At 61.4% G+C, this 915,567-nt stretch carries 844 protein-coding genes, 8 tRNA genes, 6 pseudogenes and 2 riboswitches (1 of these 860 only partly in view); of the genes and pseudogenes, 382 read left to right on the top strand and 476 right to left on the bottom strand.

All coding sequences use genetic code 11. The annotated features are described in order from the left end of the window. The 7 genes from fabF to U5822_RS13180 all read right to left on the bottom strand — a co-directional run. A protein-coding gene (gene fabF / locus U5822_RS13210; RefSeq protein ID WP_322856084.1) for a beta-ketoacyl-ACP synthase II crosses the window boundary here: on the bottom strand, positions 1-76 show its beginning. Its footprint begins 1,172 nt before the window's first position; only the first 76 of its 1,248 coding nucleotides appear in the window; its start codon is at positions 74-76; its stop codon lies beyond the left edge, outside the window. Between the two features lie 130 nt (positions 77-206). Continuing rightward, positions 207-440 carry an acyl carrier protein gene (gene acpP, locus U5822_RS13205; protein ID WP_007154069.1) on the bottom strand — a complete coding sequence of 78 codons (234 nt, stop codon included), beginning with the start codon at positions 438-440 and terminating at the stop codon, positions 207-209. A gap of 133 nt (positions 441-573) precedes the next feature. Next, entirely contained in the window at positions 574-1,317 is a 744-nt protein-coding gene (gene fabG / locus U5822_RS13200; protein WP_322856083.1) for a 3-oxoacyl-ACP reductase FabG, read from the bottom strand. A gap of 16 nt (positions 1,318-1,333) precedes the next feature. Further along, on the bottom strand, positions 1,334-2,272 hold the full coding sequence (gene fabD / locus U5822_RS13195) for an ACP S-malonyltransferase (protein ID WP_322856082.1): 939 nt from the start codon (positions 2,270-2,272) through the stop codon (positions 1,334-1,336). 112 nt (positions 2,273-2,384) lie between these two features. Further along, positions 2,385-3,386, bottom strand: coding sequence for a phosphate acyltransferase PlsX (plsX, locus tag U5822_RS13190; RefSeq protein ID WP_375170380.1), 1,002 nt, complete (start codon positions 3,384-3,386; stop codon positions 2,385-2,387). Between the two features lie 42 nt (positions 3,387-3,428). After that, positions 3,429-3,608 carry a 50S ribosomal protein L32 gene (rpmF, locus tag U5822_RS13185; RefSeq protein ID WP_322856080.1) on the bottom strand — a complete coding sequence of 60 codons (180 nt, stop codon included), beginning with the start codon at positions 3,606-3,608 and terminating at the stop codon, positions 3,429-3,431. 79 nt (positions 3,609-3,687) lie between these two features. Continuing rightward, positions 3,688-4,242, bottom strand: a complete 555-nt coding sequence (locus U5822_RS13180; protein ID WP_322856079.1) for a YceD family protein — start codon at positions 4,240-4,242, stop codon at positions 3,688-3,690. Between the two features lie 153 nt (positions 4,243-4,395). Between U5822_RS13180 and U5822_RS13175 the strand changes: the two genes are divergently transcribed. Beyond that, on the top strand, positions 4,396-4,992 hold the full coding sequence (locus U5822_RS13175; protein WP_322856078.1) for a Maf family protein: 597 nt from the start codon (positions 4,396-4,398) through the stop codon (positions 4,990-4,992). A gap of 22 nt (positions 4,993-5,014) precedes the next feature. Here the strand turns inward: U5822_RS13175 and U5822_RS13170 are convergent, their stop codons facing one another. From U5822_RS13170 to rluC, 3 genes are read right to left on the bottom strand one after another with little or no spacing between them, the layout of a single operon-like run. Continuing rightward, on the bottom strand, positions 5,015-6,058 hold the full coding sequence (locus U5822_RS13170; RefSeq protein WP_322856077.1) for a S49 family peptidase: 1,044 nt from the start codon (positions 6,056-6,058) through the stop codon (positions 5,015-5,017). Positions 6,059-6,098: 40 nt separating this feature from the next. After that, positions 6,099-6,746, bottom strand: a complete 648-nt coding sequence (locus U5822_RS13165; protein ID WP_322856076.1) for an HAD family hydrolase — start codon at positions 6,744-6,746, stop codon at positions 6,099-6,101. Beyond that, a complete protein-coding gene (gene rluC, locus U5822_RS13160) occupies positions 6,747-7,808 on the bottom strand; it encodes a 23S rRNA pseudouridine(955/2504/2580) synthase RluC (RefSeq protein WP_322856075.1) in 1,062 nt (353 codons plus the stop codon). Positions 7,809-8,403: 595 nt separating this feature from the next. Here rluC and rne point away from each other — a divergent pair. Beyond that, the gene (gene rne, locus U5822_RS13155; protein WP_322856074.1) at positions 8,404-11,619 is read left to right on the top strand and encodes a ribonuclease E; all 3,216 of its coding nucleotides are present in this window, start codon (positions 8,404-8,406) and stop codon (positions 11,617-11,619) included. 3 nt (positions 11,620-11,622) lie between these two features. Continuing rightward, entirely contained in the window at positions 11,623-12,165 is a 543-nt protein-coding gene (locus tag U5822_RS13150) for a YecA/YgfB family protein (RefSeq protein ID WP_322856073.1), read from the top strand. Here the strand turns inward: U5822_RS13150 and U5822_RS13145 are convergent. Next, the gene (locus U5822_RS13145) at positions 12,162-13,040 is read right to left on the bottom strand and encodes a PHP domain-containing protein (RefSeq protein ID WP_322856072.1); all 879 of its coding nucleotides are present in this window, start codon (positions 13,038-13,040) and stop codon (positions 12,162-12,164) included. The genes U5822_RS13150 and U5822_RS13145 overlap by 4 nt on opposite strands. A gap of 133 nt (positions 13,041-13,173) precedes the next feature. On the opposite strand from U5822_RS13145, the gene U5822_RS13140 reads away from it, so the two are divergent. From U5822_RS13140 to U5822_RS13130, 3 genes are all read left to right on the top strand, one after another. Continuing rightward, positions 13,174-13,473 (top strand): YciI family protein, encoded by a 300-nt coding sequence (locus U5822_RS13140; RefSeq protein ID WP_322856071.1) that lies wholly within the window; start codon positions 13,174-13,176, stop codon positions 13,471-13,473. Positions 13,474-13,598: 125 nt separating this feature from the next. Continuing rightward, entirely contained in the window at positions 13,599-14,270 is a 672-nt protein-coding gene (locus U5822_RS13135) for a TIGR04211 family SH3 domain-containing protein (RefSeq protein ID WP_322856070.1), read from the top strand. Between the two features lie 4 nt (positions 14,271-14,274). Beyond that, positions 14,275-14,565, top strand: a complete 291-nt coding sequence (locus U5822_RS13130) for a PilZ domain-containing protein (protein WP_322856069.1) — start codon at positions 14,275-14,277, stop codon at positions 14,563-14,565. Between the two features lie 108 nt (positions 14,566-14,673). Here U5822_RS13130 and rraA read toward each other — a convergent pair whose 3' ends face one another. Further along, on the bottom strand, positions 14,674-15,153 hold the full coding sequence (gene rraA / locus U5822_RS13125; RefSeq protein WP_322856068.1) for a ribonuclease E activity regulator RraA: 480 nt from the start codon (positions 15,151-15,153) through the stop codon (positions 14,674-14,676). A 28-nt stretch (positions 15,154-15,181) separates the two neighbouring features. Next, positions 15,182-17,554, bottom strand: a complete 2,373-nt coding sequence (gene ppsA / locus U5822_RS13120) for a phosphoenolpyruvate synthase (RefSeq protein WP_322856067.1) — start codon at positions 17,552-17,554, stop codon at positions 15,182-15,184. A gap of 167 nt (positions 17,555-17,721) precedes the next feature. Between ppsA and ppsR the strand changes: the two genes are divergently transcribed. Beyond that, the gene (ppsR, locus tag U5822_RS13115) at positions 17,722-18,537 is read left to right on the top strand and encodes a posphoenolpyruvate synthetase regulatory kinase/phosphorylase PpsR (protein WP_322856065.1); all 816 of its coding nucleotides are present in this window, start codon (positions 17,722-17,724) and stop codon (positions 18,535-18,537) included. 97 nt (positions 18,538-18,634) lie between these two features. Here the strand turns inward: ppsR and U5822_RS13110 are convergent, their stop codons facing one another. Continuing rightward, on the bottom strand, positions 18,635-21,559 hold the full coding sequence (locus tag U5822_RS13110; RefSeq protein WP_322856064.1) for an insulinase family protein: 2,925 nt from the start codon (positions 21,557-21,559) through the stop codon (positions 18,635-18,637). A 98-nt stretch (positions 21,560-21,657) separates the two neighbouring features. Here U5822_RS13110 and U5822_RS13105 point away from each other — a divergent pair, with 98 nt between their 5' ends. The 3 genes from U5822_RS13105 to U5822_RS13095 all read left to right on the top strand — a co-directional run bounded on the left by U5822_RS13105 (position 21,658) and on the right by U5822_RS13095 (position 24,710). Next, on the top strand, positions 21,658-22,119 hold the full coding sequence (locus U5822_RS13105) for a hypothetical protein (RefSeq protein WP_322856063.1): 462 nt from the start codon (positions 21,658-21,660) through the stop codon (positions 22,117-22,119). A 114-nt stretch (positions 22,120-22,233) separates the two neighbouring features. Further along, positions 22,234-23,553, top strand: a complete 1,320-nt coding sequence (locus U5822_RS13100) for an MORN repeat-containing protein (RefSeq protein WP_322856062.1) — start codon at positions 22,234-22,236, stop codon at positions 23,551-23,553. A gap of 53 nt (positions 23,554-23,606) precedes the next feature. Beyond that, on the top strand, positions 23,607-24,710 hold the full coding sequence (locus U5822_RS13095; protein WP_322856061.1) for a response regulator: 1,104 nt from the start codon (positions 23,607-23,609) through the stop codon (positions 24,708-24,710). Here U5822_RS13095 and U5822_RS13090 read toward each other — a convergent pair. Further along, complete coding sequence (locus U5822_RS13090; protein WP_322856930.1) at positions 24,670-25,263, bottom strand: nucleotidyltransferase family protein; 594 nt, start codon at positions 25,261-25,263, stop codon at positions 24,670-24,672. The genes U5822_RS13095 and U5822_RS13090 overlap by 41 nt on opposite strands. A 162-nt stretch (positions 25,264-25,425) precedes the next feature. Between U5822_RS13090 and U5822_RS13085 the strand changes: the two genes are divergently transcribed. After that, positions 25,426-26,277, top strand: coding sequence for a 6-carboxytetrahydropterin synthase (locus U5822_RS13085; RefSeq protein WP_322856060.1), 852 nt, complete (start codon positions 25,426-25,428; stop codon positions 26,275-26,277). Between the two features lie 126 nt (positions 26,278-26,403). Here U5822_RS13085 and U5822_RS13080 read toward each other — a convergent pair. From U5822_RS13080 to gltX, 3 genes are all read right to left on the bottom strand, one after another. Further along, positions 26,404-26,479: transfer RNA gene (locus tag U5822_RS13080), tRNA-Glu, on the bottom strand. A gap of 7 nt (positions 26,480-26,486) precedes the next feature. Beyond that, positions 26,487-26,562 (bottom strand) — tRNA-Ala (locus tag U5822_RS13075). A 113-nt stretch (positions 26,563-26,675) separates the two neighbouring features. Next, positions 26,676-28,160, bottom strand: a complete 1,485-nt coding sequence (gltX, locus tag U5822_RS13070; protein ID WP_322856059.1) for a glutamate--tRNA ligase — start codon at positions 28,158-28,160, stop codon at positions 26,676-26,678. A gap of 159 nt (positions 28,161-28,319) precedes the next feature. Between gltX and U5822_RS13065 the strand changes: the two genes are divergently transcribed. Continuing rightward, positions 28,320-29,330, top strand: coding sequence for a zinc ABC transporter substrate-binding protein (locus tag U5822_RS13065; protein WP_322856058.1), 1,011 nt, complete (start codon positions 28,320-28,322; stop codon positions 29,328-29,330). Here U5822_RS13065 and U5822_RS13060 read toward each other — a convergent pair. The 7 genes from U5822_RS13060 to U5822_RS13030 form a co-directional block, all read right to left on the bottom strand. Continuing rightward, positions 29,307-30,221: an AEC family transporter gene (locus U5822_RS13060; protein ID WP_322856057.1), complete on the bottom strand. Its 915-nt coding sequence runs from the start codon at positions 30,219-30,221 to the stop codon at positions 29,307-29,309. The two genes, U5822_RS13065 and U5822_RS13060, sit on opposite strands and share 24 nt — an antisense overlap. A 128-nt stretch (positions 30,222-30,349) precedes the next feature. After that, the gene (locus tag U5822_RS13055) at positions 30,350-30,616 is read right to left on the bottom strand and encodes a hypothetical protein (RefSeq protein ID WP_322856056.1); all 267 of its coding nucleotides are present in this window, start codon (positions 30,614-30,616) and stop codon (positions 30,350-30,352) included. 138 nt (positions 30,617-30,754) lie between these two features. Beyond that, the gene (locus tag U5822_RS13050; protein ID WP_322856055.1) at positions 30,755-31,132 is read right to left on the bottom strand and encodes a nuclear transport factor 2-like protein; all 378 of its coding nucleotides are present in this window, start codon (positions 31,130-31,132) and stop codon (positions 30,755-30,757) included. Between the two features lie 198 nt (positions 31,133-31,330). Continuing rightward, positions 31,331-31,819 carry a c-type cytochrome gene (locus U5822_RS13045; protein WP_322856054.1) on the bottom strand — a complete coding sequence of 163 codons (489 nt, stop codon included), beginning with the start codon at positions 31,817-31,819 and terminating at the stop codon, positions 31,331-31,333. 229 nt (positions 31,820-32,048) lie between these two features. Next, positions 32,049-33,428, bottom strand: coding sequence for an L-serine ammonia-lyase (locus tag U5822_RS13040; protein WP_322856053.1), 1,380 nt, complete (start codon positions 33,426-33,428; stop codon positions 32,049-32,051). A gap of 64 nt (positions 33,429-33,492) precedes the next feature. Beyond that, positions 33,493-34,416: a M14 family metallopeptidase gene (locus U5822_RS13035; RefSeq protein WP_322856052.1), complete on the bottom strand. Its 924-nt coding sequence runs from the start codon at positions 34,414-34,416 to the stop codon at positions 33,493-33,495. Between the two features lie 88 nt (positions 34,417-34,504). After that, positions 34,505-34,852 (bottom strand): RidA family protein, encoded by a 348-nt coding sequence (locus tag U5822_RS13030; protein ID WP_322856051.1) that lies wholly within the window; start codon positions 34,850-34,852, stop codon positions 34,505-34,507. Between the two features lie 95 nt (positions 34,853-34,947). Between U5822_RS13030 and U5822_RS13025 the strand changes: the two genes are divergently transcribed. Then, a complete protein-coding gene (locus tag U5822_RS13025; protein ID WP_322856050.1) occupies positions 34,948-35,832 on the top strand; it encodes a Gfo/Idh/MocA family protein in 885 nt (294 codons plus the stop codon). 180 nt (positions 35,833-36,012) lie between these two features. Here the strand turns inward: U5822_RS13025 and U5822_RS13020 are convergent, their stop codons facing one another. Beyond that, complete coding sequence (locus U5822_RS13020) at positions 36,013-37,455, bottom strand: P-loop ATPase, Sll1717 family (protein WP_322856049.1); 1,443 nt, start codon at positions 37,453-37,455, stop codon at positions 36,013-36,015. A gap of 447 nt (positions 37,456-37,902) precedes the next feature. On the opposite strand from U5822_RS13020, the gene dusA reads away from it, so the two are divergent. From dusA to U5822_RS12995, 5 genes are all read left to right on the top strand, one after another. After that, positions 37,903-38,961 carry a tRNA dihydrouridine(20/20a) synthase DusA gene (dusA, locus tag U5822_RS13015; protein ID WP_322856048.1) on the top strand — a complete coding sequence of 353 codons (1,059 nt, stop codon included), beginning with the start codon at positions 37,903-37,905 and terminating at the stop codon, positions 38,959-38,961. A gap of 117 nt (positions 38,962-39,078) precedes the next feature. After that, the gene (tal, locus tag U5822_RS13010) at positions 39,079-40,044 is read left to right on the top strand and encodes a transaldolase (protein ID WP_322856047.1); all 966 of its coding nucleotides are present in this window, start codon (positions 39,079-39,081) and stop codon (positions 40,042-40,044) included. 32 nt (positions 40,045-40,076) lie between these two features. Continuing rightward, complete coding sequence (locus U5822_RS13005) at positions 40,077-40,523, top strand: tellurite resistance TerB family protein (RefSeq protein ID WP_322856046.1); 447 nt, start codon at positions 40,077-40,079, stop codon at positions 40,521-40,523. Positions 40,524-40,537: 14 nt separating this feature from the next. After that, positions 40,538-41,665: a 3-deoxy-7-phosphoheptulonate synthase gene (locus tag U5822_RS13000; RefSeq protein WP_322856045.1), complete on the top strand. Its 1,128-nt coding sequence runs from the start codon at positions 40,538-40,540 to the stop codon at positions 41,663-41,665. Beyond that, the gene (locus U5822_RS12995) at positions 41,662-42,456 is read left to right on the top strand and encodes a glycerophosphodiester phosphodiesterase (protein WP_322856044.1); all 795 of its coding nucleotides are present in this window, start codon (positions 41,662-41,664) and stop codon (positions 42,454-42,456) included. Before U5822_RS13000 ends, U5822_RS12995 begins: the two co-directional genes overlap by 4 nt. Positions 42,457-42,461: 5 nt before the next feature. Here U5822_RS12995 and sthA read toward each other — a convergent pair whose 3' ends face one another. From sthA to U5822_RS12945, 10 genes are all read right to left on the bottom strand, one after another. Then, on the bottom strand, positions 42,462-43,853 hold the full coding sequence (gene sthA / locus U5822_RS12990; protein WP_322856043.1) for a Si-specific NAD(P)(+) transhydrogenase: 1,392 nt from the start codon (positions 43,851-43,853) through the stop codon (positions 42,462-42,464). Between the two features lie 59 nt (positions 43,854-43,912). Next, positions 43,913-44,158, bottom strand: coding sequence for a (Na+)-NQR maturation NqrM (gene nqrM / locus U5822_RS12985; RefSeq protein WP_322856042.1), 246 nt, complete (start codon positions 44,156-44,158; stop codon positions 43,913-43,915). Between the two features lie 12 nt (positions 44,159-44,170). After that, positions 44,171-45,220 (bottom strand): FAD:protein FMN transferase, encoded by a 1,050-nt coding sequence (locus U5822_RS12980; RefSeq protein WP_322856041.1) that lies wholly within the window; start codon positions 45,218-45,220, stop codon positions 44,171-44,173. A gap of 9 nt (positions 45,221-45,229) precedes the next feature. After that, positions 45,230-46,456, bottom strand: coding sequence for an NADH:ubiquinone reductase (Na(+)-transporting) subunit F (nqrF, locus tag U5822_RS12975; RefSeq protein WP_322856040.1), 1,227 nt, complete (start codon positions 46,454-46,456; stop codon positions 45,230-45,232). A 37-nt stretch (positions 46,457-46,493) separates the two neighbouring features. Beyond that, the gene (gene nqrE, locus U5822_RS12970; RefSeq protein ID WP_218634828.1) at positions 46,494-47,102 is read right to left on the bottom strand and encodes an NADH:ubiquinone reductase (Na(+)-transporting) subunit E; all 609 of its coding nucleotides are present in this window, start codon (positions 47,100-47,102) and stop codon (positions 46,494-46,496) included. Then, entirely contained in the window at positions 47,102-47,767 is a 666-nt protein-coding gene (locus U5822_RS12965) for an NADH:ubiquinone reductase (Na(+)-transporting) subunit D (protein WP_322856039.1), read from the bottom strand. Before U5822_RS12965 ends, nqrE begins: the two co-directional genes overlap by 1 nt. A gap of 2 nt (positions 47,768-47,769) precedes the next feature. Beyond that, positions 47,770-48,573 carry a Na(+)-translocating NADH-quinone reductase subunit C gene (locus U5822_RS12960; protein WP_322856038.1) on the bottom strand — a complete coding sequence of 268 codons (804 nt, stop codon included), beginning with the start codon at positions 48,571-48,573 and terminating at the stop codon, positions 47,770-47,772. Beyond that, the gene (locus U5822_RS12955) at positions 48,566-49,774 is read right to left on the bottom strand and encodes an NADH:ubiquinone reductase (Na(+)-transporting) subunit B (RefSeq protein ID WP_322856037.1); all 1,209 of its coding nucleotides are present in this window, start codon (positions 49,772-49,774) and stop codon (positions 48,566-48,568) included. Before U5822_RS12955 ends, U5822_RS12960 begins: the two co-directional genes overlap by 8 nt. A gap of 4 nt (positions 49,775-49,778) precedes the next feature. Further along, entirely contained in the window at positions 49,779-51,125 is a 1,347-nt protein-coding gene (locus tag U5822_RS12950) for a Na(+)-translocating NADH-quinone reductase subunit A (RefSeq protein ID WP_322856036.1), read from the bottom strand. Positions 51,126-51,484: 359 nt separating this feature from the next. Continuing rightward, positions 51,485-52,888: a glyceraldehyde-3-phosphate dehydrogenase gene (locus U5822_RS12945; protein ID WP_425259416.1), complete on the bottom strand. Its 1,404-nt coding sequence runs from the start codon at positions 52,886-52,888 to the stop codon at positions 51,485-51,487. A 302-nt stretch (positions 52,889-53,190) separates the two neighbouring features. Between U5822_RS12945 and mfd the strand changes: the two genes are divergently transcribed. Both mfd and U5822_RS12935 read left to right on the top strand, forming a co-directional pair. Further along, positions 53,191-56,724 (top strand): transcription-repair coupling factor, encoded by a 3,534-nt coding sequence (gene mfd / locus U5822_RS12940; RefSeq protein WP_322856034.1) that lies wholly within the window; start codon positions 53,191-53,193, stop codon positions 56,722-56,724. A gap of 23 nt (positions 56,725-56,747) precedes the next feature. Further along, positions 56,748-57,560 (top strand): CsiV family protein, encoded by an 813-nt coding sequence (locus U5822_RS12935; RefSeq protein ID WP_425259172.1) that lies wholly within the window; start codon positions 56,748-56,750, stop codon positions 57,558-57,560. Here U5822_RS12935 and U5822_RS12930 read toward each other — a convergent pair. Genes U5822_RS12930 through U5822_RS12910 form a run of 5 tightly spaced genes read right to left on the bottom strand, consistent with a single transcriptional unit; the run spans position 57,535 to position 61,905 of the window. Then, positions 57,535-58,323 carry an S-methyl-5'-thioinosine phosphorylase gene (locus U5822_RS12930; RefSeq protein ID WP_322856032.1) on the bottom strand — a complete coding sequence of 263 codons (789 nt, stop codon included), beginning with the start codon at positions 58,321-58,323 and terminating at the stop codon, positions 57,535-57,537. The two genes, U5822_RS12935 and U5822_RS12930, sit on opposite strands and share 26 nt — an antisense overlap. After that, positions 58,320-59,600 carry a mechanosensitive ion channel family protein gene (locus U5822_RS12925; RefSeq protein ID WP_322856031.1) on the bottom strand — a complete coding sequence of 427 codons (1,281 nt, stop codon included), beginning with the start codon at positions 59,598-59,600 and terminating at the stop codon, positions 58,320-58,322. Before U5822_RS12925 ends, U5822_RS12930 begins: the two co-directional genes overlap by 4 nt. A 23-nt stretch (positions 59,601-59,623) precedes the next feature. Continuing rightward, positions 59,624-60,124 (bottom strand): L,D-transpeptidase, encoded by a 501-nt coding sequence (locus U5822_RS12920; protein ID WP_322856030.1) that lies wholly within the window; start codon positions 60,122-60,124, stop codon positions 59,624-59,626. A gap of 58 nt (positions 60,125-60,182) precedes the next feature. Continuing rightward, positions 60,183-60,860: a TetR/AcrR family transcriptional regulator gene (locus tag U5822_RS12915; protein WP_322856029.1), complete on the bottom strand. Its 678-nt coding sequence runs from the start codon at positions 60,858-60,860 to the stop codon at positions 60,183-60,185. 58 nt (positions 60,861-60,918) lie between these two features. Then, a complete protein-coding gene (locus U5822_RS12910) occupies positions 60,919-61,905 on the bottom strand; it encodes a hypothetical protein (RefSeq protein ID WP_322856028.1) in 987 nt (328 codons plus the stop codon). A 191-nt stretch (positions 61,906-62,096) separates the two neighbouring features. Between U5822_RS12910 and U5822_RS12905 the strand changes: the two genes are divergently transcribed. After that, the gene (locus U5822_RS12905) at positions 62,097-62,717 is read left to right on the top strand and encodes a riboflavin synthase subunit alpha (protein WP_322856027.1); all 621 of its coding nucleotides are present in this window, start codon (positions 62,097-62,099) and stop codon (positions 62,715-62,717) included. A gap of 6 nt (positions 62,718-62,723) precedes the next feature. Here U5822_RS12905 and U5822_RS12900 read toward each other — a convergent pair whose 3' ends face one another. The 4 genes from U5822_RS12900 to U5822_RS12885 all read right to left on the bottom strand — a co-directional run bounded on the left by U5822_RS12900 (position 62,724) and on the right by U5822_RS12885 (position 70,838). Continuing rightward, positions 62,724-63,869: a class I SAM-dependent methyltransferase gene (locus U5822_RS12900; protein ID WP_322856026.1), complete on the bottom strand. Its 1,146-nt coding sequence runs from the start codon at positions 63,867-63,869 to the stop codon at positions 62,724-62,726. Between the two features lie 186 nt (positions 63,870-64,055). Beyond that, positions 64,056-65,114: a class I SAM-dependent methyltransferase gene (locus tag U5822_RS12895; RefSeq protein ID WP_322856025.1), complete on the bottom strand. Its 1,059-nt coding sequence runs from the start codon at positions 65,112-65,114 to the stop codon at positions 64,056-64,058. Positions 65,115-65,216: 102 nt separating this feature from the next. After that, entirely contained in the window at positions 65,217-65,885 is a 669-nt protein-coding gene (gene can, locus U5822_RS12890) for a carbonate dehydratase (protein ID WP_322856024.1), read from the bottom strand. 66 nt (positions 65,886-65,951) lie between these two features. Further along, positions 65,952-70,838: an NAD-glutamate dehydrogenase gene (locus U5822_RS12885; protein WP_322856023.1), complete on the bottom strand. Its 4,887-nt coding sequence runs from the start codon at positions 70,836-70,838 to the stop codon at positions 65,952-65,954. Positions 70,839-71,002: 164 nt separating this feature from the next. Between U5822_RS12885 and U5822_RS12880 the strand changes: the two genes are divergently transcribed. From U5822_RS12880 to U5822_RS12855, 6 genes are read left to right on the top strand one after another with little or no spacing between them, the layout of a single operon-like run. Next, positions 71,003-71,965, top strand: coding sequence for an AAA family ATPase (locus U5822_RS12880; protein WP_322856022.1), 963 nt, complete (start codon positions 71,003-71,005; stop codon positions 71,963-71,965). Positions 71,966-71,999: 34 nt separating this feature from the next. After that, complete coding sequence (locus U5822_RS12875; RefSeq protein WP_322856021.1) at positions 72,000-72,944, top strand: DUF58 domain-containing protein; 945 nt, start codon at positions 72,000-72,002, stop codon at positions 72,942-72,944. Continuing rightward, positions 72,941-73,411, top strand: coding sequence for a DUF4381 domain-containing protein (locus U5822_RS12870; RefSeq protein ID WP_322856020.1), 471 nt, complete (start codon positions 72,941-72,943; stop codon positions 73,409-73,411). The genes U5822_RS12875 and U5822_RS12870 overlap by 4 nt, the downstream gene beginning before the upstream one ends. Further along, complete coding sequence (locus U5822_RS12865) at positions 73,405-74,424, top strand: vWA domain-containing protein (RefSeq protein WP_322856019.1); 1,020 nt, start codon at positions 73,405-73,407, stop codon at positions 74,422-74,424. Before U5822_RS12870 ends, U5822_RS12865 begins: the two co-directional genes overlap by 7 nt. Next, positions 74,417-76,207, top strand: coding sequence for a VWA domain-containing protein (locus tag U5822_RS12860; RefSeq protein WP_322856018.1), 1,791 nt, complete (start codon positions 74,417-74,419; stop codon positions 76,205-76,207). The genes U5822_RS12865 and U5822_RS12860 overlap by 8 nt, the downstream gene beginning before the upstream one ends. Further along, complete coding sequence (locus tag U5822_RS12855; RefSeq protein WP_322856017.1) at positions 76,201-77,922, top strand: BatD family protein; 1,722 nt, start codon at positions 76,201-76,203, stop codon at positions 77,920-77,922. Before U5822_RS12860 ends, U5822_RS12855 begins: the two co-directional genes overlap by 7 nt. A gap of 36 nt (positions 77,923-77,958) precedes the next feature. Here the strand turns inward: U5822_RS12855 and ccmI are convergent, their stop codons facing one another. Genes ccmI through ccmA form a run of 9 tightly spaced genes read right to left on the bottom strand, consistent with a single transcriptional unit; the run spans position 77,959 to position 85,181 of the window. After that, positions 77,959-79,221: a c-type cytochrome biogenesis protein CcmI gene (gene ccmI / locus U5822_RS12850; RefSeq protein ID WP_322856016.1), complete on the bottom strand. Its 1,263-nt coding sequence runs from the start codon at positions 79,219-79,221 to the stop codon at positions 77,959-77,961. A gap of 48 nt (positions 79,222-79,269) precedes the next feature. Continuing rightward, the gene (locus U5822_RS12845) at positions 79,270-79,752 is read right to left on the bottom strand and encodes a cytochrome c-type biogenesis protein (RefSeq protein WP_322856015.1); all 483 of its coding nucleotides are present in this window, start codon (positions 79,750-79,752) and stop codon (positions 79,270-79,272) included. Next, positions 79,752-80,288 (bottom strand): DsbE family thiol:disulfide interchange protein, encoded by a 537-nt coding sequence (locus tag U5822_RS12840; protein ID WP_322856014.1) that lies wholly within the window; start codon positions 80,286-80,288, stop codon positions 79,752-79,754. The genes U5822_RS12845 and U5822_RS12840 overlap by 1 nt, the downstream gene beginning before the upstream one ends. Then, positions 80,285-82,285 carry a heme lyase CcmF/NrfE family subunit gene (locus tag U5822_RS12835; RefSeq protein ID WP_322856013.1) on the bottom strand — a complete coding sequence of 667 codons (2,001 nt, stop codon included), beginning with the start codon at positions 82,283-82,285 and terminating at the stop codon, positions 80,285-80,287. The genes U5822_RS12840 and U5822_RS12835 overlap by 4 nt, the downstream gene beginning before the upstream one ends. A gap of 40 nt (positions 82,286-82,325) precedes the next feature. Then, entirely contained in the window at positions 82,326-82,796 is a 471-nt protein-coding gene (gene ccmE / locus U5822_RS12830; protein ID WP_322856012.1) for a cytochrome c maturation protein CcmE, read from the bottom strand. A gap of 14 nt (positions 82,797-82,810) precedes the next feature. Continuing rightward, entirely contained in the window at positions 82,811-83,047 is a 237-nt protein-coding gene (gene ccmD, locus U5822_RS12825) for a heme exporter protein CcmD (RefSeq protein WP_322856011.1), read from the bottom strand. Then, entirely contained in the window at positions 83,047-83,793 is a 747-nt protein-coding gene (gene ccmC, locus U5822_RS12820; protein WP_322856010.1) for a heme ABC transporter permease CcmC, read from the bottom strand. The genes ccmD and ccmC overlap by 1 nt, the downstream gene beginning before the upstream one ends. Positions 83,794-83,826: 33 nt before the next feature. Further along, a complete protein-coding gene (gene ccmB, locus U5822_RS12815; RefSeq protein ID WP_322856929.1) occupies positions 83,827-84,489 on the bottom strand; it encodes a heme exporter protein CcmB in 663 nt (220 codons plus the stop codon). A gap of 59 nt (positions 84,490-84,548) precedes the next feature. Beyond that, positions 84,549-85,181 carry a cytochrome c biogenesis heme-transporting ATPase CcmA gene (gene ccmA, locus U5822_RS12810; protein WP_322856009.1) on the bottom strand — a complete coding sequence of 211 codons (633 nt, stop codon included), beginning with the start codon at positions 85,179-85,181 and terminating at the stop codon, positions 84,549-84,551. A gap of 264 nt (positions 85,182-85,445) precedes the next feature. Here ccmA and fliK point away from each other — a divergent pair, with 264 nt between their 5' ends. Together fliK and U5822_RS12800 are read left to right on the top strand one after the other, a co-directional pair. Further along, the gene (gene fliK / locus U5822_RS12805; RefSeq protein WP_322856008.1) at positions 85,446-86,807 is read left to right on the top strand and encodes a flagellar hook-length control protein FliK; all 1,362 of its coding nucleotides are present in this window, start codon (positions 85,446-85,448) and stop codon (positions 86,805-86,807) included. Then, the gene (locus U5822_RS12800) at positions 86,804-87,127 is read left to right on the top strand and encodes an EscU/YscU/HrcU family type III secretion system export apparatus switch protein (RefSeq protein ID WP_322856007.1); all 324 of its coding nucleotides are present in this window, start codon (positions 86,804-86,806) and stop codon (positions 87,125-87,127) included. Before fliK ends, U5822_RS12800 begins: the two co-directional genes overlap by 4 nt. A 13-nt stretch (positions 87,128-87,140) precedes the next feature. Here the strand turns inward: U5822_RS12800 and U5822_RS12795 are convergent, their stop codons facing one another. The 14 genes from U5822_RS12795 to flhA all read right to left on the bottom strand — a co-directional run bounded on the left by U5822_RS12795 (position 87,141) and on the right by flhA (position 101,465). Further along, complete coding sequence (locus U5822_RS12795; RefSeq protein WP_322856006.1) at positions 87,141-87,533, bottom strand: DUF2802 domain-containing protein; 393 nt, start codon at positions 87,531-87,533, stop codon at positions 87,141-87,143. Positions 87,534-87,600: 67 nt separating this feature from the next. Next, on the bottom strand, positions 87,601-88,089 hold the full coding sequence (locus tag U5822_RS12790; RefSeq protein ID WP_322856005.1) for a chemotaxis protein CheW: 489 nt from the start codon (positions 88,087-88,089) through the stop codon (positions 87,601-87,603). Between the two features lie 134 nt (positions 88,090-88,223). Then, positions 88,224-89,012: a chemotaxis protein CheW gene (locus U5822_RS12785; protein ID WP_322856004.1), complete on the bottom strand. Its 789-nt coding sequence runs from the start codon at positions 89,010-89,012 to the stop codon at positions 88,224-88,226. A gap of 1 nt (position 89,013) precedes the next feature. After that, the gene (locus U5822_RS12780) at positions 89,014-89,802 is read right to left on the bottom strand and encodes a ParA family protein (protein WP_322856003.1); all 789 of its coding nucleotides are present in this window, start codon (positions 89,800-89,802) and stop codon (positions 89,014-89,016) included. Between the two features lie 205 nt (positions 89,803-90,007). After that, positions 90,008-90,790, bottom strand: coding sequence for a flagellar motor protein MotD (gene motD, locus U5822_RS12775; RefSeq protein ID WP_322856002.1), 783 nt, complete (start codon positions 90,788-90,790; stop codon positions 90,008-90,010). Positions 90,791-90,808: 18 nt separating this feature from the next. Next, positions 90,809-91,549 (bottom strand): flagellar motor protein, encoded by a 741-nt coding sequence (locus U5822_RS12770; protein ID WP_322856001.1) that lies wholly within the window; start codon positions 91,547-91,549, stop codon positions 90,809-90,811. Then, positions 91,549-92,697 carry a protein-glutamate methylesterase/protein-glutamine glutaminase gene (locus U5822_RS12765; RefSeq protein WP_322856000.1) on the bottom strand — a complete coding sequence of 383 codons (1,149 nt, stop codon included), beginning with the start codon at positions 92,695-92,697 and terminating at the stop codon, positions 91,549-91,551. The genes U5822_RS12770 and U5822_RS12765 overlap by 1 nt, the downstream gene beginning before the upstream one ends. 35 nt (positions 92,698-92,732) lie before the next feature. Continuing rightward, entirely contained in the window at positions 92,733-94,883 is a 2,151-nt protein-coding gene (locus tag U5822_RS12760; protein WP_322855999.1) for a chemotaxis protein CheA, read from the bottom strand. A gap of 17 nt (positions 94,884-94,900) precedes the next feature. Then, the gene (locus tag U5822_RS12755; protein ID WP_322855998.1) at positions 94,901-95,686 is read right to left on the bottom strand and encodes a protein phosphatase CheZ; all 786 of its coding nucleotides are present in this window, start codon (positions 95,684-95,686) and stop codon (positions 94,901-94,903) included. 20 nt (positions 95,687-95,706) lie between these two features. Continuing rightward, the gene (gene cheY, locus U5822_RS12750; protein WP_138439470.1) at positions 95,707-96,090 is read right to left on the bottom strand and encodes a chemotaxis response regulator CheY; all 384 of its coding nucleotides are present in this window, start codon (positions 96,088-96,090) and stop codon (positions 95,707-95,709) included. A 162-nt stretch (positions 96,091-96,252) separates the two neighbouring features. Further along, a complete protein-coding gene (locus tag U5822_RS12745) occupies positions 96,253-96,996 on the bottom strand; it encodes an RNA polymerase sigma factor FliA (RefSeq protein ID WP_322855997.1) in 744 nt (247 codons plus the stop codon). Positions 96,997-97,026: 30 nt separating this feature from the next. Then, complete coding sequence (locus tag U5822_RS12740; protein WP_322855996.1) at positions 97,027-97,839, bottom strand: MinD/ParA family protein; 813 nt, start codon at positions 97,837-97,839, stop codon at positions 97,027-97,029. Between the two features lie 104 nt (positions 97,840-97,943). Then, positions 97,944-99,230 (bottom strand): flagellar biosynthesis GTPase FlhF, encoded by a 1,287-nt coding sequence (gene flhF / locus U5822_RS12735; RefSeq protein WP_322855995.1) that lies wholly within the window; start codon positions 99,228-99,230, stop codon positions 97,944-97,946. Positions 99,231-99,290: 60 nt separating this feature from the next. Then, positions 99,291-101,465: a flagellar biosynthesis protein FlhA gene (flhA, locus tag U5822_RS12730; RefSeq protein ID WP_322855994.1), complete on the bottom strand. Its 2,175-nt coding sequence runs from the start codon at positions 101,463-101,465 to the stop codon at positions 99,291-99,293. Positions 101,466-101,684: 219 nt separating this feature from the next. Between flhA and upp the strand changes: the two genes are divergently transcribed. Genes upp through U5822_RS12715 form a run of 3 tightly spaced genes read left to right on the top strand, consistent with a single transcriptional unit; the run spans position 101,685 to position 104,435 of the window. Then, positions 101,685-102,323, top strand: coding sequence for a uracil phosphoribosyltransferase (upp, locus tag U5822_RS12725; protein WP_322855993.1), 639 nt, complete (start codon positions 101,685-101,687; stop codon positions 102,321-102,323). A 2-nt stretch (positions 102,324-102,325) separates the two neighbouring features. Continuing rightward, positions 102,326-103,582: a uracil-xanthine permease family protein gene (locus U5822_RS12720; protein WP_322855992.1), complete on the top strand. Its 1,257-nt coding sequence runs from the start codon at positions 102,326-102,328 to the stop codon at positions 103,580-103,582. Continuing rightward, entirely contained in the window at positions 103,563-104,435 is an 873-nt protein-coding gene (locus U5822_RS12715; RefSeq protein ID WP_322855991.1) for a class I SAM-dependent methyltransferase, read from the top strand. The genes U5822_RS12720 and U5822_RS12715 overlap by 20 nt, the downstream gene beginning before the upstream one ends. A 368-nt stretch (positions 104,436-104,803) precedes the next feature. Here U5822_RS12715 and flhB read toward each other — a convergent pair whose 3' ends face one another. From flhB to U5822_RS12600, 23 genes are all read right to left on the bottom strand, one after another. Next, the gene (flhB, locus tag U5822_RS12710; RefSeq protein ID WP_322855990.1) at positions 104,804-105,940 is read right to left on the bottom strand and encodes a flagellar biosynthesis protein FlhB; all 1,137 of its coding nucleotides are present in this window, start codon (positions 105,938-105,940) and stop codon (positions 104,804-104,806) included. A 28-nt stretch (positions 105,941-105,968) separates the two neighbouring features. Next, positions 105,969-106,754 carry a flagellar biosynthetic protein FliR gene (fliR, locus tag U5822_RS12705; RefSeq protein WP_322855989.1) on the bottom strand — a complete coding sequence of 262 codons (786 nt, stop codon included), beginning with the start codon at positions 106,752-106,754 and terminating at the stop codon, positions 105,969-105,971. 3 nt (positions 106,755-106,757) lie between these two features. Further along, a complete protein-coding gene (gene fliQ / locus U5822_RS12700; protein WP_322855988.1) occupies positions 106,758-107,027 on the bottom strand; it encodes a flagellar biosynthesis protein FliQ in 270 nt (89 codons plus the stop codon). An 8-nt stretch (positions 107,028-107,035) separates the two neighbouring features. After that, positions 107,036-107,812, bottom strand: a complete 777-nt coding sequence (fliP, locus tag U5822_RS12695) for a flagellar type III secretion system pore protein FliP (protein WP_322855987.1) — start codon at positions 107,810-107,812, stop codon at positions 107,036-107,038. 4 nt (positions 107,813-107,816) lie between these two features. Continuing rightward, positions 107,817-108,299: a flagellar biosynthetic protein FliO gene (gene fliO, locus U5822_RS12690; RefSeq protein ID WP_322855986.1), complete on the bottom strand. Its 483-nt coding sequence runs from the start codon at positions 108,297-108,299 to the stop codon at positions 107,817-107,819. A 1-nt stretch (position 108,300) separates the two neighbouring features. Then, positions 108,301-108,783 (bottom strand): flagellar motor switch protein FliN, encoded by a 483-nt coding sequence (fliN, locus tag U5822_RS12685; RefSeq protein WP_322855985.1) that lies wholly within the window; start codon positions 108,781-108,783, stop codon positions 108,301-108,303. Beyond that, positions 108,776-109,774 carry a flagellar motor switch protein FliM gene (gene fliM / locus U5822_RS12680; protein WP_322855984.1) on the bottom strand — a complete coding sequence of 333 codons (999 nt, stop codon included), beginning with the start codon at positions 109,772-109,774 and terminating at the stop codon, positions 108,776-108,778. Before fliM ends, fliN begins: the two co-directional genes overlap by 8 nt. A gap of 40 nt (positions 109,775-109,814) precedes the next feature. Next, positions 109,815-110,327: a flagellar basal body-associated FliL family protein gene (locus U5822_RS12675; protein WP_322855983.1), complete on the bottom strand. Its 513-nt coding sequence runs from the start codon at positions 110,325-110,327 to the stop codon at positions 109,815-109,817. A gap of 193 nt (positions 110,328-110,520) precedes the next feature. After that, complete coding sequence (locus U5822_RS12670; protein ID WP_322855982.1) at positions 110,521-111,702, bottom strand: flagellar hook-length control protein FliK; 1,182 nt, start codon at positions 111,700-111,702, stop codon at positions 110,521-110,523. Positions 111,703-111,817: 115 nt separating this feature from the next. Further along, complete coding sequence (locus U5822_RS12665) at positions 111,818-112,165, bottom strand: Hpt domain-containing protein (RefSeq protein ID WP_322855981.1); 348 nt, start codon at positions 112,163-112,165, stop codon at positions 111,818-111,820. Positions 112,166-112,195: 30 nt separating this feature from the next. Then, positions 112,196-113,956, bottom strand: coding sequence for an ATP-binding SpoIIE family protein phosphatase (locus tag U5822_RS12660; protein ID WP_322855980.1), 1,761 nt, complete (start codon positions 113,954-113,956; stop codon positions 112,196-112,198). Between the two features lie 25 nt (positions 113,957-113,981). Continuing rightward, complete coding sequence (locus U5822_RS12655) at positions 113,982-114,287, bottom strand: STAS domain-containing protein (RefSeq protein WP_322855979.1); 306 nt, start codon at positions 114,285-114,287, stop codon at positions 113,982-113,984. 126 nt (positions 114,288-114,413) lie between these two features. After that, positions 114,414-114,857, bottom strand: a complete 444-nt coding sequence (fliJ, locus tag U5822_RS12650) for a flagellar export protein FliJ (protein ID WP_322855978.1) — start codon at positions 114,855-114,857, stop codon at positions 114,414-114,416. Further along, complete coding sequence (gene fliI, locus U5822_RS12645; protein WP_322855977.1) at positions 114,857-116,254, bottom strand: flagellar protein export ATPase FliI; 1,398 nt, start codon at positions 116,252-116,254, stop codon at positions 114,857-114,859. Before fliI ends, fliJ begins: the two co-directional genes overlap by 1 nt. Next, a complete protein-coding gene (locus U5822_RS12640; protein ID WP_322855976.1) occupies positions 116,235-117,125 on the bottom strand; it encodes a flagellar assembly protein FliH in 891 nt (296 codons plus the stop codon). The genes fliI and U5822_RS12640 overlap by 20 nt, the downstream gene beginning before the upstream one ends. After that, complete coding sequence (gene fliG / locus U5822_RS12635) at positions 117,125-118,168, bottom strand: flagellar motor switch protein FliG (protein WP_322855975.1); 1,044 nt, start codon at positions 118,166-118,168, stop codon at positions 117,125-117,127. Before fliG ends, U5822_RS12640 begins: the two co-directional genes overlap by 1 nt. Next, the gene (gene fliF / locus U5822_RS12630) at positions 118,161-119,873 is read right to left on the bottom strand and encodes a flagellar basal-body MS-ring/collar protein FliF (protein WP_322855974.1); all 1,713 of its coding nucleotides are present in this window, start codon (positions 119,871-119,873) and stop codon (positions 118,161-118,163) included. The genes fliG and fliF overlap by 8 nt, the downstream gene beginning before the upstream one ends. Positions 119,874-119,888: 15 nt before the next feature. Then, positions 119,889-120,266: a flagellar hook-basal body complex protein FliE gene (gene fliE, locus U5822_RS12625; protein WP_322855973.1), complete on the bottom strand. Its 378-nt coding sequence runs from the start codon at positions 120,264-120,266 to the stop codon at positions 119,889-119,891. Between the two features lie 236 nt (positions 120,267-120,502). After that, positions 120,503-121,960: a sigma-54-dependent transcriptional regulator gene (locus U5822_RS12620; protein WP_322855972.1), complete on the bottom strand. Its 1,458-nt coding sequence runs from the start codon at positions 121,958-121,960 to the stop codon at positions 120,503-120,505. Positions 121,961-121,972: 12 nt separating this feature from the next. Further along, the gene (locus U5822_RS12615) at positions 121,973-123,211 is read right to left on the bottom strand and encodes a sensor histidine kinase (protein WP_322855971.1); all 1,239 of its coding nucleotides are present in this window, start codon (positions 123,209-123,211) and stop codon (positions 121,973-121,975) included. A gap of 230 nt (positions 123,212-123,441) precedes the next feature. Next, on the bottom strand, positions 123,442-124,893 hold the full coding sequence (locus U5822_RS12610; RefSeq protein WP_322855970.1) for a sigma-54 dependent transcriptional regulator: 1,452 nt from the start codon (positions 124,891-124,893) through the stop codon (positions 123,442-123,444). Positions 124,894-124,963: 70 nt separating this feature from the next. Beyond that, entirely contained in the window at positions 124,964-125,293 is a 330-nt protein-coding gene (fliT, locus tag U5822_RS12605) for a flagellar protein FliT (protein ID WP_322855969.1), read from the bottom strand. A gap of 53 nt (positions 125,294-125,346) precedes the next feature. Next, on the bottom strand, positions 125,347-126,705 hold the full coding sequence (locus U5822_RS12600) for a DUF1329 domain-containing protein (RefSeq protein WP_322855968.1): 1,359 nt from the start codon (positions 126,703-126,705) through the stop codon (positions 125,347-125,349). 218 nt (positions 126,706-126,923) lie between these two features. Here U5822_RS12600 and U5822_RS12595 point away from each other — a divergent pair, with 218 nt between their 5' ends. Both U5822_RS12595 and U5822_RS12590 read left to right on the top strand, forming a co-directional pair. After that, the gene (locus U5822_RS12595; RefSeq protein ID WP_322855967.1) at positions 126,924-127,412 is read left to right on the top strand and encodes a DUF6586 family protein; all 489 of its coding nucleotides are present in this window, start codon (positions 126,924-126,926) and stop codon (positions 127,410-127,412) included. A gap of 50 nt (positions 127,413-127,462) precedes the next feature. Then, entirely contained in the window at positions 127,463-127,723 is a 261-nt protein-coding gene (locus tag U5822_RS12590; protein WP_322855966.1) for a hypothetical protein, read from the top strand. A gap of 46 nt (positions 127,724-127,769) precedes the next feature. On the opposite strand, the gene U5822_RS12585 is transcribed toward U5822_RS12590, so the two are convergent. After that, positions 127,770-128,261 (bottom strand): cell division inhibitor SulA, encoded by a 492-nt coding sequence (locus U5822_RS12585; protein WP_322855965.1) that lies wholly within the window; start codon positions 128,259-128,261, stop codon positions 127,770-127,772. 41 nt (positions 128,262-128,302) lie between these two features. Then, positions 128,303-128,914 (bottom strand): transcriptional repressor LexA, encoded by a 612-nt coding sequence (gene lexA, locus U5822_RS12580; RefSeq protein WP_322855964.1) that lies wholly within the window; start codon positions 128,912-128,914, stop codon positions 128,303-128,305. A 214-nt stretch (positions 128,915-129,128) separates the two neighbouring features. Here lexA and U5822_RS12575 point away from each other — a divergent pair, with 214 nt between their 5' ends. From U5822_RS12575 to U5822_RS12565, 3 genes are read left to right on the top strand one after another with little or no spacing between them, the layout of a single operon-like run. Then, positions 129,129-130,130, top strand: a complete 1,002-nt coding sequence (locus U5822_RS12575) for an amidoligase family protein (protein ID WP_322855963.1) — start codon at positions 129,129-129,131, stop codon at positions 130,128-130,130. After that, a complete protein-coding gene (locus U5822_RS12570; RefSeq protein ID WP_322855962.1) occupies positions 130,123-130,887 on the top strand; it encodes a gamma-glutamyl-gamma-aminobutyrate hydrolase family protein in 765 nt (254 codons plus the stop codon). The genes U5822_RS12575 and U5822_RS12570 overlap by 8 nt, the downstream gene beginning before the upstream one ends. Continuing rightward, positions 130,884-131,567, top strand: a complete 684-nt coding sequence (locus U5822_RS12565; protein WP_322855961.1) for an SIMPL domain-containing protein — start codon at positions 130,884-130,886, stop codon at positions 131,565-131,567. The genes U5822_RS12570 and U5822_RS12565 overlap by 4 nt, the downstream gene beginning before the upstream one ends. A 2-nt stretch (positions 131,568-131,569) precedes the next feature. Here the strand turns inward: U5822_RS12565 and U5822_RS12560 are convergent, their stop codons facing one another. Together U5822_RS12560 and U5822_RS12555 are read right to left on the bottom strand one after the other, a co-directional pair. Next, the gene (locus U5822_RS12560) at positions 131,570-135,331 is read right to left on the bottom strand and encodes a translocation/assembly module TamB domain-containing protein (RefSeq protein ID WP_322855960.1); all 3,762 of its coding nucleotides are present in this window, start codon (positions 135,329-135,331) and stop codon (positions 131,570-131,572) included. Further along, the gene (locus U5822_RS12555; protein WP_425259153.1) at positions 135,328-137,079 is read right to left on the bottom strand and encodes an autotransporter assembly complex protein TamA; all 1,752 of its coding nucleotides are present in this window, start codon (positions 137,077-137,079) and stop codon (positions 135,328-135,330) included. Before U5822_RS12555 ends, U5822_RS12560 begins: the two co-directional genes overlap by 4 nt. 159 nt (positions 137,080-137,238) lie before the next feature. Between U5822_RS12555 and U5822_RS12550 the strand changes: the two genes are divergently transcribed. The 4 genes from U5822_RS12550 (at position 137,239) to U5822_RS12535 (ending at position 141,581) form a co-directional block, all read left to right on the top strand. Beyond that, on the top strand, positions 137,239-138,246 hold the full coding sequence (locus U5822_RS12550; protein WP_322855958.1) for a hypothetical protein: 1,008 nt from the start codon (positions 137,239-137,241) through the stop codon (positions 138,244-138,246). 46 nt (positions 138,247-138,292) lie between these two features. Then, positions 138,293-139,768, top strand: coding sequence for an amidase (locus tag U5822_RS12545; protein ID WP_322855957.1), 1,476 nt, complete (start codon positions 138,293-138,295; stop codon positions 139,766-139,768). Positions 139,769-139,932: 164 nt separating this feature from the next. Continuing rightward, positions 139,933-140,334: a type 2 periplasmic-binding domain-containing protein gene (locus U5822_RS12540; protein ID WP_322855956.1), complete on the top strand. Its 402-nt coding sequence runs from the start codon at positions 139,933-139,935 to the stop codon at positions 140,332-140,334. Next, on the top strand, positions 140,331-141,581 hold the full coding sequence (locus U5822_RS12535) for a hypothetical protein (RefSeq protein ID WP_322855955.1): 1,251 nt from the start codon (positions 140,331-140,333) through the stop codon (positions 141,579-141,581). The genes U5822_RS12540 and U5822_RS12535 overlap by 4 nt, the downstream gene beginning before the upstream one ends. Here U5822_RS12535 and U5822_RS12530 read toward each other — a convergent pair. After that, positions 141,564-141,998, bottom strand: a complete 435-nt coding sequence (locus tag U5822_RS12530) for a hypothetical protein (protein WP_322855954.1) — start codon at positions 141,996-141,998, stop codon at positions 141,564-141,566. The two genes, U5822_RS12535 and U5822_RS12530, sit on opposite strands and share 18 nt — an antisense overlap. A 444-nt stretch (positions 141,999-142,442) precedes the next feature. Here U5822_RS12530 and U5822_RS18380 point away from each other — a divergent pair, with 444 nt between their 5' ends. After that, positions 142,443-144,458, top strand: coding sequence for a putative bifunctional diguanylate cyclase/phosphodiesterase (locus U5822_RS18380; protein WP_425259414.1), 2,016 nt, complete (start codon positions 142,443-142,445; stop codon positions 144,456-144,458). Here U5822_RS18380 and U5822_RS12515 read toward each other — a convergent pair. Together U5822_RS12515 and U5822_RS12510 are read right to left on the bottom strand one after the other, a co-directional pair. Then, positions 144,415-144,491: transfer RNA gene (locus U5822_RS12515), tRNA-Met, on the bottom strand. The two genes, U5822_RS18380 and U5822_RS12515, sit on opposite strands and share 44 nt — an antisense overlap. A gap of 97 nt (positions 144,492-144,588) precedes the next feature. Next, a complete protein-coding gene (locus U5822_RS12510; protein ID WP_322855951.1) occupies positions 144,589-145,929 on the bottom strand; it encodes an acetyl-CoA C-acetyltransferase in 1,341 nt (446 codons plus the stop codon). Positions 145,930-146,108: 179 nt separating this feature from the next. On the opposite strand from U5822_RS12510, the gene U5822_RS12505 reads away from it, so the two are divergent. After that, positions 146,109-147,515 carry a 3-oxoacyl-ACP reductase gene (locus U5822_RS12505; RefSeq protein WP_322855950.1) on the top strand — a complete coding sequence of 469 codons (1,407 nt, stop codon included), beginning with the start codon at positions 146,109-146,111 and terminating at the stop codon, positions 147,513-147,515. Between the two features lie 41 nt (positions 147,516-147,556). On the opposite strand, the gene U5822_RS12500 is transcribed toward U5822_RS12505, so the two are convergent. From U5822_RS12500 to U5822_RS12475, 6 genes are all read right to left on the bottom strand, one after another. Then, a tRNA-Val gene (locus U5822_RS12500) sits at positions 147,557-147,632 on the bottom strand. Between the two features lie 9 nt (positions 147,633-147,641). Beyond that, a tRNA-Asp gene (locus U5822_RS12495) sits at positions 147,642-147,718 on the bottom strand. Positions 147,719-147,785: 67 nt separating this feature from the next. Next, positions 147,786-147,861 (bottom strand) — tRNA-Val (locus U5822_RS12490). A gap of 184 nt (positions 147,862-148,045) precedes the next feature. Continuing rightward, positions 148,046-148,303, bottom strand: coding sequence for a hypothetical protein (locus U5822_RS12485; protein WP_322855949.1), 258 nt, complete (start codon positions 148,301-148,303; stop codon positions 148,046-148,048). Positions 148,304-148,405: 102 nt separating this feature from the next. Then, positions 148,406-149,266 (bottom strand): DUF2846 domain-containing protein, encoded by an 861-nt coding sequence (locus U5822_RS12480; protein ID WP_322856928.1) that lies wholly within the window; start codon positions 149,264-149,266, stop codon positions 148,406-148,408. Between the two features lie 162 nt (positions 149,267-149,428). Beyond that, entirely contained in the window at positions 149,429-150,382 is a 954-nt protein-coding gene (locus tag U5822_RS12475; protein WP_322855948.1) for a coiled-coil domain-containing protein, read from the bottom strand. Positions 150,383-150,566: 184 nt separating this feature from the next. Here U5822_RS12475 and purE point away from each other — a divergent pair, with 184 nt between their 5' ends. The 6 genes from purE to U5822_RS12445 all read left to right on the top strand — a co-directional run bounded on the left by purE (position 150,567) and on the right by U5822_RS12445 (position 157,814). Then, positions 150,567-151,058, top strand: coding sequence for a 5-(carboxyamino)imidazole ribonucleotide mutase (gene purE, locus U5822_RS12470; protein ID WP_322855947.1), 492 nt, complete (start codon positions 150,567-150,569; stop codon positions 151,056-151,058). 51 nt (positions 151,059-151,109) lie between these two features. Next, positions 151,110-152,228 (top strand): 5-(carboxyamino)imidazole ribonucleotide synthase, encoded by a 1,119-nt coding sequence (locus U5822_RS12465; protein ID WP_322855946.1) that lies wholly within the window; start codon positions 151,110-151,112, stop codon positions 152,226-152,228. 72 nt (positions 152,229-152,300) lie between these two features. Beyond that, positions 152,301-152,879, top strand: coding sequence for a superoxide dismutase [Fe] (gene sodB, locus U5822_RS12460; RefSeq protein ID WP_322855945.1), 579 nt, complete (start codon positions 152,301-152,303; stop codon positions 152,877-152,879). 269 nt (positions 152,880-153,148) lie between these two features. After that, entirely contained in the window at positions 153,149-155,209 is a 2,061-nt protein-coding gene (locus U5822_RS12455) for a putative bifunctional diguanylate cyclase/phosphodiesterase (RefSeq protein ID WP_322855944.1), read from the top strand. A 23-nt stretch (positions 155,210-155,232) separates the two neighbouring features. Then, on the top strand, positions 155,233-155,820 hold the full coding sequence (locus tag U5822_RS12450) for a LemA family protein (RefSeq protein WP_322855943.1): 588 nt from the start codon (positions 155,233-155,235) through the stop codon (positions 155,818-155,820). An 11-nt stretch (positions 155,821-155,831) separates the two neighbouring features. Next, complete coding sequence (locus U5822_RS12445) at positions 155,832-157,814, top strand: M48 family metallopeptidase (protein ID WP_322855942.1); 1,983 nt, start codon at positions 155,832-155,834, stop codon at positions 157,812-157,814. Between the two features lie 3 nt (positions 157,815-157,817). Here the strand turns inward: U5822_RS12445 and gspD are convergent, their stop codons facing one another. The 6 genes from gspD to U5822_RS12415 all read right to left on the bottom strand — a co-directional run bounded on the left by gspD (position 157,818) and on the right by U5822_RS12415 (position 164,386). Further along, positions 157,818-159,785, bottom strand: coding sequence for a type II secretion system secretin GspD (gene gspD / locus U5822_RS12440; protein WP_322855941.1), 1,968 nt, complete (start codon positions 159,783-159,785; stop codon positions 157,818-157,820). Positions 159,786-159,817: 32 nt separating this feature from the next. Continuing rightward, the gene (locus U5822_RS12435; protein ID WP_322855940.1) at positions 159,818-160,672 is read right to left on the bottom strand and encodes a type II secretion system protein N; all 855 of its coding nucleotides are present in this window, start codon (positions 160,670-160,672) and stop codon (positions 159,818-159,820) included. A gap of 1 nt (position 160,673) precedes the next feature. Further along, the gene (gspN, locus tag U5822_RS12430) at positions 160,674-161,465 is read right to left on the bottom strand and encodes a type II secretion system protein N (RefSeq protein ID WP_322855939.1); all 792 of its coding nucleotides are present in this window, start codon (positions 161,463-161,465) and stop codon (positions 160,674-160,676) included. A gap of 163 nt (positions 161,466-161,628) precedes the next feature. After that, positions 161,629-163,281 (bottom strand): chaperonin GroEL, encoded by a 1,653-nt coding sequence (gene groL / locus U5822_RS12425; RefSeq protein WP_322855938.1) that lies wholly within the window; start codon positions 163,279-163,281, stop codon positions 161,629-161,631. A 78-nt stretch (positions 163,282-163,359) separates the two neighbouring features. Then, positions 163,360-163,647 (bottom strand): co-chaperone GroES, encoded by a 288-nt coding sequence (gene groES / locus U5822_RS12420; protein ID WP_041341247.1) that lies wholly within the window; start codon positions 163,645-163,647, stop codon positions 163,360-163,362. Positions 163,648-163,846: 199 nt separating this feature from the next. After that, on the bottom strand, positions 163,847-164,386 hold the full coding sequence (locus U5822_RS12415) for an FxsA family protein (RefSeq protein ID WP_322855937.1): 540 nt from the start codon (positions 164,384-164,386) through the stop codon (positions 163,847-163,849). A gap of 99 nt (positions 164,387-164,485) precedes the next feature. Here U5822_RS12415 and U5822_RS12410 point away from each other — a divergent pair, with 99 nt between their 5' ends. Next, positions 164,486-165,247 (top strand): SDR family oxidoreductase, encoded by a 762-nt coding sequence (locus tag U5822_RS12410; RefSeq protein WP_322855936.1) that lies wholly within the window; start codon positions 164,486-164,488, stop codon positions 165,245-165,247. Positions 165,248-165,444: 197 nt separating this feature from the next. On the opposite strand, the gene U5822_RS12405 is transcribed toward U5822_RS12410, so the two are convergent. The 3 genes from U5822_RS12405 to U5822_RS12395 all read right to left on the bottom strand — a co-directional run bounded on the left by U5822_RS12405 (position 165,445) and on the right by U5822_RS12395 (position 167,667). Continuing rightward, positions 165,445-165,753: an MGMT family protein gene (locus U5822_RS12405; protein WP_322855935.1), complete on the bottom strand. Its 309-nt coding sequence runs from the start codon at positions 165,751-165,753 to the stop codon at positions 165,445-165,447. Positions 165,754-165,756: 3 nt separating this feature from the next. Further along, a complete protein-coding gene (locus U5822_RS12400) occupies positions 165,757-167,106 on the bottom strand; it encodes an AmpG family muropeptide MFS transporter (protein ID WP_322855934.1) in 1,350 nt (449 codons plus the stop codon). Between the two features lie 78 nt (positions 167,107-167,184). Next, positions 167,185-167,667, bottom strand: a complete 483-nt coding sequence (locus U5822_RS12395) for a YajQ family cyclic di-GMP-binding protein (protein WP_322855933.1) — start codon at positions 167,665-167,667, stop codon at positions 167,185-167,187. Positions 167,668-167,819: 152 nt separating this feature from the next. Between U5822_RS12395 and U5822_RS12390 the strand changes: the two genes are divergently transcribed. Together U5822_RS12390 and U5822_RS12385 are read left to right on the top strand one after the other, a co-directional pair. Then, entirely contained in the window at positions 167,820-168,791 is a 972-nt protein-coding gene (locus tag U5822_RS12390; protein ID WP_322855932.1) for a response regulator, read from the top strand. 373 nt (positions 168,792-169,164) lie between these two features. Beyond that, positions 169,165-170,190 (top strand): AraC family transcriptional regulator, encoded by a 1,026-nt coding sequence (locus U5822_RS12385; RefSeq protein ID WP_322855931.1) that lies wholly within the window; start codon positions 169,165-169,167, stop codon positions 170,188-170,190. 136 nt (positions 170,191-170,326) lie between these two features. Here U5822_RS12385 and U5822_RS12380 read toward each other — a convergent pair whose 3' ends face one another. The 5 genes from U5822_RS12380 to U5822_RS12360 all read right to left on the bottom strand — a co-directional run bounded on the left by U5822_RS12380 (position 170,327) and on the right by U5822_RS12360 (position 176,285). After that, positions 170,327-171,538 (bottom strand): argininosuccinate synthase, encoded by a 1,212-nt coding sequence (locus U5822_RS12380; protein WP_322855930.1) that lies wholly within the window; start codon positions 171,536-171,538, stop codon positions 170,327-170,329. A 165-nt stretch (positions 171,539-171,703) separates the two neighbouring features. Then, entirely contained in the window at positions 171,704-172,102 is a 399-nt protein-coding gene (gene fliS, locus U5822_RS12375; protein ID WP_322855929.1) for a flagellar export chaperone FliS, read from the bottom strand. A 37-nt stretch (positions 172,103-172,139) separates the two neighbouring features. Further along, a complete protein-coding gene (fliD, locus tag U5822_RS12370; protein WP_322855928.1) occupies positions 172,140-174,122 on the bottom strand; it encodes a flagellar filament capping protein FliD in 1,983 nt (660 codons plus the stop codon). A gap of 201 nt (positions 174,123-174,323) precedes the next feature. After that, positions 174,324-174,761 (bottom strand): flagellar protein FlaG, encoded by a 438-nt coding sequence (locus tag U5822_RS12365; protein ID WP_322855927.1) that lies wholly within the window; start codon positions 174,759-174,761, stop codon positions 174,324-174,326. Positions 174,762-174,830: 69 nt separating this feature from the next. Further along, positions 174,831-176,285 (bottom strand): flagellin N-terminal helical domain-containing protein, encoded by a 1,455-nt coding sequence (locus U5822_RS12360; RefSeq protein WP_322855926.1) that lies wholly within the window; start codon positions 176,283-176,285, stop codon positions 174,831-174,833. A gap of 382 nt (positions 176,286-176,667) precedes the next feature. Between U5822_RS12360 and U5822_RS12355 the strand changes: the two genes are divergently transcribed. Together U5822_RS12355 and U5822_RS12350 are read left to right on the top strand one after the other, a co-directional pair. Continuing rightward, positions 176,668-178,173: a flagellin N-terminal helical domain-containing protein gene (locus U5822_RS12355; protein ID WP_322855925.1), complete on the top strand. Its 1,506-nt coding sequence runs from the start codon at positions 176,668-176,670 to the stop codon at positions 178,171-178,173. 33 nt (positions 178,174-178,206) lie between these two features. Then, positions 178,207-180,207, top strand: coding sequence for a tetratricopeptide repeat protein (locus tag U5822_RS12350; RefSeq protein ID WP_322855924.1), 2,001 nt, complete (start codon positions 178,207-178,209; stop codon positions 180,205-180,207). Between the two features lie 17 nt (positions 180,208-180,224). Here the strand turns inward: U5822_RS12350 and sbcB are convergent, their stop codons facing one another. Together sbcB and U5822_RS12340 are read right to left on the bottom strand one after the other, a co-directional pair. Further along, positions 180,225-181,670, bottom strand: coding sequence for an exodeoxyribonuclease I (gene sbcB, locus U5822_RS12345; RefSeq protein ID WP_322855923.1), 1,446 nt, complete (start codon positions 181,668-181,670; stop codon positions 180,225-180,227). A 46-nt stretch (positions 181,671-181,716) separates the two neighbouring features. After that, entirely contained in the window at positions 181,717-182,511 is a 795-nt protein-coding gene (locus U5822_RS12340) for a hypothetical protein (protein WP_322855922.1), read from the bottom strand. Between the two features lie 400 nt (positions 182,512-182,911). Between U5822_RS12340 and U5822_RS12335 the strand changes: the two genes are divergently transcribed. Both U5822_RS12335 and U5822_RS12330 read left to right on the top strand, forming a co-directional pair. Next, positions 182,912-183,946: a response regulator gene (locus U5822_RS12335; RefSeq protein ID WP_322855921.1), complete on the top strand. Its 1,035-nt coding sequence runs from the start codon at positions 182,912-182,914 to the stop codon at positions 183,944-183,946. A gap of 3 nt (positions 183,947-183,949) precedes the next feature. Continuing rightward, the gene (locus U5822_RS12330) at positions 183,950-184,918 is read left to right on the top strand and encodes a GGDEF domain-containing protein (protein ID WP_322855920.1); all 969 of its coding nucleotides are present in this window, start codon (positions 183,950-183,952) and stop codon (positions 184,916-184,918) included. On the opposite strand, the pseudogene U5822_RS12325 reads toward U5822_RS12330, so the two are convergent. The 4 genes and pseudogenes from U5822_RS12325 to U5822_RS18375 all read right to left on the bottom strand — a co-directional run bounded on the left by U5822_RS12325 (position 184,915) and on the right by U5822_RS18375 (position 188,333). Further along, positions 184,915-186,164: pseudogene (locus U5822_RS12325) on the bottom strand (IS3 family transposase). The gene U5822_RS12330 and the pseudogene U5822_RS12325 overlap by 4 nt on opposite strands. A gap of 100 nt (positions 186,165-186,264) precedes the next feature. Further along, positions 186,265-186,633 (bottom strand): histone-like nucleoid-structuring protein, MvaT/MvaU family, encoded by a 369-nt coding sequence (locus U5822_RS12320; RefSeq protein ID WP_322855919.1) that lies wholly within the window; start codon positions 186,631-186,633, stop codon positions 186,265-186,267. 175 nt (positions 186,634-186,808) lie between these two features. Further along, a complete protein-coding gene (tviB, locus tag U5822_RS12315) occupies positions 186,809-188,071 on the bottom strand; it encodes a Vi polysaccharide biosynthesis UDP-N-acetylglucosamine C-6 dehydrogenase TviB (protein WP_322855918.1) in 1,263 nt (420 codons plus the stop codon). A gap of 43 nt (positions 188,072-188,114) precedes the next feature. After that, a complete protein-coding gene (locus U5822_RS18375) occupies positions 188,115-188,333 on the bottom strand; it encodes an MBL fold metallo-hydrolase RNA specificity domain-containing protein (protein WP_425259141.1) in 219 nt (72 codons plus the stop codon). 414 nt (positions 188,334-188,747) lie between these two features. Between U5822_RS18375 and U5822_RS12310 the strand changes: the two genes are divergently transcribed. Further along, positions 188,748-190,727, top strand: a complete 1,980-nt coding sequence (locus tag U5822_RS12310) for an acyltransferase family protein (RefSeq protein WP_322855917.1) — start codon at positions 188,748-188,750, stop codon at positions 190,725-190,727. 10 nt (positions 190,728-190,737) lie between these two features. Here the strand turns inward: U5822_RS12310 and U5822_RS12305 are convergent, their stop codons facing one another. The 37 genes and pseudogenes from U5822_RS12305 to cysQ all read right to left on the bottom strand — a co-directional run bounded on the left by U5822_RS12305 (position 190,738) and on the right by cysQ (position 235,332). Continuing rightward, a complete protein-coding gene (locus tag U5822_RS12305; protein ID WP_322855916.1) occupies positions 190,738-191,676 on the bottom strand; it encodes an NAD-dependent epimerase/dehydratase family protein in 939 nt (312 codons plus the stop codon). Next, positions 191,669-192,886: a glycosyltransferase family 4 protein gene (locus U5822_RS12300; protein ID WP_322855915.1), complete on the bottom strand. Its 1,218-nt coding sequence runs from the start codon at positions 192,884-192,886 to the stop codon at positions 191,669-191,671. Before U5822_RS12300 ends, U5822_RS12305 begins: the two co-directional genes overlap by 8 nt. Continuing rightward, a complete protein-coding gene (locus tag U5822_RS12295) occupies positions 192,883-194,073 on the bottom strand; it encodes a glycosyltransferase family 4 protein (RefSeq protein ID WP_322855914.1) in 1,191 nt (396 codons plus the stop codon). The genes U5822_RS12300 and U5822_RS12295 overlap by 4 nt, the downstream gene beginning before the upstream one ends. Positions 194,074-194,096: 23 nt before the next feature. Beyond that, the gene (locus U5822_RS12290) at positions 194,097-195,824 is read right to left on the bottom strand and encodes a hypothetical protein (RefSeq protein ID WP_322855913.1); all 1,728 of its coding nucleotides are present in this window, start codon (positions 195,822-195,824) and stop codon (positions 194,097-194,099) included. A gap of 13 nt (positions 195,825-195,837) precedes the next feature. After that, the gene (locus tag U5822_RS12285) at positions 195,838-196,935 is read right to left on the bottom strand and encodes a glycosyltransferase (protein WP_322855912.1); all 1,098 of its coding nucleotides are present in this window, start codon (positions 196,933-196,935) and stop codon (positions 195,838-195,840) included. A gap of 44 nt (positions 196,936-196,979) precedes the next feature. Further along, entirely contained in the window at positions 196,980-198,260 is a 1,281-nt protein-coding gene (locus U5822_RS12280) for a hypothetical protein (protein WP_322855911.1), read from the bottom strand. After that, positions 198,257-199,843 (bottom strand): GT-D fold domain-containing protein, encoded by a 1,587-nt coding sequence (locus U5822_RS12275; RefSeq protein WP_322855910.1) that lies wholly within the window; start codon positions 199,841-199,843, stop codon positions 198,257-198,259. The genes U5822_RS12280 and U5822_RS12275 overlap by 4 nt, the downstream gene beginning before the upstream one ends. Before the next feature lie 485 nt (positions 199,844-200,328). Continuing rightward, the gene (locus U5822_RS12270; protein ID WP_322855909.1) at positions 200,329-201,477 is read right to left on the bottom strand and encodes a polysaccharide pyruvyl transferase family protein; all 1,149 of its coding nucleotides are present in this window, start codon (positions 201,475-201,477) and stop codon (positions 200,329-200,331) included. A gap of 100 nt (positions 201,478-201,577) precedes the next feature. Further along, on the bottom strand, positions 201,578-202,858 hold the full coding sequence (wecC, locus tag U5822_RS12265) for a UDP-N-acetyl-D-mannosamine dehydrogenase (protein ID WP_322855908.1): 1,281 nt from the start codon (positions 202,856-202,858) through the stop codon (positions 201,578-201,580). Continuing rightward, positions 202,855-203,988, bottom strand: coding sequence for a non-hydrolyzing UDP-N-acetylglucosamine 2-epimerase (gene wecB / locus U5822_RS12260; RefSeq protein WP_322855907.1), 1,134 nt, complete (start codon positions 203,986-203,988; stop codon positions 202,855-202,857). The genes wecC and wecB overlap by 4 nt, the downstream gene beginning before the upstream one ends. Before the next feature lie 108 nt (positions 203,989-204,096). Further along, a complete protein-coding gene (locus tag U5822_RS12255; protein WP_322856927.1) occupies positions 204,097-206,037 on the bottom strand; it encodes a polysaccharide biosynthesis protein in 1,941 nt (646 codons plus the stop codon). Between the two features lie 56 nt (positions 206,038-206,093). Then, the gene (locus tag U5822_RS12250) at positions 206,094-206,657 is read right to left on the bottom strand and encodes a sugar transferase (RefSeq protein WP_322855906.1); all 564 of its coding nucleotides are present in this window, start codon (positions 206,655-206,657) and stop codon (positions 206,094-206,096) included. Positions 206,658-206,680: 23 nt separating this feature from the next. Further along, a complete protein-coding gene (pseI, locus tag U5822_RS12245) occupies positions 206,681-207,733 on the bottom strand; it encodes a pseudaminic acid synthase (protein WP_322855905.1) in 1,053 nt (350 codons plus the stop codon). Between the two features lie 11 nt (positions 207,734-207,744). Then, on the bottom strand, positions 207,745-208,227 hold the full coding sequence (pseH, locus tag U5822_RS12240; protein ID WP_322855904.1) for a UDP-4-amino-4,6-dideoxy-N-acetyl-beta-L-altrosamine N-acetyltransferase: 483 nt from the start codon (positions 208,225-208,227) through the stop codon (positions 207,745-207,747). Between the two features lie 20 nt (positions 208,228-208,247). After that, the gene (gene pseG, locus U5822_RS12235) at positions 208,248-209,309 is read right to left on the bottom strand and encodes a UDP-2,4-diacetamido-2,4,6-trideoxy-beta-L-altropyranose hydrolase (protein WP_425259411.1); all 1,062 of its coding nucleotides are present in this window, start codon (positions 209,307-209,309) and stop codon (positions 208,248-208,250) included. A 44-nt stretch (positions 209,310-209,353) separates the two neighbouring features. Beyond that, complete coding sequence (gene pseF / locus U5822_RS12230; protein WP_322855902.1) at positions 209,354-210,088, bottom strand: pseudaminic acid cytidylyltransferase; 735 nt, start codon at positions 210,086-210,088, stop codon at positions 209,354-209,356. Continuing rightward, a complete protein-coding gene (pseC, locus tag U5822_RS12225; RefSeq protein WP_322855901.1) occupies positions 210,088-211,257 on the bottom strand; it encodes a UDP-4-amino-4,6-dideoxy-N-acetyl-beta-L-altrosamine transaminase in 1,170 nt (389 codons plus the stop codon). The genes pseF and pseC overlap by 1 nt, the downstream gene beginning before the upstream one ends. A gap of 2 nt (positions 211,258-211,259) precedes the next feature. Next, positions 211,260-212,258 carry a UDP-N-acetylglucosamine 4,6-dehydratase (inverting) gene (pseB, locus tag U5822_RS12220; RefSeq protein WP_322855900.1) on the bottom strand — a complete coding sequence of 333 codons (999 nt, stop codon included), beginning with the start codon at positions 212,256-212,258 and terminating at the stop codon, positions 211,260-211,262. Positions 212,259-212,542: 284 nt separating this feature from the next. Beyond that, positions 212,543-213,610, bottom strand: coding sequence for a UDP-N-acetylglucosamine--undecaprenyl-phosphate N-acetylglucosaminephosphotransferase (wecA, locus tag U5822_RS12215; RefSeq protein WP_322855899.1), 1,068 nt, complete (start codon positions 213,608-213,610; stop codon positions 212,543-212,545). A gap of 247 nt (positions 213,611-213,857) precedes the next feature. Continuing rightward, complete coding sequence (locus U5822_RS12210; RefSeq protein WP_322855898.1) at positions 213,858-214,955, bottom strand: glycosyltransferase family 4 protein; 1,098 nt, start codon at positions 214,953-214,955, stop codon at positions 213,858-213,860. A gap of 19 nt (positions 214,956-214,974) precedes the next feature. Next, a complete protein-coding gene (locus U5822_RS12205; protein ID WP_322855897.1) occupies positions 214,975-215,991 on the bottom strand; it encodes an NAD-dependent epimerase/dehydratase family protein in 1,017 nt (338 codons plus the stop codon). Between the two features lie 733 nt (positions 215,992-216,724). Beyond that, positions 216,725-217,252 carry an acyltransferase gene (locus tag U5822_RS12200; RefSeq protein WP_322855896.1) on the bottom strand — a complete coding sequence of 176 codons (528 nt, stop codon included), beginning with the start codon at positions 217,250-217,252 and terminating at the stop codon, positions 216,725-216,727. Positions 217,253-217,287: 35 nt separating this feature from the next. Continuing rightward, positions 217,288-218,163, bottom strand: coding sequence for a glycosyltransferase family 2 protein (locus U5822_RS12195; protein WP_322855895.1), 876 nt, complete (start codon positions 218,161-218,163; stop codon positions 217,288-217,290). 163 nt (positions 218,164-218,326) lie between these two features. Then, positions 218,327-219,433: an EpsG family protein gene (locus U5822_RS12190; protein WP_322855894.1), complete on the bottom strand. Its 1,107-nt coding sequence runs from the start codon at positions 219,431-219,433 to the stop codon at positions 218,327-218,329. After that, complete coding sequence (locus U5822_RS12185; RefSeq protein WP_322855893.1) at positions 219,418-220,377, bottom strand: glycosyltransferase family 2 protein; 960 nt, start codon at positions 220,375-220,377, stop codon at positions 219,418-219,420. Before U5822_RS12185 ends, U5822_RS12190 begins: the two co-directional genes overlap by 16 nt. Further along, positions 220,370-221,545 (bottom strand): glycosyltransferase family 4 protein, encoded by a 1,176-nt coding sequence (locus U5822_RS12180; RefSeq protein ID WP_322855892.1) that lies wholly within the window; start codon positions 221,543-221,545, stop codon positions 220,370-220,372. Before U5822_RS12180 ends, U5822_RS12185 begins: the two co-directional genes overlap by 8 nt. Positions 221,546-221,547: 2 nt before the next feature. Next, positions 221,548-222,891: a glycosyltransferase gene (locus U5822_RS12175; RefSeq protein WP_322855891.1), complete on the bottom strand. Its 1,344-nt coding sequence runs from the start codon at positions 222,889-222,891 to the stop codon at positions 221,548-221,550. Between the two features lie 18 nt (positions 222,892-222,909). Next, positions 222,910-224,052 carry a glycosyltransferase family 4 protein gene (locus tag U5822_RS12170; protein ID WP_322855890.1) on the bottom strand — a complete coding sequence of 381 codons (1,143 nt, stop codon included), beginning with the start codon at positions 224,050-224,052 and terminating at the stop codon, positions 222,910-222,912. Further along, positions 224,049-225,128: pseudogene (locus U5822_RS18350) on the bottom strand (acyltransferase family protein). Before U5822_RS18350 ends, U5822_RS12170 begins: the two are co-directional and overlap by 4 nt. A gap of 38 nt (positions 225,129-225,166) precedes the next feature. Continuing rightward, positions 225,167-226,702, bottom strand: coding sequence for a lipopolysaccharide biosynthesis protein (locus U5822_RS12160; RefSeq protein WP_322855888.1), 1,536 nt, complete (start codon positions 226,700-226,702; stop codon positions 225,167-225,169). A 94-nt stretch (positions 226,703-226,796) separates the two neighbouring features. Further along, the gene (locus U5822_RS12155; protein WP_322855887.1) at positions 226,797-229,025 is read right to left on the bottom strand and encodes a polysaccharide biosynthesis tyrosine autokinase; all 2,229 of its coding nucleotides are present in this window, start codon (positions 229,023-229,025) and stop codon (positions 226,797-226,799) included. A gap of 5 nt (positions 229,026-229,030) precedes the next feature. Next, positions 229,031-229,474: a low molecular weight protein-tyrosine-phosphatase gene (locus U5822_RS12150; protein WP_322855886.1), complete on the bottom strand. Its 444-nt coding sequence runs from the start codon at positions 229,472-229,474 to the stop codon at positions 229,031-229,033. A 4-nt stretch (positions 229,475-229,478) separates the two neighbouring features. Continuing rightward, entirely contained in the window at positions 229,479-230,585 is a 1,107-nt protein-coding gene (locus tag U5822_RS12145; RefSeq protein WP_322855885.1) for a polysaccharide export protein, read from the bottom strand. Between the two features lie 91 nt (positions 230,586-230,676). Continuing rightward, positions 230,677-231,681, bottom strand: a complete 1,005-nt coding sequence (locus U5822_RS12140) for a hypothetical protein (protein ID WP_322855884.1) — start codon at positions 231,679-231,681, stop codon at positions 230,677-230,679. A gap of 152 nt (positions 231,682-231,833) precedes the next feature. Then, positions 231,834-233,879, bottom strand: coding sequence for a YjbH domain-containing protein (locus tag U5822_RS12135; RefSeq protein ID WP_322855883.1), 2,046 nt, complete (start codon positions 233,877-233,879; stop codon positions 231,834-231,836). A gap of 209 nt (positions 233,880-234,088) precedes the next feature. Further along, a complete protein-coding gene (gene rfaH / locus U5822_RS12130; RefSeq protein WP_322855882.1) occupies positions 234,089-234,568 on the bottom strand; it encodes a transcription/translation regulatory transformer protein RfaH in 480 nt (159 codons plus the stop codon). Further along, positions 234,568-235,332 carry a 3'(2'),5'-bisphosphate nucleotidase CysQ gene (gene cysQ / locus U5822_RS12125; protein WP_322856926.1) on the bottom strand — a complete coding sequence of 255 codons (765 nt, stop codon included), beginning with the start codon at positions 235,330-235,332 and terminating at the stop codon, positions 234,568-234,570. Before cysQ ends, rfaH begins: the two co-directional genes overlap by 1 nt. 89 nt (positions 235,333-235,421) lie before the next feature. Between cysQ and U5822_RS12120 the strand changes: the two genes are divergently transcribed. Then, positions 235,422-236,783, top strand: coding sequence for an MBL fold metallo-hydrolase (locus U5822_RS12120; protein WP_322855881.1), 1,362 nt, complete (start codon positions 235,422-235,424; stop codon positions 236,781-236,783). A 78-nt stretch (positions 236,784-236,861) separates the two neighbouring features. On the opposite strand, the gene U5822_RS12115 is transcribed toward U5822_RS12120, so the two are convergent. The 3 genes from U5822_RS12115 to U5822_RS12105 form a co-directional block, all read right to left on the bottom strand. Then, positions 236,862-238,115 (bottom strand): hypothetical protein, encoded by a 1,254-nt coding sequence (locus U5822_RS12115; protein WP_322855880.1) that lies wholly within the window; start codon positions 238,113-238,115, stop codon positions 236,862-236,864. Positions 238,116-238,251: 136 nt separating this feature from the next. Continuing rightward, a complete protein-coding gene (locus U5822_RS12110) occupies positions 238,252-239,352 on the bottom strand; it encodes a polysaccharide pyruvyl transferase family protein (RefSeq protein ID WP_322855879.1) in 1,101 nt (366 codons plus the stop codon). Positions 239,353-239,418: 66 nt separating this feature from the next. Then, positions 239,419-240,699 carry a lipopolysaccharide biosynthesis protein gene (locus tag U5822_RS12105; RefSeq protein WP_322855878.1) on the bottom strand — a complete coding sequence of 427 codons (1,281 nt, stop codon included), beginning with the start codon at positions 240,697-240,699 and terminating at the stop codon, positions 239,419-239,421. Positions 240,700-241,528: 829 nt separating this feature from the next. Here U5822_RS12105 and U5822_RS12100 point away from each other — a divergent pair. From U5822_RS12100 to U5822_RS12090, 3 genes are read left to right on the top strand one after another with little or no spacing between them, the layout of a single operon-like run. After that, positions 241,529-242,746, top strand: coding sequence for a glycosyltransferase (locus U5822_RS12100; RefSeq protein ID WP_322855877.1), 1,218 nt, complete (start codon positions 241,529-241,531; stop codon positions 242,744-242,746). Between the two features lie 53 nt (positions 242,747-242,799). Beyond that, complete coding sequence (locus U5822_RS12095; RefSeq protein ID WP_322855876.1) at positions 242,800-243,837, top strand: glycosyltransferase family 4 protein; 1,038 nt, start codon at positions 242,800-242,802, stop codon at positions 243,835-243,837. Between the two features lie 7 nt (positions 243,838-243,844). After that, the gene (locus U5822_RS12090) at positions 243,845-244,732 is read left to right on the top strand and encodes a glycosyltransferase family 2 protein (RefSeq protein ID WP_322855875.1); all 888 of its coding nucleotides are present in this window, start codon (positions 243,845-243,847) and stop codon (positions 244,730-244,732) included. A 44-nt stretch (positions 244,733-244,776) separates the two neighbouring features. Here the strand turns inward: U5822_RS12090 and U5822_RS12085 are convergent, their stop codons facing one another. From U5822_RS12085 to U5822_RS12070, 4 genes are read right to left on the bottom strand one after another with little or no spacing between them, the layout of a single operon-like run. After that, a complete protein-coding gene (locus tag U5822_RS12085; RefSeq protein WP_322855874.1) occupies positions 244,777-245,670 on the bottom strand; it encodes a glycosyltransferase family 2 protein in 894 nt (297 codons plus the stop codon). A 31-nt stretch (positions 245,671-245,701) separates the two neighbouring features. Further along, a complete protein-coding gene (locus tag U5822_RS12080; protein WP_322855873.1) occupies positions 245,702-246,406 on the bottom strand; it encodes a hypothetical protein in 705 nt (234 codons plus the stop codon). An 8-nt stretch (positions 246,407-246,414) separates the two neighbouring features. Continuing rightward, positions 246,415-248,121 (bottom strand): hypothetical protein, encoded by a 1,707-nt coding sequence (locus U5822_RS12075; RefSeq protein ID WP_322855872.1) that lies wholly within the window; start codon positions 248,119-248,121, stop codon positions 246,415-246,417. A gap of 58 nt (positions 248,122-248,179) precedes the next feature. Continuing rightward, a complete protein-coding gene (locus U5822_RS12070) occupies positions 248,180-248,620 on the bottom strand; it encodes a pilin (RefSeq protein ID WP_322855871.1) in 441 nt (146 codons plus the stop codon). Positions 248,621-248,960: 340 nt separating this feature from the next. Here U5822_RS12070 and pilB point away from each other — a divergent pair, with 340 nt between their 5' ends. From pilB to U5822_RS12010, 12 genes are all read left to right on the top strand, one after another. Continuing rightward, complete coding sequence (pilB, locus tag U5822_RS12065) at positions 248,961-250,676, top strand: type IV-A pilus assembly ATPase PilB (protein WP_322855870.1); 1,716 nt, start codon at positions 248,961-248,963, stop codon at positions 250,674-250,676. Between the two features lie 2 nt (positions 250,677-250,678). Next, positions 250,679-251,896 carry a type II secretion system F family protein gene (locus tag U5822_RS12060; protein WP_322855869.1) on the top strand — a complete coding sequence of 406 codons (1,218 nt, stop codon included), beginning with the start codon at positions 250,679-250,681 and terminating at the stop codon, positions 251,894-251,896. A gap of 89 nt (positions 251,897-251,985) precedes the next feature. Next, positions 251,986-252,861 carry a prepilin peptidase gene (locus U5822_RS12055; protein ID WP_322855868.1) on the top strand — a complete coding sequence of 292 codons (876 nt, stop codon included), beginning with the start codon at positions 251,986-251,988 and terminating at the stop codon, positions 252,859-252,861. Positions 252,862-252,864: 3 nt separating this feature from the next. Next, the gene (gene coaE / locus U5822_RS12050) at positions 252,865-253,464 is read left to right on the top strand and encodes a dephospho-CoA kinase (RefSeq protein WP_322855867.1); all 600 of its coding nucleotides are present in this window, start codon (positions 252,865-252,867) and stop codon (positions 253,462-253,464) included. Continuing rightward, a complete protein-coding gene (locus U5822_RS12045) occupies positions 253,427-254,554 on the top strand; it encodes a hypothetical protein (protein WP_425259128.1) in 1,128 nt (375 codons plus the stop codon). The genes coaE and U5822_RS12045 overlap by 38 nt, the downstream gene beginning before the upstream one ends. Positions 254,555-254,556: 2 nt before the next feature. Further along, complete coding sequence (tsaA, locus tag U5822_RS12040) at positions 254,557-255,300, top strand: tRNA (N6-threonylcarbamoyladenosine(37)-N6)-methyltransferase TrmO (protein ID WP_322855865.1); 744 nt, start codon at positions 254,557-254,559, stop codon at positions 255,298-255,300. 127 nt (positions 255,301-255,427) lie between these two features. Further along, a complete protein-coding gene (locus U5822_RS12035) occupies positions 255,428-257,695 on the top strand; it encodes a response regulator (protein ID WP_322855864.1) in 2,268 nt (755 codons plus the stop codon). A 48-nt stretch (positions 257,696-257,743) separates the two neighbouring features. Further along, the gene (yacG, locus tag U5822_RS12030; protein ID WP_322855863.1) at positions 257,744-257,932 is read left to right on the top strand and encodes a DNA gyrase inhibitor YacG; all 189 of its coding nucleotides are present in this window, start codon (positions 257,744-257,746) and stop codon (positions 257,930-257,932) included. 120 nt (positions 257,933-258,052) lie between these two features. After that, positions 258,053-258,616 carry a YfaZ family outer membrane protein gene (locus tag U5822_RS12025; RefSeq protein WP_322855862.1) on the top strand — a complete coding sequence of 188 codons (564 nt, stop codon included), beginning with the start codon at positions 258,053-258,055 and terminating at the stop codon, positions 258,614-258,616. Positions 258,617-258,750: 134 nt separating this feature from the next. Continuing rightward, positions 258,751-260,919, top strand: a complete 2,169-nt coding sequence (locus U5822_RS12020; protein WP_322855861.1) for a hypothetical protein — start codon at positions 258,751-258,753, stop codon at positions 260,917-260,919. A 112-nt stretch (positions 260,920-261,031) separates the two neighbouring features. Next, positions 261,032-261,958, top strand: a complete 927-nt coding sequence (locus tag U5822_RS12015) for a glucosaminidase domain-containing protein (protein WP_322855860.1) — start codon at positions 261,032-261,034, stop codon at positions 261,956-261,958. Between the two features lie 38 nt (positions 261,959-261,996). Further along, positions 261,997-262,890 carry an acyltransferase gene (locus U5822_RS12010; protein WP_322855859.1) on the top strand — a complete coding sequence of 298 codons (894 nt, stop codon included), beginning with the start codon at positions 261,997-261,999 and terminating at the stop codon, positions 262,888-262,890. Here the strand turns inward: U5822_RS12010 and U5822_RS12005 are convergent. From U5822_RS12005 to zapE, 5 genes are all read right to left on the bottom strand, one after another. Then, positions 262,887-265,577, bottom strand: a complete 2,691-nt coding sequence (locus tag U5822_RS12005; protein WP_322855858.1) for a LuxR C-terminal-related transcriptional regulator — start codon at positions 265,575-265,577, stop codon at positions 262,887-262,889. The genes U5822_RS12010 and U5822_RS12005 overlap by 4 nt on opposite strands. 271 nt (positions 265,578-265,848) lie before the next feature. Further along, entirely contained in the window at positions 265,849-267,210 is a 1,362-nt protein-coding gene (locus U5822_RS12000; RefSeq protein ID WP_322855857.1) for a DUF1329 domain-containing protein, read from the bottom strand. Positions 267,211-267,244: 34 nt separating this feature from the next. Beyond that, positions 267,245-269,152: a DUF1302 domain-containing protein gene (locus U5822_RS11995; protein WP_322855856.1), complete on the bottom strand. Its 1,908-nt coding sequence runs from the start codon at positions 269,150-269,152 to the stop codon at positions 267,245-267,247. A gap of 332 nt (positions 269,153-269,484) precedes the next feature. Beyond that, positions 269,485-270,669, bottom strand: coding sequence for a thiolase family protein (locus U5822_RS11990; RefSeq protein WP_322855855.1), 1,185 nt, complete (start codon positions 270,667-270,669; stop codon positions 269,485-269,487). Positions 270,670-270,757: 88 nt separating this feature from the next. Further along, on the bottom strand, positions 270,758-271,855 hold the full coding sequence (gene zapE, locus U5822_RS11985) for a cell division protein ZapE (RefSeq protein WP_322856925.1): 1,098 nt from the start codon (positions 271,853-271,855) through the stop codon (positions 270,758-270,760). Positions 271,856-272,089: 234 nt separating this feature from the next. Between zapE and U5822_RS11980 the strand changes: the two genes are divergently transcribed. Beyond that, a complete protein-coding gene (locus U5822_RS11980) occupies positions 272,090-272,521 on the top strand; it encodes a Z-ring associated ZapG family protein (RefSeq protein ID WP_322855854.1) in 432 nt (143 codons plus the stop codon). Positions 272,522-272,526: 5 nt separating this feature from the next. Here the strand turns inward: U5822_RS11980 and U5822_RS11975 are convergent, their stop codons facing one another. The 11 genes from U5822_RS11975 to U5822_RS11925 form a co-directional block, all read right to left on the bottom strand. Next, a complete protein-coding gene (locus U5822_RS11975; RefSeq protein ID WP_322855853.1) occupies positions 272,527-273,270 on the bottom strand; it encodes a Nif3-like dinuclear metal center hexameric protein in 744 nt (247 codons plus the stop codon). Between the two features lie 161 nt (positions 273,271-273,431). Further along, the gene (hisC, locus tag U5822_RS11970) at positions 273,432-274,484 is read right to left on the bottom strand and encodes a histidinol-phosphate transaminase (RefSeq protein ID WP_322855852.1); all 1,053 of its coding nucleotides are present in this window, start codon (positions 274,482-274,484) and stop codon (positions 273,432-273,434) included. 34 nt (positions 274,485-274,518) lie between these two features. Then, positions 274,519-275,823, bottom strand: coding sequence for a histidinol dehydrogenase (gene hisD, locus U5822_RS11965; RefSeq protein ID WP_322855851.1), 1,305 nt, complete (start codon positions 275,821-275,823; stop codon positions 274,519-274,521). Between the two features lie 175 nt (positions 275,824-275,998). Beyond that, the gene (gene hisG, locus U5822_RS11960) at positions 275,999-276,643 is read right to left on the bottom strand and encodes an ATP phosphoribosyltransferase (RefSeq protein ID WP_322855850.1); all 645 of its coding nucleotides are present in this window, start codon (positions 276,641-276,643) and stop codon (positions 275,999-276,001) included. A gap of 29 nt (positions 276,644-276,672) precedes the next feature. After that, positions 276,673-277,935 (bottom strand): UDP-N-acetylglucosamine 1-carboxyvinyltransferase, encoded by a 1,263-nt coding sequence (gene murA, locus U5822_RS11955; protein WP_322855849.1) that lies wholly within the window; start codon positions 277,933-277,935, stop codon positions 276,673-276,675. A 28-nt stretch (positions 277,936-277,963) separates the two neighbouring features. After that, entirely contained in the window at positions 277,964-278,206 is a 243-nt protein-coding gene (locus tag U5822_RS11950; protein WP_322855848.1) for a BolA family protein, read from the bottom strand. 105 nt (positions 278,207-278,311) lie between these two features. Then, positions 278,312-278,644: an STAS domain-containing protein gene (locus U5822_RS11945; RefSeq protein ID WP_322855847.1), complete on the bottom strand. Its 333-nt coding sequence runs from the start codon at positions 278,642-278,644 to the stop codon at positions 278,312-278,314. Beyond that, positions 278,641-279,294, bottom strand: coding sequence for an MlaC/ttg2D family ABC transporter substrate-binding protein (locus tag U5822_RS11940; protein WP_322855846.1), 654 nt, complete (start codon positions 279,292-279,294; stop codon positions 278,641-278,643). The genes U5822_RS11945 and U5822_RS11940 overlap by 4 nt, the downstream gene beginning before the upstream one ends. Before the next feature lie 36 nt (positions 279,295-279,330). Further along, positions 279,331-279,780 (bottom strand): outer membrane lipid asymmetry maintenance protein MlaD, encoded by a 450-nt coding sequence (gene mlaD / locus U5822_RS11935; RefSeq protein ID WP_322855845.1) that lies wholly within the window; start codon positions 279,778-279,780, stop codon positions 279,331-279,333. A 67-nt stretch (positions 279,781-279,847) separates the two neighbouring features. Beyond that, the gene (gene mlaE, locus U5822_RS11930) at positions 279,848-280,630 is read right to left on the bottom strand and encodes a lipid asymmetry maintenance ABC transporter permease subunit MlaE (RefSeq protein ID WP_322855844.1); all 783 of its coding nucleotides are present in this window, start codon (positions 280,628-280,630) and stop codon (positions 279,848-279,850) included. Next, positions 280,627-281,439, bottom strand: a complete 813-nt coding sequence (locus U5822_RS11925) for an ABC transporter ATP-binding protein (RefSeq protein WP_322855843.1) — start codon at positions 281,437-281,439, stop codon at positions 280,627-280,629. The genes mlaE and U5822_RS11925 overlap by 4 nt, the downstream gene beginning before the upstream one ends. Positions 281,440-281,629: 190 nt before the next feature. Here U5822_RS11925 and U5822_RS11920 point away from each other — a divergent pair, with 190 nt between their 5' ends. The 12 genes from U5822_RS11920 to yjgA all read left to right on the top strand — a co-directional run bounded on the left by U5822_RS11920 (position 281,630) and on the right by yjgA (position 290,969). Continuing rightward, positions 281,630-282,610: a KpsF/GutQ family sugar-phosphate isomerase gene (locus U5822_RS11920; RefSeq protein WP_322855842.1), complete on the top strand. Its 981-nt coding sequence runs from the start codon at positions 281,630-281,632 to the stop codon at positions 282,608-282,610. Then, on the top strand, positions 282,610-283,179 hold the full coding sequence (locus U5822_RS11915; protein WP_322855841.1) for a KdsC family phosphatase: 570 nt from the start codon (positions 282,610-282,612) through the stop codon (positions 283,177-283,179). The genes U5822_RS11920 and U5822_RS11915 overlap by 1 nt, the downstream gene beginning before the upstream one ends. Continuing rightward, positions 283,176-283,826, top strand: coding sequence for an LPS export ABC transporter periplasmic protein LptC (gene lptC / locus U5822_RS11910; RefSeq protein ID WP_322855840.1), 651 nt, complete (start codon positions 283,176-283,178; stop codon positions 283,824-283,826). Before U5822_RS11915 ends, lptC begins: the two co-directional genes overlap by 4 nt. Beyond that, positions 283,810-284,367, top strand: coding sequence for a lipopolysaccharide transport periplasmic protein LptA (gene lptA, locus U5822_RS11905; protein WP_322855839.1), 558 nt, complete (start codon positions 283,810-283,812; stop codon positions 284,365-284,367). The genes lptC and lptA overlap by 17 nt, the downstream gene beginning before the upstream one ends. Continuing rightward, entirely contained in the window at positions 284,345-285,070 is a 726-nt protein-coding gene (gene lptB, locus U5822_RS11900; protein ID WP_322855838.1) for an LPS export ABC transporter ATP-binding protein, read from the top strand. Before lptA ends, lptB begins: the two co-directional genes overlap by 23 nt. Positions 285,071-285,228: 158 nt before the next feature. Continuing rightward, positions 285,229-286,761: an RNA polymerase factor sigma-54 gene (locus tag U5822_RS11895; RefSeq protein WP_322855837.1), complete on the top strand. Its 1,533-nt coding sequence runs from the start codon at positions 285,229-285,231 to the stop codon at positions 286,759-286,761. 106 nt (positions 286,762-286,867) lie between these two features. Then, complete coding sequence (hpf, locus tag U5822_RS11890) at positions 286,868-287,176, top strand: ribosome hibernation promoting factor (protein WP_322855836.1); 309 nt, start codon at positions 286,868-286,870, stop codon at positions 287,174-287,176. An 87-nt stretch (positions 287,177-287,263) separates the two neighbouring features. Beyond that, positions 287,264-287,734: a PTS IIA-like nitrogen regulatory protein PtsN gene (gene ptsN / locus U5822_RS11885; protein WP_322855835.1), complete on the top strand. Its 471-nt coding sequence runs from the start codon at positions 287,264-287,266 to the stop codon at positions 287,732-287,734. A 28-nt stretch (positions 287,735-287,762) separates the two neighbouring features. Further along, on the top strand, positions 287,763-288,647 hold the full coding sequence (gene rapZ / locus U5822_RS11880) for an RNase adapter RapZ (RefSeq protein WP_322855834.1): 885 nt from the start codon (positions 287,763-287,765) through the stop codon (positions 288,645-288,647). A 7-nt stretch (positions 288,648-288,654) separates the two neighbouring features. Then, positions 288,655-288,924, top strand: coding sequence for an HPr family phosphocarrier protein (locus U5822_RS11875; RefSeq protein WP_322855833.1), 270 nt, complete (start codon positions 288,655-288,657; stop codon positions 288,922-288,924). A 115-nt stretch (positions 288,925-289,039) separates the two neighbouring features. Continuing rightward, positions 289,040-290,401: a magnesium transporter gene (mgtE, locus tag U5822_RS11870; protein WP_322855832.1), complete on the top strand. Its 1,362-nt coding sequence runs from the start codon at positions 289,040-289,042 to the stop codon at positions 290,399-290,401. Positions 290,402-290,438: 37 nt separating this feature from the next. Beyond that, positions 290,439-290,969, top strand: coding sequence for a ribosome biogenesis factor YjgA (gene yjgA, locus U5822_RS11865; protein WP_322855831.1), 531 nt, complete (start codon positions 290,439-290,441; stop codon positions 290,967-290,969). An 18-nt stretch (positions 290,970-290,987) separates the two neighbouring features. Here the strand turns inward: yjgA and U5822_RS11860 are convergent, their stop codons facing one another. The 7 genes from U5822_RS11860 to U5822_RS11830 all read right to left on the bottom strand — a co-directional run bounded on the left by U5822_RS11860 (position 290,988) and on the right by U5822_RS11830 (position 300,129). Further along, complete coding sequence (locus tag U5822_RS11860; RefSeq protein ID WP_322855830.1) at positions 290,988-291,827, bottom strand: carbon-nitrogen hydrolase family protein; 840 nt, start codon at positions 291,825-291,827, stop codon at positions 290,988-290,990. Positions 291,828-291,843: 16 nt separating this feature from the next. After that, complete coding sequence (locus U5822_RS11855) at positions 291,844-295,584, bottom strand: YhdP family phospholipid transporter (protein ID WP_322855829.1); 3,741 nt, start codon at positions 295,582-295,584, stop codon at positions 291,844-291,846. Positions 295,585-295,624: 40 nt separating this feature from the next. Continuing rightward, on the bottom strand, positions 295,625-297,103 hold the full coding sequence (gene rng / locus U5822_RS11850; protein WP_322855828.1) for a ribonuclease G: 1,479 nt from the start codon (positions 297,101-297,103) through the stop codon (positions 295,625-295,627). After that, positions 297,100-297,702, bottom strand: coding sequence for a Maf family protein (locus U5822_RS11845; RefSeq protein ID WP_322855827.1), 603 nt, complete (start codon positions 297,700-297,702; stop codon positions 297,100-297,102). Before U5822_RS11845 ends, rng begins: the two co-directional genes overlap by 4 nt. Before the next feature lie 2 nt (positions 297,703-297,704). Next, positions 297,705-298,181 carry a rod shape-determining protein MreD gene (gene mreD / locus U5822_RS11840; RefSeq protein WP_322855826.1) on the bottom strand — a complete coding sequence of 159 codons (477 nt, stop codon included), beginning with the start codon at positions 298,179-298,181 and terminating at the stop codon, positions 297,705-297,707. Further along, positions 298,181-298,996, bottom strand: coding sequence for a rod shape-determining protein MreC (mreC, locus tag U5822_RS11835; protein ID WP_425259409.1), 816 nt, complete (start codon positions 298,994-298,996; stop codon positions 298,181-298,183). The genes mreD and mreC overlap by 1 nt, the downstream gene beginning before the upstream one ends. Before the next feature lie 92 nt (positions 298,997-299,088). Further along, positions 299,089-300,129: a rod shape-determining protein gene (locus tag U5822_RS11830; protein WP_322856923.1), complete on the bottom strand. Its 1,041-nt coding sequence runs from the start codon at positions 300,127-300,129 to the stop codon at positions 299,089-299,091. A gap of 258 nt (positions 300,130-300,387) precedes the next feature. Between U5822_RS11830 and gatC the strand changes: the two genes are divergently transcribed. The 7 genes from gatC (at position 300,388) to U5822_RS11795 (ending at position 308,163) form a co-directional block, all read left to right on the top strand. Continuing rightward, positions 300,388-300,675, top strand: coding sequence for an Asp-tRNA(Asn)/Glu-tRNA(Gln) amidotransferase subunit GatC (gene gatC / locus U5822_RS11825; protein ID WP_322855825.1), 288 nt, complete (start codon positions 300,388-300,390; stop codon positions 300,673-300,675). A gap of 29 nt (positions 300,676-300,704) precedes the next feature. Next, positions 300,705-302,162 (top strand): Asp-tRNA(Asn)/Glu-tRNA(Gln) amidotransferase subunit GatA, encoded by a 1,458-nt coding sequence (gene gatA / locus U5822_RS11820; RefSeq protein ID WP_322855824.1) that lies wholly within the window; start codon positions 300,705-300,707, stop codon positions 302,160-302,162. A gap of 23 nt (positions 302,163-302,185) precedes the next feature. Further along, a complete protein-coding gene (gene gatB / locus U5822_RS11815; protein ID WP_322855823.1) occupies positions 302,186-303,637 on the top strand; it encodes an Asp-tRNA(Asn)/Glu-tRNA(Gln) amidotransferase subunit GatB in 1,452 nt (483 codons plus the stop codon). 279 nt (positions 303,638-303,916) lie between these two features. Next, positions 303,917-304,327, top strand: a complete 411-nt coding sequence (locus U5822_RS11810; RefSeq protein ID WP_322855822.1) for a PilZ domain-containing protein — start codon at positions 303,917-303,919, stop codon at positions 304,325-304,327. A 170-nt stretch (positions 304,328-304,497) separates the two neighbouring features. Then, positions 304,498-305,406, top strand: coding sequence for a sulfate adenylyltransferase subunit CysD (gene cysD / locus U5822_RS11805; RefSeq protein WP_322855821.1), 909 nt, complete (start codon positions 304,498-304,500; stop codon positions 305,404-305,406). Between the two features lies 1 nt (position 305,407). Further along, positions 305,408-307,066 (top strand): sulfate adenylyltransferase subunit CysN, encoded by a 1,659-nt coding sequence (gene cysN, locus U5822_RS11800; RefSeq protein ID WP_322855820.1) that lies wholly within the window; start codon positions 305,408-305,410, stop codon positions 307,064-307,066. An 80-nt stretch (positions 307,067-307,146) separates the two neighbouring features. Continuing rightward, positions 307,147-308,163, top strand: a complete 1,017-nt coding sequence (locus U5822_RS11795) for a nucleoid-associated protein (protein ID WP_322855819.1) — start codon at positions 307,147-307,149, stop codon at positions 308,161-308,163. A gap of 19 nt (positions 308,164-308,182) precedes the next feature. Here U5822_RS11795 and U5822_RS11790 read toward each other — a convergent pair whose 3' ends face one another. The 3 genes from U5822_RS11790 to trmH form a co-directional block, all read right to left on the bottom strand. Beyond that, positions 308,183-308,779, bottom strand: a complete 597-nt coding sequence (locus tag U5822_RS11790) for a DUF2931 family protein (RefSeq protein WP_322855818.1) — start codon at positions 308,777-308,779, stop codon at positions 308,183-308,185. Between the two features lie 3 nt (positions 308,780-308,782). Next, positions 308,783-310,798 (bottom strand): DUF2235 domain-containing protein, encoded by a 2,016-nt coding sequence (locus U5822_RS11785; protein WP_322855817.1) that lies wholly within the window; start codon positions 310,796-310,798, stop codon positions 308,783-308,785. A gap of 133 nt (positions 310,799-310,931) precedes the next feature. Then, positions 310,932-311,642, bottom strand: coding sequence for a tRNA (guanosine(18)-2'-O)-methyltransferase TrmH (trmH, locus tag U5822_RS11780; RefSeq protein ID WP_322855816.1), 711 nt, complete (start codon positions 311,640-311,642; stop codon positions 310,932-310,934). Positions 311,643-311,823: 181 nt separating this feature from the next. Here trmH and miaB point away from each other — a divergent pair, with 181 nt between their 5' ends. From miaB to lnt, 5 genes are read left to right on the top strand one after another with little or no spacing between them, the layout of a single operon-like run. Beyond that, on the top strand, positions 311,824-313,170 hold the full coding sequence (gene miaB / locus U5822_RS11775; RefSeq protein WP_322855815.1) for a tRNA (N6-isopentenyl adenosine(37)-C2)-methylthiotransferase MiaB: 1,347 nt from the start codon (positions 311,824-311,826) through the stop codon (positions 313,168-313,170). A 43-nt stretch (positions 313,171-313,213) separates the two neighbouring features. After that, on the top strand, positions 313,214-314,197 hold the full coding sequence (locus tag U5822_RS11770; protein WP_322855814.1) for a PhoH family protein: 984 nt from the start codon (positions 313,214-313,216) through the stop codon (positions 314,195-314,197). Then, entirely contained in the window at positions 314,194-314,667 is a 474-nt protein-coding gene (gene ybeY / locus U5822_RS11765) for an rRNA maturation RNase YbeY (RefSeq protein WP_322855813.1), read from the top strand. The genes U5822_RS11770 and ybeY overlap by 4 nt, the downstream gene beginning before the upstream one ends. Next, entirely contained in the window at positions 314,664-315,509 is an 846-nt protein-coding gene (locus U5822_RS11760; protein ID WP_322855812.1) for an HlyC/CorC family transporter, read from the top strand. The genes ybeY and U5822_RS11760 overlap by 4 nt, the downstream gene beginning before the upstream one ends. A 10-nt stretch (positions 315,510-315,519) precedes the next feature. Continuing rightward, on the top strand, positions 315,520-317,061 hold the full coding sequence (gene lnt, locus U5822_RS11755) for an apolipoprotein N-acyltransferase (RefSeq protein WP_322856922.1): 1,542 nt from the start codon (positions 315,520-315,522) through the stop codon (positions 317,059-317,061). Here lnt and U5822_RS11750 read toward each other — a convergent pair. Then, positions 317,030-317,578, bottom strand: a complete 549-nt coding sequence (locus tag U5822_RS11750) for a zinc ribbon-containing protein (RefSeq protein ID WP_322855811.1) — start codon at positions 317,576-317,578, stop codon at positions 317,030-317,032. The two genes, lnt and U5822_RS11750, sit on opposite strands and share 32 nt — an antisense overlap. 138 nt (positions 317,579-317,716) lie before the next feature. Here U5822_RS11750 and leuS point away from each other — a divergent pair, with 138 nt between their 5' ends. From leuS to U5822_RS11725, 5 genes are all read left to right on the top strand, one after another. Then, on the top strand, positions 317,717-320,302 hold the full coding sequence (gene leuS, locus U5822_RS11745; RefSeq protein WP_322855810.1) for a leucine--tRNA ligase: 2,586 nt from the start codon (positions 317,717-317,719) through the stop codon (positions 320,300-320,302). Between the two features lies 1 nt (position 320,303). After that, positions 320,304-320,888 (top strand): LPS-assembly lipoprotein LptE, encoded by a 585-nt coding sequence (locus U5822_RS11740; protein ID WP_322855809.1) that lies wholly within the window; start codon positions 320,304-320,306, stop codon positions 320,886-320,888. Further along, the gene (gene holA, locus U5822_RS11735; protein WP_322855808.1) at positions 320,885-321,892 is read left to right on the top strand and encodes a DNA polymerase III subunit delta; all 1,008 of its coding nucleotides are present in this window, start codon (positions 320,885-320,887) and stop codon (positions 321,890-321,892) included. The genes U5822_RS11740 and holA overlap by 4 nt, the downstream gene beginning before the upstream one ends. 111 nt (positions 321,893-322,003) lie before the next feature. Next, on the top strand, positions 322,004-322,267 hold the full coding sequence (locus U5822_RS11730) for a hypothetical protein (protein WP_322855807.1): 264 nt from the start codon (positions 322,004-322,006) through the stop codon (positions 322,265-322,267). A 188-nt stretch (positions 322,268-322,455) separates the two neighbouring features. Next, a complete protein-coding gene (locus U5822_RS11725) occupies positions 322,456-323,091 on the top strand; it encodes an endonuclease (protein ID WP_322855806.1) in 636 nt (211 codons plus the stop codon). A 73-nt stretch (positions 323,092-323,164) separates the two neighbouring features. Here U5822_RS11725 and U5822_RS11720 read toward each other — a convergent pair whose 3' ends face one another. The 8 genes from U5822_RS11720 to bioB all read right to left on the bottom strand — a co-directional run bounded on the left by U5822_RS11720 (position 323,165) and on the right by bioB (position 332,083). Beyond that, complete coding sequence (locus U5822_RS11720) at positions 323,165-324,961, bottom strand: acyl-CoA dehydrogenase C-terminal domain-containing protein (RefSeq protein WP_322855805.1); 1,797 nt, start codon at positions 324,959-324,961, stop codon at positions 323,165-323,167. 206 nt (positions 324,962-325,167) lie between these two features. Continuing rightward, on the bottom strand, positions 325,168-326,967 hold the full coding sequence (locus U5822_RS11715; RefSeq protein WP_322855804.1) for an acyl-CoA dehydrogenase C-terminal domain-containing protein: 1,800 nt from the start codon (positions 326,965-326,967) through the stop codon (positions 325,168-325,170). Between the two features lie 261 nt (positions 326,968-327,228). Continuing rightward, the gene (locus tag U5822_RS11710; protein ID WP_425259111.1) at positions 327,229-327,795 is read right to left on the bottom strand and encodes a putative metalloprotease CJM1_0395 family protein; all 567 of its coding nucleotides are present in this window, start codon (positions 327,793-327,795) and stop codon (positions 327,229-327,231) included. A gap of 9 nt (positions 327,796-327,804) precedes the next feature. Further along, on the bottom strand, positions 327,805-328,050 hold the full coding sequence (locus U5822_RS11705) for a flagellar biosynthesis protein FlgE (protein WP_322855803.1): 246 nt from the start codon (positions 328,048-328,050) through the stop codon (positions 327,805-327,807). Between the two features lie 50 nt (positions 328,051-328,100). Then, positions 328,101-328,793: a dethiobiotin synthase gene (bioD, locus tag U5822_RS11700; protein ID WP_322855802.1), complete on the bottom strand. Its 693-nt coding sequence runs from the start codon at positions 328,791-328,793 to the stop codon at positions 328,101-328,103. 38 nt (positions 328,794-328,831) lie between these two features. After that, positions 328,832-329,674 carry a malonyl-ACP O-methyltransferase BioC gene (gene bioC / locus U5822_RS11695; RefSeq protein ID WP_322855801.1) on the bottom strand — a complete coding sequence of 281 codons (843 nt, stop codon included), beginning with the start codon at positions 329,672-329,674 and terminating at the stop codon, positions 328,832-328,834. Beyond that, positions 329,671-330,846 carry an 8-amino-7-oxononanoate synthase gene (bioF, locus tag U5822_RS11690; protein WP_322855800.1) on the bottom strand — a complete coding sequence of 392 codons (1,176 nt, stop codon included), beginning with the start codon at positions 330,844-330,846 and terminating at the stop codon, positions 329,671-329,673. Before bioF ends, bioC begins: the two co-directional genes overlap by 4 nt. A gap of 160 nt (positions 330,847-331,006) precedes the next feature. Then, on the bottom strand, positions 331,007-332,083 hold the full coding sequence (bioB, locus tag U5822_RS11685) for a biotin synthase BioB (RefSeq protein ID WP_322855799.1): 1,077 nt from the start codon (positions 332,081-332,083) through the stop codon (positions 331,007-331,009). Between the two features lie 182 nt (positions 332,084-332,265). On the opposite strand from bioB, the gene U5822_RS11680 reads away from it, so the two are divergent. Next, the gene (locus U5822_RS11680; protein ID WP_322855798.1) at positions 332,266-332,868 is read left to right on the top strand and encodes a ComF family protein; all 603 of its coding nucleotides are present in this window, start codon (positions 332,266-332,268) and stop codon (positions 332,866-332,868) included. Here the strand turns inward: U5822_RS11680 and U5822_RS11675 are convergent. Continuing rightward, complete coding sequence (locus tag U5822_RS11675) at positions 332,865-333,974, bottom strand: NAD(P)/FAD-dependent oxidoreductase (protein WP_322855797.1); 1,110 nt, start codon at positions 333,972-333,974, stop codon at positions 332,865-332,867. The two genes, U5822_RS11680 and U5822_RS11675, sit on opposite strands and share 4 nt — an antisense overlap. Positions 333,975-334,116: 142 nt before the next feature. Between U5822_RS11675 and U5822_RS11670 the strand changes: the two genes are divergently transcribed. Genes U5822_RS11670 through cmoB form a run of 5 tightly spaced genes read left to right on the top strand, consistent with a single transcriptional unit; the run spans position 334,117 to position 337,730 of the window. After that, positions 334,117-334,542, top strand: a complete 426-nt coding sequence (locus U5822_RS11670; RefSeq protein WP_322855796.1) for a hypothetical protein — start codon at positions 334,117-334,119, stop codon at positions 334,540-334,542. Positions 334,543-334,554: 12 nt separating this feature from the next. Next, entirely contained in the window at positions 334,555-335,571 is a 1,017-nt protein-coding gene (locus U5822_RS11665; protein ID WP_322855795.1) for a serine/threonine protein kinase, read from the top strand. A gap of 36 nt (positions 335,572-335,607) precedes the next feature. Then, a complete protein-coding gene (locus tag U5822_RS11660; RefSeq protein ID WP_322855794.1) occupies positions 335,608-335,973 on the top strand; it encodes a PA3694 family proteiin in 366 nt (121 codons plus the stop codon). Then, positions 335,966-336,721 carry a carboxy-S-adenosyl-L-methionine synthase CmoA gene (gene cmoA / locus U5822_RS11655; RefSeq protein WP_322855793.1) on the top strand — a complete coding sequence of 252 codons (756 nt, stop codon included), beginning with the start codon at positions 335,966-335,968 and terminating at the stop codon, positions 336,719-336,721. The genes U5822_RS11660 and cmoA overlap by 8 nt, the downstream gene beginning before the upstream one ends. A 16-nt stretch (positions 336,722-336,737) precedes the next feature. After that, entirely contained in the window at positions 336,738-337,730 is a 993-nt protein-coding gene (gene cmoB / locus U5822_RS11650) for a tRNA 5-methoxyuridine(34)/uridine 5-oxyacetic acid(34) synthase CmoB (protein WP_322855792.1), read from the top strand. Positions 337,731-337,786: 56 nt separating this feature from the next. On the opposite strand, the gene U5822_RS11645 is transcribed toward cmoB, so the two are convergent. The 11 genes from U5822_RS11645 to U5822_RS11595 form a co-directional block, all read right to left on the bottom strand. Then, positions 337,787-339,082, bottom strand: a complete 1,296-nt coding sequence (locus U5822_RS11645; RefSeq protein WP_322855791.1) for an adenylosuccinate synthase — start codon at positions 339,080-339,082, stop codon at positions 337,787-337,789. Positions 339,083-339,165: 83 nt separating this feature from the next. After that, on the bottom strand, positions 339,166-340,347 hold the full coding sequence (locus tag U5822_RS11640; RefSeq protein WP_322855790.1) for an ATP phosphoribosyltransferase regulatory subunit: 1,182 nt from the start codon (positions 340,345-340,347) through the stop codon (positions 339,166-339,168). A 184-nt stretch (positions 340,348-340,531) separates the two neighbouring features. Next, positions 340,532-341,407 (bottom strand): protease modulator HflC, encoded by an 876-nt coding sequence (gene hflC / locus U5822_RS11635; RefSeq protein ID WP_322855789.1) that lies wholly within the window; start codon positions 341,405-341,407, stop codon positions 340,532-340,534. A 2-nt stretch (positions 341,408-341,409) separates the two neighbouring features. After that, positions 341,410-342,591 (bottom strand): FtsH protease activity modulator HflK, encoded by a 1,182-nt coding sequence (gene hflK / locus U5822_RS11630; RefSeq protein ID WP_322855788.1) that lies wholly within the window; start codon positions 342,589-342,591, stop codon positions 341,410-341,412. Positions 342,592-342,669: 78 nt separating this feature from the next. After that, positions 342,670-343,968 carry a ribosome rescue GTPase HflX gene (gene hflX, locus U5822_RS11625; RefSeq protein WP_322855787.1) on the bottom strand — a complete coding sequence of 433 codons (1,299 nt, stop codon included), beginning with the start codon at positions 343,966-343,968 and terminating at the stop codon, positions 342,670-342,672. 115 nt (positions 343,969-344,083) lie between these two features. Beyond that, on the bottom strand, positions 344,084-344,335 hold the full coding sequence (gene hfq / locus U5822_RS11620) for an RNA chaperone Hfq (RefSeq protein ID WP_008170056.1): 252 nt from the start codon (positions 344,333-344,335) through the stop codon (positions 344,084-344,086). A 38-nt stretch (positions 344,336-344,373) separates the two neighbouring features. Further along, a complete protein-coding gene (miaA, locus tag U5822_RS11615) occupies positions 344,374-345,405 on the bottom strand; it encodes a tRNA (adenosine(37)-N6)-dimethylallyltransferase MiaA (protein ID WP_322855786.1) in 1,032 nt (343 codons plus the stop codon). Positions 345,406-345,410: 5 nt separating this feature from the next. Further along, positions 345,411-347,321, bottom strand: a complete 1,911-nt coding sequence (mutL, locus tag U5822_RS11610) for a DNA mismatch repair endonuclease MutL (RefSeq protein ID WP_322855785.1) — start codon at positions 347,319-347,321, stop codon at positions 345,411-345,413. A 20-nt stretch (positions 347,322-347,341) separates the two neighbouring features. Continuing rightward, a complete protein-coding gene (locus tag U5822_RS11605) occupies positions 347,342-348,691 on the bottom strand; it encodes an N-acetylmuramoyl-L-alanine amidase (protein ID WP_322855784.1) in 1,350 nt (449 codons plus the stop codon). Positions 348,692-348,728: 37 nt separating this feature from the next. Further along, the gene (gene tsaE / locus U5822_RS11600) at positions 348,729-349,226 is read right to left on the bottom strand and encodes a tRNA (adenosine(37)-N6)-threonylcarbamoyltransferase complex ATPase subunit type 1 TsaE (RefSeq protein WP_322855783.1); all 498 of its coding nucleotides are present in this window, start codon (positions 349,224-349,226) and stop codon (positions 348,729-348,731) included. Further along, on the bottom strand, positions 349,223-350,779 hold the full coding sequence (locus U5822_RS11595; protein ID WP_322855782.1) for an NAD(P)H-hydrate dehydratase: 1,557 nt from the start codon (positions 350,777-350,779) through the stop codon (positions 349,223-349,225). Before U5822_RS11595 ends, tsaE begins: the two co-directional genes overlap by 4 nt. 150 nt (positions 350,780-350,929) lie before the next feature. Between U5822_RS11595 and queG the strand changes: the two genes are divergently transcribed. Then, entirely contained in the window at positions 350,930-352,009 is a 1,080-nt protein-coding gene (gene queG / locus U5822_RS11590) for a tRNA epoxyqueuosine(34) reductase QueG (protein WP_322855781.1), read from the top strand. On the opposite strand, the gene orn is transcribed toward queG, so the two are convergent. Further along, entirely contained in the window at positions 352,004-352,546 is a 543-nt protein-coding gene (gene orn / locus U5822_RS11585) for an oligoribonuclease (RefSeq protein WP_322855780.1), read from the bottom strand. The two genes, queG and orn, sit on opposite strands and share 6 nt — an antisense overlap. Positions 352,547-352,663: 117 nt before the next feature. Here orn and rsgA point away from each other — a divergent pair, with 117 nt between their 5' ends. Beyond that, positions 352,664-353,719 (top strand): small ribosomal subunit biogenesis GTPase RsgA, encoded by a 1,056-nt coding sequence (gene rsgA / locus U5822_RS11580; RefSeq protein WP_322855779.1) that lies wholly within the window; start codon positions 352,664-352,666, stop codon positions 353,717-353,719. 12 nt (positions 353,720-353,731) lie between these two features. Here the strand turns inward: rsgA and motB are convergent, their stop codons facing one another. Continuing rightward, positions 353,732-354,691, bottom strand: a complete 960-nt coding sequence (gene motB / locus U5822_RS11575) for a flagellar motor protein MotB (RefSeq protein ID WP_322855778.1) — start codon at positions 354,689-354,691, stop codon at positions 353,732-353,734. Positions 354,692-354,722: 31 nt separating this feature from the next. After that, on the bottom strand, positions 354,723-355,574 hold the full coding sequence (motA, locus tag U5822_RS11570) for a flagellar motor stator protein MotA (RefSeq protein ID WP_322855777.1): 852 nt from the start codon (positions 355,572-355,574) through the stop codon (positions 354,723-354,725). A 176-nt stretch (positions 355,575-355,750) separates the two neighbouring features. On the opposite strand from motA, the gene asd reads away from it, so the two are divergent. Then, complete coding sequence (asd, locus tag U5822_RS11565; RefSeq protein ID WP_322855776.1) at positions 355,751-356,605, top strand: archaetidylserine decarboxylase; 855 nt, start codon at positions 355,751-355,753, stop codon at positions 356,603-356,605. Between the two features lie 46 nt (positions 356,606-356,651). Here asd and epmA read toward each other — a convergent pair whose 3' ends face one another. After that, positions 356,652-357,620 (bottom strand): EF-P lysine aminoacylase EpmA, encoded by a 969-nt coding sequence (gene epmA / locus U5822_RS11560; protein WP_322855775.1) that lies wholly within the window; start codon positions 357,618-357,620, stop codon positions 356,652-356,654. A gap of 6 nt (positions 357,621-357,626) precedes the next feature. Then, on the bottom strand, positions 357,627-358,202 hold the full coding sequence (gene efp / locus U5822_RS11555; RefSeq protein ID WP_322855774.1) for an elongation factor P: 576 nt from the start codon (positions 358,200-358,202) through the stop codon (positions 357,627-357,629). 45 nt (positions 358,203-358,247) lie between these two features. On the opposite strand from efp, the gene epmB reads away from it, so the two are divergent. The 3 genes from epmB (at position 358,248) to U5822_RS11540 (ending at position 363,516) form a co-directional block, all read left to right on the top strand. Then, entirely contained in the window at positions 358,248-359,285 is a 1,038-nt protein-coding gene (gene epmB, locus U5822_RS11550) for an EF-P beta-lysylation protein EpmB (protein ID WP_322855773.1), read from the top strand. A 226-nt stretch (positions 359,286-359,511) separates the two neighbouring features. Next, complete coding sequence (locus U5822_RS11545; protein ID WP_322855772.1) at positions 359,512-361,317, top strand: GTPase; 1,806 nt, start codon at positions 359,512-359,514, stop codon at positions 361,315-361,317. Positions 361,318-361,431: 114 nt separating this feature from the next. Next, positions 361,432-363,516: an EAL domain-containing response regulator gene (locus tag U5822_RS11540; protein ID WP_322855771.1), complete on the top strand. Its 2,085-nt coding sequence runs from the start codon at positions 361,432-361,434 to the stop codon at positions 363,514-363,516. A gap of 76 nt (positions 363,517-363,592) precedes the next feature. Here U5822_RS11540 and serB read toward each other — a convergent pair whose 3' ends face one another. After that, positions 363,593-364,825, bottom strand: a complete 1,233-nt coding sequence (gene serB, locus U5822_RS11535) for a phosphoserine phosphatase SerB (RefSeq protein ID WP_322855770.1) — start codon at positions 364,823-364,825, stop codon at positions 363,593-363,595. Beyond that, the gene (gene parC / locus U5822_RS11530) at positions 364,818-367,112 is read right to left on the bottom strand and encodes a DNA topoisomerase IV subunit A (RefSeq protein WP_322855769.1); all 2,295 of its coding nucleotides are present in this window, start codon (positions 367,110-367,112) and stop codon (positions 364,818-364,820) included. Before parC ends, serB begins: the two co-directional genes overlap by 8 nt. Before the next feature lie 226 nt (positions 367,113-367,338). Here parC and U5822_RS11525 point away from each other — a divergent pair, with 226 nt between their 5' ends. Continuing rightward, positions 367,339-367,593, top strand: a complete 255-nt coding sequence (locus U5822_RS11525) for a hypothetical protein (RefSeq protein ID WP_322855768.1) — start codon at positions 367,339-367,341, stop codon at positions 367,591-367,593. 138 nt (positions 367,594-367,731) lie between these two features. Here the strand turns inward: U5822_RS11525 and U5822_RS11520 are convergent, their stop codons facing one another. Further along, positions 367,732-368,313, bottom strand: a complete 582-nt coding sequence (locus U5822_RS11520; RefSeq protein WP_322855767.1) for a YceI family protein — start codon at positions 368,311-368,313, stop codon at positions 367,732-367,734. Positions 368,314-368,378: 65 nt separating this feature from the next. Next, complete coding sequence (locus U5822_RS11515; RefSeq protein WP_322855766.1) at positions 368,379-368,924, bottom strand: cytochrome b; 546 nt, start codon at positions 368,922-368,924, stop codon at positions 368,379-368,381. A gap of 519 nt (positions 368,925-369,443) precedes the next feature. Here U5822_RS11515 and U5822_RS11510 point away from each other — a divergent pair. Further along, positions 369,444-370,718, top strand: a complete 1,275-nt coding sequence (locus U5822_RS11510) for an EAL domain-containing protein (RefSeq protein ID WP_322855765.1) — start codon at positions 369,444-369,446, stop codon at positions 370,716-370,718. 6 nt (positions 370,719-370,724) lie between these two features. On the opposite strand, the gene U5822_RS11505 is transcribed toward U5822_RS11510, so the two are convergent. The 7 genes from U5822_RS11505 to U5822_RS11475 all read right to left on the bottom strand — a co-directional run bounded on the left by U5822_RS11505 (position 370,725) and on the right by U5822_RS11475 (position 382,042). After that, positions 370,725-372,503 (bottom strand): SLC13 family permease, encoded by a 1,779-nt coding sequence (locus tag U5822_RS11505; RefSeq protein ID WP_322855764.1) that lies wholly within the window; start codon positions 372,501-372,503, stop codon positions 370,725-370,727. Between the two features lie 95 nt (positions 372,504-372,598). Further along, positions 372,599-374,494, bottom strand: coding sequence for a DNA topoisomerase IV subunit B (parE, locus tag U5822_RS11500; RefSeq protein ID WP_322855763.1), 1,896 nt, complete (start codon positions 374,492-374,494; stop codon positions 372,599-372,601). 67 nt (positions 374,495-374,561) lie between these two features. Continuing rightward, positions 374,562-375,038, bottom strand: coding sequence for a protease complex subunit PrcB family protein (locus U5822_RS11495; protein WP_322855762.1), 477 nt, complete (start codon positions 375,036-375,038; stop codon positions 374,562-374,564). After that, on the bottom strand, positions 375,035-377,674 hold the full coding sequence (locus U5822_RS11490) for a S8 family serine peptidase (protein ID WP_322855761.1): 2,640 nt from the start codon (positions 377,672-377,674) through the stop codon (positions 375,035-375,037). The genes U5822_RS11495 and U5822_RS11490 overlap by 4 nt, the downstream gene beginning before the upstream one ends. 165 nt (positions 377,675-377,839) lie before the next feature. Continuing rightward, positions 377,840-379,891, bottom strand: coding sequence for a TRAP transporter large permease subunit (locus U5822_RS11485; RefSeq protein ID WP_322855760.1), 2,052 nt, complete (start codon positions 379,889-379,891; stop codon positions 377,840-377,842). 15 nt (positions 379,892-379,906) lie between these two features. Next, on the bottom strand, positions 379,907-380,917 hold the full coding sequence (locus U5822_RS11480; protein ID WP_322855759.1) for a putative solute-binding protein: 1,011 nt from the start codon (positions 380,915-380,917) through the stop codon (positions 379,907-379,909). 60 nt (positions 380,918-380,977) lie between these two features. Continuing rightward, a complete protein-coding gene (locus U5822_RS11475; RefSeq protein WP_322855758.1) occupies positions 380,978-382,042 on the bottom strand; it encodes a hypothetical protein in 1,065 nt (354 codons plus the stop codon). 224 nt (positions 382,043-382,266) lie between these two features. Here U5822_RS11475 and U5822_RS11470 point away from each other — a divergent pair, with 224 nt between their 5' ends. Continuing rightward, positions 382,267-384,774, top strand: a complete 2,508-nt coding sequence (locus U5822_RS11470) for a penicillin acylase family protein (RefSeq protein WP_322855757.1) — start codon at positions 382,267-382,269, stop codon at positions 384,772-384,774. A gap of 72 nt (positions 384,775-384,846) precedes the next feature. Here the strand turns inward: U5822_RS11470 and U5822_RS11465 are convergent, their stop codons facing one another. Then, positions 384,847-385,470: a TetR/AcrR family transcriptional regulator gene (locus U5822_RS11465; RefSeq protein WP_322855756.1), complete on the bottom strand. Its 624-nt coding sequence runs from the start codon at positions 385,468-385,470 to the stop codon at positions 384,847-384,849. A 151-nt stretch (positions 385,471-385,621) separates the two neighbouring features. On the opposite strand from U5822_RS11465, the gene U5822_RS11460 reads away from it, so the two are divergent. The 8 genes from U5822_RS11460 (at position 385,622) to U5822_RS11425 (ending at position 396,942) form a co-directional block, all read left to right on the top strand. Beyond that, positions 385,622-387,442, top strand: a complete 1,821-nt coding sequence (locus U5822_RS11460; RefSeq protein ID WP_322855755.1) for an acyclic terpene utilization AtuA family protein — start codon at positions 385,622-385,624, stop codon at positions 387,440-387,442. Further along, the gene (locus U5822_RS11455) at positions 387,439-388,305 is read left to right on the top strand and encodes an SDR family oxidoreductase (protein ID WP_322855754.1); all 867 of its coding nucleotides are present in this window, start codon (positions 387,439-387,441) and stop codon (positions 388,303-388,305) included. The genes U5822_RS11460 and U5822_RS11455 overlap by 4 nt, the downstream gene beginning before the upstream one ends. A gap of 10 nt (positions 388,306-388,315) precedes the next feature. Further along, complete coding sequence (locus tag U5822_RS11450; RefSeq protein WP_322855753.1) at positions 388,316-389,932, top strand: acyl-CoA carboxylase subunit beta; 1,617 nt, start codon at positions 388,316-388,318, stop codon at positions 389,930-389,932. 55 nt (positions 389,933-389,987) lie between these two features. Then, the gene (locus U5822_RS11445) at positions 389,988-391,148 is read left to right on the top strand and encodes an acyl-CoA dehydrogenase family protein (protein WP_322855752.1); all 1,161 of its coding nucleotides are present in this window, start codon (positions 389,988-389,990) and stop codon (positions 391,146-391,148) included. A gap of 161 nt (positions 391,149-391,309) precedes the next feature. After that, on the top strand, positions 391,310-392,128 hold the full coding sequence (locus U5822_RS11440) for an enoyl-CoA hydratase/isomerase family protein (protein ID WP_322855751.1): 819 nt from the start codon (positions 391,310-391,312) through the stop codon (positions 392,126-392,128). 153 nt (positions 392,129-392,281) lie between these two features. Further along, positions 392,282-394,252, top strand: a complete 1,971-nt coding sequence (locus tag U5822_RS11435) for an acetyl/propionyl/methylcrotonyl-CoA carboxylase subunit alpha (RefSeq protein ID WP_322855750.1) — start codon at positions 392,282-392,284, stop codon at positions 394,250-394,252. Beyond that, positions 394,249-395,076, top strand: coding sequence for an SDR family oxidoreductase (locus U5822_RS11430; protein WP_322855749.1), 828 nt, complete (start codon positions 394,249-394,251; stop codon positions 395,074-395,076). The genes U5822_RS11435 and U5822_RS11430 overlap by 4 nt, the downstream gene beginning before the upstream one ends. 36 nt (positions 395,077-395,112) lie before the next feature. After that, positions 395,113-396,942 carry a long-chain-acyl-CoA synthetase gene (locus U5822_RS11425; protein WP_322855748.1) on the top strand — a complete coding sequence of 610 codons (1,830 nt, stop codon included), beginning with the start codon at positions 395,113-395,115 and terminating at the stop codon, positions 396,940-396,942. A gap of 88 nt (positions 396,943-397,030) precedes the next feature. On the opposite strand, the gene U5822_RS11420 is transcribed toward U5822_RS11425, so the two are convergent. From U5822_RS11420 to U5822_RS11380, 9 genes are all read right to left on the bottom strand, one after another. Continuing rightward, on the bottom strand, positions 397,031-398,515 hold the full coding sequence (locus U5822_RS11420; protein ID WP_322855747.1) for a tripartite tricarboxylate transporter permease: 1,485 nt from the start codon (positions 398,513-398,515) through the stop codon (positions 397,031-397,033). Between the two features lie 98 nt (positions 398,516-398,613). Then, positions 398,614-399,135, bottom strand: coding sequence for a tripartite tricarboxylate transporter TctB family protein (locus U5822_RS11415; RefSeq protein ID WP_322855746.1), 522 nt, complete (start codon positions 399,133-399,135; stop codon positions 398,614-398,616). 82 nt (positions 399,136-399,217) lie between these two features. Then, a complete protein-coding gene (locus tag U5822_RS11410) occupies positions 399,218-400,207 on the bottom strand; it encodes a Bug family tripartite tricarboxylate transporter substrate binding protein (protein ID WP_322855745.1) in 990 nt (329 codons plus the stop codon). Between the two features lie 289 nt (positions 400,208-400,496). Beyond that, positions 400,497-401,276, bottom strand: a complete 780-nt coding sequence (locus tag U5822_RS11405) for an IclR family transcriptional regulator domain-containing protein (RefSeq protein WP_322855744.1) — start codon at positions 401,274-401,276, stop codon at positions 400,497-400,499. Positions 401,277-401,415: 139 nt separating this feature from the next. Beyond that, positions 401,416-403,515 (bottom strand): 3-hydroxyacyl-CoA dehydrogenase NAD-binding domain-containing protein, encoded by a 2,100-nt coding sequence (locus tag U5822_RS11400; protein WP_322855743.1) that lies wholly within the window; start codon positions 403,513-403,515, stop codon positions 401,416-401,418. A gap of 48 nt (positions 403,516-403,563) precedes the next feature. Next, positions 403,564-404,787, bottom strand: coding sequence for a CaiB/BaiF CoA transferase family protein (locus U5822_RS11395; protein ID WP_322855742.1), 1,224 nt, complete (start codon positions 404,785-404,787; stop codon positions 403,564-403,566). A gap of 14 nt (positions 404,788-404,801) precedes the next feature. Beyond that, on the bottom strand, positions 404,802-405,962 hold the full coding sequence (locus U5822_RS11390) for an acyl-CoA dehydrogenase family protein (RefSeq protein WP_322855741.1): 1,161 nt from the start codon (positions 405,960-405,962) through the stop codon (positions 404,802-404,804). Positions 405,963-406,085: 123 nt separating this feature from the next. Further along, positions 406,086-407,411, bottom strand: a complete 1,326-nt coding sequence (locus tag U5822_RS11385) for a hypothetical protein (protein WP_322855740.1) — start codon at positions 407,409-407,411, stop codon at positions 406,086-406,088. Positions 407,412-407,474: 63 nt separating this feature from the next. Then, positions 407,475-407,912, bottom strand: a complete 438-nt coding sequence (locus tag U5822_RS11380; RefSeq protein WP_322855739.1) for a PaaI family thioesterase — start codon at positions 407,910-407,912, stop codon at positions 407,475-407,477. A gap of 197 nt (positions 407,913-408,109) precedes the next feature. On the opposite strand from U5822_RS11380, the gene U5822_RS11375 reads away from it, so the two are divergent. Then, positions 408,110-409,111 (top strand): LysR family transcriptional regulator, encoded by a 1,002-nt coding sequence (locus tag U5822_RS11375; RefSeq protein ID WP_322855738.1) that lies wholly within the window; start codon positions 408,110-408,112, stop codon positions 409,109-409,111. A 66-nt stretch (positions 409,112-409,177) separates the two neighbouring features. Here U5822_RS11375 and U5822_RS11370 read toward each other — a convergent pair whose 3' ends face one another. After that, positions 409,178-410,158 (bottom strand): NADPH:quinone oxidoreductase family protein, encoded by a 981-nt coding sequence (locus U5822_RS11370; protein WP_322855737.1) that lies wholly within the window; start codon positions 410,156-410,158, stop codon positions 409,178-409,180. A gap of 144 nt (positions 410,159-410,302) precedes the next feature. Further along, complete coding sequence (locus tag U5822_RS11365) at positions 410,303-410,875, bottom strand: BLUF domain-containing protein (protein ID WP_322855736.1); 573 nt, start codon at positions 410,873-410,875, stop codon at positions 410,303-410,305. Between the two features lie 179 nt (positions 410,876-411,054). Here U5822_RS11365 and U5822_RS11360 point away from each other — a divergent pair, with 179 nt between their 5' ends. The 5 genes from U5822_RS11360 (at position 411,055) to U5822_RS11340 (ending at position 415,739) form a co-directional block, all read left to right on the top strand. Then, a complete protein-coding gene (locus U5822_RS11360) occupies positions 411,055-411,672 on the top strand; it encodes a trimeric intracellular cation channel family protein (RefSeq protein ID WP_322855735.1) in 618 nt (205 codons plus the stop codon). A 154-nt stretch (positions 411,673-411,826) separates the two neighbouring features. Then, positions 411,827-413,125 carry an NCS2 family permease gene (locus U5822_RS11355; protein WP_322855734.1) on the top strand — a complete coding sequence of 433 codons (1,299 nt, stop codon included), beginning with the start codon at positions 411,827-411,829 and terminating at the stop codon, positions 413,123-413,125. A gap of 30 nt (positions 413,126-413,155) precedes the next feature. Beyond that, the gene (locus tag U5822_RS11350) at positions 413,156-413,698 is read left to right on the top strand and encodes an adenine phosphoribosyltransferase (RefSeq protein WP_322855733.1); all 543 of its coding nucleotides are present in this window, start codon (positions 413,156-413,158) and stop codon (positions 413,696-413,698) included. 20 nt (positions 413,699-413,718) lie between these two features. Further along, entirely contained in the window at positions 413,719-414,381 is a 663-nt protein-coding gene (locus U5822_RS11345; protein ID WP_322855732.1) for a fumarylacetoacetate hydrolase family protein, read from the top strand. Positions 414,382-414,428: 47 nt separating this feature from the next. Then, a complete protein-coding gene (locus U5822_RS11340) occupies positions 414,429-415,739 on the top strand; it encodes an ABC1 kinase family protein (RefSeq protein WP_322855731.1) in 1,311 nt (436 codons plus the stop codon). A 10-nt stretch (positions 415,740-415,749) separates the two neighbouring features. On the opposite strand, the gene U5822_RS11335 is transcribed toward U5822_RS11340, so the two are convergent. The 4 genes from U5822_RS11335 to U5822_RS11320 all read right to left on the bottom strand — a co-directional run bounded on the left by U5822_RS11335 (position 415,750) and on the right by U5822_RS11320 (position 418,760). Continuing rightward, positions 415,750-416,217, bottom strand: coding sequence for a hypothetical protein (locus U5822_RS11335; RefSeq protein WP_322855730.1), 468 nt, complete (start codon positions 416,215-416,217; stop codon positions 415,750-415,752). A 5-nt stretch (positions 416,218-416,222) separates the two neighbouring features. Beyond that, positions 416,223-416,603 (bottom strand): DUF6152 family protein, encoded by a 381-nt coding sequence (locus U5822_RS11330; protein WP_322855729.1) that lies wholly within the window; start codon positions 416,601-416,603, stop codon positions 416,223-416,225. Positions 416,604-416,679: 76 nt separating this feature from the next. Beyond that, complete coding sequence (locus U5822_RS11325; protein ID WP_322855728.1) at positions 416,680-417,357, bottom strand: SIR2 family NAD-dependent protein deacylase; 678 nt, start codon at positions 417,355-417,357, stop codon at positions 416,680-416,682. After that, the gene (locus U5822_RS11320) at positions 417,357-418,760 is read right to left on the bottom strand and encodes an FAD-binding oxidoreductase (RefSeq protein ID WP_322855727.1); all 1,404 of its coding nucleotides are present in this window, start codon (positions 418,758-418,760) and stop codon (positions 417,357-417,359) included. The genes U5822_RS11325 and U5822_RS11320 overlap by 1 nt, the downstream gene beginning before the upstream one ends. 192 nt (positions 418,761-418,952) lie before the next feature. Here U5822_RS11320 and serA point away from each other — a divergent pair, with 192 nt between their 5' ends. Then, positions 418,953-420,182 (top strand): phosphoglycerate dehydrogenase, encoded by a 1,230-nt coding sequence (gene serA / locus U5822_RS11315; RefSeq protein ID WP_322855726.1) that lies wholly within the window; start codon positions 418,953-418,955, stop codon positions 420,180-420,182. 64 nt (positions 420,183-420,246) lie between these two features. On the opposite strand, the gene U5822_RS11310 is transcribed toward serA, so the two are convergent. Next, entirely contained in the window at positions 420,247-421,518 is a 1,272-nt protein-coding gene (locus U5822_RS11310; protein WP_322855725.1) for a S8 family peptidase, read from the bottom strand. Between the two features lie 231 nt (positions 421,519-421,749). Here U5822_RS11310 and U5822_RS11305 point away from each other — a divergent pair, with 231 nt between their 5' ends. Continuing rightward, complete coding sequence (locus tag U5822_RS11305) at positions 421,750-422,031, top strand: hypothetical protein (protein ID WP_322855724.1); 282 nt, start codon at positions 421,750-421,752, stop codon at positions 422,029-422,031. A 91-nt stretch (positions 422,032-422,122) separates the two neighbouring features. Here the strand turns inward: U5822_RS11305 and U5822_RS11300 are convergent, their stop codons facing one another. Both U5822_RS11300 and U5822_RS11295 read right to left on the bottom strand, forming a co-directional pair. After that, on the bottom strand, positions 422,123-422,779 hold the full coding sequence (locus tag U5822_RS11300) for a YiaD family glycine zipper/OmpA-like lipoprotein (protein WP_322855723.1): 657 nt from the start codon (positions 422,777-422,779) through the stop codon (positions 422,123-422,125). Between the two features lie 18 nt (positions 422,780-422,797). Beyond that, a complete protein-coding gene (locus U5822_RS11295; RefSeq protein ID WP_322855722.1) occupies positions 422,798-423,829 on the bottom strand; it encodes an alpha/beta hydrolase in 1,032 nt (343 codons plus the stop codon). Between the two features lie 79 nt (positions 423,830-423,908). Here U5822_RS11295 and U5822_RS11290 point away from each other — a divergent pair, with 79 nt between their 5' ends. Continuing rightward, the gene (locus U5822_RS11290; RefSeq protein WP_322855721.1) at positions 423,909-424,802 is read left to right on the top strand and encodes an alpha/beta hydrolase; all 894 of its coding nucleotides are present in this window, start codon (positions 423,909-423,911) and stop codon (positions 424,800-424,802) included. Here U5822_RS11290 and U5822_RS11285 read toward each other — a convergent pair. Both U5822_RS11285 and U5822_RS11280 read right to left on the bottom strand, forming a co-directional pair. Continuing rightward, positions 424,780-425,058 (bottom strand): GIY-YIG nuclease family protein, encoded by a 279-nt coding sequence (locus tag U5822_RS11285; RefSeq protein WP_322855720.1) that lies wholly within the window; start codon positions 425,056-425,058, stop codon positions 424,780-424,782. The two genes, U5822_RS11290 and U5822_RS11285, sit on opposite strands and share 23 nt — an antisense overlap. After that, entirely contained in the window at positions 425,048-425,956 is a 909-nt protein-coding gene (locus U5822_RS11280) for a DMT family transporter (protein WP_322855719.1), read from the bottom strand. Before U5822_RS11280 ends, U5822_RS11285 begins: the two co-directional genes overlap by 11 nt. 94 nt (positions 425,957-426,050) lie before the next feature. Here U5822_RS11280 and dctP (U5822_RS11275) point away from each other — a divergent pair, with 94 nt between their 5' ends. Continuing rightward, positions 426,051-427,136, top strand: coding sequence for a TRAP transporter substrate-binding protein DctP (gene dctP, locus U5822_RS11275; RefSeq protein WP_322855718.1), 1,086 nt, complete (start codon positions 426,051-426,053; stop codon positions 427,134-427,136). A gap of 8 nt (positions 427,137-427,144) precedes the next feature. Here the strand turns inward: dctP (U5822_RS11275) and U5822_RS11270 are convergent, their stop codons facing one another. After that, positions 427,145-427,987 carry a 23S rRNA (adenine(2030)-N(6))-methyltransferase RlmJ gene (locus U5822_RS11270; protein ID WP_322855717.1) on the bottom strand — a complete coding sequence of 281 codons (843 nt, stop codon included), beginning with the start codon at positions 427,985-427,987 and terminating at the stop codon, positions 427,145-427,147. Positions 427,988-428,166: 179 nt separating this feature from the next. Between U5822_RS11270 and U5822_RS11265 the strand changes: the two genes are divergently transcribed. The 3 genes from U5822_RS11265 (at position 428,167) to U5822_RS11255 (ending at position 430,062) form a co-directional block, all read left to right on the top strand. Further along, positions 428,167-429,480 (top strand): MFS transporter, encoded by a 1,314-nt coding sequence (locus U5822_RS11265; RefSeq protein ID WP_322855716.1) that lies wholly within the window; start codon positions 428,167-428,169, stop codon positions 429,478-429,480. Positions 429,481-429,643: 163 nt separating this feature from the next. Continuing rightward, positions 429,644-429,937 (top strand): DUF6316 family protein, encoded by a 294-nt coding sequence (locus tag U5822_RS11260; RefSeq protein ID WP_322855715.1) that lies wholly within the window; start codon positions 429,644-429,646, stop codon positions 429,935-429,937. Continuing rightward, positions 429,934-430,062 carry a hypothetical protein gene (locus U5822_RS11255; protein WP_322855714.1) on the top strand — a complete coding sequence of 43 codons (129 nt, stop codon included), beginning with the start codon at positions 429,934-429,936 and terminating at the stop codon, positions 430,060-430,062. The genes U5822_RS11260 and U5822_RS11255 overlap by 4 nt, the downstream gene beginning before the upstream one ends. Positions 430,063-430,128: 66 nt before the next feature. Here U5822_RS11255 and U5822_RS18370 read toward each other — a convergent pair whose 3' ends face one another. After that, positions 430,129-431,592 carry a thrombospondin type 3 repeat-containing protein gene (locus U5822_RS18370; protein WP_425259087.1) on the bottom strand — a complete coding sequence of 488 codons (1,464 nt, stop codon included), beginning with the start codon at positions 431,590-431,592 and terminating at the stop codon, positions 430,129-430,131. Positions 431,593-431,608: 16 nt separating this feature from the next. Continuing rightward, positions 431,609-432,673 (bottom strand): OmpA family protein, encoded by a 1,065-nt coding sequence (locus U5822_RS11230; RefSeq protein WP_322855713.1) that lies wholly within the window; start codon positions 432,671-432,673, stop codon positions 431,609-431,611. A 350-nt stretch (positions 432,674-433,023) separates the two neighbouring features. On the opposite strand from U5822_RS11230, the gene U5822_RS11225 reads away from it, so the two are divergent. Next, a complete protein-coding gene (locus tag U5822_RS11225; RefSeq protein ID WP_322855712.1) occupies positions 433,024-433,827 on the top strand; it encodes a GGDEF domain-containing protein in 804 nt (267 codons plus the stop codon). Positions 433,828-433,830: 3 nt separating this feature from the next. Continuing rightward, on the top strand, positions 433,831-434,715 hold the full coding sequence (locus U5822_RS11220; RefSeq protein ID WP_322855711.1) for an EAL domain-containing protein: 885 nt from the start codon (positions 433,831-433,833) through the stop codon (positions 434,713-434,715). Between the two features lie 53 nt (positions 434,716-434,768). Here U5822_RS11220 and U5822_RS11215 read toward each other — a convergent pair whose 3' ends face one another. The 6 genes from U5822_RS11215 to U5822_RS11190 all read right to left on the bottom strand — a co-directional run bounded on the left by U5822_RS11215 (position 434,769) and on the right by U5822_RS11190 (position 441,865). Further along, a complete protein-coding gene (locus U5822_RS11215; protein ID WP_322855710.1) occupies positions 434,769-435,131 on the bottom strand; it encodes a DUF4870 family protein in 363 nt (120 codons plus the stop codon). A 65-nt stretch (positions 435,132-435,196) separates the two neighbouring features. Then, positions 435,197-436,840, bottom strand: coding sequence for a methyl-accepting chemotaxis protein (locus U5822_RS11210; protein ID WP_322855709.1), 1,644 nt, complete (start codon positions 436,838-436,840; stop codon positions 435,197-435,199). 214 nt (positions 436,841-437,054) lie between these two features. Further along, positions 437,055-439,091 (bottom strand): PhoX family protein, encoded by a 2,037-nt coding sequence (locus U5822_RS11205; protein WP_322855708.1) that lies wholly within the window; start codon positions 439,089-439,091, stop codon positions 437,055-437,057. A 176-nt stretch (positions 439,092-439,267) separates the two neighbouring features. Next, positions 439,268-439,555, bottom strand: coding sequence for a hypothetical protein (locus U5822_RS11200; protein ID WP_322855707.1), 288 nt, complete (start codon positions 439,553-439,555; stop codon positions 439,268-439,270). Positions 439,556-439,645: 90 nt separating this feature from the next. Further along, positions 439,646-439,903 (bottom strand): hypothetical protein, encoded by a 258-nt coding sequence (locus tag U5822_RS11195; RefSeq protein WP_322855706.1) that lies wholly within the window; start codon positions 439,901-439,903, stop codon positions 439,646-439,648. 159 nt (positions 439,904-440,062) lie between these two features. Then, positions 440,063-441,865, bottom strand: coding sequence for an acyl-CoA dehydrogenase (locus tag U5822_RS11190; RefSeq protein WP_322855705.1), 1,803 nt, complete (start codon positions 441,863-441,865; stop codon positions 440,063-440,065). Between the two features lie 370 nt (positions 441,866-442,235). Between U5822_RS11190 and U5822_RS11185 the strand changes: the two genes are divergently transcribed. Both U5822_RS11185 and U5822_RS11180 read left to right on the top strand, forming a co-directional pair. After that, on the top strand, positions 442,236-443,216 hold the full coding sequence (locus tag U5822_RS11185; protein ID WP_322855704.1) for a GlxA family transcriptional regulator: 981 nt from the start codon (positions 442,236-442,238) through the stop codon (positions 443,214-443,216). A gap of 106 nt (positions 443,217-443,322) precedes the next feature. After that, a complete protein-coding gene (locus U5822_RS11180) occupies positions 443,323-443,487 on the top strand; it encodes a hypothetical protein (RefSeq protein ID WP_322855703.1) in 165 nt (54 codons plus the stop codon). Positions 443,488-443,551: 64 nt separating this feature from the next. Here the strand turns inward: U5822_RS11180 and U5822_RS11175 are convergent, their stop codons facing one another. Next, positions 443,552-445,606 (bottom strand): NADPH-dependent 2,4-dienoyl-CoA reductase, encoded by a 2,055-nt coding sequence (locus U5822_RS11175; RefSeq protein WP_322855702.1) that lies wholly within the window; start codon positions 445,604-445,606, stop codon positions 443,552-443,554. 355 nt (positions 445,607-445,961) lie between these two features. Here U5822_RS11175 and U5822_RS11170 point away from each other — a divergent pair, with 355 nt between their 5' ends. From U5822_RS11170 to U5822_RS11135, 8 genes are all read left to right on the top strand, one after another. Then, on the top strand, positions 445,962-448,763 hold the full coding sequence (locus tag U5822_RS11170; RefSeq protein WP_322855701.1) for a monovalent cation/H+ antiporter subunit A: 2,802 nt from the start codon (positions 445,962-445,964) through the stop codon (positions 448,761-448,763). Further along, positions 448,763-449,131, top strand: coding sequence for a Na+/H+ antiporter subunit C (locus tag U5822_RS11165; RefSeq protein ID WP_322855700.1), 369 nt, complete (start codon positions 448,763-448,765; stop codon positions 449,129-449,131). Before U5822_RS11170 ends, U5822_RS11165 begins: the two co-directional genes overlap by 1 nt. Further along, positions 449,128-450,645 (top strand): monovalent cation/H+ antiporter subunit D, encoded by a 1,518-nt coding sequence (locus tag U5822_RS11160; protein ID WP_322855699.1) that lies wholly within the window; start codon positions 449,128-449,130, stop codon positions 450,643-450,645. The genes U5822_RS11165 and U5822_RS11160 overlap by 4 nt, the downstream gene beginning before the upstream one ends. Next, positions 450,645-451,133, top strand: coding sequence for a Na+/H+ antiporter subunit E (locus tag U5822_RS11155; RefSeq protein WP_322855698.1), 489 nt, complete (start codon positions 450,645-450,647; stop codon positions 451,131-451,133). Before U5822_RS11160 ends, U5822_RS11155 begins: the two co-directional genes overlap by 1 nt. Next, complete coding sequence (locus U5822_RS11150) at positions 451,130-451,399, top strand: K+/H+ antiporter subunit F (protein WP_322855697.1); 270 nt, start codon at positions 451,130-451,132, stop codon at positions 451,397-451,399. The genes U5822_RS11155 and U5822_RS11150 overlap by 4 nt, the downstream gene beginning before the upstream one ends. Before the next feature lie 42 nt (positions 451,400-451,441). Further along, on the top strand, positions 451,442-451,774 hold the full coding sequence (locus U5822_RS11145; protein ID WP_322855696.1) for a Na+/H+ antiporter subunit G: 333 nt from the start codon (positions 451,442-451,444) through the stop codon (positions 451,772-451,774). 105 nt (positions 451,775-451,879) lie between these two features. Next, a complete protein-coding gene (ppnP, locus tag U5822_RS11140; protein WP_203300099.1) occupies positions 451,880-452,161 on the top strand; it encodes a pyrimidine/purine nucleoside phosphorylase in 282 nt (93 codons plus the stop codon). Between the two features lie 160 nt (positions 452,162-452,321). Beyond that, the gene (locus U5822_RS11135; protein WP_322855695.1) at positions 452,322-453,965 is read left to right on the top strand and encodes a fatty acid--CoA ligase; all 1,644 of its coding nucleotides are present in this window, start codon (positions 452,322-452,324) and stop codon (positions 453,963-453,965) included. Positions 453,966-454,065: 100 nt separating this feature from the next. Here the strand turns inward: U5822_RS11135 and U5822_RS11130 are convergent, their stop codons facing one another. From U5822_RS11130 to U5822_RS11095, 8 genes are all read right to left on the bottom strand, one after another. After that, positions 454,066-455,487, bottom strand: a complete 1,422-nt coding sequence (locus U5822_RS11130) for an alkaline phosphatase PhoX (RefSeq protein WP_322855694.1) — start codon at positions 455,485-455,487, stop codon at positions 454,066-454,068. 7 nt (positions 455,488-455,494) lie between these two features. Next, a complete protein-coding gene (locus U5822_RS11125; protein ID WP_322855693.1) occupies positions 455,495-457,162 on the bottom strand; it encodes an alkaline phosphatase D family protein in 1,668 nt (555 codons plus the stop codon). A 203-nt stretch (positions 457,163-457,365) separates the two neighbouring features. Beyond that, the gene (locus U5822_RS11120; RefSeq protein WP_322855692.1) at positions 457,366-458,619 is read right to left on the bottom strand and encodes a D-amino acid dehydrogenase; all 1,254 of its coding nucleotides are present in this window, start codon (positions 458,617-458,619) and stop codon (positions 457,366-457,368) included. A 104-nt stretch (positions 458,620-458,723) separates the two neighbouring features. After that, positions 458,724-459,080, bottom strand: a complete 357-nt coding sequence (locus U5822_RS11115; protein ID WP_322855691.1) for a translation initiation factor Sui1 — start codon at positions 459,078-459,080, stop codon at positions 458,724-458,726. Positions 459,081-459,116: 36 nt separating this feature from the next. After that, on the bottom strand, positions 459,117-459,644 hold the full coding sequence (locus U5822_RS11110; RefSeq protein ID WP_322855690.1) for a DUF4136 domain-containing protein: 528 nt from the start codon (positions 459,642-459,644) through the stop codon (positions 459,117-459,119). Between the two features lie 78 nt (positions 459,645-459,722). Then, complete coding sequence (locus tag U5822_RS11105) at positions 459,723-460,328, bottom strand: YigZ family protein (protein ID WP_322855689.1); 606 nt, start codon at positions 460,326-460,328, stop codon at positions 459,723-459,725. Positions 460,329-460,505: 177 nt separating this feature from the next. Further along, positions 460,506-461,831, bottom strand: coding sequence for a sensor histidine kinase (locus tag U5822_RS11100; protein ID WP_322855688.1), 1,326 nt, complete (start codon positions 461,829-461,831; stop codon positions 460,506-460,508). Then, on the bottom strand, positions 461,828-462,514 hold the full coding sequence (locus tag U5822_RS11095; RefSeq protein ID WP_322855687.1) for a response regulator transcription factor: 687 nt from the start codon (positions 462,512-462,514) through the stop codon (positions 461,828-461,830). The genes U5822_RS11100 and U5822_RS11095 overlap by 4 nt, the downstream gene beginning before the upstream one ends. Before the next feature lie 180 nt (positions 462,515-462,694). Here U5822_RS11095 and U5822_RS11090 point away from each other — a divergent pair, with 180 nt between their 5' ends. The 3 genes from U5822_RS11090 to U5822_RS11080 all read left to right on the top strand — a co-directional run bounded on the left by U5822_RS11090 (position 462,695) and on the right by U5822_RS11080 (position 465,051). Further along, entirely contained in the window at positions 462,695-463,108 is a 414-nt protein-coding gene (locus U5822_RS11090; RefSeq protein ID WP_322855686.1) for a hypothetical protein, read from the top strand. A 57-nt stretch (positions 463,109-463,165) separates the two neighbouring features. Beyond that, positions 463,166-464,332, top strand: a complete 1,167-nt coding sequence (locus U5822_RS11085; RefSeq protein ID WP_322855685.1) for a GNAT family N-acetyltransferase — start codon at positions 463,166-463,168, stop codon at positions 464,330-464,332. A gap of 62 nt (positions 464,333-464,394) precedes the next feature. Continuing rightward, on the top strand, positions 464,395-465,051 hold the full coding sequence (locus U5822_RS11080; RefSeq protein WP_322855684.1) for a hypothetical protein: 657 nt from the start codon (positions 464,395-464,397) through the stop codon (positions 465,049-465,051). On the opposite strand, the gene U5822_RS11075 is transcribed toward U5822_RS11080, so the two are convergent. Further along, a complete protein-coding gene (locus tag U5822_RS11075; RefSeq protein WP_322855683.1) occupies positions 465,038-465,253 on the bottom strand; it encodes a dodecin in 216 nt (71 codons plus the stop codon). The two genes, U5822_RS11080 and U5822_RS11075, sit on opposite strands and share 14 nt — an antisense overlap. 156 nt (positions 465,254-465,409) lie before the next feature. Between U5822_RS11075 and U5822_RS11070 the strand changes: the two genes are divergently transcribed. Beyond that, a complete protein-coding gene (locus tag U5822_RS11070; RefSeq protein ID WP_322855682.1) occupies positions 465,410-466,180 on the top strand; it encodes a DUF3750 domain-containing protein in 771 nt (256 codons plus the stop codon). A gap of 17 nt (positions 466,181-466,197) precedes the next feature. On the opposite strand, the gene U5822_RS11065 is transcribed toward U5822_RS11070, so the two are convergent. The 3 genes from U5822_RS11065 to U5822_RS11055 all read right to left on the bottom strand — a co-directional run bounded on the left by U5822_RS11065 (position 466,198) and on the right by U5822_RS11055 (position 467,858). Beyond that, positions 466,198-466,509 carry an AzlD family protein gene (locus tag U5822_RS11065; protein ID WP_322855681.1) on the bottom strand — a complete coding sequence of 104 codons (312 nt, stop codon included), beginning with the start codon at positions 466,507-466,509 and terminating at the stop codon, positions 466,198-466,200. Next, positions 466,506-467,240 carry an AzlC family ABC transporter permease gene (locus U5822_RS11060; protein WP_322855680.1) on the bottom strand — a complete coding sequence of 245 codons (735 nt, stop codon included), beginning with the start codon at positions 467,238-467,240 and terminating at the stop codon, positions 466,506-466,508. Before U5822_RS11060 ends, U5822_RS11065 begins: the two co-directional genes overlap by 4 nt. Positions 467,241-467,315: 75 nt before the next feature. Next, entirely contained in the window at positions 467,316-467,858 is a 543-nt protein-coding gene (locus tag U5822_RS11055; protein ID WP_322855679.1) for a hypothetical protein, read from the bottom strand. Between the two features lie 638 nt (positions 467,859-468,496). Between U5822_RS11055 and U5822_RS11050 the strand changes: the two genes are divergently transcribed. Both U5822_RS11050 and U5822_RS11045 read left to right on the top strand, forming a co-directional pair. After that, complete coding sequence (locus tag U5822_RS11050) at positions 468,497-469,597, top strand: Glu/Leu/Phe/Val family dehydrogenase (protein WP_322855678.1); 1,101 nt, start codon at positions 468,497-468,499, stop codon at positions 469,595-469,597. A gap of 84 nt (positions 469,598-469,681) precedes the next feature. Then, positions 469,682-471,094, top strand: a complete 1,413-nt coding sequence (locus U5822_RS11045) for a sodium-dependent transporter (protein WP_322855677.1) — start codon at positions 469,682-469,684, stop codon at positions 471,092-471,094. Positions 471,095-471,192: 98 nt separating this feature from the next. Here the strand turns inward: U5822_RS11045 and U5822_RS11040 are convergent, their stop codons facing one another. The 4 genes from U5822_RS11040 to U5822_RS11025 all read right to left on the bottom strand — a co-directional run bounded on the left by U5822_RS11040 (position 471,193) and on the right by U5822_RS11025 (position 475,324). Further along, positions 471,193-472,095: an NAD-dependent protein deacetylase gene (locus U5822_RS11040; protein ID WP_322855676.1), complete on the bottom strand. Its 903-nt coding sequence runs from the start codon at positions 472,093-472,095 to the stop codon at positions 471,193-471,195. A gap of 16 nt (positions 472,096-472,111) precedes the next feature. Then, on the bottom strand, positions 472,112-472,843 hold the full coding sequence (locus tag U5822_RS11035) for a spermidine synthase (protein ID WP_322855675.1): 732 nt from the start codon (positions 472,841-472,843) through the stop codon (positions 472,112-472,114). A 158-nt stretch (positions 472,844-473,001) separates the two neighbouring features. Further along, positions 473,002-473,565, bottom strand: a complete 564-nt coding sequence (locus U5822_RS11030) for a DUF1415 domain-containing protein (RefSeq protein WP_322856919.1) — start codon at positions 473,563-473,565, stop codon at positions 473,002-473,004. 172 nt (positions 473,566-473,737) lie between these two features. Beyond that, entirely contained in the window at positions 473,738-475,324 is a 1,587-nt protein-coding gene (locus U5822_RS11025; RefSeq protein WP_322855674.1) for an ABC-F family ATPase, read from the bottom strand. 192 nt (positions 475,325-475,516) lie between these two features. On the opposite strand from U5822_RS11025, the gene U5822_RS11020 reads away from it, so the two are divergent. Next, positions 475,517-475,795, top strand: coding sequence for a peptidylprolyl isomerase (locus U5822_RS11020; protein ID WP_008939100.1), 279 nt, complete (start codon positions 475,517-475,519; stop codon positions 475,793-475,795). Then, on the top strand, positions 475,795-476,766 hold the full coding sequence (locus U5822_RS11015; protein WP_322855673.1) for a VanZ family protein: 972 nt from the start codon (positions 475,795-475,797) through the stop codon (positions 476,764-476,766). The genes U5822_RS11020 and U5822_RS11015 overlap by 1 nt, the downstream gene beginning before the upstream one ends. Here the strand turns inward: U5822_RS11015 and U5822_RS11010 are convergent. Next, the gene (locus U5822_RS11010) at positions 476,738-477,922 is read right to left on the bottom strand and encodes a Xaa-Pro peptidase family protein (protein ID WP_322855672.1); all 1,185 of its coding nucleotides are present in this window, start codon (positions 477,920-477,922) and stop codon (positions 476,738-476,740) included. The genes U5822_RS11015 and U5822_RS11010 overlap by 29 nt on opposite strands. 106 nt (positions 477,923-478,028) lie before the next feature. On the opposite strand from U5822_RS11010, the gene U5822_RS11005 reads away from it, so the two are divergent. Beyond that, the gene (locus U5822_RS11005; protein WP_322855671.1) at positions 478,029-479,153 is read left to right on the top strand and encodes an MBL fold metallo-hydrolase; all 1,125 of its coding nucleotides are present in this window, start codon (positions 478,029-478,031) and stop codon (positions 479,151-479,153) included. Here U5822_RS11005 and U5822_RS11000 read toward each other — a convergent pair. Continuing rightward, positions 479,080-479,910 (bottom strand): DUF2059 domain-containing protein, encoded by an 831-nt coding sequence (locus U5822_RS11000; RefSeq protein ID WP_322855670.1) that lies wholly within the window; start codon positions 479,908-479,910, stop codon positions 479,080-479,082. The two genes, U5822_RS11005 and U5822_RS11000, sit on opposite strands and share 74 nt — an antisense overlap. A 167-nt stretch (positions 479,911-480,077) precedes the next feature. Here U5822_RS11000 and U5822_RS10995 point away from each other — a divergent pair, with 167 nt between their 5' ends. Then, positions 480,078-480,719, top strand: a complete 642-nt coding sequence (locus tag U5822_RS10995; RefSeq protein ID WP_322855669.1) for a transglycosylase SLT domain-containing protein — start codon at positions 480,078-480,080, stop codon at positions 480,717-480,719. A 7-nt stretch (positions 480,720-480,726) separates the two neighbouring features. On the opposite strand, the gene U5822_RS10990 is transcribed toward U5822_RS10995, so the two are convergent. Further along, on the bottom strand, positions 480,727-481,626 hold the full coding sequence (locus tag U5822_RS10990) for a LysR family transcriptional regulator (protein ID WP_322855668.1): 900 nt from the start codon (positions 481,624-481,626) through the stop codon (positions 480,727-480,729). 129 nt (positions 481,627-481,755) lie between these two features. Here U5822_RS10990 and U5822_RS10985 point away from each other — a divergent pair, with 129 nt between their 5' ends. After that, positions 481,756-481,950, top strand: coding sequence for a hypothetical protein (locus U5822_RS10985; RefSeq protein WP_322855667.1), 195 nt, complete (start codon positions 481,756-481,758; stop codon positions 481,948-481,950). Positions 481,951-482,057: 107 nt separating this feature from the next. Here U5822_RS10985 and U5822_RS10980 read toward each other — a convergent pair whose 3' ends face one another. Then, complete coding sequence (locus U5822_RS10980; RefSeq protein WP_322855666.1) at positions 482,058-483,740, bottom strand: AMP-binding protein; 1,683 nt, start codon at positions 483,738-483,740, stop codon at positions 482,058-482,060. Positions 483,741-483,932: 192 nt separating this feature from the next. Between U5822_RS10980 and U5822_RS10975 the strand changes: the two genes are divergently transcribed. After that, positions 483,933-484,853, top strand: coding sequence for a glutathione S-transferase family protein (locus tag U5822_RS10975; protein ID WP_322855665.1), 921 nt, complete (start codon positions 483,933-483,935; stop codon positions 484,851-484,853). Here the strand turns inward: U5822_RS10975 and U5822_RS10970 are convergent. Next, the gene (locus U5822_RS10970; RefSeq protein WP_322855664.1) at positions 484,850-485,278 is read right to left on the bottom strand and encodes an Lrp/AsnC family transcriptional regulator; all 429 of its coding nucleotides are present in this window, start codon (positions 485,276-485,278) and stop codon (positions 484,850-484,852) included. The two genes, U5822_RS10975 and U5822_RS10970, sit on opposite strands and share 4 nt — an antisense overlap. A 116-nt stretch (positions 485,279-485,394) precedes the next feature. Here U5822_RS10970 and U5822_RS10965 point away from each other — a divergent pair, with 116 nt between their 5' ends. Both U5822_RS10965 and U5822_RS10960 read left to right on the top strand, forming a co-directional pair. Then, on the top strand, positions 485,395-486,510 hold the full coding sequence (locus tag U5822_RS10965) for an arginine N-succinyltransferase (RefSeq protein ID WP_322855663.1): 1,116 nt from the start codon (positions 485,395-485,397) through the stop codon (positions 486,508-486,510). Beyond that, positions 486,500-487,306 (top strand): DUF1338 domain-containing protein, encoded by an 807-nt coding sequence (locus U5822_RS10960; RefSeq protein WP_322855662.1) that lies wholly within the window; start codon positions 486,500-486,502, stop codon positions 487,304-487,306. The genes U5822_RS10965 and U5822_RS10960 overlap by 11 nt, the downstream gene beginning before the upstream one ends. Here the strand turns inward: U5822_RS10960 and U5822_RS10955 are convergent. Then, the gene (locus U5822_RS10955) at positions 487,303-487,959 is read right to left on the bottom strand and encodes a protein-L-isoaspartate(D-aspartate) O-methyltransferase (protein ID WP_322855661.1); all 657 of its coding nucleotides are present in this window, start codon (positions 487,957-487,959) and stop codon (positions 487,303-487,305) included. The two genes, U5822_RS10960 and U5822_RS10955, sit on opposite strands and share 4 nt — an antisense overlap. 251 nt (positions 487,960-488,210) lie before the next feature. Between U5822_RS10955 and U5822_RS10950 the strand changes: the two genes are divergently transcribed. Then, on the top strand, positions 488,211-488,876 hold the full coding sequence (locus U5822_RS10950; protein WP_322855660.1) for an AbiTii domain-containing protein: 666 nt from the start codon (positions 488,211-488,213) through the stop codon (positions 488,874-488,876). 6 nt (positions 488,877-488,882) lie between these two features. Here the strand turns inward: U5822_RS10950 and U5822_RS10945 are convergent, their stop codons facing one another. After that, positions 488,883-489,665 carry a TSUP family transporter gene (locus U5822_RS10945; RefSeq protein WP_322855659.1) on the bottom strand — a complete coding sequence of 261 codons (783 nt, stop codon included), beginning with the start codon at positions 489,663-489,665 and terminating at the stop codon, positions 488,883-488,885. A gap of 98 nt (positions 489,666-489,763) precedes the next feature. On the opposite strand from U5822_RS10945, the gene U5822_RS10940 reads away from it, so the two are divergent. The 7 genes from U5822_RS10940 to U5822_RS10910 all read left to right on the top strand — a co-directional run bounded on the left by U5822_RS10940 (position 489,764) and on the right by U5822_RS10910 (position 497,429). Then, positions 489,764-491,644, top strand: a complete 1,881-nt coding sequence (locus U5822_RS10940) for a methyl-accepting chemotaxis protein (RefSeq protein ID WP_322855658.1) — start codon at positions 489,764-489,766, stop codon at positions 491,642-491,644. A gap of 89 nt (positions 491,645-491,733) precedes the next feature. Continuing rightward, the gene (locus U5822_RS10935) at positions 491,734-492,807 is read left to right on the top strand and encodes a PA0069 family radical SAM protein (protein ID WP_322855657.1); all 1,074 of its coding nucleotides are present in this window, start codon (positions 491,734-491,736) and stop codon (positions 492,805-492,807) included. A gap of 64 nt (positions 492,808-492,871) precedes the next feature. Beyond that, the gene (locus tag U5822_RS10930) at positions 492,872-494,545 is read left to right on the top strand and encodes a L,D-transpeptidase family protein (RefSeq protein WP_322855656.1); all 1,674 of its coding nucleotides are present in this window, start codon (positions 492,872-492,874) and stop codon (positions 494,543-494,545) included. 42 nt (positions 494,546-494,587) lie between these two features. After that, on the top strand, positions 494,588-495,052 hold the full coding sequence (locus U5822_RS10925; protein WP_322855655.1) for a hypothetical protein: 465 nt from the start codon (positions 494,588-494,590) through the stop codon (positions 495,050-495,052). An 18-nt stretch (positions 495,053-495,070) separates the two neighbouring features. Continuing rightward, a complete protein-coding gene (locus U5822_RS10920) occupies positions 495,071-495,361 on the top strand; it encodes an Rdx family protein (protein WP_322855654.1) in 291 nt (96 codons plus the stop codon). A 109-nt stretch (positions 495,362-495,470) separates the two neighbouring features. Then, the gene (locus tag U5822_RS10915) at positions 495,471-496,571 is read left to right on the top strand and encodes an NADH:flavin oxidoreductase (RefSeq protein WP_322855653.1); all 1,101 of its coding nucleotides are present in this window, start codon (positions 495,471-495,473) and stop codon (positions 496,569-496,571) included. A 72-nt stretch (positions 496,572-496,643) separates the two neighbouring features. Next, positions 496,644-497,429, top strand: coding sequence for a ZIP family metal transporter (locus tag U5822_RS10910; protein ID WP_322855652.1), 786 nt, complete (start codon positions 496,644-496,646; stop codon positions 497,427-497,429). 43 nt (positions 497,430-497,472) lie between these two features. On the opposite strand, the gene U5822_RS10905 is transcribed toward U5822_RS10910, so the two are convergent. Next, entirely contained in the window at positions 497,473-498,360 is an 888-nt protein-coding gene (locus tag U5822_RS10905; RefSeq protein WP_322855651.1) for a LysR family transcriptional regulator, read from the bottom strand. 185 nt (positions 498,361-498,545) lie between these two features. Between U5822_RS10905 and U5822_RS10900 the strand changes: the two genes are divergently transcribed. Together U5822_RS10900 and U5822_RS10895 are read left to right on the top strand one after the other, a co-directional pair. Next, entirely contained in the window at positions 498,546-500,057 is a 1,512-nt protein-coding gene (locus U5822_RS10900) for a CoA-acylating methylmalonate-semialdehyde dehydrogenase (RefSeq protein WP_322855650.1), read from the top strand. A gap of 26 nt (positions 500,058-500,083) precedes the next feature. After that, positions 500,084-501,751, top strand: coding sequence for a GMC family oxidoreductase (locus tag U5822_RS10895; protein ID WP_322855649.1), 1,668 nt, complete (start codon positions 500,084-500,086; stop codon positions 501,749-501,751). A gap of 54 nt (positions 501,752-501,805) precedes the next feature. Here the strand turns inward: U5822_RS10895 and U5822_RS10890 are convergent, their stop codons facing one another. From U5822_RS10890 to U5822_RS10860, 7 genes are all read right to left on the bottom strand, one after another. Next, positions 501,806-502,582 carry an IclR family transcriptional regulator gene (locus U5822_RS10890; protein ID WP_322855648.1) on the bottom strand — a complete coding sequence of 259 codons (777 nt, stop codon included), beginning with the start codon at positions 502,580-502,582 and terminating at the stop codon, positions 501,806-501,808. Between the two features lie 220 nt (positions 502,583-502,802). Next, positions 502,803-503,681 carry an enoyl-CoA hydratase gene (locus U5822_RS10885; RefSeq protein WP_322855647.1) on the bottom strand — a complete coding sequence of 293 codons (879 nt, stop codon included), beginning with the start codon at positions 503,679-503,681 and terminating at the stop codon, positions 502,803-502,805. A gap of 31 nt (positions 503,682-503,712) precedes the next feature. After that, complete coding sequence (locus tag U5822_RS10880; protein WP_322855646.1) at positions 503,713-504,981, bottom strand: CaiB/BaiF CoA transferase family protein; 1,269 nt, start codon at positions 504,979-504,981, stop codon at positions 503,713-503,715. A gap of 250 nt (positions 504,982-505,231) precedes the next feature. Beyond that, entirely contained in the window at positions 505,232-505,894 is a 663-nt protein-coding gene (locus U5822_RS10875) for an NAD-dependent epimerase/dehydratase family protein (RefSeq protein ID WP_322855645.1), read from the bottom strand. 144 nt (positions 505,895-506,038) lie between these two features. After that, positions 506,039-507,565 carry a tripartite tricarboxylate transporter permease gene (locus U5822_RS10870; RefSeq protein WP_322855644.1) on the bottom strand — a complete coding sequence of 509 codons (1,527 nt, stop codon included), beginning with the start codon at positions 507,563-507,565 and terminating at the stop codon, positions 506,039-506,041. Beyond that, on the bottom strand, positions 507,565-508,011 hold the full coding sequence (locus tag U5822_RS10865; protein ID WP_322855643.1) for a tripartite tricarboxylate transporter TctB family protein: 447 nt from the start codon (positions 508,009-508,011) through the stop codon (positions 507,565-507,567). The genes U5822_RS10870 and U5822_RS10865 overlap by 1 nt, the downstream gene beginning before the upstream one ends. Continuing rightward, positions 508,008-508,985, bottom strand: coding sequence for a Bug family tripartite tricarboxylate transporter substrate binding protein (locus tag U5822_RS10860; RefSeq protein WP_322855642.1), 978 nt, complete (start codon positions 508,983-508,985; stop codon positions 508,008-508,010). The genes U5822_RS10865 and U5822_RS10860 overlap by 4 nt, the downstream gene beginning before the upstream one ends. A 261-nt stretch (positions 508,986-509,246) precedes the next feature. On the opposite strand from U5822_RS10860, the gene U5822_RS10855 reads away from it, so the two are divergent. Together U5822_RS10855 and U5822_RS10850 are read left to right on the top strand one after the other, a co-directional pair. Further along, entirely contained in the window at positions 509,247-510,836 is a 1,590-nt protein-coding gene (locus U5822_RS10855; protein WP_322855641.1) for a sensor histidine kinase, read from the top strand. Continuing rightward, positions 510,833-511,534 (top strand): response regulator, encoded by a 702-nt coding sequence (locus U5822_RS10850; RefSeq protein ID WP_322855640.1) that lies wholly within the window; start codon positions 510,833-510,835, stop codon positions 511,532-511,534. The genes U5822_RS10855 and U5822_RS10850 overlap by 4 nt, the downstream gene beginning before the upstream one ends. Here the strand turns inward: U5822_RS10850 and mtgA are convergent. Then, complete coding sequence (gene mtgA / locus U5822_RS10845; protein WP_425259066.1) at positions 511,510-512,211, bottom strand: monofunctional biosynthetic peptidoglycan transglycosylase; 702 nt, start codon at positions 512,209-512,211, stop codon at positions 511,510-511,512. The two genes, U5822_RS10850 and mtgA, sit on opposite strands and share 25 nt — an antisense overlap. 175 nt (positions 512,212-512,386) lie before the next feature. On the opposite strand from mtgA, the gene U5822_RS10840 reads away from it, so the two are divergent. After that, a complete protein-coding gene (locus U5822_RS10840) occupies positions 512,387-512,899 on the top strand; it encodes a DUF2244 domain-containing protein (RefSeq protein ID WP_322855638.1) in 513 nt (170 codons plus the stop codon). Here the strand turns inward: U5822_RS10840 and U5822_RS10835 are convergent. Continuing rightward, positions 512,896-513,798, bottom strand: coding sequence for an alpha/beta fold hydrolase (locus U5822_RS10835; protein WP_322855637.1), 903 nt, complete (start codon positions 513,796-513,798; stop codon positions 512,896-512,898). The two genes, U5822_RS10840 and U5822_RS10835, sit on opposite strands and share 4 nt — an antisense overlap. A gap of 124 nt (positions 513,799-513,922) precedes the next feature. Here U5822_RS10835 and U5822_RS10830 point away from each other — a divergent pair, with 124 nt between their 5' ends. Together U5822_RS10830 and U5822_RS10825 are read left to right on the top strand one after the other, a co-directional pair. Continuing rightward, on the top strand, positions 513,923-514,951 hold the full coding sequence (locus U5822_RS10830; protein WP_322855636.1) for a GlxA family transcriptional regulator: 1,029 nt from the start codon (positions 513,923-513,925) through the stop codon (positions 514,949-514,951). 80 nt (positions 514,952-515,031) lie between these two features. Continuing rightward, complete coding sequence (locus tag U5822_RS10825) at positions 515,032-516,063, top strand: sterol desaturase family protein (RefSeq protein WP_425259406.1); 1,032 nt, start codon at positions 515,032-515,034, stop codon at positions 516,061-516,063. Here U5822_RS10825 and U5822_RS10820 read toward each other — a convergent pair. Continuing rightward, positions 516,057-516,839 (bottom strand): substrate-binding periplasmic protein, encoded by a 783-nt coding sequence (locus tag U5822_RS10820; protein ID WP_425259064.1) that lies wholly within the window; start codon positions 516,837-516,839, stop codon positions 516,057-516,059. The genes U5822_RS10825 and U5822_RS10820 overlap by 7 nt on opposite strands. Before the next feature lie 112 nt (positions 516,840-516,951). Next, a complete protein-coding gene (locus U5822_RS10815; protein ID WP_322855635.1) occupies positions 516,952-517,863 on the bottom strand; it encodes a diacylglycerol/lipid kinase family protein in 912 nt (303 codons plus the stop codon). Between the two features lie 129 nt (positions 517,864-517,992). Here U5822_RS10815 and U5822_RS10810 point away from each other — a divergent pair, with 129 nt between their 5' ends. Beyond that, positions 517,993-518,883: a haloalkane dehalogenase gene (locus U5822_RS10810; protein ID WP_322855634.1), complete on the top strand. Its 891-nt coding sequence runs from the start codon at positions 517,993-517,995 to the stop codon at positions 518,881-518,883. Positions 518,884-518,901: 18 nt separating this feature from the next. Here U5822_RS10810 and rarD read toward each other — a convergent pair whose 3' ends face one another. The 5 genes from rarD to U5822_RS10785 all read right to left on the bottom strand — a co-directional run bounded on the left by rarD (position 518,902) and on the right by U5822_RS10785 (position 524,002). Continuing rightward, positions 518,902-519,792 (bottom strand): EamA family transporter RarD, encoded by an 891-nt coding sequence (gene rarD, locus U5822_RS10805; RefSeq protein WP_322855633.1) that lies wholly within the window; start codon positions 519,790-519,792, stop codon positions 518,902-518,904. Further along, entirely contained in the window at positions 519,789-520,676 is an 888-nt protein-coding gene (locus U5822_RS10800; RefSeq protein WP_322855632.1) for a DMT family transporter, read from the bottom strand. The genes rarD and U5822_RS10800 overlap by 4 nt, the downstream gene beginning before the upstream one ends. A gap of 115 nt (positions 520,677-520,791) precedes the next feature. After that, on the bottom strand, positions 520,792-522,990 hold the full coding sequence (locus U5822_RS10795) for a hypothetical protein (RefSeq protein WP_322855631.1): 2,199 nt from the start codon (positions 522,988-522,990) through the stop codon (positions 520,792-520,794). Further along, positions 522,987-523,721, bottom strand: a complete 735-nt coding sequence (locus tag U5822_RS10790) for a TVP38/TMEM64 family protein (protein ID WP_322855630.1) — start codon at positions 523,719-523,721, stop codon at positions 522,987-522,989. Before U5822_RS10790 ends, U5822_RS10795 begins: the two co-directional genes overlap by 4 nt. 44 nt (positions 523,722-523,765) lie before the next feature. Next, complete coding sequence (locus U5822_RS10785) at positions 523,766-524,002, bottom strand: TIGR02647 family protein (RefSeq protein WP_322855629.1); 237 nt, start codon at positions 524,000-524,002, stop codon at positions 523,766-523,768. A gap of 55 nt (positions 524,003-524,057) precedes the next feature. Here U5822_RS10785 and U5822_RS10780 point away from each other — a divergent pair, with 55 nt between their 5' ends. The 4 genes from U5822_RS10780 (at position 524,058) to U5822_RS10765 (ending at position 527,138) form a co-directional block, all read left to right on the top strand. Then, the gene (locus U5822_RS10780) at positions 524,058-524,765 is read left to right on the top strand and encodes a pseudouridine synthase (protein ID WP_322855628.1); all 708 of its coding nucleotides are present in this window, start codon (positions 524,058-524,060) and stop codon (positions 524,763-524,765) included. A gap of 159 nt (positions 524,766-524,924) precedes the next feature. Beyond that, a complete protein-coding gene (locus U5822_RS10775; RefSeq protein WP_322855627.1) occupies positions 524,925-526,202 on the top strand; it encodes a dicarboxylate/amino acid:cation symporter in 1,278 nt (425 codons plus the stop codon). Positions 526,203-526,263: 61 nt separating this feature from the next. Then, on the top strand, positions 526,264-526,908 hold the full coding sequence (locus tag U5822_RS10770; RefSeq protein ID WP_322855626.1) for a DsbA family oxidoreductase: 645 nt from the start codon (positions 526,264-526,266) through the stop codon (positions 526,906-526,908). Between the two features lie 53 nt (positions 526,909-526,961). Continuing rightward, on the top strand, positions 526,962-527,138 hold the full coding sequence (locus U5822_RS10765; protein WP_322855625.1) for a DUF1328 domain-containing protein: 177 nt from the start codon (positions 526,962-526,964) through the stop codon (positions 527,136-527,138). A 45-nt stretch (positions 527,139-527,183) separates the two neighbouring features. On the opposite strand, the gene U5822_RS10760 is transcribed toward U5822_RS10765, so the two are convergent. Then, positions 527,184-528,746 (bottom strand): BCCT family transporter, encoded by a 1,563-nt coding sequence (locus U5822_RS10760; RefSeq protein ID WP_322855624.1) that lies wholly within the window; start codon positions 528,744-528,746, stop codon positions 527,184-527,186. Positions 528,747-528,826: 80 nt separating this feature from the next. Beyond that, positions 528,827-529,342: a shikimate kinase gene (locus U5822_RS10755; RefSeq protein WP_322855623.1), complete on the bottom strand. Its 516-nt coding sequence runs from the start codon at positions 529,340-529,342 to the stop codon at positions 528,827-528,829. Between the two features lie 90 nt (positions 529,343-529,432). Here U5822_RS10755 and U5822_RS10750 point away from each other — a divergent pair, with 90 nt between their 5' ends. Continuing rightward, complete coding sequence (locus U5822_RS10750; protein ID WP_322855622.1) at positions 529,433-529,891, top strand: YHS domain-containing (seleno)protein; 459 nt, start codon at positions 529,433-529,435, stop codon at positions 529,889-529,891. Between the two features lie 111 nt (positions 529,892-530,002). Continuing rightward, on the top strand, positions 530,003-530,713 hold the full coding sequence (locus U5822_RS10745; protein ID WP_322855621.1) for a lytic transglycosylase domain-containing protein: 711 nt from the start codon (positions 530,003-530,005) through the stop codon (positions 530,711-530,713). 7 nt (positions 530,714-530,720) lie between these two features. On the opposite strand, the gene U5822_RS10740 is transcribed toward U5822_RS10745, so the two are convergent. Next, positions 530,721-531,302, bottom strand: coding sequence for a LysE family translocator (locus U5822_RS10740; protein WP_322856916.1), 582 nt, complete (start codon positions 531,300-531,302; stop codon positions 530,721-530,723). Positions 531,303-531,527: 225 nt separating this feature from the next. Between U5822_RS10740 and U5822_RS10735 the strand changes: the two genes are divergently transcribed. Next, positions 531,528-532,064, top strand: coding sequence for a hypothetical protein (locus tag U5822_RS10735; RefSeq protein ID WP_322855620.1), 537 nt, complete (start codon positions 531,528-531,530; stop codon positions 532,062-532,064). Positions 532,065-532,114: 50 nt separating this feature from the next. On the opposite strand, the gene U5822_RS10730 is transcribed toward U5822_RS10735, so the two are convergent. Continuing rightward, positions 532,115-532,810, bottom strand: a complete 696-nt coding sequence (locus U5822_RS10730) for a Crp/Fnr family transcriptional regulator (RefSeq protein WP_322855619.1) — start codon at positions 532,808-532,810, stop codon at positions 532,115-532,117. A 134-nt stretch (positions 532,811-532,944) separates the two neighbouring features. Between U5822_RS10730 and U5822_RS10725 the strand changes: the two genes are divergently transcribed. The 10 genes from U5822_RS10725 (at position 532,945) to U5822_RS10680 (ending at position 541,521) form a co-directional block, all read left to right on the top strand. After that, positions 532,945-533,715, top strand: a complete 771-nt coding sequence (locus U5822_RS10725) for a class II aldolase/adducin family protein (protein ID WP_322855618.1) — start codon at positions 532,945-532,947, stop codon at positions 533,713-533,715. A gap of 13 nt (positions 533,716-533,728) precedes the next feature. Next, entirely contained in the window at positions 533,729-534,313 is a 585-nt protein-coding gene (locus U5822_RS10720) for an HD domain-containing protein (RefSeq protein ID WP_322855617.1), read from the top strand. 97 nt (positions 534,314-534,410) lie between these two features. Continuing rightward, complete coding sequence (locus U5822_RS10715; protein WP_322855616.1) at positions 534,411-535,343, top strand: LysR family transcriptional regulator; 933 nt, start codon at positions 534,411-534,413, stop codon at positions 535,341-535,343. A gap of 66 nt (positions 535,344-535,409) precedes the next feature. Then, on the top strand, positions 535,410-536,225 hold the full coding sequence (locus U5822_RS10710; protein WP_322855615.1) for a putative hydro-lyase: 816 nt from the start codon (positions 535,410-535,412) through the stop codon (positions 536,223-536,225). A gap of 52 nt (positions 536,226-536,277) precedes the next feature. Then, on the top strand, positions 536,278-537,243 hold the full coding sequence (locus U5822_RS10705) for a TRAP transporter substrate-binding protein (protein WP_322855614.1): 966 nt from the start codon (positions 536,278-536,280) through the stop codon (positions 537,241-537,243). 66 nt (positions 537,244-537,309) lie between these two features. Further along, entirely contained in the window at positions 537,310-537,828 is a 519-nt protein-coding gene (locus U5822_RS10700) for a TRAP transporter small permease (RefSeq protein WP_322855613.1), read from the top strand. Further along, the gene (locus U5822_RS10695; RefSeq protein ID WP_322855612.1) at positions 537,828-539,135 is read left to right on the top strand and encodes a TRAP transporter large permease; all 1,308 of its coding nucleotides are present in this window, start codon (positions 537,828-537,830) and stop codon (positions 539,133-539,135) included. Before U5822_RS10700 ends, U5822_RS10695 begins: the two co-directional genes overlap by 1 nt. A 31-nt stretch (positions 539,136-539,166) precedes the next feature. Beyond that, the gene (locus U5822_RS10690; RefSeq protein WP_322855611.1) at positions 539,167-539,901 is read left to right on the top strand and encodes a 5-oxoprolinase subunit PxpA; all 735 of its coding nucleotides are present in this window, start codon (positions 539,167-539,169) and stop codon (positions 539,899-539,901) included. Continuing rightward, positions 539,898-540,590: a 5-oxoprolinase subunit PxpB gene (gene pxpB, locus U5822_RS10685; protein ID WP_322855610.1), complete on the top strand. Its 693-nt coding sequence runs from the start codon at positions 539,898-539,900 to the stop codon at positions 540,588-540,590. The genes U5822_RS10690 and pxpB overlap by 4 nt, the downstream gene beginning before the upstream one ends. Next, positions 540,580-541,521, top strand: coding sequence for a 5-oxoprolinase subunit C family protein (locus U5822_RS10680; protein ID WP_322855609.1), 942 nt, complete (start codon positions 540,580-540,582; stop codon positions 541,519-541,521). Before pxpB ends, U5822_RS10680 begins: the two co-directional genes overlap by 11 nt. Positions 541,522-541,555: 34 nt before the next feature. On the opposite strand, the gene putA is transcribed toward U5822_RS10680, so the two are convergent. Beyond that, positions 541,556-545,185 carry a bifunctional proline dehydrogenase/L-glutamate gamma-semialdehyde dehydrogenase PutA gene (gene putA / locus U5822_RS10675; protein WP_322855608.1) on the bottom strand — a complete coding sequence of 1,210 codons (3,630 nt, stop codon included), beginning with the start codon at positions 545,183-545,185 and terminating at the stop codon, positions 541,556-541,558. 382 nt (positions 545,186-545,567) lie between these two features. Here putA and U5822_RS10670 point away from each other — a divergent pair, with 382 nt between their 5' ends. Then, entirely contained in the window at positions 545,568-546,020 is a 453-nt protein-coding gene (locus U5822_RS10670) for an Lrp/AsnC ligand binding domain-containing protein (protein WP_322855607.1), read from the top strand. Here the strand turns inward: U5822_RS10670 and U5822_RS10665 are convergent. From U5822_RS10665 to U5822_RS10655, 3 genes are all read right to left on the bottom strand, one after another. After that, a complete protein-coding gene (locus U5822_RS10665) occupies positions 546,001-546,777 on the bottom strand; it encodes a hypothetical protein (protein WP_322855606.1) in 777 nt (258 codons plus the stop codon). The genes U5822_RS10670 and U5822_RS10665 overlap by 20 nt on opposite strands. Before the next feature lie 96 nt (positions 546,778-546,873). Beyond that, entirely contained in the window at positions 546,874-547,371 is a 498-nt protein-coding gene (locus U5822_RS10660; RefSeq protein ID WP_322855605.1) for an acyl-CoA thioesterase, read from the bottom strand. 106 nt (positions 547,372-547,477) lie between these two features. Further along, complete coding sequence (locus U5822_RS10655; RefSeq protein ID WP_322855604.1) at positions 547,478-548,791, bottom strand: short-chain fatty acid transporter; 1,314 nt, start codon at positions 548,789-548,791, stop codon at positions 547,478-547,480. A gap of 216 nt (positions 548,792-549,007) precedes the next feature. Between U5822_RS10655 and U5822_RS10650 the strand changes: the two genes are divergently transcribed. Beyond that, positions 549,008-549,604, top strand: a complete 597-nt coding sequence (locus U5822_RS10650; RefSeq protein WP_322855603.1) for a hypothetical protein — start codon at positions 549,008-549,010, stop codon at positions 549,602-549,604. Here the strand turns inward: U5822_RS10650 and U5822_RS10645 are convergent. The 6 genes from U5822_RS10645 to U5822_RS10620 all read right to left on the bottom strand — a co-directional run bounded on the left by U5822_RS10645 (position 549,488) and on the right by U5822_RS10620 (position 553,749). Continuing rightward, the gene (locus U5822_RS10645; protein WP_322855602.1) at positions 549,488-549,853 is read right to left on the bottom strand and encodes a thiol-disulfide oxidoreductase DCC family protein; all 366 of its coding nucleotides are present in this window, start codon (positions 549,851-549,853) and stop codon (positions 549,488-549,490) included. The genes U5822_RS10650 and U5822_RS10645 overlap by 117 nt on opposite strands. 31 nt (positions 549,854-549,884) lie before the next feature. Next, positions 549,885-550,451: an elongation factor P-like protein EfpL gene (efpL, locus tag U5822_RS10640; protein WP_322855601.1), complete on the bottom strand. Its 567-nt coding sequence runs from the start codon at positions 550,449-550,451 to the stop codon at positions 549,885-549,887. Positions 550,452-550,534: 83 nt separating this feature from the next. Further along, positions 550,535-551,215 (bottom strand): hypothetical protein, encoded by a 681-nt coding sequence (locus U5822_RS10635; protein WP_322855600.1) that lies wholly within the window; start codon positions 551,213-551,215, stop codon positions 550,535-550,537. Then, positions 551,212-551,610, bottom strand: a complete 399-nt coding sequence (locus U5822_RS10630) for a hypothetical protein (protein WP_322855599.1) — start codon at positions 551,608-551,610, stop codon at positions 551,212-551,214. The genes U5822_RS10635 and U5822_RS10630 overlap by 4 nt, the downstream gene beginning before the upstream one ends. Positions 551,611-551,766: 156 nt before the next feature. Beyond that, positions 551,767-552,801, bottom strand: a complete 1,035-nt coding sequence (locus tag U5822_RS10625; protein ID WP_322856915.1) for a threonine aldolase family protein — start codon at positions 552,799-552,801, stop codon at positions 551,767-551,769. Positions 552,802-552,846: 45 nt separating this feature from the next. After that, on the bottom strand, positions 552,847-553,749 hold the full coding sequence (locus U5822_RS10620) for a LysR family transcriptional regulator (protein ID WP_322855598.1): 903 nt from the start codon (positions 553,747-553,749) through the stop codon (positions 552,847-552,849). Between the two features lie 97 nt (positions 553,750-553,846). Here U5822_RS10620 and U5822_RS10615 point away from each other — a divergent pair, with 97 nt between their 5' ends. Further along, positions 553,847-554,347 carry a lactoylglutathione lyase family protein gene (locus tag U5822_RS10615; RefSeq protein ID WP_322855597.1) on the top strand — a complete coding sequence of 167 codons (501 nt, stop codon included), beginning with the start codon at positions 553,847-553,849 and terminating at the stop codon, positions 554,345-554,347. Positions 554,348-554,516: 169 nt separating this feature from the next. Then, entirely contained in the window at positions 554,517-555,863 is a 1,347-nt protein-coding gene (gdhA, locus tag U5822_RS10610; RefSeq protein ID WP_322855596.1) for an NADP-specific glutamate dehydrogenase, read from the top strand. A 125-nt stretch (positions 555,864-555,988) separates the two neighbouring features. Here the strand turns inward: gdhA and U5822_RS10605 are convergent, their stop codons facing one another. Together U5822_RS10605 and U5822_RS10600 are read right to left on the bottom strand one after the other, a co-directional pair. Then, positions 555,989-556,693, bottom strand: coding sequence for a crotonase/enoyl-CoA hydratase family protein (locus U5822_RS10605; RefSeq protein ID WP_322855595.1), 705 nt, complete (start codon positions 556,691-556,693; stop codon positions 555,989-555,991). A 241-nt stretch (positions 556,694-556,934) separates the two neighbouring features. Further along, positions 556,935-557,579, bottom strand: coding sequence for a glutathione S-transferase family protein (locus tag U5822_RS10600; protein ID WP_322855594.1), 645 nt, complete (start codon positions 557,577-557,579; stop codon positions 556,935-556,937). Positions 557,580-557,728: 149 nt separating this feature from the next. On the opposite strand from U5822_RS10600, the gene U5822_RS10595 reads away from it, so the two are divergent. The 4 genes from U5822_RS10595 (at position 557,729) to U5822_RS10580 (ending at position 563,233) form a co-directional block, all read left to right on the top strand. Further along, positions 557,729-559,216: a M17 family metallopeptidase gene (locus tag U5822_RS10595; protein WP_322855593.1), complete on the top strand. Its 1,488-nt coding sequence runs from the start codon at positions 557,729-557,731 to the stop codon at positions 559,214-559,216. A gap of 24 nt (positions 559,217-559,240) precedes the next feature. Continuing rightward, a complete protein-coding gene (locus U5822_RS10590) occupies positions 559,241-560,485 on the top strand; it encodes a cation:proton antiporter (RefSeq protein WP_322855592.1) in 1,245 nt (414 codons plus the stop codon). 417 nt (positions 560,486-560,902) lie between these two features. Beyond that, a complete protein-coding gene (locus U5822_RS10585) occupies positions 560,903-562,045 on the top strand; it encodes an esterase/lipase family protein (protein ID WP_322855591.1) in 1,143 nt (380 codons plus the stop codon). Between the two features lie 93 nt (positions 562,046-562,138). Next, a complete protein-coding gene (locus tag U5822_RS10580; RefSeq protein ID WP_322855590.1) occupies positions 562,139-563,233 on the top strand; it encodes a hypothetical protein in 1,095 nt (364 codons plus the stop codon). A 663-nt stretch (positions 563,234-563,896) separates the two neighbouring features. Here U5822_RS10580 and U5822_RS10575 read toward each other — a convergent pair. Then, on the bottom strand, positions 563,897-564,931 hold the full coding sequence (locus U5822_RS10575) for a fatty acid desaturase family protein (protein ID WP_322855589.1): 1,035 nt from the start codon (positions 564,929-564,931) through the stop codon (positions 563,897-563,899). 648 nt (positions 564,932-565,579) lie between these two features. Here U5822_RS10575 and ptsP point away from each other — a divergent pair. Then, positions 565,580-567,271, top strand: coding sequence for a phosphoenolpyruvate--protein phosphotransferase (gene ptsP, locus U5822_RS10570; RefSeq protein WP_322855588.1), 1,692 nt, complete (start codon positions 565,580-565,582; stop codon positions 567,269-567,271). Between the two features lie 90 nt (positions 567,272-567,361). On the opposite strand, the gene U5822_RS10565 is transcribed toward ptsP, so the two are convergent. After that, the gene (locus U5822_RS10565) at positions 567,362-567,919 is read right to left on the bottom strand and encodes an OmpA family protein (RefSeq protein WP_322855587.1); all 558 of its coding nucleotides are present in this window, start codon (positions 567,917-567,919) and stop codon (positions 567,362-567,364) included. Between the two features lie 19 nt (positions 567,920-567,938). Between U5822_RS10565 and U5822_RS10560 the strand changes: the two genes are divergently transcribed. The 5 genes and pseudogenes from U5822_RS10560 to U5822_RS10540 all read left to right on the top strand — a co-directional run. Next, positions 567,939-568,280: a Crp/Fnr family transcriptional regulator gene (locus U5822_RS10560; protein WP_322855586.1), complete on the top strand. Its 342-nt coding sequence runs from the start codon at positions 567,939-567,941 to the stop codon at positions 568,278-568,280. 148 nt (positions 568,281-568,428) lie between these two features. Beyond that, positions 568,429-569,145 carry a Crp/Fnr family transcriptional regulator gene (locus tag U5822_RS10555; protein ID WP_131484070.1) on the top strand — a complete coding sequence of 239 codons (717 nt, stop codon included), beginning with the start codon at positions 568,429-568,431 and terminating at the stop codon, positions 569,143-569,145. A 133-nt stretch (positions 569,146-569,278) separates the two neighbouring features. Next, entirely contained in the window at positions 569,279-570,322 is a 1,044-nt protein-coding gene (locus U5822_RS10550) for a diguanylate cyclase domain-containing protein (protein ID WP_322855585.1), read from the top strand. 99 nt (positions 570,323-570,421) lie between these two features. After that, on the top strand, positions 570,422-571,387 hold the full coding sequence (locus U5822_RS10545) for a zinc-binding metallopeptidase family protein (RefSeq protein WP_322855584.1): 966 nt from the start codon (positions 570,422-570,424) through the stop codon (positions 571,385-571,387). 336 nt (positions 571,388-571,723) lie between these two features. Next, positions 571,724-572,149, top strand: a pseudogene (locus U5822_RS10540) (IS3 family transposase); the annotation flags it as partial. Positions 572,150-572,400: 251 nt separating this feature from the next. Here U5822_RS10540 and U5822_RS10535 read toward each other — a convergent pair. Both U5822_RS10535 and U5822_RS18365 read right to left on the bottom strand, forming a co-directional pair. Continuing rightward, positions 572,401-572,730 carry a BON domain-containing protein gene (locus U5822_RS10535; RefSeq protein ID WP_322855583.1) on the bottom strand — a complete coding sequence of 110 codons (330 nt, stop codon included), beginning with the start codon at positions 572,728-572,730 and terminating at the stop codon, positions 572,401-572,403. Between the two features lie 442 nt (positions 572,731-573,172). Then, on the bottom strand, positions 573,173-573,697 hold the full coding sequence (locus U5822_RS18365) for a CsbD family protein (protein WP_425259051.1): 525 nt from the start codon (positions 573,695-573,697) through the stop codon (positions 573,173-573,175). A 101-nt stretch (positions 573,698-573,798) separates the two neighbouring features. Between U5822_RS18365 and U5822_RS10525 the strand changes: the two genes are divergently transcribed. After that, complete coding sequence (locus U5822_RS10525; RefSeq protein WP_322855582.1) at positions 573,799-574,224, top strand: hypothetical protein; 426 nt, start codon at positions 573,799-573,801, stop codon at positions 574,222-574,224. A 61-nt stretch (positions 574,225-574,285) separates the two neighbouring features. On the opposite strand, the gene U5822_RS10520 is transcribed toward U5822_RS10525, so the two are convergent. Next, positions 574,286-575,563 (bottom strand): DUF2254 domain-containing protein, encoded by a 1,278-nt coding sequence (locus tag U5822_RS10520; RefSeq protein ID WP_322855581.1) that lies wholly within the window; start codon positions 575,561-575,563, stop codon positions 574,286-574,288. Positions 575,564-575,608: 45 nt separating this feature from the next. After that, entirely contained in the window at positions 575,609-576,166 is a 558-nt protein-coding gene (locus U5822_RS10515; protein WP_322855580.1) for a fasciclin domain-containing protein, read from the bottom strand. Between the two features lie 243 nt (positions 576,167-576,409). Here U5822_RS10515 and U5822_RS10510 point away from each other — a divergent pair, with 243 nt between their 5' ends. Both U5822_RS10510 and U5822_RS10505 read left to right on the top strand, forming a co-directional pair. Continuing rightward, complete coding sequence (locus tag U5822_RS10510) at positions 576,410-577,585, top strand: AI-2E family transporter (protein WP_322855579.1); 1,176 nt, start codon at positions 576,410-576,412, stop codon at positions 577,583-577,585. A gap of 18 nt (positions 577,586-577,603) precedes the next feature. Next, positions 577,604-578,404: a DUF1206 domain-containing protein gene (locus U5822_RS10505; RefSeq protein WP_322855578.1), complete on the top strand. Its 801-nt coding sequence runs from the start codon at positions 577,604-577,606 to the stop codon at positions 578,402-578,404. Here the strand turns inward: U5822_RS10505 and U5822_RS10500 are convergent. The 6 genes from U5822_RS10500 to U5822_RS10475 form a co-directional block, all read right to left on the bottom strand. Continuing rightward, on the bottom strand, positions 578,377-578,904 hold the full coding sequence (locus tag U5822_RS10500; RefSeq protein ID WP_322855577.1) for a hypothetical protein: 528 nt from the start codon (positions 578,902-578,904) through the stop codon (positions 578,377-578,379). The two genes, U5822_RS10505 and U5822_RS10500, sit on opposite strands and share 28 nt — an antisense overlap. A 2-nt stretch (positions 578,905-578,906) precedes the next feature. Beyond that, on the bottom strand, positions 578,907-579,230 hold the full coding sequence (locus U5822_RS10495) for a hypothetical protein (RefSeq protein ID WP_322855576.1): 324 nt from the start codon (positions 579,228-579,230) through the stop codon (positions 578,907-578,909). Between the two features lie 150 nt (positions 579,231-579,380). After that, positions 579,381-580,091, bottom strand: a complete 711-nt coding sequence (locus tag U5822_RS10490) for a hypothetical protein (protein ID WP_322855575.1) — start codon at positions 580,089-580,091, stop codon at positions 579,381-579,383. A 27-nt stretch (positions 580,092-580,118) separates the two neighbouring features. Beyond that, the gene (locus U5822_RS10485) at positions 580,119-581,231 is read right to left on the bottom strand and encodes an endonuclease/exonuclease/phosphatase family protein (RefSeq protein WP_322855574.1); all 1,113 of its coding nucleotides are present in this window, start codon (positions 581,229-581,231) and stop codon (positions 580,119-580,121) included. A 39-nt stretch (positions 581,232-581,270) separates the two neighbouring features. Then, the gene (locus U5822_RS10480) at positions 581,271-581,594 is read right to left on the bottom strand and encodes a hypothetical protein (RefSeq protein ID WP_322855573.1); all 324 of its coding nucleotides are present in this window, start codon (positions 581,592-581,594) and stop codon (positions 581,271-581,273) included. 44 nt (positions 581,595-581,638) lie between these two features. After that, positions 581,639-582,010 (bottom strand): hypothetical protein, encoded by a 372-nt coding sequence (locus tag U5822_RS10475; RefSeq protein WP_322855572.1) that lies wholly within the window; start codon positions 582,008-582,010, stop codon positions 581,639-581,641. Positions 582,011-582,198: 188 nt separating this feature from the next. Here U5822_RS10475 and U5822_RS10470 point away from each other — a divergent pair, with 188 nt between their 5' ends. From U5822_RS10470 to U5822_RS10445, 6 genes are all read left to right on the top strand, one after another. Then, a complete protein-coding gene (locus tag U5822_RS10470; RefSeq protein ID WP_322855571.1) occupies positions 582,199-583,497 on the top strand; it encodes a methyl-accepting chemotaxis protein in 1,299 nt (432 codons plus the stop codon). Between the two features lie 251 nt (positions 583,498-583,748). After that, positions 583,749-583,863, top strand: a riboswitch (guanidine-I (ykkC/yxkD leader). A gap of 69 nt (positions 583,864-583,932) precedes the next feature. After that, a complete protein-coding gene (locus U5822_RS10465) occupies positions 583,933-584,661 on the top strand; it encodes an urea amidolyase associated protein UAAP1 (protein WP_322855570.1) in 729 nt (242 codons plus the stop codon). A gap of 17 nt (positions 584,662-584,678) precedes the next feature. After that, positions 584,679-585,317, top strand: a complete 639-nt coding sequence (locus U5822_RS10460; protein WP_322855569.1) for an urea amidolyase associated protein UAAP2 — start codon at positions 584,679-584,681, stop codon at positions 585,315-585,317. Beyond that, complete coding sequence (uca, locus tag U5822_RS10455) at positions 585,308-588,934, top strand: urea carboxylase (protein ID WP_322855568.1); 3,627 nt, start codon at positions 585,308-585,310, stop codon at positions 588,932-588,934. Before U5822_RS10460 ends, uca begins: the two co-directional genes overlap by 10 nt. A gap of 85 nt (positions 588,935-589,019) precedes the next feature. After that, entirely contained in the window at positions 589,020-590,087 is a 1,068-nt protein-coding gene (locus U5822_RS10450; protein ID WP_322855567.1) for a putative urea ABC transporter substrate-binding protein, read from the top strand. A gap of 215 nt (positions 590,088-590,302) precedes the next feature. After that, positions 590,303-590,926, top strand: coding sequence for a TetR family transcriptional regulator (locus U5822_RS10445; protein ID WP_322855566.1), 624 nt, complete (start codon positions 590,303-590,305; stop codon positions 590,924-590,926). 51 nt (positions 590,927-590,977) lie between these two features. Here U5822_RS10445 and glnT read toward each other — a convergent pair whose 3' ends face one another. Next, positions 590,978-592,336: a type III glutamate--ammonia ligase gene (gene glnT, locus U5822_RS10440; protein ID WP_322855565.1), complete on the bottom strand. Its 1,359-nt coding sequence runs from the start codon at positions 592,334-592,336 to the stop codon at positions 590,978-590,980. 158 nt (positions 592,337-592,494) lie between these two features. Here glnT and U5822_RS10435 point away from each other — a divergent pair, with 158 nt between their 5' ends. From U5822_RS10435 to U5822_RS10405, 7 genes are all read left to right on the top strand, one after another. Next, the gene (locus tag U5822_RS10435; RefSeq protein ID WP_322855564.1) at positions 592,495-593,583 is read left to right on the top strand and encodes an alpha/beta fold hydrolase; all 1,089 of its coding nucleotides are present in this window, start codon (positions 592,495-592,497) and stop codon (positions 593,581-593,583) included. Between the two features lie 174 nt (positions 593,584-593,757). Next, a riboswitch (guanidine-I (ykkC/yxkD leader) is annotated at positions 593,758-593,871 on the top strand. 66 nt (positions 593,872-593,937) lie between these two features. Then, positions 593,938-594,753, top strand: a complete 816-nt coding sequence (locus tag U5822_RS10430; RefSeq protein WP_322855563.1) for an ABC transporter permease — start codon at positions 593,938-593,940, stop codon at positions 594,751-594,753. Then, on the top strand, positions 594,753-595,538 hold the full coding sequence (locus tag U5822_RS10425; RefSeq protein WP_322855562.1) for an ABC transporter ATP-binding protein: 786 nt from the start codon (positions 594,753-594,755) through the stop codon (positions 595,536-595,538). Before U5822_RS10430 ends, U5822_RS10425 begins: the two co-directional genes overlap by 1 nt. A gap of 7 nt (positions 595,539-595,545) precedes the next feature. Next, positions 595,546-597,339 carry an allophanate hydrolase gene (atzF, locus tag U5822_RS10420; RefSeq protein WP_322855561.1) on the top strand — a complete coding sequence of 598 codons (1,794 nt, stop codon included), beginning with the start codon at positions 595,546-595,548 and terminating at the stop codon, positions 597,337-597,339. Between the two features lie 53 nt (positions 597,340-597,392). Next, positions 597,393-597,656 (top strand): DUF3185 family protein, encoded by a 264-nt coding sequence (locus tag U5822_RS10415; RefSeq protein WP_322855560.1) that lies wholly within the window; start codon positions 597,393-597,395, stop codon positions 597,654-597,656. 161 nt (positions 597,657-597,817) lie between these two features. After that, positions 597,818-597,979 carry a PEP-CTERM sorting domain-containing protein gene (locus U5822_RS10410; RefSeq protein WP_322855559.1) on the top strand — a complete coding sequence of 54 codons (162 nt, stop codon included), beginning with the start codon at positions 597,818-597,820 and terminating at the stop codon, positions 597,977-597,979. A gap of 75 nt (positions 597,980-598,054) precedes the next feature. Continuing rightward, the gene (locus tag U5822_RS10405) at positions 598,055-598,810 is read left to right on the top strand and encodes a sterol desaturase family protein (protein WP_322855558.1); all 756 of its coding nucleotides are present in this window, start codon (positions 598,055-598,057) and stop codon (positions 598,808-598,810) included. A 19-nt stretch (positions 598,811-598,829) separates the two neighbouring features. Here the strand turns inward: U5822_RS10405 and U5822_RS10400 are convergent, their stop codons facing one another. After that, complete coding sequence (locus U5822_RS10400; protein ID WP_322855557.1) at positions 598,830-599,690, bottom strand: LysR substrate-binding domain-containing protein; 861 nt, start codon at positions 599,688-599,690, stop codon at positions 598,830-598,832. A gap of 185 nt (positions 599,691-599,875) precedes the next feature. Between U5822_RS10400 and U5822_RS10395 the strand changes: the two genes are divergently transcribed. Continuing rightward, on the top strand, positions 599,876-600,130 hold the full coding sequence (locus U5822_RS10395; RefSeq protein ID WP_322855556.1) for a hypothetical protein: 255 nt from the start codon (positions 599,876-599,878) through the stop codon (positions 600,128-600,130). 3 nt (positions 600,131-600,133) lie between these two features. Here the strand turns inward: U5822_RS10395 and U5822_RS10390 are convergent, their stop codons facing one another. Then, a complete protein-coding gene (locus tag U5822_RS10390; protein WP_322855555.1) occupies positions 600,134-601,042 on the bottom strand; it encodes a homocysteine S-methyltransferase family protein in 909 nt (302 codons plus the stop codon). 44 nt (positions 601,043-601,086) lie between these two features. On the opposite strand from U5822_RS10390, the gene U5822_RS10385 reads away from it, so the two are divergent. Beyond that, entirely contained in the window at positions 601,087-601,395 is a 309-nt protein-coding gene (locus U5822_RS10385) for a 2OG-Fe(II) oxygenase (RefSeq protein WP_322856913.1), read from the top strand. A 48-nt stretch (positions 601,396-601,443) separates the two neighbouring features. On the opposite strand, the gene U5822_RS10380 is transcribed toward U5822_RS10385, so the two are convergent. After that, complete coding sequence (locus tag U5822_RS10380; RefSeq protein ID WP_322855554.1) at positions 601,444-602,082, bottom strand: hypothetical protein; 639 nt, start codon at positions 602,080-602,082, stop codon at positions 601,444-601,446. A 197-nt stretch (positions 602,083-602,279) separates the two neighbouring features. Between U5822_RS10380 and U5822_RS10375 the strand changes: the two genes are divergently transcribed. Beyond that, complete coding sequence (locus U5822_RS10375) at positions 602,280-602,759, top strand: nucleoside deaminase (RefSeq protein WP_322855553.1); 480 nt, start codon at positions 602,280-602,282, stop codon at positions 602,757-602,759. A 32-nt stretch (positions 602,760-602,791) separates the two neighbouring features. On the opposite strand, the gene U5822_RS10370 is transcribed toward U5822_RS10375, so the two are convergent. Both U5822_RS10370 and U5822_RS10365 read right to left on the bottom strand, forming a co-directional pair. Continuing rightward, a complete protein-coding gene (locus U5822_RS10370) occupies positions 602,792-603,670 on the bottom strand; it encodes an AEC family transporter (RefSeq protein ID WP_322855552.1) in 879 nt (292 codons plus the stop codon). A gap of 148 nt (positions 603,671-603,818) precedes the next feature. Beyond that, positions 603,819-604,403, bottom strand: a complete 585-nt coding sequence (locus tag U5822_RS10365; RefSeq protein WP_322855551.1) for a TetR/AcrR family transcriptional regulator — start codon at positions 604,401-604,403, stop codon at positions 603,819-603,821. 114 nt (positions 604,404-604,517) lie between these two features. Here U5822_RS10365 and U5822_RS10360 point away from each other — a divergent pair, with 114 nt between their 5' ends. Continuing rightward, positions 604,518-605,654, top strand: a complete 1,137-nt coding sequence (locus U5822_RS10360) for an aromatic ring-hydroxylating oxygenase subunit alpha (RefSeq protein WP_322855550.1) — start codon at positions 604,518-604,520, stop codon at positions 605,652-605,654. A gap of 9 nt (positions 605,655-605,663) precedes the next feature. Here the strand turns inward: U5822_RS10360 and nei are convergent, their stop codons facing one another. Further along, positions 605,664-606,593, bottom strand: coding sequence for an endonuclease VIII (gene nei / locus U5822_RS10355; protein ID WP_322855549.1), 930 nt, complete (start codon positions 606,591-606,593; stop codon positions 605,664-605,666). A 209-nt stretch (positions 606,594-606,802) separates the two neighbouring features. On the opposite strand from nei, the gene U5822_RS10350 reads away from it, so the two are divergent. From U5822_RS10350 to U5822_RS10330, 5 genes are read left to right on the top strand one after another with little or no spacing between them, the layout of a single operon-like run. Next, positions 606,803-607,675 (top strand): sugar phosphate isomerase/epimerase family protein, encoded by an 873-nt coding sequence (locus tag U5822_RS10350; RefSeq protein WP_322855548.1) that lies wholly within the window; start codon positions 606,803-606,805, stop codon positions 607,673-607,675. A 22-nt stretch (positions 607,676-607,697) separates the two neighbouring features. After that, the gene (locus U5822_RS10345; protein WP_322855547.1) at positions 607,698-608,714 is read left to right on the top strand and encodes a fatty acid desaturase family protein; all 1,017 of its coding nucleotides are present in this window, start codon (positions 607,698-607,700) and stop codon (positions 608,712-608,714) included. Between the two features lie 10 nt (positions 608,715-608,724). After that, on the top strand, positions 608,725-609,603 hold the full coding sequence (locus U5822_RS10340) for an ABC transporter permease (RefSeq protein WP_322855546.1): 879 nt from the start codon (positions 608,725-608,727) through the stop codon (positions 609,601-609,603). Positions 609,604-609,650: 47 nt separating this feature from the next. After that, the gene (locus U5822_RS10335; RefSeq protein ID WP_322855545.1) at positions 609,651-610,673 is read left to right on the top strand and encodes an ABC transporter substrate-binding protein; all 1,023 of its coding nucleotides are present in this window, start codon (positions 609,651-609,653) and stop codon (positions 610,671-610,673) included. 26 nt (positions 610,674-610,699) lie between these two features. Next, positions 610,700-611,521 (top strand): ABC transporter ATP-binding protein, encoded by an 822-nt coding sequence (locus U5822_RS10330; protein WP_322855544.1) that lies wholly within the window; start codon positions 610,700-610,702, stop codon positions 611,519-611,521. Here the strand turns inward: U5822_RS10330 and U5822_RS10325 are convergent. The 3 genes from U5822_RS10325 to U5822_RS10315 all read right to left on the bottom strand — a co-directional run bounded on the left by U5822_RS10325 (position 611,518) and on the right by U5822_RS10315 (position 615,255). Beyond that, a complete protein-coding gene (locus U5822_RS10325) occupies positions 611,518-611,958 on the bottom strand; it encodes a universal stress protein (RefSeq protein WP_322855543.1) in 441 nt (146 codons plus the stop codon). The genes U5822_RS10330 and U5822_RS10325 overlap by 4 nt on opposite strands. 89 nt (positions 611,959-612,047) lie before the next feature. Then, the gene (locus U5822_RS10320; protein WP_322855542.1) at positions 612,048-613,208 is read right to left on the bottom strand and encodes a sterol desaturase family protein; all 1,161 of its coding nucleotides are present in this window, start codon (positions 613,206-613,208) and stop codon (positions 612,048-612,050) included. 127 nt (positions 613,209-613,335) lie between these two features. Further along, positions 613,336-615,255 (bottom strand): CocE/NonD family hydrolase, encoded by a 1,920-nt coding sequence (locus U5822_RS10315; RefSeq protein ID WP_322855541.1) that lies wholly within the window; start codon positions 615,253-615,255, stop codon positions 613,336-613,338. A gap of 233 nt (positions 615,256-615,488) precedes the next feature. Between U5822_RS10315 and U5822_RS10310 the strand changes: the two genes are divergently transcribed. Then, on the top strand, positions 615,489-617,204 hold the full coding sequence (locus U5822_RS10310) for a hypothetical protein (RefSeq protein ID WP_322855540.1): 1,716 nt from the start codon (positions 615,489-615,491) through the stop codon (positions 617,202-617,204). Between the two features lie 72 nt (positions 617,205-617,276). On the opposite strand, the gene U5822_RS10305 is transcribed toward U5822_RS10310, so the two are convergent. Continuing rightward, on the bottom strand, positions 617,277-618,413 hold the full coding sequence (locus tag U5822_RS10305) for a helix-turn-helix transcriptional regulator (protein ID WP_322855539.1): 1,137 nt from the start codon (positions 618,411-618,413) through the stop codon (positions 617,277-617,279). 384 nt (positions 618,414-618,797) lie between these two features. Between U5822_RS10305 and U5822_RS10300 the strand changes: the two genes are divergently transcribed. The 4 genes from U5822_RS10300 to codA all read left to right on the top strand — a co-directional run bounded on the left by U5822_RS10300 (position 618,798) and on the right by codA (position 622,976). Beyond that, positions 618,798-619,532: a maleate cis-trans isomerase family protein gene (locus U5822_RS10300; RefSeq protein ID WP_322855538.1), complete on the top strand. Its 735-nt coding sequence runs from the start codon at positions 618,798-618,800 to the stop codon at positions 619,530-619,532. A gap of 236 nt (positions 619,533-619,768) precedes the next feature. Further along, entirely contained in the window at positions 619,769-621,076 is a 1,308-nt protein-coding gene (gene codB, locus U5822_RS10295) for a cytosine permease (protein ID WP_322855537.1), read from the top strand. Beyond that, positions 621,077-621,724: a PucR family transcriptional regulator gene (locus U5822_RS10290; RefSeq protein ID WP_322855536.1), complete on the top strand. Its 648-nt coding sequence runs from the start codon at positions 621,077-621,079 to the stop codon at positions 621,722-621,724. Further along, positions 621,717-622,976, top strand: coding sequence for a cytosine deaminase (gene codA, locus U5822_RS10285; RefSeq protein WP_322855535.1), 1,260 nt, complete (start codon positions 621,717-621,719; stop codon positions 622,974-622,976). Before U5822_RS10290 ends, codA begins: the two co-directional genes overlap by 8 nt. Before the next feature lie 29 nt (positions 622,977-623,005). Here codA and U5822_RS10280 read toward each other — a convergent pair whose 3' ends face one another. Continuing rightward, a complete protein-coding gene (locus U5822_RS10280) occupies positions 623,006-623,500 on the bottom strand; it encodes a DUF4112 domain-containing protein (protein WP_322855534.1) in 495 nt (164 codons plus the stop codon). Continuing rightward, complete coding sequence (locus tag U5822_RS10275; RefSeq protein WP_322855533.1) at positions 623,481-624,743, bottom strand: MFS transporter; 1,263 nt, start codon at positions 624,741-624,743, stop codon at positions 623,481-623,483. The genes U5822_RS10280 and U5822_RS10275 overlap by 20 nt, the downstream gene beginning before the upstream one ends. Positions 624,744-624,996: 253 nt before the next feature. On the opposite strand from U5822_RS10275, the gene U5822_RS10270 reads away from it, so the two are divergent. Continuing rightward, the gene (locus tag U5822_RS10270) at positions 624,997-626,700 is read left to right on the top strand and encodes an extracellular catalytic domain type 1 short-chain-length polyhydroxyalkanoate depolymerase (protein ID WP_322855532.1); all 1,704 of its coding nucleotides are present in this window, start codon (positions 624,997-624,999) and stop codon (positions 626,698-626,700) included. A 44-nt stretch (positions 626,701-626,744) separates the two neighbouring features. Here U5822_RS10270 and U5822_RS10265 read toward each other — a convergent pair whose 3' ends face one another. Next, positions 626,745-627,290, bottom strand: a complete 546-nt coding sequence (locus tag U5822_RS10265; protein WP_322855531.1) for a Crp/Fnr family transcriptional regulator — start codon at positions 627,288-627,290, stop codon at positions 626,745-626,747. A gap of 187 nt (positions 627,291-627,477) precedes the next feature. Here U5822_RS10265 and U5822_RS10260 point away from each other — a divergent pair, with 187 nt between their 5' ends. From U5822_RS10260 to U5822_RS10225, 8 genes are all read left to right on the top strand, one after another. After that, positions 627,478-628,695 carry a polyhydroxyalkanoate depolymerase gene (locus U5822_RS10260; RefSeq protein WP_322855530.1) on the top strand — a complete coding sequence of 406 codons (1,218 nt, stop codon included), beginning with the start codon at positions 627,478-627,480 and terminating at the stop codon, positions 628,693-628,695. 118 nt (positions 628,696-628,813) lie between these two features. Further along, on the top strand, positions 628,814-629,557 hold the full coding sequence (gene fabG, locus U5822_RS10255; protein ID WP_322855529.1) for a 3-oxoacyl-[acyl-carrier-protein] reductase: 744 nt from the start codon (positions 628,814-628,816) through the stop codon (positions 629,555-629,557). Positions 629,558-629,578: 21 nt separating this feature from the next. Continuing rightward, positions 629,579-631,468 carry a PHA/PHB synthase family protein gene (locus U5822_RS10250; protein WP_322855528.1) on the top strand — a complete coding sequence of 630 codons (1,890 nt, stop codon included), beginning with the start codon at positions 629,579-629,581 and terminating at the stop codon, positions 631,466-631,468. A 106-nt stretch (positions 631,469-631,574) separates the two neighbouring features. Then, entirely contained in the window at positions 631,575-632,243 is a 669-nt protein-coding gene (tenA, locus tag U5822_RS10245) for a thiaminase II (RefSeq protein WP_322855527.1), read from the top strand. A 3-nt stretch (positions 632,244-632,246) separates the two neighbouring features. Continuing rightward, positions 632,247-632,801 carry a nucleoside 2-deoxyribosyltransferase gene (locus U5822_RS10240; protein WP_322855526.1) on the top strand — a complete coding sequence of 185 codons (555 nt, stop codon included), beginning with the start codon at positions 632,247-632,249 and terminating at the stop codon, positions 632,799-632,801. A gap of 116 nt (positions 632,802-632,917) precedes the next feature. Then, positions 632,918-633,904 (top strand): tetratricopeptide repeat protein, encoded by a 987-nt coding sequence (locus U5822_RS10235; protein WP_322855525.1) that lies wholly within the window; start codon positions 632,918-632,920, stop codon positions 633,902-633,904. Between the two features lie 101 nt (positions 633,905-634,005). Next, positions 634,006-634,434: a VOC family protein gene (locus U5822_RS10230; protein ID WP_322855524.1), complete on the top strand. Its 429-nt coding sequence runs from the start codon at positions 634,006-634,008 to the stop codon at positions 634,432-634,434. A 5-nt stretch (positions 634,435-634,439) separates the two neighbouring features. After that, positions 634,440-634,931 (top strand): MOSC domain-containing protein, encoded by a 492-nt coding sequence (locus U5822_RS10225; RefSeq protein ID WP_322855523.1) that lies wholly within the window; start codon positions 634,440-634,442, stop codon positions 634,929-634,931. 22 nt (positions 634,932-634,953) lie between these two features. On the opposite strand, the gene U5822_RS10220 is transcribed toward U5822_RS10225, so the two are convergent. From U5822_RS10220 to U5822_RS10205, 4 genes are all read right to left on the bottom strand, one after another. After that, positions 634,954-635,826: a Na(+)-translocating NADH-quinone reductase subunit C gene (locus U5822_RS10220; RefSeq protein WP_322855522.1), complete on the bottom strand. Its 873-nt coding sequence runs from the start codon at positions 635,824-635,826 to the stop codon at positions 634,954-634,956. Beyond that, positions 635,807-636,916, bottom strand: a complete 1,110-nt coding sequence (locus tag U5822_RS10215) for a multiheme c-type cytochrome (protein WP_322855521.1) — start codon at positions 636,914-636,916, stop codon at positions 635,807-635,809. Before U5822_RS10215 ends, U5822_RS10220 begins: the two co-directional genes overlap by 20 nt. Before the next feature lie 118 nt (positions 636,917-637,034). Further along, complete coding sequence (locus tag U5822_RS10210; RefSeq protein ID WP_322855520.1) at positions 637,035-637,763, bottom strand: DnaJ domain-containing protein; 729 nt, start codon at positions 637,761-637,763, stop codon at positions 637,035-637,037. 45 nt (positions 637,764-637,808) lie between these two features. Then, on the bottom strand, positions 637,809-638,504 hold the full coding sequence (locus U5822_RS10205) for a VWA domain-containing protein (RefSeq protein ID WP_322855519.1): 696 nt from the start codon (positions 638,502-638,504) through the stop codon (positions 637,809-637,811). 59 nt (positions 638,505-638,563) lie between these two features. Between U5822_RS10205 and U5822_RS10200 the strand changes: the two genes are divergently transcribed. Continuing rightward, positions 638,564-639,415, top strand: a complete 852-nt coding sequence (locus U5822_RS10200; RefSeq protein ID WP_322855518.1) for a hypothetical protein — start codon at positions 638,564-638,566, stop codon at positions 639,413-639,415. A gap of 14 nt (positions 639,416-639,429) precedes the next feature. On the opposite strand, the gene U5822_RS10195 is transcribed toward U5822_RS10200, so the two are convergent. Next, positions 639,430-639,882 (bottom strand): GatB/YqeY domain-containing protein, encoded by a 453-nt coding sequence (locus U5822_RS10195; RefSeq protein ID WP_322855517.1) that lies wholly within the window; start codon positions 639,880-639,882, stop codon positions 639,430-639,432. 103 nt (positions 639,883-639,985) lie between these two features. Between U5822_RS10195 and U5822_RS10190 the strand changes: the two genes are divergently transcribed. From U5822_RS10190 to U5822_RS10155, 8 genes are all read left to right on the top strand, one after another. Next, complete coding sequence (locus tag U5822_RS10190) at positions 639,986-640,924, top strand: sensor domain-containing diguanylate cyclase (RefSeq protein ID WP_322855516.1); 939 nt, start codon at positions 639,986-639,988, stop codon at positions 640,922-640,924. A 38-nt stretch (positions 640,925-640,962) separates the two neighbouring features. Beyond that, complete coding sequence (locus U5822_RS10185; protein ID WP_322855515.1) at positions 640,963-641,940, top strand: ribonuclease Z; 978 nt, start codon at positions 640,963-640,965, stop codon at positions 641,938-641,940. 39 nt (positions 641,941-641,979) lie between these two features. Beyond that, a complete protein-coding gene (locus U5822_RS10180) occupies positions 641,980-642,969 on the top strand; it encodes a DUF6635 family protein (protein ID WP_322855514.1) in 990 nt (329 codons plus the stop codon). A 15-nt stretch (positions 642,970-642,984) separates the two neighbouring features. Next, positions 642,985-643,653 carry a glutathione S-transferase family protein gene (locus U5822_RS10175; protein WP_322855513.1) on the top strand — a complete coding sequence of 223 codons (669 nt, stop codon included), beginning with the start codon at positions 642,985-642,987 and terminating at the stop codon, positions 643,651-643,653. A gap of 85 nt (positions 643,654-643,738) precedes the next feature. Beyond that, a complete protein-coding gene (locus tag U5822_RS10170) occupies positions 643,739-644,236 on the top strand; it encodes a DUF2780 domain-containing protein (RefSeq protein WP_322855512.1) in 498 nt (165 codons plus the stop codon). 46 nt (positions 644,237-644,282) lie between these two features. Continuing rightward, a complete protein-coding gene (locus U5822_RS10165) occupies positions 644,283-644,873 on the top strand; it encodes an NUDIX hydrolase (RefSeq protein ID WP_322855511.1) in 591 nt (196 codons plus the stop codon). Between the two features lie 215 nt (positions 644,874-645,088). Continuing rightward, positions 645,089-645,808, top strand: a complete 720-nt coding sequence (locus U5822_RS10160; RefSeq protein ID WP_322855510.1) for a substrate-binding periplasmic protein — start codon at positions 645,089-645,091, stop codon at positions 645,806-645,808. 158 nt (positions 645,809-645,966) lie between these two features. Next, positions 645,967-647,889, top strand: coding sequence for an alpha/beta hydrolase family protein (locus tag U5822_RS10155; RefSeq protein ID WP_322855509.1), 1,923 nt, complete (start codon positions 645,967-645,969; stop codon positions 647,887-647,889). A 37-nt stretch (positions 647,890-647,926) separates the two neighbouring features. On the opposite strand, the gene U5822_RS10150 is transcribed toward U5822_RS10155, so the two are convergent. Then, positions 647,927-648,343 carry a polyribonucleotide nucleotidyltransferase gene (locus U5822_RS10150; RefSeq protein WP_322855508.1) on the bottom strand — a complete coding sequence of 139 codons (417 nt, stop codon included), beginning with the start codon at positions 648,341-648,343 and terminating at the stop codon, positions 647,927-647,929. Between the two features lie 81 nt (positions 648,344-648,424). Next, positions 648,425-650,116, bottom strand: coding sequence for a methyl-accepting chemotaxis protein (locus U5822_RS10145; protein ID WP_322855507.1), 1,692 nt, complete (start codon positions 650,114-650,116; stop codon positions 648,425-648,427). 277 nt (positions 650,117-650,393) lie between these two features. Here U5822_RS10145 and U5822_RS10140 point away from each other — a divergent pair, with 277 nt between their 5' ends. Continuing rightward, entirely contained in the window at positions 650,394-651,557 is a 1,164-nt protein-coding gene (locus tag U5822_RS10140) for a methyl-accepting chemotaxis protein (protein WP_322855506.1), read from the top strand. Next, positions 651,557-652,381 (top strand): nitrate- and nitrite sensing domain-containing protein, encoded by an 825-nt coding sequence (locus U5822_RS10135; RefSeq protein ID WP_322855505.1) that lies wholly within the window; start codon positions 651,557-651,559, stop codon positions 652,379-652,381. Before U5822_RS10140 ends, U5822_RS10135 begins: the two co-directional genes overlap by 1 nt. Here the strand turns inward: U5822_RS10135 and U5822_RS10130 are convergent. After that, a complete protein-coding gene (locus U5822_RS10130) occupies positions 652,372-652,596 on the bottom strand; it encodes a hypothetical protein (protein WP_322855504.1) in 225 nt (74 codons plus the stop codon). The genes U5822_RS10135 and U5822_RS10130 overlap by 10 nt on opposite strands. 97 nt (positions 652,597-652,693) lie before the next feature. Continuing rightward, complete coding sequence (locus tag U5822_RS10125; RefSeq protein ID WP_322855503.1) at positions 652,694-653,476, bottom strand: helix-turn-helix domain-containing protein; 783 nt, start codon at positions 653,474-653,476, stop codon at positions 652,694-652,696. A gap of 150 nt (positions 653,477-653,626) precedes the next feature. On the opposite strand from U5822_RS10125, the gene U5822_RS10120 reads away from it, so the two are divergent. After that, complete coding sequence (locus U5822_RS10120; protein WP_322855502.1) at positions 653,627-654,040, top strand: hypothetical protein; 414 nt, start codon at positions 653,627-653,629, stop codon at positions 654,038-654,040. An 8-nt stretch (positions 654,041-654,048) separates the two neighbouring features. On the opposite strand, the gene U5822_RS10115 is transcribed toward U5822_RS10120, so the two are convergent. The 3 genes from U5822_RS10115 to U5822_RS10105 form a co-directional block, all read right to left on the bottom strand. Continuing rightward, complete coding sequence (locus tag U5822_RS10115) at positions 654,049-654,537, bottom strand: acyl-CoA thioesterase (protein WP_322855501.1); 489 nt, start codon at positions 654,535-654,537, stop codon at positions 654,049-654,051. 127 nt (positions 654,538-654,664) lie between these two features. Next, entirely contained in the window at positions 654,665-656,458 is a 1,794-nt protein-coding gene (radD, locus tag U5822_RS10110) for a DNA repair helicase RadD (RefSeq protein ID WP_322855500.1), read from the bottom strand. A 75-nt stretch (positions 656,459-656,533) separates the two neighbouring features. Then, positions 656,534-657,304 (bottom strand): GntR family transcriptional regulator, encoded by a 771-nt coding sequence (locus U5822_RS10105; protein WP_322855499.1) that lies wholly within the window; start codon positions 657,302-657,304, stop codon positions 656,534-656,536. Between the two features lie 271 nt (positions 657,305-657,575). On the opposite strand from U5822_RS10105, the gene lldD reads away from it, so the two are divergent. Next, the gene (gene lldD / locus U5822_RS10100; protein WP_322855498.1) at positions 657,576-658,715 is read left to right on the top strand and encodes an FMN-dependent L-lactate dehydrogenase LldD; all 1,140 of its coding nucleotides are present in this window, start codon (positions 657,576-657,578) and stop codon (positions 658,713-658,715) included. A gap of 27 nt (positions 658,716-658,742) precedes the next feature. Here lldD and U5822_RS10095 read toward each other — a convergent pair whose 3' ends face one another. From U5822_RS10095 to U5822_RS10075, 5 genes are all read right to left on the bottom strand, one after another. Further along, a complete protein-coding gene (locus tag U5822_RS10095) occupies positions 658,743-659,192 on the bottom strand; it encodes a hypothetical protein (RefSeq protein WP_322855497.1) in 450 nt (149 codons plus the stop codon). A gap of 147 nt (positions 659,193-659,339) precedes the next feature. Then, a complete protein-coding gene (locus U5822_RS10090) occupies positions 659,340-659,642 on the bottom strand; it encodes a hypothetical protein (protein ID WP_322855496.1) in 303 nt (100 codons plus the stop codon). A 119-nt stretch (positions 659,643-659,761) separates the two neighbouring features. Continuing rightward, the gene (locus tag U5822_RS10085) at positions 659,762-660,160 is read right to left on the bottom strand and encodes a hypothetical protein (RefSeq protein ID WP_322855495.1); all 399 of its coding nucleotides are present in this window, start codon (positions 660,158-660,160) and stop codon (positions 659,762-659,764) included. After that, positions 660,150-661,640 carry a type VI secretion system PAAR protein gene (locus U5822_RS10080; RefSeq protein ID WP_322855494.1) on the bottom strand — a complete coding sequence of 497 codons (1,491 nt, stop codon included), beginning with the start codon at positions 661,638-661,640 and terminating at the stop codon, positions 660,150-660,152. The genes U5822_RS10085 and U5822_RS10080 overlap by 11 nt, the downstream gene beginning before the upstream one ends. Before the next feature lie 176 nt (positions 661,641-661,816). Further along, positions 661,817-662,272: a metallophosphoesterase family protein gene (locus tag U5822_RS10075; RefSeq protein WP_322855493.1), complete on the bottom strand. Its 456-nt coding sequence runs from the start codon at positions 662,270-662,272 to the stop codon at positions 661,817-661,819. 243 nt (positions 662,273-662,515) lie between these two features. Between U5822_RS10075 and U5822_RS10070 the strand changes: the two genes are divergently transcribed. Next, positions 662,516-662,821 carry a hypothetical protein gene (locus tag U5822_RS10070; RefSeq protein WP_322855492.1) on the top strand — a complete coding sequence of 102 codons (306 nt, stop codon included), beginning with the start codon at positions 662,516-662,518 and terminating at the stop codon, positions 662,819-662,821. A gap of 55 nt (positions 662,822-662,876) precedes the next feature. On the opposite strand, the gene U5822_RS10065 is transcribed toward U5822_RS10070, so the two are convergent. Beyond that, positions 662,877-663,359 carry an FKBP-type peptidyl-prolyl cis-trans isomerase gene (locus tag U5822_RS10065; protein ID WP_322855491.1) on the bottom strand — a complete coding sequence of 161 codons (483 nt, stop codon included), beginning with the start codon at positions 663,357-663,359 and terminating at the stop codon, positions 662,877-662,879. 405 nt (positions 663,360-663,764) lie between these two features. Between U5822_RS10065 and U5822_RS10060 the strand changes: the two genes are divergently transcribed. After that, positions 663,765-664,361: a hypothetical protein gene (locus U5822_RS10060; protein ID WP_322855490.1), complete on the top strand. Its 597-nt coding sequence runs from the start codon at positions 663,765-663,767 to the stop codon at positions 664,359-664,361. Positions 664,362-664,565: 204 nt separating this feature from the next. On the opposite strand, the gene U5822_RS10055 is transcribed toward U5822_RS10060, so the two are convergent. After that, positions 664,566-664,787, bottom strand: coding sequence for a thioredoxin family protein (locus tag U5822_RS10055; protein WP_482194201.1), 222 nt, complete (start codon positions 664,785-664,787; stop codon positions 664,566-664,568). A gap of 44 nt (positions 664,788-664,831) precedes the next feature. Continuing rightward, a complete protein-coding gene (gcvA, locus tag U5822_RS10050) occupies positions 664,832-665,710 on the bottom strand; it encodes a transcriptional regulator GcvA (RefSeq protein ID WP_322855489.1) in 879 nt (292 codons plus the stop codon). A 126-nt stretch (positions 665,711-665,836) separates the two neighbouring features. On the opposite strand from gcvA, the gene U5822_RS10045 reads away from it, so the two are divergent. Next, positions 665,837-666,010 (top strand): RSP_7527 family protein, encoded by a 174-nt coding sequence (locus tag U5822_RS10045; protein ID WP_322855488.1) that lies wholly within the window; start codon positions 665,837-665,839, stop codon positions 666,008-666,010. Between the two features lie 129 nt (positions 666,011-666,139). Here U5822_RS10045 and U5822_RS10040 read toward each other — a convergent pair whose 3' ends face one another. Beyond that, positions 666,140-666,406: a DksA/TraR family C4-type zinc finger protein gene (locus tag U5822_RS10040; protein WP_322855487.1), complete on the bottom strand. Its 267-nt coding sequence runs from the start codon at positions 666,404-666,406 to the stop codon at positions 666,140-666,142. 100 nt (positions 666,407-666,506) lie between these two features. Here U5822_RS10040 and U5822_RS10035 point away from each other — a divergent pair, with 100 nt between their 5' ends. Beyond that, complete coding sequence (locus U5822_RS10035) at positions 666,507-667,286, top strand: cobalamin-binding protein (protein ID WP_322855486.1); 780 nt, start codon at positions 666,507-666,509, stop codon at positions 667,284-667,286. Between the two features lie 27 nt (positions 667,287-667,313). Here U5822_RS10035 and U5822_RS10030 read toward each other — a convergent pair whose 3' ends face one another. After that, on the bottom strand, positions 667,314-667,958 hold the full coding sequence (locus U5822_RS10030) for a cold shock and DUF1294 domain-containing protein (protein WP_322855485.1): 645 nt from the start codon (positions 667,956-667,958) through the stop codon (positions 667,314-667,316). 400 nt (positions 667,959-668,358) lie between these two features. Here U5822_RS10030 and U5822_RS10025 point away from each other — a divergent pair, with 400 nt between their 5' ends. Together U5822_RS10025 and U5822_RS10020 are read left to right on the top strand one after the other, a co-directional pair. Next, positions 668,359-668,910 (top strand): hypothetical protein, encoded by a 552-nt coding sequence (locus U5822_RS10025; RefSeq protein WP_322855484.1) that lies wholly within the window; start codon positions 668,359-668,361, stop codon positions 668,908-668,910. A gap of 36 nt (positions 668,911-668,946) precedes the next feature. Then, complete coding sequence (locus U5822_RS10020) at positions 668,947-669,561, top strand: PEGA domain-containing protein (protein ID WP_322855483.1); 615 nt, start codon at positions 668,947-668,949, stop codon at positions 669,559-669,561. A 126-nt stretch (positions 669,562-669,687) separates the two neighbouring features. Here U5822_RS10020 and U5822_RS10015 read toward each other — a convergent pair whose 3' ends face one another. The 3 genes from U5822_RS10015 to U5822_RS10005 form a co-directional block, all read right to left on the bottom strand. After that, positions 669,688-670,068, bottom strand: coding sequence for a ribbon-helix-helix domain-containing protein (locus tag U5822_RS10015; RefSeq protein ID WP_322855482.1), 381 nt, complete (start codon positions 670,066-670,068; stop codon positions 669,688-669,690). 60 nt (positions 670,069-670,128) lie between these two features. After that, on the bottom strand, positions 670,129-670,698 hold the full coding sequence (locus U5822_RS10010; protein ID WP_322855481.1) for a DJ-1/PfpI family protein: 570 nt from the start codon (positions 670,696-670,698) through the stop codon (positions 670,129-670,131). A 170-nt stretch (positions 670,699-670,868) separates the two neighbouring features. Continuing rightward, positions 670,869-672,254, bottom strand: a complete 1,386-nt coding sequence (locus U5822_RS10005) for a S41 family peptidase (protein ID WP_322855480.1) — start codon at positions 672,252-672,254, stop codon at positions 670,869-670,871. A 360-nt stretch (positions 672,255-672,614) separates the two neighbouring features. Between U5822_RS10005 and U5822_RS10000 the strand changes: the two are divergent. Next, positions 672,615-672,938: pseudogene (locus U5822_RS10000) on the top strand (ABC transporter substrate-binding protein); the annotation flags it as partial. A gap of 332 nt (positions 672,939-673,270) precedes the next feature. Beyond that, on the top strand, positions 673,271-673,477 hold the full coding sequence (locus U5822_RS09995) for a cold-shock protein (protein WP_322855479.1): 207 nt from the start codon (positions 673,271-673,273) through the stop codon (positions 673,475-673,477). A 403-nt stretch (positions 673,478-673,880) separates the two neighbouring features. Here the strand turns inward: U5822_RS09995 and ureG are convergent, their stop codons facing one another. From ureG to urtA, 12 genes are all read right to left on the bottom strand, one after another. After that, on the bottom strand, positions 673,881-674,519 hold the full coding sequence (gene ureG / locus U5822_RS09990; RefSeq protein ID WP_322855478.1) for an urease accessory protein UreG: 639 nt from the start codon (positions 674,517-674,519) through the stop codon (positions 673,881-673,883). A gap of 180 nt (positions 674,520-674,699) precedes the next feature. After that, on the bottom strand, positions 674,700-675,413 hold the full coding sequence (locus tag U5822_RS09985) for an urease accessory protein UreF (protein ID WP_322855477.1): 714 nt from the start codon (positions 675,411-675,413) through the stop codon (positions 674,700-674,702). Beyond that, complete coding sequence (gene ureE, locus U5822_RS09980) at positions 675,385-675,945, bottom strand: urease accessory protein UreE (RefSeq protein ID WP_322855476.1); 561 nt, start codon at positions 675,943-675,945, stop codon at positions 675,385-675,387. The genes U5822_RS09985 and ureE overlap by 29 nt, the downstream gene beginning before the upstream one ends. Positions 675,946-675,967: 22 nt before the next feature. Beyond that, the gene (gene ureC / locus U5822_RS09975; RefSeq protein ID WP_322855475.1) at positions 675,968-677,671 is read right to left on the bottom strand and encodes an urease subunit alpha; all 1,704 of its coding nucleotides are present in this window, start codon (positions 677,669-677,671) and stop codon (positions 675,968-675,970) included. A gap of 149 nt (positions 677,672-677,820) precedes the next feature. After that, positions 677,821-678,138 (bottom strand): urease subunit beta, encoded by a 318-nt coding sequence (locus U5822_RS09970; protein ID WP_322855474.1) that lies wholly within the window; start codon positions 678,136-678,138, stop codon positions 677,821-677,823. Between the two features lie 10 nt (positions 678,139-678,148). After that, a complete protein-coding gene (gene ureA, locus U5822_RS09965; protein ID WP_215983089.1) occupies positions 678,149-678,451 on the bottom strand; it encodes an urease subunit gamma in 303 nt (100 codons plus the stop codon). Positions 678,452-678,496: 45 nt separating this feature from the next. After that, the gene (locus U5822_RS09960) at positions 678,497-679,393 is read right to left on the bottom strand and encodes an urease accessory protein UreD (protein WP_322855473.1); all 897 of its coding nucleotides are present in this window, start codon (positions 679,391-679,393) and stop codon (positions 678,497-678,499) included. Then, positions 679,390-680,088 carry an urea ABC transporter ATP-binding subunit UrtE gene (gene urtE / locus U5822_RS09955; RefSeq protein WP_322856912.1) on the bottom strand — a complete coding sequence of 233 codons (699 nt, stop codon included), beginning with the start codon at positions 680,086-680,088 and terminating at the stop codon, positions 679,390-679,392. The genes U5822_RS09960 and urtE overlap by 4 nt, the downstream gene beginning before the upstream one ends. 14 nt (positions 680,089-680,102) lie before the next feature. After that, a complete protein-coding gene (gene urtD / locus U5822_RS09950; protein ID WP_322855472.1) occupies positions 680,103-680,927 on the bottom strand; it encodes an urea ABC transporter ATP-binding protein UrtD in 825 nt (274 codons plus the stop codon). Further along, a complete protein-coding gene (urtC, locus tag U5822_RS09945; protein WP_322855471.1) occupies positions 680,924-682,063 on the bottom strand; it encodes an urea ABC transporter permease subunit UrtC in 1,140 nt (379 codons plus the stop codon). The genes urtD and urtC overlap by 4 nt, the downstream gene beginning before the upstream one ends. Before the next feature lie 3 nt (positions 682,064-682,066). Further along, complete coding sequence (gene urtB, locus U5822_RS09940; RefSeq protein ID WP_322855470.1) at positions 682,067-683,671, bottom strand: urea ABC transporter permease subunit UrtB; 1,605 nt, start codon at positions 683,669-683,671, stop codon at positions 682,067-682,069. 97 nt (positions 683,672-683,768) lie between these two features. Next, positions 683,769-685,067, bottom strand: a complete 1,299-nt coding sequence (urtA, locus tag U5822_RS09935; protein WP_322855469.1) for an urea ABC transporter substrate-binding protein — start codon at positions 685,065-685,067, stop codon at positions 683,769-683,771. A 753-nt stretch (positions 685,068-685,820) separates the two neighbouring features. Between urtA and U5822_RS09930 the strand changes: the two genes are divergently transcribed. The 3 genes and pseudogenes from U5822_RS09930 to U5822_RS09920 all read left to right on the top strand — a co-directional run bounded on the left by U5822_RS09930 (position 685,821) and on the right by U5822_RS09920 (position 687,325). After that, on the top strand, positions 685,821-686,090 hold the full coding sequence (locus U5822_RS09930; RefSeq protein ID WP_322855468.1) for a ComEA family DNA-binding protein: 270 nt from the start codon (positions 685,821-685,823) through the stop codon (positions 686,088-686,090). Between the two features lie 165 nt (positions 686,091-686,255). Then, a pseudogene (locus tag U5822_RS09925) lies at positions 686,256-686,372 on the top strand (LUD domain-containing protein); the annotation flags it as partial. After that, positions 686,369-687,325 carry a DMT family transporter gene (locus U5822_RS09920; RefSeq protein WP_322855467.1) on the top strand — a complete coding sequence of 319 codons (957 nt, stop codon included), beginning with the start codon at positions 686,369-686,371 and terminating at the stop codon, positions 687,323-687,325. The pseudogene U5822_RS09925 and the gene U5822_RS09920, both read left to right, overlap by 4 nt. Before the next feature lie 10 nt (positions 687,326-687,335). Here the strand turns inward: U5822_RS09920 and gloA are convergent, their stop codons facing one another. Together gloA and U5822_RS09910 are read right to left on the bottom strand one after the other, a co-directional pair. Continuing rightward, positions 687,336-687,878: a lactoylglutathione lyase gene (gloA, locus tag U5822_RS09915; protein WP_322855466.1), complete on the bottom strand. Its 543-nt coding sequence runs from the start codon at positions 687,876-687,878 to the stop codon at positions 687,336-687,338. A gap of 473 nt (positions 687,879-688,351) precedes the next feature. Beyond that, the gene (locus U5822_RS09910) at positions 688,352-689,491 is read right to left on the bottom strand and encodes an alkane 1-monooxygenase (protein WP_322855465.1); all 1,140 of its coding nucleotides are present in this window, start codon (positions 689,489-689,491) and stop codon (positions 688,352-688,354) included. A gap of 213 nt (positions 689,492-689,704) precedes the next feature. On the opposite strand from U5822_RS09910, the gene U5822_RS09905 reads away from it, so the two are divergent. The 4 genes from U5822_RS09905 (at position 689,705) to U5822_RS09890 (ending at position 694,756) form a co-directional block, all read left to right on the top strand. Further along, positions 689,705-690,364, top strand: coding sequence for a GntR family transcriptional regulator (locus U5822_RS09905; protein ID WP_322855464.1), 660 nt, complete (start codon positions 689,705-689,707; stop codon positions 690,362-690,364). 71 nt (positions 690,365-690,435) lie between these two features. Then, a complete protein-coding gene (locus U5822_RS09900) occupies positions 690,436-691,494 on the top strand; it encodes a lysylphosphatidylglycerol synthase transmembrane domain-containing protein (RefSeq protein ID WP_322855463.1) in 1,059 nt (352 codons plus the stop codon). Continuing rightward, positions 691,491-693,728 carry a glycosyltransferase gene (locus U5822_RS09895; RefSeq protein ID WP_322855462.1) on the top strand — a complete coding sequence of 746 codons (2,238 nt, stop codon included), beginning with the start codon at positions 691,491-691,493 and terminating at the stop codon, positions 693,726-693,728. Before U5822_RS09900 ends, U5822_RS09895 begins: the two co-directional genes overlap by 4 nt. A gap of 80 nt (positions 693,729-693,808) precedes the next feature. Next, positions 693,809-694,756, top strand: a complete 948-nt coding sequence (locus tag U5822_RS09890) for a YbgA family protein (protein ID WP_322855461.1) — start codon at positions 693,809-693,811, stop codon at positions 694,754-694,756. Here U5822_RS09890 and U5822_RS09885 read toward each other — a convergent pair whose 3' ends face one another. From U5822_RS09885 to U5822_RS09875, 3 genes are all read right to left on the bottom strand, one after another. Further along, positions 694,757-695,491, bottom strand: coding sequence for a DUF481 domain-containing protein (locus U5822_RS09885; protein ID WP_322855460.1), 735 nt, complete (start codon positions 695,489-695,491; stop codon positions 694,757-694,759). A 21-nt stretch (positions 695,492-695,512) separates the two neighbouring features. Further along, on the bottom strand, positions 695,513-696,532 hold the full coding sequence (gene trhO / locus U5822_RS09880) for an oxygen-dependent tRNA uridine(34) hydroxylase TrhO (protein WP_322855459.1): 1,020 nt from the start codon (positions 696,530-696,532) through the stop codon (positions 695,513-695,515). 140 nt (positions 696,533-696,672) lie between these two features. After that, positions 696,673-697,395: a DsbA family protein gene (locus U5822_RS09875; protein WP_322855458.1), complete on the bottom strand. Its 723-nt coding sequence runs from the start codon at positions 697,393-697,395 to the stop codon at positions 696,673-696,675. A 120-nt stretch (positions 697,396-697,515) separates the two neighbouring features. Here U5822_RS09875 and U5822_RS09870 point away from each other — a divergent pair, with 120 nt between their 5' ends. Further along, positions 697,516-698,481, top strand: a complete 966-nt coding sequence (locus tag U5822_RS09870) for an NAD(P)H-dependent flavin oxidoreductase (RefSeq protein ID WP_322855457.1) — start codon at positions 697,516-697,518, stop codon at positions 698,479-698,481. Between the two features lie 27 nt (positions 698,482-698,508). Here U5822_RS09870 and U5822_RS09865 read toward each other — a convergent pair whose 3' ends face one another. Next, positions 698,509-700,449, bottom strand: a complete 1,941-nt coding sequence (locus tag U5822_RS09865) for a methyl-accepting chemotaxis protein (RefSeq protein WP_322855456.1) — start codon at positions 700,447-700,449, stop codon at positions 698,509-698,511. A gap of 225 nt (positions 700,450-700,674) precedes the next feature. On the opposite strand from U5822_RS09865, the gene U5822_RS09860 reads away from it, so the two are divergent. Next, positions 700,675-700,848 (top strand): DUF6435 family protein, encoded by a 174-nt coding sequence (locus tag U5822_RS09860; RefSeq protein ID WP_322855455.1) that lies wholly within the window; start codon positions 700,675-700,677, stop codon positions 700,846-700,848. A gap of 32 nt (positions 700,849-700,880) precedes the next feature. Here the strand turns inward: U5822_RS09860 and U5822_RS09855 are convergent, their stop codons facing one another. Together U5822_RS09855 and U5822_RS09850 are read right to left on the bottom strand one after the other, a co-directional pair. Then, the gene (locus tag U5822_RS09855) at positions 700,881-701,240 is read right to left on the bottom strand and encodes a chaperone modulator CbpM (protein ID WP_322855454.1); all 360 of its coding nucleotides are present in this window, start codon (positions 701,238-701,240) and stop codon (positions 700,881-700,883) included. Between the two features lie 15 nt (positions 701,241-701,255). Beyond that, positions 701,256-702,227 (bottom strand): DnaJ C-terminal domain-containing protein, encoded by a 972-nt coding sequence (locus tag U5822_RS09850; protein WP_322855453.1) that lies wholly within the window; start codon positions 702,225-702,227, stop codon positions 701,256-701,258. A 193-nt stretch (positions 702,228-702,420) separates the two neighbouring features. Between U5822_RS09850 and U5822_RS09845 the strand changes: the two genes are divergently transcribed. Then, a complete protein-coding gene (locus tag U5822_RS09845) occupies positions 702,421-703,647 on the top strand; it encodes an MFS transporter (protein ID WP_375171004.1) in 1,227 nt (408 codons plus the stop codon). A gap of 12 nt (positions 703,648-703,659) precedes the next feature. Here U5822_RS09845 and fba read toward each other — a convergent pair whose 3' ends face one another. The 4 genes from fba to tkt form a co-directional block, all read right to left on the bottom strand. Next, positions 703,660-704,724, bottom strand: a complete 1,065-nt coding sequence (gene fba / locus U5822_RS09840) for a class II fructose-bisphosphate aldolase (RefSeq protein WP_322855452.1) — start codon at positions 704,722-704,724, stop codon at positions 703,660-703,662. 199 nt (positions 704,725-704,923) lie between these two features. After that, complete coding sequence (locus U5822_RS09835) at positions 704,924-706,087, bottom strand: phosphoglycerate kinase (protein ID WP_322855451.1); 1,164 nt, start codon at positions 706,085-706,087, stop codon at positions 704,924-704,926. 29 nt (positions 706,088-706,116) lie between these two features. Next, positions 706,117-707,148, bottom strand: a complete 1,032-nt coding sequence (gene gap / locus U5822_RS09830; RefSeq protein ID WP_322855450.1) for a type I glyceraldehyde-3-phosphate dehydrogenase — start codon at positions 707,146-707,148, stop codon at positions 706,117-706,119. Then, a complete protein-coding gene (tkt, locus tag U5822_RS09825; RefSeq protein WP_322855449.1) occupies positions 707,148-709,148 on the bottom strand; it encodes a transketolase in 2,001 nt (666 codons plus the stop codon). Before tkt ends, gap begins: the two co-directional genes overlap by 1 nt. A 224-nt stretch (positions 709,149-709,372) precedes the next feature. On the opposite strand from tkt, the gene U5822_RS09820 reads away from it, so the two are divergent. The 7 genes from U5822_RS09820 (at position 709,373) to U5822_RS09790 (ending at position 716,575) form a co-directional block, all read left to right on the top strand. After that, a complete protein-coding gene (locus U5822_RS09820; RefSeq protein ID WP_322856910.1) occupies positions 709,373-710,374 on the top strand; it encodes an ArsR/SmtB family transcription factor in 1,002 nt (333 codons plus the stop codon). Positions 710,375-710,527: 153 nt separating this feature from the next. After that, positions 710,528-711,718: a methionine adenosyltransferase gene (gene metK, locus U5822_RS09815; RefSeq protein WP_322855448.1), complete on the top strand. Its 1,191-nt coding sequence runs from the start codon at positions 710,528-710,530 to the stop codon at positions 711,716-711,718. Between the two features lie 63 nt (positions 711,719-711,781). Continuing rightward, on the top strand, positions 711,782-713,176 hold the full coding sequence (gene ahcY / locus U5822_RS09810) for an adenosylhomocysteinase (RefSeq protein WP_322855447.1): 1,395 nt from the start codon (positions 711,782-711,784) through the stop codon (positions 713,174-713,176). Positions 713,177-713,188: 12 nt separating this feature from the next. After that, a complete protein-coding gene (gene metF, locus U5822_RS09805; RefSeq protein WP_322855446.1) occupies positions 713,189-714,058 on the top strand; it encodes a methylenetetrahydrofolate reductase [NAD(P)H] in 870 nt (289 codons plus the stop codon). Positions 714,059-714,293: 235 nt separating this feature from the next. Next, entirely contained in the window at positions 714,294-715,052 is a 759-nt protein-coding gene (locus tag U5822_RS09800; RefSeq protein WP_322855445.1) for a transporter substrate-binding domain-containing protein, read from the top strand. Between the two features lie 91 nt (positions 715,053-715,143). Further along, on the top strand, positions 715,144-715,815 hold the full coding sequence (locus U5822_RS09795; RefSeq protein WP_322855444.1) for an amino acid ABC transporter permease: 672 nt from the start codon (positions 715,144-715,146) through the stop codon (positions 715,813-715,815). 13 nt (positions 715,816-715,828) lie between these two features. Next, positions 715,829-716,575, top strand: a complete 747-nt coding sequence (locus tag U5822_RS09790; RefSeq protein WP_322855443.1) for an amino acid ABC transporter ATP-binding protein — start codon at positions 715,829-715,831, stop codon at positions 716,573-716,575. Between the two features lie 57 nt (positions 716,576-716,632). On the opposite strand, the gene U5822_RS09785 is transcribed toward U5822_RS09790, so the two are convergent. Next, entirely contained in the window at positions 716,633-717,121 is a 489-nt protein-coding gene (locus U5822_RS09785; RefSeq protein ID WP_322855442.1) for a DUF2505 domain-containing protein, read from the bottom strand. 170 nt (positions 717,122-717,291) lie between these two features. Between U5822_RS09785 and U5822_RS09780 the strand changes: the two genes are divergently transcribed. The 4 genes from U5822_RS09780 to U5822_RS09765 all read left to right on the top strand — a co-directional run bounded on the left by U5822_RS09780 (position 717,292) and on the right by U5822_RS09765 (position 722,083). Next, positions 717,292-718,641, top strand: coding sequence for an adenosylmethionine--8-amino-7-oxononanoate transaminase (locus U5822_RS09780; RefSeq protein ID WP_322856909.1), 1,350 nt, complete (start codon positions 717,292-717,294; stop codon positions 718,639-718,641). Between the two features lie 14 nt (positions 718,642-718,655). Further along, complete coding sequence (locus U5822_RS09775; protein WP_322855441.1) at positions 718,656-719,396, top strand: 16S rRNA (uracil(1498)-N(3))-methyltransferase; 741 nt, start codon at positions 718,656-718,658, stop codon at positions 719,394-719,396. Positions 719,397-719,645: 249 nt separating this feature from the next. Continuing rightward, positions 719,646-720,875, top strand: coding sequence for a DUF445 domain-containing protein (locus tag U5822_RS09770; protein ID WP_322855440.1), 1,230 nt, complete (start codon positions 719,646-719,648; stop codon positions 720,873-720,875). Between the two features lie 152 nt (positions 720,876-721,027). Further along, entirely contained in the window at positions 721,028-722,083 is a 1,056-nt protein-coding gene (locus tag U5822_RS09765) for an HDOD domain-containing protein (protein WP_322855439.1), read from the top strand. Here U5822_RS09765 and U5822_RS09760 read toward each other — a convergent pair. Further along, the gene (locus U5822_RS09760) at positions 722,066-723,427 is read right to left on the bottom strand and encodes a YihY/virulence factor BrkB family protein (RefSeq protein WP_322855438.1); all 1,362 of its coding nucleotides are present in this window, start codon (positions 723,425-723,427) and stop codon (positions 722,066-722,068) included. The genes U5822_RS09765 and U5822_RS09760 overlap by 18 nt on opposite strands. A 123-nt stretch (positions 723,428-723,550) precedes the next feature. Beyond that, complete coding sequence (locus tag U5822_RS09755) at positions 723,551-724,495, bottom strand: D-2-hydroxyacid dehydrogenase (RefSeq protein WP_322855437.1); 945 nt, start codon at positions 724,493-724,495, stop codon at positions 723,551-723,553. A 76-nt stretch (positions 724,496-724,571) separates the two neighbouring features. Between U5822_RS09755 and tmpT the strand changes: the two genes are divergently transcribed. The 13 genes from tmpT (at position 724,572) to U5822_RS09690 (ending at position 743,748) form a co-directional block, all read left to right on the top strand. Then, the gene (tmpT, locus tag U5822_RS09750; protein ID WP_322855436.1) at positions 724,572-725,225 is read left to right on the top strand and encodes a thiopurine S-methyltransferase; all 654 of its coding nucleotides are present in this window, start codon (positions 724,572-724,574) and stop codon (positions 725,223-725,225) included. A 395-nt stretch (positions 725,226-725,620) separates the two neighbouring features. Next, the gene (locus U5822_RS09745) at positions 725,621-727,543 is read left to right on the top strand and encodes a PrkA family serine protein kinase (protein ID WP_322855435.1); all 1,923 of its coding nucleotides are present in this window, start codon (positions 725,621-725,623) and stop codon (positions 727,541-727,543) included. A 33-nt stretch (positions 727,544-727,576) separates the two neighbouring features. Then, positions 727,577-728,872, top strand: a complete 1,296-nt coding sequence (locus tag U5822_RS09740) for a YeaH/YhbH family protein (RefSeq protein ID WP_322855434.1) — start codon at positions 727,577-727,579, stop codon at positions 728,870-728,872. After that, positions 728,869-730,434 carry a SpoVR family protein gene (locus tag U5822_RS09735; RefSeq protein ID WP_322855433.1) on the top strand — a complete coding sequence of 522 codons (1,566 nt, stop codon included), beginning with the start codon at positions 728,869-728,871 and terminating at the stop codon, positions 730,432-730,434. The genes U5822_RS09740 and U5822_RS09735 overlap by 4 nt, the downstream gene beginning before the upstream one ends. 273 nt (positions 730,435-730,707) lie before the next feature. Then, the gene (locus U5822_RS09730) at positions 730,708-731,568 is read left to right on the top strand and encodes an ATP-binding protein (protein ID WP_322855432.1); all 861 of its coding nucleotides are present in this window, start codon (positions 730,708-730,710) and stop codon (positions 731,566-731,568) included. After that, positions 731,565-732,935, top strand: a complete 1,371-nt coding sequence (gene nosR / locus U5822_RS09725) for a response regulator c-di-GMP phosphodiesterase, NosR family (RefSeq protein WP_322855431.1) — start codon at positions 731,565-731,567, stop codon at positions 732,933-732,935. Before U5822_RS09730 ends, nosR begins: the two co-directional genes overlap by 4 nt. Further along, the gene (locus U5822_RS09720; RefSeq protein WP_322855430.1) at positions 732,932-733,459 is read left to right on the top strand and encodes a response regulator; all 528 of its coding nucleotides are present in this window, start codon (positions 732,932-732,934) and stop codon (positions 733,457-733,459) included. Before nosR ends, U5822_RS09720 begins: the two co-directional genes overlap by 4 nt. Positions 733,460-733,473: 14 nt before the next feature. Next, complete coding sequence (locus tag U5822_RS09715; protein ID WP_322855429.1) at positions 733,474-734,142, top strand: GTP-binding protein; 669 nt, start codon at positions 733,474-733,476, stop codon at positions 734,140-734,142. After that, positions 734,136-735,290 carry a sensor histidine kinase gene (locus U5822_RS09710; protein ID WP_322855428.1) on the top strand — a complete coding sequence of 385 codons (1,155 nt, stop codon included), beginning with the start codon at positions 734,136-734,138 and terminating at the stop codon, positions 735,288-735,290. The genes U5822_RS09715 and U5822_RS09710 overlap by 7 nt, the downstream gene beginning before the upstream one ends. Continuing rightward, positions 735,291-737,537, top strand: coding sequence for an ATPase, T2SS/T4P/T4SS family (locus tag U5822_RS09705; RefSeq protein ID WP_322855427.1), 2,247 nt, complete (start codon positions 735,291-735,293; stop codon positions 737,535-737,537). It abuts the gene before it with no gap. Further along, positions 737,530-740,430 (top strand): sensor histidine kinase, encoded by a 2,901-nt coding sequence (locus U5822_RS09700; protein ID WP_322855426.1) that lies wholly within the window; start codon positions 737,530-737,532, stop codon positions 740,428-740,430. Before U5822_RS09705 ends, U5822_RS09700 begins: the two co-directional genes overlap by 8 nt. Then, positions 740,423-740,878: a response regulator gene (locus U5822_RS09695; RefSeq protein WP_322855425.1), complete on the top strand. Its 456-nt coding sequence runs from the start codon at positions 740,423-740,425 to the stop codon at positions 740,876-740,878. The genes U5822_RS09700 and U5822_RS09695 overlap by 8 nt, the downstream gene beginning before the upstream one ends. A 5-nt stretch (positions 740,879-740,883) precedes the next feature. Beyond that, positions 740,884-743,748 (top strand): EAL domain-containing protein, encoded by a 2,865-nt coding sequence (locus U5822_RS09690; RefSeq protein ID WP_322855424.1) that lies wholly within the window; start codon positions 740,884-740,886, stop codon positions 743,746-743,748. Between the two features lie 16 nt (positions 743,749-743,764). Here the strand turns inward: U5822_RS09690 and U5822_RS09685 are convergent, their stop codons facing one another. Next, positions 743,765-744,496 carry an LrgB family protein gene (locus U5822_RS09685; protein ID WP_322855423.1) on the bottom strand — a complete coding sequence of 244 codons (732 nt, stop codon included), beginning with the start codon at positions 744,494-744,496 and terminating at the stop codon, positions 743,765-743,767. Next, positions 744,493-744,879, bottom strand: coding sequence for a CidA/LrgA family protein (locus U5822_RS09680; protein ID WP_322855422.1), 387 nt, complete (start codon positions 744,877-744,879; stop codon positions 744,493-744,495). Before U5822_RS09680 ends, U5822_RS09685 begins: the two co-directional genes overlap by 4 nt. 199 nt (positions 744,880-745,078) lie before the next feature. Between U5822_RS09680 and U5822_RS09675 the strand changes: the two genes are divergently transcribed. After that, complete coding sequence (locus U5822_RS09675; protein WP_322855421.1) at positions 745,079-746,527, top strand: WS/DGAT/MGAT family O-acyltransferase; 1,449 nt, start codon at positions 745,079-745,081, stop codon at positions 746,525-746,527. Between the two features lie 39 nt (positions 746,528-746,566). Here the strand turns inward: U5822_RS09675 and U5822_RS09670 are convergent, their stop codons facing one another. Further along, a complete protein-coding gene (locus U5822_RS09670) occupies positions 746,567-747,199 on the bottom strand; it encodes a TetR family transcriptional regulator (protein WP_322855420.1) in 633 nt (210 codons plus the stop codon). 191 nt (positions 747,200-747,390) lie between these two features. Between U5822_RS09670 and U5822_RS09665 the strand changes: the two genes are divergently transcribed. Continuing rightward, on the top strand, positions 747,391-748,512 hold the full coding sequence (locus tag U5822_RS09665) for a ferredoxin reductase (RefSeq protein ID WP_322855419.1): 1,122 nt from the start codon (positions 747,391-747,393) through the stop codon (positions 748,510-748,512). A 51-nt stretch (positions 748,513-748,563) separates the two neighbouring features. Then, entirely contained in the window at positions 748,564-749,655 is a 1,092-nt protein-coding gene (locus U5822_RS09660) for a fatty acid desaturase family protein (protein WP_322855418.1), read from the top strand. On the opposite strand, the gene U5822_RS09655 is transcribed toward U5822_RS09660, so the two are convergent. Further along, positions 749,643-750,080, bottom strand: a complete 438-nt coding sequence (locus U5822_RS09655; RefSeq protein ID WP_322855417.1) for an RrF2 family transcriptional regulator — start codon at positions 750,078-750,080, stop codon at positions 749,643-749,645. The genes U5822_RS09660 and U5822_RS09655 overlap by 13 nt on opposite strands. Positions 750,081-750,259: 179 nt before the next feature. On the opposite strand from U5822_RS09655, the gene moaA reads away from it, so the two are divergent. Further along, complete coding sequence (moaA, locus tag U5822_RS09650) at positions 750,260-751,252, top strand: GTP 3',8-cyclase MoaA (protein ID WP_322855416.1); 993 nt, start codon at positions 750,260-750,262, stop codon at positions 751,250-751,252. Between the two features lie 32 nt (positions 751,253-751,284). Here the strand turns inward: moaA and U5822_RS09645 are convergent, their stop codons facing one another. Together U5822_RS09645 and U5822_RS09640 are read right to left on the bottom strand one after the other, a co-directional pair. Further along, positions 751,285-751,419 carry a putative transporter small subunit gene (locus tag U5822_RS09645; RefSeq protein WP_322855415.1) on the bottom strand — a complete coding sequence of 45 codons (135 nt, stop codon included), beginning with the start codon at positions 751,417-751,419 and terminating at the stop codon, positions 751,285-751,287. Next, positions 751,416-753,092, bottom strand: a complete 1,677-nt coding sequence (locus U5822_RS09640; RefSeq protein ID WP_322855414.1) for a sodium:solute symporter family protein — start codon at positions 753,090-753,092, stop codon at positions 751,416-751,418. The genes U5822_RS09645 and U5822_RS09640 overlap by 4 nt, the downstream gene beginning before the upstream one ends. 529 nt (positions 753,093-753,621) lie before the next feature. On the opposite strand from U5822_RS09640, the gene U5822_RS09635 reads away from it, so the two are divergent. Continuing rightward, on the top strand, positions 753,622-755,154 hold the full coding sequence (locus U5822_RS09635; protein WP_322855413.1) for a cryptochrome/photolyase family protein: 1,533 nt from the start codon (positions 753,622-753,624) through the stop codon (positions 755,152-755,154). Between the two features lie 88 nt (positions 755,155-755,242). Beyond that, entirely contained in the window at positions 755,243-756,487 is a 1,245-nt protein-coding gene (locus tag U5822_RS09630) for a substrate-binding periplasmic protein (protein WP_322855412.1), read from the top strand. A gap of 6 nt (positions 756,488-756,493) precedes the next feature. On the opposite strand, the gene U5822_RS09625 is transcribed toward U5822_RS09630, so the two are convergent. Beyond that, positions 756,494-758,182: an HAD family hydrolase gene (locus U5822_RS09625; protein WP_322855411.1), complete on the bottom strand. Its 1,689-nt coding sequence runs from the start codon at positions 758,180-758,182 to the stop codon at positions 756,494-756,496. A gap of 162 nt (positions 758,183-758,344) precedes the next feature. Here U5822_RS09625 and U5822_RS09620 point away from each other — a divergent pair, with 162 nt between their 5' ends. The 6 genes from U5822_RS09620 to U5822_RS09595 all read left to right on the top strand — a co-directional run bounded on the left by U5822_RS09620 (position 758,345) and on the right by U5822_RS09595 (position 762,827). Next, positions 758,345-758,488, top strand: a complete 144-nt coding sequence (locus U5822_RS09620; RefSeq protein WP_322855410.1) for a DUF2256 domain-containing protein — start codon at positions 758,345-758,347, stop codon at positions 758,486-758,488. Continuing rightward, on the top strand, positions 758,485-760,008 hold the full coding sequence (locus U5822_RS09615) for a deoxyribodipyrimidine photo-lyase (RefSeq protein WP_322855409.1): 1,524 nt from the start codon (positions 758,485-758,487) through the stop codon (positions 760,006-760,008). The genes U5822_RS09620 and U5822_RS09615 overlap by 4 nt, the downstream gene beginning before the upstream one ends. 149 nt (positions 760,009-760,157) lie before the next feature. After that, positions 760,158-760,703 carry an outer membrane beta-barrel protein gene (locus U5822_RS09610; protein ID WP_322855408.1) on the top strand — a complete coding sequence of 182 codons (546 nt, stop codon included), beginning with the start codon at positions 760,158-760,160 and terminating at the stop codon, positions 760,701-760,703. 129 nt (positions 760,704-760,832) lie between these two features. Continuing rightward, positions 760,833-761,612: a Crp/Fnr family transcriptional regulator gene (locus U5822_RS09605; protein WP_322855407.1), complete on the top strand. Its 780-nt coding sequence runs from the start codon at positions 760,833-760,835 to the stop codon at positions 761,610-761,612. Then, the gene (cadR, locus tag U5822_RS09600) at positions 761,612-762,079 is read left to right on the top strand and encodes a Cd(II)/Pb(II)-responsive transcriptional regulator (RefSeq protein ID WP_322855406.1); all 468 of its coding nucleotides are present in this window, start codon (positions 761,612-761,614) and stop codon (positions 762,077-762,079) included. Before U5822_RS09605 ends, cadR begins: the two co-directional genes overlap by 1 nt. An 88-nt stretch (positions 762,080-762,167) precedes the next feature. Beyond that, complete coding sequence (locus U5822_RS09595; RefSeq protein WP_322855405.1) at positions 762,168-762,827, top strand: cation efflux transmembrane domain-containing protein; 660 nt, start codon at positions 762,168-762,170, stop codon at positions 762,825-762,827. Here the strand turns inward: U5822_RS09595 and U5822_RS09590 are convergent. Next, positions 762,824-763,741: an AEC family transporter gene (locus U5822_RS09590; RefSeq protein ID WP_322855404.1), complete on the bottom strand. Its 918-nt coding sequence runs from the start codon at positions 763,739-763,741 to the stop codon at positions 762,824-762,826. The two genes, U5822_RS09595 and U5822_RS09590, sit on opposite strands and share 4 nt — an antisense overlap. Positions 763,742-764,052: 311 nt before the next feature. On the opposite strand from U5822_RS09590, the gene trhA reads away from it, so the two are divergent. Further along, positions 764,053-764,718 (top strand): PAQR family membrane homeostasis protein TrhA, encoded by a 666-nt coding sequence (gene trhA / locus U5822_RS09585; RefSeq protein WP_322855403.1) that lies wholly within the window; start codon positions 764,053-764,055, stop codon positions 764,716-764,718. 18 nt (positions 764,719-764,736) lie between these two features. Beyond that, complete coding sequence (locus U5822_RS09580; protein WP_322855402.1) at positions 764,737-765,195, top strand: EVE domain-containing protein; 459 nt, start codon at positions 764,737-764,739, stop codon at positions 765,193-765,195. Here U5822_RS09580 and U5822_RS09575 read toward each other — a convergent pair. Next, on the bottom strand, positions 765,192-766,571 hold the full coding sequence (locus U5822_RS09575) for a hypothetical protein (protein ID WP_322855401.1): 1,380 nt from the start codon (positions 766,569-766,571) through the stop codon (positions 765,192-765,194). The genes U5822_RS09580 and U5822_RS09575 overlap by 4 nt on opposite strands. 227 nt (positions 766,572-766,798) lie before the next feature. On the opposite strand from U5822_RS09575, the gene U5822_RS09570 reads away from it, so the two are divergent. The 14 genes from U5822_RS09570 to fabB all read left to right on the top strand — a co-directional run bounded on the left by U5822_RS09570 (position 766,799) and on the right by fabB (position 783,627). Next, entirely contained in the window at positions 766,799-767,617 is an 819-nt protein-coding gene (locus U5822_RS09570; RefSeq protein WP_322855400.1) for an ion transporter, read from the top strand. A 131-nt stretch (positions 767,618-767,748) separates the two neighbouring features. After that, a complete protein-coding gene (locus U5822_RS09565; RefSeq protein ID WP_322855399.1) occupies positions 767,749-768,534 on the top strand; it encodes an HpcH/HpaI aldolase family protein in 786 nt (261 codons plus the stop codon). 41 nt (positions 768,535-768,575) lie between these two features. Further along, the gene (locus tag U5822_RS09560) at positions 768,576-769,787 is read left to right on the top strand and encodes a hypothetical protein (RefSeq protein ID WP_322855398.1); all 1,212 of its coding nucleotides are present in this window, start codon (positions 768,576-768,578) and stop codon (positions 769,785-769,787) included. Then, positions 769,787-771,574, top strand: coding sequence for an IucA/IucC family protein (locus U5822_RS09555; protein WP_322855397.1), 1,788 nt, complete (start codon positions 769,787-769,789; stop codon positions 771,572-771,574). The genes U5822_RS09560 and U5822_RS09555 overlap by 1 nt, the downstream gene beginning before the upstream one ends. Beyond that, positions 771,571-772,752 carry an MFS transporter gene (locus tag U5822_RS09550; RefSeq protein ID WP_322855396.1) on the top strand — a complete coding sequence of 394 codons (1,182 nt, stop codon included), beginning with the start codon at positions 771,571-771,573 and terminating at the stop codon, positions 772,750-772,752. Before U5822_RS09555 ends, U5822_RS09550 begins: the two co-directional genes overlap by 4 nt. 11 nt (positions 772,753-772,763) lie before the next feature. After that, positions 772,764-774,608 (top strand): IucA/IucC family protein, encoded by a 1,845-nt coding sequence (locus U5822_RS09545; protein ID WP_322855395.1) that lies wholly within the window; start codon positions 772,764-772,766, stop codon positions 774,606-774,608. Next, on the top strand, positions 774,595-775,797 hold the full coding sequence (locus U5822_RS09540; protein ID WP_322855394.1) for a type III PLP-dependent enzyme: 1,203 nt from the start codon (positions 774,595-774,597) through the stop codon (positions 775,795-775,797). The genes U5822_RS09545 and U5822_RS09540 overlap by 14 nt, the downstream gene beginning before the upstream one ends. Before the next feature lie 100 nt (positions 775,798-775,897). Continuing rightward, positions 775,898-777,997: a TonB-dependent receptor family protein gene (locus U5822_RS09535; RefSeq protein ID WP_322855393.1), complete on the top strand. Its 2,100-nt coding sequence runs from the start codon at positions 775,898-775,900 to the stop codon at positions 777,995-777,997. Positions 777,998-777,999: 2 nt separating this feature from the next. Beyond that, complete coding sequence (locus tag U5822_RS09530; RefSeq protein ID WP_322855392.1) at positions 778,000-778,929, top strand: ABC transporter substrate-binding protein; 930 nt, start codon at positions 778,000-778,002, stop codon at positions 778,927-778,929. After that, complete coding sequence (locus U5822_RS09525) at positions 778,926-779,930, top strand: FecCD family ABC transporter permease (protein WP_322855391.1); 1,005 nt, start codon at positions 778,926-778,928, stop codon at positions 779,928-779,930. The genes U5822_RS09530 and U5822_RS09525 overlap by 4 nt, the downstream gene beginning before the upstream one ends. 1 nt (position 779,931) lies before the next feature. Continuing rightward, entirely contained in the window at positions 779,932-781,008 is a 1,077-nt protein-coding gene (locus U5822_RS09520; protein ID WP_322855390.1) for a FecCD family ABC transporter permease, read from the top strand. A 14-nt stretch (positions 781,009-781,022) separates the two neighbouring features. Beyond that, positions 781,023-781,823 (top strand): ABC transporter ATP-binding protein, encoded by an 801-nt coding sequence (locus U5822_RS09515; RefSeq protein WP_322855389.1) that lies wholly within the window; start codon positions 781,023-781,025, stop codon positions 781,821-781,823. 71 nt (positions 781,824-781,894) lie between these two features. After that, entirely contained in the window at positions 781,895-782,404 is a 510-nt protein-coding gene (gene fabA, locus U5822_RS09510; protein ID WP_322855388.1) for a bifunctional 3-hydroxydecanoyl-ACP dehydratase/trans-2-decenoyl-ACP isomerase, read from the top strand. Between the two features lie 11 nt (positions 782,405-782,415). Further along, positions 782,416-783,627 (top strand): beta-ketoacyl-ACP synthase I, encoded by a 1,212-nt coding sequence (gene fabB / locus U5822_RS09505; RefSeq protein WP_322855387.1) that lies wholly within the window; start codon positions 782,416-782,418, stop codon positions 783,625-783,627. Here fabB and U5822_RS09500 read toward each other — a convergent pair. Then, positions 783,614-783,970, bottom strand: coding sequence for a helix-turn-helix transcriptional regulator (locus tag U5822_RS09500; protein ID WP_322855386.1), 357 nt, complete (start codon positions 783,968-783,970; stop codon positions 783,614-783,616). The genes fabB and U5822_RS09500 overlap by 14 nt on opposite strands. 230 nt (positions 783,971-784,200) lie before the next feature. Here U5822_RS09500 and U5822_RS09495 point away from each other — a divergent pair, with 230 nt between their 5' ends. The 8 genes from U5822_RS09495 (at position 784,201) to U5822_RS09460 (ending at position 791,397) form a co-directional block, all read left to right on the top strand. Beyond that, entirely contained in the window at positions 784,201-784,647 is a 447-nt protein-coding gene (locus U5822_RS09495) for a forkhead box protein (protein ID WP_322855385.1), read from the top strand. A 338-nt stretch (positions 784,648-784,985) separates the two neighbouring features. Continuing rightward, complete coding sequence (sufB, locus tag U5822_RS09490) at positions 784,986-786,434, top strand: Fe-S cluster assembly protein SufB (protein WP_322855384.1); 1,449 nt, start codon at positions 784,986-784,988, stop codon at positions 786,432-786,434. A 210-nt stretch (positions 786,435-786,644) separates the two neighbouring features. Beyond that, a complete protein-coding gene (gene sufC, locus U5822_RS09485; RefSeq protein WP_322855383.1) occupies positions 786,645-787,418 on the top strand; it encodes a Fe-S cluster assembly ATPase SufC in 774 nt (257 codons plus the stop codon). A 12-nt stretch (positions 787,419-787,430) separates the two neighbouring features. Continuing rightward, positions 787,431-788,717 (top strand): Fe-S cluster assembly protein SufD, encoded by a 1,287-nt coding sequence (sufD, locus tag U5822_RS09480; RefSeq protein ID WP_322855382.1) that lies wholly within the window; start codon positions 787,431-787,433, stop codon positions 788,715-788,717. 6 nt (positions 788,718-788,723) lie between these two features. Beyond that, positions 788,724-789,977: an aminotransferase class V-fold PLP-dependent enzyme gene (locus U5822_RS09475; RefSeq protein ID WP_322855381.1), complete on the top strand. Its 1,254-nt coding sequence runs from the start codon at positions 788,724-788,726 to the stop codon at positions 789,975-789,977. A gap of 13 nt (positions 789,978-789,990) precedes the next feature. Further along, positions 789,991-790,344 (top strand): HesB/IscA family protein, encoded by a 354-nt coding sequence (locus U5822_RS09470; RefSeq protein WP_322855380.1) that lies wholly within the window; start codon positions 789,991-789,993, stop codon positions 790,342-790,344. 52 nt (positions 790,345-790,396) lie between these two features. Beyond that, positions 790,397-790,939 carry a putative Fe-S cluster assembly protein SufT gene (gene sufT / locus U5822_RS09465; RefSeq protein ID WP_322855379.1) on the top strand — a complete coding sequence of 181 codons (543 nt, stop codon included), beginning with the start codon at positions 790,397-790,399 and terminating at the stop codon, positions 790,937-790,939. Then, on the top strand, positions 790,939-791,397 hold the full coding sequence (locus tag U5822_RS09460) for a SufE family protein (RefSeq protein WP_322855378.1): 459 nt from the start codon (positions 790,939-790,941) through the stop codon (positions 791,395-791,397). Before sufT ends, U5822_RS09460 begins: the two co-directional genes overlap by 1 nt. A 42-nt stretch (positions 791,398-791,439) precedes the next feature. On the opposite strand, the gene U5822_RS09455 is transcribed toward U5822_RS09460, so the two are convergent. Both U5822_RS09455 and U5822_RS09450 read right to left on the bottom strand, forming a co-directional pair. Then, entirely contained in the window at positions 791,440-792,645 is a 1,206-nt protein-coding gene (locus U5822_RS09455) for a flagellar assembly protein T N-terminal domain-containing protein (RefSeq protein WP_322855377.1), read from the bottom strand. A gap of 55 nt (positions 792,646-792,700) precedes the next feature. Then, positions 792,701-793,228, bottom strand: coding sequence for an LPP20 family lipoprotein (locus U5822_RS09450; RefSeq protein ID WP_322855376.1), 528 nt, complete (start codon positions 793,226-793,228; stop codon positions 792,701-792,703). A 257-nt stretch (positions 793,229-793,485) separates the two neighbouring features. Here U5822_RS09450 and traF point away from each other — a divergent pair, with 257 nt between their 5' ends. The 5 genes from traF (at position 793,486) to trmL (ending at position 798,542) form a co-directional block, all read left to right on the top strand. Further along, on the top strand, positions 793,486-794,736 hold the full coding sequence (traF, locus tag U5822_RS09445) for a conjugal transfer protein TraF (RefSeq protein ID WP_322855375.1): 1,251 nt from the start codon (positions 793,486-793,488) through the stop codon (positions 794,734-794,736). A gap of 139 nt (positions 794,737-794,875) precedes the next feature. Next, positions 794,876-795,994: a tRNA nucleotidyltransferase/poly(A) polymerase-related protein gene (locus tag U5822_RS09440; RefSeq protein WP_322855374.1), complete on the top strand. Its 1,119-nt coding sequence runs from the start codon at positions 794,876-794,878 to the stop codon at positions 795,992-795,994. Between the two features lie 9 nt (positions 795,995-796,003). Continuing rightward, positions 796,004-796,759 (top strand): pteridine reductase, encoded by a 756-nt coding sequence (locus tag U5822_RS09435; RefSeq protein ID WP_322855373.1) that lies wholly within the window; start codon positions 796,004-796,006, stop codon positions 796,757-796,759. 134 nt (positions 796,760-796,893) lie between these two features. After that, the gene (locus U5822_RS09430) at positions 796,894-798,072 is read left to right on the top strand and encodes an acetyl-CoA C-acetyltransferase (RefSeq protein WP_322855372.1); all 1,179 of its coding nucleotides are present in this window, start codon (positions 796,894-796,896) and stop codon (positions 798,070-798,072) included. Between the two features lie 5 nt (positions 798,073-798,077). After that, on the top strand, positions 798,078-798,542 hold the full coding sequence (gene trmL, locus U5822_RS09425; protein WP_322855371.1) for a tRNA (uridine(34)/cytosine(34)/5-carboxymethylaminomethyluridine(34)-2'-O)-methyltransferase TrmL: 465 nt from the start codon (positions 798,078-798,080) through the stop codon (positions 798,540-798,542). 70 nt (positions 798,543-798,612) lie between these two features. Here the strand turns inward: trmL and secB are convergent, their stop codons facing one another. Continuing rightward, positions 798,613-799,116 (bottom strand): protein-export chaperone SecB, encoded by a 504-nt coding sequence (gene secB / locus U5822_RS09420; RefSeq protein WP_322855370.1) that lies wholly within the window; start codon positions 799,114-799,116, stop codon positions 798,613-798,615. A 141-nt stretch (positions 799,117-799,257) separates the two neighbouring features. Continuing rightward, positions 799,258-799,674, bottom strand: a complete 417-nt coding sequence (locus tag U5822_RS09415) for a rhodanese-like domain-containing protein (protein ID WP_322855369.1) — start codon at positions 799,672-799,674, stop codon at positions 799,258-799,260. Between the two features lie 141 nt (positions 799,675-799,815). Between U5822_RS09415 and gpmM the strand changes: the two genes are divergently transcribed. From gpmM to U5822_RS09395, 4 genes are all read left to right on the top strand, one after another. Then, positions 799,816-801,363 (top strand): 2,3-bisphosphoglycerate-independent phosphoglycerate mutase, encoded by a 1,548-nt coding sequence (gene gpmM / locus U5822_RS09410; RefSeq protein WP_322855368.1) that lies wholly within the window; start codon positions 799,816-799,818, stop codon positions 801,361-801,363. A gap of 17 nt (positions 801,364-801,380) precedes the next feature. Next, positions 801,381-802,517 carry a murein hydrolase activator EnvC family protein gene (locus U5822_RS09405; protein WP_425258998.1) on the top strand — a complete coding sequence of 379 codons (1,137 nt, stop codon included), beginning with the start codon at positions 801,381-801,383 and terminating at the stop codon, positions 802,515-802,517. A 96-nt stretch (positions 802,518-802,613) separates the two neighbouring features. After that, entirely contained in the window at positions 802,614-804,029 is a 1,416-nt protein-coding gene (locus tag U5822_RS09400; protein WP_322855367.1) for a S41 family peptidase, read from the top strand. Further along, entirely contained in the window at positions 804,026-804,853 is an 828-nt protein-coding gene (locus U5822_RS09395) for a divergent polysaccharide deacetylase family protein (protein WP_375170915.1), read from the top strand. The genes U5822_RS09400 and U5822_RS09395 overlap by 4 nt, the downstream gene beginning before the upstream one ends. A gap of 9 nt (positions 804,854-804,862) precedes the next feature. Here U5822_RS09395 and hisF read toward each other — a convergent pair whose 3' ends face one another. The 5 genes from hisF to U5822_RS09370 form a co-directional block, all read right to left on the bottom strand. Further along, a complete protein-coding gene (hisF, locus tag U5822_RS09390; RefSeq protein WP_322855366.1) occupies positions 804,863-805,636 on the bottom strand; it encodes an imidazole glycerol phosphate synthase subunit HisF in 774 nt (257 codons plus the stop codon). Positions 805,637-805,645: 9 nt separating this feature from the next. Continuing rightward, the gene (gene hisA, locus U5822_RS09385) at positions 805,646-806,383 is read right to left on the bottom strand and encodes a 1-(5-phosphoribosyl)-5-[(5-phosphoribosylamino)methylideneamino]imidazole-4-carboxamide isomerase (RefSeq protein WP_322855365.1); all 738 of its coding nucleotides are present in this window, start codon (positions 806,381-806,383) and stop codon (positions 805,646-805,648) included. 64 nt (positions 806,384-806,447) lie between these two features. Beyond that, positions 806,448-807,086 carry an imidazole glycerol phosphate synthase subunit HisH gene (gene hisH / locus U5822_RS09380; RefSeq protein WP_322855364.1) on the bottom strand — a complete coding sequence of 213 codons (639 nt, stop codon included), beginning with the start codon at positions 807,084-807,086 and terminating at the stop codon, positions 806,448-806,450. Positions 807,087-807,129: 43 nt separating this feature from the next. Beyond that, positions 807,130-807,723: an imidazoleglycerol-phosphate dehydratase HisB gene (gene hisB, locus U5822_RS09375; protein WP_322855363.1), complete on the bottom strand. Its 594-nt coding sequence runs from the start codon at positions 807,721-807,723 to the stop codon at positions 807,130-807,132. Between the two features lie 117 nt (positions 807,724-807,840). After that, positions 807,841-808,302 (bottom strand): SRPBCC family protein, encoded by a 462-nt coding sequence (locus U5822_RS09370; protein ID WP_322855362.1) that lies wholly within the window; start codon positions 808,300-808,302, stop codon positions 807,841-807,843. 194 nt (positions 808,303-808,496) lie between these two features. On the opposite strand from U5822_RS09370, the gene U5822_RS09365 reads away from it, so the two are divergent. From U5822_RS09365 to U5822_RS09345, 5 genes are all read left to right on the top strand, one after another. Beyond that, complete coding sequence (locus U5822_RS09365) at positions 808,497-810,695, top strand: AsmA family protein (protein WP_322855361.1); 2,199 nt, start codon at positions 808,497-808,499, stop codon at positions 810,693-810,695. Beyond that, positions 810,695-811,759, top strand: a complete 1,065-nt coding sequence (gene mutY, locus U5822_RS09360; RefSeq protein WP_322855360.1) for an A/G-specific adenine glycosylase — start codon at positions 810,695-810,697, stop codon at positions 811,757-811,759. Before U5822_RS09365 ends, mutY begins: the two co-directional genes overlap by 1 nt. A gap of 69 nt (positions 811,760-811,828) precedes the next feature. Then, on the top strand, positions 811,829-812,101 hold the full coding sequence (locus U5822_RS09355; RefSeq protein WP_322855359.1) for an oxidative damage protection protein: 273 nt from the start codon (positions 811,829-811,831) through the stop codon (positions 812,099-812,101). 121 nt (positions 812,102-812,222) lie between these two features. After that, positions 812,223-812,298, top strand: a tRNA-Phe gene (locus tag U5822_RS09350). A gap of 165 nt (positions 812,299-812,463) precedes the next feature. Beyond that, the gene (locus U5822_RS09345; protein WP_322855358.1) at positions 812,464-813,687 is read left to right on the top strand and encodes a tyrosine-type recombinase/integrase; all 1,224 of its coding nucleotides are present in this window, start codon (positions 812,464-812,466) and stop codon (positions 813,685-813,687) included. A gap of 360 nt (positions 813,688-814,047) precedes the next feature. Here the strand turns inward: U5822_RS09345 and U5822_RS09340 are convergent, their stop codons facing one another. The 11 genes and pseudogenes from U5822_RS09340 to U5822_RS09290 form a co-directional block, all read right to left on the bottom strand. After that, complete coding sequence (locus U5822_RS09340; protein ID WP_322855357.1) at positions 814,048-814,728, bottom strand: hypothetical protein; 681 nt, start codon at positions 814,726-814,728, stop codon at positions 814,048-814,050. A 109-nt stretch (positions 814,729-814,837) separates the two neighbouring features. Continuing rightward, positions 814,838-815,052: pseudogene (locus U5822_RS09335) on the bottom strand (ADP-ribosylglycohydrolase family protein); the annotation flags it as partial. Positions 815,053-815,110: 58 nt separating this feature from the next. Next, positions 815,111-816,268: a DUF4268 domain-containing protein gene (locus tag U5822_RS09330; protein WP_322855355.1), complete on the bottom strand. Its 1,158-nt coding sequence runs from the start codon at positions 816,266-816,268 to the stop codon at positions 815,111-815,113. Between the two features lie 3 nt (positions 816,269-816,271). Then, positions 816,272-816,460, bottom strand: coding sequence for a M48 metallopeptidase family protein (locus tag U5822_RS09325; RefSeq protein WP_322856906.1), 189 nt, complete (start codon positions 816,458-816,460; stop codon positions 816,272-816,274). A gap of 55 nt (positions 816,461-816,515) precedes the next feature. After that, positions 816,516-817,448, bottom strand: a complete 933-nt coding sequence (locus U5822_RS09320) for an SIR2 family protein (protein WP_322855354.1) — start codon at positions 817,446-817,448, stop codon at positions 816,516-816,518. 46 nt (positions 817,449-817,494) lie between these two features. After that, on the bottom strand, positions 817,495-818,214 hold the full coding sequence (locus U5822_RS09315; RefSeq protein WP_322855353.1) for a M48 family metallopeptidase: 720 nt from the start codon (positions 818,212-818,214) through the stop codon (positions 817,495-817,497). Further along, positions 818,211-821,345 (bottom strand): type I restriction endonuclease subunit R, encoded by a 3,135-nt coding sequence (locus tag U5822_RS09310; protein ID WP_322855352.1) that lies wholly within the window; start codon positions 821,343-821,345, stop codon positions 818,211-818,213. The genes U5822_RS09315 and U5822_RS09310 overlap by 4 nt, the downstream gene beginning before the upstream one ends. A gap of 89 nt (positions 821,346-821,434) precedes the next feature. Continuing rightward, entirely contained in the window at positions 821,435-821,953 is a 519-nt protein-coding gene (locus U5822_RS09305) for a PIN domain-containing protein (RefSeq protein WP_322855351.1), read from the bottom strand. Continuing rightward, complete coding sequence (locus U5822_RS09300) at positions 821,904-822,995, bottom strand: helix-turn-helix domain-containing protein (RefSeq protein ID WP_322855350.1); 1,092 nt, start codon at positions 822,993-822,995, stop codon at positions 821,904-821,906. The genes U5822_RS09305 and U5822_RS09300 overlap by 50 nt, the downstream gene beginning before the upstream one ends. A 507-nt stretch (positions 822,996-823,502) precedes the next feature. Beyond that, complete coding sequence (locus tag U5822_RS09295) at positions 823,503-824,765, bottom strand: restriction endonuclease subunit S (protein ID WP_322855349.1); 1,263 nt, start codon at positions 824,763-824,765, stop codon at positions 823,503-823,505. Continuing rightward, positions 824,758-826,482, bottom strand: coding sequence for a type I restriction-modification system subunit M (locus U5822_RS09290; protein WP_322855348.1), 1,725 nt, complete (start codon positions 826,480-826,482; stop codon positions 824,758-824,760). Before U5822_RS09290 ends, U5822_RS09295 begins: the two co-directional genes overlap by 8 nt. 263 nt (positions 826,483-826,745) lie before the next feature. Here U5822_RS09290 and U5822_RS09285 point away from each other — a divergent pair, with 263 nt between their 5' ends. Next, positions 826,746-828,179 carry a hypothetical protein gene (locus U5822_RS09285; protein ID WP_322855347.1) on the top strand — a complete coding sequence of 478 codons (1,434 nt, stop codon included), beginning with the start codon at positions 826,746-826,748 and terminating at the stop codon, positions 828,177-828,179. A 43-nt stretch (positions 828,180-828,222) separates the two neighbouring features. On the opposite strand, the gene U5822_RS09280 is transcribed toward U5822_RS09285, so the two are convergent. Beyond that, positions 828,223-828,924, bottom strand: coding sequence for a hypothetical protein (locus U5822_RS09280; RefSeq protein ID WP_322855346.1), 702 nt, complete (start codon positions 828,922-828,924; stop codon positions 828,223-828,225). 188 nt (positions 828,925-829,112) lie between these two features. Here U5822_RS09280 and U5822_RS09275 point away from each other — a divergent pair, with 188 nt between their 5' ends. Further along, complete coding sequence (locus U5822_RS09275; protein ID WP_322855345.1) at positions 829,113-830,327, top strand: hypothetical protein; 1,215 nt, start codon at positions 829,113-829,115, stop codon at positions 830,325-830,327. 269 nt (positions 830,328-830,596) lie between these two features. On the opposite strand, the gene U5822_RS09270 is transcribed toward U5822_RS09275, so the two are convergent. The 3 genes from U5822_RS09270 to U5822_RS09265 all read right to left on the bottom strand — a co-directional run bounded on the left by U5822_RS09270 (position 830,597) and on the right by U5822_RS09265 (position 831,671). Continuing rightward, positions 830,597-831,106 (bottom strand): hypothetical protein, encoded by a 510-nt coding sequence (locus U5822_RS09270; RefSeq protein WP_322855344.1) that lies wholly within the window; start codon positions 831,104-831,106, stop codon positions 830,597-830,599. Between the two features lie 26 nt (positions 831,107-831,132). Further along, a complete protein-coding gene (locus U5822_RS18360; protein ID WP_425259401.1) occupies positions 831,133-831,327 on the bottom strand; it encodes a helix-turn-helix domain-containing protein in 195 nt (64 codons plus the stop codon). Positions 831,328-831,476: 149 nt separating this feature from the next. After that, a complete protein-coding gene (locus tag U5822_RS09265; RefSeq protein WP_322855343.1) occupies positions 831,477-831,671 on the bottom strand; it encodes a hypothetical protein in 195 nt (64 codons plus the stop codon). Between the two features lie 164 nt (positions 831,672-831,835). Here U5822_RS09265 and U5822_RS09260 point away from each other — a divergent pair, with 164 nt between their 5' ends. Next, positions 831,836-832,300 (top strand): transposase, encoded by a 465-nt coding sequence (locus tag U5822_RS09260; RefSeq protein ID WP_322855342.1) that lies wholly within the window; start codon positions 831,836-831,838, stop codon positions 832,298-832,300. Between the two features lie 297 nt (positions 832,301-832,597). On the opposite strand, the gene U5822_RS09255 is transcribed toward U5822_RS09260, so the two are convergent. Both U5822_RS09255 and U5822_RS09250 read right to left on the bottom strand, forming a co-directional pair. Then, positions 832,598-833,401 (bottom strand): enoyl-CoA hydratase-related protein, encoded by an 804-nt coding sequence (locus U5822_RS09255; RefSeq protein WP_322855341.1) that lies wholly within the window; start codon positions 833,399-833,401, stop codon positions 832,598-832,600. A 62-nt stretch (positions 833,402-833,463) separates the two neighbouring features. Next, positions 833,464-833,898 (bottom strand): DUF4124 domain-containing protein, encoded by a 435-nt coding sequence (locus tag U5822_RS09250; RefSeq protein WP_322855340.1) that lies wholly within the window; start codon positions 833,896-833,898, stop codon positions 833,464-833,466. 352 nt (positions 833,899-834,250) lie between these two features. On the opposite strand from U5822_RS09250, the gene U5822_RS09245 reads away from it, so the two are divergent. Together U5822_RS09245 and U5822_RS09240 are read left to right on the top strand one after the other, a co-directional pair. Further along, positions 834,251-834,925, top strand: a complete 675-nt coding sequence (locus tag U5822_RS09245; protein ID WP_322855339.1) for a cupin-like domain-containing protein — start codon at positions 834,251-834,253, stop codon at positions 834,923-834,925. Positions 834,926-835,740: 815 nt separating this feature from the next. Then, complete coding sequence (locus U5822_RS09240) at positions 835,741-837,717, top strand: sigma-54-dependent Fis family transcriptional regulator (RefSeq protein ID WP_322855338.1); 1,977 nt, start codon at positions 835,741-835,743, stop codon at positions 837,715-837,717. Between the two features lie 99 nt (positions 837,718-837,816). Here U5822_RS09240 and U5822_RS09235 read toward each other — a convergent pair whose 3' ends face one another. The 15 genes from U5822_RS09235 to dctP (U5822_RS09165) form a co-directional block, all read right to left on the bottom strand. Next, a complete protein-coding gene (locus tag U5822_RS09235; protein WP_322855337.1) occupies positions 837,817-839,013 on the bottom strand; it encodes a porin in 1,197 nt (398 codons plus the stop codon). Positions 839,014-839,400: 387 nt separating this feature from the next. Further along, complete coding sequence (locus tag U5822_RS09230; RefSeq protein WP_322855336.1) at positions 839,401-840,978, bottom strand: GMC family oxidoreductase; 1,578 nt, start codon at positions 840,976-840,978, stop codon at positions 839,401-839,403. A 13-nt stretch (positions 840,979-840,991) separates the two neighbouring features. Then, entirely contained in the window at positions 840,992-841,552 is a 561-nt protein-coding gene (locus U5822_RS09225; protein WP_322855335.1) for a gluconate 2-dehydrogenase subunit 3 family protein, read from the bottom strand. 76 nt (positions 841,553-841,628) lie between these two features. After that, the gene (locus tag U5822_RS09220; protein ID WP_322855334.1) at positions 841,629-842,387 is read right to left on the bottom strand and encodes a lipoate--protein ligase family protein; all 759 of its coding nucleotides are present in this window, start codon (positions 842,385-842,387) and stop codon (positions 841,629-841,631) included. Continuing rightward, positions 842,374-843,060: a 2-oxo acid dehydrogenase subunit E2 gene (locus U5822_RS09215; protein WP_322855333.1), complete on the bottom strand. Its 687-nt coding sequence runs from the start codon at positions 843,058-843,060 to the stop codon at positions 842,374-842,376. Before U5822_RS09215 ends, U5822_RS09220 begins: the two co-directional genes overlap by 14 nt. 18 nt (positions 843,061-843,078) lie before the next feature. Further along, positions 843,079-843,312 (bottom strand): lipoyl domain-containing protein, encoded by a 234-nt coding sequence (locus tag U5822_RS09210; RefSeq protein ID WP_322855332.1) that lies wholly within the window; start codon positions 843,310-843,312, stop codon positions 843,079-843,081. Beyond that, positions 843,309-844,337, bottom strand: a complete 1,029-nt coding sequence (locus tag U5822_RS09205; RefSeq protein WP_322855331.1) for an alpha-ketoacid dehydrogenase subunit beta — start codon at positions 844,335-844,337, stop codon at positions 843,309-843,311. The genes U5822_RS09210 and U5822_RS09205 overlap by 4 nt, the downstream gene beginning before the upstream one ends. Positions 844,338-844,366: 29 nt before the next feature. Continuing rightward, a complete protein-coding gene (locus U5822_RS09200; RefSeq protein WP_322855330.1) occupies positions 844,367-845,353 on the bottom strand; it encodes a thiamine pyrophosphate-dependent dehydrogenase E1 component subunit alpha in 987 nt (328 codons plus the stop codon). Between the two features lie 317 nt (positions 845,354-845,670). Next, entirely contained in the window at positions 845,671-846,879 is a 1,209-nt protein-coding gene (glcF, locus tag U5822_RS09195; protein ID WP_322855329.1) for a glycolate oxidase subunit GlcF, read from the bottom strand. Between the two features lie 13 nt (positions 846,880-846,892). Continuing rightward, positions 846,893-847,960, bottom strand: a complete 1,068-nt coding sequence (gene glcE / locus U5822_RS09190; RefSeq protein ID WP_322855328.1) for a glycolate oxidase subunit GlcE — start codon at positions 847,958-847,960, stop codon at positions 846,893-846,895. Beyond that, positions 847,953-849,425 (bottom strand): FAD-linked oxidase C-terminal domain-containing protein, encoded by a 1,473-nt coding sequence (locus U5822_RS09185; protein ID WP_322855327.1) that lies wholly within the window; start codon positions 849,423-849,425, stop codon positions 847,953-847,955. The genes glcE and U5822_RS09185 overlap by 8 nt, the downstream gene beginning before the upstream one ends. Positions 849,426-849,515: 90 nt before the next feature. Beyond that, entirely contained in the window at positions 849,516-849,941 is a 426-nt protein-coding gene (locus tag U5822_RS09180; RefSeq protein ID WP_322855326.1) for a GlcG/HbpS family heme-binding protein, read from the bottom strand. A gap of 22 nt (positions 849,942-849,963) precedes the next feature. Further along, on the bottom strand, positions 849,964-851,499 hold the full coding sequence (locus U5822_RS09175) for a TRAP transporter large permease (protein ID WP_322855325.1): 1,536 nt from the start codon (positions 851,497-851,499) through the stop codon (positions 849,964-849,966). Further along, positions 851,496-852,200, bottom strand: a complete 705-nt coding sequence (locus U5822_RS09170; RefSeq protein WP_322855324.1) for a TRAP transporter small permease subunit — start codon at positions 852,198-852,200, stop codon at positions 851,496-851,498. Before U5822_RS09170 ends, U5822_RS09175 begins: the two co-directional genes overlap by 4 nt. 99 nt (positions 852,201-852,299) lie before the next feature. After that, positions 852,300-853,436, bottom strand: a complete 1,137-nt coding sequence (gene dctP / locus U5822_RS09165; RefSeq protein WP_322855323.1) for a TRAP transporter substrate-binding protein DctP — start codon at positions 853,434-853,436, stop codon at positions 852,300-852,302. 282 nt (positions 853,437-853,718) lie between these two features. Between dctP (U5822_RS09165) and U5822_RS09160 the strand changes: the two genes are divergently transcribed. The 6 genes from U5822_RS09160 to astE all read left to right on the top strand — a co-directional run bounded on the left by U5822_RS09160 (position 853,719) and on the right by astE (position 858,947). Beyond that, positions 853,719-854,477 (top strand): FCD domain-containing protein, encoded by a 759-nt coding sequence (locus U5822_RS09160; RefSeq protein ID WP_322855322.1) that lies wholly within the window; start codon positions 853,719-853,721, stop codon positions 854,475-854,477. Between the two features lie 152 nt (positions 854,478-854,629). Continuing rightward, positions 854,630-855,400 carry an ABC transporter ATP-binding protein gene (locus U5822_RS09155; protein ID WP_322855321.1) on the top strand — a complete coding sequence of 257 codons (771 nt, stop codon included), beginning with the start codon at positions 854,630-854,632 and terminating at the stop codon, positions 855,398-855,400. 85 nt (positions 855,401-855,485) lie between these two features. Further along, positions 855,486-856,241 carry a transporter substrate-binding domain-containing protein gene (locus U5822_RS09150; RefSeq protein WP_322855320.1) on the top strand — a complete coding sequence of 252 codons (756 nt, stop codon included), beginning with the start codon at positions 855,486-855,488 and terminating at the stop codon, positions 856,239-856,241. Between the two features lie 47 nt (positions 856,242-856,288). Further along, a complete protein-coding gene (locus tag U5822_RS09145) occupies positions 856,289-856,993 on the top strand; it encodes an ABC transporter permease (protein ID WP_322855319.1) in 705 nt (234 codons plus the stop codon). 3 nt (positions 856,994-856,996) lie between these two features. After that, on the top strand, positions 856,997-857,719 hold the full coding sequence (locus U5822_RS09140; RefSeq protein ID WP_322855318.1) for an ABC transporter permease: 723 nt from the start codon (positions 856,997-856,999) through the stop codon (positions 857,717-857,719). A gap of 178 nt (positions 857,720-857,897) precedes the next feature. Further along, complete coding sequence (astE, locus tag U5822_RS09135; protein ID WP_322855317.1) at positions 857,898-858,947, top strand: succinylglutamate desuccinylase; 1,050 nt, start codon at positions 857,898-857,900, stop codon at positions 858,945-858,947. 12 nt (positions 858,948-858,959) lie between these two features. Here the strand turns inward: astE and U5822_RS09130 are convergent, their stop codons facing one another. Next, positions 858,960-861,986, bottom strand: a complete 3,027-nt coding sequence (locus U5822_RS09130; protein ID WP_322855316.1) for an efflux RND transporter permease subunit — start codon at positions 861,984-861,986, stop codon at positions 858,960-858,962. Continuing rightward, positions 861,986-863,065, bottom strand: coding sequence for an efflux RND transporter periplasmic adaptor subunit (locus U5822_RS09125; protein ID WP_322855315.1), 1,080 nt, complete (start codon positions 863,063-863,065; stop codon positions 861,986-861,988). Before U5822_RS09125 ends, U5822_RS09130 begins: the two co-directional genes overlap by 1 nt. Before the next feature lie 167 nt (positions 863,066-863,232). On the opposite strand from U5822_RS09125, the gene U5822_RS09120 reads away from it, so the two are divergent. Then, positions 863,233-863,868, top strand: a complete 636-nt coding sequence (locus U5822_RS09120; RefSeq protein WP_322855314.1) for a TetR/AcrR family transcriptional regulator — start codon at positions 863,233-863,235, stop codon at positions 863,866-863,868. Here U5822_RS09120 and astB read toward each other — a convergent pair. The 6 genes from astB to U5822_RS09090 all read right to left on the bottom strand — a co-directional run bounded on the left by astB (position 863,865) and on the right by U5822_RS09090 (position 871,609). Beyond that, on the bottom strand, positions 863,865-865,205 hold the full coding sequence (astB, locus tag U5822_RS09115) for an N-succinylarginine dihydrolase (protein WP_322855313.1): 1,341 nt from the start codon (positions 865,203-865,205) through the stop codon (positions 863,865-863,867). The genes U5822_RS09120 and astB overlap by 4 nt on opposite strands. A 17-nt stretch (positions 865,206-865,222) precedes the next feature. Then, positions 865,223-866,701 (bottom strand): succinylglutamate-semialdehyde dehydrogenase, encoded by a 1,479-nt coding sequence (astD, locus tag U5822_RS09110; RefSeq protein WP_322855312.1) that lies wholly within the window; start codon positions 866,699-866,701, stop codon positions 865,223-865,225. A 1-nt stretch (position 866,702) separates the two neighbouring features. Continuing rightward, complete coding sequence (astA, locus tag U5822_RS09105; RefSeq protein WP_322855311.1) at positions 866,703-867,773, bottom strand: arginine N-succinyltransferase; 1,071 nt, start codon at positions 867,771-867,773, stop codon at positions 866,703-866,705. Positions 867,774-867,816: 43 nt separating this feature from the next. After that, positions 867,817-868,833: an arginine N-succinyltransferase gene (locus U5822_RS09100; protein ID WP_322855310.1), complete on the bottom strand. Its 1,017-nt coding sequence runs from the start codon at positions 868,831-868,833 to the stop codon at positions 867,817-867,819. Positions 868,834-868,842: 9 nt separating this feature from the next. After that, on the bottom strand, positions 868,843-870,057 hold the full coding sequence (locus tag U5822_RS09095) for an aspartate aminotransferase family protein (protein ID WP_322855309.1): 1,215 nt from the start codon (positions 870,055-870,057) through the stop codon (positions 868,843-868,845). A gap of 100 nt (positions 870,058-870,157) precedes the next feature. Continuing rightward, a complete protein-coding gene (locus U5822_RS09090) occupies positions 870,158-871,609 on the bottom strand; it encodes an exonuclease domain-containing protein (protein WP_322855308.1) in 1,452 nt (483 codons plus the stop codon). Positions 871,610-871,772: 163 nt separating this feature from the next. Here U5822_RS09090 and U5822_RS09085 point away from each other — a divergent pair, with 163 nt between their 5' ends. Next, positions 871,773-872,912 carry a DcaP family trimeric outer membrane transporter gene (locus U5822_RS09085; protein ID WP_322855307.1) on the top strand — a complete coding sequence of 380 codons (1,140 nt, stop codon included), beginning with the start codon at positions 871,773-871,775 and terminating at the stop codon, positions 872,910-872,912. Positions 872,913-873,394: 482 nt separating this feature from the next. Here the strand turns inward: U5822_RS09085 and aceF are convergent, their stop codons facing one another. After that, complete coding sequence (aceF, locus tag U5822_RS09080) at positions 873,395-875,041, bottom strand: dihydrolipoyllysine-residue acetyltransferase (protein WP_322855306.1); 1,647 nt, start codon at positions 875,039-875,041, stop codon at positions 873,395-873,397. Between the two features lie 10 nt (positions 875,042-875,051). Beyond that, entirely contained in the window at positions 875,052-877,721 is a 2,670-nt protein-coding gene (gene aceE, locus U5822_RS09075; protein WP_322855305.1) for a pyruvate dehydrogenase (acetyl-transferring), homodimeric type, read from the bottom strand. Between the two features lie 667 nt (positions 877,722-878,388). Between aceE and U5822_RS09070 the strand changes: the two genes are divergently transcribed. Then, positions 878,389-879,753, top strand: a complete 1,365-nt coding sequence (locus U5822_RS09070) for a KamA family radical SAM protein (protein WP_322855304.1) — start codon at positions 878,389-878,391, stop codon at positions 879,751-879,753. A gap of 23 nt (positions 879,754-879,776) precedes the next feature. Here U5822_RS09070 and U5822_RS09065 read toward each other — a convergent pair whose 3' ends face one another. Further along, positions 879,777-880,832, bottom strand: a complete 1,056-nt coding sequence (locus tag U5822_RS09065) for an AraC family transcriptional regulator (protein ID WP_322855303.1) — start codon at positions 880,830-880,832, stop codon at positions 879,777-879,779. A gap of 103 nt (positions 880,833-880,935) precedes the next feature. Here U5822_RS09065 and U5822_RS09060 point away from each other — a divergent pair, with 103 nt between their 5' ends. Then, the gene (locus tag U5822_RS09060) at positions 880,936-882,030 is read left to right on the top strand and encodes a fatty acid desaturase (RefSeq protein ID WP_322855302.1); all 1,095 of its coding nucleotides are present in this window, start codon (positions 880,936-880,938) and stop codon (positions 882,028-882,030) included. Between the two features lie 103 nt (positions 882,031-882,133). Here U5822_RS09060 and U5822_RS09055 read toward each other — a convergent pair whose 3' ends face one another. From U5822_RS09055 to U5822_RS09045, 3 genes are all read right to left on the bottom strand, one after another. After that, positions 882,134-882,373, bottom strand: a complete 240-nt coding sequence (locus tag U5822_RS09055) for a hypothetical protein (protein ID WP_322855301.1) — start codon at positions 882,371-882,373, stop codon at positions 882,134-882,136. Positions 882,374-882,442: 69 nt separating this feature from the next. Next, positions 882,443-882,763 (bottom strand): hypothetical protein, encoded by a 321-nt coding sequence (locus U5822_RS09050; RefSeq protein WP_322855300.1) that lies wholly within the window; start codon positions 882,761-882,763, stop codon positions 882,443-882,445. Positions 882,764-882,803: 40 nt separating this feature from the next. After that, entirely contained in the window at positions 882,804-884,228 is a 1,425-nt protein-coding gene (locus U5822_RS09045; RefSeq protein WP_322855299.1) for a hypothetical protein, read from the bottom strand. Positions 884,229-884,410: 182 nt separating this feature from the next. On the opposite strand from U5822_RS09045, the gene U5822_RS09040 reads away from it, so the two are divergent. Beyond that, a complete protein-coding gene (locus U5822_RS09040; RefSeq protein WP_322855298.1) occupies positions 884,411-886,411 on the top strand; it encodes a hypothetical protein in 2,001 nt (666 codons plus the stop codon). A gap of 141 nt (positions 886,412-886,552) precedes the next feature. Here the strand turns inward: U5822_RS09040 and trxA are convergent, their stop codons facing one another. Then, positions 886,553-887,416 carry a thioredoxin gene (gene trxA / locus U5822_RS09035; RefSeq protein WP_322855297.1) on the bottom strand — a complete coding sequence of 288 codons (864 nt, stop codon included), beginning with the start codon at positions 887,414-887,416 and terminating at the stop codon, positions 886,553-886,555. Positions 887,417-887,622: 206 nt separating this feature from the next. On the opposite strand from trxA, the gene lon reads away from it, so the two are divergent. After that, positions 887,623-890,073: an endopeptidase La gene (gene lon / locus U5822_RS09030; protein ID WP_322855296.1), complete on the top strand. Its 2,451-nt coding sequence runs from the start codon at positions 887,623-887,625 to the stop codon at positions 890,071-890,073. A 51-nt stretch (positions 890,074-890,124) separates the two neighbouring features. Here the strand turns inward: lon and U5822_RS09025 are convergent, their stop codons facing one another. Then, a complete protein-coding gene (locus tag U5822_RS09025) occupies positions 890,125-890,625 on the bottom strand; it encodes a MarR family winged helix-turn-helix transcriptional regulator (RefSeq protein ID WP_322855295.1) in 501 nt (166 codons plus the stop codon). A gap of 342 nt (positions 890,626-890,967) precedes the next feature. Between U5822_RS09025 and U5822_RS09020 the strand changes: the two genes are divergently transcribed. From U5822_RS09020 to U5822_RS08980, 9 genes are all read left to right on the top strand, one after another. Next, on the top strand, positions 890,968-891,954 hold the full coding sequence (locus tag U5822_RS09020; RefSeq protein WP_322855294.1) for a tetratricopeptide repeat protein: 987 nt from the start codon (positions 890,968-890,970) through the stop codon (positions 891,952-891,954). Positions 891,955-892,166: 212 nt separating this feature from the next. Beyond that, entirely contained in the window at positions 892,167-893,279 is a 1,113-nt protein-coding gene (locus U5822_RS09015) for a branched-chain amino acid ABC transporter substrate-binding protein (RefSeq protein ID WP_322855293.1), read from the top strand. A gap of 163 nt (positions 893,280-893,442) precedes the next feature. Then, a complete protein-coding gene (gene livH, locus U5822_RS09010; RefSeq protein ID WP_322855292.1) occupies positions 893,443-894,366 on the top strand; it encodes a high-affinity branched-chain amino acid ABC transporter permease LivH in 924 nt (307 codons plus the stop codon). Next, positions 894,366-895,637, top strand: coding sequence for a high-affinity branched-chain amino acid ABC transporter permease LivM (locus tag U5822_RS09005; RefSeq protein ID WP_322855291.1), 1,272 nt, complete (start codon positions 894,366-894,368; stop codon positions 895,635-895,637). The genes livH and U5822_RS09005 overlap by 1 nt, the downstream gene beginning before the upstream one ends. A 6-nt stretch (positions 895,638-895,643) precedes the next feature. Continuing rightward, on the top strand, positions 895,644-896,399 hold the full coding sequence (livG, locus tag U5822_RS09000) for a high-affinity branched-chain amino acid ABC transporter ATP-binding protein LivG (protein ID WP_322855290.1): 756 nt from the start codon (positions 895,644-895,646) through the stop codon (positions 896,397-896,399). 9 nt (positions 896,400-896,408) lie between these two features. Beyond that, positions 896,409-897,110 carry an ABC transporter ATP-binding protein gene (locus U5822_RS08995; protein WP_322855289.1) on the top strand — a complete coding sequence of 234 codons (702 nt, stop codon included), beginning with the start codon at positions 896,409-896,411 and terminating at the stop codon, positions 897,108-897,110. A 276-nt stretch (positions 897,111-897,386) separates the two neighbouring features. Further along, positions 897,387-897,851 (top strand): DUF3015 domain-containing protein, encoded by a 465-nt coding sequence (locus U5822_RS08990; RefSeq protein WP_322855288.1) that lies wholly within the window; start codon positions 897,387-897,389, stop codon positions 897,849-897,851. An 88-nt stretch (positions 897,852-897,939) separates the two neighbouring features. Further along, positions 897,940-899,805, top strand: a complete 1,866-nt coding sequence (locus U5822_RS08985) for an Lnb N-terminal periplasmic domain-containing protein (protein ID WP_322855287.1) — start codon at positions 897,940-897,942, stop codon at positions 899,803-899,805. Then, a complete protein-coding gene (locus tag U5822_RS08980; RefSeq protein ID WP_322855286.1) occupies positions 899,775-900,668 on the top strand; it encodes an alpha/beta hydrolase in 894 nt (297 codons plus the stop codon). The genes U5822_RS08985 and U5822_RS08980 overlap by 31 nt, the downstream gene beginning before the upstream one ends. 197 nt (positions 900,669-900,865) lie before the next feature. On the opposite strand, the gene pnp is transcribed toward U5822_RS08980, so the two are convergent. The 13 genes from pnp to ftsH form a co-directional block, all read right to left on the bottom strand. Continuing rightward, entirely contained in the window at positions 900,866-902,980 is a 2,115-nt protein-coding gene (gene pnp / locus U5822_RS08975) for a polyribonucleotide nucleotidyltransferase (protein ID WP_322856905.1), read from the bottom strand. Positions 902,981-903,336: 356 nt separating this feature from the next. Then, positions 903,337-903,606 (bottom strand): 30S ribosomal protein S15, encoded by a 270-nt coding sequence (gene rpsO / locus U5822_RS08970; protein ID WP_041339122.1) that lies wholly within the window; start codon positions 903,604-903,606, stop codon positions 903,337-903,339. A gap of 72 nt (positions 903,607-903,678) precedes the next feature. Continuing rightward, positions 903,679-904,614 (bottom strand): tRNA pseudouridine(55) synthase TruB, encoded by a 936-nt coding sequence (truB, locus tag U5822_RS08965; RefSeq protein ID WP_322855285.1) that lies wholly within the window; start codon positions 904,612-904,614, stop codon positions 903,679-903,681. Further along, entirely contained in the window at positions 904,611-905,036 is a 426-nt protein-coding gene (rbfA, locus tag U5822_RS08960; RefSeq protein WP_322855284.1) for a 30S ribosome-binding factor RbfA, read from the bottom strand. Before rbfA ends, truB begins: the two co-directional genes overlap by 4 nt. Beyond that, entirely contained in the window at positions 905,036-907,582 is a 2,547-nt protein-coding gene (infB, locus tag U5822_RS08955) for a translation initiation factor IF-2 (RefSeq protein WP_322855283.1), read from the bottom strand. Before infB ends, rbfA begins: the two co-directional genes overlap by 1 nt. 18 nt (positions 907,583-907,600) lie before the next feature. Further along, positions 907,601-909,094, bottom strand: coding sequence for a transcription termination factor NusA (gene nusA / locus U5822_RS08950; protein ID WP_322855282.1), 1,494 nt, complete (start codon positions 909,092-909,094; stop codon positions 907,601-907,603). Positions 909,095-909,151: 57 nt separating this feature from the next. Then, a complete protein-coding gene (gene rimP / locus U5822_RS08945; protein ID WP_322855281.1) occupies positions 909,152-909,613 on the bottom strand; it encodes a ribosome maturation factor RimP in 462 nt (153 codons plus the stop codon). Between the two features lie 319 nt (positions 909,614-909,932). Continuing rightward, positions 909,933-910,017 (bottom strand) — tRNA-Leu (locus tag U5822_RS08940). A gap of 7 nt (positions 910,018-910,024) precedes the next feature. Then, positions 910,025-910,405 carry a preprotein translocase subunit SecG gene (secG, locus tag U5822_RS08935; protein WP_322855279.1) on the bottom strand — a complete coding sequence of 127 codons (381 nt, stop codon included), beginning with the start codon at positions 910,403-910,405 and terminating at the stop codon, positions 910,025-910,027. Between the two features lie 18 nt (positions 910,406-910,423). Further along, positions 910,424-911,188: a triose-phosphate isomerase gene (gene tpiA / locus U5822_RS08930; RefSeq protein ID WP_322855277.1), complete on the bottom strand. Its 765-nt coding sequence runs from the start codon at positions 911,186-911,188 to the stop codon at positions 910,424-910,426. A gap of 75 nt (positions 911,189-911,263) precedes the next feature. Next, positions 911,264-912,607, bottom strand: a complete 1,344-nt coding sequence (glmM, locus tag U5822_RS08925; RefSeq protein WP_322855276.1) for a phosphoglucosamine mutase — start codon at positions 912,605-912,607, stop codon at positions 911,264-911,266. Further along, a complete protein-coding gene (gene folP, locus U5822_RS08920; RefSeq protein ID WP_322855275.1) occupies positions 912,607-913,437 on the bottom strand; it encodes a dihydropteroate synthase in 831 nt (276 codons plus the stop codon). The genes glmM and folP overlap by 1 nt, the downstream gene beginning before the upstream one ends. Before the next feature lie 86 nt (positions 913,438-913,523). Then, on the bottom strand, positions 913,524-915,467 hold the full coding sequence (gene ftsH, locus U5822_RS08915; protein ID WP_322855274.1) for an ATP-dependent zinc metalloprotease FtsH: 1,944 nt from the start codon (positions 915,465-915,467) through the stop codon (positions 913,524-913,526). Positions 915,468-915,567 lie beyond the last annotated feature (100 nt).

Below are 915,567 nucleotides of genomic sequence, written 5' to 3'. Positions count from 1 at the left end.
CCCAGGAACTCTGCACGTCGTTGCCCAGCGGCGACAACATGCCCATGCCCGTGATGACAACCCGTCGTTTGCTCATATCCTCATTCACCTGAAACGTTTCTGGTGCGCCACAGCGCCGTTAAAACCGGAATGTCAGCCAATAAAAAAGCCGTCCTTCGTATGATATCAAGGACGGCTTCTTGCCTGGCTTTTACGACTGCAGAGTATCAGGTGTGCGCGACAATGTAGTCGATCGCGTCCTGAACACTGGCCAGCTTCTCGGCTTCTTCATCGGGAATCTCGGTTTCGAATTCCTCTTCCAGTGCCATGACCAGCTCAACGGTGTCCAGTGAGTCAGCGCCAAGATCCTCTACAAAAGAAGAAGTGTTCTGAACTTCGGACTCCTTAACGCCCAGCTGTTCACAAACAATCTTCTTCACGCGCTCTTCAACTGTACTCATAATGTCCTCACTTTGTGTATCGTCCAAGCAACTCAAGTGCTGCCAGTTTAGATTAAACCCTACCCGCAAACAAGCAGGGATTCGGTTAAACATGTTGTGCGACAAGGGGTTGCAATCGAGCAACCGCTGTCGCCTAGCCCATGTACATTCCGCCGTTCACGTGAATGGTCTCGCCGCTCACGTAACCGGCTGCATCTGAAGCCAGGAAGGCAACCACGGCTGCGACTTCCTCCGGCTCACCCAGACGACCAGCGGGTATGATTTCCAGCATAGCCCCACGCTGCTTGTCGTCCAGTTTTTTTGTCATATCAGTGTCAATAAACCCGGGCGCCACACAGTTGGCGGTAATGCCACGGTTCGACATCTCTTTCGCCAGGCTGCGGGTGAAGCCTTCTACCCCGGCCTTGGCGGCGCAGTAGTTGCCCTGGCCCGGGTTACCCATGCCAGCCACCACGGAACTGATGTTGATGATCCGACCCCAGCGCGCCTTGGCCATGCCACGCAGCACCGCCTTGCTGGTGCGGTAGACGCTGGACAGGTTGGTTTCCAGAACCGACGCCCAGTCGTCGTCCTTCATGCGCATCAGCAGGTTGTCGCGGGTGATCCCGGCGTTGTTGACCAGGATGTGGGGCGCACCGGATTTCTCGGTGATGGCCTTCAGGCCGGCATCGATGCTGCCTGGGTCGGCAACGTTCATCACGATGCCGTAGCCCTTCAGGCCGGCGGCCTTCAGATCGTTGGAGATGGTTTCGGCACCCTCGGGACTGGTGGCTGTGCCCACCACTTCGGCGCCCTGCTCGCCCAGTACCCGGGCGATGGCCTTGCCGATACCGCGCGTCGCACCGGTCACCAGTGCGGTTTTGCCTTCCAGAGACATGAAAAACTCCCTTTCGTTAGGACTGATCGAATGCGTCCAGCGCTTTCGCCAATGAATCCGGATCCTCGATGCTGTGCACCGGCAGGCCACGTTCAATGCGTTTGATCAAGCCAGCGAGCACCTTGCCGGTGCCGCATTCAACGGCAACCTCGACGCCGCTGCTGACCAGTGTACGTACCGAATCCGTCCACAGTACCGGCGAATAGAGCTGCTTCAGCAAATTGGCCTTGAGTGTATCGGAATCCGTTTCGGCACCGGCGTTAACATTTTGTATAACCGGTATGACAGCGTCATTAAAGCGCACGTCTTCCAGCGCTTCCGCCAGCTTTTCTGCGGCGCCTCTCATCAACGCACAGTGCGACGGCACACTGACCGGCAGCGGCATGGCCTTGCGCGCGCCCTTCTCTTTGCAGGCTTCGATGGCACGCTCCACCGCCGCGGCGGAACCGGCAATCACCACCTGACCCGGCGCGTTGAAGTTGACCGCAGCCACGACATCGCCCTGGGCCGCAGCCTCGCAGGCGGCGACCACATCGCCGTCGTCGAGGCCGAGAATGGCCGCCATCTTGCCTTCACCGGCAGGCACGGCATCCTGCATCAGTTCGCCGCGCAGGCGCACCAGTTGGACCGCGTCGACGAAGTCGAGGCTTTCCGCCGCCACCAGGGCACTGTACTCACCCAGGCTGTGACCGGCGACGAATGCAGGCTTGTGGCCACCGGCCACGAACCACTGACGCCAGAGGGCCACACTGGCTGTCAGCAGAGCCGGCTGGGTAACCATGGTTTGATTCAGTTCCTCCGCCGGGCCCTTCTGGCACAGGTGCCAGAGGTCGTAACCGAGCGCCTCGGAGGCCTCGGCGAAGGTTTCGCTAATGATGGGCCAGGCTTCGGCTGCTGCGGAGAGCATGCCAACAGACTGGGATCCTTGACCGGGAAAAATAAAGGCTGATTTCATAAGCGGGATCTTAACGTCATTGGAGGGTTACGGGAGATTAGCCAATAGTACAAGGTAGGCGATTTTCCCCGGAATACACGGCCAGTACCCGACAGACTTTAGTCGCGGTCGGTCAGAGCATCAGATCGTCTAGGCGCTCATTGATGCGTCGCGGCACTTCCAGCTCGACCTCGCGCACGGCCTGACGGATGGCCGCCAGCATCGCCCGCTCGTTGGCGTTGCCGTGACTTTTGATCACCACCCCCTGCAGGCCCAGCAGGCTGGCGCCATTGTGGCGAGACGGATCCATCAAACGCAGCAGGCGGCCGATGATAGGCCGAGCCAGCAGGCCAACGAATTTGCCATAGAGGGTACGGGTAAAGGACTGCTCCATCAGCTCGATCAGCAGGCCGGCGACGCCCTCACCGGTTTTCAGGGCGATGTTGCCGACGAAACCGTCACACACCACCACATCGGCGACGTCCCGGAACAGGTCACTGCCTTCGACATAACCGATGTAATTCAGGGTGTCGCACTGGGCCAGCATGTGGGACGCCAGCCGCACCTGCTCATTGCCCTTGATCTCCTCCTCGCCCACGTTCAGCAACGCCACCCGCGGGTCCGACTGGCGGGACACGGCCGAGGCCATGAGCGACCCCATCAGGGCATACTGGTACAGGTTTTCTGCGGTGGAATCGACGTTGGCACCGAGATCCAGCACGTGGCAGCGGCCACGCAGGGAAGGAATCAGTTTGGAAATGGCCGGCCGCTCGATGCCCGGGTACATCCGGATGATGGACCGGCCAAAGGCCATCAACGCTCCGGTGTTGCCGGCACTGACGCAACCCTGCGCCTCACCGTCACGGACCAGGCTGAGGGCAATGGCCATGGAGGAATTCTTCTTGTGCCTCAGGGCATGGGACGGGCGCTCGTTCATGCGCACCACATCCGCCGCTTCGACGATGCGAATCCGGGCATGCCCATCACGCAACAAAGCCTCGAGCTCACTCCGAATTCCCACCAGAACAAGACTCAAGGCTTCGTTTTCGCGTACCGCGTCCAGCGCCGCAGCAACCACTACGGACGCGCCGCGGTCGCCGCTCATGGCGTCAATCGCGATGGTGACCGGCTTCACCGTTTCTCCATCTGACACAGGGCGGCGCCTTCTAGCTACGAATTACTCGTCGCGTGCTTCTACGACCTGCTTGCCGCGGTAGAAGCCATCCGGAGACACGTGGTGACGACGATGAACTTCACCGGTGGTCGGATCGGTGGACAGAGCGGCGGCACTCAGCGCGTCGTGTGAACGGCGCATGCCACGCTTGGAACGGGTCTTACGGTTTTGCTGTACAGCCATGATTATGCTCCTGACCTGTTAACGTGAATAAACGTGTGTTCGATGTACTGCGCCGACTCCCAGCGGAGCCCGCACCTGCTTAATGTTTCGTCTTCTTGAGATCCGCCAGCACGCTGAACGGGTTCTCTTTTTGCGGCTCGTCCGGCTGCTCAGGTTCGCCGTCGGGCTCGTAGGCCTCGAGGTCTTCCCGTGCCGGACATTCGGCCCGCTCGTGCAACGGGAAGGCCGGCAGCACCAGCAACAACTCGTCTTCGACCAAGGACCAGAGGTCCGCGCTGAAATCGTCCGTCAGGAACGGCTCCAGCTCTTTCGGAAGATTCTGTGCCTGCTCGTCGCTGGTCACCAGACCCAGGGTAAATTCGGAATTCAAGACCGTCTGCATGGCACCCATGCAGCGCTGGCATTCCAGATCCACCGTGGCTTCCAGTTCACCCGAAACGATGCGGCGACGCTGGGCATCCTGGTAAAACGACAGCCTGACCCGACACACCGCCTGCTCGTCGACACCCAGAACCGCCTCCCGGAAACGACTCAGCGCGCCAAGGGGAATCTCACCCTCCAGCGTACTGTTCTGTTCCGCCAACCGGTATGGATCGACAGACTTGGGCAACTCGGCGTGTGACGCTTTTGACATAGGCGCGCAATTTTAGGGGCGCGGCCCTCTGGTGTCAAAGACTTCGTGGCGTTTTCACCAGGGGTTCCGCCGCAGATAGAGGTATTTTACGATAACGCCTGACCGGGAACATCCACCGTGGCCATCCCGAACGCACACGCACAGGACGCCGCAATGACTCAAACGCCGCTACTACTGGCCTCCTCCTCGCCCTATCGGCGGGAGCTCCTGGAGCGCCTGGGACTGCCATTCACCACCGCCAGCCCGGACATCGACGAGACCCCGCAGCCGGACGAAAGCGCCGAAGCGCTGGCCCTGCGCCTGGCCGGCAGCAAGGCCCAGGCCCTGGCGACGCAATACCCGGGACACTGGATCATCGGTTCCGATCAGGTCGCCTGCCTGCCCGACGGCACATTGCTGCACAAACCCGGCAACCACGAGCAGGCGGTGCACCAGCTGCAGCAGAGCAGCGGCCATGCAGTGCTGTTCCTGACCGGACTGACCCTGCTGGACGCCGACAGCGGTCGGACCCAACATCACTGCGAGCCGTTCTCGGTGCGATTCCGGGATCTGGAGACCCGGGAGATCGAAGCTTACCTGCGCCGCGAGCAACCCTACGACTGCGCCGGCAGCTTCAAGATGGAAGGACTGGGCATCACCCTGTTCAGCGGCCTGAAAGGTCGTGACCCCAACAGCCTGGTCGGCCTGCCGCTGATCGCACTCACCGACATGCTGCGCCACTGGGGCCGCAACCCGCTGCTGGCCCCCTGACGGCAACCAGCCGGCGTCCCGGCTAGCGCAGTTCCAGCCGGCTATCCAGCAACTGGGCGGCAAAGCCTTCGCCGAAGGCTACGCCCAACTGATCGACCAGGTCCTGCAGCGGCGACTTGCGACGACTGTAATCCACGAGCTTTTCCTGACCGACGATCTGGCGCGCCACATACGAGGAACTGCCGAGGCCGTCCACCAGGCCCAGCTCAACGGCCTGCTCGCCACTCCAGACCAAACCACTGAACAGGCGCTCGTCATCGGCCAGCCGCTCGCCCCGACCGGCTTTCACCGCCTCGATGAACTGCTGGTGGGTGTTTTTGAGCACGCCCTGCCAGAAGACCACTTCCTCATCCTGCTCGGGCGAGAACGGATCCAGGAACGCCTTGTTGTCGCCCGCGGTGTACAGCCGGCGCTCGACACCGATCTTCTCCATGACCTCGGTAAAGCCGAATCCGCCGGCCACAACACCGATCGAACCCACCAGACTGGCCCGATTGGCATAGATTTCATCGGCGGCCGAGGCAATGTAGTAGGCACCGGATGCACCGACGTCAGAAATCACCGCGTACAGTTTCTTCTCCGGGTACTCCTGCCGCAGGCGCTTGATCTCGTCATAGATGTAGCCGGACTGCACCGGGCTGCCGCCCGGGCTGTTGATCCGCACCAACACCGCCACCGCACTTTCCTCTTCAAACGCCGTGCGCAGGGCTCCGACAATGTTGTCGGCGCTGGCCAGTTCGTCCGCGGCAATGGGACCGTTCACCTCAACCAGGGCCGTGTGCTTGCCGGTCGCGGTATCGAGGGTGTCACCCAGGGGAAACTTGAACATGAACAATATGGCGAACAGATAGGCGAAGGTCAGGAACTTGAAGAAGATGCCCCAGCGCCGGCTGCGACGCTGCTCCGCCTGCAGGGACATGACCAGCTTCTCGATCAGCTTCCAGTCCCGACCGGTCTCCGGCGGTAGACTTGGCCCCTTGCGACCGGCCCGGGTGGACTCACCCTCAGCCTTTGGTACCGGTTTGTCGCCCCACTCGGCGGTCTTGTCAGAATCCCAGTCGGTCATGCATCCATCCTGTCAGCAATAGTGGTCGTGTGGCCAAGGGTCAGAGGCCCAACACCCGGCGCAGATCGGAAACCGTATCAACAATGGCATGCGGAGCGTATTCGCCCAGCACGTCGCGCTTGTGCACTCCCCACTCGACTCCGATGGAGGGCATGCCGAGCCGCTGGGCCATGTCGAGATCATAGCGGGTATCGCCAATCATCACCGCCTCGGACGGGTCGATGCCGTAGAAGCGGACAATCTCCTCCAGCATGGTCGGATCGGGCTTGGAGCGGGTTTCGTCGGCGCAGCGGGTAATGTCGAAATGCTCACCCAGGCCGCTGGAGACCAGAGCCAGATCCAGCCCCCGACGACTCTTGCCGGTGGCCACCGAGCAGCCCCGACCCGACCCGCGAATATCCGCAACCACGTCGGCCATGCCTGCAAACACGTTCTGGGGCGTGGTCACCTTCTTGAAGAAATAGCGGCCATAACCCTCGCGGATACGGTTCATCTCGTCCCGACTGATGCCCGGGTAGAGCTTTTCCAGGGCCTCGACCATGCCCAGGCCAATGATGTCGCGATAGGCCTCGCGCTCCCGCGCCGGAAAACCCAGCTCGGTGGCGGCCTGATGCAGGCTTTCGGCAATGTGCTCGACGGAATCCACCAGGGTCCCGTCCCAATCGAAAATGACTACCTTGACCTTCATTTACTGATTCCTGCTCCGCGCCTCGAGAATTGCCAGCGCGTTGGTGAATGCATCGTCGTAGGGCGCCTCCAGGCGCATGGCCTCGCCGGACCCCGGCAAGGTGAACTCGAGCGCGCGGGCATGGAGCATCAGCCGCTGACCGCCGATGGCGCGGAACGCCTTCAGGCTCACATCATCCATATACTTGTCGTCACCGGCAATCGGATGACCCTCCCAGGCGCTGTGGACGCGGATCTGGTGGGTGCGACCGGTGACCGGGGAGGCCTCGACCAGACTGTAGCCCTGATAGCGGGCGATACAGCGAAACAGCGTCAGCGACGCCTTGCCGGCCTCGTCCACCCGCACCCGGCGCTCGCCGTTCGGCATCTCGTAGCGCAGCAGCGGCTGCTCGACCCGATCCACGACCGCCGGCCAATGTCCCGCTACCAGGGCGTGGTAATGCTTGCGAATGCGTTTGTGGCGCAGCTCGTCCTGCAGGAACCGCAGCGCCGAGCGCTTCTTGGCCACCATCACCAGACCGGAGGTGTCGCGATCCAGGCGGTGCACCAGCTCGAGGAACTTGGTCTGCGGCCTTGCCGAGCGCAGCACCTCAATCAAGCCAAAGCTCAGGCCACTGCCACCGTGGACGGCAATGCCCGAGGGCTTGTTCACCACCAGCATCTGATCGTTCTCGAACAGCACGGCGGCTTCCATTACCCCCTGGACCCGGGTGCCGGGCTCGACCTGGGCCGGCTTTTCCTTCTGGGTCATGGGCGGAATGCGGACCTGGTCGCCTGCATTCAGCCGGGTGTCGGGTTTGACCCGCCCCTTATTGACCCGGACCTCGCCCTTGCGCACCACCCGGTAGATGATGCTCTTGGGCACGCCCCGCAATTGGGCGAGTAGAAAGTTGTCGACCCGCTGGCCGGCGTTGTCCTCATCCACGGTGACCCACTGGACCCCGGTGCGCACCTCGCTGGGCCCGCTGGGCCTGGGCTTGGACGGAGTTTTGGGGGGATGCGCCGGCGCCGCTTTGCCCGGGCGTTTCGCGGGGGATTTTCTGGTCGCAGACTTGCGGGACATGAACTTCCTTAATGACGGATAAGTGCAGCATTGAACGGCCAACGGAATACTGTTATATTCCGGCGTGCTCTGCCGTTTGTCTACGGCCTGACCAACTCCAGTCAGAAGCCGGAGCGGCAGAAGTATACCGACACTATTCGAGAGTTTGAACGCCGTGCGCCCAATCACTATCGGGGAACGGCGGAGGAAGTGCTCCCGGAGAGACAGGACAGACCGATGACGGCTGATGACCTGCCCCGGGAGGAGAGGAAAAACCGTGCGGAAAACCGACGGGCGACATCGCGAAGAATCATTGCCACACAGGGCCGGGCCGTCCAGCTTACGAATACGACGTGAGACCCAGGCACCTGAGTGAACCTGAAAACGGATTATATGCGTCAACAGACACGAACCTTACACGACCTCTCGCTGCTTACAGGCAGTCGGGCCGTCGGTGGTCTCACAGAGACAGAATCGCACCCCATAAGGGTCTGATTTGTCTGGCCGCCGGCCTGCTCTTGACGTGAAAGAGCCCCGCGGCACGCACATCCAGCTTCGCTGATGCGAACCCTTCCGGTTTTCTGTCAAAATCAATCGACAGGAACCCTTTCTTTCCATGAAAAGAATGCTCATCAATGCAACTCACCCTGAGGAGTTGCGCGTTGCACTGGTCGACGGCCAGCGTCTGTTCGACCTTGATATCGAATCCAGTTCCCGCGAGCAAAAGAAAGCCAACATCTACAAAGGCCGCATTACCCGGGTCGAGCCCAGCCTCGAAGCCGCGTTCGTGGATTTTGGCGCCGAGCGCCACGGCTTTCTGCCGCTGAAGGAAATCTCCAAGGAGTACTTCAAGAAGTCTCCGGGCCAGATCGAAGGCAAGATCAACATCAAGGATGTGGTCTCCGAAGGCCAGGAAGTCATTGTCCAGGTCGACAAGGAAGAGCGTGGCAACAAGGGCGCAGCCCTGACCACCTTCATTTCCCTGGCCGGCCGCTACCTGGTGCTCATGCCCAATAACTCTCGCGCCGGCGGCATTTCCCGTCGCATCGAGGGCGAAGAGCGGGCCCAGCTGAAGGAAGCCATGAGCGACGTGCAGGTGCCCAAGTCCATGGGCATCATCGTGCGCACCGCCGGCATCGGCCGTACCACCGAAGAACTGCAGTGGGACCTCGACTACCTGGTCCAGTTCTGGGAAGCCATCACCCAGGCCGCCGGTGAGCGCAAGGCGCCCTTCCTGATCCACCAGGAAAGCAACGTCATCATCCGCGCCGTGCGCGACTACCTGCGCCAGGACATTGGCGAGGTGCTGATCGATGCCAACGGCGTGTACGAAGACGTGCTGAACTTCGTGCGCGCGGTCATGCCCACCTTCGAGAACAAGATCAAGCTGTACAAGGACGAGATTCCGCTGTTCAGCCGCTACCAGATCGAAGGCCAGATCGAGACCGCGTTCCAGCGCGAAGTGAAACTGCCCTCTGGCGGCTCCATCGTTATCGATCCGACCGAAGCCCTGGTGTCCATCGACATCAACTCCTCCCGCGCCACCAAAGGCCAGGACATCGAGGAGACCGCGCTCCAGACCAACCTGGAAGCGGCCGAGGAAATCGCCCGGCAGCTGCGCCTGCGCGACATGGGTGGCCTGATCGTCATCGACTTCATCGACATGACGCCGGCCAAGCACCAGCGCGAAGTCGAGCAGAAGATCCGCGAGGCCCTGGAAATCGACCGGGCCCGGGTCCAGGTCGGCAAGATTTCCCGCTTCGGCCTGCTGGAAATGTCCCGTCAGCGCCTGCGTCCATCCCTGGGCGAGACCCGCAGCGAAGTCTGCCCGCGCTGTGAAGGCCAGGGCACCATCCGCGGCATCGAGTCCCTGGCGCTGAGCATCATGCGCCTGATCTACGAGGAATCCTCCAAGGAGAAGACCGGCGAAGTCCGGGCCGTGGTGCCTGTGTCCGTCGCCACCTTCCTGCTGAACGAGAAGCGCAAGCAGCTGGCCGACATCGAAGCGCGCCAGGAAGTGAACGTGGTTGTGGTGCCGGTCCCGCACATGGAGACCCCGCACTTTGAAATCCTGCGCCTGCGCCAGGACGAAACCACGCCGGAGCACATCTCCAGCCACCAGGTGGCCCAGGAGTACAGCGTGCGTGAAGAGGAAGTGTTCGAGGCCCCGGCCGCCGAACGTCCGGTTCGTGAGCAGGCGGCGGTGAAAGCCATTCGCCCGAGCGCCCCGGCCCCCACCCCGGCCGCGAAAGCCGAACCCGCTGAAGAGCAGGAAGAGGGCCTGTTCCGCCGCCTGGGCCGCAAGATCGCCAACTTCTTCGGCGATGAGGAAGCCCAGACCGAGGAAAGCCGCGACACGGGCAAATCCGCCCGCGAAGATCGCCGCAACCAGGGCCGCCAGGACCGTCGCAAGTCCCGCGTCGCCCGTGACGACCAGCGCAGTGGCGGCAACCGCAGCGGCAACGATCGCCGTCAGGGCGGCCAGCAGGGCCGTGGCGACGACAACCGTGGTCGCGGTCGCAACCGCGGCAACCAGAACCGTCAGGGTGCCGACAAGGCCGCTGACAGCAAAGGCACCGACAACCGCGGCGCGGACACCAAAACCGCCGACAACAAGGGCGGTGACGGTCGCCAGGGCGGTCAGGGTCGTGGCCGCGGCCAGGGCCGCAACAAGCCGCAGCGCGATCAGGGCCAGCGCGACCAGAAGGACCAAAAGGACCAGAAGGACACCCGCGAGCAGAAGGACCAGCAGTCCGCCAAGAAGCCGGGCGGCGACAAGGGCAGCTCCGGCGAGAAAGGCGGCGGCAGCGACAAGCCGCGCAAGCCACGTCGCCAGCGCAACCGCGACGGCTCACCGGCCGAAACGCCGGCCTCTACCCCGGCCGATCGCAAGGCGGTGCGCAGCGAAAAGCACCAGAAGGACACCCAGCCGGAGCAATCCGGTGAGGCCGCCAAGTCCGAGGTGAAGGCGGCGGAAGCCAGCCAGCCGCAGAAGGACCAGGCTCCGGCCGCCAAGGCCCAGGACGACAAGTCCGCGCAGGCCAGCGAAGCGCCGAAGCAAGACGCCAAGGCCGAGGCGAAAGCCGACAGCCAGAAGCCCCAGGTCAAGCCTGAGGAGGCTGCCAAGGCCAAGGCGGATGACAGCGCCCCGGCCAAGTCCGAAGGTGCGGCCAAGGCCGGCGCAGACGAGGCGCCGAAAGCCAAGGCCGAACAGGCTCCGGAGGCCAAGGCCAAGCCGGCTGAGTCCAAGACCGAGACCAAAGCCGAGACCGGCAAGCCCGCGTCTGAAGCTGCCGACAAGAAGCCGGCGGACCAGAAGCCCGCCGAGGCGAAAGCGGCCGAGCAAAAGCCAGCCGAGTCCAAGCCAGCCGAGCCCAAGCAGGCCGAACAAAAGCCAGCTGCGTCCAAGCAGGCTGAACCGAAGCCTGCCGAGTCCAAGGCCGCCGAAGCCAAGGACGCCAAGCAGCCGGCTGAAAGCAAGGCGCAATCGCCCAAGGCCCAGGACAAGCCCGCGGCTGCCGCTGACGCCAAGGCTGAGCAAAAGTCCGCCGAAGCCAAGGCCGAGGCAAAGCCCGCCCAGGCTGAGGCCGAGCCCAAAACCGAGGCCAAGGCTGAGCCGAAGCCGGCCGCCGCGCCTGAGCCCAAGTCCGACGCCAAGGCCGAGAGCGCCAAGCCGGCCGAGCAGCCGGCGGCCAAGTCCGAGCAGGCCAAACCGGCCGAGCCCGCAGGCGTCGACGTACCGGTAACCCCGGGACGGGCCTACAATGATCCTCGGGAAGTGCGCAAACGTCAGCGCGCCGCGGAAGAAGCCAAAAAGGCCGGGAGTAACTGATCGATGCTATCCAACTCCGACATCGAAGCGCTGGAAGACATCCTGTTCGCCGATCCCTGGGGTGACGACGCCCTGGACTTCTTCGGCCTGCACGGGGTGGTCTGTGCCAGCGTCGTCGGCCCGGTTGATCTGAGCGCGGAAGACATCTTCCGCCTCGCCACCGGCACCGACAAGGTGCCCGGTGGCGAGGTTCCGGACGTGTTCAGCCGCTGCGTCCAGCAGCTGGCCACGGCCATGGCCCATTCCCTGGATATGGGCCAGGCTCTGGAACTGCCGGAACCGGAAGACGGCGACCCGATGAACGCACTGGAAAACTGGTGCGCGGGCTTCGTGGACACCTTCCTCGAACACGAGGCGGCGTGGCTGGAGGCAGCCAGTGAGGAGGAGACCGCAGATCTGCTGGTCCCGATGCTGACCCTGTCCGGGCTGTTTGACGATGAGGACTTCCAGAAGGTTCGCAACAGCGACAAGCTGTCACGTCAGATGGCCGATGCCATTCCCGACTCGCTGACCGACCTGTACCTGCTGTTCCACGCGCCGGACTAAACCGGCGCTGCCGCAGACACAGGCTGCTTGAAACAATGCCAGACCGGCTCAAGCCCGTCTGGCATTTTCATGATACGCCCCAGCTCACACCAGGGTGCTCCGGGAAAGTGGAAATCGCTGCCCTGGGACGCCAGCAACTGTTCCCGCCGACACAGCTCCGCCAGGAAGCCCAGATCGCCGCTGGACTGACCCGACGTCGACACCTCGATCGCCTGCCCCCCGGCCCGACGGAAATCCCCGGTCAACTCCCGCAGCTTGGTCGCGGTCAACTGGTATTTACGAGGATGGGCCAGCACCGCAATGCCGCCGGCGTCCGTGATCCAGCGCACCACCTCCGGCAACTCCGGCCAGAACGCCTTCACATCACCGGGCTTACCGCTGCCCAGATGGCGCTTGAACGCCTGGGCGGTGTTGGACACCACCCCGGCCTTAACCAGCGCCTGAGCGAAATGCGGGCGCCCCGGGACATCACCACCGGACAGCTCGGTCGCCCGCGTCAGCAGGTCCGGCACCTTCAGCTTGCTCAGGCGCTCGGCAATCATCCGCGCCCTCGCCCACCGGTTGTCGTGCTGCCGCTCGAGGGCGGCCCGGAACCGGGTGTCGCCGGAATCGAAATCCAGCCCGACAATGTGAATGGTCCGGCTCTTCCACAGGCAGGACAGTTCGATCCCGGGAATCAGGGAAACGCCATGCTCGCCGGCGGCGGCACCCGCCTCGGCCAGCCCGGCAATGGTGTCGTGGTCGGTCAACGCCAGGTGGGTGACCCCGCGCTCTGCCGCCCGGGCCACCAGGGCTGACGGCGTCAGGGCGCCGTCGGAGGCGGTGCTGTGGCAGTGCAGATCAATGCACAACTCGGGGTCTTGCGTTATAGTCACAACAATTCCTGAATCAGAGGGTTGGCAGTGCTTGCTCACTCGCTAGTGTATCAGTGAACGCTTGCCCCTGTACCCACCCGAAGCCATTGCAGCGCCAGCCCGGCTGGCCGCGACACCGACAACGGAGACCTTCATGTACTACGCGATCATCAGCGAAGACGTCGAAAACAGCCTGCCCATGCGCCAGCAGGCCCGCCCGGCCCACCTGGACCGACTGCAGGCCCTGAAGGCCGAGGGCCGCCTGCTGGTGGCCGGCCCCCATCCCGCCATCGACACCCCCGATCCGGGCGAAGCCGGATTCACCGGCAGCCTGGTGGTGGCCGAATTCGACTCCCTGGAAGCGGCGCAGGCCTGGGCCGACGCCGATCCCTACATCGAGGCCGGGGTTTACAAACAGGTCACGGTGAAACCGTTCAAGGCCGTGCTGCCCTAGGAGCCAAGCGGGTGTCCATGAGCGTATCGTAATGCAGCCCCGCTTGATCAGCCGCTTGAGTGTGACAAAATTGCGCCTTTGTTAATTGACTGATTTTTAATCGTGCAACTCAGGGAACGTATCCAGTGACGCTTTTCCGACTACTCATCAGTGTCCTTGTTGTCGTCTCGTCCGTGGCAGTGGCTCAGGCCAAGACTGTCTGGGTCGACGACCAGCTTTATCTGCCGGTCCGTGCCGGCGCCGGCACCCAGTTCCGGATCATTGAAAACGCGGTTCCCAGCGGCACCCCGCTGGAACTGCTGGAAACCAACGACTCCGGCTATTCCCGGGTGCGGACGCCGAAAGGCACCGAGGGCTGGGTGTCCAGCCAGTATCTGAGCGACACCCCCATTGCCGCCGACCGCCTGCGCCAGGCCAACCGGGAGCTCGAGCAGGCCCGCACCGAGCTGACCCAGGTAAAGGAGCAACTGAGCGAAGTGACCCAGGAGCGCAACGCCCTGGAAAGCTCGGAGTCCTCGCTGTCCAATCGCTCCGAGGAACTGCAGTCGGAACTGCAGCGAATCAAGAGCATCGCCGCCGATTCCATCAACCTGGAGCGGCGCAATCGCGAGCTGCGTGAGGAAAACCAGAAAATCCGCAACGACCTTGAGGTGCTGACCGCGGAGAACGAGCGTCTGGAAGCCAGCAAGGAATCAGACTTCATGCTGCTGGGCGCCGGGCTGGTGCTGGGCGGCGTGCTGCTGGCGCTGATCATCCCAATGCTCAAACCCACCAGAAAGACCGACAACTGGGCCTGACGCCATGAGAGATTATTCGGAGAAAAGGGATTTTCACCGTATGCAGGTGAACTCGGAGATTGAAATCACCAACGCCCGTGGTGAGGTCTTTACCGGTGTCTGCCGGGACCTCAGCGCCACCGGCATGCAGCTGTTCGTGCAACAGCCGGTCGCCATCGGAGAAGAACTGAAGACCATGCTGCGCCCGACCGGGGAGCAGATTCCACCGCTGGAAACCGTGTGTGAAGTGGTGCGCTGTGAAGCGGAAGGTGATGGTTACCTGCTCGGCACCACCATCAACGAGGTGACCCAGTAGCGCTTTAAGCGTCTGCTGGTAGCTGGCTGAGGGCCAGCCAGTATCGAAGGGTACTGCAGGAAATGACACCGAAGCGCGGCCCAGGCCGCGCTTCGGCGTTCAGGAGCCTCAGACCAGAGACTTCTTGGAGACGATGATGCCGTTGTTGTCGGCGTACACGTAATCGCCCGGGGTGAAGGTCACGCCACCGAAGGTCACCGGCACGTTCAGGTCCCCCAGACCGCGCTTCTCGCTCTTGCGCGGGTGCGTCCCCAGCGCCTGCACGCCCAGGGCCGTCTGGCCGATCTCGTCAACATCACGCACGCAGCCGTAGATGATCAGACCGGCCCAGCCGTTGCTCGCGGCCTTTTCCGCCAGCATGTCACCCAGCAGGGCGTGGCGCTTGGACGCGCCACCGTCGACCACCATCACCTTGCCGTTGCCGGGCAGACCCACCTGCTCCTTGACCACGGAGTTGTCCTCAAAGCACTTCACGGTGACGATTTCGCCACCGAACGCCTTGTGGCCACCGTAGTTGTTGAAGCCAGGCTCAACCACTTCCACTTCCGGGAACTCGTCACACAGATCCGGTGTAATGATATCTGCCACGTTTCGCTCTCCTATTCCTTGAATGGGCTCAGTCGATTTTCTCGTCGGCCAGGAAGAACCAGGTATCCAGCACCGAATCCGGGTTCAGGGACACGGTGTCGATGCCCTGATCCATCAGCCACTTGGCCAGGTCCGGATGGTCGGACGGGCCCTGCCCGCAAATGCCGATGTACTTGTCGGCCTTCTTGCAGGCCTGGATCGCGTTCGACAACAGCGCCTTCACAGCCTCGTTCCGCTCATCGAACAGGTGCGCGATGATGCCGGAATCCCGGTCCAGGCCGAGGGTCAGCTGGGTCAGGTCGTTGGAGCCGATGGAGAAGCCGTCGAAGTGCTCGAGGAACTGCTCCGCCAGCAGTGCGTTGGCCGGCAGCTCGCACATCATGATCACGCGCAGGCCATTCTCGCCGCGCTTCAGGCCATTCTCGGCCAGCAGATTCACCACCTGCTCGGCTTCGCCCACGGTCCGCACGAACGGCACCATGACTTCCACGTTGGTCAGGCCCATCTCGTTGCGCACTTTCTTCAGGGCGCGACACTCCAGCTCGAAGCAGTCGCGGAAGGTGTCGGAGATGTAGCGGGAGGCGCCCCGGAAGCCGAGCATCGGGTTCTCTTCGTCCGGCTCGTACAGGGTACCGCCGATCAGGTTGGCGTACTCGTTGGACTTGAAGTCGGACAGGCGCACGATGACCTTCTTGGGGGCGAACGCCGCGGCCAGGGTGGAGATGCCCTCCACCAGCTTGTCGACGTAGAAGTCCACCGGCGAGCTGTAGCCGGAGATGCGCTTCTCCACGGTCTGCTTGATGTCCCGTGGCAGGCCGTCAAAGTTCAGCAGCGCCTTCGGGTGCACACCGATCATGCGGTTGATGATGAATTCCAGACGCGCCAGGCCAACGCCTTCGTTGGGCAGGGACTGGAAGTCAAAGGCGCGGTCCGGGTTACCCACGTTCATCATGATCTTGAACGGAATGTTGGGCATGGAGTCGACGGTGTTCTCGCGCAGCTCGAAGTCCAGCGCGCCCTCGTAGATCATGCCGGTGTCGCCCTCGGCACAAGACACGGTGACTTCCTGGCCGTCTTTCAGCAGCTCGGTGGCGTCACCACAGCCGACCACCGCCGGGATACCCAGCTCGCGGGCAATGATCGCGGCGTGGCAGGTACGGCCGCCACGGTCGGTGACGATGGCCGCGGCCCGCTTCATCACCGGCTCCCAGTCCGGGTCGGTCATGTCGGTGACCAGCACGTCGCCGGCCTGGACCCGATCCATCTCGTTGATGCTGGTGATGATCTTGACCGGACCACTGCCGATCTTGTGGCCGATGCTGCGGCCTTCGACCAGAACCTTGCCGGTCTCTTTCAGCAGGTAGCGCTCCATGACGTTGGCAGCGGCGCGGCTCTTCACGGTTTCCGGACGGGCCTGCACGATGTAGATGCGGCCGTCGTCACCGTCCTTCGCCCATTCGATGTCCATCGGACGCTGGTAGTGCTGCTCGATGATCATGGCCTGCTTGGCCAGCTCTTCCACTTCGGCGTCGGTGATGCAGAAGCGGTTGCGGTCGTCCTGCTCGACCTTCACGGTCTCGACAAACTCACCGGCGTCGGCGTCGGTCTGGTACACCATCTTGATGGCCTTGCTGCCCAGGTTGCGGCGCAGCACCGACGGGCGACCGGCTTCGAGGGTCGGCTTGTGGACGTAGAACTCGTCCGGGTTCACGGCACCCTGCACCACAGTTTCACCCAGGCCGTAGGAGGCGGTGACAAACACCACGTCACGGAAGCCGGACTCGGTGTCCAGGGTAAACATGACGCCGCTGGCCGCGGTCTCACTGCGCACCATCTTCTGGATACCGGCTGACAGGGCCACCAACTTGTGATCGAAACCGTGGTGCACGCGGTAGGAAATGGCGCGGTCGTTGAACAGGGAGGCAAAGACTTCTTTCACCGAGGTGCGAACCTGCTGCAGCCCCACCACGTTCAGGAAGGTTTCCTGCTGACCGGCGAAGGACGCGTCCGGCAGGTCCTCGGCGGTGGCGGAAGAGCGCACGGCCACGGCCATGTTCTCGTTGCCGGCCTGCAGGTTGGCAAAGGCCTCTTTCAGGGCGTTTTCCAGAGACTCCGGAAAATCGGTGTCGATGATCCACTGACGGATCTGGGCGCCCACGCGGGCCAGTTCGTTCACATCGTTAACGTCCAGGGCGTCCAGGGCGTTGTCGATCTTGTCCTTCAGGCCGTCGGTGGCCAGGAATTCACGGTAGGCGTGCGCGGTGGTGGCGAAACCGCCAGGAACGGTAACACCTGCGTTGGCGAGATTACTGATCATTTCACCAAGCGAGGCGTTCTTGCCGCCCACCCGGTCAACGTCGGACATTCCCAGGTGATCAAACCAGATAATGTAATCTTCCAAAGCGTGTCTCCCTTGAGTCTGTAAAGCTTAGAGCAAAACCGGGCCAGCGGTATCTAGCGGCAATAGCGGGCAATATCCACTGCGGAGTCTCGAATTTGGCGTGTATGATACTGTAACCTGCGGCAATTACCTAGGGAACCTCGCAACACGGAGCCGGATAACAGCCCATGAAACGCACCGCTTTCTTTATTTCCGACGGTACCGGCCTGACCGCCGAGGCCCTCGGCCACAGCCTTCTGGCCCAATTCGAGAAGATCGAGTTTGAGCGCGTGACTGTGCCTTACATCGACGACGAGGAAAAGGCCCGGGACATGGTCACCCGCATCAACAAGGCGGCGGAGACCGACGGCGCCCGACCGCTGGTGTTCGACACCATCGTCAACAGCGACATTCGCGACGTCATCGCCACCGCCGAGGGCTTCATGATCGACATCTTCGGCACCTTCCTGAACCCATTGGAGCAGGAGCTGCAGTCCTCGTCTTCCTACACCGTGGGCAAGTCCCACTCGATCAACAACGAGGGCAGCTACGAGCGCCGCATCAACGCGGTGAACTTCGCCCTGGATAACGACGATGGCGCACGTGTGCGCCACTACGACGAGGCCGACCTGATCCTGGTGGGCGCATCGCGCAGCGGCAAGACCCCGACCTGCCTGTACCTGGCCCTGCAGTACGGCATCAAGGCGGCCAACTACCCGATCACCGAAGAGGACCTGTCCGACCAGCAAATGCCGGCGGTACTCAAGCCGCACAAGGAAAAGATCTTTGGCCTGACCATTGAGCCGGAGCGGCTCGCTACCATCCGCAACGAACGCCGGCCCAACTCCCGCTATTCCTCGATCAAGCAGTGCATGCACGAAATCGAGGAAATCGAGCTCATGTACCGGCGCGAGCGCATCCCCTACCTGAACACCACCGCCTACTCGGTGGAGGAAATCTCGACCCGGATCATGGTGACCACCGGGCTGAAACGGAACCGCTGATCGGCGCCAGCGGCGACAGGAAAGCCTTCGCAGCCATAAAAAAAGAGGGCCATCAGGCCCTCTTTTTTCGTGCATCGGCTGCGACAACGCAGGCCGTTTACATCTCCTCGATCTTCAACCCCAGCTCCTCGGCCACGGCCCGGTTGTCCGGGCTGGTGACCACGGCGGTGCTGGCATTCTCCGGCACCAGCCAGGTGGCGGCGACGCGCTTGAGGTCGTCCAGGGTCACCGCCAGCACCCGCTCCCGGAACCGGGCGCGCTGCTCGGGACTGCGACCGAACAGTTTGTTGTGGAAGGCGTGGCGGGCAGCGCCGGCCGGCGACCGGGGCCGGTCCAGCTGGCCGATGACGCCCAGGATAGACTCTTCCAGTTCCTGGTATTCGTGATCGGTTTCCTGCAGCCAGTCCAGGGCCATGTCGAAGTCCTCCAGGGTGTCCGCCAGACGCGGATCCCGGTAGGAGAAGAACCGGAAGGTGCCGTTCACGCTGTCCTGACCGGCGCCGCCCCCGTAAGCACCGCCCTTCTCGCGGATGGCCCGGTGCAGGAAGCCGTTGCGCAGGAAGCCACCCAGTACGGTCAACGCGGCCGCGTCCGGGTGGTCCACCGGCACGGTGCTGTAAGCCTTGGCGCAGAAGTTGACCTGGGTTGAGGTCAACCAGGCTTCGCGGGTGGTGTAGCTCACCGGCTTCATGGTCCAGCTGGAGGTGGCCGTGCCGGCCTCGCCCTGCCAGCAGGATTTCAGGTCGTCCAGCATGGCGCCCAACTGCTCCTGCTCACCAATGACCAGGAATTCCCGGCCCTGGTTGCGGATCTTGTCGTGCAGGGCCGCCAGCTTGTCGCAGAATGCCTGCAGCTCCTTGGGGTCCTTCAGCGCCTGGTCCAGTTCCTTGGTGCCGCGAATACCAGCCAGGCCACCGAGCCGGAACGCCAGCCAGGCGCCCGGGCTCATGCCCTGGGACGCCGCGCCCATGGCCAGGGCGTGACCGCTGCCGGTCACAGCCTGCTCACGGCGGGCGCGGATCTGGGCGATGATTTCCCGAATCCGCTCCTGCTCATCGAACCGGGCATTGGTATAGACATCCCGCAGCAACCGGGTCAGCTCGCCGCGGTTGCGGGCCAGGGCCTTGCCGTTGAACACCAGGTAGCCGGACAGGGCCTGAACGTCGTCAATCCGGCCCTTGGCGCTGAAGCTGGCGCCAATGCCACCGGATTCCGCGGAAATACGGTCCTGCATCTGCAGGTAATCCAGATCGCCACAGCCGACTTCGGAGATCAGCGCGGTGTAATAAGGCACCAGCAGCAGCTCTTCCTCGGTCAGTTCCGGCAGCGGCACCACCACCTGCTCGTACACCAGGCCGTTGGTGCCCCGGGCGAAGACTGTGGCGGCGATGTCGCCGTCGTAGCGGGACTCCGGCTCCGGCATCTGCAGGGGCACATCGGTCAGGTCCACCTTGGGCAGGATGGAGTCGTCGTCCTTGCGCATCTGGCGTTCTTCCAGCGCCTGGGCGCGGTCGACGATCTGCTTGACCTCGGCCTCGGTCAGCTCTTCCTTGCGCTGGGCCAGGGCGTCGCGAATGGCCTGCTGGCGACGGCTTTCCAGCTGCTCGTCCGGGCGCAGGGTCAGGGTGACCCGGTGCGGGTTGTCCAGCAGCTTGCGACGAATCAGGTTCGGCACGTACTGCGGGTCGCGGATCTTCTCGCGCAGGGTGGCCAGCACCGGCTCCAGGTCCAGCAGTTCGACCGGGTCGCCGCCGTGCACCATCGGGGCGATGGCGCTCATGATCAGTTGCAGGCCGTACGGGAACTGGTCCCCGGCAATCTCGCGCTGGTGCAGTTCAAGCTGGTGCAGAATCGCCTCCAGGCGCTCTTCGCTCACGCCTTCGTCCGCGACCTTCTGCAGGGTGCTCTCAATCAGCGCCTCCAGGTCTTTCTGGCGCTCGGGCTCGCTGCCCTCAATGCCACAGACAAAGGTCATCTCGCGGTTGGAATCCTCCAGCCCGCACATGGGCGACGGCGCGTGGCCCAGCTCGGTGGTTTCCAGCGCGCGCATCAGCGGCGAGGCGCTGTTCTCCAGCAGCACCGCCGACAGCAGCTGGCCTTCCAGGTTCTCCTGCAGGTCGAAGCTGTGGCCCAGCAGCCAGCCCATCACGATGTGGGTCTTGTGGTCGGTGCCCTCGCCTTCGTTGACGGCATAGCCCTGCTCCACCCGTACCGGGGCGAACATGCGCTTCTCGTCCCGCACCGGCAGCTCAATGTCCAGACGGTCGAAGCGCTTGAGCGCCAGTTCCTCGAAACGCTCGTGGTGCTCGTGGGCCGGAATGTTGCCGTAGGTGGCAAAGATGGCGTTGCTCGGGTGGTAATGGTGGCGGTAGAACTTCACCAGCTCGTCGTAGCTCAGATCGACAATGTGATCGGGCTCACCGCCACTGTTGTAGTGGTAGGTGGTGGTCTGGAACAGGTGGCTGCTCAGGTTCTGCCAGAGCTGGGAGGTGGGCGAGCTCATGGCGCCCTTCATCTCGTTGTAGACCACACCGCGGTAGACCAGATCGGTCTTCGGGTCGTTCGGGGTGTCGAACTCCAGGCGGTGGCCTTCCTGGGCGAAATCCAGCGGGTCCAGCTTGGAGAAAAACACCGAGTCCAGGTACACCGACAGCAGGTTGTCGAAGTCCTTGCGGTTCATGCTGGCAAACGGGTACGCCGTCCAGTCGCTGCTGGTGAACGCGTTCATGAAGGTATTCAGGGAACGGCGGATCATCATGAAGAACGGGTCGCGCACCGGATAGCGTTCGCTGCCGCAGAGTGCGGTGTGCTCCAGGATGTGCGCCACGCCGGTGGAATCCATCGGGAAGGTGCGCAGCGCGACGAAGAAAACGTTCTCGTCGTTGTCGGCCGCCAGATGCAGGTGGCGGGCGCCTGTTTTCTTGTGACGATATTCCTCAACGTCTAGATTGAGGGTACCAATCCGGTGACTGCGAAGTTTTTCAAAAGCCGGATGGGTTGCGTTCTCGATCACTGCAGCCATTCAAACTATCCTGTCTTTAACAAATAGAGACTTGTAGGGTAACACGTAGTATCGATTATCATGCACAGTCCAGAAGCGATAGGGTAGCCCCGCAGTAAATGACGACTTACACCCCTCACAGCAAGGCCGTGGACGCGCCTGAAGTTGCCGCTTACTGGGCGGAGCGCCGCCGGTACCTGGAGCGAATCCGCAAGGTGCCGGAAATACGACAGAAGTTCTGGCGCGAAGTTGCCATCTACCTGCTGCGCCGTCTGCTCTGGTCGTTTGGCTTCTTTCCCATCTTCATCGCCTTCTGGATTCCGTTCGTGCTGGCCAGCTTCAACCCGGTGGTCATGGCCACCGATCTGGTGCCGCTGCTCCAGGACTTCATCAGCGCCAATCCGGAGGTCCAGGCCACCAAGATCAGCACCCTGGCCATTGCCTGGGGCTCCATCGGCTTCATCTTCCTGGTGTTCGATTTTGTCCTGACCCCGTTCCGCTCCCCGTACGAATACGAAGCCGATGTGTACATGCGGTCGTGGGAGCAACTCAACCATGATCAGCTTCCGGACAAAGTGTGATTTGTCCTGCATTCTCAGTAACTCCAGTCACTTTCTGTTACATAAGCCGGACCTCACTGGTTAAGATGAATCGGTAATCCGACATTCGGGAATGCAGGTTCAAGAGGTCCGATCATGGTCGATTTCAGACCACTTCTGTTCGTTAACGCACTGGCATTGATGCTCCTGGTAACCGCCGGCTTCGCCTCCGTGCGCGAGGACATGGCCATCGCCGCCACCGAGCCCAACATCGAACCCACCGTCGCGGCCGTGACCCAGGAAAGCCGGCCCAGGCAGACCCAGACCAAAGCCGCCCCAAAACCCGAACCACAGCCGACCACCACCGCCGAACCGTCAAGCAAGCCAGCTCCAGCTCTGGCCCAGGTCGACACCTTTACCGTGCTGCCCATGCCGGACAACACCACCCAGCTGGCGATGGCCGAGCCGGCCGGCGCCCTGACCAAGACCAGCCTGGTGGACACCGTGCCCCGGTTCGAGCCGGCGCCAGTGGAACCGAAACCCACCACCGGCACCCTGGTGCTGCGCTCCAACGTGATTGGCGATCAGGTCACCATCAATGGCCAGGGCTACGGCGCCACCCGCCTGGACCTGGAACTGGCGCCTGGTGACTACAGGGTGGTGATCAGCAAACCCGGATACAAGGCCTGGAGCCAGACCGTGGCCCTGGAAGCCGGCAGCGACCTGACCCTGGTGGGCGAACTGGAAGCACTTACCACCGTGAACTACCGTGACGGCACCTGGGTTGGTGGCGTGAAAACCGGCGACGGCACCTATGAGGACGCGAACGGCCTGCGCTACGAGGGCCACTTTGTGAATGGCCGGTTCGATGGCAAGGGCACCGCCTGGTACCCGGACGGCAGCCGCTACGAGGGCGAGTGGGCCCAGGGCGAGAAAGCCGGCGAAGGCACCTGGCGCAGCGCCGACGGTGCCCGCTACACCGGCGAGTTCCAAGCCAACCAGTTCAACGGCAAGGGCACCCTGACCATGGCCAACGGCGACATCCTGACCGGCTACTGGAAAGACGGCCACCTGAATGGCCACGGCTCCCTGACCACCGCCGACGGCATGCTCTACGTCGGCGCCTTCCGCGACAATGACTTCCACGGCCGCGGCTCTCTCACCTACCCGGACGGCCGACACTACGAGGGCGAATTCTCCAAGGGCGCCTTCCACGGCAGCGGCGCCGAGGTGTTCGCCGACGGCAAGAAATACGAAGGCCAGTACATCGAAGGCAAGTTTCACGGCAAGGGCCTGCTGCTGAACCCGAACGGCAGCTCCATCGAAGCCACGTTCCGGCACGGCGAGCCCTATGGCCAGGTGCGCCTGACAACCGCGGCCGGCGAGATATTCACCGCCCGCACAACCGAACCCGGCGTCTGTTATCGGGACAAGAGCTACCGGGCCACGCAGTGCCCGACACTGGACGGCTGGTGACCCGCCGCCGCCCGATAACACACGCGTTTGCAGTAACCGATTGAGGTAGTGACATGGCGATCAAGAACGCTCTGCTGGTGGACGACTCGAAAGTTGCCCGGTTTGCCCTGAGCAAGCTGCTGGAGAGTCGCGACATGGAAGTCAACATGGCAGGCTCGGCGGAGGAAGCGCTGGATTTCCTCAACAACGACGGTCGCCCGGACGTGATCTTCATGGACCACCTGATGCCCGGCATGAACGGCGTCGAGGCCACCAAGGCGATCAAGGGCAACCCGGACACCGCTGCCATCCCGATCATCATGTGCACCTCGAAAAAATCCTCCTCCTTCATGGACGAGGCCAGGAACTTTGGCGTTTACAACATCCTGACCAAACCACCCCACACCGAGGGCCTGTCCCTGGTGCTGGACCAGCTGGACCGGGACGTGACCGAAGGCACCCTGCCCGAGCCACCCCAGTTTGATGCCCTCGATGCCCTCGCCGACGAAGACGACGACCTGGTCAACCTCCCCGGCGACGCCTCGGTGGAGCTGTCCCTGAAAACCGACGAGGGCGCCAGCGGCCTGGCCACTGGCGGCTCGCACGCGGTGCCGCTGACCAGCGAGCTGATTGAACAGATTGCCCGCTCGGCGGTGAAAACCCACATCAACAACCGCCTGCACGAGCTGCTCAGTTCCCTGTTCGACGAGCAGTTTGACCACTTGAAACGGGCCCTGGACGAGTCCCGCAACAAGCAGGAAGCGGTGATTGAAGAGCGCCTGGGCGGCCTGACCAAGCTGGTGGACGAGCGCACCAAACATCTGCGGGACGAGGTGGCCGCGGAAGTGAACCTGAACCTGGGCCGGGAACTGGCGGAACTGAAGAAGGAACTGAAGCGCAACTCCGGTTTTACCGCCGACCACATGGCCGAACTGAAAGACCACATCACCAGCGTGCAGACCATCGACACCGAGTTCTGGCAGACCCTGCAATCGGAGGCGATCCAGCAGGCCCACGAGATTTCCCGGGAAACCGCGGAAGACATCGCCCAGCGCACCATCGACCTGTTCGTGGCCCAGCAGCGCTCGGCCTCCTCCCGGGTCTACACCATTGGCCTGGCGGCCAGCCTGGGCATCTTCAGCGTCGGGATTGCCTGGCTGTCGGGCCTGTTCGGCTGAGCCGTCGCTGCACCCGCAGCCAATCCTCCGGGGTGTCGACGTCGTCGTGCACCCCGGGAATCTCCACCCGGGTCGCCCGCACGCTGGCCAGCAGCTGCCCTGCCCCGCGATCCCCCTGCAGTTCCATGACCTCGGGCCACAGCCATCGGGGCAGGTACGCCGGCACGCCCGGTCGCCCACCGTAGTCTGCCGCCAGCGGCTGATTGGGCACAAAGCGGGCAGCTTCGCCGAAAGCCCGGAGTGCGTCTTCGTCCAGCAGTGGCTGATCCGCCACCAGCACAAACGCGCCCTTGGCCTTGGGCCCCAGGCCCGCCAGACCGGCCGCCAGCGTTGCCGACAGCCCCAGGTGCCAGTCCGGCACCCGCTGCCAGCGGGACGGCTGACGCCGGGTACGGAAGCGAATCAATGGATACCAGGCGCCGCACAGCACCCGGACATCGTCACTGAGCAACTGGCCAAAGCCGATGGCCCGGTCCAGCAGGATCCGGTCCGCACCGGCCATCGGCAACAGGGCCTTGGGCCGGCCCAGGCGGGACGACGCCCCGGCCGCCAGTATCAGTGCTGGAAAGTGCTGATCGTTTGAGGTGGGAATGAAGTCCAGAATAAGCGTCTCGACAGCAAAGGTGAATCAAGCCTGGCGCATCGCCAGACTGCCGATTTCACTGATTTTTGCTAGAATTCCGCCATCAATCAACCATACCCGCCCGGACTTTTAATGAATCACCTGTTTGTGGACAACCTGACCGTCATCGATTTTGCGTACCTCGACCCGGCCCGCGGCCTGGTGGGCGAGAGCTGGATTGCGGACGTGGTGCTCGGCGGCGAACTCGACGACCAGGGCATGGTGTTCGATTTCAGCAACGTCAAACGCACCATCAAGCGGGTCATCGACGAGCGGGTCGACCACCGGCTGGTGATCCCCCGCGGCTACGACGGCCTGTCCTGGGACGAAGAGCAGCCGGACACCTTCCGCTGGGCCCTGCGGGATGGCAGCGAAATCATCCACCGTTCGCCGGACGAAGCCGTGGTCTGGCTGTCCTCGGAGCGGGTGGTGCCCTCCGCCGTGGCCGCCCTGCTCGAGCGCGAACTGCAGGCGGTCCTGCCGGCGAACGTGACCTCGGTGCAGATCCACCTGCGTGAGGACGTGATCGAAGGCGCTTACTACCACTATGTACACGGCCTGAAGAAACACCTGGGCAACTGCCAGCGCATCGCCCACGGCCATCGTTCGCCGATCCGCATCGATCGCAACGGCCACCGGGATTACGACCTGGAGCGCCACTGGGCCAAACTCTGGCGGGATATCTACGTGGGTTCGGAGGAAGACGTGGTGCGCCGACACGTGGGCGAGGATGGCGTGCGCTACGTGACCTTCGAGTACGAGGCCAACCAGGGCGAGTTTGCCCTGACCCTGCCGGAGGAGCGGGTGTACATGCTGGACACCGACACCACGGTGGAGCTGATTGCCGCCCACATCGCCGACAAGCTGAAAGTGCAGTTCCCCACCGACACGCTGCGGGTGAAAGCCTACGAGGGCGTGGGCAAAGGCGCCATCGCCGAACGCTAGGCGTGACCGGCCCCGGCCACCCGGGGCCGCTGATGCCCTGGCCGGCACTTTTCTGCAGACACAAAAAAACCGCCCGAAGGCGGTTTTTTTGATGGCTTTCCGGTGGACTAAACCGTCAAGCCGTATTGGCGTCCCCTAGGGGGTTCGAACCCCTGTTGCCGCCGTGAAAGGGCGGAGTCCTAGGCCACTAGACGAAGGGGACTAGAAATTGGTGGAGCCAGGCGGGATCGAACCGCCGACCTCAACACTGCCAGTGTTGCGCTCTCCCAGCTGAGCTATGGCCCCTCAACGGATGCGTATATTAAGGATCCGCCCTGGGGCCGTCAACCGCAAAAAACCACTTTTTTTCAATTTTTTGAACATCCCTGTTCACGCCGTTTATTTCTTCACCAAAGCGGTTATTCCGCAACCAGAGCGGCGTACTCTTTCTCCACTTTCTTGGTTTCTTTCTTGGAGAAGCCACCCATCACCTGCAGCGCATGGCGCAAACGCGACCGGGTCATGTCCGGTCCGAGCAGCGCCATGGAGTCCATCACCGACCAGGAATTGGGAGTACCGGCGATGGCCACGAAGATGGAGAACATGAAATCGCCCATCTTCAGCTCCATGGCTTTGGCCAGGGTCTTGATGTCGGCAAAGATGTTTTCCTTGCTCCAGTGCCGCTGGGCCTCCAGACGCCACAGGGTGAACTGCAGCACCCGCTTGATCTGGCCCTCGTCCAACTTGTTGTGGGCGAAGTCCTCGGGGCTCAGGTTGAGCAGGCCGGAGAACATGAACTGGGCCATCGGTGCGACGTCGGAGAACACCTCGGCGCGGCCCTTGATGTGCGGCACCAGTTGGGTCAGGTCGTCCTTGTTGAACCACCACTGGTGCATCCGCTCCATGAACTGCTCGTCGGTCAGCTCCTCACGCAGCCACTGGCCGTTGAGCCAGCGCAGCTTCTCGACGTCGAACACCGGGCCACCGAGGGACACCCGCTGGATGTCGAAGTTCTCGATCATCTCGTCGATGGTGAACTTCTCACGCTCATCGGGCATGGACCAGCCCATGCGGCCCAGGTAGTTGGTCACCGCTTCCGGCAGGAACCCCATACGCTCATAGAAGTTGATGCTGGTGGGGTTTTTGCGCTTGGACAGCTTGCTCTTGTCCGGGTTGCGCAGCAGCGGCAGGTGGCACAGCTCGGGCATGTCCCAACCGAAGTACTGGTACAGCAACTTGTGCTTGGGCGCCGAGTTGATCCACTCCTCACCCCGCAGTACGTGGGTGATGGCCATGTTGTGGTCGTCCACCACATTGGCCAGGTGGTAGGTCGGCATGCCATCGGATTTCAGCAGGATCTGGCAGTCCACCTGGGCCCAGTCGATTTCAATGGTGCCACGCAGCATGTCCTGGATCTCGCACACGCCCTCGTCCGGCACCTTCATCCGGATCACGTAGGGCTCGCCCGCTTCCAGCCGGCGCTTCACTTCGTCCTCCGGCAGCTCCAGGTTGCCCTTGATTCCCGGGTTCATGCCCTTGGCCTTGCGCTCCTCACGAATCGCCTCCAGCTCTTCCGGCGTGCGGAAGCAGTAGAAGGCGTGGCCGGCGGTGACCAGGTCCTCGGCGTACTGGCGGTAGGAGTCCTTGCGCTCGGACTGACGGTACGGGCCGTGCGGGCCACCCACGTCGGGGCCCTCGTCCCAGTTCAGCCCCAGCCAGCGCAGGGCGCCCAGGATGTCCTGCTCGGACTCCGCGGTGCTGCGGGCCTGGTCGGTGTCTTCAATGCGCAGGATGAACTGGCCGCCGTGTTGGCGGGCAAAACACAGATTGAACAGGGCCACGTAGGCGGTACCAACGTGAGGGTCTCCGGTTGGGGAGGGAGCAATTCGGGTACGTACAGTCATGAAACCTTCCTAAAAATCGGTGGCCGTTTGAGAAACCCGGCATTATACCGGCCTGCCGGGGATTTCGCATGGGCACCCGGGGCTGATTCAGGTTTTGCCCCGTCGCCGCACTTTGTTATATTATAACGTTTCAATCGAATCACTCAGGAACCCACCTCCATGCCTATGCCCAAACCGGCACTCGCCCTGGCCGCCGCCGTCAGCCTGGGCGCCAGCCCTGCCCTGGCGGACACCCGCATCGTCACCACGCTCAAGCCGCTGACGTTGATCGCCCAGGGCATCGCCACCCCGGACATGACCGTCTCCACCCTGGTGCCGCCGGGCTCAAGCCCCCACAACTACTCCATGAAACCGTCCCAGCGCCGCGCCCTGCACGACGCCGATGTAATTTTCTGGGTCGGCCCGGACATGGAAACCTTCCTGGCCCGCCTGCTGGCCAGCGGCGAGTTCCGCGACCGCACCGTGGCGCTGCTGCCCGGCGACGGCACCGAGGCCCAAGACGCCCACGATGACCACGGCGAAGACCATGACGATCACGGCGGCCATGACGACCACGATGATCATGGCGAGCACCATGAGGACCACGGCGAGCACGGCAACGACAACCACGCCGGGCACCACGAGCACCACCACGACCATGGCGGCGACGACCCGCACATCTGGCTGGACCCGGCCCTGGCCGGCGAGATCGCCGAGACCATGGAGCACGCCCTGGCCGAACAGGACGGCGTCGACCGCGAAGCCCTGACCCGCAACCTGGCGCAATTCAAAACCGCCTTGAAGCAAACCGAGGCCGAGATTCAGGCCAAACTGGCGCCGGTGAAGGACATCAGCCTGTACTCCTACCACAACGCCTTTGTCCGGTTTGCCGAGCACTACGGCCTGAACCTGGAAGGCACCCTGACCCTGAACCCGGAACTGAGCCCAGGCGCGCGGCACATCGCCCAGATTCAGGAACGGCTGGGTAAGGCCCACCACCCCTGCCTGCTGACCGAGCCGCAGTTCAATCCGGGCGCCTGGGAAGTGATTACCGAAGCGCTGGACGTGAGATTCAGTACCTGGGACCCACTGGCCACCGAGGTTGCGGAAGGCCCGGACGGCTATCTGGCGTTCCAGCACCAGATCGCCGACGCGGTGCTCAAGTGCCTACCAGAGGATGCTGAGCATTAACGGAATGGAGGCAATGGCCAGCAGGGTCTGGCCACTGATGATGCCCGCCATCAAAGGCGCGTCGCCGCCGAGCTGACGCGCCAGGATGTAGGCGGAGGTGGCGGTGGGCAGCGCCGCCAGCAACACCACCACTTGCACCAGCACGCCCTCCACCCCAAACAGCAAGGCCAGCCCCGCGGTCATCACCGGGAACGCCAGCAGCTTGAGCACGGTGGACACCAGGAACGGCATGGAGGCGCCACGCAGCGCCTTCAGCTGCAGCCCCGCCCCCACGCACATCAGGCCCATGGGCAACGCCAGCTCGCTCAATGGCTGCAGAATGGCGGCAAACAGCGGGTGGAAGCCAATCTCGAAGAAACTCCAGATCACGCCGATCACCGAGCCGACAATCAGCGGGTTGGTGGCAATGGCCTTCAGCACCGGTTTGAGTTGCACCGGCCCCTGGGTGGCAACCAGGGAGAACATCACGATGCACAGCAGGTTCAGCAGCGGCACCATGATCGCCACGGCGATGGCGGTCAGGGACAGGCCCTCGTCGCCCAGCAGCATGCCGCCGGCCGCCAGGCCCACATAGGAGTTGAATCGGATGGCGCCCTGGAACACCGAGGAGAACACCGGCCCGGACCAGCGCCAGATCCGCTGCGCCACGACCAGCACCAGGGTCATGGCCGCGATCATGGCGACAATCAGCAGCGCAATGTCGCCGTAGGCGGACGCCGGCAGGCGGGCCTGCCCGAGCTTGAACACCAGCATGGCCGGGAACAGCACGTAGTAGGTGAAGCGCTCGGCCTGGGGCCAGAAGTCACCGCCGGGAAAGTTCCAGCGCCGGAACACGTGCCCGAGCAGGATCAACACAAACACCGGAACCAGCGCCTGAACCATCACCGGCATAACCACACACTCCCGTCGCCACCGAAAAAGCCCGGCCAGGCCGGGCTTGATTGAATAGGAAGCTAGTGAGGATAGCAGACCCGGCCAGCGCCGTCGCTGCCCGGCGCTTACACCAAAGTCGCGTCAGGTTACTCGCCCTGGGACTGCTCGTATTCCCGTTCGTACTCCCGGTACTCGCGCTCGTACTGCTCGATGCTGGTGGCATCCTGGCAGTGGTCGATACCCTGGGTGCTGCGCCGGCTGTCGGCGGTGCAGCGGTTTTCGATGTAGCTCTCCCGGGTGGTCATCTCCCGCGTCAGCGGGTCGTTATCGAAGGTCACACGGGGCGACGAACAGGCCGCCAGCAACATCACGGTGGCCACGGACAGCACTCTCAATGGCAACGGATAGCGCATAGATTCAGTCCTCAGGTACAGAATTGCTCAAACGGATTCTGGCCGCCCATCTTACGGGGGTTGCTCCGGTTTTTGCCACCTCGGGCACCCCGGCAGGTTCGAGCAACGATTGAGAGGAAGAGGCGCAGCGAGGGTCGCTCACTCCACCGAAGGCAGGTTGCCACCCAGCATGTTCTCCACCACGGCGGCGTTGTAGAAGGTTTCCACTTTCTGGATCTTGTCGTCCTTGACCAAGAACCACACCGCCAGGCGGACATCACCGATGGGCTCGAAGTAGGTCTTGAAATCCAGGATCGCGAAGGCATGCTCGCCCTCGGCGCTGAGATGGCGCAGCACCAGGTCTTTCTGGATGGCAGCCATGCCAAACTGGTAGGAGAGCATGTCGTCCGGGTCCAGAAACCGCATGTTCGGCCCCACGTACTCGAACCCCTCGTCCACCAGCAAGGCCTTGGCCTCGTCAAACCGCTGGGCACGGGTGTGCTCGATGAATTGGGCCACGATGTCCTTCGTCTGCATTCACTGACTCCATTGGTAAAAGCACAAGGAACGCGCGGCGGCGCCGGAGACCGGCGCACACGAAATACTCGCGCTCCCACTACACCTGTATACCAAAAAACGGGCGCTGACAAATGCGCCCTGGCGCAGGTTTTACCCAATTCTCAGCCAATTACAGAAACTTAGGGCTTCCGGGCCGCCTTCACCGGCCACCCCGCCCTACTCCGCCGGCACCACCAGCTGGAAGTAGGCGGTTTTCGGGGTCACCCCGGGCTCCAGGGCCGCGGGGGCCTCGGTACCGGCCACCGGCAGCGAGCGGATGTAGGCGTAAATGGCGCGCACATCCTGCTCGTCCATCTCATGCAACACCCACCAGGGCATGGGCGGCCGGGCCCGGGCGGTGGTCACCGTGGACACCCACTCATCCTCGCTCATCTGGCTGGCGAACAGCCGCAGATTGATGGCGTAGGTGGTGCCCCAGGGGCCCTGCCAACCGAGGGTATCGCCCATCAGCCACTCGCTTTCGGGCAAGGTGCCCTCGCTGGGCATGTAGCCGGCCGAGTGGCAATCGTTGCAACCGGAGGTCATGACGAGGTAGCGGCCACGGTCAACGGGAGTCTGGTCGGTGCCGGCACGCTCGGCCAGCGCGGACGGGGAAAGCGTCGCGGACAAGAACAACGTCGCCGCCAATAACAGAGAACCTTTCACAGGAACCTCCACTATCAGAACGGAACATCGTTAACGGACAACGGGCATCACGGCGAGAGGTGCGCGTCGGCACGCCTTCAAGTGTGGGTGAGCAGGTCACAGCGCCTGGGTCGCCCCTTTAGAGGCAACGCCCACGCAGATTCGAGCCTTTCTGTCCCTGGCTGGAAGGTAATGATCAAATTATCACCAAGTCAGATTAGAGACAACAGGTTGCACGAGCACCGCCCCTTCAGCATTCGGTGATGCTCACCGCCAGCCCGCCCAGGGAGGTTTCCTTGAATTTGTGGGACATCTCCTGCCCGGTCTGGCGCATGGCCTCAATGCAGTTATCCAGCGGCATGAAGTGCTGGCCGTCGCCCCGTTGGGCCAGTGAGGCGGCGGAGTAGGCCTTGATGGCGCCAAAGCCGTTGCGTTCGATGCAGGGCACCTGCACCAGGCCCTTGACCGGATCGCAGGTCATGCCCAGGTGATGCTCCAGGGCGATCTCGGCAGCGTTCTCCACCTGCCGGGCGGTGCCACCCCGCACTTCGCACAGACCGGCGGCGGCCATGGCCGCGGCGGAGCCGACTTCGCCCTGGCAGCCCACCTCGGCCCCGGAGATGGAACTGCGCATCTTGATCAGGCCGCCGATGGCACTGGCGGTGAGCAGGAAATCCCGCACCTGGTCCTGGGTGCCATCCTCGTGGGTGACAAAGTAATACAGCACCGCCGGGATCACCCCGGCCGCGCCGTTGGTGGGTGCGGTCACCACCATATGGCCGGCGGCGTTTTCCTCGTTGACCGCCATGGCGTAGGCGCACAGCCAGTCGTTGATGGTGGCGGTTTCCGGCTTGTGGCGAATGCCGTCATACAGCCCTTTGGCCCGCCGATGAATCTCCAGGCCGCCCGGCAAGGTGCCCTCGGCCGCCAGCCCGCGTTCGATGCAGGTTTTCATCGCCAGCCAGATGCGGTCTAGCCCCTCGATCAGCGCGGGCTCGTCCAGATGCTCAAGCTCGTTGACCCACTTCATGCGCGCGATCGACAGCCCATGGGTGTCCGCCAATTGCAGCAGGGCGCTGGCCGAATCGAAGGGGTAGGTGGAGGCATCCGTCGGCGCGAACTTCAGCGGGGCCTGCAGCTGATCAATCTCCGCCAGGGTGTTGATGAAGCCGCCGCCGATGGAGAAATAGGTTTCCGAGAACAGGCACTCGCCCTCCGGGCCCAGCAGCTCGAACACCATGCCGTTGGGGTGCTCCGGCAGGGGCGCGCCGGTATCAAACACAATGTCTTCGGCGGGACGGAACTGCACGAATTGATCGCGGCCCAGTTCGACACGGTCGCTGCGCCACAGCCGGGCCACCAGCTCCGAGACATCGGTATCGACCAGGCTGGCCGGCAGATGGCCGTGCAGGCCAAGGGCCACGGCCCGGTCGGTGGCGTGGCCCTTGCCGGTGAACGATAGCGAGCCTTTCAGGGTGCAGCGGATGCTTGCGCCGGCCAGCGCCGGGCCCTCGAACGCCTGCGCTTTCAGCCGTTCGACAAAGTCATGGGCCGCGACCATGGGCCCGGTGGTGTGGGAGCTCGACGGCCCGATGCCTATTTTGAACAGATCCAACACACTGATGAACATGGCAGCCTTGCGGTTGCGGGGTGTAAGAAAAGTCTAGCATGGGCGCGAGCGCCGGAACCCTTCCCTACCCCTGCGCCAGGGCGTAATCGATGGCCGCGCACACCGCCGCCACCTGGGCGGCGTTGCACTGCTCGGGGGTCACCTCGGGGCTGTCCGGATAGACCTCGGTGGTGGTCTTGAAGGGGGCGTTGGTGACACTGGCGCACAGGCCCCACTGGGTGAGCGGGTACTGGATCACGCCGCGGGCAACCACCGGCGAGCCGAAGATCTCACCCTTCTCGTCCGCCGGCGCGATGTGGGTAACCGGCTCCACGGCCTCGATGATGGCCTGCTGAAAGCCCGGTTGCGGGTTCTCGGTGTCCGCCACCACGTAGAAGCCATCGGGAATGTAACCGGGTTCAAACGACTTGCCGTCCCGGGCCGCCAGCGCCGGGCGGAACTCGGACTCGTCGGTGTCGGTGGTTTCGTGCAGGTCGATGTGCAGCAGGGCGCGATCACGGATCGGCGCCACCAGGCGCATCAACGCCGACGACTCCTCGGCCTGGCCGTCCGCCCGGAACGAGCGGTTCGGGTCCACCGCGTCCGCGTTCCAGCGGTGGATGCGCTCGTAGGCCCAGGGGCTGACGCAAGGTGCGACCAGCAGATTCACCCGGCCGGCGTACTCCGCCGCCCGCCCATCCAGGAACTGCAGCGCACCGTGCACACCGCTGGTCTCATAACCGTGCACGCCGCCGGTGATCAACACCACCGGCAGATCCTCGCGCCAGTCCCGGCTGCGCAGCGCCATCAGCGGATAGTGATCGGCGCCGTAGGTCAGCTGACCATACTCCTCCACATCGAAGCGCGCGCTCAGGCGCTCGACCACAGTCAACACCTCGGCCTCGTAGCTGCGCTGGCGAGCCTGTCGTGACAGCCACTCGACGCGCTCCGCGTCGCCCCAGGGGGTGCCGGGCGTGCCGATAGGATAAGGTGTTGGTGCCGTGGTCATAGTGCGGGTCTCTCGTTATAGCTAGTGTTTCAGGGCATTCTAGCAGCCCTGCCCGCCGCAACCGAGGCGGACACGAACTGAGGCGGAATCAGGCCGCCGCCACCACCGAGATTTCCACCTTCAGCTCCGGCGACGCCATCTGCGCCTGCACACAGGCCCGCGCCGGTGCTTCGCCTTCCGGAATCCAGTTGTCCCACACCTCGTTCATCTCCTTGAAGTCGGCCATATCCGCCAGGTAGATGGTGGCCGACAGGATCTTGTCGCGGCCAGAGCCGATGCTTTCCAGCAGCTCCTCCACCTTCTCCAGCATGCCGATGGTCTGGGTGCGAATGTCGCCGTTGCGGTCCTTGGCCACCTGGCCGCACAGGTAGGCAGTGCCATTGTGCTTCACGATCTTGCTCATGCGGGCATTGGTGGTAATACGCTCGATAGTCATTGCTCGTACCTCATTGGGGATTGGTTGGAATGGCCCAGGTTGCAAACATCCCAAAGGCCATCACCTACACTTGCATTCAGGCAATTAGAACTCAGATGTGGTCGGCAACGAAAGGCCGACCAAAGACCAACAGCATCGACGAGGTGTACCTGCCCGTGCCCACCGCCCTGCGCAACGACTGGATCAAGAAAGCCGCCCGCGCTGGCAAGCACGTATACGCCGAGAAACCCCTGGCCGACGGCGTCGAAGAGGCCATCGAGGTGTGCCAGGAAAACGGCGTGCAGTTCATGGACGGCACCATGTGGCTGCACAGCAACCGCACCAAAGAAATCGAGGAGCGCATTGCCAACGGCGACATTGGCGAAGTGTGCCGCGTCACCAGCGCCTTCACCTTCAAGGCACCGGATAAAGAATGGTACGAAGGCGGCAACGGCCGCACCGACAAAACTCGCGAACCCATGGGCTGCTTCGGCGATCAGGGCTGGTACCCCATCAGCGCCACTATGTGGAGCTTCAACTACGAGCTGCCCGAAAAAGTGCAGATGACCCACGTCTCCAAGAACTCCGTGGACACCATCGTCGCCTGTGGCGGCACCATCTGGTTCTCCGGCGGCCGCATGGCCACCTTTGATGCAGGCTGTGAGCTGGCCCACCGCTCACAGGTGGAAACGGTTGGCGACGCTGGCCTAATCAAGATCGACGACCTGGTCGGCGGCCAGGGTCGGACTGGGTACTTTGCTGCTTATGGCGAGCGGTTTACCGGAAGCTCCCGTTACACCTTCGGGGATGCTGAAGGTAAGGACACGGTGCAAGAGGTGGAGCCCTGTGACCATGTGGTGAAGCTGGTGGAGACCTTCTCGGACATTGTGCTCAGTGGAGATCTCGATTCTCAGTGGCCGGAGCGGAGTTTGGCTTGCCACAAGGTGATGTCGGCGTTGTTTGAGTCGGCGGAGTCTGGTGGAGTGGTTGTCACGCTCTAGAGTCTAGAGAGGACACGAAAACCTTCACGCTGAACAAATGGGCCCAGATCAGCACTGATTGACGGCTGGGCCCGGAATGGTGAAAGCCTTTCTATTTAGAGATTAACACCAGTCTCACGCGACGATTCCGAGTTGCGGAGCAGCAGATGACGGTAGCAGTGCAGCCGTTTTTTTACACATTCACGCGGCACTCAACTTGAGCTCATCGAATATTTTTCTTGGATCATCTGGCTGGAGTGCCCACCTGTATGCAGGATGAACCTCCCAGTCATAGCCAAATTCAGCAAATTTATTCGAAAGGTACCTATTTTCTTCAAAGTATTTTCTGTCAATTCCTCTATCCGTTTCCTTTCTGGCTGTTAGAAAATTAATTTTATAAAGGAATGCGGCAAGCTCTTTAGTTGTGGCTATGGAACCTTTTGCCCATTTAAAGCTTCCTTGCTCCTCAATAGCGCTGATCTTCTTAAGGAGTTTGTCAGTCGAATAGACATACCCCTCTGCCGCTCTCCTCTCAACTTTCGTCGGCTTCATGCCGAGAACTAACCGCTCAATGTCTGGAAGCTCCGACCTGTACTCATTGAAGGTATCTTGGAGTCGCCCTTGAGAGTAGCTTTCAAATATGCTTTCAAGATGAGCCGTCCGTATGATGTCATCTTCGGAATTATTTGCTTCACGGCCAGCCAGGGTTAAGAGCTTTACAAGGTCACGCGGACGTTTTCTAATCAGAGACATCAGCACCCGATACATGGGTGCATTGTTCCAATGCCCCTTCCCTAAAAATCGTTCTTCTATCACAGGAGATAGGTACTTCATCAGCTCCCATTGATCCTTTTTTAACAACTCCTTCTCATCGACGTCTCGACCAAAGAAGCTTTCGATGCGCTTAACCAAAAGCGCTAAAATCTCGTGATTAGTCCAATGATACCAAATCACTGAGCTTTCTGTTTTATCCGTTGACTCATCAGATGTCCTGGAGAGAAAGTAAACATCAGATCGCAAGCTTATTCTGAAATAAACCCCACGATTCTCAGTCGATATATCCCTGACGGCATTCAAGAGTGCGGAAATGCGTTTTATATCCCACTCCTTTCCTTCCCAACCCCTGTCAAGGTCATCAATATAAACGTATATCTTGTTGCTTTTCAGAAAGTTCTCAATAATTGCTTTCTTAGAGTCATTCAAGTCAACCTTTTCACTTATTTTTAATGTTGACTCCAAATAATTTAAAGCGGCACCTCCAAATTGATTTAGTTTCTGCCTCCACCCATCATGAAGAAGGCCAAATGACTCCAATGTTTTCTTTGCAATTATTTCATTTATGCCGGCTTTCCACTCACTAATAAGACCAAGAAAATTCGATGTATCTTTTCCAATACCCTGAACATCATTGGGTTTAATCAATAGGGTGAGCTTGTTCGATCTCGCTTCTTCATCAATGGCAACTTGAAAAAGTGCCGATTTCCCAATACCTTTATGACCAACAACTATACGAAGGGGCAAGTCATTCACAACTTGCTTGTATAGCTTGCTTTTAAAATAATACTCCTTAAGCCGTTCAGGGTCTTCACTTTCAGCTGCTTCGTGGCCAAAAAGCCTTTGCAAATGGTACTCGTCAAACTCCATGTAGACCTCTCAGGTTGTAAACTTTACTTTCTAACAGCCAATTCATCGAAAAAGGACGCCTATCACGTCGCGCCTGTTCACAATTACAGTTTTCGCATGCCCCGAACCAATATGCTGAGACTTCGCAGAATCCTGACACACGTTGCTCCTCAGGTTTCCGCAAGTAAGCGCATTTGATCTCAAAACTCCAAAATCGCCTGTTCGCTCTTTCCCAGCGAGAACATGAACTATTCCATATTTTTTATAAGGTTGTAAGAACACTAGTCGATACCAGTTCAATTTTTCGACCCTCAACGTTCAACCCAGCTCCTTTTGACCTCCAAGAAGCGTAGCAGACTAATCACCGAACGCACGGTCCCTTCGCCAAAGCCCTACAGCAGCGTGTTTGCCTTTCCTGTTACAATAGCGCCCAAATTCTGAACACCCATCTGTACCCCAGAGTGATTCATGACTGAGAACACCCAGCTCCAAAGCGCCTCCAACGCCACCACCGTGCAAGGCTTCCACGGCGAGAACTTCTCCCGCCGCTTCAGCGTGGCCCCGATGATGGACTGGACTACCAGCCATTTCCGCTACCTGGCGCGCCAGTTGAGCCGGCATGCGCTGCTGTACACGGAGATGGTGACTACCGGGGCGCTGATTCATGGCGACACCGCGCGTTTTCTGCGCCACGATCCGGCGGAGTATCCGCTGGCGCTGCAGCTGGGTGGCAGTGATGCGGGGGAGCTGGCCCAGTGTGCGAAGCTGGCCGAGCAGTATGGCTTTGATGAGGTGAACCTGAACGTGGGCTGCCCCAGTGATCGGGTGCAGAACAACATGATCGGTGCCTGCCTGATGGGCCACCCGGACAGGGTCGCCGAGGGTGTGCGGGCGATGATCGAGGCCACCAATCTGCCGGTCACGGTGAAGCACCGCATCGGTATTGATGGCCGGGAATCCTGGGACGATCTGTGCGAGTTCATTGAGAAGGTGGCGGCCGCCGGCTGCAAGACCTTCATCGTGCACGCACGCATTGCCATCCTGGAGGGCCTGAGTCCGAAGGAGAACCGGGAGGTTCCGCCGCTGAAATACGACTGGGTCTATGACCTGAAGCAGAAGTACCCGCACTTGGAGATCATCATCAACGGCGGCATCAAGACCTTTGATGAGTGCCACGAGCACATGCAGCACACTGATGGCGTGATGCTGGGCCGGGAGGCCTACAACAACCCCTGGCTGCTGGCGAGCGTGGACAGCGAGTTCTTTGGTGCGCCGCAATCCTCCATCACCCGCCACGACGCGCTGCGGGCCATGTACGCGTTCATTGAGAGCGAGCTGGCCCGCGGGGTGTACCTCACCCACATGTCCCGGCACCTGTTGGGGCTGTTCCACGGCGTGCCCGGTGGCCGGCAGTTCCGTCGCCACATCAGCGAAAACGCCCACAAACCTGGCGCCGGTCTCGAGGTGATTCAGGCCGCCCTTGCGAAAGTGCGGGAGCCCGAACGCGCCGCCATTGCCGAAGCTTAATCCGCCCGGCCGCCGCCCTTGTCTTGTTCCTGTCAGACCAGCCCGCTATTGTAGGGTTTGAGTCGGCATCCGGGAGTCGGATGCGGGAACAACAGATCAACCGGGACGACGGGACGAATGACCAACAAGCTTGAGCAACTGAAAACCATGACCACCGTGGTGGCCGACACCGGCGACATCGACGCCATTGCTAAATGGCGGCCGGAAGATGCCACCACCAATCCTTCGCTGTTGCTGAAAGCAGCCGCCTCCGATGCCTACCGTCCCATGCTTGACCAGGCCGTGGCCGACGCTCGCCGCCACGGCGGTTCCAGCGCCGAGCAGCTGACCCTGGCCACTGATACCCTGGCGGTACTGGCCGGCCGGGAGATCCTGAACCTGATTCCCGGCGTAGTGTCCACGGAAGTGGATGCGCGGCTGTCGTTCGACACCAACGCCACCCTGGATCGGGCCCGCCGCCTGGTGGAGCTGTACGACCGCCATGGCGTGGACACCAACCGGGTGCTGATCAAGATTGCCTCCACCTGGGAGGGCATTCGCGCGGCCGAGCAGCTGGAGAAGGAAGGCATTCGCTGCAACCTGACCCTGCTGTTCTCGTTCATCCAGGCCGCCGCCTGTGCCCAGGCCGGCGCGTTCCTGATCTCGCCGTTTGTCGGCCGGATCCTGGACTGGCATCTGGCGAACAGCGACCGCAGCAGCTTTGCCCCGGCGGAAGATCCGGGCGTGCTCTCGGTCTCGCGCATCTATAATTTCTACAAGGCCAACGGCTACGACACCGTGGTGATGGGCGCCAGCTTCCGCAACATTGGTGAGATCGAGATGCTGGCAGGCTGCGACCGGCTGACCATCAGCCCGGCGCTGCTGCAGGAGCTGCAGGACGACACCGGCACCCTGCCCCGGCAACTGTCGGCCGAGGGCGCCAGCACCGGTGACCGGCTCGGCACCGTGGACGAGCAGCTGTTCCGCTGGGAGTCCAACGAGGACGCCATGGCCACCGAGAAACTGGCGGACGGCATCCGGCGCTTCACCGCCGACCAGATCGAACTGGAGCAGCGGGTCCGGCAGCTGGCGCAGGCCGCCTGAATTCATTGCAGATGGAGACCCTCTGACCGCTTATGCTTGAGCAACTGAAAAAGCTGTTTTCTGCCCCGGAGACCGAGAACGCCCAACCGGACAACCACCAGTTGGCGGTGGCCGCCACCGCCCTGATGGTGCAGCTCTCCCGGGTCGACCACAACGAGGACGAGCGTGAGCTGCAGACCATCGTGGATTGCGCCGTGAAGGCGCACCAGGTGAGCCGGGAGGAAGCCGAGGCGATTCTGGCCGACGCCCTGAACCACGCCGAGGACGCCACCTCGATGTACGAGTTCACCGGCCAGATCAACGAGCATCTGGACCAGAACGCCAAACAGGCCCTGCTCGAGAGCATCTGGCGGGTCGCCTTTGCCGACGGACGCATCGACAAGTACGAGGAACACCTTATACGCCGCATGGCCGACCTGCTGCATCTTAATCATCGGGAATACATGCAGGCGCGGCACCGAGCCGAGGAGGCCGGATAACACAAGGAGGCAGCATGCTCGCGATTCTCCACCCCAACACGGCGCTCGACAGCGAAGCCTACCGCCAGACCATGCACTACCTGGAAAACCTGCCGGGAGTGTCGGTCCGGGTCCACGAGGTCCAGGGCGCCAGCCAGCGCCTGACCGAACTCTACCTGCTGGGCGACACCAAATCCCTGGACAAAGACGAGATTGAGGCGTTGCCGGCGGTTGAGCGGGCCATTCGCATTTCCGACGACTACCGCATTCTGGGCCGGCACCGGGACGACCGCCGTCAGAGCGGGTTCAGCTACAACGGCGTCGATTTCAACCAGTCCAACCTGAACGTGTTTGCCGGCCTGTGCGCGGTGGACGTGCCCGAGCACGTGGAAATCATGATGCAGGCGCTGGAGCAACACGGCCAGCAATGCACCCGCATGGGCGCCTACAAGCCGCGCACCAACCCCTACTCGTTCCAGGGCCACGGCAAGGGCTGCCTGCCCTGGGTGTTCGAGAAGGCAGGCAAGCATGGCATCAAGGTGATTGCCATGGAGATCACCCACGAGAGCCACATCGAGGAAATCGACACCTGCCTGGAGCAACTGGGCCGGCCGACCGGGGTGATGCTGCAGGTGGGCACCCGCAACACCCAGAACTTTGAGCTGCTGAAAGCCATTGGCCGGCAGAGCACCTACCCGGTGCTGCTCAAGCGCGGTTTCGGCATTACCCTGAACGAGTCCCTGAACGCGGCCGAGTACCTGGCCAGCGAGGGCAACGCCAACGTGATTTTCTGTTTGCGCGGGATGAAGACCGAGGCCGGCCAGCCGCACCGCAACATGGTGGATTTCGCCCATGTGCCGGCGGTGAAGCGGCTGACCCGCATGCCGGTGTGCGTGGACCCGTCCCACTCCGTGGGCAGCCGGGAACACTCACCGGACGGCATCCTGGATGTGATCCACGCCACCGCCCAGGGCGTGATTGCCGGGGCCAACATGGTGCTGGTGGATTTCCACCCGAAACCCGAGAAAGCCCTGGTGGACGGTCCCCAGGCCCTGTTGATGGACGAATTGCCGGCCTACCTGGAAGACATCCAGCTGTGCCATGAGACCTGGCAAAAACGCCAGGCCATCTACCAACGCTTGAAAGGTAAGACTGCAGAATGATTGTGTACGGACACCGAGGCGCCAAAGGCGAAGCCCCCGAGAACACCCTACCCGGCTTTGCGCACGCCTACCGGCATGGAATCCGCCATTTCGAGCTTGATCTGGTGCTGTCCAAGGACGGCAAGCCGGTGCTGGTGCACGACTTGACCGTAGACCGCACCACCGGCCAGAAAGGCGACGTGGGCAGCTTCACGGCCGCCGAGCTGGCCGACATGGACGCCCGGCGCAACACCAGCTCCTGGCCCCGGAAAATCGGCATTCCCACCCTGGAGTCCCTGCTCGATCAGTTCACCGATCTCGAGCACGTCCAGCTGGAAGTGAAAAAAGACAGCCGCCAACGGCTGAACATCCTATCCAATCGCCTGACGGAGATCATCCAGCGCCGGGACCTGTATGGCCGGGTCGCCATCACCTCGTCCGACACCTGGTTTTTGAAGGAAGTGCGTCGGCGGGACAAGAAGATTCATTTGGGACTGGTTTCCGAGCGGCGGTTTCCGAAGCCGGTGAATCTGGCCCAGAAACTGGGCTGCGATTACCTGTGCCTGAACTGGAAGCTGTGTTCCGCGGAACTGGTGCAGGAGGCGCACCGTAGAGAGCTGCACGTGTCCACCTGGACGGTGAACCGCATTCACGACATGCTGCAGCTGGAGGAGATGGGGGTGGACAGCATCATCACCGATTATCCGACCAGCACCCGGATGTTCTTCGACAACCGGGCCCGTTCGCTGCTTTCGCTGCCCACGGTGCAGACCGGGCCTGAGCCAGACGCTGAGGCCCTGCCCGCAAACTGACCGGATCAGAAGATCCGGTTCAGGCCATTCAGGGCCGCCACCCGGTAGGCTTCCGCCATGGTCGGGTAGTTGAAGGTGGTGTTGATGAAGTAGTTCAGGGAATTGGCTTCCCCGCTCTGGTTCATGATCGCCTGGCCGATGTGGACGATCTCCGCCGCCTGGTCCCCGAAGCAGTGAATGCCCAGGATCTCGCGGGTCTCCCGGTGGAACAGGATCTTCAGCATGCCCACCGCGTCGCCGGTGATCTGCGCCCGCGCCAGGTCCTTGAAGAAAGCCTGGCCCACTTCGTACGGCACCTTGGCTTCGGTCAGTTCGCGCTCGGTCTTGCCAACGGAGCTGATCTCCGGAATGGTGTAGATGCCGGTCGGCACATCGGAGACGAATCGGAAATACTCATCCTTCACGATGTCCGAGGACGCGGAGCGGCCCTGGTCGTAGGCGGCACTGGCCAGGCTCGGCCAGCCGATGACGTCACCGGCGGCGTAGATGTTCTCCACCTCGGTGCGGTAGTGCTCGTCCACCGACAGCTGGCCCCGGCCGTTCGGCACCAGGCCGACGCTGTCCAGGTTCAGGGAATCGGTGTTGCCGGTGCGGCCGTTACACCACAGGAAGGCATCGGCGCGGATCTTCTTGCCGGAGGCCAGCGACAGCACCACACCGTGGTCGTCGCCCTCGACCTTCTCGTACTGCTCGTTATGACGGACCAGCACGCCGTTGTTGCGCAGGTGGTAGCTGAGCGCGTCCGAGATCTCGTCGTCCAGGAACGACAGCAGTCGGCTGCCCGGGTTGATCAGGTCCACCTTCACGCCCAGACCGGCGAAGATCGAGGCGTATTCCGAACCGATGACCCCGGCGCCGTAGATGATCAGCGTGCGGGGCGTGTGGGACAGGTTCAGGATGGTGTCGGAGTTGTAGATCCGGTGGTGACGGAAATCCACATCGGGCGGCAGGTACGGCCGAGAGCCGGTGGCGATGATCGCCTGCTTGAAGTGGATGTGCTCTACCACCTTGCTGCCGCGGATTTCCAGGCGGTTCTTGTCGACGAAGGAGGCACGGCCGTTGATCAGGTCGACCCGGTTGCGGGCGTAGAACTGGGTCCTCAGCTTGACCTGCTTGCCGATGACCTTCTGGGCGTTCTGCAGCACCCGGGGAAAGGAGAACCAGCGCGGCTCGCCGATGTCACGGAACATCTGGTTGGTATTGAACGTGATGATCTGCTTGACCGAGTGACGCAGCGCCTTGGACGGAATGGTGCCCCAGTGGGTGCAGTTACCGCCGACGGTCTGTTTGTCCTCGATGATCGCGACACGTTTACCGTGCTTCGTCGCATTCATCGCCGCGCCTTCGCCCGAAGGCCCGGCGCCGATGACGACGACGTCGTAATGATGTTCTGCCATGCGCGCAGTGACTCCTTATCTACGTCGTGAAAAGGTAATGGTGATGATCGGATTCTGCTTCAGCGCTTGCCCTTGCTGGCGTCGTAGGCCAGTGAATCGGCGGTTTTGCCCTCGTTGGCAATGCGCTCGTTTTCCTCTTCGCACTTCTGGGTGTTGCCGCCACAGATGTCACAGGACTGGCTGATGCCCAGGGCGCCAATGCCGCCGCAGGTGCCGCTGATTGGCTTGCGACCGAAGATCACACCCACGGACATGGCCGCAACGAGCAGAACCACGATGAACAACACAAGAAGAAAGGTACCCATACTGCCCTCCCCTTACTGAGTCACATAGGACGAAAACGCCGGTGTCTGGTGAGTCTCGAAACCGTCGTCCGTCCGGATGATGAAATAGGCCGGGATGTTTTCCCTGGTGGCGAGCGCGTTCGCCCGCTCGAAGCCCATCACGTTAAAGCCAGTGGCCAGTGCATCTGCCGACATGCAATCCTCGGCAATGACCGTCACCGACGCCAAATTGTGTGCAATCGGCTGGCCGGTTGCAGGATCAATTGTATGAGAGTAGCGGCGGCCTTCCGATTCGTAATAGTTACGATAATCGCCGGAGGTGGCCATGGCGCGGCTTTCCAGCGCCACCACCCGGTTCACCTGCTGCTCACCGGCGGTGGGCTGCTCGATGGCCAGGCGCCAGGCGTCGCCGCCCGGTTTTCGGCCATTTACCCGCACTTCGCCGCCAATCTCGACCAGATAGGCCTCTATGCCTTCACTGTCGAGGTATCGGGCCACCACGTCAACCCCGTAGCCCTTGGCAATGGCCGACAGATCAATGTATTGCGGCTGGGCCTGGCGGATGCCCGGGGGCGTTGCCCGCAGTTCCAGCTTGTCGTGGCCGGTGGCCGCCAGGGCCTGCGCCAGGGTCTCGTCCGCGGGCACCTGCTCGGGCCGGGCCTCGGGACCAAAACCCCAGAGATTGACCACCGGGCCGATGGTGACGTCGAAAGCGCCGTCGGTCAGCTCGGACACTTCGCTGGCACGCTTTAGAACCTCGTACAGCGGGGCTGACAGGTCCTGCCACTGCTCCGGGCGCTCGGCCCGATTGAGCCGGGACAACTCGGAGTCCTCGCGCCAGGTGGACATGGCCGCGTCCACTGTCTCCAGCTCCGCTTCAATACCCTGGGCCAGAGTCTCCAACCGGGACTGATCCTCCGTCAATACCACATTGATGTGATACCGGGTGCCGAACACCGGGCCGGAGATTTCCCAGACTTTTTCACTGGGCTCAAACGAACAACCCGCCAGGGCGATCCCGGCCAGTGCCAACACGGCACTGGCCAAAACCACCCTGACGGGTTCCAACATGCGGGATGTCATGGGAAAGGTTTAGCCCCCGAAGTCATCCAGCATGATGTTTTCGTCCTCGACGCCCAGGTCCTTGAGCATCTTGATCACGGACGCGTTCATGATGGGCGGCCCACACATGTAGAACTCACAGTCTTCCGGAGCCGGATGGTCCTTCAGATAGTTCTCGTAGAGGACGTTATGGATAAAGCCGGTCGGGCCTTCCCAGTTGTCCTCCGGCAGTGCGTCGGACAATGCCACGTGCCACTCGAAGTTGTCATTCTCTTCCTGCAGCCCGTCGAAGTCCTCGACGTAGAACATCTCGCGCACGCTTCGAGCGCCGTACCAGAAGCTGATCTTGCGCTTGGAGTTCAGACGCTTGAGCTGATCGAAGATGTGCGAACGCATCGGCGCCATACCAGCACCACCGCCGATGAATACCATCTCGGCGTCGGTCTTCTTGGCGAAGAACTCACCGAACGGTCCCATCACGGTGACCTTGTCACCCGGCTTCAGGTTGAACACGTAGCTCGACATGATGCCCGGCGGATGGTCGGTGCCCGGAGGCGGCGTCGCGATCCGGATGTTGAACTTCAGCACGCCCTTCTCTTCCGGGTAGTTCGCCATGGAGTAGGCGCGGATGGTCTCTTCCTTGTTGATCGCCTTGTAGCGCCAGATGTCGTGCTTGTCCCAGTCTTCGTGGAACTCTTCCTCGATGTTGAAATCCTTGAAGTCGATCTCAAACGGAGGACACTCGAGCTGCACGTAACCGCCGGCACGGAAGTCCACTTCCTCGCCTTCCGGCAGCTTCAGGACCAGCTCCTTGATGAAGGTGGCCACGTTGTGGTTGGACACCACTTCGCACTCCCACTTCTTCACGCCGAAGAATTCTTCCGGCACTTCGATCTTCATGTCCTGCTTCACCGGAACCTGACAGGACAGGCGCCAGCCTTCCTTCTCTTCGCGGTTGGTGAAGTGGGTCTTTTCGGTCGGCAGCATGGCGCCGCCGCCTTCCAGAACCTTGCACTTACACTGGGCGCAGGTACCGCCGCCGCCACAGGCGGAGGACAGGAAGATGCCCTGGTTGGCCAGGGTACCCAGGAGTTTCCCGCCCGCACCGGTCTTCATGGTGTGTTCGGGATCGTCGTTGATCTCAATGGTCACGTCACCGGTGCTTACCAGCCTGGACCGGGCCGCCAGAATCACTGCGACCAGGGCCAGAACGATCACGGTGAACATGACCACGCCGAGAATAATTTCTGTATTCATGGTCTCGCCTTTTCGTTAAACCGAATCACCGGGTGAGTTACAGAGAAATACCGGAGAAGGACATGAAGCCCAGAGACATCAGACCCACGGTAATGAAGGTGATGCCCAGGCCACGCAGGCCTTCCGGAACGTCGCTGTACTTCAGCTTCTCGCGGATACCCGCCAGCGCGATGATGGCCAGGGCCCAGCCCAGACCGGCGCCGAAGCCGTACACCACACTTTCGCCGAAGGTGTAGTCACGCTCTACCATGAACAGGGACGCACCCAGGATGGCGCAGTTCACCGTGATCAATGGCAGGAACACACCCAGGGCGGCATAGAGCGCCGGGATGTACTTGTCCAGGACCATTTCCATGATCTGGACGATGGCCGCGATTACACCAATGTACGTCAGCAGACCGAGAAAGCTCAGGTCAACGTTGGGCAGACCGGCCCACTCCAGCGCACCTTCGCGCAGGATGCTGTTGTACAGCAGGTTGTTGACCGGCACGGTGACGGTCAGGACCACCACAACGGCGATGCCGAGACCGGTTGCGGCTTCAATCTTCTTGGAGATGGCCAGGAAGGTACACATCCCCAGGAAGAACGCCAGCGCCATGTTCTCAACGAAAATGGCCTTAACAATCAGACTGATATAGTGTTCCATCAGAAGGCCTCCTTGGCGGTGTGGCGAGACATCTTGTAATCCGCCTCTTCAACCTGCTCCGGCTTCCAGACCCGCAGGCCCCAGATTGCCAGACCGATGATGAAGAACGCGCTCGGCGGCAGCAGCAGCAGACCGTTCGGGATGTACCAGCCACCCTCGTTCACGGTCGGCAGCAGGGTGATGCCGAACAGGGAACCGGCGCCCAGCAGTTCGCGGAAGAACGCCACGAACAGCAGCAGCACGGAATAACCCAGGCCGTTGCCGATACCGTCGAGGAAGCTCAGGTACGGGCCGTTCTTCATGGCGAAGCCTTCGGCGCGGCCCATGACGATGCAGTTGGTGATGATCAGACCAACGAATACGGACAGCTGCTTGCTGATCTCGTAGGCGTAGGCCTTAAGGATCTGGTCAACCACGATTACCAGGGAGGCGATGATGGTCATCTGTACGATGATCCGGATGCTGCCCGGAATCTGGGTCCGTACCAGCGACACCGCCAGGTTGGAAAATGCCGTGACCGCGATTACCGCCATGCACATAACCAGGGACACGTTCATGCTGGTGGTTACCGCCAGCGCAGAACAGATACCCAGGATCTGCAGGGCAATCGGGTTGTTACTGAAGATCGGTTCGAAGAGAACCTGTTTGGCCGATGCATCTGCCATGATCAGACCTCCTCTTTACGCAGTTTTTGTAGGAATGTTGCGTAGCCGCGCTCACTCATCCAGTAGTTGACCAGGTTCTGGACACCGTTACTGGTGAGCGTGGCGCCGGACAGAGCATCGATCTTGTGCTCCTTCTCAGGGGCATTCGGACCGACACCGCCCTTGACCAGGCGGATCTTCGGCTCGGCGCGCTCGCCGTCGTACACTTCCTTACCCACCCACTGCTGCTTCCAGCGCGGGTTATCAACTTCGCCACCCAGACCCGGGGTTTCGGCGTGGGCGTAGAAACCCAGACCTTCCACGGTGTTCAGGTCCCCTTCCAGGGAGATGAAGCCGTACAGGGTGGACCAGAGGCCATAGCCGTGAATCGGCAGCACCACGCGGGTGACCTGGCCGTTCTCGCTCATGGTGTAGACCTTGGCGACGTTCGGACGACGCTTGATACCGGCCTTGTCTTCGGACGACGGGATGTTGGTGGACATCGCCGGATCAGAAGCGGCTTTGTACATGTCGTACTTCATCGGGTCCTGCACGCCCACCTCGGACGCTTCGACGTACTCGCCGGTGTCCAGGTCCACGAGGCGCACGTCGAACTGCTCGAACTGCGACTCGATCTGGTCGGCGCTGGCACCCGGCTCAAGCAGGCCGGCAGCGGACAGGATGTTGGTCTTGATGTCCAGATTCTGGTTCTGGATCTGCGCCGGACGGAGCATGACCGCGGCGGTGGAGACCACCACGGAGAACACAATACTCAGTACCAGAGCAACGATCAGCGTTCTGGAGACGGTTTCTTTTGCTTTAGCCACGAGCAAGCCTCCGTTTGATGTTGGCCTGAACCACGTAGTGGTCCATCAGCGGCGCAAACAGGTTCGCGAACAGGATGGCCAGCATGATGCCTTCCGGGAATGCAGGGTTAACCACACGGATCAGCACGGTCATCACGCCCACCAGGATACCGAAGCACCAGCGACCGGTGTCAGTCATGGCGGCGGATACCGGGTCGGTGGCCATGAACATCATGCCGAAGGCGAAACCGCCCATCACCAGGTGCCAATGGGCCGGAATGGCGAACATCGGGTTGGTGTCGGAGCCGATCACGTTGAACAGCAGCGAGGTGGCGATCATACCGATCAGCACGCCGCCGACGATGCGGAAGTTGGCGATTTTCATCAGCAGCAGGATGATGCCGCCGATCAGTACCGCCAAGGTGGAGGTCTCACCCATGGAACCCTGGATGGTGCCCATGAACGCGCTCATCCAGCCGATCTGCGCTTCCAGTGCTTCCAGGCCGCCGCTAGCTGCCCAGCTAAGGGCGGTGGCGCCACTGAAGCCGTCAACCGCGGTCCACACGGTGTCACCGGAAATCTGTGCCGGGTAGGCGAAGTACAGGAAGGCACGGCCGGTCAGGGCCGGGTTCAGAAAGTTCTTGCCGGTACCGCCGAACACTTCCTTACCGATGACCACACCGAAGGTGATACCCAGGGCTACCTGCCACAGCGGGATGGTGGGCGGGCAGATCAGGGCAAAGAGGACGGAGGTAACGAAGAAGCCTTCGTTCACTTCGTGACGACGCACGGTGGCGAACAGCACTTCCCAGAAACCGCCGACGATGAACGTCACTGCGTAGATGGGAATGAAGTAGGCCATGCCGTAGACGAAGTTGTCCCACACACCGGCACCGGCGCCGGTCACCGCCAGGGCGTTGATGAACGCCGTGCGCATGCCGCCGTCGCCCACCAGGGCGTCCGGGTTGGTGGCCAGGTAGCTGTTGGCCTGGAAGCCGATGTTCCACATACCGAAGAACATGGCCGGGAAGGTACACATCCACACCGTGATCATGATGCGCTTGAGGTCAACGCCGTCACGAACGTGGGCCGTGGTCGACGTCACCTTGCCCGGGGTGTAGAAGATGGTGTCGATGGCCTCGTACAGCGCGTACCAGCGCTCGTACTTGCCACCTTTTTCAAAGTGATGCTCGATTCCATCGAGAAACTGTCGGATAGCCATCGTATTAGCCCTCGATCTCGATTCGGGTCAGGTTCTCGCGGAGAATCGGACCGTATTCGTATTTACCCGGGCACACAAAGGTGCACAGCGCCAGATCTTCTTCATCCAGCTCCAGGGCACCGAGCTTCTGTGCCATCTCGGTGTCGCCCACGATAATGGAACGCAGCAGCTGGGTCGGCAGAATATCCAGGGGCATGATCTGCTCATACGCACCGACCGGCACCATGGCACGCTCACTGCCGTTGGTGGTGGTGGTGAAGTTGAACAGCTTGCCGCTTGTCAGTTTCGACAGGTAGATATTCAGGATGGAGAACTTGTTGGGACCCGGCGACAGCCAGCCCATGAACTCGCGCTTGGTGCCTTCTTCCAGCAGCGACACCTGGTTGGCAAAGCGTCCCAGGTAGGCGCAGGGGCCATCACCACGGCGGCCACCGAACACGGAGCCGGAGATGGCGCGCACTTCGGTGTCGTCAGCAACTTCGCCTTCGAGCAGTTCGGGCAGGCTGGCACCCAGGCGGGTACGAACCAGGCGCGGCTTCAGCGCCTTGGGGCCACCCAGGGCAACGATGCGCTCTACCGGTACTTCACCGGTTTCGAACAGCTTGGCGATGTCGATGACGTCCTGGTAGTTGATCGACCAGACCGTCTTGCTGTTGGACACCGGATCCAGGTAGTGGATGTGGGTGCCGACGTTACCGGCCGGGTGCACACCGTCAAACTGGTGCACTTCGACCGCGTCGTTCTTGGGCACGGCGACGTTGGAGCCGGGCTTGCCCGTGACGAATACCTTACCCTGGGTCAGCTTGGTGAGCAGGGTCAGGCCTTTCTCGAACGCTGCGCTGTTCTCGCCGATGATCACCGTCGGGTCCGCCGCCAGCGGATTGGTGTCCATCACGGAAACGAAAATGGAATGGGGTGCAGAGTCGATGGCCGGTACTTTGCTGTACGGGCGGGTTTTGAAGGCCGTCCACAGACCGGATTCCACCAGGTTGTCCACCACCTGCTGGCGTTCCAGGCCGGCAAGATCCGCGTCGCTGTAACGGGCGTAGGTTTCAGCCTCGTCGCCATCGATTTCGATAACGATCGACTGGAACACCCGACGCTCACCGCGATTGATTTCTTTCACCACGCCGGCAGCGGGTGAGGTATAACGAACGCCTTCGGTCTTCTTGTCCGTGAACAGCAGCGTACCGCGCTTGACACGGTCCCCTTCTTTCACAGCCATCGTCGGCTTCATGCCGTTGTAGTCAAAGCCGATCAGTGCCACGTGGCGTACCGGCTTGCCCTCGGTAATGGTCTGTTCAGGAGCGCCGCTGATGGGAAGATCCAGGCCTTTTTTGATCTTGATCATTAGCCTCATCCAATCATCAGAAACTTTTCTATGGATTTGTAACGTCCGGCCCCGCGGCCCAGGTTTCCTCTCCGGTTTGCACCGGGTGGTTGCCCCAAAGTGGCGAAAGCGGGTGGCGCCATGCGCGGCCCGTCCTTCGACGCAGGAAAAGATGAGAATCTGGGTGCCAGACGTACCCAAAATCGCGCCAATTATAAGGATTAAGGATTTCTATTTCCACCAGAAACCCGAATGGGTTTGTGCCGGAACGTAATCTCTGCGGGCCTTTTTTCGGGCGGGATTCGGGCAAACAAAAACCCCGGAAGCTCTCGCAACCAGGGTTTTTGACGACGTTACTGACCAACTTGGGTCAGAAGCGATCAGTCCCGAGCACGTTTCGGGAAGATCGGGTAGGTAACGCCGGCCATCTGGTTCACCACGCGCACAACCTGGGCGCTGTAACCAAACTCGTTGTCGTACCACACGTACAGGATCAGGCGCTTGCCACCGGCGATGGTGGCCTGGGCGTCAACCACACCGGCGTGGCGGGAGCCGACAAAGTCGGTGGAAACCACTTCCGGGGAGTTCACGAAGTCGATCTGCTTCTGCAGCTCGGAGTGCAGCGCCATGTCGCGCAGGTAGTCGTTGACACCCTCGACGTCCACATCCTTCTTCAGGTTGAGGTTCAGGATGGCCATGGACACGTTCGGGGTCGGTACCCGGATGGCGTTACCGGTCAGCTTGCCCTTCAGTTCCGGCAGGGCCTTGGCCACGGCTTTGGCGGCGCCGGTCTCGGTGATAACCATGTTCAGCGGGGCACTGCGGCCACGACGGCTGCCCTTGTGGTAGTTGTCGATCAGGTTCTGGTCGTTGGTGTACGAGTGAACCGTCTCGACGTGGCCGTCCTCGATGCCGTACTCGTCGTCGATGGCTTTCAGCACCGGCGTGATGGCGTTGGTGGTACAGGAGGCCGCAGACAGGATCTTGTCGTCGTCGGTGATCCAGTCGTTGTTGATGCCATAGACGATGTTCTTGATGTCGCCCTTGCCCGGTGCGGTCAGGATGACGCGGCTGACGCCCTTGGACTTCAGGTGCAGACCCAGGCCTTCCTCGTCACGCCACTTACCGGTGTTGTCCACCACGATGGCGTTGTTGATGCCGTACTCGGTGTAGTCGACCTTGTCCGGACCGTCGGAGTAGATCACCTTGATGAAGTTGCCGTTGGCAATCAGCGCAGACTCTTTCTGGTCAACGGTGATGGTGCCGTCGAACGGACCGTGCACGGAATCGCGACGCAGCAGGCTGGCACGCTTTTCCAGGTCGTTCTCGGCGCCGCCGTTGCGAACCACGATGGCACGCAGGCGCAGGTTGTTACCGCCACCGGCTTTCTCGATCAGGATGCGGGCGAGCAGTCGACCGATCCGGCCGAAACCGTAGAGCACAACGTCCTTGGTGTCGTTGTGGGCTTCTTCCTCGGACTGAGCGGCGTACTGGCCGACGATGGAACCGATTTCGCGCTTCAGGAATTCGACGAGATCACCGCCCTCTTCCTTGAATTTAACCGCCAGCTTACCAATATCGACGTGAGCGCGGCCCAGTTCGAGCGCGTCCATGGCCTGCAGGATCGGCAGGGTGTCATGAACAGACAGCTCGCTGTCTTCCACCTGGCGAACAAACCGGTGGGCACGGATGATGTCGATCACCGACTGGTTGATGATGGCACGACCGTATACGGAGGTGACCACGTTGTTCTTGCGGTAAAGACGGCCGATCAGCGGAATCATCGCTTCCGCGGTGGACTCTCTTTCCGTCCAGTTAGACAGGTGCTGGTTGATCTGTTCGTGACTCACGGATGTGACCTCTATGTAGCACTGGTAAGAAAATTAGGGCGCACATTATCCAACTTAAAACGGCCAACGGCAAATACGGACTGTCACCACGTTCGTAAAGATGCCGCGGCAACGGTGCGCACGCGGGCTCAGACGCGGGCCCACCACCACCGTTACCATGACTTAACCCGGCGTGGGCGTTAGAATACGCGCCTTGCCGTCTCCCGGTCACCCACAGCAGGAGAGCCTAACTGCCCATGAGCCAAGGTGCATCTTCACCCCAACCGCCCCATTCGCTGATTGCCCCGGAATTTCCGAAAAAGCCGGCGGACCACCGCACCTGGGGCCAACTTCATGGCAGCAGTGACGCCCTGGCCATCTGCGAAAGCGCCCGGGCCCATCGGGGCCTGACCCTGGTGATTACCCGCAGCACCAACGACGCCATCCGCCTGGAACAGGCCATGCGCTTTTTCCTGGGCCTGCCGCCGGAGGAAGACGGCGCCGCGATTACCGACGACGGCCTGGAACTGCTGTCGTTGCCGGACTGGGAGACCCTGCCCTACGACCTGTTTTCGCCGCACCAGGACATCACCTCCCAGCGGGTGCGCACCCTGCACCGGCTGCCGTCCACCAGCCACGGCGTGCTGGTGGTTCCGGCCCGGACCCTGATGCATCGGCTGCCGCCGGTGAACTACCTGCAGGGCAACACCCTGTTGCTGGAAGTGGGCCAGTCCCTGGACATCGACACCTGGCGCAACCACCTGGAATCCGCCGGTTACCGACACGCCGAGAACGTGTACGAGCACGGCGAATACGCGGTACGCGGGGCAATCCTGGACATCTATCCCATGGGCTCCAACCTGCCCTACCGGATCGACCTGTTCGACGACGAGATCGAAACCCTGCGCACCTTCGACCCGGAGACCCAGCGCTCCATCGACCGCATAGACCGGATCGAGCTGCTGCCGGCGTTCGAGTTCCCCTGGCACAAGGAGGCCCGCTCCGGCTTCCGCAACCGCTGGTTCGAACAGTTCCCGGACGTCGACAAGGACGCGCCCATCTACAAGGACGTCTCCAACGCCATCACCCCGCCGGGCATCGAATATTACCTGCCGCTGTTCTTCGATGAGACCGCGACCCTGTTCGACTACCTGCCCGGCGACACCCACGTGTTCACCGCCGACGGCCTGAACGAGGCGGTCAACCTGTTCGATTCGGAAACCCGGGACCGCTACGAGGACCGCCGGCACGACCGACTGCGGCCGATTCTTCCGCCCTCGCGCCTGTTCTTGCAGCAGGACGAGCTGTTTGGCCACCTGAAGGCGTTCCCGCGGGTGACCACCCAGGCCGGCGAAGCCACCGGTACCGGCGCTGAGAACTGCCCGTCCGAGAGCCTGCCGGACATCGCCATGGACGGCCGCGCCGCCGACCCGGCCGGACGCCTGAAACGCTTTTTGAACGAATTCAGCGGCCGGGTGCTGATCTGCGCCGAATCCTCCGGCCGCCGGGAAGCCCTGATCGAAAACCTGGGCGAGCACAGCCTGAAGCCGAAAACCCAGGCCGGTTGGCAGGCGTTCCTGGGCGATGATCAGTGCACCCTGGGCATCACCATCGCACCCATGGAACAGGGCCTGGCCCTGCCCGGCCAGCACATCGCGCTGATTACCGAGACCGCGCTGTTTGGCGAGCGGGTGCTGCAGCGCCGGCGCCGGCAGAAGCCAACCGAAACCGACGATGCCGGCTACCGCGACCTGTCCGAGCTGCGCATCGGCGCGCCGGTGGTGCACATCGACCACGGCGTGGGCCGCTACCAGGGCCTGGAGACCATCACCGCCGGCGGCGAGTCGAACGAATTCCTGATGCTGGAATACGCCGGCGGCTCCAAGCTCTACGTACCGGTCTCCAGCCTGCACCTGATTTCCCGCTACGCCGGCAACGACACCGAGCACGCGCCCCTGCACAAACTGGGCACCGAGAAATGGAGCCAGGCCAAGCAGAAGGCCCTGGAGAAGATCCGCGACACCGCGGCCGAGCTGCTGGACGTGTACGCCCGCCGGGAAGCCCGCAAAGGGTTCGTGTTCGACAACCCGAAAGAGGCCTATCGCGCGTTCGCTGCCGGCTTCCCGTTTGAGGAAACCCCGGACCAGGAAGTCGCGATTCAGGCGGTGATCGAGGACATGACCGGCGAGCGCCCGATGGACCGGCTGGTCTGTGGCGACGTGGGTTTCGGCAAGACCGAGGTGGCAATGCGCGCGGCCTTCATGGCGACCTACTCCGGCAAGCAGGTGGCGGTGCTGGTGCCTACCACCCTGCTGGCCCAGCAGCACTACGAATCCTTCCGGGACCGGTTCTCGGACACCGCGGTAAACGTGGAGCTGCTCAGCCGGTTCCGCTCCGGCAGCCAGACCAGCAAGGCCCTGGAAGCCATCGAAACCGGCAAGGCCGACATCGTCATCGGCACCCACAAGCTGCTGCAGGGCGACATCCAGTTCAAGAACCTGGGCCTGGTGATCATCGACGAGGAGCACCGTTTCGGGGTCAACCAGAAAGAAAAGTTCAAATCCCTGCGGGCCGAGGTCGACATGCTGACCCTGACCGCCACGCCCATCCCGCGCACCCTGAACATGGCCATGGGCCATCTGCGGGACCTGTCGATCATCGCCACGCCACCGGCCCGGCGCCTGTCGGTGAAAACCTTCGTGCGCCAGCGCGATGATGTGATGGTGAAGGAAGCCATTCTGCGGGAAATCCTGCGGGGCGGTCAGGTGTATTTCCTGCACAACGACGTCTCGACCATCGAGAAGAGCGCCGAGGACCTGCGGCGGCTGATTCCCGAAGCCCGGGTGGGCGTGGCCCACGGTCAGATGCGCGAGCGCGAGCTGGAACAGATCATGTCGGACTTCTACCACAAGCGCTTCAACGTGCTGGTGTGCTCCACCATCATCGAGACCGGCATCGACATCCCCAGTGCCAACACCATCATCATCGAGCGGGCCGACAAGTTCGGCCTGGCCCAGCTGCACCAGCTGCGCGGCCGGGTTGGCCGGTCCCACCACCAGGCCTATGCCTACCTGCTGACGCCACCGCCGCGCTCGATCAGCGCCGACGCCAAGAAGCGCCTGGACGCCATTGCCGAGTCCCAGGACCTGGGCGCAGGCTTCATGCTGGCCACCCACGACCTGGAGATCCGGGGCGCCGGCGAACTGCTGGGCGAGGAGCAGAGCGGCCAGATCGAAAGCATCGGCTTCACCCTGTACATGCAGCTGCTGGATGAAGCGGTCAAGGCCATCCGCGAGGGCCGTACGCCCAACGCCGAACTGCCCCTGAGCCACGGCACCGAGATGAACCTGCGCATTCCGGCGCTGATCCCGGAGGACTACCTGCCGGACGTGCACAACCGGTTGATGCTGTACAAGCGCATTGCCAGCGTTGAAGACAAGGCGGCATTAAAAGAACTTCAGGTTGAGATGATTGACCGCTTCGGATTGTTACCGGACCCGGCCAAGAACCTGATGCGGCAGGCCGAGCTGCGCTTGCAGGCAGAAGCCCTGGGCATCGTGCAGATCGACGCGGGCAAGGAATGGACCCGGCTGGAATTTGGCGGCTCCACCCCGGTGGACCCGCTGGTGCTGGTTAAAAAAGTGCAATCCGCGCCGGACCAGTACCGGCTCGAGGGGGCCAACAGCTTCCGTTTTCGGCTGAAGGACACCTCGACCGATGGTAAACTCGACGGCATTTCCAAGATGCTTGGCGAGCTGGCCCCCGAAAAAGCGGCGGCCACCGCCTCCTAAACGCCTGATTCAGATGTGGAGTAATGCCCTTGCAGACTGACGGTATTCGCGGCAGCCGACTGACGGCACGCACAGTTCTCACGGCCCTGCTGCTGGCCCTGCCACTGACAGCCGCCGCCCAGGACGTGGCGACGGAATCGGGCGCGATTCCGGACAATTACTACCGGGCCGAGCTGGTGGTCCTGGAACGCATCGTCGAGCCCGAGGCCGTCAACGAGCGGATGGGCGACCGGGCGGTGGAACCCACCCCGGAATCCAACGCCATCCTGCGCGCGGTGGATGCCAGCGGCACCGCCAACACCACCCTCGATCTGGTGCCCACCAGCGAACTGCACCTGAGCAGCGCGGTACAGCGCCTCGAGCGCAGCGGGCGCTATCGGGTTCTGGTGGCCGCCGGCTGGTACGAGGCGTTTCCACCGGACTATCAGGGCGAGCCCTTGAAAGTGGCCGTCGGTGATTGGCTGAACGGCGCGGAGACCCGGGAGATTGAAGGCACCATCAGCATCGACCGCCAGCGCTACCTGCACGTGGGCGTGAACCTGAATCACTGGCAATTGGCGCCGATGGAATCGATGGCGCCGGAACCGATGAGGGCGGAGCCGGTTGCCGGCGAGGAAGCCCCGGCGGACGTCAACGCCGAGGCGGGCGACGACAGCGCCGCCGAGACCGGTGCGACACCGGTGGCGGAGATGACGCAGACAGCGGACAAAGCACCGCTGGAGCTGCTGACCTGGATTCGTGAAACCCGGCGCATGCGCAGTGAGGAAATCCACTTCCTGGACTCCCCCACCATTGGCGTGCTGGTGTTCTTTAAGCGGATTGAGGCGTCGGAGTAAGCTGGCCCAGACCGGCCATCGACGCCTCGAGCATGCCTTTCACCGAGGACATGCCCTGGTCGATGGCCGCCTCGATTTCTTCCATCGTGATGATGTGGTCTGACTTGCCAGCGGCCCAGTTCACCACCAGCCCCAGACAGGCGTAACGCATCCCCAGCTCGGCCGCGAGCACCGCTTCCGGCATGCCCGTCATCCCCACCAGATCACAGCCATCCCGCTCCATGCGGCGGATTTCCGCGGCGGTCTCCAGCCTCGGTCCCTGGGTGGCGCCATACACGCCAAAATCGGATATGGTCGTCTTCCGGCTCGCCGCCGCCTCGATCAGGATCCGGCGGGCGTCGGCGTCGTACGGCCAGGTGAAGTCGATGTGGGTGACGTGCTCCAGCTCGCCTTCGAAGAAGGTGCTGGGCCGGCCCCAGGTGTAATCGATGATCTGGTCCGGAACCACCACGTGGGCCGGCCCCATGTCCTGATGAATTCCGCCCACGGCATTGACCCCAACCACGGTGCGAACCCCGGCGTCGTAAAGCGCACGCAGGTTGGCGCGGTAATTCACCTGGTGCGGCGGAATGCGATGGGGGTTGCCGTGACGGGCCAGGAAAATCACCGGCTGGTCACCCAGCCGACCTTCCACCAGCGGCGCCGAGGGCTGCCCCCAGTCGGTGTCCACCGAGCGCTCGCCGGTGATTTCCAGGCCAGACAGAGTGGTCAGGCCGGTACCGCCGATGATGCCGACGGGGTGTTGTGCGGGTCTGGAACTCATTCGGCGTCTCCGGTTTCTTCGACATCGCCCTTGTGGGTGGCCTGGGCGCTGGACCTGGTCTTGGAACCGGAGCTCCGGTTCTGGTCGTCGTCCGCCCGGTCCTCGTCGCCCTCGACGGCGTCGGCATCGGCATCGGATTGCCCCTTGCGCTTGCCCTCTTTCGAGGCATCGCTGGCCAGCCGCACGCCCTCGGGCAGATGCAGGGTCCGGGTCGGGAAGGCCACCTCGGCGCCGTAGCCCTCAATGATCTCGCTGATCTTCAGCAGCACGTCCTGCTTCACCTCGTGGAACTTCACCCACTGGGTGGTCTTGGTGAAGGTGTACACCATGATGTCCAGGCTGGAGGCGTTGAAGGCCACGAAGTTCACGATCAGGGTCTGATCGGTGTCGATCTCCTCGTGGTTTTCGAGCATGGAGCGGATGTCGGCCACCACCTCGGCCATCTGGCTGACGTCGCAGTAACGGATGCCAATGGTTTCGCTGATACGGCGGTTGCGCATGCGGGACGGGTTTTCCACCGCGATGGAGGTGAAGGCGGCGTTGGGCACGTACAGCGGGCGCTGGTCAAAGGTGCGGATGGTGGTCAGGCGCCAGCCGATGTGCTCCACCGTGCCTTCGATGTTGCGGTCCGGCGAGCGCACCCAGTCGCCCACCTTGAACGGGCGATCGAGGTGGATGATGAACCCGCCGAAGAAGTTGGCCAGCAGGTCCTTGGCGGCAAAACCGACGGCGATACCGCCGACACCACCGAAGGCGAGCACACCGGAGATGCTGTAGCCCAGGGACTGCATCGCAATCAGCACGGCGGTGATGATGACCACGGCCCGGGACAGCTTGCTCACGGCGTTGACCGTGGTGTAGTCCATGGGCGTCTTCATCTTCATGGGCGAGATCAGGATCTTTTCGCCCTCTTTAATCAGCCGCAGCAGGGTCCAGACGAAGATCCAGATAAAGCCCATCTCCAGGACCGTTTCGTTGGCCTTGAAGATCTCCGCTTCCGAGTATTTGTGCGCGACCTCGGCCGCCCAGTACACCCCCTGCAGCCAGACAAAGCCCACCACCGGCTTGCGGGCGGCGTGGAGGAAGGCGTCGTCCCAGAGGTTGCGGGTGTTGCTGAATTTGCGCTCCAGGGCGCCGATGATGTGGCTGGCGATGTAGGCGACGGTGGCGGTACCGAACACCAGGGCGAAGACAACAATGCCCACGCGCCAGCCCTGGGACAGCAGATCAAAGCTCTGGATCCAGCCATTGATCATGGCAGTTGCTTTCTCGATCATCGGTGGCCTCTGATCAAACGGGATTAGTCAATGAACACGGCGATGCCGGCCTGAACGCGACCGAACAGGTCGACGATATCGTCGTTGCGCATGCGCACGCAGCCGTGGGACAGCGGAACGCCCATGGGCTCCGTGTCCGGAGTGCCGTGAATGTATATGAAGCGACGAAAAGTATCGACCCCGGGACCGCGGTTTTTCCCGGACTCCCGGCCGCACAACCAGAGGATGCGACTCAGTATCCAGTCCCGTCCGGGGTGCTGCTGGGCCAATTCGGGAGAGTAGATTTCGCCGGTGGGTCGACGACCGCGGAACACGGTGCGCAGGGGCTGGTCGGCGCCGATCAGCGCGCGAATGAAATGCTCGCCCCGGGGGGTACAACCGCTGCCATCACGCTCGCCCGGGCCGTTGAGTCCGGTGGACACCGGGTACTCGATTTCCACCCCGCCGTCCCGACCGATCAGGGTCAGGCGCTGGTGCTCCAGACTGATGTGAATGCGAGGCGCGACGGCAATGTCCTGACTCAAACCGGAAAAGCTCCCTTATGGCACGTGCCAAAGGGAAGCCTACCCGAGAGCGGGAAGATCAGGCAACCGAGACCTTGCTCCCGGCCGGTGGAATCAACATGGTGTCTTCGGCCTGCATGCCGGCCGCCAGGAACGGCACCAGGCGCGCGGCGATTTCCTGCACCGTGGTTTCAACGCCCAGCTTGTTCTCCAGAATGTCCCGCAAGGCGTCGCTGCTGGACATGGTGAAGGCGGTGGCGCCAAGCATGAACTGGATGCGCCAGTAGCGGTCGACGGCGGACAACTGCGGTGTGGCTTCTTTCAGCAGGCGCATGAACCGGCTGAACGGGTCGCCGTATTCCTGTTCAAGGAACTTGCGCAGGTGGCCCTGAGACTGGGTGTAGGCCAACCCGAGCAGACGCATGAAGATGGAGATGCCCTTCTCATTGCGCTGGGGCATGCGCACGGCGCTCTCGGTCAGGGCCCAGAGAGTCTGGTTCAGGGTCGGCGGCTTGCCGTCGCAGCGGTCTTCGAGTTCATCGAAGGCTTTTTCCAGGGTCGCGGAGAACGGCGTCAGAAAACGGGCGAAAACGGCGTGAATAAGCGCGTTCTTTGAGCCAAAGTGGTAATTGACTGCGGCCAGGTTTACTTTAGCCTTACTGGTGATCATCCGGAGCGAGGTTTCGGAAAACCCCCGGTCAGCAAACAGCTCCTCGGCTGCATCAAGAATCCGGTCAACGGTATCGGACTGCGCCATCTTGTTTTAAGCCTCTCACAAACGTCTGTTTAAAACATACGTTTGAAGGTTAGCCTTGTCAAGTTCTCGGCTCAGGCTCGGCAGCGACGTCTTTCCATCCCCGATCAAGGGCTTGCTGGTTGCCGTCAAAAAACGCGGCCTGCACCCGGCCGTAGGCTTTTTCAGCCTCCAATAGATAGATCAGATACAGGCGCACATGTTCCCGACGGGTCAGATACCGAGGCAACACCCGCTGCTCCGACAGCCGCAGCAGCCGATTGAACCGGTTGTTGCGCAAAGCCACGTTGAACTCCGCCATGCGCGCGCACTGCCAGATCAATCCCTCTTGCCCTTCAAGGTGGGCGGCATGAGCCCTGGCGTCACTGAGCATGCGCCGGCGTTTCATGATGACATCGAAGTAGGAAGGGTGGGCGTTGTAGATGCGCCGGACCGCCGGCACGCCCAGCAGCATCACCACCACGAAGGCGCCAAACCCTGTGCCGGCAACCCAGGCCGGTACCAACCCGGTCAGGCCACTGAGGAACAGCAGCGCCGCTGCCACGGCACTGAACAGCCAGAGATCCCGATTGCGCTTGGCGGTGGCCAGGGTGAAGTCGTCCGGCCAGTCGGCCATGGCCAGGCGCTCGAAATCCATCAGCAGCACCCGGTCGCACTGGCTCAGCATCAGCCGCAGCTGACGCTGCCGGGCTTCGGCCTGGACCTGGTCGGGAGCCGGCGGCTTCTGCTCGGCGTTGTCGGACTCGGCCGCTGCGCCCTGTTCCGAGCCGTCCGCCGGGTTCTCGCCAGACTTCTCGCCCGCACCTTCGTCGGCAGCAACGGCAGGTGCCTGATCGGCGGCCGTGTCCGCCAACGGCACAGTTGCCGTGGCCAGGGCCGCCGCTTGCGCTTCCGGGCCCTGCTGGGGCGCGGTCGCCGGCGACCCCGAACCGGAGGGCGTGGCTACCGGGGCCTGAACCGGCGCAGGGTCGGCCGCCCGGCCCGGGCGCAATACGGCACCTGGGCTGGGGTCCTGGACGGTTTGGGCGGGCCTTTGATGTTCAGCCATCGATACGGGTCCTGCTTCTCAATAAGGTGACTGCCATGTCATGGGTTCTCACTGGCTATCGGCCGGCGCCGACCATTCTTGAGGTCTGCGGGCTTGGCCGCCGGGGCCAACAACTTGGCAAGGGCAACACCGCTCGCTATCCTTGGCGACCCGTTCAAGTGGCGGCAACGACGAATCCCGGAGGTGTGGTTATGTTCACAGGCATAGTTCAAGGTATGGCAACGGTCGAGGAAGTCCAGGCGGCCCCGGGGCTGACCACCTTCGTGATCCGCCTGCCCGAGGATAAGACCGACGGCGTTGCCATCGGCGCGTCCGTGGCCATCAACGGCACCTGCCTGACCGTCACCCGCCAGGAAGGCAGCGCCCTGTACTTCGATGCCATCCAGGAAACCCTGCGCCTGACCACCCTCGGCGACCTGAAACCCGGGGATTCGATCAATTTCGAGCGGGCGGCCCGCATCGGCGACGAAATCGGCGGCCACCTGCTGTCCGGCCACGTTCACACCACCGCCACCATCACCGAGACTATTCGGCCGGAGAACAACGTCACGCTCTGGTTCGAAGTCCCCGAGCAGTGGATGAAGTACATCTTCGCCAAGGGCTACATCGCCATCAACGGCGCCAGCCTGACCATCGGCGAGGTTCAGGACAACCGCTTCAATGTTCACCTGATTCCGGAAACCCTTCGGGCCACCACCTTTGGCACCGCCACCGAAGGCACCCGGGTCAATCTGGAGATCGACAGCCAGACCCAGACCATCGTGGATACGCTGGCACGCCTGGGCTACGACCAGCCGCCCCAGCCCCGCTAACCGCGTCTAGCGCTTGGTAGCGGCCTCCAACACCACGAACTTGGGGTTGGCGTCCAGTTGCCGCACCTGCGGGAAAAAGCGCCGCAGGCTGCGGTGATAGCCCAGATGCCGGTTACCCACCATCAGCAGCCGGCCACCCGGCGCCAAATGGCGAGCCGCCCGGGCGAACAGGCGCAGGGCGATGTGGTCCCCCACTACCCCACCCTCGTGGAACGGCGGATTCAGCAGAATCAGATCAAACCGGCCAGCGCCGGCGGCAACGCCGTCGGCATGGTCAAAGGTGCAGTCGCTGTCGGCAAAGGCTGCCTCGACATTGCGCTCGGCACTGACAATGGCCTGGCTGGAGACGTCACTGAAGGTCAACGCCAGATCCGGGCGGGCCGATAGCGCAACCATCCCCACCACGCCGTTGCCACAGGCCAGATCCAGTACCCGGGCGCCGGGCGCCACCGCGGCCACCGCAGACCGGACCCGGGGCAGGAACAGCCGGGTGCCGATATCCAGCTTGTCCCGGGCGAATACCGCCGGCAGCGCCGAGACCTCAAACGATTCCTGCTCCGGGCTATAGCCTTTCCAGGTCCCGGACCAATCGGCCAGCTCGGCGGTTCCCGGCCGGCAGACAATGACCCGCGCCTTTTTCCGCGCCGGGCACACGGTGTCGGTGGTCACCGCCTGAGCGAAAACATCGACACCGCGATCGGGCAGGTGCTTGATCATGCCACCGGCCAGCAGCAGGCCGTCCTCCGCCAGCACATCATTGACCCAGCGCAGCAGCCAGGCCAGATAGTCCGCATGGCGGGGAATGCGCAGCACCACGGCGTCGTAGCGGGCATCGGGCGGAGTGCGCCAGGACCGCACCTCGGGCAGGCTGGCCAGGCCCGGATTCAGCCCGGCGTTGTCGGCCAGGGCCGCCGGCAGGGTCGCGCTGTCGGCCACCAGATCCGGCTGGAACGGCTGCAGGCCCAAGGTGAGGGCCCCGAACTGGTCGTCGATCACCAAAACCCGCGGCTGCCGGCTGGGCTCCAGGCGAGCAAAGGCCTCCTGCAGCAAAAGCTCGTCGGCCGCATCCCAGGCCCGCAGGGACGCGTCGCCCTCTCCGGGACGTGCCAGGGTCAGTGGGCCAGCCGGGGCATCAAGGGTTGCAGTTGTCATTTCAGGCATCCGTGGGGGCTTTTGTCACAAAGGCGCCATTCTAGGCTGAATACTCTAGAAATTAACCCTAGTTTGAGAGGTGTTCATGCGCTAACCCGTTTCCGGTTGGCTCCGTTGTTTTGGACGCGAACCTTTTGCCCCTCACCCCAGGGGCTTTTTTCGTTCTGGCGCGGGGAAACGTCCGGATCAGCGCCGAATGGCGCGGTACACCGTAAAGCGGCGGTCCTCGACCAACCGTTCGACCGGCCCGATGAAGCGTTGGATCAGGGATTCGTAGGGCAGGAAACTGTTGGCCACCAGGCGCAGTTCGCCCCGGGACTGGAGGTGCCGGGACACGTCCCGCAGGAAATTCTCGGTCATCGAGGTGTCGGTTTTGACCCCGGTGTGGAACGGCGGGTTGGTGACAATGGCCGGCCAGCGGCCATCGACCTCGGCCAGGCCATCGGAGGCGATGATAGTGCCCTCGGCGCCGTTGCGGTCGTAGGTCGCACGGGCGCAGATCACGGCCTGGGACTGGACATCAACCCCATCCACCGGACTCACGGCGCGGCCCTGAGCCTTCTGCCAGGCCTGGTGCCAGGCGCCGATGACGCCGGCGCCACAGGCAAAATCCAGGATCCGATCGGCTTTCATCGGCAGGTCCGCCAGGGTTTGCAACAGGACGGCGGTGCCGCCGTCGAGCTCGCCCTGGCTGAAGATGCCGGGCAGCCCGGAGACCTCAATCGACGTGTCGGCCAGGGTCACAGCGTGCCACTGCATCCAGTCGGCCAGCTGGAACTCGGCCAGCGGCGCAATTCCGTCCGCCAGCCAGACCTGGCAGTGCCGGGCACTGTCGATCTTGCCAGCCTGGGGCGCCACGGCTTTCAGCTGTTTGACGGCGCCGGCGATGCCTTCTTTCTTTTCGCCCAGCAGAATCAGGCTGGCGCCCGGCGCCGCCAGCCAGCGGGCGAGACTCAACCGCAGGTCCAGCTCGGCCCGGGCCTTGGGCAGGAACACCACCAAGGTGTCGAAACCACCGGCGGTCAGGGCCGGATGGTCGTATCCGAAAGCCACCTGCCAGGCCGCCTCCCCGTTTACCTGCCCTTCGAGCTGGCTGGCGCAGCCTGCATGTTCGGTCATCACCAGGCCACCGGACGGCAGTTCCGCCAACAAGGCCGGACTGCTGACGCCCAGCAGGGCGACCCGGCCGGACAGCCGGGCACGATTGCGAAGCAGCGCTTCGTGGGAATTGGGCATAACAGACATTGGCAATACGACCCCGTGGAAACCCGTAAAACGGGCTACTCTAACCGGAATCGGCGCCCGAGTCTTGCCAGACCCGGGCGACCTGGGACTTATATTGCCGGATTACCGGCTTGCGCGCACCGGACGCTGCGCCAGTTCCTGGATGCTCTGCTCCAGAACCTGCTCGGGCTCCTCGTCGTTGCCGACCTTCAGACCCATGTCGCGCAGCTTGCCGTCGGCCAGGTCGTAGACGAAGCCGTGGACCGTCAGTTTCTGGCCGCGTTTCCAGGCCTCGCGCACGATGCTGGTCTGGCACACGTGACGCACCTGCTCGACCACGTTCAGCTCGCACAGGCGGTCGACCCGGTCCTTTTCGCTGTCGATGGCGTCGAGGATTGGCTGGTGCCGGTCACGGACATCCTGAACGTGACGCAACCAGTTGGTGATCAGTCCATCCCCCTGGTTCAGCAGCGCCGCCTTAACCCCGCCACAGCTGTAATGGCCCACCACCATCACGTGTTTAACCTTGAGCACCTCAACCGCAAACTGCAGCACCGACAGGCAGTTGAAGTCGGTGTGCACCACCACGTTGGCGACGTTCCGGTGCACGAACAGTTCGCCCGGCATTAGATCGACGATCTGGTTCGCCGGCACCCGGCTGTCGGCGCAGCCGATCCACAGGTATTCCGGCGCCTGCTGCGCGGACAAACGCTCGAAGAAGGTCGGGTCCTCGGACTTGATGCCCTCGGCCCAGGCCTTGTTGTTTTCAAGAAGATGGTCTAGCTGCCCCATCAACAGTCTCCCCTATGATCTTGGTAAGGTTCTGATTGAACGGTATTGATCGCGCCAACGCAACCGTCAGTTAGTCGCAGCCTCGGCCTCCACGTGCCCGGAATGCATGGTGCTCTGGGCCAGATCCAGCAGCTCCCTCAGGGCCACCGAAAACATGGCGTATTCCGGCTCCCGCACGCCTTTCAGCTCAGTCAACATGGTTTTCCAGCGGTGGATCATGCCCGCATGGCGCTCCAGCCACGCCTCCACGCAGGCATCCACATCTTCCGGTTTGCTGATCTGTCTAAGCACGCCTGTGGTCAAGGCCCGCTGCTGCCACTCCAGGTCTTCCCGGAAGCTCTCGCGGGCCAGGGCCTGCCAGTGGGACGCCGGGGTCAGCCCGGCAATGGCGCGGGCAAACCAGTTCAGGTCAAGCTTGTCGCCAATGTCGTAATAGAGGTTGGCGACGGTCTTGAGCGGCATGCCGGTGGCTTCCTGGGCCTCGATGATGCCCAGGGACGAGTACAGGTAATCGGTGCCGGACAGCACCGACGCCAGCTCCTGCGGCAATCCCGCTTCGGTCAGCGCCTGATGCCGCTTCTCCCAGGCCTGCAGGGCGTGCTCACCCAGGTATTCCGGCAGGTTGGCGGTGATCGCCCAGACGCTGTCGGCAAAGCGCTCGATGTGGTTCTGGATGCTCAACTCGGCCCGACGGTTGCGCAGCAACCAGCGCACCGACCGACGCATCAGTCGCATCAGGTCCTGCATCAGCTCCATCTGCAGCTGCGCCGGCACATTGAAGTCCTGGTGCTCGATCTTGTCCCACCAGTTGTCGATGCGGAACACGTCCCGGGCAATGATCCAGGCCAGGGCAATGGACGCCGGGTCGGCACCGGTGGACTGGTTCAGCCGCTCGACGAAGGTGATGCCCATGTGATTGACCATGTCATTGGCAATCTGGGTGGCGATGATCTCGCGCCGCAGTTGGTGCTCGCTCAGCTCCCGGGTGAATTTCTGGGTCATGGTGCGCGGGAACACCTTGTACATCTCACCAGCCAGCATCGGCTCGTCCGGAAGCGTGCTGTCGATCAGGGTCTGCTTCAGATCGCCCTTCACATAGGAAATCAGGACCGACAGCTCCGGCCGGGTCAGGCCTTTCTTGTCCAGTTTGCGCTCGGTCAGGGTCTCGTCGTCCGGCAGGAATTCCAGCGCCCGATTGAGCTTGCCTTCGTTTTCGAAGGTGTTGATCAACCGGCGGTATTCCTCCAGCCGGATCGCCGCGTCCTCGCTGGCGATGCTGATGGCCTGGGTCTGCCGGTAGTTGTTCTTCAGCACCAGGCCGGCAACGTCGTCGGTCATCTGCTCCAGCATCAAGTTGCGCTGCTTGCCGGTGAGGTCGCCCATGGCCACCGCCTGGTTGAGCAGGATCTTCATGTTGACTTCGTGGTCCGAGCAGTCGACGCCGCCGGAGTTGTCGATGAAGTCGGTGTTCAGGCGACCGCCCCTGAGCGCGTACTCGATACGGCCCAACTGGGTCAGCCCCAGGTTGCCGCCCTCACCGACTACCTTGCAGCGCAACTCGTTGCCATTGATGCGCAGACCGTCGTTGGCCTTGTCGCCAACGTCGCTGTGGGACTCATTGGCGGCCTTGACGTAGGTGCCAATGCCACCCACCCAGAGCAGGTCGACCTGGGCCCGCAGGATGTGGGAGATCAGCATGTTCGGCGGCACCCGATCGGACTTGATGCCCAGCAGTTTCTTCATCTCCGCGCTCACCGGGATGGACTTGGCATTCCGGCTGAAGACGCCACCGCCCTTGGAGATCAGCTTGGTGTCGTAGTCGGTCCAGGCCGAACGGGGCATCTGGAACAGGCGCTGCCGCTCCTTGAAGCTCTTCTCCGGATCCGGCGTCGGGTCCACGAAGATGTGGATGTGGTTGAAGGCGGCCACCAGCTTGGTCTTCTCGGAGCAGAGCATGCCGTTGCCGAACACGTCACCGCCCATGTCGCCGATGCCGATGGCGGTGAACTCATCCAGCGCCGGGTTGATGCCCATTTCCCGGAAGTGCCGCTCCACCGACACCCAGGCGCCCCGGGCAGTGATGCCCATCTTTTTGTGGTCGTAGCCGTTGCTGCCCCCGGAGGCGAAGGCGTCGCCCATCCAGAAGCCGTAATCGGCGGACAGGCCGTTGGCGATGTCGGAGAAGGTAGCGGTGCCCTTGTCCGCCGCCACCACCAGGTAATGATCGTCCTCGTCGTGTCGCACCACCCGCTCCGGCGGCTGGATGCCAGCATCGACCAGGTTGTCGGTGATGTCGAGCAGGCCGCGGATAAAGGTCTTGTAGGCTTCAATGCCCTCGGCCTGGAAGGCCTCCCGATCGGACGGATCCGGCAGGCGCTTGGCCACGAACCCGCCCTTGGCGCCAACCGGCACGATGACCGCATTCTTGACCTGCTGCGCCTTCACCAGACCCAGGATCTCGGTGCGGTAGTCCTCGAAGCGGTCGGACCAGCGCAACCCGCCCCGGGCAACCTTGCCACCGCGCAGGTGCACCCCTTCCACCCGCGGCGAGTAGACAAAGATCTCGAACATCGGCAGCGGCAGCGGCACGTCCGGAATGCGCGAGGGGTCGAACTTGACGCTGATGTAGGACTTGTTGCTGCCCTGGGCATCGTGCTGGTAGAAGTTGGTGCGCAGGGTGGCCTGCATCAGCTCCTGGTACAGCCGCAGCACCCGGTCCTCACTGAGGTTCTCCACCGCGTCGAGACCGGCGTTGAATTCGATCTCCAGCTTTTGCTGCGCCGCCTTGCTCTTGCCGGCGCTCTGGTAGCGGTCCGGGTTGAAGCGCACCTCGAAGTACTCGAGCAAGGTGCGAGCCAGGTCCACGTGGTTGACCAGGGTGTTGGAGATGAAGGTCTGACTGTTGGAGAACCGGATCTGGCGCATGTAGCGGGCGTAGGTGCGCAGCAGCGCGATCTCGCGCCAGCTCATGTAGGACGACAGCAGCAGCCGGTTGAAGGCGTCGTTCTCGGCCTCGCCGTACCAGACCTTGCGGAACAGGTCCTCGAAGATCGGCCGGATGCGGTGCAGATCGACCACCCGGCCGGAATGGGCCTTGAGCGTGAAGTCGTGGATCCAGACCGTGTTTCCGTTCCGGTCGGTCACCTCGAACGGATGCTCACCCAGGACCCGGAAGCCCAGGTTGTCAAAGATCGGCATCACGTCCGAGAGCGGCACCGGCTGGTCGGGGAAGAACAGCTTGAAGTGCAGCTTGCTCTCATCCTCCTCCAGCGCCCGGTAGAAACTCATGGCCAGGTCCTTGAACTTGGCCGAGGCGGAGATGTGCTCCAGGTCGATGGCGGCGCGCCGGGGCGAGAACATGTCGGTGTAGCTGGCCGGGAAGCCGCCGGACCAGAGCCGGGACAGCTCGTTGCCCTGCTCCTCGCCGTAGGCCTCGCTCAGGGCCTCGTACAGACCGTCGCGCCAGGACTGGGCGAGCTCAATGACCTGCTCGCGAATCTCGGCGATGGGCAGTTGCCGGTTCTCGACCTGGGGCACCCGGATGGTGAACTGGACCCGGGCCAGCACCGATTCGGAGAAGTGGGTGACGAATTCGATGTCCTGGGCCTCGAGCCGTTCCAGCAACACCTGCTCCACTTTCTGGCGCAGTTCGGTGTTGTAGATGTCCCGTGGGAAAAAGGCCAGGCAGGTGACGAACTGGCCGTACACGTCCTCGCGCATGAACAGCTCAATGCGCCGGCGCTCCTGGACATAGAGAATGGCCTTGGCGATTTTCAGCAACTCGGTGCTTTCGATCTGGAACAGCTCGTCCCGGGGATAGACCGTGAGAATCTGATCCAGCTCCTTGCCAGCGTAATCGTCGCGCATGAAGCCGGAGCGCTTGATCACGTTCTGGAATTTCCGGCGCAGCAGCGGAATTTCATCCGGCCGTTCGTTATAGACCCGAGAGGTGTACAGGCCGAGGAAACGGCGCTCACCCACCACTTCGCCCTTGCTGTTGAACTTCTTGACCGCGATATAGTCCGGGTAGGCCGGCCGGTGCACCCGGGAGCGCTGGGCCGATTTGGCAAAGATGAAAATGTCGTCGGTGCGGGTCATTTCATGCCGGGTGCGCTGGGGCAACTCGTTCAGGCGCACCCGGTCCGGGCGCTCGTTGTTGACCCGGAGTATGCCCAGCTCGGAATTCTCGACCCGGCGCACTGCCATGCCGCTCTTGTCCTTGGCGAAGTCGTACTCGTCGTACCCGAGGAAGGTGAAGTGATCCTCCACCAGCCAGTTCAGGAATGCCCTGGCCTCTTCTTTTTCCTCGTCGCTGATGCCGGCGACGGTGGAATCCAGCTCGTCCAGGATCTCACAGACCTTGTCGGTGACCACCGGGAAGTCGGACACCGCGATTCGCACCTCGTGCAGCACCGTCTGCAGGGCTTCCTCCAGCTCGCGCAGGTCCTCGGGGTCGCTGTGCCGGTCGATCTCCAGCACGATGAAGGCTTCGAACTGAGCGCCTTTGCTGGCCTTCTTGTTCGACAGCAGCTTGTTCAGCCGGCCGTCCTGGTTGCGCTCCACCTGCAGGATGGAGTGCTGGATGGAATGGGTGCCGATCTCGCGCTGATTGATGGCGATGCGCAGGGAGTCGATCAGAAACGGGATGTTCGGGTGCAGGATGAAGATGACGGTGTGGGTCGATTGCCAGCCGTCACTCTCGAGATCCGGGTTGAACACCGATACCGGGGTTTCCTCGGCGTCACGCTTCTGCAGGAAGTTCCAGGCCGCCAGGACCGCACCATAGGTATCGGAAAAACGTCGACTCACCAGCTCTTCGAGCGGAATGTGGGCATAATGCTGCTTGGCAAATTCGCTGATCTTTTTCGCTTCTGTCTTGGCAATTTTCTGGGCGAACGCATCAGCCAGTTGTTCAAAAAACTGATCCTTGCTGGCCACTGTCAGCGCATTCATGATCGACCTCGGTTAGTGTGAAATAAAAGTAATCGGCGTATCGTCACATAAGCATAGTCAAGCCCTTGATTTTTGCAGGCCAGATGCCAAAACTGCGGCATCTACTTACGGACAAAAAGCGCCGTTTGATGAACCAAAAAAATACGTGGGAGCAGTCACTTCCAATGTCGCTACAGCATACGTTCGGCGAACTTCGGTCGCAGTTGGCAAAAAGGATAATCGGGCAGGAAAAACTGGTAGACCGCCTTCTCATTGCTCTGCTCGCCGATGGCCATTTGCTGGTCGAAGGGGCTCCCGGCCTGGCCAAGACTACGGCGATCAAGGCCCTCGCCGATCACCTCGACGGCGATTTTCATCGCATCCAGTTCACCCCGGATCTGCTGCCCTCGGACGTCACCGGCAGTGAGATCTACCGGGCCGAAACCGGGCAGTTCGAATTTCAGCGCGGGCCGATCTTTCACAACCTGGTGCTGGCCGACGAGATCAACCGGGCGCCGGCTAAGGTCCAGTCCGCGCTGCTGGAAGCCATGGGCGAACGCCAGGTCAGTGTCGGCCTGCGCACCTTCCCGCTCGACCGCCTGTTCATGGTGATGGCGACCCAGAACCCGATTGAGCAGGAAGGCACCTACCCATTGCCGGAAGCCCAGCTCGACCGTTTCCTGATGCACGTGGTGATTCATTACCCCTCCGCCAGCGCGGAGAAAGCCATCCTGCACCTGGCCCGCAACGACTACCGCCAGGGCCTGCCGGCCGCCGACGTCAAACTGACCGCCGACCAGGTGTTCCAGGCCAGGAACGAAGTCGCCGACATCTACATGGCCGAGCCGGTGGAGCAATACCTGCTGGCCCTGGTGCTGGCCAGCCGCGATGCCGCCAGCCTGGACCCGGAACTGGCGCGCTGGACCGCCTTCGGCGCCAGCCCACGGGGCACCATTGCCCTGGACCGCTGCGCCCGCGCCCTGGCCTGGCTCGATGGCCGTGACTACGTCACCCCGGACGACGTCCGGGCAATGGCCTTCGACGTGCTCCGACACCGGATCCTGCTGACCTTCGAAGCCGAGGCCGAGGGCATGACCGCGGACACCGTCATCCAGCGCCTGATTGACCGGGTTCCGGTCAGCGCCTGATGACCGCCAGCGAACGGACAGACTGACCGCGACCATGGCCACGATCGACGCGCTCACCCACATCGGTCTGCCCGACCTGATCCGCCTGCAGGCGGATGCCAGGGCCCTGAAACTGCCCTCGGCTCGCCAGGTTCGTACCCGCCAGGCCGGACTCCAACGCTCACCCCAGCGGGGCCGCGGCATGGCCTTTGCCGAGGTGCGCCAATACCAGCCCGGCGACGACATCCGCAGCATCGACTGGCGCGTCACCGCCCGGCGCCAGGCACCGCACACCAAACTGTACGAGGAAGAACGGGAGCGCCCGGTGCTACTGCTGTGCGACCTCGGCCAGACCCTGTTCTTCGCCAGCGCCGGCGCCTACAAGCAGGTCCGCGCCGCCCAGGTGGCGGGGCTGCTGGCCTGGCTTGCGCTCTGGGCCGGCGACCAGGTCGGCGGCATCGTGTTCAACGATCGGGAGCTGAGCGTGCTGCGTCCGGCCCGCCGCAAGAAATCCGTGCTGCGTCTGCTAGACACCCTGGCCGACCAGCAGCGCCAGCCCGGCCAGAACACCGATCAGGCCACGGCCGCAAGTCCGGTCCACGGGCTGGACCAGGCCCTGGCGGAAGCGCGCCGGGTGGCGCACACCGGCAGCCGGATTTTCGTGATCAGCGATTTTTTCGGCATCTCCGAGGACACCGGCACCCTGCTCGGGGCCCTGGCCCGGCACAACTCCGTGAGTGCCCTGCGCATTGTCGATCCGCTGGAACTGACCTTGCCCGACCATGGCCGGTTCGCGGTGGCCGGGCCTGAAGGGCCGGTCTGGTTCGATGCCGGCAACACCCGTTTCCAGGCCGCCTGGCGCGAAAAAGTCGACGCCCACGAGGCACGCCTAGAGCATTGCTTCCGCACCTCAGGCGTAGCCTCGGCCCGACTGTTCACCGGCGACGACCCGGCGGTCGCGCTGAAACCACTGCTGGGCCCGGGAGGGCGGATCGGATGAATCCCCAGGATCCGCTCAGCCAGCTGAAAGACATCCATCTGCCCACCGCCGGGGGATTCTGGCCGCCGGCACCCGGCTGGTGGCTGCTGACCCTGTTGGCCCTGCTGCTGATTGTGGCGCTGGTCTGGCTGGTCCACCGGCGCGTCAAGAGCAACCGCTGGCTGAAGCAGGCCCGGGCCGAGTTGTCGGAACTGGACCGTCAGGCCCGTCCGGATCCGGCCTGGTTCGCCCAGTTGAACACCTTGCTGAAACGGGCGGCCCGGCAGCGCTATCCGGAGCGGCACCCGGAAAGCCTGTCCGGTGATGCCTGGATCGATTTCCTGCTGGAGACTGCACCTGGCCAGCGCATCGCCTCACGGCCGGTGGTCGAGGCCATGGTGCACAGCGCCTGGCAGCCCAACCTCGAGGCCGATCCAAAACAGGCAACCCGCTTCGCCCAGTACTGGCTGGGAGGACCGACATGCTGACCCTGGCCTACCCCTGGCTCTTGCTGCTTGTTCTGGCCCCGCTGCTGCTGCAGTGGCGCCGGCCGGTGGGTCACACCGTGGACGCCCCGGTGCTGCCCGTGGGCCACTGGCTGTCGGATCTGCCCGGCGTCAGCCGTCGGGGTAATGCCACGCCACTCTGGCGCAAACTGCTGTTGCTGCTGGCCTGGTTACTGCTGGTGTTGGCCCTGGCCCGGCCCCAGCACGTAGGCGAGCAGATCCAGTTGCCGGTCTCGGGCCGGGACCTGATGCTGGTGGTGGACATTTCCCCGAGCATGGACGAGCAGGACATGGTCATTCAGGGCCGCAGCATCAACCGGCTGCAGGCGGTGAAAGTGGTGCTCGATGATTTCATCACCCGGCGCCAGGGCGATCGGCTTGGCCTGATCCTGTTCGGTACCGAACCCTACGTGCAGGTGCCACTGACCTTCGATCTGGCCACGGTGCGCACCCTGATGCGCGAGTCCGGGCTGGGCATGGCCGGTCGCGCCACCGCCATCGGCGACGCCGTCGGCCTGGCCATCAAGCGCCTGCGGGACCGGCCCCAGGAACAGCGGGTGGTGGTGCTGCTGACCGACGGCGCCAACACCGCCGGCGAGATTACCCCGGACAAGGCCACGGAAATCGCTGAGGCCGCCGGGGTGCGCCTGTACACCATCGGCATCGGTGCCGAATCCATGGTGCAGCGCGGTTTCCTGGGCTCGCGCCGGGTGAACCCGTCCCGGGACCTGGACGAGGCCCTGCTGACCCGCATGGCCGAGCAGACCGGCGGTCAGTACTTCCGGGCCCGCAGCCTGCCGGAACTGGAACTGATCTACGAGACCATCAACCAGCTGGAGGCCATCGAGCTGGAGGGCAAGTTCTATCGCCCGGTGACCGAACTCTTTGCCTGGCCCGCGGGTCTGGCGGCCCTGCTCTGGCTGGCGCAATTGTTGGTGCGAGAACTGGTGCCGCGGCTCCGCCCGGCCCCGAGCGAAGGGGACGCCCATGGCTGAATTTCATTTCCTGCGTCCATTCTGGCTGTTGCTGCTGCTCAGCCTGCCGCTGATCTATGTCGGGCTCCGGCACCTGCGCCTGGGCGACAGCGGTTGGGCCCGGATCATCCCGGCCCGGTTGCTTTCGCCCCTGGTGCGCCATGACGGCGCCACCACCCAGCGCCAGCGCTCACCCGTACTACCGGTGACCCTGGCCATTACCGCCCTGACCATCGCCCTGGCCGGCCCGGCGTGGCGGGAAGCGCCCACGCCCCTGAAACAGCCCGGGGACAGCCTGGTGATCGTGCTCGACCTGTCCCTGTCGATGCTGGCCGCGGATGTCCAGCCGGACCGGCTGACCCTGGCCAAGCGGAAAATCCGCGACATCCTCGACGCCCGCCAGGGCAGCCTGAACGGCCTGATCGTGTACGCCGCCGATGCCCATGTGGTGGCGCCCCTGACCGACGACAACAAGACCATCGAGGGCATGCTCGACGTGCTCGAGCCGGTGATCATGCCGGCGCCCGGCAACCGCGCCGACCTGGCGGTTGCCCGGGCCCGCAATCTGCTGACCCAGGGTGCACCCGGCCAGGGCCGGATCCTGCTGATTTCCGACGAGGTACCCGAGCGCTACCACGCCAGCATCCGTGACAGTCTCGCCAGCACCGGTCTGGCGCTCAGCACCCTGGTGGTCGGCACCGAACAGGGCGGCCCCATTCCCTTGGCCAAACGGGGCTTTATCCGCGAGAACGATGAGATCGTGATCACCCGGGCCGAACCCCAGGCCCTGGCCCGCCTGGCCCGGGACAACGGCGGCGAGAGCCGACGCCTGACCCTGGACGACACCGACATTCGCGCCCTCGGCCTGGAGCCGGTCGACTCGGATCAGTGGCAGGACAACGAGGATGGCGCCACCGTCAACCGCTGGCAGGACGACGGCTACTGGCTGCTCTGGCTGGCACTGCCGCTGCTGCTCCTGGGCTGGCGCCGGGGTGGTTTTGCCGTGCTGGCGCTCAGCACCCTGCCGCTGGTACCCCAGCCGGCCCAGGCTCTGGACTGGGGCGCGCTCTGGCAACGGGAAGACCAGCGGGCTCCGGAGCTGATTGCCGAGGACCCGGCTGCCGCGGCCCGCCGCCTGGAAGATCCGGAATGGCGAGGTGCGGCCCAGTACCGCGCCGGTCAGTTCGAGCAGGCCGCCAAGGCCTTTGCCGAGGTACCCGGCGCCCGGGCCGACTACAACCGGGCCAATGCCCTGGCGCGCGCCGGCGAGCTGGAACAGGCCCTGAGCGCCTACGATGAGGCGCTGGACCAGGACCCCACCCTGGAAGATGCCCGGCACAACCAGAAGCTGGTCGAGCAGCTGCTGCAGCAACAGCAGCAGCAAAACCAGCAACAGGATGCTCAGTCCGAAGACTCCGGCGACAACCAGAACGAGAACTCCGGCCAGTCCAGCGACCGTCAAAACGGGGATCAGCAATCCCAGAACTCGCAGCAGCCCGGCGAGCCCTCGGATCCGTCCTCAGACGCTGCCGATTCCCGTAACAATCCAGACCAGAACCCGGACTCGGAGCCGGCCGACAGTAAAGAGCAGCAGGCCCAACCCCAGTCCGGCTCAGCCGAGGACCAGCAAACCCGCGGTCAGGCCGAGGCACCGGCCCAGATCTCCGAACAGCCATTGTCCCAGGGCCAGGAACAGTGGCTGCGCCGGGTTCCCGATAACCCCGGCGGCCTGTTGAAGCGCAAGTTCCTGCAACAGTACCAGGAGCGTCAGACACCATCCGATGAGGGCGATACACCATGGTAAAGCGGCTGATTTCCTTCGCCACCCTGCTTGTTCTGTTGGGCCTGGGCGCCATGGTCCAGGCCGGGGAGCTCAAGGTGGAGCCGGACCGCAAGCGCCTGTACGAGGGCGAAGTCGTAACGGTCACGGTCACCGGCTCCATGAAGCTGGATATCAATCTGAGCAACCTGTTCAACTTCGATCTGTCGAACCTGCCCTCCCCGGACATCGAGAAGGTGGAGCCGGACTTCGAGGTGCTGGCCCAGAATCAGCGTTACAGCATTCGCACCGTCAATTCCGAGATGGTGGGTGTCATCACCTGGACCTACCAACTGGCACCGAAACGCAATGGTCAATTGACCATCCCGGCGCTGAGCTTCCAGGACTCCACCTCGGAGCCGGTCACCATTGAGGTGGTCAGCGGCTCGCCGCCGGATGAGGAGGTGGCGGCTACCCGGGACAGCTTCATCGAACTTTCCGCCGACAAGGCCGAGCTGTACGTGCAGGAACAGCTGACCCTGACCATCCGGCTGTTTTTCAGTGGCAACCTGGTGCGCGGGGAACTGTCGGAGCCGAGCCACCCGGACGCCATCATTGAGCCCCTGGGCAAGCAGCGGGAGTTCAGCCGCTATCGGGACGGGGTGCGGTTCCGGGTGGTGGAACGCCGCTACGCCCTGTTCCCCCAGAAGCCGGGTGAACTGACCCTGGCCCCGATCCAATTCGAGGGTCAGGCCCGGGACGCCAGTGGCCAGCTGATCTTCCTGCGGGACAGCGAGCAACTGTACCCAGTGCCGGTGAACGACGTGCCCGCCAGCTTTACCGGGGATACCTGGCTACCCGCCACGTCCCTGAGCCTGGAAGAAGCAGGCCTGCCCCCCAGCATGCAGGTCGAGACCGGCGAAAACCTGACCCGGAAACTGCATCTCAAGGCCATCGGCCTGCCGGCGGAAGCCCTGCCCCCGCTGCCGGACGCCACGCCGCAGGGGCTGCGCAGCTACCCCGAGCCCCCGGAACGCAACACCGAGGTAACCCCGGAGGGTCTGACGTCAACCCTGAGCCAGACCAGCGCCCTGGTGCCGGTGCAAGCCGGCGCGCTGACCCTGCCGGAAATCCGCATTCCCTGGTGGGACACTGATGCGGACCAGGAGCGGGTCGCGGTCATTCCCGCCCGCACCCTGCAGGTCGGCACCAGCGCCGGCCAGGCCGCGCAACCGCCGACCACCGACGCGGATGATACCGGTGCGCCCGAAGCACCGACACCGGCGCTGGCCGACACCGACCCGGCCGGGTTCTGGCCGTGGCTCAGCCTGGCGCTGGCCGTACTCTGGCTGGGCACCCTGGGCCTGTGGTGGCGGTCGAGACGAGCAAAACGGGAAGTGGGCAGTCAGGCGTCGGCGCCGGACCACAATGAGGCACAGGCGTTCGACGCCCTGATTGGCGCCGCCCGGCAAGGGTCTCCGGCCACCACGACGTTGCTGGTGCGGTGGCTGAACCGGCGCTTCGGTTGCCACTGTGACACCGCCACCGACGCCCTGGCCTGGCTGGGTGATGACACGCTGAGTGCGGAAATCCGGCGCTTGCAGGCGTACCTGTTTGCGCCCGAGGGGGCCTCGGGCCAGGCGTGGGATGGGCGGCCGCTGGCCAAGGCACTGGATCGGCTGCGGCGCGGGCACAAGGCCGCGGCTCCGGCCCGAGATGAGGCCTTGCCGCCGCTCTACCCCGACCGCCTGTCGGTGTAACCGTCATGGCAGGTGACCGGGGCTGGGGTTCGATGCTCAGTCGGTGAGCTGTTGATCGATCACCAGTTCGACCGGCTCGCCGGTGGCCGGGCCGACATCGGCCGGCGCGTCCAGACTGCCCTGCCAATCCCCGGGCTGGGCGATGGCATTGCCGGAGCGGCTCAACCGGGCGGTAACCATGACCCGGTCGACGGCGGAGATCTTGGCGTCAGGTGACATGGCCTGGCTGTCGTCCAGGCGTACTTCCGCGGGCAAGTCAGCGGCGGTCAAACGGGTAATGGCCAGCGGCGGGCCACCGGCCCCGTCCTGGCGCCGGGCGAACACGAACAGCACGGTGTCATCCGCGACCTGATCCTGAAAAGCGTCGGCAATGGACACCCGGACGGTCACGCCCGGACCACTGGGCGCGGCACTCGCCATCGCCGGCGGCTCCTCACCCAGGCGAACGTAGGCTTCACGAATACCATCCTGGATCGACGCCAGCTGCGGGTGATCCGGCGCCACCGTCACAATGCGCTCCCAATACCCAATGGCGTTCCGGTACTCCTGCTGGCTGAAAGCGTGAATACCCAGCAGCCCCAGGGCGTTGACCTCGTCCGGATTGAGCGCTCGGGCGTCTTCGATGGCCTGGGTCACGGTGTCGGTCATGGCCCCCTGACTCTGGAAAAACAGCGCCTGGGCAGCCAGGCCCAGAGCCACGGCCCGGGCCCTTTCGTCCGGGGCGTAATTGGCCAGGCGCCGGAACGCTTGGGCGGCGTCGCCATACTGCTCCAGGCGCATGTAGCTCTGGCCAAGCATAGCCCAGCCATCGGGATTGTCCGGGCTGGCTTCCAGCCGCTCCCGCAGCTGGCGGGTCAGGTCCTGCATCTGGCTCTGGCGGGCCTGGTCGGTCTCGCCGATCTGCTGCATGGCCAGGAACTGCTCCACCTGGTCCATGGCGCCCCACTCCTGGTACAGCACATAGGTGGCCGCCGGGAACAGCAGAATGGCAATCAGTCCGACGGCAATCGCGGTTTTCCGGCCGCTGGGCACCGGCTTAACCAGCGCCTCATCCTGGACATCGTCCAGCATGGCCCCAGCCAGCTCTTCCTTCAGCTGCCGGTAATTCTCGTCGTCCAGCAAGCCGGCCTGGTACTCCGAATCCAGCTCTTTCATCCGGCTGCGGTAGGCCATCAGGTTCTGGTTACGGAGATCGGCGCGTTCCCGGGCGCCGGCACTGTGAAACAGCACCGGATAGAGCACGAACGCCAGGGCAAGAACGATGAGGACCGTGGCGGCAATCCAGAAGGTTTCAGTCATGGGATAGGGTCACAGAGTCAGTCATGGGTGCAGCAGAGAAACACTGGTTCAGGCGTTGGAATCCCGATCATCCTCTGCAAGGATTTTCGCGGCCCGGGCCTGCTCCTTGGCGTTGAGCGCTGGTTCAGGCTCGGTCTGGCGACGCCGGGCCCTCAGGACCACGCCGGCGACCACCAGCAAGCCGCCGAGGACAGCGATGGCCGGGGTGGCCCAGAGCAGGATGGTGCGTTTCTCGACCTGGGGTTTGTACAGGATGAACTCACCGAAGCGGGCAACCAGGGCATCGACGATCTCGTCGTTACTGGCACCGGCCCGCATGCGCCGGTACACCTCGGCGCGCATGTCCTTGGAGATGGGCGCGTTGGAATCGGCAATGTTCTGGTTCTGGCACTTGGGGCAGCGCAACTCCACGATCAGATCCTGGAACCGCTGCTCCTGCTCGGCGGTGTCGAACTCATAGACATTGGCAACCTCGGCCTGGGCCAACGGGCTCAGGAGCACCAGCAACAGGACAGACAGCATGCGAACCATCAGCCTTGCTCCCGAACCTGGTTGATCACCGGCAGCAGGGTGTCCTGCCAGACCTTCTTGTTGACCACACCCACGTGCCGGTAACGGACCACGCCCTGGGCGTCGATCACGAAGGTCTCGGGCGCCCCGTACACTCCCAGGTCAAAGCCGAGTCGGCCCTGGGGATCGTAGATGTTGGTGCTGTAGGGGTCGCCCAGGCGGTCGAGCCAGACCAGCGCGTCGTCCCGGTTGTCCTTGTAGTTCAGGCCAACGATGGACACACCCTGCTCCCGGGCCAGCCACATCAGGTCGTCGTGTTCGTCCCGGCAAGCCGGGCACCAGGTCCCCCAGACGTTCAGCAGCTGCACCTGCCCCTGGAACAGGGAGGCGTCCAGTTGCTGGCCCGGGTTGTCCAGGTCTTCCAGGCTGAAGGCCGGCACCGGCTGCCCGACCAGCGCGGAATCCAGTTTGGTGGGGTCCTTGCCGATGCCGGCAAACAGCACCATGCCCAGGACCACGGCGACAACCAGAGGGAGGAACAGAAAAAACCGTTTCACGAGACCACTCCTGCAGACTCTCCCGAGCCAGTGACGGGACTGGCAGTCTTGGCCGTGGCCCGACTGCGTTCACGAATTCGATAGCGGCGGTCGGCAATGGCCAGGAAACCACCGGCGGCCATGAACACCGAACCCAGCCACAACCAGCGCACCAGGGGCTTGTACTGCAGCCGGATGGCCCAGGCGTTGTCGGTGATGCGCTCACCGATCGCCACGAAGATATCCCGGAACAGCCCGGCATCGATGTCCGCCTCGGTCATCACGCTCATGCCCACCGGGTACTGGCGTTTTTCCGGGTAGAGTTCGGCGATGATCTCGCCGTCCCGGATGACGTCGAAACGGCCGTACTGGGCGGTAAAGTTGGCGCCCTGGCGCTCGCCGATTTCCCGGAACGCGAACTGGTAGTTACCCACGCTGGCGACGTCGCCCGGTTCCATGCGCACGTCCCGCTCGATGCCGTAGTTGGACACGATGGTGGCGCCCGCCATGGTGATGGCCAGGCCCAGGTGCCCCAGCACCATGCCGTAGTAGCTGCGGGACTGGCGCTTGAGTCCGTGCAGCCGGCCCTTGCGGGAGGAGGACTTGTCCCACAGGTCCCACAGGGTGGCCACGGTCACCCAGAGGGCGGCAAAGACCCCGACGAAGGCCCAGAGGCTGAAACCGCCGTACCCGACCAGGATGGCCGCCGTGCCCACCAGGCTCACGGCCAGGGGCCAGAGCAGCTTGCGGCCGAGCCAGCCACCGTCGGTTTTCTTCCAGCGGGAGAAGATGCCCGCGCCCAGCAACAGGCCGGTGGCGACGGCCAGGGGACTGAAGGTCAGGTTGAAGAACGGCTCGCCGATGGACAGCTTGCCCATCTCCAGGTAATCGAGCACCAGCGGGTACAGGGTACCGACCGCGACCAGCACGGTGGCCGACACCAGCAGCACGTTGTTGAGCAACAGGAATATTTCCCGGGACAGGGTGCCGTAGCGGGCCCGTACGTGCACCACCGGTGCCCGCACCGCGTACAGGGTCAGGCTCGCAATCACGGTGATGGCCAGCAGGCCGAGCAGGAACACACCCCGCTCAGGATCCGAGGCGAAGGCGTGGACCGAGGTCAGCACCCCGGAGCGCACCAGGAAGGTACCCAGCAGGCTCAGGGAGAAAGTGACGATGGCCAGCAGTACGGTCCAGCTCTTGAACACGCCGCGCTTCTCGGTGACCGCCAGCGAGTGCATCAGCGCGGTGCCGGACAGCCAGGGCAGGAGCGAGGCGTTCTCGACCGGGTCCCAGAACCACCAGCCGCCCCAGCCCAGTTCGTAATAGGCCCACCAGCTACCCAGGGCGATACCCAGGGACAGGAAGGCCCAGGCGACGGTGGTCCAGGGCCGGGACCAGCGGGCCCAGGCCGCATCCAGGCGCCCGTTCATCAGGGCCGCGATGGCAAAGGCAAACGCCACCGAGAAGCCGACATAGCCCATGTACAGCATCGGTGGGTGCACGATCAGACCGAAATCCTGCAGCAGCGGGTTCAGGTCGGCACCGTCGGCCGGCACGTTCGGCAGCAGGCGGTCGAACGGATTGGAGGTAATGATGATGAACAGCAGGAAGCCCACGGTCACCATGCCCAGCACCGACAGGACCTGGGAAATCATCACCGCCGGCAGGCGCCGGCTGAAAATCGCAACGGCCAGGGTCCAGCCCGCCAGCATCAGGATCCAGAGCAGCAGCGAGCCCTCGTGCCCGCCCCAGACGGCGCTGAACTTGTAGTACCAGGGCAGCATGCTGTTGCTGTTGTTGGCGACGTAGGCCACGGAGAAGTCGTCGGTCAGGAAGGCCTGGGTCAGCAGCGCAAAGGCCAGCGCTACGAAGACAAACAGACCGGAAGCCAGGGGTCTGGCAAACGCCTGCAGGTTGTCACGCCCGGCGATGGAACCCACCAGGGGCACAACGGAAAGGAGCACTGCCAGCAGGAGCGAGAGAATCAGTGCGAGCTGTCCGAGTTCCGGATACATCTAAGCCCTCCAGCCATTATCGGCTGTTCATCAAGTTAAATCAGTAAGCGGTGGTTTCATCGGCCTGGTCGGCGGCGCGCTGGCGCTGCTCGGCTTTGGCCAGCGCGTCGGCCACCTCCGGAGGCATGTAGTTCTCGTCGTGCTTGGCCAGCACCTGGTCGGCGACAAAGCGGCCCTCACCGTTCAGCCGGCCCATGGCCACCACGCCCTGCCCTTCGGCAAACAGGTCCGGCAGGATGCCCTCGTACACCACCGGCACCGAGGCGCTGAAATCGGTGACCCGGAATTCGACCTTCAGGCTGTCCGGGTCGCGCAGGACCGAGCCTTCCTCCACCATGCCACCGGCACGGATGCGCACGTCCACCGGCGCCTCACCGGCGGAGATCTGGCTGGGGTCGTAGAACAGGTTGATGTTCTGGCGCAGCGCGTAAGTGGTCAGGCCCACGGCAATGGCCAGGCCAACAAGCAGAAAGAGGACGATGGTCAGCCGTTTTTTTCGGATCGGGTGCATGGGTTACCTGCTGGTCAATCTTGGGAAACGTTTACGCGCGCGAACGTCGCCGGGGCCTGCTTGGCCGGTGCCCGGGCGCTGTCGTCGAGGGAATCATACAGCCGCTGGCAGGATTGGATCACCGCCCGGCGCTTGCGCAGCGAGCCGACCATCAACCCGCCAAGCAGCAGGAAAAAGGCGCCATAACAGGTCCAGACATAGGGACCGTGCCCTTCCATCTGGATAAACGCGGCCAAGGAATCGAACGCCATCAGTGTCTCCCCTTCGCGGTGACATGGTCACGGACCCAGCGGGTGCGCTGTTCACGGACCAGGATTTCGGTCTGCATGCGTAGGCAGGCGAGCCAGCCGAACAACAGGTACAGCCCCAATACCGACAGCAGCAGGGGCACCCACATTTCCGCCGGCATGGACGGCTTTTCCGTGAGTTTGAAGGTCGCCGGCTGATGCAAGGTATTCCACCATTCCACCGAGTATTTGATGATAGGGATATTTACGACCCCAACCAGCACCAAGACCGCCACAGCGCGGGCGGCGGACTTTTCATCATTGATGGCCCGATCCAGCGCGATCACACCGCCATACAGGAACAGCAGGATCAGCATGGAGGTCAGCCGGGCGTCCCAGATCCACCAGGTGCCCCAGGTGGGTTTGCCCCAGACCGCACCGGTGAACAGGGCCAGGAAGGTCAGCACCAGACCGACCGGTGCCACCGACCGAACGAACACATCCGCCAGTTTCATGCGCCAGACCAGGGTCACCACGGCGGCCACCGCCATCATGATGTAGACCGACTGGGCCAGGAACGCGGAGGGCACGTGGATGAAGATGATGCGGTAACTGTTGCCCTGCAGGTAATCCTTGGGCGCGAACGCCAGGCCCCAGACCAGCCCCGACAGCAGCAGGATTGCGCCGGCGGCCAGCAGCCAGGGCATCAATCGGGTCGCAATCCCGAAGAACCATTTGGGTGACCCCAGTTTATGAAAAATCTGCCACATCAGAAGGATACCCTACACATCATCGACTAAGTCCTAACTGTTCGACAGGCTGATTCGGAGCGCTGCCGCGGCCGCAAAGGGCGCCAGGGTTGTGGCCAGGACCAGGAAGGCTCCCAGCAGCGCCAGGTAACCGGCGACCGGTGCGCCTTCGGCGGCGGCCGCCACGGTGCCGGTGCCAAAGATCAGGACCGGAATGTACAGCGGGATGATCAGCAGAGACAAGAGCACCCCTGCCGACCGCAATCCCAGGGTCAACGCCGCCCCGATGGAGCCGATCAGACTCAACACCGGCGTGCCAATCAGCAGCGTTAGACACAAAACCGCAATAGAGTTCCCGTCCAGGTGCACCATGACCCCCAGCACCGGCGCCAGCAGCACCAGCGGCAATCCAGTCAGGACCCAGTGCGCCAGGGTCTTGGCGAGCACCAGCAGGAACAGCGGATGAGGCTGCATCACCAACTGCTCAAGGGTGCCGTCGTCAAAGTCGTGCCGGAACAGATGATCCAGGGACAGCAAGACCGACAGCAACGCCGCTACCCAGAGAATACCGGCCCCGGCTTCACGCAGAAATGCTACTTCCGGGCTGACTCCGAGGGGGAACAGCGTCACCACCATGATGAAAAACAGCAGCGGATTGAGCAGATCCTGGCGCTGGCGGAACGCCACCTTCATGTCCCGGGCGAACACCGCCCGCATGGCAACACCGGTACCGACGGCGGCGTCCTGGGACTTGATCAATGGACGGGTGTCAGCGTTCACGGGCCGGCTCCCTCACCCAGGCAGATGCGGTGCATACCCGGCAGTTGCAAGTCGTGGTGGGTGGTGACGACCACTGCCCCGCCCTCGTCGGCACGTTGTTGCAGCAAGGCTTCCATGGCCTGGACTCCGTCGGCGTCGATGGCGGTGAAGACTTCATCCAGCAGCCACAGGGGCTCGTCGGCGATCAGCAGGCGCGCCAGGGCCACCCGGCGCTGCTGCCCGGCCGACAGCTTGCGACAGGGCACGTCCTGGAAGCCGTCGAGGCCGGTCCCGGCCAGGGCCTGGCGCAGCACCCGGTCCGACACCGGGCGCCGGGCCGCCTCGAGGGCGCGCAGATTCTCCACCGGGGTCAACAAGCCTTTGATACCCGGGCGGTGCCCCAGGTACAGGGTGTTGCGCAGGAATTCCTCACGCTGATGCCGGCGCAGCTGGCCCCGCCACCGCACGTCCCCGGCCCAGGCGTCGTTGAGGCCGGCAAGTATCCGCAGCAGCGTGGTTTTTCCGGTACCGTTGGCGCCCTCGACACGGGTGACCGTACCCGGCAGTATGGAAAACGAGAGATCGCGGAACAGCATCCGCTCATCGCGTTCACACTGGAGATTGACGGCCTGTAGTAACGGCTCAGACATCGGGGCCCCGTAGCCAGGACGATGCGCGCGGTTGCAGCATCGGGTGTATTCAAGACAGAGTCGGCGGACTTGGGCGTTATTCACGGCACCACCCGCCGGCGCGGCGTATTATAACGAAAGCGTTTACGGATTACTCTGGTCGGCCCCCAATTCGATGGCCGGCCGCGGATCGTGCCACTGACCCGCCGCCAACCGGCGGGTGATAGGTGGGTGTAATGGGTGATATGCAGGTGACGTGGGTGATATGCAGGTGACGTGGGTGATATGAAAGTACCTAGCGGCCAACAGCCGCCACCAGCCTCTGGGCCAGTGCCCCAGTCGGGCCCGCGTGCGACCGGGGCCGGGCCGGCACCGACCGGGCCGACGGACAAGATGCCGCCGTCCGCACGCCTGCAGCTGGACGCCCTGCAGCTGGCCAACCGCCAGACCACCCTGGCCCGGGTGGCCGAAGTGATCACCCGGCAAGGTCAGGCAACCACTGAACTCCTGTTGGACGTTCGGGGCAATAGCCTGAAGGTGGAGGCCGCCATCGGCAACACCCGGCTCGAGCCCGGCGACTGGGTCAAGATCATGCGGGCCAATAACGAACTGCAGCTGCTGGGCAAACTGGCGCCGGCGGCGGAGGCCGGGATTGCCAAGGCCCTGGCGCAGCACCTGCCGTGGCAACAGAACCTGGGCGCGGGCCTGACCAAACTGCTCGCCAGCCTGAGCCAGGGCCTGGCACCGGACCTGACCCCGGGCCAGCTGCCCTCGTCCCGAACCAGCCAACCACTGCCGGACGCCGCCCGCCAGGCGCTCCAGCAGGTGCTCACCAGGATGCCCGCCAGCACCGCGCTGACCCCGGGCAGCGGCGGCCAGGACCAGCCTGTGCAGCAGGTCAAACAATGGATCGCAGAAAGCGGGCTGTTTGCCGAAGCCCGCCTGGCCCAGACACCGTCCAATACCCTGCCGGACCTGAAACTGGCCCTGGGCCGGGTGGTCACGGCGCTGCTGGCGCAACAAGGCCAGGGGCCGGAGCAATTCAACCGGATCACGCCCCTGGCCAGCCCGGACCTGGTGCAGGCCCCCCTGCAGTTTCCGCAACCGCCCAGTCCAACGCCCGCGGCGTCTACCGGCGAGCCGCCCACCGTGGGCCAGATGCTGCGACTGCTGGCGGGCATGCTCAATCGCATTACGGTGAACCAGTTGCACAGCCAGGTGCTGGCCGCCCGGCCCGGCGGCGAAGGCCCGGCACCCACCTCGTCGCTGCTGCTGGAGCTGCCCTGGGTGACTCCGCAAAACGAACCCCGGGTGGCCCAACTGAGACTGGAACAATACCCCGAACGGGGTCAGAGCGGGTCCGACCAACCCAAGGCCGCGGCCAGTGAATGGCGGCTAAGCCTGGCCATGGATCTGGATGACGCCGGTCCCCTGCACTTCGACGTGGCCCTGCGTCAGCAAACCGTCAGCGCCCTGGTGTGGGCGGAAAAACAAAGCACCCTGCGCCAGGTGCATCAGGAACTGCCGTTGCTGCGACAAAGCCTGGCTGACCTGGGACTGGAAGTGACGGACCTGGATTGCCGGCGTGGCAGTCCCCAGGGTACGGTCACCCGACTGGAGCACCGACTGGTGGATACGCGCGCATGACCGAACAGACGTCCCAGCCAACGACCAACGCGGCGGTGGCCCTGAAATACGATGGTGACAAGGCACCGACCATCACTGCGACCGGCACCCATGAACTGGCGGAAGAGATCGTCCGGATTGCCCGGGAGCATGAGGTACCGCTGTACGAGAACGCCGAGCTGGCCAGCCTATTGGCGCGGCTGTCACTGAACGAGGAGATTCCCGAGAGTCTGTATCGGGTGATTGCAGAGATTCTGGCGTTTGCGTTCCACATCCGCGGACGCACGCCCGAAGACGCGCGCCCGGGTGGCGGCGAGTCCAGGCCCTCCGCCGCGGATTGAACGACCTGGCGCCTCAGGCCGCCTGACGACGCTTGAGCGCGGAAACCAGTTCGGCCTCGGGACGGGAAATGCCGCAGGTGTTCATCAAATCGTCGATGTCGGCGCCCAGATCGACCAGACGGGAGGCCTCGTCGTAGGAGATTCGCAGCGGGTCGTTCTGGCGCATCTCATCCAGGGTGGTCCGCAGTTCGTGCAGCTGACGCTCGCAGGCGACCAGACGCTGGCCGACACCGACACTGCCACTGGTGGTGGCGTGCAGCTCGCGCCCCAGGGTGTCGCACCGGTCCTTGAGCGAGGCTTTCAACTGGCGAATTTGGCGGCCTTGGGCAACGCCCTGAATCACCAGCAGCGCCAGGGCACCGGCGGTCAGGGCCCAGGGAAGGTAGGAAGGAATTTCTGCAAACATGACGGACGTCTCCCGTTGGTTAACCCGAAAGGCGTCCATCTCTGGCGCTGCGGCCCGGAGTTTCGGGTTACAGCGCGGCGATTTCCGCCCATTCGCTTTCTGACAGCATCTTGTCGAACTCAACCAGGATGATCAGCTCGCCATCCTTGTTGCACACGCCCTGGATAAACTTGGCACTTTCCTCGTTACCCACGTTCGGCGCGGTTTCGATTTCACTGGACTTCAGGTACACCACCTCGGCCACCGAATCCACCAGAATGCCCATGACCTGGTTTTCGGATTCCATCACCACGATGCGGGTGGCGTCGGTGACTTCCGCATCCGCCAGACCAAAGCGGCGACGGGTGTCGATGACCGTGACCACGTTGCCCCGCAGGTTGATGATGCCGAGCACGTAATCCGGCGCTCCGGGCACCGGCGCAATCTCGGTGTATCTCAACACTTCCTGGATCTGCATGACGTCCAGACCGTAGGTCTCGTCATCCAGCCGGAAAGTCACATACTGCAGTACCTGATCGTCCTGGACCTGATTGTGCTGTCCGCTCGGGGATGCCATAGCGCTGTTTCTCCTCTGCGGCTGCCCGGCGGGCAACCTGATCGTCAAAAAATCATCATCAGTGCCCAATACTAGTAGTAAGGGCATAAACCGTGCCAGTGTGGCTCGGTTTCAATCCGTAACTGGTTTTGGCCTCAGCTGAGGTCCAGATGGTGCTCCCGTTCCGCCCGCACCAGCAGGTCAGCCATGGTGCGTACGTCAATGAGGGCGCACATGTGATCGATTACGGTACCCGCCAGCCAGGGCCGCTTGCTGCGCGCGGTGCGCCAGCGCACTTCGTCGGGCCGCAGGGTAAAGGACTGGGCGACGTCGTCGCAGGCCAGGCCCCACTCGCTGTTGTCCAGCCGGATCACAAACCGGTAGTTGTCGCGGGCGTTGTCCGGCACCCGGCCGGCCATGATCCACTCGGCGGTGTCCACCACCCGCAGATTCTGGTCCCGATCCGGGCGAATGCCCATGTACCAGCGTGGGCTGCCGGGAATCGGCCGGATTTCGCTGTCGTCTTCGACCCGGTGGATGGCGCCCAACAGGATCAGCGGCACCGCCAGTTGCAGTCCGGCCACGGTGAAGATCAGGCATTCGAACGGGGCGCCGGACCAGTCCGGCCGGCCATCGGGCTGGACCGGTTCGGATTCCGGCTCCGGCTGTGCCACAACCTGGGGCTCCGGCACCTCGGTCCTGGCAACCGGGGCTTCAGCTACGGGCGCCTCTGCGACCGGGGCCTCGGCCACCACCGGTTTGGTTTCCACTGGCGCCTCCACCGGCGCGGGCTCGACCTTGACCTCCGTCCGGGTCGGGGCCGGCTCGGGTTCCGACCGCTCCTCCTGGAGCGCGGTGTCGGTCGCCGTGTGCAGCAGGTCGTCCAGGTAGCTGGCAATGGCGCTGGCCGGGTCCGCCAGCCTTGTCAATTTTTCGTCGGCCATGCTAGCGCTCCTTCACCGACCCGGTGCGGGCCAGCAGATCGTCCAGCAGGTGCGTGTAGGCGCGCACGCCGTGGGTGTCGGTATCCACGGCCGAAGGCACCACACCGGCCTGACTGGCGTCGCGGAATTTGGTGTCGACCGGAACCGCGTAGCGCCACAGGGTGTCGGGATAGGTTTTGCGCAGCAGGTTGAGACTCTTGACCGAGGCCTGGGTACGGCGGTCGTAGAGGGTGGGCACAATGGTGTACGGCAGCTCGTTGCGCTGGGAGCGCATGATCATTTGCAGGGTGTGTAGCATGCGCTCGAGCCCCTTGATCGCGAGAAACTCGGTCTGCACCGGAATCACCAGGTGCTGGGCCGCCGCCAGGGCGTTGACCATCAACACCCCCAGCGACGGGGTGTTGTCCAGAATCACGTAGTCGAAGTCGTCCCACAACTGGGCCAGGGCCCGGGAAATGATCAGCCCCATGCCCTCGACACCCACCATCCGACGCTCCAGCGTGGCCAGGGCGGCACTGGCCGGCAGCAGGGACACGCCCCGGCAACTGGTTTCGGTGATCAGTTGTGCGGGCAAGCCCTCCGGCACCTTGCCCTGGTGCTGGAACAGATCGAACACGCTGTGGGCGATGGTGTCCGGGTCGTACCCGAACCAGCTGGTGAGCGAGCCGTGGGGATCCAGATCCACCACCAGCACACGTTTACCGCGCCCAGCCAGCAGACCGGCCAGGGTCACCACGGACGTGGTTTTGCCCACACCACCTTTTTGATTGGCTACCGCCCAGATTCGCACGCTTGTTTCTCCAGAGAACAGATCTTGGCCGCGGGGCCCGGGCCCGCTGCTTTCCGGTTTATCGGCCACCCGTACCGTAACTTGAACCCGCCCGGGGCCCAATCGGCAGGAAAACGGCAACCGCTTGCCGGGGTTGTTTGATTACCAGGGAGTAATACAGGAACCGTGCCAGCCCAGCCATACGCACCTGCCACCTGCCCTCGCCTCAGCGCATGGCGCCACGCACGCTGGCGTCACGGGAAATCAGCAGCACCACCCTACGGTTACGACGGCGGCCCTCGTCGGTGTCGTTGCGGGCCACCGGCTGGAACCGGCCGTAACCGACCGCGGCCAAGCGTTCCGGTTCCACGCCTTCCATGGTCAGCATGCGCACCACGGCCGCCGCCCGGGCCGACGACAGTTCCCAGTTGGACGGGAACCGGCTGGTGCTGATGGGCTGGTTGTCGGTAAAGCCCTCGACCTTGACCGCGTTGTCCCGGTCACGCAGCACGCTGGCGATTTTCCGGATGACGTCGAACGCGTCGTAGTGAGGCTCGGCGTCGCCGCTGCTGAACAGCAGGCTGTTGGGCAGATTGAGGGCGAGCCAGCGATCGTTGGTTTCCAGGGTGACCACGCCCCGGTTGATCAGGTCGTCAAACTCCAGGGCCAGCTGGTCGGCCATGGCCCGCAGCGCCTCTGAGCGCGACTCGGCATCCTGCTGGGGGCCGCTGGGGGCTTCCGCCACCGGCGGCGGGATGACGTCGTCCGAGGGGGCCGCCACCGCCGGCTCCGGCTGCTCCCCGACCTCGATGGGATTGATCGAACGCTGGGGCGCATTGAACACCCCGGTCAGGGTTTCGGACAGGACCTTGTATTTGCCCTGGTTGACCGAGGACACCGAGTACATGACCACAAAAAACGCGAACAGCAGGGTAATGAAGTCCGCGTAGGAGATCAGCCAGCGCTCCTTGTTGTGGAGGTCCTCTTGGGATTGTCTACGGCGCCGCATACGATGCCCCGACCATGGCTAGTGCAGGAAACCCCGCAGTCGCATTTCGATGGATTTCGGATTTTCACCCTCGGCGATGGCAATGATGCCGTCAATCATCATGTCCTGGTACCGGGTGCGAACCCGGACGATGCCCCGCAGTTTGTTGGCAATGGGGAAGAACAGCAGGTTGGCCAGGGCGACCCCGTAAATGGTGGCGACGAACGCGGTGGCAATGCCACCGCCCAGGGACTGGGGGTCTTCCAGATTGGTCATGACCTGGATCAGCCCCATGACCGCGCCAATGATGCCGATGGTGGGCGAGTAACCGCCCATGGCTTCGAACACCTTGGCCGATTCCAGGTCGCGCTGCTCCCGGGACTCCAGGTCGACCTCCAGAATGCTGCGAATGCTTTCGGTCTCGGCGCCATCGACCAGCAACTGCAGGCCCTTGCGGGCGAAGACTTCCGGCTCACGATCGGCCAGGCCTTCGAGACCCAGCAAACCCTGTTTGCGGGCCTTGACGCTCCAGTCGATGACCTTGCCAATGCCGTCTTCCATGCTGATGAACGGCGGCACGAACACCCAGCGCACCTGCAGGAAGGCGCGCTTCAGGATCGGCCAAGAGGTCTGCAGGATGGTGGCCGCCAGGGTCCCGCCGATGACGATCAGCGCCGCCGGCCCATTGAACAATGAGCTCAGGGCACCGCCTTCGAGCAGGTTGCCACCGAGAATGGCGGCGAACGCGAGGATGATTCCCAGCAGGCTCAGGATATCCATCAGCCGACCCCTTCCACCAGGCGCGGGCCAATGTCACCCAAGGGCAGCACCTCGTCGCTCAGCCCTGCCTTGGCCACCGCCATCGGCATGCCGTAGATGACCGAGGTCTTCTCGTCCTGGGACCAGACGTCCGAGCCACTCTGCTTCATCATCCGGCAGCCGTCGCGCCCGTCCGCGCCCATGCCGGTCAGGATCACCCCCAGGGTCTTGCCCGGAAAGCTGCGGGCCAGGGAACCGAAGGTGACGTCGACACAGGGCTTGTAGTTCAGGCGCTCGTCGCCGGGCAGGATGCGCACCCGGCCCTGACCGCCGCGGTTCTCGATCATCATCTGCTTGCCACCCGGGGCCAGCAGGGCCAGGCCGGGTTTCAGGATGTCGCCGTCTTCGGCCTGGCGAACCTGGATCTGGCACAGCTTGTTCAGGCGCTCAGCAAAGGCCGGCGTGAAACTGGCCGGCATGTGCTGGACCAGGACAATGGGTGCCGGGAACGATGCCGGCAGAGCGGTCAGGACCCGCTGCAGCGCGACCGGGCCGCCGGTGGAGGTACCAATGCCAACCACGCTGTAGTGTTTGGCGGCCCCTCGCCGGGCCGACCGGCGGGGCGCTTCCGGCTCGGGCGCCGGGGCCGAGGCGGCCGGGCGCGCGGGCGGGGTTGTACGAGGACTCGGGGAATGCGGCCGGGGCCGGGTCGGTTCTGCCGGACGGGCCACCGGCGCGCTGGTCGGCGCGGGGCTGGGTCGGGCACCCGGCCGGCTGCCGGCGACGTCCAGGATGCGATCGATCAGGATCTTCTGCAGCTGACTGGTGTCCCGGGCGATCTCCTCGAAATTCTTGGGCAGAAAATCCACCGCACCGGCTTCCAGGGCGTCCAGGGTCACCCGGGCGCCTTCGTAGGTCAGCGAGGAGAACATCAGCACTGGCACCGGGTGTTTCTGCATGATCTCCCGGACCGCGGAAATGCCGTCCATCACCGGCATCTCGTAATCCATGGTGATCACGTCCGGGCGCAGCCGTTGGGCCAGCTCGACCCCTTCGCGGCCGTTGGTGGCGGCACCGACCACCTTGATCTGGCCAGACCCGGTCAGGATTTCCGTCAGCCGCTTGCGAAAGAAGCCCGAGTCATCGACGACCAGGACAGAAACTGTCATCCCTTTCTCCTACCCAATTCCGGTCCCGAACGACGTCAGCTGTAGTGCTGCAGCAGGCTGGGAACATCAATGATGAGGGCGATCCGACCGTCGCCGGTGATGGTCGCTCCGGCCATGCCCGGCGTGCCCTGCAGGGCCCGGCCCAGGGGCTTGATGACCACTTCTTCCTGGCCGACCAGTTGGTCCACCACGAAGCCCACCTGCTTGGTACCCATGGCAACGATCACCACGTGGGCGTTCTCCGGCTCGGCGTTGCCGGCGGCGCCTTTCACCAGCCAGCGCTTGATGTGGAACAGGGGGAAAACCTTGTCCCGGACCACGATGCATTCGCGGCCATCGACGATGTTGGTCTTGGTCAGGTCCAGGTGGAAGATCTCCACCACGTTCACCAGCGGCAGCGCAAACGACTGCTCGCCCAGCATGATCATCAGGGTCGGCATGATGGCCAGGGTGAGCGGCACCTTGATGATGATCCGCGAGCCCTTGCCCAGCTCCGAGACGATGCTGATCTGGCCGTTGAGCTGGCCAATCTTGGTCTTGACCACGTCCATGCCGACGCCCCGGCCGGACACGTCGGAGATCTGCTCCTTGGTGGAGAAACCGGCCGCGAAGATCAGGTTGAAGCATTCGTTGTCAGTCAGCCGATCGGCGGCGTCCTGCTCGTAGATGCCCTTCTCGACCGCCTTGCGCCGCAGCACCTCCGGATCCATACCGGCGCCGTCGTCCTCGATGGCCAGCAGGATGTGATCGCCTTCCTGTTCCGCCGACAGGGTCACGGTGCCCTGACGCGGTTTGCCGGCTTTCTCCCGGACCTCGGGCGCTTCAATGCCGTGGTCCACCGAGTTGCGCACCAGGTGCACCAGCGGATCGGACAGCGCCTCAACCAGGTTCTTGTCGAGGTCGGTCTCCTCCCCGTGCATCACCAGGTTCACTTCTTTTTTCAGGCTGCGGGCCAGATCCCGGACCACCCGGGGGAAGCGACCAAAGACCTTCTTGATCGGCTGCATCCGGGTCTGCATGACCGCGGCCTGCAGGTCGGTGGTAACCACGTCCAGGTTGGACACCGCCTTGTGCATGTGTTCGTCTTCGCTGTCCGCACCCAGACGCTGCAGCCGGTTCCGCACCAGCACCAGCTCGCCGACCATGTTCATGATGTCGTCCAGGCGCTTGGTGTCGACCCGCACGGTGGTTTCGGCGGCCGGCGCCGCGTCCCGGGCCGGTGCCGCCGACTTGGCAGCGGGCTTGGGCTCGGGCGCCGGTGTCGCCGGCTCGGCTTTTTTCGGCTCGGGCTGCTTGGGTTCCGGTGCCGGTGCGCTGGCGGCGGGCTCGGGCTCGGCCTTGGCCGTGTCGGCGCCCGTGGGGCCACCGCCCTTGCCGTGCAGCTCGTCCAGCAGCTTCTCAAATTCGTCGTCGGTGATCAGGTCATCGCCGCCGGCCTGGGCCGGCTGGCCGGCGCTGGCCGGGACCGACTCGGGCGCACTGGCGCTGGATCCGGCCGCGTCCTCGGACGCAGGCGCGCCAGCAAACTGGCCTTTGCCGTGCAGCTGGTCAAGCAGCGCTTCGAATTCGTCGTCGGTGATGTCGTCGCCCGCCCCGGCGTCCGCGCCCTGGTCGGCACCGGTCGGGGCCGGCTCGGAGGATGATTCGGTCTGGGCAGGGCCGGCGCCGGGTGCGCCGTCGTGCAGGGCGTCCAGCAACTGTTCAAATTCGTCGTCGGTGATGTAACCCCCGTCGTCGCCGTCGGCCACCGGCTCGGCACTGACGGGTGCCGCGGGCTGGGCCACCGGGGACTCGCTGGCCGGTTCCGCCAGGGCATCCAGAGAGACAATCAGGGAGTCCGGGGCGGGAGTCAGTTCCTCCCGGTTGCGGACCTGATCAAACATGGCGTTGACGTGGTCCAGGGCCTCAAGCACCACGTCCATCAGTTCCGAGTCCACCTTGCGCTTGTGGTTGCGCAGGGTGTCGAACACGTTTTCCGCGGAATGGCAGCAGTTCACCAGGGCTTCCAGCTGCAGGAAGCCGGCGCCCCCCTTGACCGTATGGAAACCCCGGAAGATGGCGTTGAGCAGATCGCTGTCGTCCGGATTTTGCTCAAGATCTACCAGCTGTTCGGACAGCTTTTCGAGAATCTCGCCTGCTTCGACCACGAAGTCCTGCAGAATCTCTTCATCAGCATCAAACGCCATGCGTCATCCTCATTTATTCAGAAACCGAGACTGGACAACAGGTCGTCGACATCGTCCTGTCCCGAGACTACATCTTCACGTTCGTTGGCCTTGATCTGTGGCCCGACGCCCTGCTCGGCCGATACCTCGGACTCTTCGATCTGGTGCACCGTGCCGGTGAGCTGGTCGACATGACTGGCCATCACCACGAGGCTGAGCATCTGCTCCTCCACCTCTTTCACCAGGGCCGTGACCTTCTGGATCACCTGGCCGGTGAGGTCCTGGAAATCCTGGGCCAACAAGATCTCGGACAGGTTGTTGTACATGGTGCCCGCATCGGTCGACAGGGACTCGAAGAAGCGATCGATGCGACCGTACAGTTCGCGGAACTCGGCCGGCTGCATTTCGCGTCGGCGCAGCCGGTGCCACTCGTCCCGCAGGGCGGTTGCCTCGTCCCGGACCTCGTGCGCCACCGGCATGGTCTCTTCCACCAGATCCATGGTGCGGTTGGCGGCCTGGCTGGTCATCTGCACCACGTACTCCAGACGATCCGAGGCGTCGCTCATTTTCGACAGGGCTTCCTGCTGTTCGGCGCTGCGCGGGTCAATCTGGAAGTTGCGAATGGCTTCGTGGAGGCTCCGGGTCAGACGCCCCACTTCGCGGTAGAGACTCTGGTCCCTGACCTCACTCAGTTCGTTGATCACGGTCATGGCCTGGGCAAAGTCCCCGGCCTGGACACTATCGGCCAGCTCCGCACTCTGACGCTGGAGCTTTTCCGTCACCTCCGGATCGAGGCTTCGATGGTTCTTGCTGGTATCGCTCATGAGAGCCATCCGACCTCTGGTTACTGGATGCGTTCGAAGATTTTCTCGATCTTTTCCTTGAGCACGGCGGCGGTGAACGGCTTGACCACGTAGCCGTTGACGCCGGCCTGGGCGGCCGCCACGATCTGGTCACGCTTGGCTTCCGCGGTCACCATCAGAACCGGCAGGGTCTTCAGGCTCTCGTCGGCACGCACGGCCTTGAGCAGGTCGAACCCGGACATCCCCGGCATGTTCCAGTCGGTGACCAGAAAATCGTACTTGCCGCTCTTCAGCATCGGCAGTGCGGTGTTGCCGTCATCCGCCTCATCGGTGTTGCTGAAACCCAGATCACGCAGCAGGTTCTTGATGATCCGTCGCATCGTGGAAAAGTCGTCCACGATGAGGATTTTCATGTTCTTGTCCAATGGGACCTCCAGTTAGTAACACCCGGAATTCGTTTGACCTTTAAGCACAACATCTAGCAGGCCGCGGTTTTGACCACTTATTGTCTGTTCTTTGCTGTCCATGTAAAGCATCGGTTACCAAAAACTACAGAGCTCCATGAACGGGACACACGGGCGGCAAACCTAGTCGTCGGTGTCCTGGCGCCAGCCGGCCAGTCGCCCCCGCAACCGTAATGCCGCCTGACTGTGAATCTGGCTGACCCTGCTTTCACTCACCCCAAGCACCGCCCCGATTTCTTTCAGGTTCAGTTCTTCCTGGTAGTACAGGCTCAGCACCAGTTTTTCCCGCTCCGGCAGGTCTTCGATCGCCTCGGCCAGATTGCGCCGGAAGGCGTCAGACGCCAGGCCATCGAGCGGATTATCACTGGCCTCTGCCTCTTCTATCGGCAGCTCTCCGGATTCATTAAGCTCATCGAGGCTAAAAAGTCGTCCGCTGTTGGCATCGGACAGGGAGGCGTGGTACTCGGACAGCTCTATGCCCAGCTCCTCGGCCACCTCGTGGTCCTGGGCTTCACGGCCGAGACGATCCTCGACCGCCTTGATGGCCTGGGAGATGCGGCGGGCGTTGCGGTGAACCGACCTGGGCACCCAGTCGCCCTTGCGGATTTCATCGACCATGGCGCCGCGGATGCGGATACCGGCGTAGGTTTCGAAGGTGGCACCCTTGGTGGAGCTGTAGCGTTGGGCCGCCTCGAGCAGACCGATCATGCCGGCCTGCATCAGGTCTTCCAGCTGCACGGAGGCCGGCAGCCGGGCCATCAGATGGAGGGCTATTTTCTTGACCAGCGGGGCGTGCTCCTCAATCAGCTGAGCAGCGCCGGTCGTGCCAGATTGCTGGTAGATTCCCAGATTTTTCGCCAATGTCATGTATCCGGTGTTGTTTTGACTGGATCAGATTCAGACTTCGACGAGCCGCTCCACGAAGAATTCGAGATGCCCGCGAGGCGAGGAAGGCAGCGGCCAGTTGTCCACTTTGTCCGCCAGCGCCTTGATTGCCAGCGATGCCTTGGCCCGGGGGTAGGCATCGAGCACGGCGCGCTGGCGCTGCACGGATTTCTTGACGGCTTCGTCGTAGGGCACCATGCCCACGTACTGCAGGGCCACGTCCAAAAAGCGCTCGGTGACCCGGGCCAGCTTCTCGAACAGGTGCCGCCCCTCCTGCTCGTTGCGCACCTGGTTGGCCAGGATGCGAAAACGGTTGGTGCCGTACTCGCGGTTCATCAGCTTGATCAGGGCGTAGGCGTCGGTGATCGAAGTCGGCTCGTCACAGACCACGAACAGCAACTCCTGGGAGGCGCGCAGGAAGCTGACCACCGATTCCGAGATGCCGGCGGCGGTATCGACGATGAGCACGTCAATCTGGTCGCCCAGCTCACTGAAGGCGTTGATCAGGCCGGCGTGTTCCATGGCGCTCAGATGGGTCATGCGCTGGGTACCGGACGACGCCGGCACAATCTTGATGCCACCCGGGCCGTCGACCAGAACGTCTTTCAGGTCGCACTCGCCCGAGAGCACATCGGAAATGTTGCGGTTGGCGGTTATGCCGAGCAGAACATCGATGTTGGCCAGCCCAAGGTCGGCGTCCAGGATCACCACGCGCCGACCTTTCTGCGCCAGGGCGATGCCCAGGTTGACCGACACGTTACTTTTGCCGACCCCACCTTTACCGCCGGAAACCGCAATCACCTGTACCGGATTTGCTCTGCTCATGTTAATTCGTGTCTCTCGCCAATTGTTCCGAGGGCTCGTCTTATTATTAACGGCGCCGGTTGTGCACGCCGGATACTCCATCATCCGGTACGGGTGTGTCCAGCTCAGGCCCCCTCGGCAACCGATTGCTGTTGCTGCAGGCTCTTCAGGCGCTCAACCGCCAACCGTACCAGGGGAACTGCGTCTGCGTGATGCAGGTCCTCGGGGATTTTCTGACCGTCCGTGTAGTAGGCCACCGGCAACGCGGTTTCCATCACAAACCCCAAGGATTCGCCAAGTGTCAGGGCTTCGTCAATCTTTGTCATCACGCAGCCCGAAAGATTAGCCATCTTATAGCAATGCCACACGGATTTCATGATGCGCGGCTGGCTGGTGGCGGACACCACCAGGTGGGTCCGGATCTGGTGGTGACTGCGCGCCAGCTCGGACAATTGCTCCTGGTAGCCACGGTCGGAGCTGGTCAGGCCGGCGGTGTCGATCAGTACCAGGTGCCGGTCGGACAGCTCGTCCAGGATGTCGTCCAGGGTGTGGCTCTCGTCCACCACCCGCACCGGCACATTCAGGATGCGACCGAACACGAACAACTGCTCGTGGGCGGCGACCCGGTAGCGGTCGGTGGTCACCAGGGCCAGGGAGTCGGCGCCGTGCTTGAGCACGTACCGGGCCGCCAGCTTGCCGATGGTGGTGGTCTTGCCGGAGCCGGTCGGGCCCACCAGGGCGTAGACGCCGCCCTCATCCAGCCATTCCTGGCGCGAGGTGCGAACCCCGGTGGCGAGCATCTTCAAAGCCTGTTTCCAGCCGTCCTCCAGCCGCCCGCCCTGATGCCGACGGGACAGTGAGCCGGCCAGGTCGCTGCTCAGACCAAACTCCTGCAGCCGTTCGGCCAGGCGTTGCTGTACGGCGGAGCCGGCGGGCTTGGCGGCCTCGGCACCCTGGGCGCTCATCAAGTCACGCAGCGAACTGATCTCCGCCCGCATCTGGGCCAGTTCATCGGAATAGCCCTTGGTTACGGGCGCGGGCGCCGGCTCAACGGCCTCGGTCACGGCGGCCTCATGGAGCTCGGCAAACGAGGCCTCGGCGTAGCTCGCGCCCTGGCTTGCCCGCTTCTCCCGCACTTCGCGGATACGATCCCGGGACCGGCTAAGCTCGTCCTCGAGCCGGCGATGCTGGTCGGCCTGCATCTCAGCCAGGCGGGAGCCATTGGTGGCGGTTTCGGCCTGCTCACCCAGACGCTGGCGCGCCATGTTCTCGTCGTAGTCCAGGGCCGTCACGATTTCGACGCCGCCGTCCACCCGACGATTGGAAAGAATCACGGCATCGGGTCCCATCTGCTCACTGACCTGCTTCAGGGCCTCCGCCATGCTCTGAGCAAAAAACCGTTTTACTTTCATCTTGCCTCTTCCTCCACCGGCGGTGCCGCTCGGGCGCCGGTCGCGTTATGTTCGGTTCCGTTACTGGCCAACGGACGCCACGATCGTGATCTGTTTGTTATCCGGGATTTCCTGGTAGGAGAGCACGTGCAGGCGCTCGACCCCGTAGCTGGCAAACCTTGCCAGCACCGGCCGCAGCGGGCCGGATACCAGCAGAATCGCCGGTTTGCCGAGCATCTCCTGGCGCTGAACACTTTCCTGCAGGGAACGCTGCAGCTTCTCCACCATGTTCGGCTCCAGAACCAGTCCGATGTCGTCCTGACCGCCGGATTGTTGACTCTGCTGAACAGACTTCAGCAATAACTGTTCCAAGTCTGGATCCAGGGTGATGACCGGGATCTCGGCCTCATTGCCACAGATGCTTTGCACGATCATCCGCCGCAGGGCCTGACGGGCCACGGTGGTCAGCAGTTTCGGGTCCTGGCTCTTGGGGTGGACGTTGACGATGGCCTCGGCGATGGAACGCATGTCCCGGATCGGCACTTCTTCCTTCAACAGATTCTGCAGCACCTTGAGCAGCAAACTGATGGACACGGTAGTGGGCACCAGCTCCTCGGCCAGCTTGGGCGACACCTTCTCGAGCTGGTCCAGCCACTTCTGCACCTCCTCATGGCCGAGCAGTTCGTGGGCGTGCTTCTGCAGCACCTGATTCAGGTGGGTGGCGACCACGGTGCTGGCATCGACCACGGTGTAGCCCAGGGTCTGGGCCTGGTCTTTCTTGTCCGGCTCGATCCAGATGGCCTCCAGACCGAAGGCCGGGTCCTTGCCTTCGATCCCCTCCACCTTGCCGAACACCTGCCCGGGATCGATGGCGAGCTCGCGCTCCGGGTGGATCTCGGCCTCGGCGATGGTGACCCCCATCAGGGTAATGCGGTAGACGTTGGGCATCAGGTCGAGGTTGTCGCGGATGTGCACCGACGGCATCAGGAAGCCCAGATCCTGGGACAGCTTCTTGCGCACGCCCTTGATCCGGCTCAGCAGCTGTCCACCCTGGGACTTGTCCACCAGCGGGATCAGCCGGTAGCCCACTTCCAGCCCGACAATATCGACGGTGGCCACGTCGTCCCAGCCCAGTTCCTTGGTTTCCGACGGCGCCGGCAATTGCCGACCGGTCTCGCTGTCGGCACCGGCCGGCAGATCCTGACCGGTGGTCCAGGGCATGCCAGCCGAGCCTCCGCGCCCGGCAAAGACGCCCTCCTCTTCCACGGTCTGGCGGTCGTGCTTCCAGATGTACCAGGCGGCGGCGCCGGCCAGGGTGCCCAGACCCAGGAACGCCACGTGCGGCATACCCGGGATCAGGCCGAGGATGATCAGGATGGCGGCGGCGATGGCCAGCGCCTTGGGCGCGCTGAACATCTGGCTGAGAATCTGGCCGCCCATGTCCTGGCTGGAGGTCACCCGGGTCACCATGATGGCGGCGGAGGTGGACAGCAGCAGCGACGGGATCTGTGCCACCAGGCCGTCACCGATGGTGAGCAGGGCGTAGCGCTGCATGGCCAGACCAAAGGTCAGGTCGTGCTGGAGCATGCCGATGGCCACGCCGCCGATGATGTTGATGGCCAGAATCAGCAGACCCGCGACCGCATCGCCCTTGACGAATTTCGAGGCACCGTCCATGGAGCCGTAGAAGTCGGCCTCCTGAGCAATCTCCGAGCGGCGATGCTTGGCCTCGTCCTGATTGATCAGGCCGGCGTTGAGATCGGCATCGATCGCCATCTGCTTACCCGGCATGGCGTCAAGGGTGAAGCGGGCGCTGACTTCCGAGACCCGGCCGGCACCCTTGGTAACCACCAGGAAGTTGATGATCATGAGAATCGCAAACACCACCAGGCCAACGGCGTAGTTACCGCCGATCAGCACCTCACCAAAGGACTCGATGACCTTACCGGCGGCGTCACCGCCTTCATGACCTTCGAGCAGTACAATCCGGGTCGACGCCACGTTCAGGGCCAGCCGCAGCAGGGTGGCCACCAGCAGGACCGTGGGGAAGGAAGCGAACTCCATCGGCCGCATGGCGTACACGCACACCAGCAGGATGACGATGGACAGGGTGATGTTGAAGGTGAAGAACACATCCAGCAGGAACGCCGGCATCGGCAGGATCATCATGCCGAGCAGGCCCATCAGCATGATGGGAATGCCAAGATTTCCCCGCGTCAGGGATTTGACGTTGTTGAGGACCAAAGCTCTGTCCATGCCGGGCATTTCTCCGATTGGCGGTTCGTTACTGGGCTCTCGGGGTCGAAAACCTGACGCAACGGCGTCATCTGATGGCAGTGTGGCAAGATCCGTACCACTCCTTACTCAATTTCCCCCACCTTTCTCCCAGCGCCGCCTGACGTACCCGACCAGATACGGTATCCTTGCGCCATTTAACGCGCTGCAAAACCCTACAGATAACGACACAGGTGACCTATGCCAATCCACGAGGTTAAACACCCCCTGATCCGACACAAACTTGGCCTGATGCGCCGGGCGGACATCAGCACCAAGAATTTTCGTGAACTGGCACAGGAAGTCGGCGCCCTGCTGACCTACGAAGCCACCAAGGACTTTTCCCTGCAGGAGCAGACCATCGACGGCTGGGCCGGCCCGGTCAACGTGGAGCAGATTCACGGCAAGAAGATCACCATCGTACCGATCCTGCGCGCCGGCCTGGGCATGCTGGACGGCGTGCTGAGCCTGATTCCGGTCGCCCGGGTGAGCGTCGTCGGCCAGATCCGCAACGAGGAAACCCTGGAAGCCAGCACCTACCTGGAAAAGCTGGTGGGCGAACTGGACCAGCGCATGGCGCTGATCGTCGACCCGATGCTGGCCACCGGTGGCTCCATGATTTCCACCATCGACCTGCTCAAGAAAGCCGGCAGCACCGAGATCCGTGCCCTGGTCCTGGTGGCCGCGCCGGAAGGGGTGGAGAAGGTTCTGGAGGCACACCCGGACGTGTCCATCTACACCGCGTCGGTGGACGAGCGCCTGAACGAGAAAGGCTACATCCTGCCCGGCCTGGGTGACGCCGGTGACAAGATCTTCGGTACCAAGCAGAAGGACGTCTGATCATGCAGGACCACACCAAAGATCCGGTCTGGAAACAGGCCATCGCGGGGTCGCAGATGCTGCTGGTGGCCTTCGGCGCGCTGGTGCTGATGCCCCTGATTACCGGCCTTGACCCGAACGTAGCCCTGTTCACCGCCGGTATCGGCACCCTGATCTTTCACGTGGTGACCGGCGGCCAGATCCCGATTTTCCTGGCGTCATCCTTTGCCTTCATCGCACCGGTGATCGCCTCCAAGGGCCGATTCGGCATGGAGGAGACCCTGGGTGGCCTGATGGCCGCCGGCATCCTCTATATCTTCCTGTCCGGCCTGGTGCGCCTGCGCGGCACCGGCTTCGTGCGCGCCCTGCTGCCACCGGTGGTGATTGGCCCGGTGATCATGACCATTGGCCTGGGGCTGGCACCGGTGGCGGTGCACATGGCGTCCGGTCGCACCGGTGATGGCGCCACCCAACTGATTCCTTATGACACCGCCATCTGGATCGCCATGATCTCCCTGGCCGTGACTATCGTCATGTCGGTGTTTGCCAAAGGCATCTTCCGACTGATTCCGATCATGTTTGGCGTAGTGACCGGCTACGTCCTCTCGGCCTTTGCCGGCATCGTCGACACCACCCCGATCCAGGAAGCCCCCTGGCTGGCGGTGCCGAACTTCGTGGCCCCGGAATTCAGCTGGGGCGCCATCCTGTTCATGATCCCGGTCGCCATCGCCCCGGCCATCGAGCACATCGGTGACGTGCTGGCCATCGGCAACGTGACCCGCAAGAACTACCTGGAAAAGCCCGGCCTGCACCGCACCCTGCTCGGCGACGGCCTGGCCACCAGCGCCGCCGCGGCCCTGGGCGGACCGCCCAACACCACCTACTCGGAGGTAACCGGCGCGGTCATGCTGACCAAGAACTTCAACCCGAAAGTGATGTGGTGGGCCGCCGTGACCGCCATCGTGCTGGCCTTCGTCGGCAAGTTCGGTGCGGCGCTGCAGACCATCCCGGTTCCGGTCATGGGCGGCATCCTGTGCCTGCTGTTCGGCTCCATCGCCGTGGTTGGCCTGAACACCCTGATTCGCCACCAGGTGGATCTGGCTGAGTCCCGCAACCTGGTGATTGTGGGCGTCACTCTGGTGTTCGGTATCGGTGGCATGGTGCTGGGGCACCTGGAAGGCATTGCCCTGTGTGCCGTGGCCGCCATCATCCTGAACCTGATCCTGCCTGGCCGCCGTGAGGCCTGGGGTAAAGCGGTCTATGAGCAGCAAACCAACTGACAGCTCGGGCATCAGCTTTACCGCCCTCTATACCGGTGCCGTCTGGCACCGGTATGGACTCTCCGACGATTGCCTCGCCACCCGCCAGGGGCGCTGGCTCTACCACCTGATGACCCCGTTCGAGTCCGCCAGCCAGCTGGCCATCGGCGGCAACATCAGAACCTTCCTGCTGCAACGCCACCTGATCATCGATGAACTGATCGACCAGGCCATCACCAGCCAGGGCATCACCCAGGTGCTGGAAATCGCCTGCGGCATGTCGCCCCGGGGCATCCGACTGCGCCAACGCCACCCCGACATCCACATGGTCGAGGCCGACCTGCCAGACATGGCCGGCCGCAAGGCGTTGCGACTGCTGGCCGCCGACCGCCTGGGAAGCAACCACCAGGTGACCCCCATCGACATCCTGGCCGACCACGGCGAACACCAGCTGGAACAGGTCCTCGACCGGGTATTCGATAACCGCAAACCGGTGATCGTGGTTACCGAAGGCCTGACCAGCTATTTCTCGCTGGACGTGATCACCACCTTCTGGCAACGACTCGCCGCCGCCCTGGCCCAGCGCCCCGGCTCGGTCTACCTGACCGAAAGCTATTACCGCCCCCGACCGCCACTGCTGAACGGCTCCCTCAACGCCCTGGGCAAACTCCTGGGCGCCGCCACCCGCAGCCAGGTCTCGTTCCACTTCCAGACCGACGACGAGGCCCGTCGCCATTTCCTCGACTGCGGCTTCCACTCCGCTGTGGTCCACGACCCACGTAACTGGTACGACCGCCTGGCCATTCCCGAGAGTCGCGGTGAGCCGATGGTTCGGGTGATTGAATCGGGCCTTAGTGATAAGGGGGCGACCTAGTTTCCCAGCCTGATGGGATTGGCGCAGGTGGCTGCGAGGAATGGCTTTCCAAAACCCGCTCAAGCACGTCCATGTGGCGCTTGAGCTCCGCCATCCATGGCTCCGCACAGTTTTGGAAAGCCATTCCCCACAGCCACCGCAACTTGCGGCAATAGATCTGCGATTGCATCAACCCGTCGAATACTCGTGGCAGTCCTTTCAGGCTCAGCCTTTCTCACGATTCGGGGGTGTTTGTGGGTGGCCCTCCCAAAAATGTGGGAGGCCATGGATGGCCGGACACAAGCGCACATGGACGTGCTCGTAGCGGTTTTTGGGAGGGCCACCCACAAACGCCCTTCCCGAAATCGAGCAGGCTGGGATCCATGAAATCATACGTCCCGACGCAAATCCGACGGTATCGGGAACTCAGGCATACCGGGCTTGGGACCGCGCCCTTTGCGGAACTGGCGTAGCTGGAAGACATAGGCCAACACCTGGGCGATGGCCATGTAGAGGCCGTCGGGGATCTCCTCCCCGAGGTCGGTGTTGTGGTAAACCGCCCGGGTCAGCGGCGGCGTGCGCAGCACTTCCACCTTGTGCTCGCGGGCAATCTCCATGATCTTGAAGGCCACCTCGTCGGCGCCCTTGGCCACCACCACCGGCGCGCCCATGGCGTTCTGGTCGTACTTCAGCGCCACCGCGTAATGGGTCGGGTTGGTGATGACCACGTCGGCCGAGGGCACGTCCTGCATCATGCGGCGCTGGGCCATTTCCCGCTGGAGCTGGCGGATCTTGCCTTTGACCTCGGGCTTGCCCTCGGTGTCCTTGAACTCGTCCTTGACCTCCTGCTTGGTCATGCGCAGCTTTTTCTGGTGGTCGTAGATCTGGAAAGGCACATCGATCAGGGCGATGACGATGGTGGCGCAGGACAACAGGAAGAAGCTCCAGCCCAGGGTCCAGAGCACGTGTTCCATGGCCGGTACCACCGGTTCCTCGGCGATGCTGAGCAGGTCTTCGGTGCGCAGGTTCAGGATCAGGATCGCCACCGCCATCACCAATCCGACCTTGGCGATGGCCTTGACCAGTTCGACCAGGGACCGGGCCGAGAACATGCGCCCCAGGCCTTTGATCGGGTTCATGCGACTGAATTTTGGCGCGATGGCCTTGCCGCTGAACAGCAAGCCGCCGATGCCGATGGAGCCGGCGATGGCCGCCACCAGCAAGACCACCAGGATGGGGGCCAGGGCCCAGGCCGCCTCCTTGGCGGAGGCAATGAGCTGGACGCTCATGTGCCGGGTGTCGAAGATCGCGGTTCGCTCGAGCACGAAGCTGTCGCGCATGATGGCTTCCAGGGTACCGCCCAGGCTGGCCCCGAAGATCATCAGGCTGCCGGCGCCGGCCATGAGCACGGCCATGGTCGCCAACTCTTTGGACCGCGCCGTCTGGCCCTCCTCCCGCGCCTTTTCAAGTCGTCGGGGCGTGGCCTCTTCCGTTTTTTCCTGACTGTTGTCGTTCTCTTCGGCCATGGCTCAACGTCTGGAGGTCAGTGGGCGCTCAGGGTTGCCCCTGCAACTGGCGCATGAATTCAAAGCTTGCCCGGGTGTACTGGTCAAAGTGCGGCAGAAAGTTGGCGTGCAGCACCCAGATAGCAAACAATCCAAAAATCAGGCCAATCGGGAAGCCCAGGGCGAAGATGTTCATCTGCGGCGCCGCCCGGGTCATCACGCCGAAGGACAGGGTCACGATCAGCACCGCGGTCACCGCCGGCAGCGCCAGCAGCATGGCCGAGGCGAACATCCAGCTGATCCGGTGCGCCAACTCCCAGACACCGCCCTGCCCCAGGCCGTCCAGACCGATAGGCATGGTCCGGAAGCTCTCGATGAAGACCTCGAACGCCGCCAGATGCCCGTTCATGGCCAGGAACAGCAGGGTGATGGTGATGGTGTAGATCTGCGACAGCACCGGCACGTTGACGCCGTTGGCCGGATCCACCATGGAAGCGAAGCCCAGGCCCATCTGCATGGCGATCATCTGGCCTGCCACCACGAACAACTGCCACAGGGCAGTGAGCGCAAAGCCCATGCCGACGCCGATCAGGATCTGCTGCAGGGTGATCACCACCGCGTCGGCGCTCAGGGCTTCGACCTGGGGCACCGGCGGCAGCATCGGGACAATCAGAATGGTCATGAGCAGGGCCAGGCCCAGACGGATTCTTGCCGGCACCAGCTGGGTGCCGAAGATGGGGATGACCATCAGGAAGCTGGCCAACCGGAACAGGGGCCAGAGATGCTGGCCCACCCACTGGCCAATCAGATCCGCACTGAATTCCGCCGGTAGCATCCGTCAGCCGATCAGGTAGGGAATGCTAGAGATCAGGCGGTTGGCGTGATCCAGCAGCTGGGTCAGCATCCAGGGACCGGCGACGATGATCACGATCAGGGTGACCAGCAGTCGCGGCAGGAAGCTGAGGGTCTGCTCGTTGATCTGGGTGGCGGCCTGGAAGGTACTGACCACCAGGCCGATCACCAGGCCCGGGCCGATGATGACCGCCGACAGCAGCACGATCATCCAGAGCGCTTCCCGCAGAATGTCGATGACGGTTTCCGGAGTCATAACGCCCCCTATATCCCGTAACTGGCGGCCAGGGTGCCCATGATCAGGGCCCAGCCATCCACCAGCACGAACAACATGATCTTGAACGGCAGCGAGATGATGATCGGCGACAGCATCATCATACCCATGGCCATGAGCACGCTGGCCACCACCATGTCGATGATCAGGAAGGGTATGAACAGGATGAAGCCGATCTGGAACGCCGTTTTCAGCTCACTGGTGACAAACGCCGGCATCAGCACCCAGAAGGATACGTCGTCCGGCGTCTCGTATTGCTCGTCGGCCATGCGCATGAACAGCGCCAGGTCGCTTTCTCGGGTCTGTTCGAGCATGAATTTCTTGAACGGCACGCTGGCGCGCTCGACCGCCTCCAGGGAGGTGACCTCTTCCTGCAGGTAGGGCTGGAGCCCGACCCGGTTGGCTTCCTCGATCACCGGTTTCATGATGAAGATGCTCAGGAACAGCGCCAGCCCAAGCAGGATCTGGTTCGAAGGCGTGGCCTGCAGCCCCAGGGCCTGGCGCAGGATGGCGAACACCACGATGATGCGGGTGAACGAGGTCATCATCATCAGCATCGCCGGCAGGAAGGTCAGCGCGGTCATCAGCGCCAGGATCTGCAGGGTTACCGAGTACTCCTGGACCCCCTCGCCTTCGCCGGGCTCCACCGTGAATGCGGGGATGCCGGGAATGCCACCGGACTCCTGGGCCAGCGACACGGGCGCAAAGACAAGCCCGAGCAGCAAAACCAGGAGCGGCAGCAGTCGCTGTGTCATCAGGGCAGGCATGAGATCAATCGTTCCTCGTTGGCGCGTTCCAGGATCGACCGATCATGCCCTGCAGGCGCCGGGCAAAATCCCCGGACGGCGGATTGCTGGCGTCCACCACGGGTTCGTCGAAGACGTGCAGGGTGCGAATGGCGGAGGGGGTGATGCCCACCAGGATCTGCTGGCCACCCACCTCGATCAGGGCAATGCGTTCGCGGGCACCCAGGGCCATCACCGACACCACCTTGATGGCCTGGTTGTTCATGCCGGTCATCCCGTTCATGCGGCGGATGATCCAGGCGCAGCCGTAGATGATGGCGATCACCGCCAGCAGCCCGATACCCAGGCTGACCAGGGTGCCCATGGTATCCGGCGCCCGCACCTGGCTTTCGGTTGCCGCCTTGGCCGCCTGCGCGGCCTGGGCCGGCGCTTCACCGTCCTGGGCCAGGGCCGGATGGGACAGAACCAGGATGGCCAGGGCGACCAGGGTCAGTAGCTTGGCCCGCATGTTATTTCTGCAGGCGCTTGATGCGCTCGCCCGGGCTGATCACGTCGGTCAGGCGAATGCCGAACTTCTCGTTCACCATGACCACCTCGCCGTGGGCAATCAGGGTGCCATTGACCAGCACATCCAGCGGCTCACCGGCCAGACGATCGAGTTCGATCACCGACCCCTGGTTCAGCTGCAGCAGGTTGCGAATCGGGATCTGGGTGTTGCCCACCTCCATGGAGATGGTCACCGGAATGTCCAGGATCACGTCCATGTCCGGCGCCGTGCCCGAGCCCTGGCTCGGCTGGGCGTGGTCGAATTCTTCCATGGGCGCGGTCTGGACGTCGTCGCCCTTGCCGGTCTCACCCGCCTCCTCCATGGCCGCAGCCCACTCGTCCTCGGTGGAACCGGCGTCGTCCCCGGATTCTTCCATGGCCGCTTCCCACTCGGCCGCCAGCTTCTCGTCTTCGCTGAGCTGCTGCTCGTTCTTGTCGTCAGCCATTGCGTCCCACCTTCAATTGTTTCTTGACCTTGGGCAGGGATGCCCGTTCTTGAATTCTCAGTGCCAGCTTTCCGTCCCGAGTGCCCATGGTGGCCTTGTAGATCGGAATGCCATTGGCGGTGACCGTCAGGTGCTCGGGGATTTCCACCGGGATAATGTCCCCGGCCTTCATCTTGGCGATGTCCCGGAGCGAGATGCGGCGGCGACACACGGTGGTGTTCACCGGCACGTCCACGTCCTTGATGTCTTCCTGCAGGGCGTTGACCCAGCGCTCGTCGACGTCGTCGATGTCGCTCTGGACTCCGGCATCGAGCACGTCCCGGATCGGTTCGATCATCGAGTACGGCAGCGCGAAATGCAGCTCACCGCCGCCGCCATCGAGTTCGATGTGGAAGGTGCTGACCACCACCACCTCGCTCGGGCTGACGATGTTCGCCATGGCCGGATTCACTTCCGAACTCAGGTACTCGAAATCCACCTTCAGGACCGCGTGCCAGGCTTCCTTCATGTCCTTGAACACCTGATCCAGCACCATCTGCACGATCCGGGTTTCAGTCGGGGTGAATTCCCGGCCCTCGATCTTGGCGTGACGCCCTTCGCCACCGAAGAAGTTGTCCACCAGCTTGAACACCAGCTTGGCGTCGAGCACGAACAGGGAGGTGCCGCGCAGGGGGCGGACCTTGCACAGGTTGAGACTGGTGGGGACGTACAGGGTGTGGATATACTCGCCGAACTTCATGATCTGCACGCCCCCGGTGGAGACGTCGGCGTTGCGGCGCATCAGGTTAAACAGGCTGATCCGGGTGTAACGGGCAAAACGCTCGTTGATCATCTCCAGGGTCGGCATGCGACCGCGAACGATGCGGTCCTGACTGGCGAGGTCGTAGGACTTTACACCGGTATCGTCGGTCTCCTCGTAGGTATCGATGTCGCCATCGTCCACCCCGTGGAGGAGGGCATCGATTTCGTCCTGTGACAACAAGTCCTGCATAACTAGTCCTGCCGCTGAATTGCCTTACCCACGTCGGGGCCTATTGCACCACAAAATTTCTGAACAACACCCGCTCGATGGCGGGCTCGCCCTCCTGCTCCAGCACCTGGTTGACGGTACTGGACATTTGCTCGGCCAGGGCGCGTCGACCCTCCGGCGTCTGCAGCTCGTTGAACTGGCTGCTACCAAGCACGGTCACCAGCTGGCTGCGGATCAGGGGCATGTGCAGCTCGGCGGCGGCCAGCGCCTGCGGATCCTTGGCTTCCAGTGACAGGTGAACCTGGGCGTAGCGCTGGCGGCCACCAGCCTGGACCGTGGTGACCAGTGCCTTATCCAGTTCCACATAGGTACTGGGCACGAAGACTTCCTCTGCAGTCTCTTCGGCAGACGGGTCGTCGTCACCGGCCATGCCCGGCAGGCTGCCACCCAGGAACCAGAGGGTACCGACCACCGACAGCACGATGGCCAGAACGACCACCAGCACCAGCATGATGATCAGTTTGAGCTTGCCTTTCTTTGCCGGGGCCTCTTCGGCCGCGCTGTTTTCAGCCATAGTGTCCGCTTCGCCAGAAAACCGTCAGACGGAGGGTAAATCCGCGACTTTATGTGTATGTAAGCAAAGGGTGGGCCAGAACGCCCATCCCGCCAATTCAAAACCGCAGTTTAGCGCTGCGCGGAGGGATGGGCAAAGCAGTTTGAGGAGAAATTCCCGAGGAGATAATGGCTTGCGACGTCTGCCCGGACACTCAGGCAAACACGTCGACTTCGCCCTTCCAGCTGAGATCCAGTTGGGCCGCCTGCGCCTCGGCGTCGTCAACCTCCGCCAGACCGGCAGACTCGGACCGGCCGCCGGCGCCGCCATCCTGGCCCTCACCCGGGCCCTGCTCGCCACTGCGCTGCTGGGGCGAATCCGAGACGTCGAACCGCGACAGGTTCAGGCCCTGCTCTCCGAGCATGTCCCGCAGTCGATGGGCGTTCTGTTCCAGCTGATCCCGGACCACTGGATTGGCGGCGTGCACGGTGATGTTGGCCTGCTCGTTCTGGACCCGCACCTTGACCTCCATGGGCCCCATGTCCGGCGGCGTCAGGTGGATCTCGGCCACCGACATATTTCTGGCGGTCAGCCAGCTGAGCTTGCCCACCACCTTGTCGCCCCACTCGGCCTGGCCCACAGGGATATCGATGGAGGTGGCGTAACTGCGCAGCGGTACCGCCGCCTCCGTCGGAACTTTGGCGGCGTTGGCGCTGGCCGCCTGCTGTCCCGCCACCTCCAGGGCCGACTGGAATCGACCGGAGGCGATCAGATTGGTCGGATCGGCCGGGCGCGCGGTTTCCGAACCGAGAGTCGAGGCCAGGGCTTCGGTCAGCTGCAGGCCGGCGGTCATGCCCGGCGCGGCCGTCTGGCCCTGGCCGGGTTTGCCCGCCACGGCTCCGGCGCTGCCGCCCTGCCCCGGCATCATCGCGGCCAGAGCGGAGGACGCTCCGTTGGTGCCGGCAGCGACCGACGTCGCCGCCGGGTTGCCGGCCGGATTTGCCGGCACCAACAAGGCCTGCAATTCGGCGAAGGTCAGCGGTGCAGACACCTCCTCCAGCTCGCCGGCGGTCTCGGCGGCAATGACTTCACCGTCCTCACCGGCACCGGCCTTCTCGGCCTTGGCCGCACGCGACTCGGCATCGACCCGGGATTGCCCGTTGGGCTGATCCGCCTTGTCGCTGTTCCGGGGCTGGTCTTCCGCCCGGGCCGGCTCCTTGGCCCGACGCTCATCCGGTCGCTCCGATTGCTGCCGGTCCAGGCGCTTTTGCTCGGCGCGGGACACGGCCTCGTACCGGCTTTCGCCGTCCGACTCGCGGGTGGAGCCGGACTTTACGGGGTTGGCGTCGTTCTGCATCCCGGGGGCGGGAGTCTGGGGAAGAACCATCTGGGACATGGCAACCTCTTGCCGCTTTGATCTCGTGAACACCCCTCAGTTGCCGGTTTTCATTGGCATGACGGGCGGTTTTCAGAGCTTTTGCAAAAGCGATGCCAGCGGGGTGAAAACAGGATCAGCGGACCAGCAAACCTTCCAGCAAGCCGCAAACGGTGTGGAATTCGGATTCGATGGCCTGGAGCAACGCCGGTGTTTCGGTCAGGTCCTCGGCCTTGCCAGCGGCCTCGACCTGACGACACAGCTCACCCAGCTGGGGCGCGCCGATGTTGATGCAACTGCCCTTGAAGCTGTGGGCCGTGTGCGCGACCGCGGTGGTGTCCCGGCTTTCAATGGCGTGCCGCAGGCCGGCCACGCGCTCCCGGGAGTCGTTGATAAAGGTGTGGATCAGGATTTCAAATTCATCTTCCATGACGTCCTGAAGCTCAGCCAGAGCCTCTTCGTCCAGGTGTGGCTTCGTGTTCATACCAACCCCATTGTGTATCTCTCTTTGTGGTCACTGGGACGCCGTCTCCGGCTCCAGCGAGCCGGAGACGGCGTCCCAGTCGTAAACAATTTCAACCTGGTTACCTTGCTGGTGGAAGGTGACCGATTCTGCCAGCCGTTTCAATAACATCAAGCCTCGACCGGCGTAGCCGGAGGTCGCCGCGGGCGGGTCGCCCGAGACCAGCGCCGGGTGGTTGTGAAAATCAAACCCCGGACCGCTGTCCTCACAGACCACCCGCAGGCGACCGCCGGTGTCGGTCATGGTGTGGTTGAGACTGAAGCGGATGAAGTGCCCCTCGACCCGGCCAAGCCGGCGCCGGCGTTCCTCATAGTAGCGGCCAAAGCCCTCGGACGAATGCTTCCAGTCCGACGGCAACTCCAACACGCCGTGCTCGAGGGCGTTATTGTACAGTTCCGCCAGCAGCGTGTAGATCTCACCGCTCCGGCGCCGCAGGCCGGGCACCTCCATGCAGATGTGCAGCAGCAAGGGCAGCGGACTGAAATCACCCAGGGTGCGCTCGCGAACCTCGTACACGCACCGCCATTCCGTGGGCCCGGACAGCACCGACGGGATGGACCGGTCCTGAAGTTCGGAGATACCGGCCTCGTCGACCATTTCCAGCCCCAGCAGGGTCGAATCATCCTCCTGATCACCGGTGAACGCGCGCACCGCGGTCATGACCGCATCCACCGGCTGGCTGCCATTGCCCTGGCTCTGCTGCAGCGCCCGGAGCACGCCAACCTCGCCGAACATCTCACCCCGGGCATTGCGGGCCTCAAGCACGCCGTCGGTCATCATCAGCACCTGATCGCCGGGGGCGGTGGTCAACAGGTCCATCTCGGGCTGAAACTGCTCCGGCCGCAGAATGCCCAGGGGCAGATGCCGGGACGGCAGCGCCTGGCAGTCGCCGTTGGTCGGCACCAGCCAGCCATCCGGCAGGCCGCCGTTCCACACCCGCACCTGGTTCTGCTTGAAGTCGGCCTCGATCATGCCGCCGCAACAGAACATGCCGGCAGGCAGGATCTGCTTCAGCTTCTGGTTGATCTCCTGCAGCACGTCGGTGCCCTTGAAGCCCTTGCGGGTCATGCCGTAGAAAATTTCCGCCACCGGCATGGCACCAATGGCGGCTGGCAGACCGTGACCGGTGAAGTCGCCGATGAACACCAGCATGCCGCCGGCCGGGCGCGGCGCGGCAAACAGCACGTCACCGTTGAAAATGGCCAGGGGGGAGGCATGGTGTCGGAGGTTGAAGGCGTCGAGGCAGCCGGTGTGCGCGACGTTGTCGAACACCCGCTTGGCGGTTTCCTGCTCCCGCATCAGCAACTGGTTGCGGCCATGTATCAGGTCACGCTGGTCCGACAGGGTCTGGTGCATCAACCGCATCCGGTTGAAGGCCTTGATCTTGGCCTCGATGATGACCCGGTTGTAGGGTTTGCTGAGGAAGTCGTCGCCGCCGGCTTCCAGGCACTGGGCCAGTTCGCCGGCTTCGGACAGGGAGGTCAGGAAGATAACCGGAACCATGCGCTCGCCGGCCAGGTCCTTGATCTGGCGCGCTGCCTCCATGCCATCCAGCACCGGCATGAGCGCATCCAGCAGTACGATGTCCGGTGCCGCCTGCTGGAACATTGCCACCGCTTCCTGGCCATTGCCGACGTCGTAGACCTCGTGCCCCAGCCGTTTGACCAGTGCCCGGAGGATCAGGCGATCGGTGTCGCTGTCGTCGGCGATCAGAATCTTCAGCGGCCGGTTGTCAGCAACGGTGTCGTCCACGGGAGCCTCGGGCAGTGCGCGTGAATCAGCGGATGGCGAAAAGCTGCTCGAAATTGGAAATCGACAGGATACGGCGGACGTCGTTGTTGCAGTTCTCTATCGAGATGCGGGCGCCGTCACCGCCGGCGTAGTCCCGGAGCAGGAGCAACATGCCCAGGGCGGAGCTGTCGAGGTAGGTGGTTTCGGACAGGTCGACGATGTAGTAGCGAACCTTGTCGTCGCCGTGCTCATACGCATCCCGGAAAGCCTGGTGAGAGCTGAAGTCAAAACGACCCTCGATACTGATGATCAGGGTCTGGCTGTCCTCGCCACGACGGGTCTGAATCGGCATTCCACAACCTCCGAAGCTTCTGTTCTGTGCCGCATAAACCGCCCTATTGTACGCGGTTCTTCTTCGGGTAAGGATAGCCCACCGGCCATAAAATGCATCTGTTAACGCAGGCCTGTCGGGGAAGGGTCAGCGCTGGCGCCGGGCAAAGGCCCGGCCGGCTGCTTCGTCGGCGAGTTTCTGCTCTTTCAGGTCGCGCACGCGCTGCTCCTGCTGGCGACAGGTCTCGATGTACTTCTCCATGCCGCGCTTGCGTTCCCAGGCCTGCTGCCATTCGCTGCGGCGCGCCTCGAACACCTTCTCGGCCTGTTCCAGCTGCTTCTGCTGCTGCAGGATGACCTGGTCCAGTTGGGCAATGAACGCCTGCCAGGCCTGTAACCGGCTGACCGGCACCACGCCCTGATGGCTGCCGCGGATCTGGTCGCGGTACTCCTGCTGGTAGCGGTTGAGGTTGTCGACCTGCGCCCGCTGCTGCTCCACCGCCGTACGGGCCTCGCCCATGCGTTCCAGGGCTTCCTGCTCCTTGCGCTCCTCCAGGGACAGCACCACCGCCAGTCGTTGCGACCGAAGCATCAACCGTTACCTCCGCCGGCACCCGACTGGGCATTCAGCGCGGCGGACTTGACCCGTTCCGGCGACCGGCGCTCGGGCACCACCGCCAGCAGCTGCTCGATGCTCTCTTGCAGCGGCGCACTCTCGTTCAGGCCCTGCTGCAGGAACTGACGCATGTTGGCAATGTGGGTGATGGCAAAATCGGTTTCCGGGTCGGAGCCCTTGACGTAGGCACCGACGCTGATCAGATCCCGGGCCTGCTGGTAACGGGAGTAGACCTGCTTGAAACGCTGGGCCCGGGCAAAGTGTTCGGTCTTGGTCACCTGGGGCATGACCCGGCTGATTGAGGCCTCGACATCAATGGCGGGGTAATGACCTTCCTCGGCCAAGCGCCGGGACAGGACGATGTGGCCGTCAAGGATGGCCCGGGCGGCATCGGCGATGGGATCCTGCTGATCGTCACCCTCGGTCAGTACCGTGTAGAAGGCGGTAATGGAGCCGCCGCCGGGCCGGCCGTTGCCGGTGCGTTCCACCAGCTGCGGCAGCTTGGCAAACACCGAGGGCGGGTAGCCCTTGGTGGCCGGCGGCTCGCCCACGGCCAGGGCGATTTCCCGCTGGGCCTGGGCGTACCGGGTCAGGGAATCCATCAGCAGCAGCACCCGCTTGCCCTGGTCCCGGTAGTATTCGGCAATGCGGGTGGTGAGCATGGCGGCGCGCAGGCGCATCAGGGGGGAATCGTCCGCGGGCGAGGCCACCACCACGGACCGGGCCAGGCCTTCGTCGCCAAGGATGTCCTCGATGAACTCCTTGACCTCGCGGCCCCGCTCGCCGATCAGTCCGACGATGGTGATGTCGGCGTCGGTGAACCGGGTCATCATGCCCAGCAACATACTCTTACCCACACCACTGCCGGCGAACAGGCCGAGCCGTTGGCCCTGCCCCACGGTCAGCAGGGAATTGATGGCGCGGATGCCCACGTCCATGGACTGGCGCACCGGCGCCCGATGCAGCGGGTTGATGATGTCCCCGGTCAGGGCGACCCGGGATTCGGCCTGCAGCGGGCCTTTGCCATCCAGGGGTTCGCCGCTGCCATCCAGCACCCGGCCCAGCATCTGGGGCCCGACCGGCACCCGACTGGCGGCCGACACCGGCACCACCCGGGCGCCCGGTTTCAGGCCTTCGATGGCGGTCAGCGGCATCAGGTAGACCCGGTCGTCCTCGAAACCGACCACCTCGGCCTCGACGGTACCGGCGCCCTGGCTCTGGATGACACAGCGGTCGCCGACCACCATCGGGCAGCCGACGCATTCAAGGGTGAGGCCCACCATCCGGGTCAGGCGCCCGGACAGCTCCGGTTCCGGCTCGGTGTCCAGGGCATCCCGGAACCGATTGAGACGGTCAGCCAGGGGCGCGGTCATCGTTCTCGCCGTCCTCCTTGCCTTTCTCTTCGCCTTTCTGGTCGCCGGGTTCGGGGGTGTCCAGCACATCGCGCTGGAAATCGGTCAGATCCCCCATCACCGCGTCCAGCTCGTCGGCCTCGTTGGCGTCCACCTCGCCGGCCTGCTGCTCCAGCATGTTCTGCACGGTGCGCTGGAACCGTTTCTCAACGGTGAAATCCACCAGGCTGTGCCGGCTTTCGACCTTGCACCCACCCGGCAATACCTTGTCGTCCTCGATGACCGAGGCCTGGGCCTCCAGGCGTGCCGCCACCTCGCGCACGGAGTCGCAGTCGTTGGGGTGTACGTGGATACGGAGGTTGTCGGCGGTCGAGGGCAAGGCGGCCAGCGCGGCGCGGACCACCCGCTGGATCTGGGACGAGTCGATGGTCAGTTCGCGATAGAGCACGGCCCGGGCCAGCGCGGTGGTGAGGTTCAGCAAGGCGCTCTCGACCTCGTCCTCATGGCGGCGGATCGGCTGTACCAGCGCTCCCATCAGCTGTTCCAGGCGCTCGAGTTTGGCGTCCATGTCCTGGCGGGTTTCCTCATGCCCCTGCTGCTGGCCCTGTTCCCGGCCCTCGGCCAGACCGGCCTGCAAGCCTTCCTCGCGGCCCTGGGCCCGGCCTTCTTCCAGGCCGGCCTGGTAGCCTTCGTCCCGGCCCTCGCGGTAACCGTCTTCCCGGGCGGCCTTGCGGATCTCGCTGAGATCTCCCGCCGTCAGCGGTTTGACGTCCCGCTCTTCCTCCCGGGCCACCTCGTTGCCGCTGGCGTCCAGCAGGGGCAGCTCCCACCGCTCGTAGGCGGTCAGCTGCTCCTTGGGTATGCGGTTGAGATCCTTCGGGGCGTCTTTCATCACATCATTTCTTCGCCGGCACCGCCGAGGGAAATCTCACCGGCTTCGGCCATGCGCCGGGCCACGGTAATGATGTCCTTCTGGGCGGCTTCAACTTCGCTGACCTTGACCGGCCCCTTGGCCTCCAGGTCATCCTGCAGCAACTCGGCAGCACGCTTGGACATGTTGCTGAAGACCTTGTCCTTGACCGCATCGTCGGCACCCTTGAGCGCCACCACCAGCACTTCCGACGACACTTCCCGCAGCAGCGCCTGGATGCCTCGGTCGTCGATGTCCTTGAGGTTGTCGAACACGAACATCAGGTCTTCGATGGTGGACGCCAGATCCGGATCCATGTCCTTGATCGAGTCCATCAGGTTGCCCTCGATGCTCCGGTCCATGAAGTTCATGATGTCGGCCGCGCGCTTGATGCCGCCAATCCGGCTGGTCTGTGCCGCGGAGCCGCCGGAGAACTGCTTCTCCAGGATGTCGTTCAGCTCCTGCAGGGCCTGGGGCTGGATGCTTTCCAGGGAGGCCACCCGCATCATGACGTCTAGACGGACCTTGTCGTCCAGGGTCGCAAGGATTTCCGCGGCCTGGTCCGGGTCCAGATAGGAGATGACGATGGCCTGGATCTGCGGGTGCTCGTAACGGATGATGTCACCCACGGCCCGGGGTTCCATCCATTTCAGGGTATCCAGGCCGGTGGTGTTGCCGCCGATCAGGATCCGGTCGATCAGGCTCGCGGCCTTGTCGTCACCCAGGGCCTGGGTCAGCATGGCACGGATGTAATCGTCATTGCCGACCCCGAGACCGGTCTGGCCGCCGACGGCGTCCACAAACTGGTTCAGCACGAAGTTGACGTCGTCCTTGCTGACGTCTTTCATCTGGGCCATGGCCACGCCCACGCGCTGCACTTCCTTGGGCCCCATGTGCTTGAGGATCTGGGCCGCGTCGGCCTCCCCCAGCGACATCAGCAGGATCGCGGCCTGTTCAACCCGGGGAATCTTGCGCTGCGGCTTCTGGGGCGCAGCACCGCTCTGCTGGTTGTCTTGATCAGTCATCGACATTCACCCACTGGCGCATGACCTGGGCCACCCGGGCGGGGTCTTCGGCGATCAGGCCTTTCAATGCATTGAGCTGCCTATCATAGCCGTCTGTTGCGCCGGGCAAAAGCAGGTCGTCCTGGGCGGTCATGGCCTGTCGCAGCTCGTCGCCGCCCTCGATGGCATCCAGATCGCGATAGCCGTGATCGCCACCGCCTTCGCGCTCGCGCTGGCCACTGCCGGACAGGCTTTTCAGCGTCGGCCGCAGCAGGCCCAGCACCAGCACCAGAATCACCAGTCCGGCCAGCACCTGCTTCATCAGATCCCAGAACCAGGGCTGCTCCCAGAACGCCGGCGCTTCGAATTCAATGGCTTCCTCGGGGGCAAACGCGGTGTTCATCACCGTCACGCTGTCACCCCGGGCCGCCGAATAGCCCACCGCATCGCGCACCAGCATGCTCAGACGCTGCAGTTCCTGCTCCGGCCACGGCTGGTAGCTGACCTCACCGGTCTGCGGGTCCACCACTTTCATGTCGTCCACCGCCAGCGCCACGGTCACCCGCTTGACCCGGCCAAGTTCCTGGCGCACGTAGCTGACGGTGCGATCCATCTCGTAATTGCGGGTCGATTCCCGGCGCACGTCCACCGGCTGGGCGGCCTGCCCCTCTTCGTCGTCTTCCCCGGCCTGGGCGTTGGCCTGCTCGGGCACCGCGGCACCGGCCGGCGGCTGGTTCGACAGGGCGCCCGGGATGCCCAGGGGGCCGCCACCCGGTACCCGCTGTTCAGACATTTCCCGCTCGCTGCGAACCGCCTGCTGCTCGGGATTGAACAGCTCTTCCGCCTGCTCCACCGAGGAGAAATCCAGGTCCGCCGAGACCTCGGCCCGGTAGCGGCCCTCGCCCACGATCGGGGCAATCAGCGAGGCCACCCTACGGGTCAGTCGCTCCTCGACCTTGGAGGTGTATTCGTACTGGTCCTGCATGCGGTCGGTGTCGCCGCGCCCTTCCTTCCCGGTGAGCAAATTGCCGTTCTGGTCGACCACGGTCACGTTGGCCTTTTTCATCATCGGGATGCTGCCGGCCACCAGGTTCACCACCGCGTTGATCTGTTCCTGCTCCGGGCGACGGCCGGCGAAGACTTCGAGGAAGACCGAGGCCGATGGCTCGCGGGCGTCCCGAACAAACACCGAGCGCTCGGGAATCGCCAGGTGCACCCGGGCGCTGCGCACGCCGCGCATGGCGCCGATGGTGCGGGCCAGCTCGCCCTCCAGGCCCCGTCGATAACTGATGGTTTCCATGAATTGGGACGTGCCCAGGCCCCGGTCCTGGTCGAGCAGTTCGTAGCCCATGGTTTTCTGGTCGGTCACGCCCTCGGCCGCGAGTTTCAGCCGGGCGTTGTAGACCTGGTCGGAAGGCACCAGGAGCGCGCCGCTGCGGGGGTCCATCTTGTAGTCTATGCCGTTGCTGTCGAGGATGGTGGTGACGTCCTGGGGGTTGTACGAGGACAGATCACCCACCACCGGCTGGTAGTTCGGCTCCTGGGCCCAAAGCACCACGGCCACCCCCAGCGCCACGCTGGCGGCCAGGCCGACCATCAGCCCGACCTGGCGCAACAGGTTCAGCCGATTGAAACCGAGAAACATGTCGTTGCCGCTCTCAGGCGCATCGGAGGAGCGGGACGCCGGCATGTTGGCGGATGAGGATTCTGCAGGAACGCTGGCCATGTCTCTGCTCCGTTATCAGATCGGCATGTTCATGATGTCTTCGTAAGCCCGGACGACCCGGTTGCGAACCTGGGTCAGGGCTTCGAAGGAAACAGAGGACTTCTGGGACGCGATCATGACCTGGGTGATGTCGACGTTCGGGTCGCCCATTTCGTAGGCGGTCCGCAGCTCGCTGGTGCTCTGCTGGAGCTCGTTCACGTTGTTGACCGCCTTGCCGAGCATATCACTGAAGCTCGGCGCTTCCTGGGTCTCCTGGGTTTGCTGCACCTGGCGCGGGCCATCCACACGGCCTCGCACCGACTGATCCTGGTCAATCCGCTGGTTCTGCATCATCTGGGCACGCAGCGAGCGAATGTCGGACAGCACGCTGTTGATGTCGGCACGTTGGACCATAACTCTCTCCCGATTCCACCGCGGGCAACGGCGGACCTACTCATGGAACTCTGTTACCAACGTGTTAGCAATGACCAGGCCAACTAACCTTAACCTTTATTTATCAGCAGCTTATTACTACAAACTCAGAGCTAAGTCACCGCCGCGACGGAGTTTTGACAGGAGCACACCGGTTTCGGGAGGGCGAAAAAAAGGGCACTCAAATGAGTGCCCAGTGAAGGAGTCTTAACCAGAGGTCAGGCCATGGCCAATTCGGAATCGAGATCGATACCCGCATCGCGCATCTGGGCCAGTTTGTACCGCAGGGTTCTCGGGCTGATGCCCAGCTGCTCGGCGGCACGATTTCGACGCCCACGCTCCTGCTTGAGCGTCTGAATGATGATACGGAACTCCTGCTGCCGGAGATCATTGCCGAGGGACCCGGCCCCGGCCAGATCATCGGCGCCGGATGGGGTCGGCCGGTCATAGCCGACCGAATCGGGCTCGCTGGTGGCCGGCGCCTGGGGCTCTGCCGACATTGCCCCCAGCGAGCTGACCGGATCGGCGGCGGCCGAACTGCCGGTAATGCCCAGTTCCAGGCACAGGTCACCGGCGTGAATGACATTGCCCTGCTGCAGCACCAGAGCCCGCTGCACGGCGTTATCCAGTTCCCGGACGTTGCCGGGCCAGCGATGACCCATCAGCGCGTCCCGGGCATCGGCAGCAAAGGTGATGCCGGTCAGCTTCATCTTGTGGCAATGCTTTTTCAGCAGCGAGGCGGCCAGCGGCATGATGTCCAGCGGGCGCTCGCGCAGGGGCTGCCAGTGCATGGGGAACACCGTCAGCCGGTAATAGAGATCTTCCCGGAACTTGCCCTCGCGGACATAGTCGCCGAGGTCGCGGTTGGTGGTGGCGACCACACGGACATCCAGGGCAATGGTCTTGCGGCCACCGACCCGCTCCACTTCCCGCTCCTGCAGCACCCGCAGCAGTTTTGACTGCAGGCCCAGGTCCATTTCCGAGATTTCATCCAGCAGGATGGTGCCGCCGTTGGCCTGCTCGAACTTGCCGGGGGACGAGGCCACCGCCCCGGTGAAGGCGCCCTTTTCGTGGCCGAACAGGATGGCTTCCAGCATGTTTTCCGGAATCGCGGCACAGTTGATGGCGACAAAGGGCTGGTCGGCGCGGGGGGACTGCTGGTGAATGAACCGGGCCAGCACCTCCTTGCCAGTACCGCTTTCGCCCGAGATCATCACCGTGGAGTCACTGCCGGCCACCTTGGTCGCCAGCTGGAACATGCGCTTGCTGACCGGATCTTCGGCCACCGGCGCGTCGGTGGATTTTTGACGGACACCACCGACCACCTTGCTGACGGCCTCCACCAGCACCTGGGGCTCGAAGGGCTTGACCAGGTAATCGATGGCGCCCGCCTGCATCGCCGACACCGCGTGACTGATCTGGCCGTAGGCGGTGATCAGCATCATCGGCAGCCCCGGGTACAGGCGCTGAACCTCGGCCAGCAGCTCGTGCCCGGACTGGCCCGGCATGTTGACGTCGCTGACCACCATGTCCACCGGCGCTTCCGCCAGGCGCGCCAGGGCTTCCCGGGCATTGGCGGCTTCCCGCACCCGGAATTTGGCGAGCTCCAGGGTGGTGACCAGGGCTTCGCGCAGGTCGTGGTCGTCCTCAACAATCAGAATCTGGGCCTTGGCCATGATTGCCTCCGTTTACTGGGAATTCTTCAATTGCGGCAGACGCAGGGTGGCAACCGCCCCGCCCTGCTCCGGCGATTCAATGGTGAACTGGCCCTGATGGGCCTTGACCACCGCCTGCACCACCGCCAGACCGAGGCCGGTGCCGTGGGACTTGGTGGTGTAGAAGGCCTCCATCAGACGGCCGGTCTCGGACCGGTCGAAGCCCGGGCCGTTGTCGATCACGCGGATCACCAGCTCGTGGCCGGCGGGCACAATCTGCACCGCCACCCGCGAGGCACCGGCCTCCAGGCCATTGTTGACCAGGTTGGTGCAGGCGCCGACCAGGGCGTCCCGGTTGCACATCAGCCGGCACTCGGCCGGAACCTCGTCCACCACCGTGACCTCGGCCCCCGGATTCAGGGTGATGCCCTCGACCGCCGAGCGCAGGGCCGAGACCAGGGTCCCCGCCGACAGCTCTTCCGCCAGGCGGGTTTCGCCGCGGGCGAAGATCAGCATGTCGCGGACCTGCTGCTCCAGATGGGTCAGACGGGACATTAGTCGAGAGGCGCAACGCTGACGCATTTCTTCGTCCAGCTCGTCCTGACTGAGATGCCCGCCGTAGAGAATGGCGGCCGACAGCGGCGTGCGGATCTGGTGCGCCAGCGACGCCACCATCTTGCCCATGGCGGACAGGCGTTGAGCGTGAGCGAGCTGAGACTGCAGTTGCCGGGTTTCGGTCAGGTCGGTGAGCAGGATCAGCTGGCCGGGCTGGTTTTCCATGGTCCGAATCTCGATGCTGACCCGGCGTCCGTCTTTCAGGGACACTTCGTGGCCGTCGTCCCGGCGAGGCGCGAAACAGCGTTGGATGACATCGATCCAGCGTTCGCCATCGAGCGGCTCGCCCAGCAGCGCAATCGCCGCCGGGTTGGTCTGGGTGACCACACCCTGGCTGTCCAGCACCACCACACCGGCGGGCAGAGCCGTGAGCAGGGTCGACAGTCGATCCGCCAGCTGCTCCTTTTCCTCCAGCTCCTGCTGACGCTGCATGGATTCCTGGCTCAGCTCCCCGGACAACTGGTTCACCCGGGACTCCAGGGTGCGGTAGGAGTCAGTGATCTGACGGGACATGCGGTTGAACAACTCCAGCGCCGAGTCCACCGCTTCGTCTTCCTGCTGTGGAAACAGCGCCGTAACCTTGTCGTTGACGTCCGCCGCCGCGTTGGCCTGGGCCTGTTCAGCCTCGGACCGGACCACAAACTGTGCCTGACTCATAACTTCGCCCCCTGACCGACCCATCGACGGGCCGTACCATTCGGATTATTCGTTTGGGGTCTGTTAAGCCAGCACCGTGCCAACTTGAATTTTTGCTTTTATATCAATAGGAAGGAAATTTAAGATCGGGGCGAACGACGGTTTTACGTCGGGCTGAACGAGCCGCGGCGCCGCAGGTTACAAACCTTTGACGCCGCGTCTGGAGGGAATAGGCCGAGGCCTGGGACCGGTCAGGAGTCTTCCGATTCCTCCTCGCGCAGTCCGTACTTGCGCACCTTTTCCACCAGCGTGGTCCGGCGGATGCGCAGCTTCTCGGCGGCCCGGGCCACCACCCCACCGGCCTCGTCCAGTGCCTGCTGGATCAACTGCTTTTCCAGGTTGGACAGGTAGTCCTTCAGGTCGATGCCATTGACCGGCAGCAGGGCCGGCGCATCCAGGCCGACCAGACCGGGCACGCCGGACGGCATACCGGAGTCTTCCACCGGCCGGTTTTCGTCGTAGTCGTCGACGTAGCGGAATTTCTTGGGCAGCTCCTGCACGCCGATCACACCGTAAGGGTGCATGATCGCCAGGCGCTCCACCAGGTTGGCGAGCTCGCGCACGTTGCCTGGCCAGTTGTGCCGGCACAGACTCATGATCGCCGCGGAATTCATCCGCAGGGAGCCGCGTTTTTCCTTTTCCATTCGGGAGATCAGCTCGTTGATCAGCAGCGGGATGTCCTCCACCCGCTCCCGCAGCGACGGCATTTCAATCGGGAACACGTTCAGGCGGTAGTACAGATCTTCCCGGAATTCACCGGTTTCGATCATGTCTTCCAGGTTCTTGTGGGTCGCCGCGATGATGCGGACATCGGCGGACTGGGTGCGATTGCTGCCGACCCGCTCGAAGGTGCGCTCCTGCAGGACGCGCAGGATCTTGACCTGCATGTTGAGCGGCATGTCGCCGATTTCATCCAGGAACAGGGTGCCACCCTCGGCCATCTCGAAACGGCCGACACGGGCGGTGATGGCGCCGGTGAAGGCGCCCTTCTCGTGGCCGAACAGCTCGCTTTCCAGCAGCTCCGCCGGGATGGCGCCGCAGTTCACCGGTACAAACGGCTTGTCGCGACGGGCGGAATGGTAGTGCAGGTTGCGGGCGACCACTTCCTTACCGGTACCGGACTCACCGGTAATGAGTACGCTGACGTCCTTGTCGGCCACCTGCTCCATGAGCTGGCGAACCTGGTGCACCTTGCGGGACGTGCCCACCAGGCTGCGGAACAGCTGCAGACTGCGCTGCTGGCCACGCTGCTGGGAGCGACCGAACTGATCCCGGAAAATCTGCGCCCGATACAGCGAATCCACAAACTTGGTGTAGTTCAGCGGCCACTCCATGCGGGCGATGACCCGAGCGGCATCGTCGCCGGCCAGGCCTTTCAGGTCAGGATCGCCGACCATCAGGATGGGCACGCCCTGGGCCAGGGCGCAGATTCTGGCCACCGTGTCAGTGACGCCGGCATCCTCGCCATTGACCACCGCCACGGACAGCTCGGCGGCGGCGCCATCATCCGCGGATGCGAGGAATGCCGCGGCTTCGTCTGCCTGGAGGATCTGCTCTTCGCCGATAAACTCAAGAATCGTGACCATGTCCCGGCGTCTTGACTCGTCGTCACTCAGCACCAGCACCTTATTGTTATTGGACATTCACAAAAATCTCTCGGTGGATTTGAGCGGTATTTAAGACTGTCGGGAAGCTCGAGTCAATTTTATGACGCTATTTGGGACGATTTGAGGAAATGTTCTGATAGGCCTTGGCAGCATTACGATTCTGGTTCACGCCCTTGAGCGCCGACTGGGCTTCCTGGCGCGCCCGATTGGCGCCCTGACTGGCCGCATCCACCAGTTGCTGCAGCTCCTCGAGGCGGGTCCGCACCTCGCTCGCGTCCAGCTCACCCGACTCCATGGCGCGCATCAGCGGCTCGACCGCCGGCCTGACCTCGCCATTGCGACTCGCCAGTGCGTCCCAGTCCTGATCGGCCAGTGCGCGCCCGAAGCGGGCCATCAGTTGATCCAGGTGAGTCAGATGCGCCTGGTTGTCCGCCATGCCCGGTCTCCTGTCAGATTCCTGTGATTAATTGTGGCCACCGGCCCCATCAATTACCGACGGGCGGCCCGCCGCGCCGCGGACGCGGTGAAGTCGGACCCACGGAACCCCGGGCTGAAATCATACGCCGGGAAACCGTCATCCAGGCCATCGATATAATAGCGTTCGGCCTTGAGATCGTACGTCATTTCCATGGTAGTCCAGAACACCGGCACACTGTAATAGCTGATGTTGTGGGCTTCGGACACCCGCCAAAGCTGGCCATCCTCGTCGTACTCCTCGGACGCCAGGATCTGCCAGCTGTCCTCGTCAACGTAGAACACCCGACGATCGTAGATGTGGCCGATGCCCGTGCGGCGCTTGGCCTCGACCACCCAGACCCGGTGCAGCTCGTAGCGTGCCAGGGCCTGATTGATGTGACGGGGGCGGATCACGTCGTCGGCGGTGACGTCGCCAGCGTGCAACGCGTAGGCGTTGTACGGCACATACAGCTCGCGCTTGCCCTTCAGAGTCCAATCGTACTGGTTGGGCGCGCCGTTATACATGTCCTTCTGGTCGACCGAACGCAGGGAGGAGGAGTTCGGCAGATCGGTTTCGTAGGCCAGATTGGGCGATCGACGCAGGCGACGGGAGCCGGCGTCGTAGCGCCAGGCCAGCCGGGGCGACCGAATCTGATCCAGGGTTTCATGCACCAGGGTGATGGTACCGGCCAGCGACGACGGAGCGATGGTGTCGGTTTTCAGGTAGAAGATCTTGTTGTCGATCTCCTCCAGTTCCGCCCCCTTCTTGCTGTAGGCGAAGAAATACTCGTAGTCATTGACCACCGGATTGAAGGCGCCATCGGTCTGGGGCGTGGCGGAGGCACTGCGGAACGCCACCTCGTTGCCGCGGTAGCGCAGGATGTGATTCCAGATGACTTCCAGACCGTTCTTTGGAATCGGAAACGGGCTGGTCATGATCGTGTTGCGAACGCCGTTGCCGTTATCCAGCAATTCGGACTGCACCGCGTTGTCACGGGATTTGTCGTAAACATGGTCCGGGAAGGCCGCGGTGCGGCGGGTCTGATACACCGGCATGAAGAAATCCGCGCCGTACTGCTCCAACATCCTTAGGTGGCCGTCAGACAGCCGATCCCGATACAGCGTGTAGTTGTCCCCGGTAATCACGAACAGGGGCTCATCCTCCGGGAAGGGATTGATTTCCACCTGGCCTTTGCGCCAACCCTCGGGTGGTGTCTTCAGCCCACCGGTCCAGTCGGGAATGGTACCGGACGGATTACCGGCCCGCTCTGCGCCTACCGGGGTTAATTCCCCATCGAGCCGATCCGCCTGCTTTGGCGAGACCTTCGATACGGCCGTCCCTGAAGCCCCGAACAGGATTGCTGCAACGCCTGCGATAACCTGGTTCCGCATTCCCTTTCTCCTCCCGAATATCATGCAGTGTGTCTGGCTGGCCCTGGCGCAACCGGCGGCCTTTTTGCCAAATTCAAACGACCGTTTCAAGTGATGATGTGTATTTTCTTGTGACACAGACGGTGACAGAGCGAGGGGAGGAAATTGCGCCGTCGAAATGGTAGGATGGCGGATTGACTTTGCGGTGGGTCGGACCACCGGCTGTTTACAGGTATCTTATGGCCTCACAATGGCATTCACTGGTTTCACAGAAACTGTTCCTGGCCCGGACGCTGCTGGACGACTCTGGCACGCCCGCTGACGCCCCCCACAGCGCCCTGAGGCAGGAGGCGGCACTGCAGGGGGCCACCGAGCTGTTGCTGCGGGCCCGGCGCCTGTTGCTCGTGATGGTCGCCCGCCTGTACCAGCATCGCAGCGGCGAGCCGGACAACCTGGAGGCGCTGGCGGACCTGGTCGGCACCGAGGCCAGCGAGCTGGGGCTGTTGCAGGAGCTGGCCAGGCAAGGCAGCAGCTGGTGGAACCACCTGGAACAACTCGAGGCGGTACAGAGCCGCCCGCCAGCGACCAAAAAGACGGTCAGCGCCGACAACATCATCGCGGTGTCAGCCGCCGCCGGGCCAGATCGCTCCAGCGCGGGCCTACGAGCCACGCTGGACGCCATGAAGAAATTTGCCGACGACCTGGAAGAGCGGCACAGCGAGTGGTAACCGCGCAAGCCGCAGGTAGCCCGGGTCGAATCACAGAAAAGGTTTAACGAATGTCACCATCTTTTTTTGAAATCGTACAACTGAGTAACGGAGATTACGCGCTGCGCCGCATCGACGACGACAGTGCGCCGCTTGTGAAGATTTCCTTTTCCGACGAAGCGCGGGAGATGATGGAAGACCGCGACATGAATGTCGCCAAGGCGATGATCGCGGCCGGTATCGAAGCCGTGGGTAACGTAGCTCACGATATTGAACTGGAAGACGAGGAACCCGAGGCGACCGACGCTCACCCCTCCTACACCCTGCACTGATGCAAGGCGCCGCGCCCGGGTGGGCAGACGGCGGCGCCCCAACAGCTCAGCGCTGGCGCAGAATCACACCGTGACTGTTGCCCGCCGCTGATGCCCGCTGCAACGCGTCGAAAGCGGGCCGACCCAGCTTACGGGTCCACATCACCACCGCGTGACAGGTGCCGGCACTCAAGGCGCGCTCGGCCAACTCCTGGGCGGAGTGATCCGGCGTCGAACGCAGCACCAGCAATTCGCCGGCAACAATGCCATGCATTTTCTGCCATTTACTGACCAGGGCCTGGGGCGGATCAATCCATGCCAGCCAGCGCTTTTCCTGATTGAGCTGGGTCAGCATCGGCAGCAGCAACTGAAAATTCTCCACCTGCCCTTCCGGCAAAATGATCTCGGTAACGTTGCCAGCGACCGCCGGTTCGCGCTGGGCCGGCTTCGGGCGGGTACGAATCACGGATCGACGTTCACCACCGGCCGACACCGGCACCGCCCGCGACAAAGCACTCTGCTGGTACGCCAGATTCTGATTGAAGCTCATTTGTTCCATGATTCACCTGCCCCCTGACTGTCCGTGACTCACCCGCGCGATCAATGAAGATCCGAGCGCCGAATGACCCCTACCCCCAATCCTTCAATAAAGAGTTGCTGCTCGGTCAGATCCACCTCGATCGGCGCGAACTCGTCGTTCTCGGCAATCAGATAAACCTTGGAGCCTTCCTTGCGGAAGCGCTTGACCGTCACCTCTTCCTCACCGACTCGCGCAACCACCACCTGACCGTTGTGAACATCTTGGGTGCGGTGCACCGCCAGCAGATCGCCATCGAGAATGCCGATGTCCTTCATACTCATGCCACGCACCCGCAGCAGGTAATCGGCGGACGGCGAGAAGAACTCAGGCGCCAGGGTGACGTGATCCTCAATGTGTTCCTGGGCGAGGATCGGGCTGCCTGCCGCCACCTGACCGATGACTGGAAGCCCCAGGTCCTCTTCCGCTTCCGGCAGCCGGATTCCGCGGCTGGCGCCTGGCACCATCTCAATGGCACCCTTGCGCGCCAGGGCCCGCAAGTGCTCTTCGGCGGCGTTGGCCGAGCGAAACCCGAGCTCAGCGGCGATCTCCGCGCGGGTGGGCGGGTACCCGGTTTCGTCCAGATACCGCCGGATGATGTCCAGCACCTGAGCTTGCCTTGCTGTCAGCTTCATTGAGCTACTCCATCTGGGTTCCGTGGTAGGCCCCACTCCGTCGCATACGAAGCGAAGTCTCCGGCCTGTTTTTTTATACAGTGAACTGACTATATACAGTGTTTTATCCAGTGTAAACCCTCGCCCCCGGATTTTTGTGTCACCGGCGTAACCATATGTCCTGCAAGGATTGTGATATGGTGATTCCACCTGAAACGACCGGTTAGGGAGTTCTATGAGTCATTCCAGCGAGTGCAACATGCCCGACAACCTCCACACTGCGGAGGGCAAGGAACGCCGAGTTGGCATCGAGATCGAGTTATCGGGACTCGGTTACGACGAACTGGTGCAACTGGTGGCGCGTTTCCTTGAGGCAGAACCGGAGCTGACCTCCCGTTACGTGTCCCGGCTGGCAACCGACCTCGGGGACTTCACCATCGAGCTGGATTCCGACCCCATCAAGGATCTGGATCTGACCGACGATCGGCTGCCTGAATCGATCCGGGAATTGGGTGGACAGGCCATGGAAGTCATTGATGCCGCCGCGGAGCGCATCGTTCCTCTGGAAATTGTCAGTCCGCCGGTGCCCTTCTCGGCCGTGCCGCGAATCCAGGCGATGATGGAAAAGCTGCGCGACGCCGGCGCACTGGGCAGCCGCGAGGCGATCTACTACGCCTTCGGCCTGCAGCTGAACCCGGAATTGCCGGACCTGGAACCAGCCACCCTGGTTCGCTATTTCCAGGCGTTTGCTGCGCTGTACGACTGGCTGAAATCCCGGCACCAGCTCGACATCAGCCGGAAATTCACCACCTACATCGAACCCTGGAGCAGCAGGTACGTCGACCTGCTGATGGACGACGACTACGCTCCGGACCAGGCCCAGTTGATGCGGGATTACCTGAAGTACAACCCGACCCGCAATCGCGCCCTGGACCTGCTGCCGCTGTTCGCCCATCTGGACGCGGACCTGCTGGCCGAGCACGTCGACGACCCGCGGATCAAGAGCCGGCCGACCCTGCACTACCGGCTGCCCGACTGCGACATCGACAACGACGACTGGGACCTGGCCAGTGTCTGGAACGACTGGGTGATCCTGGAGCGGATTGCGGCCGATGCCGACCAGCTGGCCGAGTTGCGCAGCCTGTACCGGGAACGGAGCAAGCTGAACCTGCACAACCTCACCCACAGTTGGCTGGAAACCACCACGGACTGGCTGCAAAGCAAAGGGTATGTCTGAGGCAACGGAAACCGGCGACGAGCTGCCCGGACTAACCATCGGCATCAGCGGGCCCGCCCGTCGCAGCACCGCCCATCGGCTGATCAGCCTGGGGCTACGGATGCACGGCGCCCGCACCCACTACATTCGTCCCGGTTCCCGCACCGATGTCGCCCTGCTGGACGGGCTGGTGCTGTCCGGAGGTACCCATGTGCACCCGGAATGCTACGACCAGCAGCCACAGGTGACGGCCCGTTACGACCGCAAACGCGATGCCACCGATCGCCGGCTCCTGCAGGAGGCCGAGCGCATCGGCATTCCGGTGCTCGGCATCTGTCGGGGCGCTCAGTTCATCAACGTGTTCCACGGTGGCTCCCTGTGCCAGAACGTGACCCCGCTTCGGGTCAATACCCGGCACCGGCCCCTGCTCCTGCCCATGCAGACGGTGCGACTGGTGAAAACCAGCCGGCTGGGCCGACTGATGCAATCGGCCGTCATTGGCGCCAACCGCATCCACAGCCAGGCCATCAAGCGCCTGGGCAATAACCTGCGGGTGGTGGCGGTGGATAACGATCTGTTCGTGCAGGCGATCGAGAACACCCACGAGCAGTGGTTGATGGGAGTGCAATGGCACCCGGAATACCTGCTTTACCACGGCGGACACCGCCGGATCTTCAAGGAGTTCGTCCAGGCCGCCCTGGACTTCAAGCTTAGCCGACTGGAACCGGAACCCGCGGAGCCAGATCGCCATTCGCATTCAGAGGAGGAGTCGCCATGAACCGTTCGCTTTCACTGTCTGGCCTGCTGCTGGCCATGACCCTGGGCCCGGCCCTGGCCGTCGCCGGCGAAGTATCCCTGAGCGGCGAAGGCAGCGTGCGCTACCAGCCGGACAGCGCGCGCCTGCAGTTCACCGCCAGCGCCGAGCACGAACTGCCCCAGCGGGCCACCGAACAGGTGGCAGAGATGATGGACCAGTGGCGCGAGGGCATCGCCGAGTACCAGCCCCAGTTGCAGGATTACACCGACGCCATGGTCAACCTTTACTCCCGTACCCTGCCGGGCAGTGAACGGGGCGAGGAGCCACGCCAGCGGGCGGTGGCATCACAGACGGTCAGTTTTGAAATCAGTGATCTGTCCCTGCTCAACCCCTTGCTGGAGCAGGCGCAGACGATCGGCATGAACTACCACCTGGGCGCGGGCCAATTCTTCCACTCAGACGAGGCGGGACTGGAGCAGCAGGCGCTGGCCAAGGCCATTGCCGACGCGCGCGCCCGCTGTGAGTTTGTTGCCCGGGAATTGCAGTCCTCCTGTGGCGATGTGGTCTCGATCAACGTCAACGGCGGCTTTCGGCCCGTGCCGGTCATGATGGCAGAGGCCAAGGGCCGGTCCGACACCGTTTCCAGCGTCGGTGTCCGGGAAGTACACGCCACCGTCAACGCCACCTTCGAGCTGGACTGACCCTAGAAGTCCCGGGTGTAGAAGATGTCCAGCGAGGCGGCCAGGCCACTGGCCGCCTCGACGTAGATGTTGCGGGTCAGGTCGTAGCGCAACGCCACCGTCGTGATAGGCTCGAACACCCCCACCCCGTAGCGCACGCTCAGCTCATCGGTCAGATAGCCGCTGGCGACCACCGAGGTCTGCTCGCCGCTGCCTTCGGTTTCCAGCATCAACTGCTGGATGCCGATCTCCTCGCCCAGTTTGCCGGTCACCTTGTTGGCCTGGGTCAGGCCGAGGGATATGGCCGCCCCACTCATCTGGCCCTGATCGCCCTGGCTTTGCGGCGGTCGACCGAGCACCAGGTACGACAGCGCATCGGTCTGGGGCATGTCGGGGCTGGAGAAAATTTCGGTCTCCGGCGCCTGTACCGGCCCGCTCAATCGGATACCGGCAACCACCGTGTCCACCCGGCGAATGGCCTCGATATCCAGATAGGGCTGGGTCAGATTACCGACGAACAGGATACGGGCGGTTCGCAGCTCCAGTTCCTGACCAAATTTCTCGTACTGGCCATCGACCAGCTGCAGGGTGCCGCGGGTGTCCATATCGTTGCCAATGCGCAGGGTGCCCTCGAGGTTTCCGGTCACGCCGAAGGCGACGAAACTCACCTCGTCCTCACCGACCACCACCGTGACGTCCATATTGATGCTGCGGATGACCGGCTGTTCCGGCTCCACCCCCACGATGACCTCGTCCTCAGTCACGGAAATGGCCTGGGGCGGCAGCCCCTTGATCTCGATGCTGCCGCGCGGCACCGCCAACTGGCCGGTAACCTTCAGATCGCCCTGACCAAAGGCGACGACCAGGTCCGGCGCCAACTCCAGCTGGGCGTATGGCTCCAGACTGAAGGGCACGCGTTCGCCCTTGATCGCAATCTCGCCCTCCGGCGCGCCCTCCCAGCTCACGCGGCCGTCCAGGCGGGTCTGGCCGCGCTCGCTGCTCTGGATCCGCCCGCTGAGGTCGGCGGCATAGCCGTTCAGCGTCAGGGTCGCGACCACTTCCTCCACGGGGATGGGCAGGCGTGGATCCACGATGCGGCCGCCGGTGAGCGACAGCTCGCCCTCCACCGCCGGTTTCAACAGCGGACCGGACAGGGTACCGCGCCCCTGGATCTGGCCGGCGACCTCGTCCAGGCCGGCAAAGATCCCGGCCAGGGCAATGTCGAGCCGTTCCAGGCTGAACTGACCCTGAATCCGGCGCTCGGACGATCTCGGATCCACGCCGACGTCGACCGCCAGTTCACCAAGGCTGGGGCCAGCCAGCCGCAGCTCCAGATCCGCCTGCTCAGGCTTGAGGCCCAGGGCCACGGTGAAGCGCTCGTAGGCCAGCGTCTCCCACTCGTCGCCCTCGACCTGCACCTCGAACTGACCGCTGCCCGCGTCGACCCGGATCTGCCCCCGCGGGCCACCGTCGGCCATGGTCACATCGATGTCGCCATTGAGGCTGCCGAGCCAGCGCAGGCGTTCCGGCATCACCGGATCCAGGGCCGAGGTCGGCACGTTGCGGATGCGGTAGGCGATGCTTGGGGTCGGCAGCAGCACCTGATCGTCGGCGCAGACGCTGCTTTGCTGCCACTGCCAGCAATGGGCGCCGAAGGTGAGTTTGCCCGGGCCGTGCTGATAGGCCAGCGACGCGGGCGCCTGCAGATCCCAGCGCTGATTCTGCTGCGGCACCTCAATCCGGCCTTGGGCCAGTGCGCCCTGCCAAGCGTCCCAGGCGGCACCCTGGAAGCCGCCGGCAAAGACCAGGGCCATGGCGGCCTCGGCGTGCTCCGCCAGGATTTCGACACGGTGCTGCTCCCGGGTTCCGGAGCCGGTGAGCCTCAGGGACTCCAGTTGCTGGCCCGCCGACTCGATGGCGGAGGCGTCGATGCGGCTCGACAATCGCCAGCCCGGCTTCAGCGCCGCGTCGAGCTCCAGCCCCCCCAGTTCCAGGGTATCCTGCCAGGCCAGATCCCGGGCCCGCAGGCTCAGGTCACCGGTGGGATTATCCAGGGTGCCGGCCACCGATACCTCGGCTTGAACCTGACCGGCCAATCCGGCCAGCAGTTGCTCCGGTGCCGGCAGGTCCAGCCGGAGCTTGCCGGCCAGTTCCTCGCCCCAGGCTCCAGAACCCTCGATGCGATTATCCCCCACCGAGACGGCCAGATCGGACAACTGCCAACTACCGCTCGACGAGTCCAGGGCGCCACTGGCCTCGGCGGGCTGCTGCTGCCATTGACCCGCCAACTGCCACTGGGCCTTGACCGCAGGGTGGCGGCCTTCCCGCAACTGGCCCTCGGTCGAGATATCCCCGCTGAGACTGGCTTCCAGTGCGGGTACCCAATAACCGGGATTGAAATCCTCCAGGCGCAACGCCGCCTGCCAGGTCAGCGGGCCCGCGAAGTTGACCTTACCGTCACCAGACAGGGCGCCGGCGCCGGTGGTCACCATCAGGTCGGACAACCGGGTCTCGGTGAGATCGCCATCCACGGTTGATGACAGTGACGCCTGGCCCTGGGGCCCTTCCACGTCGGCCTTGAGCTTGGCGTGATACTGGCCGTCATCCCAGGTGACCGAGCCGTCCAGCCGGTTCAGGCGCACCGGCGGTGGCTCCAGGTCCGGCAGCAAGGAATACCAGGGAAAGCGGTCGAGTTGCAGATCGGCGTTGGCTTGCAGGCCATCCAGCCAGCGGACGGCGCCGGTCACCCGCAACTGGCCCTGCTTATCCCCGTTCTGGGTGCGCAGCTGTAGCTCCAGATCCCGGGCCGCCTCGGTGCCCACGTTGCCGTCGAGGGACAGGTTGATAGCACCTTCGGTGCCCGGCAGAGTCGCCCGCGCTCGGGTGCGGAAGCCCTGCGCCAGACTGCCCCTGGCTTCCAGGAACCAGTCTTGGAGGGTCAGGGTGGCGGGCAAGTCCGCCAGCGCGAGAAATTCTTTGGAGTCGACCCGCAAACGCGCCGGCAGGCGCTCGTCCAGGGGCGACACCTGCCCCTGCAGTCGGGCCTCGAGGTAGCCCTGACTGCGCCCGCTCAGGCGCAGATCCCGGACACTGCCAGACAGATCGAGATTCAGCGACCAGCGGTCACCGGCGGGTGGCGGCAGGCTCGCGGTCAGCTCCAGCGCCAGTGGCCAGTCCCGGCGGGTCTCAATCCGCCCGGACAGGCCCAGGACATAGTCGTCCAACCGGTACTGGGCCCGATCGATCCGCCACTCCGCGCCCGAGCCACCGGCCGACAATTCCAGACGGTCCCAGATGCGGTTCTGGTTGAAGGTGAACTGGCCCAGATCCACCTCACCGATGCGCAGGCCCATCGGGATGTCCACATCGGGCAGCGCCAAGGGAGTTTCGGACGCGCCCGGGTCGGCCGATGGCTCCACGGACACGTCGATGGTGTCGGCTTTCAGGGTATCCAGGCACACCTGTTTGCTGAACAGGCAGGATGGAGACCAGGCGATCACCGGGGCCTGCACCCGGACATCCGCACCATAGCCCTGCCAGACCAGATCGGCCGCCCGCCATTGATCCAGCAAGGAGCCTCGACCGTCGGTGACCTGCAGGCCCGGGACCTGGTCGATGACCCAGGCGGTACCGGTCTCGGATTTCAGGGCCAGCAGGATCAGCACCAGTAGCAGCACTGGCAGCAACACCAGCACCCCAAGGCCGACGAGTACCCAGAACCACAGGGAGCGACGGCCGGACTCGGGCGCTTCGGGTGTCTCTTGCGAGGGTTGGTGATCGGTCACAGCTCAGGTCCCATGGAAAAATGTACACGCCAGCCGCCGCCGAATTCCGGGTCCAACCCCTTGGCGACGTCCAGGCGCAGTGGCCCGACCGGGCTGATCCAGCGCACACCAATGCCGGCGCCGGTCGCCAGCGGATCGAGCGGGTCATTGATGGCGTTGCCGTGGTCGACAAACAGCGCCCCTCGCCACTGCTGCGCGAACTGGTACTGGTACTCGACACTACCGACCATCAGGAAACGGCCACCGACCGGCACGCCGTTTTCGTTTTCCGGAGACAGGGTCTCGTAGCCGTAGCCCCGGACGCTCTGGTCGCCGCCTGCGAAAAAGCGCAGGGAAGGCGGAACGTCCTCGAACCTGTTGGTAGCGACACCGCCGACCTGGACCCGGCCGAGGAAGCGGTGGTTATCGAAGATAGTATAAAGCCCCTTGGCCAGGGCGCTGGCATGTAGGACGTCCACCGTTGACAGTACCGCCCGGTGGGCGCCGGTGATATCGAATTGCAGCCGGTAGCCCTGGGACGGATCCAGGGCCTGGTCGGCGTACCGTTTGGAGTAACCGAGACCGGGCAGAAACAGGCTACTGGTGCCGGTCTCGTCGTTGCCGATGTTGTAGCGTTCGCCCTCCCACCGGAACGACAGCACCTGCAGCCAGTCGTTATCCAACTGGTGCTGCCACTGCTGGCCGAAGGTCAGAAGCTCGGATTCGACGTTCTCGATGTCCTCACGCTGGTAACCGGCGGTCAGCCGGATCAGGTCGGTCATGGGCGGGTCCAGGGGCAGTTCGTACCAGCCGCTGACGCTCTGGCGCGGCACCGAGAGTTCGGTTTCGGCCCCCCGCTTGTGCCCCATCGGGTTGATCCAGTGCTCCCGCCAGTTACCGCGGAAGCGCGGCCCCACATCGGTGGAGAAACCGACACCCACGCCGAGGGACCGCGGCGGGCGCCGCGTCAGCCCGACGCTGACCGGGATCACCCGGTCGACGGCATTGGCCGGCCGGGCGTCGATGTCCACCCCGGAAAAATAGCCACTGCTGGACAGGTCCCGGTTCAGTTTGGCGATTTCATCGGTGTGGTACGGGATCCCGGGGTCAAAGGTGACAAAATCCTCGAGCAAGCCAATCTCGAACCAGTGGCCCTCTTCGAAGCTGACCGCACCCAGGCGGTAGCGCTCACCACTTTCGTAAATCAGCGTGACCTCGGCGGTTCGGGTTTCGGGATTGACCCGCAGGCTTTTCTCCAGGAATTGACCATCAAAATAGCCCCGCTGCCGAGCACGGGTCTGGATGGTGTCCCGCAGTGTCGCGTATTCGCCGTGATTGAGAACGTCGCCTTCGGCCGGCTTGTCCGGCAGCTCCCGGGTAAACTTGGCATCGGAGCTGGCTGCGCCTCGAATCTCGACGGTGCGCGAGGTCACCCGCACCGGCTCTCCCGGCCGGATTGTCAGAATCAGGCGGGCGCCCTCATCGCCCTCTTCCTCTTCCACGCGCCAGTCAATCTGGGGGTCGTAGTAACCCAGGGCCCGCACGGCCTTACTGGCCTGACCCACTGCGGTGGCGGCGTAGCGTCGGAGACTGTTGGCACTGCGCCCCTCCACCTCGCCGATAAAGGCCTCGGCGTTGTCCTTGAGCTGGGGATAGTCCCCCTCAACCGTCACTTCCACCTGCTGAGCCCAGGCCCAAGGGGCCAGCACAAGCAGGCACGCAAGCAGCCGGACCCGGCCTGATGTCACAACGCGGTTTTTCAGTCCCATCCGGCAGTGTCAAAGTTGGTCATAGAGAAAATCTGTTACTTCAAGCGTGAAAGCTAAGCCCCAGGCGGTCAAGTTAATCCGGGTGCAGTCGTCGTTGCGAACAAAATACGCTAATCTGTCAAAAGCTTATATGTACTTGCAGGCAACCGGAAGTCGTGAATGCTCCAAATTAACCGAGAAAATCTGAAGTCCAGCCACCAGCTCATCTGGTTCATCATCGATTTCCTCATGCTGGCCCTGCTGATTATCAACCTGGCGTTCATCATCTGGGATTCCATCTATGGTTTTGTTGCCGTCCAGGACCTGCTCAAGCAATACGCACCGGCACTGCAGAGCCTGTACCACCCGATTCACGACCGCTTCATTTTCTACGACCTGATCTTTGTCTCGATCTTCCTGACCGAGTTCTTCCTGCGCTGGGCCTATGCCATCAAGGCCAAGATCTATGACCGCTGGTACTTTTATCCGTTCATCCACTGGTACGATCTGGTCGGCTGCATTCCCGTGGGCAGCCTCCGGTTCCTGCGGATACTGCGGGTGATATCCATCATCTACCGGCTGCACCAGTACAAGATCATCGACGTTACCAGCACCCGGACCTACCGGTTTTTCAACTTCTACTACGAAGCCTTCATGGAGGAGCTGTCCGACCGCATTGTGCTGAAGGTGCTCACCGGCATGCAGCAGGAGGTCCAGCGCGGCTCGCCGCTGTTCGACAAGATCCAGCAGGACATCCTGTACCCGCGGCGCGCCATGCTCGCCGACTGGATCTCCGGTCGGGTGGCCGAGGCCGCCCGGGAAGGCTACGTGCCCAATCGCGGCGCCTTGCGCAGCTACCTGGAGGACCGGGTCGATACCGCGCTGAAGCAGAACCTGGAATTGTCCCGGCTCAAGTATTTGCCCGTGGTCGGCCCGACCATCCAGGAAACCCTGGAAGAGGCGGTGGGCGACATCGTGGCCAACGTGATTCACCAGATACTCGAAGACCTGGCATCGTCCTCCAACCACGCGTTCATTGAGGACATCGTCAACGTCTTCCTGCCGAGTCCGGACCAGGTCGAGGCAGACGAGACCCAGAACGAGGCGCTGATCAACCTGATCACCGAGATCATCGATGCGGTAAAGACCCAGGTGCGCGTCAAACACTGGCGCGAAGACCTACCCTAAGGCCCGCTGCCACCGCCCTGCCCTTCAACAACAAGGCCGATACCCTATGGACCCGACGCACTACCGACCGGCGCACGAACTGCTGGCTGACCTGGAAGCCGGTCGCCTGACCAGCGAACGTCTGACCGAGCAGCTTCTGGCTCGCATTGACCAGCACAACAGCGCCATCAATGCCGTCGTGACCCTGGACAAGGCGGCGGCCCTGGAGCGGGCCCGCGCAGCGGATCGGCAACGGGCCGCGGGCGAGGCCACAGGGGCCCTGCACGGCCTGCCCCTGACGCTCAAGGACACCTGGGAAGTAGCCGGCATGGCCACCACCGCTGGCGCCCCGGCCCTGGCCGGCCATCGGCCCGACCGGCACTCCGATGTCGCCGAGCGACTGGAGGCCGCCGGCGCCATCATTCTCGGCAAGACCAACGTGCCGCTCTACGCCACCGACCTGCAGAGCTACAACAAGCTGTTCGGGGTCACCCGCAACCCCTACGACCCGGAACGGACCCCGGGCGGCTCCTCCGGCGGCGCCGCGGCCGCGCTGGCCGGGGGCCTGACGCCCCTGGAGGTAGGCAGCGACCTGGCCGGATCCATCCGCACCCCCGCCCATTTCTGCGGGGTCTTTGGCCACAAGCCCAGTCGCGACCTGGTGTCCATGCGCGGCCACATTCCGGGGCCACCGGGCACCCAGTCGCAACCGGACCTGGCCGAGGGCGGCCCCATGGCCCGCTGCAGCCAGGATCTGGAACTGTTGCTGAAGGTTGTGGCCGGCCCTCGACCGGCCGACGCCCGGAGCTGGCAGCTGGTCATGGAACCGGCACAACTGGACCGGCTCGAGCAGACCCGGGTCGGCCTGTGGCTGGATGATCCCCTGTGCGGCATCGACGCGGAGCTGAGTGAAGGCTACCGCGCCCTCGGCCGGCAACTGGAGGCACAGGGGGCTCTGGTGGCCAACGCCCAGCACCGCCTCCTGAACTTGGAGCACATCCTGCCGGCCTACTTCAATCTGCTCGGCAGCCTGCTGTCGGCCTCCCTCACGCCGCCACAACGGCGGCAGATGAAATGGATTGCCCGCCTGGACAAGTGGCTGCACCTGTTTGGCCCGGTTACCCCGTTCATCGCCGAGTACGGCCGGGGCGTCAATCAGGCCGCCCACCAGCGCGCGGTGTGGAACGAGGTCCGGGAAAAAATGCGCAGCGAGATCGAGCCCCTATTCGAGGAGTTCGATGTGCTGCTGACCCCGGTAACCCCGACCACTGCCATCCGGCACGATCATTCGCAACCGGTGTTCAAGCGCCGCATCCTGGTGGCCGGCCAACCTCGGGCCTACATGGACCAGTTCTGCTGGATTGCCCTGGCTACCCTGCTCGGACTGCCCGCCACCTCGGTGCCGGTCGGCCTGACCGACGACGGGCTGCCGTACAACGTCCAGGTCATCGGCGCCCCGGGGCGTGATCTGACCACCATTCGATTCGCGGAGTTGCTTGAGCGGGCGGGCCTGGCCGGGTTCCAGCCACCAAGCATGGCCTAAAAAGACTACAGTTTTTCACCTAAGAAGCTGGAAAATTTACAGAATTTCCGTGCAGATTCGGAGACACTCAGCTACAAATAAACCTAAGTTTCACGACGCGACGCCATTGCATGATCGAAAACGCCCGGCAATTGGACTGCCTCCGTTCCAGCCGATTCCTCATAATGAGCCTGTTTCTGCTGGCGGCGTTCCCCTCGTTGTCCGCCCCGAAGGTTCTGTTGAATCCGGAGATTGACTCAACGGCGCTGGACTCCCTGTACCTCAACCAGATCTTTGCCATGCAGGTCCGACGCTGGCCCAACGGCACGGCCATTCAGGTCTTCGTTATGCCCAGCACCAGCGATCTCCATCGCACGTTCGTCGTCGACCGGCTCAAGGTCCAGGCCCATCAACTGGACCGGATCTGGAACCGTATGTTGTTCACCGGCACGGGCCGGGCCCCGACCGTGGTCGAATCGGAGGAAGCGATGTTGGATGTGATCCGGTCGACACCGGGCGCCATTGGTTACGTCTCTGAGAATTTCCCGACGGAGGGCGTGCTGGAGTTGGGAGGGAGTCAGCCGTGAACAGACCGATTTTGCCAGCCCTGCTGACGACGCTCGCGCTCAGTTCACCCGCCTTCGGCATTGAGGTGACCGAGAACGCTCAGATCCACGGATTCCTGAACCAGGCCTACCTGTACAGCCCGGACAACCCCTACGCCGGCACCGACGCCGACGACGGCTCGCTGAAATTCCGCGAGGTGGGCGTCAACGGGTTTGTCGAGCTGTCCCCCGAATTCAGGCTGGCCGGCCAGGTGCTGAGCCGGCGCCAGGACGAAGCCGACGACGGCGACGTGCGTGTCGACTTCCTGCTCGCCGACTATCTGATTTTCAGCGATCAGGACACGACCCTGGGCATTCGCGCCGGCCGGGTCAAAAACAACATCGGTTTCTACAACGCCATTCGGGACATTCCCTCCGCCCGCCCCGGCTACAACGTGCCAGAATCCATCTATTTCGAAGCCTTCCGGGATACCCTGCTGTCGGTGGATGGCGCCAATCTCTATGGTTCGGCGCTGTTCGGTGGCAGTCAGCTGTCCTGGGAGGTGGCCGGTGGCGAACGAAAAGTCGATTCCGAGGAATTCGAGCAGTTCGCGTTTGGTGGAAGGATTTCCAACCGGGAATCCGAAGACATCCCACTCTGGCTGCTACATGTGAACCTGGTGCCGGCCTTCGAGCGTGACCTCAGAATCGCTCTGAGCCTGGTGGACCTGGAGGTGGACCTCGATGGCATCCGGTCCCTCCAGGAGGCTCAAGCCGCCCTGATTGCCGCCCCGCCCGGGGATATTCTGGCCAACCCTCAGGCCTACATCACCGATGCCGAGTTCGACGCGTTATTTGCCATTTTCTCGGTCCAGTACAGCTTCGACGACTGGGTGATTACCGCCGAGTACCTCAATCTCGACAGCGAATTTGAGGCCGACATCCTTGGCCAACCCACCTCGGACAGTGTCACGACCGAGGGCTACTACCTCCAGCTTGAATGGCTGGCAACCCTGGAGACCTCCTGGTTCACCCGCTACGAGGAACTCTACCTGGATAAGGACAACCGTTCCGGAAACAGCATCGGCCGACCGAACAATCGCTATCGCGGCTACGGCAAGGGCTGGACCCTGGGCGGAAAATGGCAGTTCGCACCGTCCTGGTCGCTGATTGGCCAGGCCAGCTTCAACGAAGGCACTGCGTGGCTGCCGGTGTACGAAGGCCGAGAGAACGAGGATCTCCAGAAATACTGGAACTACTATGTCCTGTCGCTAAACTTCCAATTCTGATCCTTCGGTTGCTGACCTATGTACCTCAGCCTCAAATGGAAGGCGGTCGCCTTCCTGAGCTTCATCCTGATCGCGCTCACCGGCACCTGGGTCGGCCAGCACATTTACAAGGCCATTCACACCTACGACAGCCGCATCGATGATCTGCACGTTCGCCAGCAGGCCATTCTGAATCAGCTGCTGGACGACAACTTCCTGCGCCTGTCCCAGCTGTCCCAGCTCATCGCCGAAACCCCGGAAATCCAGCGCGCCAGCCAATCCGAGAGCAACGAGGCGCTTCAGAGTTACCTGGAAAACGAATGGATTGAACTCAATATCAACACCGGCATTGACTACATCGGCCTGTACAGTATTTGGGGCGACCGGCTGGGTTCCGCCCACAACCAACTGCTGTTTCCCGAGCCCGATCAACTGCACGATGCGGTGCTGAGCGCTGTAGACGCCGCGCCGCCACGCACCCCAACGTCCTTCCTGTTTTGTGGATTCGGTTGCTCCCAGTTCGTCATCGAACCTTTTGTGCTGTCTGACGGTTCAGAGGCCCTGATCGTTACCGGACAGAATATCGCGGACATCATCCAACGCTACCAGCAGGTTTCCAACACCGATCTGGCAGTGTTGCTGCCGCCACTGGACGACATCGCCCGGGACGCCTACGACGGGCGCACCCTGGAACAGTGGGACCTCAGGCTCTGGGCCGCCAGCCAATTCAAGGAAACCCTGACGCAACTCCGGCACATTCAGCTATCGACCCCGCTCGACCGCCTGGACCCCGCGGACGCGGCCGAGTTTCAGGCGCAGCGGCTACACCTGAACCCGCTCATCCCAACTAAATACCCCGCCTATGGTCAGACGCCCATTCTGATGGCCATTAGCGACCAGGCCCAGCAACACCAGAACCTGGTCAATTCGGTCAAGATCAGTGTGTTGATCGGCGCCCTGGCGCTGCTGGTGTCCGAACTCATTTTGATCCTGATCATGCTCAACCCTCTGCGGCGCCTGTTTGCCGTGGTCGACGCCCTGAAACTGCTGCCCAAGCATGAGTACCGCCTTGCCCGGGAAAGCCTGCCACGCCAGCCCGGCCTCCTGCAGGACGAGCTGTCCCTGCTGGAGAAAAGCACCCGGTATGTGACCCGTGAACTGGAAGCGCTGCACATTGAGGTGGAGGACAAGAACCAGTCCCTGCGCGAGCAGATTGCCGTGATAACCCGGTCCCGGGCATTCCTGGAGCGCCTGATCGACAGCTCCCACCTGTTCATTGCCACCCAAAGCATGGATGGCACCATCCTGACCTGCAATGCCCGCTTCGAAAACGAGTTCAAGCGCACCATCGGCAGATTCGGCGACCTGTTCGTGTCCGAAGACAGCCGCAAGACCTTCGAGAGCCGGATTGAACGCCTGAAAGCCAAGCAGTGCGAGGTGATCCAGCTGGACGCGGAGTTCGCCAATCATCAGGGCAACGCGATCTACGTCGACTGGACCTGCTCGATCGTGGAGGATGAAAAGGGTCGGAACATTCTCCTGACCATCGGCATTGATCTGACCCAGCGCAAGCGGGACGAGGAAGCCCTGGAGTGGCTGGCCAACAACGATCCATTGACCGGCATCGGCAACCGCCGCGGTTTTCAGCACGATCTCCAGAAAGTCCTGGATTCAGGCCGGCCCGGCGCCATCATCTTCATTGACGTCAACCGCTTCAAGCAGATCAACGATGTCTACGGCCACACGGTCGGCGACGGTGTGCTGATCCAGATCGCTGGGGCCCTGCGTGCCGGTGTCCGTGGCAGCGACTCCATCAGCCGACTGGCGGGCGACGAATTCACCGTGGTGCTGGTGGACATCAACGCCGAGCAACTCGAACGCTTCCTGCAGAAACTGACCCAGCAATTGAACGGACAGATCCCGCTGCCGGGTGAGGACCGGGTGGTCGAGTACACCGTCAGCATCGGCGCAGCCCTGATTCCGGAGCATGGCCGGACCGAACAGGAGCTGATCGTGCATGCCGACATGGCCATGTACCAGGCCAAGAAGAAAGGCGGCGGCCAATGGCAGATCTTCGACCCGGACACCAACGATCTCGCCGACATCCGCCGCGACCACGACCTGACGTCCTTGCTGAAGCAGGCCCTGAAGCGCAAGGACCTGTTCGAACTTAACTACCAGCCGATCTTCTCCATCAAGACCGAAACCGTCAGCCATTACGAGGTGCTGCTGCGGCTCAAGGACACCGACGGCAATCCGGTCTACCCCAGCGATTTCATCCCGGCTGCGGAGCGCATGGGCCTGATCCGACTGGTGGATGAATGGGTCCTGGACCATGCCTTGCAGAAGCTGGCCATCACCTCGGACCCGGAGAGGCCGTTCAGCCTGTCCATCAACATCTCCGCGCCTACCCTCCAGTCCAGCAGCTTCCCGGAGATCCTGATTGGCCTGATCCAGAAATACGAGGTGAATCCCAGCCACATCATCATCGAGCTGACTGAAACCGCGTACATCGAGAACTTCCAGATGGTGCTGAACAACCTGGAGCGCATCCACGAGGCCGGCATATTGGTGGCCCTGGACGATTTCGGGGTCGGGTTCTCGTCGTTCAGCTACCTGAAGAAGCTGCCCTTGAGTTACGTCAAACTGGATGGATCCTACATTCGGGATCTGGAAAGCAACACTGACAACCAGGTGTTTGTGGAGAGTCTGAACAAAATGGTGAACGCGTTCGGCATGCGAACCATCGCCGAATTCGTGGAAGATGCTGAAACGCTGAGGAAGCTTGAGGAACTGGGTGTGGCCTATGCCCAGGGCTATTACATCGGGCGACCAACACCAAAACTGAAGGAAATGGTAGCGGGGGCTGGATTCGAACCAACGACCTTCGGGTTATGAGCCCGACGAGCTACCAGACTGCTCCACCCCGCATCAATAACGCGCCGCTCGGGGGCCTCCCCGATCAACGTGGCGCGCATGATACGGTTTGCCCCCGGCTCTGTCAAAGCCAATTTACCAACTATTTCTTCTAGCGCTCGAGGATCGCGGTGACGCCCTGGCCGCCGGCGGCGCAAATGGAAATCAGACCGCGACCGCTGCCCTTCTGCTCCAGCAGTTTCGCCAGGGTGGCGACGATGCGCCCACCGGTGGCGGCAAACGGGTGACCGGCGGCCAGGCTGCTGCCTTTCACGTTCAGGCGGGCGCGGTCGATGCTGCCCAGGGGCTGCTCGAGACCCAGACGCTGCTTGCAGAATTCCGGGCTCTCCCAGGCCTTCAACGTGGACAGCACCTGGGAGGCGAAGGCCTCGTGGATTTCGTAGAAGTCGAAATCCTGCAGACTGAGCCCGGCCTTCTCCAGCATGCGCGGCACCGCGTACGCCGGCGCCATCAGCAGCCCTTCCTTCTGGTCGACAAAATCCACCGCGGCGACCTCCGAGAAGGTCAGCCAGGCCTTGACCTCGAGGTTGTTGGCCTTGGCCCAGTCCTCGCTGGCCAGCAGCACGCATGAGGCGCCGTCGGTCAGCGCCGTGCTGTTGGCGGCGGTCATGGTGCCCTGCTCCCGGTCAAAACAGGGCTTCAGAGTCGCGAGCTTCTCCAGGGTGGTGTCCGGGCGCAGGATGTTGTCCCGCTCCAGCCCCGCCAGCGGCGTCATCAGATCGGCAAAGAACCCCTCTTCGTAGGCCTTGGCCAGCTTCTGGTGACTCTCCCAGGCCAGCTGGTCCTGGTCCTCCCGGGCAATGCCCCACTCGTGCGCGGTGACCTGGGCATGGTCGCCCATGGACATTCCGGTGCGGGGCTCACCGTTCTCCGGTACTTCCGGCACCAGGTGACCTGGCCGGAACCGGCCCAGGATTTTCAGCCGATCCTTCACGGTCTTGGCCCGGTTCAGGTCCAGCAGGATTTCCCGCAGGCCTTCACCGACACCGATGGGGGCGTCCGAGGTGGTGTCGGTGCCGCCGGCGATGCCGCACTCGATCTGCCCCAGAGCGATCTTGTTGGCAACCAGGATCGCCGCCTCCAGGCCGGTACCGCAGGCCTGCTGAATGTCATAGGCCGGGGTCTCCGGGGCCAGGCCGGAACTGAGCGCCGCTTCCCGGGTCAGATTGAAGTCCCGGGAGTGCTTGATCACGGCGCCGGCAACCACCTCGCCCAGGCGCTGGCCCTGAAGGTCGTAGCGATCCACCAGGCCCCGCAGCGCCGAAGTCAGCAGCTCCTGATTGCTGACCTTGCTGTAGGCGGTGTTCGACTTTGCAAAGGGAATGCGATTGCCGCCGATGATGGCCACCCGCCGGATGCCGGTGCCGCCTGCCGCCGGCTTTTTCGCCCGGGACGGAGATTTGCGCTGGGTGGTTTTCGCTGCCTGTGCCATGGTGACGTCCTTTCAAGAAGTGATGAACTTGCGAGCAGTCTAACCGGAAAGACTAGACGCTCATTGGCAGGCCTGACAACGCGCACCTGGCGTTGAGTCAATACAAAAACTGGTCGATTCTTTACCCTGTAGACCGATTTGCAGTTCCAAGGCACAACTGAAAACGCAAGGAAGAATCCATGTCTGACCTTTATCTGAAATTCGTCAACACGCCGGTGGGTAAAACCGCGGCACAATCCCTGGGCCTGCCCTCCCCGGTTACGCTCAAGCGCCAGCAGCGCGCCGACCAGCCCTTCATCGAAGGCGACGTCCTGATCGGCGCCGGGCCGGGCGCCAAAGCCGTGGCCACCGTCGGCGGCATCCTCAGCGCCAGTCCGGCCAGCCTGTACCACGCCAGCGGCATCGAGTCCCTGAACGATTCGGCCAAGGCCGGCAACAAGGCCAAGGCCCTGGAACTGGCTCAGCTCGCTGACCGGCGGTTCTCGGCCCTGGTGTTCGACGCCACCGGCCTGAAGAGCCCGGACGACCTGCGGGCGGTGTACGACTTCTTTCACCCCACCATCAAGAAGCTGGGCGGCAATGCCCGGGTTCTGGTGATTGGTCAGAACCCGGCCAGCTGCCGCAAGGCGCCGCAGGCGGCCGCCCAGCAGGCCCTGGAAGGGTTCGTGCGCAGCGTGGGCAAGGAAATCGGCAAGAAAGGCTCAACCGCCAACCTGATCTGGATGGCGCCCGGCGCCGAGAAGCAGCTGGATTCGTCGGTGCGCTTCTTCCTGTCCCCGCGCTCCGCCTATGTCTCCGGCCAGGTGGTTCGTATCGGCAAGAGCAGCATTGCGCCCACCACCAACCCGGTGGCCCCGCTGACCGGCAAGGTCGCCCTGGTGACCGGTGCTTCCCGCGGCATTGGCGCCGCCATCGCCGAGACCCTGGCCCGGGACGGCGCGACCGTCATTGGCCTGGATATTCCCCCGGCCATGGCCGAACTGCAGAAGGTGATGGACTCGGTGAATGGCAAGGCCATGGCCTGCGACATCACCGACCAGGCGGCGCCCAAACTGATCGGGGATTTCATTGAGGAACACTGCGAGGGCGTTGACCTGGTCATCCACAACGCCGGCATCACCCGCGACAAGACCCTGGGCAACATGCCCGAGCATTTCTGGGACATGACCATTGCCGTCAACCTGAGCGCCGAGGAACTGATTGACGAGGAACTGACGCACCGTTCACTGCTCCGGGAAAACGGGCGCATCGTGTGCATCTCATCCATCAGCGGCATCGCCGGCAACTTTGGCCAGACCAACTATTCCACGGCCAAGAGCGGCGTCATCGGCTACGTCGAGGCCATGGCCAAGCAACTGAAGAATGGTGTCACCATCAACGCCATCGCCCCGGGCTTCATCGAAACCCAGATGACCGCGGCCATGCCGATCACCATCCGCGAGGCCGGTCGACGCATGAACAGCCTGTCCCAGGGCGGCTTGCCGGTGGATGTGGCCGAGGCCATTGCCTGGTACTGCAGCCCGGCATCCAGCGGCGTAAACGGGAACGTCGTGAGGGTCTGTGGTCAATCGCTGATTGGCAAATAGGAATAAAAAAGGCAGGCCCGAGGGCCTGCCTTTTTCGAATCTGGTGGGTGGTGCAGGGATCGAACCTGCGACCCTCGCCTTGTAAGGGCGATGCTCTCCCAGCTGAGCTAACCACCCGGGAATAAGTGGCGGAGCGGACGGGACTCGAACCCGCGACCCCCGGCGTGACAGGCCGGTATTCTAACCAACTGAACTACCGCTCCGCATCGATCCGGTCTTGTGACCTGAATCCAGAGCCGGACGGGGTGATCCGGCGATGCGCTTTGAAAGTGGTGGGTGGTACTGGGATCGAACCAGTGACCCTCGCCTTGTAAGGGCGATGCTCTCCCAGCTGAGCTAACCACCCACTTTCGACTTACTTTCAAGCCATTCACTTGCAACGCTGAGCGCTGGCTGCCGAGTCAGGCGTTGCTGTCTCGACCAAGTGAGACGCGCATTTTAAGCATTTCCCTGACGGTGTCAAACCTTTTCAGAAAAAAACTCAAAAAAACTTCCAACCCCTTAAAAAGCGTACACTTTCTGATCAAAATCTATTTCGCGGCCGAGGCCCGGTTGCGCCCCTTGACCACCTTCAGCCTGGCCTTGCCCTGACCAGCCTCTTCCGCCTTCTGGCGCAGCGACAGCTCACTGACCCGGGCCCGACGCTCGTCCGGGACGGTGCGATTGGCCAGGGAGCAGTTGAGTTCATCCAGCCGATACTGAACCTCGGTCCAGGTTTCCCGCCACCTCGGCTCCAGCTCGCGGGACCATTTTTCCAGCTGCCCCCGCACTATTTCCTTCAATGCCATGATTCTGACGTCCGTTGTAATGCAACAGTCGTCAGTGTAGTCAGCCAGCGCACTCCCGACAATGTCCCGGATGGCCGCCGAACGGGCAGCCTGGCCAACCGGTCAGAAGATCCACCAGCCGTCGCCCTCTTCCGCGGCCCGGCGGCGCTCTCGCTCCAACTCAAGCCGGGCGTAATCCTGCTCCAGTTGCTCGATTTTGCGATCGGTTTCCAGCGGCACGGTCGGCCCGCCACCGAAGGGCCAAAACCAGGACGTCGACTGGTATTTGCCCTCGTCCTTCAGGCGTTCGATTTCAAGCTCCCGCTCCTCTTCCAGCAGCACCAGCCGACGCTCGTAGTCCATGTCCTCATTGATTTCGACGATCGACGTGGCAGCGTGATTCGGTGCCAGCAGGTCGCTGTTCAGGAATCGGGTGCTGACGATCTGATCCGCGCGCATGGCGTAGCTGCGGGTCACCAGCTGGAGGTCGCCCTGGGCCAGGGGGTGCTCCGGGTCCAGATCCGGGTGCGGCTGGTCGGGCTCGGACAGCTCGTTGTAGCGCAGGTAATAGATGCGGCCGGGCTCAACCGTCAGCGTGGCGTCGGCAATCAGGCTCAAGCTGAAGGAGTTGAGCCCCTCCAGGCCGAGCAGCGGACGGCGCATGGCGATGTGGCGTTCGCCGGGGCTCACTTCCAGCCAGGTGTAGCTGTCGTTGCGGATATTGAAGTAGTGCTTGTCGTCGATGTACACGCTGGGGGACTCGATTTCGTCCGCCGCCCACTGGGAGTGGGTGCGGTAGAAATACAACAGCGCGTTCTTCCGATCCCACTGGTCATTGGGAATGTGCACGAAATCCGGCCCGGATACCGGGTGCAGAAAGGCGCCGACACTCTTGCCGATGGACTGATAGACCGTGCAGCCAGAGCTGAACAACAGGGCGGACAGGGTCAGTAGCCGGAGCGTCAGGGCGCCAGGCCGGATCATCGCCGAAACGAACGGGGGCAGGCAGGTCATCATGGTTGGTCACTCTTGTTCCTTGCGCAAGTGCACCGATGATAACAACTGCCTGCGGGCAGAAATGAGAGCTACCGCAAAGGGCTGACTACAAACGGTTTCAAACCGGCTGACCAGCCCGCCCCAGCCTGATCAATTGCGCGTGGACTGGGCCCTGAGGCTGTTGACCTCTTCGGACAGCCGCACCAGGCGGGACGTCAATTGCGCCCGAGAGGAGTCGATGGCCTGCACGGTGCGCTTCAGGCTGGCCAGCTCATTGCGCAGCGCCTGCACGCTGCCCTCGCCGGCAAGGCCATCCGACGCTTTCTCCAGCGCGGCTATCCGGCCGTCCATGCCACTGAGGGTCAGCTTCTGTTCCTGCTCGAAGCGGCGCAGGCGGCGCTCAACCAGCTGATCGACATCGGCCATCTGCTGGCTGAGCCGGGCCAACTGGTCGGTGGCCTGCTGGTTCGACCGTTCCAGGGAGGCGATGGAAGTTCGGGTCTGCTCCTCCAGCGCGGCAAGATCGGCCGACAGGGACGACTGCACCGACGCAACCGAAGCCTTGAGCGCGGTGAGCGCTTCGGCGCCCTCGGCCACCCCGGTCTCAAGCTCCGCCAGCCGACCCTGATGGTCGTCCAGTCGGGCCTTGTTGCGCTCGTTGGCAACCACCCACAGCTTTCTGATTTCACTGTCGGCGACCTCCAGGGCCTGCTTGTTCGCCGCAATCTGCTCTGCCAGCGAGGCGCCGCGTTCCTGCAGGTTTTCCCCGGTCTCCGACAACTCGCCCTCGAAACGCGCCAGTGCCAGCTTGCTTTGCCGCGCCCAGTAATCGGCTTCCTCCAACTGGCCCTCCAGCGCCTGGATGCGCTGTTCCTGCGCGTACCAGCCGGCCCCGGCCAGCCCGGCGACCACCATCAGAGCCAAGGCCATCAGCGCACCGCGCCCACGGCCACCACCGCCCTGGCGACCACCACCAGCCTTTGGCGACGCACCACTGCCACCGGCGTCACCCCGGTCAGCCTTGCTGCCCGCGCGCCGGCGGTCTGCGCTGATGGTCGGTACGTCGCTTCTGAGTTCGTCGTCATCGGGACGGATGGGTTCCATTACAACTCCTGGTTATGGACCGGCTTGTTCTCAAGCCTTGATAATACATGCACTTACAAACAGGGTGAACCAAAGCCTTGCCAACACCCCGGAAACCGGCGCTGAGGCCGGCTGGGCTTTGTTGCATGGCAACTGACCAAATCATACAATGGCCGGCTTTCCCATCATCACAGGACTGTTGCTTATGCAGCCGCTTGTAGGACTCATTATGGGTTCGAAATCCGACTGGCCCACCATGGAACACGCCGCACAGATGCTGGAAAAGCTGGGCGTTGCGTACGAGACCAAAGTGGTGTCCGCCCATCGCACGCCGGACCTGCTGTTCGACTACGCCAAGACCGCCGCCGACCGGGGCCTTAAGGTCATCATCGCCGGAGCCGGTGGCGCCGCGCACCTGCCGGGCATGGTGGCGTCGCAGACGTCATTGCCGGTACTGGGCGTGCCGGTCCAGTCCAAGGCGCTCAACGGTCTGGATTCGCTGCTGTCCATCGTGCAAATGCCCGGCGGCATTGCCGTCGGCACCCTGGCCATCGGCAAGGCCGGCGCCACCAATGCCGGCCTGCTGGCGGCACAGATCATCGGCACCTCCGATGACGCGGTCCGCAAGGCCGTGGATGAGTTTCGGGCGACCCAGACCCAGACCATCCTGGACAATCCAGACCCTCGAGAGCAGTAACCCCGTTCACACTGACCGCTTCAGATGCCCATGACTGGCAGGAGAACAGAGATGAGAATTGGTGTTCTTGGCGCAGGCCAACTTGGACGCATGCTGGCCCTGGCCGGCTACCCCCTGGCAAAAACCTTTGTATTCTATGACATGTCCGGCAGCCCCAGCGCGGGCCTGGGCGAAGTGATCATCGACCGCGAAGGCCAGTACCAGGACGATTTTCTCTCCCGAGTGGATCGGGTGACCTACGAGTTCGAACACCTGCCGGTCGAGGTTGCGGAGAAGCTGGCCAAGGAAAAACCGGTACACCCCTGCCCTCGCGCCCTGCAGGTGTGCCAGAACCGGGAACTGGAAAAGACCCTGTTCGGCCAGCTCGGCATTCCGACCCCGGCCTGGAAAATTGCCGACAGCGCCGAGTCGCTCAAGGCGGCCGCCGAGGAACTGGGCTGCCCGGTGGTGGCCAAGTCCAACACCGAAGGCTACGACGGCAAGGGTCAGGCGGTCCTGCGCAGTCCGGACGACGCCGAGCAGGCCTGGGCCGACATCGGCCATCCGCGCCTGATCGTGGAAAAGTTCGTTGAGTTCACCCGCGAGGTGTCCATCATCGCCGTGCGCGCCGAGGACGGCGACGTTGCCTTCTACCCCATGGCCGAAAACACCCACCATGAGGGCATCCTGCGCTATTCCATCGCGCCGGCCCCGAAACTGGACAAGGCGGTGCAGGAGTCGGCCGAGCGCTACATCCGGGCCCTACTGAACGAACTGGACTATGTCGGCGTACTCACCCTCGAGTTGTTCGAAACCGAGGATGGCCTGGTCGCCAACGAGATGGCGCCCCGCGTTCACAACTCCGGACACTGGACCATCGAGGGCGCGGTCACCAGCCAGTTCGAGAACCACATCCGGGCGGTCAGCGGCCATCACCTGGGCAGCGTGGAGGCTCGAGGCCTCAGCTGCATGATCAACATCATTGGCGAACACGGCGACATCGACCGCATTCTCGAACTGCCCTACGCCAAGGTCCATCTCTATAATAAAGGGGAGCGGGCCGGCCGTAAGCTTGGCCACGTCAACATCCTGGCGGACAGCTACGAGGAACTGGTCTGGCGGGTGCGCAACTGCGCGCAGTTCCTGCCCGGCAGCCCGGCGTTTAAAAGTTCTTTAACACCAAAGGGTTGATATACCCACATTCGACCCTATATTGGTGCTTTGTACATCCACATAACTCAGAGAGACAGGGAGAACGACCTCATGGCATTTGAACTTCCCGCACTACCTTACGAAAAGAACGCTCTGGAACCGCACATCTCCCAGGAAACGCTTGAGTACCATTACGGCAAGCACCACAACACCTATGTGACCAAGCTGAATGGCCTGGTGGAAGGCACCGACAACGCCAACAAGTCCCTGGAAGACATCATCAAGAGCGCCAGCGGCCCGCTGTTCAACAACGCCGCGCAGGTCTGGAACCACACCTTCTACTGGCACTGCCTGAGCCCGAACGGCGGTGGCGAGCCCACTGGCGCTGCCAAAGACGCCATCGAGAAGGCCTTCGGTTCCTTCGACGCGTTCAAGAAAGAGTTCAACGACAAGGCCGCCAACAACTTCGGTTCTGGCTGGACCTGGCTGGTAAAGAAGGCTGACGGCAGCGTCGCCATCACCAACACCAGCAACGCCGAGACTCCGCTGACCGGTGCCGACAAGCCGGTACTGACCGTGGATGTCTGGGAGCACGCGTACTACATCGATTACCGCAACTCCCGCCCGAACTACCTGGAAGCGTTCTGGAACCTGGTCAACTGGGATTTCGTTAACGAAAACCTGGCCTGATCAGTGCGTCAGTCCGACTGACAGAACCGAGGCCGGCAACGGCCTCCCCCAAACGTCCGCCTCGCGCGGACGTTTGCGTATCTGGGGAAAAGAAACTCTTACAAATTGATACAACCCTGCCCTGCATTTTCTGAAAAAATCGTCGATACTCAACGCAGTTGCGGCGTCTACGGCAGACCTGACAATAACAACGCGTGGCGGCCCCCACTCAGGATTCCCGCCGAAATGCCAACACGACCTCCTGACAAACTGGACACGTACAGGCCTGAATGAAAAGTTCTTTCGAGGTTGAACATCGCCTGGGCTACCGCATTCTGTGGTGGATCCTCGCCATAGCCCTGATCAGTGGCGTTGTTGTCAGCAGCGTTCAGGTGATTCTGGACGCCCGCCGGGTCTCCAACGACCTGAACTACCAGGCCACCCAAACCATTGCCATGGTGGAAGACGCAGCCACCCAGGCGGTCTTCAGCATCGATTCGGAACTGGCCCAACAAGTGGTGGACGGCCTGTTTGCCATTGAGGCCGTGCACCTGGCCCGCATTGTTCACCCGGACGGCGAACCCCTGGGCCATCGCCAACGCCCCCTCCAGGAGACCGCTTTCCGACCGGTCACCGACCCCATCTTTGAGTCCGACCGCCCCTTCCGGACCCATCTGGTGCGCAACACCGACACCGGCACCGTCTACGGCTACCTGGAAGTCCATTACGACACCGCGCCCGCCGCCCGGACCTGGCTGGACCGTGCCACCGTCACCTTTGCCTCCGGGGTCGCCACCGCGCTGATCCTGGGCATGGTGCTCTACTTCGTGTTTCACCTGCTGCTCACCCGCCCCCTGTTGCGCATCGTCCAGTCGGTCAAGCAGGTGGACCCGGACCACCCGGACGACCGTCTGGTCGGCATTCCCGCCGGTCACGGCCGGGACGAGCTGGGACTCTGGGTCAATGCCACCAACAATTTGCTGGTGGCCATTGGGGATAGCCAGAAGCGGCACCGGGAAGCCGAGGATCGGGTCAGCCGGCTGTCCCGCTACGACCAGCTGACCGGCCTGCCCAGCCGAGAGACCTTCATGGAGCTGTTGGAGCGGGACATCCGGGAATCCCAGAAGCGCAACCGGCTGCTGTCGCTGATGGTGTGCGGCATCGACGATTTCAAATCGGTCAACGAGCAATGCGGCTTCCGCACCGGCGACCTGATCCTGCAGACTGTCGCCGACCGACTGACCTCGCGACTCGGCAGCACCCGGTTCACCATCGCCCGACTGGGCAGTGACCAGTTCGTGGTGGTGGAAAAGGGCCTGCGGGACGGCTTTCAGGCGGCCGACACCGCCGAGCGCGTGCTGGCCTGCCTGGGCGAGCCGATGGTGGTCGAGGACCAGAGTGTGGCCATGAGCGCCACCATCGGCATTGCCATGTTTCCCTCGGACACCGACAAGGCCGACCGCCTGCTGCAGAGTGCCGAACAGACCATGACCCTGGCCAAGCAGACTGGCCATGCTCATTTCCAGTTCTACGTCGCCAGCATCGATCAGGAAATCCGGGACCGCAAGCAAATGGAGAAGGATCTGACCCAGGCCCTGGTCAACCGGGAATTCCACCTTGTGTACCAGCCCCAGATCAACCTCGAAAGCAAGCGCGTCATCGGCGCCGAAGCGCTGCTGCGCTGGGAACACCCGAGCCGCGGTTTTGTCCCACCCGATGATTTCATCCCGGTGGCCGAGGCCAATGGCAGCATTGTCGAGATCGGTCAGTGGGTGCTTGAGCAGGCCTGTGCGCAGGCCGCGCACTGGGCGGCCGAAGGCACTCCCCTGCGCATCGCGGTGAACCTGTCGGCGGTGCAACTGCGCCAGGACAGCATCGTCACGGACATTCTGGACACCCTGCGCCGGCACAGCATCCCGGCCGGTCGCCTGGAACTGGAAGTGACCGAAACCAGCTTCATGACCAACCTGTCGGACGCCGTGGCCAAGCTGCACCGGCTGAACCAGGCGGGCATCAACATCGCCGTCGACGATTTCGGCACCGGCTACTCGTCCCTGACCTACCTGAAGCAGATGCCGGTCCAGCACCTGAAGATCGACAAACAGTTCATTCGCGACCTGCTGGTCAACGAGGACGACACCCGGATCGCCAACACCATCATCGATCTGGGCAAGAGCCTGAACCTCTCGGTGGTGGCAGAAGGGGTCGAAACCGCGGAACAGGAGTACTACCTGACTCAGCGAGGCTGCAAACTCGCCCAGGGTTATTACTTCAGCAAGCCCCTGCAACCGCGCGACTTTGAGACCTTCGTTCAAGACTTCCACCAACAGTTCGTTGAAAGTAACGTCTAATTTGAATCCCCGAAGGAGTTGGCATGGGAACTACCGTCATTGGCCTGATCGTGATCGGCGCTGTTGTGCTTTACCTGGTGTACATCTACAACCAGCTGGTGTCTCTGAGGAACCAGTTCAAGAATGGCTTTGCCCAGATCGACGTGCAATTGCAGCGCCGGCATGACCTGATTCCCAACCTGGTGGAGTCGGCCAAGGCCTACCTCGACCATGAGAAATCGACCCTGACCCAAGTCATGGAGGCCCGTAACAATGCCGTCAGCGCCCAGAAGGACGCAGCGCGGGATCCCGGTGACGGCACCAAGATCCAGCGCCTGGGCAGCGCCGAAAACCTGCTGACCAAGGCCCTGGCCAACTTCTACGCCGTGGCCGAGAATTACCCCGAGCTGAAGGCCAACGAAACCATCCAGCAGTTGATGGAAGAGCTGTCCAGCACCGAGAACCGGGTTGCCTTCGCCCGCCAGGCCTACAACGACGGTGTCATGGGCTACAACATCTTCCGCGAGCAGTTCCCCAACAACATCATCGCCGGCATGTTCGCGTTCAAAGAAACCGCACAGCTGGAACTGGAGTCCCCGGAAGCCCGTCAGGCGCCGAAAGTCGCCTTCTGACCCGCTGACCGATGGCTCATCCCGGTTTTTTCCAGCGCCAGGCCAGCGCCCGGCGCAACACCAGCGTGCTGGTGCTGCTGTTCCTGTCGGCGGTGGTGCTGATCACCCTCGCCGTCAGCCTCGTCGGTTATTTCGTCACCCGCAGTGAAACCTCCAGCCTGGCTTTCACGGACTGGCTGCTGTCGACCCACGGCCTGCTGACCGCCGCGTCGGTGGTAGCGCTGATTGGCACTGGCTCCCTGGTTCGCTGGGTCGACCTGGCCGGTGGCGGCGAGCGCGTGGCCAAAATGGTCGGCGCCCGCCCCATCGATCCCGACACCCGCGACACCGACGAGCGCATGCTGCGCAACATCGTCGAGGAAATGGCGATCGCCAGCGGCGTCCCGGTGCCCGACCTGTACGTCATGGACCGGGAGACCGGCATCAACGCCTTCGTGGCCGGCTACACCCCGGGCGAAGCCGTGCTGGTGGTCACCCACGGCGCCCTGACCCAGCTCACCCGGGACGAACTGCAGGGGGTGATCGGGCACGAGTACAGCCACATCTTCAACGGCGACATGCGGCTGAACGTCCGACTCATCGCCCTGCTCGCCGGCATCCTGCTGATCGGTCAGATTGGCAGCTTTCTGGTACGCGCCGCATTCTACAGTGGCCATCGCAGCTCCCGCTCTTCCGACGACAGCCGCGGCCAGATTGCCTTCGGACTGGTGGGCCTGGCGCTGCTGGTGATCGGCTACGTCGGGGTGTTTTTCGGGCGCCTGATCCAGGCGGCGGTGTCCCGGGAGCGGGAACGACTGGCCGACGCCTCCTCGGTGCAGTTCACCCGCAATCCCGAGGGCATCGGCGGTGCCCTGTTCAAGATCGGCCTCAAGGGCGGCTACCTGGACACCACCAGCCACGCCAGCGACATGAACCACATGTGCTTTGGCGAAAGCGCGCGCATGAAGTTCGCCGCCCTGCTCGGCTCGCACCCGCCCATCGACGAGCGCATCAACAGCATCCAGCCGGGCCTGTTGGCCAGGCTGCGCAGCCGTTTCAGGGACACCGAGTCCAGCGCCGACCTGCGCGCCTTCGCCCAACCCGGACCGGCCCAGGCTTCCGGGTTTGCCGACCTGGCCCAGGACGTGTACGGCCCGGTTCGCACCACCAACACCTCGCCCCTGGCCGCCCAAGCGGCCGCCGCTCCGGCACCGGGCCAACGGCTGTCCGAGCGGGTGGGCACGGTGACGGAGCAGGGTGAGGACTTCGCGGTGCGGTTTCTGCAGCGCCTGCCGGCCACCTTCCGCAACCTGCTGTACACCCGCGCCGGAGCGGTCCAGCTGTGCTACGCGCTGTTGATCGACGACCTGTCGAAGGCACAGCAGCACGAGCGCCTTGCGCTCGTCCCTGCCCACCCGTTGCTGGGGGCGCAGACCGAGCTGCTGGAGAAGCTGATCCCCACCCTGAAAGCCATTGGAGACGGTGTCCGATTCCCGGCCCTGGAGTTGGCCATGCCGGCCCTGCGCAAACTGGATCCGGAGGAGCGTGAGGCGCTGATCACCAACGTGCAGAAGCTGGTGGCGGCCGACAACCGGGTCACCCTGTTTGAGCTGGCATTGACCAGCTTCCTGTCACGCCACCTGGGCGCGGGTGCCAGTCGTGAGATTCCGGTCCGCTACCGCAAGTACCGGCCGGTGTTGCCGGCGATCCAAAAACTGGTGAGCCTGTTTGCCCGGGCGGGCACGGCGGGTGGTGCTGAGGCTGAAGTGCTGTATCGGGAGGCCATCGCCGGCTTTGTCCCGGGCTCGGAACAGCCGGTGCTGGAGAAGGTGACCATGCGCCAGCTGCGGGAGGCCCTGACCACCCTGAATGGACTTTCACCTCTGCTGAAGCCCGCGGTGATCGACGCCTGCGGCCATTGCATCAGTCACGATGGCAAGGTCGATGTCCGGGAGTACGAACTGATGCGGCTGGTGGCAGACCAGATGGACTGCCCCATGCCGCCCCTGGGCTAATCCTTACTGGACCTCAGGATTGCCCAGGCGCTCGCGCCGTCGGCCGTCGAACAGGATTTCGATGTCCGGGTCGGCTTCCGGCCGGGGCAGATCCAGCTTCTCCCGGATGTTGAGGTTCACTTCCCACAGCTCGTGGAACTTGTCGTCGGTGACCGCGATCGCCTCGGACTTGCCCAGCATGATGGTTGGGCGCAGGAACACCAGCAGGTTGCGCTTGACCCGGCGCTCCGACTCCGACGAGAACAGCCGGCCCAGGAACGGGATGTCACCCAACAGGGGCACCTTGCTGCGGTTGATCTGGTAGTCATCCCGGATCAGGCCACCCAGGACAATGGTTTCGCCGTCATCGGCCAGTACGGTGGTCTTGATCTCCCGCTTGTTGGTCACGATGTCCGAGGCGTTCTCGATGCTGTCGGCCACGTTCTCGGTGGTCTGCTCCACCACCAGCCGGACCAGGCTGTCGGCACTGATGGTGGGCGTGACTTTCAGGGTCAGGCCGATGTCACGACGCTCAATGGTGGTAAAGGGGTTGGTGGTGCCGTCACCGGTGACCGTGGACTGACCGGTACGGAAGGGGACGTTCTGGCCGACGATGATCTCCGACTCCTGGTTGTCCAGAGTGATGATGCTCGGTGTCGACAGCAGGTTGGCCGCGGCCGAGGTCGACAGCGCCTGCAGCAGAATGCCCCAGGTCAGGCCATCCTCGTTGTCTTCCCCGGCCCCGATGGTCAGGCCGCCGGCGGCCGGCCCGATCGGTGAGTCGGTGACGATGGCGTTGATGACTTCGCTCAGGCTCCGGCCGACGTTACCAAAGTTGGTACCGGCAATGGGGGTGGAATTGCCGGACTGGTCGCCGACGGCAAACTGCACACCCAGGTCCTGACCCAGGTCGTCACTGATCTCGACAATCGCGGCTTCGATCAGCACCTGGGCCCGACGCACATCCAGATGGGACACGATCTGTTCGGCTTCCTGCATCAGCGATGGCTCGCCGCGCACCACCAGCGCGTTCAGACCCTCGTCCGCAAACACCGCAAAGGTGCTGCTGGGCTTGCTGGTGGAGGCGCCGTTGGAGCCACCTGAGGATTCCTTGACCAGCTCGCCCATGACCCCTTTCAGGATTTCAGCCAGGCTCTTGGCGTCGGCGTGTTTCAGTCGCAGCACCTTGGTGGTACCGCCGGTGGCGGACGGCTGATCCAGTTGCCGGATCAGGCCCCGCATCTTCTCCCGGAAGCTCTCATCCCCACGAAGGATCAGGCGGTTGCTGCGCTCGTCGGCGGTGACGCTGTATTTGCGTGCGACATTCTCGCCGCCGTTCTTGGCCAGCTCATCCGGGGCCAGCTCCTGCAGCAGGGTCACCATGTCGCCCACCCAGGCTTCTTTCAACTGGATGACTTCGACTTCGTACTTGGAGGGGCTGTCCAGCTCGCGCACGATCTGCTCAATGCGCTGGATGTTGGAGGAATGGTCACTCACGATCAGGGCGTTGGCGGCGGCGACACCGGCCAGGTGACCGTACTTGGCAACCAGCGGACGCAGGATCGGCACCAGCTCCAGGGCGTTGGCGTTGTTGATCTGGATGACCCGGGTAATCAGCTGTTCCGAGGGAATTTCTTCAAAGCGCGACATGGATTCGGCCGACTGCTTGGCATCAACCTGCTGAACCACCTTGATCACTTCCTCTCCGGGAATGGCGGTGAATCCGTGGACGTTCAACACCGCCAGAAACAGATCGTAAATCTCGTTCTTGTTCATCGGGGCGCTGGACAGCACCGTCACCTTGCCCTTGACCCGGGGATCCACCACAAAGCTGTAGCCGGTGATGTCGGCGATCTGGGTCACGAAAGCCCGGATGTCGGCATCTTTCAGGTTCAGGCGCCAGGTTTCTTCCTGGGCGTGGGCCAGGGACATCAGTGGCAGGAGGATCAGCAGGGCCAGGGCCCGCAGCAGGTTGGTCTTATGGTTGTACATGCGGCGATTTCGTCCTGTTTCGATGAACCCGATCAGCGCCACTGCTCGGGTATGGCGTAACTTATGGTGAGGATGGATCCATCACGTTCGATTTCTATGTCCACCTGAGGCTGGCCGCGCCAACTCTCAAGCAGGGATTTATCCTGTTCTATGTCGCCCAGACGCTGTCCGTTGATGGCGGTAATCACATCGCCGGCCTGCAGGTTCACGGCGTTCAGCATGGCGTTGGAGCCGTCGTACACGTAGCCCGACGCTGCCCCGTCCTCCACCGGACTCAGCCCGTAGGCGTTGAGCGCTGCCGCGCCCTGCGCGTCCAGCTGCGACCGGGCGTCCTCAAGGAAGGCGTCCGGCGACGATTCTGCCGGCTGTTCCGGGGCTTCTGCAACCAGGCCTTCGGACTCGGACTCCTCAAAGGTCAGGGATTCATAACGGCCACCGCGACGAATCAGGATGCGGGACGCCTCGACTTCCGCCAACTCGGCATTGCCGGGCAACATGTCGCCGACTCGGTAGTACGCCGTTTCACCGTTGCTTCCTGCAACTATAGCACCGGAGTCCTCGGGGCGCTGTCCTACCAGGACGCCCTCCAGCCGTAGCCGCAGGCCGGTTTCCGGGGCCGAGCGCTTGACCACCTCGGCCACGCCGGACGACTCCGCAGGCCGACCAAAGAATTCGAAACTGGCCATTGGAAATGACAGGCCGCCTCCGGAGGCCCCCAGACTGGTACTGGCGGCTGCCGGCGCCTCGGGCACCGGGCGCTCGTCCCAGGCCAGCAGCCAGGTCAGCTGGGCCAGCACGATGCCGAGGTAAATCACCAGGCCGATCAGCAGCAGGTTGGCCAGGACCCGGGACAGTCGATGCTGTGTCTGCACGTTCGGAGCCTTCATGTTATCGCGCTCCCGGCAGCAGTGGCTGCCTGACCCGGAAGATCACATCGCCGGGGCTGGCCGAATCGGACCAGGGTTGACCGGCCAGATCGACCATGCGTTTGAACACCCGAAGCTCCATCATACCCGACCAGAGGATGCTGGCCTCCGCGGCCGGCCCACTGCCCCCCTGTTCGGAGATGGCCAGCGCGATGCCGCCCTGCGTGGTATCCAGATCCGCACGCATGGCCGGAAAACGGGCCTGACCGGTCTGGTTGCCCATGGGCCAGGTGACCTGGCCACCGGCCCAGCGGCCAAGCCCCTCAGCGAGAGTGACGCGGTTGTCTTCCCAGACCAGGTTCAGGCGGTCGATGGTGACATTGCCTTCGATCATGGCGCCACCGCTGCGCCGGATCAGCTCCTCAAATTCACTGACGACGATCTGGCCGGTAGCGCTCACCTCCGCCTTTTGCGGCCAGCTGAGCTTGAGCTTGCCATTAATGCGCGACTGGGCAGTGGCGACGTTCAGATCCAGCGGCAATGACAGGCCGGTCAGCGACGGCCAGCCCAGCTGCCAGTCCACACGAATCGGATAGCCCGCCACCACCAGGCCGGCAGCCCCGTCCCAGAGCCGACCGGAGACCTGACGGACTTCCAACTGTTGCGGCAGGGAGACGCGGGGGGCCACCTGCTGCCAGACCCAGCCCGCCGGAATCCACACCAGCAGCGTGATGGCGTAGACCACCAGCGCCAACAGCGTCAGCAGAATCAGCTTGCCGGGGCGGAGAAAAGGTTTGGGGGTGGCGTCGTTCATTCGGCTACACACAGACAATTGACCGGTAGCCGAGTCTAGCAAAGGCCTGAGCCAACTTCATGAGAAAAAACAAAAACCCCGCAACGGTTCGCACCGATGCGGGGTTTTCAGGGTTGATCGGGCGACGCTCCCCGAGGGGAGCGTGACCGGGATCAGGCCGGCATTACATCATGCCGCCCATGCCTCCCATACCGCCCATGCCACCCATGTCCGGCATACCGCCGCCGGCCTTGTCTTCTTCCGGCTCGTCCGCAACCATCGCCTCGGTGGTGATGATCAGGGAAGCCACGGAAGCAGCGGCCTGCAGCGCGGAACGGGTGACCTTGGCAGGATCCAGGATACCCATTTCCAGCATGTCGCCGTAATGCTCGGAAGCGGCGTTGTAGCCGTAGGAGCCTTCGCCTTCGCGCACCTTGGCAACAACCACGGAGGACTCGCCACCGGCGTTGTACACGATCTGGCGCAGCGGAGCTTCCATGGCGCGACGCAGGATGTTGACGCCGGCCTTCTGCTCTTCGTTGATCGCATCCACGTTCTCCAGCGCAGAGATGGCGCGGATCAGGGTAACCCCACCGCCAGCAACGATGCCCTCTTCCACCGCAGCGCGGGTAGAGTGCAGCGCGTCTTCAACGCGGGCTTTCTTCTCTTTCATTTCCACTTCGGAACCGGCGCCCACCTTGATGACGGCAACACCGCCAGCCAGCTTGGCCACACGCTCCTGCAGCTTTTCCTTGTCGTAGTCGGAAGAGCTGTCTTCGATCTGCTTGCGGATCTGCTCAACGCGGGCCTCGATGTCGCCCTGCGCGCCCACACCGCCGATGATGGTGGTGTTTTCCTTGGTGATGTTCACGCGCTTGGCAGTGCCCAGGTCGTCCAGAGTGGTGTTTTCCAGGGTCAGACCCACTTCCTCGGAAATCACAGTACCGCCGGACAGGATGGCGATGTCCTGCAGCATTTCCTTGCGACGGTCACCAAAGCCAGGCGCCTTGACGGCGGCGACTTTCACGATGCCACGCATGTTGTTCACAACCAGGGTCGCCAGGGCTTCGCCTTCGATGTCCTCAGCGATGATCATCAGCGGCTTGCCCGCCTTGGCAACAGATTCCAGCACCGGCAGCAGTTCGCGGATGTTGGAGATCTTCTTGTCCACCAGCAGGATGTACGGGTCATCCAGCTCGGCAGTCATGTTGTCCTGGTTGTTGATGAAGTACGGAGACAGGTAGCCACGGTCGAACTGCATGCCTTCGACCACGTCCAGCTCGTCTTCCAGGCCACGGCCTTCCTCAACGGTAATAACGCCTTCCTTGCCCACACGCTCCATGGCGTCGGCAATCAGCTTACCGATGGTTTCGTCGCCGTTGGCGGAGATGGTGCCAACCTGGGCGATCATCTTGCTGTCGTCGCACGGCTTGGCCATCTCACGGATAGCCTTGACGGCTTCCGTGGTGGCCTTGTCGATGCCGCGCTTCAGGTCCATCGGGTTCATGCCGGCGGTTACCGCCTTAACGCCCTCGTTGACGATGGCCTGGGCCAGAACGGTTGCGGTGGTAGTACCGTCACCGGCGGTGTCGTTGGCCTGGGAAGCAACTTCCTTGACCATCTGGGCGCCCATGTTCTCGAACTTGTCAGCCAGTTCGATTTCTTTGGCTACGGACACACCGTCTTTGGTGATGTTCGGCGCACCGAAAGATTTTTCCAGAACCACGTTGCGGCCTTTCGGGCCGAGGGTCACTTTTACCGCGTCTGCCAGAACGTTGACGCCTGCGACCATGCGCTTGCGAGCGCTATCACCGAATTTAACGTCTTTTGCTGCCATGTCTTCTATTCCTGTTCGTTAAACCGAATTCGTTGAATCAATCGGATTAATGAGGTTTGGTGCCTATCGCCTCAGCGATCACTCAAGCACGCCGTAAATGTCGTTCTCGCTCATGATGAGCAGCTCTTCACCGTCAACTTTGACAGTGTTGCCGGCGTACTGGCCAAAGACCACGGTGTCACCCACCTTGACCGCCAGTGCACGGGTTTCGCCGTTGTCCAGGATGCGACCGTTGCCCACGGCAACCACTTCGCCCTGGGAAGGCTTCTCTTTGGCGTTACCCGGCAGCACGATGCCGCCTGCAGTTTTCTCTTCTTCTTCCTTACGGCGCACGACAACACGATCGTGGAGCGGACGAATCTTCATTGCTCGGTTTCTCCAATAGTCAGATTAATGTGGCAATGACATTTGCTGTTTAAAAAGGCCGGACCTGCATAACAGTGCCCAACCCGATTGCCCGGCTGCCTAACCTGCTGTTTTCCAGCCGTTATCAGCCTGCGGCGAACTTGTGGAACTTATGTGGGGTTGGCGTAGGTGTTTTCAACACCCCCGGTGCAACTTTTTTTCACTTTTTTTCGATGCGATCGCGGTCGGATTCGGTCTCGTCCCGGTACTCGCCCTCGAAGGTGTTGCCGGCGCCGTCACGGTCAAACGGGCGCTGCTGGCCAAAGGGGTTCTCGCCACCGAACGGATCCTGACCGAAGGGGCCGGTGCCCCCGCCGGCACGCAAGTGAAAACCCCGGCTCTGGCCGGACACCACCATGCGCTTGAGGGCCTGGGCGGCCAGCCAGTGACGGGTGCCGGGCAGCAGGCACAGGAAACCGACGGTGTCGGTAATGAACCCCGGGGTCAGCAGCAGGGCGCCGCCGACGGCCAGGATCAATCCCTCGGCCACCTCTTTGGCCGGCAACTCACCGCTGTTGAGGCGCTGATTGGCCCGGAGCAGGGTCGCCAGGCCCTGCTGGCGCAGCAGCCAGGCACCGATGACGGCGGTGAGCAGCACCAGGCCGACGGTGTTCAGCACCCCGATCAGGCCACCGACTTTGATCAGCACCGCCATCTCGGCGATCGGCATGACAATGAACAGAAACAGAAATACGGACATCAGAACCTCGGGGCCTGAGGGTGGGTTTTGGAAGGTCTGGTATACTCGCCGACCTAAATCTAACGCTTTCCATTTAACTAACTTCAATTTGGGCACGTGATGAAAATTCAAGATTCCGTTATCGCAATCACCGGCGGCGGCCAGGGCCTTGGCCGCGCCATGGCCGAGTACCTTGCCGCCCGAGGCGCCAAGATCGCCCTCATCGACCTGATGCCAGAGAAACTGGCCGAAGCCGCCGAGGCCTGCAAAGAGGCCGGTGGCGACGCCCGGACTTACGTCTGCAACGTGGCAAAAGAAGAAGACGTGGAACAGACCTTTGCGGCCATTGTTGAGGACTTCGGCCAGCTCAACGGGCTGGTGAACAATGCCGGCATCCTGCGTGACGGGCTGATGGTGAAGGTTAAGGACGGCCAGGTTGAGAAGCGCATGGAGCTGGCCCAGTGGCAGGCGGTCATCGATGTGAACCTGACCGGGGTGTTCCTGTGCGGCCGCGAGGCCTCCACCCAGATGATCAAGAACGGTGACCGGGGCGTGATCGTGAACATCGCGTCGATCTCCCGGGCCGGCAACATGGGTCAGAGCAACTATTCGGCGGCGAAAGCCGGTGTGTCGGCACTGGTGCCGGTCTGGGCCAAGGAGCTGGCGCGCTATGGCATTCGCTGCATGGGCATTGCACCGGGCTTTATCGAGACTGAGATGACGGCGTCGATGAAGCCGGAGGCACTGGAGAAGATGACCGCGGGCATTCCCCTGAAGCGGATGGGGCAGCCGGCGGAGATTGCTTCGGCGGTGGCGTTTATTTTTGAGAATGACTATATGTCTGGGCGGATGATTGAGGTTGATGGGGCGCTTCGGCTCTAGTTAGTTGGCTCCGTGCTTTGCCCCCCTAGTCTGTTGGTTGTGGGGGCTGGTCAGGGGGTGGGGTGTCTTTTCTTCTGGAAAAAGAACTCGCTTTGCTCGGACAGCTTTTTCCGGCAGAAAAGACACCCCACCCCCTGCCCGACACAACCTATAGATAGACTGTAGGAAGAAATAAAAAGAAAAGAAAAAGACTCTGGTTAGGGTTGCCAGCGGAATTGGCTCATTTTTACCCTCCCCTCTACTACCACTACACCCTCTTGCTCCAGCAGGCATTTTTGCCTTTCGAAGGTTGAGGAGCCTTCCGGGAAGGCGATCTGGCCGTTGCTTCTGATAACCCGGTACCAGGGCACCTTGTGGCCTTCCGGGAGTTTGCCCAGGGCCCTACCGATGTAACGGGCTTGCCGACCCAAACCGGCCATATCCGCGACCTGGCCGTAGCTGGCGACTTTGCCTTTGGGGATGGCCAGGACGACCTGCCAGATTCTCTGATCCTTGGTGGCTTCCATGGCCTAGGACTCCCTGAGCGCCGGTTTGGGCTCCGGCTCCAGTGCTTCCTCTTTTCTGGGGGCCAGGGCGTCCAGTCGGTCGCCTTGGCGGATCATGTACATGGCCAGGAGGATGGCGGGCACACCCATGATGCCGGCGACCAGGAAGAACTGGGCGTAGCCGAAGTCGGCGACGACGATGCCGGAGAAGCCACCAATGAATTTGCCCGGCAGGGTCATCAATGAGCTGAACAGGGCGTATTGGGTGGCGGTGAACGAGGCGCTGGTCATGCTGCTGAGCCACGCGATGAGGGCCACGTTGGCGATGCCGCCGCTGAGGTTGTCGGCGCTGACCACGGCCGCCAGGGTAATGACGTTGGGCGGGTACTGGGCCAGCAAGACGAACAGCAGGTTGGTGGCGGCGGTCATGACCGCACCCAACAGGAGGATCTTGCGCACGCCGTAGCGAACCACCATGACACCACCCGCCAGGGAGCCGGCGATGGTCATGAAGAAGCCGAAAATCTTGGTGACGTCGGCAACCTGGGTTTTGCTGAAGCCCATGAAATCCAGGTAGAACGGGTTGGCCATAACGCCCATGGCGATGTCGGAAATGCGGTAGACCGCAACCATGACCAGGATCAGTGCCGCCAATTCCCGATAGCGCTGGAAGAAATCCACGAACGGGCCGGCCACGGCGGCGGAGAACCAGCCGAGCAGTCGGGCCAGCCGGGGGTTCAGGTGGGCGCGTTTTTCGACTTCCTGTTCGACCCGTTGGGCGATGTCTTCCGCCGCGGCGAAGTGATTGACGGTTGGCTCGCGCACCACCAGCACGGTGAGCACGCCAACGCCCACCAGGGCCGCCATGACTTCGTAGGAGACCTGCCAGGACCAGTATTCGGCCAGGTAGAGCGCGCCCGCACCAGCAACCAGAAGCGCCAACCGGTAACCAAAAATGTAGGTGGCCGCGAGCGCCGCCTGCAGCCGCTCTTCGGCGATTTCGATCCGGTAGGCGTCGATGGCAACGTCCTGGGTGGCCGAGGAGAAGGCCACCAGCAGGCCGCACAGGGCCATCATTTCCGGCGCAGTGGTGGAGTCGACCTGAGCCATGAGGTAGAGGCCGGTGGCGATGCCAGCCTGAGCCAGGAGGATCCAGCTTCGGCGCTTGCCCAGAAGGCGATCCAGCACCGGCAGTTTCAGCCGGTCCACCACCGGGGCCCAGAACACCTTGATGGAATAGGTGATGCCAAGCCAACTGAAGAACCCGATGGTCGCGGTCTCCACCCCGACATCGGCGAGCCGGGCGTTCAGGGTCGAGAACACCAGCAGGAACGGCAGGCCCGCCGAGAACCCGAGAAACAGCAGCGCAATCACCTGCCAACGGGTGTAGGTGTAGAGCGTGTCCCGGAACAGCGCCCGGCGGTTGCTGGTTAGGATGGCGGAATCTCCGGTTCAGTCGCGGAAGTTATTGAACTGCAGCGGGATGTCCAGGTCGGCCTCGCGCAGCATGGCCATAACCGCCTGCAGGTCGTCGCGTTTCTTGCCGGTAACCCGCACCTTGTCGCCCTGAATGCTGGCCTGCACCTTCATCTTGGCGTCCTTGATCATTTTCACGATCTTCTTAGCCATGTCGGTCTCGATGCCCTGCTTCAGCGTCAGGTGCTGCTTCACCAGCTTGCCGGCCTTGCTTTCACCGTCCTCGCTGAGGGCGCGGGAATCGATGTTGCGCTTGGCAAAGGCCATGCGCAGGATTTCCAGCAGCTGCTCGAGCTGGAACTCCTGTTCGGCACTGACGGTGATGCCTTTGTCGTCCTTGTCGATGTTGGCGTCGACGTTCTTGAAATCCCAGCGATTGCCGAGCTCCCGGTTGGCCTGGTCCACCGCGTTGGTGACTTCGTGCATGTCGATTTCAGAAACAATGTCAAAAGAAGGCATGGTCGTTATTCTCCACCGGCCACTGGGGGGTATACTGTGGCCTTTATCAAACCCCGGATGTTCAAGGTGCCAAAGCATAACAAGACCCACGCTGGACCGCATCAGGCGAAGGGCGCCGCATCTGGCAATGGACTGGTGAGAAGTAGCTAACAATGCCAAACCTGGACCTTCCCATTCTCGTGGTGGACGACGCCAAATTCAGCAGTATGGTGGTCGGACGCACCCTGCGAAATGCCGGATATCGCGACGTACGCGTTGCCAACAACGCCACCGCCGCACTGGAGCTGATCGAACAGCGCCCGGTCAGTGTGCTGATTGCCGACTGGCTGATGCCGGAGATGGACGGCCTCGAGCTGACCGACCAGGTGCGCCAGCAGGACGAACAGAACAACCACTACACCTACGTGATCCTACTCACCGCGCGCGAGAGCGTACAGGCATTGTCTCAGGCCTTTGACCGGGGCGTGGACGACTTCATCTACAAGTCGGACATGACCAAACAGTTGATCCCCCGTATTTTCGCCGCCGACCGCATGGCCGACCGGCAGAACACCCTGCTGCGGGCCAACGCCCTGCTGATCGAGAACAACCGGGAGTTGGAAGCGACCAACATCGTTGATCTGGAAACCGGGCTGGGCAACAACAAATACGGCCGTGAGCGGCTCAACGAGATGTTGCGCCACGCCGAATCCCGGGGCGGCGCCTGCGCCTACGTGCTGTGCGGTATTCGCAATTGGCAGGAGCTCAAGCGCAAACACCCGCCCTCCATTATGGGCGAACTGGCGGTGGGCATTTCCCGACGGCTGAACACCTTGATTCGCCCCATCGACGCCTTGTGCCGGGTCGGCGACAACCAGTACGCCATCATCGCCTATTTCCCGACCAGCGATCACTGCACCACCACCGCCTTCCGCCGGCTGTTCGATGGCATCAACCACAAGGCCCTGAAAACCACGGCCGGTTACATCTCCGTGGAAGCCGGCATGGTACTCTGCCGCGCCGACGCCGAACACGGCACGCCCTCAGTCCAGGACATGGAACGGACTGCGGTGCAGGGCCTGGTGGACGCCTATGAGACCCGCCGGTTCACCGAGACGGCCCCGGCGTTCTCCGAGAACGCCTGATACGCCCGGGAACCTGGAGCGAACAGTCCGTAACACGGCGATACACATCACACACAGACACCGGAAGCCAAACACCCTATTCTGCAATTGTGGATTTAAGCAGTATCCCCCATGGCGGAGGAGCCGAGTAGTACCTCCGCCGCCATATGGGGAAACCTCCCCGAGAGGCACAACCCCTTGGAGAGAAATCCACCGGATTAACGAATTTTTCAGGCACTTTCGTTCTTTCCACTATTCGAGGCCAGCTGACACGCTGGCCTTTTTGTTTGCCCTCGCTTATCCCCGCGCCCGCGCTGCTGAGCCAACAGGCTCTTCTCAATCAGTTCCGTTATACTGCGGCAACAACGAACCACAAGAACATCGGGTTGTCGCCATGAAATCCCTGGGAACCGCTTCCGTTGCTGCCTTGCGGCAGTATGCCCGCGCCGTCGAATACGCCGGCATTGATCTCCCCGCGTTGCTGAAAACCGTCGACCTCGACCCCGCCCTGCTGGACAGCGACGAGGGCCGGATTGATGGCGAACAATTCCAGGCCTTCATTCGCCGGCTCGCCGAGCAAACCGGCAACCCCCTGCTCGGTCTGGAAACCGGCGATTTCGTCCAGCCGGGCTCGTACAGCGTGCTGGGATACATCACCATGAGCTGCGCCACCCTGGGCGAGGCCGTCGCGCGCATTGCCCCGTTCGAGAAACTGGTGGGCGACATGGGCACGACCCAGCTCGGGGTCCACGGCGACGAAATCACCCTGTCCTGGAACTGCAACTACGACGACCCCGTGGTCCGCCCGCACCTGGTCGACAACGTGTTTTCCTCCTGGATCAACTACGCCCGCTGGCTGGCCGACAACCAGTCGGCCGCGCCTACTCGCGTGCGCCTGCGCCGCACCCTGCCCGATCCAGCGCTGGAACAGGCCTACCAGCGCCGCTGGCACTGCCCGATCGAATTCGACGCCGAGGAGGACAGCGTCTCGCTGAAGAAAACCCTGCTCGACACCCGCTTGCGCCAACCCGACCCATTACTGCGCAAAACCCTGGAGGCCCACGCCCTCACCCAGCTGGCCTCGCTGGATGCCGACAGCGGACTGACCAGCAAGGTCAAACGCAGCATCCAGCAGCAGTTGATGCACGGCATCACCCGACAGGACATGGTGGCCGAGGATCTGGGCATGACCAGCCGCACCCTGCAGCGTCGTCTGAGCCAGGAGGGGGTGTCGTATCAGAAATTACTGGATGAGGTTCGCCAGACTATGGCGGAGGATTACCTGCGCAACAGTGACTTACCGATTCCGGATATTGCGCTGAGGCTGGGGTTCAGTGAAACGACATCGTTTCACCGGAAGTTCAAGGCGGTGGCGGGGATGACACCGGGGGAGTTCCGGCAAGCCGAGCAAAACAACTAGGCCAGAACGACCAAGGCCGGTGCCGGTTTCCAGAAACGTGGAGCGCCACGGATGGCGCGACCGAGCCCTACATGGATGTATTTACGGGCGATTTCTGGAAACCGGCACCGGCCTTGGTCAGGCACGGAGCCAGGTCTTAAAGCTTGCGACCCTTACCAGCGGCAATGCGCAGACGCAGGGCGTTCAGCTTGATGAAGCCCTCGGCATCCTTCTGGTCGTACGCACCCTGATCTTCCTCGAAGGTCGCGATCTTCTCGTCGAACAGGGAATCGTCGGACTTCCGGCCAACCACGTCGACGTTGCCCTTGTAGAGCTTCAGACGGACAGTGCCGTTGACGTAGGTCTGGGTCTGGTCGATCAGCGCCTGCAGCGCTTCACGCTCCGGGGACCACCAGTAACCGTTGTAAATCACCTCGGCGTAACGCGGCATGACGCTGTCTTTCAGGTGCGCCACTTCGCGGTCCAGGGTGATGGACTCAATCGCACGGTGCGCGCGCAGCATGATGGTGCCACCCGGGGTTTCGTAGCAGCCGCGGGACTTCATGCCCACGTAGCGGTTCTCGACGATGTCCAGGCGGCCAATGCCGTTCGCGCCGGCCAGCTTGTTCAGGGTCTCGAGCACCACGTGCGGCTTCATCTCTTCGCCATCGATGGCGACGATGTCACCCTTGCGGTAGGTCAGCTCAACGTAGGTCGGCTGATCCGGCGCGGCTTCCGGAGACACACTCCAGCGCCACATGTCTTCTTCGGCCTCGGCCCAGGGGTCTTCCAGGTTGATGCCTTCGTAAGAGATGTGCAGCAGGTTGGCATCCATGGAGTAAGGGGACTTGCCCTTCTTCTTCTCCACCGGAATGTTGCGCTCATCGCAGTAAGCCAGCAGCTTCTCGCGGGAATTCAGATCCCACTCACGCCAGGGCGCAATCACCTTCACGCCCGGCTTCAGCGCGTAGGCGCCCAGCTCGAAACGAACCTGATCGTTGCCCTTGCCGGTGGCGCCGTGGGAGATGGCGTCGGCGCCGGTCTCGTTGGCGATCTCGATCAGTCGACGGGAGATCAGCGGGCGGGCGATGGAGGTACCGAGCAGGTACTCGCCCTCGTAGACGGTGTTGGCGCGGAACATCGGGAACACGTAATCGCGCACAAACTCCTCGCGCAGGTCCTCGATGTAAATTTCCTTCACACCCAGCGCCTCGGCTTTCGCCCGCGCCGGCTCCACTTCCTCGCCCTGACCGATGTCGGCGGTGAAAGTCACCACCTCACAATCGTACGTGTCCTGCAACCACCGAACGATGACGGAAGTATCCAGGCCACCGGAATAGGCCAGCACCACCTTCTTAATATCAGACATGCCCTTGCTCCAGACTGAACAGAATGGATGTATCGAAAATAAGGCGCATATTGTACGGGACAGCGGGGGGAATGGCTATTGGGCCAAGGCATAACGCGGGAAGGCCGCCCATCAGGCCCGACTCGGGGCCGGATGGGCGAGAAGGAGAGATGGGCAGTGGCGGCGTTAACCGACCTGCTGTTGGGCGGTCGCCTCTTCGCGGATGCCGTCCCAGCCTTCCTTGATGGAGCGCAGGAGGCTGGAGACTTCGTCGAGCTTGGCGACGTCGTTCTTGGCGTTGGCCTCGAACAGGGTGCGCTCCATATACTCGTACAAGGCTTCCAGACGCTCGGCCAAATCACCGCCTTTCTCGAAATCCAGGAAGCTGCGCAGCCCGCCGATGATCTCGATGGCCTTGGTAATCAGCTTACCTTTGCCTTCGTAATCCTTGGCCTGCATGCGGGCCTTGGCCATGTTGATCCGCTCAATGGCGCCGTTGTACAGCAACTGGATCAGCTTGTGCGGATCCGCATCGGTTATGCTGGTTTGGGTGTTTACGCGCTGGTATGCCTGTAACCCGTTCATATCAGACCTCTTCGTTCGCTAACCGGCCCAGAGCCGATCAGTTGTTGTTCCGGTTGTTCTGGGGCGCGAGCGCCGCCAGTTGCTGGCTGACGTAATCCTGGGTGCTGTTGAGCTGCGCGATTAGAGAATCGGCCGCGCTGAACTGCGACACCAATCGCTCGCGGTAGGACTCAATGCGAAGATCCAGCCGCGCCCTTTCTTCCTCGATACGGCCAAGGTCCTTCTGGAGACCATCGGTGCGCGCCTCAAGCGAGCCATCAATGCCGACCAGATTGGTAATCAGGTCAACGGTCCGTTCACCGACACCCTGAATGAAATTGATGCTGCCCCGGTTACCGGTGGCGCCACCGGCAACCCTCACTTCCATGCCGGCGGCTTCACCGACACCCTCAACAAACAAGTTCTGACCCTCGCCGGTGGCCCGCTGACCATTGATGGTCCCGGCGACATCCTGGCCGGCAGTGCCGGTGGCAACGCTCAGACCGAGTGTCGAGGCTGAGGTGTTATCAACCGACGTCAGACTGACATTGGACTCGCTGCCGTAGCTGTCAGAGGTAAACACCAACGAGCCTGAGGCTCCGTCGAACGCGACATTGAGGGAACGACCACTCGCAGCCAACGAGGAACTAGCATCCAACTGCGCCTGAATCTCCGCCGCGAGCTCTGTTCGGGTGTAGGTTCCCGCAGTGAGCGTGATCGAAACTGAAGTCTCGCCATCGATTCTGAACGACAGGTCATCGTTATCGGCGTCAACGGTCACACTTCCTGTCCCGGCATTGGACCCCGTCAGAGAACCCTGGGTCGCAAGCTGGGTGATGTTTACCGAATACTCTCCAGGCTCGGTGTTCACGCCACTGCGGATGAACTCGATCTGGCTGTCTGACGCCCTGCCCTGTTCGGCGAACAACGCGGTGACGTCATCGGGATTCGCCTTTAGCTTCTCGGTGAACTTGGCCCGATCAAAATCGAGCCCACCGGTTTCGTAGTTCGTGGTGATGCCGACGTCAGCCAGGGTCCGGATCGAGGCATCCTCGAGACCAGGCACGACCCGACCAATGATTTGCCGCATCTGGCTCTGGATACCGCGAATGGTCGCATCACCGGACAACAGGCCACCTTGGCCGGTTTCTGCGTTGTAGCCCGCGAGCCCTTTGATGGTTTGCTGCAACGCGTTGAATTTTTCGACAAAGGCACCGACTCGATCGGCAACCTTGCTCAGGTCCTGCGTCACCTTGACGTTGGACGTAACCCCCTCCTGAGACACCTCCAGGGAAACGCCATCGATTACATTCTCGATAGTGTTCGTCGGCCGGCTGATGGTAATGCCGTTTACCTGCACCACCGCATCCTTGGCGGCGACCGTTTCGGTCAGATTATTGGTGGTGCCATCGAAGGCGAACTGGGAGAGACCTGCCGCATCGGTGTCGTTGCCATCGGAGTCGGACACTGCAATGGATATGGCATTCTCAAGCCCCGTGTCATCAGCGGACATAACCAGGCGAAAACCATTGCCGGTATCAATGACGCCGGCATTTGCTCCAACGTCCGCTTCGTTGATGGCATTGGCAATCCCCTGAAGCGTATTGTTGGAACTGTCGATGTTGATGGTCGAGACCTTGTCACCAACGGTAATGGTCAGCGACCCGCTGCCGACCGCGGTAGAGTCGCGATCACCAAACGAGCCCGTGGCGAGTGACTGCGCCTGGGCAAGGCTATCCACCTGGACGGAGTAGTTCCCTGGCGCTGCCGACTTGGAATCAACGCTGACCGACACCCCTTCTGCCGAAGACGTACCGGAAAACGCCTTGAGGTTATCCGGCGAACTGAGCTGGCGCATGGGTAGGCGCAGATCGGTAATGGCACCCCGCAAGGTACCATAGGCAGAGATCAACGCTTCTGTGCGCTGCTGATTGAAGTTGAGTCGGTTTTCCGTCGGCTGGCGTTCAGCCGCCACCAACTGGTCGACGAGATCCGAACTCAGGACCCCGGAACCAATACCCAATGATGAAATCCCTGCCATAAATCCACCCCCTCAAGGGAGATACCTGATCAATATTTAGCTTAACGGCAAACTGCGGCAAAACTTTGCCATGCATGCCCAACATTTTGTAAGCAAGTGTAAGCGTTGAGCCCACTCTCTCCAAAACGCAGAACACCGCCGGACCCTCTCGGGTGCGGCGGTGCTGAAATACCGTTGATCAACTCGGGCTCGGCCGAATGCCTACACCTCGATGTTGAACAACGTCAGCGGTTCATCCTGCTGCAATTTTTCTGCCAACCTCACCGCAACCTCGTCGGGAATCTGGCGAACTACTTGCTGCGTCTGCTGGTCCACAACCCGGACCACGGTTTGCCCCAGATCGTTGTTCACTTCGAACTGAAGATCTCGCTGGACGCTTTGAACATAGTCGTTCAGTTGAGAAATCGCTTCGTCCAGTTGCTCCGCCTGGCCTTCCCTAGCTTCCCTCAGCCGTTCGGCCTTGGATGCTTGTTCGGCAGAAGAAACAGAGCGCGCAGATTCGGCCAATCCCGACGTCGGTGCAAGTTGAGCGGAGGCATTTCTGCCTTCGGACTGAGGAGACGAAATTGCCCGAGCCGGAGCTTGCGCACTGGTGGCCACCAGCTTCAAATCCGGGCTATTCAGGTTAACGCCATTCATAGCTCACCTCGCTATCCTCAAACGGCCGCTGGCCGGGGTGCTCCCACCCCGGCCAGAAACCCTATTCCCTTACTGAAGGAGAGACAGAACCTGCTGAGGACGGGCGTTAGCCTGTGCCAGAACAGAGATGCCAGCCTGCTGCAGAACCTGGGACTTGGACAGCTTGGCGGTTTCTGCCGCGAAGTCTGCGTCCAGAATCCGGCTTTGGGCCGCAGACAGGTTCTCGGAAGTAGTTGCGATCGCATCGATCGTAGAGGTGAAGCGATTCTGAATCGCACCCAGATCCGCTCTCTGACTGTTAATTGTCTGCAGAGCCGCATCAATCGTCTTGAGAGCGTCATTGGCACCACTGGCAGTGGTGATGTCAATTTCGGCAACAGAATCAAGGCTACCCGAAATTGTTGCCGCTGAAAGCAGGGTAGTGCCAGTATCAGTCACAGCAGTGAAGCCGGTGGATGAAGAGAACTCAACTGTGCCGGAGACGACCGCGTCACCAGTGGCAGCACCCGTGGAATCCAAGCCCACGGCTACTCCGTCAGCGCCCGCCACCGAGAAACCATCTGCAGCGGCATTGGAGTTAACGACATCCTCGAAAACGATGTCGGCGCCATTTTCGCTTACAAGCTTGATGGTACCCGCTGTTTCACCCGCAACCGCCGTAATACCGGTTGTGGCAGAACTGTCATTGATGGCAGCGATAAGCGATGAATTATCAGTGGCCGAAACCGTTGCGGAGATTGTTGCAGAAGCATCTCCTGTCAGGGTAAAGCTAACGGTACCAGCGTCGATATTTGAAAGCGTTGACTCTGTGCGCGCTGTTGCGGTTACGCCAGTGTTGGCGGTAAATTCATTGACGCTTTCCGCGATCACCTGGGCCGAATCACCCAATGTCACACCAACATCTTTGGACTCGCCATTCCCAGAAATGGTGAGAGTTTGAGAGGCGATAGCGTTAGTTGTCACGCCCGCGGTTGCAGTACCAGTCTCAGACCCGCCGGCGAGCGTGGTGTAGTTGCCGATGTCGGTACCCCGAGCGCTGCTCACGGAGACGTTGATTGTCTGATTGGCATTAGCCCCGACCTGGAACTGGGCATTGGTGAAATCACCGTTGAGCAGAGTTCGGCCATTGAAATTCGTTGTGTCTGCAATGCGGTTCAGCTCAGACTGCAACTGGGTAACTTCCGCCTGCAGAGATTTGCGGTCAGAAGCGGAGTTGGTGTCGTTGGCGGACTGCACAGACAGCTCGCGGATACGCTGCAGCAAATCGCCAGCCTGACCCAGAGCACCTTCAGCGGTCTGTGCCAGGGAGATACCGTCGTTGGCGTTACGCTGGGCAACGTTCAGACCGCGGATCTGAGAGTCAAACCGGGAAGAAATTGCCAAGCCCGCCGCGTCGTCTTTCGCAGAGTTGATGCGAAGACCGGAAGACAGACGCTCAAGCGCCTGGTCAGACAGCGACTGGGACTTGTTCAGGTTGTTCTGAGCACTCAGGGATGCGACGTTGGTGTTGATTCCGAGAGCCATAATGCTTCTCCTTCGACTTATGTAGTCATTTCATGGAAAAGGTCTGGCGCTCAGTTTTTTTCGGAAGCGCCGCCCTGTTGCTTTCCTTAACGGCCCCCCTCCCGAACCCTTTAGAAAAAAAACGGAAGTTTTTGTAAAAGAATGTAATTAGCGGCAACACACTGCCTGTCTAACGACATTTCACTGGCAACCAGCTCACCAGTCCAGACCATAAATAATAGATTTAACTCCCATTTTTCATGTAGTTGCGGCACAAAAATCATAAATGGCACACCCTTCGCATTCCTCACGAAAACGGCAATTAAATGAACATGTGGCCGGCGTGAGGCTCAAGTTTGATCGAGCGCTAAGTTACCGGCATCTGTGAGCTAGGAGATTGGATATGCCTCAGATCATCAACACCAACACAGCCTCGCTGAACGCTCAGCGCAATCTGAACGCTTCTCAGCGGGATGCCGACACCACCCTTCAGCGCCTGTCCTCCGGCCTGCGCATCAACTCTGCGAAAGACGACGCCGCCGGCCTGGCCATCAGTGAGCGATTCACGTCCCAGATCAAAGGCCTGAACCAGGCGATTCGAAACGCCAACGACGGTATTTCCCTCGCCCAGACCGCCGAAGGCGCGCTGGGAGAAGCCGGCAACATCTTGCAGCGGATGCGCGAGCTTGCAGTGCAATCCGCCAACGCCACCAACTCCGCTTCTGACCGCAACGCCCTCCAGGCGGAAGTGAACCAGTTAAAAGAAGAGCTGGAGCGAATCGCGACCACTACCGAATTCAACGGCCTGAAATTGCTTGATGGCACTTTCCAAGCGCAGAAGTTCCAGGCCGGCGCCAACGAAAATCAGACCATCTCGGTTTCTATCAGTGGCGCGCGCACCGATTCTCTGGCGAACAATACCGTTAGCGAAGCCAACGCAACAGCGAATCAGGGTACCGGTTCCGCAACTGCAGCCGGTACCACTCCGCCAACGGCAAACGGAATCGCCTCTCAGAACATAACGGTCTCCAGCTCACTCGACACTGCATCTGTGACGGTCGCGGCCGGTGATTCGGCCGAGGAAATCGCGGCTGCAATCAATCAGGAAGCAGCCACAACCGGCGTCAAGGCCTCGGCACGAACCACTGCAACACTCGCAAATCTCGGTGAAACAGGAACCGTCTCACTTACCCTTGTGAACGGCACCCAAGAATCAACAATCAGCGCGCAGATTTCTGATGTTACTGACCTCTCTCCGCTCGCTCGAGAAATCAATTCGGCAAGCGGACAGACCGGCATAACCGCTGAAGTGGACAACGGAACGCTTACTCTGATCCAAGAGAGCGGCAAAGACATCGTTCTAAAAGACTTCACCACCAATGCCGCCGCCCCAGACAACACCGTCGACTTCCAGGGCAGCTCGGATACCGCGGCCACCCCATTAACCAGCGGTGGCAATAACAGCATCCGGACAAGTGGTGAATTGACCTTTGACTCCGCCGTGAGCTTCGCCGTTTCATCGTCGGTCGACGCAGCCAACGGCAGCGTCTTCAACAATGCCGCAGCCAATACCGCTGTGGGCTCCACTCCTGAAACCGTCGCAGAAGTCGACATCAGCAATTTCGATGGAGCCACCAGCGCGTTGTCGATCCTTGATGCGGCATTGGAGAGCATCAGCGGCATTCGTGCTGACCTGGGTGCTGTCCAGAATCGCCTGGAATCCACCATTGCCAACCTGAGCACCACCTCAGAAAACCTGACCGCAGCGCGCTCCCGGATTCAAGACGCCGATTTCGCCGCAGAATCCGCCGAATTGGCCCGTACCCAGGTACTCCAGCAGGCCGGTCTCTCGGTTCTGGCTCAGGCCAATGCCCGGCCACAGCAGGTGCTGCAGCTGCTCCAGGGTTAATAAGCTCCATATAAAAGAAGGTTGAGGTGTCCCATGCACGCACAGCATCAGATTCAGGAATCCGGCAGCCAGCACGCCCAGGCTGCCCGCTCGCTGCTCCAGGCCAACCTGGCGTACGGCGAGTCCAACAGCGGTGAGCTCAGCCACATCAAACGGCTGCAGGCGCGCCAGGAATGCCGGAACTACCTGGCTGAGGCCCTGAACCTGGAGCCGAACAACGCCGGCGCCCTGGGTCTGCTGGGTCGTGTGGAGCTGGACGACGGTCGCCTTGAAGAGGCCCATCGGCTGTTCAATGCCAGCCTGGACGCCCAACCGGATCAGGCCCAGCAGTACGCCAACCTGGGCTACTGGGCATTGCGGGCAGAACGCCCTGCCCTGGCTGAACAGTATTTCCTGCAGGCCCTGGATTGCGACCGGCAATCCGCCGCCGCTTTTTGCGGCGTTGCCCACGCCAAGCGCCTGCAGGGCGAGTTTGACGTTGCCTACTTGCACTATCGCAAGCTGCTGGCCACCGGTGCCGAGTGGGACTCGGTCTACAGCGGCATGCTCGCGTGTGCCCAGCACCTGCAGGTAGACCGGGCCGACAGCGACCTGGCGCTCGACGCCATCGCCCTGCTGCGCCGGGACGGCCTGCCCCATCAGGAACTCGGGCGGTTCGTGGGCGCCATCATCAGCCAGCAGTATGATTTGACCAACCCGCATGCGGAGATCTTTCTGGATGCGGCCAGCGAGGATGAACTGTTGATTCTGGCGCTGCAGAAAACCCTGATGCCGAGCCCGGAGGTCGAGAATCTGGTGGTGCTTCTGCGCCGTGCCATCATCGCCGAAGTGGCACAAACCGTGGAACTGCGGGATGCACTGCAGCAACTGACCCTGGCCATCGGCCAATACGCCGAGCGGACCGGCTACGCGCTCGCCGCCGAAGACGATGAAGAACGTCTGGTCGCCACTATCAACGAGAGCATTCAGGCCCAACTCGCCATGGGCGAGCCGCAGGACGGCATGATCGGCTCGCTGATGATCAGCGCCATGTACGGCGCACTCTTCCACCAGTCATTCGCGACTCAGCTCGGTCAGTGGAATCTGACCGACTGGCCGCTGGCGCTGCAGCCAGTGCTGGCCGCCAGCTATTACGATCGCGCCAACGAGGAGGCGATCAAACAGAATTTCGATGAGAAAGCCGCAGAATTGTGCCTGGAGAAGTTCGATGTGGCGCAGTCCTGGCCGGCCTGGTCACAACTGGCATTCCGCGCAGAGAGCAGCCTGAAAACCCTGATGGCCACGGAGCTGAAACTGCCCACCGAGCAGTTGCCAGACACCCTGCGGATCATGGTCTGCGGCGCGCAGTCCGGGCAGCGCGCCCTTGAGCTGGCCAAGTACCTGAGCGATGTCGAAGTCATTGCCGTGGACGAGTCCTTGGCCAACGTCGCCAAGGGCACCCGCATGGCCAACGAGATGGAACTTTCCAACATCGTGTTCTGGCCCTGGTCGATTGCCCGGCGGTTCGTGGCTGACGGCCACCAAGTGCACTGGATTGAGGTCGGACGCCTGCCCTCACCGGCCATGACCGACGTTTCCCTCGCGGCGCTGGTGACCGACGCCACGACGGCCGGTGCCGTGGTGCACATGCACACCGCCATCACCGAACAGACACCGGGCGATCGCCACATCCGTGAACTGATCGCCGAGCATGACCTGGAACCAACCCGGGCGACACTGAGACAGCTGCGCCGCCTGGTGCTCGAGAACCCCACGCAAGCCAGCTGGCAAGAACTGTTGAAGGACGAGAATTTTTTCAGCTTGGGCGGCTGCCGTGATCGCTGGTTCAGTCCGCAGGACAGCGCCCAACTCCGCGAGCTGATGGCCCTGGTGAGCAACGAAGTGGACTGGAAACTGGTGAAGGCCCGGGATGCCGATGGCCACAGCCTGGCGACCCAGCCGGTGCAGCAGCAAATCCAGGCCGAGGCGCTGGGCAGTGAGGTGCAAAGCCTGTACGGCCAGGGACTGAGCGTCTACTTCAGCAGACGCCGCTGAACCTGGCCAGCGCTGGCCTACATGTAGGGGATCAAGGACTCGCCATACAGGTGCAAGTCCTCAAGGATGTGCCGTCGTTCCGGCGTGAGTTCCGGATCGGCGGCCAGCCGCTGCAGTTCGCCGGCAAACGCCTCCAGCGAACGCCAACCTTTTTTGGGATGCATCAGCCGCGCGGACCGGAACTCCTCCCAGCGCTCCATTTCCTCGCCAATCAATGAATCCGGGTAGTTGCGGGCGCGATAGCGGAACAGCATCTCCTGCAGCCGGCCATCCTCAAACTGCATCTCCTGCTCACCCAGCGTGGCCACCGGCTGCTGCAGCAGCCAATTCAGCTTCTCCCGATCGGTCTTACTGATAAAGCCACCGGCGTAAAGCTGTTCGTCCGGGTCGGTCAGATCCCCCTCGTGGGGTTGATCGAACGCCTGGGCGATCCGCCTCGCCAGATCCGGCGCCTGCCTCAGCTTCGCAAGATTGGCCCGGAGCGCGTCGCCGTCCAGCTCCAACTCTTCCAACCGTTCCGGCGACAGGGTGGATAACATGGTCGCCGGCGCCAACACCGGGCATTTGTTCAACTGCACGCCCTTGAGCGGGAAGCGGCTGACGCCCTCCCCCAGATCCGCTTGGGAAGTAAATACCCGCTCACGGATCTGCTCCGGGCTGGCGTTGATCAGATCCGCCGGATCTTCCCGCAGATCATAGACGATCACCAGGTTCTTGTTGGTCGGGTGTTCCGCCACCGGCGCCACCATGGCACAGCAACCCCGCGTGGCCGGGTACTTCGCGGAGATGTGGAACACCGGCTTCATGGTACCGGTGTCCAGCATGGCCCGGGCCGAATGCTTGTCCTTGTTTTGCAGGACAAAGTCGAACAGCTTGGGCTGCTTGTCCTTGATCAGCTTGGCCACGGCAATGGTGGCCTGGACATCCGACATGGCGTCGTGGGCGCTCTCATGGGCAATGCCATTGGCCACCGTCAGCTCTTCCAGACGGAAACTGGGGCTGCCGTCCTCTTTCTTGGGCCAGTTGATGCCCTCCGGGCGCAACGCGTAGGTCAGCCGGACCATGTCGATGATGTCCCAGCGGGAATTGCCGTTCTGCCATTCCCGGGCGTAGGGGTCCCGGAGATTGCGGTAGAGGGTGTGGCGGGTCACTTCATCGTCAAAACGCAGGCTGTTGTAGCCAACCACACAGGTGCCAGGCTGACTAAAGGCCTCGTTGATCTGGGCAATGAACTCCGCTTCCGGAAAGCCATCTTCCAGGGCCTTTTGGGGCGTAATGCCGGTAATCAGGCAGGCTTCCGGTGACGGCAGGTAATCGTCCGCCGGCTTGCAGTAGATCACCAGCGGGTCCTCGATGATGTTGAGGTTCTCGTCCGTTCTTACGCCGGCGAACTGGGAGGGACGGTCATGGACCGGGTCGACGCCGAAGGTTTCGTAGTCGTGCCAGTAGAACGAGCGAATCAAGGGAAAACTCCTGCCTGTGGGGATTGATAGGGCCGGAGTTTAACACTTAAAACAGCTGTTCCCCCATATCCACTTGGTGGGTGCGCAGGCGAGGCAATCCGGTTGTGCCGGTCAACTGGCTCATTTCCACCGTCATGCTGGTCGGCAGATTGATGAACACGCCTTTGCCCGCGTTGATGACATTGGCGCCATTGGGGCTCTGCCAGGCCACACCCGCGTCGTCCCGCTGAAAGCCAATGAAGAACTCGTCGGTAAAACCGGTGGTGCCATCGGCCTTCTCGGTGCCAACCAACAACGACTGTACCCTATCGAGCGAGACACACTCGCGGCAGCTGGTGGGATTGGCCGGGTCGTCCGGGATACCAATCTGGGTTGCCCGGTGATTGGTGGCCTGGCCCGCGGCATCAAACAGGACCGCGTCGAATTCGGCGCCGGTAGAGTCGGTGAGTTTCAGGCCGATGTCGCCGCTGAAACTGCTGGTCAGGGAGGAGACGGAACCGCGGGCCTGGGTAAAGCCCATGCGGAAGCCGGCCAGGCCCTGGGCGTCTTCCGCCAGCTCAAGATAGGGCTGGGTGGCTTCGAACGGCACGTCTTCGTCTTTGGCGTAGGTCTTGCCGTTGTACTGGGTGCCATCCTGACGGGCGATGTGACCAAGGGCCAGGTGTGTGGCCGCAAAATCGGTGCCGCCATTGATCTCGCCGATCCGGATGTCGTCCACGTTCACCCGAGTCTCGACATCCACGCCCAGGGTCATGCGCGTGAACTCGTGGCTCGTATCGGAGAGATTCTGGACTTGCATAAACGCCTGCCCGGTCACCTCGCCCAGTGCTTCGTCAGACACGGGCTTCAGTTCAGCCTGGGCAGCGGGCGCCAATCCCAGACAAAACACGGCAAGAGCAGCGCATCCATACGCCTTGTTGGTCATAGCTGTCGTCTCTGATTGATCGATGAGAACCTGTTCCGACACCCGGCTCTACCGCCTCCCGAGGATTCTGGTTATAGTCCGGGAAACAGGCGACTGGTGGCGCGTTGTTCGTTCTTCTCACCAGCCGCCAGAGCACTATAGCCGAGGCCGATTGGCCAATAGAGTGAGCTTCGTCACAATCACCAGCAACGACGGTTTTCAGGGCGGGTCAAGCTTGATGCAATTCACACATCCCGATGCAGCTGTCGTGCATATGTACACAAAGTAGCGGCCTGCTATACTCGCGCTCACAAAAAAACGATTCCCGGCGACCAACATGACCACCCGCGTTTTAATCTGCGACGATTCCGCCCTGGCCAGAAAACAGATGGCCCGCGCGCTGCCAGAGAGCTTTGAAGCCGACGTTGTCTTTGCCACCAATGGCAAGGAAGCGCTGGACAAACTGCGGGGACACGAAGCCGAACTGCTGTTCCTGGACCTCAACATGCCGGAAATGGACGGCTACGAGGTGCTGGAACACATCCTGAAGGAAGACCTGCCTGTTCTCACCATCGTGGTCTCCGGGGACATTCAGCCCGAGGCGCGGGAGCGGGTCCGCAAACTGGGCGCCATCGACTTCATCAAGAAACCGACCGAGTCCAGCCTGGTGCTGGGCCTGCTGCGAGAGTACGGGTTTTACAGCCCGGGCGAGCTGGAAGACACTGCCCTCAACGACGGCAGCCTGAAAGCCGGCGCGCCCACCCCGCCCTCGGTCGAGATCTCCGTCTCCCTGAGCGATTACCTGCAGGAAATTGCCAATGTCGCCATGGGTCGCTCGTCCGACCTGCTGGCTCGCCTGCTAAGAGTGTTCGTCAAACAACCCATCCCGAAGGTCGAGTTCATCGCCAACTCCGAGCTGCACATGGCGATCTCAGCGGCGCAGAACAGCGACACCTACTCAGCCGTGTGCCAGGGTTTTACCGGCGCGGGCGTCGCCGGCGAGGCGCTGCTGCTGTTTGCCGATGCCAGCTTCCGGGAGATGGCCGAGATGCTCCACTACGATGCGCTCGAGGGCGAAGCCGTCAATGTGGAGGTGCTCATGGACATGTCCAGCATCCTGTTCGGCGCGTTCCTCAAGGGCATTGGGGATCAGCTCGACCTGAAACTCGGGCTGGGCCACCCAACCGTGCTCGGCCAGCACCGGCAAATCACCGAGCTGCTGGAACACCACAGCTCCCGGGAAGAACGGTTGCTGTGCATCGAAATCAGCTACGTGCTGGAGGACCGGGACATCCAGTGCGATGTGTTGGTGCTGCTGACCGAAGACTCGGTTCCCTTCCTCGAACAACGCCTCGAATATCTGGTGGACTGATCCATGGCCTTCAAAGAACCACAGGTAGACTCCTTCCATTGGCTAGTCGACATGCTGGAATCGGTGGAAGTCGGACTGGTCGTGCTCGACCTCGATTTCCGGGTCCAGGCATGGAACGGATTCATGGAAAACCACAGCGGCATCACCGCCAGCCGCATCCGGGACAAGGTGATCTTCGACGTTTTCCCCGACATCCCCCAGGCCTGGCTGGCCCGCAAGGTGGATGCGGTAGCACTGCTGAACACCCGGGCGTTTACCTCCTGGGAGCAGCGCCCGTACCTGTTCAAATTCCGCAATACCCGCCCGATCACCGGCACCGAAGAGTTCATGTTCCAGAACCTGACCATCAGCCCCCTGTCCGGGCCGTCGGGCCAGGTCGAGAAAGTGTGCCTGATGGTGTACGACGTGACCGATATCGCCAGCAGCAAGCGGGCCCTGGAGCGGGCGAACGAGCAGCTGGCCAAGCTGAGCATGACCGACCGCCTGACCGGCCTGCTCAACCGCGGCACCTGGGAAAACCTGGTCGATGCCGAGTATGAGCGTTACCGCCGCTACGGCCAGGCCACCTCCCTGGTGATGTTCGACATTGACCACTTCAAGAAGGTGAACGACACCCACGGCCACCTGGCCGGCGATGAGGTCATCAAACACACCGCCACCGTGACCAAGAACAACCTGCGCCAGTCCGACACCGCCGGCCGCTATGGCGGCGAAGAGTTCGGCATCATCCTGCCGGAGACCGACGCCGAGGGCGCCCGCATTATTTGCGAGCGCATCCGGGAGTCCATCGCCCAGAGCGTGGTCGAGACCACCGTCGCTCCCATCGAGTACACCATCAGCATGGGCATCGCCCAGCTCAGTGATGGCCCGGAAAACTACATGCAATGGATGCAACAGGCCGACAAGGCGCTCTACGCCGCCAAAGAAGGCGGCCGGAACCGCGTGGTGATTTCCAACCATGACCCGTCCTAAAATACGTTGACAGTTTTTGATGAAGCCAGTGGCCCATGGTCGCTGGCTTTTTCATGCACCTCTTGAGGTGTTTTCATGCCCAAGCTGAGATGCGGTCTCAGCGTGTTATAAGCTTCTACCGATTCCCTGACCAGTCGCTTCAACTCCTCGAAGGTGCGGCATTTAATGAGCAAGAACTCATGCTTGAGGATGCCGTTGATCCGCTCTGCCAAGGCATTTTGATAGCAGTCATAACCGTCCGTCATGGACGGCTGGATGTGGTGCTTGCGCAACTCGCTTTGGTACAGGGAGGAGCAATATTGAACTCCGCGGTCGGAGTGATGGATCAAGGGCTGATGGCTGACTCGGTTGGCAATCGCTTGTTGTAAGGCAACAACCGTATCTTCGGCCTTCATCTCATGGCTGAGATGATGACCCATAATTTTGCGAGAGAAGGCGTCAGTGACCAAGGACAGATAATGCACGCCCTCGTCGGTTTCCACATAGGTGATGTCGCTCACAAAGGCCTGTTCAGGCTGGTGCAGCACACAGCTTGCAAACTGGTTCGGATGTTTACGCATCCAGTGGCGGCTGTTGGTGGTTTTGGTTTAGCTCTTGTTCGGGCGAATCAATAGCTGTTCTTGCCGCAGATAAGCAAACAGGCCGTCTCGACCGAGTTTGATGCCCAGTCCCCGGAAGTCTTGGTGCAGCAGGTGATAGAGCTTACGCGTCCCAAGCCTTGGCAGGCGCTTTCGAACTTGATGCACGAGCCCCCTGACCGGCGCCAGCTCAGCCTGACGTGCACGACGGCGCTGGAGGCGCTGGTATATCCCCTGGCGGGACAGCCCAAAGAGTGCGCAGCTTCTGCTGAGGCTTACTTTGCCCTGGACTTGAAGAGTGCGCGCTCCCTGGATAAATACTTTTTTCGCAGGCCCGCTCCGTGCTCACGGTCCATGATATCGACCATCTCATTCAGCAGTAGATTGCGCAGGCGCTCGTCTTCCAGCTCGCGCTCCAGGCGTTTGATTTTCTGCTCGGGCGTTTCCTTTGACGGGTTCATGGGCGAGTTCCTCGGCCGGGACCAGTCCAATTTACCATGTTTCCGGAGCCAGACCAGAACCGTACTGCGACCCTGGATGCCATACGTCATCTGGGCCTGCTTGTAGGTTAATTCGCCTTTTTCGACCTGATCAACCACGGCCAATTTAAAGCCCAGATTGTAATCACGCTGTGTGCGCTTCTTGCGGGAGGGAGTAACGTTGTCCATCTGTTCATTCTCCAGGTGACAACGTATTTCAGGACGGGACACCAGACATAAAAAAGCCCGGGAATGCCCCGGGCTTTTTGTTCTTTCCGAAGTGCCGGCTTTAGTTCTGCTGCCAGCTCTGCACCGCTTCCTTACCGTACTTCTCACGCCACTCGTTCAGGGTCTTGTGGTTACCGCCACGGGTTTTCACCACTTCACCAGAATGCGGGTTCTTGTAGGTTTTCAGCGGGCGCTTGGCGCGGGTGCCAGCAACAGCCTCGGTTTTTACGCCGGCAATGGACGGATCAATGGCGCCCAGAATCTGCAGGACATCCTTCGGTGATTTGTTGTATTCCTTCATCAAACCACGAACTTTATTTTCAAACTCCAGTTCGCTTTTCAGAGCCTGATCTTCTTCAAGCTTTTCCAGCTCTGCAGCAAGCTTTTCCATAAGCTGTTTTTTCTGGTAATAGTCGTTAATCTTTGCCATGGAATTAAAACCTTATTCGAATGATGGTTTTAAAAATAAATAGGAGTTGACTGGAAGTCGTAAAAGATAATAAAAAATTTAACGAAATTTGGCAAAATTATTTTCTCTAAAGATAAATAAAAGCCGATCTGGTCGACCGGCTTTACTTTAATCAAAAAAAAATCCGAGCCCAAGATTACAAGCGTAAATCCGCCTCGCCCCGTGGCAATACGCCTTTCAAATCAAAAAGAACACCATCGTCTTTCAGAAAGGCGCGCAAATCCTGGGCGGACATTTCAGCATATTCGCGATGGGGTACTGCCAGAAGCAATGCGTCATAATCGCCATGCTTCGGCGACTCCAACAGAGTGACACCATATTCATGATGGGCTTCTTCAGAGTCTGCCCAGCAGTCCGTGATATCGACCTCGCAGCCGAAATCTTTCAGCTCCTCGACCACATCAATCACACGGGTATTGCGCAAATCAGGACAATTTTCCTTGAACGCAAATCCCATGATTAATACGCGGGAGTTCGCAACCGTATGGCCTGATTTGATCATGGCCTTCACCAATTCGGCGGCTGCATAGGGCCCCATATTATCGTTCACCCGGCGCCCGGCCAGAATGATCTCCGGATGATAGCCAATAGCCTGGGCCTTGTGAGTCAAATAATACGGGTCAACACCAATACAATGGCCGCCAACCAGGCCGGGCTTGAACGGCAGGAAGTTCCACTTGGTGCCGGCGGCAGCCAGCACTTCGTGAGTATCGATCTTCAGTCGCGAGAAAATCATCGACAACTCATTGATCAGGGCAATGTTCAAATCGCGCTGGGTATTCTCAATGACCTTAGCCGCTTCGGCCACCTTGATGGAGCTGGCTTTGTGGGTGCCGGCGGTAATGATGTCCGCATAGAGCCGATCCACTTCCTCAGCGATTGCCGGGGTTGAACCAGAGGTAACCTTCTTGATGGTCGTCACCCGGTGCTCTTTATCCCCCGGGTTAATACGTTCGGGGCTGTAGCCGGCGTAAAAGTCCTTATTGAAGCTGAGCCCCGACACACGCTCAAGCACCGGAATGCACACTTCTTCCGTAGCACCGGGAAAAACCGTCGACTCATAAATCACGATGTCGCCCTGCTTCAGGACACGGCCAACGGTTTCACTGGCTTTGACCAACGGAGTCAGGTCCGGGGTTTTGTATTCATCGATAGGCGTAGGGACGGTAACAATGTAAATCTGACAATCCGAAATGCCGTCTACGTTATCTGTGAAAGAGAGTTTGCTTGCAGCGCTCAGTTCCTCGCCGGATACCTCGCGAGTAAAATCGACCCCCTCTTTAAGTTCGGAGATGCGCTTGGTGTTGATGTCAAAACCAACGATTTCCCGTTTTTCTCCAAAAGCTGCCGCCAGTGGCAAACCAACATAACCTAGACCAATCACTGCAATCTTCTTCATGTAACGTCCTTTTCAGGAATAAGCTCGAGCACGCTTGCTCTATTTAAGATGGGATAATTATGTCTGCATTGAAACGGGATTGAAAATACCTTTTCAATACTTCCTTGGCGCTCCGTTCGCCGTAGGCAATACGGATCTCTCCGGGCGAAGCAGGAATGTCTTCAACACACCACATCAGATCGCTTTGCTCGACGTTAGCCGAATAGCCACCTACCTGTTGGATCCGGGCCCAACGAAGCGCTCGCCATCGAGTTCTAACCACCCACCGCGAGGGCCGTGATTCAGGAAATCCCGCTCCGGAGTGCCGGCAGTCTGGTAGCCAACTAACAACATATCGTTGCAGCCCCCTAGCATGGAAACGACCAGGGCCCGGATATGACCCATTGTAAAGTCGCTGGAACGATCATCGTCGGAGGCACCTCCGCCTTCGTCTTTGCCTTGGAAAAGGCCCCAGCCTATGCCCCCTCCGATGGACTGATCTTTCCTGACAGCGTTTAACTCGTGGCAGGCGCAGGGAACGCCATTGGTGGCACCGTGATGTCGAATACTGAACAAAGAAAACTTCATTATTTATCCAGCATGAACTTAAGGAAACGCACAAAAGAAAATTGAAACCTGCCGCAAACCGTGACATCTTCCCGACCTGATTTCCAGGCAAGAAGAATAGAGACTCCTCATGGCATCAAACTTTAGCCCGACGGGCGCCTCCAAGTCCAAGTTCCGCGCAGACATCCAGGCACTCCGAGGCGTCGCCATTTTGCTAGTGCTGTTTTATCACGCAAACCTCCCCGGACTGGAATACGCGGGCTTTCTTGGCGTTGACCTTTTCTTTGTCATTTCTGGCTTTCTGATTACGGGCATCATCCGAGATGGCCTGGATGCCGGCACGTTCAACTTTCTGACCTTCTATTTCAGGCGGGCCAAACGCCTACTACCCGCCGCATTTGCAGTCATTGCCGCCGTTGTGGTCGTCTCACCTTTCATATTGACCGAGCTTGCCCTTGATGACCTGCAAGAACAGGTTTGGGGATCGTTACTATTCATTGCCAACTTCGTCGTTTGGGATCAAACCGGCTACTTTGAAGCCGCTGCCGAAACCAAGCCACTGCTGCATTTTTGGTCGCTGGCGGTGGAGGAACAGTACTACTTTGTGATGCCACTGATCCTGTTCTTCGTCCGGAGGCACGCCTGGTTTCGGGTTGTCGCTGCGATTTCCATTGCCAGCTTTGTATTGAGCCTTTATCTGGCTCCCAGATACCCCGATGCTGCCTTTTATCTACCCCTTACCCGCATGTGGGAGCTGGGCCTGGGATCAATGGCAGCGATCGCCGCCATACCAGCCAGCCGAATTCGCTGGATCTCACTCGCACGACTACCCGCGGCTGGGTTGCTCGTCATCGTCCCGTTCTTTCCAACCGGGCTCTCCCATCCGGGGCTGGACGCATTGCTCGTGTGCGGCGCTGGGCTAATCATTGTTCTGGGGAAAAGTGGTGCCGCCTGGGAAACCAGCCTTCCTGTGAGGGCTGTAGCCCGCATTGGTGATATTTCCTATTCTCTCTATCTCGTACACTGGCCCGCGCTGGTCTTTACAAGGGAGTTATATCAGGGCGAGCCTCCCATAATTGCAATCTGGGTGGCCTTGGGACTCTCTGTGCTAATCAGCGCCGTACTCTATCAATTTGTCGAGGAACCTTTCCGAAAGTCCTCCCCTCGCAGTCGACGCAGATTTGTCGGAGGTTTATCGGGTTGCGCTGCCGCGGTTGCCATTTCGCCGGTCGCTGTCGCGGCAATGTCAGCGCCAGATAAAGACTTTGAACACATCCGCCGAACAAACTATGGCGTTGCGTTCGAGTGCTCACTTAAGCCAAATGCGCCATTCACCATCCACGATACCTGCATAACAAATGCACCTCCCAAAGTGCTTGTTTGGGGCGACTCCTACGCCATGGCCTGGGCGTCTGCGCTTATGGGTCCGCTGGGTGACCATGGTATGCAGCAAATCACCATGGGTGCCTGTGACCCCCTGTATCGGTTAGCGCGCTTCTCACGATCATCCAAGAGCACGTACAACCGCGACTACGCTCAGGCTTGCCTGGAATTCAATTCGAACGTCCTGAACTACGCAAAAAACAGCGACCACATTGAGATTGTCGTCATTGCCGGACGAATGCAGACCCCATTGAGCAAGTCCAATTTGTTGCTCACCCAAACTGAGTCAGGCGACTACGAACAGGTCGATGTCACCACTGATCGAGTAACAAAGGCTCTTGCTGCATTAGCGACGGAGCTTCATGAATCGGGAAAAAAGGCTGTGTTCATTGCGCCACCTCCCGCAGACGGCTCCAACATTGGCGACTGCCTGGAAAGCAAGGCCCGGGAGAAGCTCCGGTTAGTGCCACAATCTGACTGCACCATAAGCATGACAGCTAATCGAAATTACCGCGGCGCAGCACTCGATATGATGGCCGATGCCGCGGAGCTTGCTGACGTAGAACTTCTGGATATTTTTGATTTCCTATGTCACGGCGGTGTTTGTAGAACACAAATCGATGGGACGATTCTTTACCGGGATTACAGTCACCTGACTTACGACGGCGCGGCTCTGATCGGCGAACGGTCGGCCCTTGCGTCGGACGTCTTGACTAAAGCCCGCTAAATCTCTCTTTTTAGGGTTCTTTATATGCCAATACCGTCTGTAAACTATGGCGGGGATGCCAATCGAGTGCACGCTGTATCGGCGCGCACTCAACAGACAAATCTCCGCACAGGCGGTCAATGACGGTTTTCTTTCCCAAACACGCGCCAATAACCCTTAAGACCGTGACAGGGCATGGAAATAACCTTACCGATTTCCCTGTCGACATAGCCATCGCAGTAACAAGGTCCCGAGTGGATACATCGTTTCCGTCGCTCACCAGATAAGTACCAGACAACGATTCGCTTTTCCGCAAACACAGTCCGAGCACGTCCACCAGGTTATTGATTGCAAGCAAGCTGCGCTTGTTATCCACCGAACCAAAAGGCAAAGGTAAACCTTTTTCTACCAGCTTCATCAGTAACTCGAAGTTGCCACCAACACCTGATCCGTAAATAAGCGGGGGACGGATAATGACCACATCCATATCCGTTCGAATCCCTGATTCTGTCAAGGCCTGCTCCGCCAGCCACTTCGAACGCGCATAGTCATCTTGGGGGTTTGCTGAGTCGTCGGCGCGAAATGGCCGACCGGGCCTTGTGAACTCTCCGAGCACTTTGGCCGTGCTCAAAAAAATAAAGCGGGAAACGCCTGCATCTGCGGCGGCCTCAGCAAGCGTTGCGGTCGCGGCAGTGTTGACGCGGTAGTATTCATCGGGGTCAGCCACCCCCTGCATCTGGTGTACGAGAGCGGCACAATGAATGACCACCTGAACATCGTCCAGCAGCCCGGTCCATTCCGCGCGGCTGACGGATGCGAGATCATGGATGGGAGCATACTCAACATCAGCCAACGGCCGTTTCTTACCACGCACAACCCCACGCACACGGTAGCCATGGGCTACGAAATACTTACATAGGGCTTTGCCGACAAAGCCGTTCGCACCAGTTATTAGAATTCGCTCAGTCATTTTCTGGCTCCGGCAGACAACCCAGAATATCCTCTGCCATTCTGGCCATGATTCCCCGGCGGCTGAATCGTGCCACAAAGGCAGAGCGGTCGGTCAACTCAAGGGATAGCCGCTCGAACGCAGCGGCCCCCTCCGATACATCACACGGTGCAAATACCCTAACGCCCGGCAACTCCCGATCGATGAACGTTCTTGCGTAACCGCCCACGCCGGCCAAAATCGGTTTGCCTGTGGCAGCGTACTCGAACAACTTGGACGGCAATACCCTTTCAAAGGCAGGGTAATCGTTCAGGTGGAGGAACAAGACATCTGCGGACTCATAGACCGCCAACAGCTCGTTGCGCGGCATGGGGTCCCGCACGGTAATGTCGACAGCAAGCCTCTTGCATTCCGCCAGCAACCTGGCCCGGGCACCACCATCCCCAACGACCGTGAATCGCACGCGCTCTCCAAGGGTGGCGGCGAGAGCCGGCAGGATTTTCTCAAGGCCCTGGCCGTCACCGATATTGCCGGCATACACCAGATGCGGCGGCTTGCCATTGAGCTCACACGGCAGCGCCGGTGGTAATCGGCCCGCAAGCTCAACAAACTGCTCATCTATGCCATTGGTAAACAACGCATAATGCCGGCGCGTGTATCGCTTCCGGAAGTAAGGTAAAAAGCCTTCCGAAACCAGATTCACCCGGCGCGCCCGCCGTAGCGGCCAGCGCTCCATAAGGGAGAAAAAACGCCGGACGGGCCAAAGCAAAGGCCCGGGAAAAACATCATCCAGAGTCTCCACAAAAATATCGCGGATATCCAGATACAATGGGCAGCGGGCTCTGCCACTGACCCACGAGCCCAGACAGGCGGTCATCAACCGGGAGGAAGTCGCAATGACCAGGTCGTACTGATGGTCAGCCACCTGTTTTCTGACACCGTTGGCAAAGGCCAGGAATGAGAGCATTTGCCCGGCCAGTCCATGACGTTTACGTGGCAAAGGGACACGTGTAACGCGATAAGATGGCGCACCCTCCGGTGTAGCAGATGAACGATGACGCTGATACCGGTTTGGCTCTGTGGTGATGATGTCAAGCTTCAAACTTGGATCGGCAATCAGGAGAGCATCGGCCAACGCCCTGGCCCTGAATGAGCCAGCGGATAAATCCGGTGGATAATAGTACGTCACCAGCAGCAGGCGACGAGGCGCTTTGTTGGAAACTCCCTTCATTCCGATGCTTGCCCCAGGATGCGTTCATACATCGCGACCAGGGACTGTTCCTGCCCTTCCCAATTCAGGGTACTGGCAGCGCGCTCAGCTCGCCCGGAGTAATAGGTGCGTAGCTCTGGGTCATCCACCAGACGATTCAGCGCATCGACCAAGGCATCCGAATCCCCGGGTTTCACAAGCAGGCCGAGATCATGCTCGCGCACAACCCTGGCAATCTCCGGAAGATCTGAAGCGATGACGGGCAGCCGCGCAACCACGTACTCGAACAACTTGTTTGAATCCGTGGTGAAGTGGTTCAGGCAGGTGTTCTCAATAGGTTGAACACCAATATCGGCAGAGGCTGTGAAAAACGGAAGCTCCGCCAAGGGAACGGTTGGAATAAAAAACACCCGATCGGTCAACGACAGTTGCTCTGCCAACTGTTTCAATTCTTCATGCAAACTGCCGCCACCCACGAATACGAAGTAGGCCTGGGGTACACGGGAGGCACACGCGACCAGCCGCTCAAGCCCCCTACCCGGTTGCTGCCCCCCCTGATAAATCACAATGGGGCGATCTGCAGACAACCCCAGCGTTCTCCGAATGCGGTCATCACCGGCTACGGAAACCAACCGCGGACGGTTCTGCAACACCAGGGGGCGGGAGATGCCATAGGCACGGGCGAAAAATTTAGCGCGGGCATCCGTTGTGGTGATGGTGCCGGCCGCGCGGGGCATGATCTTTTTCTCTATCCAGGCGACCAGTCGCCCGATCTTGCGGTAACCTTCGCGGCCGGAGCTGATCTCGTGGGCATCGTAGACGAGTTTGGCGCCACAGAACCGTGCAGCGAGCCAAGCTGTTGGGAGGACGTTTACATCGTGGGCGTGTACGACATCCGGGCGCTCTTTCGCAATTGACACCATTACCGATAGGTGGGTCAACACGCGACTGACCATCAACATGCCCAGCTCAAACGCGCTTCGCTTTGCTGTATGAACTCGGGGCTTGGCCAGCATGGTACCCTGTTTTCGGCCGTGGCGTTTAACCGCTACCCCTGGGGCCTCTTCTTCGTAACGGGGGGTAGCGCCATAAGTAAACAGCGCATGCACCGTCACCGAATGACCAGCTGACGCCAAGGACAGCGCCTCGTTTTTAACGCGGGCATCGTTACGAAAATCGTTCCAGACAAACATGGCAATTTGAGCCACAACCCCTCCACCTACCTATTGTGTCAAATGCCAGATACTTGCTCGTATTCGGCTAACAAGGATGAAACCAGTGCATAGGCCCCCAAGTAACGACCCCGACTAAGCCTGAACTCAAACTGTGAAAAAATAGCAGCCAGTCGAACACTGTGTGGATTCAAATCGGCAATCCCTGCCCTCTGTTGACCTAAATCACTCAGATACTCAGAAAACCTGTTTTCATTATCTTCGCCAATCGGCCAATTTGTTCCGATTGGTTCGATATTCCAGACGGCCCAGTGCAACAGAAAGCAATTCTGTTCGTGATTTTTCCACAACATTCCGGCCCTGATATCCGGGGCACCGAAAGCCAACGGCAAGGTCTTCAGACAGTGTTTGAGGTCAGCCAACACGGATAGAAGCCGTTCTATGAGTTTGATGTCCGCCCTTGCGTCCAGCAAAAGTCCCATGCGACGCACGGAAAGAGGGTCCACACGCTGCCACACCTGCGGATGAGATCGCATATAAGTGGACGTCAATTCATCTGGCGGCGCTTGAGAACATAACTGGCGTCGAAATTTAGGCAGCCTTTCAACAATCTCAGATTTGGCGCACGGTATGAGTCCGGTAATGTCAAAAACATGGCAAGGTAAACCGTGAACCTCGGTTAACAACACGCAGGATACCGCGGGCAGCCTGGGCTGACTTGTCAGCAGGGTGGCCTCATGTCTGGCCCATGCGAATCGATTTGCATTGAAAACCTTGACCAGAAGCTGCTTTTCTCCAGCGGCCGCCGTTACTTCGATTTTGTAGCAAAGGACATCCGGCAAGCCGAGGTCAAACCATTCTGCATGAAAATTGGGTTCGCTGAAGCCTGTCGCGTCTTCTAATAGTCCGCCGACCCATTCATCACGAACCTCCGGCGCTATCAACCCCCATATACCTTTATCGACACCTTTTGGCCTTTTTAGAAAAATTCGCCCATGAAAAAACAAAGCCGCCAGCTGAGCTCTCTGGCCATACAAGCCTTGGATATCCTTCACGAGGCCAGCCATCCTGCCAAATGCCTGCCGCCCCAACAGCAACGAAATCACCGAAATGATAATACCTGGCGCCGAACCGTATAAATGATCAAGCACGATGAAAGCGAACATAACCAGGAAGCCGACGCCGCCCAGGGTTTTCGCCATAGAGCCAAGCTTCACAGGCAAACGTTGTGCAAAGGTCTCCGACAACGAACTAAAGGAAGCCACTGCCAAAACGCAAACAACCACGTACGCCAATATAACCGCAGCGACTTCCCCGTAGAAAACCGCCATCACAGCAAGGCAAAGGCTCACAAAGGTTACGGTAGCCAAGCTCTGGCTATAGCGCTGATAACCTTTCGTCGCGATATCCTGTTGATTATCGAAGATGACCAGTTTCCGGCTTCTGGCCAGCAAACGATCACTGGCAAGAGTCGCGGTTTTCTCAACCAGCTTCGCGCCGAGTAGGTGCAACGCGTAAAAAATTACCGATGCCGCACTTAGAAACAACACCAAACCTTCACGGCCAAACTTCTGAAATACCGAAGGAAAATAACCAGGAACGCCGTCACTACCCAGCAACAAAACAACTTTGAGCGGCAGTAACAAGCCAATCAAAAGGAAAAACTGGCTGGAAACGCTGAGAACTACCGCGAACAGCGTGAGCCAAGGAACAACCTGAATGAACTTATTGCCCAGCGAGATCGACCAGCGTATGGCTTTGCCAATGTCAGTAAAGACGACTTTCATAATTGCGCGCCAATCATTGCTCTGAATTTATCGCGCGCGAAAGCAAACTCGCGGCTGAGGCAGCGCCATTTCTTTGCCTCGAATGCTCAGTCGAAGGACCCGCCGCGAGGAGTTTATCAACAACCCGTACAAACTCGCACTCGTTGAACTCCACCATTACCTCGTAACGGCCAAACGAGCGGGCATTCTGCACGCGCTTAAGCTGATCATCTGCTCCCGTCTCCGTGTTGGGAAAGAACACGGCGGGCAAGCCAAGAATGACGGCCTCGCAAACGGAGTTGTAACCTCCGGCAAGAACCGCAAAATCAAACGCAGCAAAATATTTACTGTTCGGATAATCAATGATCACCGAGTCCGCTTTTAAATCGGGTTTTGGTGAGATTGCTATTGGCGATTGTCCCAAGACGACCTGCACCCCCCGATCCCGCAATAACGAGATAATGCGATCCTGAAGGTCGGAAATTCCGTTTATGTTGCCCGCACCAAGCTGCACATAGGCGCAGGGACGGTCAGTTGCTAAACGCAGCATACGCCGCGCCTCATTTGGTTCCATGAGATCTGACCGATCCAGGAGAGAAATTGGCTCGACAAAGTGAAGCCGACTATTAGCAGATTCAACAGAGGATTCAGGTACCAACTCCCCCGGAGATATAACAGCTTTGAACCCGCTGACAAGAGCGCTCATCCTTTTATCGTCAACCCCGTTTTTGTAGAGGCCTCGTTTGATCCAAAAATAATCGATGCCACGAAAGGAGTGCATTGCTCTCTGAAGCCCGAGATAAGGAATCGTGCCGTCGAAAACCAAAGTTCCGGGCTTATGGACCTCAAGTACATTTTTCAACGACTGGAAAAACAACTTATTCCATGCGATGGCGCCCGTTTTTAGAAGGGCCGCCGGCGTGACGTGATGGCATGCAAATCCTTCCCGGTGGACAAGCGTAACACCGATGCTCGTTGTCAAAAAAACGATCTCGGACTCAGGTTCAAGCGCCTTCAAACGTTTGGCAATAGCCAAAGAACGAGTCAAATGACCCAGGCCAGCTCCGTTGATCGGTAGAAAGAGATAGGTCTTTTTTTCTGCCCGATAGAAAAGCCCTTTCAGGGCCGGCAATCGGATCCAAATAAATTTAAGCAGAGAAGAAAACAAATGAAACCTCAAAATACAGCTGTTGGCGTTAGGTAACTCTTTATCTTGGACTCAAGGCGCGGCATAGCCTCCCTCCACGTCTCATCGACTGACGGGCTGTATTGAGAGAACCTGGCAAGCCAATGACCGTTGTAGAAGTCAGTCTTCCAGAACTCAAGGCTCAGATCTTTTGCAGAGATTTCGCAGACGATACCGTTCTCCACGAATCCATAGTAATCCCGGCCAACTTCATCAAGTTCAAAATTCTGGAATACAGGAACACCCTTCTCTAGCAACTCAACGACAACAGATGAGTTAGGCACAACGGCGACATGCTGGTACGTGGGAATGCTGTCAACGATCTTAATACCAGGTATCGCTTTTAACATTCCCACGTCATCCCTTGGATGCGGCTTGACTGCAACCATTTCAACACTCGGATTTGACTCAAGTAAAGCAATAGTGTCACGCAGGGCGTCACAATTATAGACGGAGCTCAGATAAATAACTGCAGACGTTTTAGTTTGACTCGAGCCTTCAAATACTTGCTCGAATCGATCATCTTTATCACGACGTGGTACGATGAATACGTCACCTCTTGCCTTACCAATATCTCTATATTTAATCAGGGATTGTTTGTTTCTTAATATAGAGACATCAAAATCAAGAGCGGGAAAAGACTCTGATATTTCCGCGTGTTGCACATACACCACGGGAACTTCGAAGTACTGCATGATCATCGAGGTGACAACAGGGAAGTCAGTGTGGTCGTTCGCCACCACAGCCAAACGCGCCCTGAGCCCTTGGCGTCGAGCCGAGCAGTACAACTGCAGAAAAACCTTGGAGTAATAAATCAGATACTTTAGGGAAATTGGTCCTAGCTTAACCCGTAACAGATAAAGGCAGCAGAAAAAAAACACCAAAACAGACAGCACTCTTTCCTGAGGCGTTTTCTTCACTTCCTTTGAGGGAACGAAAGACAGATTGCTCGGCCTTTGGTAAACATCAAGGGAAGGCGTATCCTCCAAGAGCTCTGAAAAAAACGAAAACTCTCGTTCGTTGTTCGCAGAGCCTCCACAATAAATCGCTGAGACCGAGGGCAAGTCATAAATTTTCAACTTGGGACGCAACAAATGTTTCCCTAACTCTTTGATCGACCGTGGGTACGCACGAAGTCCATTCTTAGCAAAGGCATACCTTTCCATGAAAACCGCCGTTTTATAGATATCCGGCACATTTCCATATCTAATAATTTTGAAATTCCTCTCTAACCCCTTAAAAAAAAGGGCGGTCAAACGTATCAAATTCATACTGCATAACCCTCAGCGCTAACAGAGTTGACCAGGGACTGACCAACATCCAAAGCTACCGCACCTCTTTTTGCCGCTTCCGCTATAAAAATTTTTCCAATAAATCCGGCAGATATCAAAAAAACCACCCCTGGTTCAGATAGGGCAGATATTTCATCTAAATACCGCTTGTAAACATGAGGTAAAATGCCCTCAATCGAGCTACCGACATCCTTGTCTCGCAATAGCCTGTGGGTGGGGATTTCAATCGTCGTCAGATTCTTGTTTGAGGGTGCCAATTCAGAAACCAGCTTCGAGTTGACACCCGAAATTACACACACTTTCTTTGCGTTATTAAATAAATCGTTTACAAATTCCCGGTTAAACAAATAAAGGTTACTTTGGTCTTCAACAACCATTCGATTCTCTAGGTAGGGCCCGACACCTTGCATTACACACAATATGCGCGAAATCAGGGAGTTCGGCGGATAGCTATCCGTTTTTGCAAGATTAAAATCTTTAATCAACCGCAGAACCGTAGGTACACCCAATATATCGGCACTCTCAAGCGAGCTTTTAAATTGGGCCTGAAGCTCCAAGCGCTGATGATCCTCTAGTTGCTCCCCCCACCAATGAATTTCCTGACGAGTAATACCTTTTTCATCTACCAACGCATCGTCTGCCATACCATAACATTCGCCATCACCCACTCGGATGTAGGACAAGGCGTTTCCTGCAGCGACAGAATCTAGAATGAAATCCCGCAACGAGTCTAAACGCTCTCTATCGAATTTTGCGGCCAAGTAATTCTTATCAACTGGAATTCGGTCGTACAAGGGCCTTACGCCCTGGGTGTATTGGCGCGAGATATCGAAACCAAGGTTCGCGAACTGCTCCTCAAGAACGCGAAAGCTATCGCTATCGCGGCCAAACAAATGCGCTCGCATTAAAGACACCTTTAACTTACCGGCCTGAGTCATTCCGGAATTAAGTTCCTTCGACCAGCTGATAAACGAATCGTGGAACCCATTATTCGCCAATCGTGATAAGAACTTAACTTTTTGAAACTCTGTTAATTGCAATGTGTCCGTACCGAGTTGACCGAGAGTCTCCTCAATGCGTTCTACAGGTGCTCTCGCAATAACGACAGTAGCGAACATGGAGGCGAGCCCTTTAGGCTCCTCGGCCAGTCGAACCAACTTGAGATAGGGGAGCAACAATCCATCAAATGACTCTTTAGTGAGGATCGACTCGTTCCGGAGCACATGTTTCAACTCAAGCTTCAGGCGAAGCTCATCAGAGTGAACGGAGGATCTATTTTCTATGAGCAGCCCGAAAACACGTGGTTCTGTCTCCTCCAGTTTTACCAAACTTCGCCAAATTACCGATTTGGCGAAGCATCCATCACCGGAGTAAAAATTCAAGGACAATACCGGGTCGCGAGAAAACGTGATCGCATGGGTAAGTATCCGAACATCATCCTGTGCAGCTTTGCTTCGTGCAACTACATTTCTGACCAAACCGGGCAGAAAACGTATGACAGCATTCACAATAGCCTTTTTCAAAGCTATTTTCGCTTGCCTTAGTGGGCTCCCACGATTCACGTTGACCTCCACCCTAATCAACTCACTCTTTCTTTAAACCAAAAATAGAAATTATCGTAAATCTGCCGAGGGCAGGCGTTGCTGACCTACAGGCCTCTGCTTTTTCAAAAAATTTCTTGAAAACTATTAGCGAAGCAATCATTGCGCATGCGCTTTGTGCACTTTTTAGGTTCAGTCTAAACACAAAAATAGATCAATAACATTATCGATTTAATCAGCCGTTACATTGACTGAGGACATCAAGTTACTTAATTTTACTTGAATCCCACATCTTCCGAGATTACTTTATCGGAGTCCTTTCCTATAATTGAAGAATTTGGCGATGCCATTCCCTTCACGGGGTTAACAAAAAGCCAAAACTTTTTTCATTTTTTGAGTCAAGACCTGATTCCAAAAAAATCACTAAACGCGAACCTTTTTAGAAAACGCCAAGTTGCTTTCAGCAATCCTAATTTTTAGTTCAGCGCGAACTTTAGACAAGGACCTCAAAGAAAAACCCTCCGAAAAAACTTCTCCTTTACCAAACCTAAACGGGACTGCGACCAGCCTAGCTTAGCTGAAAATCGATCAAAATATGGTCTAACCAAATCCCAATAACAATCGTCAATGTATTTAAAGACATCCCGGTAGTCTTTGAAACCATCATATGATTGGGATCGCAGAAAATCGAAAACCTGCCTTGCAACAGCCCTGCTCCAAGTAGTTCCGTCATCATCCACAGCAGAAAACGCCCCCAAAGACAAAGGACCAGTTTTCGATATACCAAATGATCTTGCATCTTCAACAATCAATACACTCGGCTTTCTTCGCCTCAGGAACGAGATATGCCCGTGAAGGCGATAACCGACATGAAGATCTACGTCGTCATAAAAGTCGAGCTTTTCAATTTCACCTGACAGGTCTTTTTCGATATAACCAATACTCTTTGCGTATTCAGCGACTTCGATCGAATTTTTACTAGGGGTGCTATGGTGTACTACATATAGCTGTGCGTCAGGAAAGGCTTTCTTGGTCAAGCTCAAAATCGACATCGATTGTTTGAAAAACTTCGGCTTGTGTTGGATCGAAAAAGCAACTGATTCAATTTTTTTAGAGCGAGTAAATTTCTTACCAATAACATCCGGATCGTATAATGCTAGATCACCTATATAACTAGAAGAAATACCCCAGTTATCAAGCATTTTTACGATTAGCTCGTCACGGCATGGAATAGCACCATCGTTTTTAGAGAGACTTTTCAACAATGATAATGTTTCGTTGCTGTAACAATATTCCTCATAGGTTTTGTATGATGGTATCCAATGTTGGAAAGAACATCCTACTGGAAATATTTTTTCAAGAACTCCTTCAAGATTTTCATAGAGCTTAAATTTATTAGGATAAGTTTCATCGCTTACGGTAAAGCCTGGCGCTAAAATCGTCCTGACACTCGACTTGTCAAACTGCTCCAAAGGTTCCTCTCGGAAGACAATCACGGGCCTGTAGTTTGGAACCCGATGCCGAACGAGTTTCAGAGCAGACTCGGTTATAAGGTGGTCACCAACGTTTCTCGTCCCATTCTTAGGGAAAGTTGTGAGCAACAAGTCAAAAGAATCTGAATTATCAGGAGTCACTGGATTCATAATATCAGCCACTACATTTCGGATTTCTAGTTAAGCTCTTTTGGTACTGTATAAAAGGCGATAGATTGAATACCTTGAGCCATTCCATATAAGGCGAACCATTTTCATGCAATTAATCGTTCGCGGAGACCGAGGTAATAACGCCTCTTGTGTCCAAAAGTCGCTGACAATTTCCAACATCGAGGGGCAGGTTAAGCCAATCCTTGTGATCGACCAACAACACCACGATGTCTGCTTGCATTGCTTCATGCAATGAAACTAAGGGAATGTTTGCCTCTAAAAGGGGCTTTGGCTGCTGATCGATATGCGGTTCAACCGCCACCACCTGGCCCGGAAACTCCTCGGCAGTGCTCAATGTGATAGCCAACGCTGGACTCTCCCGCAGATCATCAATATTGGCTTTGAATGCCAAGCCCAAAAACGCTATGCGGATTTTCTTGCGAGCCTTACACTCCTTAGCAACCAACTCCTCAACCAAACTTTTTACCTTTTCAACAACCCAACGAGGTTTACCATCATTGACCTCTCGGGCAGTTCGAATCAGCCGTGCCTCATCCGGCGTCTGACTGACAATAAACCAAGGGTCAACGGCAATGCAGTGGCCTCCGACCCCTGGGCCGGGTTGCAGAATGTTTACACGGGGGTGGCGATTAGCCAGGCGTATAAGTTCCCAAACATCAATGCCCTGTTTATCGCAGATGATGGAGAGCTCATTTGCGAAGGCAATGTTCAGATCCCGGAAACTGTTCTCGGTCAGCTTACACATTTCCGCTGTGCGCGCGGTCGTGACCACACACTCACCCTCAACAAAGGTCTGGTACAGATCCACAGCCGCTCGGGAGCAGCGAGGCGTCATGCCACCGATTACCCGATCATTGTGGACAAGCTCACGCAGAACGTGTCCGGGCAACACGCGCTCGGGACAGTGTGCAATCCGGACATCTGATTCTTCACCCGCAGACTGAGGGAAAGTGAGATCGGGGCGTTCCTCGGCGAGCCACGCAGCCATCTGCTCTGTTGCTCCCACTGGGGACGTCGACTCCAAAACCACCAGGTTGCCCGGCTTCAACCTTGGGGCAATGGCTCGACTGGCAGCTTCAATGAAGGCTAGGTCAGGTTCGTTCCCATCCTTGAAGGGTGTCGGCACTGCAATGAGGAACGCATCGGCCGCCTCGGGTTCACACGTTGCGCGCAGGTATCCCTCGGTGACCGCAGCATGCACAAGCATGTCCAAATCCGGCTCAACGATGTGCACCTCGCCGCGATTAATCAGGTTCACCGTGTCAGGGTTAATATCCACCCCAACAACCCACTTCTTTCGAGATGCGAAAACTGCTGCGGTGGGCAGCCCGATGTATCCAAGCCCAACGACCGCAATCGTGTCAAAACTCATTTATTGACCCTTAGAAATTGTTTCAAACCATCCGCAATGCGTTCACAGGCCTTCCCATCGCCGTACGGGTTATGAGCAAAACTCATTTCTCGGTAGGCGGCATCGTCTGTCAGCAGGCGAGTCATCTCTCGAACGATAGGTTCTACCTCGGTGCCAACCAGCCGAACAGTGCCTGCCTGAACGGCTTCGGGCCGTTCAGTGGTGTCTCGCATTACGAGTACCGGCTTACCCAGGGAAGGCGCTTCTTCCTGAATACCCCCGGAATCCGTCAGCACGACTGCAGACCGGTTCATCAAGTAAACGAAGGGCAAATAATCCTTCGGCTCAATTAAATGAACATTCTGCAAACTTCCAAGCAATCGGTGAACCGGCTCCTTAACGTTTGGGTTGAGATGAACGGGATAAACAAAATCGACATTCTGATGGGCGCTCGCAAGCTTGGCGACCGCCTCGCAAATCCGTTCAAACCCTCCGCCGAAACTCTCTCTCCGGTGCCCGGTAATCAGGACCAAACGCTTATCTTGGCGCAAGAATGGAAATTCAGCCGCACACCTCTTCCGCAGCGCCTGGTCTTGATCCAGCCTGGCCACAACATCCAAGAGCGCATCAATCACCGTGTTACCGGTGACATGAATGGCTGACTCAGGCACGCCCTCAGTCATTAGATTCTGCTTCGAGCGATCCGTTGGCGCGAAATGAATTTGCGCCAGACTTCCGGTCAATTTCCGGTTGGCTTCTTCAGGCCAGGGAGAATACAGATTGCCGGTCCGAAGACCTGCCTCGACGTGCGCTACGGGAATTTGCAGGTAATAAGCGGCGAGAGACGTCGCCAGGGTGGTTGCAGTATCACCGTGAACCAGAACCATATCTGGCTTTTCGTAGGCAAGTACCTCTCTCATGCCCTGGAGTATCGCGCAGGTGAGGTCGGTAAGGTCCTGCCCCTGCCTCATTAAGTTGAGGTCGTGGTCTGGGCGAATCGAAAACAGCCGCAACACCTGATCCAGCATTTCCCTGTGCTGGCCCGTGACACAGACCCTTGACTCAAAACGATCGTCTTGGCCCAACACCTTCACCAAAGGGGCCATTTTAATCGCTTCTGGGCGAGTGCCAAAAACGCAAAGCGTTCTCATCAATTTCTCCAACTAGCGGCAAAATGCAGGGAATTCAGGAAAGCATTCTCATTCGGAACACGGCGCGGAGTGTAACAGAATGGAATGTAGGGATCTTCGGGGAGTTAGTTACTGTCCGTACAAAATACTGACCTTATTTCCGGCTTTTTCGGAAACTTCAGCACCTAACTGTTTGTCGGAATTGCACCAAACGAAATCCTCCAGGGTCTGATCCTGAGCGTAACCGATGGGGGCATCTCGCAGGATGTCGATGATGGCTGAACAATCAAAGGCGCGACTGGCTGAATTCAGCCTGTCCAGCAGTTGCTCCACCTCCGACCATTTGAGGGAAAGTTCCCTGGCCATCATGATTCGGGGATGGGCTGTGCCTTGCGGGTCATCACCAACAAGAAGCTCTTCATAAAGTTTCTCACCGGGACGCAACCCGGTGTAGACAACGGAAATGTCACCATCAGGCTCATCCGAGGTACGCTCAGTCAGGCCCATAAGGCGAATCATCTTTCTCGCGAGATCGGCGATTTTAACGGGCTTGCCCATATCAAGAACAAAGACCTCTCCCCCATCCCCCATGGCTCCTGCCTGCAACACCAATTGGCTGGCCTCAGGAATCGTCATGAAATACCGGATGATGTCCGGGTGCGTGACTGTTACCGGCCCACCATCCCGGATCTGGTCACGAAAGAGGGGGACCACCGAGCCAGAGGAGCCCAGGACGTTGCCAAAACGGACCATGGAAAAAATGGTCTTGCTCTGCCGCTCGGAAAGCCCCTGTAAGATGAGCTCCGCCAAACGCTTGGACGCCCCCATAACGTTGGTCGGGCGAACCGCCTTATCTGTCGAAACAAGCACAAAACGCTCGGCTCCCGCCTCAATAGCCGCTTCAGCGGCATGCCAGGTTCCGAAAACATTGTTCTGAACCCCTTCGATCACGTTGTGCTCGACCAGAGGCACATGCTTGTAAGCGGCAGCGTGGTAGACCACTTGAACGCCAAATGCGCGCATCACCGCGGCACACCGTCGACGATGGCACACACTCCCCATCAAAGGATAAATTTTAACATCAAGCCCCTCAACGTGATTGACGGACTCAAGCTCCCGCTCAATCGCGTAAAGGGAAAACTCAGACTGCTCGAACAGCACCAGCAGGCGCGGCCGGTAGCGAATGATCTGCCGGCACAACTCAGACCCAATAGAACCGCCAGCGCCGGTCACCAGAACCGATTTACCCCGCAGATTCTCTGCGAGCAGGGCTGTATCCGGCCTCACCGGATCGCGCCCCAAGAGATCCTCCACGTCCAAGTCTCGGATATCATTGATTCTTGCCTGGCCTGCGACCAACTCAGACATGGAGGGCGCGGTCTGAACGGGTACGGCCAGATCCTCAAGGCGACGAATCAGGTCTCGACGTTCAACGGCGCCGTCCTGCTCCAACGCCAGAAAGATCCTCTGTATGCCCTGCTCACGCACAGCCTTTTTGATGTGCGCCAGCCCGTAGACCTGCATCCCGGCGATCATTGATTTATGGCTGTTCTTGTCGAGAGACACATAGCCCATGGGCCGGTATTCGGTGCCCTGGGTCAAGGCAGAGGAGAGCTGGAGCGCGGTAGGGCCGGTGCCAACGATCAAAACCCGCCCTTTCGCCTTTTCCCGAGGCCTGTTGATGAGGGCTCGAAACCCGAATCGGGTACCGGCCACAAGCGTAAAGACGAAGGCACCGTAGATAACCGGTACAGAGCGCGGCACGACCACTTGAATCAGAAAACCGGATATGATCAGGGAAATCGCCGAGATGACCACACCCGCAAAAATGACGATCAGCGCTTTCTCACTGATGTATCGAATAACCGCGCGGTACAAGCCAAGACGGACAAAAGCAATAATGGTCGCCCCTGCCGTGCAAAAGAACGCCCCTAGCTGACCCGCCGAAGGTGCCCACAGAGGATCCTCAAACCGCAAAGCGAACGCCGCCCACAGGGATGCGAGGATAAAGATGCAATCCGCAAATACAGAAATGGCTCGCTTCTTTGGCCGGGGCAACTCAAAGAGCATCACCTTTAACGAATTGACCTTTTCTTTGATCACGAAATCCCTACCCTGAGTTTTCCTTAATGACTTCTAACTCTATCTCCAGAGCCACGCCCCAGAACAGTCACAATGATGTAATGAAAATATCGAAAGAGAGACAGATCCCTCATCATCTCGGCATCCTTTCCCGCCAGAAGCTCGGGAGTCGACATATCAATGCCCTCAACCTGGCCCAGCCCCGTAATACCCGGACGAACATCAAACACCCCGTGTTGCTTTCGGGCTTCAATCAACTCCTGTTGATTGAACAGACAGGGCCTTGGGCCAACGAGGCTCATCTCGCCCTTGAGCACATTCCAGAGCTGAGGCAACTCATCCAGCTTCGTTTTTCTCAGAAACCTTCCAAGCGGCGTCACCGATGACGGTGCAACCAAATGAGACGCCAAAGACGCCGTCTCCGGCCTCATGGTTCGGAACTTGACCAGGGTAAAAGGCTTTCCCGACTGCCCCACTCGCTCTTGCCGAAACAGTGGTGAGCCGGTGTCAAAATAGCCCAGAAGCAGCAACACCACTAGCAGGGGCAGTGACACAACCAACCCTATCACCGCAAAAACAACATCCAGCAGTCTGATTCCTAGCGACACGGAGCCATCCATTCCTTTGGTTATCAAGCCATTACGTCGAAGGACACAGGCGTGTTTTTGCTTACTTCTACCTTCACAGATTTACCGACGACTTGGTCATAGAATTTCGGAGCCACACCGAAGCCGGGTCTTACACTGCGGACTGCGTCCGGCGTAATGATATCACCGGCCTTCAGGTCCTTCACAAAATAGAGGGAGCGACGGAACTGGGCGTTGCCCTGCTCACTCGACTTCCTGCCATAATCCACCTGCCCCAGGGCCCTCCAGGCCGTCTTGCTGTCGCGACACAGTGCGGCCAGGTCGTCCGGCTCCAGGGAAAAGCTGTCATCTGGCCCGCCGCCATTACGATCCAGGGTGAAGTGTTTTTCGATAATCGAAGCGCCGAGGACGACGCTGGCAATGGCGGTCGTGTTATCCAGGGTATGGTCCGACAAACCGGTCACCAAGCCAAAACGAGAGAACATGTCCGGGATGGTCCGCAGATTATAGTCCTCGGCCGGCGCCGGGTAACCGCTCACGCAATGCAGAACGGCCAACTGCTTGCAGCCGCCTTCGTGGGCCGCCGCGATGGCTTCCCGAATTTCGTCGGCATCTGCCATACCGGTTGAGATGATCATCGGTTTGCCTGTGGCCGCTACGTAACGGATCAAGGGCAGATCTACGGCCTCAAAGGAAGCAATCTTATAGGCCGGAGCATTCAGGTCCTCGAGCAGATCCACCGCCGTTGTATCGAACGGAGAACTGAAAACAGGAATATCCAGCTTACGTGCATGCTCAAACAGAGGCTTGTGCCACTCCCAGGGCATGTGGGCCTCCTCATACAACTCGTACAGGGTCCGGCCGTCCCACAAGCCGCCTTTAATTCTGAAATCTTCGGCGTCCGAATCCAGAGTGATGGTGTCAGGGCGATAAGTCTGCAGCTTTACTGCGTCCGCCCCGGCCTTTTTCGCCTCTTCCATAATCCTGAGAGCCGTCTCCAGCCGCCCGTTGTGGTTTGCCGAGAGTTCCGCAATGATGTAGGGCGCGTGTAATCGTGAGATGTCACGTCCAGCAATCGTAATCTTCGGCTCGGTCATAAATTTGTCACCTATTTCCTGAAGTTCCATTCATCCGCCAGCAGGCCAAAACACACCACATCATGGTAAGTCGCCCCATCAAAATGCTGGTCTCTCAAACGGCCCTCCTCGCGAAAACCGAGAGCCTTGTGAAAAGCGATTGAACGCTCATTGAAACCCAACGCCTGGCCGCACAGTTTGTGCAGTCCCAGGGTGGCAAACGCGTATGCCAGCGCCCGACTCCCCAGCTTCCGCCCTGTTCCTTTCTCCGCCTCGGGCGCCAGGTAGAAGCCCCAGTCGGCCACCGTTTCGGATCTGGAGCGAGAAATATTCACGAATCCACGGGGTTCACCTTCCTGCTCGTAAATCAGCAGAGTCATCGCTGGATTGGCACTCGCGCGCTCAAACCAAGCCCGATGCTCATCCTCACCAATTTCGTGAGTGGTGTACATGAAACGACGAACCTCAGGGTGGTTCCGCCAGGAGCGCACCAGACCGAGGTCGTCCAACGTCATCTCCCGAATACTGTCCTCACTCATCCCAGTTTCTGAGCCCCCAGCAGCACTCGACATACCTTGTGGGCGCCAGCGCCGTCACACAACTGAGCGGACGCCTCTCTTAGGCGATGAAGAGCTTCTTCCGCCTCAAGTGCCTTGAATTCCGCGGGTAACCGCTTGATGGCCTCATCGGGCCCACCCAGCCACACAGCGGCGCCAGCCAATTCAAGTGCCTTGGCTCCGGGCACCTGATTGTCGGCGAGCGTCACCATCAACGTTGGGAGGCCAAGGCAGCAGCGTTCCCAGGCAGTGCCACCTGCAGCGCCAATCGCAAGGTCGGCATTCGCCATCAGTTCCGCCATGTTGGATACACCACACAGCACCGTCGTAGGCATACGCATGCGTTCGGCAGTTGCTCGCACTTTTTCCAGCCAGGGCGCCCTCGCCCCTATTACCACGGTAACAGAGACTGTCGGCTTGGGGCTTAATGCATCCAAGGCCCCAAGCACCCGCGACGTAACGTCGTCTTTGTCCACCCCGCCCAAGGAAACCAGGACTGACCCAAGGCTACTCGACGCCCGTCTGGCCAGACTGTACTCCCGGTGCTGAAGGAACTCGTCCCTCAGCAAAGCGTGGCCGGGCCCAATCAGGCGAACACAGTGATTCGGCACCAGGGCCTCATAGTCCGTCTCAACCCGGCCCAGATTCTGATCCAACAATACATCACAGACATGCGGCCGATCGGCTAGATCATCAACAACCATCACGCGCCCGACGTGCCCGGACATCTGTTTTTCCCAGCGCGCATCAATGCCATAGTGGTCAACGATCAGCCAATCGCACTTGCCCCCCCCTAGGGCGGCGACGGTTTCGCTGGCATCGAGCTCCCAGCCACCGGCTAACCATTCCTGGTGGGGCGGCTCGTCTTTCCCGGCATCCATCGCTGAACTGATGGCATCCGGTGATACTTCCTGGAGCACCCTGACTTCGAAGCCCCGATCCCGAATCAGGGCTTCCAAATCTCCTGGCTGCCGCCGAGTGATAAAGCTGCAGGTCACCCCCCGCTCTGAAAGAGCATCCGCCAGGGTCAGGCACCGCATGACATGCCCGGTGCCTATTTTCAGGGACGCGTCGACTCGAAACGCTACTTGCATTTGAGTTCGTCACCCCGAGGTTGGTCGGCGGATGCCTTCATGGCCTTGAACAGCCATTCTGCCCGCTCCCAGTCCTCCGGCGTATCGATGTCCTGGACACGATGGCGAGGCAGCATTACCGGCGCGGATCCATCAGCGAAAATGCCTTTCCTTTCAAGCCAGGCCTCCGCAGTGCCCCAATAGAATTGGCCGGCATCGTGCCAGGCCTCTTCCAGGTCCTGGGATCGGGTGTTGAAGTGCTCCGGATGGAACATGGCGACCCGTCCCTGCTCGGTTATGCGAATTGCCCTTTGAATAGGAAACGCAAAGCTGGTCACCGAAAACGCGTAATCGCAGTCACCCTGACGAATCCTTTCCCAGCCATCCCGAAGCGCCTCTGGGGTTACAAACGGTGCGGTCGCATACAGGCAGCAAGCGAAATCCACCGGCGTGCCGGCATCCTTCAACCACTGGACCGCATGCTGAATCACCGGGATTGTGCCCGTATGGTCATCAGACAAGGAATCCGGACGCGTAAAGGGTACTTCCGCGCCAAACTCTTGGGCCACGGCCGCTATGTCAGGATCGTCCGTCGATACCACAACCCTCTCAAAACAATCGCTGTGAAGAGCGGCCTCAATCGACCAAGCAATCATGGGCTTACCGCAGAATTCCTTAACATTCTTCCGCGGAATGCGCTTACTGCCTCCCCTGGCGGGAATGATCGCTACTCGGCTTGGCTGCATCAGGCCTGCTCCGCGCCAACGGCTGTCTTCAGTGCACGCACAACTTCATCCTGTTGCGAGTCTGTCATGCCCTGAAACATGGGCAGGCTGATCGCTTCCCGGTAATACGCCATCGATTCGGGGAACTCCTCCGGAGAAAAGCCCATCGCCTCGTAGTAAGGCTGGGTATGCACCGGGATGTAGTGCAGATTTACTCCAACACCTTGCCCCCTGAGCGACTCAAATACTTCACGATGGGTCCGTTCAATACGGTCAAGCTGGAGGCGAACCACGTACAAGTGGAGACCGGAGTAGCTGTCCGGGTGCTGCCACGGCGTGCGCACGGGCAGATCAGCAAGCAAATCGTCATAGCGCGCCGCCAGCTCATGCCGACGCGCGACAAACTGATCCAAGCGGTCCATCTGGCTGACACCCAGAGCGCCCTGTAACTCAGTCATCCGATAATTAAAGCCCAAATCCACCTGCTGATAGTACCAGGGGCCATCCGGCTCCCGAGTCATCAACTGCGGATCTCGGGTGATGCCGTGACTGCGAAGCAGGTTCATTTTGCTGGCCAGGTCGTCATCATTGGTCAGGGCCATACCCCCTTCAGCGGTGGTAACGATCTTGACCGGATGGAAGCTGAACACCGTGATATCACTGTAGGCGCCGCTGCCAATGAATTCGCCCTTGTACTTACCGCCAATGGCGTGCGAAGCGTCTTCAATCACCTTGAAGCCATAACGGACTGCGAGGTCTTGGATTGCCTCCATATCACAAGGCTGTCCGCACAGGTGCACGGCCACCACGACCTTCGGCAAGCGCCCTGCTTTCTCGGCCTGGTCAAGCTTGGCGGCCAGGGCCTTGGGGCAGAGGTTGTACGTGTTTGGATCGATATCCACGAAATCGACCTGGGCGCCGCAGTACAGGCCACAATTCGCGGAAGCGACAAAGGTCACCGGTGTGGTCCACAACCAATCGCCACGACCCAACCCAAGCGCGAGGCAGGCAATGTGCAGAGCCGAGGTGGCGCTGTTGACCGCCAACGCATGACGCGCGCCGACATGGCCGGCCACTTTGGCCTCAAACGCCGGCACCTTGGGTCCCTGGGTCAGAAAATCCGAATTCAGGACCTCAAGGATCGCATCCACATCCGCCTGGTTAATATCCTGCTTGCCGTATGGAATCATGATCAGATCTTTCCGATCTCGCTGTAATGACGCTCAATCCAGGCCTGGAGCTCCTCATCGGTCATCCACTTAGCGTTGTTATCGCTGGAATAGACAAAACCTTCCTCAACGCGCTTACCGTCCTTGATCCGGTCCGCGCAGGAGCCCCAGTTGTTGATATTGGGCAGAATCTTGAAATGCTCGGGATATTCGTAGGTGAAATGAGAGTCCTCAGCGCCAATCATCTGCTCATGGAGCTTCTCACCCGGGCGAATACCCACGACTTCCTGCTCGGCTTCCGGTGCCACCACGCGAGCCAGGTCAGTTACCTTCATGGACGGGATTTTCTTGACGTAGATCTCACCGCCGACCATGTCTTCAAACGCGTGCCATACCAGCTCCACACCCTGTTCCAGGGAAATCATGAACCGAGTCATCCGCGGATCAGTAATGGGCAGCACGCCCTTTTCCTTGATGGACATAAAGAACGGAATCACCGAGCCGCGGGAGCCCATCACATTCCCATAGCGGACAACGGAGAACTTGGTCTCATGGCTGCCAGAGTAGGAGTTACCGGCGACGAACAATTTGTCTGAAGCCAGCTTGGTGGCGCCATACAGATTGATCGGGCTGCTGGCCTTGTCTGTAGACAGCGCAACCACGCCCTTCACACCCTTATCAATCGCGGCGTCGATCAGGTTCATGGCGCCGTGAATGTTGGTTTTCACACACTCAAAGGGGTTGTACTCAGCGGTCGGAACAATTTTCGTAGCGGCTGCATGCACCACATAATCAACTCCATCCAATGCCCGGTACAGCCGCTCTTTGTCGCGAACATCGCCAATGAAGAAGCGCAGACGGTCGTCCCCCTGGAACAGCTTGGCCATTTCCCACTGCTTCATCTCGTCCCGAGAAAACACGATGATTTTCTTCGGGTTGTATTTCTCAAGTGTCATCGGGATGAATTTGTGACCAAAAGAGCCTGTACCCCCGGTGACGAGGATCGTCTTATCTTCAAACATCGGAATATGTCCTGGTGATTTCAATTCAGATCATGAGTATCGCAATGGCTGCGTATTCTACCGCAGTTGGGGACTATCAACATCCCGGTGCGGCACATGATTAACGCTAGAGTGTAAGGCAAACTTAGTCGCAGAGCGGTTACGGAAGGTAAAGCACGGAGATACGAAAGAAAGGAGCTCTGGGATGCCACTTACTTATCGATGGACCCGAGCCCGGGACCACCGAAAGTAAAACTTCCTAAATTACAGGCAACAATCACCAGACACGAAAATCTTGGGCTCGTTTAAACGGCTCGATCGCCTGAACGCTTTCGAAAAACCACCAACAAACGCCAGGCATGGCTGAGCCCCCAGTCATAGAGGGCAAACACGGCCACAAACGCCGTAAACATGACCCACTCGGGAATTTGAAAGTGTTCGCCGATCAGCCCGAACATGGCAAACCCAAGTGCGATACAGGTAATCAAAATCAAAGCCTGCCTGTCCGTAAATCCCGCCCGCATGAAAATGTGGTGCAAATGGTCTCGATCCGGCTTCATGACAGACTGCCCTTTGCGGGCGCGACGAACCATGATCGCCACCATATCCATCAGCGGCACGGCAATTAACCAAAGAGCTGTGACCGGGCGGAAAGCCATGCTCTCCGGCTGGGTTCCATTGACCAGCAACCACACCACCGCAAAACCAATGAACATGGAGCCTGCATCGCCCATGAATATTTTCTTGCGGAATGGCGGCACGCGAAGGTTTGCGGCCAAGAAGGGAATCAGCGCGACAGAGATGCCCAAACACAGGGTGAACTCAAGCCGAAAGGATGGAGAGCTGGCGAACAACAATGCCAGAGACACGAGGGTAACCAGCGATAAACTACCGGCGAGTCCATCGATACCGTCGATCATGTTAAAGGCATTGGTCGCCCCGATGATCGCGGCAATGGTCACCGCCGGACCGACAATCCCCAGCGGAATATCGCCAAACCCAAGCAAGTCACCCAAGGACTGCAGCGAGATACCGGACCCCAGCGTCAGCCAGGCGCCCAGGGCCACCTGAACGCCGAGACGGAATTTCGCCGGCAAATCCCGCGCATCGTCGATCGCACCCATAATAACCAGCAAAGCCGCACACAGCAGGAACAGGCCATACCCTTGAACAACGGGCATCCAAACCAACCAGGCAATGGCCAGCCCTAGAAACGCACTCAGGCCACCAATAAGGGGAATAGCGCCTTTATGCAGCTTGCGATGATCCGCTTTGTCCAGCAGATCCACATACACTGCGACAGGCTTCAGGAAAATAATGGAGATAAGAGAAATGGCACCGGCTAACAGGCCGGTAAAACTGGTCGCTTCCATGTGACACACCTTCCTGGCTGCCAAACTGCGTCCCGTTGCAGTTGGCGAAATCGATAGAAAGCAAAGTATACACAACTATGCCGCAAGCTGTAACAGATGTGATACAGATCACGTTTTTAAACCCGAAAAGGTTCCCTAACTTGAACCCGTGAATCGAATTAATGTAGGGACCGGGCTAGCTTTGCAAACCTGAACTTCCACCGGCAACCCCTAATTGGGGTGGGTGGGTGGGTGGGATGCGCTCAAGTCATAAGCAATTCAGATAAGCGCGAATCACCACGTCTTCGCTAAACTGGTCTTCCATCCGCTGCCTGGCTGCACACCCGGAACTCTGCAGTTCACTCGGAGACATCCGGGATACCCGCCTCATTTGCTGAGCCAGCGACCTCGCGTTGCGGACCTCGCACAGCCAACCGGTCACATTCGGCTCAATCGCATGCCGACACCCCGGCACATCGGTCACGATTGCCGGCCGCCCCATGGCAGCGGCTTCGAGAACCGTGCGCGGCATGCCTTCCCGATACGACGGCAACACCAGCACATGGGATTGCTCAATTAATGGGCGAACGTCGTCTGTCGCCCCCACATATTCCAGGATGCCATCAGCCTGCCACCGCGCCACCTCATCTTCCGAAATGGCGGTTCGGTTGCTCACCCCCAGCGGGCCCACCAACAGGCAACGGAGAGTCAGCCCCTCCCCTTTCAAAAGCCGACAAGCCTCGGCGTACTCCCGAACGCCTTTGTCCCCCAGTAACCGAGCAATCATGACGAAAGTGAAGGGACCATCCTCCGGCAGGGGCACCCCCTGGAACCGCCGCAAGTCGACCCCAGAGCCTGGCAACAACGTATAAGGCGTATCTCCAAGCAACTCCTTGCTCAAAAACACCGACAAATCTTCTTCATTTTGGAAGAACAGTTGCCGCGCCCGTCGATTCACCAGGCCATACACCTGACGCACTCGCCGAAACAACCAGGAGTCGTGAATAAACGCCGTGCCCAGGCCCGAAATATTATTGGCAAATGGGATCTTCTGCAGCGCGCAGACAAGACCACAGTAGATGTTCATTTTCACTGTGAAATTGAACACGAAATCTGGCCGATACCGCCGCATCACCGACCAAATAAAACGCAAGCTGCGCAGCTCCTGAACCGCGCCCGTGCTCTTGCCATCAAGGGGCAAGGCGATATGCTCCGCGCCCAGCTCATCGACCAAGCGCTGACTGAATTCATCCATAGGCGAGAGGCAGACCACCAGTTTGCCTTGCTCACGCAAAGCAGTAATGGTGCTGCGGCGGAAGTTGTACAAGTACCAGGAAGTGTTAGAGGTCAGAAAGACTACTGGCATCGGCAAGGAACCTGAGAGCTCATTGTTTCAGATACCAGGGCATAGCCTTGGCAATCCCTTCAGTGATCCGGAACTCCGGCGCATACCCCAACTGGGTCGCTGCCTTACCAATATCAGCCTGAGAGTGACGTACATCTCCAGGTCGGAAGTCCCGATACACCGGCGGCTTGTCATACCGAACCCCATTTTCCGCGAGCGCGCCCTTCAAAGCCGAAAACAGACGATTCAGCGTAGTGCGGTCACCGACCGCCACATTGTAAACCTCGTTTTTCGCTGGCTCGTCCACCGTCGCCGCCAGCAAATTGGCTTGCACCGCGTTCTCCACAAAGCAAAAATCGCGACTGGTTTCGCCATCGCCGTTTATCCAAACGTCCTCACCGCGCACCATAGCCGCCGTCCATTTGGGAATAACGGCAGCATAGGCGCCATTCGGATCCTGCCGCTTGCCAAATACATTGAAGTACCGCAAACCAATGGCCTTGAAACCATAGCTGCGAGCGAATACCTCCGCATACAACTCATTCACGTACTTGGTTACCGCATAGGGTGAGAGTGGCTTGCCAATGTTCTCTTCGACTTTTGGCAAGGCCGGGTGATCGCCGTAGGTCGAGCTACTTGCGGCATAGGTGAAGCTCGAAACCTCCGCATCCCGCGCCGCCACCAGCATATTCAGAAAGCCCGTGATGTTCGCTGCATTGGTGGCCAAGGGATCCTTCAGAGATCGGGGCACCGAACCCAGCGCGGCCTGATGCAGTACATAGTCCACTCCCTTGCAGGCCCGGACACAATCCTCCGGGTTGCGGATGTCCCCCTCCATAAATTGGAAGCGGGACCATTGTTCGCAGGACACCAGGCTTTGAACTTCATCCAGGTTGCTCTGATGGCCGGTGGCGAAGTTATCCAAACCCACCACACGCTGGTTGAGTTTCAGCAGATGTTCGAGGAGGTTCGAGCCGATGAATCCCGCTGCGCCGGTGATGAGCCAAGTTTTGGGGGCTGCAGCCACGCCTTCGCGAACTTCCTGATACTTAGACATAACATCCTCACACTGATAAATAATCGAGATAGGCTTCAACTACACGTTCGTCACTGAACTGTTCTTCGATTCGCCTCCGAACCTTGCCACCTGCCCTATTCAATTGAGAAGCATCCATTTCCGACACCCATCCCATCTGTTCAGCCAGAGACTCCGCATCACGCACCTCGCATAACCATCCAGTTACACTTTCCTCATTCGCGTGCCGGCAGCCCATCACATCTGTCACCATTTGGAAAAAGCTGTAAAGCCAGCCATTCGACGAGAACTAATTGATTACCTCAAGTAGGCGTACCCGCATGCATCGAGCCTGCCGAATCACGGGCATTAGTGACTTCGTGTATCGCCGCCAACTGGAAACGTCACGAGACACATCCGTGATTCCAGCGCATCATAGTGTTGATGAGCCTTACCCAGCTTAGGAATTCGGCAAACGGCTCCAGATAGTGAAGCGTTGAGGATTGTTTGTAATTACTAACGGGCTCATCGGCTGTTTTGTGCACTCAATCTGATTTTGCAAGTAAGAGGTCGCCATCGGCCCAGGGTGGGGCTTAGCAGCTTAACTATTCATCAAATATCGGCAGGTTCCAAGATTTGACATCAAGAAAGCCGTGCTAAAAAATTGGCTCACACCATTGCAAAGGCAAAAAAGTAGAAAAGCAGCGACAGGGACGACCTCGATCATTTTTTAAGCGGTTTTACAAGAACAATTAAAGCTGGTTATGAAAAAAAGTTATAATCTCTTTATCGTCTTAGCGGGTACACCACCAACTAACGTCCCCGGCGGCACATCTTTTGTAACTACAGCGCCCGCGGCGATAATAGAACGTGAGCCGATATCTACGCCAGATAATATTCTCACTCCACAACCGATCCATACATCATCTTCGACAACTACCGGACCAGCTGATAGTTTATTATCTTTTATTGGAACAGATTTATCACTCCACGTATGATTAGTTGTCATTATTGATACACCGTGTGCGATTGATACCTTATTCCCAATGCGACAGCCACCCAACGCTTCAATATAGCAAATTGCATTTATAGAAACACCCCTACCTAAAACTAAACCCCGCTCATTCCAAACTATAACATAGCTACCTAAACAAACATTATCTCCATTTTTTGCCGTTAACCTTAGAATAATATACCTAATAGACAGCGGAAGATAACCAGAGAAAGATGAAGATAAAGGCCATATAAATTTAGTTATAAAACCAGGTAAAAACTTAAACGAAAACGAGGAAATAAAAAACATTTAAAATATGAAAAAATACGCACCCCTTTCAATGCTCACCACCCCAAAATTGAGTCGTACAAAAAAACGAAAAACCCTGGAAAAAACCAAACGCGGCTTGGCTTTTTTAGGTGATCGCATTGTTTTTTTCGAAGCAATGCGTGGCAATAAAATCTCCAAAAATTAACCGCTCCACGAACTTTCAAACCTAGCCTTCGATCACTCATATATTGTCCGAAATATACATACATAGCACTAACTGGTGAACTTATTCGAATTTTTTTTGATTTAGCGGACAAGCCAGAGGCAAGATACTCTGCGCAAACAAGCTCTTCATTAAGAAAATAAGTGCAATGCGTTTTCGAAATTTCCTCATACTTCCAAGATTCAGCCATATATTTTTCACCGGGCGTCTCGGGGTAAAGAATACTTTTCGCCACGGATGTCTTAAAAATGGGACAAAAATCAAACTGGCCCTGCAACGACACCCAGTCATAGAACTTACATGGGTTACACGGTGTGGAAAACTTCTTTTTTTGGCTACCTTTAAATCTGAGCAAACCTGCAATCATTCCGACATTATCAAGACCACTTTTCTCTATTGTTTCTAATACGATACCTAGAGAGCCCGAGATCAAACAGTCATCACTATCGACAACCATAAACCAATCAGTATCAACAAGACTCATGGCTCGATTTAACGCTCTATGTTTCCCACCGTTTTCGATAGTTAAATAATCTACGCATTGAGGATAACGTTCAGCCAAATCATGCAAAAGAAAACCAGTCTCATCTGTAGACCCATCATCAATAATTAACCATTTTACGGAATGTCCGAATTGCTCCTGATCAACAATCGATCTAAATAGTACTTCCAAAAGATCTCGCCTATTGAAGGTGCAAGTCACAATAGTGAGCAAAAAATTTTCCATAACTCAAAAACTCCTAAATACAACAAACATCTGAACATACTAATAATGAATTTTACGCACGAAAAGAAAAACGAAAACCGCATCCATATATTTAAATATCTGAGCACACTGGATAGTGTTTAAATAAAAAACAGTGAAAATTAAAGCTATAATTCTAAACAAACTAGTTTGGAATAACCAAAAATTTCCCTGTATAGAACTGCAACATTAAAGAATTAATCAGAAAAACACTAATTACGAACAGAGACATCAGACGCTTATCCCCTGAAGCACTTACTTGAACAAAAACAACAAGAGGTATAAGCCACCATGAAAAAGCAGAAAAACGGTCCGAAAAAGGCGCAAATGAAAAAATGTTATAGATCACGTTTAAAGAAAGATATAAAGACAACAACCAACCTGCAGCAGTGTCATAGTTAAAAACACAAGCTTTTCGCCTCAACATAAGTGCTGCCACTAATGGGATCATCGAGAACAAAGTAAAATCAAGCCGAAACCCTGCCCGATAACCGAATTCGCGGGGATCCATAAAGTAGATATCGTAGCTCGCATCAAGATCTACAACCTGTGGCAAAAGTCCGCCAACCACCCCATTCAATCCTGTGATAGACAGTGTCACTGAAAAAAGCCACATCCCAAACACGCATACCCAGCGAGCCCTTTGCCTCTTTAACAGCATACACATGATCTGGTGAACCATAAGAACACCAACCGCCAACCAAGCCCCAGAGTGCCAAAGGGTAGAAGCTAAGACCCATAGCCAGGCGGATCTTTTGCCCTCTCTTATTCCAAGATATCCCGCAAGCAGGAACGCCATTGCGATTCCCTGACGTAGCCCGCTGGCAGCGTAGGCTATGAAATACGGGTACGCAGCCATCGATACAATCAAAATAGAATACTCGATTGGAGTAAATCGATTACGCAATGCAAGGAGGGCCGTGCTGAAGTAAAGAGATAACGTTGCCGCGAACAACATCCAAGGCGAAGAACCGAGTTGGCCAACCACCCAATTAAGCAAAGCATAGAGTGGATCGGGGTCTTGGAAATCAAAAATTTCCAATAATGGCAGTTCACTAACTTGCAGGAAGTACTGATAATAACGCCAAGAATCGCCAGTAACAGGCCTTAACACGATTGCGAAAAAAAGCATCACCATGATGCTTGCCGCCGCCATGACAAGACTGGCTTTCAAACCCGGATTGCGATGGGCATGAAAACCGACCACGGCGATCGCGCCCAGAAGCAAGTAGGGTACTAATAGGTAATGCATTCGCTGGCCATCAAATCGACATTCAAGGGCGGTGACTTAGCCGCTTCTCTTCCTGCTAGCAGACCGCGAAAGGTTGCAATCATTGGCCTCAGAGATTTTGAGAAACGGCTGTAGGAAAGTCCTAAAAGTAAGATTCGTAGAATCGCCGTCGGACGATGCCAAGGTTTAAGGTGCCGAAAAATTAGGATTGCACGATTATGGGACAGCCCGAACATGTAACGCGGCCAATCACGTTGTACTCGGCACCCACCCATTGGAGCCGCGAGGTGTGTCAAACGCGCCGCAGGCTCAAACCAAGTGCTATAGCCTCTACTTCCAAGACGAAGCGCAAGCTCGGACTCCTCATAAAGAGCCGCGCCAATGCTAAGTACCTCGTCAATACCCCCACACTCGACTAACACTGCTCGCTTTACCGAGAAGTTCCCCCCGGGAGCATGCTCGCACCATCCGGGACGATTGACGCTAAAGTTGCGGTAGGGCGTCGCGGTCCACCAGTTGAACGATCCAGGCACACGGGAACTTGGGAGATCGCCTTTTGCTTCGTCAATACCGCCCGCAATGATTGCAGCCTCCGTCCGCTTATGGGCATCATAGTGCGCTCTCACGAACTCGGACGTTGCACGGACATCGTCATCGATGTAGAGCACAATTTCAAAACGTGCCTGCCTCCACCCATAATTTCGGGCCTGCGGAAGCCCCTTGAAGTTCTCTGCCTTGAAGTAGCGGGCGGTAACGTTACTTTTTTTTAGCAACTCTACAACCGCCTCATTGATCCGCTCTGATTGGTCAACCACGATGAGCTCATAGCACTCGAAATCTTGCGCCAGCAGATCCTTCACCGTATCCACCAGCACCTCAGCGCGGTCGAGAGTGGGGATAACGACAGAAACACCGTCAAGCTGAGGCGCCAAAGGTGCGCGTTCACCGCTCTCAATCTTAAACATCTTTTAACACTCCCAAATTACTGGCTGCCGTCGCTCCAACAGTTCCGGGCTGCAATTCCAAAATTTCACAAAATTTATCGACGTAAACGTCCCACGTGCATTCGGATTCCGCGCGCCGCCGGGCTTCAATACCTTGCATTTCGAACTTTTCGTGCCCGCTGGCCAGCTCCGAAAGCTTGTTACGCAGGGCTTCAATATCGTCTGGCTGCACCAGCCAGCCACCCCGCCCTTCCTTGATCGCGTCAGGTATTCCCCCCGCGCGAGTTCCCAGTACCGGAATACCTGCAGCCTGAGCCTCGAGAAAGACCAATCCGAACCCTTCAACACCCCTCCCGCGCGAATCTTCTCGGGTGCATAAGACGAACAAATCGGCACTTCTGTAAAGCAACGGGAGGTCTGCTTCGCCAACGAATCCAAGCCAATGAACCTGACCTGATATTTCAAGCTCTTTAGCCAACGCCTTCAACGCAGAGAGGTGCTCCCCCTTCCCTGCGACAACATAGTGCAGTTCCTCCCTTTCAGCGGCTGGCAACGAGGCCAGCGCACGCAGAACCGTGTCGTGCCCCTTATAGGAATTGAGCCGGGATACACTTAAAACAATACGCCCTCGTTCGGGCAACCCAAACTGCTCCCGAGCAGAAGCTTTTTCTGTAGAACAACTAAATCGCGATACATCGACACCTAACGGAATAACCACTGTACGGGCGGAAGGACAGGCAACCTTAACAAGACCTTCTGTATAGCGGCTGTTGCATATTACGCCTTTTGCAGCCGCCAACACCCGACCACGGAGCCATTTCTTCAACCCGAATCGTAAGCCACTCGGATACGGCATCACTTCGTTACCATGAGCCATAATCCAGAGATTGCTGGAACGCCCGGCGATCCACGCCAGAGTCCCCTCCGGATTCCAAACAGATGCAATAAGCTTTGCTTCACTAGGCACTGATTGGATGGAGCGAAGGGTGGCCAAATGACGCATCCACCCTCTGGACGCAACTTCGGCTGTGGTCACTTCAGGTCGCAATGGTCCCGCCCGGCCATTATCTTCAACAGTTACGACCTTTACTTCCTGCCCGAGCTTGAGCAGGCCCTTCGTAAGCTCAGCAACTAGCCGGCTTATGCCGCCATCATTGGGTGGGTAGTCATAGCTTAAAAGTACGATCACGATTAATTCCCTTCGCGCTTCAATAGATCGTGATAGATACTGGCAAATTCCTTCGCCTGTTGCCGCGCCGTGTAGCGAGCTTGATACTTTTTATCACCCTCTGTGGGCTCCTCATCCATCCACTGTAAGAGCGAGCGAGCATCCGAATCAACGTCACTACCCCCGAGGAAATGGGCATTTCCGGTTTTTCGGAGCTCTTCTCTTGCCTCGCTTATTGGGGGCACGTCTGCTACTACCGGAACTCCCAGCCCAATGTAATCCACAAGCTTGGCGAAATTCGTCCACCAATAACGATGTCTTCCGGGAATTAAGAGGGCCCCCCGCGATGTGCGAATACGACGATAAAGCTGGCCTTGCGGTATATGATCTATAAAATCGATCGGTATTGACCAACTCGGAATTCCCCCAACTATTTTCTCAACCAAGGGTTGGTTAATATCCCTTCGCCCCACCACTTCGAGCCGGAATCCGGCAAAGCACTCTGGCTCTAGCTCTGCGGCACGTGCCATTACGCTGAAGGCATGTGCCGACTGGTTAGGCATTACCTCACCTACATGTATAAATACCTGGCGTTGTTCCGCAGTGTCGTCTAGATAAGCTTGGTCCAATCCTGTCGGAATGAAACGAAACCGCGACTCAGGTAACCCATAAAGGTCAAAGAAAATGCCGCCATATGCTCCAGAGAGTCCAGTCACCATACTGGCCGACGCCATTGTTCGGTTCATGATTCGCTGCTCAAAAAAATGCCCTAAAAGCCCCCGTGCGGTATGCTTCGAACCATACCCTACCGGATCACGAAAGTCGGCCACCCACTGCAACTCAAACTCCTTTTGTAAGAAGAGTGCCGAACGTAAGGGACTGGTGGGAATCGCGGTAGTATAAAGTAACCGAATTTCATGCTTTCGAATTAAGTCTCTACAAATGTGCCGCACCGCAAGATCCCATGTCCAGTAACGATCTGGCCATTCAGCAAGCACCCTGACAATTCTCCCCATATTAAGTCGAGGCCGAGTATTTATTCCCTGAGTTTCTTTTTTTCCGCCAGTCGAGAGGGGCGATAGTAGAGATTTTCTTTTAAGAGCAGCGAAGGTCCTATCTTTTCCTCCCATTGCCATTCGAAGTCCGCGAATTGTCGGCTCAATGTGACGAGCACGATGCACCTCGACACAATCCGGCAACTCCTCCAGGAGTCGAGGATCTTCGTTATAAAGATAGTTAGTATCTGATGTAACAATGATGGGCTTGAATCCAAACTCTGGCAAATACTTGGCTAGTTTGTGCACACGAAACATCGCTGCATGTGTTTGTGGTGCGAAATAAGGAGTCAAAATAAGAACTGGAATCATATCAAACTCAGCAATAAATTAAGGTTCTTTGAAATTCCGTTCACAAACATTAGAATATAGCTCTATATTTTTATTTATGAATTTTTCATAAGAAAAAAGAGCGTCACATTTGTAATAAGCTGCTTTTGCCACTCTCTTTCTTTCTTCAACTGAAGACGCAGCAGTATTCATTGCAGACGTAATGGTCCTGAAATCTCTAGGATCGCTTAACCAGCCGTCCACACCATCATTTACAATTTCCGGTCCGCTTGATAATGCAGTAAATATGACGGGAACGCCCAATGCCATCGCCTCAATTGCGACGAGACCGAACGACTCTGAAAACGAAGGAAGCACAGCAAAATCATAGCTAGTCAATCGCCGAAGAACATTTTCGTGACTCATTCCATCCACGAAATTTACTGATCGACTTGCATCGCCCAAGGCTTCTAATATTTGTTCCTTCATGGATCGATTTCGATAAATGGAATCACGTCCAATAAATGTAAGAGTCCAGTCCGGATTTTTGATGATAAATTGACGCCATGCCTGAGCAAGAGGTAGAACCCCTTTTTTTTCAGCCAAAGTTCCAAAATAGACGGCTCTCTTTTTTGTATCGTAGCAACTTTTACTTTTAATCCCTGAAGGAATATAAACCCCGTTATAGATAGTAGAAATATCGTCGCGAATTCCAAACAGTTGTTGCGTTAGCTTGCCCGTATAATCGCTAACAGATACCACCGCATCCGCGCGCTTCAGTCCCTGAGCCTCGAAAAAACCGATTGACCGTGAAGGACGAAGACCGCGTTCATATGAAAAGTAACGATGACTCCCGTGCAGCCGTACCACAGTGCCTCGACTAACGGGCGGCAAAAAAGATAACAACCCTTCAAAATCTGGCGACTCGATAACATCAATCAGGCCCGTCTTCGAAACTTCTTTTAGAACTTTAGTAATAGAAATCTTTCGCCAAACTGGCGCTAGCACACCAGAAGGAGCAGGGAGTCTCCACACCAACACACCGTCATCAACCTCTTTAGAAAATAGCGACTGCGCATAATGCCCTACAACATGAACCTCATGCCCCCGTGCCACAAGTTCCCTCGCGAGCCCCTTGGTAAAGGTTCCAATTCCACCTGTCGGCGCCGGCGGATACTCATTGCATAAATAAACCAACTTCATTTACGAATTACCTCTACTCTGCTCGACGGTCGACGGCCCCGCCGAACGTAGGCAGACACAATTGCTCGGTTCAAGGGTTGCTCCCAAAAGCGCCAAACTAAAAAAGCAAAAAAAATCATTAGCAGCGACATCCCTAGTGCAAGGCTGATACTCAGGTACCCCTCCACTCCCAATTTTCGCGCCAATACGGCAATTAATGTTATGCCGAGATTTTGATGTAGTAGATACAGGCTATACGAGCTCACGCCTACCACAGTTAACCAATTTGAAGAGAAAAGGCGGGATATCGTTTCACTCCACATGCAGAGCAGAAAAAGTCCAGCGATTGCGAGGGCAACAAACAGGCTCGCGCCCGGCGCATCAACGGCAGTAAGTAAGGCTATAGCCCCCAAACTACTGATTGAAAGGAGCAGCCCGGTTCGATGCCCACCTCGCCAGATTTCATAGGCCGCCAACCCTCCTATGAACCAGGGTAAATAGGGCGCAATCAACAACAAATCCATGATAGCAGCTCGCTCAGCCAGCCCACTCAGGATTGAACTACAATAAAACCCGCTCACGATTAACATCAAAAGCCCCATATTCCGAGAGAACAGGGAAGGACAAATGAAATACACAACGCCGGCTATAAAGTAAAAACGCACTTCAACAAAAAGCGTCCAATAGGCGCCGTCAATTCATTGTGACTCCAAGACAGGTGACAACTGCCCCCAAACCATTGACCCGTCGATAAATGTAAGCGAGGGCAAAAAGTTAATGGGTGACTGGGGCCAGAAGATCGGCCAACGCCAGAGAACGAGGTAGGTAATAATGGAACAAATCAGCATGGTCGGCCATAGACGTGCGAAGCGACGCACGGCAAATTCCACCGTATTTGCCGTACGGGATAGCGTCATTGCTATGACAAAGCCTGAAACAGCAAAGAATAAATAAACACCGTTATAGCCAAGTTCAAATATTGGCACGCTCGCCAAAACATTACCGTACGGATAATATTCGATTGGTTCATTCGCGAAACGCGAAAAATAGTGATAACCCAGCACCAATAATATGGCTACACCGCGAAAACCATCCAAAAAGTCAATACGCTTCAATGAGGAGGCACGCCCATGCTCTAACCGAGATCCTGACCCCATCTTTTGATCCCCCCTACTTTAGCGACCATGCGGCCCATCCGCTTGGGTAGCATCGGGATCACATCCACAAAAATAATCTCCCTTGCCCAGAAAACGGCCGCCACCCCATAGGCAACAACCCCACTCGCAATCTTGACCAACAGGACGACCCACCAGGGAAGACCCAAAACGTCACTCGCCCAGCCCACCACCAAGACAACGGCTGACATCAAAACAAGGCAAGATGCGACAGGGCGGAGCGTATCAATCGTTGCAAAAAGCGAAAGACCTGCCGCGCGGTGCGCCAGCCACATCGACGGCCAAATCAACACCAGCCCCATCATCAGGCCATAAGCCTGAGCAACACCGACAGCCCCCCACTTCACACCAAGCGAAAGTGCGGCAACCAGTGCGACTGCATTCATAACCGTTAGACCGAAATACTGTTTGCCTTTAGCCTTTGCTGTAAAGAGCCAGCCGGTAGTGTTGTAAATCGGCTGAGTAACACCCGCGATAGATAGCCAAACCAGCAATGTGGCAACGGGACTCCACTGATCCCCATAAACCAGCAACACAGCCTCATGCGCGACCAAAGCCAAGCCAGCTGCTAGAGGGCAGCCTACGAACGCCACCATTCTTAGCGCTCTTCTATAAGCCGAAGCAAAACGTTCTTGTTCATCTTGAAGAGCCGAAAGCGACGGGACCATGAGATTGGCCAACACACCCGTGGCCAAAGTACTCGGCAACAACATAAGGAAGTATGCCCGATCGTAATAACCCAGTTCCTCAGCTCCAAAAAAACGGCCAATTAAAACGCTATCTGCATGTCGTGCAACATATATAAGAAGCCCATTCAAGGCTAAGAGCCCACCAAAAGTAACCATGCTTTTAGTGCCGACTCTGCTGCGAGGAAGATGGAGCTGAATCCCTGATACGGGAAGCGCCGTAATTAAGCGAAAAACTTGACCAGCGAGAGCCTGAATCACCAATGCCCAGTATCCCATACCACGTGCCGCAGCTATGATTGCGATAATGGCAGAAACGACGACGGCCCCAATCTCGATCCAAGCAATCTGCCGAAACTCCATTCGCCGCCGCATGAGCGCAAAAGGCTGCACAGCCAGCCCCCCAATTAGGAAGGTAGCGCCCATCACCATTGTTATCGACTCAATTTCCGGTTCGCCATAAAAACGAGCGAGAAATGGTGCAACAGCAATACAGCCCGCCCAGAGGACCAAGCCGACGATAGCGTTAATCCAAAACAGATTACTTACCTGGGCGGAGGAAAGATCTCGACGCTGAACCGTTGCCCAGCTTAATCCCATGTCGGAGAAAACCAGCAGCAACACCGTAAGTGTCGCAACCATCCCCATAAGGCCGTAATCCTCCGGAGCAAGCATCCGGGCCAGCAATGCTGTGGTACCGATACTAAGTACATTTCGCCCAATTATCTGCAGCGCCGACCAAAAGGCGCCACTACGAGCCTTGCTGCCTATCTCAGTGGGATCAACATGTTGAAGGGAGCTATCACTCACGAGCAAGTCTTCTCCGAAACATTGATGGCAATACAATTGGCACACATTTCGGAATGATCACGACCATTTTCAGACTTATCTTGAAGAAAGGGCGTCATGTTTGGTCTGACTTGTATTCATAGTTATAGTAGCCATAACTGCCATAACTGTAGTTGGACGCTTTCTTTTCGATCCCATTGAAGATCGCGCCTTTGACTTGTATGCCGTTTTGTTCAAAGCGACGCTTGGTGAGCTCTATTTCTTTGACTGGGTTTATGCCAAACCTAGCAACCAGCATGGTGGTGCCGGCGTGTTTGCCAACAATGGCTGCATCGGTTACCGCCAGAACGGGGGGGGTGTCGATAATCACGAGGTCATATTTTTCGGAGAAACCAGCCAGGAATTCATCAAATCGTTTGCTCATCAATAATTCAGACGGGTTCGGAGGCGTAGTTCCCCGGCTAACAAAGTCTAGCCCCTCTACGCCTGAAGGCCAAACGACCTCTTTCGCACTTGCCTTACCGCTGAGAAGGTCCGAAAGACCGTTTTCATTCCGCACTCTGAACACGTCGTGGGAAAAGCCTCGTCGCAGATCGCCGTCAATCAGCAGCACCTTTTGGTTCCCCATGGCCATGACCGCAGCAAGATTCACGGAGACAAAGGTTTTACCTACACCCGGGCTGGGACCGGAGATCATCAGAACGTTGTTTTTGGCGTCCATCATCCCGAAGTGGAGGCTGGTTCGCAGGCTACGCAGGGATTCAATAGCTAAATCCGCCGGATTGACCACTGCGAGCAGGCCAGAGGCACGTTCTTTGCCACGAAGCTGAGCTCGGCTCTTCGGTTTAACGAGTTCAGCCTGGGTGTCTGATAGCGGAATGCTCGCGTACACCGGCAAGCCGATTTTCTCAATGTCCTCCGGATTCTCCACTCCCCGATTAAACGCCGATCTAAGCAGTACCATGCCCACCCCGACCGTTCCGCCCAACAACAGCGCGACCATGACGATCAAGGCCCTTTTCGGCTTGACCGGCGCGGCCGTATTCGCGGCAGCCTCATCCACGACCCGAACATTACCTACGGTGCCCGCCCTTGCAATGTCCAGTTGCTGGATATTGGAGAGCATTTGCAGGTAAATCTCGTTGCCGACTTCGACGTCTCTTCGGAGCCTCACCAACTCTTGCTGGGTTTCCGGCAGGGTGCCGATTTTACGATCAAGTTCGGCGCGGCGTTGTTTGAGCTCTGCCATCTGGGAGGCCCATGCCTTGTAGCGCGGGTGAGTGGGCTGAAAGCGCTGCTCAATCTCTGCCCGTTGAATTTCCAATTCGGAAATCCGAGTTTCCAGCTCTACTATCTGCTGGAGCAGCGAGCTGCTCTCGGCGGTGATGTCAATGGTTACCGCCGTTACCTGGTATTCGTTCAATCGCCTCTCAGCCGCCTCCAAGTCCTTTTTGACCTGGGGCAACTGGCTGCGCAAAAACTCCAGCGACTGTGCAGCTTCGGCGCTGCTTCGTTCAATGTTCTGGCGAACGTAATTCCTGCTCACTTCGTCTAGAATTCTTTCTGCCATTCCGGGATTCGGGTGTTGGTACGTTAACGCTATAATGCCCGAGCCTCGACCCTTTTCACCCGCACTGATGCCGCCTTGCAATCCATTGGTAGCACTGTAGCTGGATCTCTTAGTGACGTTGAAAAGAGTGCCAGGCTTGGCCACGAGCTCTGTCACCATCAACGCATAGCGCCCATTGTCCGCTGGTTCATTTACTTTACCCTCCAAAAGAGGCTTACGTTCCTCATTCAGAAGCTGCCAACCACTTTCAGTGGCTCTGAGGAAGAAATTTCCGGTCTTCCCCGGGACTTCCATTCGGGTGATTGTCAGTTTCTCACCGCCCCAGGCATACTCGGCGTCCCATAACGGTTCTGCAACCTCCCCGGGACCGCCGTTAAAGCGCCGTGCAATGGCCTCACCGACGACAGGGAAATAGTTGGGCGTAATCACAATGTCCAAGTTGAGGTTATCAACCACCTTGCCTAGCACCCGACGGCTTTTGATGAGCTGAATTTCGGTTTCAGCATTGGAGGGCGACTCCAGAAGACCGGACAGGTTTTCCATTCCTGGAAGCCCACCTTGCTTATCCTCAACCTGAATAAGGGCGTTCGCTTGGTATATCGGCGTCTTGAGTAGTGCATAGGCCACGCCCAATACGGCGAATGCAAGCGTGACACTAATAATCAGCCAGCGACCGTCCCAAAGAGTTCCAAAAAGCGCCAAGAGGTCGATTTCATCGTCCTGGCCTGAGTCCATTTTCGGTTGCTGAGGGGAACTGGTGGGGCTGTCAGTCATTACGATTAATTATCCAAGTACTTGAGCCAGCTATCGGTGGCGTCAGAAATAAGTTGAAACGCGTGGTCAAAGGCCGGGCGTTGCTGTCGGTAGGGATCGGGAACCGGCTGATCGTCTTGCCATTTGCCAAGCAAAAACGCCCGCCCTCGAATCTCTGGTGCCAACTCATGAAGCCTTTTGAGGTGTTTGTCTTCCATGGCGAGGATCAGGTCGGCACCGGCCAAGGTATCTGTGGTGACCTGCCGCGCTCGGTGATCTTTCGCGTCTATGCCATGTTCCGCAAGGATCGCTTGCGCCGTCAGGTCTGCGGGCTCGCCAACCAACGCACCGATGCCCGCCGAGCTTACCGACTTATCCGACCGATGTGCCAACCTCGCGCGCATCAGGTACTCAGCCATCGGGCTGCGGCAAATGTTCCCCACACAGACAATCAGAATATTGTTGAACATGGCACTAGAAGTTGGTTGAAATTTCGCCGTCGGTGCGGGAAAGGAGATAAACCGCCTGAGCGGTCGGAACGATTTGCGCAATCAGACGGTTCCAGCGCGCAATCGGCGCGGCGGTTACATACACAATATCACGCGGTTGCAGCTTAAACTGGTCGGCCAGTACCAATGCTGTGGCGTTCCGAGCATAAAGCTGGAACACATCCGCAATTTTTCCGGTCTCTTCAGCTGCCTTGCGGATTACAAACACTCCATTGGCATCGGCAATGCCTTGATCAAACCCACCAGATTCGGTCAGAGCCTCGGCGAGCGTAATATCTGAACGCCCAACATTCAGACTCATCGGCTTGATGACTTCGCCGAGCACGAAGATTTTTGCAGCGTCATTACGCGCGACGTGAATAATATCGTTTGGGCGCAGCAACACGTTTTCTCGGGTATCGCCTTGGCTATAGAGCTCACGCAACGAGTAGCGTTTGGATTGCCCGTCCCGGGTGAGCGTCACGTGGGTCCAGTCTGCAACCTCGGTGAGACCGCCGGCGTTACTAACCGCCTCCAAGAGTGTTAGCGGCACATTGGTGATCGGTTGCGTGCCCGGCTGCTTGACCTCTCCGGTCAGGTAGACGCGCTTGGAGCGGAAAGAGGCGACGGTGACGTCCACCTGAGGAGACTCAATGTATTCCGCCAAGCGCTCGCGCAAGATATCCCGAATCTCAGTGACTTTCAGACCCGCGACTTTCACTTTTCCAACATAGGGGTAAAAGATGGTGCCGTCGCTGTGCACCCAGTTGCCCGCCTCGGAAGGGCTGCGATCTCCGCCCGCCGGAATGGTAAGTTCCGGATGGTCCCACACGGTGATGTTCAACACATCGCCACGGTTGACCGTGTAGTCATAATTCTGAATCTCAGCTTCCAACGAGGTGTTCAGTACCGGTGTAGGCTCAGGATCGGCCGCGCGCTGCTGAAGCAGCTTGGGAGAGATGGTATGGATGGAGACCATTTCTTCGAGGTCGAAGCTGTCATCACGCTCGGCCTCGAAAGGTATGTTGGCGCCAGGGATAACGGCACAGCCGGCGAAGCTGACCATCACAACCAGTGTAAGTAATACTCTCATCCGGTAGATACTTCCTCGGGAAGGTTTCTTAAGAGGTAAAACAACGGCCCCGGGGAGAACCCGGGGCCGAATCAGTGGGCTCAGCTAGCTCTTAGCTGGTGCCCTGGCCACCGCTGGAGCCACCCGTTCCGCCTGTGCCGCCGGTTGTGGGCTCTTCCGGCTCTTCAGGATCCGGTACTTGCTCGTCCACTGCTTCCTTGATGACGGCAATAATTTGCGCCTGGGCTTTTTTGATCTCAGCCACCGCTTCGGCGATGTCTGCAGAGGTAACCGCTTCCACTTGGGTAACGGCCTCGGCAATGGTCTGCGTCGCAATCTGAGCGATGGTCTCACCGGTTATGTCGGGGCCAGTGACACCACTCTCACTCAGCTTCTGATCGACCACACCCTTGGTCACCGCGACTTTATCCTTGACCTTCTTGCCCACGGCATTCAGGACCGCAGACTTATCGCCCGCCGGCGCATCATTGATGGCAGCAATCATTTGCTTCGTGAGGACCTGGTTCAGCACGCGCAACTGAGTGGCTTGGTTGGCGTCGCTGTCGTTTGCTTTCGACTTTGCAACCGCGTCATAGTCGGTCAGGTCGGTTCCTACCGGAGCTCCAACCAGGGCAGCCAGCTCTGCTTTTGCAGCTACTTCGGCCTCTGCGGGAGTCGCACCCGCTGCAATGCGGCGTTCAGTGTCGATTTGGATCAGGGTAGTGAACGCGGAGAGGGTTGATGCGCTGGCTGGTGCGACGTAGACGAAATCTTCGTCAACCGCTTCGTCGGTGTCCTCATCAACCGTCGTACCGGCGGTGGCTTCCAAAGCCAACGGGAACAGGGCCTGCGCCTCAGTCAGACCGTCGAATAGGTAAATACCGCCTTGGATGGTAGTAGTGCTGGGCTCACCCGCATCACAAACCTTGTTCAGGTTCACATCCACGCAAGCCTTTGCGTTCTTCAGATAACCGTCATAAGCCACACCGCTCTTTGAACTCCCGCTGTCATTCCGGGAGTCATAGCTGCTGCCGCAACCGGCCACGATCATCGCCGGCGCCAGAACCGCAGTTGCAAGCAGTGATTTTCTGAAGCTTCCCTTTTTGGCGTACATCATTGTTACCTCTTCTCCTGAGATTTAGGTTGTACCCGCTTCCTTTTCTGGCAAGCACTATACCTGATTGCCCTTGAAACGTAATGTCTGGCAGTACCAAACGCAAGCCAGGGCTCGTTTTTTCGATTAGCTTTGGTTGATTGAGGGAACGCCTGTTAGTCCACGAGGCGCCCCCGGTTGAAATAGGTTTCCTGCAGAGGATTGGACGAGCGGATGATGCCCGCTCCGCCAAACGAGACGTCGTTGCTGTCCTCGTTGATGCGTGTTTGCACTGCGTAGTTCCAATCGGCATCACCTCTGACCTGGAAATAGCGGAACTGGTGATCCTTCACTGGGGTGAGCGGAATCACCCAACCCAGGCTGACGAACTCGGCATCGGTGTTTTTGTACTGAAGAGTGATGGCGTAATCACCGAACCAGAACCGGCTGTCCACTCGGAAGCCTGTGTCCTCGGCGAAGAACTGGCCGCCATAAACAGTGAATTGGGCATCCAACTCAGGGTTGTAATAGCTGTATTGGGCCAGCGCCTGGGTACGGTTGTCGGCGTCGAACTTGGTGTGGCTAAACTTTCCCCCCAGGAAACCAATGGCGTGATGGCCGCCGGGACTCAGCAACAGGGTTTCGTTGATCGCGCCGTTATAGTTCAGGGCGTAGCGACCCGCGTGAAAACTGGTGTACAGCTGTGGGTGCAGTTTGATGGTCTGCTGGAACTCCGCCTCCACCAGAGCGGTGCGCTGACGACTGTCGTAGAACACGCCGCCCCGTTCGAAATCGTCGGTCTGGTAAATTTCCGCATCGTATCGAGCCGAAGCCAGCGCCCCAGGCCACAAATTGACCGCCAGCTCGGAAGACAGAGCCAACGAAACGTCCCAAACACCATACTCAGTCGCCACCCCCGAACTCAGGCTCGGGCTGAGGGTGAGTCTCGGCTTCCAGCTGGGGCCGTAGCTGCCTTTAAAATCCCAGTCCGGCTGAGTCGGCTCCATCAAGGTGGATTCCGCATAACGGCGCTGGGACTGAACATTCTGCTCGTCACTGAGCGCGATGATGCGGGTTTCAACCGGCACCCCCTGGTTAAGCAGGGTCAATTCAGCCCGGCGATGACTGCCTGCCGCTTGCCGTGCGATGCGGGCGACGTGGAGAATGCTGTCGCGTTCGTCCCTGTTGTAGAGATTGTTCTCCCACCAGATGTGCAGGGTGCCGTCTGCACTTCGGGTGCGGACATTTTCGTAACCGTAGTCGACCAGCTGCTGACCGATCTGCCGGGAAACTCTCTGCCCAGAAGCCTGATTGGGTGATTCTGCCGACTCAGTGGTGTTGGGCGGCTCAACAGTGGGTCCCTTCTCACTGAACGCGGGCGCTGATTGCGACTGGTCCCGAAGCTCGGCCGCTTGCGCCGGCAATGGCCTGGAAGAACCAAGACGCTCCTTGCGGGACGCATTGCCGAACGGCAGAGACAAGCCAATGGAGGCAAAATTGCGATCGTTGTCGCTGTCGCCCTCATCCCAGGCCAGCACTTTGGCTTTGACTTGCAAGCCCCAGGGCAACCAACCCTGCGGCGTGTTGGCGCCGATGCCGGCACGGGCATCCAGGCTGTCGTGTTCAACCATGACACTCAGCCAGGGCAACGGCCGGTAGCTGACGGCACCGAAGGCGCCATCCAGGTAGCGCGGCGTGCGCTGGGGTTGTCCGTAACCTAGCGCCACTTCCACCGGCCCGAACTGGCGGCCGGCCACCAGGTAATAAGCCTCGAAGTCGTCCGTCTCACCGCCAAGGTCCTGCACCCCGGCAGCCAGAGTGAACCAGTCCTCCGGAATAAACGGCGCTTGTACTTTCACGTTGGCCGACAGGTCACGGATGCTGCAGCCTTCTGTGTAGCAGTTGGACTGGGTACGATCCCAGGTCAGCCGACCGCCAACCTCGACATTCGGAAAAACACCAAAGGCACCGCTGACGTTGTTGTAGTAGCCGTATCCGCGCCGACTAGGGCGATCCAGATACGCCTGATCGGACCATTGCACATCGGCTTGGCCATGGTTGAGTACGGTGGCCGAGGGCACATTGAGAAAACCACTGTAGCCAGGAAATGCCAAGTCTTTTTGAGGCTGCGCTACGCCTGATGTTGCCGTCAGGCACGCTACCGCCCCACCGACCAGGGCCCAGTGTTTTGAGGTCATAAGGTACTTTTGGTTGTTGATCACTGAATTTACAGAAGGAAAAAAAGGCGGGGCCCGGTGAGCTCGCATGCTCTCTTTCATTCCTTGAAAAACGGGTAATGCGTCACAGATTCTAACTTTTTTGTAAGGCCATTCAAGGGCTAATTGGGCAGATCGCCCTGCTTTCTGCCCACAGAGGCGTGAAAGATTGTGAAACCATCAGCTCTGCACGGATTCCCCCTTGGCCCGCACTTCTATCGACCAATCGCCGTCAGGGGCACTTTGACACTCTGCTGCTTTTGCATGAACTGAATGAGGACCACCGCGCGCGCTTCGCCATCGTAGGACTCGAAAATCGCATTCATGCCCTCAAACGGCCCCTCTTGCAGCTGCACCGCTTCTCCCGGCCGAATACCACCTTGGGCCTCTACCGCCGTCAGGCTGTGTTGGATATGGCTGATTACGTCATCGGAGATCGGCACCGGCCTTCCACCGAAGCCGACCACTTTCAGGACTCCACGGGTGGATCGCAGCTTGGCCCACATGGGGTCCGTGGGCTCAAGGTGCACAAAAATATAGCCTGGGAACAGCGGCTCAGAACGTGTGCAGCGCTTTCCTGAGTGCACCTTCTCCACACTGACTTTTGGGTAGAAGGCGCAGATGCCCTGATTTTGCAGATGGCCCAACGCGCGGTCGCCCTGTGCCGGTTTGTGCTGCAGCGCATACCAACTCATCAAACCCACCCACTTGATGCAATGAAATGAGGATTCAGCAGGTTTTGCTTGCCGTAGCGCAGCGCCTCGCCATTCAGGGTTTCAACACGCCCCCCGGCAGCCACCAGCACGGCCTGCGCTGCGGCGGTATCCCATTCACAGGTGGGCCCCAGCCTTGGGTAAACGTCGGCTCGCCCCTCGGCAATGCGGCAGAACTTGAGGGAACTCCCGGCCTGAATTAGCTCATGCTCGCCCATGCCATCGATGAACGCCCTGGTTTCCTCGTTCAGGTGGTTTTTGCTGGCCACCACGCGCAAGGGCTTTCTGGGCTCAATCACCCGTATTTCCTGGCGGTGCCCGGCCCGATCTCGCTTGTGTGCGCCCTCGCCCACCACTCCCCAGTAGGCTTCACCGGAAACCGGCACGGTAACGACCCCTAGCACCGGGGATCCATTTTCAATCAGCGCAATGTTGACCGTGAACTCACCGGAGCGCTGGGTAAATTCACGGGTGCCATCGACCGGGTCAATCAGCCAGAACCGACGCCAATGCCGGCGTTCGTCCCAGGGAATCTCTTGGCCTTCCTCAGAAAGGATCGGGATGTCGCTGCTGATGCTTCGCAATCCGCGAGCGATCACCTCGTGGCTGGCGATATCAGCGGCGGTGATCGGCGACTCGTCGCCTTTGAAGCTCACCTTAAAATCGGACTGATAGATATGAAGAACGCGCTCACTGGCCTCGTCGGCCACCTTGAGAACGTCGGAAAGAATGGTGTCGTACCGCATCTGTACAGCTTCCTGCTTTAAATCAAAACGGTCTGTCGTCTCATGGGCCATACTAACATTGCACGCATGGCTCACCAGAGGGCTGACTGATGAAACTTCAATTCCTCGGCGCTACCGGTACGGTCACCGGCTCCCGCTATCTGCTTTCCGACGATAAGCACCGCCTGCTGGTCGACTGCGGCATGTACCAGGGCGTTAAAACCCTGCGTCGACGGAATTGGGCCCCATTTCCGGTAGAGCCTTCCAGCCTCAATGCCGTTGTGCTTACCCACGCTCACATCGACCATACGGGTTACCTGCCGGCACTGGTGAAGAACGGATTCAAGGGCAAAATCTACTGCACCACCGCCACCCACGAGCTGTGCAAGGTATTGCTTCCCGATGCCGGCTTTCTGCAGGAAGAGGACGCGAAATACGCCTTCCGCAAAAAGTTCTCCAAGCACGACACCCCGGAACCCCTGTTCACCCAGAAAGACGCCTGGGAGGCCCTCAAGCATTTCGAGTCGCTTCACTACCATGAAACGTTCGAACCGATAAAAGGGTTCCAAGTTAAATTCACGCCCGCGGGCCATATCCTCGGCTCGTCCTGCGTGCACGTCACCCACAAAGGCAGCAATAAGACCGTCGTGTTCAGCGGCGATGTCGGGCGCCAGAACGATCTGATCATGCGCCCTCCCGAGCCCATTCAGAAAGCCGACATCCTGATTTGCGAGTCCACCTACGGCGACCGAAGGCACGCAGAGACCGACCCGGAAAAGGAGCTCGCTGACATCATCACCCGAACCGTCGGCCGCGGCGGTATTGTCCTGATCCCGGCGTTTGCCGTCGGCCGGGCGCAGATGCTGCTCTACGTGATTCACAAGATCATGCGTGAGGGACGAATTCCCAAGCTACCCGTGTTCCTGAACAGCCCCATGGCCATCAAAGCGACCGAAATTTTTTGCCGGCACCACAAGGAACACAAGCTGGATGCCGCCCAGTGCGAGCTGATTGACCAGAACACCACCTGCGTTAGAACCGTGGACGAATCCATCGAATTGGGGGCGGTGCTGTACCCCTGCGTGATCATCTCGGCCAGCGGCATGGCCAGTGGTGGTCGGGTGCTTCACCACTTGAAAACGCTTTTACCCAATGAGCGGAACAGCATAGTGTTTGCCGGGTTCCAGGCGCCCGGTACCCGCGGCGATGCCCTGGTGAAGGGGGCGGAGTCGGTGAAAATTCATGGGGAGTATTGGGCAGTGAGGGCTGATGTTTTTAATCTGGATTCGCTGTCAGCGCACGGGGATTATGAAGAGATTTTGGCGTGGCTGGGGCAAGGGGGGCTGGAGCCGGAGAGGGTTTTTGTGACCCATGGGGAGGCGGTGGCTAGTGATTTGATGCGGAAAATCATCCGCGAAAGACTCGGCTGGAACGCCACTGCTCCGGATCTGTTCGATGCTGTCGATTTCTAATCGAAAAGTCGAAACTTTCTGTAGGAACCAAAACCTCAAGCGCCAGTGAACGGAAACCTGTCCTAAGGAAAATTCAGGTCAGGACTCGTTTAAGCTTATGGGATTTATCGGCATTAGGTCTGTTTCCCCATTCCTGAGTGCGAGCAGGCAATCCGCTACCAAGCCCCCTTCTCGCCCCTCCCACTCCGTGTGAAACGAGGCGCTGTAATACCTGACAGAAGCAGGGTTCGGCCAGGATGAATCTTCGACAGAAAGCATATCCAGCAAATCCCTACCAGTCACTGCGTGTTTAGCAATGCCGTTTCGCACAAAGCCGTAATAATCCGGTTGATCCACGGCGGTCGACTCGAAGTAAATTGGCGCAACTCCAGCTATTGCGGCTTCAAGATGGATACTACTGTTCCCCGCTACAAGAAATCGTATCTTCTCCATGAATCCTGATACTGATTCACGATTGGGGTTGCTAAGCAGGACACCTTTATCAGCGCAAAAGGCAGTCCTCAGTCTTCGCACTATTTCCTCGTCCTGCCGAGGATGCCAACGGAGGCATACCTCCACACTTGCGCGCCTTAGGGTCTCGACAAGCGAGACCACTGCGTCACCATCGTCCAAAGGGTTCAGCGCTACGCCGACGCACGACGCGCCGTTTCTGCGGAAAAAATTCAGGGGCTTTTGCTGCCCGGCAAGAAAAACATCAACCGTCCGAGGCCCATTAAAATGAGCCGGTCGATTTCCCCGGCACTTTTTGTATACGTCCAACGCTGCCTGACCATCCAGGAAGGCATAGTCCACGCTTAAAGCCGGGAATACTTCGCTGACCGATGCGTGTTGCATATACACGGTACGCACACCCATTTTTTGGGCTACAGCTAACAAACACCGGTTTTCGACATTATGGTCGTTAGAGGTAATGACAAACTCAGGCCGAACCTCCTTTAATAATCGCTCAAAATAGACAAGGCAAACATAAGGCTTACAAAAATGATTGAAGTACCAACTTGCAGACTCTGACCTCCTTCGTTTTAATACTTGATAAAGCCCGATTCCGCGCGATACCAATAGCGCAATAGCCTTCAATTCATCAGACACAGAAAAATAACAGGGTTGATAACGCGCCTTTTGCTCCTCAGTCCCGCGGGCTTCAGACGCCGCAATAGCGGTTACAGCTTCTCCCTTTGACTTGAGCGCATCAATAGTAGCGTTCATCGCATTAAGTTGATTAGCAGAGCTACCGTAGAAAAGGAACTTTGAATCATGTTCGCCTGTATGACTGCTCTCCAAACCAACACGGAGATTTTTCGTAAGGTAGTAAAAGAACACCATCAACCGCATGCAAGCTCCACGAAATCTAGGCTTTGCCCGAGTCAGATGGGGAAGGTTCTCTAACTGCTGACCATGCAAATAAGCGAGCCATATCTCAGGCTCTACAGACAAAACTGCCTGCGCATTCTTGTACCACCCTAGAAAGCTATCCCTCATTTAACGACTCTTTTACCGATTTTTCCACTTCGACGTTAAAATCATCTATCTGCCTTTCCAATCCATTAAATCTTACAAAACCGTTTTCTTTATCAGCGCGAATCATCGAAACAATCTCATCTGCTGGAGCAGACGAAGCCGAAATCTTGTAGCTTGAAACCAGACTAAAGATTTTCTTGAAGTAGTGAAGAACCACACTGTCGTCATCTTCGTGTAGGTAATTGGGGGCACTTATCTTTCTGTTGATTGTAAGTCCGTAATCGCAGCCCCTACCATCTTGCTCCAGCAAATAGGAGTAAATTCTGCGCTTCAACGCCGAAACATGACCATGAACCCGGTAACCCACATGCAAATCCGCATCGTTATAAATTTCCAAGCCCCTTTTCGGGTCTTCATAAACCCGAGTAGCAGGCACCTTCATTTGACTGCAAACCGTTTCAATCGCCGGATTAACCCCGTGAATGGCCACCCTAACTTTCGCCGATGGGAATAAAGATCTTACACCTTCTATTAGGCGCTGAAACGACTTCATGTAAAAACTTGATCGGTGTGGGTCGGAAACAATAATATTCTTTATATCTTTTCCTATGCCAAAGGGAACTCCTTTGAACAACTTACTATAGAACGCCACATCTCCAGTAAATTTAGCCCTATTAAGGCCATGAATATGAAAAAATTCTTGGGTCAACACCCCCCTCGTTGTGATTACCGTTGCTCCCCTATTTATTTCGTCTAACAATTCAAGGGTTTCATTAGAGACATCATTAAAAATGCTTCTCTTACAGTTAACTGGTAAGTCTGTGCCAGCTGATACCACTGAGAATGGCACTCCGCACTTAATAATATTCTTTAGATATGGATATTCTTTCCTGTGCATGTTGGGTCGAACTGCGAGGCACGCGAAAAAAATATGGTCTGCACCAAGTATCTTGTTTGAAATATTAGCCCACTCGTCAGCCCTCCAAACAACGTCTACGCTCGAAATGCCGAAGGAATCAACTATGTCAATCAAACAATCGACTATTAGCTGGTCACCAATATTCCTTGACCCAAATTCTGGGTAGGTGCTTACGATTACTATTTTTTTCACTTTTATAACTCAGTTTGTTATCTACTTAATTTACCCACCAACAGAAAAAACCTACTAAAAATTAAATCATTTTGACTTAATATTAAACCACGGCATCGGGTTGAGTCTTTGGGCAACCCACCAAGTGAGAAAGAATCGAATTGCCATTGAAACACAAAAAGCTATCGCCGCACCTTCGATCCCCATAACTTCAACCATAAAAATCAATAGTATTATGTTGACCAGTCCGGAAGAGATCGTAACAAGTGAGAGTAATCCGGTCCGTTTTGAGAAAATTATGTAGTTTGTAACCATGAGATAAAATCCACCAAACGCTTGACCGAGTGCCAACCAACCAATCACCGAACCGGCTCCAGAATAGTTCTGCCCTGCCACGAGCACAACGAGCCATGGCCCAGATAAGGCTATGATTGTTGTCGCTAAAAGAATAAAAAAGAAGCAGATATAGGTCAGCCGAACAATCCTTTGTTTGTCCGAGGATCTGTTCTGTTTGAGGTGCTCGAACAACCACGGAACATATGCTTTATTGATCGCATCGAAGAATAGCGCCATTCCACCAGCTAGCTGCGCCGCAACCATATAGATTCCAGCTTCAGCAAGACCGAGCTTATCGTTAATTATCAAACGATCAAATGAAGCTAGGAGAACGAGTCCCACAGCGTGAGGTATCAGAGGAACACCATGACTGAGAGCATCTTTGATTAATCGGGGACTCCATGACAGAAAATTGATCAATCGGTCCCGAAAGAGGAGCCCAATTGCCGCCAAGGCAAAAAGAATGGTAGTGAAGGACAACGCGATAATTCGTCCCTCTGACCCCAACAACAAGCCTACCACCAATGTCAGTGATAGAGCCATATTCACGAAGCCTTGCGATACTTGGAATTCCCCATATCTTACCGCTTGTTTTCGGACCTGCCACTGGAGGAGACGAAGCCTGACTGCAAATGCAGCCATGCTTACAAGCACCGCAAGATAGACCCAGCCAACTGGAAGTCCCATCCAGAAAGCGACATCAGTCCCAAAAATAATCATCAACACAAATATCACTGCACCGCTTAGCAACATAATCTGAAAGCAGGCCCCGATGAACCTCTGCAGATCATCAGTCTTAAGGAAATCATCGTAATATTTGCGCGCCACCGAGCCGGCAACATTCAACCCCACGAATGCACCGAGTATCCCCAAAAGCACTTGATACATCGCCACCTGGCCGTATTCCGCTGGCTCTAGGAAGCGAGTCAGCACTGGCAGCAAGGCAAATGGAATGGCCGCATTTAGGATATTTGAAAATAAGTAGACCGCAGAGCCCTTGATCAACGAATTTCCCTTGAGCTTATAAAACATTCAGCAGTCCGTGTCGGCATCACAGGAACTCAGCCTATTGGATTCCCTTAACGTTATACGGCAAAAAATAATCAAACTTCCTGATTGTTTTCAGCACCAAATACCTGAACCAAAATTAGAGCTCAGGATTACAGCCATGCCTGAACAGCAACTTGAAAAGACTGTGTTGTACGGAAACAGAGCCGGATCAAAACCAATGGTTATCATCATTCCGAAATCTACGTCATAGTATCACTCATAGAACAAAGAATCCGAAGGATACGCCGATGAAACTCCTCTCTCTTAGCACCAGAGGCACCGTTACCGGTTCCCAAAACCTTTACCTTGATGGAGAGCATCGTCTGCTCGTCAATTGCAGCCTGTCCAAAGGGGTGAAAAAATTGCAATCTAGGGGTGGTCGCCATTTTCGGTGGGGCCTGCGTCGGTGAATGCGATACTCATATAGGTCATTCTGGCTACCTTCCCGCGACTTAAAGAATGGGTTCGAGGAAAAAATCTACTGCACGAAAGCGAAACACGAACATTTCTAAGCGCTGCTTCCGGACTCCGATTTGCTGCAGGAGGAAGGTGTTAGGCATGCTCACATAAAGAGATCAAGGATTGGCTTGCGCAGGACTCATTGCATCCGGGAAAAGTCTACATTCCCCATGGAGAGGCTGCGGCTAGGAATATCATGCGAGAACGGATCTACGAAAGATTCGGATGAGAAACCGAGGTGCCCGAACTGTTGGAGGAGGCTGAGATCTAAATTTCTGGTTCAGCTCGACAGATTCACCTGAGCTACTTATCCTCCGTTGTTACCAACAAGAAAATCTAAGCGCCCTGAGACATGCCAGCCAGAGAATCCGAATCCAAACCAAGATTACTTGTTCTTGCTTCAACCTATCCACGCTGGCCGGACGACCATGAACCAAACTTCGTGCACCGGCTTTGTGTCGAGCTTTCAGAAGATTATGAGGTTACTGTCGTTACAGCTCGATCTCCTGGCTCAGAAAAAAAGGAATGGCTGGGCCCCGTATGCGTGCAACGCTTCTCTTATGCTCCAGAAAAATTTCAAACCCTTGTTTATGGAGGAGGCATCCTTACGAATCTGAAACGTAACCCATTAAAGTGGCTACTCGTTCCGCTTTTTGTATTTTCCATGTGTGTTGCTGCCCTCAGTGCGATTCGAAAAGTCCGCCCGATCGCAATTCACTGCCACTGGATCATTCCCCAAGGTCTTGTCCTGTGGCTGCTTTCTCGAATCAGCCCTCTTCCGCCTGTCCTCGTCACCTCCCATGGAGCGGATTTATTTGCGCTCCGAGGGCCTATTGGAACCTGGCTGAAGCGAAAGGTATTAGAGCGAGCAGATGCGGTCACGGTAGCGAGCAGCCCCATGAAACCAATAGCCACTGGGCTAGGTGCAAAAGAGGAATCCATCCATGTAGCACCAATGGGCATTGGCTTTGAGTCAAATTTCAGATTGCCGTCGAGGAAAAGGGTGCCGGGCCAGATTCTGTTTGTTGGCCGGCTGGTTGAGAAGAAAGGGCTGAAATACCTGATCGAAGCACTTCCACGAATTCTTCTGCATCAAAGCGACTGCGAGTTAATCATCGTTGGCGATGGTCCCGAACGGATTAATCTGGAAGAACAAACCCATCGGCTGGGACTGTCAGAGTCAGTCCGTTTCGTTGGCGCACTTCCCCAGAAAAAGCTACCTCAGTACTACCAATCTGCCAGCCTTTTCTGCGCACCGTTCATAGAGGCCGAGAATGGAGATGTCGAAGGTTTGGGGCTTGTAACGATTGAAGCAATGAGTTTTCGGTGTCCGATTTTAATAGGTAATGTCGCAGCTACTCAAGATGTCGTTCCACCGCAATTCAGAAGTCTCTGCCTCGTTAATCCCAAGGATACCACTATCTTTGCCGAACAAGTTGTTCAAAGGTTATCCCTATCAGAAGCTGCAACTGATGAAATTGATGCCCTTAAAGAGTATGCTATAGAACAATTTTCGTGGAGCAACGTCAAAAACCGATACCTCGGAATCTTTGAGAAACTCAGAGCCTGAAGCTACCTTTTCTCAAACCCGATATCTCTGCCGCCTTAATCTACGGACACCCTATGATTACACCGGCTGTATGGTTCCCCACAGTTCGAACTGGGACTGGTACCGATGTGTTCACGCGAACGCTCGCGGACAACCTGAATGCCCGAGGGGTAAGGGCCGAAATAACTTGGTTACCCCATCGTGCTGAATACTGCCCTTGGAGTGTAAGGCACCCCCAAGCCCCCGACTGGTCAAACATTGTTCACGCCAATACTTGGCTAAACTGGCGGCTACTACCCAAAGACATGCCGTTGGTCGTTACTGTTCATCATACAGTTCATCGCCCTGAACTTCGGAAGCAAAAGGGTATTCTGCGAGCCTTGTACCATCAATTCTGGATTGCTCCGAATGAAAGACGCATGCTACGTCTTGCCAATCAAGCTACGACAGTTAGCGAATTTGCAGCCGATGCAACCCGGAAGGACCTGGTTGATCATCCCATCCGGGTCATTTATAACGGCATTGATACTGATCGATTCTTCCCAAAACCTAAGGACGAAGGCAACGAACCCTTCCGCTTACTCTATGTTGGTAGCTGGATCTCCAGAAAAGGCGTTGATCTTCTTCAACCAATAATGCGGAAGCTGGGCCCAGGTTTTGAGCTCCTCTATACCGGCCCGCAAGAAGGAAGAGTGAAGGGTAACACTCGCGATATTGGTCACTTGGCCAATGAGGAGCAGGTAGTCCAAGCCCTGCAGGATGCAGATGTGCTTCTCTTTCCATCACGCAGTGAAGGGTTTGGTTTAGTTATTGTGGAGGCAATGGCAAGCGGGTTGCCGGTTGTCACCTCCGAAATAGCGCCAATTACTGAGATCATCCGAAACGGAGTGGATGGTTTTCTTTGTCCTGTGAATGATACCGACGAATTCGCCAGGGCCATAAGAAGGTTGAAAGAAGACTCGCAGCAATATAAACAGATCAGGAAATCGGGAAGGAAGAGAGCCTTGGATCGCTTCTCCGTAGACACGATGACGAAGCAATACGTGGAACTCTATTCGAACATGCTCGCATCAGCTCAGAACGAAGAAGTTCGCCTGGCTCCATTGGCCTGAGACATATATGGACAAAGCCACGATCCCATCAATTTCGGTCATCATTCCCGTCTTCAATGACCCGGAAGGTATCAAGGCCTGCCTTGATGGCCTCAAAAATCAAACCTGGCCGATGCAAAGCGTTGAGGTCATCGTTGTCGACAACGATTCTCGGCCGGCTTTGCGCCTGCAGCAGGAATATCCGTTCGACCTGCGCGTTCTCAGATGCTCCACCCCCGGATCTTATGCTGCTAGGAACAAAGGTGCCCAGAACGCCTGCTGCGATATTCTGGCGTTTACAGACGCTGACTGTATTCCCGCCCCGAAATGGCTTGAAAATGGAGCCGGAGCGCTGGGCGGCGATTCTGCGAAGAGTTTGGTTGGAGGTGAAGTCGCTCTTCTGACGCCCGAACCAATCACAGCGACTGCCCGCTATCAGTTGCTTACTGGCTTTCAGCAAGCTGCTAATATTCTGGATAAGGAGTTTTCCGCAACCGCCAACCTGTTTTGTCTTCGCGAACATTATTCAGCGATTGGACCTTTTGAAGAAGAGCTACTCTCCGGTGGCGACAGGGAGTGGTGCTGGCGGGCTAATCGGAGGGGTTACCAAATAAAATACGCAGGTGACGCGATTGTCCACACAACTCCACGCACCACGTTGTCCTCCGCAGTTCGGCAGGCCAGGCGAGTCGCCGCAGGGCGATTACATCTGAAGAATAATCATCTGTCATTCTCCCACGAGTCACAATTAGAGCCTCACCGAACCTCGCTGGAAAGCGTTGTGTGGATCTTAAAAGGTTCTGGCCTGAGCATCAGACAGCGCATCCAGATTCTCAGCATCGCATTCATTATAAAGCTTGCGACAGTGATAGAGTTGGTCAGGCTGAGATTGGGCTCAAATCCAGAGCGACGTTGATTCAAGAGCAAGCCATTTTGAGTCTGCTGGCGCACAGCAAACAATCAGTCAACATCGTCTCGGTCTAGATTTCCACTGTCTCGCTGATCTGTATCCTTGTACATAAGCGTTGTAATCTGCTCAGAGACCAAGCCTACCAGGAACACCAAGAGTGACGTTGTAAACATCAGGGCGCTCATATTCGTGAACCTGCCCATGCTAAAAAAGGTGTAGCCGTAATATCCTGCCCCAAGTAGTAGCACTGCCAGCGATGCAGGCATGAAAAGCTTCAGCGGGGAGTAGAGTGTTCCGATCTTGAAGATGATAAGAAGAAACCTGATCCCATCCTTGGCAGGCTGGATATGACTTTTCCCCTCTCGCCTGCCCACATCTATTGGTTCATAACCTACCGAGTAACCAGCCCGAAAAAAGGCCATTGTCGACGTTGTTGGATATGAAAAGCCATTCGGCAGCAGATTTAGAAATTGCAGGAACAAGCTTCGCTTGGCAACTCTGAATCCAGATGTCAGATCCTTGACCTTTTGCCCACTCATATAACTGGCGAGCCAGTTGTAAAACCTGTTAGCCACTCCTCTCCCGAAATTCGCCTGCCCGCTGCTCGTCCTCGACCCGACGACCATATCGTAACCGTCACTTAACCGGGACAAAAGGCGAGGAATCTCGCTTGGTTTATGCTGCCCGTCGGCATCCATAAAAACGAGGACATCGCCGATCGCATGCCGTGCTCCAGTTTTTATAGCGGCGCCGTTGCCTTTGGAGTATGGATGAGAAAGGACCCGCGCACCCTTAGCTTCTGCAATTTCGCCGGTCCCATCTGTAGAGCCATCATCAACCACAATGATCTCATCCACCCACCGACCGGCACGAATCTGACCTACCAGTTCTCCGATGCTTTGAGCCTCATTCTTTGCCGGTATGACTACCGTTACCTTCTGCATGTTCAGGATTTCACCGTCAGCTTGAATTAGTTTACTGCCATGGGTTTGTCGCAAACACCTTCAGAATTTCGATTGCATCCAGATCAAAAACAGCCGTAGCAGACTGGTCGAAGCTGTATATCAACGGCACTTTCAAAGGATCACAACTCCGGCTTTCAAGGGGTCGTTCCTCATCCGCCCCCGGAGCATTAGAACACAACCTTTCAATCATTTTTTCTCGTTGGTATTCGATCCGCTCGTATCGATTGGGACGATATTCGATATCAGGCTCACCTCCCATCACGCCCAGAAGATTGGATAAATCGGTTTCACTGAATTTCCGCGCAGCGACTAATGGAGGTTTTTCACCTGCGAGGACCATTTCAGCCAAGCCCACCGGAATATGATCGGTAGGTATCTGATGGGCCTGAACGACGACAAATCGATCAACAGAGAATACTGTCAGTACTGGTCGATGAGAATATGCATAGTGCAAAGCCAAGAACACTACACAGAATTTGATCAGGTAAATCACACTAAGATCGTTCAGGTAGGCGACGCTATCCGCTTTGTAGACAAACCGTCCGAGTATGGGCCCCAACATGAGCAACAGTGCCACGAATACATAGAATTTGGGCGCCACCTCAAAAAGACTGTAGTAATAGTCCGGGTACCAACTCCTCAGAAGAATCAGCACCAAGACCCCTAACGTCGCAGTTTCCAGCAAACCCACCAAGATTATGGTGTTCTTTTTCACGAACAAATTCACTTCAGAAAACGCTCATAACGCACTAACACCTGCCTCGCATGCTTGCCTGAAAATCCGTCATTTTCCTGGCATGCACTGATAATTGCCTCTAGTTTCGCATCAGCGATCGTGCAATCGCCCCTCTCCAGGCATCGTAAAAGGCTGTTAAGGTAATTGAAGTTGTTGTTAGAGAACGGAGCTTTGCCCAACCGAAAGAGCAACGCGTTGAAATGGCCGCTTCCCATTTCATAGCCCTCAAGACCTTCCATCATCAGTAGACCAAATAGCCCGTCTGTATAACTTTGTCTGAGCTCGGCACTTTTACCGAAATACAGGCTAGCCCATTCCAGAGCCTCGATTTTCTGGGGAGATGCGTCAAGTGTTCGGGCGTATGTCGCATACTGCTTGCCCATTCCATAGTTTGCCCTCGGGGACTGAGGATGATTGGACACTTCAGTGACCACATGAAAAACCGGCTCTCCCCAGATTGCAGCTCTAGCCGTTGTTGTCACCCCAAAGAAAATGATCAGACAAGCTGCAGCAAATCCCCTGACACGATCAGTTCTCTGGGTACCTCTAACAAAAACATAAGCCACAGCGAAGAGAACAGAAAAGCTTGCGAGGTAGTTACGGTGTTCATGAACCAACTCTAGTGCGAAAACACTCGATTCGAGCAAATGGGCAGCCAGAAAAAATAATACGCCAAAGCCAAACACGGGCAATTTTCTGGAGTAAATCAGCGCACCCAACGACAATGCAGCCAGGGTGACTACCGATAAAATCGTGGTCCAAGGAGAAAAGAGCGATTTCGACACAACGAAATCGTCGTGAAATAGTCCCAAAGAGCTGTTGATAGGCAGGAGTATCTGGCCAATGTAATAGAAAAGAACTCGGGCCTCAGTGAGCAGACGCTCACCTAGAGTGAAATCTCGCCTTGCATAACCATTCAGGATCCAGTCAGGAAACACGAGGAAGTATGCAGAGACCACTATTCCCGGAATCAGAAGAAGACCAACAAAAGAGTAAACCAGCGGACGACTGACCCTCTGCTCGCCGGCAGCTCGGAACCTCAGAAACAGAAACTCTAAGATGAGCAGGTAGACAGGCAATAGTATCGCGTTTTCCTTACTCGCGAGAGCAAGCGGCCAGCAAATCAAGAGACTAGTCACGAACAGAACGGTTCGTGCAACGTACCTTTCCTGCCCGACTAGCTGCCTTGCCCTCAAATAAGCAAGCATTCCGAGCAAAGTAAAAAGTGCACTGAGACCCGCCATTCGCTGAACAGAGTACAGCACTGTTGTTAGGTTGATCGGGTGCAGAAGCCAAAGCAGCATAACAAGGAAGGCAAAGAGCCTCCGACGCGGGGTAGGAATGTCGCAAAGGTATTCACATAGAGAAAGGGAAATAGCGTATATGGTCACCCCGCAAAGCACGTGAATTAAAAGATTGACCAGCTTGAAATAGAACGGATCGAATCCAAAAAACACGTAATTAAGCGCAAAACTAAGCATTGCAAGCGGGCGCCCCAACGGCCCCGCCGTTCCCGAAAGCGCAGCGTCCCAGAGCGCTTTGAAGCTAAGGGAATCCTGCTTTAGGGATTGATTACCAAGAATATTCCATTCATCGTCAAAGTAAAAACCGCCAGACAACCCAAGAACGTATGCTGCGACTGTCAGGACGGCGGCACATAGAAAGTGAAAATAGATGTTGTTTTTTATCCACATAATAAAAAAGCGCCCGAAGGCGCTTTCTCCTGTCGTCCAATATCAGACGAAGTCTAACTTAGCGACAGTTGGAAGGCAGGTACTTGGCATCCAACGAGGTGGCTGCGCAGACCCAGGTAACACCAGTAGAGCTACCAGTACCGGTCAGCGTGAATTCATCACCTGCAGTTACGTCGCCACCCAAGGCCTCAACGCCCATAGTAATTACGCCTACGGTAGCGCTGGTTCTGGAGTAGGTCATGTCCTGAACCACATCTGTTGAGTAGTTCGCTGCAGCGTCCAGGCCCGCAGTCGCCTGGTCAGCAGGCATGGAGCCCTGAGAAATGTAGTATTCCGAGACTGCAGTCTTGGCCTGAGAGGCAATGGCCATGGCTTCAGTCACTTTTGCACGAATGGTGTAATCTTGGTAAGCCGGAATTGCTACCGCAGCCAGAATACCGATGATCGCTACTACGATCATAAGTTCGATCAAAGTAAAACCCTGCTGTGTTTTTTTCATGCTTATCTCCAATTTTTCTCGGTTTTGCCCCTCGCCAGAGCGGCCTGCCAATCACTCTGCACTCATCGTGCCAAAACTAAGATTTAATTTTTCTTGTTTTTTTTCAAAATCTTACACTCCGATCCATCGATGGCTAGAGTAATTTTCACATCCGGATACCGTACCAACATTGTCACCATATGACGCATTTCGTCACATCATTTCGATGCACTGAGCAACTATCTGTTACCGTGCATGCTACACATTAATAAACTTTCAAAAGCTATTCGCTCCATCTAAACTCAGACCTACTGATTAAGAAACCATGTTTCAGCCACTTAGCCGATTTTTTTGACTTCCTATGGCAACTAACCAGAGCAATGTAACTCTCACCGGACTGGCCAGGCGCTTCGTTGACGACGGTATTCTCGACGAACGGGTGGCAAAGGATGCATTCCTTCAAGCGTCTCAAAACCGCATCCCGCTCATCACCTACCTGAGCCAAAACAATCTCGCAGACAGCGCAAAACTGGCGTTCTCCGCAGCAATGGAATTCGGGACTTCGGTGCTTGATCTGGACGCTTTTGCACCCGAAATGCTTCCTGAACAGCTAGTCGATGAAAAACTGCTTCGAAAGCACAATGTTCTGCCTCTCTATAAGCGTGGGAATAGGCTATTCATAGGGGTTTCCGACCCAACAAACATCCAGGCTCTCGACGAGATAAAATTCAATACCGGCCTGAGCACGGACGCCGTTCTGGTGGACGACGCTAAGTTAAGAGCGGCTATCGACAAATATCTCGAGTCTCAGGATACGTCAATGGGAGACCTCGAAGATGCTGATTTGGAGGGCGTGGAAACGGAAGGCGGCGACCAGGATGACGATAATGCCGTAAACGCCCATGAGGTGGACGACGCACCAATTGTAAAGTATGTGAACAAGATGCTCCTGGACGCCATCCGTGGCGGTGCATCGGATGTACACTTCGAACCTTATGAGAAAGTTTATCGGGTACGTTACCGGACGGACGGTATCTTGAAGGAGGTATCTCGCCCATCTATAAAGCTGGCACCGAAAATCTCTGCGCGCGTAAAGATTATGGCGCAGCTGGACATTTCTGAGCGTCGCGTTCCCCAGGATGGCCGAATCAAAATGAAACTGTCGAAAACCAAGGCCATCGACTTTCGAGTGAACACGCTGCCCACCCTTTGGGGAGAGAAAATTGTTCTTCGAATACTTGATCCGAGTCAGGCGAAGCTTGGCATTGACATCTTGGGTTACGAAGACGATCAAAAACAAATGTACATGGAAGCCTTGGAGCAGCCGCAAGGCATGATCCTCGTAACCGGCCCAACTGGTTCCGGCAAGACCGTATCCCTGTATACCGGTCTGAATATCCTGAATACCGCCGAACGCAATATTTCAACGGCTGAGGATCCCGCCGAGATCAATCTGGAAGGCATCAATCAGGTCAATGTGAACAACAAAGTCGGCTTGGGGTTTGCCGAAGCCCTGAGGGCATTCCTTCGCCAGGACCCTGATGTCATCATGGTTGGTGAAATTCGGGATCTTGAAACAGCCAATATCGCGATAAAAGCAGCACAAACTGGCCACCTCGTTCTATCAACCCTACACACCAACAGCGCTGCCGAAACGCTCACTCGAATGATGAACATGGGCGTCCCTGCATTCAACATCGCGACCTCAGTCAGCTTGATCATCGCACAGAGACTTGGTAGGCGACTCTGCAACAATTGCAAACAAGCGGCAGACATTCCCAAAGACGTGCTCCTGACCGAAGGGTTCACACAAGAACAAATTGATACAGGCTTCACGTTGTACCGCCCAAAAGGCTGTGATAAATGCAATGGTGGATATAAAGGCCGCGTTGGGATCTACGAGGTGGTCAGGATTACGGACGAACTGGCAAACATGATTATGGAAGAAGCCAGCTCCATTAAAATTGCAAAACAGGCTCAGGCGGAAGGTTTCCGGAATCTAAGGCAATCAGCGCTCCTTAAAGTGATTCAGGGAGTAACAAGTCTAGAAGAAGCTAACCGCGTGACGAAGGATTAAGCATGGCAGAAAAAGCGCAAAAGCTGGAATCGTACGTTTGGGAAGGGAAAGATCGGAAAGGGAACAAATCAAAGGGCGAACTTACCGGCCCTAGCCTGGCTCTCGTGAAAGCGCAGCTGCGCAAACAAGGGATTATTGCAGATAAAGTCAAGAAGAAGCCCAAGCCTCTGTTCGGTGGCAGCAAAAAAATAACACCTTTCGATATCGCGATGTTGACTCGCCAACTCGCCACGATGATGAAAGCGGGCGTACCGTTGGTACAAAGCTTCGATATCGTTGCGGATGGTCTTGAGAACAAAGGACTCCAGGAATTGGTCATTCTTATCAGGAATGACATTTCCTCCGGCACCAGCTTCGCCGGCTCCCTGAGGAAGCACCCAAAGTACTTTGACGACCTGTACTGCAACCTTGTGGATTCAGGCGAAAAGGCGGGCGCACTTGAACAGATGCTCGATCGAATTGCCACCTACCTCGAAAAAACTGAAATACTGAAAAAGAAGGTGAAAAAGGCAATGACCTATCCGATTGCAGTTGTCGTGGTTGCAATCATCGTCACTGCCATTCTTCTCATCAAAGTGGTGCCGCAATTTGAAGCGCTTTTCCAGGATTTCGGAGCGGACCTACCCGTTTTCACTCAGTTTGTCATCCGCATATCTGAATGGCTGCAAGAATGGTGGTTTATTGCACTGCTTGGATTAGTAGGGGTCATTTTCCTCTTTAAAGAAGGCCGGCGCAGATCTCCAAAATTTTCCGACCTCGTCGACAAATATTTCCTCAAGATTCCCATTATGGGTGAGATATTGGATAAGTCCGCTGTCGCAAAATTTGGCAGAGTTCTATCAACCACGTTTGCGTCAGGTGTCCCTCTCGTTGATGCATTGGACTCAGTTGCCGGCGCAACGGGTAATGCTGTATACCGCGATGCCATCATGAATATCAAAGCGGATGTTTCGAGCGGTACTCAACTGCAGGCGTCTATGCGGCAGCAAGACCTCTTCCCTGTGATGGCAGTGCAGTTGACTGCCATCGGTGAAGAGTCGGGTAATCTGGATGAGATGCTTGAGAAAGTTGCAGAGCACTACGAAGGCGTCGTCGACGACATGGTGGACAACCTAACCGCCCTTATGGAACCGATGATCATGGCCGTGCTCGGCGTACTCGTTGGCGGCCTCATTATTGCCATGTACCTCCCAATTTTCCAGATGGGTCAGGTGGTCTAGAACACATCAACTTTTCGCGCCAGATACAGTCAGGTCAGATTTTTTGGAATCTGACCTGACTCTGCTTATTAGTTTACTCAGGAACTTTCATGCCTGCTCTTGATACACTCTTCGCCACACCTTGGACGCTTTACGTTGCAGTTGCACTTATCTCTCTATGCATTGGCAGCTTCCTGAACGTAGTCATTCTGCGCCTGCCAAAGATGATGGAACAAGACTGGCGCTGCCAGTGCGAGGAGTTCCTGGAGCTACCGGACAGTCAGAGAAACCCTCAGGAACCGATTACGCTCTCCAAGCCCGCATCCACCTGCCCTTCTTGCGGCCATAAGATCCGGGCCTGGGAAAACATTCCGGTGGTCAGTTACCTGCTTTTAGGAGGTAAATGCGCCTCCTGCAAAACCGGCATTTCACCTCGCTACCCCCTGATCGAGGCTCTGACCGCGCTGCTTTCGATTGCGACCATTGCCCTGCTCGGCCCGACCGAAAGCACCTTGTGGGCGCTGTTGCTGGTGTGGGCCCTGGTGGCGTTGACCGTGATCGATTTCGACACCCAGTTGCTGCCCGACAGCATCACGCTGCCTTTGATGTGGCTGGGCCTGGTGCTCAACTACTTCGGTGGCCTGACCGATTTCACCAGCGCCTTCTGGGGCGCCGTCGCCGGTTACCTGTCGCTCTGGTCGGTGTACTGGCTGTTCAAACTGATCACTGGCAAGGAGGGCATGGGCCACGGGGATTTCAAACTGCTTGCCGCGCTTGGCGCCTGGCTGGGCTGGCAACTGCTGCCGGCGATCATCCTGTTGTCCTCCCTGGTGGGTGCAGTCGTAGGTATCGGCTTGATGGTGTTCCGCAAGCACGGTCGGGAAGTGCCCATTCCTTTCGGCCCTTACCTGGCCGCCGCTGGGCTGCTGTGCCTGTGGTTCGGCCCGGCGATCCAGGACTTCTGGTTTGGCTTTCTGGGTGTGTAACTGATGGCAATCGTGGGCCTGACCGGCGGCATAGGTTCCGGCAAATCAACCATCGCCCGACTGTTTGGCGAACTGGGCATCCACTGGGTGGATGCCGACAACGTGGCCCGGGAGGTGGTGGAGCCAGGCACCTCTGCGCTGGAAGCCATCGCCGGGCATTTTGGATCCGATATCCTGGACGCCAACGGTGCCCTGGACCGGGCCAAACTGCGAACCATCGTCTTCGAAGCACCGGAGGAGCGAACCTGGCTGGAATCGCTGCTGCATCCGGTCATCCGGGAAGAGCTGATCCGGCAGCTGCATCCAGCCGACTACCCTCATCCTTACGTGCTGCTGGTTACCCCCCTGCTGTACGAGACCGACCAGCACCAGCTGGTGGACTACTCGGTGGTGGTGGACGTACCCGTGGAGGTACAGATCGAACGCACCATGAGCCGGGACACGAACACCCGCGACCAGGTGGAGCGCATCATCGCCGCACAGATGCCCCGGGAGGAGCGGCGCGATCGGGCCGACGCTATAATTGATAACAACCGCCCGTTGGCTGACGTGGAGCGTCAGGTCCATGATGTGCACAAAAGGATTTTGGTGGATCTTGTCTGAACGACCGCTGTTTTACCGACTGATCACTCTGGCGGCCCTCCTCTTTTGCCTCGCACCTTTCTCGTCCCAGGCGGCCGAACCCGTGTTTGAAGTGCAACAGCGCCAGGTGCCCGACATCCTGGCGCCGGAAACCCTGCCTCTGGATTTCTACACCTTCTCCCCGGAGGAGTACTGGGCGGAGCCCCTGGATTCCTACTGGATCAATTTCAGCAACTGGGTGCTGCTGCAGGGACGGACCCAGAACCCCAAGGTCGAGCGCCTGGGTCAGTGGGCAGATCGGACGCTCTCCGGCAGCGACTACGGCCTGCCCAATAACGCCAGTTACCTGCGAATCGGGTTTGCCACCGAGTCCGAGTACGGCAACCCGCTTCAGTTTGAGCCGGAGGCCCGCTTCCGGCTGGACGTTCCCACCGCGCGCCGCAAGCTGCGCCTGGTGATCGAGAGTGAGAGCGAGGAACTGATCCCCCTGGCAGAGCGGCAGCGAGATCGCCAGCTAACCCAGCCCGAACGCTCTGACACCGAAACCACCGGGGCCCTGCGTTTACTCTCACAGGTTGGCGACGCTATCAATCTGTCGAACGATGTCGGGGTTCGGTTGCGCCTGCCGCCGGATGTGTTTTGGCGGGCCACGGCACGCAAACAATGGCAATTGGATAAAAACTGGTTGCTGAGAGCCCAGCAACGGTTTTATTACTTTCACAACGATGGCTGGGGCGAACGCACCTTACTGACCGCCGGCCGCGACGTCAGCAAGGGCTGGTATTTCGTGTCCTCCTCAGAACTGGAATGGATCCACGACGAGCGCGAATTTGTGGCGGCCCAGATTTTCAGTGTTGATAAACGCCTGAACAACCGCTCCACGCTGACTCCCCGGTTGGGCGTACTCGGTGAAAGCCAGCCTAGCTGGCGCACCACCACCTATTTTGCCGACCTCACCTATCGCTATCGGCTGCACAGCGACTGGGTCTTTGGCGAAGTCATCCCGGCGCTGGAATTCCCGCGGGACGAAAGCTTCAAGGACCAAGCGTCGCTGGTACTGCGCATTGAACTGTTCTTCTCCGGCAGCCTGAAACGCCCTTATCTGGATTGACCATGCCCCGACACCCATCCCGCCCCGCCGCGGACGCACTGACCCTGTCGCCCATTGCCTATACGCGCTCCTGCTTTCGCGACAAGTTTGGCGTACCGCGCCAGCCCGGCCTGACCCGACATGCCCACGCGGAACTGGTGATCGAATCACCGTTCGACCGTGAGGATGCTTTTCGGGGCCTGGAATCGGCCTCGCACCTGTGGCTGACCTTTCAGTTTCATGAGGCGGTTCGTGCCGACTGGCGCCCGGTGGTCCGGCCGCCACGCCTGGGCGGTAACAAGAAGATCGGGGTGTTTGCCAGCCGCTCGCCGTTCCGGCCCAACAGCCTGGGGCTGTCGGTGGTTCGCAATCGCGGACTGGCCCGCAAGGAAGGCCGCCTGGTGCTGCACATCAGCGACCACGACCTGATCGAGGGCACCCCCATTCTGGACATCAAACCCTATCTGCCCTTTGCCGATTCGGTGCCGGATGCGTCCCTTGGCTGGGCCGATTCGCCACCCACCGAGCGCCTGCCGGTCCGTTTTCATCCAGAAGCCGACGAGCAGCTCAAGCAGCTGCCATCGGACCGCTATCCGGAACTGCGGCTGCTGATTGAGGATGTGGTCGGCTACGACCCTCGCCCTTCGTTTCGCCGGGGAACGGAAGAAGACCGCATCTACGGCGCGCACCTTTACGATCTGAACGTTCGCTTCCAGTTTGTGGCCGATGACTCCGGTGAACGTGTCGAAGTGCTAACGGTCTGTTAAACTCTCCTTGGTCATTTTGTAGTCGACACAGGGAATTCGTGCATTGCCTTCTAAACGTATATTGACGCGTCTTGGAATCCGGCCGCTGGCTGCGCGACTGCTCGCCTACGTCTTGCTGTTTAGCCTGATGTTTTCCCTGATCGCGACCGGCGTTCAGATGATCGGTGAGGTCGAGCGCCGCAAGGCCGAACTCCGGGATACCCAGACCAAGGCCGCGGAATTGATTTCCGGCAGCATGAGCAACAACATCTGGCTCATGAACTACAGCGAGGTGGCCAACAGCCTCGACGATATGAAGGCGATCAACGCCATCCAGCATGCCCGGGTCATGACTTCCACCGGAGACGCATTCACCACCGGCACCTACCCCGAGGGCCGGGTGATCTCCCAGACGTTTCCCCTGGTGTTCGACCGCTCCAGTTTCCAGGCTCCGGAGAATGTCGGCGAACTGACCCTGACCTCCTCGGTCGAGCAAATCCACGACGACCTGTTCGACCGGGCTCTGGTCAATCTGTTGGTGCAGTCCATCGTGGTTATGCTCGGCACCCTCGGGCTGCTGGTGATTGTCCGCCTGACCCTATCGCGACACCTGGAAACCATGGCCGATTACGCCGCCCGCCTGAACCTGGACGCCCTGGTCGATCCTCTGAAACTGAAACGGACCGAACCCAAGACACCCGATGAATTGTCCGAACTGGAACAGGCCCTGAACAAGATGCGGCTCCAGATTCTCGACGACACCCAGTCGCTGCGCCAGACCACCTTGCAATCCCAGGGTGAGCGGGACGAGGCGGTGCGAGCCAACCACGCCAAGAACCAGTTTCTCGCCAACGTCAGCCACGAACTGCGCACTCCCCTTCAGTCGGTGCTGGGGTACGCCAACCTGCTCACCGACACGCCTCTGGATCAGGACCAGCGGGAATACGTGCAGACCCTGCTGAGCGCCTCGGAAAGCCTGTCCGCTATTATTAATGACCTGCTGGACATCTCCAGCATGGAAGCCGGCAAACTGGTCCTGGACCAGATCCCTTTTGACCTCCGGGAAACCCTGAACGATCTGGTGCACATGCTGGGCGCCCGGGCCCGGGAGAAGGGCCTGGCCCTGGAACTTCGCATCGACGAAAACCTGCCCTGGGCGCTGGAAGGCGACCCGGTCCGGCTCCGGCAGGTGCTCCTGAACCTGACCTCCAACGCCATCAAGTTCACCGATTCTGGCCATGTGCTGATCAGCATTGAGGTGCTGGGCCGACGCGACAACCAGGCCCGTTTGCGCCTGGCGGTCGAGGACACCGGGGTGGGCATCAATCCGGAAGACATCCCCCTGGTGTATGAACCCTATGTTCAGTTGGGGCAGCGCTTCCAGCGCCAGTTGCCGGGCGCTGGCCTCGGCCTCACCATCTGCCGGCAGCTGGTCAACCTGATGGACGGCTCGCTCGATTTGGAAAGCCGCCCGGGTGAGGGCTCCACGTTTTGGATCGAGCTCAATCTTCCGGTGGCTCCGGAGAGCTCGGCCAGGGTTCGCCCGGACACCCGCATGGTTCGCAACAAACGCATTCTGGTGGTGGACTCCTACGAGCTGTCCCGCAAGATCACACTGGAAATGCTGTCCCGACACGATGTCCACATCGAGGCCGTGAAATCCGCCGGCGAAGCCCTGACCTCCCTGCGCCAGGCGTTCGACAGCCTCCAGCCGTTCGACGCCCTGATCCTCGATGGTTTCGTGCCCGATATGGACAGCGACCTGCTGTGCCGGCAGATCCGCAGCAACCCGCAATGGTCGGAGATGCGCCTGCTGATCCTGTCGTCGAACCCGCAGCGGGGCGACGCTGAACATTTTCGTCAGGCGGGCGCCGACGCCTTCCTGAGCAAATCCCTGCGTGAGTCCTGCCTAACCCCGATCCTGAACCAGCTGTTCGTGGACGCGAATAAGCGCGAACGCCCCTTCCTGACACGCTTCTCGTTGCAAGCGGTGAGTGAGTTCTCCCGCCGCCGCGAATTGCCCTGCGGCCGCATGAAGGTACTGCTGGTGGAGGATAACCCGGTGAACCGGACGCTGACCCAGAGACTGCTGGAAAAACTCGGATGTGATGTGATGACCGCCAACGACGGCGAAGCCGCCGCCAGCCTGTGGCAGTGGCACCCGTTTGATCTGGTCTTCATGGATTGCATCATGCCCCGGGTGGATGGTTTCGAGGCCACCCGACGGCTGCGGGAATGGGAAGCAGCGAACAAGCGGCAACGAGTGCCGGTGGTGGCCCTCACCGCCAGCGCCATGGAGGAAGACGAAGAAAAATGCCGCCGCGCCGGCATGGATTCTTTTGTGGCCAAGCCGGTCAATATTGAAATGCTACGGGCAGTGCTGGAACAATACTCGCCCGAGTCCGTCGCTTCCTGAGCAGGTGGCGGACACCTCAACCGGAAACCGATCAGATTTAAGGCTCCCATGAACGTCGAATGCCCCACCTGCAAAAAGTCCGTGGAATGGACCGAGGCCAACCCCTACCGCCCATTTTGTTCGGAGCGCTGCAAACTCATTGATCTGGGCGCCTGGGCCAACGAGGAATACCGGGTTCCAGCTGAGAACGTTTCACCGGACGATCTCGATCAAGGCGATGACGAAACCCGTCACTGAAGCACCCGCGACCGACCGCGAATCCAGATTAAGCACAGCTTACGGCCATTTAAGTTGAGCCCTTGATGGGGGCCGGCTAAGATGCCCCAACGATTTTAATAACTTACGAAAGGTGCATGCATGAAAGTATCCCGTATTTCGCTGTTGGTACTGTCACTGGCCTCGGCCCCCGCGTTCGCCGGCGACGTAGATCTGAGCCTCACCGACGACTCCGTGAAAGGCCAAGTCAACTTCCTGGGCAGCCAGGACGATCTGCAGATGGGCGCCGGTTACACCTATCGTGAAGGTGGCCTGGACATTCTGAACCTGGATTTCCACGCTCAGGGCCGCACCGCTGTCGGCAACCTGCCCACCACCGCCGGCCTTGGTATGCGCGGCTACGCCTGGGATGCCGACAACAGCCTGGACGGCGGCGCCATCGGCCTGGGCGGCTTTGCCACCATGAACATCCCCAAGGTACCCGGCCTGTCCGTCACCGGCAGCCTGCACTACGCCCCGAGCATCCTGTCGTTCGGCGATTCCGACGACCTGACCAACCTGGAGCTGCGGGCCAGCTACCGTGTGATCCGTAACGCCGAGGTCTTCGCCGGCTACCGTTACCTGAACACCGAACTGGACAGCCCCTTCCGCGGCGATGTGGATCTGGACGACGGCGTTCTGGCGGGCATGAAGATCTACTTCTGATCCTGCCTCCGGTCCCGGATTCTCCAATCCAGGAAGGCGCCCTCCGGGGCGCCTTTTTCGTGCCGTCCCTCACGCTTTGCAACACACCCAATTGATAGACTTGATGCCTGAATTTCTTGCACGGACAGCCAGGCATGCGTTTACTCCCCGGATTGGCGATATCTACCACCCTGCTTCTTTTTGCCGGCTGCGGTGGCGGCGACGATGCCCTCAGCGACACCCGCAATAACCCGAACGATTTTGGCGGCGCGACCAACTCGATAAACGACTTCAGTCAGGGCAGCACGGGGGATTCCACCAACACCAGCGGTCTTGAGGCCAACGAGGTCCGGATCACCCTGGAGGTGCCGGGCAGTTACGCACCCGATGCCGAGCTCACCCGCCGCAACCTGAAAATCGTGCAACCGGACCGGGTCAGCGTTTACGCCACCAACACCGCGCTGCAACACCTTGGCTCCATTCCGGTCACCACGCGCACCGACGCCAGCGGCAATACCATCATCGCCTTCGACAACGGCCAGCCCCTGGCGCCCGATGTCATCATTGAAGCCCGCTTCGGCAACGCCGTGATGCGCTCCCTGGCAGCCGATGCCGACCGGGATGTAAAAATTAACCCATTCTCCGAGTACCTGGTGCGCAACACCCTGCCCAGATACAGCGAAGACGAATTCCAGGGCATCCTCGACTGCGTCAACGACACCGGCGGTAGCCTGTGCCTGAACAAGTATGTCTGGTCGACCCTGGCCGACCAGGTCCACGATTTCGAGATCGACATTCCGGCCAACGCCACCGTCAACAGCGCCCTCGAGTTGCTCGGCGAGCGCGGCGACTTCGCCCGGTACGTTGCCGCCATGGCGGACTATGCCCTGCTGGACGAGGGCTCCTCGGGCAAGATCAGCGCCAGCTCCGCTGATTACAACTCGGTGTTTCTGGGCATAGAGCTGGGCCAGACTTTCCTCGAGAGCACCTTGGTCGACTCTGGCCAATGGAGTGTGCGCACCGCCCAGGAGGAGCGACTCGAGGACGCCAACGGGGTTGGCTACGTTTACCCGGCGCTGACGCTGACCAGCTTCGACACCTTCAACATTCGAGTGACCTCCCTGGCCAGCGACATCCCCTACGACCGGGAGACCCTCATTCATCAGGAGGGCAACAACTTCTTCTTCCGTGGCCCGGGTATCTGGGAGCGCAACACTCACGCCTCGTCGCCAGGCGCGGCCACCTTGCTTGAAGACCAGCGCCTGCTGGCCGGGCGGGCGCTGTACCAAAGCATCACCGAGCGTGACACACGCACCCTGGGCTGGACGCGCAACCCCTACTACCTGGACGCCTACACCTCGGCGCCGGAGTCAGATAACACTGGCCCGGACCGGGTGGTGAGTGGTTACTTCAGTGCCGGCAAGGCCATCGAGCTGGAGTCGGCGAACGGCGGTCTCAGGCGCGGTGACACCCTTGAGGATCATTACCTGTCGGTGCTCGAGCTGGACCTGCTGCGCCAACCCGGCTTCAACCTGGACACCCTGAACGGCAAGGATTACAACGTGGTCTACCTGGCCCTGCTGCTGGGCGACGGGAGCACACCCGTGACCCTGGAATCAGGCTTTGGCACCTGGCAGATTTCGGGCAATTCAGTCAGTCAGACTCAGGCGGTGTCCCAGGTTTTCCGGGACAGCTCCGGGGCCGTCGCCTCCGACGATGCCGGTACCCTGACCCAATCCTGGACCCTGAGTCAGCGCACCGCCCGGCTCAGCTCCGGCGACCAAAACATCGGGCGCCTGAACCTTGATGTCAGTACCGCATCCGGTATGTTTGACCAGCCCGACATTGGCGTAGGCGCCAGCACGCCGGACGGCAGCCTGTTGGCGTTTAACCTCGACGACAGCGGCCTGGGTGATGGGCTCCTCGTGGCCGCCAGCCAAGCCACGGCGTCACTTCCGACGTCCGGCCGCTTCCGGGTGCAGGGCATTCAATTGGGAATGGCGTCCGACATCAATCGGCTGACCCATTTCGAAAACGCGGTACTCACCCTGCAGTCCGCTACCTCGGCCACGCTCGAGCCGCACAATCTGGAGGTTGTGCATTCGGTCAGCGGCGAATCGGTATCCACCCCGGCCTCACAGCAACCGGACAACATTGCCCTCGCCTACACCGGACTAGGCAATGGCCAGGTCAGTCTCAGCGCCGCCAATCTGCTCCTGGAAGGTTTCTACACCCAGGACCAAAACCAGTTCTTCCTGCGCCTGAGGGACACGATAGGCGGTGAGGAACAGATTGGCCTGGTGCTGGCCACCCGCATTCCCTGACCACCCGAGGATCAAGCGCTTCCCCCTGGCCCCTGCGGCCATGGGCCATCAGGCAGACGTCCCCGTATTAACTGTTATAATCTAGAGTCGAAAGTTTCTGACGTGAGGTTGTATGTCTGCAGTAAAACGGGCCCTGATGCTGGTTGTACCAATGATTGCGTTTGCCGTCGGGGGCGGCCTCTACGTGCCACCGACGACCATGGAAAGCACCGAAACCGGCTCGGAATTGCCCTTGCTGTCGCTACCTTCACTCCCCTCCTGGGCCAACGAAGCCCTGCCGGATTTCGCCGCCTACCGGGATACCACCGAGAAGAAGGCCGCGTTTTTTTCATTCCTGTACCCGCGCATCGTCCTCGCCAATTCGCGGATTCTGCTCGAACGAAGTTACCTCGACAGCCTGGCTGGCAAGGACACCCTGAGCAAGAAAGAGCGGCAATGGCTGAAAGCCCAGGCCGACCGGTTACGGGTGGACGGCAAGATCGGCTCCGACCAGCAATTCGCCTTGCTGCGCAAACGTCTGGACGTGATACCACCGTCGCTGGTGTTGGCCCAGGCCGCCAATGAATCCGCCTGGGGCACCTCGCGCTTTGCCACCAAGGGCAACAACCTGTTCGGCCAGTGGTGTTTTTCCAAGGGCTGCGGGCTGGTCCCCCGCGGACGGGTTGAGGGCGCCAGCCACGAGGTCGCGAAATTCCCGTCACCGTATCGCTCGGTCCGGGCCTACATCCAGAACCTGAACCGACACGAGACCTACCAGACGATGCGAGACATCCGCCAGGAAGACCGCCTGGCCAACGACCCGCTGTCCGGCGTTGACATGGCCCAGGGGCTGTTGGGGTACTCGGAGCGGGGCGAGGAATACGTCGAAGAAATCCGCGCGATGATCCACTACAACAACCTGTCGTTCTACGACGAAGATTTTCGGGACGCCATCAAGGACACCAGTCCCGACAACCTGCTGAACCAGGCCTCGGCATCCAACGCTACTCGCTTGCTGCCCGGGCAGAAAGGTCCGACGAAAATCCCGGCCGAAGGCTGACACAACTTTAACCCTCTAACCCTCAGAGACCATCTGGCATGCTTCATTTTTTGCCTGCGCCGCTCAAGGGAACCCTGGCGGCGCTGTTGATCCTGTGCAACACCCTGGTTCTGTTCCCGGTCCTCCTGGTGTTTGCCATCACCAAACTGGTTATTCCCCTGGCCCCGGTCCGTCGCGCCTGCACCATTGTCCTGAACCGGATCGCCTGGATCTGGATTGGCTTTAACAACCTCCTGATGGATGCACTTCACCGCGTCGAGTGGGACGTACGCGGGGCCGAGAAACTGAGCCCGGAGCACTGGTATTTCGTTACCTGCAACCACCAGACCTGGGCCGATATCCCGGCCATTCAGTACGTGCTGAACAGCCGCATTCCATTACTGAAGTTCTTCCTGAAAAAGGAGCTCATCTGGGTGCCCCTACTGGGGGTGGCGTGGTGGGCATTGGATTTCCCCTTCATGCACCGGCACACCAAGGAGCAAATCGCGCGGCGGCCGGAGCTGAAAGGCAAGGACGTGGCGGCCACCCAGGCGGCCTGCGAAAAATTCCGTTTCACACCGGTGACCATTTTCAATTTCATGGAAGGTACCCGTTTCACGCCCGACAAGCACCAGCGGCAGAACTCACCCTACGAAAACCTGTTGAAGCCACGGGCCGGTGGCACTGCCTTCGTGCTCCAGGCCATGGGGGACATGATCCACACCATGCTGGATGTCACCATCGTTTACCCCGATGGCCGGGCCGGGTTCTGGGATTACCTCTGCGGCCGGATCCAGCGGATCACCATCGATATTCGCACCCGTGAGATACCCGAGCGCTTCCTGGGTATGGATTACGAAAACGACCGCGAAATTCGCAGGGACTTCCAGCGCTGGGTCAGCGAGCTCTGGGCCGACAAGGACGCCCGGATTGCGGCCCTGAAGGCCGCCTAGAGCAGACCCAGCTCCCGTGCCCGGACGATGGCCTGGGTTCGGGATTTGACCTCCAGCTTGGCATTGATTCGCCGAGCGTGGGTTTTGACGGTGTGCAGCGAGATGTGCAGCTTGTCGGCGATCTCCTGATTGGACAGGCCCTTGGCAATCAACTCGAGAACGCCCTGCTCGCGGTCGCTGATCGGCTCTGCCAGGGCATCGACCGACTCGCTCTCCACCCGCAACTCGAACAAACGGCCAAGCGCCTCTTTGAAGGGGCCGGCCGCCAACTGGCCGAAGCCTTTCTCCATCAGCGGCTGAAGCTCCGAGCGCAGCTCGGCAAATGGGCTGATGAAATGCTCGCGAGCGGCGTCGGCCACCGCCGCCACCAGAATTTTCTGAGCCGCGGTCGCGCCCTTCTCCTCCTGCACCAGGACCGCATCCAACAGGCGGATGTGCAGATCGACACCCCAGGGGATGACCCCGTCAAAGCGGGCGCGGATGGCCTGCAGGGTTTCCCGGGCCCGAACGACATCTCCGCGGGCGACTTCCACCCTTACCTGCATGCAATCGAGCAGCCCCGGCATCATTGGAAACAGCTCCGGTACGCAGCCGGCCTGACGATAAGGCTCCAGCTTCGCGACCGCCTGGGCGGCACTCTCGACCTGATTCTGAGCCAGCCAACAGCTGGCCTTGAGGGCTTCAAGCACCGGGACAAACAGGGCTTCGTCGACCTGCCAGGCGTGCATGGTTCGCTCAGCCCGTCCGATCCAGACAAAGGCATCCTTGAACTTGCCCGCCGCCCGGCACATCAGAATCCGGATGGTCATGGCCAGCAACAAGCCCAGATCCCGGGTTCGCTCCGCGTGGCGGCCACAGGTCACCAGCAGCCGGTCGGCTTCGCGCTCACGGCCCTGGTGCCAGAGCACCAGTCCGAGGTTGAGCTGCAACCGGGTTTCCCCGATCCTTGCGGGCCGGGACAGTTCATGCATAGCCGTATCCAGACCGGTACGCAGCAGTTGTTCCGCGTACCGAAGGGCGCCCTTGCCCAACTCGATGCGGGCGTGGGAATAGACCGCCAGCGCCTCGGAACCGGAGTCACCGGCTTCCCGGGCCAGGCGGGACGCGGCCCGGTTGGCTTCCCGAGCCTCCGAAAATCGCCCGGAGGCACACAGGGCACTGGAGCGCACCATCTGGGTCACCAGTTGCCCCTGGGTCGACAGCCCACCCACCGTCAGGGCCTGGTCGGCCATTTCCAGCGCCGGGACAACACTGCCCTCACCGCGAAGAATGAACGCTTTCAGGGCACAGATCCGGGCGGCGTGCTCCTCTTGCTCGGCGCTGTCGAGCCCGTCGATAAGTGCGCGGGCCTGACGGAACTGGCCACCAATGGCGTGAACCCAGCTATACACGATGCGCAAACGCGCACTCCGCTCCAGGAGCTGGCTGGGCAGACTTTTCCGAAGCTTGAGCAGCGACGCCGTATCCTGTCCCAAGAGCAGTGCTTCGGACCCCTCGGACGCAATTTCCAGTACCCGTTCGTCGTCACCGGCCAGCAACGCGTATTTCAAGGCCTCGGGAATCTGTTCCCGCTCACCAAACCAGTAGCTCGCCCGGGTCATACGCTCGGTGTGACCGGCCAGGGCGGGCGTTCGCAGCCATTCCTGCAACAGAGGGTTGAACCGGTACCAACGGCCCCGACCGGCCATGGTCCGCAGTGGCAGTCCCAGTTCAATAGCTTGGGACGGCATCAAGCCAATGTCCGGCATGACCGGCGCCAGTGCGGAAAAGAGCTCGTCAGAACAGAGCTCCAGCTCCGCCATCACCCGCAGGGAGCGGCGCTGCGCTGAGGTCAGATTGCCCAGAACCGAGTCCTTCAGGAAACGCTCAATGCTGTTGGTTTCCTGCACCGGTCTCAGCTCGGCCTGCCGGTCAATTTCACGGCGGTAGAGTGCCAGGGGCGTGGGCCAACCCTCCGTGACGTCGTACAGATTGTCCACCGCGACACTGGTCAGCCGGTTCTGCTCCAACAGGGAGCTGAAAAAATCGAAGGTTTCCGAGCGGCTGAATTCGAGCACCTCGCCGCCCAGACGGCTGAACCGGTTTTCCAACTCCAGGGCATGGGTTTCGAACGGGAGCGCCCGGCGTGACATCAATACCAGCGACAGCTGTTCCGGCAATTCGGTCACCAGCTGCTGAAGCAGGGCCACAACCGCCGGATTGCCCAGGTTGTGGACATTATCCAGAACCAGCACGCGACGCTTGGCCGAGGCCTCCCGTTCCAGCGCCACCAGCATCATCGCCAGGGCATCGGAGAAGGACGCGCCGCTTTGGAGATTGCTGTCCGAGGCTTCGGGCAGATCGAGGGCGATGGAGATCAGGGTGAGAAACCGGGACGGTGAATTGTCCTGGCCGTTCAGCGGAATCCAGCGCAACGAGTCGGTGTCGTAGCCACCAGCTCGCAGTCCGGCGCACACCGAATGGGACTTGCCATAGCCACACGGCGCCTCAACAAACAGCGTACCTCGAGCCACCACGGCTTCGGCAATGCTGCGGTCCAGGGCCGGTCGGCTCAGCGCGCCTTCGGGCACAGGAGGCACGATGAGTCGCTGCCGGAGCAGGTCCCTGACCAGTTCCCCGCGCTGGAGACCACTGTTCGCTGATTGGAATTCGTCGTTGGCTGCACAGCCATCGTTGAATGGTTTCACGCACTGCCCCGTTTCCAAGCGGTCCGAACCTGGGCTACCCCGGGGACCGAAAATTGCTGCGTTGCACTGACTTTTGGGTGGCTTCCGTCGTTGGGTAAGCCTTTAGTATGAGAGGAAGGTTAAACCAATTCAGGGGCGCGCTGCAAAATTTTGACGGGAAAGGATTTTATCGGGTGGCGGTTTTCCAGCAACGGCGGCTCGGCTACCGGTGAAGCCGGCGCAAACAAAAACGGCGGGCCACTGGCCCGCCGTTTCGATACTGCGTTGAGGCTTAGCGAGTGCCCGCTCGACGCAGAGCCGCCGGCGTGTAGTCACGGGACTGGCGCTTGGCACCAAACTCGTACGGATCGGCTTCTTCGTTAGTCAGACCCAGCGCCAAGTAGCGACCGGACAGCAGGTCATACAGCACTTCGATCGCGTACCAGGGCACGTCCTGATCGTAGAACTGCATGGCATGGGCTTCCGCTACGCGCCACAGCTCACCACGGCCGTCGTAATGGTCGATGACCGAGGCCTGCCAGGAGTCTTCATCGATGAAGAAGTCACGCTGAGCATAGATGTGACGCTCACCATCTTTCAGGGTGGCGCGAACGTGCCACACGCGGTGCAGCTCGTACCGAGTCAGATCCTGGTTGATGTGACCAGCCTTGATGATTTTGTCGTAGCTGAGACTCGGATCAACCAGCTGGTAGGAGTTGTACGGGATGTACATCTCTTTCTTGCCCACCAGCTCCCAGTTGTAGCGATCCGGCGCACCGTTGTACATGTCAAAGTTATCGGAGGTACGCATACCATCGGCTGCGGTACCCGGTCCGTCATAGGCGACCTGAGGCGCGCGACGAACACGACGCTGACCGGCGTTGTATACCCACGCCCGACGGGGCTCGGCGACCTGGTCAATGGTCTCATGAACCAGCAGGACGTTACCGGCCAGACGAGCGGGTGCGGTGATGGCCTGCTTGAAGTAGAACAGTACGTTCGGGTCTTCGTTCGGCTCGAAGTCCTGCAGGGCGGTACGCCAGGTGAACTCGTCCTGGAACTTGACCACCGAGTACGCGCCGCTTTCGGTCGGTGTTACCTGACCGACGTTCCGAGCCACCGAACCACCCCGATAGCGGGTAATGTGGTTCCAGATAGCCTCGAGGCCATTCTGCGGAATCGGGAACGGGGTCGCCTCGGTGTAGTTGCCCAGGCCGTTACCGTTCTTGATCAGCTCGACCTTGGTGGCGTTCGCCATGGTCTGCTTCTCCACCTCATCCGGGTAGGTAGCGGTACGGTGCGTCTCGTACACCGGCATGAAGTAATCGTCGTAGCGCTTGATCATTGCGATCTGACCCGCGGACAGGTTTTCCGCATACTGGTCAACGTTGCTCTGATCAATGACGAACTTCGGTTTTTCACCAGCGAACGGGTTGGTGTAACGACCGTCGCCCTTGTAGCTGGCCGGTGGCGTACTGAGTCCGCCGTCCCATGCCGGGATATCGCCGCCGTTGCCGGCTTTCTCTGCGCCAATTGGGGTCAGGGAATCACCCAGCTTGGCCGCTTCCTCGGCAGAAACCGCACCATGGGCCTGACTGGCAATCACACTCGCAGCCAATACACCCGTGGCCAGAAGTTTCTTGTTCAGTTTCATTTAAAGTACCTCGTTAAACGAATTCTTTCCGGTATCAGAATGAGTAGGACACACTCGCGGCTACAAAGTCACGATCCGTCAACTCGTTATACGGCTTGCCGCCGAAAAAGTTGGTGTAGCCGATATCTGCCGTAATCTTGTTCTGATAGATGGCTTCCACAGAAAGCCCGACGGCCTTGCTGCCTTCGTTGAACGCACCACCCGGCTGCGGGCTGTAACCCTGGACATCATGAGACCAGGCCAGCTGCGGACGCAGGTTTACACCCGCAAACACGTTCGGATAGTCCCAGACGAAGCGGGCACGGTAACCCCAGGAGAAGTCGGTGGTAAAGCCCTCGTTGTTGCAGTAGTTGGTGTTGATGTTGGCGCCGCCGGCACAAACATCGGCGCCGCCCAGTGAGTCAAGCGGCACCTGACCAACGCCGAAGGTGCCCGAACGCCCGTAACGGGCTTCGTCGTACTCTGGCAAATCGTGGATATAGGTCGCACCAAACTCAGTGATCAATGACAGACGGCTGGCGCCCATCACCTGGTCGAAGAACTTGATCAGGGTGAACTGAGCTTGAGAGACCTTGAAGCGGTCATAACCATCCACCTTCTGAGCTGCCAAGTTAGCACCACCGGACTCGGCGAGACGCTGGCGCTCAAGAAGGCTCAGAGGCGTTTGGTTACCGTCCGCATCGGTTCGAGCCTGGATACCACCCAACAGCAGCTCAAAGGCGTTCCACTGCAGCGGCAGGTTGGGCCGGAAGCTATACTCAGCCCCCAAAGACCACCCTCCTGGCGTGGTGGTGTTGATGCTCACACCGTACAAGTCGATATTTTCCGGATACTCGATAAAGTAGCTCGGAAAAGTCGCAAACGGTTCACTTGGGTCGTTAGTCTGGGAGCCCTCGGGATCAGACGGGTTGTTAACCTGACCACTCACGTAGGGAAGACGGCTATTATACTTGATGTAATAGAAGCCCAGCTCGGAGTCGTTCAGAGCGGGCACATACCAGCGCATGGCCACACCGAACTGATCCTTGGAATCGGCTTCTTCGTCACCGAGGCGAGGCGCAATAAAGCCCTGAGCGAACGCCTGAGAGTCCGGCAGCTGGCCGGCCAGCAATACCGGACCACAGCCATCTGAGGCAAAGTCGTTGGTGGAGAAGAAGGTGCCACAATCGTCAGGCTTGACCGGCTCCCAGTCCGCCTGCACGAAAGTTTCCAGAGTGATGTTCTCGGTCACACCGGCGGAGGCGTAAAACATTTCCACTGGCAGCAGGGCGTCTTTCAGCTCTGAACCTGGCGCGCGGAAGGCCGGCACATCTACCGGGTTGATGACGTTGATGCCGCCCTGGATGAAGGTGCTCTCACCCCAGCTCAGGACCTGACGGCCGTAGCGCAGGCTCACCGGGGTATTGCCGAAATACCAGTCGGAGAACACGTAGGCATCGAGAAGCTCGCCGCCAGAGGCGTTGTCCTTGGCTTCGTCGTTCAGCTCGCGCCGCTGTCCCACTGGATCGACCGCACGGCTTTCATCCTTCAGCTCGAAATCGTAGTAGTAACGCCCACGGACCAGGCCGCCAACACGAGTCAGCATGTCACTGTCCACGTCGTAGCTCAGGAACAGCTCACTGTTACCCTTAACCACTTTGGAATAAGTGTCGCCCTTCTCGAAGTTCAGGTTACCGTCATCGTAGTTGTTGGTGGACGCACCAACGTTGGCTCTCGCGCCACCCGGAGCGAACTCCGGCCCCAGGTTACCTTGGGCGATCAGGCGCTTATCCTGCTCTGCAACTCGCCAGCCGACACCGGCAGACAGCGTGGTGTTTACCTGGGCTTCGACGTCCCCCACATAGAATGAATAGGCGGCAGCCTGGCCAGACATACCGGCCGCAACTGCCACGGCAAGCGGTAATTTTGTCCAACGCTGCCATTGCTGAGTTTTTCTTGTCATTGGAAGGCTACTCCATTGTTGTTCTGAGTCGCTGCTCTGATTATTGGTGTTCACGATGTTTTGGAGGCTTCATGCACAGTGCTCGTGATGTTGGCACTATAGCTAACGCTGTCGAGCGCTTTGATCAGTCAAAAGTATGATTTTGCCGTCATCCCTTGAATGCCCGCGGGTTTACTCGCACCGCTTCACTATAGACAACAATTTCGGATGCAACCACTTTGGTTTGATAGGAATTTCTGGTTCTGGCGGGAGGGTTACAGAGGGGAATCTCAAAGGCGGAATGATCAGGAGGAGGCGACCCGAGCCCCAACGGGAGCTCGGGTCGGGCAGGATTACAACAGCTCGATGGCCATGGCGGTGGCTTCACCACCACCGATGCACAGAGCCGCCACACCCTTCTTCTTGCCATAGCGCTGCAGGGCGTACATCAGGGTGACCAGCAAACGCGAACCGGTTGAACCGACCGGATGCCCCTGGGCGCAGGCGCCGCCGTGGACATTGACCTTTTCCGGGTCCAGCCCGAGCTCACGAATCGGCATCATGGCCACCATGGCGAAGGCCTCGTTGATCTCGAACAGATCCACGTCGTCCTTGCTCCATCCCGTTTTCGCGAACAGGGTCTCAATGGCGCCAACCGGGGCGCAGGTGAACTCGGACGGATGCTGGGACTGGGTGCTGTGACCAACAATACGGGCCAGGGGTTTCAGGCCCCGCTTCTCGGCCTCGGACTCACGCATCAGCACCAGGGCCGACGCGCCGTCGGAGATGGAGGAGGCGTTGGCTGCGGTGACGGTACCGTCTTTGCTGAAGGCCGGACGCAGGCTCGGGATTTTCTCGATGTTGGCGTTGAACGGCTGCTCATCGTCCGACACCACTACCTCGCCCTTCCGGGACTTGACGGTGACCGGGATGATCTCGTCCTTCAGCAGGCCTTCGTTGATGGCCCGCTGGGCCCGCTTGAGCGAGTTGATGGCGTAGGCGTCCATGTCTTCCCGGGTGTAGCCCTTCTTATCAGCCATTTCCTGGGCGAACGCCCCCATCAGGCGACCGGTTTCGGCATCTTCCAGGCCATCGAGGAACATATGGTCCTGAGCGGTATCACCAGGGCCCATGCGGTAGCCCTTGCGCGCCGTCGGCAGAATGTAAGGCGCATTGGACATGCTCTCCATGCCGCCGGCCACCATGATGTCATTGCTGCCCGCCTTGATCAGGTCGTGGGCGAACATGGCCGCTTTCATGCCGGAACCGCACAGCTTGTTGATGGTGGTGGCACCGGTGTGGTCCGGCAACCCGGCCTGGCGCATGGCTTGGCGGGCAGGGCCCTGCTTCAGGCCGGCGGGCAGGACGTTGCCCATGATCACTTCCTGCACGTCCGCCGGCTGCAGCCCGGCACGCTTTACGGCCTCGGCGATGCTGATGGCACCCAATTCCGGGGCGCTGACGGAAGCCAGACTGCCCTGGAAGCCGCCCATCGGCGTACGTACGCCGCTGACAATCACTACGTTATCGTTGCTCATACCTGAATCTCTCTGTCGTTGTCGTTGGTGCGATGCGTTCTGCACCTGCGTTGTTGTCGATTGACAATCCGTTGTTGTTATTCGGCCCTTACGGCTTGTGAGCGGCCTCGAGGTATTCCCGGGACTGCATCTCCAGCAGTCGGGATTCGGTCCGCTCGAACTCGAAGCCCAGGCGTCCGCCGGCGTAGAGTTCGGTGATCGGTGCGGCGGCCGAGATGATGACCTTCACGTTGCGGTCGTAAAACTCATCCACCATGTTGATGAAGCGGCGGGCTTGATCGTCCTTGTCACCGCCGAGGATCGGCACATTGCTGATGATCACGGCGTGGAACTGGCGCGCCAGCTCGATGTAATCGTTCTGACTGCGCGGCCCGTCACACACGTCCTTGAAATCAAACCAGACCACGTCGTCGGCGTGGGCCTGGGCCGGGATCTTGCGGCCGTTTATTTCCATGCTGTGACTGTGCTTGCCCGCCTCAACCGCGAGGGCATCAAAGCTCTTGCGCAGACTGATGTCTGCTTCCTCGTCCAGCGGCGAATGGAACAGCTCGGCCTGTTCGAGGGTACGCAGCCGGTAGTCGACGCCACCGTCCACGTTCACCACCTCGGTGTATTTCTTGACCAGGGCGATGGCCGGCAGGAACCGCGCCCGCTGCAGGCCGTCCTTGTACAGGCCATCCGGCACAATGTTGGAGGTGCACACCAGGGTCACGCCCCGGCTGAACAGGCCGTCCATCAGCGTGGCCAAAATCATGGCGTCGCCGATGTCGGAGACAAAAAACTCGTCAAAACAGATGACCCGGGTCTCGTCGGCAAACTTCTTGGACACCAGCTCCAGCGGGTTCTTCTCGCCCTTGAGCGATTTCAGCTCGTTGTGCACCCGCTGCATGAAGCGATGGAAGTGCACCCGCATCTTGCGATCGAACGGCAGGGACTCGTAGAAGGTGTCCATCAGGTAGGTCTTGCCGCGCCCAACGCCGCCCCAGAAGTACAGCCCGGTGACCGGCTCTTCCTTACCTTTCTTCAGCTTACGGCGCAGTTTCGCCATCGCCTTGTTGCGATCGCTTTCAGCCTCCACCAGTTTGTCGTAGAGTGCCTGTAACCGCTTAACCGCATCTTCCTGGGCGGCATCCCTCTGAAATTCCGGGCGCTCCAGGTCCTGCTGGTATCGCTCCCAGGGGGTCAGATTCTTGGTGGCGCTTGAGGGTGTCGCTGAGGTCATTGAGGTATTCCAGGAGATTGGTCATAAAAATTTGGGCGCCGTATTGTCGCGTATTTCAGCTTTTTTCGCCACGTTGGGCGCATCTTGAGCAATACGACGATTGGCGCACGAGACAATCATGGGCTGACTGGCCTTCGGGCGTTATACTCGGTACTGGTGCGAGGCTAATTTCCAGGCAATAAAAGGACGACACTGCATATGACAAACCTGATTCTGGCAGCGATTGCCGCATTGATTGTGGGCATCGTCATCGGGGTACTTGTTGGCCGCTCCGGGCAGGGAACCACGCTAAGACAGCGTCGGGCGGAACAACAGATCGAGGAACTGAGAAGCGAATATACCCGCTACCAGGCCCAGGTGAACGAACACTTCATGGAGTCTGCGCACCTGCTTCGCCGCTTTAACGACGCGTACCGCGATGTGAATCAGCACATGGCCCGCGGCGCCAATCGTCTGTGCAACGACGAGGAGTGGACCGAAGAGCTGGCCCAGGAGACCTCAAGAAAACGCCTGGAAGAAGTCAGCGACGACGGCGTTGAGCCGCCCCGCGACTATGCTCCGAAAACCGATCCGGACGCCTCAGGCACCCTGGCAGAAGGCTTCGGCCTTCCCAAGAAAGAGAAGGCCTGACGTTGTTACACCGGGTTGTCGCAATCAATAAAGGTGTGTGACAACCCGAATTCCTCTGCCAACGCTTCCCCCAAGGCCTGAACACCGTAACGCTCGGTGGCATGATGCCCGGCGGCATAATAATGAATGCCGCACTCACGAGCCGTGTGCGTCGTGGGCTCGGAAATCTCCCCACTGATGTAGGCATCCAGCCCGGTCTCAAGCGCCTTGCCAATGAAGCCCTGGGCAGCCCCCGTGCACCAGCCTACCCGCTTGATCTCCGACCGGCCTGCACCCACGTGCAGCGGCTCCCGATTGAGCTTGCCAGTGAGATGCTGCCCCAACTGTTCCGGCGTCATGGCCTCGGGCAACTCCCCTTCCCACACCAGACCACCGAGCGGGCGCGGATTATCGATGCCCAGCACTTCGGCCAACTGGCGGTTATTGCCGTATTCGGGATGGTCATCCAACGGCAGGTGATAGGCCACCAGATTCACATCGTGGTCCAGCAGCTGTTTGAGACGCTCGCGCTTCATGCCCCGAATGCACTGGTCTTCCCCTTTCCAGAAATAGCCATGGTGCACCAGGATCATGTCCGCGCCAGCGTCGATGGCAGCGTCCAGCAGCGCTTTCGATGCGGTGACCCCGGTGACCAAGGTCCGGACCTCGTCCTTACCCTCAACCTGGAGGCCGTTCGGGCAGTAGTCCTGGAAGTTCTCGGGCTGCAGCCATTCGGTGATTTTGCGAAGGATTTCGTTGCGATCTGCCATAAGATTCTCCATGCGAAAGTTCAGGCATGTGAGTGGCCGGCAGGCGGGGAGGCTTTCCCGGGAACCGCTACAAGCACATCCATGTGCGCTTGACTCCGGCCATCCATGGCCTCCGACATTCCCGGGAAAGCCTCCCCACCTGCCTCCGCTAAACTGAGGAATTACATCAGCTCAAGAGCACCAATCAGAGCATCATTTTGCTCCGGCGTACCGATGGTGATCCGGAGGAATTGATCAATGCGCGGCTTGTTGAAGTGGCGAACAATGATGCCCTGCTCCCGCAGCGCCTGAGCCAGGGCTTCGCCCGCTTTCGACTGAGGGCGGGCAAAGACGAAGTTCGCCTTGGACGGCAACACCTCAAAGCCCAGACCCTCCAGCGCCTCGGTCAGCCGCTCACGCTCGCTGATTACGCCATCGCAGCACTTCCGGAACCAGGCTTCGTCCTCGTAGGCCGCCTGGGCGCCGGCCAGCGCAAGGCGGTCCAGCGGGTAGCTGTTGAAGCTGTTCTTGACCCGGTTCAGGGCCTCAATCAGATCCGGGTGGCCTACGGCAAACCCGACCCGAAGGCCCGCCAGCGAACGGGCCTTCGACAAAGTCTGGGACACCAGAAGGTTTGGGTAGTCATCCACCAGACGAATCGCGCTTTCCCCGCCAAAGTCGATGTAGGCCTCATCCACCACAACCACCCGATCCGGGTTGGCCTGCAGGATTTTTTCGACTTCGGACAAATTCAGATAACGCCCGGTCGGGGCGTTGGGATTCGGGAAGATCACCCCGCCGTTGGGCTGGGCGTAATCGTCCGGATTGATCTCGAAACGGTCATTCAGCGGAATGCGCTTGCCTTCGATGTGATAAAGGCCGCAGTAGACCGGGTAAAAGCTGTAGGTGATGTCCGGGAACAGAATCGGCTCACCGTGCTGGAACAGGCCATAAAAAATGTGCGCCAGCACCTCGTCCGAACCATTGCCAAGAAACACCTGTTCTGGCTTCACCTTGTGGTAGCCGGCAATGGTCTTGCGCAGGCTTTCGCCCTCAGGATCGGGATAGAGGCGCAGGCTGTCGTTCAGCTCGGCCTGAATGGCCTCGATCACCTTGGGCGATGGGCCAAACGGGTTTTCATTGGTGTTCAGCTTGACCAGATTGGCCATCTTCGGCTGTTCGCCTGGTACATAGGGCACCAGGTCGTTGACCAGTGGGCTCCAGAACTTGCTCATAATCATCTAACTCCGGGAAACGTTGCGAGTGGACTCACTTCTTGACTCGGTATTCGGCGGAACGGGCATGAGCCGTCAAACCCTCTCCGCGCGCCAAGACCGAAGCCACCCGCCCCATCCGGTCAGCGCCAGAGGCGCTGAAGCCGATGATAGAGGAACGCTTCTGGAAATCGTAAACCCCCAGGGGTGAGGAAAAACGCGCGGTGCCGCTGGTCGGCAGCACGTGGTTGGGGCCGGCGCAGTAATCACCCAGCGCCTCGGCGGTGTAGCGCCCCATGAAGATGGCACCGGCGTGTCGAATCTCAGCCATCAGGGCTTCGGGATCCTCCACCGACAGCTCCAGGTGCTCGGGCGCGATCCGGTTGGATACCGCTGCAGCCTCGCTCAGGTCCGCGACCTGGATCAACGCCGCCCGGCTGCTGATCGATGCCTCAATGATCTCGGCCCGCTCCATGGTCGGCAGCAGCTTGTTGATACTCGCTTCCACCGCATCCAGGAACGAGGCGTCCGGGCTGATCAGAATGGACTGGGCCTGCTCATCGTGCTCCGCCTGGGAAAACAGATCCATGGCAATCCAATCCGGATCGGTCTCGCCGTCGCAGATCACCAGGATCTCGGACGGCCCGGCGATCATGTCGATGCCGACCGTTCCAAACACCTCGCGCTTGGCGGTAGCCACAAAGATATTGCCCGGCCCCACGATCTTGTCGACAGACGGAATGGTCTCGGTACCGTAGGCCAGAGCCGCTACCGCCTGGGCGCCGCCCACGGTAAACACGCGATCAACCCCGGCAATGGCAGCCGCCGCGAGCACCATATCGTTCACCACACCATCCGGTGTGGGCACCACCATGACCACCTCACTGACACCGGCCACCTTGGCGGGGATGGCGTTCATCAGAACCGAGGAGGGATAGGCCGCCTTGCCTCCGGGCACGTAGAGACCGGCCCGGTCCAGCGGTGTCACCTTTTGCCCGAGCACTGTGCCGTCCTCTTCCTGATACTGCCAGGAGGTCTGGCTCTGGTGCTCGTGATAGCTGCGAATGCGCTCTGCCGCCTGCTCCAGGGCCACCCGCTGATCTCCGGGGATGTTTTTCAGCGCCTTCTGCAAGCGGTCGTGGCTCATTTCGAGCTCGGCAACACTGGCAATTGTCAGCCGATCAAATTTCTCGGTGAACTCCAGAACGGCAGCATCGCCTCGGGTCTTCACCTCATGCAGGATATGACGCACCGACTCGTTCACCTGATGATCAACACTGTCGTCCCAGGCCAGCAGCTTGGCCAGTGAACTGTCGAAGTCACTCTGGGAGGCGTTTAAGCGTGTGATGCTAACGGTCATGAGTCCTATCCTGTCTTGGATAACGGGTTTGATGTTGCTGAAGTCATCAGTGAATTCGGCGCACCGGCCTGGCAGGGCTGACCAAAACTGTGCGGAGCCATGGATGGCGGAGCCCAAGCGTCACACGACGTGCTTGAGCGGGTTTTGGTCAGCCCTGCCAGGCCGGTGCTCGCAATCAGGCCTGCCGCCGTTTTTCTACGGCAGCCGACATCTTTTCGATTATGGGGTTTAACCGCTGGTGTTTCATCTTCATCGACGCCCGATTCACCACCAGGCGGCTGCTGATGTGCTCAATCAGGTCCCGCGGCTCCAGACCATTGGCCTTGAGCGTGTTGCCGGTATCCACGATGTCGACGATCTCATCGGCCAGACCAAGGATCGGTGCCAGCTCCATCGCCCCGTACAGCTTGATGATGTCGGCTTGGCGCCCCTGGGCCGAGTAATACCGGCGGGCCAGATTGACGAACTTGGTGGCCACCTTGATCCGCCCCGCCGGCGGCTCCTGATCTTTCGGCCCCGCGGTCATCAGACGGCAGCGGGAGATGTTCAGGTCCAGCGGCTCGTACAGGCCCTCGCCACCGTGCTCCATCAGCACATCCTTGCCGGTCACGCCCAGATCGGCGCCACCGTACTGAACGTAAGTCGGCACATCGGTGGCGCGAATGATCAGCACCCGCACACTGGGGTCGGTGGTGGGGAACACCAGCTTGCGCGACTTCTTGATGTCGTCGACCAGTTCAATACCTGCTTCCGCCAGCAGCGGCAGCGTCTCTTCGAGGATTCGACCCTTCGACAATGCGATGGTGATGGAATCTGTCATGCGTCCTTCCGGTTTCCCGTTGGTTTCCGTCACGCCGGCAAGCGGCGGATGCTGGCGCCCAGTAGCTGCAGCTTCTCTTCGATGCACTCGTAGCCGCGATCAATGTGGTAGATGCGGTCCACGATGGTGTCCCCGTCGGCCACCAGGCCAGCAATGACCAGACTCGCAGATGCCCGCAGGTCCGTGGCCATGACCGGCGCACCGGCCAGATGCTCGACACCTTTGATGATGGCGGCGTTGCCCTCCAGGGTGATGTCAGCGCCCATGCGGATCAGCTCCTGCAAGTGCATGAAGCGATTCTCGAACACCGTCTCAACGATCGTGCCACTGCCCTCGGCGACCACATTCATGGCGGCAAACTGCGCCTGCATGTCGGTCGGGAAAGCCGGGTAAGGCGCAGTGCGCAGGCTGACGGCCTTGGGCCGGTTGCCTTTCATGTCGAGCTCAATCCAATCCGGCCCGGTGCTGATGTGGGCACCCGCCTCATTCAGCTTCAGCAAGACCGCTTCCAGCAGGTCTTCCCGGGTGTCTTTTACCTTGACCCGACCACCGGTGGCGGCAGCCGCCACCAGGTAGGTGCCGGTCTCGACCCGGTCCGGCAGCACGTCGTAATGACAGCCGCGCAGGCGCTCCACGCCATTGATCTCGATGGTGGCGGTGCCGTGGCCCTTGATGTCGGCGCCCATGGCAATCAGACACTCGGCCAGATCGACCACTTCCGGTTCCCGGGCCGCGTTTTCCAGGATGGTCTTACCGTCGGCCAGGGCCGCCGCCATCATCAGGTTTTCGGTACCGGTCACGGTCACGGTATCCAGGAAGATGTGCGCGCCTTTGAGGCGGCCATTGGTCTTGGCCTTGATGTAGCCATTTTCGACCTTGATCTCCGCACCCATCATTTCCAGACCGTGGATATGCAGGTTCACCGGACGGCTACCGATGGCGCAACCACCGGGCAGCGAGACTTCAGCCTCACCGAAGTGAGCCACCAGCGGCCCCAGCACCAGGATGGAGGCGCGCATGGTCTTCACCAGCTCGTAGGGCGCGTGGAAATGCTTGATGGTGTTGGCGTGGACTTCCACGCTCATTTTTTCATCAATCATCAACTCCACACCCATGCGGCCCAGCAGCTCGATCATGGTGGTGACGTCGTGCAGGTGCGGCAGGTTGCCTACGGTGACGGGCTCATCGGCCAGCAGGGTCGCCGCCAGAATCGGAAGCGCCGCGTTCTTGGCTCCGGAAATCCGGATTTCGCCGTCCAGAGGCTTGCGCCCCCTGATCAAAAGTTTATCCACAGTGTCTATCCTGTCTTGGTCGGGCCGCTTAGCCCTGGCGCGCAGCCCACTCGGCCGGCGTAAAGGCTTTCGGGTGCAGTGCGTGAATCGTTCCATCCATGATCTGCTGGAACAACGCCTTGTTGATCAGCTGCTGCCGCTTGATGGTCGGCAACCCTTCGAAAACGTCACCCACGACAACGACCAGATAATGGGTTCCGTCGACCTGAACCTGCACTTCGCAACCGGGCAAGGCTTCTTCAACCAGCGCGGTGACTTCGTTGGCGTCCATAAAAATTCCTCGGGTGTTTGAAAACAGGGGCGAGATTGTAACCAATTCCTGACGCTGGGTCAGCTTTACCATTGAGTAATCGGGAAGGGAAAACGGCGCGACGGCCTAGGAAGAAGCCTGGATCTGAGCGGCATCGAAGCCAGCCAAGTGGTCGTCAAGATTGCTCAACGCCGCCAACGAAACCAAACGGTCACTGACACCACGGAATTGCAGTGAAAAACCGTGCGCCAAGGCGAGGCGCTGCCAGCACAGCAGCATCGAGAGCACCACGCTGCTGGCGGTACCCAGGTTGCCCAGGTCCACCACCAGATCCGAACCCACGGTCGAGATCAGCTCCTCCCCGTGCCGGCGAAGGGCCAGCACGGAATCGGCGTTCACGTCACCGCTCACCACCAGAAGCTCGCCAATCATCTCGACCCTGGGTGCCTCGGCGGTCATGACTGGCTGACTTCCTCGTCCAGCTTCAAGGACTCGACCGCATCACTCCAACCATCGATCACCGCCTGGATCTGGCCGCGCTTCTCTTCCATCTCCTGGGCGAACCGGTCACGGAAGGCCAGACCAATGTTGACGCCTTCGACGATCACGTTCTCCATCATCCAGCGGCCATCTTCGTTTTTGTACATGGAGTATGTGACCGGATAACGATTACCCGATTGTGTGATGACTTCCATCTGCACGGAACCACGGCCATCATCTTGCGGGTTGATGGTGGCCTCCTTGACTTTAATCTTGAATTCTTCGGCGCTTACCAGGGCCTGCGCGTAACTGTCAAACAGGCTGCGCTTGAACTTCTGGACGAACTCATCCCTTTGGGCCGGCGTGGTCTGGCGGGCATAGCGTCCCATCACCCGGGCGGCGATGCGGCGAAAATCCACGAATTCCCGCAGGGTTTCGTCCATGCTGACGTAGAACGCTTCCGGGTTCGATTTGTACAACCCGCGCTCTTGATTGAGCTTCGCCACCAGGCGCTGAGTATTGCTATCGACATAGGCTTGCAATTGCCGGGCGCCATCCGCCTGGGCCGGCGCCACCAGAAACGCCGCGAGCGCCAGAACCAGAGCCAGGCGTTGAGTCAGTGCAAACATGAGATTCTCCCTAAATCATTCAGTCTGTCGGCCTTCCTAGCGGCCGGATGCGAAGTTGCTGATCAGCCGCTCGAGGTTCATGGCCGACTGCGTGGAGTAGAAGGTGCCGCCATCCGCCAGCGACTCCATGTCTGCCCCCACCGATATATCAATGTACTGTTCCCCGAGCAGCCCGGATGTACGTATTACTGCCGAACTGTCGGCCGGGATGTTGTCGACACCGGCATCGATGGCCATGGTGACCCGGGCCTGGAAGGTGTCTTTGTTCAGGCTGATGGATTCGATCGTACCCACCGTCACCCCGGCCATGGAAACCCGGCCACGGGGGGCCAGGCCGCCGGTGTCGTTGAAATTGGCGTACACGGTATAGGTCCCCGCCGCATTCCTCGGAGTCAGACCACTAACTTGGAGTGCGAGGAACAGCAGCGCAGCCAGCCCGGCAATCATAAACAAACCAACAAGCAGTTCCGTGGTTCTCTTGGTCATTATCAACTCCAGGCCAGACACCTACCAATACGAAAAAAGTAGCCGAGAGATGCACTCTCTCGCCCATTCAAAAATCGCCAAACATCACCGCGGTCAGGACGAAATCGAGGCCCAGCACCGCCAGCGAGGAATACACCACGGTCTTGGTGGTCGCCGTGCTGATTCCAGCAGAGGTGGGCACACAATCGTAGCCCTGGTACACCGCGATCCAGGCACAGACAAAGCCGAACACCACGCTCTTGATCACCCCGTTGAGCACGTCGTCGGCAAAATCCACCGACGCCTGCATATTACCCCAGAACGAGCCCTCGAAAACGCCCAACCAGTCCACACCCACCAGCATGCCACCCCAGATACCCACGGTGGAGAAAATGATGGCCAGCACCGGCATGGCGATAAAACCCGCCCACAATCTCGGGGCGATGACCTGCCGCAGGGGATCGACCCCCATCATTTCCATGCTGGAGAGCTGCTCGGTCGCCTTCATCAGACCGATCTCCGCGGTCAGGGCGGAACCGGCCCGGCCCGCGAACAGGAGCGCGGTCACCACCGGCCCCAGCTCCCTTACCAGGGTCAGCGCGATCATCTGGCCCACCGCAGCCTCCGACCCGTAGCCGCTGAGGATGTTGTAGCCCTGCAACCCCAGCACCATGCCGATAAACAGACCGGACACGATGACGATGGCCAGGGACAGCACCCCCACGGAGTAAAGCTGCTTAACCAACAGGGCAAAACCGGTGGACGGTCGGGGCACGCCCGCCAGCACCCCAAACAGGAACTGCCCGGACCGGCCGAACGACGCAACAATGGCCAGACCCAGCTGCCCCAGGGCGACAATCCGATCGATCACACGCCACCCCCGGACACACCGTAATCAGCCGCCGCTTCGGCCGCCGGGTAATGAAACGGCACCGGCCCATCCGGCTGGCCCTGAAGGAACTGCTGGACCCGCTCAGAGGGGTGTGCCCGCAATTCCTCCGGGGTGCCGGCGCCGATGATCTGGCCATCGGCGACAATGCAGGCGTAATGGCAGATGCTCAGGGATTCGGGCACATCGTGGGACACCAGAACGCTGGTGAGCCCCATGGACGTATTGAGGTCGCGAATCAGTTTCACCAGCACGCCCATGGCAATGGGGTCCTGGCCGGCGAAGGGCTCGTCGTACATGATCAGTTCGGGGTCCAGGGCGATGCTGCGGGCCAGCGCCACCCGGCGCGTCATGCCCCCGGAGAGCTCGGCCGGCATCAATTGGCGGGCGCCTCGCAGGCCGACGGCCTCAAGCTTCATCAGCACGATGTCCTGAATCATGTCTTCGGGCAGCTTAGTGTGCACCCGAAGCGGAAAGGCGACGTTCTCGTAGACGTTCAGGTCGGTGAACAGGGCTCCGCTCTGGAACAGCATGCCGATCTTTTCTCTCAGCGTGTAGAGCGCGGCCCGCTTGAGCCTGGGCACTTCGTGGCCGTCGAGGCCGACGTAGCCGGAATCGGGGCGCAGCTGGCCGCCAATCAGGCGCAGCAACGTGGTTTTACCCGTGCCACTGGGCCCCATGATGGCGGTGATCTTGCCGCGTGGAATATCCAGACTGATGCCGTCGAGAATGCGGCGTCCGGACCGCGAAAAAACGACGTCTTTCAATGAAATGTAAGCTGGGGATTCCATAGCCCTTCCCTTCAATGGAGCGGGTACATTATGCCAAGCGGCCGGCAAGCTCAATCCGGTAACCGCGAAATATCCTGACTGGCTTGGTCAAATTGCCTGAAGTTTCAGTAACCCCGCGGCGATCCCGGGCGAAAATGATATACTCCGGGTCATTACCGACGTTCACCCAGCAAACCAGGCCCCAAGCCCGATGACAGACCAGAGTTCAAAGGATTTCCGTACCCCCGCGCTGCAAGCCATTCGCACCGAACGCGAGGCCATTGAAGCCCTGGAAGGACGCATCGACGACCATTTTGTCAGAGCCTGCGAGGTCATCATGGCCTGCAAGGGCCGGGTCGTGGTGACCGGCATGGGAAAATCCGGCCACATTGCCAACAAGATCGCGGCGACCCTGGCCAGCACCGGCACCCCCTCCTTTTTCGTGCACCCGGGCGAGGCCAGTCACGGCGACCTGGGCATGATCACCCCCCAGGATGTGGTTATTGCCATCTCCAACAGCGGCAACACCAGCGAAGTGGTTACCATTCTGCCGCTGATCAAGCGCATGGGCGCCCCGCTGATCAGCATGACCGGCAACGCCAACTCGACCCTGGCGCGGGAAGCCGTGGCCAATCTGGACGTCAGCGTCAAGACCGAGGCCTGCCCGCTCGGCCTGGCCCCCACCTCCAGCACCACCGCCACTCTGGTGATGGGCGACGCCCTGGCGGTAGCCCTGCTTGAGGCCCGGGGCTTCAGCGCCGAGGACTTCGCCTTCTCCCACCCCGGCGGCAGCCTGGGCCGGCGCCTGCTGCTGCGGGTATCCGACATCATGCACACCGGCGAGCGCATCCCGAAAGTGCACGAAGGTACAACCCTCAGTGGTGCGCTGCTTGAAATTTCCCGCAAGGGCCTGGGCATGACCACCGTGCTGGACACCAAGGGCCGTCTGACCGGCGTGTTCACCGACGGCGACCTGCGCCGCACCCTGGACAAGAACGTCGATGTGCACACCACCGCCATCGAACAGGTCATGACGCCGAACGGCAAGACCATCCAGGCCGATCACCTGGCCGCCGAAGCCCTGAACATCATGGAAGAAATGAAGATTAACGCGCTGCCGGTCACCGACGAGGCCGGCGATCTGGTCGGCGCCATCAACATGCACGACCTGCTAAGGGCGGGAGTCATCTGATGGCCGGGATCCAAAGCCCTCTGTCTGCCGACTGGTCCGACACCCTGCTCAAACAGGCATCCGCCATTCGTCTGATCGCCTTCGACGTGGACGGCATCATGAGCGATGGCCGACTCTACTTCAGCGCCAACGGCGACGAACTGAAGGCCTTCAACATCCTCGACGGACTCGGCCTGAAACAGTTGATGGCCGCGGGCATTACCGTTGCGGTGATCACCGGTCGCCGGTCACCCCTGACCGAAAAACGCATGGGCGACCTGGGTATCGACCTGCTGATGCAGGGCCGTGAAGACAAAAAGGTGGCGCTGCAGGAGATTCTGGCGACCCGGGACCTGCCGCACGAGGCCATCGCCTACATGGGCGACGACCTGCCGGATTTGCCGGCGATCCGTTTCGCCGGCCTGGGCATTACCGTCCCCAACGGCTACTGGCTGGTGCGGGAGCATGCCGATTACTGCACCCAGGCCGCCGGCGGACGCGGCGCTGTGCGCGAGGTTGCCGACCTGCTGCTGACGGCCCAGGGCAAGCTGGAATCGACCCTGGCGCCGTACCTGGAGCCCACACCGTGAGCCCGTCTCCACGCAGGGACACGGAGTCCCGCAACGGCGACGCCAAGTCCGGGCTGCTCGCCCTGCTGACGCTGGCGGAGCGACCATGGCTGCGCACCCTGGCCCTTGGCACCACCATCGCCGCAACCCTATTCCTGCTATGGCGCAGCGATGAGCCGCCGATTGTTCAGGACGAGGCCGCGCAGTTGCGGGGCCAGACCGAGCCCGACGGCTTTGTGGTGAATGGCAGCTACACCTCCTACGACGTCGACGGCAAGGTGAAAATCCAGTTCACCAGCCCGCGCATTGAGCAGTTCGAGGAAGGCAATGTCGCGACCATGAAGGCACCCAGGGCCGAACTGTTCGGCCAAACTGACAACGACCCCTGGATTGTCGAGTCGGAACACGGCAGCCTGCTGCAGAACGAAGGCATTCTGTACCTGACCGATCATGTCCGGGTCATCCGCACCGTTGGCGAACGGACCGCGACCCTGACCACAACCAGCCTGACCCTGGACAACGACCAGGGCATTGTCTACACCGATGCCCCGGTGACCATCACCGACGCCCTTGGCGTCACCCGGGCAAAAGGCATGAAGGCCTGGATCGATGACCGAATTCTCGAACTCAACTCCGAGGTGGAAGGACGCTATGAAACCGGCAAGTAAGCGATTGTTGGCCCTCGCTACCCTCACTCTGACACTGGCACTCTCCGGCCAGGCGTCGGCCTTCAACCTGGACTCCGACCTTCCGATCACGGTCAGCGCCGACAACGCGCGCCTGGATGACGCCCAGGGCATCGCCACCTACACCGGCGACGTTGAACTGGTCCAGGGTAAGACCCGGCTGACCGCCGAGCGGGTGGTGTTGTACCGGGACATCAATGGCCTCAGCCGCATCGAGGCGTCCGGCCAGCCGGCCCGCTATCAGCAGCCGACCCGGGATGGCCAGGGCGAGACCGACGCCCGGGCACTGGACATCACCTGGTCCGCCAGCGACGAACAACTTACCTTTGAACGCGAAGCCATCATTGAGCAGAATGGCAACCTGTTTCGGGGCGACGTCATTCATTATGATACCGTTCGCCGGGTGGTCACCGCCCAGGGCGGCGACACCACCGGTTCCGGCAGTGGCCGGGTCGAAATGGTGATTCAGCCACGCAGTACCAGGAGCAGACAGGGATCCGATGGCAGTTCTGAGAGCCAGTAACCTGGCAAAAAGCTACAAGCACAAAAAGGTCGTGATCGACGTGTCGCTCGAAATTCGCAGCGGCGAAATCGTCGGACTTTTGGGTCCCAACGGGGCGGGCAAGACCACCTGTTTCTACATGATCGTGGGACTGGTCCCCGCTGACCGGGGCCGGATCACCATCGATAGCCAGGACATCACCCCCCTGCCCATGCATGGCCGGGCCCGCAAGGGTATCGGCTACCTGCCCCAGGAAGCTTCCGTGTTCCGCAAGCTGACCGTGCGCGACAACATCATGGCGATCCTGGAAACCCGAAAAGGCATGAGCCGGCAGGACCGGGTGCACAAACTGGAAGAGCTGCTGGAAGAATTCCACATTACCCACATTCGCGACAGTGTCGGCATGGCGCTGTCGGGCGGGGAACGGCGACGGGTGGAAATTGCCCGGGCCCTGGCCATGGAACCGGCATTCATCCTGCTGGACGAGCCCTTCGCCGGCGTTGACCCGATCTCGGTCAGTGACATCAAGCACATCATTCGACACCTGCGCGACAAGGGTATCGGCGTGCTGATCACCGACCACAACGTGCGCGAGACCCTGGATATTTGCGAAACGGCCTACATCGTCTCGGGCGGGCACATCATTGCGTCCGGCAACTCCGAGACCATCCTGGCCAACCAGCAGGTAAAAGAGGTGTACCTGGGCAGCGAATTCCGGCTGTGAGACCGATTGTCCGATTGTGTTGATGTTGCCGAGCAAGTAAACTCGGCAAAGAACTTGCTAGGCTTTTTATCTGTAACGGCAAGTAACGGGCATACAACGATTTTTTGAGTTTACCGCGATGCAGAGCGCTGATGAGTGACGGATTCTGAACCATGGTTATGAAAGCCTCATTACAGTTAAAGCTGGGTCAAAGCCTGACCATGACGCCCCAGCTGCAACAGGCGATCCGGCTACTACAGCTATCCACACTCGACCTCCAGCAGGAAATCCAGCAGGCGCTGGAATCCAACCCAATGCTGGAAACCTCGGAAGACGACGACCAGTCGGATTCGGACGCCTCCGCCAACGACAGCAACAGCGAGCAGGACAGCTCGACGTCGGACACCGGCACCGAGACCGCCGCCGACACCAGTTCCGACTGGGACGAATCGGAGAACGGACCGGACTGGAGTTCGGAGAATGACATCCCGGACAACATCCCCGACGACCTTCCGGTCGACACGGCCTGGGACGACATCTACCAGTCCGCGCCGGCACCGGCCGCGCGCAACGACGACGAGAACGACCACGACTTCGAAACCCGCAACTCACCCACCGAGACCCTGCAGGACCACCTGGAGTGGCAGTTGAACCTGACGCCCCTGAGCGAGCGGGACCAGGCCATCGCCCACGCCCTGATGGACGCCGTGGACGATCGTGGCTACCTGACCAGCGCCCTGGAAGACATCCACGCCGGGCTGGTGGACGACAGCGAAGAGGATCCGCTGGAGCTGGACGAGGTGGAAGCGGTGCTGCATCGGCTGCAGCACTTCGACCCACCCGGTGTCTTCGCCCGGGACCTGCAGGAATGCCTGCTGATCCAGCTCAATCAACTGCCGCCGGAGACCCCCTGGCTGGCCCAGGCCCGCCTCGTGATCACCCACTACATCAACCTGCTGGGCAACCGGGATTACGCCCAGTTGCTGCGCCGCAGTCGCCTCAAGGAGGATCAGCTGCGGGAGGTCCTGACCCTGATCACCGGACTGAATCCGCGCCCGGGCGACGTCATTGACCGGGCCGAACCGGACTATGTGATCCCCGATGTCATGGTGCGCAAGCACAACGGCCGGTGGCGGGTGGAGCTCAATCCGGAAATTGCCCCGCGCATTCGCGTCAATGCCAGCTATGCTTCTCTTATAAGGCGTGCGGACAGCAGTGCAGACAACACCTACATGCGGGACCAACTGCAGGAAGCGAAATGGTTCATCAAGAGCCTGCAGAGCCGGAACGAGACGCTCCTGAAAGTTGCCACCCGCATCGTTGAGCATCAGCAGGGATTTCTGGATCATGGCGAGGAAGCCATGAAGCCCCTGATTTTGTCGGACATTGCCCAGGCGGTTGAGATGCACGAATCGACGATTTCCCGGGTCACCACCCAGAAATACATGCACACGCCGCGGGGCATCTTCGAGCTCAAGTACTTTTTCTCCAGCCATGTCAGTACCGACGAAGGTGGGGAATGTTCTTCGACCGCCATCCGTGCAATGATCAAGAAACTGATTGCAGCGGAAACCCCGAAAAAGCCATTGAGCGACAGTAAAATTGCCGCCATGCTAGGGGACCAGGGAATCAAGGTGGCGCGACGGACCGTCGCCAAGTACCGGGAAGCGATGCATATTCCACCGTCCAACGAAAGAAAAAGACTGGTCTAGGACCGCCCTGCACTTTGGGGTCCTGGATCTGAACTTTGCCGGCGCGTGGTGCGCCGGCCCTCAGACCGGCCCACTGGGACCGGCACGATGACAACAGGAGACGCCTATGCAACTCAACATTTCAGGCCACCACGTAGAACTGACTCCCGCACTGAAGGATTACGTCTCGGATAAATTTGAGAAACTGGAGCGTCACTTCGACCACATCAGCAACTGCCAGGTAACCCTCCAGGTGCAGAAGGTGCGTCAGATGGCGGAAGCAACGCTGCACGTGGTTGGTGGTGAGATTCACGCAAAGGCAGAAAACGAGGACATGTACGCGGCCATTGACGGGCTGATTGACAAGCTGGACCGCCAGATCCTCAAGCACAAGGAAAAGAATGTAGACCGGATGCACGGCAACGGCGGCCGCTAGCCGACCGAGTTCGTGCATGTCATCTCATCGCGCTGCGGCAAGGTCGACCTGCCGCAGCCTTTTTTTTAACGGAACTGCAGTCGATTCATGAGCGACACATCCCTGACCATAGACAACATCCTGGCACCGGAGCTGAGCCTCTGCCGGGTCCCGGCTTCCAGCAAGAAACGGGTTCTGGAGTCCATCGCCGAGCGTATCCATGAGCACGACGGTGCGCTCAGCGAATCCCAGATTTTCAACAACCTGATCGCGAGGGAGCGCCTGGGAAGCACTGGTATCGGCCAGGGCATTGCCATTCCGCACTGTCGCCTGGAAGGTCTGGAGCACGTCGTTGGCGTGTTGATGACGCTGGAAGAGAGCATCGAGTTTGACGCCATCGACAATCAGCCGGTGGACCTGGTCTTTGCCCTGGTGGTGCCCAAGGAAGCCACCAGCGAGCACCTGGAACTGCTCAGCCAGCTGGCGGAAAAGTTCAACGACCGCACCTTCTGCGATCGCCTCCGGCAATGCGACGACGCCAACACCCTGTATCAGCGCATGACCGCGGCAAGCGAGTAACCCGATTCAGACTGGAGACCGAGCGTTCATGAAACTGATCATCGTAAGTGGCCGATCCGGTTCCGGAAAGAGTACTGCCCTTCACGTTCTTGAGGACCTCGGTTACTACTGCATCGACAATCTGCCGATCGGCCTGCTGTTTCCCCTCACCCGGGAAGCGGCGGAGCAGAGCTCGCCCGGCCGCCTGAAAAAGATGGCGGTCAGCATCGACGCCCGCAACCTGTCCGGCGAACTGGCCAACTTCGAGGACATCTATGGCCAGTTGCAGCAAACCGGCGTGTCCATTGAGGTGATCTTCCTCGACGCCGACGAGCAGTCCCTACTCCAGCGTTTCCACGCCACCCGCCGCAAGCACCCGCTCAGTGATGACAAGACCTCACTGCGCGAGGCCATCAGCAACGAGAAGAAACTGCTGGAGCCCCTGTCCAAGCTGTCCGACCTGCACGTCAACACCACCGGCATGTCCATGTACGAGCTTCGGGACATGGTCAAGCAGCGGGTGGTCGGCCGGAAGGATCAGGAGCTGGCCTTGCTGTTCCAGTCTTTCGGTTTCAAGCACGGCGTGCCCCTGGACTCGGATTACGTCTTCGACGTGCGCTGCCTGCCCAACCCTTACTGGGACAACAGCCTGCGGAAGTTCGTCGGTACCGATCAGCCGGTCATCGACTTCCTGGAAAAGGAACCCGCCAGCCGGCAGATGATCGACGACCTGATCGCGTTCCTGGAGAACTGGCTGCCCTCGTTCGCCGCCAGCAACCGCAGCTACATGACCATCTCAATCGGCTGCACCGGCGGCCAGCACCGCTCGGTCTACGTCAGCGAGCAGCTGTGCGCCCATTTCCGGAAGAACTACAGCAACGTTCAGGTTCGCCACACGGAATTGCCGCACCTGCAGACCCGGGGAGAGATCTGAGTCCGTCATGATTCGCCGCCCCATCACCATCATCAACAAGCTGGGCCTGCACGCCCGGGCCACTGCCAAGCTGGTGGCCACCGCCTCCGAGTTCGACAGCAGCGTTCGCATCAGCGGCAAAGGCCGGGAAGTGGATGCCAAGAACATCATGCAGGTCATGATGCTGGCAGCCAGCCAGGGCACCGACGTGGAGCTGATCGCCGAAGGACCGGACGAGGAGTCCGCCATCGAGGCCCTCACCGACCTGATCAACGACTATTTTGGTGAAGGCGGCTGAGGCCCGACGCGGTCACCGTCGCGAACCGCCGTCTGCGGGATTCACCTACAACTCTTTCTCACGTGTTAGGCCTAACTCCGCTATAATACAGGCGTTTTCTGACTGTGGGTGATCCATGACCGATATTCTGGAAAAAAGCCAGGCCCGCCAGCGCCTTCGCTCCCTGAGCGAAGCCCTGGACAGTGGCGCCTTGAAACAGGTTGCCCGCATCCTGAATGGCGGCTTGAGCCCCAGTGATATCGCCCACCTGCTGGAATCGTCGCCCCCGCGCCAGCGTGCCCTGCTCTGGAACCTGGTGGACAAGCAACTGGAAGGCGAAGTCCTCCAGTACCTGAGCGACGACATCCGGGGCTACTTCCTGAGCCAGCTGAATGCCCAGGAACTGGCCGACATCATCGAGGACTTCGAATCCGACGACCTCGCCGACTTACTGCAGCAGCTGCCGGACACGGTCATCCAGGAAGTCCTGGACACCATGGACGAGCAGGACCGACAGCGGGTCGAGGAAGTCCTGTCCTACCCGGAGGACACCGCCGGCGGTCTGATGAACACGGACACCATCACGGTGCGTCCGGACATCAGCATTGACGTTGTCCTGCGTTACCTGCGCCGGCACCGGAACCTGCCCCCGATGACCGACAGCCTGATCGTGGTCAGCCGACGGGACGAATTCATCGGCATGCTGCCGATCACCAAGATGCTGGTGTCCAACCCGGCGGCCACGGTGCGCGAGGTGATGGACACCGACATCGAGCCGATCCCGGTGACCCTGTCCGACACCAAGGTCGCGACCCTGTTCGAACGCTACGACCTGATTTCCGCACCGGTGGTGAACGACGACGGCCGGCTGCTCGGGCGCATCACCATCGATGACGTGGTTGACGTTATCCGGGAAGATGCCGACCACTCGCTGATGAGTATGGCCGGTCTGGATGAGGACGAGGATACCTTCGCCCCGATCTGGAAAACCACGCGGCGCCGGGCGGTCTGGCTGGGCATCAACCTGATCACCGCATTCATTGCCTCGGGGGTCATCGGCCTGTTCGAGGAAACCATCACCAAGGTGGTGGCCCTGGCGGTTCTGATGCCCATCGTCGCCAGCATGGGCGGCATTGCCGGCAGCCAGACCCTGACCCTGGTAATCCGGGGCATGGCCGTGGGCCAAATCAGCGGCGCCAACGTTGGCTGGCTGCTCAACCGGGAGTTCCTGTCCGGCGCCCTTAACGGCGTGTTCTGGGCGGTGGTGGTGGCAACCGCGGCCTCGGTCTGGTTCCAGGACCTGCTGATCGGCGCCATCATAGCCGCCGCCCTGATCATCAACCTGGTGGCCGCGGCGTTGGTGGGTACGGTCTTGCCCCTGTTCCTGAAATCCCGGAACATTGATCCGGCCCTGGCTGGCAGCGTCATCCTCACCACCGTGACCGACGTGGTCGGCTTCATGGCGTTTCTCGGCCTGGCCACCATTTTTTACGCCTAGCCGTTTATTTTCCTGACCGACCTCGACTGGACCTTCCATGAGTGACCACGATCACCCCCACGACGACGAAGAATTTGGCAAGAGCAAATCCCAGCTCAAGCGCGAGATGCACGCCCTGCAGGACATGGGCAAGCGCATGCTGGAGTTGAGCAATGATCAGCTCGACACCCTGCCCATCAGCGACACCCTGCGCGCCGCCATTGAAGAGTCCCGCCGGATTCGACAGAACGAAGCGAAGCGCCGCCATCTGCAGTACGTCGGCAAGGTGATTCGACAGGAAGACGACCCGGACGCCCTGAAACGGGCCATTGATGCGTTCGATGCCGGTAGCGAAGAGCATACTCGCCGCCACCACCTGGCCGAGCGCTGGCGCGACCGGTTGATCGCCGAGGGCGATTCGGTGGTGGGGGAATTCTTCAGCTACTGCCCGACGGCGGACCTGCAACACCTGCGCAACCTGGCCCGCAACGCCCGCAAGGACGTGGAGAAACAGAAGAACACCGGTCAGTCCCGCAAACTGTTCCGCTACCTGCGGGACTGCATCGACGACGCCGAGGCCGCGAACTAAGGCTGGACAGGCAACCGGCTATAACCGCCGATGCTCCCACACCGGCATGCGCCGGCGCAGCTCCCTCAGGTGGTCGCGGTCGAGCTCGGCGACCACCACGCCCGGGCCTTCGGCGTGCTCCGTCACCACCCGGCCCCAGGGATCGCAGATCAGGGAATGGCCATAGGTGCGTCGACGTTCACTGTTCTGGCCACCCTGGCCAGCCGCCACAACCCAGACCTGGTTTTCGATGGCCCGGGCACGAATGAGCGCGTGCCAGTGGGCGTCACCGGTTTGCCAGGTGAACGCCGAAGGCAGGCACACCCACTCCACCTCCCGGGCCCTGAGTTCGCGAAACAGCTCCGGGAACCGCAGGTCGTAGCAGATGGCCAGACCCAAGCGGCCGGCCGGGGTGTCCACGGTCACCACCTGATCGCCCGGTTCGAAGGTATCGGATTCCCGGTACTGGCCATGGGCGTCCTCGACCATGGCATCAAACAGATGAATCTTGTCATAGCGCGCCACTTCCCGGCCTTCGTCGTCGAACACCAGGCAGCTGGCCCTGACCCGGTCCGGAATCTCCGAGCCGTCAGGGCGCACCGCCAGTGGCAGGGAACCGCCGACGATCCAGATACCCAGGGCTTTCGCCTGGGCCGCCAGGAAGCTGCGGATCACCGCTTCAGAGCCCGCCTCGGTGCGACCGCAGTCGACCATCTGATGGGTGGAAAGGACGGCGAAGTTTTCCGGCAGCACGGCCACCGACGAGCCCCGCCCGGCCGCGTCCTGCAACAACCGGCGCGCCTCCTGCAGATTGGCTTCGATATCCCGGGTACTCACCATCTGAATGGCGGCAACCTGGCTGGCAACGGGCGTCGTCATAAAAAGCCTCCTGCTGTTATTGGCCGGTATCAAACACGCGTCTGAGGTCCACCCTGGGGTCATCCCAGGTACCGGTCACCCCGTAGGTGGCACTCGTCAGTTTGCTCAAAGGATCGCCCAGAATCTTGTCGAGCACAAACAGCGCCCCCCCGATCGGCGCGCCCGCGCCCATCAACAGGGCCGCCAGCGGCAGGTTCTGGGTCAGGGGCAACACCACCACCAGGCGCATATCCAGGTCTTCGGTGGCGACGTTGGTGGAGCCACTCAACTTGAATGCCCCGGAGGGCCCAACCACCTGAAGCTCCGGATCCATGGTGACCACGCCGCGCTCGAGCCGGGCCTTGCCGGAAATGGCGTCGAAGGCCACGCCCCGTTCGTACAGGTCGGAGAAATCGAGTTTGAGCCGGCGCCAGAGGGTGTCGGAATTGAGCAGGTTGAAAACCCGGAACAACTGGGCGGTGTTGTTCTGCTCCAGAATGATGCCCTCATCAAGGCGCAGGCTGACTTCGCCATTCAGTTCCGCCACTGCGATGTCATCCGGCCGGCCGGGCCAATCCAGATCCAGCTCAATCTTGGTGGCGGTGTTGGTCAGGGGAATCTGCGCCCCCAGCAAGCTGTTCAGGTCGGCCAGCTCACCGCCGGTGATCGAGCCGGTAAAGCGGCTCACCTGCCGTTCATCGACCAGGCTCCAGGTCATATCGCCCACCAGCGTGAGAGAATTCAGGCGCCCCTCAATGTTGGCCACCTGCAGGCGGTCGGGCTCCGGCCGCAATCGGAAACTCCAGTTACCCAGACTCTCCTCGGCCAGCCTCAGGTCGGCAATGGTGACATCCACATCGGGCCAGGAGCCCAGGTCCAGCGACCGAAAGGCCTCCAGCGACGCCGGCTCCGTCTCTGGCTCGGGGTCGCCAACCGGGTCGGAACCGGGCAGGCGTAGCGTCTCGAAATCGGCCATGATCAGGCTGCCGTCCCGGGGAATCGAAACCCGGCCCACGGCTCGCTCGGAGCGCGCGCTCACCACCCAGCGGTCGCCCAGATCCAGGGCCTCAATGGCGATGTTTTCCAGGGTGTGCCGGCCCAGGTACACATGGCCAACGGTTACTTCCACGCCCGTCGCCTGCTGGCGCACCTCGAAATACGAGCGGTTTTCCCACAATGCCCGTACCGACAGGCCCTCGGGGGCCTGGGGATCGACCGTCAGGCGCAGGGGCGCGGCTTCCTCGGCGCGCTTGGCCAGAGGCTCGGGCCAGTTGATGCTCACACCCTCAAGATCGCTGCGGATCTCGATCTTGGACACACTGTCGGCACCGATGTCCAGGCCCGCCGTGTACGACAGTGCCCCGTCCAGGCCATAGGTGCGCTCCGCGTCCGCGCCGGCCAGCGCCAGGGCCTCGGCCACCGGCAGCCGGCCCGACTGCCGCACCGTCAGGGCCGAGCCGGACGCGCTGCGGGCCAGGCTGATGGTCACCGGCGAGCCCAGAAACGAGGCATTGAGCGGCCCGCCGGAAAAACCGTTTTCGGAATGGTAGGTCAGGTTTCCGGTGATGTCCTGCCAGGCCAGGTCGGCCTGGGGATAGGCAATACTGGCCCCCTGAGCCTGGATGCGCGCCTGCACCACCGGGGACCGGCCCTCGGCCAGCGGGAGGTCAAGATCAAGATTCAACCGGTATTGGCCGCCATACCGCAAGCTCTCGGCTTCCGCTCCGGCCATCTCGCCGAGGGGGCTGTTGCGCAGCCAGAAATCAATGGCGGCCCCTGGCACTGCAGCCGCTGCCTGAACGCCAATGACCGTCCCTGCCTGCGAGGGCTCGACGGTGACCGTGCCGGAGGACAGGGCCAGACCGCCGGTTGTTGCCTGATCCAGCAGGACTCGCGCATTCCGGCCCTGCACCTGCACCTGCCCACTGGCGTCGGTCACCCGCGGCCAGCGAGGGTCATAGCTCACCGAGGCGCTGTCGAAGTCGTAGCGCATGGACGAGGCAAAGGAGCCGGAAGGCGCCTCGGAATCGATGCGACCGTGACCGTAATAGACTCCGCTGATCTGCGCCTGTTCGATGGCCGTGGTCAGCCAGTCGTAAAGCTGCGCATCCACCACCTTGGCAGGCACAAAGTCCGCCAGCATGGCTTGGTTGGCGTTTTCCACGCCGACCCTCAGGCCAAGATTGTCCTCGCCGTAGCGATCGAGCTTGAGGTCGAACGCGCCGGAGAACCGGGTGGTCTCGCCGTAAGCCATGCGCAGGTTGTCGGAATAGACCCGGGTGATGGGGCCATCGAGCTGCCAGGCCACCAGGCCTTCGAGCTCGGAAAAGCTCCAGCCGGCGTTGAATAATTGGGGAAACGCCAGCGACACGGGGTCGTCGCCGGCGGCAATCTCGACGTAACCGGAGTTCCGGGTGACGAACAGGCTGCCCCAGACCCCGGTCGCTCCGGGCGCGCCACCGACCGCTTTCAGGCTAACGTTGCGCAGGCGACCGGAGAGTTCAAAGTCGCTGGCGTCGTCGGGCAGCCACAACAACACCTGATCCAGGTAGCCCCTGGGCCGGTAGTTGAGTAACGCGCGGGTCCCGGCCTCGGGCAGGATCGGCAGCAGCGACAGGAGCCGACGGGACGGCCCCAGCGGCAGGGCATCGGCGATCACCGTCACTCCACCGGGCTCCGGTGCCAATCGCAGGCTGAACGGCGACACCTGATCGCCGTTCCAAGTCCATTCCAGCTGTTTCAGATGCCACTCACCGGGCAGGTCGACGTCGCCGGTCCGCGCCTCCTCGCCCGGCGCTGCCGCCGTCCGACGCCAGCCAAATCGGGCGCGGATACCCTCGATCGGCGCCAGCGATTCTTCCCCCACCCCCAATTGCAGGTAGGGCGTGGTGACCGTGCCGCTGACCTGTTCCAGCTCACCCGCGCGGAAGGTCAACCAGGCCTCGCCACCGAGATCAAACCCCTCGACCCGGATGCTGCGCCACTGGTATTCGTCGATCAGGCCATCAAACAAGCGCCCGGAATCCACATCCAGGTACACCTGACCGGTGAAATCGCCCCGGAAGAAGTGTTGTCCGACCAGGCTGAAACTGGCCAGCTGCTCAGTGGTACCGCCCTTGATCGCGCGGCCCGAGGCCCGAAACAGACCCCGACGGTAGACCAGGTCCAGCTGGGGCACATCGATGTACCGCTCCAGACCTTCGTTGTCACGGATCCCCAGACTCAGGCGGGTGATTTTCACGTAGGGATCGGACAGCCACTGGCCGGCCAGCCGCAGCCAGTCGTTCAACCGGTTGTTGACCGGTTCCGGCAGGTCGGCACCGGGAACCCCCAGTTCGCCTTCTTCGGTCTGGTTCAGCGCCAGCTGGACGCCGTCGACCTCAAAGTCGTCGAAAACAAGCCGGAGTCGGCGCAGGGAAGACAGGAAATCAAACCGGACCCGGAGATGATCCACCTCGGCGATGGTGATGCCCGTTCTGGCGCTGGTGACCGAGATGTTGCGCGCGGTAAACGCGGGGTCAAGCCAGAACCACTGCGAGGACAGCCTGCCGATCGCCACCTCCTGCCCGGTGCGTTCCGAGAGTTCACGGGCCAGGTCATCGGCAAAGTTGTCGACGTTGCGCGTCAACTGGCGCCCGAGCCCCGCGTACAGGGCAAACAGCAGGAGCACCACGAGCAGCAACCACCAGATCAGGCTGGACAGTCTGGCCGCAAACCTCACTGGCGCACTTTCGGCCGGTTGCCCGGGGCCCTTGGCGTTGTGGTTGGCGGCAGACATCAGCTCGGCCTACCCGCCACGCCGTCCGGCAGCTCTCGGATCAGAGCAGCACCACATCGTACTGCTCCTGACTGTAGAACGGCTCCACCTGGAACCGGATGGTCTTGCTGATGAAGGTCTCCAGGTCGGCGACGTTGTCGGATTCCTCGTCCAGCAGCCGGTCGACCACACTCTGCGACGCCATCACCAGATAGTTCTCGGCGTCGTAGGCGCGATTGACCCGGAGAATTTCCCGGAAAATCTCGTAGCACACGGTCTCGCAGGTTTTCAGGAAGCCGCGGCCATCGCACACCGGACAGGGCTCGCACAGCACCTGACCGAGACTCTCGGTGGTGCGCTTGCGGGTCATTTCCACCAGACCCAGCTCCGACACGCCGGTGATCTTGGTCTTGGCGTGATCCCGCTCGAGCATCTTCTCCAGCATCCGGTGCACCTGCCGCTGGTGCTCGGGATCTTCCATGTCGATGAAATCGATGATGATGATGCCACCGAGGTTCCGCAGGCGCAGCTGTCGGCTGATCGCCCGGGCCGCCTCCAGGTTGGTCTTGAAAATGGTTTCTTCGAGGTTGCGGTGACCAACGAAGCCACCGGTGTTGATGTCGATGGTGGTCATCGCCTCGGTCTGGTCGATGATGACATAGCCACCGGACTTCAACTGGACCTTCCGACTGAGCGCTTTCTGGATCTCATCCTCGACCGAGTAAAGGTCGAAGATTGGCCGCTCACCAGGGTAATACTCGACCCGATCGGCAAATTCGGTGACGAACTCCTCGACGAATTCGATGACCCGCTGGTGGCTCTCGCGACTGTCGATGCGCACCTTTTCGGTCTGGGGCCGAATCAGGTCCCGGATGGTTCGGATGAACAGGGGCAAGTCCTGGTAGACCACGGCGGGCGCCTGCACCCGGGCAATGCGCTCCTGGATCGACAGACTCAGGCGGTGCAGGTAGGTCATGTCGCCGATGAGCTCTTCCGGCGAGGCCGCTTCCGCCGCCGTGCGGATGATGTAGCCCCCGTTAACCTCGGTGTCTTCCGCGGCTGCGGTCTCGACCAGGCCTTTCAGCCGGGCGCGCTCGTTTTCATCCTCGATGCGTTGGGAAATGCCGACATGGCTGACGCCGGGCATGAACACCAGGTAGCGGGACGGGATCGACAACTGGGTGGTCAGCCGGGCGCCCTTGGTGCCAATCGGGTCCTTGGTGACCTGCACCACCAGCGATTGTCCTTCCCGCAGCAGGGTGCGAATGTCCGGCACCGTCTTCGGGCCCTCCGACGGCTCATCGTCCGCGGACTGGGACACCACATCCGAGGCGTGAATGAACGCCGCCCGCTCCAGGCCGATGTCGACGAACGCCGCTTCCATACCCGGTAGCACCCGGACCACCTTGCCTTTGTAGATATTGCCGACGATGCCCTTGCGACTCGTTCGCTCGATGTAGGCTTCCTGCAGCATTCCGTTTTCAACGAGCGCCACGCGGGTTTCCACGGGCGTCACGTTGATCAGGATCTCTTCGCTCATGTTCGGCTCTCCAGACTGTTAGGCCAGTTTTCCCAGACCGGATGACCGGCGTTTTCCAGGAGCGCTGCGGTTTCCTGCAGCGGCAGGCCGACCACGGCACTGTAACTGCCCCGCAATTCACTAACAAAAATACCACCTAGGCCCTGGATTCCATAACTGCCGGCCTTGTCCATGGGCTCGCCACTGGCCACGTAGGCCTCTATTTCACCAGCTGACAGGGTGCGGAACCGGACGTCGGTGGTTACCACCAGGCTCCGGCACTGGCCCGCGCCTACCAGGGCAATGGCAGTCATCACCTGATGGACCTGACCGGACAAGCGCTGCAGGGTGGCCGCGGCATCGTCCCGGCTGACCGGTTTGCCGAGGATCACCTCGTCCAGGACCACCGAGGTGTCAGACCCCAGCACCAGGGCCTCCGGTGCGCCGGCCGCAACCGCCTCAGCCTTGGCCCGGGCCAGACGCTCGACATAGACCGCCGGCGACTCGCCGGGTATGGGGGTTTCGTCGACGTCGGCCGGCCGGATGGAAAAGGTCAGGCCGATCTGCCGCAGTAACTCCGAACGCCGCGGCGAGGCCGATGCAAGGATGATCCTGGCCATGCTTACCCTAATTTGCGATTGATGTTGTCCAGCAGGACGCAGAACACCGGCCAGACCAGGGCACTGGTCAACGCCGGCCAGAGGTAGCTGAATCCGGCGTCATCGGCGCCCAGCATCTGCTTGAGGAAGTGGACCAGCATCTGGTTAATGCCAAGCAACAGGAACACCATCAGGCACTGCTGGGGCATCGGGTACATGCGCAGACGCTGGTGCACGGTCAGCACCAGGAACGCCAGCAAGCCCATGGCGAGGGCGTTCACCCCCAGAGGGGTAGCCTCGAGCACATCCAGCAACAGGCCCAGACACCAGGCCAACAGGATGCCGAACTGCGCCGGGGCGCGAAAGGTCCAGTAAAAAACCACCAACCCCAGCCACTCGGGCCGGAACTCGAACCAGCCCACCGGAAACAGGGAAATACTCAGTACCAGCGCCGCCACGACCGACGACAGGAACACCGGATAACTGATTACGGACAACATCAGCCTGCCCCCTCCCCGTCGGCCAGGGTTTCATCTCGTTCGCCGGCGGTGGCCTCGTCCTGGCTCGCGGCCGGCGGGAACACCACCAGCACCAGGCGACTCTGGTTCAGCTCTGCCTTGGGCGTCGCTTCGATCGCCACAAAGGGCTCACCGGGCTCCTTGTTCAGCAGGCTGACCTCCGCGACCGGGTAGCCTCGGGGGAACCGGCCGCCAAGACCGGAGCTGACCAGCAGGTCGCCCTCGCGAATATCGGCGGTATCGGGCACGTGCACCAGGTCCAGGGTATTGGTGTCGCCGGTACCCAGCAGAATCGCTCTCAGGCCATTGCGCACCACCTCGACCGGCACCGCGTGACTGCTGTCGGAAACCAGCAACACCCGGGAGGTGATCTGACTGGTCTGCACCACCTGACCCATCAGGCCCTGGGCATCCAGCACCGCCTGCCCGGGACGGACGCCGTCACTGCGGCCCTTGTTGATCACCACTTCGTGGGAAAACGGATCCGGCGACACGCCCACCACCTCGCCGACGATGACCCGGTCATCCAGCACTTCCGAGGAATTCAACAGGCGGCGCAGTTCGTTGTTTTCGGAGGCCAGGGCGGCGTATTTGAGCGCGCGCCGTTCGAGGATCATGAGGCGGGCCCGCAGATCTTCGTTTTCCTGCTGAAGGTCTTCTTTATTGACGAACAGGCCGGCGACCCAGTCGCTGAATTCGTAGGGGGCGTTACCGAGCCAATAGACGGGAGCCAGGCCGGTGGCCAGGGTACTGCGAACGGAGGAGAGCTTGTCGAAACGCGCATCGGCAACCACCAGGGCTGCCGATACGAGAACGATGAGGAACAGTCTGAAGCCTGGTACCGGCCCCTGGACAAAGATGGTCTTGATGGCGATCCCTCCCTAAAGGCTTATCCCTCCTGGGAGAACATTCCAATGCCACCGCGATCGATCACTTCCAAAGCCTTGCCGCCGCCGCGGGCAACACAGGTGAGTGGATCCTCGGCAATAATCACCGGCAGGCCGGTTTCCTCACTGATGAGCTTGTCCAGGCCACGCAGCAGGGCGCCGCCACCGGTCAGTACGATGCCACGCTCGGCGATGTCCGATGCCAGCTCGGGCGGGGATTGTTCCAGGGCGCTCTTCACGGTCTGGACGATCTGGGCCAGGGATTCCTGCAGGGCGTCGAGGATTTCCTCGCTGTTCAGGGTGAAGGCGCGGGGCACGCCCTCGGCCAGGTTGCGGCCACGAACGTCGATTTCCCGGATTTCCAGGCCTTCGTAGGCACAGCCAATTTCGTGCTTGATGCGCTCGGCGGTGGAATCGCCGATCAGGCTGCCGTAGTTGCGACGTACGTAAGTGACGATAGCCTCGTCGAACTTGTCGCCGCCAACCCGCACGGACTCGGCGTACACGATGCCGTTCAGGGAGATGATGGCAATCTCGGTGGTGCCGCCGCCGATGTCCACGATCATCGAACCGCTGGCCTCTTCCACCGGCAGGCCGGCACCAATGGCCGCCGCCATCGGCTCTTCAATCAGGAAGACTTCCCGGGCGCCAGCGCCCAGGGCCGATTCCCGGATGGCCTTGCGCTCGACCTGGGTCGATTTGCTGGGCACACACACCAGCACGCGCGGGCTCGGGGTAATGAAGCTGTTTTCGTGCACTTTGTGGATGAAGTGCTGCAACATCTTCTCGGTCACCACGAAGTCCGCGATCACGCCGTCCTTCATCGGCCGGATGGCGGTGATGTTGCCCGGGGTACGGCCGAGCATGCGCTTGGCCTCGGAACCAACCGCAGCCACCATCTTCTGAGAGTTGTTGGTGCGGATCGCAACCACCGACGGCTCATTCAGCACGATACCGCGCTCACGCACGTAGATAAGGGTGTTGGCGGTGCCCAGGTCGATGGACAGATCGCTGGAGAATAGGCCTCGGAGTTTTTTGATCAACATTCGTGTAGTTTCAACCTGAGAGTTGCAGTCGCAGAAAAGATGCGGCAACTTTAGCAGTGAGCACCCGTGCAGGCAAGGCGCCAACGGGGCCTAAGCCTTACGGTTCACACATTTACGCCGCACGTTCGGGCCTCCCGCCGCCCCCGGAATCTGTTACCATACGCACTTTCTTTTTTGGCTACGGCAACCGGCCGTCCCCAGAGCGCTTTCCAGCGAACCTAATTACCGAAATTTCATCTATTTGGGAGGCAATGCGTGACCATTTCCCGAGAGGACATTGAAAAAGTCGCCGTACTCGCCCGCATCCGGGTCGACGACGAACAGGTCTCAGCCCTCGAGACCGATCTGGGCAACATCCTGGATCTGGTGGATCAGCTCAGTGCCGCCGACACCGACGCCATCGAGCCGATGGCACACCCCCTCGACGCCGTTCAGCGCCTGCGCCCGGACCAGGTGACCGAGACCGACCAGCGCGCCGCCTTCCAGGCGATCGCTCCGGCCACCGAGAACGGCCTCTACCTCGTGCCCCGAGTCATTGAGTGATCTGACGACCAGCGAATTCAGGAACCATCATGCACAACAAATCCGTAGCAGAGCTTTCCCGGGAGCTGGAAAGCGGCAAGATTTCAAGCGTGGAACTGACCCAGCAGTTCCTCGAGCGCATCCGCCAGGAAGATGGCAAGTACAACAGCTTCATTACGATCACCGAGGACCAGGCCCTGGCCGACGCCAAGGCCGCTGACGAGCAGCGGGCTGCCGGCAACGCCACCGCCTGGACCGGCATCCCCTTCGCCCACAAAGACATCTTTTGCACCAATGGCGTTCGCACCACCTGCGGCTCCAAGATGCTGGCGGACTTCGTACCGCCCTACGACGCCACCGTAACCGAGAACTTCCGTCGCGCCGGCGCCGTCAGCCTGGGCAAGACCAACATGGACGAATTCGCCATGGGCTCGTCCAACGAGTCCAGCCACTTCGGCCCGGTCACCAACCCCTGGGGCCTGGCCAAGGGTGAAAAGCGGGTGCCCGGCGGCTCCTCCGGTGGCTCGGCCGCGGCGGTTGCTGCCCGCCTGGTGCCAGCTGCCACCGCCACCGACACCGGCGGTTCCATCCGCCAGCCGGCGGCCCTGTGCGGCGTCACCGGCCTGAAGCCGACCTACGGCCGGGTGTCCCGGTACGGCATGATCGCCTTTGCCTCCAGCCTGGACCAGGGCGGCACCATGGCGCGCACCGCCGAAGACAATGCCCTGATGCTCAACGTGATGGCCGGTTTCGACCCGAAGGACTCCACCTCGCTGGATCGGGAGGTGCCGGATTACACCGCCACCCTGAACGAGCCGCTCAAGGGCTTGCGCATTGGCCTGCCCAAGGAGTATTTCTCCGACCAGCTCAGCCCAGCCATGGAAGAGCAGGTGCGCGCCGCCGTACGGGAGTACGAAAAGCTCGGGGCCACGGTCAAGGAAGTGTCGCTGCCCAACGCCAAACTGGCGATCGCCGCCTACTACGTGATCGCGCCGGCGGAGGCCTCCGCCAACCTGTCCCGGTTCGATGGCGTCCGCTATGGCTACCGCTGTGACGACCCCAAGGACCTGATGGACCTGTACACCCGCACCCGCGCCGAAGGTTTTGGTACCGAAGTGAAGCGGCGCATCCTGGTCGGCACCTACGCCCTGTCCGCAGGCTACTTCGATGCCTACTACCTGAAAGCCCAGAAGGTCCGGCGCCTGATCCGGCAGGACTTCATCAACGCCTTCAGCGAGGTGGACGTGCTGATGAGCCCGACCACTCCGTCGCCGGCGTTCATCCAGGGCGAGAAGACCAACGACCCGGTCACCATGTACCTTGAGGACGTGTTCACCATCGCCATCAACCTGGCGGGACTGCCGGCGATGTCCGTGCCTGCAGGCTTCGTGGACGGCCTGCCGGTGGGCTTGCAGATCATCGGGGACTACTTCTCCGAGGCCCGCCTGCTGAACGCCGCCCATCAATTCCAACAGGTGACCGACTGGCACCTGCGTGAGCCACAGTAAGCCCGAGACAGGAGAGTTTTAGCATGCAATGGGACATTGTCATCGGGCTGGAAATTCACGTTCAGCTCGCCACCCAAACCAAGATTTTTTCCGGTTCCAGCACCGCCTACGGGGCTGAGCCCAACACCCAGGCCAACGCGGTCGATCTGGCCATGCCCGGCACCCTGCCGGTACCCAACGAGCAGGCCTTCCGCTATGCGGTGATGTTTGGTCTGGCGGTCAACGCCGAGATCGAGCGTCGCTCGGTGTTCGAGCGGAAGAACTACTTTTATCCGGACCTGCCCAAGGGCTACCAGACCACCCAGCTCGAGCGGCCCATTGTCGGCCCGGGCTTTGTCGATATTGACCTGGCCAACGGCGACACCAAGCGGGTGCGGATTCACCACGCTCACCTCGAGGAAGACGCCGGCAAATCCCTGCACGAGGATTTCCACGGCATGACCGGGGTCGACCTCAACCGGGCCGGCACCCCGCTGATCGAGGTGGTCACCGAACCGGACATGACCAATGCCGAAGAAGCCGTCGCCTTCGCCAAGAAGCTGCACAGCATCGTGACTTCCCTGGGCATTTGCGACGGCGACATGTCCCAGGGCTCAATGCGCTTCGACGTCAACATCTCGCTCAAGCCAAAGGGCTCCGACAAGCTCGGCACCCGCACCGAGACCAAGAACCTGAACTCGTTCCGGTTCATGGAGCAGGCCATTGCCCACGAAGTCGAGCGGCAGATGGACATTCTCGAGGACGGCGGCGACATCGTGCAGGAAACCCGGCTGTACAACGGCGACCGCGACGAGTCCCGCTCCATGCGGACCAAGGAAGAAGCCAATGACTACCGCTACTTCCCCTGCCCGGACCTGCTGCCGGTGGAAATCGATGACACCTTCATCGACGACGCCCGCCAGCGCCTGCCCGAACTGCCGGACGCCCGCAAGGCCCGGTTCAAGGAGCAGTATGGTCTGAACGACTACGACGCCAGCCTGCTCAGCGGCGACTCCAAGCTGGCCGCCTTCTTCGAGGAAGCGATCAGCCACGGCAAAGACGCCAAGCTGACCGCCAACTGGGTACAGGGTGAATTCTCCGCGCGCCTGAATGCGGAAGAAAAGACCGTGGCGCAATCCCCGATCTCCGGCGCCCAGCTTGGCGATCTGGTGGTACGGATTGCCGACAACACCCTGTCCTCGGCCGGCGCCAAGAAGGTCTTCGAAGCGCTCTGGACCGGCGATGGTGACCAGGTGGACGCCATCATCGACGCCAAGGGCCTGAAGCAGGTGTCCGACACCGGCGAGCTCGAGAAAATGGTCGATGAGGTTCTGGCCGGCATGCCGGACCAGGTTGCCCAGTATCGCGGCGAAGACGACCCGAAGAAGCGCAAGAAAATGCTAGGAGGCTTCATGGGGCCGCTGATGAAAGCCTCCAAGGGCCAGGGCAATCCCAAACTGTTCAACGAAATCCTGGTTCGCAAACTCTCCGACTGACCCCAGTCACCCCGGGGCCGCCTGCGCGCGCCCCGGGACACCTCCTTCCAGCGCAGTTCCGATATCGGCTGCCAGCCAGTCCCGGCTTGATTCCGGCCGCCCTTCGCAAAATATGACGACTGTTTCAGAAAAACGACACAAATCTGCCATAAAAAGCGGCAGGATTCTTGCTGATCACAAAGTAAACAACTAGACTCTAAGGCGTTTAAGTGCGTTTTATTGAAGGAAATTATGGGAAAGGCTGCCGCATTCGAAACCAGTCACGCTAGACGAGTCACCATGAAACCTGTTGCCACCAAAACCAATTTGCGCAACCAACAGCGTGTCGACGTATCCACGGACATCACCATCGAAACCGCCGATGGCACCTGCCTGACCTGCTCCGTCGCCAACCTGTCGCGCACCGGGGTGATGATTTCCTGCAGCCAGGAAGCCGTGCGCGCGCTGATTCCCGGCCAGAAAAGCCCCGCACCGGGCAACTGGATTACCGTGAAAACCCGTTTCTCGGTGCCGGTGCTGGCGACCCAACCGGTATCGGTGATTGCCGATGGCAACATCGTACACATGCGCCGGGTGGCCCGGGACGAATTCCACCTGGGCATCCAGTTTGCTGAATTCGAGGGTAACGGCGCCGACTACGTCGACCGCTACGTCTCCAAACTGCTCGCCGACTCCCGAAACTCCGCCTGACCGAGGCAGCCCGGCTACCCCCATCGGCTAGGGCACCTCGCCGCCCCGGCGCTATATTATTATAACGCCAAACTCTAGTTGCTCCGCTTCTTATACCCTTGCCGGCTCTGGTATAGTATTAGGTCAAATTTGCACAGCCATCGAGGCCCGCACGGCGGCAACGGAACATCATGACCACATACAACCTCACGCACCTGAAACAGTTGGAAGCGGAAAGCATCCACATCATCCGGGAAGTGGCAGCCGAGTTCGACAACCCGGTCATGCTTTACTCCATCGGCAAGGACTCAGCGGTAATGCTGCACCTCGCCCGCAAAGCCTTCTATCCGGGCAAGCCCCCCTTCCCGCTCATGCACGTGGACACCACCTGGAAGTTCAAGGACATGATCGACTTCCGGGACCGCAAGGTTAAGGAATACGGTCTCGACCTGATCGTTCACAAGAACGAGGAAGGGATCAAGCAGGGGGTTGGGCCTTTCACCCACGGCAGTGCCAAGCACACCGATATCATGAAGACCCAGGCGCTCAAGCAGGCGCTGAACAAGTACAAGTTTGACGCCGCCTTCGGTGGCGCCCGCCGTGACGAGGAGAAGTCCCGGGCCAAGGAGCGGGTCTACTCGTTCCGTGACGAACACCACCGCTGGGATCCGAAAAACCAGCGCCCCGAGCTGTGGAACATCTACAACGGCAAGATCAACAAGGGCGAGAGCATCCGCGTCTTCCCGCTCTCCAACTGGACCGAGCTCGACATCTGGCAGTACATCTACCTCGAGAACATCGAGATCGTGCCGCTGTACTACGCCGCCAAGCGCCCGGTGGTGGAGCGCGACGGCACCCTGATCATGGTGGACGACGACCGCATGCCACTGAAGGAAGGCGAAAAGCCGATGATGAAATCGGTGCGCTTCCGCACCCTGGGCTGCTACCCGCTGACCGGCGCCATCGAATCCGAGGCAGACACCCTGCCGGAGATCATTCAGGAGATGCTGCTGGCCACCAGCTCCGAGCGTCAGGGCCGGGTCATTGACCACGATTCAGCCGGCTCCATGGAACAGAAGAAGCGGGAAGGGTATTTCTAAGATGTCACACCAGTCTGATCTGATTGCACAAGATATTCAGGCCTACCTGAAACAGCACGAAAACAAGGAACTGCTGCGTCTGCTGACCTGCGGCAGCGTCGACGATGGCAAGAGCACCCTGATCGGCCGCCTGCTGCACGACACCAAGATGATCTATGAAGATCACATGGCCAGCCTGAAATCCGACAGCGCCAAGATGGGCACCACCGGCGAGAAGCTGGACCTGGCCCTGCTGGTGGATGGCCTGCAGGCCGAGCGGGAGCAAGGCATCACCATTGATGTCGCCTATCGCTTCTTCTCCACCGACAAGCGCAAGTTCATCATCGCCGACACCCCGGGCCACGAGCAGTACACCCGGAACATGGCCACCGGTGCCTCCACCGCCCAGCTGGCGATCCTGATGATCGACGCCCGCCACGGCGTGCTGACCCAGACCCGCCGGCACTCGTATATCGCGTCCCTGCAGGGTATCCGCCACATCGTGGTGGCCGTGAACAAGATGGACCTGGTGGATTTCAGCGAAGAGCGTTTCAACGAAATCAAGGACGAGTACCTGGCGTTCGCCGCCAAACTCGGCCTCAAGGACATCCGCTTCGTGCCGCTCTCCGCCCTGGAAGGCGACAACGTCGTCAACCGCAGCGAGAACACGCCCTGGTTCACCGGCCAGCCGCTGATGGAAATCCTGGAGACCGTTGAAATCTCCCGGGACAAGAACCTGGAGCATTTCCGCTTCCCGGTCCAGTACGTCACCCGCCCGAACCTCAACTTCCGGGGTTTCTGCGGCACCATCGCCTCCGGCGTGGTTCGCCCGGGTGACAAGGTCATGGCCCTGCCCTCGCGCAAGACCAGCACCGTCAAAGACATCGTCACCTTCGATGGCAACCTTGAGGAAGCCTACATCGATCAGGCCGTGACCCTGACCCTGACCGACGAAATCGACGTCAGCCGTGGCGACATGCTGGTCAAGGCCGACGACGAGCCGGAAGTGGACAACCGCTTCAACGCCAACATCGTGTGGATGACCGACGCCCCGCTGGAGACCGGTCGCCTGTACGACATCAAGCTCGGGCCCACGTTTACCTCGGCTACCGTCAAGAAAATCCATCACCAGACCGACGTCAACACGCTGGAGCAGCAAGCCAACCCCAGCCAGTTGCAACTGAACGAAATCGGCCTGTGCGAACTGACCCTGAACCAGCCGGTGGCCTTTGACGCCTACCAGCGAAACCACGCCACTGGCAGTTTCATCGTCATCGACCGACTGACCAACGTCACCGTTGGCGCCGGCATGATTGCAGGCCTGGCCGACGATCTGGAGTCCCTGGACCCGGTTACCGCCGAAGAGCGGGAGCGCCGACTGGCCCAGAAACCCGCGATCATTGGTTGCAGTGGCAAGCAGGCGCCGGCCCTGGCGCTCGCCATGGAGCGCGCCCTGTTCGACCAGGGCAAGACCGCGGTGGTGGTGAATGAGGACAACGCCGGCAACGCCGACGACCGTCGTCGCACTGCACAACTGCTGTCGGCCCACGGCCTGATCGCCGTTGCGGTTAACCTGGGTTCCGATGTAGCCTCTGCCTCCGTTTCTGCCGACACCGAGCAGGAAATTCCTGCCGCCGTCGGCCAACTGGTTCAACAGTTGATCCGGAACAAGCGCATCTGACCCTAAGGGTTTCACACAAGCCCCGCTGGCCAGGTGTGCCTCCGGGGCTTTTTTTGTACCCGCAGCTAGAGATTCCGAGCATGGCCATCAAACACCTTCGCACCGCTTTTGGCAGTCAGTACCAACCGGGCCAGCCCGCCCGAATGCAATCCGGCGAGGCGCTTGCCGAACCGGGCGGCGACTACGAGTCCCTGCACAAACAGATGAAGCGCCTGTTCAACAGCAAACCCGGCAAGAAATACGGCCGGTTTTCGGAGGACATTGGTGAAAGCCCATTCAGCGGCTGGCTGAAGGACTACCTGGAGGACAAGCAGAGCTTCAGCTCCATGACCGACCGCCTGTTCGGGCAATGGCAGGAACTGCTGACCGGCTGCCAGGAGGAATTCCAGGGCCATTTGATGATCGTCCATGAGGCCCTGGCCGACGCCGAGGTGGTTTACCTGCTGATTCTGGAAAGCGACAGCGCCATGCGCTTTGACGGCAACCAGGCCCTGGACGCCACCGACGTACTGAGCCTGTCACGCCTTAACCTGGCGGTTCGGATTGAACTGGATGACTGGCGCAGCGAGAACTCTGCCGAGAACTACCTCACCCTGATCCACGGTCGCGGCACCGGCGAGCCCGGCGAGCTGTTTATCCGGTTGGCGGGCTTCACCAACCAAGTGGATGTTGAGAAAGAGACCATGACCTTTCTCGATGCCGTCGAAGCCTTCGCCAAGACATCGGAACCGGAAAAAGCGGGCGAGGTGCGCAGCAAGGCCTACGAATTCTGCAAGGAACAGCACGCCCTGGGCGAGCCCGTGGAGATCGAGGCGCTGTCCGGCTACCTGGATGAAAACGAACCCCAGAAATTCAAGGAATTCGCCTCCAAAACTGCCGAACTGCCGGAAAGCGGCGTTCTGCACCCGGACCACCGCAAGGTCAAAAAGCTGGTGCGCATCGCCGGTTCCGGCGGCGGCATGAGCGTGTCCTTCTCGTCCGACCTGGTGAACCAGGCGGTCTACTACGATCGCGACAAGGATGCCCTGACCATCACCCGCTTGCCAAAAGCGCTGCGGGAACAACTGCAACGGTATTTGGAGGCGCGGGAAGAGTGACCGCCTCCCACTTCTGACGCTACCACCCGGATAAGGGGATACCGTTTTCCTTCAGGTATTCCCCATGCTTGTCCCGATAGGTTTGCAGCAAGGCGGCATAGTCTTGCGGGTCACCTTGGATTTGATTGGCCTGGAGACGAGCCAACTCGACCTCGTTGCCGATTTGACCCTTGATCCAGACAACGATTTCACCGCCCGGGGCGAGACCGAAAACCAAGAAGCGTCGGGGCTCATGCCTGACCCCATTGGCTGTCTGAACAGGCGCAAGCTCGCGCATCCGGTTTTTCCACTCCGGTTTTACGGAGATCAGCCTCTGGTAATACTTTCTTTCCGACAAAGAGAACCACTGAAGAGCGATAAAATTAGGAAAAGGCTCCAGTCTTCCGGTAATTCCTTTCGGACCGTTAGGTCCGCGCCAGCAACAGTTCATTGTCCCAGCGGGATGATACCAATGCCGCACACCAGACAACTCTAATTCCACATGCTCCACCCAAACATCGTAATGCAGGGGCGTAGCAAGCTGAAAAAACCAATCTTCTTTCTCTTCATAACTATTCGAAGCACATCCGGGCATAGAAAAAATAAAGACCAAGATTGCTGGAACTATCCGATTCATTCCTTAATCCTTAGTTTCGTTCCAATAAATAGCTCGTTGGTATGAAGCCTCAGGCTGCGACGAGTGAAGAGCTCGGAATGGCGGTTCCAAGTATCCAATCTCATCCAATGCAAGCAACCTGAATGCATTGAAGTGGTGAGAATGGTGGACGTACCGCTGTTTTAGAAGGTCTCGGTGGGATTGCTCCAGAATTGGCACATTCTCACCGGCCAAAACCTTTGTTGAGAGCTCGTCATAAATGGCAGACAGTTCCGGCACGATTCCCAAGTCATCTCTCCCACCGAGATCTGACAAGGGCACACCTTCATGTGTTGCGAGACTGTGGATAAGATGCAACGGAACGCCCGACAGCCCCCCGAGAACCTTTCTCCTGAATTTCAATTCAAGGCTGACCCGTCCATAAGGTAAGGGGTGATGATCAAAGGTCTCATCAAGCTGAATAGAGGGTTGGGTTTCATCAGCCATCTGCAGACTGAAATCTCCAATCCAACCTGCGGCTTCCTCCCTCCTTTTTATTCCCTGCAAGTTGTCCCACTCCAAGGTTTTTCTTGGCCACTGGGTATCGCGACCTGTTACCTGCAATTCAGGATACAAGAGCAGGTCTTCTACTTGGACATCACTGTAACCCCCTCCTATGTCCGAGTGAGCTCCCGGCAAATATATTTCTCTGAAATTATGGGGAGTTTTATCCGCAGAGTTGCAAATGCTATTCAGTGCAAAGTTAGCCCTGAACTCATCCAACGCTGCAATGTGGACCACCCGCCCCAATTTTCCTGGATCCAGGTGAATATCCACCGGTTGATTTCTCTCGTTCCCCGCCGAAAAATCGAACCTGAGTGGATTTACAACCCCTGCAACTGTGTCAAATAACCCCATAAACCTCACGCTAAATCGACCGGACCAAAAAACGCCTGTATCTCGAAAAATCCGACCTAGCGCTCCCTCAGATCCAGAGAGTATCTCGTTTGCCGCATGCCTGGATGCCGCTGCGCCTCGACTGAAACCAAACAAATCAAACTGAATGCTGCGCACTTTGGAAATATCAACTTCGGCGCTCAATCGATAAGCCACCTCTGCGAAAGCTCTATCAACCTGCGCTTGAACGCCCGTCTCCCCGAGACCTGTGGCCATGCCCCAAAGCGAATCGTCGTCGCCCGAACGAGTTCCGACCCCGGGTTCGTATACCTTGATAAACACCTTCTTCACACCATCACGGACTTCTTCTCCGTCCTGATACAGCGAAAAGAGCTTTACAACATTGGTGGGCTCATTGGCGTAGCTCTCCCCAAGCAGCAATCCCAACCGGGTCTGGCACTCTTCAATATCTTGAGAGCGGCCGCGTAGGGGGATCAGGCACTCTTTTTCCAGGCGTTCCCTGAACTCCTGGATATTCTGGTAATTGTTCAGGGTTCCGTCGGTGAATATGCCGACAGTCAGATCGATCAGCTGGGCATCGTCACCGGGGCGCTCCTCTTCAGACTCAGCCGCGTTTGCAAGCGCAGCCACTCCTGCCGCCGCGCCCAATGGTAACGACAAGCGATGGTCCTTCGGACCAGCGTCTGCGGCCTGAGCTGAGTCGCGAGATTCCTTGCCCCCGGCATTGGAGGGTCCCGCCTGTTCCGCGAGGCCCAACGACTGGGGAGTCTTGCCCGCGCGGTTCAGTCGCTCAATACCATCACTTAGCGCGAGGCTGCGGCCAGCAGCGCCGGCAATCCAGGCGCCACCATGCCGGGCTCCCGAATCCGGCACCCAAACCGCCAGCGGCAACTGTGGTCGCTCTGGCGACAGCGCGTCGTGGACCAGAATAAGCTTCCCGCTTGCCAGGCCAGACAATACCTGGGCTCGAATCACCTCTGGCGGGGCAAAAGCGTTAAGCCCAGACAGACTGGCCCAGTTGAATTGAAGGGTTGGGGTGCCGGGATGAAGTTCCGAACGTTTGAAAAACTGGGCAGCCAGATCGGGCGATTCAGCGAACGGCAAGTCGCCCGCGTTGAGGCGAGCAAAGGGCTTGATGTGCATGACAGTCCTTGTCAGTTTCGGGCGAGATCCGTGGGCTATCCCTGCCCACGCCGCCAAGCATTGTGGGAAGCTTGGCAGTTACACTCAACGGTACTCAATCCGGCGGACACCGACAAGACGACCAGGTCTCGTTTTACTCGGCGTGATCCAGATCCGGATGCCGCAGCTTGCGGACTTCTTTCATCCATCCGACGCCGTCGATCAGCTCGCCCGTCTCCGGATCAATGGGGGGATAAGGCAGATTGCGATCGTCACAATAGCGTTTGACCGCGGGTTGGCACCAGCAGAACAATAGGCGCAGGTACTCCTCCTCGGGCAGGCGGGTGTAATCGTACAGCCCGGCCGCTTTGCGCTGGCGCTGGGCCTCGGCCAGGATGATGGCGCAGGCGGCAGAGACGTTCAGTGACTCCACCATGCCCATCATCGGGATCACGATGTGCTCATCCGCCTGGTCGGCCGCATCGGCGCTCACGCCATCCACCTCGTTGCCGAGGATCACCGTGCAGGGCACGGTGAAATCCACCTCGCGGTAGTCCACCGCCCGGTCGGACAACTGCGCGGCGTACAGCTTATGCCCCTGCCCTTTCAAGTCCGTGATGGCGTCAGCCATGGTGCGATGGGTGTGGGTGGTGACCCAGTTGTAGCTGCCACCGGCGGTCTTGCGGAACGCCCGAAAGCCCTCCCGCGGCCAAACCACGTGCATGTTCGCCAGCCCGAAGGCGTCGCAAGAGCGAATGATGGCCGACAGGTTTCGGGGCTTGTGGACCTGGTCGGTGAGCACGCTGAGATCCGGTTGGCGGGTGTCCAGGGTTTGTTTGATCCGGGCGAGACGTTCAGGGGTCATGACAGTACAGGTTCGCAGAATAAGAAAGTCACAGATAATACCACAGGGAACTAGCAACAAGCCGAGACAATGGTGGTTGCGGATTGAGCACCCCGTTATAATACGCAGTTCCTTTTTGTTCGCGCCTGCACATCCGTATGCCGAGCCCTGGCGCACCATCCACCAGAATACGTTGAGACCCATGGCCAAGAAGCTGTACATCAAAACCCACGGCTGCCAGATGAACGAGTACGATTCATCCCGCATGGCGGACCTGCTGCGCACCGGTGAGACCGTCGAGATGACCGACACGCCGGAAGACGCGGACATCCTGCTGTTGAACACCTGTTCCATCCGGGAGAAAGCCCAGGAGAAAGTGTTCCACCAGCTCGGCCGCTGGAAATCCCTGAAGAACAGCAAGCCCGATCTGATCATCGGTGTTGGCGGTTGTGTCGCCAGCCAGGAAGGTCAGGCCATCATCGACCGGGCCCCCTACGTGGATATGGTGTTCGGTCCGCAGACCCTGCACCGCCTGCCGGACATGATCACGGAAGTGCGGGCCAAGGGAAATGGCGTGGGCGTGGTGGACGTCAGCTTCCCGGAGATTGAAAAGTTCGACAACCTGCCGGAACCGGGCGCCGATGGCCCTTCCGCCTTTGTCTCGATCATGGAAGGCTGCAGCAAGTACTGCACCTTCTGCGTGGTGCCCTACACCCGCGGCGAGGAAGTCAGCCGTCCAGCCGACGATGTGATTGCCGAGGTGGCGCATCTGGCCACCCAGGGTGTGCGGGAAGTCAATCTGCTGGGTCAGAACGTCAACGCCTATCGGGGTGAAACCCACGACGGCGACACCATGGACCTGGCGGAACTGATCACCCTGATCGCCACCATCGACGGCATCGACCGCATCCGTTACACCACCTCGCACCCGGTCGAGTTTACCGACGCCATGATTGAGGTCTACGAACAGGTACCGGAACTGGTCAGCCACCTGCATCTGCCGGTGCAGAGCGGGTCGGATCGGGTCCTGGCGGCCATGAAGCGCGGTCACACGGCCCTGGAGTACAAGTCCAAGCTCCGGCGTCTGCGCAAGATCCGCCCGGACATCAGCTTCTCGTCCGATTTCATCATCGGTTTCCCGGGCGAGACCGACAAGGACTTCGAGGACACCATGAAGCTGATCAACGACATCGGCTTCGATGTGTCCTTCAGCTTTATCTACAGCGCGCGCCCCGGCACGCCGGCCTCCGACCTCCCGGACGACACCCCGATGGACGTCAAGAAGGAGCGCCTGGCGATCCTGCAGCAGCGCATCAACCAGCAGGCCATGGACATCAGCCGGAAAATGGTGGGCACCACCCAGCGTATCCTGGTGACCGGCCTGTCCAAGAAGGACCCCGGCGAGTACGCCGGCCGTACCGAGAACAATCGCATCGTCAATTTCCGGCATCCGAATCCCGAGGTGGTCGGCCACTTTATCGACGTCGACATCGTGGAGGCCTACCCGAATTCGCTGCGGGGTCATCCCGTCGACGACCAGCTGCACTGAGCGGTAACCCCTGGACCGGAAAGCCAACGCAAACGGAGCATCTTTGAGCACCCACGATTCCAGACAATTCGACCTGCACCCGGCGGACCAGCACCGCCTGACCACCCTCTGCGGCCCGTTCGATGAGAACCTCAAGCACATCGAACGGCGCCTGCAGGTGACCATCGGTCGCCGCGGCCACCACTTCCGGATCCAGGGTGAGACCGAGCACGTCGCCGCCGCGGTCGAGGTCGTGCGGCACCTGTACCGGGAAACCGAGGCCAGCGACGAGATCTCACCGGACACGGTGCACCTGTACATCCGCGAGACCGGCTACGAGCGCCTGCCGGAGGACGTGCCCTATGACGGCGCGGTCACGGTGATCAAGACCCCGAAACTGCAGGCCAAGCCCCGGGGTGCCAACCAGCAGAAGTACGTCCACAACATCCGTAGCCACGACATCAACTTCGGCATCGGACCGGCCGGCACCGGCAAGACCTGGCTGGCCGTGGCCTGTGCCGTGGAAGCCCTGAAGGACGAGCAGGTGAAGCGGATTCTGCTGGTGCGCCCGGCGGTGGAGGCGGGTGAAAAGCTCGGGTTTCTGCCCGGCGACCTGGCCCAGAAGGTCGATCCCTACCTGCGCCCCCTGTACGACGCCCTGTACGAAATGCTCGGGTTTGATCAGGTCACCCGGCTGATCGAAAAAAGCGTGATCGAGATTGCACCGCTGGCGTTCATGCGCGGCCGGACCCTGAACAACTCGTTCATCATCCTGGATGAAAGCCAGAACACCACCCGGGAGCAGATGAAGATGTTCCTGACCCGGATCGGCTTTGGCTCGACCGCGGTGATTACCGGCGACACCACCCAGGTGGACCTGCCGCGCGGCCAAAATTCCGGGTTGATCCACGCCGCCGGCGTCCTGGGCAAGGTCACCGGCATCGGCTTTACCCGCTTTGGCGCCAAGGACGTGGTGCGTCACCCGCTGGTGCAGCGCATTGTCGAAGCCTACGACTCCTTCGACGACGGCAGCGGTACCAGCCAGTGAGCCAACTGACGGTCGACTTCCAGAACGTTTTTGAGGGCTCCGGGGTGCCCGAGTCTTCCCTGTTCGAGACCTGGGCGGCACTGGCCTGGCAGGGTGAGCATCCATCCGAAGTGACCATACGTATTGTCGGCGTCGACGAGAGCCAGGCCCTCAATCACCAGTACCGGGGCAAGGACAAACCGACCAATGTGTTGTCCTTCCCATTTGAGGCGCCAGCCGGTATAACGGTGCCATTGGCGGGAGATCTCGTCATTTGCGCCCCTGTTGTCGAACAGGAGGCGGTCGAGCAAGGCAAGACACCGGTGGCGCACTGGGCGCACATGGTGGTTCACGGTATGCTGCATCTTCAGGGCTATGATCACATAGACGATGACGATGCCGAGGTCATGGAAGCCCTGGAAATTCGGCTTCTGGACCAACTTGGGTTTGGCAACCCCTACGACGCAGAGGAAACGGAACAAGACTCATGAACGACGACCAGTCGAGTCGCAGTCAGGGCGGAAAGTCCTGGCTGGAGCGTATATCACAGGCCTTCTCCAGCGGGCCTGAGTCCGTTGAGGACGTGCTGGAAATCCTGCGGGACGCTGAGTCCCAGGACATCATCGATGCCGACGCCATGAGCATCATCGAAGGCGCCATGCAGGTCATCGACATGCGCTCGGACGAGATCATGATCCCGCGCTCCCAGATGGTCACGGTCAAAGCCTCCCAGGACCCCAAGGAATTCCTCGGCGAGATCATCGCCTCTGCCCACAGCCGCTTCCCGGTCATTGGCGACAGCCAGGACGACGTCATCGGCGTTCTGCTGGCCAAGGACCTGCTGCCCCTGGCACTGAACAACGAGCTGAATTGGAACAAGATCCGTGAAATCCTGCGCCCGCCCACCTTCGTGCCCGAGAGCAAACGCCTGAACCAGCTGCTCAAGGAGTTCAAGGAAAACCGCAACCACATGGCCATCGTGGTGGACGAGTATGGCGGGACCGCCGGCCTGATCACCATTGAAGACGTGCTTGAGCAAATCGTCGGTGAGATCGAGGACGAGCACGATTTTGACGAAGAGACCCACATCAAGGCCCGCGGCGACGGCACCTTCGCGGTCAAGGCGGTCACCCCGGTCGACGATTTCAACGAATTCTTCGAAACCGAACTCGATGAAGAGGAGTTCGACACCATCGGCGGCCTGGTACTCAAGGAGTTTGGTCACCTGCCCAGACGGGGCGAAACGGTTGCGTTCGGTGGTTTGAAGTTCACCATCGCCAACGCGGACAACCGGGTTATCCGTCTTCTGCAGGTCACGCGCAGTGAACAGTGAAGCCACAGACATGCCGGCCTGGTCCACAACGCTGTCGGCCAGTCGCTGGCTGAGCCGCAGCCTGCTGCTGATCGCCGGCGCGCTGCAGACCCTGACGTTCTCCCCCTTCGAGCTGTGGTGGCTGGGCCCCCTGTCGGCCCTGCTGATTGTGCTGGTCGCGGTTCCGCTGCGGCCCGAACGACTGTTCGCGGCCGGCTGGTTCACCGGACTGGGCCTGTTCGGCAGCGGCGCCAGTTGGGTCTACATCAGCATCAGCCAGTACGGCAACACCTCCATTCCGGTCTCGGTCCTGCTGACGGTGATCTTCGTCGCCGGCCTGGCGCTGTTTCACGGTCTGGCGTTCTGGTTCTGGGGCAAGCTGGCCAAGGACAGCCAGATCCGCCGGCTACTGCTGTTTCCCGCCATCTGGATTCTCGGGGACTGGCTGCGGGGCTGGCTGCTGACCGGGTTTCCCTGGCTGTACCTGGGCACCGCCCACACCGACGGCCCCCTGGCTGGCTGGGCCCCACTGCTGGGCGTCCACGGCCTGACCTTCTGGGTCACCGTTTCCGGCGCCGCCCTCTATGGTGCCTGGTGGCTGATCAGCCAGCGCCGGCACACCGCCGCGGCTCTAACTTTGGTGGTCATGGCGCTGCCCTGGCTGGCAGGACCGTCCCTGAATCGGGTGGCGTGGACGAATGTCAGCACCGAGCCCACCAGCTTCGCCGCCATGCAGGGCAACATTCCGCAGCAGATCAAATGGGATCCGGAGTTCCTGAAGGACCAGATTGTCACCTACCTGGGAATGACCGAGGAGCACTGGGACACCGACCTGATCCTGTGGCCGGAAACCGCCATCCCCATTCCCCAGGACCAGGCCGGCAAGATCATCGACCACATCGACGAGCGGCTTGGCGCCGACAGCACCCTGATCACCGGCATTCCCTGGTACGGGTTCAGCGATCGCATCGAGGACTTCACCTTCCACAACAGCATCATGGCGGTGGGCAGCGGTGACGGCATGTACCACAAGCAAAAGCTGGTGCCCTTTGGCGAGTACGTGCCGCTGCAGGGCGTGCTGCGCGGCCTGATTGGCTTTTTCGACCTGCCCATGAGCGACTTCAGCCGCGGCCCGGAGTATCAGGAGCCACTGGTCGCCAACGGCATCCAGATCATGCCGTTTATCTGCTACGAGGTGGCTTACCCGGATTTCGTGGCGTTCAACAGTCGCGGCGCCGAACTGCTGCTCACCATCAGTAACGACGGCTGGTTCGGGGACTCCATCGGTCCGCTGCAACACCTCCAGATTGCCCGTATGCGGGCCCTGGAAACCGGTCGTTACATGGTGCGAGGCACCAACAACGGGGTCACCGCCATCATCGATCACCGTGGTCGACTGACCGAGACCATCCCGCAATTTGAGCGCGCAACCCTGCGCGGCCATGTCTACACCGCATCCGGCAGCACCCCTTACATGCAGACCGGCTCCTGGCCGGTGCTGACGCTGGCGGTGATTTTGGTGGTGTTCGTGCGCGAGCGGGTTATTCCTCCTTCCTCGGCCAGCGGCTCGTGACCCGCTCGTAGTAGTGGGAGCCGCAGGCCTCGCAGGGCGACAAATGGCTAGTGGCGGTGAGGCACAGCATGTGGCTGCAGTTGAGGCAGCGGAACATCCCGGCGGTGGCCACCTCCCCGGAGATGTAATGGCCGGCGTCGTCGTTTTCCAGTTTTTGCCGTAACTCCAGGGTGTCGACCAGGGTCCGGTCTGCCACCGAAAACAACTGATCCGCCAGCTGGTGTTCGAGCAGGGAAATGTCCAGTTGCAGCCACTCGGTCAGGCCTTCCCCGGTTTCCTCGACAAAGTGCAGCAGGTGTTCCAGATCGCGTTTGAGGTAGGCGCCCAGCAGGTCCGCCTCCTCCCGGGTCATCTCTTCCAGTTCGTACTCCATCAGGACGGCATCGCGGATTTCCTCTTCCAGGGTTTCAACGGTCGAATCCTGCACTTCCCGGAGCCGTCCCTGCACCCGCTCCAGCATCCGGTCGTACACTTCCAACGCCTTACCGGACAGATGGTTTCGTTCTGGTTCTGTCATAGCCGCCCTCCTCCAGTTATGTTCAGTCTGGCACAGGATCGGGGATTTGGCAGACTACCTGTAAGGCCTCCTGTGCGTTAGAATATCCGGCCGCTCCGAACATCATTTTGATACAGGGTAACTTTGGTAATGGCAGGAATGGACGAGCAATACAATCCACGCAACGTAGAACAGAATGCCCGCACCTTCTGGGAAGAGAACAAGACCTTTGAGGTGAAGGAAGAGCCGGGCAAGCCCAAGTACTACTGCCTGTCCATGTTCCCTTACCCCAGCGGCAAGCTGCACATGGGCCACGTCCGCAACTACACCATCGGCGACGTGATTTCCCGCTACCAGCGCATGCAGGGCAAGAACGTCATGCAGCCCATGGGCTGGGACGCCTTCGGCCTGCCCGCGGAAAACGCTGCCATCGCCAACAAGACCGCGCCCGCCAAGTGGACCCACGCCAACATCGATTACATGAAGAACCAGCTCAAGCAACTGGGCTTCGGCTACGACTGGAACCGGGAGCTGGCCACCTGCAAGCCGGATTACTATCGCTGGGAGCAGTGGTTCTTCGCCCGCCTGTACGAAAAAGGCCTGGTCTACAAGAAGATGTCCACGGTCAACTGGGACCCGGTGGATCAGACGGTCCTGGCCAACGAGCAGGTGGTGGACGGCCGTGGCTGGCGCTCCGGCGCTCTGGTGGAGCAGAAAAAGATTCCCCAGTGGTTCATCCGCATCACCGATTATGCCGAGGAACTGCTGAACGACCTGGACCAGCTGGAAGACTGGCCGGAACAGGTCAAGACCATGCAGCGCAACTGGATTGGCAAGTCCGTGGGTACCGAGCTGACCTTCCCGCTGAAGGACAGCGAGGACGGCCTGACGGTCTACACCACCCGTCCGGACACCCTGATGGGCGTCAGCTACATGGCCGTGGCCGCCGAGCATCCGCTGGCCAAGGCCGCGGCGGAACGCCACCGGGACGTGGCCGAATTCGTTGATGAGTGCCGCAACAGCAAGGTGGCCGAAGCCGAACTGGCCACCATGGAGAAAAAAGGCATCGACACCGGATTCAAGGCCATCCACCCGCTGACCCAGGAAGAAATCCCGGTCTGGATCGCCAACTTCGTGCTGACCGATTACGGCACCGGCGCCCTGATGGCCGTACCCGGCCACGACGAACGCGATCACGAATTCGCCCGCAAGTACCGCCTGCCCATCAAGCAGGTGATCGCCGCCCGTGATGGCCGCGAAATCGACGTACAGGAAGCGGCGTTTACCGAAAAAGGCACCCTGGTGTCTTCCGGCAAGTACAGCGGCCTGACCAGCGAAGAGGCCTTTGACGAGATCGCCGACCACCTGGAAACCCAGGGCATTGGCCAGCGCACCGTCAACTATCGACTGCGGGACTGGGGCGTCTCCCGACAACGCTACTGGGGCGCACCGATTCCGATGATGACCCTGGCCGACGGCACCGAACGCCCAGTCCCTGACGATCAACTGCCGGTCCGTCTACCCGAAGACGTGGAAATGGACGGCGTACAGTCGCCGATCAAGGCCGACCCTGAGTGGGCGAAGACCAGCTTCGACGGCCAGCCCGCGACCCTGGAAACCGATACCTTCGACACCTTCATGGAGTCGTCCTGGTACTACGCCCGGTTCTGCAGCCCCAACTACGACCAGGGCATGTTGGATCCGGCCGCGGCCAACTACTGGCTGCCGGTGGATCAGTACATCGGCGGCATCGAGCACGCCATCCTGCACCTGCTGTACGCCCGCTTCTTCCACAAGCTGCTGCGCGACGTGGGCCTGGTGACCAGCTCCGAGCCGTTCAACCGCCTGCTGTGCCAGGGCATGGTGCTGGCTGAGACTTATTTCCGTACCGACGAGTCCGGCAAAACCACCTGGATTGCACCGGCCGACGTGAAGGTCGAGCGGGACAGCAAGGGCCAGGTAATCCGGGCCATTCACAAGGACGATGGCGAACCGGTGGAAATTGGCGGCGTCACCAAGATGTCCAAGTCCAAGAACAACGGCATCGATCCCCAGGCCATTATCGATGAGCACGGGGCGGACACCGTGCGCCTGTTCATGATGTTCGCGGCGCCGCCCGAGCAGTCCCTGGAGTGGTCGGACAGCGGCGTTGAGGGCGCGCACCGCTTCCTGAAGCGCCTGTGGCGTATGGTTGGCGAGCACACCGCCGACGGCCCGGCGCCAACCCTGAACGCCGCGGAACTGAACGACGCCCAGAAAGACCTGCGCCGCAAGACTCACGAGACCATTGCCAAGGTCAGCGACGACGTCAGCCGTCGCCTCACCTTTAACACCGCCATCGCCGCGGTCATGGAATTGCTGAACGAGGTTGGCAAGCTCTCAGACGATCAGCCCCAGAGTCGCGCCGTGCGCCAGGAAGCCCTGAACACCGCCGTGCTGGTCCTGTCCCCCATCGTGCCGCACGTCTGTCACAGCCTGTGGCAGGCGCTCGGCCACGAAGAACCGGTGGTGGACGCCAGCTGGCCCAAGGCCGATCCGGACGCCATGGTGCGCAGCCAGATCCAGGTGGTGCTGCAGGTCAACGGCAAGGTCCGGGGCAAGGAGAATGTTCCCGCCGACATCAGCAAAGCCGACCTTGAAAAGCTGGCACTGGCGAACGAGAACGTCATGCGCTTTACCGAGGGCAACACCGTGCGCAAGGTCATCGTTGTACCGGGCAAGCTGGTCAACGTGGTGGCGAACTGATATGCCCCTGCTGCGCGCTTCCCGCACTGGCACCGCCCTGGCGGTGATGCTGTCCGCCGGCCTGGCCGGTTGTGGCTTCCAGCTGCGTGGGGCGCCGCCGGTATCCTCGGCGCTGGAGCCGCTGGCGGTAGAGTGCACCCAGGATGTACCGGAGATCCTGTGCGAATCGGTACGGGACCAGCTCGAGCTCGGTGAAGTGGCCCTCAGCGCCGCCAATGACGCGGCCTACGTCATGACCTTGAGCCGGTTTCAGGCCGACCGGCGGGCCTCGGCCATTACCGTCGATGCCGCGGCCGCGGAATACACCCTCCGGCATTCGATCGCGCTCGAGCTGGTGAGCGCCGACAAGGTGCCCATGATCGCCAACACCCGACTCACCTCCACCGAAAGTTACCGCTACGACGACACCAACGTCCTGGCCAAGCAGCGGGAGGAAGAGGAACTGCGCACCCAACTCAGCGACCGGCTGGCCCAGCAGATCATCTTCCGGCTGGCGCCGCTGACCGAGGCCCGCCTGGACGCCCTGCGCGAGGAGTACGAAGCGGCCCGCACCAACGACTCGTCCGGGGACGAATCCACCCAATGAAGACGCAACCGGAGAAACTCCCCCAGCTGCTGAAAAAAGGCTTGGCTCCGGTTTACCTGATCTCCGGGGACGAACCGCTGTTGGTGCAGGAGTGTTGCGACCAGATCCGCAAAACCGCCCGTGATCAGGGCTTCCTCGACCGACTGACCTTCCACGCAGACCACCAGATGGACTGGAACGCCGTCGGCGACGAACTCAGCGCCATGTCCCTGTTCGCGGAACGCCGACGCATTGAAATCCATTTGCCCACCGGGAAACTCGGCGATGGCCGGGCCCTGATGGAACGGGTGCTGCAGGATCCGCCCGAAGACGTGGTGCTGCTGCTGATCAGCGCCCGACTGGACGCAGCTGAGACCCGTCGCAAATGGTACAAGGAGCTCCAGAACAAGGGCGTTCATGTCCCGGTCTGGCCCATCGATGCCAACAAATTCCAGGGCTGGCTGCAGCAACGGGCCACCAGCCGTGGACTCAGCCTGACCCGGGGCGCCCTGGCGATTTTGGCTGAACGACTGGAAGGCAATCTGCTTGCGGCCAGCCAGGAACTGGACCGACTGTCCCTGCTCAACCAGGGCCAGACCATCGATGAGGAAGCGGTGGAACAGGCGGTGCAGGACAGCTCCCGCTTCAACGGTTTTGAGCTGGTCACCGAACTGCTGGCTGGCCGAGCGCCCCACGCCGGCAAAATGATCGGGGTCCTGCAACAGGAGGGCGAGAATCCCCTTGGCCTGCTGGCAGTGCTGACCCGCGATCTCAACCTCATTCTGGAGCTCAAGTCGGTTGCCAGTCAGGGCGAGAACCCCTCAGCCTTCCTCAAAAAACGGGGAGTATTCCAGCCCCAACGAGCCCGGGTCATTGAACAGGCGGCCCGGCGCCTGAACCGCCCCCAACTGCACGCCGCCCTGGCCCTGTGCAGCGACATCGACCGAGCCGCCAAGGGCTTCGATTCACTCACGCCCTGGCAATACCTGCGCGACCTCTCGGTTCAGCTCGCGGTCCGTTCCTGACAGGCCCAGGCACCCTCTCACACTGCACCGACCCGCCTCCCGGACCACTTGACGGCTTTACGCTCTCAGCGCATGTTAAAGAGGACGCCGCGTTCAGAAGAGGTATTCACCATGAACCTTCAGGACGAACTTCGAAAGCTGTCTGAGAAGATCAAACAGTACCGGGACGAAGCCCGGGTGCAGATGCACTTGGCCAAGGAAGACGTCAAGGACGAGTGGGACGACCTGGAACAGGACTGGGATCGGTTCCGAACCAAACTGGATCAGGTGCTACACGACGCCAGCGACGCCTCCCAGGAAGCCCGCCAACGCGCGCACAAACTGGGCGAGGACCTGAAAACCGGCTACCAGAACATCCGCAACAAATTGAAGTGAAGTGTTAACCGGTTAACACAACGCGACAATTCTCAACCAAACTGGCCCGTTTGGCGTGGGTCCCTGTGTCATACTTCACAGTACGAGTGAACGAAGCGTCATATTTTTGACCCCGGGGTTATATGGGCCGGCGCGCAGACGCCCCTTCGCTTCCTTGCTCGGATTCACTGCGAGGTATAAACAACAATATGAAACGCGCTTTTGTAACCAGCATCACCCTGCTTTTGGTGGCATCCGGCAGTCTGGTCGTGGGTCAGAACACCCGCTTCAGCGATCCGGACACCGTGATCAAGAACGAATTCTGGGGCAACCTCTACGCCAATGGCGGCTCGTCGTTTTTCTGCAATGCCCCATTTACCAGCAAAGGCTTTCTGCTCACCGACGGTTACGTCTACCCTCTGGCGGATATTCGCAGTGCACTGGACTGCGGCACGTCCCGGCAGTGCGAGCAGGACAACCGTTACCGCCAGATTGCCTCTGACCTGCACAACATGGTGCCGGTCAAGACCCGCACGGAGATGCAACGCCGCAACGTGCGTTACGAGAACCTGGGCGAGACCATCAAGACCGACGACTGCGGCATTCGCGAAAGCGCTGGCTTCTTCGAGCCACCGGCGGCGGTAAAAGGCGATGTTGCCCGCACCGTCGCCTACATGGTCGACACCTACGGCTTGCCGTGGCTCGGCGCCACCCCGGTGTTCCAGGGCTGGAGCGCCATGGATCCGCCCGATGACACCGAGCTGACCCGCCACCGGCGCGTCGCCGAAATCCAGGGCAACGGAAACCCCTTCGTTACCCAACCGGACCGGATCAAGCGACTCTGATCTGACGCCGTCACCGGCATAAAAAAAGCAGGCCCCAGGCCTGCTTTTTTGTTGCTTCAGCGGTTACCGCCGATCAGAACTCCTCGGCAGTGAGCGCCATCATGGAGTCGCTGCCACTGCGGATACCTTCGGCCAAAGACACGGTCTTTGGCAGCAGGCGGTCGAAGTAGAAGCGCGCGGTCTTCAGCTTGCCGGTGTAGAAACCGGAACTGTCGCCCTCGGCCTTGGGTGCCGCGGCCTTGACCATTTTCGCCCACATATAGCCCAGGGCAGTCAGACCGAACAGGTCAAGGTAATCGACCGATGCGGCACCGATGGCGTCCGGGTTGTCGCCGGCCTGAGTGATCACGTGTTCGGTCACATCCGACAGACGCTCGAAGGCAGCCGCCAGCGGCTCCAGGAACGGACGCAGGGTGGCATCACCACTGTTTTCCTCGATAAAGGCGGCGACGTCCTGCGCGAACAGCTCGTACAGCTTGCCCTGGCTGCCAACCACTTTCCGACCCATGAGATCCAGCGCCTGGATACCGTTGGTGCCCTCGTAGATCTGGGTGATACGGCAGTCACGGACCAGCTGCTCCTGCCCCCACTCCCGGATGAAGCCGTGGCCACCGAACACCTGTTGGCCGATGATGCAGGCATCGAGGCCACGATCGGTCAGGAAGGCTTTCGCCACCGGTGTCAGCAGGGCGACCATGCCTTCGGCGTACTTGCGACGCTCCTCGTCGGCGGCATCGGCGTACTTGGCGATGTCCAGCCACTGGGCCACGTAGGTCGAGAAGGCACGACCGCCCTCGACATAGCCTTTCATGGTCAGCAGCATGCGACGCACATCCGGGTGCACTAGGATCGGGTCGGCGGCTTTCTCCGGCTGCTGGGCGCCGGTCGGGGCGCGGCTCTGGATGCGCTCCAGGGCGTATTCGCGGGCACTCTGCAGGGAGGCCTCGGCGGCACCGATGCCCTGAATACCGACACCCAGGCGCTCGTAGTTCATCATGGTGAACATGGCGGCCAGGCCCTTGTTCTCTTCACCGACCAGCCAGCCCTTGGCACCGTCAAAGTTCATCACGCAGGTGGCGGACCCCTTGATGCCCATCTTCTTTTCGATGGAACCGCAGCTGAAGCTGTTGCGCTCACCCAGGGAGCCGTCGTCGTTGACCAGAAACTTGGGCACCAGGAACAGGGAAATGCCCTTCGGGCCTTTCGGCGCGTCCGGCAGCTTGGCGAGCACCAGGTGTATGATGTTCTCGGCCATGTCGTGCTCGCCCCAGGTGATGAAGATCTTGGTGCCTGTGACGTTGAACGAGCCATCAGAATTGGGCTCGGCCTTGGTACGGATGATGCCCAGGTCGGTACCGGCGTGGGGCTCGGTCAGATCCATGGCCCCGGACCAGACGCCCGAGTACATGTTCGGCAGGTACTTTTCCTTCAGTTCCTGACTGCCGTGGGCGTCCAGCGCCAGACAGGCCCCGGCGGTCAGCATCGGCGCCAGACCAAACGCCATGTTGGCGCCCTGCATCATTTCCTCGAACTGGGCGACCAGGGTCTTCGGCATCCCCATGCCGCCGAAGTCCGGGTTACCACCCAGGCCGTTCCAGCCACCTTCAACGATGGTCTGGTAGGCTTCTTTGAATCCTTCCGGCGCAGTAACCTCGCCGTCGTTCCACTTGCTGCCCTGTTCGTCGCCTTCGCGGTTCAGCGGGGCCAGCACACCGGAACTGATTTTGCCTGCCTCTTCCAGGATGGCGTCCGCCGTATCCGGATCCACATTCTCGGCGACTTTGGGCAATGACGCCCACAGCGCAGGCGCATCAAAAACCTCGTTCAGAACGAAGCGCATGTCACGTAGAGGTGCCTGATAATCAGCCATCTAAAACTCTCCAAATTCAGTCAATCTGTACAGGTGGCAAGTCGGCCGTTGTGGAAACCGCGCGCACCTGATCGGCTCTGTGTCCGCTAAAGGTTATTATTCTGAACCGTCATTCTACCCCAAAAGCAGAACGCAACTCATAGAAAAAGCCCGCCTCCTGGGAGCGCGGGCTTTTTTGCCTTCCGGTCGTCCGATTACCCCGCGCCTTAGATGGCGAAGGCTTCCTCGGGCATATCCATCAGGCTGTCGGCACCCGCCAGCATGCTTTCGGCGTGCGCCTTGGCCCGGGGCAGCATGCGCTTGAAGTAGAAGCGCGCGGTCTGAACCTTGGCGTTGTAGAACAGCTCTTCGGACGTACCGTCGGCCATCTGGTCCAGGGCCACCTTGGCCATCCGGGCCCACAGGTAGGCGAAGACGGCGTAACCGGAGTACATCAGGTAGTCCACGGACGCGGCACCGACTTCCTCACGGTTCTTCATGGCGGTCATGCCGATCTTCATGGTCAGATCGCCCCATTCCTTGTTGATCGCGGCCAGCGGCTCCAGGAATTCCTTCAACTGCTCGTTCTCGGCGTTTTCCTTGCAGAACACGTGCACCTGCTTGGTGAAGCCCTTGAGGGATTCGCCTTGGGTCATCAGGACCTTACGGCCCAGCAGGTCCAGCGCCTGAATACCGGTGGTGCCTTCGTAGATCATGCCGATGCGGGCATCACGAACGTTCTGCTCCATGCCCCACTCGGAAATGAAGCCGTGACCACCGAACACCTGCATGCCCAGGTTGGCCGCCTCGTAACCGATTTCGGTCAGGAAGGCCTTGGCGATCGGCGTCAGGAAGCCCAGGGCCTCGTCTGCGGCCTTGCGCTCTTCCTCGGTCTTGCCGCTGTGCACGATGTCGGCTTGCTGCGCGGTCAGGTAGATCAGCGCACGGGCGCCTTCAGCGACGGCCTTCTGGGTCAGCAGCATGCGACGCACGTCCGGGTGAACGATGATCGGATCGGCGATGCCTTCCGGGTTCTTCGGACCGCTCAGGGAACGCATGGCCAGACGGTCTTTGGCGTAGGCCAGGGAGCCCTGGAAGCCCAGCTCGGCTGCGCCCAGGCCCTGGATCGCGGTACCGATACGGGCGGTGTTCATGAAGGTGAACATGCAGTTCAGGCCCTTGTTCTCTGGCCCGATCAGCCAGCCCTTGGCGCCGTCGAAGTTCATGACGCAGGTGGCGTTGCCGTGGATCCCCATCTTGTGCTCGATGGAGCCACAGGACACGGCGTTACGCTCGCCGGAGGAACCGTCCTCATTGGGCAGGTTCTTCGGTACGATGAACAGGGAGATACCCTTGGTGCCTTCCGGCGCGCCCGGCAGACGTGCCAGAACGATGTGTACGATGTTCTCGGCCATGTCGTGCTCACCGGCCGAGATGAAGATCTTGGTGCCGGTGATGGCGTAGGTGCCGTCGGCATTGGGCTCGGCCTTGGTGCGCAGAGTGCCCAGGTCGGAGCCACAGTGCGGCTCGGTCAGACACATGGTGCCGGTCCACTCACCGCTGATCAGCTTGGTCAGGTAGGTCTGCTTCTGCTCCTCGGTGCCGTGAGCCTCGATGGTGTTGGTGGCACCGTGGCTCAGGCCCGGGTACATGCCGAAGGACCAGTTGGAGGTACCGACCATTTCGCTCATGACGATACCCAGTGAGCTCGGCAGACCCTGACCACCGTAGTTGGGATCGGCGGTCATGGATGGCCAGCCACCTTCAACGTACTGCTGGTAGGCTTCCTTGAACCCGGTCGGCGTTTTCACGCCGTCTTCGCTCCAGGTACAACCCTCTGTGTCGCCCACCTGGTTCAGCGGAGACAGAACCTGCTCACAGAACTTTGCGCCTTCACCGATGATGGCATCGACCATGTCCGGAGTCGCATCTTCAGCACCTTCCAGGTTGGCGTAGTGCTGCTCACTGTCCAGGAGCTCGTTCATTACGAATTTGATGTCACGCAGGGGCGCTTTGTATTCAGGCATGGAATCCACCTCGGTTTTCGGTCTCAGCTGAATCGGGTTTTCCCGTTTCTCGCCTTGGTTTGCTCAGACACCGCAACGCAGCGCGCCACGGCCTTAATTAAACACTTGTTTGAAACATACGTTTACAGGCACAGAATTGTCAATAGTCGGGTTTAAAAATTGTGTAGCGGCGTGTCACTGAAAGTCCCGTTACGGGCGATCAGGCAAGTAAATACAAGAGGTTGGAGGAAAACGAGAATCCGGACTGCAGGCTGCGGCGAGTCAGGCCGCCACCGACCGGAAATCGGATTTGGACTGCGCGGTCCCGTCGGTGAGAGCGGAAATGGAGCGGTAGGTTTCATTGGCCTGCTGGCCGGCCCGGGATGCCGGCGCGCCCGATTGATCGGAATCCGGCACCGTCCCGGCCTCATCACCCTGCTGCGCCGCCTCGGTGCGGGCCTGCAGCATGATCTGCATCGCCTGCGCGGCGACCGCCTGGTCCTGGGCGGAAGGCTCCGCCGGCGCCATGGCGGCGGCCCGAACCACGCGCATTTTCTCAACGGTTGCCTGGGGATCGCCGGGAACGGGCGAGAGGTCGATGGGCACTTCGCCGCCAACCGCGTACTGGTTGCCGTCCGGTCCGCGCTGGTAGGTGTAGGAAACGGCGCCCGCGTATTGCCCGCCTACGGCCTGATGCGCCGCCTCGTGGGCTCGGACCTCCCGGTCCCGTGCCTTGAGTTCAGTCAGTTGTTTGAGTTGGTCAGGACTGAGCCCCTGTTCCGGGCGAGCGGCATTGCCGGCTTGGCCTGATGCCGGCGCAGATGGAGACAGAGGCGAGACAGTGATCAAGGTGGGCCCTCAGGCCATGATATCGAGCAGGGTCCCGAGGGTTTCATCGGCGGTCTTGACCACCTGGGCAGAGGCTTCCACGCTGCGCTCGTACAGTTTCAGATCGATAATCGGCTCTGCCAGATTACCGGCGCCTTCGGCCGTGCCCTGGGGACCATCGACACCGCCCCGGGCAATTTTCCGGGCCGCATTCTCCATGCCCAGCATGCCATCCTGGACACCCTGAATACCGATTGCGAGCGTGTTGTTGATCATAGCCGAACGTCCAATGACCAAATATTGACTTCAGTAAGCCACATTTCTGGTCAATTTTCAAACAAAGGCTGTAACTCCAGGTTTACAGCCAGCTCGGCAGGGTCACCCGACGCCACCCAGGGCAAGACCCCGAGGCAAGGCGCCCCCAGATGATTCAGCAGGTACTCAAGGGTTTCGCGCTCACAACTCATCGGCTCCTGCTCGGGGCGATTGGCGACCCATCCGGCGATCCGAAGCCCATCGGCGCGAATGGCCTCGGCCGTCAGCATGGCGTGATTTATGCTGCCCAGCTTGAGCGCCACCACCAGGATGACCGGCATCTCCAGCTCCCGCGGGACTGCCGCAAAGGTTTCCCGATCGTTCAGGGGGACGCGCCAGCCGCCGGCCCCTTCCACCAGCATCAAATCCGCCGGGCGCATCTGCAGGCCCCGACAGAATCCAATCAGCCGTTGCGCGGTGATGGTCTTGCCCGCCTGCGCGGCGGCAACGTGCGGCGCAATGGCCGGCTCCAGGGTCACCGGGTTGATCAGGTCGTAGGCCAGGGACTCGGTCATCGCCTTCTGCAGCGCCAGCGCATCCTCATTGCGCAGCCCGTCCGGAGTCTGGTCGCAGCCGGAGGCGATGGGCTTCATGCCCAGGGTGCGTTTGCCCGCGGCTTTGGCCGCCTCCAGGATGGCGGCGGACGCCATGGTTTTCCCAACGCCGGTGTCGGTGCCGGTGACAAAATAGGTGTGCTTGGCCATGGGTGCTTTGCCTGCTGATATGGAATGGGTTTGAACGGTTAGGCGGGCCGACGCCAGGTGATCCGGGCCGCCTCATAGCTGGCCAGGGTACGGCCGTCCGCTGCTTTCGGATAGTGCCGGCACATCTGCCGTACCCGACCGGGCGCCGTCAGTGTCTTGCGCCGGTTGTCACTTTTGAACCCGGCGCCCAGGTTCTTGAGCTCGGCCGCCAGGGCCAGGGGTGACTCGTACGGCAGCTTGATGGTTTGGGTGGTAACCGTTGCCCCGGGCAATTGCTGTGACACCCGTCGGCGCAAACTGGACTCGGTTTCGAAGCGATTGACGTGCGCCTGGCCGGGGTCCGCCTGGGCCCAGGCCCGGGCCAACTCAACCAGGGTGCCGTCCAAAAGGGTGGAGAGCATCAGCCGGCCACCGGGACGCAGCAGCCGACGGCACTCGGCGAGAACCCGATCCGGTGCCTCACACCACTGCACCATGAGGTTGCTGAACACCACATCGAAGGAGGCATCCGGACAAGGCAGCGCTTCGGCGTCGGCCACCACGCAGGTCACACCGGCGCCCACTCGTTCCTGGGTGGCCCGGATCATCCCCGGCGACAGGTCGACGGCGGTGATGTCGGCCGCCGGGCGCTGCGCCAGCTGGTGGGTGAACCAGCCCGTACCGCAGCCAAGATCGAGTATACGCAGACCGCCCTGGCCGTCCGGGTACGGCCAGGCGTCCAGCATGGCATCACCCATCAACCGCTGCAGCCGGGATGCGCCATCGTAGGTCGCGCTGGCGTTGCCGAACGCCCGGGCCACCAGGTCCTTATCGGCGATGACCGTTGGCAGCGGACCAACCGGCTCGCCGGAAAAGTCGTGGCAGGCGGCCGCGGCACTCATACTGCAATATCCGGTTCGGCCAGCAGATGCCGGCAATCCGCCAGGGCCTGCAACAGCCGGTCAAGATCGGCGTGACTGTGGGCGGCACTCAAGGTCACGCGCAGCCGGGCCTCGCCCTCCGGCACCGTGGGCGGTCGGATGGCGGTCACCAGCAACCCCTTCTCTTCCAGCGCCTGGCTCAAGGCCAAGGCCGACCAGTTGTCCCCCACCAGGATCGGCTGAATCGGGGTTTGCGACGGCATCAGCTGATAGCCGAGGGCAGCGGCTTCCCGACGGAATCTGGCCACCAGGTCCAGAACATGGGCTCGTCGGGCATCGTCCCGCTCGATCAGGTCGATGCTGGCACAGGTAGCGCGGGCAATGGCCGGCGGCATGGCCGTGGTGTAGATGTAGGTTCGGGCCTTCTGGACCAGGTAGTCCATCAGGACCTCGGGGCCGGCCACGAAAGCACCGCTGGTGCCCACGGCCTTGCCCAGGGTGCCAATCACCACCGGCACGTCCTGCTCCGACAACCCCAGCGCAGGGACGCTACCGCGGCCCTGCGGCCCCAGCACGCCAATACCGTGGGCATCGTCGACCACCAGCAGGGCATCGTGGGCGCGGCACACCCGAGCCAACTCTTTCAGCGGTGCCACATCGCCATCCATGCTGAACACGCCGTCGGTGACCACCAGCTTGTGGCCCTGGGTATCCGCCAACATGGCCTCCAGCTCGGCGACATCGCCGTGCCGGTAGCGCCGGACCTTGGCCCGACTGAGAACACAGCCGTCGATGATGGACGCGTGGTTGAGCCGATCGGAAAAAATGGTGTCGCCCCGGCCGGCCAGGGCCGAGATCACGCCCATGTTGGCCATGTAGCCGGTGGAGAAGAACAGGGCAGAACTGCGTCCGGTGAATTCGGCCAGCCGCTGCTCCAGCTCGTGATGGGCATCGTGGTGGCCGCAGATAAGGTGTGATGCCGCGCCGCCGAGCCCGGTTTCGGGCAGGGCACTGCGCAGTGCCTCCAGATTGGCGGAATGATTGGCCAATCCGAGGTAGTCGTTGCTGCAGAACGACAGCAACGGTTTGCCGTCCGAGGTCAGCTCTGGCTGCTGCGGACCGGAAATCTGGCGGCGGGTACGGTACAGCCCGGCCTGTTTTCGTTGCGCAAGTTCGCCTTCAAAGTCACGCACAATAACCCCCGCGTCTTACTCTCAAATCTGGGCACCGGGCGGGCAGGGCTTCCCGGGATTGTGTGAAGACAGGGACGTCTTCACTCAAGCGCCCATGGATGGGCTTGCAGCGTATCCCGGGAAGCCCTGCCCGCTCGGTGCTCCCCGGAGATGGCGATGATCAGGACGCGGCCGATTCCCGCGTCGCGTCGTAGAACATGTGGCGCGTGGCCTCGTATTCCACCGCCTCGGCAATGGCTTCTTCTTCCTGCTCTTCCGACGCACACTGTTCCCGCTGCTCCGGACGAATACCCAGGCGCTTGAACAGCTGCATATCGGCGTCCGCCTCGGGGTTGGCCGTGGTCAGCAGCTTTTCGCCGTAGAAGATGGAATTGGCGCCGGCCATGAAACACAGGGCCTGCATCTGCTCGTTCATGTTCTCGCGACCGGCCGACAGCCGCACGTGGGACGCTGGCATCATGATCCGGGCGACGGCAATGATCCGGACGAAATCGAACGGGTCCAGGTCCTCGACGTCTTCCATGGGCGTGCCTTTGACCTTGACCAGCATGTTCACCGGCACACTTTCCGGATGGTGCGGCAGGTTGGCCAGCTGCACCAGCAGACCCACTCGGTCATCCTCGTCTTCGCCCATGCCCATGATGCCGCCGCAGCAGACCTTCATGCCGGCCTTGCGCACGTTATCGAGGGTGTCGAGACGATCCTGGTAGGTTCGGGTGGTGATGATGTGGCTGTAGTACTTCTCGGAGGTATCGAGGTTGTGGTTGTAGTAGTCCAGGCCGGCATCGGCCAACTCTTTGGCCTGCTCTTCTTTCAGCATGCCCAGGGTCATGCAGGTTTCCAGCCCCAGGGACTTCACCTGCTTCACCATGTCCAGCACGTACGGCATGTCTTTCTTGGACGGGCTGCGCCAGGCCGCCCCCATGCAGAACCGGGATGCGCCCTTGTCCTTGGCGGCGCGCGCTTCGGCCACCACCTTTTCGATCTCGAGCAGCTTTTCCTTTTCCAGGCCGGTGTTGTAGTGCCCGCTCTGCGGGCAGTACTTGCAGTCCTCCGGACAGGCGCCGGTCTTGATCGACAGCAGGGTGCTGACTTGCACCTCGTTGGGATCGAAATGCTCGCGATGCACACTCTGGGCACGGAACAGAAGATCGTTGAACGGCAGCTCGAACAGAGCGCGGGCTTCCTGCAGCGACCAATCGTGTCGGATGGCCTGGGAGGGTGCTGTAGCGGTCATGTGAAAGTCCTGTTAACCTTTTCCGGTCTCTGGGTTTACGGATGAATCAGATGATAAAGGGACTGAACTGGCTGTCAACCTTAATGGAACTAAAGGTTAACAGCGAGCGCCGGGCCGGCGCCTGCGTCGCTTGCCTCACACCCAATGCTTTCAATGGCTTATGCGCACCCTGCCGGCTCGACTTGCCGGTTAACCACTGGGCCTGCCGAGTCTGCGCCCTGCCCCTGCCCATCGCCGGCCATGACCGGGTCTGCGGCGGCTGCCTGACCGATCCACCGCCCTTCGACCGGGCACTGATTCCCTGGCGCTACCAATTTCCCGTCGACAGCATGATTCACCGCTACAAGTACCTGGGACAGCACCGGTTTGCCCGGCCCCTGATTCAGGACCTAGGGCACCGGCTGACAGACGTCCTGGCCGCCGACGACCAGGCCGGGCCGCAGGCACTGATCCCCGCACCCATGCACCGGCACCGGCGCCGGGAACGAGGCTTCAACCAGGCCCAGGACATTGCCGAGCATCTGGGCCAGCACTTGTGCCTGCCGGTCCACGGCGGCCTGGTTCACAGAGGCCGGCAGGTCCGGGCCCAGCGGGATCTGAAGCGCGAGCAACGGCTGGAGAATCTCAAGGGGGTGTTCGAAGTGCATGGCCGGGTACCCGAACGGATCGCGATTGTTGACGACGTGGTCACAACCGGGGCAACCGTGCGCGCGCTGGCCGGCCTGTTACGCCAGGCTGGTGCGCGGCACATTGAGGTCTGGGCGCTGGCGCGGACCCCGGGCTAGCCCAGGCGCGCGCGTACTTCTTCGGCCAGGGCCAGGCAGGAGGTCAGGCCCGGGGATTCGATCCCGAACAGGTTGATCAGGCCTGCCAGGCCATGCTCGTCCGGGCCGTCTATGCGGAAATCGGCAAACCCGCCGTCCGGCCCCGCCAGTTTTGGCCGGATACCGGCGTAAGCCGGTTGCAGACGGGCCTCATCCAGGCCCGGCCACCAGGCCCGGACGCCGTCCACGAACGCCTGCTTGCGCTGGGGATCGACCCGGTAATCCTCCGCGTCGACCCACTCCACGTCGGGACCGAAACGGGCCTGCCCGGCCAGGTCGAGGGTCAGGTGCACACCCAGGCCACCGGGCTCGGGCACCGGATAGATCAGAGTGTCGAACGGGTGACGGCCGCTGTAACTGAAGTACACGCCCCGGGCCAGCCATTGCCTGGGCCGGCCTTGCTCCGGCAATCCGACCCAGCGCTGCGCCAACCCGGGCGCGCCCAGGCCGGCGGCATTGATGACGTGGTTGGCCTTGAGCGTGCAGGGCATCTCGCCCCCGACGCGCAAGTAATGGTGGTCGCCGTCGGTTCGCGCATCGGTGACCGGTGCCCGCAACACCAGCTGGCCGCCAGCATCCTCGAGCTCCCCCAACAGGGACAGCATCAGGCCGTGACTGTCGACCACCCCGGTTTCCGGCGACCAGAGTCCCGCCGCCGCCGTCAAACCGGGAACCCGGGTGGCCAGGTCAGCGCCGTCCACCAGATCCAGCGCCACGCCGTTTCTGGCCGCGCCCGCCTGGATGCTCTCGAGCTTTGCCGACTGGGCGGCTGAGGTCGCCACGATCCACTTGCCGCATTTCCGGTGGCCGACCCGATGGCGCTCACAATACTGGTACAGCTGCTCCCGCCCCTGAACGCACAGTCGGGCTTTCAGGCTGCCTTCGGGGTAATAGATGCCGGCATGGATGACTTCGCTGTTGCGCGACGAGATGCCCTCGCCAAACCGGTCGCCGGCCTCCAGCACGATGACTTCGTGGCCGGCCAGCGCCAGCGTCCGGGCCACGGCCAGCCCCACCACCCCGGCACCGATCACCACCGTCTGGGCTTCCAGGATGTCTTCAGTCAATTGCCCCTCCGCTGCGTCGTCTCAATGTTTGCGACAGCATAACCGATTCCCCAGCGCTTCCGTAGCAGGCCGGCGCCGCTGCTTACGCCAGCCGCCATACAGGTTATACTTGGCTCAGGACAGAGGTGGAGGGAGCCACACTATGATGTCTGACGGGAAGCAGTACCTTCTGGTGATGGTGGTTGCCGCACTGTTTGTCGGCTGGCTGGGCTGGCGCGGGTTTGAGGTAATCAGCCTGAACGAGCGCCTGAAAAGCGATGACAGGGTGGCCAGCTACCCCTATCAACACCGGGTTTTGCGGGTTGAGGGCGGCACCGCCATCATGGGCTCGCTCAGGTCTCACACCACCTCCACCCAGGTGGCGCTGGGCATGGTGTTCCCGAGCATGCGCCACCTGGACGAGAGCCACCGGGCCTGGCAACGGGCCGAGCGGGAACTGGCACAGGTTCAGGCGCGCGCGGGCGATATTGTCTTGCGCGCCTCGGGAATTCGCCGGATCCGCTGGGAGCTGGACGAGAACTGGTACCACCTGCAGGCGATGAAATCCAATTACGACACAGGGCTTTAACTACGCTTTCCTATGACCCATGACGCAGCACTGGCCAACTCGCCTCATCCCTACGACCTCCTGACCCCCGACACCATTCTCGATGCCATGGAAGCGGCCGGCTACACCGTCAGCGGTCGACTGTTTGCCTTGAACAGCTACGAAAACCGGGTCTATCAGGTCGGCCTGGAAGACGCGCCTCCGGTGATCGCCAAGTTCTACCGCCCCGGTCGCTGGTCGGAGGCGGCCATCCGCGAAGAACACACCTTTTCCCGGGAACTGGTCGAGGCCGATATCCCGGTGGTCGCGCCGCTGACCATGCCGTCCGGTGACACCCTGGGCCAGCACGGCGACTTCCTGTTCACGGTCTTTCCCCAGCGCGGCGGGCAGGCACCGGATGTGAGTGTCACCGACACCCTGTATCGCCTGGGCCAGTGGCTGGGCCGCCTGCACAACGTCGGCGCCAGCACCCCCTTCCAGCACCGTCCCCGGATGAACCTGCTGGACGGCATTGAACAGAACAACCGGTTGCTGCTCGAAGGCGACTGGATTCCGCAGGATTTGCGCCCGGCCTGGGACAGCCTGATTCCGGACCTGATCCAGGCCAGCGCCGCCGCCATCGACGCCGCCGGCCCGGTGGAGGAACTGCGCCTGCACGGGGATTGTCACGCCGGCAACATCCTGTGCCGGGACGAAGAGATGCTGCTGGTGGACCTGGACGACTGCCGCACCGGGCCGGCGATCCAGGACATGTGGCTGCTGCTGAATGGCGAAGACCACGAGCGGGGCGCCCAGTTGGGCGAACTGCTGGAGGGCTACGAGATGTTCCGGGAGTTCAACCGTCGCGAACGCCACCTGATCGAACCCCTTCGGTGCTACCGCCAGATCAGTCACTGCGCCTGGCTGGCCAAGCGCTGGGACGACCCGGCCTTCCCCCGATTTTTTCCGTGGTTCGCCCAGCCCCGGTTCTGGTCGGACCAGGTCCTGGCCCTGCGTGAGCAACTGGCGGCCTTGCAGGCACCGTCGATTTCCCTGCCCGGTCAGTATTGACGTTTCTTTTTTCAAACCCATCCAGATGAGGTAGGCATGAGCCAGAACGAGGCCCGTTACACCGTACGCAGCCTGATCCTGACCGCCGTCATTGCCGTGGTGGCCACGGTACTGACCCTGGAGACCTCCGGCAGGATCGATCATTCCGACAACAAGGACCACGTGCCGGTGGGCGACTTCCAGGCCATCCACGTGGCAACCGACGAACCCTTCCGCATGTCGCCCAAGGCTTCGGAACTGCATGCGGTATGCGAAAACGGCTTCTTGGCCATTGCCGCCGACGTCGATCCGTCGTTCCGGGGTATTCTGGTGGATTACAAGAACCGGGGCGTCCGCTGCCAGCGGCCGGCGCCAACCGCATCCGCCACCCCCAGCGCCGAGGCAGGCGAGAGCAATGAGTAAGTCAGGCAAGCCGCCCGAGCAGGCGACCGACCGTCTCTTTGCCACCGAACGGCGGCCCGAGGACTTCCGCTTCGATGCCTCCGTGGCCCGGGTGTTCCCGGACATGATCCGGCGCTCGGTGCCCGGCTACACCACCATCATCCCGATGATCGAGGTGATTACCGAGCAATACGTCCAGGTCGGCTCCAATTGCTATGATCTGGGCTGCTCCCTGGGCGCCTCGACCCTGGCCATGCGCCACGGCATTCCCCACCCGGACTGCACCCTGGTCGGGGTCGACAACTCCGACGCCATGATCGAACGCTGTGAGCACTACATCGCCCTGGACGACAGCCCACTGCCGGTGACCCTGCGCTGCGAGGACATCCTGGCCACCGAGCTTACCAACGCCTCGGTCACCACCCTGAACTTCACCCTGCAGTTCGTTCCGCCCGAGCGGCGCACCGAGTTGCTGACCCGGATTGCCGAGGCCACCCGGCCCGGCGGCGTGCTGATCCTGTCGGAGAAGATCCGCTTCGAGTCCGAACGCGACCAGGAGATCCAGACCCGCCTGCACCACGAATTCAAGCGGGCCAATGGCTATTCGGACCTGGAGATCAGCCAGAAACGCTCGGCGATCGAGCAGGTCCTGATCCCGGAAACCCTGGCCAGCCACCAGCAACGGCTACAGCGCGCCGGCTTCGACCGGGTGCTGATCTGGTACCAATGCTTCAATTTCGTCTCCATGCTGGCGATCAAAGACCACTGACCAACCACTGGAACCCATGGCAACTTTCGACTGGCAATCCACCTTTGGCCCGCTACTGACCGAATTGACCCAATCCGGACAGGCGCTCTGGGCCGACCGGCTGCGCGAACAGCTGACCCACCGCTTCGACGACAATCCGCACGGCGACCTGGCCCGCTGGTTCGGGGCGCTGCAAAGCCTGCCCGAACTGGCCGAGGTGTCGGCGGCCCTGGATCGGTCGGCCATCACCCTGCGCAGTCCGACTCCCTTGAATGAGCCCCAGCAGGCGGAGCTGGAGGCTGCCCTGCGTGGGCTGATGCCCTGGCGCAAGGGCCCGTTCGATTTCTTTGGCACCCACATCGACACCGAGTGGCGTTCCGACTGGAAATGGGACCGGGTCCTGCCCTACCTGTCCGATCTGCGCGGCCGGCGCATCCTCGACGTCGGCTGTGGCTCCGGCTACCACTGCTGGCGCATGCTCGGCGAAGGCGCCGGTCGGGTCATCGGCATTGATCCGGGCCTGCTGTTCCTGTTCCAGTTCCTGAGCGTCAAACGCTACCTGCCGGACGCGCCCGTGGACCTGTTGCCCGTGCGCATGGAGGACCTACCGGACCAACTGCAGGCCTTCGACACCACCTTTTCCATGGGCGTGCTCTACCACCGGCGCTCGCCGCTCGATCACCTGCTGGAGCTGAAGGGCACCCTGCGCCGCGGCGGCGAACTGGTGCTGGAAACGCTGGTGGTGGACGGGCCCGAGGGTTACAGCCTGATGCCCGAGGACCGGTACGGCCAGATGCGCAACGTCTGGTTCCTGCCCAGCTGCGATACCCTGCTGCGCTGGCTGGACCGGACCGGGTTCCGCAACGCCCGGGTGGTGGACGTGACCGACACCACCACCGAGGAGCAACGTAGCACCGACTGGATGCGGTTCAATTCCCTGGCGGATTTCCTGGACCCGAACGACCCCGGCAAAACCATCGAGGGCTACCCGGGCCCGAAACGGGCCACGCTCATCGCCGAGAAACCCTAAGCACAAAAAAAGCCGCCGTGCAGTTACCTGCAGGGCGGCTTTGCTGACCTTACCAATCAGTCGCCGAAGGGGTGACGCAGGGTAATGGTCTCGATCCGGTCCGGACCGGTGGAGATGATGTCGATCGGCGCTTCGATCTGCTCCTCGAGGAAGCGGATGTAGGCCTTGGCGTTTTCCGGCAGCTGGTCGATGCTGGTCAGGCCAACCGTGCTGTCGCTCCAGCCCGGCAGTTCCGCGTACACCGGCTCGATGTCGGTGTAGGTGTCGCATCCGATCGGCGGACGGGTGATTTCACCACGCGGGGTCTTGTAGCCGACACACACCTTGACGGTTTCCATGCCGTCCAGTACGTCCAGCTTGGTCAGACAGATGCCGGACACGCTGTTGATCTGGATGGCGTGGCGCAGGGCCACGGCGTCGAACCAGCCACAACGGCGCGAGCGGCCGGTGGTGGTGCCGATTTCGTTACCCTTGACCGCCAGATGGTGGCCCATGTCGTCGAACAGCTCGGTCGGGAACGGACCGGAACCGACGCGGGTGGTGTAGGCCTTGGTGATGCCCAGCACGTAGTCCAGGAACAGCGGGCCAAAGCCGGAGCCGGTGGCGGTTCCGCCGGCGGTGGTGTTCGAGGAGGTCACGAACGGGTAGGTACCCAGGTCGATGTCCAGCAGGGAGCCCTGGGCGCCCTCGAACAGGATGTGCTCGCCGCGCTTGCGGAAATCGTGCAGCATGTCGGTCACATCGGCCGCCATCGGCAGGATTTCCTCGCCCATTTCCCGCAGCTCGGCCAGGGCCGCGTCGATGTCTTCGGGCTCTTCCTTGTAGTACTCGGTCAGCACGAAGTTGTGGTAGGACATGATCTCGCGCAACTTGGCCTCGAAATCCGCCGGGTTGCACAGGTCGCCCAGGCGCACGCCGCGACGGGACACCTTGTCCTCGTAGGCGGGACCAATGCCCCGGCCGGTGGTGCCGATCTTGTCGTTGCCACGGGCGCGCTCGCGCGCCTGGTCGATGCGCACGTGGGTGCGCAGAATGATCGGACAGGCCAGGCTGATGCGCAGACGATCGCGCACGGCCACGTCGTTGGCCTCCAGCTCGCGCACTTCCTTGAGCAGAGCTTCCGGCGACAGCACCACGCCGTTACCGATCAGGCAGTAAACGTGCTGGCGAAGAATGCCGGACGGGATCAGGTGCAGGGCCGTTTTCTTGCCATCGATGACCAGTGTGTGGCCCGCATTGTGACCACCCTGGAAGCGGACCACGGCCGCGACCTTGTCGGTCAACAGGTCAACAATCTTACCCTTGCCTTCATCACCCCATTGGGTGCCCAGCACAACAACGTTTTTACCCATGATTCTCTCTCAGTGCGGCTGCCCCGGAGGACAGGCGTTTCGCAAGTTTAACTTCAAATCAGTTCAATCGACCCGGGTCGGCGTCAGGCCAGCTTCTCAACCACCCACTGGCCGTCCTGCTTGACCAGTTTCCGGTCACAGCCCAGGGCCGCAGGATCGGTTTTCTCGTCGTCCGGCAGCGCGCGGATCACGGTCTCGGTCAGGCGCAAGCCGGCAATCACCCCTTCCAGAGCGGCGTCCTCGTCGGCCGGGGCCCAGACGGCACCACTGCGCTTCTGAACCCGCTCTCCCAAGGCCACCAGGGCGCGGATGTCCAGACTGAAACCGGTCGCCGGTCGGGCCCGGCCAAAATCGCTGCCGATGGCGTCGTAACGACCGCCCTTGGCCACGGCATCGCCGTGTCCGGGCACATAGGCGGCAAACACCAGGCCTGTGTGATAGTTGTAGCCCCGAAGTTCGCAAAAATCGAAACCGACACTCACTTCCGGGAAATCCCGCGCCAGCATGTCGCAAACCCGGCCAAGCTTCTCCAATGCGGCATCCAGCGCCTCGGACCCCCCCTGGAGGATGCGCCGGGCTTCGGCCAGTGCCTCCGGACCACCGCTGACCCGTGCCAGCTCTCGCAGACGTGCGCCCGGGGTACCGGCCGGACAGTCGCCCAGCAATTCATCGAGTTCCGGCACCGATTTGCGGGCCATGGCGTCAAAAATCGCCGCTTCGGTATCGCGGTCAAAGTCCGCTTCGCCAATCAGGCCCTGATAAATGGACACGTGGGCCAGGTCGAGGTGGATCCGCGGCAGGCCGGAGACCCGCAAGGTCTCCAGCATCAGGCTGATGACCTCCATATCCGCCGCTTCGGATTCGCTGCCGAACAGCTCGCAACCCGCCTGGATCGGCGTGCGCCCGGTCAGCATGTGCCGGGGCCGGGTGTGCAGCACGTGGCCGGCGTAGCAAAGCCGGGTAATGCCTTCCTGTCCCAGGGTGTGGGCATCGATGCGGGCAGCCTGGGGCGTCATGTCGGCCCGCACGCCCATCATCCGGCCGGTCAGCTGATCGGTCAGCTTGAAGGTCTGCAACTCCAGATCGTTGCCGGTACCGGTAAACAGGGATTCGAGGTATTCAATAAGAGGGGGAATGACCAGCTGGTAGCCCCAGCGTTGGCAGGTATCCATTACATCCCGGCGCAGGGATTCGATCCGTCCGGCCAGAGGCGGCAGAATGTCCTCTACCCCGTCCGGCAGTAACCAGCGATCAGATACTGTCATGAGATTACGTTGTCCGTCAGACCCGCTTCGGCGTGAGTGCCTTGGGGTTTTGCTCAGGATTTAAGGCGAATTCCGCGGCCGGAAAACCGGGAAACAAAACCGTCAGAATTCTACACGGTTGAACGGCACAAAAAAACCGGAATACCGAGGTATTCCGGTTTTTCCAATCGATCGCCCGGGGCTGTTAACGGCCGCCCTGGGGATCCTTCAGGAACTTCATGAAATCACTGTCGGAATCAATGACCATGATGTCATCCTTACTGGAGAAGGTGTTCTGGTACGCCTGCAAGCTCCGGTAGAAGCTGTAGAACTCGGGGTTTGAGCCGTAGGCGTTTGCGTAGATTGACGCGGCCTGACCGTCACCCTCACCGCGGGTTTCCTCGGACTCGGCGAACGCCTCAGCCAGAATCACCGTGCGCTGACGATCGGCGTCGGCGCGGATGCCTTCGGCCAACTCGCGGCCGCGGGAGCGGAACTCCTGGGCCAGCTTTTCACGCTCGGTCGCCATGCGGCGGTAGACGTTCTCGCTGACTTCACCCGGGAACTCGATGGCCTTGACCCGAACGTCGAGGACCTTGATGCCAAACTCCTTGACCGAGGTCTCGTTCACCCGATCCCGCAGACTGTGCATCAGCTCATCGCGCTGGCCAGACACCACTTCGTGCATGGTGCGAATACCGAACTCGTCACGCAGGCCGTTGTCCACCCGGGACAGCAGCAGCGACTGGGCCCGGAACTCGTCGCCACCGGTGGCCCGGTAGAACTGGTCCACGTTGAGGATTTTCCAGGCAATGTAGGAATCCACATCCAGCGGCTTCTTCTCGACCGTCAGGTACTGGCGGGACGGCAGGTCCATGGTCAGTACGCGGATGTCGAACTCCCGCACCTGGTCGATGACCGGCACTTTGAAGTGAATACCCGCCTGGATGTCGGTTTCCACCAGCTCCCCGAAACGCAGCATAACGCCGCGGTGGGTTTCCGGGATGATGTACACGCTGGAAAGCACCAGCAGGACAACAATGAGGGCGCCTGCAAGGCCCACTACACCTTTAGGTCCCATGATTATCTGCTCCTCCGTACATTAGTGTCCTGCCTGGAGCGCAGCTCCTTGATGACCTGATCGGTCAGGCTCTGGATATCCATCTGGTCGCTGCCGCCACCCGATGACTGGCTGCCGCCACGCGGCAGCGCGCCTTGGGTCAGACGATCCAGGGGCAGGTACATCATGTTGCCACTGCTCTTGGTGTCCACCAGGATCTTGCTGCTGCTGGACAGCACCGACTCCAGCGCCTGCAGGTACAGGCGGTCGCGAGTGACGGTCGGAGCGTTTTGGTACACCGCCAGCAGTTCCAGGAAGCGCGCGGTTTCACCACGGGCCCGCTCGATCACTTCCTGCTTGTAGGCGTTGGCCTCTTCGATCATGCGCTGGGCCTGACCGCGAGCCTCGGGCACCACCTTGTTCCGGTAGGTTTCCGCTTCTTCTTTCACACGCTGCTCGTCTTCCCGGGCGCGCTGAACCTCACGGAAGGCGTCCTGCACCGCCGGTGGCGGCTGGGTGCTTTCAACGTTGACCCGGACGATCTCCAGACCGGTGCCGTATTCCTGCAGGAAGCGCTGCAGCCGCTGCTCGACCCGAACCGAGAGTTCCGCCCGGCCTTCGGTCAGCACGTCATCGAGCGAGGAGCTGCCGACTTCGTGACGCAGGGCACTGTCGGTGGCGAAGGCCAGGGCCTGGTTGGAATCCCTGACGTTCAGCACGTAGGCCTTGGCATCGGCGACGCGGTACTGGACCTGCAGGTCGACGGTTACCAGGTTTTCGTCCTGGGTCAGCATCTGGCCGCTGGACTCGGCGGTCCGTACGTTGGTTACCCGCACCTTGGAGACGTCGTCGATCAACGGCACCTTGAAGCGCAGACCCGGATTCTCAGTCCGGTTGTACTCACCGAACCGCAGGACCACGGCGCGTTCCTGTTCGTCGACGGTGTAGAAGGACTGGAAAATCACGTAGCCGACTACCAGGATCCCGGCCAGGGCTAGAATGGCGCCGAAGCCGCCGGTGCTGCCACCGGAGCCACTGCCGCCGGACTTTCCGCCCTTGCCGCCCAGCATCCTGTTCAACTTGTCGAGACCTTTCTTCAGCGCCTCGTCGAGGTCTGGTGGCCCCTGATCATCGCCGCGACGACCACCACCGGTACCCCAGGGGTCGTTGTCGTTACGGTTTCCACCCGGTTCGTTCCAGGCCATAGTGCTCTCCGTTCCTGACTTATAGATGGCTGCAAATACTAGGGATTTATCGACGCCCCGGCAATAGTCCCAGCGGTTTCAGGCGGGACCATCGTCGAGACGAACCGAATCTTCATTGACTCCGGCACGGGCCAGCAACTGCTGCCAGTCCCGGTTCTGCAATCTCACTTCCAGGACCGCGTCCCCGGTCTCCCGGTGTTTTTCACTCAGTACCGACCCGGCCTGATGCAACAGGGCCCGCAACTTGCCGTCGGCCGGACCGAGCAGCACGAAATGATGCACCACGTCCTCGGCCAGGCGCTCAACCACGGCATCAAACAGTCCGTCCAGTCCTTCGCCGGTGACCGCCGATACCCAGGCCCGCACCGGAACGCCGTCCTCGTTGCGCTCTACCCGCGGGGTGAAGCCGTCCAGCAGGTCGATCTTGTTGAACACCTGCAGCACGGGAATCTCGTCGGCGCCAATTTCCGCCAGCACCTCTTCCACCTGCTCGATGTTCTCATCCCGCCGGCTGTCGTGACAGTCGATGATGTGCAACAGCAGCGAGGCCTGGGTGGTTTCCTCCAGGGTCGCGCGAAACGCCTCTACCAGCTTGTGCGGCAGATGACGGATGAAGCCCACGGTGTCGGCCATGACCACCGGCCCGATATCCGGCAACTCGAGCCGGCGCAGGGTCGGGTCCAGGGTCGCAAACAACTGGTCTGCGGCATATACGCTGGAGGTGGTGATTCGGTTGAACAGGGTCGACTTGCCCGCGTTGGTGTAGCCCACCAGCGACACGGTCGGAATGTCCGCCCGCTTCCGGGCCCGCCGGCCCTGGTTGCGCTGCCGGCGCACCTTTTCCAGGCGCTTGTGAATGGACTTGATGCGCTCCCGCAGCAGGCGCCGGTCGGTTTCCAGCTGGGTCTCACCCGGACCACGCAGACCAATACCACCCTTCTGCCGCTCCAGGTGCGTCCAGCCCCGGACCAGCCGGGTGGACATATGCTCCAACTGAGCCAGTTCGACCTGCAACTTACCCTCGTGGGTGCGGGCGCGCTGGGCGAAGATGTCGAGGATGACCCCGGTGCGGTCGAGAACCCGGCAGCGCAGGTCGCGTTCGATGTTCCGCTCCTGACTGGGGCTCAGGGCATGATTGAACAGCACCACGTCGGCCTCGTTGGCCTGGATGGCGCTGCGGATCTCCTCCAGTTTGCCTTCGCCAACAAACAGGCGGGGGCTGGGCTGCTTGCGCGAGCCATTGACCATGGCTACGGGCTCGACGCCGGCGGAGGTGACCAGTTCCCGAAACTCGTCGGGATCTTCGGTGTCTTCGTGGGAGGTGAAGTCGATGTGGACGAGAATCGCCCGCTCACCAACATCAGGACGTTCAAACAAGTGTTATCAACTCCGAAACAGTCAGACTGTTAGCGCATAAAAACAAACACCCGCGATCTTCCAAGCCGTTAAGCTCTTCAGAAGCGCGGGTGGAAGTACCGGAGGACCGGGCAAATCAGTCTTCAGACTCACCCTCTCCTCCCGGGGCCTGCTGCGGAATGCGAACATTACGGGCAGGAACCACGGTGGAAATCGCGTGCTTGTAGACCATCTGGCTGACAGTATTTTTCAGCAGAATCACGAACTGGTCGAAAGATTCAATCTGGCCCTGCAGCTTGATGCCGTTAACCAGGAAAATAGAAACCGGAATGCGCTCCTTTCGCAGGGCGTTGAGGTAAGGGTCTTGTAACGAGTGCCCTTTTGACATGTGTGTTCTCCTGTTTTTAGTAATTGCAGATCGTCATTTCAAAGGTTAAATGTGGTGCGTAGTCTGATTTTTTTCAAGGCTTCCGTGGAGATATATTCATCTTCGCTAGCCAGCCAGTGCACATCAGACCACTTTCGCAACCAGGTCAGCTGCCGCTTCGCCAACTGGCGGGTGGCAGCCACCCCCTTGCTCACAAATGTGTCATAGCTGTCGTTGCCGGCCAGGTGATTCCAGGCCTGACGGTAACCAACACAACGCATGGAAGGGAGATCGGGGTGCAAATCACCCCGGCCCATCAACGCCCTCACCTCGTCCAGAAACCCGGCTTCCAGCATGGCAAGAAAGCGTCGATGGATGCGCTCGTGCAGCACCCGTCGGTCGGACGGCGCCATCGCAAGCTGCGTTACAGTATACGGAAGGGAGCCAGCCTCGTCTGCCTGCCATTGGGTGAAATAGGTGTAATCCTCGACACCGTCCTGGCGATGGGCACCGGCGCCGTCTGCCTGCCAGAAGGAGGAAATCGGCTTGCCGGTCAGGCGAATGACCTCCAGGGCCCGCAGCAGCCTCTGGCGATTGTTGGGGTGAATCAGCCCCGCCGCCACCGCGTCCCGCTCCTGCAGTTCTCGGTGCAGCTCGTGCCAGCCCCGGTCGCGGGCCTCCTGCTCGAGCTGGGCCCGCAGCGCCGGATCCGCCGCCGGTAACCCCGACATGCCGTGGAGCAAGGCCTTGTAATACATCATGGTGCCGCCCACCAGCAGGGGAATACGTCCGGCTTCGGTGATCCGGGCCATCTGTGCCAGGGCGTCCCGCCGGAAATCCGCGGCCGAGTATGACTCGGCCGGGTCGCAGATATCGATCAGTCGGTGGGGGGCCTGGGCCAGCTCGGCCGGCGACGGCTTGGCGGTGCCAATGTCCATGCCCCGGTAGATCATCGCGGAGTCGACGCTGATGATGTCGCAGGGCAGCTGCTGGCACAGCTCGATGGCCAGGTCGGTCTTGCCCGAGGCCGTCGGCCCCATCAGGAAGATCGCCGGCGGTTTCGGCCCGGTGCTAGCCGTGCTCTCGCCCATGCCCGTCAGCGCCCCCGCAGAAACAGCTTATCCAACTCCGACAGGGTCACCAGGGTCCAGGTCGGCCGCCCGTGGTTGCACTGACCACTGCGCTCGGTGGCTTCCATGTCCCGCAACAGGGAATTCATTTCCGGAATGGTGAGCTGCCGGTTGGCCCGAACCGAGCCGTGACAGGCCATGGTGCCCAACAATTCGTTGGTGACCGCATCAACCCGGTCGCTCTGGCCGTGTTCGATCAGATCCGCCAGCACGTCCCGCACCAGCTGTTCGCTGTCGGCACCGCGCAACAAGGCCGGCACCTGGCGCACCGCCAGGGTTTCCGGGCCGATGCGCTCGATCTGCAGGCCCAGCTGTTGCAGTTCCTCGCCGTGGCTTTCGGCCAAGGCGGCCTCTTTCTGGCTCACCGCCAGGGACAGCGGGACCAACAAAGGCTGACTCTTCAGGTCCTGCTCGGCCAGGGCCCGCTTCATGCGCTCGTAGGTGATGCGCTCGTGGGCGGCGTGCATGTCGACCACGATCAGACCGGCCCGGCCCTGGGCCAGAATGTAAATGCCGTGCAACTGGGCAATGGCATAGCCCAGGGGCGGTTCTTCGTCACCATCGACCGGTGGCGTTGGCGCAGCCTCCGGCAGCCCCGGCGCGCTTGCTTGGGCACCCGAGTCGACGCCGCCCCCGGCATTCAGGGAATTGTAGAACGCCATCTGGTCGCTGGCGCGCCAGTCCTGCTGCGGCTGTGGTGCGGCGCCGTACTGGCCCTGGAAGCCACTGGGCTGGGCCGGCGCGGGGTTGGCACCAGCGGGCGCGGCCCAGCCACTCGGCGCCGGCGCCTGGCCGTCGGCCAGGGCCGGCTGGCCCGCCACGGCAGTTTCACGGCCGAAGGACTGGGCCACGGCGCCCCGGAAGTGATCGTCCGGACGGACGTCGGCCAGGGCCTTGTGCAGGGTGCGAAAAATGAAATCGTGCACCAGCCGGCCATCCCGGAAACGGACTTCGTGCTTGGTCGGATGCACGTTGACGTCGACGGAGGCCGGGTCCACTTCCAGGTAGAGCACGAACGCCGGATGCCGGTTGTTGTACAGCACATCCCGGTAGGCCTGACGGACCGCGTGCGCCACCAGGCGGTCGCGGATGACCCGGCCGTTCACGAAGAAGTACTGCAGGTCGGCCTGACTGCGGGAGAAGGTCGGCAGCGCCACCCAGCCCCAGAGCCGCAGCCCGGTCGCCTCGGCGTCGATGACCACGGCGTTGTCGATGAACTGCTGACCGCACAGGGAGCCGATCCGGCGCTCCTTGTCCAACGCCGATTCGGCCGGTCGCAGGCTTTGCACCACCCGCTGGTTGTGGCGCAGGGTGAAACCGGCGTCGAACCGGCTCAGGGCCTGGCGGCGGATACACTCTTCGACGTGATTGAATTCGGTTTTCTCGGTGCGCAGGAATTTCCGGCGGGCCGGCGTGTTGAAGAACAGGTCACGGACCTCGACGGTGGTCCCGACCGGGTGGGCCGCCGGGGAAATGCGGGCGTCCATGTCGCGCCCCTCGACCTCCACCCGGGAGGCCGCTTCCTGGGCTGCGGTGCGCGAAGTCAGGGTCAGGCGTGAGACCGAACTGATACTGGCCAGGGCCTCGCCCCGGAAGCCCAGGGAGGCCACCGCTTCCAGGTCATCCAGGCTGGAAATCTTGCTGGTGGCGTGGCGACTGAGCGCCAGCGGCAAATCCTGTTCCTTGATGCCGCTGCCATCGTCCCGGACCCGAATCAGCTTGACGCCACCCTGCTCGATTTCCACGTCGACCCGGTCGGCGCCGGCGTCCAGGGCATTCTCAACCAGTTCCTTGACGACAGAAGCGGGACGCTCCACCACCTCACCGGCCGCGATCTGGTTCGCGAGCCGGGGCGAGAGCAACTGAATGGGGGGCATGTTACGGGAAAACCTCTTGATCAGGATGCGGGTATTCGAATGGTTTGCCCTACCATAACACGGTCATCCCGCAAGCCGTTAAACTGCATCAGTTCGCTGACGGTCGTCTGGTTTCTTCGGGCCACCCCGGACAGGGTATCGCCCCGCTGGATGCGGTAATGACTGACGGCGCTGCCACCCTGGCGCTGCTGCTTCTGGTGCGCCAGCAGGGTGCCCGGCGGCGGCGTTTTCTGGAAGTACTCGTCGATGCCCTTCATGATCGCGCTGGCCAGCCGGCTCCGGTACCACTCGGTCGACAGATTCTTCTCTTCCTGTGGGTTTGAGATGAAACCCGCCTCCACCAGGATCGAGGGGATATCCGGCGATTTCAGCACCACAAATGCGGCCTGCTCGACCCCGGACTTGTGCAATTTGGCGACCCCGCCAAGCTTGCCCAGCACCGAACTGCCGACCCCGAGACTGGCGTTGATGCTGGCGGTCATGGACAGGTCCAGCAACACCCCGGCCAGCATGTCGTCACGACCATCGAGCGACACGCCCCCAGTCAGGTCCGACCGGTTCTCACTCTGGGCCAGCCAACGGGCGGTTTCACTGGTGGCGCCACGCTGGGACAGGGCAAACACCGACGCGCCCTTGGGCTGAGGCGTGCGGAAGGCATCGGCGTGCACCGACACGAACAGATCGGCGTTGTATTTGCGCGCCAGCAGCGTCCGGTTGCGCAGGCCAATGTAGTAATCGCCGGTGCGGGTGAGCTTGGCGGTATAGCCGGGCCGCTCGTTGATCAGCTTGGCCAGGGTCTGCGCCATCTTCAGCACTACGTCCTTTTCCCGGGTGCCCCGGGGCCCGATGGCACCGGGGTCCTCGCCACCGTGGCCGGCATCGATCACCACCACCACGTCGCGCTTGCCGGCGCTGGACTGGGTCACCGTCGGTTTGGAGGCTTTCTCCAGGCGGCTGCCGTCCTCGTCGATCAGGTCCACCACCAGACGGTGGCCATACTGGCCATTGGGCTCCAGCTCAAAGCTCCGAGGCTTGATCTTGCTGGCCAGGTCCAGCACCACCCTCAGGTCGGTGCCGTTACGGGGGGCACTGCGAATCCGGCGGATCGGACTGCCGGAGAGGTCGAGCTTGGCAAAATCCGCCTTCAGGTCGGCGTTCTTCAGGTCGATGACCAGCCGGGATGGGTTGTCCAGGGAAAAGATGTTGTGCGCCACCTTGCCACCGGTATCCAGCACCAGCCGGGTGTGGTCCGGGGCGGGCCACACCCGTGCGCCCTCGACTCGGGTTCCGGCCTGGGCGACCAGGGAGGCACACAGCAACACCAGGGCGGCGACGCCCACCAGACTGCTTCGAATCGATATCCTGTTCATACTGCTATCCTGCTCGACAAGAGGCTGGCCGCATCCGTTAGTGGCTGGGCCCAATCAGTTGCAACCGGTTCAACAGGTCAGCGCCCTGCTGCGAACCGGCCCTGAGCACGACCGAGCGACCTTCGCCGTCGCGCTCAAGATGAATTTCCAGGTCGGGTTCCGGCAGCAGTCCCTTCCCCCGTTCCGGCCACTCAATCAGGCACAGGTACTGGCCCGAAAAGTAATCCCGGATGCCCATGTACTCCAGCTCTTCCGGATCGCCCAGGCGGTACAGGTCGAAATGGTAGGCCGGCGGCTTGAGATCCTCGTAGGGCTCGACGAGGGTGTAGGTCGGGCTCTTGACCGCGCCCTCATGCCCTAGCCCTCGCATCACGCCGCGGCTGAGCGTGGTCTTGCCCATGCCCAGGTCGCCATCCAGATAAATGGTCAGACCGCTGTCCAGCGCCATCGCCAGATGGGCCAGCTCGCGGCCCAGCTGTTCCGTTTCCGTTTCGCTCTCCAGAAACAGGCGACGTTCGTGTCCAAAAATACTCATGCCCTCTCCTGGTTTGCCATGCTGCCCGGCTCCGCCTGGCGGAAAATCCGTGGCAATGCATCGATGACATCGGCCGGCAACAGCCCCATGAAGCCCTTGTCTTCGGACGCCAGATTGGCCGCTGCCAGGTGCACAGCCGCCCCCAGGCCCGCAGCGCGCCGGGGGTCGCCAAGCTGGCCATAGAGCGCGCCAATGATTCCGGACAGCACATCGCCCATGCCGCCGGTGGCCAGCCCGGGGTTGCTGCCGCTGACAATATCGACGGTTTCGTGCCCGGAGGCAATCACCGTGCCTGCCCCTTTCAGCAGCACCGTGCCGCCGAAAATGCCTTGCAGGGTCCGGGTGGCCGCCATTCGATCGGCTTCCACCTCCGGCACCAGACAATCCAGCAGGCGCGCAGCCTCGCCCGGATGCGGCGTGAGAATGTGGTTGTCCGCCAGCACCGGTACCCGGGTCGCCAACAGGTTCAGGGCGTCGGCGTCCAGCACCCGCGGTTTGCCGCTGTCGACCACCTGCTCCAGCATCTGCTGGCCCCAGGCGCTCTGCCCCATACCCGGGCCGCACACGACCACGCTGGCCGATTCCAGCAGGGGTGGCAATTCCGATCCGTGAATCAAACCGTGCACCATGATCGACGGGCACCGCGCCAGGGCTGCCGTCACGTGCTCGGGCCGGGTGGCCAGCGTCACCAAGCCGGCGCCCGACCGCGACGCGGCCTCGGCCGCCAACAGACCGGCGCCGCCGAAGCCGCGGTCCCCGGCCACCACCAGCACGTGTCCGAACCGACCCTTGTGGGCATTGGCGACACGCTCCGGCAACCAGGCCATGGTTGCCGGCCAGTCGAGCCGCCAGGCCACGGGCTGCTGACCACTGGCCTCGACGCCCTCGCCGGTATCCAGATCCTCGAACAACACCCGGCCAGTCACTGCCGAACCGCGTCCGGTGAACAGCCCGGCCTTCAAGCCAATGAAGGTCACCGTCAGGCTGGCCTTGATCACATCGCCCTCGGCAGCCCCGGTGGTGGCATTGAGACCTGAGGGCAGGTCAATGGCCAGCACTGGGGCCGGACTGACATTGCATCGGCCGATCAGGCTGGCAAACGGCTCCCGGGGCGCTCCGGACACGCCGGTGCCCAGCATGGCATCGACAATCACGGCGGCGTCAAAGCGCTCAGCGAGCTGGGCATCGTCCAGGGTGTCGATTTCGGTCACCGGCACGCCGTCTGCGACGGCTTTCTGCCAGGCCTTGCGGGCATCGCCTTTGAGCGTCGCCGTGGGCGCCACTGCAATGCACTGCACGGCCAGGCCATGCCGGACCGCATTGGCCGCCACCAGATAGCCATCACCGCCGTTGTTACCGGCGCCACACAACACCAGCAGGGGCTCGGCGTCGGGCCATTGCCGCACCAGTCGGCGAAACGCCGCATAGGCCGCCCGCTGCATCAGCTCGAAGCCGTCGACGCCCTCCTGTTCGATGACGTAACGGTCAATCTCCCGCACGGCATCGGCGGTAAACAGCGCGTCTGGTAAACTGCTGAATTGGGATGGTGGCATACGCCCTGGCTCCCGCTACAGAATCCGGTTTAAGAAAAATGGCCATATACCTGTAAAGCATAGCAAAACAGTGAAAAAGGTCATAACTTAATCAGATTTAAAGTTCGACACCCAGATTTTCAACAGGTTGCCCGCGCAACATCAGGCCCCATGAGTTCAGCATCTGACCAGCAAGCCCCGACCGAAGACTTCACCGAACTGGTCGACCGCCTTCGAGGCTGGGCCCGCGAGCTCGGCTTCTCCGATCTGGGCATCACTCTGCCCGACACCGGCGAGCACGGTCAGCATCTGCAGGACTGGTTGGCAAAGGGCTATCAGGGCGAAATGGAGTACATGGGGCACCATGGCGACAAACGCTACACGCCCCGCTCCCTGGTACCGGGTACGGCCCGGGTCATTTCGGTGCGGATGGATTACCTGACCGCGCCGGACAGCCCGAAACAAGCGCTTACTAACCGGGAGACTGCCTACGTTACCCGCTATGCCCTGGGCCGGGACTACCACAAGCTGATCCGGAAACGCCTGGCCACGCTGGCCAAGTGGATCGATGAGGCGGTGCGCGGCTACGACTACCGCGCCTTTGTTGACAGCGCGCCGGTGCTGGAACGGGCCCTGGCGCAACGGGCCGGCCTGGGCTGGATCGGCAAGAACAACATGCTGATCCACCCCAAGGCGGGCTCGTTCTTTTTCCTGGGGGAAATCTTCACCAGCGCGCCGCTGCCCGTGGACGCGCCGTTTGAAACCGACCACTGCGGTTCCTGCTCGGCCTGTCTGGAACTGTGCCCGACCGATGCCTTTGTCGGCCCGCACCAACTCGATGCCAGGCGCTGCATCAGCTACCTGACCATCGAACTCAAGGGCAGCATTCCGGAAGAACTGCGACCACTGATGGGCAACCGGGTGTTCGGTTGTGACGACTGCCAACTGGTCTGCCCCTGGCAGAAATTCAGCAAGCCGACCCCGGAGCCGGACTTCCAACCCCGGCACGGACTGGACAACACCAGCCTGGCCGAACTGTTTCTGTGGACCGAGGCGCAGTTTCTAAAGCGCACCGAAGGGTCGGCCATCCGCCGGACCGGGTATGCCGGCTGGCTACGAAACCTGGCGGTGGGGCTCGGTAACGCGCCCTCCACCATCCCGGTGATCGAGGCCCTGAAACAACGCGCTGACCACCCCGACGAAATGGTCCGCGAACACGTGCAATGGGCCCTGCGTCAGCACGGGTTATAGCTTGAAGAAGGTCTCCCGGTAGTGACGCAGTTCGTTGATGGAATCGCGGATGTCGTCCAGAGCCAGGTGACTACCCTGCTTTTTCACCCCGGCCAGAACGTCCGGCCGCCACCGCCGCGCCAGTTCCTTGATGGTGGACACGTCCAGGTTGCGGTAGTGGAAGAACGCCTCGAGCGCCGGCATGTATTTCACCAGAAAACGCCGATCCTGGCCGATGCTGTTGCCACACAGCGGCGATTTACCCGGCTCGACATGGGCCTGCAGGAAGGCCAGGGTCTGCTGCTCCGCCTCGGCTTCGGTGATGGTGCTGTCCTTCACCCGCTGGGTCAGGCCACTGGCACCGTGGGTGTTGGTGCACCATTCGTCCATGGCATCGAGCAGGCTGTCGGGCTGATGCACGGCAATGACCGGGCCCTCGGCCACCAGGTTCAGGTCCGAGTCGGTCACAATGGTGGCCATTTCAATGATCCGCTCCTTTTCCGGATCCAGACCGGTCATCTCCAGATCAATCCAAACTAAGCGATCGCCTTGTGCCATGTTCAATTCCTAACCTTCAGTTGCTGGGTGGTGGGATGGGGTCATTGCCTGTGTATTGTGGCCGATTCACGTATGATGTAACACCTCACTCCAACGAACACTGACAATCGGCACTGAATGGCAAAACGGCGACTGAACAAACAGCAGCAATTCCGGATCCGCAAAATCCAGCAGGAACGGGCCGCGCGCGCGGCCCGCAAGGAAAAAGCCGTTCAGGAACAGGCCGAGGCCGGCGAACTGGGCCCGGAGCAGGAGGGCCTGGTCATTGCCCACTACGGCCAGCAACTGGACGTAGAAGGCCTGGAGGGCGACCACGCCGGCACGGTGGTGCGCTGCTTCGTCCGCGCCAACATCGACAGCCTGGTGACCGGCGACCGGGTCATCTGGCGACCGGGCCGGAACGACAGCGGCGTGATTGTCGCCCGCTGTGACCGGCAAAATCTGCTGCAGCGGCCCGACAACTTCGGCGCCCTGAAACCGGTGGCTGCCAACATCGACCACATCATCCTGGTGCTGGCGGCGGAACCGGAACCCCACGACAACCTGATCGACCGCTACCTGGTGGCGTCGGAAATCACCGACATTCCCGCGGTGATCCTGCTGAATAAAACGGACCTGATCACCGACCGCAACCGCGCCGACATCGACGCCCTGCTCGGCCGGTACGAGGCCCTGGGCTACCAGGTGGTACGCACTTCCGCCGCGGAGTCGGGCGACCGGCCGTCACCGGAGGTGGAAGCCCTGGTGAAGGACCAAACCAGCGTGTTCGTGGGTCAGTCCGGGGTGGGCAAATCGTCCATCATCCAGACCCTGATCCCGGATGAGGCCATCCGGGTCGGTGCAGTGTCCGAGAGTACCGGCAAAGGGGTGCACACCACCACGACCGCCAAGCTGTTCCACCTGCCCATCGGCGGCGACCTGATCGACTCGCCGGGAATCCGGGAGTTCGGCCTCTGGCATATGAATCCGCAGGAAATCGAATACGGCTTTCGCGAAATCCGCGATGAGATCGGTCACTGCAAGTTTCGTAACTGCCGGCACCTGGGCGATCCCGGCTGCGCCATCGACGCGGCGGCGGAGGCTGGCAAGATTAGCCCCGAGCGCCTGAAAAGCTTTCACCGGATTCTGCAGGACATGGCCGAGCAGCAGGCCCGGGGCCTCAAGCTGGACTGACCGCCGTCCGGCTTACCAGTTCAGCTCACCGGGTGCGGGCTCCGGCTTCGGCTCCAGCCATTCGCCACTTTCCAGCTTATCCATGGCCTGCTGGCGGTCTTCCTCGGTGGGCTTGGTGAGATCGATGAGGGGTTCATCGCTGTGTCCAGCGCTGTCCCGAATGCCCTGAGCCGCGCGCTTGTTGAGCACGATGATGGAAATCCGGCGGTTCACCGGCGCCATCGGATCGGCGGTGTCGAACAGCACCGAGTCACTGAGACCGACCACCCGGCCAATTTGCGCCGACTCGACGCCCCCGGCCACCAGGGCCCGACGGGCGGTGTTGGCGCGGTCCGCTGACAGCTCCCAGTTGGTGTACCCGGGCCGCCCCTTGAACGGCGTGGCGTCGGTGTGGCCGGTGATACTGAGTTTGTTGCCCACCGATCCCAGCGTCTTGGCCAGCTCGAACAGGATGTCCTGGGAATAGTACTTCAGCTCGGCCCGGCCGCTGTCGAACATCGGCCGCCCGGACCGGTCGACGATCTGGATCCGCAGCCCCTCGTCGGTGATGTCGATCAGGAGCTGGTCCTTGAATTCCTGCAGGGTCTGGTTTTGCTCGATGCGCTCCTTCAACTCCTGGAACAACTCCTCCATACGCCGCTGTTCCAGGGTTTCCGAGAGTTCATCCACCACCTCGTCCTCAATCTGGATCTGGCTGGACTCGATGTCGGGGCTGGCCTCATTGATCACCGAGGCGCTGCCCTCCAGATCCACCGGATTGGGCGAACCGCCCTCGGTGAAACCGATCGGATCCCGGAAGTAGCCCTCCACCGCCTTGATCTGTTCCGGTGAGGCGGTCGCGGTCAGCCAGAGCACCAGGAAGAACGCCATCATGGCGGTGGCGAAATCGGCAAAAGCAACCTTCCAGGAACCACCGTGATGGCCGCCGGCCACAACCTTCTTGCGCTTGATGATGATCGGCTGTTCGTCCACGCCTCAGCTCCGGGCCAGAATCAGGGATGGATTATTTCGAGCGAACATGGTCGTTCAGTTCCTGGAACTCCGGCCGCTTGTCCGTCGGCAGGGCCTTGCGGCCGAACTCGATGGCCATCTGCGGCGCCTGTCCGGACACCGTGGCCACGATCGACGACTTCACACAGTCGTAGGCCTTCAGTTCGTACTTGGCGGCGTGCTCCATGGCGATGGACAGCGGCCCGACAAAACCGTAGCCCATGAAAATGCCCAGGAAGGTACCCACCAGCGCCGCGGCCACGCTAAGACCGATGCGCTCCGGCCCCTCAGACAGGAAGTTCATGGTTATGACGATGCCCAGCACCGCGGCCACGATCCCCAGGCCCGGCAGGGCATCGGCGATCTTGTTGACCGCATGGGACGGCTCCTCCAGCTCGTGCTGGCGGCTTTCGATCTCGCTTTCCATCATGCCCTCCAGCTCATGGGTCGCCATGTTGCCGGAGCTGATGATGCGCAGGTAGTCGGTGATGAAGGCCAACAGCGCCTTGGACTTCATGATCGCCGGGTAGCGGGTAAAGATCTGGCTGGATTCGGGATTATCGACATCCTCCTCGATGGCCATCACGCCCTGCTTGCGGGATTTGTCGAAAATCTCGTACAGCAGGCTGAGCAGGTCCATATAGTAGGATTTATTGAAGGGGTGGCCGGTGAGCTGGCGCAGGATGCCCTGGAACACCTCTTTCACCGTGTGCATCGGGTTGGCGATGATGAACGACCCCAGCGCCGCCCCGAAGATGATCAGAATCTCCGTGGGCTGCCAGAGCACCGCCAGATTACCACCGTGGAGGACATACCCGCCGAGCACGCTCGCGAGAACAACCACTGCTCCAATAATCAGTAACATGGGTAGATTGCACGCCTTGGTTTTTGGTTATCGGCGGACGCGGTTACCGCCCACCCTTTTTTCGAGCCCCGATCATAGCAAGGCTCTGCGGTGACCGCTAAGCCGTGAAACAATTTCTATACAGGGCCAAGACTTTGGTAAACTTCGCCGCTTTGAGCGCAAAGGGTTACGTTGTAATGTTTAACAAGCTGTTTGTTTTGAGTCAGTACGTTACACCACAGCTGGCAGTGTCCCGGCTGGCCGGCCGCATGGCGGACAACGACCGCTCCCCGGCGCTCAAGAATCGCGTAATTCAATGGTTTATCGGCCGCTATGGCGTGGACATGAGCGAAGCGGCCGAATCTGACCCCACCGCCTACCCGAGCTTCAACGCCTTCTTTACCCGGGCCCTGAAACCGGGCATCCGCCCGATCGCCGAGGGCGACAAGACCCTGGTCAGCCCGGTGGACGGTGCCATCAGCCAGATCGGCCAGGTCTCCGACGACCGGGTGTTCCAGGCCAAGGGCCAATCCTTCAGCCTGACCGAACTGCTCGGTGGCGACGGGCAGCGCGCCGAGGCGTTTGAGGAAGGCGAATTCTCCACCATCTACCTGTCCCCGAAGGATTACCACCGAATTCATATGCCGATGGCAGGCACCCTGCGGGAGATGGTGTACATTCCCGGCAAGCTGTTTTCGGTCAACCCGGTCACCGCCGAGAACGTGCCCAACCTGTTCGCCCGTAACGAACGGGTCGCCTGCATCTTTGATACCGAGGCGGGCCCCATGGCGCTGGTGTTGGTCGGCGCCATGATCGTCGGCAGCGTCGAGACCGTTTGGTCCGGCGTGGTCGCCCCCGGCAATGGCCTGGTGACGACCACCCGGTACGAGGGCGATCAGGCCCGCAGCTTCGCCAAGGGTGAGGAAATGGGTCGGTTCCGCCTGGGCTCGACCGTGGTCATGGTCATGCCCAAGGGCGCGGTGAGCTGGAATGATGATCAGGTCGCGGGCAAGACCCTGCGCATGGGCGAGGCCTTCGGCACCCTGTCCTGACCAGAACCTGAAACCAACCGGTCCTCGAATCGCGGCCTGCCCCGGATCAGGCCTGCTCGAACGGAAAGGCCAGCACCTCGCTGATGGAGCTTGCGCCAAGCTTGAGCATCAGCAGCCGGTCCAACCCCAGGGCCACCCCAGCGCAATCGGGCAACCCGGCCGCCATGGCCGCCAGGAACGCCTCATCCACCGCCATCACCGGCTTACCGGCCTGCTCTCGCTGCCGGTTGTCCGCCTCGAACCGGCGCCGCTGCTCGTCGGCATCGGCCAGCTCCCAATAGCCGTTGCACAACTCCAGGCCATCGATATACAGCTCGAACCGGTGTGCGACGTCGTGTCCGTCGCACTGTGACACCCGGGCCAGGGCCGCCTGGGACGCCGGGTAGCCGGTGATGAATTCCGGCACCTCGCGGCCCAGATGGGGCTCAACCGCAAAGCTCATCAACAGATCCAGGCAGCCATCGCGTTCCAGATCGGTCAACTGCTCCGGCTCGAGCCACTGCGTGCAACGCTGGCGCAACTCCGCGTCGGCAATGGTGAAGGGATCAACACCGGCCCACCGCTGCATCGCCTCCCGGTAATTGAGCGTGCGTGGACGCGCGCACCCGAGCCAGCCACACACCAGGTCGGACACCTCCGCCATCAGCTCGATGTCGTCGAAGCCGGTCCGGTACCACTCCAGCATGGAGAATTCCGGGTTGTGCCTGGGGCCGCGTTCGCCGTTCCGAAACACCTTGGAGACCTGGAAGATCGAGCCGCTGCCGGCCGCCAGCAGGCGCTTCATGTGGTACTCCGGCGACGTCTGCAGCCAGCCCCCGTGCAGCCCTGACGCCGACACGTCGGCGTGCACCCCGTCCAGGTTCCGGTCGGTGACCCCGTGCCGGGCCAGCACCGGGGTTTCCACCTCCAGGACCTGGCGCTCAGAAAAAAAGCCGCGCACAAACGCCAATTGTTGTGCACGGCCTTTCAGGGCAGCCTGCGCGGCAGCAGGCTGCCAGACAGGTTGATCAGTCATGGTCGATCAGCTGCTTTTGACGCGGCTGACGTACTCACCGGAACGGGTATCTACCTTGAGCACCTCACCGATGGTGATGAACAGGGGCACGTTCACCACGGCGCCGGTGGACAGGGTCGCGGGCTTGGAACCACCCTGGGCGGTGTCACCCTTCATGCCGGGGTCGGTGTCCACCACTTCCAGTTCCACGAAGTTCGGCGGCGTGACGATCAGCGGCGCGCCGTTGTACAGGGTCACGGTATAGACGTCCTGTTCTTTCAGCCACTTGACGGTATCGCCAACGGCCTTGGCATCCGCCGGGAACTGCTCGAAGGAACCATCGGTCAGCATGAAGTGCCAGAACTCACCATCGGTGTACAGGTACTCCATGTCCTGGTCGATGACGTCGGCGGATTCAAGGCTTTCACCGGACTTGAAGGTACGCTCCCAGACCCGGTTGGTCATGAGATTCCGCAGTTTTACCCGGTTGAAGGCCTGGCCTTTGCCGGGTTTGACGAATTCGTTGTCGAGCATGATGCACGGGTCGCCATCCAGCAAAACCTTAAGACCGCTGCGGAATTCGTTGGTAGAATATGAAGCCATGAAATGTTCACCTGACAAAATGCAGTTAAAAATTCGAGGTTCGCTATGATACAGCGAACTCCCACCGGTATAGAAGCCCACCTTGCGGAAGACGGACGCAGCTGGCAACAGCACCTGTCGGAGTCCATCACTTCCCCGGAAATACTGCTGCAGCGACTGGGTCTTGCTCCGGAGGAGTGGCTTTCCGGCGCCCAAGCCGGGCACCAGCTGTTTCCGATCCGGGTGCCGGAGCCGTTCCTGGCCCGGATGCGCCACGGCGACCCGAACGACCCCCTGCTCAGGCAGGTGCTGCCGCGGCAGGAAGAGAGTGTCCGGATGCCCGGCTATGTCCGCGACCCGCTGGCCGAGGACCGCGCAGTGCAGACCACCGGTCTGATCCGCAAGTACCGGAGCCGGGCCCTGCTGATGGTGACCGGCCAGTGCGCCGTCAACTGCCGCTACTGCTTCCGCCGGCATTTCCCCTACGACGAACAGCGCCTGGGCGCCAGCGACCGGCGCCAGGTCATCGATACCCTGTCGGCCAGCCCGGAAATCAACGAGGTTATCCTGAGCGGTGGCGACCCCCTGGCCGTCAACGACCGGCTGCTGGCGCAGTGGGCCGCCGACCTCAGCGCCATTCCCCACATCCGGCGCTTGCGGCTGCACACCCGCCTGCCGGTGGTGATACCGCAACGGGTGTGCGACGCCCTGTTAAAGTGGCTGTCCCAGACCCGGATTCCGGTGGTCATGGTACTGCACATCAACCACCCGGCCGAGATCGACCCGGCCACCCGAAACGCCCTGGGTTACCTGCGGGCCGCCGGGGTTACCCTGCTGAATCAAAGCGTTATTCTGCGCGGCGTGAACGACAACGTGGCGGTTCTGGAATCCCTGAGCGAAACGCTGTTTGAGGCCGGTGTAATGCCGTATTATCTGCATGCGTTCGACCCGGTCGAGGGGGCCCACCATTACGACGTGGCGGACGAGGAGGCCCGAACCCTGGTGCAAGGGCTGCTGGCACGCCTGCCCGGGTTCCTGATACCCAGGCTGGTCCGGGAGGAACCGGGTCGGGACGGCAAGACTCCGATTAACCTGTTCCCGTGACCGAGGTCTCGGAATCCGGCTCTGATGGGCGTGTCAAAGATTGTTAACTGGCGAATTGTTCGCTTTTTGTTAGGCACTTGCTATTTTAAAGTGCAATGGCGTTGGAAATAACAACATGTATTTACGGCGATTTCCCTGGCCGACGGACAGATTCCGGAGCGTCTGCCCGGTGCTGCCAGGCAAGCCCTGAATACCAACGGTTACCCTGATATAGCGGCGCGTACTCATGGAAGGCAATGTCCTGAAACCCGATCTTCGAGTCCCTGAACAGAAGACAGCCAGCCTGTCGTTCTGCGATACCACGCCCAAGGCTTTCCGGAGCTGGATTGGCGAACTGCCCATGGCCAACATCGGCGAAGTGTCGCGCCAGCTCTATCACGCCATCATCGAATTGAACCAGCTGTTCTTGCCACCCCAGCAACGTCTGCAGTTCCTGGAGCTGATCCGCGAGAAGATCCAGTTTGTCTGTCACGAGTTGTCACGCCACTACCTGGGGATGGCGGTTGCCCTGCCGGAAAAGCAACGCAAGATTGCCAATCTGTCCCAGGCGCTGGAACTGCATCTGGCCTCCGGGTACAAGCTGTGCGTTCTGGAATTCCTCGATAACGGAGGCGTGGACCGCAACCGCAAGCAGATCGCCATTGCCGCCCATCGGGCCCTGTCCGAGCTGGCGGCGACCATCGTGCGCTCGCACCAGCTGTACTGCCCGAGCCCGGCCCGCAGCTGGCTGGAGTGCCATCGCCTGTTCCGCTTCGCCTACCGCAACAAACTGGTCGATATCGATGTGGAAGACGGCAGCTTGCAGCATCGTCGCTCCAGCACCGTCGGCGATGCCTACAAACGCATTTTGCTGCTGGGCTGCGCCCGCCCGAACCAGCTGCGCCAGGCGGAACTGCTGCAGGTCTATGAACTGTTCGAAGCCTGGAGTCAGCATTCCCACTGCGAGCCCGACATCCGCGATGACAGCCTGTTCGTGATCAACATGGAAGGCGACAGCCCGCCCATCTACCGCAGCCTGCTCGACTACCACCCGGGCGAGGACAGTTTCGATTTCGACACCCGCGACCTGTCCGCCATGGTGATGGAGACCCTGCAGGCCCGACGCAACCAGGACAAGAGCGACAACGCCCTGCATGTGCCGGCCAAAGTCAGCGACACCCTGCTCACCCATCTGAGCCAGGCCCTGGGCATTCTGGCCAAGCGCAACTTTAACCGTATCGCCAGCCAAGGCACCCTGGAGGTCTGCGTTGGTCTCACCGCGGCCCACTATTTTATTGCCGGCGAGAAAACCTTCACCGAATTTGTCCACGGCAACGACCATGGCATCCAGAGTGAGGAAAACCTGTTTGTGCGGTCGGCCCGGCAAAAACAGGATGCCTGGGCCGGCGCCCATGACGCCGCGCCCCGGGACGACGCCCTGGCCTCCGCCGACACCCCGATCAATTTCCGCGGCAGCCGCGGCACGGCGTCTACGCAGACCGCCGACAAGAATCGGCCGAAATCCCACCATGCCTTGCTGATCAACACCAGTCCCGGTGGCTACTGCGTCGCCTGGGAAAGCAATGTGCCGGCCTCGCTGCATGCCGGCGAGGTCCTGGGCGTGCGCGAGCAACGCTCGCACCCCTGGAGTGTCGCGGTGGTGCGCTGGATCCGTCAGGTCAAACACCAGGGCACCCAGATTGGCATCGAATTGCTGGCCCCCAGTGCCTCGCCCTGCGGTGTGCGCCTGATCCAGAAGGTCGGTAACAGCAGCGAATACCTTCGGGGCCTGCTGCTGCCGGAGATCAGCGTGGTCAATCAGTCCGCCACCCTGATCACCCCGCGGCTTCCGTTCCAGTCCGGCAGCCGGATCTCGCTGCTGCACGACGGCCGGGAAGACCAGGGCCAGCTGTCGAAAAAGGTCTCGGCCACCGGCAGCATCAGCCAGTTCGAGTTGAAACTGCACAGCGCCGCGCTCCAGCAGAGCAGCCGAGCCGACCAGTCCTCCGGCACCAGCGAGGACGAATTCGATTCCCTGTGGCCGTCGCTGTAACCACGGCCGGAGCAGGGAGCGGGGCGAGGGTTGTTATTGGGGGGTATCCCCTGCATCATTCAGCTTGGATGCCCGACCGGCCCAGCCAAACCAGCTTTACGAGACGCCCGACGAATGCAGAAAAAGAACGCGACCGTACACCTGTTGATCCTTGATCCCGACCAGAACGACGCCGAGTCCCTGGTCAGCCTGCTCAGGAATTCCGGCAAAGCCACCCGCGCCCACCGCATCACCTCCGAGGAAGACCTCGAGGAAGCCCTGAAAGCCAATAACTGGGACCTGCTGCTGGCCCGGGACTTGGACCAGGAGTTCAACGCCAACGACGCCCTGGCGATGATTCGACGCCTGGACAAGGACATCCCTTTCATCCTGCTGACCGAAGACGACAACCGCGAGCGCACTGTGGCGGTCATGAAGGCCGGCGCCCAGGACACCGTGCCCTTTGCCCACACCGACCAGCTGGTACTGACGGTCAATCGCGAACTGTCGGCGCTGGACGACCGCCGTCGCCGTCGGGTCCTCGAATCCCACCTGCGGGAAGCCGAGCAACGCTGCCAGTTGCTGCTGGAAAGCTCGAAGGACGCCATCGCCTACATCAACGATGGCATGCACATCTACGCCAACCAGTCGTACATGGAGTTCCTCGGCTACGACGACATCGACGACCTGATCTGCATCCCGGTCCTCGACACCCTGACCCCGGATAGCCAGGACAAGTACAAGGAGTTCATGAAGGCCTTTGCCGAACAGGGCGAGGACGGCATGACCATGAACTGCACGGCCCGTCGCAGTGACGACCACGAGCTGAACGTGACCATGACGGTGTCGGCGGCCACCTACGACGGCGAGGCCTGCACCCAGATCGTGCTGCAGCCGGAACACAGCGACGCGGAACTGGAAGAGAAGCTGCGCCAGATCAGCAGCCAGGACCTGATGACCGGCCTGTTCAACCGGCAGTACCTGATGGAAGCCCTGGCCGAGAACATCGCCAAGGCCGGCAAGCACAACGAATCCGGCGCCCTGGCCTACATCGCGCTCGACAACTTCATGAACCTGAAAACCCAGGTGGGCATTGCCGGTGCCGACCTGCTGCTGGGGGATTTTGCCAACCTGCTGAAAGAGCAAGTGGACGACACCCTGACCGTGGCCCGCCTCAGCGACGACGCTTTCTGCCTGATGTGCCAGCCCTGCGACGAGAAAGTCATGGCCGAGCACAGCGAGCGCATCCGCAAGGCGATCGAGGACCACCTCTTCGACAACAACGGTCGCACCCTGCAGTTCACCGTCAGCATCGGCATCGCCGCCATCACCGAGAACTCGCCCAAGGCCGAGGAGCTGCTGGCCCGAGCCCACACCGCCTCGTCCGATGTCCGCAAGCTGGAAGGCCACGAGCGGGGCAACGGGGTGCTGGTGTACAACCCGGCCGAGTACGAGTCCCTGGACGAAAACAACTCGGTGGAAGCCATCCTCAAGGCCCTGGACGACAACCGCTTCAAGCTGTTGTTCCAGCCCATCATCAACCTGCGTGGTGAAGGCGAGGAACACTACGAAGCCTTTGTCCGCATGCTCGACAAGGACGAGGAGGAAGTCTCGCCCTACGACTTCCTGCCGCCCATGGGGCCGGCCGACACCGCCATCAAGATTGACCGCTGGGTGATCCTGCAGACCATCAAACAACTGGCCAGCCACCGGTCACGGGGGCACGACACCCGGCTGTTCCTGAACGTGACGGCAGAAACCCTGCAGGACAAGACCTTCACCTCCTGGCTCAGCGTGGCGCTCAAGGCCGCCCGCCTGCCCGGCGACTCCCTGATCTTCCAGCTCCGCGAGGGCGACGCCAACAACTACATGAAGCAGGCCAAGGAATTCGCCAAGGCCGTGCACGAGCTGCACTGCAAGGTCTCCATCGCCCAGTTCGGCTGTGCGCTCAACCCCTTCAACACCCTGAAGCACATCGACACCGACTACGTGAAGGTCGACGGCTCGTTCACCGAGGAGATCCAGAAGAACGAGGAAGCCAGGGAACAGGTCAAGGAGATGGTGAAAACCCTGCAGACCAGCGGCAAGCTCACCATCATTCCGCTGGTGGAGAACGCCAGTGTGCTGGCCACGCTGTGGCAGGCCGGGGTCAATTACATCCAGGGCTACTACCTGCAGGCCCCGGTCCCGGAGATGAACTACGACTTCGGCGACCAGTAATCGCCACCCCGGCAACAAAAAAAGACCGGCCTCGCGAGGCCGGTCTTTTTTTACGCGCTCAGGACGATTCGCCCGGTCAGCGCCCGGCCTGCTCCAGGCCCTGGTTGGTCTCGCTCTCCCGGAATCCGATCAGGTAGAGGATGGCATCCAGGCCCAGGGTCGAGATCGAGTGCCGGGCGGATTCCTTGACCAGCGGCTTGGCCCGGAAGGCCACGCCCAGGCCGGCCTGACTGAGCATCGGCAGGTCGTTGGCGCCATCGCCCACGGCGATGACCTGCTCCCGGGAGATGTGCTCCTTCTCCGCAATTTCCTGCAGCAGTTCGGCCTTGCGCTTGCCATCGACGATCTGGCCAGACACCTCGCCGGTGACCTTGCCGTTCTCGATCGCCAGCTCATTGGCGTAGACGTAGTCGATACCCAGCTTGCTCTGCAGGTGCCGGGCAAAGTAGGTGAAGCCACCCGAGAGGATCGCGGTCCGGTAGCCCAGGGCCTTCAGGCTGCGGATCAGGTGCTCGGCGCCCTCGGTCATGCGCAGGCGAGCGGCAATCTGCTCCAGCACCGACTCGTCCAGCCCTTTCAGCAGCGCCAGGCGTTCGGCAAAACTCTGGCTGAAATCCAGCTCCCCGCGCATGGCTCGCTCGGTGATCTCCGCCACCTGCTCACCGACACCGGCTTCCAGTGCCAGCTCGTCGATGACCTCTGCCTCGATCAGCGTCGAGTCCATGTCAAACACCACCAGACGGCGATTGCGACGGAAAATTGAGTCCTCCTGGAAGGCAATGTCGACGTTCATTTCGCCGGCGATGTGCAGGAAATCCGAACGCAGGGTTTCCAGGTCGGAGGGCGTGCCTCGCACCGAGAACTCGACGCAGGCAATGCGGTTTTCCGCCGGGTTCAGGGATGGCCGGGCCGATAGCCGGGAGATGTTGTCGATGTTCAGGCCGTGGCGGGCAGTAATCGCCGACACCCGGGCAATCTGTTCGGCCTTGATGTCCCGGGACAGCAGGGTCACGATGTAGCAGGCCCGGTTCCGGGCCTCGGCCCAGTCCTCGTACTCCTCGACGGTAATCGGCGCGAAGCGCACCTGCAGGTCCAGGGCGTGCAGCCGGAACAGCAGGTCCCGGATCACTGGGGAAGACTTGGATTCGTCCGGGATCTCCACCAGGATGCCCCAGGTCAGGTGATCGTGGATCACCGCCTGGCCGATATCCAGAATGCGGACGTCGTACTGCCCCATGATGCCGGTGATCTCCGACGTGAGGCCCGGCTTGTCCCGACCGGATACGTTAATCAGTACCAGTTCACTCACTCTCGGCGCTCTCCTCTTCCGTCGCCCGGGGCGCCGAGGGAATCACCTCAATCGCATCCACCCGCTGTAGTCCCCGGGGCAGCTTGTGGCCCCGACGGCCGCGCTCTCCCAGATAATGTTCCAGATCACTGAATTGCAGTCCCATCTTGCGCTTGCCGGCACGGATTTCCAGCTGGTCGTCCTCGGCAAAGACCGCCACGGCCACCACATACTCCTCCCGGTTCTGGACCCGGGCCGAGGGAATGCTGATGATCTTGTTGCCCTTGCCCTTGGCCAGCTCCGGCAGTTCGCTCAGGGGGAAGACCAGCATCCGGCCCTCGTTCGAAATTGCCCCCAGGTACAGGGTCTTGTCAGTCGCCGGCACGGGCACCGGCGGCATGATGCGGGCGCCCTTGGGCACACTGACCACGGCCTTGCCGTTGCGATTCTTGCTGATCATGTCATTGAGCGAGGTGACAAAGCCGTAGCCACCGTCGGTCACCAGCAGCGTCTTGAGCGCCGGATCCCCCATCAGCAGGCCCGAGAAACTGGCCCCGGACGGCGGATTGATGCGCCCGGTCAGGGGCTCGCCCTGGCCCCGGGCCGATGGCAGGCTGTGGGCCATCAGCGAATAGGCGCGACCGGTGGAGTCCAGGAAGATGGCCTGCTGGTTGTTGCGGCCCCGGGCGGCCAGGGCGAAGCGGTCGCCGGCCTTGTAACTCAGGCCTTCGGGTTCGATGTCGTGGCCCTTGGCGGCCCGCACCCAGCCCTTTTCCGACAGCACCACGGTGACCGGGTCGTTGGACACCAGGTCCAGCTCGCTGAAGGCGCGGGCTTCCTCGCGCTCGACGATGGGTGAGCGACGGTCGTCGCCAAAGGTCTCGGCGTCGGCCTGCAGCTCGGCCTTGATCAGTTCCCGCAGCCGGTCTTCGGAGCCCAGGATCGCCTGGAGCTCGTCGCGCTCGGCGGACAGCTCGTCCTGCTCGCCGCGAATCTTCATTTCCTCGAGCTTGGCCAGGTGGCGCAGTTTCAGCTCGAGGATGGCTTCCGCCTGCTCCGCGGACAGGCCAAAACGGGCCATGAGCTCGGCCTTGGGCTTGTCTTCGGTGCGGATGATTTCAATGACTTCGTCGATGTTGAGGTAGGCGATCAACAGGCCTTCGAGCAGGTGCAGCCGCGCCAGTACCTTGTCCAGCCGGTGCTGCAGCCGGCGGGTCACGGTCACCCGGCGGAACGCCAGCCATTCGGTCAGGACTTCCTGCAGCCCCTTCACCCCCGGCCGGCCATCGTTACCGATGACGTTGATGTTCACCCGGTAGGTTTTCTCCAGATCGGTGCTGGCAAACAGGTGCGCCATCAGGCCGTCCAGGTCAACCCGGTTGGACCGCGGCACGATGACCAGGCGGGTCGGATTCTCATGATCCGACTCGTCGCGCAGGTCGGCCACCATGGGCAGTTTCTTGGTCTGCATCTGCTGGGCAATCTGCTCCAGCACCCGGGCGCCGGAGACCTGGTGTGGCAGGTCGGTCACCACAATTTCGCCGTTTTCGCGGATCCAGCGTGCGCGCATGCGCAGGGAGCCCCGGCCGGTTTCGTACATCTGCCGGATGTCTTTGCGTGGCGTCACGATTTCGGCGTGGGTCGGGAAATCCGGGCCCTTGATGTGTTCACACAGGTCGTCGACGGTGGCGTCCGGGCTGTCCAGCAGCCGGATACAGGCCGCCGTCACCTCGCGCACATTGTGCGGCGGGATGTCCGTGGCCATGCCCACGGCAATACCGGTGGTGCCGTTCAGCAGCACATGGGGCAGGCGCGCGGGCAGCACCGAGGGCTCGTCCATGGTGCCATCGAAATTGGGCACCCAATCCACGGTGCCCTGCCCCAGCTCGCTCAACAGCACTTCGGCAAAAGGCGCCAGTCGGGATTCGGTGTAACGCATGGCGGCGAAGGACTTGGGATCGTCCGGCGAGCCCCAGTTACCCTGGCCATCCACCAGCGGGTAGCGGTAGGAAAACGGCTGCGCCATCAGCACCATGGCTTCGTAACAGGCACTGTCACCGTGGGGGTGGAACTTACCCAGCACGTCACCCACGGTTCGGGCGGATTTCTTGTACTTGGACGTGGATTTCAACCCCAGTTCGGACATGGCGTACACGATCCGCCGCTGAACCGGTTTCAGGCCATCGCCCACATTGGGCAGGGCCCGGTCCAGGATGACGTACATGGAATAATCGAGATAGGCCTTTTCCGTGTAATCCCGGAGTGAAACCCGCTCAAAGCCCTCATCCGTTGTCTGAAACTCTGGCATGGATGCCTCTTTTGCCTGTGTTACCTGAAGTGAATGACGCCGATGATGCTACCCCGAAAGCCCGCGCGAATCACGGACCCCGGTGCGAGGCCACATTATATGGACGCCGGCTCGGATACACCAATTTCCAATAGCGGAATTCCCGCATGGAGACTCTGTAATGCGGGGCTTATCCTCGCCAACATTGAGCAGAAGACCGTTTCACTTTCCACACAAGCGGGACTTTATGAAACCCAACCTGAAAGCCTGCGGGCAAGCCATGGTGACCGCCATGGTGAATGCGGTACTGGCAGTCGCCCTGATGCTCCTGGTGGAGTTTGCAATCAGTGGCACCTTCCAGATTCCCGAGCCCTACCTCTGGGCGGGTATCCTCATCTGGCTGGTGATTTTTGCCGGGCAGTTCTGGCGGCAGCGCCACCTGTGCAAGTCCTGTGAGCCGTCCAACGACTCATCCAAGGAAGCCGCGCACCGAACCTCCTGAGGCGGCGGATTCGCCGCTCAATCCCCTCCGCACAACACTCTGAACTGCAGCGCAAGCGCGCCCGATCCGTACCATTGGGGCAAAAAAAGGGTTCCGACAGAGCGTCGGAACCCGGCAGGTGCTTTGGCGGGGACGCGCTTACTGGCGCACACCCTCCACCGAAATGATGATGTCGACGGTTTCGGAGGCAGGCCCCAGATCCATCGGAATGCCGAAGTCCTTCAGACGCAGCTCTGTCTCGGCCTCGAAGCCCATGCGGTAACCGCCCCAGGGATCCTCACCGTGACCGACCATCTCGGCGTCCAAGGTCACTTCCTTGGTCACGCCCCGCAGGGTCAGATCGCCAATGATGTCGGCCTCGCCGTCTTCATCGACCACCACGCGCTTGCTCTTGAAGCTGGCCTCGGGGTACTCGTCAACGAACAGAAAGTCTTCGCTGCGCAGGTGCTTGTCACGCTCGGCGTGGTTGGAGTCGACGCTGGAGGTGTCGATGGTGACGCTGACGGTGCTGTTTTCCGGGTTCGCCTCGTCGTACACGAACTGGCCGTCAAAATCGTTGAACCGACCGTAGAGCCAGCTGTAACCCAGGTGGGAAATCTTGAAGGTCACAAACTGGTGGGCACCCTTCTTGTCGAACGCGTAGGTGCCACTGTGGCCATCCGCCTGGGCAGCGCCAACCAGTGCCATGGACACTGCAGAGGCAAGCAATACTTTCTTCATCGTTATCTCCCTTTTTCGAATCAAGCCCGGATCGGGCACGGATAAATTCGGTCGACTCCGGCTGGCTACATGCCAAGCATACGCCGGAGGGTGCGGTCACGATCAATGACGTGGTGTTTGAGTGCGCCCGCCGCATGCACGGCCGCCAGCGCGACGATCGCCCAGGTTGACCAGTAGTGCACGGTGCCGGCGGTGTCTTCCAGGCCTTTGACCTGGCCGGTGACGGACGGCACGTCAAACCAGCCGAACACGCTGATGGACGAGCCGTCTGCGGTGGAAATCAGGTAACCGCTGATCATGGCCACGAACAGCAGCAGGTACAACAGGTTGTGGGCCAGGTGGGCGCTGATCACTTCCCAGCGTCGGTGTCCGGGCAGCGGCGCCGGATTCTGATTGACGGCCCGCCACAGGACCCGCAGCAGCATGACGCCAAACAGCAACAGGCCAATGCTGCGATGAATGTCGGGCGCCCGCTTGTACCAGTCGTCGTAGTAGGTCAGGTCCACCATCCAGTAACCCAGGGCAAACAACCCGATGACAGTGACCGCCACCAACCAGTGGATCAGGATGGCAATCAGACCATAACGCTCGGGGGAGTTCTGCAACTGCATGATGTGGATGGACCTCTATCCCTGTCTCTGGAAACTTGGCTTAGTTTAGGAAGGCTTCGGGTTGAAACAAATCGAAAAGATTTGCTGGCCACCATCAGAAATTCTGACGAACCCACCGGCCCTATTGCTTTAGTCGCATACGGCTTTTACGGATTGTTCAAAATTATAGCAACGATAGACTTGTCCCATACTCAGACGCCCTTCTTGGGCCCCATTGATCGAAAGGACACAGACATGGAACTCGAATTCGACGAAACCGTTGTTGTTCCCAGCAATAACTGATTGCCTGGCGGTCCGCAGGGCCGTCCGGCCCTCGTGCCTGCCCTCTTAGTCCGAAAACTGCCTGAACGGTTTCCACTTTCAACATGAAAGTGTGGTAATGCCCCGTCTTTTTTGGCAATCTCAGCACTGGTATCGGTAGTGCTGCCTCCCCGGCTTGTCGCAACTGACTGATTCGTCATAGTTTAGCCGTCCAACCTGAGGCGATTGACGATTTCGTTTAACCGTTCAGACTGACTTATGTCGCGAAGCCTCCCCGACAAGCTGGCCGTCCCGGAACTGGATCTTCTGTCCCCTTTGCTGAACCAGGACGGCGACAGTTGGACCGCCCACTTCCAGGGCCTGACCCTGCGCACGGCGCTGCAGCCGATCTACAGCATTTCCCACAAACGGATCGTCGGCTACGAAGCCCTGATCCGCGCCTTCGACCCGGACAACTCAGCGGTCTTGCCGCTGCACCTGTTTCAGCTCCCGTCGTCGGACGCCGAGAACCTCCTGCTCGACCGGCTGTGCCGGTACCTCCACATCCGCAACTACAGCGATGTCCAGGATCAGTTGAACTGGCTGTTCCTGAATGTGTCACCCCAGGCAGTGACCAGTGGCAGTCGGGCAGACTCCTTCTTCGGCCAGCTACTGAAAAAAACCGGCCTGCCGCCACACCGGATTGTCATGGAGATCGTTGAGCAGCCGACGGACGATGCCGAGAAGCTCCGGGAAACGGTGGCCTATTACAAGCGTCTGGGCTGCTTGACCGCCATCGACGACTTCGGAGCCGGCCATTCCAATTTCGAACGGATCTGGAACCTGTCCCCGGACATCGTCAAGCTGGATCGCACCCTGCTGACCCGGGCCACGGAAGACCACAAGGCCCGGCAGATCCTGAACGGGATAGTGTCACTGCTGCATCAGTCCGGCTGCCTGGTGCTGCTGGAAGGCGTGGAGACCCGGGAACAGGCGCTGATCGCCATTGATGGGGGGGTGGATTTTGTCCAGGGCTATTATTTCCAGACCCCAAGCACCGATCTTGAGGGCCTGATTCACGCGCCCGCCAATTTCGAGGACCTGCTGCAGGAGTACAAGTCCCGCAACCAGGTCACCTTCGATCCGACCCGACAGTTGATCGATTTTTTCAGCCCCTACTTCCGGGCAGCCATCGACAAGCTCGGCCACGGCGCCAACATGCACCAGGCGTGTCTGGAGCTGGCCAACCATGGGGCGGTCTCCCGCTGCTACCTGGTCGACGACCAGGGCGTGCAGATCGCCGACACCCTGGTGTCGGACACCGGTGCCCGCCACTCCGACCCCCGTTTCAAACCCCTGGAAAGTACCAGCAGCGCCGACTGGTTTCGCCAGCAGTACCTGCGTCAGGCCCTGGCCCAGCCGGAAAACCTTCACGTCACCAGTCCCTACCTCTGCGTCACCGGCGCCTACATGTGCGTGACCCTGTCACAGGGCTATTACCACGAGGGAGAATTGCGGGTGCTGTGTTGCGATATCCTCGCCAACCCGACCTGAGACTTCTTACAGACCCGGATTGATACCGTACACCAGTGCGATCACCGCCACGGTCAGGGCACCAATGAACAGATTCATCGGCAAGCCCACCCGCACGAAATCGGCGAACCGGTAACCCCCGGGGCCAAACACCATCATGTTGGTCTGATACCCCAGGGGGGTCGCGAAGCTGGCCGAGGCGGCCATCATCACGGCGATCACGAAGGGTTCGGCGGCAACGCCCATGCTGGAGGTCATCGACAGCACCACCGGAATCACCAGCACCGCCGCCGCGTTGTTGGTGATCACCTCGGTCAGCACCGACACGGTGATGTACACCAGCAGGATCGCCAGCAGGACGTGGCCCTGACTGAGGCCGAGAATGCCCTCCGCCACGTAGCGGGCCGCCCCGGTTTCCTGGAGCGCGGCCCCCAGGGCAAAGGACGCGGCAATGGTCAGGATGACCGGCACATCCACCGACTTCTGGGCCTGCCCGACCGAGCAGCAGCCGCTGATGATCATCAGCGAGGCCCCCAGCAAGGCGGCGTTGAGCATGCTCAGCACCCCGCACGCGGCCAACCCGACCAGCACCAGCAGGATGCCCCAGGATAACCAGGCCCGGTCGTGGCGGGGCCTTTCGGTTTCCAGATCGTTGATCAGCAGAAAGTCCTTGTTGTAGCGCTGACGGCTGACAAAGGCCGGACGCGCCTCCAGCAGCAGGACATCACCGGGCTTGAGCCGGATGTTACCCAGATTGCCGGACACCCGTTCACCACCGCGGGCCACCGCCAGCACCACCGCGCCATAGCGGTCCCGGAACCGGGCGTCCCGGATGGTCAGTCCCAGCACATCGGACTGGGGCGAGAGCGCGGCCTCCACCAGCCGACGTTCGGCCCGGTCCTTGGCCAGACTGGGTTCGTCCTCGTGGACCGAGGGCACGATGCCGTTGATGCGCAGCAGATCGGAAATGGCCTGGGTATCGCCGGCAAACACCAGACGGTCGCCACCCCGCAGGCGTTCCTCGGACGGCACCGCGGTCACCACGCTACCATCGCGCTCGATCTCAACCAGGTACAGTCGCTCCAGCTCCCGCAGGCCGGCCTCACCCACGGTCTTGCCGACCAAGGGGCCGTCGAAGGACACCGCCACTTCCAGGGTAAATTCACGCATGGAGCCAAACTTCTGCTGGTCCTTGCGATCCGGCAGCATGCGCGGCATCACCAGCAGCATGACGGCGACGCCGATCATGGCCACGGGCAGCCCCACCGATGTGATGGAGAAAATGGAGAAGCCATCCGTACCGGTCAGTTGCTGGTACTGGCCATTGACCACCAGATTGGTGCTGGTGCCGATGAGCGTCAGGGTGCCGCCGAGGATGGCGGAATAGCTCAGGGGAATCATCAGCTTGGAGGGGGAGATGCCGATTTTCCGGGACCAGGCGTGCACCGCCGGTATCATGGTGGCAACCACCGGGGTGTTGTTCAGGAACCCGCTCAGCAGGGACACCGGCAGGGCGATCCGGGCCTGGGCGCTGCGCACGGTTTTGGGCGAACGCAACAGATGGTGGACCAGCAGGTCGACGCCACCGGAATGGTGGATGCCCGCCGCCACCACGAACATGGCGACCACGGTGATCAGCCCACTGTTACTGAAGCCGGAGAGGGCCTGATCCGCCGAGATGATGCCACTGGCGCTGAGCACGACCAGCACCCCCATCATCACCATGTGGGGGGCAAATCGTCCAACACTCATGAGAATCAGCGAGGTGCCCGCGAGGCCCAGCGCAAACCAGCCTTGCCAGTCCATTTACGGTTCTTCCCCAGAACAAAACTGGCAGGATAACGACTTTGCAGAAGGCTTAGAAAGAATAAAGGATGCTTTTAATAGCATCCTCTGGAATATCAAACCACCACGTCGGCAATGTTGCCGTAGGTCTCGAGCCAGGACCGGCGATCGGAGGCCCGCTTCTTGCCCAGCAGCATGTCCATGCGGCTGTCGGTGTCGTCACCGTCTTCGATGGTGAGCATGACCAGGCGGCGGGTATCCGGTGCCATGGTGGTCTCCCGGAGCTGCAGCGGGTTCATCTCACCCAGGCCCTTGAATCGGGTGACCGAGATCTTGCCCTTGCGCTTCTCCGCCGCCAGGCGATCGATGATGCCCTGCTTCTCGTGCTCATCCAGGGCGTAGAAGGTCTCCTTGCCCAGATCGACCCGGTACAGCGGCGGCATGGCCACGAACACGTGACCGGCGGCCACCACCGGCCGGAAATGCTTCACGAACAGTGCACACAACAGGGTGGCGATGTGCAGGCCGTCGGAGTCGGCGTCGGCCAGGATGCAGATCTTGTTGTAGCGCAGGCCTTCGAGCTTGTCCGAGCCCGGATCCACCCCGATGGCCACGGCGATGTCGTGCACTTCCTGGGACGCCAGCACTTCCGAGGGATCCACTTCCCAGGTGTTGAGGATCTTGCCCCGCAGCGGCATCACCGCCTGGAATTCCCGATCCCGGGCCTGCTTGGCGGAACCACCGGCCGAGTCACCCTCGACCAGGAACAGTTCGGAACGGGCAGTGTCGGCGCCGGAACAGTCCGCCAGCTTGCCCGGCAGGGCCGGCCCGGAGGTGACCTTCTTGCGGGCCACCTTCTTGCTGGCGCGCAGACGGCGCTGGGCGTTGCTGATGAACAGCTCGGCCAGGACCTCGGCGACATCGGTGTGTTGGTTCAGCCACAGGCTGAAGGCGTCCTTGACCACCCCGGAAATGAAGGCCGCCGCTTCCCGGGACGACAGACGCTCCTTGGTCTGGCCGGAGAACTGGGGCTCCTGCATCTTGAACGACAGCACATAGGCCGCCCGTTCCCAGATGTCCTCGGGCGACAGCTTGACGCCCCGGGGCAGCAGGTTGCGGAACTCACAGAACTCGCGCATGGCTTCCAGCAGGCCGGTACGCAGACCGTTGACGTGGGTACCGCCCTGGGCGGTGGGGATCAGGTTGACGTAGCTTTCCATGGTGGCCTCGCCACCTTCCGGCAGCCACTGGATCGCCCAGTCCACCGCTTCGCTGTTGCCGGAGAAGCTGCCGGTAAAGGGTTCCAGGGGCACCGCCTCGAGGTCGGCCAGGGCCGTGCGCAGGTAGTCCCGCAGACCGTCCTCGTAGAACCATTCATCCTTCTCACCGGTCTTTTCCTGCAGGAAAGTCACGGTCAGGCCCGGACACAGCACCGCCTTGGCCCGGAGATTATGGCGCAGGCGGCTGACCGAGAAATTCGGGCTGTCGAAGTAGCTGGCGTCGGGGGTGAACTTGAGCCGGGTGCCGGTGTTGCGCTTGCCGACGGTGTCGATGACTTCCAGCTCGGAGGCCTTTTCACCGTTGGCAAAAGACATCCGGTGGAGTTGGCCGTCGCGCTTGATGGTCACTTCCAGATGGGTGGACAGGGCGTTGACCACCGAGACGCCAACCCCGTGCAGGCCGCCGGAGAAGTTGTAATTACCCTGGGAGAACTTGCCGCCGGCGTGCAGCCGGGTCAGGATCAGTTCGACCCCGGGCAGGCCTTCCTCTTTATGCAGGTCTACCGGCATGCCGCGACCGTCGTCCTCGACACTCAGTGAGCCGTCGCTGTGCAGCACCACGTCGATGCGGCGGGCGTGACCGGCAAGGGCCTCATCCACGCTGTTGTCGATGACTTCCTGCGCCAGGTGGTTCGGCCGAGTGGTGTCTGTGTACATGCCCGGACGCTTGCGCACCGGATCCAGGCCCTTGAGGACCTCAATGGCTTCGGCGTTGTATTGTTGCTGGCTCATAAGCAGGAAGTGACTCCGCGATTGGAACGAATAGCTGCGTCATAGCTTAGGGATTCGGCGGGAAAGATCAACGGTTGTTTTCAGCCTCGACAATGCGCAGCTCGCTCCAGCCCGAGGCAGTCACGGCAATGGCGGTGCAGGGCGTGGTGAGGGCCTGGGTGACCATCGTGCCCGGGTCGGGCGCCCGGCTGGCAACGGAGAGCACCAGTTGCTGGTCGACAATCCGGGATCCGGCCAGGGTCACGCTGTAACCACCGGTCGACTTCTGGCCCATGGCCACCAGCACCACCTTCTCGCGATTGAAATCGACCGCCCGCAGTGGTGCCAGCGACAGGTTGCGTGCGGGCAATGCCTCGAGCCGATCGACTTCGCCGCGATCGGCCAGCACCACGCGCCCCGGCGCGGTCAGGCCGCAATGGCTGGACTGGGCAATCTGGCGAGCCAGTGGCCCACCCGATGCGGTTTCGGTCTGCTGGGCGGCACAGCCGGTGATTCCCACCAGCAGGGTCGCCAGGAACGAACAACGCCACGCACTTGCTATCACTGAACCTGTACCTTTTTGGCTGTGGGGCCGTCGCGATTCAGGCGATACCCCTGGAAGTCCACCCTCGGGGCGCCGAGGGCACTGATGGTCGGGCGGCGGAAACTGGTGCTCAGGGCAATGCCGCTGATCGGGTCCAGACCGACCGAGATGGGCTGAGGCAGGCCATTGACCGGATATTCGGCGCAGGCCTCGCCGCTCTCGCAGATAAACCCGTTGTTGTCGGTGTCCGTGCCGGCCACCAGGAAATAGTCGCCCGGGTCCACCGCCCCAAACTGGAAACGATACTGCCCGCCGGTGGCACTCACAACCGTTTGCGCCACGGTGTCGTAATTGCCGTCGCTGGTCACCAGCAGCACGTAATGCCGGCCGGCATTGCGCTCGTCGGTCGGATCCACCAGGCGGACATTGACCGGGATCTCCAGCTCGCGACCGCCATTATAGGTAATCAGGATTTCACTGGAATAGATCTGGCTGGTATCCAACTGGCTGGCGTCGACCGTGACCGTGACCGAACTCGGTGGCGCGCCACCGGCAATCGCCGGATCGATTTGCAGCCAGTCGTCGCCGACCACGACCGACTGGATCGTGATCTCCGCCAAACTGGGGTAACGGACGAACGACAGGGTCTGGGACAGCGTTGCCTGACTGAACGACAGCACCGAGGGTGATGCAGCCAGCACATCCGGAATGTTGCCACTGCGCGCCGCATCGACGGCCTTGATGGCGTTGATCAACCCCGCCCCGTACTCGGTCGCACTGCCGACGGTATCGGTCAGTTGGCCATCTGCCAACAAGGCAAAAAACTGGCCTGGCGTCAGCGTCGGCTCCTCCCCCTTCATCAGCGCATAAACGCCGGCCACATGGGGCGCGGCCATGGAGGTGCCCTGAAGCCCCGCGTACCCGGGCTCGAACACGCCACCGTCGTCGGTGCCCCAAGCGCTGGTGATCACATCGGCGGCGCCATCGAGGTTGGCGTCCCGGCTGGCGTCACCGCCCGGCGCCACCAGATCCACGGACACGCCGAAATTGGAGTAGGACGCCCGGGTGCCGCCGGCATCCACCGCCCCAACGCCCACGACATTGTCGAAGGCCGCGGGATAGGTGGGCTCGTCGGTGGCCGCATTGCCGGCGGCTGCAACTATGAGCTTGCCCCTCGAGAAGGCATCGTTGATGGCGTTTTCCAGCGCGACATCCGGACCGACGCCCCCAAGGCTGAGGTTGATCACGTCCACGCCACTGTCGGCCTGGCCGGCCCAGCTGACCGCAGCAATGAGATCGGACAGACTGCCAGTGCCCTGGCGCCCCAGAACCCGAACCGGAATCAAGGTCGAGGCGTTGGCCACGCCGACGATGCCCGCGCTGTTATCCACCGCACTGACGATGCCGGCGACGTGGCTGCCGTGGAAGTTGCTGGAGCGAGCCTGACCGTCGCCCGGGTCGGCCGGATTGGTGTCCCGGCCCTGCTGGTTGTCGATGTCCAGCTCGCCCGAGACATAATCCAGCAAGTCAACCGAGGCCGGTACCACATTGGCGTTCAGATCCGGGTGCCAATTGCCGTAGCTGTTGGGCGTGGCGCTGAACAGGCCGGTGTCCATCACCGCCACGCCGACGCCACGCCCGAAGTTCGGGGCCGCCTGCCAGGCGATGGGCAGGTTGATCAACGGCAGATTCCATTGCCGGCTGTACAGGGGGTTGGACTCGGGACTCAGGGTCTGGGCATGAATGTGGTAATTGGGCGACACCGACGCGACATCGGGATGCTCGCGCAGGGTCTTGATCCAGGACAGGGTTTCCGTGCGTTGCCAGGCCTGCGCCTGCTGATTCAGGGGCGCCGCCGCGCCCGGCAGGTTCATCGACAGTTTCCAGGCGCCGCTGCCCAGCGCCACGGCCCCGTCGGCCGCCAGACTGGTCACCAGTTGCTCACCCGCCGGCTCCGGCCCGGTCCGGCGCAGGGTCGCTACCGCCTCACCGGGCACAAAGCCAGGGTCCGCGTACGCGGTATTCATCATGGAGGTGGTGCCCTCGGCCGCGGCAATCAGGACATAGCGCATGGGGCCGCCGGACACACTGCTGACCCGGATGGTGAACTCGCCCTGCCCCATGGCAATGGAGTGCAGGAACGGCGGTTCGGAGGTAAAGCCGCTCTGACTGTCGAATACCTGCCGGTCCGACGGGTCGAAAATCTGCAGGCGCGCGCGCCCTGGCTCCATGTCCCCGGTCTGGAACACCTGAAGGGAGACCCGGTCGCCCGCTTTGAGCTGGGCGGTGTAGTAGTCCTGGACGTCCTGGGCAAAGTCCAGTTGCTGGCCGGTGTCCGGGTAGATCCCGGAGGTGGCACTGACGTAGCCGCCGGCCACCCCGGTCACTGGTAACGGCTGGGCCTCGGTGTCGCAGTTGTTGCTGACCGCCTGATTCAGTCGAAGGTCGTCGCTGGTGTCGGAGTCGACCCGGGTCTGGCTTTCAATCTCGATCACGCCACTGACACTGACCGCCGAGGGCTCGACGCCGGAGCCGATCGCAAACGAGGTCTGGCCCAGGCAACCGGACAGGGAGCGATCACTGCTGCCGCCCCCGCATCCAGCGATCACCGTTACCAGCGCCAAGACGCCCACCGAAAACCCAAATCGAAGTTTCATGATTCTACCTGGTATGGTCGCAAGGAATGTGTCGAGCGCCAGCCTACCGCATTTCTCAGTGGTGCTCTGTGAACAGTTTAGTTCGATACGTTATCGGCACGCCGTTCAGATGCAAAAAAACCGCCGTCGGGTCTCCCCGAGGCGGTTTTCCGGTCTGCCGTTCCGTCAGAGCGCGTAGAACAGCATCGGCACGAACGCGGTCACCAGCAGGGTCGGGCCCATGACCGCCAGCGGCAGCAGCAGGCGCTCATAGCGGTGCCAGAAACTGCCGGTGCGCTCGCAGGCCAGCACCTCGGTCTCGCCCACCACCTGGCGGGTCAGCAGGTGGTTCAGTGCCACCGGCGGGCTCAGGTAACCCAGCTCGAACGCCACCAGGCACACGATCCAGAAGTGCAGCGGATCGATACCCAACTGGATCGCCGGCTGGGCGATCGTGGCCGAGACCAGAATCACGGCACCGAACGGGTCCATCACCATACCGATAAAGGTCAGCATCACCACGATGACCAGCATGGCCAGCCACGGACTGGCGAGGTCTTCGGGGAACAGGACATGAACCAGATCGGAACGCTCCAGGATGCCACCGAGGCAGATGGAGAACCCGATCAGCGCCAGCAGGGCCCCGATGTGCACGGCCGAGTCGGAGGCGGCAACGGCACTGCGATTCCAGAACGCCTGCAACCGGGATTCGTCCTCGCCGCGGCTGTCCTTACCGGCGTCCAGCAGTACCAGCGCCAGCATGACCAGCGGCAGGATCATCGGCGCGCTGTACTCGTTGAAGCGCAGGCCGAGGATCAGCCAGATCGACAGGATGACCAGCGCACCCACGGCGACGTAGGGCACCAGCGGTTTCATCTGGACCAGCGCGGCACGCAGGGCACCGGGCGCCGGGCGCGGCTTCCAGTTGCCCTGGGTCTTGCACACGATCAGCGAGAACAGCGAGGCCGACATGATGAACACCCAGAAGCCCCAACCGTACATCTCGGTGGTGGTCACTTCCTTGTTCAGCGCGGCCACCACCACGATCAGCAGGCACGGGTTGAGCACCACACCCAGACTGCCGGACATGGCCGTGGTCGCCAGCGACAGCTGACGGCCGGCACCGGCCCGGCGCAGTTCGTCGTACACCACCCCGCCGACGGCAAGGATGAAAATACCCGAGGCGCCGGTAAACGCGGTCGGGAAAGCGGTGGCAAAGATGATCACCGAGGCCAGCAGGGGCGCCGGCAGATTGAACGGCTTGATCACGTTCAACAGCAGTTCCGGCAGTCGGGTCTGCTTGAGGACCATGCCGACCAGCACATAGAGGCCGATGTTGATGAACATCGACGACAGGTTGGTCATCATGCCGAAGTAGATCGCCAGGCCGGAGGCGTAGCCGTCCACGAACAGGAAGTAGCTCATGGCAATCAGGCCCATGACGCAGTAGAGCGGCATGACCAGGCCCGAGGACAGGTTGAGCCGGCCGGCCCGCATGCGCTCGGGCACCTGCACCAGCCGGATCAGGTTGATCACCATGAACAGACCAAACACCCCGGACCAGGCGTACTGCAGGCTGGCCGCGCCCTCCGAGCCTGGCGAGTTCGCCAGCTTGCCCAGATAGGAGTACAGACTGGCCACCATCAGGCCGTTGACCACGAACTGCACGCCCTGGCTCAGGCGCCACTCGGCGCGGTTGCGGGGCAGGCGCAGGGCAATGTGGTCGGCGTCCAGGGCCGCGATGGCCGCCGCCATGGCAAACATGGCGATGAACAGGTACTTGGTCAGTTCGATGTTGTCGAGCAGGAACTTGGCCAGCCCCTGCTCAACGGTCTTGAACACCCCCAGCGCCGGCGTCGCGTGCTCCAGATTCTGCTCGTAGAGCGCGTACTCCTGCTGGCAGAGTTCCAGATTGCGGGTCAGGGACTGGCGGATGGCATCGGGATTGGGCGGCGAGCTGAACAGGTCATCCGGATCCGGCTTGTAGGCCGCGATACGCTTCTGCACCTCTGCATCGACATCCATTTCCAGCCGACACGACGGTTCGGTCGCATCCGGGTTCAAGAGGTAGTAGTTGGGCCAGGTCTGCTCCCCCACCCAGAGCAGCCGGGAATGGAGCGAATTGCCCATACCCAGCAGCAGGGTGAACAGCAGGAGCAGCAGCAGAACCACCCCGTGCAGTCGATGCACGGGGTACAGGGTTCTGGCTGCGGGCGCGGTCATTGCTCGCCAGTTCATCAGTGTTCCACCCTGTTATTCGCGATTGGCCGCCGTGCACTCAGACGCGGACGGATTGCTGGCACAGCGAATCTTGCTCAGCAGGCCCAGCATTTTCGGGTGGTAGACATCGGGCGCGCCGTTCATGCCATCGCGCATTTCCAGGCGGTTCTGACGGAACATTTCCTGGTAACCCTGGATGTCCTTCTCGGGAATCTTCACCCACTTGTCGTCGGGAATGGCCTTTTCCTGGCTGGCGATCAGGTTCATGGCCTGCGGGAACATGCCCCAGGCCACTTCCCGCGCCTGTTGCGCGGTCTCATCCGGCAGCACCTCGTCGCGGGCGATGATCTGGATGGTCAGCTGGGCCAGCGGGTAATCGACGATGCCGCCGTCGTCGCCAAGGCCCTTGTAGAGTTCCAGGGCCTCGTAGGCGAACGCCGGCGCATAGGCGGTGTCGACCGAACCGTTGTTGAATTTGCCGGCAAAGTTGGTGATGTCGGAGGGCACCACGGTGGCCTTGACGAAGTTCACCATGTGGATGGCGTCTTTCTGGTAGTCCAGGGTGGCCATGCGCTTACCCGCCAGCTCGCCGGCGGTATCGATGCTGCGATCGTTGACGAACAGGTAGCCAGCGCCGGCCGGGACGATGCCCAGCACTTCGTAGCCGTTTTCTTTCATCAGCGGCGCGGCCTTGGGCTGGGCCAGGGTCGCCAGCAGGGTCTTGAGGTCGTCGTAGGTGGGCAGCGCGCCCACGGCACTGATGCTGCCGGTGAACCGGTTGAACGGACGGGTCCGGAGGTCGGTGGCCGCCACCGCGTCACACTGGCCGGCGTTGAAATCCCCCACGGCGACCCCTTCGTCCGTGTAGGGCTTGAGTTCGAGGTCGACGCCGTGGGCTTTCATTTCCAGGGCGTAGTCCTTGACCATGTTGTACAGGTCGCCATTGGCACCGATAACGTCGAACACGCAGACGGACACTGTCTTGGCCGACGCCAGCGGAGCCACGGCAGCCAGGGTAAGCGCGGTAAGGGATTTGCGGATCATAACGACCTCCGGGTCATTGTTGTGTTTATAGGCTATTCAGAAGGTGCTCGGTGACCTGCGTTACAGCAGGTCATCCAGACTCATGGTTTCCACCTGCTCCATGTCCCGCTCGGGGCTCATCTTGCCGTAGTGGGCTTGCGGGGTGCGGTGACCGTACTCCGCGGTCCAGTGCTTGTCCGAGGAGAACCGGATGACGCCGGCGGCCACGTTGTCGACCAGACGGTATTCATCCCAGACATCGATGCGCTCATCGGCGGCCACGAACTCGGCGATGGTGTCGGCCAGCACGTCGGGGCGACCGAAGGTCTCCGCGGCCACGGCTTCCAGCGCCATGGAGGCACGCATACCCGCCGCTATGCCCAGTTCCGAGCTGTGATCAAGCACCGACCAGGGGTCCGGGGACAGGGCCGGCCGGGTGTCCGGCAGCAGCAACCAGACCAGGGCCCGGATCGAGTTGGGCAAACCGCCCCACTTCTTGTTGTCCAGACAGCTGGCGGCACGCTCGGCCTGGGGCGCGATGTTGCGGGGAATACCCGCCATGGCACCGGAATTGGCGTCATTGACGATGGCCTGCATGCCGGTGAGCAGCCCCAGCAGGAACGTCAGTTCGTCCTGCTCGGTGAACAGGAACGGACACTCCAGCGGCTCGGCGGCGGGATCAAATTCGTACGCGGCCATGGCCCGGTTGAACGCCTGCAGGCGCCGTTGCGCGGTCTTGGCGTTCAGGCGTTTGGCCTCCTCGCGGGCGTCCTTGGCGGCCGGAACGTCGCCCCGGAAATCGGCGCGCAGGTACGCCAGCTCCGCTTCCCAGGCCCGGTATTCCATGCAGTTGCCGGCCAGCAGCATCAGCAGGGAGCCGGTGGTGTCCGGCGCCGAGGTCACCCGGGAGAAGGAGTACAGCAAGGGATCCAGCCCCTCACCCAGGGAGCAGGCCATCTGCGGATCGGACATCTGCAGGACGTAGGGCGTGGCCTCGCCTTCGGAATAGTTGGACAGCACCACGCCGGTGGTGGTGTAGATCGGATTGGCTGAACAGCCGGCCAGCAACGCAACCGCCGCTGCGGACGCCAGGGATTTCACCGCGCCGCCGGCGCGCTTGAAAGGGTACACCAAGGATGAAGTCATGATTCGTTCCCGTTGTGTGTTGTTTTTATTCCATGGCGGCAAGGATGCTGCCAATTTAGCCCCACCAAAATGGCTTGAATGCCGAAGCGATTATGCCGATCAGGCCAATGGCCTGTCATGCCGGCCATTTCACGCCCATTTCAGTCATTGCCAGGGAACCTTTTTCGACAACGCTTCGTTACGAGCTGTTACACAACATCACAACCAACAAGAAAGGCACAGTTATGTCTCGAAGCAAGTTCCTACTACCCTTGGCCCTGACGCCGCTGGTACTGGCGGGCTGCCTGCCCTTTGGCGGGTCCTCCTCCGACAACGATTCGGACGCCGGCGCCATCAGCCCGAGCGCCGAGCTCCGGCGCACCGAATTCGGCATTCCGCACATCCGGGCCGACGATTTTGCCAGCATGGGCTTCGCCTACGGCTATGCCCAGGCCGAGGACAATCTGTGCCTGATCGCCGAGGACACCCTCACCATCCGCGGTCTCCGGTCCCGGTATTTTGGCCCGAACGGCAGTTACCGCATTCCGTCCAACGGCGCGGAAACCACCAACCTGAATGCCGACTTCTTCTGGAAGCTGAGTGCCACCGATGAGGCCATCGCGCCACTGCGCACCAACAGCGATCCCCAGGCCATCGCTGCCTCCTTCGGATATGTCGCCGGCTTCAACCGCTACCTGGCCGAGATTGAAGCGGGCCAGCATCCGGGTCGTCACCAGCGCTGCCGCGACGCCGACTGGCTGTTCGCCCTGGAAGAAAGCGACATGTACCGCCGGTATTTCCGCCTGGCGGTGCTAGCCAGCTCCTCGGTGTTTGTCGAGGGCATCGCCACCGCGCAGCCTCCCCTGAACGACGGCACTGTGCCGGTCCTGGAAGCGCCCGACCCCGAGCAGCTGCTGACCGACCTGACCGAGGCCGGCGGTGACGAAGGCACAACCCTGCCCTTCCCGTTCAATCGTGAACTGCCGTTCGGCAGCAACATGTACGGCATTGCCTCCCAGGCCAGCGCCACCGGCGAATCGATGCTGTTCGGCAACCCGCATTTCCCGTGGGAAAAGACCGAGCGCCTGTACCTGGCGCACCTGAAGGTGGGCGATAACACCGAGATCATGGGCGCCTCGCTGTATGGCCTTCCGGCGGTACTGATTGGCTTCAACGAGCATTTCGCCTGGAGCCACACGGTATCCACGGCCTACCGCTTTACCTTCTATGAACTCACCCTGAACCCCGCCAACCCGACCCAGTACCTGTACAACGGCCAATTCGTGGACATGGAAGCGCGGGACATCCGCATCGAGGTGCTGGAACCCGATGGCAGTATCGGCACCCGGACCCGCACCCTGTATTCGTCCCACTATGGCCCGATGTTGACCTTCGAGGCCGCCGGTGTGCCGGTGCTGAACTGGTCCTCGGCCAAGGCCTACACCCTGCGCGACGCCAACGCCGAAAACGACCGGCTGCTGAACCAGTTCTTCCGCTGGAACCAGGCCAACAGCCTGGAAGAGTTCATCGACCTGCACGCCAGCACGCTCGGGGTGCCCTGGGTCAACACCGTGGCCACCGGTCCTGGCCAGCAGGCCTATTACGGCGACATCACCGTGGTGCCAAACGTTTCCGACGCCAAGGCCAGCAGCGCCCAGTGCAGCTCCTCGCTGTCACCGGTCTTCAGCCAGCTGGCCCCGGGACTGCCGATCCTGAACGGCGCCGACCCGGCGTGTCAGTGGGACACCGACCCGGACGCGCCAGCGGCCGGCATTTTCGGGCCCGACAACCTGCCGTCCCTGCGCCGGGACGACTGGGTGCATAACTGCAACGACAGCTACTGGGCCACCAACCCGGCGGAATTCCTGACCGGCTTTGCCGGCATCATCGGCGACGAGGAAACCCCGCGTACCCTGCGAACCCGCAAGTGCATGCAGCAGGTGATCGACCGCCTGGACGGCTCCGACGGCCTGCCCGGCACCACCGGTTTCGATCTCCGCAATTTGCAGTCGGTTGTGCTCGACAGCAGCCTGCTGTCGGAACAGCTGGCGCGCCAGGACGTTCTGGGCGCTTACTGCGCGTCGGATTCCCTGGTCGGCACCGGCGGCCCGGTTAACATCGCCGAGGCCTGCGACGTATTGGCCGAGTGGGACGGCACCCACAACCTGGACGCCCAGGGTGGTCACATCTGGCGGGAATTCTGGCGCAGCGTAGCGGGGCTGTCCGATACCTCACCGGACAAATGGCTCACCCCGTTCGACGCCACCGACCCGATCAACACACCGCGGGACCTGAATGTGGCCAATCCCCAGATTGCCACGGCCTTTGCCGATGCCGTCCAGACCATCCAGGACGCGCCCATGGCCCTGGATGCCCGGATTCGGGACATTCAGCGCTCCGGCGTGCATGACAACGGCGCCCCAGTGTTCGGTGGCGAAGGGTTCGAAGGCAGCTTCACCATCGCCATCAGTCGGCCCAACGACCTGAGCGACGGCGTGTACGACGTGAACTACGGCAACAGCTACATCCAGACCGTGACCTGGCGCGACGACGGGTCGCCCCGGGCCGAAGGCTTTGTCACCTACTCCCAGTCGACGGATCCGGCCTCGCCGTACTACCGGGACATGACCGACGCCTACGCGCGCAAGCACTGGATTCGCTTCCCGTTCACCGAACAGGAGATCCGGTCGGCGCAGTTGCCGGTCCAGTATGACTTTGACGACCTGGACGAACTGGTCGAGATCGACGACTGATCCCCGACCAGCCATAGCCTCAACATAAAAAAAGGACCCCTCGGGGTCCTTTTTTCATTGGCGCTGACCGGTTCAGTGCTCCGGGGCAAACCCCATCATCGCCATGGTCTGGTCGGTCAGGCCATCCAGACTCAGGCCCCCGCGCTCCGGCCGGTACCAGGTCACGGTCCAGCTCAGTGCCCCGGTGAGCATGCGCCGGACCACGAAGGGGTCGGCCAGCAGCCGGCCTTCGTCCCGCAGCGCCTGCAGGGTATCCAGCCACAGCTGCTCGTAGATGTCCCGCAGCTCCAGCACCTCGGCCTGGGACTCCTCCGACAGGCTGCGCCACTCGAACACCAGCACCGCCATGGCCTCGCCGGTCTGACCGTTCACCGATTCCAGCTCCGCCCGCACCAGGGCCCGCAATTTATCCCGGCTGGTGGCGGCGGCGTCCATGGCCGCCTGCATCAGGGCGGTGTTAAGGCGGATGGTTTCCACCATCACCGCCTTGAGGATTTCTTCCTTGGTGCGAAAGTGGTGGAACAGACTGCCGGACTGGATTCCCACGGCGGCGGCCAGGTCGCGGACCGTGGTGCGCTCGTAGCCTTTGTCCCGAAACAGCCGGGCCGCCTCTTTCAGCAGTCGGCCCCGGGCGCCGTTGGGGTCGGAGACCAGGTTCTCGGAGATCAGGGCATTCAGGATCTGGGTAGGGTTCACAGCGGCTTTCCAGCAGTTGACACGGACTTGTCATTCTACCCGACACCGGGCTATTTACAAACCAAGCGCTTGCTTGGTATTGTCGATTGCACGCTTTGCCAACGGCCGGATTTTCCCGGTCCGTCCAACCTCCTCGAAAAGGGCCCAAGCCATGACCGACTCCCGACCGGACCGCGCCAGGACCATCCGCATCGGCTGTTCCGCGGCGTTCTGGGGCGACACCGAAACCGCCGCGGCGCAACTGGTGCGTCACGGCCAGATCGACTATCTGGTGGCGGACTACCTGGCCGAGATCACCATGTCGATCATGGCCGGGCAAAAGATGAAAGATCCGTCCCAGGGCTACGCCCGGGATTTTGTCCAGACCGTGATGGGCCCGCTGCTGAGCGAGATCAAGGACCGGCAGATCCGGGTGCTGGCCAACGCCGGCGGCGTCAATCCCGTGGCCTGCCGGGATGCCCTGCAGGCACTCTGTGACCAGGCCGGCGTGGACCTGAACATTGCCCTGGTGCTGGGCGACGATCTGCTGCCCCAGAAGCAGTCACTGGCCGAGGCCGGGATCCGGGAGATGACCACCGGCCAGGCCATGCCGCCGATGATGGTCAGCCTCAACGCCTACCTCGGGGCGCCCGGGCTGGTGGCGGCACTGGAACAGGGCGCCGACATCGTGATCACCGGCCGGGTGGCGGACAGCGCCCTGGTGCTGGCGCCCCTGGTGTACGAATTCGGCTGGGACTGGTCCGACTATGACAAGCTGGCCCAGGGCAGCCTCGCCGGCCACCTGCTGGAGTGCGGCGCCCAGGCCACCGGCGGCAATTTCACCGACTGGGAACAGGTCGCCGCCGGTTACGCCGACATGGGCTTTCCGATTGCCGAAGTGCAGAGCGACGGCGATTTCATCATGACCAAACCCGAGGGGACCGGCGGTCTGGTTTCGGTGGGCACCGTGGCCGAACAGCTGGTGTATGAAATTGGCGACCCGCGGGCCTACCTGCTGCCGGATGTGGCCTGCGATTTCAGCCAGGTCCGGCTGACCCAGACCGGGACGGACCGGGTCCGGGTCCAAGGCGCCCGCGGCCAGGCACCAACCGACAGCTACAAGGTATCGGGCACCTGGCCCGACGGTTTCAAGTGCACCGTGACCTTCCTGCTCGCCGGCCTTCAGGCCCGGGCCAAGGCCCAGGCGGTGGCTGACGCCATCCTGGCCAAAACGTCCGCCCTGTTCCAGGCCCGGGACCTGCCGCCCTACTCCGAAACCAGCGTGGAACTGCTGGGCACCGAAGCCACCTACGGTGACCATGGCCAGGCCGGGGGCTGCCGGGAGGTGGTGGTGAAAATCAGCACCGCGCACCCGAAGAAAGAGGCCCTGGTGCTGTTCTCCCGGGAGATTGCCCAGGCCGCCACGGGCATGGCGCCCGGCCTCACCGGCATCGTCGGCGGTCGGCCCACGGTCTGGCCCAAGATTCGCCTGTTTTCCTGCCTGGTACCCAAGGACCGCATTGAGGTCACCACGGATGTCGCCGGGGAACGCCTGCCAGTGCCGGTGGCCACCGGCGGCGGCTTCGACGCCGGCCGCCTGCCCGCTGAACCGGCACCCGCGCCGCAACCGGCCACCGACACCTCGGTCCCGCTCATCGAGCTGGCCTGGGCCCGCAGCGGCGACAAGGGCGACCACAGCAACATCGGCGTGATCGCCCGCGCGCCGGAATTTCTGCCCTTCATCGACGCGGCGCTGACCGAGAGCGCCGTCGCCGACTGGATGCAGCACACCCTGAACCCGGAGACCGGCAAGGTCACCCGCTGGGCCCTGCCCGGCCTGAACGCCTTCAACTTCCTGCTGGAACACAGCCTGGGCGGAGGCGGCGTCGCCAGCCTGCGCATCGACCCCCAGGGCAAGGCCTTTGCCCAGCAACTTCTTGAATTCCCGGTGCCGATCAGCCGGGCCGTCTTGGAAAAAGGACACCGCACATGAGCTATCAATCCATCTTTCACCCGGACCTGTTCCAGGGCCAGACCTTCATCGTCACCGGCGGCGGTTCCGGCATTGGCCGCTGCACCGCCCACGAGCTGGCCGCCCTGGGGGCCCGCGTGGCCCTGGTCGGTCGCAAGGCCGAAAAAGTCGAGGCCGTGAAGGCCGAAATCCTGGCGGATGGCGGCCTGGCCTCCGCCCACGTCTGTGACATCCGCGAGGAAGAATCGGTCAAGACCACGGTGGCGGCGATACTGGAAGAACACGGGGGCCTCAACGGCGTGGTCAATAACGCCGGCGGCCAGTTCCCGTCGCCGCTGACCGGCATCAATCAGAAAGGCTGGGAAACCGTGGTGCGTACCAACCTGACCGGCGGTTTCCTGATGGCCCGGGAGGCCTACACCCAGGCCCTGGCCAAGACCGGCGGCGCCATCGTCAACATCGTCGCCGACATGTGGGGCGGCATGCCCGGCATGGGGCATTCGGGCGCAGCCCGGGCCGGGATGGTCAACTTCACCCAGACCGCGGCCGTGGAATGGGGCACCTCGGGCGTGCGGGTCAACGCCGTGGCCCCGGGCTGGATCGCCTCCAGCGGCATGGACAACTACCCGGAACAGATGAAGGACTGGATTCGCAGCCTCGGGGACAACGTGCCGATCAAGCGCATGGGCACCGAATCGGAAGTCAGTGCCGCCATCTGTTTCCTGCTCAGCCCGGGCGCGGCCTTTATCAGCGGCGACTGCCTGCGCATCGACGGCGGTGCCTCCCAGGGTGGGCGCATGTGGCCCCTGCCCAAGGCCAAGAACAACGAGCCCTTCAATGGCTTCCACCGGGCCACTGCCCCGAAAGTGCTGAGTGACGACTGAGGAGAGCGCCATGCAAGTTCTGGAAACCACGGTCAGTGCCCAGTCCGACGAGTTCCGGGCCAATGCCGACGTGATGCAGGACCATATCCAGACCTTCCGGGACGTGGAACAGAAAGTGCTGGATCTGGCCGAAGCAGCCCGGGACAAATTCGCCAAGCACGGCAAGCTGCTGCCCCGGGACCGCATCAACCGCTTGCTGGACCGCGGCACGCCGTTTCTGGAACTCTGTTCCCTGGCCGGCTACCAGATGCACGATGACAAGGACGGCAGCCTGGCCGGCGGCGGTATCATCGCCGGCATCGGCACCGTCAGCGGCATTCGCTGCCTGGTGGTGGCCAGCAACAGCGCCATCAAGGGCGGCACCATCACCCCCGCCGGCCTGGACAAGACCCTGCGCCTGCACCAGATCGCCATGGAGAACAAACTGCCGGTGGTGTCCCTGTCGGAAAGCGGCGGCGCCAATCTGAACTACGCCACCGATATCTTCGTCCAGGGCGCCCGCAGTTTCGCCAACCAGGCCCGCCTGTCCGCTGCCGGCATTCCCCAGGTGACCGTGGTGCACGGCAACGCCACCGCCGGTGGCGCCTACCAGCCGGGCCTGTCCGATTACGTCATTGCCGTGCGCGGTCAGGCCAAGCTGTTCCTGGCCGGTCCGCCACTGCTGAAAGCCGCCACCGGCGAGGTGGCCACCGACGAGGAACTGGGCGGCGCGGAAATGCACGCCCAGGTGGCCGGCACCGCCGAATACCTGGCCGAGGACGACGCCGATGGCATCCGCCAGGCCCGCAACATTCTGGAAGCCCTGTCCTGGAATGAGCATTTGCCGCCCACGCGCGAGCTCGACTGGCAGGAGCCCCTGCACCCGGCCGAGGAGCTGCTCGGGGTGATTCCCGCCGACGCCAAGAAACCCTACGACGTGCGGGAAATCCTGGCGCGTATCGCCGACGGCTCCAAGTTCATGGACTTCAAGAACGAGTTCGACGACCAGACCGTGTGCGGCACCATCCGCATCGAAGGGCGCTCGGTGGGCATCATTGGCAACAACGGTCCGATCACCCCGGCCGGCAGCGCCAAGGCGGCCCAGTTCATCCAGCTCTGTGACCAGGCCGGTACGCCCCTGTTGTTCCTGCACAACACCACCGGCTTCATGGTGGGCACCCACTCCGAGCAGAACGGCATCATCAAGCACGGCTCGAAAATGATCCAGGCGGTGGCCAACTGCCGCGTGCCCAAGATCGCCATCGTCATCGGCGGCTCCTACGGCGCCGGCAACTACGCCATGTGCGGACGCGGCCTGGACCCGCGCTTCATCTTCGCCTGGCCCAACAGCCGCACCGCGGTCATGGGTCCGGCCCAGGCCGGCAAGGTGATGCGCATCGTCGCCGAGGACAAGCAGCGCCGCAGCGGCGTAGAACCGGACCCAAAAACCCTCGAATTCCTGGAGCAGGCCACCGCCAAGAAGCTGGAGGAAGGTTCGACTGCGCTCTACGGCACCGCCCGACTCTGGGACGACGGCCTGATCGACCCGCGGGACACCCGACGGGTACTGGCGCTGGTGCTGTCGGTGTGCCGGGAGGCCGAAGCCCGCCCGCTACGCCCCAATTCCTTCGGCGTCGCCCGTTTGTGACGGTGGCGACACGCCGAACCATTGACCTCGAATTCCAGACACGGAGAACAACAAGATGAAATTCACCGAAGAACACGACGCCCTGCGCAAAACCGTCCGCGATTTCGTCGAGAAGGAGATCAACCCCCACTGCGACGAGTGGGAAGAGGCCGGCGAATTCCCCATCCACGAGGTGTTCCGCAAGCTCGGCAAACTGGGCATTCTCGGCATCCAGAAGCCGGAAGAATACGGCGGCATGGGCCTGGACTACAGCTACAACCTGGTGGCGGCGGAAGAGTTGGGCATGGCCCACTGCGGCGGCGTGCCCCTGGCCGTGGGCGTACAGACCGACATGTGCACCCCGGCCATCGCCCGCTTCGGGTCGGACGAACTCAAGCGCACCTTCCTGACCCCGGCCATTGCCGGTGAGATGGTCGGCTGCATCGGGGTCAGTGAAGTGGGCGCCGGCTCCGACGTGGCCCACACCACCACCACCGCCCGGGCCGATGGCGACGACTACATCATCAACGGCTCCAAGATGTGGATCACCAACAGCCCGAAGGCCGACTTCATCTGCCTGCTGGCCAACACCAGCGATGACAAGCCGCACAAGAACAAATCCCTGATCGTGGTGCCCATGGACTCCCCGGGCATCTCGTTCAGCAAGCATCTGAACAAACTGGGCATGCGCTCGTCGGAAACCGCCCAGATCTTCTTCGACGACGTACGCGTGCCCCAGCGCTACCGCATCGGCGCCGAGGGCACCGGGTTCATGATGCAGATGATGCAGTTCCAGGAAGAGCGCATGTGGGGTGCCGCCAATGTGATCAAATCCCTGGAAAACTGCATCGAGAAGACCATCGAGTACTGCCGCGAGCGCAAGACCTTCGGCCAGCCGCTGATCAACAACCAGGTGATTCACTTCCGCCTGGCCGAACTGCAGACCGAAGTGGAAGCCCTGCGCGCCCTCACCTACCAGGCCTGCGAACTGCACGTGGAAGGCAAAGACGCCACCAAGCTGGCGTCCATGGCCAAACTCAAGGCCGGCCGTTTGGGCCGTGAGGTGACCGACAGCTGCCTGCAATACTGGGGTGGCATGGGTTACATGTGGGACAACCCACTGTCCCGGGCCTTCCGGGACGTGCGGCTGGTGTCCATTGGCGGTGGCGCCGACGAAATCATGCTGGGGATTATCTGCAAGATGATGGGTACCTTGCCCGGCAAGGTGCGCGACTAGAGATTCGAGCCGTGGTGCATGCCCGAGAACCCGGTAGTCCGGGTCAGGACACGCCCGCGAGTACGTCCCTGTAGGGCTCGGTCGGGCCATCCATGGCCCTCCACGGTCCTGCCCCGGACTACCGGCCTCTCGGGCCCAGACTATTTATTTGGAGTCGTTTTATGGAATCCTTGCCGCATTGCGAAACACTCCTTCTGGAGAAGCAGGGGCCGGCGCTGTTGGTCACCATCAACCGGCCGGACGTTCGCAACGCCATGAGCCTGCAGATGGTCGCCGAACTGTCGACCGTGTTCGCGCAGATTGAAGCCGACCCAATCATTCGGGCGGTGGTCCTTCGCGGCGCCGGTGGCCATTTCTGTGCCGGTGGGGATATCAAAGACATGGCCGGCGCCCGCACCCAGCCTGCCGCCGACGGGGAAGCCGACCCCTTCTACCGGCTGAACCGTGCCTTTGGTCAGATGATTCAGCAGGTCAACGAATCCTCCAAGGTCGTCATCGCCGTCATCGAAGGCGCGGTGATGGGTGGCGGGTTTGGTCTGGCCTGTGTCTCCGACGTCGCCCTCGCCGGACCGACTGCCAAGTTCGGTATGCCGGAAACCTCCCTGGGCATCATTCCGGCCCAGATTGCACCGTTCGTGGTCGAACGCATCGGCCTGACCCAGGCCCGCCGGCTGGCGCTGCTGGGACTGAAGATTGGCGCGGCCGAAGCCGAACGCCTCGGCATCGTCCACCAAACGGCGGATTCCGACGGACAACTGGAAGAACTGTTGGCCCAGGCCCTCGAGCGAGTACGCCACTGCGCGCCCGGCGCCACCGCCGAAACCAAGGCACTCCTGCACCGGGTTGGCAAAGAACCGATGAGCGGGTTGCTCGATAGCGCCGCTGAAAAGTTCGCACAGGCGGTACGCGGAACCGAAGGCAACGAGGGAACTATGGCCTTCATGCAGAAACGACCGCCGAAGTGGGCAGAAAACGACTAGTTCGAGGGAGTGAGTGGTGGCGGACAGGCTTTCAGAAAATGTCGGAGGCCATGGATGGCCGGAGCCAAGCGTACAGGGATGTACTTGCAGCGGTTTTCTGAAAGCCTGTCCGTTACCGCTCACGGACAGGCACAAAACAACGAGATCTGCACCATGCTAACCAAACTCCTGATCGCCAACCGCGGAGAAATCGCCGTCCGCGTCATCCGCACTGCCAAGGCCCTGGGTTACCGCACCGTGGCGGTCTACTCCGAGGCCGACGCCAACGCCCTGCACGTGCACGAAGCCGATGAAGCGGTGTGCATTGGGCCGGCCCAGGTGTCCGCCTCCTACCTGAACGCCGACGCCATACTCGACGCCGCCCGAACCACCGGCGCCGACTGTGTTCATCCCGGCTACGGCTTCCTGTCAGAGAACGCCGCGTTCGCCGAAGCCTGCCAAGCGGCTGGTCTGGTGTTTGTCGGACCACCGGCCGGCGCCATTGAACTGATGGGCAGCAAGCGGCGTTCCAAGATTGCCATGCAGGACGCCGGGGTACCGGTGGTGCCCGGTTACGAGGGCGACAACGCCAGCGACGACGAACTGGTCGCAGCCGCCGCCGACATCGGCTACCCGCTGATGATCAAGGCCTCCGCCGGCGGTGGCGGGCGCGGCATGCGGTTGGTGCACGCCGAGTCCGAACTGCTGGACAACATCAAGCGGGCCCGGTCCGAGGCCAGGCAGGCGTTTGGCGACGACGAGCTGATCCTGGAGAAGGCCGTTATCGAGCCGCGCCATGTGGAGATCCAGGTCTTTGCCGACCGCCATGGCAACGCCGTCTACCTGGGGGAGCGGGACTGCTCGGTGCAGCGCCGGCACCAGAAAGTGGTCGAGGAGGCGCCCTCACCGTTCGTCACCCCGGAACTGCGGGCCGCCATGGGCCAGGCGGCGGTCACCGCGGCCCTGGCCTGCGCCTATGAAGGCGCGGGCACCGTGGAATTTCTGGTAGATCGGGACCGCAACTTCTATTTTCTGGAGATGAACACCCGCTTGCAGGTGGAGCATCCCGTGACCGAACTCATCACCGGACAGGACCTGGTGGCCTGGCAGCTGGCCGTGGCCGAGGGCCAGCCCTTGCCCCTGGGCCAGGACGACATCACCCTGACCGGACACGCCATCGAAGTGCGGCTGTACGCCGAAGATCCGGCCCATGGCTTTACGCCCCAGACCGGCCCGCTGCTCAGATTCGAGCCGGCCGAGGGCGACGGACTGCGCGTCGACACCGGAGTGCGCTCGGGCGACACCATCACGCCGCACTACGACCCGATGCTGGCCAAAGTGATTGCCTGGGGCCAGACCCGGGACGATGCCCGCCGCCGATTGATCCGGGCACTCGAGGACACCAGGGTGTTCGGCGTGACCACCAACCGCTATTTCCTGAGCCGCATCATCGCCGACGACACCTTCGGTGCCGGCGAGGCGACCACCGCCTTCCTGCAGCAGGCCTTCAGCGAGGATCCGTCCCTGCAGCCGCAGCCGACGTCGCTGCGGCAGTTGGCACTGGCCGCGAGCGTGCTCGATCATGGCCAATCGGGCCAAGCTGCCTGGAGCAATGCGCCAGCCACCCAAACCCCGATCAAGCTTGAGGTGGACGGCGAGATCCGCGCGCTGCGGGTGTCCCGGGCCGGCAACCGCCTCACCATCAGCGTCGACGACAGGCACTACGAGCTGATCGTGGAAGGCGTTGGCGGCGGCCAGCTATGCACGATCGACAATGGGGTCCGTCAACGTTGCCAATATCACCGCGACGGCGATTCCCTATATTTCCAGGCGTCCGGCCAGTCCTGGGCGGTGCGGGATGTGACGCACCAGCCGACGGCGGGCGCCTTGGGCAGTGGCAGCGGCCGAATTCAGGCATCCATGGACGGCGCCATCATCGACGTCCTGGTCGAGCCCGGTCAAACGGTCAGCCAGGGTGACACCCTGGTGATCCTTGAGGCCATGAAGATGGAGCATCCGGTCAGGGCCGATCGCGATGGCGCTGTCAGCCAGGTGCTGGCGGCGGCGGGCGATCAGGTCAAACGCAACCAGTTGCTGGTTGAGATCACGACGGCAGAGTCTGCCGAACAGGAGGCCGACGCATGAACACATTGAAGGATCGCACCATTTTCATAACCGGTGGCAGTCGCGGCATCGGCCGCGCCATTGCCCTGGCCTGCGCCCGCCAGGGTGCCAAGGTGGTGATTGCCGCCAAATCGGACACGCCCCATCCCAAGCTGCCGGGCACCATTCACACCGTCGCCGACGAAGTGCGTGCGGCCGGCGGCCAGGCCCTGCCCCTGGTGCTGGATGTCCGGGATGAAAAACAGGTACGTCAGCGCGTCGAAGACGCCGCCCAGCATTTCGGCGGCATCGACGCCCTGGTCAACAACGCCGGCGCGATTCGGCTGACCGGGGTGGAGAACCTGAAAGTCAGCCGCTACGACCTGATGCACCAGGTCAATGCCCGGGCGGTGTTCACCTGCAGCCAGGCGGCCCTGCCCTACCTGAAGGCGTCGGACCGGGGCCACATCCTGAGCCTGTCGCCGCCCCTGAACCTGAACACCAAGTGGTTTGCCCAGTACGGGCCCTACACCACCACCAAATACGCCATGACCATGCTCAGTCTGGGCATGGCCGAGGAGTTCCGGCGCTACGGCATTGCCGTGAACACCCTCTGGCCCAAGACCCTGATTGCCACCGCCGCCATCCAGTTTGAGGTGGGCGGCCCGCAGATGATGGCCCAGGGCCGCAAGCCGGAGATCATGGCGGACGCGGCGGTCAGCATACTGAACCGGAGCGCCGATGAGCTCAGTGGCCAGACCCTGATTGACGAGGACCTGCTGCGCCAGGACGGCGTTACCGATTTCGAACACTACCGATACCAACCGGGCGACAAGCCCCTATTACCCGACCTGTTCCTGGACTGATTGCGGGCAGGCGGTGGAGACTTAACGGGAAACACCATGAGCAACGACCAAGTGACTGCGCTGGACATCGCGCGCCGCCTACCCGGCATCGTCCGAAAATTCCCCGCCATTGCCCGGGGCTATTACTACTACGCGGTCAAGGATCAGAATCGCGAACTGACCCTGGGCACGCTGATTGAACGCAACGCCGAACGTCACGGCAGCCGGGCCGCGATCCTGTTCGAGGACCGGGTCATCACCTGGGCGGAGCTCAATGGCTGGGCCAACCGGATCGCGCAGTTCTTCCAGGCCCAGGGCCTGGCCAAGGGCGACGCCATCGCGGTGTGCCTGGAGAACCGGCCGGAATTGCTGGCGGTGGTGGCCGGGGCCGCCAAGATCGGTGTTGCCTGCGCCATGCTCAACACCTCCCAGAAAGGCAAGGTCCTGGCCCACAGCATCAACCTGATCCAGCCTCAGCGAATCGTGGTGGGCGAGGAACTGGTCGCCTCCTTCGAGGGCCTGAAACCGGAGCTCAATACCGGCCAGGACACGCCCTTCCTGTTCCTGGCGGATACCAACACCCTGAACGCCTTTGGTGACGCGCCCGAGGGCTTTACCAACATGGCCACCGCCGTGAGCGCCTTCAACAGCGACAATCCGGTACTGGCCGATCCGCCCCGCATGGGCGACACCGCCATCTACCTGTTTACCTCCGGCACCACCGGCCTGCCCAAGGCCGCGCCCGGCTCCCACCGCAAGTTCGTCAAGGCCTACGGCGGCTTCGGGCTGATGTCCCTGGCCATGGAGCCGGACGACGTCCTGTACTGCACCCTGCCGCTGTACCACGGCACCGCCCTGCTGGTGTGCTGGGGCTCGGTGCTGGCCGGTGGCTCGGCCATCGCCCTGCGCCGCAAGTTCTCGGCCCGGGCCTTCTGGGACGATGTGCGCCGCTACCGCGCCACCACGTTCGGCTACGTGGGTGAGCTCTGCCGGTACCTGCTGAATCAGCCCGCCGGCGATCAGGACCGCGACCACCCGCTGAACAAGATGATCGGCAACGGCCTGCGCCCGTCGATCTGGCGCGAGTTCAAGGACCGCTTCGGCATCGAGACCGTGGCCGAACTCTACGCCTCGAGCGAGGGCAACATCGGCTTCAGCAACTTCTTCAACATGGACAACACCGTCGGCTTTTCCACCGCGCCCTACAAGCTGGTGAAATTCCACGACGGCACCCGCGATCCGATCCGCGACGACCGTGGCCGCATGAAAGAAGTCGCCAAGGGCGAGCCGGGCCTGCTGATTGGCGAGATCAACAAGAAGTGGTCGTTCGAGGGCTACACCCAGCAGGACGCCACGGAAAAATCCATCCTTCGGGACGCGTTCAAGAAAGGCGACGCCTGGTTCAACACCGGCGACGTGCTCAAGGAAATCGGCTGCCGGCACCTGCAGTTCGTCGACCGCATGGGCGACACCTTCCGCTGGAAGGGCGAGAACGTGTCCACCAACGAGGTCGAGAACATCCTCGACGGTTCCGGCCTGGTGGAGGAAGCCATCGTCTACGGGGTGGAAATCCCCAACACCAACGGCAAGGCCGGCATGGTTACCCTGGTGCCCCAGAGCAACGGCCACCAGTTCGACGTCAACGAGCTGTTTGCCTACCTGCAGGCCAACCTGCCCGCCTACGCCATTCCGGTATTCGTGCGGGTCACCCACAACATCGAGAAAACCGGCACCTTCAAGTACCGCAAGGTGGACATCCAGAAGGCCGGCTATTCCCTGGAACGGGGCAACGACCAGGTGTTCGCCTGGCTGCCCAAGACCGACGGCTATACCCGGCTGACGCCGGAGATGGTGCAGGACATCAGCGCCGGCAAGATCCGGTTCTGACCGGCCGCAGCCACAAAAAAAGGGAGTGCCAACGGCACTCCCTTTTTCGTTAGCCACCCCCGCAGGCGCCAGGGCCAGGCCGACCGTCTCAGGCCAGGGCTGCCTCACGGCGACTGACCCAGTAACGGCGAATGGCAAAGGCCAGTGAGGCCACCGTCAGGGTGATGAACACCCAGGCAATCGGGCCACGCAGGAAGATGGTGGGGTCGCCCTTGCTGATCAGCAGCGTTCGGCGCAGGTTGTCTTCGAACATGGGCCCGAGGATAAAGCCGATCAGGAACGGGGCCGCGGCTATGCCGGTTCGGTTGAAGATGTACCCGAGCACACCAAAGGCCAGCATCAGGCCGATATCGAAGGTGCTGTTGTTGACCGCGTAGGCACCGTAGATGCAGAACATCAGCACGATCGGCAACAGGATGGTCTTGGGAATATCCGCGATCAGGGAGAAATAGCGGATCGCGGCATTGCCCACGAACACCAGCACCAGCGAGCTGATCAGGATGCCACAGAACAGCGCGTACACCAGGGTCAGGTTCTCTTGGAACAGCACCGGACCGGGCGTCAGGCCATGGATCATGAAGGCCCCTAGGATGATCGCGGTGATCACGTCACCGGGAATGCCCAATGACAACAATGGGATCAGGGTCGCACCCGCCACCCCGTTGTTACCGGCTTCCGCCGCGGCCACACCTTCCACCTCACCCTTGCCGAAGTTGTCCTTGCGCGGTGAGTTGCGCTTGGCTTCGCTGTAGGAGATAAACGCCGCCGAGGTCGCGCCGGTGCCGGGAATGGCACCGATGATCACGCCAATGATGCTGCCCCGGACGATGGTCTTCAGGGAGCCCTTGAACTCCTGCCAGGTCAGTGAGGCACCGCTCACCGCGGTGCGGATATGGGGCGCCACTTTCTTGGTGTAGAAATCGATCACTTCCGGGATCGCAAACAGCCCGATCAACAGCGGAATAAAGGACACCCGATCCATCAGGTTGTAGCTGTCGAAGGTCAGGCGCTGTGTGCCGTAGACCGCATCGAGGCCGATGGTGGAGACAATGATCCCCAGCCCGGCGGCAATCAGCCCCTTGATCACCGAATTGCCGGACACCGAGACAATGATGGTCAGGGAGAAGCAGATCAGCCAGAAGTATTCGGGCGGTCCGAAGTTCAGGGCGATCTTGGCCAGGTAGCCGGCAAAGAAGATCAGGGCGACGTTGGAAATCATGTCCGCCACGACCGAGGAATAGAGCGCGGTTTTCAGCGCTTTCTTGGCTTTGCCCTGCTGCGCCATGGGGTAACCGTCGAGCAGGGTGCAGGCCGAGGCCGGCGATCCGGGCGTGCGGATCAGGATGGCGGTGATGGAACCGCCGTACATGCCACCCTTGTAGATACCCACCAGCAGGAGGATGGCGGTTACCGGCTCGAGCGAGAAGGTGAACGGCAGGGCCAGGGCCACCGCCATGGTCGCGGTCAGCCCGGGAATGGCTCCGACCACCACGCCGACCAGCACACCGGCGGCGATGGCCAAAAAGTTATCGACGCTCAGGAACAGCGCCATTACCTCTGAAAAATTTTCCATTGTGTGTACCCAGGAAATTTTGGTCTGCGAACAGACTTAACCTTGTGTTCTGCGCCCAGGTCAGGCCGGCTGGACGCCCCATTCGGACTTGGGGGCAGTTACTCCCAGAGCGTCCCGATCGGCAGGGGAACATTCAGGACATGGACAAACAGCAGGGAAACCACCACCGGGAAGGCGATCGCCAGGGCGTAGACCCAGGGGTTTCGCAGGTTACTGGCCAGGAACAGGAGCACGCTCGCCAGCACGCCGCTGCCAATGGCGCCCAGTTGTTCAAAGAACAGGACGTAGACCACACCCGCTGCAACCATCAGCCCTTGTCGCAGCAGGGGCACGCCGGCGCGCAGTGCCTCGGCCTCTTCCCGTTCGGGAGGATTGAGCAGGCCTTCGATCAGCAGCAGGGCCGCCAGCACCAGGACGATCCAGCCCGCCAACTGGGGCAGGAACCGGGGTGACAGCAGGGGGTTCTGCATGAACGGCGGCAGGTTGATGTAGTTGGGAATGACGTAGAACAGGAAGACCCCGGCCAGGATGACCAGCGCACCGCCCAGAATCGAGTTCGGATTCCACTTGCCGTAGGAACCCGGACTGGCCTCAACGGGATGAATCTCAGATCTTTCCATGATGGACCTCTGTGAATCGATCACTTTCAAAGAAAAAGGCGGAACAGTCAGCCGACCCGTTCCGCCCTGGGAATCATCCTGATTAACGCTTGAGGTTCGCCTGTTCCGCGACCTCGGCCCACTTCACCAGCTCGGCGTTGACCATCTGCCGGAAGTCGCCACCGACTTCCTGGCCGGCTACGGCGCCAAACTGCGGCAGGAAGCTCTGGAACTTGTCACTGGCCATCATGGTGTCCAGTGCGGCCTGAAGCTTGGTCACACCCTCTTCCGGGAAGGACTTGTGGGCAATCAGACCGAACCACGCCGAGGTCTCATAGTTTTCCAGGCCATAGCCCTCACCTGCGGTCTGCAGGGTCGGCACCTCGGGCAGGAACTCGGACGGCGTGGCGGTGGTGACGGCCAGGGCCCGGAGTTTGCCGGACTGGATGTGCGGGTACACGGTCGGCATGTTCTCGAATGCCACGTCGACATCGCCGGCCAGCAGTGCCGGCAGGGCTTCACCGGAGCCTCGGAAAGGTACGTGGACCAGTTGGGTACCGGTCAGGTTCTTGAACAGCTCGCCCGACATGTGGATGGAGCTGCCGATACCCGGGGAGCTGAAGGACAGCTGCTGGGTGCGAGCCGCTTCCACGAATTCGGCCACGCTAGTGTAGGGGCTGTCGGCGGGCACCACCATCACGTTCGGAATGTTGATCACGTTGCGGATGAAGGTGAAGTCTTCAACCGGATTGTAACGCAGATTCGGGTACAGGGAGGCGCCAATGGTGTGGCCAGGGGACGCCATCAAAATCGCGTGGTCGGAACCGCGACCACCTCGGGCCAGCTGACCGGTGGCGACCGTGGAACCGGCACCCGGGCGATTTTCCACAACCACGGTGGTGAGTTCGCTCTGCAGCAGGTCGGCCACTTTGCGGGACAGCAGGTCCGTGGTGCCACCGGCGGAGTAAGGGACCACCAGGCGAATGTTGTTGTCCGGCCACTCATCGGCCATGGCGGCACCCGAAGTCAGGGACACTGCGGCCAGGGCACAAAGGGATTTACTTCTAACGAGGCGTTTCATCAATTTCAGCATTGTTGTGTTTATCCTACTCAGCTTCACCGTGTTCGCATATCGAACTTCTGTTCGAATATCGTTGCGAGCTTAATCTCACATATTCACCCGTCAGGCGCAAGCACTTTTTCCAACCAGCGAAACGCGGTTTCATAAAAATGCAGAAGGCGAAGTGCCGGACCAGGATCGATACCGCAATAAACGAGGAATGGCGGGGACACCCCAGTTCCCGGCGCGACCGCGCAGAGGGGCGCCTCGGTCCGGCAGGCCGGGCCGGGGGCAGCTGAGCCAGGCCGGGTGGGCGGCGAGCTTACGGCAGGACGTCGGTGATCCTGCGGGAGGCTTCCTGCAGAATCGGCACGTACTCGTCGATGATCCGTTGCACGGAGACGGTGCTCACATGGCTGCTGGTGTTGAGGGCGAACCGGGTTTGTCCCCGTCGATCGAACACCGGCACCGCCAGCGCCCGCATGCCCAACTCCAGCTCCTGGTCCACGATGGCATAGCCGTTACTGCGGATCTGTTCGAACTCGGTCACCAAGCCCTGGCGATCCTTGGTATAGGCGGTGAGTCTGTCGAACGAGGTCCGGTCCAGCAGATCGTCGAGCTCCGTATCCGGCAGGGCCGACATCAACACCCGGCCACCCGAGGTGGCGTAGGCGGGCAAGCGGGCACCGATTTGCAGGTTGATCGGGATCAGCCCCCGCCTCGGTATCCGGACGACATAGACAATATCGGTGCCATCCAGCACCAACGCCGAACAGGACTCACCCAGCCGGTAGGACACCTTTTCCATGATGGGCGTGATAGTTTCGGTGAAATCGAGTGACGCCAGGTAGGAATACCCCAGCTCGAGCACCTTGGCCGTGAGCCGGAAGGTCTTGTCGTCCTGGGAGACGTAACCAAGCTTCAGCAGGGTCAGCAGATAGCGCCTGGCCGCCGCTCGGGACAGACCGTTCTTCTCCGCCACCGCGGACAGGGTCATGGCGGGCGTCTCGGTGTCAAAGGACCGAATGAGCTCAAGCCCGCGGGCAAAGGTCGACATGAATTCCTTGTCGATACTCTGGTCTGTCGATGGTCTGCCTGTCACCCTCACCTTCCCTTTTCAGCACCAAGTTCACGGCCGTTCGATTATCGACCAAATGTTCGGGCGCGAAAGCATGACAGGCGCAATGGGGCCTTGCAAGCAAGCGGCCCGACCGCCCCGACGGCCAGCCGGTGGCCGCTGCTCAGTGCTTCTCCGCCATCCAGTCGTCCAGCGACTGCCCCTGACTCACCAGCCGTTCCAGCAACGGAGCCGGCTCCCAATACCCTGCTCCGGTCTGGCGTTGCAGCGCCTTCAGGCGGTCCCTGACCGACGCCAGGCCGCGCTGGGCGGCGTAGAACATGGGGCCGCCCTGGTAGGCCGGGAAGCCGTAACCGTGCACGTAGGCCACGTCGATATCACCGGGTCGCTGGGCAATGCCCTCCTCGAGGATACGGAAGCCCTCGTTCACCAGGGCCATCAAGTGCCGGTCCAGAATCTCGTCCGAGCTCAGGGCCCGGCGGCTGACGCCGTGCTTGCTGGCCTGGGCTTCGATAACCTCAAGCACCTCCGGGTCCACGCTCCGGGCCCGGGTTTCCGGATCGTAGCGGTAATAACCGGCTCCGGATTTCTGCCCCAGCCGCCCCATTTCCACCAGGGCGTCCGCGATGCAGTAGGATTTGGGATCGCCCTTCTGCGCATCGGTCAGGGCCTGGCGCGCCTTGTAGCCGATGTCGAGTCCGGCCAGGTCGCCCACGGCCAAGGGCCCCATGGCCATGCCGAAGCCGGTCAGGGCCCCGTCGATCTGTTCCGGGCTTGCACCCTCGATCATGCACAGCTGCGCTTCCCGGGCGTACTGCCGGAGCATGCGGTTGCCAATGAACCCAAAACACACCCGCGCCAGCACCGGCACCTTACCGATCCGCTTGCCAATGGCCATGGCGGTGGCCAGCACGTCGTCGGCGGTGTCGTCCGCCCTGACCACCTCCAGCAGGCGCATGACATTGGCGGGGCTGAAGAAGTGCAGGCCCACCACGTCCTGGGGCCTGTCGGTGACCCGGGCAATCTCATTGACGTCCAGGTAGGAGGTATTGGTCGCCAGGATGGCGCCGGGCTTGCAGACCTCATCGAGCCGGGCGAAGACCTGCCGCTTCACCTCCATGCTCTCGAACACCGCCTCGATCACCAGATCCACCTCACCGAGGTCGGCGTAGTCGGTGGTTCCGCGGATCAGTCGCTCACGCCTGACGGCCTCCTGCTCGGACAACTTGCCCTTGCTGACGGTGATGCCGTAGTTCTTGCCAATCAACGCCAGCCCTCGATCCAGGCCGTCCTGATTCAGTTCCAGCAGCGTCACCGGGATACCGGCATTGGCAAAACACATGGCGATCCCGCCCCCCATGGTGCCGCCGCCGATGATGCCGACCCGTTGAATCGGCCGGGGCTGACTCGCCGGATCCAGGCCCAGAACTTTCGGTGCCTGCCGTTCGGCGAAAAAGATATGCCGCAAAGCCGCGGACTGCTCCGATTCCGTGCATTCCACGAACTGGCCCCGCTCGAACGCCAGACCCTCATCGAACGGCAATCGGCTCGCGGCTTCCACACAGGCGACGATACGCTGCGGCGCCTGCTGTCCGCGCATGCGCTTGCCCAGGGTGGTCCGCCAGCTGGCAAACTGCTCGGCACTCGCGTCCTCGGCCGACACCTTCATGTCCCTTACCCGTCGCAGCATGGCGCCCTCGGCCACCAGCTCCCGGGCGTAGGCCAGTGCCGCGGCTTTCAGGGGCGCATCCACCACCCGGTCAATCAGCCCCAGCTTCAGGGCCTTGGCGGCAGTGACCGGCTTGCCCGAGGCAATCATGTCCAGGGCCGCCTCCACCCCGATCAGACGTGGCACCCGCTGGGTGCCGCCGGCGCCGGGCAGAAGCCCCAGTTTCACCTCTGGCAGGCCAACGGCGGCATCCGACACCGCGCAGCGGTAGTGGCAGCTCAACGCCACTTCAAATCCGCCGCCCAGGGCCGTGCCGTGAAGCGCAGCAATCACCGGCTTGCTCGCGCCCTCGATGGCCGCGTTGACCTCTGGCAGCGACGGCGCCTGCGGCGGCTTGCCGAATTCGCTAATTTCGGCGCCGGCGATGAAGGTGCGGCCTTCGCACAGCAGCACGATGGCTTTGGAGCTGTCCGCCTGAGCGGTGGCCAAGGCAGTGACCAGGCCCTCGCGCACGCCATGGGACAGCGCATTGACCGGTGGGTTATTGACGGTGATGACACCGATATCGTCGACAAGCTCGTAGGAAACCAGCATGGCGGTCTCTCCTCTCTATCTATAGGAAGCGCTATCTACAGGAAGCGTTTAGAGCACGCCACCGGCACGCAACGCCGCCAGCTCTTCCGTGGATTTACCCAGAAGTCGTTGCAGGGTGTCGTCGGTATCCTCGCCCAGCAGGGGCGGCGCCTTCCGGTACTCCTGTTGCGTCTTCGAGAACTTGATCGGGTTGGCGATCCCCGGCACCTTGCCCAGCTGGGGGTGTTCCAGCTCCAGCTTCATATTGCGGGCAATCACCTGCGGATCCTCGAAGACCTCCTGAATGTTCTGGATCGGCCCGCAAGGCACACTGACGGTGACCAGACGGTCCATCCACTCCCGGCTGGTGCGGGTACGGGTGACCTCACAGAGCTTGCCGACCAGTTCCTGGCGATGGATGACCCGCCGTGGGTTGGTGGCGAAGCGCTCATCCTCCGCCAGTTCCGGGCAGCCCATGGCCTTACACAGACGCTGGAACTGGCCGTCGTTGCCCACGGCGATGATGACCTGACCATCGCTGGTCGGGAACGGCTGATAGGGCGCAAGATTCGGGTGATACTCACCGGTCCGCCCCGGCGCCTCACCGCTGCAGAAATAGTTGAGCGCCTGGTTGGCCATCCAGCTGACCTGCACATCCAGCAACGCCATATCGATGTGCTGGCCTTCGCCGGTGTTGGTCCGGTGGTGCAGGGCCGACAGGATCGCAATCACCGAATTCATCCCGGTGGTCAGATCCGCCACCGCCATACCGACGCGCTGGGGACCGGCACCCGGCTGGCCATCCGCCACACCGGTGATGCTCATCAGGCCCGACTGGGCCTGGATCAGGTAGTCGTAGCCGGCGTGACTGGCCATGGGACCGGTCTGGCCAAAGCCGGTGACCGAGCAGTAGATCAGTCCGGGGTTGATCTGTGACAGGGCCTCATAATCCAGCCCCTTCTTGGCCAGGCCGCCGGTCTTGAAATTCTCCACCAGTACGTCGCATTCGGCCGCCAGCTCCCGGATCAGGGCCTGGCCTTCGGGCTTGCCGATGTCCACGGTCACCGAGTGTTTGCCGCGGTTGGCGGACAGATAGTAGCCGGACTGACTGGTGGGCTTGCCCTCGGCATCTTTCAGCCAGGGCGGCCCCCAGTGACGGGTATCGTCGCCCAGGCCCGGACGTTCGATCTTGATCACCTCCGCCCCGAGGTCAGCCATGATCTGGGTGCACCAGGGACCGGCCATCACCCTCGACAGATCCAGAACCCGAATTCCTGACAATGGACCAGACATTACAACCTCCTGATTCAAGCCGCGTCTTGCGCGTTACGAATGATTTGCTTGGCGATGACCAACTGCTGGATCTGCGAGGTGCCCTCGTAGAGCCGGAACAGCCGCACGTCCCGGTAGAACCGCTCGACACAGTACTCGCTGATGTAACCGGCGCCGCCGTGGACCTGGACCGCACGATCGGCCACCCGGCCCACCATCTCCGTGCAGTAGAGTTTGCAGCTGGCCGCGTTCATGGCGACCGACGCCCCGGCGTCGTAGGACCGGGCGGTTTCCTCAACCATGCATTTGCCGGCGTAGTACTCGGTCTGACTGTCCGCCAGCATCGCCTGCACCAGCTGAAAGCTGGCAATGTCGCTACCGAACTGTTTGCGCTGGGTGGCGTAGCTGACACTTTCGTCGATCAGCCGCTTGGCCGTGCCCACGCTCAAGGCACTGATGTGCAGTCGACCCCGATCCAGCACCTTCATGGCGGTCTTGAAGCCCTGGCCTTCCTTGCCGCCAATCAGGGCATCGACGGGCACGCGTACGTTGTCGAAGATCACGTCGCAGGTATGCGCGCCTTTTTGCCCCATCTTCTTGTCCGGCTTGCCCAGGGAGATGCCCGGAAGCCCGGCGTCCACCAGAAAGGCCGAGACGCCACGACCGCCCTCTTCCCGAGTCCCGGTGCGGGCCATCACCGTGAACACGCCGGCCCGCGGCGCGTTGGTGATGAAGCGCTTGCTGCCGTTCAGCACATACACGTCGCCGTCACGACGCGCGCTGGTCATCACCGAGCCGGCGTCGGACCCGGCATCGGCCTCGGTCAGGGCAAAGGAGCCGATCAGCTCGCCGCTGGCCAGCTTCGGCAGGTACCTGGCTTTCTGCTCGTCCGTGCCATCAATGATGATGCCCTGGGAGCCAATGCCCACGTTGGTCCCGAACATGGAGCGAAACACCGGCGAGGTATAGCCCATTTCCTGGATGATGGCGACTTCGTCACTCATGCTCAGGCCCAGGCCACCAAATGCCTCCGGGATGGACAGGCCGAACAGGCCCATCTCCTTCATTTCCTCGATGACGTCCTCGGGAATGCGGTCTTCCTCGGCGACCTGCATCTCCAGGGGTACCAGTCGCTCGCGCACGTACCGACGCACGCTGTCGACAAATTGATTCAGGGTTTCTTGATCGAGTGCCATCACGGCCTCCCAGTTCTCTTTGATATCAACAGCTGACCGGGCCTGCAGACAGCTCCAAAATTCAGCTCCATCGCAAGGCCAGAGGACCTCCCGAGCAGAGCGTTCGTTTACGGTTCCAGTCGGTTAGGAAGCGGGTGCCATCAGCGCAATCAGGGCGCAAAGACCGCTGCTGAGCGTCAGCATCAGCAGGGAATACTGTCGGCTCCAGTCGTAGGACGCCTGATGGGCGCTGTAGCCCGTGCAGCGTTCCAGCAACAGGGAATTCGCCGAGTACGGAGTTCCGGCGATGGTGATGCCCCAGCCCGTGACGAGCCCCAGGCCCAGGGCCAGCAGGGCCGGCTCCGGCCAGATCGGGCCCAGGATTCCGCCGTACACCGTGGCCGAGATGATGGGATTGACGCCCACCGCGCCACCGCAGAAAAACAGCCAGGGGATGGCGAACGCCAGCACCGGATAGCCCCAGCTGGGCAGACTGAAATCGGCGCCGAGGGAATTCAGGGCCAGCATCGCGAGCGCCCCACCAAGGAACGACGACCCGCCCATGATCGCCAGCTCGTTGTTGACGTTGGCCAACGACGGCAGCGCCAACGTCCCCTCGACCAGCCGGCGGTACAGCAGACACAGCACCACCACGCTCAGGCAACTCAGGGTCACCGCCAGGGAGTACTTCAGGCTCACCCAGGTACTGAGCGCAAAGGCACTGACGCAGATAAACAGAACGATCGCCAGAAACCGCACCCAGGGCCAGAACGCCGACACGGTCTCCGACGGGCCGGACCGAGGAGTTTCCTGCTCCCGCGACCAGACACCCGCAACCAGGTAGAGCAAGGCAAAGGGCAGGCTCAGTGTCAGCAGCGTCCAGCTGTGCAGCCCCGGCAGCAGGGTGACCGTCATTACCACGGCAATCGACAGCGGCGACCCCATGGGCGAGGCGCCAAAGCCCCGGATCACCGCCCGGGCGGCGTTGCGCGCGGCCGGACTGTCGCCGGACTGGCTGATCTGGCTGCCGATCATGGTGGCGATCAGCCCGACCGAGCCGAAATTGAGCGGGATGGACAACACCCCGGTACCGGTGCTCAGCCCCAGGTAGCGGGCCACCGGGCGACCGCCAAAGAGGCTCTCGGAAATGACCGCCAGATCCTTCGAGGTGCCCAGGACCGCCGACAGCAGCATCACCGACAGAATCAGGCCGGTGATGCCCGCCATGCTTTCGGACGCGCTCAGCAACAGGTCAGGTTGGCGGACCAGGCCATACAGGCTGACCAGCACCATCAGCGACGCGATCACCCGGCCCACCGTGCGCAGTTCGGCCCAGCTCAGAAAGATCACCAAAGCCGCCAACACGGTCGCAGCCTGGGCACTTCCGGGCACCAGCGCGAAGGCGGCACAGGCCAGGGTCAGGTAAGCCACCAGCGACCGCAGCGCGGTCAGTCGAGCCGGGCTGATCATGACAGCGGCGCCACCCTGTCGGTGGCTATCTGGCCGGGAATCCGGATCAGCAAGGGACACCTATCAGCGAGCAAAGACACCGTTCTCATCGTCTCCGCCCAACACATAACGAAATGAGCCCTGAGCGGTGGCAACAAGGACGTCGCCAAGCGTCACCCGGGCTTCGGCAAAGAAGATTTTGCTGCCGCGCTTGAGCATGACCCCTTCGGCCCGAAGGACGCCCTCTTGCGCGGGACTCATGAACTGGGTGTTCAGGGAGATGGTGCTGCAACGCCGGATGTTGCCGGGCAGCGCGCAGTAGGTTCCGCTCAGTCCGGCGGCACTGTCGAGTAACGTGGTCAGCACGCCCCCGTGGACAAACCCGTTCCGGTTCAGCAGGTGTTCAGCCACGGGAATGGACGCCTGAACCCGGCCGGGCTCCCACGCCAGGACCCGGAATCCCAGGAATTCGCGAAAGCCGCCCAGGTTTTCGTTCTCGGCAAGCAGGTTTATGTCACTCATCTGGTTTCTCACTCTTTTCGCGCCCGTGTTGCGCGGGCCTTTTTCAGATGAGCAGCACGTTATCACTCGACAATGAATGCCGCTATTATATACTTTTTATATCACCCATCTTATTTTTATATAGCTGGCCAGCCTGCGTTAGGCCGCGCCCACGCCGGTCATTGCCCGAGCCCCAGAAGAGATTCCGAGAGCCTGTCATGCCATTCCAACCCAAGATCGACCTTCGCCAGCTCAACAGCTTCGTCACCATTGCCGACATGGGCAGCTTCAGCCGGGCATCGGAAAAGCTGTTCGTGGCCCAGCCGGCGCTGAGCCGGCAGATCCGGCTGATGGAAGAGGCGTTGAATGTGGAGGTGTTCGTTCGCCACGGCCGCGGAGTGGTGCTCACCGCCGCCGGGGAGCTGCTGTACGAAAAAGCCCAGACCATGTTCCAGGACCTGGAGCGGACCCAGGCGGATGTGTCGGCGATTGCCGGCGAAGTCACGGGACAACTGACCCTGGGCATGCTGCCCACCGCCGCCCACACCTTTTCCGGCGGTATCATCGAGGAGTTCCGTCGCCGCTACCCCCAGGTGACCCTGGCGATCAAATCCGCCATGAGCGGCACCCTGCAGCAAATGGTTTCGCAACACCGGGTCGACCTCGCCATCACCTACAACCACGGCAAGCTCAAGCACCTGCACTACACGCCCTTGATCGAAGAACGCTTTTACCTGGTGTCGCCACCCGGGACCGAGGTGGCCGGCCGCAGCGAGCTTACCCTGGATGAAGTGCTGGAGTTGCCACTGGTGATGCCGGAGGAAAAACACGGCTTGCGGGAGCTGATGGAGAAGGAGGCGATCAAACGCCACAAGAAGCTGGAGTTGGCACTGGAAGTAAACGCCTGGCCGCTGATGACCGATCTGGTGCGGCGGGGTCTGGGCTACACCATTCTGTCCTTCGCCAGCGTGCACGAACTGGTGCAGCGCCAGGAAGTGGTGGCCATTCCCATCCACTCCCCGGAAATCAACCGCTCACTGGCGATCGTCACCCCCAAGGACCTGCCCCCGTCCATCGCCGCGATCAAACTGGCGGAAACCATCATGAACCAGGTCACCCTGCAGGTGGATGACGGCATCTGGAAGGGACGCCCGCTGTTTCGCAACAACGCCCTGGACAACCTGACGGCGGCGAGCACGCCGAGTCAGGACGAGGACTGAGCCAAGGCCAGGGGTCGTGACAGCGGACAGGTCGGCTCGACCTGCCCGCCAGGAGCAGACCAGGGGTCAGTGCGCGACTTTCAGCACCACCTTCCCGGTCGCCCGCCGTTCGCTCAGGGCGCCCAGGGCCTTGGCGTAGTCATCGAACTCAAACACTTCGCTGATCTTCGGATCAATCTTGCCTTCCGAGTAGAGCTTCATCAGCTCCATCATGTTCTGGGCGCTGGCCTCCGGCTCACGCTGAGTGAAGCTGCCCCAGAACACGCCAACCACGGAACAGCCCTTCAGCAGGGTCAGGTTGGCGGGTACTTTCGGGATCTCACCGGCGGCGAAGCCGATGATCAGGTGGCGACCGTTCCAGCCCATGGCGCGCAGGGCCTGCTCGGTAAAGTCGCCGCCGACCGGGTCGTAGATGACATCCACGCCCTTGCCCTTGGTCAGGTTCTTGACCGACTCCTTCAGCGGCTCCTCGCTGTAATTGATCAGGTCATCGGCTCCGGCGGCCTTGGCAATGGCAAGCTTGTCGGCGGAGCTGGCGGCGGCGATGACGCGGGCACCCATGGCCTTGCCCAATTCCACCGTGGCCAGACCAACGCCGCCGCTGGCGCCCAGCACCAGCAGGCTTTCCCCGGGCTGCAGATTGGCGCGCTGTTTGAGCGCGTAATAGGAGGTGCCATAGACCATGGTGAAGGCGGCGGCTTTTTCGTCGGACATGCCGTCCGGCACCGGCAGCAGGTTCTGCTCGGGCACCACCACCTCTTCGGCGAAGGAGCCGTACCCGGTCAGACCGGCCACCCGGTCGCCCGGCTTGAAACGGGTCACCTTCTCACCCACCTCGATCACCTCACCGGCCATCTCGCCCCCCGGCGAAAACGGCATGTTGGGCTTGAGCTGGTACTTGCCCTCGATGATCAGGGTGTCCGGAAAGTTCAAACCGGCGGCCTTGACGCGCACCTTCACGCCCCGGCCTTTGACGTCCGGGCTGGGCACATCTTCGATGACCAGCGACTCGGCCGGCCCGTATTCCTTGCAGAGGATGGCTTTCATGGGGGCTCCTTATGTAATCATTGTTGTTGGCTCGGCATCAGACGCTGACGCGGCCATTGATCCGAATCCATCAAACTAAACAGTGTCACCCCATGAAGCAAATAAAGCTTCCTAATTGAATTTTATAAACCTCGTTAATTCGGCTCAGAGCATCGAGCCAGCGAAAACCAGCGCGCCCACAAGCCCGAGGGCAGCAACAATCAATCCAGCCTTGAGCCCGGGAGACACCACCGATGCCCCCGTGGTAGCGGCGCCCGGTTGCGGGTCATCGTAATTAACCAGCTTCTGGTCCTCGCTGGACTTGCGAATCAGGTCGATCATTTCCTCGCACTGCCGAGCCGTAAACGACGCAGGCTCAAAACTGACCAGGCCATGACTCTCGAGCAACCGCCGCACGTCCACCGAAAGCGGGACATATTTCATCGACCAGTTTTCAAAGGTCGTCTGCTGCAGCGGTTCCTCGATCAGGATCACGATGTTGGTGTGCCGATCATCCTCACGGATCTTTTGGAACAACTCCATCACTTCGGCCTCGTCTCCTTCGAGGTATTGGAAGAACCGGTTATTGCCGTAATAGAGACCGCCGGTCACATGGCGCTGGGCATTATTCCGACGTGATGTCAGCAGAATTCGGGCGACGTGCGGTTCGACACCCTTCTCCACGGGCTTGGATTGAAACGTGGCTTCACTGGCGTAGGCCAGGCGCATCAATGGCATGTGCAACACTCCCGGTTTATTAGTTGTAGTTGGCATACAACTACGCTCGCCGTCGACATTCCGGATCAAAAGGATACTGGGCTCAGGTCACCGGGATGAACCCGTGCCGGTTTTCAGCTATTCTTCGCGCAGCCCGTTTCGATACCCTGCAACCCATTGATCACCGGCCAGGTTCTCCCGTGTTCGACATCGTCTACCTTCTTGAAATGATCGGGATCATCGCCTTTGCCATCTCGGGCATGATCGTGGCGCGGGCCAAAAACATGGACCCGGTCGGCGTGTTTACCATCGGCTTCATCACCGCCATGGGCGGCGGCACCCTGCGCGACCTGATCCTGGACAACCACCCGGTGTACTGGATCCAGCACCAGGAGATGCCGCTGCTGATTCTGCTGCTGTCGGTGGTGTTCAGCTACTGGAACCGGGTCGACCGGATCAGGGCGGCGCGCATCGTCATTCCGGACGCCATCGGTCTCGGCGTGTTCTCCATCCTCGGCGCCCAGCTCGCCCTGGACCTTGGCCACTCGCTGTTCATCGCCGCCCTGCTCGGGGTCATGACCGGCACCTTCGGCGGTGCCCTGAGGGACACCATGTGCAACGAGGTGCCACAGATTTTCCGCAAGGATCAGATCTACGCCTCCATTTCCTTTGTCGGCTGCTGGCTGTATTTCCTCTGCGTCTGGCTGCTGGATAGCCAGGCGATCTCGCTCACCATTGGCCTGGTGTTCATTGCCGTTGTGCGCATTCTGGCGGTGCGTTTTGACATCCGGCTGCAACGGGATGCGTCGCCACACTGACTGCCCTGCTAATCGTTAGCTGGCTGTCAATCATCCCTTGGCCTCAGGGCCGTCAGTCGGTAAGATTGCGCTTTTTTTCACGCAATCCACGTTTCCCGTTCGAAACAGATTCCCAAATCCCAATTACTGGCATCCTGAGAGGCAGGCTCCCGTCATGCTTGAACGATTGTTCCAACTCCAGGCCCACGGCACGACGGTTCGTAAAGAACTGGTTGCGGGCATCACCACCTTCCTGACCATGGCCTACATCATCGTGGTCAACCCGAGCATCCTGTCGTCCACCGGCATGGATTTCGGCGCGGTGTTCGTGGCCACCTGCCTGGCCGCCACCATCGGCACCCTGATCATGGGCCTCTGGGCCAACTACCCGATCGCCCTGGCGCCGGGCATGGGTCTGAATGCCTTCTTCTCCTTTACCGTGGTGGGCAGCATGGGCTACAGCTGGCAGGTGGCCCTGGGCGCGGTCTTCCTGTCCGGTTCGATCTTCTTCCTGTTGAGCATCCTCAAGGTCCGTGAATGGATCATCAACAGCATTCCCATGTCACTGCGATTCGGCATTTCCGCCGGCATTGGTTTCTTCCTGGCACTGATCGCCCTGAAAAATGCCGGCATCGTGGTCGATAATCCGGCCACCCTGGTAGGCCTGGGCGACATCAAGGTGGCGGAAAGCCTGCTGTTCTTCGGCGGTTTTGTCCTGATCTGCGCGCTGTCGTTCCGTCAGATCACCGGCGCGGTGATGATCGGCATCATCGCCATCACTGGCATCGCCATGATGCTGGGCATGGTCGAGTACCAGGGCTTCATCTCGGCACCGCCGAGCCTGGCCCCCACCTTCATGCAGCTGGACATTGCCGGCGCCCTGAACGTGGGCATGATCAGCATTGTCTTTGCCTTCCTGTTCGTGGATCTGTTCGACACCTCCGGCACCCTGATCGGTGCCGCCCAGCGCGGCGGCCTGCTGGACAAGGACGGCAAACTGCCGCGCCTGGGCCGGGCCCTGATGTCCGACTCGGTCGCCACCATGTCGGGCGCGGCCATGGGCACCTCCACCACCACCAGCTATATTGAGTCCACGGCCGGCATTTCCGCCGGTGGCCGTACCGGTCTGACCGCGGTGGTGGTCGCTGCCCTGTTCCTGGCGTGCCTGCTGCTCTCGCCCATCGCCAGCATCATTCCGGCCTACGCCACCGCACCGGCCCTGATGTACGTCGCGGTCCTGATGACCGGCGGCCTGAAGCTGGTCGACTGGGACGACATCACCGATGCCGCGCCGGCGGTGGTAACGGCGCTGATGATGCCGCTGACTTTCTCCATCGCCAACGGCATTGCCATGGGCTTCATCACCTACGCCATCGTCAAGGCGTTGAGCGGACGCTGGTCCGACCTGAACGCCAGTGTCGTCATCATTGCCGTCGTCTTCGTGCTGAAATTCATCTTCCTGGATGCGGCCTGAGCCGCCTCCTGATTGATTACCGGATCTGTCATGGACTATTTCTCGGAAAGCATCAAAAAAGCCATTCGCACCGTGCCGGACTGGCCCAAGCCGGGCGTGGCCTTTCGTGACATCACCACGGTCCTGCAGGACCGGACCGCGTTCCGCAAGCTGATCGACGCCTTTGTCCACCGCTACCACGGTCAGGACATCGCGGCGGTGGCGGCAGTCGATGCCCGCGGCTTCATCATCGGCTCGGCCCTGGCCTACGAGCTGAACGCCTCACTGGTGCTGATTCGCAAGAAAGGCAAGCTGCCGTTCGACACCCTGGTCGAGGACTACGAACTGGAGTACGGCACCGCCTCGGTGGAGCTGCACAAGGACGCCTTCAAGCCCGGCGACAAGGTGGTCCTGGTCGACGACCTGATCGCCACCGGCGGCACCATGCTGGCGGCGACCCGGCTGATTCGCCGGATCGGCGCCGAGATCGTGGAAGTGGCGGCGATGATCGACCTGCCCGACCTGGGCGGCTCCCGCAAGCTGCAGGAAGAGGGTCTTCAGGTTTATACTGTCTGCTCGTTCGACGGAGAATAAGCAACAGACAGGAGACGGCCATGCACGACTACCAACATCACTGGAAAGACGGAACTCCGGTGCACCTGCCCCTCGGCAAGATAGTCTGCATTGGCCGCAATTACGCCGAACACGCCCGGGAACTGAACAACCCGGTGCCCGAGGAACCACTGCTGTTCATCAAGCCTGCCACCGCCGCGGTCCACATCACCCGCCCCCTGGCGCTGCCCAAGGACAAGGGTTCCGTGCACTACGAAGCCGAACTGGCGGTACTGATCGGCCGGCCGCTGACCAACGCGTCGGCGAGCGAGGCCGAAACCGCCATTCTGGGCTACGGCCTGGCCCTCGACCTGACCCTCCGGGACGTCCAGAGCCAGCTCAAGGAAAAGGGCCAGCCCTGGGAGCGGGCCAAATCCTTCGACGGCGCCTGCCCCCTGTCGCCGTTTGTGGCCTCGGACAAGTTCCGCAAGGACAACATCCACTTCACCCTGGATATTGATGGCGAGCGCCGCCAGACCGGGGACACCCACGACATGCTGAATCCGGTGGTGCCGCTGATCGCGCACATCAGCAGCCACTTCAGCCTGATGCCCGGCGATGTGGTGCTGACCGGCACGCCCAAGGGCGTGGGCCCGCTCGCCCCTGGCCAGACCCTGTCATTGGAGCTGGAAGACCTGCTGTTCGTTGAAACCAAAGTGGTTTAACCCCCGCGACCAGCAAACCTATCCCGGGTTGAGGACGTACAACTGGCATGGCTAAGAAACCGGTTACCTCCCGCAGTGGACGCTTCCTGAAACTCGCCGGCATGACCGCCTCCGTGGCCGGTCAGTACGCCGGCCAGCGCGCGCGTCGGATGTTCCGAAGCGAGAACGACGACGGCGCCCAGAGCGAAAGCTACACCCGCATGGCGGGCCAGATTGCAGACACCCTGGGCGAACTCAAGGGTGCGGTGATGAAGGTCGGCCAGATCGCGTCCCAGACCCAGGACTTCCTGCCCAAGGAATTCTCCGACGCCCTGCAGACCCTGCAGAAAGAAGCGCCGCCCATGCCCTTCCCGGTGATCGTGGCACAGATCGAATCGGAGCTGGGCCAACCGGTGGCGGAACTGTTCGAGTACCTGCAGGAAAAACCCTACGCCGCCGCGTCCATCGGCCAGGTGCATCGGGCCCGGCTGCACGACGGCACCGACGTGATCGTGAAGGTGCAGTACCCGGGGGTCGATGACTCCTGCGACTCCGACCTCAAGCAGCTGCGCATGGCCCTGAAGCTCGGCGGCCTGCTGCGCATGCCCAAGGAGGCGGTGGATCAGCTGTTCGGGGAAATCCGCGAGCGTTTGAAGGAAGAGCTGGATTACCTGAACGAAGCCGACAACCTGCGGCTGTTCAGAGGCTTTCACCAGCACGACAACTGGGTGATCATCCCGGCGGTGATCGACAGCCACTCCACCCGGCGGGTGCTGACCCTAGAACTGGTGGAGGGCGACCACGTCAGTGACGTCACGCCCGAGCGCTACGACCAGGACACCATCAACCTGATCGGCCACCGCATCTTCACCACCATGGCGGACCAGCTGTTCCGGTTCCAGTGCATCCACGGTGATCCCCACGCGGGCAACTTTGCCTATCGCCCGGACGGCTCGATCATCATGTACGACTTTGGCTGCGTGAAAAAACTCAAGCCGGAGATCGTCGAGTCCTACCGCAAGGCGCTGGTGGCCGCGCTGAAAGAGGATTACCAGGCCCTGGACCGGCATTTGATTGATCTGGGCGCGCGGGTGGAGAGCCAGCCGGCGGTGGACGAAGCCTACTACGCCATGTGGCGGGATATCCTGATCGTGCCCTTCGAACAGGACGAGCCTTACGACTTTGCCGAGTCCGACCTGCACAAGCACGTGGCCGCCAAGACCAGCACGGTGTTCAAGTACCTGGATTACTTCAAGCCTCCGGTGGAAAGTATTTTCATCGACCGGATGATCGCCGGCCACTACTGGATGCTCAAACGCCTGGGGGTGCAGGCCGCGTTCCGCTCGGAACTGGAAAAGTACCTGGACGTCGCGTCCTGACCCCTGGGTCTCAGAAATACCCGATCATCCGGCCCAGCACCAGCACCACCGGCCAGCCCACCAGGGAAAACAGCGCACACCGGCGCAGGCCGGGCACCACTGGCGTCCCGTCCACAGGCGCCGGGAACCGGGTGGCGGCCACCACCAGATTCGCCAGCCCCAGCAGGATGAGCGCGAATTTGGCCTGAAACCAGTCCGACTGCAGGTATTCCGACGCCCGGGTAATGAACAGCAGGCTGCCCGTGGTCAGGGCCAGCGCCAACCCCAGACCCGCGGTCAGCCTCAGCACCTGCCAGAACGGCACCACCGGCAGACGGCGCCAACACCCGAGCAGCTTGAGGTCCAGCGGGATGATGCCGCCTACCAGCAGGGCGATGCCAAGAATGTGACCGGCATTCACCGCCGGGTACAGCCAGGGCGAGCCCCGAAGCGCCTGCGCCAGGGCGCCCTGCTCCAGGGCTACCGCCAGCTCGAGCATGTCGGTCAGGACGGCCGATCCGGGTAGAGGTTGTAGTCCTGACCGTCAATGACCAGGCGTTCGGCCTTCACCAGTCGCTCGCCTTCGCGGGCCGACCGGTGACCATGCACGGTGATGCTCTGGCCCACCGCCAACAGCTCATCGGTCAGCCCGGCCCGCGCATTGCGCCAGGGCTGGCCCACTTCAATCAGCCATTGCTCGCCATCGACATCCAGGGTCACCTCACCGTGGGGGTTACCCAGCCGGGTCGCGACGATGGTGCCGGAAATCTCAAATTCCTGGTCCGTGGCCCAGCCCCAACCATGATGAGCCGACACCAGGGCCGAGCCCAGCAACAACCAGGCGGACAGGTAGAACCAGACGAGTGTACGAAGGGGGTGTGACATGATCCGTCTCCCTTGGCCGGTGATCTTCTGAGCGTAGCCCAGCGCCGGCGGTTGAGACAGGGTAAAAGCGCCGGAATCAGGCCAGGGAGGCAACCCAGTCGGCGACTCCGTCGACGGCGCCCTTGCGAATGACCCGGGCGCGGGCCACCGACGCGGGTGCCCCCGGGTCCACCAGGGTAATGGGCACGTAAGGGTCGACCTCGTAGACCAGGCCGGCGGCCGGATAGACCTGCAGCGAGGTGCCGACGATCAGCAGGTGATCGGCGGTGCGCACCACCTCCGCGGCCTTGTCCAGCATGGGCACTTCTTCCCCGAACCAGACAATGTGGGGACGGAGCTGGGCGCCGCGCTCGCAGGTCTGGCCGGTTTCGATGTCCTGGTAGCCGATGTCGTAGACCAGCTCAGGGTGGCGGCAGCTGCGGGCCTTGGTCAGTTCGCCATGAAGATGAATGACCTCGCTGGAGCCGCCGCGCTCGTGCAGGTCGTCGACGTTCTGGGTGATCACCGTGACCCGGTACCGGGCCTCCAGCTCGGCCAGCAACCGGTGGGCCCGGTTGGGCCGGGCTGAGGCCAGCTGGCGCCGGCGGTCGTTGTAGAACCGCAGCACCAGCTCCTGGTTGCGGGCGAACGCCTCCGGCGTCGCCACGTCGTAGACGCTGTGCTCCTCCCACAGGCCGCCGTTGTCCCTGAAGGTGGAGAGCCCGCTTTCGGCGCTCATGCCGGCGCCGGTCAGGACGACGATGTGGTCCTGCATCAGTCGAAGATCTTGCCCGGGTTCATGACGCCCTTGGGATCGAAAACCTGCTTGATGCCCTTCAGGTAGGCAATCTCGGCCTCACTGCGGGTGTAGTGCAGGTAGGGTTTCTTGGTCATGCCGACACCGTGTTCGGCGGACACGCTGCCCTGGTAGCGCTCGACGATCTCGAACACCCACTTGTTGACCTGCTGGCACTTCTCGAAAAAATCTTCCTTGGCCATGCCCTCGGGCTTGAGGATGTTCAGGTGCAGGTTGCCGTCACCGATGTGGCCGAACCAGATGATCTCAAAGTCCGGGTAGTGCTCGGTGACCACCGCGTCGATCTCCTGCAGGAACCCGGGCACCTTGGACACCACCACGGAGATGTCGTTCTTGTAGGGCGTGCGCGGGGCAATGGACTCGGAGATGCGCTCGCGCAGCTGCCACAGGTTGTGGGCCTGGGTTTCGCTCTGGCTGATCACGCCATCCAGCACCCAGCCGTTCTCCACGCACCGCTCGAACAGGGTCATGGCGTCGTCCATCACCTGGTCGGACACCGCCTCGAACTCCAGCAGCGCGTAGTACGGTGCCTCGGTCTCGAACGGCGCCTGCACCTGGCCGTGGGCCAGCACATGCTGCATGGCCTGGTGCGAGAAGAACTCGTAGGCGGTCAGGTCGATCTGCTTCTGGAACGTCTGCAGCACGTCCATGGTGTTGGTGAGGTCGTTCAGGCCCAGCACCAGCACGGTCAGGTTGTCGGGCTTGCGCGCCAGCTTCATGGTGGCCTCGGTGATGAAACCGAGGGTGCCTTCGGCGCCAATGAACAGGTGGCGCAGGTCGTAGCCGGTGTTGTTCTTGGCCAGATCCTTGTTCAGATCGAGGATTTCGCCCTTGCCAGTCACCACCTTCAGGCCGGCCACCCAGTCGCGGCTCATGCCGTAGCGAATCACCTTGATGCCGCCGGCGTTGGTGGACAGGTTGCCACCCAGCTGGCTCGAGCCGGCCGACGCGAAATCCACCGGGTAGTACAGCCCGTTGTCGTCGGCAAAGTTCTGCAGCTGTTCGGTAACCACACCGGCCTGGCAGCGCACGGTGCGATCGCTGGCGCTGAAGTCGAGGATCTGGTTCATGTTGTCGAACGCCACCACCACTTCACCGTTGGCGGCCACCGCTCCGGCGCTCAGACCGGTGCGTCCGCCCGAGGGTACTAGCGCCACCTGGTTGTCGTTGGCGAACTGCACCAGCGCCTGCACCTGCTCGGTGGTCTTGGGCAACACAATGGCGATGGGCTTGGGCGGGTAGATCTTGGTCCAGTCCTTGCCGTAGGACTCCAGGTCCGCCGGGTCGGTCAGCACCTTGCCGGCCTTGTCGCCGGTGGCAATCAGCTCGTTCAGGGAAGCGATGATCTGTTCGGAATTCATGAAGGCGTCAGTCTCGTTCGGGTTGGTCCGCCGGCCCGTGTCCCGGTGGCTGCCGAAGCAGTTCACACAGGCAATCCGGCGCGCTGTGAAATTCTGCGATTATGGTATCATACCGCCCCTGTTCTGTGAGCCAGCCCTGACGATCACTGGCCACGGGTCATTTCACGTGACGAAAGGTTCGGAAGCAAGCCCATGTCAAATACGTCTCTCGAAAAGAGCAAAATCCGGATCCTGCTGCTGGAAGGCGTGCATCAATCTGCCATTGATACCCTGAACGCTGCAGGCTACACCAACATCGAATATCTGACTCACTCGCTGTCTGAGGAAGACCTGATTGAGAAGATTGCCGATGCGCACTTCGTGGGTATTCGCTCGCGTACCCAGCTGACCGAGAAAGTGTTTGACGCTGCCAAGAAGCTGGTGGCTGTGGGTTGTTTCTGTATCGGTACCAACCAGGTCAACCTGCAGGCGGCCACCCGCCGCGGCATCGCCGTGTTCAACGCGCCCTTCTCCAACACCCGCAGCGTGGCCGAACTGGTTCTGGCCCAGGCCATCCTGCTGCTGCGCGGCGTACCGGAGAAAAACGCCAAGGCGCACCGGGGCGAGTGGCTGAAGTCCGCCAAGGACAGCTACGAGATCCGCGGCAAGAAGCTGGGCATCATCGGCTACGGCAACATCGGTACCCAGTTCAGCGTTCTGGCCGAGGGCCTGGGCATGGACGTGTACTTCTACGACGTGGTCTCCAAGCTGCCGATTGGTAACGCCACCCAGGTGGGCACCATGCAGGAGCTGCTGAACATCGCCGACGTGGTGAGCCTGCACGTGCCGGAAACCCCGGCCACCAAGTACATGTTCAAGGCCGAGCAGTTCGCCCAGATGAAGCCGGGCGCGATCCTGATGAACGCCTCCCGCGGCACCGTGGTGGATATCGGCGCCCTGGCCGATGCCCTGCAAAGCGGCAAGCTGCTGGGCGCCGCCATCGACGTATTCCCGGTCGAGCCGAAATCCAACGACGAGGAATTCGTCTCCCCGCTGCGGGAGTTCGACAACGTCATCCTGACCCCGCACGTGGGCGGCTCCACCATCGAGGCCCAGGAAAACATCGGCCGCGAAGTGGCGGAAAAGCTGGCCATGTACAGCGACAACGGCACCTCGGTGTCCTCCGTCAACTTCCCGGAAGTGGCGCTGCCGTCGCACCCGAACCAGCACCGTCTGCTGCACATCCACGAGAACGTCCCGGGCGTGATGTCCGAGATCAACCAGGTGTTCTCCGAGAACGGCATCAACGTCTGCGGCCAGTATCTGCAAACCAAGGAAGACATTGGTTACGTGGTGGTCGACGTGGACAAGGCCTACGGCGAGCTGGCGCTGGAGAAGCTGCGCCACGTCAAGGGCACCATCCGCTGCCGCGTGCTGTTCTGAAGCAACCAGCGGTTCGGAAACAAAAAAAACCGGGGCTTGGCCCCGGTTTTTTTTCGCCTGCCGTTTACTGCTGAACCCGCAGCAGCCGGTTCGGCGAGCCGGCCTTGATGCCCGACAGCACGTTGCCCGTGGTCTGCTGCACCAGCGCCTGGTGCACCGCCGCCGGGGTCAGTTGACCATCGGCCGCCAGCAGCAACGCGGCATTGCCGGCGACGTGTGGCGAGGCCATGGAGGTGCCGCTGATGGTATTGGTGTCGTCGTCGCTCTGATACCAGGCGGCGGTGATGTTCGAGCCCGGAGCGAACAGGTCCAGGCAGCTGCCGTGGTTGGAGAACGACGAACGCTCATCGTTGCGCGTGGTGCTACCCACGGTCACCGCTTCGGCCACCCGGTTCGGAGAGCCACTGCAGGCGTCGGCGGCGTCGTTGCCGGCCGCCACCACGAAGCTGACGCCCTCGTCGATGGCGCCGCGCACGGCCTGATCCAGGGCGTCGGAATTCCCGCCACCGAGGGACATGTTGGCCACGGCCGGAGCCTGATGGTTTTCCGCGACCCAGTCGACCCCGGCAATCACATCCGAGTTGCTGCCCGCGCCGGCACAGTTGAGTACCCGCACCGGCGCCACCTCGGCGGCCTTGGCAACGCCGTACTCGGTCCCTACCGCCGTGCTGGCCACGTGGGTGCCGTGGCCGTTGCAGTCCGAGGTATCTTCCGGGTCACCACTGGCCCCGAGCAAGCCGAGCAGCGGCAAACCCAGGCCACCGGTGCCGGCGAAATTGCGGCCGGTGCCGACCCGGCCGGTAAACTCGGTGTGCGATGATCGCAACCCGGTATCGATCACGTACACGGTGACCCCGGCACCGGCATCGGCGGGGTAGGCGTAACGATCATTGAGCGGCAGGTAGGCTTGATCCACCCGGTCCAGTCCCCAGGTGGCGTCCTGCTGGGTGCCGGAAGCCATCACCACCCGATCAGGCTCCACCGCCTCGACACCAGGCATGGACGACAGCAGCGCCGCCTGGGTCTCGGACAGGGCCACGGCGGCGCCGGTGAACGCGGTGTCGTACAGGTGCAGCACCTCGCCACCGCCGGTTGCAGTCAGCAACTGCTGCACCGCCGCCTGCAGCCCGGAGACGTTGAGCAGCTCCGGCAGGGTCGGGTCGAGGGTCAGGATAAATCGGCCCGGGATGACATCCCCGGCGGCCGGCCCGGCGCTCGGTGTTTCCGCCTGCCCCAGCAGCGGGGCGGCCAGGCTGGTCAGAGACTCGCCATGGGCGAGTGGCGCGGCGGCCATGGCGATTGCCAAGGGTGCGGCAATCCAGAGTGTGTTCTTCACGAGGCGTACTCCTATCTCGTTGATTCTTGTCATTAAAGGCCCAGTCCGTGCCCTGGGCGACGGCTGGCTGCCCACGGTGGCATCCAAATCCCGAAAAATCACGGAAATCGCCTAAAAATTCATTTAAGTTTCGATAAATTAATGATTTTTGACCTTGAGAACGCGGAGATTCGTACCATTACTGTAGGAGGCGCCCAACGCGTCTTCATGTTCATCGCACAGGAGTCACGTATGTCTTTGAAGGATTCATTGCAGCAGAAACTGGAAACCCAGGCCGATCTTTGGCGCAAACAGGTCGAGAGCCTGCGCGCCCAAGCCGAGGAAAAGATGGCCAGGGCCAAAGATGAGCAATCCGAAGCGGAAGTTCAGCGGGAGTTTTCGGAGAAGATCCAGGATCTCGAGGCGCATATCGACAGCGCGAAAAGCAAGCTGGGCGAGCTCCGGGATTCCAGTACCGACCAGCTCGAAAGCCTGAAGAAGCGCATTGACGACTGGTTGCCCGGCAAGCGCTGATCGCTGACAACAGCCGTTTTCAGCCAGCATAAAAAAAGGCTTCGGTTACCCACCGAAGCCTTTTTTGTGCCGGGTTCATCGGCCCTGCGGATTACTGCATGGGCACCAGGGTCAGCTCGACCCGACGATTCTGCTCGCGGCCGGCCGCGTTGTCGTTGGACGCGAGCGGGTACCGCTCACCGTAGCCTACGGCGCGGGTCCGCTTGGGCTCGATGCCCTGATTCAACAGGAAGTCACGGACGGAACTGGCGCGCCGCTCACTCAGCAGCTGGTTGTAGCTGTCGGAACCGGAGCTGTCGGTGTGACCCTCGATCTGAATGATGGTCTTGTCGAACTCCTTGAGCACCAGCGACACCGAATCCAGGGTATCCACGAAGGACGGCTTGATGCTGGACTGGTTCAGGTCGAAGGTGATGTTGCCCGGCATGATCAGCTCGATCTGGTCGCCGTTACGCACCACCCGCACGCCGGAGCCTTCCAGCTTGCGACGCAGCTGGGCTTCCTGCTTGTCCATGTAATAGCCGATACCGCCACCGATGGCAGCACCGCCGGCCGCGCCAATCAGGGCACCCTTGCCCCGATCGCTCTTACTGGAGGTGGCTGCGCCGATGGCAGCGCCACCCAAGGCACCGATGATGCTGCCCTTGGTCGCACTGGAGGTCTTTTCTTCACCGGTGTACGGGTCGTAGGTCATACAGCCGCCAAGACCGACGGTCGCTACCGCGAATGCAAGAATCGTTTTTTTCACAGTGTTCTCCTGTGCCAGTTAGGAGTGGCCAGCTGACTTTCGATGAGCAGTCTGGTCCAGCTCGTTCGAGAATGTATCGATGATGGTATTGAATACGGTCGCCTGCAAATCCTGGGCTTCATTGACCAGGTGATGCCGGCCATCGGGAATGCGGACTTCCTCCACCGCCGAGAACTTGTTGCGGATGATCCTCAGGTTGTGTTCCCAATCCACCGTCAGGTCCTTTTCCCCCTGGACCACCGTCACCGGAAAGTCCACCGGCCGGGCCGACTCGATGTGGGGCACCCAGCTCCTCAGAGCGGTAACCCAGTCCACATGTACGGCCCGCGCCTGCAGGGGATCATGATCCCGCAAAAACCGCAAAAACCGGGAGTTGCCGCTGTTGGCAGCGAACGCCCGACGCCAGCGGGTAATGAACGGTTTCACCAGGCTGTGCAGCACCTTGGCGCCCAGCCAGCCCATTGGCCGTACCAGGGGCGCCAGCAACACCACGCCCTCGAAGGCCGAGGTGGCCCTGGAATGCTGGTTCGACAGCAGGTAATCGATCAGGATCGCCCCACCGGTGCTCTGCCCGACCGCAAACCAGGGCTGCCGGATTTTGGACTCGACATTGGCCATCACCTCCGACAACACCCCCTGGTATTCCAGGAAGCTGCCAATCGCAGCCGGCGTGCCACTGGACAGGCCGTGGCCTGGCTGGTCGTAGGCCAGGACATCGAATCCGGCTCCCAGGCAGCGCTCGATGAGCTGGCTGTAGAGCCCGACATGGTCAAAATAACCATGCATGATGAAGACCGTGCCTCGGGTCTCGCCCGACTCCGGCAACCGGTAGTAATGCACCATGACCTGATGGCGCCCTGCCTCCACGTAGCCCTGGTGGTAGTTCACCTCCGGGTGTTCCACCCACAGGTCGAGCCCGTAGAACCGGCAGTAAGCGACCATTTCGTCGCCCAATTCCCTCGGCGTTGCCGGATCGAACGGTTCCAGTCGCTCCAGCAACGAATGCCGGTCCCAGTCCGGAATTTCTATGGTATCTGTTTTCCAGTACACGTAGAGTTAAACGCCTGTCATGATTGATTTGTAAGCTATTTGATCTGCAATCCTAACGCATAGCGGGGGTAGAACACAGATGCTGCAACACCTTCTTGAAACCGGCCTGCGCCAGACCATGCAACGGCTGGTCCGGCCGGTGCTCCACCCCGCGGTGCCGGTGGGTTTTCAGCGCACCTATACCCGGCAGGCGTACCGCAGCTCGATACCACCCCGGGGCAGCCGTTTTGTCCCCACCTCCCTCGGCGGGCTGGCCGCCACCCGGACCGAGTACGATGCCGATACCCGGGGCCTCGTGCTCTATCTGCACGGCGGTGGCTTTATCATTGGCTCCTCCACCACTCACCGGGGCCTGACCGGCCATCTGGCCAAAGCCAGTGGCTGCAGCGTGCTCACCCCGGACTACCGGCTGGCGCCGGAACACCCGTTTCCGGCGGCACTGGACGATGCCGAGGCGGCTTACCGGGCGCTGCTGGACGAAGGTACGGATCCCCGGGCCATCGCCATCGCCGGGGATTCGGCCGGAGGCGGGCTGACCGTGGCACTGGCGATGCGGCTGCGGGAGCAGGACCTGCCGCTGCCCTCCTCGCTGACGGTGTTCTCACCCTGGGTCGACCTGACCCAGCAACAGTTGTACGCCCCGGAGTGCGAACCGGTGCTCCAGGCCCGCTGGACCGCCAAGGCCGCCCGCCTGTACAGCAACGGCGAACCCCTGACCAACCCACTGATTTCACCGATTTACGGTGACCTCAGCGGCCTGCCGCCCTTGCTGATCCAGGCCGGCAGTGAAGAAATCCTGTTGTCCGACGCGGAGCGCCTGGCCGCGGTGGCAAAACGGGCCGACGTACCCACCACGCTGGAGATCTACAACAGCCTCTGGCATGTGTTTCAGATCCACAGTGGCCAGCTGGATCGGGCGACCGACGCGGTGGCCGGCGCCGGCGCCCACATCAGACGTCATCTGGCAAGCTGAGCTGCCCCCGGGCCAGGGCCTCCTTGCGCGGCCGGGGCCAGCGCTTGATGTGCCACTCAAGCCGGGAGGCCCGGCTGCGGTCACCGGCCGGGGCCTGGAACACCAGGGTCAGCGGCCCCTTGCCACGCAGGCTGCGGGCACCCTTGGGTGCTCCGGCCTGATGCTCGCCGAACCGCCGTTCCACGTCGGTGGTGATGCCGGTGTACAGGGCGCCCCGGGCCGTGCGGATCATGTAAACGAACCACTCAGGAGCCATGGGCCAGCGCCTGCTCCCGGTTTCGAACTTTCTTCTGCTGCAGCCACAGCCCACTCACGATCAGCACCAGGCCCACATAGGTGGACGGCAGGATCTGCTCCCCCAGAATGAAGTAGATGAACACCAGCGACAGGAACGGCGAGATGAAGATCAGGTTGCTGACCCTGGAGGTGTTTTCCGCCTTCTTCATGGCGTAGGACCAGAGCACAAACGCGATGCCCATCTCGAAGGCCCCGACGTACACCGCCGCGGCCAGAGCACCCGCCGGCGGCGCCTGGAAGCCCTCGGTCAGCCAGCAGATCAGGGCGATGACCGGCAGACCGAACAGGAAATTCAGGAACAGCCCGACGACCGGGTCCCGGGTGTCGCGGGTCGCCAGGATCCAGTACGAGGCCCAGATCAGGGTACTGCCAATGGCCAGTGCGACCCCGAGCGGATCGGAGAAACTCAGGGAGGTCACGGCACCACGGGTGGCGATGACCACCACCCCGGCGTAACACACCAGCCCGGCAATGATGTCGAGCTTGCGCAAACGCTGACCCAGGAAGGGCACCGACATGAACGCCAGGACCAGGGCCCAGGTGTAGTTGAGCGGCTGGGCCTCTTGGGCCGGCAGCCGATCAAAGGCGCCAAAGAGCACGAAATAGTAGAGGCAGGGATTGATCAGTCCCATGCCGAAGGACTGGAGGTACTGCTGGCGACGGAGCGAGAACACCAGGTGCCAGCGGCCCTGGATCACCAGAATGGCGCCGATCACCAACACCGAGGACACGCAGGCGATCAGCAGCATCTCGACCGGGGACAGCTCCCGCAACGCCAGCTTGAACGCCGTCGCCACCGTGGACCACAGCAACACCGTGGCAAGCCCGAACAGCATCGCCTGCTTCTGGTTCCTCATACTTCGACTCCAACTGCGCGGGGCAGGAAGCTTCCTACCCAAGTGTGGTACTTTAAGGCGACTCGTCACTCACCCCGGCTCTGGAGAACGGGACATGCGCATCACCAGCCTCTGGCTTCCCTTCCTGGCACCCCTGTTCGCTGTCCTGGTCGGCTGCTCCGAGGGTGACTCCACCCCCTCGGGCAAGGCCACGCCTGAGAGCACGCCGCCCGACTACCCGGTCACCTGGCGCTTTGCCCTGGAAGAAATCGAGGGCAGTGTACAACACGCCTACGCCGAGGCCCTAAAGGAGAGTATCGAGGAATTGTCCGGTGGCCGGATCCTGCTGGACCTGTTTCCCTACGGTTCCCTGGGCACCTCGGCCCAGCTGACCGAACTGGTCAAGAACGGCTCGGTGAACCTGGCGTTCGCCTCGCCCGGGCACCTGGCCGACCAGATCCCCGAGGTTGGCGTGTTCACCCTGCACTACCTGCTGTCCGACGACAGCGAGGTCAATCGCCGGGTGCTGGCCAGCCCGGACCTGCTGGCCCTGTTTGAAACCCCTTACGCCAGTCGCAATCTCAAGCTCCTGGCGTTTGTCCCGGAAGGCTGGATGACCTGGACCGCGAACAAGCCCCTGCGCACCCCTGCGGACTTCGAAGGCCTGCGCATTCGCACCATGACCTCGGACATGGCCGCCGCCACCTTCCGCGCCTACGGTGCCGAGCCCCAGCAGACGCCGTTCTCCCAGGTCTACAGCGACCTGCAACTGAACAAGATCGACGCCCAGACCAACCCGGTGTTTGCCATTGAGGAGATGGATTTCTACGAGGTGCAAAGCACACTGACCGTGGCCCGCCCGGCCCAGTTCATTTCCTCGGTGGTGACCAACGGTGACTGGTACAAGGGCCTGCCAGAGACCCAGCAACGCTGGCTAGACAACGCCCTTCGGGAAGTGGCCGACGTGGCCTGGAAAACCCAGGAGCGCCTGAACCAGGCCAGGCTCGAGAGCATGGTTGAGGCTGGCCAGCTGGAAGTGGTCCAGCTCAATGACGACGAGCGCGCGGCCTTCGCCCAGGCCAGCCGTCAGGTCCGCGAGGACTATGTGGCGGCAACTGGCGAGCGCGGCCGGGAAATCCTCAAACGAATTCAGCAACTGGTGGACAGCCTGGAGCAGGCCACGGCCGACGAAGCCGGCTGAGCCCCAACCTACTCGGGCACCAGCCAGTCCACACGGTGGTCGACCCCCAACCCGTCCGGGCCCTGAGCGACGTCGGCGAGCATGGCCGACAACCGCTGGTCAAAGCCCCAGGGCGGATTGACCACCAACATGCCAGAGCCCGTCATACCCCGTTCCGGCGGCTGCGCGAGCACCACCTCGCTGCGCAGGACCTTGCGCACCGAACCCTGCCGAATCTGGTCGAGCAGCGTCTGCTGCAGGCCGCTGGTCAGGATCGGATACCAGATCACGAACACCCCGTGACGGCATTTCATCCAGGCCTTCTCCAGGGTGGCCGCCACCGCGGCGTAATCGCCCTTGATCTCGTAGGACGGGTCGATCAGCACCAGCAGGCGGCGCTGGCGCGGAGGCAGCAGTTTCAGCATCCCCGCAAGGCCATCGGCCTGAACCGCCTTGACCCGCCGATCCGCCGCCCACTCAGCCAGTTGCCGGTTCTCAGACGGATGCAACTCAAAGGTGGTCAAGGCGTCCTCGGCCCTCAGCAAATGCCGGAACCAGGCCGGGGAGCCGGGATACTGCTTGAGCCGGTCAGCGCCCGGATTCTGGTCCGCCAGCAATCCCAGCATCGGCTGCCAGTCCGGTGACCGCAGCCGCTCCCGGGCCGACCACAGCTTCTGGATGCCAGCGTCGGCTTCCGCGGTTTTCCGGGCCCGCTCGCTGTCCAGGTCGTACAGGGCACTGCCGGCGTGCGTGTCTACGAAGGCAATGCCCGAAGGTTTGGCCTGCATCATGGCAACCGCCAGGGTCAGGGCCGCGTGTTTCTGGACATCGGCAAAATTGCCGGCGTGGAAAGCGTGCAGGTAACTCAGCATGGAACGACTCCGTTAATCAGGACGCCCATTAGGCATCAAGGGCCAGGCTCAGGCAAATCGGCCTCTGGTCTGACTGACCGTTCGAAGCGTACCTCCATTTTAAACATTGCCAATGCTCTTTTTTGGTACGCCGACGCGCCTGCTATCCTTGGCGCTTATTTTTAGTGGAGGACCACCCGTTGTCAGCTCAGAACAGGGACGCCATCGATCAACTCTACAGCCTGATCGCCAACGAGGAAGACGCCCGGGTCTGCAAAGACATTCCCGAGGAAGCCTGCCGCGAGGTGCCGCGCAACTTTTTCCTGATCCTGGCAAGCAACGTGTTGACCAAACTGGGTGATCTGCTGATCAGTCCAAAAACCGTGCTGGCGTGGTTGATGAGCGCGGTCGGCGCCCCGGCCCTGGTCGCCTGGCTGGTGCCGATCCGGGAATCCGGCTCGATGGTGCCGCAGATGGCGATTGGCGCCTGGGTCCGGCGCAGGGCGGTGCGCAAGTGGTTCTGGACCCTCGGCAGCTTCGGCCAGGCCGTCAGCGTCACCGCCATGGCCGCCAGCGTCTGGTTCCTGGACGGCTACGCCGCCGGCACCGGCATCGTGGTGGCGCTGATCGCCTTTTCCCTGGCCCGCGGCTTCTGTTCCGTGTCCATGAAGGACGTGCAGGGCAAGTGCATCCCGAAAACCCGGCGCGGTCGCCTGTCCGGGCTGGCCACCACCCTCGGCGGCTCGGCCACCGTCATCATGACCGCCTTGCTGTTCTGGGACCGGGGCGACCCGAGCCTGGCCTTCTACACCGCGCTGCTGTTGCTGGCGGCCGGGCTCTGGATCATCGCCGGCGTGCTGTTCGCCGGGGTCGATGAGTACGAGGGCGAAACCGGGGGCGGCGGCAATGCGCTCAAGGACGCGATACGCAGCCTGTCGCTGCTGCGGGATGACGCGCCCTTCCGGCATTTTGTCATTACCCGGGCGCTGTTGCTGAGCTCGGCCCTGGCCTCTCCCTACTTCGTGGTGCTGGCCCAGAAGGAATCCGACGTGGGCTGGATGCTGGGCGTGTTCCTGTTGGCCAGTAGCCTGGCCAGCTCGGTCAGTGCCAGTTTCTGGGGCTGGATGGCCGACACCTCCAGCCGCCGGGTGATGATCCGTGGCTCGGCCATGGCCAGCGGTGTCTGCCTGGTGGTCGGTGTCAGCACCCTGGTGCTGGGGACGGATTTCGCCGGCGCCTGGTTCTATCCCATCGCCTTCTTCTGCCTGAGCATTGCCCATGCCGGCGTGCGCCTGGGCCGCAAGACCTATCTGGTCGATATGGCCGGCGGCAACAAGCGCACCGACTACACCTCGGTCAGCAACACCGTGATCGGCGTGCTGCTGCTGGCAACCGGCGGCCTGACGGCGGCGGTGTCGCTGATTTCTGACGTGGCGGTCATTCTGGTGCTCGGTGTGATGGGCTTTGCCGGCATGCTTAGCGCCTTGAAATTAAAGGAAGTAACAAACGATTGACCCCCGAGTCCAGGGAGTACGTCACAAATAACAATGTTTTTGGAACCAAATCGAAGCAAGCTACGTGGTAGTGCGTATCCCTATCCAAGGAATGGACTCGGGGATCAAACCAACCAGGGATGATTCCTGTAGCGCGTGTTCATTACCGAGAAAAGGCCGAGACATGCGAATCGAATCAGCTGTACCCAGTGAGCATAAGAATCGTCTGATCCACACAGTTTACGGATGGTACGCCCTGACCCGCGAACAAACCGACCTGGGCCCGTTCGACTCCCCGAACGAAGCGTCCTATGCCCTGAGTCGACACATCCGGATGCATAAGGGTCTGAACCAGCGCCCTCTGGGCCGCCCCCAGCAGATGCATCTGCATGACCCGGACCAATGCACCAAGAACAACTGCGGCCTGTGCGTGGAGGCCCGGGTGTTCCGGCACTCCCTGGCCGTGGCGGTGTCATGAGTGACCGGCAGTACACCGACGACGAGCAGACCCTGTTTCCGACCTACCGTCGTGGGCGGGTGGTGTTCGCGTTTTGCCTGTTCTCGATTGGTCTCTGCGCCCTGAGTTACGTCAGCACCCTGTAACCCCGGTCGTTGCACAAAAAAAGAGCCGCAGTTGCGGCTCTTTTTTTGTTTAGGACTGAAGCGCCGCTACGGCAGGGTCACCCCGGTCTTGCTGGCGCACACCGCGGACACATTCACCTCATTCAGCAGTGACAGCAGCGAAGGGCCAAACTCGATTTCCACGCTGTCAAAGCGCTTCTCGGTCTGGAACACCAGGAAGCTCGAGTCACTGCCGCCCAGTACACCGGAAGCTCCGAGCAGATCCAGGTCCAGCGCACCGTCCGCCGTGCTTTCCTCCTGGATATTACCACCCAGTTTGGTGCGCACGATCAGGTCTCCACCCAACAGATCCGCTTGCAGCAGTTGAGGGCTTTCATCGAACGCCACCCCGAGCGCATTGGCCCCCGGATAGGCAAATCCGGTGGTGGCGGACACCCGCAGACGGATGGTGCTCAGCCCAAGCAAATCGGTGTTCTGCAGGCTTGCCGTATTGCCCAGATCGGCATCGACTACATTACCTGCACCATCGGCGCTGCAGAGCAAACTGCCCAGGAGCGAGAGGGTGCAATCGGAGGCATCCTCGGTCGCCACGGCGCGGACGTCGGCATCGGAGGCAAGCATCGGCGTGAATGGCTCATCGCTGGTACCACAGGCGTATTCGGCGTCGTTGACCAGGTCACAGGCATCGCCGATGCCATCACCATCGGTGTCGGCCTGATCGGCGTTGGCAACTAAGGGGCAGTTGTCGTTGGGCTGGCCAATCGGATCCTCGTCAGAGATGCCGTCACCGTCGGTATCGTCATCGCAGGCGTCACCCACGCCGTCTGTGTCGAGATCTTCCTGATTGGGATTGGCTGCCACTGGGCAATTGTCGTCGGGGTTCGGCACGCCATCATTGTCGTCGTCGTTCTGACAGGCATCACCAATGCCGTCAAGATTGGAGTCAGCCTGGTCCGGATTGGCCACCAGACGGCAATTATCGAGGGTATCGCCATTGCCGTCGAGATCGGCAATGGTGTCACCGTCGGTGTCGTCGTCACAGGCGTTGCCAATCTCATCGCTGTCGAGGTCAGCCTGGCTGCGGTTGGCAATCAGCGGGCAGTTGTCGCCACCGTCGGCAACGTCGATAAGGGTAAACACCCCATCACCCTGCTGCAGCTTGTCGGCAATCGTGTCGCCGTCGGCATCGGTATCGCACAGGTCGCCGAACAGATCCCGGTCGGCGTTGGCCTGGTCCGGGTTGGCCACCTCCGGACAATTATCGACACTGTTGAGAATGCCATCGCTGTCGTTGTCGACCGACAGACCGATGGCGGTATCGCAGGCGTCATCAATGCCGTCGGCGTCCCGATCCAGCCCGGAGTTCACCGTGGTCGGGCAGGAGTCCTCGTTATCCCTGATGCCATCACCGTCCTGATCAAAGCTCTTGTCCGAATCGCCCGATGAAGACGAGGACACGGGTTCGACCTCACTGTCGGCCTGACAGCCCGCCAGGCCCAAAACCGCCACCATGAAAGCGGCGCTCAACCATACCTTTGTTTTTGTAATCATCGTACTAACTCCCTGTTCACTCGTTGATCACGTTGAAACCAACCCGACGGTTACGTTCCCGCCCTTCCTCTGTGCTGTTGTCCTGAATCGGCATGGACTCGCCGTAGCCGCGGGCGATCAGGCGCTTCGGGGCAATCCCCAGCTCAATCAGATAGGACCGGACCGATTCGGCGCGCTGTTGCGACAGCCTGCGGTTGAACTCGGCACTGCCGCGGTTGTCGGTATGGCCCGCCAGTTCCACGGTCAGATCCGGCTGGCCTCTCAGGGCTCTCGCGGCCTGTTGCAGGATGTCGCGCGCGTTAGCGGTCAGGCGATCAGACCCGAACTCAAAGCTCACCCCCTGCAGGACGACGCTCTGGGCCTGGTCGGTCCGGACACAGCCAACCGCATCCACATCCAGCCCCTGGAGGGTGTTGGGACACTGATCAACGCCATCGACCACGCCGTCCTGGTCCGAGTCCGGCAGCTCAACCACGCGCTCCTTCTCGATCACCACCGGCTTCTCGACGTACTGGATTTTTTCAACGATCTGGCGACGGGTGGCACCGATGGGCACGGTGATCCCGGCGGACAGGTGGACATCGGATTGGCCACCGTCAAAGGAGTCGTAGAGGTAACGGACCTCGGCCCGGAACTTCAGTCCGGAGTCGGTCAGTGGCGACGACAGGAGCCCCAGACCGACATTGCCGTACCCACCCAGCTCATCCGCGGAGTTGCTGGCCACGTCGTTCCGGGACAGCCCGACACCGGCCAGTGCGAACGGACTGAAGGAGGCATTGCCGAAGATCCGATAGGCCAGGTCCACGCCCAGCCCCTGCTGATAGTGGTCGGTCAAGCCGTCCTGACCGGTCTCGATCACACCGGCGAAAAAGGTCGGTTCAAGCCACCAGTATTTGTCCAGACGGGCACCGTAGGTGGCCCGGACGGCGGCACCATAATCGTCGGTCCGGTCCTCGTCCGGGACGATGTAGCTGCCTAACAGGGAGATTTCGTGTTCGTGCTGGATGCTCTCGGCATGCGCGCCAGGAGCCATGAGGCAACCCGCCGCCAACAGCGCCGAGAGCTGTCTTGTTGAGTTCATGTTGAATCCTTTCCGCTTTGTTATCGTTCTGGTGCTGCCCAGGGCTGGGAACTGCCCTGTAACCAGCCATGACAGATTATGAAAAAACGGTAAGGACGTGGTTGGCCGAAAATGCAAAGATCCGCGTCACAAAAATCACAAACAGAAACATTCCGTTACAGAAAAGGAAGCCTCTGCCCCGCGAGCATCGGAGAATCGGCGACAATCAAGGCCAGGTCGCGGGCATTGCCTCGCAAACTCTGCCCCGCTCGACTAGGCTTAAGGTTCAATAACAAAGTACGTCTCTCCAACTCTTTGCTTTCAGGGGTATTTTCAGGACATATACACAGCATCAGGACAGGCATATGGATGTGAAAGGCTTTGCTGTCACCCCCGAAGGTCGGGACACGCTCGACGTTGGCGCGCGGGATCGGACGATCCGGCGTTTCTCGCAACTTCTGATCATTGGCTGCTTCCTCGGACTCGCCACCTCCATCGTCTATGCGACCGGTGGTACCGGGTACGCCTACCCCTACGTCATTCTGCTGCCGGTGATTCTCACGGCCGCGTGGTTCGGCTTGTCATCGACCGTTCTGGTTGCCCTGGCGGCCGGTTTGCTGCTGGGGCCACTGATGCCCATGGATGTCACAAAGGGGCTGATGCAGTCGCCCCAGAACTGGCTCGTTCGGATCGGCTTTTTCCTGTTGATCGCCGTGTTCACCAGTTGGCTGTTTCAGAGTTTCCGGGCATCGACCAGACGGCACCTGCGGGACATCCAGATCGACAAGGAAACCGGCCTGCCCAATCAGGCGGCCTTGAAGGAGGACCTGAAACGGACCTTGGCCCGCTGGCAGCACAGCCACGAATCCGCCGTCACCCCGGCGGTCGTGCTTATCCGCATGCAGGACCTGTGGGAGGTCATGGAGGCCATGGGCGCCGAGACCGCCGACAAGGTGGTGCGCAATCTGGCGGGCAAAATCAATGCGGTCATTCCCCGGGAACACACCCTGTACCGGTTCAGCGCGTCCGAGTTGTTGCTGCTGTTCTTTGCCAGTTCCCAGGAAGACGTGGACCAGGTTGCCCATGCGGCCCGGCGCTCTGGCGAGGACGAGACCGAGATCGATGGTATCCCGTTGCGGGTCCAGCTGGTGGCGGGAAGCTACTTCGTGGAGTGAACCGTGTACGAGACCAGCGCCGTGGTGAATCGGGCCAGGCGGGGCCTGTTTGCCGCCATCGACGCCAATGTCTTTTACCGCGCCTACGACCCCTCGTTCGATCATAAAACCGCCGAGCGGGTCCGGCTCATTTCCCGGGTTCGGCAGGGTTTGAAGCGGGACGAATTCACCCTCTACTACCAACCGAAGATCTGCCTGAAAACCGGTCGCCACGCCGGCGGCGAGGGCCTGCTGCGCTGGATCAACAAAGACGGTTCGATCATTTCACCGGGGTCGTTCATGCCCAAGCTCGAAAATACGACCCTGATCGATCCGGTCACCCGGTTTGTCGTGGAGAAAGCCTGCAAGGACGTCAAGAATTACCGATTGGCACCGGTCAGCATCAACTTCTCGGCCAAGAACCTCATGGACGACGAACTGGTGCACAAGATGGGGCGCTTCGTGAAATCCCACGGCGTGGACCCGGCAATGCTGGAGGTGGAGATCACCGAGGGTGCCCTCATCCGCGACCCCGCCCACGCCAAAGTCGCAATACAGAGCCTGATCGACCAGGGTTTCCTGGTCAGCCTCGACGATTTCGGGACCGGTTATTCCTCGTTCCAGTACCTGTCACAACTGCCCCTGTCCGGCCTGAAGATCGACCGGGCGTTCGTCGCCAACCTGCCCTACAGTCCCCATGCCCGGACCGTCATCAAGTCCATGGTTGAGATTGCCCAGGCGCTCAGCCTGACAGTCACCGTGGAGGGGATCGAAACCAGGGAACAGCACGACATCGTGTCGGGGCTGGGCGCCGATTACGTTCAGGGTTATTACTACGCCCGGCCCCTGCCAATTGCGGACTACCGGCAATGGCAGTGCCCCGCGGACCTGGCACCGGTCATGCGCTAGCCCGGCGCCTACACCCGGCGCCGGGGACGCGTCCGGCGCGGGGTGCGCTCCGCTTACACAGATTTGCCTTCGTTCAGGGCCAGTGCCCCTTTCACGATCCGGTAGATGATCCAGATGGAAATGCCCAGCAGGATGAACCAGCCGATGATCAGCGGTGTGGTGATGATGCCGATCACGGTCCACAGCAGACCGATCCAGAAGGTGCGGATCTGCCAGCGGAAGTGGCGTTCGATCCAGGTGTTGCGGACATCGTCGAGCTTGACGTAATTGATGATCACGCCGGCCAGGCCGGTAATGCCGCCGACGAAGAACGACAGCGCCTGGAGGATGTAGACCAGGACCGCCAGATTGCGCGCGGGGTCGGAACGCTGGGCGATAGGATCGGGGGTGGCGGGAATGTGTTCCTGCTCGGCCAAGGGAAATCTCCTTTCAAATGTGCCGATTCAGTCTACCATAGGCCACCGGCCCCGCCAGGCGGGGCCTATCCGTGGTTGTTCGGACGATAGCCCAGGCGGAAGCCACCCCAGTGCTTGCCCTTGACGTAGATGGGCACCGACAGGTCGTGCATGATCTCGCCGGTGTCACGCCGGTAGGTCTGCAGCAGCATGTCCTGGGTGTGGCTGCCACACCGGATGCCGGTGCGATCGTTGAACAGTCGCTTGCTGCGGCTCTTGACCAGGTCGACCTTGGCGTCGCCGGTCTGGTCGTGGGCAAACTCCCGGTTGTGAGTGGGCACATAGCCGTCGGGCGCGGCGCAGATGGCAAACACCAGGGCCCGATGCGAGTCTTTGACCGATTCCTGTATCGACGGCAAGGCCCTATCGGTAAAGTCATCAAAGCTGCTGGCGTACTTGGGCGGCAGGGTGTTGGCGATCTTGTCCCGCTTCCTGTCGAACAGCGCCTGCTCGCCGATTGCGCCCTCCCCGATCGCCTGCTCGAACAGCTGGCCAATCCGGTCGGCGCCGGCCCTGGCCTGCTCGTAGAAGAACCGGTGGTAGCTGGCGTCGCTGTGCAAGGCAAAGGCGGCATTGGCGCCTTCGGCCAGCTCCATGAGAGTGGCGGCCTGCTCGGCCAGTGCCGCGACACTGCTGTCGCTTTCCTCCAGTTCACCCTTCACGGTCTCGATGCCGGCAAACACCTGCTCCAGACTTTGCTCGTTGCTCCGATCGCTTTCGGCAATCGACGCCACCTGCTGCTGCACCCGGTCCGACTGATCGCGGATCTGGTCCAGACGCTCGCCCACACTTTCCACCGAGGTCAGACCGTCCTCCACACTGCGGGCCAGGTCTTCGATACGGCTGACGATCTGCTGGGTGCCCGAGCGGATTTCCTGCAGGGTTTCCGCCACCTCGCTGGTGGCCTCGGCGGTGCGGCCCGCCAGTTGGCGAACCTCATCGGCAACCACGGCAAAGCCCCGGCCCTGCTCGCCGGCCCGGGCCGCTTCGATGGCGGCATTCAGGGCCAGCAGGTTGGTCTGTTCGGCGATGCCCTGGATGGTGCTGGTCACGCCCTGGATCTTCTCGGACTTGTCGTTCAGGGCCTGGATCAGCTTCAGGTTCTCGCCCGATTGCTGGTGCACCACCCGGACCCGATCGATGGCGTCCATCAGTGCCTGACGCCCCTCGGCACTGGTGACGCTGGCCTGGTGCGCCATGGTGGCGGCATCGGTGGCCTGGGCCGAGGAAGCCCGCACGTTCTCGGTAATCTGGCCGGCGTACTCGGCGATCTGAGCCGTCTCCTGGACCTGCCGGTCGAGCCGGAGCTTGAGCTGATCGGCGGCGAAGGACACCTGGGCGGCGGAAATCGCGTTCTGGTCGGCGCTGCCGGAGAGTGTGGCCACCAGCGCCCGGCCCGCCTCGGCGTCGGCCAGCACCTGGGCGCACTGGCGGCGGAGCGGGTGATCCGCATCCAGGCTGTGGTCGTTGAGGCCGCGAATGCCGCGCTCGATGGGCTCCAGCACCCGGACAATGAAATACCCCAATGCCAGCGCCAGGCCCGCCAGCAGGCCAATGAGCACCGATCCCGGATCCAGACCTAGCATGGGTGCCCCCAGGGTTGCGGCGACCGCCACTGCGAGCGCAAGCGCCAGTCCCAAAAGAATCGTCGAACGATCAAGCAATGCCATAACAACCTCTCGACCTTTGTTGTTGGTGTGGTCATGTGTCAGCTCGAGGCCATCAAGGAGATTAATGAATCAGACTGGGTGAGGAACTCCTACTTTAGTTCACTCTTTCTGGCTATCGGCCAGGGTGGGAAATCCTGAACCCAAAAAGCCGCACCGCCGACCGGCTCCCTGATGGAACCGGCCGGCGGCGCGGCCTTCAAGAGTGCTATGCCAATCAGGCGCCGACCACGCCTCCGTCATCACGGGTGACGATCACCGTCGCATCGCGCGGGTGATCGCCCTCGGTGCCGAACGGCCAGTCGACCTCGGGGTGCTGGATATTGACGAACATTGTCTTCACGTCTGGGGTGGTGACCACACCGGTGACCTCACAGCCGACCGGGCCCACGAAGAAACGCTTGATCTCACGGGTAACCGGGTTGGCCGCCAGCATCATGTTGTTCTGGTAGGGCGCGGCGTCCGAGCCGTCGGTCTGGATCCAGAGCCGGCCGTTGTAGTCGAACCACAGGCCATCCGGGCTGTTGAAGATGTTGTCGTCGTCCAGAGTCACCACGGCCTCGCCGTCGACCACGGTTTCGGTGCCCTGCTCGCCGGCAAAGACAAAGATGTCCCAGTCGAAGCTGGTGGCCGCATGGTCGCCACCGGCTTCGCTCCAGCGGATGATGTGGCCGGTGCGGTTTTCCGCGATCGGGTTGGCGGCGTCGGTCTGCCCCTCGGTGCGCTGGGAGTTGTTGGTCAGGGTGAAATAGACCTCACCGGTGTTCGGGTCCACCGCGCCCCACTCCGGGCGGTCCATGGGCGTGGCGCCGGCGATGTCGGCGGCCAGGCGGGTGTTGAGCAGCACGTCGGCCTGGTCGGCGAATCCGGTGAAGTTGATGTCGCCCACCATGGAGCCATTCGCGGCCGTCACCTTGGCGGCAAAATCGTCGTCCTCGAGAGACAGCGACAGCCACTCACCGGTGCCGTCGTCGTTGAACCTGGCCACGTACAGGGTGCCCTCGTCCAGCAGGTAACCACCGGCGGTTGCCGCCGAATAGGGCTGAGAAGAAACGAACTTGTAGATGTACTCGAACCGGGAATCGTCGCCGGAGTAGCACACCACCGGCTTGCCCTCGACGGCCGGGGCGAAGATCACGCCTTCGTGGCCGAACCGGCCCAGGGCGGTGCGCTTCTGGGGCTTAGCTTCCGGGGTGAACGGGTCGATTTCCACCATGTAACCGTAGGTGTTGGCTTCGTTGCGGTAGTCGGTATCCGGATCACCAAGACCGGGGGTGACGTCAAAGCGCACGTAGGCGTCGGCGCCGCCTGCAGCCAGCTCCCAGTCGTACCGGCTGGAACTGCCAACGCCATGGCGGGTCTGCTCCCGCGGCGGGTTGACCTCGCTGTTGGCGAAATAGCCGTGCCAGTTTTCCTCGGCCGCCAGGTAGGTGCCCCAGGGGGTCGGACCCATGGAGCAGTTATTCAGGGTACCCCGGGTCTCGGTGGCGCTTGGGCTGAATCGGGTGACCAACTTGCAATAGCCGCGCAGCGGGCCGCGGATGTCCATCTCGGTACCGCCGGTGATCCGGCGATTGAACGGACTGCCGAACACCAGGTCCCAGGTGCCGTTGCTGTCCTGCTTGATGTGCACCACGGACACGCCATGGGCGGCAATTTCCTTGCGCACCTCGTCTTCCGGGCGAACGCCAAGGTTATCGGCGGCGGCGGTGGCGCCATTCGGATGCAGGGCGTCCTGATTGATGTACTCGTGGTTCATCACCAACAGGCCTTCGGTGGAGCTGTTGCCACCGGCCTTCTGGTCAATGGGGAAGAAATGCAGGCCATCGTGGTGCATGCCCACCTGCTGCTCCTGCTCGGCACCGGTGTTGGAGGCGTCGGCCTGGAATTCCGGGTAGGCGCCGGTGATGGGCGTGCCCCAGGGCAGGAACGGCACGGCCGAGTAGCCCTCGGGCACCACCACCTGGTTGGCGGTGGACACCGGAATGGCCTTGAAGCCGAGTTCGGTGGCGGCGCTGGCCGAGCCGCCGCTGCTGTCGGCGCTGTCGGCGGCGTCATCGTCGTCATCGCTGGAGCAGCCCACCAGGGTCACCCCCATGAGGCTGGCGAGGGCGGCACCCACGGTGCCCTTCATCACCGAGCGGCGCTGCAGGCGCGCGGCCAGGACTTCGTGGAACGGATGGTTGCCGGAACGGTTGACCACGGGTTCGTAGTTGGGATCCAGGTAGTTCGGATCCAGGTCGTGCTTGGCCATGTCTCTCTCCCTGTTATTTGGGGTGTCACGTAAGGAGAGGTCAGTGTCGACGGGAAATGTGACAATCGGCGGTCGTGGTCAAGACAGATGGGTTAACGTTTGATGACACCGGTCGCAGTTGACGACAGGGTCACAGTTCCGGCGCGGCGGCCCCGCGCCGGACTCTGGAAAGCGGCTTACTGGGTCATTTCCTCGTAGCCTTCTTCCATGGCTTCACCCGCCTCTTCCGCGGCTTCGCCGATTTCCTCGGCGGTGTCGTCGACGGCGTCCTTGGTCTGCTCCCAGGCAGACTGCCCAGTCGCATCCTCGTAGGTGTTTTCGGCGGCGTCGCCGGCGTCGTCCATCATTTCTTCGGCGTTATCGGCGGCCTTCTCCAGATCGACCCCCTCGTTGTCCTCGGAGCTGCACGCAGCAAGACCCAGAGTCATCACCAACGCCAAGGCACTCAGCGTGAATTTGTTCATAACCGTATCCCTCCAATGGTGCGAACAAACTGGATAATCAGAATACGGTTACATTCGGTAACATACAATTGCCGGAGGATTACTCTTTGGTTAGTGAGAGCTTGCGCCAATCCGGCGGCCATCGAGGGTGATGATGTGGTCGATGCTGACCAGGTTTCCCCGCCCCAGCAGGACGAAATCCCGCCCGGCGCGACTGAACAGATCCCGGATCACTTCGTGCACCATGCAGACCTGCCCGGCGCTGTCTCGGTAAACCACTTCGACCAACCGGCCGGAGGTTAGATATTCGGTCAGCAACGTGTGCACCGACCAGTGCACGGCCGCCGACGAGGCATTCGGTGTTGTCATGGCCAAGCCATCCCTGTGGTTGAGTGAGTCTGTTGTTATAGGTTTACTCAACATGCCGAGACCGACCCGCCCAGGCGGGTCATTTCAAGTCTGGCTCACAACCACCGCTTTCGCCACTGCCGACCGGGGCGAGGGTTTCCGCCCCGCCCCGGGTCCGGCTCAGAACCACTCGGCTTTCATGTTCAGGCAGGTATCGTCCTGATTCTTCAGCAACACCAGGTCCTGGGCGACCGTGGGCAGCTCCCAGTGGAAGAAGTACTGGGCCGCCTGCAGCTTGCCCTGGTAGAAATTGCGTTCGTCGTCCGCGCCCGCCGAGGCCAGTGCCTGTTCGGCGGCGTTGGCCTGGCGCAGCCACATCCAGGCCACGATGATGTGCCCGAACAGGTGCAGGTAACAGGCGGCATTGGCCAGGACCTTGTCCGGGTTTTCGCTCATCAGCGATTTGCCCAGGCTCTGGGTCACTTTCACCGCCTGCTGCAGGGTCTCACTCAGGGACAGCGCCCATTGCTGGCAGCGCTCGGTGGTGGCGGCTTCCAGGTCCACCTGCATCTGCTGCATCAACAGTTGCAGGCCATGGCTCTGGTCCTGCCAGATCTTGCGGCCCAGCAGATCCAGGGCCTGGATGCCGTTGGTGCCTTCGTGGATGGGGTTCAGGCGGTTATCCCGCCAGCACTGCTCCACCGGGTACTCCCGGGTGTAGCCGGCGCCGCCGTAGACCTGGATCGCCAGGTCGTTGGCCTTGGGCCCGTATTCGGACGGCCAGGCCTTGATCACCGGGGTCAGCAGGTCCAGCAGCTTGCCCGCCTCCAAACGCTTCTGCTCGTCCGGATGGGTATGCTGGTCGTCCATCAGCCGGGCGCCGTACAGGCACAGCGCCAGACCGCCCTCGCTGTAGGCCTTCTGCGCCAGCAGCATCCGGCGCACGTCGGCGTGTTCAATGATCGGCACCTGGGGCGCCTCGGGGTTCTTTTCCGACGGCTTGCGGCCCTGCAGGCGCTCTTTCGCGTACTCCAGGCTGTGCATGTAGCCCCGGTAGCCGATGGCGGCAGCGCCAAATCCGACGCCGATCCGGGCCTCGTTCATCATCTGGAACATGTACTTCAACCCCTGATGGGGCTCGCCGACCAGATAGCCGTGACAGGGCGCGTCGTCCCCGAAGCTCAGGGCGGTCGAGGTGGTGCCGCGATAACCCAGCTTGTGGATCAGCCCGGCCAGGCTGACGCCATTGCGCTCGGTGGCCTCGCCTGCCTCATCCACCCGGAATTTGGGCACGATGAACAGGGAAATGCCCTTCACTCCCGCCGGGGCGCCCTTAATCTTGGCCAGCACCATGTGCACGATGTTCTCGGTCAGCGACTGCTCGCCGCCAGAGATGTAGATCTTGGCGCCCTTGATCAGGTAGTGGCCGTCGTCGGTGGGCGTGGCCGAGGTGCGGATGTCCGCCAGGGAGGAGCCGGCGTGGGGCTCGGTCAGCGCCATGGTGCCGGTGAATCGGCCGGACAGCATGTGCGGCAGGAAGGTCGCCTGCTGCTGCTCGTTGCCGAACACCCGGATCAGGTTGGCCGCGGCGGTGGTCAAAAACGGGTAGCCGGCGGTGCCGGGGTTGGCGGCGGTGAAGAAGCCGTTACAGGCGGCCATCACCGATTCCGGCAGTTGCATGCCGCCCAGCTCGTAGTCGTAGCGACCGGCGATGAAACCGGCCTCAGAGTAGGCATCGAAGGCTTCCTTGACCTCCGCCAGCATCTCCACAGCCCCGTTCACGAACCGCGGTTCGTCCTTGTCGGCGGCGCTGTTATGGGTAGCAAACTTGTCCCGGGCGATCCGGTCGGCGGTTTCGATCACGGCATCGAAGGTGTCCCGGTTGTGCTCGTGGAAGCGCTCGCGGGTGGTCAGGGCTTCGGTATCGAGGACTTCGTAGAGCTGGAACGCCAGATCCCGGCGATCGATCAGTGTGTCGGTCATTGAGCTTCTCCTGTCAGTTGCACACAGAGTGTCACAGGCACAGGGGTTAGAAAACCGGCATTAATGACATAAACTTGGCCAATACCGCCACAGCACCCAGATCGATGGGCGATATCAGGCGGTACTGTCCGGGACTGTGTGCGGCAAGGATGCCGCACCCAAGCGTACATGGACGTATTCACAGCGTGTCCCGGACAGTGCCGCCTGGTATCGACCTCTCGGGAACTGCGGTCGTCCGCCCGGCCGCCCCAGCGAGTGGCGCTCCCGGGACACGCATTGACCACATCCCTGTGGGCTTGACGGCAGCATCCCTGCTGCCGACAGTCCCGGGAGCGCCACTCGCTGCGGCAGCCTAGTCCGGGAGTAATCCATGCACACGGTTTCCATCATCGGCTTCGACGGCGCCCTGGCCAGCGCCATCACCGGGATTGTCGATCTGTTCCGCCTGGCCGGGGTGACCTGGGCGCGCATCCACGGCGAGGCGCCAGAACCCCGGTTCCGGACCCAGCTGCTGACCGAGGATGGCGGGCCCTGTCGCTGCATCAATGGCCTGACCCTGATGGCCGATGGCCGCTGGGGCGCCCCTGAACTGGCCCGGGCCGATATCATCGTGGTGCCCACCATTGGCGCCCCCATAGGCGATGTCCTGGCACAGAACCGGAGCCTGGTGCAGTGGTTGTCGGAGCAGGCATCGTCCGGTTCGCTGATCGCCAGCAACTGCACCGGTGCCTTCCTGCTCGCCGAAGCCGGTTTGCTCGATGGCCGGGAGGCCACCACCCACTGGGGGTTCAGCAATCAGTTTCGCCAGCGCTACCCGGCCGTTTCCTGCCACCCGGAAAAACTGATCACGGTGGATGGCGCCCTGGCCTGTGCCGGCGGTGGTATGGCCTGGTGGGATCTGGGAGTGTACCTGGTGGAGCGGTTTGCCGGGGCGGAGACGGCGCGGCAACTGGCCAAGGCCTTTGTGATCGATGCCGGGCGAACCAGCCAGGCGCCCTACAGCGCACTGCAGGTCAAGCGCTACCACTCGGATGAGACAGTGCTGAACCTGCAGGACTGGCTCGACCGTCACTTCGCCAAACCGATTCTGCTGGCGGAGCTGGCGCGGCAGTCCGGGTTGAGCGAGCGGTCGCTGCTGCGCCGGTTCAAGGCGGCCACGGGCGATACCCCGAACACCTACCTGCAACTGCTGCGGGTGGAGCACGTCCGTCATCATTTGGAGACATCCCGTCGGCCGATTGACGAAATCATCAATGCCGTCGGCTACGAGGACATCAGTTCGTTCAGTCGGCTGTTCCGAAAACACACCGGTCTGGCACCCGGTGCCTATCGTTCGCGATTCGGCCGATAGCCCTGTAACACATGGCCTGCGATATGCATCTTAATAACAGGAAGGGCCAAAATTTGCCGCTCTTCGTAAAAGAAGTTGACAGGGTGTTATGAGTGGGGAGGTAGCCATGAACGCACCGATCAGACAAAGCCAAGCCGATATTCTCAGCCGGCTCTACGACATGAAGCAGAAACAGCTGGCGCAGGCGCTCCAGCAGGGCAGCAGCCTGCGCAGCCAGGTCCTTGAAGCGGAGGCCGAGGCCATCTCCAATGCCCTGAAATCCATCCGGTGACCAGACTGACGCAGAGCGTCAGAAACTGGTCATTTTAGGGCCAGGCGACGACCTTTTTTACACCTCAGATCTGCGCGGCAACTTCGGTTCCCTGGCGAATTGCCCGCTTCGCATCCAACTCCTCAGCGACGTCAGCTCCGCCAATCAAATGCGCCTTGACGCCGCTGGCGGCCATTTCATCGAACAGGGCCCGGAACGGCTCCTGGCCGGCACAGATCACCACGTTATCCACCGCCAGTACGCGGGTGCCCTGCACCTTACCGTCCTTGTCGGTCAGGCTGATGTGCAGGCCCTGGTCGTCGATCCGGTCGTAGCGGCAGCCGCGCAGCATTTCCACGTCCCGGTGTTTGAGGCTGGTGCGGTGGACCCAGCCTGAGGTCTTGCCGAGGCCAGCGCCCACCTTGCCCGGCTTCCGCTGCATCAGGTAGATCTTGCGCGGCGAGGCAGTCGGTTGCCGCTCGGCCAGACCGCCCGGCCCTTCGAAGTCCGGGTTCACGCCCCACTCCGCCTGCCAGGACGACACACTAATCTGCTCGCCTTCCGGCTGGTGGCTGAAGTCGTGGGTCAGAAATTCGCTGACGTCGAAGCCGATGCCACCGGCGCCAATCACCGCCACGTTCTTGCCCACCGGCTTGTTGTGGCGCAGCACATCCAGATAGCCCAGAACCTTGGGGTGGTCGATGCCGTCGATGGCCGGGGTCCGGGGTTTGACGCCGGTGGCGATGATAACGTCGTCGAAGCCGCCGTTGGCCAACTGCTCCCGGTCGGCCCGGGTGTTCAGCTGCAGGTCGATGCCCAGCAGCTCGATCTGGCGCCGGTAATAGCGCAGGGTCTCGTAGAACTCTTCCTTGCCGGGGATGCGTTTGGCGTAGTTGAACTGGCCGCCAATCTGGCCGTCGGCCTCGAACAGGGTCACCCGATGGCCGCGCTTGGCCGCCGTGGTTGCCGCCGCCAGGCCCGCCGGGCCGGCACCCACCACCGCCACCCGGCGCGCCACCGGCGCCACGGTCAGCACCAGCTCGGTTTCCCGGCAGGCCCGGGGGTTGACCAGACAGGACGCGCGCTTGGCCTGGAACACGTGGTCCAGGCAGGCCTGGTTGCAGGCGATGCAGGTGTTGATCTCGTCGGCCCGGTCCTGCTCGGCCTTGCGCACGAATTCGCTGTCAGCCAGCAGCGGCCGGGCCATGGACACCATGTCGGCCTTGCCGGCCGCCAGGATCTCCTCGCCCTTTTCCGGGGTGTTGATGCGGTTGGTGGTGCACACCGGGATCTCCACCTCGCCATAGAACTTGGCGGTGACGTCGGCAAACCCGCCCCGGGGCACCGAGGTCACGATGGTCGGCACCCGGGCCTCGTGCCAGCCGATGCCGGTGTTGATGATGGTGGCACCGGCGGCCTCGACGGCCTTGCCCAGGGTCACGATCTGGTCCCAGGTCTGGCCACCCTCGACCAGGTCCAGCATCGACAGCCGGTAGATGATGATGAACTCGGGTCCGACGGCTTCACGGATGCGCCGGACGATTTCCACCGGCAGACGCATGCGGTTCTCGTAAGGCCCACCCCATTTGTCGGTGCGTTTGTTGGTGCGCTCGCACAGGAACTGGTTGATGAAGTAGCCCTCGGAGCCCATCACCTCAATACCGTCGTAACCGGCAAACTGGGCCAGTTTGGCGGCGCTGACAAAGTCGTCGATCTGTTTCTCCACGCCCCGACCGGACAGGGCCCGGGCCTTGAACGGGCTGATCGGCGCCTTGGTGGCGGAGGCGGAGACAATCAGCGGCTGGTAGCCGTAGCGACCGGCGTGCAGCAGCTGCAGACAGATCTTGCCGCCGGCCTCGTGCACGGCGCCGGTGACGTGCCGGTGCAGAAGGGCGGTGGCCCGGTTGTTCATGGTCGACGCCAACGGCGCCAACTGACCCGCCAGATTCGGCGAGTAGCCCCCGGTCACCATCAGGCCCACACCACCCTCGGCCCGCTCGGCAAAATAGCGGGCAAACTTATGGATGTTCCAGAACCGGTCTTCGAGGCCGGTGTGCATGGATCCCATCAACACCCGGTTTTTCAGTTCGGTGAATCCAAGATCAAGCGGTTGGAGTAAATGTGGGTAGCGGGTACTCATCAGGCTGGCCTCGTTGAAATTTTTGTACCGAGTATACACGCGAACCACACGGTGGTGACTTGACCTACGGGACGGGCCACGTATCATCGGCTTTCAAGTTTGACTGACGGAGCAACCATGACCGCAAGGTCTTTCGGCTGCATACATGCCAAGCGTCCACCTGTGACCGCCGATATAGCGCGGCACCGGGGCCGTTTGCCCTACTTCCCCGATCCGCCCGCGACTCTCTGATTCTCTTCGCCCACGGCGCCGGACGCACCGTTGCTGTGTCCGGGCAGAACCCCTGCGCGAAGACTAGACTCAGGCGAACTCCCGTCTCCATTCATTTAGAAGAAAAACCGTTTACGAGGTTGCGATGTCGCTACCGCTGGTTGTACTACTGCCGTTTTTGGGTGCCATAGCCGCGCCGCTGTTCGCCCAGGGCGGACGCACGGCGATTGCCATCGCGTCGTCCGTGCCGGCGCTGATCGCCCTGGCGGCGCTGTTCCCCCATTGGGAGACCCTCGCCAGCGGCGGCGTGGTCCTGCACAGCTTCGAATGGCTGCCGGCCCTCGGCCTGTCGTTCAGCTTCCGCCTGGACGGCCTGTCCCTGCTGTTTGCCCTGCTGATCCTGATCATCGGCCTGCTGATCATCCTGTACGCCCGCTATTACCTGAAGGCGAAGGAGAATGTCGGCAAATTCTACGCCCTGTTGCTCTGCTTCAAGGGCTCCATGCTCGGCATCGTGCTGTCCAGCAACCTGCTTCTGATGATGATTTTCTGGGAGCTGACCAGTCTGACCTCGTTCCTGCTGATCAGTTTCTGGACCTACAAGCAGGACGCCCGCCGGGGGGCCCGGATGGCGCTGGCGGTGACCGGCGGTGGTGGCCTGGCCCTGTTGGCCGGCATCCTGATCCTCGGCAACATCGTCGGTAGCTATGAGCTCGACGACGTCCTGGCCGCCGGCGACCTGATCAAGGCCCACGCCATGTACCCGGTGGCGCTGACCCTGATCCTGCTGGGCGCGTTCACCAAATCGGCCCAGTTCCCGTTCCACTTCTGGCTGCCCCACGCCATGCAGGCCCCGACCCCGGTGTCGGCGTACCTGCACTCGGCCACCATGGTCAAGGCCGGCGTGTTCCTGATGGCCCGTCTGTACCCGGCTCTGGCCGGTACCGAGCAGTGGTTCTACATGGTCAGTTTCACCGGCATGGCCACGCTGTTGCTGGGCGCTTACGTGGCCATGTTCAAGCACGACCTCAAGGGCCTGCTGGCGCACTCCACGGTCAGTCACCTGGGCCTGATTACCCTGCTGTTTGGCATGGGTACGGAACTGGCGGCCGTGGCCGCGGTGTTCCACGTCATCAACCACGCCACCTTCAAGGCCTCGCTGTTCATGGCCGCCGGGATCATCGACCACGAGACCGGCACCCGGGACATGCGTCGGATCAACGGGCTCTGGCGCTACATGCCCCACACCGCCACACTAGCCATGGTGGCCGCCGCCTCCATGGCGGGGGTGCCGCTGCTGAACGGCTTCCTGAGTAAGGAAATGTTCTTTGCCGAAGCTCTGCAGTTGAATCTGCCGGGGCTGCTGGCCTGGATGCCGCCGCTGGTCGCGACCCTGGCCGGCATCTTCGCCGTGGCCTACTCGGCCCGCTTTATTCACGATGTGTTCTTCAACGGCAAGCCGGTGGACCTGCCGGTCTATCCGCCCCACGAACCGCCGCGGTACATGAAGATCCCGGTCGAAATCCTGGTGTTTGCCTGCATCATGGTCGGTGTCTTCCCGGCGGTGTCGGTCGGGCCGATCCTGTACGCCGCGGCCTCGGCCACCCTGGGCGGCGCGGTTCCGGAGTACCACCTGACCATCGCCCACGGCTTCAACCTGCCCCTTCTGATGAGTGTCCTGGCCTTCTTCGGCGGTCTGCTGATGTACAGCCAGCGCCAGCGCTTCTTCGATTTCCACGCCCGCTTCAAGGAAATCGATGAAAAGGCGGTCTTCGAAGCCATCGTGCTGAAGGTGGAAACCGTCGCCCATCGTCTGACCGGCCTGATTGAGAACGGCTCCCTGCAACGCTACGGCCTGCTACTGGTACTGAGCGTGGTGGCGGTGGCCGCAGCCCCGCTGATGAATCTCGGGGTGTTTGTCGGTGACATCGGCCTGTCACCGGTGGATTCGGCCACCGCGGTGGGCGCTGGCGTGCTGGTGCTGTGCGCCGGCCTGACCGCGTTCTTCCATCGAGACCGGTTCACCGCCCTGGTGCTGCTGAGCGTGGTCGGCCTGCTGGTGGCCCTGGCCTTTGCCCGGTTCTCGGCGCCCGACCTGGCCATGACCCAGCTGTCGGTGGAGGTGGTGACCATCGTGCTGCTGATGCTGGCGCTCTACTACATGCCGTCCTGGACCCCGGTGGAGACACCGACACCGCGGCGCATCCGGGACATCGTCATCGCCCTGGTGGCCGGTGTGGGCATGACCCTGGTGACCCTGGCCATGCTGACCCAGCCCTTCAGCTCGATTTCCGACTTCTTCCTGGACAACAGCAAACCGGGTGGTGGTGGCACCAACGTGGTCAACGTCATTCTGGTGGACTTCCGGGGCTTCGATACCCTGGGTGAGATCACCGTCCTGGCCATTGCCGCCCTGGGTATCTACGCCATGCTCAAGAACACCGCCCTGACCCCGCCGCCCAGCGATGGCCAGGGTCACGAGTGGACCCGGGATGCCCATCCGCTGATGCTGCGCCTGATTGCCCGGCCGATGCTGCCGCTAGCGCTGATGGTGTCGGTGTTCATCTTCCTGCGCGGCCACAATCTGCCCGGTGGCGGCTTCATTGCCGGCCTGATCACCTCCGTCGCGCTGATTCTCCAGTACGTGGCCAGCGGCATGATCTGGACCCAGGACCGGGTGCCCTTCAAGTACCACAACGTGCTCGGGGTCGGCCTGCTGTTCGCGGTGATTGCCGGCGCCGGCAGCCTGGCCTTCAGCTACCCGTTCCTGACCTCCACCTTCGGCTACATCACCTGGCCGATCGTGGGCAAGTTCGAGGTGGCCTCGGCCCTGGTCTTTGACCTTGGCGTGTACCTGACCGTGATTGGCGCCACCCTCCTGGCCCTGGTCAGCATTGGCCGTCTGTCTCCCCACTCCGCCATCAAGAGCCCAAAGGAGGGTAACTAATGGAGCTTGTCTTTGCTCTGGTCATTGGTGCCCTGACCGCCTCCGGCGTGTACCTGCTGCTGCGGGCGCGAACCTTCCCGGTGGTGGTCGGGCTAACGCTGATTTCCTACGGGGTCAACCTGTTCCTGTTCTCCAGCGGACGGCTGGCCACCGGCGCCCAGCCCATCATCAGCGGCGCGGACAGCTACACCGACCCGCTGCCCCAGGCTCTGGTACTGACCGCCATCGTGATCGGCTTTGCCATGACCGCGTTCGTGGTGGTGCTCGCCCTGCGCAGCCTGGCCGACCATGACGACGACCACGTCGACGGTCACCAGGGTGACCGGACCGCCCACCTGGATCATCGCAAGGAGGAAACCGGTCGATGAACCACTGGCTTACCGCACCGATCCTGATCCCGCTGCTGGGCGGCATCCTCCAGGTCTTTATGGGCTATGCCCCGATCAGCTTGCGCCGGACCCTGGCCATTGCCACCACGGTCCTGACCCTGGTGTCCACCATTGTCCTGCTGGTTCTGGCCAGCGACGACGCCTATCGCCTGTACGCCTTCGGTAACTGGCAACCGCCGTTCGGCATTGTCCTCGTCCTGGACCGGCTGGCCGCGCTCATGCTGGTGCTGACCGCGGTGCTGGCGCTGTTTTGCCACCTCTTCGCCATCGGCGGCACCGACGAGGGCAACCGCCAGTTCCACAGCCTGTTCCTGTTCCAGTTGCTGGGCCTGAACATCGCCTTCCTGACCGGCGACCTGTTCAACCTGTTCGTCGCGTTCGAGGTCCTGCTGATTGCCTCGTACGGCCTGCTGATGCACGGCGGCGGCCGCGCGCGCACCGTTCCGGGCCTGCATTACGTGGTGCTGAACCTGGTCGGCTCGGCGGTGTTCCTGATTGCCGTCGGGATGATTTACAGCGTGACCGGCACCCTGAACATGGCCGATCTGGCCCAGAAAATCCCGACCGTGACCGGCGAGAACCTGAGCATCGTCAAGGCCGGCGGCATGATGCTGCTGGTGGTGTTTGCCCTCAAGGCGGCGCTGATTCCCCTGTGCTTCTGGCTGCCCAAGGCCTACGCTCGGGCCACGGCACCGGTGGCCGCGCTGTTTGCGGTCATGACCAAGGTTGGGGTCTACGCCATCCTGCGGGTGTTCATGCTGATCTTCGGCAACGACGCCGGCACCCTGGCCAATCTGGGCATGGACTGGCTGTTCCCGCTGGCCCTGATCACCCTGACCATGGGCGTGATCGGCGCCCTGGGCGCGGACAATCTGAAAACCCTGGTGGCCTGGCAGGTGATTATCTCGGTCGGCACTCTGCTGGCGCCCATCGCGCTGGGGTCGACCGCGGGTATCTCCGCCGCGCTGTTCTACCTGCTCAGCAGCACCTGGACCGTGGGCGGCCTGTTCCTGGTGGCCGACATGGTGGCCCAGCAGCGCGGCAGCGCCAAGGACAAGATCGTGACTGCGCCGCGCATGCGTAACCGCACCTTCCTGAGCGTGCTGTTCCTGCTGGGCGCCGTAGCCGCGGCCGGGCTGCCGCCCCTGAGCGGCTTTTTCGCCAAGTTGCTGATCCTGCAGTCGGCCATGGCAGGTCCCCAGATGGCCTGGCTCTGGTCGGTGATCCTGATTGGCGGCTTCTTCACCCTGATTGCCTACAGCCGCGCCGGCAGCATCGTGTTCTGGCGCACGGTCGATGGCCACATCGAGGAGCCCAAGCCGCTCGGTGGCAATGTTTCCACCGCCGCCGGGGCACTGATTGCCCTCAGCGTGGTGATGGTAGTGCTGGCCGGCCCGATCAGCGAATACACCGACGCCACCGCCGCCCAGCTGCAGAACCCGGACGGCTATCTCAACATCCTGAACACACCCATGGTCGGGGAGGACGGCTAATGTTTGATCGACTCAGCTTTCCCCAACCCTGGCTCAGTGTGGTGCTGTTCACCACCTGGCAACTGCTGAACGACGGCGTCTCCGGCGCCAGCCTGGTCATGGGCCTGCTGCTGGCCTGGGCCATTCCCCAGATGACCCAGGGCTTCTGGCCGGAGCGACCGTCGTTCATGAACGCCTGGCGCATGCCCGCCTACATCCTGCGGGTGCTCTGGGACATCGTGGTGGCCAGTTTCCAGGTCGCACGGCTGATCCTCAGCCCGCGCCCGCCCCGGCCGGCTTTTGTCTGCTACCCGCTGGAGCTGGAACACCCGCTGGCGATCAGCATTCTGGCCAGCACCATTTCCCTGACGCCGGGCACCGTCAGCGTGGACGTCAGCGACGACAACACCCTGCTGCTGGTGCACGCGCTGGACGCCGAAGACGGCGAAGAAGTCATCAACACCATCCGCACCCGGTACGAAAAGCCGCTGTTGGAGATGTTCACATGATTACCATCGCGCTCTACCTGACCATCGGCATGGTCACCCTGGCCGCCCTGCTAAACGTCTACCGCCTGATCAAGGGGCCGGACGCGCCCGACCGGGTGCTGGCGCTGGACACTCTGTACATCAACGCCATTGCCCTGATCATCCTGCTGGGCATTACCCTGGGCACCCGCATGTACCTGGAAGCGGCGCTGCTGATCGCGGTCATGGGCTTTGTCGGCACCGTAGCCATGGCCAAATACCTGAAGCGGGGCAGTGTCATCGAATGACCACCCGCCGATTCCGTTCACGAACACAGGAGGGCTGCTGAGATGAGCCAGTTTGCCGAATACGCTATCTGCTTCCTGCTGCTGATTGGCGGTGCCTTTTCCCTGATTGGCGCCATCGGTCTGGCCCGGCTGCCGGATTTCTACACCCGCCTGCACGGTCCAACCAAGGCCACCACGGTGGGGGTCGGCGCCATCATGCTCAGTTCGGTGATTTTCTTCACCAGCCGGGGCGAGAGTCTCGGGATTTCAGAAATCCTGGTCACCGTATTCCTGTTCATGACCGCGCCGGTCAGCGCCAACATCCTGGCCAAGGCCGCCATGCACATTGGCGTACCGTTCATGAGCAGCACCCAGGGCAAGCCCTGGGACCAGTGATGCCGGGGCTCTGGGCCGGACCTTCATGCCGACACAAATTTGTCATTGGACTGGCAGCAATTTGCCGTATAGTAGGCGCCCCATCCATTTTCGAGGAGCCAGCACATGCTCAAAGTAAACGAATATTTTGACGGCAAGGCCAAGTCCATTGCCTTCCAGACCTCGACGCTGCCGGCGACCGTGGGTGTCATCAGCCCGGGCGAGTACGAGTTCGGCACCAGCAAGAAGGAAACCATGACCGTGATCAGCGGCGCCCTGACCGTGCTGCTGCCGGGCGTGGACGAGTGGATGACCTACGGCGCCGGCGAGAGCTTCGACGTGGCCGGCCAGGCCAGCTTCAAGGCCAAGACCGACATCGACACCGCGTACCTCTGCACCTACGAGTAAGCGGCCCTCGACCCAACCGCAGAAGGCACTGGATTCGCGTCTAACGCACCGGTCCTTCTGCGGTTTTTTTGTGTCTGAGGTTCCTGTTTTTTGTGATCTGTGTCAGATTGAACCCTGTTTCTCGTGACAACACCAACAACTGAGAAAGAGGAAACTTGTGATGGCACAAACCCGGATTCTCCCGCCAGCGGACAACGCCTATCAGTACCCGCTGTTGATCAAGCAGCTGCTGCTCTCCGGTCCACGCTACAACCCGGATCAGGAGATCGTTTACGCCAATCGCAGCAAGTACACCTACACCGATCTGGTAGAGCGGATCCACCGCCTGGCCAACGCCCTGACCGACGCCGGGGTCAAAGCCGGGGACACCGTCGCGGTGATGGACTGGGACACCCCGCGCTACCTGGAGTGCTTCTTCGCCATCCCGATGATCGGCGCCATCCTGCACACGGTGAATGTGCGCCTGTCGCCGGATCAGATCGTCTACACCATGAACCACGCCGAAGACGACGTGGTGCTGGTACACGATGACTTCCTGCCCGTGCTCGAGTCGGTCAAAGACGACATCAAGACGGTCAAAACCTACATCCAGCTCACCGACGAGGGCTCGGCCAAGGCCACCGCCCTGCCCAGCGCCGGCGAATACGAGGCCCTGTTGGCGCAGGCCGGCACCGAGTTCGATTTCCCGGACTTTGACGAGAACAGCGTGGCGACCACCTTCTACACCACCGGCACCACCGGTAACCCCAAGGGTGTGTTCTTCAGCCACCGTCAGCTGGTGCTGCACACCCTGGGCATGGTCGGCTCCCTGTCCGCCTACGACGAGATGCCGCTGCTGCGGTCCAGCTCCGTGTACATGCCGGTCACCCCTATGTTCCACGTACACGCGTGGGGCGTGCCCTACGCCGCCACCCTGATGGGCATCAAGCAGGTATACCCCGGCCGCTATGAGCCCGAGCTGCTAGTGGACCTGCTCAAGGAACACAAGGTCAGCTTCTCCCACTGTGTGCCCACGGTGATGCAGATGATGATGGGCACCGAGTCCATCAAGTCCGCCGACCTCAGCAACTGGCACGTGCTCATCGGCGGCAGCGCCCTGACCAAGAGCCTGTGCGACGCCGGTGCCAAGTACGGCATCCGCATGTACACCGGCTACGGCATGTCCGAGACCTGCCCGCTGCTCAGCGCCACCCATCTGAAGCCGGAAGACCTGGAGTTGCCCCTGGAGCAGCAGACCGCCAAGCGCACCAAGACCGGCATTGCCGTGCCCATGGTGCAGCTGGAGATCGTTGATCCGGACGGCAAGCCCGTGCCCCACGACGGCGAGGCCAAGGGCGAAGTGGTGGCCCGGGCGCCCTGGCTGACCCAGAGCTACTTCAAGGAAAACGCCAAGGGTGAAGAGCTGTGGCAGGGCGGCTGGCTGCACACCGGCGACGTCGCCTCGATGGAGCCGGACAACACCCTGGTGATCAAGGACCGCATCAAGGACGTGATCAAAACCGGCGGCGAGTGGCTGTCGTCACTGGATCTGGAAAACCTGATCAGCCAGCACCCGGCCGTGGCCGCCACCGCGGTCGTCGGGGTGCCGGACGACAAGTGGGGCGAACGCCCGCACGCGCTGGTGACCCTGAAGCCGGGCGAGACCGCCACCATCGAGGACATCCAGCAACACTTGAAGCAGTTCGTGGACTCGGGCGAAATCAACAAGTGGGCGATCCCCGAGCAGATGGATTTCGTGGAGGATATTCCCAAGACCAGCGTTGGCAAGATCAACAAGAAGCTGATCCGGGATCAATTGAAGTAACCCGTGAGCAAACGGGCGCAACCCTCGTCAGAGTGGTTGCGCCCGTCGTTCCCCTAGCTGCTCTCTCCCCCTAGCTGCCTCTGCCCTGCCAGCCGTCGGCCTACAGGCCTTCCGGCAACATCAGTTCGTAGATCATGCCCAGGCCATTGGTGAACCCACCGAGGCCATTGCGGCCACCCCGGTCGGAGCTGAAGTACATGCGCCGGCCATCCGGGGAGAAGGCAATACCGGCAATCTCCGAGGCATCCTGCCCGGTCACCTGCAACAGCGGTTTCAGGGTCCGGTCCGGCAGGATCACCACCACCTGCATGTCACCGCCGTCTTCCGCCACCAGGACATCGCCCTGGGCGGTCACGAACAGGTTGTCGACCCCCGACAGTATGTCGTTGGGCGCCTGCGCCGTGGCCCGGTCGTAGATGACCTCGATGGTCTGGGCCGCCACGTCGATGGCCCAGATCCGGTCGTCGCCCTTGGTGGCGAAATAGACGATGCCCTGGAAGTACCAGACGCCCTCGCCGCCATCGAACTCCGAGGACTCCGGCAACCGGTTCTGGTGCTGGGGTTCGTGGGGATTGCGGGCGTCCACCCAACGGATCGGCTGAGGCCCGTTCACCGCCCCTGCGACGCCGTCGCCGTCCACACACAGCACCTGCAACCGGCCCGCCTGCAGCGCGGCCCGTTCGGCCCCTTCCGGCCAGTCTGCCGGATCCGGCAGCCAGCGGTAGAACCGGCCGTCGGGCATATCCTCGGTCAGGTACAGCATGCGATTGCCCGCGTCGATGGCGATCGCCTCGTGGGAGAAAAAGCCCAGGGTTGGCCGGGCTAGGCCTTCGCCCGGCTGGTAGGGATCGCACTCCCAGACCTGGCCGTTGGGAAATTCCTCACAGGACAGCCAGGTCTGCCAGGGCGTGATGCAGCCGGCGCAATTGAAGGTGGTGCCACTGAGGATGGTGTAGGAATCGACGATGGTGCCGTCCGGATCAAACACCAGGGTGCCCACCTGCGCCAGCCCCGGGGTAAATTCCTCGATGGCGCTGGCAACATCCGCCAGCTCCGGAAAGGTAAACCCCAGACTGCCCACCCCGGGCACCTCGCTGTTGCTGACGTAGATCCAGCCACCGTTGGCCCTGGGCACCACGCCGGCACCGTCGGGGAAAATGTGCCAGGGCCGGTTGCCAATGCCCCCGGTCTGGGGCCCGGCCACCGACATGCCACCGGGCTGGGGCAACTCACCATTGATGGCCACCACCCGGGTCGAGAAGCCGTCCGGGGTCCGGACACCGTTTACATCCGGCGCCCCCAACGGGCCGATGTTGGCGAAGCGGCCGACCAGTTGTTTGGTGTCCGGAACCGGGGGCGGCGTGGCCGAGGGCGTGGCGCCGGCGACCGGCCCCGACGATGAGGAGCCGCCCACACACCCGGCCAGCCAGGTCGGCACCGAGGCGGCACCGGCGGTAAACAGGATAGAGCGCAACACCTCCCGGCGCCCCCAGTTCTCAGGTAACTTGTTCGACTTTTTCATCAATACCTCAACCAATGCGTTCGCGGACCGGTGGATGGAACAGCGCGGTGCGCACCGCGCGGGGCTGCGACACCGGCTCGTCCTCGACGATGCGGGCATCCCCGGCGCGAACACCCACCACCTTGGTTTTCGTGCCGTCAAGCTGGCCCAGGTCGTCCTCGCTGGTGATGCTGCGCACGTAATAGAACTCGCTCTGGGTGCGCTCGGGCGTGACATCCACCAGGATGAAACCCGGCGACTTCAGTTCCACATACTTCATGTGCGGATTGGCCAGTCGTACCGCGACCGCGGCCGGCTCCGCCAGCCCCTCCGGGAACCCCGGCGAGGTCACCGACGGCGTCACGAATTCCGCCGCCAGCGGCGTCTCCGCGAGATTGCCCGGATCAAACTGGATCTCGTTGGCCCAGGAGGTGTGAATGTCCCCGGTGAAGATCACGGTGTTGTCGATGCCCTGGTCGCGCAGGGTGGCCAGGATGCTTTCCCGATCGCGCACATAGCCGTCCCACTGGTCCATGTTCAGGGCCAGCAGCTGACCATTGAAACCGTTCAGATCCACCACCCCGGCGGCCTCGGCCAGATCCAGGGTGCGGGCCAGGTTCAGCTCGGCAAACATCACCTGCTGGCCGATGAAGCGCCAGGTCGCCCGGGATTGCTCGAGGCCGGTCTGCAGCCACTGCATCTGGTCATCGCTGATCAGGCGACGTTCGCTGTCGAAACGGGCCGGATCCGCGGTGGACGCCAGTTGTTCGTCACGGCCTTCCAGGCGGGTGTCGAGCATGAACAGGTCGATCAGCCCGCCGAAGTTGAAGTCCCGCCAGATCCGGCCCGGCTCGCCGTCCACCGCGCGGATGGGCAGCCATTCGAAATAGGCCTGGATGGCCTCGGACTTGCGGTCGCGCCAGGCGCCCTCGGTGGCTTCATCGTGATTTTCCGCACCACTGACGTGGCTGTCGTTGGCGGACTCGTGGTCGTCCCAGACGCAGATCATCGGGAACTGCTGGTGTACCGCCTGCAGGTTCGGGTCGGTCTTGTACTGGGCGTGGCGCTGGCGGTAGTGGTCCAGCTCGGTGATCTCATGGGCAGGAACCGGATCGCGGCCAGGAAAGTCGCCGTATTCCCCGGGCCCGTACTCGTAGATGTAGTCGCCCAGGTGCAGCACGAAATCCAGATCGGTCTGGGCGCTGACCGCCTTGTACACCGAGAACAGGCCGTAGGCGTAGTTGGAGCAGGACACCACGGCAAACCTGGCCCGCTCCACCGTCTGCTCACGGGTGGGGAAGGTCCGGGTGCGGCCGACCGGGGAGGTCTGGTCGGCCACGGCGAACTGGTAGTAGTACCAACGGTTGGCCTGCAGGCCCTGGGCATCGACTTTGACACAGAAATCCGTCGTCCGGCTGGCGGGCACCACCTGGCGCCCGACCACCTGGGTCAGTCCCGGATCGGTGGCGATCACCACCGAGACCGGGATGACTCCGGCATTCCGCTCCAGCACATCCACTGGTGAGACCCGGGTCCACAGGACCACCCGATCGCCCAGGGGGTCACCGGAGGCGACCCCGTGCCGGAAGGCCACCTTGGGCAGTGGTTCGCCCGGACCGATGGCACCGGCCGTTGCCTGGTTCGAGCCGGCCGACTCGCCGCCGCCCCCGCACCCCGCCAAAGAAGTCAGTGACACAGCAGCCAGTCCTTTTACGACTGCACGACGCCGTTTATCCATCTGTTGCTCCACCCGTTTCGGGACAGTTATTCGACCAAAGTGGTATCAGCGTTCGATAGTGACGGCGGGATATTGACGAAACATGACAGCAAACTGTCAGAACGGGCCATCATGGGATGGCCCGCAACGTTCAGGACTGGCGGGGTAAGGCTGGCGGTTGTTTAGAGCCCGGAAAAACTGAAGTCCACCTCGGGCCGACGGCCATCCACGATGTCCGCGAGCGCGGCCGCTGAGCCGCAGGAGTGGGTCCAGCCCAGGGTGCCGTGGCCGGTATTGAGGTACAGGTTGGCAAAATGGCTCTTGCCGATGTAGGGCACGTTGGAGGGGGTTGCCGGCCGCAGTCCGGTCCAGAACTGGGCCTGATCCCAGTGCCCGGCCTCGGGCATGATTTCCGCCGTGCGCCGGACAATGGCGCGGCAGCGGGTCTGGTTCAGTTCCCGGGAATAGCCGTTCAGCTCGGCGGTGCCGGCGACCCGTAGCCGGTCACCCAGGCGGGAATACACCAGCTTGTATTCGTCGTCGGTCAGGCTGACGTTGAAGGCGGCGTCCGGGTTGTTCACCGGCACCGTGATCGAATAGCCCTTGGCCGGATAGATATCCAGGGTCAGGCCGATGGACCGTGCCAGCGGGGCACTGAAACTGCCCAGGCTGAGCACGTAGGCATCGCCACGCAGGGTACTGTGGACGCCGTCCCTGAGGGTATGGACCCCAAGAATCCGGTCGCCCGCCCGTTCAAACCCGAGGATGTCGGTGCCGTAGTGAAAACTCACCCCGGCTTCGGCGCACTTCTGTGCCAGCTGCTGGGTGAACTTCCGGGCGTCGCCGGACTCGTCTTCGGAGGTGTAGGTGGCACCGGCGATCCGGTCCCGAATCGGCTTCAGCGCAGGCTCCAGCTCGATGGCGCGGTCGGCATCGATGACCTGCCGGTCGCAGCCCAGGCCCTGCATGATCCGGGTGGGCTCAAGCGCGCCCTCGAACTCTTCCCGATTGGTGTAGAAATGCAGAATGCCCTTGGTCAGGGCGTCGTACTCGAGGCCCAGATCGTCGCGCAACGACTGCAGCTGGGCCCGGCTGTAGGTGCCCAGATTGACCATCTGGCGAATGTTGTGGGCGGCCCGGGCCGAGGTGCATTCACGCAAAAAGGCCAGGGCCCAGCGCCACTGCGCCGGGTCCCAGCGGGGCCGGAACAGCAGGGGCGCGTCGGCCCGGAACAGCCATTTGAGCACTTTCAGCGGGGCCGAGGGGTTGGCCCAGGGTTCGGCGTGGGACACCGACACCTGCCCGCCGTTGGCGTAGCTGGTTTCCAGCCCGGCCTGGCTCTGCCGGTCTACCACCGTGACCTGGTGCCCCTGTCGCTGCAGATACCAGGCGGTGGTCGTGCCGACCACCCCCGCGCCCAAAACCACTATGTGCATGCGTGTCTCCGGTCAAAGCGAGCGCCGGGCCGGCATCGGCGTCGGGCAATGTCGGTCGGGCTCAGGCATTCATTCTCGGGTTTACAGTTCAATGACGACAGGACTCAACCGCCGGAGCGCTTGACGGTCCAGCCCTTGGCTTCGAGCAGGGGTACCAGCAGGTCACGCTGGTCGCCCTGGATCTCGACCACCCCATCCTTGACCGTGCCGCCGGTGCCGCACTTGGCCTTCAGGACCTTGGCAAAGGCCTTCAGCTCCTTGTCGTCCAGCGGAATGCCGGTCACCAGGGTCACACCCTTGCCCTTCCGGCCCTTGGTCTCGCGGCTCACCCGTACGATGCCATCGCCTTCCGGTCGGGCGGGTTGGCCGCAGATGCAGTCAGCGACCGGCTGCCGGCAGCCCGGGCACATGCGCCCCTGTTCGGTGGAAAAAACCAGTCCGCCTGCGGATCGCTTCGCCATGTCCGGCTTACACTCCTGTCGATTGATCTGTCTCGTTTATTCCAAGCCCGGAGGGTACTTGGAAAACATCTCCGCGACCACCTCATCAATCAGTTCCCGGCGTTTTTCCGGCGATTGGTTTTCGTTCAGGTAGCGACGGCTGGCGGCCCGCCAGACCACCTCGTTCAACTCGGTGTCAACCAGTTCCACCACCAGCTTGCCTTCTTCGACTTCACGCACCGGGGGCGCGGACGCCAGGCCCCAGCCGAAATTGCCCCGTCCCAGGCCAAAACCAAGGCCCACACCGATTTGCTCGAGGCGTTCCTCTTCCACGATCCGCCACGAGGCAAGAAGGTCCGCCTCGTCCACCGCTACCTTGCGCAGGGCTTCCCGCTTCATTTCCCGCTCGATGGCACTCTGCACCCGGCGGCCATCCAAAGACACCACGGTGCCGCTACCGGCACCCTCGGCAAAGGCCCAGGTGGCGTAGTTACCAAACACCGCCGACGAGTTGTAGTCGGTCACCACATTGCTGGCGCAGCCGGTCAGGGCCAGGACAAATACAGCTAATGTGAACATACGCATACGGCCATTCTCCTGTTTTCAGGTTGGTTGTGCTTCAGTATACCCCCAGGACACGTAGCCGGATGCCCGCAGGTTTCCTCACCTGTCAAAACCGTAATCCAGCTTCTGGGCGTCGCAGAAGGCGGTGAAATCCGCAACCCGGTGCTCCGGCATGGACACCCGGGCGCTCACGGTCGGGCCATAATCCACCGACTCCACCACCCCGTCGTGCACGTTACACCAGTGCCTGAGCGCCTGCTCGTCGGCGAAGTTCATGGTGACGGTCGCGTTCATCATGGGTTGCTGGACCGCCCGGGGCACCGCCGACAACACGCTCTCGGCGGCGCCGGCATAGGCCCGGACCAGGCCGCCCGCGCCCAGCTTGATGCCGCCGAAATAGCGGATCACCATGACCAGCACATCGCCCATGTCCTTGTGCTGGATCACATTCAGGATGGGCTTGCCGGCCGTGCCCGAGGGTTCGCCGTCGTCGTTCATGGCGGCCTCGGCGGCCGCACCCGGGCGCCCGATCTGGTAGGCCCAACACACATGGCGGGCGTCCGGGTGGTCGCGCCAGGCCTGCTCCAGCCAGGTCTTGACCTCGTCCCGGGAGGCCACCGGGGCAACCCGGGCGATGAACCGGCTTTTCTTCACTTCCGTCTCCCGCTCGAGGTATTCTGCGGGCACGGGATAATCCTTACTCATGACCAACTTGATCCTATGTCAGACAATCACTACCGCCCCCAACCGGGCACGGCAGAACCCGCCAGGCTTCGGAAAGCCGCCTGCGGTATCCGCTTCGAGGAAGACGAACTGCAGGAAGGCATCGATTTTTCGGCGGCGTGCCAGTTGAAGCCGGAAGCCAACGAAACTCCGGCCGACTCAGAAACCGGGCCCGGTAAACACCGGTAGTTCCACCCGGATGCGCAACCCACCGGTGTCGGCGTTGTCTGCGCGCAGCCTGCCGTCATGGGCACTGACAATGTCCCGGGCAATGGCCAGGCCCAGCCCCCAACCGTTGCCGCCGCGGGCCTTGTCGGCCCGGTAAAACGGCTCGAACAGGTGCGGCAGATGCTCCGCCGCGACCCCCGGCCCCTCATCTTCCAGGTCAATCCGGAGCCAGCCTCCAGTCTCACCCATGCGAACCCGAACCCGCTTGCCCGGCGGGGTATGATCGAGCGCGTTCTGCAGAATGTTGTCGAAGGCACGTTGCAACAGGCCGGCATCGCCAAGGATGGACAGCGACCTTGCCTCGTCGGCCACCGCCAGGGTGCACTCCACGCCCTGGTGCTTGGCGTAGTCGGCAGCATCCCGCAGTACCTGATTCAGCAGTTTGACCGGCGGCACCGGCTCCCGTTCGATGTCACCGCCCTGTTCCGCCACTCGGTACAGGGTCAGGATCTGCGCGGTCATGGCTTCCAGGCGTTCATTCTGGCGCAGGATGCTGGCCATCAGGGACGGGTCGGCGCCGCCATCGCTGGCCAGCTCAATGGCGATACGCTGCCGGGTCAGCGGGGTACGCAGGTCGTGGGAGATGTCCCGCAGCAGGTGTTTCTGGCGCTCCAGCAGGGTGCAGAGCTGCTCGGTCATGGCGTTGAACGCGGTAGCCAGTTGCCCCACCTCGTCCCGTCGAGTGGCGATGCGTTCGCTCACCCGCAGCTTGGTCTCACCCGCGGCAATCTGTTGCGCGGTGCTTTCCATGTGCCGCAGCGGCCGGGAAACGAACCGGGCGATCAGCCAGCAGGCCAGGGAAATCAACACGAACGCGAGTCCGAATTCGATGACGCGGAAGAACTTCGGATCCAGCCAGCCCTCGCCGTGCATGCGGGGCCAGGCAATCAGCCGGTAGCCATCGGCCAACCGGATCACCGCCGGCTTCTGGGGGTACCAGTCGGATTTCAAGCGCTCGCGCACGGCCTTGGGCAGGCGCCGGGCGTTGTCCTCCTGTTCGATCAGGATCAGGTGCAATTCCAGGCGCTTGCCCTCGCCCTGCAGGAAGCGCCAGGCGTCGGCCCGCCCCTGCTGCTGGCGGATGCGGATGGCTTCCTGGGCCAGGTCCTGCAGGCCCACCTGGCGCTCGATGGCCTGACGTTCCCGGTCCAGCAAGGTCCGGGTGGCGAGGTTGCTGATCACCAGGGTGATCGCCATGGCCAGCCAGATGGCCAGGAAAATCCGCCAGAACAGGGGGAACATGAAGCGCCGCGTCACACCGGCACCCGATAGCTGTAGCCCAGGCCACGAACCGTCTCGATCCGGGGCGGTTCGTCATTGCCGAGTTTGCGGCGCAGGTTGCTGATGTGCATGTCCAGGGTGCGGTCGTGTGCCTCCAGCCGCCGACCCAGGGCCCACTGCATCAGGTCGGTCTTGCGGACCACGCTGCCGGCATGAGCCAGCAGCACCTGCAGCACCTCGTACTCGGTTGCGGTGAGATCCAGCGGGGCGTCATCCTGAAAGATGCGTCGCTGGCCCGGCTCGACCCGCAGGTCGCCGTAGCGCCGGGTGGCGCTGACCTCGGTTTTCTGGTCCCAGGCAATACGCCGCAACAGGGCCTGGAGCCGGGCCACCAGCTCCCGCGGGTTGCAGGGTTTGGGGATGTAATCGTCGGCGCCCACTTCGAATCCGACGATGCGGTCGGTCTCGTCGCCCCGGGCGGTAAGCAGGGCCACTGGCAGGTGGGTCTCGGCGCGCAGTTCCCGCAGCACCTCCAGACCGCTGATGTCCGGCAGCATGATGTCCAGAACCACCACATCGCAGTCCTGGCCCAGGGCCAGGGCCAAACCGTCCCGGCCGGTCGCCGCCTCGCGCACGGTAAAGCCCTGGTTGGTCAGGTACCGGGAGAGCAGCTCCCGCAGTTCGTCGTCGTCTTCGACGAGCAATACCCGATTCTGCATCTTTCGCCTCCGTCTATACTTGGGATGGAGTCTAACATGCGAGGCTCGGCCGCTGATTTACGGGATCGACCTTTACAGAACCTTTACGACCCATTGACGCTCGTTGACACGCTCCGGGGCTACCATGGCACCACGTTCAAGCCATGGCCGCACATGCGGCACACCACACGAGGACACATCATGAATCCACGCAAACCATCCCTGATCATCGCCGGCCTAATGGGCGCCGCCCTGCTGTCATCCAGTGCACTGGCACACGCCGACCACCATGGGGAAAACCATCACCGAGGTCACCAAGGTGAAGGCTATCATCATGAACATCATGGCGATGACCATCACCGGGGACATCACGGCAAGGCCTCCATGGAAGAAATGTGCGCGCACTTCCGGGCCGGCACCGGCCCATTTGACCGTGAAGCACGTCAGCAGAAGCGGGCCGAGCACCGGGCCGACATGGCCGAGCGCCTGAAGCTCAACGACGAGCAGCGGGAAATTTGGGCCGAGATCCACGAAGAGCGGCAGGAAAAGCACGATAAGCATCACGCCAGGATGCAGGCGAAGATGGAAAAGCGCTGTGACACCGTGAATCAGTGATCAAACCCCGGGATCTGGCGTATGGTATCGGGAGACTCACCAGGAGCCACCCGAACCATGCCCGATCCCGGCCACCACACCCTGACCGTTGACACCTGCGGCACCATTGACGAGATTCCCCGCGAGGCCTGGGAACGACTGGCGGGGCGTGCAAACCCGTTCCTGCGCTACGAATTCTTCCAGGCCCTGGAGGCGTCCGGGTGCACCTCGGTGGCCAGTGGCTGGCAGCCCAGCCATCTGGTGTTCCGGGTCGACGACCGGATTGCCGGCGTCGCTCCGGCCTACCTCAAACGCCACTCCATGGGCGAGTATGTCTTTGACTGGGCCTGGGCCGACGCCTATCGCCGCCACGGCCTAAACTACTACCCCAAGCTACTGATTGCCATACCGTTCACGCCGTCCCAGGGGCCACGGCTGTTGCTGGACGAGAACCTGCGGCCCCGCCTGAAGGGACATCAGTTACAGGATCTGCTGGACACCCTGGCGGATCGGCTCGAAGTGCCGTCGTGGCATCTGCTGTTCCCCGACCACAGGGACCAGGCCCTGCTGAGCCACGACGATCAGTTACACCGCATCGGTTGCCAGTTCCACTGGCACAACCGTGACTACCAGCGCTTCGACGACTTCCTGGCCGAACTGACCTCGCGCAAGCGCAAATCCATCCGCAAGGAGCGCCGGCAGGTTGCCGACCAGGGTATCCGCTTCCGCCATTATCACGGCCTCGATGTGCCCGACCAGGTGCTGGCCGCGTTCTACGTGTTCTACCAGGCCACCTACCTGAAACGGGGCCAGCAGCCGTACCTGAACCGGGACTTCTTTGACCGTGTGCGAGCCAGCCTGCCGGAGCATCTGCACCTGATCATGGCGGTTCGGGACGGTCAGATGATTGCCGGCGCCCTGTTCCTGCAGGGCGTCGATACCCTCTACGGGCGTTACTGGGGGTGTCTGGACGAGTACAACCACCTGCACTTCGAAACCTGCTACTACCAGGGCATCGAGTTGGCCATCGAACTGGGCCTGTCCCGGTTCGATGCCGGCGCCCAGGGCGAGCACAAGCTGGTGCGCGGGTTCGAGCCGGTGCTGACCCATTCCTGGCACGGCATTGCCCACCCCGGCTTCCGCGAGGCCATCGCCGAGTTCACCCGGGACGAGGCCGAACAGGTGCGCGGATACCATCAGGAGGCGTTGAGTTTATTGCCTTTTCGCCAGCGGGATGGCGATTAGCTTCTATACTGAGAGCCAAGGCAAACTTCGCATGGGGATGGACCTCGATGGACACGGATTCAATGATGAGTCTGCTTGACGGTGCCCAATTGCCACTGCTGCTGGCGGTGGTTGCCCTGGTGGTTGCCGTACTCGCCTTCTGGGTGGCTAACGGCGCCAAAGGCGCGGCCGGCAAGGACCTGGAATCCCTGCGGCAAAAGACCGGGGCCCTGGGTCGGGAGGTGGACGAGTTGCGGGTCAGCCAGTTCAACCGGGCCGACGCCGGCGCCTCGGATGGGGCCGGCTCCGGCGCCACGGCCGCCAGGTACCGGGCGGAGAAAGACGCCTACGAGCGGATCTGGCCCCAGCTCTGGCAATTGCACGAGCGCCTGGGCATGTTCGTGCGCGCGGTGGAAAACGGTGAGCCCGCCGGTGATCTCCGGTTGGAAGCTCGCAATGCCGCCCTCGACGCCCGCAACCTGCTGAACCGGAACCGGCCCTTCTGCAGCGAGACCGTGGATGAACTGGTTACCCGACTGATCGATACCGAAATCAAGGTCCACCTGGCCGCCTGCCAGCACCTGGACCTGCTCAAGGAAGTCTCCGGCGCGCCCTCCGATCACGACCGCCGGGTGCTGCGGGACAAGTGCCACGCCCTGTACGAGGGCGAGGCCCGGGACCTGATGAATCGGCTGGCCGAGGCCATCCGGACCCGGGTCATCAACGTCAGCTATTCATGATCCGGAAGCCGACCTTGAGCACCACCTGGTAGTGGCCGACCCTGCCGTCCTCGATGTGGCCCCGGGTTTCCAGCACCTCGAACCATTCCAGGTTACGAATGCTCTTGCTGCATTCCTCGAGCGCATTCTCGATGGCGTTTTCGATGCTTTTGCGGGACGAACCAACAATTTCCACTTTCTTGTACACGTGATGATCCGACATCAGGCTGCCTCCTTTGGCTGCACCGTTCGTTAACTTGAGCCTAGAAGACAACCCCCACGCCGGCAAACGACAGCCGAGCCGGGCCAATCTGGCGCCCGGCTCCGGACGTAAAACCGCTATACTTGAAGTCGACGTGCTAACCAACCCGGACCCTCTATGCGATCCGTTCTGAAATTCAGTGCCTGGCTGATGGCCGCCCTCCTGTGCCTGTTGGCGGGACCGCTGCTGCTGGCCACCAGCAGCAGCCTCCAGGGTGCCGAGAGCTGGCACACCGCCAGCCGGGCAAGCGCCGGCATCGCCCCGCGCCCGGACCAGTACCAGGGCGCCATCGTCCAGGTCTACGGCGCCCGGGCCTGGAGCTGGCGCGGCTATTTTGCGGTGCACACCTGGATCGCCACCAAGGAGGCGGGCGCCAGTGACTACCAGGTGCACGAAGTCACTGGCTGGCGTCGGTACGTGGTCAGTTCCCGCCCGGGCGAACCGGACCGGCACTGGTACGGTGCCCGGCCGGAACTCTACGCCGACATCCGCGGCGAAGAGGCCGCCGCCCTGATCCCGGACATCTACGAGGCCGTGGCGGCCTACCCCTACCCGACCGAATACGAGGCCTGGCCCGGGCCCAACAGCAACACCTTCATCGCCTGGATCATCCGGCAGGTACCGGGCCTGGACGTGGCCCTGCCCAGCAACGCCATCGGCAAGGATTACCTGGGCGACAGCCTCGTGGCACAGGCACCGGGTGGCACCGGTTACCAGCTGTCGCTCGGGGGCTATTTCGGCTTGCTGGCGGGCGTCCGTGAAGGTCTGGAAGTGAACATTCTGGGGTTGTCGCTGGGGGTGAACCCGCTCGCGCTGGGCATCAAGCTGCCGGGCATTGGCGACCTGGCCCTGCGCAACACCAACCCGATGCCAGAGAGCACCGAATAGGTGGACAAGGACGGCGGTCAGGTCAGGTAGCGCACCAGACCGGCGGCGGCAATACCGGCGGCGATGGCCGGCAGGGGTTTACGCAGCGCCAGCATGGTGACGGTGGTCACCGACAGGGCGGCCAGGGCCCCGGCGTCACCGGCAAAGGCCATGGGCACGACAATGGCGATCAGCACCGAACTGGCCATGGTGTTGATGAAACTCTCGATGCGGGGGCTGATGCGCACGTAAGACATCACGAACACACCGCCAAACCGGGTCGCCAGGGTGACCAGGGCCATGATCCCGATCAGGGCCAGGACTCCGGCGGTAGAGGTTTCGATGGTCATGACGGCTCCTCCGTGGCAACCGCGGACGGCTTCCGCTCCAACCAGAAATAACCGATGGCGCCACCCGCCAGGGCCCCGACCACCACGTGGGTGTGCGGCGGCAGCCACTTCCAGGCCGCCAGCGAGGCAACCGCGGCCACGGCCCAGGCCACCAGCACCCGTGGCGACTTCTTACCCCCCAGGGCCATGGCCAACAGGAAGCAGCCCAGGACCATGTCCAGCCCCAGGCTCTTGGGGTTCTGCAGCAGCCCGCCAAAGTACACCCCGAGCCAGGTGCCAATCAGCCACGCCAGCCACAGCACCAGGCCACCGCCCAGGATCACTTCCAGGTTGCGTTTGCCGTTCTGGTACTCCTGCGCCGAAACCGCCCAATTGGCGTCGGTGAGCAACAGCAGCAGCCCATAGCGTTTACCGGGGGGCAGGTCTTTCAGCATGGGGTACAGCGAGGCGCCCATCAGCAGATGACGGGAGTTGATGGCGAACACCACCGCGATCAGCGGCAACACCGACACTTCGGTGCCCCACATGTCTGTCGCGGCAAACTGGGAGGCACCGGCAAACACCGTGGTGCTCATCAGCAGCGCTTCCAGCGGCAGCAGCCCTTTCTGGGTCGCGGCCAAACCGAAGGCAGCACCAAACGCCACCACGAACAGGGAGATGGGAAAGAGCCGGACAAACTCCTGGCGGACCTTGTGGGGCTGTATCTGGTAAGGATAGGAAGCGACGGACATCAGGGGAAGCTAAGGCAGTTTCCCCTGAGCGCGTATAGGTAGATACCGAAGTCCGTCGCCGAGCCTAGCCCGGGCCTAGTGCATGATGTGCACCCGGCCATCCGCCGCGGCAAAGGGATTGTTGACGCTGCTGCTCTCGCCCCGCAGGGCGGCTTCCGGGTGTAACCCGGCCATCAGGGCCTCAACGCGTTCCACTTCCGCCTTGGGTACATCCACCATGATCAGGTATTTGCCATTCTCCAGATCCTTGTGGAACCGGCGAATCCGGTAGTTCTCGGTGCCGATACCGCCAAAACCACCGAGCCAGCCACCCGCCAGCACCGCAAACACGCCCATGGCGACAAAGGCCGAGGTCGGCCATTCCAGTCCGCCCCAAAGCGCCAGTGGCAGGATGAAGAAGGCGGCAAACAGCCCGCCGATGATCAGCCCCCGCTCCACGAATCGGGCCAGGTCGGTCCGGTCCAGCACGCTCGCCGTGTGGATATGGTGCGAGTACAGCCCGGCATCGTCCTTGCTAATGACGTGGAATCGCCAGTTGGACACCCCATCCCGATGCAGGTCTTCGGAGATGCTCTCGACGCTGTCGATGGTGTTCACCAAATAGAAAAGCCGTTTCATGATCCCCTCCTTCGCTCACTCGGAGCGGGCAACCACAGCTTTACTTCCTGATTATAACGCCGCTGCCAAGCCGCCCCGGCGGGCTGCTGGGACTGATTTGTAATAACAGGGCGAGCAATATAACCCTTGTCTATTTCGACCTCGCTCACCCCCTGAAAAATTTTTTCCCGCAGCTACAGGCCCTTGCGAGGTTGCGGCGACGACGGGGGAAATTGATTAGCTTTTGCACGTTGACGTTAACGTAAAAAGACACTAGTTTACGGTTTGTCCGGCCTCACAAGGGCACTTCCGACTGGAAACGGACACCTGAAATCGACACCCCGGTCAAAAGCCGGGCGACAACAACAAGACTGCCACGCACGCCGAGATCCGGCCTGGTGGAGAGGATTTCAACATGCCACAGCCTGCACGCCTTTCCCGGCGGCTGCGCCCCGCGCACGCCAGACCCACGACCGTGACATTCCCGCTCCAGCAACCAGACCGGCTGACGACCAGCGCGTCCAGCGGGTGAGGCCCACTCGCGCCAATCGCACGCACAGTCGCATCAACCAATCGCCCATGCCGCGGTCTAACAACAAAAGTCGGCAGTCGCAGACCTCACAAGGGTAGCGGCGCCAAAGCCAGAAAGGTGAAACGCCATGAACGTATTCAGCCATCCCGAGTTCGACAACCACGAACAACTGTCCTTCTTCTGCGATCCGGAAACCGGACTGAAAGCCATCGTTGCCATCCATAACACCTCCCGCGGCCCCGCCCTGGGCGGCTGCCGGATGTTCCCCTACGCCACCGATGAAGAGGCCCTGCGCGACGTCCTGCGCCTGTCCAAGGGCATGACCTACAAGTCGGCCCTGGCCAATCTGGACCTGGGCGGCGGCAAGTCGGTGATCATTGGCGATCCGCGCAAGGACAAGACCGAAGCGCTGCTGGAAGCCATGGGCCGGCACCTGGAAGGCCTGGGCGGCCAGTACATCGCAGCCGAGGATTCCGGCACCAGCGTGCCGGATCTGCACGTGATGGGCCGACGCACCCAGCACGTCGCCGGCATTGCCGAGCGCATCGGTTTCGACGGCAACCCCAGCAACGGCGACCCGTCGCCGGCCACCGCCTACGGCACCTTCATCGGACTCAAGGCGGCGGTGCAGCACAAGCTGGGTCGGGATGACCTGAACGGCCTGAAAGTCGCCATCCAGGGCATCGGCAACGTCGGTTTCCGCCTGGCCCGGCACCTGAAAGAAGCCGGGGCCCAGCTCTGGGTCTACGACATCTTCGCCGACAACATGCAGCGGGCGGTGGACGAACTGGGGGCGACTCCGGCGACCGCCGAGGACATCCTGACCCTGCCGGTGGACGTGGTGGCGCCCTGTGCCATGGGCGCGGTCCTGAACGACACCAGCATCCCGAAACTGAAAGCCGGGATCGTGGCCGGTGCCGCCAACAACCTGCTGGAGCACCCGGAACACGATCAGGCCCTGAAGGATCGGGGCATCCTGTACGCACCGGATTTCGCCATCAACGCCGGCGGCATCATCGACGTGTTCTACGAGCGCACCGGGGCCTCCCCCGAGACCGTTCGCGAACATGTGGACGCCATCGGCGACACGCTCAAGGAAATCTTCACCCGTTCTGACCGGAGCGGCCGGCCCACTGGCGCCATCGCCAATGAGCTGGCGGAGGAACGGTTCCGCAAACACGTTGCCAAGGTGAACACCGCGACCGAGCGCCTGGCGCGGGCTGGATAAACCTGGCAGCGATCTCTACGGGGCCGAACCCGGCGTCGGCCCCTGCTTCACCCAACAACAACAAGTACCAAGCAGGAGACAGCTATGTCTGAATCACCTTCGACCAGCGCCAACCACGCCGAGGCGCTGGAAGGTTCCAACGCCACCCGGGGGCTCTGGTCCTCGCGCCTGGCGTTTATCCTCGCCGCGACCGGTTCCGCGGTGGGCCTGGGCAATATTTGGAAATTCCCCTACATCACCGGTGAGAACGGCGGTGGTGCCTTCGTCCTGGTGTACCTGGTGTGCATTGCCGCGGTTGGCTTGCCGATCATGATGGCGGAAGTGCTCATCGGCCGCCGGGGCGGCAAGAGCCCGGTCAACAGTCTGCGCCTGATCGCCCAGCGGGATCGGCTGGCGCCGGCGTGGCGACTGGTGGGCGCCGTCGGTGTCCTGGCCGGTTTCCTGATTCTCTCGTTCTATTCCGTGATCGGTGGCTGGGCCGTGTCCTACGTGGGTACCGCGGCCAGCGGCGGCCTCGTGGGTCAGTCCGCCGAGGCCATCGGCGCCATCTTCTCCGACCTGTTGAGTGATCCCCTGACCCTGCTGATGTGGCACACCGTGTTCATGGCCCTGGTCATGCTGGTGGTCGCCAAGGGCGTGCGCGCCGGCCTGGAGCGGGCGGTGAGCATTCTCATGCCCGGCCTGTTCGTGCTGCTGCTGATTGCCGTCGGCTACGCCATGACCAGCGGCGAATTCGGCCGCGCCGTCAGCTTCCTGTTCCAGCCGGACTTCTCGAAGATCACCACCTCCGGCATCCTGGTCGCCCTCGGGCACGCGTTCTTTACCCTGAGCCTGGGCATGGCGGTCATGATGGCGTACGGCTCCTACCTGCCGAAGAACGTCTCCATCGCCAAGACTTCCATCACCGTATCGGTAATCGATACCGGGGTCGCTCTGCTGGCCGGCCTGGCCATCTTCCCGATCGTGTTCGCCAACGGCCTGGAGCCCGGCGCCGGTCCCGGCCTGATCTTCCAGACCCTGCCGCTGGCCTTCGGCCAGATGCCCATGGGCAGCCTGTTCGGCACCCTGTTCTTCGTGCTGCTGATTTTCGCCGCCTGGACCTCGGGCATCTCCCTGCTGGAGCCGATCGTCGAGTGGCTGGAGGAGCGCAAGGGCATGAACCGTGTCGTCAGCACCCTGGGTGCCGGCGTGGTCTGCTGGGCCCTGGGCATTGCCTCGATCCTGTCCCTGAACCTGTGGTCGGATTTCGCCCCGCTGGGCGCGATCGGCATGTTCGAGGGCAAGACCATCTTCGACCTGCTGGACTTCTTCACCGCCAACATCCTGCTGCCCCTGGGTGGCCTGCTGGTGGCCGTGTTTGCCGGCTGGGTCATGTCCCGGGAAGCGGTGGAGCAGGAACTGGCGCTGTCCGGGCCCATGTTCCGGTTGTGGTACGCCACCATCCGCTACTTCACCCCGGTCGCCGTGGCCGCGGTGTTCATCTACAACCTGCTGTAAGCGCACTGGGCCGGCCCGGCTTTGGACCCACCGGGCCTCGCCCAACGCAAAGAGCCCACCGTTTGGTGGGCTCTTTTTTTTGCCTCGGGGAAGTGACGCTAGAGCGCGGCCAGGGCGGACCCCAGGGTCTCGCCGATGCGGGCATTCAGCTTGAGATCGGCAAGCGGTTCGGCCCGGGTGCGGCCAAGGTTCAGGGTGGCAATGGGCTTACCCCACTCCTTGGCGTAGCGACAGAACCGGAATCCGGAATAGACCATCAGCGACGACCCGATCACCAGCAGGCTGTCACTGGCCTTGAGCACATCCAGGGCAGCGTGGACCCGGTCCTTCGGCACATAGTCACCGAAGAACACCACGTCGGGCTTCAGGATGCCGTCACATTTCGGGCAGTCCGCCGGCCGGAAATCCGAGAAATCCACCTCCAGGTCCGCGTCGCCATCGGGCGCGGTCTCGGCCCGATAATGCCGAAACCCGGGATTCAGATCGGCACAGCGGTCGTGCACCTCGTCCCTCGGGCAGCGATAGTTGCAGCTCATGCAGATGACCTCGTCGGCCCGCCCGTGCAGGTCGGTCACCGCCCGTGTGCCGGCTTTCTGGTGCAACCGATCCACGTTCTGGGTGACCACCAGGGAGCTGTGGTTCAGCAGTTCCAGATCGGCGATGTGGTGGTGAGACGGGTTCGGCAGGGCATTGCGCATCACCGGCCAGCCAATCAGGCTCCGGCCCCAATAGCGTTGCCGGGTTTCAAAGCTGTCCATGAACGCCTGATGCTGGACCGGCTGCTTGCGTTTCCAGGCGCCATCGCCATCGCGGTAATCGGGAATGCCGGAATCGGTGCTGACCCCGGCCCCGGTCAGGATCAGCGACCGGGGGTTCTGGCGGATAAAGTTCGCCAGCATCGCGCCGGCCTGCTCCGGTTCATGCTCGATGGGCGCCTGCTCAGGCTCCGGCAGGCGCTGGCTGCTACTGAACGGGCGCGTGCGATGGGTGCTTGCGGGCATACGTACTCCGGATAACTCAGCCCGGCTTGCGGGCGATGTACACGGTGTTGAACGATTCCCTGTTCTGGAATGGATTGAAAAACTTGACCACACGGCAATCTACGTCAACAAACACGCTCCGGAGCACCGCCATGAACTGGTCGTCTTCGCCTTCGTTCGACCACATGGCAAAGACGCCCCGAGGCTTGAGCTGCTGGGCCATCTTGCCGATGTTGGCGGTGGTGTAGAAACTGGCGTTGGAATCGTGCAGCAGCGCCCGTGGTGAGTGGTCAATGTCCAGCAGGATGCAGTCGAAGGTCCGGCCCGGGCCTTCGGGATCGAAACCGCCCTCGCCGGGTTCGGCTACCGCCAGATCGAAGAAACTGCCATGAACGTAGCGGGCGCGGGCGTCGGCGTTGATGTCCTGGCCCAAAGGCACCAGCTCCTGCTGGTGCCAGCCGATGACCGGCGCCAGGTATTCCACGATCAGCAGCTCGCCCACCCGCTCGTGTTTGAGCGCCGCCACGGCGGTGTACCCCAGGCCCAGACCACCGACCACCACACTGAGGTTATCGCCTTCGGTGGCTTCGAGGCCCAGATCCGACAGCGCCACTTCGGCGTCCACGAACATGCTGGACATCAGGAATTCTTCGCCGAGCTTTACCTCGAAGATATCGCGATCACCAATGGCCGGAATCTTCCGGCGCCGGAGGGTGATCTCGCCGATTTCCGACGGTTGGCTGTCTATTTGTTCGAAGAGAAGTCCCAAGTTTTGCCTCGTTGTTTGGTCTTGGCCTGCAAATCTGAGTGGTCGCAGGTAGGGCTTCCTCTTCCAAAACCCGCTCAAGCACATCCATGTGACGCTTGAGCTCCGCCATCCATGGCTCCGCACAGTTTTGGAAGAGGAAGCCCTACCTACTCGTCATCTCACTCCCGTGGAGTCTTTGTTTCCTTTACGCAGTTCGCGAGAACGTCGCGCAGCTGCTCGACGCCCAGCTCTTCCATCAATTTGATGTTGCGACCGGGTATGCCGTCGACGTCCGGATGACTGTCGATAGCCGCTTCCAAACTCGCTTCCCGCAACAGGTGCAGCATCGGGTAAGGAGAACGGTTGGTGTAGTTCTCCGCCGCATCCGGCTCTGTGCCCTCGAACTGATAGTCCGGATGGAAACTGGCAACCTGGTAGATCCCATCCAGCTCCAGGTAGGCGAGCAAACCATCGGCCGCATCCAGGAACTCATTGTAGGCCGCGAAGTCCTGCAATACACCCGGGTGGATCAATACCGTGGTTTCGATCTCCGGCTCATCGTTGAGGCGCTGAAGCTCCGCGTGCAGTGACTGCAACAGTGAATCCTCGTCGGTAGCCTCGCTTACCACGAAACGCACCCGGTCATGCAGCAACTCACGCTTGGCGAACGGACACAGGTTGTAGCCGACGACAACGCCTTCAACCCACTTGCGAGTCGCATTTGCAACCTCAGCTTCAACCATCATTGTCATCTCTTAGTCGTGATGCCCCCGCCGAGCTCAGAGTGGGCGGGTGGGCATGGCTTGCCAAAACTGTGCGGAGCCATGGATGGCGGAGCTCAAGCGCCACATGGACGTGCTTGAGCGGGTTTTGGCAAGCCATGCCCACCTGCCCGCCCGCACCCAAGTCACAGGGTTAAACGTAACCCTGGCTCCGCAAGTAGTCATCGTAGGAACCGCTAAAGTCAGTCACTCCATCGGAACTAAGCTCGATAATGCGCGTTGCCAGGGAAGAAACAAACTCCCGATCGTGGCTGACGAAAATCAGCGTGCCCGGGTAGTTCTCCAGCGCCAGGTTCAGCGCCTCGATGGACTCCATGTCCAGGTGGTTGGTGGGCTCGTCCATCAGCATGACGTTGGGCTTCTGCAGGATCAGTTTGCCAAACAGCATGCGGCCCTGCTCGCCCCCGGAGATGACTTTCACCGACTTGCCGATGTCGTCGCCGGAGAACAGCATCCGGCCCAAAGTGCCGCGTACCAGTTGGTCGCCCCCGGTGGTCCACTGGGCCATCCAGTCGGTGAGGGTCTCGTCCTCGGCGAAGTCGGCGGTGTGGTCCTGTTTGAAGTAGCCTACTTCAGCGCTGTCGGTCCATTTGACCTCGCCAGCGTCCGGTTCGTAGTGGCCGGCCATGCACTGCAGCAGGGTGGTTTTGCCGATGCCGTTGGGGCCGATGATCGCGACGCGCTCGCCGGCTTCGACCTGAAGGTTGAAGTTATCGAACAGACTCTCGCCGTCGAAGCCCTTGCTCATATCCTTCAAGGTGACCGCCTGGCGATGCAGTTTCTTGCCCTGCTCGAAACGAATGAACGGGCTGACCCGGCTCGAGGGCTTCACCTCTTCCAGCTGGATCTTGTCGATCTGGCGCGCCCGTGAAGTGGCCTGCTTGGCCTTGGAGGCGTTGGCGGAGAAGCGGCTGACGAACTGCTGCAGTTCGGCGATCTGGGCCTTCTTCTTGGCGTTGTCCGCCTGCATGCGCTCGCGGGCCTGGGTGGCGGCGGTCATGTATTCGTCGTAGTTGCCCGGGAACAGGCGCAGCTCACCGTAGTCCAGGTCCGCCATGTGGGTGCACACGCTATTCAGGAAGTGGCGGTCGTGGGAGATGATGATCATGGTGCTGTTGCGCGCCACCAGGATGTTTTCCAGCCAGCGGATGGTGTTGATGTCCAGGTGGTTGGTGGGCTCGTCCAGCAGCAGCACGTCCGGGTCGGAGAACAGTGCCTGGGCCAGCAGCACCCGCAGCTTCCAGCCCGGAGCCAGGGCACTCATGGGGCCGTTGTGGTCTTCCAGGGGGATTTCCAGGCCCAGCAGCAGTTCGCCGGCGCGTGCTTCCGCGGTGTAGCCGTCCATCTCGGCAAACTGGACTTCCAGGTCCGCCACGGCCATGCCGTCTTCTTCGCTCATTTCGGCCTGGGAGTAGATCCGGTCGCGCTCTTTCTTGACGTTCCAGAGTTCCTCGTGGCCCATGATCACGGTGTCCATCACCGTGCAGTCCTCGTAGGCGAACTGGTCCTGACGCAGTTTACCCAGGCGGGTGTTGGGCTCGAGCATGACCTGGCCGGCGCTGGGCTCCAGGTCGCCCCCCAGGATCTTCATCAGGGTGGACTTGCCGCAGCCATTGGCGCCGATCAGGCCGTAGCGGTTGCCGTTACCGAATTTGGCGGATACGTTTTCGAACAGGGGCTTGGCCCCGAACTGCATGGTGATGTTGGCGGTGGAGATCAATCGGAAACCTATTAACGTGGGGCCCGCGCCGCGTGAGGAACTGGCGCCGGCGAAAGAAAGCCGGCATTGTACAGGTTTGCAGGTTTCAGGGTGAGGCCGGAGAAACACGGATAAAAAGACCTTGCCTCAAACCCCGGGGACGGGCAGCATTCCGGTCCTGACACCCCATCAACTCAACCGAGGAGAACTACCATGGCACAGGCAACAGCGCGCCACATTCTGGTCGACAGCGAAGCAAAGTGTGAAGAACTGAAAAAGGCCATCGAGGGCGGCCAGGATTTTGCCGAGGTGGCGAAGCAGCATTCCTCATGCCCGTCCGGCCGCAACGGCGGTGACCTGGGTTCCTTTGGTCCGGGCCAGATGGTGCCGGAGTTCGACAAGGCCGTGTTCAACAGCGAGCTGAACACCGTGATTGGTCCGATCAAGACCCAGTTCGGCTACCACCTCCTGGAAGTCACCAGCCGCAGCTGATGGGTTTCGAGCCCGACACTCCGGGCACCCACGAGGGCGGGCGGCTGCGGCCGCTGGCCCTGGTTGGGGTTCTCGCCCTCACCCCCCTTCTTTTCTTTGGCGGTCCGGACTGGATTGCCGCCTATCTGAGCACGTCGGTCTGGAATCTCGGCCACATTGCCCTGTTTGCCCTGATCACCCTCGCCCTGCACCCCTGGCGCTGGCTGCGCGGTGTGCGCCTGTGGCTGGCCGTCACGGTGGCGGCGCTGGTCGTTGGCCTGGCCATCGAGGCGGTGCAGTCGCAATTGGGGCGCGAGGCGGACGGGCAGGATCTGCTGCGCAATCTGATTGGGGTCTGGCTGGTGCTGGCCTGGCGGCCACTGCTGGCGAGTCACAGAATCGGGCGGGTCAAACCGCCGATGCTGATACTGGCGGCCATCAGCGCCCTGTTGCTGGTGTTCGAGCTGGGCAAAACTGGGGTCGCGACCGCCCAGCAACTGGAACTCGATCGCCTGCTGCCGCGCCTGTACGACTTCAGCCACACCGACCCCAGCCCGTTCTGGCAGGGCCGGCTGGCCTCCTCGCCCGACCACGGCGCGGCGGACAGCCCAAGCCTGCGAATTGAACTGGGCACCGAGCGTTTCTCCGGGGTCTCCCTGAACCGTCTACCGGCCGACTGGCGCCGGTTCGATACGCTCAGCGTCAGTCTGTTCAATCCCGGTTCCGAACCCTTACCCCTGACCCTGCGCATCAACGACCTCAAGCACGAGCGCGGGGACAACGCCTACGCCGACCGGTACAACACCTCGCTCCTGCTGCAGCCGGGGCCCAACCGCTTCGAACTGCCGCTCAGCGAGGTCGCGGGCGCGCCGCGCCAGCGTGCCATGGACATGGCCCGGATCCACCGGGTGATGCTGTTCGCCGTGAATCTGCCCGAGCCCCGCGTGGTCTATCTGCAGGATCTCAGGCTACGTGCAATGACCAGGGATTAGCGGTCAGCAACTCGACCCCGTGGTCGTTGACCAGCACGGTCTCACTGCAGCCAATCCCCCACTGACCCGGCACCCGCAGGCAGATGGGCAGATGGAACACCATGCCGGCGCGGAATTCGGTGTTGCCGCCGCGGGCGATGAACCCGGACCCTTCGACCCAGGACGGTGGGAACTGCGCGCCCACGGTGTAGCCGAACACGCCCGAGAAAAACACTGTGTGCGCCAGGGGTGCCAAGGCCCGCTCCGCGGCCTGGGCGGCGGTGTCGAAACTGGCTTCGGGCTTGATCGCCTCCAGCAGGGCATCCACCACCCGCCGGCAACCATCGAACACCCGGCGCATTTCCGCCGAGGGGGTGCCGGCGACCACGGTCTGCATCATCGGTGCGGTGTAGCGATGCCAGGCCGCGCCAAACTCCAGGAACACCGGTTCGTCATGCTCCACGTGACAGCGCTTGTGGTTGGCGTGAATCACGCTGCTGCGGCGCCCGGTGGTGACGATCGGCTGCATGCTCATGAACTCGCTGCCACCGGCCAGCAGGGCCCGGGCCCCAGCGGCGGCGATGTCGTTGTCGGTCACTCCCGGGCGAACCGCCGCCACCGCGGCGCGCAGCCCGTGCGCGGTAACACTGGCGCTGTGGCGCAGGAACTCGATCTCCGCCGGGGATTTCACGATCCGCACCTTCTTCACCAGGCCACCGGCGTCGACAAACCGGATGCCCGGCAACCGGGCATGCAAGCCCTCCAGCACGCCCTGGCGCAGGGAGCCGTGCCAGGCGTCAATGCCAACCGTGTCGGCCGCGTCGTCCAGAGCGTTGACCAGGGGCGCCAACACTTCGCCAATGCCTTCCCAGCGATAGCCGGCCACGTGGCCAACCCGGGTGGTCACCATGGCCGGGCCCATCTCGATGGACGGCACCTGCAGCATCATCGAGCTGCCGGTCACCACCAGAGCCACGTGCACCGAGACCTCGAAGGTGCAGTATCCGGTCAGGTAGAAGATATCGGCGCAGTCGGTCAACAGCAGCGCGTCCAGGTCATCCGCGGCCATGCGCTGACGCACCTGGGCCAGGCGCTGGTCGTATTCGGCTTGCGAGAACGGACACTCGGAGCCTCGCAGCTGGACCGACAACGCTTTCTGGTAGGCATTGAAATCCATGGGAGCAACTCCTTGGTTGCATATACTTATGAGATTGGACCCAAATCCGATGTTGTACAAACTTTGACCAGAGCGCCGGAGCAAACCGGCGCGGGAGGCGAGGTGTATGCCCCGGGTAAGCAACGGTAATGGCGCGTTTGAAATCAGCGTGGAACTGGGTGCGCTGACCAGCGTTGCCAAGGATCCGCAGGTCGCGGTTCGCGTGGGCCCGGCGGTGGCGTCGCTGGTCAATGGCGTGGGCGGCGACCCCTTGATGCAACTGCGCCTGCTGCATGAGGCCCGCAGCCTGCTGTTCGACATGGGCGACAGTGGGCGCATGGCGCTGCGGTCCGCGCACCAGGTCAGTGATGTGTTCATCACCCACTGCCACGCCGATCACATTGGCGGCTTCATGTGGTTCCTGCGCAGCCGGATTGGGCATTTTCCGCCCTGCCGGCTGTTCGGGCCGCCCGGTCTGCTCGGGCACATCGAGGGTATGGTGCGCGGCATTCTCTGGGATCGGGCCGAGGACCGCGGGCCAAGGTTCCTGGTGCACGAGTGGCACGGCGACCACCTCAAACGCTGGCGTCTGAACGCCGGCGAAGGCCCACCGGTGCTGTTGGAGGAAGTGGCGACACCGAACGGGGTGATTCACCGGGAGCCGGAATTCCAGGTGCGGGCCGCGTTGCTGGATCACGGCACCCCGGTGATGGCCTACGCCTGGGAGCCGTTTGGCAAGCTCAATGTGCGCAAGGCCGGGCTGGCCGGGCTGGGGGTCCCCGCCGGGCCCTGGCTGCACGAACTCAAGATGGCGGTGCTGCGGGATCGGCCCGACAGCCTGGTGTCACCCGGGGATGGCCGCAGCTATCGGGCCGGCGACCTGGCCGCGCGCCTGTTGCTCCAGGCGCCCGGCGAAGCGGTGGTCTACGCCACCGACTTTGCCGATACGCCGGACAACGTCCGGCGCATGACCGACCTGGCAGCCAACGCCCACACCCTGTTCTGCGAGGCCTCGTTCATGCTTGAGGATGTCGACCAGGCCCGACGCACCGGACACCTGACCACCGAGGCCACGGCCCGGATCGCCAACGCGGCCCGGGTGCAGCAACTGGTGGCCTTTCACTTTTCCCACCGCTATGCCCGACGCCGCGACCAGGTTTACGCCGAGTTGGCGCGCTTCACTCACCGCCTGCTGGTTCCGGCCCGAGAAAGCGCGCCATCTGATTGCCCACCGATTCGATCGGTTCGGTGACCGCGCGCTGGATGCTGTTGGTGACCACCCGGGAAAACGCCGAGCCCGGGCCGCTTTCCAGGAAGTCCAGGTACAGGCCCATTTCTTGGGCGCCGATCTTTTCGTAGGTGTACAGGTAACTGTCGTAGACCTGCTGCTCCACCACGCCCCGGAGCACGCTGCGCTGGCTTTCGATTCGCTGCTTTAACTGATCGTAATGCACAGAGTCGCTGCTGAACGCCGCCATGGCGGTGGCCAGGCCCAGTTGCACCGCGATGGCAGTATCCACCGCGCTCTCGGTGGCGCGGGCCGCCCGGTCGAAGCGATCGAACAACCGGGCCCGCTCGGTACCCTGGTACCTGGCGTTCAGGTCCGGGGCCCGGGACTGGATCGCCTGCCAGTTGGCCGGATCGGCAGCGGCAATCTCGGCCGCGGCGATTTTCCGGGCCACCGGGCTCTCATACCAGTCCCGCACCGCCTGCAATTGCTGATCGGTCAGGTTGTCCTGCAGATCCTGAACGATCGCCGCTTCGATGTCGGCCGCGCGAAAACTGCTGCTGACCACGTGGCCGATGGTGTCCGCCACCATAGGCGGCACCTGGCCGCTGCGTTTGAGTCCGTCCCGGATACCCTGGCTCATCATGGCCGGGTAGCGCGCCACGATGTCGTCCACCGGCGAGGACGCCAGCACCTGCTGGGCGCTGGGCGCCGCCGAAACGGTGCCCGTGGTGAGCAGAGCAGCAACTAAAACAGGTTTAACTAGGGTGCCAAGCTTCATGTATCTATCATCCCGTTGTGTGGATGCTGCGTTTATGACACGCCGGCGGTTCACGCTTCAAGCCATCCGGGGCCCTGGGAGATGACAGTTTGGTAGGGAAGTTCGGAAAACCGTGGCGTCGGCGCAAACGGCGCCGGACCGCGCGCCGGCCAACCTGGCGGGCCCGCGTGACCTGGTACGGTTTACCGGTGCTGGGCCTGCTGATCGGTACCTGGGCGACCCTCAGGTTCAGCCTGCTGGCCCCCGACCCGCCGGCCGATCCGGACAATGTGTGCGAAATTTTCCGGGAGCACCCGGTCTGGTACGACTACGCCAGCGCCTCCGAGGACCGCTGGGGCACGCCCATTGCCACCCAGTTGGCGTTCGTCTACTACGAATCGTCGTTCCGCAGCCACGCCCGACCGCCGCGCACCCGGCTCTGGGGCATGATTCCCTGGACCCGACCGACCACCGCCTACGGCTATGCCCAGGCCCTGGACCCGGCCTGGACCGAATACCTGGAAGCCAACGGCGACGGCTGGTTCACGGTGCGCACCGACATGGAACACGCGCTGGATTTTGTCGGCTGGTACAACCACCTGACCCACCGCCAGCTGGGCATTGCCCTGTACGATCCGCGCCGGCTCTACCTGGCCTACCACGAGGGTCGGGGCGGCTACAGCCGCCGGAGCTACGACCGCAAGCCGGACATCCAGGCCCTCGCGACCCGGGTGCAGAACCGGGCGTTCCGCTACGACAATCAGCTGCAAGCCTGCGAACAGGAATTCCAGTGCTGGCGCTGGTACCAGTTCTGGCCGTTCTGCGGCTGAAACGGAGCTACAGGCTGCCGCTGATCTCGATGCTCGGTTCCAGGGCCCGCAGCCGGTCCACCAGGAATTCCATCACTATCCGGACCCGGGCCAGGTGCTGGGTATCCTGGCTGACGTGCAGCCAGAGATCGACACTCTCGCCGTCGAGCGGGTCGGTCAGGCGCCGCAATTCCTTGGCGCTCTCGCCCAGGTAACAGGGCAGCACCGCCAGCCCGGCCCCGGCGCAGGCCAGCGCCAGCATCGACTGCAGGCTGTTGCAGCGGATCAGTGAGTGGGCGTTTTTCAGATGCTTGCGGTACCAGCGTCCGGTGGCCAGATGGCTGAAGGTCTCGTCGGGCAGGATCCAGACGCAGTCCTCCGGCTGGTTCTCGACGTCCAGATCGCGGTTGCGCCGGCAGTAGCGCGCCGCCCCGTACACCGCCGACTCCACCGCCGCGATGCGCTCGCCGTCCAGGGTGGCCTGGGGTTTGTTCTCGCAGCGCAGGGTCAGGTCTGCCTCCCGATGACTGAGGTTGGCGACGTCGTTGTCGGTCAGCACCTCCAGCTCGATGTCCGGAAATTCCCGGACCAGGTCGGCCAGAATCGGGCTGAGCAGACTGTTGAGGGTGACGTCCTCCGCGGCTAACCGGACCTTGCCGACCGGTGCGGCGTCCCGCCCCACCAGTTTGCGCTCCAAGTTTTCCATGGCCACCGCCAGTTTTTCGGCTTCCCGAAAGGCGGTTTCCCCCACCGGCGTCAGCTGCAGACCGTCCCGGTTACGCTCGAAAAACTGCACCCCCATGGCCTCTTCCATCTGGTCCAGACGGCGCAGGACCGTGGTCTGGTGCACACCCAGTAATTCGCCGGCCTTGGCCAGCGTTCCGCCTATTGCCAAGGCGCGTATGTATCGAAGATAATCCCAATCCATAATGACTGCATATTTGCAACGTGAGTACGGATTTTAACGTATTACGACTGCAAAAAAGTACCCTTATACTTTGGTCCCAATTAAAGATAGATCGCTAATTAATCCATCAGATTAAAGGAGGAAGGCGCTATGACTTCAAACCATACCGCAATCGTACAACCGCTGCCGTCCAGTATCCTCCACAACAGTGTTGAGGTCAGGCGCCAGCACACCCGGGCTGCTTCCAGGCAGGCCGTGCAGTTCATCAGCCGCAAGCTGCGCACCCTGGGCCGCAAGGCCAGTGCCGTGGCGCCAGACCTGACCCAGGCCCAGGGCGGCCACTGATCCAACGCCGACCGGGTGCCAACGGCGCCCGGTCTGGCCTGGACGGGCAGACACAAAAACGCCGGTGCCCCCAATAGGGATCACCGGCGTTTTTCGTTGCCGACGGTTCAGAACTCCCACACCACCTTTTTACCCTGGCCGAACCACTCGTCCATTTTGCGGGTGTAGAACTCCTCAATCACATTACGCTTGATTTTCATAGTGGGCGTCAGCATGCCGTTTTCCATGGTCCAGGGTTCCTTGACCACCACCACAAAGGCGAGCTTTTCATGGGCTTCGCAGCTGGCGTTCACCGCGTCCAGTTGCTCGGTAAGCTCCTGCTCCAGTCCGGCCCGGTCGACGCCGGTGGCGAGCGTCGCCCTGGCCTCCTCGGACAGCAGCACCATCAGGCAGGGCTGAGGCTGGTTGGCGCCGGCGACACACACCACCTCGGCCTGGGGATGATTGAACCGGCTCTCGATCGGCACCGGCACCACGTACTTGCCCTTGGAGGTCTTGAACAGATCCTTGACCCGACCGGTGATGCGCAGGTAGCCCTCGCCGTCGATCTCGCCCATGTCACCGGTTTTCAGGAAGCCGTCGTCGGTGACGTCTTCCCGGGTCTTCGCCTCGTTCTTGTAGTACCCCAGCATCTGGCCCGGGCTTTTCACCTGCACTTCCCCGCCCTCGCCGATGCGCTGCTCAACCCCTGGGTTGGCCTGCCCCACGCTGCCGACCTTGGCCTGTCCGGGCCGGTTGGCGTGGGAATAACCGAAGTTCTCGGACATGCCGTAGACCTCCAGCAACTCCAGCCCCAGGTTCCGATACCAGCCGATGATCTCGGCCGACAGCGGAGCCGCCCCGGTCAGGGCCGCCCGGCAGTGGTCCAGGCCCAGCTGTTTCAGCACTTTTTTCTTCACCAGCGAGCCCAGGATGGGCAGGCGGAACAGCACCTTCTGCTTTTTCGGGGGCAGCTTGGCGTTGACCCCGAGGTAGAACTTCATCCACAGCCGCGGGACGGAGAAGAACAGAGTCGGTCGGGCCCGTTGCAGATCCTCCTGGAAGGTGTCCAGGGAATTGGCAAAATACAGGTGGAAGCCGTAGTACAGCGACTGGGTCTCGACCGCCGCGCGCTCGGCGACATGGGCCAGCGGCAGGTAGGACAGCATGCGCTCCTCCGCGGACACCGGGAACAGCTGCTGCAGGCCATCGGCCACCGAGATCATGGTCCGGAAGCTGTGCATCACCCCCTTGGGCCGGCCGGTGCTGCCCGAAGTGTAGACCAGGGTGGCCAGGGCGTCCGGGTCCGGCAGTTTCGGCTCGGCCGGTTCGTTGTCGGCAATCAGGCCGGCCCAGGTCGGGGTGTCGTCCCGGGGCGACAGCGGCAGCGAGATCAGCGGCAGGTCGTCCGGTATGTGCCCCTTGATGTCGTTCCAGCCATCGGCGGTACCGTCCAGCTTGCCCAGGAACATCAGCTTGGCCTCGCTGTGCTCCAGAACGTAGGCGGCGGTGTCGCCATTCAGGGTCGGATAGAGCGGCACCGAGGCGTGACCGGCCGCCCAGATCGCCAGGTCCGCCAGGATCCAGTGCGCGCTGTTCTTGCCCAGAATGGCAATGTTGCTGCGCTCGGGCAGGTTCAGGCTGTTCAGGTGCGCCGCCATCCGGGACACCTGGTCCGCCGCCTGCGCCCAGGTGATGTCCTCGACCCGGCCATCGGGATAGGGCTGGGTCAGGTAGACCCGGTCCGGGGCCTGGTCCGCCCAGTAGAAAAGACAGTGCAGGGAAGTCTGTTTGCGGGGATCTACGGCCATGCATGGCTCCTTGTTGTTGTTATGGTCCAAAGGGTTGTTGCGTTCAGACGCATTCATAGTAGCCCTAATTCACGCCCGCTCAAGCACAAAACCGCCAGCAAGACTGGCCAATGCGGCCAATCCACCGCAACGGGATCCGCCTGCCACATCTCCTGCGGTACACTGCAGCCTTTTCTGAACGGATGCGTGTCTATGTCTGAACTGGTGCTGTTCCACTACCCCATGTCGCCCTTCTCCGAGAAGATCCGGACCATGCTGGGCTACGCCGACCTGCACTGGCTGTCGGTCCCGGTCGCCGAAATGCCGCCCCGCCCGGTGCTGGCGCTGCTGGTGGGCGGCTACCGCAAGATACCGGTGGCGCAGATTGGCGCCGACCTGTTCTGCGATACCCGCACCATCGCGACCGAGATCGCCAACCTGGCGAACCGGCCGGAGCTGGCCCTGGAGCACCAGCCGGAGGCCGTCCGGCAATTTGTCGAGCAGGTGGATCTGGAGGTTTTCATGGCCTGTGTGATGGCGGCCAGCGATGGCAAGTTGTTGCGCAAGCTGATTCGGGAGACCTCGTTGCTGAAGACCCTGCGCTTTCTCAAGGACCGGGCCCAGATCGGCCGGACGGCCCGGGTCCGGACTGTCCGAGGCGCCAAGGCCAAAGCCCGGGTCCTGAGCCACCTGGCCGACCTGGAAGGACGGCTGAGCCAGGACTTTCTGTTCGGCCCCAGCCCCTGCATCGCCGATTTCTCGGCCTACCACGGGCTCTGGTTTGTCTGCGACCTGGCCGGCAAGCCGTGGCTGCGGGATTATCCCAGGGTCACGGCCTGGATGGCCCGGATGCGGGCCTTCGGCCACGGCCAGGCCCGGACGTTCAGTGCCGATGAGGCCATCGAGCGGGCGCGGCAGAGCCAGCCCCGGCCCCTGCCGGAGGGCACGAACGGCGACGCCCTCGGCACCCGGGTCCGCGTCGCCCCGACCGATTACGGGCGCGATCCGGTCTTCGGCACCCTGGTGCACGCCGGCGCCCACGAGACCGTGATTGCCCGGGACACCGCCGAAACCGGTCGGGTGCACGTGCATTTCCCAAAACAGGGCTTTCGCATCACCCCGGCCGGGGACTAACGCCGGAACCGGGTCTCCAGCACCACCGCGGAATTGGTCCGCTCCACCCCGTCCAGATTGCCAATGTCGTCCAGCACCGTGCTCAGTTCCTCCAGGGACTGGGCCTGGACGATGGCGATCAGGTCGTACTCGCCACTGACCGAGAACAGCTGCGCCACCTGACTGATGTTTTCCAGCTCGGCGTTGGTGCGAGCGGTCAGTTTCTGCAGCACCTTGATCGACACGTGCGCCTCGACCTGGTTGGCGGAAAACTCTCCCCCCAGCAGCACCGAATAGCCGCGGATAACGCCGGCCGCTTCCAGGCGGCTGATGCGGTTCTGGACCGTGGACCGGGACACGTGCAGGGTCCTGGCCAGTTCGGTGATGCTGGCGCGGGCGTTCTGGCGCAGCAACATCAGCAGTTTCTGATCCTGCCTTCCTATCATTTTGACAACTCATTAAATCAATTTGACAGAATAATAGCTCATTTAGCGCATTTCGTATCTGCAAACTGACCCGCCATCCAAGCATACTGAGCCCAAATCACTGCAGGATGTCGGCCATGTTCATTCGCCCGATTGCCCATACCGATCTGGACGCGCTGTTCCAGATCGCCGAGGAGTCCGGTCCGGGGTTCACCTCGCTGATGCCGGACCGGGACGCCCTTGCCCGCAAGATCGACCATTCGATCGCCAGCTTCGGCCGGGCGGTGGTCAGGCCCACCGACGAACACTACCTGTTCGTGCTTGAGGACGAGCACACCGGCGAACTCATGGGCACCACCGGCATCGAGGCCGCGGTCGGTCATCATCGCCCGCTGCAGCATTTCCGCCGTAACACCGTGACCCATCACTCCCGGGACCTCGGGTTGCGCCGCCAGGTCGAGACCCTGAGCCGCTGCAAGCACTACACCGGCTGCACCGAGATCTGCTCGCTGTACCTGCGTCCCGAGTTTCGTCGCGCCAACGCCGGCAAACTGCTGTCCCGGGTCCGGTTCCTGTTCATGGCCCTGCACCCTGAGCGCTTCGCCGATACGGTCATCGCCGAGATGCGGGGCGTGTCGGACGCCGCGGGTCATTCCCCGTTCTGGAACTGGCTCAAGACCCACTTTGTGGACATGGAGTTCGCGGCGGCCACCCGGCTGGTGGGCGCCGGGCACACCGGGTTCATCGAGGAACTGATGCCGACCCATCCGCTGTACACCTGCCTGATGAGCGAGGAAGCCCGTGCCGTCATTGGCCAGGTCCATGAGCACACCCGCCCGGCGCTGCATTTGCTGGAAGCCGAGGGCTTCCGGCACCAGGGCCTGGTGGACCTGTTCGACGCCGGGCCGACAGTGGAGTGCCCGCTGACCGATATTCGCAGCGTTCGCGAGGCCCGCGCCTGGCGGGTCGAGATCGACCAGCAGCCGCCGTCCCGGTTCCAGGCCCGACGCCGCGACGGGTTTGCCTTGCCGCTGCTGATCACCAATACTGAAACCGCCGATTTTCGGGCCACCGTGCTGACCGGGGTGGACAGCCGGCCCGACCTCGGCACCCTGTACCTGCGCCCGGACCAGGCCCGGCAACTGGGCTTGGTGTCCGGCGGTGCCTGTCGTGCGCTGCCCCTGGGACGCAGCCAGGACGCCTCGACCCCAGCGCTTCACCGAATCCGCCCGGAGATCGCCTATGCACACTGATCGCAACGCCCTGTTCCAGAACCTCTGGCGCAATTACCAGGAGGTCACGCCCTCGGCGGCGGAAATCCACCGGATCCTCGGCGCCGAGGAAGGTCAGGCCATCATCAATGACCACATCGCCCTGCGCACCTTCAACCGGTCGCCGGTGGGCCTGGACGCGCTGGCCGAACACTTTCTCAAGCTGGGTTACCGCCAGGGTGGGGAGTACCACTTTGAGGCCAAGAAGCTCTACGCCCGGCATTATGAGCACCCGGACGCCGAGGCCCCCAAGGTGTTCATTTCCGAACTGTTGGTCGAGCAGTGCTCACCGGGGCTGCAGGCAACGGTGGACCAACTGGTGGCCCAGATCGATGCCGACCGGGTCAGCGCCGACGATTTTCTGTATTCCGGCCGGCACTGGGACGTGGACTATCCGACCTACCGGGCACTGCTGGACGAGAGTGAATACGCCGCCTGGATGGCCGCCTGGGGCTACCGGGCAAACCATTTCACGGTCAGCATCAATCACCTGGAACGCTTCGATACCGTGCCGGAAATCAATCAGTTGCTGAAAGACAACGGCTACGCCGTCAATGCCGCCGGCGGCGAGGTCAAAGGCTCGCCGGCCGAGCTGCTGGAGCAGTCCTCCACCATGGCGGACCGGGTGCCGGTTCGGTTTTCCGATCGCGAGGAGACCATCCCCAGCTGCTTCTACGAGTTCGCCCTACGCTACCCCAAGCCCGACGGCGAACTGTACAGCGGCTTTGTCGCCGCCTCGGCCGACAAGATCTTCGAGAGCACCAACGCCGCCGGCTAGGACCAGCCCTGCTCGCCCAGCAGGGGCACGAACCGGACGTCCCCCAGGTTCTGGCCGTGAAATTCGGTCTCTGACACCCGGGTGATCCGGCGCAGGGTCTGGAAGGTGTGCATGCTGCCGATGGGAATGACCAGGTGACCGCCGATCCGCAGTTGCTGCTGCAGCTGGGCCGGCACCGCCGGCGCTCCGGCCGCCACACAAATGCCGTCGAACGGCGCCTGTTCCGGCCAGCCCAGGGTGCCATCGCCGCACCGAACCACCACATTGCTGTAACCCTGCTCCGCCAGCCGGCGCCCGGCGGCGTCGGCCAACTCGGGAATCCGCTCGATACTGAACACCCGGGCCGCGATCGACGCCAGCACCGCGGCGGCGTACCCGGAGCCGGTCCCGATATCCAGCACCACTTCCCCACCCTCCAGATCCAGCGCCTGGGCCATCAGAGCCACCATGTAAGGTTGGGAGATGGTCTGGCCGCAGCCAATGGGCAAGGGCCCATCGTCGTAGGCCTGGTCGACGTCGCCCGGCTGGACAAACCTCTCCCTGGGCACCTGGGCCATGGCGGTCAGCACCAGCGGCGAGGCAATACCCCGGCCGCGGATCTGGCTCTCAACCATCCAGGCCCGGCGGGATGCGTAATCATGCTGCTGATTCATGGTGCTCTCCCAAGGTGCTCTCTCCCGAGGTGCTCTCCGGCGCCGGCCAGGAGCGCCCTACCACGTCCTCCGACCGGCTCGCTTACCTTGCGTTACAAAGCGGTTACCTATTTACAACGGCGCGCGGAACCGGCCCTGTCTACTTTTCAAGCATAGTCGACCGGACTGCCCCAGGTCCGTCGCCTGACAACAACAAAAACGCCGGCGGCCGGGTCTCACTGCGGGATGGCTCTGCCGTACAGGAGGAGATTATGTCCGCATCGGTAAACCACCTCGAACAACGCACCCAGGACCCATCCGAACTGCTCGACCAGATTCTGCCCTCGGCCATTACTCTGGCCATGATGCTGCGCCACCGGAAAATGGCGGCCTGGCTGCGCACCGAATTTGACGGCTACCAGGATCGGGACCAGGCTCCGCCCTACCGTCGCGACCTGCCCGGGCACATCGTGGCGCGCTCGCCCCAGTACGGCTGGATTCCGGCGCCGGTCAACGAGCAGCAGAAACAGGCGTTCGGCCACCTGGATCTGCTGGACGGCACCAAGGCCATGGAACAGATCTGCATTGCCATCAAGAAGGGCGATGGCAACCGGGTTTCACTCGCGCGCGAGGACATGATTGTCCTGCAGCAACAGATCAACCTGAGCGCCGAACTGGCGATCAATCTGAGCCGGGATGTCTACGCCCGACTGCTGCGGACGGTGCGCGGCACGGTTTACCTGTGGGCACAGGCCGTGATGGCCCAGGGCCTGAGCGGTGACCACAACCACTACAGCCCGGAAGAGCGGGCCAAGGTGGCGGACCTCGACGACCCGCAGCGGTTCTGGCGCCAGGCCATGGAGCAGGTGGACACCCTGCCGGTGGCCGACGTGAAGCCGGCCGGTTTCCTGGAGCGGATGTTCCGGCGCGCCGGCTAGGACCGGTCAGCCCAGCACACTGACCATGCCGATGCTGCTGACAATCAGCAGCACGGTGCCCAGAATCCGGAAGAACACAGGCGTTTCTGCCCGCAGCATGCGGTCGTGGGCCCGCAGTCCGATGATGTGACCCACGGCCGCACAGGGCAGCAGCCACAAATGATGCACCAACTGCAGATCGACCCCCGCCCAGACGAACGCCGCCATCTTGATCAGCACCAGGATGAACCAGAGCGCAAACAGCGTGTCCCGCAGCTTTTCCTTGACGACGTGCTGCGCCGCGACCGCGATGATCAGGGGCGCGCCGATCAGCGAGGTGCCGCTGATGTAGCCCCCCACCATCAGGAACACCGCGTCCACCGCCTTGCTGTTGCTGCGAAACGGCTTGTTGATGATGTAGGACACCGAGTAGAGCGCAACGATGACAAAAATGATGGCGCTGAGCACATCACCGGGCATGGTGATCAGGCCGAACACCCCGATCAGTTTGGGCACGATCATTATGCCGAGGATGCGCCAGAGGTAGGGCCAGTCGACGGTGCCCTCGACGGCGGGCTGGTTGCTGTCGGCGGGCTTGCGCTTGCGGTTGTTCATCCAGATGGTCAGGGACGAGAACACAAGCAGGTGCACCGCAATGATCGGCAGGAACACCAGGGGCTGGTCCAGCACCAGCAGCAGGAAAGGCAGCGACAGCACCGCGCCCCCGAACCCCAGACCGGAACGGACGAAGCCACTCCAGACAAAGATCAAGGCAATCAGGACGTACTGGACAAGACTGAGGTCAGACATAACACCCTTTTTAACAATCCGTGCTCCAGAAATGGCCAATGAGGCCGTTAACCCGATGAACGGGTTTACTGGTTACACAATAAAAATGGAGAACCTTGATGGCTCTGTCCTGGAAACAGAAATTTCTGCTGCTGATCGCCGCCACCTTCCTCGGCCTGGCGATTGCCACTCTCGCCTCACTCAGCGGACTGGCCAAGGTATCGGAAGCGTATGAGGCCCGCGGCCAGGCCCAGGGCTACGGCGCCGCGTCCCTGAACCTGCTGAACGACTGGCTGGCAGTGGAACGGCTCAGCGAGGACCTGACCCCGGACACCGCCGACCGGTTCCGGGTCATGCTGGATTCGCTGCTTGCCCAGGCCAACGAACTGACCGAGCTGGCGGCCCAGTTGCCGACGGAAGCCGAGACCGAGGCAGGCGCGGGTGAGGTGCGTGACCGGGTTCAGGATTATACAGAACTCCGGCGCGAATGGCTGGCCACCAGCCAGACCCTCGGACTCACCCACAACGACGGCCTCAAGGCCACGCTGTCAGGGTACGTCGACAACGACCTGCGAGCCATCAGCATCTCCATCTTCAATGACGACATCAACACCATCGCCTCCAACTACCGCGATTACCTGGACAGCTTCGATCCCAGTTACGCCGAACAGACCCGGGACGCCATCGCCCGCATGCAGGCGGTGGTGACCGACATGGAATGGCAGGACATCGACATTGGCCAGGCGGTCCAGGGCCTGGCCACGGCCTTCACCGAGGCGGAAACCGTGGTCGGCGACCTGGCGGCCCTGGAAGCGCAGTTGGAAATCCGTGGCTCGGCCCTGCGCACCTTGATCGACGACCAGATCGATGCCCTGAACACCGGCCTGATCCGGACCACCAGCGAGCAGGCCGTGCAGGCCCGCACCGCTTCGACCTGGCTGATCCTGGCCACCTCGGTGGTGGTTCTCCTGGTGTTGGTGCTGACCCTTACCGGCGCCTCACGCACCCTGGTCAAGCGCCTGAACGAAGTGGTCCGCCTGCTGAGCCAGGTGGCCTCCGGGGATCTTAGTCAGCGCCTGGCCCCCGGCCGCAATCCCAAGGACGAGTTCAATCAGCTGGGCAATGCCACCAATCAGATGCTGGACGATGTGTCGGCGGTCATCGGCCAGGTGGTGGAAGGCAATAAAACCCTGGCCAGCCTGCAGGAAGAACTAGATGCCCTGATCGGCCACATGGACCGGAAAGGTGAGCAGGTGGCCGAGGAAACCGAACAGACCGCCACTGCGGTGCAGGAAATTGCCCACACCGCGGTGGAAATTGCCCAGCACACCCAGTCCGTCAACACTGCGACCCAGCGCGCCAACGGCGCCGCCCAGTCCGGCGCCCAGGTGGTCAAGCGCAGCTCCGACAGCATGAGCGCCCTGGCCGAGCGCATCCAGCGCACCCACGACCAGATCGGTCAGCTGAGCAAAACCGGCGAGCAGGTCAACTCCATCGTCGGGGTGATCAACAGCCTGGCCGAGCAGACCAACCTGCTGGCCTTGAACGCCGCCATCGAAGCGGCCCGGGCCGGCGAGGCCGGGCGCGGTTTCTCGGTGGTGGCCGACGAAGTCCGGTCGCTGGCGGAAAAAACCGTGTCCGCCACCGATGGCATCGCCGACATCGTGAATTCCCTGAACCGCGAGACCTCGGCCATCACCACCATGATGCAGGAAGGCCTCAAGTCCGCTAGCGAAGGCGAGCAGAGCGCCAACGAGGCGGCCGAGGCCATTGACCAGATCACCGGCTCCATCGATCAACTGGCCGGCGACATGAACCAGGTGGTCAACTCGGTGGAAGGCATTTCCACCACCACCGAGGAGATTGCCCAGAAAGTCGAGCAGATCCACGGCCATACCCAGGAGACCACCGACATGCGCCAGCGTCTGACCGCCCATATCGAGCGCCTGTCCAGCCAGACCGCCAGCCTGACCTCGGCGTCCCAGCGCTTCCGGCTGTAACCCGAAGGGCGCTTTCAATCCCCTTGCAGCCACCGGGCTGCAGGGGTAGCATGGCAATACTGTATATTCAGACAGCATTGGTGTCCGCCATGAAAACCCGTGCAACCGGCCTGAACCCCCATAACCGCTTCCAGACCATCGTCACCGATCGTGGCGCTGACCACGCCCATGACGACGGCTGGTACCGGGCACCGGAGGACGAACTGAATCCGGACTCCCTGGCGACCGAGGTTGTCAACGAATCGGTCAAGTCGATCATCAGCCGCAACAGCTCGCCGGACGTACCCTTCGATCAGTCCATCAACCCCTACCGGGGGTGTGAGCACGCCTGCATCTACTGCTTCGCGCGCCCCACCCACGCCTATTGGGACATGTCGCCCGGCCTGGATTTCGAGACCCGGCTGATCGCCAAGCCCAACGCTGCGCGCAAGTTGCGTGAGGCCCTGGACAAACCGGACTACCGGCCAGCGCCCATCGCCCTGGGCGTGAACACCGACGCCTACCAGCCCATCGAGCGCGAACGTCGGATCACCCGGGAGCTGCTTGAGGTGCTGCTGGAATACCGACACCCGGTGTCCATCCTGACCAAGGGCGCGCTCATCCTGCGCGATCTGGACCTGCTGTCGGAACTGGCCCGGCACGAGCTCTGCTCGGTGCGCATCAGCCTCACCACCCTGAGCAACGACCTGAAGCGCCGGATGGAGCCCCGCACCGCGGCGCCCGCGACCCGCCTGAAAATCATCGAGCAGCTGCGGGCGGCCGGCGTTCCCACCGGCATCATCCTGGGGCCGGTGATCCCGTTCGTGAACGACCCGGAGATCGAGGACATCCTCACCGCCGCCGCCACGGCCGGCGCCACCCGGGCCAGCTGGATCATGCTGCGGCTGCCGCTGGAACTGGACGAGCTGTTCCAGGACTGGCTGCACCGGCACTTCCCGCAACGGGCCGAGCATGTGATGAATCGGATGCGTGATTTACGCGGCGGCAAGAGCTACGATTCCGGCTTCGGACGCCGGATGACCGGCATTGGCCCCTACGCCGACCTCATCCGCCAGCGGTTTGCCAAGAAAGCCCGGCAACTCGGCCTGGGTCTGCACGAAGCCGAGCCCCTGCGCACGGACCTGTTCCGCCGGCCCGCTGGAGAACAGATGGGGCTGTGGTAACCTTGTTGATAGAACCAACCGGCAGCTTTCTGATGCTGTTCACGGATGAATCGGAGACGCCACCATGCGCACCTTAAACCATGCTCTGCACTGGCCATGTCTGCTGTTGGCCGCCGCCCTGATAATAAGCCTGTGCCGACCGGTACTGGCCAATGAGGCTATTGTTGACCGCATCGAGGCCCTGAACACCGGCCACACTGTGGAAGTGCTCGGGGCTCCGTTGTTGGCCCGGCAGGCACTGTCAAACTTTTACGCCAACAACGGTTACCAGCTGGCGTGGAACTCACCGGAGCACCGCCAGCAGATGCTCGCGGCCCTGGAATCCGCCGCCGGCGATGGCCTCGACCCGGCCGATTACCACGCCGATCTGCTCAGCGGCCTGACCAGCCGCCCCGACAGTGAGATGTCCCCGGAATTGCAGGCCGATCTCGACCTGCTGTTCTCCGACGCCTTTCTGGTGTTCGGTTCACACCTGCTGGAAGGCAAGGTGAACCCCCAGACCATCCACGCCGAGTGGTCCGCCAACCGCCGGCAGCGGGAACTGGACAAGATCCTGACCAGCGCCCTGGCCGACGGCACCATTCGCCAGACCCTGGAAGCACTGCGCCCGACCCATCCGGACTACCACCGATTGGTAACGGCGCGCCAGGCCCTGGTTCAGCTTCTGGGCCAACCCTGGCTGCCGCTAGCGGAACAGCCCACCATCCGCCCGGGTGACCGGGACGACCGGCTTCCGGAAATCCGTCGGCGCCTGATAGCACTGGGCGACCTGACCGACCCACAGCCGGCGGCGGACCCGAACCGGTATTCCAGCGACCTGGAAACCATCGTACCGGCGTTTCAGGCCCGCCACGGGCTCGAGCCCGACGGCATCATCGGCCGACAGACCCTGGCGGCCCTCAACCGCCTGCCGCTGGAGCGGATACGCCAGATCGACGCCACCCTGGAGCGCTGGCGCTGGCTGCCGGAAACCCTGGGCGAGCGCTTCGTGCTGGTGAACATCGCCGGGTATGAACTCAAACTGATGGACAAGGGGCAGGAGCTGCTGCGGCAGCGGGTCATCGTCGGCCAGCCCTTCCGCCAGACCCCGGTGTTCAGTGACCGCATCCGCTACCTGGTGGTTAATCCGACTTGGACGGTGCCGCGCAAACTGATGATCGAGGACCAGTTGCCGCAAATCCGGCAATCCCTGGACTACCTGGAGCGCCTGAACATGAAGGTGTACCGGGGCTGGGGCGCCGACCGCCAACAGGTGGATCCGGCCACCATCGACTGGCCCTCACTGTCCAGAAATAACTTCCCGTACCAGCTGGTGCAGGATCCCGGCCCCACCAATGCCCTGGGCCAGATCAAGTTCATGTTCCCGAACCAGTACGACGTCTACCTGCACGACACCCCGTCCCGGGGCCTGTTCGGCCGCGCCGAGCGTTCGTTCAGCTCCGGCTGCATCCGGGTCGAACGGCCGTTCCTGCTGGCCGAGAAACTTCTTGCAGAGGACCGGCGCTACACGCCGGACAAGCTTAAGAGCCTTGTCGATTCCAAGCGCCCGGAAACCATTGTGCTGAGCCAGCCGGTGCCCGTGTACCTGCAGTACTGGACCGCCTGGGTGGACGACAACGACCAGCTGCAGTTCCGCAATGACATCTATAATCGGGATAGCCGCCTGCTGGCGCGCCTGCGCGAAACGCCCGCTGGAGACGCTCAACGGTTGACCCCGGTGTCGGTGTCGTCCCAGTAGGCCGGGCACGTTCGCGCGGGCATTCACGAAAAAGGAGCTGCCATGATTCGCCATCTCGCTTTTCGCGTCCTGATTCCGCCGCTGATCCTGACCCTCGCCGCCTGCCAGTCCCTGCCCGACCGGCAGGAGGGCGAGGCCCGAAACACGGTATTCCTGAGCGCCCAGCACTGCCTGAGCGAATACCTTGAGGACCTGGACAAGGTGCATTACGGTCCCTGCCTCAAGGTGGTCTCGGTCGCAGGTACGTCGCCGGCGGTCCGGGACGACGGCTTTATTGAGCTGCCGGTGGCCACGCCCCTGGTGCTCCGCGCCAGCTGTGTCTACCGCCACGCCGATGGCAGCCCGATCCCGCAAACCGTTGAAGAGGTGGAGTACCGCATCACCGGGCAAACGTTTACCAAACCGGGCGAACGCTGGTACCTTCACGCCCATCAGCAGGCGCGCAACGTCATCGGTTGCCAGCCCACGCTGGCCCGGTCCACCTACCCCACCTACCAGACCAACTGACCGTCGGAGACCCAGAGCATGAGCAATCGCGTCGATATCCACTACTGCACCGGATGCCGCTGGCTCTTGCGTTCGGCCTGGATGGCGCAGGAGCTGCTCACCACCTTCGAGGGCGAACTGTCGGCCCTGACCCTGCACCCCGGCACCGGCGGTATTTTCGAGGTCTGGGTCAACGACAAGCGCATCTGGTCGCGCAAGGAGCAACAGGGATTCCCGGAGATCACCAAGCTCAAACAACTGGTGCGCGATGAAATCGACCCGGAGCGGTCCCTGGGGCATTCCGACCGGAAAGCACAGCAGGACCAGTGAGGACAATCAAAATTTCTGATCGGATTCTTCGGAAGAATCCGCTTTCAACCTGAACTGCCGACGTTGATCATGCGTATTTGAACATTCAATCAAGAATGGGAGGAGCGATATGAGCGACGTAATGCAGAACACCCGGTTCAGTAAGCTGACGTTGGACAATCGCTTTGCGTTGGCGCCGATGACGCGCACCAGCGCCGAAGCGGACGGCACCCCGAACCAGCTCATGGCTGATCACTACGAAGCTTACGCCAAGGGCGGTTTCGGCCTGGTGATCACCGAGGGCACCTACACCGACGACCAGGCGAGTCAGGGTTATGCCAACCAGCCCGGCCTGATCAACGACGCCCACGTCCAGGGCTGGAAAACCATCGTCGATCGGGTCCACGCCGCGGGCAGCAAGATCGTCGTTCAGCTCATGCACGCCGGCGCCCAGTTCCAGGCCAGCCACCACACCGATGAGCCTCAGGGCCCGAGCGCGGTCAAGCCCAAGGGCGAACCGCTGGGCTTCTACGGCGACCAGACCGAGTGGAAACTGCCCAAGGCCATGACCGAGGCCGACATCGAGACCGCGATCCAGGGTTTTGTCGAGTCTGCCAAGAACGCCCAGGCCGCCGGTTTTGACGGCATCGAACTGCACGGCGCCAACGGCTACCTGCTCAACCAGTTCCTGAGCACCCATTTCAACCGTCGTGCCGACAACTACGGTGGCGATCTGGCCAACCGCCTACGCATCATCGTCGACACCATCAAGGGCGTGCGGGCCGCGGTCGGTGACGACTTTGCCCTCGGCATCCGCCTGTCCCAGGTCACCGTCACCGATCCGGACTACCAGTTCCCGGAAGGTGAGGCCGGCTTCCGCCAGATTGTCGAAGCGGTGCGCGACGCCGGTGCCGACTTCATCCACACCACCGACGGCGACGTCGAGCGCACGCCGTTCGTCGACGGCGAGAAGTCACTGGCGGACGTGGTTGCCGAGATCGATGGCATTGACCTGATCATCAACGGCGGCATCGATGAAACCAACCACCCCGATCGCGCGGCCAACTACCCGGGTTCCCTGCTGGCCATCGGCAAGAAGGCCCTGGCCAACCCGGATTTTGTCCAGCGCCTGAAGGATGGCAAGGAAATCGAGGACCTCGACTTCGCCATGCTGCAGCCGAAAGCCACCATCAGCAACGAGCTGGCGTGGCGTCGCAAACAGGCGGCCTGAAGCGCCCCTGTTAGCACCTGACGACTCCGGGGCCTCGGCCCCGGCGTTTGCTTGTAGGACCAAGGAGATGGCATGACCAGCACCCTCAGCATCGTTTGGCTCGGCGCCCTGGCAAGTCTGCTGGCCGGCCTGGCCAGCGGCGTCGGCGCCCTGGCGGTGTTTTTCGTGCGCACTCTGTCCGAGCGATTGCAGGACAGCATGCTCGCCGCTGCCGCGGGGGTCATGCTGGCCGCGTCGTTCTTTTCCCTGTTGCTGCCGGGGTTGGAATACGGCGAAACCCTGCTGGGCACCACCTCGGCCGCCGCCGGCCTGGTCATTTTCGGCGTGCTGTCCGGCGCCATTGCCCTGTACTACATCCACCAGAAGCTGCCCCACGAGCATTTCAACCTGGGTCGCGAAGGCCCGAACGCGGCTCACATCCGGCGCATCTGGCTGTTCATCATCGCCATCACCCTGCACAACTTCCCGGAGGGCATGGCGGTCGGCGTCGGCTTCGCCGGCGGCGATGTTCGCAACGGCGCGGTGCTGGCCACCGGCATCGGCATCCAGAACATTCCCGAGGGCCTGGCCGTGGCCTTCTCCCTGCTGGCGGTCCAGTACTCCCGGATCAAGGCCTTCGGCATCGCCCTGCTGACCGGTCTGGCCGAACCCATCGGCGGCCTGTTCGGTGCCACCCTGGTCTGGCTGGCCGAGCCCATCATGCCCTGGACCCTGGGGTTTGCCGCGGGCGCCATGCTGTTCATCATCAGCAACGAGATCATTCCGGAAACTCACCGCAACTCCCACAAGACCCTGGCCACCTTCTCCTTGATGATTGGCTTCGTGGTGATGATGTTCCTGGACGCGACCCTGGGCTGAGCCAGCCCGGAGCAACACAGTCTAGCCTCGCCCCAAGCACCGGTCACCAAACCCCGGCCAGGGCCTCCAACGCCTCGGTGAGCACCGGCTCCTCAGCCCGATCCTTGCGCCAGATAAAGCTCAGGGCACAGGGCAGCCGCACCCCGTCCACCACCACCAGCCCGCGCTCCTGGCGCTCGGCCATGGCCAGGGCATCCCGGGCCAGGCTGAGGCCGACGCCGGCGCGCACCAGGTCCAGCATGCAGGCTTCCTGATCGACCTGGGCCACCCCGTGTGGCACCAGGCCCAGCGGCTCCATCACCGAGGCCAGCAGGCGGTTGTGTACCGACGCGTCCGGGGTAACGATCCAGGGCAGGCTGGCGAGATTGGACCAGCGACTGTCAGCGACCCGGCTGGCCCAGCCGGCCGGGGCAATCACGTGATAGTCGAAATAGGCCAGCTCCCGGTGCGCCAGCTCACCCAGGGCCGGCCCGTCTCCGGGCGGGGCCAGAAAGTAGCCGACATCGAGCGCACCGTTCCGCACCTGTTCCAGCACGCTGCCGCTCATGCCCTGGTGCAGCTCGGTTTCCAGTTGCGGCGCCCGGGCCACCAGTCGGTGCAGGAAGGCACCCAGGCGGATGAACTCCGGGTCCACAATGGTGCCGATCTTGAGTCGGCCCCGCAGCGTGCTGTGCAGCGCCCGCGCGCTCTGCTCGAACGCCGCCAGCCCGGCCAGGGCCTTTTCCGCCACCGGCAGCAGGTTCTGGCCATCGGCGGTCAGCGCCAACCCCTGGGGCCGGCGCTGGAACAAACGCAGGCCGAGTTCGTCCTGCAAGTGTTTCAGCTTCAAACTGACGGCAGGTTGCGTTACGTGCAACCGCTCGGCCGCCCTGGACACGTTACCCTCCCGTGCTACGGCGACAAATGCACGTAATCCTTGCAGGTTATGCATAACCATTCCTCTCGAACCCAATATAATAAACTCTTATATCATGGTTTAGAAACTTTCAATTGCCTCCGTACCAATCGCGCCGTAAATTATTTGTTCAATTCTTCGTCATGCACAGGAAACCCCCTGGATAAAGGGCCTTATACGGCCATACAACAAACTGATCCGAAAACGGGAACGAGGCAATCATGAGCAATCCAACGATCCAGCATTATATCAACGGGCAAATTTCAGAGGGCAGCTCCGGCCAACACCAAGAGGTCTTCAATCCGGCGACCGGCAAGGTCTCTGGCCAGGTAACACTGGCCAACCGTAACGATGTTGACCACGCCGTTGCCGCCGCTTCCGCCGCGTTTCCGAGCTGGGCCGATACCCCGCCCATTAGACGGGCCCGCGTCATGTTCAAATTCTTGGAACTACTGAACCAACACAAGGACGCACTTGCCGAGGCCATCACCAAGGAACACGGCAAGGTTTTCACCGACGCCCAGGGTGAAGTGGCCCGGGGTATCGACATTGTCGAGTTTGCCTGCGGCATTCCTCAGCTTTTGAAAGGCGATTACACCGACCAGGTGAGCACCGGCATCGACAACTGGACCATGCGCCAGCCCCTCGGCGTAGTGGCCGGCATCACCCCGTTCAACTTCCCGGTGATGGTGCCGATGTGGATGTTCCCGGTGGCCATTGCCGCAGGCAACACCTTCGTGCTCAAGCCCAGCCCCATCGATCCCAGCGCCTCTTTGATGATTGCCGACCTGCTCAAGCAAGCCGGCCTGCCTGACGGCGTGTTTAACGTGGTGCAAGGCGACAAGGGGGCTGTGGAAGCACTGATTGAGCACCCAGACGTCATGGCCCTGAGCTTCGTCGGCTCTACCCCGATCGCCAACCTGATCTACGAAAACGGCGCCCGTCACGGCAAGCGTATCCAGGCGCTGGGTGGTGCCAAAAACCACATGGTGGTCATGCCCGACGCGGATCTGGACAAAGCCGTGGACGCCCTCATCGGTGCCGGTTACGGGAGCGCGGGTGAGCGCTGCATGGCCATCAGTGTTGCAGTCCTGGTTGGTGATGTTGCCGACAAAATCGTCCCCCGGCTGGCAGAGCGTGCCCGCAGCCTGAAAGTAAAAGACGGCATGAACCTGGACGCCGAGATGGGCCCGATTGTCAGCGCCGCGGCGCACCAGCGCATTACCGGCTACATTAACAAGGGTGTGGCCGAAGGCGCCGAACTGGTGGTCGACGGCCGGGAATTTGACACTGGCACTACCGGCGATGGCTGCCAGGAAGGGTTCTGGATGGGCGGCAGCCTGTTCGACCACGTAACACCGGAAATGACCATCTATAAAGAGGAAATTTTTGGCCCGGTACTGGCCTGTGTGCGGGTACCCGACGTCGCCACCGCTATCCGCCTGATCAACGAGCACGAATTCGGCAATGGCGTTAGCTGCTTTACCGAGAGCGGCACCGTGGCTCGTGAATTCGGCCGCCGTATTCAGGTGGGCATGGTTGGCATCAACGTGCCCATTCCGGTGCCCATGGCCTGGCACGGCTTTGGTGGCTGGAAGCGCTCCATGTTCGGCGACACCCACGCCTATGGCGAAGAGGGCGTAAAATTCTACACCCGGCAGAAATCCATCATGCAGCGCTGGTCAGACTCAATCGATGCCGGTGCTGAATTTGTGATGCCGACCGCCAAGTAACTCGTACACGCTCCGGGAGACAGGCTATGTCCGAAAACAACAACGCTCAGGGCCGGCTGGAATTTGACTACATCGTTGTGGGAGCCGGCTCTGCCGGCTGTCTGCTGGCGAACCGTCTGAGCGCGGATCCGAACAACCGGGTCCTGCTCATTGAAGCCGGCGGCCGGGACAACTATCACTGGATTCATATTCCCGTTGGTTACCTGTACTGCATCGATAACCCTCGAACTGACTGGCGGTTTCGCACCGAGCCGGATCCGGGACTGAACGGTCGGTCCCTGATCTACCCTCGGGGCAAGACCCTGGGCGGCTGCTCCAGCATCAATGGCATGTTGTACATCCGTGGCCAGGCCCGGGATTATGATCACTGGGCCGAGGTCACCGGAGAGGACGCCTGGTCATGGCACAACTGCCTCCCGGACTTCATGCGCCACGAGGATCACTACCGACTGGATGATGGCGGCGACGCTGACCCGGAACACCGGAAATATCACGGTCACGGTGGTGAGTGGCGAGTCGAGCATCAGCGCCTGAAATGGAAGGTACTGGAGGATTTCGCCGACGCCTGCGTGCAGGCTGGCATCCCACGGACCCGGGACTTCAACCGCGGTGACAACGAAGGGGTGGACTACTTCGAGGTCAACCAACGTGCCGGCTGGCGCTGGAACACATCCAAAGCGTTTCTGCGGGCCGCCGAGAAGCGACCTAATCTGACACTCTGGCACTCCACTCATGTGATGTCCCTGGAGATGTCAGCGGGCGAAAAACCCCGCTGTACCGGAGTCCGGGTGGAGCGCCCCGGCGAGGGCGAGCTCACGGCACAGGCCCGCCGGGAAGTCATACTGTCCGCCGGCGCCATCGGCTCGCCCCAATTGCTGCAATTGTCGGGTATCGGACCAGCCGATTTGCTCCAGGAGCACGATATTCCGGTAGTGGCGGATCTACCCGGGGTGGGCGAAAACCTGCAGGATCATCTGCAGATCCGTTCGGTGTACAAAGTAAAGGGTGCCAAGACGCTGAACACCATGGCAAATTCGGTGACCGGCAAGGCATGCATTGGCCTGGAATACCTCCTCAAACGGTCCGGTCCCATGAGCATGGCGCCCTCCCAACTGTGCTTGTTCACCCGCAGTTCGGAAGAATACAAACATGCAAATATCGAGTACCACGTCCAACCCTTGAGCCTCGATGCATTTGGGCAGCCTCTGCACAATTTCCCGGCGATTACTGCCAGCGTTTGCAATCTCAACCCAACGAGCCGTGGCACCGTGCGAATCCGCAGCCGTGATTCCAAAGTCGCGCCGGCAATTGCCCCGAACTATCTGAGCACAGAAGAAGACCGGAAAGTGGCGGCGGACTCTCTCAGGGTTACTCGTCGCATCGCGGAACAACAGGCATTGGCCAAATACGAGCCGGAAGAATTCAAGCCAGGCGTTCAATACCAAACCGACGACGAGCTGGCAAAATTGGCCGGCGACATCGGCACGACCATTTTCCACCCAGTCGGTACCACCCGGATGGGCCGGGAGGATGACCACATGGCGGTGGTGGACCCGAAACTCAGGGTTCGAGGCGTTGCCGGACTGCGCGTCGTGGATGCGGGCGTGATGCCGACCATCACGAGCGGCAATACCAATTCCCCGACCCTGATGATTGCCGAGAAAGCCGCAAGCTGGATTCTGGAAAGCAACTGAAAAAACCCTCCGAGCCACAGGCTTGGAGGGCATTTCCTTCAGGCGTCGTCTGGGTTAATTCGACTGGTCGTCGGCGATCAGCTCGCCCAGTTCCAACGCCGCTTGCCTGAGCAGGGGCTCGTACTGCAGCAGTTCCTCCAAGCTCTTCCTAAGGATCGGAGCATGGGCAAACAGACAGGCAAACAGCCGCCCGTCTTTGTCCTTGATCGGCACCGCGAACGCCACCATGCCATCGATAAACTCTTCGTTATCCAAGCCCCGCTCGGTCTCAGCAATGGCCAGCAATGCCGACTCCAGCTCCTCCGGCGCAGTCACCGTGTTTCGGGCGCGCTTCTCCAGAGGCAAGTTATGGATCAGACGCTGCCTCCGCTCGTTAGCCAACGAACTCAAGTACAACTTGCCACTGGCCGTGCACCAGACCGGCGTACGGCTGCCAATGGGCAAGTGAACCTGGAGCGGCCAGTTGGTCTGCACACGGTCGTAGTAAATCATCTCGGTGCCATCCGGGATTGCTATCCCGCAGGTCTCCCCCACCTCGGCCGTCAGTCTTTTCAGAATCGCCTGTCGCAGGGCCTTGAAGCGGCTGGCGTAGAGCACACCGAGTGCCATGTTGTGGAGCCTGTCCGCAGGCACCAGCAACCCGCGCATGTTGGTTTGAAGGTAACCCTCACTCTCCAGCTGTTGCAGGATACGATGGACGCTGGGCTTCGGAATATCCAACTGCAAGGCGAGGTCCGCTGGACTCAGGGGGCGCTCGGCGCGAGAAACCGATTCTATAATCCTCATCGCCCGGTTTATCGCCGAGCCCTTTTCCCTGCGCTGCACTGCCATGCTGTTACCTGCCTATGGATGTGAGCACTCATTATAAGCAGGCATGGCTTCTCAAAAAAACGCTGGGAGTCAAAGCCAGGCATTGATGTAGGCCTGGCGGGTGCGCGATCGAGACAACCGAGCAAACGATGGGGTCGCCCGGAGCGGGCTATAGAAAGAGAACCGCCGCCCGGAGGCGGCGGAGTGTCGCGGAATTGGAGGGCATCAGGTGCCCTGCCCACTAGCGATGTCTGAACACCGGCGCGCGCTTGGCAATAAAGGCGTGCATCCCCTCCTTCTGGCCCTCCGTGGCAAAGGCAGCCTGGAACAGACGACGTTCATGGCGCATACCTTCCGTCAGGCTGGCCTCGAAAGCAACGTTAACGGCCTCCTTCGCCATGCGGACAGCGGGGCAATTGTACCCGGCTATGGTATGCGCCGCTTCGAGCGCGGTCTGCAACAACTCGTTCGAGGGCACAACCCGTGCGACCATCCCTACAGCTTTTGCCTCGTGCACATCAATGGTTCGCCCGGTCAAAATCAAGTCCATGGCCACCGCTTTCCCAACAGCCTTGGCAAGCCGCTGGGAACCACCAATACCCGGCAGAATCCCCAGCTTGATTTCCGGCTGTCCAAACTGAGCGTCTTCAGCGGCAATGATGAAATCGCACATCAGCGCCAGCTCACAGCCACCACCCAGGGCATAGCCGCCGACGGCCGCAATGATGGGCTTGCTGACCGACCGCAGCTCATCCCAGGGCGCGAAGATATCATCGCAGTAGAACTCTGCGAACGTCAGATTCGCCATTTCCTCAATGTCGGCACCCGCGGCGAAGGCCCGGGCACTGCCCGTGATGACAATCGCACCGACGTTGTCGTCTGCATCAAATGCTTTGAGCGCCTCAAGCACCTCGCGAGCCAGTTGCCGGTTCAGGGCATTCAGACTCTTGGGGCGATGGAGGGTGATGAGACCGACACGGTCACGACGCTCAACAAAGATGGTTTCAGGCGCATCCGCCACTGGCTTTCCCTCTTCATTAGACGCCTGCTGCGCTGGGTCCTGCACGGACGGATCGTCCGCCTGTGCAGCCTTCGATGCGGTGTTGGTTTTTGTTTTCATAGGTTTTCCTCTTTGTCTTGGATGTGGGGAGTTACGCTTTGGCAGCGGTTTTACAGAACAAGTTGTCCTCAATATCATCAGCGTCACTCTGCGCCCGCGATGTCGGCGCATAGGAACCGCATTTGCTCATTAATTCCGCCAGGATGGCCTCGCGATGCTGATTGAGTCTCGGTGCCGGGATTGGCGATTCAGGGTCGATCTCAGACATCGTGCTCATCTTGATGGGATTCCCCGCGGTCCTGACCGCACGCTCGCCCTCGCCTTTCACCTTGACGATCATGTTCCGGGCAAGAAGTTGGGGATTACTGAAGAGTCGATCGATGGTATTGATCGGAGCGCAGGGCACGCCCGCCTCATTCAACGCATCAATCCAGTGCTGCATGGGTTCGGACGTGGTGATTTTCTCGACATCCTTGACCAGTTGAGCTCGGTTTTGCACCCGCAGATCGTTGGTCAGAAATTCCGGTTTCAGCGCCATCTGTGGAGCGCCCAGCGCATCCGCCATCAGCAGGAACAACGTGTCATTACCCGCGCAGATTACGAACTTTCCGTCCTTGGCCATGAAGGTTTCAAATGGGGCCAGCGAAGGGTGGTTGTCGCCAGTCCGCGTCGGGACCTTGCCCTCGATGTCGTAACGCGCCAACGCGGTCTCCATCAGTGCCGCCTGGCAATCGAGCATGCCAATGTCGACGCGGGAACCTTGAGCATCCCGATTTCGGCTGTGCAATGCCGCGAGAATACCCACGACGCCAAACAGGGCCGCCCCCAGATCGCCAAAGCTGGTGCCCACCCGGGCCGGCTCTCCATCGGGCCAGCCAGTCAGGCTCATCACGCCACCCATGGCCTGAACCACCATGTCGTAGCCCGGCAACTCACTGAAGGGGCCGCTGTGACCAAAGCCGGAAATTGAGGTGTAGACGATGTGGGGGTGGGTCTTCGCCAGTCGCTCCGGGCCGTATCCCAGGCGTTCCATGACTCCGGGTCGAAAGTTCTCGACGACAACGTCGCTGTTGTCCAGGAGGCGTTCCAGCAGTGCCCGGTCCCGTGGCGATTTGATATCCAACGATATGCTTTCCTTGCCGCGATTGAAGCACATGAAATAGGCGGACTCTTCGTCGATGAACGGACCGAATGCACGGGTGTCATCGCCAGTACCAAACCTCTCCACCTTAATTACGCGGGCGCCCAAGTCGGCCAGGATCATGGTGCAGTAGGGGCCAGCGAGCACGCGAGAAAAATCCAGCACGGTAACGCCGGAAAGAGGGCCGGGTTTCTGTTCTGTTTCGTTCGATTGAGCCATGGAAGCTCTCCGCTGTTTGGTTTTTGTTAGACTGTTAAAACGATACAGAACGTATCATATTTTATGATCAGATCAAAAATCAACCACTCCCGACAAACTTTCAGGCGGGCATCTTTAGCGTGGTCACAGGGAGAAAAAACCGGGGAGGCAACAATGAAAACCGGTCGATTGCCGACCGGTACCAATAGGGTTTTTTAACGAATTTTCTGCCGGGCTGCGGACGTGATCGTGGCCGGCCAACAGCGCCAGCTCAGCCCGCCAGCCGGCGGATTTCGGCGTAGGTGCGGGTCTGATCGACCCGCTCCGCCGGCACTTCGGCGGCCAGGGTGCACACCTCGTTCACCATGGCCGCGGCCACCGTCGCGGCGGGCACCCCCCGGTATTTTTCCAGCGGTCCGATCAAGGCGCGATTGACCCAAGGCATCAGCTTGATCCCCACGGCTTCAGCCGTGCGTTGCTCAGCCCGGTCCCCGAGCAGCAGACTCGGGTGATAGACCGAGAGGTAGGGATATTCCAGCGCCCGCAGCGCGTCTTCCAGCTCGCCCTTGACCCGGTTGTAGAAGATGGTGGAGGACGAGGACGCACCGATGGCGGACATCAGCACGAAGGCGCGGGCACCGGCCTCACGCCCCAGCCGGGCGGCGTGCAGGCAGTAACCGTAATCGACCTTGCGAAACTGCTCCCGGGTGCCGGCCTGCTTGATGGTGGTGCCCAGGCAGCAGACGATGGCGTCGACCGCGAACAGCCCGGCGTGGTCGTCCAGGCGGTCAAAGTCCAGTTCGCACTGCGTGAGTTTGGGATGATCGGGGCCGGTCTTGCGCCGCACCGGCGTGATCACCTCCTCGACGTCGGGGCGGTCCAGCAGACTCCGAACCACCTGGCCTCCGGTCAGACCGGTTGCGCCTAACACCATGACTTTCAATTGCTTGCCTCCTTGATCCGGACAGTCTGGAAAGTATGGTTGATTATAACGGTGGGGGCAGAAAAAAAGGCACCGGGCAGGGCCCGGTGCAAGACTGACAACAGATCGTCAGGTGGGAGTAATCCGTGTTGCCGATCAGTCGCTGACCGGCGTTTCCTTCATGGCGGCGTTCATGCGCCGGCGCAGCAGCGGACCCAGCAGGTACGGCAGCACCAGACCCAGACCGGCCACGGCCCACAGGCCCACCGCCAGCGGGCTGGCCCAGAGGATGCTCCAGTCGCCGTCGGACAACACCAGGGCGTGCCCCAGGTTCTTCTCCATCTCCGGTCCCAGCAGCAGACCGAGGATGATCGGCACCAGCGGAATCTCCAGCTTGCGCAGGAAGTAGCCGGCTACGCCGAACGCGATCATGAAGTACAGATCGAAGGTGCTGTGGCTGATGGAGTAGATGCCCACGAACGCGACCATGGTCACGATCGGCAGCAGGAACATCGGCGGCACCGACAGCAGCTTCACGAAGAAGCCCACCAGCGGGATGTTCAACAGCAGCAACAGCACGTTGCCGATCAGCAGGGCGGCAATCACGCCCCAGACGATGTCGGCGTTCTGGGTGAACATTAGCGGTCCCGGCGTGATGTTCAGGGAGATCAGCATGGCCAGCAGCACCGCCGTGGTGCCACTGCCCGGCACACCCAGGGTCAGCATCGGCACCAGCGCGCCCGAGGACGCCCCGTTGTTGCCCGCTTCCGGCGCCACGACACCGCGGATATCGCCTTCACCGAACTTGCCCTTGCGGCCAATCACCTGCTTTTCCAGGGTGTAGCTGATGAAGCTACCCAGGGACGCGCCGGCCCCCGGCAGGACACCGGAAATGAAGCCGAGCACACCACCACGCAGTTGGGTTGGCAGGGTGGTCACCAGTTCCTTAAAGGTAAGCGTGAGCTTGCCGACACTGACCTTCTCGCGACCGTGGCCCATTCGCGATTCCACGAAGAACAGCAGTTCCGAGATGGCGAACAGACCCACGATGGCCAGGATGAAATCGATGCCCTCGTACAGCTCCAGGACCCCGAAGGTGTAGCGCTGGGTGCCGGTGGAGATGTCGATGCCCACGGTGGAGATCATGATCCCGATGGTCGCGGCGATCACCGTCTTCATCGGGTTCTTGCCGGTGATGCCACCCAGGGTGGCAAAGGCCAGCAGGAACAGCGCGAAGTACTCGGCCGGCCCAAAGGTCAGCGCGAACCGCGCCAGTACCGGCGCCAGCATGATCAGACCAATGGTCCCGATCAGGCCGCCGGAAAAGGAGGCGATGGCCGACACCGCCAGGGCGTCTGCCGCCCGACCCTTGCGGGCCATGGGGTAGCCGTCGAGGCAGGTCATCATCGCCGGCTCGTCACCGGGAATGTTCAGCAGGATGGACGAGATCCGGCCACCGTACATGGCCCCGGCGTACACCGAGGTCAACAGGATCATGGCGGTTTCCGGCGGCAGGCCCAGGGTAAAGGCCAGCGGGATCAGAATCGCCACGCCGTTGGCCGGCCCCAGGCCCGGCAGACAGCCGATCAGGGTGCCAACGAAGGCGCCGAACAGGGCAAACATCAGGTTGTACGGGGTCAGGGCCACCGCAAACCCATCCATCAAAAATCCGAGCGTTTCCATTAGTGCACCTCCAGCAGGCCGGCAGGCAGACTCAGGGACAGGCCGTAGTTAAACAGCACGAACACCACCACCGCACTGACCAGGCCGGTCACGAACGCCCGCTTGGGCGCGGCGCCCATGCGCCAGCTCAGGGTGCCAACCGCCAGAGTGGTCGACACGATGAAGCCGAGCGGTTCCAGCAGGAAGGCGTACACCACCAGCACCAGCACCGAGACCACCAGTTCCAGCGCCGATTTGCCGATGGGCCACTGGGCATCCGGGTCGGGCCGGATCATCAGGTACAGGCTACCGGCGACCAGCACCACCGACAGGATGGTGGGAAAGGTTTCAGGTCCGACGCTTTCGGCGCCGCCGAACGGCTCGGGCCACTGCTGAGCAGCCCAGCCGTAGGCCACGGCCAGGACCAGAAGGCCCAGGCCGAGCACGCGATCACCCAGGCCCGTCATTTCAGCAGCCCGATTTCACGTGAGAGGTTTTCGATGTCCTGGACCTGGGCCCGGACAAAGCTGTCGAACTCATCCGCCGGCGGGTGGAACGGGATCAGGCCGTTGCTGGCCATGACCTTTTTCCACTCCTCGCTGGCGTACAGGCGATCGACGGCGTCGGTCCAGTAGGCCTGGGCTTCGGTGGACGCGCCCTTGGGCATGTAGAAGCCGCGCCAGTTCGGGCCGACGGCGTCCACGCCCTGCTCGCGGGCGGTGGGGATGTCACTGAACCGGCCCGGCAGACGCTCGTCCGCCAGCACCGCCAGCACCCGCAGATCGCCAGAGTCCATGAACCCGGTGGCCTCGGAGATGTCGCCGGTGAAGGCATCAACCTGGCCTCCAACCACCTGGGTCATGGCCTCACCACCGTTGTTGTACGACAGGTAGGGGATCTTGGGCAGGCTGCCGGCGCCGGCTGCCTTGGCCGCGATCAGTACCTTGAGGTGGTCCCAGCCTCCGCGGGCGCTGCCGCCGGCGAACTTGACCGACTTGGGATCGGCCTTTACCGCCTCCAGCAGTTCCGGCAGGTTCTGGTACTTGGAGTTCTTGCCCACGGCGATGATGCCGTAGTCGGCTCCCAGGGCACCAACCCAGGTCACCATGCCGGCGTCCATACCGGGGAACTGTTTTTGGGCCAGGCGGGTGGTGGTCGCGGTCGAGGCTGCGACCAGCAGCTTGTCGTCCTCGGCGCGCTTGCTCACGGTGTGGGCGTAGGCCACGCCACCGCCGGCACCGGCCATGTTCACGGTCTGCACCGTGCCATCCACCAGGTCGAGCTCCTGCATGACCTTACCGACGCTGCGGCAGGTGAAATCCCAGCCGCCGCCCGGGTCCGCAGGGGCGATGCATTCAACTTTTCCGGAAGGCTGCCAGGCCATGGCAGACATACTGACGGCGGTCGCCGCCACGAAAGACAGGGTTCGTTTCATAAACATGATTGTCACCTCTCACTTGTTGTTGTGATCGCTCCTGAGGTTGGCCCGTCGTTGGCAGGGCACGTGGAACGATTGCAAACAGGTTAAAAGGTGTTCATGCGGGCCTGAAGTTTGTGGACGTAATGCCTTTAAAGAACCTAAACCACGTTTTGTTCATTAAGTTCACGGGCAAAATCCGCGTCCGTGCTTTACCCTGAAGCCCTAACGACAACAAACTGCCCGTTCAACGCTGTGTTCCGAAAAACCAAACTGAAAACCCGGATGATCCTGACCCTGGGGCTGGTCAGCGCACTGCAGACCGCGCTGATTGGTGCCTTTGCCGGTTATTACCTGAGCGACTCCCTGTACGACGAGATTGGTCAGCGGGCGCTGATGGTGGCCAAGACGGTGGCCGCGACCCCGGCCGTGATCGAGGGCATACGCACACGGGACCGGGCCGGACTCAACGACCTGGCCCGGCGCCTGGCCGAAACCAACGAGGCCCTGTTCATCGTCATCGGCGACGACCAGGCCATCCGCCTCGCCCACCCCGACCCGTCCCGGCTCGGCCACTCCATGGCCGACGACGACGGCGACGATGGCAGCCGCGCCCTCAAGCAGGGCCAGGCCTACGTGGCCCGGGCCATGGGCAGCCTGGGCGAGTCCATGCGCGGCAAGGCGCCGGTGCGGGACCGGGACGCCGACGCCATCATCGGCATCGTCTCGGTCGGCTATTCGGTGAACCAGGTCGAGGCCACCATTCAACGCTACAACTTCGTGCTCTACGGCGTGGTAGGCCTGATGCTGCTGGTCAGCATCGTTGCCGCCATCATCATCGCCGGCCGTTTCAAACGCGCCATCTTCGGGCTCGAACCGGAAGAGATCGCGCGCCTGTTCCAGGAACGGGACGCCACCCTGCAATCGGTGCGCGAGGGCATCATCGCCATCAACCGGGACGGCGTGATCACCACCATGAACCGGGCCGCCCTGGACACCCTGGGGCTGGCCCCGGATACCCCGCTGGCCGGCCGCCCCATCCTCGAGGTACTGCCGGAGAGCGACCTGCTCACGGTGCTGGCCTCCGGCGTGCCGGATTTCGACCGCGAGGTGTGGATGCGCAACCGCCAGATGGTGGTCAACCGGCTGCCGGTGCGCCAGGGCGACGACATCATCGGCGTGGTGGCCAGTTTCCGGCTGCGCAATGAGGTGGACCAGGTCAGCCGGCAGCTGACCCGCATCCAGCAGTACGCCGACACCCTGCGCAGCCAGACTCACGAGTACTCCAACAAGCTGCACACCATTGCCGGCCTGATCCAGATTGGCGCCACCAGCGACGCCCTCAACCTGATCGGCAGCGAGGTCAGCGACCACCAGGCGCTCATTCACCTGCTGCTGGAGGCGGTGCCCGACCCGGTCATCGCCGGCTGTCTGCTCGGCAAGTACAACCGGGCCCGGGAGATGGGCCTGACGCTGGTGATCGACCCGGACAGCCAGATGGCCGACGTACCCGACGACCTGCCCCGGGAGCAGTTGGTTAGCGTGCTCGGCAACCTGATCGACAACGCCCTGGAGGCGACCCGCCAGCACACCGGCGAAGGCGGCCGGGTGACCCTGTCCATGACCGATCTCGGCGACGACCTGATCTTTGAGGTCGAGGACCAGGGCGCGGGCATACCGGAATCCGAGCGGACCCGCATCTTTGAGAAAGGCGTGAGCAGCAAGGCCGGCGACAGCCACGGCTACGGCCTGCACCTGGTCAGCCAGTTCCTCGCCCGCTGGGGCGGCTCGGTGACCGTGGATGACCTGCCAGACGGCGGCAGCCGGTTTACCCTATACCTGCCCAAACGACCCGACAGGAGAGACAGCCATTGAGCCCCATTCGCCTGCTGATCATCGAAGATGACCGCCAGATCGCGGAGATCCAGCGCCGCTTCGTCGAACGCCTGGACCAGGTGGAACTCTGTGGCATCGCCCACACCCTGGCCGATGCCCGGGACCTGATCGACGTACTGACCCCGGACCTGATTTTGCTGGACGTGTATTTCCCCGACGGCAACGGCCTGGACCTGCTGCGGGAATTACGCGCCTCGGACAGCGCCAGTGACGTGATCCTGATCACCGCCGCCAAGGAAGTAGACACCCTGCGCAGCGCCCTGCGCGGCGGTGTGTTCGACTACATTCTCAAGCCGTTGGTGTTCGAACGCCTGGCCGAGGCGGTCCAGCGTTACCGGGACCACCTCGACCGCCTGTCGGGACTGGATCAGGTGGCGCAGAAAGAGGTGGACCTGCTGATCCCACGGACCAGCCCGGACGAAGGGGCCACGGCGCCCACCCGGGAAGATCGGCTGCCGAAAGGCATCGACGCCATCACTCTGGACAAGATCCGCGAGGTGCTGGCCGGCGGCGGCGAATGGAGTGCGGAAGACGTGGGCGCGGCCATGGGTGCCTCGCGCACCACGGCCCGGCGATACCTGGAGTTTCTGGTGGGGCATGGGGAAGCCGACGCCGAGGTCAGCTATGGCAACGTCGGCCGGCCGGAACGGCGTTATCGCAGCACGCCGTCCAGGTAATTCAGGCCCGACAGCTGCGCCATCTGGCCACGAATCCAGGCCACCCGCTCCCAGACGTAGGGCGATGGCTCGACCACGCTCAACACCTTCGGGTTCGGCAGCACCGCCGCCAGCCGGGCCGCTTGCCCCGGCGACAACTGGCCGGCCGAAATACCGTAGAAGCGTCGGCTCGCGGCCTCCACGCCGTAGATACCCGGGCCGAATTCGGCGATGTTCAGGTACACCTCGAGGATGCGTTCCTTGGGCCACAACGCCTCCAGGCTGAGCGCCAGGCCCGCCTCCAGGGTCTTGCGCACGAAGCTGCGGCCATTCCACAGGAACAGATTCTTGGCGGTCTGCTGGGTAATGGTGCTGGCGCCCCGCAGTCCGTCACCGGCCTGGTACTCGGCCAGGGCCTTGCGAATGGCGGCAAAATCCACGCCCCAGTGATCGGGGAAGCGCTGGTCCTCACTGGCCACCACCGCCAACGGCATCCAGGGCGAGATATCGCCCAGGTCGACCCACTCCTGGTACAAGCCCTGCTCCGGCGACGCCAGCCGGTGGCCGAGCATGAAGCTGGAGGTGGGCGGGTCAACAAAGCGAAACAGCAGGATGATCCCGAGCACCAACGCGCACGCACCAGCCAGCGCCCAGGCCAGGGTTCGGAACCATTTTCGCATCAGGGATCGTCGCGCCACGTATTCGCCACCGCACCGTTTTGACTATGATGAAAGCAGGTCGCCAGTATGTCGCGATTTGATTCCCGTTTGAATTACCGATACGTCAGGCGGGCCGACTCATCGACCCGCCCGCCTGCGTCGTATACCGGAAGAGCCTGATCACACAGGCACCCGGAACCCAAGGCATCGGACCATGGTTGAGCAACTCTCGCACCCGGACGGCATCCGGCTTCTGCTCACACCCAATCACTCCCTGAGCTGGCGTGGCAACGTCCGCATCTGGCTTGCCCTGCTCACCGTGTCTGCGGTGATCGCCACCGGCATGGCCCTGGCCGGCGCCTGGGTCATCATCCCCTTCGCCGGGCTCGAGCTACTGGCCCTGGCCACCGGTTTCTACCTGACCTCCCGGGCCTGCCAGCGCCGGGAAGTGCTGACCATCGACGACCAGGACATCCACCTGGCCAAGGGCCGGACCCGCAAGCAGGCGGAATGGACTCTGCCCCGTCGCTACGCCCGGTTGCGCCTGAACCTGCCCGAGCATCCGTTTACGCCGCCCAAACTGGAACTGATTCACCGGGACACCCGGGTGGCGCTGGGTGATTTCCTCAACATCGACGACACCGATGCCCTGGTGCAGGTGCTGGAGACCCGAGGCCTGGTGGTGGAACGAAAAGCGCCCGATCCGGAGATCGGGCTGTGGTTCTAGGCACCGGCGACAATCCGGCGGATGACGGGCTGCACCACCTGCGGGTGCCAGAGCAGCCGATAGTGGCCAAGCCCCGAGGTCTGCAGTTTCTCCGAGTGCGGCCAGCGCAGATGCACCTGGTCACTCTGGCTGGCGGGGATCGACTGGTCATCCAGGTCCACCACCACCAACCCTTTCTGGCTCAACACCGGCGCCAGGTGATCGAAGGAGAAGCGCTGCCAGACCTGGTCACCGAAGCGTGCCTCCATGCGACGGCGATGCTCCTCAATCATGGCCGCCGGCAAGCCGAGGGCGGCGCCGAAGCCGGCGACCACCGAGGCCAGATCCTTCGGCGGTGCCAGCATCACCAGCTGGCGGGCGTCGACCCCGTCGGCCACCGCTCGGGCCGTGGCCAGACTGCCGATGGAGTGGGCGATGATGGTGTCAATGACGCCAACGCTGGCTGCCACCTTGGTGACCACCTCGGCCATCTCGTACAGGTGGGTGCGACTGCCCTGGGCCCGACCATGGGCCGGTGCATCGAACACCACCACCCGGTAGCCGGCTGCAACCAGCGGGGCAACGTAGGCGCCAAACTGGATACCGCCACCAGACCAGCCGTGGACCATGAGGACCACCGGGCCCTGGCCCCAGCTGTAGACCGGGATAGTGTGGGCGCCATGTTGCAGCTGGGTGTAGCTGTCGGCCTCATCCAGCAGGTGTTCGTACCGGATCGGCAGGCCCAGCCGACGGGGCGAAAAGAACAGTTTTTCCACCAGATCGCTGGCGGACCGGGGCGCCACCCGGTGCAACAGGGACAGAAGGGCGCCCACCCGGGCCGCCTGCCGCAGCCGGGGCGACAGCCGCGGGCGGGACAAGGTGGTTGCAAGGCCAGTGTCGATGGTGAGTTGAGCAGTCATGTCGAGTCCTCCTCTGCCGTTGGCCGACGGGCCAACCTGATTTGACGGTTCCAGAGTAGAACTTGCCAGCACACGGGCAGAGTGTCATATTTGACACCGTAGATGCTAAAAAGGACATTTCGCCATGACCCGCATTGCCATCGTTGCCCTGCCCTTCTGCCACGGCAGTGGCGTTATTGGCGTCATGGATTTCTTCGCCGCCGCCAATTTCTGCGATCGCGCGGCCAACCGCACGGCGCCGCGCTTCGACTGTCAGATCGTAACCGTGGACAACCAGCCGGTGTATTCCTACAGCGGCATTGCCATCGCCCCGACGGTGCGATGGCAGGATTACCCGGCCGACGTCATCATCGTCGGCTCCGCCATGGAGGCGGTGCTGGGCGATCGCCACATCGACACTGCTTTGAGTCAGTCCCGGCCCCTGCATGCCTGGCTGCAGTCGGCCATCGACCGGGGCGCAATCGTGGCCAGCGTCTGTACCGGCAGCTTCGTCCTGGCCGAAGCCGGGCTGCTGGACCAGCAGGTGGCCACCACCCACTGGCGGGCCGCCCCGGCGTTCCGGCGGCGCTACCCGACCCTGCGGCTGGAGTCCGACCAGTTGCTGGTGGATAACGGTCAGATCATCTGCGCCGGCGGCGCCACCTCGTTTGTCGACCTGTGCCTGTACCTGGTGGAGCGGCTCGGCTCGCCGGCCCTGGCCATGGCCTGCAGCAAGCTACTGATTCTGGACGCACGCCGGTCAGAACAGACCCCGTACATGAGCTTCTATGGCAGCCGGGCGCACCAGGACGAGGTCATTGGCGACATCCAGGGCTGGCTCGAGCAACACTACGCCGACGCCATTCACATCGACGACCTCGCCGAGCGCGCCCACTTGGGCCCCCGCACCTTCAAGCGCCGGTTCAAGGAGGCCACCGGCGAAACGCCACTGAGCTACCTGCAGCACCTGCGCATTGAAGCCGCCAAGCACGGCCTGGAGTCCAGTCGCCGGCAGACGGCGCAGATCATCTGGGATGTGGGTTACGAGGACGCCAGCTCGTTCCGGCGCCTGTTCAAGCGCAACGTCGGGTGCACCATGGAAGAGTACCGCCGCCGGTTCAGCTACGTGACGCCGCGCCGGAGTCGGCCAGAACCGGTCAGCCGGATTAGTTGAGAATCTCTATCATTGCTTTTATTGAGTGCATTTCATACACTTCGCCGCCGTTGGCATAGGCGGGGTGGTGAGTGTTGGAGCTGTTAATCGATCTTTTTGCTGAACTGGACCGGGTGGTCCTGGCGCCGGTCACCGACCGCTTTCTGGGCATCTTCGATCTGAACGGGCGCTTCGGCGTGCTGTTCCTGTGCATTTCCTACACCGTCGCCTACGGCCTGTTCCGCTTCCGCAAGCACCGGGGCCTGACCGACGCCGGCTCGTTCTGGCAATTCATCGGCGGCAGCCGGGTCTACCTGCATCGCTCCGCCCTGCTCGACTACCAGTACTACCTGATCCGCGCCGTTCTGAAGGTGGCCCTGGTGCTACCCCTGGTGGCCCTGGTAGACCCGCTGGTGTTCCGCTCCGGCGACTACATCGCCTTCTTCACCAACCTCTGGGGCGCCCGGCCCCAGCTGGGCGAGAACCTCGGGCTGTCGCTGCTGTACGGACTTGGCCTGTTCCTGGTGCGGGATTTCAAACATTACTGGGTGCATCGGGCCTTCCATTCCCGCTGGCTCTGGGAGTTCCACAAGGTGCACCATTCGGCGCCGGTGCTGGTGCCGGCCACCGCCAGCCGGATTCATTTCGTGGAGAAGGTGGTGGAGCGGCTGGCGTCGGTGATCTGCGTGGGCCTGTACGCCGGGGTGTTCTGGTATCTGTGCGGCGGTGAAATCAGCCGCTACACCCTGTTCGGGGTGACCTACCTGGTGTTCGTGTTCAATGCCCTGGCCGCCAACCTCAGGCACAGCCACGTCTGGCTGTCCTTCGGCCCGCGGGTCGAGCGCATTCTGAACAGTCCGGCCCAGCACCAGATCCACCACAGCGACGCGCCGCGGCATTTCAACAAGAATTTCGGCACCAACCTGTCGATCTGGGACTGGATGTTCGGCACCCTCTACACCACCACCAGCACCCCGGAGGCCATCCGGTTTGGCACCGGCCAGCGGGACGCCGAGCGTTATTCGACGGTCTACAGCCTGATCGTCACCCCGTTCGTGGAGCTGGCGCGCAAACGGCGGCGCCGCCCGGCACCACCGGCCCCGGTGCCCGGTGCGGACACCCCGCGCTACTGATAGCGCGCGGCCACCGCGTCCAGCTCACCGGCGGCCCGGGCCGCGTCCAGGGCCCGCTGCAGATCGGCCACCACGGCCGGATCGGTACTCTTGCTCAGGGCCAGATACATGGGGGTCTCCCGGAACACCAGCACCGGCTTGAGGCCGGTGATGCCGTGCTCCTCTTCCGCCACCAGGGGCCCCACCAGGCCATCGGTCACCCACAGGTCGGCCTGGCCCAGCACCAGACGCTGGGCGTTGACGTCGCCGGACAGCCCCATGGCCACTTCGAAGCCCTGCTCCACCAGGTACTCGGACATCACATCACCCTTGTAGCCGGCGATTTTCAGTCCCCGGGCGTCTTCCAGGGTGGTCAGTTTGATGTCGGAATCCGGCGCGGCAAACAGGGTCCACTTGATGGAGGCCAGCGGCCCGACCCACTGGAACAGGTCCTCGCGTTCGTCGGTCCGGGCGGTGCAGAACAGACCGTGGTTTTCCCGCTCCTGGACCCAGTCGTAGGCGTAGCTCCAGGCCCGCATCTTCATGACGTAGTCGTAGTCGACCCGGGCCAGCATGGCCTTGACCATGTCGGTGCAGATGCCCGTGATGTCCTCCTCGCCATGGGCGAAGCCCTTGCCCGACACGGCGGCGTTATAGGGCGGGTAATTCTCGGTAAAAATGTACAGCCGTTCGGCTGCGGCGGCCGTCATGCTCAGGCCGGTCAGCAATAGCGCCACCAGGCCGGCCATTGCGGCGGCCATGGATCGGGACACCGGCGCTTGGTTCATTCTTGGCATTCTTATGTCCTTATTCGACATATGGATTTAACGGATTTTGAGTTCGGCGCACATGATTACGCCAACGCTTCCAAAAGTCAGTGACAAAACGTATCCGCCAGGCTCCACGCAGTCAGGACCCGGTCGGTTCCGCCCTGGCGGTTTGCTCGTCGGAGCCGGTGGCCACCACCTGGGCCCCGATCACCTCAAGCACACCGGGACGGCAGGTCACATCCAGCGGTGTCTGCCCCACCACATCGCCATCGGCGGTCACGGTCTTGGGCTTGCCGGTGCGCACCGTGCAGTGGCTGCCCTTGAGGTGAATCAGGGTGCTGGTCCGCCTGGGTGAACGCCGGTTCAGCCGGACCATCAGGAAGGTCAGCAGCAGCTGGAACAGGGGCCTGGGTTTGACCGCAATCACGTCCAGCTGGCCGTCGTTGGCGGCGGCCTGGGGGATCTCATTGCCGCCCCCGAAGAAGGCACCGCTGGCGACCGCAATGGACAGCCATCGGCCCTTGACGAAGCCCTTGTCACAGCGGATTTCCGCCTTGAAACCGCGATTGGCATTGATCCGGCGCAGCAGCCCGATACCGTAGCTGAACCGGCCGAACAGTTTTTTTTCCGTGCTTTCGGACTCCCGTACCGGCAGGGTGCCCAGCCCAATGTGGGCCACGTTCAGGAACAGCTGCTCGCCGAATTCGGCCACATCCACGCGCTGGGTGATGCCCTGGGCAATCAGCGCGCAGATCTGATCGGGCGCCTCGGGCAGGTCCAGGTTACGGGCAAAGTCGTTGGCCGTACCCGACGGCAGCACCGCCAGCACCGCCTGCTTGCGGCGACAAAGACGCGCGCCCCGGTTCACTGAACCATCGCCGCCGGCCACCATCACGGTATCGCCCGGCTGCACCCGGTCGGTCCAGCGCTGGTCATCGAACTCGCAGCATTCCGGTTCAGGCACGCCGGCCGCCGCCAGCTGTTCCAGCCAGAATTCCCGGTCCCGTTCGCCCGTTCCAGCCTTGGGATTTGCAACCAGCCAATGGGTCATACCTGTGCTTCCGTGTGTTGGTTTCTGAAATTGACGCCCCGGGCGGTGCCGGGCACACTCAGGATCGCCCAGCCTGGGGACTCTGCGCCCTAGCCATAACAATAATCGTCCACCGAGAAGGCTCCCGCCATGGATTTTGTCAGAACTCCGGAAAAACGTTTTGAACGCCTGCTGGACTACCCGTTCGACCCTCACTACCTAGACCTGAATGGCCTGCGCATGCATTACGTGGATGAGGGACCGGCCGATGCCAAGCCGATCCTGATGCTGCACGGCGAGCCGTCCTGGTCCTACCTGTACCGCCACATGATCCCGGTCTGTGCCGCCGCCGGGCATCGGGTCCTGGCGCCCGACCTGATCGGTTTCGGCAAATCGGACAAACCCACCGCCATCGACGACTACAGCTACCAACAGCACATGGACTGGATGCAGGGCTTCATTGACCAGTTGGAACTGACGGAGATCACCCTGGTGTGCCAGGACTGGGGCTCGCTGTTGGGGTTGCGGCTGGCGGCGGAAAACCCGGACCGGTTTCGGGCCATTGTGGTGGGCAATGGCATGCTGCCGACCGGCGACCAGAAGGCGCCACCAGCGTTCAAGATCTGGAAGAATTTCGCCTTGCACAGCCCCTGGTTCCCGATCGGCCGGATCATCAACGCCGGCTCGTTCCGCAAACTGGGGCCGGACGAGATCCGGGCCTACGACGCGCCCTTCCCGGGCAAGAAATACAAGGCCGGCGCCCGCGCCTTCCCGCGCCTGGTGCCGATGACCCCGGACGATCCCGCCACCGAGGCCAACCGTGCCGCCTGGGCGGTGCTGGAGCAGTGGGACAAACCCTTCCTGACCACCTTCAGCAACGGCGACCCGATCACCCGGGGCGGCGATGCCTACATGCAGAAGCGCATTCCCGGCGCCCAGGGCCAACCGCACGTGACCCTGAAGGGCGGGCATTTTCTGCAGGAAGACTCACCGGTGCCCTTCGCCCGGGCGATCAACGAGCTGCTGGCCCGGCTGCCCTGACGCGCCCGGACCCGCGGCTCAGTTCTGGCCGGCCGGCACCCGCGGCCGATAGTGCCAGGAAGACCAGCTGTACAGGCCCAGGGCCAGCCAGATCACCACGAAGCTGGCCAACTGGACCTGGCTCAGGGGTTCGCCGAACACCAGCAGGGCGATGAAGAACTGCAGGGTCGGGTTGATGTACATCAGGAAGCCGACGGTGGCCAGGCGCAGCCGTCGGGCGGCGCCGGCAAACAGCAGCAGGGGAATGGCGGTGACGATGCCGCTGGCCATCAGCAGGACACCGGTGTACAGGCTGTCGCCGAAGTGGGAGGCACCGGAATAGCCGAGCCAGGCGAAGGTGAGCAGCCCCACCGGCAGCAGCAACAGGGTTTCCACGAACAGCCCGGACAGGCCGTCCAGCACCACCTGCTTGCGCAGCAGGCCATAGGTGCCAAAGGTAATGGCCAGGGCCAGGGTGATCCAGGGCAGTTCCCCGAGCATCACCAACTGGATCAGGATCCCCATCCCGGCCAGCGCCACCGCCGCCAGTTGCCAGGGGCCCATGCGCTCGCGCAACACCAGCATGCCCAGCGCCACGTTCACCAGCGGCGTGAGGAAATAGCCCAGGCTGGCCTGGAGCACGTGCCGGGTTTCCACCGAGTAGATGTAGATGCCCCAGTTGGCGGCTATCAGCAGCGCGCAGCCGAGCACCCGCCAGAGCTGGGCCGGATTGGCCAGGGCCGAGCTGACCGCCGGCCAGCGCCGCAGCCCGCTGATCACCAGCGCCAGGAACACGCAGGACCAGACGATCCGGTGCACCAGGATCTCGAACGCCGGCACCCCCTCGAACAGGGCGAAAAACAGCGGGAAGCAGCCCCAGAGGGTGTAGGCCGACAGGCCGAACCAGACGCCGCGCGTGGTTTCGTTCATGCCGGCCTCTTCTGGGTCACGACCAGGGCCACGCCGGTGATGGCCACCAGGCCACCGACCATGGCCAGGCCACCCAGGCGCTCATCGAACAGCAGGTAGGCCTCCAGAGCCGTCACCGGTGGCACCAGGTAGAACAGACTGGCGACCTGGGACGCGGCACCCTGACGAATCAGCCACATCAGCAGCAGGATGGCACCGATGGACACCCCCAACACCAGCCAGGCCATGGACAGCTGCAACTGCAGCGCCCACTCCACCTCGCGGGACTCCAGGGTGAAGGCGCCGATGGCGAAGAAGGTGGCGGCCGCGCCGTACTGGATCAGGGTACCGGCCACCAGGTCGGCGCCGGTGCCATGGCGTTTCTGGTAGACCGTGCCCAGGGAAATGCCTGCCAGGGCAAACAAGGCCCAGACCAGGGCCCAGGGCGAGAAACCGCTGCCCGCGCCGGTGCCGCCGAACTTTTCCACCAGCACCAGGGCAACACCCACCAGGCCCAGGGCCAGCCCCAGCCATTGCCGGCCGGTCACCGCCTCTTTCAGGAACAGCACCGCTGCGGCCGCGGTCACCAGGGGCTGCAGGCCCACGATCAGCGACACGATGCCCGAGGCCATACCGTCCTCGATGGCGTAATAGACGCCGCCCAGGTAAAACCCGTGCACCAGGATACCGGTGACCGCCAGGTGCCCGGCACCGCGCCAGCCCGGCCAGCGGGTCTTCATGACCCAGGCCAGGCCCAGCAACAGCACCAGGGTCAGCAGCATGCGGATCAGCAGCAGGGTAAACGGCTCGGCAAAGGGCAGGCCGTACTTGGCGCCGATAAAGCCGGTGCTCCACAGCCAGACAAACAGGGCGGGCACGAAGAACGAGTAAAAGAGTGAGCGCATCAATGGCAACCGGTGTCCGAGGATTTGGTCGGGAGCAACCCGAGCCGACTACTGTAAAAGTTAGCAGGCAAGCAAAACAGATACAGAAAACCGGTTTAACAACCGGTACAGATGTTCAGGGCGAGGCCCGTGGCAGGCGCACCTCGATGACCGGCTCCTCCGCGTGCCAATCCCCTTCCCAGGTCACTTTCGGCTCGCCGCCCGGGTTGGGCTGAATGCTGACCGTCACCGGGCCGAAGCCGGTGGGCGCCGGCCCGAACCGGATCGGCTGATCCTGCTCCAGCCACCGCGCCGGCACGCCCGCACACAGGATCAGCCGGTCGCCCTCCTCCCGGACAAAGCAGTTGCGCACCATCAACACCCACTCCGCCGACGCCCACACATGGTGACCGTCGCCCATGCAGCCGCCACCGGTGCCCGGGTGGATGGCCTCGGGCCACTGTCCCGTGGGCGAGGCCAACCGAGCCACCGCATCCATCAGCTCGAGGTAACGGCCATCGCCGGCCCGCAGCAGCACCTGGGCCACGTGCAGGGTCAGGTAGGCGTTCAGGCCCGAGTGGATCATGTCCTGGTAGAAGGCACCGTTGACGAAGCAGTTGGCCAGCAGGTGCTCGACACAGTCCAGCAGGCGCGGGTCGTCCGGGGCGCACAGCTGGGTCGGGTAGCCCAGGGCGAGGGAGCCGATGGCGCCGGCATCCAGGCGCCGGTACGGCGAGGCCGGCATGCCCGGGCGCCGCAGCCGTTGTTCGCACCGGGCCAGACTGGCATCGACGCTGTCGGTAAAGTCCCGGGCCCCGGCGGCAAAGCGCTCGCTGGCGTCCGGATCCCCGGCCTGCACCAGCTCGGCCGCAGCCTTCAAGCCGGCGATGCCCCAGAAATCGTCCCAGTAGTAATAGTCATTCGGGCCCAGATGCTCGGCGCTGAAGCCGGCCGGCAACAGGCCAGCGTGGGGGCTGTCCAGGCTCGGGCTCAGGCGTTTGTTCTGGATCCAGTCCGCGCCCCGGGTCACCGATTCGATCAAGTCCCCGGACAGGGGCCGGCCGGTGATGGCCTGGAACCGCTGCAGGATCCACAGCACCTCGCCGTTGGCGTCCCACTCCCCTTCCTGGGAGCGGAAATAGCCACTCTTCTGCTGGCGCCCGGGGAATCGGATCAGCGCCCGCTCCGCGCGCTCGGTCATGCCGGTGCACAGCAAGGCGTGGATGATGAACGCCGCGTCCCGGAACCAGAACCGCTTGTAGGTGTAGGGGCCCGGGTAGACGTCGGCGGGCGAATGCAGCACCAGGGAGCGCAGGGCCGCCTCGTAGAGGAACTGCCAGTGGGCGTCCGGGCACTCCAGCCGGGCGTGACCCGCCAGGGTGTCGGGCCAGGACGAGGCCCAGGGCGCGACCTCGCTGCTTTTCATCAGTGGCACCGTCACCGTCAGTTCCGTGATTTCACCGGGCTGCACCGGGAACAGGGCGGCGGCGGTGACCAGGCCGACGTCACAGCGACCCTCGTTCTGGTCGTCGATGTCGGCCAGGTGAATGTGCACGTCGCCCTGGCGGTAGTCCGACACATGATGGTGGGCAGCCGGCTTGCTGAACATCACCGGATGGCGGCCTTCCACCTGCCAGCCGTCGCGATGGGGCTTGAGGTTGACCCGGTGAATGAAGGCCACGCCCTCCGGATTGGCCGGACGCAGGGACAGCACCAGCGACCCCGACGCCTGCGAGCGTCCCTGCAACACCAGCTCGCACAGCGGGCGGCCGGCCTGCATGATCACCCGGGCCCGGCTCACCAGATGCAGGCCGTCCAGCTCCGATTCGGTCACCACGCAGGGCGTCTCGCCGTCCAGTTCCAGCCACTGTCGGCTGGTCTTGCAGCGCGACGGCAACAGGCAGCGGCCATCGTCGGCCAGCAGCCAGCCGTCCAGGGACCAGCCATCGTACAGGGGCGTGACCAGGCCCCGGGGGTCCACCACCGGCAGGGTTTCGATGTCCGGTTGGCCGACGGCGGTCCAGTTCCGGTTGCTGAGGTTGATGTGAGTGATGGAAAACGCCCGCGGGATGAAGGCGCGATCGTTGGGATCGAACTGGCGCTCGACCCAGTAGGGCCAGACCCAGTCCAGGTTGTGCTGGATGACCCGGCTGTTGATCAGGCCCCGGGCGTGGAACACCACCCCGGCCCGCAGCAGTTCGATGGGTTCGCCCACTTCCGAGGGTTGGGCAAAGCTGTGCAGCTTGGCCAGCAAGGCAATCGGGTCGAGAAACCCGTGTCGATCGGCCATGCGCTTGACCAGATACCGCCAAGGCAACCACTTCATCCAGCTCATGGGGCACTCCCGTTGTCCGTCGCTTCCGTTTCCACCCGGTAGCGGGCCAGCGCCCGCCGGGCCAGTCGGTTCAGAAACACCACCGCGACCACGGTGCCGGCAAAACCGGTGCCGTAGACCGCCCACTCCAGGGCCGACCGGTCGCTGTCGCGCACCCACAGTGTAGACAGGTCCGCCGCCAGCGACCCCAGGTAGACGTTGTGCAGCGAGAAGGGGATGATTCCGATGAAGGTGCCGACCACGAAGCCGGAAAAGGAAAAATGGGTCAGCCCGAACAGGAAATTGGCCAGCTTGCCGGGGAAGAAGGGGATCAGCCGGGTCAGGAGCACGATCTTCCAGCCGTGGGGCGCCAGCTCACTGCTGACCACCGAGAGCTGGGCGGTCCTGCGGATGTAGACATGGGCCCGCTTGCTGAAAAAGTGCCGCGCAATGAGAAACGCCATCGCCGACCCCAGGGTGGTACCGACCACCACGTAGACGGTGCCCTCCAGCACGCCGAATACAAATCCAGCCCCGGTGGTCAGCAGGATCCCGGGCAGGAGCAGCACCATGGCCAGGGCCATGATGCCAATGAACACCGCGGCAGCCCAGGCCCCCTGGTCATCCACCCAGCGCAGCAGGTCGAGCACCTGATGGTGAACGCCCAACGCCGTCAGGGTGCCGACAATGAGCCCGACACTGGCGATGCTGACCGCCATCCACAGGATGGGGGACTTTTTCCAATCGGCCATAACCCGGTACCCGGGCCGACAAGCTCCCGCTCAGGAGGCCGGCCTCAACTGGTTAATATGGACTGGAGTTTCTGGGTCAGCTCCACTGCTTCTGCCCCCAGGGGCGTTAGGTAGCCACCATCCTTCTGGCTGATCAGGCCACGGGCAAAGAGGGTCTCGGCGGCACGCACGGTTTCCGGGGCGGCCGAATGAGCATGCACCTTGATGCCCTCCTGACTGGAAGTGGACGGAAACTGCGCCAGAAGATTGAGTTCGGCCAGGTGATCAGCGGAAAATGGCATGGCAATTCCTCGTGTTAGGGTCGTTGCTTTTCCTTCAGCATAGTCGATTCACTCCATGAAGCTTTCCAGAATTCTCAGCAATCGGGATGGCACCAGCCGCCAGTCCGCCAACCGGCTGATCGCCGCCGGTCGGGTGCGGGTCAACGGCCGGGTCTGCCGACACGGCGCCCAAGACGTAGACCGGTTTGCCACCGTGCACCTGGACGACACCGAGGTGCAGACCGGTGCGACCGCCCATTACCTGATGCTGCACAAACCCGCCGGCTACCTGAGCGCCACCGTGGATGCGGTTCACCCCACGGTGCTGGAGCTGGTGCCGCCCGGCCTGCCGCCGGACCTGCACATTGCCGGCCGACTCGACCGCGCCAGCACCGGCTTGCTGATCCTCACCAACGACGGCGCCTGGTCCCGCCAGCTGACCGAACCCCGGGTCAAGTTGCCCAAGGTCTACCGGGTCACCACGGCCTACCCAATCGGCCCCGACACCGCCGACCGCTTCGCCGAGGGCATCTGGTTCGAGTTCGAGCAGCTGCGGACCTCACCGGCCCTGCTGGAACCCCTGGCGCCCTGCGAGGCTCGGGTCACCATCTACGAAGGGCGCTACCACCAGATCAAGCGCATGTTCCACGCCTGCGGCAATCGCGTCACCGGCCTGCACCGGGAACGCATGGGGCGTATCCAACTCGACCACAACCTGATGCCCGGCGGCGTGCGTCCATTGAGTGACGCCGAAATCGCCTCTGTTCACCCCGAAAGGGATTGATCCGAAGTTGATCCATAGCAGGTCCGTCTGAGCGAAATTGCTGTTAAATGGCTATCGTTAAATCAAGCAATGACACCTGTCCAGGGACGGTCTGATGTGATGGCCAACAACAGTTATTACCCCCTTCCACTACGACAACTGAGTGGATACCTGTCGGGATTGGTTAAAGGGCGCCTCTGGCTCAAAGTGCTCGTTGGCATGGGCCTCGGGCTCATAGTCGGCACTCTGCTTGGTCCCTCCGTTGGGCTAGTCGCCCCGAATACCGGCACCCTGATCGGCAATTGGCTGGCCTTTCCCGGCCAATTGTTCCTGGCCACCATCCAGATGATCGTCATCCCGCTGGTGATTGCTTCCGTGGTGAGGGGGCTCGCCGCCAGCGAAAACCTGGATCAGCTACGGAGGCTGGGGGTCAGAGTCACCACGTTTTTCGTGATCACCACTGCCATCGCCGCCGCAATCGGACTGTGGATCGGCAGCCTGGTGAACCCGGGCAGCATGATGAAGGGACTGGTGGCACCCGAATCTTCTGAGGCCGGCAATGCCGTCAAGGACCTGCCCAGTGCGGTGGACCTGCCCCAGACCTTGATCGGTCTTCTCCCTGGCAATCCCCTGGATGCCATGGTCGAGGGCCAGATGCTTCAGGTAGTGCTGTTCTCGATCATTGTGGGCATTGCGTTGGTGAGTATGGAGCAAAACAAGTCCCGCCCCATGCTGGACCTGCTGGACTCGCTGCAGCAAATTTGCATGACGGTGGTGGGTTGGGCCATGCGTTTGGCCCCCTACGCGGTGTTCGGGCTGATGGCCCAACTCACCACCACCATCGGCGTCTCAGCCATGCTTGGGATGGCCTCCTACGTCGCCACCGTGGTTCTGGGGTTGTTGATCATGCTCGGGGTCTATCTCCTGATCCTCCGCGTTATCGGGGGACAGGCTCCGATCCGATTCCTGCGGGATACCCGCGATGTGCTGTTACTGGCCTTTTCCACCTCCAGCTCCGCGGCAGTTATGCCACTGTCCATCAAGACAGCCGAGGACAAGCTGGGGGTTCGCCCCTCGGTGTCGCAATTCGTGATTCCGCTTGGCGCCACCATCAACATGAATGGCACAGCCCTGTACCAGGCGGTCGCCACCATCTTTCTGGCCCAGGTCTATGGCATCGAGCTGGGCATGGGCAGCATGGCGTTGGTCGTGGCCATGGCCGTCGGCGCCTCCATCGGCTCACCCGCCACGCCCGGGGTGGGCATCGTCATCCTTGCCATGGTCCTGCAAACGGTCGGTGTTCCCCCGGCCGGCATTGCACTGATAATGGGCGTGGACCGTATCCTGGATATGTGCCGCACCGCGATCAACGTCACCGGCGACCTGGTGACGTGCCGCCTGATGGAGAACTGGTCAGGCCGGCGGTTGGACTCCAGCCCCGCGGCGGAGCAACCCTGACCACGACAGGGCGATCCATTTTCCGGTACCCTGAAATCACCACCTGTTACCGGGAGTCCCCATGACCACTGTTCAGATCGACATTGTTTCCGACATCGCCTGCCCCTGGTGCGCCATCGGCTATGCCCGCCTGGAAAAGGCGATCGCCGAACTGGCGCCGGAAATGGACTTCAGGGTCGAATGGCACGCCTTCGAGCTCAACCCCGACCCGTCCGGGGACGGCGAGCCGATCCTGCCGGCACTGGCCCGCAAGTACGGCCGCAGTGAGGCGGAAATGCAGACCAACCAGGCCCAGATGATGGAGATTGCCCGGGACCTCGGGCTGAACTTCGACAAGCTGCAGGAACGCCACACCCGCAACACCTTTGACGCCCACCGCCTGGTGAAGTGGGCCGGGGAACAGGGCAAGCAGACCGAGATGAAACAGGCCTGCTTTGACGCCTACTTTGGCCGCGCCGAGAACATCACCGATCCCGGGGTGCTGGTGGCCTGCGTCGAGAGCATCGGCCTGGATGGCGAGGCAGCCCGGGCGGTGCTGGCCACCGACCGCTACGCCGACACCGTGCGTGAGGACGAGGCGCGCTATCAGCAGGCCGGCGTCTCGGCCGTGCCCGCGTACATCGTCAACCAGAAGTACCTGATTTCCGGTGCCCAGGAGCCCGACACGCTGGTCAGCGCTTTCCGGGAGATTGCCGCCGAACCGTGAGCTTTTAACGCTGTGCTAAAGTGAAAGACGGATCCACAAAGGGAGGGAAGGAAATGCTCTATTGGTCCGTGGTTTGCCTGATCATCGCGATCATTGCCGGTGTTCTGGGTTTCGGCGGTATCGCTGGCGCAGCAACAGAGATTGCCAAGATTCTGTTCTTCATCTTTCTGGTGCTGCTGGTGGTTTCTGTGGTGGTCAACGTCGTCCGCGGCCGGGGCCCCAAGGTATAGGGCCGTCGCCGGCCACGGGACGAAGTTAATGTCCTACCCCATCACTTAGAGGTTCACTCCCTGTGCCCGGGCCATGGCCCTGGCCGCTTTCGGTCCGGTCCACAGGGACGGCAGGATAATCAGCGACACCGGAATGGCGGTGAGCACGATGAACTGCTGCAGCACACCGATCTGCCCTGCCCCCATGTACAACAGAATCGCCGCCATGACCGCCATGGCACCGCCCCAGAACGCCCGTACCAGATAATGCGGCTCATCATGGCCGGCACCGACGGTGGCGATGGCGTAGCTCATGGAATCCCCGGTGGTGGCCACGAAGATGGTGGTGAGCAGCAGGATGGCAGCCGCCATCAGGGTGCCACCCGGCAGCGCCTCGGCCACGGTCAGGGTCGCGACATCGAAGGAGAAGCCATTGAGCGCCTCGGTCAGATCAAAAGTCCCCGCCAGCTGATGGTAGATCCCCGAGCCACCCAGCAGGGTGAACCAGATGGAGGTGGCCACCGGCGCCAGCACCGCCACCGCCAGGATGGTCTGCCGGATGGTCCGGCCGCGGGAAATGCGCGCCACGAAGATGGACATCAGCGGGGTGTAGCCGATGAACCAGGCGAAGAAGAACACCGTCCACCACTTCATCCACCAGTCCGGCGCCGTCTCGGCGGTGACCGTCGACATCGCGAAGAACGAGGTCAGGTACTCACCCACGGACGACAGGTAGGTGTTGGTCAGGAACAGGGTCGGGCCGAAGATGAAAATCACCGCCGCGATCACCAGCGCCAGGATCACGTTGAACCGGCTCAGCAACTGGATGCCCCGGTGCAGGCCGCTGACCGCGGACGCCATGTAGACACCCGCCAGCAGGACCAGGATGGTCAGCTGGGTGGAGTAGTCGTCGGCAATGCCGAACAGTTCGTGCAGGCCGAAGCTCATCTGGGTCGCCAGAAAGCCGATCGGACCGACAGTGCCGGCCACCACGGCAATCACGCACAGGGCGTCGACCAGGCCGCCAAACCAGCCCTGCATCACCCGCTCACCCAGTACCGGGTACAGCAGGGTGCGCGGCTGCAGCGGCTTGCCCTGAACGTAATGGGCGTGCGCCAGTACCAGTGCGGTCAGTGAGCCGAGCACGGCCCAGGCCAGAAAGCCCCAGTGCATGAAGGACTGGGCCATGGCCGGCGCCACCGCCTCGGCGGTTCCGGCTTCGGCGGTGAACACCGGTGGCGACACCACGAAATGGTAGACCGGCTCACCGGCGGCGAAGAAGACACCGCCGCCGGCCAGCAGGGTGCAGAGGATCATCGACAGCCAGCGGAAGGTGCCGATCTCCGGCTCGGTACGGCCACCCAGCCGGGCCTGGGCCGAGCGGCTGAACGCCACGCCCAGGGCAATGAAAAAGGTTGCCAGCAACAGCAACTGGAAAAACGACCCGAGGTACTTGGCCGTCCAGCCAAAGCCCGCGCCTATCACCGACGCCAGGCCCTCGGCGTCATTCAGGGACCAGCCCACGAACAGCAGGATGAACCCCATGGTCAACGACAGCACGACCGGGTCACCCAGTCGCTGCAAACCAGTGGTGTTGTTAACGGGAAGCGCAGTACTACTAGAAGACATGAAACTCGCCAGTTTTTGAATGGGTCGCGAACCCTACTGACGCAAACCTGTCGTTTGTATCGGTAATTCTACCGAATGCGTCAGGCCCCGAGGCCCTGAACCACCGCCTCGCAGACCTCATCCTGATTCCGGCCTTGCCCGCTCACGGTCAGATCGGCGTAACGGGTGTAGAGCTGATAGCGTTCCTCGAACAGCTGGTCGAGGGACTGGTCGGGCCGCCGGGAAATGCCCCGGGCGCTGTAATCGCCAATGCGCTCGATCACCAGAGGCAGGGGGATGTCCAGAAACACCACGCGACTGTTCGCTTTCAGGTGCGCCATGGCGGCGGCACTGTAGACCGCACTGCCGCCGGTGCTGATGATCTGGTGCTGCACGTCCAGGGCCAGCAGCACCTGCTCCTCGATCTGGCGCAGGGCCTGGTAGCCGTCCTGGTCGACGATGTCCTGCAGGGTGCGTCCCGCCTGCTCCTGGATCAGCAGGTCGGTATCGACAAACCCCATGCCCAGGCGCTTGGCCAGCAGAACGCCGACGGTGCTCTTGCCGCTGCCGGGCATGCCGATGAGCACCAGGTTCTGGTCGGGATTCAGTGTTGTCATGGGCACTCCGGAGAATTTGTCTGGGCCTGCTGTAACAACCGCGATCGCGGCTTGTCTGAAGACTATACCGACACCCATGAGGAAAACGCCATGATTCGATCCGTAGCACTCTCCACCTTGCTGTCAGCTCTGCTGATTATCGTCTCCGGTCTGGCCCAGGCCGCCGAAGACCCGGTGTACACCGGTCTGCTGTCGAACACCGGAGCGGGCGGTTACGACGTGGTGAGTTACTTTGACGCGGGAGAGGCCACCAAGGGCTCGTCCAGCCACACCGTCGAATACCTGGGGGTAAACTGGCGCTTTGCCAGCGCCGAGAACAAGGCCAAGTTCGGGGCCGACCCGGCCGCCTACGCCCCGGTCTACGGCGGCTATTGCGCCTGGGCGGTGAGCCAGGGCTACCTGGCCAAGGGCGACCCGAAACACTGGACCGTGAAGGACGGCAAGCTGTACCTGAACTACAACCAGGACGTGCAGGACCGCTGGCTGGCCGACCGCGACAATTTCATCCGACTGGCGAATGAGAACTGGCCGGCAGTACTGGAACAGTAACGGTTCTCCAACAATTCGTGCGGTTTCAATGACCTGGTAAAGCACTATAATCAGGGCAGCAGGGATTGCCAACCGATCTCTGGACGTTGACCGGAACCGCACGGATATCGCATGAGACCAGGCCAGACACCCACTGCCCTAGCCGTTGTTGCGCTCGCCACCGCTTTGACCCTGACCAGTGCCGGCCAGGCCAGCGCCCAGGGTGTGCAACGCATCGTCCATCCGGATGGCACGGTCGAATTCACCAACGTCAACGCCAAACAGCCCCGCGCCTCCAGCGGCAACGACACCGTCTACCGCTACACCGATGACAACGGCGTGGTCGCCTACAGCAGCGTCCGCCCGGCGGGGGCCGAATTTGATGTGATCCGGTTCCATTGCTACGCCTGCGATCCGAACTCCAGCGTCGACTGGCGTAAGACGCCGCTGTTCACCCACCCCTATCGCAACGAGATCCGCACCATCGCCCGGGAATACGGCGTCGATCCGGCCCTGGTCCGGGCGGTGATTCACGCCGAATCGGCGTTCAATGAGAAGGCGCTGTCACCGGTCGGTGCCCAGGGTCTGATGCAGTTGATGCCGGGCACGGCCCGGGAGCTGGGGGTGGAAAACGCTCTGGTGGCGGAACAGAACATCCGCGGCGGCGTCACCTACCTGGCCAAGATGCTGCAGCGGTTTGACGGCGATGTCCGGCTGGCCACCGCCGCCTACAACGCCGGTCCCGGCGCCGTGACCCGCTACCGTGGCGTGCCGCCCTATGCCGAGACCAAGGCCTACGTGCATCGGGTTGGCATCCTGCACGAGCGCTACGCGGCCAACTAGGTCGCGATCAGCCGACCGCCAGCCAGACCCCCACCAGCATCATCAGGCTACCGGCCACCCGGTTGACCGTACGCACCCCGCCGCCCTGGCGCAGCAGCTTGCGCAAGCCCTTGCCGCCGTGGGCGTACAGCTGCAGGCACAGGAATTCCAGCGCCAGGATGATCAGGATCAGTGCGGTCAGCTGCGGCGCCATGGGCAACTGGCTATCGATAAACGGCGGCAGCAGCGCCACGAAAAAGGCCCAGCCCTTGGGATTGGCGATGGCGGTGACAAAGCCCTGGGTGGCCAGCTGGCCGGCCGAGGCCTGGAGCGCCGCCGGGTCTTCGTTCTCGGGCATGGCCATCTTGCCGCGGGAGCGCCACATCTGGATGCCCAACCACACCAGGTAGGCACCACCGGCGTACTTGAACACCGCAAACGCGGTCGGGTACTTGAGCATGAAAGTGGCCACCCCGATGGCCGCCGATGTCGCCACTACGGCCACTCCGACCAGCTCTCCCACCATCATCCACAAGGCCCGGCGCACGCCGATGGTGATGCCCATGGACAGCGCCAGGGTCATGCACATACCTGGAGTAATTGAAACCACGAAGAAGGTGGGAATGAAGACGGATAGCAGGGACCAGTTCAGTGACAACAAAACAAGCAGCCTTTCGAGAGGTGGGTAACAGCACGGCCTCGCCTGGCAAACAGCCCTTATAGCGTATGAGGCTGACCGCTATTGGTTAAGAAGTCATTGTTACTACGCGTTTTTTACGAATTGCCCATACTTTCATTGAGCAGTGCTGAATCACAACCATACGAGGATCACACCATGAAAACGTTCAAGCAACTGTTTCCTCTCCTTGCACTGGTTATCGCTGCCGGACACGCCGTATCGGACGAACACAGTGAGCTGATTGCGGACGCCCTGAGCGCTGCACCAATCTCGATGCGCGACAAGGCGACAGTCATGGACTGGAACAACAATATTCTGCAAGAAGGTGACGGTAGTTATGTTTGCTATCCTACCCCACCAACCCTGCAGGGCACCGCGCCCATGTGCCTGGACGGACCGTGGCAACAATGGGCGAACGCTTGGATCAACAAGCAACCCCACACACCATCAGATCTGGGCATTGCTTACATGCTTGCTGGCGACGCCGGAGCCAGCAACGTTGACCCCTACGCAGAAGGCAAGACGGACGATAACGAGTGGGTTGAAGAAGGACCACACCTGATGATCATCGTCCCGAATTCCGACCTGTTGAACTCACTGCCCACCGACCCTCAGAACGGTGGCCCCTACGTCATGTGGAAAGGCACCGACTATGCCCACATCATGGTCCCGGTGACCATGGATTCCAAATAGCCTCTCCGGGGACGGGAGCTCTGCCTTTCGTCCCCGCACTTGTGGCCTTGTCAATCTGGCAGCGCCTCGAGATACACGTTCAGAGCCTTCGGACTGATTACCGTAATACGCCCATAGTCCAACTTAAGCAGACCCTCGCGCTCCAAGGTTTTAATCACCCGGTGCACCCCCTGGCGGGTCATGCCCATCATGTTGCCGATGTGCTCCCGGGTCAGCCGGAAGGTGACCGGACGGTCCCGGGCGTCGCCGTGGCCCTGGATCTGGGCCAGGAACAGCAGGCGACGGCCCACCCGGGCCTCGATGCCGCGCAGGGCGTCGTCGGCGATGATCGACATGGCCGACCAGAGCCGTCGGCTCAGCAGATCCAGGGCCACCGGGTAGGCCTGGGGATAGCGCGCCAACAGCTTGCGAAAGCCCTCGCCCGGCAGTTCGGCAATGCGGGCCGCGTCGTGGGCGGTGGCGCCGTAGACCCGCGGGGTGCCGGGAGAAAACACGGTATCCCCGAACCAGGCGCCGGGGCCGAAGATGATCAGGGTTGCCTCCCGACCCTCGGCATTGACCGAACTGATGCGCACCGTGCCCTCGGCAATGACGCACAGGGACGACTGCATGGAGCCCTTGTCGTAGATGCCCTCGCCCGCGTGAAAACTGCGCCAGCGCGCCAGGTCCTCGGCTTCGGCAAAGCCGGCGTCGGGCAGGCCGCCGAGCAGCGGGCAGGCACGCAGTACTTTTTTCAGTTCCGACATGACGGCGCTCCCTGGCTGTCGCGAATGATCCGACCTCAAATGTAATTCATTTGACAGTCTTGTGCTCGTCCAACTGCCTACACTGACCCCGGAGCTCACCCATGACACGACAACAACCACAAGAGAGGCCACCGATGTCTGAGCGTATCGCAATACCCTCCAAGAAAGAGGACGTCAGTGCCGAGGAATGGCAACTTCGGGTCGACCTGGCCGCGGCGTACCGCCTGATTGCCCTGTACGGCTGGGACGACCTGATTTTCACCCACCTGTCGGCGCGCATTCCCGGCGACGAGCACCATTTCCTGATCAACCCCTACGGCATGATGTTCGAGGAAATCACCGCCTCGAGCCTGGTGCGCGTGGACCAGGACGGCAACAAGCTGAACCCGGACGATTTCGACATCAACCCGGCGGGCTTCACCATTCACAGCGCCATCCACGCCGTGCGCGAAGACGCCCTGTGCGTCATGCACACCCACACCACCGCCGGGGTGGCGGTGTCGGCCCAGCAGGATGGCCTGCTGCCACTGTCCCAGCAGAGCCTGTTCCCGCTGTCCAACCTGGCCTACCACGACTACGAGGGCGTGGCCCTGCGTGAGGACGAGAAAGCCCGGTTGCAGAAGGACCTGGGCAGCAACAACTTCATGATCCTGCGCAACCATGGCCTGCTCACCACCGGCGGCAGCATCGCCGACGCCTTCCTGGGCATGTACATCCTGCAGAAGGCGTGCGAGGTGCAGATCCAGGCGCTGGCCGGCAACCGGGCGATGACACCGATTCCCGACGGCATTGTCGACACCATCCGCCAGCAATCGGAGCAGGTCACCCGCGGCATGGGTGGCAAACTGGCCTGGCCGGGCCTGCTGCGCAAACTTGACCGGGTCAACCCGGGCTTCCGGGACTGAAGGAGCGACCGCCATGAACGATGTAACCGCACCCAAAGCCAGCTTTACCCACATGAAGAACGGCACCGCCGAAGACTGGCAGACCATCGCCCGCTCGTTCGGGGATTTCGCCAAGGCCCTGCCGGACCGGATTCTCGATCACCTGATGCTGCTGGAGGGCGATTTTGGCGGCTTCCCGGTGGACCGCCTGACCCACTGCCTGCAAACCGCCACCCTGGCCCACCGGGACGGCAAGGACGACGAGTACGTGGTGTGCGCGCTGCTGCACGACATCGGCGATACCCTCGGCTCCTACAACCACGCCGACGTGGCGGCGGTGCTGCTGGAGCCCTTCGTGAGCGAAGCCAACCACTGGATGGTCAAGCACCACGCCATCTTCCAGGGCTACTATTTCTTTCATTACCTGGGCATGGACCGCCACCTGCGGGACAACTACAAGGACCACCCGCACTTCATGCGTACCATTGAGTTTGTCAGCAAGTACGACTCGCCGGCCTTTGATCCGGCGGCCGAGACCCTGCCGCTGTCCTACTTCGAGCCCATGGTGCGCCAGGTGTTCGCCAAGCCGGTCCGCTCGCTGTACAAAAAGGCGGTGTGAGCGCCCCGGGCGGCATCGACCACCCACTCTGCGCTATCCTTGGGAAAACGGCTGGGCTATCCAGCCGTTGGCCACGCCCACCAACCGCAGAGAACCGATGAACTTCAAACGCCTGGAAACCTTTATCTGGGTGGCCACGCTGGGCAGTTTCCGCAAAGCCGCCGAACGCCAGCACACCACCCAACCCGCCATTTCGACCCGCATTGCCGCCCTGGAGGAGGAGCTGGGGGTCAAGCTGTTTGAACGGGAATCCGGGCGCACCTTGCTGACCACCAAGGGCCAGGAGCTGCTGCCCTACGCCGAGAAAATCGTGTTCATGTCCGAGCAGCTGCGCAAGCGGGCAGACCGGGTCGCCCTGCTGTCCGGCATCCTGCGCCTGGGGGTGTCGGAGACCATCGTGCACTCCTGGCTGCCGCATTTCTTCCGTGCCCTGCACGAGACCGTGCCCCGGCTGGATGTGGAGATCACCGTCGATGTCACCGGCAACCTGCGCAACGGCCTGATGGACCGCAGCCTGGACCTGGCCTTCCTCATGGGCCCGGTGTCCGAGCCCAAGGTGCAGAACCGGGACCTGTGCAGCTTCCCGCTGATCTGGGTGGCGAGCCCGGACCTGGACCTGCCCCGGCGCACCCTGAGCCTGGAGGAGATTGCCCAGTGGCCAATCATCACCTACGCCCGCAACACCAAACCCTTCGCCGAGATCAGCCAGAAATTCAGCGAACTGGATGAACTGCCGGCCCGCTTCTACTCGTCCAGCTCGCTGGCGGCCTGTCGACGGCTGGCCCTGGATGGCATCGGGGTCTCGGCCCTGCCCCTGAGCGTGATCGCCGATGGCCTGCACAGCGGCCGGCTGATCCAGCTGGACGTGTGCTGGACGCCCTCGCAACTGGCGTTCACCGCCTCCTACCCCAGTGTGCCGTTCAATCCGGTGGCGGAACTGGCCGCCAACCTGGCCGTGAAGGTGTCTGAGGACTACGCCCGGGAGGGTGATAAAGGTTTATTATCGGAAGACGTAAAAAACCATAATTAGACATTTTCACTGATGGGAATAACCTTTATTGCAGTTGTCAACTAAACTCAATTAGGGGTTCCCGACATGCAGACCGCTGATTATTCGGACTTCAAACAGAGCGTTTTGGATCAGGCCGCCTCGCTGCGGTCACGCATTCGCTCCGGCGAACACACCGGCACAACCAGTGGTGCGGCACACAGCCTGATCCAGGGCAACGTGGTGATCCTGCCGGCCGACTGGGCGGCGGACTTCCTCATGTACTGCCAGAACAACCCGGTCGCCCTGCCCCTGATTGGCGTTTCCGAACCGGGCGACCCGGCCCTGCCGGAACTGGGCCGCGACCTCGATATCCGCACCGACATCCCCGAATACCAGGTGTTCCGCGATGGCGCACGGGCGGAAACCGTCACCGACATCCGCGAGCTCTGGCAGGGCGATTTTGTCACCTTTGTCCTCGGCTGTTCGTTCTCCTTCGAGGACGCCCTGACCCGGGCCGGCCTGACCGTCCGCAATGTCGAGCAGGGCTCGAACGTGTCCATGTACCGGTCGTCCATCGCCACCCGACCAGCCGGCCGATTCCACGGCAACATGGTGGTGTCCATGCGCCCGTTCAACGGCGCCGACGCCATCCGCGCCATCCAGGTCACCACCCGGCTGCCCAAAGCCCACGGCGCGCCGGTGCACATCGGCGACCCGAGCCAGATTGGCATCGCCGACCTGGCCAAGCCGGACTTCGGGGATCCGGTCACCATCCGCGAGGGCGAACTGCCCCTGTTCTGGGCCTGTGGCGTTACGCCCCAGCTGGCCCTGGAAAACGCCCGGCCGCCGATCGCCATCACCCACGTCCCCGGGAAGATGCTGCTGACCGAGCGGCTGAATGAAGAATTGGCGGTGCTGTAACCGGCCCTGCCTGAAACCAAAGCAACAAGAACGAAAGCACGGGAGAAACGATATGTTCAAGCAACTTGCAACAGCGACGTTCCTGACCGGAGCGCTCTTTACCTCCGCTGTCAACGCGGCGCAGTGGCACATGCCTACGCCTTACGGCGATGCCAACCTGCCCACCAAAATCGCGTACGAATTTGCCGAGGACATCAAGACCGGCACCGATGGCGAGATCGACATCACCGTCCATTCCGGCGCGTCCCTGGTCAAGCACCCGGAAATCCCACGCGCGGTCCGTACCGGTCAGGTACAAATGGGTGAGATCTTCATCGGCATCATGGGCAACACCCATCCGGTGTTCAAACACGACAACATTCCGTTCCTGGCGACCAGCTTCGACGACGCCCGTCGCCTGTGGGAGGCGGCCAAACCGGAAGTGGAGAAACAGCTCGATAAGGAAGGCATGGTGCTGCTCTATTCCGTACCCTGGCCGGCACAGAGCCTGTACACCAAGGCCCCGGTCAACACCATGGCGGACCTGGAAGGCCTGAAGATGCGCGCCTACAGCCCCTCCACCTCGCGCTTGGCTGACCTGATGAACACCACGCCGACCACGGTGCAGGTGCCGGAGATCCCGCAAGCATTCAGCACCGGCATCATCGACGCCATGATCACCTCGCCGTCCACCGGCGCCAACGGCCAGGCCTGGGACTACCTGTCCCACTACACCGACATCAAGGCCTGGATCCCAAAGAACGTGGTGGTGGTGAACAAGCGCGCCTTCCGCCGGCTCAGCGATGAGCAGCGCCAGGTCATCCTGGAAGCGGCAGCCAAGGCCGAAGACAAAGGCTGGACCGGTGTCCGGGTGACCGCCGCCGAAGACACTGAAACCCTGGCCGAGAACGGCATCGTGGTGTCCGAGCCCTCCGAGGAGCTGATGAACGAGTTCCAGAAGATTGGCAACATCATGATCAAGGAGTGGGAAGCCGAGGCTCCCGAAGAAGTCGGCGCCATCCTCAAAGCCTACCGTTAAGACTCCAATCACAAGCCGCTGCTGCCCCGGGTCACCGGGGCAGACCAGCCTTGGGAGGCACATAAGATGAGTTCCTTTCGCGACAAGTTTTACATGGCATCCGGGTACGCCGCGGGCTTCTGCATCGCACTGATCATGGTGATCATTCTGATGCAGATCGTGGGCCGGATCTTCGGTTTTATCGTGCCGTCGGCCGAAGACGTATCGGGATACGCGCTTGCCGCCTCTACCTTCTTCGGACTGGCCTACACCTTCCACGAGGGTGGGCACATCCGGGTCACCCTGGTGATCCAGAAATGGGGACCGAAAGCCCGGTTTATCCAGGAACTGGCGGTCCTGATCTTCGGTCTCGGCCTGGCCTGCTACATGACCTTCTACTGCTGGCACATGGTCTACGAGTCCTACATTTTCGAGGAAGTCTCCCACGGCTATATCCCGATTCCGATCTGGATCCCGCAGATTCCGGTGGGGCTGGGCATGACCGCCCTGGCCATCGCGCTGCTGGATGACCTGGTGGCGGTGCTGAGGCAGCGCACGCCGTCCTACCAGCAGCACGAAAGCGACATCAACCTGGAGGAAATCTGATGGATACCACCATGCTTTCCATCGTCCTCGCCGTCTCCATGCTGCTGATGCTGGCGCTGGGGGTCTGGGTGTCCCTGACCCTGGTGGGCATTGGCGTACTGGGCCTGCTGCTGTCCGGCAACGAGCAGATCGGCCTGCTGTTTGCCACCTCCAGCTGGGGCGCGAGCACCGGTTGGGCCCTGACCGCCCTGCCCATGTTCATCTGGATGGGCGAGGTGCTGTTCCGCACCAAGCTGTCCGAAGACCTGTTCAAGGGCCTGTCGCCCTGGATGGGCGGCTTGCCCGGCAAACTGCTGCACGTAAACATCCTGAGCTGCGGCATTTTTGCCGCCGTGTCCGGCTCGTCCGCGGCCACCGCCGCCACCATCGGCCGGATGACCCTGCCCGAGCTGAAAGCCCAGGGCTACAGCGATCGCATGGCGGTGGGTACCCTCGCCGGCTCGGGCACCCTGGGCCTGCTGATTCCGCCGTCGATCATCCTGATCGTCTACGGTGTGGCCGCGGAAGTGTCCATCGGCCGCCTGTTCATTGCCGGCGCCTTACCCGGGCTGATGCTGGTGGCCATGTTCATGGGCTACACCATGATCTGGGCCAAGCTCAACAAAGATGAGATGCCGGTGCACAAGAAGGCACATCTGTCGTTCTCGGCCAAGTTCAAGGCGCTGCGCCTGCTGCTGCCGATTGTCGGCCTGATCGTGTTCGTGCTCGGCTCCATTTACGCCGGCTTCACCACGCCCACCGAGGCCGCCGCCCTGGGTGTGTTCGGCGCCCTACTGCTGGCCGCGGTGACCGGTTCGCTGACCGTGCACAGCTTCAAGGAAAGCCTGCTGGGGGCGGTGAAAAGCTCCTGCATGATCGGTCTGATTCTGGTCGGTGCGCACTTCCTGACCCTGGCCATGGGCTTTCTCGGCATCCCCCGGGAACTGGCGGAATGGATCGGCAGCATGTCGCTGTCGTCGTTTGAACTGCTGGTGTGCCTGACCGCCTTGTTTGTCCTGCTGGGCTGCTTCCTGGACGGCATTTCGGTGGTGGTGCTGACCGTGGCCGTGGTTATGCCCATGGTGCAGCAGGCCGGCATCGACCTGCTCTGGTTCGGCATCTTCATCGTGCTGGTGGTGGAGATGGCGCAGATCACTCCGCCGGTTGGCTTCAACCTGTTCGTGATCCAGGCCCTGACCGGCAAGGACATCCTGTACGTGGCCCGCGCGGCCCTGCCCTTCTTCCTGCTGATCATGGCGGCGCTGCTGCTGATCGGCTGGTTCCCGGAAATCGTCACCTACCTGCCCCAGACCATGCGGCAGGGCTAGGCCAAGACGCATACGTTTCAGGAGATTTGCAATGAAACTCAACTGCGACATGGGCGAAAGCTTCGGCACCTGGAGCAAGGGCATGGACGCCGACGTCATGCCCTACATCGACATGGCCAACATCGCCTGCGGCTTCCATGCGTCCGATCCGCTGACCATGGACCACACCGTGAAAATGGCCATCGCCGAGAACGTCACCATCGGCGCCCACCCGGGCTACCCGGACCTGCTCGGTTTTGGCCGACGGGACATTGACCTGCGCCCGGACGAACTCAAGGCCATCCTGGTGTACCAGATGGCGGCGCTCGATGGCATCTGCCGCACCCATGGCACGGCTATCCAGTACGTCAAACCCCACGGTGCCCTGTACAACAAAATGGCGGTCGACCACACCACCCTGTCGGTGGCCATGGCTGCGGTCCGGGACTTTGCGCCCCACTGCCCGCTGGTGGTGATGGCCACCCCGGAAGCCGACCAGGTCCGGGCCCGGGCCAAGGAGTACGGCATCGAGGTCTGGTTCGAGGCCTTCTCCGACCGCGCCTACTCCGATGAGGGCCGGCTGGTGAAGCGCTCGGTACCGGGCGCGGTGCACGAATCCACCGAGGCGATCGAGAACCAGGTGACCCAGATCATGAAGGAGGGCACCGTGACCTCAATCTCGGGCAAGCGCATCCCGATCCAGGCCGACACCATCTGCATTCACGGCGACAGCAGCCACGCGGTCGAGGCCGCCCGGCACATGCGCCAGGTGGTCCAGTCGCTATGAACATCGAGTCCATCAACGAGAGCGCCTGCATCGTCTACCTCGGCGACCAGATCAACGAGGAAACCGCAGAGCGCGTCAAACAGGCCACCGATCGCATTCGCGCGACCCTGTCGGACGTGATTACCGACCTGGTGCCCTCCTACACCTCGGTGATGGTCTGCTACGACCTGGAACGCATTGACCGCTTTGGCATCCAGTCCCGGCTGCGCCGGGCGGTGACAGGCGCGAGTGCAACCGCGCCGGACCCGAGCAGCGCCCAGACCCTGGAGCTGCCGGTGTACTACGGCCCCGAAGTGGCCCTCGACCTGGACGATGTGTGCGAGTTTGCCGGTCTGACCGCCGACGAGGTCATCCGCATCCACAGCGAGCAGAGCTACCGGGTCTACGCCATCGGCTTCAGCCCGGGCTTTGCCTTTTTGGGCAGCACCGATGCGCGCATTGCCATGCCCCGCAAGTCCACGCCGCGCCTGAAGGTGCCAGTGGGCAGCGTCGGCATCGCCGGGTCCCAGACCGCGATCTATCCCAGCGCCACGCCAGGCGGCTGGCAGATCGTCGGGCGCACCCCCAGCAAGATGGTGGACTGGGACAGCAAGTCCCTGGCCCTGGCCCAGATTGGCGACCGGGTGAAATTCCGCGCCATCGACCGGGACGAATTCATCCGACTCGGAGGCCAGTTCGATGAGCTTTGAAGTTGTCGATCCCGGCATGCTCACCCTGGTGCAGGACCTGGGCCGGTTCGGCTACCAGCACATCGGCGTGACCACTGGCGGCCCCATGGACGAGCACGCCTTCCTCTGGGCCAACCGGCTGCTGGGCAATCCGCTCAACGCGCCGCAGCTGGAAATCACCTTCGGCCGCCTGAGCCTGCTGGCCCACAGCGACACCACCATCGCCCTCACCGGCGCCGACCTGGGCGCGCGGCTGAATGACCGGGCGATCGAGCCCTGGCAAACCCATGAGATCCGCAAGGGCGACCGGCTCAGCTTCAGCATGCCGGTGTCCGGGTTGCGGGCCTATCTGGCGGTCACCGGCGGCCTGGATGTGCCTGCCCGGCTGGGCAGTGCGGCCACGGTCAGCCGGGAACAGCTGGGCGGTCTGGACGGCAGTGGCAACAAGCTGGCCAAAGGCGACCGCATTGCCCTGGGCGAGCCCAGGCCGGTGGCCAAGGCCAGTGTGCCCTACAGCGAGATTCCGGATTACCGCAAGCCGTTGCGGGTGGGCGTGATTCCCGGCTACCAGTACCGGCATTTCCCGCGCTCGGTGCAGGCGAAATTCTTCACTTCCGAGTACGAGGTCAGCCAGAACATTGACCGGATGGGGTATCGCCTGAAGGGGGAAGCCATCCACGGCGATCTGGATGGCATCATTTCGGAGGGTATTGCCTATGGCGCCATCCAGATTCCGGCGGATGGCCAGCCCATCGTGCTGATGAAGGATCGCCAGACCATCGGCGGTTACCCGAAGATCGGCTCACTCAGTGCCCTGGGCGCAGGCCAGCTGGCCCAGCGCGCGCCCGGCGCCTCGGTCAGTTTTTACCTGTCCGATGTCGCCGACGCCGAGGCAAGGCGCATGATCTTCAACCACCGCCTGCGCCAGGGCGCCCCGGGCACGGCCGGCTGATTCAACCGACCGTGCCGAGAGCGCCGGCGCGACCTCACTCGGAGGCCGCGATCAGGCTGGCGTTACCGCCCGCTGCCGTGGTGTCCACACACAGGTGACGTTCGATCACAAAGCGCTGATCCAGTTTATGCTCAGTGATCAGCGGCAGCAGAGCGCCGTCACGCTTGGCCAGGGCCAGGCGGTATTCCCGCAGCAGCGCGGTTTCGGCGCAGCTCACCACAGCCTCAAAGCCGTTGGCGGTGGCCAGGGCGTCCGGCTCCAGCTGGCCGTCGATGCCCACGATGGGCAGACCGGCCTTGGCCGCCTCGGCCACCTTGGCGTCCACACCTGGCGCCACGACCACCACCTTGTTGCCCTGGGACAGTGCCACACCGGCCTGCTCCAGCGCCGTGGCCTGATCCGGGCCCAGACACAGAACCACACCGCGGGCGTGGTTGGTAAGCCGGTTCAGCTCACCGGTCGGCCCGGGCATTTCCTCGGCGTGGGCGTCCAGCGGCGCCGGCACCTTGCCAAAGATCGGCTCGATGCGGGCAATGCGGTCGTCCGGTTTGGGCGACTTGAGTGCGTCCAGCTTGCCAATCAGGTTCTGCAGTTTCTTGGCATCGACCTTCTTGCCGCCGGCTTCGGCGGCCACCTGCACGGTGTCGCCTTTCATGAACCGGCGCACGTACTGTGGGCCACCGGCCTTCGGACCGGTACCGGACAGGCCTTCGCCGCCGAACGGCTGGGAGCCGACGATGGCGCCGATCTGGTTGCGGTTGACGTAGGTGTTGCCCACCTTGATGCGGCTTGAGATGCGCTCAACCCGGCGGTCCACCCGGCTGTGGATGCCGAACGTCAGGCCGTAACCTTTGGCGTTGACGCTGTCCACTACCTTGTCGATGTCCTTGGCCTTGAAGGTAGCCACGTGCAGCACCGGCCCGAAGATTTCCTCTTCCAGCTCCTCGATGCCGGACACTTTCAGCACCGCCGGCGACACGAACAGCCCCTTATCCGGCACCGGCAACTTCTTCAGCAGCTTGCCGTCGCGCTCGAACTTGTCGCAGTGGTCGGTAATCTTCTTGCGCGCGGTTTCGTCGATGACCGGGCCAACGTCAGTGGACAGCAGCCAGGGATCGCCGATGCCCAACTCTTCCATGGCACCGTAGAGCATTTCCAGCAGGTGCCCGGCGATGTCCTCCTGCACGTACAGCATGCGCAGGGCGGAACAGCGCTGGCCGGCACTCTGGAACGAGGAAGCCAGCACGTCACGCACCACCTGCTCGGGCAGTGCCGTGGAGTCGACGATCATCGCGTTCATGCCGCCGGTTTCGGCCACCAGCGGGGCGTCCGGCGCCATGTTTTCGGTCATCACCTTGTTGATGCGCTGGGCGGTGACGGTGGAGCCGGTGAAGCAGACGCCGGAAACCCGGGAGTCCGAGGTCAGCGCCGCGCCCACGGTGGCACCGGTGCCCGGCAGCAGCTGAATGGCATCCTTGGGGATACCGGCTTCATACATCAGCTCCACGGCGCGGATTGCCAGCAGCGAGGTCTGCTCGGCCGGCTTGGCCAGCACGGTGTTGCCCGCCGCCAGGTTGGCCAGGATCTGGCCGGTGAAGATCGCCAGCGGGAAGTTCCAGGGTGAGATGCACACCATCGGTCCGCGGGCCTCGCCGGCGTCCTTGTAGCGCAGCGCTTCGTTGGCGTAGTACTGGGAGAAATCCACCGCCTCACGGATCTCGGCGATGGCGTCCAGCAACGACTTGCCCGCCTCGCGGGTGGTCAGCGCAAACAGCTCGTCGCAGTTCTCCTCGTACAGGTCGCCGACCTTGCGCACGCACGCCGCACGCTCGTCCGCAGACATGGACGACCAGGTCTTGAAGCCGTTCTCGGCGGCGGTGATGGCGGTGTTCACGTCGGCGTCGGAGGCCATGGTGACGTGCCCCACCAGATCGTCCGGGTCGGCCGGGTTGCGCACCACCTGGACCTCGGTGCCCGCCACTTCGCCGGCGATCAGCGGACCGCCTTTCCAGCGGTGGGTGCGGTAGGCGCCGCGACCGGCTTCGATCTGCTCGACGGTGACCGGATCGGTGATGTCCCAGCCCTTGGAATTGCGGCGCTGGTCACCGAACAACTTGTACGGATGCACGATCGCCTTGCTGGAGATGTTGTCGCCCATCTCCTTGACCGAGTCGATCGGGTCCTTGGCGATCTCTTCCGGGGTGATGCGCTTGTCCACAATCTGGTTCACGAACGAGCTGTTGGCACCGTTCTCCAGCAGGCGACGCACCAGGTACGCCAGCAGGTCCTTGTGGGGACCCACCGGGGCGTAGATGCGGCACGGCACGCCACTGGCCTTGATCACCTCGTTGTGCAGGGACTCGCCCATACCGTGCAGGCGCTGGAACTCGTAGTTGTTCACCTTCCTGGCCTGGGCCAGCTCCAGGATGGTGGAGACCGAGTGCGCGTTGTGGGTCGCAAACTGCGGGTAGATCCGGTCGGTCATGTTCAGCAGCTTGGTCGCGCAGGAGACGAAGGATACGTCGCTGCACGCCTTGCGGGTAAAGACCGGGAAGCCATTCAGACCGGTCACCTGGGAGCGCTTGATTTCGGCGTCCCAGTAGGCGCCTTTGACCAGGCGCACCATGATCTTGCGGTCGTATTTCTCGGCCAGACCGTAGAGCCAGTCCAGCACGAACGAGGCGCGCTTGCCGTAGGCCTGCACCACCACACCGAAGCCGTCCCAGCCGGCCAGTTCCGGATCGGACACCAGCTCTTCGATGACATCCAGGGACAGGTCCAGACGCTCCTGCTCCTCGGCGTCGATGTTGAAACCCATGTTGGCGGCCGCGGCCTTTTTCACCAGGGTGCGGGCGCGGGGCAGCAGCTCGTCCATGACCCGCTCCTTGTTGCCGTACTCGTAGCGGGCCAGCAGCGCAGAGAGCTTGACCGAGATGCCCGGGTTCTTGCGCACATCGCCCTTGCAGGCCTTGGCAATGCTGTCGATGGCATTGGAGTAGGAGGCGTAATAACGCTTGGCGTCGTCGTCGGTGCGCGCCGCCTCACCCAGCATGTCATAGGAATAGGTGTAGCCCTTGGCCATGTATTCCTTGGCTTCGTCCTGGGCTTCGTCGATGTCGCGACCGAGCACGAACTGACGGCCCATTTCCTTCATGGCCTGACCGGCAACGGTCCGGATGACCGGCTCGCCGAAACGCTTGAGCAGTTTGCGCAGGGTGTCACCGATGGTGTTGCGCTCGGATTCTTTCAGCAGGTTGCTGGTCATCAGCAGCGCCACGGTGGCGGTGTTGATCAGCTGCGAGGAGGCCTTGCCCAGATGGGTACCCCAGGCGCCGGAGGTGATCTTGTCTTCGATCAGGTCATTGATGGTGGTGCTGTCCGGTACCCGCAACAGGGCCTCGGCCAGACACATCAGGGCCACACCTTCTTTGGTGGTCAGGCCGTACTCGGCCAGGAACTTCTCCATGATGGTGGGCTTGGCGTTCTTGCGCACGCTGCGCACCAGGTCGGCCGCCCGAGCGGAAATGGCTTCGCGTTCGGTCTGGGACAACTGGGCCCCAGCAATCATCTCATGGACGACCTTGTGCTCATCTGCGAGGTAGTAATCACGAATGGCCTGTCGGCTGTCGACAAGAGTGGGAATGTCCGATTGCTGCGGTCTCATAGTTGCACCCTCTTCGTTTTTGGTCTCGCCGGCATTCTACCGAGATCAAGACAGACTATTTGCCTTTTAAAACCTGAAAGGCAGGATATTTGACCTTTTTAGATCGCGATTTTTTAACTCTTATCTTTCAGTTAACAATTTTTTAGTCATAGAGACTTTTTGACCTTCTGTTTACCCGCCATTTTTCGGGGCCGGGCACCGATATTTTGACAGCGTTCTTGCCCGAGTTACGTCCCTGAAAAGCTAGAAGATCATGGCGTAAGCGCAAACCACGACACCGGGGCCGCTGGCAGACGATTTGCCTTCCGGTTTTCCACCCACCTGTCGATTTGTTTATATTGGACACTTGATATAGCCAAAATCTCAGTCAGGACCGCCCAACATGGTCGAATTAGACCGGATTGATCACTCCATTATTCGGGAACTGCAGAAAAACGCCCGGATCACCGTTACCGAACTGGCCTCCCGCGTGGGCCTGTCGAAAACCCCCTGCCAGGTCCGCATGCGCCGGCTCGAGGAGCAGGGTTACATCACCGGCTACACCGCCCTGGTCAACCAGACCAAGCTCGGCCTGTCCCACATCGCCTTCGCCCAGGTCACCCTGAACGACACCAGCAGCGCTGCCCTGGCGGCATTCAACAGCGCCCTCAAGCAGATTTCAGCGGTGGAGCAGTGCCACATGATCGCAGGCAACTTTGATTACCTGCTGAAAGTGCGGACCCGGGATATGGCCGAGTACCGTCAGGTCCTGGGCGAGCAGATCTCGGCCCTGCCCCACGTGCTGCAGACCAGCACGTTCGTGGTGATGGAAAACGTCAAGGACGCGGGACTTTAACCGACGAGAACATCAGGCCCAGCTCTTTCCGGTACAGGGCGTTGCCGATCCCGAGTACGATGTTATCGACCGAGAAGTCACCGGGAATCGCCGCCCGGGCCGCTTCGTCCCGGTCGAGCGCCAGCACCAGGCGCAGCAGGTCGAGCAGCCGGATCACCAGATCCAGCACCCCGAAATCGTCGGGCGGATCGTCCTTCTGCCGCTGTACGTAGGCCAGCGCCGCCTCGACGATGCAAGCGGAGTGCGGGTCCAGCCCCTGCACCGACAGGCCCTTCAGGGACGCCAGCCGTCGCTCCCGCTCCAACCGGATGGCCTCCATGCACAGCTGCCGGGAATGGTCCGGCGAGTCGCCGTGCTTGAGGATTCCGGCCAGGCGGAAATCCACCGTGCCCTCGCTGCACTGCTCCCGATACTCGCTTTCCAGCGTCTGCCGGGCGTGCGGCAGGAACTTGCGGATGGCCTCGTCCCGGGCCCGTTCCAGGGCCTCCAGCGACGCCGCATTGACCATGGAGCTCATGACCTGAACGCAGTAGATCAGGTGCTGCCACAGCTCCGGAGCGATCCGGTCCGGATCGGCGGGCAACACGCGGTTGATGGAAACAAACTCGAAGTAAAGGGTGGTGACCTCCCGTTCGCTGAACCCGGAGGTTTCAATGATCTGGGGCAGTCCCAGCGCTTCGATCTCCCGCAGTAACTGGGGGATCACCATCAGGATGTAGTGCTGGGCTCCCTTGGGTACGGTTGTTATCTGTTCCACACCGGGTTCCGCGCCCCCTCACCGCTACACCTACCCTAAGTGTAGTCGCTCTGGCGCACTTGCACAGGTTCGGCGCCAGGGCGGCGGATTGCCGGCTCAGCCCTTGCGGCTGGCCAGCTTCTCCCGGGTTTTCAGGCGTCCTTCGCGGCGGATGGCGGCGTTCTCGTACCGGCGTTTCTGCTCGTCGGTTTCCGGGATGACCTCGGGCACGTCGATGGGCTTGTCGTTCTCGTCCAGCGCCACGAAGGTGAAAAACGCCGACAGGATGTGGCGGGTGTCGCCGGTGTAGCTGTTCTCCGCCTCCACCCGGGCGCCGATCTCCATGGACGAGCCCCAGCTGCGGTTCAGCGACAGACTGAACAACAGGGTGTCGTTGCCCTTGGCCGGGGCGCGAAAATGGATGGAATCCACGGCAGCGGTGACGCACACGTGGGCGGCATGGCGCTCAGCCACCACCAGGGCCAGCCGGTCGCACTTGGCCATGATCATGCCACCGAACACGGTGTCGTGGGCGTTCATGTCGTTGGGGAATACTTTGTAGACGTGCTTTTCGATGGAAGAGGCCGATACCGGCTTGGCGGCAGTTCCGGGCATAGCAGAAAGTCCTTCTCGAAATCGGATGTTGGCTGCTAACCCTATCACGGGGCGGCCGGGCCCGCTGCTGCCCGACCGCCGTTTTTCACCGGTTTCGAACGTCCGGTCAGGGCAAGAGCATCAGCCCCAGGCCCAGCACCACGCCGGTGGCCAGCAACACGATCAGGCAATAACCCATCACGTCCCGGGCCGACAGTCCGGCGATGGCCAGGGCCGGCAGGGCCCAGAACGGCTGGATCATGTTGGTCCAGGCATCGCCCCAGGCCACCGCCATGGCGGTGCGTGCCGGCTCGACCCCCAGGGCTGCGCCCGCTTCCAGCATGATCGGCGCCTGGACCGCCCACTGGCCGCCCCCGGAGGGCACGAAGATGTTGACCACCCCGGCACTGAGGAAGGTGAACAGCGGGAAGGTGGTCGGGTTGGCCACGTTGGCAAACCAGTTCGACAGGCTGCTGGCCAGGCCGGAGTCGACCATCATGGCCATGATCCCGGCGTAGAACGGGAACTGGATGATGATGCCGGTGGAGCCGCGGACCGCCTCCGAGGCGCTGGCGATGAAACGGGACGGACGGCCGTGCAGGATGATCCCAAGAATCAGGAACATGAAATTCACGATGTTCAGGTTCAAGGAGCCGCTGCGAGCCAGGAAGTAGTAGCCGGCGAAAATCAGCCCCATGATCCCGACGGCCTGGGCCAGCAACCGGCTGTTTTCCAGCTTCTCGGCCGGGGTGTCGTTCTTGAGCTCCGGCAGTGACGCTTCCTCCGCCAGCTTGGTGGCGTCAACGTGCTTGCCGCCGTCGCCCATCATCAGGCGATTGACCACGGGAATGACGATGAACATCGCCAACACCAGCAGCAGGTTAAACGGCGCGAAAATGGTCTCGCTGGTGGGAATGACCCCGATCATGTCGGCGGTGAAATGGCCCTCGGTTGCGATCACCAGCGGCACCGAGCCGGCCAGGCCCCCGTGCCACACCATGAACCCGCTGTAGGCGCTGGCGATCAGCAGCGGGTAGTTCACGTTCGGCACTTCCCGGGCCACCTGCCGGGCAAACAGGGCACCGATAACCAGGCCGAAGCCCCAGTTGATCCAGGCCGCGGCCAGGGACACCAGGGTGACCAGGACCACCGCCTGCCCCGGTGACCGGGCGAGCTGGCCGAGGGCCTTCAGAATGCGCTTGAAAAACGGCGTGCTGGCCAGGACAAAGCCGGTAACCAGCACCAGCACCATCTGCATGGCAAAGGTCAGCAGGTTCCAGAAGCCGTCACCCCAGTACTGCACCATCTGCAGAGGGGACTGGCCCTCGAAGACCATAGCGGCGACGAACACCACTAGGGAAAGAAGAAGCACCAGAACGTAGGGATCCGGCAGGAAACGCTCCACCAGCTTCACGGAGCCGTTGGTCAATCGTTGCATCATGGCAAGTCCTCGCATTGTTGTTATTGGCGTTTTCCCAATTTTCCCTTGAACGATAATGCCTTATGCGCTGGCCTTGGGATTAGATCTTAGTCGGCACCGGGCGCGGAAGGGGGGAAACCTTACGAGGGCATGAGCGAACGTTAAGCGAAACCGGGGCAGTGGACCGGTAGCCTGTCACTGCACATGAGCGACGTCGCGACCCGACAGGAGCGAACAATGGCCAACTGGATTCGAACCATCCCGATACGGGCGCTGTTTGCCCGAATGTTTACCCTGCTGTTCTTCGTGCTTGCCTTCACCCTGGTCAGTGCCACGGCCATGGAGGTGTTTGCCCAGCTGCAGTCGGGCAAGGAATTGATGCAGACCCTGATCAAGGGGGTGAACGGCAGCATCATCGCGCTGGCCGTGTACGAATTGGCGATGGTGATCCGCTCGGAATACAGCGGTCCGTCCGAATCCCACGACGTGATCACCATGTTGCGCCGGACCCTGCCCCGGTTCATCGGCACCGTGTGCGTGGCCATGTCCCTGGAAGGGCTGATCATGATCATCAAGTACAGCCAGCTCGACCTGGCCGGCAACCTGTACTATCCGGTCGCCATCATCGTGAGCACGGCCATGCTGCTGGCCGCCCTGGGGGTCTTTCTGCGCATGGCGCCCCGGGAACTGGTCCGGGACAACGAGGAGCCAGGCCGTTCAGGCCCGGCCGTCCAGCCGCCGACTGACCCAGCCATGGTAAAGCCGGGCCAGCCCTGGCCGGATCAGTGGCAGGCCAATGAGCCAGGCCAGGGGTTTCAGCAGGGGCACGCGTGACATCAGCAGGATGTAGGCGTCCATTTCCCGGTGGATCTGGCCGTCGGCATCCTTGACGTGCAGCTCTCTCAGGGCCCGGTCCGGGTCAATGCCTTGCCTTCTCAGCTCGTCGTCCCGGCCGGTGATGTCCAGCCACTCCACCGAGTCGCCGGTTTTCCCGGCCAGCTTCTCGTACCAGCGCCGGTCCTTGATGCAGGTGGGACAGGCGCCGTCGTAGAACACCACGAGTTTTGGTTGCACTCCGGTCATAAGGCCCCCTTCGATCGCCGCAGGTGGAAGATCAGGCGCGGCTCAGGAACTTGCGCTCTTCCACGTTCACCTTGATCCGGTCACCGGTGGAGATGTGCTCCGGCACCTGCACCACCAGCCCGGTCGACAGGGTCGCGGGCTTGGTCCGCGCGGTGGCAGAGCCGCCCTTAATGGATGGATCGGTTTCGGTGATCTCCAGTTCCACGGTCGGCGGCAGGGCCAGGGAAACCGGGGCATCGCTGACCAGCACCACCATCAGGCCCTGGGTGTCTTCGTTGATGAACAGCAGCTCGTCGGCGATGGCGTCCCGGTTCAGCAGGTACTGGGTAAAGTCCTCGCTGTCCATGAACACGTACTCGTCGCCGTCGGCGTAGGAGAAGGTGGCCGGCCGGCGCACCAGGTCCGCCAGGTTCAGCATGTCCGAGTCCTTGAAGGTCTCGTCGATCTTGTTGCCGGTGACCACATCGTACATGCGCATGCGGTAAAGGCTGCCGCCCGCACGGCCCTGGGGCACCGAACGCTCGATGTCCTTCACGAAATAGACGCGGCCGTCGTATTCAACGGCGGAATTCTTCTTGATCTCACTCGCTTTTGGCATTGCTCAATTCCGGAAATGGGTGGGACTAACAGGGTAGCTGGTATACCACGAAGTGCGAAAACAAGCGACAGCAACCGGTGAGGTCAGATCGGCCAACTGGCCAGCTGCTCTCCGAACAGCAGCAATACCAGTGGCACCGGGGAAACCGCGACCAGGATGGTGAGCAAGTAGCGGGGCATGGGAAACAGCCGGCTCATCCCGGCCATCATGGCCAGACCACCACCGCCGCCGACCACAATGTTGCCGGGCAGATTGATGGCCAGCATCAGCGTCAGATACCGGTGCCGGGCCAGCCAGGGCAACCAGCGCTTCGGAGTCTTGGCGCTCAGCTTGGCCAGCCGCTGCTGGGCACTCAGGCCCTCGAATTCCGCGAGGAAATTGCCGGCACGGTTCAGATGCAGCTCCCTGAGAAACTGGGCGATGCTGGCTTCCGGCACCCATCGCCCGATCAGGAACGCCAGGGTCAGGGACACCAGGGTACAGCCAAACACCAGCGGAACGATCTTTGGCCCCAGGATCATCATCAGCGCCAGCCCCACCTCCACCCCAGGCACGAAGGGAATGGCCATCAGCAGCATGTACGCGACCATGGCTATCATGATGATCCGGTGCAAGGTCGGCTCGGTGGAGGGCCGAATGGTCATTTCCAACCCGTCCACCACCCCCCGGGTCAGCAGGTTACCGACCACCACGATTGCCACGAACAGCGCCAGCTTGAGCAGCCCGGCGATTCGCCCCCTGGCCGGCACGGCCGGTAGGCTCATGGCGCTTCGGCCTCGACCAGCCGGCCCTTGAACCAGAGCTCTTTCTCGAACGTCCAGTACCAGCGTTTGTTAACCCACAGAATCGATCCCTCGATTTCATTGCCGCGAACCGTACCCCGCCAGTACATCACCGCGCCGGACTCGGTGCAGGGCACGTCGGCGCGCATCTGGATGGCATCATCCTGGGCCCGGACCCAGTATTCGACCTTGGCGTAGCCGCAGCGCCGCTCGCATTCCTCGGACACGAATTCGCCGTCTTCAAACACCAGAAGATCGTCGATGTCTGCCGGCTGACCCCGGATACCCAGCCGGCTCTGATAGGTTTTGCCATCCAGGGCCGAACGAACCGCCTCGGCGTCCGCGGCCGGCGTCGCCAGCGCCAGACTGAACACCATACACAAGAGGGCCGCAGCGACTCCGGCTCGAAGCCAGAGCAACGGGGCAGAGGGAGGGAGATGTTCCGGAGCATGTTGCATGGGCACAGACTCCACGCTCAGGGCTCCCTGAAAGTTTAGTCCATGCCCCTGCAAACAACAGCCAAACGACGGAGGTCAGCGCACCAGTTCGCGTACGTCCGCCAGGAATCGGTCCACCCGCTCGGTGGTGGTCGCCCAGGAGCACATCAGCCGGGCGGAGCCGCCGATGAAATTGTAGAACCGCCAGCCCTTGCTGCGCAGGGCCGCCTGCACCGGCTCCGGCAATTCCACGAACACACCGTTGACCTGGCGTGGGTACCTCAGGGTCACGCCCGGCAGGCCGGCCAGGCCCGAGGCCAGGCGCTCGGCACAGGCATTGGCGTGGCGGGCGTTGTCCAGCCAGACGTTGTTTTCCAGCAGGCCGCACCAGGGCGCCGAGATGTAGCGCATCTTGGAAGCCAGCTGCCCGGCCTGTTTGCAGCGCCACTCGAAATCCTCCGCCAGCCGCCGGTTGAAAAACACCACGGCCTCACCCAGGGCCAGGCCGTTCTTGGTGCCGGAGAAGCACAGCACATCGACCCCGGCTTTCCAGGTGATTTCCGACGGATGCACGTCCAGGGCGGCCACGGCGTTGGCGAACCGGGCGCCGTCCATGTGAACGCTGAGACCGTATTGGTCGGCCGTGGCCCGGATGGCCCGCAGCTCCTCGGGGGAATAGACCGTGCCCACCTCGGTGGCCTGGGTCAGGCTCAGTGCCTTGGGTTTGGGGTAATGGATGTCGGTGCGCTTGGTCACCAGGTGCTCGATGCTGTCGGGGGTGAGCTTGCCGTCCTGCCCCTGCCCCAGCAGCAGTTTGGCGCCGTTGGAGGCGTATTCCGGGCCGCCGCATTCGTCGGTTTCGATGTGCGCCAGCTCGTGGCAGATCACGCTGTGGAAGGACTGGCCCATGGACGCCAGCGCCAGGGAGTTGGCGGCGGTGCCATTGAACACGAAATACACCTCGCAGTCGGTGTCGAACAGGCTGCGCAGGCCGTCCGCCGCTCGTTGGGTCCAACTGTCCTCACCGTACGCCGGTTCGTCCATGCGATTGGCCTCGGCCATGGCCTGCCACGCCTGGGGACAGACCCCGCTGTAGTTGTCACTGGCAAACTGCTCGAATTGGGACACGATGAACCTCCGCTCGTGGCTGGCTGTGGCGTTGACAATCTTTCCAAGCTACACGATTTGGCCGGATTCGCCAGCCCCCAGGCCCAGGCCTTCGCCCATGGTCGTAATCACAGTGCGAACCCGGTTGGCCAGGGGCTGGTTGCGCCGGAAGCTCAGGAACAGGGTCTCGCTGGCGGGGTTGGCCAGGCGATGGGTGCGCACCCGGTCCGGCCGGCCGAACGCCTCGACCGCGTAGGCCGGCAGCACGGTAAACCCCAGCCCACGGCTGACCGGCTCCAGAATGAGACTGATCTGGTTGGAAAAGCCGGCCAGGGGGAACTGGTTGCTGTGGTGAAATTCCGGGAAATTGGCACCCAGCAGCAGGCCGGCGTGATGGGCACCGTCCGGGTGATCGATGAAGCCCAGTGCCATCAGCCGGTCCCAGCTGGGCTCCACCAGACTGGTCGGGGTCACCAGCAACAGAGGCTCCTCACCGACCGGCTTGAACCCCACCTCATTCCGGGACGAGGGCTTGGTCATGATGCCGACATCGACCCGGTACTCGGCGAGGGCCAGCTCGACGTCGGAGTTGGGGGCAAACCGGTAATCGATGCTCAGGCCGGGGTGCCGTTGCTGCAGGGCCAGCAGGTGTGGGTACAACTTGAGCCCGACGCTGCCCGGAGACATCACCCGCACCACGCCCTCGTAGGCGGGGTCGGCGCCGATTCGCCGGTCCAGGTCCGACAGGGCTGCCACGATCGCTCCCGCCTCCCGGTACAGGCGGGTGCCGGCGTCGGTCAGGGTGAACTGCTTGCCATCCCGGATCAGCAGCGACTGCCCCAGGCGCTCCTCCAGCTTGCGTACGTGCTGACTCACGCCGGATTGGGTCATGTGCAAGCGCTCGGCGGTGCGGGTGAAATGGCCCACCTCCACCAGGGTACAGAAGCTGCGTAACCAGACCGGATTGATCATTACAAACCCTACTCAAAAAAATCAAAAATGATAATTTCACGTAATCAATCACGATTCGTACCCTGTGTCCACAGTCAACGACACAGGAGACAATCCCATGAGCAATGTCTACCCGAGAACCTTCTCCCACATCGGCATTTCCATGCCCGACCTGGACGCGGCGGTGACCTTCTACACCGAGGTACTGGGCTGGTACCTGATCATGGAACCGACCGACATCGAAGAGGACGACAGCGCCATCGGCGAGATGTGCTCCGACGTGTTCGGTCCGGGCTGGGGCAGCTTCCGCATCGCGCACCTGTCTACCGGCGACCGGATCGGCGTGGAGTTGTTCCAGTTCAAGGGCCAGGAAAACCCGGAGAACAACTTCGAGTACTGGAAGACTGGCATCTTCCATTTCTGCGTTCAGGACCCGAACGTCGAGGAACTGGCCGAGCGCATCGTGGCCGCCGGCGGCAAGAAGCGGATGGCGCAGCCCCGCTACTACTACCCGGGTGAAAAGCCCTACCGCATGATCTACATGGAAGACCCGTTCGGCAACATCCTGGAGATCTACAGCCACAGCTACGAGCTGATCTACAGCGCCGGCGCCTACTGAGCGCCCAAAGGCCGGACGTCGCCCAGTGCGGCGTCCGGATGCCCTCCACCTGCCATCCCTGATCCCTCCCCGCCTGGCCCCCGTATCTTCCCTACCACAGTTTTCCCGATACCCGTGGCCCAACCGATGGCGTCGACCGGGACCCGTCGGGCAATCAAGGGAGGCCCCCGTGAGCAAACACCAGTCGCTGGATGCATTGCGCCAACAGATCATCGAACGCAACCCGAACGAGCCGGAATTCCACCAGGCGGTGACCGAAGTCCTCAACTCCCTGGAACCGGTGATGGCCGACCACCCCGAGTACCAGGACGCCAAACTGATTGAACGCATCTGCGAGCCCGAGCGCCAGATCCTGTTCCGGGTGCCCTGGGTGGACGATCAGGGCGAGGTGCAGATCAACCGCGGGTTCCGGGTCGAGTTCAATTCCGCCCTGGGCCCGTTCAAGGGCGGACTGCGGTTTCACCCGTCGGTGAACCTGGGCGTGGTCAAGTTCCTCGGCTTCGAGCAAATCTTCAAAAACGCCCTGACCGGCCTGCCCATCGGCGGCGGCAAGGGCGGCGCGGACTTTGACCCCAAGGGCAAGTCCGATGGCGAAATCATGCGCTTCTGCCAGTCGTTCATGACCGAACTGTACCGCTACATCGGCGCCGACACCGACGTGCCCGCCGGTGACATCGGTGTGGGCCAGCGCGAGATCGGATTGCTGTTCGGGCAGTACAAGCGCATCACCAACCGCTACGAGAACGGCGTGGTGACCGGCAAGCAATTGCAATGGGGCGGCGCCCGGGGCCGGCAGGAAGCCACCGGCTACGGCGCGGTCTACTTCCTGCAGGAGATGCTGGGCGCCCATCGGAAAAAGCTCAAAGGCAAGAAGGTGGTGGTGTCCGGCACCGGCAATGTGGCGGTGTTCGCCATGGAGAAGGCGGTGGAGTTGGGTGCCAAGGTGGTCGCCTGTTCGGACTCGGACGGCTACGTGCACGACGCCAACGGCCTGGACGTAGAGCTGGTGAAGCAGATAAAACAGGTGGAAAAAGGCCGCATCCGCGATTACCCGAAGCGCAGCAAGGGCAAGGCGGAGTATCAGTCGGACGGGTCGATCTGGCAGGTGGCCTGCGATGTCGCCATGCCCTGCGCCACCCAGAACGAGCTGGGCGAAGACGACGCCCAGGCACTGATCGACAACAAGGTGATGGCGGTGGTGGAAGGCGCCAACATGCCGTGCACGCCGGAGGCGATCCAGGCCTTCTCGGATGCCAAGGTGCTGTTTGGCCCGGGCAAGGCCGCCAATGCCGGCGGGGTGGCCATGAGCGCCATGGAGATGCAGCAGAATGCCGCACGGGAGAGCTGGAGCTTTGACTACAGCATCGAACAACTGCAGCAGGTGATGCGCGAGATCCACCAGTCCTGCTTTGACACCGCCAAGCAGTACGATCGCAAGGGCGATTACGTGTTCGGGGCCAACGCAGCCGGTTTCCGGCAGGTTGCCGATGCCATGCTGGCGTTCGGCGTTATCTGAGCAACCCGGTCAAATTTCCGTCACTTCCCGCGAAGCCCCGTAAAACGGGGCTTCAGCGGGCTTTTCCTTGGACAACCAACACAGTTATCCACAGCTTCTGTGGACACTGTGCACGGCTGTCCGGCTCAGGCCTGGCCGGACAGCCCCAGGTTGGCGGCGTCCTGCTCGATGCAGCGATCCAGCAGGTCCAGGTAACCGGCCTTGGCCTTGCGCTTGGTCTCCCTGTGCGCCCGCATGTTGAGCTTGCGGAACTGCTGCGCCAGCGCGTTAGCGCGATCCGCCAGCTCCGAGGGCGCCACCACTTCGTCCAGGAAGCCGGCTTCCACCGCGCCCTGGGGCGAATAGATTTCGGCATTCACCACCGAGCGGTAGAAGTGGGCCGGCGCCAGCCGGTGCCGGGCCATCTCGATGCCGGCATGGTGCATGGTCATGCCGATGGCCACCTCGTTCAGCCCCAGCTTGAAGTCCCCATCGATGCCGATGCGGTGATCCACCGACAGCATGATGAAAGCGCCCTTGGCGATGGCGTGCCCGCTGCACGCGCCAATGACCGGGAACGGGAACGCCGCCAGGCGACGGGTGAAGGTGGAGCCGACCTTGACCAGGGCGGAGGCCTCACTGGGCCCCTTCTGCATTTCCTTCAGGTCATAGCCGCCGGAAAAAATGCCCGGCTGCCCGGTCAGGATCACCACCGCCTCGTCCTGCTCTGCGCGGTCGAAGGCCTGGTTCAGGGCTTCGAACACGTCGTGGCTCAGGGCATTGGCCTTGCCATTGGAAATGGTAATGGTCGCGACGCCGTCGCTCAGTTGGTAATCCACAAGATCTGTCACCAGCCTGTCCTCTTGATGTGGTTTTCGTGGTTGTTGTGATTGCCCGATGAACTGTGCCAGCTTCTGCGACCGGAGACCACTCCCTGTGAACAAGGCCGACGCCGGGGTAGTTACCCACAAATACTGTGGATAACCGTGTGAGTAGTGGCGGGAAAGGCGGCGCAAGGCGGCTGGCAGTGGGATTTGCGGGAAACTGTCCGGATATTGATCGCCCCCAGAAAAAACCGGGGGAACGGCCCCCTCAGCTCACCTGGGAATCCGGCATCAGGCCGTCGTCGATGGCCTTGGCCGCGGCCATGGCCGGTCGCTTGGCCAGGCGCGCCACGTAGGCCTCAAATTCCGGACGCACCGGCAGGGAGCCGTACTCCATACCCCACATCACATGGGAACCGACGTAGACATCGGCGGCGGTGAACCGGTCCCCGGCCAGGTAATCCCCCTGGGAGACCGCGTGCACCAGGGTGTTGACGGTCAGGTCGTAGGTGCCGTAACCCACCATCTTCTCCTGATCTTTATCCACAGACACCTGCAGCACCCGGTCCATCACCGCCGCCTCCAGCGGCCCTGCGGCAAAAAACAGCCAGCGATAGTAGGCCGCCCGATCCGCCAGCGGCGGCGCCAGGCCAGCGTCGGGGAAGGCATCGGCCAGATAGGCGCAGATGGCGGCACTTTCGGTGACCACCCGGCCCCGATGCACCAGGGCAGGCACCTTGCCCATGGGGTTCAACGCCAGGTAGTCCTGGGCCTTCATGTCGGTGTCGTAGGCGAGCAGGACCTGGCGGTACTCCGCGCCGACTTCCTCCAGCATCCAGCGCACAATTCGCCCCCGGGACATGGGGTTGGTGTAGAACACCAGGTCGCAATCTTTGGACTGGGTGATGGCCATGGCAGGGCTCCAATGTGAGCGGGGGGTCTTCAAAGACTAGCCCAATTCGGGGTCGTCTCAAGCCGATTGACGAATGCCCGGCCTATTCCGGGAGAATGCATCTATTCTTAAGGGGAGGTTTCTTTCGCAACCGTGGGGGACACCCTGCCATGAAGCCTGAACTCCCGCTCCTGCCCGACCTGAAACTGGACGTGGACCACCGCATTCCCGCCATGTGGGATTTCGACACCGGGGTCAGCCTGATCCTGCTGGTCCCCGACGCCAAACGCAGTGCCCTGGACAAGGCGCCCTGGGCAGACTATCTGAAACTGCGCCTGGCGGACTTCCCCAAGGACGCCAACCCGATCCACCTGTCCGGCCCCCGTGGCACCCGTGCCGGCATCGGCTTCATCAAACCGGAACCGAGCGGGTTCGCTGCCCTGAGCCAGGCCCGCGCCCTGCTCTCCCCACTGATGGCCGAGCGCTCCAGGAAGATCAATGTCATCTCCCTGCTCGACCGCGTGACGACCGCCTGCATCATGGCCGAAGCCCTGGTTTCGGCGGCCTACGCCGCGGCCTTCACCCTGCCAAAGATCAGCGGCGAGGCCGGCCCGGAGAGCGTGCTGAAAGCCCTCAACTTCTTCGGTGAATTCGAGGGCGCCGATTTCCGCTACGCCAAGGCCACCGCCGAAGGCAACAACCTGGCCCGCTGGCTGACCCACCTGCCCGGCAACTACCTGACACCGGCGCTCTACCGGGAGTACGCGCAAGCGCTGGCCAAGCGGGAGGGCTGGGAAGTCGAGTTCTACGACCGGGACCAGCTGGAGCGCATGGCCGCCGGCGCCTTCCTGTCGGTGGTGGCCGCCAGCCCCAACCGGGACGCCGGCATCCTGCAGCTGCGCTATCGCCTGAAGGGCGGCGAGGACCGGCCGCTGGCCCTGGTGGGCAAAGGCATCTGTTTCGATACCGGTGGCAGCAACCTGAAGGTGGGCGGCAGCATGCTCGGCATGCACGGCGACATGCAGGGCAGCGCGGTGGCCCTGGGTACCCTGCTCGCCCTCACCCGGCTCAGTTTCTCCCAGCCGGTGGACTGCTGGCTGGCCCTGGCCGAGAACCACATCGGCTCCCGTGGGGTTAAATGCAACGACGTGGTCACCGCCATGAACGGCACCACCATCGAACTGATCAACACCGATGCCGAAGGCCGGATGGTGCTGGCCGACACCCTGACCTTGGCCTGCCAGAAGAAACCTCGGGCCATTCTCGATTACGCCACCCTGACCGGGGCCGTGGTCTCGGCCCTGGGCCAGCGGGTGGCCGGCGCGCTGACCAATCGCCGGCATTGGCTGGAACCCATCATCCAGACCGGTGAACATTGCGGCGAGCGGGTCTGGCCGTTTCCCTACGAGGACGATTACGACGAGGACCTGAAGTCCGAGGTGGCGGACACCCTGCAATGCCGGGTAACCGGCGCCGGCGACCACATCTACGCGGCCCGGTTACTGGGCAGGTTTGTGGATGACGACGTCGGCTGGGTCCACGTGGACATGGCCTCGACCTGTACCCACAAGGGCGGGCTTGCCCACATCCCCACCGACCTGCAGGGCTTTGGGGTTCGGTTCGGGGTCGAATGGTTCCGGCGGATAGCGGCCGAATAGGCCGCTATCCCGAGGCGACGCACCGTGGTCGACACCCACGCCAACCTGGCCCAGACCCTGGGTGGCCTGGCGCTGCTGCTCCTGATGCTGGCGGCCCTGAAGGTGTTCGCACGCAGATCCCGCCTGCCGGCGGAGTCGTGGATCCTGATTGCCGGGCTGCTGTATGGCCTGGCCCTGCGGCCGTTTCCCGCCCTGCCGATCCTGGAGATTTCGCCCGACCTGGTGATCCTGTTGCTGTTGCCGGCCCTGATCTTCGCCAGTGCCCGTGAACTCTCGCCCCGGCACCTGAAGGCCGAGGCCGCCCCGATCCTCCTGTTCTCCACAGTCGGGGTTCTGTGCACCCTGGTGCTGATCGGCCTCCCGCTGTATGGGGTCACCGTGCTGCCCCTGGGCGACGCCCTGCTGTTCGCCGCCGCCGTGGCCGCCACCGACCCCTCCGCGGTGTCCGCCATTTTCCAGCGCTTCCGGGTTCCGCACCGACTGGCCGCCCTGATTGAGGGCGAATCCCTGTTCAACGACGGCACCGCCATCCTGGTGTTTTTTACCGTGGCGTCGGTGGTAACCGGCATGAACATGTTCAGTCTCACCGACACCGCGCTGGCGTTCGGCTGGATGATGCTGGGCGCCATCCTGCTGGGTGCGGCCCTGGGCTGGTGCGCCGGGCGACTGATCCGCTATTGGGCCGTGCAGAACCAGTTCCCGGGCATTTCCATCACCCTGGCCCTGGTGTATGGCGGTTTTCTGCTGGCCGAACACCTGCTGCACGTCTCCGGGGTGATCACCGTGGTCATTGCCGCCTGGGTGTTTGTGTTCCAGCGCCGGGCCGGAACCGGGCCCTCGACCGCGCCCGCGCGGGACGGCCAGCCCGAGTTCTTCGTGAGTTTCTGGAACTACGTCGGCCAGCTAGCTGGCGGCCTGCTGTTCTTCGCCCTGGGGGTCACCGTGGGTCGGCACGATTTCCCCTTCACCTGGCTGATTCCCGGCAGCATTGCCATCCTGGTGCTGGCCCGGGTGCTGGTGATCTACGGAGGCAGCCTCGTCCTGAGACTGGCGCGCCATGCCCTGCCGATCAGCTGGCAACACGTGCTGGTACTGGGGGGGCTGCGCGGCGCGGTCTCCATCGCATTGTTGCTGATGCTGCCGGAGGACTACATCTACCGGGAATACATGCTGTGCCTGGCACTGGTGCTGTGCCTGTATACCCTCGTGGTGCACCCCTTGCTGCTGCAAGCGTTCCTGAACCGCAAGCCCCTGACCGAACCGGACTAGGCCTGCAGTTACACACATTATCTGTGGATAAGTTTGTTAGCTTCGTAAGGAAAGCGTGCGAGAGCCCAGAGTTTCCGGGGCTTCGGGAGAGTTGGTGGTTAAGTGACCGGGTGGAAAACCCGTCGCGTCCGGGGGCTGGCGAGACCTCGAGCGATTGGCCACCGGCGCCGGGATACATTCGGTAACACTTTTAATTTTGCGGTTTCTTCGACCTTAGTCTTACCTCTAGCTGCCTATTCCTCATTAGTAGGCATTCAAATAATAAAAAACTGCACGCATTCGCTGTCACCACGAAGTGCCGCGTGTTTCAACCCAGGCACCGCAGACACACCACCGTCCACACTCAGGGATGCCGGACTTCTCAGGTCGGATGCAGGGATAACTTTGTCGATGCGGTCCACCGACTGGAAACGCACTATGAACAATAATTCCAACACGTCCACGCCGTTCAGCACCCGCAAGGTGCTGCTGGCCACAGCGCTGTCTGCGGCCGCATTGATGACGGCCAGCCCGGCCCTGGCCGGCGCCGACAAGACCAACCACCCGGTGGTCATGGTCCACGGCATGGCCGGTTTTGACGACATTCTCGGCTATCACTATTTCAGCGACACCTACGGCCGCAAGCTCTACACCAACTGCAACTGGTACAGCAGCTGCAACAAGTACCTGGACTGGGGCCAGATCGGAGCGGCGGCTTCGATGTCGCCCTTCCACTCGTCCGATCACCGGGGCCTGCAGCTGGCGGACGCCGTGGAAGCCTGGATGATCGCCAACGATTTCACCCACGTGAACTTTGTCGGCCACTCCCAGGGCGGCATGGACCTGCGCAAGGCCGCAAAAATCCTGCACGACCGATTCGGTTACCAGGTGGTGAAAGTGGCCTACAGCATTTCGTCCCCGCATCGGGGCTCACCCATTGCCAAGCACGTGCTTGACCTGGGTGAAGGGGTCAGCAACATTGTCGAAGCCCTGGCCGACACCTACGGCGACATCGTGTATGGCGCGGAAAACGACGCCAATGCCGCACTGAAACAGCTGATCTACGACGATTACGATCCCAATGACGGCGTCCTCACCGGTGCCAAGCAGTTCAACCAGAACTACCCGGTCAGCGCGACCTACGCCAAGCGCTATGCCTCCACCGTCAATGCCCAACAGGGCGGCAATGTGAACCCCGCGCTGTGGATCACCCAGGACGACTACTTCAATGTGGACGGGGACGGTTACTGCGTCGACGACTGCAGCGGAGACGGCGCCGCCGGCCAGGGCAACGGCGAACAGTACGACACCGACGACGACGGCCTGGTCGGCATCAATTCCCAGCAGATGGGCTGGCGCACCCAGTTCCATTACAACGCCTGGGGCATGGACTACCTGACCACCTACACCGACACCGACTACGTGAGCAACATCAACAACCCGACGCCGACCCAGATGACCTCCCGCGGTGCGGTTATCAACCAGGACCACCTGGACATGATCGGCATTCCGAACACTACCTTCCGCATTCGCAATTTCTACGGCGCAATTTTCCATTACATTGCGCAATACGATAACTAAAGCTGCTACGGGCCCCTCTGACGAACGTCAGCGTGGGGCCCACGCTGCGAGCGCATTTGATTCCACAACCAACAACAAGAAACAGACGTGCTTATGCCCCTGAAAAACCATCTGACACTGAAAACACTCTGCCTTACGCTGTCCGTGGCGGCTCTGGTCCCCCTGGTGTACCGATTGGGCTACGCCACGCCCGACGCCACCACCACGTCCTCGCCACCGGTTCAGACCAGCACCCCCGCATCCGCCTCTGGGTCTTCGAGCACAGAGCCGGCAACCAAGCCGACTCCGTCAGCACCGGTTGATTACCAGTCTCTGCTGGAAGGCGCCACCCTGATGACCGGAACCCTGAGTTTTGAGCAGGTGGTCGCCCTGATGCAACAACACCACGGCGACAGCCTGGACAGCCGTCTGGGCCAGATCGACCTGATCACCGCGCTGCTGGACTATCTGCGCCAGAGCCAGCCGGAAGACTGGCGACTGGTCATGCAGGGACTGCTGGAGGCCGCCTTCCCAGCCCGGGCCGCCGAACTGATGCAGCTGGCCGAAAACCATCTCGAATACCAGGCCTGGTACGCCGCCGGCGCCGCCGACATTCGCCAACTCGACCCGGACACCCGGATGGAGGTTCTGATGGAGCATCGGGCCGCCATCTTTGGCAAGAAGGTGGCGGAGGAGCTGTGGCAGCACCAGATTCGCGACTACCAGATGGCCAAGGCCATGGACCGGATTACCGCCGATACCGAGCGCCCCCTTAACGCCCGACTTGAAGAACTGACCGAGCTGGTGCGCGATACCTATCCCCAGGCGGCCATCGACAATCAGAGCATGGCCATGGGCGACTCCTTCGCCAACAAGTTTATGGCGGCCAGCCAGGCCGACCTGCGCGCCATGCCCGTTCACCAGCGCCGGGAAACCATTGCCAATATCCGCCGCAGCCTCGGTTACAGCGAGCGCGCCGTGGAAAACCTGGCCCGCCTCGATCGCAAACGGGACCAACGCTGGCAAGCCGGTGACCAATACATGGCGCAACGGCAGGAAATCACCGCGAACTACGAGGGCGAGGAACGGGAACGACGGTTGGCAGAGGCCCGGCGGACCCTGCTAGGCGCCGAGGCGGACAGCATTCGCAAGGAAGAGGAAGCCGGATACTTCCGTTATCAACAGGAGCGCAGCTACGGCATTCACTAGCCGCTGGCACAGATACCCACAAAATCTGTGGATAACTGTGTTAGCACCGCCGGGACAGGGCCGCCAAAGCCCCATGGCACGGGCCTTGGCGGAAACCGGCGATAAAATAGGCTGGTCAAATATCGTCCCGGAACAACAAGTTATTGGTCGATTTACCGCCATTCTTCGAAAACGCCCGATTTCTGGCGCTCCCGGCGGTGTGTCCTTAGGTTGCCAACACAGTTATCCACAGCTTCGCTGGACAACTTTCCGCGGTGCTCCCACTGCAAGGAGACATGGGGCGCTCAGGTTATTGAGCCTTTTACTTGGTCGCTCAGGCCTCTAAACGCATAGTTAGGCAAGCACGAATGCTATCCAATCACAGCTAACACTGAGGTCGCAAAGCGAACACTTAGGCGAAGGACAAAATCAACGTAACCTGTCAGCTTGTTATCTTCTAAATTGCAAGAGAAAGCAGTGAGTTCAGAAGCAGAGCCGGCGGGCCCCCAGCCCGGGTAAAGTGAATCTCGCCGTTTGAGCCGAGCATCTTTGTTACGTGCTCATGTCTTCGCTTCTATCCAATAGATGACAACCCAGTGTATCCGCAGACTACCCATCAGCTATTTGATCCCGGACAAGCTTTTCGCTCTGCCAGGGATGCTGCGCATCCTCGCGCTGGCGGGTTCACCGAGCCTCCCGGTAAGAAACCATGCGCTGCTTGTCTTCGTCCCATAGGGCATAACGAAAGCAGTCTGCTATATCCCTCGGGGCCAGGGTCGTGGTCAACGGCGATTGTAGCTCCGGAATCGCCGCCATCACCTCGGGAAGGCGATAAAAAGGAATTCGGACGTTGAGATGGTGAATATGGTGAAAGCCAATGTTCCCGGTAAACCACTGCATGACCCGATTCATCCGCATGAAACTTGAAGACTCCATGGCCCCCCGGTAATAGGTCCAGGCTTCGGGCGAAGCAATCTGCATACGCCGGAAACTGTGCTGGGCAAAAAACAGGTAGCACCCTAAAGCGGAGGCAACAAGCATAGGCAGCAGGATGACAAAAAATGCCAGGCTGAAGCCTCCCAGCCACCAAAGCAGTCCAATCAGCCCGAAGTGAGTGATTAGCGCAATGAGGGAGTCAAGGTGTTTGGCCGGGGACCGAATTAGCGGTATGAGTGTGATGTTGAGGCCGAAAACAATCGGATAACTCAGCACCACCACCAAGGGGTGACGCTGAACACGATAGGCTAATCGCTGCCACCGTGTTGAAGCCCGCCAGATCCGGGTGGTCAAAAGCGGAAACGCTCCCACACTGGCATCTGAGATCTGCCCCACATGGCCATGATGGTAGTTGTGGCTTGCACTCCAGGAGCGGGTTGGAGTTAGGACAAAAGCGCCATAGGTATGAAAAAGCCAGTAAGCAGCACGTGAGTCTTTGAGAATGGCCCCGTGAAGGTAATCATGGAAGGTGATAAAGGCACGTACCATCAGGAGCGCGCCCAGCAGAGAACACACAAGCCGAAGCGGCCACCACGGAAGCGCTCCTGCGGCTATCAGGGCCGCGATCATTAACCCGAAAGTTGGACCGACTTGCCACCAACTTTGAACATAAGACGCTTCAACGTAAGGTTTGGTGGCTTGAAGCAGCTCCCGGCCTACCCGGATATCAGCACTGTGTTCGGGCAAGCTGCTATTCATTTTCTGGATATCGTTCTGACGCATTGCGCGCCCCTCCCTACCCTAAAATTAAATCTTGAGGCAGGGAATTTCCAGTTCCCGGATCATTTACCTATTAAAACAGAAGCACATAACGAATGAGATGGGCTCCCCCTGCTCCTGAGAAATCAAGGTGCCAGTCGCGTTGGCAAGCTCTAGTGCTTGGCGGAAAAAAAGCGCCCCTCGTCGTGGAAGGTGATCGTCTCCTGCTCGTCCGTTCCGATCAGTTAAAAATGCACATCAGAATGGGGCAGATCGTAAAACCCTTCGGGAGGGTGCCCATCCGGACTCCAGTCTAGAGGCAGGTCGGGACGGACTAAGGGCAGGTCAGTTCACAACCCGCAAATGGGTCGGATACCGGCCCAAAGTTGAGAAGCGCGAATGTCGGCTTTTGTTTAGGAAACCGAGGAGCGCGGGCTGTTCGCAAAGCGAACATTCAGATTGGCTGACAACATCTGTACTGAACGGTGGGAAGGCGACAGTGGAGTGCAGGATGTTTATCCGATGCCTTACTTGGTAATTTCGTGATGAAGGTCCACGCAGCGGGTTTCAGCGCCCACCGTTGTGGTAGACTGGCCCATGGTCAGCGACATTTGAGTCGCTCAAGTCCCCCCGGACGGTTACTCACTCGAGCCGCGATCATGGGGAGGACTTATGTTTGAAACTCACCCGGATTCCGAGCGCGGTTCGGAAACTGAAATCCTCAAGGGCAAGACGATCTCTCCGGGCATGGTTCAGGGAATTGTCCATGTCCATCACAGCTTTTTAGATCTCCCTGATATCCCGCCTGAAGCGATTTCCCTGAATGACGTGGAGAAGGAGTTCTCCCGCCTGAATGCTGCGACGACCAGAGTGTCGGATGATTTGGCGGCACTGGTACTAAGAGTTGCGGAGGAAGTCGATTCCAGTCTGGCAGAAGTTTTCGGGGCTCACCGACTGATTCTCAATGATCCTGCCCTCAGGGAAGAACTGCGCCGGGAAATTACTGAGAACCTCGTGGATGCCAGCACCGCCGTTCGGCATGTGTTCCGTCGTTGGGAAAAGCGTTTTCTCCTGATGGAGTCACAAATAGCCCGGGACAAAAGTGACGATCTCCGGGACGTTTCAGTGCGTCTATACAATGCTCTAGTGGGCATCACAGCCAACCCCCTGGAGGAGATCCCTTCGGGCTGCGTGCTGGCCACGTCACGGCTACTACCTTCCGATACGATATTCCTGGCTGACCGTTCAGTGGCGGCCGTGCTGCTTGAATACGGCAGTTTCGGCTCGCATTTTGCCCTGTTTGCCCGGGAAATGGCATTGCCCTGTATTTCGCGCCTATCCGGACTATCAGATATCCATCGAGAGGGGGCGCTTGCCCTGGTTGACGGCAGTACCGGCATAGTGACCCTGCGCCCCACGTGCCGCCAGATTGACCAGTTTGAGAAAAAGGTCAGGACACTTGCCAAAAGCCTCGGACGGGCGCAGGCCCACGCCATGGAGCCGGCGATCACCCGCGATGGTGTATCCATTGCCGTGCTGGCCAATGTCGGATTCTGCCAAGACACCGAGAACGCAATGCGCAACGGGGCAGAGGGTGTCGGCCTTTATCGGCTGGAACAGGCCTACCTCGGTCGCCTGGAGCCCCCCAGTGCCGAGGCGTTGTTGGCGGATATGCGGCAAACGCTCGCGGCGGCCAAAGGCTACTCCGTCGTAGTGCGGTTGCTGGATGTGGGGGCCGACAAACCCCTACCTTTTATTGAATTTGCCAGCGAATCCAATCCGGCGCTGGGGTGCCGCGGCGTGCGTATTTTGAAAGAGTACCTGGAACTACTGAAAACGCAGCTCAGGGCTATCCTGGCGTTGAGCCAGGAATATGATGTGCGGCTTCTGATTCCCATGGTGACCCTGGCTGAGGATGTGATGGTGGTCAAAAAACACCTGCTGGCGCTTTGTGGCGAGCTGAACATCACAACCCCACCGCAGCTGGGCGCCATGATCGAAACCCCGGCGGCCGCACTGTCGGCACGGCAGTTCGCCGGTGATGTGGATTTCCTAAGTTTCGGCACCAATGACCTCACCCAGTATGCCTTTGCTGCCGATCGTGAAAACGCCGCCGTAGAGCCCTATTTCAACGACGCCGACGCAGTCATCTTCAGGCTCATGCAGCTCACCCATGATGATGTGCCCGAGATGCCGCTATCGCTGTGTGGTGAACTGGCGGGTCGCCCTGAGCAAGTGGCCCGGGTCCTCCAGTGCGGCATACGGACCCTCAGCGTCGCGGGGCCGCTGATCCCCGCAGTGAAGGAGGCCATCCGTCACAGCAATTGTTTGGTTTCGGCGGTAACGAAACCACAGAGGTCGTGACGGTTTGCAGAGAACAGGTAAAGCCCCCAGACAGGCAGGCTGTAAGGGGGCGCGAAACTATTGCCAGCAAATCCGCTTGGTCGACCTCGGTTACGATGGATTCTCGATGATGATCTCTACCCGACGGTTCTGCTGACGCCCGGTGGGGGTGTCGTTGTTTGCGACCGGCCGATCCATGCCGAGCCCCGATGTGGAGAGCCGCTGCGAGGCGCCACCCCGAAGTTTCGCGCTTCCGGTGGCAAACAGCACATCTCCCAGTGTCAGAACCACGCCACGGTCGGTTACTTCTGCCTGGAGTGCCGCAATTTGGCTCTGGTACTCCGCTTCCTGCTGCATGGCAAGGGCGGCCGCTTCGGCCGCATCCTCCCGGGCCTTGCTGACTTCGAGGGTCCGTGCATTCAGCCGGGCCGCAGCGCGCTCCTCGCCAAACCTTGTGCGCTGATCCTCGGCATATCGCGTGGTCGCTTTGGCCTCGGCAATCGCGACTGCCCGATCAGCCATGTAGACCCGATGCTGACCCAAAGCTGCGTCATCATCGGGCAACGGCTGCTCCGCAAGGCGCACTGCGACTTCCGCATCCCTGAGCTCCATGCGGGCCCGATCGGCCAGATTGGGATCTTCCTGCAGGGTGGTCAGTTTGCCGCGCACGTTTTCGGCACTACGCCGTATGCTGCAACGTTATTTTTCGGTTATTTTCGAGGAACTGCTGCAAGCAGTCGGCTGTATTCGCTTTCACGACGTGGGGCAGCGGTTGGCACGGGGCCTGTTGCTGGCCCATGACCGGGCGCCAACGGCCGCCTTGCCCCTGACCCATCGCATCCTCGCGGAGACGCTGGGTGTCCAGCGTGGTGCGGTCACCCTCGCCGCGCTAAAACTGCAAGAAGATGGGATCATCCGCTACAGTCATGGCAGGATCACCATTATCGACCGCACCGCGCTTGAGGCAGCAGCCTGCGAATGCTACGGCGCCAGCATTGGAAACCTCACGAGTTTGTGGCCCCGCCTGTAGGTGCCCATTGACTATCGCCCATGCGCCGTCAAAAGGCCTGAAGACTGAATGAAGGAACGGCTCGTAACATGTACGGCTTCGTACATTCTGTCTGACAAATGGCGTACACTGACCTGGATCATATGGTTGGCCACGGGAGGCGCCAACGATGACACCGTCACCGCACCCCACACAGAACCATCTCCTTGCCGCACTGCCCGCGGACGTCCGGCAACGGCTCTTACCCTATCTTGAGGAAATCCCCATGCCCCTGGGCCAGGTGCTCTATGAAGCGGGGGACAAAATGCGCCACGTGTATTTCCCCACCGACAGCATCGTTTCCTTGCTCTATGTGATGGAGAGCGGCGCATCTGCGGAAATCTCAGTTGTGGGGAATGAAGGCCTGGTGGGGATCTCATTGTTCATGGGCGGTGAGAGCACCTCGAGCCGTGCAGTGGTCCAGAGCGGTGGTAGTGGTTATCGCCTGGCAGGGCAGCGCCTGGTTGACGAATTTCATCGACACGGTGACCTCATGTCACTTGTCTTGCGCTACACGCAGGCGTTGATCACCCAGATGGCACAGACGGCCGTCTGCAATCGCCATCATTCCATCGATCAGCAACTGTGCCGCTGGCTTTTACTCTCGCTGGATCGTTTACCCACGACCCACCTGGTCATGACCCAAGAGCTTATCGCCAATATGCTGGGTGTCCGCCGCGAAGGGGTGACGGAAGCGGCTGGAAAGCTGCAACAACTGGGTGTCATAAAATACCGGCGCGGACACATTGAAGTCATGGATCGCCCCAGGCTCGAGCAAATGAGCTGCGAATGCTATGCCGTGGTCAAACGGGAAACGGATCGTCTGCTCACCGTTCCATCCGCCTAGTGCATTCCGGGGGTTCTGGGGTTCGGGGGTTGCGCGTTCCCGGGCCGCTTGGCAGCCTGAGTGCGGTTCCGAACAGACCGCCACACATCCCAGGTATAGGCTGATTTATAGCTCCCATACCAGGTCGATAACGATGTTCAGAACCTTTTCGCCTCACCACCCCCGCACATGCTTCGAGACAGGGCCGGCATGCCCCCATTGCGGAGTCAGCGCACGATCAGCAGGGCAGCCCACCCTGGCATTCCCGCTGTCGGCATTTGGCGCTGATTCGTTCAACGATATTGCGCAGACCACCCTTGACGCGATTAACCAGGCGGTGCTGGTCATCGACCCTGAGGGCTTGGTTGTCTATCTCAACAATGTTGCCGAAGGACTCACCGGCTGGTCACGGGAAGAGGCGAAGGGGCGTTCGGTTGAACAGGTATTCTTCATTTTCGACGATACCATCGGGGCAGTGGAGCAGAATCCCGCGCGCCGGGCCATCAACGAGGATCGGCCGGTGAAGCTTGCTCTGGGCCGTGTCCTGATGCGCCGAGACGGTGCCAGTGTTGCCATCGAGGATTCCGCGACCCCCATTCACGACCGTCACGGCACAACGACCGGTGCGGTTATTGTTTTTCACGATGCCCGTCACTCCCGGTCCGCTTTGAGGAAGATGAGCCACGACGCCCAGCATGATCATCTCACCGGTCTGCCCAACCGAATGCTGATGATGGAGCGGCTCACTCAGGCCGTTGGCCTGGCGCGTCGGCACGGCAAGCAAACCGCGCTGCTGTTCATTGATCTGGATAATTTCAAACAGATCAATGACTCCCTGGGTCACAGCGCCGGTGATGCGCTACTGAAAGACATCGCCGTGGAGATGGGGAACTGTTTGCGCACTACCGATACCGTCAGCCGCCATGGCGGTGATGAATTTGTTGTCCTGTTGAGTGAAATCGAGGCGCCGGAAGATGCCCTGCAGGTGGCGGAAAAACTATTGGCCCGATTCGCTGAACCTCGCAAGATCGATAGGCGCAAAGTCCAAGTCACACTGAGCATTGGTATCAGTGTCTATCCGGAGGACGGGCAGGACGCCACTACCCTGATGGAGAATGCGGATACGGCCATGTACGCCACCAAAGAAAATGGGCGCAACGGCTACCGGTTCTTCCAGCAGCTGCAAGAGCCGACTTAGCTGGCATTACCTCTGCAACCCCCATTTGCTCGAAGCAAAAGAATGGATGAACCGGTGTTGATCTGGCACCGCCGGGGTTAACTTTTTAGAAGGTGCCTTATGCGTGTTTTTACCAACCCGGTCGGTGCCGGTGCCCTCTGGTTCGATAACCTGGCCACTGCAGATGGTACTCCCGTTGCCTATGATCCTCAGGCCAGGGCCTTTGTGCCCGTGCCGGCTTTCTGTGCCAACCGTGAGGTGATTGGCTGTAACTGGATCGCACCGGAACAGGGGGCTTTTTGTCGTTCCTGTGCGATGACCGCTCTAGCGCCGGATCCGAACATTCCCGGCGCCATACCCAACTGGGCCCACACCGAAGCTGCAAAACGCTGGGTGCTGGACAATCTGGGGCGCTGGTCCTGGTTCCGGCCTGAGGACTCCGGCTGCCGTCCGGTCTTCCACATGCTGGCGGAGGGGCTGACGCCGGTTTTCATGGGTCACGCTCAGGGTGTCGTGACCATCAGCGTGGCAGAGGCAGACCCGGTCATTGGAACCACGCGGCGGGAGGCCCTGCAAGAACCTTATCGCACGATGGTTGGCCATATGCGCCACGAAATCTCCCATATGTTATGGTGGCGCCTGAGCCTGCGTGAGGACTTTTTGGAGGCTTTTCGCGCCATGTTTGGTGACGAGCGTGAGGACTACCGCGCCGCGCTGCAACACCACTATGACAGTGGTCCTCCGCCGGACTGGAGGAGCCATTTTTTGACCAGCTACGCCTCCACCCACCCCCATGAAGACTGGGCTGAAACCGCCGCCCACCTTTTGCACTTGACGGACATCACCGACAGTTTCGGGGCCGCCGGATTAAACTCACCCCAGCTCCCGGCAAACGGCTGGGACCCCTATGCAGAGCCTGAGGCTGAGCGCCTGATTCAAGTGGCTGCGTCGCTGACGGTAGCCGTGAATCACGTGAACCGATCCATGGGCCTTTCCGATCTTTATCCCTTCGTGCTCTCTAGCAGAGCGCGGGAAAAGCTGGCCTTTGTCCACGGCTGGCTGCGCCGGGGCGCTCAGGGGCGTTAGGAGGCGTCGAACCGTCGTTCGAATCTGTTCGCCCGTGCGGGGTGCTGTCCCGAGTGATAAAAGCCCCACTGACCAAAGCCGGCCAGTGAGGCTAAATCCTAATGTTCTTGCATACGGAGTGCGTATTTACTGTGGGCTTGGGCTAGCCTCGATAGGAGCGCTAGAACGAAGAGCCTCAATCCGATCGACCTGATCAGGATCGAAAAACCGCAGGTAATCGAAGGTGGGGAACTGTAGTAGTTCAATGATTCCGGACACCAACGTAGGTGGTAAGATCACCACCATAAACGAGGTGTCTGATGACCAGAAAGCGACGTTCTTTTTCTTCTGAGTTCAAAAGGCTACCGCTCTCTTGACGTCGGACGACATGAATCGTACGCGCTGATAGACCAGTTGAGTGAGCAAATGACTGTTGAAATGGTCTGCAATGCGTTCGAATTTAGCCGTTCCAGCTATAAGGAGTATTGCCAACGGCGGAAGCAGGTGGATGCTGAGCGTCTGGCCCTGAAGGCGCAGGTACACCGCCTTTTTACCATGAGCCGCAGTTCTGCCGGCAGCCGGACAATAAAAGGCATGCTCAACGAAGACGGCGTTGTCATTGGTCGCTTCAAGGTTCGACGTTTAATGAGCGAGCTTGGGCTGATCTGCAAGCAGCCAGGTCCTCACGCTCACAAGCAGGCCACCGTTGAACGACCGGATATCCCGAACCACTTGGCCCGTGAATTTGCAGTAGAACGGCCTGATCAGGTTTGGTGCGGTGACAAAAGGATGTTGGTGGTTATCTGATGGACTACTACAACCGGCAACGACCTCATGCATTCAATAGCGGTATTTCACCCGTTGCGGCTGAGGAAAACCTTACAATACTGTCCGGGATTAGTTGACCACTACACAATCAGCTATGAGCCAACAGGTTTTGCCATGGAGCAACATCACGTCAATCGGCAAAGTCGCGCGCCTACCGTCGACATGGGCAGGGCGAGGCGTTAAATATCCGTCCGCCGGCGTACTTATTATTTCTTTACCTGCAAATCGTTTTTGACGGCTTGCGCGCCCGAGACCCCTTGCGCCACTTCCGTGGCACGGTCGACCATCGACTCTGAGTCGACGAAGCCGCTCAGTTGCACGGTTCCGTTGTAGGTCTTGACGCTGATTTGGAATACCTTTAGTTCGGGGTCACCTAAAATAGCGCTTTTTACCTTGATGGTGATGGCACTATCGTCAAGGTACTCGCCAGTGCTTTGTCGAGTTGACGTTGAGGTACAGGCCGCAGTCGAAAATAGCGCCAGCCCAAACATCAGCGCGGACAAAAAATGTGCGAATGGGAATCTGTAAGTTGTCATGCGCGACTCCTATGTTGTTGGAGCTGTAGACGTCTTTTTTCAATTTGGCATGCTCCAAAGTAGCGGTCAGTGCGAAAGCACACACAAGTTGAAAATTCCGGTTGTGGCCTGCTCAGCCCACATTCCGCCTCGCCTCAGCGAAAGCCAAGAAAGGAAAGAATGGCCAGAACGATAACGACTGAGAGACCGTAAATCTGGTTGCGCCGCGTTCCCTGCGGCGGATGATGCAACTACCTTGTATTGGCTGGTCCATTGCCACATCGGGGTTTAGATTAGAATGAGAGGCGTTGTCTGGTCTGTACGCTGGCCCACAGAGCGCATAAAAATAACGAAGCGTTTCGTTTTTCTGTCGCCCGATTCTGCGCCCTCGATGTAAAGACGTTGATAGGCCAAACAATGCCTGCGAAAACGCTAGCAGGCAGCTCAGTCAAGGCACTACGGGTCATATCAGCGTTTGGAGATTTTTTTCGAAGTCTTTGATTTGCTTGTCAGCTTCGTCTCTTGTGATGCCATAAGCTTGCTGAATCTTGCCGGCCAGTTGTTCGCGCCTGCCAGCAATCTCGTCAAGGCGGTCATCCGTCAGCTTGCCCCACTGCTCTTTCACCTTGCCCTTCAGTTCTTTCCAGTTGCCTTCAATGGTGTCCTTGTTCATTTCAGCGCCTTCGGCCCTTCGGCCCTTCGGCCAGATGATGGGTTCATCGAACGAAGGCCCGCGCCAAAACAAACGGTTCGCCGCCGCTTCAACATCGTCCACCCCAGGGCCATAGATGACTGTCCGACAAGTGGGGGCAAGCGAAAGTCCGCTTTTGTTTAGTATCGAACTTCGCATCGATGACATTAGATCTAAATCTATACCCGGCCGATTTATGGTAACGAGGCGCGCCCAGTTCATGGTTGCATGACTCGGGAAATTTTTTTCATTGTCCCCGACGTTCCACTCGCCGATGCGCTCCACAACTTTGCACATGCTTCGAGGTTTTTCTGGCAGCGAAAGTTTGAATGACTCTGGGTGAACGATAGACTCCCCACCTACGCGCGCAAATTTCCCAATGGCCTCCGGGAGGGCTTGTGAAAACACATAACACAATCATGCTCGAGTCCCTGATTGCCGGGCTCCTGCTGACGCTGTTCTCCGCCCCCGTGACTGCGAAGGAAGCCTATGGAAAAGAGATCGAATACGTCTGTCGGGGCGACCTGGTAACCAGCACGGCGGGTTACCGCACCGGGTTTCGTGAAAAAAACCGGCTCAAACGCTTGGTCTTCCTGCTGGAAAAGCCCCGGCTAATTACTGTGCGCGGAGGCGACGGCGCCAGCGTGGCGTTTGCCGACTACCAGATCCGGGATGACTACTTGGTCAGCGACCTGCACAATCAAAACACCTTCCGGCTAAATCTTGCCAACCTGCGTTTCGTGGCGACTTCCCCGGGCGGCCATCTGGCTGACAAATCCAACCCCAACCCCTGGTTGATCGCCGGGAAATGTCGAGCCCTCTAACGGGTTTGAACTGAGACCGAGGTCACCAGCCCGATCCCAACATTTGCCTTGTGCGTCCGAGTCATAGCCTTCGGGGCACAACCTTAGAGCCGACTTCGCCCCGCGCCGCCTGCAACCGGGACAGCTCGCTCGGCAGCTGTAAGGCCTGTTCGGCGTAGCGAAAAGCGAGGTCGGCCTGCGCCGACGCCTGCTGGCTGAGTGCCGGGTTGCCCAGGGCCGCCAGGCCCGCCAGGGCTTTCTGCAAACAGATCATCACCTCGACCGACCCGGCTCCGTCACGGGCTATGGCACTGAAGGCATCTTCGAACAACGACGCCAGCGACAGTTCGGGCACCGCCACCCGATCGTAGTCCGGCCCGGTCTCGGGCTCGTCCTCGGGCGGCGACGCCCAGATTGCCAGGAGCCGCACCAGGGCTCCGATGATGTTAATGGCGGTACCCGGGTCATTGACGGCCGGCGACAACGCCCGACTGGCAATCTCCGAAAGCACTACCAAACCAAATCGAGGATCCTCATCGAAAGTGCGCGACTCACCAACGACAAAACACCCCGTAATCTTAGCGACTAGCTCAGCCGGAGGTTCACCCTTATCTGAGCATACATAGGCAACCGGTTGGCCTGGCAGCGTCATTTTGCCTGGCAGTAAGGCGACCTCAATTCGCAAATCGTGCTCTTCCGCCAGCGACTGAAGAGCGGCCACATCAATGTGCTGAATGTATGCAATCCGCTCCACCTCTACCGGTATCCCGTCGCATCCTCCTCGCGCCGGAATCGCCCCCATTGTCGGACTCTTTCGGCGCCTTAACAGGGTTGTTTCCGCCGCTCGCTCTACCTTGGATACGGTATTACCCAATCGGCCCAGCCTCGCAATAGCGTCGACCCATTTCAAAAAATTAAAGATCACCAGAGCGAACACCACCAGCGTGATCACTAACAGTGCAAAACGACCACCTTTTTCATAATAATCGTTGGTAATAGCCACTAACCCTACGATGCTGAAGATGAAAGCACCGACAAAGGTCGACAACGCGTTTTGCGAGCGATCGTCGGAAATCACTACCGCGAAAGTCCTGGGCGTAGCGCTGCTACTTGCTGACTCGTAGGCCGCCAACATAGACCCCACAGCAAACACCGCCATGACCAGCATGCTGCCAGAAATCACGGTGAGAAGTTTTTCAACAGAATCATCAGAAATGTCGGGGAAGCGATGGGAAAGCTCCCAAAAATCAGCAAACCTGGCAATCAAGGCTACGCCAATCGACAGTAAACAAATGAACATCGGCTTGACCCAGAGCCGCTCACCCAGTCGGTTAAGAACAAATCTCAGCCTATCGGTCACTGTTCACTCCCCAAAAGTATTCACACTAATCCGTCAGGCGCTCGATCACTCAGGCATCAATACCGAATCAATCAGGTGGATCACCCCGTTGGCCTGCATCCGGTCGGCCTTGACCACCGTGGCACTGTTGCCCCGGGCATCCCGGAGCACCAAGCTGTCCCGATCCACACCCAGGGTCAGCTCACCGCCCTGGACCGTGCCTAGGGTCTGCCGGCCATTGTCCTCCTCGACCATCTCCAGGGCGGCCGAGGAAGTTGCACTGGCCGGGACCAAGTGAAAGGTCAGGATGGACTTCAATTGCTCCGCGTTTTCCGGTTTCAGCAGAGCCTCCAGTGTGCCGGCCGGTAGTTTGTCGAACGCCGAATTCGTGGGCGCGAACACGGTGTAGGGGCCGGGACCGGACAGGGTTTCCGCCAGCCCCGCGGCCTTGATCGCGACCACCAGGGTGCTCAGGTGCGCCATGGTTTCGGCACTTTCGACAATGTTCAGTTTCTCCCGCTCGACCGTACCGTGGTGGTCGGCAAGGACCCCGGGGGCTGCCGCCACCCCTGCCAGCAGCACCACGGCGGCCGCCCACGCTTTGAATCCGTTCACCGCTCTCATGTCGCCATCCTCGATTGATTGCCGCGGTTTCGGCCACCACCCCCAAGCAAGACCGCGCCGTGGTCCTGAGCCGGACACCGGCTCATTGGATTAATTATTGCTCATTTCCCAATCTAGTCACGGTCGGCACCAATTACACTTTGTCCACACCTCATTGAGCGTCCTGCAACCGACTCTTAGCATGCCCGGAGATGCCCAAAGCGGACTAAACTCAATTGCAGCAGGCAGGGAAAGGACACAACCATGACATCCGAGACCAACGGGGAGGAGACCGGGCCAACCGACCGCCACGGCGCCGAAGAACGGCACCCGCTGGACGCGCCCTTCTTCGGTGCCATCAGCATTCGAAGCGTCGCCCTGGTGATCCTGGCCAGCATCGCCTCCCTGTATTTCATCGACTGGGCCCAACCGGTGCTGCTGCCCCTGGTGGTGGCCGTACTGATCAGCTACGCGCTGGATCCGCTGGTGTCTGTTTTCGACCGCATCAGGTTTCCCCGGCCACTGAGCGCGGCCCTGGTCCTGATCGCACTGCTGGGCATCGGGGTAGCCGCAGGCTCGCCCCTGAAGCAGGAAGCGATGGCGCTGCTCGACAAGATCCCCACCGCGGTCCAGGAGTTCCAGCGCCGGGAATCCCGCAGCCCGGATGAAGAGAGCCTGATGGAAAAGGCGCAGACGGCCGCCAAGGAGATCGAGGAAACGGCGGAGAAAAGCCGGGCCGCGCAGATCCCGACCAAGCCCGGCGTCACTCCCGTTCAAATCGTCGATAAATCCATGGACATCCAGGAGTATGTGATCAGGGGCTCGCCTGCGGCCCTGGTCCTGGTCACCCAGTGCTTCACGGTGTTGTTGCTGGTGTTTTTCCTGCTGTCGGTGGGGTCGCTGTATAAGCGCAAAGTGGTGAGGATTTCGGGGCCGTCGTTCGGACGCATGCGCAAGGCTACCCGGATCCTGAACGACCTGCATTTCCAGGTTCGCCGGTTTCTGTTCGTGATGCTGATCAGCGCCCTGTTCGTCGGCGTGCTCACCTGGCTGGCGTTTCTGGCCCTGGGCATGGAACAGGCGGCGTTGTGGGGCGTTGTCGCCGGCATCGCCAGCGGGGTCCCCTACCTGGGGCCCTTCCTGGTGTTCATTGGCACCGGCCTGGCCGGGTTCGTGCAGTTTGGTGAACTCAACATGGCCATCATAGTGGCGGTCACCTCGCTGGTGATCACCAGCATTCAGGGCTACCTGTTGATGCCCTGGCTAACCAGCTACATGTCCAGCCTCAACACGGTCGCCATCTTTATCGGCCTGTTGTTCTGGGGCTGGCTCTGGGGGCCGGTGGGGCTGATCGTCGCCACCCCCATCCTGATGATCACCAAGTCCCTGTGCGATCACATCGCCAACCTGCGCCCGGTTGGGGAATTGCTTGGCAAATAGGCGCCTGCGAGGTGAGCCATGGCAGCACCTGCCGTTGATGCGGTTCGCTGGATGGCGCGGATGGGATACGCCGCGCGGGGCATTGTCTATCTGCTGGTCGGCGGACTGGCGGCCCTCGCGGCCTTTGGCCAGGGCGGCCAAACCACCGGCAGCCGGGGTGCCCTGGAGCGGCTGCTCACCGCGCCCCTGGGCGACGTCATCCTGGCTGCCCTGGCAGTCGGGCTGACCGGCTTTTCCCTCTGGCGCTGTGTCCAGGCGCTTCGGGATACCGACCATCACGGCCTGGGGCCGAAGGGGCTCACGGTCCGGGTCGGCCTGCTGGTCAGCGCCGTGACTCACCTGTTGCTCGCGGTGTTCGCGGTCAGCCTCATCTTTGCCTTCGGTGGCGGCGGCTCCGATGGCGATTCGGAAAAAAGCATCGCCAGTTGGCTCATGCGCCAGCCCTTTGGGCGCTGGTTGGTGGCGGTGGTGGGGATGGTCATGATTGGCGTGGGCATCGCCCACGCGGTCAAGGGCGCGGCCGCACACTTTGACCGCCATTTCGACATGCCGGCGACCACCCAGCTCTGGGCCTACCCAATTTGTCGATTCGGACTGATCACCCGGGGCCTGGTGTTCATCATTGCCGGCGGTTTCTTCCTTCTGGCCGCCCATCAACTGGACCCGGACGAAGCCGGCGGCATGGCGGAGGTGTTTGACTCGTTCCGCAATCAGCCCTACGGCACCTGGCTCATTGCCTCGGTCGCGGTCGGGCTCTTTGCCTTTGGGCTCTACAGCCTGCTGGAGGCGATCTACCGGCGGGTCGAACCGGATGCCTGAGAAGCCGGCCCCGATGCAGAAGAAGTGGCCGGCTCCGGGTCGGATGGGGCCGGCGGCGAGTGGCCTTCCCCCTGTTTCATGAGTTCCATGCCGCCCTGCATCAACAGGGACTTCAACCTGGGGTCCCCCTGCTGGGCGATGCCGACCGCGAAGGCGGTGAGGGCCGCCTCCAGGGGATTCTCCCGTATCAGCTCACGCACCCCGTCCAGAGAACTGCGTGAGCCCGCGGAGCCGGACCGGGACGACTTGGCCGTGGCACCCGCACCGGCCAGACGCCAGAAGAACCCGGCCAGCAGCAGGACACAGGCCAGGCCAACCAGCGCCAGCGCGGCGGCCTCACCGACATGGGGCTGCAACCCGAGGATGGCGGCCTGCACCAGCAGGTAAAAGCCGGTAATCAGGAGGGCAGCCAGCAGAATCAGTCCCAGCATGAACGCAGTGATGGCTGCGACCGCCTTGCGCAGTGCCCCCTGAACTTTGGCCTGAGCAGACTCAAGCATGATCAGCGATCAAGCAGCTTGCCCACCAGCACCCCCAGCAAAAACATCAGGACCACGCTGAGGAAGGGGCGCTCCTCGATCTTGTGTTCGACATCGTGGATCGCCTTGTCGCCGGCATCCTTGGCACGATTCAGGGCGTCCTGCCCGTGCTGCCGGACCTGATCGAAGGCCTCACGACTCTCACGGCGGATTTCATCCCGCAGACTGCTGATGTTGCTCTTCTGCCCTTCGCTCACGGCGCGCGTCAGGCTGGCCAGATCTTCCCGCAATTGCTGCAGGTCCTTCTTGACCTGGTTGTATTCGTCCTGACCGGATTTTGCTTCCATCGTTCGTCTCCTTTTCCACCAGATTTACCGCGGATCGGGCATCTCCAAGGACCAGGATGCTCCTGTCACCAACCCGCCCGCCAGGGGCCTGGCCGGTGATGCCGAATTAAGCGTAGCACACAGGAATAAGACCAGAGGGCCGGGCCAGGGTCAGCCCGCCTGCTGCAGACCCGACGACGCCCGGAACGGGGATTCGTTCAGAGTCTTAAGCTTGCGGCGCAGTCGGTAACGCTGAAGTCGGGAGTTCTGGTGTTTGGTGTCCCAGGAATCGGGGGTCAGGTCGCACTGGTCATCCGCGGCATGCAGTTTGAAGCTGCGCTCGGCCCCCATGGGCAGGTCCTCCGGTCCGTAGATGCCAATCAGTTGAATGGTGAGCCACTGGAATTCGATGCCATTGGTGGGCCGATACCCCTGCAATTCGATGTCCGCGGCCTTGGCCACCCGCTCAACGATATCGCGGAAGGTGCCGATGTGAAGGTAGCCGCCGGATTCGAGCGGCCCCTGGCGGGTGTTGTCCCGAACCACATCGGCAATTGGGCGCTGGCCCTCTTGTTCAACGCCTTCCGGCTTGCCTTGATCGTCGTACCCCCGCTCCAGGTCGGTCACGTCCATGACAATGGTGCCGTGGGAGGTCTGCAACTCGGCCACAATGTACTCAATGAACACCGGCTCAGCGCTCATGTTGCTGATGATGCACAGGGCATTGATGTCCTTGCTCTTGCCCCGGTTGATGATCAGCCGGGGACGGCGTTGCCGGCGATAGCCCTTGTACAGGAGCTGGGCGTAAACCAGCCAGATCATCAGGGTTGCGATGGAGGTAAGCGCGGTGATGCTTTGATGGTGCTGCGATAGCCAGTTCAAGATGATTGCCTCCTCGACGTACTGGATTCAGTGCTCGGATGGGTCGGGCGCCGGCACGTCCGATTTGCTGGCGCCCTGATCCCGGGCCAGTTCGCTGGCCCATTCCTGGTCGCCCTGCTCGGCCGGCAGCGGCTGCTGGTCCCGGCCACGTACAGGCGCGAAGAGCACCCGGGTCAGCAGTGGAAAGTGATCGGATCCGATGTCCGGCAGACGCTGGATGGCGATCAGGGTGAAATGCTCGCTGTGGAACAGGTGATCCAGGGGCCAGCGCATCAGCGGGTACTGGGCGTGAAAGGTGCTTCGCAGCCCGCGCCCGACCCGGGGATCCAGCAGGCCGCTGACCTTGCGGAACAGGCGGGTGGTCGGCGACCAGGCCACGTCGTTGAGGTCGCCGGTGACAATCACCGGTTCGTCGGTGTCGGCCACGCTGCGACCGACGATGACCAGCTCGGCGTCCCGCTCCGCCGACTCCGGGTTTTCGGTGGGACTGGGCGGTGCCGGGTGCAGGAAATGCATGCGTACCCGGTCGCCGGAATGCAGCTCCACCAGCGCGTGCATGGAGGGCACCTTGTCCTGCACCAGGTAGCGGCATTCGCTCTCCCGCAGCGGCAGGCGGGAATACACGTGCATGCCGTAGAGGTTATCGAGTGGGCACTTGATGGTGTAGGGCATGCGGGTTTCCAGTTCCGCCAACTGGTCCTGCCACCACTGGTCGGACTCCAGGGTGACCAGCACGTCGGGCTGGTGCTTCACGACCAGCGCGATCAGGGCGTCGGCCCGGCGATTGGGGGTCAGCACGTTGGCGGTGAGGATGGTCAGGGTGTGGGCCGGGTCAGGGTTGAGCGCCGGTTTTACCTCTTTCGGCCACAGAGGCGTGTAGGGCAGGATCCACCAGGCCTGGCCGACCAGGGCGCCTCCGGCCAGTGCCATCCACACCCAAGTACCAGGGCGTTCGAGGTCCAGAAACACCAATTGCAGGAGCAGCAGAGCCAGCGCCAGGATGGCAATCTGCATCCGCGGAAAATCGAACCCCCGGACCAGCCAGTGCGGGTTACGCCACAGCGGCAGCAGGGTTGCGCCCACGACGGCGAGGGTGCAGGCACCGAGGACCCAGGGTAAGGCGGTTTGCAGAATGGCCATGACGACTCCCTGTCCTCCCCCTGCTGAAATCTGACGTGCTTAGCCGAAGTAGTCCTGCATCCAATCCACCAGGGTTTGCACGCTTACCTCGGCCAGTGCCAGCCCCTGGAAGCTGTCACCCACCTCGTCGTCGATGGTGACGAACTGGTACAGCAGCACCCCCGGTTGTTCGTCGTGCAGAATCAGGGTAATGCGACGGCGGGTGCGCAGGCAGTCGATGGTCATGACATCGGCGGGGATGCCGGCATCGCGCATGCCCCGACGCACCTCCACCACCGGGTTGATGTGGTCATGGGCGGCCTGGATGCGGGCATGGGCATCGCTGGCCATATCGGAGAGCGCTTTCAGAGGATCTTCGGACATGGATATCGCCTGAATGAGGCCGATTGGGTTTGGTTTGGGCTTGCTCAGAGTCTAGCAGACTGGGGCACCAGGCAGTTCATGGTGGTAATCGACAAGTCCCGGAACAGGGCTTCCGATGCGACCAGCCCCGGGAACTGATCGGCCATGGCCCGGCGGCACGACGATTCCCGCTTCTCGCTGGTGTCGACGCAGGCGCGATGCGCCTCGGACCCCGCCACCGAGCCGGTCGCCTCTTCGCACAATTGCGGCACCTGCTCCACCGCCCAGTCCACCACGGCGCCACGCTCCAGCGGATTGGCAGCCAGATTGGTAAATCGGGCCGGGTCCAGGGGAGGCGCTTCCTCCTGGGTCTGATCCCAGATGACAAAGGCGACAGCCGCCGAAACCAGCATCACGGTGGCAACAGGGAATTTCATAGGGAGGTGGATCCGCAGTGGCGAGTGAGAGAGCGATGATAAAGATTCCGCCAAATGCTGTCGAACCGTGACCACGGCCCCGAATTTGGTTGCAAATTGTAGCTTTTGTTTACGTACTCTGGCGCTTCGCTGGATTTTCTTCTACGTTCGGAAGTCATTGTTGGACAATCTCAAAAAGGATCTTTGTTATGTTTGTGGTTAAGCGCCGCCAGGACCAGGACCGCCTCACCGAGCACCTCTCCAGCCAGGAACACTACATCCGCGCCATCAAGAACTGCAACGCGGTGATCGAGTTCACGCCCGACGGCACCATTGCTGACGCCACCCCCGCTTTCCTGAAGGTGGTGGGCTATCAGAAAGACGAGGTGGTCGGCCGCCATCACGCCATGTTCTGCGATCGCAGCTATGCCCAGAGCAACGACTACCGGGCCTTCTGGGATGCCCTGCGCCGGGGCGAGCCCCAGAGTGGCGAGTTTGCCCGTTACACCAAGGCCGGGAACAAGGTCTGGCTGCAGGCCAACTACTTCCCGGTGGTGCAGGCCAACACCGTGGTCCGGGTGGTGAAATTTGCCTCGGAAATCACCGAGTCCACCATCAAGCGCAAGGAAGACGCCGCCGTCTTTGAGGCCCTGAACCGCTCACTGGCGGTGATCGAATTCACCCCGGACGGCACCATTCTGAAGGCCAATGACAACTTCCTGGCCACCACCGGCTACGCGTTGCAGGACATTCAGGGCCAGCACCACCGGATGTTCTGCTACGACGACTTCTACCGGGACAACCCCAATTTCTGGCAGGAACTGGCCAAGGGTCAATTCCGCTCCGGCCAGTTCCAGCGGCGCCACCACAATGGCGATGAAATCTGGCTGGAGGCCACCTACAACCCGGTGTTCGACACCGAGGGCCAGGTGATCAAGGTGATCAAGTTCGCCAGTGACATCACCGCCAAGGTGCGCCAGACCGAGTCGCTGCGAGCCATCACCGAAGCGGTAACCCAGGCTGCCGACCAGACCATCGACAAGGCCGATTCCGGCACCGAGATCCTGCAGGCCGCCGTCGAGGCCGCCAACCGCTGTTCAGACGCGGTCACCGCCTGTGCCAAGCTGGCCGAGCAGTTGATGGCCCAGTCCAAAAGCATCACCGACATCGTCAGCACCATCAGCGGCATTGCCGAGCAGACCAACCTGCTGGCCCTGAACGCCGCCATCGAAGCCGCCCGCGCCGGTGAGCATGGCCGCGGATTCGCGGTGGTGGCGGACGAGGTCCGGCAACTGGCGGCCCGGGCCCAGCAGTCCACGGTGGAAATCGGCAGTCTGGTGGAAACCAATCATGGCCTGACCGGGCAGATGACCAGCCAAATGGACCAGGTCAAACAGCACGCGGCGTCCGGCGCGGGCCAGGTGGAGCAAGCCTCGAGTGCCTTCCACGACGTTCGGGATGGCGCGGTGTCGCTGTCGGAAATCATTCGGGACAGTCATTTCAGTTAATACGCCTGTAAGACCCGCTGACTGGCCAGGCCCAGGGCCCGGCCAGTCAGCCACCAGAATGATGCATCGCCCTGCCCCATTGCACCAAAACGAGGCGAACGAATCGCCATCGGCTCAGTCCTACCTGCTCCACCTCTTTCCTTTCTCCCAATAATTCATAACCTTAGCGTTCGTGGCACGGATGTTGTCTTGTCAATGATACGCAGCGAGACGTTGGTACCTGAAACCACAATCAAAGCGCGACAATCTGACAAATGGTCGACTAGGGTTCCGGCCGGTGTTTCCCACGAAGGGAAGCGCGGGTGACTGGTCCGAGAGTTGACGGCCTTTTCCAAGGCTACACGGCGGGACAAAAGCCCGGGAGGATCGTTCAGTTACTGACGCCTCTCGTGTTTTTCAAACACTCCCAGCCAACTGGAAAAGGTGGAAACGGTTATGTTGCACTCCGCAGCCCCTCTCTACGACGATCTGATTCCCGGCGGATCCCACTGGTCTTTCATCATGCGCCGCGGCCACGTGCTGCGCCTGATTGACGAAACCGGCGGGGCCAATGTCGGCATGTTGATGTACAACCCCGAGAACCCCCTCGAGCGGTACAACATGCCGGACACCCTGAAAAACCAGCACACTTTCCTGCTCACCAAAGGCCACGTGTTGCTCTCGGACATGGGCCGGGTGATGGCCTCCATCGTGCGCGATGACCTCGGTTGGCACGACACCGTGAGCGGCACCTGCAACGCCGAACTGGTGGAGACCCGCTGGGGTCGCAAGACCTATCAGGACGCCCACAATCACTATCACCGCAACGGCTTCACCAGCTTCCTGAACGAGCTGGCCAAGTACGGTCTCGGCAAGAAGGACCTGACCGCCAACCTGAACTGGTTCAGCAAGGTCAAAACCGATGATGAAGGCAACATGGCCTACGTCTCCGACCATTCCCACGCCGGTGCCACCGTGGACCTGCGGTTCGAGATGGACACCATCGTGGTCCTGCACACCTGCCCGCATCCGCTGAGTCCGGCCGAGCAATACCCCAGCCACCCCCTTCGCTATCAGCTGTTCAAGGCCGCGCCGGTCACCGACGCCGACCCTTGCAAGACATCGTCGCCGGAGGCCACCCGGGCCTTTGCCAACACCGCCCTGTACCACCTGATGCAGGCCTGAGACGAAGGAGGCTAACCATGATCAAAGCAAGCACACTGCACCCCGAAACCGCCGCCTTCCGCGAGACCGTACCGGCCGGCGAGTATTTCCTGAAAGTGGTCAAAGCGGGTGAAACCATCCGCATCCTGGACCGGGAGGGCAACCAGGCCGCGGACACCCTGTTCTACAACGCCCACAACCCGACCGAACGCTACAGCGCGGTGGACACCATCCGTGCCCAGGGCAATGTCTACCTGACCGCCGGTTCGAAGCTGATGTCGTCGGAGAACAACCTGATGCTGGAGATCACCGCCGATACCTGCGGCCGGCACGACACCCTGGGCGGCGCCTGCGCGGCCGAGAGCAACACCACCCGCTACGCCCTGGAGAAGAAGTGCATGCACGCCTGCCGGGACAGCTGGCTGGTGGCGGTAACCGAACACGAGGAGCTCGGCCTGAGCAAGCGCGACATCACCCACAACATCAACTTCTTCATGAACGTGCCGGTCACCGCCGACGGCGGCCTGACCTTCGCCGACGGCATCTCCGATGCCGGCAAGTACGTGGAGCTGAAAGCGGCCATGGACGTGCTGGTGATGATTTCCAATTGCCCGCAGTTGAACAACCCCTGCAACGGCTGGAACCCGACGCCGATCGAGGTGCTGGTATGGAACTGAACCCCGTCTTCAAAAAGGTCCTGATCGCCAACCGGGGCGCCATCGCCTGCCGGGTCATCCGTACCCTCCGAGCCATGGGCATCACCTCGGTGGCAGTGTACGCCGAGGCCGATGCCGACTCACTGCACGTGCGTCAGGCCGACGAAGCCTATTCCCTGGGCGAGGGCCCGGCGGCCGCCACCTACCTGGACCAGGACAAGCTGTTCGACATCGTGCGTGAGAGCGGCGCCGGCGCCATTCACCCGGGTTACGGCTTTCTGAGCGAAAACGCCGACTTCGCCCGCCGCTGCGACGCCGAGGGCGTGATCTTCCTCGGCCCCACCCCGGAGCAGATGGAGGAGTTCGGTCTCAAACACACCGCCCGGACCCTGGCCGAGCAAGCCGGCGTGCCGCTGCTGCCCGGCACCGGCTTGCTGACCGATCTGGACGACGCCCTGCAGGCCGCCGAAGCCATCGGTTACCCGGTCATGCTGAAGAGCACCGCCGGCGGCGGCGGCATCGGCATGTCCCGCTGCTTCGGCGCCGAGGACCTGCGCAAGAGCTTCGAATCGGTCCAGCGCCTGAGCCAGAACAACTTCAGCAACAGCGGCGTGTTCCTGGAAAAATTTGTCGAGAGTGCCCGGCACATCGAGGTGCAGCTGTTCGGCGATGGCCGTGGCCAGGTGGCCGCCCTGGGCGAGCGGGACTGCTCGGCCCAGCGCCGCAACCAGAAAGTGATCGAGGAAGCCCCGGCCCCGGGGCTAAGCGACGACGTGCGCACCCGAATGCACGACACCGCCCGCCAGCTGGGCGAGAGCATCGGCTATCGCAGTGCCGGCACGGTGGAATTCATCTACGACCCGGACACCACCGAGTTCTATTTCCTGGAGGTGAACACCCGCCTGCAGGTGGAACACGGTGTGACCGAGCAAGTGTACGGCGTCGACATCGTCCGCTGGATGGTGGAACTGGGCGCCGGCGTCCTGCCCGATCTCAATACCCTGGCCGGCACGCTTACCCCTTCCGGCCACGCCATCCAGGCCCGCATCTACGCGGAAGACCCGAACAAGGACTTCCAGCCCAGCGCCGGCCTGCTCACCAACGTGGTCTGGCCCGAGGATCCGGGCCTGCGCATCGACCACTGGCTCCAGTCAGGCACCGAGATCTCGCCGCTGTTCGACCCCATGCTGGCCAAGGTGATCGTGCACGAATCCGATCGCGAAGCCGCGCGTCAGCGCCTGATTGCGGCCCTGGACGACAGCCAGTTGTACGGTATCGAGACCAACCTGACCTACGTGCGCCAGGTGCTGGGCGACCAGCGCTTTACCGAAGGTCGGCTCACCACCCGCAGCCTCAACAAATTCGACTACCAGCCCGCCACCGTGGACGTCATCAGCGGTGGCACCCTGACCACCATCCAGGATTACCCGGGCCGGGTTGGCTACTGGGAAATCGGGGTGCCGCCCTCCGGCCCGTTCGACAGCTATTCGTTCCGGCTCGGCAACCGGCTACTGGGTAACGACGAGGGTGCCCCGGGCCTGGAAATCACCCTCAAGGGCCCGACCCTGGTGTTCAACCGGGCAACTCAGATTGTGCTCACCGGCGCCGAACTTGACGCCAGCCTGGACGGCGAGCCGGTCCCGGCCTGGCAGGTGGTCGAGGTGGCCGCCGGTGCCTTGCTGCAACTGGGCGCCACCGTGGAAAATGGCGCACGGGCCTACCTGCTGGTGCGCGGTGGCCTGGACTGCCCGACCTACCTGACCTCCTGCAGTACGTTCACACTGGGCCAGTTCGGCGGCCACTGCGGCCGGGCACTGAGAGCGGGCGATGTGCTGTCACTGCCGGACGCGGCGCCGGTGGAGCCTGCCAGCCTGCCTGCGGAGCTCAAACCGGCGATTGGCAAGACCTGGCAACTGCACGTCACCTATGGCCCCCATGGCGCGCCGGACTACTTCACCGAACAGGACATCGAGACCTTCTTCGAGAGTGACTGGGAGATCCACTACAACTCCAGCCGCACCGGGGTCCGCCTGATCGGCCCGAAACCGGAATGGGCCCGCAGCGACGGCGGCGAGGCCGGCATGCACCCGTCCAACATCCACGACAACGCCTACGCCGTGGGCACCGTGGATTTCACCGGCGACATGCCGGTGATTCTGGGCCCCGATGGCCCCAGCCTGGGTGGCTTCGTATGCCCGGTCACGGTGATCAGCGCCGATTTGTGGAAACTCGGCCAGCTCAAGGCCGGCGACAAGGTGCGGTTCGCGCCGGTGAGCCAGGATCAGGCGGTGGCCCTACGCACCGCCCAGGACCAGGCAGTGGCACAGATGACCGTGGTCGAAACCGAGATCACTCCGATCCAACCCGAAACACCGATTCTGGCGGCACTGACCACCGAGGAACACGAGACCGGCGTGGTGTACCGGGCCGCCGGCGACAACTACGTGCTGGTGGAATACGGCCCGATGGAGCTCGACATTCGCCTGCGCTTCCGCGCCCACGCCCTGATGCTGTGGCTGCGTGAGAAGAAACACGACGCCATTCTGGAACTGACTCCCGGCATTCGCTCGCTGCAGGTGCATTACGACAGCCGGGCCCTGGCCCAGGGCGCCTTGCTGGACCTGCTGATTAGCGCGGAAAAGGAACTGGAGCAGCAGCCGGAGTGGGACGTGCCGGCGCGCATCGTGCACCTGCCCTTGTCCTGGGACGACGAGGCCTGCCACACCGCCATCCAGAAATACATGCAGTCGGTGCGCAAGGACGCGCCCTGGTGCCCGAGCAACCTGGAATTCATCCGCCGGATCAACGGCCTCGACAACATCGACGAGGTCAAGAAGACCCTGTTCGAGGCCAGCTATCTGGTCATGGGCCTGGGCGACGTCTACCTCGGCGCCCCGGTAGCCACGCCCCTGGATCCGCGCCACCGGCTGGTGACCACCAAGTACAACCCGGCCCGCACCTGGACCGCGGAAAACTCGGTCGGCATCGGCGGCGCCTACCTGTGCATCTACGGCATGGAAGGCCCGGGCGGCTACCAGTTCGTCGGCCGCACCCTGCAGATGTGGAACCGCTATCGCACAACCGAGTTCTTCGAACCCGGCAAGCCCTGGCTGCTGCGATTCTTCGACCAGGTGCGCTTCTACGAGGTGAGCGCCGAGGAGCTGCAGCAGATCCGGCGCGACTTCCCGAACGGCGACTACCCGATCAAGGTCGAGCACACCCGCTTCAACCTCAAGGACTACGAGCAGTTCCTGGCCGATAACGACCGGGAAATCCGTGACTTCACCGGACAGCGCCAACAGGCCTTCGACAAGGAACTGCAGCGCTGGATCGAGTCCGGCCAGATCAACTTCAGCGCCGAGGCCCCGATGGAGGACACCGGCGAGGACGATCTTGCCAACCTGCCAGAAGGTCAGCACGCGGTGGAAAGCCACGTCGCCGGCAACCTCTGGGAGTGCCTGGTGCAGGTGGGCGACACCATCGAAGCCCAGCGCCCGGTGGCGGTGATCGAGTCCATGAAGATGGAAATCGAACTGCTCAGTCCGGTCAGCGGGCGGATCGTCGAGATCCGGCGCGAGGCTGGCCAGGCGGTCGCCCCCGGCGCACCGGTGGTGATCGTCGAAGCGGTGACGGATTAACGACTCTTAGCGAATGCCAACAATGGAATACCAACGCAAAGAACACCAATCTTCCAACAGCGGGCCATGCCCGAGGAGAGACTCCATGAAAACTCGTACCTTCCAGAAACGTCTTGCCGCTGGCCTGATGACAGCTACCCTGTCCCTGGGTGCCATGGCCGAAGAACGCGATTCCTTCAGCATCGCCTGGACCATCTACGCCGGCTGGGTGCCCTGGCAGTACGCCGAGGACAGCGGCATCATGAAGAAGTGGGCCGACAAGTACGACATCGACGTCGACATCGTGCAGGTCAACGACTACATCGAATCCATCAACCAGTTTACCGCCGGCCAGTTCGACGGCGTGGTGGCCACCAGCATGGACGGCCTGTCCATCCCGGCCGCCTCCGGCGTCGACACCACCGCCCTGATCGTGGGCGACTACTCCAACGCCAACGACGGCCTGGTATCCAAGGACGGCAAGACCATTGCCGACCTGGAAGGCGAAACCGTGCACCTGGTGGAGCTGTCCGTGTCCCACTACTTGCTGGTGCGGGCTCTCAACACTGTCGGGCTGGAAGAGCGGGACATCAGCGTGGTGAACATCTCCGACGCCGATCTGGTGTCCGCATTCCAAACCGACGACGTGCGCCACGTGGCGACCTGGAACCCGCTGCTGTCCGAGGTTGAAGCCTACCCCGGCGCCACCAAACTGTTCGATTCCAGCGAGATTCCGGGCCACATCAAGGACCTGACCCTGGTCAATACCGAGACCCTGGCCGACAACCCGAAACTGGGCAAGGCCCTGGTCGGCGCCTGGTACGAAACCATGAGCATCCTCAAGGCGGACACCGCCGAAGGCGCCGAAGCCCGGGCCTTCCTGGGTGAGCTGTCCGGCACCGACCAGGCCGGCTACGAGGCCCAGCTTGCCGGCATGAAGATGTTCTGGGAGCCGCAGCTGTCGGTGGACTTCATCAACAGCGAAGAAGCCCACGCGGCCATGGACAGCGTCCGCCAGTTCTCCTTCGACAAGGGCCTGCTCGGCCAGGGCGCGATGAGCCCGGACTTCGTCGGCATTGAATTCCCGGACGGCTCCGTCATGGGTGATTCGAGCAATGTGAAGCTGCGTTTCAATGATGACTACATGGAAATGGCCGCAGAAGGCGAAATCTGACTTAGTACTTTTTCGTGAGACAAGCGGGCACGACCATTCGTGCCCGTTTTTGTTTACACTGCGCAGGAAGGCCGGTGCGGGGAACGCTTCCAAAACTGTGCGGAGCCATGGATGGCGGAGCCCAAGCGCCACATGGATGTGCCGCCAGGAGCGTGTTTTGGAAGCGTTCCCCGCACCGGTCTCAACTCCCGAGTCAAACGGAAAACAAATAACGAATGCGCCGCACCAAGGAAGACGCCGAAAAAACCCGCCAGACCGTGCTCGAAGCCGCCCTCAAGCTGTTCAGCCGGGATGGCTACTCCCTCACGACCCTGAGCCGCATCGCCGATGAAGCCGGCTGCAGCCGGGGGCCGATCTACTGGCACTTCCAGAACAAGGACGACCTGTACGAAGCGGTCCTGGCCTACTCCCAGGACCCGCTCGAAAAGCTCGTCCGTGACTGCGAGGCCATGGCCGATAACCCCCTGGACGCCATGGACCACTTCATCGAACGCTGGCTGGGTTTGCTCGCCACCAATCGACGCTACCGGCAGTCGTTCGAGATCCTGCTGAACAAGACCGAACTGACCGACGCCATGAGCCGGACCCTGAAGCGGGAACGGCAACTGACCCAATCCATCATCGCCCTGTTTCAGGACCTAGTCGAGCGGGCCAAGGCCGCCGGGCTGATCAGCACCCAGGAAAGCGCCAACGAACTGGGTCTACTCAGCTACACCTATCTGATGGGCATCACCCAGACCTGGCTGTTCGCCCCCAAGTTGTTCTCCCTGAAACAGCAGGCGCCCTTCTTCCAGCGCCAGTTCTGGACCCTGCTCGGCCGCACCGACGAGCGCCCATAAAAAAACCGGCCCTCGGGCCGGTTTGGTGTGCATCGGGCGGGCGCCCGACCCTCAGAACATCTTCAGGTAGCGGTTCACCTCCCACTCGGAGACGTGGTTCTGGTAGCTGTCCCACTCCTGCCGCTTGGTCTCGATGAAGCTCTTGAACATGGCCTCCCCGAACACTTCCCGTGCCAGTGGATCGACTTCGAAGGCATCCACGGCTTCGCCCAGGTTGCGCGGCAGGTACTCGATGCCCTGCTCGGCGATCTCGGCATCGCTGTAGTTGTACATGTTCTCGTGGTGCGGGGCGCCGGCATCCAACCCTTCACGGATGCCTTCCAGACCGGCGGCCAGGATCAAAGCGCTGCCCAGATAGGGGTTACAGGCAATGTCTGCCGCCCGGCACTCGATGCGCCCGCCCATGCCCGGGATCCGGATCATGTTGGTGCGGTTGTTGGAGCCATAGCACATGAACACGGGCGCCCAGGTGGAGCCGGACATGCTGCCCTGGCGCACCAGGCGCTTGTAGCTGTTGACCGTGGGTGCGATGACCGCGCTGATGGCCGCGCCGTGTTTCAGGACCCCGGCAATGAACTGGTAGGCGATCTTGCTGATGCCACAGTCGTGCTCGTCATCGCCCTGGGGCTCGAACAGGTTGGCTCCGGTTTTGAGGTCCGCCAGCGACATGTTGTAGTGAGCCCCGCTGCCGGTGCGGTCGGCGAACGGCTTGGGCATGAAGCTGGCGAAGGCGCCGTGCTTGCGGGCAATCTCGTTGGCCATCATGCGGAAGAACACCAGGCGGTCGGCCATGGTCAGGCCGTCGGCGTATTTGAAGTCGGTTTCAAACTGGCCGTTGGCGTCCTCATGGTCGAAGGAGTACACGTCCCAGCCCAGCTCGTTCATGGCTTCGACCAGCTCATCCACGATGTGCAAGTTGTCCATCAGGGCACGCGGGTCGTAGCAGGGCTTGCCCAGGGTGTCCCGGTCACTCAGGGGCGCAAAGCCGCCGTCCTCGGTGTCCCGGAACAGGAAGAACTCGGTTTCGATGCCCAGGTTGAAGCGGTAGCCCATATCGGCCGCTGCGCTGAGCTGGCGCTGGAAGATGTTGCGAGAGCAGGCCTCGAATGGCTTGCCGTCCAGGTAGAGGTTGCCCGGGAACCACGCCAGTTGCCGGTTCCAGGGGCACACCGCTACCGCAGCGGCATCGGGCATGGCCGCCACCTCGTTGTCGGAGATGTCCTGGGGGACGCCGTCAAGGGCCGCCCCGGTGTATAGCTCCGAGCCCTCCATCATCTGCCCCAGGTGCGCCACCGGGACAAACTTGCCTTTTGATACCCCGTGAATGTCCACGTAACTGGCCATGGCGTATTTCACGCCGGCGTCGGTGAGTTGCTGTTTCAGCGCCTGTGTGCTGCTCAATTCGGTCATCGTCTTTCTCCTTGTTGCCCATGGCGTCGGGCGATTGGTCTGTGTTCTGGCACGTTTCTTTCTTTGCTTCTCCCATTCAACTTACATGCCAGCATGTATGTAAATGCCATTTTCGACCGGCATGAACGCGCGAAACCAGAACCGGAACGGGGGGCCAAATGGCCAAACAACAGTGGGTTAGAGAAGAGTTCAGGGCGGGCGATCTGGCCCTGTCGCGGGGTGGCGTTCTGAAAGACGCCCGCCTGCACTATCACCAGATTGGCGAGCTGAATGCACCAAAAGACAACCTGATCCTGCTGTCCACGTACTACGGTGGTGCAGCGGCCGGCAATCACGCCTGGGTTGGTGAAGGCGGTGCCAACGGCCCGCAACTGGATCCGGATCGGTACTGCATCGTGATTCCCTCGCTGCTGGGCGCTGGGGAATCCTCATCGCCCTCAAACAGCAACGGTGCCCAGGCCGGCCCCGGTTTTCCCGCCATCAGCCTTTACGACAACGTGCGACTGCAGAAACAGCTGGTCGACGAGGTGTTCGGCGGCGCGAACTTGGCGCTGGTGATGGGCTGGTCCATGGGCGGCATGCAGGCGCTGCAATGGGGCAGCCTGTTCCCGGAGCAGGTTAACGCCGTGCTGGCTACCTGCTGTACCGCCCGCTGCTACCCCCACAATCATGTCTTCCTCGAGGGGGTAAAAGCCGCCCTGACCTGTGACCCGACCTTTCAAGCTGGCCATTACCGCACACCGCCGGTGCGGGGCCTCAAGGCCTTCGCCCGGGTGTATGCCGGCTGGGCTTACTCCCAGGCGTTTTTCCGTAACGAGTGCTGGCGCGACATGGGGTTTACCTCGGTCGAGGACCTGCTGGACTTCTGGGAACAGGACCACCTCGGCCAGGACGCCAACGATCTGCTGGCCATGCTGGACACCTGGCAGACCGGCAACATCGCCGACAACCCGGTGTTTCGGGGCGATTACCCGGCCGCACTCGCCGCCCTGACCATGCCGACGCGACTGATGCCGTCCGGCACCGACCTGTACTTCACCGTCGACGATGCCAGCGCCGATGCCAGCCAGATGCCCGGCGCCACCCTGGAGGTTCTGGCCAGCGACTACGGCCACATAGCCGGCGGCGCCGGACGGGAGCACCGCAGCCACATCCGGATTCTCCAGGCCGCCCAGTCGCTGCTGCACAGCCAGGCTCCGGGCCACAGCCGGTCCAGGGCCAACGAGAGGAGCGATAACAGTGCATGAAAATCAGCCCCGCACCCAAACAGTGCCCCTCCACACCCCGATACGCCCTGACCTGGCCCGTAAACCCGCGCCCGTCAAAGCTGGCACGCCCCCTGCAACGGTTCTCGCAGACGGTTACCACAACCATCATCCGTTCACGGCTACACCGCCTGATTGGCGGCGAAGACAACGGACAAAATGGGTGACTAGGGTTCCGGTCCGGGCTGAGAGCAAACTCAACCCCGGGCGGCTGGTCCGAGAGTTACCGACCTCTGGGAGGTTACACGGCGGGACAAAAGCCCGGGAGACTGAAGCGCAGGCCACTGCCGTGCCTGCCACGTCCATGCCGTGTTGTGCGACCAGAGGAGATGTCCAATGAGACTGATCAACCGCCACCCGGGTAGGGTTTCCGCGACCCTGCTGGGCCTGCTGCCTTTCCTGCTGCTGATATTCATCTACGCGCTCGCGTCCCAGGAGCGTCTGGCCGAAAACCCCAACGACAAGCTGCTGCCGGGCCTGGAACAGATGACCGCGGCGGTGGAACGCATGGCCTTCCAGGAAGACCGACGCAGTGGCGACTATCTGATGTGGCAGGACACCACCGCCAGCCTGGAACGCCTGGGGCTGGGTGTCGGCATCGCCGCCCTCCTGGCCTTGGTGGTTGGCATTCTCAATGGCGTTTTGCCGCTGGTGCGGGCCAACCTGGCGCCACTTGTATCGGCATTGTCGATGGTGCCGCCCCTGGCCATCCTGCCCATCCTGTTCATCGTGTTCGGACTCGGCGAGTTGTCCAAGGTCATGCTGATCGTCATTGGCACCGCCCCCATCATAATGCGCGATGTCGCCCAGCGGGTCCGGGAACTGCCGAGCGAGCAGCTCATCAAGATCCAGACCCTGGGCGCCAATTCCTGGCAGGTGATCACCCGCATGGCCCTGCCCCAGGTGTTGCCCCGGCTGATCGATGCCGTGCGCCTGAGTCTGGGCCCGGCCTGGCTGTTCCTGATCGCCGCCGAAGCCATCGCCTCCACCGAAGGACTCGGCTACCGGATCTTCCTGGTGCGCCGTTACCTCGCCATGGACGTGATCCTGCCCTACGTCATCTGGATCACCATCCTCGCCATCGTCATTGACCAGTTGCTGCGTCTCGCCAATCGTCGGCTGTTCCCCTGGTACAACGCAGGAGGCCACTAATGAGCTTCATTTCGGTAAAGAAACTGTGGAAGGAGTACGGCAGCCAGGTCGTGCTGGAAAACCTGAACCTGGAAGTGAAAGAGGGGGAATTCTGCACCCTGGTCGGTGCCTCCGGGTGCGGCAAGTCCACCTTCCTGAAGATGCTGCTGGGCCAGGAGACCGCCAGCCGCGGTGAACTGAGCCTGGAAGGCCAGCAGTTTCCGGGCGAGCCCGATCGCAATCGGGGCATCGTGTTCCAACGTTATTCGGTGTTCCCGCACCTGACCGTGCGCGAAAACGTGCTCCTGGGCCTGGAACTGGAACAGAAGCCGCTACTCGGCAAACTGTTCGGCAAGGCGCGCCGGGACGCCCTGGCGCAGGTGGATGCCATGCTCGAGGGCGTGGGCCTCGGCCACGCCCTGAACAAGTGGCCCCACGAGCTGTCCGGCGGCATGCAGCAGCGCCTGGCCATTGCCCAATCGTTCATCATGAAGCCGCGCATCCTGCTGCTGGACGAGCCTTTCGGCGCCCTCGACCCCGGCATCCGGGGCGACATGCACGAGCTGATCCTGAAGCTCTGGCGCGACACCGGCACCACCATCTTCATGGTCACCCACGACCTGCACGAAGGCTTCTACCTTGGCACCCGGCTACTGGTCTTCGACAAGATCCGCAACGACCCGCAGAACCCGGAAGCCTACGGCGCCACCATTTCCTACGACCTGCCCATTGGCCGGACGGACCCCGAGCTGTACCAGACCATCGAGTCGTCGGTATCCGAAACATCCCGCAAACTGTCAGCGTGAGGCCCCTGTGAATACCACCACCATCAATCTCGACCTCCCCTCCCTGCGCAAGGCCTACCTGAGCGGTGAGCAAACCCCGGCACGCGTGATTGCCCACCTGCTGGAACGAGCCCGGGAGTTTGACCACCACAACCTCTGGATTCATCGTGCGACCGAAGCCGAACTGGCGCCCTACCTGGAGCGCCTGGCGCACAGCCGCCCGGAAGACCTGCCGCTGTACGGCGTGCCCTTCGCGGTCAAAGACAACATTGATGTCGCCGGCATGGACACCACCGCCGCCTGCGAGGCCTATCGCTACCGGCCCGAGCGCCACGCTGCCGTAGTCGCGGCACTGGTCGAGGCGGGCGCCATCCCCCTGGGCAAAACCAATCTGGACCAGTTTGCCACCGGTCTGGTGGGTACTCGCTCACCAGAACCCTGGGGCGCCTGTCGCAACAGCATCAACCCGGACTTTGTTTCCGGCGGCTCCTCCTCCGGTTCGGCCGTAGCGGTGGCTCTGGGTTTGGCGAGCTTTGCCCTGGGCACCGATACCGCCGGCTCCGGCCGAGTGCCGGCGGCCTTCAACAACCTGGTTGGCCTGAAGCCAACCCTCGGGCGTCTCAGCGTGCGCGGCGTGGTGCCGGCGTGCCAGAGTCTGGACTGCGTATCCGTCTTCGCCCGCTCGGCCGAGCAGGCCCGGACGGTGCTCCAGGTGGCCTCAGCCCCGGACGCCGAGGATCCCTGGCAAAAACCGCAGCCCACCGGTCGCCGTCCCATTCCGCACCAATTCCGCGTCGGGGTTCCGGCGGACGCCCAGCTGACCTTCGATAGCGAGGAGGCCCGGCAGCTGTTCCAGAATAACCTCGCAGACCTGCAGGCGCTCGGCGGTGAACCGGTAGAGATCGATTTCCAGCCGTTCCTGGATGCCGCCAGCTTGCTGTACGAGGGTCCCTGGGTTAGCGAACGCTACCTGGCCACCCGGCCTTTGATCGACCAACACCCGGAGGCACTGCTGCCGGTAACCCGGAGCATCATCAGCCAGGGCGCAACACCCAGCGCCGCCGACGCCTTCGCCGCCCAGTACCAGCTGCGCAAGCTCAAGGCCCTGGCCGACCGAATCTGGGAGCAGGTGGATTTGGTGCTGACGCCCACCACCCCCGGCATCTACACCATCGAGGCGGTCAACGCCGATCCGGTCACCCTGAACAGCCGGCTGGGCATCTACACCAACTTCATGAACCTGCTGGATTACAGCGCCGTGTCGGTACCCGCCGGTTTTCTGGCCAACGGCCTGCCCCTGGGCTGCACCCTGTTCGCCCCGGCCTTCCAAGATGAAGCCCTGCTCGCGCTGGCAGCCCGATTGCACCCGCACACCGTCGACCGGGTCGGCGCCCTCACCGATGCCCTCGACAGCCCACCGTTCGAGGCCACCGAGGGCACCATCGATGTCCTGGTGTGCGGCGCGCACCTGTCCGGATTGCCCCTGAACCATCAGCTTACCGACCGCTACGGCACCCTGGTCGAGACCACAGAAACCGCGGCGGCCTATCGCATGTACTTGCTGGACGGTGGTCCGCCCTTCCGGCCCGGCCTGATCCGGGATACCGAGGCAGGTGTCGCCTTGCCCGTGGAAATCTGGCGACTTCCGGCGGACCAGTTTGGCAGCTTTGTCGACGGCATCCCGGCGCCCCTGGGCATCGGCAAGGTCGAGCTGGCGGATGGTCGCTGGGTCAGCGGATTCATTTGCGAGCCCATAGGTCTGGAGAGTGCCCGGGACATCACCTCACTGGGCGGCTGGAGGGGGTATCTGGCCAGTCAATAAGCGCCAATCGGGCGGTGCGCAGCAGGCTCGGTTCTTGCCGGGCACCGCCACAAGTGTCAAGCTTTCCAGGTTTTCCAGAAAATACCCTCACTTATGCGGAAAAGGAAAAACAAATGGGAAGCTCCAAGCTCGTTGGTGTTGTTCTGCTCGTAGTCGGCATCGCCCTGCTCTATTTCGGCTACCAGTCCACCCAGTCAGTGGGCGGTGAAATTTCGGAAACCCTGACCGGTCAGTACGATGACGAAACCATGGTATTTCTCATTGGCGGCGCCGCTGCAGCTGCGGCCGGAGCTTTTCTGACCTTCTTCAAAAAGTGAACCCTGCCGGCGTCGGGCGCTCACTCAGGCCCGGCGCCAGAGTCAGGTTTTTTTACATCAGGATTCTGGCCATTTTTTAACCAGCTGATTTAAAACGCCTAAGTCAACCGGGTACGGATGTTGCTGAAGTGCGGAGGAACCCATGAAAAGGAGTTCCAACCGTGAAAACATTGACCACCGTACTGCTTTTGACGCTGGTATCTTCGGCGGCTTTTGCGGGAATAGATTACCAACCACCGGTATCGGTGCCTGAGCCCGGCATTCTTGGTTTGTTCGCCACCGCCGGCGTCACTCTGTTCCTTGCCAGGAAGTTCCGCAAGTAAAGCAGGGCTGCGGAATGCGATCTTTGGCGGTATCGCATTCCGTGGATTACAGAACCCCGCCGTGAAGGGGCCGCTATGGGACTCTACGGGTTTGTCACACTCGCAGCCGTGGCGGTGCTACTGGCCCTCGAAATCTTCTTTACCCGCAACGAACCTCACCCTTCGCGCTACGACCGCTGGTACGGCAACGTCGCGCTGGGATTCACCAACGAACTCATCCGCTTTGGCTGGCCCCTGCTGTTGCTCTATCTGGCGGTAGCGCAACCCGTCGCCGTGGTCGATGCCAGCGTCCTGGGTCCGACGCTCGGAGCCCTGGTGGCCATTTTGTTGATGGACCTGGCGGCCTACTGGCTCCATCGCCTGAGCCACCTTTGGCCATGGCTATGGCGCCTGCACCGCACCCATCACAGCGACCTCGATCTGGACGTCAGCACCACCTTCCGCCACCACCCGGGCGAGATTGGTGTGCACCTTATCCTGGTGACCGCCATGGTCGGCGCGCTCGGCTTCACCGCCGCGCAACTGCTGCCCTACATCCTGCTGTCGCGCTGCGTGTCACTCTGGTCGCACGCCAATATCCGTTTGCCAGCCACCATGGAACGCCCGCTCACCTGGTTTCTGGTCACCCCGCGGGTGCACCAGATCCACCATTCCGCCTGGCGACCAGAGACCGACAGCAATTACGGCCAGGTGCTCACCCTGTGGGACCGCCTGTTCCATACCTACGTCTCGCCGGATGATGTCCCATGCCCCGCCCGCTTTGGTCTGGAGCGCTTTCGTTCTGTCGACGACCAGCGCCTGGGCGCCCTGTTTGCGCAACCGATTCGTTGAACACCCGCTTGGCCGTGGCTCAGGCCAGGTTCCGGAAGGCGGCCTTCACATGCCGGGCCAGGGCGTCGTTGAGAGGGTTGGAACCGCGTCGCACCAACGCAAGCTGGTAGGACCCTATGTCCGGCAGGTCATCGCTGACCACCTGCTTCAGGGGCGAGCGCACCAGGCTGCGTGGAAATGGCGCGACCGCCAGGTCAGCCACCATGGCGGCCTCCTGTCCGGAGCAGTGTTCACAGGTGTAAGCGATCCGATAGGGTTTGCGCGCGCGATCTAGGGCGCGCAAGGTCATCTGCCGCCAGGCACAGCCCTCGTGCGCCACCGCCAGTGGCAACGGCGTGCGCAGGTACGCGGAACTGCCCTCACGCCCGGCCCAGACCAGAGGCTCGTCGTGGACCACTTCCCCGCGGCTTGGCCGACCGTCGTTCGCCACCGTGACCAGCACCATATCCAGGTCCCCGTCATCCAGGCGCGCGAGGTTCTGTTTCGAGGAGCCCACCACCACGTCCACCAACACGGCGGGATAGGACCGGGCAAATTGCGCGAGCACCTCGGGCAGAATCCGGGTGCCGACATCGTCCGAGGTGCCAATGCCCACCTTGCCCTCCAGGGTCGGCGCGATGAAGTGCTGCACCGCCTCCTGGTTAAGCCGCAGCAGACGGCGGCTGTAGTCGAGCAGCACCTCGCCTTCGGCGGTCAGGGTGACCTGACGGGGCTCCCGGATGAACAGGCTCTTGCCCAGGTTCTGTTCGAGCTGTTTGATCTGCATGCTCAGGGCCGAGGGCGTACGATGCACCAGTTTGGCGGCCTCGGTGAAGGTGCCGCATTCGGAAATGGCGACAAAGGATCGAAGCACGTCGTTGTCGAGCAGCGGCATGTTCATAACGGTTCTCCCCCGGGTTTTTGAGCTGAACTTCCCTTAAGAATAACTGAAAGAAAAGTTAAATTCTTTTCGTTTGATTGAACGGAAAGGGATCGCCATTCTAGTGTCACAAGACGTTGGTAAGACGTGGGAATGCTCCCAACCGACGCGAGTTGCGGCTCACTGCCAATCGATAGGTGAACACTATGCTGGAACTGAAGAACCACCACCCATTCGCACCGCGGCAGCCAATCAGCGCGTGGATGACCAGTTTCTCCCGGCGCCAGAAGTTCCGGCGCATGGCCCGCTCGCTATTGGCGGAACGGGATGAGACCTTGTCAGATCTGGGCTACGCCCGGTCCGACCTGCTCGACGCCATGCACCTGCCGCTAGAGCGCGACGCCATGAGCTACATCGAAGCCTGCCGGACCAAACGCAAGCAGCAGAATCCGGCGATCTGAGGCTTAGCCCTCGGCACGCAGGCGGGAGAAGCGAATCAGTTCGAACGCCGGCGTCAGGCTCTCGGCCAGGTAGCCAATGTGGGCAGGCGTGATGTCGCAACAGCCGCCCACTACCCGGGCACCGTCGGCCAACCATTGGCGCACGTGGCCGGCATACACCGCCGGCGAGACATCGGTGCGCGCCTCCAGTTCATCCACCGAGCCACCGCGGGCCAGGGCTTCGACCGATTGGAAGGCATTGGCGTAACCGCCGACGGTGGGGTAAAGCGCCGCCAACTGGGGCATGGTTGCCGTTAACAACTCCGGCTCACAGCAGTTCAGCATGACCGCGGTCGGCCGGTAATAAGCCACGGCGGCCTCGGCTTCGTACAGGCTCTCGCCAGACCGAAGCTTGCCGTCGGCTTCCAGCCGGAAGGCCACGCCAAAGGGTTTACCGGATCGACTGGCAGCCAGGCAGGCTGCGCGGGCTTCCAGGGTGTTGGTCATGGTTTCGATCAGGAAGACATCGGCAGCCGCTTGAAGTCGGACCAGGGTCTCGTATTCTTCAAGCACGTCGTCGAAAGAGCGATCCGGCTGGCCCCGGTAGCTGGCGAGCAGCGGCGGCAGGCAACCGGCGATGTCCACCTCGGCGCCGGTCTCGGCAATCGCCCGATCCAGCACTTCAAACGCCTGCTGATGGATGGCCGGCATCTGCTTCAGCAGTCCCTGGTGGCCAAGCCTGGTCGGTGTCGCCGTGTAGGTGTTCAGGGTCAGGGTTGTCGCCCCGGCGCGGATAAAATCGCGATGCACGCCAGTCACAACCTCTGGCTGCTCCTGCATCACCGCGATCGACCAGAGTGGCGAGCTGATCGTGCGGGCACGTCGATACACTTCCTGGCCGAGGCCACCGTCAAGCAGGACAATGGGACGCATGGGGCGTGTGGTTCCTTGAAATTCACTATGAGACCATCGGCATTATGACAGCGAAAGTGAAAACCCGAATCCTCCTTCGGTCGAAACGACTGAATGTTTACCTGGTGCGCTACCCCGAAGGCCACCGCGTGGCGCCCCACCTGGACATGGTGTCGGAAGGCCGCCTGTACAAACTCAATTGCGTCCTGAAAAAGCCCAGGGCCGGCGGCGAATTCGCCTGCGAGAAGAACCTGCTCAACTTGGCCAACCGGCTCATCCTGTTCCGTCCGGATCTGCACCAGCACGAGGTCTCACGTATTGAACGGGGCAGCCGCTGGTTGCTGAGTTTTGCCTACAATCGGTCCGCGGCGTGATCGGAGGTCGATAGAAGGCCTGTAAACCTGCCCCGACTGCCCAGCCAGCTATTGGCGCAATCGCGCCCGGCGCACCGCCCACAGCAGGAATAAACCGGTCAGCATTGTTAACGACGAGGCTGGTCCCGGCACCGGAGTGGTGCGCAATGATGTAATCACTCCCTGTAGCCCGCGCATTGAAAGCTCATCGTTCACCCAAGCCAGGTCTATGGCTGTCGAGAAACGGCCGCCAATGAAATCCGAAATCGGAAAATCTACCGGTCCCAGGGCGAACGGAGTACCGTCAAAGTCGAAAGCCATACTGACAACATCTGGCCCATACCCTCCCTGGGCAATTTCGTCTGCGTAACCGAAAGAGTGATCCTGGAAATCGAGATAATGGAAGGCCCCGCCAGAATTGAAATAGGTCAGCCCCAACGTGGAAAAGGACCAATTAAGCACCTCTCCCTGACCACTCCCGCCCGCGCCACTGCGCAGTGCAGCGGGATCAAAAACAATGTGCCCGGCCATGGCCACATCGCCATTGGTGATAACCAGACCGTCGTCGCGAGCAAGTGCCGTGAGCGGGTCCAGATCTCCAAGAGTGGAGTGAATGGCCGTTGTATGACCCTCGAAGTAGTAGGTGATTGGTGTGGCCCAGGCGGCTGAGCCAAAGACAGACAGCAGTAATAAGAGAAAGCTACGCATCGCACCAAACTCCTTTTCCAGCGCTAAAATGGAGGTTAAGCACGAATGGTGCCGCCCCCTCTTTTCAGTTACTTGCCGCCTTCCATCTCGTTACGGTGTTTAAAATCCTGACGCATTCTGGCAACGCTAAGATGCTTGGGGAGATAATCTCGAACTGCTAATTTTACGCAACGAAACCTCTATCTTTGGACCTGAAAATGATCAGCGACACCGACATCAAACACCTCGAACGCTGCGTGCAACTGGCGGGCATGGCCCTCGACAGTGGCAATCCACCCTTCGGTTCGGTGCTGGTGGATGCGCAGGGCCGTGTGCGGTTCGAAGGCCACAATGAGACCGTCGGCGGCGACCAGACCCGGCACCCGGAATTTGCGATTGCCCGATGGGCGGCAGCCAATATGACTCCCGAAGAACGGTCGGCAGCAGTGGTGTACACCTCGGGTGAACACTGCCCCATGTGTGCTGCAGCTCACGCCTGGGTCGGCCTCGGCCGGATTGTGTTCGCCAGTTCCTCGGCCCAGCTGTCCGCCTGGCTGAGCGACATGAACCAGGCGCAACCGCCGGTGGCCACCTTGCCCATATCCGCCGTTGCTCCGGGAATTACGGCAGAAGGCCCCTATGAACCACTGGCGGAACAGGTTCGGCAACTGCAGGCACGGTTTCTGACGAAGGCTTGAGAAGCCCCGCTCCCCTTTCCCATCGACCGGGATCAGGCCAGGGCAAAGGCGATGGTGATGCCCAGTGACACCGCCAGGGACAGGGGGATCATCAGGGCGATGTCCTTGGAGGGGCCCTGGTAGCGCACCGAGAGCACGTAGCTCATCACCGCGACCGGCATGGCGCACTGGACCAGGAACACCTGTGCCTGTAGGCCGTCCAGCGGCCACACCAACAGCAGCACCCAGGCCAGGGCCAGGCCACCCAGGGGCCGATACACGCTGAACGCAACCGGGCGCACCATATCCCGCGCGCCGGACAGCTTCAGATTGGCGATGGAGCTGCCCAGCTGCATCAGCATGATCGGCACTGTGATGGCACCCAGCATGTCCAGGGTGGTCATCACCGGCACCGGCAGGTTCGCGTCGAACGCCAGCAGGCCGGCCCCCGCCAACAGCGCCAGCACCGGCCCGTTCTTCAGCAACGCCCTCAGGGAAAAGCGACCGGACAGGCAGCCGATGCCCAGGGTGAAGTGACTGACCTGAATGACCGAGGAAATCACCATGGCCAGACCGATCGACTGGGGGCCGAACAGTGCCAGACAGACCGGAATGCCGGTGTTGCCGGTATTGGGGTGAACCAGCGCCGGCAGGTAGGAACGCACCGGCAGGCCGGCCAGCTTCAGCACCGCGGCGGTGATCAGGGCCATGGCCACCAGCCAGGCCAGGGTCAGGCCAACCAGGTTACCCATCTGGACGATGCCCAGCTCCATGCTCAACACCGAATGCAGCAGCAGCGCCGGAACGCCCACCGTGGTCACCAGACCGGACAGCGCCTTGCCATCGAAGAAATCAGTTTTGCGGCCCAGTACCGCGCCGAGGACAATCAGCGACAGGAGGGGAAACAGAGCTTGGGTGAGGTGCTGAAGCATGGCGCCCGTCGCGGTTCGATGGATGAAGGTCGGATTAGACCACAGGCGCCCGGCAATTCCGATGGCCGGGCAGGGTCGGCTCCCAGGTCTGAAGCGTTTGCCCCAGTTTCTGGCATGGCGAGCTTGGCCAGCAAATTCTGGCGACCGATTAGCCCCCAAGCCGGGCCCGGATCAGGTCCCGTAACTCGTCCTCATACCCCCGCAAGACCTTCTCGTACTCCTCCCTGCCGAAAATCTGGACCAGGGTCGGCTCGGACACCGCAAAATAGTGGATGGCCCCGAGCATCTGGTAGGCCAAGGTAAAGGCCCGGGGCCTGGAATACGCCGGCAGCACCGTCATCACCATCTGGGTCAGTTCATCCAGGAACGGCTTGAGGTACCAGGCCTGGGCGGATTCGGCCCGGCGCTTGTTGTCCAGCAGCTCACGCATCAGCAGGGCCATCTCGTCCCGGTTTCCGACCGCCTGGCGGTAGAACGACAGGAAGGTCTGCTCAAGGCGCTGACGGGTGTCCGGGTAGTCCCGCTGGATGTCCTGGAGACTGGCCATGAGCCGGTCAGAAATGCCTTTCAACACCTCCGCGTACAGCTTTTCCTTGTTGCCGAAGTGGTGCAGCAGGGCCTGCTTGGTAAACGGGGATTCAGCAGCGATGGAGGCAATACTGGCGCCGTAGAAGCCTTTCTCCGCGAAGGCCTTGGCAGCGGCGGTGATAAACAGATGACGGGTGTCGCTCATGGCGTGTCCTGACTCGATGTGTGCAATGGATACTTGACAACTTACCATTTGGTAAGCCTAAATTGCACTTACCAAGTGGTAAGCAGCGCCGAGTACAGACATGAGGGCAAAGCAATGAAACGTGCAACCGAAATCGAACTGGCGGAAGAGATCCTGGACCTGCAGGAACGCAAGGTGCCGTTCCTGGACGACGCGGTCACCTCCAGCCCGGTCGAACATTACTGCGACCCGCACCGGCTCGAGTTGGAGCGGGAAAAGCTGTTCCGCAGCATTCCCCAGCCGGTGGTGCACAGCAGTGAACTGCCCACACCCGGTTCCTTCCTGCGCCGAGACTTTGCTGGCCTGCCCCTGCTGTTCACCCGGGATGAGGACGGCCAGGTGCACACCTTCATCAACGTGTGTCGCCATCGGGGCAGCCGCCTGGTTCAGGATCATGAGGGCTGCAAGCAGCGGTTCACCTGCCCCTACCACGCCTGGACCTGGAACAACCGGGGCGAGCTGACCGGGATGCCCCACGGCGAACTGGGCTTCCCGGAGCTCGACCGCTCGGCGCTCGGTCTCAAGCGCCTGGGCTGCAGCGAGCGCCACGGCTTCATCTGGGTCCTGGCCAACACCGACCAGGCACCCGATGTTGATACGACGCTGGCCGGACTGGCGGAAGACTTCGAGTGGTTTGATGCCGCCAGCCACGTGGTGCAGCACAGCGACGTCGAAGTGCGCAGTGTGAACTGGAAAATCCTGGTGGAAGGCGGAATCGAGGCATACCACTTCCGGGTCACGCACCGAAAGACCATCGCCCCCTACTTCAACGACAACCTGTCCACCTACCGGCAGTTTGGGCCACACCTGCGATCGGTGCTGTCCAAGCGCTCGATCGCCGAGTTGCGGGACCAGCCCACTGACCAGTGGCGCCTGCGTGACCATTCCCAGGTGCTGTACACCCTGATGGCCAGCAGCCAGTTCCTGGTGCAGTCGGACCACATTGCCTGGATTACCGTGGACCCACTCACGCCCTCGTCGTCGCGGATCCGGATCAGCACCCTGGTGCCGGCGGATCTGGTCGCCACTGAGGAAGACCGCGCCCACTGGGCCAAGAACCACGCCATCACCGTGCAAACCCTGGCCGAGGATTTCGACATTGGCGAGGGCATCCAGGCGGGCCTCACCACCGGCGCCAACGACACCCTCACGTTCGGGCGTTTCGAGGGCGCCCTCAACGCGTTCAACACCAGCGTTCGCGAGCGGTTGTAACCGCGACCTTTACCCGGGGCTGTCCTTCTGCAGCGGCCCCGGGCCTTTTTCGTCCCTGCCCCGTCCCGCTGCAGGCTGGCAGGTTGGGCAGTAGTACAGCCGCCGGCTCGCCATCGCTGTCTTCACGATGTCATCGCCACAGTGATGGCACGGGCGCGACGCCCGGTTGAACACCATGTGACGGCGCCGACCAAAACTCCAGCCGTCGCGTTTCAGCCGGTTCGCCAGGTCCGGGTCGGTGGTGATACCTTTCAGCGCGTAGGCGCGCTGCAGCAGGGTGAGAATGGCCGAAGCCAGCCGGTGGCGCTCGTCATCGTTCAGGTCCCGGGGCCGGCGGGCGGGGGCAATACCGGCCTGAAACAGGATTTCCGAGCGCAGGTAATTCCCGACACCTGCGATAAAGCCCTGATCCAACAGCAAGCCGCCCAGATTGCGACCCCGGAACCGGCGGTCGTCGAAGCGTGCCAGCAGGTCGGCTTCGGAAACCGACTGATTCAGGGGATCCGGCCCCAGCCGCGCCAGGTAGTCGATGTCCTGCAGAGAATCCGGGCGCACCAGACGGATGTCGGAAGCGCTGTACAGCCGTGCCGCCTTTTTGCCGGCGATCACCGCAAACCGGAGCTGGCGATTGGTTTTCGGTGCCTGGGCAGACCGGCCGATGCGCCACTTGCCGTACAGCTGATTGTGGCTGTACACACACCAGGGGCCATCCTCGTCGGTACCGGCAAAGAACACCAGCACACCCTTGCTGCGCGCCTCGACCGCGGTCACCTCGCGCCCAGCCAGCAGCCGTTCGAACGGCTTCAGGTGCTCGAACGCAAACACCACCTCGTCGGCAGTGCGGCCGGCGATGGCGCGGCCGATGTCATCAACCATCCGGCGTATTTCCGGGCCCTCGGGCATGGGTTCCTCATTGGCGATACAGGGAATTACCTGCACTACGTGACATTCCGACAGACGGACCAGACCGGAAGCCTGCACAGTCGGTGTGCGGCTGCACCATCGATAAACAAAAAAGCGGTCCCCGGGCCGATGTTTATCCGCCTTTATTTACATGCCAGCCTGTATATTTAAAGCCCTTTCAGCCTTATGGCACAGCGGTTGCAAAGCCGATGTCATATCGCATCAGCAAGGAACGGGAGTTAACTGTGCAACTGAAACGATTCAAAACCCTCTGGGGCCATGAAGGTGCCCTGCAGGAAGCCATCAGCCAGGTAATCGAGGCGGATTTCGACGGCATCGAGGCGCCTGTGCCGGAAACCCCTGAGGATGCCCGGGCATTCGGCCAGGCACTTTCAGACAACCAACTGCTGTGGATTCAGGAGGTCTGCACCGCAGGCAGCTACGTGCCCAGACGCGATGCCAGCATCGACGAGCACCTGCAGGATTTCGAGGCCAAGCTGCTGTCGGCCCGCAAGGTCGGAATTACCCCCGACTTCGTCAATGTCATGGGCGGTTGTGACGCCTGGCCAATCGACGACTCGGTCCGGTTCTTCTCCGAGGCCCAGAACATCGCGGACCGGCTGTCGATCCCGGTCAGCTTTGAAACCCACCGGGGCCGCAGCTTTTTCAGCCCGTGGAACACCGTGGCGATCCTCGAGCGCCTGCCCGACATCGACATCACCTGTGATTTCAGCCATTGGGCGGTTGTCTGCGAACGACTGCCGCACATCGAATGGGACAGCATCGAGCGCGCCGCCCAGCAAGCCCGGCACATCCACTCCCGGGTTGGTTATGACCAGGGCCCCCAGGTGCCACACCCGGCCGCGCCCGAGTACGCGGAGGCACTGGCCTCGCACCAGTCATGCTGGGAAGCAGTGTGGCGCGCGCAGCAGGAACGGGGCCTGGCGTACACAACGATGACCCCGGAGTTCGGCACCGACGGCTATCTGCACCTGCTGCCGTTCACCCAGGCGCCCATTGCGGATCTGTGGTCGCTCAATCGATGGATTGGCGACGAGGAGCTTGCCCATTTCCAGCGATGGCAGGCCGCCCGCACGCAAGCCCAGAAAATTGCCTGACCCTTCACGGAGAGAAGCCACCATGTTCAAGATTGCGCAACACTTCCGCCATACCGATGGGGTGTGGCCTCTCATACTGGTCCTCAGCTACATCCTCGCCACTTACGTCGGCGGCTGGCTGCTGATGGCACAATCGGGCCTGGTGTTGCCCGCGCTGGGGGTCATCGCCTGCGCCCACGGAATGATCATCGCTGCCTACCTGGTGCACGACTGCGCCCACAACGCCCTCTTCAAGAAAACCGAACTCAACACCCGCCTGGGCAAGCTGCTGAACTGGATTACCGGAGGCAGCTACGGCACCTACGAAGACCTGCGCTACAAGCACATGCGTCATCATGTGGATAACGCCGACCCGATTTCCTTTGACTACCGCGCCTGGCTCAAGGCCCATCCGAACACCGAGAAACTGGTGTTCGCGCTGGAGTGGTGCCATATCCCGGCGGTCGACCTGCTCATGCACGGGATGCTGGTCATCGCGCCCTTCACCCGCATCGGCAAGGGCGCATTGAAGCAGCGGACTCTGCTGATCGCGGCGGCCCGGGTCACCGCCCTGATTGCCCTCGCTGCCTGGAGCCTGAAGGCCGTGCTGCTGTACGCCCTCGCCTACACCCTGATGCTCATGGTGTTGCGTTTCTTCGATGCCTACCAGCACAACTACGAGATTGTGGTGAACCTGAACGATCCCGACGCCGAGCTGCCCCACAAAGGCAATCGGGAGTACGAGGAGAACAACACCTACAGCAACCTGATCTCACGCCGCTGGCCGGTGCTGAATCTGCTGATCCTGAACTTCTGCTACCACAATGCCCATCACACCAAGCCCACCATGCCCTGGTACAAGCTCCCTGCCCTGCACCGGGAACTCTACGGCGACCACTTCACCCGCACGGTCGGACTCAAGGGCCAGCTAAAGAGCTACCACCGCAACCGCATCGCCGGCATTTACGCCGAGACCTACGGCCAGGTGGAAGTACCCGAGGCCCTGCGGGAGGGCACGGCCGTACCGGTTTATGGCCTCAGCTTCCTGACGGCTTTCTGAGGTGACGCCCATGACCGCCCGACTCTCGGAACAGGCAACCAGCCAGGCCCGACTGGCACCGGCAACGGCCGACAATTCGCGCACTCGACGAAGCCCCCGGCGCTGGTTCGATTTCAACCAGACCCTTAAGGGCGGCCAACGCCTGTTGCTCGGCAGCCTGGGCTGGTTCGGCTTTTTCCTGCTGTGGCAGATCACCTCGCAGATGGAATTGGCTCCGGACCGACTCTATCCCGGACCCGCCGCGGTGTTCGGCTCGCTTTGGGAACTGTTTGCTGAAAAGAATTTCCTCAGCGACGTCCTGCCCAGCGTGACCCGCATCGTGCTCAGCTTTGCCATTGCGGTCCTGCTTGCGCTGCCGATCGGCCTGTTGATGGGCTCATTTGCGCGGGTGGATGGGGTACTCAACCCGCTTCTGGGTGCCTGGCGGTACCTGCCCGCCCCCGCCTTCATTCCCTTACTGCTGATGTGGCTGGGCACGGGCGACACCCAGAAAATCACCCTGTTGCTGATGGGCGTGGTGTTCTTCCTGGTCATCATGCTCGCCGATGTCACCCGGCAGACCCCAAAAGTGTTGATCGAGACCGCCAAGACCCTGGGCGGTGGCCGACGCACCACCCTCTGGACCGTGGTGTTCCGCCATTCCCTGCCGGGCTATGTCGATACCTGCCGCCAGATGCTGGCCGTGAGCTGGACCTATCTGGTGATCGCCGAGATTGTCGCGGCCACCGACGGCATCGGCGCCATGATGATGCGGGCAAAACGGTTCGTGCACGTAGACGACATCATGGCCGGCATTGTCACCATCGGCGTGCTCGGCCTGCTTTTCGACGTGCTGTTCAGACTGCTCTATCGCACCTGCTTTCCCTACCTTGGCCGAGGTCATTCCTGATGACCACGCCCAGTCGTTTCTGCTCCCCAACCCCAGAGGTAAACACCATGAACTGGCTTAGACGTTGTCTCTCAGTGCTGCTGCTAACGGCGCTGTCCACCAGCGCGCTCTCCGCGGAAAAAGTGCGCCTGTCCCTGTTTTCCTGGCCCGGTTACGGGTTCTGGTTCATCGCGCAGGAAAAGAACCTGGCACCGGACCTGGAACTTGAGATCGCCATCATTGAAGACCCCTACGAAAGCTTCGGCCTGATGTCGGCGGACGCGCTGGACGTTACTTCCAGCACGGCGGAATACGCGCCGATTGCCGCCGATAAGGGCGTACCGGTGAAGATGGTGACCTACACCAATCCCTCCTATGGCACCGACAAAATCGTACTGGCGCCGGGCATCGAGTCTGCCGAGGACCTGAAGGGCAAGTCCGTGGCCGTGCTCGAGGGTGGCCTGACCCAGATCTTCATGGGCAAATGGCTGGAGGCTAACGGGGTTGGCATCGACGAAGTTCAATTCACCAACCTGATCATGGACGACGCCGTCGGCGCCCTGGTCGGTGGCAATGTCGCTGCCGCCGAATTCTGGGAACCGTTCGGCTCCCAGGCCCTGGCTGCGCTGCCCGACGCCACCGTTGCTGCCACCTCCGAGGAACCGGGCTGGATCGAAACCGCGCTGTTGGGTGACGCCATGTACATGAGCGACGCCTTTCTCAAGGAAAAACCGGAGGCCGCCGCCAAAGTCATGCAGGCCTATTTCGACGCCGTGGATTTCTGGAAAGCCAACCCTACCGAGGCAAACCAGATCATCGCCCGGGGCCTTAACTTCCCGATCGCAGACGTTGAAAAGGTTCTGGGTACCGACGGCGAGATCTACAAGGGCGGGATCTGGATCTTCGATAAAGCCGAGGCTGCGAAGTACATGGGGCTGATGCCTGGTGAGCTGCCCCTGGGGCTTCCCAACGGCCAGATCACCGACCACTGGGAAACGGTCACCGACTGGTGGCTCAAATTCGGTCTGGTGGACGACCGCCATCCCATGGAATCGGGTGTTGATATGGCCCCGCTGAAAACCATCCTGTAAACCCTGAAATTTGATGGAGAAGTCCAATGTCTTCCACTAGCTCCCCGGCCAACAAGGCCACCCTGAAAGCCGGCCTCTCGGTCAAGGGGGTCAGCAAGGAGTTCCAGTCCCGCGGACGCACGGTGCAGGCATTGGACGACATAGCCCTGTCGCTGCCGGCCGGCAAGGTCGGTGTATTACTCGGCCCCTCCGGCTGCGGCAAGTCCACCCTGCTGCGCATGGTGGCGGGCCTGGAGCAGCCCTCGGCCGGCAGCATCCGCCTGAACGATCGCATCGTGGACCAGCCCGGACGGGACCGGGGCATGGTGTTCCAGGACTACACCTCGTTTCCGTGGCTGTCCGTTCGGGAGAACGTCGCCTACGGCCTGAAAATCAACGGGGATCGCAATGCCCTGAACGAAGGCACCGTTGATTACTTCATCCGTGCGGTCGGGCTGGAGAAATTCGCCGAGGCCTACCCGCATCAACTCTCCGGCGGTATGCGCCAGCGCGTTGCCATCGCACGCACCCTCGCCAACTACCCCGAACTGCTGCTGATGGACGAACCCTTTGGAGCACTGGACCCGGAGACCCGGTGGCAGATGCAGGACCTGCTGCTTGACGTGGTACGCAAGGAACGCACCACCGTGCTGGTGGTGTCCCACGACATCGAGGAAGCACTGTATCTGGGCGACACCGTGTTTTTTCTGTCCCGCCATCCGGGGCGACTGAAGGAAACCATCGGCACCGGCTTCAAAGCCGCCTTACCGCCAGGTGATCGCGAAGCCTTCCTGCAATCCGACGACTATCGACGATTGGAGCTGCACATTCGACGGCTGATGCGCGATGAGGGACGGCAGGCGGCCTAGCCACCCACCACCGTCACCGGGCCGGTTGCGTGCCTGACCACTTTCTCGCTGACGCTGCCCAGCAGCAGACTGCGGACCATCGAGTAACCGCGGCGGCCGAGCACCATGTGGGCGTCCGGGTGGGCGTGCATGTATTCGAGGATTTCGTGGGCAGGATCGCCGTTCAAGAGAATTTCCTCGGGCGAATCAATCAGGCCACCCAGGGCGGGAATGGCGGAGTCGAACACCTCACGCCCGTACCTGGCCCGTTCGGCATCGATTGTCCCCCGCTCCACCCCGGCAACGACCAGGCTGGAGGATTTGGCGTAGGGGTAAATGGCCAGCAGCTTCAATGGCTGGCCGGTGGCTTCCGCCAGCCTGGCCGCGAGTTTCACCGCCTTCAGTGACTGATCCGAGCCATCGCAGGCAACGACAAGACAGGGCCCTTCCTGGTCCATGGTGACACCTCCCCAACTGTGAAGCGTGTCCTTCCATTATCGTCCATTCCCGCCAAAAGGGATGGCTGAATGCACGCCCCCATCGACCATCAGCCAGCGGCGATCGCTCCCCAGAGGCTGACGGCAAACCAGAGCATGAGCGGGATCCGGACCAGTTCCAGCCAACGGAACCGGGTGCGATTCTCCAGCAGGTCACCGGCGACCACCAGCCCGGCGACCACCAGGAGGGTTCCGGTGGCGACCTGCCAGGCCGGTAGTTGCGGCGACAGGAAGATGAACACCGTACAGATTGCAAACGTCAGCATCATGGAGCAGCCAACGTAGATCTTCTTGCCGCGGGTGGTCTCGGGGTCGTACTTGGGCCGATCGGCACAGCCGGTGCGTTGCATGCCGGGATCGCCGGCGTCCAGCGCCAGGCAATCGGCCGGCCGCCATCCGGTGGGCCGAAACCAGAGCGACAACTTGTCCTGCCAACGCGCCGTCGTCACGGTGTCCCGGGCCAGCATCGCCCAGTGCTGCAGGTTGGCCCGCACCGGGTTGAGGGTATCGAGCGGGCGGGTTGTCCCGTAGTGGCAGGGCTGTTCCGGCAGCTCCGGCTGCCAGGTGCCGAACAGGCGGTCCCAGATCACCAGGGTGCCGCCGTAGTTACGGTCGATGTAGATCGGGTTTTTGGCGTGATGCACCCGGTGGCTTGAGGGGGTGGACATCACCCCTTCAATCAGCGGGATCCGGTTAATGGCTTGGGTGTGCAGCCAGAACTGGTACATCTTGAGCACGACGAACTGCACCACGAACACCACCGGCGGGCAGCCCAACACCGCCAGCGGCAAATAGAACACCCAGGAAAACGCGTACTGGAACGCACTCTGGCGCAGGGCGGTGGTGAAGTTGTACTCCTCGCCCTGGTGATGGCCCACGTGGGCACCCCACAGGATGTTCACTTGGTGGGCAACCCGGTGAAACCAGTAGTAGCAGAAATCCACCCCGAGAAAGAACACCAGCCAGGTGACCGGGCTCTCCACCGGGAAGTCCAGCAGCCGGTGGTGCTGCCACAGCCAGATAAACACGGCAAAGGTGTAGGCTTTCAGCAGAGCGTCGGAGATGAGCAGGAGCAGCCCCATGGACAGGCTGTTCACGCTGTCGTTGAAGCGATGCAGGCGCCGGCCCTGGAGTCGCAGCACGCCATACTCCACCAGCATCAGGATAAGAAACAAGGGAATGGCCAGGCCGTTGATGTTGTAGTCACTCATGATTGACCACCCGGGAAACGGACTTGGCCCACCAAGTGTTGATCACACTCGCTGAGCCTTAAGGAAATGGAAAGCGAACCAGACATGGCGAAGCCGGAAGGGGTCCCTTCCGGCTTCGCATTGGTCATCACATGGGCTGAACCAAATTGCCTGCCAGCACCGGCACCTGCACCGAGCCGACAATGTTCACGAAAGGCACCAGCGCATCCCGTGACCAGCTGGCCGGGAACTGCGGATGGAAACCGTACACCAGCAGGGCGAGTTCATCGCCCGGCGCCAGGGCTTCTGCCACCCCGACCAGCTCAACGACGGCCTGATCCTGCAGCCCGCGCACCGGTTTGATCTGATCATCGATCAGTTGCCAGCGGCTCTCGCCAGCCGCACGTTTGCCGAGACCGACAAACACGATCGGATCGCAGCCGGGCGCGTAGGGATCCAGTTCGACCGCGCAGGCCACATTGCCCGCCAGGTCTGACACGGTCAACTTGGCCGTGGGGATACCCCCGAGGGTGAGCCCGCTGTCACCGGCCTGGCCCAGCAGCAGTGCCGCCGGCGGCTGGGTAGCGGTGGCCACGGCTTCGTAACCGGAGGCGACCGGCGTGTCGGTTTCGACCGCAACGTCGACCACGTTGTCGCCCTGGAGCACCCCACCATTCAGTGCCGGCGCCGGGAAGCTGTCCATGGGCACCCGCACCGACTCCCCGTCGGCCAGGGACAGGCAGACCTCAGCGTCGGTACCCTCGAAGTAAGCCGCCAGGGGCCGTTCCAGAAGGTGGTGTTCGAGCCAGTTCAGGGTGGCGTCGGAGATGGAAATGTCACCGCAGGCAAACTGGCCGGCCGCGCCCTGGAACCCGGGCAGTTCCAGCAGGTCAGCGGTGGGGTCAACATACTCACCCGGCTGGAGTTCGTCCGGCGCCTCAGCCGGCAGCACGTGACCGGTCTGGTGGGTCAGCAGGCGCACATCGCCGCCCGCGGCCTTCAGGCACTCCAGGTTGCGCCAGGCGTCGTTGAAGTTGAACAAGGTGTCGGTCATGCCCTGGGTCAGCAACACATCCACAGCCTTGAACGGCGTTGGCGGCACATCGTAGGCGGGCGGATCGATCTGATAGCTCACCAGGTCCGGGGTGTCGGACACCGAGACCGGCTCACCCAGGCAGCGATACGCCGGGCTGTGGTAGTAGACGAAGTCCTGCCCCGCCTCCGGGAAGCGATTGAGCGAGGCACCCTGGGCCAGGGTTTCACGCAGGATCGGGTCCAGACCGCCGTTGCCCTGGCCGGTGGATCCCGCTTCGCCACCCGCCACCAGCACCAGATCCCAGCCGGTCTTGATGACGTTGCCCGGGTTCAGGCTGTAGCGCAGGTCAAACCAGGTGATGTCCGGCACCAGGGCGTCCAGGCGCCGACCCGGGTCCAGGCCGTGCAGCAGGATCTGGTAGCCGCCGCCGTAGCTGCCGCCGATGGCACCGGCCACGAGGTTCGGGTTCAGCGCGTCCGGCAAGTCCGGCTCGTTGCGGTAGCGCAGGTAATCCAGGTTGGCTTCGGCCCAGTCCAGGATCTGGATCAGGTCCTCACCTTCAAACTCGGGGTCCATCACCCGGACGGTACCGCCACTCTCGCCGAAACCGCGCTGGTCGATGGAGATCACCGCAAACCCCGCTTCGCGATAGTTCTCGAAGCCCTCGGTGGTGCGCGAGCCACCAAAACCGTGGCCGTGCAGCACCAGCGGGTGGCCCTGGCCGCAGTCGATGGTCCCAAGCGGCTCGAGCACCTGGAACGCGATGGTCTCGCCACTGGCCGAGGTCAGTGTGACCGGGTAGCTGGTGCCACCCACCACCGGTGGTTCGGCGGTGCAGGATACGGGCGGGGGCACTTCACATTGGGGCGGATTGCCATTGCCCGGGTTGTCACAGGCCTGGCCCTGACCGCTCTGCGCCTGCGCCGGTGGTTCTTCATCCGAGGAAGAACCGCCACAGCCGGCCACCACGAGCGCCAGTACGACAGGAAAAAGATGATGGAGCCAGAATCGCCAAGAATGGGGTTTATGCATGGGTTGTTGTCCTTGTTCTTTTTTTAGGGATAACTCGACAAGGAGCAACGCAGAATGCTCAGTTTTTGTTCCATGGGGCCGTGATCAAGGCCCGAAAGGACAAAAAATCAATCAGCCGATCATTCGCCAATTTCTTCCTCGCACCCCCCAAATGGGGGCAGTTTGCCCCACCAGGCCCGTGCTAATTTTTTTGCCGTCCTAACCAGAGGTAGTTCCATCGAAAAGGAGTTGTTATGGAAAGTTTCAAGACCTTGGCTTTGGCGGCATCGATTTCGTCCATTGCCCTTCTCGCCGGTTGCAGTAACGGGTCGTCATCCAGTGGCAGCAGTGGCACCACCACCACGGGCAGCACCCAGACTGAAACTGAGAAGGGCGTCTTTGTCGACAGCCCTGTCGCCGGCATCAACTACGTAACCGCCCCGGGTGGCCAGCAGGGCCAGACCAACGAGTTGGGCGAATACGATTACACCCCAGGCGATGCCGTCACCTTTAGCATTGGTGGCATCGAGCTGCCGGCGGTTGAGGCGACCGGCCGGATCACCCCCGCCGACATGGGCAGCGGAGCCACGGACTGGAGCACCGACTCGACCGTTATCAACATCCTGCGGCTGCTGCAGACCCTGGACGAGGACGGCAACCCGGACAATGGCATCACCATCACTGCGGCCATCCACACCGCGTTGCAGGATATCGCCATCGACCCCACCCTCAGCGAAGCCGACTTTGAAACCCAGGCCAATTCGGCCATTGGCAAGACCCTTATCGACAAAACCGTTGCCATTGAGCACTTCAAGAGCTCGCAAGCCGGAGACCTGACCGGCAGCTGGGTGTACGAGGAAGACAACGGCAACATCAACGTGCTGACCTTCTTCAACGGCGATGAGTACCTGATCGTTCACTCCCAGGACGATGGCGACGAACAGACTGCGGGCAGCGGCGAGTACGGCACGTATACGTGGGACAGCGCCACCGGCGAACTGACACTGGTAGTCGACCCAGGCGGCAACTCCGACGGCAGTGGTGGCCTGGCCGGCAATGACGCCAGTGCAACCTGGACGATGCAACTGATCGACGGCGCCCTGGCGCTGTCCATGGATGATGAAAGGATCGTCTTTGAGGCGGTCCGTAATAATCGCGACAGCCTGGTCGGCAGCTGGTACCTCGGAGAAGGATCCTTCGACGGCAAGGATTTCAATAACGTCCTGACCATTCTGGATGACAGCACCTATGTTGTCGCCCACAGTGCCAACGAGGAAGCCTACGGGGAAAATCCGGTCGTCGGGGTGTCGTCCGAGTGGGGGTCGTACAGCTTCACCGGCAGCAACTTCGCCGTCTCCAACGTGACCGTGGATCTGGACGGACCGGGTGGACTGTTCGACAACCCCACCATCGACAATGGCGACGGCCCGGTGGATGGACCGGCCACATTGCACCCCACCGGTGAACTGACCCTGACCGACAACGCCGATAGCTCTGAGACCTTTACCCTGCAACGGTTAGGCCGCTACGTGGTCGAGCTGATGGACTTTGAGGGCGACACCAAGTCGATGTACGTGGAAGCCGATCTGTTCACCGGCGGCGCCCCGGAGCAGGAGGTCAGCTTCCAGTTTGCAGATCTGACCGAAGAGGGAGAACAAGGTACCTTTGACCTGCAGTTTTCCGACACCCAGAACATCACCGTTGACCTGACCACACAGACCGACGACTCCCGCACCGGCACCATGACCTTCGACGGCAGCGGCGAGGCCAACACCGTGTCGTGGGAGATCAGTACGTCGGGAGCCCTGGCCCTGACCGAGACCGACGGCTCGGAAGGCGATTACGGCCATTGGCGGTTCCAGGACATCGTTCAGGGTGAGGACATCCGGACCCTGGTCTATCTGGACGGTGTGGGTTCGCTGGAACTTCTGTTCATCACGGACCTGGATTTACCGCAGGCTCCGCAATAACGGCGTTCGTCACGCGATGAAAAGCCCGCCCCGTGCGGGCTTTTCTTTGGCGCCGCTGGCTGCGCCGAACACTTACGCCAACACCCGCACCAGCGCCCCCACCAGCTCCGCCTGCCGGCGGTACCCGTTCTTGGCCAGCAGGCTTTTTACGTAATCGCGCACGGTGTGTACGGACAAGCGCTCTACCTCGGCTATCTCGCCAATGCTCAGTCCCTGCATCAGGTGCCCGGCGGTGCGGGCTTCGGCGTTGGTGCAGTTGAACAGGTCGCCCAACTTGGCCAGGTCCGGCGAAGACGCGGCGCCGAAGGTAATGAGTTCGGCCAGCGCCCCGAATTTTCCGGACGGCAGGCCGGTGGCGCTGGAGGTCATCGACAGCGGCGTGATACACACCGCCATGCGCTCTTTACCGACCCGGTCGAACAATGTGATGGTGTCCTGGACCCCGTCCCGGGCGTTGAAGACGGCGGTCAGGATGGCGTCATTGAGCTTGCGGTTGAAGCCGGGGTTACGGCTTTGCAGCCGGGACTCGCTGTCATCGGTCACATACAGCCCTGGGTGAGAGGCCAGAGTGGCGTCAGCGGCAGCATTGCAATGGACCACCCGCGCAAGCTCGTTGAACACAACCATCGGCTTGCTGATGCGATCCAGGGCCATGGACAGGGTTTCGTTCTCAGTGCGCGACTGGTAGATCTTGTGGAACAGGCCCACCGCCGTCTCGATGTGTGGTGCCAGCAGGTTCATCTGCATCAGTTCCGCGGTCGTGTAGTTGCCTTCGTCCCGGTGCCGGTTGGCAAGAAACACCACCCTTGAGGATTCCCCGCGACTGACCAGCATGCCGGCGCTGTCGCCCAGGCCTGCCCGGGCCACCCATTCCCGGGTTTCGGGCCCCATCAAATCGAGAATATCCACGCTGGGGTCACACCCGGTTAACGCATCGAACTGGCGTGGCGGCAACGCGCTGAAATGCTTGATCGCCTCATCGGTGCGGGCCATGTCGCTGTTGAGGAACCACTGCTCGAACCCCTCCGGATAGCCGAAGGTCCAGGCGTACACCATGCGGGTGGGGTGATCGGCAATACCCAGAATACCGCCCTGAAGACAGCGGAAGCGACGCTGGAACTCGTCGAAGAAGGGCTGAAAGCCCTGGTTGGTGTTCAGGCATCGGTACAGCGTGGCAACCAGCTCGTTATAGCCGGCAAACTCCGCCATTCCCACGCTTGCCTCGTCAGTTACCACCTGTGGTGCGGTGGTCTGAAGCCCGCCACCAGTTGGCATTGGGGCGTCGTTGGTGTCCTTACTCACTGCTCTGGGTCTCCCGTACAAACCACCTGTTGAATACGGTTCTGCGTGGCCCCACACGCCGTTCTGCAATCATATCCAGAAACCACCGACGCCGGGCACAGAGGGGGAATGGGCCATTATTACCAGAAAAACGAGTAAAACGTGTACACGATATACCTACAATAATCGAACATTGGCCCGATCGCGCATTCACTCGCCGTCGCCAGAGTCGGCTCAGAGCTGCTATGTTGACTAGAGCAGTGCCGGTGATCCCGAACGCGGGTTCACCCGTTCCTATGCGGATGCCGAGCCATGATGAACACCACCCCGGCCACCATCGGTTTCCTCTACCCCGGCCACGCCGCCGAGGATGACTATCCGCGCATGGGCGCCCTGGTGAACCCGCCCGCCCAGGTGCACCTGATCCACACCCACTTCCAGAAAGACGCCCACACCGTCGAAGCATTGAGTGAGATGGGCAGTGTTGCGCGGTTGGAAGAGGGAGCCCACGCCCTCGCCGGCGCCCCCATCGAATCGGTCCTGTGGACATCGACCAGCGCCAGCTTCGTACTCGGCCTGGACGGCATCCGCCAGCAGATCGACACCCTCGAAAAGCTGCTATGCGTGCCCGCCTCCACCACCGCCATGGCGTTTGCCCGGGCCGTCACCGCCATTGATGCCCGACGTGTGGCCATTGCCGCCACCTACCCGGAGGACGTCGCTCGACTGTTCCGGGACTTCCTCGGCCATTTCGACATCGAAGTGGTGCACCTGGCCAGCCGGGGAATCGTGACCGCCGCCGAGGTCGGCAGGCTCGACAAGACCGCGGTGATCGAGCTGGCTGTCGCCAACAACCACGCGCACGCCGACACCCTGCTGATCCCCGACACCGCGCTGCATTCCGCGGCCTGGCTCCCGGAGCTGGAGCAGGCCATCGGCAAACCGGTCCTGACCGCCAACCAGGTCAGCGTCTGGGAGGCCCTGCGGCTGTGTGGAAAACTGAGAAAACAGACGGGGCTGGGCACGCTGTTCGAGACGCAGCCCTAGGCCGGGCGGCCGAATCGGTAGAGGCACAATGGCTGGGCCGCACCAGCACCGACCGCCGGCCTTGAGTCCGCACCATCCCGATGCATCCCAGAGCATTCGATGCCCCCGAACCGCCCGCGATTGTGCATTGTGCCCAAGGACACCCGGCCATTCGGCGACCAATTGCCGAATCCGCACCCCGTGGCACGAAGGTTGCCATCTCCTCACCTGTCTAATCACGATAGGGAGACTTCGTCATGACCGCTCACCCCAATGCTCACCCCGACTCTCACCCCATACCCCAAGAACAGGACTACCCGCTGAGCCCCGTGCCCATGGACCAACGCAAGAGCGTCTGGTCCATGGGGCTGATCCTGCTTGGTTTCACCTTCTTCACCGCCACCATGTGGGCCGGCGGCAGTGTCGGCGTGTCCTTCGACTTTACCACCATGTTGCTAGTGCTGGCCGTCGGTAACCTGCTGCTCGGCCTCTACGCCGCGGCGCTCGGCTACATCGCCGCCAAGACCGGCCTGAACACCGCGTTGATGAGCCGGTTCACCTTCGGGGAACTGGGCAGCAAACTGTCTGATGTCATTCTCGGGTTCACCCAGATTGGCTGGTACGCCTGGGGCACCGCGACCATGGCCATACTCCTGGTCAAGCTCACGGGCCTGCCGGAAAGCCTGACCACACCGCTGATGGTGCTGTTCGGGTTTGGTTTCTGCGTCACCGCCTTCATCGGCTATCGCGGTCTGGAATGGCTGTCGCGGATTGCCGTGCCGGCCATGATCATCCTGGTGGCGGTCAGCATGAGCATCGCCACCGACGCCGCCGGCGGACTGTCCGGATTGCTGGCCATCACCCCGACCGATGACATGACCGTGGCCGCCGCCATCACCCTGGTCTTTGGCACCTTTGTCAGCGGCGGGACCCAGGCCACCAACTGGACCCGCTTCGCCAAATCGGGCCGGACCGCGGTGATCGCCACCCTGCTGGCGTTCTTCCTGGGCAATGGCCTGATGACCCTCATTGGCGCCTTTGGCGCTCTGGTCTACCAGCAGGCGGACATTGTCGACATCATGGTGGCCCAGGGCCTGGCGACACTCGGTATCCTGATGCTGTTCCTGAACCTCTGGACCACCCAGGACAACACCGTTTACAACTTCGCTGTGGCCGGCTGTAACCTGCTTCGTACCCGTCGACGCAAAATGGTGACCGTTGCCGGCGCCGCCATCGGCACCCTGCTGGCGGTGATGGGCATGTACGAATGGCTGATCCCCTTCCTGGTGCTGCTGGGCACCTTCATCCCGCCCATCGGCGGCGTCATCATGGCCAGCTACTTCGTCGGCTACCGGCAGCGGTATCCGGATGTCACCACCGCCACGCTGCCGGCGTTCAACGCCCCGGGATTGGCCGCCTACGTCATTGGCTCCGCGGTCGCCTACACTTCCCCGTGGATCGCCCCGATTGTTGGCGTGCTGGTCGCCGCCACCGCCTACAGCGCGATCCTGGTGGTTAGCCAGGCCGTGCGCGAGCGTCGGGCCCAGGTTCTCGGAGCGCTGTAAGTGTCGTTACTGTGCCAGGATATTCCCAAGCTCCCGGGCCTCGAGTCGATTCGGCTTCGGGGCGGGAGCGCCGCCGTGGCCAACCCGGTGCGCTGGCCCTACGTCGCCGAGAACCGCTCGTTCCGGGACTGGGTCCGGGGCGGCGAATTGGTGTTCGTGACCGGAATCAGTCGCCATCGGAGCCCGCAGAATCTCGCGGAGTGCCTGTATGAAGGCCAGGACTGCCGGATTGCCGGGCTGGTGGTATTAACCGGGGACGCCTACATCGGCCAGCTGCCCAATGCCCTGTCGCGGCTGGCCGACGAACTGTCGCTGCCGCTGTTTGAACAGCCCTATTCACTGCCCATGGTGCAGGTCACCGAAACCATCGGCCGGGCCATCGTCTGGTCCGAGCGCAGAGGTGGACAGGCCAGCGAGCTTGCGACCGCGTCAACTGTCCCGGAGCTGCTGGAGGCCTGGATTGCCTGTCGCGGCAACCACCGCGCCATGGCAGAACGGCTGGGCTGCCACCGGAACACCGTCCACAACCGAATGAACCAGCTGGTCGAGGCGCTGCCCGATCACCAGGATCGCAACGAAGCATTCAAATCACTGCTGCTGGCGCACCTGATGGCGCCATCGCAGTCAGCCAGGAGAGAACATGACTGAACAGCTTACTGCCGTAGTAAACGCCCGCTTACCGGATCGGGATGGCCTTTACCGGCTCGACATCAGCCAAGGCCGGTTTGGCGAGATCACCCAGCAGGCGGCAACGGTGACCCCGGAATCCGGTCAACTGGACGCCGGCGCAAACCTGGTCAGCCCCGCCCTGGTCGAACCCCATATCCATCTAGATGCCGCCCTGACCGCTGGCGAGCCGCGCTGGAATCAGAGCGGCACCCTGTTCGAGGGCATTGAGTGCTGGGCCGAGCGCAAGGCCATGCTCAACCGGGAAGACGTCACGCACCGGGCGACCGAGACCCTGAAGCTGTTCGCCGCCCACGGCATTCAATACGTTCGTACCCACGTGGACGTCACCGATCCGGAGCTGACTGCACTCAAGGCCATGCTGGAGGTACGTGCCCAGACCGCCGGGTTTATCGACCTGCAGATCGTGGCGTTTCCCCAGGAAGGCATCTGGTCCTTCCCTAACGGCCGCGAGCTGATGGAGGAAGCCATCCGCCTCGGTGCCGATGTGGTCGGCGGCATTCCCCACTTCGAATTTACCCGGGATTACGGGGCCGAGTCGGTGCGCTGGCTGATGGAGCTGGCGCACAAGCACGACCGACTGGTGGACGTTCACTGCGACGAAATCGATGACCCGGAATCGCGCTTTCTGGAGGTCCTGGCGGCAGAAGCCCTGCGCCTGGACTACGGCACCCGGGTGGCCGCCAGCCACACATGCGCCATGGGTTCCTACAACGACGCCTACTGCAGCCGGCTGTTTCGACTGTTGAAGAAAGCCAACCTCCGGTTCCTGTCCATGCCCACCGAGAGCCTGCACCTGCAGGGCCGGTTCGACAGCTACCCCAAGCGCCGCGGCATCACCCGGGTGCCGGAGCTGCTGGACGCCGGCCTGAAGGTCGCCTTCGGCCAAGACTCCATCCGCGACCCCTGGTACCCCATGGGCAACGGCAACCTGCTGCGCACCCTCGACGTCGGCCTGCACGCCTGCCACATGCTCGGCATGAGCCGCATCAACACAGCCCTGGAACTGATCACCGACAACGGCGCCGCGGCACTGAACCTGGAGGAATACGGCATCGCCCCCGGCCTGCCGGCACGCTGCGCTGTGCTGCAAGGGCAAACCCCGTACGGGGTGCTGCTGGGGCAACGGCCGGTGCTGGCCTCGGTGCGGGATGGTCAGGTGCTGGTGCAACGGACGGCGGTGGAACCCACGGCGGATCTACGGCTGGCATAAAGCGCCGCACGGCCGGCGGCGCTGGTGGGTCACAGAACCAACGACAGGCCGCCGGTCACGATGGCAAACAGGATCGACAGCCAGATCAGCATCGCCCAGGGAAAGGGTGGCGGCGGTGGCTCCACCGCCAGTTGCTCTTCCAGGTAGTTCCTGAGCAATCGGGTGTTGCGGGTGTTGGCCTTGTAGATGGCGTCGAAGGCATCGCCAAACACCGGCAGCAGACCACCGACAAAGTCGATGCCCATGTTGCGCAGCATCTTCAGCTTCACCTCCCTGCTCGCCCCGGCCCGCTGCGCCTCCAGCAGCACATAACCGGACAGCACCAGACCGGCCGCGTCGCCCACCACGGGCAACAACCCGATGATGGCCTCGGCACCAATCTGGAAGCGGGTGAAGGGAATGCCGATGCTGCTGTCGGTAAATCGGCTGAACTTGTCCAGGCGCTTGAGAATGGCTCGCTGCCTGGCCTCCAGACTTTGGCTGGCAGACAGGCTGGCCTCAGGGTCAGTCGCGCGGTTGGTCATAGGTGTAGGGCTCCCCTGCCTCGTCCTGAAGTTGATAATCGTAAGCCGCCTGCAAACCGGTGCCTTCGTCTGCCGCCTGATCGGAGTCCACGTCGATGTAGCGCGGGTACAGGGGTGACAGCAGCGCGACCAGGATGCCAATCACGCAGAAAATGGCGAAAGCGTCGTTGTAGCCGACATTATTCACCAACATGCCGACCACCGGCGAGCCTACCGCCTGGCCCAGCGACACCGCCAGAAACGGCAGGACCGGCCCCATGGACAACCGCCCCGGTAACAGCCGTATACCAGTCATCAGATAGAGCCCGGTCAGGCTCATGTACGCCAGACCAAAGACCATGGCCGAGAAGGCCGACAGGATCAACCGATCCGGACTGGCCGCCAGCAGCGCCAGGCTTGCCGACAGCATCATCAGCATCAGGGCCTGGGTGATGGGCGGGTTATTGCGATCCGCCAGATCCGCCACTACCGCGCCGCCCAGACCGGCAACACCGACCGCAAGCCACAACCAGCCGGTTGCACTGGAGGGCATATCGCCCAGGTTAACCACAAGGTCCGGCGCAAAAATCCAGTAGGCGGCCGACACAAACCCCATAGCAAAGGCAAACAGCGAAAGCCGGAACAGCCGCCACCACTGCAGGCTGGAGATGGGGGCCGGCGGCGCCGCATCGGAAGGCGTCACGCGGGACACCGAAGGAATCACCAACCACGCGGCAACCAGGCCAAGCACCGCCAGCGCCGCAAAGGCCAGGTAGGCATAGCGCCAGACGCCCGCCAAGAACAGCACCGCGGGTACCGCCACGGCAACGCCAATGCTGGTGCCCGCATTCATCACCGAACTGACCCGGCCATGCAGCGAGCGATCGACCAATACCTGCATGGCTGCCGTCAGGGCCGGCATCATCAGCCCGGTACAGATACCGCAGGCAATCACCCCCGCACTCAAGGACCAGGCCCCACTGGCCTGGCTGATCAGGGTCAGGCCCAACGCGCCGAAAGCGCTGGACAACACCGCCGTATTCCGGGCCCCGATGCGGACTGCGGCCAGAGGCGCGACCAGGGTCGCCATCACGAAACTGATCAACGGCAGCGCGCCAATCACACCAATCACATCCGGCGACAACGCCAGATCGGATCGAATCGGCGGCACGAACAGGCCGAAGGCGAAACGTGCCAGGCCATAGCTGATGGCCACCAGCGCCGCGCCGAACAGCGCAAATGTGGTGCTCGAGATGGACTTCATCACGCTCCCCGTTGCCTCTGATTGCCCATTCTGAAGCGATTGGTGGCTGCGCCCCGGATGTTCAGCCTAGCACGGTGTCCCCCGCTGCGCCGAACCAGCGTTAATGTCTGGGACGCCGGACAGGCTGTCCGGAGTTCCGGCCACCCCTGCCGAATTTCTGGGTGCCAACGACTGAAAATCAACCACTTGCAGACTGGCACGATATTTCCTTGGTCCACGGCGCCAGACAATAAATCCAATAAAGGAGCACGGAATGAGAAATCCCATAGTACTGGCGGCCCTGGTCGCCGCGCTGATTCTTCCTGCGATGCCAACACTGGCGGGCCAGACCCACTCCTACAGCCTGCCCCAGCAGGCCTATAACCAGTCCCGCACCCGCAATTACAAGGTCTACGTACCGGACAATGTGACCAGCCCCGCGCCCATGGTGATGGCGCTTCACGGCTGCAAACAGACCAACGACGACGTCCTGAACGACTGGGGACTGACCGCCGCCGCGGACACCTACGGATTCATCCTGGTGGCGCCATTCATCACCAGCTACGACGGCATGCGAAACGAGAACTGCTGGGGCTTCTGGTTCGATCACCACCGGCACGAGGGCGCGGGCGAGGCCGAGGACCTGCACCAGATCGCTCTGGCGGTAGAAGCCAACTACAGCATCGACCCCAATCGGCGTTTTATTACCGGCCTGTCCTCCGGCGGCGCCATGACCGTTGTGGCCGCCACCACCCACAACGAATACTGGGCCGCCGCGGCAACGGCCGCGGGCCTGCCCTACGGCGAAGACGCCTCGTCGGTGTCACTGTCCGGCCAGTGTCCCGGCAGCGCCAGTTTCCACAGCGTGTCCCAGGTGGTGTCCGACATGCAGGGCGAGCTGGACGACAGCTACCCCATCCCGATGATGGTGCTGCATAATGAAAACGACTGCACCGTGCTGAAACAAGCCGCCGACAACATCCGGGATGCCCACTTGAAGGTGTTCGGGACCCCGGCCTTCGACACCCCGGCTGAGGCCGAGGCCTCCTCGGCCGCCTGCGCGCCCTACTACCAGAACAACCACGGCTGCCAGCACAAGCGCTACACCGAAGACGCCACCCTGGGTACCCGATCCCTGGTGGAAACCATCTACCTGGATGGCCCGCTGACCACGCCCAACACCCAGGACACCAACCACGGCCATTACTGGGTGGGCGGCGCCGAGGGCAACAATGGCAAGTGGTCGGTCCGGGTTGGGCCCAGCTACCCGGACATCATCTGGGATTTCTTTAATCGCCACAGCCGCGATGGCGCCCAGCCCGAGGGGTTCCCGGTCATCACCCTGATCGGTGACAACCCGATGGAGGTGGCCGTCAACACCACCTTCACCGACCCGGGCGCCACCGCCGAGGATGCCGAAGACGGCTCGGTCACGGTAACGCCAGACTGCAGCAGCGTCGACACCGCCACCGTCGGCACCTACACCTGCACCTACTCGGCCACCGACAGCGACACTAACACCAGCATCCGGGACCGGGACGTGGTGGTTTACGACCCCAATGCCCCCACGGAAACCTGCGAACAGGCCACCGCGTCCCCCAACGCCCACATCTCGGCGGGCCGGGCCTACGCCGGCGGTGCCTACAACTACCGCACCTACGCCACCGGCGATGACGTCGACATTGGCGCCTCCTACGACACCTGGAACAGCGTCACCCTGTACGAGGGCGACCCCGGACTCTGGTACGCCACCGAACCGGCCGCCTGCTCCGGCACCGGCGGCGGGGGCGGCGGCGAAACGCCGGCCTGCCAGGACTGGAACGACACCAACCTCAATCACGACAACGCCGGCCGGGCCTACTACGCGGGCGGCTATTACTCGACCGGGGGTGACGATTTCCTGGGCTCGGTATCCGGGGTGTATACCTGGGTGAAGGAAACCAGCGAGGGTTTCTACGAAGCCGGCCAGTGCAACTGAGGTAGCAGCCAACCGGCACCGCGCTCGGGCCAGTCTGGCAGAGCTTAGACCGAGTGCGGTGCCTGTTTCAGCCCGGGTTTGGGCGCCTTGGGGTACACCTTGTGCAACTGGGTATCCTGCTCCGCCAGCATGGACGCCATGGTGATGATGGTGCGCGCCATACCCCGCACCAGGTTGAGCAGCATCAGGCCGAACACCTCTGGCTCGCTCTGATTCAGATCCAGAAAATGAACACTGCTGATTTCAAGCAGAATCGAGTCTTCTTCGGCCCTCGCCGTAGCCGGACGATCGGACAGCGAAATCATGGGTACGAAGCCCATGTCATCGCCCGGCTCGTGGCAGCGGGCCAGGGTCCAGCCACCGTCTTTTCTGGGCATCCAGGAGTTCATCTTGCCGCTGAGCACAATGTAGAAGGCCTCGCTGCGCTCGCCCACCTCGTACAGGCGCTCGCCGGCCTCCAGGCTGATCACGCGCCCCTTCTCGAACATGCGCAACACCGCCTCATCCGGTATCGCGCCAAAGGTTGAGAGTTCCCGAAAGTAGTCGGAACCCTGTTCCTGCCAGTAGTCGTGGGCATCGGTTTCGCGCATGACAGTGCCACCTGACTGAGTTGCTCCTCATTAAGTATAGCGGGCATTTACACCCTGCCCTGCGCCCAGAGCGAAGTGTGGTAATCTGACCATTCCCGGCTGCTCCCGAGCCGGACCGTCACGTGGTGTATGAGACAAGGGATTTGCTCGACGAGACCGCAACCCGTTACTCAGCCAGGACATTGCCATGATGTACTTCGCCCATGAGATGAACCGCGCCGCGCTCACGCCCCTGCGCCTGTTGACCAGCGCCCAGAGCAAGCTGCTGCTGCACTCCCTGAGCCCGTTTTCCCGCTTGCCCGGCGCCCGCAGCCTGGCCTCGGCGTACGAAGTGTTTGGCGACCTCAGCCGTCGCTACCCGAAACCGGCGTTCAACCTGCACGCCACCGTGTGCGATGGCGAGGCGGTGGACGTGCAGGAGGTCATCCTCAAGCGCAAACCCTTTGCCCAGCTCAAGCAGTTCCGGCGCAGCGTCACCCGGCCGGATGACCCGAGGCTGTTGATCGTCGCGCCCCTGTCCGGGCATTTTGCGTCCCTGCTGCGGGGCACGGTCGAGGCCATGCTGCCCGACCACGACGTGTACATCACCGACTGGCGCGACGCCTGCCAGGTGCCGCTGTCGGCCGGCGACTTCGGCCTGGACGACTACATCGATTACGTGATCGATTTCCTCAACTACCTGGGGCCGGACACCCATGTGCTGGCGGTCTGCCAGCCGGTGGTGCCGGTGCTGGCGGCCACCGCCCTGATGGCCGAGGACCGGCATCCGGCCACGCCCCGGTCCCTGGCCCTGATGAGCGGTCCCATCGACGCCCGCATTGATCCCACCGAGCCCTGCACGCTGGCCACCGAGCACGATCTGGCCTGGTTCAAGCGCAACCTGGTGCACCCGGTGCCCGCGCCTTACCCGGGCGCCATGCGCAAGGTCTACCCGGGCTTTCTGCAACTGACCGGCTTCGTGAACATGAACCTGGACCGGCATGTGGACGCCTATCGGGAGCTGTTCAAATCCATTCGCGACCAGGACACCGACAAGGTCAACCGCCACCGGGAATTCTACGACGAGTACCTGGCGGTAATGGACCTGCCCGCCACCTATTACCTGGACACCATCGAGCGAATTTTCCAGGAGTTCCACCTGGCCCGGGGCTGCTTCCGACACCGGGGCCGGCTGGTCTCGCCATCGGCCATCCGCGACACCGCCCTGATGACCATCGAGGGTGGCAAGGACGACATTTCCAGCCCCGGCCAGACCCGGGCCGCCCACGACCTGTGCATCAACGTGCCGGAACATCGACGGGTGCATCATCTGCAACCGGACGTGGGCCACTACGGGGTGTTCAACGGCAGCCGCTGGCGCCAGGCCATTGCCCCGCGCCTGAAAACCTTCATCCGCTCGGCCTGAGCCCCGGCCAGGCCGATTTCTTGTGGCCACCCTGAGCCTCTGCTAGCTTGAATTAAGACCGCCTGACCGTTCAAAAACCGATCAGAACAACAAGCAGGGGCAACCCAGGGAGGGTCTCATGCAGGACCTACAAGGAAAGGTCGCCATTGTTACCGGTGCGTCTCGTGGCATCGGTCGGCACATCGCACTCCAGTTGGCGCAACGGGGCGCCGACGTCGCCATCAACTTCCGCACCCGCCAGTCCGAAGCCGACCAGGTCATCAAGGAGATCGAGGCCCACGGCGTCCGTGCGCTGGCCATACAGGCCGACCTGGCCCAGATGCCGGCGGCCCGCAACCTGGTGCGCCAGGTATACGACCAGTGGGGACGCATCGACATCCTGGTGAACAACGCCGGCATCACCCGGGACAAGTCGATGAAGAAACTCACCGACGACGACTGGAACGATGTCCTCAACACCAACCTCGGCAGTGTCTACGCGACCTGCTCCGAGGTGCTGAAAATCATGATGGACCAGCAGTACGGCCGCATCATCAACATCACCTCGTTCGTTGGCCAGGCCGGCAACTTCGGCCAGGCCAACTACGCGGCCAGCAAGGGCGGCATCATCGCCTTTACCAAGACCCTGGCCCTGGAAATGGCCAAGCACAACATCACCGTGAACGCCATCGCGCCCGGCTTCACCGAAACCGAGATGCTCGCCCAAGTGCCGGAAGACATCCGCGAACACATCATTGCGCGGGTACCCATGGGCCGCTTCGGCAAACCCGAGGAAATTGCCCGGGCGGTGGTGTTCCTGGCCGCCGAGGGCGACTACATCACCGGCCAGCAGATCAATGTCAACGGCGGTGTGTACATGTAGCCCGCCAGCTGGAGAGTCACCATGGCAGCCAAAGCCAACGACCTTGCCACACCCGAGTTCGAACCCCATGTCGTCCGCGAGTCCCTCAAGCGTGCCGGCGTGCACGGCGCCCACATGCTCAAGCGCGCCGTCCTGCGGCCGCTGCGGGGCGCACCGCCCAACCCGGCCAGTGCGAAGAGCATCGGCAAACCCTTTTTAGCCCTGACCGGACGGCTCGCCACCCAGCCGGACACTGTGCTCTTCGCCCAAATCCGGGCCATTCGCGACACCGCCGAATTCTGGACCGGGCTGCTGTCCAGCACGGTCAGCAACAAACCCATGGCCGTGGTCGAGCCCGAACCCGGCGACGGCCGCTTCCGGGATCCGGCCTGGACCGAGGCCAAGGCCTTCAACGTCATCAAGCAGGCCTACCTGCTGTCCAATCGCTGGATCATGGACACCCTGGACGATGTCCGCGGCCTGGACGACCACACCCGGCTCAAACTGCGCTTCTTCACCAGCCAGATGACCGACGCCATGGCGCCCAGCAACTTTGTACTGAGCAACCCGGAGGTGCTGCGCGAGACCGTCCGCAGCCGCGGCCGCAATCTGGTTCGCGGGCTGGCCAACCTGCTGCGGGACCTGGACGAGGGCGCCGGCCCCCTGCCGTTCCGGATGACCGACCCGGCCGCCTTCTCCGTGGGCGACAACCTGGCCAACACCCCCGGTGACGTGGTGTTCCAGAATGACCTGATGCAGCTGATCCAGTACCGGCCCACCACCGAGACCGTGCACCGCCGGCCGCTGCTGGTGATTCCCCCCTGGATCAACAAGTACTACATCCTCGATCTGGGCGAGAAAAAGTCCTTCATCCGTTACTGGGTCGAACAGGGCCACACGGTGTTCGTGGTGTCCTGGGTCAACCCCGGCGTGGAGCTGGCGCACAAGCGGTTCGAGGATTACATGCTGGAAGGGCCGATCGCCGCCATGGACGCCATTGAACAGGCCACCGGCGAGCGGGAACTGAACGCGGTCGGCTACTGCATCGGTGGCACCCTGCTGGGCTGTACCCTGGCCTGGCTGGCCGCCCGCGGCGACGATCGGGTCCAGAGCGCCACCTTCCTGACCAGCCTGATGGATTTCTCCGACGTCGGCGACCTGGAAGTGTTCATTGACGAGGACGCCATCCGCAAACTGGAAAAGGCCATGAACAAACAGGGCTACCTGGACGGCGCCTCCATGGCCATTGGCTTCAACATGCTGCGGGCCAACAGCCTGATCTGGTCGTTCTATGTGAACAACTACCTGCTCGGACGGGACCCGGCGCCCTTCGATCTGCTGCACTGGAACTGCGACGCCACCCGGATGCCGGCCGCGATGCACTGCTACTACCTGCGCAACATGTACCTGAACAACCGGTTGCGGGAGCCGGGGGGCATCGAGCTGGCGGGCACGCCCATTGACCTGGGTAAGGTTCGGATACCGACCTATTTCGTGTCCGCGCTCGAGGACCACATTGCCCCCTGGACCTCCTGCTATCGCGGTTCCCGATATCTGGGTGGACCGGTGCGCTTCGTGCTCGGCGGCTCCGGGCACATCGCCGGTATCATCAACCCGCCCGAGAAGAAGAAATACGGCTACCGGCTCAATGACGGCGATCACGCCGATCCGGAAGAGTGGCTGCGGGAGGCGCAGACGCACGAAGGGTCCTGGTGGCCGGACTGGGTCACCTGGGCGGAACAGTACGGTGGCGGTCAGGTGGCCGCGCGGATGCCCGGGGAAGGCAAGTTGCCGCTGATTGAACCAGCGCCCGGGGCATACGTGCGCAACCAGCCCGCGCCCCCGACGCCGAGAAAGCGCCCACGCCGGCAGGCGGCCCGCAAACGGGGTGCCCCCCGCAGCAATCCGTCCACACCCAGTCGAATGGCCTGAACGCATCCGTGGGCCTGCGCCCGCTAGCCGGGTGTGACGCGCAATCCCGAAAGCTTGGGTATACTCCCGCCATGGGTTTCATTCATCCCGTGGCAAGGAGTAACCAATGCCCTACCAATTCAGTGACCTGAGAGACAGCTGCGCCGGGGAGTGGCGTGACTACATCGAGCACCGGTTCGTGCAGCAACTGGGCGATGGGTCGCTCGCCCCGGAAGCCTTCCAGCACTATCTCAAGCAGGACTACCTGTTCCTGATCCAGTTTGCCCGCGCCTTCGCCCTGGCCGCCTACAAGAGCCCGACTCTGTCGGACCTGCGCCAGGCCAAGGACGGCTTGCAGGCCATTGTCGATACCGAGCTCGGCCTGCACATCGAGTATTGCCGGGAATGGGGCATTTCCGAAGAGGAACTGGCGAACCTGCCGGAAGCCCGCGCCACCCTGGCCTACACCCGCTATGTGCTGGATACCGGCAACCGGGGCGACCTGCTCGACCTGCACGTGGCCCTGTCGCCCTGCATGGTCGGCTACGGCGAAATTGCCAACTGGCTGAACAGCCGCGAGGCCACGGTACGCGGCGACGCCAACCCCTACGACGCCTGGATTGCCATGTACGAGAGCGAGGAATTCCAGGACGCCATGCAGGCCGAGATCCGCTGGCTGGATGAGCGCCTGGCCGATGTCTCCCCCGGCCGGTTCGAGCAGCTGACCCGCATCTTCCGGGACGCCACCCGGCTGGAGATCGACTTCTGGAACATGGGCCTCACCCTGAGCGACTGACCCATGCCACAGCCAATCCGCATCTACCTGGCTGGCCCGGAAGTCTTCTTCCCGGCCGAACAACACCGGGCCATCGTGGCCGAGAAAAAGCGCCTGCTGCTTGAGCGGGGGTTCGAAGGCGTGGACCCGCTGGACACCGAACTGGCCTTTGCCGACGACGAGGCCAAGCCTGACCGCGGCCACCGCATCTACCGCGCTAACCGGGCCCTGATGGACAGCTGCGACGCCATCATCGCCAACCTGACGCCGTTCCGGGGTGTCAGCGCCGACCCGGGCACGGTGTTTGAGGTGGGCTACATGATAGGTCAGGGCAAGCCGGCCTTCGGCTTTACCCTGGAGCGCCGCACTTGCCGCGAGCGCGCGGGCGCCCGGGACCAGGATGCCCTGGGCCACGCGGTGGAGGATTTCGAGCTGGCCGACAACCTGATGATCGAGGGCGGTCTGTGCGAATCCGGGGGGCGGCTGCTGGTGGCGGAGGAGCACGGCGAGCACCCGTTTTTCTCAGCCCGTTTGTTCCAGCGCTGCGTTCAGGCGTTGGCGGCAGCCAGCCGGGATTAACGCCCGCGGACGGCAGCGCCGGCAATTGGCAGCGGCGCTGATGCCGGGGTGGCGAAGGGCCAATGCCAGCGTTGGGGCGCTGTGTTCCTCTAGTGGAAAATGGAGGTAGCCCCATCATGCTGAAACCAACGCTGTTCCTGACCGCCCTGCTGCTGGCCACCCAGCCCGTTCTCGCCGCCGGGGACTGGCAGCCCTACCCGGAGACACTGACGTCTTTCGACTACTCCGAGGACTCCCTGGGCCATCACTGGCAGGACCTGACCGGCGGCTTTCGCGGCCCCCTGCCCACCACCGACACCCTGAAGGCCGATGCCGAACGCTGGCCTGAGCTGTACGAACTCACCCGCCAGCACCTGCAGGCCCTCCCGGAAACACACCCGGAACTCGCCTTCCTCGCCGAGGGCGAGCCCAGCGACCATTTCGACGCTTACGCCGAACAACTGCGACGGACCTGGAGCCTGCTCTTCAACGGCCAGTTCCAGCAAGCGCGGGAGCTGGGCATGGCCCTGGGTCCGGCCGGTTATTTCCCCGCCCTCTACGCCCAGGCGCTGTACGCAACCCTGGTGGAGACCGATGAGAGCACCCGCCAGCGGCTGCTTGAGGAAGTGATCCATCGGACCCGGGACATCATGCCCAAGGCGCCCGACCACCCGATGATCCGCTTCGGCAACGCCTACGGCAAAGCCCGCATTCTGGAGCAGCTGTCCGCGTCCGAGGCCATCGCCACCGGGTATACCTCGGAGGTGAAGGACACCCTGACCACCCTGCTGGAGGAAAACCCGGACAACATCTACGCCCTGACCCTGTACGCCGGCGTGCACGCAGGCATCATCGAGAAAGCCGGCAGCCTGGTGGCCCGACTGACCTACGGCGCTAAGGAGTCGGAGATGGAAACCCTGTTCACCGAGGCCATCGACCTGGCGCCCCATTACCCAGCCGTGTATTACGAATACGCCCGGGCCCGACTGAAAGTGGACGGCGAGGATGGCCACGACGAGGCCCTGGCCCTGCTCGAGAAAACCCGCGACATGACCCCGGACAGCGCCGAAGAAGCCCTGATACTGCGAGCCACCCAACGCCTGCGCCAGGGTCTCGCGAACTGACCGACTCGCCTATACTGGGCCTCGATGCCATCGAACCCGGGCTGGGGCTCGGGAGAGCTTTAGCAAGGGTTTCAGAATGGGGTTAAAAAAGGGAGCAAGTTATGAGCCTGTCACCGTTTCATCTCGCCATTCCCGTGTACGACCTGGCGGGCGCGCGGCACTTCTACCGGGAGGTGTTCGGTCTGGAGGAAGGCCGGTCCAGCGAGCATTGGGTGGATTTCAATTTTTACGGCCACCAACTGGTCATCCACGAGCACCCGAAAACCGAGTCCCAGGCCAACGCCCACCGCAACTCCGTGGACGGTCACGACGTGCCGGTGCCGCATTTTGGCGTGGTGCTGGACTGGCCGGAATGGGAGGCGCTGGCCGATCGTCTGCAAGCACGGGGCACCGACTTTGTGATCGAGCCCTACGTGCGCTTCCAGGGCCAGGTGGGCGAACAGGCCACCATGTTCCTGTTCGACCCCTGCGGCAACGCCCTGGAGTTCAAGGCGTTCAAGGATAAAAACCAGCTGTTTGCCAAGGATTGAACGCCATGCCCGAATCAACGCCCCTCCAAACCCTGCTCGACACCCTGCCCCAGACCGGGCGGGTTGAATGGATCGGTGTTCGCCCTGCCCGAGGCGAAGCCATGGCGACGGTCGACCGGGTGACCGTCAGCCCGGGCACCGGCCTGGACGGCGATCGATTCAAGGGCCGGGCGGCCAGCAAACGGCAGGTCACCCTGATTCAACAGGAACACCTGCACGCCATCGCCTCCTGCCTGAACCGGGAGGCCCTTGGTCCCGAGGTGTTCCGCCGCAACATCGTGGTGTCCGGGTTGAACCTGCTGGCGCTGAAGGGCAAAACCTTCCGCATCGGCAGCGTGGTGCTGGAGTACACCGGCCTGTGCCACCCGTGCAGCAAGATGGAAACGGCCCTGGGGCCGGGCGGCTACAACGCCATGCGGGGCCACGGCGGCATCACCACCCGGGTGGTGGAAGGCGGCGAGCTGGCGCTGGGGGATGCGGTCACAGTCTGCACCTAACGGGACCTTGCCGGGCGACCATTCATGAACCGGCCCGCTCGGATCTCAGGTTCTCCAGATAGGGCCCGTAACCATCGTCCCCAAGCCAGAACCGCAGCAGTCCCGTCACACTCCGGCTGGTCCAGGTAGCGCCGGATATTGCATCCACTTCGTAAGGTGCCGCCGGACTGGAAGCGAGCACCGTTCCCCGGGCCACACCAATGCGTACGTTTCCAGCCGGGTCGCGTACCTTTTTGCCCCGCCACAGATCCAGCCAATCCTGGTCACTGACTCGCCCTCCCAGTCCTGGCGTTTCGGATTGCTCATAAAAGCTGAGAGCAACGACCGAGTTACCGTCGGCCGCCAGCCCAAGATAACCGTGCAGCGTGGAGGTAAACCCCCTTCCGTAAACCGGCAAGATGATCATTTTCAACTCATCGTCGGTTCTAACCTGAAAAATCTTGGCGTACTTTTCCCGTCGTTTGATGTTAGCCAGATCCCGATTGGCGGGAATCGCAACGCTCTGCGCCGGATCCTTGGCCGCCTGTCGCTGATCAAACTCTCCGGGATCCAACTCTGGCAGATGCTCTCCCGTTTCCAAATCAACGACCTGCGCGCTTACCTGGTCCGCTTCAATGGCCTCAAACAGCCCCTCCATCCCGGGCTGGCGTTTGACGATCTCGAGCAAATACGCCTGCTGTTCCCGCTCCTGGTTGGCCAAGTACCGGGGTTTCAACAACACCGCTGAGCTGGACACCAGGTAGCCACCGATAACACTGACAATCAGAGCAACCAGCAACGCTTTTGGGGCGCTGTCCTTCGGCAGTGCCCGAAATGCGCCAAACAGGCCCGTTGGCTTGGCCGGTTCGCCCTCGACGTCTGCATTCGCAGGCGGATCAATGGACTTTTTCTGCATAGGCTTGAGCCCATTTCCTGTCCTTGTCGACGTGACAGGACAAGCACGCGTAATCCAAAGTAATGTATGCCTTACCTTCTTCATCCTTACGGACAAACTGGCCGTCATCCGTAAACATCTTCCAGTCAAGATCGGTGCTGATTCGGTGGATATGAGTTCTGAGATCCCCTTTTGGCACGTCCCCGTCAACATAAGACACGGTCTTGGATACTGCGGTTTTCACGGCATGGGGCATATGGCATGCCTGGCACCCAGCGTCTTTTTTGGCGGCCAGTTTAATCTCAACGTTCTGATGGCATCCCTTGCAGGTTTGTTCATCGCCCAGATAACCACCGGCCTGATAGACGGTGCTTTTATGCGGGTCGTGGCAGGTGCCGCAGGCCAGGGTTTTGTGGGGAGAGGCCAGCAGGTCCTCGTATTGCTCATGGTGCCGGATGAGTCCATCTTTCGCGTCGATCTGGCCAGGATCACCCCGAGCGTGGCAGGAACCGCAATTTTCCTCGGTTGTCGGCTTGACCTCGGAGGGGCTGGCAAGGTGCGCGGCGCTGGCGCCATGGCAGGCTTCACAGGTGACGCCCGGTTCTGACCAGGTTCCATGAATGCCCGGCAAGCCGTCCTGGTGTGGCCCCTGTTCGCCCGAGGCCATCCACCCCGTGGTGTGACAGGCGCCGCAATCGTAAGGCTTCCGGGATGCCTCGCCGCCATCGTAGGCGGTCCAGTGAGCCTCGGTGCCAAGACTGGCATTGGGTAAATTGTACTGCCGGTTTTCGCCGGTGAGGATATAACCCTGCTTATCAAGGAAACGCGCTTTCCAGGCAAACCCGCCTATCACGTAGCTGATGGATTTCCAGCCTTCATCCAGCGGCGGATGAGGTACGCCGGGTGAGGTGCCGGAGGGGTACTCAGGAGGCCCGCCCTGCACAGCCTGAATCTTGTAGGGGTGACCCGACTGCTCATACTGCTCGAAAATCTGCTGATGGCAGGCTTTACAGCTTTCGGAACCGGCAAAATTTTGGGCTGAGGCACTGGTCATGCCAAGCACCACGCCAAGACCCACCGATAACGCAAACTCCACGAGACTCCGTCGCATCTCACCCTCCCGTCCGGTGACAGGCTAGCCAGCAGAAGCGCTTTTTAAAGCATAGTACAAAGGCACGCCGGCTAACTTGATCCAGGTCTATGGCGCGGCGTTTAAGACCATCCGTTGCCTAATCCAACAGACACTCCTTGGCTTCATTGATGCGGGCGGCCAGGTAATTGCTGCCACCGTGGTCCGGGTGCACTTTCTGCATCATCCGGCGATGCGCCTGGATGATGTCTTCCCGGCTGGCGCCGGGCTCGAGACCGAGAATATCCAGAGCTTCGCTTTCGGTCAGCGGACCAGAGCCATTGCCCGAGCCATTGGTACCGGCGGATTCGCCCGCGGCGTCGGCCTCGGCATCGGCGCGCCAGGAGTCGCCGAAGCGGTGGTCGAGGTAGGTTTCCAGCAGCCGGGCGGAGTCCTCATCGTGCTGCCGGCAATAGCGCAGCAATTCCAGGAACTCCGGCTCACTCAGCTCCGACAGTTCCCGACCGGCCATGGGGCCCTTGGTGACCTTGCCGCTCATGGCACCGGAGTCGTGATCCAGGGTCATCTCCAGAATGTCGCCGGACACATGGGACTGATTGCCCGGCTTGGCCTTGGCGCCGCCATTGCCAGCGCCAGCCATGCGCCCCATCAACAGCGCCGGCAGCACCCGGCGCAGCAGGGGGTAGAGGAACGCGGCCAGGGCAAAAATGAAATGCAGCCGACCGGTCACCGCCAGCAGCACTACAATCACGATCCCCACCATCAAGGCCAGCCGAATGGCCGCGGGCCCGCGCCGGTTACGCGGCAGGCTGCGCAGCCACAAGGCTGCAAACAGCGCCATCACAAGAAACAGTAGCGTTATCTGCACTCAGTACTCCGGGCTGATTGACCCATGCTATCAATGTCTTACGCGCTATCGGATCTGCTTGCTCAGGCGCTTCACCTCGGCCGAACTGCGGCTGGAAAAATCCTCCAGGGCCTTGGCGCCCCCGGACGCATAGACCGCAACCGCGGCCATAAGATCCTTCAGCATCTGTGGGCTGTTGCGATCGAACGGCGCGTACGCCCCGCCGGAGAGCTTGCTCACCTGCTGGAACACCGCCCGGGCGTGGGCATCGTTGCCCTCGTGAAACATGAACACCGGGGTGCGCAGCATGCCAAGCTCGCCCGCGCTGTGGCACAGCTCGTCCACCGGCTCCTCGCAGCAGTCGCCAATGAAAATCACCGCCTTCACCGGCTCCGCCCGGGTCTCCTTGACAGCGTGGGCCAGCACCCGGCTGATCTGGGTGTGCCCTCCCAGGCAGGTGACCCCGTTCATCAGGTTCAGCAACTGACTGGTCTCGGTGACGAAGCGGGTGGATTTGAACTCGCGGAAGCCCCGGTAATAACACAGCTGGATGGCCAGCCCGCCCAGATCCTGCGCCGCCAGAAACAGCTCGCTCTGCAGGTGGCAGGCCTGGTCCCAGGTGGCCTCTCGGCTGGCGGTGGCATCCAGGGCAAACAGCAGCCGCCCCTGCCCAGCGCCACCCTTGGGCAATTTCTGGACCTGATGGATAAACTGATCGATGGATTGCTTGTCAGATTTGGTGCGCAGTTCTTTGTCGGACATAGGCGTTTGGACACCGCTTGCACTGGCCAGGTTATGGCTACAAGCGTAGGGCAAATCCCATGCATTTCACAGGTTCGCGAACACCCGGGCGTTACCCACTGGCGCTGGCTCTGCTGGCCGCCCTGGCTGCCTCCGGCGCGGCCAAAGCCTCGGAGGCCTGGTACCTGTCCTACCGCCACTGGCAAGCCTACGACTGGCCCGAGCATGCCACCTCCGCCAGCGAGGTGAGCCGATCCCAGCGCGCGTTGGGCTGGCGCCGCCAGGTCACAGGTGGCGACCTGGGTCTCGATTACGATTACCAACCCCTGCGCCTGCGCGCCGGCGAACCCGCCCACAACGGCCACCTGCATCGGGTCACCGCCGGCGGCCAATGGCAGTGGGGACGTTACCGCATGGCAGCTCGCGCCGGCCTGGCCGGCACCTCCAACATGTTCAAGTATCAGGATTTTCACCACAAAGCGGTGAATGGCCAGGTCGCGGCCTTCCGGGCCATGGCCGACGGCTCACCGTTCAGCGTCGGGATTGGCGGCGATCACCGGTTCGGGTCGTTTGGCTGGCTGCCCCGGCTGCGCTGGGCCTCAACAACCGGCCATGGCCACTGGCTGGTGGACCTGCCGGTGTTGCTGCGCTGGCAGAGCCCGGGCCAGAAGCTGGCCGCTCGGATCGAGCGCGTGGGCGATCGCTGGGCCACCCTGGACTCGGATCGGGCCGTGCAAAGCGCGCTCTACCTGTGCGAGTGGCGGGCGGAGCTGACCTATCGGGTCAGCCCGGCTCGCCGCTGGCGGCCGGGGGTCACACTAGGATTGGGCGGAAGCCTGGACACGCGCGTGGAATATCGGGATCTGGGGTTGGGCACCGTGGATCGAACCCTGGGCGATGCGTTGTTCGGGCGCATTCGGCTCGACTGGTAGCCCGTGATTTCGGTCTACGCCAGCGCCGCCTTCACCTTCTTGCTCAACTGCCCCATATCGACACGACCCAACACCTGCGGGCGCAGGTCGTTCATCACCTTGCCCATGTCCTGCATGCCTTGGGCGCCGGTGGCGTTGATTGAGGAGCGGATCAGGGCGTCCAGGTCGTCCTCGGTCAGGGCGGCAGGCATGAACTCCTCAAGGATCTCCATTTCGGCCCGCTCCTTATCCGCCAGCTCTGTACGGCCGGCATCGTCGTACTGACTGGCGGCGTCTCGGCGTTGCTTGAGCATCTTCTCCAGCACCTTGAGCACATCCTCGTCGGCCAGTTCCCGACGCTCATCGATCTCGATCTGCTTGACCGCCGCCTGGGCCATGCGCAGGGTCACCAGCCGCCCTTTGTCCTTCGCCCGCATGGCATTTTTTACCGCGCTGTTCAGTTGGTCCTTGAGTGATGATTCCGCCATGGTAGGGCTCCTGCTCAGTGTGTTGAGAAAAAGGTAGAATTCGGCATCAGGGCGCTTATAGTAATGAATGTGCATTCATGACTTGTTCTCGGGATTCCGGCCAATGCCCACCAAGAAAAATAACAATCAACTCGTCACGACCTCCGAGCATCTGTTGCCATTCATTGAGTCGCTGCCCGACGCGGTAGTTATTGTAAACGCAGACCACAAAATAGTACTGGTTAACTCCCGAACCGGAGAGATGTTCGGCTATCCAGTCGATGTTCTCAAGGGCGCCGACTTGATGACAATCATCCCTGAACTTCATCGCGGAAAGCACCGTCAGAAAGTCGATGCCTATTTCCAAAAACCTGTAAACCGCCCCATGGGAGCCCAAAAGCGCTTTTCCGGCGTACGCGCGGATGGTACTGAAGTGCCGGTAGATATCATGATCAACAGAATCACCCTGGATGGCGTCACTGTAGCCATGGCACTGATTCGGGATGTTACCTACCAGAGGGAGCTTGAGGACCGGCTGACCCTGGATTCCCTGACGGACGAGATGACCGGTTTCTACAACCGAAAACATTTCAAGACTCGCCTGGAGGCCCAACGTTCCGGCTTCCTTCGCTCTGGCTTGCCGACATCTGTAATTATGTTTGATTTTGACCATTTCAAACATATTAACGACCAGTTTGGTCATGCGGGGGGCGATATCGTGCTCGTTAACGTCGCCAGCATGATCCAGAAAGAACTGCGCCCGCTGGACGTTGGCTGTCGAATCGGTGGCGAAGAGTTTGCCATCATTCTGCCGAATACCAATCTGGAGAGTGCGGTGGCATTTGCGGAGCGCATTCGTCAACACATTGAGCGTATGGAGTTTCGAGTCGAAGAACGCAGATTCCATGCTACGGTCACCCTGGGCGTTGCGACTTTCTCGTCCATGGACCGCACCTCCGACGCAATAATGAAGCGCGCCGACGAAGCCCTCTACGCCGGCAAAGCAGCAGGGCGCAATTGCGTGGTATCGCAAGACGCTTTGACACGCACCGAGGCCGATTAACACCGGTTTTCGACTCACCCGACAAGCACTGAGACACCATGGAATTCACCTTTCTGGGCACCTCGGCGGGCACACCCACCCGGGCCCGCAACGTCACCGCACTGGCGTTAGCGCCCTCGGGCCCCAGGCCCTGGTACCTGGTGGACTGTGGCGAGGGCACCCAGCACCAGCTGTTGCGCGCGCACTACTCGGTGATGCAGCTGCGGGCGATCTTCATCACCCACATCCACGGTGACCACACCTTCGGCCTGCCGGGGCTGCTCACCAGCGCCTCCATGCTCGGGCGCACCGAACCGCTGGACCTGATTGCCCCGGTCCAAACCCACCGGTTCGTCACCTCGACCCTGGAGAACAGCGACTCCAGCCTGAGCTACCCGGTCAATTTCATCGACTCCGAGGCGGCGGATTTTCGCTGGCAGGACGAGCATTTTGCGGTCACCAACGTGGCCCTGTCCCATCGGGTGCCCTGCCGGGCCTACGTGTTCACGGAGCAAAACCTGGAGCGACAGCTGCGCCAGGACAGACTGACCGAGGACGGCATCGAGCCCGGCCCCAGCTGGGGTGAGCTGCAGAAAGGTCGGGACGTTACCCTGGCCGATGGGCGACTGCTTCGGAGCGACGACTACACCGAAATTCCCCGGGTCGCCCGGCGCCTGATCGTGGCCGGCGATAATGACGACCCGACGCTGCTCGCCGAGGCCAGTGCCGGCAGCCACGCGCTGATCCACGAAGCCACCTACACCCAGGACGTGTCCGAGCGGGTCGGCCCCTGGCCCCAGCACAGCTCCGCCGAACAGGTGGCGCGCTTCGCCCAGCAGGCCCAGTTGCCCAACCTGGTGCTGACCCACTTCAGTTCCCGCTACCAGTCCGGGCCGGGCGGTGCGCCCCACATCAACCAACTGGCGGCCGAAGCCCTGCGGCATTACCGGGGCGAGCTGTTCCTGGCCCGGGATTTCGACAGCTATCGATTGGAGAAGGATCTGACCCTGCGCTGCCTGACGACGGACAATCCCTGATACCATGGTCGCTCGCACAACCCACGGCCCAGACCTGCCATGACCACAGCCGCACCACCCGCACAGCACCTGTCCGAAGTAGCGATCGAGCGCGCCATCCAGACTGGCGTGGCCCGGTACTTTGCCGACTGTCGGGCACGGGTGCCGGCGTTCATCGACCGCCATTTCCACTACCCCGGCGCCATCGCCACCAACCGGATGGCGCTGGGCTGGGACATGCTGCGAGCCCCCTTCAACCTGCTCTGGGCCCCGGTCTATGCCCTGGCCTGCCTGGTAAAGATCCTCACTCGGAAACGCCAAGGCCTGCAGTGGCTGCACAGGCTCGCTGACCGGATACCGGCCGGCTTTACCACCCGGGTACAGGCGCACATCTCGCAGCTGATCCAGCAGGACCTGCTCAACAATCGCGAACACCAACATCCCGAGCACCAGGGACCCGCGACCACGCTGCTGGAGAGCTATGTGATCGAATCGCTGGAGGCGTTGTACACCCGGCACGCGGTCGAGCCGATAGACCACCAGCGCTTTAGCCAACTGATCGAGCCGGTTCTGGCGGATGCCCTGAGCCAGTACCGCGTGACCCGCACGGCCTCGGCCGACATCACCAACAGCATCTCCTGCACCGTGCTGGGCGCCTTCGCCTTTCAGAAATTTACCCCCGGCGGTATCGGCCTGGCGGTGGTGCTGGCGTCCATGCTGGCCAAGACCCTGGCCGCGAAAGATTTTTTTCTCGGGGAAACCATCGGCAACTGGTATTACAGCGTATTCCCCCCGGAGCCCTCGCTGGCGACCACCGCCGGCGTGCTGGTTGCGGTCATGGCGGCCCTGGCGGCGTTTGCGGCCCTGTCCGGGGTAATATCCGATCCGGTCCAGGCGGCAATCGGCCTGCACCGACGGCGCCTGCACAAACTGCTGGATCACCTGGAACGGGACGTGGCCGCCAGCACCCAGAGCAGTTTCCGCCCGAAAGACCAGTTCGTGGCTCGCATTCTGGACACCTTCGACATGATTCGGTCGGGGTTAATCTAAACAAGGAGTTTCGGCATGATCACCGTCCACCACCTGAACAATTCCCGCTCCCAGCGCATTCTCTGGATGCTGGAGGAACTCGGCCTGCCCTACGAGATCCAGCGCTACGAGCGCGATCCCAAGACCATGCTGGCGCCCGACAGCCTCAAGAAGATCCACCCGCTGGGTAAATCGCCGGTGCTCACCGACGGCGATCTGGTGGTGGCCGAATCCGGCGCCATCATCGAATACCTGGCCCACACCTACGGCAAGGACAGCCTGCTGCCCGAGGCCGGCGGTCAGGCCTGGCTGGACTATACCTACTGGCTGCATTACGCCGAAGGCTCACTGATGCCGCCACTGGTGATGCGCCTGGTGTTCGAAAAGGTCAAAACCAGCCCAATGCCCTTCTTCATCAAGCCGGTGGCCAAGGGCATTTCCGACAAGACCAACCAGATCTTCATCGGCCCGATGATCAAAACCCACCTCGATTTTGTCGAAAACCACCTGGCCAACCACACCTGGTTCCTGGGCGACCAACTCAGTGGCGCCGACATCCAGATGAGCTTCCCGCTGGAAGCGTCGGTCGCCCGGGGCATCGTCGGCAAGGACCGGCCCAACATCACCGCATGGGTGGAGCGGGTACACGCCCGACCGGCGTACCAGGCGGCGCTCAAGAAAGGCGGCGAGTATGACTTCGCCTGATGTGTCTTCGTTCGCTGCATTTTATTCCGCGCCAGCGCCCTTATATAGCTTGCTAACCTAAACGCATCGGCGAAAGGATTTCCGAATGAACGCCATCCTCAAGCAGTTTCTCCTAGTTTCCAGCATCTACCTGTTCACCCCCGCGGTCGATGCCTTCAGCCTGAACGACTCGCTCTCCAAAAGCTCCGCCGCCCTCACCTCTGCCACGCAGGTAAAAGGCGAAGCCCAGCAACTGGTCGGCCAGTTGCAGAACCAGCTCGGCGTGACCCAGTCCCAGGCTGTGGGCGGCACCGGGGCCATGCTGCAACTCGCCAAGAACCAGCTCGGCGCCGGCACCATCAGCAACCTGACCGACAAGGCCACCGGCCTCTCCAGCCTGATGGGCGGCGGCAGCAGCCTGAGCAAGAGCCTGATCTCCAACATCTCCACCATGGATGGGGTGCAGTCGGCGTTCTCGGCCCTGGGCATGGACCCGGCCATGATTCAGCAATTCCTGCCAATCATTCTCGGTTTCCTGGGCGACCAGGGCGTCGGGGCCTCGATGCTGGGAAAACTGCAGGGGTTGTGGACGCCCGCCGGCTAACGCCCGGCTGACCCATGGGCGCGACGGACAACCAAGGACTCACCCCATGACGCCCTCCATGACACCCCGCCGATGGGCGCAGGCCCTGCGCCCTCAGGAATTGCCTTTCCGGAGACACCTGACCCGCGCGTCCGTGGCGCTGATCTATCGAAGAGCCGCCAGCGGTGGCACCGAGTTGCTGTTCATCCAGCGCGCCCGCCGGGAAGGCGATCCCTGGTCTGGCGACATGGCCTTCCCCGGCGGCCGCATGCAGCCGGAGGACGCCTCGCCGCGGGCGACGGCCGAGCGGGAAACCCTGGAGGAAACCGGCGTCGACCTGACCCAGCACGGCCGGTTCCGGGCCCGGTTGTCCGACCTGCTGACCCGCCATCACAGCCGCTGGCGGCCCATGGTGGTCACCCCTTACCTCTACGAGTGGCGGGGGCCGCGCTCGGTGACGCTGAACCACGAGGTCCAACGGGTGGTGTGGGTGCCCCTGGATTATCTGGCGGCGGAAGAGAACCAGGGCAGTCTGCCCTGGCGCACGCCGCTGGGTACCCTCAACATGCCCTGTTGCCGGTACCAGGGGTACTGCATCTGGGGTCTGAGCTACAGCATGTTGCAGGAATTTCTGGCATCCAGGGCGAAACGGCCGTGAAAAGATTAAATTTTTCACCTTTTGCGTGATTTTGCAGACAAGCCTTGCCAGGCTGGCTATGCTGCGAGAACGTGAGGGTGGGCCGTGCAGAACGGCGCGCTGGTTTCCGCGATGTAGGGTGGGGCATGTCTTGGAATTTGTCTGTCGGTAATGTGGCACGGGCGGGCCTTCTGCTAGCCATCGGACTGATCTGCGCTCAGGTGTCCGCCGAACCCATGCGAGTCGTAACAGAGCACTCGCCCCCGGGTGAATACCTTGATGAGAATGGTCGCGTCACCGGCGCTACGGCGGAACTGGTCCGTGAACTGATGCGACGGGTTGGCGCACCGGGCGACATTTCCCTGGTGCCCTGGGCGCGGGGTTACCGTATGGCGCAGAAAGGCCCCAAGGTTGCCCTGTTCGAAACCACCCGGTCCGAACTGCGCGAAGACCAGTTCCATTGGGTCGGCCCGATCAAACGCATCACCACCGGTTTCTTTGTCCGTCGCGACGATGGCGTTGCCATCCAAACGCTCGACGATGCCCGATCGCTCGACGGCATCTGTGCCTATCGGGGTGGCTCGGGCGGCGAATCCCTGTCGGCTCTGGGTTTCACCAACCTGGAACAGCCCACCATGCCCGAGCAATGCCTGGAAATGCTGATGCACGGCCGCGTCGACGCCTGGGTGACCAGCGACATCGGGCGCCTGCCGCTGTTTGACCAATCGGCGTATTCCGCGGACGACGTCGAGCTGGCCTACATCACCTCCATTCGATACCTGTACATCGCCATATCCCGGGACACCGACAAGGCCACGGTGAACCTCTGGCAAGACACCCTCGACCAGATGAAAACGGACGGCACCCTGGCCCACTACTATCGCGGCACCTACCCCGACGAATTGATCCAGGCACTCAGCCAGCCCGGCCATCCGGACCTGCCTTGGCTGCAGTAACCGCAGCCCCTAGCGGTATTCCGCTCACCCTTCCAGATTGACTCAAGCGTCCCCGCCCAGGGGCATTCTGGCCATCGCCTTGATGAGCCCTCCGCCCTAATGTGGTTTTCGTCACAGTTCGAAACACGCTGCAACAAAAAATCACAAAAGGCAGAGCTATGAACAATCGAATCCATGCCCTGGTTCTCGGCATCACCGCCGCCATGCTTGGCGCCTGCGGTGGCGGTGGTGGCAGTTCCGACGACGGCACCGGCACCTCGTCGCAAAGCACCGAGCAAGCCAGCACCAACGACAAGTCTTCCACCCGCTCCATTGCCCGCCCTCTGACCGACAGCATCAGCGAGCTGGCCCACGCCTCTTGCGACCAGGGCGAGCGGTTGACCGGCAACCGCAGTTACCGGGTGGAAATGCCCTCGCGGGTGGACGGTGCCGCCATCGTTTTCCAGGTGTTCGAGCCGGCCCAGTTCGATTGCCAGACCGAGCACCCCCTGATTCTCCAGGGGCACGGATTCAGCGGCTCACGTTCCACGGACGCCGGCGATGATCCGCTGGCGCCCATCGCCCCCCTGGTGTCCGCGGGGTTCACCGTCATCAGCATTGATCAGCGCGGGCACGGTGAAAGTGGCGGCAACATCCGGGTGATGGACCCGGACTTCGAGGGCGAGGACCTGGTCCAGATCGTGGACTGGGCTGAAAGCCATCTGGACTACCTGAAGTACCGGGACGACAACCTGTTGCTGGGCGGAATCGGGGGTAGCTACGGCGGCGGCTTCCAATACCTGCTCTACAACGTCGACCCCGACCAGCGGATGGATGCCATGGTGCCGCACATCACCTGGCACGACCTCACTTACAGCCTGAACCCGGGTAACGTGACCAAGAACTACTGGCTGGCGTTCCTGTCGCTGGTGGGCGATACCGGAACCGGCGGTTCCATGGATCCCTATCTGCGCTCAACCCTGGTGAATGGCATTGTCGAGCATGGCGTTTCGGATCCGGCGCTGGATTTCTTCCACTACCACAGCCCCAGCTATTTCTGGGACAACGAGCGCGGCCTGGAGCTGTTTGACGCCGGCAACACCCAGGAGTACCTGCTTGATCCCATCACCGGCCGGATTCCGGTCACCAGCGACGGCCGCTACGTCATCAAGACCCCACAGAGCAACCCCTACCCGGTGGACGTGCTGATGTTCCAGGGCATGCGCGACAGCCTGTTCCCGTTCAACGATGCCTGGGAAAACTACAAGGTACTGAAAGCTGCCGGTGGCGATGTGCGCCTGCTGACCTACCCGTTCAGCCACCACTACCTGGCCCCGAACGCCGGCCTGGTGCAGGAGACCCTGGCCAATCTGGGTTTCTATCTGGAGGCGCTGCCTGAATTGCCCAACGCGGGGCTGAATACCCTGGCCAGCTGCGGCGACATCAGCGCCAATCAGGCGGCCGTGGCCTGGTTCAATGACAAATTGCTGGACCGGGGCGATGCGGACAACGTCATCACCACCGGCAACCAGATCTGCTACACCCTCACCCCGGGCGATGCCGTGTCCACTCCGGAGGTGACGGTGGGCGGCGCCCGCTTCCCGGTCGAATTCGACCTGGCCAGTAACGCCATCGAAGTGACCGCCTTCACCGGTGTGTCCGGCTTGTTGCCCACCATCGTGCCACTGACCACCCTGGAGGAGGACGGCCTGATTGCCGGCATTCCAACTGCGACCCTGAACGTGGGCAGCCCCCTGTCGAGCCTCGACGAGCAATGCCTGGACGAATCCGACCCAATCTTCTCGACCGGCACCTGCGATGCCATCCTGTTCGTTGGGGTGGGTGTCATCAAGGGCGGTGTGGGCCTGCCCGAGCTGATCGACGAACAGGTTCATCCGATTCGCGGCTTTGGCGAGCACGCCTTTGAGATGGTTGGCGTCGCGGAACGGTTAAACGCCGGGGATCAATTGGTCCTGCTGCTGTACGGCCAGCACCCGACGTTTACCGGCGCCTTCTCCCGCGACCTGGCGGCGACCGCGGTGAGCGTGGGCGGCGAGGTTGCCCTGCCCCTGCTGACCCCGGACGGTCAACAGGCGCTGTAGAGGGGCTCCAATACTTGGGATAGGGAGCGTCCGCTCCCTACAAAAACCGCACTTCCCGGTTCAGCGCACTCAGGGTGATCGTCTCTTCCCGGGCCTGAACCGCATCGTCCTCCAGGCTGACCCGCTCGCCGGTGTGTTCAAAAATGGCCTGCTCGATCTTTTCGTTGGTCATCTCACCGGTAATCTGCACGGCATTCACCTCGCCGGAATCCAGGGACGCAGTGCCACCGGGCAAGTAGATGGTGCCGTTGCTGAAATCGACCGCGAAGGCAATGACCCCGGGAATCAGGAAGAACAGCAAGCCGATGCCATCCAGGATCACCACGCCGGGGTCCAGGTGGCCCGAGGTCTGGCCCTTTCTCTCCGGGTACAGAATCGTGCCACAGGCGACGAGCTGCAGTGAAAACCCGGCGACAACAGACAGTGCGACAGACTTCTTAACCTTGCTGTTCATTGTTTTCTCCTTTGCGCTTTAAAAACAAACACCTGCACCAGACTCGCACATGCCCCAACCGCGGGGCAATGCGGGCGCCGGTCAGCCGCGGCCGTCACCGGCCAGCAGCAGGTCCGGATTGAACCCCATGATCACCGCGCCCCAGTGCTTGCCATCCACATACACCGGAATCGACAGGTCGTTCAGGATCTCGCCGGTGTCCCGGATGTAGGTCTGCAGCAGGAACCGTTCGGTGTGGCTGGCCCGTCGGGTCTCGGTTTCGTTGCTGTTGTACAGCCGCTGGTCGCGACTGTAGAGCAGGTCTTTATTCGGGTCGCCGGTGGGCGGCTGGGACGTGGCCCGGTGGTGCACGGGAATGTAGCCTTTCACGTCCACCAGCAGGCTGTAGACGGTGCCAGTGAAGCGCTCCTTGCTCTGGTCGGTCAGGTCCTGGAACTCGCGTTTGAAGCGATCGGAGAAGCTGGTGCGGTATTTCTGGGGCGAGGTGTTTGGAATCGGCTCGTAACGCCGATCGAAGATATCAACGCCCTGCCGGGCCAGTTCGGTCAGCCGTTGCTCGACCTCCGCCGCCAGTTGCTGACGGGCCTCCAGGATCTCTTCGAAGGCGCCCCGGCCGATCCGGTAGCGGGCCAGCAACTCCATGGAGGCCTCGGTGGCCTTGCGAAGCTGCTCGGAGAAGGCGTCTGACTCGGCAATTTCCTTCGCCAACTCCCGGCCCAGATCATGGATCTCGTTGCCATGCTCGTGCACCTGGCGGTTGGTGATGCTGACCTCCTCCACCGACGAGGTGATGGACAGCAGCTCCGCGTGCGCCTGCTCGATGTACTGCAGCATGTTGTCGAACTGGGCGGCGGTTGAGGTCACCTCTTCCCGGGCCTGATCGGTCTGCACCAGCAGTTGCTCGGTGTCCTTTTCCGTGCGCCCGACCCGGGCGTCCATGTCGCTGATGATCTCGTGCACGTCGCCGGTGGCCGACGCGATTTTCTGGGCCAGCTGGCGCACCTCGTCCGCCACCACCGCAAAACCGCGGCCGGCCTCCCCGGCCCGGGCCGCCTCAATGGCGGCGTTGAGGGCGAGCAAATTGGTCTGGTCGGAAAAGCCCTGCACCATTTCCAGGATCTTGCCAATCTTGCCCGCGCTCTCGCTCAACCCGGCCACGGTCTCGCGGAAGTTCTGCAGCTGGTCGTTTACCTCGCGGATGCGCTCGGCCACCTGGGACAGCGCCTCGTTGGACTCGCGCACCCCGTCCAGGTTGCGGGAATTGAGCTCCGACACCGACCCGGTGCGCTCGGTAATGTCCTCAAGGGCCGTGGCTCCCTCGCCACTGGACTGGGCAATGAGCTGGGACACCTCCTCCTGCTTGGTGGCACTCTGCTGGGCCTCGCCGGTGAGCTTACGCAGCCGCGCCGACTGCACCGCCACCTGCACCGCATGGTGGCGCAGGTCCGACAGGGCGCCGCGCATGCTGGCCAGCAGTTCATTGTGCTCCCGGGCAATGCGCCCGGCCTGGCCAGCGCCGACCGGCTGGTCCTCGGAGATGTCCAGCACCTCGCCGGACTGAGTGGCGCTCGCCGGAGCCGGTGCCTCCTCACGGCTGAACCGGCCAGCCCCGAGCCACCAGCCCGCCAGCGTAACCAGTACCGCCACCACCAACCCCGTCAGGGCAAACCCGGGCAGCGCCACCGCCAGCGCGAACAGCAGCAAAACCAGCAGATGATGGAAACGGCCAATCAACGGCAGCCACGGCGCGCGTTCTGAATTCGATGCAATCATTGTTGTTATGTCCTCTGCAGAATTCCTGTGATGAGGTTATCGGCCACCATAGCCAGAACTTCATCCCAAAAGCAGTAACCCATCCTAGGAGTGTACCTGCCCCCTTTTAAAGCGGATCACCTGCCTTACCCTCCGGCCCGCGCCCCATTTCAGCGCACCCGCCGGGGCCACCCGTGCGCCAAACCGGTACACACGGGGCAGGCCTGCACGGTATGCATCTTGCTCGGCATATCTCGCAGGGGGCCCTGGACGCCCCGACCCATCGCGAGGACGCACCATGAATCCATTGCTGTACCCTGCGGCCCTGGCCGGCCGCCTTGGCCGGCGAACAGCCATCACCGTCAGCACCCTGGCTCTGTTGGCCGGACTTTCCCTGACAGTGCTGGGGCTGATGGCCGCGGGGCTGGCCCTGGTGGTCCTGGCCAGCTACCTGACCACGGCCTGGTTACTGCTGATGCAAAAAGACGCCGACGCCCTGATCGCCGGCTGCCGGAACCAGGCCCGAGACCGGGATTACCGCCTGCTCGACACCCGGCTTACCCTGCTGGCGCCACTCGCCCAATCCGTGGCTGATACCCTGCGCGACAGCGAACGCCGGGAGCAGCGGCTGACCGACCGCCTGGCGGAAATCGCCCACGCCACCGGCGAGCTGTCCCAGAGCAGCCAGCAAATCGCGCTCGGCGCCAGCGAGCAGCGCCAGGCTTCGGCCGCCACCTCGGCGGCGGTCGAGGAGATGAGCCAGAGCATTGCCGAAGTGGCCCGTAACGCCCAGGCGTCGGAACAGGCCAGCGCGCAGGTGCGCGACCTGATTCAGGAAGGGGGCAGCCGCCTGGCCACCGCCAGCGACACCATCGCCGGCATGGCCGCCGATGCCAAACAAACCACCGAGCTGATGACCCAGCTGCTCGATCAGTTCCAGTCGGTCACCAACATGACCGCCACCATCAGTCACATCGCCGAACAGACCAACCTGCTCGCCCTGAACGCCGCCATCGAAGCGGCCCGGGCCGGGGACAATGGCCGGGGCTTTGCCGTGGTTGCCAATGAAGTCCGGGATCTGGCCAACAGCAGCCATCAGTCGGCCGCCAGCATCGGCACCAACATCGCCGGTGTCCGGGCCAACATCGAGGCCACGCATCAGCAAATGGACCGGTTGCTGCAGCAGGCCCGGGACAGCGTCGCCGACACCCGGGCGGTGCAGGAGTGCCTGGAACATATCCAGACCCACGCCCTGCATATGAACGAGCAGGTGGCCTCGGTGGCCCACAATGCCCGGGAGCAGGATCTCGCCGTTCGGGAGATCGCGACCCAGGTGGACACCACCCACCAGCGCATTGACGCCAATGGCCGGGCGACCGAGGAGACCGACCTGATCGTCCAGCACATCCAGGGCCTGACCGCCGCCATCACCGAACCCACCACCGCCGGAGGCGCACGCTGATGGACCTATTGATTGCCGCCGCTGTCACCCTGTTCCTGGTCTTGATCCTGGCGTTCAAGAAACCCTGGCAAAACTCGGCCCGGCGCGCCCAGGGCCTCGCCCAGCTCAAGAGCCTGAGGCAGTTGCTCGAACACCTGCAACAACATCGGGGCCTGAGCACCGGCTACCTGGGCGGCGACCACTCGCTGAAACCGAAGCTGGAACAGACCCGGGCGACGATTCGCACCAACCTGAACGGCCTGGACGCGACCAGTCTGGTCGAGCACGAACGCTGGGTGTCGTTCACCGACCATTGGTCCCGGCTAGAGCGCACGGCCCTGTCATTGCCGGTCAGCGACAACCTGAAACAGCACAACCAGCTGATCGCCAACCTGCTGCAACTGATCGAAGACATCGCCGCCCGCTACCAACTGCTGTTTCTGAGCCACCCGGGCGACGGCGTCGGCACTCTATGGCGGGAATTGCTCTACACCACCGAATGGCTGGGACAGGCACGGGCCCTGGGTACCGGCATCGCGGCGGCGGGTAACAGCACCGGGGTGGAGCGGATCCGGCTGAGCTTTCTGTGCGAGCGGATCCAGGCGTTGTCGGCCGTGGCCCACAACACGCTGCAGAGCCAGAACCAGGGCGGATTGGGCTCGTTGCAGGAAGCGAGCCGGACCGTCAGCACCCTGCTGTCGGTGATCGAGACCGAATTTCTGTCAGAGGCGGCACCGAAGCTGCCGGCCAGCGCCTATTTCGACCAGGCCAGCCAGACCATCAGTGCCCAGTTTGCGGTGGTGGATGAAATGCTGCGGATGCTGCAGGGCCGGTATCAGGCCTGAAACCAGAGCCAGAATGCCGCCGCGCCAAGGACCAGCACGGCCAGATGAACCGCCAGATTCCGGCGGGTGGTGGGGCTGGGCTTCTCCGGAAAACGGGCGTAGTCGTCGCCAAACAAACCGACACCGCAGGGCTGGCAGTAGTTTTTCGAGTAGTGCAGGCGCAGCTCGGCCGGCTCAAATCTCTTGCGGCAGCTGTAACAGCTTGGTTTGATCATCTCGGGCCCCGGGGCATCTCGGTGGTAGGTCAGCGCAACTGCCGCATGATGTGTTCAATCGGGGCCGTTGGCAACACTCCCGTGCCTTGCCGACGCATCACGCCTGCCAGTAGGCCTTGGTGCTCTCATCCATCGGAAAGAAATGCTCGATCCGCAAGTTCTGCGCGGTGACGTCCAGCGGCGTGCCGATGGTGGCGATGGTCGAGAAGATTCGAAGCGGTTGTTCGCCCAGGTTCAGGGTGAAGGGTATCGCCGGGTAGTCCAGGTGCTCCACCACGTGGCTTTTCCAGTGCTCCGGCACGCCCGGGATCGTCAGCGCCTGCTCCAGCAACCGATTGGGCTGGTCGCGAAACGGGCCGGCCAGATGTTCGTGGTAGATGCGCTGCAGCATGTGGCAGGCGATGTTCTCCCAGTCGCCGACGAAGGGCTTGATGCCCTTGTCATCGAGCAGGGCCAGCAGGAAGTTGGGCCGGGCCGGAAGCTGGGCGCCCAGCTGCACCAGTCTGAGCATCATCGCCTGCATGGCCTGATTTGCCATGACCAGGGAGTACTCGTGATCGAACACCACCGCAGGGTACGGCAGGTGCGCCTGCAGCAGGTGATCGAGGGCGTCCTTGATCATGGCCATGCCAGGGGCGTTCAGGTCCTGATCGGAATAGACTTGACTGTAGCCCGCGGCCGACAGCAGGCGATTGGTGCCGGCCAGATCGGTTTGCAGCATCTGCGCCAGATGCAGAACCATGCCCTTGCTCGGCTGGCTGCGGCCGGTTTCCAGGAAGCTGATGTGCTTGGCCGAGACCTCGCAGGCCAGGGCGAAATCCATCTGGCTCAGGCGCTTGCCCTGCCGCATTTCTCTGAACAGCGTTCCGAAGGCGCTCATTGGGGTCCCTGTCTTGTCCGAATGCCAAGCCATTATCGCGAGCGCGGGTAAGCCGCACCATTACCTCACAGGTAATTGAGCCTATCACCACCCCGGTAGAAGCTTTGTAGCGTAGTCCAACCCTTTGTGAAACCCGAATGAGGTGACCCCATGAAAAACATCGTCCGCCAATTCAGCGTGAAGCAAATCATCCTGAGCGACGTGTTCCTCTCAACGCCCCTGGCCCTGGCGCTGATCCTGGCCTCCGGCCCCATTGCCCAGTGGGCGGGCGGCCCCGGCGCCACCTTTTACCAGGTGGTCGGCCTTGTGATGCTGCTGTGGTGCGTGGACATGACCGCCATGGCCCTGAACCAGCGGTGGCAGGCGCGCTTTTTCAACCTGATGATTGCCGTGGATGTGACCTGGGCCCTGCTGTCCCTGGCCCTCATGGTGTGGTTCGCGGCGACGCTGCAGCCGCTCGGCTGGGTGCTGTTTGCCCTGAACGTACTGGTGCCGCTGGACATGGCCTGGATGAAACGGGTGGCTGGCAGCCAGCCGGGGCTGACCGCAGCGTCTCACCGTTAACGACGCCCTCAGCTGTCCGACGAGGACTGGAGCGCCTTGTAGCGCTCCGCCAACTCGATCCGAATCGCCCGTCGTTGCTGGCCGTTGGCAAACCGCCGGATCTGATCATCGGTACGGGGTTCGAGCATGGGCACTTGCACGGCTTTGCCGTTGTCGTCCACGGCGACCATGGTGAAGAAACAGCTGTTGGTGTGCCTGACCAGTTTCTTGCGGATGTCTTCGGTGATCACCTTGATGCCGATTTCCATGGAGGTGCGCCCGGTGAAGTTCACGCTCGCCAGGAAGGTGACCACCTCCCCCACGTGAATCGGCTGCAGGAACATCACCTGGTCCACCGACAAGGTGACCACATAGGTGCCCGCGTAACGGCTGGCGCAGGCGTACGCCACTTCATCCAGGTACTTGAGCAGGGCTCCACCGTGGACATTGCCGGAGAAGTTGGCCATGTCCGGCGTCATGAGGACGGTCATGGTCAGTGTGGTCGATTCGAGTTCCATCGCGCGCGCTTCCTGTGTCGGGGCCTCCAGTATAGGCCCAGACGCCCCAGCCGGATCACCTAGACTTTTGTCCCGAGGGGGCATCACGGAGGCGACGCACCGGGGCTCAGTGTTTTCGGCATGAGGTTCAGGACAGCGCGTTCGCTTTGCGACGACCGCCCTGGTAATCAAAGATCCGCTCCTGCACCTGCCAGTAATGCTTCTGTTTGCGGGCAATGACAAAATCCGGCGCAGGCAACAGCGCCTGGAACTCGAGCACCTGGTCGGCTGTTGTGAACGCCTTCGGCGCCTGGCTGCTGGCGAACCGTCGACCAAACAGTTTGTTGAAGACGCTGCGCTGGGCCGGCTTGCTGAAATCAAAGGACTCGCTGAGCTCTTCGCCATCCTCGCCGTGGTAGGTGAGCCTCAGCTTGCTGCCGCGGTCACTCAGGCTGATGCCCGCACAACGGATCACCAGGGCGTCCTTGAGTTTCAGGGCATCCCGAAGCTGGTCATCCGGGTCGATGATGGCCTTGTGGCACTGGTGGCAGTTGCGGGCCGCGATGTCGTTCTCGGCACTGCAGTGGGGGCATTCCTTGAACCGGAACCGGTAATCGCATTGCTCCGGGCGCGGCGTTTTCGCCTGGGTAGTGCCCGCCTCTGCGGGGCCTACAGGGTCCTCTAACACTCCCTGGCACCGGCGCCCGTAGTGTTCGACCACCCGGCCGTCACCGTCGGTTTTGCCCCAGAAGATGTTGGCAAAGCCGCAGCCCGGGCAAAACACCTGCACCGGTTCTCTGTCGGGATTGGGTTTCGGCTCTCCCACCTCCGGGTGATGCAGGTTCACGCTATTGCCGGCGTAATCGACCACCAGGCAATCCTGTTTGCCGGCGTCCAGACGCAGCCCCCGGCCCACAATCTGCTGATACAGGCTGACCGACTGGGTCGGGCGAAGGATGGCGATGAAATCGACGTGGGGTGCGTCAAAGCCGGTGGTGAGCACAGACACGTTCACCAGGTACTTCAACCGCCGCTGTTTGAACTGCTGGATCAGCCGCTCCCGTTCGGCCAGATCGGTCGCGCCGGTGACCAGTGCGGTTTGCTGTTGCGGCAGATAGCCGGTGATCTCCCGGGCGTGCGCCACCGTGGCCGCGAAGATCATCACACCCTGGCGCTCGTCGGCCAGCTCCATCACCTGCTCAATGATGGCGCGGGTCACCCGCTGGTGCTTGCCCAACAGCTGGTTCACGTCTTTCTCGGCGTACTCCCCGAAGCGGTCCCTGGGCAGGGCGGAGAAGTCGTACTGCGCCACCGCCGCGTTCACCAGCTCGGGCCTGGTGAGAAAGCCCCGGTTGATCATGTAGCTCAGTGGCAACTCGTAGATGCAATGCTGAAAGGGTTTATCGTGCTCTTCCTCAGAGCCACGAACAAAGCCCCGGTAGTGGTAGCGGTAGATCCAGCCCATGGCCAGACGGTAGGGGGTGGCGGTCAGCCCGAGCACTTTCAACGCGTCGTTCTGCTGCCGCAGCAGCTCAATGATGCGCTGATACTGGCTGGTCTCCTCGCCACTGACCCGATGGCACTCATCGATGATCACCAAGGAGTATTGGTCCCGGAACTGGTCCAGATTGGCCGACACCGACTGCACACTGGCGAAGGTGACCTGATGCTGGTTGTCCTTGCGCTTCAGCCCGGCCGAGAAAATGCCCCCCGTCAGACCGTAGCTCTGGTACTTGGCGTGATTCTGCTCCACCAGCTCTTTGACGTGGGTCAGCACCAGGATCTTGCGTTTGGCGAGCCGGGCCAACTCGGCAATGACCAGACTCTTCCCCGCTCCGGTCGGCAGCACAATTACCGCCGACTCGTCCGATCTGCGGAAGTGCCGCAAGGTGGCATCAACCGCTTCCTGTTGGTACGGCCGCAATGTGAACGGAGCAGTCATGGGGTTGTGGTCAATCGCTGTCGGGGTGGAGGGGCGCCATAGTAGCAAATAGTGCCGCCGTTGGCTGACAGGGACTTACTGGCTAGCCGGGCGCTCCCGGCGCTGGGCGCGGGCCAGCCGGCGGTTTTCTTCCTCGCGTTCCTCCAGCATGTCCTGGACAAAGTTGATGTGCTCGCCGGCGAGGCGGCGGGCATCCTCGGCGCGGCCCGCCATGATGGCGTCGAACAGGGCCTGGTGCTGGGCCACCAGCGTGTGTCGGGTTTCACTGCGCAGGGCGTACATGCCCCCGATGTTGGTCACGGTACTGCGCTTGAGCAGATCGAACAGACCGCGAATGGTGTGCAGCAGCACAAGGTTGTGGCTGGCCTCGGCAATGGCCAGATGAAAGCGCGCGTCAGCGGCACCTTCCTCGGCTCGGCTCGCCTGGCCTTCGCGGGCGTAGCAGGCCTGCAGCTCATCGTAGGCTTCCTGTAGTTGCTGACGGTCGAGGTCGGTGGCACGCCGGGCGGCGTAATAGGCGCAGTCCGCTTCCAGGGTGTGACGAAACTCCAGCAGGTCACGCTGGGCATCGGGGCGGCCCTCAATCAGGTTCAGCAGCGGGTCACTGAAGCTTGAGCCCAGGGAGTCACTGACATAGTTGCCACCGCCCTGACGGCTGGTCAACAGGCCCCGGGCCACCAGCTTCTGCACCGCCTCACGCACCGACGGCCGCGACACACCAAACCGCTCCGCCAGCGCACGCTCCGCCGGCAGACGCTGCCCCGGCTGCAGCGTGCCCTCCAGAATCATGGTTTCCAGCTGCTCGACGATGTTGTCGGAGAGTCGGTGCTGGCGAATCTGCCCCATTTCCGCTTCTGCCCTATTTTGGTCTGACCAATTTACAGAAAAGGTTAACCAGTGACCGCCCGTTGATCAAGCCGAATATCCACGCCTGTACCAAAGTCTACATTTGCGTGTTTGACACACCATTGATGGTTTTCTAATCTACTGCACCAACTGCTATAAATTGGTATTACCAATTGACGCGCCTTTGCTTAAGCAATGAATGGCCCGCTCTTCCTACGAGGACCAGCCGGCAAGGGGCGCGGCTTGCTCAAGAACCCATGAGGACTCTGCGATGATCGTTTCCGCCTCGACCGACTACCGCGCCGCCGCCCAGCGTCGCCTGCCGCCCTTCCTGTTCCATTACGTCGATGGGGGCGCCTACGCCGAGCACACGCTCAAGCGCAACGTCGAGGATCTGTCCGACATCGCCTTGCGTCAGCGCGTCCTGAAAAACATGGAAGACCTGAGCCTGGAAACCAAGCTGTTCGACGAGACCCTGAGCATGCCGGTGGCTCTGTCGCCAATCGGCCTGGCCGGCATGTGCGCCCGCCGGGGCGAGGTGCAGGCGGCGCGGGCGGCGGATGCCAAGGGCATTCCCTTTACCCTGTCCACCGTGTCGGTGTGCCCGATTGAGGAAGTCGCGCCGGCGATCGACCGCCCCATGTGGTTTCAGCTCTACGTGCTGAAAGACCGCGGCTTCATGAAGAACGCGCTGGAGCGCGCCAAGGCCGCCGGTGTAAAAACTCTGGTGTTCACCGTCGACATGCCGGTGCCCGGCGCCCGCTACCGGGACGCCCACTCGGGCATGAGCGGCCCCAACGCGGCCATGCGCCGTTACCTGCAGGCCATGACGCACCCGCGCTGGTCCTACGACGTGGGTCTGCTCGGCAAGCCGCACGATCTGGGCAACATCTCCGCCTACCGCGGCAACCCGACCGGGCTGGAAGACTACATCGGCTGGCTGGGCAACAACTTTGACCCGTCCATCTCCTGGAAAGATCTTGAGTGGATTCGCGAGTTCTGGGATGGCCCAATGATCATCAAAGGCATTCTGGACCCGGACGATGCCCGCGACGCCGTGCGCTTCGGCGCCGACGGCATCGTGGTATCCAACCACGGCGGCCGACAGCTCGACGGCGTGCCGTCCAGCGCCCGTGCGCTGCCGGCCATCGCCGACGCGGTCAAGGGCGACCTGAAAATCCTGGTGGATTCCGGCATCCGCACCGGCCTGGATGTGGTGCGCATGCTGGCGCTGGGCGCCGACTGCACCATGCTCGGCCGCGCCTTCATCTACGCCCTGGCCACCGACGGTCAGGCCGGTGTCAGTAACCTGCTGGAACTGATCGAAAAGGAAATGCGCGTCGCCATGGTACTGACTGGCGCCAAATCGATCAGCGAGATCAATGCCGACCTGCTGGTGCGCGACGCCTGAAAATCGGACGGGGCGTCGAGCCCCGCCCTAACTGCCCCAGATCCCCAGCATGGCGCCGGTGCCAAGCACCAGCGCCCCGCCTACCTCCCCCACAATCAACAGGGTCATGAACGCCCCGATCAGCCAGGGTGGAAGCAGCCGCTTGCCCAGCCGATGCGGGCGACGGAGCTGATTGTCGGTGTCCTGCAGCAGGCCATGGATGATATAGGTGGCAATGGCGAAGGCGAAGAACACCAGGGCCGCCAGCGCCGCGATGGTGTTGACCCAGCCGGCGAACACACTGTGGGCACTGAACGCCGCCAGCAACAAGGCCGCGAAACTGTACAGCAGGGAACTGCGGTGGGCGATATCCACGTACACCGGCGAGCTGGCCTCCTCGCTCCGGGCCATGTGCCGGTACTTCCAGATGCCGGTGAGCAGGCCCGTCATAAAGAACAGGAAAGCGGCAGACAGGCAGATCTTCTCAGCCAGGGGCATGGCATCGCTCCGTGGGTGTTACTGGAAGGCAGGATTATGTCACCGGAAGCACCGCCTGGATCGACGAAGCCGTCACAACGCGTCTTTCGGCCCGGGATGACCAGCGCTTGCATCGGCCGAAGTCAGCGAGATTCAGCTTGCCCTTCCCTAGGGAACCAGCGGGTAGGCCGCCCTCACCTGCCGCATCGCAATCCTGGCGTCCTCAGGCTTCAGACCGTTTTTCCGCAACTGCGGCATCACCATCCGGCCCACGCTCTGACACCGGGATCCCGCGATCTCATGCTGCACAAAGAGGTCGGCGATGGACTGGGGGTCAGCATCCGGATTGGACTTGAGGAGCTCGCCGATCGCTATGGCACAGGCCTGCTCCGCAGGGTTCGTGCTTTGCTTGCTTCGCCAGATCAGAAACGCGGCGATGACGGCGATAATCCCGACGATCAGATATTTCATGGCGTACTCTTGGTTGTTGTCAATGGAGAAGGACGACCCGTTACGCTAGTCGAATGTCCCAAGATACCAACCTGACAGGAAAAACAGTAAGGCGAGAATCAAAAAGACGGTGTGAGGCGCTAGCTTGAGAAGACTCCCAGATACCAAGCCGCCAGAATCGAACTGGCCCCTAAGATGAAAAGAATGGAGACAGGCAAGAGCACCCAGAGCTTCAGGCCGTTTGGCAGAGCTTCGCGCTCATCCCCCATCCTGGATTCAATCCTAGGGCCTATACGAGGAAGATTTCGGAAGACGAAGAAGAAATAGACGTGCACCACCCTCATCCAACGTCCAATAGGCCCATTCCCCCAAATAATCCTGATGCCATCTAGCTGTTTACCCGGTGTCGAGATGTGGCCTTCAATCTCTCTCACTTTCGGGAAGAAAAAAGTCAGAATCAAAATGAGCAGAAAAAACCCTCCAAGCATAGAAAAAACCATAATTTTCTCTGCAACGGCGGTTAATAACTCACTGCTCATGAATTGATTCTCGAAGTAGTTCACCCGACGCCTCACCCACCTGGGCTCCCCCAGAGGCACCCACTGCCGCGCCTACCCCTCCAACCAGTATGGCGCAGGCAATCCCGCCAATGCCTGCTGATGTTACGGCAAACATGGTGCATGCACCGGCAGCTGTTCCCCCTAGGGCTCCGAAGACGCTTGTCCCAACCAATTTCCCCCCTTCCTGGTATGTAACTGCCTGGCACTCCCTACCTCTGCCCGACCTACACGCCTCACGAATCTTGAGTGCAGACATAGACGAATCCAATGCAATCCCAAGGTACCCCACCCCACGAACGTACTTTGAGCCCGCCGCCACTCGTTCGTAGTGCGTGGCGTAGCCGGGGATATTTCCAACCCCTGCCTTGTTCCAATGACGAACAATACTCTTCGACGACAACCCCAGTGCCCGCTTGAGCTTTGGATCATCATCCAGGGACATGCCCCGTTTCGCCAAACTCCCCAGAGCGAAATCCAGCTTCTTGAACAGCGCCCGGCGCTTTTCGAAGAAATCCGAATGGTTCAGGTGCCCATGCTTGCGGTAGCTGTCCTGATGCAGGCGCTCCACCTCCATCAACGTTGCCTTGATGTGATCGAGCTGCTTGGCGACCATTACTGCTCCAGCGCCAAGCCCTGCGGAGCTGGTCGAGGTGATGACTTCCAATAGATCGTAATGCTTGATGAGGAACTGCGCCTCGTCCGCACTGAGCGAGCGCACCTTGGCATTCACCTGCTCGGCCACGGCCATCAGATCCGCTTCTTCCAGAGTGCAGGCGCTCGCCTCCGGGTCACCCAGAACAATCATCTCACCGGGGAGCACCTGGTCGCCCAAACCGGGGTTCAAACGGTCAAAGCTGTCCGGCTTGGCGGAAGCATCACCATAAAGAGCTGCCAGCAGGGCATTCCGGTTCATCGGGCGTTGAACCACGTGAAAACCTGGCTCCACACTGGCCTTCTGCGTTGGGCTATCCGAACGCCCAGCAGCCAGGCCAGACACAGCCGTACTACCCGCTATCCCACCACGGCCGCTCTCGGCCAGCGCTTCGTGCTTAAGAGCCCGCTGGGGCTCTGGGGTTTGGTTAGCAATCGCACGCTTTGCGGAAGGCGCCAACCTGGACGCCTGGGTTACCGGACGCGGAGACAAACCGGAGAATCGGGCGGGCGAATGGGTATCACCGATGATCACACTGCCACTCCCCATGGTGACACCGCCACATGAAATCGCGCCGCCGGTCACCGCCGCGGGGATACCGTTGATCAGGACCGTGGCAGAGCCGGCCGCAATCGTGCGGGGGTGGGTCGAATGCTTGGGTTTGGTGTGTGGCGCGAGAGGATCGCCAACCCGGGCAACCGGTTTGCCGTCGATCAACACATCCGGTGAACCGGCGATCACCGGCGTTGGTGGGAACCCGGCGTGATCCGTGCCCAGGTCGCCCAGTAAAACGACGCTTTTAGTCATTCCTTTGCTCCATGGCTCCTTCAGTCCTTGAGGGAGAATTCACGATCTTGTCGCAGGTTGCCTTCAATGGCTACCGAGTGCGTCACGCTAAGCGAGTTTCATGAAAAAAGATGTGCCGAACTTTTCGAACCTGAATGGGCAAATTCAGGCCACAACCATTGCTGGAAACAGAGCACTCACACCGGCAGCTCAATAATCTCCCCAGCCACACCAGCCTCGCTCACCACCAACCGCCCCACCGTAATCGGCAGCGTGAAGCGCCGGGGCCCGGCGCCTCCAGGGTTGAAGTAGAGGACGTCATCGATCCATTCGTTGCGGGGTTTGTGGGAATGGCCGGCGATCACCACGCGGTAGCGGCCCCGGGGATCGAGATCGAGGGTTTTGACGTCGTGCAGCATGTAGAAGGCGTGGCCGAGGAACTCCAATTCCTCACTATCCGGCAGGGTTGCGGCGCGACCGGCTTTGTCGATGTTGCCGCGAATCGCCACCACCGGCGCGATTGCTTCCAGCGCCTCCAGCACATCGTCCCGCCCGACGTCACCGGCGTGCAGGATCAGCTCCGAGCCTGCCAGCGCCTCCAAGGCTTCGGGGCGCATTTTGCTGTGGGTATCTGCGATCACGCCGATGTTCATGGTTCAGCCTTTGCTCACCTGTTGTGCGGAAAGAGAATGCCTCACTGAAGCCTGCACCCGACAAGATTTCTGCCCGGTTGATAAGCACCATTTTCCAAACCGGGCGTACTTAGTTATCCGGATCTCTGCATTTCAGTCCCAGTAACGAGCGAACGCCACTGAAATAAGCAGCAGAGACGCAGCGACGAAGCGCTCGATGAGAACGCTTCATGCCTCGAGACATCGTATCTGAAGGAGAACAAGATGAAAAAGCTACGTGCACTCGCGTTTTATGCCCTGGTGGCGCCCGCCATCACCCTGGGTTCGGCCACTGTGTTCGCCTCACACCACGGTAATGACAATCCCGATCTGGGCGAACAGGATATGGACGAACATGCCAAGCCCGCGAGCGGGGATCCTGAGCTTCACGAGGGCGCGGAAAAGTCCAAATACAACGAAACAGACACCACGGGCATGGATGACCAACAGGGCTCGGGTTCCGGCGACCACTCCGGCATGAAGAAGAAGGACGACATGAAATCATCGTCCGGCATGAGCTCAGACGAGTAACCTGATCGGGGCGGCGCCTGGCTGGCTCACGCCCCGGATTTTCTATCCCTCGGCCTCAGTGGTGATGCCCACCCGGCCCATGCACGTGGCCGTGAGCGAGTTCTTCGGCATCCGCGTCCCGGACGTCAACAACCTCGATGTCAAAGGTCAGGGTTCGACCCGCCATCGGGTGGTTGGTGTCGACATCGGCAAACTTGTGCCCGACTTTGGCGACCACTACATGGCGCGGGCCCTGCTCGGTACGCACCTGGGCAATCATGCCCGCCTTCCAGCGCTTGGCGCCCATCAGATGCTTGATCGGCACGCGCTGGATGGCGTCGTCCTTGCGCGGGCCGTAAGCCTTCTCCGGGCCGACGGTGACGCTGAAGGTATCTCCCGCTTCACGCCCTTCCAGAGCTTCCTCCAGGCCTTTGATGATGCCGCCGTGCCCATGCAGGTAGGCGTTCGGCTCGCCGCCGCGGGAGTTTTCAACCTCGCTGCCCTGTTCATCACGGACGCTGTAGTGGAACAAAACCACCTGATTCTTTTCAATTGCCATAGAGCTCTCTGCACTAGTTCAAAGTCCGCCATTATAGCCAGCAATGGCGAAGCTTGCTGGGTAAAGCACGGCTTTACCGACGCAGTCAGTCTCGGCGGTTGATCGCTATCAGTGAGAAATAGCGGTCAATCAGGCAAACAGGATTACCAATGCCTTTGGGATCCGAGAATAACCTTGCCCTGATTTTATGCAGTTCAACGCAACCAATTGGCGGAATCACAAGGGCAACGATATCGCGAGCCAATCAGTGTTGGTCGGCATCCCGAGTAATTATAGCGGCAGGAATAGGCGACCATCGTCAAGGTCACAAACTGACAGCCCAGTCTCATAGTTCGAATCAAACTTTTGATAGGCTCTCGGGCAAAGGCAAGGAGCCAGCGCCATTTTCAGGAGGAAAACACCATCGTGACCGACCGCGCGACTAACCCGTGGCAGCAACACTTGCTGCACTCTATATTGATTGCAATCGCCATCCTCGGCGGCTTTCCAATTGTCGGGCCGAAGAATTTCCTGCCCGCTCCCTGGGTCTGCACCCTGTCACTGTATCTCTCTGCTACCTCCGTTCTCCTTTTTTCAGGATGGGTGATTTATCTGGCACGGACCCGCAAAATCAATCCTGGCCACCCCTGGCATCAATATAGCCGCATCAAGAAAGGGCTCACCCTAGTCTCCTGTCCTCTTATACTCTGGGTTATGCTTCATCTGGCAATGGGATACTCCCTGCCACGACTTTGGACTTCCCTGGTCAGTGAACCTGCGATCGTGCAGTATCAAGTCACCCGTACGTTGGGCAGCGGCCGCTATTCCTGCGACCATCAACTCTCACTCGATAAGTTTGACAGCTTCGCATTCGAATTCTGTCTGCCGGAAAAATTCTGGCACCGCCTACCCGATGCACCTTTCATCGCCACCTTTAAGGTCAACAGTTCACACCTGGGCACGACCTTTGAAGGAGTGCGCGTGCCTCCGCATCTGCTGAAAAGTGCTAGCGAAAACCTATAAGTTCGCCCTTTCCCTCAAAGAAGCCAAGACGACATATTCGTCCTGATTTTCCCGATTCTGGGATGGCGGGTGTTGGTATCACAATTGGTAAATTTGTGGCCGACTTCGGCAACTAGCAAATAACGCGGGTCCTGCTCATCACTGTCGCTGTAGTAGAACAGAACAACCTGTTTTTCCGTTTGGGATAGAGCTTTCAGTGTGGTGTTAACCAATGCCCTGGGACTGCAGCCACTGGCTGATCTGGGCTTGATTCATGGCGCCGCTCTGGCGGGCGACTTCCTGGCCGTTCTGGAACAGGATCAGTGTCGGTATGCTGCGAATACCAAACTGGCCAGAGGGACCGGGCACCTGCTCGGTATTGAGTTTGGCAAAGTGCACCTTGCCTCGCCAATCGTTCGCCGCCTGCTCAAACTGCGGTGCCATCATCTTACAGGGGCCGGAGCTGGCCCACTGAAGCGAGCACAGTTGCCCTACATCTCGCTCATCAGCCACTCCTTGAAGGCTTTCATCCCGACGGTCAGCGGACGTTGCTTGCGGTAGACCAGATAGAAGGCCCGATTCGTGTCGAGCTGAATGTCGAAAGGCACCACCAACTGCCCCGATTTAATCTCACGGGACGTCAGCGTGCTATCAGCCAACGCAACTCCCAGGCCCTCCTGGGCCGCCGCCGTGGCCAGTTGCCCACTGGACATCTGCAGACTACCCCGGGCGGATATAAAATCCATGCCTGCCTGTTGCAGCCAGTTCTCCCACTCCCACTTCCGCTTGCTGACATAGATCAACGTGTGGTTGGCCAAGTCTTCAGGCTTTTCCAGCGGTATCTCACCCTCCAACAGCTGCGGACTACACACCGGCACCAGCATCACTCTGCGCAGAAAATGCACTTCGATGTCATCCCATTCACCACTCCCGAAATAGACCGCCATATCGGTACTGGTGCGGTCGAAATCCAGCAAGCCCATGGACGCGTTAATTTCCAGCTCGATATCGGGGTACAAGGCCTGGAATCGCGCCATGCGGGGCATCAGCCAGCGGGTCAGGAAGTTGGGGGCGACGCTGATCTTGACGACATTGGATTCCTGGTTCGCCGTCAGTCGTTGAGTGGCCATCTCAATCTCGTCGAACGCGTGCCTCACAGACGTGAGGTATTGCTCGCCTGCCGGGGTCAACGCCACCGTTCGCCGGCTTCGATCAAAGAGTGCAAGTCCCAAATTTTCTTCAAGCGTCTTAATTTGATGACTGACCGCGGATGACGTTACGTACAATTCCTTACCAGCTTCGGAAAAGCTGAGGTTCCTGGCGGCTGACTCAAATACCCGAAGCGCGTTGAGGGGTGGCAGGTGGCGCATAACATTTCTCGACTGATGAGATTAATTCACCATTCTGTTGAGAAACGATCGCTTTTTCAACAGCCTCATACTCACTACCATAAGCCGTACGAAAAACATGCAATTCTCGACTGAGGACACAACACCATGAGTTATAAAGCTCCGAAACTGAACGAACACGGCACTATCGACGTGGACTACTACACCCAGCTCGCGGTGCAAGAGCGTAATGAACACATTGCGCAGATGGCGGCGTCACTGAAAGCCAGCATCAAATCCTTCTTCCAGGTGAAGCTGCCAAAGCTGTCCACCAGTCACTAAGCTGTGCTCCCTTCAGCGCTTAATGATCTTAAGTGCAGATTGACTGGTTTCGCCGACGCTAGCGCCATGCCATAGCCTGCGCATCTCGTGAATGCTCAGGCAATGGCGTCTGTACGGCGGGAACTACGTTTACCTCAACTGGCTGTCCTTGCTGCCTCGGCGATTGAAGCCCCGCGCCGTCGTTTCCTGCTTCTCATGCGCGGCCTGACAGGCAATGCACAGCCGAACGCCCGGAATGGCCTTGCGCCGAGCTTCGGGAATCGCCTCATCACACTCATCACAGTAGAGCGCGCTCTCGCCGTTGCCTAGCTGACTCCGTGCGCGTTGCACTTCGTCATCAACACTCGCGTCAATTTGATCCTGCACCGCCCCATCTCTTGACCATCCACCCGCCATAGCGTCCTCCCTTCGCGAAAGAAATGATGCCGCTATCCCTAGTAGAATACCTCCCCTCAGTCGCCGTCAACGTCGTCAATCTCCCAGAGCCCGGCTCCCTATGAAGTATCCCCAACGCATCGTCTGCCTGACCGAAGAAACCACCGAGGCCCTCTACGCCCTCGGCGCCGAGGACCGTATCGTCGGCATCTCCGGCTTCACCGTACGGCCCGAGCGCGCCCGGAAGGAAAAGCCCAAAGTGTCCGCCTTTACCTCCGCCAAGATCGGGAAAATCCTAGACCTGAAGCCAGACCTGGTGGTGGGTTTCTCCGACATGCAGGCAGACATCGCCGCCGAACTGGTGCGCCACGGCGTGGCCGTGCACATCTTCAACCAGCGCACCGTCGCCGGCATCCTCTCCATGATCCGCACACTCGGCGGCATGCTGGGTCTCGCCGAACAAACCGACGCTTACGCACAAACGCTGTCCGACCGGGTTGAGCGCATCCGCGCCGAACGAGCGCGACCGAACCGCCCAAGGGTCTACTTCGAGGAATGGGGCGACCCGATGATCACCGGCATCGGCTGGGTGTCGGAGCTGATCGGCATTGCCGGCGGCGAGGACATCTTCCCGGAGCGGGCCGCCGAGCCCGGCGCCAAAGAACGCATCATCGAGAACCCCGAGGACGTCATCCAGCGCCAACCGGACATCATCATCGGCTCCTGGTGCGGGCGGAAGTTTCGGCCGGAGCAGGTGGCCGAGCGGCCGGGGTGGGTTGAGATTCCGGCGGTGAGGAACGGCCACCTGTATGAGATCAAGTCGCCGCTGATTCTTCAGCCGGGGCCGGCAGCGTTGACGGATGGGTTGGATGCGTTGTGCGGGATTATGGATCGGGTGTGACAGCGATACCCAAAGCCTGCCAACGGCTTACCGGGAAATGAGCGGCTGTAGGGATCTAGTCAGATCGAACCCCAACTGCGCTCGCAAACTCATCGTCTCTGGCGCAATCAGCAGCCATCCCAACGCACCAACGTTGACGATTACGGCCAGCCAGAACACGACCTGGTAACTGACCTTGCGGGTTTTGTGCCGAAAGATCTGCTGGGCAAGCAGCGCCCCAGGCCAGCCGCAGCACAGTTCGAAGAGGTGGAGGGTGGTCTCAGGTGTGCGCTGCGCGCCTCGGGTGGCGGCGCGCTTGTCGATCCAGTACATCACGAAGGCGACGAGGCTGACGGCACTATAGGCTCCTACAAACGTGACCGGCAGATAGTCCTCATCGCACAGGCCACATAGCACCGCGAAAAACGCCAGAACCAGAGCAGCGGCGAGCCAGAACCCGGGCGCGATACTCGCCCCCACACGCGCAGTCCCCAAATATTGGAACCGCCCTACCCTCGGCCGACCTTTCTCGTCCTTCACGAGACTGTACGCGACTTTTCGATTACCAATGGGGCGACCTCGGCCGGCGTAGCTGCTGATGTGGGCAAAGACACGTTCGCCACCGCCCTCTGGAGTGATGAAACCGAAGCCCTTGGCGTCGTTCCAGTTGGTGAGGGTTCCTTTGTGGTTCATTTAATGACACGACTCCGCGATTCAAGGTGGGCACACGCCCTGTCACAGCGGCTCAAACGCTGTAGATCCGAATTACCCAATGCTGCGGCGATCATATACCAAGGCGCGTTAGGCAATGGCTTGAAAGCTGGTCCCAAATCTATCATGCGAGCATCTTTGCTTTACCCCACATCGACGAACAGTCGTGAAAGATGAAGCACTTTTGGGAGTTCCGCTTTTGGGCATCTGTAACGCCCTTGGTGGCAAATCAGTCCTCCCCATTTAACGAAGTTTTACTCAGAGCACTCTTCGCTTCATAGCAAGCTCATCAACGCTCAGCTACCATGGCGAGCCGCGATGAACGTCCGTTCGTCGTCAGAAAACAACCCAAAATAATGAATCAGGTAAGAAGGAATCTACTGTGAAAAATGCAAGGATCCTGGCAGTACTGGCCGCTCTACTCTACCTCACCGGCTGCGCTTCCGGCGCACAAATGGGCAACATGGTGTACGAAGGACCAGTGAAGGGTTACGACACGTCCCTGGAAGACAACGTGGATGTCACCACCGTTTCCGGCGGTGAAAAAACAAACCCCGCATGGACCTCCGAGATCGATAACGATGCCTTTGCAGGAGCACTCAAACAAACACTACAAAAACAGGGCCTGCTCGCCGGCACTGGTCGTTATCAGCTTGAAGCGCTGCTGCTGGAAGTGGATCAGCCCATGTTCGGCCTGGACTTCGAAGTAACCACTCACGTCAGATACATCCTGACTGACCGTGAAAACAACGGCGCTGTTGTACTGAACGAGACGATTGTCGCCCCCTACACTGCCACCATCGGCGACGCCTTTGCTGCCATTAAGCGCCTGAGGCTGGCCAACGAAGGATCCGGAAAAGCCAACATTCAGGGCCTCATTGAGAAACTCTCCGAACTGCAGATTCAGCCTGGCAACATCTCTCTCGCACAATAAGTTTTCTGGAAATCAAATCAACGACAAGGAAGCACCATGAAGTCTCCACTACTCATTACACTTGCCGCCATTGCGTTTCTCTCAACCGGTTGCGCATCAGTCGTCTCTGGGACCGATCAAAAAATCACCTTCAACAGCGAACCTGAAGAAGCTACCGTTACGGTCGCTGGCCGAGTTCTCGGTAAAACCCCGCTAACCGTACCGGTGGACCGCGCGTCGAACCAGTCCCTTACCTTTGAGAAAGAAGGTTATAAGACCTACACCGCTCAACTTTCCACGACCACCAACCCATGGTTTTTCGGAAATATTGTGCTTGGCGGCCTGGTCGGCTCCACCACGGATGGCGTCTCCGGGGCGATCCATGAGTATTCTCCTGACCAATACTTCGTCACCCTGAAGCCCGACACACCCACAGGAATTTCGACCTCCAAGAAACGCCAGATCAAAGAGATCATCATTGCGTTTAGCGGAGAGTTTCGCCACCAGTTGGCGACTGGCGGTGGGGAGAAGGTAGACACCATCGTGCACTTGCTTGGCATCAATGCCTCACAGAAAGACACAACCATTAGGGCACTGAATCAACTTGCGTTGGCGAACGAAAACGACCTTGAACTGGCTGAAACGATTATTGAGGTTTACGACGTTCAGTAACGGCCCAGCCTAACAACCAGGGCAGATGAATAGTCGATCTGTCCTGGCTTTAAATCCCATCCAAAACCCGGCTACCTTCGGTCAGCTTTCAGCTATCGATCGCCAACCGTTCCAATTCGTCTGGCGTCAATGCTTTGCTTTAGTAACCAAGTCGGGCATGGCCGCCTCACCGGGATTGCCCGCAAGAATCCGGTCGGCATCCAGTGAGGCAATCGGAACCCGAGTATCCATCGGTACATCGCCGCTCAGTTGCAGCTCCAGGTAGCGAAGTGCGCACACTCGCAGGAAAGACGTGAAGTTGCCGAGGTCATGCCCGGCATCGATGGACTCGTGGTACAGCCGGGTGATCATCTGCGGCAGGTTCATGCCATCCCGTTCGGCCAATTCGGCCAGCACCTGCCAGAAGGCGTTTTCCATCCGAACGCTGGTCACCATCCCATCAATACGCAGGGAGTGGGTCCGGCTGACCCAAAGCTCGGGATCGGCGTTGATGAAGAGCTTGCACATGACGACCTCCCTGGAAGTGATGGAAAGTGCTGATGGGCCGGTGGACCGGCCCCTGCTGAGCTACTGGTCCAGCAACTTGAAGAACTGCGCCAGCCAGGCCGGGTGCGCAGGCCATGCGGGCGCTGTTACCAGATTAGCATCGGTGACCGCTTGATCAACTTCGATACCGGCGAAGGTCCCGCCAGACAGTTCCACCTCCGGCTGGCAGGCCGGATAGGCCGAGCATTTGCGACCCTCCAGAACCCCCGCGGCGGCCAATAACTGGGCACCGTGGCAGATCGCCGCCACTGGCTTGTTAGTTTCGAAGAAATGACGAACCAGCTTCTGCACCTCTTTGTTCAGTCGCAGGTATTCGGGGGCGCGACCGCCGGGCACCACCAGCGCGTCATAAGCGGCTGGATCCAGTCCCTCGAAATCCGCATTCAGGGCAAACCGATGGCCCGGTTTTTCGGTGTAGGTCTGGTCACCCTCGAAGTCGTGAATGGCTGTGGCCACGGTGTCGCCTGCCTTTTTGTCCGGGCACACGGCATGAACCGTGTGGCCGACGGCCTGCAGTGCCTGGAACGGCACCATGGTTTCGTAGTCCTCGGTGAAATCACCGGTGATCATCAGAATTTTCTTCCCGCTCATGACTGTCTCCTTGTGGTTGTTTTGGGGCGTTTGGAAACAGTAGCAGTGGCGGTTATTGAGCGGGTATTAAGGGGGTACTACAGGCTTTCCGGCAATGAGCATTCGAAAAGATAAATCTGCCCCGGACTCGCCGGGCTTGGGATTTCGATACCTACCGGCTGGCAACGGATTTATCGCTGAGCTGCCTGATCACCCGAACCACGACGGCATGACCCGCCAACCAGCTTGATGACCCGCTCCAGCATCGGGTCTTTGCCTTCCTCGCGCCCTTTTCGGCCAAGGTACTTCAGACGGATGTGTGGCGGGATGCCGACATCTTCGTAGATCTCCCCGTCGTAAGCCCGGTAGATTTCATTGGACAAGGTCAGGTGCCAGCCATTTGGCAGATGGCGCTCGAGCGTGTCGGAAAGGATGCCCTGGGTAGGCTCGCCAATCAGGGTGAGACGGGGATGCTGCAGCAATGAGAGCACGAAGATTTCTGCGGCACTGGCCGTAAGCTCGCTGGTCAGCACAAACAGGTTGCCCTGGTAAGTCTCATCGGCAGGCGTGACATAGACAGACTGCTTTCCGGTGAAGCCATTGCCATGACGAGCTGACTTGGTGAACGCCAGCCGCTTGCGATCCATCAGGTACGCGGCAATGCGCAGTGCGACACCATCGTACCCCCCACCATTGTTGCGAAGATCGATCACCAGATTGGGGAGCTCGCCAATATCTGCCAGCACCCTCTTCATCACACTGTCGACCGCATTAATATCCGCAGCCGGTTTGCCTGACTTGCCACTTTGCCCGGCCATGGCCCGGATGTTCAGGTAACCGATGAGATCATTGAGCCTCCCCCATTCCACCAGCCGGTTGCCGCCATGACTGAGGGCGCCTGAAAGATAATCCTCATGGATCAAGTCGCGTGCCGATTCCTTGAGATCCCCCAGGTAGCTGGTGAGCTCCCTGCCATCATTGGCATCTTCAAGTTCCCGTGTCAGCCGCCTGAAGAGCGCCGGCTCGGCACCGGCCCGGTAATGACCCAAGGGTGAATGCAGACGAATGTGGCCATCCTTCAGGGGCCCTAGCATCGCAACCATGGTGGCAAATAGCGTTTCTTGTGATGGGTTCGCGTTAATCTGGGGAAGATAGTCATGATAGGCCCGGTCCCAGGCCACACCCTTGAGTTCAAACAGGGCGTATTGCTCGTGAAAGGTTCGCCAGAAAACCTCAAAGTTGTAGTGCGGATCCTTTGACCTATGCCTGTGACTTTCGGTGACGCTGGCGGGCAATCCTTTAAGGCGGCGGAACCTGATACGTGATACGCCAGTTACCCGATGGGCACTGAACGCCTGGCCACCCGGGGATAACTCCAAATCCTCGTAATAGTTCTCAAGTTCTTCAACACTGCCCTCATGAATCTTCCGGCAGCTAATAGTGGTTTCTTCGAAAAGGGTGTACCAATCTTCTTCGATCAGCAACACAGTGCCGTAACCCTGGGAACGCCAGACACCCTGCAGGCTTGCAAAATCAGGGCTCGAAAGAGAACTGCCGCGGCGTTGGACGGGTTTCATAGAAGACTCCAGATCCATTTCTGTTACTTTCAGACGTCAGGCTACAGCCACACAATCAGAAAACAGGGACAGATCTATTTTGCATAGACCTGCTTCCATTCCTGAAGGTTTGCCAGGTAATGCTCAAAATCCCGGGGCTCGACGAACACCGTTTGGCGGTTATGTCCGCGCTGAACAATCTGGCGGTGAAAGCCGGGCACAATCACCCTGGCCTATCTGGGCATCAGCTTCTCCTTGCTTTGGAAGCACAGCATCCGTTCTGTGCATTGAATGTCGAGGTTAACCGAACTACCAAGCCGGTTAATAGGGGCTCAAATTAGCCCCGAGGTACTGGAGCATCCGGAAAAATAAATCTGTCCCGGTTTTCCTTGGGTATCAGAACTGATCGGCATTGCCGGCGGCGAAGACATCTTCCCGGAACGAGCCGCCGAGCCCGGCGCTAAGGAACGCATCATCGAAAACCCGGCGGATGTTATCCAGCGCCAACCGGACATCATCATCGGCTCCTGGTGCGGGCGGAAGTTTCGGCCGGAGCAGGTGGCCGAGCGGCCTGGATGGGGTGAGATTCCGGCGGTGAGAAACGGTCACCTGTATGAGATCAAGTCACCGCTGATTCTTCAGCCGGGGCCCGCGGCGCTGACGGATGGATTGGATGCGTTGTGCGGGATTATGGATCGGGTGTGACATCGATACCCAATAAAAAGTAAGACGCCTCAGGCCTAGAACTTAGTGCGGGAATTCAGTCGCTTGGCGTCAACAACAGTCGAGTGATTACTGGACGAAAGAAGAAACAGCGTGAATAAATGAAAACTTTCCTATGCAGTTCCGGTTAAATAGCGTACTGTCTCGGTCGTTGGAAAGATTTAGCAAAGCATTTCACGAATAAGACCTTTTGAGTAGCCATACCTTATAGTCCTGTTTTTGACCCTGCACGTTTTTTGTTTCCCGCATATCGCTGATCAAAGATCACAACGATCTCTTGGCGGCACTTTTTGATTAAAATCAGGATATTTACTATGTCTACAATTACCGGCAACGTTAAGTTCTTCAACGAAGCAAAAGGTTTTGGCTTTATTACTCGTGAAGGCGGCGCAGACGTCTTTGTTCACTACAGCGCTATTCAGGGTGGCGGTTTCAAAACTCTGGCCGAAGGCCAGGAAGTGGAGTTCACCGTGACCCAGGGCCAGAAAGGCCCGCAGGCAGAGAACGTTGTTGCCCTGTAATTAGCAGGCATAACGTGATTTAAAAGGCAGCCTCGGGCTGCCTTTTTTGTTCGTGTGTCCCGTCAATGCACAGCAGGACGGAGCAAAGCTGTGCGGCCCTGCCTGCACAGCTTTCTGCTCTTTCAGGTAGTCGAGGTTTAACGAGCAGCGCCCTCCACTTTACTCAAGGCGGTGGTTCAGCCCCGCTTGCTACGCTTACATAGCGTCACTCCATAAACCGCCGTGACAACCGCAGCGGCCCCCGCCACCAAATACTCAATATGCAAAACATCCCCAATAGCTTCGTGCCCTGGATGCCCCCAGGCAGCGCCAGCAGCAAGGACAAGGCTGGCAGCCATAGCAAATTGGTTACGTAGTCTCATGGTTCTTTCTCCGTAGTTCTTAAATCGGTTAATCATTTCGTTCAGGCAGTTTCAGCCACTTTACCCGGCCGGCGCTCCGGCAGCATGCCGCGCTCCAGAATGAAGCTAATGATGGTCTCCAGCCCTACCCCGTCGTACAGGTTGGTGAACACGAAGGGGCGTTCGCCGCGCATTTTCTTGGCGTCGCGGTCCATGATGTCGAGGGAAGCGTGGACCTGTTCGGCGATGTCGATCTTGTTGATGATAAGCAGATCGGACTTGGTGATGCCGGGGCCGCCTTTGCGGGGAATCTTGTCGCCGGCGGAGACGTCGATCACGTACAGGGTGAGGTCGGACAGTTCCGGGCTGAAGGTGGCGGAGAGGTTATCGCCGCCGGATTCCACCAGCACCAGTTCCAGGTTCGGATGGCGGCTTTGCAGATCGTCGATGGCCGCCAGGTTCATGGAGGCGTCTTCGCGGATGGCGGTGTGCGGGCAGCCGCCGGTTTCCACGCCGAGGATGCGGTCGGCGTCCAGGGCTTCGTGGCGCAGGAGGAAGTCGGCGTCTTCCCGGGTGTAGATGTCGTTGGTGACCACGGCGATGTCGTAGTGGTCCCGAAGTGCTTTGCACAGCTGGCGCAGCAGGGCTGTCTTACCGGAGCCCACTGGGCCGCCTACTCCAACTCTCAAACAATGTGTCATCTTAGTTCTCCTTTCTGCATTTCGTTCCGAGAAGGTCGGCAAGTAGGAAACGCTTTATGAAAAACGCTACAAGCCCATCCATGGGCGCTTGAGCTCCGCCATCCATGGCTCCGCACATTTTCATAAAGCGTTTCCTACTCGCCTCCCCCGTCATCGGAGTTGTTTTCAGATTCGTTTTCTCTAGCTTCTAAAAAGCCGTGAGTATTGGGTTTCGTGTAACGCGCTCCCGAGCGCCAATCCCGGCAGGATGGGCCCGAGTTCGTGATCTTCTCGTTCCATAGCGATGTCCACCGCTTCGACCAGTTTTGGCCGCAGGTGTTCGGTGATGCGCTGGGCGGCGGTGTGGCCCAGGGGCAAGGCTTTGCAGGCGACCGCCAGCTGGTTTTCCAGCCAGGCCCAGGCAAAGCCGAGCAGCGTCTGGCGTACCGGTACAAAACGTTTGTGGGCGGCCCAGGCGAACATGGTGATGTAACCGGCTTCCGCCGGGATCAGCCATTCCGCCGGCAGCAACTCCAGGTTGCGCAACAGGGTGACCAGGGCACCGCCGAGGCGGGCGTCTTCGTCGCTCAGTTCGGCGGTTTCCCGGGTGGCCTGCAGCCACTGGTTCCAGTTGGCGATGGTGCTCGCGTCTTCATTGGCCCACGCCGTTTGCAGGCGCACCAGCAGGGGCAGTTCGCAGCGGCTGAGGCCGTCTTCCAGCACGCCCGCCAGCCATTCCCGCAGTTCCGCTTCGTTGTTTACCCAGCCCAGCTCGAACGCGCTTTCCAGGCCCTGGGACCAGGCGAAGGCGCCGATGGGCAGCGCCGGGCTGACCAGTTGCATCAGGCCCAGCAGGGCCAGATCGCCGGTGTGGGCGGCGCTCGCGTCAGTGAGTGTGTTTGTGACTGTGGCCATGGCTGTGTCCGTGGTGATGGTCATGGTCGTGTGAATGGCTGTGGCCGTGTCCGTGACTGTGGCCGTGGGAATAGCCGGCCTGGGTGTAGGCGCCGGGTTCCGGGTCGAACGGGGCGGTGTGGTGCACCAGGGTCGCGCCCAGGCGTTCGGCCAGTTCTTCCAGGACGTGGTCCGGGGTGATGCGCACGTAGGCGCCTTTGTCATCCATGCCGATCGCCAGGGTGACGTGGCGGTTGCCGAGGTGGTAACACAGGCGGGCCAGGGGCTGGCCGTTTTCGATGCGGGCGGTTACCACTTGCTCTTCGGCGGCGCGGATGCGAACAATCTCGCCGGTTTTGGCCTGCAGCAGGTCGCCGTCCCGCAGGACCGGGCCGCGGTCGAGAAACAGGCCCACGTCCACCCGGGTTTCGGTGGTGGCGCGCAGGCGGCCGCGGATGCGCAGTTCGTAGGGCAAGATCAGGTTATCGAGGATCTCGGAGCTGTCGATTCCGGCCACTTCCCGTTCGTTCAGGCGTTTTGTCAGTTCCAACATAATCAGTTCTCCAGTACCCGGCTCAGAATAAATGATAGCGCTGGGCCAGGGGCAGTTCGGTGGCGGGCTCGCAGGTGAGCAGTTCGCCATCGGCGTGTACTTCGTAGGTTTGTGGGTCCACGGTCAGGTGTGGGCAGGCGTCGTTCAGTTTCATGTCGCCCTTGCGCACTTCCCGTACGCCTTTGCAGGCGGACAGCGGGCTATCCAACCCCAACTCTGCTCCGATGTTGGCGTCTAGCGCGGCCTGGCTGACGAAGGTCAGGCGGGTGGCACTGGCGGCCTTGCCGAAGGCGCCGAACATGGGCCGGTAGTGCACCGGCTGGGGTGTGGGGATGGAGGCGTTGGGGTCGCCCATGGGCGCCGCCGCGATCATGCCGCCTTTCAGGATGGTGGCGGGTTTGACGCCAAAGAAAGCCGGGCTCCAGAGCACCAGGTCGGCCAGTTTGCCCACTTCCACGGAGCCGACTTCGTGGCCGATGCCGTGGGTGATGGCGGAGTTGATGGTGTATTTGGCGATGTAGCGTTTGGCGCGGAAGTTGTCGGCGCCCCGCTCTTCGTCCTCTGGCAGCAGGCCGCGCTGCACTTTCATTTTGTGGGCGGTCTGCCACGTTCTACAGATCACTTCGCCGACCCGGCCCATGGCCTGGGAGTCGGAGGAGATCATGGAGATCACGCCCATGTCGTGCAGGATGTCTTCGGCGGCGATGGTCTCGCGGCGGATGCGGGAGTCGGCGAAGGCGACGTCCTCGGGGATGTTCGGGTCCAGGTGGTGGCAGACCATGAGCATGTCGAGGTGTTCGTCCACGGTGTTCACGGTGTAGGGCCGCGTGGGGTTGGTGGACGACGGCAGCACGTAATCCTTGGAGCACGCGGTGATGATGTCCGGGGCATGGCCGCCGCCGGCGCCTTCGGTGTGGAAGGTGTGGATGCAGCGGCCTTTGAACGCGGCCAGGGTGTCTTCCACGAAGCCGGATTCGTTCAGGGTGTCGGTGTGGATGGCCACCTGGATGTCGTACTGGTCGGCCACGGTGAGGCAGTTGTCGATGCTCGCGGGTGTGGTGCCCCAGTCTTCGTGCAGTTTGAGACCGATGACGCCGGCTTTGATCTGCAGTTCCAGTGCTTCCGGCAGGCTGGTGTTGCCTTTGCCGAGGAAGCCGATGTTCATGGGCAGGGTGTCCACGGCCTGGAGCATTTTGCCGATGTGCCAGGGCCCCGGGGTGCAGGTGGTGGCGTTGGTGCCGGTGGCCGGGCCGGTGCCGCCGCCGAGCATGGTGGTGACGCCGCTCATGAGGGCTTCTTCGACCTGCTGGGGGCAGATGAAGTGGATGTGGGGGTCGATGCCGCCGGCGGTGAGGATTTTGCCTTCACCGGCGATGACTTCGGTGCCGGGGCCGATGACAATTTCGACGTCCGGTTGGGTGTCGGGGTTGCCGGCTTTGCCGATCGCGGCGATGCGGCCTTTCTGGATGCCGACGTCGGCTTTGACGATGCCCCACCAGTCCAGAATCAGGGCGTTGGTGATGACGGTGTCCATCACGGCGTCGTCGGCCCGCTGGCTCTGGCCCATGCCATCGCGGATGACTTTGCCGCCGCCGAATTTTACTTCGTCGCCGTAGTGGGTATGGTCCTGTTCGACTTCGATCCACAGTTCGGTGTCGCCCAGGCGGACTCGGTCCCCAACGGTGGGGCCGTACATGTCGGCGTAGGCTTGTCTGCTTATTTTCATCTTTACCCTCGTTGTTGGGCTCGGGCGTTAGAGCGAACGGGAATGGCTTTCCAAAACCCGCTCCTTACGGCACGTCCATGTGACGCTTGAGCTTCGCCATCCATGGCTCCGCACAGTTTTGGAAAGCCATTCCCGCTCGCTCCCCGGCTTCACTGTTTTCCGTCTAATTTCCCCATGACTTCGCCTCGGAAGCCGTAGATTTCGCGGTTGCCGGCAAACGGAATCAGCGTGACCTTTCTCGTCTGGCCGGGTTCGAAGCGGATGGCGGTGCCGGCGGCGACGTCCAGGCGGTAGCCGCGGGCTTTGGCGCGGTCGAAATCCAAGGCAGGGTTGGCTTCCGCGAAGTGGTAATGGGAGCCGATCTGGACTGGGCGGTCGCCGGTGTTGGAGACGTCCAGGTCGATGCGTTCGCGGCCGGCGCAGAGTTCGATGTCGCCGTCTTTGAGTTGGTATTCACCGGGGATCATGGCGCGGCCCTCACACTATGGGGTTGTGGACGGTGACTAGCTTGGTGCCGTCCGGGAAGGTGGCTTCCACCTGGACTTCGTGGACCATGTCGGCCACGCCGTCCATGACGTCTTCCCGGGTGAGAATTTCGGTGCCGGCGCTCATCAGTTCCGCCACGGAGCGGCCTTCGCGGGCGCCTTCCATGATTTCGGCGCTGATCAGGGCGACGGCTTCCGGGTAGTTGAGTTTCAGGCCCTTGGCTTTGCGGCGTTCGGCCAGCAAGGCCGCGGTGAACAGCAGCAGTTTGTCTTTGTCTCTGGGAGTCAGCTCCATGGGGGCTCCGTTGTTGTCCGTTGTTATCTGTTGATCGTCAGGGCTTCAGGTGAGCCAGATTCTTGGGGTGTGCGCCGGCAGGCCAATCAGCCTCGGGCGCAACAGGTGCCAGGCCTGTTCGCACAAGGCCCAGGCTTCGTTTCGATCGGCGCCCAGGTAACGCAGCAGCAGCACGCCCTGGCGCCGGGTGACGGCCCAGCGGTTGTGGTCGGGCAGCTCTTCCCGCAGCGCTTCGATGGCGGCGGCTTCGTCGTCTAAACCGACGGCCCACAGGGTGGCTTGCACGGTGGCCCCGCCCTGTCCCCAGGCACCCGTGAATCTCGGGTGCTTGGGGGCGAGCAGCTGGCGTTCGATCCACAGGGGTTTGCCATCCAGGCTTAGGTGGAAACGCTGTTCCAGGGCGCCGGTGGCGAACGGCAGATCGCTGGCCGGTCGGCCCAGGGCGAGGACTTCCCAGCCCAGGGTTTTGGCGCCGGTGGCCAGTTCCACGGTGGTGGTCTGTTCGCCGCGGGAGCCATCGAAGGCGATGGTTTCCTGGGGCAGGTATTCCAAGGTGGCGTCTTGGGCCACCTGTAAGCGAGTGTGCTGGCCCCAGGCGACGCCGTGGCTGTCGGCTTTGTACAGCTTGGCCGCGGCCGGGGTGGTCAGCAGGGCGTGGCCGCCCTCGCCCACTTCGGCCTCGATGCGCAGTTCGTCGCCGCTGACCAGGCCGCCCGGTGGGTGCAGCAGGTACACGTGACAGCAGCCGGTTTTGCCTTCCGGGTAGAACGGTCGCTGTACCCGCAGAGGCCCGACGTGGCGGCGGCGGACCAGGCGGGTGATGGGCGCAGCGCCACCTTCGTCGCGGGCTTCGAAGCCGAGCGCGATGGCGGCGGCCCAGCGACGTTCGGTGTCGAAGCGGTGGCCGGACCCGGCGTTTGGTATGGGCTCGTAGGCGGTCATACGGTCAGGTGCTGTTTGATGAGTTCGTCCGAAAGCTCTGCGATCTCGCCTTCGGCCACCCGGCGGCCGCGGTCGAGGATGGCGAAGCGGTCGGCGTATTTGCGGGCGAATGGCAGTTTCTGTTCCACCAAGAGCACGGTCAGGCCGTCTTCTTCAATCAGCTTGCGGATGACCTCGCCGATCTGGGCGACGATGTTGGGCTGGATGCCCTCCCCCGGCTCGTCCAGGATCAGCAGCCGTGGTTCGATCACCAGGGCCCGGCCGATGGCCAGTTGCTGTTGCTGGCCGCCGGAGAGGTCGCCGCCGCGGCGGTGTTTCATTTCCTTGAGCACCGGGAACAGTTCGTAGATCCGCTCGGGGATTTTCTTGCTGCCGTCGGCGCGCACGGCCAGGCCGGTGCGCAGGTTTTCTTCCACAGTCAGCAGCGGGAAGATCTGCCGGCCCTGGGGCACGTAGCCGATGCCGAGGCGGGAGCGGTCTTCGATTTTCTTCTGGGTCAGTTCCACGTCCTGGGCGAATTCGATGGAGCCGCTTTTGACGCTTTCCTCGCCCATGATGCATTTCATCAGGGTGGTCTTGCCCACGCCGTTGCGGCCCATCACGCAGGTGCACTGGCCCTGGGGCACGTCCAGCTCCAGGTCCCAGAGGGTGTGGCTTTCGCCGTAGTACTGGTTGAGCTTGTCGATTTTGACCATCAGATCCTTGGACATCAGGCTTCCTCCCCGAGATACACCTTGATCACTTCCGGGTCGTTGGAGACCTGGTCCATGGTGCCTTCGGCCAGCACGCTGCCTTGATGCAACACAGTGACTTTGCGGGCGATGGAGCGCACGAAGCCCATGTCGTGCTCAACCACCACCACCGACTGTTTGCCGGCCAGACTGGTGAGCAATTCCGCGGTGCGTTCCATTTCCTGTTCGGTCATGCCGGCCACCGGCTCGTCCACCAGCAGCAGACGCGGGCGCTGCATCAGCAGCATGCCGATTTCCAGCCACTGCTTCTGGCCGTGAGACAGGATCCCGGCCAGGGCGTTGCGCAGGTTTTTCAGGCCGATCATTTCCAGCACTTCGTCGATGCGGTCCCGGTACTCCGGCTTCATGGTGGCGGTGAGCGTGGGGAACACGCGTTTGTCCGCGGCCATGGCCAGTTCCAGGTTTTCGAACACGGTGAGCGCCTCGAACACCGTGGGTTTCTGGAACTTGCGGCCGATGCCCAGGGAGGCGATGTCCGGCTCGTTCTTGGTGAGCAGGTTGTGGCGGCTGCCGAACCACACCGAGCCGATGTCCGGGCGGGTTTTGCCGGTGATGATGTCCATCATGGTGGTCTTGCCCGCGCCGTTGGGCCCGATGATGCAGCGCAGTTCGCCGTCGTCGATGGTGAGGTTGAGGTTGTTGATGGCCTTGAAGCCATCGAAGCTCACGCTCACGTCTTCCAGGTACAGGATGGGGCCGTGGCGCACGTCCACCGGCGACGCTTCCGGGGTCAGGAAATCGAACACCTGGTCGCGCTTGGTCAGTTGCTCAAAGATGCTCATGCGGTGGCCTCCTGCGCCGGTGCCTTGCCCGAATCGGAGCCGTCGCCGTCAGTGCTGGCTTTCTTGCGATCGAACAGCAGGCCGGCGATACCCTTGGGCAGGAACACGGTGACCAGCACGAACAGGCCGCCGAGGGCGAACAGCCAGGCGTCCGGCATGATGCCGGTAAACACGGTCTTGCCGTAGTTCACCAGGATGGCGCCAATGACGGCACCGTAGAGGGTGGCGCGGCCACCCAGGGCAACCCAGACCACGATCTCGATGGAGAATAGCGGTGAGAATTCGCTCGGGTTGATGATGCCCACCTGGGGCACATAGAGAGCACCGGCGACGCCTGCCAACATGGCAGAGACCACGAACACGAACAGCTGCACACGCTCCACCCGGTAACCAAGGAAGCGGGTGCGAGCCTCGGCGTCGCGGCAGGCTACGCTGACCCGGCCGAGTTTGCTGGTGACGATGCCGCGGCAAATCACGTAGCCGATGGCCAGGGCGATGCCGGTGGCCAGGAACAGGCCCAGGCGGGTGGCGTCGGTGCGCAGGTCAAAGCCGAGCATGTCTTTGAAATCGGTCAGGCCGTTGTTGCCGCCAAAGCCCATTTCGTTGCGGAAGAACGCCAGCATCAGGGCGAAGGTGAGCGCCTGGGTGATGATCGACAGGTACACCCCGGTTACCCGGGAGCGGAACGCCAGGAAGCCAAACACCAGCGCCAGCAGGCCCGGGGCCAGCAACACCATGATGAAGGCGAACCAGGCCATGTCGAAGCCGTGCCAGTACCAGGGCAGCGCGTCCCAGTTCAGGAACACCATGAAGTCCGGCAGGATCGGGTCGCCGTAGACGCCGCGATCGCCGATCTGGCGCATCAGGTACATGCCCATGGCGTAGCCGCCAAGGGCAAAGAAAGCACCGTGGCCCAGGCTGAGGATACCCAGGTAACCCCAGACCAGGTCCACCGCCACCGCCAGCAGCGCGTAGCACAGGTACTTGCCCAGCAGGGTAACGGTGTAGGAACTCACGTACAGGGCGCTGTCCTGCGGCATCAGCAGGTGCAGCGCGGTGACTACAATCAGGGCGGCGAACAGCACGCCCAGGAACAGTTGCGTGGAGCGTTCACGCAGAGGTCGCGTTAACCACATAAATCAGCCCTCTGCTGCGCGGCCTTTTTGCGGGAAGAGTCCGCGCGGCCGTTTCTGGATGAATAGGATGATCAGGACCAGCACCAGGATCTTGGCCAGCACCGCGCCCGCCCAGGGCTCCAGCAGCTGGTTGATGGTGCCGAGGGACAAGCCCGCCAGCAGCGTGCCCCACAGATTGCCGACGCCGCCGAACACCACCACCATGAACGAATCGATGATGTAGCTCTGGCCCAGGTTGGGACCGACGTTGGTGATCTGCGACAGGGCCACCCCGGCCAGGCCGGCGACACCGGAGCCCAGGCCGAAAGTGAGGATGTCCACCTTAGTGGCCTTGATGCCCATGGAGCGGGCCATGGCCCGGTTCTGGGTGACCGCGCGCACGTCCAGGCCGAGCCGGGTCTTGCGCATGATCAGCATCAGCCCGGCGAACACCACCAGGGCGAAGCCGATGACGTACAGGCGATTCAGGGTCAGGGACAGGGCTTCGTTGATCATCAGCGAGCCACTCATCCAGTCCGGGGTAATCACCGTGCGGTTCAAGGGTGAAATCAGGGTGCGCACCAGCTGCTGCAGGATCAGGCTAACGCCGAAGGTAGCTAGCAGGGTTTCCAGCGGCCGGCCTTTCAGGTGCTGGATCACCGAGCGCTCGATAGCGATGCCGGCAAGGGCCGCAACCAGGAAGCCGGCGGGAATGGACAGCAGCAGCGCCAGGCCCGGCTGGCCCGGCAGCAGTTGCTGCATGCCCCAGGTGGTGTAGGCGCCGAGCATGATCAGCTCGCCGTGGGCCATGTTGATCACGCCCATGACGCCAAAGGTGATGGCCAGGCCGATGGCCGCCAGCACCAGCACCGACCCGAGCGAGAGGCCAAAGTACAGGGTCTCGGCGGCGCGGTTCAGTTTCAATTTCTGCTCGATGCTGTCCAGGGCCTTGCTGGCGGCCGCCGACAGTTCGGCGTTATCGCCGCGCACGGCCTGCTGCAGGGCCGCGCGGGCCTCGGCGTTGAGGCTGCCGGACAAGGTGGCCACGGCGGCAACATCGCCTTGCTCGGCCACCTGGTAAATGGCCAGGGCTTCGGTGAGCGCGTCCGCGACCGAGGCGCTGTCTTCGGCCTCGATCAGTTCCGGCAGGCGCTCGGCCAGGGTGCCGTCCACGCTGCCTTTCAGGGCGCGGGCGGCGGATAAACGCAGGTCCTCATCGGGACTCTTCAGGTCAATGACTGAGAGGATGCCTTCCAGCTCGTTGCGCAGGGCGTTGTTGACCCGGATGGTGTCGATGTCCCGGCGGGAGATCTCGCCCAGGGTGTCGCCACTGAGGGCGCTTTCGACGGTCCAGTCCCGGCCCCGGTTGGACAGCACAACGATGAACTGGCCACTGGATTCGATGCGGCCGAGTTTGTTGCTGGCGAAGGCTTCGAGCCAACCGCGGGCGCGGTCATCGCCACTGCCGGCGATGCGGTTGATCACGTCGGGTTTTTCTTTGAAGGATGATTCCGCCAGGGCGGTAAGCAGCTGTTGCGCTTCTGAGTCTTCCAGCTGGGCCAGCGTCAGCGCGGGCCAGAGCAGGAAACCGACAAGCAGAAGCCGGCTGAGCGATCGGATGATGCCCATGGTTGCGTCCTGTCCGTGAGATGGGTGTGGTGCTTGATGACTGCGGGCGGGGCCAGGCCACCGCCCGCAGGTGTTCTCAGTGCTGAACGCTCAGCGATCAGTTGGCCGCAACGTCGGCTTTACCGCCACAGGTGCCGGTAACCACGTTGAAGTTGCCGCAGAACAGCGGCTTGCGCCAGTCACTGATCAGGTCCTTGGAACCCGGCAGGAAGTCAGACCAGGCATCGCCCGCGACGGTGGACGGGGTTTCCCAGACCACGGAGAACTGGCCGTTGTCCTGGATCTCGCCAATCAGCACCGGCTTGGTGATGTGGTGGTTCGGCATCATGGTGGCGTAGCCGCCGGTCAGGTTCGGTACGCTCACGCCGATGATGGCGTCTTTCACCGCGTCCACGTCGGCAGTACCGGCTTTCTTGACCGCTTCGATGTACATGTTGAAGCCGATGTAGTGGGCTTCCATCGGGTCGTTGGTGACGGCGTCTTCGTTGCCGGTGTACTCAACCCAGGCATCGATGAAGTCGTAGTTGGCGTCAGTGTCCACGCTCATGAAGTAGTTCCAGGCCGCGAGGTGGCCGACCAGCGGGCCGGTGTCGATGCCGGACAGCTCCTGCTCACCCACGGAGAAGGCAACGACCGGGATGTCGGCGGCGTCGATGCCCTGGTTACCCAGCTCGCGGTAGAACGGCACGTTGGCGTCGCCGTTGATGGTGGAGACCACGGCGGTCTTCTTGCCGGCGCTGCCGAACTTCTTGATGTCGGAGACGATGGCCTGCCAGTTGGAGTGACCAAACGGGGTGTAGTTGATCATGATGTCGTCAGCGGCCACGCCCTTGTCCTTGAGGTAGGTCTCGAGGATCTTGTTGGTGGTGCGCGGGTAGACGTAGTCGGTGCCGGCCAGGACCCAGCGCTCAACGCCGATGTCGTTCATCAGGTAGTCCACCGCCGGGATCGCCTGCTGGTTGGGCGCGGCGCCGGTGTAGAACACGTTCTCGGAGGATTCTTCACCTTCGTACTGGACCGGGTAGAACAACAGGCCGTTCAATTCTTCCACCACCGGCAGTACGGACTTACGGGACACGGAGGTCCAGTTGCCGAAGATCACGTCCACTTCTTCTTTCGCCAGCAGTTCGCGGGCCTTCTCGGCAAACAGCGGCCAGTTGGAAGCGGGGTCGACCACCACCGGCTCAAGCTGACGGCCCAATACACCGCCGGCTTCGTTCTGCTTTTCGATCAGCATCAGCATGGTGTCTTTCAGGGTGGATTCACTGATCGCCATGGTGCCGGACAGGGAGTGCAGGATACCGACCTTGATCGGGTCTTCGGCGGCAACGGAGTTAAAGGAGATGGACAGGGCGAGTGCAGAGAGGCCCAGCTTCACGTGTTTCTTGATGCTCATTTCGTCATCCTTTTCATTATCGGAGATGTTGTGCAGATCGTCTTAAACGCACCTCTGCTGTGCATCAGCCGTTCCAGCTCCCCGGCATTTCCCGCCATTTCAACAACTTGACCAACCAAAGGGAGCGCACTGCCCCACCCAGCGCCCCATTTCAATGCACCAAAACATGGACAGCTGGTGCACGTTCGCCCCGGCTTAGTGCACTGGGCCCGACGCGAAATCCATAAATCTTTTTATTTCATAGATCTACCATTTCCCGCTGCCGAAGACCTGGTTAAATTACATTCAAAATAGATACTTGTTCAGGCGCCCCGATCGGGGTCGCCCGCCCTGTCCTGGTGCGCCAGAATTCGACGCCAAACCCCGCGCAAGTATTGAATTTAAATTCAGTTTTAGCGCCCGATCACCACTCACAGCGGCGTAGGAAATGTCGCACACACGATGGCGCGAATCTCCGGTGTTGCGCCGACGGGTGCCGACTAGAATGAGAGTTGTCAGGGATGACAGGCCAGCATGGATCGTTGGCGCAAGGACGACACTCCAGGGATTGGAGTTGCCCGAAGGAATTGGGCGTACAAGGATGACTGCAAGGAAGACGCGCTTAGGATGAGTGCATGGCCTGAAGGATCAGGCAGGGGTCAGCCACGGAGACCGGGGTCACAAGGAGCGTGATCCTGTCCGTGCACTCGTTCCAGCTGGTTGCGTCCCGACACCACAAAAACGACGATAACTCAGCATCAGGAACTCACCCTCATGAAACGCACTCCCTTTATTGCCACCCTCGTTCTGTTGATCAGCCTGTTCACCGGCTTTGCTCACGCCGAACCGGTCGCCATCAACATCAACACCGCGGATGTGGCCACCCTGGCGGAACTGACCGGCGTTGGCCAGAGCAAGGCCGAAGCCATTGTCGCCTACCGCGAAGCCAACGGTCCCTTCCAGGCCCCGGCCGATCTGGCCCAGGTAAAAGGCATTGGCGCTCGCACCGTCGAGAAGAACGCCGACCGCCTGACCGTGAAGTAAGCGTAGCCTCCGGCAGTGGCTCAAACCACTGCCGGTGTTACCTCCCCTGCCAGTAAAGCGCCCACCTCCGACCCAACGCCCACCCTCACCGGCGAAATAACACCAGTCGGGCCTGCCAGATTTACACCATTGCCCTCGAAACGGATGGGGCCGAGCCGGAACACTGGCGTGCCCCCCCATGCCCTGCTAGTCTCCGGGCGATCCAAAACCGCCGACATTGAGCAATCCCTGGCTGATGTCGTTCGCGGCCCCAAACAGCTGATTGTGTTGGTTATTGAATGATTCGAGGTGCACTGCTGATCGCCTTGGCGGCCATGCTGTGGGCGACCACGGGCATTGTTGCCAAATTCCTGTTCACCGGCACGGAACTGGAAGCCATTACCCTGGGCTTCCTGCGCCTGGTGGTCGCCCTGCCGTTCTTCTGGCTGCTGATGCGGCGGGAGCAACGCCGTCTGCAACGGGCCAATCCCGGCCAGCCGGTACCTGGCAGCTCGCTGCGCCACCTGAGCCGCAAGGCCCTGGTGCCCCTGGCCGCGCTCGGCCTGTTCCAGGCGCTCTACCAGGGCAGCTATCTGCTGGCCGTGGACCTGACCGGCGCCGGCATCGCCACCCTGATTGCCCTGTGCCTGCCGCCGGTGTTCGTCGCCCTGCTCGCCGCGCCACTGCTGGGCGAGAAACCGGGCCTGCTGACCGTCCTGTCACTGATCGCCGCCATCGTCGGCACCGCCATGCTGGTGCTCAGCGACATGGACACCACCGGCACCCTGCGCCTGGCGGGCATCCTGATCGCTCTGCTCGCGGCCATGATGTACACCGGCTTCACCCTCACCAGCCGCTACAGCTCGGCGGGCACACCGGTGTTCACTACGGCGTTCATCTGCTTCTTCACCGCCGCGCTCATCCTGTTCCCGGTGGTGTGGCTGTCCGGCGGTTTCGAAGGTTTGAAGACGCTTGGCGTGCAGCACTGGCTGATGGTCACCTACATCGGCGTGGTGCCCACCTGCATCGGCTACATCAGTTTCTTCAGCGGCATGCAGACCACACCGGCGACGCTCTCGAGCATCATCGTGACGCTCGAACCGCTGTTCGTGGCCCTGCTGGCCTGGGTGTTCCTGGGAGAGATACTGGGCCCGATCGGCATTGCCGGGGCACTGATCCTGACGGCGGCCGTGATCGTGGCCTCGCGGTATGGCGGGAAGCCCGGTACCGGCACTGAGGCCGATACCGGAAAATGAGCAGGCCGGGTTACTTGGCCTGCTGCTGCATCATGTTCGGCTGCAGGATCTCGATCCAGTAGCCGTCCGGATCCTTGATAAAGGCCAGGCCTTTCATCTTGCCGTCGTCCGGCTTCTTCACAAACTCGACCCCGAGATGCTCAAAACGCTCGCAGGCGGCGTAGACATCCGGCACGGCAATGCCGATGTGACCAAAGCCCTGGGGCTGGTCGTTGCCGTTGTGGTAGGCGAAGTCCTTGTCGTCCTCGGTGCCCCAGTTGTGGGTCAGCTCGAGCATGGCCTCGCGGCCAAAGGTAAAGGTGGTGCGGTAATCGTCGTCGGATGGCACCTGATTGGCCTGGCGGTCGTCCAGGTAGCCCAGGAAGTAGAGCGAAAACTTCATCTCCGGGAAGTCCAGCTTGCGCACCAGACGCATGCCCATCACCCGGGTGTAGAAATCCATGGAGCGCTCTGGGTCCTTGATCCGCATCATGGTCTGGTTGAAGACGAAACCTTCGGTTTCCGGGACCGGATCTTCGTAGAGGCCGGCGGCCTGTTCGAAATGCTTGGGCATGGTTTTTCCCTTCTTTGCTCGCAGGATGTAAAGGTTATACCTGCGTGCGTTGCAAAGGGATTTCAAGGGTGAGCTTTCGTCGGCCTTGGTGCTGGTTTCTGGTGGGGCAGGCTTGGGGGTTGGCGAGGCAGGCTTGGGGGCTGGCGGCGGCATGGGGGGTAGTTTCTTCCGGGAAACCGGAACTCGCTGCGCTCGGACACCCGGTTTTCCCTGCAGAAACCACCCCCCATACCCCCACCGTCATACTTCCATTGTTAAACCACTACAAAGCTATTTTTTATTCTTTGGCTTTTTTCTTTAGCTCTTTTCTTTTTCTCAAACGCCCCTTACTTCGGTAACAAGTGGGGATCGGGGGTGTTTTTCGGAAGAACCATCGCTGTCTGAGCGAAGCGAGTTGGCGATGGTTCTGGAGAAAAATACCCCCGGTCGCCACCGCCCCCCAAGTCCAAAAAAACCAAAGCCAACCACCAAAATCAGGAAGCCAGCTGATGCTCCTCCCCCCGGTAATAAGCCTCAACCCGGGGATTCATGATGCGCTTCCACAGTGGCGGGATGGTCGCCAGAACGATCATGGTGGCGTAACCGGCCGGCAGCTGCGGCGCGACCTCGTGGTGCCGAAGCACCTGGTAGCGGCGCTTGGCGTAGGCGTGGTGGTCGCTGTGGCGCTGGAGGTGGAACAGGAACACGTTGGTCAGGAAGTAGTTGCTGTTCCAGCTGTGCTCCGGTGTGGTGCGCTCGTAGCGGCCGTTGTCCAGCTTGCGGCGGTGCAGACCGTAGTGCTCCAGGTAGTTGACGATTTCCAGCAGGGTGAAGGCGATGAAGCTCTGGGCCAGGAAGAACACCGCGCCCAGCCAGCCGAACGCCAGGGTGAAGCCGGCCAGGGCCAGCGCGCTGACGCTGTACCACCAGATCAATTCGTTGCGCCAGCTGAAGGCCTTCTGGCCTTTACGCTCCAGGCGCTGGGCTTCCAGTTTCCAGGCGTTCAGGAAGTTACGCAGGTAGGCCTGGGGCAAGAAGTTGTACAGGGACTGGTTGTAGCGGGACGAAGACGCGTCTTCAGGCGTGGACACGTGCACGTGGTGACCACGCAGGTGCTCGACCTTGAAGCCGGCGTAGCACACCAGTGACAGCAGGAAGCCCCCGGCGCGGGTTTCCAGTTTGCCGTCCTTGTGAATCAGTTCGTGGGCCACGTTGATGCCCAGGCCGCCGACGATGCCGACGGAGAAGATCCAGCCAATGCCACCGGCGACCGAAAACATACCCGACGCCAGCTGCAGCATGCTCCACACCAGCAGAGCCGCGAAGCCGGCCACCCAGCCCAGGGTGATGAAGCGATAGAAGGCTTCGCTGTTCATCTGGGGCACGTCGGCTTCTTCGTCCGGATTCAGGGCGTCTTTACCCAGCAGCAGATCGAGCACGGGAATGATTCCGAACACCACCACCGGCACGCCCCAGGCGAACAGATTCACCAGGTCCGTGGCCTGACCGGCGGCCAGCAGCAGCGGCGGCAGGGCCAGGGGCACCATGGCGATCAGGTAGCTGTATTTTTTCAGGGTCAGCAGAATCCTTCTGCGCGTGGCCTCCCGGCTGACCATAAGTTGGCGGGTACTCATAACACTCTCTCCTGCGACGTTGTTGTTGATGGCAAGCAATCGCCTATCCACAACTGCATTATTGTCCTACAATTTAGCAGTCGTCAACACGGAATCGCAGTTTTTTTGATCAGCCACCAAAAACGTCGGCAACTCAGGCGCTTGTGGCTTTGTCATCGCAGGCCTGTGATAAGCTGGGCCTCAGGACGTAACGGAAACAACGCAGAGACCCCCATGGATTTTCAGGTGCCCAATACCCTGGCGGAGCAGATTGCCAACTACCTGGCGGAGCGGATCATGACCGGTCAGATCCGTCCGGGGGAGCGCATTCAAGAAGCGACCCTGGCCACCCAGTTGAAGGTGAGCCGGGCCTCGGTGAAGGAGGCGCTGTTTACCCTGGAGCGCTGGCATCTGGTGGAGATCACCCCGCGCAAGAGCGCCTGCGCCACCCGGCTCGACGCCGAGCATGCCTCGGAACTGTACGACGTCTACATGCACCTGCTGATGATGCTGGTCAGCCGGCTGTGCGAGCGCTGGCAGGAGCCGGACCGGGAGCGCATGCTGACCGCCGTGGCCAGCGTGGTGACGCGGGTGCAGCAGCCCGAGACCGACATCACTGCCATTGTCGAGGCCAGTTTCGGGGTGATGGAAACCTGTTGCGAGGTGGTGAATAACCCCTACCTGACCGAGGCCCTGTCCAACTTCAAGCCGGCAGTCAGCCGCGCCTATTACCTGAGCGCGGACCGGTACCGCCGCGGCCTGGCCCAGACCAGCCAGTTTTTCACCCGGCTGCCCGAGGCGGTGCTGGCCCGCGATGCGGCCGCGGCACAGGCCCTGATCCGGGACTTTGCCGAACACCAGAAGGCCCTCATCCGGCAGGCGCTGACCTCCTGAGGGCCCGGGCCAGACTGGACAAACCTCGCCTAACCTCCTGTAAACTGGCTGCTTAACCTGACGGGCAGCCCATGACCGACTCTACTGACAGCGACTACACGAAACGGACTTCCTGGCGGCGCCTCACCGTTTTCAGTCTGATCTTCATGGCCCTGACCGCGGCGGGGCTGTACACGGTGTACGACCAGTTCGCCGGCCGCAGCCTGACCTTCGACCCCCGCCTGGTTGCCCCGTCTACCCTGCTCCTGGCCGGCGCCCTGCTGCTGGTGTATTTCGCCTCCGATGGCCTCCGGCTGCATTTCACCCTGCGGGCACTCGGGCACCGGTTGCCGTTCCGGGTGCTGCTCCGCCTGGTGTTCATCAACCTGTTTTTCTCTAACGTGACGCCCATGGCCACCGGCGGCGGCTTTGCCCAGATATGGTACCTGCATCGCCACGGTGTGCCCATGGGCCGGGCCACCGCCGCCACCACCATCCGCACCGTGCTGGCGGTGCTGTTCATCTTCACCCTGACGCCGGTGTTCCTGCTGACGCTCCAGGCCCTGAAGGATCACAGCGTGACCGGCAGCATCGGCGTGGCACTGGCGGTGTTCATCGGCCTGTACCTGACCTTTTTCGCCATCCTGCTGTTCCGCACCCACTGGCTGATCGCGCCACTGACCCAGCTTCTGGTCATGCTCCGGCGCCTGCACCTGATCAGCGACGCCCGCCACCGGCGCTGGCAGTTCAAGGCCCGGCGCGAGATGCTGCGGTTCTCCGACAGTTTTGGTGATTACATCAAGGGCCGGCCGCTGTTCGTGCTCTTGTCCGTACTGTTCACCGCCCTGTTCCTGCTCAGCCTGTTCAGCTTCCCGGCGCTTCTTATGGTCAGCCTGGGTTACGACATCGACTACCTGGTTTCCCTGGGGCTGCTGGTGGTCACCACCTTCGTCATGTACTTCGCGCCAACGCCGGGCGCCTCGGGCATTTCCGAAGGTGTCTTTGGCAGCTTCTTTCGGGATATTCTGTCAGGCAATCACCTGGTGCTGGTGACGGTGAGCTGGCGCCTGCTGACCATCTACCTGGGCATGATCATTGGCCTGTTCGTATTGCAGAGGGAACTCATGAAAGAACGCAGGTACCCGGAATGATCTTCCGCAATCCGCTGAAGCTGCTGTTCTATCTGTGCGTGCTGGTCGTGCTGATGCTGATCGGCTACAAGACCTACCTGAACCTGTTCATGGAAGACTACAAGGGGCTGCACACCGACCAGGTCGAGCGCATCCAGCGCAGCCTTCCGGCCGACGAGCCGATCAGCTTTGCCGTGGTCGGCAACATCAACAATTCCATCGGCATCTTCGAGGAGCGCATCGTGCCCGAGCTCAACGCCTCGGGCCTGGATTTCATGGTGTCCGCCGGCAATGCGGTCAGCGGCGGCGGCGAGGACAAGTACCGGGCGCTGTATGGCAGCCTGAGCCACCTGGAGATTCCCTACCTGCTGACCTTCGGTGCCCACGAGTACGAGGACTTCGGCAGCTTCCGCTTCTACGACCACTTCGGCCCGCACTTCTTCAGCATCCTGGCCGGCAACAGCCGGCTGATCTTCCTGGACAGCACCGGCAAGACCCCCTGGCAGTGGCAGATCCGCTGGCTCAACGACCTGCTCAGCCAGGACAGCTCCAAGGCCCGCATCCTGTTCCTGGGCCACCCGCCGGTGGAGCCGGACCAGAATGCGCCGTTCGACCAGCGCGACGATTACCTGCAGCCGCCGGAGTTCCGCCGGGCCCTGATGCAGGAGATCCAGCGCCACGGCATCGACCTGGTGTTCTCCGCCAACCTGTCGCTGTACTCCGAGACGGTCGAGAGCGGGACCACCTTCATCACCACCGGCGGCGCCGGCGGGCTGGTGCTCAACAACGACACCAGCTTCTACCACTTCGTGCGGGTGAAGGTCGCCGCCGACGGCACCGTCAGCCACACCCTGGAGCCGCTGGAAGTGGGCCAGCACCCGGTGCTGAAGCAGCTGGAGAGCCTGTGGTTCTTCATCTACTCACTGATCTACTCCGGCTACCTGAACTTCATCCTGATTCTGGCGGTGCTGCTGGCCATCACCATCAAGCTCTACACCACCATTTTCATCGGCCGGGACTATTACCCGGATTACGATCTGGACCCGTCGCCCTGGCTGGAGAAGAAGCTGCGGGTAGTGATGTTCACCAACAACTACCTGCCGTTCATTGGCGGCGTGCCGATTTCCATCGAACGCCTGCGTCGGGGCCTGGAGAGCCTGGGCGATGCCTTGCTGATTGTCGCGCCGCGCTACAAGGATCAGCCGGATTACGAAGAGCTGGTGCTGCGGGTGCCGTCACTGCTGGCCATGGGCGAGAAGCGCGAGTTCCGCCTGGCCAACATCTTCCTGGCCCGCATTCGTCAGGCGGTCCGGACCTTCAAGCCCGACATCATCCACCTACACCATCCGTTCTGGCTCGGCTCCCTGGGGCTGTTCCTGGCCCGCACCCTGAAGGTGCCGGCCATCTACACCTACCACACCCGGCTGGAGCATTACGCCCACTTCGTGCCCCTGCCCGGCATGCTGTTCCGCAACCTGATCTCCCACGCCCTGATCAAGCGCTTTGCCAACAAGTGTGACGGCGTGATCGTGCCCACCTACTCGACCGAGGAATACCTGCGCATGATCGGGGTCAAAACCCCGACCTACGTCCAGCCCACCGGCATCGAGTACCAGCGCTTCCAGCAAGTGGCCGAGGCTGACGTCGAGCGCCTGCGGGACGAGCTGGGGCTGACCGACGAGCGGGTGTTCGTCAGCGTCTCCCGGCTGTCCAACGAGAAGAACATCGATTTCATGATCGAGGCCATCGAGGCCCTGCGCCGCCAGACCGACGTGCCCTTCCGCTTCCTGATGATCGGCGACGGCCACCAGCGCGACCGGCTGCAGCAGAAGATCGACGATCTCGGGCTGCAACAGCACTTCACCCTGGTGGGCGCAGTGCCGCCGGAAGAGATGGCGCTCTGGTATCACCTGGGGGATGCCTTCCTGTTTGCCTCCAAGTCGGAAACCCAGGGCATGGTGATCCTGGAAGCCATGGCCGCGGGCCTGCCGGTAGTGGCAGTGCGCTCCAGCGGGATCGACGATGTGGTTCGGGACGGCTTCAACGGTTTCAAGACCCCGGAAAAGCAGGAACTGTGGGTGGCGGCGGTCGAGCGCCTGCTGGTCGAGGACGACCTGCGCCAGACCCTGTCCGGGCAGGCCCTGGAGTTTGCCGAGGACTTCTCGGTCGAGCAGTTCGCCCGGGACGTGCGCGGTATCTACGCCAGCACCCTGGCCCTGGTGGAGAAGAAGAAACACCGGCCCTGGGACCACTGACCGGTTCACCCCGGGCGCCTGATCGGTTTAGACTGAAATCACGTAAATCAGAGGCGGTTTTTCAGATTCGGAGAGATTACGTGACCCAGATTCCCGTCGGCATCAGCACCTGTCTGTTGGGCAAGGAAGTCCGCCACGATGGCGGCCACAAACACTCCCGTTACTGCACCAAGGTGCTGTCCAAGCACTTCGACTTCCGCTCCATCTGCCCCGAACTGGAAGCCGGGCTGGGCGTGCCCCGCCCCGCCATTCACCTGCGCGAGTATGCCGATGGCCTGCGCCTGATTGAAACCAAGGGCAGCGCCGATCACACCGACGCCATGCAGAATTTCATCGATTCGGTGATGCCGACCCTGGCCGATCTGCGCGGCTACATCCTGATGGCCAAGTCCCCGAGCTGCGGCATGGAGCGCATCAAGGTCCACAACGAAGGCGGCCAGGTGACCCGGCGCGATGGCCGGGGCATGTTCGCCGAAGCGCTGATCCGGACCTACCCGCTGATGCCGGTGGAGGAAGAGGGGCGCCTCAACGACGACATGATCCGGGAGAACTTCATCGAACGGGTCTTCGCCTACGACGACTGGATGCAGAACGTGGCCGGCGACAACCTGAGCGCCAAGGCCCTCATCCAGTTCCACACCCGTCACAAATTCCAGCTGCTGGCCCACTGCGAGAAGATCTATCGTCAGCTGGGCCCCATGCTGGCGGACCTGAAATCAGAGCCGCTGGCGCCCATCGCCGAGCGCTACATCGAGCTGTTCATGGAAGCCATGGCCAAGAAAGTGAGCCGGGGCTCGCACATGAACGCCATGCAGCACCTGATGGGCTACCTGCGGGAGGCCCTGGGCGAGGAGGACCGCAAGGTCCTGATTGAGCAGATGGAGGCGTACCGGCGCGGCGAGGTGCCGCTGGTGGTCCCGATGACGCTGCTGCGTATGGCCCAGCGCCGGGAACCGGTGGATTATCTCAGCGCCCAACAGTACCTGACGCCCTACCCGGACGAGTTGGGGCTGAGAAACAACGTCTGATCAGAAGGTGTACAGCAGGGTAAGGGCGGTCTCAGTGTCGGTCCGCTCTTTGGTTACCGGCGGATCGGAGACATGCTTGACCCGGAACGCAGTCTTCATCGACAGGTTGCCGACCACGTTGGCCTGCAACGCCGTCTCCGACTCGCTGATGGTGTTGTTGTCTTCCAGGCCCACTTCCGTGCTTAGCTTCTGGCGGAATAGGGCCCGGTCGGAAATGGCGTAATCGAGCTGGGTGGCGAAACGGGCAATGGCCGAATCTTCCGCCTCTTCGCCGTTCTCATCGGGCTCGTCGAACCGGTTGTACCGGTAACCGAGACCGGCGGAAACGCTCCAGAAGGATTTCTCCCCTGACTCCCACAGGCGATTACCGTAACCGGTGGTCAACGATGACTCGAAGGCGTAGCCAGAGAACCGGTCATCCTCCCAGGCCCCGCGCAGGAACCAGTACTGGCGCTCGTCCAGCTTGTAGTTGGTTTCCCCTTCGGCCTTGTACTGCTCGGCGGTGGTCTCATCCTCGGCCTCGGTGTGCCGAGCGCTGAGTTCGCCGGTGTTGCGCCAGCGCCGGGACTCCTGGGTGATGGCAAAGCGGCTGTTGAAGTTGGTTTCCTCGGTGTTGCCGGACGTCACCAGGACCCCCAACTCGAATTCCGCACCCACCTTGTCATCCTCACCACTGGCCTGGGCCAGGGGCGAGACGCCAATCAGCGCCACGGCCACTGCGTTTCTGAGCTGCATAACGTCTCCCTGTGAGCCGGCTCAGGCGCCCTGGGTGTTCCGGGACCTTTCGCCGGCCAGACTTTTTTGGGCCTGTTGCTCGCGCTCGGCCTTTTTCCGGGCCTTGCGCTCGGCAATGATGCGCGCCGCTTCGCCACCGACGTGGGCCTCGCCCCGCTCCTGCGCCAAACGCATCTGGCGTTCCCGTTCGGCGAACCGGGCTTTCTGTTCCTCGGTCAGGGAATCGATGCACTGGTGGCAGCTGACCCCCTGCTCGTACTCCGGGCGCTCCTTGTCGGCCTCGGTAATCGGGCGCCGACAGGCGTGGCACTGGTCGTACTCGCCCCGCTCCAGTTGATGGTTCACCGTGACCCGGTCATCAAATACGAAGCACTCTCCGTGCCACAGACTGTTTTCCTGGGGTACGTCCTCCAGGTATTTCAGGATGCCGCCCTTGAGGTGGTAGACCTCCTCGAAGCCCTGTTCCTTCAGGTAGGCCGTGGACTTCTCGCAGCGGATACCGCCGGTGCAGAACATCGCCACCTTCTTGTGCTTGACGGGGTCCAGGTTCTGCTTCACGTAGTCCGGGAACTCCCGAAAGGTGTCGGTGGCCGGATTAACGGCGTTCTGGAAGGTGCCGATTTCCACCTCGTACTGGTTGCGGGTGTCCACCAGCACTACGTCCGGATCGGAAATCAGCTGGTTCCAGTCCTTCGGCTCGACGTAGGTACCCACGATGCGCTTGGGGTCGACACCGTCCACGCCCATGGTGACGATTTCCTTCTTGAGCTTCACTTTGGTGCGCTTGAAGGGCTGGATGTCCACAAAGGACTCTTTGTAGTCGATGCCCTCGAACCGGGCGTCGGCACCGATCCAGGCCTTGACCGCGTCGATACCGTCGCGGCTGCCGGCGATGGTGCCATTGATGCCCTCGCGCGCCAGCAGCAGGGTGCCGTGCACATCCTGTTCCAGCATCAGGTCCAGCAGGGGCTGGCGAAGGGACTGGTAATCGTTCAGGACTGCGAACTTGTACAGCGCGCAGACAACAACATCATTGCTCATTCATTTCTCCTGCGGGCCGGACCGTAAATCCGGAGCATGGGTTGGTCTGTTCGTTCACTGACCGAAGCCAGGGAGGGCGCAAATTTTAACCAACTCTGGCGTGCAATCAAGTGTAGCCGGATCGGGCCGTCCGCGCGCCGTTACTCGCTCGCCAGTTCCCGCTCCACCACGGCGGACAGCTGGCCCCAGCCGGGGCGGGTCAGGCGGATGTTGTCCACCAGCACCGTGGGCGTGCTGGTCACCCGCAGTTGCATGGCAATGCGGCGGCTCTGCTCGACGTCTTCTCGGTGCAGCTCGGTGGTCATGCAACGCTGGAACCGGCGCTCGTCCAGGCCCAGGTCACCGGCGTAGCGGGTGAAGGTGGCGGTCGCGTCACCGGAGCTGCTCCACTCGCTCTGGGCATCGAACAGTTGATCGTGCATGGCCCAGTAGCCGCCCTGGTCCCCGGCACAGCGTGCTGCCATGGCCGCGGGCATGGCGTTCTGGTGTTGCTGCAGTGGCAGATCGAAAAAGACGAAACGCACCTTGCCGGCATCCACATACTGCTGCTTCAGCTGCTGGCTGGCGTCGGAGAACCGGCCGCAGGCCGGGCACTGGTAATCGGCGAATTCGCGCACCACCACCGGGGCGTCCTCGGGACCAACAGACACACCGTACTGGTCCAGTTCGGCCGGGAACGGCTCGGCGTTGGCGCCGGCAACCGGCAACTCATCGGACGTGGGTTCCGGCTGGGCGGTGAGAAAGAACAGTCCCAAGACGACGGCCGCCAGGACCAGTAAAGCCGCGCCCAGGTACAGGGGCTTTTTGCTGGCTTTGCGGGGTGCCGGGGCACCGGTTTCCTTGCGACGTTTGGCTTCACCCATTGCGGGCTCCTTCTCGTTGTTGACGGATTTTTGGTAACCGGCGACCGTTCTCAGGGCCGCCAAGGCAAGCTAAGATCCTTTATATCTTAAAAAAGTTCCAACAAAAATTAAGGAAAACTCATGGCCTTACCTGCACATCTCTCCCGCAACCTCCGTCTGCCCCTGGTGGCGGCGCCGATGTTTCTGATCTCCGGTCCGGAGCTGGCCCTGGCCTGTTGCCGGGAAGGGGTGATCGGCAGTTTTCCGGCCCTGAACCAGCGCACCAGCGAGGGCTTTGAGGCCTGGCTGGTGCAGATGAACACGGAACTGGCGCGCCTGCGCCAGGACCAGCCGGAGTCGACCCTGGCGCCCTACGCGGTGAACCTGATCGTGCACCGGACCAACCCGCGCTGGCAGGCGGACCTGGAGCTGTGCGTGAAGCATGAGGTGCCCATCGTGATCACCTCCCTCGGTGCGGCCAGCCAGGTGGTGGACGCGGTCCATGGTTACGGTGGCCTGGTGTTTCACGACGTCACCAACCAGAAGCACGCCCGCAAGGCGGCCGAGGCCGGGGTCGATGGCATCATTGCCGTCGCCGCCGGTGCCGGTGGTCACGCCGGCACCATCAACCCGTTCGTGCTGGTGCATGAGATCCGCGAGGTCTTCGATGGCCTCATCCTGCTGGCCGGCGGCCTGTCCCACGGCGAGGACCTTCTGGCCGCCGAGGCCCTCGGCGCCGACCTGGCCTACGTGGGCACCCGCTTCATCAACACCGAAGAGTCCCAGGCCGACGACGCCTACCGCAACATGATCATTGAGGCCGTGTCCGCCGACATCATCCACACCCCGGCGGTGTCCGGGATACCCGCCAGCTTCATGCGCCAGAGCCTGGAAGCGGCTGGCTACCCGATGGACAAACTGCACCAGGCCGGCGACATCGATTACGGAGAAAAGCTGAAACCGGTGGACGACGAGGCCAAGGCCTGGAAGACGGTGTGGTCGGCGGGCCAGGGCGTCAGCCAGATTCACGACGTCCTGACGGTCCAGGCCCTGGTGCAGCGACTGAGTGACGAATACCAGCAAGCCCGGGCCCGGCTGCTCGACTGAGCCGCCCGAACCGGAGCCTGCCGTGGGTCAGACCCGGAACTGCGACGCCTTGGCCTGAAGCGCCGCCAGCAGCTCACCGATCCGGTGGCTGGCGGTGTCGGAGCGATGGATGGCGTCCACCGTGGTTTCCGACGAGCGGGCAATGCCCTCGACACTGACACTGACCTTGCCGGCGTGGCGGCCTTCTTCCTCGGCCACCGAGGAGATGGTCAGCGCCCGCTCCTGCAAATCCCCCAACAACCGGTTGATCTGCTCGAAATGGGCATCGGCCTTCTGGAATTCCGTGGAAGACTCGGCCACCTGCCCGGACACCTGGTCGATGACCGACACCGCCTGCCGGCTGCCCCGCTGCAGGCGCTCGATGATGGCTTCGATCTCCGTGGTGGATTCCTGGGTCCGGCTGGCCAGCGTGCGCACCTCATCGGCGACCACGGCAAAACCGCGTCCGGACTCGCCGGCCCGGGCCGCCTCGATGGCGGCGTTGAGGGCGAGCAGATTGGTCTGCTCGGCGATGGCGCCAATCACCGACAGCACCGAGGTGATTTCCGTGCTCTGGGTGTTGAGTTCATTGACCGCCGACACCGCCTGCTCGACGTTGCGCACCACCGCGGCCAGCCGGTCCCGGACATCCCGGGAGATGCCCGCGGTCGCCTCGCTCTCGGCACCGATGGTCTGCACCGAACCGGCCACTTCCTGGATACTGTCGGCCACCTCGGAGATGCTCTGGGACATGGCCGCCATGGTGTCCGACACCTCGGCCACCTCCTGTTGCTGGTGGTTCACCGCCGAGACCGCATCCCGACTCACTTCGCCCTGCTCCCGGGCCTGACCGGCGGCGGTTTCCGCCGACGCTTTGACATCGGACACCAGCTCCTGGATGCGGGCGATGAACTGGTTCATGCCCCGGGCCATCTCGGTCAGCTCGTCCTTGCCCTTCAGCGAGACCCGGCGGGTCAGGTCGGCCTCGCCATCGGCAATCCCCCAGATCGCCGAACTCAGGCGCAACACCCGGGGCAGCAGGCCGCCGCCGAGCACGGCAGCAACCAGCAGAATCAGCACCAGCACCGAGCCGATGGTCAGCAGCGACAGGTCCGCGGACAGGCTGGCCGCTTCCCGGTTCAGGGACTCAACGGTGCTCTGGATGCGCGCCTGGGTGGTGGCGTCCATATCCGCCAGCTGTTGCTGCAGGCGCTGGTTGACCTGCTCGGTTGCGGCGTCGAGGGTCTGGCGAGAGGCATCGATGCTGCCGGCAATGGTGGCGCTGAATTCCTGCTCCAGCTGGGCCAGATCCCGGTTGATGCCCTCGAGCGACAGCCCGAGCTTGAGCTGGCCGATGGCCGAGCCCTGGGGCTTGATGTCCGCGGTGATGATGACCACGTTGGGGTCGCGACTGGCGGCGTCGAGGACCCGATTTGCAGCACCGCGGCCCTCACCCTGCTCCATCAGGGTGCGAACCCGGTCGTCGGTTCGATCAACGTACCGGGTCATGCGCTCGCCGTACTGGTCGTAGTAGATGGCGAACAGCACCGATTCCCGGGCATCGGCCAGTTCCACCAGGTCGGTCAGCCGCGGGATGTCCCGGTCCCAGATCAACGGCGCCGCCACCGCCGCCAGCACATTGGCCAGACCCTGGGCCTCGGCCATGACCGCCGTGCGCACGTTGCTGGCCACCCGCTCCTGCTGTTCGGTCTGCTGCACCGTCAGCTCGTTGGCGAGTTCATCGATGGTCTTCTCCCGCATGGCCTGCAGGCGCCCGCGGACGTCCTCCCGGGTCTCACCGAAGGATTCGCTGACCTGATTGCTGCTGGCTTCCAGGGCCGATCCGGCCGTGTCCACCAGGCGCTCGACCTGATTCGAGATCAGCCACTGGCTGACCACCACCTGCACCAGACCGGCAACAACCAGGATCAGGAAAACCGGTCTCAGCAGCCGGCTTGTGACCAGCTGTTTGATAAAGGGTGCGGACATAATGACTCCGTCAACGTGTTATGCGGTGCTGTCCTTCATTCTTTTAGGGCGTCCGTTGCCTTGGGTAACGACCAGTTGTAGCAAAACGTGAGCCATGGGGCGGGCGTTTTTGTGTAGGCTTTTGTTGCAGGTCATGGGTGGACATTGCAGAGGTTCGCGGGCCGTGGTGAACTATTGCCCGCCGACCCCGTAATTCTTCAGACATTTAGCCAATGAGGACAGGGTATGTTTGGACTGTTCAAAGCCGACCCCAAGAAAAAACTTCAGAAAGCCTACGAGGAAAAACTGGAGAAAGCCCTGCACGCCCAGCGCAACGGCGATCTGCGGACCCACGGTGACCTGATGGAAGAAGCCGACAAGATCTACCGGGAGATCCAGAATCTGTCCGATGGCAAGTGATCGGCCGCCACTAAGGCGATGACTCTGGCCGTCTACTCGTCGCCCAGCCCCCGTGACAGTTGCGCAAGCTGCTGGCGCAGTCGCAAGATATCCCGGTGCATGGCATCGACCTGATCCAGCAACTCCAGGGAGACGGCCAGGCCCGGCAGGTTGATCTTCAGATCCCGCTGCAGGCGCATGGCCTTGCGCAGCCGTAGCAGCGCCTCCAGATCGAATTCCCAGTTCTGCTCCGGTGCCGACGGGGCCTGCTCGATCGGCTCGATGATGCCGTAGCTCACCATCTTCAGCACCAGCTCGGCGTGGCACTCGCCCCGCTCGCACAGCTCCCTGAGCGAGAAGGTCGCCCTGGATTCCGCAACATCGATGGTCACTACCGATTTGTTCCCCGCCATGGTGTCACTCCCTGCTTACACATGCAGCCTGCTGCGTGGATTGAAGTGTTTCTCCGCTTCGGCCAACTGCTCGTACAGCCCTTCCGCCTCTTTGCTGTGCTGCTCCGGCATAACGATCTGCAGCACCACGATCTGGTCGCCAGGGTGCTTACCGGGCAGCCCCTTGCCTTTCAGGCGCAGCTTGCGGCCACTGGAGGAGCCCTTTGGCACCTTGACGTTCACCTTGGCGCCGACGGTGGGCACGGTCACACTGGCGCCCATGGCCGCCTCCCAGGGCGCAATGGGCACGGTGACCAGCACATCCCGACCTTCCACCGTGAACACCGGGTGTGGCGCCAGCTCGATTTCCAGCAACAGGTCGCCGGGCTCGCCGCCGCCATAGCCGGGCGAGCCCTGGCCCTTGAGACGCAGATGCTGCCCCTCGCGCATGCCAGCCGGAATTTTCACATTCAGGGTCTTCTGCCGCTCCCGGATGCGGCCCTGCTTGTCCGGCTCGTGCACGGTGAAGGACACCTGTTTTTCACAGCCGTGGAACACCTCTTCCAGGAACAGCGCGAGCCGGGCGTGCACGTCTTCACCGCGCATGCGCATGCTCTGCCCGAAACCGCCAAAGCCGCCACGGCCCTGGCCGCCGGCGCGATGGCCGCCACCGAAAATCTCCTCGAAAAAGTCGCTGAATTGCCGGGCGTCGGCCTCGGTATAGCCGCCGCCCCCGAACCCGGAGGCGCTCTGCCAGCCCGGTGGCGGCTGGAAGGAGCCGTCGGTCCGGGCGCCGTATTTGCGGATCTGATCGTATTCGGCCCGCTTTTCCGGGTCCTTCAGGACCTCGTAGGCCTCGCCGATGTCCTTGAATTTGTCTGCGGCCTTGTCTTCTTTACTGACGTCCGGGTGGTATTTCCGGGCCAGCTTGCGGTACGCCTTCTTGATGTCCTCGGGGGAGGCAGACTCACTCACACCGAGGGCGGCGTAATAGTCCTTGAAGTCCATGTTGTTCCCCAAAACCTGATCAACGGTTGAACCCTGATACCGGTTCTCTAAAACCTATAGTTGTCGCTGTTGGCGGAAATACAAGCGGTGGTTTTACTCCGGCGGCCACCGAAACCTGGCCGCGATCGCAGTGGTTGCCCTTATACCCATGCCCGGCGATTCGGGCGAACATAACAGGTTTCGCCCTAACGCCCTGAATTTTGGAGTTCCTTTGACCAGCACGCCGATGACCCGAGTGCAGATTTTCCTGATCGAATTCGCTTTGGCCCTTGGCGGTTTCGCCATCGGCACCGGCGAATTTGCCATCATGGGCCTGATGCCCAACGTGTCCCAGGACCTGGGCGTGACCGAGCCCGAGGTGGGGCACCTGATCAGCGCCTACGCACTCGGGGTGGTGGTCGGCGCGCCCCTGCTGGCGATCATCGGCGCCCGCTTCCTGCGCCGGCAGTTGCTGATCGGGCTGATGGCCTTTTACGCGGTCGGCAATCTGGCCAGCGCCCTGGCCGACGGTTACACCGGGGTGATGATCGCCCGTTTCGTGGCCGGTCTGCCGCACGGTGCCTATTTCGGGGTTGCCGCCCTGGTGGCGGCCTCTCTGGTGCCCGCCAATCAGCGGGCCAAGGCGGTGAGCAAGGTGATGATGGGGCTGACCCTGGCGCTGCTGCTGGGCAATCCACTGGCCGCCTGGCTCGGGCAGTCGCTGGACTGGCGCTACGTGTACGCGTTCGTCGGACTGGTCTCGGTGGTCACGCTGACCATGGTGATCGCGGTGCTGCCATCGGACCCGCACGAGCAACGGCAGGGTTCCCTGAGCGAAATCCGGGCCTTTAACCGGGCCGGCATCTGGTTTGCCCTGGCCATCGGCGCCGTCGGTTTTTCCGGGATGTTCGCGGTGTTCAGTTACCTGGCACCGACGCTGCTGGAGGTGACCCAGGTCGCCGCGTACTGGATTCCCATCGCGCTGGCGGTGTTTGGTCTCGGTGGCTTTGTCGGCAATCTGGTCGGCGGCTGGATGTTCGATCGCCTGGGTTTCCGGGCGGTGGGCGTGATCCTGCTGCTGAGCGCCTGCGTTCTGTTGGCGTTTCCGTCCACCACCGGCTCGCTGCCGGTGCTGTTGCTGGCCTGTTTCCTGGTGGCCATGATGGGGGCACTGGGACCGGCACTGCAGACCCACCTGATGGATGTCGCCCACGGCGCCCAGAACCTGGCCGCGGCCTCGCACCACGCCGCTTTCAACCTGGCCAACGCCCTCGGGCCCTGGCTGGCCGGCATGGCGATCACCGCCGGGCTCGGCTGGTCCTCCACCGGCTACGTGGGCGCCCTGACCGCGACCCTGGGGCTGGCCATATTCCTCGCGGCCTGGCGCCACAACGAAAAAGGCCTCCGCGATGCGGAGGCCTATCAAACGCCGGTCTCTTAAGCTCGACTGGGCTTATTTGACCTTCGGATCGAGCTCGCCGGAGGCGTAGCGCTCGAACATACGCTCCAGGTTCATCGGCTTGATCTTGCTGGCGTTGCCGGCGGTGCCGAAGGCTTCGTACCGGTCCACGCAGACCTCGGTCATGGCCTTCATGGTTTCCTTCAGGAATTTGCGCGGGTCGAACTCGGCCCGGTTCTCGGCCAGGAAGCGACGCACTGCACCGGTGCTGGCCAGACGCAGGTCGGTGTCGATGTTGACCTTGCGCACGCCGTGCTTGATGCCTTCGACGATTTCCTCAACCGGCACGCCGTAGGTTTCCGGAATCTCACCACCGTACTCGTTGATGATCTTCAGCCATTCCTGGGGCACGGAACTGGAGCCGTGCATGACCAGGTGGGTGTCCGGGATGCGGGCGTGGATGGCCTTGATCTGGTCAATGGCCAGGATGTCGCCGGTGGGCGGACGGGTGAACTTGTAGGCGCCGTGGCTGGTGCCGATGGCGATGGCCAGGGCGTCCACGTGGGTCTTCTTGACGAAGTCGGCCGCCTCTTCCGGGTCGGTCAGCATCTGGCTGTGGTCCAGGGTGCCTTCGGCACCGATGCCGTCCTCTTCACCGGCCTGGCCGGTTTCCAGGGAACCCAGGCAACCCAGTTCGCCTTCCACGGACACGCCACAGGCGTGGGCCATTTCCACGGTGCGACGGGTGACGTCGACGTTGTACTCGTACTCGGTCGGGGTCTTGCCGTCTTCACCCAGGGAGCCGTCCATCATGACCGAGCTGAAACCCAGCTGGATGGAGCGCTGGCACACGGCCGGGCTGGTGCCGTGATCCTGGTGCATGACCACCGGGATGTGGGGGAATTCTTCAACGGCGGCGAGGATCAGGTGACGCAGGAACGGGGCACCGGCGTATTTCCGGGCACCGGCGGAGGCCTGGACGATGACCGGGGAATCGGTCTTGTCGGCGGCTTCCATGATGGCGCGCATCTGTTCCAGGTTGTTGACGTTAAAGGCTGGCACACCGTAACCATGCTCGGCGGCGTGGTCCAGAAGTTGCCGCATCGAAATCAGGGCCATGGGTCGTCTCCTTGGTTTAGACGTTTATGAGTCGGTTCAATTCTTCGCAGCCTTTGGGTGGCTGCGGCGCCGGGCCAGGCTGTCCGGAACCCGCCGTGAATACTTCCCTGTAGGCTTGGGCGCAGCATCCATGCTGCGCACAGTTCCGGACAGCCTGGCCCGGCACCTTGCGATCTTTTCTTCTTGTCTGGCGCCAGCTTTATTCGGCGCCGCGCGCTTCCAGTACAGCGACTGCCGGCAGGGTCTTGCCTTCCACGAATTCCAGGAAGGCACCGCCGCCGGTGGAAATGTACGAAACCTTGTCAGCTACGCCGTATTTGTCAACGGCCGCCACGGTGTCACCACCACCGGCCAGGGAGAAGGCGTCGCTGTGGGCGATGGCGTTGGCCAGGGCCTTGGTGCCGTCGCCGAACTGGTCGAATTCGAAGACGCCAACCGGGCCGTTCCACAGGATGGTCTTGGCCTCTTTCAGCACCTTGGCGAAGCGGCCGGCGGTGACCGGGCCCACGTCGAGGATCATGTCGTCTTCGGTGACCTCATTGATGTTCTTGGTGGTGGCGGTGGCGGTTTCGGCGAATTCGCTGGCCACCACGACGTCGACTGGCAGCGGGATGTCCACGCGGGCGGCGATGTCCTTGGCGGTGTCGATCAGGTCGTGCTCGCACAGGGACTTGCCCACCGGGTTACCGGCGGCGGCCAGGAAGGTGTTGGCGATGCCGCCACCGACGATGATCTGGTCGCACACCTTTTCCAGGGCGTTCAATACGTCCAGCTTGGTGGAGACCTTGGAGCCACCGACGATGGCCACCACCGGCTTGGCCGGGTTATCCAGGGCCTTTTCCAGGGCTTCCAGCTCGGCCGCCAGCAGCGGTCCGGCACAGGCCTCGGGCGCAAACTTGGCGACACCGTGGGTGGAAGCCTGGGCACGGTGGGCAGTGCCGAAGGCGTCCATCACATAGACGTCGCACAGGGCCGCGTACTGCTTGGCCAGGGCTTCGTCGTCTTTCTTTTCACCCTTGTTGAAGCGGACGTTCTCGAACAGCACCACTTCGCCGTCGGCGACGTCGACGCCGTTCAGGTAATCCTTGACCAGCTTGACCTCCTGGCCGAGCACGCCGGTCAGGTGGTCCGCCACCGGCTTCATGGATGAGGCCTCGTCGTACACGCCTTCTTCCGGGCGGCCCAGGTGGGACATCAGCATGACCTTGGCACCAGCCTCCATGGCGGCCTTGATGGTGGGCAACGAGGCGCGGATGCGGGCGTCGCTCGCCACTTTGCCGTCTTTGACCGGCACGTTCAGGTCTTCGCGGATCAGCACCCGCTTGCCGGCGAGGTTGAGGTCGGTCATTTTCTTGATGGCCATAAGGTTGGTCCCTTCAACAAAGTTTCAGATTAGGAATGTTGGGTTAACCAGCTTTTGCTGACGTCGAGCATTCGGTTCGCAAAGCCCCACTCGTTATCGAACCAGCACAGCACTTTTACCATGGTGCCGCCGGTGACCCGGGTCTGGCCGCCGTCAACCACGCCGGAGTGGGCGTCGTGGTTGAAATCGGAACTGGCCAGCAGTTCATCGGTGTAACCCAGGATGCCCTTGAGCGGCCCCTGGGCGGTCCGCTCCAGCAACTGGTTCACGGCTTCCACGTCGGTGCGCTGGCGCACGTTCACCACCATGTCGATGGCGGACACGTTCAGGGTCGGCACCCGCATGGCCACCGAGCTGAACCGGCCTTCCATGTGCGGCAGCAGCCGCTCGATGCCACGGGCCAGGCCGGTTTCCACCGGGACGATGTTGTGCAGGGCGCTGCGTGTACGGCGCAGATCCTGGTGGTGATAGGCATCGATGACCGGCTGGTCGTTCATCGCCGCGTGGATGGTGGTGGTGCTGCCGTGGTCGACCCCGAAGGCGTCGTCCAGCACTTTGATCACCGGCACCAGGCAGTTGGTGGTGCAGGAACCGGCGGCCACGATGCGATCCGCCGCGGTGATCTGGTCCTCGTTGATGCCGAACACCACGGTGCGATCAACGTTGGATTCCGCCGGCTGCGAGAACAGCAGACGCTTGGCCCCGGCGCGCAGGTGGCGCTCGGCCGTGGCCCGGTCAGAATAGGCGCCGGAGCATTCCAGCACCAGATCCACATCGAGCAGGTCCCAGGGCAGATCGGCGGGTTCGGAGTGGCGCAGCACCCGGATCCGGTCGCCGTTTACGATCAGGTCCTGGCCCCGCACTTCGATCTCGCCGCGGAACCGGCCGTGGGTGGAGTCGTAGCGGGTCAGGTGGGCGATGGTGTCGATGTCCGACAGTTCGTTAATCGCGACCACCTGCAGGTGGTCGCGAAACCCGTTTTCATAGAGCGCACGCAGCACGCACTGGCCGATGCGGCCGTACCCGTTGATGGCAATGCGAAACGGCGCGGTCTTGGTCATCAGGCTTCCAGCAGCTCGCCAGCCACTTCCAGGACGTTGTCCACGGTGAAGCCGAATTCCTTGAACAGCTCGCCCGCCGGCGCCGACTCACCGAAGGTGGTCATGCCAACCACGCGGCCGTCCAGGCCCACGTACTTGTACCAGTAATCAGCAATGCCGGCTTCGATGGCGATGCGGTTGGTGACTTCCAGCGGCAGCACCTGCTGCTTGTACTCGGCGCTCTGGGCGTCGAACACGTCGGTGGACGGCATGGACACCACACGCACCTGCTTGCCCTGTTCGCGCAGCTTGGCGGCGGCGTCCTGAGCCAGGCCGACTTCGGAGCCGGTGGCGATCAGGATCAATTCCGGGCTGCCGTCGCTGTCGGACAGGATGTAGCCACCCTTGGACACGTCAGCCAGCTGCTGGGCATCGCGGGCCTGGGCCGGCAGGCCTTGGCGGGAGAACACCATGGCGGTCGGGCCGTCGGTGCGCTCCAGCGCCGCTTTCCAGGCCACCGCGGATTCCACGGTGTCGGCCGGGCGCCAGGTGCTCATGTTCGGGGTGGTGCGCAGGCTGGCCAGCTGCTCGATCGGCTGGTGGGTCGGGCCGTCTTCACCCAGGCCGATGGAGTCGTGGGTGAACACGAAGATGGAGCGCTGCTTCATCAGCGCCGCCATACGCACGGCGTTGCGGCAGTATTCCATGAAGATCAGGAAGGTCGCGCCGTACGGCACGAAACCACCGTGCAGGGCGATGCCGTTCATGATTGCGGCCATGCCGAATTCGCGCACGCCGTAGAAGATGTAGTTGCCGCTGGCGTCTTCCTTGGTCAGGCCCTTGGTGCCACCCCAGATGGTCAGGTTGGAGCCGGCCAGGTCAGCGGAGCCGCCCATCAGTTCCGGCAGCAGCGGACCGTAGGCGTTCAAGGTGTTCTGGGACGCCTTGCGGCTGGCGATGGTCTCGGCCTTGTCCTGGCACTCCTGGATGTAGGCCTGTGCCTTCTCGGCGAAATCGGCTGGCAGGTCGCCGGCCATGCGGCGCTTGAACTCGGCCGCCAGCTCGGGCTCGGCCTGCTCGTAAGCGGCGAACTTCTGCTCCCACTCGGACTGGGCGGCCTGGCCCTTCTCGCGGGCGTTCCAGGCGGCGGCGATCTCGGACGGGATTTCAAAGGCGCCGTGCTCCCAGCCCAGCTGTTCGCGGGTCAGGGCGATTTCGTCCTCACCCAGCGGGGCGCCGTGGCAGCTTTCTTTGCCCTGCTTGTTCGGGGAACCGAAGCCGATCACGGTCTTGCAGCAGATCAAAGTCGGCTGCTCGGTGTTGGCACGGCCGGCCTCGATGGCGGCGCGGATGGCGTCGGCGTCGTGGCCGTCCACGGCCGGGATGACCTGCCAGCCGTAGGACTCGAACCGCTGCGGGGTGTTGTCGGTGAACCAGCCTTCCACTTCACCGTCGATGGAGATGCCGTTGTCGTCGTAGAAGAAGATCAGTTTGCCCAGGCCCAGGGTACCGGCCAGGGACGCCACTTCGTGGGAGATGCCTTCCATCAGGCAGCCGTCGCCCAGGAAGGCGTAGGTGTAGTGGTCAACAATCTCGTGACCCGGGCGGTTGAACTGAGCCGCCAGGGACTTCTCAGCCAGGGCGAACCCCACCGCGTTGGCGATGCCCTGGCCCAGCGGGCCAGTGGTGGTCTCAACGCCCGGGGTGTAGCCGTATTCCGGGTGGCCCGGGGTCTTGGAGTGCAGTTGCCGGAAATTCTTGATGTCGTCAATGGAAACGTCGTAACCGCTCAGGTGCAGCAGCGAGTACTGCAGCATGGAGCCATGACCGTTGGACAGCACGAAGCGGTCACGGTTGGCCCACTGAGGGTTGGCCGGGTTGTGGCTCAGGTAATCGTTCCACAGCACCTCGGCGATATCCGCCATACCCATGGGCGCACCCGGGTGGCCGGACTTGGCTTTCTGAACCGCATCCATGCTCAGCGCGCGAATGGCGTTGGCGAGATCTTTACGAGACGGCATTGACGTTTCTCCAGTATTTAACGGAAAGGATTCGGACTGCTTAAAAAAGAGGCGCGTATTTTCGCCGATTACTGTGTGCCGGGGCAAATCGGCATGGCGGAATCCTCGAAAACCCCGCCTGTGGATTTCCGAAACGGGCCAATGCCCCATAATGCCAAATCTATATCAAAATTTTTTGATATGGCTATTGAATGACCACCCAACTCCTCCTACACTTGCCACCCATGACAGCCATGAACCCGCACGCGCAGCACACGTCCTCGGTGGACGCCCTCGCCCCGATCTTCAAAGCGAGCGGGGATCCGCTGCGTCTGGAAATTCTGCGCGTGCTGCGGCGCGACACCTTCGGCGTGCTGGAGCTAAGCCAGCTGTTCGATATGCGCCAATCCGGCATGAGCCACCACCTGAAGGTGATGCACAAGGCCGGCCTGCTGGAGCCCCAGCGTGAAGGCAACGCCATTTTCTACCGGCGCCCGCTGCACCTGGATAGCGACAAACTGACGGACCTGACCATCCGCCAGATCTTCGAAACCGTGGACAAGGTGGCGCTGCCGGCTCACCTGCAGGAGAAGATCGAGGCCATCCGAACCCAGCGGGCCGATCAGTCCCAGGCGTTTTTCGCCCGGCACGCCGAGCAGTTCCGGGAGCAGCAGGAGTTGATTGCCGCCTTCGACCTGTACGCCGAGCCAGTGGCGGAGCTGCTGCGCAAGCGCGCCGACCGCCAGGCCTGGCAGACCTCGCTGGAAATTGGCCCGGGTGAAGGCGCGTTCCTGCCGGTGCTGTCGGAGCTGTCCGAGCACGTGGTGGCCCTGGACAACAGCCGCGACATGCTGGCCAAGGCGACCCGCACCTGCATCGACCAGCGCCTGAACAACGTCGATCTGATTGAAGGGGTCACCGACACCCTGCTGGCCCGGGGCGACGCCTTTGACCTGGTGGTGGCGAACATGGTGCTGCACCACGTACCCAGTCCGGCGGACATCTTTCTGGACGCGGCCGCGTTGATGAACAACGGCGGCTGCCTGGTGATCAGTGAGCTGTGCAGCCACGACCAGGACTGGGCCAAGGCCAACTGCGGCGACCTGTGGCTTGGCTTTGAGCCGGAAGAGCTGACCGCCTGGGCCGCCGAAGCCGGCCTGATCGCTGGCGAGCAACTGTTTATTGGCCTGCGCAACGGCTTCCAGGTGCAGGTCCGGGAATTCTGGAAAACCACGGTGCCGGCCTGAGTCGGCGCTGGATACAGGGACATATCAAAAAACTTTGATATAGGTGCAGGTAATTATACGTACACCTGACACGCGCATTAAAACAATCGCCGGAAGCCGTCGACACGACACCCACCGGCACGTATTCGAGAACGCTCACAGAGGAGCAGCTTTATGTCTGACTACAGCATCTTCACTTCCGAGTCGGTTTCCGAAGGCCATCCGGACAAACTGGCCGACCAGATTTCCGACGCGGTGCTGGACGCCATCCTGACCGACGACCCGCACGCCCGGGTTGCCTGTGAAACCATGGTAAAAACCGGCGTCGCCATTGTCGGCGGTGAGATCACCACCAGCGCCTGGGTGGATCTGGAAGACCTGGTCCGGGGGGTGATCAAGGACATCGGCTACACCTCCTCCAAAGTCGGCTACGACGGCGACACCTGTGGCGTCATCAACATCATCGGCAAGCAGTCGGTAGACATCGCCCAGGGCGTCGACCGCAAGAAGCCGGAAGACCAGGGCGCCGGCGACCAGGGCCTGATGTTCGGCTACGCCAGCAACGAGACCGACGTGCTCATGCCCGCACCGATCACCTTCGCCCACCGCCTGGTGGAGCGTCAGGCCGAAGCCCGCAAGAGCGGCCTGCTGCCCTGGCTGCGCCCGGACGCCAAGAGCCAGGTCACCTGCCGTTATGAAAACGGCCGGGTCGCCGGCATCGACGCGGTGGTGCTGTCCACCCAGCACGACGAGGACGTCAGCCAGGCCGACCTGCAGGAAGCGGTGATGGAGCTGGTGGTCAAGCACACCCTGCCGGCCGAACTGCTGCACAAGGACACCCAGTTCCACATCAACCCGACCGGCAAGTTCGTGATCGGTGGCCCGGTGGGCGACTGTGGCCTGACCGGCCGCAAAATCATCGTGGACACCTACGGCGGCATGGCCCGTCACGGTGGCGGCGCGTTCTCCGGCAAGGACCCGTCCAAGGTTGACCGTTCCGCCGCCTACGCCGGCCGCTACGTCGCCAAGAACATCGTGGCCGCTGGCCTGGCTGACAAGTGTGAGATCCAGGTGTCCTACGCCATCGGCGTGGCCCAGCCCACCTCCATCTCCCTGAACACCTTCGGCACCGGCAAGATCAGCGACGACAAGATCATCCAGCTGGTGCGCGAGCACTTCGACCTGCGTCCGTACGCGATCACCAACATGCTCGACCTGCTGCACCCGATGTACCGGGCCACCGCAGCCTACGGCCACTTCGGCCGTGACCCGTACGAGATGACCGTGGGCGGCAAGACCTTTACCGCGTTCCCGTGGGAGAAGACCGATCGCGCCGCCGCCCTGAAGGACGCCGCTGGCATCTAAGCCGTTTTCGGGCGTATGTCTCTGGCCTACGCCCAAACCAGACTCAACTGACAGGAGAACACCATGAGCACTCCCGCAGAACAGCTGAACAACTTTGACGACTACAAAGTCCGTGACATTTCCCTGGCCGGCTGGGGCCGCAAGGAAATCAACATCGCCGAAGGCGAAATGCCGGCCCTGATCGCCCTGCGCGACAAGTACAAGGCCGAGCAGCCGCTGAAAGGCGCCAACATCATGGGCTGCATCCACATGACCATCCAGACCGCGGTGCTGATCGAGACCCTGGTGGAGCTGGGTGCCAACGTGCGCTGGTCGTCCTGCAACATCTTCTCGACCCAGGACCAGGCCGCTGCGGCCATCGCCGCCCAGGGCATTCCGGTCTTCGCCTGGAAAGGCGAAACCGACGAGGAGTACGACTGGTGCCTGGAGCGCACCGTGGGTGCTGACGTGGACGGCTGGGAGCCGAACATGATCCTGGACGACGGCGGCGACCTGACCGCCCTGCTCCATGAGAAATACCCGGAAATCCTGGCCAAGTGCCACGGCGTGACCGAGGAAACCACCACCGGCGTGCACCGCCTGCAGGAAATGCTGCGCGAAGGCACCCTGAAAGTGCCGGCGATCAACGTCAACGACGCGGTCACCAAATCCAAGAACGACAACAAGTACGGTTGTCGCCACAGCCTGAACGACGCCATCAAGCGCGCCACCGACCACCTGCTGTCGGGCAAGAAAGCCCTGGTGATCGGCTACGGCGATGTGGGCAAGGGCTCCGCCGCGTCCCTGCGTCAGGAAGGCATGATCGTGAAAGTCACCGAAGCCGACCCGATCTGTGCCATGCAGGCCTGCATGGACGGCTTTGAAGTGGTGTCCCCGTATCTGGACGGCGTCAACACCGGCACCGAAGCCGGCGTCGACAAGGCCCTGCTGCAGAACACCGACCTGCTGGTGACCACCACCGGCAACATGAACGTGTGCGACGCGCACATGCTCAAGGCCCTGAAGTCCGGCGCCGTGGTGTGCAACATCGGTCACTTCGACAACGAGATCGACACCGCCTACATGCGCAAGAACTGGGAGTGGGATGAGGTCAAACCGCAGGTGCACGTGGTGTACCGGGACAAGGCCACCAACGACCACCTGATCCTGCTGTCCGAAGGCCGCCTGGTGAACCTGGGCAACGCCACCGGTCACCCGTCGCGGATCATGGACGGCTCCTTCGCCAACCAGGTGCTGGCCCAGATCTACCTGTACGAGCGCAAGTTCGCCGACCTGCCGGAAGATGCCCGGGAGAAAGGCGTGTACGTGCAGGTTCTGCCCAAGCACCTGGACGAGGAAGTGGCCCGTGCCATGGTCGAAGGCTTCGGTGGCGTGATCACCAAGATGACCCCGGAGCAGGCCAAATACATCGGTGTACCGGTCGAAGGCCCGTACAAGCCGGAAAGCTACAAGTACTGATCGGACCAGACCATGCAAAGCCAGAAACAGTTCAAGCGCCGGTTCAGCTTCGAGTTCTTCCCGCCCAAGACCGACCAGGGCAAGGACAAGCTGCAGACCGTGCGTAACCAGCTGGCCGAGGTGAACCCGGATTTCTTCTCGGTCACCTTCGGGGCCGGCGGTTCCACCCGGGACCGCACCATCGAGACGGTACTAAACCTGCACAAGCAGGGCATCTCGACGGCCCCGCACCTGTCCTGCGTCGGTGGCACCCGACAGGAAATCGGTGAGCTGCTGGACGTGTACAAGGAAAACGGCATCAACCGGATCGTCGCCCTGCGGGGCGACATGCCCTCAGGCATGGGGGCGGCCGGTGAGCTGCGCTACGCCAACGAGCTGGTGGAGTTCATCCGCGAGCACAGCGGCGACACCTTCAACCTGGAAGTGGCGGCCTACCCGGAGTTTCATCCCCAGGCCCGCAACGCCGAAGACGATCTGCAGAACTTTGCCCGCAAGGTGAAGGCCGGCGCCAACAGCGCCATCACGCAGTACTTCTTCAACGCGGACAGCTACTTCTACTTCATCGACCGGCTGGAAAAAATGGACGTCACCATTCCGGTGGTGCCGGGCATCATGCCCATCGTCAATTTCTCCAGCCTGGTCCGGTTCTCCGACATGTGCGGCGCGGAAATCCCACGCTGGATCCGCAAGCAGCTGGAAGCTTACGGTGACGACACCAACAGCATCCGCAAGTTCGGCGAGGAAGTGGTCACGGAGATGTGTGAAAAGCTGCTCAAGGCGGGCGCGCCCGGGTTGCACTTCTACACCCTGAACCAGGCCCAACCCAGCCTGAACATCTGGAAAAACCTCGGCATCAGCGAGCGGGAAAAAATCTCCTTCTGATCGCCGCGCCACGGTCAGGGCGTCCGCCCTGACCGTGCTCCCTGTCCCCTCAAGGCCCTCTTTTTCGCCCGCCCAACGTCGCCAACCGTTTGATTTTCTGAAATTCCTTTGGCATTAGTCTAAAGTGTACGAGATGCAGTTCCATTAACGCTCCCCGGAAATTGCGGTCACCAGCAGCGATTTTCGGCCTGCCTTACCGGGTGGACGGAGCACAAAAAAAGCAAAAGGAGAAAGCATGAGCACGAAATGGCTGAAAACGATTGGCGCCAGTCTGGCCCTCACCGTTGCCGCAGGTACCGTCAGCGCAGAGACCCTGCGCGTGGTCACCGACCCGAGCTTTGTTCCGTTTGAAATGATGGACCAGGAAACCGGCGAGATGATCGGTTTCGACATGGAAATCATCGCCGAAGTTGCCGAGCGGGCGGGTTTTGAGTACGACCTCAACACCATGGATTTCAACGGCATTATCCCGGCCCTGCAGACCGGCAACGTCGACATCGCCATCGCCGGCATCACCATCACCGAAGAGCGGGAAGAAATCGTCGATTTCTCTGACCCGTACTACGACTCCGGTCTGCGTATCCTGGTGCGCCAGGGCAACGAGGACGTCAAGGAATTCAGCGATCTGGAAGGCAAGAAGATCGGCACCAAGATCGGCTCCACCAGCTACGACTACCTGGTGGGCAACCTGGAGCAGGACGACGGCGTTACCCCGTACCCGGGCAGCTCCGACATGTACATGGCCCTGATGTCCCGCGCCATCGACGCGGTCTTCTACGACGCCCCCAACGTCGGCTACTTCGCCCGCACCAAGGGCGACGGCAAGGTCATGACCGTGGGCCCGCTATACGAAGGTCAGCAGTACGGCATCGCCCTCAAGGCAGGCAGTGAGTGGGTCGACGAAGTGAACGCCGCCCTCGCCTCCATGAAGGAAGATGGCACCTACAAGACCATTTACGAGAAGTGGTTCGGCCCGATGCCTGACGGCATGTAAGGGCAGCCAGGCCCATCGGGTCTGATTCCCTGCGCCGGGGCGACACCGCCCCGGCCATCCCTGACTGCAACCCCCTTCGGAGATTCTCACTGTGGAATTTCAGTTTCAGTTCGACTGGCAAGCGGCCATCGACTCCATCCCTTTCCTGCTCAAGGGCATTCCCTACACCCTGCTGATTTCCTTCGGCGGCCTGTTGATCGGCTTCGCCCTCGGCATCGTGTTTGGCCTGTTGAGCATCAACAAGAAGTGGTACCTGCGCTGGCCGGCGACCGCCTACATCGAGATCTTCCGCGGCACGCCCATCCTGGTGCAGGTGCTGTTCATCTTCTACGGTCTGCCGGACCTGATCGGCGGCCCCATTGAGCCACTGACCGCAGGCATTGCCGCCATCGCCCTCAACTCCGGCGCCTACATTTCAGAGGTGGTACGCGGTGGCGTCCAGTCCATCGACAAGGGCCAGACCGAAGCCGGCCTGTCCCTCGGCCTGTCCCGGACCCAGACCTTCTGGTCCATCATCTGGCCCCAGGCCTTCCGCCGCATGATTCCGCCCCTGGGCAACCAGGCCATCGTCAGCATCAAGGACACCTCGCTGTTCTCGGTCATCGGTGTCGGCGAACTTGTCCGCCAGGGGCAGATCTACATTGCCAATACCTTCACGGCGTTCGAGGTGTATTTCGTGGTCGCGATCCTGTATCTCGCCATCACCCTGTCGCTGTCCCTGATCCTCCGCTTCATCGAGCGGCGTGGACTGGCCTCTGTCTGAAGGAAAGCTGATCATGACTGATATCGTAGAAATGAAGGGCATGAACAAGTACTTCGGCAACCTGCATGTCCTGAAAGACATCGACCTGACCGTCGCCAAGGGCGAAGTGGTGGTGATCATCGGCGCCAGTGGCTCCGGCAAGTCCACCCTGATCCGCTGCGTCAACGGTCTGGAAGAGTTCGAATCTGGGCACCTCAAGGTGGACGGTCACCCGTTGGCGCCGAAGAGCGGTAACCCCAGGTCCCTGGCCGAGATCCGCAAGGAAGTGGGCATGGTGTTCCAGCAGTTCAACCTGTTCCCGCACCTGACCGTGCGCAAGAACATCATGCTGGCGCCGAAGAAGGTCAAGAGCACCTCGGACACCGTGGCCAACGCCACCGCCGAGCGACTGCTGAACCGGGTTGGCATCGGCAACCAGGCCGACAAGTACCCGAGCCAGCTGTCCGGCGGCCAGCAGCAGCGGGTGGCCATCGCCCGCGCCCTGGCCATGGAACCGCGGCTGATGCTGTTCGACGAGCCGACCTCGGCCCTGGACCCGGAAATGATCGGGGAAGTGCTGGACGTCATGCGCGAGCTGGCGAAAGAAGGCATGACCATGATGGTGGTCACCCACGAGATGGGCTTCGCCCGGGAAGTGGCGGACCGGGTGATCTACATCCACGAGGGCCAGATCGTGGAACAGGGCAAGCCGGACGACGTGTTCGACAACCCGCAGAACGAACGCACCCAAGCGTTCCTGTCACGGGTGCTGGCGCACTGACGCTCGCGCCCTCCGGCCAAGGCCCCACCCTTCGGTGGGGCTTTTTTTTGGGGCGGGTTAGAGCAGGCGCCGGGTGGCCGCGTACTCGTCCTCGATCTTCAGCCGGGAATCCTTGGCCAGGAACTTGGCCACTTTCTTGCCCAGCAGCGGCAAATCGCAGCGCACGTTCAGGCTGACCAGGTTGGTGCAGGCCCGGTCGTCGCCCTGCAGCTTCATCATGCCCTGGATCTTGGCCGGTACGCCCTCGATCCGCACGCGAAACTCGCAGTGCCACTCGTCGTCGCTCTTGCGGAACCAGTGCTCTTCCTGACGCACTTCATTCCACTCCCGATGAAAGCTGGCCAGCATGGCCGGCACTTCCGATGAGCTGGTGACTTCCCGTTCAATCACCAGTTTGGCTGAGGCCTCGTCCCGGACCAGCTCCGCCACGCGCACGTTGCGCGCGCCCAGCATGGCGTTCTTTTCCAGGATGCGATCCCGGTTGAAAAACGTGGACAGCACGTCGGTCAGCCCGGCTTCGTAGGGGTGTCGCAATTCCAGTTCCATAGTGGTCTCCTTCAGACGTTGGAACCATTGTCTGGCCCGTGGACGGTCCACGCATTGGCCGGCTGGTCATACGCCTTTGGCAAGGTGGTCAGGCGGCGCTGTTAACTGTAATATCCGCTCAGGTTAACAGCCGACCCATGCGAACCAGACAGTCCGAACGGAGTTTCACCATGCGCAATGCCGACCTCGTCGCCCGCGGCCTCAAATCCGTGTGGCACCCCTGCACCCAGATGAAAGACCACGAAACCCTGCCCCTGGTGCCGATCAAACGGGGCCAGGGCGTGTGGCTGGAGGACTTCGAGAACAACCGCTACATCGACGCGGTCAGCTCCTGGTGGGTCAATCTGTTCGGCCACGCCAACCCGCGCATCAACGCCGCCATCGCGGACCAGGTCAGCCAGCTGGAACACGTGATCCTGGCCGGCTTTACCCACGAGCCGGTGGTGAACCTGTCCGAGCGCCTGATCGAGGTGACCCCCGATGGCCTGAACAAGTGCTTCTACGCCGACAACGGCTCCTCGGCGGTCGAGGCGGCGCTGAAGATGAGCTTCCACTACTGGAAGAACCACGGTCGGCCCGGCAAGAAGAACTTCGTCAATCTCAGCAACAGCTACCACGGCGAGACCCTGGGGGCGCTGGCCCTGGGCGACGTCGCCCTGTACAAGGACACCTACCAGCCGCTGCTGATGGAAGTACTGACCGCGCCCTCCCCGGACGCCTTCAACAAGGAAGCCGGGGAAACCGACGAAGCCTACGCCCTGCGTCAGTTCGAGGCCATGGAGAAGCTGCTGGCCGAGAAACACGAGGAAATCTGCGCCGTGGTGGTGGAGCCGCTGATCCAGTGCGCCGGCGGCATGCGCATGCACCACCCGATCTACCACACCAAACTGCGGGAAGCCTGCGACCGCTATGGCGTGCACCTGATTGCCGATGAAATCGCCGTCGGCTTCGGCCGCACCGGCACCCTGTTCGCCTGCGAGCAGTCAGGCATCACCCCGGACTTCATGTGCCTGTCCAAGGGCCTGACCGCCGGTTACCTGCCGCTGTCGGTGGTGCTGACCACCGACAACGTCTACAACGCCTTCTACGACGACTACGAGACCCTGAAGGCGTTCCTGCACTCCCACAGCTACACCGGCAACCCGATCGGCTGCGCCGTGGCCCTGGCCACCCTGGACATCTTCCGGGACGACAACGTGATCGAGAACAACCGCCGGCTGTCCGCCTGCATGGCGGAGTCTGTGGCGCACCTGGCCGACCATCCGCACGTGGGCGACATCCGCCAGCACGGCATGACCCTGGCGGTGGAAATGGTCAAGGACAAGGCCAGCAAGACCGCCTTCCCCTGGCAGGAACGCCGCGGCATCCGGGTGTATCAGCATTCGCTGACCCGGGAAGCCTTGCTTCGCCCCCTGGGTAATGTGGTTTACTTCATGCCGCCGTACGTCATCAACGAAGACCAGATTCGTCATCTGGCCCAGGTGGCGACCGAAGGCATCGATATCGCCACAAGGGACTGACCAGGAACCCCCGCATGCGCATCCCCCGAATCTACACCGACTCACCCCTGAGCGCGGGCGTGACCGCCGAGCTGGACGACAACGCCGCCCAGCACGTGGGACGGGTGCTGCGCATGCAGCCAGGCCAGGAGCTGCGCCTGTTCAACGGCGACGGCCAGGACTACCCGGCCACCATCACCGCGGCCGGCAAAAAACACGTGCAGGTGGACGTCGGCACGCCCGAACCCAATCCCACCGAATCACCGCTGGAAATCGTGCTCGGCCAGACCCTGTCCAAGGGCGATCGCATGGACTACGCGGTGCAGAAAGCGGTGGAAATGGGCGTGACCCGCATCGTGCCTCTGACCACCGATCGCTGCGACGTCAAACTCAAGGGCGACCGCGAGGACAAACGCCTGCGCCACTGGCAGTCGGTGGCCATCAGCGCCGCCGAGCAGTGCGGCCGGGCCCGCGTGCCGGAGATCCTGCCGGTGATGACGGTGGCGCAGTGGCTGGAACACAGCCGCGACTGCGACGCCCGACTGGTCCTGCACCACCGCACGGAACGCTCGCTGCAAAGCCTCAACACGCCGTCCCGAGTGGCTCTGATGATCGGCCCGGAAGGCGGCCTGTCCGCCGATGAAATCGCCCTGGCCGAACAGGAGGGCTTTCTGCCGGTCGCCCTCGGGCCCCGCGTGCTACGCACCGAAACCGCGCCCGTGGCGGCCATGGCCCTGTGCCAATGGCTCTGGGGCGACATCGGCACCACCGACTGACGACTGTAACGCCAGTGATACACTGGCAGCTAAGTCATTGACACTGCAGACCGCGGCCAACATTATCTGTGTCTCGAACTTGCCGCCGACTATAAAGCGGTGGCCTGGGAGGGCATGCGGCAGGGTTTTCCAAAACCGTGCGGAGCCATGGATGGCGGAGCCGAGCGTACAGGGAGGTATTCACAGCGTGTTTTGGAAAACCCTGCCGCATGCGCTCCTTCACACTACAAAAAAGAGTGCGAGTAGCGGATGACTAGCTTGTTCACCACCCCCGAATTCTGGCAATACCTCAGCATTCCCGTCATCGCTGCCCTGATTGGCTGGACCACCAACTGGCTCGCCATCAAGATGACCTTCTACCCGCTGGAATTCATCGGCAAACCACCGCTGCTGGGCTGGCAGGGCATCATCCCGTCCAAGGCCCCGAAAATGGCGGCCATCAGCGTTGACGCCACCATCTCCAAAATCGGCACCGTGCGGGAAATCTTCGAGCAGATCGATCCCAAGGTCCTGGCCACCCACATCATCCACTCGGTCGAGCCCCGCATCGAAGAGTACGTCGACGAAATGATGCTGCGGGAATACCCCACCTTTTGGGAAAACCTGCCGGCCTCGGCCCGCAAGATGGTGTACGACCGGGTCCGCAAGTCCACCCCGCAGCTGGTGGACAACCTGGTGGACGACATCTCCAGCAACATCGAAGACCTGCTCGACATCAAAGGCATGGTCATCGACCGCCTGGCCAGCGACAAACGCTTGCTGAACCGCATCTTCCTGGAGTGCGGCGAGGTGGAGTTCCGCTTCATCGTCAACTCCGGCCTTTACTTCGGCTTCCTGTTCGGCCTGATCCAGATGAGCGTCTGGTACTTCTACCAGGCCTGGTGGGTACTGCCCTTCTTCGGCCTGCTGGTGGGCTGGGCCACCAACTGGATCGCCCTGAACGTGATCTTCCGGCCGCTGGTGGAAAAGCGCATCGGTCCGATTCGACTCCAGGGCCTGTTCCTGAAACGCCAGCCGGCGGTGGCGGAGTCGTTCTGCCACATCGTCACCCACGAAATTCTCACCGTCGGCAACATCATCAACGCCATCCTCAACGGCCCCAAGGGCAACCGCGCCCGCAACATGGTGAAAAAACACATCAAGCCCCTGGTGGACGAGACCGCGGGCATGGGCAAGGCGCTGACCCAGATGGCCTTCGGCGCCACCGGCTTCGCCACCCTGAAAAACCAGGTCGGGGAAAAAGCCATCGAGATCTCGCAAACCTCGTTCAACAACCCGGTGTTCGAGCAGGACCGGGCCCGGGCGGTGGAGTCGATCATGGTGGAGCGGATGATTGCGCTATCCTCCGAGGAGTTCCAGGACCTGCTCCGACCCTGCTTCCAGGAAGATGAGATCAAGCTGATCCTGGTGGGTGCCTTCCTCGGCATGGGTGCCGGTTTCTGCCAGCTGGTGTTTGTTTTTGGCCAGGCCCTGGCCTGACCGCAAGGGGAACAGCGGCCGGAAAGAGCCTTGGTAAAGCCCGGCGGCTGCCACGAAAGTACAGACAAACGACCGTGCAAGCACCGTGGACGCCGGCTATACTGCGCTGAAAGATGGAGATCCATATCGACTGATCGACGCGGAGGCAATGGATGCCAGGCTTTCTTTCCTGGATTAAAGGCTTTTTTTCAACCGCCACCCCCCCACCGCCGGCAGATTTGCCGGAAACCCGCCTGCTGAATCCGGTGAGTGACGACCCCGTTCAGGAATTAACCGGGGAGATTGCCGAGCTCGCGGACGAACTTGAAGAGCAGATGTTTTGCTGGCTCCTGGACTCAGAACCAGACAAGTTCATGACGGAGCCCTCCTCAACCGAATCTCAAGTCCTGGACGAACTCAACAATCGATTGCAGACTGGAAACCTGGACGAGCTACCTCGCAAGCCTTTCAGCCTGCCAATGTTGATGCGGGCCCTGTCAGACCCCAAAGCCGATCGCCAGCACATTACCGAGATCATCCTGGGCGATCCGGCCTTGACCGACCAGCTACTACAGGTCGCCAACAGCCCCTATTTTCGCCATGGCGAACAAACCATTGATTCGGTGGATCAGGCCGTCTTCATGCTGGGAATCGACGGAATCAGAAATGTAGTGGCCGCAGCGATCATGCGGCCGATGATGGCAGCACGGAACAGCCGCGAAGCGCTGTTTGCGCAGAGGGTCTGGCGTTGGGGGCTAACCTGCGCCCGAGCTTCGGAACTCATTGCCAAAAGTCAGGGAGCAGACCCAGGCACCCACTTCATGTCCGGCCTGCTGCCGGCCCTGTCCTACATAACTATCTATCGCGAATTGCACCGTATCGGTCGGGCGCGGCTCAACACAGACCCCAATCCGGCTTTGATCCGTCAGGCTCTGGCCCGCCACCAGTGGTCAGCCAGCCAATTGCTTGCCAATGTGTGGCATTTACCGCCCACTTACCATGCATTGTTACTCGCCGCCGAACGCCCGGCCCCAGAACAAGCCAAGACACCGCTCAACGACGGTATGGTCCTTGGCACTCGTGAAGTTCTCCGGCACGCCAACCAACCCAGCCTGGCCGAGGAAGACCTGCCGAAAGTCGTGCGCCTGGAGCCCAATCAGATTGGTGCGGTACGGGCCACCCTGGCCACCATGCTGCGTGAGGGCGGCCGCTCAGCCACCCGGGTGTGAGGCCGCCTCACCGTCCACTTCTTCCAGGGTCTGCTGAACGGTCTTGCCGGTTTTCAGCAACTCGGCAAAGGACTGCGACAGCCGATCTTCGGAGCCGTGCAGCAGATCGAACGGCAGCTCCACCGGCAGCCGATCCACCACCCGATCCTCGTCCCGGCGAACCACCCGCAGCACATCCGCCAGGCTAATGGTGTCCAGGCTTCGTCCGGGCACCAGCTGGTCACCCTGGCGGCCAGCCAGGGACAGCAGACCGGCACGAATCATCTTGTCACTGACGCCCCGGGTCACCTCACCCGGCACCCGCAGCTGATGCTCCAGCACTTCCTGCTGGGGCGCCGGCTGGCCCTCGCTGAACGGCTTGGCCACCTTCCACATCAGCGCCAGCGCCACTTTTTCCTGCAACTCCGGCGCCATGCGGACCCGCCGCCGCTTCGCCACCGAGCCGGGATTTTGCAGGTAGAACGCCAGGCTGGCGCCGAGCAGCAGGATCATCCAGTTCAGGTAGGTCCAGATCAGCAGGATGATGCCGATGGCGAAGCTGGAGTAGATCGCCGCGTACTTTGCCGAGCCGGCGACAAACGAGGCAAACAGCATGCCCGCGGCCTGCCAGGACACCCCGGCCACCAGGCCGCCGATGAAGGCGTAGCGCAGTTTCACCCGGGTGTTGGGCATGAAGATGTAGACAAAGGTGAACGCGCCCACCACCAGGAAGAACGGCGTGAATCGGCTGACCACCAGGATCAGCGAGCCGAAGGGCTCGATCTCGATCAGGGTCTGCACGAAGGTGGAGGAAAAGATGGTGGCACTGACGCCGATGGCCGACACCATCAGCAGCGGCCCGACCATGATGACACTGAGGTAGTTGCTGAAGCGCTGGGCCATGGAGCGCATGTCCGGCACCCGCCAGATCATGTTGAACGAACGCTCGATCTTCTGCAGCAGGGAGACCACCGTATACACCAGCAGGGCCAGGCCCACGGAGCCCAGCACCCCGACTTTCATATTGTCGACGAAACCGAGAATCTGCTCCGCCAGCTCAACGCCCTGAGGCCCCATGGGCTGGAAGAACTGGAACAGAAAAGGCTCCATGCGCTGGTGCACGCCCAGGGCCTTGAGCACCGAAAAGCTCAGGGCCAGCAGCGGCACGATGCTCAGCAGCGTGGTGTACACCAGGCTCATGGCGTGCAGGGTCAACTGACCACTGATCACGTCCCGGGCCAGCGCGTAGACCGAGCGCCCCGCCTTGTAGAGCCAGGTCCATGGCCAGCTACTGGGCGGGTTGGGATTCGCCAGAATCCAGTCTTCGGCCGACTGCAGCCGTTCTTTGAATTGGAAAGAAGCCACTGAGCATCCTGTGTCCGGAGTTTTTTTCAGGTTATCAGGCAGATAACCCCACCCACCAGAGTATGGTTGATTGCGCCGCATTTGCGAAGCGGCGCCTCAGGCCCCGTGGACAACCCGGGCCACTCAGGCCCCCGACGCCACTCCCGCCAGGTTCTCGGCGGTGATCTCGACTATGCGCTGCCGCGCCTCGCGACTGGCCCAGGCCGAGTGCGGGGTGATGATCAGGTTGGGAATGTCGTCCGCCAGCAGCGGGTTGCCAGTGCGGGGCGGTTCTTCAGTCAGTACGTCGAAGCCGGCGCCGCCGATCTCACCGGCGCGCAAAGCGTCGGCCAGCGCCTGCTCGTCCACCAGGCCGCCGCGGCTGGTGTTGATCAGCAGGGCGTCGTTTTTCATGCGCTTCAGCTCGCTGGCGCCGATCATGTTGCGGGTGTCATCGGTCAGCAGGCAATGCAGCGACAGCACATCCACCTGCGGCAGCAGCTCGTCCAGGGGCACGCGCGGGTAGCCGTCGACCTCGCCGGCGGCCTGGCCCGGACGGGCCCCCAGCAGCACCTTCATGCCGAAGGCCTCGGCCCGTTCGATCACGCCCCGACCCAGATCGCCGTAGCCGAAAATACCCAGGGTCCGGCCTTCCAGTTCCATGATCGGGTGGTCCATCAGGCAGAACATGTCGCTCTTGCCCCAACGCCCGGCACGCACGTCCCGGTCGTAGTCCAGCAGCCGGGTCGCCAGCGCCAGAATCAGCGCCATGGTGTGCTGGGCCACCGTGGAGCGGCCGTAGTTGGTGACGTTCAGCACCTGAATGCCGTGTTCCCTGGCCGCCGCCTTGTCGATGTTGTTGATGCCCGTGGCCACCACGGCAATGGTTTTCAGCTCGGGACAGGCTTCGAAATGCTCCCGGGTCAGCACCACCTTGTTGACGATGACCGTATCGAACCCCTGGATCCGCTCCAGCACCTGCGCCGGGGCGGTCTTGCCGTATTGCACCAGGTCGCCGGTGACCGCTTTGATGGACGCCAGGTCGACGTCGTCGCCCAGGGTGTTGGCATCGAGAAATACTGCTTTCATAGTGTTCTCCTGAATCAAGACAGGCAAAGATTAGGGTAGACTGAATCAAACGTCCAAATCTGCGGGGTGAAACACCATGGAGCACCAGTTCTGGCACGAACGCTGGGCCAACAAGGAAATCGGCTTTCACGAAGGCACCGTGAATCAGTACCTGCACGACCACTGGCCGGAACTGGCCGGCAAAGGCACCGGCGCCGTGTTCGTGCCCCTGTGCGGCAAGGCCCACGACATGTGGTGGCTGCACGACCGCGGTCACCCGGTGATCGGGGTCGAACTCAGCGAGGTCGCCTGCAAGGACTTCTTCGAGGAAGGCGGCGAAAAAGCCAAGGTGCACCCGGGCGAGCCGTTCACCACCTTCAAACACGACGACCTGCAGCTCTGGTGCGGCGATTTTTTCCAGCTGGTCCCCGCCGACCTCAAGCACATCCGCCTGGTCTACGACCGCGCCGCCCTCATCGCCCTGCCCCCGCGCATGCGCAAGGGCTACGTTGAGCACCTCACCGCCATCATCCCGGACGGCACCCGGATCCTGCTGATTACTCTGGACTACGACACTGAAATCAAGGGCCCGCCGTTCAACGTGTCGGACGACGAAGTCCGCGAGCTCTACGGCGAGGATTACGACATCGAGCACATCCTCACCAACACCCTGGCCAAGGACCACCCGTTCACCAAACGCAAAGGCCTGGCCGGCGCCACCGAAAGCGTCTTCCGTTTAACCAAACGTTAACCCCCCTCTGCCGGGGCGCGATCCGGTAATGGCGCCCCAGGCCAGACTCGGAGTGTGTGGGGTCTCTCTCAGAACCGTTTGTGCTGTCTGAGCACAGCGAGTTCCACAAACGGTTCTGAGAGAGACCCCACACGCTCCAGCCCCCCCAGACCCGAAGCCGCCCCGCCAATATCACAATTTAATGAACATAAGTACTTCCCCACTGTCCTATTTTTTGAGCGTGGACTAAGCTCAAATTAAGCGGGTGGCCTCAGCCGAGTATTTGCCGGGCGGCTCGCAAGTATCCATTCCTTCCACCCATAACTAAACAGACCGCCCCACCAGGCGGAACCGATGCAACGGGGATATTGCGTGAACTGAGCACTGACTATTAGAGAGCAAGCGAGGGGCCATCTATGACCATCATGCAGCACTTCAAGAACCGGTATGAGAGTACCCAGGAAGAAGAATTTACCCTGGAGGAATACCTGGAGATCTGCAAACAGGACCCCACGGCCTACGCCACGGCCGCGGAACGAATGCTGATTGCTATTGGCGAGCCGGAACTGGTTGATACCTCTCGTGACCCCCGCCTGTCACGCATCTTCTCCAACAAGGTGATCAAGCGATACCCGGAATTCTCCGAGTTCTACGGCATGGAAGACGCGGTGGAAAACATCGTGTCCTTCTTCCGCCACGCCGCCCAGGGCCTGGAGGAGAAGAAACAGATCCTGTACCTGCTGGGCCCGGTCGGTGGCGGTAAATCCTCCCTGGCCGAAAAGCTCAAATCCCTGATGCAGAAGGTGCCCTTCTACGCCATCAAGGGCTCACCGGTGAACGAATCCCCGCTCGGCCTGTTCGACCCCGCCGAGGACGCCCACATCCTGGAAGAGGAATACGGCATCCCGGCCCGGTACCTGACCAGCATCATGTCGCCCTGGGCGGTCAAGCGCCTGCACGAATTTGGCGGCGACATCGGCCAGTTCCGGGTGGTGAAGAAATACCCCTCGGTCCTCGACCAGGTCGGTGTGTCCAAGACCGAACCGGGCGACGACAACAACCAGGACATCTCGGCCCTGGTGGGCAAGGTCAACATCCGCATGCTGGAAGATTTTTCCCAGGATGACCCGGACGCCTACAGCTTCAGCGGCGGCCTGTGCAAAGCCAACCAGGGGCTGATGGAATTCGTGGAGATGTTCAAGGCGCCGATCAAGGTCCTGCACCCGCTGCTGACCGCGACCCAGGAAGGCAACTACAACACCACCGAGGGCATGGGTTCGGTGCCCTTTGACGGCATCATCCTGGCCCACTCCAACGAGTCCGAGTGGCAGACCTTCCGCAACAACAAGCACAACGAGGCCTTCCTGGACCGGGTCTACATCGTCAAGGTGCCCTACTGCGTCCGGGTCACCGAGGAAATCCAGATCTACAAGAAGCTGCTGAAGAGCAGCTCCCTGGCCGGCGCGCCCTGCGCCCCGGACACCCTCGACATGCTGGCCCAGTTCTCGGTGCTGTCCCGGATCAAGGAACCGGAAAACTCCAGTATCTTCTCGAAGATGCGGGTCTACGACGGCCAGAACATCAAGGACACCGATCCCAAGGCCAAGTCGATCCAGGAGTACCGCGACGCCGCCGGCGTGAACGAGGGCATGGACGGCCTGTCGACCCGGTTTGCGTTCAAGATCCTGTCCAAGGTGTTCAACTTCGACACCTCGGAAGTGGCGGCCAACCCGGTGCACCTGCTGTACGTGATCGAGAAGCAGATCGAGCAGGAACAGTACCCGGCGGAAACCCACGAGAAGTACCTGCGGTTCATCAAGGAATTCCTGGCACCGCACTACGTCCAGTTCATCGGCAAGGAAATCCAGACCGCGTATCTGGAGAGCTACAGCGAGTACGGCCAGAACCTGTTCGACCGCTACGTGACCTATGCCGACTTCTGGATTCAGGATCAGGAATACCGGGATCCGGAGACTGGCGAGATTCTCGACCGCTCCTCCATCAACGATGAGCTCGAGAAAATTGAGAAGCCGGCCGGCATCAGCAACCCGAAAGACTTCCGCAACGAGGTGGTCAATTTCGTGTTGCGGGCCCGGGCCAACAATCAGGGGCGCAACCCGTCCTGGCTCAGCTACGAGAAGCTGCGCAGCGTGATCGAGAAGAAGATGTTCTCGAACACCGAGGACCTGTTGCCGGTTATTTCCTTCAACCCGAAGGCGAGTCAGGAAGACCAGAAGAAGCACAAGCAGTTCGTCGAACGCATGGTCGACCGAGGCTACACGGAGAAACAGGTACGTCTGCTCGCAGAATGGTACCTGCGTGTTCGTAAGTCTCACTAAGTCAGTGACCATGCGCTGAACTGGAGTAACGCTATGGGAATGACCCACGTAGTCGACCGGCGACTGAACGGGAAAAACAAGAGCGCGGTGAACCGGGAACGGTTCCTGCGCCGTTACCGCCACCACATCAAGAAAGCGGTGGCGGATGCGGTGCAGCGGCGCTCGATTACCGACATCGAACGCGGCGAAAACGTCAGCATCCCGGCCCGGGACATCGAGGAGCCCATCTTCCACCACGGCCAGGGCGGCCGACGGGAGGTGGTGCACCCGGGCAACCAGGAGTTTGTGGCCGGAGACACCATCCCCAAGCCCGAGGGCGGCGGTGGTGGCGGCCAGGGCTCCGGCCGGGCCAGTCCGGACGGCGAAGGCATGGACGAATTCGCCTTCCAGATCACCCAGGAAGAGTTCCTGGATTTCCTGTTTGATGATCTGGAGCTGCCCAACCTCGCCCGCAAGAAACTCAAGGACACCGACTCCTTCAAGTACGTGCGCTCCGGGTTTACCACCCAGGGCGTGCCGGCCAAGCTCGACGTGGTCCGCTCCCTGCGCGGCGCCCACGCCCGCCGGCTGGGCCTGGGCGGCGCCCGCAAGAAGAAGATCCGGGACCTGGAGGAACAACTGGCGGCCCTGCGATCGGCGCCGGAGGATCTGGACCCGGCGTTCAGTCACGAGGACCAGATCCAGGTCCTGGAAGAGGAAATCGCCCGCCTCAAGGCCAACGTCCGGCGCATTCCCTTCATTGATGAGATCGACCTCAGGTACCGGCAGCACCTGAAGCATCCGCAACCGGCCACCAGCGCCGTGATGTTCTGCCTGATGGACGTGTCCGGGTCGATGACCCAGATGCACAAGGACATCGCCAAGCGCTTCTTCATCCTGCTCTACCTGTTCCTGAAGAAGAACTACAAGAAGATCGACGTGGTCTTCATCCGCCACCACACCAGCGCCAAGGAAGTGGACGAGGAAGAATTCTTCTACTCCCGCGAGACCGGCGGCACCATTGTCTCCAGTGCCCTGAAACTCATGAAGAAAATCGTCGAATCCCGCTACCCGCCGTCGGAGTGGAACATCTACGCCGCCCAGGCGTCCGATGGCGACAACTGGAACGACGACTCCCCGGTGTGCAGCAAGATCCTGGCCGACAGCCTGCTGCCGCTAGTGCAGTACTACGCCTACATCGAGATCACGCCGCAGGATCACCAGATGCTGTGGTACGAGTACGAAAAGATCATGGAGCGCTACCCGCAGAGTTTTGCGATGCAGCAGATCGCCGACCCCGGGGAAATCTATCCGGTATTCCGCCAGCTGTTTGAGAGGAAAGCCGCATGACCGACATGATGGATCGGCCCGACGTGCCGGACAACGGGCGCGCGGGCAAGCGCGAGCCCATATCCACCAGTTCGGAATGGACCTTCGACCTGATCTGCAAGTACGACGAGGAGATCGCCAAGTGCGCGGCCGGGTTTCGCCTGGACACCTACCCGAACCAGATCGAAGTGATCAGCGCCGAGCAGATGATGGACGCCTACAGCTCGGTGGGCATGCCGGTGGGTTACCACCACTGGTCCTTCGGTAAGCAATTCCTGAGCACCTCCAAAGGCTACCAGCGCGGGCAGATGGGCCTGGCCTACGAGATCGTCATCAACTCCAACCCCTGCATCGCCTACCTGATGGAGGAGAACACCCTGCCGATGCAGGCGCTGGTCATCGCCCACGCCTGCTACGGCCACAATTCCTTCTTCAAGGGCAATTACCTGTTCCGGACCTGGACCGACGCCAGCGCGATCATCGACTACCTGGTGTTTGCCCGCAATTACGTGGCCGAGTGCGAGGAGCGCTACGGCGTGGACGCGGTGGAGCAGATCCTCGACTCCTGTCACGCCCTGATGAACTACGGCGTGGACCGGTACAAACGGCCGGCGCCCATTTCCGCGGTGGAGGAACAGCGGCGACAGCAGGAGCGGGAGGAATACCAGCAGCGCCGCATCAACGACCTCTGGCGCACCATCCCGATCCTGGACGGCGATGGCGACGAGGAAAAGGCGCACAAGCGTTTTCCGGAAGAGCCCCAGGAAAACATCCTGTACTTCATTGAAAAGAATGCGCCACTGCTGGAGACCTGGCAGCGGGAGATCGTGCGCATCGTGCGCAAGCTGGGTCAGTACTTCTACCCCCAGCGCCAGACCCAGGTCATGAACGAGGGCTGGGCCACCTTCTGGCACTACACCCTGCTGCACGACATGTACGAGAAAGGCCTGGTCAACGACGGCTTCATGCTCGAGTTCCTGCAGAGCCACACCGCCGTGGTGTACCAGCCGCCGTTCAACAGCCCCTGGTACTCCGGACTCAACCCCTACACCCTGGGCTTCTCGATCTTTACCGACCTGCGACGTATCTGCGAAGCCCCCACCGACGAGGACCGGGAGTGGTTCCCGGACATCGCTGGCACCGACTGGCTGGAAACCCTGCATTTCGCCATGAAGAACTTCAAGGACGAAAGCTTCATCCAGCAGTTCCTGTCACCCAAGGTCATGCGCGACCTGAAGCTGTTCTCGATCCAGAACGACGACCAGGAGGACGTGTACCGGGTCACCGCCATCCACGACGACCCCGGCTACCGCATCCTGCGGGAAAAACTGGCACGCCAGTACAACCTCAGTTATCGCGAGCCGAACATCCAGGTCTGGAATGTCGACGTGCGCGGCGACCGCTCACTGACCCTGCGCCACGTGCCCGTGGACCGGGTGCCGCTGGGCGACGAAACCGAGGAAGTGCTGCGCCACGTGCACCGGCTATGGGGTTTTGACGTGCACCTGGAGAGCGTCGACGAAGGCACGGTGGTGGAGGAATACCACTGCCCCCGCCTCTCCTTGCAAGAGGATGATGACTGAACTAGGTTGACAGAACGGTTATGTGACGTGGCGCACAATACCCCGTGCCCCACAGAGCCTTTTTTAACTCGATGGCATCGAACCCATCATTTCAAATGCCGCCTTATTTCTCCATAATCACGCTACAAATACCATTAATATGTATACTAAATATTACATAAAGATGACTACCATGGATCTATAATCCTCGCTGAATTCTTCTGCTTTTGTGACACCGCCACACCGCGACAAGCTTAGATACTTCAGCACCACGCCAGGGAGGTGGCCCACACTATGTCAAATTCCCCAGTGTTTGATTCGGAACAGAATGCACTCCAGGCGCAATTGGAGCAGGCCAACCGGCAATTGTTGCAGTCCGAAAAGCTTGCGGCCATTGGTCAGCTTGCCGCTGGCGTCGCGCATGAAATCAATAATCCGGTGGGGTATGTCTATTCAAACCTCCAAAGTCTCGACAGCTACCTTAGCGATCTCTTTCGACTAACAGAGGCCGTGGGGCGCGCTGAGTCACTCGAAGACCTGAAAACCATCAAACACAATATTGATTATGAATTCCTTCGTGATGACTTGAAGGCGTTGCTCGTGGAGTCCAAGGAAGGCATTGAACGGGTGAAAACCATCATTGCCGCGATGCGGGACTTTTCCCACATCGAGGAAGAAGAGTTCAAGCCGGCGGATATCCACCGTGGTATCGAGACCACGCTCAACCTGGTTAATAACGAACTGAAATACAAGGCAGAGGTCATCCGGGACTTTGGTGACCTGCCAGACGTGGAATGCATCATTTCCCAGGTCAATCAGGTGGTGATGAATTTGCTGGTGAACGCAGCGCACGCGATCGAAGGCTTTGGAACGATCACCATTCGAACCCGCTGCCAAGGCAATTTCGCGGTCATCGAAATTGAGGACAACGGCAAGGGGATTGCCCCAGAGCACCTCAACCGAGTTTTCGAACCGTTCTTTACCACCAAGCCAGTTGGCAAAGGTACGGGGTTGGGGCTCTCCTTGTCCTTTAACATCATCGAAAAGCACGAGGGAGAACTGCTGGTAGAAAGCACTCAAGGCCAGGGCACCTGTTTCCGGATCAAATTGCCTTTACTGCACCCTAAATCGAGTGACGACGTAGTCGACGCATGAACACTCCGATTCCAGAGGAAAGCCTGGTAGAGCGGGTTCTCCCCAAGGTTCGACTGTTATTGGTAGACGACGAGGAGAATATCCTCCGAAGTCTGCGGCGCAGCCTCCGAAACGAACCTTACCAGGTTGAGACCGCATGCTCAGGCGAAGAGGCACTTGACCTGATGGCCAAGCAGCGCATCGATCTGGTTATATCCGATGCGCGCATGCCGGGCATGGACGGTCCCACGTTACTCGCCCATATCAAGAGGCATTACCCGTGGTGCATTCGCATACTTCTCACCGGCTACACCGATATTACGTCCACCATCAAAGCCATCAATGAGGGTCAGCTCTACCGGTATATAAAAAAGCCCTGGGAGGACGACGAGCTTCGTTTGATCATTCGCCAAGCACTGGCATTTCAGTATTCAGAGCGGCGCCGACGGGCTCTGGAAAAGCTCACCCGCAAGCAAAACCAGGAGCTTAAGGAGCTTAATGCCTCTCTGGAAGATCGCGTTCAAAAACGAACAGCAGAATTGAAACAAACGGCTGACATGCTGGACCTGGCCTGTACTGAGTTACGATCAAGCTACGTCACCGCAACCGAAGTGTTTGCTTCACTGATCAACAGGCGCCTGCCTGCAAGCCGGCTGCCGAATACCAGAGTGATCGCACTGATTAAGGCGTTTTCAGACTATCTGAGCCTGGACAGAGATCTAGCTCAGAATCTGGCCATGGCGGCGGCACTGTACAACCTGGGAAAACTTACCTGGCCCGATGAGCTCTTCGAGACGCCATCAGAACTACTCAAGAAAAACCAACGGCTCGAGTATCAAAAATACCCGGTCACAGGGGAACAACTGCTGTTGCCGTTGGAACCCCTTAGGGAAACCGCACGGATAATCCGCCACCACCAGGAAAAATGGTACGGCTATGGTCATCCTGACGGGCTCGAGGCAGACCAAATTCCGTTGGGCGCACGCATTCTTAAGCTGGCCGTGGATTTCGAAGAGATGCAGCTCGGGCTGGTGCTTGACCGGAAGGTGTGCCGGGACGATGCCATGAAACTCATCGCACGCTATCAGGGCCGCTTGTACGACCCGGAATTGGCGGACAAATTTCTGGAAATGTTACGGACACTGGCCCCCGACGTGGAAAAGCATGACCCCGCAATCGAAAGGCTCGACGTCCTCCGCCTTGAACCCGGAATGACGCTGGCCCGAAACCTCTACTCTGCCTCAGGTATGCTGTTGCTCAACGAAGGAAAGCAACTGACGGCCTCACTGATAGACAAGCTGGCAACCTTCGAGAAGGTCGAGCCCAATGGCCATCGGTACACCTTGTACGTGTACCGAAACGAAAAGGAAACGGAGCCACAGCAATGATCAAGATTCAGTTAGTCGACGACGAACCCAACATCCTCAACGCATTGCGTCGGCTACTTCGGGCGCAGGACTGGGAAATCCATGCATTCGACAACGTCGAGAGTGCCCTGGGCGGTCTTTTGGAGCATGAGTTCGCGGTCATAATCTCTGACTATCAAATGCCAACTGCCGATGGAGTCACCTACCTGCAATTTGCCAAGCAGCGCCAGCCCGACGCTATCCGACTGGTACTCAGCGCTTACGGTGACCGGAACTCAATGATCAAAGCCATCAACCAGGCTGAAGTGTACCGTTATCTGTCGAAACCCTGGGACGATTATGAAGTCATTGCGGCTATCCAATCGGCCATTGACCTATACCAACTGACCCGGGAAAACCGTCGGTTACGCGAAGAGAACAACAGCCAAAAGGCTCAAATCAAAGCCAGGGAGGAGGAGTTACTGCGACTGGAGCATGAACACCCGGGCATTACGAGGGTCCAGCGGGACGCCGATGGCTCTGTACTCATTGGAAACGACCGGTAGCGAAAAGGATTCCCATGTCCGAGTTCAGTCCTGACGAGAACAAGTTGACGCTCAAGCTGGTTTTTTACGGTCCCGCTCTCAGTGGAAAAACCACGAATCTGATGCAGCTGCACACCTTGCTCAACCCGGAGCGAAAAGGCGAGCTCATGGTGCTCGAAACCCGCGACGACCGAACGTTGTTCTTCGACATGCTCCCCATTGGCTTGCGATGCTCCTCCGGACTCAACCTAAGACTGAAACTGTTCACTGTACCTGGACAGGTTCAGCATGACAGCACCAGAAAAGCGGTTCTATCCCGGGCCGATGGCGTGGTTTTTGTAGCCGACTCGCAGCCGTCCCAAGTCGACAACAATGCCGTTGCGTTTGGGAACCTGGAGGAGAATCTGGAAAAAGTCGGGATCGACATCGAAAGCCTGCCCTTGGTCATTCAGTTCAACAAGCGTGACCTTCCCGGCGTAGTCGATGAAACCGAACTGCATGACATTTGGGCAGAAACGCCCTGGGCACCTCCAATTATGGCATCGGCGTTGAATGGTAAGGGCGTCGTCGAAACCTTTAGCTGTCTTTTGGATCGGCTCTATTCCGTGATAGACCAACAGTTCGACCTCGAGCGCCAACACGGCATTGGTCGGGCGGAATTCATCAATGGACTCAGTCGGGTAGGTGTCGGTTCCCTATGCTGAAATTCGACGACGATCCAAATCTCAGCGACCTACTTTCAAAGGAACAACTCGACCGTTTAGAGAAAACGCTGGGAGCTCTTTGCGGCCACCCCTTCAAGATTCTCGACCACCCCAGGCCACACACCTCGCCAATCGAGTTCAATCTGGAGGCCATCGCCTGGTTGTCGGGAGGTGACTCCCAGGACATACGCACGCACGCCGCAGAGCTGGTTTCTTTTTTTCTTTTTTTTGTCGCCAAGTATCGACTGGCCGCCAATATGCACCATGATGTCACCCATGCGAGCTACGCCGAACTGCAACGACAAAACGAGGCGCTCACCGCCTCCGAGGCAAAATACCGGCAACTGTCGGACCAGCTCCAGGAACAGGTGGAGCAGCAGGTTGCCATCATCGATAAAACCCGTCAGAAACTCTATGAAACGGCACGATCCCGGTCGGTCGGGCACCTGGCCGCCGGGATTGCCCATGAAATCAACAACCCGATCGGATTTATCAGTAGTAACCTTCGGGCTGCCGGAGAGTATGTCTCCGAACTTGAGGGTGCCCTGCCCGAAACCCGACATAACAGCGAACTTCTCCGCGACTTCAAAGACTTGATCGCCGAATCACTCAACGGCACCAGCCGAATTGCCAGCATCGTTTCTGACCTGAAAACGTTCTCCAATATTGATCAGGACAATCATTCCCGGTGCAATATCAATGCGCTGCTGCGCAGCGCCATCCACATGGCCCAAACCGCGCACGGCTCCGAGCTCAACATCCAGGCACAACTGGACGACGTCCAGGATATTCCCGGCTACCCGGCGAAGCTGTCCCAGGCTTTTTTCAACCTGTTGGACAACGCAGCCCACGCCATCAAAACCACAGAATCGGGCCTCCGCGAAGGCCAAATTCTGGTGAAAACCAAGGAGGACAGTTTGGGCATCCATGTAATCGTTCAAGACAACGGTTGCGGCATTCCGGATGCCAACCTGGATCAGATCTTCGATGCCTTCTTTACAACGCGTCCGGTCGGATCCGGGACGGGGCTGGGACTGACCGTAGCCAGAGACGCCGCTCAGGCGCATGGCGGAGAGATCATAGTTGAAAGCAAAGAACACATCGGAAGCCGGTTTACGATGACCGTTTCTGGCGCCACGGGGTCCTGAATGACGAAACGCTACGCATCTTTGTTCCACGGCAAAACCGCCGATTCGCCGGAGCCGCCGAAAACCGTCGAAAAAAAGTCCCCCTATCGCATGCTGCTGGTCGATGATGAGCCTCACATCCTTGCCTCCCTGAGGCGGGTGTTCCAGCAAGAAAATTATGAGCTTCTGTTTGCATCCAGTGGTGAGGAGGCTCTGCAGATTCTGGCGCAGAAGCCGGTTGAGCTGATCATGACCGACTTCAAAATGCCCGGAATGACCGGGAGCGAACTTCTGCAGGAAGTGCGCAAACTGTGGCCGCAAACCATGCGCATCATGCTCACCGGGCACGCCAACACCGACGCGGTGATGGGGTCGATCAAAGATGGGGCCGTTTACCGGTTCATCCTCAAACCGTGGAACGATGACGACCTGCGCCTGACCATTGCCTTGGCTTTAGAGCAGCACGAGCTGGTCCAGCGCACCAAGGCACTGGAAGCACAAACGCAGAAGCAAACCAAAGATCTCGAAACAATCAGCAAATTAACAGCAACCAACCGAAGCCAGTTGGCGATCTTGCTGCACAAAAAAGGCTGGTTGAACTCACAACAGATCCAGCAACTGCATCGCGAAATGCAAAGTCAGAAAACTCCGGTGGTAAGACAGCTGCTGAAACACGAGTGGGTGGATTTTAAGAAAGTCTTTGCGCTGCTTCGCGATGAGATGATGTTTGAAGAAATCGATCTACGCGAGCTTCAGCCCGATCCATCGTTGCTATCACTTGTGCCACAAAGCGTTTGTACTCGCCAACTGGTATTGCCTCTGCGGGTAAGTGGACAGCGGTTGCGATTGGCCATGGTCGACCCCATGGACATCAATTTGATCGACGAATTGGGCTTCATTACCGGTTACACCATTCATCCGGTGCTGTGTGAAACCGCCCAAATGCAGGCCAAACTCGCGGAGACCTTTGGCGAGACCAGCAACCTCGATGACTTTGCCACCAAGGTTGGCAACGACGATCCATTCGAGGGTATCGAGATCATTCTCGACGAGGACACCGACCAAGAGTCTCTGGAACAGTTGCTGGGTAGCTCGGAGGAGCCTCCCGCTATTCGTCTGGTGAATGCCATCGTTCTGGAAGCGCTGCGCCTTGGAGCCAGCGATATCCATATTCACCCGAGAACAAAATCCCTGGTGGTCCGGTATCGCATTGACGGGGTGTTACAGGACAAAATCCAAATCCCGACCAGCCTGCTCATGTCAGTGGTGTCTCGCATCAAGGTCATGGCGGAACTGGATATCACTGAACGACGTCGGCCTCAGGATGGCCGGATCACAGTAAAAACGCCCATGCGTATCGTGGACCTTCGCATTTCGACCCTGCCGACCATAAACGGAGAGAAAGTCGTCATGCGGGTTCTGGAGCGTCAGTCTGCCGCGCAGTCCCTGGAAGACATGGGTTTGTCCGACCATAACCTGAGCCGGCTCAAACACGTCGTCGCCAAACCGCAAGGAATCATTCTCGCTACCGGCCCCACCGGCAGTGGCAAAACCACAACTCTGTACGCCCTGCTCCAGCACAACGCCTCGCCGGAGCGAAACTACGTCACCATTGAAGACCCTGTCGAGTTTCATGTTGACATGGCCGGACAGGTCCCCGTGAAAGACCGCATCGGCCTGGATTTCGCCAGTGTACTCAGAGCAATTCTCCGTCAGGACCCTGACGTCATTTTGCTGGGTGAAATCCGCGACGAAGAAACCGCCGATGTCGCCTTTCACGCCGCCATGACCGGTCACCTGGTTTACTCCACGCTGCACACCAGCTCTGCAGCGGCCACCGTGGCAAGGCTGCTAGATCTGGGACTAAAACCGTTTGTTCTGGCTTCCGCGCTGGAGGCGATCATCGCCCAACGTCTGGTTCGACGAATCTGCAGGTTCTGCCGCATAGAGAGCGAGCGGCCCACGGACGTATTGAGGCAATTGGGGGGCGAGTTCAAAGACTGCGAGTTCACGTTTTTCAAAGGCAGGGGCTGCGAAAAATGCCACAACGGCTACAGCGGTCGGGTTGCCATTCATGAAGTCCTCACCATGAACGAAAAACTGCGGGCGGCAATTACCGGGGGCGCGAGCGCGATCCAGATCGAATCGTTGGCCAAAGAACACGGTATGAACACGCTTCTGGATGATGCCCTGGAAAAGCTGCGGGATGGCCTCACCACGGCCGAGGAAATACTCAGACTGTTAGGACCACAGGTGCTGGATGTTTAAGGCATTGAAACGCCCAGAAGTTTGGTACTGTTACGCGCTCACACTCGCCGTTGCGCTGGGCTTGGTCAGTGCAGCCGCACTTTACGATTACATCCAACACGATGCGACACCTCTCGGGCGGCTTCCAATGCGGGTGAGCGGATGCCTTCTTGGTCTATTGCTATCTGGCTCGATAATTTCGCTGCTCAAGAGAAAAAGGACGCTATCCAAACTTTTCGCTGGCACAACGGCACTGGTGGCCAGTCTATTTTGCCTTACGTCGCTCATAAACCTCGATCACCTGGAAAGCATTAACCCGGCAAACCCCTTATTCATGGTGGCAATTCTGCTTATTGCTATCAGCACTCTGCGTGCGGTGAATACCACTCATAGCCGATACGCCAGTATTTGTTCAGCAGCGATTGTTGTAAGCCTGGGATTCCTCTCGCTACTCTCCCGGGCGTACGACGACTTGGCCATGTTTACACTTGGCAGTACTCCTGAGGCAACTATTCTGGCAAGTCTTCTGCTCATCTTGACTGGCATCCTGCTTCCCTTTCTTCCCCATTTATATAAATTAAACGTCACGGATTATTTTCCATCCCTTCTAACACTGAGTTTGTTGGGCGTCGGCGTTGCCACCCTCAGTTGGCACACTCTTCGTATTGAACAAAGTCGCAACCTTCTCGAACGGGCTGAAATCCTCGCTAATGAGGTTCATCAATCATACGAACACGCCTATGAAGACCGCACGCTTCTGATAAATCGCTTGGCAGGACGTTGGGCGATGTTGGAAGGCAATGATTTAGAGCATCTTTGGCAACAGGAGGTCCAAACCTATCTCCGAGACTATCCGGATATTACCTACCTTGCGTTGCTTGAGCCCAATTTCCAAACCCGTTTTGCCAAACCCAGAGATTCTGATTCTCAATCTGGTCTCAACCCGCTCTTCTCTAACCCGGTGATGTTCCGCTGGCTGAACAACGCTGTTAGTACTGGGTCACAACGGATGAGCCCGCCCTATTTTGACGCGTTTGGGAACTATCACTTGGCGTTGGCAATTCCTTTGGACAATGACTCTGCTCATACGCCCAGCATACTGGCCGTCTTCGACTTTAAAAAACTGTTCGATAAGGCATGGGTGAGTAACACACACTCTCTGGATTTCAGACTCTCATTCGAGCATTCGGTTGTTTTCGACACTTCGCCCAATATCTCTTCGGACATGGCATTGCCGCTTGCCTCACAGACAATGGACGGCGGGGATTGGCTAATTGAAATTTATGCTCCGCGAAAGCCAATGACCCCGGGCGACGTCTATTTTCCACCGACCAGCTTATTTACCGGGCTTGCAGTAAGCTTCCTGCTCCTGCTCAGCTACCTTTTCTTCAGGCAATCCGATGAGCGTGCGGAAGGGTTGGCACAACTCAATGAAACACTGAGCAACCTCTTCGAAAAAGAGCAAAAACTCCGATTCACCAATGATCGAACTATGCAGTTCTCTCGGGATATTCTTGCTTCGCTCTCGGCAGAAGGAGTAATTACGGCTGTAAACCCCGCGTGTCATAGCGTCCTTGGCTATTCTCCGGCTGAGGTAATTGGTCGAAAATATACTGAGCTGATGGCGACCGAGGACATAGAAACAACGGAGACAAGGTTCTATCAATTGGTTGCTGGTGACGACTCTGTGTCCACCGACTTTAGCACTCGTTTTGTACGCAAAGACGGTCAGTCAGTCATAATTTCATGGACAGCGGCTTGGTCAGAGCTTGATCAAACACTGTTTTGCGTCGGCCGGGACATGACCGCAAGCCACGAGGCCACAAAGCAAGTCCGACTGCTCGCAGATCGCCTCGCCACCATTTTCGAGAGCATTACGGACGCTGTTTTCACCTTAGACCACCAATGGCGCTTCACTTATGTCAACAGCAAATCTGAGGAACTGTTGCAGGCCCCCAGAGATCAGCTCCTTGGAAAATCAATCTGGACAGCTTTTCCCGACGCCATCGGTAGCACATTTGATAAAAACTATCGTTTTGCGGTGACAACGGGGGAATCGGTATCATTTGAAGCCTATTACGCCCCCCTGAACCACTGGCTAGAGGTAAGCGCCTATCCGTCCGAAGAAGGGCTTACAGTTTATTACCGCCGAATCAATGACCGCAAAGAAGCCGAACAGCGCCTCGCGGCAGCGATGTCCGAGTTGGAGCGCAGCAATCGCGAGCTTGAGGACTTCGCATTCGTGGCGTCCCACGACCTTCAGGAACCGCTGCGAAAAATCCAAACCTTTTCAGACCGTCTGCTGACCAAATCCGATCAATTCGGAACACGTGAGCAAGACTATCTGCAACGCATGCAATCTGCGGCGGCACGCATGCAGCGCCTGATTGAGGATTTGCTGCTCTATTCGAGAGTCGCGACGCGGGGCCAGCCCATGGTGCTGTGCGACACCAGCTCGATTCTGGAGGAAGTCCTGCAGGATCTGGAGACGGCCATCTCGAGGGAAAAAGCCGTCATCCAAGTTGACGCATTACCCAAGATCACCGGTGACGCAACTCAAATCCGCCAGGTATTTCAGAACCTGCTGAGCAATGCGATTAAATTCCACGAACCTGAAAAGCCGGCACACGTTAGGGTTTTTGCTGAGGATGTCGACACCAGTGGTTGGACATTGGTGGTTGAGGACGATGGTATCGGTTTCGATATCCGCTATGCCGACAAGCTCTTCCATCCGTTCCAGCGACTGCACAGCAGGGCCAGTTATTCCGGTACCGGCATCGGGATGGCGATCGTTAAAAAAATACTGGACCGCCATGGCGCGGACATCACCGTAAACAGCGAACCCGGTCTAGGCACCAGCTTCCGAGTTCGTTTCAGGCAACACTCCACGGAAGGCCAACTCGTCGATGCATAAGGTAGGTAGGACACCTCACATTCTTGTTGCCGAGGACGACCCCGATGATCGCATGCTGATCCGCGAGGCGTTCGAAGAAAGCTTCCCTGAGTGCAGCCTGAGTTTTGCGCACAATGGGGTTGAGCTGATGGCATTGCTTGACCGGGTATCTGAAACCAGCTGCACTCCAGATGATAAGGCCCCCGATTTGATCCTGCTAGACCTGAATATGCCTCTAAAAGATGGCAGAAAAGCCCTACAGGAAATCAAATCTGATCCCAGGCTGCGTCATTTAGTAGTGGTGGTCATGACAACCTCCAGCAACGCGGACGATGCTGCATTCTGCCGCCGCCATGGCGCCAACTCCTACATTGTAAAACCCACGAAGTACACCGAGCTGACTGACATCGTCGCATCACTCAAGCGACTGTGGATGAGTCAGAGCCGGTTGAGCGACACGGAATCCTGAGCACCATGACCGAACCAACACTGCGCATCCTACTGATTGAAGACGATGAGGACGATTACCTCATTACCCGGGACATTCTCGAGGACGCGGCCTATGTCCGGACAGAGCTCACCTGGGAGGAAACCCTGGCTGGCGCCCTGTCAGTCCTGGAGACTCGGACCTTTGACGTCGTGCTGGTGGATTTTCGGATTGGCGCAGACTCGGGGCTGGATCTCATCCAGCAAGCGCAGGATCAAAAAATTGCCACACCGTTTATCCTGTTGACCGGTCAGGGCGATAACGAACTGGACGCCCGCGCCGTTTCCCTGGGCGCAGCCGATTATCTGGTCAAAGGCAAACTGGACGGTCACACGTTAGTCCGGAGCATCCGCTACGCCATCGACCGCTCCGTTGCCAATGAGCGATTGGCCAACAGTGAAAAGCACTACCGCATCCTGTTCGAGCACAATCCAGCGCCAATGTGCCTGGTAGCACCGGATTCGGGCCGGCTCGTGGCAATGAACCAGTCGGCCTTGTCCCTGTATGGTGTGCCAGCTCAGGAAACGGGATCCCTGTCACTGGTGGACCTTCGTGTCGGGCATAACTATGCCCTGGAAGCACAGCAGAGCCTGACGCTTCGTGAAGGCCGTTCTCTGGAACACCACCGTTCAAGAACAGGGCGCGAGATGTTCGTGGAGGTTCTCTCCGAAGAAATCGTTCTTGGCGGAACCCAGCTTGATCTGATGATGATTACGGACGTGACCAAGCAGGTCGAGGACACCAACCGTCTGAATTTGCTGCGCCGATGCATCGAATCAAGCTTTAACGGCATTACCATCTGCGACGCCCAGGAACCGGATCTCCCACTGGTGTACGTTAATTCAACGTTCGAGAAAATGACGGGATACGAGCAGAGCGAAGTTATCGGCCGCAACTGTCGATTTCTGCAAGGGGATATTGATGACCCAAGTAACAGCGGGGCTCTTAGAGAGATCCGGGCCGCGCTGACCTCTCAAAGTGAGGCATCGGTGGTTATCAAAAACCTCAAGAAGGATGGCACACCGTTTTGGAACAACCTTTATTTGTCCCCTGTTCGCGACGACTCTAACCGAGTTACCCACTATATCGGAATCCAGAACGACATTTCCGACCACAAAGCTATCGAGAATCAATTGGCGTATAACGCCAGTCATGATGTTCTCACCAATCTGCCGAACCGGGCACTGCTTGAAGACCGACTGGTCCAAGGCGCCCAGGTCGCTGTCAGGTATGGCAGGGTCCTCGGGTTACTGTACATAGGTATCGATGGATTCAAACTGATCAACGAGTCACTGGGACACCGTATCGGCGACCAAGTACTCATTGAAGTTGCGTCTCGCCTCTGTGGACAGATCCGGGAGCGGGATACGGTCGCACGCATTAACGGTGACGAGTTTGCCGTTCTACTTCCAGATTTGGCTCACGCTAACGATGTAGTTTCCGTTGTGGAGGAGGTAACCCGGAAACTGTCTATGCCCTACCGAATTATCGACGAGATCATTCACCTCACTGTAAGCATCGGAATCATAACGACTGACAACACCGTTGAAACTCCCCAAGACCTGATCAAACAGGCGAATCTGGCCATGCACCATGCGAAAGAGCTTGGGCGCAATAATTATCAGTGGTTCAGCACGGCTTTGGACACCAGGGCCCACTATCGGATCCGACTGCGCAATGAGTTACAGGAGGCAATCGAAACCAGCCAGATCCAGGTGTTTTACCAGCCCCTGATAGATGCCCGCACAGGACAAACCAGAAGCATAGAGGCCCTCGTCCGCTGGGAACATCCCACCAAAGGCATCATGCCCCCGGGCGATTTCGTCCCGCTGGCCGAAGAAACTGGACAAATCATCGAACTGGGCGCCGCAGTGTTGAAGCAAGCCTGTCGCGATATTGTGGCGCTGCACGCCTCGGGCTACAAAGAATGCTCAGTCTCCGTAAACGTGTCCCCGACTCAGCTCAGAAAAGCGGGGTTCGCAGACACAGTTCGCGACGCATTGGTGCAATCGGGCCTTGCGCCGGAAAACCTCGAACTGGAAATCGTTGAATCTGCGGTCCTCTACGACGCCGATCAAGTAATCTCGACACTCAACGATCTCAAAGGTCTGGGCGTGCGCATTGTCATCGATGATTTTGGGACCGGATTCTCAAGTCTGAGCTACCTCAAGCTGTTTCCGGCTGATAAGATCAAAATCGATCGGTCGTTCATCAAAGACGTCATTCGTGATCGCAGCGATGCCGCGATTACCCAGGGTGTCATTTCCATGGCACACCACCTTCGCCTGGACGTGGTGGCCGAAGGTGTCGAAACCGATGCCCACGCTGCTTTTCTGCGCCGACATGGTTGCGACCTGCTGCAGGGTTTCTTGTTCTCCAGACCGATGCCGTTTACGCAGCTTAAAGAATTTATGGTCGCAAACCAGCAGCACCTCAGAGATACCAAGACGCCGAATGCTGAAGAAGCGTCGGGGAAAACCCTTCTGTTACTCGACGATGAAAGCAATATTCTCCGGGCCTTGGTCCGGGTGTTCCGACGGGATGGTTATCAGATTCTGTCGACCACCAGCGTTCAGGAAGCCTTCTCCTTACTTGCCGCCAATGAGGTTCAGGTCATCATCTCTGACCAGAGAATGCCTGAAATGTCCGGCACCGAGTTCTTCAGTCGAGTGAAGGCGATCTACCCGAATACCGTGCGCATCATCCTATCCGGATACACCGATCTTAAATCAGTGACTGAGGCCATTAACGAAGGGTCTATCTATAAATTCCTGACCAAGCCTTGGGATGACAAGCAGATTCGGGAGCAGATTGGCCAAGCCTTCAGGTTCCACGCCTCACTCCACAGCTAAACACCGGTCCGTTGCTTCAAAGCCACGCCTGCATCCAGTCCACCAGCCAGGGCACGACCAGTGCCGTGGCAAAAGCCGACAGCGCCATGGCCAGCCCGGAGAAGGCTCCCATCTGGGAACTGACCTGAAACGCCCGCGCGGTGCCAATGCCGTGGGCGGCCACGCCCATGGCGATGCCCTTGGCGGCGTCGTCCTTGACCCGGATCCACTCGAACAGCTTGGTGCCCAGCACCGCCCCGGTGATTCCGGTCGCCACCGTCAGCACCGCGGTCAGTGACGGCAGGCCGCCAATCTTCTCGGAGATGCCCATGGCCACCGGCGCGGTCGCCGATTTCGGTGCCAGGGACATCTGGATTTCGGGGGAGCCTCCCAGCAGCCAGGCCAGGCCGATGGAGCTGCCGGCGGCAATCAGCACCCCGCACACCAGGGCGATGGACACCGGCAGCCAGAGCTGGCGCAGCCGGGAGAACTGCTGGTACAGAGGCACCGCCAGGGCGACGGTGGCCGGCCCGAGCAGGAAGTGGACAAACTGGCCGCCCTCGAAATAGTCGTCGTAGGAGGTGCCGGTCACCAGCAGCAGGGCAATAAGCAAGGCCACCGAGGTGACCACGGGGTTCATCAGCGGATTGGACTGGGCGCGCAGATACAGCCGGTACGCCAGCCCATAGGCCACCAGGGTAATGGTCAGGCCCAGCAGCGGTGAGGTCGCGAGGTAAACCCAGATGTCTTTCAGACCCGGTTCGGTCATGACTCGCCCCCCTCGGATCCGCCTTGGCCAGGCGGGCGCGCCAGCCAGCGGCTGGTCAGTTGCATGATCAACGCGGTGGCAATCATGGTGATCACGGTGCTGAGCAGCAGCGCCAGGGTGATCGGCACCCACTCGTCGGCAATGCGGCTGAAGTGCGCCATCATGCCCACGCCGGCCGGTACGAACAGCAGGGACAGATGCGCCAGCAGCGCCGAGGATGCCTGCTCGATCGGCTCTGGGGTGTGGCCGCGAATCCACAGAGTCAGGAACAGCATCACCATGCCGAGCACCGGTCCCGGTATCGGCACCCCGGCCAACCGAACGGTCACCTCACCCACCAGCTGGTACACCAGCAGGAGCGTTATTCCATTGAGAAACTGCATCGCCCGGCTCCACCCATCGTGATTGTTTTTTGAAAAGCATAGTCACTCGGCGCGGGTGTGGATACTGAACGGAAGTCGGACGAGAAATGTCACAGAAAAGGGAACTTTCCCGGCTCGTTGTTCGTGAACCGATCTGTATATTCAGTATACTTGCAAGCAGCAAGTAAAAAACTCATACACTCGTGGAGTACAACAAGGAATGAAACGCCTGGGAACATTGGATGCCTCATGGCTGGCGGTGGAATCTGAAGATACCCCGATGCACGTCGGGAATCTGCAAATCTTCTCACTGCCAGAAGGCGCTCCCGAAACCTTTCTGCGCGACCTCGTCGATAGGATGAAACAAACCGGCGAAGTGGCCCCGCCATGGAATTACAAACTGGCCTGGTCTGGATTACTCGGTCGCCTGGTCGCCCCGGGCTGGAAGGTCGACAAGACCATTGACCTGGATTATCACGTACGCCACTCGGCGTTGCCGCGGCCCGGCGGTGAGCGGGAACTGGGGGTGCTGGTGTCCCGCCTGCACTCCAACCCGCTGGACTTTGACCGACCGCTGTGGGAATGCCATGTGATCGAGGGCCTGGAGAACAACCGGTTTGCCCTGTACACCAAGATGCACCACTCGCTGATCGACGGCATCAGCGGGGTTCGGTTGATGCAACGGGTGCTGACCACCGACCCGGACAAACGCGACATGCCACCGCCCTGGTCGGTCAAACCGGAGCGTCGTCGTAGCAGCAAGACTGACGCCGAGGCCAGCATCACGGCCGCCCTGGCTCAGGCCAAGGACGCGCTTAAACTGCAGGCCGACATGGCCCCGCGCCTGTGGCAGGCCGGCAGTCGCCTGGTGCACTCGGTTCGCCATCCGGAAGACGGGCTGACCGCGCCCTTCGTCGGCCCCGTGTCCAAGATCAACCACCGGGTCACCGGCCAGCGCCGGTTCGCCACCCAGCATTACCAGCTCGATCGCATCAAGGCCCTGGCCGGCGCCACCGGCGGTTCCCTGAACGACATTGTGCTGTACCTGTGCGGCACCGCCCTGCGCCGGTTCCTGCTGGAGCAGGATGACCTGCCGAAAACCGCCATGACGGCGGGCATACCCGTCAACATCCGGCCGTCGGATGACCAAGGCACCGGCACCCAGATCAGCTTCATGATTGCCTCCCTGGCCACCAACGTCGATGACCCGCTGAACCGGTTGCAGGAGATCAAGGCCTCCACCCGGCGGGCCAAGGAACACCTGCAGAAGCTGCCCAAGAGTGCCCTGACCCAATACACCATGCTGCTGATGTCGCCGTACATCCTCCAGCTGATGTCGGGCCTGGGTGGTCGCATGCGGCCGGTGTTCAACGTCACCATTTCCAACGTACCTGGCCCCCAGCGCACCCTCTACTACGAGGGCGCCAAACTGGAAGCCATGTACCCGGTGTCGCTGATTGCCCACGGTGGCGCCCTGAACATCACCTGCCTGAGTTACGACGGTTCCCTGAACTTCGGCTTCACCGGCTGCCGCGACACCCTGCCCAGCATGCAGAAACTGGCGGTGTACACCGGCGAGGCCCTGGATGAACTGGAAGCCCTGGTGATTCCGCCGCAGCCCAAGAAGCCGCGGCGGCGGAAAAGCGCCGCCAAGGGCGCCGAGGCCTGACCCCGGCACTCTTGCCCCGGGTTGCCCGTAAGGGAGCACTTAACCCCGGGGGCTCTCCCAATTGGCCGCGCCCACAAAGATCAGTTGCAGGAAGCGGGTGGTCCGCTTCCTGATCTGGTCGATCTGGTAGTCGTCGTCCGCCGACACCCCAAGCAGGTCGGTCAGGCTGAACGCCACACTCCGCACCACCAGGTCGCAGGTCATGTCCAGGTCGGCGTCACTCAGGTGGTCCGCCAGCCGTAATCGCCGCAGGTCGTTGGCCAGCTCACTGGCAAAGAAACGCATCTCGCTGCGGATGCCGTCCTGCACCGCCCGACTCTCACCCGCCAGCCCCTGGGCCATGAACATAAAGAAATTGCGATTGGCCTGGGCATGGGCGGTGAAGATCCCCACCGACTCCTCGATCAGTTTGTCCGCCTGCAGGGCACTGGCCCGGGCCTCACGCATCATGCGCCGCAGCACCAGGCCCAATTCGTCCACCAGTTGCAGGCCCAGATCGTCCATGTTGCGGAAGTGCCGATAGAAGGAGGTCGGCACCACCCCGGCCTGCCGGGTCACCTCACGAATACCGAGACTGGCGAAATGCCGACCCTTGCCCACCAGCTCAAGCGCCGCGTTCATCAGCTTCTCCCGGGTTTCCCCCGGCTTTCGTCGTGATCGGTGATCCGCCATACCCTGTGCTCTTCCACTCGGTTACTCCAGGACAACAAGTGTACACATTCCAAAAACCCTGAGTACCTATTTATTGTCATATTGCGCCAATGCACCGGACCCGATTGTCGCCAACAACGTCCATGTGTACAGTCGTACACATTAGTGAACAACTGTACACATGAGTACAGCTGACTGAGTGGAGAAACACCATGTTAGCAAGACAACACGAGCACAAAGCACCCCAGAAACGAGCGCTCCAGTGGCTTGGCAAGCAGCTTTTCAACCGGGAAGACCCGGCTGCCTTTTTTGACCCGCTGCTGGAACAGCTCAATCCCATGTGGGTACAAGAGTACACACCGGCCAGGGTTGAACGGATCCTGCAGGAAACGGCAGACACCCGAACTCTGGTTCTGAAACCGGCCCGGCACTGGTCCGGCTTCGAGGCGGGACAGCATGTAAACATCTGTACCGAGATCGATGGAGTCAGGCACCAGCGCACCTTCAGCCTGTCGAGCTCGCCGGCGCTCTGGCACGCCCAGGGCCGGATCACTCTGACCATCAAGCGCCTGCCTGGCGGCCGGGTCACCAACTGGATTCACGATGAGCTGGAAACCGGCGCGGTGATCGGTCTGGGCGAGGCCTTTGGCGACTTTCAGTTGCCGGCCCAGGCAACGCCACTGCTGTTCCTGGCCGGGGGCAGCGGCATCACCCCGATCCTGAGCATGCTGGAAACCCTGACCGCGGCTGGCGCTTCGGCACCGGCCGCCCTGCTCTACTGCGTGCGCACCGAGAAGGACGTGATCGCCCGGGAAAAGTTGGAAGCCATGGCGGCCCGCCATCCGAACCTGACCCTGACGGTGATCGCCACCAACGCCACCGACAGCCCTCGCTACCTGACCGAGGCGGATCTGGCATCGGTGCCCGGCCTGCAGGACCGCGAGATTTACATGTGCGGCCCGGGCGGGCTGATGGATCTAGCCCTGGCCAGCCTGGACGCGCTCGGTGTTGACGCCCAGCGCGTGCATAAAACCTTTTTTGCCGCCCCAGGCGCCGCCTCTTTGGACGGCACGGATCTGGGCGGCACCGTGCGCTTCGCCAAAAGCGAACTGGAAGTCAGTTCCGAGGGCGACGCCAACCTGCTGGACATGGCCGAAGCGGCCGGTCTCAGCCCCAGTTATGGCTGCCGCATGGGGATCTGTCACCAGTGCAGCTGCAAGAAAACCAGCGGTACGGTCATCAACCGCTTGACCGGAAAAGCCTCCGGCCCGGGCGAGGAGAACGTCCAACTCTGTATCTCCGTTCCACAAGGCCCGGTGACCATCGAGGTCTGACCGCCCAACCGACATTTAGCGGCTGCCCGTGGCAGCCCGAGGAGATTGACCATGAAAACCATGAACGAACAGCGGCTCGCCGAGCTGGAAAACGATCTGAACGCCATTCGCGACGAGGTCTTGGCCGACCTGGGTGAACGGGATGCCCGGTACATCCGCCGCATCGTCCGCCTGCACCGGGGCCTGGAAATTGGTGGCCGGGTGCTGATGCCCTTCGGCTTCATACCGCCCGTGTTCATCGCCGCCACCGCGGCCCTGGGCCTGTCGAAAATCATCGAGAACATGGAAATCGGCCACAACGTGATGCACGGCCAGTACGACTGGATGAACGACCCATCCCTGCATTCACAGACCTACGAGTGGGACACCGTGTGCACCAGCGCGTCCTGGCGCCGCACCCACAACTACGAGCACCACACCTACACCAACGTCATCGGCAAGGACCGGGATTACGGCTACGCGGTGCTGCGCCTGAGCGACGACGTGAAATGGCACCCGGGACACCTGTTCCAGTTCATCAACTACCTGATGCTGTCGGTGCTGTTCCAATGGGGCGTGGGCCTGCACGAGCTGGAGAGTGAGCGCCTGCGGCGCCGGGAAATTACCTGGAAGTCGAAGCTGCCGTTTCTCAAGGAGTTTTTCGCCAAGGGCGGACGCCAGGCGTTCAAGGACTATGTGTTCTTCCCGCTGATCACCTTCCCGGTCGCGCCCATCGTGCTGGCCGGAAACATCGGCGCCAACCTGATCCGCAACCTCTGGTCATCCACGGTCATTTTCTGCGGTCACTTCACCCAGGATGCCGAGACCTTCACCGAGCAGGAGTGCGAGAACGAGAGCAAGGGCCATTGGTACCTGCGCCAGCTGTCCGGTTCCTCCAACTTCACCGGCGGCAAGTGGGTGCACCTGCTCAGCGGGCACCTGAGCTACCAGATTGAACACCACGTGTTCCCTGACCTGCCCGCGCACCGCTATCCGGAGATCTCTGGCAAGGTCCAGGCGGTGTGCCGCAAGCACGGCATCCACTACAACACCGGCAGCTTCGCCCACCAGTACGGCACCGTGCTGAAGCGCATCCTGGCGTTCTCACTGCCCGACCGGCTCCGGGTCAGACTGCCGGTGCAGGGCTTGAATCAGGCGACCTGAAGCAGTCGCAGCAGTTGCGGCCGATGCTGATCCTGGATCACATCGGCCAGGGTGTAGCGGTCCAGAACCTCGAAGAAGGCCCGCAATGCCTCCCCGAACATGGACTTCAAACCGCACACCGGGGCAATCTTGCAGGCGTTGCGGGACGAGAAACACTCCACCATGTTCAGGTCCTGTTCGGTCTCCCGGACCAGCACACCAATGTTGATCTGGTCCGGGGCCATGTCCAGGCGCATGCCGCCTTTCTTGCCCCGAATGGTTTCGATGTAGCCCTTCTTGTTGAGCTGATGCACCACCTTCATCAGGTGGTTCTTGGAAATCTCGTAGCTGTCGGCGATCTCCTGGATCGTCGTCAGGCGCTCACCCTGCACCGCCAGGTAAATCAGGACACGCAGTGAATAATCGGTGTAACGGGTGATGTGCATTCAAAACTCCAGGAAATCGATCGGTTTTCAAAGGTTCACGTAGATAACTCCTATATACGCCGAAGGGCGGCGAGCGGTTCTACTGCCGTAGCCCGGCAGGGGATCGTTAATTGCCCCCCAATCTGCGATACTCGAACCACTGATGACATGCATTTCTTCAGCCGGCAGGACCTACACCCATGGCCAGAAGCACCCTCACTGATCGATTCGGCCGCACCGTCAATTATGTGCGCCTGTCCGTCACCGATCGCTGCGATTTCCGTTGTGTCTACTGCATGGCTGAAGAGATGACCTTCCTGCCCCGCCAGCAGGTGCTCAGCCTGGAAGAACTGGCCCGGGTAGCCCGCACCTTCGTGGATCTGGGCACCGAAAAGATCCGCCTGACCGGCGGCGAGCCGCTGGTGCGCAAGGGCATCCTGGACCTGGTACGGGAGATCGGCAGCTACGGCCTGCGGGATTTCGCGATGACCACCAACGGCGGCAAGCTGACCACCATGGCCGAGCCCCTGCGTCAGGCCGGGCTCAAGCGCCTGAACATCAGCCTGGACTCCCTCGACCCGGACAAATTCCTGCGCATCACCCGCACCGGCAAGCTCCAGCAGGTGCTCGACGGCATCGATGCGGCCAAGGACGCGGGTTTTGAGGGTATCAAGCTCAACACCGTGGTGATGAAGGGCGGGAACGACGAGGAAGTGCCCGAGCTGATCGAGTTCGCCCGGCGCAAAAAGGTGGATATCACCTTTATCGAAGAGATGCCCCTGGGCGAGATCTCCGAGCACGACCGGGGTGAAGCCCTGTGCACCAGTGACGAGGTGCGGGAGATCATCGGTCGCAGCCACGAACTGATCCCGACCCCGGAAGATTCCGGTGGCCCGGCGCGTTACTTCCGAATGGCGGACAGCCCGGTGAAAGTCGGGTTCATTTCACCCCACTCCCACAATTTCTGCGCCACCTGCAACCGGGTACGGGTCACGGTCGAGGGGCGATTGCTGTTGTGCCTGGGCAATGAGCACTCGGTGGATCTGCGACACGTACTGCGCAGTCACCCGGAAAACGATGACAAACTGCGGGAAACAATCATCAGCGCGATGGATCTGAAACCTGAGCGCCACCACTTCTCGAGCGAAGGTGACGTGCAGATCCTGCGGTTCATGAACATGACCGGGGGCTGACATCCGCCGCCCCCGGTTCTGCTCTACCCGATTCAGATAAGATCCTCATCCGAGTCACGAGCTTTGCGCGCATCCCGCACAACCGCTCCGCAGATGACGGCCAACACGCCAAGGGTCAGTGCCGGCCAAACCAGGATGTAAGCTCCGTAAACCAGTTCATTGCTCATTTTGCGCCCTCCGCTACCAGGCTACCGCTATCGTCGAATTCGGCATCGTCGTAGTCACCGACACGCCGCTTGATCAGATCAAAATCGAAACGCTCGCTGCTGATCAGTGTCATTGCCGTGCAAACCACCGCACTCGCACCGTACGCAGTGAGCGATGCTACCAGGACCATGTAATCGCGCAGGAAACCGGTCGCGAAGATCAGCATGGCAATCAACGTTAACGCAGCGGCCACAAGGCCGGCCGCACGGCCGAGGAACCCGAACACCATGAGTCCGATCACCACAGCCCCACCGACGGAGGCGAGCACCTCGAATACCGTTACCGTTGCACCGGTCATCTCCAGCAATTCGAAGCGGGCAATGCAGAACAACGCCATGGCAACCACCACCGACCAGGTGAAGGCGGCATTGGTCACCCGATCCCAGTAGCAACTGACAATCACCGGGAACACGATGGCGCCCCAGAGCGCACCCACAAATACCAGCATGACCAGAATATCCAACGAGAAGCTGGCGAAGATCAGCCCGGCAACCGTCGCCACGATCATGGTGATCCGACCAACCAGCATCATCACTTTCGGGTTCGGGTTGTTACGGGCAATGTTCTTGCCGTACACGTCCGCCATCATGATGGTAGACAGGGCGGAAAGGTCGGAATCGGCTGTCGACGACAGTGAACCGATCACCAGGACAAAGAACAGCGCCACGAAGATGGGCGAAAGGTAGGTGGACACCATCTGCGGAATCAGATTGTTCATTTTGCCGTCGATCGGCTCCATACCGACCGAGAGCGCCATCAGGCCAATCATGCCCAGACCGATCACTATCGCACCATAGCCGAGGGTGGCGGTCACGAACGTCGATTTGATATGACTCTCTCGCACGGCGAACAGCCGCTGGGAAATTGTCTGGTTACCGATCGCATAGGCCAACACCGCCACAAAGAAAGGCGCGCCCTGATTCAGGATGGCGTCCATTGAGAACAGATTCGCCTGCTCGTCCGTCATCAACTCAAGACCTTGAACCATGACCTCGGGCCCGCCCGCGGAAAACAGCACGGCAGGAATAATGATGATGGCAATGGCCATCAGCGCCACCAATTGGGCAAAGTCAGTGAACACTGAGGCCCTGAAACCGGAAGTCAGGGTATAGGCCAGCACGCCTACCCCGGCGATCAAGACACCGGCTTCAAACGAGAGGGGCGACAATACCGAGACCAGAGCCCCTGCCGCGGTGAAGTTCACCATCAGACTGATAACGCTGCCCAGGATGTTGGATATCGCCAGAATCATCTGGCTGGACGCGCCATGCCGCGCATGAATCAATTCACCCAGGGTGTGACCGTTGGGCGCCAGTTTCCGGAACCGACGACCGAATGGGTAGATGAAGAGAATCATCAGAGCACCCCAGAGACCGTAGTGGATCGGCCCTGAGACGCCATAGGTATAGCCGGACGTGGCGGCTGCGTAGAAAGATGCAGCCCAGATCCAGGTGGCGGTCATGCTGGCCGCACCCATGCCGAAACCGACATGATGCCCGGCCACCATGAAACCGGAAGTATCCTCTTTGTCCTTTCGGATCAGCAGAGTCAGAAGGTAGGTGCCCCCGTAGAATGCGGCAAGGAGCAACAGTACCGTCAGGGTGGAAAACTGAGTGAATCCGTTCTCGTTCAAATCGTTACCTCTTTTTCGTTTCGACAGCACGCCGTCGGGTGGCACGGACGTAAAAACCCGTGAACCGGAAAGGACGTGTCAGGAAAGCCTCTTTGGGCTGGAAGGCCGCAGGGCGGCGGGGGCGTACGAGCCCCGGAATAAGGGCTGGCTAAGGAAAAGTCAGGAGCGCCAGTAGCTTCGCAAAATACTTTGATGTCATTAGTTTAACGGGTCCCATTAACCAGAGTTCGGGCGAGGCCAGAGTGCATTCCGGAGCTTGCGGTCAGTGCCGATAGCGTTTCCGAAAGACTATAACTGGCTTATTTTAAAGGTTAATCATCCGGAGCGTCGGATGCGGAGCTGAAAGACTCTACGCAAGTAGGATAAGACAGTCCAGTTTTTAGACCACTTAAAATTAGTGTGCGATGATCCAATCTATCGCTTTTGCCCTATGCGGGTGCCTTGGAATTTACATCTGAACCGGGCTTGTACCTGCCGCGTAACGTTGAGATCTTTTCCAGACTATCGCAGCCACCCGGAGCATCGCCCCATGGCCAACCTGATCCTGATTCTGGGCGACCAGCTCACACCGGTCATCAGTGCCCTCGACGACGCCGACAAATCGAGCGACCGCATCGTGATGGCCGAGGTCCACGACGAAGCCAGCTACACCAATCACCACAAGAAGAAGCTGGTGCTGCTGTTCAGCGCCATGCGCCACTTCGCCCAGCGGCTGCAGGACGACGGCTGGGACCTGCACTACCAGCGCTACCATCCGGACAACAAGCACCAGAGTCTTGAGGCGGTGATTGCGGATCAGGTGCACGCGTTCAAACCGGAGCGGATCGTCACCACCGAGTGCGGGGAATGGCGCCTGCACGCGCAGATCAGCGAGTGGCACAAGACCCTCGGGGTGCCGGTGGAGATTCGCCCGGACAGCCGCTTCGTGGCCAGCAAGCAGGAGTTCGCTGACTGGGCCGAGGGCCGCAAGCAACTGCGCATGGAATTCTTCTACCGGGAGATGCGGCGCAAGACCGGGCTGCTGATGGATGCGGACGGCAAACCCGAGGGCGGGGAATGGAACTACGATGCCGACAACCGGCGTAAGTGGACGGGCAAACCGGCGGCGCCTGCGCCCTTCCGGATCGAACCGGACGCCACTACCCGGGCGGTCATCGAGCTGGTGGACGAGCATTTGTCCGACCACTTCGGCACCACCGAGGATTTTCATTTCGCGGTGACCGCCGAGGACGCCGAACAGGCCCTGGCCCATTTCATCGACTTCGCCCTGCCCTGCTTCGGCGATTTTCAGGACGCCATGTCCGACGACGAGGACTGGCTGTTCCATTCCATCCTGTCGCCCTACATCAACTGCGGACTGCTGGATCCGCTTGCGGTCTGTGAGGAAGCGGCCCAGGCCTGGTACCGTGGCCAGGCGCCGATCAACGCGGTGGAGGGCTTCATTCGCCAGATCATCGGCTGGCGCGAATTCGTCCGGGGCATCTACTGGCTGCACATGCCCGACTACGCCCGGGAAAACCGGCTCGGCAACACCCGCGAGCTGCCCTGGTTCTACTGGACCGGCGACACCCGCATGCGCTGCATGCACAAGGCGATCGACGCCACCCGCCGCAACGCCTACGCCCACCATATCCAGCGCTTGATGGTCACCGGCAATTTTGCCCTGCTGGCCGGGGTAAAACCCGAGGACATCTGCGACTGGTACCTGGCGGTCTACGCCGACGCCTACGACTGGGTCGAGCTGCCCAATGTGCTGGGCATGGTGATGCACGCCGACGGCGGCTACCTGGGGTCGAAACCCTACGCCGCCAGCGGCAAGTACATCCAGCGCATGTCCGACCACTGCAGCAACTGCCACTACAAGGTCAACAAGAGCACCGAGGACGACGCCTGCCCCTTCAACGCCCTGTACTGGCACTTCATCGACCGCCATCGGGACGACTTCGCCAAGAACCCGCGCATGGGTATGATGTACCGCAACTGGGACAAGCAGAAGCCGGAGCGGAAGGAAGCGCTGCTCCAACGGGCCGAGCAACTATTGATCAACATCGAGCAGCTGTAACGCCCTTTGCTATGGGCGTCACGGCAGAGTGACCGGGGGCCGTCTACACTGGAACGGCTGTTAACAATAACCAACGCAGACCGTCATTATGGTGTTACGACCAGCCGCTCTTGGCCTGCTTGGCGTGTTTGCCGTCTCCGTGTGCCAGGCCCAGGCGCCCGCGCTCGATCTCTTCACCTACGAAGCGCCGCCGCACCAGGTGAACCAAGCCGACGATCTGGGCCGGACCCGCGCGGTTGGTGAGACGGTCGACACCGTCATGTGCGCCGCCGGCCGCTCCGGCCGGACCACCCGGGTGCGCGTCACCCCACCCAATCGGGCACTCTACTCGCTGCGACGCAATCTGATTGACGGCTACTTTGCCATTGATCCCTCGCCCGAGCTGGACGCCATCGCGACCCGCACCGACCCGGTCGCCCTGGCCAAATGGTATTTCTTCAGTGCGCGCGAGGGCATCGACCTGCGCCATGCCCGAATTGGCGTGGTGGCTGGCAGTCACGAGTCGAGCTGGCTGACGCATCAGGGCTACGAGATCGCGTTGAGCGTGGCGACCCCGAGGCAACTGGTGGCCCTGCTCCGGCTCAATCGGATTGACGCCGCATTGATGGACGAGCAGGTCATGGCCGGCCTGAACGTGGACACCGAGGGCCCGGGCGCCGATCTGCATTCCCGCTTTGTGCGCTTCGCCCCCCTGTACCTGTATTTCAGCGACCGCTTCACCCGGGCCGCGCCGGAGTTTGCCGGGCGCTTCAACCGGTTTCTGCCAGGCTGCATGAAAACCGCGCTGAATCTGTCCGACAGCGAACAGGCTTTCCTGCGCCAGCAAGCCCGAAAACTGCTGATGGAGCTCAATGCCAGTGTCAGTCTGGACCGGGCGCTGACCGACGGGCCACGCCTGCCCACCTTTGCCGACATCCTGAACATCGACAAACAGTGGCAGGCCCTGGCTCCGGACCAGTCGGTACCGCTGGCCGACCAGCTGCTCACCCTGCCCGCTTCCCGCGCCCTGCGTGCGTGGCAGGACAGCCACCGGGGCCTGGTCACCGAGGCCCTGCTGATTACCAAGAGCGGTACCCTGGCGGCCATGAGCCAGCTCACCTCCGATTACTGGCAAGGGGATGAAGCCAAGTTCCGGGAAAACATCCGCAAAGCGGTGACCGCACGGTTCGAGGAATCCGACCTGTACCTCTCTCCGGTGCGCTACGACGCCTCCACCCGGCAGTTCCAGGTCATGGTCAGTGCGCCGCTGAACGCCTCGGATGGCTCCGGCAACACCGGGGTGATCGCGCTCGGCCTGAACATCAGCCAGGCACTCCAGGGGCTGGAGCGCTAGCGCGGGTTACGGCGGGCCGATCTCGCACGCCAGCACCAGGGCCCAGAACTCGGAGAAATCGTTGACCACCACATCCGGCTTGTCCGGGTGCTTGTGGGTACCGGGGAAAATCCGGTTCAGCCAGGGCTGGTCCCACTGGGCGCCGTTGAAGAACACCGAGGTCATGCCCGCCCGCTTGGCGGCAATCACATCGGTGGTGCTGTCGCCCACGTACCAGACGCTCGGGTCCGGCGGGTAGTCCAGCTTCTGCACCGCCAGCAGGAGCTGGTCCGGGTGCGGTTTGCGCAGCGGGGTGTCGTCGCCGCAGACGTTGACGTCGAACAGGTGGGTCCAGCCGGTGTCCTCCACCGCCGCCAGTTCGTGTTCGAAGAATTCCCGGTCCCTGTTGGTGATCACCCCCACCTGCATGCCCAGCCGGCGCAGTCCCTCCAGCACTTCCCGCACCTTAGGCTCGAACGCCTTCACGGTGCCGTAGTGATTGCGGTAATGCTCGTTGAAGGCCCGGTGGGCGATCTGCTTCGCTTCCTGGTTGTCGCCGAACAGCACCTCGAAGATGTCGGTGCGAGAGATCTTGCGGTCGGCCTTCACCTTCGGGTGCAGGCGCGCGAATTCCCGCACGTAGGCCACCAGGCGAGCGTCTTCGGGGGTCTTGCTGTCTTCGGGCGCCACCATGCGGTCCATCAGCTCGAGCTTGTGGAAGTCCGGCAGCATGTCGTCGACCGCGTGATACATGGCATCCAGGGTGTCCACCAGGGTGGCGTGCCAGTCGAACAGCACCACCGACGGCCGGATGAGCTTGACCACCGCCGGGTGCCAGTCGGCCTCGATCCGGGGTTCCGGCCTCGGTGGTGGCGGGAACGGCCGCGGCCGCACTTCCGCCGGCGCCCGCTCGAACGCCTCGGGGTGGTCCCGCTCAAGCAGGGCCAGCAGGTCGAGCAGGTCCTCAAAACTGTCGAGTATGGCCGTGGGCGCGTCCCGGAAGGAGAACCAGCTGTCGATGCGGGTCGGCTCCCAGCAGGCCCCGTTGTAGAACACGCCGGCGACCCCGGCCTTGCTCGCGGTCAGCATGTCAACGTAGCTGTCGCCCACGTACCAGGCGTGGGCGTTCGCCGGCAGCCCCAGTTTCTCCAGGGTCTTGAGGATTACCTCCGGGTCCGGCTTGTACTCGGTGACGTCGTCGGCGCACACGGTGGCGTCGAACAGGTGTTGCCAGCGGCCCTCGTCCACGGTCACCAGTTCCTTGTCCAGGAACTCGCGGTTGCGGTTGGTGGACACCGCCAGCTTGATGCCCATGGCCTTGAGCGCAGACAGGTATTCGTAAGCGCCCGGCTGGAAGGGTTTGACCCGGCCAAAATAACGGCGATAGGCCTCGTTGTAGGCCTTGTGGGCAATCAGCTTGGCGTCGCGGTCGTCGCCGAAGATGGCGTTGAAGATGTCGGTGCGGGACACCCGGCGCTCGGCCAGGATGCGCGGGTGCAGGCGCCGGAATATGCGGATGTAGCGCACCAGTCGGGCGTCGTCCGGGGTCCGGCACTTGTCCTCCGGCAGCAGCCGCTCCACCAGGTTCAGATCCTCCAGCTGCGGCAGCATGTCTTCCATGGCGCTGAACATGGCGTCGTGGGTGTCCACCAGGGTGCCGTGCCAGTCAAAAATCAGCACCGAGGGCGCCGCAATGGATTCGCTGAATCGGGCCATCCTGTGTCTCCGGGTACAAGCGGTTTTTGTTGGTGTTGTGCTTCCAAAGATAAACCCAGTTGCGCCGGCTTGCACACCTGGGTTGGGTTGGCCGGCGCGGTTGATCCTCCTCCGCCCGGCCAGCGTACCCACCGATACTGTCATTGAACTGGATCCCGTGCCGTGCACCAGAAACCTCACCTGCCCACCAAAACCTGCCCGGTCTGCGAGCGGCCCTTCGCCTGGCGCAAGAAATGGGCGAAGGACTGGGACTCGGTGCGTTACTGCAGCGAACGCTGCCGACGCAACCGCAAGGCCGGGTCATGACCACCCTGGTGTGGTTCAAGCGTGACCTGCGGGTGCACGACCATGCGCCGCTGGCGGCCGCCGCGGAGCTCGGGGAGCCGATTATCCCGCTCTACGTCATTGAGCCGGACTACTGGCAACTGCCGGACACCTCGGCCCGACAGTGGGCCTTCATTGAGGATTCCCTCGAGGATCTGCGCCGGCAACTGCGCCGGCTCGGCGGTGACCTGCTGGTGATGGCCGGGCCAATCACCCAGGTGCTGGACCGGCTGACCCGGGACTACGACATCCAGCGGGTGTTTTGCCACCAGGAAACCGGCGGCGAGTGGACCTATGACCGGGACCTGGCGATGATCGACTGGTGCCAGAGCCGGGGCATCGAATTCCAGGAATGGCAGCAGTTCGGTGTGGTGCGGCGGCTGCGGGATCGAGACCTCTGGGACAAGGCCTGGTCGCACCTGATGAGGCAAGCCCCGCAAGCCGCGCCCTCGCCGTTGACGGTCCCGGACGGCTTGGGCGCACTGGCGACCACGGCCTCACCGCCGGACCTGGCCGACCCCGCGCCCTGCCCGGACCGCCAGCGGGGCGGCAGCCAGCGCGGTGAGAAGCTGCTGGCGTCGTTTCTTGAGCGTCGTTGCGTCGGCTACCAGTACAACATCTCGAGCCCGAACACCGCGGTACGCGCCTGCTCCCGCCTGAGCCCGCACATCGCCTATGGCACCGTCAGCCTGCGCGAGATCTATCAGCAGGCCAAGGCCACCGGACAACACCCCAACAGTCTGCCTCGCAAGAAGCGCAGTCTGACCAGCTTCCGCTCGCGCCTGCACTGGCACTGCCATTTCATCCAGAAACTGGAGGACGAGCCGGAACTGGAATTCCGGGCCATGCACAAGGAGCTGGAGGGCCTGAAGACCGGCCCCAACGACCGCGAACGCCTGCAGCGCTGGCAGGAAGGCCAGACCGGCTGGCCCCTGGTGGATGCCTGCATGCGGGCGCTGGATCAGATCGGATGGATCAACTTCCGCATGCGCGCCATGCTGATGGCGGTGGCCAGCTACCAGCTCTGGCTGCACTGGCGCGACCCGGCCCTGCACCTGGCCCGCCAGTTCACCGATTTCGAGCCCGGTATCCACTATTCCCAGACCCAGATGCAGTCCGGCCTCACCGGCATCAACGCCTTGCGCATCTACAACCCGGTGCTGCAGAGCCAGAAACTGGACGCCGACGGCGAGTTCATCCGGCGCTGGGTGCCGGAATTGCAGGGCCTGCCGGCGGACCTGATCCACACCCCCTGGCTGATGACACCCCGCCAACAGGCGCGATACGGCGGCAACACCTACACCCGCCCGGTGTGCGATCACGAGCAGGCGGCGCGGGCGGCCCGCAAGGCCATCGGCGAATTCCGCAAGCAGCATGTGTCCCGGGCCGAAACCGATCGGGTGCTGCAGCGCCACGGCAGCCGCAAGGGCCCGGTGCAGAAGCGGCCATCGGTGCCCGCCGGGGACAACCGGCGCGACGACCAGCTGTCGCTGTTCGACTGACGCTGGGTGCGCTACCGAACAGACGGCGCCCCACATTGCTGTCATTCTGGGTCAGAGCCTTGGTTCGGAGCCGCGTCCAAGTCACTCATCCCAATAACATCAGCAGCTACCGAGAGCATTACCAGGGACCTTTCAGGAGGTAATGTGCCATGAAACGTTCAACACTCATGTTCGTCGGTGCGCTTTCCGTACTGCCCCTCGCGGCCGCGCAAGCCGCGGGACACGGTGAGTTCGGGCCAGAAACTGGTGATCGGGAATTCTCCATCGCCGGTACCGGCGGCGGCGACCGTGACTTTGACAACAGCAGCATCGGCCTCAGCGGTGACCTCGGCTGGTATCTGCAGCCCAACGTCGTGGTCGGTATCCGCCAGAGCGTCAGCTACGCTGACATCGAGGGCCAGTCCGCGAGCGATGACTTCTGGAATGGCTCAACCCGCGGCTACGCCGACTATCAGTTCGGCCATCACAAGTTCCGGCCGCTGGTCGGTGCCAGCCTGGGTGCGGTCTACGGTGATGCCGTGAAGGACAGCGCGTTTGCCGGCCTGGAGGCGGGCGCCAAGTACTACGTGCTGCCCAAGACCTACATGCTCGGCCGCGCGGAGTACCAGTGGTTCTTCGATGACTCCAGCGACTCGGACGACAACTTCGACGATGGCGCCTGGGTGTACACCGTCGGTATTGGTTTCAACTTCTGATTGAGCCCGGGTGACCGGCACACCCTGCCGGTCACCCCGTCACCTTCCGTTCAGTCCAGCTTCCGGGGCTGCCCGCCTGTGCTACGCTTTTGACTATGGCCAGACTGGCGCCCTCCAGGCAGGCTTGGAATGACTGACGCCCCGGATCCCGAACAGAATCACCTGCTCGCCGCTCTGCCGGAGAGCCTGAAACCCGAGATCTTCGCCACGCTCAAACTGGTGGAGATGGAATTGGGTGCGGTGGTCTATGAATCCGACCAGCCGATCACCTCGGTGTACTTCCCCACCAATTGCATCGTGTCGCTGCTGTACGTGACCCAGGATGGCGCGTCTGCGGAGATATCGGTGATCGGTAACGAGGGTCTGGTGGGCGTCACCGTCGCCCTGGGGGGCAACAGCACCCCGAACCGGGCCGTGGTCCAGAGCGCCGGATTTGCCTACCAGATGCCGGTCGCATTCATGAAGCAGCAGTTCGACAGCTGCGTCGAACTGCGGATGCTCACGCTCCGGTATACCCTGACTCTGATCACCCAGATGTCCCAGACCGCGGTGTGCAACCGCCACCACTCCATCGACCAGCAGCTGTGTCGCTGGCTGCTGCTTGCCCTGGACCGGGTGCCCGGCAACCAATTGGAGATGACCCAGGGCCTGATTGCCAATATGCTCGGGGTTCGACGTGAAGGCGTCACCGAAGCCGCGTGCAAACTGCAGCGGCTGGGCGCCATCCGCTACAAGCGTGGTCACATCGAAGTGCTGGACCGCAGCCGGCTCGAAGCCCTGTGCTGCGAATGCTACGGCGCCGTCCGGCGCGAGACCGAACGTCTGGCGCACCAGACCCGAAACGCGCAAACCCCGGTCGGGCCGGCAGCGCCCGACCCGCCGGAATCGGCAGAATCCAAGGAACCGTAATGAAAATTGGCGACATATCCAAACGGGTCGGCATCGCCGTGGAAACGGTGCGCTACTACGAGAAAATCGGCCTGTTGTCGGAACCGGACCGCGACGCCAGCGGCTATCGCGCCTACCGGCAACACCATCTGGACCGGCTGCAGTTCATCAAGCGCTGCCGCAGCCTGGACATGGCCCAGGACGAAATTCGCGAGCTGATTCGCCTGACCGAACAGCCCGACGCCGACTGCCGGGAGGTGGACGCCCTGCTGGCGCGCCACCTCAGTCACGTGCGCGAGCGGCTGCAGGAACTGGCCAGCCTGGAGCAATCGCTGGAACGGCTACAGCAAGCCTGCTCCGAGGCCCGGACCGTGCAGGAGTGCGGCATTTTGGGCAGCCTCGCCAGCGATCCCGGCCGGTCCGCGAGCGGCCCCTCGCCTGACAAGCACAATCATGTGCCCGGCACCCACGGTCAGGGCCACGGCTGATCGGCCCGGGAAAACCGATCCAGGGTATTGACCCTGTAGCAGCTACAGGGTTTTTACTGGCGCCATAACCAAACAGGAGGTTTGCCCTATGGCGTGCAGTTGTTCCGCTCCCGAACCCAAGGCTCCAGCCCCCGGCTTTCGCCGGGCCCTCTGGCTTGCGCTTTGGGTCAATCTGGCCATGTTTTTTGTCGAGGGCCTGGCCAGCCTGCAGTCCGGCTCGGTGTCGCTGATGGCCGACGCCATCGACTTTTTCGGCGACAGTGCCAACTACATCCTGTCGCTGACCGTGCTGTCCATGGGCATGGTCTGGCGCGGGCGCGCCGCCCTGGCCAAAGGCGTGACCATGGTGGTTTTCGGCCTGGTGGTTTGGGGCCGGGCGATCTGGGTGGCGCACAGCGGCCTCACCCCGGAGCCGCTGACCATGGGCGCGGTCGGTGCGCTGGCCCTGCTGGCCAATGTGGCGGTGGCCCTGCTGCTGTTCCGGTTCCGGTCCGGCGATTCGGACATGCGCTCGGTGTGGCTGTGTAGCCGGAACGACGCCATCGGCAATGTCGCGGTCATGGCCGCTGCCCTGGGGGTGTTCGGTACCGGTACGGCCTGGCCCGACCTTGTGGTCGCCGGCATCATGGGCACCCTGGCGATCACTGCAGGCGTCAATGTCGCCCGCCACGCCCGCAGCGACATCGCCACCGCCCGCGCCAGCCACGGCAAGCTGGCCACCGCCGGCGCCGGCCATCAGGGGCGCTAGAACGCCAGGGCGATCATCACCGGAATGTAGACCAGGGCAAACACCGTGGTCAGCATCACGGTGCCGGCCGCCTGGCGTGGCGCGTTATCCAGCAGGGTGGCAATGACCACGGTGTTGGCCGCAATGGGGGTGATGGAGATCAGGAACAGCGCCTGGTGCACGGCCGGCTGGTAGATACCCAGGATATGGGCGTCCAGCCACCAGAACAGGGCGGCGGCGGCCGGCCAGACCACGAATTTGCCGACGAACGCCAGGCCAGTGAACCGGAGGTTGCCGGCCAACCCGCGGAAACTGGTGATGCTCATGCCGATGATCATCATGCCCAGCACGCTGTAGGCGCCGCGAAGATTCTCGAACAGGGGCGCGAACAGATCCGGAATCCGGGCGCCGGACAGGTTGAGCAGCACCGCCGCCAGGAACGCATACACCGACGGCAGCTTGACCACGCGCCAGAGCGCGTCCTTGAGGTCGTAGCGGCCCCGGGCCGCCAGATAGAACCCCACCGAGTTCTCGAACAGGGTGGTGCCCAGCATGCACACGATGTACAGCGCCAGGCCTTCCTCGCCAAACAGCAGCAGGGCCACGGGCACGCCGAAGTAACCGGTATTGCCGGAACCGACGCACAGCGGAATGAGGCCGGCGCTGCCGTCGGTGATCAGTCGGCGGGCGATGCGCAGCTGCACGACGGCAAGCAAAGAGCAGAGCGCGAAGGTCAGGAACGGCAGTGCGATGACTTCCGGCGACAGGGGTGCCGCCATCACCCCGGAAAACACCACCGAGGGCGTGACGATGTACAGCATGATGCCCGCGATGTGTTTGCCGCTGGCCTCAAGACAGCGGCCCGCCACCCAACCCAGGGCCACGGTCACGTACAGGGGAATCAGCTTGAAAAACAGCGCCAGGGCAGCGGCCATGAGGACTCCGGACATGCAGGGTTGGCAATCGACCAGAACCATCTGGCCATAAAAAAGGGCAGCAGGATAACCCTGCTGCCCAGAATCGCTCAACGCTTTGCATGAATTGCCGGCCACTGGTACGCAACCGGCGACAACAACTAGTAAACTGTACGCAGGTTAAATGATGGCAGATCAGGTGGATAGCAGAAGATTTCCACAGGCTTGATCAGTTTTTCTGACCATCTTCACAAAACGGTCACCCGGAGCATTTGCGTACACCTGTACGCTCAAGTACCTTTACGGCCATGATGAATGACGGTACCCAAGCCATGACACACAAGCCTGACCCCGCGCCTTCTGTCCATCACCGCATCGAGGAGTGGCTCAACAGCGCCACCCACGGCCTGGGCGCCATTCTCAGCGTGATCGGGACCATTGGCCTGATTGTCGCCGCCAGCCAGCTCGGCGATGTCTGGAAACTAGTCAGTTTCAGCATCTTTGGCGCCTCCCTGATCCTGCTGTACCTGGCGTCGGCGCTGTACCACGGTGCCCGCCACCCGGAGCTGAAGAAAGCCTTCAAGACCCTCGACCACTGCGCCATCTTCCTGCTGATCGCCGGCACCTACACGCCGTTCTTGCTGGTTAACATGCGCGACACGGTGGGCTGGACACTGTTTGCGATCATCTGGTCCCTGGCCCTGACCGGCGTGGCCCTGAAGCTGGTGTTCAAGAACCGGTTCAAGCTGGCCCGGGTCGGCATCTACATCGCCATGGGCTGGCTGATCACCTTCGCCTCCTCCGATCTGGTGGCCAACCTGAGCACCACCGCCCTGAACCTGACCATTGCCGGCGGCATTGTCTACACCGCCGGCGTCGCCTTTTACCTGGCGGACCGCATCCCCTACATGCACGCGGTCTGGCACCTGTTTGTGATCGGTGGCAGCGCCTGCCACTTCAGCGCCATCTATTTCGGCGTGCTGCCGCACGCAACCTGACGGCCCGGAGCAACGACCATGGCAAAATGGCTGGTGAAATCGGAACCCTCGGAATGCGGCATCGACGACTTCGTCGAGGCCTCGAGCACGGTCATCCCGTGGGACGGCGTCCGCAACTACCAGGCACGCAATTACCTGGCGCAAATGCGCGAGGGTGACGAGGTCTTCCTGTACCACTCCAGCTGCCAGGCCATCGGCATCGCCGGCATTGTCCGGGTGGTTCGGGGCGCCTACCCGGACCCCAGCCAATTCGATCCGGAGTCGCCCTACTTCGATGCCAAGAGCCATCGCGACAAGCCGCGCTGGCAGGCGGTGGATCTGACCCTGGTCCGGCAGTTACCCCGACTGATCCCGCTGCACGAACTCAAGGGCCTGCCCGGGCTGGAAAACCTGCCACTGGTGCGCAAGGGCAGCCGCCTGTCGGTGATGCCGGTCACCGAAGACGAGTGGCAGCTGACCCTGCGCCTGGAGGGTTAATCCCGGGCCGCCAGCGCCGGCTCCGGCTCATCCGCCGGGATCGGATCGGGACTGGTGTCCCAGCCCACCAGCGCCAGCGTTGCCACCACACCCATCAGCAGCCCGATCCAGGGCTCGAAGAACGCCAGGGCCGCCCCCACCAACACCACCGTACCCCGCGACGCGTTGTCCCGCGGAATAGCCATGGCGATGTAGGCGCAGGCAAACCCGGTCAGCACCAGGGTCAGGGACAGCGCCACCCCAAGCAGGGGCTTGAGCCCGGTCAGCAGTGGCAGCAGGAAGAAAATGAACGGCAACCCCATCAGGTAATAGGACGCCAGACCACTGTGCAGGCTGCTCATGGCCTTGGGCCCCTGCTTCCAGCGCTGCACCACGATGACATGAACGCCGGTCCAAACCGCGCCCTGGGTGGGAAAGAACGGCGCCAGCACGGCCATGATCGCGTTGCGAATCGCCAGGGAGAAATGGGAGCGGTTCAGATTGATGTCGACGTGCTCGTCCCGGCGTGCACCCAGACCATCTCGCAGCACCTCGTTGCCGGTGACCAGATCGCCGAACAGAATGATGTAGGCGATCAGCGCCAGCGGCACGCTCTGGATCAGCATGTCCTGGGACGGCCAGCCAATCATCAGCGGCGAGACCTTGGCCAGCGCCTCCCCCACCGGTGGCACCAGAATGCCCCATTGGATGTCGAAGCTGACCTCGCCCACCAGCGGCCCGACCATAGCGGCGACCAGGAAACCCGGCAGCAAGCCGAGCGCCCCTAGCATGAAGAAAAAGCGGTTGCGCTCCTTCAGCTTCTGCATCGGCACCGAAAAGGTAAAAATCAGGCAGATGGCACAGGCCAGGCCGGTGGCAATCGGCTGCTCGAGCAGGAACCGCTCGGCGTCGTCCACGAACACTCGCTTCAGTGCGGCAATGGCAGCGCCCAGAATGATGCCGGCCTTGAGGGTGTCCGGCAGCCAGACCACGAACCGCCTACCCAAGCCGGTGATGCCCAAGAACAGCACCAGGCCGGCGAACACCATGCTCAGGGCAGTCATCGCCTGGAACCGACTGGTGGGGTCCTCGTAGCCGCCGATCACAAAGGCCAGGATGAGCGGCAGCGCCGGGGTAATCCAGCCCCCGGCGTAGGGTTCGCCAAACACGATGACCGCCGAGGCAATCAGGGAGGCGTGAATCATCGACAGCGCCACCGCTTCCTCGAAGCTCAGGCCGAAGAACGCGGTCATGACCGGAATCAGCGCCAGTCCCGTGGCGGCCGAAACAAACAGCCCTTGCAGGAATTCCGGCCAGCACAGCCGGGTGTGGTAGAAGGGCAAACGGAAGGTGAACGGGCCCCAGCGCCAGCCGGGCAGCTCGGATCTTTCTGACATGGGCATTCACTCGCTTTCGTGTTGTTGTTGGTTTTGTTGTTCGCTTCCTGAGTATGGAAAGCGATTCCACCTACCGCGAATGAATCTTCCTGATCTTTGCGCATAAACAGAATTTATCCGGATGGCCGGCGCGGCAACCCGATCGAATCCCGCTCAGGCTATCCAATCCAGCCGCCGGCCATTAAAATCCCGACCTTTCCCTGGATCATCTGGAGTCGATGCCCGCCATGCCGTCTGAATTAAGTTCCGCCTCAGCGTCCGCACAATTACGCCGGATCGAATCCAGCAAGCTGTTCCAGGGCATCGTCATTGCCATCATCATCCTGTCGGCACTGACCATCGGGGCCAAGACCTACGACCTGCCGCCGCTGGTGGAGCAGAGCCTGACCGGGATGGACAACGCCATCACCGCGTTCTTCCTGATCGAGATCCTGTTCCGCTTCGCCGCCTGCCCGAACAAGCGCCGATTCCTGCTGGACGGCTGGAACCTGTTCGACACCATCGTGGTGATCGGCAGTCTGATCCCGCTCGACAATTCCGATGCCGTCCTGCTCGGGCGCCTGCTGCGGGTGTTCCGGGTGCTGCGCCTGGTGTCCGTGGTGCCGGAACTGCGCTTCCTGATCAACTCTCTGCTGAAAGCGATCCCGCGCATGGGCTACATCGCCCTGCTGATGTTCATCATCTTCTACATCTACGCCGCCATGGGCGCGATTTTCTTCGCCAGCGTCGACCCGGAACTCTGGGGCGACGTGGCCATTTCCATGCTGACGCTGTTCCGGGTGGCCACCTTCGAGGACTGGACCGACGTCATGTACGCCACCATGGAGCATTACCCGCTCAGTTGGCTGTACTATCTGACCTTCATCTTCCTGACCGCGTTCGTGTTCCTGAACATGATGATCGGGGCCATTCTCGAGGTCATGAGCGAGGAGCAGAACGCCGCCGAAGCCCAGAAGGCCCACGATGAGCGGGACGAAATCGTCAAACAGCTGCACGCGGTGCAGCGCAAGCTCGACGACCTGACGGAGCGGCTGGAGCGGTCCTAGGGCGCGTGCACATGCGCCCTGCTGCCATCCCTTGATCCACTGAACGTGGTCGACGCTTGATTTCCTGCGCGCCAACCTATTAAATGTAAATGAGAATCTAACTCATTTAAATTTTTGTTAAGGAATGGCGCGTGCTTTCACCCAACCGGACACGCCTGGCCCTGGCTGAGGGTCGGTCCGTCTACGGACTGCTCAATGCGGTCCCCACTCCCTGGATGGTCGAAATGATCGGTTATGCCGGTTACGACTTCGTCATACTGGATACCGAACATATGTCGACCAATCCGGAGTCGCTCGAACACATGATTCGGGCCGCGGAATGTGCGTCCGTGACCCCGCTGGTCCGGGTGCCAGGTGCCGACTATGCATCGATTACTCGGGCGCTGGACAGCGGCGCCCAGGGCATCGTCGTCCCCAGTGTTCGCACCCCGGAAGAAGCGCACGCTGCCGTTCGAATGGCCCGCTACGCTCCGCAGGGTCAGCGCGGCATCACCGGAGGCAGAACCACCGGCTTCGGCACGCTGAAGCTTAAGGACTACCTACAGCAAGCGAACCGGGAAATCCTCGTGGTGCTGATGATCGAGGACGAAGAAGGCCTGAAAAACCGGGACGCGATCCTGAGTGTTCCCGGCGTGGACTGGGTGCTTCCGGGCGCCGTGGACCTGTCCCAGTCGCTGGGTTGCCCCGGCGATCCCTTTCACCCCTCGGTCAACGACGCCATTGGTGAGCTGGCGACCTCCTCGCTCGCCACCCCCGTCCACTTCTGTGCCCTGCCCAGAAGCCGCGAGCAAATGACGCAATGGCAAAGCTGGGGCGCCCAGGTGTTTCTTCTGGGCGAGGACCGCAGCCTCGTGTTTCGACACCTGAAATCCCACCTCGCGTCCTGGCGCATGGAAGCCAGGCCGCAGCCAGCCTGAAAGCCATCACTTTCTTTAGAACCGTTCGAGAGCTTGCAACCATGAACAACACGCTAGTCGTTCTTGCCCACGTTCCCACCGAGGCCGTGAACCGGGGTTTCCTGCCCGCCGCCGACGCCCTGGGCCTGGGCGTTATCCTGCTGACCGACCAGGCGTCGGCTCACCACCGGTATTTCAGTCAGCCGAACCTTCCGGCCTATCCGGTTCAAATCATTCAATGCGATGTGTTCAATCCGGTGTCGGTCCTGGACGCGCTATCGGACCTGCCTGCCCCCGCCGGCGTCTTTTCTAACAGCGACCACCTGCAAACGACCACAGCCCTCACCGCCGCCTACCTGGGACTGCCGGGGAAAGACTGGCGCTGCTGCTATCGAGCCAAAAACAAGGCCGCGATGCGACAGCATCTGAGCGCGTCCGGAGCGGACGCTTGCTGGTTCCGCACCGTCTGGGAAAGCGAATCGCTGGAACCGGCGGCCATCAGTGCGCCCTATCCATGTATCGCGAAGCCCCGGGAGGGGGTCGGCAGCCTGAACGTGCGCCTGCTGGAGAGTGCCGAGCAGCTGAGGTCATTCGCCGACGGCTTCTGGCAGGCGCATCCGGGCCAACCGCTGCTGCTGGAGGAGTTTCTGACGGGTCCCTTGCTCACCCTCGAGACCCTCGGTGACGGCGATCGACTCATCGGCCTGGGAGGCTTCGAAGTGACCCTGTCCGCGCCTCCTCACTTCGTGGAACTGGAAGCCACCTGGGTACCCTACACGGAGGTTCACCCCCACCTGCCCCAAATGCTGGAGCAAGTCCAACGGCTGGGAGTCGGGTTCGGCGCCTGCCACTCGGAATTTGCGATCACGCCCGAAGGGCCCCGGCTGATCGAAGTGAATTACCGAACCGTGGGCGACGGCCGTGAGTTTCTCCTGGACCGAATGATGGACCGGCAACTGTTCCAGACCATTCTGCAAATCCACCTCGGCCATGCCTTCAACGCCCCCTCGGCAGGTTCGGCGGCCAAAATCCGCTATCTGGGTACCCCGCGCGCCGGAACCATCCAACGGGCACCCCTGGCCCGAGAGGAGTCGCTCAGTGACGGCATCGCGGAATTCACACCGCTCAAGGTCGAGGGCGACTCCGTTCAGCTCACCCACTCCAATAGGGACTATTTGGGGGTACTACGCCTGTTCGCCAATGATCACACCGAGGTTGAGGCCAAACTGCAGAGCTGGACCGCCGAACTTGAAACCGCATGGGAGATCGGCTGATGCAACAGAGCCTAATCGCCGACAGCCCGGCGCATTACCTGACGCGGCGACTGATTGATGCCCTGATCCGAGAAGACGTCGCCGGCTGTCAAAGCCAGTCCGAGGTGGTCGACGCCTCGTCCGTGCCCGGGGCGCCAGCATGGCCAGCGGAGTGGCTGCACTGGGCGCTGGATCGGGGGACACTCTGGGTGCCGGTCGCGCCAGCGCGGTTCATGCAGCGCTGGCAGTGGAGCGGTCAACCCATGATCTGGCAACCGGCCACAGCCGCCGAGACCGCCACTGTCGATCACTACGAACAACTGCTGGCCTGCCTAGAATCAGACGAGACGGGCGAATCCCGGGAGCTGCTGGCCACGTATCTGGCCGAGTGCCGCACCGCGGAGGCCCACCACATCAGTTGTCAGGAAGAGCGGGATCGCTGGTTTGCGGAAGCTCGTCAGCAGGGCCTGCATTGGCGCGACCTAACCGCGGTGCCTGACCGCCTGCTGTACTTTGACCGACTGGCGGCCTTCCTGGACCACCCCTTCTACCCTAGCGCTCGCGCCAAGAGTGGTTTTGACGACGAAGCGCTGGCGGCCTACGGCCCCGAATTCGCCCCCCGCTTCCAATTGCGCTGGCTCGCAGTGCCCCGCAGCGAAGTCACCGAGCGGGGACGCCTGCCTGACGCCTGGCCAAGCTTCAGCGATGTCGGTCTGAACCAACAGTTGGCCGACAACCATCGCCTCATCCCCGTACACCCGCACCTGTGGGACACGGCGCTTGATCGGTTCCTGGCCGAAACGCCCCTGGGCAGCCAAGTGCTTCGGGCACCAGATCCCTACCTTTGGGTCCACCCCACGCTGTCGGTGCGGACCCTGGTGCTCGACGCCGAGCCCCAGGTGCACGTCAAAGTACCCTTGACCATTCGAACCCTGGGCAACCGAAACATCCGCACCGTAAAACCAAGCACCCTGTACGACGGTCACTCCATCCAGCGGCTGCTTCAGGACATCATCGACAACGACCAGACGCTGTCTGAACTGCTGGCAGTCACCGACGAATCCACCGGCATGCACGCGGGCGACCTCCCGTGGCTTGGCTGCATCGTGCGGCGCCTACCAACACTGTCGAGCCAACAGGCGGTGGTACCCGTGGCATCGCTCGCCGCCGACAGTCCCGACGGGCGCTGTGTAGCCCAGACCCTGGCCGATGTACTGACCGGCGGGGATCTCTGGACCTGGGTTCGGCACTACCTGGCCCTGACCCTCAGAGTGCACCTAAGGCTATGGCTGGAGTACGGCATCGCCCTGGAATCCAACCAACAGAACTCCATGCTGGTGCTTGAACCAGGACAACGCCCCTACCTTCTGCTGAAAGACAACGATGCGCCCCGGATTTGGCCGGCGCGACTCTGCCAGCGGCTGCCATCGGCGACCCCGCTGCTCGAACAACTGAAGGACCGCCGTATCCTGGTGGACGACGAGACACCCCTGGTTCAGATGTTCACAACCATCACCCTGCAACTGAACCTGGCGGTCGTTCTGGAAGGCCTGGCCGACCGCGGGCCGCACCTAGTGACCGAATGGTATCGCCTGCTTCGTCAGGAACTGATCGCCGCGCTTGATCAACTGGATGCCGACGGGGTAGACACCGCGCCGGCCAGACAGGCGTTTCTGCACGATGACCGGCTGTTCACCAAATACCTGCTGCGAGCCGGCAGCCTCGAGAGCAAAGACCGCACCGGCGCCGCGGACATCAATAAGTTCTATGGCAAAACGGCCCCGAATTTTCTGAGGCTGGCCCCATGAGCCGACGCATCCTGTCGGTGGTTCTGATCAGTCACTTCACGGCGGCGCTGATCGCCCTGGGGATGCCTCCGTTTTTCGGAGTGATCCTGGCCGACGCCTTTGCCGTCAGCGCACCCGCCTGGGTAGGCTGGTTTTACATCATCCCCACCGTGTGCACCGCGCTGTCGGCGCCATTCTGGGGCAGGGTTGCCGATCGCCACGGCCGCCGCTGGTCGCTGCTGCGGGCTCAGCTCGGACTGGCAGGGGCCTTTGTTCTGGCCGGGCTCGCGCCAAACGTAATGTGGTTTGCACTGGCCCTGGCCCTCCAGGGATTTCTCGGCGGAACCTTTGCCGCCTCCAGCGCTTACCTTTCGACGCTGGCACAGGGCCAGACGCTGGCTCAGGCCCTGAACTGGATGCAGGGGTCGGCCCGATCCGCAATGCTGCTGGCACCGGTTCTGTTTGGTGTCCTCATGACCCAGGTGCCAGCCCAGGATCTCTATCTGCTCCTGGCGTTTCTGCCACTGCTGTCGGTGTTACTGATCTGGCAGTTTGCACCGGCAGACGCATCCGACGCGGCCGCCCGTTCCAACGAGACACAGGAAAACCGAGGCTCACCAACCGGAGAATGGCAACGCCTCGCCCTGCTGCATTTTGGGTTCAACTTTTCCCTGGTCGCCAGCTTTCCCTACTTCATCCCATGGACCCAGGCCCTGACCGACAGCAGCACGGCCATGGCAGGCCTGCTCTACAGCCTGCCCCACGGGGTCTACCTGGCGGTGCTGCTGACACCGTATCGATCATTCCAGGCTTCCCGACGCGCTTCGATGCTGCCCGTGGGCCTGGCCGTGTTTGCCGTGTCCTACCTCATTCAGGCGGTAGCCGACACAATCACCACCCTGATGCTCGGCCGACTCGCCATGGGGGTGGGAATGACGCTTTGCCTGTTCGCCATCAACCGGGAAACCGCGCGACTGGCCAGCGCCGCCGGAGCCGGCCGGCACTTCGGCACCCTCGACGGCATCGGGAAATGGGCCGGAGTCGCCGCTGGACTGCTGGCCGGGGTTACCGCCGGCCTTGGGGACCTGGCAGCCCCACTCTGGCTCGGCGCCGCCACGGCGACGCTGACACTTCTGATCAGCACCTTGCGCCCACGAGAAGAGGCTGTTGCTCACCACCACTGTCTTGAAAAGGAATAGCTCCGATGTCCATGACCGCATCCCACCAACACTTCCGGGATCAACATTGCGATTTCCAGGCAGACCAGGCCAGCATGGAAGCCCTGCTGAACTGTTACTGCCGGGACATCGCCCAGCCTGCAGACGAACTGACCGTACACGACGCTGGCGCCAGCCAGATGTGGCCCCAGGCGCTCCGCATTCGCCAGGCACTGGACTCCGCCAGAATCCTCCAGATCAGCTTCCCCGACTCCGAAGACCTGCTGCTGATCGCCATCGCCGGGGATTCCAGGACCTGCAACTATCGCTACCTGTCGCCCCCGTACCTGAAATCGCCGCAAAGGAGCTGGCGTATACTGGGCCTGGAGCAGCTCGCCCGGCTGATTCTTAACCATCTGGCCGATCGTTTCGATCACCCCTTCAACGGTGACCTTTACCGGCAGATCCTGCTGAGCCGACGGGTGATGGCTACTGCACTGGCCTACTCCCGGGTGCCCCAGCACTGGGGGCAAGGTCTCGGGGCCTTTCGCTGGTCTGAGCAATCCCTGTGCTTCGGACACCGGTTTCACCCGGCCCCAAAATCGCGGGAAGGCTTCGACGCCGAGGACATCCTGCAGTATTCACCGGAACTGGGCGCAGGCTTCGCGCTCTTCTACTTTGCCGTCAAACCGGAGGATGTGCTGCGCGGCGGAGAGCTGAAAAACCCCGCTGATCTGGCGGCCACCGACACCGACTTGGACCTGCCAGAGGGCATGATCCCATTACCGGTTCATCCCTGGCAGGCACGGTACCTGATGCGTCAGCCGCTGGTTCGCAGCGCCATTCGGTCCGGTCGGCTGGTGCCCCTTGGTCAGGCAGGCCCGAGGTACTACCCCACGGCCTCCGTGCGCACCCTGTATAACCCCGGTGCGCCTTTTTTCCTGAAGTTCTCCACCCACGTCCGACTGACCAACTGCGTTCGGAAAAATGCGGTGTACGAACTCAACAGTGCGGTCACCTTATCCAGCGCCCTGAAAGCGCACCTCGAGCCGTCGCTGGCCCCGTGGCCCGGGTTTCGTCTCCTGTACGAGCCCGGATTCCAAACCCTCGATTTTTCGGACCTGGACAGCTCAGACCGCCGATTCATTGCGGAGGGCTTCGGGGTCATCCTCAGGGACAACGTCGAGCAACACCTGTCGGCCGGGGTCACGCCCTTACTGGCCGCCGCCCTGTTTACCGAAGACCGGTATGGCCTGTGTCCGGCGACCGAGGCCGTGCGCCGCTGGGCAGGTCACGCCGGGCTCCCGGAGATGCAGGCAAGAACGGCCTGGTTTGAGCAGTATCTCAACCTGCTGGTGCCGCCACTGCTCGAAGCACTGTTCCATCAGGGCGTCGTGTTCGAGCCCCATCTCCAGAATGTGGTGGTGGGCCTTCGGGACGGTTACCCCGTCCAGGTTTTTGTACGTGACCTGGAGGGCACCAAGCTGGTGCCCGATCGCTGGTCCGGGACCTTGCCCGACACCCTGGACCCCGACACCCTCGCGTCGATTCACTATTCCCCAGGCAAGGCCTGGAAACGTGTCGCCTACTGCCTGCTGGTCAATCATCTGTTCCAGGTGGTCGCCTGCCTCAGCCAGGGCACACCGGACACGGAAGCGCGACTCTGGTCCTGCCTCGCCCAGGTGATAGGGCGCTGGCTGGCAAACTCTGAGGATGCCTGGGCCAACCAGGTACTGGGCGAACTGCTGGCGGGCGCGCCCATCCCAAACAAGAGCAACCTGTTAACCCGTGTGTTCAAACGGGCCGATCGCGATTCGGACTACACCTGGGTAACCAACCCGCTGCCCCCAACGCCCCTACACCCCATTGCTACAGGAGAGACAAGTGCCAGTGTCTGACATCCCCAACCGCGTTGAGCAGGTCGCACGCGACCTGAAAGCCGAAAGTCGCGACCCGCTCTGCGCCTACATCTACGACCTGCCCGCCCTGCGCACCCACATTGCCCGGATCGTCCAAGCCTTGCCGGACAACTGCGACATGTTCTACGCCGTCAAGGCAAACCCGACGCTGCCGGTATTGCAAACGCTAGCCCCCCTGGTACACGGGTTCGAGGTGGCCTCCGGCGGTGAGCTGGATTGGGTCCGCACTCATTTCCCAACCATTCCGGTCATCTTCGGGGGCCCCGGAAAACTGGAATCGGAGCTCGACGACGCCCTCGCCCGTAACGTGGAGGTCATCCATGTGGAAAGCCTGCTGGAACTGCGGCGACTGTGCACTCTGGCCGAACGCCGAAACCACACACAGGACATTCTGCTGCGCATCAACCTGGAACTGGACACGGCCCCCTCGACCCGACTCACCATGGGCGGGCTCCCGACCCCTTTCGGCATGGAAGAAGGCTGTATCGACGAGGCACTGAGGATCCTCGCGCACCAGGCGCGAATCCGACTGCGGGGCTTCCACTTTCACCTACTGTCCCACCAGCTCGACGCCCAACGCCACCTCGATCTGATCGATCGCTATCTGGCCACGGTGCAACGCTGGGAGCAGGAATTCGGGCTGACCATTGACCAAATTAACGTCGGCGGCGGCATCGGCATCAATTATCTCGAACCATCCCATCAGTTTGACTGGGAGGGATTTACCGGCGGCCTGGCCGAAGTGTTGGCGCGTTACCAGCATCGCCCCTGGCGAATTCGGTTCGAATGCGGCCGGGCGTTGACCGCCGCCTGCGGTTATTACGTCGCCGAGGTGTTGGACATCAAGGCGTGTGGGGAGGAATGGTTCGCCATCTGTCGCGGGGGCACCCACCACTTCAGGACACCCGCCGCCCAGTCCCATAATCACCCGTTTCAAATCCTTAAGACGGGCGACAACCAGCGTGATGAACCCGCCGTGGCCAAGCAGTCAATCACCCTGGTCGGTCAGCTCTGCACCCCCAAGGACGTCTTCGCCCGACAGGTCCCAATCCCGTCGCTCTCAGTCGGAGACCTGGTGACCTTTGAATACGCAGGTGCCTACGCCTGGAATATCTCCCACCAACAGTTTCTGATGCACCCGGCCCCGCAGGAGGTTTTTATCGAGTGATCAGGGTCCAACGGGCACAGCCATCCCAAAAAACACAATTGTAATGCGAATTATTATCAGTACAATGCGCACTAAAATTAAGAACAAGCTGGAGAACCCCATGCTAAATTCGGTAGTTTGCCCCCCTCTAAAGCGCCACCCGTTGTCGGCGGCCATTGCGCTGCTTCCCTTTCTCGCTGGCGGAGCGTCCTCCGCCCTGGCGCAGGACGCGAAGACGCCCACCCTGCTGCCCGGACTGAAGGTGACCGCGGACTGGCTCGGGCCGCCCACCAAGGAATCGGAGAAGACCTACACCGGTGCCCGCACGGTCGTCGAGGAAGAGGAATTGCAGGCGCGCGGCGCGCTCAACCTCGAAGACGCCCTGCGGCCGGTCCCCGGCCTGGTGGTGCTGGATGAAACCGGCACGGGAATCCTGCCGAACATCGGCGTTCGCGGCTTGAATCCGCTGCGAAGTGAGCGCCTGCAGATCCTGATGGACGGTTACCCCATCGCCATTGGTCCGTACAGCAACGTGGGCGTGTCGCTGTTCCCGGTCACCCTGCCGAGTCTTGAGGTGGTTGATATCGTGCGCGGTGGTGCCGCCGTCCACTACGGCCCCAACAACGTGGGCGGGGTGGTGAACTTTGTCACCAAGCCCATTCCCGGCACGCTCTCCCAAACGCTCCGGGAAAGGGTCACCATTGCCGAAGAGACGGGCAACGTGCTGACCGACACCTATTACCGGGTCGGTGGGCCAGCTACCAAAAACCTTGACCTGCAATTCCAGGCGAATGTGCAGCGCGGCGATGGTTTTCGTGAGCATTCGGACACCAAGGTCGATAACCTGATCCTGGATGCCCGCTACTATCTGAATGACCAGCACGAGCTGGCCTCCCAGCTGCAGTATTATCGGGTGGACGCGGAACTGCCCGGCGCACTAACACCGAGCGCCTACGAGCAGGACCGCACCCAGAGCCAGCGGCCTTACGACGGGTATGAGGCCGACATGACCCGGGCCAATGTCACCTGGACCTACACGCCCACCAACGACGTTGAGTTCAGCTGGCGCAACTTCGTTCACGATGCCGACCGCACCTTCTACTTCGGCCAGAACCTGAGTGGCGACGGCCATTGGGCCGATCCGGGCCGTGACTCCACCCACGTCGCCGACTCACCGCGCCTGTTCACGGTGTTTGGCACCGAACCCAAAATTGCCTTCCGGCATGGCCGCCACGACATTACCGTGGGCACCCGGTTCGTCAGCGAAGACGTTGAGTTCGACGTTAACCGCCGCGACCTGTCGGACAACTCGCGCTCCGAGGCCCGGGATTGGCACCTGGACACGCGCGCTGTGGCGCTCTACGTCAGCGACACCATGTCCTTCCTGGATGACCGCCTGACCGTAACGCCGGGGCTGCGGTACGAGGATGTGGACATGGACTTCCGCGACAACCTCAGCGGCAACACCGAGGAAAACAATGCAGAGGAACTGCTGCCGGGCCTGACCCTGGGCTACCAGGCCAGCCGTGATCTGTTCCTGTTTGCCAACAGCCAACGTTCGCTGGTGCCGGTTCAGATTGCCCAGACCACCCGCGAAGGCGCGGTGGCCAACGAAACCGCTTGGAACCACGAGCTGGGAGCCCGCCTGCAGGCCACCCCGGACCTGCTGACCTCGGCGACCTTGTTCCGCATCGACTACGACGACCAGATCCAGTTCAACCGGTCGTCCAGCCGGTTCGAAAACCTGGGTGAGACCCGCCACCAGGGCATTGAACTGAGCAATCAATGGCGCCTGAACAACCACTGGACGTTTGGTCTGGGGTACACCTACCTGGATACCGAACAGCGTTCCGGCGCCAACGAGGGCAATGAACTGCCGAACGCGCCCAACCACAAGGTGAGCGCCGATACCACTTACAGCTACCAGCGCTGGGACGCGAGCCTGAACTGGATCTACGTCAGCTCCAGCTACAGCGATGCCGACAACACCGAGCAGGAAACCGACAATGGCAGTGCCGGCAAGCTGCCGCATTACCACCTGGTCAACACCCGCGTCGGGCGCGACTTCGCCGTGGGCGGGGATCGCGTGCTGAACCTCGGCCTGGCGGTCAACAACCTGCTCGATGAGGACTACTACTTCCGCGGAGTGGACGTCAGTCCGGTTGGGCGGGTACCTCAGCCGGGTCGCAGCTTCATCCTCGAGGCGCAGCTCGACTTCTGATGATGAGCCTTGGCAAACGCATTACCCGGATCCTGCTTGTGATCCTGCTGGCTCCAACGCCAGGCTGGTCGGATGACGGCGCCATCGAGCTGACGGACGACCGCGGGGCTAGCCTGCGGTTGTCCGAGCCGGCCACTCGTCCGGCCGCCATATCCACTTTCGGTGCCGACGCGGCGCTCGCCCTCGGGCGCACGCCCGCGGCCATCACCGACTATGGGGTTGAAGGGGTGCCGGACTACCTGGCATCCCGACTGGCCGGCGTCCCTATCCTTGGACCCCGCCACCAGCCCAATCTGGAGGTCATGTCGTCGATCCAACCGGATCTGGTCATCGGCATCCGTCGATACACCGAAAAGGATCGTCAGCAGATCAACGGGATTGCGCCCCTGCTGGCCCTCGACCTGATCACCATCGACGACAGCACCCGGGCCGTGGACCTGGTGGGGCAGGCCCTGGGGGCGAGCAACCAGGCCGCCGAACTGAATCGCAGCTTTCGGACCCGAATCCAGACCCTGGCGGCGCGAACGCCCGATACCACACGCCCCTCTATCGCCCTGCTGACCAGCGGCAGCGAGACACCGTTTCTGTATTACGATCATTTCCTGCCCACGGCACTGCTGGAGCGGTTGCACTTCGAGCACGTCGGCGGGACTCCCCCCAATCCCGCCAGCGGCATTCCCCTGGGCTATCGGATCAGCCTTGAGGCGCTGCTGGCGCTCGACCCCGATGTCATCCTGCTGCTGCCCACCAGCCGCGAGCGGGCATTCACCCTGAACCCAATCTGGCCCTACCTGACCGCGGTGCGGACCGACCGGGTGTATGAGGTGCCCCACTACTGGAAGGAGGGCGCCGGCCCCATCGCCCGTGAGCGGATTCTGGACGACATTCAACGACTGCTGCTGACCGGACCCGCGGCTGAGTCAGCGCGATGACAGAGCCCTTACACTCACTCCGCCCGCCGGCGGTGTTTGGCCTGTTGTCGCTGGCCCTGGGGCTGCTGTTTCTTCTGGGATTAATGGCGGGCTCCCGCTGGGTCTCGCCCGGAGCCCTGGCCACCGTGCTGGCGGGCACCAGCGATCTTCTGACCACCATCACGGTGACCGAACTGCGCCTGCCCCGTAACCTGATCGGCCTGCTTGGCGGCGCTGCCCTCGGGCTGGCGGGGGCCGTCATGCAGGGGGTCACCCGAAATCAGTTGGCGTCACCCGGACTTACCGGGGTAATCGCGTCGGCCGCCCTGGCCACCGTGGCCATGCGCACCTTCGGCACGCCGAACGCCGTTTGGCTTCCCATGATCGCGCTCGCCGGCGGCCTGATTGGCGGCGCACTGACCTTTGCCGTGGCCGGCCACCGACAGATGCGGCCTGATCGAGTCGTCCTGGCCGGCATTGCAGTCACCTCGATGGCCACGGCGCTCACCACGGCCATCCTCCTGGTGTCCGGGTCGGAAGCGGCAGAGCTCTATCACTGGCTGGCCGGCAGCCTGATGGGGCGCGGCTGGCATCAGCTGCACATGTTGGCGCCCTGGCTTCTGCTACCGCTGCTGACGTTGCTGGCCATGCCCAGACCGTTCCGGCTGCTGCAGCTGGACGACGAACTCGCCTTAGCCATGGGGCTGTCGGTGGCCCGTTGGCGCGCCATTTTTATGATCCTGGCTCTGGTATTGACGGCCTCTCTGGTCGCGTTCACAGGCCCCATCGTGTTCATTGGCCTGGTGGCCCCTCACATTGCCAGGCGACTGCTTGCCGCCCAGCCCCAATACTGGCTCCCGCTGAGCGCCCTGCTCGGCGGCCTGCTGCTGTTGGCCGCCGACATTCTCGCGCGACAGCTGGCACTGCCCCAGGAATTGCCGGTGGGCATGCTCACCGCGCTGATCGGCGCGCCCTGGCTGATCTATCTGCTGAACTCCCGAACCCCATCCCGGAGCACTTGACGTGACACAATCGGTTTCGCCGACCGCCCCAGCAGCCCGCCATCGCTCTGCCCCGCAGGTTTGGGTCTACGGGCCTGCACTGGTCATCCTCGGCGTTCTGGGCCTGGCGCTTGTGGCTCTGGGCGCAGTCCAGTCCGGCGCCGTGCCGGTGACCTGGCCTCAAATCTGGGCGGCGCTGACAGGCGAAGGCTCACAACATGCCGAACGGGTCATTCTGGACCTGAGACTGCCCCGCACCCTGGTTGGCGCGCTGATCGGCATTCACTTCGCGCTGTCTGGCTGGTTGCTGCAATTGCTGAGTCGTAACCCCCTGGCGGAGCCCGGCATCCTGGGGATTTCGGCCGGTGCCAGCCTCGTGGCCGTGACCGTTTTTATCATCGGAGACTGGCTGGTCGCCAGCGATAACCCGTACCTCACCTCGACAGTGGCGCTTGAGTACTTGCCCGCCTTCGCCATGCTGGGCGGGCTCGTAACGGCGACCCTGGTGTACCTGCTCGGCTTGCGCCAAGGTACTTTGTCACCCGTGAAGATGACCCTGACGGGCGCCGTGGTCGCCGGCATGCTTCACGCCGTGACTACCGGCGCCCTGGCTTTTTGGGGGCACGCCCACACCGAGCTGGTGGCGCAGTGGCTGGCCGGCTCGCTGTACGGCACGCACTGGTCGCACCTCCAAACCCTGCTACCCTGGACCCTGGCCGGACTGGTCGGCGTTGCCCTGCTGCTGCGCCCGCTAATGGTGATGCAGCTCGATGACCAGCAAGCCCGATCCCTGGGGCTGCGTCTAAATCGATGGCGGGGACTGGCGCTTCTGACCGCCACGCTGTTGGCAGCCAGCGCCGTCGGCATCGTTGGCCCCGTTGGTTTTATCGGTCTGCTGATTCCACACATCAGCCGGCGGCTGGCAGGAACCAGCCTTGCGCTTCAACTGGCTCTCTGTATCTTACTTGGCGCTATCCTGGCCATTGCTGCAGATACCGTCGGCAGAACCCTGTTTGCCCCCTACGAGGTGCCCGTGGGCGTGATCTCTGCCATTCTCGGCGTGCCCTTTTTTCTATACCTGCTATCCCGACAACCCTGAGACCGGACTCCATCATGCTGCGAACCGAGCATCTCTGCCTGGCCTACGACGACAAGCTCGCGGTAAAGGATGTCTCCCTGACCGTACCGACGGGCGAAATTACCTGCCTGCTCGGCCCCAATGGTTCGGGAAAGAGCACCTTGCTCAAGAGTTTGGCCGGCTTGCTGCCACCCCGGTCTGGCCAGGTCTACCTGGATAACCGTCCCGTGGCGAGCTGGAACCGCCGCCAGCTGGCGCTTCGGCTGGCGATGCTGCCACAAAAGCCGATCGTGCCGGAGGGCATCAGGGTCCGGGATCTGGTCGCTCTGGGCCGATTCCCCCATCGGCAATGGTGGCAGCGCAACCAGTCCAGGGACGACCAGGCGACAGCGGAAGCCATGGCAATGACGGGCGTACTGGAGCTGGCCGACCGCCCGGTTCTGTCCCTGTCCGGCGGGCAGCAGCAACGGGCCTGGATTGCGATGGCCCTGGCCCAGGACACCGACATTCTGCTGCTGGATGAGCCCACCACCTTTCTGGATTGGGGCTACCAGCTTGAGGTTCTGGAATTGCTGAGGACCTTGAATCGCGAGCACGGGTTGAGCGTGGTCATGTCCCTGCACGACCTCAACCAGGCCGCACAGTTCGCCGACCGAATCGCCATTCTGGCAGGCGGCGCGCTCCAGGCCGTCGGCACACCGGAGCAGGTCATTACCGAGGGTTTGATCGACGCCGTGTTCCGGGTCCGCACCAAAGTCTCTGTCGGACAGAACGGGCGTCCTTTCTGCTCGGAAGCGTCCACCTCCGATTCCACCTCGGCGGAAATCATCCACTAAAGGTCAATAGATCATTGCCAGATCCGCGCTACAGTTAAAGGAAATCATTCTGTAACAGAGACACTGGCACTATGTACCCAGATCATTTTGAAAAAGAAGACCTGATCAAATGCGGGCATGGCAAGCTCTTCCCCGGTTCCATGCGCCTGCCCATTGATGAAATGCTGATGGTCGACCGCATCACCCACGTTGCGCTCGACGACGGCGCCTACGGCAAGGGCAGCCTGGTGGCCGAGCTGGATATCAACCCCGATCTGTGGTTCTTCAAGGTTCACTTTGTCGACGATCCGGTCATGCCGGGCTGCCTGGGGCTCGACGCCATGTGGCAGCTGGTGGGCTTCTTCCTGGCCTGGAACGGTGGCGAAGGCAAGGGCCGCGCCCTGGGCGCTGGCGAGGTGAAGTTCTTCGGCCAGGTACTGCCCACGGCAAAGAAAGTGACCTACCGGCTGGACATCAAGAGACTGATCAATCGCAAACTGACCATGGCCATTGCCGATGGCAGCATGGAAGTGGATGGGCGGGAGATCTACACCGCCAAAGACCTGCGGGTCGGCATGTTCTCCTCCACCGATGATTTTTAGGAGTTAACACGATGCGTCGCGTTGTAATTACCGGCATGGGGATTGTCTCCAGCCTGGGCACCAACCAGAAAGAAGTCACCCAGTCCCTGCGGGACTCCCGCTCCGGCATTGGCTTCAGCGAAGAAGCGCGGGACAACGGGCTGCGCAGCCACGTCTGCGGCCAGATCAACCTGAACCTGTCGGAACTGATCGACCGCAAACTGTTCCGCTTCATGTGTCCGGCCTCCGGTTACGCCTATCTGGCGGCCAAGGAAGCCATCGAACAGGCCGGCCTGACCGACGAGCACATCCGTGCCAACACCACGGGCGCCATCTTCGGTACCGGCGGTGCGTCCACGGTGGAACTGCTGGATGCCATCGACACCCACCGGGAAAAAGGCATTCGCCGGGTCGGCCCCTACCGGGTCCCGCGCACCATGGGCAGCGCCATCAACGCGTCCATCGCCACTGCCTTCGGCATTACCGGGGTCAACTACGGCATCACCTCGGCCTGCGCCACCAGCGCCCACGCCATCGGCCACGCCGCCGATCTGATTGCCCTGGGTCGCCAGGAGATCATGCTGGCCGGCGGCGGCGAGGACATCCACTGGAGCCTGAGCCTGCTGTTCGACGCCATGGGCGCCCTGTCCACCAAGTACAACGAGACCCCGGAACTGGCCTCACGCACCTACGATGCCGACCGCGACGGCTTTGTCATCTCCGGCGGTGGCGGCACCCTGATCCTGGAATCGCTGGAGCACGCTGAAGCGCGCGGCGCGACCATTCTGGCGGAACTGGTGGGCTTCGGCGCCACCTCCGACGGTGCCGACATGGTGGCACCCAGCGGTGAGGGCGCGGTTCGCTGCATGCAGCAAGCCATGAAGGGCCTCGACGGCGAGATCAGCTACATCAATACCCACGGCACCAGTACACCGGCCGGGGACGTCACCGAACTCAAGGCCCTGAAGGAAACCTTCGGCGACAAGATCCCACCGGTCAGCTCCACCAAGCCCCTGTGCGGTCACGCCCTGGGCGCGGCGGGTGTGCACGAGGCCATCTACAGCCTGATCATGCAGCGGGAAGGTTTCATTGCACCGTCCGCGAACATCCAGAACCTGGATGAAGGCGCCGAAGGCTACCCGATTGTCCGGGAGCGTATGGACAACCAGAATCTGGATCTGGTGATGAGCAACAGCTTTGGCTTTGGTGGCACCAACGCCACCCTGGTGTTCAAGAAAATGTGACCGAGCGGTATTCAGCCGGTGACGTTCCCATCCAGCGTTTGAACGCCCGGCTAAATGCGCTCAGTTCGGAAAAACCAAGCTGCTCGGCAATTTCCACCAGCGGCTTGGTGCCATCCTTCAGGTAGGTCAAGGCCTGCTCCCGGCGGACCTGCTCCAGCAAGCGGGCGAAGGTCAGCCCCTCCTGCCGCAGTTTCTTGTGCAGCGTGTAGCGACTCATGTGTAACTGGGATGCCACTGCTTCGACTCCCACCCGGCCTCGAGCCAGCTGACCGCGGATCAGCAAACTTACCCGTGCGCTCAATGTCGGTCGCGCGGCATCCGGCTTCAGGGGCTCTGCTGCCATGCCATACTCCTCCTCAAATTCGCGTTGGCCCAATCAGACCAGATCCAGCGTACACGCGTAAGCCGAAAATAATCAATTAGACCTTTTAGCCACCCGTGAGCCTAGGACCTCTCCATTGCAATAAGGTTGCACCCGGTTGCCCTGCCGCGCTCCGGGAACTGGGCTAAGCTCTGAAAGACGGCCACACAGGAAGTAGGCCGCCGCCCACCACCTCCAGGGAGAGTCATCTCATGGGCCGATTCAGACGCCGCACGTTCCTGATCTGGCTGATGTTTATCAGCACCCCACTGTTTGCCGAGACGCTTGCCAATCGGGACCTGGTGCGCCAGCAGACGGGCGCGTTCATGGACATGATAGCCAGCGGCCGGGTAGCGGCGGCCTACAACAGCATGCGCCCCTACCTCGGCATCGAGCCCGAGGTGTACGACCTTGCGGTTCGGGAGGCGGCCACCTATTTCCAGCAAGTCAATCAGAGCCTGGGCGACGCGGTGGGCAGCTCGCGGGTAAACGTGGAGGTGATCGCCAACGATTTCACGCGGGAGACCTGGCTGCAGAAATTCGAGGCCGACGCCATTGCCTGGCACTTCACCTACTACCAGCCCGATGGCAACGGCTGGAAACTGGTGGAGGTGCGCCACTCCACCGATCTGGACAGGCTGTTCCGCCCGCCCGAGTAGCGATTAGTCGTAGGACCGACCCGTTCGACAGGCGGCCTTGGTGCCCTGCGCCCCGATTACGGTATAATCGCGACACGCACAATTTAATACCTGACTAATTTAGTCTGGTATTGTATAATCGCTCGCCAGAAGCAACGGGTTGCGCCGGTTTTTCCGTTATTCAACAGCCACCGGCCACCACAACCCGTCATCCAAAAACCGACTGCGGGGCGTACTCACGGAGTGAGCGACCATCGCGGCACCCAAACTGATGACATCCGCCCGCCAGCCAGACCACACAGGCTGTCGGCACACCAAGGGCCACGCGGCCCGTGATGAGAGAATACGGAGCGACGATCATGGCGACCACCGATAAAGAGGTGAACGAGCTGATCAAACGGGAATACGAGCACGGTTTCGTGACCGACATCGAAGCCGACACGTTCGAACCCGGCCTGAATGAAGACGTAATCGCCCGCCTGTCCGGTATCAAGAAAGAGCCGGAATGGATGCTGGAATGGCGCCTGAAAGCCTACCGTCGCTGGCTCGAAATGGAGGAGCCGAACTGGGCGCACGTCGGCTATCCGAAGATAGACTACAACTCCATCTCCTACTATTCCGCGCCCAAGCGCAAGGAAGACATGCCCCAGAGCCTGGACGAGGTGGATCCGGAGCTGCTGAAGACCTACGAAAAGCTCGGCATTCCCCTGCACGAGCGGGAAAAGCTGGCCGGGGTAGCGGTCGACGCGGTGTTTGACTCCGTGTCCGTGGCCACCACCTTCAAGGAGCCGCTGGCCAAGGCCGGGGTTATCTTCTGCTCCATTTCCGAAGCCATCCGCGACTACCCGGAGCTGGTCCAGAAATACCTGGGCACTGTGGTTCCTCACGGCGACAATTTCTTCGCCGGCCTGAATTCGGCGGTGTTCTCCGACGGCACCTTTGTGTACGTGCCCAAAGGCGTGCGCTGCCCGATGGAGCTGTCCACCTACTTCCGCATCAACGCCGCCAACACCGGCCAGTTCGAGCGTACCCTGATCATCGCCGACGAGGGCAGCTACGTGAGCTACCTCGAGGGCTGTACCGCGCCGATGCGCGACGAAAACCAGCTGCACGCCGCCGTGGTTGAGCTGGTGGCCCTGGACGACGCCCAGATCAAATACTCCACTGTGCAGAACTGGTATCCGGGCGACGAAGAAGGCAAAGGCGGTATCTTTAACTTCGTCACCAAACGTGGCGCCTGCATCGGCAAGAACTCCAAGATTTCCTGGACCCAGGTCGAAACCGGGTCCGCGGTCACCTGGAAGTACCCGAGCTGCGTGCTGCGGGGCGACAACAGCGTGGGTGAATTCTACTCCGTCGCCCTGACCAACAATTTCCAGCAGGCCGACACCGGCACCAAGATGATCCACCTGGGCAAGAACACCTCCAGCACGATCATCTCCAAGGGCATTTCTGCGGGCAAGAGCTCCAACGCCTACCGCGGCCTGGTCAAGTTCGGCCCCGGTGCCCAGAACGCCCGGAACTTCACCCAGTGCGACTCCCTGCTGATCGGTGACCGCTGCGGCGCCCACACCTTCCCGTACATCGAGAGCAAGAACAAGTCCGCGATCGTGGAACACGAGGCCACCACCTCCAAGGTCAGCGACGAGCAGATGTTCCTGTGCCGTCAGCGTGGTATCGACCCGGAACAGGCGGTGTCAATGATCGTGAACGGCTTCTGCAAGGAAGTGTTCAAGGAGCTGCCGATGGAGTTCGCGGTCGAGGCCGGCAAGTTGCTTGAAGTGAGCCTCGAAGGCTCGGTGGGTTAAACAGCCATGCCCCGCTGGCCTCGGCGAAGGCCAGCGAGCGGTGGCGCTTTTCGGGATTCGCTGTAAATACGTCCCTGTACGCTCGACAACATCATCCATGATGTTGACGATCCCGAAAAGCGCCACCACTCACTGACCCAGAACTTCGACGGGCACACACAACTAGTTGAAGCACATACTGAATTTCAGAATACAGAGAGAAGCCTACAAATGCTGAGCATCAAAAACCTGCACGCATCCGTTGAGGACAAAGAGATCCTCAAAGGCATTAACCTGGAAATCAAACCCGGGGAAGTTCACGCCATCATGGGCCCGAACGGCTCCGGCAAGAGTACCCTGTCCCAGGTGCTGGCGGGCAACGAAGCATTTGAAGTCACCAGCGGCGAAGTCACCCTGAATGGCGAAAACCTGCTGGACCTGGAAACCGAAGAGCGGGCCCGGGAAGGCATCTTCCTGGCGTTCCAGTACCCGGTGGAAATCCCTGGCGTCAGCAACCTGCAGTTCCTGCGCACTGCAGTAAACGCCATGCGCGCCCACAAGGGTGAGCCAGAAATGAACGCGGCCGAGTTCATGAAGCTGGCCAAGGAAGTGTCCAAGCAGGTCGACCTGGACCCGTCCTTCCTGAAGCGGGGCGTGAACGAGGGTTTCTCCGGTGGCGAGAAAAAGCGGAACGAGATCCTGCAGGCCCTGCTGCTGCAGCCCAAGCTGGCGATCCTGGACGAGACCGACTCCGGCCTGGACATCGACGCCCTGAAAGTGGTGTCCGACGGCGTCAACGCCCTGCGTTCCGAGGACCGCGCCATCCTGATGGTGACCCACTACCAGCGGCTGCTTAACCACATCGTGCCGGACTATGTTCACGTCCTGGCCGGTGGCAAGATCATCAAGTCCGGCGGCCGCGAACTGGCCCTGGAACTGGAAGAGCGCGGCTATGGCTGGTTGGGCATCAAGGACGAAGAAACTGCCGACAGTTCAGCCAACTAAGGAGCTCGCGGAATGAAACCAGCACCTACTCTGTCCAGCGCGTTTCTGCATCCGGTTGGCCATTCCCTGCCGGAGCCGCTGGTGGCGCTGCGCAAACAGCGGGGCTCGGCTCTGGTCGACATGCCCTTGCCGACCCGCAAGACCGAAAACTGGAAGTACTCCAGCAAGTACCTGAAGCTGACCGACGACATGGCCATCTCCCTGCCGGCCGAAGGCAAGACCGGCAGCAGCCTGGCGGTGCCGGGTTACAAGGTGGTGTTCCTGAACGGCGTGATGATTCCGGAAGCCAGCGAATACCCGGATCTGGACGGCATCAGCATCCAGAGCTTCGACGATCTGGACAACGATGAGGCTGCCGACCTGGCCGATCGCCTGGACAACACCCTGGACAACAACGCCGTGCAGATGGCGCGCCTGAACTCGGCCCGCTTCGAAGACGGCCTGCTGATCCGCCTGAAGCCGGACGCGGTGCTCGACCAGCCACTATTCATCGTGCACGAGGTGACCGCCGACGCCAGCGGCTCCGCGTTCCCGCGCATCTACGTCGACGCCGGCCGGCACAGCCAGATCACCCTGGTGGAGGAATACATCTCCAGCGGGTCGGAGTCGGTGATGGTCAACACCGTGACCGAATTCGCCCTGGCCGACGGTGCCCAGGTCACCAGCATTCGCCTGAACATGGAGGGCGACAACGTCCAGCACATTGGCGCCACCGGCGTGCGCCAGCAGCGCAGCTCCAGGTTCGAGAGCCACAGCGTAGGCTTTGGCGGCCCGCTGCGTCGGCACGACCTGCAGGTGCGTCTGGAAGGCGAAGGCGCCGAGTGCAAGCTCAATGGCGTGGTGGTTACCCAGGGCAAACAGCACTACGACAACCACACCACCATTGAGCACGTGGCGGCCCACTGCAACAGCGAAGAAACCTATCGCAACATTGCGGCGGATCAGTCCCACGCGGTGTTCAATGGCCGTATTCATATCCACCAGGACGCCCAGAAGTCCAACGCGGATATGAATAACAAGAACCTTTTGCTGTCTAACGGTGCAGAGATCGACACCAAGCCCGAATTGGAGATCTACGCCGATGACGTGAAGTGCGCCCACGGCGCTACCATCGGCCAGTTGGACGAAACCTCCCTGTTCTATCTGGTTTCCAGGGGGATTGGCCGCCGGGAAGCGAACGTACTGCTGACCATGGCCTTCATTAACGAGCTGGTGGAGCAGATCCCGGTCGAGGCCGTCCGCGAGACCGCCCAGACCCGGCTCAACCAGTTCTTTGACCAGACCTTTGAGGAGGCATAACCGGTTATGACCGATCTGTCCGTGGCCAACGCAGCCCAAGCACCGGCGTTCGATGTCGACGCCGTCCGTCGGGACTTCCCGATACTGTCGCAGCAGGTGAACGGGAAGCCGCTGGTCTATCTGGACAATGGCGCCTCGGCCCAGAAGCCCATTGCCGTGCTGGACGCCATGGATCGGTATTACCGGGAAATGCACTCGAACGTACACCGCGGCGCCCACACCCTGGGCGACCGGGCCACGGCCGCCTTTGAAGGTGCCCGGGAGACCGTGCGCGCGTTCCTGAACGCAGACAGCACCCGGGAAATCGTCTGGACCCGCGGCACCACCGAGGCCATCAACCTGGTGGCCAATGGCCTGGCCGGCCGCCTGCAGCCGGGCGACGAGATCCTGGTCAGCCGGATGGAACACCACGCCAACATCGTGCCCTGGCAGATGATTGCCGAGCGCACCGGAGCCAAGGTGGTGCCGATTCAGGTCACGCCGGAAGGTGAATTGGACCTGGACTCGTTCCACAGCCTGCTGAACGAGCGCACCAAGATCTTCGCGATCACCCACGTCTCCAACGTGCTGGGCACGGTTAACCCGGTCAAGGAGCTGATCGACCAGGCCAAGGCCCGCGGCGCGCTGACCCTGGTGGATGGCGCCCAGGCGGTGCCCCATTACCAGCCCGATGTGCAGGCCCTGGGCTGCGATTTCTACGCCTTCTCTTCCCACAAGCTGTTTGGCCCGACCGGCATTGGCGTGCTCTATGGCAAGGCCGAGCTGCTGGAAGACATGCCCCCGTACCAGGGCGGCGGCGAGATGATCGAACGGGTCTCGTTCGAGCGCACCACCTGGAACACCCTGCCCTACAAGTTTGAGGCCGGCACCCCGGCGGTGGCCGAGGCCGTTGGCCTGGGCGCCGCCATCGACTACCTGAACGGCCAGGACCGTCGGGCGATGGAAGCCGCGGAGAAGGCCTTGCTGGAGCGGGCCAACCAGCTGGTTGAGACAGTGCCGGGCATGGAGATCATCGGTACCGCCAGCCAAAAAGTACCGGTCATGTCCTTTAAAATTGCCGGTCTGCACCCCAGTGATATTGGTACCCTGCTGGACCAGCAGGGTATTGCCATTCGGACCGGCCACCACTGCGCCATGCCGCTGATGGATTTCTATGGAGTTCCCGGTACTGCCCGGGCCTCCTTTGCGTTTTACAATACGCTGGACGAGGTCGAGCAATTGTTTGCCGCCCTGCAGAAGATCCAGCGCCTGTTTGCCTGATGGAGGTGGAATCATGACAGCCGAAGTCTTCACCCCGAGCGTTGCCGTCACCATGACGGCCAGTGCGGTCAAGCACGTACGCAAGCAACTGGACAAGAAGCCGGAGGCCAAGGGCATTCGGCTCGCCATCAAGAAGAGTGGCTGTTCCGGGTTCAAGTACGAGACCCAGTGGGTGGAAACCGCCGCTGAGGATGACCGTGTCTTCCACATCGACGGGGTGGACGTCTACGTCAAAGAGGAGCACCTGCCCCTGGTCAACGGCATCGAGATCGATTTCGTGACCGAGGGTGTGAACTCCCTGTTCCAGTTCCGCAATCCCAACGCCACCGCCGAGTGTGGCTGCGGAGAAAGTTTCACCGTTGCCTGAATTGGGCTGAGCGCCCCCGGCAACCAACCGACACAGCGAGGCCAGTCTGGGCATGCAAGAACGGGAAGTGGTCCTGACCAAACGCGAGGTGGAAGCCCGCCTCGTACCCGCCGGCACCGAGATCATGATCCCGGCGGATACCTTTGTGACCATCACACAGTCTCTGGGCGGCACCTTCACCGTCGCCGTGAACGGCAACCTCGCCCGCATTGAAGGCCACGACGCCGATGCCCTGGGCAAGCAGCCGCTGGAGAGCAGCTTCGACACCCCTGAGGACGGCTCGGTCAACGAGAACCAGGTGTGGGAAGCCCTGCGCAACTGTTACGACCCGGAAATCCCGGTGAACGTGGTCGATCTCGGCCTGATCTACGAGTGCAAGATCGAAAACGGCTCCGACCAGGGTAACCACGTGTACATCAAGATGACCCTGACTGCCGCCGGCTGCGGCATGGGCCCGGTCATCTGCGAGGACGTCCAGCGCAAGGTCGAGCACGTGCCCAACGTCGACAAGGTCACGGTCGACCTGACCTTCGATCCGCCCTGGAGCAACGACATGCTCACCGACGAAGCCAAGCTCGAACTGGGGATGCTGTAATGACCGCCACCGAACAGGACTTCAAGAACAACCCGCTCGGTTCCGAGACCAAGCTGGAGGACGTCACCGACGCCTTCGAATTCCTGGACGACTGGGAAGAGCGCTACGCCTACATCATCGACCTGGGCAAGCAGCTGCCCAGCTTTCCCGATGACGCCCGGGTGGAAGAGAATTACGTGCATGGCTGCCAGAGCCAGGTGTGGCTGATCCATCACTACGACGAGGACAACGGCAAGCTCTACCTGATGATCGACTCCGACGCGATGATCGTCCGGGGCCTGGCCGCCATCATTCTGGTGGCGCTGAATGGCAAGACGCCCCGGGACCTGCTCACCACCGACATCGATGAGCTGTTCGAGAGCCTGGACCTGTTCCGCCACATTTCTCCGACCCGCGGCAACGGCCTGCGCGCCATGGTCGGCAAGATCCGCGACATCGCGGCGGCCGAGGCGGCCTGACCGCTAGCCGCCCTGCCCTTCCCGCGCCGACCGGCGCGGCCATCACCAGATGATGGCGATATCATCCCGCTGAATATTGACCTGGGCGCCAACCGAGCCCATGCGTCCGTTGCTGAAATCCGGATGCACGTTGTTCAGAGTTACCGCCAGGCCTGCATCGGTGAGCTCGGGGGTCCCCGCCAGGGAATCGAAATAGCGGGCACTGCGGTACAGGTGCAGTTCATCCCCGGGCCGCAGGCCCGCGGTGGCGCCGGACTCGAGCGTGACCCGGTTGCCATCCACCCGGGTAATCCGGGTCATGAAGGGCTGGCATGCGAGTGCGCCATTGACGGCGTCGACCATCTCTCCGATCAGACCATCCACCGCCTGGCCGTAGGCCGTGTTCTGGAAGCCGCCGGAGCCGAAACCGTCGGCGGCGCCCGGATCGGCGTCCCACTTGGCCGTGGTCGCGAAACGCTGCTGGAATACCGGGGATCCACTGAAACCGTCGTACACCATCAGGTCCATGGCGAACCGGCGGTTCTGGTCCGCGGTCCCGAGACCCCGCTGCATCCGGTCCAGCACCGAGGTGCCCCAGGCCGAGGGATCAGCCACCCCCAGATCCCGGATCACGCCGGTCACCACAAACTGCACGCCCAGTTCCCGGGCCACCTGCAGGACGTTGGTCAAGCGATTGTCGCCCCGCTGCGCGGTGGGCGCGTTGAGCAGGTCGCTGAACAGGCTGTTGGTGGTGGCGCCGAATACCTGCAGCCGACCTCCCTCACGCAACCGGGCCTGCAGTTGTTGCGGCAAGATCTCGCCGGCGTCGTCGATGCGACCGAACTGGGCCTGATCCGGATAGAGCACCGGGAACCCGGTGATCGCCACCCGCTTTCTGAGCCGGGACGCCTCGCCGGCCCCGCAACTGGCGGCCCCCTTGGCACGCTCGACCATCTCGGCCTGCACGGTCAGCCGGAGCAGGTTGCCCCGACGCTGTTCGTCGACAACCCGGATGTTACGGGCCTGGCCGGTGGTCTCGACCTGGGTGTGGGACTCGGTGATGACCCCGTTCTTCACGGTTTCCCGGGTGCTCACCCGCGCCTCATAGCGCAGCGCCAGATCCCGGAGCGCGGCCTGGCGCGCCTCGGTGCGGGCGGCGGCGATGTCCTCGTTGTGAATGGTGCCGTGCCCGACCCCCTCCATCACCAGGGCCTGGGCAGTGCCGGCCAACGCCGTTAAAAGCACCAGCAGAATGCGTCTAGCTAGCATGAAAGAAAATCCCATCGCGTCGATACCGTACAGTCACTGTGGCGGGTCATTGCCGTCAATTCAGGTAATACAGGGAGTCTGCGCTCCGGCTCTGGACATCGCCGATGCGATCGTTGCCGAGCGGCATGGGGATCGGGCACTTGTCCCGCACCAGCTCATCGGCCACCTCCGCCGCACACGCCTGGAACTGGGGTTCCAGCTTGAGCTCCAGCACGGTCTCGATGACGCCATCCCTATGTTCGGTAACCGCCAGCTTTTCGGCGCCGCGGATGTAGCTGTCGACATAGGCCCGGAACATGTCATTGCGCAGCACGAAGTCGTTGACCGTAGAGCTGCCAAAAATCACCGTGCCATAGACCCGCTCGGCCAGGTTCCGGTAGGCATCCAGCTGCGATGCCCGCCGCGCCAGCAGGCGCTTGCGTGGGTTGTTCCGGTCGACAGCGACGTCCTCGTAGGTGCCAAAGCCACTGACCCGTACGATGATCGGCTCCGGCGCGTCTTCCTGCGTGTCCTGGCCCTGGTGCGCCGCACAGGCGGCCAGCATCATGGCAAGTAGGGGCATGGCGACCCAGCGAAAATTCATGATTGGTTCTCCGGAAACATCATTTCCCCTTCCCCATGAAAGATTCACGCCAGGTTTTCTAAGCGCCTGAATAGCGGAATAAAGCTTGCCTGACGCACGATTGCCGCCACCGGGGGCGGCAAGAAACTGCCCCCACTTACACATTGAAAACAAACCGTTACCGCTTCGGTCATGTTCCTGTCCGGGATCTGCACTAATCTTCAGCTTACATAAAGTTCATAACAACCCTACCGGAACTGCCAACAGGATCGTTTTCGATGCACAACACGCGCCTTTCCCGACTGTACCTGGCCATTGGCCTGTCCGTCGCCACCACCTCGGCCCTGGCGAGCCCCCAGCACTTCCTGTCTGCCCGCTCCTTCGCCATGGCCGGCACCGGTGTTGCGGCGGCCCATCCGGCGGACGCGGTGGCCAAGAATCCGGCGCTGATGGCCAGCCGCCATCACAGCTGGTCCGACGATCTGGGCCTGATGCTGCCCTCGGTCAACGCCCGGGTGGCCGACGAAGAAGACACCGGCGACCAGATTGACGACATCCAGGACACCATCGACGACGTCGAACGCGCCATTAACCAGGCCAATTCCGGTGACGCCCAAGACGGCGCCGGCCGGCTACGGGAGCAACTCCAGGCCTTCGACAGTGACACCGTGCGCGCCAACCTGGGCCTCGGTCTGGCCCTGGCGTTCCCGTCTCCGGGGTTGTCCGCCGGCGTGTTCGCCAACGCCAACCTGACCGCGACGGCCCGTGGCGAGTACGACGAGGACGACGACGCCCGCCTGGCCGCCATCGAAGCCGGCGCCTTACCAGCTGACTTCCGCGACAGCCTGGAATCCCGAGGCAAGATCCTGGCGTCCGCCGTCACCGAGGTCGGCATCGGCTTCGCCCGTGCCATCCCGCTCGCTGACGACAACACCCTGAACCTGGGCCTTTCGCCCAAGTTCGTGAAGCTGCAAACCTTCCAGTACACCGAGACCGTGTCCGGCTTTGAAGACGACGACTTCGACAACGACCAGTACCGGACCGAGAAAAACGGGTTCAACCTGGACCTGGGCGCCGCCTACGATTTTGGCGAGGACCGGGAATGGACCACCGCCATTGTGGTCAAGAACCTGATTCCGATGGAGCTGGACTCGGCCCAGAGCAACCCGGCCTTTGAGCAAGAGCGCACGCTCAAGCTCGACCCGATGGTCACCGCCGGCATTGCCCACCGGGGCGATTACCACGTGCTGACCGCCGACCTGGACCTGACCAAGAAAGAAGCCTTCGGTTACGAGGATGATACCCAGTGGCTGGCCCTGGGCGCGGAACTGGACGCCCTGCGCTACGTCCAGCTGCGTGCCGGGATTCGCCACAACCTGGCCAGCAACGAGGACAACGACGGCATCGAGGAAAAGACCCAGTACACCGCGGGTCTGGGCCTGAACCTGCTTGGCCTGCGGGTGGATCTGGGCGCCCTGTTCAGCGACGCCGACGTCGGCGCCTCCCTGGAACTGGGCACCGCCTTCTAACCCCGGCCCCGGCCAAGCAGGGCCCGCCCGGCACTGTCCGGCCGGGCTCTTTTTTGTACCCGCAGCGCCGCCATTTGCCAGCACCCCGACGGAACCGGATAATCCCGGAAACACTTTGTTCAAAGGCGATAACCGGGTCATGCAAATCTATCTGGTCGGTGGCGCGGTGCGCGACGAACTGCTGGGTCTCGAGGTCAAGGACCGGGACTGGGTGGTGGTCGGCGCCACGCCCGACGACATGCTGCAACAGGGCTTCAAGCAGGTGGGCGCCGACTTCCCGGTGTTCCTGCACCCGAAGACCCGGGAGGAATATGCCTTGGCCCGGACCGAGCGCAAGCAGGGCCGCGGTTATCACGGCTTCACCGTGTACAGCGCCCCCGACGTCACCCTGGAAGACGATCTCAAGCGCCGGGACCTGACCATCAATGCCATGGCCCGGGACGAACAGGGCGACATCGTCGACCCGTTCCAGGGCCGCACCGACCTGGAGCGGCGCCTGCTGCGCCATGTCTCCGAGGCCTTTGCCGAAGACCCCCTGCGGATCCTGCGCACGGCCCGGTTTGCCGCCCGCTTCCAGCCCCTGGGCTTTCGGGTGTGTGACGAAACCCGGGCGCTGATGCAGACCATGGTGGCCGACGGTGAGGTGGGCCACCTGGTGGCCGAGCGGGTCTGGCAGGAAATCCAGCGCGCCCTGCACGAGCGGGAGCCGGGCGCCTTTTTCGAGGTACTCCGGGACTGCGGCGCCCTGGCCGCACTGATACCGGAGCTAGTGCCCGACGAGCACTTTGCCGCCGCCCTGTCGGCGCTGCGCCACATCCACCAGCGTCAGGGCAGCACCGAACAGCGCTTCGCCGCGCTCATGTCGCCCCTGCCCCGCCCCGCGTGTGAACAGCGGGCAGAGGCCCTGAAGGCGCCCAATGACAGCAAGAATCTGGCCCGCCTGACTGCCGAGCTGCTGCCGGCGGTGGCCGACAGCGCCAACACCCTGGACGCCGACCAGTTGATGGCCCTGTTCGATGCCGCCGACCTGTGGCGGCGCCCGGAACGATTCGCCGACCTGCTGGTGGTCCTGGCCTGCGCCCTGCCCCAGAACCGCCAGGGCGCAATTGCCTCGATCGAGCGGGCCGCCCAGGCCGCCGCCGGCGTCGAACCCCGGACCCTGCTGGCCCAGGGTTTCAAGGGCAAGGCCCTGGGTGAGGCCATTCGCCAGGAGCGCCTGCGACGCATCGCGCAGGTGCTCTCCAGCCCCACAACCTGAGGCCCCATCATGACCGACACTTGCCCCGTTGCCCTGGTGACCGGCGCCGCCCATCGCCTGGGCGCCCGCACCGCACAGACCCTGCACGCCCGAGGCTGGAACCTGGTCATTCATTACCGCAGCCGACAGGACCAGGCCGAGACCCTGGCCGCCGACCTGAACCAGACCCGCGTCGACTCAGCGCGGATCGTCCAGGCAGACCTCACCGACACCGCACAGGTACGGGCGCTGGCGGATGCCGCCATCAGCCAGTGGGGACGACTCGACGGGCTGGTCAACAATGCCTCGGTGTTCTACCCGAACCCGACGGACGAGGCGACGGCCGACGACTGGGACCGCATCATGCACACCAACCTGCGCGCGCCCTTCTTCCTGCTGCAGGCCTGCCTGCCGGCGCTGCGGGCCGGCGGCGGCAGCGTCGTCAACCTGATCGACATCTACAGCGACCACCCCCTGGCCGACCACCCGCTGTACTGCGCCAGCAAGGCCGGCCTGGCGGCACTGACCCGGTCCTGGGCCAGGGATCTGGCCCCGGCCATCCGGGTCAATGGGGTCTCCCCCGGCGCCATCCTGTGGCCCGAAGCCGAACCCGGGATGGCGGGCATGGCTCCCGAGTACCAGCAGGCCATCCTCGACAAGACTCCGCTGGCCCGCACCGGCACCCCGGACGACATCGCCCGAACCATTGCCTTTCTGATGTGCGACGCGCCCTTCATCACCGGCCAGATCCTGCCCGTGGACGGCGGCCGCAGCCTCGGCATCTAGCCCCAAAGCCGCCCGCGCCGACGCCGGCGGGCCGCTTTGGCGCGCCGGTGCTTTCCGGATACAATGCTTCAGATTTCCATTCTGCCCGCGCCGACCCTCACCGGATCCGCGCCCTGTTAAACCGGAGAACCCCCATGCGTGATGTCGTCATAGTTGCAGCCAAGCGAACTGCCATCGGAACCTTTGGCGGAGGCCTGTCCAGCCTGCGTGCCGACCAGCTCGGCAGCGCCGTCATCAAGGCCCTGCTGGAAGACACCGGCGTGGCCGGCGACCAGGTCAACGAAGTGGTGCTGGGCCAGGTCCTGGCCGCCGGCTGCGGCCAGAATCCAGCGCGCCAGTCGGCCATCAACGCCGGCCTGCCCGCCTCGGTACCGGCCATGACCATCAACAAGGTGTGCGGTTCCGGCCTCAAGGCGGTGCATATGGCGGTCCAGGCGATCCGCTGCGGCGACGCCGAGCTGATGATTGCCGGCGGCCAGGAAAGCATGAGTCAGGCTCCCCACGTCCTGCCCAACAGCCGTAACGGCCAGCGCATGGGCAACTGGTCCATGATCGACACCATGATCACCGACGGCCTGTGGGACGCCTTCAACGATTACCACATGGGCATTACCGCCGAGAACATCGTCGAGAAATACGGCATCAGCCGGGACGAACAGGATGCCTTTGCCGCCGCGTCTCAGCAGAAAGCCGTCGCCGCTCGGGAAGCCGGCCACTTTGCCGGCCAGATCGTTCCGATCACCATCCCCCAGCGCAAAGGCGACCCGCTGGTGGTCGACCAGGACGAAGGCCCTCGGGGCGGCGTCACCGGCGAGGGGCTGGCCAAGCTGCGCCCGGCTTTCAAGAAGGACGGCACCGTCACCGCGGGCAACGCCTCGTCCCTGAACGACGGCGCCGCCGCGGTCATGGTGTGCAGCGCCGAGAAGGCCAAGGAACTGGGCCTGACCCCGCTGGCCACCATCAAGGCCCACGCCAACGCCGGCGTGGACCCGACCATCATGGGTACCGGTCCGATTCCGGCCAGCCAGCGCTGCCTGAAGCTGGCCGGCTGGAGCGTCGACGACCTTGACCTGATCGAGGCCAACGAGGCCTTTGCCGCCCAGGCCATTTCGGTCAACCGCGACCTGGGCTGGGACACCGCCAAGGTCAATGTCAACGGTGGTGCCATTGCCCTGGGCCACCCGATTGGCGCCTCCGGCTGCCGCATCCTGGTGACCCTGCTGCACGAAATGGTTCGCCGTGACGCCCACAAGGGCCTGGCAACCCTGTGCATCGGCGGCGGCATGGGCGTGGCCCTGGCGGTTGAGCGCTGAGAGGCATGCTGAATGTGGTGCTGTACCAGCCGGAGATTCCGCCCAACACCGGCAACATCATCCGGCTGTGCGCCAACACCGGCTGCCAGCTGCACCTGATTGAACCCCTGGGGTTTTCCCTGGAGGACAAGCAGATGCGCCGGGCCGGGCTGGATTACAGCGAGTACGCGACCGTCAAGGTTCATCCGGACTACGCCAGCTTCCTCGCCAGCGAACAGCCCCGACGACTGTTCGGCCTGACCACCAAGGGCAGTCAGCCTTACCACGAGGTGGCTTTCGAGGCCGGCGACTACCTGATGTTCGGCCCCGAGACCCGGGGCCTGCCCGCCGAGATCCGGGAGGCCCTGCCTCCGGCGCAACGGCTCCGTGTGCCCATGCGCCCGGAAAGCCGCAGCCTGAACCTGTCCAACACCGCCGCCCTGGTGGTCTACGAGGCCTGGCGCCAGCTCGGTTTCGACGGCGCGGTCTGAGGGCCGGATGACAGGCACAAAAAAACCGGCCAAGGCCGGTTTTTTTTGTTTCAGGTCGGGCGCCTAAGGCTCAGTGAGTCTGGGACTCTTCCTTGGCTTCGCCGGCGGCCTCGTCCTGCTTGCGCTTCAGTGCCTGGGCGTAGATGGCATCGAAGTTGACCGGTGCCAGCATCAGGGCCGGGAAGCTGCCCTTGCCGACCACGCCGTCGATGGCTTCACGGGCGTAGGGGAAGAGGATGGTCGGGCAGTAGGCACCCAGCATCTGGCCAAGCTGCGCGCCTTCAATGCCCTGCACCAGGAACACACCCGCCTGCTGGATTTCCACGATGTAGGCGACCTTCTCGCCCACCTTCGCGGTCACGGTCAGGGACAGGACCACTTCGTACTGGTTGTCGCTGACTTTGCTGTGGGAGGTGTTCAGATCCAGGTTCACCTCGGGCTTCCACTGCTCCTGGAACACCAGCGGAGAATTCGGCGATTCAAAAGACAGGTCCTTCACATAGATGCGCTGAAGGGCAAACTGGGGTTGGTTCTGGTTTTCACTGCCTGCTGCGGCTTGCTGATTCTCAGCCATGGTCGGTCCTTTCGTTCTCGATCGTGGGCTCGGAGCCCGTTGTCATGATGTGTTGTGCCGGAACAGTGTACTGCGTGGCTCCGCCGGCTAATGTGAAACAGTGCGGCAGATTGCGCTCAGGATCAAGCACGACCCGGGTCGTTATTTTTTCACCAGGGGCAGATTGCTGGCTTTCCAGTCACTGATGCCGCCATTCAACCGGACCACGTTGGCGAAGCCTTCGGCGTTCAGCTGTTTGACCGCCATGGCCGAATGCTGGCCCATCTTGTCGGCTACGATGATCTGCTTTTCCTTGAACTTGTTCAGCTCGCTGGCACGGCTTTTCAGGCTGTTCAGGGGAATGTTGACCGAGCCGGTGATGCGACCTTCGCCAAAGTCCTTGCGATCCCGGATATCGACCACCACGGCCTCATCCTTGTTGATCAGGCTGACCGCGCCCTGGGCCGAGATCTTGGCACCGCCCCGACGGGACTCCAGCACCAGGATGGCCAGCAGAAACGCCACGAACAGGGACACCAGGATGTAATGATTGACTACGAATTCGAACAAGCGGTCCATGAAAATACCCTAAAAATAGTTTGGCCGGATTATACACACCCGGGCCCGGTCACAGAAGGCGGCCAACATGGCTTGTGGCACTGAAAACGGTTAGAATCTGCACTCTCCATTTCCTACATTTCCACCAAACCGGATGAAGTGATGACCGCGACGCGCAAGCCGACTGCACTGATTATCCTGGACGGCTGGGGCCACCGTGACCCGGCCGACGACAACGCCATCAGCAACGCAAACACCCCGTTCTGGGACCAGCTCTGGCAGAGCCAGCCCAAGACCCTGATCAACACCTCCGGCATGTTTGTCGGATTGCCCCAGGGCCAGATGGGCAACTCCGAGGTGGGCCATATGAACCTGGGCGCCGGCCGCATCGTCTACCAGAGCCTCACCCGGATCGACAAGGACCTGGAAACCGGCGAATTCCAGAAAAACGCCGTACTCTGCGCCGCCATCGACAAGGCGGTCAGCAGCGGCCGTGCCGTGCACCTGATGGGCCTGCTGTCACCGGGCGGCGTGCACAGCCATGAGGACCACATCCTGGCGGCCGCCGAGATGGCCGCGGCCCGCGGCGCCAAGGAAGTCTACATCCACGCCTTCCTGGACGGCCGGGACATGCCACCGCGCAGCGCCAAGCCGTCACTGGAAAAAGCCTCCGCGCGTCTTGAAGAGCTTGGCGTTGGCCGGGTTGCCTCGATTGTCGGTCGCTATTACGCCATGGACCGGGACAACCGCTGGGACCGCGTCCAAGGCGCCTACGACCTGATGACCCTGGGTGCCGCCGAGCACACCGCGGGCGATCCGGTCATCGGCCTGGAGCAGGCTTACGAGCGCGGCGAGAACGACGAGTTCGTGGCGCCGACCCGCATTCACGCCGCTGGCCAGCCGGAAGGCACCATCAACGACGGCGACACGGTGCTGTTCATGAACTTCCGGGCCGATCGCGCGCGCGAAATGACCCGCACCTTTGTCGAGCCGGCCTTCGATGGTTTTGACCGTCGCAAGCACCCGGAACTGGCCGACTTCGTCATGCTGACCGAGTACGCGGCCGACATCAAAACCAGCTGTGCCTATCCCCCGGAACAGCTGACCAACGGCCTGGGCGAATACATGGCCAAGCAGCAGAAAACCCAGCTGCGTATCGCCGAGACCGAGAAGTACGCGCACGTGACCTTCTTCTTCAACGGCGGCCTGGAAACCCCGTTCGAGGGTGAAGACCGGATCCTGGTGCCGTCGCCGAAAGTGGCCACCTACGACCTGCAGCCGGAAATGAGCGCGCCCGAAGTCACCGACAAGCTGGTGGAGGCGATCAAGAGCGGCAAATACGACCTGGTGGTGTGCAACTACGCCAACGGCGACATGGTTGGCCACACCGGCAAGCTGGACGCCGCCATCAAGGCCGCCGAGTGCCTGGACGAGTGCGTGAAACGGGTGGTCGAGGCCCTGGACGAAGTGGGCGGAGAAGCCCTGATTACCGCCGACCACGGCAACTGCGAGCAGATGACCGACCCGAACTCCGGTCAGGTTCACACCTCCCACACCATTGGCCCGGTGCCTCTGGTTTACACCGGCCCACGCCAGGTGTCCCTGCTTGACGACGGCAGCCTGAGCGACGTCGCGCCCACCCTCCTGGCCCTGATGGACCTGGAGCAACCGGAAGAGATGACCGGCCACAGCCTGGTCAAGATCGGTTGACACCCGGCTCCCTCCCCGTGCCGGCGTTCCTGGCCAGACTGGCGCTCACCCTGCTCCTGGGTGCAGCGCCCGTCCTTGCCCAGGGCGAGGTGACGCCGGCCCAGATTGAAGCCCTCAAGGAGCAGATCGAGGACATTGACGATTGGCTGGCGGATGCCGAGGACGACCGCTCGGATCTGGAGCAACAGCTCACCGCCACCGAACGTCGGATCAGTCGCCTGACCCGCGAGCGTCGCGACCTGCGCCAGCAGGGCGCCAAGCAGCAGCAGCGGCTGGAGGCGCTGGAGCGTGAGGCGCGCAGCCTCAACCAGACCCTGGAGCGCCAACGGGAAAGCCTGAAGCGCCAGATCCGCGCGGCCTGGATGGAAGGCGATGCTTCGGCGCTGAAGGTGTTGCTCAATGAGATTGATCCGGACCAGGTGGCCCGGACCATGACCTATTACGAATACCTCAGCCAGGACACCGTCAAACGCCTGGAAGCGTTCCGCCGGAGCCTGGAAGAACTGCAGGCAACCCGCACGCGGGTCCAGGCCACCCGCGCGGAACTGGCCCGCACCGAAGCGGACGTGGCCCAGCGGCAACAGGCCCTGAGCGCATCCCGCCAGCAGCGGGAACAGACCCTGGCCACCCTCAAGGCCGACATCCAGAACCGCCGAAGCGAACGCCAGGAACTGGAGGCCGACCGCAAGCGGCTGGAGACCCTGCTGGAAGAAGTGCAGCAGGCCATCGCCTCCATCCCCTCCCCCAACGAGTCCCAGCCCTTCGGGTCACTGCGGGACAGGCTGCCCTGGCCGGTACGCGGCAAGGTAGTGAGCGGCTTCGGCGACCGCTACGCCGACGGCAAGCTGCAGCGCAACGGACTGCTTATCAACACCGCCGAGGAGGCCGAGGTCAAGGCCATTCACTTCGGCCGGGTGGTGTTCGCCAACTGGCTGCGCGGTTTTGGCCTGATCACCATCATTGATCACGGCGATGGCTACATGACACTCTATGGCCACAGCAGCAGCCTGTTTACCAGCCCCGGCGACTGGGTTGCCGCGGGCGAGGCCATCGCCCTGGCCGGCCGGACCGGGGGCACCTCCGACCCGGCGCTCTACTTCGAGGTGCGCCACAATGGCAAACCCGACAACCCCAGACGCTGGCTGGCCGACTGAAGCTCCGCCGAGGGCTGACAAACGCCCCGGCTAACGCCATACTGTCGAGAATCAGGGAAACCAGTCCAACTATCGGAATAGAAACGGGATAAGTGAATGAAACGGGTCAGAAATCCTCTCCATGCCTTGCCTCTGCGCACGCTCGCCCTCGCCACCTGTTTCACCACGGTCCCCGGACTGGCCCTCGCCCAGGATGCGACCGACGACCAGGAACTGCTGGAAGGCATCCAGGACGGCGAGCGGGTGGAAATCACCCTGCCCGACCCGGAAACCCAGTTGCCACTGGACGATCTGCGCAAGTTCACCGAAGTGTTCAGCCGCATCAAAGACGCTTACGTGGAAGAGGTCAGCGACCGCAAGCTGCTGGAAAGTGCCATCAAGGGCATGCTCTCGGACCTGGACCCGCACTCCACCTACCTCGCCCCCAAGGACTATGAAGAGCTGGAGGAAAGCACCTCGGGTGAATTCGGCGGCCTGGGCATCGAAGTTGGCATGGAGAATGGCTTTGTGAAGGTGATCGCACCCATCGACGACACCCCGGCCCAGAAAGCCGGCGTTCAGGCCGGCGACCTGATCATCAAACTGGACGAGAAACCGGTCAAGGGCATGAGCCTGGAAGAGGCGGTCAAACTGATGCGCGGCAAGCCCGGCACGGTCCTGACCCTGACCATCATGCGAGAGGGCGAAAACGCCCCGATCGAAATCGACGTTGAACGTGACGTGATCAAGGTCACCAGCGTGAAATCCCGGATGATCGACAACGGCTACGGCTACGTGCGCATCACCCAGTTCCAGGCCGACACCGGCAGCCAGTTCCTGAAAGCCCTGGATTCTTTGGAAGCCGACTACGGCAGCGATCTGGACGGCCTGGTGATCGACCTGCGCAACAACCCCGGCGGCGTGCTCCAGGCCGCGGTGGAAACCGCCGATGCCCTGCTCGATGAGGGCCTGATCGTCTACACCGAGGGCCGCATCCAGAGTTCGCGCCTGCGCTTCAGCGCCAAGGCCGGCGATGTCATGGCCGACACCCCCATCGTGGTGTTGATCAACGGCGGCTCGGCCTCCGCCTCCGAGATCCTGGCCGGCGCGCTGCAGGACCACGAGCGGGCGGTGATCATGGGCACCCAGTCGTTCGGCAAGGGCAGCGTCCAGACCGTCATCCCGCTGGATGAAACCCACGCCATCAAGATGACCACGGCCCGCTACTACACCCCGGACGGCCGCTCCATCCAGGCCACCGGCATCAAGCCCGATATCGAGGTGCGGCCGGCCGAGCTCACCGAACTGGACAGCCAGCCGTTCTTCACCGAAGCGGATTTGAGCGGTCACCTGGAGAGCCAGGACACCGACGAACCGGCCCAGGAAGCGCCTGAGAATGGCGCCGTTGCGGCCTCACTGGCGGATCGCGACTACCAGCTCCGGTCCGCCCTGAACCTGCTGAAGGGGCTGCATATCCTGAACCGCAAGGGCAATGGCCAGATGCTCACCGAGGGGCAGGATAACGCGCAGTGAGGTTGTTCCGAGTTGCCACCCTGGTGGCCGCCTTCGCGGCCACCACCATTGCTCAGGCCGGACCGGCCGAGCAGACACCGACCCGGGCTCTGCCGCCCACCATTGCCATCATCATTGATGACATGGGGCACAACCTGGAAGAAGGCCAGCGCCTGGCCCGCCTGGAACAGCCCCTGACCCTGGCGTTCCTGCCTTATCGGCGCCACACGGTGTCGCTGGCGAAGCTTGCCCACAAGCAGCAGAAGGAAATCATGCTGCACGCGCCCATGGCCAACACCCGCAATTTTGACCTGGGTCCGGGTGGCCTGACCTCCGACATGGACGAACTGGGCGTGGTGACAACCCTGCGCCGGGCCCTGCAAGCCATCCCCTACGTGCAGGGCGTCAACAACCACATGGGCAGCCTGCTGACCCAGAAGCTGCGCCCCATGGATTGGGTCATGAAAGAACTGCGCCGCTATCCGCTGTATTTTGTCGACAGCCGCACCATTGCCTCCTCGGTAGCCGGCGACGTCGCCCGCGCGCATCAGATTCCAAGCCTGACCCGGGACGTGTTCCTGGACCATGAACAGACCGAGGAGTTCGTTGATCGCCAGTTCAAACTGCTGATCAAGCGGGCGCGGGAGAACGGCAGCGCCATCGGCATCGGCCACCCGCACAAGGTCACCGTGGACTATCTGGAGAAGCACCTGCCCGAGCTGGACGCCCAGGGCATCGCCATTGCCACCGTCAGCGGCCTGTGGGCCATACGCAACAGCAATCGAGAAATGTTCGTGGAAGGGGAAAAGCAGGCCATTCGGCCTGCCCTGGCGCAGAAACCCTGAGCCGGAACCTCAGTCCCGGACTTCGATTCCCTGGCTTTTCATGAAGGCTTTCGCCTCCGGAATGGTGTGCTGGCCGAAGTGGAAGATGGAGGCCGCCAGCACGGCGTCGGCTCCGCCCTGGGTCACGCCATCGGCCAGATGCTGCAACTCACCGACACCGCCCGAGGCAATCACCGGCACCCGGACCGCATCACTGATAGCCCGGGTCAGGCCCAGATCGAATCCGATCTTGGTGCCATCCCGGTCCATGCTGGTCAGGAGCAACTCACCGGCGCCCATGTCCACCATCTTGCGCGCCCACTCGACCGCATCCAGGCCGGTCGGCTTGCGTCCACCGTGGGTGAAGATTTCCCATCGAGGCGCCTCGTCCTCGGCACTGACGCGCTTGGCGTCGATGGCGACCACGATGCACTGACTGCCGAAACGCTCGGCAGCCTCTCGGACGAATTCCGGATTGAACACCGCCGCGGTGTTGATCGACACCTTGTCGGCGCCGGCATTCAGCAACTTGCGGATGTCGTCCACCGCCCGTACGCCACCACCGACGGTGAGCGGAATGAAGACCTCGGCCGCCATGCGCTCCACGGTCTCGTAGGTGGTGTCCCGGCTCTCGTGGCTGGCGGTGATGTCCAGAAAGGTGATCTCATCGGCGCCCTGCTCGTTGTAGCGGCGCGCCACCTCCACCGGATCGCCGGCGTCACGGATGTCGACAAAATTCACGCCCTTGACGACCCGGCCCTTGTCGACGTCCAGGCAGGGAATGATGCGTTTGGCCAGACCCATAGTGCCCCCTTATGCCTTGAGGCTGTCGCAGTAAGCTTGCGCCTCGGCCACATCCAGGGTGCCCTCGTAGATGGCACGGCCGGTAATGGCGCCGATCACGCCCTTGTCGGCCACCGGGGCCAGGCGTTTGAGATCGTCCATGTTGGTGACACCACCGGAGGCAATCACCGGGATGCCACCTTCCTCGGCCAGCGCCGCCGTCGCTTCCACGTTGACGCCCTGCATCATGCCGTCGCGACTGATGTCGGTGTAAACGATGGCCTCGACGCCATCGTTGGCGAACCGCTTGGCCAGATCGGTGGCCATGACCTCCGATACTTCGGCCCAGCCATCGGTGGCCACCCGACCGTCTTTGGCGTCCAGACCGACGATTATGTGGCCCGGGAAGCGCTTGCACATCTCGGTGACGAACTCTGGCTCCTTGACCGCCTTGGTGCCAATGATGACCCACTGGACGCCGGCTTTCAGGTAGGCTTCGATGGTTTCCGCGGAACGGATACCGCCGCCGATCTGGATCGGCAGGTCCGGGTACTTGCGGGCAATGGCCTGGACGATTTCGCCGTTGACCGGCTCACCGGCAAAGGCGCCATTGAGATCCACCAGGTGCAGGCGACGGGCACCGGCTTCGACCCACCGGGTCGCCATATCGACCGGGTCGTCACCAAAGACAGTGGAATCGTCCATGCGGCCCTGGCGCAGGCGCACACACTTGCCGTCTTTCAGATCAATGGCGGGAATAATCAGCATAAGGTCTTGTTCCTATCGGAAAGCCGGAGCGGACAGGCGGCCGAGGTGGGCCGGCCCTGCGCGCCTACTTTCCAGTCCAGTTGGTAAAGTTCTCAAGCAGCTGCAGGCCGGCCCGGGCGCTCTTCTCCGGGTGGAACTGCGCGGCAAAAATGTTGTCCCGCGCCACGGCTGCAGCGAGGTCGACCCCATAGCGGGTGCGCCCGGCGATGTCGGCGTTGCCGTCCGCCTCGACGTAGAAACTGTGCACAAAATAGAACCGGTCACCGTCCGGAATCTTGTGCCACATGGGGTGATCGACGGTCTGCCGGACTTCGTTCCAGCCCATGTGCGGGACTTTCAGGCGTTCGCCCTGCTCCACCAGCTCATCGCCGAAGAACCGGACCTGGGACGGAAACAGGTTGATGCCGTCGACGCCGCCGTTTTCCTCGCTGCGGGACATCAAGGCCTGCATGCCGACACAGATGCCGAGGAACGGCCGATCCTGGGACACTTCACGGACCAGGGTGTCCACACCCAGGCGTCGGATTTCCGCCATGCAGTCGCGGATGGCGCCAACCCCGGGCAGGATCACCCGGTCGGCTTCGCGGATCTGGTCCGCATTGTCGGTGACCAGTACGGTGGTGTCCGGGGCGACGTGCTCTACCGCCTTTTTGGCGGAGTGCAGATTGCCCATGCCGTAGTCGATGATGGCAACGGTTTTCATGGATGGTGCGATGTCCTTGGGTGACCGGTTTCAACAAGCCTGGTTAGAGCGAGCCCTTGGTGGACGGGGTCATGCCCGCCATGCGCTCGTCCATCTCGATGGCCATGCGCAAGGCGCGGCCAAAGGCCTTGAACACGGTTTCGATCTGGTGATGGGTGTTCTTGCCCTTCAGGTTGTCGATGTGCAGGGTCACCATGGAATGGTTGACGAAGCCGTGGAAGAATTCCTCGAACAGGTCCACATCAAAGCCGCCGACGGCGCCGCGGGTGTAAGGCACGTCCATCATCAGGCCGGGCCGGCCGGAGAGGTCGATCACCACCCGGGACAGCGCTTCGTCCAGGGGCACGTAGGCATGACCGTAACGGCGGATGCCTTTCTTGTCGCCCACGGCCTGCTTGAAGGCCTGGCCCAGGGTAATCCCGATGTCTTCGACCGTGTGGTGATCGTCGATGTGCAGATCACCCTTGGAGACGATGTTCAGATCCACCAACCCGTGGCGGGCGATCTGGTCCATCATGTGTTCGAGGAAGGGAACACCGGTGTCAAAACTGGACTTGCCGGTACCGTCGAGGTCGATCTCGACGGTGATCTGGGTTTCAAGGGTATTTCGTTCTACCCGAGCCTTGCGTTCGGCCATGGGGACTCCGTAGCAGTAAGGCGGTGCAACACCGCAAATATTCGATCCGCGGATTATACCTTTTCTGCCGGCCGGAGTCCCACCACCGGATTAATCGCCCTGATAGCCCGGAGCGGTTCAGACCGCCTTCTTCAGGTTATTCATGTAGGTGTCCACCAGGCTGTTGAACTCGTGCTTGATCACCGGGCTGATCGCTAGCTTCAGCAGACTCGGCAGCGGCACGGTCAGTTCGGCGCTGGTCTGGAACTTGGCCACGGTGACTGAGTCACCCTTGGCCTTGAGGGTCCAGGATCCGCGCACGACACCGTTACCCTCGCCTTTCACCGGCTCCCAGGTGATTCGGCCGGCCTCTTTGTCCGACTGGTACTTGCAGGCGTAAATAGACTGGATGGCGTGCTTGTCGACGCCGACCTTTTCCATTTCCCAGCGATAGGTGTTATCGCCCAGGTCTTCCAGCTTGTGCACCTTGGGAAAATGACTCGCAGAGCGTGGCACATCCGCCAATAACTCAAAGACTTCATCGTAGCCAGCCGGAAGTTCCAGTTCCCGGTTCAGCTCAATCGAAACAGTTATTGCCACGGGTTACTCCTCGTTGTGTTTGTTTGTCGTTGTACAGTGGTTGAAAGCGCAAGTGCGTGTATTCTGGCCCAACACTACGGCATTGTCATACTGCCACGCTTTTAATTTGAATCCCCTGCGTTATCCTTTGACGTGTAAACGTCCGAATTCGTTCCGAAACTTTCCAGGCTCGCCGGAATAAGGAAATCTGACCCATGAAAGCTGTGCGTTATCTGCTGATCGCGATCGTTGCCATCATCTTGTTGGCCGTGGTGGCGATTGCCATCGCCATGGCGGTGATCAACCCCAATGACTACAAGCCGCAGATTGAAAAGGCGGTCGAGGACCAGACCAATCTCGACCTGGTGCTTGAAGGCGACATTGGCTGGTCCTTCATTCCCCTGGGCCTGGAACTGAACAACGTCGAAGCGAAACTGGAGGGCGACCGGTTCGTGGCGCTGGAGCGACTGGTGGCGCAGATCGACTTCTGGTCGCTGATCACCCTCTCGCCGCAGGTGGACACCTTTGTGCTGAGCGGCCTCGATGCGAACCTGGAAGTGAACGAACAGGGCCAGGGCAACTGGACCCGGATAATGCCGGAGCCGACTGATACCGGGGAGACCAGCACCGGTGATTCCAAACCGGCCCAGCCGGCAGAAACGGCCGCCCCGGACAGCGGCGGCGAGCCACTGAATTTCAACGTGGACAGTGTCGAGATCAGCAACGCCCAGGTCCACTACACCGATAAGAGCACGGGCCAGGCGGTCACGCTCGACAACTTCACCCTGACCGCCAGCGACATCACCCTGGGCTCGGAATTTCCTCTCGACCTCAGTTTCCGGGTGGAGACCGCCAAACCCCAGTTCGAGGTGGACGGCACGATCAGTGCCCGGCTGGCCGCCAACGAGGCGCTCAATGAGTTCGCCGTCTCCGGTCTGTCTGCCGTCTTCGACATGAACGGCGAGCCCTTCGGCGGCAAGTCGGTCACCGCCGAGCTGGCTGGCTCCGCCAGCGCCAACCTCGAGAACGAGACCGCCGCGATCAGCAACTTCAGCGCCAGCCTCGCCAACCTGACGGTGAACACCGATCTTCAGGTGAGCGGCTTCGGCGACCAGCCAGCCCTGAAAGGCCAGCTCAAGGTCGGCGAATTTTCCCTGAAGCAACTGCTCGACAACCTGGGCCAACCGGCCGTGGAAACCAGTGATCCGGACGTGCTCAGCGCCCTGGCCTTCTCCACCAACATCGGCGGCCCGGCCGGTCAGGTCGAACTCTCCGACCTGACCCTGAAGCTGGACGACACCTCCTTCAACGGCTCAGGCAGCTACACCCTGGCCAACTCCGGCGTGGTGTTCCGCCTGCAGGGCGACAAGCTGAATGCCGACCGCTACCTGCCACCGAAGGCCGAGGGCGAGACCGAGGAGGGTACCAACACCGAAGCCGGCTCCGGTGGCAGCACCAGCGAGACAACCTCCGCCCAGGCCGCACCGGAAAGCGATTTGCTGCCACTGGAAACCCTGCGCACCCTGGCGCTGGACATCGACCTCGGTCTGGCGGAATTGATCGTCAGCAACCTGACCATCAAGGACATCAAGGCCAGCACCACCGCCGACAAGGGCCTGATCAAGGTGGATGAATTCAGTGGCAAACTCTACGAGGGTGGTTTTGGCGCCCAGGTGACCCTGGATGCCCGCACCGATAACCCAAAATGGAAAGTCGGCTCCGACGTCACCAACGTCCAGACTCTGCCGCTGTTAACCGATCTGGCCGAAGTGGACATGCTGTCCGGTGGCGCCAACCTCAAGGTCAACCTGACCACCACGGGCAACCGCGTCTCGGTGCTGCGTGACAAGGCCGACGGCCAGATCAGCTTCAACCTGGCCAAGGGTGAATTCCGCAAGATGAACCTGACCCGCATGGCCTGCCAGGGCATCGCGCTGGTCAACCAGGAGAGCCTGAGCACCCAGGATTGGGGCACCACCACGCCGTTCAACGACATGCGCGGCACCCTGCAAATCAACGGCAACACCCTGAAAAACACCGACCTGGTCGCCGCGCTCGCCGGCATGAAACTGGAAGGCGACGGCACCATCGACCTGAAGCAGAGTCTGATGGATTACGAGGCCGGCCTGCGCATCGTGGGCGAGATTCACCGCGACGAGGCCTGTCGGGTGACCGAGGTCGTGGAGAACGTGGTGATCCCGGTTGAGTGCCGGGGCAATTTTGCCGAGGATCCGGCTGGCCTGTGCTCGTTCGACGGGTCCCGGTTCCGCGACACGCTGAAAACCATTGCCGCCAACGCCGCCAAAGCGAAGGCCAAGGAGGAAGTGGACAAAGCCAAGACCAAGGCCAAGGAAAAGGTGGAAGAAAAGCTGCAGGAGAAGCTGGGCGACAAACTCAAGGGCCTGTTCAACTGATGCCAGAACGCTTTGCCGACCGACTGCTCGACTGGTACGACCGCCATGGCCGGCACGACCTGCCATGGCATGACAACCAGAACGCCTACCGGGTCTGGGTGTCCGAGATCATGCTGCAGCAGACCCAGGTGACCACGGTGATTCCGTACTTCAACGCCTTTATGGCGCGGTTCCCGGATGTCCACGCCCTGGCGAATGCGCCGGTGGACGACGTGCTCAGCCACTGGTCCGGCCTGGGTTACTACGCCCGCGCCCGGAACCTGCAGAAGGCCGCGCAAACCGTGGTTCAGGACTTCGGCGGCGAATTCCCGGACGACCCGGAACAGCTGGAGACCCTGTCCGGCATCGGCCGCTCCACCGCGGCGGCCATTGTTGCCCAGGCCTACGGCAAACGCGCCGCCATCCTCGACGGCAACGTGAAGCGGGTGCTGGCCCGGTACCACGCCGTGCCCGGCTGGCCCGGCCAGACCGCCGTGCTGAAGCAGCTGTGGCAGCACGCGGAAGCGCACACGCCGGACACCCGGGTGCGAGACTACACCCAGGCCATCATGGACCTGGGCGCCATGGTCTGCACCCGAAGCCGACCCAAGTGCGAAGCCTGCCCGCTGCAGCAGGATTGCACGGCCCATGCCAGGGGCGAGGCGACACTCTACCCCGGCTCCAAGCCAAAGAAAGCCAAACCGGAGAAAACCACCTGGATGGCCATCCTGGAGGATGCGGACGGCCGCATCCTGCTCGAGCGCCGGCCACCGACCGGGATCTGGGGCGGGCTCTGGAGCCTGCCGGAACTGGATCCGGCCCTGGGCGCTGACGAACTGCAGGACCATTGCGAGCAGAAACTGGGCCTGCGATGTGGCGAACCGGAGCTGATCAGCGGCTTTCGCCACACCTTCAGCCATTACCACCTGCACATACAGCCGGCGCGACTCCTCGTTCACAACGCCAACGCCGCGGCTGACGACGACGTGCTGGCCTGGTTCCATCGGGACGAGGCCCTGGCCCTGGGCTTGCCAGCGCCCATTCGCACCCTGCTGACCGAACCGGAACAGGCCGCCCTGCTCTGACCCGGCACACCGCGCACTAGGAAGGATCTGTTATCATCCCGCCAGATTCATTCACCAACAGGAGGCCCCATGAGCCGCACCGTATTCTGCCGCAAATTCCAGAAAGAGCTGGACGGCCTGGACTTCCCGCCCATGCCCGGCAAGAAGGGCCAGGAGCTGTTCGAGACCGTCTCCAAGCAGGCCTGGGAAGAGTGGCAGGCCCAGCAGACCATGCTGATCAACGAAAAACACCTGAGCCTGATGGACCCGAACACCCGGAAATACCTGCAGGCGCAGATGGAACGCTTCTTCGATAACGAGCCGTTCGACCAGGCCGAAGGCTATGTGCCGCCGGAGCAGTAAACCGCGCTGATCAAGGCTTGATCACCCCCTGAAAAGATTCAGAAATTTTTCCGACCCGGCCTTGACTCAAAACAGCGAAACCGGTTTAATAGCGCCCCGTTGCACAGCAGTAGCGCAACACGCCCGGATAGCTCAGTTGGTAGAGCAGGGGATTGAAAATCCCCGTGTCGGTGGTTCGATTCCGCCTCCGGGCACCACTAATTCCAAGCCGAATCAAGAACTTACCAAGCGTAAGGGTTGATTCGGCTTTTTAGTTTCTGGCGTTGCCAATACGCTCAAATACGTTGGTTTACGCTGAATTACGCTGGTGCCCTCCCCCTCCGCTCCCCCTTCTAAATACCTTCACACAATTGGAGGTATTAGTGACTACAGCAACCAAGAAACGCACAAGCACATTCAACGAGAAGGCAAAAAAGGGACTGGCTCCGGGTGAGGAGATCAGCGAGAGCGGTATTATTTATCGCAAGCGTAAGGATGGATTCGGAACCTGGCGCTATGACTTCACGCAATCCGGCACCAGACACAAAGGCGTTATTGGCTCTGACCGCGATGGCGTGACACTAAGCCAGGCTCGGGATGTTATTTCGGAACTTCGAGCCAAGGCAATCACCGATCGCATTAGTGGTCGGACCGGTCGATCCACACAATCCAGCCGCCCTTTCAGAGAGGTCGCCAATGAGTACCTGGATTGGAGCGAAACTCATCACCAGGATCACAGGCACAACGTCAGCCGAATGAATAACCACCTGCTGCCACGTTTTGGTGACCGCCGCCTGGGCGATATTACGACAGCGATGATCGAGACAATGCGGACCGAGCTGCGGCGCGCCAAGGTAAGCGCCCAGACGATCCAACGAATTGTGAGCCTGCTTTCCTGCACGTTCGACTTTGCGCAGAAATCGGACCCGAATCTCGACAATCCAACGACACGACTCAGCCGGGTGAAGCATCAAAAGAAGGAGGTTGTGCCGTTTACACGAGAGGAGACGGATGCCCTCCTGAACACCGGTGCAATACAGTACAACACCGTTACTCGCGGTCCCGACAAAGGCAAAAAAACTGAAAACAAAGCGAAAACTGCCGAATTCCGCGTGATAATTGGGCTCGCACTCTTCGCTGGACTCAGGGCGTCAGAAGCCCTCGGGCTCACATGGGAAAATGTCGATCTTGAACAAGGGCTGATTCGAATCGATCAAGTTGCGAAGGAAGGTACTATCCGAGACTCCACCAAAACCTACAAGCCTCGCATGGTACCGATAACGAGTTCACTGAAACCACTCCTTGAAGACCTCAGACAACACCACGTCGAGGGTCAACGTGAGAACGGTCTACTGCTGTCCAGAAACGGCGTCGCCCCCTACAACCAGATTCAGGTAATGTTTGGACGTATGAAAAAACGAGCCGGCATCACATCCGATAAAGGCTATCACGCGCTGCGGCACACCTTCGCAACACGAGCCTCAGAGAAGAACATCGACCTGAAAACGATTCAAAAGTGGCTGGGACATGCGAGCATCTCAACCACGATGATCTATGTACACTCGACAGAAGAACACTTGGAGGCAGCTGCTAAACTCCTGGACTAGGCGAAGCGTTCCAATGGATGGGGAGCCTACTGGTAGTTGTGGCTGTTTTCGCCGAGAAACCAGATGCTTCCTCGCGTAGTCAAAGAGCGAAAGCAAACTTCAAGGGCGCCTTCTACCGCAAGGACGAATGCGAAAACGGGCGCACACCCAGTCAGCGGAATGGCGCCATGTCCAAAAGCATACTTTTGCAACTCGTACCTCGGAAAATGATGTCGAATTAGAAATGATTCAAGAATAGCAGGGGCATGCCAGCACAACGACAACCATGCGATAGGTTCGCTTCCCTGAGGAAAATCAGTGATTGGCAGCCCAGCAGCGGCTTCCTGCTAGCACGTAGCCCCTTTTTAATCAGTGAATGAGTTAGTCCAAAAAGGTCACAAACTCATTCACCCCGCCCTTTGCATAAATAAGCTGCCAACGATTGCGAGCCTTCTCAGATTGATCGTTGATAATTGCAATTTGGTGCGCTTTTCTCCATTCGGTTGGAAATTGCGTGCGGGGAATCTCACCTGTCGTATCCCAAGCATACTTTTCTGCCTGTATTTGCTGTTGAAGCTTCTGATCATCATCAAAAAAGCGCACCCTGGTTTCTGGGTATTTTTTATGAACACCTCTAGCCAGTGAGATTATTTCTTCACGATTAAGGTCTGTCGGGACAATGAAAACCTTCCAGGTGGACCAGGAACTGTACTCTCCCCAGTAGGTAGCATTGGAGATTACTGAGGCATTGAAATTACTGATAGCACCCTTCTCATCATTGTCTGTCTCTGCAGTAGAAACTGACTGCGTTTCGCTTACTGTAACAAGTCCATTCTCTGCCTTAGCCTGCGCATTAATGGACCGGCTATCTTCTGCACCTTGGATATTTTGCTCCGGTTGGGTATCGCTACTAATGAGAAGGGGTATAAAAACCACCGGGGCGATTAACATTGCCAAAACGAACCAAATTCGTTCGACAAATGAAAGTCGGCGCCAAAACACTATAAAAGAAGACATTCCGCTATTTACTTCACTGCACTGGTGCTTTCCCTGCTCTGACATCGCTCCATCCCTTTTTTATAGTAGTTACCGTAATGACAGTAGACTATGTATCTATGGCTAACCAATTCATGCGAAATATGGTTGCAAGATAACCCTCATCCCTTCATTGAAGGTATCGACTCATCTGGTCTTGTGGATCAAAGCCGCCAGTTTCCAGGATGCTCTCAGCGAGACATAAAGCCATCGAAGTGTCGTCCGTCCATTCACCCGGCTTGAGATTGAAAGGACTACCTCCCTTCCTATCCGAATTCGGCTCGAATATCCCCGGCAACGAGAACTCGAGTCTGATTCCCAGCCCGTCACCAAGACCGCCAGTCTAATCAGAGCACCCTTATATCGATCTAAAGGAACTTTCCTTTAGCCGTTTCGACAGAGAGTTCCATCAGGTTTCCGGTTGTCTACCAGTGTCCGCTGCTGCTTGGTTTCTCCTTGCCGCCCAAACTTCCCTCAAGGGACCCTTTACAGCCCGCTCCAGTCGGAACATGGCATCAACCATGAAACTGACCATGCTGTCCCAATTTTCACGTTCAAAGATGTTTCCAGGCGCCTCTGCCTTGATCCTACATGCCTTCCTACCCTCCAGAGGCTCCCATTCCAGAGGGCCGCCAAAGTCCCTCTCGATTTCTTCTTTCCGTGCTAGCAGTTGCCCAAAGACATACTCATTATCTGCTTTATCAGGTCGATCGATGTAAAGTTCCGCTCTTCCATATTGGCGGGTCGCCACGAAGTGCAAGCCAATACCCCCTACACCCGATCCAGCACCTATCCAGCTGGAGTCCCCTGGGCTGATGCTTTGGTAAAGGCTGGACTGTGTTTCATTCATAGCTTCTATTACCCGCCCCCAGAACTCACGACGGGTAATGTGGCGGTGTTTTTGTTCAACTTGGTCTTCAATGTCGTCCTGAGCCTTCTCTGCCATGCCGATCATGTATTCTTCCGTATCCTGAGTCGGAATGATTTGTTCGACATTCAAGAAAAGCTCCTCTCCCATGGCGTAGGGCGTGGCACGAAAACACTGCAGCCTAACCTTGAAGTTGAGCAGCCAAAGGACGGTGCTTGTCACTTCTTTTCGAAAGTTCGCCGCAATAAGCATTATCCTCTGGGTGACACCCTTATTCAGTGTTATGTCTGCGAAATCCTGGTTATCGAAGAACTCAGACAACAAATCCTCCGCCTTGGTGCCAGGCTGGGACCGGTCAAGGTATTGCTGGTAAATATTGGCGATATTCGACTTGGAGAGCCCCGAACAGTATGAAGCGTATTTAAGTGCCTGCCAGGTAACGTCCCGCCCTGTGTCGTCCAGCTTGTTCTCGATGATCACCAGCGCACCCTGCTTATCCAGTGCCAGCAGGTCCAGTCGCTCCTGAGTATCGTTAAAGCCCGAAAACTCCTTCTGAATAATCAGCAGGTCTTCGCCGAGCACGTCCGGTTGTTTCGCAATCCATTCCTGAAGATGTTCCCGTTCCCGAAAGCCAAGCCCCGAGAACGACTTCTTCTCTAGCCGCTGGATGCTGTTGGATGACCTGTTGATCCTATACATGGCTCATATACTCGATCTCATTGCGTTGTCCCGCAGCCACTCGCAGCTTTGCAGGTACTTCGGCATCATCCTCTCCAGCTTCCGCCAAAACTCTGGGGAATGGTCGTGGCGTATCAGTTGGCAGAATTCGTGAATCACGACGTAATCCACCATTTGGTTAGGTGCCACCACGGTCAATAAGTTAAATCCCAACTTGCCGCTGACGGGGAAGCGTATCAACTCACACCAGAGTGGGAATCGTCGTTGGCTACCAGTCCGCGAATTCTAAGATGTTATCCAATTGGGTCAGTCGCACTTTATTCCCCAGTTTTCTCCGCCAGAATCTCCTACGTTCTTCATGATCACCCGCCCCAGTCCATTCAATCACCCTTATGGATTTGGCTGGGACACTGCCATAAGCTTTCAGTTTCTGATTGAGATGCTCGTCATCACCAGAACATCCGAAAACAACGATTTCTTCCGCTTCGCCTAATGCGTAATCCAAATACTCCCAATAGGCTGACAAAACTGGGGATGAACTTATGACAGACATTTTGTAATCAACATGAGTTAGTACGATGTGCCTGCCTATAAAGTCGCTATCAACAGACAGCTGATGGCGCTGTTTTTTCGTCGGAGTACCGTTTCGATTCACGAAGAGTGGCGATCCATGCAGGTGCAAGTAATATCCAAAATCTCGGCCATAAAGGCGTTCGAGATTGTCGCGATGGAAACCTGCGTCCCACATCCCATCTACAAGAAAATTAAAGCCATCCAACACACCATTGTCGATCATCGCTCCATAGAGCAGACGGTCATAGTTCAGTGTTGCCACATGTGATTTCGTATCCTTAAGAAAATCACACAAGGGCTCAATAAACGCATCGGGGAGCCCCCCATCCTCATAGTTATGTAGCTTGGTGGCTACCTTGTGAACAAACCTTGAGATCGTGTCTGGAAACAATCGACCTTGTTCGCTCAGCCATTCCACATCATTGCCGCTCAGCTTCCTTAGAAAGCCGCATGCAGTAACTGCAAGGTGCAAAACTCCCCATTCATGTTCGCCTTCGGGCGGTCTCCCTTCGACTCCGGGCAAGCACGTTTCAATGTACCGCCGATCATCGTCACTTAATATGTCCTCATGACCCCAAATATAATCAATGGCATTGGTTAGATTGAAGTGCTCATGATCCAAAGCCATTCCTAATCCGTTGCCGAATATCAGCGCCTTCCGTGTCATAACAAACCTATACTTCCAAGTTTCTTGCGTTCAGCTTTAACCACTCCCGACACCGCTGATAGTCCGGCATCACCCGCGCCATTTCCCGCCAGAATTCGGGGGAATGATCATGCCGTATCAAATGGCAGAGTTCGTGAATCACCACGTAATCCACCATCCGGTTCGGTGCCATCATGATCTGCCAGTTAAATTCCAGCTTGCCCTTGGTGGTACAGCTGCCCCAGCGGGATTTGAAGGTGCGGACTCCGACTCCGGCAGGTTCAACACCGACATCGGGAGCGAAACGTTCCACTTTGTCAGTGAGCTTCTGTTCAGCCTGCCGTTTGTACCAGCGCACAAGAGCATTGCGCACCATGTGGGATTGCTCGGTGCCAGTGGGTACGGTGACCACTAAACGTCCATTCAACAGTTTCACAGGCGCGAAGTTGCCCGTTTCTACCTTCAGTCGGTAGTTACGCCCCAGATAACCGAAGGCTTCGCCAGAGACATAGCGTTTGCTGCTGGCGGGTGTCATTTCCCGGTGCAGGGTGATCTTTTCTTTAATCCAGCGGCGTTTGGCTGCCAGTAGCTGGTCGATCTTTTCGGCAGGGGTGTTCACGGGCACCACGACAGACACCGCGCCATCTTCCACGCGAATATCCGCAGACTTCCGCCGATTGGTGCGAATGACTTCGGCAATGAAGCCATGCCCGTCTCGATATTCTGGTTTCTGTGAGGCTGCCATCATTTGAACTTGTTCTTCGCCAGGTCCATGAAGCGATCCTGAACCACGTTCACCAGGGCTTTCTCACCAAACGAACAATCCAGAACCGCCCGTTTGATTTCCTTCTTCATCCGCTTTACTTCGTCCGGCTTACTGAAGAAGTCCACAATCTGGGTGGCTTCGTCGAACATGCCCACCAGGTCCTGGCTGGCTGCCTTGATCTCGTCGTGTACGGCTTCGCTGATGGCATCTTCACCGGCATGGCTGGTCACTTCTGCCATCAAGATGTTGTAGAACGCGAATTCGGTTTCACTCAGCCCCAGATCGTCCGCAGCCTGTTTGTGTTCAGACTCCATGCTATCGACCATCTGAAGCAGCAGTTCCAGCTGCTGGTCCCACTTACCCGCCGTCTTTTCGATAATGTCCCTCAGGCGAAGGCTCAGGGATTTGTAGTATTCCGGGTCTTCATCCAGATTAACGGTGATGTGGTGCTTGATGGCGCTTTCGATTTCGGATGCGCGGGATTCCGGGGATTTGATCCGCTCCACGGTCTCCTTGAAGTTCGCTGCCATCAGGTCCACCGGCGGAATTTTCGGGTCCACTCCGGTACTGACGATGTGTTCATCAACCAGCTGGCGGACTTTTGCCCCGGCATCGCTGATGTTCAACCCCGCATCTCGGTAGCGGTTGCGGGCAACGTTCTGCACCTTGCCCCACAATTTCAGGTCCGGAATGAAAGGCTTGGCGGCAGTATCCGGCAGAATCACATCCATCTGCTTGGCGAACTTCTTGAACGCCAGTTCGAACTGCTGGCGGGTGTCTTCATCCTTCAGGTGAAGCACATAGTCATCTACATCCGTACTTTTAACCCCGGAGAAGATGGAAGCCACACGGGTGTGAGCCGCTTTCAGGCGCGGTATCTCGTCTTTCAGTGTGTGGTAGGTGCCTTCCACGTCTTCACTACTGAATTGGTTCAGAGCGTCGGTCAGGTAGTCTGACAGACCGTAGTAGTCCACCACGTAACCGCAGGCTTTGCCCTTGTAGGTCCGGTTCACTCGCGCGATTGCCTGCATCAAGGTGTGGTCCTTCAAACTCCGGTCGATATACATCACCTGGGCGATGGGAGCATCAAAACCGGTCAGCAGCATGTCCTTCACAATCAGGAAGCTGGTTGGGTCTTCCTTCTCTTTATCCGTGCCCAGTGGTTTGGTGAAGTTCTTGATTACCTGTTTCTGATGGGCGCTGTCGGTGTATTGGCTCAGGTATGCCGGGTCGTTGTGAGTGCCAGAAATGATCACTTCAGAAGGGGGCGCTTCCAGGTCGTCCAGGGTCTTTTTGAACACCGTGGCAGCATGGCGGCTACCCACCACAATCATGGCTTTGAAGCCGTTGGGCTGAATCTTTTCCCGGTAATGCTTCAGCAGGTCGATACACACCCAGCGAATACGGGCAGGGGCTTCCCGTACCGCGCGTTCCACACCGTATTTCTTTTTGATTTCCCGCTTTTCGTCGTCGCTTTTGTCTTTGAAGTATTCTTCAAACAGCGCATCCAGGGAGTCACCCACCACGTCGCTCTGAACCTGGCGCCCTTCGTAGATGATGCGCACGGTGGCGCCGTCGTCCACCGCTTCGTTGATTTTGTACTTGTCGATGTAGCCGCCGAAGGCTTTGTCCATCTTCTGGGACTTCAGTAGGGGCGTGCCCGTAAAACCGATCTTCGGGGCGTTGGGCAGGGCGGCATTGATGGTCATTGCCAGCCCGCCAAACTGGGTGCGGTGGGCTTCGTCCGCCAGCACAATGATCTTCTCGCTGGGGTTCAGGTCCGTAAAGTCGCCTTCCTGCTCGGCTTCCTGAAACTTCTGCACCATGGCAGTCACAATGTCGGAAGAATCTTTGGACAGCAGTTCCTTCAGTTCCGCCACTGATCCGGCGTTATGGATGGTTTCGTTCTGAGCATCCCGGAAGGTTTTGGATAGTTGACCGTCCAGCTGGGTACGGTCGGTCACGAACACCAGCTTGTACTGCTTCAGCTCCGCGTCACGGCGCATCTTCACCGCCAGCATGACCATCGTCAGGGACTTCCCGGACCCTTGGGTATGCCAGACTACCCCGGACTTTTCCTTGCGTGTGGTGCCGTTCTTGAGGCGCTCTATGACCTTGTTCACTGCCCGGTATTGCTGATACCGCGCGACCTTCTTAATCAGGCGACCATCTACCGGTTCAAACAGGGTGAAGTTCTGCATCAGGTCCAGGAAGCTGGCGGGGTTGAACATGCCAGCAAGCAACCGCTGTTGCGGGGTAACTTCGCCTGAACGGGTTCCAGTACCTGAAGCGACCTGTTTAGCGGCAACCAGATACTCCGGTGAGGGTACGTCACCGGTCTTGTGGCTGGATGCTGTCGAGCCGGTGGAAATGAAGGCAGGCTGTTGGACCATTGCCTGAATGTCGGCATCGGTATACGGGTAAGCGTCCTTCCAATCCCCATAATGCTGCGCACTGGAACTGATGGTGCCCACCTTCGCCTGATCCCGGCAGGTAGAGACCATCAGCTGGTTGTACCAGAACAGCTTCTGGGCACCTTCATCGTCTTCCGGGCTGCGCAGGTTGGCGTACCGGCGCAGCTGGTTGATGCCTTCGACTACCGCGTCGGCTACATACGGCGATTTGCACTCAATCACCGCCAGCGGCAAGCCGTTCACGAAGCAGACAATATCCGGGATGATGTTTTGGTTGATGCCTTCAACCTTGAACTGGTTGGTGCACAGGAATTCGTTGATTTCAGGGTTGTCGAAGTCGATAACCTTGACGGTCTGCCCCTTGCGACCGGAACCCAGGTCCTGTTCAACGGACAGGTAGTTCACCAGCAGGTCGTAAATGGACTGGTTGTATTCCATCAGACCCGCGTGGTTCGGGTGGGTGAATTCGCGCACGACTTTGCGCAGGTTTTCTTCACTTATCCACGGGTTCAATCGGACAACGGCAGCTTCCAATCGTTTGGACAACACCACATCCCGATAGTACCCCCTTTCACCAACCGGTGAGCCATCAACCGTCGACACCGGCGCAAGGTCCGCACCGGGCACGTAGGTCCAGCCAAGGCGAGTTAGGTGTTCAATGGCGGGCAGTTCAACCTTTTCGACTTCATCCTGAAACAAGGAAAGCTCCCTGATAAGCATGTGCCTCCTGCATGAGGCAACTAATTGGTATCACCGTAGATTAGCAGCTTGAAGGGGAAAACTGGATGTCAGCCGACGCCCCATTTGGCCAGACGTTTATCACATTCATGTTCGGGCAGGCGGGCTCCTGCGTTGAGCATTGCCGTTAATGCGGTGGACAGAGCTGCGGGGGATAGAACCTGACGGTGTTCTAGCTCATCCAATATCCAAAGCACGCCTCGTACGTCCATAGAGGCGCGTTGGCCGGACTTCCTGAGAGCGCCGTCATTAGTCAACAAAGTCCAGCCCCGTTCCCTGGCCACAAAGTAGCATGAGACGTCTGCCAGAGATGAGTTGTTCAGCGTCTGTTTTAGACCAAACAGCTGTTGGGTTTCATCACCGCCGATCCCTTCAATGGTGAGCCCCAAGTCCTGCAGTTGCGCTCCGGGCGGTTTTCGAAGCTCCCGCCAAACGAAGTCCGTGGTGACGAACTCATGGGGTAACTGAAAGACTTTTTCCAGCAGGTTGCTGTGGTGCAGGTCGATCCAGATGTTGGTGTCAGAGACGAGAATCTTCGAGGGCATCGGCGCCGTCACCTGCTTGTCCATTAGCCATGACATCCTCGATCTCTCCAAGACCGACACCCAGTAATTCCGCCGCTCTGGAAGGGGTCACAAGCCCCTCTGCCAGTGCCCGATATACGAGTTGGCGCAGACGATAGGAATTTTCCTCATGCAGCGGCTTTGGCTCGCTCTTCCGATAGCCTCGTGAGGACCAGAAACGGATGGTACTTTGGTAAAACCCTTGTTGAACGATGCCAAGGTCATATAGCCGGCGCAATAATGCCTGAATGGAAATTCCCCACTCCTCTTTGGCGAGCAGGAACTCCCTAAGAAGCACGCGACTCCGGTGACTTCCGAAAGCAGCCCTAACCTGACTGGCAGGAAACAGAAAGGCTCCTGCGAACCGATGGCACCAATTCTCTTCATCGCGAGTGCCATGAATATCATCAGGAATATCCATCACCAGATGACCAAGCTCGTGGGCAAGGTTAAACCGTTGACGTTCTCCGGGGCGAGAGATGTTACTAACGATAACGGCATCGGCGCCATCATTCACAACCGCGCACAAACCATCGAACTTTTCATGAGCCTCAAGACCCACCACCTTGATTCCGTTTTCTTCCAGGGTTTCGGTCAGGTTGGCGATAGGGTTAGTACCAAGGTGCCAGGCTTCCCGTAGGTTTTCTGCAGCCTTTTCGATATCGTCGGTATTCGACACTGGGAAATGCTCACGCCACTGAGCGAAGCCTTTGTCGTCATTCTCGGTATCAAACAGGCGTTCAGCGGCCAGGTAACGCTCCAGATGTTCGCGAACCTGTTCCTTTACGGCTTCCTGTTGTTTCTTACCGAACGCCGAGTGCTTTCGAAAGTCCACCTCACCCAGTTCCACGGAGTCCGAGCGGAAGAAGTATTCCGGGTTTACCCCCAGCACATCCGCCAGACGGATCAAACGAGTTGAGTTAGGCGCATCCTTTCCCTGTTCATACTTCGACAATGCCTGTTTGGTGATGTCTCCCAGCTGGTCGGCGACCTGCTGCAGGGACATGTTTTTCAGGACTCGTGCACGACGCAACCGATCATGCAACATGGCTCTCTTCCTTAAAGTTGACAACTATTGGTTGACGATTTTAGTTTGATGTTGACGACTGTCAACCTTATAGGTACATTGTTCACAGAAAAACACAAGATGTAGTGCTTTATTGCAAGAAGCACCAACCGGATGTGTATCAGGAGAGTCTAAGAAGGCTTTCTTGGTAAGGATTCCCGGCTCGGGCGGCAACCCGAGCCGGGAGGACGCAAAAGAGCAGGACTTAGCATGGCGGCCCTGTTCTCTTGGCAGGTTGCAATCGGATTATTGCGAACGGAAGGTTAGACCTCACCGCGCAAAACGTCAACTTTGCGAAGTTTCCAAGGCCGTGGTTGTAGCTGGAGGTGATCCCATGGCTCGCAAAGACGACTATGAGATTATTTTCCGCCCTTACATCCGTAAGAACGGCAAGATCATCCGCCCGAAGAAGGGCAAGGTCTTTCCGATCAAGGTTCGTAAGAAGCGGTGATTGAATGGCGGGGGCGATTGCCTCCGCCATTTTTACGTTCACGCAACTGCGGTTTCTTTCTCGCTGACGTTAACTCTGACCTTGCCTGTTAAAAGGTCTTGCATGAGGGCTTTTTTCAGGTTGTTTAACCCAGCGAGCCGCTTTTCGCTCGTTGACAACTTCTTGATTACAGAATCGACCGCTCGAAAAATATCTCGTTGCTCTTCTAGAGGTGGGACTGGCACCAACAGGTTTTTCATATCACCTACGTTGAAGTGTTGTTGTGCGAGCCCTCCCTGGGCTTTCAGAACCTGACCTTTCCCCTGATCCGAGTTCACCCACAGGGAGAAAAAGTGAGAGTCCATTTCTGCTGAAGGACGAGTGATTACCACATCAATGCAGTTACAGCCCTCAAATTCATCGGTTACAACTGCTGTAGTACCAGGGTATCCAGTGCGTACGGTTAGCAGATCGCCTTTTCTGAGCTTGCTTTTGTGTAGTTGGTCGTTGGATTCTGGCGAGAAATACTTCAGATTGTCCATCGTCAAGCCATTCTCTCTGACGTTGGCGGAGCGCAAGGCTGGCACTCCTTGATCAACGTAATATTGAGTGGGCTTGATTACTACGCCAACCATGATTGAACCAGAAATATCGTCGGCCTTGCGGACTTCCCAGCATGCCGGTATCCGCCCCACCGGCGAATCCTTAAACTCAACGTGCCCAATCCCTTTGGTCAACAACTCCTGCATCATGCCGGTTTTCAGGTCTTTCAGCTTGTCGATCTGTGCGCGTGTTTTTTCGATCACGTCATCGACGGACGACAGGATGGCTGCGATTTTTCGTTGTTCGGGGAGTGGGGGAAGAACGAACTCCAGATCGAAGAAATCTCCAACCCCCACATTCAACAAGCCGTGATTTCTCGCACCTTCTTTTGCGATTTGGTTGATTTCGTCGATAAACCATTGGCTGTCGAAAAAATGTTCGGCATATCGTTCATCAACGTCCGATGATGACATGTCGAAGCAAATGTATAGCGGTGACAGAATCCCAGACTGATACCTCTTTAAGCGTCTGACTACGCCAACAGGGTACCCATTTGAATAGCTTTTGTTGTAAGCAAATTCTCCGCGTTTCAATAGAAAATAGTTAGAGAGGTTCTCGCTGGCGACAATCTTATTAAAAAACTCTCTTTGGTTTACCAGACCATGAACCGCCGAGATGGTTAGAACATTAGTATTGCCAATAGTATTGCGGCGCCTAACACGTTGTCCCAGTGCTGATAGGGGTACCCGCCGCCATTCCCCGGGAATAGTTTTAAACATGCCCCAACTCCTCGAGATACCTCTTCATCACGTTTTCAGCTTCAGCCACCTGTGCATCAAGATCGCTCAATGACAACCGGTACTTGTGCCACCAACGCTCCAGCTGTGTGATTACCTTGGCATCTACATCCCCCACGGTTTCCCGAATGGCTTCTTTGGTGTCGATCCTCGGCTTGAAGTCGTAGTAGTCAGCATCCCGTTTCACGAAAACGGTGGACACGTCGAAATCTTCCAGAACTTCTTCCCGGATGTACTCGCTTTCCACTTCACGCACCGGAATACCCCCGTGCAAGATAGCGCGCACATCGAAGATTTCCGGAGGCGGGCTGGTGTCGGCGTAACGGCGGATGTTCAGGTTGTAATCGTTTTCGGCAATTTCAGCCAGAGTGACGACTTTTGAATATCGTTTGATTTCCGCGTAGTCGTCGAAGGTCTGGACGATCTTTTCAATGTCCTGCTGGCGGAGTTTGTTCTGGTTCTTGCCTTCTTCGTATTCCAGTTCGCTGTTGATGAACAGCACCTTGCCTTTGCGATCTGCCGGTTTGTTCTTGTTGATGATCAACAGGCAGGCTGGGATGCCGGTGCCGTAGAACAGGGCTGCGGGTAAGCCAACCACCGCTTCCAGCAGGTCATCGTTCAGGATGCCCTGGCGAATGGCTTTCTCACTGGAACCCCTGAACAAAACACCGTGGGGCATTACTACGCCCATCATGCCTTCGGCGTTCAGGCTGGCGATCATGTGCTGGACGAATGCCAGGTCACCGGCATCCTTGGGCGGTGTGCCGTAGGGGAAGCGCCCGTAGGAATCGCTGTCCGCTTCTTCCTTACCCCACTTCTTCAGGCTGAAGGGCGGGTTGGCAATGACCCGGTCAAAGGTCATCAGTTCGCCACCTTGGGTGTGCTGCGGATCACCGAGCGTATCGCCCTTGCGAATGTCCGCACTGTAGACTCCATGCAGGAACATGTTCATCTTGCAAATCGCCCAGGTGTTAAGGTTCATCTCCTGACCGAACAGGGACAAGTTGGACGGGTTTTCACCGTGGGTCGCCAGATAGTTCCGGGTCTGTACCAACATGCCGCCAGAGCCGGCGGTAGGGTCGTATATACGCATCCCGGCATGAGGCTTCAGCAAAGCAACCAGCAGTTGCACCACTTCAGACGGGGTGTAGAACTCACCGCCTTTTTTACCGGCGCTGTCCGCGAACATCTTGATCAGGTATTCGTAGGCGGTACCCAGCAGGTCAGGGCGCTCGAAGTCTTCGTTGCGCAGGCGGTAACGGCTGAAGTGGCTCAGCAGGTCGCGCAGTTTTTTATCAGACAGCTTGTTCTTGATGTTGAAGTCGATGGAAACCAGCACCCCTTCCAGCACGGGGTTGAATTCTTCGATGGCTTCGGTGGCGGTGTTCAACTCAGAGCCAATGTCGTGCTTCAGGTCCTTGATGGCACCCCAGCGCGCAATGGGTGGTATATAGAAGGTCGTGTCGTATTCGTCTTCATCGTCCGCCAGCGCCCTGGCTTGTGCTTCGGCCTTGCCCTTGTCCATGTAGTACCGGACAACGCCTTCCTGTGCTTCTTCAAAGGCATCCGACAGGCGCTTCAGAAACATCATCCCGAAGATGTAGTCCTTGTATTCGGATGCATCCATGTTGCCGCGCAGAATGTCGGCGGCTTCCCATAGAAAGGATTCAAGTTGTTGCAAGGAGATGTTGTGGCTCATTCAAAAGGTTCCATTTACTGCTTATGACTATCACAAGACAAAAAGGCACTAACGCCGGCAAGTTCGCGATGAGTGTAGCCACCCGATTCAGGTGCAGCAATGGAGTGCGGTGACAATCTGTGGAAATGTCACTTCTTTCCGTGAGTGGTTCTGACTGACCGCGATTGTGAATTTTCCAAAACGGTTTTCGTTTTTTCATTCACGTTCTAGACTGCATGTCACCGTAGGAAATCCCCTATAAAAATCAATCTAATGGATTAGTGATGCACAAAAAATCAATCGCATGTTTTCTCTCGTCCGTGTTCATTCTTTCTGCCTGTGGTGGCGGCTCTGGCGGCTCCACGAGCTCGTCCGAAAACGTCGCAAGCGCCTCAGGAAAGGTGATCGATGGCTATATTTCAGGTGCCACGGTCTTTCTCGACCTCAACTTCAATGGCGTCCTGGATGCGGGCGAGCCTCAAACCGTATCTGGTGATTTTGGAGACTACACCCTGCAGCTGTCCTCAGCGGATCGCCAGTGCTTGGGGTATGCGCCTCTCGTCGTCGATGTGCCTGCGGGTGCGATCGATGAAGATCAGGGTGAAGTGGATGAGCCCTATCAAATGGTCTTTGCACCGCCTTTCGAGCAGGTCAGTGATCGTGAGTTCTTCAACATATCGCCGCTAACATCCGTGCTGTGGACAGCCATTCAGGATGAGCTAAATGCGGACCTGACGGACCTCACTTGTGCGGACGTTCTCGATCAGGAACAAAAAAGGGAACAACTTCGTTCCATCCTAGAAACTTCAATTGTTGAGGTTGTGTCGCATTACAACATCTCCGAGGCTCAGCTGTTCTCGGACTTCGTCGCCAATGGAGATGTAGCTACCCAAGCGAAAGCGATCAGCATCGTGAAGGGGCTGAAGAAAAGCTTCGCTGAAACCGCACGGTTGAAGAATGAGTACCCGAACGCATTGCTGGTAAGAGCGGACTACCACCAATTCGATGAGCGCGATGCTGGCGATCAATATCCGGATGCGTGGTATCTCGAATTCCATCTGATCAATGAAACTCGGCAGATATTCCGCCTGGACAAGGTGAGTGACGATCTTTCTGAAGTGGTGCGTCCGATCATCTATGGCGAAGTCGGAAGGTTGGAAGAGGGTGACCTCAGTTACTACGACAGTTTCGAATTCGAATCGCGAGGCGGAGACGGTTCGAACTACAGCTGCGATAGTAAGGAAGGCGTGATCACCGTTCAGGACGGGAAAACCTATGAGCTGACGAACCTGGTTAACAAGCAGGCAACTGAGTTTGCCGAATGCCAAGCGGTGGACTTCACGACCGAGACGTACATGAGATACGCGTTTGTCGAGTTTTCTGATGGAACCTCGGATTACAGCAGCCAGTTTATTTACCTGCCGCCCGATACCGATCTGATGCCGTTGAGCGACTGGCTGGGACTGAAGTCCCAACTTGATACATTGGACTCTGCCGTGCTGGTCGATACCTATGAGGGCTTGCCGTATGGCTACTCGGAAATCGGCATGGGCGGTGCCGATTCGTGGCATAAGCGAAAGGCGTATCAGGAAGGGGAAAACCAGGTCGCACTGTACAAGAACGATTCGGGGCAATACGAAAAGACAACAACCTATCCTGACGGGACACGCACGACAGAGTGTTCTTCCGATGGAGAAAATTGGGAGCCTTGTAGCTAACGAGGCGTAGAACTATGTTGAGAAGGAAAGCCCAGGGAATACCCTACTGGGCTTTCTTTCTGTATAGCCGCTTAGCCTTGGGTCCACCTGTTCGGTACAGGTCTTTATTCTTCTCCCACTTCTCCCCCAGAAGCTCTTCAGCTTCAGATTCGTACGCCTCAATCAAATCCCGACCTTTTACTTCCCTTTGCCGCTCACCACTGCCCATGGTGTAACGATCGAGCATCATCCGGGCGAGCATCAAAGAACTGGAGGGCTTTTCACCTGTGAGGGCGAAATAGGCGGCTGCAAGTTCCTTGTGATCGAAAATATCCGGTAACAATCCCAACAAATGGATCAATCCACGCTTGTTCAATCTGGACTGCATTACCTGGTCCAGGTCCGCTTTCAGGTGTCCGACGAAGTCTTCCACAATTTTCGTTTCGACAGCACCGAGAGAGGTGCCGGCTTTCACGGCGGGGACCAAAGTATTCCTATCCTTGGATGTTTGAAGCGTCTCCTCAGTAAGCAGTTGGAAATAGACAAGGGTCAGTTTGTCGGTCCCCGTCTCGCAGGGCGCGAGAAAGCTATGACGTTGAACGCCCTCCGAACACCCCGATAAGTCAGCTGCAAGCTCATTCGCCACTGTGTCCGGGTCACCGCTATCGAGGGTCGCTGAAGGCAGAGCATTGTTATCGCTCGGAAGCATCAGATGCAGCTGGGCGTGCTTCATCGTCAGTGCGATCAGGGTGATTTTTACGTCCATGGAACTTAACTCACTGGGATTGACAATGAAAAGGATACTGTATTCTTAATCAAGAATTCATCCTTCTGCATGCTACCGACCCCAAGCCACTGGCGATTTCAAAGGTCATCATTGTCGACCCACGTTATTAATACAGTATTGCCAATCAGTTAATGCAACTGTATCTTTAACGTTAATGGGAGACTGACATGATTTTTATCACCGAAGACTTGGACTTCGATAATCTGACATCGGATCAATTTCACCATCTTGTGCCTGAGAAGCCGTTAGAGGCGTTCTGCTGGGATACTCCGGCTAGCCCGTTGCCTATCGTTGATTACGACTTGAAGGGCTACCGGGAGATCGTAAAGAGCTTCTATCAACGCCTGACTTTGCTGCGTTGCGCCAGAAACACTGCGCAGTCACCGACGGATACCCAGATCGAAGATTACACGCGATACCTGGTTGAAAACCAACGCAACGATCCAGAACTTCACTTTGGTCATGGTTCCTGGACAGTGCCGGAGGACACGGCAATACCGGGGGATGCCGCTGTTGATTTCGCGTTCGTTCCATCGTATCTCGCGGTCGCCTGGTTGGTGCTCGTTAAAGAGAGGCATTCCGACGTCGCACTTAGAGTTCAAGGACTGGATGCTTCACTGCGTCGAGGATTACGATTCATTTTCACCAAGGACCTGAAGGGCGCTGGTCACGAGGCTAACCGGGACTTGTTGAATGCAGTCGACTACCTCTCGCTCGGAATGGTGTTCAGCTTTGTTGTGGATCAGCAGGAACGATTCCCACGATTGGCCGAGAAGGTTCGAGCCATTGAAGCGAGCATCAAGGGGAAGTTGGCGAATGCCACGGGTTTCAGTGCGACAGACTTATACAGTCGCCAGAGAGCTCTTGAATTGATCCGTGGCGGCGATAGGGACGATAGTCTCGTGTGTCCTCCAGTATGGCACCAGTGGCAACTGTCGCAGTCTGCATGGGCTTACAACCGCGTTCTTGAAATTGCCCCGCCGATAGCCGCCGGTACGATCTTTCCGTTAGTAAAACAAGCAGCCGTTGATGTGGTGCCGCAACTCAGGGAAGCATTCGATGAAGTGAAACCGAAGCATGCTGTTTTCGGACAACGACGACAGGTGACGTCTGACCCCGTCGAACTGACGCTAAACGTATCATTCGATTCAAGCATTGAGTCGGCCATTGAACAGGTAGGAGTCGTTCCGTGGGTAAGTCATCTATCGTCACAGGGATTCATGAAGGTGCTGAACCAATCATTCATTAGTCGCCTGTCCTACGAGATCAATGATCGGTTCAACGACGCAGAAGAGTTCAGTGGAGAGGAATTCAGTATCAACGTTTCAAAGATCGAGCGTCATCAGGAAGGATACCGTTTCCATATCTGTGCCACAGGCTAACAGGTACTTAACGGGTAGTAGTCTGCACTTCATCCCTGATCGTCGTCAGTCAGACTATTACTCTCTTGAGCGTTCAGTTCATCATTTGGTATGAGATCAACATAGTTCCAGTTACCCGTTCGATGATCGTCATATCATCTACTCATCGAACAATATCTCTTTAACAACTTTTCTCTGAACATTACTAACCTATCAAGGCAGTCCGTTATTACGGCCCTACCCTGTTTTCCGTGCCTCTCACAGCAACCCTACCCGTTAGGCTTGAGCCACTACTGGCGTGAGAACCACTCTTCGTAGAACGTGTCAGTGTCATATTTCACCTGTTTCATGGAGTAACTGACCACTTTGTCGTCTTCGTTTTTATTTATCACTTGGAAATCTAACTGCTGTGGCGAGCCTCCGCTTGCAGCCCAGCACTCGCGAACAGCCAGTTCCACCAAGACGATGCTTGATAATCGGCGGGAGTGATCAAGGGGTTGCATGGCGACATGCCAATGAAGACGGGACGAGGCTTGACGCTCCAAACCAGCCACAAGGCTCACCCTATTCATGGGAAAATCGGGAGACTTCCAGCTATCCCCGAACGCCCTACGGGACAGCCTCTGCGCAAAATGATTCAGCGTTGCGCGAGCCTTATGAACGGAGACATCGGATCGAAAAGTCAATGTGTAGAAATATTTGAACTCGTAATCTCGCAGCCAGTCGTTCAGTGCTTTTTCATATGCCAAGCGTTGAGCGAAGCCAGGCTGAAACTGCTGACTTTCAAATGTGGACTTCATTTTATTTTTCTTATTTTATTATTTTCTTAATGCACCTTGCGTGCTTCACGGTATTCGATGATGTCGCTCACCTTAAACCGGTTTCCCCTTCCAATCTTATACAGTGGAATCGCTCGTCTTGCCGCCAGGTCTCCAACTGTTCTAACTGACAACCCTAAAAGTCGCGCGGCTACCCTTGCGTCTACCAACTCCTCTGCATCAAGTTCACTGAGATTTATCATTTTTGTCATTGTTATCTCCTTACGAACCCAATCATACACCGACAGCAGGAATAGTCAATTTTTTCTTTATTTTCATAAAGTTAAATCTTAATCAAGATTTTCCACCAACGTTGGCACTTTTCATTAGAAGAAATGGTCAACCAGCATTCTTAACCACACCCCAAACCAACCACTTCCTCTAGCATCCTTTCTACATCAAACGTATAAACGAGCACTCCATTTCTTGCGCAAAATTCGATAACTTCTTGAACAACATTTTCTGGCGAATACCCCTCATCCAACAGACCTTCTACTACTATCGATAAATCACAAACCCTATTCAAACTACCCATATAGACAATCATTACATCTCCTTTTTGTTGTATTTACTGCGCCCCACCAGGTACTGATGACCATTCGGGTACTAGCCAATGTGAGCTCTTCCGCCGAAAAACCCAGGATGGATAACCTTTCTTGTAATTAGTCGTTCATTGCGCTTTAATTTCGCAAATGTCTCAATAAACCTTCCATGATTAAATCGAAGCGATACGACAATCGCAGCAACCGCGAAAAGGCACGCATCATCAGGAAGGTGGGTGAGCTGGTTCATGAAGAGCACTTCACTGTTTTGGAAGCCTGTCAGGTGGCAGGCGTTCACCACAGCCAGTATTATCGCTGGAAGAAGCTAGAGGAGGCTGAGGCGAGTGGTGACCGAGACGCGTGGAAACCTCGATCCAAAAGACCAAAACGATTGGCAAGGAAGACGCCCGAAAGCGTCCGCGAAAGGGTTGTCAGCTTGGCACGAAGTGGCGACTTTGGGTCTGCAAACTCCATCGCTAAGACCATAAGCGCCGAGATAGGACGCTCCATCCATGCAGCTACAGTTATCAGTATCCTGGAGAAAGAGGGGCTTTACGGGTTTACAGACGTCAAAGCGGAGGATGGTAGCTTTCTGCGTAAAAAGCGTGGCTTAAAGATCGAAAGTGATGACTGACGGTGAACACCCTAAAGGCGCCCACTCTCCCCTCCACTTCCCCTCGGGGATTACGCTAAACTTAAGACTCTGCTTTAAAAGGTATTTTTAAGGGAAAACTTCGGTTTGGAGGGGATTGAAAATCCCCGTGTCGGTGGTTCGATTCCGCCTCCGGGCACCATCCGAATTCTGACAGAACCCGCCTCGTGCGGGTTTTGTCGTTTCTGGCCCTCCCAAAAACCCCGCATTGGCTTCGTTCGGCTGCTACAAATAACACAGGGGCTCTGGATTCTGTACATCCTGTTTCGCTAACAGGCGCTACTTCCGGGCCATGGCCGCGAGCATGCCATTGACCGCCTCCAGGTGTTCGGGCTCGTTGTGGCACATGCCCTGGAAACAGGCGCACAGATCCAGGAAGTCTTTCAGCTCCATCCGCTGCGCCGTCTTCATCAGACGCTTGGTCAGGCGGGTCGCCTTGGGCGGCTGCTCGGCCATGCGCCGGGCCAACTTAAGCGTGGCCGGCATCAGTTCATCGGCCGGCACCACGTCCATGGCAATGCCAAGCTCTTGCGCTTCGGCCGCCTCCACCACTCGCCCGGTCAGCGTCAGTTCAAAGGCGCGCTGGTAACCGATCTGGCGCTGCATGAACCAGGCGCCGCCGTCCCCGGGAATGATGCCCAGATTGAGGAAGGTCTCGCCAAATTTGGCCCGGTCGGATGCCATGCGGATATCCGCCATGTTGGCCAGGTCGAAGCCGGCGCCAATCGCCGGCCCGTTGACGGCGGCAATCACCGGCACTTCCACTCCCTGCATGGCCAGGGGAATGCGTTGGATACCGCGACGGTAGCGCTCGGCACACTCGGCGACATCGCCGGCAAAGTCGCCTGTGCGTTCGGCCATGTCCCGGATGTTGCCACCGGCGCTGAAGGCAGAACCGGCGCCGGTAATGACCAGCACGGACACCTCCTGGCACTGGTTGACCCACTCCGTGGTGGCAATGATGTCGTCGATCAGGTGCGTGCCGGTCAGGGCGTTACGCACGTCGTGGCGATCCAGGGTGAGCACCGCCACGCGGTCTTCGAGGGTCAGCCGTGCGTCGGTCAGCTTGGGCAAGTTAGTCATCGGAGGGCTCCCGGTTGTTGTTGCTGTCCGGGCAATATAGCACCCCTATGACACCACAAGGGCTAGCGCAGGATGCATTCCCGGCTGAGCTTCTGGCTGGTAATCCGGCGTTGGCGGCGCAAGGTGTTGCCCTTGTCGTTGCCATAACCCGCTCGCAGCTTCGACTGAATGCGCGCCAGCTTGTCGCGGTAGCCGTCACACACTCGGGCGCGGTCGGCCTCCTCAGCCCTCTGGTCGCGACCCTGGGCGCGCCCGGGCTTAGCTAAAAGGTCCCGCACCTCGTCGCGGATACCGGAAATACGGCGCTCCTGCTGGAGGTTTTCCGACATGGGCACCGTTGAAGGCCGGGGCAGACTCAGCTGTTGGTGCGGCAACTCACCTGGCGGATAATCCGAAAAATGCGCCACGCCCTGGCGATCGATCCAGGTAAACACTTCGGCGCTGGCCGGTGCAGCAAGGGCAATCAACGCAATAACAATGGCCGTCGTCCATGGCATTTTTCCACTCCCTGTGGGTCTGAATTGAGCCTCGGGAGTATAGCCAAGCCACAAAAAATTCAATATCGACTGGTTGTCGTTCCCAGCCCCTGTAACTAATCTTAATCATGACGCAGGACTTCAGGCGAAGTCGTCGACCTTGGAAGCGAAAAGAGGCAAGGTCATGATAAACCTAAATTTTTCGGAGAGCATTAGAGCCAGAACACCAGGTAGCGAACCGGCGGCCGTCACCCACGACCTGCATCGGCAGGCCCTTTTTGACCCCGCGTACCTGGACACATTACTGCAAGGCGTGCCGAGCCAGAGCATCAAGAGCAAAACGGCTTACCAAGCCAGGAATGAAGACTTTAACGTGCAACAGTTGTCGCGGACGGACCTGCAAGCGCTGTTGAGCGACCCGGCGCGGGACGTCTGGGTCACGCTCCATGAAATCGAACAGGTTCCGACCCTACGCGGGGTATTCGCCGCCATGGCCAACGCCCTGCGGTCGTCCTTGCCCCCGCGGTACGGCAACGTCCAGTACTGCACCGGCTCGCTGTTCATCAGCCGGGGCAAGGCCAGCACCCCCTTCCACATGGACTACGGCAGCAACCTGCTGCTGCAACTGGCCGGCGAGAAACGTTTTCTGGCCTACAGCCCGAACGACCCGGAAATGGTCTCCAAGCAAAGTCTCGGCGAGTTCTTTCGCGGCGAAGCCAACCCTCTCTCGCAGGTTTATGATCCGTCGTTCGATCAGCGCGCCCTCACGGTGGAGCTCAAGCCAGGACTGGGCGTTTATATGCCGTCAACCAGCCCGCATCGAACCGAGACCCTGAGTCGGGATCTGTCGATTACCGCCAGCCTGTCGTTCGTCAGCCCCTTGGCCGACCAGATTCGCCGGGCCAGCCTGTTCGACACTAGGCTGCCCGGACTGCGATTCCTACCCGACCCGGTGAAATACGGCGTGGTGGCGATCGATGAGTGGCTGGAACGGCTGAAGGGACACGACGAAGTCCGGCACAAGAGCTTCAAGCGACCGGCGTTTTGAACGTTTGGCCTCGTCTGGCACATCCGGACGAGGCCCTGGGCTCTGACATTGAAAAGCTCAGTACCGGGGATCCCACATCCGGCGACCGGTATTCTGCTCATAACCCTGACCATAAGGGTAGCTAACTATTTCAAGCTGCATCCCCCAGGGCGCCAGGAAGTACACCCAGGTCAAACCTTCCATACCGGTGTCGGTAAACGTGTGCGGCTCACATTGCGGACCTCTCTACGCGACAGCTTGACTCAGTCTCTACGACACACTGTCTCAGTAAAGAACGATCTCAAGCTGTAACCCGTGAACTTATCCCCCCTTCGCGGGCCTTGATTCCAGCAAAACCACTGGCTCAGTTATTGCCTGACGTTTCCTATGCGTACCGAGGGTTCCTCGCCTTGAAGGAAGGCATTGCGGTCCCCTGTGTTTTGTCACGCATCAGCAGCACAGGGCTTTGAGCGCGGTTCCCGCGCTCTTTTTTTGTCCCTGAGGCCTGGCCAGACAATCCAGGCAACGCCTGCAGCGCCGCTGTCCGTGGGGCGTTTGACAACTTGATGCAGTTGCTATCTACTTGTTGGAAGTTCATCGGGCCAAAGGGGCAAAGCTTCTGAAGCAACTGAAGGCTGGTATCCCCAAGAGCAAGCACGGAAGCGCCGCTTGGCTGACGTAGGGTCGCTGCTTTCAGCGATCAGTTTCTGCTCGAGACTTCCCACCACTAAGGTGGACCGCTCGCCAGCCACCACCAACGGGACGCGTAGAACACATAACAACAATTAGGCTTATGCTCTCTGACAAAGAGCATGGTCGCCAATGAGAATGAGCACATGCGCAACAATAATGGCTCTTACACATCCAGTACTTCAACCGCTCCGGCCGTCACCCCAGAGAATGACGCCAGCTATATCCAATCCTCCTGGCAGCGGTGTAAAGACAAATACAAGATTGAGCCTCAGAGAACCATCAAACTTTGCTCTCTGACTGAACGGGAAATCCAGGAAAAACGAGAACCCCTGGAACAGCTCTTGTTCGATTCTCACAGCATCATTCAAAGAATACGCCGGGTAGCGCGACAAAGCGGCTACAGCGTGCTGATCAGCAATGCTGAAGGAGTGACGGTCAAGGCGTTCACCGACTCGGACCATGACCGTGCATTGCAGTCGAAGGGCTTGAGACAGGGCACGCTTTGGCAAGAGGCCATAGTTGGCACCAACGGATTAGGTACCTGTCTGGAGGAAAAGCGACCTATTACGGTTGACGCCAGCGAGCACTACGGCACGAACCTGCAATGTTTCAGCTGCTCTGCTGCCCCCCTCATTGGGGCCGATGGAAGTATCGTCGGCGGCTTGGACATGTCCACGTTCGCCAGTGGCAACCGCCTCGGCCAGGCCCTGGCACTGAATTTCGTGACAGAGACTGCCAATGAGATTGAGGCGCTTATTTTTCGAGGTGCCTACAAAAACCAGCATATAATCAACCTGGCCGGTGCGGCTAACATGAACACCGCGCTGGTCGCCTTTAACGATAACGGAACAGTGATCGCGGCCACGACCACGGCCTTAATGGCGCTCAATTGCCGGCAGAGATATGACCTCGTAGGAAAGGGTGTCGAAGAGGCGTTCCAAATCAGCAGGAACGAGCTATTCCAGCCTGCGCCATTCCACCACCAGTTCCAATTCAACAACGCCGAATTCGATCTCCACTTGGAACTGCGCCCACCAGAAGCCAAACCCCAGCAGGAGACATTGCGCCGGCAGACTGCAGCTGCGCAGACAAAGCGCACCTCAAGCATTGGCCTGAAGCGCTTGCCCCCTGAGCAGCACACGCCGCTACTCGAAGCTGCAGGGTCCGACCCTGCCCTGATCAGGCAGGCCAACAGCTGCATGCGCATAGTCGATCGCGGTGTTATTACGTTGATTCAGGGTGAAACCGGCACCGGCAAAGAAGTGTGGGCGAAGGCGCTTCATGACAGCAGTGCAAGACGCGGACGTCCGTTCGTTGCCGTAAATTGTGCCGCCATCCCGGAAACATTGATTGAAAGCGAACTGTTCGGTTACGGGGCTGGCACGTTCACCGGAGGCCTGAAATCGGGCAAGAAAGGCAAAATAGAAGCCAGTGACGGTGGCACCCTGTTTCTGGATGAAATTGGTGATATGCCGGCTGAGCTTCAAGCTCGCTTGCTACGTGTGCTTGCCGAAAAGGAGATCATTCCATTGGGCGAGGTGGAGCCCGTACCAATCGACATCAATGTGATCTGCGCCACCCACCGAGATCTGGAGCAATATGTCAGTCAGGGCGACTTTCGGGAAGATCTTTACTACCGAATCAGCGTTTTCAAAGTGACGCTTCCAGCACTCAGGAATCGACAGGATAAAAGCGAGCTGATACGGAAAGTGCTGGAACAGATTCGCTCGGAACTGGGAGACCCTGATCCCATTGGATTAGCCACGGAAGCAGAGCAAGCCCTGGTGAGCTACCCCTGGCCTGGCAATATCCGTCAATTGAAGAACGTTCTGCATTGCGCCGCGTGTATGCGCGAAGGCCGGGACATCCAGATCGACGATCTTGCGGGCGAGGTGCTTAATCCTGGCCTTGAAGATTTCTCTGCTGGCACGGCTTCGGTAGCCCAGTCCAGCGGCAACGGCGCAACTTCGCAGTCGCCGGAGAAACAGCAACTGATCGCCGCGCTGGAAACCAATCGCTGGAATGTTACGCGTGCTGCCAAAGCCCTGGGCGTCAGCCGCTCAACCCTGCACCGAAAAATAAAAGCTCACGGACTTCTGCTCGAACCTCAAGAAAGCTAACCAAGATGTACGGAACCCGTTAACCAAAAAACCCGGCAGACTATGCCGGGTTGCAAGAACTGAGGGTTAACTCGCTGAGGCTGCGACTCAGCCTGGACATCAAAACGCGTAATTCACCCCGACATTGAGGAGTGCGGTCTTTTCATTGACCGGTGTCGGATTGGCGACAATCGAAGTGGCAAACTGAGAAACAACTCCCATATCATCGGCATCAACATAAGCCATCTGGGCGTACAGGATCGTTGATTCAGAAAGGCTGTAGTCGTTGCTTACCACCAGCGATCTGGTTTTGGCACTTGCTGCTGGCGCATCGTCCTCATTGATGTAATAAGCAACAGTGGCACTGTTCTTGAGGTTCCACTGCCAATCAACACCAAAACCCAGTGCGTCCACGTCCAGCACTTCTGTTCCGGAAGCGTCCTTGTTTTCGGTGTTCATGAAGTGGAGCTTGAACGTCCAGTCGGCAAGGTTATACGCAGCGCCGGTCGCCCAGCTGGTAACCAGGTCCTCGGCGGTTTGCTGGTCTCGCATACGCTGATAAGAGCCGGACAATGTAAGAGGCCCGGCAGCGTAGGCCGCACCAATGGATAAAACATCGCCCTCAGCGGTGGAGCCTTCCTGCCCTCCGAACGAGTAGAGTATTCCGAAATCAACGCCAGCCAGGTTATTGCGATACTGCACGGCGTTCTTGAAGAAAAAACCGACATCATTGTTGGCGTTCCTGCCGGCCATGCCGGAGGAATCGTTCACGGTCGTGAATAGTTGGCTGTAGGCCCATGCATAAGTGTTCGAAAACTGCTCTTTGAACCCACGTGGTTCGGTTGCCAGATGAGCTAACACAGCGGGCCCATACTGACGTCCGATAATAGCCGTACCCCAGTCGCCAGAGAGACCAACATTGGCCTGACGCCGGAAGAGAACTCGGCCGCTGCCGTCATCGGCGTCAGTATCTGCGTCACCGGAGCCGTGGAACATGCCGGTATCCAGATCAAAATGGGCTTCCAGATTGAAGAAGGCATTCCAATCGTTGTCCAGCGTGCGCGAACCTTTAAACCCCAGGATAGTTGGGGTAAGCCCGCTGGTTTCCACGCCTATCTTCCGGTCACCGTCGGTGGTCACTTTATCTTGATAAAGGACTCCGCCATCAAGAATTCCGTACATTGCCAGTTGGGTGTCGGCGACCTCGCCAATCTGAACCTCGGCCTTTGCATTCGACGCCGTGCCACTTAACATTGCAACGGCCGCTAGCGACGTTAACCCAAGGTGCATACTGCGGGTGATTTTGAACACTTTCATTGGTTTACTCCTGCGCTTCTTGTTTTGGGGAGAGGTTGCGCCGGTTTATTCCGGCTCACGCCACTGCCAACATCAAATAAGGGATCTTTTAAGAACTACTGAAAGCCAGGCACTCGACTTACCAAGACAAAGTCCATGGCATTCCACTGACAGAACCCGAATCGCAATAACGCAACATCTATTCCAAAAACCAAAAACCGCAAGACATTGAATTTACTTGTTTTTTATAAATTAAATTAATTCATCAATCTCACTGAAACACTGTGTTCCAAACTGCTGACACAAAATGTAGATCGATATCTTATCTTTTATATAAAAAAAGCCCCGCTAAACTGCGGGGCTTTAAAGTTGACTTAAAACTGCACTACTTACCTAAACAGACAACATTCAGATATTTCGCTTTTTCATTTGATCCGCAATATAGTCTGCCTGTCGAATCGCGAGAGCGACGATTGTCAGGGTCGGGTTCTCGGTTCCGCTGGTGGTGAACTGACTGCCATCAGAGACGAAGAGATTGTCGATGTCATGGCTCTGTCCCCATCGATTGACCACTCCGTCACGCGCTCGCTCACTCATGCGATTGGTACCCATGTTGTGACTCGCGGGATATGGCGGCAGGTCCGTCACCTTGAGGGCACCCACTGACTCGAACAACTCCTTGGAGCGCGCATAGGCGTGGTTGCGCATGCGGGTATCGTTGATGTGATCAGTTTTATAAACCACCGGTACTGGCAGTCCGTACTGATCCTTCTCGGTGGGATGCAGAGTGATGTTGTTGGACTCGACCGGCATGTCCTCGCCACAAATCCAAAAACCGGCCATGTGATCATAGTTTTCCAGAGACTCTGCCAGCTCCCGGCCCCAGCCACTTTTGCCCGGATTCATGAACGCAGACATGAAAGGCAACCCCAGGTGCAGAATCTCCAGCTCGTACCCCGCCAAATGACCGCGGGTGGGATCGTTATTCTGGTACTCCGTGACGATCCCCGGCACCACGGTGCTCTTGTACATATGGACCGGTTTCTCAAATTCCGCGTACACCCCACCGGTGGTATGGGTCATATAGTTCTGACCGACCTGGCCGGAGGAGTTCGCAAGGCCATTGGGAAACAAGCTGGACGCGGAGTTAAGCAGCATCCTCGGTGACTCGATAGAGTTACCGGCGACGGCCACGACCCTGGCCTTCTGCAAGTGTTGATTACCATCGCCATCGGCATACAGAACGCCATTAACTTTGCCATTCGCGTCGTGCTCAATGCGCAACACCATAGACTGCGGGCGAACCTCCACATTTCCCGTGGCCTCGGCCTTGGGAATCTCGGTGTACATGGTCGACCATTTCGCTCCAAAGCGGCAGCCTTGCATGCAAAAACCTGTGACCTGACAGGATGCACGCCCGTCACGGGGCTGGGTATTGATAGCAAGGTGCGCCTGCTCGCAATGCGCTCCAATCCGTTTCGCACCCTCCTCGACGACCTTATAATGGCTACTCTTGCCATGGAATGGCATACCCGTGGCCTTGGTCCCGCACACGCCCATTTTCTTCTCAGCCTTTTCGTAATAAGGCTCCATTTCTTGCAAAGTGATGGGCCAGTCCAAGACATTCGCGCCGGGAACCACGCCATTCGTGGTTTTCATCTTGAACTCATGCTCTTGGAATCGCATCGCAACTCCAGCCCAGTGCACGGTAGCGCCACCCACCCCTTTTACAATCCACGCCGGAAGATTTGGAAAGTCCTTGGCGAGACGGGCCGGCCCTTCAACGTAGCGCTTGTCCAGCCAGGAAATTTTGCCGAACATTTTCCATTCGTCGTTCTCAATATCCGACATCTTGAAGCGTTTGCCGGCTTCAAGTACCACAGAGCGGATGCCTTTCTGCGCCAACTCGTTGGCCAAGGTGCCGCCACCAGCGCCTGAACCGATGATCACCACCACGCTGTCGTCGTTAAGATCAAATTGAGCCATTGGTCACTCCCCCTTAAATCCAGTCGATTTCGTCGTAGCCGCGATTGATGTAGCCGCCGCGCTCCCATGAAGAACCGCCAAATCCAAACTTTTCCCAGATTTCCGGGTTGTTGTAGATTCCCATCATGAGATCGCCCTTGATCCTCTGGAAAAAGGCTGAGGACTCCATGGCTTTCAGAACCACCACCCGGTCTTCCTCTGCCTTCACGTTCAAATAAATGGCGCCATGCTTGGCTCTCGATTCCTGGTTAAGGGCCGCAATGCCTACGGTGAGCAGTTCCATCAGTTTCGGGTCAGTCTCAGCTCGTTTCGCAAGAGGCACCATGACCTGCTGGTAGTACTTGTCTTCGAGGCTGTCGTGCGGGAAAACGTCCCTGGCCATTCGCAGCAGGGTCCGGTTACCTTCTTCACCAATCTTCTTTGCCGCCGGGCTGTCCGCTGCGAACAAGCCCGAGCTGTACACCAGCGCCGCGCCCCCTACGAGCGTAGCGCCCGAACCCGCGATGAAGCCCCTCCGACTCATCCGGTGTCCCGGAACTTTCGGGCGTTTCGCAATGTTTTTGTCGTTGTTCATACCCCCTCCACATGCCTTTTGTTTACTCTCGGTTTTTGATCAAAAGATTTCTTCGAACTGCGCTTCGACCCTCTCTTCAAAACAGGGAAATGTGCTGTTTGATCACCTTGTCCAGATCCCTCATTGCCCCACTGATAAACGACTCACCGTGCTGCTGCGTCACCTCCGACATGCAGATATGGCGATCGCCAATGATGAACGGCGGCAGTTGGCAGGCCTTGTAGAACTCGTTGGAGATTTTCCAGATGCGTTCCAGACCTTCGTCACACAGAATCACGGCATGTAGCAAAATCGCCGTATCCTCGTCCTGACCGGTTGACGACGGAACCTTGAGACGTTTCCTCCGCTGTGCCGTGCCCGCGATTTTTTTCCCGTTAACGACCAGGTTGAAATCACCATCGCAGAACGCGCCATCGACGTGGGAGCAATAGGCGTGAATACCCATCGCCTCCAGCCACTGAATGAGCGGCTGACAGATCAGCAAGTAACTGTCCCTGATGCCGGTTTTTACCCCGTTGCTACGCACCACCATCGACAGATTTATGAAGCCATGGGTCTGCGGCGTCATTTCACCGCCAGTACTTCGAACCACCACGGGCCAGCCCTGAGACTCACAGTATCGCGACGCCAGCTCAAAACCGGGCTTGTGGGTAGCACTGCGCGGCACGACCAGCGCCTGATGGCATCTCCAGATGGCATAACCCCAGCGGTTGCGCCCGGACGTGACCTGTTCCAGCAGACGCTGCTCAATCGCCAGCCCTTCTTGAACGGGCATCGGCGTCGTACAGCAAAGGGCGTTCTGCGCCAGAACCCCTGTCTCTTTAGCGGCCAGCACTTTCGATCTCCTCACACAATTCGCTGAGAAACGCCGCCGCAGGCCCGCCGTCGACCGCCCGGTGATCGAAAGTCAACGACAGTCCCATGAAGCGGCGGGATTGCCATCGTCCGGCACCATCCTCGATGGGCCTGGTGTAGGTTTCGCCTATCCCCAGAATCGCCAGTTGAGGAAGATTGACGATGGGGGTAAAAAAGCGAACACGGGAGCGCCCCAGATTGCTGAGCGTGAACGTTCCGCCGGTCATCTCCGGCACGGAGAGGTCACCTTTCCTTGCCCGCTCCAGCAGGTTTTTCCGGGCGTCCGCCCTCTCGGTCAGACCTTTCTCATTGGCATCGAAGACCACCGGTGCGACTAACTTGTCGCCCGGCAGGGCAATGGCAAACCCCAGATGCACGTTGCGGTACTGGCGAATCTCCTTGTCTTCGATCCGACCGTTCAGCCCCGGATGTCTCGCCAGGGTTTTCACGACGCAGTCCGCCAACAAATCTTCGATAGAAACCTTGGTCCCGCTTTCCGCCAGCGCTTCTTTGAAGCTCAGCAGGGCGTCCAGCTCGCACTCCGCGTGGTGGGTCAACTGGGCCGCCTCATCGAGACTGCGCCGCATGTTGCTAGCGATCATGCCCCGCATTCCTCTGAGCGGGATCACGTTGATATGTTCGTTCTCTGACATGGCGTTGGCTCCAAAAGCCTATGCGATGGTAGCGACGCAGTCGCCCTTTGCGACCACATCGTCAATGTCTTTTTGGATCGACAAGGTGCCGGAGGTGGGTGCCAAAAGTTCATACTGGATCTTCGCCACCATCAGCTCCGCAATCATGTCGCCTTCAGAAACCTCGGAGCCATCGTTGACCAACCATGACGTGATCACCGCCTCATCGTCTTCTTCCCACAAATCATGCGGAACCAGGACATCTGTGCTCATTCTTCGTTCTCCTTCATTTTTTCGAATGCTTTGACGATCTTTTCCGCACTGGGCAGTGCCCACTGTTCCATGACAGGCGTGAACGGAATTGGAATATCGGGGTAAGCCACCCGTTGAGGTGGTGCTTTCATGGGGACGCCGGCCTCAGTGACCGAGGCGATGATTTCTGCGGTCATGCCGTAGCTGTGGTAATCCTCATCCACAACGATGAGTCGGCCCGTTTTCCGTACAGACTGGATGACAGTGTCCCGGTCCAACGGGACCAGCGAACGGAGGTCCACAACCTCGGCGCTGACACCTTGCTGCTCAAGCTCCCGTGCGGCTTTCAGGCCATGATGCACCCCCGAGGTGATGCCAACGATCGTGACGTCGCTACCGGTTCTGGTGATGGCGGCCTGACCCAGAGGCACTTCGTAAACCTCCTCCGGCACATTGACGATGGCGTCTTTCTCAGTGCCCAACCAGCCCATTCCCTGCAGCGCCTTGTGGAACATGAAAATTACCGGATTGGGATCACGTATAGCGGCGGTCATTAGCCCCTTGGCATCGTAGGCGTTGGACGGTGCGACAACCTTCATGCCAGGCAGGTGTGCGAAGGTCGCGTGCAGACATTGCGAATGCTGACCGCCATCGCTGTAGCCGCCGCCAGTTGAGGTCATCAGCACCATCGGCACGTTGACCTCACCCCCCGAGAAATAGGTGTTCTTCGCCATCATGTTGTAGATGGCGTCAAAACAAACCCCAAAGAAGTCCACGAACATCAGCTCGACTATCGGTTTCATCCCGTCTGAGGCGGCGCCGACCGCAGCACCGATAAAGGCGGTTTCAGAGATCGGGGTATCTTTCACACGCTCCGACCCGAACTCCTTGTACAGCCCCCGTGTATTACCGAACACTCCACCCAGTTCACCGATGTCCTCACCCATGACAAACACTTTGTCGTCGGTACGCATCTCCATGGCGATGGACTCAGCCATGGCGCGAGCGATGGTCAGTTTGCGAGCTTTCGCTTGAACCTGCGTCATCTTTCTTCTCCTGATTAAATGCCCAAATCTCAAACGAAGACCTTGTCCAGCGCCTCTTCGGGGGCCGGATAGTCACTGTCACGAGCGAATTGAATGGCGGCGTCGACCAGTTCTCGCGCCTGACCTCTGAGCGCTTCATCCTGCGCTTCGGTCCACTGGTATTGGTCTTGCAATCGTTTCTTGAACCCCGGAATCGGGTCGATCTCTGCAAGGTGCTCCTTTTCACCGGCGGGGCGATAAGCCTCGGCATCGCCCATGAAATGGCCCGCAAGCCGAGACGTTTCAATTTCTATGAGGGTTGGGCCCTCGCCCTTTCTGGCGCGCTCAATGGCTTCTCCGGCCTTTGCGAAAATCTCGATGGGATCGTTGTTGGGAATGTGCACACCGGGCATTGAATAGGCCGAAGCTCGGTCGGAGTTGTACTTGACGGCGGTGCTGGCCTGCTTGGATACCGAAATTCCCCAGGCGTTGTCCTCAATGACAAAGACAACCGGCAGTTTCCACACCGCGGCCAGGTTGAGCGCCTCGTGAAACGCGCCTTGGTTCGCGGCACCCTCTCCCAAGTAGGCAACCGCTACCCCTGGCTTTCCTTGCATTTTCCGGGACAACGCGGCGCCTGCTGCGACACCGACACTCTCACCGATGATCCCAGAGCAGGAAAAATTCACCTGAGCGTCAAAGATGTGCATGTGCCCACCACGACCACCACTCAATCCGGTTTTCTTACCGAAGATCTCCGCGGCCATCTTCTTCAGGTCGACGCCCTTGGCGATCGCAACGTGATGAGGACGATGGGTAGAAACGACGATGTCATCACTATTGAGGTGTGCACACACACCCACGGCACAAGGCTCTTGCCCATTGGACAAGTGCATCTCGCCCGGAATCGGGCCCTTGGCCATGTTGAATGCCGGGGTTTTCCCCTCCATGTAAATCTTCTCAATCGTTTCCTCAAAGAAACGACTGACGACCATGTTTCGGTACATCCAGAGTTCTTGTTCTTGGGTTGGCGTCATTGTTGTGTCCCCCTTGCGGTCATGGGATGAAAGATTTTCCGCTTGCCTCTAGCGTTCGCGGTTTACTTTCAATCAGGGACAGCATCTCGCGTGCCAAACTCCAAGGCACTGATTTACATGGATTAAAGCAACTTCAGCAAAACTGACTGGAACACATTGTCGCAATGCGTGAAACACCCTGTGGCATTTGGTCGCCGAAACGGTAAACGGTAGCCCGGAGCGGGTTTAGTTGGGCAATTGGGGCAACGAACTGAGAAAAGAAAGGGAAAAAAGAGGGGAAAGAGGCCAGGGAAACTATTCCCTGGCCCAGAGAGGTTTTACTGATCCAGCAGCTCAATCCAGTGCTGGACCGGCACTTGCGCCTTGGTTTCCAGGTGCATCTGGCAGCCGATGTTGGCGGTGACGATGCGGTCTGGGTTGTCCACGGTCAGCGCCTCGAGCTTGTTGCCCAGGAGCTTCTGGCTCAGCTCCGGTTGCAGCACCGAGTAGGTACCGGCGGAGCCGCAGCACAGGTGCTTGTCCTTGGTGGCGGCCAGATTGACCCCGGCCTTGGTCAGCACCTGCTCGACCACGCCGTTCTGCTGCATGGCGTGCTGCAGGGTGCAGGGACAATGGAAGGCCACCTTGCCCGGGCTCTGGCTCAGCTTGAGCTTGTCCAGATCCTGCTTGAGCAGGAAGGCACCGATGTCGATGCTCAGTTCGCTGACTTTCTGGGCCTTGGCGGCGTAGACTGGATCGTCCTTCAGCAGGTGACCGTAATCCTGCACCATGGCGCCGCAGCCGGAAGCCGTCATGATGATTGCCTCGGCGCCAGCCTCGATGGCGGGCCACCAGGCGTCGATGTTCTGGCGCATGCGTTCCAGACCCTTCTCGTGCTCGGACAGGTGATAGTTCACCGCGCCGCAGCAACCGGCTTCCGGTGCCTCCACCATGGTAATGCCCAGTTTGTCGAGCACCCGGGCCGCCGCCGCATTGGTGTTCGGCGTGGCCGAAGGCTGCACACACCCGGCCAGCGCCAGCACAATGCGGTTGTGACTGGCCGCGGGCCAGGGGCTGGCCTGTTTACGCGGTGGCACCTTGGTGCGCAACGGCGCCGGCAGCACCGGCCGGAACACCTGCCCCAGACGCAACAACAGACCGAACAGCTGTCGGTTCGGGATCACCCGGGCCAGGGCCCAGCGGATCCACTTGTCCTTGGGCGCCCGGGGCAGCTCCTGCTCCATCAGGCCGCGACTGATGTCCACCAGGCGGCCATACTGCACGCCGGAGGGACAGGTGGTTTCGCAGCTGCGACAGGTCAGACAGCGGTCCAGGTGCTCCCGGGTTTTTTCCGTGGCCTCCTGCCCCTCCAGGAACATCTTCATGAGGTAGATCCGGCCTCTTGGGCCGTCACGTTCGTCGTTCAGTTCCTGGTAGGTCGGGCAGGTGGCCGTACAGAAGCCGCAGTGGACACAGGCCCGCAAGATGGATTCGGCCTCCTGCCCTTCCGCGGTATTGGCAAATTGTTGAACCAGATTCGTTTGCATCGTATTCCTGCTCTTACAACCAGCTGTATAAACGTCCGGGATTGAAAATGTTGTCCGGATCGAAGGAATTCTTGACCCGACGCTGAATGCTCTTCAGCGCATCGGGCTGGTGGTGCATCACCTCGCCGTTGCGGTCGCCGCCACGGAACAGGCTGACCTGTCCGCCCGCAGCCCGGGCCAGGGGCTCCATATCGCTGAGCTGGCCCTCACCCCGGTACCAGCGCTGGGCGCCGGCCCAGTCGATGAACCAGTTACCCTCCAGGGGCGGCGTGGCCGCGGTCGAGCCCACCGAGAAGCGCCACAGGGGCACGTCATTACCGGCGAAGAATTCGTGCTGCATGTCCTGGACCTGCTGCCAGAAGGCATCGCCCTGCTCCAGCACCTCGCCGGACCATTTCTCGGCCGTGGCTTCCACCGCCGAGCGGGCACCGGACAAGCGCAGATAGACCTTGCCATCGACCCAGCAGGCGCCGGTGATGGGCTTGGGTTCGGCCGACCGGCTGTTCATGTAGTGAATCACCTCATCCATGGCCATCTCCTGCACCAGGGTCATGGACGCGGCCGGCTTGGGCATGACTTTGAGGCTGATCTCCGTCATCACGCCCAGGGTGCCCATGGCACCGGCCTGGAGGCGGGAGACGTCGTAACCGGCCACGTTCTTCATGACCTGGCCACCAAAGCGCAGATGCTCGCCCTTGCCGTTCAGCAGCCGGACACCCAGCACCTGGTCGCGCACCGAGCCGGACCAGGGTCGGGCCGGGCCCGACAGGTTGGTCGCCAGGGTGCCACCAATGGTCGCCTCCGGCGCCAGCCGCGGTGGCTCAAAATGCAGGGCCTGGCCCTGCTCTGCCAGCGTCGCCTCGATCTCGCTGATCGTGGTTCCGGCGCGCACGGTCAGCACCAACTCCACCGGGTGGTACTCGACGATGCCGGTGTGTTCGCCAACGTTCAGGGTGCCGGCATCCGGATCGGCCGCCCGGCCCATGAAGGCCTTGCTGCCACCGCCGACAATGTTCAGTTTGTGCCCGCCGTCGCGGGCTTCGAGCACTCTCTCAATCAGTTGTTGGGAAATATCAGCCATGGGCGGCTTCCGTCTGTTCGTGCTTGTGTTGTTTGTGTTCCAGGGAGCGGTATTCCTGACAGAATTTCAGGGCCGGCACGCCCTTGCCCGGGTTCAGGATCCCGGCGGGGTCGAAGGCGGCTTTGACATCGTGGAACTGCTGCAGCTCGTCGTCGTTGAACTGCACCGCCATCTGCCGGATCTTCTCGACGCCCACGCCGTGTTCACCGGTGATGCAGCCACCCACCTCGACACAGAGGTTGAGGATGCTGCTGCCGAAGGCCTCGGTGCGCTCGAACTCACCGGGCACGTTGGCATCGAACAGGATCAGCGGGTGCAGGTTGCCGTCGCCGGCGTGGAACACGTTAGCCACGCGCAGGCCAAATTCCTCGGACATCTCCTCCATGCGCAGCAGCACGTTGGCCAGCTCGCGCCGGGGAATGGTGCCGTCCATGCAGTAGTAGTCGGGCGAGATCCGGCCCACCGCCGGGAACGCCGACTTCCGCCCCTTCCAGAGCAGGGCCCGCTCCTCCTCGCTTTCGGAGGTGCGGATCGAGGTGGCGCCAAACTTGCGGAACACCTCCTCGGCCTGGGCGATGTGCTCGTCCACCTCCTCGGCGGTACCGTCCACCTCGCACAGCAACAGGGCCTTGGCTTCCCGCGGGTAGCCGGCCTTGGCAAAATCGTCGGCGGCGACAATGGCGTGGCTGTCCATCATTTCCAACCCGCCCGGGATGATGCCGTGGGAGATCACGCCACCAACCGCATCGCCACCGTTCTGGACGCTGTCGAAGCCGGCCATGACCACCCGGGCCACCTCCGGCTTGGGCAGCAGTTTCACCTTCACTTCGGTGACTACCCCAAGCAGGCCCTCCGAGCCGGTCATCAGCGCCAGCAGGTCCATGCCGCACACATCCAGGGCATCGCTGCCGACAGTCACCACGTCGCCTTCGGCGGTGACCATCTCGACGCTGTGCAGGTTGTGCACGGTGAGCCCGTACTTCAGGCAGTGCACACCGCCGGAGTTCTCCGCAACGTTGCCACCAATGGTGCAGGCAATCTGCGACGACGGATCCGGGCCGTAATACAGGCCGTACTGGGCCGCTTCCTCACTGATCGCGAGGTTACGGACCCCCGGCTGCAAACGCGCCGTTCGCGCCAGCGGGTCAATCTCCAGGATGCGATTGAACTTGGCCAGCGACAGCACCACGCCCTCTTTGTGAGGCATGGCACCGGCACTGAGCCCGGTCCCGGCACCCCGGGCCACCACCGGCACCTTGTGCTCGTTGCAGATGCGCATCACCCGCTGCACCTGCTCCACGGTTTCGGGCAGCACCACCAGCAGCGGCATCTCGCAGTACATCGACATGCCGTCGCACTCGTAGGGCTTCATGGTCTCGCTGTCGGAGATGACGAAGTTCGGGTCGATGAACGACCGGAACTGCTCCGCCAGCTCGGCTTTGCTGACTGTTGGCTTGGTAGTCATAACAATCTCTGAATTCGTGTCACGTCGGGGCCGCCCGGAGGCGGGCACACTGGCAGGCCCCAAGGCCTGCCAGTTCAGGTGTGACAGCGGTTAACTGCGTTTGGTTTCAAAGTGGTCGATACCGGCCTGGGCACAGTCCATGTCCTGCTGAGGCGTACCGGAGCTCAGGCCGATGCCGCCCACCACTTCGCCATTGACCACGACCGGCAGGCCACCGCCGACCGAGCTGAGCCGGCCGCCGACTTCGGTGTGAATGCCGAAGGCCAGACTGCCCGGGGTATTGACCTTGTTGTAGTCGTGGGTTGCTTTCTTGGCGGCCGCCGCCGTGAACGCCTTGTCCTGGGCAATGGTCACACTGGTGATCTTGCCGCCGTCCATGCGCTCAAAGGCGATCAGGTTGCCGGATTCGTCCACGATGGCGATGCACATGGGCACGCCAATTTCCCGCGCCTTTTCGGCGGCGCCTTCGATGAGGATCCGGGCATCCGCCAGATCCAGTCGGTTAATGGTCAACATAAAATTTTGCTCCTTGAGTGAATTAGCCGTAAACCAGTCCCGGCAGCCAGGTCACGATGCCCGGAATCAGGATGCACATAAATAGTCCGAAAGCCTGAATGGCCAGGAACACCAGGGACGACCGGAAGATGGTGCCCATGGAAATTTCCGGCGGGCAGACCCCACGGATGTAGAACAGCGCATAACCAAACGGCGGGCTGAGAAACGACATTTGCATGTTTACGAGGTAAAGCACACCGAACCAGAGCACCACATCCTCGCCGGACACCGGCGGGAAGCCGAACAGGCCCTGGAACTCCAGTGCCTCCACGATCGGAATGAAGATGGGCACGGCCAGCAACAGGATACCAACCCAGTCCAGGAACATGCCAAGAACAACCAGCAGAACCATCAGCAGGAACAGGATGCCGTAGGCCGAGAGCCCGGTACCCAGGATGGCCTCGGTCACGAACTGCTGGCCGCCCTGGAGGATGTAGAAACCCACGAATACCGAGGCACCAAACATGATCCAGAGCACCATGGCCGAGGCCTTGGCGGTGGTCACCGAGGCCTCACGCAGGCCACTGATGGAGAACTTGCCGTGCATCATGGCCACCACGATGGCGCCGAAGGAGCCGATACCGGCCGCTTCCACCGGCGTGGCAATACCCCCGAACAGCAGGCCCAGCACCAGGCCGACCAGGATCAGCGGGGCGATCAGGCCGCGCAGGAGGATCAGCTTCTCACGCAGGGAGATGCGTTCCTCCACCGGCACCGGCGGCCCCAGTTTCGGGTTGATCCAGCTGCGCACCAGGACATAGGTGATGTACAGGCCGGACAGCATCAGCCCGGGAACCACCGAGCCCAGGTACAACTCACCCACCGACTGCTGGGCCACCACCGCGTACAGGATGGCCAGGATCGAGGGCGGAATCAGGATGCCCAGGGTACCACCGGCCATGATCGAGCCCAGGGCGATCTTGTGGTCGTACCCGCGCTTGAGCATCGCCGGCAGGGCGATGATGCCCATGGTCACCACGGCGGCACCGATGACCCCGACCATGGCGGCGAGGATGGTGGAGGCCAGGATGGTGGCGGTGGCCAGACCGCCACTGAGGCCGCCCATCCACTTGTACACCACGCTGAACATTTCCTCGATCAACCCGGCCCGCTCAAGCATGGAGGCCATGAAGATGAACAGCGGGATCGCCGCCAGGTCCGAGTTGGTCATCATCGGGAAGATCCGGCTCGGCACGATGTTCAGCATCAGCGAGTCGCCCACCAGGTAGATGAACATGACCCCCAGACCACCGGTCACGAACGCCAGGGGCAGGCCCATCATCAGGGCGACCGCGAGGGAGCCGAACATCAGGTAGGTCAGCGGCCCGATCTTCACATCGGACAGGCTCCCGGACAGCTTGAAGAGGAATTTCTCATCGCTGAACGGGTCGTAGAACAGGATGTTGATCATTTCGACACAGATGACAAACGCCAGCGCCACCGTGCCCAGAATCATCAGCCAGGTACCCAGCTTACCCATCAGGTTGCTGGCCGGCGCCGTTGTTGTAATCGAAGTCATACGGTGCCCTCCCGGCCAAGACGAACGAACAGGACGATATCCTTGATCAGCTTGGATATGCCTGCCAGCAAAAGCAGAATGGAGCCCAGCAACATCATGGCCTTAACCGGCCAGTACTGGATGCCCCAGGTCTCCACGGTGGTTTCTCCCATGGAGTAGGAGTTCTGGAAGAAGGTCCAGGAAGTCACCATCAGAATCAGCGCGAACATGAAAAAGAACATGGACGTAAAGATGTCCATGCCCACGCGCCCGCGAATCGGCAACAGGTTGTACATCACATCCACCCGCACATGGGCGCCGTGCAGCAGGGCGAAGGCACCCGCCAGCAGGTACTGCATACCCAGCAGCAGGAAGCTGGCCTCGTGCACCCAGATGGTCGGCATGTTGAACAGGTAACGCATGACCACTTCAAAGAAATAGAAAACCACCGCGTTCACGGTCCAGAACGCGACAAAGACACCGGACTTCTCACTGATCCAGTCGATGGTCTTGGTGAACCAGTTGCCTTCAAACCCCAGATAGATCAGCGGATCTTCCTCTTCCGCCTGAATCTCGGCCGGCGTTTTCTCTGGCACGCCGGTATCGCCGCCATGGCTACTGCTCCATTTGTCCCAAGCCATCATGATCAGCGGCATGACCGCAAGCCAGCCCCAGTAGAACCAGTGCGGCAGGACGAATCCGAAACCTTCAAGATCAGACATGTTGTTGCTACCTCAGCCACAAAATGGGGAAGGTGGAACCCCTCCGTGCGGAGCAGTCCCTGCCCTTCCCCGTCGTGTTTTTGTTATTGCTCGGAAGGCTTACTTACCCTCGACGCCTTCCAGGTCGGACGCGTTCACGTAGCCGACCGTCTCGTTCATCATGTATTCCAGCTGCATGTCGAAGATGGCACGGGCGTCCTCGTCCTTGTTGGCCCACTTGTACCAGATCGGAATCGCAGCGCGCCGGAACTCCTGCAGGTCTTCCTGGCTGAGACGGGTGACCTGGTCACCGGATTCCTTGAACTTCTCCATCGCCGCGATGTTGCGCTTCTGGATGGTCAGGTAGTGGCGCTGGGAGTAGTTGCGCACCTCGTCTTCCACCAACTGCTGCAGTTTCGGATCAAGCGCGTTCCAGGCCCGCAGGTTGACGGTCAGGTCCATCAAATCCACCGGCTGGTAGATGGACATGACGCCCGGAGGTCCGAACATGATGTAGTCGGTCACCTGGGCGAAGCCCAGTTCCCAGTTCACCGCCGGGCCCACGTAGTCGGCCGCGTCGATGGTGCCCTTCTCCAGAGCCGGGAAGATGTCAGAACCCGGCAGGCTCACGGTGGACACGCCGAACTGCTGGAACACCTCGGCCACCATGCCGCCCGGCACCCGGATCTTCATGCCCTTGAGGTCGGACAGGCTGTTCACCGGTTTCTTGGAGTGGATGATGTTGGCGTCGTGCTGAATCGGGCCCACGTAGAACAGCCCGAACTTCTTGTAGATTTCCCGGGTCTTTTCCAGCATGCCCATGCTGTAGAACATGGTGTCCCACTGGTGGGGCTGGTCAGGACCGGCCGGGTAGGACGACAGGAACACCGAGGCCGGAATCTTGCCGGACCAGTACAGGGTGAACGGGTTCATGCCCTGGAGTACGCCGTTGCGCACGGCATCGAACAGCGCGTTGTTGTCGGCGGCAACCGCTTTGGCCGGGAATGGCTTGAAGACCAGCTCCCCGCCCGACTTTTCCTCGATGCTCTGGCACCACTCTTCGAACAGATCGTAGCCGACGGTGCCGGCGTCCCAGACGGACTGGATCTTCCAGGTGGTGGCGGCCTGCGCCTGACCGGCGCCCATGAGCATGGCTCCGGCGAAGGTGGCACCGACCGCGATGGATTTCAGGAAACTCCTGCGCGGAGGGGCTTCGGCAAGGTCAGAGAGATTCTGCAGTTTCTTGTTCGAGATCATCGACACATCTCCGTTAGCGTTGTTGTTATCAGCGTCTTATCAACGCCGGCCCGTTGCGTGTTGTGCACTTGGTGGTCCGACATTAGAAAGATATTCGTAGCCAATGTGGTTTTAGTCCAGCCACAAGGCCACTGGTCAGACCAGTTTTTCGTGGCCCGCAAATGGACGAATTGCTAGGAATCAGCCATATTTACAGGGCTTGGACGCACATCGACTGACGGACTATCCTCGTACAATTACAACCGTGACTGGTCAGACCACCGAGTTCAGACAGGCATTCGAATGGCTATTTCCCAGGAAATTTCGTACCGGCTCGAGCGGCTCATACTGGATGGTGGGCTGGCGCCCGAGCAGAAAATCCCCTCCGAACGGCAACTGGCTACCCGGCTTGGGGTGTCCCGGGCGGTCATCCGGGAGGCGCTGCACGAGCTGCAGGGGCGCGGCGTGATTGAAACCCGCCACGGCAAAGGCTCCTTCGTCGCCAGCATGGTGCCGGGCTCCGACAGCGTCGATGACCAGAGCCCACTGATGCACCTGTTCGAGGGTCATCCCCGCACCCTGTATGACCTGCTCGAGGTGCGCGAGCAACTGGAAGGACAGGCCGCGTTCCTGGCCGCCAAGCGCGCCAACAGTGTCGATCGGCACCGGATTACCAAGGCGTTCCGGGCGCTGGAGGAAACCGACCCCCTCAGCAACGCCCGCTCGGACCACAGCTTCCATTTGAGAATCGTCGAAGCGTCCCATAACCCGGTACTGGTGCACGTGCTCAACAGCCTCAAGAACATGATGCTGATGACGGTGCAGGCCTCGGTCGCCAACCTGAACCCGCGCCAGGAAATGCGCAAGAAGATCGTCCGCCAGCACCGTCAGTTGTACGAAGCGGTGATCGCCGGCAAGCCGGCGGCGGCCCAGAAAGCAGCCACCGCCCACGTGCGGTTTGTCAGCGATGCCATGCGGGCGATGGAAAATGAAGGCAGTGAGGTGATCCGGATGCCGATTCCGGCGGACGCCAGCAGCCACCCTTCGCCGTCCCGGTTGTGAACTCGGGACCGGGCGGGCAAACGACCGAGACACTCAATAACGTGAGCGGATCCGGTGGTGAAAAGCTGCAAAACCCTCGGCATCGGGTATTGATTTCCACCGCCACAGTCCGTAAAACATGCGCCTTTGAATAACAGCCTCGGGAGCCAACAATGGCGGACGAATCGCCTTTGATCTGCAGGGATATTCACAAGACCTTCGACAAGCTGGAAGTGCTGAAAGGCATTTCGCTGGAAACCCGCAAGGGCGATGTCGTCTCCCTGATCGGCAGTTCCGGCTCCGGCAAGAGTACCTTCCTGCGCTGCATCAACCTGCTGGAAACCCCAACCTCCGGCGACATTATCGTGCACGGTGACCCAATCCGGTTCACCAACAACCGCCGTGGCGAACGGATTCCGGCCGACAACAAGCAGGTCGAACGGATCCGCTCCAAGCTGTCCATGGTGTTCCAGGGCTTCAACCTGTGGTCTCACATGACCGTGCTGGAGAACATTATTGAAGCCCCGGTCAACGTGCTAAAGGTCCCCAAGAAAGAGGCGATCGAGCGGGCCGAGGCCTACCTGCAGAAGGTGGGCATCTATGAGCGCAAGGACTATTACCCGGCCCAGATGTCCGGCGGCCAGCAGCAACGGGCCGCCATCGCCCGGGCGCTGGCGATGGAGCCGGAAGTGATGCTGTTCGACGAACCGACTTCGGCACTGGACCCGGAACTGGTGGGGGAAGTGCTGAGGGTCATGCAGAGCCTGGCCGAGGAAGGCCGGACCATGATCGTGGTGACCCACGAGATGGCGTTTGCAAGGGATGTGTCAACTCAGGTCCTGTTTTTGCATCAGGGCGTGATCGAAGAGCAAGGTACACCCGAGAAAGTGTTTGATCATCCGGACTCGGAACGCATGAAGCAGTTCCTGGCTCCCAACTTCTGACACTGGGTGCTATCTTGAATTCGTACTGGATGCGAAGCTTCCATAAAAAATAAGCCGAAAAGGCAAACGATTGGAGAAGTGACACATGAAGAAACTGTTTGTTGCAGCAAGCTGTGCCCTGGCTCTGGCGGCGGGAACCGTCCAGGCCAAGGACTGGAAAGACATCCGCATTGCGTTTGACGTGCCTTACGAGCCGTTCGAGTACAAAGACGAAAACGGTGAACTGACCGGTTTCGAGGTGGAACTGGCCGAAGCCATGTGTGCCGAAATGAAGGCCAACTGCGAATTCGTGATCCAGGCCTGGGACGGCATGATCCCGGGGCTGCTGGCGCGTAAGTTCGACGCCATCATGTCGTCCATGTCCATCACCCCGGAGCGGGCCGAGCGCGTGCTGTTCTCCGAGCCGTACTACAACACCCCGGGCGGCTGGTTTGCCCGCGACGGCTTCGACACCGACGTGACCGACATGGACGCCATGAAGGGCAAGGTTGTGGGCGTCCAGCGCGGCACCACCATGGACACCTTCGTGACCGACACCATGGGCGGCAACGTCACCATCAAGCGCTACACCACCGCCGATGACATGGTTCTGGACCTCGAGGGTCAGCGCCTGGACGTGGTGTTCGTAGACTACCCGGTGGGCGAGCAGACCATCCTGAGCAAGGACGGCTTCAAGGAAGTGGGCGAGCCGGTCAAGCTGGGTGAAGGCGTCGGCGTGGCCATGCGTCAGCGTGACAAGGACCTGGCCGCCAAGGTCAACGCCACTCTGAAGAAACTGAAGAACGATGGCACCTACGACGCCATCATGCAGAAATACTTCAGCTACGACATCAAGATGTAAAACCGCAGGGGTGGCCACCCGGCCACCCCTGACTACCGGACTCTTCCATGCTCGATCTGAAAGGCTATGGCCCGGCACTACTGGACGGGGCAGTCGTCACCATTGAATTGGCCTTCCTCTCCCTGGCCCTGGCAGTCACTCTCGGACTGATTGGCGCCTCCTCCAAGCTGTCCAGCAATCGTGTCGCCAAGGGCGTGGCAACCGCCTACACCACACTGATCCGCGGTGTCCCCGACCTGGTGATGATGCTGCTGTTCTACTACGGCGGCCAGGTGGCGGTGAACAACCTGTCTGACTTTCTGTGGGACGCCTACGAAATCGACTTTTTCTTCCAGTTCGACCCGTTCATTTCCGGCGTGGTCACCATCGGTCTGATTTTCGGCGCCTACATGACCGAAACCTTTCGCGGTGCTTTCCTGGCGGTGGAAACCGGCCAGATTGAAGCGGCGCGGGCCTACGGGTTTACCCGCTGGCACACCTTCCGTCGGATCATCTTCCCGCAGATGCTGCGCCATGCCCTGCCGGGCCTCGGCAACAACTGGCAGGTGCTGCTGAAGACCACCGCACTGGTGTCGATCATCGGCCTGACCGACATGGTTCGGGTGGCCGAAGAAGCGGCCAAGGCCGAACGCATGCCATTCCACTTTTTCATCCCGGTGGCCGCCGTGTATCTGGCCCTGACCGCCGGGTCCGAGCTGTTCATCCGATGGCTCGACAAACGCGCCAATGTTGGCGTGGTCCAGGGGGGATAAACGATGCCTGAATTTATCGCCCAATGGCTCGACCAGAACGACATCTTCACGGCGATGACCCTGCTGGAGTACTGGGACGGGCTGGTGAATACGGTCCAGCTGGTGTTCCTGTCGCTGGTGATTGGCTTGCTGTGCGCGGTGCCGCTGGCGCTGATGCGCTGCAGCAAGAACCCCTTCGTGTCCGGGCCGGTCTGGCTCTACACCTACCTGTTCCGGGGCACGCCGCTGCTGATCCAGCTGTACATCATCTACTACGGCATTGCCCAGGTTCCGGGCATCCAGCAGACCTTCTGGTGGGAGATCTTCCGGGAACCGTTCTACCCGGCCCTGCTGGCCTTTACGCTCAACACCGCGGCCTACACCACGGAAATCATCCGCGGCGCCATCGTGGCCACGCCCCATGGCGAAATCGAGGCGGCCAAGGCCTACGGCATGAACTGGTTCCTGCGTACCCGCCGGATCATTCTGCCGAGCGCGGCGCGCCGGGCGGTGCAGGCCTACTCCAACGAGGTTATTTTCATGCTGCACTCGAGCGCGATTGCCAGCGTGGTGACCATCGTGGATCTGACCGGGGCTGCCCGCAACATCTACTCGCGGTTCTATGCGCCGTTCGACGCGTTCATTTTTGTCGCGCTGCTGTACATGATCCTGACGTTCATTCTGGTGTTTGCCTTCCGCAAGCTGGAAAATCATCTGTTGCGGCACCAGCGGCCGATCAGCAACTGATCCACAGCTAACACTGGCCCATGGCTCTGCTCAACATGGGTGGATGGGCAGGCGCCGGTCAGCTTGCCGGGAGCCGCTTCGAGCCCATCCATGGGCGCTTGAGTGAAGCCATCCATGGCTTCACACACTCCCGGCAAGCTGACCGGCACCTGCCCTCTAACTCTATTCGGGGATTCCCATGGCAGACGACACCCGACTCTTCCACGACTCGACGGACTGGCTGGATCACACTCTCCGCTACCCTTCCTCGGACTTGCCCGAAACAACCATCGCCCTGACCGACGGCACAACGGTGATCCGCCGGGCCGTGGGCGTGTTGGAAATCACGCCTCCCGCCGACCGCACTAACCCAAACGCGGAGAAACTCATCGTCTCGGCCGGCGTCCATGGCAATGAGACCGCGCCCATCGAGGTGCTGAATGGTTTGGTTCAGGAACTGCTGAACGGCGACTGGCAACTGGCCTGCCCACTGCTGCTGATTCTGGGCAACCCGCCGGCAATGGTGGCAGGTGAGCGTTTCCTGGAGGTGAATATGAACCGGCTGTTCCACGGCGCCCACGGCAAACCGGAGCACCAGGGCCTGGCCGAGGCGGAGCGGGCGCGGCAGCTGGAGGGCTTTTGCCAGGATTTTGCTCGCAATCGTGGCGGCGCCCTGTCCCACTACGACCTGCATACCGCCATCCGACCCTCGCAGCGGGAGAAGTTCGCTCTCTACCCCTATGTCGAGGGTCGCGAGGTGCCAAACGGCCAGTGCGCATTCCTGCTGGAAGCGGAGGTGGAAACCTTGCTGCTGCAGCACAGGGCCGGGACCACCTTTTCTTCCTTTTCGTCCACACAGCTGGGTGCCGAGAGTTTCACCGTCGAGCTGGGTAAGGTGCGGCCGTTTGGCCAGAACGATCTGAGCCGGTTTACCGGTATCAAGGATGCCCTACGCCGTCGGTTCAGGGGGCAACCCGCCTCCGGCCGGTCGGACCCGTCACTCGACCGGCTGACCGTCTTCGAGGTGGTGCATGAAATTCTCAACACCGGCCCATCGTTCCAGTTCCACGTGCCGGACGACGTCGCCAATTTCACCGAGTATCCGAGCGGCACGGTGATCTGGGAGGATGAGAAGACGCACTACCGGGTTGGTGCGGTGGCCGAGGCCATCGTATTCCCGAACCGGCAGGTGCCGGTGGGGCAGCGGGTTGGTTTGTTGATCAGGCCCCGGCAGTCAGCCGGGACCTGATCTATCCGGCACTCAGGCCGGGGCGTTTTGCGGTTCGGGCACCGGTGTGCGGATCAGTTGGGTGCACACCGCCGGTATCACCAGCAGGGTCAGGACCGTGGATGCCAGCAGGCCGGAGATGATGGCCCAGGCCATGGGTGGCCACAGGGTTGAGCTGGAAAACGCCAGCGGCAGCAGACCGGCCACGGTGGTGGCGGTGGTGAGCAGGATCGGCCGGGTACGCTGCTCCACAGCCTTGCGCACCGCGTCCCGAATGGATTCCCCCGCTGCCAGCTGACGGTCCATGACGTCCAGCAGCACGATGGCGTTGTTCACCACAATCCCCACCAGCGCGATGACCCCGAGCAACGACTGGAAGCCGAAGGGCGAGCCCGACAGCACCAGTCCGGGGAAGATCCCCACCGTAGCCAGCGGCACGGTCAGCAGGATGATTGCCACCCGGCGGAAGGAATTGAACTGCAGCAACAGGAAGAACAGCAGCAGCAACACGCCAATAGGCGCAGCCGTCAGCAGCGCAGTGTTGGCGTCGCCCGAGCCTTCGGCATCGCCGCCCAGGGCAATGCGGGTGCCTGCCGGCAACGGGTTCTCTTCGATGGCCCGGTATAGGCTGTCGAGGGCGCTGCTGAAGCTGTAACCGGCTTCGAGGTTGGCGGTGACCGTGTTCATACGCACACCGTCACGCAGGTACCACACCGCCGGCTCCCAGCTGGTTTCCACCGTGGCCACTGCCGACAGCGGCACAGCGTCGCCCCGGTCGTTGTAGATGTTGACCGACAGCAGTCGCGACAGCGACAGCGAGGTACCCTCCCGGGACCTCAGCACCAGGGGAATCGGGTCGTCTTCCTTGCGGTAGCGTTCGGCCACCACCCCAAAGCTCTGGCCATACAGGCTCTGGGCGACGTCGGCCCGGGTCAGGCCGTAACGGGCGGCGGTGGCGTCGTCCACGTTGATGGCGATGCTCGGCACGCCGATGTCCAGGTCGTGGCGAACGTCAACCGTGCCTTCGGTACCCCGCAGGATCGCAAATACCCGCTCGACCGCCTCGGCCCGGGTCTCGTCGCTGGCGTGATAGACCCGCACCGCGACCGGTGCTGCTCTGGGCGGCCCCTGACCGAGAATGCCGACGGTCACGTCCAGCTCGGGCATTTCCTCGCGCACATGGGCGCGGACCCAGCGGATCATCTCGGTGGTGTCGGCCAGGGTCGGGGTGCGGATCACCAGTCGGGCCCGGTTCGGGGCCTGGGGCGACCGCTGCAGGTTGTAGTAGAAGCTTGGGCCGGTAAAGCCGACGAACCGGTGCACTTCTAGGGCATCGGACTGGGTCCGGATCATCCGCTCCAGCGCTTCGGCGGCCTCGGCGGTGCGGGCCTGGTCGGTGCCCTCGGGCATGTACAATTCGACGATGACCCGCGGCCGGTCGGCGTTGGGGAAAAACTGCTGGGCCATGAACGGGGTCATCGCGACACTGATGGCCACCAGCGCTGTCCCGGCCACGATCAGCCGGCCCGGATAGCGGGATACCAGCCCGCCCAGGAACTGGGCCAGGCCAATCAAGCGGTCCTTGCCGGCCTGGCGGCGCGGTTTCAGGAACCGGGCCGCCAGCAGCGGCACCGCCGAGATCGCCAGCAGGTAGCTCACCGAGAGGGTAAGCATGATCATCACCGGCACACCCCGGGTGAAATCGGCGGTACCGCCCTTGGACAGCAGCAACGGCGCAAACGCCGCCAGGGTGGTGCCGGTGGACGCGCCCAAGGGCCCGGCCAGCTCACCCACGGCGGTGCGCAAGGCGTCCAGCCGACGGCTGCCGGCGTCCAGGTGATGCTGGATGTTCTCGACGATGACGATGGCGTTGTCGATCAGTATGCCCAGGGAGATCACCATGCCGATCACCGCGATCTGGTGCAGCACCCCGCCACCCAGGTCGTACAGGCCAATACTGATCAGCGCCACCATGGGCAGGATCGAGGCCACCAGCACGCCCATGCGGATGCCCATGCCGGTGAACACCACCGCCACGATGATCAGTACCGACAGCACCAGGCTCCAGGCCAGGTTATCGAGCCGTTCTTCCACCTTATCGGGCTGGAAGAACATCTCCTGGATGTCGTAGGGGGCGAACTTCTCGCGCACGCTGGCAACCCGCTCCCGGATGCGCTGGCCGAACCGGATGGCGTCGGTGGAGCCCTCTTCAATGATGATCGACAACAGGACCACTCGCTCGCCGTCGAACCAGGTTTCCGGCTGACGCGGCTCCACCGGCCCCCGCCAGACTTCGGCGGCCGCCGCCAGGGGCACCTGGGAGCCGTCGGGCAATTCAATCGGCGTGGCCCGGATGGCCTCGATGTCGGCGAATTCGCTGTTGGGCAGCACCGACAGGCGCCGGCCATCCACCACCACGAAGCCACCGGGAATGGTCTGGTTCCGCCGCGCCAGGGTGTCCATCACCCGGGCCGGCGAGATGCCCAGGCGGTACAGGGCGGCGTCATCCAGGGCCAGGGTGATCTGCTCGTCGGCGTCGCCCTCCAGCTCGATGCGGGACACCCCGGCAATATCCGACAGGTTCTGTTTCAGCCGCTCGGCCACATCGCTCAGCTCGGTCACCGAGGCGGCGCCGGACACCGCCAGTACCACCGCTGGAATGTCGATCAGCCGATCATCCAGGGACATCTGCCCGACGTCATCGGGAAAATCCTGTTTGGCCCGCTCCATGGCCAGGCGCACCCGGTCCCAGGCTGAGTCGGTGTCGTAGATGGTGTCGTTCAGTTTCACTCGGGCCAGGGCGACCCCCGTGCGGGCGGTGCCCTGGCTGAAATCCACCTCTTCGACCTGACGCAGCTCGTCGACCAGGGGCCGCAGGACCAGCCGCTCGACGGCATCGGCGCTGGCACCCGGGTAGTTCACGGTGACCATGCCGGCGCGGTAGGGAAAGGACGGATCCTCCTGGCGGGGCATGGTGCTGTAGGCGGCAATACCCAGCAGGCAGAGCATGGTCACCACCATGCCCAACAACCGCTGGCAGTTCAGAAGCCGGCGAGTCATCAGTGCACCTCCACCGCGTCACCGTCAGCCAGACGGGTCATGCCGGCGTAGACCACTTGGTCCCCCGGCTTGAGCTGGTCGGCGCTCACCACCGCCTGCTCTCCGACCACCCGTTGGACCGAGACCGGTACCCGCTGGGCCTGACCGTTGCGAACCCGGAACACTCCGGTGCCTTCGCTGGTGCGCATGACCGACAGCAGCGGCACCGTGGTCGCTGAGGTGTACTCCGGGGTGATGCCTACCTCTACCGGCTCACCGGGTTCCAGGACCTGATCCGACAGACTCACCAGGATTGGGTGCAGCTCACCCCGGACCGCGCCAGCCTGGGCTATTTCCACCACCAATCCGGTCTGCTCGGGCCGGGTGCGGTCCTGGACCGACCACACCGGCAGCTGCTGGGCCAGGACCACGTGGTCCAGCAGGTACGCCGGCACCCGCACTTCCACTTCCCGGCCTTCCGGCGACGACAGCCGCATGACCGGCTGACCGGCGGCGACAAACTCGTCCGGCTCGACCATCAGAGCCTCGACCCGACCCGCAAACGGGGCGCGCAGGCTGCTCTCGTTCAGCAATTGGGTTGCCTCGGCCAGGGCCGCCTCGGCGGTAGCCACACTGGCCCGCAACGAATCACGGCGGGCGGCCAGCTGCTCCAGGCCCTGTTCCGACACCACCCCGCGCTCGTGCAGCCGGCTCGAGCGTTCCCACTCCCGCTTGGCCTGCTCGTACTGGGTGTTCAGTTCGTCCAGTTTGGCCCGGGCCGAGTCCCGTGCCGGCGCCAGGGCCGGGCTGTAGACCCTGGCCAGCAGGTCGCCGGCCTCCACCCGCTGACCCAGTTCGACCGCGCGCTCCTTGAGCGTACCGCTGACTTGGAAGGTCAGGGTCGCCCGTTGGGTCGAACGGACAATGCCGGAAAAACGCAGGGGCATGGCCTGGTTGTCACCGCCACTCACTTCGGCCACGCGCACGGTCACGGCGGCGCCCGGCGCTTCGGCGGCAACGTCGCCGGCCTTGCAGCCGGTCAGCGATGAGATCAGACCTATCAGGGTTACAGCGGCTAAGGAGTGAGCAAGTGGCTTCATGATGGGTCCCTTCGTCCGTGTTTGCGTCAGTGACAGGTCTCCGCTCCATCGAAAACCCGAGAGATTCTTTCCGACATCATGTCACTCTTTGACATTTTGTCAATGATCGGTTTTTATTCTCTCAATGGGTATGATGCTCCTGCAGTTGAAACCAATCGGAAGACGCCATGAATGAGCCGCTGAAAACACGCCGGGAACGGGAAAAACAGGCCCGCTACGACGCCATCCTAGATGCTGCCGAGCTGGTATTCTCGGAGAAGGGGTATGAGCGCACGTCCATGGATGACATAGCCCGCACGGCCAGTCTCAGCCGGGCGCTGTTGTACGTATACTTCAAGGATAAAGCGGCGATTCAGCGGGGGATCATGCTGCGGGCCGGCCAGAGTCTGGCGGCGCATTTCGAGGAGGCCCGAAACAGCGCAGAAACCGGTCTGGGCCAGATTGTTGCCATGGGCGAAGCGTATTACCGCTTTTACCAGGACGAGCCGGACTACTTCTCAGCTCTGACGGCGGCACCCACCGCCCTGGCCGAGGCGGACGCCAGCCAGGTGGAGGACATGATGTGCTCCAAGTCGGACCTGATGAACCTGATGATTGGCGCCATCCGGCTGGGCCTGGAAGACGGCACCATCAACCGGGCCCGCATTGTCGACCCGGAACAGACTGCCAACTACCTGCGCGGCGCCCTGCACGGGGTGATTTCGCTGTGTCAGTCGGAACTGGCGACCGGGGCCGAGCCGGCGGCCGCCGACGCCCTGATTCGCCACGCCATGGAGATGCTGACCTCGTCGATCGCCTCCTAAAGCTGGAAATCGTAGATCGACCCCAGGCCCAGAATGCCGGTGAGCTCGTCCAGTGCCTTGCGTACCTCGTCCAGCAGCATCGGGTCGGCCAGATCCTCCTGGGACAGTCGGTCCCGATAATGGCCCTTGACCCAGGTGGTCAGACGTTCGTACAGATCGTCGGTCAGCAGCACGCCCCGATGCATGGCACTGAGCTCGTCATCGTTCAGCACCACCCGCAGGCGCAGGCATGCCGGACCGCCGCCGTTGCGCATGGACTGCTTGACGTCGAACACCTCCACCGAGGTAATCGGACCGCCGGACTTCACCAGCTCGTCCAGATACCGGCTGACCGAGGCAATCTCACGGCACTCCCCGGGCACCGCCAGCATCATGCCATCGGCCGTGTTCAGCAACTGGCTGTTGAACAGGTAGGACGCCACGGCATCCTCGATCGGCACCTCGGCGCTACTGACCCGCACGGTGTCCAGCTCGGCACCGGTCAGACGGGCCCGCAGGTCCGCCAGCACCTGAGCCTCGTCCAGAAACGCCATGTCGTGATAAAACAAGGTGTTGCCATTGCCGACGGCAATGACGTCGTTATGAAAGACTCCGGCGTCGATGGCGTCCGGGTTCTGCTGGGCGAACACCACGCCCTGGTCCTTGAGACCGTGCAGCCGGGCGATGGCTTGGGACGCCTCCAGGGTCTGGCGCGCCGGAAATTTCCTGGGCGCCGGCGCCTGTTCGTTGAACGCCACCTGGCCATAGACGAACAGCTCCACGCCCGGCTCGCCGTAGCGCCCGCACAACCGGGTGTGGTTGGCCGCGCCTTCATCCCCGAAATGGCTGACCGACGGCAGCGCCGGATGATGGGCAAAGTAGCTGTCGTCCGCAAAGATCGCCTTGAGCGCGCGACCGGTGACCCGATGCTCGATCGAACGGTGGAACTTGGCGCTCAGGTTGGCCGGGGTGAAGTGGACCCGGTGATCGCCGGTGTCGGCGCTCGGTGACACGGTGGCGGCATTGGCCGTCCACATGGTCGACGCCGAGGACACCGCCGCCAGGATGGACGGATTCTCTTTCGCCGCCCGCTCGAGGATCTGCCGGTCGGTGCCGGTGAACCCCAGGGCCCGGAGGGTCGGGATGTGCGGGCGTTCGTGCGGTGGCAAGATGCCCTGGACATAGCCACGGTCTGCCAGCCGTTTCATTTTGGCCAGCCCCTGCAGGGCAGCTTCCCGGGGATTGGACTCGGCGCTGACGTTTGTCTTCGAGGCGACGTTGCCCCAGGACAGGCCCGCGTAGTTGTGGGTGGGCCCGACCAGACCGTCGAAATTCGCTTCTACCGCGTGCTTCACCATGGCTGTCTGTTCCGTTGTCATAGGTCGAAATTGAGCCCTGGGGCCAGGCTGTCCGGCACCTCGCTGTGGCGTGCCTCCAGCGAGGCCATCGGCCAGGCGCAGTAGTCGGCGGCGTAATAGGCGCTGGCCCGGTGATTGCCGCTGGCGCCAACGCCACCGAAGGGCGCGGAACTGCTGGCACCGGTCAGCGGCCGGTTCCAGTTCACGATACCGGCACGCACTTCTTCGACCAGGCGGTCGTAGAGCTTGCGATCGTCGGTCAGGATGCCCGCCGACAGGCCATAGCGGGTGTCATTGGCCAGCTCCAGGGCATCGTCAAAGCTCTTGTAGCGGTGCACGGTCAGCAGCGGGCCGAAGAACTCGTCGTCGCTCAGGTCCACCCCGGTGGCATCGACGATACCCGGCGTCAGCAGACCGGTGCCCGGCTGGATCTGCGTCATTTCCAGCAGCGATGTGGCGCCCTTGGCCAGCATGCTGGCCTGGGCCGCCAGCAGTTTCTCGGCGGCCTCGGCAGAAATCACCGAGCCCATGAACGGCTGCGGGTCGGCATCGAACTCGCCCACCTGGATACGGCCGGCCACCTCGGCCAGGCGCGCCAGGAACTCATCGCCTTTCTTGCCTTTCGGCACCAGCAGCCGGCGCGCGCAGGTACAGCGCTGACCGGCCGACAGGAAGGCCGACTGCAGGGCGTGGTGCACGGCGCCGTCCATGTCGGCCACGTCCTGGACGATGAGCGGATTGTTGCCGCCCATCTCCAGCGCCAGGATCTTCTCGGGCTGGCCACCGAACTGCTCGTGCAGCAGGTGCCCCACCGTGGAAGAGCCGGTGAAGAACAGGCCGTCGATCATCGGGTGTCCGGCCAGGGATTTGCCGGTGGCCGAGGCGCCCTGCACCAGGTTGATCACGCCTTCGGGTATGCCGGCCTTCTCCCAGAGTTTAACGGTCAGCTCGGCCACGCCGGGGGTCAGCTCGCTGGGCTTGAACACCACGGTGTTGCCGGCCAGCAGGGCCGGGACGATGTGGCCGTTGGGCAGATGACCGGGGAAGTTGTAGGGACCAAACACCGCCACCACGCCGTGGGGCCGGTGCCGCAACACCGCCTGGCCGCCAGGCATCTCGGTTTCGGTGTGGCCGGTCCTGTCGTGGTAGGCCTTCACGGAAATGGCAATCTTGCCAATCATGGCGGCGACCTCGGTGCGGGATTCCCACAGCGGCTTGCCGGTTTCCAGCCCGATCTGATGGGCCAGGGCCTCCTTATTGGCTTCCAGCTGGTCCCGGAAGGCTTCGACCACGGCCTGGCGCTCGGCAAAGCTCTTGCGACGCCATTTCACAAACGCGTTCCGGGCCTCCCGGACCGCCGCGTCGACATCCTCCAGGTTGGCGCTGGCGCCGTCCCAGACGGTCTCGCCGGTCACCGGCTGGATCGACTCAAAGAGTTCGCCATGGCCCTGGAGCCATAGGCCGTCAATGAAAAGCTCTCCAGTCAGATTTGCCATATCAGTGTACCTCCCGGTACTGGAATGCGGTTGGTTTCGTATCTTTCAGCGGTGCCAGCCGAACCGGATCGCCGGATTCGATGTTGAGCGCCTCGGCTACTTCCGGGGGCATCTTCACGGTATCCGGGCCGATGCAGTTGGCCGGCAGGGTGGTCACCCGGAAGTCCCGGAACGAGCGATTGGAGACCATGACCCGCTCACTGGCAGGCACGTTCAGGTCGATCGGTTTCCGGGACACCATGGCGTGGCGGTTGACCGAATCCCGCACCGTGCGGATGTTGTGCACGAAGGCCTCGACCACCGGGCCACCGTCGAAGATGTCGACCATGCCATTAAAGTTGAAGCCCTCGGCCTGGAGCATGGTCAGCGCCGGCGCGGTGTTTTCATGCACGCGCCCAATCACGGCACGGGCCGAGTCCGGCAGCATGGGCAGGTAAATCGGGTACTTGGGCATCAGCTCGGCAATGAAAGCCTTGTTACCCAGGCCGGACAGCATGTCGGCCTGGCTGAACTCCATGTCGAAGAACTTGCTGCCCAGGGCATCCCAGAGCGGGCTGCGACCGTCGCGGTCGGAAACCCCGCGCATCTCGGCGAACACCTTTTCCGAGAAGTGCTTGCGGAATTCGTCCAGGTACATGAACCGGCACCGGGACAGCAGCAGTCCGCTGCCGCCGCCCTTGTAGTCGTCCGACAGCAACAGCGAGCAGATCTCGCTGGTGTCGGTCATGTCGTTGGACAAGTGCAGGGTGGGCGTCCGCACGTGCACGCCCAGCCCCTTGGAGGCATTGACGGTCACGCTCAGCCGGTAGTTGTAGAACACCTCATCCAGCCCCACCCGGGCCTGGATGCCGCTGATGCCCACGGTCTTGCCTTTGTCGGTGTCCTCCAGGGCAAACAGATACAGTCCGGCCTCCGGCGCACACCGCTGGTTGAAGGTTTCCCGGGCATGGGTGATCTTGCGCTGCAGCAGCTTGCGATCCGCCGGCAGGGTGGTCAGGCCTTTGCCGGCGTTTTGCGCCATGGCGTAGAGGTCGTCTAGGTCGTTTTCCTGCAAGGGGCGAATTACCAGCATGTCTGACCCTCCGGACCGGTAACAATTGTCGGGGTTTGGGGCATCACAGGGGCGCGATCCTTACGTCATCACCGGCGCTCTTGTTCAGCACCGTCCAGGTTTTTACCGACACCTTCACTTCGTCGTCGATGCTCTCTTCGGCCCGGGTCAGGGTGCAACGGAAGTCGGTGCCCTCTCCGGCGGCGATCAGGCACAGCTCGCCGGCCTCGTCGTGGCGTCCGTGCAGCACTTTCCGGTGACTGGTCACCAGGGTGCGTATCGCGTCGGTTCGCGCTTCCAGCACCGGACCGGCGTCGAAGATGTCCAGATAACAGCCGGCATGAAAGCCCTCCCGCTGCAGCAACTCGAGATTCGGCACGGTCAGCGCGTGGGGCTGGCCCAGCGCCGCCTGGGCCGGGTCGGTCAGCAGGGTGACGTAAATGGGGTTGGGAGGCATCAGCTCGGCGATGAAGGTTTTGCTGTGCAAGGACGAATACTGGTCGGCGGTCTCAAAGTCCATGTTGAAGAAATGCCGGGCCAGACTGTCCCAGAAGGGCACACTGCCGTCCTCCGACTGCACACCCTGGATCTCGACCACCAGATGCGAGGCGAACCGGTCACGATGGTCGGCGATGAACAGCATCCGCGCCCGGGAGAGCAGCTCAAAGGCGTCGGTGCCGCGCAGTTGCGGGCGAATGGAAAAGGAACACAACAGGGTCTGGTCGGTCAGCGAGTGCGAGGGATAGAGCACCTCCACCCGACGGGACACACCCAGCTCGTGGGAGGCATGAATCAGGGCATCGCGACGGTAATTATAGAAGGGCTGACCGTTGCCGGCCCGGGCATCGATGCCAGCGGTGCCATCCACCGAGCCGGTCTCCGTGTTCTCCAGCACGAACAGGAAGCGCGGGGCCTGGCTGGCCGGCACCTTGCCCGCGAACGACGCCAGCGAATGCTCAATCTTCTGGGCCAGGGCTTCCGTCTGTTTGGGCAGGGTGGAGGAAAGGCGGGCACTCTGGGTGCCCGCTATCTCTAGAATCTGTTCAAGGTCATCCGGTTGCGCCGGACGTACAAGCCACATACCGACTCCTTACGCCGTCAGCTTTTTCACCGCCGCCTCAAAACGCTCCAGTGCGTCCTCGATGTCGGACTCCGGAATAATCAGCGAAGGCGCCAGGCGCACCACGTTGGCGCCGGCCACCAGCACCATCACACCTTCGTCCAGACCGGCATTGAGGAAATCCTTGGCCTTGCCCTGCCACTGCTCGGTGAGCACGCAACCGAGCAGCAGGCCGGCGCCCCGAACCTCACTGAACACGCCGTAGCGCTCGCCGATGTCCATCATGCCCTTGCGCAGACGATCGGAGCGGGCCTTTACGCCCTTGAGGATCTCCGGCTGGCTGATGGTGTCGATCACCTTCTGGGCCACGGCGCAGGCCAGGGCATTACCACCGTAGGTGCTGCCGTGGGTGCCGACCCCGAGACTGGCTGCCACCTTGGCCGTGGTCAGCATGGCCGCGACCGGGAAGCCACCGCCCAGGCCCTTGGCCGTGGACAGGATATCCGGCACCACATCGTACATCTGGTAGGCGTACAGATGGCCGGTACGCCCTACCCCGGACTGCACCTCGTCGAATACCAACAGCGCATCGTTTTCGTCACACAGCTGGCGCAGTCCTTTCAGGAAGTCCGGATCGCCCGGCATTACGCCCCCCTCGCCCTGGATCGGCTCGACCACCACGGCGCAGGTCTTGTCCTTGGAGATCAGCTTCCTGACCGACTCCAGGTCGTTGAAATCGGCGTGATGAATGCCACCCGGCGCCGGCTCGAAGCCCTCCAGGTACTTGGGCTGTCCGCCGACGCTGACGGTAAACAGGGTGCGGCCGTGGAAGGCGTTCTTGAAGGCAATGATTTCGTTCTTCTCCGGCCCGTAGTGTTCCCAAGCGTAGCGACGGGCCAGCTTGAACGCCGCCTCATTGGCCTCGCCGCCGGAATTGGCGAAGAACACCCGCTCGGCGAAGGTCAGGTCACACAGGGTCTTGGCCAGACGCAACGCCGGCTCGTTGGTCATCACGTTGGACAGGTGCCAGAGTTTTTCAGCCTGGTCCTGCAGTGCCCCGAGCAGGCCGGGGTGGGAATGCCCCAGACAGGTCACCGCAATGCCACCCTGGAGGTCGACGAACTCACGGCCATCCTGATCCCAGATTCGGGACCCCTTGCCTTTCACCGGAATGATGGTTCCGGGCGCATAATTGGGGACCATGACTTCATCAAATAGCTCACGAGTGACGGGTTCTTTGTTCATAAATCTCTCTCGGGAAACACGGCTTGATGCACAACGATAGTAAACCTGCCTGACCGGGCAAGTAAGTAGGTGTGCGGACTCTGTTTCCATGATACGCCACTCAGGGCATTAGCACATCCGGTTCGCCCACGGCGGGCAGCTCGATGATTTCCCGGTGGTTGCGATCCCGGCCCAGCAGGGTTTTGATCAACAGCTTGTAGGAATCCAGGTCGAAGGTGACCGCCTGCCCGCGCAGGGAGAGATCCTGCAGTTCGTCTTCGTCGTGCACCGTGGCCACGTGCATCCAGTTGTAGACCACCAGGATGTCGGTCCGGCCAGCGAACCGGTCCCTCTCGATCACCCCCACCGGCCCCTTCCAGGGCCAGGTCTGCAAACGCAGGCTGTGGAAGGCGATCTGGGTGCGCAGGTTGTAGCGGACCACATCCTCCTCACCCTCGCAGGCGCCTTTGCACCGCCCCAGGGTGCGCTGGAAGCAGGGGCCGTCCTGATCGGGTTCCAGGCCCAGCAGACGATTGCACAGGTCATTCTTGGCCGCGATGCCGCTCAACGCCCGCTCGGCGTCCCGCTTGCTGCGAAACAGACCGAAGTAATCACCCAGCCGATGCGGCTCGATTTCCCGAACCAGCCGGGCCTGCAGAAAGCCCTCCGCTTTCTCGGTGAGCTCAATGCTGACCAGGTTCTTGGCCGCCCGGGAGCGCCGATTGAACAGCGGCTTGAGGGTCTTGATCTGTTTCAGCTCCAGCAGCAGCGCCCCCAGCTCGCCGGCGGTGTTGGTCCACTCCACCCGTCGCAGGCTCTCGGACATGCGCACGCCCCGGCTGGAGGCGTGGTCCCCGGAGAAGTGCGAGGCCACTCGCTGGGCAATGTTGGTGCTCTTGCCGACGTACAGCAGCACGTCGTTTTCCCCGTAGAAGCGGTAGACCCCGGGACCTGAGGGCAGCTCCTGCAGGGTATCCGGCGGCAGGTGCGAGGGAATGCTGGGCCGTTGCAGCAGCGCCTTGATGGCCCGCTCCAGGGCCTGATCGCCCTTGTCGGCACGGGCGTGCAGGAAAAACGACAGCATCGCCTCGACGTCGCCCATGGCCCGATGCCGTTGCACCCGGGCCAGGCCATGACGCTGAATCAGGGCATCCATGTTGTGGCGCCGAAACTCCGGGTACAGGCGCCGCGACAGCTTGACCGTGCACAGCACCCGGGCGGTGAAAGTGACACCGAGCCGGCGGAACTCCGATTTAATGAAGCCGTAGTCAAACCGGGCGTTGTGGGCCACGAACACCGTGTCCTGAAGCTTCGACGCCAGCTCATCGGCCACCTCGGCAAACAACGGAGCGTCCGCGACCATGCCATTGGTGATGCCGGTAAACTGTTCAATAAACTGGGAAATCCGGGCTTCCGGATTGAGCAGGGTCTGCCACTCATCCACCACCCGCCCGGCCCGCCAGAACCGGATGCCGATTTCGGTGATTCGATCCCGGGCCGAATTTCCGCCGGTGGTCTCGATATCAAGGAAGGCAAACGTCGTCGTTTGCAGATGTGTACTTTCGGAGGTCATAGGACGATTGTACGCCTTTTGTGCAACCGCAGATGTCTGTATAGCAACGAAATACCGCCCTAGACATTCGTCTAAATAATCGCCGTTTTTATTTGAATTGTCACAAATTGGTAACTACCTTGGATGTGGGTCCAACAACAATAAACGTGTGGAGACAACAACGATGCAAAGCAACAAATTGAGAACAGCTATTCGTGCAACGGCAGCAGCGGCAGTCCTTGGTGTCGCGGGCCAGGCCGGTGCCGTCAGCTTCACCGCTGGCGATTACGATATGGCTGTTTACGGCTACGCGCGTTTCAACGCTAGCTACGACATCGACAGCAACCAGGCGCTCAGCACGCGTTCGGGTTCCTACGCCGGCCTCGCCGGTAACGACGACGCCGCTGAAGGTCACTTCGGCGCAGATGCCTTCCAGAGCCGTATCGGCGTAAAAGCCACCAGCCCTGAAGGCGTAATGGTTAACGTGGAAGGCGACTTCCGCGGCGGCGGTGGCGGCAGCCTCCGTCTGCGTCACGCCTACGGTTCCTACATGGGCGTCCTGGCCGGTCAGACCTGGTCCAACTTCACCAGCTTCGTCGGCAACACCTCAACTCTGGATTTCGACTCCCTGCCAGGCGTTGCAGGCTTCCAGTCACGTACCCCACAGGTTCGTTACACCACTGGTCCCCTGTCCCTGTCTCTGGAAGATCCGCGCTCCAGCTTTGTAACCGACGCGGCGAATGCAGCTCAGAAGCAGGGCATGCCAGCGCTCACCGCTCGCCTTGAGGATTCTGCCGGCGGCGTTTCTTACTCCGCAGCGGTCCTGGCTCACCAGGTGGGCTACGACACTGGCACCGCGGACGAGACCTCCTTCGGCTTCGCCACCTTCGTGGCCGGTAAACTGGCACTGTCCGACATGATCACCGTGCAAGGTAGTCTGTCGTACACCGACGGCGCTAACAGCTACCTGTATCGCTCCGGTGACAACTTCGGTGCGGCCAGCGCCTACGTTGACGGCGCCGGCGATGTTGAAACCATCTCCGGCTACGGCGGCACCATCGGTACCGGCATCAGCCTGGGCGGCGGTCGCAGCGTCAACATCGGCTACGGCATGGTCGAAGTTGACTGGGACGACGCTGAAGCTGACGGCGTAGCGGTTGCCGACGAGAGCGAAACCAACTCCGCAATCATGGCCAACTACCAGTGGACACCGGTTAAGAACGTCATGATGGGTGTTGAATACGCGCGCCTGAGCCGTGAAAACGTTGACGGCACCGACGGCGATGCCAACCGCATCCTGTTCGCGGCGCAGTACAACTTCTAAGAACCTTTAGAGGTTTAGAAGTTAACTCAGGGAAAGCCCCGGCACTGGCCGGGGCTTTTTCTATTCCGGACCACCACTTTCCAAATCGGTGCACCCGGCACCGGTTTGTCGCACACTCCCTCCAGGACAACGCCAGCCTTACCCAACCCCTCCAATCAATTCAACCCCTTAGCAGCACCAGACTTGTTGGCACAGCTGATGCAGAGCCTCTATTGCACACGACCGACGGAGGCTCTTCGCCCTGCTCCGCCATGTAAATCAGGAAGCATGTAAACCAGAAAAAGAGGTGACACCATGAGAAAAGCCAAGGACCAGAACCTGCTGTTCGAACTGACCCACCCCTACGAAGCCGCCACCATGCAGGATCTGCACGACTACTTCGATTGGATGTTTTTCGCCAACTGACAATCGCCAGGCACAAAAAAAGCCGGGAGGGTGAGAGCCCTCCCGGCTTTTTTACGGGTATCGAGCGCTGCGCCGAATTACAGCAGCAGCGACCGAATGTCCCCCAGCAGCTGGCTCAGCATGGTGGTGAACCTCGCTGCGTCGGCACCGTTCACAGCCCGGTGGTCATAGGACAGTGACAGCGGCAGCATCAGCCGCGGCTGGAAGGCCTTGCCATCCCAGACCGGCTTCATGGCCGCCTTGGACACACCCAGGATCGCCACCTCAGGGGTGTTCACGATCGGCGTGAACGCGGTACCACCGATGCCACCCAGGCTGGTGATGGTAAAGCAGGCACCCTGCATTTCCGCCGGCTTGAGCTGCTTGTCCCGCGCCTTCTGGGCCAGTTCGGCGCTCTCGGCCGCGAGCTCCCACAAGCCCTTCTGGTCGACGTTGCGGATCACCGGCACCATCAGACCGTGCGGGGTATCCACCGCGATTCCGATGTGGATGTACTTCTTGCGGACGACCTCTTTCTTCTCCATGTCCAGGGACACGTTGAACTGGGGCAGCTCCGCCAGCGCCGTGGCACAGGCTTTCAACAGGAACGGCAGCGGCGTCATCTTCACGCCCTTCTTCTCGCCGGCCGCCTTCTGGGCCTTGCGGAAGTCTTCCATGTCGGTAATGTCCGCATCTTCGAACTGGGTGACGTGAGGCACGTTCAGCCAGCTGCGCTGCATGTTGGTAGCGGTGGCCGCCATCATGCGGGACATGGATTCACGCTCGATGTCACCAAACTGGCTGAAGTCCGGCAGTTTGACGCCCGGAATACCGGAACCGGTACCCACGGAGCCACCCTGCTGTGCCTGCTGCAGCTGGCTCTTCACGTACGCCTGGACGTCGTCTTTGACGATCCGGTTCTTGGGACCGGAGCCCTTGATGCGGGTCAGATCCGCACCCAGCTCCCGGGCCAGCTTCCGCACTGCGGGACCCGCATGCACCTTGGTGCCCGGCGCGGGCGGCTCGTAGGTGGCACCCTGAGGCTCAGGAGCGGACTCCTTCTGCTTGGGCTTGTCCTGCTTCGGCTCCGGCTTGCTGTCAGCCTTCTCCGGTTCGGCCTCGGCAGCGCCATCGTCGGCCTCACCGCCGTCGCCCTCGACGGTCATCTCGAGCAGGTCATCCCCCTCGGACAGCTTGTCGCCCTCGGAGACCAGAATCTTGCCCACCTTGCCCGCGTACGGAGCCGGGATTTCCATGGTGGCCTTGTCGGATTCCACCGTGACCAGGGCGTCGTCGGCCTCGATGCTGTCGCCCTCGGCGACGTTGATCTCGATCACCGGCACGTTATCAAAGCCATCCAGGGCCGGGACCTTGACGGTTTCCTTGCGGGCACCGCCGGATTTCTTCGGCACCGGCTTGCTCTCTTCGGCCTTTTCCTCGGTCTTGGCTTCCGGCTCCGCCTCAGACTTGTCCTCAGCCGGCTCGTCCGCATCGCCACCACCGGCACCGTCGGTGTCCATGGTGCCGACAACGTCGCCTTCCTTGACCTTGTCACCCACCTTGACGGTGATGTTGGTGATCTTGCCGGCCGCCGGGGCCGGCAGCTCGACCGACGCCTTGTCGGACTCCACCGTCAGGATCGGATCCTCTTCTTCGACCGAATCCCCCTTGCTGACGATGATTTCGATAACCTCGACCTCATCCGCACCGCCGAGATCGGGAACCTTGATTTCCTGTTCACTCATGTCGATCTCCTTAGGCCAGCACCGGGTTCGTTTTGTTGCGATCGATTCCGTACTTCCGCATGGCTTCGAGAACCACATCCTTCTTCACTTCACCGTCCTGGGCCAGCGCTGCCAGCGCCGCCACGGCCACGTGATAACGATCCACCTCGAAGTGACTGCGCAGCTTCTCACGGGTGTCGCTGCGACCGTAACCGTCGGTACCCAGGGTCACGAAGGTCTTCGGGATGAAGGCGCGCACCTGCTCGGAGAACAGCTTCATGTAGTCGGTGGACGACACCACCGGCCCCTGCTGCTTCTCCAGGCACTCGGTGATGTAGGCCTTCTTGGGCGAGTCATCCGGGTGCAGGCGGTTCCAGCGCTCGACGTGCAGGCCGTCACGGGCCAGCTCGTTGAAGCTGGTCACACTCCAGACGTCACTGGCCACCTCGAAGTCTTCCTTCAGCATTTCGGCGGCGGCACGGACCTCGTTCAGGATGGCGCCAGCGCCCATCAGCTGGACCCGAGGCGTCTTCTTGCGGCCCTTGGTCTCGACGGAATCCAGCAGGTACATGCCCTTGATGATGCCGTCTTCGACCTTCTTGCCTTTCGGCATGGCCGGCTGCTCGTAGTTTTCGTTCTCGATGGTCAGGTAGTAGTAGACGTTCTGGTTGTCCTCGAACATCTCCTTGATACCGTGCTGAACGATCACCGCCATTTCGTAACCGTAGGCCGGGTCGTAGGACTTACAGCTCGGGATGGTCTGTGCCAGCAAGTGGCTGTGACCGTCCTGGTGCTGCAGACCCTCACCGTTCAGGGTAGTGCGACCGGCGGTACCACCGACCAGGAAGCCCCGTGCCTGGATGTCACCAGCGGCCCAGGCCAGATCGCCCACGCGTTGGAAGCCAAACATGGAGTAGAAGATGTAGAAGGGCACCAGCGGGAAGTTGTTGGTGCTGTACGAGGTTGCCGCCGCGATCCAGGCCGCCATGGAGCCATCTTCGTTGATGCCTTCCTCAAGGATCTGACCTTTCTTGTCTTCCTTGTAGTACATGATCTGTTCACGGTCTTCCGGCACGTACTTCTGGCCTTCGGACGTGTAGATGCCCAACTGGCGGAACATGCCTTCCATGCCGAAGGTCCGGGCTTCGTCCGGCACAATCGGTACCACCCGTTTGCCAATGCGCTTGTCCTTGGTCAGCGCGGTCAGCAGGCGCACGAACGCCATGGTGGTGGAAATCTCGCGACCATTGGAGCCTTCCAGCAGTGCCTTGAAGGTATCCAGCGGCGGCGTTTCCAGCCGCTGGCAGTCTTTCCGACGCTTCGGATAGAAGCCGCCCAGTTCCTGGCGACGCTTCTTCATGTACACCATCTCCGGGCTGTCTGGCGCCGGACGGTAATAGGGAACCTCTTTCAGCTCGTCGTCCTTCAGCGGCACACCGAACCGGTCCCGGAACGCCTTTAGCTGCTCCAGGTCCAGCTTCTTCAGGGAGTGGGCCGTGTTCTGGGCTTCGCCCGCGGTGCCGAAACCATAGCCCTTGATGGTGTGGGCCAGGATCACGGTCGGACGGTTGCCGTGGTCGTGCACCGCCTTGTGGTAGGCCGCGTAGATCTTGTACGGGTCGTGGCCACCGCGGTTGAGCTTGCCGATGTCTTCGTCGGACAGGTTCTCCACCAGCTTGGACAGCTCCGGATACTTGCCGAAGAAGTTCTTGCGGGTGTAGGCCGGACCGTTGCTCTTGAAGTTCTGCAGATCGCCATCTACAGCCTCGTCCATGACGCGCTGCATCAGGCCGTCCTTGTCCTTTTCGAACAGCGGATCCCACATACGACCCCAAACCACTTTGAGCACGTTCCAGCCAGCGCCACGGAAGATACCTTCCAGTTCCTGGATGATCTTGCCGTTGCCCCGCACCGGCCCGTCCAGGCGCTGCAGGTTACAGTTCACCACGAAGATCAGGTTGCTCAGGTTCTCACGGCCGGCCATAGAGATGGAGCCCAGGGTTTCCGGCTCGTCACACTCACCGTCACCGACGAAGCACCAGACCTTGCGGTCGCCCATGTCGATCAGCTCACGGCTGTGCAGGTACTTCATGACGTGGGCCTGGTAGATGGCCTGAATCGGCCCCAAACCCATGGATACGGTCGGGAACTGCCAGTAATCCGGCATCAGCCAGGGGTGCGGGTAGGACGACAGGCCATTGCCGTCGACTTCTTCCCGGTACTTGTCCAGGTGCGATTCGTCGAATCGGCCTTCCAGGTAGGAACGGGCGTAGATGCCCGGCGAGGAGTGACCCTGGAAGTACACCAGGTCGGATTCGCGCTTCTCGTCGCCACCGTGGAAGAAGTAGTTGAAGCCCACGTCGTACAGCGTGGCCGCCGAAGAGAAGGAGGAAACGTGACCGCCCAAATCGCCAGGACGCTGATTCGCCCGAAGCACCATCGCCATGGCGTTCCAGCGAATCAGTGAGCGAATGCGACGCTCCATGAACAGGTCACCCGGCATGCGTGCTTCTTGCGTGGCCGGAATGGTGTTACGGAACGGCGTGGTAATGGAGTAAGGCAGCTCGGTGCCTTCCCGGCTAGCCCGCTCGGACAGCCGCTCCAGAATATACTTGGCTCGGTCAACGCCCTCCTGCTCGATCAGAGATTCGAGCGCGTCCAGCCATTCACTGGTTTCAATGGGATCATCGTCCTGGTACATCAAACCCTCCCCTAGGCATCAAAAAAATGCGGTGTCGGCCACGATCAGCGGCCTGACAAATGCAGTGTCGGTGTGCTGCGATGGATTGCAGATATTGTTATGGGTGTATCAGTGTGCCAGTGGCGCTGCTGGACAGCGCCCAGAACCTCACTCAAGCATAGAACAGCTTCGCCACTTTTCCTGCCTGATCACCCTGTTAGATAGCGGCTTTTGGCCCTGAACCATCGATTTTACCGAATTGGCGTTGCCGCCGCGCGAAAAATGTAGTTCTTTTACTACAATATCGTTCGCAAGCTCAATCAAAAGCCCAGTAATAATCCCGTTTAACAGAATTACCTGCGATTAATTACGGAAGAATGACCGTTTTTGGACCAACAGACAACCTTCCTCAGACCAAGGTCGTAGTATTCTTACCGTTTGAAAATTAGTTCATACGCTAAAAATTTATGAACTAAGACTTTTACGTCTTTTATCGGCATTTGGTCGAATTTAGCCGCATTTATCCGACAAGCTGCCGGCTAAGCCTCTCGTATCCTTCGAATTTTTCATTAGACCTGAAAATAACTTCGAACTTATGTATACTCGCCTGCCCGTTTTTTAACCAACGGAGCGGCGGTGATCCCACGCTCCCGTTTTCGCTTTTGGCACCCAACACAGAGGGCGATCTATGAACTCCATCGTCACCTTTCCTAACCGGATTCCCACCACGGAATTCGAGGAACGGCGCTTCAAGGTCTACACAGACCGCCAGCTCGACAAGATCGAGGTCATCCAGAACCTTCCGGAAGAAACCCTGTTTGAAATGAAAGTGGTGGCCAGCGTGCTGCCATTCCGGGTCAACGAGTACGTGATCAACGAATTGATCAACTGGGACAAGGTGCCCAACGACCCGATCTACCAGCTAGTCTTTCCCCAGAAGGGCATGCTGAAGGACGAGCATTACGAGCGCATGGCACAGCTGCACCGCGATGGCGCCGACAAGAAAGAGATTCAGGCGGTCGCCAAGGAGATCCGGGACGAACTGAACCCGCACCCGGCCGGGCAGATGGAAATGAACATGCCCGAACTGGACGGCGAGGTGCTCGACGGTGTCCAGCACAAGTACCGCGAAACCGTGCTGTTCTTCCCGGCCCAGGGCCAGACCTGCCACTCTTACTGCACCTTCTGCTTCCGCTGGGCGCAGTTCGTGGGCGACAAAGACCTGAAGATGGCCAGCACCGAAGCGGAAAAGCTGCACGGCTACCTGCAAGAGCACACCGAGGTAACGGACCTGCTGGTCACCGGCGGCGATCCCATGGTGATGAAGACCAAGAACCTGGTGCAGTACCTGGAACCGCTGCTTGAGCCGGAGTTTGACCACATCCAGACCATCCGGATCGGCACCAAGGCCCTGACCTTCTGGCCGTACCGGTTCGTGACCGACAAGGATGCGGACGAGCTGATCGATCTGTTCGCGCGCCTGGTCGACGCCGGCAAACACGTGGCCATCATGGCGCACTATAACCACTGGCAGGAGATCACCACCGAGATTGCCGAGGAAGCCATTCGTCGCATCCGCGCAACCGGTGCCGAAATCCGTGCCCAGGGCCCGCTGATCAAGCACGTCAACGACGACGCCGAAGCCTGGGCCAAGCTGTGGAAGAAGGAAGTACAGCTGGGCATCATCCCCTACTACATGTTTGTGGAGCGGGACACCGGTGCCAAGAACTACTTCGAGATCCCGCTGGCCGAGGCCTACGAGATCTACCGCGAAGCCATCAAGAAGGTCAGCGGCCTGGCCCGCACCGCGCGCGGCCCCTCCATGAGCGCCGGCCCGGGTAAGGTGGAAATCCAGGGCATCACCGAGATCAACGGTGAGAAAGTGTTCGTCCTGCGCTTCCTGCAGGGCCGCAACCCGGACTGGGTTCAGCGTCCGTTCTTTGCCAAGTACAGCGACACGGCCACCTGGCTGCACGAGCTGGAACCGGCACTGGGAGAGGACAAATTCTTCTTCGAAGACGAGTATGAGCAGATGAAGAAGGGCAACGGCTGAATCTGCTCCTGTTCCGGGCGCTGCTAACCCGGCGCCCGGGCATATTCCCGGGGCGACCGCCCGGTCCAGCGCCGGAACGCCCGACTGAAATTGGTGACATCGGAATATCCCAGCAGGTCCGACACCTGGCCAATACTCTTCTGCCCCAATGCAAGCAGCCGCCGGGCATGCTGCTGACGTATGGACTCCACGAGTTCGCGGAACACTGCGCCTTCGGCGCGCAATCGACGTTGCAGGGTACGGGGTGTGACATGCAGCTTTGCAGCCACTTCCTCGATTGAAGCAAACCCCATCTCTTCGTCGAACACTAGATCCCGCACCTGCTGTGCCAGCGAGCGCCCACCACCAAGACGCCCTAATTCCTCCTTGCACTGCTCTCGGGCCACCCGCGCAGCCACCGGATCAGACATAACCAGCCGGGAGTCCAGAATCGATCGGTCAAAGATGAAGCCGTTGAAGCCGCCATTAAAAGTCAGCGGGCCGGCCATCAGGTGATCAAAGCGGCTCATGTATGAGGGCTTGGCAAAGCGGACAACCCCCCTGCCGCGGAGCTTGGAGCCGGTAAGTGCCTCAGCCATTGCGGCGAAGCCGGTGAGCAAGAACATGGCGCCCACTTCCCCCAACTGGTACCGCCCATCACGTTCGACAAGGGCCAGGCGCACCTCATCGCCCTGAGAATCCAGGCACAGCTCCAGGTCTGAGGAGGGCATCTTGAAATAGGCAATGGCGATATCCAGCGCCTCGCCCAGGGTCCTTGCCACCATCGCTGCCTGACCGATAACACCGTGACAGGATACCTTCATCTGCAGCCCCATCAGAAAGCCAATGCCCGGCTCGCCGGTCAGAGAGATGGCTTGCTCAATCAACCGGGCAAAGCAGTCTCTCGGCAGGCGGAACCCGCTGCGCAGGAGATCCTCGAGAACCAGCCCTTCGTGCCCCAACAGCTCGGCCATCGGAACGTTCCACCGCTCTGTCACATCGAGCAGTAGCAGGACATAGGTGCCGGGAACCGTGGGTTGGCTCGAAACAATAGAAACGGCCACCTGGTTGGTTGTCGTCAAATGATCGTTCTTTGTCATCGATTCATAGCCGGTACTGACCTGGAGAGAATCACACTAGCAGCTGATACAACCGGGTGTATGCGCCCGGTTGACATGTCCAACCGTTAAAAAGGTCAAAACCATGTCTGTTGATCCGAACAACTTGAGCGACGCGGAGAAAACCGAGCATATCCGCAAGACCATTCTGGAGGAGGGGCGGACCCTTCGCCGCCGGCATCCCTGGCTGGAAAAGCACCAAAATCTGATTGGCGCCACCATCATGGCCATCTCGCTGCTTGGGATGATTGCCAGCGGCACACTCTACGTCATGGAGGTCATTCCCTGGTGGGTCTGTGTTCCGGTGACCGCGTTCTTCGCATCGCTGATCCACGAGCTGGAGCACGATCTGATCCACCTGATGTACTTCAAAAACCGGCCCTGGGCCAACGATCTGATGCTGGCGCTGGGGTGGTTGGCCCGGGCCAGTACCATCAGCCCGTTCGTACGACGCAAGCTGCACCTGCACCATCACAAGTTCAGCGGCACCGAGAGTGATCTCGAGGAACGCGGCATCACCAACGGTGAGCGATGGGGCCTTCGTCGTCTGCTGATGACCGGAGACAACATGTTGGCCGTGCTGCTGCGACCCTTCACTATGCAGCATGCAGTGCGCGAGTACATCCGCAGCCAGAAGCCGGCTTCGAAGGGCGATGTGAGGAAGATGAGATGGCAACAACTGCTCGCCTATGCACCGCTTGGCAACCTCTACTACCTTCTGTTCCACTGCTGGGTACTGACGCATCTGGTGCTGTTCACGGCCCAGCTCGCCGGTGTCCCGATTTACCTGTCGGGAGAACTGGCAACAGCACTGGCGGCGCTCGATACCTTTGCCGTGGTATACATGCTGCCGTCTTTCCTGCGCACTTTCTGCCTGCACTTCATCAGCTCCAACATGCACTACTACGGTGATGTCGAGCCGAGGAACATCATGCAGCAATGCCAAGTTCTCAATCCCTGGTGGCTACTGCCGATGCAGCTGTTCTGTTTCAACTTTGGCAGCACACACGCCATCCATCATTTCGCTGTGCGGGAACCCTTTTACATCCGGCAGTGGACCGCGCCGACTGCCCACAGGGTGATGAAAGAGATGGGAGTCCGGTTCAACGATTACGGATCTTTTCTACGGGGAAACAGGTTTCATCGGAACACGCCCGCGGAACGTCACCAAGCCGTTTGATACCTTTAGATTCGACCTAGGATTGAGCGAGTGCATGAAGGCACGATGCGAAAGTAGCCATTGAATTCGGGGGCCGTCGAAGCGGCCCAGCTTGCGCGCTGCGTCACTGACGACTTGAACGGCGGGCTTTCCAGGACGGAATCACCCAGACCATCAACGCGCCAAACGCGACCCCAAGGACACCAATCAGAACGACACGCAGATCGGCGTTGTCCAACAGACCCGCCTGGTACGTCTGCACCGCCTTGAGACCGGCGATCAGCAGCCAGGGCGTAAACAGCACGAGGGCACTCCAGCCCATGAAACGCTGGATCCTCCGACGGTCTTCTTTCACATTGGCCATAAAACACCTCCGCAAAGAATTCCTGCAGAGATACTGCGACCGCCACCGATTGGATCAGACCAATCCGCGCTAACGACTCGACTTGGGCACCAACCCGTCCGGCTTATCCTTGAGCCACTCCACGAAGGTTCTCAACTCCTCCAGCTCCAGCAGTTTGTCCCGGGTATTGAAGTGCAGCCCCAGCTCCAACTCGGACCTGGCCTGGTGGATGGCGTTGTGGCAGGGCCGACACACCCAGAGCGTTCGGGTGATCATGTCGTCCCGCTCGAACAGCTTCTGGAACCGCTTCTTGCGGTGCAGGCGCTTGGGAATCAGGTGGTGGCGGGTCAGCTTGGCGACCCCGCGCAGGCAGAGTTCGCAGCGTTCCGGTTGCGGAGGCAAATGCAGCATGACCAGATAACTCGTGGTTCCGTATCCTCGGTGGTAATCATCAGGGCAGCACAAAGTACCGGTCCAGCAGGTGGGGGTCGTCAAAGTGCCGCCGACCGGTAAAGGATACGGCGTGCCGGCCCCATTGGCGCATTGCGCCCGGAGAGTCCACTCCCGTGGGCCAGAGCAGGAACCGCTCCAGTCGCTCGGTACCGGCAATCAGCCCATCGGATCGATACAACCGGCGGCCGGCCGCAGACCGCCCGCGCAGCCGGTCAAGCGGCTCCAGGCGGTAGGTCCGCGGCTTCCCCAGGCCGGAAATACCGGCGCCCATCGCCCCAGCCTGCACCTCGACCAGATGGTGATCACCCGCCGACAGCGACAGCTCGAGCGGCCCGTCCCCATCCGCCGACACCTCACCCAATACCCAGACCTGTTCCACCACCCGATTCAGTCCCGCCGCCGGGCGCAAGCCGCCGGCCACCAATACCCACTGGTGGTAGCAGCCACAGGGATGGATGCTGTCGTACACCAGCGCCCGGCCACGATCGTCCAGGGTAACCCGCCACACCACCCCATCCAGGGCGCCGGCATAGATGTCTGGCCAGGACTGCGCCGGCCGGGCGGCAAACCAGATCTGATACACCAACTGGGGCTGGATCACCCCACCGACGTAGGCGAACCCCAGGTGCTTGTAGACCACCGGCTCAAGCCCAAATCGCAGACGCCCGTCCAGCCCCCGCCCCGGCGTCCCCGGCTGGTCATGGCGATCGCGGGTATCGATCCGCCATACCGGCGCGTGCCCGTGAAACAACCGCTCCAGGGCCGCTGGCTCAAACACTGGAATACCGAGGCGGTCCCGCTGCCAGGCGGTCGGCGCTTGCCGCTCAGTTTCGGGCGGCCCATAGGACCGCCATCGACCCAGCGCCCGGTAGTGACCGAACTGATCGGCGAGCCCCTGCATGGTAACGGTGGCACGCCAATGGACGATCGGCCGCACCAGAGGGTAGAGACCGGCAATCTGGGCACCGGAGCGGTAGTCATCCGGCACCCGGACCGTCGCTGCCAGCCGCCGCCAGCTCGCCTCGTCTTCGGGCAGTTCCGCGATGGCCTGGGCCGAACAGGCGTGCAGCCCCGCCAGCCACCCGGAGGCATTGGCCGGGCCGCCCTCGCGCTCAAACCACCAGGCTTGCCGGGCTTTGCCATGGGCCCGACTCAGCCAGTCCCGACGCTGTGCCAGAGACAGATCCGCCAGCTCGAAACTGGCCAACAAGCGATCCACCCGCAGGTAGGGAAAACCGGGCGGCGACCAGGCCTGGGCATCCTTGCGGCCCTGGCTTGCGACCTGCAGGTGCCAGCGCTCGAATTGCTGCTCGCAGGCGTCGCTCACCAGGGCGGGTGCGAGCGGCGCCGGACGCGACGCGCAGCCAACCACTGCCGTCAGCGACAGCAAGCCCCAAAGCCACCATCCAATCAGCCGCGTCACCCGCTCTCCCCTTAACCATCCAGCCTTCTCAATGGGAGCCCGCGGCAAGCCATAGGTTCCCGGCCGCTCCGGTTGCCAGGGCCACGATCCCCATTACCCCCCATATGGGGGGAGCAGATTACAAATCGTTCATGCTAGCGTCAGACCGCGTAACACCTATCTTTTCGAAAAGGAGTATTGATGTGAAAAGGAACCACTACCTGGTCCTGGCGGGCGCTTTATCAACCTCTGTTCTGCTGGCGGGGTGCGGCTCATCCAGCAGCAGCGGCTCTGGCTCAACTGAAGGCACCCAAGTCTCGGGTACGGCCACGGCCCCGGCCGGCACCGTCGCCTTTTACGAACCCCGAACCCCGTTCGAGGTAGCCCTGAACTTCCTCGTCCCGTCGGTCGCCGCTGCGATCACCGGGTTGGACCCTATCGAAGGCGCCGATGTAGAGCTCATTCGGGTCGATGACGACGGCAATCAGATCGGCGAGGTGCTCGCACGCACCAGCACCTCCATCACCGGGGACTATCGGTTGACCCTGCCCGAAGGCGTCAACCTGGCGGGCAACCTGGTGGTCCGCATCACCGGCCAGAACAGCACCACGCTGCGAGCGCAGGTGGTGGAACAGGACGTGGACATTTCACCGGTCTCCGAATTCGTGCTCAGGAAATTCATCTCCCAGGGCGCCAAGCTGGATCAACTGGTAGTGACTGACGTGGTCAAACTGGAGGGCCGGGTGGAAGCGTTCGACATCACCCTGTCCGACGCCAACAACCTGGAGCAGGCGTTCGCCGCCCTGGACCAGCAGGTCGGCGATTTCGTCGAGAATCAGGTCGCTGTCGTGGCCGGGGGCGAAGGCGACAGCACCGGCATCGCCGGCAATTATCGCAGTGCCGCTTTCGAGTTTGGCCTGCACGACAACGATGACGGCAGCAATGGCACCTACGCCACCGATCTCTGGATGGCCCAATTCTCCTTCGCCGCTGGCAGCGACGGCGCGGTGACGGTCAACCACACCGAGGAAGACTATGCCTATGGCAGCCTGAACGGCACCGCCCTGAACCAGAGCGGCGTGTACTACGAGGTGGGCGAGGATAGCTTCGACGAAAGCTTCGCGGCCACCTACACCGGGAATGGCATCCTGTCGATTACCGGAGAGTTTGAAGAGGAGATTGATGGCGACTATGGCTGGCGCTTCCCGGCCTTCACCTACAACCTGCAGCAGGTCCCGGACACCGGCCTGTTCTTCCTGCTCGCCAACGAGGCGGCCGTGCGCTATAGCACGGTGGACACCAATGGCGACGGTGAAAAGGACGCGGTCGACCCACAGGCCAAGCAGGGCGATGAAGTCTTCCGCTCACTCGAGGTGTTCAGCCGGACGCCGACCGCGTTTACCGATTCGGACCTGACCGGCACCTTTGGCCGGGTGTTTATCGAAACCTGGATTGAAAGCGGTGTGCTGGAGGTGGAAACCGAGATCAACACCCTGACCTTCCCCGGCGATGGCACCGTTGACTCCGGCGCCGCCACAGGTCACCGGATCGGCCTGGTAGCCGGCTCCACTGAGCCAACCTACACCGCCACCACCAGCCCCGCCGAAAACGATCTCACGATCGTCATCACCGCCGATGGCGACATTACCTCGGTTAGCCCTGCTGGCGCGCAAGAGCCCACGACTACGGACGGCTTCGTCAACGACGACGCCAATTTCCTGGTTTTCGCCGAGTCTGAGGGAACGAGTGGGCAGAACGCCCAGATGAACAAGACCCTGGCGGTGAAGCTGCCGGCTCAGACACCCACGGTGGCCGGCAAAACCTACCGTCTGCTGTTCAACTCCCTGACCCTGGGCAACGGTGAGGAGATGATCATGAACTCGAGCAAGTTCAATACCTTGCTGACCATGGCGTCGAATACCACCGGCTCCATTGATGGCACCTTCTTTGAGGTCATCAAGGCCGGGTTGGGCGGCGACATCGAGGTCAGCACCGAAGAGGTGGCCGATATTGAGGTAGCCGTCAGCCTGGGTGGGTCCGAGCCGACCGACCTGGTGGTCAGTGATGAAGAGGGAACCACGACCCTGGAGGGCTTCTTCAACGAAGACGCGAGCCTGGGCATCTTCAACGTACGCTGGCAGCCGACTGGGCCAGGCAACCCGAATGAACTGGGCCTGGCCATCCTGGTGCAAACCGGCGGTTAAATGCAATCCGGCGCGGGGATCATCCCCGCGCCCTTCTCTGAACCGCCCGCCCCACCTGCCTGCCTGCCTGCCTGCCTGCCTGCAGCGAATCAGACCATCGACGCAAGCTACCTGCCAGCCTGAGCGTCCGCTGGCTGAGCGTTAATGCATCAGGGTATACAGCTTGCGCCGGTAGGTACGTACGTCCGGGTTGTTGTTACCCAGTTTGTCGAACAGCTCGATCAGCGTGGTCTTGGCGGCCTCGTCCTTGTACTTGCTGTCCACCTGCATCAACCGGATCAACAGATCCATGGCCGCGGCGTTGTTTTCACGCAGCACGTGATGCAGGGCTAGCTGATGCAGGGCATTGGGGTCTTTCGGATCCTGCTCCAGCGCCATCTCCAGGTCCTTGATCGGCGGCAGTTCCGCAGACTGCTTGAGAAACTTCACCCGGGCCGCCAGTTGCTTGGCCTGGTGCTGCATTTTCTCCTCCGGTGGCAGGCTGGCCAGCACCTGCTCCGCGGTTTCCAGATCACCCGACTCGGCTTTCAGCTGGGCCAGGTCGATCAGCACCTTCAGGTTTTCCGGGTCCTTCTGGTTCAGCTCAGTCAGGATCGCCGTGGCGCCCTCCACGTCCCCGGCTTCCCAGAGCCGGTGGGCCTTGTCGTAGGGGTCTTCCTGCGGCGCCTCCACGTGCTTGTCCAGCACCTTGCGAATCTCGCCTTCAGGCAGGGCCCCATTGAAACCGTCCACGGCCTGGCCGTTCTTGACCAGGATGATGGTGGGCAGGCTGCGCACGCCCAGACTGGAAGTCAGCTCCTGCTGCTGGTCGGCGTTGACCTTGGCCAGGCGAAAGCCGCCCTGGTACTCGTTGGCGAGCTTTTCCAGCACGGGCATCAGCTGCTTGCAGGGGGCACACCAGTCGGCCCAGACATCCACCAGGATCGGTGTGGTGGCCGAGGCTTCCATCACATCCTGCTGGAAGTTTTCCATGGTGGCTTCAAAAATGTAGGGGGAATCGCTCATGGGTGACACCTGAAATTCGAATGAAACGGGAACTGCCATCATTCATGGGGCCGGATGCCCAAAAATCAAGCAGCTGCGACGATAAGACCAATTCCTTGAAATCACCGTAACTGCCGTTACATAGGCTAGATAGACGTCGCCACGGTCCCGGACGCACCGACACCCGCCGGGCGCCCCGACCATCGTTCCCAAGGATAATTGACCGCATGAATGACGAAAACCGCACCGAGTCGCTTGAGGAATTCGAGGAAGACCTGACCGAATACATCGGTAAGGACGAGCACAGCAAGAGCCTGGCCCTGCCCCAGCAGATGATGCCAACCCGCATGTACGTGCTGCCGGTGTCGAACCGGCCGTTCTTTCCCGCCCAGGTCCAGCCAGTCATGGTCAACCAGGATCCCTGGCAGGAGACCCTGAAACGGGTGGGCGAGACCGACCACCGGGTGCTGGGCATCTGTTTCGTCGAGGAACACGAGGCCGAACAGGGCATCCCCGCCAGCGACCAGCTGGAAATTACCGGCTGCGCGGTGCGGGTGCATCAGGCCCAGCAGGAAGGCGGCAAGGTCCAGTTCATCGCCCAGGGCCTGCAGCGGTTCCGGATTGTGCAGTGGCTGCGGCGCAAGCCACCGTACCTGGTGGAAGTGGAGTACCCGCGGGAACCGGAGGAAGACGCCGACGAACTCAAGGCCTACACCCTGGCCATCATCAGCGCCATCAAGGAACTGCTGCGCACCAACCCGCTCTACGGCGAGGAGGTCAAGCAGTACCTGTCGCGCTTTGGGCCGGACGACAGTTCGCCCCTGGCCGACTTCGGCGCGTCCATGACCAGCGCTCCCGGTGCGGAGCTGCAGGACGTACTGAACACCGTGCCCCTGCTCCGACGCATGGAAAAAGTGCTGCTGCTGATGCGCAAGGAGCAGGAAGTCGCGCGCCTGCAATCGGAAATCAGCGAAGAGGTCAACGCCAAGGTCCAGAAGCACCAGCGGGAGTTTTTCCTGAAGGAACAGCTCAAGGTTATCCAGCGCGAACTGGGCATGGCCAAGGACGACAAGACCGCGGATGTCGAGCGTTTCGAGGAGCGCATGGCCAAACTGGAGCCGCCCGAGGCGGTGCAGGAACGGTTCTGGGACGAGGTCCAGAAGCTGCAGGTGCTGGAACAGGGCTCGCCGGAGTATGGCGTCACCCGCAACTATCTGGACTGGCTGACCCAAGTGCCCTGGGGCATCCACTCCGAGGATCATTTTGACCTGGCCGAAGCCCGTCGCATCCTGGACCGGGATCACGACGGCCTGGACGACGTCAAGGACCGCATCGTCGAGTTCCTGGCGGAAGGCACTTTCAAGGGCGAAGTCAGCGGCTCCATCCTGCTGCTGGTAGGCCCACCCGGGGTCGGCAAGACCTCCATCGGCCACTCGGTGGCCGATGCCCTGGGCCGCAAGTTCTACCGGTTCAGCGTCGGCGGCATGCGCGACGAGGCCGAGATCAAGGGCCACCGGCGCACCTACATCGGGGCCATGCCGGGCAAGTTCGTGCAGGCGTTGAAGGACTCCAAGGTCGCCAACCCGGTGATCATGCTCGACGAAATCGACAAGATTGGTGCCTCGTTCCAGGGCGATCCGGCCTCGGCCCTGCTCGAAACCCTGGACCCGGAACAGAACCGGGAATTCTTGGACCACTACCTGGACGTGCGCATGGACCTGTCCAAGGTCCTGTTCATCTGCACCGCCAACCAGCTGGACACCATTCCCCGGCCGCTGCTGGACCGCATGGATGTGATCCGGCTGTCCGGTTACATCGCCGAGGAAAAGCTGGCCATTGCCAAACACTATCTGCTGCCGCGCCTGCTGAAACGGGCCGGCCTGCTGAAAAAGCAACTCAACATCAGCGATGCCGCCATCAAGCAGGTGATCGAGGGCTACGCCCGGGAAGCCGGCGTCCGCGGCCTGGAAAAGCTGCTGCACAAGATCATCCGCAAGGGCATTGTGAAGCTGCTGGAAAAGCCCGACAGCGCGGTCAAAGTCGGTGTCTCCGATCTCGCCGAGTACCTGGGGCAGCCGGCGTTTCGCAAGGAGAAGTCCCTGAAGGGCATTGGCGTCGTCACCGGGCTGGCCTGGACCGCCATGGGTGGCGCCACGCTCAGCATCGAAGCCTCGCGCATCCACTCAAGCCAGCGCGGCTTCCGGCTGACCGGGCAACTGGGCGAGGTGATGAAGGAATCGGCGGAAATCGCCTACAGCTACGTGTCCTCCAACCTGAAACGGTTCAAGGGCGACCCGACCTTCTTCGACAAGTCGTTCGTGCACCTGCACGTGCCCGAAGGCGCCACCCCCAAGGATGGCCCGAGTGCCGGTGTCACCATGGCCACCGCGCTGCTGTCCATCGCCCGCAAGGAGGCACCGCAGCCGAACATCGCCATGACCGGCGAGCTCACACTGACCGGACAGGTGCTGCCGGTGGGCGGCATTCGCGAGAAGGTGATCGCCGCGCGCCGGCAGAAGATCGCCAACCTGATCCTGCCCGAGGCCAATCGTGGCGATTACGAGGAGCTGCCGGCCTACCTGAAGGACGGGCTGACGGTGAATTTCGCCAAGCACTACAACGACGTTTTTCAGGTCTGCTTCGGCCAGAAACCCCGCAAGGGCTCCAGCGTCCACTGAGCGAAACGCAACAGCCCCTCCGAGGAGGGGCTGTTGGTAAGCCGGCTGGGATCAGCCTTTGGGGTCGGACTTCCAGCCGTCCTCGCGCAGTACCGGTCCGACATGGAGCACCGGCGAGGCGTCGATGTCGTCGGCGTCCATCATGTTCGCGACCCGCTGCAGGGACGCCAGGATCATGGTCTGCTCCCACTCATCCAGGCTCTGGAATTTCTTGATGAAATCCTCCTGCAGGGGGTTCGGTGCCCGGGCCAGGATCTCGGCGCCTTGCTCGGTCAGGTGCGCGTGCACCTTGCGCTTGTCCTGGGTGCTGCGCACCCGGTACACCAGGCTCCGATGTTCCAGACGGTCCAGGATGGTGGTGACCGTGGCCTGACTCAGGCTGACCTTGTCGGCGATGGTACCGATGGTGACCTCACCCAGATCGCGGATGGTGCGCATGATCAGCAGCTGCGGCCCGGTCAGGCCGGCGTGCTTGCTCAACCGCTTGGAATGGAGGTCCGTGGCGCGGATGACCCGCCGCAAGGCCACCAAAACCTGCTCGTAATTGTTCACAGCACTGCTCCGGTTCGCACCCTGCCCACTTTGGGTCTCCGGCTCGGAGGCGTTGGGTGATTTTCGACCCTCGCGCTTGCTACCTGCCATCGGCTTCAGCCCACTCCTTTTCATCTTTTTCTGACACTCGTGGGTGGTGACCACCCACAATTTATTTATACCACTAATAATTAGAGTTCGCTGCAAATCAAATTGCAAGTGGCCACTTTTACCTAGTGCCTGCACCCCACGCCCGATAACCCTCACTCCATGGAGTGATTTTGCCGCTGCGGGCATTTTTTCCAGCGACCACTATGCTAAGGTCTGCAACTTTCCGACACCCCGAAAAACGGAAGCCGTTCAATGCTCAGCCGATACCTGTCCCGGTTCCTGACCGCCCGGTCACCTCGCCGCCACCCTGCCCGCGCCCTGACCTCGTCCCTGGCCGCCTTCGCCCTGGTGGCACTGACGTTCACCGGCCAGGCGACTGCCCAGGGCACGGAGCAGAGCCCCGCCGGCAAGCCGGACGTCACCGCCGACGACGTGGCGGCGGCGCTGGCGGATCTCGAAGAACCCATGTACACGCCCTTTATCGAGCTGTACCTGCTGGAGGAGAGCAAGGCGCTGCGCAAGGAGATGCAGAACACCCGGGCCGAGCTGATCGAGAAGGTGGTGGACAAGGAGCTGTCGGTTGCCGACAAGACCATGTCCTACGCCACCGACACCGTCACCTACTTCTTCTACTTGATTGCTGGCGCCACCTCGATCCTGGTCGTAATCGGCTGGAACTCCATTCGCGACATGCGTAACCAGCTCACCAGCCTGGCCGAGAAACGGGTCAACGAGCTGGTGGTGGAATACGAGAAACGCCTGGAAGCCATCGAAGACCAGCTAAAGCAGAAATCCGACATCATCCACCAGAACCAGGCGGAGATTGAGCGCACCAACGAAGTGCATTCCCTGTGGCTGAAGGCCAGCCAGGAAACCTCCCAGCAGAACAAGATCGCGGCCTACGATCAGATTCTCGACCTGCGCCCGGACGATGTCGAGGCACTCAGCTACAAGGCCGATGCGGTCCTGGAAATGCAGGAGCCGCTCTGGGCCATCAGCCTGTGTCAGCGCGCCCTCAAACTGGCCCCGGACAACGGTCACGCCCACTACCAGCTGGCCTGCGCCTACGCGGAGATCGGGCGCTGGGAGGATGCGGTCGCCACATTGCAAAAAGCGATAGACATTTCAGAGGCATACAGAGACGATGCCTCGGTAGACGTCAGTTTCGAACACCTGCGCGAGCATGAAAGCTTTCGCGCGCTGGTTTTCACCGACCAGAACGACAGCACGGACGCGTGACACCCCTCAGAGCGGCACAGGGTTTGCTTCACAGCTTCTGATGACCGGGACCCCGGAGGCGGCCAGCGCCAGGCTGGCCCAACGGGGCATTTCCGCAGAACTGTGTTCGAGCCCAAACGCCACCCTGGCTCGCTTGACAAGCAGCATGGTGTGGTGTTTGTTTAACTCTCTGAGAACACAAGAATAACCCTGAACCAAACAGGACAGAACCAATGAGAACCTCCGTGAAAAAACTAGCAACCGCTGTCAGCACCTCCATCGCCCTGATGGGCGCCGGCCACGCCGCCGCCGAAATCCAGATTGGTATCGCCGGCCCGATGACTGGCCCTGTCGCCCAGTACGGTGACATGCAGTTCTCCGGTGCCCGCATGGCCATCGAGCAGATCAACGCCAATGGCGGTGTCATGGGTGAACAACTGGTCGGCGTCGAGTACGACGACGTCTGTGACCCCAAGCAGGCCGTCACCGTTGCCAACAACCTGGTGAACGACGGCGTGCGTTTCGTGGTCGGCCACCTGTGCTCGAGCTCCTCCCAGCCGGCGTCCGACATTTACGAGGACGAAGGCATCCTGATGGTGACCCCAGCCTCCACCAGCCCGGAAATCACCGAGCGTGGCTATGAACTGGTGTTCCGCACCATCGGCCTGGACAGCATGCAGGGGCCGGTTGCCGCTAACTACATCGCCAGCCTGAACCCACAGCGTGTGGCCATCGTGCACGACAAGCAGCAGTACGGTGAAGGCATCGCCACCGCCGTGCGTGACACCCTGAAGAACCAGGGCGTGGAAATCGCCATGTTCGAGGGCATCACCGCCGGCGACAAGGACTTCTCGTCCCTGGTCACCAAGCTCAAGCAGGCCAACGTCGACTACGTGTATTACGGCGGCTACCACCCGGAGCTGGGTCTGATCCTGCGTCAGGCGCGCCAGGCTGATCTGGACGCCACCTTCATGGGTCCGGAAGGCGTGGGCAACAAGGACATCAACACCATCGCCGGCGAAGCCGCCGAAGGCCTGCTGGTGACCCTGCCGCCGAGCTTCGACCAGAAAGCCGAAAACCAGGCGCTGGTGAAGGCGTTCGAAGGCAAGGGCGAGGATCCGTCCGGTCCGTTCGTGCTGACCTCCTACGCGGCGGTCCAGCTGATCGCCGACGGTATCGAGAAGGCCGAGTCCACCGACCCGTTCGACGTGGCCGCGGCCCTGCGCAGTGGCGCCTACGAGACGCCGATCGGTACCGTTGAATACGACAAGGCCGGCGACATGAAGTCCTTCGAGTTCGTGGTCTACGAGTGGCATTCAGATGGCAGTAAAACTCCGGTAAACTAAGCCGCCATCGTTAACAAACGGTAATTTTGAGAGCACCTTCTCACCGCGATCCGGGAGAAGGTGTTTTTCTAGGCTCCTGTTGATCCTCCCGCTCCCCTGCTCCGGATAATCCCGTGGCGCGCGTGCGGAAGCGAAGGGAGCGGGCTTTCGGAGTTTTCCAACAATGCAAGACCTCCTGTATTTCTTTCAGCAGCTCATCAACGGGCTGACGATCGGGAGCACCTACGCCCTGATCGCCATCGGCTACACGATGGTTTACGGCATCATCGGCATGATCAACTTTGCCCATGGTGAAATCTACATGATCGGTGCCTACACGGCGCTGATTGCCATTACCGGTCTCGCGACCCTGGGCATCGCCTGGCTGCCACTGATCCTGATTGTCGCCCTGGTGTGCGCCATGATCGTGTCCAGCTCCATGGGCTGGGCCGTGGAACGGGTCGCCTACCGACCGGTGCGGGGCCGGCACCGCCTGATCCCGCTGATCTCTGCCATCGGCATGTCGATCTTCCTGCAGAACTACGTGCACCTGGCCCAGGGTTCCCGCAACATCGGTTTCCCGGCCCTGATCGAAGGCGGCTTCACCTTCGGTTCCGACGGTGCCTTCCAGATGTCCCTGTCCTACATGCAGATCACCATCTTCATCACCACCCTGATCTGCATGACCGTCCTGTCGCTGTTCATCTCCCGCTCCCGCACCGGACGCGCCTGCCGCGCGGTGTCACAGGACCTGGGAATGGCCAACCTGCTGGGCATCGACACCAACCGGATCATTTCCGCCACCTTCGTCATCGGCGCCGCACTGGCGGCGGTCGCCGGCCTGTTGCTGGGCATGTACTACGGCTCGGTGGATCCGCTGTTCGGTTTCATTGCCGGCCTCAAGGCCTTTACCGCAGCGGTTCTGGGTGGCATCGGCAGTATTCCGGGCGCCATGCTGGGCGGGCTGATCCTGGGGGTTTCGGAGAGCATGACCTCCGGCTACCTCAGCGGTGAATACAAGGACGTGGTTTCCTTTGGCCTGCTGATCCTCATTCTGCTGTTCAAACCCACCGGCCTGCTCGGCAAACCGGAGGTTGAGAAGATCTGATGGCTGCTCACAACCTGAAACACGCACTCTTCTGTGCCGTCATTACGCTCGTTATCGCGTACCCCATCCTGGGCTTCAACCTGGAGGCCCAGGGCATCAACGTCACCATCACCGGTGCCGACACCTTCACGCTGCTGAGCGTGGCCGTGGCGGCGGTGGTGGTGTTCCTGTTCCAGCTGTTCCGGGACAGCATCATGGGCAAGGTGGGCGACCTCACCAGCCTGACCGCCGGCAAGCACAAGGAACCCCTGGCCGAGAACAAGCGCGCCAAGATTGAGTCCTGGGTGCTGACCGGCATCGTGGTACTGGCGCTGTTCTGGCCCTTCTTCGTATCCCGGGGCGCAGTCGACCTGGCCACCCTGGTGCTGATCTACATCATGCTGGCCCTGGGCCTGAACGTGGTGGTCGGCCTGGCCGGTCTGCTCGACCTGGGCTACGTGGCCTTCTATGCCGTAGGTGCCTACACCTTCGCCCTGCTGTCCCAGTACCTGGGCGTATCCTTCTGGCTCGCGCTGCCGATCGGCGCCCTGCTGGCGGCCCTGTTCGGCCTGGTGCTCGGCTTTCCGGTACTCCGGCTCCGGGGCGACTACCTGGCCATCGTGACCCTGGGTTTTGGTGAGATCATCCGCATCCTGCTGAACAACTGGACCACCCTGACCGGGGGCCCGAACGGCATCGGCGGCATCCCCGACCCGACCCTGTTCGGCATGGAGTTTGGTCGCCGGGTCAAGGAGGAAGGCAACACCTCGTTCCACGAGACCTTCGGCATCGCTTACAGCGGCGAGCACAAGGTCATCTTCCTGTACCTGATTGCCCTGGTGCTGGCGGTGTTCACCGCCCTGGTCATCCGCCGCTTCATGCGCATGCCGGTGGGCCGGGCCTGGGAAGCCCTGCGGGAAGACGAGATTGCCGCCCGCTCCCTGGGGCTGAGCCGTACCGCGGTCAAGCTTTCGGCGTTCACCATCGGTGCCTTCTTCGCCGGTTTCGCCGGTACCGTGTTTGCCTCCAAGCAGGGCTTCATCAGTCCGGAATCCTTCGTGTTCCTGGAATCGGCCATCATCCTGGCCATCGTGGTGCTCGGCGGCATGGGCTCGCAGATTGGCGTGGTGCTGGCGGCGATTGCCGTGACCATCCTGCCGGAGCTGGCCCGGGAATTCTCCGAATACCGCATGCTGATCTTCGGCGCCGCCATGGTGCTGATGATGGTCTGGCGTCCGCAGGGCCTGATGCCCATGCGCCGTATTCACATCGAACTGAAAAAGCAGGAGTGACGGACGATGCTTGACGTACAGAATCTGTCCATGCGCTTTGGCGGCCTGCTGGCGGTAGACCAGGTGTCTCTGGACGTAAAGGAGCGGGAAATCGTCTCCATCATCGGCCCCAACGGGGCCGGCAAGACCACCGTATTCAACTGCATGAGCGGCTTCTACAAGCCCACCGGTGGCAAGATCCTGTTCGAAGGACAGGAGGTCCAGGGTAAGCCGGACTACAAGATCTCGCGCCTGGGCATGGTGCGCACCTTCCAGCACGTGCGTCTGTTCAACCAGATGACCGTGGTGGAAAACCTGCTGGTTGCCCAGCACCGGCATCTGAACACCAACCTGGTGGCGGGTCTGCTGAAGACCCCCAACTACCGGGAGCGGGAGCAGAAATCCCTGGATCGCGCGGCCTACTGGCTGGAACGGGTTGGCCTGATGGACCTGGCCAACCGGGAAGCGGGTAACCTGGCCTACGGCCAGCAGCGCCGCCTGGAGATTGCCCGGTGCATGGTGACCGAGCCCAAGCTGCTGATGCTGGACGAGCCGGCAGCCGGCCTGAACCCGGCGGAAACCAAGAACCTCAACCAGCTGATTGTCAGCCTGAAAGAGGACTACTGCGTTTCCGTGGTGCTGATTGAGCACGACATGAGCCTGGTGATGGACATTTCCGACCGCATCAACGTCATCAACCAGGGTCGCCCCCTGGCCAGTGGCACGCCGGAGGAAATCCGCCAGAACGACGACGTGATCAAAGCCTACCTGGGCGAGGCCTGAGGAAGAACCATGCTTGTACTAGACAATGTCCACACCCACTACGGCAAGATCGAGGCCCTGCACGGGGTCTCGGTTGAGGTCAAAAAGGGCGAGATCGTGTCGTTGATCGGCGCCAACGGCGCCGGCAAAACCACCCTGCTGATGACCGTCTGCGGCAATCCCCAGGCCAGCTCCGGCCGGGTCATCCTGGAAGGCCGGGACATCACCCGGGAGCCCACCGCGCAGATCATGCGCTCGGGCATTGCCATCGTGCCCGAAGGTCGCCGGATCTTTTCCGGCCTGACCGTGGAGGAGAACCTGCACATGGGTGGGTTCTTCAACACCAAGACCGAGATCCGCAAGAGCCAGGACCATGTGTACGAACTCTTTCCGCGACTGAAAGAGCGCGAGCACCAGCGCGCCGGCACCATGTCCGGCGGCGAGCAGCAGATGCTGGCGATCGGCCGGGCGCTGATGAGCCGACCGAACATGATCATCCTGGACGAGCCTTCCCTGGGCCTGGCGCCCCTGGTGATCAAACAGATCTTCGAGATCATCGGTCAGCTGCGGGACGAGGGCATTACCGTGTTCCTGGTGGAGCAGAATGCCCACCAGGCGCTGAACCTGGCCGACCGCGGCTATGTGCTGGAAACCGGCAAGATCCGGCTCCAGGACACCGGCAAGAACCTGCTGGCCAACCCGGACGTGCAGAACGCCTACCTGGGCGGCTGATGCCACGGTTTTGGCAACCACACCGCCGGCACCCCACTCGGGTGCCGGCTTTTTTTTGCTTTTGGGGCCAGGTCCACAAGATGGCCGATTAGTTTTCCGCCCATTCCCTCCGCCGGCCAACTTTTCGCTTGCGATTCACGGATTTGCACTATACTCACTGGAACGGTCATCCTGTCTCCACACGAATCAGTCAGGGCCGTTCCCGCTAAGCGGCCAGCCCATCCGGGTCGGTACCGCGTTACGCGACGACAGCTAAACCATACAAAGGAGTGGACAATGAAAAAACTGATCGCAGGTGTAATGCTTCTCGGCGCATCTTCCATGGCGTTTGCCCAGCCCGGCTGTGGCGTTGGCGCCATGATCTGGAAAGGACAATCCGGCATTGCGCCTCACGTCCTGGCCGCCACCACCAACGGTACCTTCGGTAACCAGACCTTCGGCATGACCACCGGTACCCTGGGCTGCCAGACCAACGAAGCCGTTCAATCCATGGCCCTGTACATGGACAGCAACATCGACAAGGTTGCCCGTGACATGTCCCGCGGCACTGGCGAGAACCTGGACACCCTGGCCGTTCTGCTGGGTGTAGACGCAGCCGACCGCGACACCTTCCGCCAGGTTCTGCAGGACAACTTCGCCAGCATTTTCCCGAGCTCCGACACCACCTCCGGTGAGGCCGTAGACGCCATCGTCGCGGTGCTCGAGAAGAACGAATCCCTGAGCAAGTACGTCGCCGCGTAACGGCCGCAACGTACAGGGAGGCTCACGCGCCAGGGACGGCGCACCATCCTCGCCGATTCACCCGCAACCCCGGATGTAGCAACGACCCATGGGCCCTTCGTTTTTCCCTGGGCCGGCCGTGTTCTGGCTGGCCCTGTCACTGCCTGTTTATGCCGCCGACGCCCACACCACCGATTCACTGCATCTGGAGCCAGCCTGGCTGACCCTCGGCCACTATCAGCCGGACACCTTTGGCGACGGCCACACCAGCCAGGCCGATGACCCCGACTTTTTCCTGAGCGACCAGGGCAAGCATTCCCCCAAGGCCGAGCTGGACGCCACCCTGGCCGCTATCCAGCGCCCCGGCAGCGGCGACCACCACGCCCAGTGCCGGTTCCCGGCGCGAACCACCTGGCTCGACCAGCAACTGGATCTCGACCTCCCGACGGTCCCCTGCCCCGCCTACCGGGACTGGACCGAGACCCTGAACACCGAAACCGTGACCCTGGTGTTCGCCGCGTCTTACCTCAACAGCCCGTCGTCGATGTTTGGCCACACCTTCCTGCGCCTGGATCCGCCCCAGGAGGATGAGGAGACCAACCTGCTGCTGGCCAACACCATTTCCTACGCCGCCGATGCCGCCGCCCACGACAGCGAAATCCTGTTTGCCTACAAGGGCATCTTCGGGGGGTACCCGGGCATCACCACCGTGCAGCCCTATTACGAGAAAATCCGGCTGTACTCGGACATTGAGCACCGGGACCTGTGGGAGTACCGACTCAATCTGAGCCAACCGGAAGTGGACCTGCTCCTGGCTCACGCCTGGGAAATCCGCGACCACAACTTTGATTACTACTTCTTCGACGAGAACTGCGCCTACCGGCTGCTGGCCCTGATCGACGTCGCCCGTCCGGGCACCGACCTGCTGGCGGAAGTGAGCACTCACGCCATCCCCTCCGACACCGTGCGCTGGGTGGTCGACAAGAATCTGGTCAGCGAGGTGTATTACCGCCCGTCCGCGGCCACCTCGGTGGCCTACAGCCTCGACTCCCTGACCGAAGAGCAGCAGACCCTGGCCGCGGCCATGGCCAACGGCTACGTCGCCCCCAGCGACCCCGAACTGCAACAACTGTCCGCCCGGCAGCGGGCCAGTGTACTGGACGCCACCTACGACTATGTCCGTTACCAGAGCGAAGCCGATGGCTGGCCTCGAGAGCTGGCCGCACCCTTGTCCCACGACCTGCTGGTCGCCCGCAGCGGCATTGAAGCGGCGCCCGCTCCGGAAACACCGCCGCAACCGGCGATCCGCGACGATCAGGGCCACGACACCTTTCGCGCCAGCGTCAGCGCCGGCCAGCTGGCGCACCGGGAATTCACCCAACTGACCCTGCGCCCGGCGTACCACGACGTGCTGGACCCGCCGGCCGGCTACCGACCCGGCGCCCAATTGCAGTTCCTGCGCCTAGACGCCCGCTACTACACCGACAACGACGAACTGCAACTCGAACAACTGATCGGCGTGGAAATACGCTCCCTGAGCCCCCGTGACCAATTCTTCTCGCCGTTGTCGTGGCAGGTGGGATTTGGTGGACGCCGGACCGACACCGGCGACCGACGGGTGCTGACGCCCTACCTGGAAGGTGGTGCCGGCGGCAGCTGGCTGCTGGGCCAGCAACTGCAGGCCTTCGCCATCGCCACCGCCGACCTGGAAATCGACGACGACCTGCATCGCGGCTACGACGCCGCCCCGGGCGCCGACCTGGGTCTGTTGCACCAGGGCACTCGGTTCAGTCTGCTTGCGGGCGCCAAGACCAAGGCCTGGATTGTCAGCAACCAACACCGCCAGGACCAGGTCTATATTAAAGGCAACTGGCACCTCGGCCGGGACTTCAGCCTGTTCGCCGAATTCACCCGGGAAGACCACTACGACAGGTACCAAAGCACATGGCAAGCCGGAATCCACGCCTACTTCTGACCACCCTCGGCAATCGCGCCACCGGGTTACTGGCCCTGCTGGCCACCACCATGCTGAGCGGCTGCTCGTCCGTGTTCTTCTTTCCGGACAAGGTGACCTACATCACCCCGGACCGACTGAACCTCGACTACGAAGACGTCTACCTGGACACCGCCGACGGCGAGACCCTGCACGGCTGGTGGCTGCCCGCCCAACATCCCGACGGCAAGGCCCGCGGCACCGTGTATTTCCTGCACGGCAACGCCCAGAACATCAGCAGCCACATCCTGAACGTGGCCTGGCTGCCGGCGGAGGGCTACAACGTGTTCACCCTCGATTACCGCGGCTACGGCAAATCCACCGGCGCCCCGGACATCGAAGGCGCCCTGCACGACGCCGAGATCGGACTGCGCTGGCTCTCGGAACACCCTCAGGTGAGAGACGACCGAGTGTTCATCCTGGGGCAAAGCCTGGGTGGGGCCCTGGGCATTCCCCTGGCCAGCGAATGGGTAAAACGCAGCGAGGAACCGCCATTAGCGGGGGTCGTTGTCGATGGCACCTTCACCGGTTTCCGGGGAATTGCCCGCGAAAAACTCGGCAGTGTATGGCTGACCTGGCTATTGCAGGCACCACTGAGCTGGACCATCACCGACGAGTACGAAGCCATCGACCGCATCGACACCATCAGCCCGGTGCCGGTCATGGTGATTCACAGTGTTCGGGACGGAATCATCCCCTTTCACCATGGGAAAAAGCTGTATAAGGCCGCTGAGGAGCCTAAGCGATTCCTCCAGACCGATACACCGCACGCCTCAACATTCGTGATTCCTGCCTACAAACAGAAATTTCTGGATTTCCTCTTTGACGCCACTGAACAGCTGTGAGCGGCTGTTGAGGGCTAGTTTTCAAAACTGTTGAGGGCCAAGGACGGCCCGAAACAAGCGCACATGGATGTGCTCGTAGCGTGTTTTGAAAACTAGCCCTCAACAGTCGCCTCCACCGAAACCAGAGAGACAGAAAAAGAAAAACCCGCCAATCCAACGGAAAGGCGGGTTTCTCAGAACCGACTAGCGGTCAGCTATCAGGCAGAAAAGTCAGTCGGCTGCTCGCCTTCCTGAACTTCCTTCATGGACAGCTTAACGCGACCACGGTTGTCCACATCCAGCACCTTGACCAGAACTTCCTGACCTTCGCTCAGCTCGTCAGTCACGTTCTCGATGCGACGCTCGGAGATCTGGGAGATGTGCACCAGACCATCCTTGCCCGGCAGGATGTTAACGAAAGCACCAAAGTCCACGATGCGCTCAACGCGGCCCTTGTAGATCGCGCCCACTTCGATTTCCGCGGTGATTTCCTTCACCCGGTTAACCGCCGCCTGGGCGGCTTCCTGGTTGTCGGCGTAGATCTTCACGTTGCCGTCGTCGTCCAGATCGATGGAGGCACCGGTCTCGTCGCAGATGGAACGGATGGTGGCGCCACCCTTACCAATCACGTCACGGATCTTGTCCGGGTTGATCTTGATGGTGGTGATGCTCGGTGCACGCGCGGACAGCTCCGAACGGGACTCGGCAATCACTTTGTTCATCTCGCCCAGGATATGCAGACGTGCTTCCTGAGCCTGCTCCAGAGCCAGCTCCATGATCTCGTCGGTGATACCGTTGATCTTGATGTCCATCTGCAGAGCAGTCACACCGTCTTTGGTACCGGCAACCTTGAAGTCCATGTCGCCCAGGTGGTCCTCGTCACCCAGGATGTCGGTCAGAACGGCAAACTTGTCGCCTTCCTTGACCAGACCCATGGCGATACCGGCAACCGGCGCCTTCAGCGGCACACCCGCGTCCATCAGGGCCAGGCTCGAACCACAGACTGAGGCCATGGAGCTGGAACCGTTGGATTCGGTGATCTCGGACACCGCACGGATGGTGTACGGGAACTCGTCGATGGTCGGCATAACCGCGGCGATACCGCGCTTGGCCAGACGACCGTGACCGATCTCACGACGACCGGGGCTGCCCATACGGCCCGCTTCGCCCACGGAGTAGGGAGGGAAGTTGTAGTGGAACAGGAACGGGTCCTTACGCTCGCCTTCCAGGGCGTCGATGATCTGCATATCACGAGCAGTACCCAGGGTGGTCGTTACGATGGCCTGAGTTTCACCACGGGTGAACAGAGCGGAACCGTGAGTGCTCGGCAAAACGCCCACTTCGATTTCGATCGGACGCACGGTCTTGTTGTCACGGCCATCAATACGCGGCTTGCCGTCGATAACCTGCTGACGAACAACCGACTTCTCGATCTTGCCGAAGTACTTCTTGACCTCGTCACCGGAAGGCTGGCCTTCCTCTTCGCCCGCAAACTTCTCAACCGCGGCGGTCTTGATCTCACCCAGACGCGCGTAGCGGTCCATCTTGTCACGGATGCTGTAGGCTTCTTCGATGGCACCGGCGAACTCGGCCTTGATGGCGTTCAGCAGCTCGGTGTTCTCGGCTTCCGGGGTCCAGTCCCAGCGCGGCTTGCCAATCTCAGCAGCGAATTCCTTGATGGCGTTAACCGCAACCTGCATTTCCTGGTGCGCGAACAGCACACCACCCAGCATCTGGTCTTCGGTCAGGCCCTTGGCCTCGGACTCTACCATCAGCACCGCGTCTTCGGTGCCAGCGACCACCATGTCCAGCAGCGAGGTTTCCAGCTCTTCGAAGGTCGGGTTCAGGAAGTAACCGCGCTCGTTGGTGAAGGCCACGCGGGATGCACCGATGGGGCCGTCGAACGGAATACCGGAAATCGACAGAGCCGCAGAAGCCGCCAGCATCGCGGCGATGTCCGGATCCTGGGTCTTGTTGGCGGACATGACAGTCAGCACGACCTGGACTTCGTTCATGTAACCGTTCGGGAACAGCGGACGAATCGGACGGTCGATCAGGCGGGAAGTCAGGGTTTCCTTCTCGGACGGACGACCTTCACGCTTGAAGAAGCCACCCGGGATCTTGCCCACGGCGTAGGTCTTCTCGGTGTAGTTTACGGTCAGCGGGAAAAAGCCCTGACCCGGCTTCGGCTCCTTGGCACCCACCACGGTACCCAGCACGGATACGTCGTCGATGGTGACCAGAACGGCGCCGGTGGCCTGACGGGCAATGCGACCGGTTTCCAGAGTGACGGTCTTGCCGCCCAGCTCAAAGGTTTTCTTTACAGGTTTCAGATCCACAAAAAACTCCTGATAACTCAGTGCCTGATTGATGCAACCGCGCGCCCATGCGCCCGGTTGTGGTCTGCAGGTGACTGTGTGATCCGAAAGGTAACCCGTCTGAAAGCTAACAGGCTGTTGCAAAACCCCGGCAGTGGCATGGGCATTCACTCAATGACCCACCCGGGCTTTTCAACAACCTGCTATCAATTTCGGCTTTCCATGACGACAGGGAATCTCCCGGTCTCAGCTACACAGTGGCTACAGAATTGCTGATGAGAAAAGCACAACCGGCAGACCCGAAACGGATCTACCGGTTGCCGGCGTGCCGGGGCGCAGGCCCTGGCAGCCTTCAGGTCGATAAGACCGGATTAGCGACGCAGACCCAGACGCTGGATGAGCTCCAGGTAACGATCGGCGTTCTTGCGCTTGAGGTAGTCCAGCAGCTTACGACGCTGGTTTACCATCCGGATCAGACCACGGCGGGAATGATGATCCTGCTTGTTGGTCTTGAAGTGATCCTGCAGCTTGTTGATGTTGGCGCTCAGCAGTGCCACCTGAACTTCAGGGGAACCGGTATCGCCTTCACCTTGCTGAAAATCCTTAACGATCTGTGATTTCTCACTGGCAGACAGTGCCATATTTCACCTCATTGTTTGCGATGCTCTCGAATACGGCCGAACCGCGCATCTCTACAGCCCGGCTAACCAGCGTCACGCCTTGCGTTGATCGCTGTTCTTCACCAGACGACGGGGCACAAGCTGAACCGCCTCGCCGTCCGTGATTGCTTCCGCCAACCCCACGAAGCCCTTGCTGCCGTATACACGCACAAAGCCTTCAAGCGATTGACCGGTTATTCTAACCGGTTGTCCATTCAATATCGACACCAGCGACGGGCCCGCCAGCTGCACCTCCGGAAACATCGACAAGGCCGCATCTGGTGCCACCAACAGGCCATCCAGGCTTTCGCCCAGCTCCCGTTTTGCCTCCAGATCCGGGACCTTATGCACGTGGTCCAGAGTGAACCCCGAGGCCATGGTGCGGCGCAGGGCGGTCACATGAGCGCCACAGCCAAGGGCTTCGCCGATATCCTCAACCAGTGAGCGAATGTACGTACCCTTGGTGCAGCTGACTGCCAGATCGATCTCATTGGCGCGCACGGCCAGCAAATCGAGCTGGTAGATGGTCACCGGTCGAGCCGGCCGCTCCACCTCGATGCCTTCGCGGGCATACTCGTACAGGGGACGACCCTTGTGCTTGAGGGCCGAATACATGGAAGGAATTTGCTGGATGTCGCCGCGGAATCGGTCAAGCAGCGGCTCCAGGACCTCGGCCGAGAGCTCCGCCGGTACCGGCTTCTCCTCGACCACGGCACCCTCGCTGTCACCGGTTTCGGTGCGAACGCCCAGGCGGGCGGTGGCGATGTAGGCCTTGTCGCTGTCCAGCATCATCTGTGAGAACTTGGTGGCCTCACCAAAACACAGCGGCAGCACCCCGGTCGCCAGGGGATCCAGCGCCCCGGTGTGGCCGGCTTTGGCCGCACCGTACAGGCGCTTGACCTGTTGCAGGATGCCATTGGAGGTCACACCCTGAGGCTTGTCGATGACCAGGATGCCGTTTACGTCACGACCTTTGCGTCGGCGACTCAAGCCTTCTGCTCCGGATCGTCCTGAGTGTCGTCCCCATCCTGCTCCACCGCGGGCTTGTCGCCCACGGCCTCGCGAATGAGGCTGTCCATCTTGCGGCTGTAGCCCTGGAGCGTGTCGAAATGGAACCGAAGCTGGGGCACTACCCGCAGCTTCATGGCCCGTCCGACCTGGCCGCGCAGGAATCCCGAGGCCTTGCTCAGCACCTTCAGGGAGTCCTGCACCTGGGGCGATTCCTCACCCAGCTCCTCGGTGGACAGCAGCGACACGTAGACATCGGCATAGCCCAGGTCCCGGCTGACCTTGACGGCATTGACCGTGACCAGCCCGACCCGCGGGTCCTTGACCTCCCGCTGGATCAGCTGGGCCAGTTCCCGCTGCATCTGATCGCCGATGCGATCAATACGACTGAACTCTCTCGGCATCAGGCCCCCGTGGACTCGAGCTGACGCTCGACGCGAACGCGGTCAAAGACCTCGATCTGGTCGCCGACCTTGACGTCGTAGCCCTTAACGCCGATACCGCACTCCATGCCGTTACGAACTTCCGGCACGTCGTCCTTGTAGCGGCGCAGGGATTCCAGCTCGCCCTCGAAGATCACCACGTTATCGCGCAGCACCCGGATCGGCTTGTTCCGGTAGACCACACCCTCGGTGACCATGCAGCCAGCCACCTGGCCAAACTTCGGCGACCGGAATACGTCGCGAACATCGGCGATACCCACGATGTCCTCGCGGAATTCCGGCGCCAGCATGCCGGTCAGGGCCGCTTTCACGTCGTCGATCAGGTTGTAGATGATGCTGTAGTAGCGCAGGTCCAGACCTTCCTGCTCCACCAGGCGCTTGGCGGCGGCATCGGCCCGTACGTTGAAGCCGAAGATGACCGCGTTGGTCGCCATGGCCAGGCTGACGTCGGTCTCGGCGATACCGCCAACACCGGAAGACACCATCTTGACCTGAACCTCGTCGTTGCCCAGATCCTGCAGGGCCTTGGAGATGGCCTCCAGGGAGCCGCGGACGTCGGTCTTGAGCACCACGTTGAGGGTCTTGACCTCGTCCTTGCCCATGTTCTCGAACAGGTTCTCGAGCTTGGCCGCCTGCTGACGCTGCAAACGCTGCTCACGCTCGCGGGTCTGACGGAACTCGGCCAGCTCTTTCGCTTTCTTTTCGTCGGCAACGGCAAAGAACTCGTCGCCGGCATCCGGCGTGCCGTTCAGGCCCAGGATCTCGACCGGAATGGACGGACCGGCTTCTTTGGTCTGCTTGCCGGCTTCGTCGGTCATGGCCCGGACCTTACCGAAGTAGGAACCGGCCACAACCATGTCGCCCTGACGCAGAGTACCGTTCTGTACCAGAACCGTGGCCACGGAACCGCGACCGCGCTCCAAGCTGGACTCGACCACAACACCCTTGGCGGGTGCGTCGGCGGAGGCCTCCAGCTCGAGGATCTCGGCCTGCAACACCAGGGCTTCCAGCAGCTCCTCGATGCCCTGCCCGGTGTGGGCAGAAACCGGCACGAACTGCACGTCGCCGCCCCAGTCCTCGGGAATCACTTCCATCCCGGCCAGTTCGGTCTTGATCCGGTCCGGATCGGCCTCTTCCTTATCCATCTTGTTGATAGCAACCACGATGGGGACGCCGGCGGAGCGGGCGTGATCGACGGCTTCCTTGGTCTGGGGCATGACGCCGTCATCGGCCGCCACCACCAGAACCACGATGTCGGTGCACTGGGCACCACGGGCACGCATCGCGGTAAAGGCCGCGTGGCCCGGGGTATCCAGGAAGGACACCATGCCCTGATCGGTCTCAACGTGGTAGGCGCCGATGTGCTGGGTGATGCCGCCGGACTCGCCAGACGCCACCTTGGTGCGGCGAATGTAGTCCAGCAGTGACGTTTTGCCGTGGTCAACGTGACCCATAACGCTCACCACCGGTGCACGCTTGGTCTTTTCCCCGCCCTCGAAGGCGATCTCGCTCAGGACCTCTTCCTCGAACGCGTCTTCGCTGACAGTCTTGACCTTGTGCCCAAGTTCCTCGGTGACCAGCACCGCGGTTTCCTGGTCCAGCGCCTGGTTGATGGTGGCCATGACGCCCATGCCCATCAGGGTCTTGATCACGTCCGCCGCCTTGACCGCCATGCGTTGGGCAAGGTCACCGACGGTAATCGTTTCCGGAATCTCTACTTCTCTGACCATTGGTTTGGTCGGCCTCTCGAAGCCGTGACGCTTCTCTTTGGGTTTCTTTTTCGCACGCAGCGGTTTACGCAGCGTGGTCTCTTCCTCATCGTCGGAAATGACGATCGGCTCTTCCACCGGCCGGCTGCGTGGACCACGATGGCCCGCCGATTTCTTCTTCGGCTTGCCTTCCTCAATCTCATCGCCGCGCTCGCGAACTTTTTCTTTCTTTTTCTTCGGCTTGCGATCCTTGCCATCACCCTCAGGCGGCGGCATCGGCATGTCTTCCGGGGCCGGAGTCGGCTCCGGCTCGGCCGCTTTGGCCGGTGCTTCTTCCGCCGCAGGATCGGCTTTCGCCTCGGCCGCGGCTTCGGTGGCCGGAGCTTCCGCCTCAGGCGTCGACGCCTGCTCGGCGGCAACCTTCGGCGCCTCTTCCACCGGCGCCGCTTCCGGCTTGCGCTCTTCCTGGGCTGCTTCCGGTTGCGGGGCTTCCGCCTCCGGCTGCAGCTCGGCGCGCTTGATGTAGGTCCGACGCTTGCGCACCTCCACGTTCACGGTCTTGGCCTTGCCCGCCTTCAGCGTGGTGGTGGTCTTACGCTTCAGGGTGATTTTGCGGGGCTCGGAATCCGCTTCACCGTGTGTCTTTCTCAAATAGGCCAGCAACTGCTGCTTCTCATCGCTGGAGACAGCGTCGTTTTCGGAGCGGGCCTTCAGGCCTGCCTCGACGATCTGCTTCAGCAAACGATCCACGGGAGCGCCTACGTCATCGGCCAGTTGTTTTACCGTTACTTCAGCCATACTGGTCCTCCTCCCGAATTAAGCCTGGTCTTCGAACCAGGGGGCACGTGCGGTCATGATGAGCTGACCGGCACGCTCTTCATCCATACCTTCAATCTCAAGCAAATCACCTACGGACTGCTCGGCCAGATCTTCCATGGTGCGTACGCCCATGCCGGCCAGTTTGAACGCCAGTCCGCGGTCCATGCCGTCCATACCCAGCAGGTCTTCTGCCGGCTCGGCACCCTCAAGCGCCTCCTCGCTGGCCAGGGCCTGGTTCAACAGGACATCCTTGGCGCGGCGACGCAGCTCGGTGACGGTTTCTTCGTCCAGGCCGTCGATCGCCAGCATCTCTTCCATGGGGACATAGGCCACTTCTTCAATGGAAGTGAAGCCTTCCTCAATCAGGAAGCCGGCAAACTCGTCGTCGACGTCCAGGTTGCTGGTGAAGTGCTCAACCAGACGATTGTACTCCTGTTCCTGACGCTCGCCGGCTTCTTCCTCGGTCATCACGTTCAGGGTCCAGCCGGTCAGGTCGGTGGCCAGGCGTACGTTCTGGCCGTTACGACCAATGGCCTGGGCCAGGTTGTCTTCGGCAACCGCGACGTCCATGGTGTGGCGGTCCTCGTCCATGACGATGGACGCGACTTCGGCCGGTGCCATGGCGTTGATCACCAGCTGGGCCGGGTTGTCGTCCCACAGCACGATATCGACGCGCTCACCACCGAGTTCGTTGGACACGGCCTGAACCCGCGAACCACGCATACCGACGCAGGCGCCGACCGGATCGATCCGGCGGTCGTTGGTCTTGACGGCAATCTTGGCGCGGGAGCCCGGATCGCGGGCGGCACCACGGATCTCGATCAGCTCCTCGGCGATCTCAGGCACTTCAATGCGGAACAGTTCGATCAGCATCTGCGGCGCGGTACGGCTGAGGATCAGTTGCGGGCCGCGATGGTCGGTGCGGATCTCCAGCAGCAGGGAGCGAACCCGGTCGCCCATGCGGAAAGTCTCCCGGGGAATCAGGTTTTCCCGGGGCAGCAGGGCCTCGGCGTTGGCGCCGAGGTCAACGATGACGTTGTCGCGGGTTACCTTCTTGACGGTACCGGACACCAGCTCACTGACCCGGTCACGGTAGCTGTCGACAATCTTGGTGCGCTCGGCTTCACGCACTTTCTGGAAGATGATCTGCTTGGCCGCCTGGGCGCCAATCCGACCGAAGGCCACCGACTCGATCTTCTCTTCGTGGATGTCGCCCGGTTTGAGCTCTTCGTCGATGTCACCCGCTTCCTGCAGAGTCAGCTCGGTTCCCAGCGCTGGCACGGCGTCGTTGTCGACCACCAGCCAGCGACGGAAGGTTTCGTATTCGCCGGTGCGACGGTCGATAGACACTCGAATGTCGGCTTCTTCGTCCTCGTACCGCTTTTTGGCCGCGGTGGCGAGAGCGAGTTCGATCGCCTCGAAAATCACATCCTTCTCGACTCCTTTCTCGTTCGAGACGGACTCAACCACCAGCAAGATCTCTTTACTCATTCGATTGCCCTGCCCTCAAAATAGACTGTGCGTCCAATGACTGTTATTCAGATGTGTTCACTCAAAAACCGGGACGATGTGTGCCCGCTCAATGCTCTCGAACGGCAGCAGATACTCGTGGTCGTCGACCACCACAACCACATCGTCACCTTCAATGCCTTTCAGCAGGCCCTCGAACTTGCGCCGCCCCTCGTAGGCCATGCGCAATCGGATCTGGACCCGATGCCCCGCGAACGCCTCATACTGCTCCAGGCGGAACAGCGGGCGATCCATTCCGGGCGATGACACTTCCAGGGTATATTCGGTCTGGATGGGGTCTTCCACATCCATCACACCACTGATCTGACGACTGACTTTCTCACAATCGTCGACCGACACCCCCTGTTCCGGGTTGTCGATGAACACCCGAAGCTTGGAGTAATGGCCCTGCGAGCGGTACTCGATGCCCCAGAATTCGTAACCGAGGCCTTCCACCACCGGGCGAAGAATGTCTTCCAGTTGCTTAAGCTTGGCTGACAAGTTTTGCCATCTCCGTTCGTAAATTTACCGGGCCCAAAAACAAAAAAAGGGCTGTTGATCAGCCCTTTTTATGCACCAGGGCCTGATGCGCCAGGCCCCTTAATCAAAAAGCCCCGAATGTTGGGGCCTTTTGTTGCAAGAACTCACAGGAAGCACACCGATGAACCGCTTCCTGCTGACAGACACCTGGCCTGCCAGAAACCTGCGCCCAGGGCGCTGGTCTCAATATCCGCCGGAGTATAGAGACGCCAAACGGACTGGTCAAGGACTGACCAAAAAAAACGGCCTGGGTTAGCCAAGCCGTTTTTTTCTTCTAATATGGTGCCCGGGGCCGGACTCGAACCGGCACGGCTTTCGCCACTACCCCCTCAAGATAGCGTGTCTACCAGTTCCACCACCCGGGCAACACTCTTACTCGAGCTCGGGAAGATCAGACTCCCCGCTCTCGGTTTCGCCGGCCTGCTCGGCCTCGGCTTCGCCAGCCGATTCCATGGGCGCTGAATGCCGGGATTCCTCGACCATAGGAATACCTGCTTCACCCGCCACTTCGGCGCGCTGCTTGGCGAAGACCGCCAGCGAAAAACTCGTCACAAAAAACACGATCGCCAGGATGGTCGTGATCCGGGTCAGGAAGCTGCCGCTACCCTGGCTACCAAATACCGTCTGGGAGGCACCACCACCGAAGGCGGCGCCTGCATCGGCACCCTTACCCTGCTGGATCAGCACGAGACCCACCAGTGCCACGGCAATCACCACGTGCACAACGACTACCAGTGTTTCCATCCAATCCATAACGACTCTCGCGAACCTTTAACTTTCAGCACCTGCCGGCATGGCTCGGCAAATACTTACAAAATCTTCTGACTTCAACGATGCTCCGCCGATCAAACCGCCGTCAATATCCGGCTCGGCGAACAAAGCGGCTGCATTATCCGCTTTTACACTGCCGCCGTAAAGCAGGGAAATGCTCTCGGCGGGCGCTCCAGCTTCGGCCAACGTGACCCGAATCGCAGCGTGCATGGCCTGGGCGTCTTCCGCGGTCGCGGTCTTGCCAGTACCGATGGCCCAGACAGGCTCATAGGCAATGACCACTTGGCCCCACTGCTCGGCCGCCACCTTGGTCAGCGCGGCTTTCACCTGCGACGCTACGACCGCTTCGGCCCGGCCAGCCTCACGCTCATCCAGGGTCTCGCCGACGCAGACGATCGCGGTCAGACCAGAGGCGAGCAATCGCTCCACCTTGGCAGCCACCAGCTCGTCGCTTTCGCCGAACAGCTGACGCCGTTCCGAGTGCCCGACCAGGGCGTACTCGCAACCCTGATCCTTGGCCATGTCCGCGGACACTTCCCCGGTGTAGGCCCCAGAGGACCACTGCCCCACGTTTTGCACGCCAACCGCCAGCTTACCGCCAGCCTGTTCAACGACATCACCGACATAAATCGCGGGAGGGATAATAACAACCTCCACACCATTATCAAGCGCTTCGGCCTCAGACCGAACACAGCCGACAAGCTCTTTGGCCAGGTCTTTCGACCCGTTCATTTTCCAGTTTCCGGCTACGATCTTACGGCGCATAACTCTTCCCAAACGTGAGGGAGGGCGAACTATACAGCACTCCCTCCCGGCAGACAACCGCCTGAATTTTCGCCACTAAGGCGCGGACTGCTCGACCACCACGGCGAGCTCGTTGGCGATACGGGCAATCACCTCAGCGTCCTGACCTTCGGTCATGACCCGAATCAGCGGCTCGGTGCCCGACGCCCGCAACAGCACACGACCGCCATCACCCAATTCGGCCTCGGCGCGCTGGACCGCGGCAACAATGTCGTTCCGGCCGAGCGGATCGAACCGCTCCGCCACCCGGACGTTGACCATGGTCTGCGGCAATTTGGTCATGCCCCGACGCAGATCCGCCAGGGTCTTGCCCGACTTGCTGATTGCCAGCAATACCTGCAGGGCGGAGACGATGCCGTCACCGGTGCTGGTGCAATCCCGAATCACCATGTGGCCGGACCCTTCGCCGCCCAGCACCCAGTTGTTCGCCAGCAGCCGCTCCATCACGTAGCGGTCACCCACCTTGGCGCGCTCGAATTCGATGCCCTGCTCCCGCAGGGCCAGCTCGACGCCCAGGTTGGTCATCAGCGTGCCGACCACGCCGCCCTTGAGCCGGCCCTCGGCAAAACGCTGGGAGGCAATCACGAACAGCAGTTCGTCGCCATCGACCTCGCTGCCGTCCCGGTCCACCATCATCACCCGGTCGCCGTCGCCGTCGAAGGCAATGCCAAGATCGGCGCCCTGCTCGACCACGGCGCGCTTGAGCGCGCCCAACTCGGTGGAACCCACATTGAGGTTGATGTTCAGACCATCCGGCTCGCCCCCAATCACGGACACCTTGGCACCCAGCTCCCGGAAGACTTTCGGGGCGACGTGGTAGGTCGCGCCGTGGGCGCAATCGAGCACGATCTTCTTGCCTTCCAGAGTGAACTCGTTGGGTACGGTGCTCTTGCAGAACTCGACGTAGCGACCCGGCGCGTCATCGACCCGCGACGCCTTGCCCAGGTCGGCCGAGGCGCACACTTCCAGGGGCTGATCGAGCCAGCGTTCGATCTCGGTCTCCAGGGCGTCGTCCAGCTTGGTACCGGACGCCGAGAAGAACTTGATGCCATTGTCATGGTGTGGATTGTGAGAGGCACTGATGACAATACCGGCCGAGGCACGGAAGGTGCGGGTCAGATAGGCAATGGCCGGGGTCGGCATGGGCCCGAGCAGTTTGACGTCGACACCGGCGGCGGACAGCCCCGCCTCCAGGGCAGATTCGAACATGTACCCGGACAGGCGGGTGTCCTTGCCGATCAGCACGCTGTTGCGCTGACCGTCACGCTTGAACGCCTGTCCGGCCGCCCAACCCAGGCGCAACATGAACTCCGGGGTAATCGGCGTTTCGCCAACCCGCCCCCGGATGCCATCGGTGCCAAAATACTTTCTGTCGGACATCAGCGTGCCTCCTTCATGGCCGTCACTACCTTGACGGCGTCCACAGTTTCCCGAACGTCATGCACCCGAACGATGCTGACGCCTTTCATGGCCGCTATTGTCGCGGCGGCGAGACTCGCGGGCAACCGTTCTGTGACTTCCCGGCCGGTGATCGCGCCCAGCATGGACTTGCGCGACATCCCCACCAGCAGCGGGTGGCCCAGCACGTGCAATTGCTCCAGGCACGCCAGCAACTGCAGGTTGTGCTCCAGGGTTTTACCAAAACCAAACCCGGGATCGAGGATGATGTTCTCCGGGCGCATCCCGGCCTGCTCCGCGATCCGCATACGCTCGGTCAGGAACGAACTGACGTCCCGCCGGACATTCCGGTAGTGCGGCCGGTCCTGCATGGTATCCGGCTCGCCCTGAATGTGCATGATGCAGGCTGGAATGCCGGCCTTGGCGGCGGCCTCGGGGGCACCGTCACGCTGCAGGGCACGTACGTCGTTGATCAGCCCCGCGCCCAGGCGCGCGGTTTCGGCCATGACCTCCGGCGCACTGGTGTCCACCGACACCACCACGTCCAGCTCCTTGGCGATGGCCTCGACCACCGGACATACCCGGTCCATCTCTTCCTGGACCGACACCGGCGACGCACCCGGGCGAGTGGATTCGCCCCCCACATCGATAAACGCGGCGCCGTCCGCCACCATCTGCCGGGCCCGGGCCATCGCTGCCGCCGGGCTGTTGAACTGGCCACCATCGGAAAAGGAGTCGGGCGTGACGTTCAGCACGCCCATGACGTGGCAGCGGGACATATCGAGCGCCCGCCCGGCAAAATTCAGTTCCATAACCCATCCTGTTTCGGAGTGACAAAAACAAACGCCGCCCGGAATCCGGACGGCGCATTTTTTCAGCTAGGGGTCTTGCGGGCGAGTCAGTGCTCGCCGGCCGGACGCCCAATGCCAGGCTGACGATCGTCGCTGGCGTCCTTGGCACCGGCGACCTGCTCCGAATCCCCGGCGGTAGCCCCACCGGTCGGACCATTGTCACCCCAGCCCTTGGGCGGACGCGGCACCCGACCTTCCATGATGTCGTCGATCTGGAAGCGGTCGATGGTTTCGTACTTCATCAGGGCATCGGCCATGAGGTCGAGCTTGTCGCGGTTGTCGATCAGCAGCTGGCGCGCTTTTTCGTAGCACTCATCGATGATGTTCCGCACTTCCTCGTCGATGCGCTGGGCGGTTTCCGGCGAGTACACGGTCTGCGACTGACCGGCGGACCGGCCCAGGAAGGGCTCTTCGCTGTCGGTGTCGTACTGCAGCGGTCCCAGCTTCTCGGACAGACCCCAACGGGTCACCATGTTGCGGGCCAGGCTGGTGGCGCGCTCGATGTCGTTGGAGGCACCGGTGGTAACACCATCGAAGCCGAGAGTCAGCTCTTCCGCAATCCGGCCACCGAACAGGCTGCAAATGGAGCTGATCAGATAGCGCTTGCTGTGGCTGTACTTGTCCTCTTCCGGCAGGAACATGGTCACACCCAGGGCGCGGCCGCGCGGGATGATACTGACCTTGTACACCGGGTCATGCTCCGGCATGAGCCGGCCGACGATGGCGTGACCGGACTCGTGGTAAGCCGTGTTGCGCTTTTCCTTCTCGCTCATGACCATGGACTTGCGCTCGGCGCCCATCATGATCTTGTCCTTGGCGAGTTCAAACTCCTCCATGGATACCAGGCGCTGGTTCCGACGGGCTGCGAACAGCGCCGCCTCGTTCACCAGGTTGGCCAGATCGGCACCGGAAAAGCCGGGGGTACCGCGGGCAATGAGGGCCGGCTCAACGCCGTCCGCCAGCGGCACCTTCTTCATGTGCACTTTCAGGATCTGCTCGCGACCGATGATGTCGGGCAGGCCCACCACGACCTGACGGTCGAAACGGCCCGGGCGCAGCAGCGCCGGGTCGAGCACGTCCGGACGGTTGGTGGCGGCGATCACGATCACGCCTTCGTTGCCTTCGAAACCGTCCATCTCAACCAGCAGCTGGTTCAGGGTCTGCTCGCGCTCATCGTGGCCACCACCCATGCCGGCGCCACGATGGCGACCGACCGCATCGATTTCGTCGATGAAGATGATGCACGGGCTTTGCTTCTTGGCCTGCTCGAACATGTCGCGTACCCGGGAGGCACCCACACCCACGAACATTTCCACGAAGTCGGAGCCGGAGATGGAGAAGAACGGCACCTTGGCCTCGCCGGCAATCGCCTTGGCCAGCAGGGTCTTACCGGTACCCGGCTGCCCCACCATCAGCACGCCCTTGGGGATGCTGCCACCCAGACGCTGGAACTTGCTCGGATCCCGCAGGAAATCCACCAGTTCCTTGACGTCTTCCTTGGCCTCGTCGACACCGGCGACGTCGGCGAAAGTGGTCTTGATCTGGTCTTCGCTCATCAGCCGCGCCTTGCTCTTGCCGAACGACATCGGGCCTTTACCGCCCCCGCCACCTTGCATCTGGCGCATGAAGAACACGAACAACGCGATGATGATCAGGATCGGGAAGGCCGCGACCAGCAACTGCGTCCACAGGCTCTGGCGCTCAGGCTCCTTACCGATCACCTCGACCTGGTTGGCGAGCAGATCGTCCATCAGCTTGTTGTCGGACACCTGGGGACGGATCGTCTGGAATTGGGAGCCGTCACCGCGGGTACCCTGAATTTCCAGACCATCGATGGTCACCCTGCTGACCTGGCCCTGCTGGACCATTTCAACAAACTGGGAATAATTGACTTGTTGGCCGCCGGGTGTGGGAGAGAAATTCTGAAACACCATCAGCAGCACTGCGGCTATGATTAGCCAGAGAACCAGATTTTTTGCCATATCGTTCAAGGATCGTCACCTGTGAATTGAAGGGCCGCCTTCCGGAGCCCTTTCCTGACACCTTACACCAATTGTACGCCGGTCCACCAGAAACGGCCCATCCGTATCG

Origin of the sequence: Marinobacter qingdaonensis (genome assembly GCF_034555935.1) — a bacterium.
GTDB lineage: Bacteria > Pseudomonadota > Gammaproteobacteria > Pseudomonadales > Oleiphilaceae > Marinobacter > Marinobacter qingdaonensis.
The sequence above is the reverse complement of the archived record's forward strand: the minus strand, read 5'-3'. Positions and strand labels throughout refer to the sequence as shown.

What these genes read in the sequence shown, in the direction of transcription:
- gap (WP_322855450.1), bottom strand. Translation starts at nt 707,148, where the DNA reads ATGACCAAGACCGCGCCGTTTCGCATTGCCATCAACGGGTACGGCCGC.
- U5822_RS09185 (WP_322855327.1), bottom strand. Translation starts at nt 849,425, where the DNA reads ATGACTACCAAGCCAACAGTCAGCAAAGCCGAGCTGGCGGAGCAGTTC.
- U5822_RS11320 (WP_322855727.1), bottom strand. Translation starts at nt 418,760, where the DNA reads ATGAATTCCGAACAGATCATCGCTTCCCTGAACGAGCTGATTGCCACC.
- U5822_RS13030 (WP_322856051.1), bottom strand. Translation starts at nt 34,852, where the DNA reads ATGACTATCGAGCGTATTACCACCAATGCCCGCATGAGCAAGATCGTG.
- rarD (WP_322855633.1), bottom strand. Translation starts at nt 519,792, where the DNA reads ATGAACGAAACCACGCGCGGCGTCTGGTTCGGCCTGTCGGCCTACACC.
- ptsP (WP_322855588.1), top strand. Translation starts at nt 565,580, where the DNA reads ATGTTTGAAACTCACCCGGATTCCGAGCGCGGTTCGGAAACTGAAATC.
- U5822_RS10900 (WP_322855650.1), top strand. Translation starts at nt 498,546, where the DNA reads ATGAGCAATCCAACGATCCAGCATTATATCAACGGGCAAATTTCAGAG.
- U5822_RS10460 (WP_322855569.1), top strand. Translation starts at nt 584,679, where the DNA reads ATGATCAAAGCAAGCACACTGCACCCCGAAACCGCCGCCTTCCGCGAG.
- U5822_RS11050 (WP_322855678.1), top strand. Translation starts at nt 468,497, where the DNA reads ATGAACGTATTCAGCCATCCCGAGTTCGACAACCACGAACAACTGTCC.
- livG (WP_322855290.1), top strand. Translation starts at nt 895,644, where the DNA reads ATGCTTGACGTACAGAATCTGTCCATGCGCTTTGGCGGCCTGCTGGCG.
- astB (WP_322855313.1), bottom strand. Translation starts at nt 865,205, where the DNA reads ATGGTGAAGCACGCGGTAGAAGCGAATTTCGACGGTCTGGTCGGGCCC.
- U5822_RS09995 (WP_322855479.1), top strand. Translation starts at nt 673,271, where the DNA reads ATGTCTACAATTACCGGCAACGTTAAGTTCTTCAACGAAGCAAAAGGT.
- U5822_RS10090 (WP_322855496.1), bottom strand. Translation starts at nt 659,642, where the DNA reads ATGAAATATCTGATCGTCGGGATTATCGCCGTCATCGCCGCGTTTCTG.
- U5822_RS09215 (WP_322855333.1), bottom strand. Translation starts at nt 843,060, where the DNA reads ATGTCAGAGAACGAACATATCAACGTGATCCCGCTCAGAGGAATGCGG.
- U5822_RS09200 (WP_322855330.1), bottom strand. Translation starts at nt 845,353, where the DNA reads ATGACGCCAACCCAAGAACAAGAACTCTGGATGTACCGAAACATGGTC.
- U5822_RS12195 (WP_322855895.1), bottom strand. Translation starts at nt 218,163, where the DNA reads ATGGAAAATTTTTTGCTCACTATTGTGACTTGCACCTTCAATAGGCGA.
- U5822_RS10790 (WP_322855630.1), bottom strand. Translation starts at nt 523,721, where the DNA reads ATGGCCGATTGGAAAAAGTCCCCCATCCTGTGGATGGCGGTCAGCATC.
- U5822_RS10980 (WP_322855666.1), bottom strand. Translation starts at nt 483,740, where the DNA reads ATGGCCGTAGATCCCCGCAAACAGACTTCCCTGCACTGTCTTTTCTAC.
- U5822_RS12025 (WP_322855862.1), top strand. Translation starts at nt 258,053, where the DNA reads ATGAAAGTATCCCGTATTTCGCTGTTGGTACTGTCACTGGCCTCGGCC.
- U5822_RS11115 (WP_322855691.1), bottom strand. Translation starts at nt 459,080, where the DNA reads ATGGCGAAGCGATCCGCAGGCGGACTGGTTTTTTCCACCGAACAGGGG.
- U5822_RS10075 (WP_322855493.1), bottom strand. Translation starts at nt 662,272, where the DNA reads ATGAACATCGGCGTGATCGCAGATACCCACAGCAAAATGCGCCCCGAA.
- codA (WP_322855535.1), top strand. Translation starts at nt 621,717, where the DNA reads ATGACTGAACAGCTTACTGCCGTAGTAAACGCCCGCTTACCGGATCGG.
- U5822_RS12745 (WP_322855997.1), bottom strand. Translation starts at nt 96,996, where the DNA reads ATGACATTGGCGAAAAATCTGGGAATCTACCAGCAATCTGGCACGACC.
- nusA (WP_322855282.1), bottom strand. Translation starts at nt 909,094, where the DNA reads ATGAGTAAAGAGATCTTGCTGGTGGTTGAGTCCGTCTCGAACGAGAAA.
- U5822_RS12590 (WP_322855966.1), top strand. Translation starts at nt 127,463, where the DNA reads ATGTCACCATCTTTTTTTGAAATCGTACAACTGAGTAACGGAGATTAC.
- U5822_RS09050 (WP_322855300.1), bottom strand. Translation starts at nt 882,763, where the DNA reads ATGCTGCATTTGCCTCCGCAACCGGAACGCTGCGAACTCTGCCTGCGC.
- U5822_RS12860 (WP_322856018.1), top strand. Translation starts at nt 74,417, where the DNA reads ATGGCTGAATTTCATTTCCTGCGTCCATTCTGGCTGTTGCTGCTGCTC.
- U5822_RS12365 (WP_322855927.1), bottom strand. Translation starts at nt 174,761, where the DNA reads ATGAATGGCGTTAACCTGAATAGCCCGGATTTGAAGCTGGTGGCCACC.
- urtD (WP_322855472.1), bottom strand. Translation starts at nt 680,927, where the DNA reads ATGAGCATCTTTGAGCAACTGACCAAGCGCGACCAGGTGTTCGATTTC.
- gloA (WP_322855466.1), bottom strand. Translation starts at nt 687,878, where the DNA reads ATGCCCAAGCATTTCGAACAGGCCGCCGGCCTCTACGAAGATCCGGTC.
- hflC (WP_322855789.1), bottom strand. Translation starts at nt 341,407, where the DNA reads ATGGGACCTAAAGGTGTAGTGGGCCTTGCAGGCGCCCTCATTGTTGTC.
- sodB (WP_322855945.1), top strand. Translation starts at nt 152,301, where the DNA reads ATGGCATTTGAACTTCCCGCACTACCTTACGAAAAGAACGCTCTGGAA.
- fliQ (WP_322855988.1), bottom strand. Translation starts at nt 107,027, where the DNA reads ATGACTCCGGAAACCGTCATCGACATTCTGCGGGAAGCGCTCTGGATG.
- parC (WP_322855769.1), bottom strand. Translation starts at nt 367,112, where the DNA reads ATGCCAGAGTTTCAGACAACGGATGAGGGCTTTGAGCGGGTTTCACTC.
- U5822_RS10155 (WP_322855509.1), top strand. Translation starts at nt 645,967, where the DNA reads ATGAACAATCGAATCCATGCCCTGGTTCTCGGCATCACCGCCGCCATG.
- U5822_RS12510 (WP_322855951.1), bottom strand. Translation starts at nt 145,929, where the DNA reads ATGGCACAGGCAGCGAAAACCACCCAGCGCAAATCTCCGTCCCGGGCG.
- U5822_RS13060 (WP_322856057.1), bottom strand. Translation starts at nt 30,221, where the DNA reads ATGCCGGTGATGGTTCAGGCGCTGGTTCCGGTGTTTGTGTTGATCCTG.
- gatA (WP_322855824.1), top strand. Translation starts at nt 300,705, where the DNA reads ATGCACAACAAATCCGTAGCAGAGCTTTCCCGGGAGCTGGAAAGCGGC.
- U5822_RS09180 (WP_322855326.1), bottom strand. Translation starts at nt 849,941, where the DNA reads ATGTTGACCATTAACCGACTGGATCTGGCGGATGCCCGGATCCTCATC.
- U5822_RS10430 (WP_322855563.1), top strand. Translation starts at nt 593,938, where the DNA reads ATGAGACTGATCAACCGCCACCCGGGTAGGGTTTCCGCGACCCTGCTG.
- U5822_RS11015 (WP_322855673.1), top strand. Translation starts at nt 475,795, where the DNA reads ATGGGTTTCGAGCCCGACACTCCGGGCACCCACGAGGGCGGGCGGCTG.
- fabG (WP_322856083.1), bottom strand. Translation starts at nt 1,317, where the DNA reads ATGTCTCTGGAAGGCAAAACCGCACTGGTGACCGGTGCGACGCGCGGT.
- U5822_RS10195 (WP_322855517.1), bottom strand. Translation starts at nt 639,882, where the DNA reads ATGGCGGAATCATCACTCAAGGACCAACTGAACAGCGCGGTAAAAAAT.
- U5822_RS11975 (WP_322855853.1), bottom strand. Translation starts at nt 273,270, where the DNA reads ATGGCAGATCGCAACGAAATCCTTCGCAAAATCACCGAATGGCTGCAG.
- trmL (WP_322855371.1), top strand. Translation starts at nt 798,078, where the DNA reads ATGCTGAATGTGGTGCTGTACCAGCCGGAGATTCCGCCCAACACCGGC.
- U5822_RS12945 (WP_425259416.1), bottom strand. Translation starts at nt 52,888, where the DNA reads ATGATTCCGCTGATCGGCCGTCTTTACCGCAAGAACAACGTGGTCACC.
- efp (WP_322855774.1), bottom strand. Translation starts at nt 358,202, where the DNA reads ATGGCTTCATATTCTACCAACGAATTCCGCAGCGGTCTTAAGGTTTTG.
- U5822_RS12675 (WP_322855983.1), bottom strand. Translation starts at nt 110,327, where the DNA reads ATGGCTGAAAACAGCGCGGCCGAAGAGGCCCCGGCAAAGAAAGGCAAG.
- U5822_RS10400 (WP_322855557.1), bottom strand. Translation starts at nt 599,690, where the DNA reads ATGAACATGCCGCTGCTCGACAACGACGTGCTTCGATCCTTTGTCGCC.
- U5822_RS12035 (WP_322855864.1), top strand. Translation starts at nt 255,428, where the DNA reads ATGTTTTCCCTGATCGCGACCGGCGTTCAGATGATCGGTGAGGTCGAG.
- U5822_RS12795 (WP_322856006.1), bottom strand. Translation starts at nt 87,533, where the DNA reads ATGTTTGCAGAAATTCCTTCCTACCTTCCCTGGGCCCTGACCGCCGGT.
- U5822_RS10215 (WP_322855521.1), bottom strand. Translation starts at nt 636,916, where the DNA reads ATGCGACGGAGTCTCGTGGAGTTTGCGTTATCGGTGGGTCTTGGCGTG.
- U5822_RS11375 (WP_322855738.1), top strand. Translation starts at nt 408,110, where the DNA reads ATGCCATTCCAACCCAAGATCGACCTTCGCCAGCTCAACAGCTTCGTC.
- U5822_RS11110 (WP_322855690.1), bottom strand. Translation starts at nt 459,644, where the DNA reads ATGCGTATGTTCACATTAGCTGTATTTGTCCTGGCCCTGACCGGCTGC.
- U5822_RS10970 (WP_322855664.1), bottom strand. Translation starts at nt 485,278, where the DNA reads ATGATAGGAAGGCAGGATCAGAAACTGCTGATGTTGCTGCGCCAGAAC.
- U5822_RS10270 (WP_322855532.1), top strand. Translation starts at nt 624,997, where the DNA reads ATGAGAAATCCCATAGTACTGGCGGCCCTGGTCGCCGCGCTGATTCTT.
- U5822_RS10220 (WP_322855522.1), bottom strand. Translation starts at nt 635,826, where the DNA reads ATGCAGAAAAAGTCCATTGATCCGCCTGCGAATGCAGACGTCGAGGGC.
- U5822_RS11045 (WP_322855677.1), top strand. Translation starts at nt 469,682, where the DNA reads ATGTCTGAATCACCTTCGACCAGCGCCAACCACGCCGAGGCGCTGGAA.
- U5822_RS09020 (WP_322855294.1), top strand. Translation starts at nt 890,968, where the DNA reads ATGCTCAGCCGATACCTGTCCCGGTTCCTGACCGCCCGGTCACCTCGC.
- U5822_RS10160 (WP_322855510.1), top strand. Translation starts at nt 645,089, where the DNA reads ATGCGAGTCGTAACAGAGCACTCGCCCCCGGGTGAATACCTTGATGAG.
- dusA (WP_322856048.1), top strand. Translation starts at nt 37,903, where the DNA reads ATGACTGAGAACACCCAGCTCCAAAGCGCCTCCAACGCCACCACCGTG.
- putA (WP_322855608.1), bottom strand. Translation starts at nt 545,185, where the DNA reads ATGAGACCGCAGCAATCGGACATTCCCACTCTTGTCGACAGCCGACAG.
- U5822_RS08985 (WP_322855287.1), top strand. Translation starts at nt 897,940, where the DNA reads ATGGGCCCTTCGTTTTTCCCTGGGCCGGCCGTGTTCTGGCTGGCCCTG.
- U5822_RS10475 (WP_322855572.1), bottom strand. Translation starts at nt 582,010, where the DNA reads ATGAAATTCCCTGTTGCCACCGTGATGCTGGTTTCGGCGGCTGTCGCC.
- U5822_RS09435 (WP_322855373.1), top strand. Translation starts at nt 796,004, where the DNA reads ATGACCGACACTTGCCCCGTTGCCCTGGTGACCGGCGCCGCCCATCGC.
- U5822_RS10690 (WP_322855611.1), top strand. Translation starts at nt 539,167, where the DNA reads ATGAAACTCAACTGCGACATGGGCGAAAGCTTCGGCACCTGGAGCAAG.
- metK (WP_322855448.1), top strand. Translation starts at nt 710,528, where the DNA reads ATGTCTGACTACAGCATCTTCACTTCCGAGTCGGTTTCCGAAGGCCAT.
- U5822_RS10200 (WP_322855518.1), top strand. Translation starts at nt 638,564, where the DNA reads ATGCATTTCACAGGTTCGCGAACACCCGGGCGTTACCCACTGGCGCTG.
- U5822_RS12455 (WP_322855944.1), top strand. Translation starts at nt 153,149, where the DNA reads ATGAAAAGTTCTTTCGAGGTTGAACATCGCCTGGGCTACCGCATTCTG.
- U5822_RS10550 (WP_322855585.1), top strand. Translation starts at nt 569,279, where the DNA reads ATGTTCAGAACCTTTTCGCCTCACCACCCCCGCACATGCTTCGAGACA.
- ureE (WP_322855476.1), bottom strand. Translation starts at nt 675,945, where the DNA reads ATGTTGGAACTGACAAAACGCCTGAACGAACGGGAAGTGGCCGGAATC.
- U5822_RS10835 (WP_322855637.1), bottom strand. Translation starts at nt 513,798, where the DNA reads ATGACTGCTCAACTCACCATCGACACTGGCCTTGCAACCACCTTGTCC.
- U5822_RS09720 (WP_322855430.1), top strand. Translation starts at nt 732,932, where the DNA reads ATGATCAAGATTCAGTTAGTCGACGACGAACCCAACATCCTCAACGCA.
- fliR (WP_322855989.1), bottom strand. Translation starts at nt 106,754, where the DNA reads ATGCTACCGGCGGAATTCAGTGCGGATCTGATTGGCCAGTGGGTGGGC.
- U5822_RS12055 (WP_322855868.1), top strand. Translation starts at nt 251,986, where the DNA reads ATGCCTGCTCTTGATACACTCTTCGCCACACCTTGGACGCTTTACGTT.
- U5822_RS10190 (WP_322855516.1), top strand. Translation starts at nt 639,986, where the DNA reads ATGCCCACCAAGAAAAATAACAATCAACTCGTCACGACCTCCGAGCAT.
- U5822_RS09960 (WP_322855473.1), bottom strand. Translation starts at nt 679,393, where the DNA reads ATGACCGCCTACGAGCCCATACCAAACGCCGGGTCCGGCCACCGCTTC.
- U5822_RS12935 (WP_425259172.1), top strand. Translation starts at nt 56,748, where the DNA reads ATGCCCTTGCAGACTGACGGTATTCGCGGCAGCCGACTGACGGCACGC.
- U5822_RS12175 (WP_322855891.1), bottom strand. Translation starts at nt 222,891, where the DNA reads ATGATTCCAGTTCTTATTTTGACTCCTTATTTCGCACCACAAACACAT.
- U5822_RS09625 (WP_322855411.1), bottom strand. Translation starts at nt 758,182, where the DNA reads ATGGCCCGATTCAGCGAATCCATTGCGGCGCCCTCGGTGCTGATTTTT.
- lnt (WP_322856922.1), top strand. Translation starts at nt 315,520, where the DNA reads ATGCCGGCCTGGTCCACAACGCTGTCGGCCAGTCGCTGGCTGAGCCGC.
- U5822_RS12980 (WP_322856041.1), bottom strand. Translation starts at nt 45,220, where the DNA reads ATGACATCCCGCATGTTGGAACCCGTCAGGGTGGTTTTGGCCAGTGCC.
- U5822_RS09005 (WP_322855291.1), top strand. Translation starts at nt 894,366, where the DNA reads ATGGCTGCTCACAACCTGAAACACGCACTCTTCTGTGCCGTCATTACG.
- pseG (WP_425259411.1), bottom strand. Translation starts at nt 209,309, where the DNA reads ATGCGGTGCCTGACCCTGGCGGATGCTCTTTCAGAGCGGGGGGTGACC.
- U5822_RS09985 (WP_322855477.1), bottom strand. Translation starts at nt 675,413, where the DNA reads ATGGCCACAGTCACAAACACACTCACTGACGCGAGCGCCGCCCACACC.
- wecA (WP_322855899.1), bottom strand. Translation starts at nt 213,610, where the DNA reads ATGGAAGCGACCAGTTTTACCGGCCTGTTAGCCGGTGCCATTTCTCTT.
- U5822_RS12900 (WP_322856026.1), bottom strand. Translation starts at nt 63,869, where the DNA reads ATGACAACTGCAACCCTTGATGCCCCGGCTGGCCCACTGACCCTGGCA.
- U5822_RS12385 (WP_322855931.1), top strand. Translation starts at nt 169,165, where the DNA reads ATGAAATCCCTGGGAACCGCTTCCGTTGCTGCCTTGCGGCAGTATGCC.
- U5822_RS12615 (WP_322855971.1), bottom strand. Translation starts at nt 123,211, where the DNA reads ATGAGTCAGGCACAGTTTGTGGTCCGGTCCGAGGCTGAACAGGCCCAG.
- aceE (WP_322855305.1), bottom strand. Translation starts at nt 877,721, where the DNA reads ATGTACCAGGACGATGATCCCATTGAAACCAGTGAATGGCTGGACGCG.
- U5822_RS10855 (WP_322855641.1), top strand. Translation starts at nt 509,247, where the DNA reads ATGATCCTGACCCTGGGGCTGGTCAGCGCACTGCAGACCGCGCTGATT.
- U5822_RS10395 (WP_322855556.1), top strand. Translation starts at nt 599,876, where the DNA reads ATGCTGGAACTGAAGAACCACCACCCATTCGCACCGCGGCAGCCAATC.
- U5822_RS12565 (WP_322855961.1), top strand. Translation starts at nt 130,884, where the DNA reads ATGAACCGTTCGCTTTCACTGTCTGGCCTGCTGCTGGCCATGACCCTG.
- groES (WP_041341247.1), bottom strand. Translation starts at nt 163,647, where the DNA reads ATGAAGATTCGTCCGCTCCACGATCGTGTTGTCGTGCGCCGTAAGGAA.
- U5822_RS09685 (WP_322855423.1), bottom strand. Translation starts at nt 744,496, where the DNA reads ATGACCGAACCGGGTCTGAAAGACATCTGGGTTTACCTCGCGACCTCA.
- U5822_RS10945 (WP_322855659.1), bottom strand. Translation starts at nt 489,665, where the DNA reads ATGTCTGACCTCAGTCTTGTCCAGTACGTCCTGATTGCCTTGATCTTT.
- U5822_RS09285 (WP_322855347.1), top strand. Translation starts at nt 826,746, where the DNA reads ATGCACAAAAAATCAATCGCATGTTTTCTCTCGTCCGTGTTCATTCTT.
- ccmI (WP_322856016.1), bottom strand. Translation starts at nt 79,221, where the DNA reads ATGACTGAAACCTTCTGGATTGCCGCCACGGTCCTCATCGTTCTTGCC.
- U5822_RS11855 (WP_322855829.1), bottom strand. Translation starts at nt 295,584, where the DNA reads ATGTCTGCCGCCAACCACAACGCCAAGGGCCCCGGGCAACCGGCCGAA.
- U5822_RS12885 (WP_322856023.1), bottom strand. Translation starts at nt 70,838, where the DNA reads ATGAATGCGCTGACAGTGGCCAGCAAGGATCAGTTTTTTGAACAACTG.
- U5822_RS12085 (WP_322855874.1), bottom strand. Translation starts at nt 245,670, where the DNA reads ATGCAGAAGGTAACGGTAGTCATACCGGCAAAGAATGAGGCTCAAAGC.
- U5822_RS11040 (WP_322855676.1), bottom strand. Translation starts at nt 472,095, where the DNA reads ATGCCCGCAAGCACCCATCGCACGCGCCCGTTCAGTAGCAGCCAGCGC.
- U5822_RS09400 (WP_322855367.1), top strand. Translation starts at nt 802,614, where the DNA reads ATGAAACGGGTCAGAAATCCTCTCCATGCCTTGCCTCTGCGCACGCTC.
- U5822_RS09755 (WP_322855437.1), bottom strand. Translation starts at nt 724,495, where the DNA reads ATGAAAGCAGTATTTCTCGATGCCAACACCCTGGGCGACGACGTCGAC.
- U5822_RS10435 (WP_322855564.1), top strand. Translation starts at nt 592,495, where the DNA reads ATGGCCAAACAACAGTGGGTTAGAGAAGAGTTCAGGGCGGGCGATCTG.
- U5822_RS10800 (WP_322855632.1), bottom strand. Translation starts at nt 520,676, where the DNA reads ATGCGCTCACTCTTTTACTCGTTCTTCGTGCCCGCCCTGTTTGTCTGG.
- U5822_RS09630 (WP_322855412.1), top strand. Translation starts at nt 755,243, where the DNA reads ATGGTGTTACGACCAGCCGCTCTTGGCCTGCTTGGCGTGTTTGCCGTC.
- U5822_RS10260 (WP_322855530.1), top strand. Translation starts at nt 627,478, where the DNA reads ATGATGTACTTCGCCCATGAGATGAACCGCGCCGCGCTCACGCCCCTG.
- U5822_RS10545 (WP_322855584.1), top strand. Translation starts at nt 570,422, where the DNA reads ATGCGTGTTTTTACCAACCCGGTCGGTGCCGGTGCCCTCTGGTTCGAT.
- tmpT (WP_322855436.1), top strand. Translation starts at nt 724,572, where the DNA reads ATGGAGCACCAGTTCTGGCACGAACGCTGGGCCAACAAGGAAATCGGC.
- U5822_RS11435 (WP_322855750.1), top strand. Translation starts at nt 392,282, where the DNA reads ATGCTAACCAAACTCCTGATCGCCAACCGCGGAGAAATCGCCGTCCGC.
- U5822_RS11380 (WP_322855739.1), bottom strand. Translation starts at nt 407,912, where the DNA reads ATGAGTGACATAAACCTGCTTGCCGAGAACGAAAACCTGGGCGGCTTT.
- epmA (WP_322855775.1), bottom strand. Translation starts at nt 357,620, where the DNA reads ATGACTGATCAACCTGTCTGGCAGCCTGCTGCCGCGCAGGCTGCCCTG.
- U5822_RS09090 (WP_322855308.1), bottom strand. Translation starts at nt 871,609, where the DNA reads ATGACCTCCGAAAGTACACATCTGCAAACGACGACGTTTGCCTTCCTT.
- U5822_RS10645 (WP_322855602.1), bottom strand. Translation starts at nt 549,853, where the DNA reads ATGACCGGAGTGCAACCAAAACTCGTGGTGTTCTACGACGGCGCCTGT.
- U5822_RS11705 (WP_322855803.1), bottom strand. Translation starts at nt 328,050, where the DNA reads ATGATCAACAACACGCTCGCAATCGGTATTCAGGGTGTCCAGGATGGC.
- U5822_RS10165 (WP_322855511.1), top strand. Translation starts at nt 644,283, where the DNA reads ATGACGCCCTCCATGACACCCCGCCGATGGGCGCAGGCCCTGCGCCCT.
- U5822_RS13170 (WP_322856077.1), bottom strand. Translation starts at nt 6,058, where the DNA reads ATGACCGACTGGGATTCTGACAAGACCGCCGAGTGGGGCGACAAACCG.
- U5822_RS11390 (WP_322855741.1), bottom strand. Translation starts at nt 405,962, where the DNA reads ATGGCACTCGATCAAGAAACCCTGAATCAATTTGTCGACAGCGTGCGT.
- cmoA (WP_322855793.1), top strand. Translation starts at nt 335,966, where the DNA reads ATGAGTAAGTCAGGCAAGCCGCCCGAGCAGGCGACCGACCGTCTCTTT.
- U5822_RS08990 (WP_322855288.1), top strand. Translation starts at nt 897,387, where the DNA reads ATGAAAAAACTGATCGCAGGTGTAATGCTTCTCGGCGCATCTTCCATG.
- U5822_RS10085 (WP_322855495.1), bottom strand. Translation starts at nt 660,160, where the DNA reads ATGAGCAGTGAGTTATTAACCGCCGTTGCAGAGAAAATTATGGTTTTT.
- U5822_RS10360 (WP_322855550.1), top strand. Translation starts at nt 604,518, where the DNA reads ATGAAACGTGCAACCGAAATCGAACTGGCGGAAGAGATCCTGGACCTG.
- U5822_RS12950 (WP_322856036.1), bottom strand. Translation starts at nt 51,125, where the DNA reads ATGATCAAGATCAAAAAAGGCCTGGATCTTCCCATCAGCGGCGCTCCT.
- U5822_RS13110 (WP_322856064.1), bottom strand. Translation starts at nt 21,559, where the DNA reads ATGGCTGCAGTGATCGAGAACGCAACCCATCCGGCTTTTGAAAAACTT.
- U5822_RS09145 (WP_322855319.1), top strand. Translation starts at nt 856,289, where the DNA reads ATGCTCGATCTGAAAGGCTATGGCCCGGCACTACTGGACGGGGCAGTC.
- U5822_RS12910 (WP_322856028.1), bottom strand. Translation starts at nt 61,905, where the DNA reads ATGGCTGAACATCAAAGGCCCGCCCAAACCGTCCAGGACCCCAGCCCA.
- U5822_RS09535 (WP_322855393.1), top strand. Translation starts at nt 775,898, where the DNA reads ATGCTAAATTCGGTAGTTTGCCCCCCTCTAAAGCGCCACCCGTTGTCG.
- U5822_RS11420 (WP_322855747.1), bottom strand. Translation starts at nt 398,515, where the DNA reads ATGGAAAATTTTTCAGAGGTAATGGCGCTGTTCCTGAGCGTCGATAAC.
- motA (WP_322855777.1), bottom strand. Translation starts at nt 355,574, where the DNA reads ATGTTACTGATTATTGGAGCAGTGGTTGTTCTCGCGAGCGTGCTCGGC.
- cysQ (WP_322856926.1), bottom strand. Translation starts at nt 235,332, where the DNA reads ATGCGGTACGACACCATTCTTTCCGACGTTCTCAAGGTGGCCGACGAG.
- U5822_RS12380 (WP_322855930.1), bottom strand. Translation starts at nt 171,538, where the DNA reads ATGTCTGATATTAAGAAGGTGGTGCTGGCCTATTCCGGTGGCCTGGAT.
- U5822_RS12480 (WP_322856928.1), bottom strand. Translation starts at nt 149,266, where the DNA reads ATGATCCGGCCTGGCGCCCTGACGCTCCGGCTACTGACCCTGTCCGCC.
- U5822_RS11280 (WP_322855719.1), bottom strand. Translation starts at nt 425,956, where the DNA reads ATGAGGAACCAGAAGCAGGCGATGCTGTTCGGGCTTGCCACGGTGTTG.
- astE (WP_322855317.1), top strand. Translation starts at nt 857,898, where the DNA reads ATGGCAGACGACACCCGACTCTTCCACGACTCGACGGACTGGCTGGAT.
- U5822_RS12545 (WP_322855957.1), top strand. Translation starts at nt 138,293, where the DNA reads ATGGACCCGACGCACTACCGACCGGCGCACGAACTGCTGGCTGACCTG.
- U5822_RS10820 (WP_425259064.1), bottom strand. Translation starts at nt 516,839, where the DNA reads ATGCCAAGAATGAACCAAGCGCCGGTGTCCCGATCCATGGCCGCCGCA.
- U5822_RS12570 (WP_322855962.1), top strand. Translation starts at nt 130,123, where the DNA reads ATGTCTGAGGCAACGGAAACCGGCGACGAGCTGCCCGGACTAACCATC.
- U5822_RS11120 (WP_322855692.1), bottom strand. Translation starts at nt 458,619, where the DNA reads ATGCACATAGTGGTTTTGGGCGCGGGGGTGGTCGGCACGACCACCGCC.
- fliD (WP_322855928.1), bottom strand. Translation starts at nt 174,122, where the DNA reads ATGGCAGGGATTTCATCATTGGGTATTGGTTCCGGGGTCCTGAGTTCG.
- U5822_RS11455 (WP_322855754.1), top strand. Translation starts at nt 387,439, where the DNA reads ATGAGCTATCAATCCATCTTTCACCCGGACCTGTTCCAGGGCCAGACC.
- U5822_RS09275 (WP_322855345.1), top strand. Translation starts at nt 829,113, where the DNA reads ATGATTTTTATCACCGAAGACTTGGACTTCGATAATCTGACATCGGAT.
- U5822_RS09060 (WP_322855302.1), top strand. Translation starts at nt 880,936, where the DNA reads ATGTCTGTTGATCCGAACAACTTGAGCGACGCGGAGAAAACCGAGCAT.
- U5822_RS10695 (WP_322855612.1), top strand. Translation starts at nt 537,828, where the DNA reads ATGGATACCACCATGCTTTCCATCGTCCTCGCCGTCTCCATGCTGCTG.
- mreD (WP_322855826.1), bottom strand. Translation starts at nt 298,181, where the DNA reads ATGTTGTCCGTAATCAGTTATCCGGTGTTCCTGTCGTCGGTCGTGGCG.
- metF (WP_322855446.1), top strand. Translation starts at nt 713,189, where the DNA reads ATGCAAAGCCAGAAACAGTTCAAGCGCCGGTTCAGCTTCGAGTTCTTC.
- U5822_RS12320 (WP_322855919.1), bottom strand. Translation starts at nt 186,633, where the DNA reads ATGGCAAAGATTAACGACTATTACCAGAAAAAACAGCTTATGGAAAAG.
- U5822_RS12010 (WP_322855859.1), top strand. Translation starts at nt 261,997, where the DNA reads ATGCTTCATTTTTTGCCTGCGCCGCTCAAGGGAACCCTGGCGGCGCTG.
- U5822_RS10890 (WP_322855648.1), bottom strand. Translation starts at nt 502,582, where the DNA reads ATGGCAGTGCAGCGCAGGGAAAAGGGCTCGGCGATAAACCGGGCGATG.
- fabD (WP_322856082.1), bottom strand. Translation starts at nt 2,272, where the DNA reads ATGAAATCAGCCTTTATTTTTCCCGGTCAAGGATCCCAGTCTGTTGGC.
- U5822_RS10895 (WP_322855649.1), top strand. Translation starts at nt 500,084, where the DNA reads ATGTCCGAAAACAACAACGCTCAGGGCCGGCTGGAATTTGACTACATC.
- U5822_RS18370 (WP_425259087.1), bottom strand. Translation starts at nt 431,592, where the DNA reads ATGATTACAAAAACAAAGGTATGGTTGAGCGCCGCTTTCATGGTGGCG.
- secB (WP_322855370.1), bottom strand. Translation starts at nt 799,116, where the DNA reads ATGGCTGAGAATCAGCAAGCCGCAGCAGGCAGTGAAAACCAGAACCAA.
- queG (WP_322855781.1), top strand. Translation starts at nt 350,930, where the DNA reads ATGAGTTCAGCATCTGACCAGCAAGCCCCGACCGAAGACTTCACCGAA.
- U5822_RS10595 (WP_322855593.1), top strand. Translation starts at nt 557,729, where the DNA reads ATGAAGCCTGAACTCCCGCTCCTGCCCGACCTGAAACTGGACGTGGAC.
- rluC (WP_322856075.1), bottom strand. Translation starts at nt 7,808, where the DNA reads ATGTCCCGCAAGTCTGCGACCAGAAAATCCCCCGCGAAACGCCCGGGC.
- can (WP_322856024.1), bottom strand. Translation starts at nt 65,885, where the DNA reads ATGGGGCAGCTAGACCATCTTCTTGAAAACAACAAGGCCTGGGCCGAG.
- U5822_RS09670 (WP_322855420.1), bottom strand. Translation starts at nt 747,199, where the DNA reads ATGGCGGATCACCGATCACGACGAAAGCCGGGGGAAACCCGGGAGAAG.
- U5822_RS10940 (WP_322855658.1), top strand. Translation starts at nt 489,764, where the DNA reads ATGGCTCTGTCCTGGAAACAGAAATTTCTGCTGCTGATCGCCGCCACC.
- urtB (WP_322855470.1), bottom strand. Translation starts at nt 683,671, where the DNA reads ATGGGCATCATCCGATCGCTCAGCCGGCTTCTGCTTGTCGGTTTCCTG.
- U5822_RS11485 (WP_322855760.1), bottom strand. Translation starts at nt 379,891, where the DNA reads ATGAACTGGCGAGCAATGACCGCGCCCGCAGCCAGAACCCTGTACCCC.
- U5822_RS10710 (WP_322855615.1), top strand. Translation starts at nt 535,410, where the DNA reads ATGCAGACCGCTGATTATTCGGACTTCAAACAGAGCGTTTTGGATCAG.
- nqrF (WP_322856040.1), bottom strand. Translation starts at nt 46,456, where the DNA reads ATGAATACAGAAATTATTCTCGGCGTGGTCATGTTCACCGTGATCGTT.
- U5822_RS13000 (WP_322856045.1), top strand. Translation starts at nt 40,538, where the DNA reads ATGCTCGCGATTCTCCACCCCAACACGGCGCTCGACAGCGAAGCCTAC.
- U5822_RS11720 (WP_322855805.1), bottom strand. Translation starts at nt 324,961, where the DNA reads ATGGCTGATTATCAGGCACCTCTACGTGACATGCGCTTCGTTCTGAAC.
- U5822_RS13025 (WP_322856050.1), top strand. Translation starts at nt 34,948, where the DNA reads ATGTGGTCGGCAACGAAAGGCCGACCAAAGACCAACAGCATCGACGAG.
- U5822_RS11180 (WP_322855703.1), top strand. Translation starts at nt 443,323, where the DNA reads ATGAACGCACCGATCAGACAAAGCCAAGCCGATATTCTCAGCCGGCTC.
- moaA (WP_322855416.1), top strand. Translation starts at nt 750,260, where the DNA reads ATGGCCAGAAGCACCCTCACTGATCGATTCGGCCGCACCGTCAATTAT.
- U5822_RS11430 (WP_322855749.1), top strand. Translation starts at nt 394,249, where the DNA reads ATGAACACATTGAAGGATCGCACCATTTTCATAACCGGTGGCAGTCGC.
- U5822_RS12410 (WP_322855936.1), top strand. Translation starts at nt 164,486, where the DNA reads ATGAAAATTCAAGATTCCGTTATCGCAATCACCGGCGGCGGCCAGGGC.
- U5822_RS12300 (WP_322855915.1), bottom strand. Translation starts at nt 192,886, where the DNA reads ATGAAGGGAGTTTCCAACAAAGCGCCTCGTCGCCTGCTGCTGGTGACG.
- sufT (WP_322855379.1), top strand. Translation starts at nt 790,397, where the DNA reads ATGCAAGAACGGGAAGTGGTCCTGACCAAACGCGAGGTGGAAGCCCGC.
- U5822_RS09225 (WP_322855335.1), bottom strand. Translation starts at nt 841,552, where the DNA reads ATGAACAACGACAAAAACATTGCGAAACGCCCGAAAGTTCCGGGACAC.
- fabB (WP_322855387.1), top strand. Translation starts at nt 782,416, where the DNA reads ATGCGTCGCGTTGTAATTACCGGCATGGGGATTGTCTCCAGCCTGGGC.
- U5822_RS10770 (WP_322855626.1), top strand. Translation starts at nt 526,264, where the DNA reads ATGACCACTGTTCAGATCGACATTGTTTCCGACATCGCCTGCCCCTGG.
- U5822_RS10735 (WP_322855620.1), top strand. Translation starts at nt 531,528, where the DNA reads ATGAAAACGTTCAAGCAACTGTTTCCTCTCCTTGCACTGGTTATCGCT.
- U5822_RS12155 (WP_322855887.1), bottom strand. Translation starts at nt 229,025, where the DNA reads ATGACTGACAGCCCCACCAGTTCCCCTCAGCAACCGAAAATGGACTCA.
- U5822_RS09710 (WP_322855428.1), top strand. Translation starts at nt 734,136, where the DNA reads ATGCTGAAATTCGACGACGATCCAAATCTCAGCGACCTACTTTCAAAG.
- U5822_RS09280 (WP_322855346.1), bottom strand. Translation starts at nt 828,924, where the DNA reads ATGGACGTAAAAATCACCCTGATCGCACTGACGATGAAGCACGCCCAG.
- U5822_RS10265 (WP_322855531.1), bottom strand. Translation starts at nt 627,290, where the DNA reads ATGCGCGAAACCGATGCCCACGACTACTGGCAGGAACAGGGTTCCGAC.
- U5822_RS12350 (WP_322855924.1), top strand. Translation starts at nt 178,207, where the DNA reads ATGCACGCACAGCATCAGATTCAGGAATCCGGCAGCCAGCACGCCCAG.
- U5822_RS09765 (WP_322855439.1), top strand. Translation starts at nt 721,028, where the DNA reads ATGCCAGGCTTTCTTTCCTGGATTAAAGGCTTTTTTTCAACCGCCACC.
- U5822_RS09920 (WP_322855467.1), top strand. Translation starts at nt 686,369, where the DNA reads ATGATTCGAGGTGCACTGCTGATCGCCTTGGCGGCCATGCTGTGGGCG.
- U5822_RS10620 (WP_322855598.1), bottom strand. Translation starts at nt 553,749, where the DNA reads ATGATCAATCCGGTCTGGTTACGCAGCTTCTGTACCCTGGTGGAGGTG.
- U5822_RS12115 (WP_322855880.1), bottom strand. Translation starts at nt 238,115, where the DNA reads ATGCGGTTGATGGTGTTCTTTTACTACCTTACGAAAAATCTCCGTGTT.
- U5822_RS11715 (WP_322855804.1), bottom strand. Translation starts at nt 326,967, where the DNA reads ATGCCTGAATACAAAGCGCCCCTGCGTGACATCAAATTCGTAATGAAC.
- U5822_RS10230 (WP_322855524.1), top strand. Translation starts at nt 634,006, where the DNA reads ATGAGCCTGTCACCGTTTCATCTCGCCATTCCCGTGTACGACCTGGCG.
- bioB (WP_322855799.1), bottom strand. Translation starts at nt 332,083, where the DNA reads ATGACCGCTACAGCACCCTCCCAGGCCATCCGACACGATTGGTCGCTG.
- U5822_RS10930 (WP_322855656.1), top strand. Translation starts at nt 492,872, where the DNA reads ATGCGCACCTTAAACCATGCTCTGCACTGGCCATGTCTGCTGTTGGCC.
- U5822_RS12390 (WP_322855932.1), top strand. Translation starts at nt 167,820, where the DNA reads ATGCCAAACCTGGACCTTCCCATTCTCGTGGTGGACGACGCCAAATTC.
- rbfA (WP_322855284.1), bottom strand. Translation starts at nt 905,036, where the DNA reads ATGCCGAGAGAGTTCAGTCGTATTGATCGCATCGGCGATCAGATGCAG.
- U5822_RS11290 (WP_322855721.1), top strand. Translation starts at nt 423,909, where the DNA reads ATGCTGCAACACCTTCTTGAAACCGGCCTGCGCCAGACCATGCAACGG.
- sthA (WP_322856043.1), bottom strand. Translation starts at nt 43,853, where the DNA reads ATGGCAGAACATCATTACGACGTCGTCGTCATCGGCGCCGGGCCTTCG.
- hisD (WP_322855851.1), bottom strand. Translation starts at nt 275,823, where the DNA reads ATGACCGTTAGCATCACACGCTTAAACGCCTCCCAGAGTGACTTCGAC.
- U5822_RS10635 (WP_322855600.1), bottom strand. Translation starts at nt 551,215, where the DNA reads ATGAGCCTACCGGCCGTGCCGGCCAGGGGGCGAATCGCCGGGCTGCTC.
- U5822_RS11355 (WP_322855734.1), top strand. Translation starts at nt 411,827, where the DNA reads ATGCTTGAACGATTGTTCCAACTCCAGGCCCACGGCACGACGGTTCGT.
- epmB (WP_322855773.1), top strand. Translation starts at nt 358,248, where the DNA reads ATGATACAGCGAACTCCCACCGGTATAGAAGCCCACCTTGCGGAAGAC.
- U5822_RS11925 (WP_322855843.1), bottom strand. Translation starts at nt 281,439, where the DNA reads ATGGAATCCCCAGCTTACATTTCATTGAAAGACGTCGTTTTTTCGCGG.
- U5822_RS09155 (WP_322855321.1), top strand. Translation starts at nt 854,630, where the DNA reads ATGGCGGACGAATCGCCTTTGATCTGCAGGGATATTCACAAGACCTTC.
- trhA (WP_322855403.1), top strand. Translation starts at nt 764,053, where the DNA reads ATGACACACAAGCCTGACCCCGCGCCTTCTGTCCATCACCGCATCGAG.
- ccmD (WP_322856011.1), bottom strand. Translation starts at nt 83,047, where the DNA reads ATGGCGTTCGATTCCTTGGCCGCGTTTATCCAGATGGAAGGGCACGGT.
- glcF (WP_322855329.1), bottom strand. Translation starts at nt 846,879, where the DNA reads ATGCAAACGAATCTGGTTCAACAATTTGCCAATACCGCGGAAGGGCAG.
- U5822_RS10300 (WP_322855538.1), top strand. Translation starts at nt 618,798, where the DNA reads ATGATGAACACCACCCCGGCCACCATCGGTTTCCTCTACCCCGGCCAC.
- lptB (WP_322855838.1), top strand. Translation starts at nt 284,345, where the DNA reads ATGGCAGTTCTGAGAGCCAGTAACCTGGCAAAAAGCTACAAGCACAAA.
- U5822_RS09430 (WP_322855372.1), top strand. Translation starts at nt 796,894, where the DNA reads ATGCGTGATGTCGTCATAGTTGCAGCCAAGCGAACTGCCATCGGAACC.
- U5822_RS11190 (WP_322855705.1), bottom strand. Translation starts at nt 441,865, where the DNA reads ATGACCGACACACTGATCGATCGCCGGGATCTGGCGTTCCAGCTCTAC.
- ureG (WP_322855478.1), bottom strand. Translation starts at nt 674,519, where the DNA reads ATGACACATTGTTTGAGAGTTGGAGTAGGCGGCCCAGTGGGCTCCGGT.
- U5822_RS13100 (WP_322856062.1), top strand. Translation starts at nt 22,234, where the DNA reads ATGGTCGATTTCAGACCACTTCTGTTCGTTAACGCACTGGCATTGATG.
- U5822_RS10950 (WP_322855660.1), top strand. Translation starts at nt 488,211, where the DNA reads ATGTCCGCATCGGTAAACCACCTCGAACAACGCACCCAGGACCCATCC.
- U5822_RS10885 (WP_322855647.1), bottom strand. Translation starts at nt 503,681, where the DNA reads ATGAAAACAAAAACCAACACCGCATCGAAGGCTGCACAGGCGGACGAT.
- U5822_RS09865 (WP_322855456.1), bottom strand. Translation starts at nt 700,449, where the DNA reads ATGTCCGCACCCTTTATCAAACAGCTGGTCACAAGCCGGCTGCTGAGA.
- leuS (WP_322855810.1), top strand. Translation starts at nt 317,717, where the DNA reads ATGGACGAGCAATACAATCCACGCAACGTAGAACAGAATGCCCGCACC.
- U5822_RS10130 (WP_322855504.1), bottom strand. Translation starts at nt 652,596, where the DNA reads ATGATCAAACCAAGCTGTTACAGCTGCCGCAAGAGATTTGAGCCGGCC.
- pseF (WP_322855902.1), bottom strand. Translation starts at nt 210,088, where the DNA reads ATGCAGCCAAGCCGAGTAGCGATCATTCCCGCCAGGGGAGGCAGTAAG.
- U5822_RS09660 (WP_322855418.1), top strand. Translation starts at nt 748,564, where the DNA reads ATGAAAACCATGAACGAACAGCGGCTCGCCGAGCTGGAAAACGATCTG.
- U5822_RS10910 (WP_322855652.1), top strand. Translation starts at nt 496,644, where the DNA reads ATGACCAGCACCCTCAGCATCGTTTGGCTCGGCGCCCTGGCAAGTCTG.
- U5822_RS10760 (WP_322855624.1), bottom strand. Translation starts at nt 528,746, where the DNA reads ATGTCTTCTAGTAGTACTGCGCTTCCCGTTAACAACACCACTGGTTTG.
- U5822_RS12835 (WP_322856013.1), bottom strand. Translation starts at nt 82,285, where the DNA reads ATGTATCCGGAACTCGGACAGCTCGCACTGATTCTCTCGCTCCTGCTG.
- U5822_RS10030 (WP_322855485.1), bottom strand. Translation starts at nt 667,958, where the DNA reads ATGAACCACAAAGGAACCCTCACCAACTGGAACGACGCCAAGGGCTTC.
- U5822_RS13130 (WP_322856069.1), top strand. Translation starts at nt 14,275, where the DNA reads ATGAGAGATTATTCGGAGAAAAGGGATTTTCACCGTATGCAGGTGAAC.
- U5822_RS09555 (WP_322855397.1), top strand. Translation starts at nt 769,787, where the DNA reads ATGCAACAGAGCCTAATCGCCGACAGCCCGGCGCATTACCTGACGCGG.
- U5822_RS12915 (WP_322856029.1), bottom strand. Translation starts at nt 60,860, where the DNA reads ATGGCGCAGTCCGATACCGTTGACCGGATTCTTGATGCAGCCGAGGAG.
- U5822_RS09590 (WP_322855404.1), bottom strand. Translation starts at nt 763,741, where the DNA reads ATGGCCGCTGCCCTGGCGCTGTTTTTCAAGCTGATTCCCCTGTACGTG.
- U5822_RS10225 (WP_322855523.1), top strand. Translation starts at nt 634,440, where the DNA reads ATGCCCGAATCAACGCCCCTCCAAACCCTGCTCGACACCCTGCCCCAG.
- U5822_RS12575 (WP_322855963.1), top strand. Translation starts at nt 129,129, where the DNA reads ATGAGTCATTCCAGCGAGTGCAACATGCCCGACAACCTCCACACTGCG.
- U5822_RS13085 (WP_322856060.1), top strand. Translation starts at nt 25,426, where the DNA reads ATGAATCACCTGTTTGTGGACAACCTGACCGTCATCGATTTTGCGTAC.
- U5822_RS11415 (WP_322855746.1), bottom strand. Translation starts at nt 399,135, where the DNA reads ATGGAAAGATCTGAGATTCATCCCGTTGAGGCCAGTCCGGGTTCCTAC.
- U5822_RS10780 (WP_322855628.1), top strand. Translation starts at nt 524,058, where the DNA reads ATGAAGCTTTCCAGAATTCTCAGCAATCGGGATGGCACCAGCCGCCAG.
- cadR (WP_322855406.1), top strand. Translation starts at nt 761,612, where the DNA reads ATGAAAATTGGCGACATATCCAAACGGGTCGGCATCGCCGTGGAAACG.
- U5822_RS09665 (WP_322855419.1), top strand. Translation starts at nt 747,391, where the DNA reads ATGTTAGCAAGACAACACGAGCACAAAGCACCCCAGAAACGAGCGCTC.
- U5822_RS09205 (WP_322855331.1), bottom strand. Translation starts at nt 844,337, where the DNA reads ATGACGCAGGTTCAAGCGAAAGCTCGCAAACTGACCATCGCTCGCGCC.
- pilB (WP_322855870.1), top strand. Translation starts at nt 248,961, where the DNA reads ATGGCAACTAACCAGAGCAATGTAACTCTCACCGGACTGGCCAGGCGC.
- pseB (WP_322855900.1), bottom strand. Translation starts at nt 212,258, where the DNA reads ATGTTTGAAGATAAGACGATCCTCGTCACCGGGGGTACAGGCTCTTTT.
- U5822_RS09150 (WP_322855320.1), top strand. Translation starts at nt 855,486, where the DNA reads ATGAAGAAACTGTTTGTTGCAGCAAGCTGTGCCCTGGCTCTGGCGGCG.
- mutL (WP_322855785.1), bottom strand. Translation starts at nt 347,321, where the DNA reads ATGCCCCCCATTCAGTTGCTCTCGCCCCGGCTCGCGAACCAGATCGCG.
- U5822_RS10585 (WP_322855591.1), top strand. Translation starts at nt 560,903, where the DNA reads ATGAACAATAATTCCAACACGTCCACGCCGTTCAGCACCCGCAAGGTG.
- U5822_RS12210 (WP_322855898.1), bottom strand. Translation starts at nt 214,955, where the DNA reads ATGCCAGTAGTCTTTCTGACCTCTAACACTTCCTGGTACTTGTACAAC.
- U5822_RS10600 (WP_322855594.1), bottom strand. Translation starts at nt 557,579, where the DNA reads ATGGCCATCACCCAGTCCAAAGATTGCGACCTGGTGTTCTACACCAAC.
- asd (WP_322855776.1), top strand. Translation starts at nt 355,751, where the DNA reads ATGTTTAACAAGCTGTTTGTTTTGAGTCAGTACGTTACACCACAGCTG.
- cmoB (WP_322855792.1), top strand. Translation starts at nt 336,738, where the DNA reads ATGGCAACTTTCGACTGGCAATCCACCTTTGGCCCGCTACTGACCGAA.
- U5822_RS09860 (WP_322855455.1), top strand. Translation starts at nt 700,675, where the DNA reads ATGTTTGGACTGTTCAAAGCCGACCCCAAGAAAAAACTTCAGAAAGCC.
- coaE (WP_322855867.1), top strand. Translation starts at nt 252,865, where the DNA reads ATGGCAATCGTGGGCCTGACCGGCGGCATAGGTTCCGGCAAATCAACC.
- U5822_RS11030 (WP_322856919.1), bottom strand. Translation starts at nt 473,565, where the DNA reads ATGGTTGAAGCTGAGGTTGCAAATGCGACTCGCAAGTGGGTTGAAGGC.
- U5822_RS09415 (WP_322855369.1), bottom strand. Translation starts at nt 799,674, where the DNA reads ATGGACCGCTTGTTCGAATTCGTAGTCAATCATTACATCCTGGTGTCC.
- U5822_RS11000 (WP_322855670.1), bottom strand. Translation starts at nt 479,910, where the DNA reads ATGAAGCTTGGCACCCTAGTTAAACCTGTTTTAGTTGCTGCTCTGCTC.
- U5822_RS10720 (WP_322855617.1), top strand. Translation starts at nt 533,729, where the DNA reads ATGAACGATGTAACCGCACCCAAAGCCAGCTTTACCCACATGAAGAAC.
- U5822_RS11175 (WP_322855702.1), bottom strand. Translation starts at nt 445,606, where the DNA reads ATGAGTACCCGCTACCCACATTTACTCCAACCGCTTGATCTTGGATTC.
- codB (WP_322855537.1), top strand. Translation starts at nt 619,769, where the DNA reads ATGACCGCTCACCCCAATGCTCACCCCGACTCTCACCCCATACCCCAA.
- U5822_RS09125 (WP_322855315.1), bottom strand. Translation starts at nt 863,065, where the DNA reads ATGAAGCCACTTGCTCACTCCTTAGCCGCTGTAACCCTGATAGGTCTG.
- U5822_RS08980 (WP_322855286.1), top strand. Translation starts at nt 899,775, where the DNA reads ATGGCAAGCCGGAATCCACGCCTACTTCTGACCACCCTCGGCAATCGC.
- U5822_RS11520 (WP_322855767.1), bottom strand. Translation starts at nt 368,313, where the DNA reads ATGAAGAAAGTATTGCTTGCCTCTGCAGTGTCCATGGCACTGGTTGGC.
- hisC (WP_322855852.1), bottom strand. Translation starts at nt 274,484, where the DNA reads ATGAGCAAGTTCTGGAGCCCACTGGTCAACGACCTGGTGCCCTATGTA.
- U5822_RS11285 (WP_322855720.1), bottom strand. Translation starts at nt 425,058, where the DNA reads ATGGCTCCTGAGTGGTTCGTTTACATGATCCGCACGGCCCGGGGCGCC.
- dctP (WP_322855718.1), top strand. Translation starts at nt 426,051, where the DNA reads ATGCGCATCACCAGCCTCTGGCTTCCCTTCCTGGCACCCCTGTTCGCT.
- U5822_RS10680 (WP_322855609.1), top strand. Translation starts at nt 540,580, where the DNA reads ATGAGCTTTGAAGTTGTCGATCCCGGCATGCTCACCCTGGTGCAGGAC.
- U5822_RS12015 (WP_322855860.1), top strand. Translation starts at nt 261,032, where the DNA reads ATGTCTGCAGTAAAACGGGCCCTGATGCTGGTTGTACCAATGATTGCG.
- U5822_RS11645 (WP_322855791.1), bottom strand. Translation starts at nt 339,082, where the DNA reads ATGGGTAAAAACGTTGTTGTGCTGGGCACCCAATGGGGTGATGAAGGC.
- U5822_RS09595 (WP_322855405.1), top strand. Translation starts at nt 762,168, where the DNA reads ATGGCGTGCAGTTGTTCCGCTCCCGAACCCAAGGCTCCAGCCCCCGGC.
- U5822_RS12845 (WP_322856015.1), bottom strand. Translation starts at nt 79,752, where the DNA reads ATGGTTCGCATGCTGTCTGTCCTGTTGCTGGTGCTCCTGAGCCCGTTG.
- U5822_RS13040 (WP_322856053.1), bottom strand. Translation starts at nt 33,428, where the DNA reads ATGTTCATCAGTGTGTTGGATCTGTTCAAAATAGGCATCGGGCCGTCG.
- U5822_RS12105 (WP_322855878.1), bottom strand. Translation starts at nt 240,699, where the DNA reads ATGTTTTATAAGCTCAAGGGAAATTCGTTGATCAAGGGCTCTGCGGTC.
- U5822_RS12145 (WP_322855885.1), bottom strand. Translation starts at nt 230,585, where the DNA reads ATGAGAGTATTACTTACACTGGTTGTGATGGTCAGCTTCGCCGGCTGT.
- U5822_RS10650 (WP_322855603.1), top strand. Translation starts at nt 549,008, where the DNA reads ATGGCCAACTGGATTCGAACCATCCCGATACGGGCGCTGTTTGCCCGA.
- U5822_RS11075 (WP_322855683.1), bottom strand. Translation starts at nt 465,253, where the DNA reads ATGTCGGATCATCACGTGTACAAGAAAGTGGAAATTGTTGGTTCGTCC.
- U5822_RS10795 (WP_322855631.1), bottom strand. Translation starts at nt 522,990, where the DNA reads ATGAGCTGGATGAAGTGGTTGCCTTGGCGGTATCTGGTCAAGCGCATG.
- U5822_RS11790 (WP_322855818.1), bottom strand. Translation starts at nt 308,779, where the DNA reads ATGAATCGGATAGTTCCAGCAATCTTGGTCTTTATTTTTTCTATGCCC.
- U5822_RS10055 (WP_482194201.1), bottom strand. Translation starts at nt 664,787, where the DNA reads ATGATGGCACCGCAGTTTGAGCAGGCGGCGAACGATTGGCGAGGCAAG.
- astD (WP_322855312.1), bottom strand. Translation starts at nt 866,701, where the DNA reads ATGGCAAATCTGACTGGAGAGCTTTTCATTGACGGCCTATGGCTCCAG.
- U5822_RS10870 (WP_322855644.1), bottom strand. Translation starts at nt 507,565, where the DNA reads ATGGAAACGCTCGGATTTTTGATGGATGGGTTTGCGGTGGCCCTGACC.
- U5822_RS09550 (WP_322855396.1), top strand. Translation starts at nt 771,571, where the DNA reads ATGAGCCGACGCATCCTGTCGGTGGTTCTGATCAGTCACTTCACGGCG.
- U5822_RS12360 (WP_322855926.1), bottom strand. Translation starts at nt 176,285, where the DNA reads ATGGCTCTCGGAATCAACACCAACGTCGCATCCCTGAGTGCTCAGAAC.
- U5822_RS09855 (WP_322855454.1), bottom strand. Translation starts at nt 701,240, where the DNA reads ATGGCGGGGAACAAATCGGTAGTGACCATCGATGTTGCGGAATCCAGG.
- U5822_RS11400 (WP_322855743.1), bottom strand. Translation starts at nt 403,515, where the DNA reads ATGCTGGTTTCCTACGAGCTTGTCGACGATATCGGTGTCATCACCGTC.
- U5822_RS09300 (WP_322855350.1), bottom strand. Translation starts at nt 822,995, where the DNA reads ATGTTGCATGATCGGTTGCGTCGTGCACGAGTCCTGAAAAACATGTCC.
- U5822_RS12205 (WP_322855897.1), bottom strand. Translation starts at nt 215,991, where the DNA reads ATGTCTAAGTATCAGGAAGTTCGCGAAGGCGTGGCTGCAGCCCCCAAA.
- lldD (WP_322855498.1), top strand. Translation starts at nt 657,576, where the DNA reads ATGATCGTTTCCGCCTCGACCGACTACCGCGCCGCCGCCCAGCGTCGC.
- U5822_RS10280 (WP_322855534.1), bottom strand. Translation starts at nt 623,500, where the DNA reads ATGACCAACCGCGCGACTGACCCTGAGGCCAGCCTGTCTGCCAGCCAA.
- lon (WP_322855296.1), top strand. Translation starts at nt 887,623, where the DNA reads ATGAATGACGAAAACCGCACCGAGTCGCTTGAGGAATTCGAGGAAGAC.
- U5822_RS10875 (WP_322855645.1), bottom strand. Translation starts at nt 505,894, where the DNA reads ATGGTGTTAGGCGCAACCGGTCTGACCGGAGGCCAGGTGGTTCGGAGT.
- parE (WP_322855763.1), bottom strand. Translation starts at nt 374,494, where the DNA reads ATGAGCCAGCAACAATACAACGCCGAAGCCATTGAGGTCCTCAAGGGC.
- fliK (WP_322856008.1), top strand. Translation starts at nt 85,446, where the DNA reads ATGAAAGTACCTAGCGGCCAACAGCCGCCACCAGCCTCTGGGCCAGTG.
- U5822_RS12755 (WP_322855998.1), bottom strand. Translation starts at nt 95,686, where the DNA reads ATGAGCGATACCAGCAAGAACCATCGAAGCCTCGATCCGGAGGTGACG.
- U5822_RS12190 (WP_322855894.1), bottom strand. Translation starts at nt 219,433, where the DNA reads ATGCATTACCTATTAGTACCCTACTTGCTTCTGGGCGCGATCGCCGTG.
- U5822_RS09715 (WP_322855429.1), top strand. Translation starts at nt 733,474, where the DNA reads ATGTCCGAGTTCAGTCCTGACGAGAACAAGTTGACGCTCAAGCTGGTT.
- U5822_RS09175 (WP_322855325.1), bottom strand. Translation starts at nt 851,499, where the DNA reads ATGACTTCGATTACAACAACGGCGCCGGCCAGCAACCTGATGGGTAAG.
- U5822_RS10750 (WP_322855622.1), top strand. Translation starts at nt 529,433, where the DNA reads ATGATTCGATCCGTAGCACTCTCCACCTTGCTGTCAGCTCTGCTGATT.
- U5822_RS09675 (WP_322855421.1), top strand. Translation starts at nt 745,079, where the DNA reads ATGAAACGCCTGGGAACATTGGATGCCTCATGGCTGGCGGTGGAATCT.
- U5822_RS09690 (WP_322855424.1), top strand. Translation starts at nt 740,884, where the DNA reads ATGACCGAACCAACACTGCGCATCCTACTGATTGAAGACGATGAGGAC.
- radD (WP_322855500.1), bottom strand. Translation starts at nt 656,458, where the DNA reads ATGACTGCTCCGTTCACATTGCGGCCGTACCAACAGGAAGCGGTTGAT.
- U5822_RS11980 (WP_322855854.1), top strand. Translation starts at nt 272,090, where the DNA reads ATGACAAACCTGATTCTGGCAGCGATTGCCGCATTGATTGTGGGCATC.
- gatB (WP_322855823.1), top strand. Translation starts at nt 302,186, where the DNA reads ATGCAATGGGACATTGTCATCGGGCTGGAAATTCACGTTCAGCTCGCC.
- U5822_RS09580 (WP_322855402.1), top strand. Translation starts at nt 764,737, where the DNA reads ATGGCAAAATGGCTGGTGAAATCGGAACCCTCGGAATGCGGCATCGAC.
- U5822_RS10320 (WP_322855542.1), bottom strand. Translation starts at nt 613,208, where the DNA reads ATGAGTGACTACAACATCAACGGCCTGGCCATTCCCTTGTTTCTTATC.
- U5822_RS12540 (WP_322855956.1), top strand. Translation starts at nt 139,933, where the DNA reads ATGAGCCTGTTTCTGCTGGCGGCGTTCCCCTCGTTGTCCGCCCCGAAG.
- U5822_RS12070 (WP_322855871.1), bottom strand. Translation starts at nt 248,620, where the DNA reads ATGAAAAAAACACAGCAGGGTTTTACTTTGATCGAACTTATGATCGTA.
- U5822_RS11085 (WP_322855685.1), top strand. Translation starts at nt 463,166, where the DNA reads ATGCCCGATCCCGGCCACCACACCCTGACCGTTGACACCTGCGGCACC.
- U5822_RS09355 (WP_322855359.1), top strand. Translation starts at nt 811,829, where the DNA reads ATGAGCCGCACCGTATTCTGCCGCAAATTCCAGAAAGAGCTGGACGGC.
- U5822_RS09560 (WP_322855398.1), top strand. Translation starts at nt 768,576, where the DNA reads ATGAACAACACGCTAGTCGTTCTTGCCCACGTTCCCACCGAGGCCGTG.
- U5822_RS10035 (WP_322855486.1), top strand. Translation starts at nt 666,507, where the DNA reads ATGAAGTATCCCCAACGCATCGTCTGCCTGACCGAAGAAACCACCGAG.
- U5822_RS10630 (WP_322855599.1), bottom strand. Translation starts at nt 551,610, where the DNA reads ATGGTGTTCAGTCTGGCGCTGGCGACGCCGGCCGCGGACGCCGAGGCG.
- ureC (WP_322855475.1), bottom strand. Translation starts at nt 677,671, where the DNA reads ATGAAAATAAGCAGACAAGCCTACGCCGACATGTACGGCCCCACCGTT.
- nqrM (WP_322856042.1), bottom strand. Translation starts at nt 44,158, where the DNA reads ATGGGTACCTTTCTTCTTGTGTTGTTCATCGTGGTTCTGCTCGTTGCG.
- U5822_RS12310 (WP_322855917.1), top strand. Translation starts at nt 188,748, where the DNA reads ATGGCATCAAACTTTAGCCCGACGGGCGCCTCCAAGTCCAAGTTCCGC.
- U5822_RS09605 (WP_322855407.1), top strand. Translation starts at nt 760,833, where the DNA reads ATGACTGACGCCCCGGATCCCGAACAGAATCACCTGCTCGCCGCTCTG.
- cysD (WP_322855821.1), top strand. Translation starts at nt 304,498, where the DNA reads ATGACCACATACAACCTCACGCACCTGAAACAGTTGGAAGCGGAAAGC.
- U5822_RS09140 (WP_322855318.1), top strand. Translation starts at nt 856,997, where the DNA reads ATGCCTGAATTTATCGCCCAATGGCTCGACCAGAACGACATCTTCACG.
- U5822_RS09170 (WP_322855324.1), bottom strand. Translation starts at nt 852,200, where the DNA reads ATGTCTGATCTTGAAGGTTTCGGATTCGTCCTGCCGCACTGGTTCTAC.
- U5822_RS12655 (WP_322855979.1), bottom strand. Translation starts at nt 114,287, where the DNA reads ATGCCGATTCAGACCCGTCGTGGCGAGGACAGCCAGACCCTGATCATC.
- upp (WP_322855993.1), top strand. Translation starts at nt 101,685, where the DNA reads ATGCCAATCCACGAGGTTAAACACCCCCTGATCCGACACAAACTTGGC.
- folP (WP_322855275.1), bottom strand. Translation starts at nt 913,437, where the DNA reads ATGGAACTGAATTTTGCCGGGCGGGCGCTCGATATGTCCCGCTGCCAC.
- U5822_RS12930 (WP_322856032.1), bottom strand. Translation starts at nt 58,323, where the DNA reads ATGAGTTCCAGACCCGCACAACACCCCGTCGGCATCATCGGCGGTACC.
- U5822_RS12120 (WP_322855881.1), top strand. Translation starts at nt 235,422, where the DNA reads ATGAAACTTCAATTCCTCGGCGCTACCGGTACGGTCACCGGCTCCCGC.
- trxA (WP_322855297.1), bottom strand. Translation starts at nt 887,416, where the DNA reads ATGAGCGATTCCCCCTACATTTTTGAAGCCACCATGGAAAACTTCCAG.
- U5822_RS09875 (WP_322855458.1), bottom strand. Translation starts at nt 697,395, where the DNA reads ATGGGTGAAGCCAAACGTCGCAAGGAAACCGGTGCCCCGGCACCCCGC.
- U5822_RS12760 (WP_322855999.1), bottom strand. Translation starts at nt 94,883, where the DNA reads ATGGCGTTTGATGCTGATGAAGAGATTCTGCAGGACTTCGTGGTCGAA.
- trhO (WP_322855459.1), bottom strand. Translation starts at nt 696,532, where the DNA reads ATGAGCAATGATGTTGTTGTCTGCGCGCTGTACAAGTTCGCAGTCCTG.
- U5822_RS12485 (WP_322855949.1), bottom strand. Translation starts at nt 148,303, where the DNA reads ATGGCATTGAAGGAAATAGTGCGGGGGCAGCTGGAAAAATGGTCCCGC.
- U5822_RS09615 (WP_322855409.1), top strand. Translation starts at nt 758,485, where the DNA reads ATGACCACCCTGGTGTGGTTCAAGCGTGACCTGCGGGTGCACGACCAT.
- U5822_RS10450 (WP_322855567.1), top strand. Translation starts at nt 589,020, where the DNA reads ATGAAAACTCGTACCTTCCAGAAACGTCTTGCCGCTGGCCTGATGACA.
- U5822_RS09130 (WP_322855316.1), bottom strand. Translation starts at nt 861,986, where the DNA reads ATGACTCGCCGGCTTCTGAACTGCCAGCGGTTGTTGGGCATGGTGGTG.
- fliE (WP_322855973.1), bottom strand. Translation starts at nt 120,266, where the DNA reads ATGGTCCAACGTGCCGACATCAACAGCGTGCTGTCCGACATTCGCTCG.
- pseC (WP_322855901.1), bottom strand. Translation starts at nt 211,257, where the DNA reads ATGATTCCATACGGCAAGCAGGATATTAACCAGGCGGATGTGGATGCG.
- U5822_RS12670 (WP_322855982.1), bottom strand. Translation starts at nt 111,702, where the DNA reads ATGTCCCAGATGGTTCTTCCCCAGACTCCCGCCCCCGGGATGCAGAAC.
- U5822_RS10385 (WP_322856913.1), top strand. Translation starts at nt 601,087, where the DNA reads ATGACAGCGAAAGTGAAAACCCGAATCCTCCTTCGGTCGAAACGACTG.
- U5822_RS09635 (WP_322855413.1), top strand. Translation starts at nt 753,622, where the DNA reads ATGGCCAACCTGATCCTGATTCTGGGCGACCAGCTCACACCGGTCATC.
- U5822_RS10445 (WP_322855566.1), top strand. Translation starts at nt 590,303, where the DNA reads ATGCGCCGCACCAAGGAAGACGCCGAAAAAACCCGCCAGACCGTGCTC.
- U5822_RS11105 (WP_322855689.1), bottom strand. Translation starts at nt 460,328, where the DNA reads ATGAGTAAGGATTATCCCGTGCCCGCAGAATACCTCGAGCGGGAGACG.
- U5822_RS12075 (WP_322855872.1), bottom strand. Translation starts at nt 248,121, where the DNA reads ATGTGGATAAAAAACAACATCTATTTTCACTTTCTATGTGCCGCCGTC.
- U5822_RS09610 (WP_322855408.1), top strand. Translation starts at nt 760,158, where the DNA reads ATGAAACGTTCAACACTCATGTTCGTCGGTGCGCTTTCCGTACTGCCC.
- U5822_RS11090 (WP_322855686.1), top strand. Translation starts at nt 462,695, where the DNA reads ATGAATCCACGCAAACCATCCCTGATCATCGCCGGCCTAATGGGCGCC.
- U5822_RS10330 (WP_322855544.1), top strand. Translation starts at nt 610,700, where the DNA reads ATGTCTTCCACTAGCTCCCCGGCCAACAAGGCCACCCTGAAAGCCGGC.
- U5822_RS09680 (WP_322855422.1), bottom strand. Translation starts at nt 744,879, where the DNA reads ATGCAGTTTCTCAATGGAATAACGCTCCTGCTGGTGTACCAGCTGGTG.
- U5822_RS12335 (WP_322855921.1), top strand. Translation starts at nt 182,912, where the DNA reads ATGACCACCCGCGTTTTAATCTGCGACGATTCCGCCCTGGCCAGAAAA.
- U5822_RS12995 (WP_322856044.1), top strand. Translation starts at nt 41,662, where the DNA reads ATGATTGTGTACGGACACCGAGGCGCCAAAGGCGAAGCCCCCGAGAAC.
- U5822_RS10555 (WP_131484070.1), top strand. Translation starts at nt 568,429, where the DNA reads ATGACACCGTCACCGCACCCCACACAGAACCATCTCCTTGCCGCACTG.
- U5822_RS13020 (WP_322856049.1), bottom strand. Translation starts at nt 37,455, where the DNA reads ATGGAGTTTGACGAGTACCATTTGCAAAGGCTTTTTGGCCACGAAGCA.
- U5822_RS09305 (WP_322855351.1), bottom strand. Translation starts at nt 821,953, where the DNA reads ATGGACAAGCAGGTGACGGCGCCGATGCCCTCGAAGATTCTCGTCTCT.
- nqrE (WP_218634828.1), bottom strand. Translation starts at nt 47,102, where the DNA reads ATGGAACACTATATCAGTCTGATTGTTAAGGCCATTTTCGTTGAGAAC.
- U5822_RS09885 (WP_322855460.1), bottom strand. Translation starts at nt 695,491, where the DNA reads ATGCAGCTCAGAAACGCAGTGGCCGTGGCGCTGATTGGCGTCTCGCCC.
- U5822_RS10905 (WP_322855651.1), bottom strand. Translation starts at nt 498,360, where the DNA reads ATGCATAACCTGCAAGGATTACGTGCATTTGTCGCCGTAGCACGGGAG.
- U5822_RS12800 (WP_322856007.1), top strand. Translation starts at nt 86,804, where the DNA reads ATGACCGAACAGACGTCCCAGCCAACGACCAACGCGGCGGTGGCCCTG.
- U5822_RS10065 (WP_322855491.1), bottom strand. Translation starts at nt 663,359, where the DNA reads ATGGCAATTGAAAAGAATCAGGTGGTTTTGTTCCACTACAGCGTCCGT.
- U5822_RS12150 (WP_322855886.1), bottom strand. Translation starts at nt 229,474, where the DNA reads ATGTTCAACAATATTCTGATTGTCTGTGTGGGGAACATTTGCCGCAGC.
- wecB (WP_322855907.1), bottom strand. Translation starts at nt 203,988, where the DNA reads ATGAGAACGCTTTGCGTTTTTGGCACTCGCCCAGAAGCGATTAAAATG.
- fliT (WP_322855969.1), bottom strand. Translation starts at nt 125,293, where the DNA reads ATGGCGGACAACCAGGCGCATCTGACTCACCTGGATCAACTGATGGCC.
- glnT (WP_322855565.1), bottom strand. Translation starts at nt 592,336, where the DNA reads ATGACCGAATTGAGCAGCACACAGGCGCTGAAACAGCAACTCACCGAC.
- U5822_RS09475 (WP_322855381.1), top strand. Translation starts at nt 788,724, where the DNA reads ATGACCGATCTGTCCGTGGCCAACGCAGCCCAAGCACCGGCGTTCGAT.
- U5822_RS10755 (WP_322855623.1), bottom strand. Translation starts at nt 529,342, where the DNA reads ATGACAACACTGAATCCCGACCAGAACCTGGTGCTCATCGGCATGCCC.
- U5822_RS09460 (WP_322855378.1), top strand. Translation starts at nt 790,939, where the DNA reads ATGACCGCCACCGAACAGGACTTCAAGAACAACCCGCTCGGTTCCGAG.
- U5822_RS10020 (WP_322855483.1), top strand. Translation starts at nt 668,947, where the DNA reads ATGAAGTCTCCACTACTCATTACACTTGCCGCCATTGCGTTTCTCTCA.
- U5822_RS10010 (WP_322855481.1), bottom strand. Translation starts at nt 670,698, where the DNA reads ATGAGCGGGAAGAAAATTCTGATGATCACCGGTGATTTCACCGAGGAC.
- pseH (WP_322855904.1), bottom strand. Translation starts at nt 208,227, where the DNA reads ATGACGTTGGACGACCTCGGTCTGGTGCGCTCCTGGCGGAACCACCCT.
- U5822_RS11460 (WP_322855755.1), top strand. Translation starts at nt 385,622, where the DNA reads ATGACCGACTCCCGACCGGACCGCGCCAGGACCATCCGCATCGGCTGT.
- U5822_RS09850 (WP_322855453.1), bottom strand. Translation starts at nt 702,227, where the DNA reads ATGGACTTCAAGGACTATTACGCCGCCCTCGGTGTGAGTGAGTCTGCC.
- cysN (WP_322855820.1), top strand. Translation starts at nt 305,408, where the DNA reads ATGTCACACCAGTCTGATCTGATTGCACAAGATATTCAGGCCTACCTG.
- miaB (WP_322855815.1), top strand. Translation starts at nt 311,824, where the DNA reads ATGGCCAAGAAGCTGTACATCAAAACCCACGGCTGCCAGATGAACGAG.
- fliF (WP_322855974.1), bottom strand. Translation starts at nt 119,873, where the DNA reads ATGGCCAGCGTTCCTGCAGAATCCTCATCCGCCAACATGCCGGCGTCC.
- U5822_RS10935 (WP_322855657.1), top strand. Translation starts at nt 491,734, where the DNA reads ATGAAAACCCGTGCAACCGGCCTGAACCCCCATAACCGCTTCCAGACC.
- U5822_RS09500 (WP_322855386.1), bottom strand. Translation starts at nt 783,970, where the DNA reads ATGGCAGCAGAGCCCCTGAAGCCGGATGCCGCGCGACCGACATTGAGC.
- U5822_RS12905 (WP_322856027.1), top strand. Translation starts at nt 62,097, where the DNA reads ATGTTCACAGGCATAGTTCAAGGTATGGCAACGGTCGAGGAAGTCCAG.
- U5822_RS09265 (WP_322855343.1), bottom strand. Translation starts at nt 831,671, where the DNA reads ATGATTGTCTATATGGGTAGTTTGAATAGGGTTTGTGATTTATCGATA.
- U5822_RS10880 (WP_322855646.1), bottom strand. Translation starts at nt 504,981, where the DNA reads ATGGCTCAATCGAACGAAACAGAACAGAAACCCGGCCCTCTTTCCGGC.
- U5822_RS10045 (WP_322855488.1), top strand. Translation starts at nt 665,837, where the DNA reads ATGAGTTATAAAGCTCCGAAACTGAACGAACACGGCACTATCGACGTG.
- U5822_RS11270 (WP_322855717.1), bottom strand. Translation starts at nt 427,987, where the DNA reads ATGCTGAGTTACCTGCACGCTTTCCACGCCGGCAATTTTGCCGATGTC.
- tpiA (WP_322855277.1), bottom strand. Translation starts at nt 911,188, where the DNA reads ATGCGCCGTAAGATCGTAGCCGGAAACTGGAAAATGAACGGGTCGAAA.
- U5822_RS10275 (WP_322855533.1), bottom strand. Translation starts at nt 624,743, where the DNA reads ATGAAGTCCATCTCGAGCACCACATTTGCGCTGTTCGGCGCGGCGCTG.
- rne (WP_322856074.1), top strand. Translation starts at nt 8,404, where the DNA reads ATGAAAAGAATGCTCATCAATGCAACTCACCCTGAGGAGTTGCGCGTT.
- U5822_RS09440 (WP_322855374.1), top strand. Translation starts at nt 794,876, where the DNA reads ATGCAAATCTATCTGGTCGGTGGCGCGGTGCGCGACGAACTGCTGGGT.
- U5822_RS11545 (WP_322855772.1), top strand. Translation starts at nt 359,512, where the DNA reads ATGGAAGGCAATGTCCTGAAACCCGATCTTCGAGTCCCTGAACAGAAG.
- U5822_RS09070 (WP_322855304.1), top strand. Translation starts at nt 878,389, where the DNA reads ATGAACTCCATCGTCACCTTTCCTAACCGGATTCCCACCACGGAATTC.
- U5822_RS09785 (WP_322855442.1), bottom strand. Translation starts at nt 717,121, where the DNA reads ATGGAACTGGAATTGCGACACCCCTACGAAGCCGGGCTGACCGACGTG.
- U5822_RS11440 (WP_322855751.1), top strand. Translation starts at nt 391,310, where the DNA reads ATGGAATCCTTGCCGCATTGCGAAACACTCCTTCTGGAGAAGCAGGGG.
- U5822_RS10580 (WP_322855590.1), top strand. Translation starts at nt 562,139, where the DNA reads ATGCCCCTGAAAAACCATCTGACACTGAAAACACTCTGCCTTACGCTG.
- U5822_RS09820 (WP_322856910.1), top strand. Translation starts at nt 709,373, where the DNA reads ATGACAGCCATGAACCCGCACGCGCAGCACACGTCCTCGGTGGACGCC.
- secG (WP_322855279.1), bottom strand. Translation starts at nt 910,405, where the DNA reads ATGGATTGGATGGAAACACTGGTAGTCGTTGTGCACGTGGTGATTGCC.
- U5822_RS11060 (WP_322855680.1), bottom strand. Translation starts at nt 467,240, where the DNA reads ATGTCCGTCGCTTCCTATCCTTACCAGATACAGCCCCACAAGGTCCGC.
- U5822_RS10380 (WP_322855554.1), bottom strand. Translation starts at nt 602,082, where the DNA reads ATGCGTAGCTTTCTCTTATTACTGCTGTCTGTCTTTGGCTCAGCCGCC.
- U5822_RS10145 (WP_322855507.1), bottom strand. Translation starts at nt 650,116, where the DNA reads ATGATTGCATCGAATTCAGAACGCGCGCCGTGGCTGCCGTTGATTGGC.
- mlaD (WP_322855845.1), bottom strand. Translation starts at nt 279,780, where the DNA reads ATGACCAAGAGAACCACGGAACTGCTTGTTGGTTTGTTTATGATTGCC.
- U5822_RS10105 (WP_322855499.1), bottom strand. Translation starts at nt 657,304, where the DNA reads ATGGGGCAGATTCGCCAGCACCGACTCTCCGACAACATCGTCGAGCAG.
- ptsN (WP_322855835.1), top strand. Translation starts at nt 287,264, where the DNA reads ATGAGCGACACATCCCTGACCATAGACAACATCCTGGCACCGGAGCTG.
- U5822_RS10425 (WP_322855562.1), top strand. Translation starts at nt 594,753, where the DNA reads ATGAGCTTCATTTCGGTAAAGAAACTGTGGAAGGAGTACGGCAGCCAG.
- U5822_RS10150 (WP_322855508.1), bottom strand. Translation starts at nt 648,343, where the DNA reads ATGAACAGCAAGGTTAAGAAGTCTGTCGCACTGTCTGTTGTCGCCGGG.
- U5822_RS10535 (WP_322855583.1), bottom strand. Translation starts at nt 572,730, where the DNA reads ATGACAACTTACAGATTCCCATTCGCACATTTTTTGTCCGCGCTGATG.
- U5822_RS11395 (WP_322855742.1), bottom strand. Translation starts at nt 404,787, where the DNA reads ATGTCTGGTCCATTGTCAGGAATTCGGGTTCTGGATCTGTCGAGGGTG.
- U5822_RS10725 (WP_322855618.1), top strand. Translation starts at nt 532,945, where the DNA reads ATGTCTGAGCGTATCGCAATACCCTCCAAGAAAGAGGACGTCAGTGCC.
- U5822_RS10390 (WP_322855555.1), bottom strand. Translation starts at nt 601,042, where the DNA reads ATGCGTCCCATTGTCCTGCTTGACGGTGGCCTCGGCCAGGAAGTGTAT.
- sufD (WP_322855382.1), top strand. Translation starts at nt 787,431, where the DNA reads ATGAAACCAGCACCTACTCTGTCCAGCGCGTTTCTGCATCCGGTTGGC.
- hisH (WP_322855364.1), bottom strand. Translation starts at nt 807,086, where the DNA reads ATGAAAACCGTTGCCATCATCGACTACGGCATGGGCAATCTGCACTCC.
- tenA (WP_322855527.1), top strand. Translation starts at nt 631,575, where the DNA reads ATGCCCTACCAATTCAGTGACCTGAGAGACAGCTGCGCCGGGGAGTGG.
- U5822_RS11070 (WP_322855682.1), top strand. Translation starts at nt 465,410, where the DNA reads ATGCGATCCGTTCTGAAATTCAGTGCCTGGCTGATGGCCGCCCTCCTG.
- U5822_RS12095 (WP_322855876.1), top strand. Translation starts at nt 242,800, where the DNA reads ATGATTACACCGGCTGTATGGTTCCCCACAGTTCGAACTGGGACTGGT.
- U5822_RS13140 (WP_322856071.1), top strand. Translation starts at nt 13,174, where the DNA reads ATGTACTACGCGATCATCAGCGAAGACGTCGAAAACAGCCTGCCCATG.
- trmH (WP_322855816.1), bottom strand. Translation starts at nt 311,642, where the DNA reads ATGACCCCTGAACGTCTCGCCCGGATCAAACAAACCCTGGACACCCGC.
- U5822_RS11170 (WP_322855701.1), top strand. Translation starts at nt 445,962, where the DNA reads ATGTCGCTACCGCTGGTTGTACTACTGCCGTTTTTGGGTGCCATAGCC.
- fliN (WP_322855985.1), bottom strand. Translation starts at nt 108,783, where the DNA reads ATGGCTGACGACAAGAACGAGCAGCAGCTCAGCGAAGACGAGAAGCTG.
- U5822_RS09970 (WP_322855474.1), bottom strand. Translation starts at nt 678,138, where the DNA reads ATGATCCCCGGTGAATACCAACTCAAAGACGGCGACATCGAACTCTGC.
- U5822_RS11210 (WP_322855709.1), bottom strand. Translation starts at nt 436,840, where the DNA reads ATGGCATTGCTTGATCGTTCGACGATTCTTTTGGGACTGGCGCTTGCG.
- U5822_RS10170 (WP_322855512.1), top strand. Translation starts at nt 643,739, where the DNA reads ATGAACGCCATCCTCAAGCAGTTTCTCCTAGTTTCCAGCATCTACCTG.
- rpsO (WP_041339122.1), bottom strand. Translation starts at nt 903,606, where the DNA reads ATGGCACTGTCTGCCAGTGAGAAATCACAGATCGTTAAGGATTTTCAG.
- U5822_RS12330 (WP_322855920.1), top strand. Translation starts at nt 183,950, where the DNA reads ATGGCCTTCAAAGAACCACAGGTAGACTCCTTCCATTGGCTAGTCGAC.
- U5822_RS09120 (WP_322855314.1), top strand. Translation starts at nt 863,233, where the DNA reads ATGAATGAGCCGCTGAAAACACGCCGGGAACGGGAAAAACAGGCCCGC.
- U5822_RS12000 (WP_322855857.1), bottom strand. Translation starts at nt 267,210, where the DNA reads ATGAAACTGAACAAGAAACTTCTGGCCACGGGTGTATTGGCTGCGAGT.
- U5822_RS10125 (WP_322855503.1), bottom strand. Translation starts at nt 653,476, where the DNA reads ATGAGCGCCTTCGGAACGCTGTTCAGAGAAATGCGGCAGGGCAAGCGC.
- rfaH (WP_322855882.1), bottom strand. Translation starts at nt 234,568, where the DNA reads ATGAGTTGGTATGCGCTGCAGCACAAACCGGCACAGGGCGACCGCGCG.
- U5822_RS12895 (WP_322856025.1), bottom strand. Translation starts at nt 65,114, where the DNA reads ATGTCTGTTATGCCCAATTCCCACGAAGCGCTGCTTCGCAATCGTGCC.
- U5822_RS12770 (WP_322856001.1), bottom strand. Translation starts at nt 91,549, where the DNA reads ATGGATATCCTGAGCCTGCTGGGAATCATCCTCGCGTTCGCCGCCATT.
- U5822_RS09900 (WP_322855463.1), top strand. Translation starts at nt 690,436, where the DNA reads ATGACCGACTCTACTGACAGCGACTACACGAAACGGACTTCCTGGCGG.
- U5822_RS12720 (WP_322855992.1), top strand. Translation starts at nt 102,326, where the DNA reads ATGCAGGACCACACCAAAGATCCGGTCTGGAAACAGGCCATCGCGGGG.
- U5822_RS12715 (WP_322855991.1), top strand. Translation starts at nt 103,563, where the DNA reads ATGAGCAGCAAACCAACTGACAGCTCGGGCATCAGCTTTACCGCCCTC.
- U5822_RS10660 (WP_322855605.1), bottom strand. Translation starts at nt 547,371, where the DNA reads ATGCCCGGAACTGCCGCCAAGCCGGTATCGGCCTCTTCCATCGAAAAG.
- U5822_RS09450 (WP_322855376.1), bottom strand. Translation starts at nt 793,228, where the DNA reads ATGAATTTTCGCTGGGTCGCCATGCCCCTACTTGCCATGATGCTGGCC.
- U5822_RS12060 (WP_322855869.1), top strand. Translation starts at nt 250,679, where the DNA reads ATGGCAGAAAAAGCGCAAAAGCTGGAATCGTACGTTTGGGAAGGGAAA.
- U5822_RS10135 (WP_322855505.1), top strand. Translation starts at nt 651,557, where the DNA reads ATGGACCTATTGATTGCCGCCGCTGTCACCCTGTTCCTGGTCTTGATC.
- fliJ (WP_322855978.1), bottom strand. Translation starts at nt 114,857, where the DNA reads ATGCTTCGGTCGCAACGACTGGCGGTGGTGCTGTCCCTGGAGGAGCGC.
- U5822_RS11305 (WP_322855724.1), top strand. Translation starts at nt 421,750, where the DNA reads ATGTCTTTGAAGGATTCATTGCAGCAGAAACTGGAAACCCAGGCCGAT.
- U5822_RS09295 (WP_322855349.1), bottom strand. Translation starts at nt 824,765, where the DNA reads ATGTTTAAAACTATTCCCGGGGAATGGCGGCGGGTACCCCTATCAGCA.
- U5822_RS11350 (WP_322855733.1), top strand. Translation starts at nt 413,156, where the DNA reads ATGGACTATTTCTCGGAAAGCATCAAAAAAGCCATTCGCACCGTGCCG.
- U5822_RS11920 (WP_322855842.1), top strand. Translation starts at nt 281,630, where the DNA reads ATGACAGACCAGAGTTCAAAGGATTTCCGTACCCCCGCGCTGCAAGCC.
- U5822_RS11795 (WP_322855819.1), top strand. Translation starts at nt 307,147, where the DNA reads ATGGCCATCAAACACCTTCGCACCGCTTTTGGCAGTCAGTACCAACCG.
- uca (WP_322855568.1), top strand. Translation starts at nt 585,308, where the DNA reads ATGGAACTGAACCCCGTCTTCAAAAAGGTCCTGATCGCCAACCGGGGC.
- pxpB (WP_322855610.1), top strand. Translation starts at nt 539,898, where the DNA reads ATGAACATCGAGTCCATCAACGAGAGCGCCTGCATCGTCTACCTCGGC.
- U5822_RS09695 (WP_322855425.1), top strand. Translation starts at nt 740,423, where the DNA reads ATGCATAAGGTAGGTAGGACACCTCACATTCTTGTTGCCGAGGACGAC.
- U5822_RS12475 (WP_322855948.1), bottom strand. Translation starts at nt 150,382, where the DNA reads ATGGAACCCATCCGTCCCGATGACGACGAACTCAGAAGCGACGTACCG.
- U5822_RS11155 (WP_322855698.1), top strand. Translation starts at nt 450,645, where the DNA reads ATGTTTGATCGACTCAGCTTTCCCCAACCCTGGCTCAGTGTGGTGCTG.
- U5822_RS12280 (WP_322855911.1), bottom strand. Translation starts at nt 198,260, where the DNA reads ATGAATTTGATACGTTTGACCGCCCTTTTTTTTAAGGGGTTAGAGAGG.
- U5822_RS10040 (WP_322855487.1), bottom strand. Translation starts at nt 666,406, where the DNA reads ATGGCGGGTGGATGGTCAAGAGATGGGGCGGTGCAGGATCAAATTGAC.
- mgtE (WP_322855832.1), top strand. Translation starts at nt 289,040, where the DNA reads ATGACCGATATTCTGGAAAAAAGCCAGGCCCGCCAGCGCCTTCGCTCC.
- U5822_RS11510 (WP_322855765.1), top strand. Translation starts at nt 369,444, where the DNA reads ATGTCGCGAAGCCTCCCCGACAAGCTGGCCGTCCCGGAACTGGATCTT.
- mutY (WP_322855360.1), top strand. Translation starts at nt 810,695, where the DNA reads ATGCCAGAACGCTTTGCCGACCGACTGCTCGACTGGTACGACCGCCAT.
- rng (WP_322855828.1), bottom strand. Translation starts at nt 297,103, where the DNA reads ATGAGCGAAGAGATCCTGATCAACGTGACGCCCGTGGAAACCCGCGTG.
- U5822_RS10180 (WP_322855514.1), top strand. Translation starts at nt 641,980, where the DNA reads ATGACCACAGCCGCACCACCCGCACAGCACCTGTCCGAAGTAGCGATC.
- U5822_RS09575 (WP_322855401.1), bottom strand. Translation starts at nt 766,571, where the DNA reads ATGTCAGAAAGATCCGAGCTGCCCGGCTGGCGCTGGGGCCCGTTCACC.
- lexA (WP_322855964.1), bottom strand. Translation starts at nt 128,914, where the DNA reads ATGAAGCTGACAGCAAGGCAAGCTCAGGTGCTGGACATCATCCGGCGG.
- U5822_RS09700 (WP_322855426.1), top strand. Translation starts at nt 737,530, where the DNA reads ATGTTTAAGGCATTGAAACGCCCAGAAGTTTGGTACTGTTACGCGCTC.
- U5822_RS11330 (WP_322855729.1), bottom strand. Translation starts at nt 416,603, where the DNA reads ATGTCACACCCCCTTCGTACACTCGTCTGGTTCTACCTGTCCGCCTGG.
- U5822_RS11540 (WP_322855771.1), top strand. Translation starts at nt 361,432, where the DNA reads ATGCAGAAAAAGAACGCGACCGTACACCTGTTGATCCTTGATCCCGAC.
- U5822_RS12405 (WP_322855935.1), bottom strand. Translation starts at nt 165,753, where the DNA reads ATGGAAGCCACCAAGGATCAGAGAATCTGGCAGGTCGTCCTGGCCATC.
- U5822_RS10235 (WP_322855525.1), top strand. Translation starts at nt 632,918, where the DNA reads ATGCTGAAACCAACGCTGTTCCTGACCGCCCTGCTGCTGGCCACCCAG.
- U5822_RS10815 (WP_322855635.1), bottom strand. Translation starts at nt 517,863, where the DNA reads ATGACCCATTGGCTGGTTGCAAATCCCAAGGCTGGAACGGGCGAACGG.
- sufB (WP_322855384.1), top strand. Translation starts at nt 784,986, where the DNA reads ATGGCGACCACCGATAAAGAGGTGAACGAGCTGATCAAACGGGAATAC.
- U5822_RS12665 (WP_322855981.1), bottom strand. Translation starts at nt 112,165, where the DNA reads ATGAACACGAAGCCACACCTGGACGAAGAGGCTCTGGCTGAGCTTCAG.
- U5822_RS10505 (WP_322855578.1), top strand. Translation starts at nt 577,604, where the DNA reads ATGGCAGCACCTGCCGTTGATGCGGTTCGCTGGATGGCGCGGATGGGA.
- U5822_RS09705 (WP_322855427.1), top strand. Translation starts at nt 735,291, where the DNA reads ATGACGAAACGCTACGCATCTTTGTTCCACGGCAAAACCGCCGATTCG.
- U5822_RS10965 (WP_322855663.1), top strand. Translation starts at nt 485,395, where the DNA reads ATGTTCATTCGCCCGATTGCCCATACCGATCTGGACGCGCTGTTCCAG.
- U5822_RS11185 (WP_322855704.1), top strand. Translation starts at nt 442,236, where the DNA reads ATGCACACGGTTTCCATCATCGGCTTCGACGGCGCCCTGGCCAGCGCC.
- U5822_RS11945 (WP_322855847.1), bottom strand. Translation starts at nt 278,644, where the DNA reads ATGACCGCCGAGGCACCCAGGGTCGAGATGATTGGCGAGCTTCTGGTG.
- U5822_RS10250 (WP_322855528.1), top strand. Translation starts at nt 629,579, where the DNA reads ATGGCAGCCAAAGCCAACGACCTTGCCACACCCGAGTTCGAACCCCAT.
- miaA (WP_322855786.1), bottom strand. Translation starts at nt 345,405, where the DNA reads ATGGGCGAGAGCACGGCTAGCACCGGGCCGAAACCGCCGGCGATCTTC.
- U5822_RS11340 (WP_322855731.1), top strand. Translation starts at nt 414,429, where the DNA reads ATGGCTAAGAAACCGGTTACCTCCCGCAGTGGACGCTTCCTGAAACTC.
- U5822_RS10185 (WP_322855515.1), top strand. Translation starts at nt 640,963, where the DNA reads ATGGAATTCACCTTTCTGGGCACCTCGGCGGGCACACCCACCCGGGCC.
- U5822_RS12170 (WP_322855890.1), bottom strand. Translation starts at nt 224,052, where the DNA reads ATGAAGTTGGTTTATTTATGCAATGAGTATCCGCCGGCGCCGACAGGT.
- U5822_RS13035 (WP_322856052.1), bottom strand. Translation starts at nt 34,416, where the DNA reads ATGACCACGGCACCAACACCTTATCCTATCGGCACGCCCGGCACCCCC.
- hisA (WP_322855365.1), bottom strand. Translation starts at nt 806,383, where the DNA reads ATGCTGATTATTCCCGCCATTGATCTGAAAGACGGCAAGTGTGTGCGC.
- U5822_RS11205 (WP_322855708.1), bottom strand. Translation starts at nt 439,091, where the DNA reads ATGGCCAAGCACGACCTGGATCCGAACTACCTGGATCCCAACTACGAA.
- rpmF (WP_322856080.1), bottom strand. Translation starts at nt 3,608, where the DNA reads ATGGCTGTACAGCAAAACCGTAAGACCCGTTCCAAGCGTGGCATGCGC.
- U5822_RS11005 (WP_322855671.1), top strand. Translation starts at nt 478,029, where the DNA reads ATGCCCCGGGTAAGCAACGGTAATGGCGCGTTTGAAATCAGCGTGGAA.
- U5822_RS13180 (WP_322856079.1), bottom strand. Translation starts at nt 4,242, where the DNA reads ATGTCAAAAGCGTCACACGCCGAGTTGCCCAAGTCTGTCGATCCATAC.
- tal (WP_322856047.1), top strand. Translation starts at nt 39,079, where the DNA reads ATGACCAACAAGCTTGAGCAACTGAAAACCATGACCACCGTGGTGGCC.
- U5822_RS11150 (WP_322855697.1), top strand. Translation starts at nt 451,130, where the DNA reads ATGATTACCATCGCGCTCTACCTGACCATCGGCATGGTCACCCTGGCC.
- fliO (WP_322855986.1), bottom strand. Translation starts at nt 108,299, where the DNA reads ATGCGGGCCAAGCTACTGACCCTGGTCGCCCTGGCCATCCTGGTTCTG.
- U5822_RS10705 (WP_322855614.1), top strand. Translation starts at nt 536,278, where the DNA reads ATGTTCAAGCAACTTGCAACAGCGACGTTCCTGACCGGAGCGCTCTTT.
- U5822_RS18360 (WP_425259401.1), bottom strand. Translation starts at nt 831,327, where the DNA reads ATGATAAATCTCAGTGAACTTGATGCAGAGGAGTTGGTAGACGCAAGG.
- U5822_RS11785 (WP_322855817.1), bottom strand. Translation starts at nt 310,798, where the DNA reads ATGCACATCAAGCCCTTTGCTCGCCTCAACGCGGGCGACTTGCCGTTC.
- U5822_RS12045 (WP_425259128.1), top strand. Translation starts at nt 253,427, where the DNA reads ATGATGTGCACAAAAGGATTTTGGTGGATCTTGTCTGAACGACCGCTG.
- U5822_RS11990 (WP_322855855.1), bottom strand. Translation starts at nt 270,669, where the DNA reads ATGAGCAACGATAACGTAGTGATTGTCAGCGGCGTACGTACGCCGATG.
- U5822_RS10345 (WP_322855547.1), top strand. Translation starts at nt 607,698, where the DNA reads ATGTTCAAGATTGCGCAACACTTCCGCCATACCGATGGGGTGTGGCCT.
- U5822_RS12865 (WP_322856019.1), top strand. Translation starts at nt 73,405, where the DNA reads ATGCTGACCCTGGCCTACCCCTGGCTCTTGCTGCTTGTTCTGGCCCCG.
- U5822_RS10120 (WP_322855502.1), top strand. Translation starts at nt 653,627, where the DNA reads ATGAAAAACATCGTCCGCCAATTCAGCGTGAAGCAAATCATCCTGAGC.
- U5822_RS10670 (WP_322855607.1), top strand. Translation starts at nt 545,568, where the DNA reads ATGGTCGAATTAGACCGGATTGATCACTCCATTATTCGGGAACTGCAG.
- U5822_RS12955 (WP_322856037.1), bottom strand. Translation starts at nt 49,774, where the DNA reads ATGGCTATCCGACAGTTTCTCGATGGAATCGAGCATCACTTTGAAAAA.
- U5822_RS13105 (WP_322856063.1), top strand. Translation starts at nt 21,658, where the DNA reads ATGACGACTTACACCCCTCACAGCAAGGCCGTGGACGCGCCTGAAGTT.
- U5822_RS09240 (WP_322855338.1), top strand. Translation starts at nt 835,741, where the DNA reads ATGCGCAACAATAATGGCTCTTACACATCCAGTACTTCAACCGCTCCG.
- U5822_RS10730 (WP_322855619.1), bottom strand. Translation starts at nt 532,810, where the DNA reads ATGTCGGAACTGAAAAAAGTACTGCGTGCCTGCCCGCTGCTCGGCGGC.
- U5822_RS11470 (WP_322855757.1), top strand. Translation starts at nt 382,267, where the DNA reads ATGTCTCGAAGCAAGTTCCTACTACCCTTGGCCCTGACGCCGCTGGTA.
- U5822_RS10830 (WP_322855636.1), top strand. Translation starts at nt 513,923, where the DNA reads ATGACCCGCATTGCCATCGTTGCCCTGCCCTTCTGCCACGGCAGTGGC.
- U5822_RS09800 (WP_322855445.1), top strand. Translation starts at nt 714,294, where the DNA reads ATGAGCACGAAATGGCTGAAAACGATTGGCGCCAGTCTGGCCCTCACC.
- U5822_RS13150 (WP_322856073.1), top strand. Translation starts at nt 11,623, where the DNA reads ATGCTATCCAACTCCGACATCGAAGCGCTGGAAGACATCCTGTTCGCC.
- holA (WP_322855808.1), top strand. Translation starts at nt 320,885, where the DNA reads ATGAAGACGCAACCGGAGAAACTCCCCCAGCTGCTGAAAAAAGGCTTG.
- tviB (WP_322855918.1), bottom strand. Translation starts at nt 188,071, where the DNA reads ATGAAGAAGATTGCAGTGATTGGTCTAGGTTATGTTGGTTTGCCACTG.
- U5822_RS10240 (WP_322855526.1), top strand. Translation starts at nt 632,247, where the DNA reads ATGCCACAGCCAATCCGCATCTACCTGGCTGGCCCGGAAGTCTTCTTC.
- U5822_RS12090 (WP_322855875.1), top strand. Translation starts at nt 243,845, where the DNA reads ATGGACAAAGCCACGATCCCATCAATTTCGGTCATCATTCCCGTCTTC.
- U5822_RS11425 (WP_322855748.1), top strand. Translation starts at nt 395,113, where the DNA reads ATGAGCAACGACCAAGTGACTGCGCTGGACATCGCGCGCCGCCTACCC.
- rapZ (WP_322855834.1), top strand. Translation starts at nt 287,763, where the DNA reads ATGAAACTGATCATCGTAAGTGGCCGATCCGGTTCCGGAAAGAGTACT.
- gltX (WP_322856059.1), bottom strand. Translation starts at nt 28,160, where the DNA reads ATGACTGTACGTACCCGAATTGCTCCCTCCCCAACCGGAGACCCTCAC.
- U5822_RS12415 (WP_322855937.1), bottom strand. Translation starts at nt 164,386, where the DNA reads ATGTCCGTATTTCTGTTTCTGTTCATTGTCATGCCGATCGCCGAGATG.
- U5822_RS10975 (WP_322855665.1), top strand. Translation starts at nt 483,933, where the DNA reads ATGTCTGAACTGGTGCTGTTCCACTACCCCATGTCGCCCTTCTCCGAG.
- U5822_RS09015 (WP_322855293.1), top strand. Translation starts at nt 892,167, where the DNA reads ATGAGAACCTCCGTGAAAAAACTAGCAACCGCTGTCAGCACCTCCATC.
- U5822_RS11605 (WP_322855784.1), bottom strand. Translation starts at nt 348,691, where the DNA reads ATGAACAGGATATCGATTCGAAGCAGTCTGGTGGGCGTCGCCGCCCTG.
- U5822_RS10370 (WP_322855552.1), bottom strand. Translation starts at nt 603,670, where the DNA reads ATGCTTCAGCACCTCACCCAAGCTCTGTTTCCCCTCCTGTCGCTGATT.
- U5822_RS11165 (WP_322855700.1), top strand. Translation starts at nt 448,763, where the DNA reads ATGGAGCTTGTCTTTGCTCTGGTCATTGGTGCCCTGACCGCCTCCGGC.
- U5822_RS12640 (WP_322855976.1), bottom strand. Translation starts at nt 117,125, where the DNA reads ATGAAAGACGCCCCGAAGGATCTCAACCGCATACCCAAGGAGCAGCTG.
- fliI (WP_322855977.1), bottom strand. Translation starts at nt 116,254, where the DNA reads ATGACCGCGCCCCTGGCTGACCGTCTCAATCGGTTCCGGGATGCCCTG.
- fliS (WP_322855929.1), bottom strand. Translation starts at nt 172,102, where the DNA reads ATGAACGGGTTACAGGCATACCAGCGCGTAAACACCCAAACCAGCATA.
- U5822_RS11365 (WP_322855736.1), bottom strand. Translation starts at nt 410,875, where the DNA reads ATGCCATTGATGCGCCTGGCCTACGCCAGTGAAGCCACGTTTCAATCC.
- tkt (WP_322855449.1), bottom strand. Translation starts at nt 709,148, where the DNA reads ATGCCGTCTCGTAAAGATCTCGCCAACGCCATTCGCGCGCTGAGCATG.
- U5822_RS09790 (WP_322855443.1), top strand. Translation starts at nt 715,829, where the DNA reads ATGACTGATATCGTAGAAATGAAGGGCATGAACAAGTACTTCGGCAAC.
- U5822_RS10990 (WP_322855668.1), bottom strand. Translation starts at nt 481,626, where the DNA reads ATGGATTGGGATTATCTTCGATACATACGCGCCTTGGCAATAGGCGGA.
- U5822_RS11255 (WP_322855714.1), top strand. Translation starts at nt 429,934, where the DNA reads ATGAGTGACCGGCAGTACACCGACGACGAGCAGACCCTGTTTCCGACC.
- U5822_RS09330 (WP_322855355.1), bottom strand. Translation starts at nt 816,268, where the DNA reads ATGTATAGGATCAACAGGTCATCCAACAGCATCCAGCGGCTAGAGAAG.
- serA (WP_322855726.1), top strand. Translation starts at nt 418,953, where the DNA reads ATGTCAAATACGTCTCTCGAAAAGAGCAAAATCCGGATCCTGCTGCTG.
- U5822_RS11860 (WP_322855830.1), bottom strand. Translation starts at nt 291,827, where the DNA reads ATGACGACGCCCGTTGCCAGCCAGGTTGCCGCCATTCAGATGGTGAGT.
- U5822_RS10325 (WP_322855543.1), bottom strand. Translation starts at nt 611,958, where the DNA reads ATGGACCAGGAAGGGCCCTGTCTTGTCGTTGCCTGCGATGGCTCGGAT.
- U5822_RS09210 (WP_322855332.1), bottom strand. Translation starts at nt 843,312, where the DNA reads ATGAGCACAGATGTCCTGGTTCCGCATGATTTGTGGGAAGAAGACGAT.
- U5822_RS09770 (WP_322855440.1), top strand. Translation starts at nt 719,646, where the DNA reads ATGACTAGCTTGTTCACCACCCCCGAATTCTGGCAATACCTCAGCATT.
- U5822_RS11020 (WP_008939100.1), top strand. Translation starts at nt 475,517, where the DNA reads ATGGCACAGGCAACAGCGCGCCACATTCTGGTCGACAGCGAAGCAAAG.
- U5822_RS11475 (WP_322855758.1), bottom strand. Translation starts at nt 382,042, where the DNA reads ATGACTTCATCCTTGGTGTACCCTTTCAAGCGCGCCGGCGGCGCGGTG.
- bioC (WP_322855801.1), bottom strand. Translation starts at nt 329,674, where the DNA reads ATGAGTGCCGCGGCCGCCTGCCACGACTTTTCCGGCGAGCCGGTTGGT.
- U5822_RS09645 (WP_322855415.1), bottom strand. Translation starts at nt 751,419, where the DNA reads ATGAGCAATGAACTGGTTTACGGAGCTTACATCCTGGTTTGGCCGGCA.
- U5822_RS09655 (WP_322855417.1), bottom strand. Translation starts at nt 750,080, where the DNA reads ATGCACATCACCCGTTACACCGATTATTCACTGCGTGTCCTGATTTAC.
- fliG (WP_322855975.1), bottom strand. Translation starts at nt 118,168, where the DNA reads ATGACTGATCAAGACAACCAGCAGAGCGGTGCTGCGCCCCAGAAGCCG.
- efpL (WP_322855601.1), bottom strand. Translation starts at nt 550,451, where the DNA reads ATGCCAAAAGCGAGTGAGATCAAGAAGAATTCCGCCGTTGAATACGAC.
- U5822_RS10700 (WP_322855613.1), top strand. Translation starts at nt 537,310, where the DNA reads ATGAGTTCCTTTCGCGACAAGTTTTACATGGCATCCGGGTACGCCGCG.
- U5822_RS11450 (WP_322855753.1), top strand. Translation starts at nt 388,316, where the DNA reads ATGCAAGTTCTGGAAACCACGGTCAGTGCCCAGTCCGACGAGTTCCGG.
- ccmA (WP_322856009.1), bottom strand. Translation starts at nt 85,181, where the DNA reads ATGTCTGAGCCGTTACTACAGGCCGTCAATCTCCAGTGTGAACGCGAT.
- U5822_RS11135 (WP_322855695.1), top strand. Translation starts at nt 452,322, where the DNA reads ATGGCACAAACCCGGATTCTCCCGCCAGCGGACAACGCCTATCAGTAC.
- U5822_RS11410 (WP_322855745.1), bottom strand. Translation starts at nt 400,207, where the DNA reads ATGCTGAAATTGATGAAACGCCTCGTTAGAAGTAAATCCCTTTGTGCC.
- U5822_RS09230 (WP_322855336.1), bottom strand. Translation starts at nt 840,978, where the DNA reads ATGGCTCAATTTGATCTTAACGACGACAGCGTGGTGGTGATCATCGGT.
- U5822_RS11230 (WP_322855713.1), bottom strand. Translation starts at nt 432,673, where the DNA reads ATGAACTCAACAAGACAGCTCTCGGCGCTGTTGGCGGCGGGTTGCCTC.
- U5822_RS11345 (WP_322855732.1), top strand. Translation starts at nt 413,719, where the DNA reads ATGCACGACTACCAACATCACTGGAAAGACGGAACTCCGGTGCACCTG.
- U5822_RS12740 (WP_322855996.1), bottom strand. Translation starts at nt 97,839, where the DNA reads ATGAGCAGAGCAAATCCGGTACAGGTGATTGCGGTTTCCGGCGGTAAA.
- U5822_RS09495 (WP_322855385.1), top strand. Translation starts at nt 784,201, where the DNA reads ATGGGCCGATTCAGACGCCGCACGTTCCTGATCTGGCTGATGTTTATC.
- U5822_RS10560 (WP_322855586.1), top strand. Translation starts at nt 567,939, where the DNA reads ATGCTGCAACGTTATTTTTCGGTTATTTTCGAGGAACTGCTGCAAGCA.
- U5822_RS11480 (WP_322855759.1), bottom strand. Translation starts at nt 380,917, where the DNA reads ATGATCCGCAAATCCCTTACCGCGCTTACCCTGGCTGCCGTGGCTCCG.
- ahcY (WP_322855447.1), top strand. Translation starts at nt 711,782, where the DNA reads ATGAGCACTCCCGCAGAACAGCTGAACAACTTTGACGACTACAAAGTC.
- U5822_RS12445 (WP_322855942.1), top strand. Translation starts at nt 155,832, where the DNA reads ATGGCTCATCCCGGTTTTTTCCAGCGCCAGGCCAGCGCCCGGCGCAAC.
- U5822_RS11130 (WP_322855694.1), bottom strand. Translation starts at nt 455,487, where the DNA reads ATGAAAAAGTCGAACAAGTTACCTGAGAACTGGGGGCGCCGGGAGGTG.
- U5822_RS09270 (WP_322855344.1), bottom strand. Translation starts at nt 831,106, where the DNA reads ATGAAGTCCACATTTGAAAGTCAGCAGTTTCAGCCTGGCTTCGCTCAA.
- infB (WP_322855283.1), bottom strand. Translation starts at nt 907,582, where the DNA reads ATGGCTGAAGTAACGGTAAAACAACTGGCCGATGACGTAGGCGCTCCC.
- U5822_RS09525 (WP_322855391.1), top strand. Translation starts at nt 778,926, where the DNA reads ATGACAGAGCCCTTACACTCACTCCGCCCGCCGGCGGTGTTTGGCCTG.
- U5822_RS09745 (WP_322855435.1), top strand. Translation starts at nt 725,621, where the DNA reads ATGACCATCATGCAGCACTTCAAGAACCGGTATGAGAGTACCCAGGAA.
- U5822_RS09905 (WP_322855464.1), top strand. Translation starts at nt 689,705, where the DNA reads ATGGATTTTCAGGTGCCCAATACCCTGGCGGAGCAGATTGCCAACTAC.
- gpmM (WP_322855368.1), top strand. Translation starts at nt 799,816, where the DNA reads ATGACCGCGACGCGCAAGCCGACTGCACTGATTATCCTGGACGGCTGG.
- U5822_RS10985 (WP_322855667.1), top strand. Translation starts at nt 481,756, where the DNA reads ATGACTTCAAACCATACCGCAATCGTACAACCGCTGCCGTCCAGTATC.
- fliM (WP_322855984.1), bottom strand. Translation starts at nt 109,774, where the DNA reads ATGCAGGACTTGTTGTCACAGGACGAAATCGATGCCCTCCTCCACGGG.
- traF (WP_322855375.1), top strand. Translation starts at nt 793,486, where the DNA reads ATGCACAACACGCGCCTTTCCCGACTGTACCTGGCCATTGGCCTGTCC.
- U5822_RS09730 (WP_322855432.1), top strand. Translation starts at nt 730,708, where the DNA reads ATGTCAAATTCCCCAGTGTTTGATTCGGAACAGAATGCACTCCAGGCG.
- U5822_RS11810 (WP_322855822.1), top strand. Translation starts at nt 303,917, where the DNA reads ATGAAACCTGTTGCCACCAAAACCAATTTGCGCAACCAACAGCGTGTC.
- U5822_RS10375 (WP_322855553.1), top strand. Translation starts at nt 602,280, where the DNA reads ATGATCAGCGACACCGACATCAAACACCTCGAACGCTGCGTGCAACTG.
- U5822_RS12290 (WP_322855913.1), bottom strand. Translation starts at nt 195,824, where the DNA reads ATGAAAGTCGTCTTTACTGACATTGGCAAAGCCATACGCTGGTCGATC.
- U5822_RS09055 (WP_322855301.1), bottom strand. Translation starts at nt 882,373, where the DNA reads ATGGCCAATGTGAAAGAAGACCGTCGGAGGATCCAGCGTTTCATGGGC.
- U5822_RS11160 (WP_322855699.1), top strand. Translation starts at nt 449,128, where the DNA reads ATGAACCACTGGCTTACCGCACCGATCCTGATCCCGCTGCTGGGCGGC.
- U5822_RS12020 (WP_322855861.1), top strand. Translation starts at nt 258,751, where the DNA reads ATGCGTTTACTCCCCGGATTGGCGATATCTACCACCCTGCTTCTTTTT.
- U5822_RS10305 (WP_322855539.1), bottom strand. Translation starts at nt 618,413, where the DNA reads ATGGCGGAGTTTGCCGGCTATAACGAGCTGGTTGCCACGCTGTACCGA.
- fba (WP_322855452.1), bottom strand. Translation starts at nt 704,724, where the DNA reads ATGGCCCTGATTTCGATGCGGCAACTTCTGGACCACGCCGCCGAGCAT.
- U5822_RS18365 (WP_425259051.1), bottom strand. Translation starts at nt 573,697, where the DNA reads ATGTGCAAAGTTGTGGAGCGCATCGGCGAGTGGAACGTCGGGGACAAT.
- U5822_RS12600 (WP_322855968.1), bottom strand. Translation starts at nt 126,705, where the DNA reads ATGCGGAACCAGGTTATCGCAGGCGTTGCAGCAATCCTGTTCGGGGCT.
- nosR (WP_322855431.1), top strand. Translation starts at nt 731,565, where the DNA reads ATGAACACTCCGATTCCAGAGGAAAGCCTGGTAGAGCGGGTTCTCCCC.
- U5822_RS11940 (WP_322855846.1), bottom strand. Translation starts at nt 279,294, where the DNA reads ATGTTTGCACTGACTCAACGCCTGGCTCTGGTTCTGGCGCTCGCGGCG.
- U5822_RS12255 (WP_322856927.1), bottom strand. Translation starts at nt 206,037, where the DNA reads ATGCTCTTTGAGTTGCCCCGGCCAAAGAAGCGAGCCATTTCTGTATTT.
- U5822_RS12870 (WP_322856020.1), top strand. Translation starts at nt 72,941, where the DNA reads ATGAATCCCCAGGATCCGCTCAGCCAGCTGAAAGACATCCATCTGCCC.
- flhF (WP_322855995.1), bottom strand. Translation starts at nt 99,230, where the DNA reads ATGAAAGTAAAACGGTTTTTTGCTCAGAGCATGGCGGAGGCCCTGAAG.
- U5822_RS13065 (WP_322856058.1), top strand. Translation starts at nt 28,320, where the DNA reads ATGCCTATGCCCAAACCGGCACTCGCCCTGGCCGCCGCCGTCAGCCTG.
- U5822_RS11875 (WP_322855833.1), top strand. Translation starts at nt 288,655, where the DNA reads ATGATTCGCCGCCCCATCACCATCATCAACAAGCTGGGCCTGCACGCC.
- U5822_RS09870 (WP_322855457.1), top strand. Translation starts at nt 697,516, where the DNA reads ATGGCCTTACCTGCACATCTCTCCCGCAACCTCCGTCTGCCCCTGGTG.
- aceF (WP_322855306.1), bottom strand. Translation starts at nt 875,041, where the DNA reads ATGAGTGAACAGGAAATCAAGGTTCCCGATCTCGGCGGTGCGGATGAG.
- flhB (WP_322855990.1), bottom strand. Translation starts at nt 105,940, where the DNA reads ATGGCCGAAGAGAACGACAACAGTCAGGAAAAAACGGAAGAGGCCACG.
- U5822_RS12925 (WP_322856031.1), bottom strand. Translation starts at nt 59,600, where the DNA reads ATGATCGAGAAAGCAACTGCCATGATCAATGGCTGGATCCAGAGCTTT.
- U5822_RS11995 (WP_322855856.1), bottom strand. Translation starts at nt 269,152, where the DNA reads ATGACAAGAAAAACTCAGCAATGGCAGCGTTGGACAAAATTACCGCTT.
- hisB (WP_322855363.1), bottom strand. Translation starts at nt 807,723, where the DNA reads ATGGCCGAACGCAAGGCTCGGGTAGAACGAAATACCCTTGAAACCCAG.
- mfd (WP_322856034.1), top strand. Translation starts at nt 53,191, where the DNA reads ATGAGCCAAGGTGCATCTTCACCCCAACCGCCCCATTCGCTGATTGCC.
- U5822_RS12550 (WP_322855958.1), top strand. Translation starts at nt 137,239, where the DNA reads ATGCTCCAAATTAACCGAGAAAATCTGAAGTCCAGCCACCAGCTCATC.
- U5822_RS09570 (WP_322855400.1), top strand. Translation starts at nt 766,799, where the DNA reads ATGCCGTCTGAATTAAGTTCCGCCTCAGCGTCCGCACAATTACGCCGG.
- U5822_RS11370 (WP_322855737.1), bottom strand. Translation starts at nt 410,158, where the DNA reads ATGAAAGCCATCCTCTGCAAGGAATACGGGCCGGCCGAGTCGCTGGTC.
- U5822_RS09085 (WP_322855307.1), top strand. Translation starts at nt 871,773, where the DNA reads ATGCAAAGCAACAAATTGAGAACAGCTATTCGTGCAACGGCAGCAGCG.
- U5822_RS11095 (WP_322855687.1), bottom strand. Translation starts at nt 462,514, where the DNA reads ATGCAGAATCGGGTATTGCTCGTCGAAGACGACGACGAACTGCGGGAG.
- U5822_RS10510 (WP_322855579.1), top strand. Translation starts at nt 576,410, where the DNA reads ATGACATCCGAGACCAACGGGGAGGAGACCGGGCCAACCGACCGCCAC.
- urtC (WP_322855471.1), bottom strand. Translation starts at nt 682,063, where the DNA reads ATGTGGTTAACGCGACCTCTGCGTGAACGCTCCACGCAACTGTTCCTG.
- ccmC (WP_322856010.1), bottom strand. Translation starts at nt 83,793, where the DNA reads ATGTGGCAGATTTTTCATAAACTGGGGTCACCCAAATGGTTCTTCGGG.
- U5822_RS11730 (WP_322855807.1), top strand. Translation starts at nt 322,004, where the DNA reads ATGAACCTTCAGGACGAACTTCGAAAGCTGTCTGAGAAGATCAAACAG.
- U5822_RS12100 (WP_322855877.1), top strand. Translation starts at nt 241,529, where the DNA reads ATGCCAGCCAGAGAATCCGAATCCAAACCAAGATTACTTGTTCTTGCT.
- U5822_RS10925 (WP_322855655.1), top strand. Translation starts at nt 494,588, where the DNA reads ATGATTCGCCATCTCGCTTTTCGCGTCCTGATTCCGCCGCTGATCCTG.
- U5822_RS12140 (WP_322855884.1), bottom strand. Translation starts at nt 231,681, where the DNA reads ATGATGTACGCCAAAAAGGGAAGCTTCAGAAAATCACTGCTTGCAACT.
- U5822_RS11915 (WP_322855841.1), top strand. Translation starts at nt 282,610, where the DNA reads ATGGCCGGGATCCAAAGCCCTCTGTCTGCCGACTGGTCCGACACCCTG.
- U5822_RS09735 (WP_322855433.1), top strand. Translation starts at nt 728,869, where the DNA reads ATGACCGACATGATGGATCGGCCCGACGTGCCGGACAACGGGCGCGCG.
- fabA (WP_322855388.1), top strand. Translation starts at nt 781,895, where the DNA reads ATGTACCCAGATCATTTTGAAAAAGAAGACCTGATCAAATGCGGGCAT.
- U5822_RS09290 (WP_322855348.1), bottom strand. Translation starts at nt 826,482, where the DNA reads ATGAGCCACAACATCTCCTTGCAACAACTTGAATCCTTTCTATGGGAA.
- U5822_RS12595 (WP_322855967.1), top strand. Translation starts at nt 126,924, where the DNA reads ATGGCCTCACAATGGCATTCACTGGTTTCACAGAAACTGTTCCTGGCC.
- U5822_RS09235 (WP_322855337.1), bottom strand. Translation starts at nt 839,013, where the DNA reads ATGAAAGTGTTCAAAATCACCCGCAGTATGCACCTTGGGTTAACGTCG.
- U5822_RS12200 (WP_322855896.1), bottom strand. Translation starts at nt 217,252, where the DNA reads ATGTTTTTTATTTCCTCGTTTTCGTTTAAGTTTTTACCTGGTTTTATA.
- U5822_RS12305 (WP_322855916.1), bottom strand. Translation starts at nt 191,676, where the DNA reads ATGACTGAGCGAATTCTAATAACTGGTGCGAACGGCTTTGTCGGCAAA.
- U5822_RS12965 (WP_322856039.1), bottom strand. Translation starts at nt 47,767, where the DNA reads ATGGCAGATGCATCGGCCAAACAGGTTCTCTTCGAACCGATCTTCAGT.
- U5822_RS12435 (WP_322855940.1), bottom strand. Translation starts at nt 160,672, where the DNA reads ATGAAGGCTCCGAACGTGCAGACACAGCATCGACTGTCCCGGGTCCTG.
- U5822_RS11325 (WP_322855728.1), bottom strand. Translation starts at nt 417,357, where the DNA reads ATGCAGGACCACATCGTCGTCCTGACCGGCGCCGGCATGAGCGCCGAA.
- U5822_RS10140 (WP_322855506.1), top strand. Translation starts at nt 650,394, where the DNA reads ATGAATCCATTGCTGTACCCTGCGGCCCTGGCCGGCCGCCTTGGCCGG.
- U5822_RS11010 (WP_322855672.1), bottom strand. Translation starts at nt 477,922, where the DNA reads ATGGATTTCAATGCCTACCAGAAAGCGTTGTCGGTCCAGCTGCGAGGC.
- U5822_RS11750 (WP_322855811.1), bottom strand. Translation starts at nt 317,578, where the DNA reads ATGACAGAACCAGAACGAAACCATCTGTCCGGTAAGGCGTTGGAAGTG.
- U5822_RS10340 (WP_322855546.1), top strand. Translation starts at nt 608,725, where the DNA reads ATGACCGCCCGACTCTCGGAACAGGCAACCAGCCAGGCCCGACTGGCA.
- U5822_RS09100 (WP_322855310.1), bottom strand. Translation starts at nt 868,833, where the DNA reads ATGTGGCTTGTACGTCCGGCGCAACCGGATGACCTTGAACAGATTCTA.
- U5822_RS12395 (WP_322855933.1), bottom strand. Translation starts at nt 167,667, where the DNA reads ATGCCTTCTTTTGACATTGTTTCTGAAATCGACATGCACGAAGTCACC.
- U5822_RS10745 (WP_322855621.1), top strand. Translation starts at nt 530,003, where the DNA reads ATGAGACCAGGCCAGACACCCACTGCCCTAGCCGTTGTTGCGCTCGCC.
- U5822_RS12875 (WP_322856021.1), top strand. Translation starts at nt 72,000, where the DNA reads ATGGCCACGATCGACGCGCTCACCCACATCGGTCTGCCCGACCTGATC.
- lptA (WP_322855839.1), top strand. Translation starts at nt 283,810, where the DNA reads ATGAAACCGGCAAGTAAGCGATTGTTGGCCCTCGCTACCCTCACTCTG.
- U5822_RS10365 (WP_322855551.1), bottom strand. Translation starts at nt 604,403, where the DNA reads ATGAGCGACACCCGTCATCTGTTTATCACCGCCGCTGCCAAGGCCTTC.
- U5822_RS10615 (WP_322855597.1), top strand. Translation starts at nt 553,847, where the DNA reads ATGAGCAATGTCTACCCGAGAACCTTCTCCCACATCGGCATTTCCATG.
- U5822_RS10470 (WP_322855571.1), top strand. Translation starts at nt 582,199, where the DNA reads ATGTTTGTGGTTAAGCGCCGCCAGGACCAGGACCGCCTCACCGAGCAC.
- U5822_RS10785 (WP_322855629.1), bottom strand. Translation starts at nt 524,002, where the DNA reads ATGCCATTTTCCGCTGATCACCTGGCCGAACTCAATCTTCTGGCGCAG.
- U5822_RS11065 (WP_322855681.1), bottom strand. Translation starts at nt 466,509, where the DNA reads ATGACCATCGAAACCTCTACCGCCGGAGTCCTGGCCCTGATCGGGATC.
- U5822_RS13175 (WP_322856078.1), top strand. Translation starts at nt 4,396, where the DNA reads ATGACTCAAACGCCGCTACTACTGGCCTCCTCCTCGCCCTATCGGCGG.
- ccmB (WP_322856929.1), bottom strand. Translation starts at nt 84,489, where the DNA reads ATGCGGGCGGTGTTCGCCCGGGACATGAAGGTGGCGTTCCGCCAGCGC.
- U5822_RS09315 (WP_322855353.1), bottom strand. Translation starts at nt 818,214, where the DNA reads ATGATGGCAGCCTCACAGAAACCAGAATATCGAGACGGGCATGGCTTC.
- U5822_RS10015 (WP_322855482.1), bottom strand. Translation starts at nt 670,068, where the DNA reads ATGTGCAAGCTCTTCATCAACGCCGATCCCGAGCTTTGGGTCAGCCGG.
- astA (WP_322855311.1), bottom strand. Translation starts at nt 867,773, where the DNA reads ATGCTGGTAATTCGCCCCTTGCAGGAAAACGACCTAGACGACCTCTAC.
- U5822_RS10335 (WP_322855545.1), top strand. Translation starts at nt 609,651, where the DNA reads ATGAACTGGCTTAGACGTTGTCTCTCAGTGCTGCTGCTAACGGCGCTG.
- U5822_RS11760 (WP_322855812.1), top strand. Translation starts at nt 314,664, where the DNA reads ATGAACGACGACCAGTCGAGTCGCAGTCAGGGCGGAAAGTCCTGGCTG.
- U5822_RS12880 (WP_322856022.1), top strand. Translation starts at nt 71,003, where the DNA reads ATGTCGCTACAGCATACGTTCGGCGAACTTCGGTCGCAGTTGGCAAAA.
- urtA (WP_322855469.1), bottom strand. Translation starts at nt 685,067, where the DNA reads ATGAGCATCAAGAAACACGTGAAGCTGGGCCTCTCTGCACTCGCCCTG.
- U5822_RS11055 (WP_322855679.1), bottom strand. Translation starts at nt 467,858, where the DNA reads ATGAAACGGCTTTTCTATTTGGTGAACACCATCGACAGCGTCGAGAGC.
- hfq (WP_008170056.1), bottom strand. Translation starts at nt 344,335, where the DNA reads ATGTCAAAAGGGCACTCGTTACAAGACCCTTACCTCAACGCCCTGCGA.
- U5822_RS10920 (WP_322855654.1), top strand. Translation starts at nt 495,071, where the DNA reads ATGAGCAATCGCGTCGATATCCACTACTGCACCGGATGCCGCTGGCTC.
- U5822_RS10310 (WP_322855540.1), top strand. Translation starts at nt 615,489, where the DNA reads ATGGAAAGTTTCAAGACCTTGGCTTTGGCGGCATCGATTTCGTCCATT.
- U5822_RS12765 (WP_322856000.1), bottom strand. Translation starts at nt 92,697, where the DNA reads ATGACAGTTTCTGTCCTGGTCGTCGATGACTCGGGCTTCTTTCGCAAG.
- U5822_RS12185 (WP_322855893.1), bottom strand. Translation starts at nt 220,377, where the DNA reads ATGTTTAAGATTGAGAGCGGTGAACGCGCACCTTTGGCGCCTCAGCTT.
- rsgA (WP_322855779.1), top strand. Translation starts at nt 352,664, where the DNA reads ATGGCAAAACGGCGACTGAACAAACAGCAGCAATTCCGGATCCGCAAA.
- sufC (WP_322855383.1), top strand. Translation starts at nt 786,645, where the DNA reads ATGCTGAGCATCAAAAACCTGCACGCATCCGTTGAGGACAAAGAGATC.
- hpf (WP_322855836.1), top strand. Translation starts at nt 286,868, where the DNA reads ATGCAACTCAACATTTCAGGCCACCACGTAGAACTGACTCCCGCACTG.
- motD (WP_322856002.1), bottom strand. Translation starts at nt 90,790, where the DNA reads ATGCGGCGCCGTAGACAATCCCAAGAGGACCTCCACAACAAGGAGCGC.
- U5822_RS13055 (WP_322856056.1), bottom strand. Translation starts at nt 30,616, where the DNA reads ATGCGCTATCCGTTGCCATTGAGAGTGCTGTCCGTGGCCACCGTGATG.
- ppnP (WP_203300099.1), top strand. Translation starts at nt 451,880, where the DNA reads ATGCTCAAAGTAAACGAATATTTTGACGGCAAGGCCAAGTCCATTGCC.
- U5822_RS10070 (WP_322855492.1), top strand. Translation starts at nt 662,516, where the DNA reads ATGAAAAAGCTACGTGCACTCGCGTTTTATGCCCTGGTGGCGCCCGCC.
- U5822_RS09780 (WP_322856909.1), top strand. Translation starts at nt 717,292, where the DNA reads ATGCGCAATGCCGACCTCGTCGCCCGCGGCCTCAAATCCGTGTGGCAC.
- U5822_RS09740 (WP_322855434.1), top strand. Translation starts at nt 727,577, where the DNA reads ATGGGAATGACCCACGTAGTCGACCGGCGACTGAACGGGAAAAACAAG.
- U5822_RS10480 (WP_322855573.1), bottom strand. Translation starts at nt 581,594, where the DNA reads ATGTCCGAAGATCCTCTGAAAGCGCTCTCCGATATGGCCAGCGATGCC.
- U5822_RS11385 (WP_322855740.1), bottom strand. Translation starts at nt 407,411, where the DNA reads ATGATCAGCCCGGCTCGACTGACCGCGCTGCGGTCGCTGGTGGCTTAC.
- dctP (WP_322855323.1), bottom strand. Translation starts at nt 853,436, where the DNA reads ATGATCTCGAACAAGAAACTGCAGAATCTCTCTGACCTTGCCGAAGCC.
- U5822_RS10205 (WP_322855519.1), bottom strand. Translation starts at nt 638,504, where the DNA reads ATGTCCGACAAAGAACTGCGCACCAAATCTGACAAGCAATCCATCGAT.
- yjgA (WP_322855831.1), top strand. Translation starts at nt 290,439, where the DNA reads ATGAGTGACCACGATCACCCCCACGACGACGAAGAATTTGGCAAGAGC.
- urtE (WP_322856912.1), bottom strand. Translation starts at nt 680,088, where the DNA reads ATGGTCAAAATCGACAAGCTCAACCAGTACTACGGCGAAAGCCACACC.
- U5822_RS13005 (WP_322856046.1), top strand. Translation starts at nt 40,077, where the DNA reads ATGCTTGAGCAACTGAAAAAGCTGTTTTCTGCCCCGGAGACCGAGAAC.
- U5822_RS13165 (WP_322856076.1), bottom strand. Translation starts at nt 6,746, where the DNA reads ATGAAGGTCAAGGTAGTCATTTTCGATTGGGACGGGACCCTGGTGGAT.
- U5822_RS09160 (WP_322855322.1), top strand. Translation starts at nt 853,719, where the DNA reads ATGGCTATTTCCCAGGAAATTTCGTACCGGCTCGAGCGGCTCATACTG.
- U5822_RS12355 (WP_322855925.1), top strand. Translation starts at nt 176,668, where the DNA reads ATGCCTCAGATCATCAACACCAACACAGCCTCGCTGAACGCTCAGCGC.
- fabG (WP_322855529.1), top strand. Translation starts at nt 628,814, where the DNA reads ATGCAGGACCTACAAGGAAAGGTCGCCATTGTTACCGGTGCGTCTCGT.
- U5822_RS09775 (WP_322855441.1), top strand. Translation starts at nt 718,656, where the DNA reads ATGCGCATCCCCCGAATCTACACCGACTCACCCCTGAGCGCGGGCGTG.
- bioD (WP_322855802.1), bottom strand. Translation starts at nt 328,793, where the DNA reads ATGGCCAAGCACACCTATTTTGTCACCGGCACCGACACCGGCGTTGGG.
- U5822_RS09930 (WP_322855468.1), top strand. Translation starts at nt 685,821, where the DNA reads ATGAAACGCACTCCCTTTATTGCCACCCTCGTTCTGTTGATCAGCCTG.
- U5822_RS10915 (WP_322855653.1), top strand. Translation starts at nt 495,471, where the DNA reads ATGAGCGACGTAATGCAGAACACCCGGTTCAGTAAGCTGACGTTGGAC.
- U5822_RS13095 (WP_322856061.1), top strand. Translation starts at nt 23,607, where the DNA reads ATGGCGATCAAGAACGCTCTGCTGGTGGACGACTCGAAAGTTGCCCGG.
- U5822_RS10955 (WP_322855661.1), bottom strand. Translation starts at nt 487,959, where the DNA reads ATGAATCAGCAGCATGATTACGCATCCCGCCGGGCCTGGATGGTTGAG.
- U5822_RS12555 (WP_425259153.1), bottom strand. Translation starts at nt 137,079, where the DNA reads ATGGGACTGAAAAACCGCGTTGTGACATCAGGCCGGGTCCGGCTGCTT.
- gspN (WP_322855939.1), bottom strand. Translation starts at nt 161,465, where the DNA reads ATGAACGACGCCACCCCCAAACCTTTTCTCCGCCCCGGCAAGCTGATT.
- U5822_RS10175 (WP_322855513.1), top strand. Translation starts at nt 642,985, where the DNA reads ATGATCACCGTCCACCACCTGAACAATTCCCGCTCCCAGCGCATTCTC.
- U5822_RS11260 (WP_322855715.1), top strand. Translation starts at nt 429,644, where the DNA reads ATGCGAATCGAATCAGCTGTACCCAGTGAGCATAAGAATCGTCTGATC.
- ppsR (WP_322856065.1), top strand. Translation starts at nt 17,722, where the DNA reads ATGAAACGCACCGCTTTCTTTATTTCCGACGGTACCGGCCTGACCGCC.
- U5822_RS11080 (WP_322855684.1), top strand. Translation starts at nt 464,395, where the DNA reads ATGATGAGTCTGCTTGACGGTGCCCAATTGCCACTGCTGCTGGCGGTG.
- orn (WP_322855780.1), bottom strand. Translation starts at nt 352,546, where the DNA reads ATGGCACAAGGCGATCGCTTAGTTTGGATTGATCTGGAGATGACCGGT.
- U5822_RS10860 (WP_322855642.1), bottom strand. Translation starts at nt 508,985, where the DNA reads ATGTTTATGAAACGAACCCTGTCTTTCGTGGCGGCGACCGCCGTCAGT.
- flhA (WP_322855994.1), bottom strand. Translation starts at nt 101,465, where the DNA reads ATGGACAGAGCTTTGGTCCTCAACAACGTCAAATCCCTGACGCGGGGA.
- U5822_RS11640 (WP_322855790.1), bottom strand. Translation starts at nt 340,347, where the DNA reads ATGACAGTATCTGATCGCTGGTTACTGCCGGACGGGGTAGAGGACATT.
- U5822_RS09455 (WP_322855377.1), bottom strand. Translation starts at nt 792,645, where the DNA reads ATGCTAGCTAGACGCATTCTGCTGGTGCTTTTAACGGCGTTGGCCGGC.
- U5822_RS09365 (WP_322855361.1), top strand. Translation starts at nt 808,497, where the DNA reads ATGAAAGCTGTGCGTTATCTGCTGATCGCGATCGTTGCCATCATCTTG.
- U5822_RS09530 (WP_322855392.1), top strand. Translation starts at nt 778,000, where the DNA reads ATGAGCCTTGGCAAACGCATTACCCGGATCCTGCTTGTGATCCTGCTG.
- U5822_RS12505 (WP_322855950.1), top strand. Translation starts at nt 146,109, where the DNA reads ATGTCTGACCTTTATCTGAAATTCGTCAACACGCCGGTGGGTAAAACC.
- U5822_RS11505 (WP_322855764.1), bottom strand. Translation starts at nt 372,503, where the DNA reads ATGGACTGGCAAGGCTGGTTTGCGCTGGGCCTCGCGGGCACCTCGCTG.
- U5822_RS11895 (WP_322855837.1), top strand. Translation starts at nt 285,229, where the DNA reads ATGAAAGCCTCATTACAGTTAAAGCTGGGTCAAAGCCTGACCATGACG.
- U5822_RS10715 (WP_322855616.1), top strand. Translation starts at nt 534,411, where the DNA reads ATGAACTTCAAACGCCTGGAAACCTTTATCTGGGTGGCCACGCTGGGC.
- U5822_RS11525 (WP_322855768.1), top strand. Translation starts at nt 367,339, where the DNA reads ATGAAACCCAACCTGAAAGCCTGCGGGCAAGCCATGGTGACCGCCATG.
- U5822_RS09910 (WP_322855465.1), bottom strand. Translation starts at nt 689,491, where the DNA reads ATGAGTACCCGCCAACTTATGGTCAGCCGGGAGGCCACGCGCAGAAGG.
- U5822_RS10810 (WP_322855634.1), top strand. Translation starts at nt 517,993, where the DNA reads ATGGATTTTGTCAGAACTCCGGAAAAACGTTTTGAACGCCTGCTGGAC.
- U5822_RS12585 (WP_322855965.1), bottom strand. Translation starts at nt 128,261, where the DNA reads ATGGAACAAATGAGCTTCAATCAGAATCTGGCGTACCAGCAGAGTGCT.
- U5822_RS09095 (WP_322855309.1), bottom strand. Translation starts at nt 870,057, where the DNA reads ATGAACAAAGAACCCGTCACTCGTGAGCTATTTGATGAAGTCATGGTC.
- U5822_RS11195 (WP_322855706.1), bottom strand. Translation starts at nt 439,903, where the DNA reads ATGACAACACCGAATGCCTCGTCGGCGGCCGTGCACTGGTCGGTGCAC.
- U5822_RS09835 (WP_322855451.1), bottom strand. Translation starts at nt 706,087, where the DNA reads ATGGCCATCAAGAAAATGACCGACCTCAACCTCGCCGGCAAGCGGGTG.
- tsaA (WP_322855865.1), top strand. Translation starts at nt 254,557, where the DNA reads ATGCCCCGACACCCATCCCGCCCCGCCGCGGACGCACTGACCCTGTCG.
- U5822_RS11845 (WP_322855827.1), bottom strand. Translation starts at nt 297,702, where the DNA reads ATGGCCAGGATCATCCTTGCATCGGCCTCGCCGCGGCGTTCGGAGTTA.
- hisG (WP_322855850.1), bottom strand. Translation starts at nt 276,643, where the DNA reads ATGACAGATTCCATCACCATCGCATTGTCGAAGGGTCGAATCCTCGAA.
- groL (WP_322855938.1), bottom strand. Translation starts at nt 163,281, where the DNA reads ATGGCAGCAAAAGACGTTAAATTCGGTGATAGCGCTCGCAAGCGCATG.
- U5822_RS11515 (WP_322855766.1), bottom strand. Translation starts at nt 368,924, where the DNA reads ATGCAGTTGCAGAACTCCCCCGAGCGTTATGGTCTGATTGCCATCCTG.
- yacG (WP_322855863.1), top strand. Translation starts at nt 257,744, where the DNA reads ATGAACGTCGAATGCCCCACCTGCAAAAAGTCCGTGGAATGGACCGAG.
- tsaE (WP_322855783.1), bottom strand. Translation starts at nt 349,226, where the DNA reads ATGAGTATTTTTGGACACGAACGTCGCCTGTTTCTGGAGAGCGAAACG.
- U5822_RS10495 (WP_322855576.1), bottom strand. Translation starts at nt 579,230, where the DNA reads ATGGAAGCAAAATCCGGTCAGGACGAATACAACCAGGTCAAGAAGGAC.
- U5822_RS10500 (WP_322855577.1), bottom strand. Translation starts at nt 578,904, where the DNA reads ATGCTTGAGTCTGCTCAGGCCAAAGTTCAGGGGGCACTGCGCAAGGCG.
- U5822_RS12465 (WP_322855946.1), top strand. Translation starts at nt 151,110, where the DNA reads ATGAGAATTGGTGTTCTTGGCGCAGGCCAACTTGGACGCATGCTGGCC.
- U5822_RS12610 (WP_322855970.1), bottom strand. Translation starts at nt 124,893, where the DNA reads ATGTCCAATAACAATAAGGTGCTGGTGCTGAGTGACGACGAGTCAAGA.
- U5822_RS11490 (WP_322855761.1), bottom strand. Translation starts at nt 377,674, where the DNA reads ATGAAACTTCGATTTGGGTTTTCGGTGGGCGTCTTGGCGCTGGTAACG.
- ureA (WP_215983089.1), bottom strand. Translation starts at nt 678,451, where the DNA reads ATGGAGCTGACTCCCAGAGACAAAGACAAACTGCTGCTGTTCACCGCG.
- wecC (WP_322855908.1), bottom strand. Translation starts at nt 202,858, where the DNA reads ATGAGTTTTGACACGATTGCGGTCGTTGGGCTTGGATACATCGGGCTG.
- U5822_RS10575 (WP_322855589.1), bottom strand. Translation starts at nt 564,931, where the DNA reads ATGCGTCAGAACGATATCCAGAAAATGAATAGCAGCTTGCCCGAACAC.
- U5822_RS11660 (WP_322855794.1), top strand. Translation starts at nt 335,608, where the DNA reads ATGAGCCAGAACGAGGCCCGTTACACCGTACGCAGCCTGATCCTGACC.
- hisF (WP_322855366.1), bottom strand. Translation starts at nt 805,636, where the DNA reads ATGGGTCTGGCCAAACGCATCATTCCCTGCCTGGACGTCGACAAGGGC.
- U5822_RS09515 (WP_322855389.1), top strand. Translation starts at nt 781,023, where the DNA reads ATGCTGCGAACCGAGCATCTCTGCCTGGCCTACGACGACAAGCTCGCG.
- U5822_RS10095 (WP_322855497.1), bottom strand. Translation starts at nt 659,192, where the DNA reads ATGCCCCTGGCTGAGAAGATCTGCCTGTCTGCCGCTTTCCTGTTCTTT.
- U5822_RS09545 (WP_322855395.1), top strand. Translation starts at nt 772,764, where the DNA reads ATGACCGCATCCCACCAACACTTCCGGGATCAACATTGCGATTTCCAG.
- U5822_RS10865 (WP_322855643.1), bottom strand. Translation starts at nt 508,011, where the DNA reads ATGACGGGCCTGGGTGATCGCGTGCTCGGCCTGGGCCTTCTGGTCCTG.
- U5822_RS11145 (WP_322855696.1), top strand. Translation starts at nt 451,442, where the DNA reads ATGAGCCAGTTTGCCGAATACGCTATCTGCTTCCTGCTGCTGATTGGC.
- U5822_RS11665 (WP_322855795.1), top strand. Translation starts at nt 334,555, where the DNA reads ATGACCCATGACGCAGCACTGGCCAACTCGCCTCATCCCTACGACCTC.
- U5822_RS12790 (WP_322856005.1), bottom strand. Translation starts at nt 88,089, where the DNA reads ATGGCATCCCCGAGCGGACAGCACAATCAGGTCCAGGACGATCAGGTA.
- U5822_RS11950 (WP_322855848.1), bottom strand. Translation starts at nt 278,206, where the DNA reads ATGGACGCCAACGAAGTCACCGCGCTGGTTGAAGAAGCCTTGCCCGGT.
- fliP (WP_322855987.1), bottom strand. Translation starts at nt 107,812, where the DNA reads ATGCCTGCCCTGATGACACAGCGACTGCTGCCGCTCCTGGTTTTGCTG.
- ccmE (WP_322856012.1), bottom strand. Translation starts at nt 82,796, where the DNA reads ATGCACCCGATCCGAAAAAAACGGCTGACCATCGTCCTCTTTCTGCTT.
- U5822_RS09065 (WP_322855303.1), bottom strand. Translation starts at nt 880,832, where the DNA reads ATGACAAAGAACGATCATTTGACGACAACCAACCAGGTGGCCGTTTCT.
- U5822_RS10655 (WP_322855604.1), bottom strand. Translation starts at nt 548,791, where the DNA reads ATGATGCAACGATTGACCAACGGCTCCGTGAAGCTGGTGGAGCGTTTC.
- U5822_RS10115 (WP_322855501.1), bottom strand. Translation starts at nt 654,537, where the DNA reads ATGGAACTCGAATCGACCACACTGACCATGACCGTCCTCATGACGCCG.
- U5822_RS18380 (WP_425259414.1), top strand. Translation starts at nt 142,443, where the DNA reads ATGGCCATTAGCGACCAGGCCCAGCAACACCAGAACCTGGTCAATTCG.
- U5822_RS09320 (WP_322855354.1), bottom strand. Translation starts at nt 817,448, where the DNA reads ATGGCTTTGGATCATGAGCACTTCAATCTAACCAATGCCATTGATTAT.
- U5822_RS12450 (WP_322855943.1), top strand. Translation starts at nt 155,233, where the DNA reads ATGGGAACTACCGTCATTGGCCTGATCGTGATCGGCGCTGTTGTGCTT.
- U5822_RS10485 (WP_322855574.1), bottom strand. Translation starts at nt 581,231, where the DNA reads ATGGCCATTCTGCAAACCGCCTTACCCTGGGTCCTCGGTGCCTGCACC.
- U5822_RS10840 (WP_322855638.1), top strand. Translation starts at nt 512,387, where the DNA reads ATGGTTGAGCAACTCTCGCACCCGGACGGCATCCGGCTTCTGCTCACA.
- acpP (WP_007154069.1), bottom strand. Translation starts at nt 440, where the DNA reads ATGAGTACAGTTGAAGAGCGCGTGAAGAAGATTGTTTGTGAACAGCTG.
- U5822_RS09250 (WP_322855340.1), bottom strand. Translation starts at nt 833,898, where the DNA reads ATGCCATGGACGACGGCCATTGTTATTGCGTTGATTGCCCTTGCTGCA.
- glcE (WP_322855328.1), bottom strand. Translation starts at nt 847,960, where the DNA reads ATGGCTGATATTTCCCAACAACTGATTGAGAGAGTGCTCGAAGCCCGC.
- U5822_RS10960 (WP_322855662.1), top strand. Translation starts at nt 486,500, where the DNA reads ATGCACACTGATCGCAACGCCCTGTTCCAGAACCTCTGGCGCAATTAC.
- pseI (WP_322855905.1), bottom strand. Translation starts at nt 207,733, where the DNA reads ATGACCGAGCCGAAGATTACGATTGCTGGACGTGACATCTCACGATTA.
- purE (WP_322855947.1), top strand. Translation starts at nt 150,567, where the DNA reads ATGCAGCCGCTTGTAGGACTCATTATGGGTTCGAAATCCGACTGGCCC.
- hflK (WP_322855788.1), bottom strand. Translation starts at nt 342,591, where the DNA reads ATGGCCTGGAACGAACCGGGTGGAAACCGTAACGACAACGACCCCTGG.
- U5822_RS11670 (WP_322855796.1), top strand. Translation starts at nt 334,117, where the DNA reads ATGATGTCTGACGGGAAGCAGTACCTTCTGGTGATGGTGGTTGCCGCA.
- U5822_RS11335 (WP_322855730.1), bottom strand. Translation starts at nt 416,217, where the DNA reads ATGCTCGAGCTGGCGGTAGCCCTGGAGCAGGGCGCCCTGGCGCAGGCG.
- U5822_RS12785 (WP_322856004.1), bottom strand. Translation starts at nt 89,012, where the DNA reads ATGGCCGACGAAAAATTGACAAGGCTGGCGGACCCGGCCAGCGCCATT.
- U5822_RS09895 (WP_322855462.1), top strand. Translation starts at nt 691,491, where the DNA reads ATGATCTTCCGCAATCCGCTGAAGCTGCTGTTCTATCTGTGCGTGCTG.
- U5822_RS11595 (WP_322855782.1), bottom strand. Translation starts at nt 350,779, where the DNA reads ATGCCACCATCCCAATTCAGCAGTTTACCAGACGCGCTGTTTACCGCC.
- U5822_RS09470 (WP_322855380.1), top strand. Translation starts at nt 789,991, where the DNA reads ATGACAGCCGAAGTCTTCACCCCGAGCGTTGCCGTCACCATGACGGCC.
- U5822_RS11445 (WP_322855752.1), top strand. Translation starts at nt 389,988, where the DNA reads ATGAAATTCACCGAAGAACACGACGCCCTGCGCAAAACCGTCCGCGAT.
- gspD (WP_322855941.1), bottom strand. Translation starts at nt 159,785, where the DNA reads ATGTACAACCATAAGACCAACCTGCTGCGGGCCCTGGCCCTGCTGATC.
- U5822_RS10080 (WP_322855494.1), bottom strand. Translation starts at nt 661,640, where the DNA reads ATGACTAAAAGCGTCGTTTTACTGGGCGACCTGGGCACGGATCACGCC.
- U5822_RS11725 (WP_322855806.1), top strand. Translation starts at nt 322,456, where the DNA reads ATGAAACGCGCTTTTGTAACCAGCATCACCCTGCTTTTGGTGGCATCC.
- glmM (WP_322855276.1), bottom strand. Translation starts at nt 912,607, where the DNA reads ATGTCCGACAGAAAGTATTTTGGCACCGATGGCATCCGGGGGCGGGTT.
- gcvA (WP_322855489.1), bottom strand. Translation starts at nt 665,710, where the DNA reads ATGCGCCACCTGCCACCCCTCAACGCGCTTCGGGTATTTGAGTCAGCC.
- U5822_RS13050 (WP_322856055.1), bottom strand. Translation starts at nt 31,132, where the DNA reads ATGCAGACGAAGGACATCGTGGCCCAATTCATCGAGCACACCCGTGCC.
- U5822_RS10005 (WP_322855480.1), bottom strand. Translation starts at nt 672,254, where the DNA reads ATGAAACCCGTCCAACGCCGCGGCAGTTCTCTTTCGAGCCCTGATTTT.
- U5822_RS10465 (WP_322855570.1), top strand. Translation starts at nt 583,933, where the DNA reads ATGTTGCACTCCGCAGCCCCTCTCTACGACGATCTGATTCCCGGCGGA.
- U5822_RS09340 (WP_322855357.1), bottom strand. Translation starts at nt 814,728, where the DNA reads ATGTCAGAGCAGGGAAAGCACCAGTGCAGTGAAGTAAATAGCGGAATG.
- U5822_RS09255 (WP_322855341.1), bottom strand. Translation starts at nt 833,401, where the DNA reads ATGACTAACTTGCCCAAGCTGACCGACGCACGGCTGACCCTCGAAGAC.
- livH (WP_322855292.1), top strand. Translation starts at nt 893,443, where the DNA reads ATGCAAGACCTCCTGTATTTCTTTCAGCAGCTCATCAACGGGCTGACG.
- U5822_RS10315 (WP_322855541.1), bottom strand. Translation starts at nt 615,255, where the DNA reads ATGCATAAACCCCATTCTTGGCGATTCTGGCTCCATCATCTTTTTCCT.
- U5822_RS10405 (WP_322855558.1), top strand. Translation starts at nt 598,055, where the DNA reads ATGGGACTCTACGGGTTTGTCACACTCGCAGCCGTGGCGGTGCTACTG.
- U5822_RS10765 (WP_322855625.1), top strand. Translation starts at nt 526,962, where the DNA reads ATGCTCTATTGGTCCGTGGTTTGCCTGATCATCGCGATCATTGCCGGT.
- U5822_RS10515 (WP_322855580.1), bottom strand. Translation starts at nt 576,166, where the DNA reads ATGAGAGCGGTGAACGGATTCAAAGCGTGGGCGGCCGCCGTGGTGCTG.
- U5822_RS08995 (WP_322855289.1), top strand. Translation starts at nt 896,409, where the DNA reads ATGCTTGTACTAGACAATGTCCACACCCACTACGGCAAGATCGAGGCC.
- U5822_RS12855 (WP_322856017.1), top strand. Translation starts at nt 76,201, where the DNA reads ATGGTAAAGCGGCTGATTTCCTTCGCCACCCTGCTTGTTCTGTTGGGC.
- U5822_RS11200 (WP_322855707.1), bottom strand. Translation starts at nt 439,555, where the DNA reads ATGAACAAATTCACGCTGAGTGCCTTGGCGTTGGTGATGACTCTGGGT.
- U5822_RS11740 (WP_322855809.1), top strand. Translation starts at nt 320,304, where the DNA reads ATGCCCCTGCTGCGCGCTTCCCGCACTGGCACCGCCCTGGCGGTGATG.
- U5822_RS09260 (WP_322855342.1), top strand. Translation starts at nt 831,836, where the DNA reads ATGATTAAATCGAAGCGATACGACAATCGCAGCAACCGCGAAAAGGCA.
- U5822_RS12620 (WP_322855972.1), bottom strand. Translation starts at nt 121,960, where the DNA reads ATGGCCAAGGCCCAGATTCTGATTGTTGAGGACGACCACGACCTGCGC.